789 protein-coding genes, 5 tRNA genes, 6 rRNA genes, 26 pseudogenes and 2 riboswitches (2 of these 828 only partly in view) are annotated in these 922,746 nt (G+C 66.5%); of the genes and pseudogenes, 405 read left to right on the top strand and 421 right to left on the bottom strand.

The window, feature by feature from the left end:
• The 3 genes from QE394_RS11435 to QE394_RS11425 form a co-directional block, all read right to left on the bottom strand.
• Positions 1–290, bottom strand: the 5' portion of a protein-coding gene (locus tag QE394_RS11435) for an RNA polymerase sigma factor (RefSeq protein WP_349034548.1). The gene continues 289 nt to the left of window position 1, outside the view; only the first 290 of its 579 coding nucleotides appear in the window; the start codon lies at positions 288–290; its stop codon lies off the left edge, out of view.
• A gap of 130 nt (positions 291–420) precedes the next feature.
• On the bottom strand, positions 421–1,167 hold the full coding sequence (locus QE394_RS11430; RefSeq protein ID WP_349034547.1) for a protein tyrosine phosphatase: 747 nt from the start codon (positions 1,165–1,167) through the stop codon (positions 421–423).
• 155 nt (positions 1,168–1,322) lie between these two features.
• Positions 1,323–2,174, bottom strand: a complete 852-nt coding sequence (locus QE394_RS11425; protein ID WP_349034546.1) for a hypothetical protein — start codon at positions 2,172–2,174, stop codon at positions 1,323–1,325.
• A gap of 217 nt (positions 2,175–2,391) precedes the next feature.
• Between QE394_RS11425 and QE394_RS11420 the strand changes: the two genes are divergently transcribed.
• Positions 2,392–5,976 (top strand): DEAD/DEAH box helicase, encoded by a 3,585-nt coding sequence (locus QE394_RS11420; RefSeq protein ID WP_349034545.1) that lies wholly within the window; start codon positions 2,392–2,394, stop codon positions 5,974–5,976.
• 169 nt (positions 5,977–6,145) lie between these two features.
• Complete coding sequence (locus QE394_RS11415; RefSeq protein ID WP_349034544.1) at positions 6,146–7,189, top strand: glycoside hydrolase; 1,044 nt, start codon at positions 6,146–6,148, stop codon at positions 7,187–7,189.
• Positions 7,190–7,293: 104 nt separating this feature from the next.
• Here QE394_RS11415 and QE394_RS11410 read toward each other — a convergent pair whose 3' ends face one another.
• From QE394_RS11410 to glnT, 8 genes are all read right to left on the bottom strand, one after another.
• A complete protein-coding gene (locus tag QE394_RS11410; protein ID WP_349034543.1) occupies positions 7,294–8,586 on the bottom strand; it encodes an ammonium transporter in 1,293 nt (430 codons plus the stop codon).
• A gap of 257 nt (positions 8,587–8,843) precedes the next feature.
• Positions 8,844–9,455, bottom strand: coding sequence for an XRE family transcriptional regulator (locus QE394_RS11405; protein ID WP_349034542.1), 612 nt, complete (start codon positions 9,453–9,455; stop codon positions 8,844–8,846).
• Between the two features lie 49 nt (positions 9,456–9,504).
• Positions 9,505–10,791, bottom strand: a complete 1,287-nt coding sequence (locus tag QE394_RS11400; RefSeq protein WP_349034541.1) for an allantoate amidohydrolase — start codon at positions 10,789–10,791, stop codon at positions 9,505–9,507.
• A gap of 11 nt (positions 10,792–10,802) precedes the next feature.
• Complete coding sequence (locus QE394_RS11395; RefSeq protein WP_349034540.1) at positions 10,803–12,023, bottom strand: FAD-dependent oxidoreductase; 1,221 nt, start codon at positions 12,021–12,023, stop codon at positions 10,803–10,805.
• Positions 12,023–13,417 (bottom strand): FMN-binding glutamate synthase family protein, encoded by a 1,395-nt coding sequence (locus QE394_RS11390; RefSeq protein ID WP_349034539.1) that lies wholly within the window; start codon positions 13,415–13,417, stop codon positions 12,023–12,025. The genes QE394_RS11395 and QE394_RS11390 overlap by 1 nt, the downstream gene beginning before the upstream one ends.
• Positions 13,418–13,426: 9 nt before the next feature.
• Positions 13,427–14,176 carry a protein glxC gene (locus QE394_RS11385; RefSeq protein ID WP_349034538.1) on the bottom strand — a complete coding sequence of 250 codons (750 nt, stop codon included), beginning with the start codon at positions 14,174–14,176 and terminating at the stop codon, positions 13,427–13,429.
• Positions 14,164–15,084, bottom strand: coding sequence for a glutamine amidotransferase (locus tag QE394_RS11380; RefSeq protein WP_349034537.1), 921 nt, complete (start codon positions 15,082–15,084; stop codon positions 14,164–14,166). Before QE394_RS11380 ends, QE394_RS11385 begins: the two co-directional genes overlap by 13 nt.
• A gap of 41 nt (positions 15,085–15,125) precedes the next feature.
• Positions 15,126–16,559, bottom strand: a complete 1,434-nt coding sequence (gene glnT / locus QE394_RS11375) for a type III glutamate--ammonia ligase (protein ID WP_349034536.1) — start codon at positions 16,557–16,559, stop codon at positions 15,126–15,128.
• A gap of 319 nt (positions 16,560–16,878) precedes the next feature.
• On the opposite strand from glnT, the gene QE394_RS11370 reads away from it, so the two are divergent.
• The 6 genes from QE394_RS11370 to QE394_RS11345 all read left to right on the top strand — a co-directional run bounded on the left by QE394_RS11370 (position 16,879) and on the right by QE394_RS11345 (position 23,091).
• The gene (locus tag QE394_RS11370) at positions 16,879–17,898 is read left to right on the top strand and encodes a VOC family protein (RefSeq protein ID WP_349034535.1); all 1,020 of its coding nucleotides are present in this window, start codon (positions 16,879–16,881) and stop codon (positions 17,896–17,898) included.
• Positions 17,898–18,839 carry a fumarylacetoacetate hydrolase family protein gene (locus QE394_RS11365; RefSeq protein ID WP_056081167.1) on the top strand — a complete coding sequence of 314 codons (942 nt, stop codon included), beginning with the start codon at positions 17,898–17,900 and terminating at the stop codon, positions 18,837–18,839. Before QE394_RS11370 ends, QE394_RS11365 begins: the two co-directional genes overlap by 1 nt.
• The gene (locus QE394_RS11360) at positions 18,836–19,828 is read left to right on the top strand and encodes a cyclase family protein (RefSeq protein ID WP_235501524.1); all 993 of its coding nucleotides are present in this window, start codon (positions 18,836–18,838) and stop codon (positions 19,826–19,828) included. Before QE394_RS11365 ends, QE394_RS11360 begins: the two co-directional genes overlap by 4 nt.
• 64 nt (positions 19,829–19,892) lie before the next feature.
• Positions 19,893–21,017, top strand: a complete 1,125-nt coding sequence (locus tag QE394_RS11355) for an FAD-dependent monooxygenase (RefSeq protein ID WP_056081170.1) — start codon at positions 19,893–19,895, stop codon at positions 21,015–21,017.
• The gene (locus QE394_RS11350) at positions 21,014–22,084 is read left to right on the top strand and encodes an amidohydrolase family protein (protein WP_056081174.1); all 1,071 of its coding nucleotides are present in this window, start codon (positions 21,014–21,016) and stop codon (positions 22,082–22,084) included. The genes QE394_RS11355 and QE394_RS11350 overlap by 4 nt, the downstream gene beginning before the upstream one ends.
• Positions 22,085–22,095: 11 nt before the next feature.
• Positions 22,096–23,091, top strand: coding sequence for a fumarylacetoacetate hydrolase family protein (locus tag QE394_RS11345; protein ID WP_261619492.1), 996 nt, complete (start codon positions 22,096–22,098; stop codon positions 23,089–23,091).
• A 51-nt stretch (positions 23,092–23,142) separates the two neighbouring features.
• On the opposite strand, the gene QE394_RS11340 is transcribed toward QE394_RS11345, so the two are convergent.
• Positions 23,143–24,108, bottom strand: a complete 966-nt coding sequence (locus QE394_RS11340; RefSeq protein WP_349034534.1) for a LysR family transcriptional regulator — start codon at positions 24,106–24,108, stop codon at positions 23,143–23,145.
• A 180-nt stretch (positions 24,109–24,288) separates the two neighbouring features.
• Between QE394_RS11340 and QE394_RS11335 the strand changes: the two genes are divergently transcribed.
• Positions 24,289–24,426 (top strand): hypothetical protein, encoded by a 138-nt coding sequence (locus QE394_RS11335; RefSeq protein ID WP_156368405.1) that lies wholly within the window; start codon positions 24,289–24,291, stop codon positions 24,424–24,426.
• 109 nt (positions 24,427–24,535) lie between these two features.
• Here the strand turns inward: QE394_RS11335 and QE394_RS11330 are convergent, their stop codons facing one another.
• A complete protein-coding gene (locus tag QE394_RS11330) occupies positions 24,536–27,217 on the bottom strand; it encodes a LuxR family transcriptional regulator (RefSeq protein ID WP_349034533.1) in 2,682 nt (893 codons plus the stop codon).
• Between the two features lie 377 nt (positions 27,218–27,594).
• Here QE394_RS11330 and QE394_RS11325 point away from each other — a divergent pair, with 377 nt between their 5' ends.
• Entirely contained in the window at positions 27,595–28,671 is a 1,077-nt protein-coding gene (locus tag QE394_RS11325) for a hypothetical protein (RefSeq protein ID WP_349034532.1), read from the top strand.
• A 47-nt stretch (positions 28,672–28,718) separates the two neighbouring features.
• Here the strand turns inward: QE394_RS11325 and QE394_RS11320 are convergent, their stop codons facing one another.
• From QE394_RS11320 to QE394_RS11310, 3 genes are read right to left on the bottom strand one after another with little or no spacing between them, the layout of a single operon-like run.
• A complete protein-coding gene (locus tag QE394_RS11320) occupies positions 28,719–30,089 on the bottom strand; it encodes a glycosyltransferase (RefSeq protein WP_349034531.1) in 1,371 nt (456 codons plus the stop codon).
• Positions 30,086–31,978, bottom strand: coding sequence for a polysaccharide deacetylase family protein (locus QE394_RS11315; protein WP_056081193.1), 1,893 nt, complete (start codon positions 31,976–31,978; stop codon positions 30,086–30,088). Before QE394_RS11315 ends, QE394_RS11320 begins: the two co-directional genes overlap by 4 nt.
• 45 nt (positions 31,979–32,023) lie before the next feature.
• Complete coding sequence (locus QE394_RS11310; RefSeq protein WP_056081692.1) at positions 32,024–33,487, bottom strand: polysaccharide deacetylase family protein; 1,464 nt, start codon at positions 33,485–33,487, stop codon at positions 32,024–32,026.
• Positions 33,488–33,813: 326 nt separating this feature from the next.
• On the opposite strand from QE394_RS11310, the gene QE394_RS11305 reads away from it, so the two are divergent.
• Entirely contained in the window at positions 33,814–34,968 is a 1,155-nt protein-coding gene (locus QE394_RS11305; protein ID WP_349034530.1) for a chitinase, read from the top strand.
• A gap of 31 nt (positions 34,969–34,999) precedes the next feature.
• On the opposite strand, the gene QE394_RS11300 is transcribed toward QE394_RS11305, so the two are convergent.
• The 8 genes from QE394_RS11300 to QE394_RS11265 all read right to left on the bottom strand — a co-directional run bounded on the left by QE394_RS11300 (position 35,000) and on the right by QE394_RS11265 (position 49,672).
• Complete coding sequence (locus QE394_RS11300) at positions 35,000–35,623, bottom strand: hypothetical protein (protein ID WP_349034529.1); 624 nt, start codon at positions 35,621–35,623, stop codon at positions 35,000–35,002.
• A 405-nt stretch (positions 35,624–36,028) separates the two neighbouring features.
• Positions 36,029–37,033 (bottom strand): GDP-mannose 4,6-dehydratase, encoded by a 1,005-nt coding sequence (locus QE394_RS11295; protein WP_056081198.1) that lies wholly within the window; start codon positions 37,031–37,033, stop codon positions 36,029–36,031.
• 29 nt (positions 37,034–37,062) lie between these two features.
• Positions 37,063–38,448 (bottom strand): nucleotide sugar dehydrogenase, encoded by a 1,386-nt coding sequence (locus tag QE394_RS11290; protein ID WP_268155577.1) that lies wholly within the window; start codon positions 38,446–38,448, stop codon positions 37,063–37,065.
• A gap of 472 nt (positions 38,449–38,920) precedes the next feature.
• Positions 38,921–41,602, bottom strand: a complete 2,682-nt coding sequence (locus tag QE394_RS11285; protein ID WP_349034528.1) for a LuxR C-terminal-related transcriptional regulator — start codon at positions 41,600–41,602, stop codon at positions 38,921–38,923.
• Positions 41,599–44,328: a LuxR C-terminal-related transcriptional regulator gene (locus QE394_RS11280; RefSeq protein WP_349034527.1), complete on the bottom strand. Its 2,730-nt coding sequence runs from the start codon at positions 44,326–44,328 to the stop codon at positions 41,599–41,601. Before QE394_RS11280 ends, QE394_RS11285 begins: the two co-directional genes overlap by 4 nt.
• 273 nt (positions 44,329–44,601) lie before the next feature.
• Positions 44,602–46,506, bottom strand: a complete 1,905-nt coding sequence (locus tag QE394_RS11275) for a DUF2264 domain-containing protein (protein ID WP_349034526.1) — start codon at positions 46,504–46,506, stop codon at positions 44,602–44,604.
• Positions 46,503–47,666, bottom strand: a complete 1,164-nt coding sequence (locus QE394_RS11270; RefSeq protein ID WP_349034525.1) for a substrate-binding domain-containing protein — start codon at positions 47,664–47,666, stop codon at positions 46,503–46,505. The genes QE394_RS11275 and QE394_RS11270 overlap by 4 nt, the downstream gene beginning before the upstream one ends.
• Entirely contained in the window at positions 47,663–49,672 is a 2,010-nt protein-coding gene (locus QE394_RS11265) for a heparinase II/III family protein (RefSeq protein WP_349034524.1), read from the bottom strand. The genes QE394_RS11270 and QE394_RS11265 overlap by 4 nt, the downstream gene beginning before the upstream one ends.
• Positions 49,673–49,824: 152 nt before the next feature.
• Between QE394_RS11265 and QE394_RS11260 the strand changes: the two genes are divergently transcribed.
• The 7 genes from QE394_RS11260 to QE394_RS11230 are packed head-to-tail and all read left to right on the top strand — an operon-like array spanning position 49,825 to position 56,564.
• A complete protein-coding gene (locus QE394_RS11260; protein ID WP_056081217.1) occupies positions 49,825–50,838 on the top strand; it encodes a hydroxyacid dehydrogenase in 1,014 nt (337 codons plus the stop codon).
• A 52-nt stretch (positions 50,839–50,890) separates the two neighbouring features.
• Positions 50,891–52,171: a sugar ABC transporter substrate-binding protein gene (locus QE394_RS11255; RefSeq protein WP_349034523.1), complete on the top strand. Its 1,281-nt coding sequence runs from the start codon at positions 50,891–50,893 to the stop codon at positions 52,169–52,171.
• A 9-nt stretch (positions 52,172–52,180) separates the two neighbouring features.
• Complete coding sequence (locus QE394_RS11250; RefSeq protein ID WP_056081225.1) at positions 52,181–53,110, top strand: sugar ABC transporter permease; 930 nt, start codon at positions 52,181–52,183, stop codon at positions 53,108–53,110.
• On the top strand, positions 53,110–54,045 hold the full coding sequence (locus QE394_RS11245) for a carbohydrate ABC transporter permease (RefSeq protein ID WP_349034522.1): 936 nt from the start codon (positions 53,110–53,112) through the stop codon (positions 54,043–54,045). The genes QE394_RS11250 and QE394_RS11245 overlap by 1 nt, the downstream gene beginning before the upstream one ends.
• Complete coding sequence (locus QE394_RS11240) at positions 54,042–54,791, top strand: DUF624 domain-containing protein (RefSeq protein ID WP_349034521.1); 750 nt, start codon at positions 54,042–54,044, stop codon at positions 54,789–54,791. Before QE394_RS11245 ends, QE394_RS11240 begins: the two co-directional genes overlap by 4 nt.
• Before the next feature lie 13 nt (positions 54,792–54,804).
• The gene (locus tag QE394_RS11235; protein WP_349034520.1) at positions 54,805–56,046 is read left to right on the top strand and encodes a beta-galactosidase family protein; all 1,242 of its coding nucleotides are present in this window, start codon (positions 54,805–54,807) and stop codon (positions 56,044–56,046) included.
• Entirely contained in the window at positions 56,019–56,564 is a 546-nt protein-coding gene (locus tag QE394_RS11230; protein ID WP_349035402.1) for a hypothetical protein, read from the top strand. The genes QE394_RS11235 and QE394_RS11230 overlap by 28 nt, the downstream gene beginning before the upstream one ends.
• Positions 56,565–56,690: 126 nt before the next feature.
• Here the strand turns inward: QE394_RS11230 and QE394_RS11225 are convergent, their stop codons facing one another.
• Positions 56,691–57,182 (bottom strand): hypothetical protein, encoded by a 492-nt coding sequence (locus QE394_RS11225; RefSeq protein ID WP_349034519.1) that lies wholly within the window; start codon positions 57,180–57,182, stop codon positions 56,691–56,693.
• Positions 57,169–59,154, bottom strand: coding sequence for a primary-amine oxidase (locus tag QE394_RS11220; RefSeq protein WP_261619513.1), 1,986 nt, complete (start codon positions 59,152–59,154; stop codon positions 57,169–57,171). The genes QE394_RS11225 and QE394_RS11220 overlap by 14 nt, the downstream gene beginning before the upstream one ends.
• 124 nt (positions 59,155–59,278) lie before the next feature.
• Between QE394_RS11220 and QE394_RS11215 the strand changes: the two genes are divergently transcribed.
• On the top strand, positions 59,279–59,869 hold the full coding sequence (locus QE394_RS11215; protein WP_261619514.1) for a TetR/AcrR family transcriptional regulator: 591 nt from the start codon (positions 59,279–59,281) through the stop codon (positions 59,867–59,869).
• A gap of 203 nt (positions 59,870–60,072) precedes the next feature.
• Complete coding sequence (locus QE394_RS11210) at positions 60,073–60,249, top strand: CsbD family protein (RefSeq protein ID WP_045730732.1); 177 nt, start codon at positions 60,073–60,075, stop codon at positions 60,247–60,249.
• 89 nt (positions 60,250–60,338) lie between these two features.
• On the opposite strand, the pseudogene QE394_RS11205 reads toward QE394_RS11210, so the two are convergent.
• Positions 60,339–60,791, bottom strand: a pseudogene (locus tag QE394_RS11205) (DUF1345 domain-containing protein); the annotation flags it as partial.
• A 175-nt stretch (positions 60,792–60,966) separates the two neighbouring features.
• On the opposite strand from QE394_RS11205, the gene QE394_RS11200 reads away from it, so the two are divergent.
• Positions 60,967–61,932 (top strand): helix-turn-helix domain-containing protein, encoded by a 966-nt coding sequence (locus QE394_RS11200; RefSeq protein WP_349034518.1) that lies wholly within the window; start codon positions 60,967–60,969, stop codon positions 61,930–61,932.
• Between the two features lie 3 nt (positions 61,933–61,935).
• Here QE394_RS11200 and gdhA read toward each other — a convergent pair whose 3' ends face one another.
• Entirely contained in the window at positions 61,936–63,273 is a 1,338-nt protein-coding gene (gene gdhA / locus QE394_RS11195) for an NADP-specific glutamate dehydrogenase (RefSeq protein WP_056081241.1), read from the bottom strand.
• Positions 63,274–63,477: 204 nt separating this feature from the next.
• Here gdhA and QE394_RS11190 point away from each other — a divergent pair, with 204 nt between their 5' ends.
• A complete protein-coding gene (locus tag QE394_RS11190) occupies positions 63,478–64,116 on the top strand; it encodes an AmiS/UreI family transporter (RefSeq protein ID WP_349034517.1) in 639 nt (212 codons plus the stop codon).
• Here QE394_RS11190 and QE394_RS11185 read toward each other — a convergent pair.
• Positions 64,109–65,599 (bottom strand): APC family permease, encoded by a 1,491-nt coding sequence (locus QE394_RS11185; protein WP_349034516.1) that lies wholly within the window; start codon positions 65,597–65,599, stop codon positions 64,109–64,111. The two genes, QE394_RS11190 and QE394_RS11185, sit on opposite strands and share 8 nt — an antisense overlap.
• 253 nt (positions 65,600–65,852) lie before the next feature.
• Between QE394_RS11185 and treS the strand changes: the two genes are divergently transcribed.
• Positions 65,853–68,147, top strand: coding sequence for a maltose alpha-D-glucosyltransferase (gene treS, locus QE394_RS11180; RefSeq protein ID WP_056081249.1), 2,295 nt, complete (start codon positions 65,853–65,855; stop codon positions 68,145–68,147).
• On the opposite strand, the gene QE394_RS11175 is transcribed toward treS, so the two are convergent.
• The 7 genes from QE394_RS11175 to QE394_RS11145 form a co-directional block, all read right to left on the bottom strand.
• Positions 68,078–69,439, bottom strand: coding sequence for an MFS transporter (locus QE394_RS11175; RefSeq protein WP_349034515.1), 1,362 nt, complete (start codon positions 69,437–69,439; stop codon positions 68,078–68,080). The two genes, treS and QE394_RS11175, sit on opposite strands and share 70 nt — an antisense overlap.
• 42 nt (positions 69,440–69,481) lie before the next feature.
• Positions 69,482–70,045, bottom strand: coding sequence for a TetR family transcriptional regulator (locus tag QE394_RS11170; RefSeq protein WP_082497414.1), 564 nt, complete (start codon positions 70,043–70,045; stop codon positions 69,482–69,484).
• 10 nt (positions 70,046–70,055) lie between these two features.
• On the bottom strand, positions 70,056–70,637 hold the full coding sequence (locus QE394_RS11165; RefSeq protein ID WP_261619518.1) for a sugar O-acetyltransferase: 582 nt from the start codon (positions 70,635–70,637) through the stop codon (positions 70,056–70,058).
• A gap of 129 nt (positions 70,638–70,766) precedes the next feature.
• Positions 70,767–72,257 carry an aldehyde dehydrogenase family protein gene (locus QE394_RS11160; RefSeq protein WP_349034514.1) on the bottom strand — a complete coding sequence of 497 codons (1,491 nt, stop codon included), beginning with the start codon at positions 72,255–72,257 and terminating at the stop codon, positions 70,767–70,769.
• Positions 72,254–73,774 carry an alanine/glycine:cation symporter family protein gene (locus tag QE394_RS11155; protein WP_349034513.1) on the bottom strand — a complete coding sequence of 507 codons (1,521 nt, stop codon included), beginning with the start codon at positions 73,772–73,774 and terminating at the stop codon, positions 72,254–72,256. Before QE394_RS11155 ends, QE394_RS11160 begins: the two co-directional genes overlap by 4 nt.
• A gap of 3 nt (positions 73,775–73,777) precedes the next feature.
• Positions 73,778–74,671 (bottom strand): 4-hydroxy-tetrahydrodipicolinate synthase, encoded by an 894-nt coding sequence (gene dapA, locus QE394_RS11150; protein WP_349034512.1) that lies wholly within the window; start codon positions 74,669–74,671, stop codon positions 73,778–73,780.
• Positions 74,672–74,730: 59 nt separating this feature from the next.
• The gene (locus QE394_RS11145) at positions 74,731–76,116 is read right to left on the bottom strand and encodes an NAD(P)/FAD-dependent oxidoreductase (protein WP_349034511.1); all 1,386 of its coding nucleotides are present in this window, start codon (positions 76,114–76,116) and stop codon (positions 74,731–74,733) included.
• Positions 76,117–76,349: 233 nt separating this feature from the next.
• Between QE394_RS11145 and QE394_RS11140 the strand changes: the two genes are divergently transcribed.
• Complete coding sequence (locus QE394_RS11140) at positions 76,350–77,030, top strand: GntR family transcriptional regulator (RefSeq protein ID WP_349034510.1); 681 nt, start codon at positions 76,350–76,352, stop codon at positions 77,028–77,030.
• Between the two features lie 132 nt (positions 77,031–77,162).
• Here QE394_RS11140 and purU read toward each other — a convergent pair whose 3' ends face one another.
• From purU to glyA, 7 genes and pseudogenes are all read right to left on the bottom strand, one after another.
• Entirely contained in the window at positions 77,163–78,059 is an 897-nt protein-coding gene (gene purU, locus QE394_RS11135; RefSeq protein ID WP_056081264.1) for a formyltetrahydrofolate deformylase, read from the bottom strand.
• Positions 78,060–78,062: 3 nt separating this feature from the next.
• A complete protein-coding gene (locus tag QE394_RS11130) occupies positions 78,063–79,490 on the bottom strand; it encodes an L-serine ammonia-lyase (RefSeq protein WP_261619523.1) in 1,428 nt (475 codons plus the stop codon).
• Positions 79,490–80,140: a sarcosine oxidase subunit gamma family protein gene (locus tag QE394_RS11125; RefSeq protein WP_056081268.1), complete on the bottom strand. Its 651-nt coding sequence runs from the start codon at positions 80,138–80,140 to the stop codon at positions 79,490–79,492. Before QE394_RS11125 ends, QE394_RS11130 begins: the two co-directional genes overlap by 1 nt.
• The gene (locus tag QE394_RS11120) at positions 80,133–83,090 is read right to left on the bottom strand and encodes a 2Fe-2S iron-sulfur cluster-binding protein (protein WP_349034509.1); all 2,958 of its coding nucleotides are present in this window, start codon (positions 83,088–83,090) and stop codon (positions 80,133–80,135) included. The genes QE394_RS11125 and QE394_RS11120 overlap by 8 nt, the downstream gene beginning before the upstream one ends.
• The gene (locus QE394_RS11115; protein WP_056081273.1) at positions 83,087–83,497 is read right to left on the bottom strand and encodes a sarcosine oxidase subunit delta; all 411 of its coding nucleotides are present in this window, start codon (positions 83,495–83,497) and stop codon (positions 83,087–83,089) included. The genes QE394_RS11120 and QE394_RS11115 overlap by 4 nt, the downstream gene beginning before the upstream one ends.
• Before the next feature lie 29 nt (positions 83,498–83,526).
• A pseudogene (locus tag QE394_RS11110) lies at positions 83,527–84,748 on the bottom strand (sarcosine oxidase subunit beta family protein).
• The gene (gene glyA, locus QE394_RS11105; protein ID WP_349034508.1) at positions 84,745–86,091 is read right to left on the bottom strand and encodes a serine hydroxymethyltransferase; all 1,347 of its coding nucleotides are present in this window, start codon (positions 86,089–86,091) and stop codon (positions 84,745–84,747) included. The pseudogene QE394_RS11110 and the gene glyA overlap by 4 nt, the downstream one beginning before the upstream one ends.
• 132 nt (positions 86,092–86,223) lie before the next feature.
• Between glyA and QE394_RS11100 the strand changes: the two genes are divergently transcribed.
• Positions 86,224–86,883: a GntR family transcriptional regulator gene (locus tag QE394_RS11100; RefSeq protein ID WP_082497415.1), complete on the top strand. Its 660-nt coding sequence runs from the start codon at positions 86,224–86,226 to the stop codon at positions 86,881–86,883.
• Positions 86,884–86,928: 45 nt separating this feature from the next.
• Here the strand turns inward: QE394_RS11100 and QE394_RS11095 are convergent, their stop codons facing one another.
• Both QE394_RS11095 and QE394_RS11090 read right to left on the bottom strand, forming a co-directional pair.
• A complete protein-coding gene (locus QE394_RS11095; RefSeq protein ID WP_056081287.1) occupies positions 86,929–87,303 on the bottom strand; it encodes a VOC family protein in 375 nt (124 codons plus the stop codon).
• Positions 87,304–87,385: 82 nt separating this feature from the next.
• Complete coding sequence (locus tag QE394_RS11090; protein ID WP_349034507.1) at positions 87,386–88,594, bottom strand: ROK family protein; 1,209 nt, start codon at positions 88,592–88,594, stop codon at positions 87,386–87,388.
• Positions 88,595–88,685: 91 nt separating this feature from the next.
• On the opposite strand from QE394_RS11090, the gene QE394_RS11085 reads away from it, so the two are divergent.
• The 7 genes from QE394_RS11085 (at position 88,686) to QE394_RS11055 (ending at position 97,484) form a co-directional block, all read left to right on the top strand.
• Positions 88,686–89,963 carry an extracellular solute-binding protein gene (locus tag QE394_RS11085; protein ID WP_349034506.1) on the top strand — a complete coding sequence of 426 codons (1,278 nt, stop codon included), beginning with the start codon at positions 88,686–88,688 and terminating at the stop codon, positions 89,961–89,963.
• A gap of 37 nt (positions 89,964–90,000) precedes the next feature.
• A complete protein-coding gene (locus QE394_RS11080; protein WP_349034505.1) occupies positions 90,001–90,942 on the top strand; it encodes a sugar ABC transporter permease in 942 nt (313 codons plus the stop codon).
• Positions 90,939–91,826: a carbohydrate ABC transporter permease gene (locus tag QE394_RS11075; protein WP_056081298.1), complete on the top strand. Its 888-nt coding sequence runs from the start codon at positions 90,939–90,941 to the stop codon at positions 91,824–91,826. The genes QE394_RS11080 and QE394_RS11075 overlap by 4 nt, the downstream gene beginning before the upstream one ends.
• Positions 91,827–91,875: 49 nt before the next feature.
• Positions 91,876–93,594: an alpha-amylase family glycosyl hydrolase gene (locus QE394_RS11070; protein WP_349034504.1), complete on the top strand. Its 1,719-nt coding sequence runs from the start codon at positions 91,876–91,878 to the stop codon at positions 93,592–93,594.
• Position 93,595: 1 nt separating this feature from the next.
• Positions 93,596–94,372 (top strand): polyphosphate--glucose phosphotransferase, encoded by a 777-nt coding sequence (gene ppgK, locus QE394_RS11065; protein ID WP_349034503.1) that lies wholly within the window; start codon positions 93,596–93,598, stop codon positions 94,370–94,372.
• Between the two features lie 231 nt (positions 94,373–94,603).
• Positions 94,604–96,517, top strand: a complete 1,914-nt coding sequence (locus QE394_RS11060; protein ID WP_349034502.1) for an amylosucrase — start codon at positions 94,604–94,606, stop codon at positions 96,515–96,517.
• 109 nt (positions 96,518–96,626) lie between these two features.
• Positions 96,627–97,484 carry a prephenate dehydratase gene (locus QE394_RS11055; RefSeq protein ID WP_056081309.1) on the top strand — a complete coding sequence of 286 codons (858 nt, stop codon included), beginning with the start codon at positions 96,627–96,629 and terminating at the stop codon, positions 97,482–97,484.
• A 28-nt stretch (positions 97,485–97,512) separates the two neighbouring features.
• On the opposite strand, the gene betT is transcribed toward QE394_RS11055, so the two are convergent.
• Together betT and QE394_RS11045 are read right to left on the bottom strand one after the other, a co-directional pair.
• A complete protein-coding gene (gene betT / locus QE394_RS11050) occupies positions 97,513–99,699 on the bottom strand; it encodes a choline BCCT transporter BetT (protein WP_200937838.1) in 2,187 nt (728 codons plus the stop codon).
• 220 nt (positions 99,700–99,919) lie between these two features.
• The gene (locus QE394_RS11045; RefSeq protein ID WP_349034501.1) at positions 99,920–101,818 is read right to left on the bottom strand and encodes an FAD-binding monooxygenase; all 1,899 of its coding nucleotides are present in this window, start codon (positions 101,816–101,818) and stop codon (positions 99,920–99,922) included.
• Between the two features lie 258 nt (positions 101,819–102,076).
• Here QE394_RS11045 and QE394_RS11040 point away from each other — a divergent pair, with 258 nt between their 5' ends.
• The 6 genes from QE394_RS11040 (at position 102,077) to QE394_RS11015 (ending at position 108,594) form a co-directional block, all read left to right on the top strand.
• Positions 102,077–103,579, top strand: a complete 1,503-nt coding sequence (locus tag QE394_RS11040; protein WP_261619856.1) for a fumarylacetoacetate hydrolase family protein — start codon at positions 102,077–102,079, stop codon at positions 103,577–103,579.
• Positions 103,572–104,258, top strand: coding sequence for a GntR family transcriptional regulator (locus QE394_RS11035; protein WP_056081318.1), 687 nt, complete (start codon positions 103,572–103,574; stop codon positions 104,256–104,258). Before QE394_RS11040 ends, QE394_RS11035 begins: the two co-directional genes overlap by 8 nt.
• A 30-nt stretch (positions 104,259–104,288) precedes the next feature.
• Positions 104,289–105,800, top strand: coding sequence for a 5-carboxymethyl-2-hydroxymuconate semialdehyde dehydrogenase (gene hpaE / locus QE394_RS11030; protein WP_349034500.1), 1,512 nt, complete (start codon positions 104,289–104,291; stop codon positions 105,798–105,800).
• Positions 105,801–105,910: 110 nt separating this feature from the next.
• Positions 105,911–107,005, top strand: a complete 1,095-nt coding sequence (gene hpaD, locus QE394_RS11025) for a 3,4-dihydroxyphenylacetate 2,3-dioxygenase (protein ID WP_349034499.1) — start codon at positions 105,911–105,913, stop codon at positions 107,003–107,005.
• A 3-nt stretch (positions 107,006–107,008) separates the two neighbouring features.
• On the top strand, positions 107,009–107,794 hold the full coding sequence (gene hpaH / locus QE394_RS11020; RefSeq protein WP_056081328.1) for a 2-oxo-hept-4-ene-1,7-dioate hydratase: 786 nt from the start codon (positions 107,009–107,011) through the stop codon (positions 107,792–107,794).
• Entirely contained in the window at positions 107,779–108,594 is an 816-nt protein-coding gene (locus QE394_RS11015; RefSeq protein ID WP_349034498.1) for an HpcH/HpaI aldolase/citrate lyase family protein, read from the top strand. The genes hpaH and QE394_RS11015 overlap by 16 nt, the downstream gene beginning before the upstream one ends.
• Before the next feature lie 74 nt (positions 108,595–108,668).
• On the opposite strand, the gene QE394_RS11010 is transcribed toward QE394_RS11015, so the two are convergent.
• Entirely contained in the window at positions 108,669–111,377 is a 2,709-nt protein-coding gene (locus tag QE394_RS11010; RefSeq protein ID WP_349034497.1) for a PEP/pyruvate-binding domain-containing protein, read from the bottom strand.
• Between the two features lie 206 nt (positions 111,378–111,583).
• On the opposite strand from QE394_RS11010, the gene QE394_RS11005 reads away from it, so the two are divergent.
• Entirely contained in the window at positions 111,584–112,993 is a 1,410-nt protein-coding gene (locus QE394_RS11005) for an aldehyde dehydrogenase family protein (protein WP_349034496.1), read from the top strand.
• Between the two features lie 10 nt (positions 112,994–113,003).
• Here QE394_RS11005 and QE394_RS11000 read toward each other — a convergent pair whose 3' ends face one another.
• From QE394_RS11000 to QE394_RS10975, 6 genes are all read right to left on the bottom strand, one after another.
• Positions 113,004–113,390, bottom strand: a complete 387-nt coding sequence (locus QE394_RS11000) for a hypothetical protein (protein WP_349035401.1) — start codon at positions 113,388–113,390, stop codon at positions 113,004–113,006.
• Between the two features lie 187 nt (positions 113,391–113,577).
• Positions 113,578–114,003, bottom strand: coding sequence for a helix-turn-helix transcriptional regulator (locus QE394_RS10995; RefSeq protein ID WP_056081345.1), 426 nt, complete (start codon positions 114,001–114,003; stop codon positions 113,578–113,580).
• 15 nt (positions 114,004–114,018) lie between these two features.
• On the bottom strand, positions 114,019–114,999 hold the full coding sequence (locus QE394_RS10990) for a DnaJ C-terminal domain-containing protein (protein WP_200937825.1): 981 nt from the start codon (positions 114,997–114,999) through the stop codon (positions 114,019–114,021).
• Between the two features lie 83 nt (positions 115,000–115,082).
• The gene (locus QE394_RS10985) at positions 115,083–115,757 is read right to left on the bottom strand and encodes a nucleotide exchange factor GrpE (protein WP_056081358.1); all 675 of its coding nucleotides are present in this window, start codon (positions 115,755–115,757) and stop codon (positions 115,083–115,085) included.
• 3 nt (positions 115,758–115,760) lie between these two features.
• Positions 115,761–117,632 (bottom strand): molecular chaperone DnaK, encoded by a 1,872-nt coding sequence (gene dnaK, locus QE394_RS10980; RefSeq protein WP_056081363.1) that lies wholly within the window; start codon positions 117,630–117,632, stop codon positions 115,761–115,763.
• A 311-nt stretch (positions 117,633–117,943) separates the two neighbouring features.
• Positions 117,944–118,264: an ArsR family transcriptional regulator gene (locus tag QE394_RS10975; RefSeq protein ID WP_056081366.1), complete on the bottom strand. Its 321-nt coding sequence runs from the start codon at positions 118,262–118,264 to the stop codon at positions 117,944–117,946.
• A 94-nt stretch (positions 118,265–118,358) separates the two neighbouring features.
• On the opposite strand from QE394_RS10975, the gene QE394_RS10970 reads away from it, so the two are divergent.
• Positions 118,359–119,654, top strand: a complete 1,296-nt coding sequence (locus QE394_RS10970; RefSeq protein ID WP_349034495.1) for an MFS transporter — start codon at positions 118,359–118,361, stop codon at positions 119,652–119,654.
• A gap of 73 nt (positions 119,655–119,727) precedes the next feature.
• Here QE394_RS10970 and QE394_RS10965 read toward each other — a convergent pair whose 3' ends face one another.
• The gene (locus QE394_RS10965) at positions 119,728–120,018 is read right to left on the bottom strand and encodes a hypothetical protein (RefSeq protein WP_056081371.1); all 291 of its coding nucleotides are present in this window, start codon (positions 120,016–120,018) and stop codon (positions 119,728–119,730) included.
• 202 nt (positions 120,019–120,220) lie between these two features.
• Positions 120,221–122,435: pseudogene (locus QE394_RS10960) on the bottom strand (efflux RND transporter permease subunit).
• 212 nt (positions 122,436–122,647) lie between these two features.
• Between QE394_RS10960 and QE394_RS10955 the strand changes: the two are divergent.
• From QE394_RS10955 to QE394_RS10925, 7 genes are all read left to right on the top strand, one after another.
• Positions 122,648–123,178, top strand: coding sequence for a MarR family winged helix-turn-helix transcriptional regulator (locus QE394_RS10955; protein ID WP_349034494.1), 531 nt, complete (start codon positions 122,648–122,650; stop codon positions 123,176–123,178).
• A 66-nt stretch (positions 123,179–123,244) separates the two neighbouring features.
• The gene (locus QE394_RS10950) at positions 123,245–124,063 is read left to right on the top strand and encodes a methyltransferase domain-containing protein (protein ID WP_349034493.1); all 819 of its coding nucleotides are present in this window, start codon (positions 123,245–123,247) and stop codon (positions 124,061–124,063) included.
• A gap of 72 nt (positions 124,064–124,135) precedes the next feature.
• Entirely contained in the window at positions 124,136–124,438 is a 303-nt protein-coding gene (locus QE394_RS10945; RefSeq protein ID WP_349034492.1) for a type II toxin-antitoxin system prevent-host-death family antitoxin, read from the top strand.
• On the top strand, positions 124,435–124,824 hold the full coding sequence (locus QE394_RS10940) for a type II toxin-antitoxin system VapC family toxin (RefSeq protein ID WP_056081381.1): 390 nt from the start codon (positions 124,435–124,437) through the stop codon (positions 124,822–124,824). The genes QE394_RS10945 and QE394_RS10940 overlap by 4 nt, the downstream gene beginning before the upstream one ends.
• A 34-nt stretch (positions 124,825–124,858) precedes the next feature.
• On the top strand, positions 124,859–125,482 hold the full coding sequence (locus QE394_RS10935) for a LysE family transporter (protein ID WP_349034491.1): 624 nt from the start codon (positions 124,859–124,861) through the stop codon (positions 125,480–125,482).
• 161 nt (positions 125,483–125,643) lie between these two features.
• Positions 125,644–126,183, top strand: coding sequence for a low molecular weight protein-tyrosine-phosphatase (locus QE394_RS10930; protein WP_056081387.1), 540 nt, complete (start codon positions 125,644–125,646; stop codon positions 126,181–126,183).
• A 19-nt stretch (positions 126,184–126,202) separates the two neighbouring features.
• Complete coding sequence (locus QE394_RS10925) at positions 126,203–128,338, top strand: chorismate-binding protein (RefSeq protein ID WP_349034490.1); 2,136 nt, start codon at positions 126,203–126,205, stop codon at positions 128,336–128,338.
• Positions 128,339–128,366: 28 nt separating this feature from the next.
• Here QE394_RS10925 and cls read toward each other — a convergent pair whose 3' ends face one another.
• A complete protein-coding gene (gene cls, locus QE394_RS10920; RefSeq protein WP_349035400.1) occupies positions 128,367–129,806 on the bottom strand; it encodes a cardiolipin synthase in 1,440 nt (479 codons plus the stop codon).
• 129 nt (positions 129,807–129,935) lie between these two features.
• Here cls and QE394_RS10915 point away from each other — a divergent pair.
• Together QE394_RS10915 and QE394_RS10910 are read left to right on the top strand one after the other, a co-directional pair.
• Positions 129,936–130,866: pseudogene (locus tag QE394_RS10915) on the top strand (aminodeoxychorismate lyase).
• Positions 130,867–130,926: 60 nt separating this feature from the next.
• The gene (locus QE394_RS10910; RefSeq protein WP_056081395.1) at positions 130,927–131,391 is read left to right on the top strand and encodes a pyridoxamine 5'-phosphate oxidase family protein; all 465 of its coding nucleotides are present in this window, start codon (positions 130,927–130,929) and stop codon (positions 131,389–131,391) included.
• A gap of 24 nt (positions 131,392–131,415) precedes the next feature.
• On the opposite strand, the gene QE394_RS10905 is transcribed toward QE394_RS10910, so the two are convergent.
• Positions 131,416–132,123: a TetR/AcrR family transcriptional regulator C-terminal domain-containing protein gene (locus QE394_RS10905; protein ID WP_349034489.1), complete on the bottom strand. Its 708-nt coding sequence runs from the start codon at positions 132,121–132,123 to the stop codon at positions 131,416–131,418.
• Between the two features lie 254 nt (positions 132,124–132,377).
• Here QE394_RS10905 and QE394_RS10900 point away from each other — a divergent pair, with 254 nt between their 5' ends.
• Positions 132,378–132,632, top strand: coding sequence for a hypothetical protein (locus QE394_RS10900; protein WP_056081401.1), 255 nt, complete (start codon positions 132,378–132,380; stop codon positions 132,630–132,632).
• A gap of 130 nt (positions 132,633–132,762) precedes the next feature.
• Positions 132,763–133,356, top strand: a complete 594-nt coding sequence (locus QE394_RS10895) for a GNAT family N-acetyltransferase (RefSeq protein ID WP_314215631.1) — start codon at positions 132,763–132,765, stop codon at positions 133,354–133,356.
• A 36-nt stretch (positions 133,357–133,392) separates the two neighbouring features.
• On the opposite strand, the gene opgC is transcribed toward QE394_RS10895, so the two are convergent.
• Positions 133,393–135,873 carry an OpgC domain-containing protein gene (gene opgC, locus QE394_RS10890; protein WP_349034488.1) on the bottom strand — a complete coding sequence of 827 codons (2,481 nt, stop codon included), beginning with the start codon at positions 135,871–135,873 and terminating at the stop codon, positions 133,393–133,395.
• 239 nt (positions 135,874–136,112) lie between these two features.
• Positions 136,113–136,227: riboswitch (SAM riboswitch) on the top strand.
• Between the two features lie 13 nt (positions 136,228–136,240).
• Between opgC and QE394_RS10885 the strand changes: the two genes are divergently transcribed.
• From QE394_RS10885 to QE394_RS10875, 3 genes are read left to right on the top strand one after another with little or no spacing between them, the layout of a single operon-like run.
• The gene (locus QE394_RS10885) at positions 136,241–136,519 is read left to right on the top strand and encodes a DUF1737 domain-containing protein (RefSeq protein ID WP_056081410.1); all 279 of its coding nucleotides are present in this window, start codon (positions 136,241–136,243) and stop codon (positions 136,517–136,519) included.
• Positions 136,516–136,926: a rhodanese-like domain-containing protein gene (locus QE394_RS10880; protein WP_056081412.1), complete on the top strand. Its 411-nt coding sequence runs from the start codon at positions 136,516–136,518 to the stop codon at positions 136,924–136,926. Before QE394_RS10885 ends, QE394_RS10880 begins: the two co-directional genes overlap by 4 nt.
• Positions 136,927–138,135 (top strand): O-succinylhomoserine sulfhydrylase, encoded by a 1,209-nt coding sequence (locus QE394_RS10875; RefSeq protein ID WP_056081416.1) that lies wholly within the window; start codon positions 136,927–136,929, stop codon positions 138,133–138,135.
• Between the two features lie 100 nt (positions 138,136–138,235).
• On the opposite strand, the gene QE394_RS10870 is transcribed toward QE394_RS10875, so the two are convergent.
• Complete coding sequence (locus tag QE394_RS10870) at positions 138,236–139,456, bottom strand: glutamate--cysteine ligase (protein ID WP_261619809.1); 1,221 nt, start codon at positions 139,454–139,456, stop codon at positions 138,236–138,238.
• 66 nt (positions 139,457–139,522) lie between these two features.
• The gene (locus QE394_RS10865) at positions 139,523–141,046 is read right to left on the bottom strand and encodes a UDP-N-acetylglucosamine 1-carboxyvinyltransferase (protein WP_056081422.1); all 1,524 of its coding nucleotides are present in this window, start codon (positions 141,044–141,046) and stop codon (positions 139,523–139,525) included.
• A gap of 180 nt (positions 141,047–141,226) precedes the next feature.
• Here QE394_RS10865 and QE394_RS10860 point away from each other — a divergent pair, with 180 nt between their 5' ends.
• Positions 141,227–142,075 carry a hypothetical protein gene (locus tag QE394_RS10860; RefSeq protein WP_349034487.1) on the top strand — a complete coding sequence of 283 codons (849 nt, stop codon included), beginning with the start codon at positions 141,227–141,229 and terminating at the stop codon, positions 142,073–142,075.
• 4 nt (positions 142,076–142,079) lie between these two features.
• On the opposite strand, the gene QE394_RS10855 is transcribed toward QE394_RS10860, so the two are convergent.
• Genes QE394_RS10855 through QE394_RS10845 form a run of 3 tightly spaced genes read right to left on the bottom strand, consistent with a single transcriptional unit; the run spans position 142,080 to position 145,053 of the window.
• Positions 142,080–142,880, bottom strand: a complete 801-nt coding sequence (locus tag QE394_RS10855; protein WP_056081427.1) for an energy-coupling factor transporter transmembrane component T — start codon at positions 142,878–142,880, stop codon at positions 142,080–142,082.
• Positions 142,877–144,430: an ATP-binding cassette domain-containing protein gene (locus QE394_RS10850; RefSeq protein WP_056081430.1), complete on the bottom strand. Its 1,554-nt coding sequence runs from the start codon at positions 144,428–144,430 to the stop codon at positions 142,877–142,879. Before QE394_RS10850 ends, QE394_RS10855 begins: the two co-directional genes overlap by 4 nt.
• Positions 144,430–145,053, bottom strand: a complete 624-nt coding sequence (locus tag QE394_RS10845) for an ECF transporter S component (RefSeq protein ID WP_056081433.1) — start codon at positions 145,051–145,053, stop codon at positions 144,430–144,432. Before QE394_RS10845 ends, QE394_RS10850 begins: the two co-directional genes overlap by 1 nt.
• Before the next feature lie 67 nt (positions 145,054–145,120).
• Positions 145,121–145,258: riboswitch (TPP riboswitch) on the bottom strand.
• Between the two features lie 96 nt (positions 145,259–145,354).
• On the opposite strand from QE394_RS10845, the gene QE394_RS10840 reads away from it, so the two are divergent.
• The 3 genes from QE394_RS10840 to QE394_RS10830 all read left to right on the top strand — a co-directional run bounded on the left by QE394_RS10840 (position 145,355) and on the right by QE394_RS10830 (position 148,492).
• Positions 145,355–145,891, top strand: a complete 537-nt coding sequence (locus QE394_RS10840; protein WP_349034486.1) for a heme-degrading domain-containing protein — start codon at positions 145,355–145,357, stop codon at positions 145,889–145,891.
• 98 nt (positions 145,892–145,989) lie between these two features.
• Entirely contained in the window at positions 145,990–148,170 is a 2,181-nt protein-coding gene (locus QE394_RS10835; RefSeq protein ID WP_349034485.1) for a hypothetical protein, read from the top strand.
• A 58-nt stretch (positions 148,171–148,228) separates the two neighbouring features.
• Positions 148,229–148,492, top strand: a complete 264-nt coding sequence (locus QE394_RS10830; protein ID WP_015938803.1) for a DUF4235 domain-containing protein — start codon at positions 148,229–148,231, stop codon at positions 148,490–148,492.
• 32 nt (positions 148,493–148,524) lie between these two features.
• Here the strand turns inward: QE394_RS10830 and mnhG are convergent, their stop codons facing one another.
• From mnhG to QE394_RS10800, 6 genes and pseudogenes are all read right to left on the bottom strand, one after another.
• Entirely contained in the window at positions 148,525–148,938 is a 414-nt protein-coding gene (mnhG, locus tag QE394_RS10825) for a monovalent cation/H(+) antiporter subunit G (protein WP_056081440.1), read from the bottom strand.
• Between the two features lies 1 nt (position 148,939).
• Positions 148,940–149,218 (bottom strand): monovalent cation/H+ antiporter complex subunit F, encoded by a 279-nt coding sequence (locus QE394_RS10820; protein ID WP_091723671.1) that lies wholly within the window; start codon positions 149,216–149,218, stop codon positions 148,940–148,942.
• On the bottom strand, positions 149,215–149,760 hold the full coding sequence (locus QE394_RS10815; RefSeq protein WP_056081446.1) for a Na+/H+ antiporter subunit E: 546 nt from the start codon (positions 149,758–149,760) through the stop codon (positions 149,215–149,217). The genes QE394_RS10820 and QE394_RS10815 overlap by 4 nt, the downstream gene beginning before the upstream one ends.
• Positions 149,757–151,448: a Na+/H+ antiporter subunit D gene (locus QE394_RS10810; RefSeq protein WP_349034484.1), complete on the bottom strand. Its 1,692-nt coding sequence runs from the start codon at positions 151,446–151,448 to the stop codon at positions 149,757–149,759. The genes QE394_RS10815 and QE394_RS10810 overlap by 4 nt, the downstream gene beginning before the upstream one ends.
• A complete protein-coding gene (locus QE394_RS10805) occupies positions 151,445–152,071 on the bottom strand; it encodes a Na(+)/H(+) antiporter subunit C (RefSeq protein ID WP_261619817.1) in 627 nt (208 codons plus the stop codon). Before QE394_RS10805 ends, QE394_RS10810 begins: the two co-directional genes overlap by 4 nt.
• Positions 152,068–155,083, bottom strand: a pseudogene (locus QE394_RS10800) (Na+/H+ antiporter subunit A). Before QE394_RS10800 ends, QE394_RS10805 begins: the two are co-directional and overlap by 4 nt.
• 192 nt (positions 155,084–155,275) lie before the next feature.
• On the opposite strand from QE394_RS10800, the gene QE394_RS10795 reads away from it, so the two are divergent.
• Genes QE394_RS10795 through QE394_RS10785 form a run of 3 tightly spaced genes read left to right on the top strand, consistent with a single transcriptional unit; the run spans position 155,276 to position 158,388 of the window.
• Positions 155,276–156,679 (top strand): MFS transporter, encoded by a 1,404-nt coding sequence (locus tag QE394_RS10795; RefSeq protein ID WP_349034483.1) that lies wholly within the window; start codon positions 155,276–155,278, stop codon positions 156,677–156,679.
• Between the two features lie 39 nt (positions 156,680–156,718).
• The gene (locus QE394_RS10790) at positions 156,719–157,201 is read left to right on the top strand and encodes a TrkA C-terminal domain-containing protein (RefSeq protein WP_056081463.1); all 483 of its coding nucleotides are present in this window, start codon (positions 156,719–156,721) and stop codon (positions 157,199–157,201) included.
• Between the two features lie 5 nt (positions 157,202–157,206).
• Entirely contained in the window at positions 157,207–158,388 is a 1,182-nt protein-coding gene (locus tag QE394_RS10785; RefSeq protein ID WP_349034482.1) for a cation:proton antiporter, read from the top strand.
• 28 nt (positions 158,389–158,416) lie between these two features.
• Here QE394_RS10785 and dcd read toward each other — a convergent pair whose 3' ends face one another.
• Positions 158,417–158,992 (bottom strand): dCTP deaminase, encoded by a 576-nt coding sequence (gene dcd, locus QE394_RS10780; RefSeq protein WP_015938813.1) that lies wholly within the window; start codon positions 158,990–158,992, stop codon positions 158,417–158,419.
• 133 nt (positions 158,993–159,125) lie between these two features.
• Here dcd and QE394_RS10775 point away from each other — a divergent pair, with 133 nt between their 5' ends.
• The gene (locus tag QE394_RS10775; protein WP_349034481.1) at positions 159,126–160,910 is read left to right on the top strand and encodes a CAP domain-containing protein; all 1,785 of its coding nucleotides are present in this window, start codon (positions 159,126–159,128) and stop codon (positions 160,908–160,910) included.
• Positions 160,911–161,001: 91 nt separating this feature from the next.
• Here QE394_RS10775 and QE394_RS10770 read toward each other — a convergent pair whose 3' ends face one another.
• Positions 161,002–161,463, bottom strand: coding sequence for an SRPBCC family protein (locus tag QE394_RS10770; protein ID WP_349034480.1), 462 nt, complete (start codon positions 161,461–161,463; stop codon positions 161,002–161,004).
• 241 nt (positions 161,464–161,704) lie between these two features.
• Here QE394_RS10770 and QE394_RS10765 point away from each other — a divergent pair.
• From QE394_RS10765 to QE394_RS10755, 3 genes are all read left to right on the top strand, one after another.
• Positions 161,705–161,778, top strand: a tRNA-Gly gene (locus tag QE394_RS10765).
• Between the two features lie 257 nt (positions 161,779–162,035).
• Entirely contained in the window at positions 162,036–163,214 is a 1,179-nt protein-coding gene (locus tag QE394_RS10760; protein WP_349034479.1) for a N(5)-(carboxyethyl)ornithine synthase, read from the top strand.
• A gap of 183 nt (positions 163,215–163,397) precedes the next feature.
• Positions 163,398–164,726 (top strand): amidohydrolase, encoded by a 1,329-nt coding sequence (locus QE394_RS10755; protein WP_349034478.1) that lies wholly within the window; start codon positions 163,398–163,400, stop codon positions 164,724–164,726.
• On the opposite strand, the gene QE394_RS10750 is transcribed toward QE394_RS10755, so the two are convergent.
• Positions 164,652–166,073, bottom strand: coding sequence for an MFS transporter (locus QE394_RS10750; RefSeq protein WP_268155413.1), 1,422 nt, complete (start codon positions 166,071–166,073; stop codon positions 164,652–164,654). The two genes, QE394_RS10755 and QE394_RS10750, sit on opposite strands and share 75 nt — an antisense overlap.
• Positions 166,074–166,205: 132 nt before the next feature.
• Between QE394_RS10750 and QE394_RS10745 the strand changes: the two genes are divergently transcribed.
• Both QE394_RS10745 and QE394_RS10740 read left to right on the top strand, forming a co-directional pair.
• Positions 166,206–167,060 (top strand): LysR substrate-binding domain-containing protein, encoded by an 855-nt coding sequence (locus tag QE394_RS10745; RefSeq protein ID WP_045732473.1) that lies wholly within the window; start codon positions 166,206–166,208, stop codon positions 167,058–167,060.
• 147 nt (positions 167,061–167,207) lie between these two features.
• Positions 167,208–167,522 (top strand): hypothetical protein, encoded by a 315-nt coding sequence (locus QE394_RS10740; protein WP_056081481.1) that lies wholly within the window; start codon positions 167,208–167,210, stop codon positions 167,520–167,522.
• 113 nt (positions 167,523–167,635) lie between these two features.
• Here QE394_RS10740 and QE394_RS10735 read toward each other — a convergent pair.
• Together QE394_RS10735 and QE394_RS10730 are read right to left on the bottom strand one after the other, a co-directional pair.
• Positions 167,636–171,167, bottom strand: a pseudogene (locus QE394_RS10735) (bifunctional proline dehydrogenase/L-glutamate gamma-semialdehyde dehydrogenase).
• Positions 171,168–171,456: 289 nt separating this feature from the next.
• Positions 171,457–172,920, bottom strand: coding sequence for an amino acid permease (locus QE394_RS10730; protein ID WP_056081484.1), 1,464 nt, complete (start codon positions 172,918–172,920; stop codon positions 171,457–171,459).
• 153 nt (positions 172,921–173,073) lie between these two features.
• Between QE394_RS10730 and QE394_RS10725 the strand changes: the two genes are divergently transcribed.
• The 4 genes and pseudogenes from QE394_RS10725 (at position 173,074) to QE394_RS10710 (ending at position 176,685) form a co-directional block, all read left to right on the top strand.
• Positions 173,074–173,985, top strand: coding sequence for a LysR family transcriptional regulator (locus tag QE394_RS10725; RefSeq protein WP_349034477.1), 912 nt, complete (start codon positions 173,074–173,076; stop codon positions 173,983–173,985).
• Between the two features lie 145 nt (positions 173,986–174,130).
• The gene (gene panD, locus QE394_RS10720) at positions 174,131–174,556 is read left to right on the top strand and encodes an aspartate 1-decarboxylase (RefSeq protein WP_200937827.1); all 426 of its coding nucleotides are present in this window, start codon (positions 174,131–174,133) and stop codon (positions 174,554–174,556) included.
• Between the two features lie 51 nt (positions 174,557–174,607).
• Positions 174,608–175,534: pseudogene (locus QE394_RS10715) on the top strand (AEC family transporter).
• A gap of 20 nt (positions 175,535–175,554) precedes the next feature.
• Positions 175,555–176,685 carry an FAD-dependent oxidoreductase gene (locus tag QE394_RS10710; protein WP_349034476.1) on the top strand — a complete coding sequence of 377 codons (1,131 nt, stop codon included), beginning with the start codon at positions 175,555–175,557 and terminating at the stop codon, positions 176,683–176,685.
• A 15-nt stretch (positions 176,686–176,700) separates the two neighbouring features.
• On the opposite strand, the gene QE394_RS10705 is transcribed toward QE394_RS10710, so the two are convergent.
• From QE394_RS10705 to QE394_RS10695, 3 genes are all read right to left on the bottom strand, one after another.
• Positions 176,701–178,254: an MFS transporter gene (locus QE394_RS10705; RefSeq protein ID WP_349034475.1), complete on the bottom strand. Its 1,554-nt coding sequence runs from the start codon at positions 178,252–178,254 to the stop codon at positions 176,701–176,703.
• A gap of 63 nt (positions 178,255–178,317) precedes the next feature.
• A complete protein-coding gene (locus tag QE394_RS10700) occupies positions 178,318–180,948 on the bottom strand; it encodes a trehalase-like domain-containing protein (RefSeq protein WP_056081496.1) in 2,631 nt (876 codons plus the stop codon).
• A 270-nt stretch (positions 180,949–181,218) separates the two neighbouring features.
• Positions 181,219–182,211, bottom strand: a complete 993-nt coding sequence (locus QE394_RS10695; protein WP_261619831.1) for an LLM class flavin-dependent oxidoreductase — start codon at positions 182,209–182,211, stop codon at positions 181,219–181,221.
• A gap of 169 nt (positions 182,212–182,380) precedes the next feature.
• Between QE394_RS10695 and QE394_RS10690 the strand changes: the two genes are divergently transcribed.
• From QE394_RS10690 to fdhA, 11 genes are all read left to right on the top strand, one after another.
• Positions 182,381–183,262, top strand: coding sequence for an aldo/keto reductase (locus tag QE394_RS10690; protein WP_349034474.1), 882 nt, complete (start codon positions 182,381–182,383; stop codon positions 183,260–183,262).
• 49 nt (positions 183,263–183,311) lie between these two features.
• Positions 183,312–184,010 carry a type 1 glutamine amidotransferase domain-containing protein gene (locus tag QE394_RS10685; protein WP_056081500.1) on the top strand — a complete coding sequence of 233 codons (699 nt, stop codon included), beginning with the start codon at positions 183,312–183,314 and terminating at the stop codon, positions 184,008–184,010.
• A 244-nt stretch (positions 184,011–184,254) separates the two neighbouring features.
• Entirely contained in the window at positions 184,255–185,235 is a 981-nt protein-coding gene (locus tag QE394_RS10680) for an ABC transporter substrate-binding protein (protein WP_349034473.1), read from the top strand.
• Between the two features lie 151 nt (positions 185,236–185,386).
• Entirely contained in the window at positions 185,387–185,983 is a 597-nt protein-coding gene (locus tag QE394_RS10675; RefSeq protein WP_056081504.1) for an N-acetyltransferase, read from the top strand.
• A gap of 75 nt (positions 185,984–186,058) precedes the next feature.
• On the top strand, positions 186,059–186,658 hold the full coding sequence (locus QE394_RS10670; protein ID WP_261619835.1) for a TetR/AcrR family transcriptional regulator: 600 nt from the start codon (positions 186,059–186,061) through the stop codon (positions 186,656–186,658).
• A gap of 348 nt (positions 186,659–187,006) precedes the next feature.
• Positions 187,007–188,503, top strand: coding sequence for an aldehyde dehydrogenase family protein (locus tag QE394_RS10665; protein WP_349034472.1), 1,497 nt, complete (start codon positions 187,007–187,009; stop codon positions 188,501–188,503).
• The gene (locus tag QE394_RS10660) at positions 188,504–190,153 is read left to right on the top strand and encodes a GMC oxidoreductase (RefSeq protein ID WP_349034471.1); all 1,650 of its coding nucleotides are present in this window, start codon (positions 188,504–188,506) and stop codon (positions 190,151–190,153) included.
• Positions 190,154–190,306: 153 nt separating this feature from the next.
• The gene (locus tag QE394_RS10655; RefSeq protein WP_349035399.1) at positions 190,307–191,905 is read left to right on the top strand and encodes an APC family permease; all 1,599 of its coding nucleotides are present in this window, start codon (positions 190,307–190,309) and stop codon (positions 191,903–191,905) included.
• A 464-nt stretch (positions 191,906–192,369) separates the two neighbouring features.
• A complete protein-coding gene (locus QE394_RS10650; protein WP_349034470.1) occupies positions 192,370–193,674 on the top strand; it encodes an aromatic ring-hydroxylating dioxygenase subunit alpha in 1,305 nt (434 codons plus the stop codon).
• Positions 193,671–195,074, top strand: a complete 1,404-nt coding sequence (locus QE394_RS10645) for a ferredoxin reductase (protein ID WP_349034469.1) — start codon at positions 193,671–193,673, stop codon at positions 195,072–195,074. The genes QE394_RS10650 and QE394_RS10645 overlap by 4 nt, the downstream gene beginning before the upstream one ends.
• A gap of 134 nt (positions 195,075–195,208) precedes the next feature.
• Positions 195,209–196,420: a formaldehyde dehydrogenase, glutathione-independent gene (gene fdhA, locus QE394_RS10640; RefSeq protein ID WP_261619841.1), complete on the top strand. Its 1,212-nt coding sequence runs from the start codon at positions 195,209–195,211 to the stop codon at positions 196,418–196,420.
• Between the two features lie 104 nt (positions 196,421–196,524).
• Here the strand turns inward: fdhA and QE394_RS10635 are convergent, their stop codons facing one another.
• The 8 genes and pseudogenes from QE394_RS10635 to QE394_RS10600 form a co-directional block, all read right to left on the bottom strand.
• Positions 196,525–196,659, bottom strand: a complete 135-nt coding sequence (locus QE394_RS10635) for a hypothetical protein (protein WP_261619842.1) — start codon at positions 196,657–196,659, stop codon at positions 196,525–196,527.
• Positions 196,659–198,033, bottom strand: a pseudogene (locus QE394_RS10630) (NtaA/DmoA family FMN-dependent monooxygenase). Before QE394_RS10630 ends, QE394_RS10635 begins: the two are co-directional and overlap by 1 nt.
• Before the next feature lie 9 nt (positions 198,034–198,042).
• On the bottom strand, positions 198,043–199,113 hold the full coding sequence (locus QE394_RS10625; protein WP_349034468.1) for an LLM class flavin-dependent oxidoreductase: 1,071 nt from the start codon (positions 199,111–199,113) through the stop codon (positions 198,043–198,045).
• Positions 199,110–199,937, bottom strand: coding sequence for a DUF1684 domain-containing protein (locus QE394_RS10620; RefSeq protein ID WP_349034467.1), 828 nt, complete (start codon positions 199,935–199,937; stop codon positions 199,110–199,112). The genes QE394_RS10625 and QE394_RS10620 overlap by 4 nt, the downstream gene beginning before the upstream one ends.
• Positions 199,927–201,060 (bottom strand): LLM class flavin-dependent oxidoreductase, encoded by a 1,134-nt coding sequence (locus QE394_RS10615; protein WP_349034466.1) that lies wholly within the window; start codon positions 201,058–201,060, stop codon positions 199,927–199,929. The genes QE394_RS10620 and QE394_RS10615 overlap by 11 nt, the downstream gene beginning before the upstream one ends.
• On the bottom strand, positions 201,057–202,148 hold the full coding sequence (locus QE394_RS10610) for a transporter substrate-binding domain-containing protein (protein WP_056081541.1): 1,092 nt from the start codon (positions 202,146–202,148) through the stop codon (positions 201,057–201,059). The genes QE394_RS10615 and QE394_RS10610 overlap by 4 nt, the downstream gene beginning before the upstream one ends.
• 10 nt (positions 202,149–202,158) lie before the next feature.
• Complete coding sequence (locus QE394_RS10605; RefSeq protein WP_261619847.1) at positions 202,159–202,962, bottom strand: amino acid ABC transporter ATP-binding protein; 804 nt, start codon at positions 202,960–202,962, stop codon at positions 202,159–202,161.
• Entirely contained in the window at positions 202,962–204,059 is a 1,098-nt protein-coding gene (locus tag QE394_RS10600; protein ID WP_200937828.1) for an amino acid ABC transporter permease, read from the bottom strand. The genes QE394_RS10605 and QE394_RS10600 overlap by 1 nt, the downstream gene beginning before the upstream one ends.
• Before the next feature lie 332 nt (positions 204,060–204,391).
• Here QE394_RS10600 and QE394_RS10595 point away from each other — a divergent pair, with 332 nt between their 5' ends.
• From QE394_RS10595 to QE394_RS10580, 4 genes are all read left to right on the top strand, one after another.
• Positions 204,392–206,356 (top strand): FAD/NAD(P)-binding protein, encoded by a 1,965-nt coding sequence (locus QE394_RS10595; protein ID WP_349034465.1) that lies wholly within the window; start codon positions 204,392–204,394, stop codon positions 206,354–206,356.
• Positions 206,353–206,904: a GNAT family N-acetyltransferase gene (locus QE394_RS10590; protein ID WP_349034464.1), complete on the top strand. Its 552-nt coding sequence runs from the start codon at positions 206,353–206,355 to the stop codon at positions 206,902–206,904. Before QE394_RS10595 ends, QE394_RS10590 begins: the two co-directional genes overlap by 4 nt.
• 48 nt (positions 206,905–206,952) lie before the next feature.
• On the top strand, positions 206,953–208,680 hold the full coding sequence (locus tag QE394_RS10585; protein WP_349034463.1) for a helicase HerA-like domain-containing protein: 1,728 nt from the start codon (positions 206,953–206,955) through the stop codon (positions 208,678–208,680).
• A 195-nt stretch (positions 208,681–208,875) separates the two neighbouring features.
• Positions 208,876–209,868, top strand: coding sequence for a hypothetical protein (locus tag QE394_RS10580; protein ID WP_261619851.1), 993 nt, complete (start codon positions 208,876–208,878; stop codon positions 209,866–209,868).
• 182 nt (positions 209,869–210,050) lie between these two features.
• On the opposite strand, the gene QE394_RS10575 is transcribed toward QE394_RS10580, so the two are convergent.
• From QE394_RS10575 to rpmB, 15 genes are all read right to left on the bottom strand, one after another.
• Positions 210,051–210,680: a DUF559 domain-containing protein gene (locus QE394_RS10575; protein ID WP_349034462.1), complete on the bottom strand. Its 630-nt coding sequence runs from the start codon at positions 210,678–210,680 to the stop codon at positions 210,051–210,053.
• Positions 210,681–211,093: 413 nt separating this feature from the next.
• Positions 211,094–213,118, bottom strand: coding sequence for an NHL domain-containing thioredoxin family protein (locus tag QE394_RS10570; RefSeq protein ID WP_349034461.1), 2,025 nt, complete (start codon positions 213,116–213,118; stop codon positions 211,094–211,096).
• Positions 213,118–215,214 carry a cytochrome c oxidase assembly protein gene (locus QE394_RS10565; protein WP_349034460.1) on the bottom strand — a complete coding sequence of 699 codons (2,097 nt, stop codon included), beginning with the start codon at positions 215,212–215,214 and terminating at the stop codon, positions 213,118–213,120. The genes QE394_RS10570 and QE394_RS10565 overlap by 1 nt, the downstream gene beginning before the upstream one ends.
• Positions 215,215–215,406: 192 nt before the next feature.
• Positions 215,407–215,694, bottom strand: coding sequence for an HU family DNA-binding protein (locus QE394_RS10560; protein WP_015938867.1), 288 nt, complete (start codon positions 215,692–215,694; stop codon positions 215,407–215,409).
• Positions 215,695–216,172: 478 nt separating this feature from the next.
• Positions 216,173–216,289: ribosomal RNA gene (rrf, locus tag QE394_RS10555) — 5S ribosomal RNA — on the bottom strand.
• A gap of 162 nt (positions 216,290–216,451) precedes the next feature.
• Positions 216,452–219,580 (bottom strand): 23S ribosomal RNA (locus QE394_RS10550).
• A gap of 503 nt (positions 219,581–220,083) precedes the next feature.
• A 16S ribosomal RNA gene (locus QE394_RS10545) occupies positions 220,084–221,605 on the bottom strand.
• The 16S, 23S and 5S rRNA genes sit together here, the layout of an rRNA operon.
• 563 nt (positions 221,606–222,168) lie before the next feature.
• Positions 222,169–225,024, bottom strand: a complete 2,856-nt coding sequence (locus QE394_RS10540; protein WP_349034459.1) for a glycoside hydrolase family 2 TIM barrel-domain containing protein — start codon at positions 225,022–225,024, stop codon at positions 222,169–222,171.
• Positions 225,025–225,302: 278 nt separating this feature from the next.
• Positions 225,303–226,310 (bottom strand): LacI family DNA-binding transcriptional regulator, encoded by a 1,008-nt coding sequence (locus QE394_RS10535; RefSeq protein ID WP_349034458.1) that lies wholly within the window; start codon positions 226,308–226,310, stop codon positions 225,303–225,305.
• Positions 226,311–226,684: 374 nt separating this feature from the next.
• Positions 226,685–226,801: ribosomal RNA gene (gene rrf / locus QE394_RS10530) — 5S ribosomal RNA — on the bottom strand.
• Between the two features lie 162 nt (positions 226,802–226,963).
• Positions 226,964–230,092 (bottom strand): 23S ribosomal RNA (locus QE394_RS10525).
• Between the two features lie 502 nt (positions 230,093–230,594).
• A 16S ribosomal RNA gene (locus QE394_RS10520) occupies positions 230,595–232,116 on the bottom strand.
• A gap of 665 nt (positions 232,117–232,781) precedes the next feature.
• Positions 232,782–233,087, bottom strand: a complete 306-nt coding sequence (rpsN, locus tag QE394_RS10515) for a 30S ribosomal protein S14 (RefSeq protein ID WP_015938870.1) — start codon at positions 233,085–233,087, stop codon at positions 232,782–232,784.
• 2 nt (positions 233,088–233,089) lie between these two features.
• Positions 233,090–233,257, bottom strand: a complete 168-nt coding sequence (gene rpmG / locus QE394_RS10510) for a 50S ribosomal protein L33 (protein WP_013602737.1) — start codon at positions 233,255–233,257, stop codon at positions 233,090–233,092.
• The gene (gene rpmB / locus QE394_RS10505; RefSeq protein WP_015938871.1) at positions 233,257–233,493 is read right to left on the bottom strand and encodes a 50S ribosomal protein L28; all 237 of its coding nucleotides are present in this window, start codon (positions 233,491–233,493) and stop codon (positions 233,257–233,259) included. Before rpmB ends, rpmG begins: the two co-directional genes overlap by 1 nt.
• Before the next feature lie 340 nt (positions 233,494–233,833).
• Here rpmB and QE394_RS10500 point away from each other — a divergent pair, with 340 nt between their 5' ends.
• The 3 genes from QE394_RS10500 to QE394_RS10490 are packed head-to-tail and all read left to right on the top strand — an operon-like array spanning position 233,834 to position 236,710.
• Positions 233,834–235,324, top strand: a complete 1,491-nt coding sequence (locus QE394_RS10500) for a ferredoxin reductase family protein (RefSeq protein ID WP_349034457.1) — start codon at positions 233,834–233,836, stop codon at positions 235,322–235,324.
• On the top strand, positions 235,321–235,911 hold the full coding sequence (locus tag QE394_RS10495) for an FMN-binding protein (RefSeq protein ID WP_056078333.1): 591 nt from the start codon (positions 235,321–235,323) through the stop codon (positions 235,909–235,911). Before QE394_RS10500 ends, QE394_RS10495 begins: the two co-directional genes overlap by 4 nt.
• Positions 235,912–235,966: 55 nt before the next feature.
• Positions 235,967–236,710 (top strand): FAD:protein FMN transferase, encoded by a 744-nt coding sequence (locus QE394_RS10490; protein WP_349034456.1) that lies wholly within the window; start codon positions 235,967–235,969, stop codon positions 236,708–236,710.
• Positions 236,711–236,719: 9 nt separating this feature from the next.
• On the opposite strand, the gene QE394_RS10485 is transcribed toward QE394_RS10490, so the two are convergent.
• Entirely contained in the window at positions 236,720–237,493 is a 774-nt protein-coding gene (locus tag QE394_RS10485; protein ID WP_261620860.1) for an SGNH/GDSL hydrolase family protein, read from the bottom strand.
• Between the two features lie 55 nt (positions 237,494–237,548).
• Complete coding sequence (locus QE394_RS10480; RefSeq protein WP_056078341.1) at positions 237,549–238,034, bottom strand: MarR family transcriptional regulator; 486 nt, start codon at positions 238,032–238,034, stop codon at positions 237,549–237,551.
• Positions 238,035–238,133: 99 nt separating this feature from the next.
• Here QE394_RS10480 and QE394_RS10475 point away from each other — a divergent pair, with 99 nt between their 5' ends.
• Complete coding sequence (locus QE394_RS10475) at positions 238,134–238,457, top strand: YciI family protein (protein ID WP_056078344.1); 324 nt, start codon at positions 238,134–238,136, stop codon at positions 238,455–238,457.
• Here the strand turns inward: QE394_RS10475 and QE394_RS10470 are convergent.
• The 6 genes and pseudogenes from QE394_RS10470 to QE394_RS10445 all read right to left on the bottom strand — a co-directional run bounded on the left by QE394_RS10470 (position 238,454) and on the right by QE394_RS10445 (position 244,762).
• Positions 238,454–239,261: pseudogene (locus QE394_RS10470) on the bottom strand (SGNH/GDSL hydrolase family protein). The gene QE394_RS10475 and the pseudogene QE394_RS10470 overlap by 4 nt on opposite strands.
• A 311-nt stretch (positions 239,262–239,572) precedes the next feature.
• On the bottom strand, positions 239,573–240,643 hold the full coding sequence (locus tag QE394_RS10465; protein WP_200937744.1) for a siderophore-interacting protein: 1,071 nt from the start codon (positions 240,641–240,643) through the stop codon (positions 239,573–239,575).
• Entirely contained in the window at positions 240,640–241,452 is an 813-nt protein-coding gene (locus QE394_RS10460; protein WP_261620862.1) for an ABC transporter ATP-binding protein, read from the bottom strand. Before QE394_RS10460 ends, QE394_RS10465 begins: the two co-directional genes overlap by 4 nt.
• Before the next feature lies 1 nt (position 241,453).
• Entirely contained in the window at positions 241,454–242,497 is a 1,044-nt protein-coding gene (locus QE394_RS10455) for an iron chelate uptake ABC transporter family permease subunit (protein WP_082497354.1), read from the bottom strand.
• Positions 242,498–242,574: 77 nt separating this feature from the next.
• Positions 242,575–243,612: an iron chelate uptake ABC transporter family permease subunit gene (locus QE394_RS10450; protein ID WP_235501479.1), complete on the bottom strand. Its 1,038-nt coding sequence runs from the start codon at positions 243,610–243,612 to the stop codon at positions 242,575–242,577.
• A 64-nt stretch (positions 243,613–243,676) separates the two neighbouring features.
• Complete coding sequence (locus tag QE394_RS10445; RefSeq protein ID WP_349034455.1) at positions 243,677–244,762, bottom strand: iron-siderophore ABC transporter substrate-binding protein; 1,086 nt, start codon at positions 244,760–244,762, stop codon at positions 243,677–243,679.
• Positions 244,763–245,128: 366 nt separating this feature from the next.
• On the opposite strand from QE394_RS10445, the gene QE394_RS10440 reads away from it, so the two are divergent.
• Complete coding sequence (locus tag QE394_RS10440; RefSeq protein ID WP_349034454.1) at positions 245,129–245,623, top strand: FBP domain-containing protein; 495 nt, start codon at positions 245,129–245,131, stop codon at positions 245,621–245,623.
• A 64-nt stretch (positions 245,624–245,687) separates the two neighbouring features.
• Here the strand turns inward: QE394_RS10440 and QE394_RS10435 are convergent, their stop codons facing one another.
• The 4 genes from QE394_RS10435 to QE394_RS10420 all read right to left on the bottom strand — a co-directional run bounded on the left by QE394_RS10435 (position 245,688) and on the right by QE394_RS10420 (position 252,538).
• Entirely contained in the window at positions 245,688–246,410 is a 723-nt protein-coding gene (locus QE394_RS10435) for a hypothetical protein (RefSeq protein WP_156368366.1), read from the bottom strand.
• A gap of 200 nt (positions 246,411–246,610) precedes the next feature.
• Positions 246,611–250,072 (bottom strand): ATP-binding protein, encoded by a 3,462-nt coding sequence (locus QE394_RS10430; protein ID WP_349034453.1) that lies wholly within the window; start codon positions 250,070–250,072, stop codon positions 246,611–246,613.
• Entirely contained in the window at positions 250,069–251,088 is a 1,020-nt protein-coding gene (locus QE394_RS10425; protein ID WP_349034452.1) for a DUF4194 domain-containing protein, read from the bottom strand. Before QE394_RS10425 ends, QE394_RS10430 begins: the two co-directional genes overlap by 4 nt.
• On the bottom strand, positions 251,081–252,538 hold the full coding sequence (locus QE394_RS10420) for a DUF3375 family protein (RefSeq protein ID WP_056078366.1): 1,458 nt from the start codon (positions 252,536–252,538) through the stop codon (positions 251,081–251,083). Before QE394_RS10420 ends, QE394_RS10425 begins: the two co-directional genes overlap by 8 nt.
• Positions 252,539–252,801: 263 nt before the next feature.
• Here QE394_RS10420 and QE394_RS10415 point away from each other — a divergent pair, with 263 nt between their 5' ends.
• From QE394_RS10415 to QE394_RS10405, 3 genes are all read left to right on the top strand, one after another.
• Entirely contained in the window at positions 252,802–253,104 is a 303-nt protein-coding gene (locus tag QE394_RS10415) for a hypothetical protein (protein ID WP_261620867.1), read from the top strand.
• Between the two features lie 61 nt (positions 253,105–253,165).
• Positions 253,166–255,166, top strand: a complete 2,001-nt coding sequence (locus QE394_RS10410; protein WP_349034451.1) for an acyl-CoA dehydrogenase family protein — start codon at positions 253,166–253,168, stop codon at positions 255,164–255,166.
• Positions 255,167–255,230: 64 nt separating this feature from the next.
• Positions 255,231–256,151, top strand: a complete 921-nt coding sequence (locus QE394_RS10405) for a TIGR04086 family membrane protein (protein WP_349034450.1) — start codon at positions 255,231–255,233, stop codon at positions 256,149–256,151.
• On the opposite strand, the gene QE394_RS10400 is transcribed toward QE394_RS10405, so the two are convergent.
• Positions 256,152–256,550, bottom strand: a complete 399-nt coding sequence (locus tag QE394_RS10400) for a YchJ family protein (RefSeq protein WP_261620869.1) — start codon at positions 256,548–256,550, stop codon at positions 256,152–256,154.
• Positions 256,551–256,714: 164 nt separating this feature from the next.
• Between QE394_RS10400 and QE394_RS10395 the strand changes: the two genes are divergently transcribed.
• The 6 genes from QE394_RS10395 (at position 256,715) to QE394_RS10370 (ending at position 262,579) form a co-directional block, all read left to right on the top strand.
• Entirely contained in the window at positions 256,715–257,464 is a 750-nt protein-coding gene (locus QE394_RS10395; protein ID WP_349034449.1) for a hypothetical protein, read from the top strand.
• A gap of 27 nt (positions 257,465–257,491) precedes the next feature.
• On the top strand, positions 257,492–258,496 hold the full coding sequence (locus QE394_RS10390) for an aldo/keto reductase family protein (protein ID WP_015938893.1): 1,005 nt from the start codon (positions 257,492–257,494) through the stop codon (positions 258,494–258,496).
• 4 nt (positions 258,497–258,500) lie between these two features.
• Positions 258,501–259,355, top strand: a complete 855-nt coding sequence (locus QE394_RS10385; protein WP_349034448.1) for an SDR family oxidoreductase — start codon at positions 258,501–258,503, stop codon at positions 259,353–259,355.
• A 101-nt stretch (positions 259,356–259,456) separates the two neighbouring features.
• Entirely contained in the window at positions 259,457–260,575 is a 1,119-nt protein-coding gene (locus QE394_RS10380; protein WP_261620872.1) for a sulfite oxidase, read from the top strand.
• A gap of 39 nt (positions 260,576–260,614) precedes the next feature.
• A complete protein-coding gene (locus QE394_RS10375; RefSeq protein ID WP_056078390.1) occupies positions 260,615–260,998 on the top strand; it encodes an RNA-binding S4 domain-containing protein in 384 nt (127 codons plus the stop codon).
• A gap of 57 nt (positions 260,999–261,055) precedes the next feature.
• Complete coding sequence (locus QE394_RS10370; RefSeq protein WP_349035398.1) at positions 261,056–262,579, top strand: amidohydrolase family protein; 1,524 nt, start codon at positions 261,056–261,058, stop codon at positions 262,577–262,579.
• A 28-nt stretch (positions 262,580–262,607) separates the two neighbouring features.
• On the opposite strand, the gene QE394_RS10365 is transcribed toward QE394_RS10370, so the two are convergent.
• Positions 262,608–263,120, bottom strand: coding sequence for a hypothetical protein (locus QE394_RS10365; protein WP_200937752.1), 513 nt, complete (start codon positions 263,118–263,120; stop codon positions 262,608–262,610).
• 133 nt (positions 263,121–263,253) lie between these two features.
• Between QE394_RS10365 and QE394_RS10360 the strand changes: the two genes are divergently transcribed.
• The gene (locus tag QE394_RS10360; RefSeq protein ID WP_056078396.1) at positions 263,254–263,871 is read left to right on the top strand and encodes a uracil-DNA glycosylase; all 618 of its coding nucleotides are present in this window, start codon (positions 263,254–263,256) and stop codon (positions 263,869–263,871) included.
• Between the two features lie 38 nt (positions 263,872–263,909).
• Here the strand turns inward: QE394_RS10360 and QE394_RS10355 are convergent, their stop codons facing one another.
• Both QE394_RS10355 and QE394_RS10350 read right to left on the bottom strand, forming a co-directional pair.
• On the bottom strand, positions 263,910–265,160 hold the full coding sequence (locus QE394_RS10355; protein WP_349034447.1) for a HipA domain-containing protein: 1,251 nt from the start codon (positions 265,158–265,160) through the stop codon (positions 263,910–263,912).
• Complete coding sequence (locus QE394_RS10350; RefSeq protein ID WP_349034446.1) at positions 265,157–265,417, bottom strand: type II toxin-antitoxin system Y4mF family antitoxin; 261 nt, start codon at positions 265,415–265,417, stop codon at positions 265,157–265,159. The genes QE394_RS10355 and QE394_RS10350 overlap by 4 nt, the downstream gene beginning before the upstream one ends.
• A 165-nt stretch (positions 265,418–265,582) precedes the next feature.
• Between QE394_RS10350 and QE394_RS10345 the strand changes: the two genes are divergently transcribed.
• From QE394_RS10345 to QE394_RS10330, 4 genes are read left to right on the top strand one after another with little or no spacing between them, the layout of a single operon-like run.
• Complete coding sequence (locus tag QE394_RS10345; protein ID WP_056078404.1) at positions 265,583–266,287, top strand: FadR/GntR family transcriptional regulator; 705 nt, start codon at positions 265,583–265,585, stop codon at positions 266,285–266,287.
• 24 nt (positions 266,288–266,311) lie between these two features.
• Positions 266,312–267,358 carry an asparaginase gene (locus QE394_RS10340; protein ID WP_261620875.1) on the top strand — a complete coding sequence of 349 codons (1,047 nt, stop codon included), beginning with the start codon at positions 266,312–266,314 and terminating at the stop codon, positions 267,356–267,358.
• Between the two features lie 40 nt (positions 267,359–267,398).
• Positions 267,399–268,814, top strand: coding sequence for an aspartate ammonia-lyase (locus QE394_RS10335; RefSeq protein ID WP_261620876.1), 1,416 nt, complete (start codon positions 267,399–267,401; stop codon positions 268,812–268,814).
• A gap of 57 nt (positions 268,815–268,871) precedes the next feature.
• A complete protein-coding gene (locus QE394_RS10330) occupies positions 268,872–270,386 on the top strand; it encodes an amino acid permease (RefSeq protein WP_349034445.1) in 1,515 nt (504 codons plus the stop codon).
• Positions 270,387–270,486: 100 nt separating this feature from the next.
• Here the strand turns inward: QE394_RS10330 and ggt are convergent, their stop codons facing one another.
• The gene (gene ggt, locus QE394_RS10325; protein WP_349034444.1) at positions 270,487–272,349 is read right to left on the bottom strand and encodes a gamma-glutamyltransferase; all 1,863 of its coding nucleotides are present in this window, start codon (positions 272,347–272,349) and stop codon (positions 270,487–270,489) included.
• A 233-nt stretch (positions 272,350–272,582) separates the two neighbouring features.
• On the opposite strand from ggt, the gene QE394_RS10320 reads away from it, so the two are divergent.
• Both QE394_RS10320 and QE394_RS10315 read left to right on the top strand, forming a co-directional pair.
• Complete coding sequence (locus tag QE394_RS10320) at positions 272,583–273,908, top strand: GNAT family N-acetyltransferase (protein WP_261619002.1); 1,326 nt, start codon at positions 272,583–272,585, stop codon at positions 273,906–273,908.
• A 28-nt stretch (positions 273,909–273,936) separates the two neighbouring features.
• Positions 273,937–275,197: pseudogene (locus tag QE394_RS10315) on the top strand (low temperature requirement protein A).
• A 20-nt stretch (positions 275,198–275,217) separates the two neighbouring features.
• Here QE394_RS10315 and QE394_RS10310 read toward each other — a convergent pair.
• Together QE394_RS10310 and gluQRS are read right to left on the bottom strand one after the other, a co-directional pair.
• Positions 275,218–275,418: a hypothetical protein gene (locus tag QE394_RS10310; protein ID WP_015938910.1), complete on the bottom strand. Its 201-nt coding sequence runs from the start codon at positions 275,416–275,418 to the stop codon at positions 275,218–275,220.
• A 48-nt stretch (positions 275,419–275,466) separates the two neighbouring features.
• Entirely contained in the window at positions 275,467–276,360 is an 894-nt protein-coding gene (gene gluQRS / locus QE394_RS10305; RefSeq protein WP_056080627.1) for a tRNA glutamyl-Q(34) synthetase GluQRS, read from the bottom strand.
• Positions 276,361–276,685: 325 nt separating this feature from the next.
• Between gluQRS and QE394_RS10300 the strand changes: the two genes are divergently transcribed.
• The 3 genes from QE394_RS10300 (at position 276,686) to QE394_RS10290 (ending at position 279,372) form a co-directional block, all read left to right on the top strand.
• A complete protein-coding gene (locus QE394_RS10300) occupies positions 276,686–277,144 on the top strand; it encodes an Lrp/AsnC family transcriptional regulator (RefSeq protein ID WP_056080624.1) in 459 nt (152 codons plus the stop codon).
• A 69-nt stretch (positions 277,145–277,213) separates the two neighbouring features.
• On the top strand, positions 277,214–278,698 hold the full coding sequence (locus QE394_RS10295) for a WXG100 family type VII secretion target (protein ID WP_349034443.1): 1,485 nt from the start codon (positions 277,214–277,216) through the stop codon (positions 278,696–278,698).
• Positions 278,695–279,372 (top strand): hypothetical protein, encoded by a 678-nt coding sequence (locus QE394_RS10290; protein WP_268160490.1) that lies wholly within the window; start codon positions 278,695–278,697, stop codon positions 279,370–279,372. The genes QE394_RS10295 and QE394_RS10290 overlap by 4 nt, the downstream gene beginning before the upstream one ends.
• Positions 279,373–279,387: 15 nt before the next feature.
• Here QE394_RS10290 and QE394_RS10285 read toward each other — a convergent pair whose 3' ends face one another.
• Positions 279,388–279,843: an Lrp/AsnC family transcriptional regulator gene (locus QE394_RS10285; RefSeq protein ID WP_015938915.1), complete on the bottom strand. Its 456-nt coding sequence runs from the start codon at positions 279,841–279,843 to the stop codon at positions 279,388–279,390.
• 106 nt (positions 279,844–279,949) lie between these two features.
• On the opposite strand from QE394_RS10285, the gene QE394_RS10280 reads away from it, so the two are divergent.
• Positions 279,950–280,597 (top strand): LysE family translocator, encoded by a 648-nt coding sequence (locus QE394_RS10280; protein ID WP_056080615.1) that lies wholly within the window; start codon positions 279,950–279,952, stop codon positions 280,595–280,597.
• On the opposite strand, the gene QE394_RS10275 is transcribed toward QE394_RS10280, so the two are convergent.
• The gene (locus tag QE394_RS10275) at positions 280,594–281,568 is read right to left on the bottom strand and encodes a hypothetical protein (RefSeq protein WP_349034442.1); all 975 of its coding nucleotides are present in this window, start codon (positions 281,566–281,568) and stop codon (positions 280,594–280,596) included. The genes QE394_RS10280 and QE394_RS10275 overlap by 4 nt on opposite strands.
• Positions 281,569–281,715: 147 nt before the next feature.
• Between QE394_RS10275 and QE394_RS10270 the strand changes: the two genes are divergently transcribed.
• The gene (locus QE394_RS10270; protein WP_056080610.1) at positions 281,716–281,934 is read left to right on the top strand and encodes a hypothetical protein; all 219 of its coding nucleotides are present in this window, start codon (positions 281,716–281,718) and stop codon (positions 281,932–281,934) included.
• 18 nt (positions 281,935–281,952) lie between these two features.
• Here QE394_RS10270 and QE394_RS10265 read toward each other — a convergent pair whose 3' ends face one another.
• The 5 genes from QE394_RS10265 to QE394_RS10245 all read right to left on the bottom strand — a co-directional run bounded on the left by QE394_RS10265 (position 281,953) and on the right by QE394_RS10245 (position 286,492).
• Entirely contained in the window at positions 281,953–282,327 is a 375-nt protein-coding gene (locus QE394_RS10265; RefSeq protein WP_268160483.1) for a nuclear transport factor 2 family protein, read from the bottom strand.
• A gap of 40 nt (positions 282,328–282,367) precedes the next feature.
• Entirely contained in the window at positions 282,368–282,871 is a 504-nt protein-coding gene (locus QE394_RS10260) for a DUF456 domain-containing protein (RefSeq protein ID WP_056080602.1), read from the bottom strand.
• Positions 282,872–282,981: 110 nt separating this feature from the next.
• Complete coding sequence (locus tag QE394_RS10255; RefSeq protein ID WP_349034441.1) at positions 282,982–284,181, bottom strand: malic enzyme-like NAD(P)-binding protein; 1,200 nt, start codon at positions 284,179–284,181, stop codon at positions 282,982–282,984.
• A 286-nt stretch (positions 284,182–284,467) separates the two neighbouring features.
• Positions 284,468–285,076 (bottom strand): TetR/AcrR family transcriptional regulator, encoded by a 609-nt coding sequence (locus tag QE394_RS10250; protein WP_268160479.1) that lies wholly within the window; start codon positions 285,074–285,076, stop codon positions 284,468–284,470.
• A 138-nt stretch (positions 285,077–285,214) separates the two neighbouring features.
• A complete protein-coding gene (locus QE394_RS10245) occupies positions 285,215–286,492 on the bottom strand; it encodes an MFS transporter (RefSeq protein WP_268160477.1) in 1,278 nt (425 codons plus the stop codon).
• Positions 286,493–286,618: 126 nt separating this feature from the next.
• On the opposite strand from QE394_RS10245, the gene rraA reads away from it, so the two are divergent.
• From rraA to QE394_RS10220, 5 genes are all read left to right on the top strand, one after another.
• Complete coding sequence (rraA, locus tag QE394_RS10240) at positions 286,619–287,104, top strand: ribonuclease E activity regulator RraA (protein ID WP_056080592.1); 486 nt, start codon at positions 286,619–286,621, stop codon at positions 287,102–287,104.
• A 110-nt stretch (positions 287,105–287,214) separates the two neighbouring features.
• Positions 287,215–288,882 (top strand): MDR family MFS transporter, encoded by a 1,668-nt coding sequence (locus QE394_RS10235; protein ID WP_091716696.1) that lies wholly within the window; start codon positions 287,215–287,217, stop codon positions 288,880–288,882.
• A gap of 317 nt (positions 288,883–289,199) precedes the next feature.
• Positions 289,200–290,639: a sugar porter family MFS transporter gene (locus QE394_RS10230; RefSeq protein WP_349034440.1), complete on the top strand. Its 1,440-nt coding sequence runs from the start codon at positions 289,200–289,202 to the stop codon at positions 290,637–290,639.
• A gap of 75 nt (positions 290,640–290,714) precedes the next feature.
• Complete coding sequence (locus QE394_RS10225; RefSeq protein WP_349035397.1) at positions 290,715–291,392, top strand: ABC transporter ATP-binding protein; 678 nt, start codon at positions 290,715–290,717, stop codon at positions 291,390–291,392.
• 4 nt (positions 291,393–291,396) lie between these two features.
• Positions 291,397–292,932 (top strand): DUF6297 family protein, encoded by a 1,536-nt coding sequence (locus QE394_RS10220; protein WP_349034439.1) that lies wholly within the window; start codon positions 291,397–291,399, stop codon positions 292,930–292,932.
• A 6-nt stretch (positions 292,933–292,938) separates the two neighbouring features.
• Here QE394_RS10220 and QE394_RS10215 read toward each other — a convergent pair whose 3' ends face one another.
• The 10 genes and pseudogenes from QE394_RS10215 to QE394_RS10170 form a co-directional block, all read right to left on the bottom strand.
• Positions 292,939–294,162: an MFS transporter gene (locus QE394_RS10215; RefSeq protein WP_056080583.1), complete on the bottom strand. Its 1,224-nt coding sequence runs from the start codon at positions 294,160–294,162 to the stop codon at positions 292,939–292,941.
• Positions 294,163–294,192: 30 nt separating this feature from the next.
• Complete coding sequence (locus QE394_RS10210) at positions 294,193–294,630, bottom strand: MarR family transcriptional regulator (RefSeq protein WP_082497403.1); 438 nt, start codon at positions 294,628–294,630, stop codon at positions 294,193–294,195.
• Positions 294,631–294,675: 45 nt separating this feature from the next.
• Complete coding sequence (locus QE394_RS10205) at positions 294,676–295,119, bottom strand: GNAT family N-acetyltransferase (protein WP_349035396.1); 444 nt, start codon at positions 295,117–295,119, stop codon at positions 294,676–294,678.
• Between the two features lie 203 nt (positions 295,120–295,322).
• Positions 295,323–296,084: an ABC transporter ATP-binding protein gene (locus tag QE394_RS10200; protein WP_056080578.1), complete on the bottom strand. Its 762-nt coding sequence runs from the start codon at positions 296,082–296,084 to the stop codon at positions 295,323–295,325.
• The gene (locus QE394_RS10195) at positions 296,081–297,130 is read right to left on the bottom strand and encodes an iron chelate uptake ABC transporter family permease subunit (RefSeq protein ID WP_349034438.1); all 1,050 of its coding nucleotides are present in this window, start codon (positions 297,128–297,130) and stop codon (positions 296,081–296,083) included. The genes QE394_RS10200 and QE394_RS10195 overlap by 4 nt, the downstream gene beginning before the upstream one ends.
• Entirely contained in the window at positions 297,123–298,130 is a 1,008-nt protein-coding gene (locus QE394_RS10190) for an ABC transporter permease (RefSeq protein WP_349034437.1), read from the bottom strand. Before QE394_RS10190 ends, QE394_RS10195 begins: the two co-directional genes overlap by 8 nt.
• A gap of 19 nt (positions 298,131–298,149) precedes the next feature.
• Entirely contained in the window at positions 298,150–299,094 is a 945-nt protein-coding gene (locus QE394_RS10185) for a siderophore ABC transporter substrate-binding protein (RefSeq protein ID WP_349034436.1), read from the bottom strand.
• A gap of 221 nt (positions 299,095–299,315) precedes the next feature.
• Positions 299,316–300,479 carry a mannitol-1-phosphate 5-dehydrogenase gene (locus tag QE394_RS10180; protein ID WP_349034435.1) on the bottom strand — a complete coding sequence of 388 codons (1,164 nt, stop codon included), beginning with the start codon at positions 300,477–300,479 and terminating at the stop codon, positions 299,316–299,318.
• Positions 300,479–302,548, bottom strand: a pseudogene (locus QE394_RS10175) (PTS mannitol transporter subunit IICBA). Before QE394_RS10175 ends, QE394_RS10180 begins: the two are co-directional and overlap by 1 nt.
• A 97-nt stretch (positions 302,549–302,645) precedes the next feature.
• Positions 302,646–303,374: a TetR/AcrR family transcriptional regulator gene (locus QE394_RS10170; protein WP_056080569.1), complete on the bottom strand. Its 729-nt coding sequence runs from the start codon at positions 303,372–303,374 to the stop codon at positions 302,646–302,648.
• A 171-nt stretch (positions 303,375–303,545) separates the two neighbouring features.
• Here QE394_RS10170 and ptsP point away from each other — a divergent pair, with 171 nt between their 5' ends.
• The gene (gene ptsP, locus QE394_RS10165; RefSeq protein WP_056080566.1) at positions 303,546–305,231 is read left to right on the top strand and encodes a phosphoenolpyruvate--protein phosphotransferase; all 1,686 of its coding nucleotides are present in this window, start codon (positions 303,546–303,548) and stop codon (positions 305,229–305,231) included.
• A gap of 86 nt (positions 305,232–305,317) precedes the next feature.
• On the opposite strand, the gene QE394_RS10160 is transcribed toward ptsP, so the two are convergent.
• The 7 genes from QE394_RS10160 to QE394_RS10130 all read right to left on the bottom strand — a co-directional run bounded on the left by QE394_RS10160 (position 305,318) and on the right by QE394_RS10130 (position 313,962).
• Positions 305,318–306,853 carry a glycoside hydrolase family 32 protein gene (locus tag QE394_RS10160; RefSeq protein ID WP_349034434.1) on the bottom strand — a complete coding sequence of 512 codons (1,536 nt, stop codon included), beginning with the start codon at positions 306,851–306,853 and terminating at the stop codon, positions 305,318–305,320.
• Positions 306,850–307,986 carry an ATP-binding cassette domain-containing protein gene (locus tag QE394_RS10155; RefSeq protein ID WP_349034433.1) on the bottom strand — a complete coding sequence of 379 codons (1,137 nt, stop codon included), beginning with the start codon at positions 307,984–307,986 and terminating at the stop codon, positions 306,850–306,852. The genes QE394_RS10160 and QE394_RS10155 overlap by 4 nt, the downstream gene beginning before the upstream one ends.
• A complete protein-coding gene (locus tag QE394_RS10150) occupies positions 307,983–308,972 on the bottom strand; it encodes an ABC transporter ATP-binding protein (protein ID WP_349034432.1) in 990 nt (329 codons plus the stop codon). The genes QE394_RS10155 and QE394_RS10150 overlap by 4 nt, the downstream gene beginning before the upstream one ends.
• Positions 308,969–309,940: an ABC transporter permease gene (locus tag QE394_RS10145; RefSeq protein WP_349034431.1), complete on the bottom strand. Its 972-nt coding sequence runs from the start codon at positions 309,938–309,940 to the stop codon at positions 308,969–308,971. The genes QE394_RS10150 and QE394_RS10145 overlap by 4 nt, the downstream gene beginning before the upstream one ends.
• A 24-nt stretch (positions 309,941–309,964) precedes the next feature.
• A complete protein-coding gene (locus tag QE394_RS10140; RefSeq protein ID WP_056080554.1) occupies positions 309,965–310,942 on the bottom strand; it encodes an ABC transporter permease in 978 nt (325 codons plus the stop codon).
• Positions 310,943–311,137: 195 nt separating this feature from the next.
• Entirely contained in the window at positions 311,138–312,811 is a 1,674-nt protein-coding gene (locus tag QE394_RS10135; RefSeq protein ID WP_349034430.1) for an ABC transporter substrate-binding protein, read from the bottom strand.
• A gap of 80 nt (positions 312,812–312,891) precedes the next feature.
• Positions 312,892–313,962: a LacI family DNA-binding transcriptional regulator gene (locus QE394_RS10130; RefSeq protein WP_349034429.1), complete on the bottom strand. Its 1,071-nt coding sequence runs from the start codon at positions 313,960–313,962 to the stop codon at positions 312,892–312,894.
• Between the two features lie 253 nt (positions 313,963–314,215).
• Between QE394_RS10130 and QE394_RS10125 the strand changes: the two genes are divergently transcribed.
• Both QE394_RS10125 and QE394_RS10120 read left to right on the top strand, forming a co-directional pair.
• The gene (locus QE394_RS10125) at positions 314,216–314,692 is read left to right on the top strand and encodes a helix-turn-helix domain-containing protein (RefSeq protein ID WP_349034428.1); all 477 of its coding nucleotides are present in this window, start codon (positions 314,216–314,218) and stop codon (positions 314,690–314,692) included.
• A complete protein-coding gene (locus QE394_RS10120) occupies positions 314,689–315,492 on the top strand; it encodes an alpha/beta hydrolase (protein ID WP_349034427.1) in 804 nt (267 codons plus the stop codon). Before QE394_RS10125 ends, QE394_RS10120 begins: the two co-directional genes overlap by 4 nt.
• Here QE394_RS10120 and QE394_RS10115 read toward each other — a convergent pair.
• Positions 315,489–316,709 carry a PucR family transcriptional regulator gene (locus tag QE394_RS10115; protein WP_261618978.1) on the bottom strand — a complete coding sequence of 407 codons (1,221 nt, stop codon included), beginning with the start codon at positions 316,707–316,709 and terminating at the stop codon, positions 315,489–315,491. The two genes, QE394_RS10120 and QE394_RS10115, sit on opposite strands and share 4 nt — an antisense overlap.
• 232 nt (positions 316,710–316,941) lie before the next feature.
• Between QE394_RS10115 and ald the strand changes: the two genes are divergently transcribed.
• Positions 316,942–318,060, top strand: a complete 1,119-nt coding sequence (gene ald / locus QE394_RS10110; protein ID WP_349034426.1) for an alanine dehydrogenase — start codon at positions 316,942–316,944, stop codon at positions 318,058–318,060.
• 176 nt (positions 318,061–318,236) lie between these two features.
• On the opposite strand, the gene QE394_RS10105 is transcribed toward ald, so the two are convergent.
• From QE394_RS10105 to QE394_RS10080, 6 genes are all read right to left on the bottom strand, one after another.
• Positions 318,237–319,301: a Gfo/Idh/MocA family oxidoreductase gene (locus QE394_RS10105; protein ID WP_056080540.1), complete on the bottom strand. Its 1,065-nt coding sequence runs from the start codon at positions 319,299–319,301 to the stop codon at positions 318,237–318,239.
• Positions 319,302–319,437: 136 nt separating this feature from the next.
• Entirely contained in the window at positions 319,438–321,153 is a 1,716-nt protein-coding gene (locus QE394_RS10100) for an ABC transporter family substrate-binding protein (protein ID WP_056080536.1), read from the bottom strand.
• A gap of 46 nt (positions 321,154–321,199) precedes the next feature.
• On the bottom strand, positions 321,200–323,449 hold the full coding sequence (locus tag QE394_RS10095; protein ID WP_261618976.1) for an ABC transporter ATP-binding protein: 2,250 nt from the start codon (positions 323,447–323,449) through the stop codon (positions 321,200–321,202).
• Positions 323,446–324,426 carry an ABC transporter permease gene (locus QE394_RS10090; RefSeq protein WP_056080531.1) on the bottom strand — a complete coding sequence of 327 codons (981 nt, stop codon included), beginning with the start codon at positions 324,424–324,426 and terminating at the stop codon, positions 323,446–323,448. The genes QE394_RS10095 and QE394_RS10090 overlap by 4 nt, the downstream gene beginning before the upstream one ends.
• 2 nt (positions 324,427–324,428) lie before the next feature.
• Positions 324,429–325,412 (bottom strand): ABC transporter permease, encoded by a 984-nt coding sequence (locus QE394_RS10085; RefSeq protein WP_056080526.1) that lies wholly within the window; start codon positions 325,410–325,412, stop codon positions 324,429–324,431.
• Between the two features lie 355 nt (positions 325,413–325,767).
• Complete coding sequence (locus tag QE394_RS10080) at positions 325,768–326,373, bottom strand: helix-turn-helix domain-containing protein (protein ID WP_349034425.1); 606 nt, start codon at positions 326,371–326,373, stop codon at positions 325,768–325,770.
• Between the two features lie 124 nt (positions 326,374–326,497).
• Between QE394_RS10080 and QE394_RS10075 the strand changes: the two genes are divergently transcribed.
• From QE394_RS10075 to QE394_RS10055, 5 genes are all read left to right on the top strand, one after another.
• Positions 326,498–327,055, top strand: a complete 558-nt coding sequence (locus tag QE394_RS10075) for an NADPH-dependent FMN reductase (RefSeq protein ID WP_056080520.1) — start codon at positions 326,498–326,500, stop codon at positions 327,053–327,055.
• A gap of 239 nt (positions 327,056–327,294) precedes the next feature.
• On the top strand, positions 327,295–328,161 hold the full coding sequence (locus QE394_RS10070; RefSeq protein WP_235501514.1) for a hypothetical protein: 867 nt from the start codon (positions 327,295–327,297) through the stop codon (positions 328,159–328,161).
• A gap of 70 nt (positions 328,162–328,231) precedes the next feature.
• Positions 328,232–329,524, top strand: a complete 1,293-nt coding sequence (locus tag QE394_RS10065) for a PLP-dependent aminotransferase family protein (RefSeq protein ID WP_349034424.1) — start codon at positions 328,232–328,234, stop codon at positions 329,522–329,524.
• Positions 329,525–329,570: 46 nt separating this feature from the next.
• Positions 329,571–329,999, top strand: coding sequence for a universal stress protein (locus QE394_RS10060; protein ID WP_045732676.1), 429 nt, complete (start codon positions 329,571–329,573; stop codon positions 329,997–329,999).
• A gap of 151 nt (positions 330,000–330,150) precedes the next feature.
• Entirely contained in the window at positions 330,151–330,489 is a 339-nt protein-coding gene (locus QE394_RS10055; RefSeq protein ID WP_056080514.1) for a hypothetical protein, read from the top strand.
• A gap of 23 nt (positions 330,490–330,512) precedes the next feature.
• Here the strand turns inward: QE394_RS10055 and QE394_RS10050 are convergent, their stop codons facing one another.
• From QE394_RS10050 to QE394_RS10030, 5 genes are all read right to left on the bottom strand, one after another.
• The gene (locus tag QE394_RS10050; RefSeq protein ID WP_056081594.1) at positions 330,513–331,109 is read right to left on the bottom strand and encodes a phosphatase PAP2 family protein; all 597 of its coding nucleotides are present in this window, start codon (positions 331,107–331,109) and stop codon (positions 330,513–330,515) included.
• A gap of 46 nt (positions 331,110–331,155) precedes the next feature.
• The gene (locus tag QE394_RS10045) at positions 331,156–332,691 is read right to left on the bottom strand and encodes a dihydrolipoamide acetyltransferase family protein (RefSeq protein WP_056080510.1); all 1,536 of its coding nucleotides are present in this window, start codon (positions 332,689–332,691) and stop codon (positions 331,156–331,158) included.
• Positions 332,692–332,698: 7 nt separating this feature from the next.
• Positions 332,699–333,679 (bottom strand): alpha-ketoacid dehydrogenase subunit beta, encoded by a 981-nt coding sequence (locus QE394_RS10040; protein WP_261618972.1) that lies wholly within the window; start codon positions 333,677–333,679, stop codon positions 332,699–332,701.
• Positions 333,679–334,920 carry a pyruvate dehydrogenase (acetyl-transferring) E1 component subunit alpha gene (gene pdhA / locus QE394_RS10035; RefSeq protein WP_056080504.1) on the bottom strand — a complete coding sequence of 414 codons (1,242 nt, stop codon included), beginning with the start codon at positions 334,918–334,920 and terminating at the stop codon, positions 333,679–333,681. The genes QE394_RS10040 and pdhA overlap by 1 nt, the downstream gene beginning before the upstream one ends.
• Before the next feature lie 149 nt (positions 334,921–335,069).
• A complete protein-coding gene (locus QE394_RS10030; protein ID WP_200937799.1) occupies positions 335,070–336,188 on the bottom strand; it encodes a histidinol-phosphate transaminase in 1,119 nt (372 codons plus the stop codon).
• Positions 336,189–336,348: 160 nt separating this feature from the next.
• On the opposite strand from QE394_RS10030, the gene QE394_RS10025 reads away from it, so the two are divergent.
• Together QE394_RS10025 and QE394_RS10020 are read left to right on the top strand one after the other, a co-directional pair.
• A complete protein-coding gene (locus tag QE394_RS10025; RefSeq protein ID WP_349034423.1) occupies positions 336,349–336,774 on the top strand; it encodes a phage holin family protein in 426 nt (141 codons plus the stop codon).
• Positions 336,775–337,014: 240 nt separating this feature from the next.
• A complete protein-coding gene (locus QE394_RS10020) occupies positions 337,015–337,941 on the top strand; it encodes a hypothetical protein (RefSeq protein ID WP_349034422.1) in 927 nt (308 codons plus the stop codon).
• A gap of 18 nt (positions 337,942–337,959) precedes the next feature.
• On the opposite strand, the gene QE394_RS10015 is transcribed toward QE394_RS10020, so the two are convergent.
• Together QE394_RS10015 and QE394_RS10010 are read right to left on the bottom strand one after the other, a co-directional pair.
• Positions 337,960–339,330, bottom strand: coding sequence for a hypothetical protein (locus QE394_RS10015; protein ID WP_349034421.1), 1,371 nt, complete (start codon positions 339,328–339,330; stop codon positions 337,960–337,962).
• The gene (locus QE394_RS10010) at positions 339,330–339,632 is read right to left on the bottom strand and encodes a hypothetical protein (protein ID WP_056080493.1); all 303 of its coding nucleotides are present in this window, start codon (positions 339,630–339,632) and stop codon (positions 339,330–339,332) included. Before QE394_RS10010 ends, QE394_RS10015 begins: the two co-directional genes overlap by 1 nt.
• A 160-nt stretch (positions 339,633–339,792) precedes the next feature.
• Here QE394_RS10010 and purB point away from each other — a divergent pair, with 160 nt between their 5' ends.
• Positions 339,793–341,235, top strand: a complete 1,443-nt coding sequence (gene purB / locus QE394_RS10005) for an adenylosuccinate lyase (RefSeq protein ID WP_261618969.1) — start codon at positions 339,793–339,795, stop codon at positions 341,233–341,235.
• Positions 341,236–341,379: 144 nt separating this feature from the next.
• Positions 341,380–342,054, top strand: a complete 675-nt coding sequence (locus tag QE394_RS10000) for a histidine phosphatase family protein (protein ID WP_349034420.1) — start codon at positions 341,380–341,382, stop codon at positions 342,052–342,054.
• Here the strand turns inward: QE394_RS10000 and QE394_RS09995 are convergent.
• The 3 genes from QE394_RS09995 to QE394_RS09985 form a co-directional block, all read right to left on the bottom strand.
• Entirely contained in the window at positions 342,051–342,968 is a 918-nt protein-coding gene (locus QE394_RS09995) for a serine/threonine-protein kinase (RefSeq protein WP_235501513.1), read from the bottom strand. The genes QE394_RS10000 and QE394_RS09995 overlap by 4 nt on opposite strands.
• Positions 342,965–343,186 carry a hypothetical protein gene (locus tag QE394_RS09990; protein ID WP_349034419.1) on the bottom strand — a complete coding sequence of 74 codons (222 nt, stop codon included), beginning with the start codon at positions 343,184–343,186 and terminating at the stop codon, positions 342,965–342,967. Before QE394_RS09990 ends, QE394_RS09995 begins: the two co-directional genes overlap by 4 nt.
• 77 nt (positions 343,187–343,263) lie before the next feature.
• The gene (locus QE394_RS09985; RefSeq protein ID WP_261618965.1) at positions 343,264–343,782 is read right to left on the bottom strand and encodes a MarR family transcriptional regulator; all 519 of its coding nucleotides are present in this window, start codon (positions 343,780–343,782) and stop codon (positions 343,264–343,266) included.
• Between the two features lie 165 nt (positions 343,783–343,947).
• Between QE394_RS09985 and QE394_RS09980 the strand changes: the two genes are divergently transcribed.
• From QE394_RS09980 to QE394_RS09960, 5 genes are all read left to right on the top strand, one after another.
• On the top strand, positions 343,948–344,451 hold the full coding sequence (locus tag QE394_RS09980) for a GNAT family N-acetyltransferase (protein ID WP_349034418.1): 504 nt from the start codon (positions 343,948–343,950) through the stop codon (positions 344,449–344,451).
• A 61-nt stretch (positions 344,452–344,512) separates the two neighbouring features.
• Entirely contained in the window at positions 344,513–344,947 is a 435-nt protein-coding gene (locus QE394_RS09975; protein WP_349034417.1) for a hotdog domain-containing protein, read from the top strand.
• 169 nt (positions 344,948–345,116) lie between these two features.
• On the top strand, positions 345,117–346,190 hold the full coding sequence (locus QE394_RS09970; RefSeq protein ID WP_261618964.1) for an extracellular solute-binding protein: 1,074 nt from the start codon (positions 345,117–345,119) through the stop codon (positions 346,188–346,190).
• 48 nt (positions 346,191–346,238) lie between these two features.
• The gene (locus QE394_RS09965) at positions 346,239–347,315 is read left to right on the top strand and encodes an ABC transporter ATP-binding protein (RefSeq protein WP_349034416.1); all 1,077 of its coding nucleotides are present in this window, start codon (positions 346,239–346,241) and stop codon (positions 347,313–347,315) included.
• Complete coding sequence (locus tag QE394_RS09960; RefSeq protein WP_349034415.1) at positions 347,312–349,138, top strand: iron ABC transporter permease; 1,827 nt, start codon at positions 347,312–347,314, stop codon at positions 349,136–349,138. Before QE394_RS09965 ends, QE394_RS09960 begins: the two co-directional genes overlap by 4 nt.
• Before the next feature lie 15 nt (positions 349,139–349,153).
• Here QE394_RS09960 and QE394_RS09955 read toward each other — a convergent pair whose 3' ends face one another.
• Positions 349,154–350,209: an FAD-dependent monooxygenase gene (locus tag QE394_RS09955; protein WP_349034414.1), complete on the bottom strand. Its 1,056-nt coding sequence runs from the start codon at positions 350,207–350,209 to the stop codon at positions 349,154–349,156.
• A gap of 68 nt (positions 350,210–350,277) precedes the next feature.
• Here QE394_RS09955 and QE394_RS09950 point away from each other — a divergent pair, with 68 nt between their 5' ends.
• Entirely contained in the window at positions 350,278–350,817 is a 540-nt protein-coding gene (locus QE394_RS09950; protein ID WP_056080466.1) for a TetR family transcriptional regulator, read from the top strand.
• A gap of 5 nt (positions 350,818–350,822) precedes the next feature.
• On the opposite strand, the gene QE394_RS09945 is transcribed toward QE394_RS09950, so the two are convergent.
• The 3 genes from QE394_RS09945 to QE394_RS09935 all read right to left on the bottom strand — a co-directional run bounded on the left by QE394_RS09945 (position 350,823) and on the right by QE394_RS09935 (position 354,027).
• The gene (locus QE394_RS09945) at positions 350,823–352,010 is read right to left on the bottom strand and encodes a 4-hydroxybenzoate 3-monooxygenase (protein WP_056080463.1); all 1,188 of its coding nucleotides are present in this window, start codon (positions 352,008–352,010) and stop codon (positions 350,823–350,825) included.
• A gap of 103 nt (positions 352,011–352,113) precedes the next feature.
• Positions 352,114–352,857, bottom strand: coding sequence for an IclR family transcriptional regulator (locus QE394_RS09940; protein WP_056080460.1), 744 nt, complete (start codon positions 352,855–352,857; stop codon positions 352,114–352,116).
• Between the two features lie 93 nt (positions 352,858–352,950).
• Positions 352,951–354,027 (bottom strand): FUSC family protein, encoded by a 1,077-nt coding sequence (locus QE394_RS09935; protein WP_056081585.1) that lies wholly within the window; start codon positions 354,025–354,027, stop codon positions 352,951–352,953.
• Positions 354,028–354,192: 165 nt separating this feature from the next.
• Here QE394_RS09935 and QE394_RS09930 point away from each other — a divergent pair, with 165 nt between their 5' ends.
• The gene (locus QE394_RS09930; protein WP_261618960.1) at positions 354,193–355,035 is read left to right on the top strand and encodes an ACT domain-containing protein; all 843 of its coding nucleotides are present in this window, start codon (positions 354,193–354,195) and stop codon (positions 355,033–355,035) included.
• Here the strand turns inward: QE394_RS09930 and QE394_RS09925 are convergent.
• The 17 genes from QE394_RS09925 to QE394_RS09845 all read right to left on the bottom strand — a co-directional run bounded on the left by QE394_RS09925 (position 354,944) and on the right by QE394_RS09845 (position 371,228).
• Entirely contained in the window at positions 354,944–355,528 is a 585-nt protein-coding gene (locus QE394_RS09925; protein ID WP_349034413.1) for an HPP family protein, read from the bottom strand. The genes QE394_RS09930 and QE394_RS09925 overlap by 92 nt on opposite strands.
• A 114-nt stretch (positions 355,529–355,642) precedes the next feature.
• Complete coding sequence (locus tag QE394_RS09920; RefSeq protein WP_349034412.1) at positions 355,643–356,563, bottom strand: diacylglycerol kinase family protein; 921 nt, start codon at positions 356,561–356,563, stop codon at positions 355,643–355,645.
• 71 nt (positions 356,564–356,634) lie between these two features.
• Positions 356,635–358,008 carry an NAD(P)(+) transhydrogenase (Re/Si-specific) subunit beta gene (locus tag QE394_RS09915; RefSeq protein ID WP_056080450.1) on the bottom strand — a complete coding sequence of 458 codons (1,374 nt, stop codon included), beginning with the start codon at positions 358,006–358,008 and terminating at the stop codon, positions 356,635–356,637.
• Complete coding sequence (locus QE394_RS09910) at positions 358,005–358,340, bottom strand: NAD(P) transhydrogenase subunit alpha (RefSeq protein WP_349034411.1); 336 nt, start codon at positions 358,338–358,340, stop codon at positions 358,005–358,007. Before QE394_RS09910 ends, QE394_RS09915 begins: the two co-directional genes overlap by 4 nt.
• Complete coding sequence (locus QE394_RS09905; RefSeq protein ID WP_349035395.1) at positions 358,340–359,509, bottom strand: Re/Si-specific NAD(P)(+) transhydrogenase subunit alpha; 1,170 nt, start codon at positions 359,507–359,509, stop codon at positions 358,340–358,342. Before QE394_RS09905 ends, QE394_RS09910 begins: the two co-directional genes overlap by 1 nt.
• Before the next feature lie 177 nt (positions 359,510–359,686).
• A complete protein-coding gene (locus QE394_RS09900; RefSeq protein ID WP_349034410.1) occupies positions 359,687–360,496 on the bottom strand; it encodes an IclR family transcriptional regulator C-terminal domain-containing protein in 810 nt (269 codons plus the stop codon).
• An 11-nt stretch (positions 360,497–360,507) separates the two neighbouring features.
• Entirely contained in the window at positions 360,508–361,209 is a 702-nt protein-coding gene (locus tag QE394_RS09895; protein ID WP_268160380.1) for a 3-oxoacid CoA-transferase subunit B, read from the bottom strand.
• Between the two features lies 1 nt (position 361,210).
• Positions 361,211–361,900 (bottom strand): 3-oxoacid CoA-transferase subunit A, encoded by a 690-nt coding sequence (locus tag QE394_RS09890; protein ID WP_349034409.1) that lies wholly within the window; start codon positions 361,898–361,900, stop codon positions 361,211–361,213.
• A 5-nt stretch (positions 361,901–361,905) separates the two neighbouring features.
• Positions 361,906–363,120: a thiolase family protein gene (locus QE394_RS09885; RefSeq protein ID WP_349034408.1), complete on the bottom strand. Its 1,215-nt coding sequence runs from the start codon at positions 363,118–363,120 to the stop codon at positions 361,906–361,908.
• A gap of 83 nt (positions 363,121–363,203) precedes the next feature.
• Complete coding sequence (gene pcaC / locus QE394_RS09880; RefSeq protein ID WP_349034407.1) at positions 363,204–363,668, bottom strand: 4-carboxymuconolactone decarboxylase; 465 nt, start codon at positions 363,666–363,668, stop codon at positions 363,204–363,206.
• Positions 363,665–364,483 carry an alpha/beta fold hydrolase gene (locus tag QE394_RS09875; RefSeq protein WP_349034406.1) on the bottom strand — a complete coding sequence of 273 codons (819 nt, stop codon included), beginning with the start codon at positions 364,481–364,483 and terminating at the stop codon, positions 363,665–363,667. The genes pcaC and QE394_RS09875 overlap by 4 nt, the downstream gene beginning before the upstream one ends.
• Positions 364,476–365,948, bottom strand: coding sequence for a lyase family protein (locus tag QE394_RS09870; RefSeq protein ID WP_349034405.1), 1,473 nt, complete (start codon positions 365,946–365,948; stop codon positions 364,476–364,478). Before QE394_RS09870 ends, QE394_RS09875 begins: the two co-directional genes overlap by 8 nt.
• Entirely contained in the window at positions 365,945–366,523 is a 579-nt protein-coding gene (gene pcaG, locus QE394_RS09865) for a protocatechuate 3,4-dioxygenase subunit alpha (RefSeq protein WP_261618951.1), read from the bottom strand. Before pcaG ends, QE394_RS09870 begins: the two co-directional genes overlap by 4 nt.
• A gap of 16 nt (positions 366,524–366,539) precedes the next feature.
• Positions 366,540–367,418, bottom strand: coding sequence for a protocatechuate 3,4-dioxygenase subunit beta (pcaH, locus tag QE394_RS09860; RefSeq protein ID WP_349034404.1), 879 nt, complete (start codon positions 367,416–367,418; stop codon positions 366,540–366,542).
• A 45-nt stretch (positions 367,419–367,463) separates the two neighbouring features.
• The gene (locus QE394_RS09855) at positions 367,464–369,338 is read right to left on the bottom strand and encodes a TIM barrel protein (RefSeq protein WP_349034403.1); all 1,875 of its coding nucleotides are present in this window, start codon (positions 369,336–369,338) and stop codon (positions 367,464–367,466) included.
• Positions 369,338–370,219: a shikimate dehydrogenase gene (locus tag QE394_RS09850; protein ID WP_056080419.1), complete on the bottom strand. Its 882-nt coding sequence runs from the start codon at positions 370,217–370,219 to the stop codon at positions 369,338–369,340. The genes QE394_RS09855 and QE394_RS09850 overlap by 1 nt, the downstream gene beginning before the upstream one ends.
• Positions 370,220–370,343: 124 nt before the next feature.
• Positions 370,344–371,228, bottom strand: a complete 885-nt coding sequence (locus QE394_RS09845) for an IclR family transcriptional regulator (RefSeq protein WP_349034402.1) — start codon at positions 371,226–371,228, stop codon at positions 370,344–370,346.
• Between the two features lie 229 nt (positions 371,229–371,457).
• Between QE394_RS09845 and QE394_RS09840 the strand changes: the two genes are divergently transcribed.
• Positions 371,458–372,777 carry an MFS transporter gene (locus QE394_RS09840; RefSeq protein WP_056080415.1) on the top strand — a complete coding sequence of 440 codons (1,320 nt, stop codon included), beginning with the start codon at positions 371,458–371,460 and terminating at the stop codon, positions 372,775–372,777.
• A 190-nt stretch (positions 372,778–372,967) separates the two neighbouring features.
• Here QE394_RS09840 and QE394_RS09835 read toward each other — a convergent pair whose 3' ends face one another.
• Together QE394_RS09835 and QE394_RS09830 are read right to left on the bottom strand one after the other, a co-directional pair.
• Positions 372,968–374,056, bottom strand: coding sequence for an ATP-dependent DNA ligase (locus QE394_RS09835; protein ID WP_349034401.1), 1,089 nt, complete (start codon positions 374,054–374,056; stop codon positions 372,968–372,970).
• 75 nt (positions 374,057–374,131) lie between these two features.
• Positions 374,132–375,055 (bottom strand): AEC family transporter, encoded by a 924-nt coding sequence (locus QE394_RS09830; RefSeq protein WP_261618944.1) that lies wholly within the window; start codon positions 375,053–375,055, stop codon positions 374,132–374,134.
• Positions 375,056–375,202: 147 nt separating this feature from the next.
• Here QE394_RS09830 and QE394_RS09825 point away from each other — a divergent pair, with 147 nt between their 5' ends.
• Positions 375,203–375,712: a GNAT family N-acetyltransferase gene (locus QE394_RS09825; RefSeq protein WP_261618943.1), complete on the top strand. Its 510-nt coding sequence runs from the start codon at positions 375,203–375,205 to the stop codon at positions 375,710–375,712.
• 11 nt (positions 375,713–375,723) lie between these two features.
• Positions 375,724–376,950, top strand: coding sequence for a pyridoxal phosphate-dependent aminotransferase (locus QE394_RS09820; RefSeq protein WP_045732635.1), 1,227 nt, complete (start codon positions 375,724–375,726; stop codon positions 376,948–376,950).
• 10 nt (positions 376,951–376,960) lie between these two features.
• Here the strand turns inward: QE394_RS09820 and QE394_RS09815 are convergent, their stop codons facing one another.
• Positions 376,961–377,365: a hypothetical protein gene (locus tag QE394_RS09815; RefSeq protein WP_349034400.1), complete on the bottom strand. Its 405-nt coding sequence runs from the start codon at positions 377,363–377,365 to the stop codon at positions 376,961–376,963.
• A gap of 150 nt (positions 377,366–377,515) precedes the next feature.
• On the opposite strand from QE394_RS09815, the gene QE394_RS09810 reads away from it, so the two are divergent.
• The gene (locus tag QE394_RS09810; protein ID WP_261618941.1) at positions 377,516–377,752 is read left to right on the top strand and encodes a hypothetical protein; all 237 of its coding nucleotides are present in this window, start codon (positions 377,516–377,518) and stop codon (positions 377,750–377,752) included.
• Positions 377,753–377,840: 88 nt separating this feature from the next.
• On the opposite strand, the gene QE394_RS09805 is transcribed toward QE394_RS09810, so the two are convergent.
• The 3 genes from QE394_RS09805 to QE394_RS09795 all read right to left on the bottom strand — a co-directional run bounded on the left by QE394_RS09805 (position 377,841) and on the right by QE394_RS09795 (position 379,500).
• Positions 377,841–378,128, bottom strand: coding sequence for a MoaD/ThiS family protein (locus QE394_RS09805; protein ID WP_015939011.1), 288 nt, complete (start codon positions 378,126–378,128; stop codon positions 377,841–377,843).
• Positions 378,121–379,227, bottom strand: coding sequence for an exo-alpha-sialidase (locus QE394_RS09800; protein ID WP_349034399.1), 1,107 nt, complete (start codon positions 379,225–379,227; stop codon positions 378,121–378,123). The genes QE394_RS09805 and QE394_RS09800 overlap by 8 nt, the downstream gene beginning before the upstream one ends.
• A gap of 72 nt (positions 379,228–379,299) precedes the next feature.
• Positions 379,300–379,500: a hypothetical protein gene (locus QE394_RS09795; protein WP_056080394.1), complete on the bottom strand. Its 201-nt coding sequence runs from the start codon at positions 379,498–379,500 to the stop codon at positions 379,300–379,302.
• A 287-nt stretch (positions 379,501–379,787) separates the two neighbouring features.
• On the opposite strand from QE394_RS09795, the gene QE394_RS09790 reads away from it, so the two are divergent.
• The 6 genes from QE394_RS09790 (at position 379,788) to QE394_RS09765 (ending at position 385,282) form a co-directional block, all read left to right on the top strand.
• On the top strand, positions 379,788–380,519 hold the full coding sequence (locus QE394_RS09790) for a hypothetical protein (RefSeq protein WP_349034398.1): 732 nt from the start codon (positions 379,788–379,790) through the stop codon (positions 380,517–380,519).
• A 110-nt stretch (positions 380,520–380,629) separates the two neighbouring features.
• Entirely contained in the window at positions 380,630–381,379 is a 750-nt protein-coding gene (locus tag QE394_RS09785; protein ID WP_349034397.1) for a class F sortase, read from the top strand.
• Between the two features lie 52 nt (positions 381,380–381,431).
• Positions 381,432–381,947 (top strand): universal stress protein, encoded by a 516-nt coding sequence (locus tag QE394_RS09780; protein WP_261618937.1) that lies wholly within the window; start codon positions 381,432–381,434, stop codon positions 381,945–381,947.
• A gap of 301 nt (positions 381,948–382,248) precedes the next feature.
• Positions 382,249–382,614, top strand: a complete 366-nt coding sequence (locus QE394_RS09775) for a metal-sensitive transcriptional regulator (RefSeq protein ID WP_056080386.1) — start codon at positions 382,249–382,251, stop codon at positions 382,612–382,614.
• A 73-nt stretch (positions 382,615–382,687) separates the two neighbouring features.
• Entirely contained in the window at positions 382,688–382,927 is a 240-nt protein-coding gene (locus QE394_RS09770) for a heavy-metal-associated domain-containing protein (protein WP_056080383.1), read from the top strand.
• Between the two features lie 36 nt (positions 382,928–382,963).
• Positions 382,964–385,282 (top strand): heavy metal translocating P-type ATPase, encoded by a 2,319-nt coding sequence (locus tag QE394_RS09765; RefSeq protein WP_349034396.1) that lies wholly within the window; start codon positions 382,964–382,966, stop codon positions 385,280–385,282.
• Between the two features lie 22 nt (positions 385,283–385,304).
• Here QE394_RS09765 and QE394_RS09760 read toward each other — a convergent pair whose 3' ends face one another.
• Positions 385,305–385,577, bottom strand: coding sequence for a DUF2277 domain-containing protein (locus QE394_RS09760; RefSeq protein ID WP_349034395.1), 273 nt, complete (start codon positions 385,575–385,577; stop codon positions 385,305–385,307).
• Between the two features lie 224 nt (positions 385,578–385,801).
• Here QE394_RS09760 and QE394_RS09755 point away from each other — a divergent pair, with 224 nt between their 5' ends.
• A complete protein-coding gene (locus tag QE394_RS09755; RefSeq protein ID WP_045731203.1) occupies positions 385,802–386,065 on the top strand; it encodes a WXG100 family type VII secretion target in 264 nt (87 codons plus the stop codon).
• 171 nt (positions 386,066–386,236) lie between these two features.
• Here QE394_RS09755 and QE394_RS09750 read toward each other — a convergent pair whose 3' ends face one another.
• Positions 386,237–387,298, bottom strand: coding sequence for an EamA family transporter (locus QE394_RS09750; protein WP_349034394.1), 1,062 nt, complete (start codon positions 387,296–387,298; stop codon positions 386,237–386,239).
• A 71-nt stretch (positions 387,299–387,369) separates the two neighbouring features.
• Here QE394_RS09750 and QE394_RS09745 point away from each other — a divergent pair, with 71 nt between their 5' ends.
• The gene (locus tag QE394_RS09745; RefSeq protein ID WP_056080371.1) at positions 387,370–387,915 is read left to right on the top strand and encodes a CGNR zinc finger domain-containing protein; all 546 of its coding nucleotides are present in this window, start codon (positions 387,370–387,372) and stop codon (positions 387,913–387,915) included.
• Between the two features lie 72 nt (positions 387,916–387,987).
• Here QE394_RS09745 and QE394_RS09740 read toward each other — a convergent pair whose 3' ends face one another.
• From QE394_RS09740 to QE394_RS09730, 3 genes are all read right to left on the bottom strand, one after another.
• Complete coding sequence (locus tag QE394_RS09740) at positions 387,988–388,356, bottom strand: hypothetical protein (protein WP_091716859.1); 369 nt, start codon at positions 388,354–388,356, stop codon at positions 387,988–387,990.
• 101 nt (positions 388,357–388,457) lie between these two features.
• Entirely contained in the window at positions 388,458–389,048 is a 591-nt protein-coding gene (locus QE394_RS09735; RefSeq protein ID WP_349034393.1) for a hypothetical protein, read from the bottom strand.
• A 26-nt stretch (positions 389,049–389,074) separates the two neighbouring features.
• Positions 389,075–390,427, bottom strand: a complete 1,353-nt coding sequence (locus QE394_RS09730) for an MATE family efflux transporter (RefSeq protein WP_349034392.1) — start codon at positions 390,425–390,427, stop codon at positions 389,075–389,077.
• Between the two features lie 192 nt (positions 390,428–390,619).
• On the opposite strand from QE394_RS09730, the gene QE394_RS09725 reads away from it, so the two are divergent.
• The 3 genes from QE394_RS09725 to QE394_RS09715 all read left to right on the top strand — a co-directional run bounded on the left by QE394_RS09725 (position 390,620) and on the right by QE394_RS09715 (position 396,908).
• On the top strand, positions 390,620–391,054 hold the full coding sequence (locus QE394_RS09725; RefSeq protein ID WP_314212703.1) for a DoxX family protein: 435 nt from the start codon (positions 390,620–390,622) through the stop codon (positions 391,052–391,054).
• A 331-nt stretch (positions 391,055–391,385) separates the two neighbouring features.
• Positions 391,386–395,783: a fibronectin type III domain-containing protein gene (locus tag QE394_RS09720; protein WP_349034391.1), complete on the top strand. Its 4,398-nt coding sequence runs from the start codon at positions 391,386–391,388 to the stop codon at positions 395,781–395,783.
• Between the two features lie 153 nt (positions 395,784–395,936).
• Positions 395,937–396,908, top strand: a complete 972-nt coding sequence (locus QE394_RS09715) for an acyl-CoA thioesterase (RefSeq protein WP_268160333.1) — start codon at positions 395,937–395,939, stop codon at positions 396,906–396,908.
• A gap of 28 nt (positions 396,909–396,936) precedes the next feature.
• Here the strand turns inward: QE394_RS09715 and dnaB are convergent, their stop codons facing one another.
• On the bottom strand, positions 396,937–398,322 hold the full coding sequence (gene dnaB / locus QE394_RS09710; protein ID WP_015939029.1) for a replicative DNA helicase: 1,386 nt from the start codon (positions 398,320–398,322) through the stop codon (positions 396,937–396,939).
• Between the two features lie 805 nt (positions 398,323–399,127).
• On the opposite strand from dnaB, the gene QE394_RS09705 reads away from it, so the two are divergent.
• Positions 399,128–399,700, top strand: coding sequence for a hypothetical protein (locus QE394_RS09705; RefSeq protein ID WP_056080351.1), 573 nt, complete (start codon positions 399,128–399,130; stop codon positions 399,698–399,700).
• Positions 399,701–399,733: 33 nt separating this feature from the next.
• Here QE394_RS09705 and QE394_RS09700 read toward each other — a convergent pair whose 3' ends face one another.
• Positions 399,734–400,360: an FMN reductase gene (locus tag QE394_RS09700; protein ID WP_261619005.1), complete on the bottom strand. Its 627-nt coding sequence runs from the start codon at positions 400,358–400,360 to the stop codon at positions 399,734–399,736.
• Between the two features lie 138 nt (positions 400,361–400,498).
• Positions 400,499–401,336 (bottom strand): annotated as a pseudogene (locus QE394_RS09695) (PhzF family phenazine biosynthesis protein).
• Positions 401,337–401,408: 72 nt separating this feature from the next.
• Between QE394_RS09695 and QE394_RS09690 the strand changes: the two are divergent.
• Positions 401,409–401,831: a DUF1801 domain-containing protein gene (locus tag QE394_RS09690; RefSeq protein ID WP_349034390.1), complete on the top strand. Its 423-nt coding sequence runs from the start codon at positions 401,409–401,411 to the stop codon at positions 401,829–401,831.
• 64 nt (positions 401,832–401,895) lie between these two features.
• Here QE394_RS09690 and rplI read toward each other — a convergent pair whose 3' ends face one another.
• The 5 genes from rplI to QE394_RS09665 form a co-directional block, all read right to left on the bottom strand.
• On the bottom strand, positions 401,896–402,348 hold the full coding sequence (gene rplI / locus QE394_RS09685) for a 50S ribosomal protein L9 (RefSeq protein ID WP_015939034.1): 453 nt from the start codon (positions 402,346–402,348) through the stop codon (positions 401,896–401,898).
• A 17-nt stretch (positions 402,349–402,365) separates the two neighbouring features.
• Entirely contained in the window at positions 402,366–402,605 is a 240-nt protein-coding gene (gene rpsR / locus QE394_RS09680; RefSeq protein ID WP_003800144.1) for a 30S ribosomal protein S18, read from the bottom strand.
• Between the two features lie 127 nt (positions 402,606–402,732).
• Positions 402,733–403,314 (bottom strand): single-stranded DNA-binding protein, encoded by a 582-nt coding sequence (locus QE394_RS09675; RefSeq protein ID WP_015939035.1) that lies wholly within the window; start codon positions 403,312–403,314, stop codon positions 402,733–402,735.
• Positions 403,315–403,387: 73 nt separating this feature from the next.
• Complete coding sequence (gene rpsF, locus QE394_RS09670; protein WP_013602900.1) at positions 403,388–403,693, bottom strand: 30S ribosomal protein S6; 306 nt, start codon at positions 403,691–403,693, stop codon at positions 403,388–403,390.
• 224 nt (positions 403,694–403,917) lie between these two features.
• Entirely contained in the window at positions 403,918–405,336 is a 1,419-nt protein-coding gene (locus QE394_RS09665; RefSeq protein WP_349034389.1) for an amino acid permease, read from the bottom strand.
• Positions 405,337–405,778: 442 nt separating this feature from the next.
• Here QE394_RS09665 and QE394_RS09660 point away from each other — a divergent pair, with 442 nt between their 5' ends.
• Together QE394_RS09660 and QE394_RS09655 are read left to right on the top strand one after the other, a co-directional pair.
• A complete protein-coding gene (locus tag QE394_RS09660; RefSeq protein ID WP_349034388.1) occupies positions 405,779–408,466 on the top strand; it encodes an AAA family ATPase in 2,688 nt (895 codons plus the stop codon).
• Between the two features lie 14 nt (positions 408,467–408,480).
• Positions 408,481–409,152 (top strand): NeuD/PglB/VioB family sugar acetyltransferase, encoded by a 672-nt coding sequence (locus tag QE394_RS09655; RefSeq protein ID WP_268160325.1) that lies wholly within the window; start codon positions 408,481–408,483, stop codon positions 409,150–409,152.
• On the opposite strand, the gene QE394_RS09650 is transcribed toward QE394_RS09655, so the two are convergent.
• The 15 genes and pseudogenes from QE394_RS09650 to QE394_RS09580 form a co-directional block, all read right to left on the bottom strand.
• Positions 409,149–410,456 carry a M18 family aminopeptidase gene (locus QE394_RS09650; RefSeq protein WP_314212681.1) on the bottom strand — a complete coding sequence of 436 codons (1,308 nt, stop codon included), beginning with the start codon at positions 410,454–410,456 and terminating at the stop codon, positions 409,149–409,151. The genes QE394_RS09655 and QE394_RS09650 overlap by 4 nt on opposite strands.
• A gap of 10 nt (positions 410,457–410,466) precedes the next feature.
• Positions 410,467–411,303: an intradiol ring-cleavage dioxygenase gene (locus tag QE394_RS09645; RefSeq protein ID WP_349034387.1), complete on the bottom strand. Its 837-nt coding sequence runs from the start codon at positions 411,301–411,303 to the stop codon at positions 410,467–410,469.
• A gap of 147 nt (positions 411,304–411,450) precedes the next feature.
• Positions 411,451–412,144, bottom strand: a pseudogene (locus tag QE394_RS09640) (response regulator transcription factor).
• Positions 412,141–413,514 carry a histidine kinase gene (locus tag QE394_RS09635; RefSeq protein ID WP_349034386.1) on the bottom strand — a complete coding sequence of 458 codons (1,374 nt, stop codon included), beginning with the start codon at positions 413,512–413,514 and terminating at the stop codon, positions 412,141–412,143. Before QE394_RS09635 ends, QE394_RS09640 begins: the two are co-directional and overlap by 4 nt.
• Positions 413,515–413,527: 13 nt before the next feature.
• Positions 413,528–414,424: an ABC transporter permease gene (locus QE394_RS09630; RefSeq protein ID WP_056080315.1), complete on the bottom strand. Its 897-nt coding sequence runs from the start codon at positions 414,422–414,424 to the stop codon at positions 413,528–413,530.
• Positions 414,425–414,429: 5 nt separating this feature from the next.
• Positions 414,430–415,395: an ABC transporter ATP-binding protein gene (locus QE394_RS09625; protein ID WP_056080311.1), complete on the bottom strand. Its 966-nt coding sequence runs from the start codon at positions 415,393–415,395 to the stop codon at positions 414,430–414,432.
• Positions 415,396–415,588: 193 nt separating this feature from the next.
• The gene (locus QE394_RS09620; RefSeq protein WP_349034385.1) at positions 415,589–417,085 is read right to left on the bottom strand and encodes a phosphatase PAP2 family protein; all 1,497 of its coding nucleotides are present in this window, start codon (positions 417,083–417,085) and stop codon (positions 415,589–415,591) included.
• A gap of 27 nt (positions 417,086–417,112) precedes the next feature.
• Entirely contained in the window at positions 417,113–418,306 is a 1,194-nt protein-coding gene (locus tag QE394_RS09615; protein ID WP_349034384.1) for an MFS transporter, read from the bottom strand.
• 92 nt (positions 418,307–418,398) lie between these two features.
• The gene (locus QE394_RS09610) at positions 418,399–420,081 is read right to left on the bottom strand and encodes an ATP-binding cassette domain-containing protein (RefSeq protein ID WP_056081573.1); all 1,683 of its coding nucleotides are present in this window, start codon (positions 420,079–420,081) and stop codon (positions 418,399–418,401) included.
• Between the two features lie 90 nt (positions 420,082–420,171).
• Positions 420,172–422,160: a penicillin-binding transpeptidase domain-containing protein gene (locus QE394_RS09605; RefSeq protein WP_056080303.1), complete on the bottom strand. Its 1,989-nt coding sequence runs from the start codon at positions 422,158–422,160 to the stop codon at positions 420,172–420,174.
• 92 nt (positions 422,161–422,252) lie between these two features.
• Positions 422,253–423,701, bottom strand: coding sequence for an NAD(P)/FAD-dependent oxidoreductase (locus tag QE394_RS09600; protein ID WP_349034383.1), 1,449 nt, complete (start codon positions 423,699–423,701; stop codon positions 422,253–422,255).
• A pseudogene (locus QE394_RS09595) lies at positions 423,694–425,155 on the bottom strand (glycosyltransferase 87 family protein). The gene QE394_RS09600 and the pseudogene QE394_RS09595 overlap by 8 nt, the downstream one beginning before the upstream one ends.
• Before the next feature lie 50 nt (positions 425,156–425,205).
• Positions 425,206–425,352 carry a hypothetical protein gene (locus tag QE394_RS09590; RefSeq protein ID WP_349034382.1) on the bottom strand — a complete coding sequence of 49 codons (147 nt, stop codon included), beginning with the start codon at positions 425,350–425,352 and terminating at the stop codon, positions 425,206–425,208.
• Positions 425,353–425,948: 596 nt separating this feature from the next.
• Positions 425,949–426,533: a histidine phosphatase family protein gene (locus QE394_RS09585; RefSeq protein ID WP_045731238.1), complete on the bottom strand. Its 585-nt coding sequence runs from the start codon at positions 426,531–426,533 to the stop codon at positions 425,949–425,951.
• Positions 426,530–428,038, bottom strand: a complete 1,509-nt coding sequence (locus QE394_RS09580; RefSeq protein ID WP_349034381.1) for a CCA tRNA nucleotidyltransferase — start codon at positions 428,036–428,038, stop codon at positions 426,530–426,532. The genes QE394_RS09585 and QE394_RS09580 overlap by 4 nt, the downstream gene beginning before the upstream one ends.
• A 207-nt stretch (positions 428,039–428,245) precedes the next feature.
• Between QE394_RS09580 and QE394_RS09575 the strand changes: the two genes are divergently transcribed.
• The 5 genes from QE394_RS09575 (at position 428,246) to trxA (ending at position 434,272) form a co-directional block, all read left to right on the top strand.
• Positions 428,246–428,746 carry an NUDIX hydrolase gene (locus tag QE394_RS09575; protein WP_056080292.1) on the top strand — a complete coding sequence of 167 codons (501 nt, stop codon included), beginning with the start codon at positions 428,246–428,248 and terminating at the stop codon, positions 428,744–428,746.
• Positions 428,747–428,813: 67 nt separating this feature from the next.
• Positions 428,814–430,961 carry a murein biosynthesis integral membrane protein MurJ gene (murJ, locus tag QE394_RS09570; RefSeq protein WP_261618914.1) on the top strand — a complete coding sequence of 716 codons (2,148 nt, stop codon included), beginning with the start codon at positions 428,814–428,816 and terminating at the stop codon, positions 430,959–430,961.
• 163 nt (positions 430,962–431,124) lie between these two features.
• Complete coding sequence (locus QE394_RS09565) at positions 431,125–432,753, top strand: ABC transporter substrate-binding protein (protein ID WP_349034380.1); 1,629 nt, start codon at positions 431,125–431,127, stop codon at positions 432,751–432,753.
• 198 nt (positions 432,754–432,951) lie between these two features.
• Positions 432,952–433,908 (top strand): thioredoxin-disulfide reductase, encoded by a 957-nt coding sequence (trxB, locus tag QE394_RS09560; protein ID WP_056080283.1) that lies wholly within the window; start codon positions 432,952–432,954, stop codon positions 433,906–433,908.
• A gap of 37 nt (positions 433,909–433,945) precedes the next feature.
• Positions 433,946–434,272 carry a thioredoxin gene (trxA, locus tag QE394_RS09555; protein WP_015939073.1) on the top strand — a complete coding sequence of 109 codons (327 nt, stop codon included), beginning with the start codon at positions 433,946–433,948 and terminating at the stop codon, positions 434,270–434,272.
• 5,598 nt (positions 434,273–439,870) lie between these two features.
• Here trxA and QE394_RS09550 read toward each other — a convergent pair.
• The 8 genes from QE394_RS09550 to rpmH form a co-directional block, all read right to left on the bottom strand.
• Positions 439,871–441,187 (bottom strand): ParB/RepB/Spo0J family partition protein, encoded by a 1,317-nt coding sequence (locus tag QE394_RS09550; RefSeq protein ID WP_349034379.1) that lies wholly within the window; start codon positions 441,185–441,187, stop codon positions 439,871–439,873.
• Between the two features lie 66 nt (positions 441,188–441,253).
• On the bottom strand, positions 441,254–442,321 hold the full coding sequence (locus QE394_RS09545) for a ParA family protein (protein ID WP_286133720.1): 1,068 nt from the start codon (positions 442,319–442,321) through the stop codon (positions 441,254–441,256).
• 89 nt (positions 442,322–442,410) lie between these two features.
• On the bottom strand, positions 442,411–443,061 hold the full coding sequence (gene rsmG, locus QE394_RS09540; RefSeq protein WP_261620482.1) for a 16S rRNA (guanine(527)-N(7))-methyltransferase RsmG: 651 nt from the start codon (positions 443,059–443,061) through the stop codon (positions 442,411–442,413).
• Between the two features lie 19 nt (positions 443,062–443,080).
• Positions 443,081–443,647, bottom strand: a complete 567-nt coding sequence (locus QE394_RS09535) for a R3H domain-containing nucleic acid-binding protein (protein WP_056080271.1) — start codon at positions 443,645–443,647, stop codon at positions 443,081–443,083.
• Positions 443,648–444,616 carry a membrane protein insertase YidC gene (gene yidC / locus QE394_RS09530; protein ID WP_056080267.1) on the bottom strand — a complete coding sequence of 323 codons (969 nt, stop codon included), beginning with the start codon at positions 444,614–444,616 and terminating at the stop codon, positions 443,648–443,650. It lies immediately after the preceding gene.
• Between the two features lie 15 nt (positions 444,617–444,631).
• Complete coding sequence (gene yidD, locus QE394_RS09525) at positions 444,632–445,024, bottom strand: membrane protein insertion efficiency factor YidD (RefSeq protein ID WP_200937797.1); 393 nt, start codon at positions 445,022–445,024, stop codon at positions 444,632–444,634.
• Positions 445,017–445,427, bottom strand: coding sequence for a ribonuclease P protein component (rnpA, locus tag QE394_RS09520; protein WP_056080261.1), 411 nt, complete (start codon positions 445,425–445,427; stop codon positions 445,017–445,019). The genes yidD and rnpA overlap by 8 nt, the downstream gene beginning before the upstream one ends.
• A 41-nt stretch (positions 445,428–445,468) precedes the next feature.
• Complete coding sequence (gene rpmH / locus QE394_RS09515) at positions 445,469–445,606, bottom strand: 50S ribosomal protein L34 (protein ID WP_003800212.1); 138 nt, start codon at positions 445,604–445,606, stop codon at positions 445,469–445,471.
• A gap of 470 nt (positions 445,607–446,076) precedes the next feature.
• On the opposite strand from rpmH, the gene dnaA reads away from it, so the two are divergent.
• From dnaA to QE394_RS09455, 12 genes are all read left to right on the top strand, one after another.
• Positions 446,077–447,498 (top strand): chromosomal replication initiator protein DnaA, encoded by a 1,422-nt coding sequence (gene dnaA / locus QE394_RS09510; protein ID WP_056080258.1) that lies wholly within the window; start codon positions 446,077–446,079, stop codon positions 447,496–447,498.
• A gap of 527 nt (positions 447,499–448,025) precedes the next feature.
• Positions 448,026–449,150 (top strand): DNA polymerase III subunit beta, encoded by a 1,125-nt coding sequence (dnaN, locus tag QE394_RS09505; RefSeq protein ID WP_056080255.1) that lies wholly within the window; start codon positions 448,026–448,028, stop codon positions 449,148–449,150.
• An 81-nt stretch (positions 449,151–449,231) separates the two neighbouring features.
• Positions 449,232–450,116 carry a phosphogluconate dehydrogenase (NAD(+)-dependent, decarboxylating) gene (gnd, locus tag QE394_RS09500; RefSeq protein ID WP_056080252.1) on the top strand — a complete coding sequence of 295 codons (885 nt, stop codon included), beginning with the start codon at positions 449,232–449,234 and terminating at the stop codon, positions 450,114–450,116.
• Between the two features lie 44 nt (positions 450,117–450,160).
• Positions 450,161–451,369, top strand: a complete 1,209-nt coding sequence (recF, locus tag QE394_RS09495; protein WP_314212640.1) for a DNA replication/repair protein RecF — start codon at positions 450,161–450,163, stop codon at positions 451,367–451,369.
• Positions 451,353–451,910, top strand: coding sequence for a DciA family protein (locus QE394_RS09490; protein ID WP_056080245.1), 558 nt, complete (start codon positions 451,353–451,355; stop codon positions 451,908–451,910). The genes recF and QE394_RS09490 overlap by 17 nt, the downstream gene beginning before the upstream one ends.
• Positions 451,911–452,292: 382 nt before the next feature.
• Entirely contained in the window at positions 452,293–454,380 is a 2,088-nt protein-coding gene (gyrB, locus tag QE394_RS09485) for a DNA topoisomerase (ATP-hydrolyzing) subunit B (RefSeq protein WP_056080242.1), read from the top strand.
• A gap of 53 nt (positions 454,381–454,433) precedes the next feature.
• On the top strand, positions 454,434–457,064 hold the full coding sequence (gene gyrA, locus QE394_RS09480; protein ID WP_056080239.1) for a DNA gyrase subunit A: 2,631 nt from the start codon (positions 454,434–454,436) through the stop codon (positions 457,062–457,064).
• Complete coding sequence (locus tag QE394_RS09475; protein WP_056080237.1) at positions 457,061–457,729, top strand: DUF3566 domain-containing protein; 669 nt, start codon at positions 457,061–457,063, stop codon at positions 457,727–457,729. The genes gyrA and QE394_RS09475 overlap by 4 nt, the downstream gene beginning before the upstream one ends.
• 98 nt (positions 457,730–457,827) lie before the next feature.
• Positions 457,828–457,901: transfer RNA gene (locus QE394_RS09470), tRNA-Ile, on the top strand.
• A gap of 68 nt (positions 457,902–457,969) precedes the next feature.
• Positions 457,970–458,086, top strand: coding sequence for a DLW-39 family protein (locus QE394_RS09465; RefSeq protein WP_208858419.1), 117 nt, complete (start codon positions 457,970–457,972; stop codon positions 458,084–458,086).
• Between the two features lie 72 nt (positions 458,087–458,158).
• Positions 458,159–458,234 (top strand) — tRNA-Ala (locus tag QE394_RS09460).
• 92 nt (positions 458,235–458,326) lie between these two features.
• The gene (locus QE394_RS09455) at positions 458,327–459,265 is read left to right on the top strand and encodes a DMT family transporter (protein ID WP_349034378.1); all 939 of its coding nucleotides are present in this window, start codon (positions 458,327–458,329) and stop codon (positions 459,263–459,265) included.
• A gap of 19 nt (positions 459,266–459,284) precedes the next feature.
• Here QE394_RS09455 and QE394_RS09450 read toward each other — a convergent pair whose 3' ends face one another.
• Both QE394_RS09450 and QE394_RS09445 read right to left on the bottom strand, forming a co-directional pair.
• Positions 459,285–460,160 (bottom strand): glycosyltransferase family 2 protein, encoded by an 876-nt coding sequence (locus QE394_RS09450; RefSeq protein ID WP_056080232.1) that lies wholly within the window; start codon positions 460,158–460,160, stop codon positions 459,285–459,287.
• Between the two features lie 137 nt (positions 460,161–460,297).
• Positions 460,298–461,284, bottom strand: coding sequence for a hypothetical protein (locus tag QE394_RS09445; RefSeq protein ID WP_349034377.1), 987 nt, complete (start codon positions 461,282–461,284; stop codon positions 460,298–460,300).
• A 155-nt stretch (positions 461,285–461,439) separates the two neighbouring features.
• On the opposite strand from QE394_RS09445, the gene QE394_RS09440 reads away from it, so the two are divergent.
• Together QE394_RS09440 and QE394_RS09435 are read left to right on the top strand one after the other, a co-directional pair.
• Complete coding sequence (locus tag QE394_RS09440) at positions 461,440–461,985, top strand: peptidylprolyl isomerase (protein WP_261620472.1); 546 nt, start codon at positions 461,440–461,442, stop codon at positions 461,983–461,985.
• Between the two features lie 9 nt (positions 461,986–461,994).
• Entirely contained in the window at positions 461,995–462,873 is an 879-nt protein-coding gene (locus tag QE394_RS09435; protein WP_056080225.1) for a rhomboid family intramembrane serine protease, read from the top strand.
• 800 nt (positions 462,874–463,673) lie between these two features.
• Here the strand turns inward: QE394_RS09435 and QE394_RS09430 are convergent.
• Complete coding sequence (locus QE394_RS09430) at positions 463,674–464,273, bottom strand: DNA-3-methyladenine glycosylase I (protein ID WP_261620471.1); 600 nt, start codon at positions 464,271–464,273, stop codon at positions 463,674–463,676.
• 48 nt (positions 464,274–464,321) lie between these two features.
• Complete coding sequence (locus QE394_RS09425; RefSeq protein WP_056080220.1) at positions 464,322–464,573, bottom strand: cell division protein CrgA; 252 nt, start codon at positions 464,571–464,573, stop codon at positions 464,322–464,324.
• Between the two features lie 165 nt (positions 464,574–464,738).
• Here QE394_RS09425 and QE394_RS09420 point away from each other — a divergent pair, with 165 nt between their 5' ends.
• The 3 genes from QE394_RS09420 to QE394_RS09410 are packed head-to-tail and all read left to right on the top strand — an operon-like array spanning position 464,739 to position 466,332.
• Entirely contained in the window at positions 464,739–465,521 is a 783-nt protein-coding gene (locus QE394_RS09420; protein ID WP_056080217.1) for a class E sortase, read from the top strand.
• Positions 465,522–465,523: 2 nt separating this feature from the next.
• The gene (locus tag QE394_RS09415) at positions 465,524–465,694 is read left to right on the top strand and encodes a hypothetical protein (protein WP_012630757.1); all 171 of its coding nucleotides are present in this window, start codon (positions 465,524–465,526) and stop codon (positions 465,692–465,694) included.
• Positions 465,691–466,332 carry an aminodeoxychorismate/anthranilate synthase component II gene (locus QE394_RS09410; protein WP_012630758.1) on the top strand — a complete coding sequence of 214 codons (642 nt, stop codon included), beginning with the start codon at positions 465,691–465,693 and terminating at the stop codon, positions 466,330–466,332. The genes QE394_RS09415 and QE394_RS09410 overlap by 4 nt, the downstream gene beginning before the upstream one ends.
• Positions 466,333–466,357: 25 nt before the next feature.
• Here QE394_RS09410 and pknB read toward each other — a convergent pair whose 3' ends face one another.
• Genes pknB through QE394_RS09375 form a run of 7 tightly spaced genes read right to left on the bottom strand, consistent with a single transcriptional unit; the run spans position 466,358 to position 475,831 of the window.
• Positions 466,358–468,310, bottom strand: coding sequence for a Stk1 family PASTA domain-containing Ser/Thr kinase (pknB, locus tag QE394_RS09405; RefSeq protein ID WP_056080213.1), 1,953 nt, complete (start codon positions 468,308–468,310; stop codon positions 466,358–466,360).
• 11 nt (positions 468,311–468,321) lie between these two features.
• The gene (locus QE394_RS09400) at positions 468,322–470,064 is read right to left on the bottom strand and encodes a protein kinase (RefSeq protein WP_349034376.1); all 1,743 of its coding nucleotides are present in this window, start codon (positions 470,062–470,064) and stop codon (positions 468,322–468,324) included.
• The gene (locus QE394_RS09395) at positions 470,061–471,521 is read right to left on the bottom strand and encodes a penicillin-binding protein 2 (protein ID WP_056080208.1); all 1,461 of its coding nucleotides are present in this window, start codon (positions 471,519–471,521) and stop codon (positions 470,061–470,063) included. The genes QE394_RS09400 and QE394_RS09395 overlap by 4 nt, the downstream gene beginning before the upstream one ends.
• On the bottom strand, positions 471,518–472,906 hold the full coding sequence (locus QE394_RS09390; protein ID WP_056080205.1) for an FtsW/RodA/SpoVE family cell cycle protein: 1,389 nt from the start codon (positions 472,904–472,906) through the stop codon (positions 471,518–471,520). Before QE394_RS09390 ends, QE394_RS09395 begins: the two co-directional genes overlap by 4 nt.
• Positions 472,903–474,549 carry a PP2C family serine/threonine-protein phosphatase gene (locus QE394_RS09385; protein WP_235501533.1) on the bottom strand — a complete coding sequence of 549 codons (1,647 nt, stop codon included), beginning with the start codon at positions 474,547–474,549 and terminating at the stop codon, positions 472,903–472,905. The genes QE394_RS09390 and QE394_RS09385 overlap by 4 nt, the downstream gene beginning before the upstream one ends.
• 59 nt (positions 474,550–474,608) lie before the next feature.
• Positions 474,609–475,091: an FHA domain-containing protein gene (locus tag QE394_RS09380; protein ID WP_045731270.1), complete on the bottom strand. Its 483-nt coding sequence runs from the start codon at positions 475,089–475,091 to the stop codon at positions 474,609–474,611.
• A complete protein-coding gene (locus QE394_RS09375; protein WP_056080200.1) occupies positions 475,088–475,831 on the bottom strand; it encodes a DUF3662 and FHA domain-containing protein in 744 nt (247 codons plus the stop codon). Before QE394_RS09375 ends, QE394_RS09380 begins: the two co-directional genes overlap by 4 nt.
• A 374-nt stretch (positions 475,832–476,205) precedes the next feature.
• Between QE394_RS09375 and QE394_RS09370 the strand changes: the two genes are divergently transcribed.
• Positions 476,206–476,288: transfer RNA gene (locus tag QE394_RS09370), tRNA-Leu, on the top strand.
• Between the two features lie 154 nt (positions 476,289–476,442).
• Here QE394_RS09370 and QE394_RS09365 read toward each other — a convergent pair.
• Complete coding sequence (locus QE394_RS09365) at positions 476,443–477,393, bottom strand: 2-hydroxyacid dehydrogenase (RefSeq protein WP_056080197.1); 951 nt, start codon at positions 477,391–477,393, stop codon at positions 476,443–476,445.
• A gap of 307 nt (positions 477,394–477,700) precedes the next feature.
• On the opposite strand from QE394_RS09365, the gene QE394_RS09360 reads away from it, so the two are divergent.
• The 6 genes from QE394_RS09360 to QE394_RS09335 are packed head-to-tail and all read left to right on the top strand — an operon-like array spanning position 477,701 to position 484,123.
• Positions 477,701–479,263 carry an ABC transporter substrate-binding protein gene (locus QE394_RS09360; protein WP_349034375.1) on the top strand — a complete coding sequence of 521 codons (1,563 nt, stop codon included), beginning with the start codon at positions 477,701–477,703 and terminating at the stop codon, positions 479,261–479,263.
• A gap of 26 nt (positions 479,264–479,289) precedes the next feature.
• Positions 479,290–480,219 (top strand): ABC transporter permease, encoded by a 930-nt coding sequence (locus QE394_RS09355; protein WP_056080190.1) that lies wholly within the window; start codon positions 479,290–479,292, stop codon positions 480,217–480,219.
• 8 nt (positions 480,220–480,227) lie between these two features.
• Entirely contained in the window at positions 480,228–481,235 is a 1,008-nt protein-coding gene (locus QE394_RS09350) for an ABC transporter permease (protein WP_261620466.1), read from the top strand.
• Positions 481,232–482,374 (top strand): ABC transporter ATP-binding protein, encoded by a 1,143-nt coding sequence (locus QE394_RS09345; RefSeq protein WP_056080185.1) that lies wholly within the window; start codon positions 481,232–481,234, stop codon positions 482,372–482,374. The genes QE394_RS09350 and QE394_RS09345 overlap by 4 nt, the downstream gene beginning before the upstream one ends.
• Entirely contained in the window at positions 482,367–483,401 is a 1,035-nt protein-coding gene (locus tag QE394_RS09340) for an oligopeptide/dipeptide ABC transporter ATP-binding protein (RefSeq protein ID WP_056080182.1), read from the top strand. Before QE394_RS09345 ends, QE394_RS09340 begins: the two co-directional genes overlap by 8 nt.
• Positions 483,398–484,123, top strand: a complete 726-nt coding sequence (locus QE394_RS09335) for a sulfite exporter TauE/SafE family protein (RefSeq protein ID WP_349034374.1) — start codon at positions 483,398–483,400, stop codon at positions 484,121–484,123. The genes QE394_RS09340 and QE394_RS09335 overlap by 4 nt, the downstream gene beginning before the upstream one ends.
• Here the strand turns inward: QE394_RS09335 and QE394_RS09330 are convergent.
• Positions 484,095–485,114, bottom strand: a complete 1,020-nt coding sequence (locus tag QE394_RS09330; RefSeq protein WP_349034373.1) for a 2-hydroxyacid dehydrogenase — start codon at positions 485,112–485,114, stop codon at positions 484,095–484,097. The two genes, QE394_RS09335 and QE394_RS09330, sit on opposite strands and share 29 nt — an antisense overlap.
• Positions 485,111–486,412 carry a glucarate dehydratase family protein gene (locus QE394_RS09325; protein WP_261620461.1) on the bottom strand — a complete coding sequence of 434 codons (1,302 nt, stop codon included), beginning with the start codon at positions 486,410–486,412 and terminating at the stop codon, positions 485,111–485,113. The genes QE394_RS09330 and QE394_RS09325 overlap by 4 nt, the downstream gene beginning before the upstream one ends.
• 132 nt (positions 486,413–486,544) lie before the next feature.
• On the opposite strand from QE394_RS09325, the gene QE394_RS09320 reads away from it, so the two are divergent.
• A complete protein-coding gene (locus QE394_RS09320; protein ID WP_349034372.1) occupies positions 486,545–487,483 on the top strand; it encodes a LysR family transcriptional regulator in 939 nt (312 codons plus the stop codon).
• Positions 487,484–487,546: 63 nt separating this feature from the next.
• Here the strand turns inward: QE394_RS09320 and QE394_RS09315 are convergent, their stop codons facing one another.
• From QE394_RS09315 to QE394_RS09305, 3 genes are all read right to left on the bottom strand, one after another.
• Positions 487,547–488,275, bottom strand: coding sequence for a FadR/GntR family transcriptional regulator (locus QE394_RS09315; RefSeq protein ID WP_349034371.1), 729 nt, complete (start codon positions 488,273–488,275; stop codon positions 487,547–487,549).
• A 23-nt stretch (positions 488,276–488,298) separates the two neighbouring features.
• The gene (locus QE394_RS09310) at positions 488,299–489,426 is read right to left on the bottom strand and encodes a mandelate racemase/muconate lactonizing enzyme family protein (RefSeq protein WP_056080162.1); all 1,128 of its coding nucleotides are present in this window, start codon (positions 489,424–489,426) and stop codon (positions 488,299–488,301) included.
• Positions 489,427–489,539: 113 nt separating this feature from the next.
• Positions 489,540–490,286 (bottom strand): TetR/AcrR family transcriptional regulator, encoded by a 747-nt coding sequence (locus QE394_RS09305; RefSeq protein WP_349034370.1) that lies wholly within the window; start codon positions 490,284–490,286, stop codon positions 489,540–489,542.
• Positions 490,287–490,368: 82 nt separating this feature from the next.
• Between QE394_RS09305 and QE394_RS09300 the strand changes: the two genes are divergently transcribed.
• Complete coding sequence (locus QE394_RS09300; RefSeq protein ID WP_349034369.1) at positions 490,369–491,814, top strand: FAD-dependent oxidoreductase; 1,446 nt, start codon at positions 490,369–490,371, stop codon at positions 491,812–491,814.
• 78 nt (positions 491,815–491,892) lie between these two features.
• Positions 491,893–492,375 carry a pyridoxamine 5'-phosphate oxidase family protein gene (locus QE394_RS09295; protein ID WP_056080156.1) on the top strand — a complete coding sequence of 161 codons (483 nt, stop codon included), beginning with the start codon at positions 491,893–491,895 and terminating at the stop codon, positions 492,373–492,375.
• A 102-nt stretch (positions 492,376–492,477) separates the two neighbouring features.
• Here QE394_RS09295 and QE394_RS09290 read toward each other — a convergent pair whose 3' ends face one another.
• From QE394_RS09290 to QE394_RS09280, 3 genes are read right to left on the bottom strand one after another with little or no spacing between them, the layout of a single operon-like run.
• Positions 492,478–492,951, bottom strand: a complete 474-nt coding sequence (locus tag QE394_RS09290; RefSeq protein WP_349034368.1) for a hypothetical protein — start codon at positions 492,949–492,951, stop codon at positions 492,478–492,480.
• 39 nt (positions 492,952–492,990) lie between these two features.
• The gene (locus QE394_RS09285; protein WP_349034367.1) at positions 492,991–493,593 is read right to left on the bottom strand and encodes a hypothetical protein; all 603 of its coding nucleotides are present in this window, start codon (positions 493,591–493,593) and stop codon (positions 492,991–492,993) included.
• Between the two features lie 54 nt (positions 493,594–493,647).
• Positions 493,648–494,286, bottom strand: a complete 639-nt coding sequence (locus QE394_RS09280) for a hypothetical protein (RefSeq protein ID WP_349034366.1) — start codon at positions 494,284–494,286, stop codon at positions 493,648–493,650.
• A gap of 232 nt (positions 494,287–494,518) precedes the next feature.
• Here QE394_RS09280 and QE394_RS09275 point away from each other — a divergent pair, with 232 nt between their 5' ends.
• From QE394_RS09275 to QE394_RS09265, 3 genes are read left to right on the top strand one after another with little or no spacing between them, the layout of a single operon-like run.
• Positions 494,519–497,029, top strand: a complete 2,511-nt coding sequence (locus QE394_RS09275; RefSeq protein WP_349034365.1) for a nitrate reductase — start codon at positions 494,519–494,521, stop codon at positions 497,027–497,029.
• A gap of 2 nt (positions 497,030–497,031) precedes the next feature.
• Positions 497,032–497,514, top strand: a complete 483-nt coding sequence (locus tag QE394_RS09270) for a hypothetical protein (RefSeq protein ID WP_349034364.1) — start codon at positions 497,032–497,034, stop codon at positions 497,512–497,514.
• Positions 497,515–497,541: 27 nt separating this feature from the next.
• Entirely contained in the window at positions 497,542–497,922 is a 381-nt protein-coding gene (locus QE394_RS09265) for a VOC family protein (protein ID WP_349034363.1), read from the top strand.
• Positions 497,923–498,032: 110 nt separating this feature from the next.
• Here the strand turns inward: QE394_RS09265 and QE394_RS09260 are convergent, their stop codons facing one another.
• Positions 498,033–498,431 (bottom strand): DUF5997 family protein, encoded by a 399-nt coding sequence (locus tag QE394_RS09260; protein WP_043793645.1) that lies wholly within the window; start codon positions 498,429–498,431, stop codon positions 498,033–498,035.
• Between QE394_RS09260 and QE394_RS09255 the strand changes: the two genes are divergently transcribed.
• Positions 498,394–499,227, top strand: coding sequence for a LysR family transcriptional regulator substrate-binding protein (locus tag QE394_RS09255; RefSeq protein WP_261620453.1), 834 nt, complete (start codon positions 498,394–498,396; stop codon positions 499,225–499,227). The genes QE394_RS09260 and QE394_RS09255 overlap by 38 nt on opposite strands.
• Before the next feature lie 230 nt (positions 499,228–499,457).
• Here QE394_RS09255 and QE394_RS09250 read toward each other — a convergent pair whose 3' ends face one another.
• Genes QE394_RS09250 through QE394_RS09240 form a run of 3 tightly spaced genes read right to left on the bottom strand, consistent with a single transcriptional unit; the run spans position 499,458 to position 501,417 of the window.
• Positions 499,458–500,120 (bottom strand): DUF3618 domain-containing protein, encoded by a 663-nt coding sequence (locus QE394_RS09250; protein WP_056080139.1) that lies wholly within the window; start codon positions 500,118–500,120, stop codon positions 499,458–499,460.
• Positions 500,117–500,545 (bottom strand): phage holin family protein, encoded by a 429-nt coding sequence (locus tag QE394_RS09245; RefSeq protein ID WP_349034362.1) that lies wholly within the window; start codon positions 500,543–500,545, stop codon positions 500,117–500,119. Before QE394_RS09245 ends, QE394_RS09250 begins: the two co-directional genes overlap by 4 nt.
• Positions 500,545–501,417 (bottom strand): hypothetical protein, encoded by an 873-nt coding sequence (locus tag QE394_RS09240; protein ID WP_349034361.1) that lies wholly within the window; start codon positions 501,415–501,417, stop codon positions 500,545–500,547. Before QE394_RS09240 ends, QE394_RS09245 begins: the two co-directional genes overlap by 1 nt.
• Positions 501,418–501,710: 293 nt before the next feature.
• Here QE394_RS09240 and QE394_RS09235 point away from each other — a divergent pair, with 293 nt between their 5' ends.
• Complete coding sequence (locus QE394_RS09235) at positions 501,711–502,307, top strand: MarR family transcriptional regulator (RefSeq protein WP_261618772.1); 597 nt, start codon at positions 501,711–501,713, stop codon at positions 502,305–502,307.
• Positions 502,308–502,347: 40 nt separating this feature from the next.
• On the opposite strand, the gene QE394_RS09230 is transcribed toward QE394_RS09235, so the two are convergent.
• From QE394_RS09230 to QE394_RS09185, 10 genes are all read right to left on the bottom strand, one after another.
• Positions 502,348–502,683 carry a hypothetical protein gene (locus tag QE394_RS09230; RefSeq protein WP_261618773.1) on the bottom strand — a complete coding sequence of 112 codons (336 nt, stop codon included), beginning with the start codon at positions 502,681–502,683 and terminating at the stop codon, positions 502,348–502,350.
• Between the two features lie 50 nt (positions 502,684–502,733).
• Positions 502,734–503,990 carry a D-arabinono-1,4-lactone oxidase gene (locus tag QE394_RS09225; RefSeq protein ID WP_349034360.1) on the bottom strand — a complete coding sequence of 419 codons (1,257 nt, stop codon included), beginning with the start codon at positions 503,988–503,990 and terminating at the stop codon, positions 502,734–502,736.
• A 151-nt stretch (positions 503,991–504,141) separates the two neighbouring features.
• A complete protein-coding gene (locus tag QE394_RS09220; RefSeq protein ID WP_349034359.1) occupies positions 504,142–504,993 on the bottom strand; it encodes a pentapeptide repeat-containing protein in 852 nt (283 codons plus the stop codon).
• Positions 504,994–505,198: 205 nt separating this feature from the next.
• Entirely contained in the window at positions 505,199–506,929 is a 1,731-nt protein-coding gene (locus QE394_RS09215; protein ID WP_349034358.1) for an amidase, read from the bottom strand.
• Complete coding sequence (locus QE394_RS09210) at positions 506,926–508,038, bottom strand: agmatine deiminase family protein (protein WP_349034357.1); 1,113 nt, start codon at positions 508,036–508,038, stop codon at positions 506,926–506,928. Before QE394_RS09210 ends, QE394_RS09215 begins: the two co-directional genes overlap by 4 nt.
• 114 nt (positions 508,039–508,152) lie before the next feature.
• Positions 508,153–508,860, bottom strand: coding sequence for an alpha/beta fold hydrolase (locus QE394_RS09205; RefSeq protein ID WP_349034356.1), 708 nt, complete (start codon positions 508,858–508,860; stop codon positions 508,153–508,155).
• A gap of 39 nt (positions 508,861–508,899) precedes the next feature.
• Positions 508,900–510,057, bottom strand: a complete 1,158-nt coding sequence (rsgA, locus tag QE394_RS09200; protein ID WP_349034355.1) for a ribosome small subunit-dependent GTPase A — start codon at positions 510,055–510,057, stop codon at positions 508,900–508,902.
• Between the two features lie 284 nt (positions 510,058–510,341).
• A complete protein-coding gene (locus tag QE394_RS09195; RefSeq protein WP_056077361.1) occupies positions 510,342–511,382 on the bottom strand; it encodes a hemolysin family protein in 1,041 nt (346 codons plus the stop codon).
• Positions 511,375–512,733 carry a hemolysin family protein gene (locus tag QE394_RS09190; RefSeq protein ID WP_056077358.1) on the bottom strand — a complete coding sequence of 453 codons (1,359 nt, stop codon included), beginning with the start codon at positions 512,731–512,733 and terminating at the stop codon, positions 511,375–511,377. The genes QE394_RS09195 and QE394_RS09190 overlap by 8 nt, the downstream gene beginning before the upstream one ends.
• Positions 512,734–512,857: 124 nt before the next feature.
• Positions 512,858–513,094, bottom strand: a complete 237-nt coding sequence (locus QE394_RS09185) for a zinc-ribbon domain-containing protein (RefSeq protein ID WP_056077355.1) — start codon at positions 513,092–513,094, stop codon at positions 512,858–512,860.
• Between the two features lie 162 nt (positions 513,095–513,256).
• Here QE394_RS09185 and QE394_RS09180 point away from each other — a divergent pair, with 162 nt between their 5' ends.
• Entirely contained in the window at positions 513,257–514,408 is a 1,152-nt protein-coding gene (locus tag QE394_RS09180; RefSeq protein ID WP_056077352.1) for a GGDEF domain-containing protein, read from the top strand.
• On the opposite strand, the gene QE394_RS09175 is transcribed toward QE394_RS09180, so the two are convergent.
• Genes QE394_RS09175 through QE394_RS09165 form a run of 3 tightly spaced genes read right to left on the bottom strand, consistent with a single transcriptional unit; the run spans position 514,405 to position 517,456 of the window.
• Positions 514,405–515,547, bottom strand: a complete 1,143-nt coding sequence (locus QE394_RS09175) for a Gfo/Idh/MocA family oxidoreductase (protein WP_349034354.1) — start codon at positions 515,545–515,547, stop codon at positions 514,405–514,407. The two genes, QE394_RS09180 and QE394_RS09175, sit on opposite strands and share 4 nt — an antisense overlap.
• Positions 515,532–516,230: a ThuA domain-containing protein gene (locus QE394_RS09170; RefSeq protein ID WP_349034353.1), complete on the bottom strand. Its 699-nt coding sequence runs from the start codon at positions 516,228–516,230 to the stop codon at positions 515,532–515,534. Before QE394_RS09170 ends, QE394_RS09175 begins: the two co-directional genes overlap by 16 nt.
• The gene (locus QE394_RS09165) at positions 516,227–517,456 is read right to left on the bottom strand and encodes a Gfo/Idh/MocA family oxidoreductase (RefSeq protein ID WP_349034352.1); all 1,230 of its coding nucleotides are present in this window, start codon (positions 517,454–517,456) and stop codon (positions 516,227–516,229) included. Before QE394_RS09165 ends, QE394_RS09170 begins: the two co-directional genes overlap by 4 nt.
• Before the next feature lie 130 nt (positions 517,457–517,586).
• Here QE394_RS09165 and QE394_RS09160 point away from each other — a divergent pair.
• Both QE394_RS09160 and QE394_RS09155 read left to right on the top strand, forming a co-directional pair.
• Positions 517,587–517,679: pseudogene (locus QE394_RS09160) on the top strand (LacI family DNA-binding transcriptional regulator); the annotation flags it as partial.
• Positions 517,680–517,986: 307 nt separating this feature from the next.
• The gene (locus QE394_RS09155; protein ID WP_349034351.1) at positions 517,987–518,616 is read left to right on the top strand and encodes a substrate-binding domain-containing protein; all 630 of its coding nucleotides are present in this window, start codon (positions 517,987–517,989) and stop codon (positions 518,614–518,616) included.
• Between the two features lie 88 nt (positions 518,617–518,704).
• On the opposite strand, the gene QE394_RS09150 is transcribed toward QE394_RS09155, so the two are convergent.
• Positions 518,705–519,286 (bottom strand): hypothetical protein, encoded by a 582-nt coding sequence (locus QE394_RS09150; protein WP_156368341.1) that lies wholly within the window; start codon positions 519,284–519,286, stop codon positions 518,705–518,707.
• Positions 519,287–519,545: 259 nt separating this feature from the next.
• Between QE394_RS09150 and QE394_RS09145 the strand changes: the two genes are divergently transcribed.
• On the top strand, positions 519,546–519,962 hold the full coding sequence (locus QE394_RS09145) for a hypothetical protein (protein WP_261618785.1): 417 nt from the start codon (positions 519,546–519,548) through the stop codon (positions 519,960–519,962).
• A 42-nt stretch (positions 519,963–520,004) separates the two neighbouring features.
• On the opposite strand, the gene QE394_RS09140 is transcribed toward QE394_RS09145, so the two are convergent.
• Positions 520,005–521,456, bottom strand: a complete 1,452-nt coding sequence (locus QE394_RS09140; protein ID WP_349035394.1) for a SulP family inorganic anion transporter — start codon at positions 521,454–521,456, stop codon at positions 520,005–520,007.
• A 229-nt stretch (positions 521,457–521,685) separates the two neighbouring features.
• Here QE394_RS09140 and QE394_RS09135 point away from each other — a divergent pair, with 229 nt between their 5' ends.
• Together QE394_RS09135 and mptB are read left to right on the top strand one after the other, a co-directional pair.
• Positions 521,686–522,087, top strand: coding sequence for a MerR family transcriptional regulator (locus tag QE394_RS09135; RefSeq protein ID WP_156368342.1), 402 nt, complete (start codon positions 521,686–521,688; stop codon positions 522,085–522,087).
• 141 nt (positions 522,088–522,228) lie between these two features.
• Positions 522,229–523,848, top strand: coding sequence for a polyprenol phosphomannose-dependent alpha 1,6 mannosyltransferase MptB (gene mptB / locus QE394_RS09130; RefSeq protein ID WP_349034350.1), 1,620 nt, complete (start codon positions 522,229–522,231; stop codon positions 523,846–523,848).
• On the opposite strand, the gene QE394_RS09125 is transcribed toward mptB, so the two are convergent.
• Complete coding sequence (locus tag QE394_RS09125) at positions 523,845–525,068, bottom strand: glycosyltransferase family 87 protein (RefSeq protein ID WP_349034349.1); 1,224 nt, start codon at positions 525,066–525,068, stop codon at positions 523,845–523,847. The genes mptB and QE394_RS09125 overlap by 4 nt on opposite strands.
• A 61-nt stretch (positions 525,069–525,129) precedes the next feature.
• Complete coding sequence (locus QE394_RS09120; protein ID WP_261618789.1) at positions 525,130–526,473, bottom strand: glycosyltransferase family 87 protein; 1,344 nt, start codon at positions 526,471–526,473, stop codon at positions 525,130–525,132.
• A gap of 291 nt (positions 526,474–526,764) precedes the next feature.
• Between QE394_RS09120 and QE394_RS09115 the strand changes: the two genes are divergently transcribed.
• Both QE394_RS09115 and QE394_RS09110 read left to right on the top strand, forming a co-directional pair.
• Entirely contained in the window at positions 526,765–526,965 is a 201-nt protein-coding gene (locus QE394_RS09115; protein ID WP_056077326.1) for a hypothetical protein, read from the top strand.
• A gap of 313 nt (positions 526,966–527,278) precedes the next feature.
• Positions 527,279–528,766 carry an FAD-dependent monooxygenase gene (locus tag QE394_RS09110; RefSeq protein WP_349034348.1) on the top strand — a complete coding sequence of 496 codons (1,488 nt, stop codon included), beginning with the start codon at positions 527,279–527,281 and terminating at the stop codon, positions 528,764–528,766.
• Positions 528,767–528,837: 71 nt separating this feature from the next.
• Here the strand turns inward: QE394_RS09110 and QE394_RS09105 are convergent, their stop codons facing one another.
• Positions 528,838–529,548: a TetR/AcrR family transcriptional regulator C-terminal domain-containing protein gene (locus QE394_RS09105; protein ID WP_261618791.1), complete on the bottom strand. Its 711-nt coding sequence runs from the start codon at positions 529,546–529,548 to the stop codon at positions 528,838–528,840.
• Between the two features lie 92 nt (positions 529,549–529,640).
• Here QE394_RS09105 and QE394_RS09100 point away from each other — a divergent pair.
• The 3 genes and pseudogenes from QE394_RS09100 to QE394_RS09090 form a co-directional block, all read left to right on the top strand.
• Positions 529,641–529,769: pseudogene (locus QE394_RS09100) on the top strand (hypothetical protein); the annotation flags it as partial.
• A 730-nt stretch (positions 529,770–530,499) separates the two neighbouring features.
• Positions 530,500–530,874 carry a nucleotide disphospho-sugar-binding domain-containing protein gene (locus tag QE394_RS09095; protein ID WP_349034347.1) on the top strand — a complete coding sequence of 125 codons (375 nt, stop codon included), beginning with the start codon at positions 530,500–530,502 and terminating at the stop codon, positions 530,872–530,874.
• 137 nt (positions 530,875–531,011) lie between these two features.
• A pseudogene (locus QE394_RS09090) lies at positions 531,012–531,188 on the top strand (cyclase family protein); the annotation flags it as partial.
• A gap of 3 nt (positions 531,189–531,191) precedes the next feature.
• On the opposite strand, the gene QE394_RS09085 reads toward QE394_RS09090, so the two are convergent.
• Positions 531,192–532,142, bottom strand: coding sequence for an EamA family transporter (locus QE394_RS09085; protein WP_349034346.1), 951 nt, complete (start codon positions 532,140–532,142; stop codon positions 531,192–531,194).
• 69 nt (positions 532,143–532,211) lie between these two features.
• On the opposite strand from QE394_RS09085, the gene QE394_RS09080 reads away from it, so the two are divergent.
• From QE394_RS09080 to QE394_RS09065, 4 genes are all read left to right on the top strand, one after another.
• Positions 532,212–533,102 (top strand): LysR family transcriptional regulator, encoded by an 891-nt coding sequence (locus QE394_RS09080; protein ID WP_349034345.1) that lies wholly within the window; start codon positions 532,212–532,214, stop codon positions 533,100–533,102.
• A gap of 101 nt (positions 533,103–533,203) precedes the next feature.
• Positions 533,204–534,574, top strand: a complete 1,371-nt coding sequence (locus QE394_RS09075; protein WP_349034344.1) for an MFS transporter — start codon at positions 533,204–533,206, stop codon at positions 534,572–534,574.
• A 170-nt stretch (positions 534,575–534,744) separates the two neighbouring features.
• The gene (locus tag QE394_RS09070) at positions 534,745–535,410 is read left to right on the top strand and encodes a GntR family transcriptional regulator (protein ID WP_056077309.1); all 666 of its coding nucleotides are present in this window, start codon (positions 534,745–534,747) and stop codon (positions 535,408–535,410) included.
• On the top strand, positions 535,407–536,582 hold the full coding sequence (locus tag QE394_RS09065; protein WP_349034343.1) for an MFS transporter: 1,176 nt from the start codon (positions 535,407–535,409) through the stop codon (positions 536,580–536,582). The genes QE394_RS09070 and QE394_RS09065 overlap by 4 nt, the downstream gene beginning before the upstream one ends.
• 233 nt (positions 536,583–536,815) lie before the next feature.
• Here QE394_RS09065 and QE394_RS09060 read toward each other — a convergent pair whose 3' ends face one another.
• The 4 genes from QE394_RS09060 to QE394_RS09045 form a co-directional block, all read right to left on the bottom strand.
• Complete coding sequence (locus tag QE394_RS09060) at positions 536,816–537,037, bottom strand: hypothetical protein (protein ID WP_349034342.1); 222 nt, start codon at positions 537,035–537,037, stop codon at positions 536,816–536,818.
• 142 nt (positions 537,038–537,179) lie between these two features.
• Positions 537,180–538,163 (bottom strand): hypothetical protein, encoded by a 984-nt coding sequence (locus QE394_RS09055; RefSeq protein WP_349034341.1) that lies wholly within the window; start codon positions 538,161–538,163, stop codon positions 537,180–537,182.
• Between the two features lie 159 nt (positions 538,164–538,322).
• Entirely contained in the window at positions 538,323–538,727 is a 405-nt protein-coding gene (locus QE394_RS09050; protein WP_268160145.1) for a hypothetical protein, read from the bottom strand.
• A 243-nt stretch (positions 538,728–538,970) separates the two neighbouring features.
• Positions 538,971–539,543 (bottom strand): MOSC domain-containing protein, encoded by a 573-nt coding sequence (locus QE394_RS09045; RefSeq protein WP_261618801.1) that lies wholly within the window; start codon positions 539,541–539,543, stop codon positions 538,971–538,973.
• A 60-nt stretch (positions 539,544–539,603) separates the two neighbouring features.
• Between QE394_RS09045 and QE394_RS09040 the strand changes: the two genes are divergently transcribed.
• Positions 539,604–540,569, top strand: a complete 966-nt coding sequence (locus QE394_RS09040) for an alpha/beta hydrolase (RefSeq protein WP_268160143.1) — start codon at positions 539,604–539,606, stop codon at positions 540,567–540,569.
• A 97-nt stretch (positions 540,570–540,666) separates the two neighbouring features.
• On the opposite strand, the pseudogene QE394_RS09035 reads toward QE394_RS09040, so the two are convergent.
• The 3 genes and pseudogenes from QE394_RS09035 to QE394_RS09025 all read right to left on the bottom strand — a co-directional run bounded on the left by QE394_RS09035 (position 540,667) and on the right by QE394_RS09025 (position 543,997).
• Positions 540,667–543,058: pseudogene (locus QE394_RS09035) on the bottom strand (excinuclease ABC subunit UvrA).
• 76 nt (positions 543,059–543,134) lie between these two features.
• Entirely contained in the window at positions 543,135–543,554 is a 420-nt protein-coding gene (locus QE394_RS09030) for a VOC family protein (RefSeq protein WP_012630848.1), read from the bottom strand.
• Positions 543,551–543,997, bottom strand: coding sequence for a helix-turn-helix transcriptional regulator (locus tag QE394_RS09025; protein WP_349034340.1), 447 nt, complete (start codon positions 543,995–543,997; stop codon positions 543,551–543,553). The genes QE394_RS09030 and QE394_RS09025 overlap by 4 nt, the downstream gene beginning before the upstream one ends.
• 218 nt (positions 543,998–544,215) lie before the next feature.
• On the opposite strand from QE394_RS09025, the gene QE394_RS09020 reads away from it, so the two are divergent.
• The 6 genes from QE394_RS09020 (at position 544,216) to QE394_RS08995 (ending at position 553,691) form a co-directional block, all read left to right on the top strand.
• Positions 544,216–544,608 carry a YgjV family protein gene (locus QE394_RS09020; RefSeq protein WP_056077274.1) on the top strand — a complete coding sequence of 131 codons (393 nt, stop codon included), beginning with the start codon at positions 544,216–544,218 and terminating at the stop codon, positions 544,606–544,608.
• A gap of 157 nt (positions 544,609–544,765) precedes the next feature.
• Positions 544,766–547,168 carry a phosphoenolpyruvate synthase gene (gene ppsA / locus QE394_RS09015; protein ID WP_349034339.1) on the top strand — a complete coding sequence of 801 codons (2,403 nt, stop codon included), beginning with the start codon at positions 544,766–544,768 and terminating at the stop codon, positions 547,166–547,168.
• A complete protein-coding gene (locus tag QE394_RS09010) occupies positions 547,169–548,020 on the top strand; it encodes a pyruvate, water dikinase regulatory protein (protein ID WP_261618807.1) in 852 nt (283 codons plus the stop codon).
• 71 nt (positions 548,021–548,091) lie between these two features.
• Complete coding sequence (locus QE394_RS09005; protein ID WP_349034338.1) at positions 548,092–551,409, top strand: DUF5107 domain-containing protein; 3,318 nt, start codon at positions 548,092–548,094, stop codon at positions 551,407–551,409.
• Positions 551,406–552,755 (top strand): cellulase-like family protein, encoded by a 1,350-nt coding sequence (locus tag QE394_RS09000; RefSeq protein ID WP_349034337.1) that lies wholly within the window; start codon positions 551,406–551,408, stop codon positions 552,753–552,755. The genes QE394_RS09005 and QE394_RS09000 overlap by 4 nt, the downstream gene beginning before the upstream one ends.
• 51 nt (positions 552,756–552,806) lie before the next feature.
• Positions 552,807–553,691, top strand: a complete 885-nt coding sequence (locus QE394_RS08995) for an AraC family transcriptional regulator (protein WP_349034336.1) — start codon at positions 552,807–552,809, stop codon at positions 553,689–553,691.
• Between the two features lie 985 nt (positions 553,692–554,676).
• Here QE394_RS08995 and QE394_RS08990 read toward each other — a convergent pair.
• From QE394_RS08990 to QE394_RS08960, 7 genes are all read right to left on the bottom strand, one after another.
• On the bottom strand, positions 554,677–555,702 hold the full coding sequence (locus QE394_RS08990; protein WP_349034335.1) for an ATP-dependent 6-phosphofructokinase: 1,026 nt from the start codon (positions 555,700–555,702) through the stop codon (positions 554,677–554,679).
• 367 nt (positions 555,703–556,069) lie between these two features.
• Positions 556,070–557,092, bottom strand: coding sequence for a UDP-glucose 4-epimerase GalE (galE, locus tag QE394_RS08985; RefSeq protein WP_349034334.1), 1,023 nt, complete (start codon positions 557,090–557,092; stop codon positions 556,070–556,072).
• Complete coding sequence (locus QE394_RS08980; protein ID WP_307093296.1) at positions 557,089–558,042, bottom strand: aldose 1-epimerase family protein; 954 nt, start codon at positions 558,040–558,042, stop codon at positions 557,089–557,091. The genes galE and QE394_RS08980 overlap by 4 nt, the downstream gene beginning before the upstream one ends.
• Before the next feature lie 20 nt (positions 558,043–558,062).
• Positions 558,063–561,194: a glycoside hydrolase family 2 TIM barrel-domain containing protein gene (locus tag QE394_RS08975; protein ID WP_349034333.1), complete on the bottom strand. Its 3,132-nt coding sequence runs from the start codon at positions 561,192–561,194 to the stop codon at positions 558,063–558,065.
• The gene (locus tag QE394_RS08970; protein WP_349035393.1) at positions 561,191–562,012 is read right to left on the bottom strand and encodes a carbohydrate ABC transporter permease; all 822 of its coding nucleotides are present in this window, start codon (positions 562,010–562,012) and stop codon (positions 561,191–561,193) included. Before QE394_RS08970 ends, QE394_RS08975 begins: the two co-directional genes overlap by 4 nt.
• A gap of 80 nt (positions 562,013–562,092) precedes the next feature.
• Positions 562,093–563,052, bottom strand: coding sequence for a sugar ABC transporter permease (locus tag QE394_RS08965; protein WP_349034332.1), 960 nt, complete (start codon positions 563,050–563,052; stop codon positions 562,093–562,095).
• A complete protein-coding gene (locus QE394_RS08960; RefSeq protein ID WP_349034331.1) occupies positions 563,049–564,389 on the bottom strand; it encodes an extracellular solute-binding protein in 1,341 nt (446 codons plus the stop codon). The genes QE394_RS08965 and QE394_RS08960 overlap by 4 nt, the downstream gene beginning before the upstream one ends.
• Before the next feature lie 122 nt (positions 564,390–564,511).
• On the opposite strand from QE394_RS08960, the gene QE394_RS08955 reads away from it, so the two are divergent.
• The 4 genes and pseudogenes from QE394_RS08955 (at position 564,512) to QE394_RS08940 (ending at position 567,535) form a co-directional block, all read left to right on the top strand.
• Complete coding sequence (locus QE394_RS08955; protein WP_349034330.1) at positions 564,512–565,171, top strand: TetR/AcrR family transcriptional regulator; 660 nt, start codon at positions 564,512–564,514, stop codon at positions 565,169–565,171.
• Between the two features lie 73 nt (positions 565,172–565,244).
• Positions 565,245–565,424 (top strand): histone-like nucleoid-structuring protein Lsr2, encoded by a 180-nt coding sequence (locus QE394_RS08950; protein ID WP_349034329.1) that lies wholly within the window; start codon positions 565,245–565,247, stop codon positions 565,422–565,424.
• Between the two features lie 782 nt (positions 565,425–566,206).
• Positions 566,207–566,413, top strand: a pseudogene (locus tag QE394_RS08945) (TetR/AcrR family transcriptional regulator); the annotation flags it as partial.
• 645 nt (positions 566,414–567,058) lie between these two features.
• Complete coding sequence (locus QE394_RS08940) at positions 567,059–567,535, top strand: hypothetical protein (RefSeq protein WP_349034328.1); 477 nt, start codon at positions 567,059–567,061, stop codon at positions 567,533–567,535.
• Between the two features lie 91 nt (positions 567,536–567,626).
• On the opposite strand, the gene QE394_RS08935 is transcribed toward QE394_RS08940, so the two are convergent.
• Positions 567,627–568,310, bottom strand: a complete 684-nt coding sequence (locus QE394_RS08935) for a hypothetical protein (RefSeq protein WP_349034327.1) — start codon at positions 568,308–568,310, stop codon at positions 567,627–567,629.
• A gap of 1,119 nt (positions 568,311–569,429) precedes the next feature.
• Here QE394_RS08935 and QE394_RS08930 point away from each other — a divergent pair.
• The 6 genes from QE394_RS08930 (at position 569,430) to istB (ending at position 590,125) form a co-directional block, all read left to right on the top strand.
• Entirely contained in the window at positions 569,430–579,083 is a 9,654-nt protein-coding gene (locus tag QE394_RS08930; protein WP_349034326.1) for a neuraminidase-like domain-containing protein, read from the top strand.
• Between the two features lie 46 nt (positions 579,084–579,129).
• On the top strand, positions 579,130–579,450 hold the full coding sequence (locus QE394_RS08925; protein WP_349034325.1) for a nucleotidyltransferase domain-containing protein: 321 nt from the start codon (positions 579,130–579,132) through the stop codon (positions 579,448–579,450).
• 46 nt (positions 579,451–579,496) lie between these two features.
• Positions 579,497–584,035, top strand: a complete 4,539-nt coding sequence (locus QE394_RS08920; protein ID WP_349034324.1) for a SpvB/TcaC N-terminal domain-containing protein — start codon at positions 579,497–579,499, stop codon at positions 584,033–584,035.
• Between the two features lie 100 nt (positions 584,036–584,135).
• Positions 584,136–587,090, top strand: coding sequence for an RHS repeat-associated core domain-containing protein (locus QE394_RS08915; protein ID WP_349034323.1), 2,955 nt, complete (start codon positions 584,136–584,138; stop codon positions 587,088–587,090).
• A gap of 1,029 nt (positions 587,091–588,119) precedes the next feature.
• Positions 588,120–589,337, top strand: a complete 1,218-nt coding sequence (gene istA / locus QE394_RS08910) for an IS21 family transposase (protein WP_349034322.1) — start codon at positions 588,120–588,122, stop codon at positions 589,335–589,337.
• Positions 589,337–590,125 (top strand): IS21-like element helper ATPase IstB, encoded by a 789-nt coding sequence (gene istB / locus QE394_RS08905; RefSeq protein ID WP_349034321.1) that lies wholly within the window; start codon positions 589,337–589,339, stop codon positions 590,123–590,125. Before istA ends, istB begins: the two co-directional genes overlap by 1 nt.
• A 687-nt stretch (positions 590,126–590,812) precedes the next feature.
• Here the strand turns inward: istB and QE394_RS08900 are convergent.
• The 3 genes from QE394_RS08900 to QE394_RS08890 form a co-directional block, all read right to left on the bottom strand.
• The gene (locus QE394_RS08900) at positions 590,813–591,235 is read right to left on the bottom strand and encodes a hypothetical protein (protein WP_349034320.1); all 423 of its coding nucleotides are present in this window, start codon (positions 591,233–591,235) and stop codon (positions 590,813–590,815) included.
• Positions 591,236–591,471: 236 nt separating this feature from the next.
• Positions 591,472–592,266 carry a hypothetical protein gene (locus tag QE394_RS08895; protein WP_349034318.1) on the bottom strand — a complete coding sequence of 265 codons (795 nt, stop codon included), beginning with the start codon at positions 592,264–592,266 and terminating at the stop codon, positions 591,472–591,474.
• 190 nt (positions 592,267–592,456) lie between these two features.
• Positions 592,457–593,440 carry an ROK family protein gene (locus tag QE394_RS08890; protein WP_349034319.1) on the bottom strand — a complete coding sequence of 328 codons (984 nt, stop codon included), beginning with the start codon at positions 593,438–593,440 and terminating at the stop codon, positions 592,457–592,459.
• Between the two features lie 605 nt (positions 593,441–594,045).
• Between QE394_RS08890 and QE394_RS08885 the strand changes: the two genes are divergently transcribed.
• On the top strand, positions 594,046–594,840 hold the full coding sequence (locus QE394_RS08885) for a hypothetical protein (protein WP_349034318.1): 795 nt from the start codon (positions 594,046–594,048) through the stop codon (positions 594,838–594,840).
• A 1,411-nt stretch (positions 594,841–596,251) separates the two neighbouring features.
• Here QE394_RS08885 and QE394_RS08880 read toward each other — a convergent pair.
• Positions 596,252–597,049 carry a hypothetical protein gene (locus tag QE394_RS08880; RefSeq protein ID WP_349034317.1) on the bottom strand — a complete coding sequence of 266 codons (798 nt, stop codon included), beginning with the start codon at positions 597,047–597,049 and terminating at the stop codon, positions 596,252–596,254.
• 565 nt (positions 597,050–597,614) lie between these two features.
• Here QE394_RS08880 and QE394_RS08875 point away from each other — a divergent pair.
• From QE394_RS08875 to QE394_RS08840, 8 genes are all read left to right on the top strand, one after another.
• On the top strand, positions 597,615–598,043 hold the full coding sequence (locus tag QE394_RS08875) for a hypothetical protein (RefSeq protein ID WP_349034316.1): 429 nt from the start codon (positions 597,615–597,617) through the stop codon (positions 598,041–598,043).
• A 383-nt stretch (positions 598,044–598,426) separates the two neighbouring features.
• Positions 598,427–599,008 (top strand): TetR/AcrR family transcriptional regulator, encoded by a 582-nt coding sequence (locus tag QE394_RS08870; RefSeq protein WP_349035392.1) that lies wholly within the window; start codon positions 598,427–598,429, stop codon positions 599,006–599,008.
• Positions 599,009–599,376: 368 nt separating this feature from the next.
• Entirely contained in the window at positions 599,377–599,757 is a 381-nt protein-coding gene (locus QE394_RS08865) for an STAS/SEC14 domain-containing protein (protein ID WP_349034315.1), read from the top strand.
• A gap of 321 nt (positions 599,758–600,078) precedes the next feature.
• On the top strand, positions 600,079–600,822 hold the full coding sequence (locus QE394_RS08860) for a hypothetical protein (protein ID WP_349034314.1): 744 nt from the start codon (positions 600,079–600,081) through the stop codon (positions 600,820–600,822).
• 856 nt (positions 600,823–601,678) lie between these two features.
• Complete coding sequence (locus QE394_RS08855) at positions 601,679–602,386, top strand: hypothetical protein (RefSeq protein ID WP_349034313.1); 708 nt, start codon at positions 601,679–601,681, stop codon at positions 602,384–602,386.
• A 472-nt stretch (positions 602,387–602,858) separates the two neighbouring features.
• On the top strand, positions 602,859–603,254 hold the full coding sequence (locus QE394_RS08850) for a hypothetical protein (RefSeq protein ID WP_349034312.1): 396 nt from the start codon (positions 602,859–602,861) through the stop codon (positions 603,252–603,254).
• 210 nt (positions 603,255–603,464) lie between these two features.
• Positions 603,465–604,181: a hypothetical protein gene (locus QE394_RS08845; RefSeq protein ID WP_349034311.1), complete on the top strand. Its 717-nt coding sequence runs from the start codon at positions 603,465–603,467 to the stop codon at positions 604,179–604,181.
• A 1,075-nt stretch (positions 604,182–605,256) separates the two neighbouring features.
• The gene (locus tag QE394_RS08840) at positions 605,257–605,409 is read left to right on the top strand and encodes a hypothetical protein (RefSeq protein ID WP_349034310.1); all 153 of its coding nucleotides are present in this window, start codon (positions 605,257–605,259) and stop codon (positions 605,407–605,409) included.
• A 143-nt stretch (positions 605,410–605,552) separates the two neighbouring features.
• Here QE394_RS08840 and QE394_RS08835 read toward each other — a convergent pair whose 3' ends face one another.
• A complete protein-coding gene (locus QE394_RS08835; protein ID WP_349034309.1) occupies positions 605,553–606,590 on the bottom strand; it encodes an SIS domain-containing protein in 1,038 nt (345 codons plus the stop codon).
• Between the two features lie 117 nt (positions 606,591–606,707).
• Between QE394_RS08835 and QE394_RS08830 the strand changes: the two genes are divergently transcribed.
• From QE394_RS08830 to QE394_RS08815, 4 genes are all read left to right on the top strand, one after another.
• Positions 606,708–607,988: an ROK family protein gene (locus tag QE394_RS08830; RefSeq protein WP_349034308.1), complete on the top strand. Its 1,281-nt coding sequence runs from the start codon at positions 606,708–606,710 to the stop codon at positions 607,986–607,988.
• Between the two features lie 555 nt (positions 607,989–608,543).
• Entirely contained in the window at positions 608,544–609,656 is a 1,113-nt protein-coding gene (locus QE394_RS08825) for an extracellular solute-binding protein (RefSeq protein WP_349034307.1), read from the top strand.
• A gap of 156 nt (positions 609,657–609,812) precedes the next feature.
• A complete protein-coding gene (locus tag QE394_RS08820) occupies positions 609,813–610,733 on the top strand; it encodes a sugar ABC transporter permease (RefSeq protein WP_349034306.1) in 921 nt (306 codons plus the stop codon).
• A gap of 53 nt (positions 610,734–610,786) precedes the next feature.
• Positions 610,787–611,581 carry a carbohydrate ABC transporter permease gene (locus QE394_RS08815; protein WP_220126180.1) on the top strand — a complete coding sequence of 265 codons (795 nt, stop codon included), beginning with the start codon at positions 610,787–610,789 and terminating at the stop codon, positions 611,579–611,581.
• Between the two features lie 343 nt (positions 611,582–611,924).
• On the opposite strand, the gene QE394_RS08810 is transcribed toward QE394_RS08815, so the two are convergent.
• Complete coding sequence (locus QE394_RS08810) at positions 611,925–612,497, bottom strand: hypothetical protein (RefSeq protein ID WP_056077219.1); 573 nt, start codon at positions 612,495–612,497, stop codon at positions 611,925–611,927.
• A gap of 704 nt (positions 612,498–613,201) precedes the next feature.
• Between QE394_RS08810 and QE394_RS08805 the strand changes: the two genes are divergently transcribed.
• Both QE394_RS08805 and QE394_RS08800 read left to right on the top strand, forming a co-directional pair.
• The gene (locus QE394_RS08805; protein WP_349034305.1) at positions 613,202–614,824 is read left to right on the top strand and encodes an FGGY-family carbohydrate kinase; all 1,623 of its coding nucleotides are present in this window, start codon (positions 613,202–613,204) and stop codon (positions 614,822–614,824) included.
• Entirely contained in the window at positions 614,821–615,747 is a 927-nt protein-coding gene (locus tag QE394_RS08800; protein WP_349034304.1) for an aldose 1-epimerase family protein, read from the top strand. Before QE394_RS08805 ends, QE394_RS08800 begins: the two co-directional genes overlap by 4 nt.
• A 7-nt stretch (positions 615,748–615,754) precedes the next feature.
• On the opposite strand, the gene QE394_RS08795 is transcribed toward QE394_RS08800, so the two are convergent.
• The 4 genes from QE394_RS08795 to QE394_RS08780 form a co-directional block, all read right to left on the bottom strand.
• Positions 615,755–616,576, bottom strand: a complete 822-nt coding sequence (locus tag QE394_RS08795) for a hypothetical protein (RefSeq protein ID WP_156368335.1) — start codon at positions 616,574–616,576, stop codon at positions 615,755–615,757.
• A 1-nt stretch (position 616,577) separates the two neighbouring features.
• The gene (locus QE394_RS08790; RefSeq protein ID WP_056077206.1) at positions 616,578–618,305 is read right to left on the bottom strand and encodes a multicopper oxidase domain-containing protein; all 1,728 of its coding nucleotides are present in this window, start codon (positions 618,303–618,305) and stop codon (positions 616,578–616,580) included.
• 291 nt (positions 618,306–618,596) lie between these two features.
• Complete coding sequence (locus QE394_RS08785; RefSeq protein WP_349034303.1) at positions 618,597–620,009, bottom strand: DUF320 domain-containing protein; 1,413 nt, start codon at positions 620,007–620,009, stop codon at positions 618,597–618,599.
• A 92-nt stretch (positions 620,010–620,101) separates the two neighbouring features.
• The gene (locus QE394_RS08780; protein ID WP_349034302.1) at positions 620,102–621,130 is read right to left on the bottom strand and encodes a hypothetical protein; all 1,029 of its coding nucleotides are present in this window, start codon (positions 621,128–621,130) and stop codon (positions 620,102–620,104) included.
• 360 nt (positions 621,131–621,490) lie between these two features.
• On the opposite strand from QE394_RS08780, the gene QE394_RS08775 reads away from it, so the two are divergent.
• Positions 621,491–622,012 (top strand): hypothetical protein, encoded by a 522-nt coding sequence (locus QE394_RS08775; protein ID WP_349034301.1) that lies wholly within the window; start codon positions 621,491–621,493, stop codon positions 622,010–622,012.
• Between the two features lie 109 nt (positions 622,013–622,121).
• Positions 622,122–623,108: an aldo/keto reductase gene (locus QE394_RS08770; RefSeq protein WP_349034300.1), complete on the top strand. Its 987-nt coding sequence runs from the start codon at positions 622,122–622,124 to the stop codon at positions 623,106–623,108.
• A 23-nt stretch (positions 623,109–623,131) separates the two neighbouring features.
• On the opposite strand, the gene QE394_RS08765 is transcribed toward QE394_RS08770, so the two are convergent.
• The 4 genes from QE394_RS08765 to QE394_RS08750 form a co-directional block, all read right to left on the bottom strand.
• Complete coding sequence (locus QE394_RS08765) at positions 623,132–624,907, bottom strand: biotin carboxylase N-terminal domain-containing protein (RefSeq protein ID WP_349034299.1); 1,776 nt, start codon at positions 624,905–624,907, stop codon at positions 623,132–623,134.
• The gene (locus QE394_RS08760) at positions 624,907–626,595 is read right to left on the bottom strand and encodes a carboxyltransferase domain-containing protein (RefSeq protein WP_349034298.1); all 1,689 of its coding nucleotides are present in this window, start codon (positions 626,593–626,595) and stop codon (positions 624,907–624,909) included. Before QE394_RS08760 ends, QE394_RS08765 begins: the two co-directional genes overlap by 1 nt.
• Positions 626,596–626,614: 19 nt before the next feature.
• The gene (locus tag QE394_RS08755) at positions 626,615–627,964 is read right to left on the bottom strand and encodes an MFS transporter (protein WP_268160069.1); all 1,350 of its coding nucleotides are present in this window, start codon (positions 627,962–627,964) and stop codon (positions 626,615–626,617) included.
• A 73-nt stretch (positions 627,965–628,037) separates the two neighbouring features.
• Positions 628,038–628,796, bottom strand: coding sequence for a 5-oxoprolinase subunit PxpA (locus tag QE394_RS08750; protein WP_349034297.1), 759 nt, complete (start codon positions 628,794–628,796; stop codon positions 628,038–628,040).
• A gap of 107 nt (positions 628,797–628,903) precedes the next feature.
• Between QE394_RS08750 and QE394_RS08745 the strand changes: the two genes are divergently transcribed.
• Entirely contained in the window at positions 628,904–629,587 is a 684-nt protein-coding gene (locus QE394_RS08745) for a GntR family transcriptional regulator (protein ID WP_349034296.1), read from the top strand.
• Positions 629,588–629,618: 31 nt separating this feature from the next.
• Here QE394_RS08745 and QE394_RS08740 read toward each other — a convergent pair whose 3' ends face one another.
• From QE394_RS08740 to QE394_RS08730, 3 genes are all read right to left on the bottom strand, one after another.
• Positions 629,619–630,101, bottom strand: a complete 483-nt coding sequence (locus tag QE394_RS08740) for a nucleoside deaminase (protein ID WP_261618872.1) — start codon at positions 630,099–630,101, stop codon at positions 629,619–629,621.
• 95 nt (positions 630,102–630,196) lie between these two features.
• Positions 630,197–630,343, bottom strand: coding sequence for a lmo0937 family membrane protein (locus QE394_RS08735; protein WP_156368333.1), 147 nt, complete (start codon positions 630,341–630,343; stop codon positions 630,197–630,199).
• Between the two features lie 173 nt (positions 630,344–630,516).
• Positions 630,517–631,623, bottom strand: a complete 1,107-nt coding sequence (locus tag QE394_RS08730; protein ID WP_056077185.1) for a (p)ppGpp synthetase — start codon at positions 631,621–631,623, stop codon at positions 630,517–630,519.
• Positions 631,624–631,935: 312 nt separating this feature from the next.
• On the opposite strand from QE394_RS08730, the gene QE394_RS08725 reads away from it, so the two are divergent.
• Together QE394_RS08725 and QE394_RS08720 are read left to right on the top strand one after the other, a co-directional pair.
• Positions 631,936–633,126 carry a M1 family peptidase gene (locus QE394_RS08725; RefSeq protein WP_349034295.1) on the top strand — a complete coding sequence of 397 codons (1,191 nt, stop codon included), beginning with the start codon at positions 631,936–631,938 and terminating at the stop codon, positions 633,124–633,126.
• Positions 633,026–633,412 (top strand): M1 family aminopeptidase, encoded by a 387-nt coding sequence (locus tag QE394_RS08720; protein ID WP_349035391.1) that lies wholly within the window; start codon positions 633,026–633,028, stop codon positions 633,410–633,412. The genes QE394_RS08725 and QE394_RS08720 overlap by 101 nt, the downstream gene beginning before the upstream one ends.
• Here QE394_RS08720 and QE394_RS08715 read toward each other — a convergent pair.
• Positions 633,402–634,439: a LacI family DNA-binding transcriptional regulator gene (locus QE394_RS08715; RefSeq protein ID WP_349034294.1), complete on the bottom strand. Its 1,038-nt coding sequence runs from the start codon at positions 634,437–634,439 to the stop codon at positions 633,402–633,404. The genes QE394_RS08720 and QE394_RS08715 overlap by 11 nt on opposite strands.
• 257 nt (positions 634,440–634,696) lie before the next feature.
• On the opposite strand from QE394_RS08715, the gene QE394_RS08710 reads away from it, so the two are divergent.
• Genes QE394_RS08710 through QE394_RS08700 form a run of 3 tightly spaced genes read left to right on the top strand, consistent with a single transcriptional unit; the run spans position 634,697 to position 638,178 of the window.
• Positions 634,697–635,764 carry a nucleoside hydrolase gene (locus QE394_RS08710; RefSeq protein WP_349034293.1) on the top strand — a complete coding sequence of 356 codons (1,068 nt, stop codon included), beginning with the start codon at positions 634,697–634,699 and terminating at the stop codon, positions 635,762–635,764.
• A complete protein-coding gene (locus tag QE394_RS08705; protein ID WP_056077177.1) occupies positions 635,765–637,192 on the top strand; it encodes an MFS transporter in 1,428 nt (475 codons plus the stop codon). It begins immediately after the preceding gene.
• Positions 637,189–638,178 carry a ribokinase gene (locus QE394_RS08700; protein ID WP_349034292.1) on the top strand — a complete coding sequence of 330 codons (990 nt, stop codon included), beginning with the start codon at positions 637,189–637,191 and terminating at the stop codon, positions 638,176–638,178. The genes QE394_RS08705 and QE394_RS08700 overlap by 4 nt, the downstream gene beginning before the upstream one ends.
• Positions 638,179–638,296: 118 nt before the next feature.
• On the opposite strand, the gene QE394_RS08695 is transcribed toward QE394_RS08700, so the two are convergent.
• From QE394_RS08695 to QE394_RS08685, 3 genes are all read right to left on the bottom strand, one after another.
• Positions 638,297–639,037 carry an SDR family NAD(P)-dependent oxidoreductase gene (locus tag QE394_RS08695; RefSeq protein ID WP_056077173.1) on the bottom strand — a complete coding sequence of 247 codons (741 nt, stop codon included), beginning with the start codon at positions 639,035–639,037 and terminating at the stop codon, positions 638,297–638,299.
• Between the two features lie 67 nt (positions 639,038–639,104).
• Complete coding sequence (locus tag QE394_RS08690; protein ID WP_268160049.1) at positions 639,105–640,028, bottom strand: AEC family transporter; 924 nt, start codon at positions 640,026–640,028, stop codon at positions 639,105–639,107.
• A 131-nt stretch (positions 640,029–640,159) separates the two neighbouring features.
• Positions 640,160–640,816, bottom strand: a complete 657-nt coding sequence (locus QE394_RS08685) for a cyclodeaminase/cyclohydrolase family protein (protein WP_056077169.1) — start codon at positions 640,814–640,816, stop codon at positions 640,160–640,162.
• Positions 640,817–640,893: 77 nt separating this feature from the next.
• On the opposite strand from QE394_RS08685, the gene QE394_RS08680 reads away from it, so the two are divergent.
• The 4 genes from QE394_RS08680 (at position 640,894) to QE394_RS08665 (ending at position 643,741) form a co-directional block, all read left to right on the top strand.
• Entirely contained in the window at positions 640,894–641,688 is a 795-nt protein-coding gene (locus QE394_RS08680; protein ID WP_349034291.1) for an alpha/beta hydrolase, read from the top strand.
• A gap of 42 nt (positions 641,689–641,730) precedes the next feature.
• Entirely contained in the window at positions 641,731–642,669 is a 939-nt protein-coding gene (locus QE394_RS08675; protein ID WP_349034290.1) for a carbohydrate kinase, read from the top strand.
• Positions 642,670–642,762: 93 nt separating this feature from the next.
• The gene (locus tag QE394_RS08670; RefSeq protein ID WP_349034289.1) at positions 642,763–643,260 is read left to right on the top strand and encodes a MarR family transcriptional regulator; all 498 of its coding nucleotides are present in this window, start codon (positions 642,763–642,765) and stop codon (positions 643,258–643,260) included.
• 85 nt (positions 643,261–643,345) lie between these two features.
• Complete coding sequence (locus tag QE394_RS08665) at positions 643,346–643,741, top strand: hypothetical protein (protein WP_261618882.1); 396 nt, start codon at positions 643,346–643,348, stop codon at positions 643,739–643,741.
• 145 nt (positions 643,742–643,886) lie between these two features.
• Here QE394_RS08665 and QE394_RS08660 read toward each other — a convergent pair whose 3' ends face one another.
• From QE394_RS08660 to umuD, 13 genes and pseudogenes are all read right to left on the bottom strand, one after another.
• Positions 643,887–644,102 carry a metal-sensitive transcriptional regulator gene (locus QE394_RS08660; RefSeq protein ID WP_349034288.1) on the bottom strand — a complete coding sequence of 72 codons (216 nt, stop codon included), beginning with the start codon at positions 644,100–644,102 and terminating at the stop codon, positions 643,887–643,889.
• A gap of 110 nt (positions 644,103–644,212) precedes the next feature.
• On the bottom strand, positions 644,213–644,698 hold the full coding sequence (locus tag QE394_RS08655; RefSeq protein ID WP_349034287.1) for a hypothetical protein: 486 nt from the start codon (positions 644,696–644,698) through the stop codon (positions 644,213–644,215).
• Positions 644,699–644,747: 49 nt separating this feature from the next.
• Positions 644,748–645,470 carry a VIT family protein gene (locus QE394_RS08650; protein WP_056077160.1) on the bottom strand — a complete coding sequence of 241 codons (723 nt, stop codon included), beginning with the start codon at positions 645,468–645,470 and terminating at the stop codon, positions 644,748–644,750.
• Between the two features lie 92 nt (positions 645,471–645,562).
• On the bottom strand, positions 645,563–646,504 hold the full coding sequence (locus QE394_RS08645; protein ID WP_231994419.1) for a matrixin family metalloprotease: 942 nt from the start codon (positions 646,502–646,504) through the stop codon (positions 645,563–645,565).
• A gap of 230 nt (positions 646,505–646,734) precedes the next feature.
• Positions 646,735–647,917 (bottom strand): annotated as a pseudogene (locus QE394_RS08640) (ABC transporter substrate-binding protein).
• A gap of 179 nt (positions 647,918–648,096) precedes the next feature.
• Positions 648,097–648,867 (bottom strand): SDR family oxidoreductase, encoded by a 771-nt coding sequence (locus QE394_RS08635; RefSeq protein WP_056077153.1) that lies wholly within the window; start codon positions 648,865–648,867, stop codon positions 648,097–648,099.
• Positions 648,864–649,778, bottom strand: a complete 915-nt coding sequence (locus tag QE394_RS08630) for an NAD(P)-dependent oxidoreductase (RefSeq protein WP_349034286.1) — start codon at positions 649,776–649,778, stop codon at positions 648,864–648,866. Before QE394_RS08630 ends, QE394_RS08635 begins: the two co-directional genes overlap by 4 nt.
• Positions 649,775–651,124 (bottom strand): MFS transporter, encoded by a 1,350-nt coding sequence (locus QE394_RS08625; RefSeq protein ID WP_349034285.1) that lies wholly within the window; start codon positions 651,122–651,124, stop codon positions 649,775–649,777. The genes QE394_RS08630 and QE394_RS08625 overlap by 4 nt, the downstream gene beginning before the upstream one ends.
• Positions 651,125–651,295: 171 nt before the next feature.
• Positions 651,296–652,093 (bottom strand): IclR family transcriptional regulator, encoded by a 798-nt coding sequence (locus QE394_RS08620; protein WP_056077148.1) that lies wholly within the window; start codon positions 652,091–652,093, stop codon positions 651,296–651,298.
• Between the two features lie 112 nt (positions 652,094–652,205).
• Positions 652,206–652,943 (bottom strand): fumarylacetoacetate hydrolase family protein, encoded by a 738-nt coding sequence (locus QE394_RS08615; protein WP_056077146.1) that lies wholly within the window; start codon positions 652,941–652,943, stop codon positions 652,206–652,208.
• A 19-nt stretch (positions 652,944–652,962) separates the two neighbouring features.
• Entirely contained in the window at positions 652,963–654,015 is a 1,053-nt protein-coding gene (locus tag QE394_RS08610; protein WP_349034284.1) for a D-2-hydroxyacid dehydrogenase, read from the bottom strand.
• Positions 654,016–654,084: 69 nt separating this feature from the next.
• Positions 654,085–655,365 (bottom strand): Y-family DNA polymerase, encoded by a 1,281-nt coding sequence (locus QE394_RS08605; protein ID WP_349034283.1) that lies wholly within the window; start codon positions 655,363–655,365, stop codon positions 654,085–654,087.
• 26 nt (positions 655,366–655,391) lie between these two features.
• Complete coding sequence (gene umuD, locus QE394_RS08600) at positions 655,392–655,823, bottom strand: translesion error-prone DNA polymerase V autoproteolytic subunit (RefSeq protein WP_056077140.1); 432 nt, start codon at positions 655,821–655,823, stop codon at positions 655,392–655,394.
• A 120-nt stretch (positions 655,824–655,943) separates the two neighbouring features.
• Here umuD and QE394_RS08595 point away from each other — a divergent pair, with 120 nt between their 5' ends.
• The 5 genes from QE394_RS08595 to QE394_RS08575 are packed head-to-tail and all read left to right on the top strand — an operon-like array spanning position 655,944 to position 659,399.
• Positions 655,944–656,294 carry a metalloregulator ArsR/SmtB family transcription factor gene (locus QE394_RS08595; protein WP_268160025.1) on the top strand — a complete coding sequence of 117 codons (351 nt, stop codon included), beginning with the start codon at positions 655,944–655,946 and terminating at the stop codon, positions 656,292–656,294.
• Positions 656,291–657,001, top strand: a complete 711-nt coding sequence (locus tag QE394_RS08590; RefSeq protein ID WP_349034282.1) for an aquaporin — start codon at positions 656,291–656,293, stop codon at positions 656,999–657,001. The genes QE394_RS08595 and QE394_RS08590 overlap by 4 nt, the downstream gene beginning before the upstream one ends.
• Positions 656,998–657,408 carry an arsenate reductase ArsC gene (locus QE394_RS08585; protein ID WP_056077134.1) on the top strand — a complete coding sequence of 137 codons (411 nt, stop codon included), beginning with the start codon at positions 656,998–657,000 and terminating at the stop codon, positions 657,406–657,408. Before QE394_RS08590 ends, QE394_RS08585 begins: the two co-directional genes overlap by 4 nt.
• A 54-nt stretch (positions 657,409–657,462) precedes the next feature.
• Positions 657,463–658,827, top strand: a complete 1,365-nt coding sequence (locus tag QE394_RS08580) for an FAD-dependent oxidoreductase (protein ID WP_349034281.1) — start codon at positions 657,463–657,465, stop codon at positions 658,825–658,827.
• Positions 658,824–659,399: an N-acetyltransferase family protein gene (locus QE394_RS08575; protein ID WP_349034280.1), complete on the top strand. Its 576-nt coding sequence runs from the start codon at positions 658,824–658,826 to the stop codon at positions 659,397–659,399. The genes QE394_RS08580 and QE394_RS08575 overlap by 4 nt, the downstream gene beginning before the upstream one ends.
• On the opposite strand, the gene QE394_RS08570 is transcribed toward QE394_RS08575, so the two are convergent.
• Positions 659,371–659,904: a hypothetical protein gene (locus QE394_RS08570; protein ID WP_349034279.1), complete on the bottom strand. Its 534-nt coding sequence runs from the start codon at positions 659,902–659,904 to the stop codon at positions 659,371–659,373. The genes QE394_RS08575 and QE394_RS08570 overlap by 29 nt on opposite strands.
• Before the next feature lie 275 nt (positions 659,905–660,179).
• Here QE394_RS08570 and QE394_RS08565 point away from each other — a divergent pair, with 275 nt between their 5' ends.
• The 3 genes from QE394_RS08565 (at position 660,180) to QE394_RS08555 (ending at position 662,248) form a co-directional block, all read left to right on the top strand.
• Positions 660,180–660,998 (top strand): Cof-type HAD-IIB family hydrolase, encoded by an 819-nt coding sequence (locus QE394_RS08565; protein ID WP_056077126.1) that lies wholly within the window; start codon positions 660,180–660,182, stop codon positions 660,996–660,998.
• Between the two features lie 125 nt (positions 660,999–661,123).
• Positions 661,124–661,372 (top strand): hypothetical protein, encoded by a 249-nt coding sequence (locus tag QE394_RS08560; RefSeq protein WP_091717270.1) that lies wholly within the window; start codon positions 661,124–661,126, stop codon positions 661,370–661,372.
• A 45-nt stretch (positions 661,373–661,417) separates the two neighbouring features.
• Complete coding sequence (locus tag QE394_RS08555; protein ID WP_349034278.1) at positions 661,418–662,248, top strand: glycerophosphodiester phosphodiesterase; 831 nt, start codon at positions 661,418–661,420, stop codon at positions 662,246–662,248.
• An 8-nt stretch (positions 662,249–662,256) separates the two neighbouring features.
• Here the strand turns inward: QE394_RS08555 and QE394_RS08550 are convergent, their stop codons facing one another.
• The gene (locus QE394_RS08550) at positions 662,257–662,700 is read right to left on the bottom strand and encodes a hypothetical protein (protein ID WP_261618896.1); all 444 of its coding nucleotides are present in this window, start codon (positions 662,698–662,700) and stop codon (positions 662,257–662,259) included.
• Between the two features lie 135 nt (positions 662,701–662,835).
• Here QE394_RS08550 and QE394_RS08545 point away from each other — a divergent pair, with 135 nt between their 5' ends.
• Positions 662,836–663,081, top strand: a complete 246-nt coding sequence (locus tag QE394_RS08545; protein ID WP_349034277.1) for a DUF6480 family protein — start codon at positions 662,836–662,838, stop codon at positions 663,079–663,081.
• Between the two features lie 9 nt (positions 663,082–663,090).
• Here QE394_RS08545 and QE394_RS08540 read toward each other — a convergent pair whose 3' ends face one another.
• The 3 genes from QE394_RS08540 to QE394_RS08530 form a co-directional block, all read right to left on the bottom strand.
• Entirely contained in the window at positions 663,091–664,149 is a 1,059-nt protein-coding gene (locus QE394_RS08540) for an EAL domain-containing protein (RefSeq protein WP_056077114.1), read from the bottom strand.
• Positions 664,150–664,313: 164 nt separating this feature from the next.
• Positions 664,314–665,855, bottom strand: a complete 1,542-nt coding sequence (locus QE394_RS08535) for an EAL domain-containing protein (protein ID WP_261618898.1) — start codon at positions 665,853–665,855, stop codon at positions 664,314–664,316.
• 20 nt (positions 665,856–665,875) lie between these two features.
• Entirely contained in the window at positions 665,876–667,561 is a 1,686-nt protein-coding gene (locus tag QE394_RS08530; protein WP_349034276.1) for an ATP-binding protein, read from the bottom strand.
• 82 nt (positions 667,562–667,643) lie between these two features.
• Between QE394_RS08530 and QE394_RS08525 the strand changes: the two genes are divergently transcribed.
• The 5 genes from QE394_RS08525 to QE394_RS08505 all read left to right on the top strand — a co-directional run bounded on the left by QE394_RS08525 (position 667,644) and on the right by QE394_RS08505 (position 672,001).
• A complete protein-coding gene (locus tag QE394_RS08525; protein WP_056077110.1) occupies positions 667,644–668,018 on the top strand; it encodes an STAS/SEC14 domain-containing protein in 375 nt (124 codons plus the stop codon).
• Positions 668,019–668,164: 146 nt separating this feature from the next.
• Positions 668,165–668,965: a class I SAM-dependent methyltransferase gene (locus QE394_RS08520; RefSeq protein ID WP_349035390.1), complete on the top strand. Its 801-nt coding sequence runs from the start codon at positions 668,165–668,167 to the stop codon at positions 668,963–668,965.
• A gap of 504 nt (positions 668,966–669,469) precedes the next feature.
• Positions 669,470–669,922, top strand: coding sequence for a hypothetical protein (locus QE394_RS08515; RefSeq protein ID WP_349034275.1), 453 nt, complete (start codon positions 669,470–669,472; stop codon positions 669,920–669,922).
• A 50-nt stretch (positions 669,923–669,972) separates the two neighbouring features.
• On the top strand, positions 669,973–670,782 hold the full coding sequence (locus QE394_RS08510; RefSeq protein WP_349034274.1) for an SDR family oxidoreductase: 810 nt from the start codon (positions 669,973–669,975) through the stop codon (positions 670,780–670,782).
• Positions 670,783–670,876: 94 nt separating this feature from the next.
• Positions 670,877–672,001 carry a glycerate kinase gene (locus QE394_RS08505; protein ID WP_349034273.1) on the top strand — a complete coding sequence of 375 codons (1,125 nt, stop codon included), beginning with the start codon at positions 670,877–670,879 and terminating at the stop codon, positions 671,999–672,001.
• A gap of 11 nt (positions 672,002–672,012) precedes the next feature.
• Here QE394_RS08505 and QE394_RS08500 read toward each other — a convergent pair whose 3' ends face one another.
• The 4 genes from QE394_RS08500 to QE394_RS08485 are packed head-to-tail and all read right to left on the bottom strand — an operon-like array spanning position 672,013 to position 674,329.
• Positions 672,013–672,756 carry an MBL fold metallo-hydrolase gene (locus tag QE394_RS08500; RefSeq protein ID WP_261618903.1) on the bottom strand — a complete coding sequence of 248 codons (744 nt, stop codon included), beginning with the start codon at positions 672,754–672,756 and terminating at the stop codon, positions 672,013–672,015.
• A gap of 5 nt (positions 672,757–672,761) precedes the next feature.
• Positions 672,762–673,097 carry a hypothetical protein gene (locus QE394_RS08495; protein WP_056077102.1) on the bottom strand — a complete coding sequence of 112 codons (336 nt, stop codon included), beginning with the start codon at positions 673,095–673,097 and terminating at the stop codon, positions 672,762–672,764.
• Between the two features lie 41 nt (positions 673,098–673,138).
• A complete protein-coding gene (locus QE394_RS08490) occupies positions 673,139–673,801 on the bottom strand; it encodes a DUF6766 family protein (RefSeq protein WP_056077100.1) in 663 nt (220 codons plus the stop codon).
• Positions 673,802–673,816: 15 nt separating this feature from the next.
• Complete coding sequence (locus tag QE394_RS08485; protein WP_056077098.1) at positions 673,817–674,329, bottom strand: DUF6328 family protein; 513 nt, start codon at positions 674,327–674,329, stop codon at positions 673,817–673,819.
• Between the two features lie 210 nt (positions 674,330–674,539).
• Here QE394_RS08485 and QE394_RS08480 point away from each other — a divergent pair, with 210 nt between their 5' ends.
• The 3 genes from QE394_RS08480 (at position 674,540) to QE394_RS08470 (ending at position 676,911) form a co-directional block, all read left to right on the top strand.
• Positions 674,540–675,454, top strand: coding sequence for an SDR family oxidoreductase (locus QE394_RS08480; RefSeq protein WP_349034272.1), 915 nt, complete (start codon positions 674,540–674,542; stop codon positions 675,452–675,454).
• A 43-nt stretch (positions 675,455–675,497) separates the two neighbouring features.
• Positions 675,498–675,854: a hypothetical protein gene (locus tag QE394_RS08475; RefSeq protein WP_349034271.1), complete on the top strand. Its 357-nt coding sequence runs from the start codon at positions 675,498–675,500 to the stop codon at positions 675,852–675,854.
• A gap of 187 nt (positions 675,855–676,041) precedes the next feature.
• Positions 676,042–676,911: a glycosyltransferase gene (locus QE394_RS08470; protein ID WP_349034270.1), complete on the top strand. Its 870-nt coding sequence runs from the start codon at positions 676,042–676,044 to the stop codon at positions 676,909–676,911.
• 12 nt (positions 676,912–676,923) lie between these two features.
• On the opposite strand, the gene QE394_RS08465 is transcribed toward QE394_RS08470, so the two are convergent.
• The 11 genes from QE394_RS08465 to QE394_RS08415 all read right to left on the bottom strand — a co-directional run bounded on the left by QE394_RS08465 (position 676,924) and on the right by QE394_RS08415 (position 688,228).
• On the bottom strand, positions 676,924–677,937 hold the full coding sequence (locus tag QE394_RS08465) for a Gfo/Idh/MocA family oxidoreductase (protein WP_056077091.1): 1,014 nt from the start codon (positions 677,935–677,937) through the stop codon (positions 676,924–676,926).
• Between the two features lie 3 nt (positions 677,938–677,940).
• Positions 677,941–678,822 carry a biopolymer transporter Tol gene (locus QE394_RS08460; protein WP_314212274.1) on the bottom strand — a complete coding sequence of 294 codons (882 nt, stop codon included), beginning with the start codon at positions 678,820–678,822 and terminating at the stop codon, positions 677,941–677,943.
• A gap of 33 nt (positions 678,823–678,855) precedes the next feature.
• Positions 678,856–679,857 (bottom strand): sugar phosphate isomerase/epimerase, encoded by a 1,002-nt coding sequence (locus QE394_RS08455; protein ID WP_349033493.1) that lies wholly within the window; start codon positions 679,855–679,857, stop codon positions 678,856–678,858.
• Positions 679,858–679,859: 2 nt separating this feature from the next.
• Entirely contained in the window at positions 679,860–681,071 is a 1,212-nt protein-coding gene (locus QE394_RS08450; RefSeq protein ID WP_349034269.1) for a Gfo/Idh/MocA family oxidoreductase, read from the bottom strand.
• A 31-nt stretch (positions 681,072–681,102) separates the two neighbouring features.
• The gene (locus QE394_RS08445; RefSeq protein ID WP_349034268.1) at positions 681,103–682,224 is read right to left on the bottom strand and encodes a Gfo/Idh/MocA family oxidoreductase; all 1,122 of its coding nucleotides are present in this window, start codon (positions 682,222–682,224) and stop codon (positions 681,103–681,105) included.
• Positions 682,221–682,973 (bottom strand): sugar phosphate isomerase/epimerase, encoded by a 753-nt coding sequence (locus tag QE394_RS08440; RefSeq protein WP_268159978.1) that lies wholly within the window; start codon positions 682,971–682,973, stop codon positions 682,221–682,223. Before QE394_RS08440 ends, QE394_RS08445 begins: the two co-directional genes overlap by 4 nt.
• A gap of 41 nt (positions 682,974–683,014) precedes the next feature.
• Complete coding sequence (locus QE394_RS08435) at positions 683,015–683,905, bottom strand: carbohydrate ABC transporter permease (RefSeq protein ID WP_056083097.1); 891 nt, start codon at positions 683,903–683,905, stop codon at positions 683,015–683,017.
• The gene (locus tag QE394_RS08430) at positions 683,905–684,867 is read right to left on the bottom strand and encodes a sugar ABC transporter permease (protein WP_349034267.1); all 963 of its coding nucleotides are present in this window, start codon (positions 684,865–684,867) and stop codon (positions 683,905–683,907) included. Before QE394_RS08430 ends, QE394_RS08435 begins: the two co-directional genes overlap by 1 nt.
• 13 nt (positions 684,868–684,880) lie before the next feature.
• Positions 684,881–686,206 (bottom strand): extracellular solute-binding protein, encoded by a 1,326-nt coding sequence (locus QE394_RS08425; RefSeq protein WP_056083092.1) that lies wholly within the window; start codon positions 686,204–686,206, stop codon positions 684,881–684,883.
• A gap of 109 nt (positions 686,207–686,315) precedes the next feature.
• On the bottom strand, positions 686,316–687,143 hold the full coding sequence (locus tag QE394_RS08420) for a hypothetical protein (RefSeq protein WP_349034266.1): 828 nt from the start codon (positions 687,141–687,143) through the stop codon (positions 686,316–686,318).
• Complete coding sequence (locus tag QE394_RS08415) at positions 687,140–688,228, bottom strand: Gfo/Idh/MocA family oxidoreductase (RefSeq protein ID WP_349035389.1); 1,089 nt, start codon at positions 688,226–688,228, stop codon at positions 687,140–687,142. The genes QE394_RS08420 and QE394_RS08415 overlap by 4 nt, the downstream gene beginning before the upstream one ends.
• Positions 688,229–688,436: 208 nt before the next feature.
• Between QE394_RS08415 and QE394_RS08410 the strand changes: the two genes are divergently transcribed.
• Entirely contained in the window at positions 688,437–689,657 is a 1,221-nt protein-coding gene (locus tag QE394_RS08410) for an ROK family transcriptional regulator (protein ID WP_349034265.1), read from the top strand.
• 73 nt (positions 689,658–689,730) lie between these two features.
• Here QE394_RS08410 and QE394_RS08405 read toward each other — a convergent pair whose 3' ends face one another.
• A complete protein-coding gene (locus QE394_RS08405) occupies positions 689,731–690,318 on the bottom strand; it encodes a TetR/AcrR family transcriptional regulator (RefSeq protein ID WP_314212253.1) in 588 nt (195 codons plus the stop codon).
• A gap of 91 nt (positions 690,319–690,409) precedes the next feature.
• On the opposite strand from QE394_RS08405, the pseudogene QE394_RS08400 reads away from it, so the two are divergent.
• From QE394_RS08400 to QE394_RS08390, 3 genes and pseudogenes are all read left to right on the top strand, one after another.
• Positions 690,410–692,921: pseudogene (locus QE394_RS08400) on the top strand (glycoside hydrolase family 3 C-terminal domain-containing protein).
• 218 nt (positions 692,922–693,139) lie between these two features.
• Entirely contained in the window at positions 693,140–694,027 is an 888-nt protein-coding gene (locus QE394_RS08395) for a GAF domain-containing protein (protein ID WP_261620418.1), read from the top strand.
• On the top strand, positions 694,024–694,929 hold the full coding sequence (locus QE394_RS08390) for an SGNH/GDSL hydrolase family protein (RefSeq protein WP_056083073.1): 906 nt from the start codon (positions 694,024–694,026) through the stop codon (positions 694,927–694,929). The genes QE394_RS08395 and QE394_RS08390 overlap by 4 nt, the downstream gene beginning before the upstream one ends.
• Here QE394_RS08390 and QE394_RS08385 read toward each other — a convergent pair.
• Both QE394_RS08385 and QE394_RS08380 read right to left on the bottom strand, forming a co-directional pair.
• The gene (locus QE394_RS08385) at positions 694,926–695,414 is read right to left on the bottom strand and encodes a hypothetical protein (protein ID WP_314212243.1); all 489 of its coding nucleotides are present in this window, start codon (positions 695,412–695,414) and stop codon (positions 694,926–694,928) included. The two genes, QE394_RS08390 and QE394_RS08385, sit on opposite strands and share 4 nt — an antisense overlap.
• A 75-nt stretch (positions 695,415–695,489) precedes the next feature.
• On the bottom strand, positions 695,490–696,842 hold the full coding sequence (locus QE394_RS08380; protein WP_268159964.1) for a solute carrier family 23 protein: 1,353 nt from the start codon (positions 696,840–696,842) through the stop codon (positions 695,490–695,492).
• Positions 696,843–697,079: 237 nt separating this feature from the next.
• On the opposite strand from QE394_RS08380, the gene QE394_RS08375 reads away from it, so the two are divergent.
• Positions 697,080–697,685 (top strand): malonic semialdehyde reductase, encoded by a 606-nt coding sequence (locus QE394_RS08375; RefSeq protein WP_056083064.1) that lies wholly within the window; start codon positions 697,080–697,082, stop codon positions 697,683–697,685.
• An 86-nt stretch (positions 697,686–697,771) separates the two neighbouring features.
• On the opposite strand, the gene pgm is transcribed toward QE394_RS08375, so the two are convergent.
• Entirely contained in the window at positions 697,772–699,433 is a 1,662-nt protein-coding gene (pgm, locus tag QE394_RS08370) for a phosphoglucomutase (alpha-D-glucose-1,6-bisphosphate-dependent) (protein ID WP_197676728.1), read from the bottom strand.
• 273 nt (positions 699,434–699,706) lie between these two features.
• Between pgm and QE394_RS08365 the strand changes: the two genes are divergently transcribed.
• Positions 699,707–700,651, top strand: a complete 945-nt coding sequence (locus tag QE394_RS08365) for an NERD domain-containing protein (RefSeq protein WP_349034264.1) — start codon at positions 699,707–699,709, stop codon at positions 700,649–700,651.
• On the opposite strand, the gene QE394_RS08360 is transcribed toward QE394_RS08365, so the two are convergent.
• Positions 700,611–701,558: a LysR family transcriptional regulator ArgP gene (locus QE394_RS08360; protein ID WP_349034263.1), complete on the bottom strand. Its 948-nt coding sequence runs from the start codon at positions 701,556–701,558 to the stop codon at positions 700,611–700,613. The two genes, QE394_RS08365 and QE394_RS08360, sit on opposite strands and share 41 nt — an antisense overlap.
• A 94-nt stretch (positions 701,559–701,652) precedes the next feature.
• Between QE394_RS08360 and QE394_RS08355 the strand changes: the two genes are divergently transcribed.
• Together QE394_RS08355 and QE394_RS08350 are read left to right on the top strand one after the other, a co-directional pair.
• On the top strand, positions 701,653–702,225 hold the full coding sequence (locus QE394_RS08355; RefSeq protein ID WP_056083056.1) for a LysE/ArgO family amino acid transporter: 573 nt from the start codon (positions 701,653–701,655) through the stop codon (positions 702,223–702,225).
• Between the two features lie 59 nt (positions 702,226–702,284).
• Positions 702,285–702,857: a DUF4190 domain-containing protein gene (locus QE394_RS08350; RefSeq protein ID WP_349034262.1), complete on the top strand. Its 573-nt coding sequence runs from the start codon at positions 702,285–702,287 to the stop codon at positions 702,855–702,857.
• 105 nt (positions 702,858–702,962) lie between these two features.
• Here QE394_RS08350 and QE394_RS08345 read toward each other — a convergent pair whose 3' ends face one another.
• On the bottom strand, positions 702,963–703,661 hold the full coding sequence (locus tag QE394_RS08345) for a FadR/GntR family transcriptional regulator (RefSeq protein ID WP_349034261.1): 699 nt from the start codon (positions 703,659–703,661) through the stop codon (positions 702,963–702,965).
• Positions 703,662–703,796: 135 nt separating this feature from the next.
• Here QE394_RS08345 and QE394_RS08340 point away from each other — a divergent pair, with 135 nt between their 5' ends.
• The 3 genes from QE394_RS08340 to QE394_RS08330 all read left to right on the top strand — a co-directional run bounded on the left by QE394_RS08340 (position 703,797) and on the right by QE394_RS08330 (position 707,973).
• The gene (locus QE394_RS08340) at positions 703,797–705,164 is read left to right on the top strand and encodes an SLC13 family permease (RefSeq protein ID WP_349034260.1); all 1,368 of its coding nucleotides are present in this window, start codon (positions 703,797–703,799) and stop codon (positions 705,162–705,164) included.
• A gap of 63 nt (positions 705,165–705,227) precedes the next feature.
• Positions 705,228–706,454, top strand: coding sequence for a CoA transferase (locus tag QE394_RS08335; protein ID WP_349034259.1), 1,227 nt, complete (start codon positions 705,228–705,230; stop codon positions 706,452–706,454).
• 1 nt (position 706,455) lies between these two features.
• The gene (locus QE394_RS08330) at positions 706,456–707,973 is read left to right on the top strand and encodes a carboxyl transferase domain-containing protein (protein ID WP_349034258.1); all 1,518 of its coding nucleotides are present in this window, start codon (positions 706,456–706,458) and stop codon (positions 707,971–707,973) included.
• Positions 707,974–708,118: 145 nt separating this feature from the next.
• Here the strand turns inward: QE394_RS08330 and QE394_RS08325 are convergent, their stop codons facing one another.
• The 4 genes from QE394_RS08325 to QE394_RS08310 all read right to left on the bottom strand — a co-directional run bounded on the left by QE394_RS08325 (position 708,119) and on the right by QE394_RS08310 (position 710,911).
• Positions 708,119–708,559, bottom strand: a complete 441-nt coding sequence (locus QE394_RS08325; RefSeq protein ID WP_056083038.1) for a DUF1049 domain-containing protein — start codon at positions 708,557–708,559, stop codon at positions 708,119–708,121.
• A gap of 281 nt (positions 708,560–708,840) precedes the next feature.
• Positions 708,841–709,044 (bottom strand): hypothetical protein, encoded by a 204-nt coding sequence (locus QE394_RS08320; protein WP_056083031.1) that lies wholly within the window; start codon positions 709,042–709,044, stop codon positions 708,841–708,843.
• A gap of 108 nt (positions 709,045–709,152) precedes the next feature.
• On the bottom strand, positions 709,153–709,383 hold the full coding sequence (locus QE394_RS08315; protein WP_056083029.1) for a hypothetical protein: 231 nt from the start codon (positions 709,381–709,383) through the stop codon (positions 709,153–709,155).
• 118 nt (positions 709,384–709,501) lie between these two features.
• The gene (locus QE394_RS08310) at positions 709,502–710,911 is read right to left on the bottom strand and encodes an amidase (protein ID WP_056083027.1); all 1,410 of its coding nucleotides are present in this window, start codon (positions 710,909–710,911) and stop codon (positions 709,502–709,504) included.
• 110 nt (positions 710,912–711,021) lie between these two features.
• Here QE394_RS08310 and QE394_RS08305 point away from each other — a divergent pair, with 110 nt between their 5' ends.
• The 3 genes from QE394_RS08305 (at position 711,022) to QE394_RS08295 (ending at position 712,641) form a co-directional block, all read left to right on the top strand.
• Positions 711,022–711,348 (top strand): rhodanese-like domain-containing protein, encoded by a 327-nt coding sequence (locus QE394_RS08305; RefSeq protein ID WP_056083025.1) that lies wholly within the window; start codon positions 711,022–711,024, stop codon positions 711,346–711,348.
• A complete protein-coding gene (gene pheA, locus QE394_RS08300; RefSeq protein ID WP_349034257.1) occupies positions 711,348–712,328 on the top strand; it encodes a prephenate dehydratase in 981 nt (326 codons plus the stop codon). Before QE394_RS08305 ends, pheA begins: the two co-directional genes overlap by 1 nt.
• 94 nt (positions 712,329–712,422) lie before the next feature.
• Positions 712,423–712,641 carry a hypothetical protein gene (locus QE394_RS08295; protein ID WP_056083021.1) on the top strand — a complete coding sequence of 73 codons (219 nt, stop codon included), beginning with the start codon at positions 712,423–712,425 and terminating at the stop codon, positions 712,639–712,641.
• Between the two features lie 29 nt (positions 712,642–712,670).
• Here QE394_RS08295 and QE394_RS08290 read toward each other — a convergent pair whose 3' ends face one another.
• Positions 712,671–713,750 carry a diacylglycerol kinase family protein gene (locus QE394_RS08290; RefSeq protein ID WP_056083018.1) on the bottom strand — a complete coding sequence of 360 codons (1,080 nt, stop codon included), beginning with the start codon at positions 713,748–713,750 and terminating at the stop codon, positions 712,671–712,673.
• 90 nt (positions 713,751–713,840) lie between these two features.
• Between QE394_RS08290 and serS the strand changes: the two genes are divergently transcribed.
• On the top strand, positions 713,841–715,121 hold the full coding sequence (gene serS / locus QE394_RS08285; protein ID WP_056083015.1) for a serine--tRNA ligase: 1,281 nt from the start codon (positions 713,841–713,843) through the stop codon (positions 715,119–715,121).
• A 256-nt stretch (positions 715,122–715,377) separates the two neighbouring features.
• Here the strand turns inward: serS and QE394_RS08280 are convergent, their stop codons facing one another.
• The gene (locus QE394_RS08280) at positions 715,378–715,914 is read right to left on the bottom strand and encodes a GNAT family N-acetyltransferase (RefSeq protein WP_349034256.1); all 537 of its coding nucleotides are present in this window, start codon (positions 715,912–715,914) and stop codon (positions 715,378–715,380) included.
• Positions 715,915–716,186: 272 nt separating this feature from the next.
• Here QE394_RS08280 and QE394_RS08275 point away from each other — a divergent pair, with 272 nt between their 5' ends.
• From QE394_RS08275 to QE394_RS08260, 4 genes are all read left to right on the top strand, one after another.
• On the top strand, positions 716,187–716,714 hold the full coding sequence (locus tag QE394_RS08275; RefSeq protein WP_349034255.1) for a hypothetical protein: 528 nt from the start codon (positions 716,187–716,189) through the stop codon (positions 716,712–716,714).
• Positions 716,715–716,801: 87 nt separating this feature from the next.
• Positions 716,802–717,350, top strand: coding sequence for a hypothetical protein (locus QE394_RS08270; protein WP_349034254.1), 549 nt, complete (start codon positions 716,802–716,804; stop codon positions 717,348–717,350).
• A 259-nt stretch (positions 717,351–717,609) separates the two neighbouring features.
• Positions 717,610–718,479, top strand: a complete 870-nt coding sequence (locus QE394_RS08265) for an HAD family hydrolase (RefSeq protein ID WP_349034253.1) — start codon at positions 717,610–717,612, stop codon at positions 718,477–718,479.
• Between the two features lie 96 nt (positions 718,480–718,575).
• Positions 718,576–719,160 carry a histidine phosphatase family protein gene (locus QE394_RS08260; protein WP_082497460.1) on the top strand — a complete coding sequence of 195 codons (585 nt, stop codon included), beginning with the start codon at positions 718,576–718,578 and terminating at the stop codon, positions 719,158–719,160.
• 5 nt (positions 719,161–719,165) lie between these two features.
• Here the strand turns inward: QE394_RS08260 and QE394_RS08255 are convergent, their stop codons facing one another.
• Both QE394_RS08255 and QE394_RS08250 read right to left on the bottom strand, forming a co-directional pair.
• Entirely contained in the window at positions 719,166–719,765 is a 600-nt protein-coding gene (locus tag QE394_RS08255; RefSeq protein ID WP_261620437.1) for a hypothetical protein, read from the bottom strand.
• Between the two features lie 56 nt (positions 719,766–719,821).
• Positions 719,822–720,385 (bottom strand): hypothetical protein, encoded by a 564-nt coding sequence (locus QE394_RS08250; protein ID WP_349034252.1) that lies wholly within the window; start codon positions 720,383–720,385, stop codon positions 719,822–719,824.
• Between the two features lie 263 nt (positions 720,386–720,648).
• Here QE394_RS08250 and QE394_RS08245 point away from each other — a divergent pair.
• Positions 720,649–723,040 (top strand): annotated as a pseudogene (locus QE394_RS08245) (phosphoketolase family protein).
• 7 nt (positions 723,041–723,047) lie between these two features.
• On the opposite strand, the gene QE394_RS08240 reads toward QE394_RS08245, so the two are convergent.
• The 3 genes from QE394_RS08240 to QE394_RS08230 form a co-directional block, all read right to left on the bottom strand.
• Positions 723,048–723,815 carry a DUF429 domain-containing protein gene (locus tag QE394_RS08240; RefSeq protein WP_349034251.1) on the bottom strand — a complete coding sequence of 256 codons (768 nt, stop codon included), beginning with the start codon at positions 723,813–723,815 and terminating at the stop codon, positions 723,048–723,050.
• A 6-nt stretch (positions 723,816–723,821) separates the two neighbouring features.
• Positions 723,822–725,186 (bottom strand): carboxylesterase family protein, encoded by a 1,365-nt coding sequence (locus QE394_RS08235; RefSeq protein WP_349034250.1) that lies wholly within the window; start codon positions 725,184–725,186, stop codon positions 723,822–723,824.
• 95 nt (positions 725,187–725,281) lie between these two features.
• Positions 725,282–725,770, bottom strand: a complete 489-nt coding sequence (locus QE394_RS08230; protein WP_015935533.1) for an inorganic diphosphatase — start codon at positions 725,768–725,770, stop codon at positions 725,282–725,284.
• Between the two features lie 155 nt (positions 725,771–725,925).
• Between QE394_RS08230 and dacB the strand changes: the two genes are divergently transcribed.
• Positions 725,926–727,455, top strand: a complete 1,530-nt coding sequence (gene dacB / locus QE394_RS08225; protein ID WP_349034249.1) for a D-alanyl-D-alanine carboxypeptidase/D-alanyl-D-alanine-endopeptidase — start codon at positions 725,926–725,928, stop codon at positions 727,453–727,455.
• Between the two features lies 1 nt (position 727,456).
• On the opposite strand, the gene QE394_RS08220 is transcribed toward dacB, so the two are convergent.
• The gene (locus QE394_RS08220) at positions 727,457–727,639 is read right to left on the bottom strand and encodes a hypothetical protein (protein WP_349034248.1); all 183 of its coding nucleotides are present in this window, start codon (positions 727,637–727,639) and stop codon (positions 727,457–727,459) included.
• A gap of 249 nt (positions 727,640–727,888) precedes the next feature.
• On the opposite strand from QE394_RS08220, the gene QE394_RS08215 reads away from it, so the two are divergent.
• From QE394_RS08215 to QE394_RS08150, 14 genes are all read left to right on the top strand, one after another.
• A complete protein-coding gene (locus tag QE394_RS08215) occupies positions 727,889–729,019 on the top strand; it encodes a zinc-dependent metalloprotease (protein WP_056082956.1) in 1,131 nt (376 codons plus the stop codon).
• Positions 729,020–729,163: 144 nt separating this feature from the next.
• The gene (gene tilS, locus QE394_RS08210; RefSeq protein ID WP_349035388.1) at positions 729,164–730,219 is read left to right on the top strand and encodes a tRNA lysidine(34) synthetase TilS; all 1,056 of its coding nucleotides are present in this window, start codon (positions 729,164–729,166) and stop codon (positions 730,217–730,219) included.
• 30 nt (positions 730,220–730,249) lie between these two features.
• Complete coding sequence (gene hpt / locus QE394_RS08205; protein WP_015935538.1) at positions 730,250–730,801, top strand: hypoxanthine phosphoribosyltransferase; 552 nt, start codon at positions 730,250–730,252, stop codon at positions 730,799–730,801.
• 116 nt (positions 730,802–730,917) lie between these two features.
• Positions 730,918–731,964: a LacI family DNA-binding transcriptional regulator gene (locus tag QE394_RS08200; RefSeq protein WP_349034247.1), complete on the top strand. Its 1,047-nt coding sequence runs from the start codon at positions 730,918–730,920 to the stop codon at positions 731,962–731,964.
• Positions 731,965–732,128: 164 nt separating this feature from the next.
• Positions 732,129–734,192, top strand: coding sequence for an ATP-dependent zinc metalloprotease FtsH (gene ftsH, locus QE394_RS08195; protein WP_056082949.1), 2,064 nt, complete (start codon positions 732,129–732,131; stop codon positions 734,190–734,192).
• Between the two features lie 9 nt (positions 734,193–734,201).
• Positions 734,202–734,843 carry a GTP cyclohydrolase I FolE gene (gene folE, locus QE394_RS08190; RefSeq protein WP_056082947.1) on the top strand — a complete coding sequence of 214 codons (642 nt, stop codon included), beginning with the start codon at positions 734,202–734,204 and terminating at the stop codon, positions 734,841–734,843.
• A 12-nt stretch (positions 734,844–734,855) separates the two neighbouring features.
• Complete coding sequence (gene folP / locus QE394_RS08185; RefSeq protein ID WP_349034246.1) at positions 734,856–735,776, top strand: dihydropteroate synthase; 921 nt, start codon at positions 734,856–734,858, stop codon at positions 735,774–735,776.
• A gap of 14 nt (positions 735,777–735,790) precedes the next feature.
• A complete protein-coding gene (folB, locus tag QE394_RS08180; protein WP_314212136.1) occupies positions 735,791–736,198 on the top strand; it encodes a dihydroneopterin aldolase in 408 nt (135 codons plus the stop codon).
• Positions 736,195–736,740, top strand: coding sequence for a 2-amino-4-hydroxy-6-hydroxymethyldihydropteridine diphosphokinase (folK, locus tag QE394_RS08175; protein ID WP_261620446.1), 546 nt, complete (start codon positions 736,195–736,197; stop codon positions 736,738–736,740). The genes folB and folK overlap by 4 nt, the downstream gene beginning before the upstream one ends.
• Positions 736,737–737,285 (top strand): DUF3180 domain-containing protein, encoded by a 549-nt coding sequence (locus tag QE394_RS08170; protein ID WP_056082936.1) that lies wholly within the window; start codon positions 736,737–736,739, stop codon positions 737,283–737,285. Before folK ends, QE394_RS08170 begins: the two co-directional genes overlap by 4 nt.
• Complete coding sequence (locus QE394_RS08165; RefSeq protein WP_349034245.1) at positions 737,266–737,778, top strand: PH domain-containing protein; 513 nt, start codon at positions 737,266–737,268, stop codon at positions 737,776–737,778. Before QE394_RS08170 ends, QE394_RS08165 begins: the two co-directional genes overlap by 20 nt.
• Positions 737,779–737,807: 29 nt before the next feature.
• Positions 737,808–739,406 carry a PH domain-containing protein gene (locus QE394_RS08160; RefSeq protein WP_349034244.1) on the top strand — a complete coding sequence of 533 codons (1,599 nt, stop codon included), beginning with the start codon at positions 737,808–737,810 and terminating at the stop codon, positions 739,404–739,406.
• Entirely contained in the window at positions 739,399–740,292 is an 894-nt protein-coding gene (locus QE394_RS08155; RefSeq protein ID WP_056082929.1) for a DUF2520 domain-containing protein, read from the top strand. The genes QE394_RS08160 and QE394_RS08155 overlap by 8 nt, the downstream gene beginning before the upstream one ends.
• 2 nt (positions 740,293–740,294) lie before the next feature.
• Positions 740,295–741,311, top strand: coding sequence for a pantoate--beta-alanine ligase (locus QE394_RS08150; RefSeq protein WP_349034243.1), 1,017 nt, complete (start codon positions 740,295–740,297; stop codon positions 741,309–741,311).
• 75 nt (positions 741,312–741,386) lie between these two features.
• Here the strand turns inward: QE394_RS08150 and QE394_RS08145 are convergent, their stop codons facing one another.
• Positions 741,387–743,123 (bottom strand): HNH endonuclease, encoded by a 1,737-nt coding sequence (locus QE394_RS08145; RefSeq protein ID WP_349035387.1) that lies wholly within the window; start codon positions 743,121–743,123, stop codon positions 741,387–741,389.
• A 638-nt stretch (positions 743,124–743,761) separates the two neighbouring features.
• Between QE394_RS08145 and QE394_RS08140 the strand changes: the two genes are divergently transcribed.
• Both QE394_RS08140 and QE394_RS08135 read left to right on the top strand, forming a co-directional pair.
• Complete coding sequence (locus QE394_RS08140; protein WP_056082925.1) at positions 743,762–744,328, top strand: type 1 glutamine amidotransferase domain-containing protein; 567 nt, start codon at positions 743,762–743,764, stop codon at positions 744,326–744,328.
• Positions 744,329–744,454: 126 nt separating this feature from the next.
• Positions 744,455–745,934, top strand: a pseudogene (locus tag QE394_RS08135) (DHA2 family efflux MFS transporter permease subunit).
• A 72-nt stretch (positions 745,935–746,006) separates the two neighbouring features.
• Here the strand turns inward: QE394_RS08135 and QE394_RS08130 are convergent.
• The gene (locus QE394_RS08130) at positions 746,007–746,843 is read right to left on the bottom strand and encodes an alpha/beta hydrolase (protein WP_056082919.1); all 837 of its coding nucleotides are present in this window, start codon (positions 746,841–746,843) and stop codon (positions 746,007–746,009) included.
• 100 nt (positions 746,844–746,943) lie between these two features.
• Positions 746,944–747,798 carry an alpha/beta hydrolase gene (locus QE394_RS08125; protein WP_349034242.1) on the bottom strand — a complete coding sequence of 285 codons (855 nt, stop codon included), beginning with the start codon at positions 747,796–747,798 and terminating at the stop codon, positions 746,944–746,946.
• Positions 747,799–747,866: 68 nt separating this feature from the next.
• Here QE394_RS08125 and lysS point away from each other — a divergent pair, with 68 nt between their 5' ends.
• The 10 genes from lysS to QE394_RS08075 all read left to right on the top strand — a co-directional run bounded on the left by lysS (position 747,867) and on the right by QE394_RS08075 (position 759,109).
• Entirely contained in the window at positions 747,867–749,405 is a 1,539-nt protein-coding gene (lysS, locus tag QE394_RS08120; protein WP_056082915.1) for a lysine--tRNA ligase, read from the top strand.
• Positions 749,406–749,407: 2 nt separating this feature from the next.
• The gene (locus tag QE394_RS08115) at positions 749,408–749,584 is read left to right on the top strand and encodes a hypothetical protein (RefSeq protein WP_200937874.1); all 177 of its coding nucleotides are present in this window, start codon (positions 749,408–749,410) and stop codon (positions 749,582–749,584) included.
• 136 nt (positions 749,585–749,720) lie between these two features.
• Complete coding sequence (locus QE394_RS08110) at positions 749,721–750,056, top strand: Lsr2 family protein (RefSeq protein ID WP_056082913.1); 336 nt, start codon at positions 749,721–749,723, stop codon at positions 750,054–750,056.
• Between the two features lie 529 nt (positions 750,057–750,585).
• Positions 750,586–753,078 (top strand): ATP-dependent Clp protease ATP-binding subunit, encoded by a 2,493-nt coding sequence (locus QE394_RS08105; protein WP_056082910.1) that lies wholly within the window; start codon positions 750,586–750,588, stop codon positions 753,076–753,078.
• A gap of 362 nt (positions 753,079–753,440) precedes the next feature.
• Complete coding sequence (locus tag QE394_RS08100; protein ID WP_349034241.1) at positions 753,441–755,582, top strand: prolyl oligopeptidase family serine peptidase; 2,142 nt, start codon at positions 753,441–753,443, stop codon at positions 755,580–755,582.
• Positions 755,583–755,742: 160 nt separating this feature from the next.
• Positions 755,743–756,252, top strand: coding sequence for an amino-acid N-acetyltransferase (locus tag QE394_RS08095; RefSeq protein WP_056082905.1), 510 nt, complete (start codon positions 755,743–755,745; stop codon positions 756,250–756,252).
• A gap of 275 nt (positions 756,253–756,527) precedes the next feature.
• Positions 756,528–757,529 carry a dihydroxyacetone kinase subunit DhaK gene (dhaK, locus tag QE394_RS08090; protein WP_349034240.1) on the top strand — a complete coding sequence of 334 codons (1,002 nt, stop codon included), beginning with the start codon at positions 756,528–756,530 and terminating at the stop codon, positions 757,527–757,529.
• A gap of 2 nt (positions 757,530–757,531) precedes the next feature.
• Entirely contained in the window at positions 757,532–758,164 is a 633-nt protein-coding gene (gene dhaL, locus QE394_RS08085) for a dihydroxyacetone kinase subunit DhaL (RefSeq protein WP_349034239.1), read from the top strand.
• Entirely contained in the window at positions 758,161–758,853 is a 693-nt protein-coding gene (gene dhaM / locus QE394_RS08080; RefSeq protein ID WP_056082896.1) for a dihydroxyacetone kinase phosphoryl donor subunit DhaM, read from the top strand. The genes dhaL and dhaM overlap by 4 nt, the downstream gene beginning before the upstream one ends.
• A gap of 88 nt (positions 758,854–758,941) precedes the next feature.
• On the top strand, positions 758,942–759,109 hold the full coding sequence (locus tag QE394_RS08075) for a hypothetical protein (RefSeq protein WP_200937872.1): 168 nt from the start codon (positions 758,942–758,944) through the stop codon (positions 759,107–759,109).
• Positions 759,110–759,162: 53 nt separating this feature from the next.
• Here QE394_RS08075 and QE394_RS08070 read toward each other — a convergent pair whose 3' ends face one another.
• The 3 genes and pseudogenes from QE394_RS08070 to QE394_RS08060 form a co-directional block, all read right to left on the bottom strand.
• Positions 759,163–759,654 carry a hypothetical protein gene (locus tag QE394_RS08070; RefSeq protein ID WP_349034238.1) on the bottom strand — a complete coding sequence of 164 codons (492 nt, stop codon included), beginning with the start codon at positions 759,652–759,654 and terminating at the stop codon, positions 759,163–759,165.
• Between the two features lie 105 nt (positions 759,655–759,759).
• The gene (locus tag QE394_RS08065; RefSeq protein WP_056082890.1) at positions 759,760–760,191 is read right to left on the bottom strand and encodes a DUF3592 domain-containing protein; all 432 of its coding nucleotides are present in this window, start codon (positions 760,189–760,191) and stop codon (positions 759,760–759,762) included.
• Positions 760,192–760,240: 49 nt separating this feature from the next.
• Positions 760,241–761,060 (bottom strand): annotated as a pseudogene (locus QE394_RS08060) (A/G-specific adenine glycosylase).
• A gap of 304 nt (positions 761,061–761,364) precedes the next feature.
• Between QE394_RS08060 and QE394_RS08055 the strand changes: the two are divergent.
• Positions 761,365–762,054, top strand: coding sequence for a hypothetical protein (locus QE394_RS08055; RefSeq protein WP_056082882.1), 690 nt, complete (start codon positions 761,365–761,367; stop codon positions 762,052–762,054).
• Between the two features lie 60 nt (positions 762,055–762,114).
• Here the strand turns inward: QE394_RS08055 and disA are convergent, their stop codons facing one another.
• The 3 genes from disA to QE394_RS08040 all read right to left on the bottom strand — a co-directional run bounded on the left by disA (position 762,115) and on the right by QE394_RS08040 (position 764,263).
• Positions 762,115–763,191, bottom strand: coding sequence for a DNA integrity scanning diadenylate cyclase DisA (gene disA / locus QE394_RS08050; RefSeq protein WP_056082879.1), 1,077 nt, complete (start codon positions 763,189–763,191; stop codon positions 762,115–762,117).
• Between the two features lie 263 nt (positions 763,192–763,454).
• Positions 763,455–763,946, bottom strand: coding sequence for a 2'-5' RNA ligase family protein (locus QE394_RS08045; protein ID WP_261618557.1), 492 nt, complete (start codon positions 763,944–763,946; stop codon positions 763,455–763,457).
• A gap of 110 nt (positions 763,947–764,056) precedes the next feature.
• On the bottom strand, positions 764,057–764,263 hold the full coding sequence (locus QE394_RS08040) for a hypothetical protein (protein WP_056082873.1): 207 nt from the start codon (positions 764,261–764,263) through the stop codon (positions 764,057–764,059).
• Positions 764,264–764,404: 141 nt separating this feature from the next.
• Here QE394_RS08040 and QE394_RS08035 point away from each other — a divergent pair, with 141 nt between their 5' ends.
• Positions 764,405–766,018, top strand: a complete 1,614-nt coding sequence (locus tag QE394_RS08035; RefSeq protein ID WP_091717466.1) for a peptide chain release factor 3 — start codon at positions 764,405–764,407, stop codon at positions 766,016–766,018.
• Between the two features lie 8 nt (positions 766,019–766,026).
• Positions 766,027–767,265 (top strand): beta-ketoacyl-[acyl-carrier-protein] synthase family protein, encoded by a 1,239-nt coding sequence (locus QE394_RS08030; RefSeq protein ID WP_349034237.1) that lies wholly within the window; start codon positions 766,027–766,029, stop codon positions 767,263–767,265.
• 128 nt (positions 767,266–767,393) lie between these two features.
• Here QE394_RS08030 and QE394_RS08025 read toward each other — a convergent pair whose 3' ends face one another.
• From QE394_RS08025 to QE394_RS08005, 5 genes are all read right to left on the bottom strand, one after another.
• Positions 767,394–768,797 (bottom strand): MFS transporter, encoded by a 1,404-nt coding sequence (locus QE394_RS08025; protein WP_349034236.1) that lies wholly within the window; start codon positions 768,795–768,797, stop codon positions 767,394–767,396.
• A gap of 187 nt (positions 768,798–768,984) precedes the next feature.
• Positions 768,985–770,313, bottom strand: a complete 1,329-nt coding sequence (locus QE394_RS08020) for an enolase C-terminal domain-like protein (RefSeq protein ID WP_056082865.1) — start codon at positions 770,311–770,313, stop codon at positions 768,985–768,987.
• Positions 770,310–771,923, bottom strand: coding sequence for an aldehyde dehydrogenase (NADP(+)) (locus QE394_RS08015; RefSeq protein WP_349034235.1), 1,614 nt, complete (start codon positions 771,921–771,923; stop codon positions 770,310–770,312). The genes QE394_RS08020 and QE394_RS08015 overlap by 4 nt, the downstream gene beginning before the upstream one ends.
• Before the next feature lie 27 nt (positions 771,924–771,950).
• The gene (gene kdgD, locus QE394_RS08010) at positions 771,951–772,865 is read right to left on the bottom strand and encodes a 5-dehydro-4-deoxyglucarate dehydratase (protein WP_056082860.1); all 915 of its coding nucleotides are present in this window, start codon (positions 772,863–772,865) and stop codon (positions 771,951–771,953) included.
• 176 nt (positions 772,866–773,041) lie between these two features.
• Complete coding sequence (locus QE394_RS08005; RefSeq protein ID WP_261618563.1) at positions 773,042–773,926, bottom strand: LysR substrate-binding domain-containing protein; 885 nt, start codon at positions 773,924–773,926, stop codon at positions 773,042–773,044.
• 140 nt (positions 773,927–774,066) lie between these two features.
• On the opposite strand from QE394_RS08005, the gene QE394_RS08000 reads away from it, so the two are divergent.
• The 5 genes from QE394_RS08000 to QE394_RS07980 are packed head-to-tail and all read left to right on the top strand — an operon-like array spanning position 774,067 to position 777,960.
• Entirely contained in the window at positions 774,067–775,077 is a 1,011-nt protein-coding gene (locus QE394_RS08000) for a tripartite tricarboxylate transporter substrate binding protein (protein WP_056082855.1), read from the top strand.
• A gap of 5 nt (positions 775,078–775,082) precedes the next feature.
• Positions 775,083–775,658 carry a tripartite tricarboxylate transporter TctB family protein gene (locus QE394_RS07995; protein ID WP_056082852.1) on the top strand — a complete coding sequence of 192 codons (576 nt, stop codon included), beginning with the start codon at positions 775,083–775,085 and terminating at the stop codon, positions 775,656–775,658.
• Between the two features lie 9 nt (positions 775,659–775,667).
• On the top strand, positions 775,668–777,227 hold the full coding sequence (locus tag QE394_RS07990) for a tripartite tricarboxylate transporter permease (protein WP_056082850.1): 1,560 nt from the start codon (positions 775,668–775,670) through the stop codon (positions 777,225–777,227).
• A complete protein-coding gene (locus QE394_RS07985; RefSeq protein ID WP_349034234.1) occupies positions 777,224–777,628 on the top strand; it encodes a universal stress protein in 405 nt (134 codons plus the stop codon). Before QE394_RS07990 ends, QE394_RS07985 begins: the two co-directional genes overlap by 4 nt.
• Positions 777,629–777,645: 17 nt before the next feature.
• Positions 777,646–777,960 (top strand): hypothetical protein, encoded by a 315-nt coding sequence (locus QE394_RS07980; RefSeq protein ID WP_349034233.1) that lies wholly within the window; start codon positions 777,646–777,648, stop codon positions 777,958–777,960.
• Positions 777,961–778,036: 76 nt separating this feature from the next.
• Here the strand turns inward: QE394_RS07980 and QE394_RS07975 are convergent, their stop codons facing one another.
• Positions 778,037–778,525: an NUDIX domain-containing protein gene (locus QE394_RS07975; RefSeq protein WP_056082844.1), complete on the bottom strand. Its 489-nt coding sequence runs from the start codon at positions 778,523–778,525 to the stop codon at positions 778,037–778,039.
• A gap of 110 nt (positions 778,526–778,635) precedes the next feature.
• On the opposite strand from QE394_RS07975, the gene QE394_RS07970 reads away from it, so the two are divergent.
• Positions 778,636–778,905 (top strand): hypothetical protein, encoded by a 270-nt coding sequence (locus tag QE394_RS07970; RefSeq protein WP_015935585.1) that lies wholly within the window; start codon positions 778,636–778,638, stop codon positions 778,903–778,905.
• Positions 778,906–778,981: 76 nt separating this feature from the next.
• On the opposite strand, the gene radA is transcribed toward QE394_RS07970, so the two are convergent.
• On the bottom strand, positions 778,982–780,355 hold the full coding sequence (gene radA / locus QE394_RS07965) for a DNA repair protein RadA (RefSeq protein WP_056082842.1): 1,374 nt from the start codon (positions 780,353–780,355) through the stop codon (positions 778,982–778,984).
• A 66-nt stretch (positions 780,356–780,421) separates the two neighbouring features.
• Positions 780,422–781,549: an FUSC family protein gene (locus QE394_RS07960; protein ID WP_349034232.1), complete on the bottom strand. Its 1,128-nt coding sequence runs from the start codon at positions 781,547–781,549 to the stop codon at positions 780,422–780,424.
• Positions 781,550–781,802: 253 nt separating this feature from the next.
• Between QE394_RS07960 and pstS the strand changes: the two genes are divergently transcribed.
• From pstS to pstB, 4 genes are all read left to right on the top strand, one after another.
• Complete coding sequence (gene pstS, locus QE394_RS07955) at positions 781,803–782,924, top strand: phosphate ABC transporter substrate-binding protein PstS (protein WP_261618567.1); 1,122 nt, start codon at positions 781,803–781,805, stop codon at positions 782,922–782,924.
• A gap of 106 nt (positions 782,925–783,030) precedes the next feature.
• Positions 783,031–783,963, top strand: a complete 933-nt coding sequence (pstC, locus tag QE394_RS07950; RefSeq protein ID WP_056082832.1) for a phosphate ABC transporter permease subunit PstC — start codon at positions 783,031–783,033, stop codon at positions 783,961–783,963.
• The gene (gene pstA, locus QE394_RS07945; protein ID WP_349034231.1) at positions 783,964–785,076 is read left to right on the top strand and encodes a phosphate ABC transporter permease PstA; all 1,113 of its coding nucleotides are present in this window, start codon (positions 783,964–783,966) and stop codon (positions 785,074–785,076) included.
• 71 nt (positions 785,077–785,147) lie between these two features.
• Entirely contained in the window at positions 785,148–785,927 is a 780-nt protein-coding gene (gene pstB / locus QE394_RS07940) for a phosphate ABC transporter ATP-binding protein PstB (RefSeq protein ID WP_015935591.1), read from the top strand.
• Positions 785,928–785,980: 53 nt separating this feature from the next.
• On the opposite strand, the gene QE394_RS07935 is transcribed toward pstB, so the two are convergent.
• From QE394_RS07935 to QE394_RS07920, 4 genes are all read right to left on the bottom strand, one after another.
• The gene (locus QE394_RS07935; RefSeq protein WP_349034230.1) at positions 785,981–786,310 is read right to left on the bottom strand and encodes a hypothetical protein; all 330 of its coding nucleotides are present in this window, start codon (positions 786,308–786,310) and stop codon (positions 785,981–785,983) included.
• A gap of 242 nt (positions 786,311–786,552) precedes the next feature.
• Entirely contained in the window at positions 786,553–787,563 is a 1,011-nt protein-coding gene (locus QE394_RS07930; RefSeq protein ID WP_349034229.1) for an inorganic phosphate transporter, read from the bottom strand.
• A gap of 1 nt (position 787,564) precedes the next feature.
• Positions 787,565–788,128 carry a hypothetical protein gene (locus QE394_RS07925; RefSeq protein WP_045731943.1) on the bottom strand — a complete coding sequence of 188 codons (564 nt, stop codon included), beginning with the start codon at positions 788,126–788,128 and terminating at the stop codon, positions 787,565–787,567.
• 348 nt (positions 788,129–788,476) lie between these two features.
• A complete protein-coding gene (locus tag QE394_RS07920; protein WP_056082820.1) occupies positions 788,477–789,136 on the bottom strand; it encodes a hypothetical protein in 660 nt (219 codons plus the stop codon).
• A 216-nt stretch (positions 789,137–789,352) separates the two neighbouring features.
• On the opposite strand from QE394_RS07920, the gene QE394_RS07915 reads away from it, so the two are divergent.
• Positions 789,353–789,425, top strand: a tRNA-Lys gene (locus QE394_RS07915).
• 112 nt (positions 789,426–789,537) lie between these two features.
• On the opposite strand, the gene QE394_RS07910 is transcribed toward QE394_RS07915, so the two are convergent.
• Complete coding sequence (locus tag QE394_RS07910; RefSeq protein ID WP_349034228.1) at positions 789,538–790,704, bottom strand: SGNH/GDSL hydrolase family protein; 1,167 nt, start codon at positions 790,702–790,704, stop codon at positions 789,538–789,540.
• Positions 790,705–790,832: 128 nt separating this feature from the next.
• Here QE394_RS07910 and QE394_RS07905 point away from each other — a divergent pair, with 128 nt between their 5' ends.
• The 7 genes from QE394_RS07905 (at position 790,833) to QE394_RS07875 (ending at position 795,746) form a co-directional block, all read left to right on the top strand.
• The gene (locus QE394_RS07905; protein WP_268159834.1) at positions 790,833–791,300 is read left to right on the top strand and encodes a hypothetical protein; all 468 of its coding nucleotides are present in this window, start codon (positions 790,833–790,835) and stop codon (positions 791,298–791,300) included.
• Between the two features lies 1 nt (position 791,301).
• Complete coding sequence (locus QE394_RS07900; RefSeq protein WP_056082808.1) at positions 791,302–791,502, top strand: helix-turn-helix transcriptional regulator; 201 nt, start codon at positions 791,302–791,304, stop codon at positions 791,500–791,502.
• A 69-nt stretch (positions 791,503–791,571) separates the two neighbouring features.
• A complete protein-coding gene (locus QE394_RS07895; protein ID WP_349034227.1) occupies positions 791,572–792,591 on the top strand; it encodes a LacI family DNA-binding transcriptional regulator in 1,020 nt (339 codons plus the stop codon).
• A gap of 107 nt (positions 792,592–792,698) precedes the next feature.
• Positions 792,699–793,529, top strand: a complete 831-nt coding sequence (locus QE394_RS07890) for a DUF4397 domain-containing protein (RefSeq protein ID WP_349034226.1) — start codon at positions 792,699–792,701, stop codon at positions 793,527–793,529.
• 121 nt (positions 793,530–793,650) lie between these two features.
• Complete coding sequence (locus QE394_RS07885; RefSeq protein WP_349034225.1) at positions 793,651–794,373, top strand: class F sortase; 723 nt, start codon at positions 793,651–793,653, stop codon at positions 794,371–794,373.
• Positions 794,374–794,422: 49 nt separating this feature from the next.
• Positions 794,423–795,004, top strand: coding sequence for an RNA polymerase sigma factor (locus QE394_RS07880; RefSeq protein ID WP_056082796.1), 582 nt, complete (start codon positions 794,423–794,425; stop codon positions 795,002–795,004).
• Positions 794,991–795,746: an anti-sigma factor gene (locus QE394_RS07875; RefSeq protein WP_056082793.1), complete on the top strand. Its 756-nt coding sequence runs from the start codon at positions 794,991–794,993 to the stop codon at positions 795,744–795,746. Before QE394_RS07880 ends, QE394_RS07875 begins: the two co-directional genes overlap by 14 nt.
• Here QE394_RS07875 and QE394_RS07870 read toward each other — a convergent pair.
• On the bottom strand, positions 795,736–796,242 hold the full coding sequence (locus tag QE394_RS07870; protein WP_349034224.1) for a hypothetical protein: 507 nt from the start codon (positions 796,240–796,242) through the stop codon (positions 795,736–795,738). The two genes, QE394_RS07875 and QE394_RS07870, sit on opposite strands and share 11 nt — an antisense overlap.
• Positions 796,243–796,750: 508 nt before the next feature.
• On the opposite strand from QE394_RS07870, the gene QE394_RS07865 reads away from it, so the two are divergent.
• Positions 796,751–797,410 carry a dihydrofolate reductase family protein gene (locus QE394_RS07865; protein WP_056082783.1) on the top strand — a complete coding sequence of 220 codons (660 nt, stop codon included), beginning with the start codon at positions 796,751–796,753 and terminating at the stop codon, positions 797,408–797,410.
• 51 nt (positions 797,411–797,461) lie between these two features.
• Here the strand turns inward: QE394_RS07865 and QE394_RS07860 are convergent, their stop codons facing one another.
• Positions 797,462–798,238 (bottom strand): ANTAR domain-containing protein, encoded by a 777-nt coding sequence (locus QE394_RS07860; protein WP_349034223.1) that lies wholly within the window; start codon positions 798,236–798,238, stop codon positions 797,462–797,464.
• Positions 798,239–798,811: 573 nt separating this feature from the next.
• Between QE394_RS07860 and QE394_RS07855 the strand changes: the two genes are divergently transcribed.
• The 12 genes from QE394_RS07855 to QE394_RS07800 all read left to right on the top strand — a co-directional run bounded on the left by QE394_RS07855 (position 798,812) and on the right by QE394_RS07800 (position 809,337).
• Positions 798,812–800,347, top strand: coding sequence for an alpha-N-arabinofuranosidase (locus QE394_RS07855; RefSeq protein WP_349034222.1), 1,536 nt, complete (start codon positions 798,812–798,814; stop codon positions 800,345–800,347).
• 60 nt (positions 800,348–800,407) lie between these two features.
• Positions 800,408–800,995: an HhH-GPD-type base excision DNA repair protein gene (locus QE394_RS07850; RefSeq protein ID WP_261618581.1), complete on the top strand. Its 588-nt coding sequence runs from the start codon at positions 800,408–800,410 to the stop codon at positions 800,993–800,995.
• Positions 800,995–801,999: a LacI family DNA-binding transcriptional regulator gene (locus tag QE394_RS07845; RefSeq protein ID WP_349034221.1), complete on the top strand. Its 1,005-nt coding sequence runs from the start codon at positions 800,995–800,997 to the stop codon at positions 801,997–801,999. Before QE394_RS07850 ends, QE394_RS07845 begins: the two co-directional genes overlap by 1 nt.
• A 61-nt stretch (positions 802,000–802,060) precedes the next feature.
• Positions 802,061–802,609, top strand: coding sequence for an isochorismatase family cysteine hydrolase (locus tag QE394_RS07840; protein WP_261618583.1), 549 nt, complete (start codon positions 802,061–802,063; stop codon positions 802,607–802,609).
• 209 nt (positions 802,610–802,818) lie between these two features.
• A complete protein-coding gene (locus tag QE394_RS07835) occupies positions 802,819–803,121 on the top strand; it encodes an urease subunit gamma (RefSeq protein WP_261618584.1) in 303 nt (100 codons plus the stop codon).
• A gap of 9 nt (positions 803,122–803,130) precedes the next feature.
• On the top strand, positions 803,131–803,484 hold the full coding sequence (locus QE394_RS07830; protein ID WP_349034220.1) for an urease subunit beta: 354 nt from the start codon (positions 803,131–803,133) through the stop codon (positions 803,482–803,484).
• On the top strand, positions 803,481–805,238 hold the full coding sequence (gene ureC, locus QE394_RS07825; protein WP_349034219.1) for an urease subunit alpha: 1,758 nt from the start codon (positions 803,481–803,483) through the stop codon (positions 805,236–805,238). Before QE394_RS07830 ends, ureC begins: the two co-directional genes overlap by 4 nt.
• 18 nt (positions 805,239–805,256) lie before the next feature.
• Positions 805,257–805,742 (top strand): urease accessory protein UreE, encoded by a 486-nt coding sequence (gene ureE / locus QE394_RS07820; RefSeq protein WP_349034218.1) that lies wholly within the window; start codon positions 805,257–805,259, stop codon positions 805,740–805,742.
• Positions 805,743–805,946: 204 nt separating this feature from the next.
• Positions 805,947–806,612 carry an urease accessory protein UreF gene (locus tag QE394_RS07815; RefSeq protein ID WP_349034217.1) on the top strand — a complete coding sequence of 222 codons (666 nt, stop codon included), beginning with the start codon at positions 805,947–805,949 and terminating at the stop codon, positions 806,610–806,612.
• A 30-nt stretch (positions 806,613–806,642) separates the two neighbouring features.
• Positions 806,643–807,260 (top strand): urease accessory protein UreG, encoded by a 618-nt coding sequence (gene ureG, locus QE394_RS07810; RefSeq protein ID WP_349034216.1) that lies wholly within the window; start codon positions 806,643–806,645, stop codon positions 807,258–807,260.
• 203 nt (positions 807,261–807,463) lie between these two features.
• The gene (locus tag QE394_RS07805; RefSeq protein ID WP_349034215.1) at positions 807,464–808,294 is read left to right on the top strand and encodes an urease accessory protein UreD; all 831 of its coding nucleotides are present in this window, start codon (positions 807,464–807,466) and stop codon (positions 808,292–808,294) included.
• Positions 808,294–809,337 carry a nickel transporter gene (locus QE394_RS07800; protein ID WP_349034214.1) on the top strand — a complete coding sequence of 348 codons (1,044 nt, stop codon included), beginning with the start codon at positions 808,294–808,296 and terminating at the stop codon, positions 809,335–809,337. The genes QE394_RS07805 and QE394_RS07800 overlap by 1 nt, the downstream gene beginning before the upstream one ends.
• Before the next feature lie 60 nt (positions 809,338–809,397).
• On the opposite strand, the gene QE394_RS07795 is transcribed toward QE394_RS07800, so the two are convergent.
• From QE394_RS07795 to QE394_RS07775, 5 genes are all read right to left on the bottom strand, one after another.
• Complete coding sequence (locus tag QE394_RS07795; RefSeq protein ID WP_056082739.1) at positions 809,398–809,844, bottom strand: transferase; 447 nt, start codon at positions 809,842–809,844, stop codon at positions 809,398–809,400.
• A gap of 94 nt (positions 809,845–809,938) precedes the next feature.
• Complete coding sequence (locus tag QE394_RS07790) at positions 809,939–810,598, bottom strand: GntR family transcriptional regulator (protein WP_091717542.1); 660 nt, start codon at positions 810,596–810,598, stop codon at positions 809,939–809,941.
• A 117-nt stretch (positions 810,599–810,715) separates the two neighbouring features.
• Positions 810,716–811,735, bottom strand: a complete 1,020-nt coding sequence (locus QE394_RS07785; protein WP_091717544.1) for a transketolase C-terminal domain-containing protein — start codon at positions 811,733–811,735, stop codon at positions 810,716–810,718.
• Positions 811,732–812,655 carry a transketolase gene (locus tag QE394_RS07780; RefSeq protein ID WP_056082728.1) on the bottom strand — a complete coding sequence of 308 codons (924 nt, stop codon included), beginning with the start codon at positions 812,653–812,655 and terminating at the stop codon, positions 811,732–811,734. The genes QE394_RS07785 and QE394_RS07780 overlap by 4 nt, the downstream gene beginning before the upstream one ends.
• Positions 812,656–812,688: 33 nt before the next feature.
• A complete protein-coding gene (locus QE394_RS07775) occupies positions 812,689–814,026 on the bottom strand; it encodes an MFS transporter (protein ID WP_056082723.1) in 1,338 nt (445 codons plus the stop codon).
• A gap of 390 nt (positions 814,027–814,416) precedes the next feature.
• Between QE394_RS07775 and QE394_RS07770 the strand changes: the two genes are divergently transcribed.
• The 4 genes and pseudogenes from QE394_RS07770 to QE394_RS07755 all read left to right on the top strand — a co-directional run bounded on the left by QE394_RS07770 (position 814,417) and on the right by QE394_RS07755 (position 816,117).
• On the top strand, positions 814,417–815,190 hold the full coding sequence (locus tag QE394_RS07770) for an SDR family NAD(P)-dependent oxidoreductase (protein ID WP_056082719.1): 774 nt from the start codon (positions 814,417–814,419) through the stop codon (positions 815,188–815,190).
• A gap of 47 nt (positions 815,191–815,237) precedes the next feature.
• Positions 815,238–815,363 (top strand): annotated as a pseudogene (locus tag QE394_RS07765) (dihydroxyacetone kinase subunit DhaK); the annotation flags it as partial.
• 44 nt (positions 815,364–815,407) lie between these two features.
• Positions 815,408–815,677 carry a hypothetical protein gene (locus tag QE394_RS07760; RefSeq protein WP_056082715.1) on the top strand — a complete coding sequence of 90 codons (270 nt, stop codon included), beginning with the start codon at positions 815,408–815,410 and terminating at the stop codon, positions 815,675–815,677.
• Complete coding sequence (locus QE394_RS07755) at positions 815,677–816,117, top strand: SRPBCC family protein (protein WP_056083177.1); 441 nt, start codon at positions 815,677–815,679, stop codon at positions 816,115–816,117. Before QE394_RS07760 ends, QE394_RS07755 begins: the two co-directional genes overlap by 1 nt.
• On the opposite strand, the gene QE394_RS07750 is transcribed toward QE394_RS07755, so the two are convergent.
• Positions 816,095–817,654, bottom strand: coding sequence for a carboxylesterase/lipase family protein (locus tag QE394_RS07750; protein WP_349034213.1), 1,560 nt, complete (start codon positions 817,652–817,654; stop codon positions 816,095–816,097). The two genes, QE394_RS07755 and QE394_RS07750, sit on opposite strands and share 23 nt — an antisense overlap.
• Before the next feature lie 105 nt (positions 817,655–817,759).
• Here QE394_RS07750 and QE394_RS07745 point away from each other — a divergent pair, with 105 nt between their 5' ends.
• On the top strand, positions 817,760–818,512 hold the full coding sequence (locus QE394_RS07745; RefSeq protein WP_349034212.1) for a GAF and ANTAR domain-containing protein: 753 nt from the start codon (positions 817,760–817,762) through the stop codon (positions 818,510–818,512).
• Here the strand turns inward: QE394_RS07745 and QE394_RS07740 are convergent.
• Both QE394_RS07740 and QE394_RS07735 read right to left on the bottom strand, forming a co-directional pair.
• Positions 818,497–818,787 carry a hypothetical protein gene (locus tag QE394_RS07740; RefSeq protein ID WP_349034211.1) on the bottom strand — a complete coding sequence of 97 codons (291 nt, stop codon included), beginning with the start codon at positions 818,785–818,787 and terminating at the stop codon, positions 818,497–818,499. The two genes, QE394_RS07745 and QE394_RS07740, sit on opposite strands and share 16 nt — an antisense overlap.
• Before the next feature lie 190 nt (positions 818,788–818,977).
• Positions 818,978–819,883: an isoprenylcysteine carboxylmethyltransferase family protein gene (locus QE394_RS07735; protein ID WP_349034210.1), complete on the bottom strand. Its 906-nt coding sequence runs from the start codon at positions 819,881–819,883 to the stop codon at positions 818,978–818,980.
• 279 nt (positions 819,884–820,162) lie between these two features.
• On the opposite strand from QE394_RS07735, the gene QE394_RS07730 reads away from it, so the two are divergent.
• On the top strand, positions 820,163–820,993 hold the full coding sequence (locus QE394_RS07730) for a nucleoside hydrolase (RefSeq protein ID WP_235501559.1): 831 nt from the start codon (positions 820,163–820,165) through the stop codon (positions 820,991–820,993).
• Positions 820,994–821,050: 57 nt separating this feature from the next.
• On the opposite strand, the gene QE394_RS07725 is transcribed toward QE394_RS07730, so the two are convergent.
• A complete protein-coding gene (locus tag QE394_RS07725; RefSeq protein WP_056082704.1) occupies positions 821,051–822,307 on the bottom strand; it encodes a family 1 glycosylhydrolase in 1,257 nt (418 codons plus the stop codon).
• 217 nt (positions 822,308–822,524) lie between these two features.
• Here QE394_RS07725 and QE394_RS07720 point away from each other — a divergent pair, with 217 nt between their 5' ends.
• From QE394_RS07720 to QE394_RS07675, 10 genes are all read left to right on the top strand, one after another.
• Positions 822,525–824,078, top strand: a complete 1,554-nt coding sequence (locus QE394_RS07720) for an ABC transporter substrate-binding protein (RefSeq protein ID WP_056082702.1) — start codon at positions 822,525–822,527, stop codon at positions 824,076–824,078.
• A gap of 60 nt (positions 824,079–824,138) precedes the next feature.
• A complete protein-coding gene (locus tag QE394_RS07715; RefSeq protein WP_056082700.1) occupies positions 824,139–825,080 on the top strand; it encodes an ABC transporter permease in 942 nt (313 codons plus the stop codon).
• Positions 825,077–827,185, top strand: a complete 2,109-nt coding sequence (locus QE394_RS07710; RefSeq protein ID WP_349034209.1) for a dipeptide/oligopeptide/nickel ABC transporter permease/ATP-binding protein — start codon at positions 825,077–825,079, stop codon at positions 827,183–827,185. Before QE394_RS07715 ends, QE394_RS07710 begins: the two co-directional genes overlap by 4 nt.
• The gene (locus tag QE394_RS07705; protein WP_056082693.1) at positions 827,182–828,189 is read left to right on the top strand and encodes an ABC transporter ATP-binding protein; all 1,008 of its coding nucleotides are present in this window, start codon (positions 827,182–827,184) and stop codon (positions 828,187–828,189) included. The genes QE394_RS07710 and QE394_RS07705 overlap by 4 nt, the downstream gene beginning before the upstream one ends.
• A gap of 68 nt (positions 828,190–828,257) precedes the next feature.
• A complete protein-coding gene (locus tag QE394_RS07700; protein ID WP_349034208.1) occupies positions 828,258–830,570 on the top strand; it encodes a family 78 glycoside hydrolase catalytic domain in 2,313 nt (770 codons plus the stop codon).
• Positions 830,567–831,523 carry a glycoside hydrolase family 43 protein gene (locus QE394_RS07695; RefSeq protein WP_349034207.1) on the top strand — a complete coding sequence of 319 codons (957 nt, stop codon included), beginning with the start codon at positions 830,567–830,569 and terminating at the stop codon, positions 831,521–831,523. The genes QE394_RS07700 and QE394_RS07695 overlap by 4 nt, the downstream gene beginning before the upstream one ends.
• 45 nt (positions 831,524–831,568) lie before the next feature.
• Positions 831,569–832,420 carry a class I SAM-dependent methyltransferase gene (locus QE394_RS07690; protein ID WP_349034206.1) on the top strand — a complete coding sequence of 284 codons (852 nt, stop codon included), beginning with the start codon at positions 831,569–831,571 and terminating at the stop codon, positions 832,418–832,420.
• Positions 832,421–832,479: 59 nt separating this feature from the next.
• A complete protein-coding gene (locus tag QE394_RS07685; protein WP_056082678.1) occupies positions 832,480–832,944 on the top strand; it encodes a hypothetical protein in 465 nt (154 codons plus the stop codon).
• A gap of 62 nt (positions 832,945–833,006) precedes the next feature.
• On the top strand, positions 833,007–835,352 hold the full coding sequence (locus QE394_RS07680) for a glycoside hydrolase family 95 protein (protein ID WP_349034205.1): 2,346 nt from the start codon (positions 833,007–833,009) through the stop codon (positions 835,350–835,352).
• Between the two features lie 86 nt (positions 835,353–835,438).
• A complete protein-coding gene (locus QE394_RS07675; protein ID WP_349034204.1) occupies positions 835,439–836,935 on the top strand; it encodes a family 43 glycosylhydrolase in 1,497 nt (498 codons plus the stop codon).
• 29 nt (positions 836,936–836,964) lie between these two features.
• Here QE394_RS07675 and QE394_RS07670 read toward each other — a convergent pair whose 3' ends face one another.
• Positions 836,965–837,432, bottom strand: coding sequence for a hypothetical protein (locus QE394_RS07670; protein ID WP_349034203.1), 468 nt, complete (start codon positions 837,430–837,432; stop codon positions 836,965–836,967).
• Positions 837,433–837,533: 101 nt separating this feature from the next.
• Here QE394_RS07670 and QE394_RS07665 point away from each other — a divergent pair, with 101 nt between their 5' ends.
• Positions 837,534–838,457, top strand: a complete 924-nt coding sequence (locus QE394_RS07665) for a LysR family transcriptional regulator (protein ID WP_261618605.1) — start codon at positions 837,534–837,536, stop codon at positions 838,455–838,457.
• Between the two features lie 153 nt (positions 838,458–838,610).
• The gene (locus QE394_RS07660) at positions 838,611–839,762 is read left to right on the top strand and encodes a cation:proton antiporter (protein ID WP_349034202.1); all 1,152 of its coding nucleotides are present in this window, start codon (positions 838,611–838,613) and stop codon (positions 839,760–839,762) included.
• A gap of 4 nt (positions 839,763–839,766) precedes the next feature.
• On the opposite strand, the gene QE394_RS07655 is transcribed toward QE394_RS07660, so the two are convergent.
• Positions 839,767–840,621 (bottom strand): IclR family transcriptional regulator, encoded by an 855-nt coding sequence (locus QE394_RS07655; protein WP_082497454.1) that lies wholly within the window; start codon positions 840,619–840,621, stop codon positions 839,767–839,769.
• Between the two features lie 389 nt (positions 840,622–841,010).
• On the opposite strand from QE394_RS07655, the gene QE394_RS07650 reads away from it, so the two are divergent.
• The 4 genes from QE394_RS07650 to QE394_RS07635 all read left to right on the top strand — a co-directional run bounded on the left by QE394_RS07650 (position 841,011) and on the right by QE394_RS07635 (position 846,141).
• Positions 841,011–843,545, top strand: a complete 2,535-nt coding sequence (locus QE394_RS07650) for a family 78 glycoside hydrolase catalytic domain (protein ID WP_349034201.1) — start codon at positions 841,011–841,013, stop codon at positions 843,543–843,545.
• Positions 843,542–844,540 carry an alpha/beta hydrolase gene (locus QE394_RS07645; RefSeq protein WP_261618607.1) on the top strand — a complete coding sequence of 333 codons (999 nt, stop codon included), beginning with the start codon at positions 843,542–843,544 and terminating at the stop codon, positions 844,538–844,540. Before QE394_RS07650 ends, QE394_RS07645 begins: the two co-directional genes overlap by 4 nt.
• Positions 844,541–844,545: 5 nt before the next feature.
• The gene (locus tag QE394_RS07640; protein WP_349034200.1) at positions 844,546–845,499 is read left to right on the top strand and encodes an alpha/beta hydrolase; all 954 of its coding nucleotides are present in this window, start codon (positions 844,546–844,548) and stop codon (positions 845,497–845,499) included.
• Positions 845,500–845,760: 261 nt separating this feature from the next.
• Positions 845,761–846,141 carry a nuclear transport factor 2 family protein gene (locus QE394_RS07635; protein WP_349034199.1) on the top strand — a complete coding sequence of 127 codons (381 nt, stop codon included), beginning with the start codon at positions 845,761–845,763 and terminating at the stop codon, positions 846,139–846,141.
• A 52-nt stretch (positions 846,142–846,193) separates the two neighbouring features.
• Here QE394_RS07635 and QE394_RS07630 read toward each other — a convergent pair whose 3' ends face one another.
• From QE394_RS07630 to QE394_RS07610, 5 genes are all read right to left on the bottom strand, one after another.
• Complete coding sequence (locus tag QE394_RS07630) at positions 846,194–847,414, bottom strand: glycerate kinase (RefSeq protein WP_349034198.1); 1,221 nt, start codon at positions 847,412–847,414, stop codon at positions 846,194–846,196.
• Positions 847,415–847,416: 2 nt separating this feature from the next.
• A complete protein-coding gene (gene dctA, locus QE394_RS07625; protein ID WP_349034197.1) occupies positions 847,417–848,916 on the bottom strand; it encodes a C4-dicarboxylate transporter DctA in 1,500 nt (499 codons plus the stop codon).
• Positions 848,917–849,026: 110 nt separating this feature from the next.
• Positions 849,027–850,124, bottom strand: a complete 1,098-nt coding sequence (locus QE394_RS07620) for a tartrate dehydrogenase (RefSeq protein WP_349034196.1) — start codon at positions 850,122–850,124, stop codon at positions 849,027–849,029.
• Positions 850,125–850,286: 162 nt separating this feature from the next.
• The gene (locus QE394_RS07615) at positions 850,287–851,174 is read right to left on the bottom strand and encodes a LysR family transcriptional regulator (protein ID WP_349034195.1); all 888 of its coding nucleotides are present in this window, start codon (positions 851,172–851,174) and stop codon (positions 850,287–850,289) included.
• Positions 851,175–851,193: 19 nt separating this feature from the next.
• Complete coding sequence (locus QE394_RS07610) at positions 851,194–851,976, bottom strand: FCD domain-containing protein (RefSeq protein WP_349034194.1); 783 nt, start codon at positions 851,974–851,976, stop codon at positions 851,194–851,196.
• Between the two features lie 138 nt (positions 851,977–852,114).
• Here QE394_RS07610 and QE394_RS07605 point away from each other — a divergent pair, with 138 nt between their 5' ends.
• The 6 genes from QE394_RS07605 (at position 852,115) to QE394_RS07580 (ending at position 858,190) form a co-directional block, all read left to right on the top strand.
• Entirely contained in the window at positions 852,115–853,410 is a 1,296-nt protein-coding gene (locus QE394_RS07605; protein ID WP_056082658.1) for a sugar ABC transporter substrate-binding protein, read from the top strand.
• A 129-nt stretch (positions 853,411–853,539) separates the two neighbouring features.
• Complete coding sequence (locus QE394_RS07600) at positions 853,540–854,478, top strand: sugar ABC transporter permease (protein ID WP_349034193.1); 939 nt, start codon at positions 853,540–853,542, stop codon at positions 854,476–854,478.
• Positions 854,475–855,359 carry a carbohydrate ABC transporter permease gene (locus tag QE394_RS07595; protein WP_056082651.1) on the top strand — a complete coding sequence of 295 codons (885 nt, stop codon included), beginning with the start codon at positions 854,475–854,477 and terminating at the stop codon, positions 855,357–855,359. Before QE394_RS07600 ends, QE394_RS07595 begins: the two co-directional genes overlap by 4 nt.
• Before the next feature lie 7 nt (positions 855,360–855,366).
• Positions 855,367–856,515: a galactonate dehydratase gene (gene dgoD / locus QE394_RS07590; protein WP_349034192.1), complete on the top strand. Its 1,149-nt coding sequence runs from the start codon at positions 855,367–855,369 to the stop codon at positions 856,513–856,515.
• 5 nt (positions 856,516–856,520) lie between these two features.
• Positions 856,521–857,210, top strand: a complete 690-nt coding sequence (locus QE394_RS07585; RefSeq protein WP_261618612.1) for a bifunctional 4-hydroxy-2-oxoglutarate aldolase/2-dehydro-3-deoxy-phosphogluconate aldolase — start codon at positions 856,521–856,523, stop codon at positions 857,208–857,210.
• The gene (locus QE394_RS07580) at positions 857,207–858,190 is read left to right on the top strand and encodes a sugar kinase (protein WP_349034191.1); all 984 of its coding nucleotides are present in this window, start codon (positions 857,207–857,209) and stop codon (positions 858,188–858,190) included. The genes QE394_RS07585 and QE394_RS07580 overlap by 4 nt, the downstream gene beginning before the upstream one ends.
• A 10-nt stretch (positions 858,191–858,200) precedes the next feature.
• On the opposite strand, the gene QE394_RS07575 is transcribed toward QE394_RS07580, so the two are convergent.
• Both QE394_RS07575 and QE394_RS07570 read right to left on the bottom strand, forming a co-directional pair.
• Positions 858,201–860,546 carry a multicopper oxidase domain-containing protein gene (locus QE394_RS07575; RefSeq protein WP_349034190.1) on the bottom strand — a complete coding sequence of 782 codons (2,346 nt, stop codon included), beginning with the start codon at positions 860,544–860,546 and terminating at the stop codon, positions 858,201–858,203.
• On the bottom strand, positions 860,543–861,226 hold the full coding sequence (locus QE394_RS07570) for a hypothetical protein (protein WP_349034189.1): 684 nt from the start codon (positions 861,224–861,226) through the stop codon (positions 860,543–860,545). The genes QE394_RS07575 and QE394_RS07570 overlap by 4 nt, the downstream gene beginning before the upstream one ends.
• Before the next feature lie 163 nt (positions 861,227–861,389).
• On the opposite strand from QE394_RS07570, the gene QE394_RS07565 reads away from it, so the two are divergent.
• The 8 genes from QE394_RS07565 (at position 861,390) to QE394_RS07530 (ending at position 872,269) form a co-directional block, all read left to right on the top strand.
• Entirely contained in the window at positions 861,390–862,394 is a 1,005-nt protein-coding gene (locus QE394_RS07565) for a bile acid:sodium symporter family protein (RefSeq protein WP_056082645.1), read from the top strand.
• A 100-nt stretch (positions 862,395–862,494) separates the two neighbouring features.
• Positions 862,495–863,517: a 3-oxoacyl-ACP synthase III gene (locus tag QE394_RS07560; protein ID WP_056082642.1), complete on the top strand. Its 1,023-nt coding sequence runs from the start codon at positions 862,495–862,497 to the stop codon at positions 863,515–863,517.
• A complete protein-coding gene (locus tag QE394_RS07555) occupies positions 863,511–866,255 on the top strand; it encodes an alpha/beta fold hydrolase (protein WP_349034188.1) in 2,745 nt (914 codons plus the stop codon). Before QE394_RS07560 ends, QE394_RS07555 begins: the two co-directional genes overlap by 7 nt.
• Positions 866,252–867,244, top strand: coding sequence for an NAD-dependent epimerase/dehydratase family protein (locus QE394_RS07550; RefSeq protein ID WP_349034187.1), 993 nt, complete (start codon positions 866,252–866,254; stop codon positions 867,242–867,244). Before QE394_RS07555 ends, QE394_RS07550 begins: the two co-directional genes overlap by 4 nt.
• 44 nt (positions 867,245–867,288) lie before the next feature.
• Positions 867,289–868,257, top strand: coding sequence for an alpha/beta hydrolase (locus QE394_RS07545; protein ID WP_349034186.1), 969 nt, complete (start codon positions 867,289–867,291; stop codon positions 868,255–868,257).
• A 58-nt stretch (positions 868,258–868,315) separates the two neighbouring features.
• Entirely contained in the window at positions 868,316–869,215 is a 900-nt protein-coding gene (locus QE394_RS07540; RefSeq protein WP_261618617.1) for a fumarylacetoacetate hydrolase family protein, read from the top strand.
• Positions 869,215–871,056, top strand: coding sequence for an FAD-dependent monooxygenase (locus QE394_RS07535; protein ID WP_349034185.1), 1,842 nt, complete (start codon positions 869,215–869,217; stop codon positions 871,054–871,056). The genes QE394_RS07540 and QE394_RS07535 overlap by 1 nt, the downstream gene beginning before the upstream one ends.
• Positions 871,034–872,269, top strand: a complete 1,236-nt coding sequence (locus tag QE394_RS07530) for a DUF3500 domain-containing protein (protein ID WP_349034184.1) — start codon at positions 871,034–871,036, stop codon at positions 872,267–872,269. Before QE394_RS07535 ends, QE394_RS07530 begins: the two co-directional genes overlap by 23 nt.
• Before the next feature lie 99 nt (positions 872,270–872,368).
• Here QE394_RS07530 and QE394_RS07525 read toward each other — a convergent pair whose 3' ends face one another.
• The 6 genes from QE394_RS07525 to QE394_RS07500 all read right to left on the bottom strand — a co-directional run bounded on the left by QE394_RS07525 (position 872,369) and on the right by QE394_RS07500 (position 878,732).
• Complete coding sequence (locus tag QE394_RS07525) at positions 872,369–873,439, bottom strand: quercetin 2,3-dioxygenase (protein WP_349034183.1); 1,071 nt, start codon at positions 873,437–873,439, stop codon at positions 872,369–872,371.
• A gap of 121 nt (positions 873,440–873,560) precedes the next feature.
• Positions 873,561–875,261 (bottom strand): acyltransferase, encoded by a 1,701-nt coding sequence (locus tag QE394_RS07520; RefSeq protein ID WP_349034182.1) that lies wholly within the window; start codon positions 875,259–875,261, stop codon positions 873,561–873,563.
• The gene (locus QE394_RS07515) at positions 875,258–876,163 is read right to left on the bottom strand and encodes a TIM barrel protein (protein ID WP_056082613.1); all 906 of its coding nucleotides are present in this window, start codon (positions 876,161–876,163) and stop codon (positions 875,258–875,260) included. Before QE394_RS07515 ends, QE394_RS07520 begins: the two co-directional genes overlap by 4 nt.
• Positions 876,164–876,257: 94 nt before the next feature.
• Positions 876,258–877,580 (bottom strand): BNR-4 repeat-containing protein, encoded by a 1,323-nt coding sequence (locus QE394_RS07510; RefSeq protein WP_349034181.1) that lies wholly within the window; start codon positions 877,578–877,580, stop codon positions 876,258–876,260.
• A gap of 142 nt (positions 877,581–877,722) precedes the next feature.
• A complete protein-coding gene (locus QE394_RS07505; protein WP_056082606.1) occupies positions 877,723–878,022 on the bottom strand; it encodes a DUF4193 domain-containing protein in 300 nt (99 codons plus the stop codon).
• Between the two features lie 155 nt (positions 878,023–878,177).
• Entirely contained in the window at positions 878,178–878,732 is a 555-nt protein-coding gene (locus tag QE394_RS07500; RefSeq protein ID WP_261618623.1) for a hypothetical protein, read from the bottom strand.
• 320 nt (positions 878,733–879,052) lie between these two features.
• Between QE394_RS07500 and QE394_RS07495 the strand changes: the two genes are divergently transcribed.
• Together QE394_RS07495 and QE394_RS07490 are read left to right on the top strand one after the other, a co-directional pair.
• Positions 879,053–880,261 (top strand): aspartate transaminase, encoded by a 1,209-nt coding sequence (locus QE394_RS07495; RefSeq protein ID WP_349034180.1) that lies wholly within the window; start codon positions 879,053–879,055, stop codon positions 880,259–880,261.
• Between the two features lie 62 nt (positions 880,262–880,323).
• Complete coding sequence (locus tag QE394_RS07490) at positions 880,324–881,019, top strand: 4-carboxy-4-hydroxy-2-oxoadipate aldolase/oxaloacetate decarboxylase (protein WP_261618625.1); 696 nt, start codon at positions 880,324–880,326, stop codon at positions 881,017–881,019.
• Positions 881,020–881,081: 62 nt separating this feature from the next.
• On the opposite strand, the gene QE394_RS07485 is transcribed toward QE394_RS07490, so the two are convergent.
• Both QE394_RS07485 and nac read right to left on the bottom strand, forming a co-directional pair.
• Positions 881,082–881,324, bottom strand: coding sequence for a hypothetical protein (locus QE394_RS07485; protein WP_056082593.1), 243 nt, complete (start codon positions 881,322–881,324; stop codon positions 881,082–881,084).
• Positions 881,325–881,456: 132 nt separating this feature from the next.
• Positions 881,457–882,410 (bottom strand): nitrogen assimilation transcriptional regulator NAC, encoded by a 954-nt coding sequence (gene nac / locus QE394_RS07480; RefSeq protein ID WP_349034179.1) that lies wholly within the window; start codon positions 882,408–882,410, stop codon positions 881,457–881,459.
• 400 nt (positions 882,411–882,810) lie between these two features.
• On the opposite strand from nac, the pseudogene QE394_RS07475 reads away from it, so the two are divergent.
• From QE394_RS07475 to QE394_RS07425, 11 genes and pseudogenes are all read left to right on the top strand, one after another.
• Positions 882,811–883,597: pseudogene (locus tag QE394_RS07475) on the top strand (5-oxoprolinase subunit PxpA).
• A 2-nt stretch (positions 883,598–883,599) separates the two neighbouring features.
• Positions 883,600–884,331: a carboxyltransferase domain-containing protein gene (locus tag QE394_RS07470; protein ID WP_349034178.1), complete on the top strand. Its 732-nt coding sequence runs from the start codon at positions 883,600–883,602 to the stop codon at positions 884,329–884,331.
• On the top strand, positions 884,328–885,341 hold the full coding sequence (locus QE394_RS07465) for a biotin-dependent carboxyltransferase family protein (RefSeq protein ID WP_349034177.1): 1,014 nt from the start codon (positions 884,328–884,330) through the stop codon (positions 885,339–885,341). Before QE394_RS07470 ends, QE394_RS07465 begins: the two co-directional genes overlap by 4 nt.
• A 41-nt stretch (positions 885,342–885,382) precedes the next feature.
• Entirely contained in the window at positions 885,383–886,723 is a 1,341-nt protein-coding gene (locus QE394_RS07460; RefSeq protein WP_349034176.1) for an MFS transporter, read from the top strand.
• Between the two features lie 82 nt (positions 886,724–886,805).
• The gene (locus QE394_RS07455) at positions 886,806–887,561 is read left to right on the top strand and encodes an SDR family oxidoreductase (RefSeq protein WP_056082578.1); all 756 of its coding nucleotides are present in this window, start codon (positions 886,806–886,808) and stop codon (positions 887,559–887,561) included.
• Between the two features lie 72 nt (positions 887,562–887,633).
• Positions 887,634–888,605, top strand: coding sequence for a 2-hydroxyacid dehydrogenase (locus QE394_RS07450; RefSeq protein WP_314216004.1), 972 nt, complete (start codon positions 887,634–887,636; stop codon positions 888,603–888,605).
• Complete coding sequence (locus QE394_RS07445) at positions 888,602–889,372, top strand: SDR family oxidoreductase (protein ID WP_349034175.1); 771 nt, start codon at positions 888,602–888,604, stop codon at positions 889,370–889,372. Before QE394_RS07450 ends, QE394_RS07445 begins: the two co-directional genes overlap by 4 nt.
• Positions 889,372–890,478 carry an L-idonate 5-dehydrogenase gene (locus QE394_RS07440; protein WP_349034174.1) on the top strand — a complete coding sequence of 369 codons (1,107 nt, stop codon included), beginning with the start codon at positions 889,372–889,374 and terminating at the stop codon, positions 890,476–890,478. Before QE394_RS07445 ends, QE394_RS07440 begins: the two co-directional genes overlap by 1 nt.
• 33 nt (positions 890,479–890,511) lie before the next feature.
• Positions 890,512–890,865 (top strand): hypothetical protein, encoded by a 354-nt coding sequence (locus QE394_RS07435; RefSeq protein WP_349034173.1) that lies wholly within the window; start codon positions 890,512–890,514, stop codon positions 890,863–890,865.
• A 128-nt stretch (positions 890,866–890,993) separates the two neighbouring features.
• The gene (locus tag QE394_RS07430) at positions 890,994–891,596 is read left to right on the top strand and encodes a helix-turn-helix domain-containing protein (RefSeq protein WP_349035386.1); all 603 of its coding nucleotides are present in this window, start codon (positions 890,994–890,996) and stop codon (positions 891,594–891,596) included.
• 65 nt (positions 891,597–891,661) lie between these two features.
• Positions 891,662–892,591 carry a DMT family transporter gene (locus tag QE394_RS07425; RefSeq protein ID WP_349035385.1) on the top strand — a complete coding sequence of 310 codons (930 nt, stop codon included), beginning with the start codon at positions 891,662–891,664 and terminating at the stop codon, positions 892,589–892,591.
• On the opposite strand, the gene QE394_RS07420 is transcribed toward QE394_RS07425, so the two are convergent.
• The 3 genes from QE394_RS07420 to QE394_RS07410 form a co-directional block, all read right to left on the bottom strand.
• A complete protein-coding gene (locus QE394_RS07420; RefSeq protein ID WP_349034172.1) occupies positions 892,581–892,880 on the bottom strand; it encodes a DUF3040 domain-containing protein in 300 nt (99 codons plus the stop codon). The genes QE394_RS07425 and QE394_RS07420 overlap by 11 nt on opposite strands.
• Before the next feature lie 102 nt (positions 892,881–892,982).
• Positions 892,983–893,513, bottom strand: coding sequence for a DUF488 domain-containing protein (locus tag QE394_RS07415; protein WP_261618635.1), 531 nt, complete (start codon positions 893,511–893,513; stop codon positions 892,983–892,985).
• Between the two features lie 154 nt (positions 893,514–893,667).
• Positions 893,668–894,714 carry an aldo/keto reductase gene (locus QE394_RS07410; protein ID WP_349034171.1) on the bottom strand — a complete coding sequence of 349 codons (1,047 nt, stop codon included), beginning with the start codon at positions 894,712–894,714 and terminating at the stop codon, positions 893,668–893,670.
• Positions 894,715–895,070: 356 nt separating this feature from the next.
• Here QE394_RS07410 and malQ point away from each other — a divergent pair, with 356 nt between their 5' ends.
• Positions 895,071–897,263: a 4-alpha-glucanotransferase gene (gene malQ / locus QE394_RS07405; protein ID WP_349034170.1), complete on the top strand. Its 2,193-nt coding sequence runs from the start codon at positions 895,071–895,073 to the stop codon at positions 897,261–897,263.
• Between the two features lie 20 nt (positions 897,264–897,283).
• The gene (locus tag QE394_RS07400) at positions 897,284–898,192 is read left to right on the top strand and encodes an SDR family oxidoreductase (protein ID WP_349034169.1); all 909 of its coding nucleotides are present in this window, start codon (positions 897,284–897,286) and stop codon (positions 898,190–898,192) included.
• A gap of 10 nt (positions 898,193–898,202) precedes the next feature.
• On the opposite strand, the gene QE394_RS07395 is transcribed toward QE394_RS07400, so the two are convergent.
• Both QE394_RS07395 and QE394_RS07390 read right to left on the bottom strand, forming a co-directional pair.
• Positions 898,203–900,995, bottom strand: a complete 2,793-nt coding sequence (locus QE394_RS07395) for an alpha-amylase family glycosyl hydrolase (RefSeq protein ID WP_349034168.1) — start codon at positions 900,993–900,995, stop codon at positions 898,203–898,205.
• A 237-nt stretch (positions 900,996–901,232) separates the two neighbouring features.
• Positions 901,233–902,309 carry a beta-propeller fold lactonase family protein gene (locus tag QE394_RS07390; protein WP_349034167.1) on the bottom strand — a complete coding sequence of 359 codons (1,077 nt, stop codon included), beginning with the start codon at positions 902,307–902,309 and terminating at the stop codon, positions 901,233–901,235.
• 231 nt (positions 902,310–902,540) lie between these two features.
• Between QE394_RS07390 and QE394_RS07385 the strand changes: the two genes are divergently transcribed.
• Positions 902,541–903,401 (top strand): methyltransferase, encoded by an 861-nt coding sequence (locus QE394_RS07385; protein WP_349034166.1) that lies wholly within the window; start codon positions 902,541–902,543, stop codon positions 903,399–903,401.
• A 215-nt stretch (positions 903,402–903,616) separates the two neighbouring features.
• On the opposite strand, the gene QE394_RS07380 is transcribed toward QE394_RS07385, so the two are convergent.
• From QE394_RS07380 to QE394_RS07340, 9 genes are all read right to left on the bottom strand, one after another.
• Positions 903,617–905,551 carry a DUF222 domain-containing protein gene (locus QE394_RS07380; RefSeq protein WP_349034165.1) on the bottom strand — a complete coding sequence of 645 codons (1,935 nt, stop codon included), beginning with the start codon at positions 905,549–905,551 and terminating at the stop codon, positions 903,617–903,619.
• Positions 905,552–906,206: 655 nt separating this feature from the next.
• Positions 906,207–906,605 carry a YtxH domain-containing protein gene (locus QE394_RS07375; RefSeq protein ID WP_349034164.1) on the bottom strand — a complete coding sequence of 133 codons (399 nt, stop codon included), beginning with the start codon at positions 906,603–906,605 and terminating at the stop codon, positions 906,207–906,209.
• Positions 906,606–906,728: 123 nt separating this feature from the next.
• A complete protein-coding gene (locus QE394_RS07370) occupies positions 906,729–906,995 on the bottom strand; it encodes a GlsB/YeaQ/YmgE family stress response membrane protein (protein ID WP_056082542.1) in 267 nt (88 codons plus the stop codon).
• A gap of 131 nt (positions 906,996–907,126) precedes the next feature.
• Positions 907,127–907,960, bottom strand: coding sequence for an aldo/keto reductase (locus QE394_RS07365; RefSeq protein WP_349034163.1), 834 nt, complete (start codon positions 907,958–907,960; stop codon positions 907,127–907,129).
• A 48-nt stretch (positions 907,961–908,008) separates the two neighbouring features.
• Complete coding sequence (locus QE394_RS07360) at positions 908,009–910,564, bottom strand: rhamnogalacturonan lyase (protein ID WP_349034162.1); 2,556 nt, start codon at positions 910,562–910,564, stop codon at positions 908,009–908,011.
• Positions 910,565–910,694: 130 nt separating this feature from the next.
• On the bottom strand, positions 910,695–911,711 hold the full coding sequence (locus tag QE394_RS07355) for a LacI family DNA-binding transcriptional regulator (RefSeq protein ID WP_261618646.1): 1,017 nt from the start codon (positions 911,709–911,711) through the stop codon (positions 910,695–910,697).
• A gap of 19 nt (positions 911,712–911,730) precedes the next feature.
• Positions 911,731–912,588 (bottom strand): carbohydrate ABC transporter permease, encoded by an 858-nt coding sequence (locus tag QE394_RS07350; RefSeq protein WP_056082528.1) that lies wholly within the window; start codon positions 912,586–912,588, stop codon positions 911,731–911,733.
• Positions 912,585–913,469 (bottom strand): sugar ABC transporter permease, encoded by an 885-nt coding sequence (locus QE394_RS07345; RefSeq protein WP_056083130.1) that lies wholly within the window; start codon positions 913,467–913,469, stop codon positions 912,585–912,587. Before QE394_RS07345 ends, QE394_RS07350 begins: the two co-directional genes overlap by 4 nt.
• Before the next feature lie 168 nt (positions 913,470–913,637).
• Positions 913,638–914,960, bottom strand: coding sequence for an extracellular solute-binding protein (locus tag QE394_RS07340; protein WP_349034161.1), 1,323 nt, complete (start codon positions 914,958–914,960; stop codon positions 913,638–913,640).
• 225 nt (positions 914,961–915,185) lie between these two features.
• On the opposite strand from QE394_RS07340, the gene QE394_RS07335 reads away from it, so the two are divergent.
• Both QE394_RS07335 and QE394_RS07330 read left to right on the top strand, forming a co-directional pair.
• On the top strand, positions 915,186–917,231 hold the full coding sequence (locus QE394_RS07335) for a beta-galactosidase (RefSeq protein ID WP_349034160.1): 2,046 nt from the start codon (positions 915,186–915,188) through the stop codon (positions 917,229–917,231).
• Positions 917,232–917,311: 80 nt separating this feature from the next.
• A complete protein-coding gene (locus QE394_RS07330) occupies positions 917,312–919,009 on the top strand; it encodes a glycosyl hydrolase 53 family protein (protein WP_349034159.1) in 1,698 nt (565 codons plus the stop codon).
• Between the two features lie 110 nt (positions 919,010–919,119).
• Here the strand turns inward: QE394_RS07330 and QE394_RS07325 are convergent, their stop codons facing one another.
• From QE394_RS07325 to QE394_RS07315, 3 genes are all read right to left on the bottom strand, one after another.
• Positions 919,120–920,157, bottom strand: coding sequence for an NAD-dependent epimerase/dehydratase family protein (locus QE394_RS07325; protein WP_349034158.1), 1,038 nt, complete (start codon positions 920,155–920,157; stop codon positions 919,120–919,122).
• Positions 920,154–921,125: an aldo/keto reductase gene (locus QE394_RS07320; RefSeq protein ID WP_056082517.1), complete on the bottom strand. Its 972-nt coding sequence runs from the start codon at positions 921,123–921,125 to the stop codon at positions 920,154–920,156. Before QE394_RS07320 ends, QE394_RS07325 begins: the two co-directional genes overlap by 4 nt.
• Positions 921,126–921,231: 106 nt before the next feature.
• On the bottom strand, positions 921,232–922,053 hold the full coding sequence (locus tag QE394_RS07315) for an aldo/keto reductase (protein WP_261618652.1): 822 nt from the start codon (positions 922,051–922,053) through the stop codon (positions 921,232–921,234).
• Between the two features lie 200 nt (positions 922,054–922,253).
• Here QE394_RS07315 and QE394_RS07310 point away from each other — a divergent pair, with 200 nt between their 5' ends.
• Positions 922,254–922,746: the 5' portion of a helix-turn-helix transcriptional regulator gene (locus tag QE394_RS07310; RefSeq protein ID WP_056083121.1), read on the top strand. Its footprint extends 407 nt past the window's final position; the window shows 493 of its 900 coding nt (coding positions 1–493); it begins with the start codon at positions 922,254–922,256; the stop codon falls past the right edge of the window.

The following is a 922,746-nucleotide window of genomic DNA, read 5'->3' as shown; positions in this document are numbered from 1 at the left end:
AGCCGGCGGTAGTGGTCCACCATGCGGGCGTGCGCGATGGAGAAGATCAATGACTTTGCGCCCTGCAGGCCGCCCGTGAGGCTTTCGATCCTGGGGTAGAAGGCCAGGAAGACGTCCTGGGTCACGGCCTCGGGATCATCGACGCCGCGTGCTTTGAGGTAACCCTGGACCGGGCCGGCGAAGGACCGGTAGGCAGCAGCAAACAACACAGCGGGATCCGCTCCGGCAGTGTTCTCGAATTCTTCGGTTTCTGCTTGGGCCAAAGTGTCCAGCACCAGCGGCTCCTCCATTCCAGGACACGGCGTGCGCGCGCCTTTCCCGGTTCTATCTGCAGGCTGCCGGCGCGTTGCCCCGGCTGCGGCTTACCAGCCGAGGTGGACTGCGGGGGCAGGCGGCAAAGGCCGGTTCCCGCAGTCCACCCTAGCCAACTGCTGCTAGCGGGCGGAAACCGAAGGAACGTCCACGGTGTTGCCCGGGACGGCGGGAACTGCGGGCACAGCCGGGAACCTTGGGAGCGTTGTCAACGCCGGGGACGGCCGGAACAGCAGGAACGGCCGGGAGGGTGGGAACGGCCGGGAGTTCCGGGCGGTGGGCGTCGACGGCGGCGGAACCGTTGGCGGAGGCCGCGGCCTTCGCTGCGGCATCGGCGTCGGCCGCGATGTCGGCGCAGTAGCTGCCGATGTTGGCTTCGCCGTCGGCGGCGAGCTTCAGCGAGGAGAAGCCCTCGGAGGCGGTGTTCAGGCCACCGTGGGTGAAGGCGGTGCAAAGGCCGATTGCTGCGGCACCTGCGGCGTCCACGGCGGAGTTGGCCGCGGCGGACGCGGAGCCCTTGGCTGCTACGCCGTCCTCGCTGACCTTGGCGTCGGCGTCAGCGGAAGCAGTGGCGTCCGCGGAGGCGGTTGCCACTGCCGTGGAATCAGCGGCAGCCTCGACGTCTTCAGCATCAGTGCTGGCTGCGGCGCCGGCGGTGCCTTCAAGAGCGTCGGAAGCGGCGCTGGCTGCCAGCTTCGGGGCCGGAGCGCCGAAGAGTTCGTGGGCGGCCTGCTGGGCTTCGGTGGGGAGGACACCGGAAGCGGCGGCTGCGCCGGTTCCACCTACGGCCAGGGTGCCTGCTGCCAGGACTCCGGCGGCGACTTTACTGGTGGCAAGAACGGTGAACAAAGACATAAAACACTCCAAACCTTGGCGACTTGCGGGTCGGGGCCGGTGGGCCCATCACCCCCTACATCGCCGGGCAATCCGGAAAGGTTACGGGTGCTGTGAAAGTTTTTCCGGCAGCCCGGTTTCCGGGGGACCACTCGGCGTGGCCGGAAAACGCGTCCCTAGGCTTCGACCAGCCCGGCGTCTGCCTCTTCGAACTCCACGGCCGCCACGATCTCCTGGGTTTCCGGATTGATCATGAAGGCTTCGTCGTCCTCCTCGACCATGAGGAAGTCGCCGTGGTCCGTACTGAAGTACCATGCGAGGGTCTTTTCGCCGTCGTGCACGTAGTTGGGGTCACCCATGGTGATCCTGGCCAGCTCGTAGCCGGCAATGCTGCACAGTTCCCGGATGACGATTTCGAAATCGGGCGCGTCCTCCAGGGCTTCCTCGGCCGCCCTGGCCTGGCGCTCCGGCAGGTCCGGGATCTGGGCGGCGAGCTGCTGGATGTAGGGGCCCACCTCTTCGTCGTCGAGGACCAGCAGGTCCGCCTGACCGCGCAGCCACGCCGCGTTGAGGGCGGTGATGTTCTCCCGTTCGAGCAGTTCCTCGAACTCGCCGTCGAGCTCTTCCATGGCGAGGACCCCGGCCGGCACCTCGTCGTCGTCATCCAGCGGCCCGTCCAGGTAGTGCTCCGCGTCCTCGTCGGACAGGTCCCCGTAGGCTTCCACTGCGCGGTTGAACAGGTCCAGGTGGGCCGTGGCGCCCATGCCGGCCATGCCCTCCCGGATGAGGGTGTCCATCCCGGTGCGGTCAACGGACATGAAGGCGTATTGCGCGAACCCGCCCTCCAGCGCCTGGGTGAGGTAGAAATCCACGTAGTAGCTGCGGACGGCAACAGGCGACATTTCGTCAGTGGCCAGGAGCGCCGTGTGCATGGCATCCACCACGCTGACGTTGGCCGCCACGGCTTCCTCATCACTTGCTTCGATGCTGCTGCTGGTCAGGACGACGGGCTGCTGGGTGGTGATCATGGAATCCCTCACTGCTGGCTGGTACTGCGGACATTTTTCACGCTACGTCCGCAAAACTGCCGCCCCGTAGAGGGGGACATGAACGTCAGGCGAAGTTTTCATGGGAGGCCGGTGCCGGGGACCGCGGCACGGCCGGGCTGCCGGGCGAACTAAGATGGATCAGATAACCACCCGACGGACCCGGCCCTTCCGTGGGCTGCTGAAAGTAGCGCGCACCATGCCATCCCAACCGGACGAGAGTGCGGCACTGGCAATACAGACTCCCGCCATCAACGACCGCTCGCTCGCGGCCGGGCTTGCCTATGCCATGGGCAGCCGGGTCACCGGGATATCGTTCGACGCCGGCACCGGGCTCATGCTGGGCAAGGTCAGGGGAAGCGCGGACACACCGTATTCCACCACGGCCAAGCTGGTCCGCAAGGGCGGCGGGTGGAGCTGCACGGTGGGTGTGTGCAGCTGCCCGGTGCGGAAAGACTGCAAGCACGTTGCCGCCCTGCTGTTCGCGGCTGAGGACAACCCGGCCACAAGGGTCCAGCTGCTGGCCCCGTCAACGTCCACGCAGGTCTCGCACCAGCCCGGAGGGGCCGTCCTGTCCGATTGGGAGCAGGCCCTCAACCCCCTGATTGCCAAGCCTGGAACGGCAGCTGCCGGCAGCGGGGTGCCGCTGGCGCTGCAGTTCGAGGTTGAAGAACCCGCCCCGCACTTCTCCTACACCGGCCGGCGGGACCCGGTGCGCAGCGTCCGGCAGCTCAAGGCCCGGCCCGTGATCATGGGCGCCAAAGGCAAGTGGATCCGCGGCGACGTCTCCTGGAACACCCTGAACTACCTGAACTTCCGGCGGGAATCGAACCAGGAACACGTGGAGTGGCTGCAGGAATTCCTGGCTTCCCACTCGGCGGCGGCCAGCCGGATGCACAACGCCTCCGGGCTGTGGCTGGGGCTGAACTCCTACTCGGGGAAGAACCTGTGGAGCCTGCTGGCCGACGCCCGGAAGATCGGGCTTGTTCTGGTCAACTCGCGCGGCTCTGAACCCGTGCGGCTCGCCGAGGCGCCTGCCGCCGTCGCGCTTTCCCTCAGCCGGTACGGCACTCCGCTCGCGGAACCGGAACAGCCCGAGCCCGCCGCCCCGGGCAGCGGCGCGTCCGACGGCGGCCTGGAGTTGGCGCCCACCATCACTGTGGAGGGCGAAGAGATCGATCCGGCGGCCGCCGGGACCATCGGCCGGCCCGCGCACGGGATCTTCTTCACCACCGGGGAGGCGTCGTTGCCGGGCGTACCCGATCCGGACGGCGTCCTCACGCTGGCACCCCTGGAGGGCGGGCTCAGCGAGGAACTGCTGGCGTTCGTCACGGCCGGCAGCACGCTGCACATCCCGGCCAGGGATGAATCCAGGTTCCTCACCGGCTTCTACCCCAAGCTGAAGCAGACAGCGCGGGTCACGGCCCGGGACGAATCGGTGGAGCTGCCCACGCTGGCCGTTCCGTCGCTGTCCCTGCTGGCGAACTACGGCAACGACCACCGGGTCCGGCTGCACTGGGAATGGCATTACAAGAGTGGCAACCATGTGACGGCCCAGCCGTTGTGGCGGCACCCGGGCGACCAGGGCTACCGGGATGACACCGCGGAGTCCCGCATCCTGGAAGGCATCGGGCAGCCGTGGGAGGTTGTGGCCGCGCTGGGCGAGTCCTCCACCGGCGGCTGGGGCACCCCCCGGCTGGCGGCCTCGGCCGAGCTGAAGGGGCTGGACACCCTCGCCTTCACGGAAGAGGTGCTGCCGCGGCTGCGCGAAGCACGGGACGTGGACGTGGAGACGGCCGGAGATATCGCCGACTACCGCGAGGCTGAGGAAGCGCCGGTGGTGTCCATCTCCACCAAAGCCACCGAACAGCGCGACTGGTTCGACCTGGGCATCCAGATTTCGCTGGAGGGCCAGCCGGTGTCCTTCGCCGCCGTGTTCTCCGCCCTGGCGTCCGGGCAGACCAAGATGCTGCTGCCCAGCGGCGCGTACTTCTCCCTGGACCTGCCGGAACTGCACCAGCTGCGCGCCCTCATCGAAGAGGCCCGGTCGCTGCAGGACAACAAGGATGCGCCGCTGCAGATCAGCCGGTTCCAGGCGGGCCTCTGGGATGAGCTGGCGCAGCTGGGGATCGTGGACCAGCAGGCGGCCACGTGGCGCTCCGCGGTGGGTGGCCTCCTGGAGGGCGGCATGGACGGGCTGCCGTTGCCCGCTTCCCTGAACGCCGAGCTGCGCCCGTACCAGCTCGAAGGGTTCAACTGGCTCAGTTTCCTGTACAAGCACAGCCTGGGCGGAGTTCTCGCGGACGACATGGGCCTGGGCAAGACCGTGCAGGCGCTCGCCCTGATGTGCGCGGCGAAGGAACTCGCCGTCGAGGCGGCCGGGGCGGTTCCGGAAGATTCGGTTCCGGCGGATTCGGTTTCGGACGCTTCGGTTTCGGGGGCTGCGGTTCCGGAGGATTCGGCCGCGGCGGCTGGCGCTGGCTCGTCCGACGGCGGCACTGGCACCCCGGGTGCGCAGCCTGCGGACACCCGGCCTGCCGCCGTCGCGCCCTTCCTCGTGGTGGCACCCACCAGCGTGGTGGGCAACTGGGCGCTCGAAGCCGCGCGCTTCGCCCCGGGCCTCACCGTCCGCACCGTGGGCGAAACCTTTGCCAAGAGCGGGCAGGACGTGGCGGATTCCCTGGGCGGGGCCGACGTCGTGATTACCTCCTACGCGCTGTTCCGGATCGATTACGAGTCGTATGCCTCGCGCGAGTGGTCCGGGCTGGTGCTGGATGAGGCGCAGTTTGTGAAGAACCACCAGTCCAAGGCGTACCAGTGCGCCCGGAAGCTGCCGGCGGCGTTCAAGCTGGCCATCACCGGTACCCCGCTGGAGAACAACCTGATGGAGTTCTGGGCGCTGACGTCCATCGTGGCCCCCGGCCTGTTCTCCAGCCCCAAGCGCTTCGCGGAGTACTACCAGAAACCGGTGGAAAAGAACGGCGAGAAGGGCCAGCTGGAGAAGCTGCGGCGCCGGGTCCGCCCACTGATGATGCGGCGCACCAAGGACCAGGTGATCAAGGACCTGCCGCCCAAGCAGGAACAGATCCTGGAAGTGGTGCTGAACCCGCGGCACCAGAAGGTCTACCAGACGCACCTGCAGCGCGAGCGGCAGAAGATCCTGGGGCTGATCGAGGACGTCAACAAGAACAGGTTCACCATCTTCCAGTCGCTGACGCTGCTGCGGCAGCTGAGCCTGGACGTCTCGCTGGTGGACCCTGCTTTGTCCGCGGTCCGGTCGAGCAAGCTGGATGTGCTGTTCGAGCAGCTCGAGGACCTGGTGGCTGAGGGGCACCGGGCCCTGATCTTCAGCCAGTTCACCGGTTTCCTGGGGAAGGTCCGGGAGCGGCTGGACGAGGAGGAGATCGAGTACTGCTACCTCGACGGCGGCACCCGGAACCGTGCCGACGTGGTCAGCGAATTCAAGAACGGCAGCGCACCGGTGTTCCTGATCTCGCTGAAGGCCGGCGGATTCGGGCTCAACCTCACCGAAGCCGACTACGTCTTCCTGCTCGATCCGTGGTGGAACCCGGCGTCGGAGGCCCAGGCCGTGGACCGGACCCACAGGATCGGCCAGGCCCGGAACGTGATGGTGTACCGGCTCGTCGCCAAGGACACCATCGAGGAGAAGGTCATGGCGCTGAAGACCCGGAAGTCGCAGCTGTTCGCCGACGTCATGGAGGGCGATGCCCTGTCCGGCGGTGCCATCACAGCCGAGGACCTGGCGGGGCTGTTCAAGGAGTAGGCTCGCGCCGGCGCACTCTCGACACGTAAACCCCGTTCGATGCGCAGATCCGGTTTCGCGGCCCGGATCTGCCCAGCGTCAGCGAACCTGCGCAGCGCCAACGCATTCACGCGTCCGAAATCGCCATCTATGCTGGTATCCAGCCGAAAACTACAACGTTGGAGAAAAAGTGCCCCAGCCACAGCAGGCCGAGCAACTTGTCCCTGATGCGCCGGCCCCGCAGGCCCTGCCGCACCTGAGCCCTGACGCCTTCACGGTCCCCTACCGCGACCCCGTTTGGGACGGCCCCACCGATCCCGTCCTGGTGGCCGACCACCTGGCCAATGAGTGGGTGCTGTTCTACACCCAGCGCCGCGCCACCGCTCCGGGACTGAGCGGCGTGGAATGGGTCCACGGGACCGGCATCGGCGTTGCGAGATCGTCCGACGGCGGCGAAACCTGGCGCTATCAGGGCACCGCGGAGGGGCTCATCCCGCCCGGAACAGAACTGCCGGCAACCCTCTGGGCGCCCGACGTCGTCCGCATCGGGGACCTGTGGATCATGTACCTTTCCGTACTCGGCGGACGGCGCACGGACTGGACGGGGAAAGCCGAAATCGTCCAGTTCGCCAGCCGGGACCTCAACCACTGGGAGTACCTCGGCCCCATCGACCTCGACTCCCCCAGGGTCATCGACGCCGCCGTGGGCCGGTGCGGGGACGGCCGCTACCGGCTCTGGTACAAGGACGAGACCCGCGGTTCGAACACCTGCAGCGCGTTCAGCGACACCCCGGAAGACCCGGCGTCGTGGGTCCTTGAAGGCGTGGCAATCCCCGGGCGCCCGCATGAGGGGCCGAAGGTCTTCCGGCTGGGCGGCAGCTACTGGATGATCGTGGACGAATGGCGCGGCCAGGCCGTCTACCGTTCCGAAGATGCCGCCGGCGCCTGGATCCGGCAGGAACACCTTGGCGGGCTGATCCTCACGGCGCCGGAAACCGTGGACGGGCGGCCCGTCGTCGGACGCCATGCGGACGTGGTGCCGCTACCCGTTCCGCCTGCAGCAGGAACGTACGACGGCGGCGCGCAGCAGGCGCTGCTGGTCTACTTTACGCACCCGCACTGGGGCGGCGAGGACATTGGCACCATGGCGCCGGACCCGCGCACCCGCCTGAGCCACGTCCGCGCCGCGGTGCTGGAAGTCCGTGACGGCGTCCTGGTGTGCACCGAACACTAGGCCTTGCACGGGAATGCGCGCCACAGCGTGACGCGCATGAACCGGGCACCGCCCCCAGCAGGCGGGCCCGGCAGCTTTGCTTTCCGGTAGGTGACGGGCCGGGGTTAGACCCGCTGCGGCGAGCCCAGGTCCACCGGGTCCTCGTCCGTCAGGTAGGCCAGCTCGGAGTGGGCTGCGAGGTCGATGCCGCGCAGTTCGTCCTCGGGCTTGATGCGGAGGCCGCCCATCGTCTTGTCCAGGATCTTGGCCAGGAGCCAGGTGATGCCGAACGAGTAGGCCAGCACCGTGACGGTGGCGAGGGCCTGGACTCCGAGGAGTTCGAACCCGCCGCCGTAGAAGAGGCCGCTGACCCCGTTGGGGGCGGCGTCGGTGGCGAAGAGGCCGATCAGCAGGGTACCCAGGATGCCGCCCACCAGGTGGACGCCGACGACGTCGAGCGAGTCGTCGAAGCCCAGCCGGAACTTCAGTTCGATGGCCAGCGAGCAGACAGCGCCTGCAATCGCACCGATGGCCACGGCACCGAGCGGGCTGACCGAGCCACAGGCGGGGGTAATGGCAACGAGCGCCGAGATCAGGCCGGACGCTGCGCCCATGCTGGTGGCGGAGCCATGTCGGAACCGCTCAACAAGGGCCCAGGCCAGCAGGCCGGCGGACGCGGCCACGGCCGTGTTCAGGAAGACCACCGACGCCGAGTGTCCGGCGGAAAGGGCCGAGCCTGCGTTGAAGCCGAACCAGCCCACCCACAGCAGGCCCGCGCCCACCAGGACCAGCGGCCGGCTGTGCGGCTTGGCGTGTTCCACCTTGGGCCAGCCGGAGCTCTTGCCGAGGACAAGGGCCAGGGCCAGGGCAGCTGCGCCGGCGTTCATGTGCACCGCGGTGCCGCCGGCGAAGTCGATGGCCTTGATGCCGTTGGCGATCCAGCCGCCCACCGTGCTGCCGTCCGCGGAATTGAACGCGAACACCCAGTGCGCAATCGGGAAGTAGACGATGGTGGCCCAGATGCCGGCGAACACCATCCAGGCGCCGAACTTCATGCGGCCCGCGGCGGCACCGGCAACCAGCGCAGTGGTGACGCAGGCGAAGAACAGCTGGAACGCGGCGAACAGGATGACCGGGATGGACGCCTCCTTATCCTCGGCCATCAGCTGTCCCATGCCGGGGAACTCGGTGACATCACCGATCAGCCCCAGCCCGCCCACGGAGTTTCCGAAGGCCATTGAGTACCCGAAGAGTGCCCAGAGGACGGCCACCAGGCTGGCGCCGCCAAAGCACATCATCATCATGTTGAGAATGCGGCGCGAGCCCACCATGCCCCCGTAAAAGAGTGCGAGGGCGGGAATCATCATGCAGACCAGTGCCGAGCTGGCCAATATCCAAGCGACATTTCCCGAATCCATGGGAAACCCCTTTCGTGATGCGACGAAGAGAACGGAAATTTTGCCGTCAGAACCGCTCCGGCGGAAGGGACGCGGGGTCTGTGCCATCTTCAGCGGAGGGCGGCAGTTTGCCGTCGTGATCCAACTGTAAGGCGGGCATTTCGGGCTGGGTTTCAGGCGTGTTAAATGCTGGTTTCAGTCATCCACGCGCGAGTTTCAGGAGTAACAGGGCAGGCCAAAATGCCCGGTATTGCGGGTTTCCTGCACAGCAGCGGAAGCTATCTGGCGGAGATGGCCAGGAAGCTGATGGGGAGGTCCAGCAGCTCCAGCGGCCCGTGGGGTCCTTCACCGTCCAGCAGCAGGGAGTCGCCGGCTTCCATCGCGTATTCGTAGGAGCCGTGGCCGTAGACCATCCGGCCCGAAAGCATGTAGATGAACTCGGTGCCCGGGTGCTGGAACAGCGGAAACACGTCGCTGGCGTCCGTGAGGGTCACCAGGGTTGGTTCCAGGGCGTCGGTGCGGCCCTTGAGCGTTCCCAGCACACGGTATTCGTGGCCGTGCTGGGTTCCGCTGCGGACCGTCAGGCTGCCCTGGCCGCTCCTGGTGAAGGTGGCATCCCGGTCGGTGTCGGCACCGCGGAACAGCGCGGTGACGGGGACTTTCAGCCCGTCGGCGAGCCGCTGCAGGGTGGTGAGGGAACAGGAGGTGGTGGCGGTTTCCACCCGCGAGATCATGGCCTTGGACAGCCCGGTCCGGGCGGCCAGTTCAGCGGAGGACAGGCCCTGCGCGGTGCGGTAGTGCCGGACCTGCGCGGCGATGACCCGCTCGAGCTTGCCGGCCACGTCACCGGCCGGCTGGTCTTCTGCGCGGTCCCCGGCCTGTTCGGTCATGGTTGCCATCTTAGGCGGGCCACGCGGGCTCCGGAGTACGACGCCGGCGCTAGCCAAGGACGCGGGCCCCGCCCAGGAGCCCGGCAAGGGAGTCCGCCAGGGCAGCGGCGCCGGCTTCGGCGTCCCGGTCCTCCACCAGTTCGTCGGGCGAATGCGAGATGCCGGTGGGGTTGCGGACGAAGAGCATGGCCGTTGGCAGGTGCGCCGCCAGCACCCCGGCGTCGTGCCCTGCGCCGGTGGCCAGCACCGGCGCGGCAGGCAGGAGCTGCTGCAGCCGGTCCCGGAGGCCGCCGTCGAATTGCACCGTGGGGCTCAGCGACTCCATGGTGAGCGCAGCGGAGCAGCCTTCCCCGGCGGCGAGGACCTGGGCGTTCAACCCGATGGCCTCCACCAGCGCGGCGGTGACCGAATCCTCCGGGTGCCGGACGTCGATCCAGAGGTCCACGCGGGACGCGATGACGTTGGTGCCGCCGGGGACGGGCTGCAGCCGGCCCACCGTGGCGCGGGCGTCGCGGTACTTGCGGGAGGTGTCGCGGATGCCTACCACCACCTTGGCGGCCGCGATCATGGGGTCCCTGCGGTCCTTCATGAGTGTGGTGCCGGCGTGGTTCCCCTCGCCGGAGATGGCCAGTTTCCAGCGGCCGTGTCCCAGGATGGACGAGCCAACCGCCACCGGCTGGTCCAGGTCGATCAGGCCCCTCCCCTGTTCCACGTGCAGCTCAACGAACAGGCCCAGCTGCTGCAGCGCCTTGTAGTCGGCGCCGATGAACCGCGGGTCCTGTCCGTTGGCAGCTGCGACGTCGGCATAGGTGTTTCCGTCCGGGTCGCGGAGGTTGCGGGCCTTGTTGGGATCGAGTTCGCCGGTCAGGAGCCGCGAGCCAAGGCAGGCGATACCGAACCGCGAGCCTTCCTCCTCAGGAAACACCGCGATCGCCAGGGGGCGGCGGGGGCGGAAATTGCGGGCTTGGAGGAGGTCGACGGCGACCAGCGCCGAGGCGACCCCCAGCGGACCGTCATACTCGCCGCCGCCGGGGACGGAATCGAGGTGGCTGCCGGTGGCCACCGCGTCCTTCCGTACGCCCGTCGCCGTGTCCCACCAAGCCCAGATGATTCCGTTGGCATCGGTGTGGACGTCCAGCCCGCGCCGGGTTGCCTGCTCGATGAACCAGCTCCGCAGGTCCGTTTCGGCGGTGGAAAACACCGGGCGGGAGTAGCCGCCGCGCGTCCTGTCACGCCCGACGCCGGAGATCTCCCTAAGGAGGCCGGCTACGGTGGGTGCGCCGGTGGTTCCTGCGGGTACGGCGAGCGGCGCGGGTGCTGTCTGGGGAAGGCTCACGGGGATCCGTTCTACGTGGTGAGTGCTGGCAAGGTGGCGCCGCGGAACCGTTCCGGGACCGCCGCTGCGCCGGTGGCCAGGTCCGCTGCCCACTGTCCGATCAGCGGGGCGAATTTGGCGCCGTGCCCGGAGCAGGGCGAGACGACGGTGAGGTTGTCCGCCCGGGCGATGAGGAAGTCCTCGGTGGGCGTATTCGTGAAGAGGCAGGTGGTTTCGGCGTAGGGTTCGGGGTCCAGGCCGGGCAGGTAACGGCGGACGTAGTCCACCACGCGGGCGCGGTTGGCAGGGTCCACGTGGCCGGTCTGGTCCGCGGCCGACGGGATCAGCGGACCGCCGTTGTACTCGGCCACCTTTTGGCCGGCGAATCCGGCGTCGCGGCCGCCAGGGAGCCCGTAGGCCTGGATGTCGGCGGCCTTGTGGATGAAGGTGGGCCAGGTGGCTCCGGAATAGCCAGGGTCCTCCCGGTACCTGAAGTGGAAGGCCTGCTCCTGGCGGACGGTGAATTCCGGCAGGCCGGCGAGGAACCCGGCCGGCAGCGGCAACGACTCCAGCAGCCGTGGCAGCCAGCCGCCGGCGCTGATGACCACGTGACCGGCGTCGAGTGTTTCCCCTGCGGCGGAGTGCAGCCGGTAACCGGCGCCGGTACCGCTGCCCAGGCGTTCCACCCGCTCCTGGGTCCAGCCGGTCCGCACCTCCGCCCCGTTCCGGACCGCGAGCGCCACCATTGCGTTCACGGAGGTTTCGGCGTCGATGACCCCTGCCCCTGGGTGCCAGAGGACCTCGGTATCGAACGCGATCTGCGGCCATCGGCGGCGGGCCTCCGCGGCGGAGAGCAGCTCATGGTCGATCCCGGCCCCGGCCAGGACGCTGGCCAGCAGGGCGGGCTGCCGGGTGGGGCCGTAGTCCACAGCGCCAAAGGGTGTGATCAGTTCGGTTCCCGCTTCGGCGGCCAGCCCGTCCCAGAGTGCTTTCGAGTCCAGCACGGCCTGTGTGTAGAACGGGTCCGGGTAGGCGTAGCGGAAGATCCTGGCGGAGCCGTGGGAGCTGGCGTCGTGTGCGGCCGGGACGTCGCGCTCCAGCAGCGTGACCTGGTGCCCGCGCGCGGACAGCTGCCAGGCGGTGGCGGCACCGGCCAGGCCGGCGCCCACCACCACGTAATCTGACGGACCTGAGCGGCCGCCGGATAAGCCGGTGGCCTCGCCGGATGTCCCGCCAGGGACGCCGCCTGACATCAGAAGCTTCCCTGCACGCCGGGGATCCAACTGGTGCCGGCCAGCGGCACGCGGGCCATGGCCGATGCTTCGATGGTCAGGGCCACCAGGTCCTCGGGTTCGAGGTTGTGCAGGTGGGACTTGCCGCAGGCGCGGGCGATGGTCTGGGCTTCCATGGTGAGGACGCGCAGGTAGTTGGCCAGGCGCCGGCCAGCGGCCACCGGGTCCAGCCGCGAGGCGAGTTCCGGATCCTGGGTGGTGATGCCGGCGGGGTCCCGGCCGTCCTGGAAGTCGTCGTAGAACCCGGCCGCGGAGCCCAGGTCACCGTATTCGGCGGCGTAGCGGGGGTCGTTGTCGCCGAGTGCGATCAGCGCGGCGGTGCCGATGGCCACGGCGTCTGCGCCCAGGGCCATGGCCTTGGCGACGTCGGCGCCGGTGCGTATGCCGCCGGAGACAATCAGCTGGACCTTGCGGTGCACTCCGAGTTCCTGGAGCGCCTGGACTGCCTGCGGGATGGCGGCGAGGGTGGGGATGCCCACGTTCTCGATGAACACCTGCTGCGTCGCGGCCGTCCCGCCCTGCATGCCGTCCACCACCACCACATCGGCGCCGGACTTCACGGCGAGCGCGGTGTCGTAGTACGGCCGGGACGCGCCGATCTTGACGTAAATGGGGGTTTTCCAGTCGGTGATTTCGCGCAGTTCGCCGATCTTGATTTCGAGGTCGTCCGGGCCGGTCCAGTCCGGGTGGCGGCTGGCGGAACGCTGGTCGATACCGACCGGCAGGGTGCGCATTCCGGCCACGCGTTCGGTGATTTTCTGGCCCAGGAGCATGCCGCCGCCGCCGGGCTTGGCGCCCTGTCCCAGCACGATCTCAATGGCGTCGGCCTTGCGGAGATCGTCCGGGTTCATGCCATAGCGGGACGGCAGGTACTGGTACACCAGGTGCTTGGACTGGCCGCGCTCCTCAGGCGTCATGCCGCCGTCGCCCGTGGTGGTGGAGGTGCCCACCTCGCTGGCGCCGCGGCCCAGCGCTTCCTTGGCGTTGGCGGACAGGGCGCCGAAGCTCATGCCGGCGATGGTCACCGGGGTCTGAAGGTGCAGCGGGCGGCTGGCATGCCGGTCGCCAAGGACGACGTCGGTATCGCACTTCTCGCGGTAGCCCTCCAGCGGGTAGCGGGACATCGAGGCGCCGAGGAAGAGCAGATCGTCGAAGTGCGGGACCTTGCGCTTGGCGCCCCAGCCACGGATGTCATAGACGCCGGTGGCGGCGGCGCGCTGGATGTCGGCGATGGTGGCGCGGTCGAAGGTGGCGGACTCGCGGAGACCGAGTGCAGCGATGTCAGAAGCAGCCAGGTTCTGGGCGGGAGCTGCAGCAGGTGCCTGGGCGGGTGCGGGGAGGGAGGTGATGGTCACGGGGGCCTCCTAGTAGGCGGACGAATTGTCGACGTGGAAGTGGTAGAGGTTCCGGGCGGAGCCGTAGCGCTTGAAGTCGGCGGGGTTGTCGGTGCGGCCGGCGGCTTCGAGGAGTTCGGCGAGCTCTGCGAGGTGCTCTTCGCGGAGCGGCTTTTCGATGCAGTCTGCGCCGAGTGAGGCCACGGTTCCCTTGACGTAGATCCGGGCCTCGTAGATCGAGTCGCCCAGGGCGTCCCCGGCGTCACCGCACACCACGAGGCGGCCGGCCTGCGCCATGAATGCGGACATGTGGCCGATGTTGCCGCCCACCACGATGTCCACGCCCTTCATCGAGATGCCGCAGCGTGCCCCGGCGTTGCCGTCGATGACCACCAGGCCGCCGTGGCCGGTGGCGGCGGCGGACTGGGAGGCATCACCGGTCACGTGGACGCGGCCGGACATGATGTTCTCGGCCAGCCCCACGCCGGCATTGCCGTTGATGGTCACGTCACCCTTTTGGTGCATCCCGGCTGCGTAATAGCCCGCATGGCCTTCGATGGTCACGGCCACGCGGGCACTGATGCCGACAGCGAGGCTGTGCTTGCCGCCCGGGCTGGTGATGGTCCAGGACTGGCCGTCAACGGCGTCATGCAGGGCCTGGTTCAGGCTGCGGACGGGCGCATCGGCGAGGTCCACCACGGTGGGTGCGGCCCCGCCGTCGGACTCCGCTGGTGCAGCTGCTTCAGGCGCAGCGGTTTCGGGGGCTGTCAGAGTGACCATGTGTAGACCTTTCCGGGTTCCGGTTCAAAGATGCGGGCGTTGTCGATGCCGGGCAGGGCGGCCAGGGCGCGGTATTCGGAGGCCATGGCCACGTAGTCGTCCGTTTCGGCGATGATGGCGGGCTTGCAGGCGATGGGGTCGCGGACCACTGCCATGCTGTCCGCGGTGGTGACCACCAGGGTGTAGAAGCCGTCCAGGACCTTGCCCAGGTTCACCAATGCTTCCTCGAGGGTGTCGCCCTGTTTCAGCCGGGAGGCGACGTAGCGGGCGCCCACCTCGGTGTCGTTCTCGGAGTCGAACACCACGCCTTCACGCAAGAGGCCCCGCCGGACGGTGGCGTGATTGGAGAAGGAGCCGTTGTGGACCAGGCAGAGGTCGTCGGCCACAGAGAACGGGTGCGAGCCGCCCGCGGTGACGGCCGATTCGGTGGCCATCCGGGTGTGGGACAGGCCCTGGCTTCCGGCCATCGCCTCCAGACCGTGGTCAGCGGCGACTTCCATGGGGTGGCCCACGCTTTTCATGACCGCCACATGCTCGCCGCGGCCAATGATGGTGGCGCCGGGCACGGTTTCGGTGACGGCCTTCACCAGCAGGTCGGTCCCGACGGCGGCGCTCACCAGGGTGGTGTCGCCCACCACCTTCACGGCGGCCTGCGCGTCAGCTGGAAGCACTCCGGCGAGGAGGGCCGAGACGCCTGCGGTGAGTGCCGCCGTCGGGATCCCCTGATCCGCGCCGAGCAGGCTCAGCGTGGAGGTGCCCGGGGAGACCAGGCCCGGCGTGTTATAGACGGCGAGGCCTGCCGAGTCCGGGCCGCGGTCCACGATCTGGCAGAGCATCGAGGACAGGAGGCTGCCCATCTGGGGGTGCAGCGAGGGATTGCGCAGCTGCAGCGCGGCGATTCCGCACATGGAAAGTCCTTTGCTTGGGTTCTTGGTGGCGGGGTGGAGGGCTAGATCGAGGTGAGGTAGGTCCGGATTTCCCAGTCGCTGACCTGGTTGTGCCAGCTGAGGAACTCGTCTTCCTTGGCGTCGGCGTAGTACGCCCCGATTGCCGCGTCGCCGCTGAGGCTGGCCAGGATGACCGGGTCCCTGCGGAGTGCTTCGACGGCGTGCAGCAGCGTGGCGGGCAGGAGGTGGGCGTCCGGCCTGGACTCCCCCGGGCCGGACGGCGTGCCCGGGTCGATCGACCTCTCCACCCCGTCCAGGCCGGCTGCGACGATTGAAGCGATCGCAAGGTACGGGTTGGCGGAACCGTCGCCGGAGCGCAGTTCGATCCTCTTGTTGTCCGGCACACGGATCATATGGGTGCGGTCATTGCCGCCGTACGATGCCTTCCGCGGCGACCAGGTGGCGCCGGAGGAGCTGGTGGTGGCGCCGGTGCGCTTGTAGGAATTCACCGTGGGGGCGAGGAAGGCCTGCAGCGCCGGGGCGTGGTCCAGGACCCCGCCGATGAACGAATAGGCGAGGCCGGACAGCCCAAGGCCGCGGCCGCCGCCGTCCGTTGCATCCCCTTCCTCCGGGAACAGGGCCTTCCCGTCGGACCAGAGCGAGAGGTGGAAGTGCAGGCCCGTGCCGGTGCGGTCCGTGAACGGTTTCGGCATGAACGTGGCGGTCATGCCGCGCTGTTCGGCGAGGATGTTCAGGATGTAGCGCAGGGTGACCACGCGGTCCGCCGTGGTGAGGGCATCAGCGTAGTTGAAGTTCTGCTCGAACTGGCCGGCGGCATCCTCATGGTCGTTGGCGTAGTTGCCCCATCCCAGGCTGTTCATCGCTTCGGAGATGGAGGTCAGGTGCTCGTACATCCGGGTGACACCGCGGGCGTCATAGCAGGGCCGGGGCGAATCGTCGCGGGCGTCGGCGGTGCTCAGCGTCCCGTCGTCGTTCCTGTTGACCAGGAAGTACTCCACCTCCGCGCCCACTTTGGCCTGCATGCCCTGGTCCGCGAGGCGCGCCAGTGCATTCTTGAGGATGACACGCGGGGCGTAGGGCCAGGGTTTGCCGTTGACGTGCGGATCGCAGTGGATGATGGCCAGGCCCTCCTTGATGAAAGGCACCGGGGTGAAGGACGTGAGATCGGGGACGGCGATGAGGTCCGCGTCCTGGGGCTTCTGGCCGATGAGGCCCGCTGCATAGCCGGCGAAGCCCATGGCGCCCTTTTCGAGTTCGTCGGCGGCCTCCACCGGGACCAGCTTGGCGCAGGGCTTGCCGGTCATGTCCACGAAGGTGGCCAGGAGGAAGCGGACGTTGTGGGCACGGGCGATATCCGCAAGGGAGATGGCGGGCACTTCGGCGGGAGTTTCCGGGCGGGCTGCCGGCGGCTCGGTGCGTTCGGAAGTGGTGAACTCCGCCGCGGGGGTTACAGCAGGGGTTGCGACACTTGTCATCGAAACATTCCTGTCCGGGTTGGTGTTAGCTACTAGTAAACCTTGTTGCACCAGAGTATCCAAGGGCACGTTTCATGCGTCGCGCCGGGAGGTTAACTCGATGTTTCTCCGCACGCACAGCCGCGGCACGCTGCATTCTGCCCGGACTTGTTCGCGGGCCAGAACTTCCAACTCGAAAGCTAAACCTCCGGCCTCATGTATTTGTTTGACAGATGGTATATATAGCAAAAGCGCTCTTTCCCAAATACATGAACTGGCTCACAGTATTTACAGGACCTGCAGCAAACCGATAGCAGCCAGTACACAGAAGGAATTCAGCGTGGAAACTCCCCTCTCCCATCTCGCCCACCTTGAGATCACCACCCCCGACGTCGAAGCCTCAGCCAAGTTCTACGAGGAAAAGTTCGGAATGCGCATCATCGACCGGGTGGATGGCAACGTCTACCTGCGCTGCTGGGGCGACTACTACCGTTACAGCCTGGTCATCACCGAAGGCCCCGAGGCCACCCTTGGCCGCATGGCTTGGCGCACCAATTCGCAGCAGGCACTTGAAGCCGCTGCGGCCCGCGTTGTAGCCAGCGGTGTTCAGGGCACCTGGACTGCCGGCGGCCACGGCTTCGGCAAGGCCTACGAATTCACCGGCCCCTACGGCCACCACATGCGCCTCTTCTATGAGGTAGAAAAGTTCGTGGCTGAGCCCGGCTTCGAATCCACCTACCCGGACCGCCCCGAACGCCGCAGCAGCCACGCCGCCGCTCCCCGCTTCCTGGACCACGTCACGGTGGCGTGCTCGGATGTCCGCGGATTCGCCAAGTGGTACAACGAGGCCCTGGGATTCCGCGTCATGGCGTTCGTGGACCTGGACGAAGCTCCCATCACGGTCTTCTCCGTTTTGACCACCAACGAGAAGTCCCACGACCTCGGCGTCGTCATGGACACCTCCAAGCGGGCCGGCCGCGTCAACCACATCGCTTTCTGGGTGGACGCCACCGAGGACCTGCTCCGCACCGCGGACGTCATGATGGAAAACGGCACCCCCATGGAATACGGCCCCTCCATCCACGGCGTTGGCGAACAGAACTTCCTCTACTTCCGTGATCCGTCCGGCATGCGCGTTGAGCTCAACTCCGGCGGCTACCGCAACTACGTGCCGGATTGGGAAGCCAACACCTGGAAGCCGTCCGAGGGCTCCAACAACTTCTACAAGAACGGTGCCATGCCGCACTCCATGACCGAGTCCTTCCCGCCGGCTGAAGGTTTCACGGCCACTGAAGAAGGCGCTTCTCCTGAAATGAAGGAAGCCCTGCTCAACCCCTACGCCCAGCAGGGCCGCGGCTGATGACTGAGGCAGCATACTCCCTGGTCCGCTTCCTGGAAGCCGGCACGGACAAGGCCCGCGCAGGCCTCCTGGTGGGAGAACGCGTCCTGCCGCTGGACTCTGACATCAATTCCCTGATCCAGCACTGGGACAGCATGGAAGCAGAACTGGACACCCTGGCGGCCTCGGCCGGCGCGGACAGCGGCCTGGACCGCGCCGCCGTCGAAATTCTTGCGCCCGTTGAACCGGCGCAGGTCCTGCAGACCGGCGCCAACTACCGCAAGCACGTCGTTGATCTTGCGGTGGCACACCGCGATGCCGGGCAGGATGCGGAGGAAGTCAGGGCCAAGACCGCCGCGATGATGGATAAGCGCGCTGGCCAGGGAACGCCGTACTTCTTCATCGGACTCCCGACGGCGATCGCGTCCGCCACGGACCCCCTCACCCTGCCGTCCTACAGCAAATCCGACGATTGGGAACTGGAACTGGCGGCCGTGATCGGCAAAGAGGCTTTCCGGGTCACCCCGGAGGAAGCCCTGGAGTACGTTTTCGGCTACACCATGGTCAACGACATCACCACGCGGGAATTCGTGTTCCGCAAGGACATGCCGGCCATTGGTTCGGACTGGTACCGTGCCAAAAACGCACGGGGCTTCCTGCCCACCGGTCCGTTGCTGGTTCCCGCCAAGTTCTTCGGCGATCCGCAGAATGTCCAGGTGACCCTGAAACTCAACGGCAAGGCCATGCAGGACGAGTCCACCCAGGACATGATCTTTGGCGTGGCCAAGCTGGTCAGCGAAGCTTCCCAGATCATGCCGCTGCGTCCGGGCGATCTGGTCCTGACCGGAAGCCCGGCCGGCAACGGCCAGCACTGGGGCCGCTTCCTCCAGGACGGTGACGTCATGGAAGGCACCATCACCGGCCTGGGAACACAGCTTATCCACTGCCAGGACGAAAAGTGACGTCCAACCAGGTGGAGGTGCCGGTGATCCAGCGCAACGATCCTTTGGCCAGCATTACGGCCGCGGCGGAGCAGTACAACAACTGGGGCCGTTGGGGTGAAGGGGACGTGCTGGGGACACTGAACTTCATTGATGCCGGAAAGCGGATCGAGGCAGCGGCGCTGGTTACCTCCGGCGAGGCTTTCTCCCTTTCGCAGCCGTTCGATACCAACGGGCCGCAAAAGGGCTGGCGGCGCCGCACCAACCCGGTGCACACCATGACGGACACCGGGGTTGACGCCGAACGCGGAAACCAGGGTTTCCCTCATGGTTTTGGCGGGGCAGATGACGTGATTGCCATGCCCCTCCAATGTTCCACGCAGTGGGACGGGCTGGGGCACATCTTCGATCGCGGCAAGGCCTGGAACGGAAGGGCAGCGGGCGACGTTGTCACCTCCGAGGGAGATTTGGTCACCGGTATCGAGACCGCGGCAGCAAAGGTTGTCACCCGTGGCGTGTTGCTGGATGTAGGGCGCGTTCTGGGGACCGGTGGGGAATTGCCGGACGGCTTTGCCATCACGCCGGAACACCTCGAGCAAACCATCCAGGCGCAGGGTGCCAGTTCGCAGGTACGGCGCGGGGACATCGTGATCATCCGCACCGGCCAGTACAGCCGTGTACGCCGCGACGGGTGGGGCGACTACGCAGGTGGCTCCGCTCCGGGCTTGTCCTTCACCACGGCTTCGTGGCTCCACGAATCCGAGATCGCGGGTATCGCAACGGATACGTGGGGTTTCGAGGTCCGGCCGAACGAGTTCGAGGGTGCTTTCCAGCCGCTCCACCAGATCGCCATCCCCAACCTGGGCCTGTTCCTGGGCGAAATGTGGGATCCGGATGCCCTGGCGGAAGCCTGCGCCCTGGACGGCAGGTACGACTTCATGTTGACCGCGGCCCCGCTTCCCATCACGGGTGCAGTGGGATCACCGGTCAACCCGATCGCCGTCAGGTAGTCAGCCCGCGTTCCGGAACCGGGCACACAATGCAATAAACGCCGTCCCAACAAAGGAGTCAACGATGGCAGCAGTACAGACAGTGGGAATAGCCGGAGCCGGAGCCGCGGGCCTGGCTGCTGCCATCCTCCTCGCCGAGGCCGGCGTCGACGTCGAAATCCTGGAGAAGGCCAGCGAGCCGCAGGTGCTGGGTTCAGGAATCACCCTGCAGGGCAACGCCCTGCGGATCCTTCGCCAGCTGGGCGTCTGGGACCAGGTGGAAGCCAAGGGGTATTCCTTCAGCAATCTTGGCCTCCGCGCTCCGGATCCCGCCGGGACGGTGATTGCGGTTCTGGAGGACATCCGGACAGGCGGCGAGGATCTTCCGGCTACCCTGGGCATGTACCGGCCGGATCTCACCGCCATCCTCCGCGAGCGCGCCGAGCAGGCGGGCGCACGCATCAGTTACGGCAAGAGCGTCACGGAGATAGCGGACGACGGCGGGTCTGTCACCGTACGCACGGCCGATGGCACCGCCGCCAGCTACGACATCCTGATCGGCGCCGACGGCCTGCACTCCGCTGTTCGCCGGGCGATCGGCATCGATGTCGAACCCAGGCCCACCGGCATGGGCATCTGGCGCGCTTTCGTCGAGCGGCCCGAAGAAGTGGTCCGCACCGACCTCACCTATGGCGGCCCATGCTTCATCGCCGGCTACTGCCCCACGGGCCCTGACACCATCTACGCGTACCTGGTGGAAAAGGCGCAGGAGCGCAAGCATGGGGACGGCCCCCGCATCATGGCCGAACTCGCCGCAGCCTACGGCGGCCCGTGGAAGGAAATCCGCGCCAACCTGGACCACAGCGCCCGCATCAACTACACGTGGTTCACCACCCACCTGGTGGACGGGCCGTGGAACCGCGGCCGTACCGTGATCATCGGCGACGCCGCACACAGCTGCCCGCCCACGGTGGCGCAGGGCGCCGCCATGGCACTTGAGGACGCCGCTGTCCTCGCTGAACTGCTGATCCAGGCCGACGAGATCACCGAGACGCTCTGGAAGGAATTTACCGACCGCCGGCTGGACCGGGCCAAGGCAGTAGTCACCGCCTCCGTCCAGCTGGGCCAGTGGATGCTCGACGGCGTCCGCGACGCCAACGTGCCAGGCCTGATGAACTCGCTGTCCACGATGCTGAAGGAACCCGCATGAGCACCGATTCAGTTCAATCCCCCACTGTGGACGTCCACGCCCACGTCCTGCTTCCGGCCCTGCAGCAGCTGGTGGCCGAGGCTGATCCCGAGGGTTTCGGCGCCCAGCAGGCCCTGGAAGTGCGGCGCAACGGCCAGGAGTCCATGGCCGTGTCGGGCAAGATGATCAAGGACCGCTGGCCGCAACTGACGGACCTGGACCGCCGGCTTGCCGACATGGATGCCCAGGGTGTCGATGTGCAGCTGGTCTCGCCGTCGCCTTCACACTTCTACTACTTCGCCGGCGGGGAACTCGCGCTCCAGCTGGCCCGTTCCGCCAACCAGGCCGTGCGGGACTTCGTGGACCGCGCCCCGGACCGGCTCAATGGCCTGGGCCTGGTTCCGCTGCAGCACCCTGACCTGTGTGTGGAAGCCCTGGAACACGCGGTCCTGGCATGCGGGCTGCTGGGCGTGGAAATCGGTTCTTTCGCCGCCACCCCCGGTGGCGACCGCACCACCGTTGAGCTGAGTGACCCGCGGCTGGAACCGTTCTGGTCCCGGGCGGAGGATCTGGGCGCCCTGGTGTTCCTGCACCCGTTCGGCTGCTCCCTGGATGAGCGGCTGGACCGCTTCTACCTCGCCAACACGGTCTCCCAGCCCGCCGAAAACGCCGTGGCCCTGTCCCATCTGATCTTCTCCGGCGTCCTGGACCGCCATCCGGACCTCAAGATTCTGGCCGCACACGGCGGCGGGTACCTGCCCACCACCCTCGGCCGCTCCGACCGCGCCTGGCGGGTCCGGCCCGAGGCACACGGGTGCGCCGAACCGCCGTCGTCCTACGTGAAGAAGTTCTACTTCGATTCCCTGGTGCACAGCCCGGCCGAACTGGCGGCCCTCGTGGCCGCCGCCGGCCCGGGCCAGGTGCTGCTCGGCTCCGACTACCCGTTCGACATGGGCTCAGACCAGCCAGTCACCGAGGTAACCCAGGCACAGCTTCACTCCACAGACGAGGCGAAGATCCTTGCCGGGAACGCCGCAGCCCTCGGTATCGTGCCAGCGTCCGCCCGCACCGCCAGCCGCACAGCCTAAGGAACACATTCATGGTCAAGATCGCCCGATGGAATCACGACGGCGGAACGCAGTCCGGCTTTGTCGATGACGGCGCCTGCCACGCCCTGCCGGCGGCCCAGGACGTGCAAACCCTGCTGGACGCCGGATTGGAGGAGACGCTGGACATTGCCCGGCGGACTATAGGCTCCGGCCCGGCGGTTCCGCTGGAGGACGTGCAACTACTAGCCCCGCTGGCGCCGGCCACCATCCGCGACTTCGTGGCCTTCGAGGAGCATGTTGAGGGGGTCCGGAAGAGCATCGACGGCGTCGCCGGCGTGGTACCCGAATGGTTCGAGGCGCCCACGTTCTACTTCACCAACCCGCACACCGTGACCGGCACCGGCGAGGTGATTGGGATCCCGGCGGGCTGTACGGACCTGGACTTTGAGACCGAGGTGGCAGCCGTCGTCGGACGCGTTCCCGGCAGCGACGGCCGGAACCTGGACGCGGACACAGCGCACCGGCACATCTTCGGGTACACGATCCTCAACGACTGGTCCGCCCGCGATTTGCAGCGTCGGGAGATGAAGGTCAGCCTGGGGCCCTGCAAGGGCAAGGATTTCGCCAACACCCTGGGACCGTGGATCGTCACCGCGGACGAGTTCGAGGACCGGCACGATGGCGAAGGGTTCCTGCCGGTCTCCATGGCCGTGGAAGTCAACGGCAAACAGATCGGCCAGGACCTGCTCTCCAACATGGGCTGGCCGTTCGCCGAACTGGTGGCGTACGCTTCCCAGGACTCCGTGGTGAAGCCCGGTGACGTACTGGGCTCCGGAACCTGCGGCAGCGGCTGCCTCGCCGAACTCTGGGGCCGCAACGGATCCCAGACTCCCCCACCTCTGCAAACCGGCGACGTAGTGCGCATGACCGTCGAAGGCATCGGCAGCATTGAAAACACCGTAGGCGAGCGCCGCGAAGCGGTGACCCGGGTTCCCGCCCGGACCCGTCCGCGCAACCGGGTTGCCGCTCCGGTTCCGGCTACCTGATAAACCACTGCAGGTAGCCGCAAGTGCCGTTGAGGAGGCTCATGACGGCAGTTACTGCTGCCCGGTGGCGGATTCAATCACGACTGCGTGAGCCTCGACGGGGAAGAGTTCCTGCAGCCGGCTACATGAACGCTGGACCACCGAACGCAGCCAGACGCTTGCCGGGTCCTCCGTCTGGGACGGATGCCAGTACATGGCCTCCACCAGGGACGCTTCGGTCCCCTCTGCGAATTCCAGGACCACGATATTGGCGCCGCGCCCGGCGCGCGCGGCCAGCATCCGCGGGACCAGCGCCACAAGGTCCGTCCCCTCCACCAGCAGCGGCAGGGACAGGAACCCGGCCACAACGGCCGCTACCCGCCGCTGCAGGCCCAGTGACTCGAAGAGCTTGTCCGCCGGGGTGCTGACGCCCTCGCCGAAATACCCGACGGCGTGCGGCACCGTGATCAGGTCTGCCGGTGTGAGCCGGGGCTGCTGAAGCAGGGGACTCCCGGCGTCCGCGACCATCACAAAGCTGTCCCGGAAAAGCTGTCTGCTGGCACCCTGCATGTGGTATCCGGTGGGCCCCACCAGAAGGTCGATCTTCGAGTAGTCGGCCAGCTGGCCCTGGATCCCGGATTTGGAGGTGGGCATGAAGTCCACTGACACTCCGGGAGCCTCATCACGGAGGATTCCCCGCAAGGGACCAACAATCAGCGCCGCGGCATAGTCCGAGGCGGCGATGATAAATTCCCGCTCGCTGGTGCCGGGGTCGAAACCTGACCTCACCCGGGTGGCCCGCCGGATGTGCAGCAGGGCTTCGTCAACCAGTGGGACCAAGGATTGCGCAAAAGGGGTTAGATCATAGGTACGGCCGTTGCGGACGAGGAGTTCGTCGTCGAAATGCCGCCGGAGCCTCGCGATCGCCGCGCTGGTGGCCGGCTGGCTGAGCTGGAGCCGTTCCGCCGCTCGGGAGATGTTCTTCAGCTCCAGCAGGACCTGCAAAGGGGGCAGCAGGTTCAGGTCCAGGTTCTTCATACCCACAGGTTATCCGCGCCCCGCACCCACAAAGACCGGGCACCTCTGGAGGCAGCTCACGGACCGCCTTCCGCGCGCCCCGGATGCGTAGGTAGCACCTGGGTGATTGGAGTGCCCCCACCCCGCAGAGGGGTGGTGGGCACGCTTTTAGGGCAGCGCCGGGGCCGTCAGAATTGCTGCATGGATGCTCAGGAAATGGAGCGGGTGTGGCATGGAAGCCACCGGAAGGGCCAGGCCAAGATGTGGCAGTTGGCCTTTGTCTGGTGCGTCCTTGGCCTCGTGTCGATTTCGGTACTCATGACGTCCCTGCCGCTGTAGCGGGGATGCCCGGCACCACCAGGGCCCGGCCGGAAAGCTGCATTGCAGTCTTCACCGGCCGGGCCCCTTTGCGGGCAGTAGGTTGGTGCAACCCTCCTGGCGGGCCGGGCTACTCCGGGAAATCCCCTCCGTGGTTCCACACCTCGGAAAGTTCCTGCCGGCTCGAAACCCCGAGTTTTCCGTAGGTCCGCTGCAGGTGGGCGTTGACTGTATTCACGGAGATCCCCAGGCGGACCGCCGCTTCTGCGCTGCTCAGCCCGGAAGCTATCAGCCCGGCAACTTCCCTCTCCCTGTTGGACAGCTTGCCGAGGTCAGGGAGGGCAGCGGCGGGCCTTGCAGCTGTGGCCCCTGACGCCGGCATGTCCCCGGTTCCCAGGACATCCTCCTGGTCAGGATCGTCGTCCCCGGGGAATGCTACCTCCGGACGGAACGCCGGCACGTCGTCCTGCGACTCCCCCAGCATTGCCGGCGTCACGGTCCAGATGAGGTCCGCCACCCCCACCTCGTGGGACCTCACTCCGCGCGCTCCCGTCCGTGCCGCAAGTCCCAGGTTCAGGTTCTCCAGGGCGCGGTGTCCCCGTTTGCCGGCGGTATCCGCCAACTGCAACAGCCTGCGGTTGGACGAGCCTGCTCCGCTCACCACCGAACGGGCCGCCGAAGAATAGCTGTCCGCCAGCCGGGCAGCCAGATAGCTGCCTGACTGCCGTCTCGCGTCGTAGGCTGCCAGGGCGCGGCGGACCTGCCCCACGTCTCCCAGCAGCCACGCGGCCGCGGCAAGTCCACCCAGCGTGACCGGCAACAGCCCTTCCGGGTCAGCTTCATCGAAACGCACTTTTGCTTGCCGGAAATGCTCACACGCCAGGTCGAGGCTGCCCTGCCGGGCCAGGACGAAGGCCCGGTACAGGTGCGCCGGTCCCTCAAAATAGCTGAGCCGGCCCACAGTCTGCCTCGGCGCCCCCGAGCACACCATTTCCCTGCCACCCCACTGCCCCCGCCAGATCAGGTTGGAGCCGTGAATGATCAGCACCACGGCATGGAAGTCCACAGTGCACCGGGGCAGGTGTTCCAGGGATTCCAGGGCCGCGGTGGACAGCTCCACCGCCTCGGCAAACCGGCCGCCAACGGCCAGCCCCTGCGAGACCAGGGCCATGAGCAGCACACCCGCCTCGGTTGTCGGCAGCGGAGGCGGGCCACCGGTCTCACCGGAATCCCGGTGATCGCCGCCCAGAGCGGTACCGATGGTGTGCTGCCGGCTAAGCCGCTGGTACAGCGCATCCCCGGCGCGTGGCCAGGTTCCGGACTGGGCGTCAAGGTACAACTGCAGGACGTCCAGTTCGTCCCGGGCCTCCTGCCCGCCAAAGGGTTCGGCGTCGGCGGCGGCCTCCACCCGCCGTCGTGCATCGTCAACGAGGGCATGCAAAACGTTGGGGTCCGGGGACGTGGGATACAGCGCCCGCAGCAGCAACCAGACCGCCCGCAGGAACTCCCTGTTGTCCGACCCGTCCGAGGATGCCAACAGCCGCCGGAGCAGCTGGACGCTGCCGTAAATGTCCCCCATGAGGTACAGGGCCCTCGCATGTTCAACGCCGGCCGGGAGCCTGAGTTCCGGCGCCGTCACCCCTGCGGCGGCCTGCCGGGCCCGGTGGCTGTCATGCAGGTCGTTGGCGGCGACGGCGACGGCCAGCAAGTCGGCGTCCGGCGTGGGCAAGCCGCTTACCTGCTCCAGGGCGACGCGGCGGAACAGGTCCCACAGCGAACCGGCATCGCCGTGGGACATCTGGCCGCGGAGGGCAAGCCGCAGTTCACGCTGCCGGTCCGGCGCCAACTGCTGCAGGGCAGCACCGGCTTCGAGGACATGGTTGAGAGTTGCGGTGGCGGCAGCGGGATCCGGCAGTCCGGCGTCTTGGATCCGGACGGCTCCCGCAGACCGGAGCTCCGCCAGGGCTACGCTGCCTGCCAGCGCCTCGGCGACGCCGACGGACAGGGGCTCGCCGACGGCCAGGAAATCTATCAGCTGCCGCTGCTGGTGCGGATACATGGCCAGCCGGCGCGTCACGAGCTCCTGGATCTGGGTGCTCCCGCGTGTGTCGCGGGCCATCGACCATTCACCGCCGGAACAGGCAACACCACCGCCGGCCACCGCCGCATCCAGGAGGAGCCTCGCGGCCAGCATGTTGCCTGCGGAGTCCGCCTGGATGTTCCGGACCAGGCCTTCGGACGGCCGGCCCTGGAGGCGGGACGCCAGGAAGTCCCGCATCCGTTCCGGTCCAAGCTCGGAAAGGTTGACCACGGACAGCTGCCTGGCCACCACCGACTCCATCAGTTCCATGCGCAGCGGCCGGTCGGAACGGTGCGTTGCCAGCAGCCGGATGTCCGGTTCGGACACCACCCTGTTGAGGAGCCAGAGCGACAGGTCGTCGAGGAAATCTATGTTGTCCAGGGCCAGCAGCACGGGCGTCCCCGGCGGCCCGGCGCTGCGCAACGCCTGGCGCGAGGCCTGCACCAGGAACCTGGGGGAAGCATTCGATTTCGCGGGCAGGTCCGGAACCAGCGCCATGGCAATGCTGAACGGAACATCGGCGAAGGAACTGGCCGCTGTGCGCGCAACTACAGAGAAGGTGCCCTCCAGGACGGAGGCCGCGGCGTCCAGCAGGGTTGTCATGCCCGAACCGCCGGCGCCGGAGATCAGCACACCCGCCGGTTCCGGCCCTGACAGGGCGACAACAATGTCATGCAGCTCCGCTGCCCGGATGATTCCCTGAGAAGGGTGGTTGCCTGCCGCGTTGTCCATGGTCCTGTCTTAGGTGAGGGCCACCGGGCGCATTTCCTGGTGGCCGCGGTAGGACCGTTGTCGAGATGCTCACACGGTATCGGGCCGGTTCAGGCAGGGATTGAGTGTGTACTACTTGGATTTTCGGGCCCCGGACCGGGTATCCCCGATTCGGGCGCTGGACCCTGCCTGTGTAAGGTTGGGTGGCGTGGGCAGGTTCCGGCGCCTGCGGCTGGGGAGTTGACGTGCCGCCGATTGATGTAGCTGCCCCCACCGCGATCCACCATCCCGGGCGATAGAAAAACGACGTGCAGCTTTGCCGCTGCGCGTTACTTTTGCGCGCCCGCGGCGGGTCGCCATGGTCTCGGAGTCCATGCACCCAACAGATATGAACCCCCATGAAACACCTCATTACAGCTCTTGCGGCAGTGCTGCTACTGGCCGTCGGCGGACTGTTCACGGTTTCGGCCACGCAGTCGTCCGCCACCACATCCGCAGCCGGACAGCGCCCTTCCGAGTCGCCGGCCAAGGACAAGGCACAGCCCAAGCGGACGCCCGCTCCCACGCCAAGCAGCACGCCGGTTCCCGCAGCGGAAACCTCCCCTGCGGCCGCCGCTCCCGCTCCGGCCCCCCACGCCCCGGCCCCCGCAGCACCGGCTCCGGCGCCCGCTCCGGCCCTTGTTCCGGCGGCAGCCACCGGGAGCGGCAGCAGCGCGTACCCCCTGCACAGCAACATCGTCAGCACCACGTTCTGGGTTGGCGAGATCTTCAACGCCAGCCTCTCGGACGGTTCGCAGGTCTGCTCCACCTACAACAGCCAGTGGGCGTACCAGCACACCGGTGTAAAGCTCGGCACCGTTGACGCCGGTGCTGCCGGGTGTCCCGGCAGCTACTACGGCGGGTGTGACGGAGTGAGCTCCGGTTCCGGCGCCGATTTCAAATGCGACACCGAACGGCGCGTTGCCAGCAACGGATACTTCCCGCTCAACCAGCCCAGGCCTCTGCAGAACCCGTTCTACCTGGACCTGCCCTACGACGACCTGAACGACGGCGTCGCCTTCCAGGAGCGTTGCCGGGTCATTCCCTGGGCCGCCGCGGACAACGCCGCCACGGGGGTGGACCACTGCGCGGACCAGGGCTACAGCTACATGAAGAACCGGTGGGTCCAGATCACGGGCCCGAACGGCAGCACCTGCTACGGACAGATCGAGGATGCCGGCCCCTCCAGCGGCTCCGAATACCACGACTCCGCCTACGTCTTCGGGACCGGCGACGCGCGCCCCGTCAACCAGAGCTTCTCCGCCGACGCTACCCAGGGCGCCGGCATGGACGTCTCCCCCGCCCTGAACGGCTGCCTTGGCTTTGCCGAACTGGACGGCAGCAGCGACCGGGTCTCGTGGCGCTTCATTGACCGTGCCAACGTTCCGGCCGGTCCGTGGCTGACCGTGGAGACCACCTCCGGAGTCAGCAACTGACGGGATCATCTCCTGCAGTGCCGCGCGACGTAGCCTCCTGACAGCTTTCAGGAGGCTACGTTCCCGGCCGTCACCGGGGTCAGTTCCTTCCCCTGCACCCTGCGGGCGGGGCTGACCCAGGTGCCGGTCGACGCCGAGGAGAACGCCTTCGGGAGTACCTGGAGGCACAGGAAGGCATCCAGGATCCGCATCAGCGGGAACAATGGCGCCATCAGCAGTATCCCCGGTTTGCGGAGGGAAACCGCTGCAAGGATGGTCAACAGGAAGTCCGGCAGCAGGACACCGATCAGCACATCCTGTGGCCGCAGCAGGCCGGACAGGAAGACCATCACGTCCCAGTCGTTGCCGAAGGCTGCCACCTGGATCGCGGCAAACGTGGAGACCAGGAACACGGGCAGCAGCAGCACGAAGAAGATGCAGCTCATCAGCAGCTCGAAGATGTAAGTTGCCAGGACCAGCCAGAACCGGCCGGTCTGCTTCCGGTGGCGCCGGACCGTCTGCCAGAATCCCAGAATCCACCGGCGGACCTGCTTCATATAGTCCTGCAGCCGGTCCGGGTCCTGGGTGTAGGCCACCGCAGCGGACGGGTGGAACGCGATCCTGCCCAGCTTCCTGGCGTGGATCTCGAACGTCATGTTGAAGTCCTCGATGACCAGGCCGGGCGCGACGACGTCGATCTCCTGCAGCGCACTGGTCCGGTACATGCTGGCGAACCCAGGAACGATGGACACCACATTCGCGCCGCGAGCCGCCTGCCCGTACTTCAGCAGGAGCTGCACCACTATGTACAGCCGCTCCCGGTACGCCACCAGGAACCGTCCCATGGCGGTGGGCGATGGCGGATCCATGATGGATTTCGCCCTGCCTGCCACGGCCACCACTGTTGAATCCGAAAACAGCGGCAGGCCGGTCCGAAGGTAGTCCTCGGTGGGACGGGTATCGGCATCGAGGAGCATCACCACCTTGAACCGCCGGCAAAGGTCGAAGTGCACGATCCCGGCGGCCAGGGCACCGGCCTTGCCCCGGTTGGGGTCAAGCTCCAGCACTTTGACCCCGGCGGCGCGTGCCAGCTGTGCTGTGTTATCCGTGGACATGTCGGAAACCACGTGGATGTTGCGGCGCGGTACCAGCCTGGACGCAGCGCGGATAGTCTCATTGATCACCAGCGCCTCGTTGTGGGCGGCCACCAGTACGGCAACATGGGACGGCAGGATGCGGACGCCCGGGTCCCTGTGGCGGCCCCTCCGTGGCCGGGCCGCGACGGCAGGCAACCCTGCCCGGGCTGAACGCCAGGTGCGGTACCGGCGTGTCCACTCCTCCAGCAGCCACGAGTTCTCCCCCGCGAAGCGCGCCAGCCCCACGAGGGTCCAGAAGATGGTGCTGACACCGAGGACCAGGATGATGGAAACAGCAATCACAGCGCCGGAGCCCCCACAGTGTCGTACATGGCGTAGTCATCCGTGACGAGGGTGCCGTTGCTGAAGAGATTCAGGCCGAAGCTGATGGCAGTGGCCCCCGCCGGCAGGGCCGGTGTGGTGAAGCTTGCCTGCGTGAAGGTGGCGGTTGGCGCGAGCCAGGGGCTCGAGGTCCAGTACACCCATGCCCCTGCGGAGTTGCGGTAATAGACCGCGAACTGGGTGGTGGCAGTGGAGGTGTACCAGGCCCGCAGCGAGTAAGTCTTGCCGGCGATGGCAGGTGGGGCGCAGGAACCGGTGTCCAGGGACGGGACCAGCTTGCTGTCACCGTTTGAGTAGTTGCTCATCACCAGCCGGACGGCCTTCGTACCGGAGTGCGCGCCGGTGGCGAGCGTGGCGTAGGTGGGGGTGTTGGTCCCGAAGCCCGCCGTCTGCCAGCACTGCGGGAGGGTACCCGTGCCTGCAGTCTCCAGCCCGGCGTTCTGCACGAGGTTCGCGCCCGCCGCGGGCGGGGGCGGCGGTGGTGTTGCGGCGGCGTCGAACATCTCGGCGTCATCGGTGACGAGCGTGCCGTTGCTGAAGATGTTCAGGCCGAAGCTGATGCCGCTGGCCCCGGCAGGAAGCGCGGGGGTGGTCCAGGCCGCCTTCTGGAACGTTGTTGCCGCTGCAAACCAGGGGCTTGAGGTCCAATAGGTCCAGGAGCCGATTCCGCTGCGGTAGTACAGGGCGAATTGCGTTGGGACCGTGGATTTGTACCACATGCCCAGGTTGTAGCTGTGCCCGGCCGTTCCCGCGGGTGAGCATCCGCCGAGGTCGAGGGATGGCAGCCATTTGGCGTCGCCGTTGGCGTAGCTCCGCATGACCACTTGGGCTCCCCTGCCGGTCCGCCCTTGGTTGACGGTGCTGAACGTGGGGGTATTGGTTCCGTATCCGCCTTGCTGCCAGCACTGGGGAGCGCCGTTGGTGAGCGTTTCAAAGCCGGGATTCTTGACCAGGTTGCCCGTGCCGGGCGGCGGAACGGCCGGCCCGGAAACCAGTGGCTTGAGCGTCCCGCCGATGACCTGGTCCACCGTCTTGACGGTAGTGGTGGTGGGACGGGTCTTCAGCCAGGTGGCGAACTGGTTGAAGACCGTTGGCGAAGTGGTGATGGGGTCGGAAGGGTTGTTGGCGATGTGGTGGAAGGTGAGTTGCACCCATCCCCCGGCCCCGTTTTCGGCCTGCGTAACGCTTCGCTGGAGGTCGGCCAAGGTCCAGGTGTTTTCCACCTGGTCGGGCGCCTTCGTGTAGTACGGGTCCGCTGGCGGCATCGACTCACCTACCGCGCAGGTGCCGCAGCTGAACCTGGTCCGGATATCACCGAGTCCCCGGGCACTGTTGTAGCCGCAGTTCCTGACGATTGCCTCGGTGCTGGCGTTGGCCGATGCGAAGGGGTGGGCGAAGCTGGTCACCCGGAATCCCCAGTTGCTGAGGTTGACGCGGTCGTTGCAGACCTGCCGCGTGGCTTCGTCGCTGGGCAGGGTAGTGAGGTCGGGGTGGGTCACGGTATGGCCGCCGATTTCATGCCCCGCAGCCGCCAGTGCCTGGACCTGCGCGAGCGTGAAGTAGTTCGGGGTATTCACGACGCCGGAGGTCACGTAGAAGGTGCCCTTCAGTCCCAGCGAGTCCATGGTCTGGGCTGCGGACATCTGGTCCGCGTGGCCGTCGTCGAACGTCAGGCTGACCACCGTGGGCGCGGCAGCGTGGGCAGCAGGCGGGCTCATCGCCAGGCCGGCGACGGCCAGGGCCAGGGCGGCCGTCACTGTCACCAAGGATTTTGCCCGGCGGAGCAGTCCCCGCCGGGCACCCTCGCGCGGAGGGAGCTCTTCCACGGGCTCGTTACCAACAGTCTTCATGGCATACCACTCGATTCATCTTGGGGAGGCCCCGGGGCAGGGGGCTCACTGGGCAGGAGGCGGCGCCCCCACGGTGTCGTACATTTCGTAGTCATCGGTGGCCAGCTGGCCGTCGCTGAAAAGGTTGAGCCCGAAGCTGATGGCTTCCGCCCCGTCGGGAACAGGCGGTGTCTCCCAGACCGCCTGCCCGTACGTGGTCCTGGCGGGGAAGTACGGGCTGGCTGTCCAGAACTGCCAATCACCCATGGCATTGCGGTAGTAGACAGCGAATTGCGTCGGCGCATTGGACTGGTACCAGGCGCGGAGCGAGTAGGCGTGGCCTGGGATGACGCTCGGTGCGCAGGCGCCCAGGTCCAGGGCAGGGAGGAGCTTCACGTCGCCGGATTTGTAGGCCGTGACGTCCAGTCGCCGGGACGTTCCGTCCCGGAAGCCGGGTACCAGGGTTGCCAATTCGGACGAATTCTCTCCGTAGCCTGCCACCTGCCAGCATTCCGGCAGGCCGTACTTCCCCGGTGTTTCCAGCCCGGGATTCCGCAGGGCGTTGACGCCCGGCCCGGCAGGCGGTGCATCCGCTCCCGGAACCACAGGCTTGGCCACCTTCCCGATGACCTCGTGGACGGTCCGCACCCCCATGGTGCCCTTCGCTGTCCGCGCATCCAGCCATGCGGCGAACTGTTCGAACAGGGCCGGGGTGATCGAGAGCGGACTTCCGGAGTCATCGATGTCGTAGAAGGCCAGCTGCAGCCAGCCGCCTGCCGCCTCGGCCTGCTCCACAGTCTGCTGCAGCCCCTGCAGGGTCCAATCACGGCCCACCTCGGCGGTGGCACGGGTGTTGAAGGGATCCTCCGGGCGTACGGTCTCGGCCGGGGCGCAGGATTCGCAGGAGTACGGGCTGCGGATCCGGTCCTGCCCCCTGGCGCTGTTGTAGCCACAGCCGGACACGATCTCCTCGGCGGTGGGGGACGTCGCACCGAACGGGTAGGCGAAGCTGGTCACCTTGAAACCCCATTCGCTGAGCGTCGCCCGGTCGCTGCACACCTGCCGTTGCGCTTCGCCGGGTTCGACGGCGGTGAGGTCCGCCAGGGTGACCGTGTAGCCGCCGATTTCGTGGTGCTGTTCGGCCAAGCGGTGCAGGTCCTCCTGGTTGAGGAAGTCGGCTGCGCCAATGAAGCCTGAGTTGACGAAGAAGGTGGCGCGCAACTGGTGGTCCGCCAGGATGCGGGCCGCCTCCCGCTGGCTGGACCGGCCGCCGTCGAACGTCAGGGAAACTGACAGCAGCGGCGCGGCGCCGGCGGTGGGCGCATCGGAAGTTTGCGGGCCCGCCGCAACGCCGCTGCGGTCCCCGCCTTTGGCCGTCATGAGCGACGCGCCGCCAGTCAGTACGGCAAGGACTGCAATCCAGGACACGGCGAGGAGGCCCACCCTCCTGCGCGAAGCACGGGCCTGCATTGACGCCAGCTTGCCATTCCCGCGGCCGGCGCTCCCGGAACCGGGATATGCGCCGGTCACGGCGCGGACCTGCCCGCGGCGGCACGCTGCCATCGGAGGGCAACGCCCTTCACTGCCGAGATTTCCATGGTGAGACCCGTTTCTCCACCGACCGGTTTCAGTCGTTCACAGCCTCAGCCTATGGAGGGCCGTTCCCCCCGGACACGAGTAGGCAGTACCCGTATTTTGGCTTTCGCACCACGTACCCGCGCGCACCCACTACTCGGCGCTGCCTGTCCGGCGATTGCGGCCCGTCATGCAGGCGATCCTGGCCTGAAAACAAGGCGCCTATGGTCAAATGGTGGTTCAGGAGAGTGGACAGGAATTCCGACCAACACGGGGGAAATGTGGCAGCCAAACCCGGCACCGGCCAGGTCAGCAGGGCTGCCGCGTCCCCGGCACCATCGCGGGCGGAAAGGCTGCACCTGCCTTCGGGCAACCGGAGCTCCAGCACGCGCCTCGCGGTGGTCGCCGCAGCAGTAACGCTGGCGCTGGTTGGCGGGTTATTCCTATGGCGTTTCATTGCGGAGGCGGGCATGGCACAGCAACCGTGGTTTTCGGGTTACGCAGATGTGACGGTTGACCCGCCCTACGACCTGGCCGGGCCCGGCCTGCCGGAGAGCCGGAACGTCACCCTGGCCTTCGTCGTCGCAGACTCCTCGCAGCCGTGCGCTCCCAGCTGGGGCAACGCCTACAGCCTCGATGCCGCCCGGGACGCGCTCAACCTTGAGCAACGGATCTCCGCCCTTAAGTCCAGTGGTGGCGCCATTGCCGTTTCGTTTGGCGGCTCGGTTAACACGGAGCTTGCCGTCGCGTGCCAGGATCCTGCCCAATTGCAGGCGGCCTACCGTTCAGTGGTGGAGCGCTATTCCCCCTCCACCATCGATTTCGACATCGAGGGGGACGCGTTGCTTAACGGTCCGGCCGGCGAACGGCGGGCAGAGGCGGTAGCCGCCCTCCAAAAGGAAAAGGATGGGTGGGGCGGCGGACTGGATGTGTGGCTCACGCTTCCGGCGTCACCCCGCGGGTTGACCGACGACGGCATTGCCGTGGTGGACCAGATGCTGGCCGCCGGAGTCGACCTTGCCGGCGTTAACATCATGACCATGAACTACGGGTCCAGCCGCGGGCCCTCGCAGAGCATGCTGGACGCGGCGGTGGCGGCCGCCGACTCCACCCACGACCAGCTGAGCATCAGCTACCAACGGGTGGGGACCAACCTCAGCAGCCAGGAAATCTGGTCCAAAATGGGGCTGACTCCGATGATCGGCGTCAATGACCTGCCGGACGAAGTCTTTGGGCTGGACGCTGCCAGCGGCCTGAATTCCTTCGCCGTCCAAAAGGGCATCCAGAGGGTGTCCATGTGGTCGCTCAACCGGGACCGGGAGTGTGCAGCCGCCGCTGCCGATGGCCAGGCGAGCCACGTGTGCAGCGGAGTCCAGCAGGAGCCCGGCGAGTTCGCCAGGGTCCTCGCCGGAGGTTTTGAGGGCCGGCTGCGCTAACGGTGCCGGCGGGCTGCCTGGAGCTGCCGGGTCAGCGGACCTGGCTGGTGGTGACAATGTCGAGCCATGGCCCATCCGGCACCTGGTCGCGTGTCACGAATTGCCAGTCCACGGTGTCCGATTCGCCGTTAATGTCTTCAAAACCCAGGCACGCGTTCAGCGCCGGAGAAACGTCCATGCCGGCCCCGTTGAATTCTTTATTGGCAGGGCGGGCATCAATGGACCCAAAGACATATTCCTTGTCGTGGTACTGGCCGGGACCTGCATCCTGGATCTGGCCGTAGCATTCCTGGTTTCCCTTGCGGATCCGCACCCATTGGTTCTTCATGTAACTGAATGATCTGTCCTGCTCACGGCCCGCATATGCAGAATCCCTGGCCCAGGGAATGACACTGGCCCGTTCCGCGAACGCTTTGCTGTCGTTGACGTCGTCGTAGGGCAGGTCGAGATAGAAGGGGTTCTCCTTGGGTGTCATGCCGGTGGGCATGTAGCGGTTGGCTTCGGTCCGCTGTTCGGTCTCGCAGGCACCTGATTTCATCACCCCGTCGCAGCCGCCGTAGTTCCGCATCCAGCCGGAGTCGTAGGTGGACATGACCTGGCTGCCGTCGTCAGCGCTGGGATCGAAAAGTTCGCCCACCCAAAAGGTGGTGGCCACGATGTTGGTGTGCCACGGATAACCGCCCTCTCCGGAGGAACTTCCTCCGGCCGGAGGGGCAGGGGGCGAGGAGCAGCCCGCGGCGATGAGCGCCACTGAGGACAGGGCGGCGGTGAGGCCCCACCGGAGCCGCTTGTTGTGCCGAATTCGGGGCGTGCGCGATCCCCCTGGTACAAGCCGATAATTCAGCGCTGCCGCTCTTTTCAACCCAAGCTCCTTCGTATGCCTTGCCACTTTATTTTCCTGATATCCGGTGGCATAGGCGAGGGAAATGCGCACTTTGACAGCCAATTCATAGCTTTCCGGACATTTACGGCATTTCCGGAAATTTGCAGCCCAATGGCCGGGCCGGGAAATTAATCCCTGCCCGGCCACTGGAATACCGGATAACCGGACTTCAGGCCATCAGGAGGCGAGAATAACCTTCCACCGTGAAGCGTCCACCGTGTTCGCCGTCCGGTTGTCCGCGGCGACGTTGGTGATGATCTGGTCCACCGTGGTCTTCGGGTCGAAGCCCACCAGGCCAAAGGCCTTGGTGTTGTCCGGTACACGCCGGCGCATGTCCTCGTACCCCTCGGAGTAGGCCTGCTCGTAGGGCACCAGGGTGATGGGGCTGTCGCTTCCCACAAGTTCCACGATCCGCTCCGCGAGGGCGAGGATGGAGATTTCGTGGTTGCCACCCAGGTTGTAGGCGTTACCGTACGCGCGCTCGTCCTCGGAGATCCGCGTAATGGCGGGCACGATGTCGCCCACATAGGAGAAGCAGCGTGTCTGGTGCCCGTCCCCGTATACCGTCAAAGGTTCGCCCGCGAGCGCCTGGCGTACCAGGCGCGGCACCACCATTCCGTAGCGTCCCGTCTGTCGTGGACCAACGGTGTTGAAGAGCCGGACGATCGCCACCCGCAGCCCGAACTGCCGCCAGTAAGCATGGGCGAAGGCTTCGTCGATGCCCTTGGCCGCCGCGTACGTCCAGCGCGATTTCAGGGCCGAGCCCAGGATCCGGTCCGATTCCTCGGAAAGGCTGTCCGAGGTGTTCTTGCCGTAGATCTCGCTGGTGGATGCCAGCAGGAGGCTGGCTCCGGCTTCAAGGACGGAGTCCAGGACCACTTCCGTGCCGTGGATGTTGGTGCGCAGGCTTTCCAACGGGTGGTCAACGATCAGGTTGACGCCTACCGCGGCGGCCAGGTGGAACACCCGGTCCGCCCCCGCGACGGCTTTGTCCACGGCAGCCCGGTCAAGGATGCTGCCTTCGATGAAACGGAACTTGCGGTGCCCGATGACGCCCTTGAGGTTCTCAAGCCGGCCGGTGGACAGGTCATCCAGGACAATTACCTCGTCCCCCGCTGCCAGGAGGTGCTCCACAAGGTGGCTCCCGATGAATCCGGCACCGCCGGTAATTGCTGTTCTCATGCTTCCTGCTTCCAAATGGAGTGATGTGGTCAGAGCCTGGTGACGTTGTCTGCCTTGGGCAGCCGGTAGGTGGTGTCCAGCACTGCCGCGGCGTTCTCCAGCCAGTCAAGGTCCGTCTGGCTGTGCCTGGTGTGCAGGATGACGAGGTCCGCTTCCCACAGTTGGGGAGCGGGATTGGAGATGAGCGTGCCGCCCCTGCCATCGGGCGCGGTGAGGCACCAGGGATCCGAGTAGGCCACCTCCGCGCCGTCCGCGATGAGCTCGGCGATGATCTCGAGGGCCGGGGATTCACGGAGGTCCTCGACGTCGGGCTTGTAGGCCACGCCCACCACCATCACCCGCGAGCCCGCCAGGCCGTGGTTCCGCTCGGAGAGGATCCGCCGCGCCTTTTCCACTACCTGGTGCGGCCTGCCGGCAATCCCGATCATTGCCTGCTCGATCACGGGCGCCGTCACGCGGGCCTTGCGCAACTGCCACAGGAGGTAGTGCGGGTCGCAGGGAATGCAGTGCCCGCCGACTCCCGGTCCGGGGGTGAACGGCATGAACCCATACGGTTTGGTGGCGGCCGCGTTGATCACGTCCATCACTTCCATGTCCAGTTCGTGGCAGATCTGGGCAAACTCGTTGGCCAGGGCAATGTTGACGGCCCGGAACGTGTTCTCCACGAGCTTGGTCATTTCCGCGGCGTCGGCGGACGGGACCACATGGACCAGCTTGGTGCTGGCGCTGAGCAGCCGTTCCGCTGCCTCACCGCAGGCTGTGGTGACACCGCCCACCACCCGTGGCACATCTTCGTGGGAGAAGGAGTCGACGCCGGGATTGATGCGTTCCGGCGAGAAGGCCACGTACACGTCGCGTCCCGGGATGAGTCCCTTCGCCGCGAGGGGCATCGCCAGCAGGTCCCGTGTTGTGCCCACATACGTGGTTGACGTCAGCATCAGCAGCTGCCCCGGCACCGCGTATTCCACGACTGAGGCGCACGCTGCGCGCAGGATGCCGAGGTCGGGAACAAGGTACTCGTCCACCGGAGTGGGAACGCAGACCACAACGGCCGCAGCGTGGGCCAGCAGCGAGAGGTCGCTGGTCAGCATGAACGAGGGGTCCAGCAGCGCTGTCTTCAGCCGCTCCTTGTCCGAGTCCAGCAGGTCCGCCTGCTGTTCACGGATCACCGCCAGCCGCCGCTCCGAGACGTCGAGCCCGAGGACCCGCCGCCCGGAGGCATTGATGGCCAGGGCGGTGGGCAGTCCCACGTATCCCAGGCCGACGATTGCGACGTCGAAAGTGAACACCTGGTCCTGGGCGGGAATTGCCCTCGCCGCGGTGCCCTCAGTCCATTCCACTGCCTCAGCCGGCAGGGAATGGGATTCAACGGCGACCTGTTTCTTGAGGGCTTTTACCTTCGTGTTCGGTGCCATGGTCAGTCGACCTCCCGGTGCATTTTGTCTCCAGTGTGAATAAAAGTCGGCGGCGAGAAGGCGTGTGCCCGGGTCTCCGGGGGCACGTCGCCCTTCACCGCCGGTCCGTTTTGGGGGGTCCCCGCCAAGGGCGGGAGACCTGTCGCATCGGAGCTGCCTTCCGGCCGGACTGCCATCAGGCTGTCCCCCGCAAAGGAAATCTTCCTGCGCTTCATGTCGAGGCCCACTTCCCCTCGTGCTGGCGGTTGCCAACAAGACGAGGGTATTAATCAAGTCCTTGGCCCGGCGCGAGTGTGGTGTACCCGTCTTTGACCCCGCCCGCCGCACCCGGCGGTGAGACTACGTGGCTTGTGGCGGCCCACCACTCGCATTGGTACTCGGAGGGGCACGCGCCCTTGGATTGCCCGGAATTCCGCGGAGGCAACACCGAAAACCAGCGCCGCAGCAGGCGCTGGTTAACGAAGAAGGATGGTTAGACGGTCTGCTCGCCGCCGTGATCGCCGCTGATCAGCTTTTCGCGGTCGCTGATTCCGAGCTTGGCGAACATCCGGTACAGGTGGCCTTCCACCGTCCGGAGGGAGAGCCCGAGGCTGAGCGCGATGTCCCTGTTGCTCGAACCCGTCTGCACCAGGGCCACGATCTCCTGTTCGCGACGCGTCAGCTTTGAAAGGTCCGGCATGCCCTGCCTTGTGGCCGCCGGCGCCTTGCCCAGGGCCGCGGTGCGCCGTTTAAGGAGCCGCTGCGCTTCAAGCTGGCGGGACTTGTCCCCCCGGCTTTCGAGGATCCTGAGCGCGTGGCCCGCGTAGTCCGCTGCTGCGAGGTCCAGGCCCTCCCTGGCGGCGGATTCGCTCAGGGCGATGAGCCCGGCGGCATCCTTGGTGTCCAGGGCCTGGCTGTAGCTGACGGCGAACTCGGCTGTGCGGCCTTCGCTGGTCTCAGCCAACGACTTCAGGCGGCGCACCACGGAGAGGTCCCCCGCCCGCAGGACCAGGACGAGGATATCGATTTCCGGCCCCACCGCCCCGTTGGCTGCCGCGGTATCCGCGAGCGACATCAGCCGGGACAACGTGGGGCGCAGCCCGACTTGCTGGACTTTGGCCATGGCGGCGTGGGCACGGCCCAACAGGGATGATTCCATCCCGTCCCTGGCCAGCGCCTCATGCTCCAGCGTGTAGGAGGAAGCGACCTCCCGGAATTTCAGCAGGGATGCAGCGTAGGCGGCGGCAGCGACGGCGTCGGGCAGATCGCTTTGCAGGTCCGACACCCGAAGCATGCTCACCGCCTGGCGAAGGCACGGCAGCGCCGCCCCCAGGTTGCCGCGGCGCAGGTCCACGCTGCCAGCGCTGAAATGCAGCGCGCCGCCGTCGTAGATCAGCGAGTTGGGCGCCAGGGACACATGGTCCCGGAGGTACTCCTCCAGGACAGCGAACTCGCCGGCGTGCAGCAGGGCCAGGATGTAGCGGCGCATGAAGAAACCTGTGTGTTGCAGACCCCAGTGGCCCGCAGCATCGAGGATGTCCTTGACGTCGGCCAGGACCTGGATCGCCGATAGGGGTTTGCCGGTGACGGCCATGGACTCAGCCAGCAGGGTTCCTGCGAGCAGCCGCGTTTCCCCGTCCCCGCTCCGTTGCCAGATCTGCCGCAGCTCTCGCTCCGTTTCCACGTGGCGGCCCTCCGCCTGCATTCCCTCCAGGACCAGCAGCCGGTTCCCCAGGCGTCCCAGTTCGAGCTCCTGGGCGTCGATTCCCCTGGCGGATTCGGCGATCCGGGCCAGGGCGGCCTCCCATTCGTACGCCGCCTGCTTTACCGCGTTGGGTCCGGCCCCCTGGCGCCTGGCGAGTTGCGCCGCAAGCATGGACACCTGCCGCAGGGTGGCAGGATCGTTGGTCCTCTCAACGATTCCGCCTATTTCCCATGCCGTTCCGCGGATATCCCCGCGGTACCACTTGGCGCGGGCCACCTCCACGCGGGCTGCGAGCTTGAGTGCCGGGTCTTTGATGGCACCCGCTACGCGTTCGACGTAGCTGGGGATGAAGAGCCGGTTGGCCAGCTGCGCGGCCTCCAGGATTTCGCTGTCCGGGATCCTGGCACCGGCCTCGAGCCCCCAGGACACGTAACGGAGCAGGCCGTCCATGGTCTGCGGACGGCTTTCGAGGAGCTGCAGGATGTGCTGGCGGATCCGCAGGCTGCGGGCGGCCGGCACAATCTGCCGGAGTACTTCGCCCACCAGCGGCTGGGCCAGCCGGACATGCTGCCCGGCATCGGAATCGATGGTGATCAGCCGCATCTCCTGCAATTCGTCCACGGCGTAGTGGTCGCTCGCCTGCCGCAGCACGTCCAGAGGCAGGGGTTCGGCCAGGGCGACGGTGTCCAGGGCTTCACGCTGCAGGTGGTCCAGGTGGACGATCTGGTTCCGGACCAGGTCCAGGAGCCGCAGGCTGCTGCCGCGCAGCTCAGAGGTCAGCATCCAGGCTCCGTTCCGGCTGACCAGCTGGCCGGTGGACCTGGCATTGCCAATGAGTTCAAGCAGGAACATCGGGTTGCCACCGGATGCCCTTCGGAGCACTGCGCCCGCACTGGGCACCACGGGTGCGCCCAGCACCTGGGCGCACAGCTGGTCGACGTCCTGTCCGTTCAGGGGCTGCAGATCGAAGCGGTCCAGCAATCCTTCGGACCACATCGAAAAGATTTCGCCGGGCGGCGCCGGATGGGGGCGGCAGATGAAGACCACCTTGGCCACTTCGGCTGCTGTGAGCTGGGCCAGGACGGCGACGCTGCCCTCGTCGAGGTGCTGGGCGTCCTCCACCACCAGGACGGCAGGCACCGATTCCCGTTCCCTGGCTGGATTCAGGGCGGCGGTCACTGCCTTCAGCACGGACAGCGGCTCGGTGATCTGGCCAGGCGTCAGCGAGGTGATCAACGGTGCCAGCGCGGCGAACGGGACCCCGGCCAGCGTGGCCCCGGCGAACACCCGGAAGGGCCGCACGCGGTGGCCCAGTTCCTGGATCACCGCGTTGACCAGAGCAGTCTTGCCAAGGCCGGCATCACCCAGCAGGAGGACGCCGGGCCCGTTGCGGTCCAGCAGGCAATCCGCAACAGCGGCCAGGATGCCCGAGCGCCCGACGAGCGTTTCGTTTGCCAGTACCTCGGTCATTGCTGGTTCCCCTCAGCGAGGCCCAGGGCAAACGGCAGCTCCGAGCGTTCCACGATTTTCAATTTTCCGTAGATCTGGTAGAGGTGTCCCTCCACCGTCCGTACCGACAGGTGCAGCCTGGCGGCTATGGCCTTGTTGCTTTGGCCCCTGGCCGCGAGGGTGGCGATCTCCAACTCCCGCGCGGTGATGCGGTCTTCCTGCTGGGCGGTGTCCTCCGGGGCGCGCATCCGGTGCCGGCAGGTTTCCGCGATGCGCCGGGCCTGCAGGAGCAGGGCGCGGTCCTCCAAAGCATGTGCACGGCGGATTACCGCCTCCGCAACATCGAAGGCGAACCGGTCGTGCTGCAGGTCCTGGGCGAGCTGGGCCACGGCCACCTGCTGGGCCACGTCATGGGCGAGCACCGCATTCGCGTAGGCTGCGCACAATCCGGCGAAGTCGCCGTCGCACCTCAACGCTGTCTCAAGCAGCCGGGGAGCCGCGGCCGTCCGTCCCAGCCGGACGGCCGTGCTCAGGGCGATCACCTCAAGGCCGTAATTACCGGCGGCATGCTCGTCATCTGCCAGCCGCATCAGTAGGTCGATGGCAGCTTGGGGCCTGTCGGGGCTGTCCGCGGCGAGGATGGTGAAAAACGCCGTGATGAACTCCAGCGGCCGTCCGGGCCGCGCAGGCCCGGGCCGTTTGCCGGCAGGGGATTTCCCGGCTTGCTCCGGCTCGCCCTGCAGGGCTGAGGCGTACGCCGCCGCCCTGGTGGCAGCGCCGAGGAGGCCCTCGTCGTCCCGCACGCGCAGCTGCCCGATCAGCGGAACCAGGGCCTCCAGGCCCTCGTGTGCCCTGCCCTGAAAACACCGCAAGACAGCCAGGGCCAAGTCGAAGCACGCGGGGAGCGGCTGGCCTGCGGGCAGCGGCGAGTCCCAGTGCGGCTGCTGCATGGAGGCCGCGTCTTCCCAGCAGCCCGCCAGCAGGAGCGCGAAACGCAACCGGCCCGCGGCCGCCCATGCCGCTGCAGCGGACACCATGGGGTTCCGGCTGTCGGCGAGCAGCTGGCCGGCAAGATCAGCTGCTTCAGATTGGCGCCCGGTCAGCGCCCAGGCCTCGCACAGCAAGCTCCCGGCCGTGAAGCGGAAGTCCGGTCCGTGGGTTTCGAAGTCCTGAAGGGCACCTTCCAGCTGGGCGGCGGCCTCGCCATAGCGGCCCAGGAGCCCCGCACTCCGGGCTTCGGCGAGCACCAGCTCTTCGTGGAGGAACCGCACGGTTTCACCGCCCGAACCGTCACCGCTCCCCAGGCGCGAGCGTCCGGCCAGGTCTGCCTTCAGCAGTTCCCCGTCCAATGCCTTCCGGGCATGCCGGAGATGTTCCACTGCCTGGTCCATGGTCTCCGGATCGGACTGCAGCACCGCGGCCTCCGCCAGCTGGAACCGCACGTCTTCTTCGGGGGGCAGCGGACCCGGACCATCGCCGTCCGCACTTTCCCCGATTTTGTCGCGATATTGCCGGAGGACGTTTCGCGCTTCGTTGACAGCCCCGAGCGCCGCCAGTGCGGACGACTCCTCAGCGACCGCCGTTGCACTGAGGTAATGACCCGGAATGGAACGGACCAGACGAAGCGCCAGCGGATGGTCAGCCCGGGTATTGGCGATTCGGGCCGCCTGCAGGGCATCTCTTTCGGAGAGCGGAACACCACATTCCAGGGCCCACCCGGCGAGGGCCGCGGTGAGGGCAGGATGCATCAGCGCAGGGTCCACTGCTTCGCAGAACCGCCGCCGGAGATCGCTGCTGCGGCCGGTGGGGATGTTGGCGCGGATGACATCGCGCAGCAGCTGGTTCTGCACGCCGACCATCCTCGGCAGCGAATGGTCCACCACCAGGATTCCGCGCCTCTCAAGCGAGTCGACATCGTCAGGCAGCGCGATGGCCAGCAGCGCCTCCAGCGGCACGGTCCCGGCCAGGGACACGATCTCCACGGCCATGCGTTCTCCGGGCCCCAGCCTGCCCAGCCGGGTTACCACCAGGTCGGTAATGGCGGGCCCATGGGGCCGGTCCGTGGCAGTCAGGACCCACACTCCGTCGCGCACCGCGAGGGAGCCCGACTCAACCAACTCCCCGGCAAGCATTTTCAGGTAGTGCGGGTTCCCGCCGCTCGCGGTCCAGAATTCGTGGGCTGCGGATGCTGAAATCCGGCCGCCGAGGCTTGCTTCAAGCCAGGTGACGGCTTCGGGCAGGGGCAGCGGCCCGAGCTCGATCCGTGCCAGATATCCGTCCGTGCAGAGCCGGGCGAGTTCGCTGCCCAGCCGCTGCGGATCGGAGCAGGTCAGGATCAGGCCGGCCGTTCCGTTGCGGGCAAGTTGGGAAATGACCACTCCGGCGAGCTCGTCCACGTCCGCCGCGTTCTCAATCACCAGGTACACCGGTTTGCCCTCGGCCCGTTCGGCAAGCAGGGTGGTTAAGGCAGACAACACGAGCGCCGGGTGGGACAGGAATTGGGAATCCAGGTCCCGCAGCAATACGTTCAGCGCGCCGTACGGGCTTGCGGTGAGGCCGGCACTGGCACGGAGCACCACAATGTAGGCGTCATCACGGATTTCCTTGGTCAGGAGGCTGGTGAGGTAGCTTTTGCCGCTCCCTGAGGCTCCTGTGATGAGTACCCCGGCGCGGGCTTCGTCCAGGGCGCGGACGAGGTCCTCTCCGGTGGTCCTGCCGCCAATCTGCGGCCAGGTCCTTGAGCTCACCCCGCGGCCCCCTCTGCTGGTAGACGTCGTGATGCCCGGCCGTCCGGCACCCCAGTGAGGCGGGCATCGGTGAACGGACTTCGGGGGCCCTGACGCACCAACTGCCACCCTGACCGGGTCCCCGCCAGTCAAGTAGTGACAGCCCCAATTAATCAGTTGGACACCTGGCAGGCACCAGTAGCGGGTACTCGTCTTAACTACCTAACGGACTACTGTGCTACTCGTGAGTACTCGACAACGCAAAGAGGTTGTTGAAGGGGGTACCAGTGGTTCCTACGCGGGATTGAGCTGCGCGAACACCGAATCAACGTCGATCGTGGCGCCGTCCGCGAAGGCGAACCGGCCGTTGGCTCCGAAGCGCGCCCCGCACGCTTCGGCGAGGGGGCCTGATCCTGAGAGCACGACGACGGCGGCATAGTCCCCGTCGGCCACCGCACCGGCGGTGCCAATCCAGGGGATGGCCAGGTGCTCCCCCACCGGGTGCGGCGCCTCGCGGTGCCAGGTGCCGGCGTCGTCAAGGACCCCGCCCCACTCAACGGGCAAGACCTCACTGGCCAGGCCGGCCGCGGTATCAGCCGGCCAGCCGCCAATCCGCAACCGGGCGCGGCTGCGAGCCGCGTTGCGGACACGCACCAGCCGCAGCTCCACGGCGCCGCGTGTCACAGATGCCACCAACACCTCCGGCCCCGGCGTGGCAGTTCCCGCAGCGCCGCTGCCGTGGTCCGGGCCGCCGTCGGGATCAACATCGATCCAGTGCGCGGTGAAGCGCGAGGCCCCCACCTGCACCCCGTCCTGCCTGAAATGGCCAAGGAACTCGAATCCGGTCCGGTGCGTCAGCCGGCCATCCGCATCGGCGAAGGCGACGGCGTTGTCCACTGATTCCGCGGCAAGGTCCGGGAAGGTGGCGGTGGAGTAGCCCAGCCGTGCGTAGAGCGGGGAATCGGCTACCCGGACGCCGGCGTTGGCATGGTCGGTGCCGTGGTTGCGGATCCGCACCACACCGTCCGAGACGGTTCCGTCCACCTGCCAGCCCGGAGCCGCGATGAACCGCTGGGTGTCACCGGATTCCACCGGCAGCGGCTCCTCGACGGCCGTCCACACCGGATGGTCGGCGGGCAGGGCGAGGCCCATCATTCCCTTGGCGGCCCAGTAGGGGGACCCCGCTCCGGAATAGGACTGTTTCATGCCCGGGAACTCGGAGTGGAAGCCGATGGTCAGCAGCCCGTCGGCGTTATGGGCGCCCCGGTCCAGGAAGTACTTCAGGATGCCGGAGGCCGCCCGCCGGGCCACACCGGGCGTCAACCGGGTGTGACCCGCGAACTGTCCCGCCCAAAACGGCGCTGCCGCCGCGAAACGGTAAATCAGGCTGCGGCCCTGGACCAGCGGGGCGCCGTCAGCCCCCACCAGGTGGACGGCGTCGTCCAGGAAATCGGCCAGCCGTTCGCCGTCGAGTGCAGCACGGGCCTTCACCCGGGGGTCCTCCGGCGCCATCAGCTGCAGCAGCTGGGGATAGACCTGGAACGCCCAGCCCACGTAGTGGTCGTAGGCGCGCTCCTGGCCGTCCGCAAACCAACCGTGGCCGCGGTACAGGGAATCGTGGATGGCCAGCCCGGCGTCGATGTCCGCATCGGAGTATCGTCCGCCCACGCCCGCAAGGAACTTTTCGACGACGATCTGGAACCACACCCAGTTGATGGGCGGGTACGCCTGGCCGATCACGGTCTCAAACCAGGCCACCAGCTGTTCCTTGACGCGCTGCGGCAGCCGGTCCCACAGGACGCCCCGGGTCAGTGCCAGACCCACGGCCAGCGATGCTGCCTCCACCTTGGCCTGGTCCAGTTCGCCCGGGGTGGGCCAGCGGTCAGGGTTCGCGGGGTTGGTTCCGGCGTCGAGGCCCTTTGCGTACCAGTCGGCCAGCCACGCGGTGCCCTCCGGATCACCTGCGATCCGGAACGAGGCCAGCAGGAAGGTCCGGGCAAAGGCCTCCAGCGAATCGCTTTTCCGGCCGTAGGCGCTGGTGGCTCCCGGCAGGTACAGGTTGGCGTGGTCTTCCGTGGCATGGCGGTGCGCTGACCGCAGCAGGTAGTCGGCGTACGCGCACCAGTGGCCCCGGGTGAGGCCGGTATACGGCGAGATACGGAAGTCCAGCGGGGGCATGGCCAGGGGCGCGGCGCTCACAGGGAGTCCTGCAGTACGCCGGCAGCCGGAACCCGTGGAGCCCCGATGGAGGATTCACGCAGGATCAGGTCCGGGTTCAGCTCGATCCGGTGCACTGGACGCATCCTGCCTTCGGCCAGCCGGGCGGCCATAAGCTGGACCGCCACCTTGCCCACGTACTGTTTTGGCGGCCGCACGGCGGAGATGGCGGGCTCGGCCAGGTAGGCCACCTCGTCGTCGTATCCCACGATCGCGATGTCCCCCGGAACGGTGAGCCCGCGGTCCACGCAGTGCTGCACGAATGCCACCGCCTGGGTGTCCGAATGCACCAGCATTGCCGTGGTGCCGGTCTTGGTGCACAGTTCCAGCACTTGGTCGAAGTGGCTGGCCCGGCCACCGTTGCCGTGCTTGGCGGGGTCCTGCCTGGCGGAGTCCTCGTGGACAGAGTCCTCCACCGGAATCTTCAGTGCGGCCAGGGCCTGCTGCCAGCCCCGGACCACGTGCGGGCTGGTGGGGCTGGACGAATCGGTCAGGCAGCCGATCCGCCGGTGGCCTTCCTGCCACAGGTGCCGCACGGCCATGCCGGCACCAAACGCGTGGTCCGTGGCCACCCATTCGAGGCGGTGCGCGGGAATCTCGGCCGGCGCACGCCGTTCGGCGAGCACCACCGGGATGGGCAGGGCGTTCAGCCAGCGGAGCAGTTCATGCCCGTGGTGGCCGCCCATGTCCGGCGCCACGATCAGGCCGTCGATGTTCTGGGTGTCCAGCAGGGCCTGCACCTGCCTGCGGTTGTCCGTGGCGTCGTACGCGGACCCGCGCACCATGATCCGCAGGTTCTGCTCTTCCGCCTCGGCCCGCGCCCCGCTGATGACCTGCGGCCAGTAGTAGTCCAGCGACGGCACCACCATGCCGATGGAGTAGCTGTGCTGGGCGGCCCGGCCCGCTGCCGAGCGGTCCAGCGGGCTGGGCAGCGTGGCGCCGCCATGCACGCGGGACACCAGGCCCTCATCCGCGAGGATGTTCACGTCGCGGCGGATGGTCAGTTCGCTGACGCCAAGCTTCGCCGCGATATCGCGGACGGTGATGGCACCGTGCGCCCGCAGGTCCTCCATGAGCCGTTCCCGTCGCTGCAGCGAAAACAACGACTTACCGGTGGGTTCGGTCGGTTGCTCAGGGCTCATGGTGTTGCCTCCACAGTGAGGGTGAATGCGCCGGCGGCGCGGAAAACAGGGCATGGTGCAGTTGCGGCCGGCGTGCGGAAACGCAGCCTGGTCAGCCGTGGTCCCCACACGTCGGCGAGGAGTGGATCGTCCAGCAGCCATTCGTCCACAAGGACGACGACGGCTGCCGGGTCCCAGCGCAAGGCAGCTCCCCGAGGGGTCCGGGCTGCCGTGCCAACCGCCCGGATGCCGTCCGGGCGCACGGTCGCCGTCCCTTCCGGTCCGAGGCTCAGGGTTCCCGCCGTGAGGAAAGTGATGTCGACGTCGGCCGTTCCGCCGGTGGCCGGCGCGGGAAGGTCCCAGCGGTCGGCGATGGTGATGCGGCCGGGGGCCCGGCGCAGTTCCGCCGTCCGGATCCAGGCCCGGGGTTCGAAACCGTACGCCGCTCCCAGGGCCAGCTCCAGCTGCGGCCGCTCCTGGGTAGGGGCGCTGAGGACGCCGGCCGCGAACTCCCTGCCGGTCCCCTGTTCAAGGCCAAACGGGGACGGGACGCTGTGCCAGTTGCTCTGCATCGCGCGGATGCCGTAGCGGTCCGGGCCGAACGTCTGGGCGGTGTAGGTGGGCTGCCCGGCGTCAACCAGCAGGGGAACCCCATCCACGGCAACCACTGCCGAGCCGATATCGCGGTGGTTGTGGTGCTCGCCGTTGTGGCCACCCTTCGCGGCCAGGAGCAGTCCATCCGCCGTTCCCCCGGTTTCCCGGGCCACCATGATCTGGACCGATGGCAGGTACGTGACGGCCACGAGCGGAGGAAGGGCCGGACTGGCGGTGGAAGCCGGTTCCGGGAGTTCGAGCAGCGCGTGCAGGACACGGCCGAGCCCCGCGGCGGGATCCGGCGCCCCGGTGGCCATGGCGGCGGCGTGGGCGGCCGCCTCCGGATCGCCCAGCCGAACTGCCCAGCGGTGCAGCATGTCCCACGGGAGGGCAGCCGCAGCGCGCGCCGGACCGTCTGCCACATTGAGGAACCATGCGCCGCCGATGTGCATGCGGTGCGGGAAGGCGACCAGTTCGCGGACCACCGGAAGGCCGCCGTCGAGCACGCCGCCCGTGGCCTGTTCCAGCAGGGCCAGCCCCTCCAGCGCCCGCCCTGCGCCGTTCCACCAGTAGGCAAAGCCCTCGTCAATGGCACCGTCGGCCGGGATGGATGCGAGGAAACGGTCCAGCCCCTCGATGCAGCGGGCCACCGTCTGCGCCTGGGTGGCGGGGTCATCCACCAGGAACAGCGCCGCCGCAATCAGGTTGGAATGGATCCAGGGATTCCAGTTGTGGACGTCCCCGTCCAGGCCAAGCCAGTGCCAGTCCAGCCGGTCGAGGAAAGGCCGGATGACGCGTTGGGTGACCTCCCCGCGGATGCGCCGCCGCAGCCCCGGCGCCCGGTCATCGAGTTGCCTGCCCAGGACATGGTCCAGCCATGCCAGCTGCGCGGCCACCTCCCCGGCGCCGAGGTCCAGGTACGGTGTAGCCAGGTCCGGAACAACGCAGCCCGTGCGGCGGAAGACGTCGTCGTGCGCTGCCCAGCTCCACGAGCTCTGTTCGCAGAGCAGGAACGCGCCGTCGATGACCTCGTCGAGCCACGCTTCCGCATCGCTTCCGTACGCGCCCTGGCGGCCGGGATCACTGGCCAGGGCCATGACGACGGCGCGGGTCAGCCGCTGCTGGCGGGCGGCCACCAGTCCCTCGTAGGCAGTCCGGTTTCCGTCCCGGAAGTACCGGGCGTAGTGGGACACCAGGGGCTGGGGCCACGGCGTTCCCCGTTCCTCCAGTGCCTGCCCGAGCGCAGGCCCGGGCAAATTCAACCCCGCGGCAGGCCACGCTTTACTGCCCGCTGCGGGGATACTGATGCGCTCAGCCGCGCCGGCCAACAGGCGGAGGAGCGACGGCTGGGAGGCGTGGGGTCCCCAGGCTGCGGCCAGTGGCGCTGCGGATGCCGGCAGCGTGGTGTGGGGACCGGAAGGGGACGTCATCATCAGCTCACTTGTTCGAATACGATCGTTTTAGATCGATGTTGAATAACTTGGTTGTTCTGTCTTGTTCATGAGTATCTACTGATTGTTAGATGTGATGCAAGACATGAATTACGGTTGTGAACGCAAACGAACATGAGAGAAGGGAGGCCCGGATGTCGCCAAAACCCAAGGCCCTGCTGGTCATGAACCGCGGAACCTTTGCTGACCAGTTCGATTCCACCCGGTTGGACCGGTTGGCGGAGCTGGTGGATCTGGGCGGGCAGCCGTGGACCGATTCGCTGGAGGATCCGGCGGTGGCGGCCCGGCTCGCGGACGTTGAGGTCCTGCTGACCAGTTGGGGCGTGCCGCGGCTTGATGCTGCGGCGCTCGAGCGGATGCCGAACCTGCGGGCGGTGTTCCATTGCGCCGGTACGGTGCGCAGTTTCGTCACGCCTGAGTTGTGGGATCGGGGCATCCTGGTGACCAACGGCGCTGATGCGAACGCCATTCCGGTGGCCGAGTTTACGTTCGCGTCCATCGTGCTGGCCGGGAAGAAGGCGCAGGTGCTGGCCAACGATGCCCGCACCTGGCGTGAGGACTGGTCCTACGCCACCGAGCGCGGTGAGGTGGGCAACATCGGCCGCGTGATCGGGGTGGTGGGGTTCTCCCGCATCGGCCGCCGCGTGGTCCGCCTGGTCCAGCAGCTTCAGGACGTCACCTGCCTGGTCCACGATCCGCATGCCGATCCTGCCGCCGTGGCCGCCGCCGGCGGCCGGCTGGTGGACCTGGCCGAACTGCTGCGGGAGTCCGACGTCGTAAGCATCCACGCCCCGGCGCTGCCGGAAACCCGGCACATGATTGGGGCAGCGGAACTGCGGGCCATGAAGGACCACGCCACCCTGATCAACACGGCCCGCGGCTCGCTGGTGGACACCCGGGCCCTGGAGGCTGAGTGCGCCACTGGACGGATCCACGCACTCCTGGACGTCACCGAGCCCGAGCCGCTGCCGAAGGATTCTGTCCTCTATGACCTGCCCAATGTGGTGCTCACGCCCCACATCGCCGGGTCGCTGGGCACCGAAACCCGGCGGATGTCCGACGCCGCCCTCAATGACCTCGAACGGTACCTCACCGGAGAACAGCTCGTAGCCCAGGTGGTCTCCGAAGACCTCTCCCTGAGCGCCTGAACCAACCCCGGCCGCGGATGCGGCAGACCAAAAACCCAGTAAGGAGCACGCAATGAAGCGCACCACCCTCGCCGCCATCGCACTGGCAGTAACCGCAGGCCTGGGCCTGTCCGGTTGTGCCGGCGCCGCCGGACCGGCCGAACCCCAGGGCCAGGAAGGCAAGACCCGCCTGACCGTTTCGGTATGGAACTACGAAGGCACCCCGGAGTTCAAAGCCCTCTTCGACAGCTACGAAGCAGCCAACCCGGACATCGACATCGAGCCCGTGGACATCCTCGCCGATGACTACCCGCAGAAGGTCACCACCATGTTGGCCGGTGGAGACACCACCGACGTCCTCACCATGAAGAACGTCATCGACTACGCCCGTTACGCCAACAACGGCCAGCTGCAGGAAATCAACGGCGTGGTGGACACCGTTGGCAAGGACAACCTCGCGGGCCTGGACGCCTTCGACATCGGCGGCAAGTACTACGCCGCCCCCTACCGGCAGGACTTCTGGCTCCTCTACTACAACAAGGACCTGCTCAAGGCCGCAGGCGTGGAGAACCCCGCTGACCTGACCTGGGACGAGTACACCGCACTGGCCAAGAAGCTCACCACCGAGGCCGGCGGCAAGAAGGTCTACGGTACCTACCACCACATCTGGCGCTCCGTGGTGCAGGCCATCGCGGCCGCCCAGGATGACGCTGACCAGAACAGCGGCAACTACGGCTTCTTCGAGGACCAGTACAACACTGCCCTGGACCTGCAGAAGAGCGGTGCCACCCTGGACTTCGGCACCGCAAAGAGCCAGAAGACCAGCTACCGCACCATGTTCGAGACCGGCCAGGCAGCCATGATGCCCATGGGCACCTGGTACATCGCCGGCATCCTGCAGGCCAAGAAGGACGGCAAGTCCACCGTGGACTGGGGCCTGGCTCCGATGCCGCAGAAGAACGACGACGGCAAGGTCACCACTTTCGGTTCGCCCACTGCGTTCGCCGTCAACAAGAACGCCGCGCACTCGGACGCAGCCAAGAAGTTCATCGAGTGGGCCGCCGGTGAGGAGGGCGCCAAGGCCATCTCGAAGATCGGCGTTGTGCCGGCCCTGCAGAACGACGCCATCACCGCCGAGTACTTCACGCTTGCCGGCATGCCCACGGACGAGCTGTCCAAGAAGGCCTTCACCCCGGACGAGGTTGCCCTGGAAATGCCGGTCAGTGACAAGTCTGCCGCCACGGACAAGGTCCTCAACCAGGAGCACGATCTGATCATGGTGGGTGAGCGCTCGGTGTCCGACGGGGTTGCCGAGATGGGCAAGCGCGTCAAAAGCGAAGTCCTGGGCCAGTAACAGGCAGCCATGAGCACTGAAACTATTCCTTCGACGGTTGCCCCGGCTGTCCACAGCCGGGGCAACCGGAAGCAGGCCCGCCGCAACACGCTGATTGGCTGGACGTTCATCCTGCCGAACTTCCTGGGGTTCCTGGCCTTCACCCTCATCCCGGTCCTGGCCGCGTTCGCGTTGTCCTTCATGGAATGGACCTCCTTCACCGCCCCCAAGTGGGTGGGACTGGCCAACTTCCAGCGGATGTTCGCCTCCGATTCCTTCTGGATCGCTCTGCGCAACACCGTGGTCTACGCCATCGGCCATGTCCCCCTCACCATGGCCCTGGCCCTGCTCCTGGCGATGCTCCTGAACCGCAAACTCAAAGGCATCGGCTTCTTCCGCGTCGCCATCTTCTTCCCGTACATCACCTCACTGGTAGCAGTGGCCGTGGTCTGGAACATGCTCTTCAGCCCCGACAACGGCCCCATCAACCAGTTCCTCACCACCATCGGCATCGCCAACCCGCCGGGCTGGACCTCCAGCTCCGACTGGGCCCTGCCCGCGGTCATCATCACCAGCGTCTGGCGCGACATGGGCTACTACATGGTCCTCTACCTCGCCGGCCTCCAGGCCATCCCCGCCGAACTCTACGAAGCCGCCGAAGTCGACGGCGCCTCCGCCTGGCAACGCTTCTGGAACGTCACCATCCCCTCCCTGCGCCCCACCACGTTCTTCGTCGTCGTCATGCTGACCGTCTCCAGCTTCAAAGTCTTCGACCTCATTGTCGTCATGACCAACGGCGGCCCCGGCCGCTCCACCACCGTGCTGTCCCAGCTCATCTACCAGGAAGGCATCGGCGAAGGAAAATTCGGCTACTCCTCGGCCATCTCCCTCGTGCTGTTCCTCATCGTGCTGACCGTCACCGTGCTCCAATTCAAGATCCAACAGCGGAGGGAACGCTGATGACCAACATGGCCGAAGACCTCAAGGCCGAGTCCCGGCTCCTGGGAACCGGGCTTCCCCCGAACGATGCGGAGGAGGACCGCAACACCGAACGCCGCCGCTCCCCGCGCGAGCGGAAAAAACGCACCACCGACCTCGTCATCTACGCCGCCCTCGTGGTCCTCGTGGCGGCGCTGATGGTGCCGTTCATCTGGATGCTCTCCTCCTCATTGAAGGAAAACAACCAGGTCCTCACCGTCCCCATCCAATGGATCCCCACCGAGTTCGTGTGGAGCAACTACACCGACATCTGGACCCGCATCCCCATGATGGGCTACCTCCAGAACTCCCTCTACCTCGCCGTGATCATCACCTGCCTGCAGGTCCTCACCGGTTCCCTGGCCGCCTACGGCTTCTCCAAGGTCCGCTTCCCCGGCCGCGACGTACTGTTCCTGGCTTACATCGGCACCATCGCCGTGCCTTGGCAGGCCTACATGGTCCCGCAGTACATCATGATGCAGAACCTTGGCCTCACCAATAGCTTCAACGCCCTCATCCTGCTCCAGGCCTTCGGCGCGTTCGGCGTGTTCCTCATGCGCCAGTACTACATGACCATCCCGGACGAACTCTGCGAAGCCGCCCGCATCGACGGCCTCAGCGAATACGGCATCTGGGCCCGCGTCATCCTCCCCCTGTCCAAACCCGCACTTGCCAGCCTGGCCCTGCTGACCTTCGTGAACACCTGGAACGACTACATGGGCCCGTTCATCTACCTCACCTCCAACCGGCTCTGGACCGTCCAACTCGGCCTGCGCTCCTTCGTGGGCCAGTTCGACGCCGAATACGCCATGATCATGACCGGCTCCGTGATCTCGGTGATCCCCATCCTCGCGATCTTCCTCATCGGCCAGCGCTACTTCATCCAGGGCATCGCCACGAGCGGCATGAAAGGATGACCACCGTGGCACAGCACCCCACCCGGCACTCACCGAACACAGGCCAACACCCCCGGCAACGCGGCCTGGCCGGGCGGATCCCCAGCCCCGGCTTCGAGGCCTTCGGGAACATCTTCGGCTTCATCTACACCTTCCTCGCCGGAAATGTACTGATGGCCCTCGCAAACGCACCGCTGGTGCTGTGCCTGGCCCTCGTGGCAGACCCCGCCGCCGCGTGGCCCTTCTTCCTCGCCCTCACCATCACCATCCCGCCCTCCCTCGCCGGACTCTTCACCACCTTCAAGGCCCTGCACGACGACGGCGCCGCGGTAAAACCCGTCGCCGCCTACCTCCGCGGTTACCGCCGCAGCTTCCGAAAGACCGCCCCGCTCGGGCTCGCAGCCGTCGCCATCCTGCTGTTCCTCGGCGTGGACCTGGTGATCGTCCAGCCGATGCCGGCGGCGGCCCTGCTGGTGCCAGTGATCCTCGTCGCAGCCGCCGCAACGGTGACCGTGACCGTGATGGCGATCGCCGGCGTCGTCCTCCTGCCCGGAACAGGCCTCAAGAACCTGCTCAAGGCAGCCCTCTACCTCACCGTCCAACGCTGGTACCTCAGCCTCGCCGCCCTGGTGCTGCTGGGCATCATCGCCTCCGCTGCCGTCCTCCAGCCCGTCCTCGGCATTGCCCTGGCACCCGCACCACTGCTCTTCGTCATCTGGAGCAACACCTCCTACGCCTACGCCGCCGCCCTCCGCACCGCCAACTGATTTGGGATCCACCGTGCATACCTTTGCCATCGGCAGCCGCGACTTCCTCCTGGACGGAGAACCGTTCCGCATCCTCTCCGGCGCCATCCACTACTTCCGCGTCCACCCGGACCTGTGGGCGGACCGGATCCGCAAGGCGCGCCTCATGGGCCTGAACACCATCGAGACGTACGTGCCGTGGAACGAGCACTCCCCCACGCCCGGCAGCTTCCGGACCGGCGGCGGCCTGGACCTGGGCCGCTTCCTGGACCTGGTGGCAGCCGAGGGCATGCACGCGATCGTCCGGCCCGGGCCCTATATTTGCGCGGAGTGGGACAACGGCGGCCTCCCGGCGTGGCTGTTCACCGAGCCGGGTATTGGCGTGCGCAGCAGCGAGCCCGGTTACCTGGCGGCCGTGGACGGGTTCATGGACCAGCTGCTGCCCATCGTGGTGGAGCGGCAGGTCACCCGCGGCGGTCCGGTGATCCTGTTCCAGATCGAAAACGAATATGGCGCTTATGGCTCGGACAAGGCCTACCTGCAGCACCTCGTGGATGCGGCCAAGCGCGCAGGCGTCGAGGTTCCCCTGTTCACCTGCGACCAGCCTTTCGGGACCATGATCGAGGACGGCTCGCTGCCCGGGCTGCACAAGACCGGCACGTTCGGTTCACGCGCGGATGAGCGGCTGGCCTTCCTGCGGGAGCGGCAGCCGGACGGGCCGCTGATGTGCGCGGAATTCTGGAACGGCTGGTTCGACAACTGGGGCACACACCACCACACCACCGATGCCGCCCCCTCGGCCGCGGAACTCGACGCCCTGCTGGCCGCCGGCGCGTCGGTGAACATCTACATGTTCCACGGCGGCACCAACTTCGGCTTCACCAACGGTGCCAACGACAAAGGCATCTACGAACCCACCATCACCTCCTACGACTACGACGCGCCGCTCACCGAGGACGGCCACCCCACGGCCAAGTACTTCGCGTTCCGGGACGTCATCGCCAAGCACTTCCCGGTTCCCGCGGAGGTGCCGGAGCGCCGGGCCGCTGTTCCAGCGTCGGCTGTGTCCGTAACGTCGAGCGCCCCGCTCCTGGATGCCGCCGCAGCCTTCCCCGCCGTGCCGGTCCCCGGTTCCGTGCCGCCGAGTGAAACCACCGGCCAGTACCGCGGCTTCTTCCTCTACGAACGGCTGCTGGACGACGGCGTCCTCACCTTCAGCGAAATCCGCGACCGCGCGCGCAGTTCTTCCTGGACGGCTTTCCCCTCGGGACGCTAAGCCGGGAGCTCGGCGAGCGCTCCATCGTCCTCCCTCGCGGCGGCATACTGCAGGTCCTCGTGGAGGACCAGGGCCGGGTCAACTACGGGCCGCGGATCGGGGAGGCGAAGGGCCTGACCGGTCCGGCACTGCTGGACGGTGTGGAAGTGCGGGACTGGAGCGTCCGGCCGGTGGACTTGTCTTCGCTGGCGGCGTTCCGTGCCGCTGCAGTGGAACTTCCCGCCGAACAGCCCGGCGGGACCGGAGTTGCCGGGCCGTCGGTTTCGTTCGCCACGTTCGAGGCCGAGGGTCCGGGCGACAGGTTCCTCCGCCTGGACGGCTGGACCAAGGGCAACGCCTTCATCAACGGCTTCAACCTGGGCCGCTACTGGAGCCGCGGCCCGCAGCGCACCCTTTACGTACCCGGGCCGCTGATCCGCGAGGGCGCCAACGAGCTCGCCGTCCTGGAACTGCAGGGCAGCACCACCCGGGAGGTCCGCTTCGTGGCCGCCCCGGACCTGGGGCCGGACGAGAAGTAGTTCGCGGGACCTGCCCGCGTCACGCGCAGCATCCTTTCGGCGGGCGCCCGACGGCGGAGCCCGGCTTTTGCGCGGAGCACCGGGCCCGGGAAGGCCAAAAGCGTGCCCTGCGTGACGCCGGGCGGCTCAGCCAGGCCGGCGTTCAGCACGAAGCCGCGCCACCAGCGTTGTGGCGAGCAGCGCGGTGGTGAGTTCGAGGGCGATGACCAGCAGCAACTGCAGGCTGGCCTCCGCCGCGGGCAGGGAAACGGCGGACGACGCCGGCCCTTCCCCGTGGGCGTGCACCGCACCGGCCGTGCCCAGCAGCAGGGCAGCGTGCACGGCCACCATCGCCACGGCGGACGCCGCCACCTGGTGCAGGGGCCCCACCCGGCTGTGCCGCCAGATGTGCACGGTGCAGGGAAGGCAGGCGGCTGCGAGGGCGAGCATCAGGAAACCCAGCCAGGGTCCGTGGTGCCCCGGGACAGCCAGCCACAGGTGCGCAGCGCAGGACACTGCGGTGACCACAGCGCAGAGGCGCCGGTGCAGGACGGGACCGTGGGCGCGGACCCGTCCGCCCGGCGTCGTCCGCGTGGCTGTGCCGCCCGGCGTGGCGGGGGCCAAGCTAGTGGCAACCACCGCTGCTGCCCCCGCTGTGGCATGAGGACGCCTGCTGGTTCGGGTTCGCGGGGACGTCCAGGACTGGGCTCCTGTCGAAGAAGCCCTCGGGGCGGAGCTTGAACCCCACGGTATCCACGGGCATGATGGGCCAGTCCTCCACCCGAGGGAAATGGGTGAGGCCGAAGGTATGCCACACCACGATGTCCTGGCCGTTGATGTCCCGGTCCTGCGCCACATACCCGGGCAGGCCAGCTCCGCCGCCGTGCTGGTTCACGAAATCCCCGGTGGGGTACCGCTCCTCCTCGGCGTACCGGGTGACCCACAGGTCCTTGGTGGCGAACGCCGCACGGCGGGCAATGGAGGAGTCCGGATCGGCCAGCAGCGTGGGCTGGTTCTGCGAGTGGAGTTTGTAGCCCACCGGCTCGCCCAGCCGGTTGCGGGATTCGGGGTTGGAGATGATCCAGGTGCGGCCGGCCCGCGCGTCGGCTTCGCGAACGGCTTCGGATTCCCGGGTGAGCAGCGTGCGCTTCCGGGAGAAGGCGTTGCCCCGCTCGTTGCCGGGGCCCATGGCCTGCCGGATGACGTCTTCTTCCTCCACCCTGTTGGTGAATCCGTCGATGGCCATGTCCAGCCTGGCGCTGAAGAGATGCTGGTGGAACGGTGCGCCCAGGCCGGGGGCGAGCTGGGAGATGTTGTCCGAGCCGCCTTCCGGGAACGCCGACGTGAACACGACGCCGGTGGCCTTGGCCTCGAACTCGATGGTGCCGTCCAGGTAGAGGTACCAGTAGAAGCCGTAGTCGTAGTTGCCGATGGTGGTGAAGAAGGAGATCACCAGGCGGCGGTTCCGGCGGGTGTAGGTGATCCCGCTCCAGAGGTCGGAGTGCTTGGAGAGGATGCTCCAGTCCTCCTCGTGCATGCAGATGCCATTGCGGATTTCCCGGGGGTTGCCGAACGCATCGCTGATGACGGGGCTCAGGTAGGTGATCTCGCCCAGGCAGTCGCAGCCCAGTTCCAGCGAGTTGGCGTACTGGCCCACCAGGTATTCGCCGGTGTCGAAGTAGTTCTGCCAGGACCGGATGGGGGACGGGTCGCCGTACGGAACCACCATCTCGGCGATGGAGCCCCGGTTGATGATGGGCCGTTTCCGGTCACCGTCCTGGAATGCGAGATTGTGGAGGACCACGCCTTCGCGGGAATCGAACCCCACGTCCAGGCTCCACTTTTCCCATTCCACGTGGTTGCCGCCGGTGACGGTGAAGCTGGGCCCCTCCGGCTGGGTGATGCTGATGGGCTTCTGCGTGGTGCGCAGCGGGCCGGTGAGCTCCGGGTCGGTGTAGTTGCCGTGTTCGGCGGGAACCGGGACGGCGCCCGTGTCCAGCACCTGCGTGACTTCCTGGCTGACGACGTCCACGTACGCCACCAGCCCGTCCACCGGGTGCGCCCAGGCGCTGTCCTCCGGGAACTCCTGGACGAACGCCAGGCCGCGCAGGATGCGCCGGCCCTTTTCCTCCGGGTACTCGAAGACGCCGGCGGAAAGTGGTGCCACCCGGACCTTCCTGACGTCCAGGTTTCGGTCCGCCAGGGCCTGCAGCCAGCGTCCGTCAGTGGCAAGCAGCGACTCCACCACCTCGAACTCCTCTTCGAGGACCGGCAGTTCGCCGGTCACCGCGGTGTCGAGTTCGACGGCGGTCTCCACCGTCCGCTGCGTCACGGAGACCACAACATCGCGCGGCGCAGCGCCGGAGACATCGTGGATGAAGGTACGGAACCGGCGGTTCACTGCGCCGACGTCACCGCGTGGGTCCGCGCCACGCGGGTCCGTGCCGCGCGCCGGATCCAGCAGCCCCAGGTAGGCGATGCGGTGCTGTGGGCCAAAGAGCCCGTTGGCCTGGAGGATGGAACGCACTTCGAGGATCTCCGCTGCCGTGACCGGCCCATAGGAAGATGCAGAGGCCGATTCCGTGCTGGTTTCAGTGGGGGTGAGAGTCATGGGAAACCTTTTGATCGGGCCGTCGCCGGCTGCCGGTGGTTTATTTTCTATAGTTGTAGAGAATAAACGTCCGTAACATGGCCCACAAGAGTCCGAGCCAAAAAATTTCCGGGAGTGGTCCGCGGTGCCGAAGATTGTTGACCATGACGAGCGGCGCCTGGAGTTGGTGGATGCCACCTGGCGGATCATCGCCAGGCAGGGCATGGAAGGCGCCACCATGCGGGAAATCGCACAGGAGGCAGGCTTCGCGAACGGAGCCCTGAAACCCTATTTCCCCACCAAGGACACACTCCTGGAGTTCGCCTTCGGGCACGTGTTCAACCGGACCAACCGTCGCATTGCGGAGGTCACCGGGGGCAGGTCCGGCCTCGACGCCCTCCAGGCCTTCTGCCTCGAGGTCCTCCCGCTGGACGAGGAACGTGTCAACGAGGCCCGCATCGTGATCCCGTTCTGGCAGAAGGCGGTCACCGATACCGGGAAGGCGGAAATCCACCGGCAGTCCATGGAGGAATGGGTGGAGACCATCCGGCGCTACCTCGCGGAGGCGCGTAAGAGCGGCGACGTGCGTGCCGCCGTCGACGATTCCCTCCTGGCCCGCCAGCTCCTGAACATGCTGCTCGGCGCCCAGATCGAGGCCGCACTCGCCCCGCCGGACCGCATGGAGTTCGGCCACGCCGCGCAGCTGGAAGGCTATCTGGCCCTGCTGCGCTGCTGAACCGCGCCACAGCCACCCCCGGCAGCGCCGGGAAACGCAGCCAGACCGTGCCGCAGCCGGGACGCTGCAAGGGGCCCTACCCTAATCCTGTGAGTTTGCCTTAAACCCGCCGGGAATGGGACGCGGGAAACTAAAAGCATGCTTAGTATTGAGGGTCAGGTTCCGGGACTTCCCGGGGCGGGTACGAACGCAAGGAGCAGCTCATGGGTTTGGACGACAAGATTGATAACGCCGCGGAAAAGCTTGGCGGCAAGGGCAAGGAAGCTGCAGGCCACGCTTCAGGCGATGAAAGCCTGAAGGCCGAGGGCAAGACCGATCAGGCCAAAGCTGACCTGAAGCAGGCCGGAGAAAAGGTCAAGGACGCCTTCAAGAAGGATTAGTCCCAGGCCGGCTCCCGGTACAGCAATGGGTGCAGCCCCCTCAGGGAGACTGCACCCATTCGCATGTCCGGGCATGCACCTGGCTCCGCCTAGCGGACGAGGCCCGAGACCAGGTTGATGGTGGTGGCCAGCACGATGGTTCCCAGGAGGTAGGACAGCAGTGCCTGCCGGAGGACCGCACCGCGGATCGCCCGCGTTTTGAGGCTCATGACCGAAACCTGGAAGGTCATGCCCACCGTGAAGGCCAGGTACGCAAAATCCCTGTGGCGGGGAGGTTCCTCCTCGTTGAAATCGACCCCACCCCGGTCCCGGTAGAACATCGAGGCGTACCGCAGGGTGAAGAGGGTGTGCACCAGGAACCAGGACAGGGCGATGCCGCCGAGGGCCATGGCCACCATGGCATCTTTGGCGAAGCCCTCCGCCGTGGACGCATCGACGAGGGTGAGGCCCACGCCGGCGAAGCTTGCCACGGTTGCGGTCAGGACCAGCGCGTCGGAGAACACCCGGCCCGGGTCTTCGCGCCGCGCATGGGCGGCGGTGGCCTCCGGCCCGAAGCGCGCTCAGGGGACGGACGACGACGGCACGCGGGAAAGTGCCCCCGTCGCCTTTTTTCGCCAAGTGTTGAAAAAAAATTCCAGGGACCCTAACCTGTTGTCACTGTGTTCCACGACACAGTCCCGGGGGGAACGTCCGAGTGACCACTCGTCAGGAGCAGCCATGCCAGCACCCGTCCGGGCCACGGTCCCCGCAAGCCAGGCCCTCACCGCCAGCATTGCCTCATCGTTCGACCACTGGAAGCATCTGGTGGCCGAGTCCTTCGTGCCGCTGGCGGCGGAGACGGCAGACGTTGAGGGTTTCCGCGGACAGCTGCGTTCCAGGGTCCTGGACCGGATGTCCATCGTGGAGGTCACGGCCACATCCCACGAAGTCCACCGCACGCCGGCGCTCATTGCCCGGGCCCACGAGCGGTACTTCAAACTGAACCTGCAGCTCGAAGGCACCGGCCTGCTGATCCAGGACAACCGGGAGGCGGTCCTCCGCCCCGGCGACCTCGCCATCTACGACACCAACCGGCCCTACACCCTGGCCTTCGAGGACACCACACGGATCCTGGTGGTGATGTTCCCGTGCGACGCCCTCGCCCTGCCCACGGATTACGTGGGGCAGCTGGCGGCAGTGCGGATGGCCGGCGATGGCGGTCTCAGCGGCATCGTGGGGCAGTTCATCCGGCAGCTGTCAGGGAACCTGGACGTCCTCAACGGGCCCAGCGGGTCGAGGCTGGCGGCAAACGCCCTGGACCTGGTGTCCACCATGCTGCACGCCGAGATGGACATCTCCCCGGACCGGATGAAGCCGCAGGCACTGCTGGCGGTGGCGGTGCGGGAGTACATTGACGCGAACCTGTCGGACCCACTGCTCTCGCCGGCCAGCATCGCCGCGGCGCATTTCATTTCCACCCGGCACCTGCACAACGTCTTCCACGAGTCCGGCACCACGGTGGCCAACTGGATCCGGACGCAGCGGCTCGAAGGCGCCCGCCGCGACCTCCGGGACCCGCTGCACGCCGGGCTGCCGGTCGGCGCCGTGGCCGCCCGGTGGGGTTTCCTGGATGCGGCACACTTCAGCCGCACGTTCCGGGATGCGTTTGGCGTGCCGCCGTCGGACTGGCGCCGCGGAACGTAACGGTCAGATCAGGCCCTGGGCCAGCATGGCATCGGCCACTTTAACGAAGCCGCCGATGTTGGCGCCCAGCACATAGTTGCCCGGCTGGCCGTACTCGTCAGCGGTGGACGCGCAGCGGTGGTGGATGCCCACCATGATCTCCGTCAGCCGTTCCTCGGTGTGCTCGAAGGACCACGAATCCCGGCTGGCGTTTTGCTGCATTTCCAAAGCCGAGGTGGCCACCCCGCCCGCGTTGGCAGCCTTGCCGGGGCCAAACAGCAGCCCGGCGTCCTGGAACACCGCAACGGCGTCGCGGGTGGAGGGCATGTTGGCGCCTTCGCCGACCGCCAGGAGGCCGCCGCGCACCAGGCGGGCGGCAGCATCGCCGTCGAGCTCGTTCTGCGTGGCGCAGGGCAGCGCCACCGTGGCGTCGACGTCCCACACGGATCCGCCGTCCACATAGGTGACACCGCCGCGGCGTTCCGCATAGTCCTTCAGGCGGCCGCGCTCCACTTCCTTCACCTCGCGAAGAAGTGCGACGTCGATGCCCGCCTCGTCCACCACGTAGCCGGACGAGTCGGAGCAGGCCACCACTGTGGCGCCCAGCGATTGCGCCTTGGCGATCGCGTTGATGGCCACATTGCCGGAACCGGAAACCACCACGCGCTGGCCGTCGAAGGAGGATCCGCGGGTCTTCAGCATCTCCTGCGTGAAGATGACCGTACCGAACCCGGTAGCTTCGGGGCGGACCAGCGAGCCGCCCCAGGAGATGCCCTTGCCGGTCAGGACGCCGGACTCGTAGCGGTTGGTGATGCGCTTGTACTGGCCGAAAAGGTAGCCGATTTCGCGGCCGCCCACGCCGATGTCGCCGGCCGGGACGTCGGTGTATTCGCCGATGTGGCGGTAAAGCTCGGTCATAAACGACTGGCAGAAGCGCATGACTTCGGCGTCGCTGCGGCCCCGGGGATCGAAGTCGGAGCCGCCCTTACCGCCGCCGATGGGCATGCCGGTGAGGGCGTTCTTGAAGATCTGTTCAAAACCCAGGAACTTGACGATGCCCAGGTACACCGAGGGGTGGAACCGCAGGCCGCCCTTGTACGGCCCCAGCGCTGAGTTGAATTCCACCCGGAACCCGCGGTTGATCTGGACGCGTCCGGCGTCGTCGGTCCACGGGACGCGGAAGATGATCTGCCGCTCGGGCTCGCAGAGCCGTTCCAGGATGGCGGCTTCAAGGAACTCGGGGTGCCTGTCATGAACGGGCCCCAGGCTTTCGAAGACTTCCACCACAGCCTGGTGGAATTCCGCTTCGCCGGGGTTCCTGGCCAGGACGGTGTCCCTGATGGCCTCGAGTCGAGCATCCATGATGTTTTCCTTACCGTGGCCGGACGCGGGACGGCACACCGGAGGCGGCGCTGTCCCAAGAGGTTTACGTTTCAACCTAACCGATTGCGACTGCCGCCCGCCAAGCGAAACCCACTTTCTCAGCTAATCTCCGTATTGTGACAACGAAATTCCATTCAGCGATATCTAATGCCGGTCGTCACTGCGGCTCACAGGCGGCCTGACATGGCGTACCTGTGCCTCCTGCTCTCCGGCGCCGTCCTGCTGGTCAACGGCCTGGCCACCCTGAACCGGCTGCCGTGGCGGGACGCCGCCATCCTGAACCTGGTGGTGGGGGCCCTCCAGCTGCTGCTCGGCCTCATGTCCCTGGCGGGTGGCGCGGCGCAACTGCTGACGGTAGCCGGCATGTTCCTGTTCGGACTGACCTACGTCTACGTGGGGCTGGACGCCCTGCTGCACCTGGGATCGAAGGGGCTGGGCTGGTTCTGCGGCATGGTGGCCGGACTGGGGCTGCTCCTGGCCGCGGCCTGGCTCGGCACCGATCCCCTGCTCGCAGTCTTGTGGCTGGCCTGGGCCGTGTTGTGGGCCGCCCTGTTCGGTTCCCTGGCACTGGGCCGGAGGCGGATGGACCCGTTTATCGGGTGGTCCCTGGTGCTGGCCGGCCCCGTTACCGCCACCGGTCCGGCTTTCCTGGGGCTGGCCGGCAACTGGCCGGCCGGCCCGGAGGTGGCGTGGGCGGCCGCCGCCGCCGTGGCAGGGCTGTTCTGCGCTGCGCAGCTGCTGGCCCGGCGCGAGACGCTAGCTGCGCACCGGGCCAATCCGCTGCCGCCGGGTCCTGCGGCCGGCAGGGCAACACTCAGCTGAGCCGCGGGTCCGGCTCTGCCGTTCCGCGCCCGGCACCGTCAAGGTGGCGCTGCACCCTGGCTTCCACCAGCACCCCCGCCACGAAGACCACGGGGACGGCCACCAGCAGGGCCGCTGCTGTCTCCCCACTGCCGCCGATCAGGGCGGTGAAGTTGCTGACCACCAGGTAGAGGACCCACGCGAGCAGGACGGAGGCGAGCGCAGGGGCGATCAGCGTCTGCCACAGCCCGGCCCCGGCGGATTCGCGGCGGAAGAAGCCGACGACGGCCACGGAGCACAGCATGTACAGCACCAGCAGCGCCGCCACGGCCAGCCCGCTGAACCAGGAGAACAGGGTGAGGACGGGGTCCAGGGCGAGTGCCGCGAAGGGCATCACCAGGACGACGGCGGCGGCAGTTTGGATCCAGGCGGCGACAGCGGGTGCACGGTGCCGGTTGGTCCGGGCCACCCGGGCAGGCATGGAACCGCGGAGCGCCAACGAGTGCAGGTAGCGGTTGATGCCGTTGTGGAAGGCGATGATCCCGGCCAGCAGCGACGTCACCAGCAGGATGCCCGTGACAGTCCCCGCCCACGGACCGAAGAGTTCCACCATCGGGCCGAGCACGAAGGAGGTGGCATCTCCGGATTCCAGGGCTGCCCCGGCGGCGTCCATCACCCTGGACGGCCCGTAGTAGCTGACCAGCATCCAGGAGATGAAGGAAAAGAACACCGAAATGACGCCCACGGAAAGGTACGTGGCCCGTGCCACTGTGCGGTGCGGGTCCTTGGCTTCCGCCGAGTAGATGGCGGTGGATTCGAACCCGAACATGGACGCCACGGCAAACATGATGGCCACCCCGGGGGCGCCGGCGCCGATGGCCTGGGGCGAGAAGGATGCCGCAACGCTGATGCCCTCCGGGCCGCCGCCGCTGAAGAGTACGGTGAAGCCGAACAGCAGCAGCACGGCAACTTCCAGGCCCACCAGCAGGGCCAGGATGCGGGCGCCGAGTTCGATATTCAGGGACCCGAGCACCTGGACGCCGGCCATGGTGGCCAGTGCCAGCAGCCACCAGGGAACGTCAAGGCCCGCAGAGGCGAGGAGCCCCGAGAAGGCCGCACCGTACAGCCCGTACATGGCCGCCTGGATGGTGTTGTAGGCCAGCAGGGCCAGCCAGGCCGCACCCGCACCGGTTCTCCGGCCGAACGCGGCCGTCACGTAGGCATAGAAGGCGCCGTTGGCCTGGATCCTGCGGCTCATGGCTACGAAGCCCACCGCGAAGATGACAATCACGACGCCGACAATCAGGTAGGCGCCCGGGGCGCCGGCGCCGTTGCCGAGGGCTGCCGCGAGCGGTGAGGCGCCCACGATGCCGGTCAGCGGCGCCTGGGCGGACAGGACAAAGAAGAGAATGCCCATCACTCCGACGCTTCCGGCGCGGAGGGCGGTGGAATGCTCCCTGGCCGGAGCGTCAGTGGTCCGGGGTTCAGAATTCGAAATACTCATAAGGGTCCTTCTCACGGTCATGAGCGGGGAAGTTGTTGAGGAATCCAGCTTCGCAGCGGGGATCAGGCGGCCGTTTGTCCGCCAGCGACCGGTTCTTGTCCGTGAGCGCAGCGGTACGTATGACAGTCCTTTACTGCCGCACCGCCGCGGTTCCGCGAATAGCCCTTGCCCGCCGGGGTACGGTGAATTCGTGCGCAAGGTGTCCCGGGGCTTCGCCTCCGGGCCATGGAAGTAACCTTCGGAAAGAGGAACCATGAGCGAACCGACCACCAGCGAGGGGATTTTTGAAGCAGATGCCCTCGACGTCGAAGAAGGCCAGGAGACGGCCGCTGCCACCGAGCAGGCAGCCGACGCGGAGATCAGTTACGACGAACAGTTCTACCCGGCGCGCCCCAAGGCCCTGAGGCCCATCGCCCGGCGCCGCCAGTACCTTGCCACCAGGCCGTCCTTTGAGTTCGACGGACGCAACGCCGCCTATGTCGAATGGCTGCGGAACCAGGCGATGCTCGGGGATGCCAACACGCTCGCCCGGCAGCTCTCGGGCCAGGCCAGCATGTGGCAGAACTCCTACGCGCACCCCAACCCGCGGGCCGCCGTCGAACGCGCCCCCGTGTGGTTCACCGCCTATCCCCTGTCCTTCATCACCCAGCCCGGCCAGTCCTTCCTGTCGGCCCTGGGCGACGAGGGAATGTGGGAGGCGTTCCGGAACATCGGCATCCGCGCCATCCACACCGGCCCGGTCAAGCTGGCCGGCGGCATCAGCGGATGGATGCAGACCCCCAGCGTGGACGGCCACTTCGACCGGATCAGCATGGGCATAGATCCGGTGTTCGGCGACGAGGATGAATTCCGGCGGATGTGCGAGGTGGCCGCGGAACACGGCGGCACCATCATCGACGACATCGTCCCGGGCCACACCGGCAAGGGCGCCGATTTCCGCCTCGCCGAAATGAACTTCCGGGACTACCCCGGCATCTACCACATGGTGGACATCCCCGAGGAGGACTGGCACCTGCTGCCGGACGTCCCCGAGGGCAAGGACTCGGTGAACCTCAGCCCGGACGCGGAACAGGCCCTGCAGAAGGCCGGCTACATCATCGGCCGCCTGCAGCGGGTGATCTTCTACGAACCCGGCGTGAAGGAAACCAACTGGAGTGCCACCCGGGCCATCGTGGACACCACCGGCAAGACCCGCCGCTGGGTCTACCTCCACTACTTCAAGGCCGGCCAGCCGTCCATCAACTGGCTGGATCCCACCTTCGCCGGCATGCGCCTGGTGGTGGGCGATGCCCTGCATTCGCTGGTGGACCTCGGCACCGGAGCCCTCCGGCTCGATGCCAACGGGTTCCTGGGCGTGGAGAAGAGCGCCGAGGAGGAGCCGGGCTGGTCCGAGGGGCACCCGCTGTCCGAGGCTGCCAACCAGCTCATCGGCTCCATGATCCGCAAGGTGGGCGGGTTCTCCTTCCAGGAACTGAACCTGACCATCGACGACATCAAGGCCACCTCCGAATCCGGCCCGGACCTTTCCTACGACTTCATCACCCGTCCCGCGTACCACTTCGCGCTGGTCACCGGGGATACGGAGTTCCTGCGGCTGACGCTGCGGCTGTCCAAGGAGATCGGGGTGGACCAGGCCTCCCTGGTCCATGCCCTGCAGAACCACGACGAGCTCACCTACGAACTCATGCACTTCGCCGCGGGCCACCGGGACGACGTCTTCGAGCTCGGCGGCCAGGAAATGACCGGGGCCCAGATCGCCGAGCACGTCCAGCAGACCATGCGGGAGCGGCTCACCGGCGAAAACGCCCCCTACAACTCCGTGTTCACCATGAACGGGATCGCCTGCACCACTGTCAGCTTCATCATGGCCACGCTGGGGATCCAGGATCCGGATGCGTTGACGCCGGAGCAGGAGGCGCAGGTCCTGGACGCCCACATCCTGCTGTCCATGTACAACGCGCTGCAGCCGGGCGTCTTCGCACTGTCCGGCTGGGATTTGACCGGGATTTCGGTGCTGGACCGCGGCACCGTTGGGGAGCTGATCGCGCAGGGCGACACCCGCTGGATCAACCGCGGCGCGCACGACATCATGGGCACCAGCCCGGACGCCACGGCCTCATCCTCCGGAATGCCCCGCGCCCGCAGCCTCTACGGGCCGCTCCCGGAACAGCTCGACAACGAAAACTCCTTTGCCCGCAGGCTCCAGCGGATCCTGGCGGTGCGGGAGGAGCACGGCATCGCCACCGGAACGCTCCTGGACGTGCCGGACGTTTCGCACCGCGGGCTGCTGGTCCTGGTGAACGGGCTGGCCGGCGGTGCCGTCGAAATCACCGTGCTCAACTTCTCCGGCCAGGACATCTCCGGCAGCGTCCGGTCCACCCACCTTCCGCCGGGTGCCAGCGTGCGCGACCTCTTCAGCGGCGAAACCGTGGGCCAGGTGGATGACCTGCACAGCTTCTTCATCGACCTGCCGGCGTATCAGGGCACCGCGCTGCTGCTCGAGGTTGAAGAAGCGGACGACGACGGGTCCCCGGCAACGGAGGCCTGATCCCCGGGGCGGGGCTGCTTTGGCAAGTGGAGCACGCCCCGCCGTGGCGGGAGCACCTGGGCGAGGAAGAGGACCAGGACCCCGGCGAGCGGCACCACCAAAAGGCCGGTGCGCACGCTGGTGGCGTCGGCAATGAGCCCCACGACGGGCGGTGAGCAGAGGAATCCCAGGCGCATCAGCCAGCTGACCAGCGTCAGTCCGGTGCCGTGCCGCAGCCCGGGCAGCTCATCTGCGGTATGCATGGCAGCCGGGACCAGGGTGGCCACACCCAGGCCTGCGGCGGCGAACCCGGCAATGGTTCCGGGGACTGTGGGCCAGGCCAGGGCACAGCCCATTCCTGCCAGGACGATCACGCCGCCGCAGCGGGCCACGGCACGCTGGCCGAAACGGTCCACCAGCCGGTCGCCCACCAGCCGGCCGACGAATTGTGCGCCGGTCAGCGAAACATAACCCAGCGCCGCGAGCGAGGCGGCAGCCCCGAGGGAACCGGACAGGTACACAGCGGCCCACGTGCTGCCCGCGTCCTCCACCAGGCTGCCCGAAACGGCAATCAGCACCAATGCCGCCAGGATTGCCCAGATCTTCAGCGGTGGCCGTCCCGTGGTTTTCGCCGTCCCTGTGGCCTGGGCTTCTTGCGCTGCGGCCGCGGGATCATGGCCCGGCAGGAGCAGCCTCGAGGCAGCAAGTGCCACCGCGGCGAAGACCAGGCAGGACAGGCCGAGGTGGAGCCCCCGGGACAACCCGGCCAGGATGGCACCCGCGCCCATGAGTCCGCCCAGGACGGCGCCGATGCTCCACACCGCGTGGAACGAGTTCAGGATGGACCGGCCGTACAGCCGCTGCACCCTGAGCCCGTGCGAATTCTGGGCCACGTCCGTGATGGCATCCGCCGCCCCCGCGGCAAAGAGCGCGCCGGCCAGTAACGCCCAGGAGGGTGCCACACCGGCCGCCAGCACACCGGCGCCGGTCAGCACCGTGCCGAGTACCGCCACGGCTGCGCTTCCGAAGCGCCGGATCAGCGCGGCGGCGCCCAGGCCCGCCACCAGGGCGCCCAGCGGAAAAGCGGCCACCGCCATGCCGAACTGCGCATTGGAGAGGTGCAGTTCATCCATGATGGCCGGGTAGCGCGGCAGGAGGTTGGCGAACAGGGCGCCGTTGGTCAGGAACAGCAGTGCTACGCCGATGCGTGCCCGGCGGAGCCGTGCTTCCGGGAGTGCTGTGCTGCCGGGACGGGCATCTTTCCTGGAGGAAGCAGGGCCTTCGGAAGGAGGTGGGCTTTCGGAGGAAGCCATGGGGCGGCCTTTCTGGGGGCGTTACGTCAGTGGTTTTACGCGTCAGTGGCGCGGCGCGGCGGGCGTGGTGATGCGGGCTACCGCCTCGGCCGTAGCAGTGCGGTGGTGTTCCTCGATGTCCAGCGCGGCGTGGAGGGACAAGCCTTCAATCAGGGCGTCCAGCATCCGGCACGTGGCGGGGTCGAAGTGCCGGACCAGCGCGTCGCGGCTCTGCTTCATCCAGGCGTGGGTGATCTCGCGATAGAGCGGTTCGCGGGCCGCCAGGGTGTACAGCTCCTGGGTGAGGACCAGTTCGCGGGCTGAGCCGGTGAGGTCCTCGTGGATCAGGTCAACCACGGCGGCACGGGCCTCCTCGAAGGTGGTCGCCCGCGCCATCCGGGCTTCGAAGCGGACGGCGATGGTGGCGGCGAAGCGGGTGAAGGCTTCGCGCAGCACTTCTTCCATGCCGGTGAAGTGGTAGGTCATGGAGCCAAGCGGCACATCTGCCCGGGCAGCGATCTTGCGGTGGGAGGCCCCGGCCACTCCGGCTTCGGCGATGACGTCCAGGGCTGCGGCGATGATGCGGTCACGCCGTTCCGGGTCGAAACGGCGCTGGGTCACTGCCACCGGAATACCCTCACGGCAGGTCCCTGACTACCCGGGCCGGGTTCCCCACGGCCACCACGTTGGCGGGGATGTCCTTGGTGACCACGGCGCCTGCACCGATCACGGTGTTCTCCCCGATGGTCACGCCGGGCAGGACGATGGCGCCGCCGCCCAGCCAGACGTTGTCTCCGATGCTGATGGGCTTGGCCGCTTCGAGCTTGTCCCGGCGCGGCTGGGCTTCGAGCGGGTGGGTGGGGGTCAGCAGCTGCACGTTGGGGCCGATCTGGCAGTCGCGTCCGATGGTGATCGCGGCGACGTCCAGGGCCGTCAGGTTGGAGTTGACGAAGGTGCCTTCACCCACGGTGATGTAGCTGCCATAGTCCACGGTGATCGGCGGCCGGACATCCACGTTGTCCCCCACGGAACCCAGCAGTTCCGCCAGCACGGGCCGCGCGGATTCCGGGTCCTCGATGTAGGCCGCCGTGTACCGGGCCTGCAGCTTCAGGGCACGGTGAAATGCCTTGGCGTTGTCCGGGTCATCGGCGATGTAAAGGTCCCCGGCCAGCATCCGCTCGCGGTTGGTGCGCGGATCATCCGCGAAATAATCGGCCATGCGTACGATCGTACACAGCGGCTTGGCGTACGGACAAGACTGCCTGGACAAGCACCACGCATGGATTTGTGGCACAGGAAAGGCCCCGCCACAGCACCGGAGGCGCTGCGGCGGGGTCTTTGGAACTGCTTAGCCGCGGTTGTACATCACGTGTTTGGTGCGGGAGAAGTCGTCCAGGGCGTAGCTGGAGAGGTCGCGGCCGTAGCCGGATCCTTTGAACCCGCCCCATGGCATTTCGGTGGCGATGACCAGGTGGGAGTTGACCCAGACCGTGCCGAAGTCCAGCTTGCGGGGAACGTTGAGCGAGCGGGCGGAGTCCTTGGTCCACACCGATGCTGCCAGTCCGTAGATGGTTTCGTTGGCACGGGTGACGGCTTCCTCGTCGTTGCTGAACGTTTCCACGCTCACCACGGGACCGAAGATCTCATTGCTGGTAATCGGGGCCCCGGCCGGCACGTTGGTGACAACGGTGGGCTCGATGAAGTAACCGGGCCCGTCGATCGCGTTGCCGCCCACGGCGATGGTCAGGCCGTCCTTCCGGATCTCATCGATTGCTGCCAGGACACGCTCATAGTGCGCCTTGGAGATCATGGAGCCAATTTCGGCGTCACCGCCGCCGGGGGTGCCGACGGTGATTTCGCTGATCTCCCGGACCAGCAGCTCGGTGAACTTGTCCGCCACCGATTCGTGGACCAGGACGCGGCACGCCGCGCCGCATTCCTGCCCGCCGTTCCAGAACCCGGCACTGCGGACGCCTTTAGCAGCGGCCTCGAGGTCGGCGTCGGCAAAGATGACGACCGGTGCCTTGCCGCCCAGCTCAAGGTGCACGCGCTTGACGGTATCGGCGGCGGCTGCGGCCACTTTCTGGCCGCTGCCCACGCTGCCCGTGATGGCCACGAGGTCCACGCCGGGGTGCTCGGAGAGGCGGTTGCCCACCACGCGGCCGGGGCCCGTGACGATGTTGATAACGCCGGCGGGAACCTCGGCGGCGATGAGTTCGGCCAGCTTGAGGGTGGTCAGCGGGGTCTGCTCGGAGGGCTTGAGGACTAGGGTGTTCCCGGCGCCCAGGATCGGGGCGATCTTCCAGGCGGCCATCAGCAGAGGGTAGTTCCACGGCGTGATGACACCGACGACGCCGACCGGCTCGCGGTGGATCACCGAGGTGTGGTTCTCGGCGTAGTCGTCCGCGCCGAGCGTGCTGTAGGCACGGGCGGCGCCGGCCGAAAACCGGAAGGTGTCGATGGCGCTGGAAATGTCGTCTTCCGCCACCGCTTCGGGCTTACCGGTGTTGGCAGCTTCGAGGGTTTCGAACACCGCACGGTTCGTCTCGATGATGTCGGCGATCTTCAGCAGGACGGCGGACCGTTCCCGCGGCGTGGTGGCGGCCCAGGCTGCTTTGGCGGCAACGGCGGCCGCAACGGCGGCGTCGACGTCCTCCACCGTGCCGGCGGGCACCTGCATGAGGATGCCCTCGGTAGCCGGGTTGACGACGTCGGCCGTCTCGCTGGAGGTGGAGGGGACGAACTTTCCGCCGATGAACTGGCCGACGGGAGGGAGGGCGGGTACCGGCGGGGTCTCCGCCCGGAGGACCGTGAAGAGTGTCTTTTCTGCGGTGGTCATGGCGTGCCTGATGTCCTTTCGCTGGAATGCTGCTGGGGGTGGTGGTGGTGTTCGACCGGAACCGGCTTTTCCCAGAAGTCGGCGCCGTCGATGCCCAGGGCTTTGGGGTCGAAGGTGGGGTCCAGGCCGAGTTTGCGCTGGCATTCGTAGTCCTTGTAGATCTTGCGGACCAGCGGGAACAGGAAGGCCAGGCAGATGAGGTTGACCCAGGCGATCAGGCCAAGGCCGATGTCGCCGGCCGCCCAGACGATCTGGGCGTTGATGATCGAGCCCAGGAACACGATGACCATGGTGCCCACCTTGAGGATGTTCTTCCAGAGGTGGCCGGGCCTGCCGTCCAGCAGGTAGAGGAGGTTGGAGTTCGCCACGTAGAAGTAGGCCAGCAGGCAGGTGAAGCCGAAGAGCAGGACGGCGACGGCGACGAACCCTGCGCCCCATCCCGGCACGAGGGTGTCAATGGCTTCCTGGACCCAGTTGGCGCCTACCGGGACGCCGGGCAGGTTGTTGACCAGGTAGCCGCCGGATCCGTCGGCCACGTTGTATTTGCCGGAGACCACCATCATGAGCCCGGTGGCCATGCAGATCAGCAGCACGTCGATGTAGATGCTGAAGGTCTGCACCAGGCCTTGCTTGCCCGGGTGGGACGTGCGGGCTGCAGCTGCGGCGAAGGTGGCCTCGCCGAGCCCGTTGGAGGAGGCGAAGACCGCGCGGCGGACGCCCCAGGCCACTGCGGCGCCGGCGATGCCGCCCAGGACGGGATGGATGCCGACGGCGGACTGGAAGATCAGTGCGACGGCGGCGGGAACGCTGCCGATGCTAATGGCGATGACAGCCAGGGCCAGCACCAGGTAACCGACGGCGAGCAGCGGCACCAGCGCCTGGGTGACCTTCACGAGGCGGGAGGTTCCGCCGAAGATGACGAGTGCGATGAGGACGGTCACCAGGATGGCGGGGATCCAGCTGTCCAGGCCGAATGCGAGCTTGGCGGTTGCGGCAATGGTATTGACCTGCAAGCCGGGGAAGACGAAGCCGTAGCCGATGACGCCGAGCACGGCCACGAGGGCTCCCACCTTGGGAAGCTTCAGGCCGTACTTGATGTAGTACGGCATGCCGCCGATGTCCTCGTTGGCGTTGCGCCGGTCCTCGTCCTGGACCTGGCGCTTGAATGTTTGGGACAGGGCTGCCTCGGCGTATCCGACCGTGCAGCCCACCAGGCCGGTGATGGCCATCCACACCAGGGCGCCGGGTCCACCGGCACCCACCGCGGTCGCCACCCCGGCGATGCTGCCGACGCCGACCCGGCTGGCCAGTGCCAGCACCAGGGCCTGGAAGGAGGACAGGCCGCCTTCGCCGCCTTCGCTGTCCTTGAGCTGCCTAAGCATGTCCGGGATGCGGCGGAACTGGATGCCTTTGGTGGCGATGGAGTAGGCGACGCCCAGGCCCAGGACCACGTAGGCCATGGGCGCCCAGATGGCGTCCGAGACGGTGGACAGGAAGGCGCCGAAATCGGTATCCATGGCCTAGCCGACGGTCTGGTACAGGGCGGACAGGGCCTGCTTGACCCGGTTAAGGTCGTCGCTGTCGAGGTCCGCGGTGGGGCGGCGGGGTGATCCGGCAGGGAGGCCCTGGAGGGCCAGGCCGGCCTTGACGGCGGGAATGAACGGCACGGACAGGAGCGCATCAATCACGGGGTAGACCTTCTTCCACTGGCCCAGTGCACCCTGCAGGTCACCCCCGGCGATGCGACGGCTGACGTCGACGATCTCCCCCGGGACAACGTTGGCGGTGCCTGCCATGACGCCTGCTGCGCCTTCAATCAGGGCGCTGTAGAGGTAGACGTCCCAGCCGATGAAGGTGCCGATGACGTCGGAGTGGTGGTGGATCAGCTGGAGAGCCTGTTCCCAGTTGGCGCTGGAGTCCTTGATGTAGCGGATGTTCTCCACGTCTTCGGCCAGGGCCCGGACGGTGGCCGGGTCCAGGTTCACGCCCGTGACGGCCGGGATGTTGTAGAGCATCACCGGGATGGTGACGGAACGGGCCACGTCCTTGATGTAGGTGACGGTCTCCTCGAGGGTCAGCGGCTCGTAGTACGGCGTGACCAGCATGAGCACGTCGGCACCGAGTTTCTCGGCTGCCTGCGAAAGGCGGATGGCCTCGGCAGTGGAGGTGGCCCCGGTGTTCGCGATGACCGGCACGCGGCCGTTGGCCTGCTGGATGACGGTTTCGATGAGCAGCAGCCGCTCCTCGGAGGAGAGCGCACCCACCTCGCCGGTGGATCCTGCGGCCACCACACCGTCAACGCCGGCGTCGATGGAGCGGTCAACGATCAGGCGCAGGGTCTCGACATCGAGGGATTCGTCCTGCGTGAAGGGGGTGGTCAGGGCGGTGAGGACACCGCGGAGTTGGTTGGACATGAAGTTCTTCCTTACTGAAGTACGGGGGGGCAGGGACGGAGGTTGGGTAGGGCCGGGGGTCAGGCCACGATGGACAGGCCGGAGAGTGGCGGCGCCTGGCGGTGCGTTGCCAGCACGCTTGCGGCTTCCTGGGCTGCGGAGAAGCCAGTGGTGATGGAGCTCTCGGTGTAGAGGGTTCCCAGGTAGTCGCCTGCCAGGAAGACGCGGTCGGTTCCGCGCATCAGGGTGGACTGGATTTTCGCCCGGCCCGGGAAGCAGTACGGTGAGGCGTTCTTCCACCGGTCCACCTTGGCTTCGACGACGCTGTCGGCGAAGCCGTGGCCCAGCACTTGGTCCAGGTCGGTCAGGTGGGTGTTGATGACTTCCTCCTCGGGCTTGTCCAGCAGGGCTGTGCCGAGGCTGGCGGGCGAGAAGGTCATGAAACTGCCGCCGGGCTTGCGGACGGATTCGGTGCCGCGCACGATGCTCGCCTGGTTCAAGGCGATCGCGAACGAGCGCTTGGGGGCGGCGATCGCGTAGATGTCATCCCACGGCTTTGCGGTGGTTTCGTTGGTCAGGAAGGCCGTGCTGACGTGCGGACCGTATTTGATCTGGCCCAGCGCGCCACGGAGGTCCTCCGGAAGGTCCACGGCGATCCTGTGCGAGACGTCGGAAGTGGTGGCCAGGACCACGGTGCGGGCCTCCACTTCGCGGTCGACGCCGTCCTGGCGGTACCGGACCAGCACGGAGTCCTTCTTGTGGACTACTTCGTGCACCGCCGCGCCGAGCTCGATGCGGTCACCCAGTGCCGCGGCGATGGATTCAGTCAGGGTGGACGGGCCACCCACGATGCCCTGGCTGAGGCCCTGGCCGAAACCGAGGACCAGGCTGAAGTAGCCGATGCCGGCGCCCGCGGAGATCTGGTCCATGTCACCGGCAGAGCGGGTCACGGTGGTCTTGAACAGGGCGGCCGCATCCTCGGACAGGTTGCCGATGAAGTCCTGGAAGGAGGAGCTGTTCTCGAAATCGTAGATCCGCTGCTGCCTCATGGCCCCGGATTCACCAGCGCGCTTGCGGACCACTCCGGTGTACTTGGCCACTCCGCTGACCACCTTAAGGCCTGCACGCATGGTGTCCACGCGGGCTGCCAGGGACATCGGGATCCGGAAAGGGTAGGTGGCGATGTGACCCTTCTTGATGAACTTGCCGTTCATGGACAACCCCTGCAGGGAGCCTGGGATCTGGACAGCCATGACGCCGACTTCGTTGAGGAGCGCATCGGTGGAGGACCCGGCGCCGGCGAAGACGTGCCCGCCCCAGTTCAGCCAGTAGTCTCCGCGGCGCTCGGAACGGATGCGTCCGCCCACCCGGGTGCCGGATTCGAGGACAACAGTGTCCCAGTGCCTCAGCCGCCAGGCCGCCGAGAGCCCGGCGAGTCCGCCTCCAACGATTACTGCGTCTTTCATCTGACCGTTCCTTGCTGTTGTTCGTGTGCCGGGTTCGCCGCCGTCGGTGGCGGCGTCCCGCAGGTGTGGGCCGGCTGGGTCCGTGGTTCCGGAACGCTCGAGCCATGTGACTCAAACCACCATAAGATGTGATCACAGATCACACAAGACCTTCGACGAAGATTTCCTTGGGCTTAGGAGGCTCGCTGATTGAGCCGTCGGGGCAGATCTCCACGCGGCCGTATATTGGACGGGTGGTCATATCCAAGCGCGTCGAGCCCACCCTGCTGACGGATCAGGTCTTTGCGATGATCCACGCCTCGATCCTCAGCGGCGACCTCCCGGCCGGCTCCAGGCTCAAGGTGCGGGACCTTGCCGAGCAGGTGGGCACCAGCGTGATGCCCGTGCGCGAGGCGATCCGGCGGCTGGAGGAGATCGGCCTTGCGGAGCGGGAACCCCACAAGGGTGCAGTGGTCAAGAGCCTGACCTTCGAGGAGCTCATCCACGTTTACGGCGTCCGCAGGCTCCTCGAAACCGAGGCGGCCCGGCTGGGCAGTGAAAACATCACGCCCGAGGACTGCAGAAGGATGCAGTCCGAGTACGAACTGATGCGCAAGGCCATCGACGAGCAGCGGGTGATCGCGCTGCTGGACCACGATGAGGCGATGCTGGCCATCCTGTACCAGGCCAGCGGCAATCCCGTGCTGCTCCAGATTATCAGGACGCTGTGGCAGCAGTGCCGGGCGTACAAGATTGTCGGCGCGCAGGGCTCCCTGGACTCCGGCACGGACGATTCGCTGTGGCGGTACCAGCAGGACCTGGTGACGGCGGCACGAAACGGGGATGCGGCGGCTGCGGCAGCGGTGAACGAGGCATCCCTGGTGGACGCCACCGAACGCATCAGGGCCCGGCTGGCCGAACAGGCGACGCCGTAGGGAACGGCAAAAAAACGCGGCCGGCCACCCGTCAGGGCAACCAGCCGCGCTTCAGCTGTAAAGATGTCCGCTCAGGCGCCGGCCGGGACGCCTATGAGGCGGTTCCAGTCCCGGCAGCGGCGCAGGCCCGTGCTAGCGGAGCACCACGGTGCGGTTGCCCTGCAGGATGACCCGGCCTTCGCAGTGCCACTTCACTGCGTTGGAGAGGGCCTTGCATTCGGTGTCGCGGCCCGCGGCCACCAGGTCCTCGGGGCCGTAGGTGTGGTCCACGTCCACCACCTGCTGGGAGATGATGGGCCCCTCGTCCAGCTCTGCGTTGACGTAGTGCGCGGTGGCGCCAACGGTCTTGACGCCGCGTGCGTACGCCTGGTGGTAGGGCTTGGCGCCCTTGAAGCTGGGCAGGAACGAGTGGTGGATGTTGATGGCCCGGCCGTCCAGTTGCCGGGTCAGGTCGTCGCTGAGCACCTGCATGTAGCGGGCCAGCACCACCAGTTCGACGTCGAGCCCGTCCACCAGTTCCATCAGCTCGGCTTCCGCTGCGGGCTTGGTGGCGGCAGTGACCGGGATGTGGTGGAACGGGATGCCGTGCCACTCCACCAGGGCCTGGTGGTCCCGGTGGTTGGACACAACAGCCACCACGTCCACGGGCAGTTCGCCGATGCGGGCACGGAACAGCAGGTCGTTGAGGCAGTGCCCGAACTTGGACACCATGATCAGCACCTTGCGCTTGGAGCCCTGGCGTTCCAGCTGCCAGCGCATGCCGAATTTCTCCGCCACGGGGGCGAAGGAGTTCCGCAAAACGTCCAGCGTGGAATCGTCGCCTTCGGAGGCGAAGTGCACGCGCATGAAGAAGTGCCCTTCAGAGCGTTCACCGAACTGCTTGTTGTCGATGATGTCGCAGCCGTGATCCAGCAGGAAGCCGGACACGGCGTGGACAATGCCGGGCCCTTCCGGGCAGTCAAGGGTCAGGACGTGTTCCACGGTGGTGGGCGCCTTGGGCGCGGGCACGTGGGTTTCAGTGGCAGTCATGGTTCAGCACTCGATCACATTCACGGCGAGTCCTCCTCGGGAGGTTTCCTTGTACTTGGTTTTCATGTCGGCTCCGGTATCGCGCATGGTCTTGATCGCCTTGTCCAGCGAGACCTTATGGCTGCCGTCCCCATGCAGGGCCAGCCGGGCCGCGTTGATCGCCTTGACGCTGGCGATCGCGTTCCGTTCGATGCAGGGGATCTGCACCAGCCCGCCCACGGGGTCGCAGGTCAGGCCGAGGTTGTGTTCGATCCCCACCTCGGCGGCGTTCTCCACCTGCGCGGGCGTTCCGCCGAGCACCTCGCAGAGACCGGCGGCGGCCATGGAGCAGGCCGACCCGACCTCACCTTGGCAGCCCACTTCAGCGCCGGAGATGGAGGCGTTCGTCTTGAACAGGATTCCGACGGCGGCCGCCGCCAGCAGGAAGCGGACCACACCGTCGTCGTCGGCTCCCGGAACAAACTTCACGTAGTAGTGCAGCACGGCAGGCACGATGCCCGCTGCCCCGTTGGTGGGGGCGGTGACAATGCGCCCGCCGGCGGCGTTCTCCTCGTTCACGGCCAGCGCGAAGAGGTTCACCCATTCCATCGCCAGCAAGGGATCGGCCGGCGCCTGGACGGGCGACGGCGAGGCTGCCGCTGCCTTGGCGGACGCTTCGGCCGAGGCGGCGGAGGCAGTCAGCGTGCGGAAGAGCGACGGCGCCCGCCGGGTGACCTTCAGTCCGCCGGGGAGGATGCCTTCGGCGTTGCAGCCGTTCTCCACGCATTCCTTCATGACGTCCCAGAGCCCCAGCAGCTGCTCCCGGAGCTCGGCTTCGCTGCGCCAGGTCAGTTCGTTGGCGAGCATGACGTCGGAGATGGACATGCTTTCGCGGCTGCAGATCTCGAGGAGTTCGTCAGCCGTTGAGAACGGGTACGGCAGCACGGTGTCATCCGCCACCACCTTGTCCGCGCCCTCGGCGTCGCCGTCCACCACGAAGCCGCCGCCGATCGAGTAGTAGCTCCGTTCGCTCAGCACGGCACCGCTGTGGTCCAGCGCCCGGAACGTCATGCCGTTCGGGTGTGCCGGGAGGGACTTGCGCCGGTGGAGGACCACGTCCTCTTCCCAGTTGAAGTCCACCCGGTGGGTCCCTGCGATCTGGAGTTCGGCGTTGAGTGCTGCGGAAGCCACCTGGTCGTCGGCGGTAAAGGTGTTGACGGTCTCCGGTTCCAGGCCCTGCAAACCCAGGACCACTGCCTTGTCCGAGCCGTGGCCGCGGCCGGTGGCGCCCAGGGAGCCGAACAGTTCGGACTGGACCCGGGTGGTGGAGGCCAAGTGGCCGTCGCCCTTCAGCCCGTCAGCGAAGAGCTTTGCCGCCCGCATCGGGCCCACCGTGTGTGACGACGAGGGCCCGATGCCGACAGAAAAGAGGTCAAGGACGCTCAGCGCCATCAGGGGACCTCTGGCGAGGCGTACTCCCGCATGCCGTCCAGGAGCCAGCGGCCCAGGAACTCGGCGAACGAGGCCCGCGGGAAGACCCTGAAGGACTCCTCACCGGTCTTCCACAGGAGGGCGGGGATGTTCCCGATTTCCGTGGAGTACGCGGTGCCGGGCTTGAAGACGCGGGGGTGCAGGTCCAACGAGCAGCCCTTTTCGAGGACGGAGCGTGCCTGCGGGCCGGTCAGTTCGAAGGTGGTGCGGTTGGCCGAGAGGTCAACCACCTGGCCGGAATCGCCGCCCAGGGCGTCCCGGAGCGCCTGGATGAGGCCGCCGCCCAGGGACTCGTGGGCTTCGGTGGGCGCAACCACCAGGAACTCGGCCGGGCCCAGCCACAGGACGGAGGTGTCACCGCTGCCGGCCACCGCGCCGGAACCGGCGGGCAGGCCGCCGGTCACCGCGGCGATGCGCTGTGCAGCGTCGGAGCCTGCGGCTGCCCGGATCCCCACCATGGTAAGGAAGGGGAGCTCGGAGATCTCGACGGTTCCGGCGAGCGAGCCTGCCGCGAACGCGTCCCGGAGCACTTCGGCCGGGCTGGTGCGGACCGCGAGGTCTTTATCCACCGGAGTCTTTGCGGGGGTGGGGGAAGCTGCTGTCTCAGCCATCTTTGCGGGTCCCTTCGGAGTCAAAAAGCACTGTCTCTGCAACAACCACGTCCACCAGCTGGTCGCCGGCGGCGGCAATCAGCGTCTCGCCGATGCGGTTGCGTCCGTTCTTGATCAGGGCCAGGCCGAACGAACGGCCCAGCGCTGCGCTGTGGTAGCTGGAGGTGACGAACCCTTCCATCGGCACGGGGCCGTAGGCGGGGTTGGTGGAGCGTCCCTTTTCCACCAGCTGGGTGCCTTCGGGCAGCCGCAGCGTGCGGTCCACGGGGAGGACGCTGACCAGGTGCTTGCGGTCTTCACGCTGGGCGTCCACCCGTGAGTAGGAGCGCTTGCCGATGAACTCCTTGGCTTTGGATACGATCCACTCCATGCCGGCATCCTGCGGGGTGACGGTGCCGTCGGTGTCCTGCCCGACGATTGGGTAGCCCTTCTCGGCGCGCAGCACGTGCATGGTTTCGGTGCCGTACGGGGTGATGTTGAATTCGGCGCCGGCAGCGGCCACGGACTCCCAGGTGTTCAGGCCGTACCAGGCCGGGATGTTGATCTCGTAGGCGAGTTCGCCGGAGAACGAGATCCGGCAGACCCGGGCCCGGACGCCGGAGGCGAGGGTGGTTTCGCGGAAGGTCATGAACGGGAAGTTCTCGGCCTCGAGTCCGCCGTTGGCGGCCAGTTCCGGAGCCACCTTGGCGATCACTTCGCGGGATTTGGGCCCCACGACGGCAATCGTGTTCCACTGCTCCGTCACCGAGGTGCACTGGACGTCCAGCTCGGGCCATTCGGTCTGCAGCCATTCCTCCAGGTGGTCCAGCACCTTCGCGGCGCCGCCGGTGGTGGTGGTCATGAAGTAGGTGTCTTCATCCAGCCGGAGGGTCACGCCGTCGTCGAAGATCATGCCGTCAGCGAGGCACATGACGCCGTAGCGTGCCGAGCCCGGGGCGAGCTTCTTGAAGGCGTTGGTGTAGACGCGGTTCAGGAACTCGCCGGCGTCCTTGCCGCGGATTTCGATCTTGCCCAGGGTGGTGGCATCCATGAACCCCACGGAGTCGCGGACGGCGGCGCATTCGCGCAGCACTGCGGCGTCCATGTCCTCCCCGCCCTGCGGGTAGTACCAGGGCCGCTTCCACTGCCCGACATCCTCAAACAATGCACCCTTGGCAACGTGCCACGGCTGGATCGAGGTGATGCGGGCGGGGTCGAAGAGCTCACCGCGCTGGCGTCCGGCCAGAGCCGCGAAGGCCACCGGCGTGAACGGTGCCCGGTAGGTGGTGGTGCCGATGTCGCCGATGCCGCGGGAAGCCTCGCCGGCCGTGCGCAGTGCCGCCGCGATCACGCCGATGGCGTTCACGCCGGAGGTCTTGCCCTGGTCGTTGGCGGTGCTGATGGAGGTGTACCGCTTGATGTGCTCCACGGAACGCATGCCGGCACCGGTGGAGCGGAGCACGTCCGCCACGGACTGGTCGCGTTGGAAGTCCACGAAGTGGTGGTGCCAGTCGTCCGGGGTCCCGCTCTCCCCCGGTACCAGCCAGAGCTGGCGGGTGGGGGCGGAAGCCTTCGGCTCGGAAAGGAGAATGGGATCGACGGCAGCGTCGGCATTTTCAGGCTCGAAGCCCGCGGCGATGGCCGCCTTCGCACCGGCGGAGATGCCCTCGGCGAGGCAGTCGGCGGTGTCGAAGGAGCCGCGGCCGGCGCCGATGGTCTGCTGGTTGGGAACCTCGGTACTGGGCACGAAGGCTGCCAGCTCGTCGTCCCAGCGCAGCTTGCCCTGCCGCTGCGAGTGCAGGTGCACCAGCGGGCTCCAGCCGCCGGACACAGCCAGCAGGTCTGCGGCGATCTGCTCGACGCCGGAGGTGAGCTCGCCGTCGTCGTTGATGCTGCGGACGGTGACGCCGTCCAGCCGTCCGGCGGAATCAGCGGAGGTGTTGGCCACCGCGCTGCCGATCAGCACCCGGATTCCGGATTCCACGGCGGCGGTTGCCGCGGGTGTGAGCTTGGGGCGGGCGTCCACGACGGCTGCGACCTTGACGCCGGCGGCGGCGAGGTCAGCGGCGGTGGCGTAGGCGCTGTCGTTGGTGGTGCCGATGACCACGCGGCTGCCGGCGGCCACTGCGTAGCGGTTCAGGTAGGTTCGCACTGCCGAGGCGAGCATGACGCCCGGGCGGTCGTTGTTCTCGAACACCAGGGGGCGCTCGTGGGCGCCGGGTGCCAGGACAACCTGGTTGGCACGGATGTGCCAAATCCGCTGGCGGGAGACTCCGGGCGCTGCCGGGCTGGTGAGGTGGTCGGTGCGGTTCTGGACGGCGATGACGTAGTTGGCGTCGTAGGCGCCGAACGCGGTGGTGCGGTTCAGGACCGTGGATTCCGCACCGGAGACCAGTTCAGCCTCGACGTCAGCCACCCATTCCAGGGCGGGCTTGCCCTCGATGGTTTCGGCCAGGCCCTCGGCCGTGGAGCCGGAGAGCAGGGAACCGCCGAGTTCGGGCTGGTCGTCGAGGAGCATGACCCGGGCACCGGTGCGGGCCGCTTCGCGGGCCGCGGCGAGCCCGGCGGGGCCGCCGCCGACCACCAGGATGTCCGTGTGGACGTACTTCTTGTCGTATTCGGCGCGGTCGTCGGCCGGATCCAGTTTGCCCAGGCCGTTGAGCTGGAGGGCCTGGAGCCCGTCCACCAGGGAGACCGTGGTGGCGGGCAGCATGGATTCTGCCACGTGGCCGGGGAAGCGGGCTTCCACCCGGACCAGGGCGTTGGCTTCTTCAACACCGGCGGACATGATGCCGCGGTGGCGGTCCTCGTAGAGAGAGTTTCCGGCGGCGATGCGGCCGTTGGCGAGCAGTGCGGAGGCCAGGGTGTCGCCGGGGTGGCCGGTAAACTCCTCGCCATCCACGGTGAAGCGCCAGGAGATGGTGCGGTCGATGCGGCCGCCGGTGGCCAGGCGGGCGTTCTGGGAGGTCACTTGGTGGCTCCTTCCGGGGCTGCAGTGGTGGCGGAGGAAATGCTGGTGCCTGAGATGTCGGGTGCGGCGGTCCCGGTGGTGGTGCTGTCCGCGGCAAGGCTGGCGGTCCCGGACTCGGCGCCGGTGGTGCCGGCCCGGTCAGGCCGCGGCGCTCCCATCGGGTAGATCGCCTGGATGTCGTAGCTCACGGTGTCTCGGAGCATGTTGAACCACTGGCGACAGCCGGTGCTGTGGACCCAGCGTTCGGCGAAGGTGCCCTTGGTGTTGCTGCGGTAGAAGAGGTAGCGGGACCACTCCGTGTCACTGAGCTCGTTGGGGTTCTCGGGGTACGGGACGTGGGCCTGTCCCCCGTAGTGGAATTCGGTTTCGTCCCGCGGGCCGCAGTTGGGGCATGGGATCAGCAGCATGTGCGTTAGTCCTTTTCTGGTGGCGGCGGCTAGTGGGCCACGGCGGCGGCGCCGTGTTCGTCGATGAGCGCGCCGGTTTCGAAGCGTTCCAGGGAGAACGGCGCATTCAGCTTGTGCGGGGCGCCGGTGGCGATGGTGTGTGCGAAGGTCATGCCTGCCGCGGGGGTGCCCTTGAAGCCGCCGGTTCCCCAGCCGCAGTTCACGAACATGTTCTCCACCGGGGTGGTGCCTACAATCGGCGAGGCGTCCAGGGTGGTGTCCACGATGCCGCCCCATGTCCGGAGCACGTGGGCCCGGGCAAAGATGGGGAAGAGCTCGACGGCGGCCGCCATCTGCTGCTCGATCACGTGGAAGGAGCCGCGCTGGCCGTAGCCGTTGTAGGAGTCCACGCCGGCGCCCATGACCAGTTCGCCCTTGTGCGCCTGCGAAACATAGACGTGGACGTGGTTGGACATGACCACCGTGGGGTGGACCGGCTCGTGCAGTTCGGACACCAGTGCCTGCAGCGGTGTGGGACTGGATGGGAAGCTCGAAGCCTGCCATCTCGGCCAGGACCGAGCTGTGGCCGGCGGCGCAAAGGCCAACCTTTTCGGTGTTGATGGTGCCGCGGCTGGTCTTGACGCCCACCACGCGGTCACCGTCCTTGAGGAAGCCGGTGACTTCGCAGTTCTGGATGATGTCCACGCCCAGCTCGTCGCACTTGCGGGCGAAGGCCCAGGCAACATGGTCGTGCTTGGCGATGCCGGCACGGGGCTGGTAGGTGGCGCCCATGACCGGGTAGCGGATGTTGTCGCTGATGTTCAGGATGGGGCAGAGTTCCTTGACCTGCTGCGGGTCCAGCCATTCAGCGTCAACGCCGTTGAGCTTGTTGGCTCCCACGCGGCGCATGCTTTCGCGGACGTCGCCCAGGGTGTGGGCCAGGTTCATCACGCCGCGCTGGCTGAACAGGAAGTCGTACTCGAGTTCCTCGGGCAGGATCTCCCAGAGCTTGAGGGCGTGCTCGTAGATTGCGGCGCTCTCGTCCCAGAGGTAGTTGGAACGGATGATGGTGGTGTTGCGGGCCATGTTGCCACCAGCCAGCCAGCCCTTTTCCAGGACCGCGATGTTGGTCATTCCGTGGTTCTTGGCCAGGAAGTATGCGGTGGCCAGGCCGTGCCCGCCGCCGCCGACGATCACGGCGTCGTAGGAGGACTTGGGTTCCGGGTTCCGCCAGAGGAATTCCGGGTGTTCGGGGAGGTGGGGGGCGCTCACTGGGCTGCTCCAATCAGGTCTGCTTCTGCACCGGCCAGGCGGGCGCTGCTGTTCTCGGAAAGATGCGGGTAAAGGGGGAACTGCTCAGCAAGCGCCGTAACGCGTGCGCGGAGTTCGACGGCGGTGTCCCCCGGCAGGGTGCCCGTGGACGCGGAGGCAATAAGCGCCGTCGCGATGATGTCCGCAACCTCGGTGAATTCGGCTGCGCCGAAGCCGCGGGCAGCCAGGGCGGGGGTGCCGATGCGGAGGCCTGAGGAGACCATCGGGGGGCGGGGGTCGAACGGGACGGCGTTCCGGTTGACCGTGATGCCGATGTGGTGGAGGGCGTCTTCGCCCTGCTGGCCGTCAAGTTCGGAGTGCCGGAGGTCAACGAGGACCAGGTGCACATCGGTGCCGCCGTTGACCACGGAGATTCCGGCTTCCTGGACGTCCGGCTGCAGGAGGCGTTCGGCCAGCAGCTGCGCACCCTGCAGGACGCGCTCCTGGCGTTCCTTGAATTCCGGGGTTGCGGCGAGCTTGAAAGCCACGGCCTTGGCGGCGACCACATGCTCCAGCGGTCCGCCCTGCTGGCCGGGGAACACGGCGGAATTGATCTTCTTGGCGTACTCCTCCTTGGCGAGGATGACGCCGCCGCGGGGGCCGCCGAGGGTCTTGTGCGTGGTGGTGGTGACCACGTCCGCGTAGGGGACGGGGTTCGGGTGCAGGCCGGCGGCTACGAGGCCGGCGAAGTGTGCCATGTCCACCATCAGGTAGGCGCCCACAAGGTCGGCGATCCGGCGGAACTCGGCGAAGTCGAGCTGGCGGGAGTAGGCGGACCAGCCGGCAACGATCAGCTTGGGCTTGTGCTCCAGGGCCAGCGCTTCCACCTCGGCCATGTCCACCCGGAGGTCGTCCTCACGGACGTGGTACGGCACCACGTTGTAGAGCTTGCCGGAGAAGTTGATTTTCATGCCGTGGGTGAGGTGTCCGCCGTGGGCGAGGGACAGGCCCAGGATGGTGTCGCCCGGGTTGAGCAGGGCGAACATGGCGGCGGCGTTGGCCTGCGCGCCGGAGTGCGGCTGCACGTTGGCGAATTCGGCACCGAACAGTGCTTTGACCCGGTCGATGGCCAGCTGTTCGATCACATCAACGTGCTCGCAGCCGCCGTAATAGCGCTTGCCGGGGTAGCCCTCGGCGTACTTGTTGGTGAGGACCGAGCCCTGCGCCTCCATCACTGCCGAGGGAGCGAAGTTCTCCGAGGCGATCATTTCCAGGGTGGACTGCTGGCGGTACAGTTCCTGCGCAACGGCGGCGGCGACGTCGGCGTCCACCGTGGCGAGCGAGGCGTTGAGTGCGTCCTGCATGTTTCTCCTTCTAAACCTGAAGTCCTGATCCGTAACTGATCTGTAACTGATATATTAGAACTGACGTAATAGTATGTTCCAGATCACGTAGCAGTCAATAGTCACCATGGAAGAGAGCTCAACATGGGCGTAATGCTGGAGAACTCCATCGCCGGCGATGAAGACCTCTCACTCGCCGAGCGGGCGTACCGGCATCTGCGGGACCGCCTGATCATGCTGGAAATCCGCCCCGGCGAAGCCATTAACGACGGCAAGCTCGCGGCCGAGCTCGGCATCGGACGCACGCCCGTGCGGGAAGCCCTCAAACGCCTGGAAAGCGACCACCTGGTGGTGTCCTACCCCCGCCGGGGAACGTTCGCCACTATCGTCGACATCACCGAACTCGCGGATGTCTCCGAGCTGCGTGAATCGCTGGAGCCCCTGGCAGCCAAGCGGGCAGCCAAGCTGGCCACGCCGGCACTGCGGGCGGAGATCCGGGAAACCGCCGCCGCAATTGCCGGCATGGACGGCGACGATGACCCCTACGACCTGATGCGCTACGACATCAAGGTCCACCGGCTGATCTACCGGGCCGCGGCGAACGCGCACCTGGAAGACGTCCTGATCCGCTACGACAACCTGGCCACCCGCATCTGGTGCATGGTGCTGGAGAAGGTCCCGTCGGTGTCATCACACATTGCCGAGCACGTTGAACTGCTCGAAGCAGTGGCCGACGGCGATTCCGAGCGGGCGGGCAAGCTCGCCCTGGAGCACGTCACCAGCTTCGAGCAGGCCATCCGCAGCGTGCTGTAGGCGGGGATGCAGGGCCCCTTCCCAGCCCTCCGGGCGCCCGGGGCGCTACGGGTCGAGGCGCTTGCGCAGGAGGCAGAACTCATTGCCCTCGGGGTCCTGCAGGACGTGCCAGTTTTCGTCGCCGGTTTGCCCCACGTCGGCCGGGCGGGCGCCCAGGGCCAGCAGGCGTTCCAGCTCGGCAGCCTGGTCCCGGTCCACCGGATTGACGTCGATGTGCAACGGCAGCCTGCCGGTGCGCGGGTTGCTGCTGGGGCTCAGGATGATGGTGGGCTGCGGTCCGCCAAACCCGGCCGGAGGCCCGATCTCGATGTAGCCGTCCTCCCGGTCGAGCTCCACGTAGCCGAGGACCTCACTCCAGAACCGCGCCAGCAGCTCGGGGTCGTTGCAGTTCAGGACCAGTTCACTGATGCGGCATGACATGGTGGCCAGTGTACGGGCAGGCGGCCCGATCCGGCCGATTTCCCGCAGCGGCAGTGCCCCGGGGCAGGGCAGGGCAGATGGGTCAGGGGCGGGTTGCCCGCGGCAGGAACGCCGTGGGATCGCGCCTGAACTGCGTCAGGGCCGATTCAATGGCTCCGTGGACCACAGCTTCCGCTCCGAAGGTGCTGGCAACGAGGTCCGGAAGTGGCAGGCCGGAGTTTGCCGGCAGCAGCGTGCGTGCGTGCTCCAGGACCGGCTCAATGGCGCGCGAGATCCCACCCGCTATGACCACCCGTTCGATATCCAGGAGGCTGGAGAGCACCACGGCGATCCGTGCCAGCCGGGTACCGAGCCGGGCGATGATGTCCCGTGCCAGCGCGTCCCCCTCGCGGGCCGCCTGGAAGACATCCTCCGCGTTGATGTCCTCTTCGGGGATCCGGCGCAGCGACGTGTCTCCTTCATAGGAACGGACCAGCGTGCGTGCCCACTTCCGGGCCAGCGCCCCGAACCCGTCCGAGGTTCCTTCCTCCGGCTCGAGCTTGCTGTCGGAAAGGATGTCCAGGAACCGCATCTCGCCGGCGCCGCCCCTGCGCCCGCGCAGCAGGCGCCCATCGACGATCAGGCCGGCACCGAACCGCTCCCCCGACAACAGGGTTGCCACGTTGGCTGACGGCTCCTGCGCGTGCTCGGCAATGGCTGCGAGGTTGGCGTCGTTTTCGATGGTGACTGCGCCCTCAAGGTGTTGGTCGAACCCGGAATTCATCAGCTGCCAGAATTCCCCCGCCCCGGGAGACCTGCCGTCCGCGTCCACCGGCGCGGGCACTCCCACCACGGTCAGCAGCACGTCGCCGGAGTCGCAGCCCACATCGGCCAGCGCCTGGTGGATCAGCTCTTGCGCGCCGGCAACTCGGCCGGCACGCCCCAGCGCGTGTGAGTCGATGCTTTGGCGCCGCTTGGCGAGCTCACGGCCGCGCAGGTCCGCGACGATCGTGGTGAGTTGGCCTTCGCCGGCGTCGAGTCCCACCACAACCCCCGCTGCCTCGCGCAGCTGGTAGCGGCGCGCAGGCCGGCCCTTGGGCGCGCGGCCGGCCTCGCCGCCGTCGGTCACTTCCTCCAGCCAGCCGGCGTCCACCAGGCCGTCGCAGACGCCCAGAACCGTGGCGCGCGTCAGCCCGGTGGCACCCATGGCTTCCCCTGCTGTGAACACCTGCTCCTGGAGGGCGAAGCGCAGCAACGCCCCGGAGTTGATCTGCCGTAACAGTTGGGTCGAGCTCGCCGTAGTTCCGTCCACCCCTTGACGATATCCCCTGCGTCCCCCATCCTCGTATAGGACCTAAATATAAGATCCAAATAAATTCCGATTGACCCCCTCTGAGGAGCCGATGTTGCCACCTTTGCCGTCCGCCGGGACATGTGTCTCCCGGCGTACCTTCCTTGCCGCCGCCGGAGGCTCTCTGGCCGCTTTCGGCCTCGCGGCGTGCAGCCCGGCCGGAACCCAGCCCACCATCACGTTCCACCAGTCGAAACCGGAAGCGGTCCCCTACTTCCGCGACCTCACAGCGAAATTCACGGCGTCACAGAGCCGCTTCCGCGTCCTGCATGACATGGCAACGAACCTCTCTGCCAGCTTCGTCCGCAGCAGCCCGCCGGATCTTGGCTGCCTCAACTACAACCTGGAGATGGCGCGGTTCATGGAGCGCGGCGCCCTCTCGGACCTGGCTGACCTTCCGGAAGCGGCATCCATCCGCGACGACGTCCTCGACCTCACCAACTGGTACCCCACCTACCCGGGCCGCACCAGCGTCATCCCCTATTCGGTCATGGCGGCGTCGGTCATCTACAACCGGCGCATCTTCGAGGCGAACGGCCTCTCGGTCCCTACTACCTGGGACGAACTCCTTAACGTCTGCGATCGGCTCAAAGCCGCGGGGATCACTCCGATCTACGGCACCTTCCGGGATCCCTGGACCATCGCCCAGGGCCTGTTCGACTACACCGTGGGCGGGATGGTCGATGTGCGCGGCTTCTACCAGTCCATGCACGAGGCGGGCGAGAAGGTTGGGCCGGATTCCGAGGTCTCATTCCAGAAGACGCTGCTGGAACCTGTCCGCCGCATGGTCCAGCTCAAGAAATACGTCAACGCCGATGCCGCCAGCCGCGGCTACGGGGACGGCAACACCGCCATGGCGCAGGGGCAGGCAGCCATGTACTTCCAGGGGCCGTGGGCCTTTGGTGAAATCGAAAAGGCCGGCACCGATGTGGACCTTGGCACCTTCCCCCTGCCTGTGACCGACAACCCCGCCGACCTCAAGGTACGCGTCAACATCGACCTTTCACTCTGGGTCCCCGAGGTCTCGAACGGACAGCAGGGGGCACGCGCCTTCATCCAGTACCTGATGCAGCCAGAGATCCAGGACACCTACAACGCCAAATTCCTGGGCTTCGGAACGGTCAAGGATGCCCCGCCGGTCACCGACCCGAGGATCGTGGAAATGCAGAAGTACTACGACGAGGGCCGCTTCTACATGGGTGCGTCACAGTTCATCCCCAACACGATTCCCGCCGCCAACTACATCCAGTCGATCATCGGCGGCGCCGATGCCGAGGCCACCCTGCGCCGGATGGACGCCGACTGGGCGCGCCTGGCATTCCGCGCGTAACCACTCAACAGACCAAGGCACGAAACGAGGACCATCCATGTCATCAATGACGAGACCTTCCACCGGGGCGGTGGCGACGTCGCCCCCAGCAGCGGCAAACCCGCCACGGACGCGTAAACGCAGGGTTGACCCGCTCTACTACTTCTTCCTGTTCCCGTCCCTGGCGATCTTCACGCTCGCCGTCACGCTGCCTGCCGTGCTGGGCTTCGTCTACAGCTTCACCAACTCCGTGGGGTTCGGCGACTTTGAATTCATCGGCATCCGGAACTTCATCGCCGTGTTCCGGGATGACGGAATCCTCGGATCCTACGGATTCACGCTCGCTTTCTCGCTCGTGACGGTCATCCTGGTGAACGTTGTGGCCTTCTTCCTGGCCCTGGGGCTCACGTCCCGCATCCGCTTCCGCGCCGCGCTGCGTACCGTGTTCGTGATCCCGATGGTGATATCCGGCATCGTCATCGCCTTCGTGTTCCAGTACCTCTTTTCGAATTCGCTGCCGCTGGCGGGCCAGGGCCTGGGCATCGAGCCGCTCGCCACGAGCATCCTGGCCAACCCCGACCTTGCCTGGCTGGCGATCGTCCTGGTCACGGCTTGGCAGTCGATTCCGAGCGCCATGCTGATCTACATCGCAGGGCTCCTCACCGTTTCCCCGGAGGTCTACGAGGCAAGCTCCATCGACGGAGCAACCCCCTGGCACAACCTCCGGCACATTACCCTGCCGCTGGTGGCCGGGTACGCCGTGATCAACACGGTCCTCGGCTTCAAGAACTACCTCAACACCTACGACATCATCGTGGGCCTGACCGACGGCGGCCCCGGAGTCTCCACGCGCAGCGTCGCCATGGCGATCTTCCGCGGCTTCGAAGGCGGCGATTACGCCTACCAGATGGCCAACGCCGTGATCTTCTTCCTCATCAGCGTCACCATCGCAGTCATCCAGCTCCGCTTCACCCGTGGCAAAGGAGGGATCGCAGCATGAGCACCGCGACCCGCACCATCCCAGCAAAACCGTCGGCCACCGGGAAGCGGCGGTTCGGCGGCGGCCAGGAGCGTACCAACTGGCCGGCAACCGCCATCCTGATTGTCTGCACCCTCGGCGTGCTCGTCCCGCTGTACGTCACCGTCAGCATGGCGTTCAAGACCACGGGCCAGGCCGTCGACGGCAACGCGTTTTCGCTGCCCAGCCCCCTGACCTTTGACAGCTTCGTCCAAGCCTGGACCCTGACGAACTTCTCCCGCGGCTTTGCGATCTCCGTCTTCGTGTCGGTCATCGCGGTGGTGGGGGAGATCGTGGTGTCGGCCCTGGCAGCCTACGCAATCGTCCGGAACTGGGACCGCAAACTCTTCCGCTGGTCATTCTTCTACCTGCTCGCGGCAATGTTCATCCCGTTCCCCGTAGTGGCACTCCCGCAGATCCAGCTCACGGGCCTGGTGGGACTCGACAACCCCCTCGGCGTCGCCATCCTGCACATCGTTTTTGCCCTGGCCTTCAACACCATGCTGTTCACGGCCTTCCTGCGCTCCATCCCGCTCGAGCTGGAGGAAAGCATGCGCATGGATGGCGCGGGGACGTGGCAGGTGTTCTGGCGGCTCATCTTCCCGCTGCTCGGGCCCATGAGCGCCACGGTGGGCATCTTTGCCTTCATCGCCTCCTGGAACGACTTCATGATGCCCTCACTCATCATTTCCGACCCCGAAATGCAGACCATTCCGGTACTGCAGAAGATCTTCCAGACGCAGTTCAGCAACAGCTACAACGTGGCGTTCGCCTCGTACCTGATGGCCATGGCGCCCGCCATCGTGGTCTACCTGTTTACCCAGCGCTGGGTCATGTCCGGCCTCACCCAGGGCGCCGTCAAGTAACTTCTCGGCCCGGACCCACCCGCAGAACACCAGACGTAAAGGAACCTTCGTGACCACCACCGCCATCACGGCACCCCGCACCGCCGCCACCTTCCAGGACGATCCCAACTGGTGGCGCCAGGCCTCCGTCTACCAGATCTATCCCCGCAGCTTCTCCGACTCCAACGGCGACGGCATCGGCGACCTCAACGGCATCACCGCCAAGGTCCCGTACCTGACGGAACTGGGCGTCGACGCGGTTTGGCTGAGCCCCTTCTACCCCTCCGCCCTTGCCGACGGCGGCTACGACGTGGACGACTACCGCAACGTGGACCCCAAGCTGGGCACCCTTGAGGATTTCGACGCCATGGCCGGCGCCCTGCACGCGGCAGGGATCAAGCTAATCGTTGACATCGTGCCCAACCACTCCTCCGACCGCCACGAGTGGTTCCGGGAAGCCCTGGCCGCGCCCAAGGGGTCCGCGGCCCGCAGCCGCTACATCTTCCGCGACGGGCTGGGCGAGAATGGTGAACTGCCGCCGTCGGACTGGGACTCGGTCTTCGGCGGCCCGGTGTGGGAGCGCATCACCGAACCGGACGGGACACCGGGTCAGTGGTACATGCACATCTTCGCCAAGGAACAGCCCGACTTCAACTGGGACAACCCGGAGGTCCGCGCGGACTTCCTGGAGACCCTCCGCTTCTGGTCCGACCGCGGCGTGGACGGCTTCCGCATCGACGTCGCCCACGCACTTACCAAGAACCTCGAGGGGACCCTGCCCTCCAAGGCTGACCTCGACGCCCGGGGCGAGGCGCTGTACCTTGCCGGCGAGCACCCGTACTGGGACCGCAACGAAGTCCACGGGATCTACGCCGAGTGGCGCACGCTCTTCAACGAGTACAACCCGCCGCGCACCGCCGTCGCCGAGGCCTGGGTGCACGCGGACCGCCGTGCCAGGTACGCCAGCCCGGATGGACTGGGCCAGGCCTTCAACTTCGACCTCCTGCAGGCAGACTTCGACGCCGGGCAGTTCCGCAGGACCGTCACCAAGAACCTCGCCGAGGCCGAGGCGTCCGGCGCCTCGTCCACGTGGGTTTTTTCCAACCACGACGTCGTCCGGCACGCCACTCGCTACGGGCTCCCCGCCTCCGCGTCGTCGGCGGAGGGGGAGATCATGGCCGGCCAGGCCGGCAAGCGCTGGCTGCTTGAGGGCGGCCGGCAGGAAGATGTGGACATCGAGCTTGGACTGCGCCGCGCCCGCGCCGCGTCGCTGCTGATGTTTGCCCTTCCCGGCTCCGCCTACCTGTACCAGGGCGAGGAGTTGGGGCTGCAGGAGGTCGGCAGCGAAATCCCCGACGCAGAGCGCCAGGACCCGTCCTTCTTCCGCAACAAGGGCGTGGAAATCGGCCGCGACGGCTGCCGCGTCCCGCTGCCCTGGAGCGCAGGCGGCAGTTCCTTCGGGTTCGGTCCGGGCGGTTCCCACCTGCCGCAGCCCGAATGGTTTGCCGGCGCCTCGGTGGAAGCCCAGGAAAACCGGGAAGACTCCACCCTGTCCCTCTACCGCCGGGCGCTGTCCCTGCGGTGGGAACTGCAGTCAGCCGAGACCCTGGAATGGCTGGAAACCGGACGGGATGACGTGCTGGCCTTCCGGCGGCCCAACGGCTGGACCTCGGTAACGAACTTCGGCACCGCGCCGTTCGCGCTGCCCGCCGGCCGCCTGCTGGTGGCCAGCTCGCCCGCGGAAAACGGTGAACTGCCCGGAGCGGCCACCGCCTGGCTGCAGGCCTAGCGTGGGGTTCGGGCTGGGGATCGACGTCGGCGGGACCTGGATTAAAGGGGCTGCCGTCAACCTTGACAGCGGCATCCCTGCCGGCGCCGTGCGCCGGCTCCGCACACCGGCGGGCGGCACTGTGGAAGCCGTCGCGGACACCCTGGACCGGCTGCTCCGCGAGCTCGAAACCCAGGCACCACTATCTCCGGACCGGCCCATCGGCGTCGCCATCCCTTCGATTGTCCGGAACGGGGTGGCGGCGTCCGCGGCAAACATGGACCGCAGCTGGGTGGGGCTTGATGTGCGGTCCTTCCTCGAGGTCCGGCTGGGACGTGCGGTGTGCGTGGTCAACGATGCTGACGCTGCGGGCCTGGCGGAAGTCCGTTACGGGGCGGGGCAGGACGTCTCCGGCACGGTGCTGGTCCTGACCCTGGGAACCGGCATCGGATCGGCACTCATCGTCGACGGCAGGCTGGTGCCCAACCTCGAGCTGGGACACCTGGAAGTGGGCGGCCGCAAGGCGGAATCCCGGGCGTCCGCCCTTGCCCGCGAGAACGAGGGTCTTGGCTGGCCGGAGTACGCCGTGAGGCTGCAGCAATACCTGCAGCACGTGGAGTTCCTCTTCTCACCGGACCTCATCATCCTGGGCGGCGGCATTTCGGCGTGCAGCAGCGAGTTCCTCCCCCGGCTGTCCCTGCGCAGCCCGGTGGTCCCCGCCGGTTTGGAAAACTCCGCAGGGGTGGTGGGCGCCGCCCTGTACGCCGCGGCAGGGCGGGATGCGCTGCTCCCCGCCTGATCCCGAACCGGTATACGTCGCAGGGCCGCTGAATTTCCCCTGGCTTGGCCCACGGCGCAGGGCGGACGACGGCGCGTTGCCGGGACGCGCCGTCGTCCGCCCTGAAAGGTGGGGAAAGTCAGCGGCCCGCACCTGCCGCACCACACCCCAAAGTGTGACGTGGCATACTTCGGTACAAAAGCCGGCTGCTTCATTCAGGGGACGCCCGGCGTCAGCGGAAAGGGCCGTGACATGCAGGAATCCGTCAGCGTGGAGGACAGCCCGCGGCAGCAGGTTCTGGCAGCACTGGCCAGCGAACACGCTGCCGGTCTCGCGGCGGACCCTGACTTCCACCGGCGGCTGGACCGGTACCTCCCGCTGCTGACCGGCCTGTTCCGCCCGCTGTACGGCACCCGGGCGGACTGGCAGGACCAGCTGGCAGCCCTGGTGGTCCAGGCCGCCCGGTCCTGGCAGGAGCGCGCCCCGGAACTCAAAGCCCTGGACGCTGAGCGGGAGGCAAACCCGCACTGGTTCCAGTCCAACGGCATGCTGGGCGGCGTCTGCTACGTGGACCGCTACGCGGAGAGCCTGGAAGGGGTTCGCAGCAGCATCCCCTATTTCAAGGAACTCGGCCTCACCTACCTGCACCTGATGCCGCTGTTCCTGGCACCCGAGCCGCATTCGGACGGCGGCTATGCGGTGTCCAGCTACCGGCAGGTCAACCCCAAACTGGGCACCATGGAACAGCTGCGTTCACTCGCGGCCGAGCTGCGCAGCAACGGGATCAGCCTGGTGGTGGACTTCATTTTCAACCACACCTCGGACGAACATGAGTGGGCCAGGAAAGCCGCCTCGGGAGACCTGGAGTACAGCGACTACTACTGGATCTTCCCGGACCGGACCATGCCCGACGCCTTCGAGCAGGACGTCCGGGAGATCTTCCCCGAGAACCACCCGGGTTCCTTCATCCGCATGGAGGACGGGCGCTGGGTGTGGGCCACGTTCCACACCTACCAGTGGGATTTGAACTATTCGAACCCCGACGTGTTCCGGGCCATGGCGGGCGAGATGCTGTTCCTGGCCAACCAGGGCGTGGACATCCTGCGCATGGATGCCGTGGCGTTCATCTGGAAGCAGCTGGGCACCACGTGCGAGAACCTTCCCGAAGCGCATACTCTGCTCCGGGCCTTCAACGCGGTGTGCCGGCTCGCGGCGCCGTCGCTGCTGTTCAAGTCGGAAGCGATCGTGCACCCGGACGAGGTGGCGCTTTACATCAACCCCGCCGAGTGCCAGCTCTCCTACAACCCGCTGCAGATGGCGCTCATCTGGGAATCCCTGGCCACCCGGGACGTGTCACTCCTCGCCCAGGCGCTCGAACGCCGGCACAACATCCCGGACGGCACCGCCTGGGTGAACTACGTCCGCAGCCACGACGACATCGGGTGGACCTTCGCCGACGAGGACGCCGCCGAACTGGGCATCAACGGCTTTGACCACCGCCGCTTCCTCAATTCGTTCTACGTCAACCGGTTTCCCGGCAGCTTCGCACGCGGCGTCCCGTTCCAGGACAACCCCCGCACCGGGGACTGCAGGATTTCAGGGACGACGGCGTCGCTGTGCGGCCTGGAGGACAGTCCGGCGGAAGCGGTGGAACGGATCCTCCTGGCCCACTCGGTCCCGTTCAGCACCGGCGGCATCCCGCTGCTCTACCTGGGCGACGAGGTGGGGCAGGTCAACGACTATGGCTACGCCGGCGAACCCGGCCACGGGGAGGACAGCCGCTGGGTGCACCGCCCGCACTATCCGTCGGCGCAGTACAAACTTCGCAACAACCCCTCCACGCCCGCGGGTGCTGTCTACGCGGGGCTGCGCCGGATGACGGAAGTCCGGGCCGGCACCCCCGAACTGGCGGGCACGCAGCTGATCGACTTCGCCACGCACAACCGCTCGGTGCTGGCGTACCAGCGGCCCGGCGCTTCTCCGGAAAGCACCCGGGTGCTGGCCCTGGCCAACTTCAGCGACTCCGCCCAGGACCTGCCGGCAGAAACGTTCGGCGGGTTCGCCCCGGCCGCCGTCGACCTTCTCTCCGAAGCTGCGGTGCAGCTGGACGGGGGCGTCACGCTCCTCCCCCGGCAGTACCTCTGGCTGCGCGTCACGCCCGTCTAGACCCGCGCTTCCCCAACCAGGTAGCAGCAGGTGTCGGTTTGGGGGCCCAAGACAGCATTTGCTGCTACTCAGTTGGGCGGGCGGGGCGGCGCGTGAAACCATACGGACCATGGCCCAAAAGATTGCGTACCAGGGTGAGCCCGGCGCCAACTCCAATATCGCGTGCAAGCAGATGTTCCCCCACATGGACAGCGTCCCCTGCGCCAGCTTCGAGGACGCCTTTGAACTGGTCTCCAGCGGCGAGGCGGACCTGGCCATGATCCCCATCGAGAACTCCATCGCCGGCCGGGTGGCGGACATCCACATCCTGCTGCCGCAGTCCAACCTGCAGATCGTGGGCGAATTCTTCCTGCCCATCCACTTCGACCTGCTGGGTATCCCGGGCAGCACCATCGAGGGTGCCACCGAGGTCCACAGCCACATCCACGCCCTGGGCCAGTGCCGGAAGCTCATCCGCGAGCACGGCCTCAAACCCGTCATCGCGGGCGACACCGCCGGGTCCGCCCGCGAGGTGGCGGAGTGGAACGATCCCCGCAAGCTTTCCCTCGCTCCCCCGCTGGCCGCCCAGATCTACGGCCTCGACGTTCTTGCCTCCAGGGTGGAGGACGATCCCTCCAACACCACCCGCTTCGTGGTCCTGGCCCGGGAAACCGCGCTGCCGGCCAGGGATGAACTTCCCGGACCGGCAGTCACCAGCTTCGTGTTCCGCGTCCGCAACGTGCCCAGTGCCCTGTACAAGGCGCTGGGCGGGTTCGCCACGAACGGCGTGAACATGACGCGGCTGGAGAGCTACATGGTGGGCGACGAGTTCGCGGCCACCATGTTCATGGCCGACGTCGAAGCGCACCCGGAGGACACTCCCCTTCGGCTGGCGCTCGAGGAACTGGAGTTCTTCACCACCGAGGTGCGGATCCTCGGGGTGTACGCCGCGGCGGACCACCGGGCGGCCCGCACCCCGGCGGCCTGAAGCCAGGGACTGGCCCGGGCCCCCGGTTCTATTCCGCGCGCTGGCCGTCCCCCGGTTCCACCACCGCCATGCTGCCTGTGGCCACCGGAGGGGTGAGCACGGACGCAAAGTCGTGCTGGGTGGAGTAGGTGAGGAAGCCCAGGTGCGCCTCGTAGCGGTCCAGGACGTCGTCGATCACCTGCTGGTGGGACAAGCCCATGAGGTCGTAGCCTTCGGATCCTGTCTGTGCGAACACCTCCACCCGGTAGTAGATGTCCGTCTGCCGGGACATGCGCCCACCAAACATGGGCACCGGCGCTTCCACCGCCTGCACCTGGTAGTGGAAGTCGCGGTGCTCCGGGATGCTGACCACCAGTGCGTGGCTGGAAATGCCGGCGTCCGGGTTCGGCACCACATCCAGGGTGGCGTGGTACCCCTGCCTGGTGAACTCCTTGACCACATCCGCGAGCGCCGGCTGCACAGTGCCCTCCATGAAGAGTGCCACCTGTTTTTTGGACGGGTATGCGCGCATGTTGGCCAGCCGCTGCCGCCAGGTGCGGTCCGGCACCTGCCCTCCGTGGGCCGCCGTCGACTGCCGCCGCAGGACCTGCCCTTCGCGCTCGGCGCGCTCCATCCGCAGGGCCTTGGAGAATGACGCCATCACAAGCCACGCGATGATTGTCACCGGCAGGGCGAAAATGAGGGTGGCGTATTCCATGGTGGTCACGCCGCCGGCCACCAGCATGGCGATGGTGAGCAACGCCGTCAGGACCGCCCAGAAGATGCGCAGCCATTTGGCGCCGTCCTGCGAGGGATCGGGGATCGATGAGGAGAAGTTGGACATCACCATAGCGCCGGAGTTGGCGCTGGTGAGGTAGAACAGCATGCCGGACAGCGTGCCCAGCCCGATCAGGAAGCTCGCGCCCGGGAACATGTTCAACAGGGCGTACCAGCCCTCCTCCGGGCTGGCCATGGCGAGCTGCGCGAATTCCGCGTTCCCGCCCAGGACCTCGTGCATGGCGCTGTTGCCGAAAATGCTCACAATCAGGAAGTCGCACAGCACCGGGGCGGTGATGGCGGCAATGACGAATTCCCGCAGGGTCCTGCCCCGCGAAATCCGGGCCAGGAACAGGCCTACGAACGGACCCCACGCAAGCCAGAAGGCCCAAAAGAAAAGGGTCCAGCCGGCCATCCATTCCGAGCCGCCGTCCTGGTAGGCGAACGTCTGCAGGGTGCGGTCCGGCAGCGTGAACAGGAACCGGCCGATGTTTTCGACCATGGCATTGAGCAGGAAGGACGTCTGCCCGGTCACCAGGATGTAGAGCAGCATTGCCGCTGCGCTCCAGATGTTCAGCTCGGAGATCCAGCGGATGCCTTTGTCCACGCCGGAGGTGCACGCGGCCACGGTGAGGATGACAGCCACAACCACCAGGGCGATCTGCAGCGCCAGGCCCTCCTGCAGGCCGAACAGTATGGCGAAGCCGACGTTGAGCAGCACCACGCCAATGCCCATGGACGTGGCCACACCGAAGACGGTCCCTACCAGGGTGACGATGTCGATGGTGTCTCCGACGCCGCCGCGGACGCGCTTCCCGAGCAACGGATACAGTGCTGCGCGGATGGACAGCGGCATGCCCCAGCGGTAGGCGAAGTACCCCATGGCCATGCCGAGGAGCGAGTACATGGCCCAGCCGGCAATTCCGTAGTGGAACATGGTCCACACCACGGCGTCCTGGGCCGCGGCCGCCGTCTGCCCTTCACCGGCGGGTGGTTTCATGTACTGGGTGATGGGGCCGGTCACGGAGTAGAACAGCATGTCGATGCCCACCCCGGCTGCGAACAGCATGGCCACCCAGGTGAAGAGTTTGTACTGCGGCCTGGAGTGGTCCGGGCCAAGGCGGACTGAGCCTTCCTTGGACAGCGCCACCCACAGGACGAATCCGATCACGACCGTGACAGTGAGGACGTAGAACCAGCCCACGTTCGTGGCGATCCAGGCCACCACTGTCTTCATGGTGGCCTGCGCGCTGGCCGGCACCAGCATGGCCCAGACAGAAAACGCCAGGATGATGGCTGACGCGATGACGAACACCCGCCAGTTCACCTTTGGTTTGGATTCCTCGGCGAGCTCGGCCTTGGCCTTGCTCAGTTCCTGGCTGGAAACGGGCGGGCGGTTCTCCCCATCAGGAATGGGCCGCCGCCGTTCGGTGCCGCCAAGCTGGCTGCGCGGGATCATCGCTTTCGGTTGCTGGTCCCCCGGGCTGTTTTCCAATTCTTCGGCCAATGAAGTCCTCCTCCGATCGGCAGCGGGCCGGCCGGGCACCCGTGGCGGGTGGCCGCAGAAGACCCCGGTCCGGAAAAGGAGGGAGGGCCGTGCACAGAGGGGCACTCGCCGAGCGGGCTGCATGCCAATGGTAGTACACGACCCCCCACCTCTGGCAACCGGTTGCCTTGCCTTAGACCTCTGCGCGCTGGCCCGCCGCCAGGAGGGGAGCGAAGAACTCGGCGAGCTCATCCACCGCACCGAGCGGCAGGACATTCGCGACGTACTGGTCCGGGCGGACCACCACCACAGCGCCGCTGCGGTCGATGCCGCGAAGCTCGAAGATGTCCGCAGCAGGATCGGTGGCGTAGACCTTCTCATAGTCGGTGAGCCTGAACGGGCCCACCTGCGGCTTGAAGACCGCGGGCACGGCACCGATGTCGACGGCGGTGTGCGGCTGCTGGTAGATGACTTTCAGGTCGAACCACGCATCCGGGTCGGCGTCCGGCGGCGTTGCGGCCAGCGGTGATTGCGGCGAGGCCGCGAACCACGCTGCGAGCTTGTCCGCGGCTGAGCCGGTACCGGGCAGGGCGGCGTCGGCGAAAACGTAGATCCGCCAGCGGCCGTCAGCGGTGGCGTGGTGCCCCAGGTGCAGGGGGTTGGTGTCGCCCACCCGGACCACGGGGGCGGACTTGAAGCGCTTGCCCACGGGGAATCCGCCGGCCAGCTCCTGGTGATTGGCGGAGCCCGTCACCACGGACGGCGTGTACTGGGTCATGAACCCGGCCGGGAACTCGGCCGTGCGGACATAGAAGTCTTCAAGGTCTGACGGGTTGTCGAACTCCTCCGGCTTCTTGGCCATCATGGTGGACCATTCCTTGTCGAAGTCAATGAGGTTCCTGGCCACCACCTGGCGTTCTTCGGAGTAAGTGCTGAGCAGGCTTTCCGGGCTGCGGCCTTCAAGGACGTGGCCGAGCTTCCAGGCGATGTTGAAGCCGTCCTGCATGGAGACGTTCATGCCCTGGCCCGCTTTGGCGCTGTGCGTGTGGCAGGCGTCGCCGGTGATGAACACCCTCGGGGTGCGGGTGCCGCGCTCCTCCGGCAGGACGTCGTCGAACCTGTCCGTGAGCCGGTGGCCCACCTCGTACACGCTGTGCCAGGCAACATTCCGCACATCCAGCGTGTAGGGGTGGAGGATTGCGTTGGCCTTGGCGATGATCTGCTCGATGCTGGTGCTGCGGACCTCGTGATGCGTGGCGGGGTCCACTTCCCCCAGGTCCACGTACATGCGGAACAGGTGGCCGCCTTCGCGCGGGATCAGCAGGATGCTGCCCTCGGCGGCCTGGATGGCACATTTTGTGCGGATGTCCGGGAAGTCCGTCACGGCGAGCACGTCCATGACACCCCAGGCGTGGTTGGCCTGGTCCCCGGCCATGGTGCAGCCGATCGCCTGGCGCACTTTGCTGCGGGCGCCGTCGGCCCCCACCACGTACTTGGCGCGGACCACCCGGTCCTTGCCCTCGTCCGGGCCGGCGGTGTGCCGGAGCGTGACGGCAACCGGGTAGTCGCCGCCACGGGCCACCTCAAGTCCCACGAAGTCGTAGCCGTAGTCGGGCTTCATGCGGGTGGGCGCGTTGGCCATGTACTCGGCGAAGTAGTCCAGGACGCGGGCCTGGTTCACGATCAGGTGCGGGAATTCGCTGATGCCCATTTCGTCGTCGACGGCGCGGGCGGCGCGGGCAATGTTCGCGTGGTGGGCCGGGTCCGGCTTCCAGAACGCCATCTCGGTAATCCGGTAGGCCTCGGCGATGATCCGTTCCGCGAAGCCGAAGGCCTGGAATGTTTCGACACTGCGGGCCTGGATACCGTCTGCCTGGCCGATGGCAAGCCTGCCGGGGCGGCGCTCCACGATACGGGTGGTGATGTTGGGAAACCGGGACAGCTGCGCCGCGGCCAGCATCCCGGCGGGACCGGTGCCGACGATCAGCACGTCCACCTCGCCCGGAAGGTCCTCGGGCCGGTTGAGGCCGACCCCGGCTGCGGGCTGGACACGCGGGTCGCCGGATACATAGCCGTGGTGGTGGAACTGCACGGGTTACCTCACTTCGTTGTGGGCGGATGACCGCTGCGTCATCTCGTGGACCAAAGCCTGCGAATGCGTTCTATATGAGAACACTACATTCGATAATAGAAACGTCAGAGCTGGCTTCCACTGTACGCCGCCTGTGACGGAGGCTACAAGTAGTTCCCGGAACGCTGTGGTGATGCCCGGAAATTCAGGGGTTGACGGCGGGCTGCAGGATGGAGAATAGTGATCGTATACGATTTCGTACCTGATGAGGAGAAGGTCTTGGAGCAGGTCAACGGCGACACCCTGGCAGCAACCCGCAAGGTGATCGCGGTGCACATCAACTACCCCAGCCGGGCCGCCCAGCGGGGCCGCACCCCGGAGCAGCCGTCGTACTTCCTCAAGCCCACCAGCTCGCTTTCCCTGGGCGGCGGAACAGTGGAGCGCCCGGCCGGTTGCGAACTGCTCGGCTACGAGGGCGAGATCGCTTTGGTCATCGGGAAGGCCGCCCGCCGCGTCAGCCTTGAGGACGCCTGGAACCACGTCGCCGCCGTCACCGCCAGCAACGACCTCGGCGTCTACGACCTCCGGTACGCGGACAAGGGCTCCAACCTGCGCTCCAAGGGCGGGGACGGCTTCACTCCCGTGGGCCCGTCACTGATCCCGGCAGACGCCGTCGACCCCGCCAAGCTGCGCATCCGCACCTGGCACAACGGCCACCTGGTCCAGGACGACACCACCGAAGACCTGCTCTTCCCGTTCGCCCGCCTCGTCGCGGACCTGTCCCAGCTGCTCACCCTCGAGGAGGGGGACATCATCCTCACCGGCACCCCGGCCGGCGCCTCCGTGGCCACGCCCGGTGACGTCCTGGAGGTTGAGGTGGGCACCATTGACGGCGCCCTCACCACGGGACGCCTGGCCACCACAGTTGAACAAGGCACGACGGCGTTCGCGGACTTTGGTGCCCGGCCCAAGGCTGACGACCTGCAGCGGGAGGAAGCCTACGGTTCCCGCGAGGCCGCCGGCCTGGCGGGCGTTGGCGAGGCACCCGAGGCGGGGGCCGCCGTCGGGCCTGCCCTCTCCCCCGAACTGAAAGCCAAGCTCGGGTCCGTGGCAACGGCCACCCTGTCCTCGCAGCTGCGCAAACGCGGGCTGAACAACGTCAGCATCGACGGGCTGCAGGCCACCCGCCCGGACCGCAAGGTGGTGGGCCTGGCCCGGACCCTCCGCTACGTCCCCAACCGCGAAGACCTCTTCAAGACCCACGGCGGCGGGTTCAACGCCCAGAAGAAGGCCATCGACTCCGTCAACGACGGCGAAATCCTGGTCATGGAAGCCCGCGGCGAGAAAGGCACCGGAACCGTAGGCGACATCCTGGCCCTCCGCGCCCAGGTCCGGGGCGCCGCCGCCATCATCACCGACGGCGGCGTCCGCGACTTCACCGCCGTTGCCGGCCTGGAGATGCCCACGTACTTCGCCAACCCGCATCCCGCCGTGCTGGGCCGCCGCCACATCCCGTGGGACACGGACATCACCATCGCCTGCGGCGGTGCCACCGTGCAGCCCGGCGACATCATCGTGGCTGACTCCGACGGCATCCTGGTGATCCCACCGGCCATCGCCGAAGAACTCGCGGACGACTGCATCCGGCAGGAACGGGAAGAAACGTTCATCTTCGAGATGGTCAAGCAGGGCAACAGCGTGGACGGCCTCTATCCGATGAACGCCGAATGGCAGGCCAGGTACGTGGAGTGGGAAGGCAAGGAAGGCAACGCCGATGACTGAGACAGCAGTGACTGGCGTGCCGGAGCTTTCCGACGCCTCCGCCGGCAGCAAGTCCGAGCAGGCCTACCAGGCCGTCAAGGCCCGCATCGTGGAGGGCACCTTCACCCCTGGCTACCGGCTGGTCCTGAGCATCATCGCCAAGGACCTCGGCGTCAGCGTGGTCCCTGTCCGTGAAGCCATCCGCCGGCTCGAGGCCGAGGGGCTGGTGACCTTCGAACGCAACGTCGGCGCCACCGTGGCAGGCATCGACCCCACCGAGTACCTCTACACCATGCAGACCCTCAGCATCGTGGAAGGGGCAGCCACCGCGCTGTCCGCACCGTTGATCGACGGGCCGGCCATCGCCCGCGCGCGCGCCATCAACGAGGAGATGCGTGACTGTCTGGGCCACTTCGACCCCGTCCGGTTCACCAGGCTCAACCAGGATTTCCACTCCGTACTGTTTGAGCACTGTCCCAACCCGCACATCCTGGACCTGGTCCACCGCGGCTGGAACCGGCTCGCGGCGCTGCGGTCCTCCACCTTCCGCTTCGTCCCCGGCCGCGCCCTGGGCTCCGTCGAGGAACACGAAAACCTGCTGACGCTCATCGAAAACGGAGCAGACGCCGACACGATCGAAAAAGCAGCACGCCAGCACCGCACCGCCACGTTGGACGCTTACCTCGCCCAAACCCGTTAGCAAGCTCAGCACCAGTAAAGGACTTCAACGATGACGACCTCAACAGAAACTGCCAAGCACTACATTCCCGAGGACCTGCCCACCCACATCCAGCACTACATCAACGGCCAGTTCGTTGACTCCGTTGGCGGCAAGACCTTCGACGTCCTGGACCCGGTGTCCAACACGAACTACGCCACCGCCGCGGCCGGCCAGAAGGAAGACATCGACCTCGCCGTCGCCGCCGCCCGCGAAGCGTTCGTAAATGGCCCCTGGCCCAGGATGAAGCCGCGCGAACGCGCCAGGATCCTGAACCGGATCGCTGACGCCGTGGAGACGCAGGAGGGGCGCCTCGCCGAACTCGAAACCTTCGACACCGGCCTGCCCATCACCCAGGCCAAAGGCCAGGCACTTCGCGCGGCCGAGAACTTCCGCTTCTTCGCGGACCTGATCGTGGCCCAGTTCGACGACGCCATGAAGGTCCCCGGCTCGCAGATCAACTACGTGAACCGCAAGCCGATCGGCGTCGCCGGCCTGATCACCCCGTGGAACACCCCCTTCATGCTCGAGTCCTGGAAGCTCGCCCCTGCCCTGGCTACCGGCAACACCGTGGTCCTCAAGCCAGCCGAGTTCACGCCGTTGTCCGCATCCCTTTGGGCCACCATCTTCAAGGACGCCGGCCTCCCGGACGGTGTGTTCAACCTGGTCAACGGCCTGGGCGAGGAAGCGGGCGACGCCCTGGTCAAGCACCCGGACGTTCCGCTGATTTCCTTCACCGGCGAGACCACCACCGGCCAGACCATCTTCCGCAACGCCGCCACCAACCTCAAGGGCCTGTCCATGGAACTCGGCGGCAAGTCCCCGTGCGTCGTGTTCGCCGACGCGGACCTGGACGCCGCCATCGACTCGGCCCTGTTCGGCGTCTTCTCCCTCAACGGCGAGCGCTGCACCGCCGGCTCCCGCATCCTCGTGGAACGCGCCATCTACGACGACTTCTGTGAGAAGTACGCCGCCCGGGCCAGGAACATCGTGGTGGGCGACCCCCACGACCCCAAGACCCAGGTGGGCGCCCTGGTCCACCCCGAGCACTACGAGAAAGTCGCTTCCTACGTGGAGATCGGCAAGTCCGAAGGCCGGCTCCTGGCCGGCGGCGGCCGCCCGGACCACCTCCCTGACGGCAACTACATCGCACCCACGGTGTTTGCCGACGTCGCCCCCGACGCGCGGATCTTCCAGGAGGAAATCTTCGGACCCGTTGTGGCCATCACCCCGTTCGAGAATGACGACGAAGCCCTCGCCCTCGCGAACAACACCAAGTACGGCCTGGCGGCCTATATCTGGACCCAAAACCTGACCCGGGCCCACAATTTCTCCCAGAACGTCGAAGCCGGCATGGTGTGGCTGAACAGCCACAACGTCCGGGACCTCCGCACCCCGTTCGGCGGCGTCAAGGCCTCGGGCCTGGGCCACGAGGGCGGCTACCGCTCCATCGACTTCTACACCGACCAGCAGGCCGTGCACATCACCCTCGGCACCGTCCACACCCCCAAATTCGGCGCCTAAGCACCACCCCGCCCAACTGACTCGCAGTTGTTGTCGTTATGAGCCCCCAAAACGACATCTGCTGCTACCCAGTTGGGAAAGAACCCACCTTTCAAAGAAGAGAGAATCCCATGACCAACTTCGTCCCCACTCCCAGCGTCCCGGCCCCGGACATCGTCCGCTGCGCCTACATGGAAATCGTGGTCACCGACCTCGCCAGGTCCCGCGCGTTCTACGTGGACGTCCTGGGCCTGCACGTCACCGAGGAAGATGGGAACAACATCTACCTGCGCTCCTTGGAGGAGTTCATCCACCACAACCTGGTCCTCCGCCAAGGCCCCATCGCCGCCGTCGCAGCATTCGCCTACCGGGTGAAGTCGCCCGCCGAAGTGGACGCCGCCGAAGCCTACTACCGCGAACTCGGCTGCCGCGTGGAGCGCCGCAAGGACGGCTTTACCAAGGGCATCGGCGACTCCGTCCGCGTTGAGGACCCGCTGGGCTTCCCCTATGAGTTCTTCTACGAGACCGAGCACGTGGAACGCCTCACCCAGCGCTACGACCTCTACTCCGCCGGCGAGCTGGTCCGCCTGGACCACTTCAACCAGGTCACCCCGGACGTCCCCAAGGGCCGCAAGTACCTCGAGGACCTCGGCTTCCGCGTCTCGGAAGACATCAAGGATTCGGACGGCGTCACGTACGCCGCGTGGATGCACCGCAAGCAGACGGTCCACGACACGGCCCTCACCGGCGGCAATGGCCCGCGCATGCACCACGTCGCCTTTGCCACGCACGAGAAGCACAACATCATCCAGATCTGCGACAAGATGGGCGCCCTGCGCATCAGCGACAGGATTGAACGCGGTCCCGGACGGCACGGCGTGTCCAACGCGTTCTACCTCTACATTCTGGACCCGGACGGCCACCGTATCGAGATCTACACCCAGGACTACTACACCGGCGACCCCGACAACCCCACCATCACCTGGGACGTCCACGACAACCAGCGCCGCGACTGGTGGGGCAACCCCGTGGTCCCCTCCTGGTACACCGAAGCTTCCCTGGTCCTGGACCTCGACGGCAACCCGCAGCCCGTCATCGAACGTGAGGAAAAATCCGAGATGGCGGTCACCGTGGGCGCCGACGGCTTCTCCTACACCCGCAAAGCGGACGGTGACGCCGGGCCTGCCGGGGAAGCGCAGGGTTTCAAGCTGGGAGCGCAGGTCTGACCGATGCTGGAGCCGAAGACGATCGAAGCCATCGCGGATGAGCTGCTGGAAGCCGCCCGGACCCGCACCCCCGTCCCCCGCCTGACGGCCCGCTACCCGGACATGACGGTGGAGGACTCCTACGCCGTCCAGCAGTTGTGGCGGCGCCGCAACGAGGAAGCCGGCCGGACCCTGGTGGGCCGGAAGATCGGCCTCACGTCCAAGGCCATGCAGGACGCCACCGGCATCACCGAACCGGACTACGGCGCCATCTTCGATGACATGGTGCTGGAAACCGGCTGCTCCGTCCAGTGGGACCGGTACACCCACCCGCGCGTGGAGGTGGAGCTGGCCTTCGTGCTGAAGGACGGGCTCAAGGGCCCCGGCTGCACCATTTTCGATGTCCTGAAGGCCACTGACTACGTGGTGCCGGCCCTCGAGATCCTGGACTCCAGGATCGAAATGGAGGGCCGGACCATCGTGGACACCATCTCGGACAACGCCGCCATGGGCGCCATGGTAATCGGCGGCCGCCCCGTGAAGCCCGACGCCGTAGACCTCCGCTGGGTCTCCGCCATCCTCTACAAGAACCAGACCGTGGAGGAAACCGGCGTGGCCGCCGGTGTCCTGGACCACCCCGCCAACGGCGTCCACTGGCTCGTCAACAAGATCGCTTCCCACGGCGACTCCCTGAAGGCCGGCGACATCATCCTGGCCGGTTCCTTCACCCGCCCTCTCTGGGCCTACAAGGGCGACACCGTCCACGCCGACTACGGACCCCTGGGGAGTGTGACGTGCCGCTTCGAATAGACCACACCTTCCGCGATGCCCTGGCCGCACAACAACGCGACGCAGGCCGCCCGCTCGTCGGGATGTGGGTGTGCTCCGGCAGCCCGCTGATCGCCGAGCTCTGCGCCGGATCCGGCCTGGACTGGCTCCTGGTGGACGCCGAGCACAGCCCCAACGGGCTCGAATCCATCCTCGCCCAGCTCCAGGCCATCCACGGCTACCCGGTTCAGACGCTGGTCCGGCCACCGGTCAACGACACCGTGGTGATCAAGCAGTACCTGGACCTCGGCGTGCAGAACCTGCTGATCCCCATGGTCAACTCGGTCGCCGAGGCCGAAGCCGCGGTGGCCGCCACCCGCTACCCGCCGCAGGGCGTCCGCGGCGTCGGCTCGGCGCTGGCCCGGGCCGCACGGTGGAACCGGGTCCCGGACTACCTCGCCCGGGCCAACGGCACCATCAGCGTTACCGTCCAGATCGAATCCACCGCCGCAGTCGAAGCAGTCGAAGACATCCTGAAGGTGGACGGTGTCGACGCGGTCTTCATCGGCCCCTCCGACCTCGCGGCCTCCATGGGCCTGCTGGGACAGCAGGAACACCCCGAGGTGCGTGCCGCCGTCGAGCACTGCCTCGCCGCGGCAAAGGCTGCCGGGAAGCCTGCGGGTGTCAACGCCTTCAACCCGGACACCGCACAGCACTACCTCGACAACGGAGCAGACTTCATCCTGGTGGGCGCCGACGTCGCCCTCCTCGCACGGGGCTCCGAAGCCCTCGCCGCGAAGTTCATCCAAAAGCCCGACGGCGAAACCCAGGCCAGCTACTGACCCGCTACCGGCCAGCGCGGCAGGGCAGAGTGCCCGGCGCAGGTCAGCCGACGCGCGTGTAGCTTATGAGCTGTTCACAATAACTTTTTTGTTGATGACGCGGCAGCATCGGCCACGGCGGGGTCTGCCGGCAGGACAGTGACCGTGCCGGCGTCCCCGTCCACCAGGACCTGCTGCCCGGTGGTGAGGCGTTGAGTGGCCACGCCGGTGCCGAGGACGGCCGGGATGCCGTATTCGCGGGCAACGATGGAGCTGTGGCTCAGCGGGCCGCCCACATCGGTTACCACCGCCGAGGCCATGGCGAACAGCGATGTCCAGGCGGGCGTGGTAATCCGTGCCACCAGGACATCCCCCGGCCGCATTTGGCCGAAATCCCGGGGCCCGTACACCACGCGGGCGGGTGCGCTGACCCGGCCCGAGCTCGCACCGACGCCCTTGATGACGTCCCCGCTCTGGTGCTGCGACCCGGCCGGCATCCATGAGCCGAAAGACCGCTCCATCCACCGGCTCTCCGGGAGCATCTGCGGGGCAGCGGCTTTCGCCTGGCCCCGCCACAGCATCCGCCGTTCCTCGACGGCGTCGGCGCGGACAGGGCGGGCAGTTCCGGTGATGGCCACGGCTGCAGTACCGGCCGCCTGCGTGCCGGGTGCAGCGAGCCCGAACTCGACGGCGCTCCGCAGCTCCTGGAACCGCAGCCAGAACACGTCCTCCGGGACAGTGATCACGGAGGCGGCCACCAGCCGGTGCCCGAGTTCGAGCAGTGTCCGCCTCAGCAGCGGCCAGGCGAGTCCGACGTCGGCGAGGGCGTCCTCCCGGATCGGAGCCGTGGCCTGGGCCCACCGCAGCAGACGGAAGAACACGGCGCGCCGGCGGGGTCCCAGCCGGGCCGCGGCATCATGGGTCAGTTCTTCCCGGCGCCCGGTCAGGAGCCGTTGGCGCTCATGCGGATCGGTGCCCTGGCCGCGCAGGTAGAACTTCACCGTCTCCAGCAGGGTGGCGGGGTCGTCGGCCGGGACCGGGGTGGCGAAGTCCAGGTTGTAGACGGCGTGGCCGTAGAGATCCAGATGCTCCTGGAAGGCGAACCGCCACTCCTGCCACAGGACGTCGTCCACCCCTGCCGGCGGCGAACCGGTGCGCTGGCACCCGGCGAGTTCCGCCGTCGGCCGTTCCAGCAATACCGATGTGAGCCCGGGGTCGCTGCGTGCCCAGCCGGCAAGGTCGTAGAGCGACTTCTCGGCGCGGATGGGCTCGCTGTCGAAACCGAGGAGCAGCGCCTGCGCCGGGGGATCTCCGTCCCGCCGGACCAGCTTGTCGTAGAACGCCCGGAACGAGAGCTCACTGGTGGCTGCGAGCGGAATGATGGACTGCACGGCGGTGTAGTAGACGGTCCCGGCGTCCAGCAGCGCCTGCGCACCGGCCAGCAGTTCCTCGCCGGACAGCTCCAGCAGCGGCTTCGCGGCCCAGTCCTTAACCACCCGCTGATACTTGGGGTGCGAGTATCCGCGCCAGCCGGCCACGCCCATATGCGCCTCGCCGCGGAACAGGGCGCGGAAGGCTGCCGGCGATTTGGCCATCATCCGCCACATGCCGGAGTTGCGGTAGTAGTAATACGCATAGCCGTTGACGGTGGGCAGCCGGACGTCGCCCTCGCGGACGGCTCCCTTGCCCACCGCCCCGGCCAGAAGGGCCTGCAGCGACCTCGCCACGGAGCCGTCAATGAGGTCGGCGAACAGCGGCGTCAGCGGGTCCGGCAACTGCTCCACGATGCTGGCCCGGAAGTACATGCCCTTCGGGTAGGGCAGGGGCCAGGTGTCCGGGATGTCGGCCGCCGGCTCCGGCAGGGCGGTGATGGGACGGGACTGCAGGATGAAGAAGCTGCCGCCGGCACGCGCCCATTCGATGTCCTGCGGCATCCCGAAGTGCTCCGCAATCCGCCTGCCAAAAGCGGCCAGTTCGGCAGCGGCGGGGTCATCCAGGACGGGCGCACGACGGCGGGCTGCCGCCACCGGCTGCTCCCGGGTCCCGCCCTCCGCGTATACGGTCATGACGGATTTGTCGGCCGTCTGGCGCGAGAGCACCTTCCCCGTGGCCGCCTCCACCACCACGTCATCGGTGCTGACGGTCCCGCTGACCACCGATTCGCCGAGCCCCCACGCGGCACTGATCACTGCCTGGTCGCGCCGGCCGTTCGCGGGGTTGGCAGTGAACATCACGCCGGCCGCCTCGGCATCCACCATCTGCTGGACCACGACGGCGAGCCGCACCTGGCCGGGCAGGACGCCTTCGCGGGCCCGGTACGCCATGGCGCGCGCCGTCCAGAGCGAGGCCCAGCAGTCGATGACCGCCTTCGTGAGGGCCTCGAATCCACGGATATTCAGGTAGGTATCCTGCTGCCCGGCGAAGCTGGCCGAGGCCAGGTCCTCCGCGGTGGCTGATGAGCGGACCGCCACCGGGACGTCCGCTCCGCCGAGGAGCCCATAGGCGCCGGCAAGTTCGTCCCGCATCCCCCCAGGCAGGGTGCCGCCCGTGAACAGGGCACGGATCCTGTCGGAGGCAGCCGCATAGTCGCCGGGCGCAGCGTTCGGGGGCACCGCGGCCACGCGCTGGATCCCGTCCCCCAAGCCGTTGGCGTTGACGAATTCGGCGTAGGCATCGGTGCCCAGCACGAATCCCGGCGGAACCGGCAGCCCGGCGCGGATGAGCCCGGACAGGCCAAGAGCCTTGCCGCCGGCAGCAGCCAGATCGCCGTTTCCCACATCGCTGAGACCGTTGATATATGGCATGACCGCACGTCCTTGCTGCCCGGCGGGGCGGTGCCGTGAACCTGATCCTCAACATCATGGCACCGCGTCGCGGGCCTGGCCACTGTTCCCTCAAGGTCAACAGTCCTGCGCCACAACACAAGGGGCGCGCCCCGCGCTCAACCACACTGGGAAGTAGCCCGTCCAGCCGCCGGCTGGCGTCCTTGCCTACTCGAAGTGGAGTACCCGTGGAAACCTATGATGCGCTTCTGGCCGCCATCTCACCCGCCCCCGGCACCGGCCGGACCATCCTGGATCCCGCAACCGGCGCGGCTGTGGGCGAGGCACCGGTGCACAGTGTGGCGGACCTGGAAGTGGCCATCACTGCGGCCGCCGCCGCGCAGCCGGCGTGGGCTGCCCTGGGCCACGACGCCCGGTCCGCAATCCTTCTGAAGGCTGCCGACGCCGTCGAACGCTCAGCCGAGGAGCTCGCCCAACTGCTCTCCCGCGAGCAGGGCAAGCCCCTCAACGGGCCCAACGCCCGCTTCGAGGTCGGCGCCTGCGCGGCCTGGCTCCGCGCTGCGGCCGGCACTCCCCTGGCCCCCGAAACCTTGGTGGACGACGGCGAAACCCGCGCCGAACTCCACTACCGGCCCATCGGCGTCGTAGGCGCGATCGGGCCGTGGAACTGGCCCATGATGATCACCACCTGGCAGATCGCCCCCGCCCTCCGCATGGGCAACACCGTGGTGGTCAAGCCTTCCGAGTACACGCCGCTTTCGGTCCTGGCCCTGGCCAAGGTGCTCAACGAAGAACTTCCCGAAGGGCTGCTGACAGTCGTGTCCGGAGGCCGGGACGTGGGCGAAGCTCTGGCGTCGCACGGGGCGGTTGGCAAGGTCATGTTCACCGGGTCCACCGCCACGGGCAAGGCGATCATCCGCTCGTCGGCGGACACCGTCAAACGCCTCACGCTCGAGCTCGGCGGCAACGACGCCGGCATCGTCCTGCCCGGCACCGATCCCCGGGCGATCGCCCCGGACCTCTTCTGGGGCGCCTTCATCAACACCGGCCAGACCTGCGCCGCCCTCAAGCGCCTCTACGTCCACGACTCCATCTACGACGCCGTCTGCGAGGCACTCACCGACGTCGCGAAGGCCATGCCGATGGGCAACGGCCTGGACGAGAACAACGTCCTCGGCCCGCTGCAGAACAAGGCGCAGTACGACGTCGTCGCGAACCTCGTGGAGTCGGCCAGGGCTTCGGGAGCGCGCGTCCTCCTCGGCGGGAACCCGGACTCCAGCCAGCCCGGCTACTTCTACCCCACGACGCTGGTGGCGGACATCGGCAACGGCAACCCACTCGTGGCCGAGGAACAGTTCGGCCCCGCACTGCCGATCATCCGCTACGGCACCATCGACGAAGCTGTGGAGATGGCCAACGCCCTCGACGTCGGCCTGGGCGCCTCGGTGTGGTCCTCCGACCCCGCGGCCGCCCGTGCGGTGGCCGCCCGGCTGGAAGCAGGCACCGTTTGGATCAACCGGCACGGCGCCGTCGATCCGCGGATTCCATTCGGCGGGGCCAAGCAGTCAGGATACGGCCTGGAATTCGGCGCCGAAGGCCTTAAGGCCCTGGGCATCCCGCAGGTCATCAACGGCTGAGGACTCCGGCTCACCCCATGGCAGGGGCCACCGACGTGCGGCCGGACAGGTGGCGGCGGGCCCAACCGGCGAGCTTCCTGCCTTTGCCCTGCCACCAGTTGTCCTCGTCCCTGCCGCTGTGGAACCGGAAGATGATGGCGGTGAGCACGAACATGCCCATCACCACATCGATCCACGACGACACCACGATGGCCACCAGGACCGTCAGGGCATCGGCGATGACCGCCGGGATGGCCAGGGTCCGGAAGACGGTGCTGGCCACGTAGCGCCGGTGCGACCGCGGAACGGACGTTGCCCGGACCATGTCGAAGCAGACGCACACCACCACGACTGTTTGCCCGATGGCCAGCAGGGCCTGCCCGGGCACCGAAGCGCTGAAGGACGCAACTGCTTCCATTCCCGGGCTCATGACCGGGCCAAGAAAAGAGAACCAAACATGGAATAACCCCCAGAAACGAATGGAACCACTGCTGCAACAGCAGTGGTTCCATTGAAGGTTTCCTTGGGCGGGGCTGCACGAGTAGTGGGTACTCTATTTTCGCCAAGCGGCCAGGCGCCGGTTACTCACCGGCCGGCTGCTGCCGCTACTGCCCGATGGCGCGGGGCCGCCACAGCACCACGGCCTGCGACCGGGGACGGGGGCGCTGGCCGCGGGCCAGGCTCACGACGTCGCCGGCCGCGCCCGCGGCAAAGATGCGGGAGTCGAATGCCTGCGGGCGCCGCCCCAGTTCCTCGGTCAGTTCCAGCACGCGCCGCTGCAGGGCAGATACCTGGTTTTCGAGTTCCAGGATGCGTTTGATCCCTTCGAGGGAGACGCCTTCCTGGGACAGCCGCTGCACTTCGCGGAGCATGTTGACGTCGCGCTGCGAGTACCGCCGGGATTTCCCGGGGGCACGGCTGGGTTTGACGATGCCCAGGCGGTCGTACTGGCGGAGCGTCTGGGGGTGCATGTCAGCCAGCTCAGCCGCCACGGAAATCACGAAGATGGGCTGGTCAGCGTTGATGTCCACGGCACACCTCCTCCGCTACAGCCGGGCCTTGGCGGCCAGGCCCTCTCGGACGTCAGCGCCGGCCGTGGCCTCGGCGAAAGCCTTCACGGCGGCCTCGGCCTCCTTGTTCAGGTTCTTGGGAACCGCGACGTCGATGGTCACCAGGAGGTCACCCGTCGCCTTGGAGGTCTTCACACCTTTGCCCTTCACCCGCAGGGTACGGCCCGACGGCGTGCCGGCCGGAACACGGACCCGAACCTTCTCACCGTCGATGGTGGGCACCTCGATGTCACCGCCCAGGGCAGCCTCGGGGAAGGTGACCGGGACGTGGATGCGGAGGTTGTCGCCGTCGCGCGTGTAGAACTCGTGCGGCTTAACCGAGACGGCAACCACCAGGTCGCCATTGCCGGCCTGGCCGGGCTGGCCCTTGCCGCGCACACGGACCTTCTGGCCGTCCTTGATGCCGGCGGGGACGCGAACATCGATGACTTCGCCATTGGGTTCGCGCAGGCCGATGGTGGTGCCGCGGATGGCACCGGAGAACGAGATGCTGGTGGATGCGGTGCGGTCCGCGCCCTTCTGGGGTGTCCGCTGGAACCCGGGCGAGCCGCCGAATCCGCCGCCGAACAGGTCCGCGAACTCGGGCGGGATATTGCCGGCGGACGGGTTGAAGCCGCCCGCGTGCCGCCCTGTATTGCCGGTGAACAGGCCGCCGAAGAGGTCCTCGAACCCGCCGTTGCCGCCTGCGGCACCGCCGCCGCCGGGAGCGAACCGGGCGCCGCCGCCCATGGCGCGGATGGCATCGTACTGCTGGCGCTCGTCGGCATCGGAGAGCACCGAGTAGGCCTCGGAGACGTCCTTGAACTTCTTTTCGGCAGCAGCATCGCCGGAGTTGGTGTCCGGATGGAACTGCCGTGCCAGCTTCCGGTAAGCCTTCTTGATATCGGCATCGGAAGCGTCCTTGGCAACACCAAGGATCTTGTAAAAGTCCTTGTCCACCCAATCCTGGCTAGCCAATGGCGTTTCCTTTCAAAAGTTACGGGTCAGTGGCTGGGCTTGCCGAAACCTGGGTTTCGACAAGCCCAACCACCGGGGTAATGCTACGCAGGTACTGCGACGATGACCTGTGCTGCGCGGAGCACGCGGTCGCCTGACTTGTAGCCGGAGCGGAGCACCTGGCTGACGGTGTCAACCTCGATGTCTTCGCCGGGCTGCTGGATCAGGGCCTCGTGGACCGTGGGGTCGAACTCCACGCCGGTTTCGTCGATGCGGACCAGGCCGTAGGTCTTCAGCGCGTTCTCCAGCTTGGCGGCGATCGCGGCGAAGGGGCCATCGGTGAGGTCGCCGTGCTGCCGTGCGGCGTCGACGTCGTCCAGGACCGGGAGCAGGGAGTTCAGGACGCCGATGACGGCCATCTCCCCTGCCACGGCGCGGTCGCGTTCCACGCGCTTGCGGTAGTTGACGTACTCGGCCTGCAGGCGAAGGAGGTCGTTCTTCAGCTCGGCCGCCTCAGCGTTGGCGGACCCTGCGGGAACACCCTGGGCCACGGATTCCTCCGCGGGCACCTCGACGCCGTTGAGGATCTCCTCGGCCTGGGCCAGCGCGTCGCCGTCGGAATCCTGCGCGGAACCGGCCTGCTCGCCTTCAGGGTGCCGGGCCTGCCCGGTCACCGGGTCAACCTTGCGGTTGTCCCGGATGACCGGTTCCTGGCTGTTGCCCTTACCCTCGTGGTTCGCGGGTGAGCTGTGCTCTTCCTCGTTACCGTGATGGGGCATGGCTTACTTCTTCGCTTCGTCTTCGTCGATGATCTCGGCGTCGACGATGTCTTCGTCGGCCTTGGCGCCATCGCCCGCTGCTGCGCCTTCAGCACCCGCGGCACCGGTGGCACCGTCCGGCGAACCGGCCTGGGAGTAGATGGCTTCGCCGAGCTTGGTCTGGGAAGCCTGCAGCTTCTCGAACGCGGTCTTGACCTCGGCGTCGTCGGTGCCTTCGAGCGCCTTCTTGAGGGCGTCGACGTCGGCCTGGACCTCGGTCTTGACCTCTTCGGGCAGCTTGTCGGCGTTGTCGGCGATCAGCTTGTCCACGGAGTAGGCGAGCTGCTCTGCGGAGTTGCGGGTGTCCGTTGCCTCGCGGCGGGCCTTGTCCTCGGCTGCGTGCTCCTCGGCGTCCTTGACCATGCGGTCGATGTCTTCCTTGGAGAGTGCGGTGCCGCCGGTGATGGTCATGGACTGTTCCTTGCCCGTGCCCTTGTCCTTGGCGGAGACGTGGACGATGCCGTTGGCGTCGATGTCGAACGTGACCTCAACCTGCGGGACGCCGCGCGGCGCCGGAGCGATGCCGGTCAGCTCGAACGTGCCCAGCGGCTTGTTGTCCCGGGTGAACTCCCGTTCGCCCTGGAAGACCTGGATGGCCACGGACGGCTGGTTGTCGTCAGCGGTGGTGAAGGTCTCGGACCGCTTGGTGGGGATGGCGGTGTTGCGCTCGATCAGGTGCGTCATGACGCCGCCCTTGGTTTCGATGCCGAGGGACAGCGGGGTGACGTCGATCAGGAGGACGTCCTTGCGCTCACCCTTCAGCACGCCGGCCTGGAGTGCAGCACCAACGGCCACAACCTCGTCCGGGTTCACGCCCTTGTTGGGTTCCTTGCCACCGGCGAGTTCCTTGACCAGCTCGGAGACGGCGGGCATACGGGTGGAGCCGCCCACCAGCACGATGTGGTTGATGTCGGAGAGCTTGATGCCGGCTTCCTTGATCACGTCGTGGAACGGCTTCTTGGTGCGCTCGAGCAGGTCCTTGGTGAGGTCCTGGAACTTGGCACGGGTCAGCTGCTCGTCCAGGTGGACCGGGCCGTCGGGGGTGACGGACAGGTACTGGAGGGAGACGTTGGTGCTGGAGGAGGAGGAGAGTTCCTTCTTGGCCTGCTCAGCGGCTTCGCGGAGGCGCTGCAGGGCGATCTTGTCCTTGGACAGGTCGATGCCCTTGACCTTGAGCTGGTTCAGCAGGTAATCGACAACGCGCTGGTCCCAGTCGTCGCCGCCGAGGCGGTTGTCACCGGCAGTGGCGCGGACCTGGATGGTGGAGAAGTTGTCTTCGTCCTTGCCCACTTCGAGCAGGGAGACGTCGAAGGTACCGCCACCGAGGTCGAAGACCAGGATGAGTTCGTCTTCCTTGCCCTTGTCCAGGCCGTAGGCGAGGGCGGCGGCGGTGGGCTCGTTGACGATGCGCAGGACGTTCAGGCCGGCGATTTCGCCGGCTTCCTTGGTGGCCTGGCGCTCGGCGTCGTTGAAGTAGGCCGGGACGGTGATGACGGCGTCGGTGACCTTTTCGCCCAGGTAGGACTCGGCGTCGTTCTTCAGCTTCATCAGCGTGCGCGCGGAGATTTCCTGCGCGGTGTACTTCTTGCCGTCGATGTCCACCTTCCAGTCAGTGCCCATGTGGCGCTTGACGGAGGCGATGGTGCGGTCGATGTTGTTGACGGCCTGGCGCTTGGCGATTTCGCCAACCAGGACTTCGCCGGACTTGGAGAATGCAACCACCGACGGCGTGGTGCGGCCACCCTCGGCGTTGGCAATAACGGTGGGCTCGCCACCTTCGAGAACGGAGACGACGGAGTTGGTGGTTCCGAGGTCGATACCTACTGCACGTGACATGTGTTGCTTCCTTCTTTCCTTGGAAACTGGTTGGCGCCCGCATGATTGAGCGTTCTGCACTCAACTTTACTCAGGGCCCACATGATGTCAACTGAAGTTGAGCGTACTTCACTCAACTCTTGTCCCATGCGGATGCAGGCAACGACGACGGCAATCACCCGGCGCCCGGAATGGCGGGGAATTCCGGGCTGCTAAAGCCTGGTTCCGCTGTGGGAGAACGGGCACCAGCCAGCCTCGGCAGAGTGGCTTCCGGGGGGATCGCTGCCTGCGCATCCACAGCAACGGAATGGCACGCAGGCCGCGGACGGCGCCTACTGCACCGGCGCGTCGAGGACGGCGGGCAGCAAGCCGGGGAAGCGGGCTTCCAGATCCTCGGACCGGAGGGTCAGGCGGCGGCCCCGGCCGTTGGCCTCGTTGCGGATGATCCCGGCCTCGCGCAGGACCTTCATGAGGTGCGATTTTGTGGACTTCGGCATGTCCGGAACCCTGAGCGAGCAGTCAGCCATATCGAGGGGGCCGGAGCGGAGCTGGCGCACGATGTCCAGCCGCTCAGGATCGCTCAATGCGAAGAGCACGCTGGGCAGATCAAGATCCGCGCGGGTGGGGTGGGGGAGGTTCGCCGGCGTAGCCACGGTTCGATTTTAGTTGAACCATCGGGGTTGGTGCCAGTAAGCTGTTGATTCGATATTTTTCGAACCAACCCCAAAACCCAGAAGGTGGCACGTTGTGACGCACTCCCCCGCAGCCCGGCCCCGTGAAGCACGCCGGCGGCTGGGCTTTGTCCTCGTCGCTGCTGCCACGGCGGCAATGATGGCCGGCGCCAGCGCCCCATCCCCCTTCTACCCCACCCTGCAGGAGCAGTTGCATCTGCTGCCGGTGGCCACCACGGGAATCTTTGCTGTCTATGCCGTTGCGCTGCTGGCGGCACTGCTGGTGTTCGGATCCCTTTCGGACCACCTGGGACGCAGGCCGGTCATCAGCGGCGCTTTCATCCTGCTCGCCGGCAGCGTCACGGCGTTCCTCCTTGCGGACTCGCTGGCAATGCTCCTGGTGGCACGCGTCCTGCAGGGCATCGCCAGCGGCCTCCTGCTGACCACGCTTTCTGCGGCCATTGCGGATCTCGAAGCTGAAGACGACCCTGGCTCGAGTGCGGCCTGGAACACGGTCGCCCCGCTGGGTGGCCTGGCGCTGGGAGCTCTTGCGTCCGGGCTGCTGCTGGATCTGATGGCAGAGCCGCGGACCCTGGTGTTCGTCTCACTGTCGGTCATCTACATCGCTTTTGCCGCGCTGGTGTGGGCCGCACCGGAAACCTCGCCCCGCGCGCCTGGCCTGGCAGCATCGCTGAAGCCACACCTGACCCTTCCGCCGGCAGCCCGCAGCGGATTCGTCAGCGGTGCGCCGGCCGTGTTTGCCGGCTGGGCGACGGGCGGACTGTACCTCTCGCTCGGCGCTGCAATAGTCCACACAACGTTCGGCATCCGGGAGCACCTCTGGCAGGGCATGGTGATCACCATCCTGGCAGGCGTCGGCGCCGCAGCGGCCGCGCTCCTGCACCGGTTCGGCGCCCGCACCATCACCATTTTCGGAACCACAGCCCTGGCGCTGGGGACCGCCCTTTCACTCCTGGCCATCGGGCTGGGCTCATTCGGCCTGTTCCTGGCCGCTGTGGTGGTGGCCGGCGCCGGATTCGGCACCGCCTTCATGGGCGTCATCCGGTCCATCAGCCCCCTGGTTGAGGACCACGAACGCGCCGGCACCTTCGCGTCGCTCTTCGTGGTGGCCTACACGGCCTTCGGTGTCCCGGCGGTGCTGGCCGGACTGCTGGCACCTGTCCTCTCACTGCCGGTCACCACCTACGCCTACGGCGGCCTGGTAACGGTGCTGGCAACCGTGGCAGCGATCAGCCGGGCCCGCAGCAAGGACGCCGGACAGGCCGGCGAAGCGGCGGACGGCACCGCCGGAGAGGCCCCGGACACGGCAGAGCGCATCGGGGCCGGAGCGGTTTCGGACGCCGGGCACTAGGCCCTCGGGCACAACGGCGGCGGCCAGCCGGCTCGGCTGGCCGCCGTCATGGCCGGATCAGCCCTCGGGCCGCCTACCGGTCGGACTCCGGACGCCCGTGCAGCGGCCCGCGCTCGTCCTCCGTGGCCTGGACCTGCCCGTCGGCCAGCCCCTCGCGGACAGCCTCTTCCCCGCGTTCACTTCCGCTGGTGCCGGCGTCGCCGTAGTCGCCGTCGGGATACTGGCCGTCCTCAAGGTTTTCGGAGGGAACTTCGACCGCGCCGGCCTCACCGTAGTCGCCGTCCATGTACTGCCCGCCCTCGCCTTCCATGCCGGGGGCAGATCCGCCCTTGCGGGGTTCCTCATCAGCGCGGTTTTCACTCATGCGTCATCTCTCCTTCGAGTTCCGCGTCCAAGCGGGCGCAGTGGCAGTTTATCGAGCCACGCAGCCCGCCAACAGGTGCGGAAAGGGCTTTTTGACACCCCGATCAGGCCGCGCTGCCAGCCCGGATACGGCTGCTGCCGCCACCATGGAGCGGTGGCGGCAGCAGGGCCTGGCAGATAGATGACCGGCAGGGCGCCTGCCGTCAGCGGCTGGAGACCTCCTCGAGGGGTTCGACGCCGGGCTCCCGCGGCTTGTCCGCAGCAGAGGCGCCGGCCCGGGCGAGCTTGCCGGGCCACCAGATCTTCGGGCCGAGGTCGTACGCCAGGGCTGGCACCAGCAGCGAGCGCACCAGCACGGTATCCAGCAGCACGCCAAAGGCCACGATGAAGGCCAGCTGCACCAGGAACATGATGGGGATGACGCCCAGGGCAGCGAAGGTTGCCGCCAGGACCACGCCGGCGGAGGTGATGACGCCGCCGGTGACGCCGAGGCCGCGGAGGATGCCGGGCCGTGTTCCGTGCTTGATGGATTCTTCCCGGACCCGGCTCATCAGGAAGATGTTGTAGTCCACGCCCAGGGCCACCAGGAAGACGAACCCGAACAGCGGGACGGTGGCATCTGCGCCCGGGAAGCCCAGGAGGTTGTTGAACACCAGCGCGGAGACACCCATGGCGGCGGCGTAGGACAGCACCACGGAGAGCACCAGCAGGACCGGCGCCACGATGGAGCGCAGCAGCAGCATCAGGATGAAGAGGATGACCACCAGGACCACGGGGATGATGATCACCAGGTCACGCTGGGCGGTGGTGTTGGTGTCCAGCGCAGTGGCCGTCACGCCACCCACCAGGGCACCGGAGTCAACGGCCTTCACGTCAGTCCGGAGCGCTTTGACGGCTTCTTCTGCCTCGAGGGAGTCCGCGGCGGAGTTCAGGGTGGCGTTGATGAGGACCTTGCCCTCGCGGACGTCCGGCTCGCTGGGCGCGCCGGGGGGCTCCGGTGATGGGAACACTGCCCTGGGCCAACAGATAGGCGTCGCCCACGCCGCCGGCCGCCTTGACCGCGTCCAGGACTTCCTGCGCCTTGGCCTGGTCCGCAACCACGACGGCGGGGCTGCCGCTGCCGGCGTCGAAGTGGCGCGCCAGCGCATCCTGGCCGTCCACGGCGTTGGAGGCCGTGAGGATCACGTCGGTCTGGGGCACCCCATTGGCCTTCAGCTGCAGGACGCCGGCAGAGGCAACCAGCAGGAGCAGGACGGAGCCGATCCAGATGGTCCGCGGGCGGCGGGACACCACCGAACCGGTGGCGCGCCACAGCCCCTTCTGGCCCTCGAGCCCGGTCACCAGCTCGGGCTCGCGCTCCTCGGCGGGCACCAGCTTGGGCCGGAAAGGCCAGAACGCGGCACGGCCCAGCAGAGCCATGAGGGCGGGCAGGAGGGTCAGCGCGGCGAACAGCGAGCAGAGAATGCCCGCCGCGGCCACCGGGCCGAGGGCCTTGTTGGAGTTGAGGTCGGAGAACAGCAGGCACAGCAGCGCGATGATTACCGTGGCGCCGGAGGCCAGGATGGGCTCGAAGGAGGCCTTCCACGCAGTGATCACCGCCTTGGTCCGGTTGGTGGTGTGGGTGAGCGCCTCACGGAAGCGGGCCACGAACAGCAGGGCATAGTCCGTTGCCGCGCCGATCACCAGGATGGACAGGATGCCCTGGCTTTGGCCGTTCAGCTGGATCCAGCCCGCTTTTGCCATGCCGAACACCAGCAGGATGGCTGCGCAGAGGGCAAAGACGGATGTCAGCAGGACCATGATGGGCAGCAGCAGGGACCGGTAAACGATCAGCAGGATCACGAACACGGCGGACAGGGCCACGAGCAGGAGGATGCCGTCGATCCCGCCGAACGCCGCCGTCAGATCCGCTGCCAGGCCCGCAGGACCGGTGACGTAGGTCTGCATGCCCTGCGGCGCCGCCTCCGCCACGGTGTCCCGCAACTCCTTGACGGCCTCCTTGACCTCCACGGAGCCACCTATGGGGGCGATGAACTGCACGGCCTTGCCATCCGCGGACGGAATGGGGCCGATCACCGCGCTGCCCAGTTTCAGTTCCTCCAAGGTTGTCCGGAGTCCCGCAACTTCACCGAGCTGGGCAGGAGTGAAAGCCTCGGCGTTCTCAATGACGATCACTCCGGGAACCTCGTCCGAGTCACGGAATTTCGCTTGCCAGTCCTGGGCCTCCGTGGCCTCGGCGCTGGCGGGCAGGAACGACGCCTGGTCGTTGGAGGAGACCTCCTCCAACCGGCCGAAGGTTGGGCCGCCGATGCCGGCAAGGCCAAGCCAGGTCAGCACCAGGATGACGGGAATGAGCCAGCGGAGCCAGAACGGGACGCGTTCCTTGGCTGCAGTCTGATGTTTCATGATGCCTTCCATGCGGATGGTCCACGCGGGACAAAGCGGAGTAGGATTGATTCCAGCTTAGACTATCTCCATGATAGAGATAAGTGCCAGTCAAGCTTTTTAGCTTCGCGGCCCGGTGCGGGCCAACCCGGGACCAATGCCACGCAATGCCAAGGCAGCTGAAGTAATATCCGTCAGGGCCAGTGCGCGCAGACCAACGGCCCCGCGAACTCCAGGAGGTGACGATGACCGGCAGCAACCCGGACAACACCGGCCCGGCCGCGCCTGAAACACCTCGTGCCGGCGGACCCCACCCCCTGGTCCGGCTGCTGCAGGACTTCACGCTGGAGGCCAACCGCTACGTGGACGCCGCGGGCGGCCGCAAGGACATGCACCGGACGGACCTGAACGCCTTAGCCGTCATCATGCGCCATACCGCTAAGGGCAACACGGTCACGCCCGGGCTCCTCCGCAAGGAACTGAACCTGAGCTCACCCGCCACCACGGCCCTGATCGACAGGCTGGACAACTCGGGCCACGTGGTCCGCGAGCGCCACAGCTCGGACCGCCGCCAGGTCCAGCTGAAGATGACCCCCAAGGCCTTCACCGAGGGCGGTGCCATCTTTGCGCCACTTTCACGCCACATGGGAATGGCCATGGCGGAGTTCACCGACGCGGAGCTGGATACCGTTTCGCGTTTCATGGCCGCCATGGTGGACGCCACCATTGCCGCCCGCGAGGAGTCCCCCGAACCCTCCGGCCACAGCGCCACCTAGCAGACACTCCCGTTTTGCCGGCCCCAACGCCAGTCCCTGCCGCCGGGTTGGGAGTAGCGTTTGTCCATGAGCGACCAGCAGCCTGAAGACGACGTCTACACGCACGGCCACCACGAGTCAGTGGTCCGCGCCCATGCCGCCAGGACCGCCGAGAATTCAGCGGCATTCGTCCTGCCGCACCTCACCCGGGGGACGGACGTGCTCGACGTCGGATGCGGGCCGGGCAGCATTACGTGCGATTTTGCCGCAGTGGTCAGTCCGGGCAGGGTCACCGGGCTGGACCGCTCACCGGACATCATTGCCCAGGCGAAGGCGCTCGCCGTCGAACGTGAAGTGCCCAACGTGGAATTCGTGGCCGGCAACATCTACGGCCTCGACTTCGCTGACGGGACGTTCGACGTGGTCCACGCCCACCAGGTGCTGCAGCACCTGACCGACCCCGTCGAGGCGCTGCGGGAGATGCGCCGGGTGGCCAAGCCGGGCGGCATTGTTGCAGTGCGGGACGCCGACTTCCACGGCATGAGCTGGTACCCCGCCATCCCGGAGCTGGACGAATGGATGGACCTCTACCAGCTCATCGCGCGGCGGAACGGGGCCGAGCCCGACGCCGGGCGGCGCCTGGTCAGCTGGGCCCAGTCCGCGGGCTTTCACGACGTCGCCCCCACCAGCAGCAACTGGCTCTACGCCACGGGCCAGCAGCGCCGGTGGCAGGCCCGCGTGTGGGGTGAACGGGTGCTGCATTCGGCGTTCGCGGAGCAGGCCCTGGAGTACGGTTTCGCCAACCCGGCGGACCTGGCGCGGATCTCGGCCGGCTGGCACCGCTGGGGCTCCACGGACGACGGCTGGTTCCTGATTCCGAACGGGGAGGTCATCGCCCGGGCCTAGGTTGGGCCGGTTTTTCCACATGGCCCCAAGGTTCCCTGCCGCGCATGCGTTCCCAGGCGTAGCCTCGGGGTCATGACCTATTACGGAGACCACGAGTATTGGGCTGAGCCTTATGCCGTGGAGGTTGACCAACTAGACTTGGTCAACATGGGACAGTACAACGTCCAGGAAGCCAAAACCCGGCTTTCCGAACTGCTGAACCTCGTGGAACGCGGCGAGGACGTGGTCATCGCGAAAGCCGGACGCCCCGTTGCGCGGTTGGTGAAGATCGAGCCTCCCACCAGGCGGGATCTTGGGTTCCTGGGCCCGCTTCACATCCCGGACGGGTTTTATGAGCCGTGGACAGAGGAGGAAATGGGAGTTGCCGCAGAATGAGGCTGCTCCTGGATACGCACGTCTTCCTGTGGGCAATCGCCGAGCCGCGGCGGCTCTCCACCAAAGCCCGGAACGCCATCACCAAACTGGATAACCAGGTCTTCGTTTCGCCGGTGACCGCCTATGAGCTCTCCTACAAGCACAGGCTCGGAAAGCTTCCCGCCGGGTCTGCGATCGTCGCGAGCTTTGGCCGCCAACTCGCCCACCTCTATGCGTCCGAGCTTCCGGTCAGCGCATCCCACGGGCTTGCTGCCGGACAACTCGACTGGGACCACAAGGATCCCTTTGACCGCCTGCTGGCAGCGCAGGCCATGGTGGAGGGTTTTACCTTGGTCACGGCGGACGGGAGTTTGCAGGCCTTCGAACCGGTGGCCACATTGTGGTGACGGGCCAGCCGGCCGGCCCGCGTAAGATTGGTTAGTGCAATTTTCCCTGTGGCTGGCCCTGGCAGGCGCTGGCGCCCTCATCAGTTTCACGCCCGGTGCCGGCGCTATCAACACCATGAGCAATTCCCTGAACGCCGGCTTCCTCCGCTCCATCTGGGGAATCCTTGGCCAGCAGGCAGCGCTCGTTGTCCACGTGCTCATCGTGGCGCTGGGCGTGGGTGTGCTGGTTTCCGGGTCGCCGCTGGCCTTCAACATCATCCGCTACGCCGGGGCCGCCTACCTGGTCTACCTGGGCATCCGGCAGTTCCTCAGCAAGCCCGCCGTCCAGGAGGAGCAGGCGGCCGCGTCCACATTCGAGCCCGCTGTGTCGATTTTCCGGCGGGGTTTCTGGGTCAACCTCCTGAACCCCAAAGCGATTGTCTTCTTCCTCGCCTTCACCCCGCAGTTCATCCGGCCCGAAGAATCGCTGATTACCCAGTACGCCATCCTCACGGCCACCATCGTGGCCATCGACATCCTGGTCATGTGGTTCTTCTTCGCCGCGGCCGCCCGGTCCTTCCAGCGGTTCACGCAGACCGAACGGGGCCAGCTGGTCCTCAGCAAGGTGTTCGGCGTGTTGTTCGTCGGCGTCGGAATCCTGCTGGCCTTCATCCACTGATCAGTTGATGGGGCCGCCGGACACGCGGCCCGCCAGGCGTCCGGGGACCGTCAACCCTGCCCCTTACCCGTTTCCAGCAGCCGTCATGCATCTTTACAAATCCGTCAAATATTGTGAATCGCCGCTGGCCATTGGTGGCCATAAAGCGCATGCTTAGACACATGAACTCAACGTCGAGCCCATACCGCGTCATTGCCGTTTGCACAGGCAATATCTGCCGCTCCCCCATGGCTGAACACATGCTCCGGGCGGCACTGGAACGCGAGGGGCTGGACGACCTGGTGATGGTGGACTCAGCGGGCACCACCGGGTACGAGGCCGGGCGGCCCATCGATCCGCGCGCGGCCCGCCGGCTGGCCATCACGCAACTCACTACGGACTTCCATGTGGCCAGGGAGTGGGACCACGGGTGGTTCCGCGACCGGGACCTGATCCTCGCACTGGACATCGACCACTACGCGTGGCTCAGCCAGGCAGCTCCGGACAGGGAGTCGCTGGAGAAGATCCGGATGCTCCGCAGCTTCGACCCCGCGATGACCGGCCGGGACCTCCTGGACCAGGGCATCGAGGATCCCTGGTACGGCGGCCACGCCGATTTCGACGCCGTCTGGCACCAGATCCACACCGCAATGCCCGGCCTCGTTGACCACATCCGGGCAGCGGTGGCAAGCAATGCACACCTGGCGCGGCAGGCGCACTGAAAACGGTACGCTCTACTCCATGAGCCCAGCCCCCGTCATCATCGCCATTGACGGACGCTCGGGTGCAGGCAAGACCACCCTCGCCGTGGAACTCGCCGCGCGGCTGCGCGCCCGCCACAAGGTGTCGCTGTTCCACCTCGAGGACATCTATCCCGGCTGGAACGGCCTGGCCGCCGGCATCGAACGCTACATCAGCACCGTCCTCGGCCCGCTCAGCCGCGGTGAGGCCGCTGCCTGGACCAGTTGGGACTGGGAAAGGCATTACGACGGCGACCCCCGGGTCACCCTTCCCGCCGAGATCGTCATCGTGGAGGGAGTCGGCGCCGCGGCCGCCGCGGCCCGGCCCTTCCTGAGCGCGGTCATCTGGGCGGACTCGCCGGAGGACGTCCGACGCACCCGCGCGCTGCAGCGGGACGGCGAAACCTACGAACCTTACTGGGACCAGTGGGCGGCCCAGGAGTCCGAATGGCTCGCCGCGGACGATGTTGCCGCCGAGGCGGACCTGCACATCCGGAACGTGGCCGATGGCGGCGCGCCGGAGGACGTGCTGCAGCTCCTGCCGTATCTCCCGGGGCTGGCCCAGGTCCTCGCGCCCGAACTGTCTGCCCGCCGGGGCCTGAGCCTCCGTGCGGAACGGCTCGACGCACGCCCGCGGGCCGCCGAACTCTTCAGTGCCCTTTACGGCCGGTCCGCCAACGCGGTCTGGCTTGACTCGTCCAACGCCGGGGTTTCAATCATCACGGGGCCTGCGGCAGGCGGGGATCCCGCCGATCCAACCGTGCGGACGGCCGCCGAACGCAGCCGCTTCAGCATTTTGGCGGACGACGGCGGCACGTTCGGCCAGTCGGTCACGCACCGTGCCGGAGCCAGCCACATCAGCGCCGGCTCCGTTACCGCCAGCGTGGACGGACCGTTTTTCCGGTGGCTGGACACCGTGTGGGGCCGCCGGGCGGTCCGCGCCCCGGAGGGCTACCCCGGAGAGTTCACCCTGGGGTGGCTGGGCTACCTGGGCTACGAACTGAAACGGGAAACCGGCGGCGCCGATGTTTCCGCGGCCACGCCGGACGCTGCCCTGATCTTCGCCGGACGGGCAATTGTCCTGGACCATGTGGAAGGCACTGCCTGGCTCCTGGCCCTGGACGCCCCGGACGCCACCGAATGGCTGGACACCGCACGGGCAGCGGTGCGGGCCGCAGCGGTTACGCCCACGGCGTCGGACAGCCAGGATGCCGCCGCTGCCCCGGCCGGCGCCGCCCTTGACGGCGGCAGCACCGGCGTCGGCGGCTCCCCCGTGCCTGCGTTCACGAGCCGGGACAGTGGCGTGGCCTACCGGGCCAAAATTGCCGAGGCGCAGCGCGAAATCGGCGAGGGCAACACCTATGAAGTCTGCCTGACCACCACCCTCGCGGCGCATGTTCCGGCGGATACCGTGGATCCATGGAACACGTACCTGGCCCTGCGCCGGCGAAACCCGGCACCCTTCGCCAGCTACCTGGCGTTCGATGGGCTGGCGGTCGCCAGCACCTCCCCGGAACGTTTCCTGCGGATAGCGTCCGACGGCGGCATGCGGGCCGAACCGATCAAGGGCACCCGCCGCCGGGCTGCCGACGCCGCTGAGGATGCTGCCCTGCGGACGGAGCTTGCGACGTCGCTGAAGGACCGGGCCGAGAACATCATGATTGTGGACCTGCTGCGGAACGACCTCAGCCATTTCGCGGTCCCCGGCTCCGTGACGGTGAGCCGGCTGTGCGCGATCGAAAGCTACGCCACAGTGCACCAGATGGTGAGCACCATCGACGCCAGCCTGCCGCCGGGATCCCCGCGGGCCGAAGCCGTGGCCGCCTGCTTCCCTGCCGGTTCCATGACCGGGGCGCCGAAGATCAGCACCATGGCCATCCTCGACCGGCTGGAAGCCGGCCCCCGCGGCGTCTATTCGGGTGCCATTGGATATTTCTCGCTGAACGGTGCCACGGACCTGGCCGTCGCCATCCGGACCCTGGTGATCAGCGCGGACGGCGACGGTACGGCGGAACTGACCCTCGGCGTCGGCGGCGCCATCACGTCCGACTCCGTGCCGGACGAGGAATACGATGAAATCCGGACCAAGGCCTACGGGGTGCTCTCAACCCTCGGCGCGGAATTCCCCGGCCCCTAAAGCACCTGCCGGAACTGGCTGGCCGCCACTACTGGACGGTTGCCGTCAGCCTCGCCACGTTGTCCACATAGCGGGCGGCGAGCGGCCGGTTCAGCCAGTCCGCCAGCCGCAGCTCGTGGGAAATGTCCCGGTACGTGTTCTCCACCGCGCGCATCTTGGCCACGATGTCCGCGCCGAGCAGCATGACGGACACCTCAAGGTTCAGGGAGAACGAGCGCATGTCCATGTTGCTCGAGCCCAGGACGGCCACCTCGTCGTCGATGGTGAAGTGCTTCGCATGGAGAACGAACGGGGCCTTGTACAGGAAGATCCGGACGCCCGCCTCGAGCAGCGCCTCGTAGTAGGACTGCTGGGCGTGGTGGACCAGGAACTGGTCGCCCTTTTCGGAAACGAACAGTTCAACGTCCACGCCGCGCTGGGCTGCCGTGGTGATGGCGTACAAAAGGGAATCATCCGGGACGAAGTACGGGCTGCAGATCGAAATCCGGTGCTGCGCCGAGTAGATCAGGGTATTGAACAGCCGCAGGTTGTTCTCCGTGATGAATCCCGGGCCGCTGGGCACCACCTGGGCGGTGACGTGCCCCGGCGTCCTGTCCTCCGGAAGCTGCAGCTGGTGCTCCAGCGACTCGTCCGTTTCGCTGAGCCAGTCGGTGGCGAAGACGACGTTCAGGGTGGTCACGATCGGTCCGCGGAGGCAGGCCATCAGCTCAACCCATTCGCGGCCGGCCTTGCGGTGGCGGGGGTTGTTATAAGAGGGCTCGATAAGGTTCTGCGACCCGGTGAAGGCCAGCTCACCATCCACCACCATGATCTTGCGGTGGTTCCGGAGGTCCGGCCTGCGCCACTGCCCGTGGATGGGCAGCAGGGGCAGCATGCGCTTCCACTGGATCTTGCCGGCTCTGAGGCGCTTGAGGAGGTTCTTATATCCCTTGACCCGCAGGGTGCCGATGTGGTCAAAGAGCACCCGCACTTCGACGCCGCGTTCTGCGGCTTCCTCGAGGGCGGTGAGGAGGTCATCGGTGATGTGGTCGGTGCTCATGATGTAGAACTCGGCGTTGACGAACTTCTTCGCCTTCCGCACCGCTTCGGTCATGGCAAAGATGGAATCCGGGTAGCCGGGGATGAGGTCCACCGTATTGCCGTCCACCATGGGCAGCGAACCCAGCCGGCGGTTCAGTTCACCGGCCGACTTCACCCATTCGGGGCCCTGGTAGTCGCTTTCGGCGTCCGAGAGGGCCGTGATGCCCGCCTGCACCCTCTCGTTGACCTGCTGCTGCTGTTCGCGGCGCCGGCTGGACAGCCGGAAGTTGCCGAAGAGCAGGAAGAGGATGATGCCCAGGAACGGCACGAAAAAGATGCCCAGCAGCCAGGCCATGGCCGTGGTGGGGCGCCGGTTGCCCGGGATGATCCCCAAGGCCAGGATCCTGATGGCGAGGTCTGCGACACCGAGGATCACCACTACCCACATCGGCGCGGTGCCGGCAAGCGAAAATGGCCACAACACGAGATAACCCCCGGAAGATGAGCTCCCGGCGGACGGGTTCCGTCCGGGCACTCCGCCCAGCTTATCCGCGCGGCACCGCACTAAGCTGGTCCCATGACCTCTCCCGCCCCCGTGGTACTCGTTTTCCTCGATCCCGCCTACCCCGACGGCCGGCCCGCCGACGCATCCCAGCCGCAGCTGATGGTCACGGACCAGGGAGCAACCCGGGGCGACGGCATCTTCGAGACGATGCTCGCCGTACGTGGGTCAGTCCGGAAAATCCAGGCCCACCTGGACCGCCTCGGTGGCTCTGCGGAAGCACTGGACCTCAGCATTCCGGGGCAGGATGAGTGGCGGCGGGCCATCGCTGCCGGTATTGCCGGGCACCACGCAAAGTACCCGGCCACCAGCCCGGATGACGACGAGCTGGTGGTCAAGCTGGTGGTTACCCGCGGCGTGGAGGGCGCGGCGTCCGCCACCGCCTGGGTCCAGGTCTCCCCTGCGCCGGCCGCCGGCCGCCGGCAGCGCGAAACAGGCATCGACGTCATCCTGCTTGACCGCGGTTACGACAGTACCGTTGCAGAGCGCGCACCGTGGCTGCTCATGGGTGCCAAGACGCTCTCCTACGCCGTCAACATGGCCGCCCTGCGCCATGCCCGCAAGCAGGGCGCCGACGACGTCATCTTTCCTGTCCTCCGACGGTCGCGTGCTTGAGGGCCCCACCTCCACGGTGCTGCTGGCCCATGTGGAAGAGTCCGGGGACGGCACCACCGTCAAGCGCCTCATCACACCGCAGCTGGACAGCGGCATTCTCCCTGGAACATCCCAGGGTGCCCTGTTCCACGCGGCAAAGGCAGCGGGCTGGGAACTGGGCTACGGACCCCTGGAACCGCAGGACCTGCTGGACGCCGACGCGGTCTGGCTGATCTCCAGTGTCCGCCTGCTCGCCCCCGTTAACACGATCGACGGCAAGCAGATTGGCACCCCGTCATTGCAGAAGGAACTGACGGCCGAGCTCACCGAGCTTTACGCCGGAATCGAATAGCACTGAAACAAGGGGTGAAGTCCCTTTTCCGCATCCCGCTTCGCCCGTAAGGTGTGGACCATGGACTCGCTCAAGCTGCCAATCGAAAACCTTTCCTTTGACGACTGCTGGGACCTCCTTTCAGGCGACACGCTGGGCAGGCTCGCCATCGTCGTGGACGGCCACCCCGAGGTCTTTCCGGTTAATTTTGTTGTCCACCGCCGGAGCATCGCCTTCCGCACGGCAGCTGGTTCCAAGCTGTGGGGCGCCATGATGGAACGCCCGGCGGCGCTGGAGATCGACGGGTACGACCCCGCCACGGAGCTTGCATGGAGCGTGGTGGTACGCGGCGATACCCAGGTCATTGAGGACCAGTCCGAAATGGACGCCGTGGACGGCCTGGGACTGGAGCCCTGGCAGCCCGGCGAAAAATCGAACTACATCCGGCTGAACGCCAAGGCCCTGACGGGCCGCCGGTTCCAGGTGAACCGGCCGGACGTCTGGAACACCCGGCTGCAGGACCGTCGGCGGGCATCGTTCGAATAGCCACTGCCGGCCGCGCAGACGCTGTCAGGAGCGGTTGGCATTCAGGGACAGCTGGGTTTCGAGGCCACTCAGCAGGATGGTGATTCCCTGGTCGAGTTCGTTTAAGCCGTCGTATTCGGCAAGGGCCGGCGCCAGGGCCCGCAGCCGCGGGAATTCCTTCGGCGGCAGCCTGTGCAGGCCCAACCGGAGCAGCGCCTCGTTTTCTTCCGGGTCAACGATGAATTCCTGCAGTTCGTTGAGGATATGGCCGTAAAGGAATCCGTAGTAGGCGCGGTACACATGGAGGGCGTCCGAGGGCTTGAAGCCCGCTGCAATCAGCAGTGACAGGATTTGCTCCAGCGGCCTGAGGGTGCCCAGGGGACGCAGTCCGAGTGGTGTGGAGAGCGGCCTGGTGACAAGCAGCGGCACAAGGTTAGGGTGGCGCAGCGCCAGCAACCGAAGGTTGTGGGCGATGGTGCGGAGCTGTTCCTTCCAGTCAGGATCTTCCGGCTCAATACAGAGGTCATCAAGAACCAGTTCGGTCACCCCGTCCAGGAGCGCTGCACGGTTCTCTGCGTACCGGTAGAGGCTCATCGGATCGCGGCCCAGCTCCTGGCCCAGGCGGCGCATGGTCAGCGCGTCCACGCCGTCGGAATCCACGAGTTCCAAGGCTTTGGCAAGGACCGTTTCCCTGCTGAGGGGTGTTTTGCGCCGCGGCTGAGCGCTTGCTCCGCGGGTTTCGGGGGAATCCATGGTTCCATCCTTGGATCTGGAACGCCCGGACCCGGCGGCTGCCGCACCTGGTGTCGGCCGCATTCAGCGGCCATGGGCATTGCTTCTGTTGTAGTCTACGGGTAAAGTCTACATTGTAGATAAGGCAGTTACTCCGCCTGAGAGTCCCCAATTTTCCAAGGGGTCAAGTCACACTCCATCGCCCCGTGCAGGGCGTGGAGGTTCGCCGCTATAGCCGAATGGCGACACCATGCACTTAGCGAAGGGATGCCGCCATGGCTAATTCGCAGTTCGATCTGTTCCTCCAGGAAGCCACCTACCTCGACGACTCCACAGAACATGGCCTCAACCGTGACCGCCTGTTCGGGCTCTACACCAGCTGGTGCTTCATCAACCAGCACTCCCCGGGCGCGGAACCACAGTTCTGGTCAGCCATGAAGCACCGGATCAACCCGCGGCACAACCGCCTGCGGATGAAGGGACCGGCTGCAGCCGACTACATCGTCGCCAGCTACCCCGGACTCGTATAAAACCGAAACCAATGCTGTGGCACCACGTGTGCCACAGCATTTTTCATTTGATGCCGCGGCAACAGCATCCGCCGGGACGGCCGATGCGCCGGGCTGCAGGCAGTGGCGGACTACACGGCACAATCGAAGGATGAACAATCCACTCCCCGCACCTGTCGCCGAGCCGGAAGAACTGCTCCACGGCGTGGGTATCCGGCTGCTCCACGGCAATGACGGGCACGCCCTGGCAGAGGCGTACCGCCGGAACCGGCTGCACCTGGCGCCGTGGGAACCCCGCCGGCCCGAGGCGTTCTATACGGCCCGGCGTCAGCGGGAGCTGATCCGGACCAAGCGTGAACAGCTGGTGCTGGGCACGGAGGTTCCCTGGGTTCTCATCGAGGGCTTCGGTAACTCATCAGCGGCCCAGCGCATCGTCGGAACCATCACCCTCACCGGGATTGTCCGGGGACCGTTCCTCAGTGCCAACCTTGGCTACTGGGTGGACCACGGCCTCCTGGGACGGGGCGTCGGCACGGCTGCTGTCCGGTTCGCGGCCGGGTACGCGCAGGGCGAGCTTGGCCTCCACCGCATCCAGGCCGCTACCCTGCTGCACAACGCGGCGTCGCGGCGAATCCTGGGCCGGGCAGGGTTCCGTGAGATCGGGGTTGCCCCGGAGTACCTGAAAATCGCCGGAACATGGCAGGACCACCTGCTGCACCAGCTCATCCTGCCGCACGGACAGTAACCCGGGCCGCCAGCCCAGGCTCCCCGAACGCCGCAGCTAGGTAGGAATGATCTTGAAAAGGAACTTCGTCCGGACCATCGCCCACAGGAGCCCCAGGACCACGGCGTAGGCCGCCGTGTTGAGCAGCACATTCTCCTGCTGCAGGGCGGGGATGTTGGCCACCACAGCGATCAGCACCACGTGCATGATGAACACGTAGAGGGTGGCGCGCCCCAGGGGGATCAGGAACCAGCCCAACACCCGCTGGATGGGTTTCCAGTACGCAGTCAGCAGCGCGTAGGCAGCCACTACCAGGATCAGCACGTTGAGCAGCCTCCCCGGCGCCAGGTAGGTGCGGGCGAAGAGTGCGTCGTACATGACCCGGTACGCCGTGTCCGGAATAAGGGCGAGGCGGACGTCGAAGCCGTTGGCCAGGTAGGGGTTGCCCCAGGACAGGAACGCGAACAGCAGTGCGACGGCGGTGCATGCCACTACCAGCCAGGTCCTGGCAGATAGCCACGCCACAATGGTCCGCCGGTGGTAGCCGGCCACGAGGCCGATGACGAACAGCACCTGCCAGACAAGCAGAGGGAACGAATCCTCGAACTGCGACGGCAAGAGCCGGAAGCGTGTGATGGAGCCGACGGCGTAGAGCCCAAGCGTTGCGGCCAGCACCCAGACGGCCTTCCCACGGCTGAGCGCGGCGAGGACCACCGGGCTGACCAGCAGCAGCACCACGTACAGGCCCATGACGTTGAACTGCCAGGGGCCGAACTGCAGCAGGAGGACGGCGGGCAGCACCTGCGGCGGCACCGGGAACTGGAAGAGGGATTCCATCCCCGCATAGAGGTCGTAGGTACGGCCGGCCCCCTGGTGCCCGGCCCCTCCGGTCCCCTGGTCCACGAAGGTGGTGAGGGCCTCGGTCCGGAAAATGGGAAGCAAGGACATCAGGAAGACGCCAACCAGGACCACCAGCGCCGTCAGGTACAGCTTGCCGGCGCGGCGGGATGTCAGGTCCAGCACGGTGCCAAAATCCTCGCGGACGCGGGGCCCGTAGACCATGCCCACCACCAGCCCGGAGAACAACACGAACAGTTCGGCGCCGCTGACGAAGCCCACTGCCTCCTGGGTCAGCAGCTGGAACAGCGATGTCATGCCCAGGTGGTTGACCACCACGAAGACAATGGCCATGCCGCGGAGCAGGTCCACCCGGGAATCCCGTTGGGAGGGGTCGCCGTAGCCCCAGGCCGTGGCAGCGTTAACCCTGCGGGGAATCTGCCACAGTGCCACCAACAGGAGGATCAGCGCCGCTCCCACAGTCCAGGCCGCGGCGCCCGTCAGTGTGTTGGCCCGTTCATAGCTGCCGCCGGCGCCAACCTCCGTGACGGGTCCGGTCACCATTGACGAATCCTTCAGCCGGGCGTGGGCAGCCGCGGCTACGGTGGAGTTGCCGGTCAGCAACCAGCTGATGCTCGCTACACCCGTGTCCCGGGTACTGGTCCTTTCGTCCCACACCACCATGGCGGTCTTCGGGAAGTTGGTCGACGTGGCGGCCCCCACCACCTGGTCGAACCAGCCGGCCTTGACGTCCACCTCGGAGGCGCCGCCGGCTGCGGGGCTGTAGAAGGCAGCGGTCTGCAGCATGAACGGCTTGCTGCGGCCGGCTGAATAGTCCCTGTAGAAGTTTTCCCCGCCGGAGGCGGTGAGCATCTCCTGGAGCTCGCCTGCCCGCGGCACCGTGTTCACCGCCGCCCCGCCGGCCGTATCGTCGTGGAAAGCGGTCAAGCCCACCCAGTCCACGGCGTCATCGCCGGGATAGTAGGGTTCGTAGGCGCTGTCCGCCCCGTCCCACGCTCCGTCATCGTTGGTGTCCAGCAAAGCGAAGCCCTCACTGCCGGGAGCGGGCGCATTCCGGCTCCGGGCGAAGGGATAATCCTTGCCAAGGTACGGCTCCCACACCATCAGCGGGCCGCCGCCGGACGTCTTGAAGGCGGCGGACACCGCACGGAAGGCGTTGCGGTACGCACCGGGCTGCTGGCCCCATTCCACCCAGCTGGCATTCATGTCCGGGGCAAAACGGATCAGCACCTGCCCGGTGAAACCCGATGTCAGCCGCCGCACTTCCGCGGCAAAGGACGCTGCGGCAGCGTCATCAATCTGGTCGAGCGGCACAGTGGGCTTCACAGTGAACATCGCATGCGAACCCTGGAGTGACGCCTGCTCCAGGAAGCCCCGGAGGTTGTTCTGCTCCGAGGGGCGGTACGGCAGGGCGAGGTCGTGGCCGTAGGCGGCGGGAGATGCTCCAAGCCGTTCGGCGAAACCGGCAGCGGAATCTTCACCCCACTCCAGCACCGCGCCCAGCAGGGGTTTTCCCTCGTCCGGGTTAAGGTCGGCGGCGCTGGCGGCGCCTGCGGGCAGCACCACGGCACACGCTGCCAGAAGCACAACGGCAAGGAATGTCCACACCCTCGACGCGCCCGCGCGGAACGATTGGACCGAAGGTTTGGTGCGTCGTCGCGCGGATGTACGCATGCTCATGGAACCCCCCGGTGCCGAAGACCTGATGGGGCAGCGGCCCCACCTGTACTTTATCGGTCGAAGCCCGCCGGGAATGCATGCAGGAAGCAGCGTAAAACCCGCCCACCTGCGGCAATGCCGCCGTCGGGCGCTGCCCGGAAAGCGCCCGGCACGCCTGTGACCCTGTGTTTCCGGTTCAGTTACGGAAGATGACGACGGCGGCGGTGCGGCTCCCGGCGGCAGGTGTTACGTTTTTGGGGAGTAATGAGTACCGGCGCCAAGCCCTGACTGGCCGGTCGGCAACCCTCCTTCCACGGCGGGGTGCCTCAGGTGACTACTCGGCATATCGACCGATTCGAGCTGCAAGCGTGAGAGAAGGAGATCCGTCATGTCTGACGCACCTGTCCCTGAAGAGAAATTGTCCTACCGCCTGATCAGCGGCCCGGACGACCGCGCCTTTTGCGAGCGGATCTCGGCTGCCCTGGCGGAAGGGTACGTGCTGCACGGCAGCCCGGCAGTGACCTTCAACGGCAGCAGCGTCATCGTGGCCCAGGCCGTGGTGCTCCCGGCAGCCATCGCCTCCGCGGACGCCGCCGTCGCCACCGCTGTGGACCACCTGGAATCCGCCACTGAAGAACCCGAATTCGACGGCGAGGGCCACGCATGAGCTACGCAGGAGACCTGACACCCCAGGAGGCCTGGGCCAAACTGGAGCAGGGCGCCATCCTGGTGGATGTCCGCACTGAGGGCGAATGGGCGCACATTGGCATCCCGGACACCAAGGCCACGGACAACGATCCCCTGTTCATCCAGTGGACGTTTCCGGGCGGCATTCCCAACCCGGAATTCATAACCGACCTTGAGCAGCAGGGCCCGGAGAACCGCGGCACCGAGCTGCTGTTCCTGTGCCGCTCCGGGCAGCGCTCCATTGCGGCGGCTACGGCGGCAACCCGGGCGGGCTTCATCTCCTACAACGTCCTGGAAGGCTTCGAAGGCGAACCGGACCGTTACGGCGAACGCACCGTCAACGGCTGGAAGAACCGCGGCCTGCCCACCAACCTCGGAAAGAACTAAGTGACCTTCAACGAAGATGCCGCCGGCTGGAGCCCTGACACCCAGGCCGTCCGCGGGGGGCTGGACCGCACCAACTTCCAGGAAACGTCCGAGGCGATTTTCCTCAACTCCGGGTTCGTGTACGAGTCCGCCGCCGCTGCCGAACGCGCCTTCACCGGCGAAGACGAACGCTTCGTCTACTCCCGCTACGGCAACCCCTCGGTGGCCACGTTCCAGGAACGCCTCCGCCTGCTGGAGGGCACCGAGGCATGCTTTGCGACGGCGTCCGGCATGTCCGCCGTCTTCACGGCCCTCGGCGCGCTGCTGGCTGCCGGGGACCGGGTGGTGGCTGCCCGCTCGCTGTTCGGCTCCTGCTTCGTGATCCTCAACGAAATCCTGCCGCGGTGGGGCGTGGAGACCGTCTTCGTCGACGGCCCTGACCTGGACCAGTGGCGGTCCGCCCTGTCCGAGCCCACCACCGCTGTCTTCTTCGAGTCTCCTTCCAATCCCATGCAGGAAATCGTGGACATCGCGGCGGTCAGCGAACTTGCGCACGCGGCGGGTGCCACGGTGGTGGTGGACAACGTCTTCGCCACTCCGCTGCTGCAGCGCTGCGGCCAGCTGGGGGCGGACGTGATTGTGTACTCCGGCACCAAACACATCGATGGCCAGGGCCGGGTGCTCGGCGGGGCCATCCTGGGTACCAAGGAATTCATTGACGGTCCCGTGAAGCAACTGATGCGCCATACCGGGCCCGCCCTGTCCGCGTTCAACGCCTGGGTGCTCGCCAAGGGCCTGGAGACCATGGGACTGCGCGTCAGCCACTCCTCGGCCACGGCGCTGCGGCTCGCGGAATGGTTGGAGCAGCAGCCCGCCGTCAGCTGGGTGAAGTACCCGCTCCTGAAGTCCCACCCGCAGTACGGGCTCGCGGCCAAGCAGATGAAGGCCGGCGGTACGGTACTCACCCTTGAACTGGCACCGTCGGGCGGCCGCTCCGGCAAGGAGGCCGCCTTCGCACTTTTGGACGCGCTGCGGGTCATCGACATCTCCAACAACCTGGGCGATTCCAAGTCCCTCATCACGCACCCGGCCACCACCACGCACCGGGCCATGGGTCCGGAGGGCAGGGCTGCGATTGGCCTGACCGACGGGGTTGTGCGCCTGTCCGTGGGGCTCGAGGACGCCGAGGACCTCATCGGCGACCTGGAACAGGCCCTCAAGCAGATCTAGCCTGTTTCCGCGGCGGCGACGCTGGTCCGGACACGGATGGCGTCGCCGGCGGTGTGCCCAGCCTTGATGGCAGTGGGGGCAGGCTCCCCGGCAGAGCGGGTCAGGACTGCCGGACCCGCAGCAACTCGGGCGCCGTATCCGCCTCCGAAACCTTGAGGGTATCCCGCATGGTCACGTTGACAGCGTGCTTCACCACCGCACCGAAGCCGAAGTCCCCGGGCTGGCCTGCCAGTGCCTTTTCCCGCACCTGGCGCTGCTCAGCCGAGCCCGTGCCGCGGGCGATGATGTCCTCCACGCCTTGCCGGGCCAGTGTCAGCTCACCCTGCTCGTCCAGCACCGGGGCGAGGTAATCCACCAGCGACCGGACCACATCGGCGGCGCGTGCCGGACGGAAGTTGCCAAAGTCCAGCAGCTCGCCCGTGAGCCCGGAGTTGCTGGCCTGCCATGATGCCATCCGCAGCAGGACCGTGGGGACCGGAGCCGGGTCCACGCCGTCACGCCACTCCCTGCTGGCCGACTCCACCAGCGCCCGCACCAGGCAGGCGATCAGTGCGGCGTCGTCGGCGCGCAGGCAGACGTCCGCTACCCGGACCTCAACCGTGGGGTGGTTCCGCGAGAGCCGCGCGTCAAAATACAACATGCCTTCGTCGAGCATCACGCCGCTGTCCAGGAGCCGCGTCACCACCCTGCGGTACGCAGGGTAGGTACCGTAGACGGCCGCTGGTCCGGACGTCGGCCAACGGTTCCAAGCCTGGGTCCGGTAGCTTTCGAAGCCGGTGGGCAGCCCGTTCCAGAAAGGCGAGTTCGCACTGAGCGCCGTCAATACCGCGAGCTTGTCCCTGATCCGGTCCAGCACCGCCACGCCCTCATCCGGTGACTCGATGTAGGTGTGGACGTGGAAGCCGCAGGTCAGCTGTTCCTGGGCGGTGAGCCCGAAACGCTCCAGCATCCGGGCGTACCGGGGGTCAGGGGTGGTGTGGCTGGTGGATCCCAGCGGTGAGGTTGCGAGCGCCGCAACCCTGGCATGGTTCTTCTGCGCCGCCTGGTCGGCGAGGGACCGGCCGGCACGGATCTGGTCCAGCAGCGTTCCGTAGTCCAGGCACGGGCGGGTCTGCGTCTCAATCTGCTCAAGCTTCAGTTCGGCAGTCAGGCCCATCCCGTCGCCGTCCGTGTTGTCCCTCGCGGCAGGCGCCTGCGGAGGCTGCGGCAAATCGTCTGCTGCCACGTGCCGCCCGGACAGGAGCGCGTCAGCGAGGGCGAGCGGTTCGCCGGACTCCGGATCAACAATCAGGAGCTCTTCCTCAACGCCGAAGGTACGCATAGTCACATTCTGCGGCAGGGACGGGACATTTGAAGTGCCCCGCCCCTTCATGACGAAGAGTGAATGTCAGCCCTGGAAGTACTCGATCCTGGCGCCGATGGTGTTCAGCCGCTCGGCCAGGTCCTCGTACCCGCGCTCGATCACGTAGATGTTGCGCAGCTCGGACACGCCGCGTGCCGCAAGCATGGCCAGCAGCAGGCATGCGGCCGGACGCAGCGCCGGCGGGCATCCCACTTCAGCGGCGCGCCACTTGGTGGGGCCGTTGATGTAGATCCGGTGGGGATCGAGAAGCTGGACCTGCGCGCCGAGCCGGTTCAGCTCCGTCAGGTAGATGGCGCGGTTCTCGTACACCCAGTCGTGGATCATCGTCTGGCCGGTGGCGTTGGCTGCGATCACCGCGAAGAACGGCAGGTTGTCAATATTCAGGCCGGGGAACGGCATGGGGTGGATCTTGTCCTCCGGTGCCTTCAGCTCCGAGGGCTTGGTGGTCACGTCCACCAGCCGGGTCCGGCCGTTCCGTGCCATGTATTCACCGGAGATTTCCAGCTGCTGGCCCATCTGCCCCAGCGTGGCCAGCTCGATCTCCATGAACTCGATGGGCACGCGGCGCACCGTGACCTCGGAGTTCGTCACGATGCCCGCGGTAATCAGGCTCATGGCCTCGATGGGGTCCTCGGACGGGAAGTACTCAATGTCGGCGTTGATGACGGGCTTGCCGGTGATCCTCAGGGTGGTGGTGCCCACGCCTTCAATGGTGACGCCCAGCATCTGCAGGTAGAAGCAGAGGTCCTGCACCATGTAATTGGGGCTGGCGTTCCGGATGACGGTGGTGCCCTCACGGTGGGTGGCCGCCATGATGGCGTTCTCCGTGACGGTATCGCCGCGCTCAGTGAGAACGAAGGAGCGGTCCCGCGAATCCGCCGTCGGGGCCTGGACAGCGTAGAAACCGGCCGTGGCTTCGACGGACAGGCCAAACTGGCGCAGCGCCTGCATGTGCGGCTCGACGGTGCGGGTGCCGAGGTCGCAGCCTCCCGCATAGGGCAGCCTGTACTCGGCGGACTCGTCCAGCAGGGGACCCAGCAGCATAATGACGCTGCGGGTGCGGCGGGCAGCCTCCACATCCATCGAGTCGAGGTCCAGGACGGCGGGCCGGCGCAGGCGGAGGTCGGTGGCGTTGAGCCAGGTGCATTCCACACCGATGCTGGTCAGCACCTCCACGATGCGGTTGACCTCTTCGATCCGGGCCAGGCGGCGCAGGATGGTGGTGCCGCGGTTGATGAGGCTGGCGCACAGGAGCGCAACGCCGGCGTTCTTGCTGCTGTTGACATCAACCGAACCGGACAGGGTGCGCCCGCCTTCCACGCGAAGGTGGGTCATCTGCGGTTTACCCACGTTAACGATGCTCCGGTCGAAGATGGTCTCGAGGCGCTGGATCATTTTCAGGCTCAGGTTCTGTTTACCCTGCTCCATCCGGGCCACCGCGCTCTGGCTGGTTCCCAGCTCGGCGGCCAGCTGGCCCTGGGTCCAGCCCTTCTCGCTGCGGGCGTTCCTGAGCATGACGGCGACGTGTTCAGCGGTTTCCTGGATCATGCAGCGAATATATCATCTATGAGTTTTTGATGGCGAATTAGGCAGGTTACAGCTCCATCAAGGTCCATCTTTATCTTTTCTATGCGATAGCGCTGGGCTGCGGCGTTGCGCCTTGTCCTCTCCGTAATACCGCGGGAAACTGGAACATACGTTTCTTCAAGCAATAAAACGGAGCCTGACATGCCCCGGACTCGAGCCCACCTGCCAGTGTTCAGGCTGGCATGGCTGCTGGTGGCAGCAGTACTTTTCACCTGCGCCGGGCCCGTGTGGGCTGATCCAACTGATCCCCCGGCAGTGCCGCAAGGTGGAGGCGGAAGCCAGCCCCTCCTCGGCAACGACGTTTCGTGGCCGCAGTGCGGCGCCGAGCTGCCGCGAGACCAGGCGTTCGCCATCGTGGGCGTCAATAACGGTTTGGCCAACAACACCAACCCTTGCCTGCAGGAACAGCTCGAATGGGCCGAATCGTCATCCGGGGCAGTCGACTCGCAGCCCAAGGCGCAGCTCTACATCAATACTGCCAATCCCGGGCGGGCCGGTTCCTGGTGGCCGGTCAGCGACGAATACCCCACCGGCTCGAAGGTGCACAACCCGTACGGTTCCTGCAAGGCCGGGGACTACGGCACGGCCTGCGCTTACATGTACGGCTACGCCAAGGCCTTTGACGCAGCCTACGTCCGTGGAGTGACCGACCCCGCGGACTACGTCTGGTGGCTGGATGTGGAAACCGAAAACACCTGGTCCAGCAGCAAGGACGCCAACCGCACCGTCCTGGAAGGCATGACGGATTTCTTCCACAGCATCGACGCAGCAGGTGTGGGTATCTACTCCACCGGCCAGCAGTGGCACAGGATCGTGGGGAACGTCAGCGGTTCCAGCAACCTCTACCCCTTGCCCAGCTGGCTGGCGGGATCCCGCAATGCAGCTTCAGCAGCCACCGCGTGTTCAAAGTCCCCGCTGACGGGCGGCGGGAAAGTGGTGCTGACGCAGTTCATCCACGCCGGGCTGGATTACAACTACGCCTGCAGCTAGCAGGTCAGTTCCCGGCCCACACCATGTTCCAGGTACCGGCTGTCACTGCCGCCGTGACGGCCAGGCCGGCCATTGCCAGGCCGCCCGCCAGGACCCACGCATCCAACAGCGTGTAGGTGGATTCACGGGCCCACGTTCGTGGCCCGCCGCCGAACCCGCGCGCTTCCATGGTGACCGCAAGCCGTGACGCACGCCTGATCGCCTGGACCAGCAGCCCGAAGCTCTGCCCCAGGGTGGCCTTCAGCCGCTGCAAAACGCTGCCGCGGGAGCCAACCCCCCGGGCCCGCCGCGCCATTCCGATGGTCTGCCATTCCTCGGCCATCAGCCCCACGAGGCGCATCGCGGCCAGGGTGCCCAGGACAAACCGGTGCGGCAGCCGGGCCTTCTGCGCCAGCGCATCAGCGAGGTCGGTGGGGTCCGTGCAGCTCACCAGGAGTATTGCGGGCAACGCGATGGCCAGGCCGCGCAGCAGGAAGCCCACGCCAGTCTCCAGCGAGCCTTCGCTCATGGTCCAGATGCCGGCGTCGATCAGTGTCCGGCCGCTGTCCGGCGCCAGGATGGAGGTGCTCCACCCGCCCACGGCGGCTGCGAGGATCAGCGGCCAGCCGCGTTGCCACAGCAGCGCCAGCGTGAGCCCGGCGAGCGGAAACAGCAGCAGTTCGAAGAACAGTGCCACGGACGCGGACACCCAGTCGATGGACAGTGCCAGGACCACGGTGATGAGCACGACGGCGGCCAGTTTGCTCAGCGGGTTGGCGCCGGCCAGGAGCGCAGCGTTTCCGCGGAGGTTCAGTTCCTGCCTCATGGCGCCACCGCTTCCGCCGCTGCAAGTTTGAGTTCCGTGCCGCCGAGGGCCGCGGTGAACTCGGCGTCATGGGTCACGGACACCACTGCCGTTCCGGCGTCCAGGAGTTCAGAGAGGAACGACGCCAGCTCGGCCCAGGTATTGGCATCCTGGCCGAACGTGGGCTCGTCCAGGACCAGTACCTGCGGGCTTGCCGCCAGGACCGTGGCCACGGAAAGCCGCCGCTTCTCGCCGCCGGACAGGGTGTAGGGGTTGGCGTCCACCAGGTGGGTGAGCCGCAGCCGTTCCAGCAGCTCATCAACCCTGTCTTCACCGTGCCCCAGGTGCCTGGGACCGAAGAGCAGTTCGTCCAGGACCTTGCCGGTGACGAACTGGTGCTCCGGTTCCTGGAAGACCGTGCCGATCCGCTCAATCAGCTGTTCCGCTTTCCACTGGTACGGAGTGATTCCGGCGCCGCGGCTGAGGTCCGTCGTCGCGGATACCGTCCCGTTGACCGGCTCGAGGAGTCCGGCAAGGGTCAGCGCGAAGGTTGATTTCCCTGCGCCGTTGGGTCCGGTGACAGCGAGCGCCTGCCCGGCCCGGACCTGGGCAATAATGCCTTCCTGCACCGGCACCGGTGGGACTTTCCGGAGGCCCATGCGGCGCGGGCGTTGCCGGGAGACGCCCAGGTTTTCGGCGGCCAGGAGGAGGCCTCCGGCCCCGGGTGCCTGTTCCGCGGCCCGCCCGCGGGTGGACGGAACATACCCGGGAACCCACACGCCGGCGGCCGTCAGCATGGTCCGCGCTTCGGCCAGCACCCGGTCCGGCGGGCCGTCAAGGAGCACCGCGGGGTTGGCGCCACTGCCGGGCTGCAGCACAACGATCCTGTCCACGAGGTCCTTCCACACGGACACCCGGTGTTCGACCACCACCAGCGTGGCGCCGGTCTTGTCCAGGCAGCGGGCCACGGCGTCCCGGACTTCGAGCACGCCGGCCGGGTCCAGGTTGGCGGTGGGTTCATCCAGCAGGATCAGCCCGGGGCGCATCGCGAGGATGCCGGCAAGCGCCAGTCGCTGTTTCTGCCCGCCGGACAGAGCCGACGTCGGGTGGTCCAGCGGCAGGTGGGACAGGCCGACGTCGGCCAGCGCCTCATGCACGCGCGGCCAGATGGCGTCGCGGGGCACGGCAAGGTTTTCGGCGCCGAAGGCGACGTCGTCGCCTACCCGGGAGAGGACCACCTGGGTCTCGGGGTCCTGCTGCATGAGGCCCGCGCGGCCCCGCTGGCCGCGGGGCGGGCCGCCGTCGACCAGCAACGAACCGGTTTCGTCGGACTCACCTGCCTCGCCGTCGTCGTCCGCATCGCCCAGCACCCCGGCGAGCGCATGGAGGAGCGTCGATTTTCCTGCCCCGGACGGGCCAAGCAGGAGTACGCGCTCACCCGGGCTGATATCGAGGTCGAGGGCGTGGACGGCCGGTGTGGTGCGGCCCGCGTGCCGCCAGCCCCAACCGCGGGCGGTGACCGTCGCCGGCCGCACCGTTCGGGGCGCGGCGGCGTGGGAAGGTGCCGGCATCAGGAGAAAACGGGCTCCGTAGCGGCCTTCCGGGATGCAAAGGAGCTCAGCACACCGGTCCGGGCAAGGCCGCGGGTGGCGATCCAGGCGAGCGCGCCGGCGATGATGGCCCCGGAAATAACCGTGAAGACGATGTACGCGAGCTTGTCACCGCCCGGGTAGGCGATGTTCCAGCCCCACGGCGCGAAGGAGTCGTTCAGGCCGCAGAAGAGGCCAGCCGCGGCACCGGCCAGGAGGGAGACCGGGAGGTTGAATTTCCGGTAGACGAAGATGGCGAAGATGATCTCGGCACCCAGGCCCTGGACGAACCCGGAGAACAGCACGGAGGCGCCGTACTGGGAGCCCATGAGCAACTCGCCGGTGGCGGCGACCGTCTCGCAGAACAGGGCAGCTCCGGGCTTGCGGATGATGAGCATGCCCAGGACCGCCGGGATCATCCAACCGCCGGCCAACAGGCCGGTGAGGGGCGGGTAGGCCGCGTTCATCGGCGCCGAAATCGCGGCGGTTCCCTGGGACCAGGCCCAGAAGATGACGCCGCCGGCGATGGCGATCAGGGCCGCCACCACAATGTCCACGACGCGCCAGGACCTGCTGGCGGGCTTTTTGATTGCTGAAGTAGTCATGTGATCCTCCTGGAAAACAGGAGGGGAAAGTGGACGCTGGTGCCGGCTGCTGCCGCCATTTTCCGCGCACTTCGAGAACTCGACTCCCTTGCGCCGGTACTAACCGGATCAGGTTCGAGGGTCTGCGGCTGTCCGCACTCTCAGCGCCCGCCTGCGTTTCCCGGCTGGTGCCGGGGCCGACGGCGGCGCTCCCCTGTCGTTAATGTGTTGTTGATGATGCTGTGGATGTGTTGCGTTTGAATTTTTCGCGCCCTTCCGGGCGTGCTCAAGTTTACACCTGGAGGGCGGTAGATTGTGGGCCATGACTGCCAACCCGCCAGATGTGACTGCCTACGATCCCGACTCCACCGACGCCCAGCCGGAGGGCTCGCTCCAGGCCCTGATCAGCCGGATTGAGGCGGAGATCCGGGAATTGCAGTTCCCCGGCTTTTCGCCCGACGACGCCCTTAACCTTGGCCTGCTCCTGGTGGAGCTCGGCAAGGAGCGGAATCTTCCCATCGCCATCGACATCACCAAGGGCGAGCAGGTCCTCTTCCACGTTGCGCTCCCCGGAGCCACCCCGGACAACGAACACTGGGTCCGCGCGAAGCAGCGTACGGCCGCCCGCTACGAGGTGCCGTCATTGCTGGTGGGCCTGCGCGGCAGGGCCCGTGGCGGCCGGATCGAGGACAATGCGTGGTTCGACCAGTCCCGTTACGCCGCCCACGGCGGTGCATTCCCGGTCTACGTCTCGGGCGTAGGCGCGGTTGCCACGGTGACCGTGTCCGGACTCCCGCAGGTAGCGGACCACGACCTTGTGGTGGAAGCGATGCGCGGGGTACTCAGGACCGCTGGTTGACACTGCCCGGCGTTCTTACAAGGATTGGGCGGGAAAGCGTTTTCTGAGCTGCCTGCTGCCGGACCTGGCCCAGGCATGAGCCAAGGAGTGCGTGCGACGTGCACAGCCAGCAGACCGTGATCAACCGCGAAGCGCTGGTACGGCGCCACAACGTGGAACAGGACAGCCTCGATCCGCGGAGCCCCGCCTCGGTGGGCAACGGTGAGTTCTGCTTCACCATGGACCTGACCGGCATGCAGACCCTTCCCGGGGAATACCCGGTAGCTGCCCGCGACGACCTGCCGCCCGGCACCCTGCTGGGCACGCAGGCACAGTGGGGCTGGCACGCCATCCTGCCGGAACAGGAGTACACTCTTGCCGGTTCCACAGTCCCCTACGATTCACCGCGCGGCCCGGTCCCCTACGTGGACATGGTGGGCGCCATCGTGGATGGCCGCGAAACCCAGTCATCGCGGGCGGAAACCTGGCTCCGCGCCAACCCCCACCGGCTGGACCTGGGCCGGATCGGCTTGGCGCTCCCGGGCAGGGACGCCCCTCCGCTCGCCGGGAGCGACATCACCGGCGCACACCAGGTCCTGGACCTCTGGACGGGCACGGCCACCAGCATCTTCACCCTGCACGGCAGTCCGGTCAATGTCACCACGGCCTGCCGCCCGGACAGGGACGAGCTGGGCTTCCGCATCCTCTCCCCCGCCCTCGCGGACGGCCTCGCCGTATCCCTGGCCTTCCCCTACGGTTCCGAAGCCTGGCATAACGCAGCCGACTGGAACAGCCCCGCCGCACACACCACCACCGTTGAGGAACGGCACGCCGGCGGCCCCAACCGGCGCTGGCTGATTTCGCGCCGCCTGGACAGTTCCGGATACCAGGTGGCCGTCAGCGGCGCGGGGCTGGAACTCGAACAGTCCGGCCCGCACGAAGTGCTCATCCGGGCCGCGGCGGGGCAGGACAGCCTCGATTTCAGCGTGCACTTCATCAGCACGGGGCGGGGTGACTGTCTTCCCCGCGGCAGCGGCGGCATCGGCGGGCTTTCGGCGCCGGCATCGGGGCCGGCCCCGGAACTGGCATCGGTACCGGGGAGTGCCACTATTGCCGCGTCCCGCACGGCGTGGCCGGAATTCTGGAAGTCAGGCGGCGCCGTCGACCTCTCCGGAACAGCCGATCCGCGGGCCGGCGAGATCGAACGCCGGGCGGTGCTCTCCCAGTACCTCACGGCCATCAACTGCTCCGGGTCGCTGCCGCCGCAGGAGACGGGGCTGGTCTGCAATTCGTGGCGCGGCCGCTTCCACCTCGAGATGCACTGGTGGCATGCCGCCCACTTCGCCATGTGGAACCGGACGGAGCTCCTGCTGCCCGCCCTCCGCTGGTACGCGTCCGTCCTGGAACCTGCCCGGCAGACAGCCAAAGCCCAAGGGTTCGACGGCGTCCGCTGGCCCAAGCAGGTGGGTCCGGACGGGCGGGAAAGTCCCAGCCCCATCGGTACCTTCCTGGTCTGGCAGCAGCCGCACCCCATCCATCTGGCGGAACTGGCCTACCGGGCCGAACCATCACAGGAGCTCCTCGAGGAATTCGCCACGGTGGTTTTCGAAACCGCAGAATTCATGGCCGCATTCGCACACCCCACGGACCGGGGTTTTGAACTGGGCCCGCCCCTGGTGCCGGCGCAGGAGAGCTACGAGTCGGTGCGCGGAACGGTCACCAACCCCACGTTCGAACTTGCCTACTGGCAGTGGGCCCTCCGGGTGGCGAATGTGTGGCGGGAGCGGCTGGGCCTGGCTGCCGAGCGCACCTGGGCGGCGGTAGCGGACGGCATGGTCCCACCCAGGGTGGTGGACGGAGTGTACGCGGCGATCGACGTCGAGCCCTTCACCATCCGCACGGACCACCCCTCGATGCTGTGCGGCCTCGGGGTGCTGCCCCGGACAGACCTGGTGGACCCGGAAATAATGCGGGCCACGCTGGATGACGTACTGGCCGGCTGGGACTGGGACAGCACCTGGGGCTGGGACTACCCCGTGATGGCCATGACGGCCGCCCGGCTGGAAGACCCTGAGGCCGCCGTGGACGCGCTGTTGATGGACGCGGCGAAGAACCTGGTCCTGCCCAACGGGCACAACCGGCAGACGGAATCGCTCCCGCTGTACCTGCCCGGCAACGGCGGGCTGTTGGCCGCGGTGGCACTCATGGCCGCGGGGTGGGATGGCGGCCCGGCGCGGCATGCTCCCGGCTTCCCGCCGGACTGGACAGTGGCATGGGAAGGGCTCCTCCCCGCGCCGTAGGAACTTAGCCAGTAGGGTGGGGTGCAGACCGTTTTACCGCCCGCAAGGAGTACTAGGAATGAACCTTCTCATCAAGCTGCTCGGCACCGGCGTAAGCCTGGGTGCAGGATTTGCCGGCACCAAGCTGGTCAACACCATCTGGGAAAAAACCACCGGCAACAAGCCGCCCACCGGCAAGGGCGAGGACGTCCCCACCAGCCTTCGCTCGGCCCTGACGTTCGCGCTGATCTCGGCGTTCGTCAGCACCATCATCCAGGTCCTGGCCAACCGCGGCACGCAGCGCGCCATCACCCGCTTCGCCAAGACACAGGACATCGTCTAAACACCCACGATGTCCCCGCACGCCGGCTGGCTTCAGCGGGTTGAGCCGTCGTCCCCGCCGTCCTCACGGGCGGCCTGGGCGGCGGCTTTCTGCACCACCGCATCAAGTTCGTCCGAGGTCAGCAGTTCCCGGTGCAGGTGCTTGGTACGGTAGCCGGCGCGGCCCACCATGTGGGCGGACACGGGAACGGTCAGCAGTTGGAAGATCCAGGCAACCACCAGGACCGGCCACACCCACCATGTGCGCATCTGCAGCCCGATGGAGGCCAGCAGCAGGAACAGTCCCAGCACCTGCGGCTTGGTGGCGGCGTGCATGCGGCTCAGGAGGTCCGGGAAGCGCAGCAGGCCGATGGCGGCGCCCAGGGACATGATGGCTCCCACCAGCATGAACACGGCGGACACCACGTCGATCCAGCCATCCACGCTGGTCAGGTCCGGGGTTAGCATGTCAGGGCTCACTGGGGTGCTCCCGCCGGTCGGCCACGAAGCGTGCAACGGTCACTGACCCGATGAAGCCGATCACGGAGATGGCCACCACCAGCATCAGGTTGTTCAGGTGCCGGTTCACGGCCATGTCAATGCACAGCGCCGCCCCCAGGATGGCCAGCAGGACGTCCGAGGCCAGCACCCGGTCCAGCAGCGATGGGCCGCGGGCAATCCGGATGATCGCCCCGCCGGCGGCGAGGGAGAGGATGACGGCCGTAACGGCCAGGACCACCTGCATCATGCTGCGGCCTCCGCCCGTACGATGGCGAGTTCTTCGTTGGTGCCCATGATCCGGATGAGCCCGGCTTCGATGGTACGCACTTCATTGCGCAGGTTTTCCACGTCCTCTGCGGAGCTGATGTTGATGGCGTGCAGGTACAGCGTGGAGGTTGACCGGTCCACCTCCACCACCAGCGAGCCCGGGATCAGCGAGATCACGTGGCCGGTGGCGGTGACGATAAGGTCCTGGTGGCTCCGCAGCGTCACGGCCACCACCGCGTTGTGCACCTTGGGCCCGCGGACGGCGGCGAGGTACAGGATCTGGAAACTGGCCACCACCACCCGGCCCAGGAACATCATGGCGAAGGGGATGGCGTGCCGGATGTTGAAGCGTCCGCTGAGCTCCACGGGCGGCAGGTAGAACAGCCGGGCGACGGCGATGGCCAGCAGCGCCCCGAACAGCAGGTTGCCGGGGCTGAAGTCCTGCCAGAGGGCGCCCCAGACGATGACCAGCCAGACGAGGAGCGGAAGCTCCTGGCGCAGGGAAATACGGCGGCGGCTCATTTTCCTGCTCCCGCGGGGGCTCCAACGGCCGGCACCGTTACGTCCTCACCCAGGACGGCGTGGATGTAGGGGCCACGGTCCAGCATCTCTGCCGCTGCCCGGTCGGACAGCCCGAACAGGGGCCCTGCAAAGACGGTCAGCGCCATGCCCAGGACCACCAGGCCGGCGGTGGGCCCCACCATGGTGCGGGGCATCAGCGTGGACCTCACCAGCGTGCTGCCGCCACCGCTTCCCGCCCGGCTGAGGACCGGTGCGGCCAGGCCCGTCCTGCCGGCACGGTCCGCCGGGGCATCGTCGTCCAGGGCTTCCCCTTCCACCGGCTGCCCCGGGACGGCCAGCAGGACGGGGTCCGGGTGTTCGGCGTCGGCAGGACGCCGCCAGAAGGCACGGTTCCAGACCCTGGCCACCGCCAGCAGTGTCAGGAGGCTGGTCACCACGCCGCCGATCACCAAGGCGTAGGCCAGCGGGGTTCCCAGTTCCACGCCGGCCTGCAGCAGGCCCACCTTGCCGAGGAAGCCGGAGAAGGGCGGGATGCCGGCCAGGTTCATGCCGGGAATGAAGAACAGGATCGCCAGCAGCGGCGAGATCTTGGCCAGCCCGCCCAGCCGGTCCACCGAGGAGCTGCCTCCGCGGCGTTCGATCAGGCCGGTGACCAGGAACAGGCTGGTCTGGATGGTGATGTGGTGGGCAACGTAGAAGATGGCGGCCGCGAGGCCTACAACCGAGGACATGGCCAGCCCGAACACCATGTAGCCGATGTGGCTGACCAGGGTGAACGAGAGCAGACGTTTGATGTCGCTCTGCGCCAGGGCACCCAGGATCCCCACCACCATGGTCAGCAGCGCCGCGATCATCAGCGGCGTGTTCAGGGTGTCTCCGGGGAACAGCAGGGTCTCGGTGCGGACCATGGCGTACACGCCCACCTTGGTAAGCAGGCCTGCGAACACGGCGGTGACCGGGGCGGGGGCCGTGGGGTAGGAGTCAGGCAGCCAGAAGGACAGCGGGAAGACGGCGGCCTTGATGCCGAACGCCACCAGCAGCATCACGTGCAGGAGGGTCTTGGTGCCCTGGTCCAGTTCGCCGAGCTTGATGGCCAGGTCCGCCATGTTCACGGTTCCGGTGGCCCCGTAGACCATGGCGATGGAAATCAGGAACAGCACCGAGGACACCACGGACACCACCACGTAGGTGACGCCGGCGCGGATGCGGGGCCCGGTGCCGCCGAGGGTCATCAGGACGTAGCTTGCGGTCAGCAGGATCTCGAAGCCTACATACAGGTTGAAGAGGTCGCCGGAGAGGAAGGCGTTGGACACCCCGGCCACCAGGATCAGGTAGGTGGGGTGGAAGATGGACACCGGTGCGTCCTTGTCGCCGTCGGCCATGCCCTGGCCCGTGGCGTAGACGAGGACCGCGAGGCTCACCGCGGAGGAAACCACCAGCATCAGTGACGAGAACTGGTCCACCACCAGCACGATGCCCCACGGCGGAATCCATCCGCCGATGCTGACGGCCACGGTTCCGCCGTCCCACACCGCCGCCATCAGGAAGCATTCGAGCAGCAGGGTCAGGGACAGCAGCCCGATGCTGACGGCCCGCTGGGCACGGGAGTGCCGGATCAGCAGAAAGGTCAGGGCGGCGCCCAGGATGGGAAGTACGACGGCGAGCGGGGCCAGACTGGCGATGTTCACTGTCCGCCTCCTTCCGGGCTGGGCTTGACGTTGGGTGAGCCGGGTTTTTCTTCCTGGGCCGCGTGCTCGGTGGGCATCTCGCGATCGCCCGCCAGCACGGTGGCAGTGCCGCCGTGTACCCGGGCGCCGGCCTCACGGCCGCCGGACGTTTCATCGCCGGAGCCCGGTCGGTGGTCTGAGATGTCCTGCCCGTCGCCCCCCAGCATGGTGAGCGGGAATTCGGATGTTTCGGCGGGGATCTCGGCGTCGTCCTCGGCGTCGAAGCTGGGGGTTTCGGCGACGCGGAGGTCTTCCAGGTCGTCCTGGATTTCGTCCTCGCGTGCCAGTACCCAGGTCCGGTAGATGATGCCCAGCATGAAGGCGGTCACCGCGAACGAGATCACGATGGACGTCAGGATCAGCGCCTGCGGCAGGGGATCGTTGTAGTCCCCGGCAGCGGTGTCTTTGGAGAACATCGGAGCCAGGCCGGAGTAGCCGCCGGTGGCCAGGATCAGCAGGTTGGTGGCGTTGGCCAGGAGCATGAGCCCCAGCAGGACGCGGGTGAGGCTGCGCTCCAGGATCAGGTAGATGCCGCAGGCATACAGGGCACCCATGACCAGGAGCAGGGCGAGGTTGATGCTCATGCCTTGCCCCCTGAGATGGTTTCGGCTGGCATGTCTTCGGGTTCCTCGTACTCTGCGGGTTCGGAGCCCCGCTCCTCGATGTGTTCGTCCACTTCAGCGCCGAGGCTGCGCAGCACGTCCAGCACCAGTCCCACCACCACGATGTATACGCCAATGTCGAAGATGGTGGACGTGACGAACTTGATGTCCCCGAACACGGGCAGCCAGAACTGGATGATGGCGCTCTGGAACACCTGGCCGCCCAGGAAGAGCGGGGCAACACCGGAGCCTGCGGCCGTGGCCAGGCCGATGCCCAGCAGGCCACCGGCGCTGACGGGAGTTGCTTCGCTGAGTTCGAACCGCCCGCCGGCCAGGTAGCGGATGGTCAGCGCCAGGCCGGCTGTCAGGCCGCCTGCGAAGCCGCCGCCAGGCAGGTTGTGGCCGGCAAACAGGAGGTAGAGCGAGAAGATCACCAGCGAGTGGAAGACCAGCCGGGTGACCACTTCGAAGATGATGGAGCGGCGTTCGGGTGCCAGCGTCCGGCCGGCCACCAGCCAGGCGTCCCGGGTGGCCGTGGCGAACTTCCTGCTGATGGCCAGGGCGGCCCCGTCCCGGGAACCCGGGTCCACGTCGTGGAACCGGCCCACGGTTCCTTCAGCCACCGAGGCCGAGGCCCGCAGGCGGTCGCCGCGGCCGCGGACGAAGATGAGGCTCGCAACACCTGTGGCGGCCAGTGCCAGCACGGTGATCTCACCGAAGGTGTCCCAGGCCCTGATGTCCACGAGCGTGACGTTGACGATGTTCAGTCCGCCGCCGCCTTCGTAGGCCAGCTGCGGGAACTGCAGGGAGATGGGCTGGGCCACGCGGGCGCCCATGGCGTAGATGGCCGCGAACACCATGGTGGCCCCGAAGGCTGCGCCGATGATGACACGGACCACACGGTATTTGCCCCCTGTCCGGTCCCGCAGTTCAGGCGGGAGGCGGCGCATGCCGAGGACGAAGGCCACCAGAATGATGGTTTCCACCAGCATCTGCGTCAGTGCCAGGTCCGGGGCTCCTTGGAGGGCGAACATCAGGGCGATGCCGTAGCCGGTGACCGATACCATCAGGACGGCAAGGAAGCGCTTGTTCGCCTTGACGGCCGCGAGGGCGCCGATCACGATGCCGATTCCCGCGACGATCTGCAGCGGAGAGCCCGGATCCACCAGATAAATATTGTCCGGAAGCGGCTTGCCGGCGAAGAGGATGGCGCTCAGCGGCAGGACGAACGCCACCGTGAGGATGACGGCGAGGTAGTAGTACAGCGAACCGCGCTGGGTCCGGCCGGTGATCCACACGGCGATGTCGTCCAGCGCACCGATGGTCAGCTGGTAGGCGCGGTCGGCATCCACCCAGTCCGGGACCAGCGCCTGCGCCCGGGCCACGGCGTTGCGGCCGAAGTACATGGCAGCGCCGAACACAAAGGTGAGCGCCGTCAGGCCAAGTGCGGGGGTCAATCCGTGCCACAGCGCCAGGTGCCCGGCCTGATCGCCCGGCGTTTCGGCGTCGGGCGCGGTGGACGCGAACAGCGCGGCGTAAGGCTGGATCCAGGCGTCAACCGGCGCCGGCCACAGGCCGTAGGCGATGGTGAGGATGCTCAGGACGGCCGGGGCTGCGATGAAGGAAGGCCGAACGGCCTTAAACTGGGTGGGCTCCACGCCGGGTTTGACGGCGAAGGCGCCCCACATGAACCGGGCGCTGTACGCGAACGTGAGGACGGAACCCAGGACCAGCCCCACCAGGACCACCATGCCCCACGGTCCGGCGTCAGGGTCCCCGGCGTGGTGGACGAACGCTTCCAGCACGGATTCCTTGGCCACGAACCCGGCAAGGAAGGGGACGCCGGCCATGGACGCGGCACCGATGCCGGCCACGATCCCCAAGGCGCGGGAGGACCGGAAGACGCCGGAGAGCTTCCGGACATCGCGCGTTCCGGACTGGTGGTCGATGATGCCGACCACCAGGAAGAGCGTGGCTTTGAAGAGGCCGTGGGCGAGCAGCATCGCCAGGCCGGCCAGCGCGGCGTCCGGCGTGCCAAGGCCCACCACCATGGTGAGGAAGCCCAACTGGCTGACGGTGCCGTAGGCGAGGATAAGTTTGATGTCTGTCTGGCGCAGCGCACGGTAGCCGCCCACCAGCATGGTGGCCAGGCCCAGGCCCAGCACCACGGGCTGCCAGTAGGCCGTTTCCGCGAATCCGGGCGCCAGCCGTGCCACCAGGTAGATGCCGGCCTTCACCATGGCGGCGGCGTGCAGGTACGCGCTGACCGGGGTGGGGGCGGCCATGGCGCCGGGAAGCCAGAAGTGGAAGGGCACCAGCGCGGACTTGGTGATGGCGCCCACCAGGATGAGCACGACGGCGGCGCTCACCATGGCGCCGGACGGGCCTTCCGCGAGCACGTGGGCCTGTTCGAGGATGGCTGAAAGGCGGTAGGTTCCGGCCGTCTGGCCCAGCATGATGATCCCCACCAGCATGGCCAGCCCGCCGGCGGTGGTGACCATGAGGGCCTGCAGCGCCGAGCGACGGGCCGCCAGCCTGGTGCGGGCAAAGCCGATCAGCAGGTAGGACAGGATGGTGGTGAGTTCCCAGAAAATGAAGAGCAGCAGCAGGTCATCGGCCACCACCAGGCCGAACATGGCGCCGGCGAAGGCCAGGAGCTGCGCGCCGAACGCGCCAAGGTCCTGATCCTTCCGTTTGAAGTACCGGGCGCAGTAGAGCAGCACCAGGGCACCAACGCCCAGCACCAACAGTGACATCACCCAGGCCAGCGGGTCCATGCGGAAAGCGAACTCGAGGTGGAGGCCGGGAATCCAGGGGACAACCTCGGACACCGCACCCTGCCCGGAGTAGACCGGGCCGTACTGGAACAGGAGCCAGACGAACGAGGCAGCGGGAACGGCTGCCAGAGCGTAGAATGCCGTTGCGGCCCCACTTCCTGAAGAACCACGGCGCCAGCACAGCCACCGAAAAGTGCACGGCAAGGACTGTGATCACTGGTATCTCCGCAACGTCAGGGATTCGATTGTCAAAAGTTGGAGCAGGCGGCAAAATGTCGGGTTCGGGAATCCACAGTTTATCAAGTCCGGGCGCCTGACCCGTCGCGGTTTCCCGGCCGCCGCGCGTCATTCCGCGCCAGTCAGGGCTTCGGTCCGCGTCCTGTTCGCCCTCGGCGGATACGATGCAGCTATGAACAGCGCCAGCGCTCCCCGGGCCATACAGCCGTCCTCGGAACTAGCAACCGGCAACCAAGTATCCAGCAAGGGCCGGATCCTGGCCTGGGCATCCTGGGACTGGGGTTCGGCAGCCTTCAACGCCGTGATGACCACCTTTGTGTTTACCGTCTACCTCACGTCCAACGCTTTCGGCGGCAAGGACGAGGCCTCGGCGGTCCTCGGCGCCGCCCTCGCCGTGGCGGGCCTCGCCATCGCGCTGCTGGCCCCCGTCACCGGGCAGCGCTCCGACGCCGGCGGCAGGCGGAAGCTGTGGCTGGGAGTCAACACGGCCGCCGTCGCCGTCCTCACCGCGCTGTGTTTCTTCGTCTTCCCGCAGCCGGAATTCCTGCTGCTGGGCGTCACGCTGATCGCACTGGGCAACGTGTTCTTCGAATTCGCCGGGGTCAACTACAACGCCATGCTGGCCCAGATTTCCACCCCCCGGAACATCGGCAAGGTCAGCGGCATCGGCTGGGGTGCCGGGTACCTGGGCGGCATCGTGGCCCTGCTGATCGTCCTGCAGCTGTTCGTCCAGCCCAGCTTCGAGTGGTTCGGCGCTTCCACCCAGGACAGCCTGAACATCCGGCTGGTGGCCGTGTTCTCGGCCCTGTGGTTCTTCATTTTTGCCCTGCCGGTCCTGTTCGCGGTCCCGGAACTGCCCCGGACCGGCCAGGCAGCCCGCCTCGGCATCGTCGCCAGCTACCGGCTGCTCTTCCGCCGGATCCGCGCCATCTACGCCACCAGCCCGCACACCATCTACTTCCTGCTGGCCAGCGCGGTGTTCCGTGACGGGCTGGCCGCGGTGTTCACCTTCGGCGGCATCATCGCCGCGGGCACCTTCGGGTTCGAGCTGTCACAGGTCATCTTCTTCGCCATTTTCGGCAATGTGGTGGCAGCATTCGGAGCCATCATCGGCGGGTTCCTGGACGACAGGGTGGGCCCGAAGGCCGTCATTATCGGCTCGCTCGCGGGCCTGCTCGTGGCCGGGACCGTGATCCTGGTGCTGGGTAACGGCGACTATTCCTTCTTCGGCATGGATTGGGCGGGCAGCACCACGTTCTGGGTGTTCGGCCTGTTCCTCTGCCTGTTCGTGGGCCCGGCGCAGTCGTCATCGCGGGCCTACCTCGCCCGGCTCGCACCGCACGGGGAGTCCGGCGAACTGTTCGGCCTCTACGCCACCACCGGCCGGGCCGTCAGCTTCCTGGCGCCGGCCCTCTTCACGCTGTGCATCACCGTGGCAACCCCGCTGGTGGCGGCCGGCGAGGCGCAGCGCTGGGGCATCCTGGGCATCATGGTGGTCCTGCTCGCCGGGCTGCTGGTCCTGCTGCCGGTGAAGTCCCCGGACAAGGCTCCCATCGCCGTCGTCCCCTCCGCCTGACCCCCACCACGCAACGCTCCGGAAGACTAGGCTTTAGCCATGAACGTGGATGAAACGAACCTTCCCGGCCTCGGCCGCCGGAAGGACTTCATGACAGCTTCCGGACGCCGGATCGGCGTGGTGGAGCTAAGGGAAGGCCAGACCGAGCTCATCGTCTCCACATGGGACGATCCCGATACGTGCCAGGCTTCCATTCCGCTGACCAGCGATGAGGCCGCCACCCTGGGCAACCTGCTGGGCGGCCAGCACCTCGCCATGAAGCTGACGGAGGAGCACAAGGACGTCCCGGGCATCGTCACCCGGCAGTTCTCCATCGCCCCGGAGTCCCCGTTCCAGAACCAGCCCATGGGCAAGGCGTGCATCCGGACCCGATGCGGCGTCTCCATCGTTGCCATCATGCGCGAAGGGGAGGTCCTGCCCTCGCCCGGACCCGACGTGATCCTGCATACCGGTGACCTGCTGGTTGCTGTCGGAACCCTGAAAGGCCTCGATTCGGCGGCCGACATCCTGCGCCACGGCTGACCCCTATGGACCCTCTGGCCCTGACCCTCATCGAACTGGGGGCCGTTGTGTTCTGCCTTGGCCTGTTGGCCAGGCTGGCCGGACGGATCGGAATGTCGCCCATCCCGCTCTACCTGCTGGGCGGGCTCGCTTTCGGCGCCGGTGGCGTGGTGAAGCTCGAAGGCATGCACGAGTTCGCACACCTTTCCGGCGAGATCGGCGTCATCCTGCTCCTGCTTATGCTCGGACTGGAATATACGGCGGCGGAGCTGTTCACGGGCCTGCGGCGGTCGTGGCAGGCCGGCGTGCTGGACCTCGTCCTCAACTTCATCCCGGGAGCGGCACTGGCCCTGTTCCTGGGCTGGGGCGGCGTGGGGGCCATGGTGATGGGCGGGGTCACCTACATTTCCTCGTCCGGAATCGCCGCGAAGGTCATCACGGACCTGGGCCGGCTGGGCAACCGTGAAACACCGGTGGTGCTGTCCATCCTGGTGTTCGAAGACCTGGCCATGGCCGTCTACCTCCCCATCCTGACGGCCACCCTCGCGGGCGTCAGTTTCCTGGGCGGACTGACCACCGTGGCCATTGCGTTGGCTGTGGTCACTGCGGTGCTCATGGTGGCGCTGCGGCACGGCCACCATGTGTCCAAGGCCGTGCACAGCGAAAACTCGGAGGTGTTCCTGCTCAACGTGCTGGGCGCCGCGCTCCTGGTGGCCGGCCTGGCCTCTGCCATGCAGGTCTCCGCAGCGGTGGGCGCCTTCATGCTCGGCATTGCCATCTCCGGCGCCACCGCCCACAACGCCACCCGCATCCTCGAACCGCTGCGCGACCTGTTCGCCGCCATCTTCTTCGTGGCCTTCGGACTGAATACCGATCCCACGTCCATTCCGCCGGTATTGGGGTGGGCCCTGGTGCTGGCGGCGCTCACAGCAGCAACCAAGATGGCCACCGGAATCTGGGCAGCCAAACGCGAAGGGATTGCCCGGCCCGGACGTTTCCGGGCCGGTGCCACGCTCATAGCCCGCGGCGAGTTCTCGATCGTGATCGCCGGGCTGGCCGTCACCTCAGGCGCCGTGCCGTCCAACCTTGCCGCCCTGGCCACCGCCTACGTCCTGCTGATGGCCGTCATCGGTCCGTTGGCGGCGCGCTTCGTGGAACCCCTGGTCAAGGCGTCATCGCGAACGCGGCAGGTCCCGGCGCAGGCGTAGTCGTAATTGGTGCGGAGTGCCGGTTGCGCTAGATGCGGGTGCGGTGGAAGTTCAGGTGGCTCCGGCTGGCGGTGGGGCCCCGTTGCCCCTGGTAACGGTTTCCGTATTCGCCCTGGCCGTAGGGGAATTCCGCCGAGGAACTGAGCCGGAAGAAGCAGAGCTGGCCGATCTTCATGCCGGGCCACAGTTTGATGGGCAGCGTGGCCATGTTGGACAGTTCCAGCGTCACGTGGCCTGAGAAGCCAGGGTCGATGAAGCCTGCGGTGGAGTGCGTCAGGAGCCCCAAGCGGCCCAGCGAGGACTTGCCTTCCAGCCGGGCTGCGATGTCATCCGGGAGGGTGACGGTCTCGTAAGTGGAGCCCAGGACGAACTCGCCCGGGTGCAGGATAAAGGCCTCGTCCTGCTCAACCTCCACCAGCCGCGTCAGCTCCGGCTGCTCCTGCGCGGGGTCGATGTGGGCGTATTTGTGGTTGTCGAAAAGCCTGAAGAACTTGTCGATCCGGACGTCCACCGACGACGGCTGCACCATCGCGGGCTCGAACGGTTCCAGCACGATCCGCTGGGAGTCTATTTCGGCACGAATATCGCGGTCTGAGATCAGCACCGTCCCAAATTACCGTATGGGATATCCACAGCCACATTCTTTCGTTGTTGCTGTTGTCCAGTGGGGCTAGTGTTGCCTCAGATACACAGGCGCCGGATGGTCTCCCGGATGGCCCAACAGAGCTGGGGATGTTGTGAATAAATTAGTCGCGCCCTCTTTTATTGGCGTGCTCTGCGCGCTGGTGCTCGCCTCCTCGACGGCGGGGCCAGCCCCGCTGCCGCTGGATTCGAACCGGCAGGTGGCATCTTCAGGACCGTCACGCGTCTCGCTGGGGGCGGCCACCGGGGACGGCGCCGGCACGCCCGGCGCGGGAAACAGCCCCACGGGTACCGCCCTCACCCCGGCTGTTGATCCGGACATCCGGGTGGCCTCGCCCACCCCGCCGCTGGATGCGGCACCGCCTACTGCTCCTGCGGCCGCCGCGGTCGGACCGGCGCTGGACATCAGGCCGGTCCAGGATCCGTCCCCCGCGCCATCAGCCGAGTCCACCGGCGCTTCGGGACCCGCCACTGCGCAGCCCGCTGCCGAGGTCCCGTCCGTACCCCCGCTGTGGGCACCCGACGCCGAACTGGCCTCCCCGCCGCCGGCAGTATCCGGGCCCACCACTTCCGGGCCGGCAGCCTCCGAATCACTTGCAACATCCCCGGCCACGGAGGCACTGGTCAAGGACAACAACTCCGCAGCGATCCTCACCGTCTTCACCAAGATCAACGAGTACCGGGCGTCAAAGGGCTTGAAACCGGTGAAATACAACCCCACGGTTGCCGGCCTTGCCCAGGAATGGTCGGACAGCATTGCCTCACGCGAGGTCATTGAGCACCGCGCCAACTTCTGGACAGATCCGCGCGCCATGAACCCCAACAACGGCGCAGGCGAGGTCATCGCCATCCGGACAGACAGGGATGCCGCACAGCTGGTGGAGTGGTGGAAGGGTTCCCCCGGGCACAACGCCATGCTCATTGACCCCCGCTTCAACGTCATGGGCGCAGGCATCTCGTACACCAACTCCACCTACCAGATCTGGGGTGTGGTGAACTTCTTCGGCTACACCACCCTCCCTGCCGGCACCGTGGACTCGCCCGGCGGTTCCTCCTCCGGCGGGGGCTCCGCCTTCCCGCCGCCGGCACCCACCCTGTGCGATGCCACGGGGCGGCACATGCCTCCCACCCTGGACCTGAGTGCCGCGGCCATCACGGGGCCCGGCGACCTCGTGACAGTAAATTCTTCGGGCCAACTGCTTAACAGGGCCTCAACAGGTGTCCGCACGTACGCCGCCGCCAAGGTCATCGGTTCAGGCTTCACCGGGGCGAAGGAAGTCTTCGTCACCGACTGGGACCGGGACGGCGCCTACGACCTCGTGACCCAGTGGACCAACGGGAACCTCACCCTGCACCGCGGCATCGCCACCGGAGGATTCCAGGCAGCAATCACCTTGGGGTCCGGCGGCTGGCAGTCCCTCACCCTCGCGGTGGGCGGCTGGTGCGCCAACAACAGGATGCCGCAAATCCTCGCCCTGGACAGCAGCGGAAACCTCTTCCTGTACCCCAACAAGGGCACCAGCGACCTGTCGGCAAGGGCCCTGATCACAAGTGGCATCACCGCGTCCCGCCTCGCGATGGTGGACTACGACGCCGACGGCTTCCAGGATGTCCTCGCCCTCCGGGCTGACGGCGCGGCGCAGCTCTACCGCGGCTGGGGAACCACCGCCCTCCGTGCCGAGGCGCGGCCCACGGTGGCCACAGGCTGGCAGGATGTCACCGGCATCCGGCCGCTGAAGAACGTCACCGGCCTGAACTCCACCGGCGTCGCGCTCCGCAGGGCCTCGGATGTTGTGCAGTACTGGGACCTCTCGGGCGGGACCCTGGCGTCGCCGTCGAACATTGCAGGCCCCTGGACCGGCCAGCGGCTGGCGCAGTAGGCACCTGCGCACCTCGACGGGCAGGTGGCGGAGAACCGGCACCGGAGTGGCTGCGGCTGGAAAAACTATGGTCCATCCATCCGTCGCCTGGCTAGCTGACGGTCTGCAGCTCCAGCACGTCCTTGAGACGGTCCAGCTGGGAAACTTCGGTGCGCACCCGTCGCTGGGCGATCCTGTTCAGGAGGCCGAACCGGTCCAGGAAGGAGAACGGGCCTTCCGGACGGGCTTCGAGCGCGTACCGGAGCCGGGTGCCGTCGTTTTCGGTGCTGAGGTAGTAGCCGCCCGAGCGGTTCGACGGGCCGGAGGTCACCCGGAACTGGATTTCGGCGCCCGGCCTGGCCTGGGTGATTTCCAGCTCGGCAGGAATGCTGAGCCCGGACCGCCCCGCCACCATCTTGCGGTAAACGGCCCCCTTGGTACCGGCAGAGCCCTGCACCAGCTTCACGCTCCGGACAGCTTCGCGCCACTGGGGCAGGTTGGTGGCGTCCATCAAATACAGGTACACGGCCATGGCGTCACGCCGGATGAGGACCTCGTGTTCTGCGGATGCCATGGGGGATCTTTCTGTGGTTGACGCGGGCATGCTGCCCGGACCGCCTCCCCCTGGCGCCGCAGCATTCCGGTTCAGGTTAGCCAGCGCTCCGGGTGCCAACCTAGCCAGATGCGGGGACGTTATTGAAGAGTTACTGGATGACGTGCCCAATCCGGGACACGGCTGCAACTGCCAACACCGTGGCCGGAGCGCCCTTCCATCTGCGCTAAGCTAAGTTTTGCCCCGCGGATGCGGCGGCAATGCGGCTGTAGCTCAATGGTAGAGCGCTAGCTTCCCAAGCTTGATACGCGGGTTCGATTCCCGTCAGCCGCTCCAGTTTTCCAGGCCCAGCACCGCGGACGACGCCGGCACCCGGCTTTCCCGCCTGGCCATTAGGTCCGCCCGTGTAAGGTCGGAAGCCAGGAACCTATTCGGTTCCGCTACAGGAGCAACCATGGCTGACAAGTCCCCGCGTCAAACAGCATCCAAAAAATCCGGCAAGTCCATCAAGGAAAAGCGCGCTGACAAAAGGGCCGCTTCCGCGCCGGCCAGCTCCATCGACACCACACCCCCGGCAAGGCAGCCAAAAAGAAGTGAGCGGCCAACAGACCCGGCTCAGCCTGGGCATCCTGGCCTCCACCCGGAAACCCGACGAACGCCGCCTGCCCATCCACCCCCTCCATTTCGAGCGGATCGCCCCTGAACTGCGCGAGCACATCGTCCTGGAACAGGGCTACGGTGAACGGTTCGGTGTAGGGGATGCCCACCTGGCCACCCTGGTGGGGAGAATCGTGCCCAGGGCGACGCTGATTGCGGAGGCCGACGTTGTGCTCCTGCCCAAGCCGCAACCCGAAGACCTGGCGGAACTCCGCGACGGCCAGGTCCTGTGGGGGTGGCCGCACTGCGTCCAGGACCGGGCCATCACGCAGCTGGCCATCGACAAGAAGCTGACCCTGATCGCGTTCGAGGCCATGAACCACTGGGCCAGCGACGGCGGCTTTGGCCTGCATGTGTTCCACAAGAACAACGAACTGGCCGGCTACTGCTCGGTGCTGCACGCCCTCGCGCTCACCGGTTCCACCGGTGACTACGGCCGCCGGCTCAGCGCCGTGGTGATCGGTTTCGGTGCCACCGCCCGCGGCGCCGTAACCGCCCTGAACGCCCACGGCGTGCACGACGTCCAGGTGCTGACCAACCGCGGAATCGCGGCCGTGGGCGCCCCCATCCATTCAGTGAACATCGTGCAGTTCGACCACGACGACGAAGCACCCTTCCTGAGCCAGGTCATCACCGAGCGGGGCCGGCTGCCGCTGGCACCGTTCCTGGCCGAAAGCGACATCGTGGTCAACTGCACGCTGCAGGATCCCATCAACCCGCTGACCTACCTCCGGACGGAAGACCTCGCGGCCTTCAGCCCGGGGAGCCTGATCGTGGACGTCTCCTGTGATGAAGGCATGGGTTTCAGCTGGGCCCGTTCCACCACTTTTGCCGAGCCGATGTTCACGGTGGGCGACCACATCAACTATTACGCGGTGGACCACAGCCCGTCCTACCTCTGGAACTCCTCCAGCTGGGAGATCAGCCAGGCCCTGCTGCCGTTCCTTGAGCCGGTGATTGGCGGCCCGGCCGAATGGGACCGCAACGAGACCCTGGCGCGGGCCATCGAAATCCGCGCCGGCGTGGTCCTCAACAAAAGCGTGCTTGAGTTCCAGCAGCGGGAGGCAGACTATCCACACGCCGCCAGGAACCCGGACCTGGCCGGGCAGTCCTGACCCCAGGGCCCCGCGCGGCCGCCGTCTGGTCCACAATCCGGACCGTCCGGCGCCGGCAAGGCCACACTTTTTCCCCGGCCGGCGACGGTTTTGCGATCGGTGAACGCCCAGGCTTAAGCCCGGCCTTCGCAAGCCTGCGGGCGTAGGGTCGCAAGGCAAGCGAACCCGGAAGTAAGGACTGTCATGACGAAGGTTTTGGACGACGTTGCAGGGGTGGCACAGGACCTCACCGGAGTCTACGAGGATCTGCACCGGCATCCCGAACTCTCCGGCGCCGAAGTCCGGACGGCGGGGATCGTGGCCGAACGGCTCACCGGGCTGGGCTGGGAGGTCCATGCCGGAGTGGGCGGGACCGGCGTCGTGGGTGTCCTGCGGAACGGCGACGGACCCACCGTGATGCTCCGTGCGGACATGGACGGCCTTCCCGTCCTGGAGAAGTCCGGACTTGGCTACGCCAGCACCGCGCGCGGCACCAGCCCCACGGGTGCCGATGTTCCCGTAATGCACGCGTGCGGCCACGACGTCCATGTCTCCTGCCTCCTCGGCGCGGCTACGCTGTTCAGCGCCCATCGGCCGGCCTGGTCCGGAACCATCGTGGCGGTGTTCCAGCCGGCCGAGGAAACCGGCGCCGGCGCCCGCGACATGGTGGCGGACGGCCTCTTCGACCGCGTCCCCGTGCCTGACGTTGTCCTGGGACAGCACGTGGCCCCGTTCCCCGCCGGTGCACTGGGCGTGCATGCCGGACCTGCCTTCGCCGGGTCCGACAGCTTCTCGGTGACGCTGTTCGGCCGGAGCGGCCACGGCTCCCGGCCGGAAACCACCGTGGATCCTGTGGTGATGGCCGCGGCCACCGTCATGCGGCTGCAGGGGCTGGTATCCCGCGAGATCGGCGGCAACGAAACGGCCGTCCTCACCGTCGGCCAGCTCCACGCCGGCACCAAGGACAACATCATTCCCGAAGAGGCCCAGCTGGGCATCAGCATACGGACCGCGGATCCGGCGGTCCGGGAGCGGATGATCAGCGGCATGACCCGCATCATCAACGGCGAGGCCGCAGCTTCCGGGGCTCCGCAACCGCCCGCGATCACCGCGGGGCAGCACTTTCCCGTGGTGATCAACAACCACGACGCCACGGCCCGCGTGCGGGAAGCGTTTGCCGCGGAGCTGGGCGGCGCCGTCGATCCCGGACCCGTCACCGGCAGCGAAGACGTGGGCACCCTCGCCGCAGCCGCCGGGGCACCTTTGGTGTACTGGTTGCTGGGAGGCACCGATCCCGAGGTTTACGGGAAGGCGGTCCAGGACGGGACGGTGGCCTCCACCATCCCGTCCAACCACTCACCGCATTTTGCCCCCGTCATCCGCCCCACGCTCGACGCCGGAATCTCGGCGCTGGTAGTGGCCGCGTTCGCTTGGGTGGGAACACCCGGGGGGGTAGTGCTAGGCAGCCGCCGGCCGGTCCACGATCCGGATCGGCCGGCGCCGGTCCCGCACGTCCACCTTCAGGTGCAGTGAGCCCTTCCGGGCCAGGACAATTGCAACCGTGAGTGCGGCGAGGGCCGGAACGCCGCCGGATACCAGCAGGGCCATGTGGGGGTCGGCATGTTCGGCGATCCACCCGAGCATCGGCCCGCCAAGTGCCTGGCCGCCAATGAGCACCATGATGTACAGGCTCATGACGCGGCCGCGGATCCCCATGTTTGAGCTGATCTGCACCAGCTGGTTGGAGCCGGTGAGGAACATCAGGCACCAGAACCCGGACAGGACCATCACTGCCCCGAACGTTGCCAGCGAGGGGGCCAGCGCGGCCAGGCAGAGCATGGCCCCATACATTCCCGCACAGAACACCACCGAGCGCAGCCGCAGTTGGCGTCGCCGGGTCGAGGCTATGGCGCCGGCCAGTGCCCCGAGGGCCACCAGCGCATTCAGGAGGCCGTACCCGCCGGCTCCCACACGGAAGACGTGGTCGGCAAAAGCGGCGAGGATCACCGGCAGGCTCATGGCGAAGACGGAGATGAATCCGGCCATCAGCCAGGGCCAGTAGATGGTGGGCTTGCTCAGCGCATACCGGAGCCCCTCGCGCAGCATGCCCTTGCTCTTGGGGGTGGGGGCGCTGACATGCAACTGGTCCTTGCGGAGGATGAGCAGCATCGCCACGGTGGAGCAGCAGGCCACCGCGTTGGCCGCGAACGCCCAGCCCGCACCCACTGCGGTGAGGAGCAGTCCGGCCAGCGCCGGCCCGATCAGCCCGCCCAGCTGGAACGTGGTGGAGTTGACGCTGATGGCGTTGCGCAGGTGGGTGGGACCCACCAGTTCGTTGACGAATACCTGGCGCGCGGGCTGGTCGAGCACCGTGACCAGTCCCAGGACCAGGGCAATCACGTAGACGTGCCACACCGCGATGGCGCCGGTCAGGGCGAGCGTGGCGAGCAGGGCAGCCAGGACCGCGGCCATGCCCTGGCACAGGATCAGGATCTTCCGCTTGGCGAACCGGTCGGCAATCATGCCGCCCCACGGGCCCAGCAGCAGGGAGGGCAGGAACTGCAGCGCCACCGTGAACCCCACGGCGGTGACGGATCCGGACAGCTGGAGGACCAGCCAGTCCTGGGCGATGCGCTGCATCCAGATGGCGATGACGGCGATGAAATGGCCCACCGCGAAGATGCGGAAGTTGGGCACGCTGAGGGAGATAAACGTGTGCTTCCACGGCAGGCGTTCCGCGACGACGGGCACGGGCTGGGTGAGCGCGTCCCGGTTCCGGACGTCCGGAGCTTGCGGGCCGGGCGGCAGGGCTGGTGCTGAACTCGCGGAATCGATGACGGGCTGGCTGACGGTTGCCGACGACGGCGGTGGGGGTGCCACAGGATTGTCCTCAAAGTGGGTGCGGTCCGGGATGCCCTTAACGCTATGGTGGCGCTAAGAGATTATGGAGACGTATTGTCCCTATAACTCGTATTGCAAACCGCAATGACAGACAATGCCGATGGAGTGCACGTGTTCGAACCAGCCCAACTCCGCTCGTTCCTGGCCGTCGCCGAAACCTTGAGCTTCACCAAGGCCGCGGACCGACTGGGGCTGGCCCAGCCCACCATCAGCCAGCACATCCGGAAGCTGGAAACCGCCGCCAAGCGCGTCCTCATCACCAGGGACACCCGGGACGTCCGGCTGACGGACAACGGCGACGCCATGGCGGGGTTCGCCAGGAACATCCTCTCCGCCCACGACGCCGCGGCCCGCTACTTTTCCGGCTCGGCGATGCGCGGCCGGCTGCGTTTCGGCACGGCTGACGATCTGGCCATCACCGGGCTGCCCCGGATCCTGCGCGAGTTCCGGCAGATCTACCCGCAGATCAACCTTGAGCTGACTGTGGGCCAAAGCGACCAGCTCTACCGCAAGCTCAACGCGGGCCAGCTGGACCTGGTGTTCGTCAAGTGGGTGGCCGGGGCCAAGGACGGCACCGTGGTCCAGCACGATTCCTTCTCCTGGGTGGGCCTCGAGCAGACGTCCCTCGAACCGGGCGCACCGGTGCCCCTGATCGCCTATCCCTCCCCCAGCCTCAGCCGGAAACTTGCCATCGACGCTCTCGAAGCGCACGGCCGGACCTGGCGGATCACCTGCACTACCCGCCAGATCAGCGGCGTCCTGGCCGCGGTCCGGGCCGGAATCGGCGTGGCCGTCATGCCGTCATCGCTGGTACCGGAGGACCTGAAGATCATCACCCGCCGGTTCGACCTGCCAGCGGTGGGCGATGTGGATTTCACCCTGATCCGGAACCCGCTGGCCAATGCTGAAGTCATCGACGCGCTTACGCAGTCCATTGTGGGGCGGATCATCAACCGCCAGGGGTAAACCGGCAAGGCAAAGACCGGAGAAATCTTTCATTGATGTCAGATCGTTGCATAATCTATGCTGGTTTCTCCGGGGTCAAGCAGCAGGCCTGTTCTACACTACGGGCGCGCCTGCACACCATGGCACGCCGCCCGGGACAGGCAGCCAATGACGACAGCCAGGAACACCCATCTCAGCGCCGCACACGCCCGCCCGCACACCAGCACCCGGCCGGCAACGCGTCAGTCCAACCTCGGCACCGGCCTTGCCGCCACCGATTCGGGCTACATCGGAAAGCCGACCTGCGAAAAGTGCCGGACGGACGAATTCATTTACCTTGAGTCCTACATTCCGCCGACCTACCGGCACGACGGGTCAGTCGCAGCGCTGGGCGAAGTGGCCTACACCTGCACGCGGTGCGAGGATTTCTCGGCCCACAGCGTGCCGGTGACGTGGACTCCGCCGGGCTGGTACCTGGGCTGACATTCCACGGGCCGGGCGGGCCGTAATAGACGTTCCCCCGCAAACCCAACCAACAACGAGGCCGGGCGGCCACCCTCAGGTGGCCGCCCGGCCTCGTTGGTTCGTAGGGCCTGCTAGATGAGCGCGTCCGAGAGGTGGTTCGGGGTTCCGAACCGGTGCGCGGTGATGCTGACAGCCTGCTCGTGCAGGAACGGCAGCAGCTCAACCCTGCCGGCTTCGGTTACGGCGTGGGAGTAGACAGCGATGTCGGGCCGACCGCCGGTTGCTTCGGCGAGAGCCGGCGCGTCACCGCCCAGCAGCCGGATGCGGGCCCCGGACAGCTTGCCAGCGGAGGCGAGCCGTCCCGCCGAAGCCAGCCAGCCGGCGTCGGACTCCACCGTCAGGTCCACGTCGAGGCCGAGGAACACGGCACGCAGCTGGGCGGGAAGTTCGACGGCGGTGGACACGGTGAGCGGTGACCCCGCCAGCACGCCGGCCGCCACGGTCCGCACGAGGTGGGCCAGCGGCTCACCTTCGGAGAGGCGGATGGTGACCGGGAGGTTGCGGTAGCGGAAGATGTTGCGCTCCGCGCTCAAGCCCGAGACGTCCTTGGCGGTGCCGAACTCGCTGGCCCAGGCCTCGGCGTCGGACGCCAGGGCGCGCTGCACGGACTCAAGGTGGGCCGGCTCCAGGGCGGCGCCTGCGGCGTTGATGATCCGGCGGACGCCGGGGTGCGCAACGTCAGCCTTTGCGGATGCCTCGGCGGGGATCCAGTCGCCCAGCCCTGCCAGGTAATTGGGGCCGCCGGCCTTGGTGCCGGCGCCGACGGCCGACTTCTTCCAGCCGCCGAACGGCTGCCGCTGCACGATGGCGCCGGTGATGCCGCGGTTGACGTAGAGGTTGCCCGCCTGGATGCTGTCCAGCCAGATTCCCAGCTCCTCGGTGTTGAGCGAGTGCAGGCCTGCGGTGAGTCCGTACTCGATCTGGTTCTGGATGGCGATGGCCTCTTCCAGGGTCCCGGCGGTCATCACTCCGAGGACCGGGCCGAAGAATTCGGTCAGGTGGAAGTAGGAACCGCGCTTGACCCCGTAGCGCACGCCGGGGCTCCAAAGCCTGCCGGACTCGTCCAGCTTCTTCGGTTCCACGGCCCAGTTTTCGCCGTCGCCCAGGGTGGTGAGGGCGTTGAGGAGCTTGCCGTTGGCGGGCTCGATGATGGGGCCCATCTGGCTGGTGGGGTCCTGCGGGTAGCCCACCTTCAGCGAGGTAACAGCGTCGATCAGCTGGTTGTGGAACCGCTTCGACTTGGCAACGGAGCCCACCAGGATCACCAGCGACGCGGCGGAGCACTTCTGGCCGGCGTGGCCGAACGCGGAGTAGGCCACGTCCTTGGCTGCCAGGTCCAGGTCGGCGCTGGGGGTGACGATGATGGCGTTCTTGCCGCTGGTTTCGGCCAGGAGCGGCAGGTCCTTGCGGAAGGAACGGAACAGTTCGGCCGTTTCGTAGCCGCCCGGTGAGGATGACCCGGTCAACGGCCGGGTGGGAGATGAGCTGCGTGCCGAGCTCGCGCTCGCCCAGCTGCACCATGGTGAGTACGTCCTTCGGCACGCCGGCTTCCCACAGGGCTTCGACCATCACGGCACCGCTGCGGGCTGCCTGCTTGGCAGGTTTGATGACGACGGCGGAGCCGGCGGCGAGTGCCGCGAGGGTGGACCCGGCCGGGATGGCGACCGGGAAGTTCCATGGCGGCGTGACAACGGTGAGCTTCGCTGGGACGAACGTGGCGCCGTCGACCGCGTCCAGCTTGCGGGCGGACTCTGCGTAGTAGTGCGCGAAGTCCACCGCCTCGCTGACCTCGGGGTCGCCCTGGTCGATGGTCTTGCCGGTCTCGCTGGCCATGACTTCGAGAAGATCGGCGCGGCGGGCTTCCAGGGCGTCGCCGGCGCGGTGCAGGATTTCGGCGCGTTCGGCGCCGGAGAGTGCGCCCCAGGCCTTGCCCGTCTCGACGGCGGTTTCGATGGCCGAGTTCAGCGTTGCCTCGTCATTGATGAAGGCCGCCTTGACCGAGGCGTTTCCCAGCGTGGAGCCCGGAACGCGGTCCAGGATGGCCCGGCCCCAAGTGCGGTTGGCGGGCAGGGAGGGATCCGTGTCCGGGGTGTCTTTGAACGTATCGTGCGGCATCGCGACCGGCGACAGGCTGCGGTCCTGGCGCCGGCTGGGGAGCGGCACACTGTTGTCCAGGGCCTCCAAGGAGGCGAGGAAGCGCTGCTTTTCGCGTTCGAACAGGGCCTCGTTCTTGTCGAGTTCGAACACGGCGGACATGAAGTTGTCCTGGCTGGCGCCCTCTTCAAGGCGGCGGATCAGGTAGGCGATGGCGACGTCGAACTCAGCCGGGTGCACCACGGGCGTGTAGAGGAGCAGCGAGCCGACGTCCTTCTTCACGGCTTCGGCCTGGCCCTGCGCCATGCCCAGCAGCATCTCGAACTCGATACCCTGCTGTGCGGTATCCGCAATTCCGCGCTCCTTGGCCAGCAGCCAGGCGAAGGCAATATCGAACAGGTTGTGGCCGGCCACGCCGATCCGGATGTTCTTGATCCGCTCCGGGTGCAGCGAGTAGTTGATGACGCTCTTGTAGCTGGTGTCGGAATCCTGCTTCGAACCCCAGGTGGCCAGGGGCCAGTCGTGCAGCGAGGCTTCCACCTGTTCCATGGGCAGGTTGGCGCCCTTGACCACGCGGACCTTGATGCCGGCGCCGCCGTTGGCGCGGCGCTCCGCGGCCCAGTCCTGCAGCCGGATCATGGCGGACAGTGCGTCCGGGAGGTAAGCCTGGAGCACGATGCCGGCCTCGAGGTCCTTGAACTCAGGCTTGTCCAGGATCCGGGTGAAGACCGCGATGGTCATGTCCAGGTCCTTGTATTCCTCCATGTCCAGGTTAATGAACTTGGCTTTGCCGCCCGTGCTGCTGCCGGGGGCGGCGAAGGAAGCCGCACGCTGGAAGAGCGGGGTGAGCTTCTCGACGACGTGTTCCACGGCTTCGTCGAACGCCCAGGCGGAATGCGGAGCCACCGTGGAGGAGACCTTGATGGAGACGTAGTCGACGTCGGGACGCGCCAGCAGCGTGTGCGTTCCGTCGAGCCGGCGGGAGGCCTCGTGCTCGCCGAGGACTGCCTCGCCGAGGAGGTTGACGTTGAGCTTGATGCCGTCCTTTTTGATCTTCGCGATGGCCGGGCCCAGCTTGGCATCGGTGGCGTCAACGATCAGGTGGCCCACCATTTCGCGGAGCACCCTGCGGGCTGCGGGGATGACTACCTGCGGCAGCGCCGGGGCCATGGTCCCGCCGAGCGCCACGGCGCTGCGCATGTACCAGGGCAGGAACGCCGGCACCTTGGGCGCCAGCGCAGCCAGGTTGCGGGCGGCGACGTTCAGGTCCTCGGGGCGGACCACGCCGTCCACGAAGCCCACAGTGAAGTCCAGGCCGTTGGGGTCCTTCAGGACTCCGGCCAGCTGTTCGGCGGAGGCATCCACCGGAACCTTCGCGGCCTCGGTAAGCCAGCGCCGGACCAAGGCGACCGCCTCTGTGGCGAGGGCTTTGGCCTGGGGGACGTCGACGTCGACCGTCTGCGGGGTGGCCGCGTGGGTGACTGCCGGTTCCATTGCAACGTGGGTCATGGTTTTCCCCGATCTTTCCTGGTGTGGGAGGAGGTCTTTTCATCAGTATGCGCTCCTGATCACATAAGATAAAGCGACCTTTTCCAACCAATACAGGTTAGGAAAAATGATGTTTCCTGGAGTCCTTCAGACGCCAAAGGGCAGGCCCTCCACCCTCCCTCGATGCCACATCAGATCGAGTATCTAAAACAGGGTGTTAGGGACTCGATCTGATAGGGCAACCGGGGGTTTGCGGGTGGAGGGCCTGCCGTGTGGAGAGGTTGCTGAGGTGTTGCGAAGAGCTCGGCTGTCAGGCGAGGGGGCGGTGCATTTCCTCGATTTCCTGGTGCCGCGGGCTGTTCGGGTTCATCAGCGAGTTCTTGCGGCCATAGGTGAAGTAGATGACCAGGCCGATGACCAGCCACACACCGAACCGCAGCCAGGTTTCCCAGTGCAGCTGCAGCATGAGGAAGGCCGAGGCGAGGACACCGAACGCCGGCACCAGGGGCATCAGCGGCAGCCGGAAGGTACGCGGCGCATCCGGACGCTTGTATCGGAAGATGATGACGGACAGGCAGACGACGACGAACGCGGCCAGGATGCCGATGTTGGTCAGGTCCGCGACCTCCTTGATGGGGAACACGCCGGCCAGGAAGGCCGAGGCGATGCCGGCGATCCAGGTGACGCGCTGCGGGGTGCCGTTGCGGTCGGTCTTGGCGAACCAGCCCGGAAGCAGCCCGTCGCGGCTCATGGAGAACCACACGCGGGTGACGCCCAGGAGGAACGTCAGCATCACGGTGAGGATGGACAACACCGCGAAGACGGAAATGATCGTTGCGATCACAGGCAGCCCGACTGAGCTGAAGGCGGACGCGAAGCCGGCCTTGGGGTCGATGTCCTTGTAGTTCTGCATGCCGGTGAGCACCAGGGTGGCGGCCACGTAGAGCAGCATGGCGACGATGAGCGAGAGGATGATGGCCTTGGGCATGTGCTTCTTGCCGTCCTTGGCTTCCTCCGCCGCGGTGCTCATGGCGTCATAGCCGAAGACCGCGAAGAACACGGTGGCGCTGCCGGCGAGCACGGGCCCGAAGCCGGAGGGCATGAACGGGTTGTAGTTGTTGGTGTCGATATAGAAGACGCCCAGGCCGATGATGAAGAGGATGAGGATGACCTTGATGGCCACCGCCACGAGCTCGAAGCGGCCGAATGCCTTGGTGCCGCGGGACAGGATCCAGGTGACCAGGAGGCAGACCAGGATAGCGGGAATGTTGACGATGCCACCCTTGCCCTCATCCACCGTGGAGGTCATCCAGATGGGCATGTGGATACCGATGCCGGACAGGAACGCGTCCAGGTAGCCGGAGATGCCGATGGCCACCACGGCCACGATGGCAATGTATTCAAGCAGCAAGTCCCAGCCGATGAACCAGCCGATCACTTCGCCCAGGGCCACGTAGCCGTAGGTGTACGCCGAGCCGGCACGCGGAATCATGCCGGCAAACTCGGCGTAGGAAAGAGCCGCTGCCGCGGAGGCGAGGCCTGCTATAAGGAAGGAGATCAGCACCGCGGGCCCCACTCCCGGATTGCCTTCGCTTCCTGCGGCCACCAGCCCCGCGAGGGAGAAGATGCCGACGCCGATGATGCCGCCAACGCCGATGGCGGTGAGCTGCCACAGGCCCAGCGATTTAAAGAGGCCGCTGTGCTTGTTCTCTTCTTCGATGTCATCGATGGGCTTTCGCCGCATGATGGACTGGCTCATATCTCTAGTGCTCATCAGGAACTCCTGCTGTGGGGTGCTGCCCCGCCGCGGCACGCCTGGAAAGGCTGTGACGGGGGTAACTCAGTCCCAACAGTATGCAAGCCGGTTTGCATTAGATAAAGTGACTACTTCTAACCTATATTCATTAGTTTCAGTTAGGATTTCCCCATGCTTGACGTTCGCCGGCTGCGCCTGTTGCGGGAACTGAGCATCCGGGGGACACTCGCCGAGGTGGCGGAGGCACTGCAGTACAGCCCGTCGTCGGTATCCCAGCAGCTTGCCCTCCTGGAGAAGGAGGTGGGCGTGGAGTTGCTGCGGAAGACGGGCCGCCGCGTGCAGCTCACCCCCCAGGCCGAGGTGCTGGTGACACATACTGCCCAGCTGCTCGAAACCATGGAGCAGGCCGAGGCCGATCTGGCGGCGTCACTGACCACCGTTACGGGCACGGTGCGGATTGCGGTTTTCCAGTCGGCGGCCCTGGCGCTGATGCCGGACACCCTCACCCGGATGGCCACCACCTACCCGGAGGTCCGGATCGAGATGATCCAGCGGGAACCCGAGACCGCGCTGCATGAGACATGGGCCCGTGACTTCGACCTGGTCATCGCCGAGCAGTACCCCGGCCACGCGGCTCCCCGCTACCCGGAACTGGACCGCGTGAAACTGACAACCGACGCCATCCGGCTCGCGGTCCCGGCGTCCGACGGCAGCACGGCCATCCGCTCGCTCGCGGACACCGCGGAACTCCCCTGGGTCATGGAACCGCGGGGTGCTGCATCGCGCCACTGGGCGGAACAGGCGTGCAGGAGCGCGGGCTTCGAACCTGACGTGCGCTTCGAGACGGCCGACCTGCAGGCCCAGGCCCGGCTGATTGAATCCGGCAATGCTGTGGCACTGATGCCGGACCTGGTGTGGACGGGCCGCGGCACCACCGCCCGGCTGCTGGAGCTCCCGGGCAAGCCGCACCGCACCATCTTCACCTCGGTCCGCCGGTCCAGCGTGCAGCGGCCGGCCATCCTGGCAGCAAGGGAAACCTTGGCTGCAGCTGCCGCCGCGGTGGCGGGGGAAGACACCAGGTAACCGCCCGCCGTCGTACGTTGGCTGACCTGCGCGCCGGCCCCGCCGCAGGGCAAACAGCCGGCAGCTCACGACGCAAGAGCGTTCAGCTGCGGGTGTTCCGTGCGTCACTGCGGCGGCCCGCCCCCGGCGCTAGACTGGAGCCGTTATGAATCGAACCATGTTCAAGTCCAAAATCCACCGGGCCACCGTCACCCACGCAGACCTGCACTACGTAGGTTCCGTCACCGTTGACCTGGACCTGCTGGAGGCAGCGGACATCCTGCCGGGCGAGCTTGTCTCGATCGTCGACATTACCAACGGCGCCCGGCTGGAAACCTACACCATTGCCGGTGAGCGCGGCTCCGGCGTCATCGGCATCAACGGCGCCGCCGCACACCTGATGCACGAGAACGACCTCGTCATCCTCATCACCTATGCCCAGATGACCACCGGGGAAGCCAAGGCCTACGAGCCGAAGGTGGTCCACGTGGACCAGAACAACCGCATCATCCAGTTGGGGAACGATCCCGCCGAGGGCATTACCCCCGGCATGATGCGTCCGCCGTTCGCACTCAACAACGCCGCCCTGTAGCCGGGGCGTGAGACCCGGCATACTTCTCCGCCGCCCGCCGCGGGTTCCTCCGTGCTAGGCGTACTCGCTGGTTTCTTCGTTGTCTGGTGCATCATCCTGGTGGGCTGGTTCGTTGGCCGGCGGAAGATCCTCGGTGACAACGCCCGCCAGGTCCTCAGCTCCCTCACGTTCTTCGTGGCCAGCCCGGCCCTGCTGTTTGAGACCCTCAGCAAGGCCCGGCTGCAGGAAGTGTTCGCCGCTCCGCTGCTGGTCACCGCAGTGGCCGCCATCGCCACGGCTGCCATCTTCTTCACCATCGTGAAGTTCTGGCTGAAGCGTTCGCTGCCCGAGTCGCTGATGTCCTCGATGTCCGCCTCACTCGCGAATTAGGCGAACTTAGGTATTCCCATTGCGGTATATGTCTTGGGCGACGCCAGCTATGTTGCACCGCTGCTGATCTTCCAGCTGGCCTTCTTCACCCCGGTGTTCCTCATGATCCTGGACTCCAGCACCAGCTCGCACCGGACCGCCCCGCTCGGCTTCGTGGTGATGATCCTGCGAAACCCGATGATCGTGGGATCTGCGCTGGGCCTCATTGTTGCCGGCACCGGTTTTAAAGTGCCCGAACTGGTCATGGAGCCCATCCACCTGATTGGCGGCGCCGCGATTCCGGCCATGCTGATCGCCTTCGGCATGAGCCTGAACGGGACCCGGCCGCTGCAGGCAGCAGCCGGACGCCGCGTGGACACTTTGCTGGCGAGCGCCTTCAAGCTGGCCGTCCAGCCGGCGCTGGCCTATGTCTTTGCCCGTTTCGCCCTGGGGATGGACGGCCACGCCCTGTTCGCCGTGGTGGTGACGTCGGCGTTGCCCACGGCGCAGAATGTGTTCGTGGCCGCCAGCCGCTACAAGACCGGCCTCACCGTGGCCAAGGACACCGTGCTGATTACTACCGTGGTGGCTGTTCCGGCGATGATCGGCGTCGCGCTGCTGCTGGCGTGACAACTGGACGAGGAGGACCCGTGGCAACAACTCTTGACACCGTGGTGATCGGCGGCGGCGCCATGGGCTCCGCCACCGCATGGGCGCTGTCCCGGCGGGGACGCCACGTGACACTGGTGGAGCAGTTCGGGCCGGGGCACAAGATCGGCGCTTCGCACGGCACCACCCGCAACTTCAATCCCGGATACCACCGGCCTGAATACGTTGCCATGATTGCCGAATCCCTGGACCTCTGGAACGAGCTGGAGCAGGACAGCGGCGAATCGCTCCTGGCACGGACCGGCATCGTCACGCACGGGCCCGAGCCCATGCTGCCCGACGCTGCGGCAGCGCTGGCCCAGGCCGGGTTGCGCGCCGAGTTCCTGCGCCCGGACGAGGCCGGCGAGCGCTGGCGCGGCATCCGCTTCGACCAGCAGGTCCTCTACATGCCCGACGGAGGCCAGCTCAACCCGGAAGCCGCGCTGCCGGCTTTCCAGCGCCTTGCCGCAGCCCGGGGCGCCGACATCCGGCACCACACCCAGGTGGTGTCCTTCGAGATAACGGACGACGGCGTCCGGCTGGGGTTGGAGAGCAGCGCCGGTACCGAAATGGTCACCGCCGCACAGGTGGTGGTGACCGCCGGCGGCTGGACGGAAAAGCTGCTGGGCGCAGCCGTGGGCGGGCGCCTGCGGACGCCGAAGCTCAGGGTGACGCAGGAACAGCCGGCGCACTTCCGGATCACCGATTCGGATGCGGTATGGCCAGGGTTCAACCATTACCCGGGCGGCGGATCGCAATACGCAGGATGGTACTCCCCGGTCTACGGCATGCACACCCCCGGCGAGGGCATCAAGGCCGGCTGGCACGGGGTGGGCCCGGTGGTGGACCCGGACAGGCGCACCTTCGAGCCGGAACCACAGCAGCTCGCTGCCCTGCAGGCCTACGCGAGGACCTGGCTGCCCGGCGTGGACGCCGATGCCTTCGAGGCCATCAGCTGCACCTACACCACCACACCGGACGAGGACTTCGTCTTGGACCGGATTGGGCCAGTGGTGATCGGCGCCGGGTTCTCCGGGCACGGGTTCAAGTTCACGCCCGCGGTGGGCCGGATCCTTGCCGACCTCGCCACGGGCACCCGCCCCGCCCCCGCCATCTTCAGCGCCTCGCGCTAGCTGCCGCCGGCCGGATCAGCTGCCTCGGCGGCCGGAATCCTCCACTTCGGTGCGGTCCGGCCCGGTGTCCTCCCCGCCGTCGTCGTTGCCGTTCGTTGGATCCTGGTTCGCTGTGTCCTGTTCGGAAGCCTGGTCCTGCCCCGCAGCGGCATCCCCGGCTCCGGCTGCCCGCGTCCGAGGCATGGCCAGCACCGCCAGGACCGTCAGCAGCCCGGCCACCAGGGCTGCCAGGAAGACGGCGCTGGATGCGGCGACCACGGCCTGGCCGTTTCCCTCACCGCCCGGGTTGCCGGAGTAGATGGCGTTGGCCACGGCCCCGAACACCGCCACGCCCAGGGCGCTGCCGATGGAGCGGGCAAACATGTTGGTGCTGGTCACCACGCCGCGCTCGTTCCACCGCACGCTTGACTGCGCGGCGATCAGCGTGGGTGTTGCGAGCAGGCCGAGGCCGAGCCCCACGACGAAGCAGCTGGATGCGATCAGCGCCACGTTCGGGGTGCCCGCCGTCAACGCCAGGATGAGCAGGCCGGCTACGGTGATGGAAATGCCGATCAGGCCGGTGGCCTTGAAACCGATCCGGAGGTACAAGCGGCCGGCCTGCGATGCGCTGAGGGGCCAGCCGAGGGTCAGTGCCGCCAGGGCAAGGCCCGCGACCAGCGGTGAAACGGACAGTGCACCCTCGAGGAAGGTAGGCACGTAGGAGGTCAAGCCAATCATCACCGCCCCAACGCCAAAGGATGCGAGCGCAGTGGTCACCAGCAGGCGCCGCCGCACCACCCAGGACGGCAGGATGGGTTCCGCAGCCCGCCGTTCCACCAGGATGAAGGCCACCAGGAGCACCGCGCCGACGCCGAAGACGGCAAAGCTGACCGGCGAATCCCACGCCCAGGCCTCGCCGCCCTGCAAAGCGCCGAGGATCAACAGGCCCAGGGAACCTGCCATCAGGGCCGCTCCGGCGTAATCAACCGTGTGCTTGGCGCGTTCCACGTTCTCGTGCAGCGTCCGCACCAGCATCCAGCCGGCCAGGACGCACAGCGGGATGTTGACCAGGAAGATTCCGCGCCAGATGCCCAGCGCCGAGAAGACGCCGCCCAGGCTTGGACCCACCACGGAGGACACCGCCCACACACTGGCCAGGTACCCCTGGACCTTGGCGCGTTCCTCCAGCGAGTAGATGTCACCGGCGATGGTGATGCTGACCGGCAAAACCGCGCCGGCGCCCAAGCCCTGCAGCGCCCGGAAGGCGATCAGGGACGGCATGCTCCAGGCCACGCCGCAGAGGACAGAGCCCAGCAGGAACAGTCCAATGCCTGTCAGGATGATCGGTTTGCGGCCCACCATGTCGGACAGCTTGCCGTAGATGGGCACGGAGACGGCCTGGGCAAGCAGGTACGCCGAGAACAGCCACGGGAACGAGGAGAACCCGCCAACGTCGCGGACGATCGACGGGACTGCGGTAGCCACGATGGTGGAGTCAATCGCCACCAGTCCGGTGGACAGCATCAAGGCGATGAGGATGGGGCCGCGCTCCGAGCGGAACCCCACCCCCTGGGCGCGGGCGGTCATCATGAGTCTCGATTCGGTTTCTGTATCCCTGTTCCTTCCACTCTAGGTACCCCGGACAAACGCTGCCTACCGTCCGGCCTGGTGCGCGTCCAGGAGGCGGGCACAGCGGATGAAACCCAGATGGGAATATGCCTGCGGATGGTTGCCCAGGTGGGTCTCGGTGCCGGGGTCGTATTCCTCCGGCAACAGCCCGGTGGGCCCGAAGAGGGTTACCAGCTGGTCGAACAGGTCCCAGGCTTCATCGATGCGGCCCACGGCGACATAGGCCTCGATCAGCCACGTGGTGCAGATGTGGAAGCCGCCCTCCAAGCCCGGCAGGCCGTCGTCGTACCGGTACCGGAAGACTGTTGGCCCCACCCTCAATTCCCGTTCCACGGCAGTGACCGTGTCCAGGAAGCGCTGGTCGGTGACATCCAGCAGGCCGGAAAGGCCGATGTGCAGGACGGCGGCATCTAGGTCCGGGCTGTCGTAGGCCACGGTGTAGGACTTGGCCGATTCGTCCCAGCCCTCCCGCAGCACCTCATCCCGGATGGCGGCGGCCATGGGAGCCCAGGCGGGGTCCGGCTCCCTGCCGTGCCGGTCAGCTGTCCGCAGTGCCCTGTCCAGGGTCACCCAGCACATCACCTTGGAGTAGACGTGGTGGCGTGCCGGGCGCCGGGCTTCCCAGATGCCGTGGTCCGGTTCATGCCAGCGAGCCAGGACTGCCGAGGCCATCTGGACCATCAGCTCCCAGTGCCCGTCGGCGAGTGTGCCCTCTCTCGAACTCAGGGTATGGATCAGCTCCGCAACAGGGCCAAAGACGTCCAGCTGGACCTGGTGGTCCGCCGCGTTTCCGATCCGGACCGGGCGGGACCCGGCGTAGCCCGGGAGGCTGTCCACCACGGCTTCCGTGGACAGCGGCGAACCGGTGACGGAGTACAGCGGATGGAGCCACTCCGGGCCCGGGGCATGCTCAAGAATCCGCCCCAGCCATCCAAGGAAACCAACGGCCTCCGCGGTGGAGCCAAGGTCCGCCAGGGCATTGACAGTCATGGACCCGTCCCGCAGCCAGCAGTACCGGTAGTCCCAGTTCCTTGTTCCGCCGATGCCTTCGGGCAGGGAGGTGGTGGGGGCGGCGAGGACTGCGCCAGTGGGTTCGTGGACCAAGGCACGGAGCACCAGTGCCGAACGCCGTACCAGCGAGGGTTTCACGGACGGGAGGGCGAGTTTCTGCACCCACTGGCGGGCGTGAAGGGCCACCTCGGCCCGGCGCTCCGTCTCCCCCTGCGGGTCTGCGGGACGGGGTTCCGTGTCACCGCAGCGCAGGTTGAGCACCACGGGCCCGGACTGGAGATTCACCGATGCCGTGGCCGTCCCGTGCCTGCCGTCCGAGGTAATGCTGAAGGTCACGCCCGGCGCGAAGAGGATGATCGGTTCCGACGTGCCCACCACATGCAGTTCGTCGCCGCGGGCCTCCATGACGAACGGGGCGTTGGCGTAGTCCGGCCGCGGTGCGAAGGTGATCCGGGCAGCTCCGGTGCCGGTCAGCACCCGGACCAGGCTGGTGATGCCGTCCGGGGCAGGTTCGAGGTAGTCGGTGACCGTGACGTCCGCCCACCGGGTTTCGACGATCATGGTGCTGTCCACGTAGCGCTGGCCCAGCACCTGTGATGCCTTTGCCGGTTCCACGGAGAAGTGGCCGGCCGCGTCACCGCCCAGGATGTGGGCGAACACCGAGCCGGAGTCCGGCAGCGGGTGGCTCATCCAGCAGACCTTTGCGTCCGGTGTCAGCAGTGCGGTGGAGGAGCCGTTGCCGATCATGGTGTGCCGTTCGAGGCCCACGGCGTCCTCGCCGAACAGCCAGGCCCGCCGCAGTTCGAAGAGCAGGGCAAGGACCCGGGCAAAGGACTCGGGGTCGCGGAGCCGGTGCGCCGCTGCGGTTTCGCCGCCGCCGACCCGCAGGCCCAGGTCCGGGCCGCGGAGGGTGGCGATGGCCAGTTCGTCGCTGTCGGCGTCGCCAGCGAACATGGCGGCACTGGCGCCGAGCCGGGACCGGAGGGTCTCCAGTGCCTCGCCCTTGGACGGCTCCACCACCGACAGGTCCAGCACCGAGCCGTCCACGATGAAGAACAGTCCGTGGGCGCGCGCTATCTCCCGGGCAGTTTCGGTTACCGAGGCGACGACCTCTGCCGGGGCCGGACGGGTGTGGACCGAAACCGCCACCGGTTTGCGCTCAATCCAAACGCCGCTCTGGAACCCTACGGCCTCGTTGAGCGCAGCGTTGACCTTTTGCAGGACCGATTCGGTGGCCAGCGTCTGGGTGTGCGCGAAGCCCATGTCCGACTCCGCGCCGTGAGACCCGATGAGGTGGACCTCCACGGGGAGGCGGGACACCGCCGCCAGGTCCCTCAGGGAGCGGCCCGAAATGATGGCGGCGTGCGTGCTGGGCAGGGCGGCCAGTGCCCGCAAGGCGATGGCGGCGCTGCCCAGCGGGAGGATCTCGGTGGAGATGCCTTCCGCGTCGCACAAGGTGCCGCCGTAGTTGCAGGCCACCAGCAGCGCAGGAACACGTGCCAGAACCTTCAGTTCGTCCAGCAGCGCCGGGGTCAGCCCGCTGTCCGCCGCATCCGCCTGGACAAACGACCGGAGCACCTCCAGCGGAAGGGAACGGGTGAGCAGGGCGGAATCCGCCACGCTCTGGTTCAATGGCGTGGGCATCAGGGAACCCCTTCGAGGCAGAACCAGGCCGGGACTGCAGCCGCTGGGTCACCTGCGGACTACCGGTTGGCGCCCCTCCCGGAGATCCTGGCGGATTTCCCGGGGGGAGCAGTTCCCATCGTCATCCCCTGCGGTTTCTCCTGAATATCCTCTTCATTGCGTATGTGTAAAAGTCCGGGCCACACGCCGGATCCGGGGCGACGCTACGGTCGGCCGCAGCGCAGGTCTCCACGCAGGCCACCTGCGCGTTGACCTGCGCGGACGGGCAGCTCAGACGCGCGCCAGCCCGGCCACCTCGGCCAGCAGTTCCACCGAGCGCAGCCGGGCGTCCGTGCCGGTGCTCTGGTGCGCCACGATGAGTTCGTCGGCGTCGGCGTGCCTGCCGAACCCGTCAAGGTAGTCCAGGACGACGTCGGGCGTTCCCACCGCCGAGTAGGTCATCATCTGCGAGACGTGCTGGCCCTGCGGGGAGTCGAGAATCATGTCCGCCTCATCATCGGTGAATTCCCGGGTCCCGCCGCCGAAGAACAGGGACACGCGGGCCCGTTTGGTGGCCTGCATCATCTCCTGCGCCTCAGAGGCGGAATCGGCCGCGATCACGTTGACTCCGGCGATCACGTGGGGGGCCTCCAGCTGCGCGGAGGGCTTGAATTCGCGGCGGTAGACGGCCACCGCGTCTTTCAGTGCGTTGGGGGCAAAGTGCGAGGCGAAGGCGTACGGCAGGCCCAGCTGCGCGGCGAGCCGCGCACCGAACAGGGATGATCCCAGGATGTAGAGCGGGACGTTGGTGCCCTTGCCGGGGGTTGCCTCCACGCCCTGGATCCGGGTGGGTCCGGTGAGGTAGCCCTGCAGTTCCAGGACATCCTGCGGGAAGCTGTCGGCGGACATGGGGTCGCGCCGGAGGGCCCGCAGGGTGTTCTGGTCGCTGCCGGGGGCACGGCCCAGGCCCAGGTCGATCCGGCCCGGGTGCAGGGTTTCCAGGGTGCCGAACTGCTCGGCAATGGTCAGCGGCGAGTGGTTGGGCAGCATGACCCCGCCGGCGCCGAGCCGGATGCTTTCGGTGTGCGCGGCCACGTGGGCGATCAGCACACTGGTGGCGGACGAAGCGATGGACGACATGTTGTGGTGCTCTGCGTACCAGACCCGCCGGTACCCCAGTTTCTCGGCACTCTGCGCCATGGCCACGCTGCCCGCGAAGCTTTCCGCCGCCGTCTGGCCTTTGCCGATGGTTGCCAGGTCAAGGATGGAAAGCGGGAGGGTCACGTCGGGTGCCGGCCTTTCGGAGCGTTGCGTGCGGAATATCGTTGCGTCGTCGCGCCCGCCGGAATCGCGGCAGGCACAGAGGGCATAACCACGGCGGCACCCGGCTTATTTCTGTGATCTGCGGAATACCCAGCACACTGATGATGTTGCCGCCCCTATGAGCCCAGACATGAAGAGCACAGAGACGAAGAGCACAGGGACAACGAACCAGTCCGCCACCATCGACCTCAAGGACCTGGGAACCGTGCAGCGGCTCGGCTTCGGTGCCATGCGCATCGTGGGCGACGGCGTCTGGGGCGAACCCGCGGACCGGGCCGCCGCCGTGGCCGTGGTGCGCCGCGCCGTCGAACTCGGCGTCGACTTCATTGACACCGCGGATTCCTATGGCCCGAACATCAGCGAGGAAATCATCGCCGAAGCCCTGCACCCCTACAAAGACGGCCTGAGAATCGCCACGAAGGTGGGATTTACCCGCACCGGGCCCAACAAGTGGGTCCCCGTGGGACGGCCCGAATACCTGCGCCAGCAGACTGAACTGAGCCTCCGCAAGCTGAAGGTGGACACCATCGACCTGCTGCAGCTGCACCGGATCGATCCGAAAGTGGACGCCGAGGAACAGTTCGGTGTGCTGCGTGAACTCCAGGACGAGGGCAAGGTCCGGGCGCTGGGCCTGTCGCAGGTCAGCGTGGCCGAACTCGAAGCCGCCGGAAAGCATTTCACGGTTTCCACCGTCCAGAACCGCTACAACCTGACGGACCGCAGCTCCGAGGACGTGCTGCGCTACTCCGAGGAGAACGGCATCGGCTTCATCCCGTGGGCCCCGATTTCCGCGGGCGAACTGGCCCAGCCGGGCGGCCCGCTGGACGAGGCCGCAACGCGCCTGGATGCCACCACCTCGCAGGTGGCGCTGGCGTGGCTGCTCCGGCGTTCCCCCGTCATGATGCCCATCCCCGGCACGGGATCCGTCAGCCACCTTGAGGAGAACATCGCAGCGGCGGGCATCACGCTCGACGACGACACGTACGCTGGGCTGGAAGCTGCCGGCAAGTAGCGGCGGCTTTCCACGCAGTGCCCAGCAACACAACAGGCAGGAGAACAGCATGGCTAACGTTTTGATGGTTGTTTCAGCAGCCGATTCCCTCACCATGAAGGACGGCAGCGAACACCCCACCGGCTTCTGGGCTGAAGAACTGGTGGTCTCGCACCAGACCCTGGTGGACGCCGGACACACTGTCCACCTCGCCACACCGGGCGGTGCGAAGCCCACCGTGGACCAGGTCAGCCTGGCCGCAGATTCCGCCGGCGGCGAGGAACGCGCCGAGGGCTTCCGGGACTACCTGGCCAAAATCGGCGCCGAGCTGTCGCAGCCCTTGGTGCTCGCCGACGTCGACATCGCTTCCTACCACGCCGTGGTGATGCCCGGCGGGCACGGCCCGATGGCAGACCTCTACAAGGACGCCGACCTGGGCCGCCTGCTGGTGGCCGCGGACAAGGACGGCAAGGTCATCGCGCCGTTCTGCCACGGCCCGGCGGGCCTGCTCAGCGCAACGGACGACGCCGGGACGTTCACTTTCGCGGGACGGCGCCTGACGGTCTTCAGCAACGAAGAGGAACTGAACGGCGGCACGGGCGAGAACACGCCCTGGCTTGTGGAGGACGCGCTGAAGGAGAAGGGCGCGATCGTCAACAACGCCGCTGCCTGGTCTTCCCATGTGGTCCGCGACGGGAACCTGATCACCGGCCAGAACCCGCAGTCCAGCGAGGACGTGGCCAAGGAAGTCATCAAGGCCCTGGGCTGACAGGCTTCCGGGTTTCCGCCGGGATGGCCTGACGCCGATGTATTGACGGAGGGGACCAGCTCTTATGAGCTGGTCCCCTCCTTTGGTGTACGCGGATTGTGACCGCGGCGGTCCCCGCGTTAACTGCGGTTACTCCCCGTATCGCCCGGTTTCGGGGCCTTTGATTCTGCCGGTGGCACTCCCGGATAGTTGCTGCAACGCGCATCATCCGTCGCATCAACTTCGTACCTCCAAGGAGGAAACCATGGCCATCCCCACGCCGAAACCGGCCCTTATCGCGGCCCTGGCAGTGTCCCTGCTGGGCCTGGCCGCATGCGCCGATCCGGGCGCGACGGCGGCGACAGCACCGACGTCGGAGGCTACCGCCACCGCAGCCGGCAAGACCTTCAACCTGTCCCCCGAGCAGGACCGCTTCAAGGTGGACGTGGACCAGGCAGCGGCCGCGCAGGTGCCCGACGCCATCAAGGCCGACGGCAAGCTGACCGTGGTGACCACCGGCGGCACGGCCCCGCTGAGCACGTTCGCCTCCGACAACAAGACCCTGATCGGCAGCGAGGTGGACATCGCCTACGCCGTGGGCGAGACCCTCGGCCTGCAGGTCGAGGTCCTCCCCGTCGCGTGGGCCGACTGGCCGCTGGGCATCGAGTCAGCCAAATACGAGGCCGTCCTCTCCAACGTGACCGTCACCGAGGCCCGCAAGGAGAAGTTCGACTTCGCCACGTACCGCAACGACCTGCTCGGCTTCTACGCCAAGAGCGACTCGGACATCACCGAGGTAAAGGAAGCCAAGGACGTGGCGGGCAAGCGGGTCATCGTTGGCTCCGGCACCAACCAGGAAGCCATCCTGGTGCGCTGGGACGAGGAGAACAAGAAGAACGGCCTCAAGCCGGTGGAGTTCCAGTATTACGACGACGACTCCGCCTCCGGGCTGGCCCTCCAGTCGGGCCGTGCGGACCTGACGTTCGGCCCCAACGCCGGCGCTGCCTACAAGGCGGCGAAGGATGGGAAGACCAAGCAGGTGGGCACCCTGGAGGGCGGCTGGCCGCTGAAGGCCGAGATCGCGTTCACCACCAAGAAGGGCAACGGCCTGGCTGTCGCCGCGCAAACCGCCCTGAACCACCTGATCGACGACGGTACCTACGCCAAGATCCTGGACCGCTGGGGCCTGTCCTCCGAGGCAATCCCGAAGTCCGAACTGAACCCGGCGGGCCTGCCCAAGAAGTAAGCGGACCGCCGACGAATGGATCCCCGCCCAGCACCTTCGGGTGCGAGGCGGGGATTCTTCATTGCCCAGCCATGGCGCAGCGGCGCCGCCGTCCCTAGTCTTAGGACTATGGGGCCGCGAGGCTGATTGCGTGGTGGCACTAGGAGTTCCGGTGGAAGTACTTCTCCCTGAGTATCTGAGCTTCGATTACCGCTGCCAGTTCCGTGGGATACCAGGCGTGCACCATGACCCGGACGACTATCCCCTCGTGTGGAACGTCAGCGTCAGCGGCCGCACCTGGGATGACGCGGACGACGGCGGCGACGGCACGGAAGTCCGCGTCGGCGAAGCGGAACTGTATGTTGTTCCGGACGCCGGGATCATCGACCTCTTCCTGACCCTGGACGCTGTGAACCAGCACGTCGCCGCAGTGGGTGAAATGCTGACGATCAACCGCCCGGACCTGGTCAAGGACCTGGCCCTGGGCGGGGATCTGCTGATCCTGTCCAAGCTGCACGTGGCGCCGGAATTCCGCAGGAACAAGCTCGGCCACGAGATCCTGAAAGCCGTCCTGAGCAGCGTGGGCCGGTCAGCGTCCAAGGTCATCCTCGAAGCAGTCCCGGCGCCCGCGGAGAACGCACCTGCCGAAGGAACGGCCGGGTACGAGGCCGCGAAGGCGTCATTGCGCCGGTACTGGGAAAGCTTCGGCTTCCAGGCCGCCCACGGGGACTATCTGGTGTTCGAAGACATGAACGGCGTCGTCGACTGACCACCCAACCGCAACACCACGGCTGAGGAACAGGGGAAAGTGCACTGCCGGCAAGTTTGGCAATAGTCTGGCCAGATGGGGACTAAAACCGTGAACTCCGGCGAGCAGCTTGACAGGCAGTCCCGCATCCTCGAAGCGGCCCTGGACCTGCTGTCCCGGCACGGGATCTCGGGCGTGAGCATGCGCTCCGTCGCCCGGGAGGCCGGTGTCGCCCTGGGCCTGGTGAACTATTACTACGACGACAAGACGAGCCTGATCCGGGCGGCCCTCCACCGCGTCGACGAGCACGACCTCCTGCTGGTCACACCCGATCCGGACTCAACTCCCGACGAACAGCTGCGCACGGCCCTGCGCCGGGTGGCGGGTGCGGATCTGCTGACCACCAAATACCTGTCGCTGCGCCTCCATCTCTGGGCCCTCGCCCAGGCCGATGAGGGCTACGCCGAAATCAATGCCGCCGCCTTCGACCGGTACATCGACGGCCTCGCCACTCTCGTGGCCAATGCCAGGCCCGGGCTCACCTGGGCTGAGTGCCGGGAACGCGCGTCCGATGTTGTCGTCATCCAGAACGGGATGTGGCTGACCTCCCTCCTGGGCGTGGACAAGGCCTCCATCCAGCGCAGCATCCAGCGCACCGAGGACATCGCCTTCGGCCCTGCACCGGACGCCGGCTAGGCAGAAGCGCCACAAACCCTCATCCTCCAGTCACATTTGAACGAGTGTTCAACCTGCTATTGAACACTCGTTCAACATGCATTACTGTCCTTCTATGACGTACGCCACACCTGCCCGGGTTTCTGCTGACGGGGCCCGGCACTTCACCCCCCGCTCCGCGCCGCGCTAAGCCCGCCGGCCCGAAAACCCCGGCGCGATGTCCGCACCACGGACATCGCGCACCGCAAAAGTCACCTCCGCAGCACAGCCGCCGCGCCCTCCGGCGCTGCTCCGCCGTGCCCGCGGCACGGCTGCCGCACCATCCGGGGAGCGCCGGTACGGCCCCTGACCTACCACTTAGGGAGACACATGACAGATACAGCAACCACCCTGTTCATCAACGGATCGTGGGAGGCCGCCGCGTCCGGCGCCGTCCGTGAAATCCGCAACCCGGCCGACGGCGAACTGGTCGCCACAGTGTCCGAGGCAGGCCGGGAGGACGCGGAGCGCGCCATCACAGCCGCCCGTGCCGCCTTCGACTCCGGCGCCTGGTCCGGCGTCCCGGCACCGGAGCGCGGCGCATTCCTCCTCAGGGTCGCCGCCGGTCTGCGGGAGCACCGCGAGAAGTTTGCCCGTGCCGAGTCCCTGGACACCGGCAAGCGGATGGTGGAAAGCCGCATCGACATGGATGACATTGCCGCCTGCTTCGAATACTTCGGCAGGCTCGCCGGGCAGCAGGCGGGGCGCATTGTCGACGCCGGAGATCCCGCCGTCGTCAGCCGGATCGCCTACGAACCCGTGGGCGTCTGCGGCCTGATCACGCCATGGAATTACCCGCTCCTCCAGGCCGCCTGGAAGATCGCCCCCGCCCTGGCCGCCGGCTGCACCTTCGTCCTCAAGCCCTCCGAGCTGACCCCGTCCACCAGTATCCTGGCCATGCAGCTGCTGCAGGACCTCGGCCTGCCCGACGGCGTGGCCAACCTGGTCACCGGGACCGGCCCCGAGGCGGGCGCACCCCTTTCGGAACACCCCGCCGTCGACCTCGTCTCCTTTACCGGCGGCCTGGAGACCGGCAAACGCATCGCCGCAGCCGCTGCCGGCACCGTGAAGAAGGTGGCGCTGGAGCTCGGCGGCAAGAACCCCAACGTGGTGTTCGCGGATGCTGACTTTGACGCCGCCGTCGACAACGCCCTCAACGGCGCGTTCGTCCATTCCGGGCAGGTCTGTTCGGCCGGCGCCCGGCTGGTGGTGGAGGAATCCATCGCCGATCGTTTCGTGGACGAACTGGTCCGCCGCGCCCGGGGCATCCGGCTGGGCGGCCCCTTCGACGAGGACGCCGAATCCGGGCCGCTGATCTCCGGCGCCCACCGGGACAAGGTCAACGCGTACGTCCAACGCGGCGTCGAGGAGGGTGCACGGCTCCGGACCGGCGGCGCGGCACCGGATGGCGAAAAGTACGACGCCGGGTTCTACTACCAGCCGACAGTCTTGGACCGCGTCACCCGGGGGATGTCCGTGGTCACCGACGAGGCGTTCGGCCCGGTGGTCACCGTGGAGACCTTCCGCACCGAGGACGAGGCCGTGGCCACCGCGAACGACACCATTTACGGGCTTGCCGGCGCGGTCTGGACCCAGGACGCCGGCAAGGCCCAGCGGGTGGCCGGCAGGCTCCGGCACGGCACCATCTGGATCAACGACTACCACCCCTACCTCCCCCAGGCCGAGTGGGGCGGCTTCGGCCAGTCCGGCGTCGGCCGCGAGCTGGGCCCCACCGGCCTGGCGGAGTACCAGGAAGCCAAGCACATCTACCAGAACACCAGCCCGCAGGTCACCGGCTGGTTCGCTGACCACAGCAAGGAGAACTAGATGCACTTCGACAACATCGACGACGCCACGCAGCGGGAATTCGACTACGTCGTCATCGGCGGAGGGTCCGCCGGCGCCGCCGTGGCCGCACGGCTGAGCGAGAATCCGGACGTCACCGTGGCCCTGGTGGAAGCCGGCCCGGACGACCGCAACCTGCCCGAAATCCTGCAGCTGGACCGGTGGATGGAACTGCTCGAATCCGGCTACGACTGGGACTACCCCATTGAGCCGCAGGAAAACGGCAACTCCTTCATGCGCCACGCCCGCGCCAGGGTGATGGGCGGCTGCTCCAGCCACAACTCCTGCATCGCCTTCTGGGCCCCGCGCGAAGACCTGGACGAGTGGGAGTCCAAGTACGGAGCCTCCGGCTGGAACGCGGACGCCGCGTGGCCGCTGTACAAGCGGCTCGAAACCAACCAGGATGCCGGCCCGGACGCACCCCACCACGGGGACTCCGGCCCCGTGCACCTGATGAACGTGCCCCCGGCGGATCCTGCCGGCGTCGCGCTCCTGGACGCCTGCGAACAGACAGGCATCCCCCGCGCCAGGTTCAACGCCGGCACCACAGTGGTCAACGGCGCCAACTTCTTCCAGATCAACCGCAGGGCTGACGGAACCAGGTCCTCCAGCTCGGTGTCCTACATCCACCCCATCATCGAGCGGGACAACTTCACTCTCCTGACCGGCCTCCGCGCCCGCCAACTGGTGTTCAACGCGGACAAGCGCTGCACCGGCGTCGACGTGGTGGACGGAGCGTTCGGCCGCACCCACCGGCTCTCCGCGCGCCACGAAGTCATCCTGTCCACCGGCGCCATCGATTCGCCCAAACTGCTCATGCTTTCGGGCATCGGCCCGGCCGAACACCTCGCCGCCCACGGCATCGAGGTCCTGGTGGACTCCCCCGGCGTGGGCGAGCACCTGCAGGACCACCCCGAAGGCGTGGTCCAGTTCGAGGCCAAACAGCCCATGGTGCAGGCCTCCACGCAGTGGTGGGAAATCGGCATTTTCACCTCCACGGAGGAGGGCCTGGACCGCCCCGACCTGATGATGCATTACGGCTCCGTCCCGTTCGACATGAACACCCTGCGGCACGGCTACCCCACCACGGAAAACGGCTTCAGCCTCACCCCCAACGTCACCCACGCCCGCTCCCGCGGCACGGTCCGCCTGCGCAGCCGCGACTTCCGCGACAAGCCGATGGTGGATCCCCGCTACTTCACGGACCCGGACGGCCACGACATGCGCGTCATGGTGGCCGGCATCCGCAAGGCCCGCGAAATCGCCGCCCAGCCCGCCATGGCGGAATGGACCGGCCGCGAACTCTCACCCGGCGCCGCGGCGCAGACGGACGAGGAGCTGCGGGACTACATCCGTAAGACCCACAACACCGTCTACCACCCGGTGGGCACCGTCCGGATGGGGGCGGACGACGACGGGATGTCACCGTTGGATGCCCGGTTGCGGGTCAAGGGGGTCACCGGGCTCCGGGTCGCCGATGCGTCCGTCATGCCCGAGCACGTCACGGTCAACCCAAACATCACGGTCATGATGATCGGCGAGCGCTGCGCCGACCTGGTCCGGGCAGACCTGGTCCGCGCCGGCAGCTCCGCGGCAACGGCAGAGGAGGAATTCGCCCCTTCCTTCGCCTGACGGGCACGGCTCCGCGGCAACGGGCTTAATATGGCCACGCCGCGTGCACGCCGTCCTTTCGACTCAGCCGCGCCCCAGGGCGGCCGATCCCATCGTGCTTTTCTGATTTAGGAGTCCACAGTGGAACCCAGCAAGAGTATTGATTCAAGCGGCATGGACGAATTTGGCTACACCCAGACCCTGGACCGCAGCATCGGCAAGTTCGCCAGCTTCGCTGCAGGCGTCAGCTACATTTCCATCCTCACCGGCGTTTTCCAGCTGTTCTATTTCGGTTTCTCCATGGCCGGCCCCGCGTACGCGTGGTCCTGGCCCATCGTGTTCGTGGGCCAGCTGATGGTGGCTCTCTGTTTCGCCGAGCTTGCCGGCCGCTACCCGGTGGCCGGTTCGGTGTACAACTGGGCCAAACGGCTGGCGTCCGGGACGTCGTCCTGGCTGGCCGGCTGGCTGCTGCTGCTGTCCTCCATCATGGCGCTGGGATCGGTGGCACTGGCACTGCAGATCACGCTGCCGCAGCTCTGGTCCGGCTTCCAGTTTGTTGGAGACGGTACGGGCCCGTTCGATTTCGCCATGAACGGCGTAGTGCTGGCCACCATCATGATCACCATCTCCACCCTGATCAACGCCTTCGGCGTGAAGCTGATGACGCGGATCAACAGCATCGGCGTCTTCGTGGAGCTGGTGGCTGCGGTGCTGCTGATCCTCGCCCTCGGCTGGCATGTGGTGCGCGGGCCGGAGGTCTTCTTCGATACCGCGGGCTTCGGCGAAGGTCACGACCTAGGTTTCTTCGGCGTCTTCCTGATCGGGGCCATGGCCTCCGGCTACGTCATGTACGGCTTCGATACGGCAAGCTCGCTGGGTGAGGAGACCAAGGACCCCAAGAAGACGGCACCCAAGGCCATCCTCCGCGCCGTCACGGCGTCGTTCCTCCTGGGCGGGCTCATCCTGTTGTTCGGCATCCTGGCCGCACCGGACCTCACCGACCCCAAGGTGGGCTCGGCCGACGGCGGCTTGCAGTACATCGTGCTCAGCGTCCTGGGCGGCCCGTTCGGCAAGGCGTTCCTGGCCTGCATCGTCGTGGCGGTGGTGGTGTGCACCCTGGCCGTCCACGCCGCTGCGATCCGGATGATGTTCGCCATGGCCCGGGACAACAACCTGCCGTTCAGCCGGCAGCTCAGCAAAGTGGACCCGGTCCGCCGTACCCCCACCGTGGCTGCCATTGTCATCGGAATCCTGGCGGTACTCCCGTTGCTGATCAACGTGATGCAGCCGGCCATCTTCACCATCCTCTCCAGCATCAGCATCGTGCTGATCTATCTGTCCTACCTGCTGGTAACGGTGCCCCTGCTGCGAAAGCGGCTCCTGAAGAAGTGGCCACTGGCCGATGCGGACGGTGCCGAGCCAGGGTTTTGCATGGGCAAGTGGGGGCTGCCCGTGAACATCCTCGCGGTCCTGTGGGGTGGCGCCATGACCGTGAACCTGATCTGGCCGCGGCCGGAGATCTACAACTCGGTGCCGCCCTTCGAGTGGTACCTGCAGTGGGGCGGCGTGATCTTCGTGGCTGCCGTGACCGGCGGCGGGGCCCTGCTGTACCGGCTGAAGATCAGGCACCAGACGGGCGTGCTGGCCGAGCACGCCGCCGCAGTGGCGGCCCACCCGTCCGCAGGCCCGGCTGCTGGCGCTGTCCCGGCTGAATCTCTTCCGGCTGACGCTGTTCCCGCTGAGGAGGGGGCCGTCGCGGTCAAGGTGCCCTAGGCGGCGCCACCGCTGACTGCACAACGCACAGGGAAGGGCCGACGACGGCACGCGCCAGGCCGTCGTCGGCCCTTCCTTGCCGCCCGCGTGCAGTAGAGATTTCGATGCTTTTTTACGCTGCCGAACCGGCGCTGGACGGGCCAATCAGCCGCCATGCCGCGGCGCCCTGCCGTACTCCGATGTCAAGACATTTCTGTGGCCGCGGCCACGCGTTTGTAACTACTTGACAGTCGGCGTGGCATAGGTCACGCTGTTGCACATCATGATTGTTGTTGCGTAAGACGCATGCGGAAGGACTCCGAGATGGAGAGGCTTGCCACAAGCTCAATCCGGACGCCCGGTCTTCTTCCGCGTCGATCCTCCCCCACCACGTAACGGCGACATTCCGACACCGTGAGTTGCCTCCACCAACTCCGAAGTCTCCCCACCAACCGCATACTTACCCAGCCTCCCGGGAGGAAAAAATGACTGCTCCAGTGAACGCGCCCCTCAACTCACGCGGAAAACTCGCTTCATCTCTGCCTGCAGAGCAGCAGGCAGAGATCGCTGCACTGTTCGAGTTCCGGCGCACGGGCTACTCCCTCGACGCCCCGTTCTACACTGACCCCACGATCTTCAAGATCGACATGGAGGCCATCTTCGGCCAGCACTGGATCTTTGCCGGCAGCGTTGCCGAGCTGCCCGAGCCAGGCGACTACATCACCGTCGATTACGGCCCCTATTCCCTGATCGTGCTCCGCAACGATGACGGCGGCGTCAACGTCCTGCACAACGTCTGCCGCCACCGCGGTGCCCGCGTCCTGACCGAAAATGCCGGTTCCACCGGCAACCTCGTCTGCGGCTACCACTCCTGGACCTACTCCCCCGCGGGCAACCTGATCCACGCCTCCGCTCCCGGCGAAGCCAAGTTCGACAAGAACTGCTTCGCCCTCAAGCGGGCCCACAGCCGCGAGGTTGCCGGACTCATCTTCGTCTGCATCGCTGACGAACCGCCCACGGACTTCGATGAGACCTCGAAGATCTTCGAGCCTTACCTGGCACCACACGACCTGTCCAAGACGAAGATTGCCTACCAGCAGAACATCATCGAAGAGGGCAACTGGAAGCTCGCCATGGAGAACAACCGTGAGTGCTACCACTGCGACGGGCACCCGGAACTCGCCTGTTCCCTCTTCCCCACCTGGGGCCTGACGGAAGGCCTGATCCCCGCCCACCTCGAGGAGGTCTGGGACCGCAACAAGGAAGCACAGTCCTCGCTCGAGGAGCGGTGCCGCCGCTACGGCCTCCCCTACGAGGTGGTTGAGGAACTGGACACGCGCATCGCGGGCATCCGCATCTCCCGGGAATCCCTGGACGGAGAAGGCGAATCCTTCTCCGCCGACGGGCGCCGGCTGTCCAAGAAGCTGCTCGGCGACTTGCGCGACTTCCGCCTGGGCCGCTGCTCAATGCACCTGCAGCCGAACAGCTGGTTCCACTTTCAGAGCGACCATGTCATCACATTCGGCGTCTTCCCAATTAACGAACACCAGACCCTTGTCCGCACCACCTGGCTGGTAGCTGACGACGCCGTGGAAGGAGTCGACTACGACCGTGAGAAGCTGACCTACACCTGGGAGCAGACCAACATCCAGGACAAGGCCTTCGTGGAACTCTGCCAGCAGGGTGCAGCCAGCCCCGCCTACGAGCCCGGCCCGTACATGAAGAGCGAATACCAGGTGGAGGCCTTCATCAACTGGTACGTGCAGCGGGTGCAGGAGCACTTGGCATGATTGAGCTCCTCACTGAGACGGCGGCAACCCAGGAGCCGCAGCGCATCCGCGGCCTGGAGATGCCGTGGAACAGGGTGATGGGCAGCACCGAGGGACCCGCTGGCGCCGCGCGCGCCCTGGGGCCCTGGCATCCGCAGGAGTTCATGGCTGAATGCGTCGAGACCGTTCCCGAAGCGGGCGGCATGATGACGTTCGTGTTCCGCCGCTGCGACGGGGCTCCCCTGGCGTTCCGTGCGGGCCAGTACGTGAATATCGCCTTCCCGGTGAACGGCGAAGACCAGGAGCCGGTGGACCGCAGCTACTCGCTGTCCAGCTCGCCCACGGAACCCTGGACCTTCAGCGTCACCGTCAAGCGCGACCCTGGCGGGCTGGTTTCACCGTGGGTGCACGACAACGTCAGGCCCGGCACGGTCCTGGACATGCTGGGCCCCGTGGGGGCATTCCACCTGCCTGATGCGGACCGGCGCGCACGGTACCTCTTCCTCGCCGCTGGTGCGGGCATCACCCCCGTCATGTCGATGCTGCGGACCATTCACGACCTGCCCGGAACAGCCGACGTGGTGGTTCTCTACCACGGCGCCGAAGCCGGAGGTTTTGCGTTCCACAAGGAGCTGGCCTACATCGCTTCCGTGGACTCGCGCGTCAAGGTCTTCTACGCGCTGGGCGACCGCGGCAGGCCCGAGGAGTGGGACGGCTTCAAGGGACGGTTGTCCGCCGCGATGATCGACGAGGTGGCCCCCGACGCCAACGGCCGGCAGGTGTACGCCTGCGGGCCGGAGGGCTACCTGAACACCGCTACTGAGCTGCTCAAGAAGGTGGGCGTCGACGACACCTCCATCTACATGGAGTTCTTCTCGGGCGACCGGCAGACCCTCCTGGAATACCAGGCAGAGCTCGCGCATGCAGCGGACATTGCCGAGGAAATCGCGGAGGAAATCGCTGACTCCGCCGAGGACTACTACGAAAGCCAGCCCGCCGCGTTCGGTATGTACGAGCCCGGCTACGACGAGGATGGAACGCTGCAGGCTTCCGGGCTGCCGCTGGAAGCGGTGGACCCGGACGCTCCGGCCTCCACGGAAGCCGCCGCGCCGGAGGCCGCCACCCCGGATGCGTCCAGCTTCGACACCGTGGGAACCGGCAGCCTGACCCTGTCCTTCCTGCGCACCGGAATCAACGTTCGGATCGACCCTGAGGAGCACATCCTCGAGGTGGCGCAACGTGCCGGTGTCCGGATCGGTGCGAACTGCAAGGAGGGCATGTGCGGCTCCTGCAAGGTGGTCAAGCTGTCCGGGGACATCGACATGAACCACCAGGGCGGGATCCGCAAAAGGGAAATCGATGCCGGCAAGTTCCTGCCCTGCTGCTCCACCGCACGCACCGACATGGTGATCGACGCCTAGCCGCCCCGTAAACGGCGGGTGCCGCCCACCCCGAAGATTCACCGCAAGTGAAAAGTAAAACCACACGGAAGGTCTGATGCACCCAGCGTCGGGCCTTCCGTGGCAATCAAATGCCAACCATAGGAGCCATGCCCATGTCAGGTAACAAAGCCGTTGCGTACAAGGAGCCCGGGGTCGTCGAAATCATCGACACCCCGTACCCCACCTTTGAACTGCAGGCCGGCCCCGGCGTCAATCCCGTCAATGTTGGCCGGAAGGTCCCGCACGGTGTCATCCTGCGCACCGTAAGCACCAACATCTGCGGTTCTGACCAGCACATGGTCCGCGGCCGCACCACCGCCCCGGCCGGTCTCGTCCTGGGGCACGAGATCACCGGCGAAGTCATTGAGGCCGGCCCGGACGTCGAGTTCATCAAGGTGGGGGACATCGTCTCTGTCCCCTTCAACATCTCCTGTGGCCGCTGCCGGAACTGCAAGGAACGCAAGACCGGAATCTGCCTGAACGTTAACCCGGACCGCCCGGGGTCCGCCTACGGTTACGTGGACATGGGCGGGTGGGTTGGCGGCCAGGCCGAATACGTCCTGGTCCCCTACGCCGACTGGAATCTCCTGCGCTTCCCGGACCGCGACCAGGCCCTCGAGAAGATCATGGACCTGACCATGCTCTCGGACATCCTGCCCACCGGTTTCCATGGAGCCGTAACGGCGGGTGTCGGAGTAGGGTCCACCGTCTACGTTGCCGGAGCAGGACCCGTGGGCCTTGCCGCAGCCGCCAGCTCCCAGCTGCTGGGTGCGGCGGTGGTCATCGTCGGAGACCTCAACGAGGACCGGCTGGCCCAGGCCCGGTCCTTTGGCTGCGAAACCGTCAACGTGGCCAACGGCGACCCCGCCGACCAGATCGAGGAGATCCTCGGCGTCCGTGAGGTGGACTCAGGAATCGACGCCGTGGGTTTTGAAGCCCGCGGGCACGGCCACGGCGCCCAGGAGGCACCGGCCACAGTGCTCAACTCGCTGATGGACATCACCACCGCCGGCGGATCCGTGGGTATTCCCGGCCTCTACGTCACCGGCGACCCGGGCGCCGCGGATGAGGCAGCCCAGAAGGGCAGCCTGTCCCTGTCACTTGGCACGGGCTGGGCCAAGTCCCTCTCCTTCGCCACCGGCCAGTGCCCGGTCATGAAGTACAACAGGCAGCTGATGATGGCGATCCTGCACGACAGGATCCACATCGCCAAGGCCGTCAACGCCACGGCCATCCCGCTCGAAGACGCCCCCAGGGGTTACGCGGAGTTCGACGCCGGAGCGGCCACCAAGTACGTCCTGAACCCGAACGGCTACCTCAACTAAAGCCGCAGGCGAGGCGGGGTCTCCCCAGAGGCTGTTTCGAGCGGGCCGCTGCACCACCCAGGCCATATGGGTAGCGCAGCGGCCCGCGTCAGTTGGGAAAGGGCCTACAGCCACTGCTCCCACACGATGAGCTGCAGCTTGCAGGTTTCCTCCGAAGGAGTCCCCAGGAAGGGGCCTGCGCCGGCATTCTCCCCGCGGCCGCCGTCGTCGTCCCTTCCCTGCCAGGCTGCGGTACGCATCAGGCGCGGACCGCCCCGGACGGCGCGTCGGCCGTGCGCACCGGCGTTTCCAGCCCGAGGTTCTCGCGCAGGGTGCTGCCGCGGTACTCGGTGGGGTACACGCCGCGCTCCTGCAGCTCCGGCACCAGGTGGTTGACGATGTCATCCAGGCCGGTGGGAACCAGCCACGGCGAAATATTGAAACCGTCTACCGCACCCGTCCGGGCGTACTCGGCCAGGTGGTCCGCCACGGCCGTGTAGGAGCCGGTGAACGTGGCGTCAATCCGCGCCGTCTTGGAGGTCACGAACTGGCGGATGGACAGGCCCTTGTCCTTGGCCTCGGCGCGCCACTGGTCCGCGAGCTGGCGGGCCCTTGGCACCGTGGAAGCCGCTGCCGCGGGTCTCGGAGGTCTCCTCCACCACGGGGTCGATCTCCGGCAGCGGGCCGTCGGGATCGTAGGCGGACAGTTCTCGGCCCCAGAACTGCTCCAGGTAGGCAACAGCCTGCTGCGGGCCGATCTGCAGGCTCCGCACCCATTCCTTCTTTTCTGCAGCCTCTTCGGCCGTGGCCGCGAGGATGAATTCGCTGGCCGGCATGATCTGCACCGCGTTGGCACCGCGGCCCGCCGCTACGGAGCGCTCCACGAGGTCCTTGCGGAACTCCAGGGCGTCGTCGAACTTCGGGTGGGCGGAGAAGATCACGTCGGCCTGCCGGGCGGCGAAGTTCCGGCCCTCGGGCGAATCCCCGGCCTGGAACAGCACCGGCCGGTACTGGGCACTGCGCGGCAGCCGCGGAGTCACGTCCACTGCGTAGTGCTGGCCTTCGTGGAGCACGCGGCGGGCGGGGCCGGCGGGGGTTTCCCAGGAGTCCCAGATCCGTTTGGCCGTCTCCACGAATGCCTCGGCGTGCTTGTACCGGTCCGCGTGGTCCAGGTAGCCGCCGCGCCGGAAGTTGGCGCCGGTCCAGGCGTTGTCCGTAGTGACGATGTTCCAGGCGGCCCGCCCGCCGGAGATCAGGTCCAGCGAGGCGAGCCGGTGCGCCAGGTCCGCGGGGTCGTTGTAGGTGGTGTTCTGGGTGGCCACCAGGCCGATGTTGTTGGTCACCGACGCCAGGGCGGCGAGCATGGTCTGCGCGTCCGGGCGGCCCACAACGTCCAGGGCGTGCGGACGGCCAAGGTGCTCGCGCAGGCGAAGCCCCTCGCCGAGGAAGAACGCGGCGAACAGTCCGCGCTCGGCGGTCTGGGCGATCCGGCGGAAGGATTCAAAGTCGGTCTGTGAACCGGATTCTGCGGCCTTCCAGATGGTGCCGGAGTTGACACCCTGGAAGAAGATGCCGAACTGGATCTGGCCGCTCGGCTGGAAGGCGTCGGATTTAGCACGGTTGTGCTGTGTCATGGTTTTTCCTTACTTTCCGGTGCCGGCGGCGGCAGATGCGTAGCGGCTGGCCGGGCGCTCCAGGCCCAGCAGGTCGCGGAAGGTCCCGTCCTGCAGCACAGGACGAAGCACTCCGCGGCGGCGCAGCCCGGGCAGGACCAGGCGGCCCAGTTCGTCGAGGTCCAGGGCGAGCGACGCCGGGTGGAGGCGCACGCCATCGGCATCCGCCAGCAGCGACTCCAGGAAGTCCGTCAGGGCGGCGGCAGTGCCCGCGAAGGCCGCGCGGCCGCCGTCGAACGGTGTCTCCCGCGAGGCCGCAGCCTGCCCGCGCGAGTCGAGGACGACGTCGAGCTCGGCGATCACCGCCACGGACCCACCCACCCGGGAGCGCACGTCAAGGACCTCCGCGGCCAGCAGTTCAGGGGTAGGCGCGGACACCAGTACGGCGTCCACGGCGTCAGCCGGCACCTCGCCGAGCAGTGCGGCCGGAACCAGTACCGGAAGCTGTCCCTGCAGCGGCCGCGGAATGATGGCCGGGCCCTTCACGGAATAGCCCGCACCGGCAAACCCGGCCGGGGTCTCAAAATCGGCATAGTGGAGCTTGTCAACGTCGATGTACCGCCCCGTGGCGACGTCGCGGATCACGGCGTCGTCCTCCCACGAGTCCCACAGCCGCCGGGACACCTCAATGGACGCCGCAGCTTCCTGGCCCAGCGCGGCGCCGGTGACGGAAGAGCGCCCGACGGCGGCAGCAGCCGCGGGTGCCTCGTCCGCGGTGACGATCCACCCCGCCCGGCCGCCGGAGACGTAGTCGAGGCTGGCCAGCTGGGTGGAGACGTGGAACGGTTCGGTGTAGACGGTGTCCACTTCGGGCACCAGGGCAATCGACCTGGTGACCGGACCGGCGAACGCTGCGCGCTGCAGTGCGTTGGTACGGCCGGGAACCGGTGCGTCCGTGAAGGTGGCTGCGTGGAAACCGGCGGACTCGGCGGCCAGCACCGCACGGGAGATGTCCGCCCCGTCCCACCCGGCGCCGTCGAGCTCGATGGCCAGGAAACCGGCCTGGCTTCCTTCGGCCGAAGGGGTATTAGTGTTGCTCACTTCTGGTCCTGACGTTCGTAGGGAATCTTTTCGCCGGCCTCGATAGCCACGGGCAGCCGGTTTTCGGCCGGGGGCAGCGGGCAGGTGGCCAGGTCCGTGTAGGCGCACGGCAGGTTGACCGCCCGGTTGAAGTCCAGCACCACGGAGCCGTCCGCCTCGGGCACCACGGAGAGCGAGCGGTTTGCCGCGTAGGTAGTGGTGCCGGAGGTCTGGTCCGTGAACAGCACCGACAGGGAACCCGGCGCGTGGCCGTTGAACGCCGTCAGCGCCAGTTCCTGGCCGGCGAGTTTGAAGCGGATCTCGCCCGGAGCCTCGTAAACGTGCTGAATGCCCTCGACGGCGGCGCCCACCGTGGTGGGCCGCGGCGCCTCGAACGGAACGAACGTTCCGCGGACGGCGTAAGCGGCATCGGGCGAGTAGGCGGGCGTGCCCTGGTACTCGCGGAGCAGCCCGTTCTCCGGGTTCCGCGGCCGCACGATGTACTCGCCGCCGCGCTTGGCCACCTCGATGACGGTCTCGCCGGACACGAGGTTGATCCCGCCGCGTTCGGCGATGGGTCCGAGTTCCAGGGTTGCGCCGGCTTCGGTGGTCAGTTCCTTGCCGTCCCGCTGCAGGCTCTCACCCGGCTGCAGCACAACGCGGACGACGTCGGCCTCCGCGCTCCAGGTGCCCGGGGCGCCTTCCAGCGGAGCGGCATCGCTGCTAAGCCAGTGGAGGTGGGTCACCGCGAGGAAGCCGTGCGGGTGGGCGCGGTGGCGCTCGTGCGCCGCGTGCCACTCCTGCCAGTCGGCGTCGAAGGTTTCGAGGGCTGTTTCAGTGGACAAGGGCGTTCTCACTCCTGCTGGCGTTGGCGGACGGGTTGGATCGCGTGAATCCGGGGCGGTTGCCGTAGGGGTCCCCGGCCTCCCACAGCGTGGTGGGCGCTGCGGCCCGGACGGCCGGGATCACTTCGAGGGCGAAGCGCTCGAGGATTTCCAGCTGTTGTTCGAAGGGCAGCGTGGTGGGCAGGGAAATGGACTGAAGGTCGTGGCGGTAGAGCTGGTGGTAGCTCAGGATCTTGTCGATCACCTGCTCCGGGCTTCCCACCAGCGCGGGCCCCTCGGCCACGGCATGCTGGATGTCCCGGAAGGGCGAGTTGTTGCCCGGCACGTTGCGGTTGGCCGTCAGGGCCTCGTAGACGGGGCCGAACTGGCGCACCGCCTCCTGGGTGGTGTCGGCGATGAACACGCCGCCGGCGCCGCAGCCCGATCCGACGTACTGCTGCCGGGGGTCGTGCCCGTGGCGCTCGTACTCATCGCGGTAGTGATCGATCAGCACGGCATAGTTTTCCCGGGGCTGGATGGCGTTGGCGGTGAACAGGGGCTCGCCCCACTTGCCGGCCAAGGCGGCCGACGTCAGCGTTGTAGCAGAGCCGTGCCAAATACGCGGCGGACTGTCGAAGGGGCGGGGCGTGGTGGTGGCCGGATCGGTCAGCGGAGATCGGAACCTGCCGGACCAGGTGACGCCTTCCTCACGCCACAGCCGGCGCAGCAGCTCGTACTTTTCGGCCAGCAGGTCCCACTGGTCCGCCAGGTCCAGGCCGAAGAGCGGGTACTGCAGCACCTCGTTGCCCTTGCCGATGGTGACCTCCAGGCGGCCGCGGCTGAGCTGGTCAATGGTGGCGTAGTCCTCTGCCACCCGCACGGGGTCCAGCACGGACAGCACCGTGACGCCGGTGTGCAGCCGGATCCGGTCCGTCACGGCTGCGATGGCCGCCAGCACGGTGGTGGGAGAGGAGGAAATGAACTCACCCGCGTGCCGCTCCCCCACCGAGAAGCTGTCGAACCCCAGGGCTTCTGCCCGGCGGGCCGTTTCCACTACCTGGTTCAGCCGGTCCGCCGTGGAGACGATCTCCCCGGTGAGCGGGTTCTTCAGGTGCGGAATGATGTCCAGGACCTGGAATTTCATGAGGACTTCTTCGATGCTTCGGCCGATGCGCTGGGGGTGGCCGCGGCCTGGGTGGCGGCGTAGTTGTCCTCCGTGATGGTCTTCGCTTCCGGCAACGCTTCCTCTGACAGGCCCCAGCGTTCCAGGACCTTGCCGTAGGAGCCGTCCTTGATGGCGGAGTTCAGGGCCTCGGTGATCACCGGCGCCAGCCCGTTGCCTTTAAGCGACGTGGCGGCCACCAGCGTCTCGGACGGCCAGCCGGCGTTCACCTTGCCCACCACCTTCAGGTCGTCACGGGTGTTTTCCCGGTACACGGTAGACGGGTAGGGAGCGATATTGAGGTCCGTGCGGCCCGAGGACAGCGCCAGGATGGTGTCTGCCTCGGACTGGTAATACTGCAGGGTGGCCGGCGCCTTGCCCTTGTCCTCAAGCTCCTTGTTCCAGGCCAGCAGGATTTTTTCCTGGTTGGTGCCGGAGCCGACGGAGACGCGCAGTCCGGAGATGTCGTCCGCGCCCCTGATGTCGTACGTGGCGGATTTCTTGGCTTCGAAGCCCATGAACGCGGCCCGGTAGCTGGCGAAGTCGAACAGCTTCACGCGGTCCTTGTTGACGCCCACGTTGGAGAAGACCACCTCGAAGTCGCCGGACTGGGTCTTCAGCGGCCAGTTCTCCCAGGACGTGACCTGGACGTCGAGTTCCAGGCCCAGCTTGTCCGCCACCAGCTGTGCGATATCCAGCTCGGAGCCGATGGGCGTCTTGTCATCCGTGGCGTGGAAGGACAGGGGGATGGAGCCGGCGGTGGTGGCCACCGTCAGCTTGCCGTCCTTGCCGATCAGCTCGGGAACCTTGGCGGCGAGCGCCGCGTCTTTCCCGCCGCGGATCCGCTGCTGGTCCGGGGACGTGTTGTAGACCACGCCATTGCGTGCCGCCGTCGTCTGTGCCGCGCCGGAGGCATCACCGGAAGCCGAAGCGCCGGGGTCTGCGCAGGCGGACAGCGCGGCCGTTCCCAGGAGGACGACGGCGGGGAGTGCTGCCAGTGAGCGCCGCGTACGGAGGCCCGGGGTGCTGGAGCGGCGCCGGCCGGACTGGCGCAGGGTTGGAAAAGCCATGGATGGGTCCTTAGATGTTGAAAGCCGGTTCGAGCACCTTGGAGAAGAAGCTCCGGGTGCGCGGTTCCTGGGGGTTGGTGAAAATCTGCTGCGGGGTACCCTGTTCCACGATCTGGCCCTGGTCCATGAACACCACGGTGTCCGCCACGTCGCGGGCGAAACCCATTTCGTGGGTGACGATGATCAGGGTGGTGCCGGACTTGGCCAGTTCCCGGATGACATCCAGCACTTCGTTGACCAGTTCCGGGTCCAAGGCGGACGTGGGCTCGTCGAACAGCAGGATCTTGGGGTCCAGCGCCAGGGCCCGGGCGATGGCGACGCGCTGCTGCTGGCCGCCGGAAAGCTGCCTGGGGTACGCACCGGCGCGGTCCTTGAGCCCTACGCGGTCCAGCAGTTCCAGGCCGCGGCGGCGGGCTTCCTCCTTGGAACGGCCCTGGGCCACGACGGGCGCTTCCGCCACGTTTTCCAATGCGGTGAGGTGCGGGAACAGATTGAAGTTCTGGAACACCATGCCGATCTCGGTGCGCTGCTTGAGGATGTCCTTCTCCCGCAGCTCGTGGAGTTTCTGGCCGCGGATTTCGTAGCCCACCAGCTTGCCGTCGATGGAGATGTGGCCGCCGTCCACCTTTTCCAGGTGGTTGATGGTGCGCAGCAGAGTGGACTTGCCGGAACCGGACGGGCCCACGATCACGGCCACGCCGCCCGGCTCCACGGTGAGGCTGACGCCCTTGAGCACCTCGGTGGCGCTGAAGGACTTGCGGACGCCGGTGATTTCGACGAGCCCGCGGGTGGCGGGGGTAAGGGTGGCGGTCATCAGAGGCTCTTCCGGTTGGTGACGGCGTGGGTGGCGAAGAACTTGCGGGCCTTCTGCAGTGGCGTCAGGGGCAGGTTGCGCACGGCACCCTTGGAGTAGTGGCGTTCGATGTAGTACTGGAAGACGCTGAGCACGGAGGTGATCACCACGTACCAGAGCGTGGCCACCAAGAGCAGCGGCAGGACCTGCTGGGTGCGGTTGTAGATCACCTGCACGGTGTAGAACAGCTCCGAGTAAGCCAGGACATAGACAATCGAGGTGCCCTTGACCAGGCCGATGATCTCGTTGAAGGCGGTGGGCAGGATGGCACGCATGGCCTGCGGCAGGACAATTCGGGTGGACCGGCGCCAGGCCGGGATGCCCAGGGCGGCGGCGGCCTCCAGCTGGCCCTGGTCCACGGAGAGGATGCCGCCGCGGATGATTTCCGCGGAGTAGGCGGCCTGGTTCAGGGTCAGGCCCAGGACGGCCGCGGCGAACTGGCTGATCAGCGTGGTGGTCTGGACCTCGAAGAACCGCACATCCGTGAAGGGGATGCCCAGGCTGATCTTTTCGTAGAGGTAGCCCAGGTTGTACCAGAGGAGCAGCTGGACCAGCAGCGGCGTGGACCGGAAGATCCAGGAGAACGTCCAGGAGACGGACACCAGCAGCGGGGAGGCGGACAACCGCATGAGCGCCAGGATGAAGCCCAGCACGAAGCCGAGGATGCCGGAGATTGCGGTGAGCTTGAGGGTTTCCAGCAGGCCGTTCACCACGGACTGCGCGGTAAACCACTGCGCCACCACACCCCACTCCCAGCGCGGGTTGGTGGCCAGCGACCAGGCCACGGCCAAAACGCCAAGCGCCACGGCGGCAGTCCCCACCCAGCGCCACGGATGCTTCGCAGCCACGACGCGGTATGACGAATAGTCGGCGGCAATGCGCGCTGTTCCTTCGGGCGGCAATCCCCCGCCTGATGGCAGGTTGCTGCCGGTTACAGAAGCGGTTTCGGTGGCCGCCTGCCCGGGAGCGGCTGCCGCCGCGCCGGCCTCCGCCGTTGTTGCCGGCTCTACCGTGGGTGCTGGCCGTACCTGCGCCACCCTCGATGTTGCTGAACTCATGTGCCACCTCGCTTCTTGTCCTGGGTCCTGGTGTTCGGGTCGGAGCGGGCGCTCCGGCCTGGGCTTTTGCCCCGGTTGCTGGCTGCAAATCTAGGACCGGCCCAAACAGGGCGGCAACACCGGAAGTTGCATTAGTTCACCGGGCTTCGCACTGCGTCATGAGTCGGTTTCTTGCGTCTTTTGACCTGTTGTGACGCGGAGTTAACGGGCGTGACCGGCCGCTCGACCGCCCTCGTCACCGCTGCCTAGCATGGGCACTCCGGCGGCTGCCAACGCGCCGCTGTACCTCTTACCAGCCCGCGCATCAGCCCATCCGCCCGTCAGGAGCTCCCATGCCAGCGAAGATTCCGGCCGTCGTGTTCATCGGCGGCGGACCGCGCACGGCCGGCGTCCTGGAACGGATCGCCGCGAACCGGCCCGATGTATTTGCCGGTCCGCTGGAGATCCATGTGGTGGAGCCGCATGTTCCGGGCTCGGGCCGCATCTGGCGGTACGACCAGGACCCCGGCCTGCTCCTGAACTCCATGGCCGCGGACATCACCATGTTCACCGATGATTCCGTGGCCTGCGACGGCCCGGCCGCCGCGGGCCCGGGACTGGTGGAGTGGACCGCCGGCGTCCTGGACGGGTCCATCACCGATGTGCCGGACTTCCCGCAGCACCTGCAGGACCAGCTCCGGGCACTCAACGGCACCACATTCCCCACCCGACAGCTGCAGAGCCAGTACCTCGAATGGTTCTTCCGCCGGGCCACCAGGGCGCTGAACCGCAGCGTCACCGCCCACCGGAGCACCGCCGTCGGGATCTCACACCTTGCGGACGGCCGGCACGAGGTCGCGCTGGCCAACGGCCGGACGCTGCACGCGGACATCCTGGTGACCGCCCTGGGCCACACCGATTCGTTGCCCGACGCCGCTTCCTCCGGCTACGCCGGCTTCGCCGCCCGGCACGGCGGCTACCACGCGGCACCCAGCTACACCACCGACGTCGATTACTCAGGCATCGCCCCGGGCCAGGACGTCATCGTCTCCGGCATGGGCCTGGCCTTCGTGGACCTGCTGGTCATCCTGATGGAGGGCCGCGGCGGCCGGTTCGAGGAAGCGCCCGACGGCGGGCTGCGCTACCTTCCGTCCGGACGGGAACCGCGGCTGTGGGCCGGGTCGCGCCGCGGCGTGCCCTACCACTCCAAGATCTCCGCCGTCCTCCGCGGCGAAGCACCGGGACCGCTGCGGTTCTTCACCCCTGCCGCTATCGAATCCCTGCTCCAAAGCCACGGGGAACTGGACTTCCACCAGCACCTCTGGCCGCTGGTGGCCAAGGAGGCCGGGTACTACTACTACCGCGAGCTCCTGACCGGAAGCCCCGAACAGGCCGCCCTGGGCTGGGACGAATTCTCTGCCCGCTATGCCCCGCTGGACTGGTACAGCAGCGAGCGCACGGACCTCGTGGCCGCCGCCGTCCCCGACGACAGCCTGCACCTGGACCTCGAACGGCTGGACCGGCCCTTCGACGGGCGCCGCTTCGCGGACCACCGCGCCGTGCAGGAAGCCGTGGCCGGATACATCGAACACGACCTCGCCCTCCGCGACAGCCCGGACCATCCCGAGACGCTCGCCCTGTTCCTGGCCCTGCTGCACGTGTACATGGAGGTGGGCCGCGTGGTCCCCGCGGACCGGCTGAACGCCCGGTCCCAGCAGGCCATACACGGCTGGTGGCACGGGTTCTTCAGCTTCGTCGATTCCGGGCCGCCGCCCCACCGCCTGCGGCAGATACTGGCCCTGCACCGTGCCGGGCTGCTGCAGTTCCTGGGACCCGGCGTGGAGGTCACCACCGACGAATCAACCGGGGCTTTCGTTGCCGCGTCCCCGCAATCCGATGTGGTGGTTTCGGCGAGGGCGTTCATCGAGGCCAGGTTGCCGGCCACGTCGGTGGTCCGGTCGCTCAACCCTGTGCTGGCTTCACTGCACGGCAGCGGGCTGGGAACCGAGCAGCAGCTGCTGACCGCGGACGGAATCCACTCCACCGGGAAGCTGCTGGTAACCCCGCAGCACCGGCTGGTGGGGGCGGACGGCACCCCTCAGGACACCGTGTTCGGCGTCGGCCCCGGAACGTCCGGTTGGGGCGCCGGAGCGTTTGCCAGGCCGCGCACCAACGCAGCCCCGTTCCGGGAAAATGATGCCCTGGCCCGGACCATCCTCGGCACGGCCCGCAACCTTGCAAACGAAATGTCCGCCACAATATCCCCAGAGCCGGCCGCCGCCGGCCGGAACCAGACCCTGACAAGGAACCACCGGTGACAGCAGAACCAGAAGTCCAGCCCCGCCCCCTGGACCGCGCCGCCCTGGACGTCCTGGTCCTGCCCATGCAGGATCCCCGGGTCCGGCCGCTCCTGGACGAGCTCGCATTCGAATACGACACCCGTTACGGGGACCTCTTCGGCAGCGGCGCCGCAGCCGAGGAACTAAACCGGTACCCGGCTGCGGAGTTCGAGGGCCCCACCGGCGCGCTGCTCATCATCCAGGAAGACGGCAAATCCATCGCCGGCGGCGCGTTCCGCCGGTATGACGCCACCACGGCCGAACTGAAGCGGATCTGGACCCACACCGCCCACCGCCGCCGCGGCTTGGCCCGCCTCGTCCTCGCCGAGCTGGAGTCACTGGCAGCCGCCCGCGGCTACACCTCCCTGTACCTGACCACCGGCCCGCGGCAGCCCGAGGCCAAACACCTGTATCTGCGCACCGGTTACCAGGCACAGTTCGACCTGGCCGCGGACCCCGAGACCATCGGAGCGCTGGCGTTCACCAAGGAACTTCCCGCCGCCGGCACCAGGACGGCGCAGGACTGACCTTCCCGACACCTCGGCAGATGCACCGCCCGCCGCTAAGCTAGCGCCATGGCGAACAAAACCACAGCAGAGAAGCTTGCCACCATCCAGAAGGGCTATGCCCTGGAAGGTGCCACCATCGAGCTGGGGGCCGCCCTGATCGATGGCGAACTCCACAAGGACGCTCCGGTGCGGCTGCCGCTGGCCATGATGAACAGGCACGGGCTGGTGGCCGGAGCCACCGGTACCGGCAAGACCGTCACCCTGCACATGATGGCCGAGCAGCTCTCCACCGCCGGCGTGCCCGTCTTCCTGGCGGACATCAAGGGTGACCTCTCGGGGCTCGCCACGGCGGCACCCGGAAGCGAGAAGCTCCTGGCCCGCACAGAGAGCATCGGCCAGGACTGGCACGGCAAGACCTTCCCGGTGGAATTCCTGGCCCTGGGCGGCGACGGCAACGGCATCCCTGTCCGGGCCACGGTGACCTCGTTTGGGCCCATCCTGCTCTCGCGGATCATGGAGCTCAACGACACCCAGGAATCCAGCCTGCAGCTGGTCTTCTACTTCGCCGACAAGAACGGCCTGGAACTGATCGACCTGAAGGACCTCCGGGCGGTCATCCAGTTCCTGACCTCGGATGAGGGCAAGGACGAGCTCGAACAGCTCGGCGGGCTCTCGAAGGCCACCGCCGGGGTGATCCTGCGTGAACTGGTCACGCTCGAGGCCCAGGGGCTGGAGAAGTTCTTCGGTGAACCGGAGTTTGATACCGCTGAACTGCTGCGCACCGCGCCAGATGGCCGCGGCGTGGTCACCTGCCTGGAACTGCCCACCCTGCAGAACAAGCCCATGCTGTTCTCCACGTTCCTCATGTGGCTGCTCGCCGACCTGTTTGAAGACCTCCCCGAAGCGGGCGACCTGGACAAGCCCAAGCTGGTCTTCTTCCTGGACGAGGCGCACCTGCTGTTCAACGGTGCCTCCAAGGCTTTCCTGGACGCCATCACCTCCACCGTCCGGCTGATCCGGTCCAAGGGCGTGGGCATCTTCTTCGTCACCCAGACCCCCAAGGATGTTCCTGCCGACGTCCTCGGCCAGCTGGCCAACCGGGTCCAGCACGCCTTGCGGGCATTCACCCCGGAGGATGCGAAGGCCCTCAGGGCCACCGTATCCACGTTCCCCCTCAGTGACTACGACCTCGAAGAAACGCTCACGTCGGCCGGCATCGGTGAAGCGGTCATCACCGTCATGAACGACAAGGGCGCCCCCACCCCGGTGGCCCTCACCCGGCTGCGGGCCCCCGAATCGGTGATGGGTCCCAGCGACGAGGCCCTGGTCCGGAGCACCGTGGCCGGGTCCGCCCTGCTGGGCAAGTACGGCACCGCGGTGGACAACCCCTCCGCGTACGAGAAGCTCACCGGCAAGACGGCAGCACCTACCGGTCCCGCGGCTTCCGCTGGAACGCCGGGTGGGACTTCCCAGCAGAACGATGTCGACGCCGAGGCCAGGCGCATCGAGGAGGAAATCCTGGGCCGGCCCAGCAGCAGGACGTCGCATAACAGTTCCGGCAGCGACGACGCCGCCGAAAGGCCCGGCACTGTCCCGGCTCCGCGGGCACCCCGTGCACCCGAGCCCCAACGCCAATCCCAGCCGGGGGGTGGAATCATGGGCGACCTGGGCGGCGTGCTCGGCGGCGCCCTCGGTGGCGGGCTGAAAAGCATGGCCCGGTCCGTAGGCACCCAGCTGGGCCGTGAGCTGCTGCGCGGCATGTTCGGCACTTCCTCCCGGCGTCGCCGCCGCTGACCGGGGCCCCGGGCACGGGGATCCGCGGAGCCAGCCAGGGCCGGGCCGGGCCGGATCCAAAGGTGCGCCCGGGCACTCTCCGTGCCGGCGTCGTCGGGCGCTGTCCCTGGTGCCGGCGCCGGGTTGCGGCGGGAATTAGGGGAGGCGCCGACTTTAGTGTGCCAACGTACTGCCGTTACTGTAAGAAACGTGCAGATGAGTCAAGCGTTGGTGAGGATAGCGGCCGGGTGGCTGCTGGGCCTCATGCTTGCCGTGGCCGGAGCCATTGTGGCCATCAACCTGGTCAACAGCACAGTGGCCAGCCCGCAGCAGCCGGTGCGCGAGTACATCGATGCCCTGCAGAGCGGGAACGGCGGCAAGGCGCTGGGCCTCCTGCGGGCCACCGTTCCGCCCAGTAACGCTGCCATGCTGGATGGCACGGCCCTGCAGACAGCTGCGTCGCGGCTCTCCAACGTCCAGATCGGCGAGCCGGAGGAGCGTCCGGACAACCGTGTGGCAGTGCCGATGGACTACACCATTGACGGAAGCCGGCTCAGTACCGAATTCCTGCTGCAGAAGACCGGCACTGAATGGATTTTCTTCAACACCTGGGCTTTTGTCCCGTCCCGGCTGCCCACGGTGGACATCACCGTGGTGAACGGCAGCGAAGCCAACATCAACGGCGTCCCCGTGAACATGCCCAACGGACGGAACTCCTTCGCCGTGTTCTACCCCGGCGAATACGAGGCGTCGCTGGATGGACAGTACTTCTCCGCGCCTGCCAGCCGCGCCACGGTGACCGGGCGGGACACCCCTGTGGCTCCGCTGAACCTGCTGACCCAGGCCACCGGCAAGCTCAAGGAGGACGTGTCCGCCAAGGTCCGGGAATTCCTGGATGGCTGCGCCGCCGAAGCCCAGAAGGAGCAGCGGCTGCAGCCCGACTGCCCCTTCTACTACGCCAGCAACAACAGGGTCCAGGACGGCAGCATCAAGTGGTCCGTGACCGAGTACCCCAACGTCTCCATTGAACCTTTTGACGGCCGCTGGGTGGTCTCGCCGCTGGACGGAAAAGCCAAGGTGGAGGCCCTGCAGCAGAACTCCTTCACGGGCGCCTGGTACCCGTTGGACGAAGAGGTGGACTTCAGCTTCACCACCCGCCTGGACGTTTCCGGCGACACCGTCAAGGTCACTCCCCAGCTGAGCTTCTAGGGCTTCCCCACCCTGTGTTGGTTGGCGCCCGGCCACGCTGGCCCAGCTTTTCGACGTGGTTTCCAGACCCAGAGTCACGCCGAGCACCCTTTTGGGCTACAGTCCCCTAATAATCCCCGAAATTCCGGAGTTCTTGCTGTTCCGATCCGCCAAAACCATGCCCTGCGTGACAGCCGGACCCGTTATAGCCGGCGACTCAGAACCTGCAAGACCTGCGACACCATGGCAGCGGGATGGAACACCACATCCGAGTAGTAATACCGCAGTGCCGTATACCCCTGGAGAACGGATTCATTGTTGCGCCGGTGGTCCTTCTGAACCTGTTTCCACTCGGCGTGGTGCCGGCCGTCCAGTTCCACCACCAGCCAGCCATCCAGCAGCAGGTCAACGTATCCCACCCGCTCCAGATAGACCTGGGTTTCGACCCGGATGCCGGCCCGCCGGAAATACGTCCGGGCCAGAGTTTCCAGCAGCGAGTCGGCTCCCGTGTCCACCCACTCCAAGTCTGCCCTCGCCTTACCGTTTCGTTTCCCAGGCAAACGCCGGAGCAGGAACTCAAGGGTCATGTCACCGCGGCTCACCGCGCACTCCACCATGACCAGGGACTCGGCAACCGGCAAGCACCGCAGGGCGTGGATCAGCACGTCGGCCAGCGCTGCCACCGGCTGATAGGAGGCCGGGGGCAGGAGCAACCCTGCGTGGTGAACAGCTCCGCCGGAGACAGCCTCCCGGCGACGGTGATAGACGTGGCGCAGCCCATCCGCGGGCAGTGTCCACAGGCTGTAGGCCGCAGCGGCACTTGAACAGGTCAAGACCTCGCGGTTCCGCAGTGCGGCCACTAGATGCGGAGAGGCGGTTGGCAGCGCATACAGCCCGCGGTCGGGCTGCACCAGCCCTGCCCGGACGGCCCGACGGAGGGAAGAGTCATTTACCCCCAGTCTTGCCAGTGCGGGCCTTCGGGCTGCTCCTCCGCAAATTTCCAGCGCCTTATGCACGTCCATGCAGCCATGCTGGCTCTCCACCAACCATCCCTGTAGCTCCCGGCGGGCGTATGTGGACAACGGTGCGAGTTGGACCGCGTCACGGACAGCATGCTTTTGCGCCCTACACGTGCTGCAAGCCCCGGAATTCCGCGGGAGACACGTTTCCGCGGACGCAAAAGGCTGCCGCCCGTGACGTTTGGGTCACGGGCGGCAGCCTGGAACTACGTTCGACGGCCGGCGCGTCAGTCCATGCCGCGGAGGTCCAGGACCAGCTCGGTGTCGCCGTCGGCCTGAAGCAGCACCGGGATGCCCCAGTCCTGCTGGTACAGGTGGCAGGCTGCGTGGTCCGGGATCTCGCCGTCCTCGGTCTCGGGGCCGTCGCAGGCCGCGGCGCGGGCGGTAATGTGCAGCACGCCCTCAGGCACCTCCGGTGAGAGCTCCAGCGTGCGCAACAGCCCCACGGAGGTGCCGCCGCCGGACACCAGCAGCTCAGGCGGGGTGGAGGAGATCTTCAGCTGGGTGGGGTCACCCCAGCGGTCATCGAGCTTCTGCCCGGTGGGGGCGGTGAAGCGGACCGTGAGTTCCAGCGGACCCGGAGCCACGGGGCTCTTGGGCCGCTGCGTCTGGGAAGCACCCTCATCCACCTGCTGGGCTTCCTTGGGAATGGGCACATACACCAGCTGGTGCTTGTTCGCCTCCACCACCACCAGCAGCGGCTCGGCGCCGGCAGCCCCGGTGGCATCCACGATCACGTCGGACGGCTCGGCAAGGCCACGGGCCAGCGTGGACACTATGCCGTTGGCGGGGTCATACCGGCGGACGGCGCCGTTGTAGGTGTCAGCGACGGCCACGGAGCCATCCGGGAGGACCGTGACGCCCAGCGGGTGCTGCAGCCGGGCCTCGGCCGCAGTACCGTCTCGGAAGCCGAAGTCGAACAGGCCCTTGCCCACGGCGGTCTTCACGGTCACCGTCCCGGCGTCGTCGATGACCAGCGTGCGCAGCGCCGACGTTTCGGAGTCGGCAACCCAGATGTTCCCGTCGGCGTCCTCGGCGAGGCCTGAGGACTGGGCGAACCAGGACTCGTGGGCGGGCCCGTCCAACAGCCCTTCCAGTCCGTTGCCGGCCACGATGGCCACGCCGCCGGTGAGTGGGTCGAAGCTGAAGATCTGGTGAGTGCCGGCCATGGCCACCACTACGGCGTTCAGTTTGCGCGACCACACAACGTCCCAGGGCGAGCTCAGCGAGACGTCAAGGGGGTCGTTGCCCAGGGAACCGCTAAAGCCGGCGCCGTCCTCATCCACGCGGGCAGGCCCGGTTTCCAGGAGCCGCTGCACGCCGTTGCCGGCAAGCGTCAGCGCCTTCCCGTCTGTCAGGGACAGGCCGCGGAGGCGGTGGTTGACCGAGTCGGCAATGACGACGTCGTAGCCCGCCCTGGCTGCCACGTCTTCCGGCAGCAGGACCAGGCCTTGGGGTTCGTTGAACTGTGCGGTGGCGTCGTCCCCGGCGGCAGGACCATCGGCGTAGCCCTTGGTGCCGGAGCCGTAGGTGGCCAGGACAGTCTCGAAGTCCGTGCCGAGTTCCACGAGGCGGTGGTGGCCGGTATCGGTCACCAGCCAGGAACCCTTGCCGTCGGAACCGCTGGCTGCGGCACCCGCTGCCGTGCCGCCGTCGGACGCTTCCTCCCCAGCCGTGGACCCGCGGCCGGCCGGCAGGAAGAGCGCCTTGCCGGGGAAGCGCAGGGTGCCGGAGGTGGCCTCGGGGGCCACGTACGGGCCGGAGCCGCGGTGCAGCGTGCCCTTGGCCTCATGTTCTGCGATCAGCTCGGGGATCAGCACTGCCAGGCCGTCTGCGTGGCCCTCACCGGACAGGTGCGCCACGATGTAGCCCTCGGGGTCGACGACCACCAGGGTGGGCCAGGCGCGGGCGGTGTAAGCCTTCCAGGTGTCCAGTTCAGGATCGTCCAGGACGGGGTGGTGGATCTCGTAGCGCTCCACGGCGGCGGCCAGGGCCACGGGGTCTGCCTCGTGCTCGAACTTGGGCGAGTGGACACCCACCGTCACCAGAACGTCCGAGTACTGCTCCTCAAGGGGCCGCAGCTCGTCCAGGACGTGCAGGCAGTTGATGCAGCAGAAGGTCCAGAAATCGAGCAGGACGATCTTGCCGCGGAGGGCTTCGAGGTCGAGGGTCTTGCCGCCGGTGTTGAGCCAGTTGCGGCCCACCAGTTCGGAGGCCCGGACCCGGGCGTGGGTGCGTACGGTTTCGCTCATCAGCGTCCTTCCAGCTTGTTGCGGTCAGCCAGCCTGGCATCGCGTTCAGCCAATTTGGCAAACATATCGTTGTAAGCGGCCAGATCGGCGTCGTTATTCCTGTCCGCCGCGCGGTCCACCCGTTTGGTCTCCCGCTGGTCGGAGCGGGACCACATAATTGCGACGCCGATTGCCACCAGGAGCGTGGGCACCTCACCGATGCCCCAGGCCACCGCTCCGCCGGTCTGCTGGTCGGCCAGCGCGGACTGGCCCCAAGTGCGGCCAAGGTTGCCGAAGTAATCCGCTGCGAGCAGCCCGGTGCCGCCCATGATGGAGACGCCGAAGAACGCATGGAAGCCCATGGTGGCGAGGAGCAGCAGCAGCCGCATGGGGTACGGCGCCCGGCGCGGCAGGGGATCGGTGCCGATCATGGTGAGCACGAAGATGTACCCGGTCAGCAGGAAGTGCAGGATCATCAGCTCGTGGCCAACATGCTCGCGCATGGCGTAGCCGAACAGGTCGGAGAAATAGAAGATCACGATCGAGCCCGCGAAGTTGGCGGCGGCGAACAGCGGATGCGTGACCAGCTGGGAGAACTTCGAGTGCACGAACACCAGGATCCATTCGCGGGCGCCCCGCGAGCCGTCACCGCGTGCGGGCAGCGCGCGCAGGGCGAGCGTCACCGGGGCCCCGAGCACCAGGAAGATGGGCGCCACCATGGTCAGGGCCATGTGGTCCACCATGTGTGCCGAGAAGAGGATGCGGCCGTACACCGCCGGCGGCCCTGACGTGATGTAGGTGAGGACTATGAGGCCGATGATCCAGTTGACGGTGCGGAACCAGTGCCATTTGTCGCCGCGGCGGTGGACCTTGGCGACGCCCAGGACGTAGGCCACGAGGCCGAACAGGGCCACCGCGATCCACAGCCAGTCCAGGCGCCACTCGGTGAGCCAGCGGGTGGCGGTCAGTTCCGGGGGCAGCTCGTAGCCGGTCAGGATGAAGGCCGGCGAGGCGTCGGGCGCGAACGTGGTGGGCTGCGGGGGCGCGGAACGGCCCAGCGCCACGGCGATGCCTGAGGTTGCGCCCATCACCAGGAGTTCGGCGAGGAGGAGTTGCCAGAGCACCCGCCGGGAGGACATGGTGGATCCCTTGCGGCCCAGCTGCGGGATGACCCACTGCCGGTGCATGAACCCGATGCCGCCCAGGACCAGGGTGGCGGCAGACTTGGCCAGGATCAGCTGTCCGTATGACGAGCCGAAGAGGTCTCCCCAGCTGGTGATCCGGATGCTGGCGTTAATGACACCGGAAGCAAAGACCAGGACGAAGGCGAAACCGGCAAGGGTGGAGAACCGGCGCAGCGTGGGCTCGGTGATGTCCGTTGTTGTACCGGCTTTGGGGCCGGTGAGGATCCCGGACAGGAGTGCCAGCAGGATGATGCCACCCACCCAAGCGCTCACGCCCACCAGGTGGAGTCCGAGTGAGTTGATGGCCCCTTCGTGGTCCGAGGAACTGGAGGAGTGGCCGATCAGGGCGGTGGGGACGAGGCCGACCAGTGCCAGGATCAGGGTGAGGGCCAGGCCGCCCAGGGACCGGACCCCGAACAGTGCCGTGGTGACAACAGCCGCGATGATCGTTACTGCAAGCCAGGCCCGTCCGGTCTCGATGTCCGTCATGAAGTAGACGAGCGCCTGGGTGAATTCGGCGTCGCCCGAGAGTGGTTGTCCGGCCACGTCCGCGTAGGTCAGGACCAGCACGGCGATAGCGGACAGGGTCCACACTGCACCTGCGGCGGCTGCTACGGCGAGGGCCCGGATGAAGGCCGGGTGTTCCGGGCTGTCTCCGAGGTCGCCTTTGTCCCGGCTCCGCGGCGACAGGCTCCTGGGCAGAATCCCGACGGCGAAGACCAGGCCGCCGATGACGGTGGCCAAAGCCACGTTGTGCAGCGCCTTGCTGATCGGAAGCCCCCAGCGCACCAGTGCGCCGGGATCGGAGACGCCGCGGGTCACCGCAGCGCCGGAGAAGATCAGTGCTGCGATGAGGGCCAGGAACACCGCAGCGAGGCCGGCGAGCTGCCAGCCTTTCGGAATTCCGAGGGCATTGCCGCCCGTCCCTTTCACTCCGTTCCCGGGAGCGGGCTGAGGTGTGGCGGAACGTGATTTTGCGGCAGAAGACACCACTACATTGTCCGCCACGCCGGGCTGTGCGGCGAATCGGCTGGTGGGCCCGGGGCGGGGCTTAAAGCAAGGGGAGCGGTGACCGTCAGGTCACCGCTCCCGGAGCTGCTCCGGCGTTGTGCCGGGCGAAGAAGCCTACTTCTTGTTGGAAACGGCAGCCTTCAGCTTGGAGCCGGCGGTCAGCTTGACGCTGTGGCCTGCTGCGATCTGGATGGTCTCACCCGTCTGCGGGTTGCGGCCGGTGCGAGCTGCACGGTCGGTGCGCTCCACTGCCAGCCAGCCCGGGATGGTGATCTTCTCGCCAGCGGCGACAGAAGTCTCGAAAACCTCGAACAGTGCGTCAAGGACGGTGTTGACGGCTGCCTGGCTGGTGCCGGCCTTGCCCGCTACCTCTGCAACAAGTTCACTACGGTTCTTAGCCATTGATGTCCTCCTGGACGGTCTGGTTACGGAGCCCGCACGCGGTGTGCGCACAGGCCACTGTTCGAAAACTTACCAGCTACCACCCCTTGAGGCCGCAAATTCCGCGTGTTTCCGCCACTTTTTGAGGTTAATCACCGCATATTGGGGGGTTTTTCGCCCTCAGCGGAGCCTGACAGGTCGCGGTGGGGCGTTGAGATGCGCACGACGCCGGGAAGCACCTTCCAGCCACAATCCGCCGTCCCACGTATCACCTGAGCCGCCTGAGCCGCCTGAGCCCAGGCTGCCGCCCCGGAGCCCCTTCCCCGGGTGACGTTCGCTCAGGTGTGGGGGTTCCCCGGGCCCTGGTTGCTGTATCAGGTGGGTTCCCCACGCCGGGTGGGACCCGCCATGAGTGAGCGGGGATCCGGGGCTGGGGGTTTGTGGTGGTGGTTAAAGTGGTAGGGCCCTGACAGTTGTGTCAGGGCCCTACTCAATGTTTGTCCGGCGGTGTCCTACTCTCCCACACCCTCCCGGGTGCAGTACCATCGGCGCTGTGGGTCTTAGCTTCCGGGTTCGGAATGGGACCGGGCGTTTCCCCCACGCTATGACCGCCGTAACCCTTCTACCCGTCACCAACCCCTTTTAGGGGGTGGTGTGGGAAATCTGGTGGTTACAACATGTGGTGTTGTATTCAGTTGTTTTGGTTCCGGCCGACAACGTGTTGGGTTGTTGGTTGGGAACCACATAGTGGACGCAAGCAGAGTTATGTATTTTCTGTGTGGTGTAAGTTGTTGGCCTATTAGTACCGGTCAGCTTCACGAGTCGTTAGTCCTCGCTTCCACATCCGGCCTATCAACCCAGTGGTCTGGCTGGGGGCCTCTCACACAATAAAGTGTATGGAAATCTCATCTCGAAGCGAGCTTCCCGCTTAGATGCTTTCAGCGGTTATCCCATCCGAACGTAGCTAATCAGCGGTGCACTTGGCAGTACAACTGACACACCAGAGGTTCGTCCGTCCCGGTCCTCTCGTACTAAGGACAGCCCTTCTCAAATTTCCTGCGCGCGCAGCGGATAGGGACCGAACTGTCTCACGACGTTCTAAACCCAGCTCGCGTACCGCTTTAATGGGCGAACAGCCCAACCCTTGGGACCTACTCCAGCCCCAGGATGCGACGAGCCGACATCGAGGTGCCAAACCATGCCGTCGATATGGACTCTTGGGCAAGATCAGCCTGTTATCCCCGAGGTACCTTTTATCCGTTGAGCGACGGCCATTCCACAATGTACCGCCGGATCACTAGTCCCGACTTTCGTCCCTGCTCGAGATGTCTCTCTCACAGTCAAGCTCCCTTGTGCACTTACACTCGACACCTGATTGCCAACCAGGCTGAGGGAACCTTTGGGCGCCTCCGTTACTTTTTAGGAGGCAACCGCCCCAGTTAAACTACCCATCAGGCACTGTCCCTGACCCGGATTACGGGCCGAAGTTAGATGTCCAAAGTGACCAGAGTGGTATTTCAACGATGACTCCACCCGAACTGGCGTCCGGGCTTCAACGTCTCCCACCTATCCTACACAAGCCACTCCGAACACCAATACCAAACTATAGTAAAGGTCTCGGGGTCTTTCCGTCCTGCTGCGCGTAACGAGCATCTTTACTCGTACTGCAATTTCGCCGAGTTTATGGTTGAGACAGCGGGGAAGTCGTTACTCCATTCGTGCAGGTCGGAACTTACCCGACAAGGAATTTCGCTACCTTAGGATGGTTATAGTTACCACCGCCGTTTACTGGGGCTTAAATTCTCAGCTTCGCCCTTACAGGCTAACCGGTCCTCTTAACCTTCCAGCACCGGGCAGGAGTCAGTCCGTATACATCGTCTTGCGACTTCGCACGGACCTGTGTTTTTAGTAAACAGTCGCTTCCCCCTGGTCTCTGCGGCCCCGATCCCCTCCGGACAGCAAGTGTCCATCAAGGTTGGGGCCCCCCTTCTCCCGAAGTTACGGGGGCATTTTGCCGAGTTCCTTAACCATAATTCTCTCGATCGCCTTAGTATTCTCTACCTGATCACCTGTGTCGGTTTGGGGTACGGGCGGCTAAAACCTCGCGTCGATGCTTTTCTCGGCAGCATAGGATCACCAAATCCCCCCAAACGGGGGTCCCATCAGATCTCAGGCATCATGAGTGGCGGATTTGCCTACCACTCGCCCTACATCCTTAGACCGGGACAACCATCGCCCGGCTCGGCTACCTTCCTGCGTCACACCTGTTAATACGCTTGCCTCCCAGGATCAGGTCCTGCGCTCCACCAAAACCCTCACACCACAAGGGTGATCGGGCAGGTCTCGGGCAGTTAGTATCCCCTGTTCAACATGGGCGGTTTTTCGCCGGTACGGGAATATCAACCCGTTGTCCATCGACTACGCCTGTCGGCCTCGCCTTAGGTCCCGACTTACCCAGGGCAGATTAGCTTGACCCTGGAACCCTTGATCATTCGGCGGACGGGTTTCTCACCCGTCTTTCGCTACTCATGCCTGCATTCTCACTCGTGTAGGCTCCACCGCTGGTTTCCACCGCGACTTCACTGCCCACACGACGCTCCCCTACCCATCCAAACGCCTGAACCACAAGGGCTTAGCTAATATTTGAATGCCACAACTTCGGCGGTGTACTTGAGCCCCGCTACATTGTCGGCGCGGAATCACTTGACCAGTGAGCTATTACGCACTCTTTTAAGGATGGCTGCTTCTAAGCCAACCTCCTGGTTGTCTTCGCAACTCCACATCCTTTCCCACTTAGCACACGCTTAGGGGCCTTAGTTGGTGGTCTGGGCTGTTTCCCTCTCGACTATGAAGCTTATCCCCCACAGTCTCACTGCTACGCTCTCACTTACCGGCATTCGGAGTTTGGCTGACGTCAGTAACCTTGTAGGGCCCATTAGCCATCCAGTAGCTCTACCTCCGATAAGAAACACGCAACGCTGCACCTAAATGCATTTCGGGGAGAACCAGCTATCACGAAGTTTGATTGGCCTTTCACCCCTACCCACAGCTCATCCCCTCCATTTTCAACTGAAGTGGGTTCGGTCCTCCACGACGTCTTACCGTCGCTTCAACCTGGCCATGGGTAGATCACTTCGCTTCGGGTCTAGATCACGCCACTCAAACGCCCTATTCAGACTCGCTTTCGCTACGGCTGCCCCACACGGGTTAACCTCGCGACGTAACACTAACTCGCAGGCTCATTCTTCAAAAGGCACGCCGTCACAACTACAAGGTTGCTCCGACGGATTGTAAGCACACGGTTTCAGGTACTGTTTCACTCCCCTCCCGGGGTACTTTTCACCTTTCCCTCACGGTACTGGTCCGCTATCGGTCATTAGGGAGTATTTAGGCTTATCAGGTGGTCCTGACAGATTCGCACGGGATTTCTCGGGCCCCGTACTACTTGGGATACATCAACAAGGCGGTGCAACGCATTACAGTTACGGGACTAACACCCTCTCTGGCCGGCCTTTCAAGACCGTTCACCTATACGCACACCCACACCCCGTCAGCCCGGCAGAACTGACACGTAATGTCCCACAACCCCGACCATGCAACGCCCGCCGGCTATCACACATGGAACGGTTTAGCCTGATCCGCGTTCGCTCGCCACTACTAACGGAATCACTATTGTTTTCTCTTCCTGCGGGTACTGAGATGTTTCACTTCCCCGCGTTCCCTCCACGCACCCTATGTGTTCAGATGCGGGTCACCAGGTAACTCGCGCTCCTGGCGGGGTTTCCCCATTCGGACACCCTGGGATCACAGTCCGGTTATCGACTCCCCCAGGCTTATCGCAGATTCCTACGTCCTTCTTCGGCTCCTAATGCCAAGGCATCCACCGTGTGCTCTTAAAAACTTGACCACAAAGATCAAAAACATTTTCGAGAGAACCACAGAAACCGACCCGCACACCCAAAGGCGCACGAACCAGATCCAGGTTCATATTCTTGGAAATTGCTTCTTATACAAGATGCTCGCGTCCACTATGTAGTTCTCAAACAACAACCCCACACCACACACCCCACACACAACCCCCCAAAAGGGATCACCATGCATGATCGGTGCAGCAGGGAAACCAGAAACAAAGTACCGACAAGAACCCCAAGGGCCCTCCCCGGTCCTGTTGCCTCAGGACCCAACAGTGTGCCAAACACTACCCAGCAGACCAGACCACCGAACGTTCCAGGACCAACTCCGAAGAGATCAGTCCGTACTAGCAAACGGTCCGTGCCACCAGGCACCTATTTGTTGATATTCCACCCTTGAGCACCCGCCACGAAACATTCGTCCGTGCAACGGGCATTCTCCTGACAACCCCCACCACCGGACATACATCCAGGACAGAAAGCTGTAGGTGCTCCTTAGAAAGGAGGTGATCCAGCCGCACCTTCCGGTACGGCTACCTTGTTACGACTTAGTCCCAATCGCCAGTCCCACCTTCGACGGCTCCCCCCCACAAGGGGTTAGGCCACCGGCTTCGGGTGTTACCAACTTTCGTGACTTGACGGGCGGTGTGTACAAGGCCCGGGAACGTATTCACCGCAGCGTTGCTGATCTGCGATTACTAGCGACTCCGACTTCATGGGGTCGAGTTGCAGACCCCAATCCGAACTGAGACCGGCTTTTTGGGATTAGCTCCACCTCACAGTATCGCAACCCTTTGTACCGGCCATTGTAGCATGCGTGAAGCCCAAGACATAAGGGGCATGATGATTTGACGTCGTCCCCACCTTCCTCCGAGTTGACCCCGGCAGTCTCCTATGAGTCCCCACCATCACGTGCTGGCAACATAGAACGAGGGTTGCGCTCGTTGCGGGACTTAACCCAACATCTCACGACACGAGCTGACGACAACCATGCACCACCTGTAAACCGACCACAAGTGGGGCACCTGTTTCCAGGCGTTTCCGGTTCATGTCAAGCCTTGGTAAGGTTCTTCGCGTTGCATCGAATTAATCCGCATGCTCCGCCGCTTGTGCGGGCCCCCGTCAATTCCTTTGAGTTTTAGCCTTGCGGCCGTACTCCCCAGGCGGGGCACTTAATGCGTTAGCTACGGCGCGGAAAACGTGGAATGTCCCCCACACCTAGTGCCCAACGTTTACGGCATGGACTACCAGGGTATCTAATCCTGTTCGCTCCCCATGCTTTCGCTCCTCAGCGTCAGTTAATGCCCAGAGACCTGCCTTCGCCATCGGTGTTCCTCCTGATATCTGCGCATTTCACCGCTACACCAGGAATTCCAGTCTCCCCTACATCACTCTAGTCTGCCCGTACCCACCGCAGATCCGGAGTTGAGCCCCGGACTTTCACGGCAGACGCGACAAACCGCCTACGAGCTCTTTACGCCCAATAATTCCGGATAACGCTTGCGCCCTACGTATTACCGCGGCTGCTGGCACGTAGTTAGCCGGCGCTTCTTCTGCAGGTACCGTCACTTACGCTTCTTCCCTACTGAAAGAGGTTTACAACCCGAAGGCCGTCATCCCTCACGCGGCGTCGCTGCATCAGGCTTGCGCCCATTGTGCAATATTCCCCACTGCTGCCTCCCGTAGGAGTCTGGGCCGTGTCTCAGTCCCAGTGTGGCCGGTCACCCTCTCAGGCCGGCTACCCGTCGTCGCCTTGGTAGGCCATTACCCCACCAACAAGCTGATAGGCCGCGAGTCCATCCAAAACCGCAAAAGCTTTCCACCAACCACCATGCGATGATCAGTCATATCCGGTATTAGACCCAGTTTCCCAGGCTTATCCCAGAGTCAAGGGCAGGTTACTCACGTGTTACTCACCCGTTCGCCACTAATCCCCCCACAAGTGAGGTTCATCGTTCGACTTGCATGTGTTAAGCACGCCGCCAGCGTTCATCCTGAGCCAGGATCAAACTCTCCGTTGAAGTAAAACAGACACACCCACCAACCCCGGAAATAACGGGACAAAATGGATGCACAAAATTTGAAACCAGCCAAAAACACCATGCCAACCACGGGGTGGCGGCACAGCAAATTCAACCAATTCAATACAATAAATTGGTATCAACAAACTTGGCACACTATTGAGTTCTCAAACAACAGACACACCCGGCACCACCCAAACATTCCGTTCAGGATCGCTCCGGAGCAACTTTCCAAACTTACCCGACCACCGGCCACTTCGCAAATCCGCTATCCAGCAGACCGAAGCACACAATGATCAGCCCCACCCACCAGGAACACACCACAGTGCGAACCATTTTTCAGGCCGTTCAGAAGGGGGTTTTCGCCGCTATCTTTCCGCATCAGCGGCGGCGACTCAGAAAACAATACACGCCCACCAACCCCACCGCAAATCCACCCCCAACCACAAGGAATGGCCCCCAAAACCCGCACAACCACGCGGATCCTGAGGGCCACCAACACCTACAAGCCACCCCGCCACTCGTATCTGGCCGCTATGCAGTGGCTCACACCTTGCTGGGGGCTACGGACGTACCCTCAGCACAACGGTGAAGTCGGCATCCCGGGGGGACAAGCGGTACAGCTCGAGAACGCCCGGGCCACAGGCCCCGGTACCAACACCCCGCATGGCGTTATCGAGGTAGATGTAAGTCCGGCCGTCGGCTGCCAGATCGGGCCGGTGCATTGCCTCGTTGAGTGCAGCCTGGCTGTAGGGACGCACCGTCAGGGCAAAGGGCTCGCCGGCGATGTCCAACATGGCTCCTCCCACCTCAAGTGCTGCCGAACGCACGCCGGCGCGTGCACCGGATTCCTGGGGCCGCGCATACTCCACATCGAGTTCATCCAAGGGCATGGAGAACCATCCTGTGCGCGTGCCTTGCCCCGTGTCCGGGTATCCCTGGTGTGGCCCCTGCCCGAACCAGCTCACCGCCGACGTTTCGCTGTCCAGCACCAGTTCCAGGCCGATCCGGGCCCACTCCACTTCAAAGCCCGCGTTGACCCAGGATCCCTGCGGCCGCACTTGCGTGCGGAGAGCCAGTGATTCCCCGTCGCTGGTCCATGTGTAGTCGACGAGGACCCCGAACTGCCTGTCTGCGGCACCCACCCGGGTCCTCGTGACGAGCTGCTCCCCGCCGTCGGCAGTGCGTTCAGCGCTGATGCCAAGCAGCCGTGCATGGAGCCGGTCCAGCCCCGCATCCCGCCACTGGGCGGCCAGGGGTCGGGGGTCGGCGCCGCCCCACTCCCTGCCCTGGTCATTGTCCGTGGGGGGCCACCACAGCGAGAGCCCCAGCTTTTCGACGCCAATGCCACCAATCCGCGTGGGCATCCCGGTCAGCCTGCTGAACACCGCCGGCCCCAGCCGCAGCTCATAGTCAGTTGCCGCCACTAGTTCAGCAGCACGGGGCTCCGCATTACGTGAGACTCCTCGCACCGACTGCCCCCAGGCGATCTCGTGGCCGGCGCTGGCCCAGGACGTCGCGGCGGCGAGGACGGCGCTGACGGTGAGGACGGCCGGCCCGTCCCTGTGCGGGAAGCTGGAGGGCAACGGAATCGTGGCACCGGACTGCGGCGCCACGTCCGGAACCTCCACCGTGCCGCCGTCGACCGCTTCGCCGTCGACCTCCACTGTGTACCGGAAGCTGAACGCGGACGTGTCCGCGAAATCCTGCCCGTTGTGGATGCTGAAGCCGGACCAGTCCCCCGCCACCTGGATGCGCAGCGGCGCCACGACGCGCTTGAAGTCGAGCAGCGCGGGCCGGGGCTTGCGGTTGGCGTCCACCAGTCCATCAGTGACGAAGTTGCCGTCGTGAATTTCCTCACCAAAATCGCCGCCGTAGGCGAAGTGCTCACCCCCGCCCGGCGTGGGGACGGTGATGCCGTGTTCCAGCCACTCCCAAACGAAGCCGCCCATCAGCCTGGGGTGGCGTTCAAAGAGCTCCTGGTACTCGGTCATTCCTCCGGGGCCGTTGCCCATGGCGTGAACGTATTCGCAAAGCACGAAGGGCATGGCGCGGCGCCGGGCATCCAGCTCCGGATCGGCGAGTGGAGGCTCCGTTCCCTGCCCAATCAGTGCAGTCTCAGCCTGGTTGGCGTACATCCGGGAGTACACGTCAACATAGGGGGAGGACCAGTCACCCTCGTAGTGGATGGGGCGTGACGGGTCGCGGTCCTTGGCCCAGCGGGACATCGCGGCCAGGTTCCGGCCGGTCCCGGATTCGTTGCCCAGCGACCACATCACAACGGCTGCGTGGTTCTTGTCCCGCTCCACCGTCCGGCGCATCCGGTCCAGCAGGGCGACTTCCCACTGGGGATCGTCGCTCGGGTTCTGGGCCCAGCCGGCGCTCTCGAACCCATGCGTTTCCAAGTCGCACTCCAGCACGACGTAGAAACCGAGCCGGTCAGCCAGGGCAAGGAATTCCGGATGTGGCGGATAGTGCGATGTGCGGATGGCGTTGATGTTGTGCTGCTTCATGAGCTTGAGCTCGGCCTCCATCACCTCCTGCGGAACCACGCGCCCCAGCCGGGGGTGGTGCTCGTGGCGGTTCACCCCGCGGAGCAGGATCCGCCGTCCGTTTACCTTGAACTGGGCATCCTCGATGCTGATGCTGCGGAATCCCAACTGCAGGGACACTGTTTCGGCCGTGGTGCTGACTGTTGCCTCATACAGGCGGGGCACCTCAGCAGACCAGGGTGCGACTGATGACAAGCGATGCTCCTGGCCGGCCGTGAGCTCCAGGTCCAGTTCGGGAACGCGTACGACGGCGTCAATCGCCCTTCCGCCCCGGCTCGCCTCCACATGGAGGACACCTTCGCCCGTGAGGGGGTCGTAGTCGGCGTGGACGAAGACATCATCGATGCCGTCCGCAGGGCGTGCTTGAAGGGTGACATCCCGGAATATCCCGGGGAGCCACCACATGTCCTGGTCCTCCACGTAGCTGGCGGCCGAGAACTGCGCCACCCGCACGGCAAGGGTGTTGCTGCCTTCCGCGAGAATTCCGGAGACATCGAATTCGTGGGCAAGGCGGCTCCCGCGGGTGGTGCCGAGTTCGACGCCGTTCAGCCACACCGTGCCGGCGGAATCGATGCCGTCGAAACGCAGCAGTGCGTTGGGGAAGAATTCAGGGCCAGCGTGGAACGTCAGGAGGTGGTCGCCAATGGGGTTGGCTTCCGGCACATGCGGAGGTTCCACGGCGAACGGAAACTGGATGTTTGTGTAGGCGGGTGCTCCGTGCCCGTGCATGGGCCAGCTGGAAGGAACCGGCAGGGTTTCGAAGCCGTTCAGATCCTGGCCCAGCTGCCACCCTTCGGCGGGGGCGCTGCGGATGCCGGGGCTGAGGCGGAACTGCCAGTCGCCGTTCAGGGACCAACCGCGGCGCATCGCTGGCGAGATAGGCCCGGGGAGGTAGCGTCCCCCGTCCCGGAGCCACAGACGACAGCTCGAGAACGCGTCCGGCCCCGAGTTCAAGATTGCGCGGCACAGCATCGGAGGCATCACTTGCAACAGCGTTCGGCGCCGGTGAGGAGGACTGGACAGGCATGTGACTTCCTTGAAGGCTGGGGGACTCTAGCATTTTACGTGAACGTTCACGAGACACTGATGCAAGCCTAGCCGCTCAGCCTGCCCATGTGTAGGGTCAGGTTGCACATCAGTCCGGCCTACGCCGACTGGCGCACCACCAGATCATGCCGCAGGAGCAGTGCCGAGGCGCTGCCCCGCGGTTCAATTGCTCCGGACAGGAGGCCGTCAAGGAGGCCGACGGCGGCCCGGCCCACGGACCGCAGGTCCAGGGACAGCGTGGTCAGCTCAGGGGACACCAACTCCCCCAGGGGTATCCCGTCCATCCCGATAACGGCGACATCCCGGGGCACGTTCCGTGCCGCCGCTTGCAATGCCTTCAGTGCGCCGGCCGCCATCAGGTCGTTGAAGACCAGGAGTCCGTCGAGTGCGGCCGTTCCGGCCAGCAATGCGCTGACGGCGTCCCGGGCATGTACAGCGGAGGGCTCCGCCGAAAACTTCAGCAGCTGAACTCCGCGTTCCGCGGCGGCAGCGGCCACAGCAGAGCCCCGGCCCGCGGCGATCCCGCCCTGGCCTGAGTCCAGGAAGGCTATGCTCCTGCAGCCGTGGGCTACCAGCCTTTCCAGGCCCAGCCGGGCTGCGTAGGCGTAGTCAAAGGAGATCGAGCCGGCTGCCTGCGCCTGGGGGTCGTCCAGCCCAACGACGGGCCGCCGGCCCAGCATCGCCTGGGCCGCGACTGCGTGGTCCCCGAGATAACCGATCAATGCGTCCACCTGCGGTGCCAGCCGGGCAGCGGCATCCAGGGCGTTACCTGTGCCGTGGCCATAGTCATCCACCACCACATTCCATCCCCGCTCCGTGGCGGCCTCAACAACACTCGAGGCAAACGCGGGAAAGTACGGATTGGTGAGGTCGGGGATTGCCAGGCCTATCGAGGTTCGCGCGCCCTGGACCAGACCCTTGGCAAACCGGCTTGGCGTGTAGCCCAGCTCTGCCGCGATCAGCTGCACGCGCTCCCGGGTGACCTGGCTAATGCCGGTCATATCGTTCATGGCCCGGGTAACTGTCTGCCGCGAGACGCCAGCCGCTGCGGCAACATCGAGGATGGTGGCGCGGCCCTGTCGCGGCTCTGGGGATCGGGGACTCATAGGCCGTAAGTCTATGCGGCTGGTGTGAGAGCCCTCCCCTTCTCCGGGTGACGTTCGCTCAGGTGTGGGGGTTCCCCGGGCCTGGTTGCTGTATCAGGTGGGTTCCCCGGGCCTGGTTGCTGTATCAGGTGGGTTCCCCACGCCGGGTGGGACCCGCCATGAGTGAGCGGGCGTTCGGGTGGGAACCGCCAGGAGTGAGCGGGCGTCCGGGTGGGACCCGCCATGAGTGAGCGGGCGTTCGGGTGGGAACCGCCAGGAGTGAGCGGGCGTCCGGGTGGGACCCGCCATGAGTGAGCGGGGATCCGGGGCGGGGGGTTTGTGGTGGTTAAAGTGGTAGGGCCCTGACAGTTGTGTCAGGGCCCTACTCAATGTTTGTCCGGCGGTGTCCTACTCTCCCACACCCTCCCGGGTGCAGTACCATCGGCGCTGTGGGTCTTAGCTTCCGGGTTCGGAATGGGACCGGGCGTTTCCCCCACGCTATGACCGCCGTAACCCTTCTACCCGTCACCAACCCCTTTTAGGGGGTGGTGTGGGAAATCTGGTGGTTACAACATGTGGTGTTGTATTCAGTTGTTTTGGTTCCGGCCGACAACGTGTTGGGTTGTTGGTTGGGAACCACATAGTGGACGCAAGCAGAGTTATGTATTTTCTGTGTGGTGTAAGTTGTTGGCCTATTAGTACCGGTCAGCTTCACGAGTCGTTAGTCCTCGCTTCCACATCCGGCCTATCAACCCAGTGGTCTGGCTGGGGGCCTCTCACACAATAAAGTGTATGGAAATCTCATCTCGAAGCGAGCTTCCCGCTTAGATGCTTTCAGCGGTTATCCCATCCGAACGTAGCTAATCAGCGGTGCACTTGGCAGTACAACTGACACACCAGAGGTTCGTCCGTCCCGGTCCTCTCGTACTAAGGACAGCCCTTCTCAAATTTCCTGCGCGCGCAGCGGATAGGGACCGAACTGTCTCACGACGTTCTAAACCCAGCTCGCGTACCGCTTTAATGGGCGAACAGCCCAACCCTTGGGACCTACTCCAGCCCCAGGATGCGACGAGCCGACATCGAGGTGCCAAACCATGCCGTCGATATGGACTCTTGGGCAAGATCAGCCTGTTATCCCCGAGGTACCTTTTATCCGTTGAGCGACGGCCATTCCACAATGTACCGCCGGATCACTAGTCCCGACTTTCGTCCCTGCTCGAGATGTCTCTCTCACAGTCAAGCTCCCTTGTGCACTTACACTCGACACCTGATTGCCAACCAGGCTGAGGGAACCTTTGGGCGCCTCCGTTACTTTTTAGGAGGCAACCGCCCCAGTTAAACTACCCATCAGGCACTGTCCCTGACCCGGATTACGGGCCGAAGTTAGATGTCCAAAGTGACCAGAGTGGTATTTCAACGATGACTCCACCCGAACTGGCGTCCGGGCTTCAACGTCTCCCACCTATCCTACACAAGCCACTCCGAACACCAATACCAAACTATAGTAAAGGTCTCGGGGTCTTTCCGTCCTGCTGCGCGTAACGAGCATCTTTACTCGTACTGCAATTTCGCCGAGTTTATGGTTGAGACAGCGGGGAAGTCGTTACTCCATTCGTGCAGGTCGGAACTTACCCGACAAGGAATTTCGCTACCTTAGGATGGTTATAGTTACCACCGCCGTTTACTGGGGCTTAAATTCTCAGCTTCGCCCTTACAGGCTAACCGGTCCTCTTAACCTTCCAGCACCGGGCAGGAGTCAGTCCGTATACATCGTCTTGCGACTTCGCACGGACCTGTGTTTTTAGTAAACAGTCGCTTCCCCCTGGTCTCTGCGGCCCCGATCCCCTCCGGACAGCAAGTGTCCATCAAGGTTGGGGCCCCCCTTCTCCCGAAGTTACGGGGGCATTTTGCCGAGTTCCTTAACCATAATTCTCTCGATCGCCTTAGTATTCTCTACCTGATCACCTGTGTCGGTTTGGGGTACGGGCGGCTAAAACCTCGCGTCGATGCTTTTCTCGGCAGCATAGGATCACCAAATCCCCCCAAACGGGGGTCCCATCAGATCTCAGGCATCATGAGTGGCGGATTTGCCTACCACTCGCCCTACATCCTTAGACCGGGACAACCATCGCCCGGCTCGGCTACCTTCCTGCGTCACACCTGTTAATACGCTTGCCTCCCAGGATCAGGTCCTGCGCTCCACCAAAACCCTCACACCACAAGGGTGATCGGGCAGGTCTCGGGCAGTTAGTATCCCCTGTTCAACATGGGCGGTTTTTCGCCGGTACGGGAATATCAACCCGTTGTCCATCGACTACGCCTGTCGGCCTCGCCTTAGGTCCCGACTTACCCAGGGCAGATTAGCTTGACCCTGGAACCCTTGATCATTCGGCGGACGGGTTTCTCACCCGTCTTTCGCTACTCATGCCTGCATTCTCACTCGTGTAGGCTCCACCGCTGGTTTCCACCGCGACTTCACTGCCCACACGACGCTCCCCTACCCATCCAAACGCCTGAACCACAAGGGCTTAGCTAATATTTGAATGCCACAACTTCGGCGGTGTACTTGAGCCCCGCTACATTGTCGGCGCGGAATCACTTGACCAGTGAGCTATTACGCACTCTTTTAAGGATGGCTGCTTCTAAGCCAACCTCCTGGTTGTCTTCGCAACTCCACATCCTTTCCCACTTAGCACACGCTTAGGGGCCTTAGTTGGTGGTCTGGGCTGTTTCCCTCTCGACTATGAAGCTTATCCCCCACAGTCTCACTGCTACGCTCTCACTTACCGGCATTCGGAGTTTGGCTGACGTCAGTAACCTTGTAGGGCCCATTAGCCATCCAGTAGCTCTACCTCCGATAAGAAACACGCAACGCTGCACCTAAATGCATTTCGGGGAGAACCAGCTATCACGAAGTTTGATTGGCCTTTCACCCCTACCCACAGCTCATCCCCTCCATTTTCAACTGAAGTGGGTTCGGTCCTCCACGACGTCTTACCGTCGCTTCAACCTGGCCATGGGTAGATCACTTCGCTTCGGGTCTAGATCACGCCACTCAAACGCCCTATTCAGACTCGCTTTCGCTACGGCTGCCCCACACGGGTTAACCTCGCGACGTAACACTAACTCGCAGGCTCATTCTTCAAAAGGCACGCCGTCACAACTACAAGGTTGCTCCGACGGATTGTAAGCACACGGTTTCAGGTACTGTTTCACTCCCCTCCCGGGGTACTTTTCACCTTTCCCTCACGGTACTGGTCCGCTATCGGTCATTAGGGAGTATTTAGGCTTATCAGGTGGTCCTGACAGATTCGCACGGGATTTCTCGGGCCCCGTACTACTTGGGATACATCAACAAGGCGGTGCAACGCATTACAGTTACGGGACTAACACCCTCTCTGGCCGGCCTTTCAAGACCGTTCACCTATACGCACACCCACACCCCGTCAGCCCGGCAGAACTGACACGTAATGTCCCACAACCCCGACCATGCAACGCCCGCCGGCTATCACACATGGAACGGTTTAGCCTGATCCGCGTTCGCTCGCCACTACTAACGGAATCACTATTGTTTTCTCTTCCTGCGGGTACTGAGATGTTTCACTTCCCCGCGTTCCCTCCACGCACCCTATGTGTTCAGATGCGGGTCACCAGGTAACTCGCGCTCCTGGCGGGGTTTCCCCATTCGGACACCCTGGGATCACAGTCCGGTTATCGACTCCCCCAGGCTTATCGCAGATTCCTACGTCCTTCTTCGGCTCCTAATGCCAAGGCATCCACCGTGTGCTCTTAAAAACTTGACCACAAAGATCAAAACATTTTCGAGAGAACCACAGAAACCGACCCGCACACCCAAAGGCGCACGAACCAGATCCAGGTTCATATTCTTGGAAATTGCTTCTTATACAAGATGCTCGCGTCCACTATGTAGTTCTCAAACAACAACCCCACACCACACACCCCACACACAACCCCCCAAAAGGGATCACCATGCATGATCGGTGCAGCAGGGAAACCAGAAACAAAGTACCGACAAGAACCCCAAGGGCCCTCCCCGGTCCTGTTGCCTCAGGACCCAACAGTGTGCCAAACACTACCCAGCAGACCAGACCACCGAACGTTCCAGGACCAACTCCGAAGAGATCAGTCCGTACTAGCAAACGGTCCGTGCCACCAGGCACCTATTTGTTGATATTCCACCCTTGAGCACCCGCCACGAAACATTCGTCCGTGCAACGGGCATTCTCCTGACAACCCCCACCACCGGACATACATCCAGGACAGAAAGCTGTAGGTGCTCCTTAGAAAGGAGGTGATCCAGCCGCACCTTCCGGTACGGCTACCTTGTTACGACTTAGTCCCAATCGCCAGTCCCACCTTCGACGGCTCCCCCCCACAAGGGGTTAGGCCACCGGCTTCGGGTGTTACCAACTTTCGTGACTTGACGGGCGGTGTGTACAAGGCCCGGGAACGTATTCACCGCAGCGTTGCTGATCTGCGATTACTAGCGACTCCGACTTCATGGGGTCGAGTTGCAGACCCCAATCCGAACTGAGACCGGCTTTTTGGGATTAGCTCCACCTCACAGTATCGCAACCCTTTGTACCGGCCATTGTAGCATGCGTGAAGCCCAAGACATAAGGGGCATGATGATTTGACGTCGTCCCCACCTTCCTCCGAGTTGACCCCGGCAGTCTCCTATGAGTCCCCACCATCACGTGCTGGCAACATAGAACGAGGGTTGCGCTCGTTGCGGGACTTAACCCAACATCTCACGACACGAGCTGACGACAACCATGCACCACCTGTAAACCGACCACAAGTGGGGCACCTGTTTCCAGGCGTTTCCGGTTCATGTCAAGCCTTGGTAAGGTTCTTCGCGTTGCATCGAATTAATCCGCATGCTCCGCCGCTTGTGCGGGCCCCCGTCAATTCCTTTGAGTTTTAGCCTTGCGGCCGTACTCCCCAGGCGGGGCACTTAATGCGTTAGCTACGGCGCGGAAAACGTGGAATGTCCCCCACACCTAGTGCCCAACGTTTACGGCATGGACTACCAGGGTATCTAATCCTGTTCGCTCCCCATGCTTTCGCTCCTCAGCGTCAGTTAATGCCCAGAGACCTGCCTTCGCCATCGGTGTTCCTCCTGATATCTGCGCATTTCACCGCTACACCAGGAATTCCAGTCTCCCCTACATCACTCTAGTCTGCCCGTACCCACCGCAGATCCGGAGTTGAGCCCCGGACTTTCACGGCAGACGCGACAAACCGCCTACGAGCTCTTTACGCCCAATAATTCCGGATAACGCTTGCGCCCTACGTATTACCGCGGCTGCTGGCACGTAGTTAGCCGGCGCTTCTTCTGCAGGTACCGTCACTTACGCTTCTTCCCTACTGAAAGAGGTTTACAACCCGAAGGCCGTCATCCCTCACGCGGCGTCGCTGCATCAGGCTTCCGCCCATTGTGCAATATTCCCCACTGCTGCCTCCCGTAGGAGTCTGGGCCGTGTCTCAGTCCCAGTGTGGCCGGTCACCCTCTCAGGCCGGCTACCCGTCGTCGCCTTGGTAGGCCATTACCCCACCAACAAGCTGATAGGCCGCGAGTCCATCCAAAACCGCAAAAGCTTTCCACCAACCACCATGCGATGATCAGTCATATCCGGTATTAGACCCAGTTTCCCAGGCTTATCCCAGAGTCAAGGGCAGGTTACTCACGTGTTACTCACCCGTTCGCCACTAATCCCCCCACAAGTGAGGTTCATCGTTCGACTTGCATGTGTTAAGCACGCCGCCAGCGTTCATCCTGAGCCAGGATCAAACTCTCCGTTGAAGTAAAACAAAAACAGACACACCCACCAACCCCGGAAATAACGGGATAAAATGGATGCACAAAATTTGAAACCAGCCAAAAACACCATGCCAACCACGGGGTGGCGGCACAGCAAATTCAACCAATTCAATACAATAAATTGGTATCAACAAACTTGGCACACTATTGAGTTCTCAAACAACAGACACACCCGGCACCACCCAAACAACTAACGTTCAGGATCGCTCCGGAGCAACTTTCCAAACTTACCCGACCACCCGGCCCGATGCAAATCCATGTTTCAGGACTTGAAGCGGAAGATGACCGCTCCCACCAGTTTTCAGCGCCCTGAAGAGCAACTAAATCTTGGTCTTGGTTTTTGGGAGTTTGGCCGCCCGCGGTTACCAGCTCTTCGCTGTCTCCCTCGCGGCGACTTAGAAAACAATACACGCCCTGCGGCATCACCGCAAACCCGGCCCTCCCAAGGCAGGAAACCCCGGGATTCCGCGGCGAAACGGGCGAAACGGCACCCACACCGGTTCCCGCCGTCGTCATTCCGCTGTGTGTGCTGCCGCACAGGGGTGGAGCTCGCTCAAGCACCACCCGGCGAGTGGGTTAAACGCAGAAGAGCCGGCAACCACATGGTTGCCGGCTCTTCTCAAGCAGCTGGTATCAGCGGTGCTGGATTACCAGGAAGACTTGGTGATGCCCGGGAGCTCACCGCGGTGAGCCATGTCGCGGAAGCGAACACGGGAGATGCCGAACTTCTGGAAGGTACCGCGGGGACGGCCGTCGATGATGTCGCGGTTACGCAGACGGATCGGGGACGCGTTGCGGGGCAGCTTCTGGAGGCCCAGGCGGGCTGCTTCGCGTGCTTCGTCGGTTGCGTTTTCGTCAACCAGGGTCTTCTTCAGCTCGAGGCGCTTCGCAGCGTAACGCTCAACGATGACCTTGCGCTGCTCGTTGCGAGCAATCTTGGACTTCTTAGCCATGTTTAGCGCTCCTCTCGGAATTCGACGTGCTGGCGGATCTTGGGGTCGTACTTCTTCAGAACCATGCGGTCCGGATCGTTACGACGGTTCTTACGGGTTACGTAGGTGTAACCCGTGCCCGCGGTCGACTTGAGCTTGATGATCGGACGTACGTCCTTGTCCTTAGCCACTAGAGCTTCACCCCACGAGCCAGGATCGAGGCGACGACTGCGTCGATGCCGCGTACGTCGATGGTCTTGATGCCACGGGCAGAAACCTGCAGCGTGACGTTACGGCGCAGGGACGGAACCCAGTAGCGCTTCTTCTGGATGTTCGGATCGAACCGACGCTTGTTGCGGCGGTGCGAGTGCGAAATGCTGTGCCCAAAGCCCGGCTCGGCTCCGGTCACTTGGCAGTGTGCTGCCATGACTTCTCCTCAAGAATTGAAAGTAATGATCCGCATATCGGCTGCAGGATCATGCGTCTAAGAGCGACCCAAAGTGATCAGGGTGAACGGTTAGTCACGCAACTTGAGCCCCTAACTACCGGCTACCCTGGAGAAAAATACCGGGCCACCGGAGCAATTGCGCACGCTCCGCGCACTTAGCGCCTCCCAAGTCTACGAGGTGACGCAATTAAAGACCAATCCGGGGCGTTTGGGTGTATAAGGGCTTCCTGCGAACGCCCACCTGCAAGGCCACAGTGTCACAGCTTGCGCGCACCCGTTTTCACAGCTGAATGAAAGCTTGGCGGCGCATCTTAGGTACATGAGAACGCAGTCCCTGCCGGCACCTCCGGCGCACAACAGCTCCGGCGGGCCGGGGCCTTCACACCTATCCGGCTCCGCCACTCCTCCTGCCGCCCACAACAACAGCGGATGGTTCCGCCGCCAGCACCGGCAGCGGCTGCTAAGGGCCGACCTCCTGACTGTTATTGCCTGGGGTTCCGTAGCTGCCGCCGTCGCCCTCTGGCTTGCCGACGGCGGTGCGGCCGGCGTCAGCTCCGTCGCCTCCGCGTTCACCGCGGCCGGGATTGTGGCCGGTTTGGCCGGCATGGACCTGGTCCTGCTGATGCTGCTGCTGGCAGCCCGGATTCCGTACATCGACCGCACTATCGGCCATGACCGGGCGCTGGAGTTCCACCGTAAACTCGGCAAACCCTCGCTGTATCTGCTGTTGGCGCACGGCTTCCTGCTGGCCGTGGGATACGGCATGGCGGAAGGCCTTGACCCGGTCAGCGAGTCCATTTCCCTCTGGCAGCAGGTCCCGGATATGTGGCTTGCGTTCGTGTCCATGGCGCTCTTCATTGCCGTGGTGGTGACCTCCCTGGTGGCGGTCCGGCGCCGCTTCCCGTACGAGTTCTGGTACGTGGTCCATCTCCTCACGTACGCCGCGGTGGGCACGTCCCTGCCGCACCAGTTCAGTGTGGGCGGACTGTTTGCGGAAGGTACCTGGCAGCGCTGGTACTGGCTGGCCATCTGCATCGCCACCGGTGCGGCGCTGGTGTACTTCCGGGTGCTGCAACCCCTCATGGCAACGTCACGGCACCAGCTCACGGTGTCCCGGGTAGAGGTGGCGGCACCGGGCGTGATCAACATCTTCATGGCGGGCCGGCAGCTGGACCGGTTGGCGGAAACGGGCGGACGCTTCTTCATCTGGCGGTTCCTGGCGCCCGGAATGTGGTGGCACCCGCACCCGTTCAGCCTGTCCGCCGAGCCCGCCATCACCGGACCCCGCGGCGAAGGCACCCTGCGCATCACCGTGCGCAACCTTGGCGCCGGTTCCGCGCAGCTGGTCCGGCTGCGGAAGGGGACCAGGGTTGCCGTCGAAGGCCCGTACGGGCTGCTCAGCACCGGCGCCCGGACCAGGAACAAAGTGGTGATGATCGGCGCCGGCATCGGCATCACGCCGTTGCGCGCACTGCTCGAAACCACCCCGTTCACTCCCGGAGAAGCGAGCGTCCTGCTGAGGGGCCATACGGAGCAGGAACTGTACCTGAGCAGCGAAATCCTGGACCTGTGCCGCTCCCGTGGCGTGCGCCTCTTCCACCTTCCGGGCCCGAGGTCACGCGTGCGCTCCAGCTGGTTGCCCCAGGAAGCAGTCCGGGGCGGCTACGGGCTCACGGCTTTCGTCCCCGACGTCGCAGACTCCGACGTCTATGTCTGCGGCCCCACAGGCTGGGCGGACAGCGTCATCGCTGACGTCCGGCAGGCCGGAGTCCCCGAAGAACAGATCCATCACGAAAGGTTCGACTGGTGAAAGCACGCGGAACACTCGCCGCAGCTGTCGCGTCCGCCGGGATCCTCCTGGCAGGCTGGCAGGCCGGCACGCAGGCCGGGGGTGCAAGCACCCTCGCGTCGGGTTCAAGTACGACGACGGCAGGATCCGCGGGTTCGACAGGGACCGGCACGTCCGGGGCCGGTTCGTCAGGGTCAGGTTCATCGGGCAGTTCCGGGACAACAGGCTCGGGCGGGACCACGGGGTCCTCGGGCTCCTCCAGCGGATCCAGCTCCTCAGGCAGTTCGAGCACCTCCGGCAGCTCCGGCTCCTCAAGCAGCGGCACGGCAACGGCCGGCACCTACCAGGGCGCCGCAGTCCAGACGAGGTTCGGAGCAGTGCAGGTCCAGATCACGGTGGCCTCCGGGAAGATCACGGAGGTGACAGCCCTGCACCTGACCGACGATGACCGCAAGTCGATCCAGATCAGCAACCGTGCGGCGCCGCTCCTGCGGACCGAGGTGCTGGCCGCACAGTCGGCGGACGTCCAGACCATCAGCGGCGCCACCGTCACCAGCAACGCCTACCTCACCTCACTCCAGGCAGCCATCGATGCCGCGAACCTCTGATCCACTCCGGTCACCGGACACGGGCACAAGCCTCACGTCACGGACCTTTGAATGCATGGGAACCGTCATCAGCCTGACCCTGGCGGACTCCCCCGCGGCAGGCCCGGAAACCCAGGACGAACTCGCAGCCGCAACCGCCGTCGTCGAACGCCTGTTCCGGGAACTGGACGAGACGTTCAGCCTGTACCGCACGGCGTCGGAAGCCAGCCGCCTGGCCCGGGGCGAACTGACGCTCCGCAACGCATCACCGGAGATGCGCGCCCGGTATGCGGAGGCGCATGAATGGCGGCTCCTGACCGGGGGCGCCTTCTCGCCCGAGCGCCCGGACGGCGTGCTGGACCTCTCGGGGCTCATCAAGGGCCACGCGATCCGCGAAGCGGGGCGGTCCTTGCTTGCCCTGGGGCGTCGAGACTGGTGCCTCAATGCCGGCGGCGACATCCTGGTCAGCGGCTCACCCGTTCCGGGCTCCGGCACGCCATGGAAAGCCGGCATCGTCGATCCGGCCGACAGTCACGCCCTGATCAGCGGCTATGCGCTTGGCGGGGTCGAGGGGCACGCAGCCCTGGCCACGTCCGGCTCGGCCGAACGCGGCGAACACATCTGGCGGGTGGACGGCGGTTCCGGTTTCGTCCAGGTCACGGTCGCCGCCGCGGACGTAGTGACGGCGGACATCCTGGCCACGGCAATCGTCTCCGGCGGGAGGCCGATGCTCAATCTCGCCACAGACCAGTGGGATGTTGCGGTCCTGGCCGTCCACGCCGACGGCTCACTGCTGGCCACCCCGGCGTTCCGCCGCTAGATCTGCTTGCTAGATGTGCTGCGGGAGCCTGGTGAGCCGCGGGTACTTGGGGGCCAGGTTGTCGCCCGAAGACTGACCGGTAACCCGCCGGGCCACCCAGGGCGCGGCGTATTCGCGGAACCACTGGGCGTTGGCGCGGAGGGCATCCGTCCCGCTGAGCTGGGGCACCGGCGTCATCGGCGGGACGTCGATGGAGTGGTCGTACTTGAGGACTTCCAGCACCCGTTTGGCCATGTTGGCGTGCCCCGCAGCGGACATGTGCATCCGGTCCCGCGCCCACATTCCCCAGTCGTAGTACTCACTGAAGCGCCAGTAGTCCACCAGCAGGGCGCCGTGGTCCCCCGCGATCCCGCGGACCAGTTCGTTGTAGATGGCGGTGCGGCCGCGCATGGTGCCGAACACTTTGGAGCCGCGGGCATCGAACCCAGTGAACATCACCACGGTAGCGCCCGTGGCACTCAGCCTGCGGACGCCGTCGTCGTATTCGGCCATCAGGTCGTCGATGTCGATCCGGGGCCGCAGGATGTCGTTGGCGCCGGCGTAGATACTCACCAGGGTGGGCTTAAGCTCGACGGCGGCGTCCACCTGTTCTTCGAGGATTTGCCGGAGCTTCCTGCCGCGGATGGCGAGGTTGGCGTAGCCGAAGCCTGGGTCCCCCGCGCCGAGCTGCTCGGCCACGCGGTCAGCCCAGCCGCGGACGCCATTGGGGCGGGCCGGGTCGTCGTCGCCTACGCCCTCCGTAAAGGAATCGCCGAGGGCAACAAACCGGGAAGTGAAGTCCATCCGGTTAGTTTGCCACCCGTTGCCGGAAGCAACCAATCCCGGGCGGAGTTATGGGTCAGGGCTGGGTTTCGCGCAGGATCCAGTGGTCCGAATCCAGGCGGCCCACCACCTTTTCGCCGATCCGGGCCAGGTCCTCGACGTCCTTTTCCGTGAGGGCATCAAGGAAGAGGTTCCGGACGTCTTCCACGTGGCCGGGTGCGAGGCCCACGATGGTGGACATGCCTTCCTCAGTGAGGTGGGCGATGGTGACCCGGGCGTCGCGCGGGTGGGGGCGGCGTTCCACCCAGCCGCGTTTCTGCAGCTTTGTCACTACGTGCGAGAGCCGGGACAAGGAGGCGCTGGTGCGCGCGGCGAGTTCACTCATGGGCAGGAACCGCTGGTCCGATTCGGACAGCATGGCCAGCACGGTGTAGTCGAACAGGGAAAGCTTGCCTGCGGCATGAAGCTTGGTGTCAAGTGCGGCCGGCAGCAGGGTGTTGATGCTTACCAGGGCCAGCCAGGCACGGCGTTCGTCGGCACTCAGCCAGCGCGGTTCGGTCATGCACCCATTCTACGATTGATCCTTCAACCGACGGACAGGCCCCTCACCCGGCAAGCCGGTCCACAGTCCCGGGGTCCGGCGAGCCGGTAATCTGGGCGCATGTATGTTGTCTCCCTGACCTACCGGGTTCCGCAGGACATTGTGGACTTCCACAACGACGCCCACATCGCCTGGCTGCAGAAGGCCTTCGACGACGGCGTCTTCATTGCCGCCGGCCGCAAAGTCCCCCGCACCGGCGGGCTGCTGCTCTCCCAGGCCGACCGGTCAGTCCTGGACGCCAGCCTCCAGCAGGACCCCTTCTATTCGAACGGTGTCGCGGACTTCGAGGTGGTGGAGTTCCACGCCGGACGCGTGGCCCCCGGCTACGAGATCCTGCTGGACAACCCGCCTGCACCCCCGGCTGAAGCGGCCCCTGGCCGCTAAGGCGCGGCGCCGCCGTCGGACGCCCCTGCGGCGAGCTTCTTCAGCCCGCCTTTTGCGCGGCACCTCGACGGGCTCAGGCCACCGGGGCGTGAGCGCGTCCCCCAGGGTGACGCCGCGCAGCTTGCGGCCGAACAGGGGCAGGACCCAGTCGTGGACCCACCGCCGTTGCCGCCGTTCCCATTCCCGCAGCGTCAGCGGGGTGGGCGGCTCCCAGTCCTTGGGCCGGATTTTGTGCGGCACACCCAGCTGGTCCAGGACCTGCCCGGCGAGGTACTTGTGGCCGGCCTTGGACATGTGCAGCCGGTCCGAGTCCCACATGCGCCGGTCGTGGAAGGCGTCCAGGCACCAGTAGTCCACCAGTACCGCACCGTGTTTCTTGGCGATGGCCCGCACCTGGTGGTTGTAGAAGGAGTTCCGCTTCTTCAGCGGCTCAAGCAGGGCGGAAACCTTCACATCGAAGCCGGTGAAGAGGACCAGTGTGGCTCCGGTGCCGGCGAGCCGGGCCACCAGTTGCTCGTAGTCCGCCATGAGCGTGGACATGTCCGTTTTCAGGTCCAGGATGTCGTTGCCGCCCGCATACAGCGTGACCAGCGCCGGCCGCATCCGCAGGGCCGGTTCCAGTTGTTCATCGATGATGTGCCGGAGCCGTTTGCTCCTGATGGCGAGGTTGGCGTACTTCCAGCCCGGCTGCGCCTTGGCGAGCTTCTCGGCCACCCGGTCCGCCCAGCCGCGGACCCCGTTGGGCAGCCGTTCATCCCGGTCCCCCACGCCCTCCGTAAACGAATCGCCCAAGGCAACAAACACCCGCCGCCCGGAACTGGGAAGCAGAGATTCAGAGGGCACCACCCGCCCAACCTAGCCCCACCAAGGAAAGCGCAGGAAAAGCCGAGGTGAAGCTCAGGTGACCTGCCGTGGCGACGGCGACGGCGATGCTGTTTCGCGTAGGCGCGCTTCGCCGACCAGAGCGAAGAGAGGCCGCCCGCGGCCGAACGGAGCGCCGGGAGGAAGGGCGGACCCGAGGGCCCCGAACTGAGCTTGCGAAGTTTGGGAAGGGTCCAACCGCTAAGCGACGGCGAAATAGCGGTGCCGTCGCACCAAGGCGAAGCGCAGAGGGCTTAGCCTTCGGCTTTGCCCTGCCGCCAGTAACCCATGAACGCAACCTGCTTCCGGTCGATGCCCACATCCCGCACCAGGTACCGGCGCATGTCCTTGATGACGGCTGCTTCACCCGCGATCCAGGCGTAGAACGGCATGGCACCGGCGGGCATGTCCGGGTTCTTGGTGGCGCTGATCGCGGCGGTTTCCATCCGGGACGGGGTCTCCCAGAGGATGTCCTCGTCCACGTTGACGTCTTCGGGTTCGGGGCCCGCGCCGGCGTCGGAGGCCTTGATGCCCACCCAGCCGGGCACGGGAACAGCCTTGCGCACGGCGTCCTGCAGCAGTTGGCCGTGCGGGCGGGACCGCCCGATCGCTGCACCGCGGGCCAGCCAGGTGATCTCGATGTCCGCCGGCGAGCTGAGCTGCTGGAAGTCGCCGGCCTCCGGGACCTCAAGGAAGGCGTGGCCGGTCATGTAGGACGGAAGGCTTTCCAGGATGGCGGAGATGGCCGGGATGGCGGTCTCGTCACCGGCGAGCAGGACGCGCTGGGCCAGGCCCGGCCGCCATTCGATGCCGGAGTAGATTTCGGCGGTGACGCAGTGCGCGGCCCGGTTGTTGGGGCCGATGATGGTGATGGCGTCACCGGGCTTGGCGTTCAGTGCCCAGTTGGCGGCGGGTCCGCCGTTTCCGTGGTCGTCGAAGTGCATGACGAAGTCGACGTCGATCTCCGGGTACACCTCGTCCAGCCGGGCGTCACGCACGGTGTAGGTGCGCATCGAACCCTTCACGGCAGGGTCCATGGCCAGCCATTCGCGGTACCAGCCCGATTCGCTCATTTCGAAGACCGGCAGGGGAATCTGTGTGCCGTCGGCAGCGACGGACGGGATCATCAGCTTGATCCGGAGGTCCAGGGTGTCCCCGTGGACACCGAAATCGCGGAGGCAGTAACCGCCGAACGTGATCCGGCGGAAGTTGGGGCTGAGCTCCTGCACCGACGAGACGGTGACCTCGAAGGCCAGCGTCATCGGTTCAGTGTTCAGGGTCTTGGTGTTCATCGGCTTGGTGGATGCGGCGTCGCGGGTCTTCATGAAACAAGCTCCAGTTCGGTGGGGACGTGATGGCGGCCGATGGGAATGATCAGGGGCGTTCCGGAGACGGGATCCGGGATGACCCGGGATTCCAGGTTGAAGACGCTGCGGACCAGGTCCTCGGTGACAACCTCGCCCGGGGTACCTTCGGCCACCACGGCGCCGGCCTTCATGGCAATGACGTTGTCTGCGTAGCGTGCCGCGAGGTTGAGGTCGTGCAGGACGATCGCCACGGTGGTGCCGCGCCTGCGGTTCAGGTCCGTGACCAGGTCCAGGACTTCCACCTGGTGGGCCAGGTCGAGGTAGGTGGTGGGTTCGTCCAGCAGCAGGATGTCGGTTTCCTGCGCCAGGGCCATGGCGATCCAGACCCGCTGGCGCTGCCCGCCGGAGAGTTCATCCACGTTCCGCCCCGCGAGGGCCAGCGTTTCGGTGGCCTCCAGCGCGCGCTGCACCGCGAGATCATCCTTCTCGCTCCAGCTGCGGAAGAAGCCCTGATGCGGGTACCGGCCGCGGCCCACCAGGTCGCGGACGGTGATGCCGTCCGGTGCGGTGGGATGCTGCGGCAGCAGGCCCAGGGTGCGGGCCAGTTCGCGGGCGGGACGGGTGTGGATGTCCTTGCCGTCCAGCGTGACAGCGCCGCCGGCAGGTTTAAGGAGCCGGGACAGTCCGCGGAGCAGGGTGGATTTTCCGCAGGCGTTGGCGCCCACGATCATGGTCACCCTGCCTTCGGGGATTTCGACACTGAGGCCGTCCACCACGCAGCGCTGATCGTATTTCAGCGTCAGGTCCTCGGCGTTCAGAACTGCCACGTCAGGCATCCTTTCGGTTGTTCGTGACCAGGAGCCACAGCAGGAACGGGGCACCGAGCGCGCCGGTGATGACGCCCACCGGCAGGACGGTTCCGTCCAGTACCAGCGGGGCAAGGTTGGCGGCGAGGAAGTCCGCGGCCAGGACGATGACGGCCCCCACCAGGGCCGAGGCCGGCAGGCTGGCTTTCCCGGTGAAGCGCCGGGCGATGGGACCGGCGAGGAAGGCGACGAACGAGACCGGCCCGGCTGCCGCCGTCGCCACCGCCGCGAGGGTGACCGCGATGATGACCAGGGCGAGGCGGGCGGCGTTGACCCGGATGCCCAGGCCTGCGGCGGTGTCGTCGCCCAGTTCGAGGATGCGCAGCGGCCCGGCGATGACGCCCACCGCGGGAAGGAGCACGGCGAGTGCCAAGAAGAGGATCCCGGCGCGGTCCCAGTTAGCGGAGTTCAGGGAACCGTTGAGCCACACCAGGGCATCGGCGGCGGTGCGGATGTCAGCGCGCGTCATCAGGAAGTTGACCACGGCGTGCAGGGCGGCAGCGATTCCGACGCCTGCCAGTACCAACCGGTTGCCAGCGGCATTGCCCCGGCCGCCGCCGCGGATCCCGCCACTGGAAATCGCGTAGATCAGGCCCGCTACGGCCAGGGCCCCGACCAGCGCGGCGCCGGACACCACTGCACCTGACGCACCGAAAATCACGATGGCCACCACGGCGGCGGCGCTGGCGCCATAGCTGATGCCGATAATGTCCGGGCTGGCCAGCGGGTTGCGGAGCATCGTCTGGAAGAGTGCACCGGCCAGCCCGAAGGCCAGTCCGATCATGGTTCCGATGACCGCACGCGGGAGCTTGTTTTCCATGACGATGAAGCTGGCACCGGGGATCCTGGGACCGCCGGTCAGATGGTTGTAGACGATGGTGAAGAAATCAGGGATGGTCACCGTGTAACTGCCCAGCAGCACGGAAACGAAGAAGAGGATCACGACGCCGGTGGCCAGGAAGGCGGTCCGGTTCAGGAGGATCCGTCCCCGGCGTTGCCCTGTCACTTGGGGTCCTTCAGGGGCGGTTGTGGCAGGCTTATCTGATAGGGCAACCGGGGTTGTGGGGGCCGCTGTCTTCGGGGTCACAGTCCGGCTCCCTTCCCGCGGCGGACCAGCCACACGAAGACGGGGGCGCCGATGAGTGCGGTCATGATGCCGGCGGGCACCTCACCGGGAAGCAGCACCACCCGTCCCACGATGTCCGCGCCGAGCAGCAGCACGGGCGCCAGGACCAGGGAGAACGGCAGTATCCAGCGGTAATCCGGCCCGGTCAGGAAGCGAACAGCGTGCGGGATGACCAGGCCTACGAAGGCGATGGGGCCAGCCATCGCCGTTGCGGATCCGCACAGCAGCACGATGCCCAGGGCAGTGATGCCCCGGGCGAGGCCCACGCGCTGGCCCAGGCCGCGGGCAATGTCATCACCGAGCGCCAGGCTGTTGAGGATGCGGCCGGTCAAGAGCACGATGACGGCCCCCGCGGCGAGGAAAGGCAGCCCCGCCAGCACCACGGACCAGTCACGGCCGGCAATGCCACCCACCTGCCAAAAACGGAACTTGTCCAGGGTGTCCTGGCTGGACACCAGGATGACGCTCATGAGCGAGTACAGGCCGGCGTTGAGGGCGGCACCCGCCAGGGCAAGCTTGACCGGGGTGGCTCCGTCCCGGCCGAGGGATGCGATGCAGTAGACCACGACGGCGGCCACGGCGGCGCCGATGAACGCGAACCAGATGTAGCCGGACAGTGAGCCGACACCAAAGACATAGATGCCGGTCACCACGGCCAGGGCGGCGCCCGCGTTGACGCCCATGATTCCGGGATCGGCGAGGGGGTTGCGGGCAACGCCCTGCATGGCGGCGCCTGCCAGGCCCAGCGCACCGCCGGCCAGCAGGCCGAGGACTGTGCGGGGAATGCGGGCGTGGACCACTGCGTGGTCACCGTTGGCGGGATCGAACTGCGTGAGCGCGTCCCAGACGGTGCCCAGCGGCAGGCCCCTCGCTCCGACGGCGAGGGATGCGCCTGCCAGGACGGCGAGTACGACGACGGCGGCCAGCAGCCAGGCGGCACGCTTCCCCGGGAACGCGCGGGCGTTTCCCGGGGCACGGGCTGCCGTGCCCGGCACCGAAGTACCGGGGCTTGCGGCCTGGCGGGCCGCCGTCGTCGAACTCTGCGTCACGGAACCGGCGCTACTTCACGGCATCCGCTGCGGTGGCCAGCTCAGGCAGGAACGTGTCCAGTGCCCAGGGAAGGCTCAGCGGTGAGGAAGCGGAGATGGCGAGGACCAGGCTCTTGTTGGCGTCTGCGACGAATGCGCCGCTCTTGACGGCCGGGATCTGTCCGAGCAGGGGGTCATTCTTGATCGCGTCGGCTTCGCTGGCGTCTTCCACCGAGCTGAGGAAGATGTCCGAATCAAGCTCGTTGACCTTCTCTGCCGACCACGGCACGAAGAACTCCTTCGAGCCGGCCGATGCCTGCTCCGCAACGGGGGCAAGCTTCATGCCGATGGAGGACAGGAACTTGGGCCGGTTGTCATTGGCCGTGTAGATGCCGGTCTGGGTGCGGTCGGACGGCAGGGCGTAGCCGTAGATGAAGGTCTTGTCCTTGATCTGCGGGTACTTCGCCGCCTCTTCCTTGACGGTGGCTTCTGTGTCGGAGACCAGTTTGGCAGCTTCGGCGTCCTTGCCCAGCGCCTTGCCCACGATGGTGGTGGCGTCCTGCCAGGACGTTCCGTAAGCCAGCTCGGGGTGCGCCACCACCGGGGCGATTTCGCTGAGCTTCTTGTAATCCTCTTCGGTCAGGCCGGAGTAGGCGGCCAGGATGACGTCAGGGGTGAGCTTGGCGATCTCGGTGAAGTTGATGCCGTCCGCCTCCGAGTACTGGACCGGAGCCTTGTCGGTGCCGAATCCGGCGCCGAGTTCTTCAAGGGCGGCGTCCTTCCAGGGAGTGGAACCCTTGTCGTTCCCGCCCCATTCATTCTTGGGAACACCTACCGGGACAACACCCAGGGCAATGGCGACGTCGTCATTGACCCAGGAGACCGTGGCAACCCGCGTGGGCTGCTTCTCGATGACGGTCTTGCCGAACACATGGTCGATGGTGACCGGGAACTGGGCGCTGCTGGAAGCGGAGGCGCTGGCATCGGAAGTAGACGTTGCCGGGCCGGTGGAGCAGGCGGAGAGCGTCACCGCGGCGGCCAGGATGGCCGACGCCCCCGCTGACCTAAACAGCGTGCGGCGGGTGGTGCTGGGGCCCGTGAACAGGGAGGAAGCCATGAAATTCCTTAAGTGAGCGATGCGAACTTAAGCAAGGCTAGCCTATGCTTCCGGCAATTACGAAAGCTTTTCGTATCTTATTCCCCAAGGTGACGAAGGACACAGCCGCCGTGGTCTTGGACAGGATTTCCAGGGTTTGGCAGGATGGCAGGGACCGGGTCCGTTACGGAACGGCCGGACAAAAACCTCAAGAGATCGGGACATCGAGGAGCAATGCGCACGCCGGAGGCTTTCAGCCCCGCTGCTGCCGCGGAATGCGGGGTGGCCGCTTTGGCCTGCTTCGCGGACAACTGCTGACTCCCCTTTTTAGAACCCGCATCCCGGGCTGCTGCCCGCTGCCGGGCCCCTTCTCACGAAAGTTCAGCCATGCAATCAATCACGCCCCAGCAAATCCGCTCATCCTTCGTCAACGCCAGCCGTTCCGAGGCCGCCAAACTCAACCTGCCCCAGCACTTTGACAACCTGCACTGGGACAGCCTGGACTTCCTCGGTTGGCGGGACCCCAAGATGCCGCTTCGCGGTTATCTCGTGGTTCCAGGCCCCAAGGGCCTCACCGGAGTCCTGCTCCGGGCGCCCGAAGGTGGCGCCCGGAAGAACCGCTCTGTCCTGTGCGAACTGTGCCGTGACGTGTTCTCCAAGGAGGACGTGCTGCTCTGGGTGGCCCGCCGCGCCGGCCAATCCGGCCGCAACGGCAATACCGTGGGCACCCTGATCTGCGCAGATTTCCTGTGCTCCGGCAATGTCCGCAAGGAGCCCCCGGCCAATGAGATCAACCCGGACCCGGCCGCCGTCGTGGTCCGCCAGATCCAGGGCCTTCAGGACCGCACCGCGCAGTTCCTGGGCAGGGTGCAGTCCAAGTAGCGCCCGGTCGCCACACCTGGGGAATGCCCTCCCGCGCATCACGGGAGGGCCTTCCTGTGTCCGGTCAGCGGTAGGTGAAGCTGGCCAGGATGGCCCTCAGCGCCTGGCCCTGGCTGCCGGCGAACCACGCCCGGGCTGCCTTGTCGTCGGGGAACTGCTGGTCATCGAACAGCACTTCCGCCGTCAGCACGCGGTCGCCCAGGAGGATGATTCCCTTGACCGCGTCCCGGGGGCCTGTTGCCGGTGCGCCCGCCGTCAGCTGCAGGTGGTAGGTGGCATCGTCGTCGTCCCAGTCCACGTAGAACGAGGCATGCGCCTCCGGGGTGGACCGGCCCTGCAGCCCGGGCACCGGAACGGATTCGAAAACGGTCCTGGTGACCGGGCCGGCGACGCCATCGGCGATTTGTCCGTAATAGATGCTGACCAACTGCTTGTCACTGGCGTCATAGATGGTGGCCGTTCCCACGTAGGGGGACGCCGAGGCCTCGAAGACCTCGGCCTTCCAGTCCGCCGGCCGCGTGAAAGAGAGCCTGCCGTCGGGGAAAGTGAAAGTCGCCAGCCCGGCCCCAGCAGGATCGGAACTGGACGGCGCCGGCGGGGCGGGCTGGCCCGGCGCCGTGGACGGGGCTGGAGCGCCCGGCGCCCCTGTTGAAGGTGGGACTGTAGCGGCGGGGGACATCACCCCGCCGCCGGGTTCTGCCGGCCCGCCGGCTGTACAGCCTGCCAGGAAGAAGGCGGCCGCGGTGGCCATTGCAAGGGGTCCGGTGAGTCGGCGGGCTGGGTGCATGGTGGCTGCCTTTCACGAGGGCGCCGTGAGCTTGTTCGGCGGCAACTGCGGGACCCAGCGTTCCGCAATGCCTACGGGGATCAGGATGGCGTGGTGGTGTTTTGCTCACAAGGGTGGCACAACCAAATCGCGGCACACCAGAACCTGACGGATAAATCCATCAGTTTGTTATCCCTGTCTCAGGTTCGCGGCGGCGGCCATCAGCGCAGCACGATGTCCACAGGATTCGCCTCGGACCGCCAGGCCCCTTCCTCGCCCTGCCGGGGGCGGATCACCGGCGCGGTTAGCACGCCGGAACGGTTGGTGCGCCGGTCCCGGAGGATCTCGGTCACGGAGCCGAGGTGCCGGGACAGGTCGATGACGTTCTCGGGCGCGGCCAGCAGCAGTTGGAACCCGAACTCGTGCAGCGCCTTGATCCCGGCGCCGGCGAACTCTTCCGAGGCAAGCACGAAGGCTTCATCCATCATCACCGTGCCGTACGTGGTGAAGCCCTGCTCGGCGATGCCCAGCTGGTAGCTGAGGGCGGCCGCCATGATGAACGCCGTGAACCGCTGCCGCTCACCGCCGGACATGGACCCGGTGTCCGCGTGCATGAACACCTCGGTCTTCTTGCCGGCCTTCTTTCCCTTGGCCGGGGGCGCGGTGACCTCGCGGTGCTCCTTGCACTGGATGAACAGGTGCCCGCGGACATCGAGCACCTCGGCCCGCCAGCGCCGGTCTTCCGGAGCCTGCGAGCCCAGGCGCTTCACCAGCGTTTCCAGGGACTTGTAGCGTGCCGTAAGCTCGGCGTCGTCGTCCCGTTCCGCACCCGGCTCGGCCTTGGCGGGCCGCGTATGCCGGGCCTTCAGCGCGTTCTGGATGGCGTCCTTGAACTGCTTCGCGGTTGGCGGCAGGGTCTGCTTGATGTCCAGTTCCAGGAAGCTGCCCTCGTGGAAGTTCACCTGCGACAGGATGCCGTTCAGCGGCAGGATCCGGCTGGTGATGGAGCGGCGTTCCTCGTCCAGGAGGTGCAGCAGGGTGCTGAAGGATTCATGCGTGCGCTGGTTGAAGAACTGCCGGAATTCGGCTTCCTGCGCCGGCAGTCCATCGTTGACGATCGCGTGGTAGCGGGCTTCGAATTCGCTGGCCGCCCCAATGCTGGTGCCGTGGTCGGCGGAGATGGCGCTGCCCCACTCCCGCACGAACCCCTCGAAAATGCGGGTGAGCCGCTCCGCAGTGGCCTGTCCCCGGGATTCGGCGGTGTGCAGCTCGCCCTGGAGTGCGGTCCGCACGCGGTTGGCCAGGTTGTCCAGCTCGTGCATCTCCGTCACATCGCCGAAGTCGGCGAAGTACGGTTCCAGCGCCGTCACGGTAGCGTCCGACGGCGGCGCTTCGGCCAAGCGGTGGCGCGCGGCCTCCAGCAGGGAATCGGCAGCGGTCAGTTGCCTGTCGAGGGCCTTGTACTCGCTCTGAAGCACGGCTGCGGACTCGGTGCTGGACTGGTGCCTCTGCCGGACTTCCTCGATGGTGGCGCGCAGCGGTTCCAGGTCCGCCTGGGCGGCAAGGGCGTCTTTGAGCCGCTGCTCAATGCCCGCCAGTTCCTCGGCCGCGACGGCTGCCGAGACCTGGTCCCAGGGCCTGTCGTCCTCAGCGATCCGGCGGAGCGCCTCGAGCTGCCGGCTCATGCCTTGGTGGGAATCTTCCCGGCTCTGGGCCAGCTCGGCCGCCTTGGCCACTTCCTGCCGGAGGTCCTCCACCTGGCCGGCCACGAGTTCCAGCTTGGCGGCGTTGTCGAACCCGAGCACGTAGTCCTGGCGGCTGGTGAACCGGTCGTCCTTCTCCACGGTGTGGCGGTTCCGCTTGACCACGCCGCCCAGGCTCAGGCCCTTGTCCAGCGCGGCGAGCTGGTCCGGGTCTTCCACGCAGGGGTAGGCAAAGTCGAGGGCGATGCGTTCCCGCACCCATCCCCCCGCCTCGGCAGCCGCACCGCTGGCGAGGATGTCCAGCTTGGTGAGCAGGTCGCCGTCGCGCGCGTCCTCCACTGCCAGCGGACCACCGGCGAGGGGCTTGGAGACGTCCACGGCCCGCAGCGCGCCCCGGACCTTGTTGTCGTTCAGGTAGCGGGTCACCGAGGAGAAATGTTCGCCGGGGACCAGGAGCGTGGTGGCCAGGTTACGGAGCGCACGCTCGGCCGCCGGGCGCCACCGCTCCTCCCCTTCAGCCAGGTCCATCAGCTCACCGGCGAACGGCATCCTGTCCTCCGGGATGCCGGTGGCGGCGGCAATGGCGGCACGGTTTTCAATGCTCGACGGCGGCAGCAGGGATTTGCGCGTCTTCAGCGACACGAGTTCCTGCTCGGCCGCGGCCAGTTCGCGCTTGCGGCTGGCGTGGGCGTCGAACGCCTCGAAGCGCAGCTCCTGCAGTGCCTGCGAATCGTCCTTCAGCTCCACGGAACGGGCGGCCGCCTGCTCGTGGGCCTGCTCCCAGCCGGAGGCCGTCCACTCCAGCTGCAGCCCGGCGTCGGACAATGCCTGCTGTGCGGCCTGCTCCACCTGGCGGCGGAGGCGCAGCCCCACCCTTGCGTTCTCCAGCGACTGCTCAATGGCGGAAATCGCATTGCCGCCCTGGCTGTTGTAGTCGGTTTCCAGCTGCCGCAGGTCCTTGGCCAGGCCATCGCGGACCGAACGCTCGGCACCGAGCTCCTTCGCTTTGGCCTGCGCCAGTTCCTTGAACCGGGCCAGGATCTTCTGCTGGACGGTGACGGCGAGCCGCTGCCTGTACGACTCGAATTCGCCGCCGGCCAGGTCCCGGAGCCGGTTGGCGTCCAGGAGGGACTGGGCGTACTCGCGGTTCAGCCCCGGAACCGGCGCCAGCTGGTCGCGCTGCTGCCGGACGTCTTCGAGGCGCTGCCGGATGGACATGAGGTTGCTGAACTCTTCCACCACGTCGTCAGCCGCCGTCAGCGTTGCGGGGGCATCCAGCACCTGGTCGCGGAAGAACGTATTGACGCTGCCGCCCAGGCCTTTGCCCGCCTGGATGACCCGCAGCAGCGGAAGCGCCTGGTCCGAGCTGATGCCCAGCAGGCGCCGGAACCGCTCGGCGAAGGCCTTGTGGACGTCGAACACCTGGGCGTGCGGGAAGATCGTTTCCAGCGCGCCCTTGGTGAACCGCTTGTCCGCGATGCCCTCAATCGCATCGAGGTCCAGCGGAACATTGTCGATCAGGTAGAACCGGCCCACGCTCGATTCCGTGCCGTTCTTCGGCAGGTCGAACAGGGCCGAGACGGTCACGCGGGTGCCCGCAGCGTTGTCGAACGTCAGCCCGACGGCGGACCAGGTGGCACCGGGGCGCTGGAAGGCACTCGCCGAGCCCTCGCCCACGGCTTTGTCGCCCACTTTGCCGCGCATGTACGTGAACGTGGTGCGCTTGTCCTCCACAGCACCGCCGGACCGCTGGGCGGCTGCCTCGTTGGACCGTGGCCTGGCATCGAAAACGCGCAGCATGGCGTCGAAGAGCGTGGACTTTCCCACGCCGGAATTACCGGTCAGCAGGGTTCCGTTCCGGTCCACGCGCATGGTGTGCGCGCCGTGGAACGTGCCCCAGTTGACCACCTGGACCAGCGCCAGCCGCATCTGGCCCGGGTTCGTCTCTTCCCCCAGCGGGAGCATGCTCGGAATGGTCACTTCGCGGCCTCCTTCTTGGTGCCGGCAGGGTACGACGACGGCGCTGCCGCCCCCGCCCCTTCGCCGGACGGCATCCGTCCTTCGGACGATGCGTCCGGCTCCGACAGCGGGTCCGGATTTCCCACTGCTCGCAAGCTCGCAGCGGGTCCCTCATCCGTTCCCTTAGATGCCACTCCCTGGGCGGCAGCGCCGTCGTCGTTGTCATCGTCACCCGTGTCGTCCAAGTCCAGCAGGGGTTCCGTTCCGGACTGGTCCGTCGAAGCGGCCACCAGGGCTTCGATGTGGGCCGGGATGTCGCCGATGTTCTCGAACGGGAGGGCCAGCGGGAGGGCGTTGGAGATGGTGTACACGTCGTCAAGGCCCGTGGGCAGCAGGAGCTGGCGGGCCAGGAGCTTGGTGATCGCCCGGGTGACCACGTCCGAGTCGCGGAGGGCGTCCTGCTGGCCGGACGGCTGGTAGTGCGCCACCAGGTCCGTGATTTCCTCGCGGGTAATGGTGGGGTCAGTCTGGGCGGTGACGTGCCGGTCCAGCAGGAGCCGCAGCCGGAGCAGCACGATGGTCTCCACCCGGCTGAGGGCCCGCTGTTGCCGCAGGATGCTGGACCGGGCGCTGCCCCCGACCACGTCCGGGTCCACCGGGCGCAGGACGGCGATCTTCCGTTCATGGTCCAGCTGCATGCTGAGGAACAGTTCCGAAAGCCGGCTGCGCAGGATCACCTGGTTGTCCAGGAGGACCGTCCACAGCTTTTCGTCCCGGCCGCCGTCAATGTAAGGGCCCTTGAGGAGCTTCACCAGCGCCTGCCGGACCTTCATGTTCAGCACGCCTGTGTCGCCGGGGAACAGCGCGGCTCCGTCCACGAAGGTGTCGCGCGGAGTGACTGCGCCGGTGACGTGGCTGGCCGGCATCGGGGCGTCCGCGGTTTCGGCAGGCCCAACTATCGGATCACGGGTTTCGGCCGGCTCAACCGACGGGCCGGGTACTGGCTCGGCGGGCGGTGCCGTCATCTCTTCAGTCATCTGAATCCTTTGCGAGCGTGACCACCGGCAGGTAGGCCCGCCGGGTGGTGCCGTCTATCTGTTCAAAGTCCAGGCCGTCCACCGCTTCGCGGTCGAAGGTGGCGCCCGCGTGCAGCGCCTCGGACAGGAGGGCCCGGATGGTGTTGATGTGCTGCTCTTCCGGCGGCAGCTGCTCCCAGGCGTCACCCAAGGTCCTGGCTCCTGCCATGGCCGCGCGGACCACCGCCGGCTTGGCCTTGCCGGTCCTCGGCGAGCGCACGCGGTCTGAGTCGCTGAACGCGATGGGGTCGGCCAGCTTGGGGGGTGCGGCGAACTCGTCTGGGTCGAACAGCTTCACCATGGACAGCGCCTCGAAACCCGCGTTGTACAGGACGGGTCCGGGAATCAGGCCGGGCCGGTCACGCTCGTACGGCAGGGACCGGATGGCGTGCTCGGCTTCGCGCAGGACCTGCCGTAACCGGACCGACTGGCGGAAGTCGTCGCTCTGGACGTAGGTGTTGAGGCTTTCGCTGAGCTTCCCGTAGATGCGCTGGATCTGGCTGTGCTGCTGGCGGAGTTCTGCCACCAGGTTCTTCAGTGTTTCGCGGTCCTCCGGCGAGAGGTCATCCGCGAACTGCCGGCCGAGGACTTCGCCGATGGCGGAGCGGAACCGAAGCTGCTGCTGCGGGTCCTCCAGGAACGCGGTGAAGGACCGGAACGTCCTGCCTTCCGGGCTTTGGCGGAGCCGCTTGTCCGCTTCCAGCACCTGCGCCATGGTGGCGCCCTTGGTCAGCGACTCCTCGATGATCTGGTTGCGGAGGCCGCCCACCAGTTCCTCGATCCGGTCGCGCATCTTCTTGTAGTCGGCGGGCAGGCTGGCGGCCAGGTCCAGGATGTTGCCCGCGGCCTCCACGGCTTGGTCGTCATCGAGCAGGCCGTCGAACTCGCCGCTGCTGATGTCCTCGATCAGCTGCTGCCGCTCACCGATTTCCTCCTCGAGGGCCTCAAGCCGGGCGCTCTGGTCCGGGTTGGTCTCATTGGCGAGCTTTTCGACATCGCCGAGCAGGGTGCCCAGCCGGGACCCGTTGAGGGTGGACCGTTCGCTGGAGAGGCTGTCCAGGAATGCGAGTACGCGGGCGGCGGGTTCGGTGACTTCGTAGACGATCTGGCCGGACTGGTTCCGGCGGGTCAGGAACTGCCGTCGCGTCCACTCATCGCCGAACGACTTGCCGTTGGCTCCGCCGCCCAGCCCGGGGTCCTGCCGGCGGAGCTCCTCCAGGAAGGAGTCGACATCGGCATGGAATTCCTCGAGCGGAAGCTGCGGCCGGATGCGGGTAAAGGACGCCTGCAGCACCGCGATAACCCACGGCGCCGAGCGGGTGAGGGCCCAGGCGGGTCCCTTGGTGAGGAGCTCGAGGTCCCGGAGCCGGGCGCTGATGGCGTCAGCGGATGACCTGGCGGAGCGGGGCACACACTCTCCTTGGACTGTTGGCGGGGCGGGTGGCAGGGCGGGCCGGAAAACGGCCAACTACAAGGTTAACGCAGCGCGTTCGGGGGGACCGCCGCAACCGCTCCGTGACCTACCCGGCGGTAGGGTATCGATCCCGTATCAACAGCTGTTTCGTGCTGCTTCGCTCTGGCTCGCCGCGCAGGGCCCACCCTACGCTTTCTGCTACCGGCCTTCGCCGCTTGGCCGCAGCAGACTTTCACCACAGCAACGCCGCAGGGGGACACATGCAGTTCGATTTGAGCGCTCTGGACACATCCACGTTGGTCTTCATCGGGACCCTGGCTTTTGGCGGCCTGTTGGCCGCCTTCGTTCTGGCATCGGGGCTGGTTGCGCTCCTGCTGCTGGGTACGGGAAAGCTCGCCTGGGTCCTGGTGTCCAGCACGCTCCTGGCGGTGGTCCATGGCATTAACGCAGGCTGGGACCGGCTGGTGCATCACGCGAAAAGCGTGGACGTGGCCGCGGACTTTCCGGGCCAGCCTTCCCCTGGTACCGGAACCTACCCGCGGGTAATATTGAGGGACAGCTGAAGGGTTCTCCAACCCGGCGGATCCATGGCTTCACCGGCCATTCCGGCCTAGGAGATAACCCATGACCTCCGCCACGCACAGCCCGTCCACTGACGCGCCGGCCGAAGAAACGCCCGTCCCCGCCGGAAAGATCGGTTCCGGCGTCACCGCGGATGAAGCCCGGGCCGTGGCCGAAGCCGCCCGGGAGACCGGGTGGGACCGGCCCAGTTTCGCCAAGGGCCTCTACCTGGGCAACTTCGACCTGAGCCTGGTCCACCCGTGGCCAACGCCCGATCCTGCGGATGTGGAGCGCGGTGAAGCATTCATGGCCGGGCTCACCGCGTATGCCCGGACCATGGACGGCCGGGTGATTGAGCGTGCTTCACAGATTCCGGACGAGTACATCCGGGGGTTGGCGGACCTGGGCGTCTTCGGCATGAAGATCCCCCAGGAATACGGCGGCCTGGGCCTCTCACTGGTGTACTACGGCCGCGCCCTGGCGCTGCTGGGCAGCGTCCACCCGAGCCTCGGTGCGCTCCTTTCGGCGCACCAGTCCATTGGCGTGCCCGAGCCGGTCAAGGTATTCGGCTCGCCGGAACAGAAAAAGGAGTACCTGCCGCGCTGCGCGGCCGGCGCCATCACCGCATTCCTCCTCACCGAACCGGATGTGGGCAGCGACCCCGCCCGGCTGGGCAGCACCGCCACACCCACGGACGACGGCGAGGCCTACCTGTTGGACGGCGTGAAGCTTTGGACCACCAACGGGGTGATTGCTGAGCTGGTGGTGGTGATGGCGGTGGTCCCGGCGCACACGGACGCCGACGGCACCCGGCATAAGGGCGGGATCAGCGCGTTCGTGGTGGAGATGGACTCCCCCGGGATCACGGTGGAGAACCGGAACGCCTTCATGGGCCTTCGCGGGATCGAAAACGGCGTCACCCGCTTCCACCAGGTCCGGGTGCCCGCCGCCAACCGGCTGGGCCGCGAGGGGCAGGGCCTGAAAATTGCCCTGACCACCCTTAACACCGGGCGGCTGGCCCTGCCTGCGCTGTGCGTCGCGTCCGGGCGGTGGAGCCTGAAGATCGCCCGCGAATGGTCCAACGCCCGCACCCAGTGGGGCCGTCCCGTGGGCGAGCACGAAGCGGTGGGAAAGAAAATCGCCTTCATCGCGGCCTCCGCCTTCGCACTGGATGCCGTGTTCGAGCTCGCCGCCGAGCTTGCGGACGCCGGCCAGAAGGATGTGCGGATCGAGGCCGCCCTGGCTAAGTTGTGGGCCACGGAAATCAGCTGCCAGATCGCCGACGAGCTGGTCCAGATCCGCGGCGGGCGCGGTTTCGAGACCGCGGAGTCCCTGGCCGCACGCGGCGAGCGTGCAGTACCCGCCGAGCAGCAGCTGCGGGACCTGCGGATCAACAGGATCTTCGAAGGGTCCTCCGAGATCATGCGCCTGCTGATCGCGCGCGAAGCCGTTGACGCGCACCTCGCCGCCGCGGGAGACCTGGCGTCGATGGATGCGAGCCTGTCCGACAAGGCCCGGGCCGCCGTCGGGGCCTCCGGCTTCTACGCCAAATGGCTGCCCAAGCTGGTGGCCGGCGCCGGAATGGACCCGCGTTCCTACGGCGAGTTCGGCCGGCTGGCCCGGCAGCTGCGGTTCGTGGAACGCTCCTCCCGGCGGCTGGCCCGCCAGACCTTTTACGCCATGGGCAGGTGGCAGGCGAAGCTCGAACGCAAACAGGCCTTCCTGGGCCGCGTGGTGGACATCGGCGCTGAACTGTTCGCCATGACCGCGTGCTGCTCGCGTGCGGAGATGCTGCTGCGCACCGATCCCGGGCGGGCGGCGAGCGCCTACGAACTCGCCGAAGCCTACTGTGAACAGGCGCGGGTGCGGGTGGACGAATACTTTGACCAGCTGTGGCGGAATACGGACGACGGCGACCACCGCCTCACGCGCAAGGTTCTCGCCGGGGATTACGCCTGGCTGGAGGAAGGGGTCCTGGACCAGTCCGAAGGCACCGGGCCGTGGATTGCCGACGCCTCCCACGGGCCCTCGGCGAAGGAGAACCTGCACCGCAGATACCGGTAGAACCGCAGGTCACGGAATCGTAAGCATCCTTGCTATCGGGGTGGGGCGGTGGTTGAGTGGATCCATGAGCAGCTCAACGGACCCAGAGAACCTCCCTCCCCGGCGAGCGCGGCAGGACGGGCGCAGCGAAAGCGGCCTTGCCGGGGACGCGGACAGCCAGGCCACGCGCTCCATCGACCGGACTCCGGCTGACAATGCAACGCGTCCCATCGACCGCACATCCGCCGGCGATGCAACGCGCCAGTACTCCGGGGCGCCGGCCGCATCCGCCGAACGCGACTACCCCCAGGAGGTCTATGCCGAGCGGGCGGAGCCGGACCGGGACTACGTGGACCGCAGCGGGTCCGCGGGTACCGCTCGGACCGCAGCTGTCCCGGCCGCGGCCGTGAACCCGAACCTGACCGACCGCGAAACCGCGATCGCCCGGGAGAAGGAGCAGTTCGGCGGTATCAAGGTGGGTTCGGCGTTCTTTGGCTGGCTGACCGCAACAGGCATGGCCGTCCTGCTCACCGCCCTGGTGGCAGCTGCCGGCACCGCCGTTGGGCTGGCCAACAATACGGATGTCAACGAGGCCGTGAACCAGGCGACGCAGAACAGCGGCACGGTGGGCCTGGTGGGCATCATCGTGCTGCTGGTGATCCTGTTTGTCTCCTATTACTCCGGCGGCTACGTGGCCGGCCGGATGGCCCGCTTCAACGGGGCCAAACAGGGCCTGATGGTGTGGGTCTGGGCGTTGATCGCCGCCATAGTCATCGCCGTCCTGGGCCTGGTGGCCGGACAGCAGTTCAATGTGCTGGCCAACCTCAACAGCTTCCCGCGGATCCCCATCAACGAAGGTGAGCTGACCACCACCAGCATCATCGCCGCCGTAGTGGTGGCCGTGGTGGCGCTGGTGGGTGCCGTGCTGGGCGGGCTGGCCGGGATGCACTTCCACCGGAAGGTTGACCGGGCAGGATTCACGCCGGACAGCGACTACGACGGGTAGTCAGTCCAGGATGTCCCCGTCCACGTAGAACCACCGGCCGTCCGAACGGACGAACGTACTGGCCTCGTGCAGCACGCCGCGCTCACCCGTGTGACGGTAGTGCGCCTTGAACTCCACCGTTCCAGCGGTGTCGAAAGGTCCACCGCCGCCGGTGGCCGCGATGTCCAGCCGCCGCCACTGCATTTCCGGGTCCAACTGCAGGTTCCCCGGGGCCGTATCCGGGTGCCACGTCCGGAGCAGGTAGTCCCGGTCCAGGAGTACAAAGGCCGTGTACCTGGAGCGCATCAGCTGCTCCGCCGTCGCTGCTTCGGCCCCGCCTGAATGGAACCGGCCGCAACAGGAGGCGTACTGATCCCCGGACAGGCACGGGCAACGGTCCTGCGCTCCGATTTTTGTCATACCGGGATGCTGTCATATCCGGTAACGGCTTTGCTACAACCCTCCGGACGGCCCCCGCGCCGGGGGCACGGCGGCACAAAAATCCGTAAGGTGGATACGAAGCTGCTGCCGTGCGTGGGGGCGCCGCCGCGGGCCCAGCTGAAAGCAGAGAGGAGAGATGCCACGTGGAAAATCCGGACACGCTCGTCCTCAACCTAACCTTTTTGGGCACGGTGGGCGTTGCCTTCCTGATCTTCTTCATCCTCTTCCTCCTGGGCGTCATCACCCTGCTCCTCGCGGGCGTGGGCCGGCTGGCCGCCGTGGTGCTGATGCGGCTGTTCGGCAGGGGCAAACGGAAAGACGGGATGCCCCTGGTCCAGCTCTACGGGACCCGCCTTGGCGAGCCCGGTTCCGGGTCCGGCACGGGCGCTGCGGCAGAATCCGCGTCCACACCGCGCGGCTGGCCTGCGGCACTCAAGCCGGCGCGCGTAAAGTCTGCGCTGGCGAAGTCCGCCCTGGCGAGATCGGCGCTGGGCGCCGCCGTCGTCCGTAAACCCGGAGCCCGCCGCGAGCAACCCGTCCTGGCCGAGGACTGGGTCTCCGCCGTGGCCGAAGCCGACGCCCGCGCAACGGCCCGGCAGCGCGCCGCGACCCCCGAAATCAAGCTCTCCGTGCGGGACCTGCCGGATCCCGGCGTTCCGGCGGACAAGGTGGAGTCCGTGGCGCCGCTCGTGGAATCAGCGCTGCACAACCACCGCCCCGTCCGCGAAGTCCCGCATTCCTTCAAGAAGCCCCCGGCTCCGCAGGTACTGCCGCCGTTGGACACCGGATCCCTGGTGTCCCTCTCCGCGCAGCAGGTACTCAAGCACGGCCAGGAGCCGAAGCGGACCGAATCCGACGCTGCTGCACGGAACGGCGGACGGCCCTTACCCTGAGCAACCATCTCCGCTAGCGTGAAGCCCATGGAATTCAGATACCTCGGAAACAGCGGTTTCAAAGTCTCGGAAATCACTTTCGGCAACTGGTTGACGCACGGCTCCCAGGTGGAAAACGACGTCGCCTCCCAGTGCGTGCGCGCCGCCCTCGACGCCGGCATCAGCACCTTCGACACTGCCGACGTCTATGCCAACACCGCGGCGGAAACAGTCCTGGGCGAGGCCCTGAAGGGCGAGCGCCGCGAATCGCTGGAGATCTTCACGAAGGTCTTCGGGCCTACCGGCCCCAAGGGCAAGAACGATCTTGGCCTGTCCCGCAAACACATCATGGATTCCGTTAACGGCTCGCTGCGGCGGCTGCAGACGGACTACATCGACCTCTACCAGGCCCACCGGTACGACTTCGAAACGCCGCTCGAGGAGACCATGCAGGCGTTCGCGGACATCGTCCGCCAGGGCAAGGCGCTCTATATCGGCGTCAGCGAGTGGACCGCGGACCAGCTCCGGGAGGGGCACAAGCTGTCCCGGGAACTGGGCTTCCAGCTGATTTCCAACCAGCCCCAGTACTCCATGCTCTGGCGCGTCATCGAAGCCGAGGTGGTACCGGCGTCGGAGGAACTGGGTGTGTCCCAAATCGTCTGGTCACCCATGGCGCAGGGAGTCCTGAGCGGCAAGTACCTGCCCGGCCAGCCGGCGCCCGAAGGCAGCCGCGCCACCGACGAAAAGGGCGGCGCCAAGATGATCTCGCGGTGGATGCGCGACGACGTCCTGCAGGGTGTGCAGGACCTCAAGCCGGTCGCGGAGGAGGCAGGCCTGTCCATGCCGCAGCTGGCTGTGGCGTGGGTACTGCAGAACCCCAATGTGGCTTCCGCCATCGTGGGCGCCTCGCGGCCGGAGCAGATCGCCGACAGCGTGGCTGCCGCTGGCGTGAAGCTGGAACCGGACGTCCTGAAGAAGATCGACGACGCCATCGGTGCCCTCGCCGAACGCGACCCCGCCCAGACCAAGTCACCCGCCACGCGGGAAGCCTAGGCGCATGGCGGCGGACCTGCCCGACCTTGCAGTCACTGGCTCCACGGGCGGGCTGGGCGGCATGGTGGCCCGGGAACTCGCAGGCGCCGGCTTCGCCCAGCGCCTGCTGGTGCGGGACCCGGCCCGCGCGCCTGAGCTGGAACAGGCGGCCACGGCCGTATGCAGCTACGGTGACGCGGAGGCTGCCCGGAGTGCCCTTGAAGGGGTCCGGGTGCTGTTCATGGTGTCCGCCGCCGAGGCGGAGGACCGGTTGCAGCAGCATTTTGCGTTCGTGGATGCCGCTGCCGGCGCCGGCGTGCAGCACGTGGTGTACACGTCCTTTTACGGGGCGGCCCCGGATGCCACGTTCACGCTGGCCCGGGACCACTACGCCACCGAGGAGCGCATCCGGGCCTCCGGAATCGATTACACGTTCCTGCGGGACAACTTCTACCTGGACTTTCTGCCCTTGATGACCGATGACCACGGGGTCATCAGGGGACCGGCCGGTGACGGCGTGTTTTCCGGGGTGGCCCGGGAGGACATCGCCCGCAGCGCGGTTGCCGTTCTGCGCGACCCCGCCATCCACAAGGGCAAGACCTACCAGCTCACCGGCCCCGAAGAGCTCACCATGGCCCGGGCTGCGGAGATCATCAGCGAAGGTACCGGCAGGAACGTGACCTACCAGGCGGAGACGGTGGAGGAGGCCTACGCGTCGCGGGCACCCTACAACGCGCCGAAATGGCAGGTGGATGCCTGGGTCAGCACCTACACCGCCATGGCGGCAGGCGAGATGGCGGGCATTTCGCTCGACGTGCATGGCCTGACGGGCAAGGACCCCATCAGCCTTGCGGAGTTCCTGACCCGGCCCGTGCTGTAGCTTTTCTTGCGTCTTCAGGGCGTTGACGGGCGCGCGGGGCGGGCGTAAACCAGAGGCAGGGAACCACCGCCCCGCCATCCGCCCCACAGAATCGCAGCGCCATGACGCAGACCCACGACAACCTGCAGTCCGTCCAGGCGGAAACCCCGGTGGGCACGGCGCCCGCCGGGCCCACCACCGGCCCGCTGACCGCGGAGGAACTCCAGCTCTCGGCCCGCAACCACTCCATGCCGCTGGAGGCGATGCGCCGTGATGTCACTCCGCCGGGCCTGCACTATGTCCTCACGCACTTCGACATTCCGGACATTGATGCTACGTCCTGGCACCTGCTGATCGGCGGGGCGGTGGAACGGTCCCTGGAACTGAGCATGGCGGCCCTGCACAAGGACCCTGCCATCACCGTCCCCGTGACGCTCGAGTGCGCCGGGAATGGCCGGTCCCTGCTCAGTCCCCGGCCCATCAGCCAGCCCTGGGTCCTCGAAGCCGTGGGGACGGCGTACTGGACGGGTGTCCCGCTCGCCTATCTGCTGGGCAAGGCGGGCGTCCTGCCCAGCGCCCGGGAAGTCGTCTTTACCGGTGCGGACGCCGGGATCCAGGGCGGCGTCCGCCAGCGGTACGCACGCAGCCTGCCGATCCACGAGGCGATGCGGGCCGACGTCGTGCTTGCTTACACGATGAACGGCCACGAGCTCCCGCCCCAGCACGGCTATCCCCTGCGCCTGGTGGTCCCCGGCTGGTACGGCATGGCCAGCGTGAAGTGGCTAGAGTCCATCGAGGTGGTCACCGCCCCCTTTACCGGCTTCCAGCAGCACGTCGCCTACCGCTACCAGGATTCCGCGGACGACGCCGGAACACCGGTTTCGCGCATCAGGGTCCGTTCGCTGATGGTTCCGCCGGGCATCCCGGACTTCCTCACACGGAACCGGACCCTGGCCGCCGGCCCTGTCCTGCTGCAGGGCAGGGCGTGGTCCGGTGAAGGTGCTGTGACCGGCGTGGACGTCGGCATCGACGGGGCCTGGCTGCCGGCGCAGCTCGAGAAGCCCCCGGGCGGATTCGCGTGGCGGAAGTGGACCCTGCCGTGGGTGGCCGGGCCCGGTGAACACGTGCTGTCCTGCCGCGCCACCGATGCCACCGGCGCCACCCAGCCCCTGGAGCAGAACTGGAACTACCAGGGCATGGCCAACAACATGGTGCAGAAGGTCCGGGTAACGGTCGCCTAGGGCTGGCCCCCGGCGCCGGGGCTATACTCGGTGCCAACCATGACGAGCCTTCCCTCCTCCCCCGCCAGCGCCCGCATTGACGCGTGGCTGTGGGCCATCCGCGCCTACAAGACGCGTTCGGCCGCCACCGCAGCCTGCCGCGCCGGCCACGTCCGCCTCAACGGCACACCGGCCAAGGCATCCGCCACCCTCGTCACGGGCGATACGGTGACGGTCCGAATGCCCGGCTACGAACGGATCCTCGAGGTCCGCCGCCTGATCGTCAAACGCGTCGGCGCTGAAGTGGCGTCACACTGCTTCACCGACCACACACCGCCGCGGCCGGTGGCCCCTGCCTTGGGCATCCCGCAGCGGGACCGGGGCACCGGCCGGCCCACGAAGAAGGACCGCCGGGAAATGGACCGCCTCCGAGGGTCCGCATGACGTGCCGTGGGCAGTGACCAGGCCCCGTGGCTGCAGCACAGTGACGGCAACACGGTGATGCCGGCTGCCGCGGACCTTGTCCTGGCCTCCGTGCGCCGCCCCGGCTCGAAGGCACCCCTCGACGTACACCTCCGCGGCGGGGTGGTGGCTGGGATCAGCCCGGCGGGGACGCTGGCGCACAAAGCCCGGCCCCTCCGGACTGTCGACTGCGCCGGCCGGTTCATCATCCCGGGGCTGTGGGACGAACACGTCCATCTCACCCAGTGGTCCCTGCACGCGAACCGGCTTGACCTCGCTGCGGCGGCGTCCGCGCAGGAGGCCGCTGCCGCCGTCGGACGCTTCATTGCCGCGGACGCCGCTGGAGCGGGCGGGACCGGTCCCGGCCACCCGATCACCGCTGTGGGCGTGGGCTTCCGTGATGCCCTCTGGCCGGATACGCCCACGGTGGCCATGCTCGATGCCGCCGCCGGCGAACGGCCGGCCGCGCTCATCAGCCACGACCTGCACTGCGTGTGGGTGAACACGGCTGCCGCCCGCCGCTACGCGCTCCGGGTGGACGCCTCGGGGCTGCTCCGCGAGGAACCTGCCTTCCTCCTGACCCGCGAGCTGGGCCGGCTGCCGGATGCCGTGGTGGACGGCTGGGTCAGCCAGGCCGCCCGCGATGCCGCCGCCAGGGGCGTGGTGGGCGTGGTGGATTTTGAGATGACGTGGAACCGCGATCCGTGGCTGCGGCGGATGGCCGCCGGTTTCGATAGCCTGCGCGTGGAGGCCGGCGTGTACCCGGCGGACCTGGAGCGGGCTGCCTCGGAGGGCCTGCGGACGGACCGGGAGGTACCCGGCGGCAACGGCTTACTGCGCACTGGCCCGCTGAAAATCCTGATTGACGGGTCCCTGAACACCCGGACCGCATACTGCGTGGATCCGTACCCTTTTGGCGGGCATGGTCTGCTGACCGTTCCCGTTGACCAGCTGCGTGCCCTGCTGCGGCGGGCGCGGGACACTGGGTTTGTCCCGGCAGTCCACGCCATCGGTGATGCCGCCAACCGGGTGGCCCTGGACGCGTTCGAGCATGCCGGCATCGGCGGCCGGATTGAGCATGCCCAGTTCGTCCGGCGGGAGGACTTTGCCCGTTTCGCCGCCCTGGGCGTGGTGGCCAGCGTGCAGCCGGTGCATGCGCTTGACGACCGGGATGCCGCCGATGCCAACTGGGGCGGGCGGACAGACCGGGCCTTTCCGCTGCGGTCGCTGCTGGACGCAGGTGCCACGCTGGCGCTGGGATCGGATGCGCCGGTGGCACCGCTCGATCCCTGGGCAGCGGTGTCGGCCGCCACCACACGGTCTTCCTTCGACGGCCGTGATCCGTGGCAGCCGCAGGAAGCCATCACACGCGAACAGGCCCTGGCCGCCTCCACCCGGGGCCGCGGCGCCGTCCGGGTGGGCGGGCCGGCCGACCTCGTGCTTCTTGACGCCGATCCCCTGGCGGTTCCGGACTCCGGGCTGGCTGCCATGCCCGTCGCGGCGACGCTGCTGGGCGGTCGTTTCACGTACGACGCCGGATGGGCGGCTTCGCGGGGCGGCTGAACCGTGCCGCCCAGGGCAGCCTTTCCCTTCAGGCGGGGGCGCTGCCGCGTGCCTGGACAAGGTTCGCGAACGGCAGTTTCCCGTACTCCGCCACGAAGCCTGCGTGGTAGCCGGCCTCCGCCTGGTTCAACTGCCCAGCCGGCACTTCTTTCCAGGCGACAAGCAATTCGGCCGCACCTGCCAACTGCCAAATGAGCCGCCCGTCCCAATGGCCTGGCGGCTTCCCCTGACCGAAATCAACAAATTCCTGGATCTGGCGCCTGAGTCCCCTGTTGCCCTTGCTGCCGGGACCGGCCTTGCCGATGTAAAGGACCGGCGCCGATTCCACCCACTCCGTCCGGAGTGCCGTATCGGGGAGGGTTGGCTGCCTCTTCTTGAAGACGCCGGCCGTGCTCCTCTTCAGGAAGCGCGGCAGGAACCCGGCCGGCGCAACCACAACGAACAGGCCGGTTCCCTGCGGTATGCGCATAATGTCGAGATCGTCGATGGGCCTGAAGCCTGCGAAACCATCGGCCTTCAGGCCTTTCCGGGTGAACTGCACGCTCCTCATTGAACAGCATCGCCGAAGCCGGCCGGGCCCCCGCCGCACCTTTCCCCTGCCCACCCCCGTACGGAGAAGCGTAGAGTGGCATGAGACGCCTGATTCTGGACGCCGTGCTGCTGAGGGAGAGATCGTGACGATTGACTGGGACGAAAAGAAAGCCCTGCTACAGGAACCGAACATCGCGAAGGTAACCCAGCTTTGCGACGAACTCATGGAAAAGAAGCCGGGCTCCACCGTTCCCTACATCGACCCCGTCCATGACGAGGATGAGTGCCGGATCGTCACCCTGCAGGTCAGCCCCGGGAAGGGCACCGAATCCGGGTTCGTGTCCCACAACAACGACGATGAAGCCGCACGCCGTGCGACCCAGATCTACGAACTCGCCGAACTGGATCCGCGCTACGTCATGCCTTGGAACGCGTTCCCCTGGGTCCGCGAGTCCGGAAGCCCGTCGGCGCTGAGTGTCCAGGAGAAGACGGACGGCCTCCGCCCGTTCCGCCAGTTCCTCAAAATCAACTCCCGCGTCTCGGCGATCATTGCCCACGGAACCGATGCATCCACTTTCCTGACGCTCTACGAGAAGACCTACCACTCCGCATTGAAGAACAGCGGCATCAAGATCTACAAGGCCACTGCTCTTGGCGGGCGGGCATTCGCCGTATCCGACACGAAGCAGGAAGAGATCCTCACTAAGAACGTCGAGATCTACAAGGACGCCATGCAGCGGGCGGGCATCCAGCACCTGTAAGCCACTCCCCGCCAGGCTGAACGCGGAAGCGTGGCAACCTACCCTTCGAAAAGCCGGCGGCGGTGCTTCAGCTCCTTGACCCATGCCCTGGTGACCATGTCCGGGAACGGCGACCGGCCGCCGTCGTTCTTCCCGGCCGGTCCGGCACCGGCAAACGCAGTGCCGGCCTCAAGGTCGGCAACCAGCGGCCCCGACGCCCCTAACGCGAGGTCGATGACCTTGCTCGCGGCGCGCTCCGGAAGCCCGAGGCCCGCGGTCCAGCCCAGGAAATGGCGGCGGGAGATGCCCGTCCGCTTGCCGTCGATGGCCAGCGCGAGCGTCTTGTCGCCGTAAACAACCGTGGAGGGGATGTCGTAGACGGGCGCGATCACCCAGCCGGCCCGGGGATCCTGCACCATGGACACGTTCTTCGCGTGCAGGTCGCCGTTGCCGGTCAGCCAGGCGAACGCACCTTGAAGGGCAAGGTTGCGGTGGGCCGGCAGCGGAGCGGCGCAGTGCTCCGCCAGTGCCCGGCACACCTGCCCGTACCCCACGTTGTACTTGTCTGCCGGGTACAGCCTGAGCACCTGGGCTCCGTCCTCAACGGCGAGCCGCAGGACGTCGCCGGCGCCGGCTGCTGCTTCGAGCGGCGGGACGCGGTCGAAGCGTTCCACCAGCAGTCCCGGCCGCCCTGCGACGTCCCGGATCAGCCCCACCCGGCTCAGCGGGATCCGCAGCCTGGCCGCGTAGCGGAACATGGCGAACTCGTTCTCCACCACATGCGGAAACTCGGGGGCGTTGAGCTTAAGGATGAACCGCTTGCCCTTGGCGGCCACGGGCAGCGAGATCATCCCGGCGGACAGCTTGTCCTGCACGCCGGCAAGCGCCACGGGATCGATCAGGTCCGGGTCGCCCAGGAGCTCGTCGAAGTCCACCGGCTGGCGCGGGTCCAGCTCCACCGCATGTTCGTCCGGGTCCAGCGGCTCGCCGTGGCCGATGATCTGGACGTCGCCCACAGGGTTCCCGCCGGCCGCGATCAGCAGGGACAGGTCGTCGTCCGCGCTGGTTTTGATGGACCGGCGCAGTGCATTCAGGCGCCGGCCTTCCGGCAGCAGGCCGGTGAAGTACGGCGGTGCGGCACCTGCGGCGGACATGACCGGTTCTCCGGTGAGGGGAAGGGAGGACGCGACGGCGGGTCCTCCGCCGGCAAGGTAAACGGGCAGGTAGCTGAACTTCGTTCCGCCGCCGTACCGTTCCAGCCGCGCGGCCAGGACCCCTGCCTTGTAGACGTCCGCGACGCGGTGCCTCACGGAGCGGCACTCCCGGCGCGGTCCTGGCCGCTAAGGGAACGCTCCGCCTGGCTGGCCCTGTCAGCAATCCGCAGTTCGAGGCCCAGCGTATCGAGGACTGCAAGCAGCGAGTCCAGCTGCACGCTTGGCTTTCCCCGCTCCACGAACCTGACGAACCGCTCTGATACACCCGCCATGTCGGCGAGGTCCCGCTGGGTGAGCCGCAGCGAGGTGCGCCTGGCCCGGACCTCCGTTGCAACCAGGTCCATTAACGTCATACGTACCTCCTGAGGCACGATCGTGCCGGTTAGGTTCAATGTAGCAGTGGTGGCCTGGTTGCGGAAGAGGCTATTCGGCTATAACGGTACGCTCGTGCCGGTCATGAGGGAGCCGGTAAAGAGTGGGGCTTGACACTCCCGTGTGACCGGTGCCATATTTTAAGCGTGAACCTGTCAGACAGCCGGACAGCAGGACAGCCTGTGGTCCCCCTCGCGCGGCTCAGCGCCGCCGAAGCGGTATTTAACGCGATCCGCGTGGACATCGAATCCGGCCTTGTTCCCGTGGGCAGCAAACTCAGCTCCGAGGCCACCCTCGCCCAGCAATACGGCGTGAGCCGCTCCGTCATCCGGGAGGCCCTCCGCTCCTGCACCGCCCTGGGCCTGACGGTCACCAAGACCGGCAAGGGCACGTTCGTGGTGGCCAACAGGGTAGCCAACGATCTGACACTGGGACAGTACTCCGCCCGCGACCTGACCGAGGCCCGCCCGCACATCGAAATCCCCGCCGCCGGCCTCGCCGCCGAGCGGCGCACCGACGACGAGCTGGACACCCTCCGCCAAATCATGGCCGCCATGGCCACCGAAACCGACCCCGAATCCTGGGTGGCCCTGGACTCCACTTTCCATGCCACCATCGCCCGCGCCAGCGGCAACAAGGTCTTCGAAAGCGTCGTGGCCGATATCCGCGACGCACTGGCCCACCAGTCGGAAACCCTGAACATGGTGGCTGACCGCCAGCACGCCTCGGACATTGAACACCAGCACATCCTGGCCGCCATCGAGGCCGGATCCGCCCACGACGCGCGTTCCGCCATGGCCCGCCACCTGGAAGCCGTGGGCCAGGCCCTCGACTCGATCCTCAACAAATAACCCGCCAGCAACCCCAAGGACACCATGCCCTCCCCCGCGTTTTCCGCTGCCCGCACCCCTGCCCCGGACCACCTGGCCCTGCCGCAGCACGCTCCCCTGGTGGCGGCCGTCCGCAGCGGCCTCGTGGAAAGCGTCCACTACGGATCGGCCCTCGCCCTGCGCAGGGACGGCTCCACCGCCGCAACCGCCGGCAACCCGGAAGCCCCCTTCTACCCGCGCTCCTCGCTCAAGCCGCTCCAGGCCGTGGCCATGGTCCGGGCCGGGCTGGACCTCCCCGCAGACCTCCTGGCCCTGGCCGCCGCCAGCCACTCCGGCGACAGCCGCCACCGCGACGGCGCCCTCCGCATCCTGGAACTGCACGGCCTCAGCGCCGCCGACCTCGAAAACAGCACGGACCTCCCCTACGGCACGGCCGAACGCGGGGAATGGCTGCGGAACGGCGGCGAAGCCACCCAGCTCACCCAGAACTGCTCGGGCAAGCACGCCGCCATGGCCGCCACCTGCGCCATCAACGGCTGGCCGGTCCGCGGCTACCTTGAGCCGTCCCATCCGCTCCAGCAGCTCGTTGCCGCCACCGTCACCGAACTGACCGGCGAAGAACCCGCCGCCATCAGCACCGACGGCTGCGGCACCCCGCTGTTCGCCCTCACCCTCCGCGGCATGGCCCGCGCCTTCGGCCTCATTTCGCGCGCCGCCGGCCAGGCGGAGGGAACCTCCGACGACGGCGGGCCGGCTTCCCGAAGCGCGGAAGCCGCCGTCGGGCTCGCCATGCAGCAGCACCCCCACATGGTGGCGGGCGAGGGACGCGACGTCACTGAGCTCATGCGCCTGGTGCCCGGCGCCGTGGCCAAGGACGGCTTCGAGGGCGTCCAGCTGGTGGGCCTGGCCGACGGCAGTGCCGTGGCCGTGAAGATTTCCGACGGCGGCGACCGCGCCCGGATGCCCGCCACCGTCCGGCTCCTCGACGCGCTGGGACTTGATACCGGACCCCTGGCCCCCATCGCCACCGCACCCGTGCTGGGCGGCGGCCACGAAGTGGGCCGGCTGCAGGCCACCGACTTCCTCAACTAATTTCTGTCCGAACCAGACAACGACGCCCGTAAGGACCCCCATGACCATCACACCAACCGCCGAAAATTTCCGCTCCGAACACGACCTGCTGGGTGACCGCGACGTCCCCGCGGAAGCATACTGGGGCGTGCACACCCTGCGCGCCGTGGAGAACTTCCCCATCACCGGCCAGCCGCTCTCCACCAACATGCACCTGGTCCGCGGCCTGGCGGCGGTCAAGCTCGCCGCCGCCCGCACCAACCGGGACCTTGGCCTGCTGGATGCCGAACGCACCGCAGCCATCGAACAGGCCTGCCAGGACATCCTGGACGGCAAGCTGGCCGAACAGTTCGTGGTGGACGTCATCCAGGGCGGCGCCGGAACGTCGTCGAACATGAACGCCAACGAGGTCATCGCCAACCGCGCCCTGGAAATCCTTGGCCACCCCAAGGGCGACTACGCGCGGCTGCACCCCAACGACCACGTCAACCTCAGCCAGTCCACCAACGACGTCTACCCCACCGCGGTGAAGCTCGGCACCATCTTCGCCGCCCGGGAACTCCTGGACGCCCTGGCCGAACTGGAAGAGGCCTGCGCCGCCAAAGCCATGGAATTCCGCACCGTGGTGAAAATGGGCCGCACCCAGCTCCAGGACGCCGTCCCCATGACCCTGGGCCAGGAATTCGGCACCTACGCCGTCACCATCGGCGAGGACCGGCTGCGGCTGGCCGAAGCCGAACTCCTGATCCACGAAATCAACCTCGGTGCCACCGCCATCGGCACCGGCCTGAACGCCCCGGCAGGCTACGCCGACGCCGCCTGCCGGCACCTGGCCGAGGTCACCGGCCTGCCGCTGGTCACCGCCGTCGACCTCATCGAAGCCACCCAGGACGTTGGCGCGTTCGTCCACCTCTCAGGCGTGCTCAAGCGGGTAGCGGTCAAGCTCTCCAAGATCTGCAACGACCTCCGCCTGCTCTCCTCCGGCCCGCGCGCCGGCCTGGGCGAAATCAACCTGCCGGCCGTCCAGTCCGGCTCCTCCATCATGCCCGGCAAGATCAACCCGGTGATCCCGGAAGTGGTCTCCCAGGTGGCCTACGAAGTGATCGGCAACGACGTCACCATCACCATGGCCGCCGAAGCCGGGCAGCTTCAGCTCAACGCGTTCGAACCCGTCATCGTCCACAGCCTCCACAAGAGCATCTCCCACCTCGAAGCAGCCTGCCGTACACTGACGGCGCGCTGCATCCGTGGAATCACCGCTAACACCGAACACCTGCGGCTCACGGTGGAGCAATCCATCGGCCTGGTCACCGCCCTGAACCCCCACCTGGGCTACGCCACCGCCACCGCCATCGCGCAGGAAGCCCTCGCCACCGGCAAGGGCGTGGCTGAGCTGGTCCTGGAACACGGACTGCTCACCGCCACCCAACTGCAGGAACTCCTGAGCCCCGAACGGCTCGCCAACCTCAGCAAGTAGTCCCCACCCGCCATCGGCGGACACAGCCCCCAACATCCCCCGTCTGTAAGGACACCCATGAGTCAGTCCCCACTCCCAGACCACGTCATCGACGGCGGTCACGCACACGCTACCGAGTCCTCGCTGCATGCTGAGGATAAGGGTTATCACAAGAGCCTGAAGCCGCGGCAGATCCAGATGATCGCTATTGGCGGTGCTATTGGTACCGGTTTGTTCCTTGGTGCCGGCGGCCGCCTCAACGCAGCCGGCCCGTCGCTGGTCATCGCGTACGCCGTGTGTGGTTTCTTCGCGTTCCTGATCCTGCGCGCCCTCGGTGAGCTGGTCCTCCACCGGCCCTCGTCGGGTTCGTTCGTGTCCTATGCCCGTGAGTTCTTCGGGGAGAAGGCCGCGTTCGTTTCCGGCTGGTTCTACTGGATCAACTGGGCCACCACCACCATCGTGGACATCACCGCCGCCGCCCTCTACATGCACTTCTTCGGCAACTACGTCCCCTGGATGGCTGACGTGCCGCAGTGGGCGTGGGCCCTGATTGCCCTGGTGGTGGTCCTGAGCCTGAACCTGGTCTCCGTGAAGGTCTTCGGCGAGATGGAATTCTGGTTCGCCCTCATCAAGGTCGCCGCCCTCGTCGCGTTCCTCCTGGTGGGCACCTACTTCGTGATCTTCGGGACCCCGGTGGACGGCCAGGAAGTGGGCCTGAACCTCCTCTCGGACAACGGCGGCGTCTTCCCCAACGGCCTGCTGCCCATGATCATCCTCATGCAGGGCGTCCTGTTCGCCTACGCCTCGATCGAACTGGTGGGCACCGCGGCCGGCGAGACCGAGAACCCCGAAAAGATCATGCCCAAGGCCATCAACTCCGTGGTCTTCCGCATCGCCGTGTTCTACGTCGGCTCCGTGATCCTGCTGGCCCTGCTGCTGCCCTACACGTCCTACCAGAAGGGCGTCAGCCCGTTCGTGACGTTCTTCGGCTCCATCGGCGTCCAGGGCGTGGACGTGATCATGAACCTCGTGGTCCTCACCGCGGCGCTGTCCTCGCTGAACGCCGGCCTGTACTCCACCGGCCGGATCCTGCGCTCGATGTCCGTGAACGGCTCCGCCCCGAAATTCGCGTCCCGGATGAACAAGGCAGGTGTCCCCTACGGCGGGATCGCCATCACCGCCGGCGTCTCCCTCCTCGGCGTCCCGCTGAACTACCTGGTCCCGGCCGAAGCGTTCGAGATCGTGCTGAACATCGCCTCCGTAGGCATCATCATGACCTGGGCCACCATCGTCCTGTGCCAGATCCAGCTCAAACGCTGGGCCGACAAGGGATGGGTGGAACGGCCCTCCTTCCGCATGTTCGGCGCCCCCTACACCGGATACCTCTCCCTGGTCTTCCTGGTGGGTGTCCTGGTCATGGTGTTCATCGACTCACCACTGACCATGATGGTCACAGCCATCGCCTCAGTACTGATGGTCTTCGGCTGGTACGCCTGCCGCAAACGCATCCACGAAATCGCCGCAACCCGCGAAGGCCACACCGGTGTTGCGCCAGTCATCGCCAACCCACCGGCAGACACCTTCAAGAAGTAGCGCTTCATAACGTCCGACGGCGGCACCCGGGTTCTGGAACTACAGAACCCAGGTGCCGCCGTCAGGGTTTAAGGGCAGCTGCCCGGCGGCAGCGGCCGGATCACCTGGCCGGTTTGACCACCATGGCCGATCCGCCACCGCGCCTTTCGGGTTCAGCGAGCGCTGTCACTCGGCCGTCCCGATGGAACTCGATGGCCGTTGCGGCGCCGATCTCGGCCGCCGATGTGCCGGGGGTACCGGCAGCGGTGAACATATGCCCGTACTTGGCCGCCAGGACTTTGCCCGAGGGCGAGTCGATGAAGCCCTGTTCCGCTGTCACGTTGGCGGTGTTCCGCTGCGATGCGCGGGGAGCGGCCACGGCGTCTTCAATGCTCATGCCGAGGTCGATCCTGTTCACCAGCGTCTGCAGCACCGTGGTGATAATCGTGGAGCCGCCGGGCGAGCCGAGGGCCAGGAACGGGTCGCCATCCTTGAGCACGATGGTGGGCGACATCGAGGAACGGGGCCGCTTGCCGGGCTGGATCCGATTGGGGTCGTCCGCCTTGTACTCGGTGGAGAAGTCCGTGAGCTCGTTGTTCAGGATGAAGCCACGGCCGGGAACCACGATGCCTGAGCCACCGGTCTGTTCAATGGTGAGCGTGTACTCCACAACGTTGCCCCACTTGTCAGAGACGGTGAGGTTGGTGGTGTTGATGTTTTCGGTGTCCGGCGCGTCGCCGGCCGCTGCCGGTTCCACGTCGCAGGTGCCGTCATAGTTCTCCACGTCACCGGCTGCCACGGGCTTGACGGCCGCCTTCCGGGCGTCGATCTCGCAGCCGCGTTCCTTGCCGAAGACGTCGTCGAGGAGGGCTTCGGTGGGGACGTCCACGAAGTTCGGATCGCCCACGTACTTGGCGCGGTCAGCGAAGGCGAGCGCGGACGCTTCAAGGTAGTAGTGCAGGACGTCAGACTGGTTCTTGGCGTTGCCCTTGCCCTTCACCAGGTCCGGCAATTCGAACGGGGCCAGGATGTTCAGGGCCTCGCCCACCGTGGTGCCGCCGCTGCTGGACGGTGCCATCCCATAAACGTCGTAACCCCGGTAGCTGACGTGGGTGGGATCCTGGTTCAGTACCTCATAGTCGGCCAGGTCCTCGGCGGTCATGTACCCCTTGGGCACCGGAAGCGCAGTATCAACCGTCTTCGGTGGTTCCTGGACGGTGGCGGCAATCTCCTCGGCGAGGGGCCCCTTGTAGAAGGCGTCAGTGCCCTCGTCGCCAAGCAAGCGGTAGGTGTCGGCGAGGTCGGGGTTCTTCAGGACCGACCCCACGGCGGGGGCTGCGCCTCCCGGAAGATAGAGCTCGCTGGTGGACGGGAACGCTTCAAAGCGGACCTGGTTTTCCGCGGTCTGGAGCTTGAACGTGGCATCCACGGTGAACCCGTTGTCCGCCACGTCAATGGCAGGCTTCAGGGCATCGCCGAGGGTCAGGCTGCCCCAGCGTTCCAGCGCACGCTCCCACGTAGCTGCCGTGCCGGGGACGCCCACGGAAACGCCGCTGGTGACGAGTTCCGGAGAGAAGTTATATGCCTTTCCGGTGGCGGGATCGATGAACGCATTGTTCGGCATCGCCGCGGGTGCGGTCTCGCGGCCGTCGAGCGTGTGGACCTCGCCGCTCTTCGCGTCGTAGTACACGAAGTAGCCGCCTCCGCCGATGCCGGCAGAGTAGGGCTCCGTTACCCCCAGGGTGGCTGCCGCTGCGACGGCGGCGTCCACGGCGTTGCCGCCCTTGCGGAGCACCGTGATGGCGGCCGCGGAAGCATCGGCGTCCACCGTGCTGACCGCTCCCCCGTATCCGGTGGCGGCGGCTTTCTTCTCGGGTTCGTCGTCCCACGTGTGGGCCGAGGCCGGGCTCATAATGGCTCCGGACGTCACGCTCATCGCCAGTGCAGCCGTTAAGGCTCCTACCCGGCGTCCCAGATGTGGCATGGTTGCTCCTAGGGGTTTGGGTGATGTGCATCACACGCTACTCCTCGGGCCGGACAGGCTCAACGCCCCCGGCTACCCTGCGGAGCACCATGGAGCTGCTTGGCACCCCAAGGAACCGCCGCCGGCAGCACGTCATGCAACGGGACCGCAACGGGCATCGTCCATCGGATCGCTTATGCTCGCTGCAGTAGAGACCATGGGCAGTTCAACGGGGAACCAACGGGAGTGACGGCATGACCAACTGGCGGATCAGGGATTTCCATTCGGCGGACCTGGACGGGATCCTGCACCTGTGGGAGACGCTGAAGGCAACAAACGTGGAACCGGTGTACGCGCTGTCCGAGGTCCTGGCCTCGTGCGAGAAGGACCATGCCGTGGTGGCGGTGCTGGGTGATCAGGTGGTGGGTGCCGCCGTGGGGCGTGCCGCACACGACCAGGGCTGGATTGTCTTCCTGGCCACCCTGCCGGAGTTCCGCGGCCGGGGCATCGGTACGTCGCTGCTGGCCGCCGTCGAAAACCGGATGGCACCGCACGGGCTGAACAAGCTTTCGGCCCTGATGCCGGAGTCCGAAACAAGGGTGGAAGCGTTCCTGGGCCGCGGCTTCGCGCTGAAGAAGAACCTGCGCTACTTCGAACGCACCATCCCCGTGCAGCGGCAGGAGCTCGGTGCGCTCGGCCAGCTCGGCGGCCGCGTCCTCGCCCGCGACCTCTGGGAAAACGTCGCCGGCATGCGCAAGGAAAAGGAACTCCTGGAACGCCGCCTGGTGCTGCCGCTCGCCGAGGCGGACCTCGCGGACGAATTCGGCGTGGTGCCGCCGCGCGCCGTCGTGCTTTTCGGTCCGCCCGGCACCGGCAAGACCACGTTCGCCAAGGCAATCGCGTCCCGTTTGGAGTGGCCGTTCGTGGAGGTGTTCCCCTCCCGCCTCGCCGCGGATCCGCAGGGCCTGGCCGGCGCATTGCGGGAGACGTTCCTGGAAATTGCCGAGCTCGAGCACGCGGTGGTCTTCATCGACGAGGTGGAGGAGATCGCCTCGCAGCGCGCCGGGGACCCGCCCTCACCCCTGCAGGGCGTCACCAACGAACTGCTCAAGATCATCCCGGCGTTCCGGGAACAGCCCGGCCGGCTCCTGGTCTGCGCCACCAACTTCATCCGCGCCCTGGACACCGCTTTCCTGCGGCACGGCCGGTTCGACTACGTCATCCCCATCGGCCTGCCGGACCGGCAGGCCCGCGAGGCCATGTGGCAGCGCTTCATCCCGGCCCCGGTGGTGGACGACGTGGACGTGGACCTCCTCGTGGAGCGGACCGAGGGCTTCTCGCCGGCCGACATCGAGTATGCGGCGCGGAGCGCCTCGCAGCGGGCCCTCGAAAACGTTGTTTACGGCAAGGACAGCGACGGCGGGCTGGCCTCCGATGCGCGGCCGTCTGTCCGGGAAGCGGTACGGAAGGGGCCCTCCACGGAGGACTACCTCGCCGCGATCGCCGAAACCCGCACCACCGTCAGCGCCGAGGTCCACCAGGACTTCCTCGAAGACATAGACGCTTTGGGCAGGGTCTGAACGGGTCCGGTCCGGCTATCTTTGAGGCATGTCCTCAAACCCCCTCCGGCATGCGTTCGCGCGCATGGGCGGCCGCGATCCGCATGAAAAACACCGGGGCAGCCACCCCGCTGGAGCTCTTCTTCGACCTGACGTTCGTGATTGCCTTCGGCGTTGCGGGAAGCCAGTTCGCCCATGAAACCGCGGAGGCCCACGTGCTGCCCGGGCTGATCGGGTTCGCCTTCGCGATGTTCGCCGTCATCTGGGCCTGGATAAATTTCACCTGGTTCGCCAGCGCCTACGACACGGACGACTGGGTGTTCCGCGTGGTCACCATGGTGCAGATCGTGGGCGTCCTGATCCTCACCATGGGAATCGAACCGATGTTCCACTCGATCGTCGAGGGGCAGCACGTGGACAACAGGGTCATTGTGGGCGGCTACATCCTGATGCGCCTGGCCCTGGTGGCGCAGTGGATGCGGGCTGCGCGCCAGGATCCTGCCCGCCGCGAGACGTGCCTGCGCTACGCCCGGTACCTGGCCATCGTCCAGCTGGGTTGGGTGGCGGTGCTGATCCTCGACACCGGGGTTGCCGCCACCCTCCTGATGGTGGTTCCGCTGGTGGCGCTGGAGATGGCCACGCCCTATTTTGCCGAGCGCAGGGCAACCACGCCGTGGCATGCACACCACATCGCCGAGCGGTACGGACTGCTCGCCATCATTGCCCTGGGTGAGTGCCTGATCGGTGCCATCGAGACGTTGCGCGCGTTTGTAGCCAACAGCGGCTGGACCATGGACGCGGCCTTGGTGGGGTTCGGCGGAACGGCGCTGGCCTTCGGAATGTGGTGGGTGTACTTCATGCTGCCTGCCGGGCGGGCGCTGCACCTGCGGCGGCACCGGTCCTACCTGTTCGGCTACGGCCACATCCCCATCTTCGCGGCCATCGCCGCCACCGGCGCCGGCCTCCACGTCGCCGCGTACTACATCGACCACGAGGCCCACATCAGCGCTGCGGCGGCCGTGGCGAGCATCGCCATTCCGGTGGCAGTCTTCAAGGCAACCCTCACCTGGCTGTACAGCGTGATGATGGGAACCGACCGCATGGTCATCGCGGTCGCAGCGGGTGTCATCGCTCTCCAGGGCGGCGCGGTAGCCCTGGCGGCAGCAGGCGCCTCCGTCCCCGTGTGCCTGCTGGTCATCGTGGCCGCCCTGGCCGCCTCGATCGTCATTGACGAAAAACGCGGCAGCGACCGGGTGCATGCGGCCGTGTCGAAGCTGGAGTCCAAGGCAGGGCCGGGGCTTCCGGCGTAGGGCCAAGAAGTCCGGCCGGGCTACTGCTTGCCGTACTTCCGGTGTACCGCCTGCTTGGTGACGCCCAGGCACAGCGCAATGGCTTCCCAGGACAAGCCGGCCTGCCTGGCGCCGCGCACCAGGGCCGCCTCCGCCCGGCTGACTTCCTTCTGCAGTTCGGCAACGGCATACAGGGCCTCGGCGGGGCCCTTGCCGTCCATTGATCCAACGAGTGTCTTCATCCGGTCCACCTCCACGGCGTCAACATTAGTTGACGCCGTGGGTGCGCGTCAACGATTGTTGACGAAGCCCTCCCAAACCCAGGGCGAGGTCGGCACCCGGGCGGGATGAAAGGCGTCGAGCGCCTGGCTCAGCGGCCCCGGGGGGAGCCCGAGTGACGCCAGCAGCCGGTTCCGGACCTGGTCCACCGGAACGCCCGCAGCGTCGAGGTCACCGAGCGTCACTGCACCATCGCGCTTGGCCAACCGGACGCCGTCGGAATTCACCACCAGCGGGACGTGGGCATATTCCGGAACTGGAATATTCAGGAGGGAGGCGAGATATGCCTGCCTGGGGGTCGAGGGAAGTAGGTCGTCGCCGCGGACCACCTGGTCAATTCCCTGGTCGGCATCGTCCACCACCACTGCCAGGTTGTATGCGGTGACACCGTCGTTGCGGCGTAGCACGAAGTCATCCACCACACCGGTGTAGGCGCCGTGCAGGACATCCCGGACCGTGAACTCTGCAACGTCCGCGCGCAGCCGGATGGCCGCCGGCCGGGTGGAGCGCTTGTACTCCAGCTCTGCGGGTTCAAGGTTGCGGCAGGTGCCGGGATAGGCGCCCTGGGGTGCATGCGGGGCGGAGGGGGCTTCCTGGATTTCACGGCGGGTGCAGAAGCACTCGTAGGTGAAGCCTGCGGACTGCAGGCGCCCGATGGCCTCCTCATACAAGGATCCGCGTGCAGTCTGCCGGACCACCGCACCGTCCCAGTCAACCCCTATCGAGGCGAGGTCGCGCAACTGGACGGCCTCGGCCCCGGCGCGGGCCCTGTCCAGGTCCTCAACGCGCAGGAGGAAGCTGCGGCCGGTGGAGCGGGCGAAGAGCCAGGCGAGGATGGCGGTACGGAGGTTGCCCACGTGCAGTTCGCCGGAAGGGCTGGGGGCGAAGCGGCCGGCCAAAGTCATGCATCCAGCCTATGCGGAACAGCACAAGAGCCCCTCAGCCACCGATATGACCGGACATCCGGTGGATCGGTAGCCCAGGGGCTCTCGTCAGTGGGTGCGGAAAGACGATGCGTGAACAAGAGTCAATCAGCGGCGGCCTCCTTGCGGGAAGCTGTGCGCGGCGCCCGGGTGGTGTGCCGGAAGCCGGTGGCCTGCGGGCAGTGGCGGTAACCGCTGCCGTGTTGCCAACATTTCAGCACCAGCCATACAGTTGGTGCAACCGGCCTCGCGTTCGTTAGTCAGTCTGACCAATCCAAGCCGCCCGCATCAGCAGAAAGTAGGCAAATTGCAGGAACTCGACACCACGGACCGGCGGATCCTCCGGGCGCTGGACGAGGACCCGCGGGTTCCCATCATGGTGCTGGCGCAGCGGCTGGGGCTGGCACGCGGCACGGTGCAGTCGCGTCTGGAGCGGATGACGGCGGCCGGCGCGCTCCGGCCCAACAGCAGCAGGGTCCTTCCCGCAGCATTGGGCCGCGGGGTGGCGGCGTCGGTGAGCGCAGAACTGGACCAAAGCCACCTCAATGAGGCCATCGCCGCCCTGCGGAACATTCCGGAGGTCCTGGAATGCCACGCACCCGCCGGCGACACGGACCTCCTGATCCGGGTGGTGGCCACCAGCCCGGATGACCTGTACCGGGTATCGGAGGAAATCCGGCTGTGCCCGGGAATCGTCCGCACCTCCACCAGCATGTTCCTGCGCGAAGTTATTCCCTACCGCACCACGGGGCTGCTGGACGGATAGCCCTCCCCATCGCCGGGATGTACCTTCCCCGCTAGGCTGGCACGGTACATCCACACAGGGGGAATCATCATGGCGGGGACCTTTTACGGCGGCGACGTCGCCCAGCTCCGGCAGGTCGCCAAGGACCTCGCCGGCGGCGCCAACCGGCTCAACGCCCTGGGCCAGCAGCTCAACAGCACCATCAGCTCCGGGCTGTGGAAGGGGCACGACGGCGACAGGTTCCGCAGCGAATGGACCTCCTCCCACATCAAGCTGCTGAAGGCCGCCACGGCCGGGCTCGAAACGGCGTCAAAGGCGCTGCTGGCCAACGCGGACGAACAGGAACGGGCCAGCAACGGCGCCGGCGGCGGCAGCGGTGGTGGCCCGGGCCAGTCGGGCGGGGGCGGCGCAACAGCGCAGGACCTGACCGACACCCTGAACTCGATGACGCCGGACGAGCGCCGGGACTACCTGCAGAGCGAGGAGTTCAGGCAGTGGGCCCTGGCCAACCCGGAAGCCGCAAAGGCCGCCATGGACGCGGCGGCGGACTCCGGCCTGATCGACAAGAACTCCCCGGAGTACGCCGATTTCCTCAGCGACTACTGGAACAACCAGGCCATGCTGGACATGGGCATCGATCCGGCCACCTGGGATACCGCCAACGGCACCGAAGCCAACTGGGACACCATCCGCAGCGTCTACGACTTCTACGGCCAGGCCTACCTGGCCAACCCGGACCTGCAGTGGGCCGGCATGGCCAACATGATCGGACCGTCCTTCGCGGGCGGCTTCCGCGACATGGCCATGATGCGGGACCTCGCGCAGCAGATCGCCAACAATCCGGCGTCCAACATCCCGCTGCCCATCCTGGACCAGATCGAACAGCTGGCCGGAATGACCGATGACGAAATCCGCTTCTACGAAACCAGCATGCTGGACATGAACAAGGAAATCTTCCTGGACCAGGCGCGCCAGCACCAGGCGTATCTCAACGGCGGTCTGGACGAGATCAACCGGCTCCAAGATTCCGGCGCCATCGATGCCGGAACGGCGGAGGCCTGGGCCAATATCGATTCCGGCGACCCGGACCGCGTCCAGGAAGGCAACACCGCCCTCCTGTACCGCGAGCAGAACGAAATCATTGCCGACGATTACGACAACATGCGCAGCCACCCCGGCGGTGAAGCCGTGACCTACATGGTGACCCTGGCCGGCGAGCCCTCCATCCCCGGGGCCAGGAGCTACGCAGAGGTGTTCCCCTACACCTTCAGCGTGGAAAGCCCAGGCCCGCAGAACGTGCCGTTCACCAACTGGGACAACCCCACGCAGTTCCGCACCGACTTCACCACGGGTTTCCCGGACGGCAACATTGCCAACGCGGACCAGCGCTGGGAACTCATCCGGCAGGACACCCTGCCCGCCTACCAGGACCTGCTGGCCTCGGACCCGGACCGGGCAGCCCAGATCATCGGCTCCGACTTTGACTCCCGGGTGGACCAGTACCGGCCCACCAACAACATCCCCCAGATCATGGACCGCTTCCTGGAAGGCTTCGACGCGGAGGTCCACCAGTGACCACCACCCACACAGCCGCAGCCGGGAAGCAACGGCGCGCATCCGGCGTCGTACTCCTCCTGCCGGCCCTGGCCGTCGGCCTGGCCCTGGGCGGCTGCCAACTGTCCGCCCCCGATCCCGCAACCCCGTCCTCCGCCACATCACCTTCTGCAGGGAGCACCGTGAAAACCTCTGAATTTTCCACCCTTGATGCCGCCGGCGTAGAGACCATCCGCAGCACCGGGGCCGCACGGCTGGACATGAGCTCCGGCACGCTGGACAAGGCCGCCGTTCAGGTGACGCCGGACAGCTACGGACCCGAGATCAACACCCGTGGCGCCGGAAAGATCAACTTGACCATCGTGGCGCCCAGCGGCGAAATCACGGGCGAAACGGACCGCATCCGGTTCAACACCACGGACAGGCGCACAGACTTCAGCGAGGTCACCTACTTCCTCACCGCACAATCCGCCGAGGAGTATTTCGCCCTGATCCGTGAGGGTGTGCAGCGTTACGGGATCGACGGTGACTCCGCCGAGCGGTGGATCAGCAGCACCGAAAGCGACCCGGAGGGAAAGAGCGATTTCTCCATCACCTCCGGAACGGCCACCGGCCTGGACGTGAACTACGACCTGAGGTACGACGGCGGCAAGGACACCCAGGTGATCATCGTCCACGTCCGCCCGGCCGACTAGGGCAACGGGCGGCCGCTACACCGGAGGGCCGGCGTTCGATTTGAGGTTCTTCATCACCAGGGTGGAGGTCAGCCGTTCCACGCCGGGCAGGGATGTCAGCTCTGCGTCGTAAAAGCGCTGGTACGCGGGCAGGTCCTCGGCGATGACCTTCAGCAGGTAGTCCGGCGAACCGAAGAGCCGCTGCGCCTCCACGATGTTCGGGTTGTCCGCCACGCGGTTCTCGAAGATCTCCATGGTGGGCCGGTCCACCTGGCGCAGCGTGACAAAGACAATCGCCTCAAACCCCAGGCCAACGGCCCCGGGATCGATGTCCGCTTTGTAGCCCCGGATCACGCCGGACTGTTCCAGGTCGCGCAACCGGCGGTGGCACGGGGCCACCGTCAGCCCCACTTTGGCGGCAAGCGCCGTGGCGGTCATCCTCCCGTCCTCCTTGAGGTGGCGCAAGATATTTCTGTCAATGGCGTCTATCACGCAAAAATCCTACTGCTTGGTCAGCGTGCCGGGCGAAAACCGGACAGCACTTCCGGGGTGAAAGTTCATACAGTTACTCCTGAAAGATCCCCCGACAGGAGAAACCATGAATCCGGAGCTGTTCCTGGCCTTTGTGCTGGTGGCCGCGGCCCTCGCCTGCACGCCCGGCGTGGACTGGGCCTACTCCATCACGGCAGGGCTTGGACAGCGCAGTTTCGTGCCCGCCGTCGCCGGATTGTGCGGCGGCTACGTCCTGCACACCGCCCTGCTGGTGGCCGGCCTCGCGGCCGTGCTGACCGGTATGCCCGGCGTGCTGGGCTGGCTGACGCTTGTGGGCGCCGGCTACCTGATGTGGCTGGGCATCAGCACGCTCCGCTCGTGGCGCGTGGCGTCCTTCAGTACGGCAGACGCCGTCGGACGTCCCGGCGCAACGCGGCTGCGCACCTTCCTGCAGGGAATGGGCACCAGCGGCATCAACCCGAAGGGCCTGCTGTTCTACGTTGCCCTGATTCCGCAGTTCGTCAGCGCGGACGCCTCCCTGCCGGTGCCGGTTCAGTCCGGGCTGCTGGGCATGACGTTCGTGGCGCTGGCCGGGCTGGTCTACACGGCCGTGGCGCTGTTGTCCCGCACGCTGCTGCAGAGCAGGCCCGGCGCGGCGCGGGCGGTGACCCTTGCCAGCGGGATCATCATGGTCCTGCTGGGGACAGTGCTGCTCGGCGAACAACTGGTTCCCCTGGTGGCGGGCCGCGCCTAGTCCTCGCTGAGGTTCTTCCAGTCCTGTTCCCAGATGCGGCGCATCTCCTCGTCCTTGCGGATGGGGACCGGCGCGGCGATCTCCCGCTGCGGCACCGGATCCTCGTGCCGCCTGCCCCAGTCGCGCGCATTGAGCGATCGCCGGCTGGAGTCCAGCAGGAGCAGCGCCTTGTCCGTCAGGGCATCGTTCCGGAGCGCAAGGTGCGTCTTGCGGCGCCGCAGCACTTCGGTGATGGCCTGCTGCGCGGCGTCGAGCCGGCCTTCCCGGCGCAGGGCGCGGGCACGGACCAGCAGCAGCGCGGCGGACAGGTCATCGGCGTTCAGGAGCCCCTCGGTCCAGTCGATCACTGTGCGGCTCCGGCCCAGGCTGAGTGCCAGCGAGCACCGGGCAAGGGCCATGGGGAGCGACGGCGGCAGCCCTGTGAGGGCGTCCAGCGCCGCCTCGGTCCGGCCTGTTTCGCGCAGCGCGTGGGCCAGCGCCAGGAACACCGATTCCTCGCTGAACAGGACGGGAACCTCCACCCGTTCGGCCAGTTCGATCCGGGTGACGATGCGCCGCAGGTAGGTGGCTGAGTAGCGGTTCGCGTCGTCGTCGTTGCGGGTGGTGAGCCCGCGCTGCAGCAGCTCCGAGGCGCGGAGGTACCCGCCGTGCTGGTACACCAGCAGCCCGGACATCAGGTAGCACAGGCCAGCCCAGCCCGGGTAGGTGCGGGCCAGGGCAATCAGCCGCTCGGGTTCACGGCTCGAGAAGACCGCGTCGTGCACCTCTTTGGCCGGCCGGGGCATCCGCCGGAGCCGCGGCACCTCGCCGTTGATCGCGAGCAGGGACGGGTTGCGTGCGCCCAGCACTCCGGTCAGCAGGCCGCCCACTCCCCCGGCAAGGTCGTGGACAGGCGTGCGCAGGTGCGCCTGGCCGAACGGCGTCAGGTCACGGCTGTCCCAGTAGATCGGTGCGCTGTCCCCGGCAGTCATCTTTCCATGCTAACGAACGCCGGGCCGCGGCATGCGGACTGTCCGGACCATCAGCAAGGCACCTTCACCCAGCCCATTGCTCGGGCCACCGGGGTAGGGGATGGTAGTAAGTGCCCTTAGTAAAAAATCCAGGCCAAGGAGAACAGCATGCAGATCGACAAGAACCAGATCCTTGAATTCCTGAGGTCCCAAGGGAACAACGACAAAGCATCCCAAGCTGAATCTGAGCTGCCGGACCAGGTAGACACCGAGCAGCACGCAGGCCTCCTGTCCAACCTAGGCATCAACCCCGCAGAGTTACTGGGAAAGCTGCCCGGCGGCATCGGCAACCATATCGGAGACAAACTCGGCGGACTGGGGCTCTAGGACCCTTTCTGACCAGGCTCAGGGCCTCGCCATGAACCACTCGGTGAACGAGGCGGCGCGGCCTGAGCCGTCAAAGCGCACCACCCAGAGATTGTCATAGCTGGGCTGGTCCCCGGCATAGACGGTCACGCCTTGAACGAAGGCCGTGGGGCCGTCGGTTCCCAGCAGGTCCCAGCTGAAGGTCCAGTCCTGGGGTTCGTCCCGGGCAGCCAGCCAACCGTCCACGATCCCGTCCCGGCCGGTCCAGGCGTCGGGGTCGTGCGGCCGGGTTTCATACCGCGCATTCTCCGTGAAAAGTGCGCGGATGTGCTCCGGATCGTTGCTGGACCATGCGGCCTGGTAGTTGTCCATCCACGTGGCGATGTGCAGGGCTGCTTCCGTGGGCTCGGTCATCCCCCCGTTGTACGCGCCTGCCTGACCCGGCGCAAGGGAACTACCCGTTCACCGCGGCAATCCACACCCCGATGACCCAGGCGCTTGCGGCCAGGCACGCCAGCCCGAATTCGGCGAGCATCCCGATGCCGGTGGCTTTGAGGGCGGCCCAGCTGGAACGGGCCGCGGTGGGCAGGTTGCGTGTGCGCAGGACTTCACTGAGGAGCAGGCCTGCGGCGAACCCGACGAACAGTCCCACCACCGGGATGATGAACATGCCGGCCACACCGGCCACCAGTCCCACCACGATGCTGCGGCTGGGGATGGCATGCTCCTTGAGCTTCCGCCCGGTGAGGACGGCGCCGGCGGCCATCCCGGCGGCCACGAAGATGATGCCGACGGCGAACACCACCCAGCCGGCGGGACCGGCGCCGCCCCAGATGGCCCACGCCAGCAGGCTGGCCCCGATCAGGATGCTGCCGGGCAGGACGGGGATGATGGTCCCCGCCACACCCACCAGGATCGCAAGGCCGCACAGGATGGTCACCACGGTCTCGGAAGTCATGGCACCCAGTCTAGGGTGGCGCGCCTGCCGGACCGGACCGCGTTAACGCCCGACGGCGGTGCCTCCTTTCGGGGAAGGAGGCACCGCCGTCGGGAGTAACGGGGATTGGACTACTCCGCTTCCACCGCCGCGGCGACGGCCGCTGTCACCGCCGGTGCAACCCGGGGGTCGAGCGGGCTGGGCACGATGTAGTCGACGGCCAGGTCCTCGGCGGCAAGCTCGGCAATGGCGTTGGCCGCCGCCAGCTTCATGGCCGGGGTGATCCGGCGGGCGCCGGCGTCCAGGGCGCCCCGGAAGATGCCGGGAAACGCCAGGACGTTGTTGATCTGGTTGGGGAAGTCGCTGCGGCCGGTGGCCACCACGGCGGCGTACTTCGCGGCGACCTCCGGCAGGACCTCGGGGTCCGGGTTGGAAAGGGCGAACACGATGGCGTCCTGGTTCATCAGGGCAAGGTGTGCCTCGTCCAGCTTTGAGGAGGAAACGCCGATGAAGACGTCCGCTCCGGTAAGCGCCTCGGCCGGGCCACCTTCCACCCCGCGGGGGTTGCTGCGGCCGGCAATGTCAGCCTTCTTGCTGGACGTGTCCGCGGCGAGGTCGGCGCGGGTGCTGTTGATGACACCGCGGGAATCCAGCAGGACGACATCCGGGATGCCGGCGGCCAGGAGGATTTCGGCGACGGCGATGCCCGCGGCACCGGCACCGGAAACCACAACCTTCAGGCTGTCCAGGCTGCGGCCGGTCACCTTGGCGGCGTTGGTCAGGGCGGCCAGTGCCACCACAGCGGTGCCGTGCTGGTCGTCATGCATGACAGGGCAGTCCAGGGCCTCGATCAGCTTTTCCTCGAGCTCGAAGCAGCGCGGAGCGGCGATGTCCTCGAGGTTGACGGCACCGAAGCTGGGACGCAGGCGGACAAGGGTCTCCACGATTTCGTCGACGTCGCTGGTGTTCAGGACCAGTGGGATGGAATCAAGGTCGCCGAAGCTCTTGAAGAGTGCGGACTTGCCCTCCATCACGGGCAGGGAGGCGCTGGCACCAATGTTGCCCAGGCCCAGGACTGCGGTGCCGTCGCTGACTACGACCACCAGGCGCTCGGCCCAGGTCAGGGTGCGGGCGAGCTCCGGCTGCTTGTGGATGGCGCGGCTGACCTCGGCCACACCGGGGGTGTAGGCGATGGACAGGTCGCGCTTGTTGGACAGCGGGACGGTGCTGGCGATGGAGAGCTTTCCGCCCTGGTGGGCGTCGAAGATCTCGGCTTCGGTCAAGGCTGTGGCTGCGGAATTGTCAGTGGCTGTAGCTGCGTCAATGGACACGTCGTTGTCTCCTGGTGCTCGCCGTGCACGCACGGCACATGGGGCCGGACCCGTGCGGGCTCCGGCAGGGAAAATGGTGCGACAGGAAACCCAGGGGTGGCGGGTCCGTAGGAGCCCCCGGGGATGTTCGCTCCCTGCTGCTCCGCTGGATCAATGGTAGGCAAGCGCCGGAGCCCGCAACGGCGGTCTTGACAGCAAAAGCAGCTGCCAAATCGTTTATTCAGCGCTTTTTGTGACTCACGCCACGCCATAAAGGCGTATTTAATGCGGAATTGGTCTAGACCGGTTACGCCGTCTGGTGGAGTGTGAACCGGGCATCCGCGGCCGGAGAGAGCCGGGTGCAGGCCTTTTTGAGGTCTTCTTCGGCCTCGAAGAGGGACAGCCGGCGGTTCCGGACGGACTGGACCAGACCAGTGACGGACAGCATCAGGACCCTGGCGGCCACGGCATCGCCGGCGGCGGCCTCCACTGCCTTCTGCCCCAGGGCGTCGATGTCGCGCAGGAGGGCCGTGGTGTCCCGGTCGGGAAGGTACACACCGCGGCTCAGGCACTGTTCCACGGCAGGCTGCATGACCCGCATGTGGAAGATTTCCATCACGACGCCGGGCAGGGTGCGGCCGCGGAACCGGTCAGACTCGCGCCGTGCAGCGGCCTCCAACTCTTCCAGCTGGTGGCGGTACAGGGCCAGCACCAGGTGTGTGGAAGACGGAAAGTAGCGGTACACCGTCCCCAACGGAACGTCTGCTTTCGCGGCGATGTCGGACAGGTCCACGGAGTCCAGGCCCTTCCGGGCAAAGGAAGCAGCGGCTTCGAGCATGCGTGCGTAGCGAAGGCGCTGGCGTGGTGCAGTGGGCCGGGGGGCCATGGGCGGATGGTCTGAAACAGTCTCGGTCATCAGCATTTTCCGGGGTTGTGTTCTGGGGTTGCTGCTGCCCGGGCTCCCCCATCCATACAGCCCCGCAGCCGGCTCAACTATACGGCACCAGCCAGCGATGCAACCCGTCAGTGTCCTTACCAATGGCCGCCGGAAGGGTCAGTCCACGCCCTTGATCTTGACGACGAAAACGGCGCCCAGCAGCCCGATGACGGCCGCCGTGGTGAAGAGGGTGCCGTACCCGCCGAAGAACTTCAGGGCCAGGAACGCAAGCAGGGGTGCAATCACCTGCGGCAGGGAGCTGGCGATATTGATGACGCCCAGGTCCTTGCCGCGGTCCGCGGCCTTCGGAAGCACCTGGGTCAGCAGGGCAAAGTCCACTGCAAGGTAGGCTCCAAAGCCGATGCCCAGCACGGCGGCGCCGGCAAGGGCACCCGGCCAGACCGGAAAGAAGGCCATGATCAAGGCCGCCATGGCGATCGTGGCCGAGGAGCCGATGACAAACGGCTTCCGTTTGCCAACCCTGTCACTCCACGGCCCGGCGATCACAGCGGTGATCATCACCATCACCGCATAGATTCCGGTGAGTATCAGAACTCCGAAGGCAGGGTCGCCGTGTTTGATGATGTCCCGGAGGAAGAAGAGCAGGTACACGATGGTGAGCTGATTGCCCACGTTAACCAGCAGCCGGGTCAGCCAGGCCCAGCCGAAGTCCGGATACCGGACAGGACTGATGTAGAAACCCTTGGCAAAGGCCCGCAGATTGAAAGTGCCCAGTTCCGATTTGGGCAGGGCGGGGTCGTTGCGGTGGAACAGGTAGGGCAGCACGGAAACCAGCAAGGCCCCGGCGCACAGCCAGTAGCCCACCATGAAGTTTCCGGTAACCACAGCGCCGAAGACGGCCCCGGTAAGGACGCCTAATGTCTGGCCCATGGCCGCCAGCCCGCCCACGCCGCCGCGCTGCGGCACCGGGACCCGGTCCGGGACGGCAGCGAAAATGGCTGCGTAGGCCGCGTTGGCACCCAGTTGCACCAGGCACCAGAAGAGCACCATCAGCGCCACCGACGCCGAGACGGACATGGCCAGCAGGGCCGCCGTGGCCAGCACCGCTCCCAGAAGGACCCACGGGGCTCGGCGGCCAAAGCGCGACGTGGTGCGGTCAGACAGGGCGCCGAACAGCGGGTTGGCCACGAGGGAGACTGCGGCGCCGCATGCCGTGACCAGGGACAGGATGGCTTCCTTGCTGGGCGAATCAATACTGATGGCCTGCTGGCCGATGAAGACATTGATGGGCCCGAAGAATGCGGCGTTGATGCCAACATTGACCAGCACCAGCCCGGTGACCCAGCGCGCGGTGACCTTCTGCGTTGGCTCGGCGAGCGCCGCCGTCGTGGTCCGCGGAACGTCCGGCGGGACCGGCGTGTTGGACATGCTCATGGCTGGTTCCCCCCGGGGCAGGTGCTGATGCTGGAATTCAGACTATCGTGGGCCTTGCCCGGCGTCTGTGCCGCACGCCGGGGCAGTAACGAGCGCGCGGCACCCCGAGGCTCGAAGGAGAACCACATGAACGCTGCTTCCACCCCTGCCATCAACACGGCGGACCTCTACGACGAGCGCGGCGATGAGCTGGCGTCCGTGGCGCTGCAGTTCCAGTCCCTCGGCGGCCGCACGCATTTCTCCGGGCGGGCCCGGACCATCCGCTGCTTCCAGGACAACGCCCTGGTGAAGTCCACGCTGGCAACCCCGGGCAACGGCAACGTGCTGGTGGTGGACGGCGGCGGCTCGCTGGGGACCGCCCTGATGGGGGACATGATCGCCGAAAGCGCCGTGGCGAACGGCTGGGCCGGCGTCGTGATCAATGGGGCAATCCGGGACCGCGAGGCCATCGCGAAGCTCGACCTGGGCGTCAAGGCGCTGGGCAGCAACCCCCGGAAGAGCGCCAAGGCCGGAGCAGGCGAAGTGGACGTTGACGTGGTGATCGATGGCGTCACCATCCGCACGGGTGCCATGATCTGGTGCGATCCGGACGGCATCCTCGTGGAGCCGTGACCCGGCAGCCTCAAAAAGTTTCCCGTGCCGGGGAATGGAAGTGCAGGTAAGATAGTTACTGAAAGCAACTATCAATTGCTTACTTCCCTTTTCTTCCCCTTGGAGCCCCTATGTCCAAAGCCACTGCCGCGCCCGGCGCCGGAGATACCCTGACGCAGCGCCAGATCGTCACCGTGATGGTGGGCCTGATGCTGGGCATGTTCCTGGCCTCGCTGGACCAGACCATCGTGTCCACGTCCATCTACACCATCGCCAACGACCTGGACGGCCTCTCGCTCCAGGCGTGGGCCACCACCGCGTACCTGATCACCTCCACGGTCAGCACCCCGCTGTACGGCAAGCTGAGCGATATCTTCGGCCGCCGGCCCCTGTACCTGAGCGCCATCGTGATCTTCCTGGCGGGCTCGGTCTATGCCGGTTCCGTCCATTCCATGACGGAACTTGCACTGGCCCGCGGCGTCCAGGGCCTCGGCGCCGGCGGCCTGCTGGCACTGGCCCTGACCATCATCGGCGACATTGTCTCGCTCAAGGACCGGGCCAAGTACCAGGGCTACTTCATGTCCGTGTTCGGCATCTCCTCGGTGCTGGGCCCCGTGGTGGGCGGTGCCTTCGCCGGAACCTCCAACATCCTGGGCTTTGACGGCTGGCGCTGGGTGTTCTTCATCAACGTGCCTATCGGCCTCGCCGCCCTGGTGGTGGTGTTCCTGTTCCTGCACCTGCCGGCCAAGCACCTGAAGCAGAAGATCGACTACTGGGGCGCCGCAGCCATCACCGTGGCCATCGTCCCGCTGCTCCTGGTGGCCGAGCAGGGCCGGTCCTGGGGCTGGGCGTCCACCAACTCCTTCCTCTGCTACGGCCTGGGCGTGGTGGGCATCGCCTGGTTCCTGCTGGCCGAGAAACGCGCCGGAGACTACGCCCTGATCCCGCTGCGGCTTTTCAGCAACATCACCTTCGGGCTGTCCTCGCTGCTGAACTTCATCATCGGCATCGGCATGTTCGGCGCCATCGCCATGCTCCCCATGTACCTCCAACTCGTGAAGGGCCTGACTCCCACCGAGGCCGGCCTGATGATGATCACCTTCACCGTGGGCATCCTGTTCGGGTCCATCACCGCCGGGCGGACCATCTCTGCGTCCGGCACCTTCCGGATCTTCCCCATCATGGGCACGGGAATCCTCACGGCCGCAGCACTGGTCATGGGGCTTTCGCTTCGCGTGGACACGGCCCTGTGGGTTCCCGGACTGATCGCCGTGTTCTTCGGCGTGGGCCTGGGCTTCTGCATGCAGCCGCTCACCTTGGCCATGCAGACCTCCGTCCCGCCGCGTGACATGGGTGTGGGAACGTCCTCGGCCGCCTTCTTCCGCTCCATGGGCGGCGCCGTGGGAACCGCCGTCTTCATCTCCATGCTGTTCAGCCTGGCGGCCGACAAGATCGCCGACGGCATGAAGGCAGCCACCACTGATGCCGCGTACCTTGCCGTCCTGAAGGACCCGGCGGTGGCGGCAGACCCGGCCAACGCCAAGCTGTACGACTTCTTCAAGAACGGCGCGTCCAACGATTCGCTCAACGACACCAGCTGGCTGCACACGGCCAACAGCACCCTGACCCGGCCCATCACCGAAGGCTTCGCCGGTTCGATCGACGCCGTGATGCTGACAGCTGCGGTGCTGACCGGAATCGCGTTCCTCATCAGCCTCGCGCTGCCGAAGAAGAAGCTGACGGACCCCAACGCCACTCCCCCGCAGGACAACGACACCCTGCAGGTCCCCGCCCACTAATCGCGAGCTCACTTGTGGTGTCCAAAACACCAACGCGCGCTCACTCGTGGCGGCAATAATCGGAGCCCTTTCGCACACCGTGCGGGAGGGTTCCGGCATTTCTCCCTAAGTACTGCGCGCCCGGGGCGAGGCGTACGACGGCGGCGCGCACCGTCGTCGTGCGCGTCCACTGCGGGAGGGGAGCCGGCGCGGGCTTTCTTTAACTGGAACGGTTCGCCGTGGCATGGAACACTACCGTAAGTACACTGGCCATTTAGCCGGTCCGCAGCCGACGACGTCCGCGCGAACTCCACCACACCCCAAACCCAGGGAGAACCATGCCCACTGCACAGGAGCAGACCAAGACCCGCATACCGCAGCGGGTGATCTGGCTGGCGCTTGCGGGAGCGGTGGGCGGATTCCTCTTCGGCTTCGACTCGTCCGTGGTGAACGGTGCCGTGGACGCCATGAAGGGCGAGTTCGCGCTCTCCGAAGCGGTGACCGGGTTCGCCGTCGCCGTTGCGCTGCTGGGCTGCGCCGCCGGCGCCTACCTGGCCGGGAAGGTGGCCGACAAATACGGCCGCATCCCCGCCATGAAGATCGGCGCGCTGCTGTTCCTGGTCAGCGCCATCGGCACCGGCTTCGCTTTCAGCGTGTGGGACCTCATTTTCTGGCGACTGGTGGGCGGACTCGGCATTGGCCTCGCCTCCGTGATTGCCCCTGCATATATCTCCGAAATCTCGCCGCGGCAGGTCCGCGGGCGGCTCGCCTCCCTGCAGCAGCTGGCCATCACCACAGGTATTTTCGCGGCCCTGCTGTCGGACGCCCTCCTGGCCACCAGCGCCGGCGGCGCGGACCAGTCCTTCTGGCTGGGCATCGAGGCGTGGCGCTGGATGTTCCTGGCCGCCGCCGTTCCCGCCCTGGTTTACGGCTGGATTGCCTTCACGCTTCCGGAGTCCCCGCGGTTCCTGGTATTCCAGGGCAAGGACGAAGAAGCGCGCAAGATCTTCGACAGCATCGCCCCGGCCGATGACACCGAGCGCCATATCCGGGAAATCCGGGACGCCATCGAGGAAGACAAGATCGCCGGTCAGAAGGGCTCACTGCGCGGCAAGACCTTCGGCCTGCAGGCGGTGGTGTGGGTGGGCATCATCCTCTCCATGCTGCAGCAGTTCGTGGGCATCAACGTGATCTTCTACTACTCCACCACCCTGTGGAAGGCCGTCGGTTTCCGGGAAGAGGATTCCCTGGCCATCTCGGTGGCCACATCCGTCACCAACATCCTGGTGACCCTGGTGGCCATCGCCCTGGTGGACCGGATTGGACGCCGCCCCATCCTGCTGGTTGGTTCCGTGGGCATGGCCGTCTCCCTGGGCGCCATGGCCCTGGCCTTCTCCTCCGCAACCGGATCCGGCGAAGACATCACCCTCCCGGGCGCCTGGGGGCCCGTGGCCCTGGTGGCGGCCAACGTGTTCGTAGTCAGCTTCGGCGCCTCCTGGGGTCCGCTGGTGTGGGTGCTGCTCGGCGAGATCTTCCCGTCCCGCATCCGTGCCCGCGCCCTGGGACTCGCAGCGGCGGCTCAGTGGGTGGCCAACTTCGCCATCACGCTCAGCTTCCCGGTGATGTCCGCCGTGTCCCTGCCGCTGACCTACGCCATGTACGCGCTGTTCGCCGCGGCATCCTTCTTCTTCGTGATGTTCAAGGTGCCGGAGACCAACGGCATGTCCCTTGAGCAGGCCGAGACCCTGTTCGTGGCGAAGGGCTCGGCGAAGGGCTGACAGCAGGCCCCGCTGAACGCGGGTTCGGCTGAACTCCTTCAGGGAACCACCCGCTAGATTGGACGGGTGACTGATCTGGGGGCGGTCCTCGAGGCCGGACAGCTGGTAGTGGGCTATGGCGGCGCGCCCGTCTGCGGCAAAGTGACGGCGGAAGTGCGCGCAGGCCAGGTGCTGGGCGTGGTGGGCGTCAACGGGGCCGGGAAATCCACCGTGGTGCAGACCATCGCCGGCCGCCAGCCCGCCATCAGCGGCGACGCCCGGATCCTCGGACTGCCCGTGGACCCGGATTCCGTCCATTTCCGCCGTGAAGTTGCCGCCGTGTTCGACGACGACCTCTTCTTTCCGTCGCTCAGCGTCACCGAGCACCTGCTCCTGGTGGCCCGCGGCCACTCGCTGGCGGATCCCGGGGAGCGGGTGGCCGCCGAACTGGAGTTCTTTGGCCTGTCCACGCGCGCGGACGCCGTACCGGATGCCCTGTCTTCGGGGCAGCGGCGCCGCCTGCTGTTGGCCGCAGGATTCATCCGGCCATCGGCCCTGCTGATCCTGGACGAGCCGGAGCAGCGCCTGGACCCCGGCATGCGGGACGCCCTGGCAGGCCGGATCGCCGCCTACGCGGACGGCGGTGGCGCCGTGCTGCTGGTGACACACGACCCGCGGCTGCTGGTCCGCACGGCAACCTCTGCACTGGTCATCAAGGACGATGTGGAACTGGTTTCCGCCGAAGAAGGGGCAGCTTTCATTGCTGGCCTCTGATCCCGTGACAGGCGCCCAAGCCGGCACCGCCCTTGCCGGCGAATTGGTAACTTTCACCAGGCGGCACTCCCGGGCGTACAACCGCACCCAGACGTCCCTGGGAGATGCCTTCGCGGATATTTATACCTCCCTGGTGGCCCTGGGCTGCGCCGCTGCCATTGCCGTTTCCTTCGTGGGCGGGCTGCGCGATGAAATGACCAGGGACAACGCCATGGCGGCAAGCCTGGTGGCGGGGAGCCCGCTGGTGCTTCCGGCCCCGCTCCTGTGGACCCTGCTGACCTACGGCGGATTGGCGGCCATCCTGGCAGTGGCACGGCGGCTGGGTCCCATCGCCGTCACGGGCGCGCAGGGTGCATGGTGGCTGCCGCTGCCCCTTGACCGCCGCCCCATGGTGTTGCCCACCTTCCGGCGCCGCCTGCTTTCCGTGGGCCTCGGCGCCACCCTCGGCTATGTCCCGTTCAGCATCGTCACTGACCTGGCGGCGGACGCCGCGGACCATGCGCTGGCCGCGGCAACGTTCGGGGCCGCGAGCGTGGCGGTCCTGGGGATTGCGGCTCTGCTCCAGCTCGGCCTGGTGGCTCCGCGCCGTGGCCGGGCCGCCGCACTGCTGGCCCTCGCCCCGCTTGCGCTGCTGCCGGGGATGGCCCCCGCCGGGTGGCCATTGGCCGCCGCGGTGCTGGCAGGCGTCGTGGTCCTCGTTCCGCTCCTGCGCCGCGCGGGCCAGGTCACCGGCATGGAACTGGTCCGTGGCGGCAACGTGTCAGGGCACGCGGCGTCGGCGGTGTTCTTCCTGGACACCAACGAGCTGCTCCGCTCGATGGCAGGGACGCCGCGTCCCGCAGCCGGTTCCCGGGCCCGGCGTTTCTATGCCCGCAGGACGCGGGGCCCGTTTGCCGGCCTCGTCAGGGCGGACGTTACGGCGTTCCTTCGCCTGCAGCCCCTCCTGGCAGTGCCGCTGCTGTGGCTGGCGGCATGCCTGGCCGTGGTGGTGTCCGACGCCGGGCTCCCCGCCTGGCTGCAGCTGGTCTTCCTGCTGGTGGCCGGCTGTGGAGTGGCCAGCGGGATGGGCACCGTGGCCCGGCGGACAGCATTGTTGCCCGAGCTGGACGCCCTGCTGCCGCTCCCCCGCGCCGCCGTCCGGGCGTGCCGGCTGTTGATGCCCGCGCTGGCGCTGGCCGCTTGGATGACACTGCTCTCGGGCGCCCTGGCCCTGCTGGGGGCGGGCGGACCGCTGTTGCCCGCCATGGGTGCGCTGGCCGGCATCGGCATGGGCGCCGGCTGCTTCCGCGGAGCTACCCGGCCGCCCGCCGACTGGACACTGCCGCCGGTGGATACGCCAATGGGCCCGGTTCCCCGGGCCCAGGTGTCCTCGCTGCTGCGGGGACTCGACGTCACCGTCCTGTCTCTGCTCCCGGTGGGGATCGCCCTCTTCGTGGGGCAGGCCCTTCCGGTGCTTGTCATGGTGCAGGCCGCGGTGAGCCTGGCTGCGGTGCTGGTGGTCCTGCTGTCCGGCACCAAGTCTGCCTCCGGGAGGCAGTAGCGACTCCTAGACCAGGTGCGGTTCGTGCGCCGTAAGGTACTTGCGGCCGCTGAACGCCACCAGGATGGCAATTCCCATGGCCACGGCACCGGCGTAGAAGGGCACCTGGGGGCCGAAGTGCTCACCCAGTTGCGCGGCCAGGAACGGCGCCAGCGCGCCGCCCATCCAGCGGACGAAGTTGTAGCCGGAGGAGGCCACCGGCCGAGGGGAATCGGAGACGCCCATGGCCAGTTCGGTGTAGACGGTGTTGTTGATGCCCAGCAGGGCGCCCGCCACAATGACCAGTACGACAACGGCAGGCACCGAGTGCCCGGCCGCCAGTCCCAGCCCGGCCAGGTCCAGCAACAGGACGAACAGGGTGCCGGTCAGCACCTTGACGGCACCGAAGCGGCGCTGCAGGACCGGCGCGACGAAGACGGAGAACACGGCCACCGCCACGCCCCAGCCGAAGAAGACGGCGCCGATTCCATACGCGTCCATGCCCAGGATGAAGGGGGTGAAAGCCAGGATGGTGAAGAAGCCGTAGTTGTAGAACAAGCCGCTGGCCGCCGTCGTGCGCAATCCCTTGTGGCCCAGGGCCAGTAGCGGGTCGCGGAGGCGCACCTTGCGCTCGGGCAGCGGCGTCTTGGGAAGCAGGGCCAGCAAGGCAATGAATGCGGCGGCCATCAGGACGGCCGTGCCAAAGAACGGGGCGCGCCACTGCCAGCCGCCCAGCAGGGCGCCCAGGAGCGGGCCGAGGGAGATGCCAAGGCCCAGTGCGGCCTCGTAGAGGATGATGGCAATGCCGGCGCCGCCGCTTGCCACACCCACGATGACCGCGAGGGCGGTGGCGACGAAGAGGGCGTTGCCCAGGCCCCAGCCGGCGCGGAAGCCCACCAGCTCATCCACGCTGCCGGACAGGCCGGAGAGCGAAGAGAACACCACGATGATGGCCAGCCCGATCAGCAGGGTTTTCTTGCCGCCGATGCGGGACGAGACGAAGCCGGTGATCAGCATCGCCAGGGCGGTGACCAGGAAGTAGCTGGTGAACAGCAGCGAGACCTCGCTGGGGCTGGCGTCCAGGTTGGTGGCGATCGCGGGGAGGATGGGGTCCACCAGGCCGATGCCCATGAACGCGAAGACCGCGGCCAGGGCGGTGGCCCACACGGCTTTTGGCTGTTTGAGGAAGGAGGCCTTTTCGGCCTGCAGGGTGTTCCCGGGTGCCGGCAGGGTGTCTGCTTGGCGGTTCATGGGGTGTGCTCCTAAGGGGGGTGCGGTGCGTCAGTTCTGGAGGGACGCGTTGATTTTGTCGATGACGGGCAGCGCCGCCGCCAGTGCTTCCCGGTCCTGCTCGGTGAGTTCGCCGAGGAGTTCGGCCATGACGGCGTTGCGCCGCTGGTTTGCGGACTCGACGGCGGCGCGGCCTTCGGCGGTCAGGATGACGCGGACGGCGCGGGAGTCGGCGGGGTCGGGTTCGCGGCGGGCCAACCCTGCGCGTTCGAGCTTGATGATCTGCTCGGTGGCGCTGGGTACCCTGACGCCGAGGTTGCGGGCGATCTCACCTACCCGGACGCCGTCGTCCAGCAGCATCTTCAGGGTGCTGAGCTGGGCGGCGCTGAGGTCTCCGTCCGCGTCGAGGCGGCGGACCAGGTAGACGCTGTGGCGCAGGGCTTCGCGGAAGCCTGCGGCGAGTTCCTGGAGCTTGTTCTCGTTCATCATTAGGTACCCTAACATTTAGGGTACCTAACAGTCAAAGTTATGTGGTCAGAGCGTGAGCTTCATGCCCTCGTGCGAGCCTTCAAATCCGAGCCGCTGGTAGAAGCGCTGGGCAGCCGTCCGCGTCTTGTGCGTGGTCAGCTGCACCAGCGAACAGCCCTGCCGCCTGGACTCGCCGATGGCCCACTGGATCATCAGGTTGCCGATGCCCTGGCCCCTGAGGGCGTCGGCCACCCGCACGCCCTCGATCTGCGAGCGCCACGCCCCGTGCCGCGAGATGCCGGGGAGGAAGCTCAGCTGGAACGTGGCAACCACCGGACCCGCGGCTTCCCCGGGCGGCACCAGCTCGCCCACAAGGAGCATGTGGCGGGGGTCGCCGTCGATTGCGTCAAACGCCCGTTCGTAGGGTGCCATGTCCTGGCCCGCCTCGCGGCCCGCGCCCAGGGCGTCGTAGGCGAGGAGCTGCACGACGGCGGGCAGGTCCGCCCGCATGGCGTGGCGGAGGCGGAAAGTCTCGCGCCCGACGTCGGCGGTCAGCAGGGGTTCCGGGGCAGCAGCGGTTTCACTCACCTTCCCAGCCTTGCACGGGTGAGCGCGCCTTACCGGCATAGCCACCGCAAGTGAGCGGGCGTTTCAGGAATACCCACCGCAAGTGAGCGGGCGTTTCAGGAATACCCACCTTAAGTGAGCGCGGGTCAGGTGAAGTAGACGCCGATCCGGTGGGCGCCGATTTCCTCGATACGGATATCGATGTCGTAAACGTCGCGGAGCATGGCCTGCTGCATGATCTGCCGCGGGCTGCCCTGGTGGATCAGCCTGCCGTCCTTCATGGCCAGGATGGTGTCCGAGTAGCAGGAGGCGAAGTTGATGTCGTGGACCACGATCACAATCGTCTTGCCGAATTCGTCGGCAAGACGCCGCAGGAGCCGCATCATCTCCACCGAGTGCTTCATGTCCAGGTTGTTCAGCGGCTCGTCCAGGAGCAGGTACTGCGTGTCCTGGGCCAGCACCATGGCAATGAACGCGCGCTGCCGCTGCCCGCCGGAGAGCTCGTCCACGAACTTGTCCGCCATGGGCGTCAGGTCCAGGTGCGCGATGGCCTCTTCCACCTTGGCGAGGTCCTCAACGGTGGGCCGGCCGCCGGAGTGGGGGAACCGGCCGAAGGCCACCAGGTCGCGGACGGTGAGCCGCATGGTGAGGTGGTTCTCCTGGCGGAGGATGGCCATGGTCCGGGCCAGCTGGCGGCTGTCCGTGGACGCGATGTCCAGGCCGCCCACGGACACCTCGCCTGAGCCCAGGGGCTGCAACCGGCTGATCAGTGAGAGCAGGGTGGATTTGCCGGCGCCGTTGGGTCCGATGATCGAGGTGATGCCGCCCTGCGGGATCTCGCAGCTGACGTCGTCGAGGACCGTCTGGCCGCCGTAGCTTTTGGAGACGTTGCGGACCGCGATGGTCATTTGAGCGAGCCTTTCAGCAGGAGGTAGAGGAAGAGGATGCCGCCGGTGAACTCGATGACCACGCTGAGCGCCGTGCCGAAGCCGAAAACCTTCTCCAAAACCAGCTGGCCGCCTACCAGGGCAATGGCGCCGATCAGTACCACGATGGGCAGCAGCCAGGCGTGGCTGAACCCGCGGCACAGCTGGTAGCCCAGGCTCACCACCAGGAGTCCGAAGAAGGTCACCGGGCCCACCAGGGCGGTGGAGACGGCCACCAGCAGCGAGCACGCCAGCAGCACGCGCATCACCACCTTGCGGTGGTCCACGCCCACGTTGATGGCCACGTCCCGGCCCAATGCCAGGACGTCAAGGGTGTGCCGGGCCCGCCACACGGCAGCGCAAACGGCGGCGACGATCACCGCGGCCACTCCCAGCAGTGCGGGGTCCACATTGTTGAAGGATGCGAAGAACAGGTCCTGCAGGATGATGAACTCGCTGGGTTCCATCAGCCGCTGCAGCAGGGAGGAGAAGCCGCGGAACAGGCTGCCGAGGATCACGCCCACCAGCAGGAGCAGGTGCAGCGACCGGGTGGCGCCGGTGAACATCCAGCGGTACAGCAGAGCGCTGAAGGCCACCATCAGCACCACCTCGGCGCCGAACTGCAGGGTAGGCGGGGCGGTCACCACGGCGGCGGCACCGAGGGCGAAGGCCATGACGGTCTGCACCAGGATGTACAGCGAGTCGAAGCCCATGATGGATGGCGTCAGGATGCGGTTGGCCGTCACGGTCTGGAACAGCAGCGTGGATACGCCCACGGCAACGGCCACCAGCAGCATCGCGGAGACCTTGATGGCGCGGCGCGGCAGGATGTAGCCCGCGTTGCCCTTGAGTTCGAAGAACAGGAAGAAGAGGACGACGGTGGCGGTAGCCGCGAGCAGGACACCCACCACGAGTTGGGGCGGGGCATTGCGGAACCGGCGCCTGACGGGGCCGGTGGACGGGGCGCGGGACGGGGCGGCGGCGGCATCCACGGGAGCCGGGGAGGTCAGGGCTGGCGCCTTAGGCATTGCGTTTCCTCAGGATCAGGGCGAGGAAGAGGATGGCGCCCAGCACGGACATCACCATCCCCACTGGAACCTCGTAGGGGTACCGGATGGTCCGGCCGATAATGTCGCAGACCAGCACGAACGCCGCCCCGAACAGGGCGGTCCACGGGACGGCGCGGCGGAGGTTGTCACCGAAGATGAGGGAGACGATGTTGGGCACCACCAGGCCCAGGAAAGGTACGGCGCCCACGGTGGTGACCACCACGGCGGAGATCAGGGAGACGATCAGCAGCCCCAGCCGCATGGTGCGCGCATAGTTCAGGCCCAGGTTGGTGGTGAAGTCCTGCCCCATCCCGGCCACGGTGAAACGGTCTGCGGCGAGCAGGCCCACCAGCATGAGCGCCGCGACGATCCAGAGCAGCTCGTACCGGCCGCGGAGGACGCCCGAGAAGTCGCCGATCATCCAGTTGCTGAGCGTCTGCAGCAGGTCGTACCGGTAGGCGAAGAAGGTGGTGACGGCGGCGATGATGCCACCCAGCATGATGCCCACCAGCGGGATGAGCAGGGTGTTCCTGGCGGGCAGCCGCCGCAGGATGGCCAGGAACAGGGCGGTGCCCAGCATCGCGAAAACGCTGGCCACCAGCATCTTGGCCAGCATGGGAGCGCCCGGGGCGAGGACGGTGACCACCAGGATGCCCAGCGTGGCGGACTCCACGGTACCCACGGTGGAGGGTTCCACGAAGCGGTTCCGGGCCATGAGCTGCATGATCAGCCCGGCCACGGCCACGGCCATTCCTGCCAGCAGCACAGCCAGGGTGCGGGGCACCCGGGAGATCCAGAAGATGTCGATGGTATCCGCGTCCCCCGCGAGGAGGGACGGGAGCGAGACGTCGCTGACGCCCACGAACATGCTTCCGGCGGCGAGGACCAGGACGGCAACTGCGGCGGCAGCCAGGCCCGCGTAGTGGCGGGCCTGGCTGCGGGTCGCCGGCGCCTGGGGGCGCGCGGCGGTGATGGTCATGCTGTAGCCCGGTGGGGGTTTAAGCGACGGAGCCGGCTACGGCATCCACCATGGCCTTGACGTTGTTCAGGCCGTATCCCACGATGTACCAGCCCGCAGGGTCAAGGTTGATGACCTTGCCGTTCTTGGCGGCATTGGTGGACTGGACCAGCTCGTTGTCCAAAATGGCGTTGGCGGTGCCTTCGGTTCCGATGGCGGTATCGCGGTTGATCACGTAGAGGAGGTCCGGGTTGGCCTGCTTGATGTATTCGAAGGAGATGGCCTCACCGTGGGATCCCTCGGACTTCACGTCCGCCGCGGTGGGTACGCCCAGGACGTCGTGGATGATGCCGAAGCGGGAGCCGGCGCCGTAGGCGGTGACTTCGCCGCCGGAGGTGAGGACGATCAGGCCCTTGCCGGCTGTTGCGGCCTTGGCTTTGGTGTCGGCCACGGTGGTATCCACGGCGGCGAGCTTCTCCTCAACCTCGGCTGACTTGTTGAAGATGGTCCCCAGCTTTCCGGCCTGCTCCTTGAAGCTGTCCATGGGCTTGGCGGCATCAATGGAGAGATCAATCGTGGGGGCGATCTTGCTCAGCTCTTCATAGGCTCCGGCGGTGCGGCCGGAGATGATGATGAGGTCCGGGTCGCCGGCACTGACGGCTTCGAAGTCGGGTTCCTTCAGGGAGCCGATCTTTGCGTACTTGGCGTCGGAGTATTTCTTCAGCGCGTCCGGGTAGGCGGCCTCCGGCACACCGGCAGGTTCAATGCCGAGGGCATCCATCGTGTCCAGGACGCCGAGGTCGAACGTGAAGACCTTTTCCGGGTTGACGGGAACGTTGGCCGTGCTCCCCTGGGCGTGCTCGACGGTGATGGTGGAGGTTTCCGCTGCGGGGGTTGCCGTGGCGTTGCCGCCGCACGCGGTCACGGTCAGGAGAGCCGCCCCCGCTGCCATTGCCCCCAGATAGCCCTGCAGCCTCTTCTTCACGATGTTCTCCACTCGGTAATAACGTCACAACTTCGTTGCCTAATAGAGCCGAGCCTATAAGTAAGGACAGGCTAACCAATACACTTTCGGTCCGTTTGTGTGCGAGATCACAGAAGAACGACGCCGGCACTGGGGTTCAGTGCCGGCGTCGTCATTGTGCATTACGTCGCTGCAGTCATTCGTCGGATGGTGCGGCAGGCAGAGTGCTGCCGCTGCGGACATCAGGCCGAGGCGGCGGCCACCTCTGCCTGCCGTTCCTCCACGAGGGTGGACACCGCGTTGAAGAGCGGGTGCTCCGGCTCCAGGCCGGTGATCCTGGCGGTGGCGTCCGCCGCACTGCCCGACGCGAGGATGCCGGCCAGTTCGGTGGCCTCGGCGTCGGCAGGATCAGTGAACCGCAGCGCCGCTGAGATGGCTCCCAGCAGAGCCTCGGGCACCACGCCGCGTTCGGCCAGCTCGGCCGCAGGGCCGATGAACCGCTCGTGCCGGCTGAGCTTGCGCAACGGGGCGCGGCCCACCCGGTTCACGGTGTCCGGCAGGTGCGGGTTGGTGAACCGGACCAGGATCTTCTGCACGTAGGCTTCCTGCGCCGCGTTGCTGAAGCCGTGCTTCGCCACCAGGAGTTGCTTGGTTTCCTCCAGCACGGCCCGCACGTCTTCCGCCACGTCCTGGTCCGCCATGGCGTCGGAGATCTTCTCCAGTCCTGCCTCGAACCCGAAATAGGCGGCCGAGGCATGGCCGGTGTTCACCGTGAACAGCTTGCGCTCGATGTAGGGCGCGAGCTCGTCCACAAAGGTGGCGCCGGGGATCTCCGGCTCCGATCCGGCGAAGGCTGTCCGGTCGATGACCCACTCATAGAAGGATTCCACGGTGACGTCCAGGCCCTGCCCGGCCTCCTGGTTGGGCACGATCCGGTCCACGGCGGTGTTGGCGAACACGGCCTGGCCGTCCAGCGCCCCGCCGGCGGCCTCCGGGCGGGAGGCCACCTCCCGGGCCAGGATGTCCGTGGCATTGATGGCGTTCTCGCAGGCCATGACCTGCAGCGGCGCCATCCCGGCCCCGCGTGCGGCAATGCCCCGCGCGATCACCGGTGCCACGAACTTCAGGATGTGCGGCCCCACCGCGGTGGTGACGAGGTCCGCCGTCGCGATTTCCGTGATGAGTTCCGCTTCCTGGGTGTTCGAATTCAGGGCGCGGAAGTTGTCAACGGTCTGCACGGCGGGGTTCTCCCCCACTTCATGGACGGCGTAGCTGTCCGCGGCCGCCAGTTGGTCGATCAGCGCGTCGGCGACGTCAGCGAACACCACCTCGTAGCCGGCGTTGTGCAGGAGTAGCCCCACGAAGCCGCGGCCGATGTTGCCGGCACCAAAATGTACAGCCTTCACTATGCGTTGACCTTCCCGAAGAGCTCCAGGACTTCATCCACGGAGCTGGCCGCCTCAAGGCGGGCCACCTGCTCCTTGTTGGTGAAGACCTTGGCGATGGAGGACAGGATGTGCAGGTGTTCGTTGTTCACGCCGGCGACGCCCACCACGAACTTGACCTCCTTGCCGTTCCAGTCGATGCCCTGCGGGTAGCGGATCACCGAGACTGCCGACTTCCGGATGTGGTCCTTGGCGGCGTTGGTGCCGTGCGGGATGGCCAGGAAGCTGCCCATGTAGGTGGACACGGATTCCTCGCGCTCGTGCATGGCGTCGATGTAGCCCTGGTCCACCGCGCCGCGGGCCAGCAGGAGCCTGCCGGCTTCGTCGATGGCGGCGTCGCGGGTGGTGGCCGTTCCGGTCAGGATGACGCTTTCACGGGCCAGGATCTCCGCCTGTCCCGCGGCCGGGGCGTCTGCGGCGTGCGCACCCCGGCCCGCGGCTGCAGCAGCCCCGGCGCCAACTCCTGCAGCGCCCGCTGCAGCAGCACCGGCCGGAGGTTCCGGCATCCGGTTCGGCCGTGGCGCCGGCGTCGGACGTTCCGCCGTCGGCGTTGCTCTCCCTGACCAGGTCAACGATCTCGTCGTAGCGTGGGCTGTTCATGAAGTTGTCCACCGAGAAGTGAGCGGCGCTGGACGTGGACTGCTTGGCACGTTCGGTGAGGTCCTGGTGCGTGACCACAACGTCGTACGTGTCGCTGAGGTTGGCGATTGCCGAGTTGGTGACCTTGACATCCGGGAAGCCGGCGGCCTTGATCTTGTTGCGGAGCACTGATGCGCCCATGGCGCTGGAGCCCATTCCGGCGTCGCAGGCGAACACAATGTTCTTGATGGGACCAGCCATCACGGCAGTTCCCACACCGGCACCCGCACCGGTCAGGTGGGAGGAGACGGAGCTCTTCTTGCCCTTCATTTCTTCCATGCGGGAGGTTGCGGCGTTGAGGTCGCCTTCGTCGCTGTGCTTGGTGGTCTTCATGATCACCGAGGCCACCAGAGGAAGGACGCGGCCGTGGCAAGAAGCACCGCGAGGATCACCCCGAGGTAGCTGTCACGGGAGGTCTGTGCGAGTACGGCGAAGATGGAACCCGGGGCTGCCGGTGCCACGAGGCCGGCACCGGTGACCGCCAGGGTGGCGATGCCGGTCATGCCGCCGGCGATGGCGGCCAGGATGAGCAGCGGGCGCATCAGGACGTACGGGAAGTAGATCTCGTGGATGCCGCCGAGGAAGTGGATGATTGCGGCGCCCGGGGCGGAGGCCTTGGCCGCGCCCTTGCCGAAGAACATGTAGGCCAGCAGGATGCCCAGGCCCGGGCCGGGGTTGGCCTCGAGCAGGAAGAGGATGGACTTGCCCTGCTCCAGCGACTGCTGGACGCCCAGCGGGGTCAGCACACCGTGGTTGATGGCGTTGTTCAGGAAGAGGACTTTGGCGGGCTCAATGAAGATGCTGGTGAGCGGCAGCAGGCCGTTGTTGACCAGGAACTGCACCACGTTGCCGGCACCGGCGCTGAACCCTGACACCACCGGAGCGACCGCGTAGAAGCCCAGCATGGCAAGCAGCGCACCCCAAATACCGGCCGAGAAGTTGTTGACCAGCATTTCGAAGCCCGGGCGGATTTTTCCGTCCCAGAGCGAATCGATCTTCTTCATGGTCCAGCCGCCCAGCGGGCCCATGATCATGGCGCCGATGAACATCGGGATGCCTGCGCCCACAATCACGCCCATGGTGCCGATGGCGCCCACCACGCCGCCGCGGACGTCGTAGACCATCTTGCCGCCGGTGTAACCGATCAGCAGCGGCAGCAGGTAGGTGATCATGGGCCCTACGAGGCCGATGTTCGGCTTCCCGTCGGTTTCACCGAAGCCGCCAAGCTGGGGAACCGGCAGCCAGCCCTTTTCGATGAAGAGGGCTGTGATGATGCCCCAGGCGATGAAGGCGCCGATGTTGGGCATGATCATCCCGGACAGGAACGTCCCGAATTTCTGGACGTGTACCCGAGCGCTGGTACGGGGCTTTGCAACTGTCTCTGTTGCCATGTGATTTCCTAACCGTTCGTCCTGCTGCTCCGCAGGATGGTCCGATACTGACGACGACGTACTGCTGGTGGAACCGGGTGGCGCAGGTTATGCCGGGCTAACCGGCGGGGGTGGCGGAGATCCGGTGCAGCCACTCGAGGAAGAGCTTGAGCTCCGAGCTCGAGAGCTGGTCTGAGTGCGAGGCCTGAAGTGCGGCGTTCAGGGCAATCGCTGCCACCACCACCGAGGACTTTCCGGCGCTGCCCGGGGCCGAGCCACTGGCGGGCTCGGCGGACACCGCGAAAATCATGGCATCCCGGGTCATGGTGGACAGTTCGAGGTTCCGGTCCGGAGCGGGTTCCGCGATCAGCATCAGCGTCACGCCAACGTTGGCCGCCAGGATGGACCTGGCCGCCTCCCTGGGCTGGACGTTGAGCTGGCCCGCCGCTGCGGCCTTGTTCAGCATCTCCTCCATCAGCGCCTCGGCATCGGCAACGATGGCGGGGCGGCTTTCCGGGCGGATGTTGCCGAACATCACCAGGTAGAGCTCCGGCTGGTTAAGCCCGAACTGCACGTGGTTGTCCCACATTCTCCGGATGTCCTCGAGAGGCTGCCCGGAGGGGGCGAAATCCCTTTCGCCTGCGACATATTCTTCGAATCCTGCAGCCACCACAGCGTCGAAAAGGCCTTCCTTGTCGCCGAAGTGGTGGTACAGGGTGGGTGCAGATACCCCTGCCAGCTGCGTGATCTGGCGGGTGGAGACCGGCGCTCCCGCGGATTTTGCCAGCAGCTCCGCCGCTGCACGGAGCAGCCGCATTTTGGGGGGAAGCTGGCCATCCAAACTCATAACCGCTACCCTAGCACCTATAGCGTTGCTATATGAACTGAATCACATACAATTTTTTCAGGCTCGTTTCCATCTCCTGACATGACGCGTTGTGGCGGGGCGGAGGTGTTCCGGCATGGCGCCGGGATTGTTTGGCCGGGCCTGGCTACCGGCAGAGAATGAGGACCTTCAGTGCAGAACTTCCCAGGAGTAGGCGTCAGTCCAGGCCGCGTCATCGGCACCGTGCGGCAGATGCCCAAACCGATCAGCGAACCTCCCGCCGGTGAGCAGCTGGCACCGGACACCACCGCCGAGGAAGCCACTGCAGCACTGAAGGCGGCCTCCCAGGCCGTGCATGACGAACTGAAGGCGCGCGCCGCGCACGCCAGCGGCGACGGCAAGGCCGTCCTGGAGGCCACTGCACTGATGGCCAAGGACACCATGCTGATCAAGGGCGCCGCCAAGCTGGTGGCCCGGGGTACGTCCGCTGAACGGGCCATCTGGGAATCTGGATCCTCCGTGTCGGAGATGCTCCACAACCTGGGCGGCTACATGGCTGAGCGCGCCACCGACGTCCTGGACGTGCGGGCCCGCATCGTGGCCGAGCTCCGCGGCGTGGCAGCGCCCGGCATTCCCGCGTCCGAGAATCCCTTCGTCCTGGTCGCTGACGACCTCGCCCCGGCCGATACCGCCACGCTGGACCCGAACAAGGTCCTGGCCCTGGTGACGTCCGGCGGCGGCCCGCAGTCGCACACCGCCATCATCGCCCGCTCACTCGGCCTTCCCGCCGTCGTGGCCGCCGTCGGTGTGGACCACATCGCTGACGGCACCGAGGTCTACGTGGACGGCGCCGCCGGCTCCGTCACCTCCGAGCCGGACGGGTCCCTGCGCGAGGCCGCGGAAGGCTGGGCCGCAACGGCGTCGCTGCTGGCAGAATTCACCGGCACGGGCGCGACGGCGGACGGCCACCAGGTCCCGCTGCTCGCCAACGTGGGCGGCGGCAAGGACGCGGTGGCTGCCGCGAAGCTGGGCGCCCAGGGCGTGGGGCTGTTCCGCACCGAGTTCTGCTTCCTGGAACGCGACACAGAGCCCTCCGTGGAAGAACAGGCCGCCGCGTACAAGAGCGTCTTCGATGCCTTCCCCGGCAAGAAGGTGGTGCTGCGCACGCTGGATGCCGGCGCCGACAAGCCGCTGCCGTTCCTGACCGACTCCACCGAGCCCAACCCCGCCCTCGGCGTGCGCGGCTACCGCACCGACTTCACCACTCCGGGCGTGCTGGACCGGCAGCTCGAAGCCATCGCATTGGCCGCCAACGCGTCGGAGGCGGACGTGTGGGTGATGGCCCCCATGATCTCCACGGCCGAAGAAGCGGCACGCTTCGCTTCGATGTGCGCTGACGCCGGCCTGCAGACCCCCGGTGTGATGGTGGAGGTCCCCTCCGCCGCCCTGACCGCCGAGGCCATCCTCCGCGAGGTGGGCTTTGCCAGCCTGGGCACCAATGACCTCACCCAGTACGCCATGGCAGCGGACCGCCAACTCGGTCCCCTGGCGAACCTGAACACGCCCTGGCAGCCGGCCGTCCTGCGCCTGGTGGGCCTGACGGTGGAGGGTTCCCGGGCGGAAGGCAACAGCAAGCCCGTGGGCGTCTGCGGCGAGGCGGCGGCGGACCCCGCCCTCGCCGTCGTCCTGACCGGCCTGGGCGTCAACACGCTGTCCATGACCGCCCGTTCCCTAGCCGCCGTCGCCGCCGTCCTGAAGACCGTGACCCTCCAGGAAGCCCAGGAACTGGCCAAGCTGGCGCTCTCCGCCCCGAGCGCCTCCGAGGCCCGCGACCGGGTGCGGGAGAAGCTCCCCGTCCTGGCGGAACTGGGCCTCTAGCCAGTCCCGCCAGCACCGGAACCTGCCCTACGGCAGGGCCGCCACCAGCACGTCCTGGTACGCGGCCCTGCCGCCCACCGTAAGGGCTACGGGAAGAGGGTGCGGCCACCTCCCCGGATGTCCGCCATGGTCCAGGCGTCGAAGGCGTTCAGGTGCACGGCTCCCGCCGTGGAGAGGGTGACGTGGCCGCCGCCGCGGGTGGGGTAGGCGCGGGCGGTGAGCGGCTTGCCATTGGCGAAGACCTCGACGGCGGACCGGTCCACCAGGACGCGCAGGCGGACGTGCCCGCCGGTCATCGGGATGGGCCCGGACCTGTCCTCCAGGTCCACGGAGGAGTCCAGGGAACTGCGGGTGCGGTCGAGGCGGAGGGTTCCCTCGGTGTCACCGGTGCTGTGCGCGGGACGGCCCACTTCGATGACGGTGTCCTCCGCGCCGTCGCCCGATCCCAGCACGCCCAGCCGCAGCACGGCACCCGGTGCCAGGTGGATGTCCAGTTCGAGGTCCAGCTGGTTGCCCCGGACTCCGGTATCCAGCGGCGCCGCCAGCTCCTGTTCCGGCAGGCTGGTGTGGTTGCCGCGAAGCTGTTCCAGTTCGGGGACCGGCGCGAACCGCAGCGTCCCAGCCTCGGACAGGGTGGTGACCCGCGGCAGGCTCATCACGCCGGACCAGCCGGCTTCCACCATCGCGGCGTCCGTGCGGCCCTCCTGCAGCCAGCCGAACATGATGCGCCGGCCGGCGTCGTCGAGGAAGGATTGCGGCGCGTAGAAGTACCTGCCGCCGTAGTCCAGGCGGTGCAGCTCCGCCGGTTCGAAGGAGTCCCCGGAGTACCGGCCCGTCCAGTACAGCGGGTGGCGCGTGTCGCCGTCGTTCCAGGCGGAGAAGACCAGCACGTCGGGTGAACCGTCCGCCGGTTCGGTACCCAGGGTCCCGGTGCCGGCGCGGAACAGGTCCACGCATTCCCACATGGTGCCGGTCCAGTCCGTGCCGGCGGGGTCACCCTGTGAGGCATCGCCGATGAAGAGCGGCCCCACGTAATCCCAGGACCGCAGGTCCGCCGACTCGTACAGGAACGCCGTTCCGCCGCGGCCGCGGACGCCCGAGCCCACCAGCTGCCGCCACCTGTTGCCTTCGCGCCACACGCAGTGGTCACGGTAGGCGGTGATGTCGACGCCGGCCGGCGGGGCTGCGATGACGGGGTTCTCCGGGGCCTTGGTCCAGGTGGACAGGTCCGGTGAACCCACGGCGACGCAGGGAAGTTCGCGTTCCCCGAGCCTGCCCGAGTAGACAAGCGTGGGCGTACCGGCGTCGTTGACCAGCACGCCGGACCAGCATCCGTCCGCGTCCGGACCTGCCGAGGGTTCCAGGGCTACCGGCCGGTCCGTCCAGGTGACGAGGTCCGTGCTGGTGGCGTGGCCCCACTGGATGCGGTGGTGGAAGGCGCCCTCGGGGTTGTACTGGTAGAAGAGGTGGTAGATGCCGTTCCACTGGCCCACGCCGTTGGGATCGTTGAGCCATCCGGCGGGAGAGACGAAATGGAAGCGGGGCCGCAGCGGATCGGCTTCGGCGCGGGCAACCAGCTCGTCGCGCGGGACGGTGGCGAGCGGGTGGGTCAGTTCAGTCATGCCGAAGCCTTCCGGGGATGGGCTGACGCCGGCGGGCCGGCGTGTACGGAGATGCCGGCGTCTGCGGATGGGCCGGCTGCCGGGTCTGCAGCGAGGGCGTGGCCGCCTGCGCCGGCACGGGGGCGGTAGAGGTGGCAGCGGACCCAGTGCCGGTTGCCGGGATCGCCCACCTGGTGCCGGACGGGCTGGTCGCCGGAGCAGGGCTGGTCCGGGTCGCCGTCGAACGCGCAGCTTGTCGAGGCCATGACGGCCTGCCGCAATTCGGCCCGCCGGACGGGATCGTAGGAACCGGCACGGGCCGGATCCGGAACGGCGGAGACCAGGAGCTGTGTGTAGGGGTGGGCCGGATTGGCCAGCAGGTCCAGGGACTCACCCTCCTCCACGAGCTCGCCGGCGAACATCACGGCCGTGCGGTCCGCGAGGTAGCGGGCCGAGGCGAGGTCGTGGGTGATGTAGAGCATCGAGATGCCCTGCTCGTCCCGGAGCCTGCGCATCAGGTTGAGCACGCCGATCCGGACGGAGACGTCCAGCATCGAGGTTGGTTCGTCGGCGAGGATCACCTGCGGTTCCACGGCGAGCGCCCGGGCGATGGCGACGCGCTGGCGCTGGCCGCCGGAGAGTTCATGCGGGTAGGAGTCCAGCATGTCCGCCTGCAGCCCCACGGTGTCCATGAGCTGTTCGAGGCGGGCCTGGGTTTCCGTTTCCGAACGGCCGCCCTTCCCGTGGATCGCCAGGGAACGCCGCAGGAAATGCCCGATCCGGTGTGCCGGGTTCAGCGACCCGAAGGGGTCCTGGAACACCATCTGCAGCTGGGAGCGGAACGCCCGCGAGGCCTGGAAGCGGTCCCGTTTGAGGACGTCGGTGCCGTCCAGCAGGATGCTGCCTTCGCTGGGCCGCTCGAGCCGGGCAACACAGCGGGCCAGGGTGCTCTTACCGGAACCTGATTCGCCCACCAGCGCAACGATTTCGCCGCGGCCGATGGCCAGGTCCACGCCGTGGAGGGCCCGCACCGAGTCCCGCGAGAACAGCCCGCCGATGGGGAACGACTTACCGAGGCCGCGGACCTCCAGGGCGGGGGTGTCCGTCCGGGCCGGGCCTGAACCGGTGGGGGTGGAAAGCATTGAATGGCTCATCGGATGGCTCCTTCCAGGGCTGCATCTTTGTCATCAGTGGCCTGCGTTCCGTGCGCGATGGACAGGTCGCCGGCACCGAACGGCGCCACGAGGTGGCCGGGTGCCACCTCGGCGAGGTCCGGGATGTTCCGGAACTTCACGCCGTCGGGCAATCCCGAAAGCGGAACCCGCGGGCCGGTGAGGGGCGGAAACGCGCCCATCAGCGCCTGCGTATAGGGGTGGCGGGGATCGGCGTAGACGTCGTGGGCCCTGGCGGTCTCCACGATGCGCCCGCCGTACATCACAGCCATCCGGTGGGACAGTTCCACCATGAGGGACATGTCGTGCGTGATGAACAGGACGGAGAAGCCAAGTTCACGCTGGAGTTCCTTGATCTGGGCCATGATCTCCTGCTGCACCACCACGTCCAGGGCGGTGGTGGGCTCGTCCAGGATCAGGAGGGAGGGCTTGAGTGCCACGGCCATCGCGATGACGGCGCGTTGCCGCATCCCGCCGGAGAGCTGGTGCGGGTAGGACTTCAGCCGTGCGGGGTCGATCCTGACCAGCTCCAGCAGTTCCCCCGCCCGCCGCAGCGATTCCTTGCGGGACAGCCCGGCGTGGGTGGTGAAGATGTCCACGATCTGCTCGCCGATGGTCAGCACCGGGTTGAGCGAGTTCATGGCCGACTGGAACACCATGGCCACGTCCTGCCAGCGGAAGCGCCGCAGTTCTTCCGGGCTCATGGCCAGGACATCCCGGCCGCCGAAGGAGATGCTGCCAGCGGCGATCTTCGCGGGGTCCTTGAGCAGCCGCATGATCGAGTTGGCGATGGTCGACTTGCCGCAGCCCGATTCCCCTGCCAGGCCGAAGACCTCGCCGGTGCCGATGCTGAAGGAAACGCGGTCGACGGCGGTGGTGGAGCGGGAGTCGCCGATGTACTTCACGGTGAGGTCCTGCACGTCCAGGACAGGTTCGTGGGACCCGAAGGAGGTTTGGGAGACAGTCACTTGGCGGCGCTCCTTTCGATGGGTGCCGGGGTTTCGGCCGTGGCGGGCCGGGGGGTTTTGATTTTCCGCAGGCGGGGGTTGGTGACCTCGTCCACGGCGTAGTTGATGAGAGCCAGCGCGAAGGCCACCAGGGCGATGCACACGCCCGACGGCACGAAGACCCACCAGTTTCCGGTGAGCAGCGCGCCCTCGTTGCCGGCCCAGAACAGGTTGTTGCCCCACGAGACGGTGCTGACATCGCCCAGTCCCAGGAACTCAAGGCCCGCCTGGGCGCCGATTCCGTAGATCACGCAGGCCAACAGCGTGCCCATCACGATCGAGGCCATGTTGGGCAGGATTTCCCGGAACATGATCCGGCCCGCCCGTTCGCCGGACACCACCGCCGCGGCCACGAAGTCCTTGGAGCGGATGGACAGGGCCTGGCTGCGCAGGACGCGTGCTGACCCTGCCCAGCCGGTGATGATGAGCACCAGGATCACCGTTCCCAGGCCCGGCGGGAGGAAAGCAGCCAGGATGACGAGCAGCGGCAATCCGGGCAGTAGCAGGAACACGTTGGTCACCAGGGACAGTGCCTCATCAATGAACCGGCCGAAGTAGGCCGAGGCCAGGCCCACCAGGATGCCGATGAACGTGGAGGCGAAGCCCACGGTGAGGCCCACCAGCAGCGAACTCCGGGCGCCGTGCACGGTCAGTGCCAGCACGTCCTGCCCCTTCGCCGTGGTGCCCAGCCAGTGGTCTGCATCCGGTTCCAGGGACGCCATCGCGGTGATCCGGGAGGGGTCTCCGGGAAACAGCACCGGCGCCAGCAGGGCCAGCCCGATGAAGACGGCCATCACGGCCATGCCCACCAGGGCCTTCTTGTTGGTGGCGAGCCCGTGGACGAAGCTGCGGTTGGGTTTGGTTTTGGGTTTTGCGACGGGGGTTTTACCGGGCGTGGTGCCGGATTGCTGGAGGATTGCGGTTGCCATGGTGGGGTCCTTTTCTGCGGCCGGTCAGTTGCTGCGCACGCGCGGGTCTAGGCGGACGTAGAGGATGTCCACCAGGAAGTTCGCCAGCAGCACGGCGGCGGTGATGGTCAGGAACAGGCCCTGCATGAGGGGGTAGTCCAGGCCCTGGACGGCGTTGAGGAGCTGGTAGCCCACGCCGGGGTAGGCGAACACCACTTCGGTGAGCAGCGCCCCTCCCACCACGAAGCCCAGTCCCATGCCGAAGCTGGTCACGGACGGCAGCATGGCGTTCCGGGCCGCGTAGCGGAGCATGATCCGGCCGGGGCGCAGGCCCTTGGCCTCGGCCATGGTGATGTAGTCCTCGGAATTGGTGGCGATCATGGTGTTGCGCATGCCCAGCATCCAGCCGCCAATGGAAACCAGCACGATGGTCAGCGCAGGGAGCACCAGGTGGGCACCGACGTCGCCGATGAACTCCCAGGTAAACCCGGGTTCCAGACCGTCCGTGAACGCGTGGCGGATGGGGAACCAGCCCAGCACCACGCCGAACAGGTACAACGCACCCATCGCGAGCCAGAAGTATGGGAACGAGCCGATGAACACCAGCACCGGCGGCAGTGCCGAGTCGATCGCACCGCCCCGCCGCCAAGCAGCCAGGATGCCCAGCAGGTTACCCACGACGGCGGCAATCACCAGCGCGGTTCCGCCCAGCAGGAGGGTCCAACCGATCTGGGCGGAGATAACCTCTGTGACCGGTGTGGGGAAACGGGAGATGGAGACGCCCATCTGGCCCGTGAAGATGTTGTGCATGTAGTCGACGTATTGCTCCCAAATGGGCCGGTCGTCCACGCCAAGAAGCTTGCGCAGGGCCTCAATCTGTTCGGGCTGCATTCTGTCCTGGGAGCGGGCAAACATGCGGGAGACGGGGTCGCCGGGCATGAAGCGCGGGAGCAGGAAATTCAGGGTGATGGATGCCCAGAAGGCGATCAGGTAGAAACCCAGGCGGCGCAGGATAAAGCGCACGGTTTCCCTCCATTCGGGAATTACGGAAAGTTTGGGGGCTGGCCGCCGGATGATCCGGCGGCCAGCAGTGGTGCGTGATGGGCCCACGCCGCCGCGGGGCCCCTTACCGAGGGGCCCCGAGCGAGCTTGCGAGCTTGGGGAGGTAAGGGGAGGTTCCCTGGCCGAAGCGCAGCGAGGTTAGGGCGGCGGTGGGGACTACTTACGCGGTTCCAGCGTGGTCAGCACCAGGACTGTGGTGGGTGACCGTACCGAGAGGGTTGCGTACGGGTTGCCCTCCGTGGGCCAGCCGGTGAAGCGGGTGTCATTGAAGGCGCCCCATTCCGGACCGGAGAACAGCGGCACCAGCGGTGCGGCGTCGTTGTACTCTTCCTGAAGCTTGTTGGCGATGTCCTTCTGTTTGGACTCGTCGGCCTCGGCTGCGAATTCCGCCAACAGGGCATCAGCCGTGGTGTCACCGAAGCGGTGGTAGTTGTCGAACGTCTTGGTTCCCACCGGCTTCACGGTTGACGTGCCCATGGAGGTGTTGAAGTACTTGTACGGGCTGGGGTCGTTGGCGCTCCACACGATGCCGGAATCGAAGTCGCCCGTCTCGTAACCTGCAACCACGGCAGCCCAGTCCGGGGAGTCGACCTTGGCGGTGACGCCAACCTCGGCGAGGTTCTGCGAAATTACGTTGGCTACGGAGAGCCAGTCGGAAGATGAGGCACCCACGGAGATCTTGAACTCGAACGGCTTGCCGTCCTTGAGCGTGCGCTTGCCATCAGCACCCTTGGCGTAGCCGGCCTTGTCCAGCAGCTCGTTGGCCTTCTGCACATCCAGCTTGGTCCAGGTGCAGTTGTCCTTGACCTTGGAGTTCTTCCACTTCTCGTAGTTCCCGGAAAGGCCGGTGCAGTCGGCGGGCTTGGCGTAGCCGCTCATCCCGATCTTGGTAACCTGGTCGCGGTCAAGGGCCATGCTCAGTGCCTTGCGGACGTCAACGTCGTTGAAGGGGGCCTTGGTGGTGTTGAGCTGCCAGTTGATCATGGCGCCGGTTGCCGGGAACCAGTACTGGCGGTGTTCCTTGTCCTTGGAGACGAACGTCTTTTCGATGTTGGGGATGTACTGCGGCGCCCAGTCGACGTCGCCGTTCGCGGCGGCGAGGTTGGCGCCGTCGTTCCCTGCAAAAGCGAGCATCTTGATGCCGGCGATCTTCTGCTTTTCCGGCTGCCAGTAGTTGGGGTTCTTCTTCAGTACGAAGGACTGGGCCTGGAAGCTGTCCACCTCGGTGTAGGGCCCGGTTCCGACGGGCTTGGCGTTTGCTTCCTTTTCGGGATCGGCGAGCGTGGACCAGATGTGCTTGGGCAGGATGGTGAGCTGGCCGACGTCGTACAGTGCCGGGGACCATGGCTTGTTGAAATTGAAGGTGACCTTGTTTCCCTCAGCGGTGACGCCGTCGAGGTATTCAAAGCCGCCCTTGATGTTCTTCTGCAGCTCGAAGGTGTAGGCCACGTCCTCGGCAACCAGCGGCTGCCCGTCGGACCACTTCACACCGTCGCGCAGCGTGAAGGTGACGGACTTGCCGTCGTCGGCAGCCTTCCACTCGGTGGCGAGCCACGGCACCGTGTCCCCGTTGGCCGGGTTGAAGATCAGGAGTGACTCGTAAATGGCCTGCTGGACCATGGGATTCACAGTGGGGGCGAACGGGTTGAAGTTCTGCACGAACGTGCCCATGTCCTCCCGCGGGATGGTGAGGAACGCGCTCGCGTTTGCCGCGGCGTCGGTGCCGGAACTCTTGTTGACGTTGGCCGCGCAGCCGGTCAGCAGCATCGCTCCCACGGCCAGGCCAGCGGCCGTGATCCGGGCAGCCCTGAAGAATCGGGGTTGTGTCATGATGGTTATCTCTTTCCTGTCTTCATCAGCGAGGTGAAGGGTGGGTTAGGGGTTTTGCTCTTCGGAACTTGATTTCGCGGTCAGACCGAGGAGCGTTCTAGCAGCGGACAGTCGACCAGTTGCTGGTCGGCAATGATCGGCTGTCCTGCTGTAAGAGCGGCGAGCGTCTGGACTCCCAGGGCGCCCATTTTTTCGAACGGCAACGCAACGGTGGTCAACTTGGGCCGCAGGTAGGCCGCAATCAGTTCCTGGTTGTCGAAGCCGATCACGGCGATGTCTCCGGGGATGGTCAGGCCCCGTTCCTTGATGGCGTCATAGGCGCCCATCGCCATGCGGTCATTGAGGCAGAACAGTGCCGTTGGCCTGCGCTCCCCCTCGTACCTGTCCAGGATCCGGCCGGCGGCCTCGTAGCCGCCGTCGGCCGTCGCGTATCCGGACACGACCAGTTCCGGATCCAGGTCCAGTCCGGCGATGGCCAGTGCTTCGCGTGCACCTTCCAACCGCCCCACTGCAGCAGGAATAACCGGGTCAAGGTTGATGACCCCAATCCGGGTGTGGCCGGCTTGGAGCAATCGTTCGACGGCGCCCCGGCCGCCCGCACGCTCGTCAGGGACGATCGAGGGCAACTTTCCGTCAGCGTCGAAGCAGTTGATCAACACCGTGGGCACTTCATTGGCACTCTCCGGGACGTGGACGCCCCGGTGGAAGGTGGCCGCGTACAGAAGTCCTTCCACGCGTTGTTCCAACAGCTTTTCAGTTGCAGCATCTTCCAGGCCCTGGTTGGGCCCTACGGCATCGGCCTGGTCGGAGGGCGCGATGAGCAGGAACCGGCGGTCAAGCCAGGCCTGGTCCTGGGCGCCTTTGATAATGTCGACGGCGAACGGGGCCGTGACAATCTCGGTGACAATGCCATACCAGCCAGTGCGCTGGGATGCCAGTGCGCGGGCGCCGGCGTTGGGCCGGTAGCCCAGCTCCTGGACGGCCTCGTTGATCCGGGTGCGGGTTTCCTCGGAGATGCTGGCGTTTTCGCGGTTGCTCAGTACGAACGAAACTGCGGTCCGGGAAACGCCGGCGTGCTTGGCGACGTCATTCATGGTGACGCCCCGCTGCCGCAAGGAGGCGGCCTGGTGGGGTGTGGTGCTTTTCGCCATTGAATGCTCCGGGTCTTCGTTGACTGGGCCATGCCAGCTTCTGCGTGGTGAGGTGTTTCCTATGCCGCGGCCACCTTGTGGGTAACGCGCGTTACTTGATCGTGTGATTGAGGTTACGCGCGTTACTAACTCCGTGTCAACGGCTTCTTTTTGGTTGTTCCACAGTTCCCGGTTCGACGGTTCCCCGCCCACGAGGCCTGCGCGGACATCGTGGCCGCAGGGACCCGTCGAAACGGAGGGTTAGGCTTCCTGTATGGCACTGATAGCCCCCCGCGTGACTGCCGGACTGCCCACCGATGACGCCGGCGGGCTCGCGCGCGCCCTCCGGGACAGCGACGACATCACCGTATTTGTGGACGGCACTGTCCACCGGCTGCCCGCCCAGGCGAGGGACGCCGTCGTGGACCTCCTCGCACGGCTCAGCCGTGGCGAGGCGGTGACCGTGAGCAGCGTCGAGGAAATGCTGACCACCTCCAGGGCCGCCGAACTGGCCGGCATTTCCCATACGTACCTGCGCAACATGACGGACCGCGGCGAAATCCCCGTGGAATACCGGGGCACGCACCGGCGGATCCGGCAGAGCGCCATCCTGGCCTGGCTCGAAACGCAGCGGCGGAAGGAACACGAGGCCGCGACGGACGGCGGCCTGAATGGCGCGGTGACGGACGGCCCGGCTACGGACAGCGCCGGCGGTTCCGGTGCTTCCGACGGCGGCGCGGGGCTCCGATGACGGTCCCCCTGCGGTCCTCGGCGGTGGAAGCCCGCGGCCTGTCCGGCCGGATCCTCTGGGCGGACGGCACCCCGCCGCCCTCGCCCGGCGCCGTTCCGGGCGACGCGGGGCCGGCATATGTCCTGGTCCACGGAATCGGCGTCTCGCACCGCTACCTTCGGCGGCTGCACGAGGTGCTGGCCGCCACAACTCCTACGTATTCACTGGACCTTCCCGGGTTCGGCGGAACGCCCCGGCCCGGTCAGCAGGTGTCCGCGGAGGACTACGGCGCCTTTATCGATGAGGCCCTGGCGTCCAGCGGCATCGAATCCTATATTTTGGTGGGCCATTCGATGGGCGTTCAGTTCACCATCGAGGCGACCCGTCATGCGCCGGACCGGGTGCGGCAGCTGGTGCTGATGGGCCCCGTGGTTGATGAACGGCACCGGACGGTCCCCCGCCAGAGTGTCGCCCTTTTCCTGGATGCCCTCCTGCGGGAGAGTGCGTCGTCCAATTGGGCCGTCCTCAGCGACTATTTCCGCTGCGGCCCACGCTGGTACTTCACCGAATTGCCCGTCATGATGAACTACCGCACCGAGGAACGGCTGGCGGAAATCGACCTGCCAGTCCTGGTGCTGCGCGGCGGCGAGGACCAGGTTGCCGGCCCCGAGTGGTCCCGGCGCTTGGCGGCCACGGCACGGCACGGGCACTTTGCGGAAATCCCGGGCGCCGGACATGTGGCCCAGCACCTCCGGCCCCAGCAGGTGGCCGAGGCCATCAGGTCCTTCGTGACGGCGACATCCGGGCGGGCCCGCCGCTAGATCCTCGGCCGGGCGGCCCACCGGCGCATCTTCAGGGCGGCGTGAAGCTCCAGGCGGGCCAATCCCTTTAACGGGTCCACGCCCAGCAGTTGGCGGATCCTCCCCAACCGGTTGTAGATGCTGCTCCGGTGCAGATGGAGCTTCGTGGCCACATCCTGGACGGAACCGTCGTTGTCGTAAAGGAGTTCCAGCACCGGAATGAGTTCGCCGTTCCGGTCATGGTCTTCGAGCATCCGGAAGTACACGGACGCCGAATCGGCCCAGGCCCCCACCCCGCCCCCGGCGGAAGCCAGCAGCTGGTACACGCCGGTGGACCGGCAGTCCACCAGCTCACCCAGTTGGGGGTCCACGGCGGCCGCCTGGGCTGCGAGCTTCGACTGCCGGTACGCCTCCCCCAGCTGCCGGGTACGGGTGAACCCTTCGCTGATGCCAAGGATGATGCGGTGCACCGGCCGCCCGGAGCGCTTGGCCAGTTCCAACTGGTAGTGCACCAGGACCTGCGCATGGTTGGCCCGGCCGGACAGCTCACGGAACAGCACCAGCGAGTGGGTCTCCGTACCGGCACTGAACAGTGCCGCGTCCACGCCCACGGTGGCCTGCAGCGCGGTGGACCGGTGGATCAGGGTGGACGCGATGGGGTCCGGACCGCTGGCCCAGCCGTCGGCGTCCACCACTGTGACCATTTGCCACGGCCCGCGGCCCTGGACTTCCTTCCAGCCGGCTACTGCTGCCACGGCGTTCGGTTCGCCGGCACAGGCGGAGAGAAACTCCCGTTCACGGCTGCGCCGGAACTCGGACTCGGCAGTATTGGAGTCCAACAGGAGCCCGGAGAGCAGCTCCAGCTCATGGTTGACCGCCGGCAGCTGGGTGAGGATCGCCGTCGGACTCTCCTCTGCCGAGTCCTGCTGCACCCACAGATAGCCAACGCGGAAGCCACGCACCATCAGCGGGACACAGACCCGGCCCAGCATGCCCAGGTCCGGGTTGGCCGGCACCACCACCGGGCGCACGGCAGTGGCGATGCCCTGCGAGAGCTGCCATGCGCTCACATCCGCCGGCACCTTCTTGCTGAGCAGGAAGTTCACGCGCACCCGGTCCGCGTGGGACTGGTTGGAGCTGTAGGCGAGGAGCAGGCCGTCCAGGTCCTCCAGCGAAAGGCCGCGGCCCAGCTTCTGCGCCACCTGCTCCACGAGCTGTTCCACACCCTGCTGCTGCATGCGCCAACATTACTGCCCGGCAGCCCATGGGCACGAACGGACAACAGGCGACACCTGACGCCCTCAGCCTCGACAAATGTCTACATGACGGGCTTGGATTTCCTGGAATTCCGGGGATTTTGCCAGCGGCCTCCACTGCGGCCAATGTCGGCTGGCTCACAGCGGATTTATCGTGGAAACACGAAATCCTTCCGCACTTTCCGGCTTACCCGCCGAGAACCTGGAGCCCACGATGATCATCGGTGTCCCGAAAGAAATCAAGAACAACGAGTTCCGCGTCGCCATCACCGCCGCTGGCGTGCACGAATTCCGCACCCACGGCCACTCGGTGCTGGTGGAGCGCGGCGCGGGCCTGGGCTCCGGCATCACCGATGAGGAATACGCCATTGCCGGCGCCGAGATCGTCAACGACGCCGATGACGTCTGGTCCCGCGCGGACATGGTCATGAAGGTCAAGGAGCCCGTCAAGGCCGAGTACCACCGGTTCCGCAAGGGCCTGATCCTCTTCACGTACCTGCATCTGGCCGCCGAACCCGAACTGACCCAGGAGCTGATCAACTCCGGCGTCACCGCCATCGCCTACGAGACCGTCCAGGAGGGCCGCACCCTCCCGCTGCTCGCCCCCATGTCCGAGGTTGCCGGCCGGCTGTCCGTCCAGGTGGGTGCCTCCTCCCTGATGGCCCCCGCCGGCGGCAAGGGCGTCCTGCTGGGCGGCGTTCCCGGCGTCCGCGCCGCCAAGGTGGTTGTCCTCGGTGCCGGCGTTGCAGGCACCAATGCCGCCGCCATGGCCCTCGGACTGGGCGCCGATGTCACCATCCTGGACATCAACATCAACCGCCTCCGTGAACTGGACGCCCAGTACCAGGGCCGGCTGAAGACCGTGGCCTCCAACGCCTACGAGATCGAAAAGTCCGTTGTGGACGCAGACCTGGTGATCGGCTCCGTCCTGATCCCCGGCGCCAAGGCCCCCAAGCTGGTCACCAACGATCTCGTGGCCCGCATGAAGCCCGGCTCGGTACTGGTGGACATCGCCGTGGACCAGGGCGGCTGCTTCGAGGACACCCACCCCACCACGCACCAGGAACCCACCTACAAGGTGCACAACACCATCTTCTACTGCGTGGCCAACATGCCCGGCGCGGTGCCGAACACCTCCACGTACGCGCTGACCAACGTCACGCTCCGCTACGCCGTGTCCCTCGCGAACCTTGGCGTCAAGGCAGCCTTCGACCGCGATCCCGCCCTCGCTGCCGGCCTCAACATCGCCGCTGGCCACGTGGCGCACCACTCCGTGTCCGAGGCACACAACCTGCCGCTGGTTTCCGACTGGCACGAACTGGTTTCTGCGTAAGCCCCTTCACAGGTCGTCCTGCTGCGCCGGACGACAGACATCCTCTGCGTGCTGCGCCCCATCGGCACCCTCGCCTCGCAAGCTCGGCCAGGGAACCCTGCCGCTGTGGGCCCACTTCGTCGCTTTGACGCACGCTGCCGGATGCCTGTCGTTCGGCGTTCGGCTTTTTCGGGCACTTACGAGGCGAGCTCCCGCGCTTTTTCTATGACTCGTAAGACCTCTACCGCGTCCTCCGGGTCTACCGGGAGGGGCAGGTCTGATGCCGTGCCGCCGTCGAGGATCTTGTCTGCCAGGAGGCGGTAGAACTCCGGGTAGTTGCCCCGTTCGGTGGGAAGCCGGTCCAGGTGGCCGTCGCGCCCCAGGACGCCCGCCCAATCGGGTGCCTCCACGCCGTACTCCTGGTCCAGGGGGCTGCCCCCGGCCACTATGAACGGTTCCTGTGGGTCCACGCCATGCTTGGTGAAGCCGCCCACGGAGCCCAGCACCCGGAACCGCGGGGCCTGCTGCGCGCACAGCATGTTCATGCTGAGGTGGCTGAGCACCCCCGAGTGGTGGCGAAGCACCAGGAAGACGTCGTCGTCGGCCCGCTCGTCGGAGCGGCGGGCGTGCAGCTCCGCATGGGCCACGCCGGCCGGGCCGAAGAGCTGCAGGGCCTGGTCGATCAGGTGGCTGCCGAGGTCGAAAAGTGCGCCGCCGCCGTCGGACGCTGTTGCCCTGGCCTTCCAGGCCTTGGCGATCGACGGCGTCCACCGCTCGAAGCGGGACTCGAAACGCAGCACCGTGCCCAAGGCCTCGGCCGCCAGCAGCTTTTGCAGGGTGAGGTAGTCGCCGTCCCAGCGACGGTTCTGGAACACCGTCAGGGTCCGGCCCAGGTCGCGGGCCAGCGAGACCAGTTCCTCCCCTTCGCCGCTGGAGATGACGAACGGTTTGTCCACCACCACGTCCAGCCCGGCCTCCAGGGCCGCCTTCGCCAGCGGATAGTGGGTTGCCGGCGGGGTGCCCAGGACCACCAGGTCCAGGCTGTCCGCCCGCTCTAGGACGGCACGCCCGTCCGGCACCGTCCGTACGCCCGGGTAGCGGCCCGTCGCCGCCGCCTGCCGGTCTGCGTTTGAGGTGGCCACAATATCCAGCGAATACCTGCTGTCCGCGTCCAGCAGCGGCGCGTGGAAGACGCTGCCGGAGAGTCCATAGCCGACGACGGCAGTACGGATTGTGCGTGGCTTAGCTTCAGTTCCGGTCATGCAACCAACGCTACTCCGCAGCGCGATCCAGCACCCTTAAACCAAACGCCCTCCCACCATCCGCCGCCGAAGCGGACGAACAGTGGGAGGGCGCTGGCGCGCTATCCGCAGGATGCGGGGGAACGCCTAAAGGGTGTTACTTCTTTTCCCAGCCCAGGGTGGTCCAGTCCGGAACCTGGGACAGGCTCTGGAACAGCGACGGGCCGTAGTTGGCCAGTCCCGTGCGGACGAAGGAGATCTGCGGGCCGTTCATGACCACGCCCATGGAGAAGTACTTCGCCATGTGCTCCTTTTCGACCTCCATGGCCGCCTTGTTGCGCTCTGCGTTGTCTTCGATGGAGGCGAGGTCGGCAATCTTCTTGTCCAGCTCGGCGTCGCCCAGCTGGTTCTCGTTGGTCTTGGAGTCGTAGTACTGCTTCACGGCGTCGGTGGCGTCCGGGCCCACGGTGTAGCCCGAGACGCTCATGTCGAAGTCGCGGCCACCGATGACCTTGCCGAAGTCAGCGGAGGCGCGCTGGTCGATTCCGACGTCCATGCCGCCGGCCTGAAGCTGCTTCTGCAGGGTCTGCGTGAAGGCAAGGGTGGTGGGATCGTCACCGAAGTTGCTGATCTTGAAAGCGGCAGGCTTGCCGTCCTTCTCCATGATGCCGTTGGCGTTGGCCGTGTAGCCGGCGTCCGTCAGAACCTTCTTGGCGGCATCTGCACCGGTTTCCTTCACCGGGTAGTTGTCCTGGTAGTACTCCGAGAACGGCAGGAGCATCATGGAGCCGGAGCTCGGCTCTTCCCAGTTCAGGCCGTTGAAGCGGACCTTGCGGAGCGCTTCGCGGTCGACGGCGGCGAAAATGGCTTCGCGGACGGCGACGTCGGTGACCTTCTGCGCGTTAATGTTCATGCCGCCGGCAAAGAGGCGCTGGCCGCGGCGGACGTCCGCGTCCTTGGTTCCCTCCAGCTGCTTGTACGGAGTGATGGTGTTAGCGGAGACGGCGTCAATTTCACCGTTCTTGAAGGCGGCGATCTGGGCGCTGCTTTCCAGCTGGCGGAAGGTGACGTTGGCCAGGACCGGCTTCTTTCCCCACCACTTCTCATTGGGAACCAGGGTCACCGTCTTCGCGGCGGAATCGTACTGGTCCAGCTTGAACGGGCCTGCCATCCACTCTGCGTGCATGTTGCCGTTGAAGCCTTCGTTGAACACCTCCGGGCTGTTCACGGCCGGGTGGATCAGGCCGAAGAAGAGCGAGTCGATCGGGTAGACCGGCTGGGTGGTCTTGACGATGACTTCCTTGTCGCTGCTGCCGGCCTCAACCGACTCGACGAACTGGTAGGCGCCGGAGCTGACGATGTCGTAGCCGTTGTCCGGGCTCTTGAGGATGTTCCAGGTGTTCTGGAACGCCTTCACGTCGATGGGGGTGCCGTCGTTGTAGGTGGCCTTGTCATTGACCTTGATGGTGATGGTCTGCTTGCCGTCCTTGACCTCGCTGTCCACGGACTCGCAGAAGTCCGTGTTGGGCGTGACCTTTCCGGTGAAGTCGACCTTCCAGCAGCCACCCATGCCGCCGCTGTTCATGGCGACCGGGTTGATGGGTACCTGCAGGGCGGAGTTGTCCGCGCTGTTGCCGTTGTTGGAGAACCCGTTGAAGTCCGGGCCGATGTTGCCCAGCGGAAGGGTGACCTTGCCGCCCTGCTCAAGATCGGCTGCCGGCTTCTCGTTGATGCTGATCAGCTTGGACAGGTCGCTGCCTGCCTCCTGCCCCTTGGCTGTCTCCGGCCCCGTGGAGCCGCCACTGCCGCAGGCGGTCAGCGCCAGAGCCGCAGCAATGGCTGCAGCTCCGCCGATCCTGTTCAGATTCCTCATGGTTTTCCCTTCATTGATGCGGATGGTGCGGGTGGGTCGGCTAAATCTAGGGTGCATGGTGTTCCGCCTGGTCGTGGGTCACCAGCATGTCTTCGTCCAGTTCCCCGTCGGGGAAGAAGCAGGCGAAACGCTGATCCGGTGCCGGCGCCGCGGGTTCCAGCGCCTGCGCCGCCGACGACGGGGCCACGGCTTCGAGCGGCGGTTCCAGGGTGAGGCACTTTTCCTGCTTCGCGGCAGGAAGGGCGGCAAACACCGGGCAACGGGTGGCAAAGTTGCAGCCCTTGGGGGCATCCAGTGGCGACGGGAGGTCGCCCTTGAGGATGATGCGTTCCCGGGTGCGTTCCACGTGGGGGTCCGGCACCGGGATGGCGGACAGCAGGGCGCGGGTGTAGGGGTGGCGCGGGTTGTCGAACACGCGGTCCACTTCGCCCATCTCCACGATCTTGCCCAGGTACATCACCGCCACGCGGTTGGAGATGTGCCGGACAACGGAGAGGTCGTGGGCCACCAGGAGGTAGCTCAGGCCCAGTTCGGCGCGGAGCTTGTCCAGGAGGTTGATGACCCCGGCTTGCACCGACACGTCCAATGCCGAGACGGGTTCGTCCAGGACCACGAGCTTGGGATTGACCGCGAGCGCGCGGGCAATTCCGATGCGCTGGCGCTGGCCCCCGGAGAACTGGTTGGGGAACCGGTTCACGTGGTCCGGCTGCAGGCCCACGAGCCTCATCAGCTCCATGATCCGTTTCCGGATGGCCTGGCGGTCCAGGCCGGCGTTCTGCAGCGGTTCCGCGAGGACCTCGTACACGGTGAACCGCGGGTCCAAGGCGCCGGTGGGGTCCTGGAACACCATCTGCAGTTCGCGCCGCATGGCGTTCTTGGTTTTGGTGTCGGCGGCCTGCTTGTTGCTGATGCCGCCGATCACCACCTCGCCGTCCTGGTCCTTGTGGAACTCCATGATTTCCAGCAGGGTGGTGGTTTTTCCGGAGCCGGACTCGCCCACGATGGAGAAGCACTCGCCCTCACGGACGTCGAAGCTCAGCCCGTCCACTGCCTTGACCGTGCCGATGCGCCGCTTCATCAGCGCGCCCTTGGTCAGCGGGAAGTGCTTGCGCACGTCCTTGAGCTGGAGGACGGTGGCGCGGTCCTCCCTCGGGATGGCGTCGAAGCGTGATTCCGGAACCGGCGGGGCGGCAAAGATGTCGTGAACGTCCACGTCACCGCCGAGGGCAGCCGACTTGATGCAGGCAGCGTGGTGCAGGGCGCCGCCGGACACCGGTGCCAGCGCAGGTTCCCCGTCCAGGCAGGCATCGGTGGCCAGCGGACAGCGCGGAGCGAAGGAGCATCCCGTGGGGGTATGCAGGAGGTTCGGCGGTATGCCGTCGATGGGTACCAGGGAGGATTTTTCGGATATGTCTACGCGCGGGACGGCTCCAAGCAGGCCCATCGTGTACGGCATCCGGGGGTTGTAGTAGATATCGTCCACCGCGCCGGTTTCCACGGGCTTTCCGGCGTACATCACCATGATGTCGTCGGCCATGCCCGCCACCACGCCAAGGTCGTGCGTGATCATCACGACGGCGGCGCCGGTTTCCTCCTGCGCGGTGTGCAGCACCTCGAGGACCTGGGCCTGGATGGTGACGTCCAGGGCCGTCGTCGGCTCATCCGCAATGAGGACCCGGGGGTTGTTGGCAATGGCGATGGCGATCATTACGCGCTGGCGCATGCCGCCCGAGAATTCGTGCGGGAAGGCCTTGAGCCTGTCCTTCGGGCTGGGGATTCCCACCATGGCCAGGAGCTCGACGGCGCGGGCTTCTTTGGCCTGCTTGCTCATGGTGGGGTTGTGGATGGTCAGCGCTTCGATGATCTGGGTGCCCACGGTGTACACGGGTGTGAGGGAGGACAACGGGTCCTGGAAGACCATGGCCAGTTCATTGCCGCGGTATTCGCACATGGCCTTGTCGCTGAGCCCCAGCAGTTCGCGGCCCTTGAGCCGGACCGAACCGGTGACCTCTGCGGTCTCCGGAAGCAGGCCCATGATGGCCAGTGATGTCACGGACTTTCCGGAGCCTGATTCGCCCACGATGCCCAGGGTCTTGCCCGGCAGGAGGTCGAAGTCCACTCCGCGCACGGCGTGGACCACTCCGTTCTCGGAGTTGAACCGGACGTTGAGGTCCCGCACGGAGAGCACAGCGTCAGTGGGCGCGTGGAGCCCCGCTATGTGCAGCCGCTCGACGGCGTCGGCGGTGGAGTTGACCGACGCCGTGGTGCCGGATCCGGTAGTGGTTTCGCTGCTCATTTGCTCTTCTCCGCCCGGATTTTCCTGGCCTTTCGGGCCTTGCCCGTGGAACTGGAACTTGGGTCGAACGCGTCCCGCAGGCCGTCGTTCATCATGGCCAGTGAACCGGTGAGCAGGAACATCACCGTCAGCGGCACCCAGAACATCCAGGGGAAGGTCTGCACCTGCGAGGTGGCACCGCCGATCAGGACGCCCAGGCTGACGTCCGGAACCTTGATGCCGATGCCGATGAACGAGAACGCCACCTCGGCGAGGATGGCGCCGGTAACGCCGCGGGTGATGTCGAGGACCAGCAGGGAGCCGATGTTGGGGACCAGGTGCCGCCAGACGATCCGCCGCGGCGGGACGCCCATGTACTGGGCTGCCTTCACGAAGTCGCGCTGCATCAGGGACATGGACAGTGAGCGGATCAGCCTGGCGGTGCCCATCCAGCTGAACACGAGCAAAACGATGATCAGCAGCAGCCACGACGGAAGGTCGCGCTTGAGGCCGGCGCCGCCACCGCTGGTGGCCACTGCCACCACCAGGAGCGCGGGCATCATGATGAGCGCTTCGAGGACAAAGAGCATCACCTTGTCCACCTTGCCCCCGAAGTAGGCCATGGTGCAGCCGTAGACCGCGGCGATCAGGACGGAGACCAGTCCCACGATCAGGCCGATCAGGATGGAGATCCGGGTGCCTTCAACGGTCATCGCGTAGAGGTCGATCCCCGCCTGGGAGGTGCCCAGGTAGTGCTCGGCCGACGGCGGCATGCCGATGTTGAAGGGGTCGATGGTTTCTTTGTCCCAGGTGGTGAGGAAGCCGCCAACGAAGGAGAAAACGGTGAGGGCCAGGAAGATGACCAGGCCGGCCACGGCGGTCTTGTTCCGCATGAAGCGGCGGAAGATGATGGTGGACTTGGCGATGACAACGTCGGCGCTTTCCAGGTGCGCGTCCTGCGCCACGGCTGCGGGATCTACTGCGTTCAGGTTGGTCATGGTTACTGCACCCGCACTCTCGGGTCAACCAGTGTGGTTGCGAAGTCGGCCAGGATGGCTCCCAGGGCGAAGATAACCGAGCCGTACGCCAGGGTGGCGGTGGCGGCATTGACGTCCTGGAGGGAGATGGCGTCGATGCTCCAGGAGCCGACGCCGGGCCAGGCGAAGATCTTTTCGGCAAAGAAACCGCCGGCGAAGATGGCCGGGATGGTGAAGGCGATGCTCTGGGCTACCGGGATGAAGGACACGCGAAGGGCGTGCCGGGCAATGGCCTGGTTCCTGGTGAGGCCCTTGGCGCGGGCGGTCCGGACAAAGTCGGCGTTGACGTTGTCCAGGAGGTATTGGCGCTGGGCAATCTGGTAGGCGCCCCAGCCCACCAGCGTGATGGCCACTGTGGGGACGGCGTAGTGGGCTGCCATGTCCACTATCTGGGGCCAGCCGGCTTCCATCCCGGGAGTGGAAATGCCGGTGACGAAGAAAATGCGATTCCCCACCGTTTCGTTGATGTTGATGGCGCCAAGCTGCACCAGGAAGTAGGCGATGGGCGCCGGGACGATGTAGGCGAGGTAGCTGTAGGACGTGATGACCCGGTCCTGGAATTTGTACTGCCGGGCTGCCGAGTACACGCCAAGGGCCACACCGATGATGAGGGTGAGGATGATCGAGGCCAGGAAAAGCCTGGTGGAAATCCACACACGGTCACCGAACTCGGCATTGATGAAGGCGCCGTTGGGGCTCCTGCCCCAGTCCCAGCGGGTCACGACTCCGGTGAGCCACTGGACGTAGCGCTCCCAGGCATTCAGGTCCGGGTCGAGGCCCTTCAGGCGCATCGAGTTGGCCACCTGTTCGGGGGTGGGCCGGGGAATGCGTTCCTGCTCCAGCAGCGCCGGTTTGAGGGAGCTGACCGCCAGGAAATAGCCGGCGGAGGTGGTCAGGAAGATCATCACCACATACGTGATGCCGCGCTTGGCAAGGTACTTGAGCATGGGACGGCTACTTTTGCTTCGCCGCCACGTGCTGCTGCGGCGGACACAGCCAGGCCCGCCGTTGTGCCGGAATGCGGGGCAAAACAACAATCACTCGATGGTCCTTCCGTCTTCCCCGGCTGGGCGGGGGTTGTGCCGCGTCGCCGGAGTTCGTTGCCAGCGGATAGCTGGCTCCCGCAGCCCTTGCGGGCTGGTCCTGATGGACTATGTTGCGGGTCACATTCCAGAGGAAACTATCACAGCCGTAAACGCAAGATGCCCGCCAATGCCCGGAAAAGCACACGCCCGTATCAGATCGTTATGAATAACTCTGTGGAGTTGATTTGACTGGACTGATCCCGCCCTTGGGGCTAATCTAGGCCGCCCTCACCACGCGTGTGACAAGATCCCGCCAGGAATCCACCAGCCGCTCCGGCGGAACGCCGTGCCGGCGGACCAGGTCAAGGAGTCGCTCGGGGTCCAGGGCTGCGCTGAGCGACCCCGCCATGAGCCAGGGGTCGCCGTCGAACCTCTCTTCCCGCAGCAGCACCTCGATGTGACGGAGCCAGAGCGCTGCGGCGGGCACCTCAAACCGCCCCCGCGAGGCGTTCTCGGCGGCGAGGACCAGATCGCCGAATTCCACTACATAGGCAATGCGTTCGGCGCCGAAGGCGATGAGCCGGTCCAGGCCCGGCGCTCCGGGGCCAAGCGGCGGCGGGCCGAACATGAAACGTGCCTGGAAGGCCGCCTCGGAGTCGTTGAGCAGTGTCAGCATGAGGCCGGCCCGGCTGCCGAAGCGGCGGAAAACTGTCCCCTTGCCCACGCCGGCACGCTCTGCCAGGCGGTCCATGGTGAGGCCCTCAGTTCCGCAGTCGGCAATAAGTTCCTTGGCAGCGAGCAGGAGGCGCTCCCGGTTCCGTGCGGCATCGCTGCGTTCGGCCGCTGCCGGAGCCGGCTCGGGGCGCAGTGGGATGGAGGTCACAGGATTCAGTTTAGACCCCGGGAATAATAAACGGACCATAGTCCGTTTAGTCTGGTGAAGGCATCAAGTGCCCCAGCTTTGAATAGGCCGACGGCGCTCCCGCGGCCCCTACCAAGGAGTTTCCATGACGAAGAGCACCATCCTTACCCTTGTTGGCAGCCTGCGCGCCGGGTCCACCAACCAGCAACTGGCCGAAGCCATCCAGCTCAACGCCCCCGAGCAGGTGGACGTTGTCATCCACGAGAGCCTGGGTAACATCCCGTTCTACAACGAGGACATCGACGTCGAGGGCCAGGTTCCCGCCGCCGCCGCCGCACTGCGCGCCGCCGCCAGCGAAGCCGACACCATCCTGCTGGTCACCCCGGAGTACAACGGCACCGTCCCCGCTCCCCTGAAGAACGCCATCGACTGGCTGTCCCGCCCCTTCGGCGCCGGCGCGCTCTCCGGCAAGCCCACCGCCGTCGTCGGCACCGCCTTTGGCCAGTTCGGCGGAGTCTGGGCCCAGGACGAAGCCCGCAAGGCCGCCGGCATTGCCGGCGCCCAGGTCATTGAGGACGTCAAGCTCGCCGTCCCCGGCTCCATGGTGCGCTTCGCCGAGATCCACCCCAAGGACGACGCCGAGGTTGTAGAGCAGATCAAGGGCGTCTTCGACGCACTGTCCGCAGCCGCCCCGGCAGCCTAGCGTCCTGCGCGGACCATCCGCGCAGTTCCCGCCGCGCCCGGTACGCATCTTTGCGTTCCGGGCGCAGCTGTATCCGGGGTGACCGGGCCCGTCCCCGAACTCCCGCCACCACCCCGGACTGACGTCCGCGTTCCGCCGTGACCAACTCTTGTCCCAACCGGTACCGCACGGACATCTCCGCCGGCGAGCCCGGCCGTAACGTTAATTCACTGGAAAGCCGGATGGAATTGCGGTGCAGCATGCCAAGAGAAACGGGAAACGCGGGGCGGCGGAGCGCGCGGGCAGCGGTCGCTGCCGCCCTGGTTCTTCCACTGTGGCTCGCCGCCTGCGACGGCCTCCCGGCGTCACCGCGGGGCGGTACCGATGCGAGCCCTGCCGCGGCTCCAGGCGCCGCCATGCCGGGCCCGCAGCCGCAGGCGCCGCCGCCGGCAGCTACGGCTGCCATCCCCTCCGACTCCGGCACCGCATCAGGCGGAACGTCCCCGCAGCAGCCGTCCGCGGCCGCACCGGAGGCCGCTGCCGCTCCGGTACAGGCGGGGACGGGCCAGTCCGGTTCCGCCGCCACGGCCAGCGGGGAACCGGAGCCTCGCCCAACACCGTCAGCTGAACCGCAGCCCTCCCCGTCACCGTCCCCCGCGGCCGGTCCGGAAAGGGTGCCGGCAGCCCAAAGCACCGTCACGGCCTACTTCGTCCTGCTGGACGACGGCGGCAACAACGGAGTGCGGTTCGGCTGCAATGACAGCCTGATTGGCGTGGACCAGGCGCGGCCCGCGGGCAAGGAACCGTTGCCCGCGGCAATGAATGCCCTCCTGGGGGCAGGCAGCGGTGCCGGCTTTCCGGCAACAGATGTCCCGTCCGGCCGCGAAATCTACAACGCACTGGCGGGATCGCGGCTCAAGTTCCTGTCCGGCAGCTTCGACGGGACCGCCGTGAGCGTCTATCTTTCAGGTGCACTGAGCCTGGGCGGCGTGTGCGACATTCCGCGGCTGGAAGCCCAGCTCACCCAAACAGCGTTGGCCGCCGTGGGCGCCGTCAGGGCGCAGGTCTACCTCAACGGGCGGCCGCTGGCAGAGGTGCTGCGGCTGGAAGGTACCGGTACGGGATGAGCCGGCGCCCAGTAATTCCAGGAACAACAAGTGTTGCTTTTTAGGCAACGCACGGCTGTATCCTGAGCGTGTGAGCCACGAGACACTCGACGCCGCAGCCGCGTCTCTTCCAGCCGAAGCCATTGACGCCATCGAGCGGGCGGCCACCTCCGCGCACCGCCACGACGAACTCTTTTCCGAGCGTGCCGCAAACATCAGGCAGTCGGCGGTGCGTGACGTCTTCGACATCTCGCTGCGCCCCGGCCTGGTGTCCCTGGCCGGCGGAAGTCCCTACCTGCAGTCGCTCCCCCTTGACCGCCTGGCGGAAACAGCCGCCCGGATCATCGCCGAGGAAGGGCTCACCGCCCTGCAGTACGGTGCCGGCCAGGGAACGGAGGAGCTCCGCACGCAGATCTGCGAGGTCATGGCGGCCGAAGGGATTGTGGATGCGCTGCCGCAGAATGTGGTGGTCACGGCGGGCTCCCAGTCAGCCCAGGACGTCGCCACCAAACTGTTCTGCAACCCCGGCGACGTTGTTCTGGTGGAGGACCCCACGTACGTCGGGGCCCTGAACACGTTCGAGGCGTACCAGGTGCAGGTGGAAACCGTCGCCATGGACCAGTCCGGCCTGGTCCCCGAGCTCCTCGAAGCCCGCATCGCCGCCCTCCAGCTGGCCGGAAAGAGCATCAAGTTCCTCTACACCATCCCCAGCTTCAACAACCCTTCCGGCATCACCCTTGCCGCGGACCGGCGCCAGGAGATCGTTGATATATGCCGCAATGCGAATATTTTGATCATTGAGGACAACCCGTACGGACTGCTGCGGTTCGACGGCGAACCGCTGGCCCCCCTGCGCGCTGCCAATCCGGACGACGTGATTTACATGGGCTCATTCTCGAAGATCTTCGCACCCGGCCTGCGGATCGGCTGGGCGCTGGTGCCGGAGCATCTGCAGCGGCGGTATTACCTGGCCGCGGAGGCCGTCACCCTCTGCCCGCCGGCCCTGAACCAGATGCTCGTCTCGGCCTACCTGCGTGACTACGACTGGAAGGGCCAGATCTCCACCTACCGCGGACTTTATGCCGAACGCTGCCGGGCCATGCTGGCGGCGCTGTCCGAGTACATGCCGGAGGGTGCCTCCTGGACCAGCCCGGACGGTGGCTTTTTCGTCTGGGTGACGTTGCCCGAAGGCCTGGACACCTACCCCCTCCTGCACAAGGCGATAGACGCCGGGGTGGTCTTCATTCCGGGAGCCGCCTTCACGCCGTCGGACGAGCCGTCCAACAAACTGCGCCTCGCCTTCAGCGCCGTCCCGCCGGATGCCATCCGTGAAGGGGTGCGCCGCCTGGCGCCGGTACTGCAGGAAGCGCTGGCCGCGCGGTAGCGTTGGGCTCATTAGTGCCGTCAGGAACCAAGCAAAGGAGCATTTCATGAGCGGAACCATCGTTGTAGGCGTCGACGGGAGCGGTACGGCCAAGAAGGCCGCAGAGTCGGCCCGGGACCTGGCAGCTGCGCTGGGCGCCACGCTCCACGTTGTCTCGGCCTTTGACAGCGACCGCACGGAAGTCTTCGGCAGTGGCAGTGACCAGTGGATCGTGTCCGACGCGGACGGGGCCGAGCACGTTGCCCGGACAGTGGCCGAGTCCCTGGGCGGGCAGATCAAGGTGACCTACTCGGCGGCACGCGGCCGTCCGGCAGACGCCCTGATCAAGGAAGCCCTCCGCATGGACGCAAAGATCATTGTGGTGGGAAACCGGCGCATGCAGGGCATCGGCCGGGTGCTGGGCAGTGTGGCCAACAGCGTGGCACACAACGCCCCGTGCGACGTCTACATCGCGAACACGTACGACGCCGACTAGGAGTTACGCCCGACACTCCCCGTGGTGGCACAGATCGCTGCGGGGGGTGGGCGTTCTCACGCCCAAAAAGCCCATTCAGCTACGGGCGAAACGATAAAATTAAGGGAGCCCCCAACGGTGCGGACGACAACCCACCACTAGAGGGGACCCCTTGATCACTCTTCAGCGCCGCCAGCTGGTAGGCCACGACATCCTTCTGGCCCGCCACGGAAACCACATCTGCTCCATGCGCGTGGACCGCGGCAACGGCACGGTGGTTGCGCTGCTGGATGACGGCACCACCGACTCCGCGCCGAACATGATCGCCCCGGACCTCAACCTCCCCCGCACCGTCCGCAGCGTCATGCGCGAGGACTGGAAACTGCTCTCCATCATGACCGGTGCAGCCACGGCCTGGGCCGCACTCATGGTGGGTGCCGCCGTCGTCATCGCATCCTCGATGGGCGACTCAGCCGCCGTGGAGATGATGTACGCGTACCCCGCCTACTAGCAGTTCCGGGTGGCACAAGCCGCCTACGGCACCAGCCAGAGCCTCAGCAGCCACCAGATCCCTGCCATCACCACACCGCCGAAGAGCGAGCCTGCCACCACCTGCGCCAGGGTATGGGCGCGCAGCACCACCCGTGACCAGCCGACCGCCGGGATGAGCAGCAGCAACGGTGTCCAGGCGGCGCCGAGCATCAGGACGGCGACCACGGCCGAACAGGAGATGGCTGCGGCGTGCCCGCTGATCTTCCAAAACGGGCTGACCGCGGCCAGCACCACCACTCCCCCCACGACGGCCAGCACCATGGCGATGACGCTGGTTGGCGCACCTGCTGCCGCCAGGACCAGCAATCCCGCAAGGATGGACGCCAGGGCCATGAGCAGCACGGGAAGGCGCTGCCGGCGGTCACTGACGTGATGGTCCGTGACCTTTCCCAGCCGGACAAGGACAAGCAACAGGAGCAGCGGCAGCACGCAGACGAACAGGGCAGCCAGCGCCCCGTAGGCCATCGTGGCGGGAAAACCCTCCTGGACCAGCGGGCTGATCAGCAGCTGGACGGTCACCACCACCGGCGGCTGGAGCGCCTCGGTCAGCCACCGGGCGGTTTTGTTTTTCACCCGGATAGCGCGGCCGGAGGCGGCCACGCCGGTCCCTGCCTTCGCCCCGGCCTCAGTCAAGGAGGAGCGCGGGTTCTTCCAGGATGGCCGCGACGTCGGCCATGAACCTCGCGGACAGGTCGCCGTCCACCACGCGGTGGTCGAAGGAGCCGCCCAGGGTGGTGATCCAGCGCGGAATGACCTCCCCGTCCAGGACCCACGGCTTCTGCTTGATGGTGCCGAAGGCGACGATGGCCACCTCGCCCGGGTTGATGATGGGCGTGCCCGTATCGATGCCCAGGGCGCCGATGTTGGTGATGGTCAGCGTGCCGCCCTGCATCTCGGCCGGCTGGGTCTTTCCCGCACGTGCCGTGGTGGCCAGGTTGTTCAGGGCCAGCGCCAGTTCCTTCAGGGACAGGTCCTGCGCATCCTTGATGTTGGGCACCATCAGGCCGCGGGGCGTTGCCGCGGCGATACCCAGGTTCATGAAGTGCTTGACCTGGATCTCGGCAGCCCCGCTGCCGTCCCCGCTCTCAACCCACGAGGCATTGACGCTGGGGTTCCGGGCGGCAGCCCAGATGACGGCCTTGGCCAGGATGAGGAGCGGCGAGACCCTGATGCCCTCGAAGTCCCGTGAGGCTTTGAGCCGCTTGACGAATTCCATGGTCCGGCTGGCGTCCACATCCACGAAGATGCTGACGTGCGGGGCCGCGAAGGCCGAATCGACCATGGCCTTGGCGGTCGCCTTGCGCACGCCCTTGACCGGGATAGTCTCGATCCGCTGGTCCTGCGGCTTTCCGGCCTTGCCCCAGAAGCCGTCCGCCTTGTCCAGTTCGGCGTCGCGCTGCGCCTGGTAGCTGACCAGGTCCTCACGGGTCACCTCGCCGCGGGAGCCGGTGGCAACGACGTCGGCGAGATCGATGCCGAGGTCCCGGGCGATCTTGCGGACGGGAGGTTTGGCGAGGACGCGGTTGACCAGCCCGGTGATGGTGCCACCCAGCGTGGGCCTGGTGTCCACGACGGCGGACTGGCCAGCCTGCGGTGCGGCGGCTGCCGGGCGTCCGGTGACCTCTGCCGGGGTATGCGGCTGGACCGGCTCCACTTCGGGAGCGTTGACTGTCAGCGAGTCGGCCGGCTTGACCGCCGCCGCGGCCCGCGTGGTGCGCGGACGCCGCTTGACGGCGTCGGCCTTCGGTCCCGAACCCACCAGCGGACCACCCGCCGGGGCACTGCCTTGCGCGCCGGCGTCGTTCGCGCCGTTGTCCTGGGCATCGTCAGGAAGCTTGCCGTACAGCGGCTGCGCAGGTGCCTCGGCCTGCGCCGGGGCTTCGGGCGCCCGGACGTCAGCGGGCGTGGGATCGCCCGCGACGTCGTCGCTGACGCTGATGATGGCCGTCCCGACGTCGATGGTCACCCCTTCCGGTACGAGGAGTTCGGTGACGGTCCCGGCGAAGGGGGACGGCAGTTCGACGATCGACTTTGCGGTCTCGATCTCGCACAGGACGTCGTTGATGGCGACGGCATCGCCCGGCTTGACCTTCCAGGAAACGACTTCCGCTTCCGTGAGGCCTTCTCCGACGTCCGGCAGGTTGAATTTATTCAGCGTCATGGTGTCCTCAGTAGGAGAGGGCGCGGTCCAGCGCCTCCAGGATGCGGTCGATGTCCGGAAGATAGTCTTCCTCCACCTTGGCAACGGGGTAGGGCATGTGGAAGCCGCCCACCCGGATGACGGGGGCTTCGAGGGAGTGGAAGGCACGCTCGCTGATGCGGGCCGCGATTTCGCCGCCGATCCCGCCGAAGGTGGGGGCCTCGTGGGCCACGATCAGCCGGCCGGTCTTTTCCACGGATGCGGTGACAGTATCGAAGTCCAGCGGCGAAATGGAGCGGAGGTCGATGACCTCCACGCTGTGGCCGTCTTCCCGGGCGGCGTTGGCGGCGGCAAGGGCCACGGGAACCAGGGGACCGTAGGCCACGATGGTGGCGTCGGTGCCCTCGCGCAGGATGTGGGCCTTGAAGGGGTCGCCTGAGGGGCCGGGAGCTGCGGTGTCCACTTCGCCCTTGAGCCAGTACCGGCGCTTGGGTTCGAAAACGATGACCGGATCCTGGCACTCCACGGCCTGCTGGATCATCCAGTAGGCGTCATGCGGGTTGGACGGGGTAATGATCCGCAGGCCCGCCGTGTGGGCGAACAGCGCTTCGGGGGATTCGGAGTGGTGCTCCACGGAACCGATGCCGCCGCCGTACGGGATGCGGATGACGACGGGAACCGTGAGGTTGCCGTGGCTGCGGGCGTGCATCTTGGCCAGCTGGGTGGTGATCTGGTTAAAGCCGGGGAAGACGAACCCGTCGAACTGGATCTCGCAGACGGGGCTGTATCCGCGCAGCGCCAGGCCGATGGCGGTGCCGATGATGCCGGACTCGGCCAGCGGCGTGTCCACCACGCGGTCGGGTCCAAATTCGCCGATGAGCCCGTCCGTGACCCGGTAGACCCCGCCCAGGGGGCCGATGTCCTCGCCCATCAGCAGCGACTTGGGGTTGGCAGCGAGCGTGGCGCGAAGGCCTTCGTTGATGGCCTTCGCAATGGTCATGGTGGTCATCAGTGGCCTGCCTTTGCTGCTGCACCGTGCTGGGCGGACGGTTCGTCGCCGCCGGCGAATCCTGCGCTGTACTCCTCGAACCATGCCAGTTCCTCGGCCACCAGGGGGTGCGCTTCAGCGTAGACGTTGGCGAATGCGGCCCGGATGTCCGGGTCCTCGAGGTCATGGGCGGTGCGGCGCACGTACGCGGCGAGCTCGTCGCCGTCGGCCTTGACCTTGGCAAAGTAGGCGTCATCGGCGAGGCCCTCGGCGCGGAGGTACTTCTCCAGGCGCATCAGCGGGTCCTTGGCGCGCCAGGCTTCCTCCTCCTCGGATCCGCGGTACTTGGTGGGATCGTCAGCGGTGGTGTGGGCACCCACCCGGTAGGTGAACGCCTCAATGAGGACCGGGCCCTTGCCCTGGCGGGCATGTTCCAGGGCCCACTCGGTGACGGCGTGCACGGCGATGACGTCGTTGCCGTCCACCCGGATGCCGGGGAAGCCGTAGCCTTTCGCCCGGTTGGACAGCGGTACCCGGGTCTGCACGTTGGTGGGGACCGAGATGGCCCAATGGTTGTTCTGGCAGAAGAACACCACGGGCGCGTTGTACGAGGAGGCGAAGACCATGGACTCGTGGACGTCGCCTTCGGAGCTGGCACCGTCACCGAAGTAGGCGATGACGGCAGCGTCCGGTTCGTTTCCGGCTTTGCCCGCGGCGGCAGCGAGCTTCTGGTCACGCTGGATGCCCATGGCATAGCCGACGGCGTGCAGCGTCTGCGCGGCCAGGACCAGCGTGTAGAGGTGGAAGTTCGTGTCCTTGGGGTTCCAGCCTCCGTTGGACACGCCGCGGAACTGGCGGAGCAGTTCGGCGAGGTCCACGTCGCGGGTCAGCGCCACGCCGTGCTCACGGTAGGTGGGGAAGATGTAGTCCTGCGGCTGGCTGGCCCGGCCCGAACCGATCTGGGCTGCCTCCTGGCCCGTCAGCGGGACCCAGAGCGCAAGCTGGCCCTGCCGCTGCAGGGCTGTTGCCTCGACGTCAAAACGCCTGATCCTGGCCATATCCGCGTACAGTCCACGCAGGTCTTCGGGGGTGAGCTTGTCCGCGTAGCTGCTGTACACGGGGTCTGCGCCGAGTTTTCCATCGGGGCCCAGCAACTGGACCATCTGTGCCGGGGGTTGGCCCATGACGGCTTCCGCGTCAGCTTCCCGCTGGTCGTCGACCGCTGTTCCGTCGAACTCGGTGGAAGGCAGGTGTGTGCCCATACCGTCTCCTTGCTTCCCGCATGCGGATGCAATGCAATGTCGCTGGGATATATGCCCCACAAGGAATACATTCCCGAAGCGGCATATACAATGGCTTACTGATCCTAACTTTATCTTCAGTAGGTTGGCGCAGGCCTACTTGTTAAGTGCTAGGAACCCCGGGGCGCCTTTGTATAGTTCGCACACAGCTCAAGGAACCGGGTGTTGGCTTCCTGCTCACCGATGCTGACCCGGACGCCCTCCCCGGCGAATGCGCGGACCGACAATGCGCGGGCTCCTGCCTGCTCCGCAAAGTCAGCGCTGGCCTCACCCAAGTCCAACCACACAAAATTGCCCTGCGCATCGGGCACGGCCCAGCCGAGGTCCCGGAGTCCGCTCACCACGCGGACCCGCTCGTCGACCAAGCTTTGTACCCTTCCTACAACTTGGTCGAAATTCTGCAGTGAAACAATCGCGGCTGATTCGGCTATTTGCGACACGGCAAAGGGGGTGGCAGCCACTCGAAGGTGCTGCGTCAGTGCGGGGTTGGCAACGCTGTATCCCACCCGGAGGCCTGCCAGCCCATGGGCCTTGGAGAAAGTCCGCAGGACCACCACGTTGGGGTATTTGCGGTAGAGGGCGATGCCATCCACGGCATCGGAGTCCCGGACGAACTCCTGGTAAGCCTCGTCAACGACCACCACCACGTTGGACGGCACCGTCCGGACAAAGGCCTCGGTTTCGGCGGTGGTCAAGGCGGGCCCGGTGGGGTTGTTGGGGGTGCAGAGGAGGATCACTTTGGTCCGTGCGCTGACTGCCGCCGCCATGGCGTCGAGGTCGTGCCGCCCGTCGGCGGTGACCGGGACGCGGACGCTCTCGGCCCCGGCGAGGCCCACGCTGATGGGGTAGGCCTCGAAGGAACGCCAGGCGTAGATGACTTCGTCGGCCTTGCCGTCGTCGTTCTGGCCGGCAAAGGCAGCCAGGATTTGGTTGAGGGCGCCCAGGCTGCCGGCCCCCGTGACAATGTCCGCCGCGGGAACCTGCAGGAATTCCGCGAGCGCCGCCCGGAGCCTGCTGCTGAGCGGGTCGGGGTAACGGTTGAAATCTGCCTGCCGTGCGATGGCTTCCAGGACCGCCGGCAACGGCGGCAGGGGGTTCTCATTCGAGGACAGTTTGTAACTGGCCAGTCCGTCGACGGCGGCGGGCGGCTTTCCGGCAGCGTAACGGGGCAACCGGCCCACCACCGGGCGCGGAGCGACGCCGCCGGCCAGGGTTTCAGAGGAGGTCATGAAAACTAGCCTACTGCTGTGGGTGTCCACGGATTCAGGGCTGGAGCCCGGGGTGCCGGCCGGCCAGCGGAACCCGCGGAAACCGTGGAACCCGGCCAGGCACCCCTCTCCGGAGCAGGTTTGCCAGGATGTCCAAAGGCTGTTGTGGAAGCATGGGGCCATGGGTTCCTTCATTCTTCGGGTCATCTTCAACGCAGCCGCCCTGTGGGTAGCAAGCTGGGTCCTGCCGGGCATGGACATCACCAGCACTGCCACCTCCGATGCCGTGGCACGGACCGGCATCTCGCAGGACACCGAAACCATTGGAATAGTCTTGGCCTATCTATTCATCGGCCTCATTTTCGGTGTGGTCAACGCCTTGGTGCGGCCGCTGGTGAGCCTGCTTGCACTCCCGATCACCATCCTGACGCTTGGCCTGTTCGCGATTGTCATCAACGCCGCCATGCTCTACCTGACCGCCTGGATCAGCAATTACACCCCCGTGCATCTCACCATCGATTCCTTTTTCTGGACGGCCATCCTGGCCGCGATCATCATCTCCCTGGTGTCCCTGGTGGCCGGGCTTGTGCCGGGCAGCCGGCGCTGACGTTTCCATGAACCCGTGCCGGCAGCCTTCCTGAAGGTGGGCTGGGAGGCGGCGCACTGTGGGCTTCCGCCCAAGTACCGGAAGAGCCTGAAACAGGTACCCTGCAGGTGCAGCGCCCCGGCTGGCTGCCGAAACTCCAGTACCCGCTACCCATGACCGCCCGGGGCCGCCGCTCCTAGGCTGCGAACGGGGCCGGCGAAAGGCCCGCAGCTGTCAGTTCCGGGTACGGGGGGCAAAAGAATGAAGGCACGCACAATACTGGCTGCGGCCTGCCTGCTGCTGGCGTGGCAGGCGGGACCGGCCCACGCGGATTCCGAAGCCGTGCCGTCGCCCCAGGAGGCCGCCGTTCTGGGCAACGATGTTTCCTGGCCCCAATGCGGTGGCCACCTCCCCACGCCGCCGGCGTTTGCCGTGGTGGGCATCAACGGCGGCCGGCCAACGACGGCGAACCCTTGCCTCGCGGAGCAGCTGGCCTGGGCGGATGGCAGCTCCGAGGCAGCGGCGGGAGTTCCGTCTGCCGTCTACGTCAATACCGCCGCGACGGGCCCAGTGGGCTCCTTATGGTGGCCTGTAAACAACAGCGTGATGGGCACGGACATCGAAAACCCCTACGGGATGTGCGATGGCACCGCATCCCCCGCCTGCGCATATGTCCACGGCTATGCGATGGCATACAACGACGCCGGAAGCCTCGCCGGGGCAGGAGGCGGTGCTTCCCACCGCATGTGGTGGCTGGATGTCGAGACCGGTAACAGCTGGCTGTCCAATAAGGCTGCCAACACCGCGGAGCTGGAGGGCATGACCGCCTACCTCCAGGGCGCCGGGGTGGAGGTAGGCATATATTCCACCGGCTACCAGTTCGGCGAAATTGTGGGTGAGGTGGGCCCCCACAGCAACCTCTACTCCCTGAAGAGCTGGCTGGCGGGCGCTGAATCCACCTCCAGCGCGGCGGATCTTTGCGGGGCTGCTCCCCTCAGCTCCGGCGGCGTCGTGGCACTCACGCAGTTCACCGCCGGTAACCTCGATTACAACTTCCGCTGCCCTGTGGCGCAGCCGCCGGCTCCACCGCCGGCGCTCACTCCGCCGACAGTTCCGGAGCCTGCCCCGGCGCCCGCAAAGACCCGCTCCAACCGCTACGCCGAGATTCCCGCCGCCCAGATCGCCTGAACACTGCAACAGTCATGGCTAGCGGCCCCCAAGGTGGCGTTCGTGGGCGCGGGGATCCGGCGGTGCAAGGGTAGTGGAGGGGCCCTTGGCCCGGGTCAGGGAATACCGCGTGGCCGTGGCGGCTCCCCCGGCACCAAGCACACCGCCCAGCACCGCCGTCGAGTGTACGAGCGACGGATCATTGCTCGCTGCCACCAGCCGGGCGGCGTCCTGGTACCCGCCCAGGCGGTGGCCGGGACCAAGGCCCTTGTCCCCACCGGGCGCGATCGGCGTGTCCACCGATACGGTCACCCGGTTGCGGGTTTCGGGGTTGGCGGCACCGTCGCTGCCGGGAACCCAGTCCGCCTGATGCTCAAGGTGCAGGGACTCCACCTCCTCACGGGTCTTGATCCCTGCCACCGGAGACCCTGCGGTGAGGACATACTTCACGTCGTATTGCTCCAATACCCGGGGATCCGCTGCCATGTTCATGGCATGGATGCCGCCCTGGCTGTAACCTACAGCAACCACGGGAGCGCCCTTTTCTGCTCCAGCTTCGTCCAGCGCCGCGAGGACAGCCTCATTCACTTCCCTGGAGTTGTACAGCATGGACTCCACAATGCCCGCCTCATCAAAGGGGTTGTCCCCGCCGGCGTCCCTTCCGGCAGCCTGGGTCCCCGGAACAATGACCACATAGGCCTTTTCGCCGCCGTTATCCACTTCCAGGACCTCAAGGGCTCCGGCACCGCGGGCCTCCACTTCCTGAAGCCGCTCCAACAACCCTGCAGGTGACGTGTCCAGGTCCACCTGGACCGCGTCCTGCTTCCGCAGCGTGATCTGCCGCGGGATGAAGGTTGCCACCAAAGCCATCAGGGCATCCCGGACCAAGGGGACATGCTCGTTCACTGCCTGCACCTGGGGCGCCGCCAGTTGCATCATGGCAATGACGTTCTCGGTGACGCGCCGGTCCGGAACGCCGGTGGCTGCCATGGTGCCCCACGAGAGACCGGTCTCCGTCATGGCGGCGATCCCGAGGGTCCTCCCCACGTTGGCCCGCCACTCCGCATCCTGGTAATCATGCATGCAGGCACGGACCTGGCTGCTGATCCGCTGCAGCTCCGCCCGGCTGGCCTGGACCCGCCACTGGCCGTCCCGCACGGCCGCAATATGCCCGGAAGCGGACCAGGGCGGCTGCCGGTCTGCCCAGCAGAGCTGGTCCAGGATTCGTCCCGCCTCCTGCTCCACAGCGGCCAGGTCACCGGCCAGGGTCTCCAGTTTTTCAGCGCCCGCTGTCAACTCCTCGAGCTGGACCCCGATGCCGCCGCTGCCGCCCCGAATGCTCAGGTGGCCGTCCCGCGACGCGCCGGACAGCCTGACGGGCTCCGGATAGGCATCATCCGCCGGGTCCATCAGGGCACCCTGCAGGCACTGGCGGCCGCCGCCATAGTGTCCTCAGCGTGCCGCGCGACGGCTGCCCTCGCCACCTCCAGGGCGTCGACAGCGCGGCGCAGGGCGGCGCCCTGCCGGCCCACCGTGTCCCGGTACGCCCGCCCGGCCGGCGATTGCCAGTCGAGCATCTGGATGTCCCGCAGGCAGGCCAGGGCCTCCTCGACGCGCGCTCCGCAGCGTGCAAGCCGGTTCACGAGGGGCAACAAATCAGCGGCAACGTGCTCGGCGGCGCCCGGCAGTCCATCCCCCAGGACGTTTCCCATGTGACCTCTTTCCCCGGCACCCCGGACCTGTTGCTTACCTGCTGACGGGGCCACGCTACGGAAGACGGCGCACCAGCCTAAGTGCCGCCGTCGGCCATGTGGATAAGTAACGTAAGCGGTGCACTTAAGGCGCCGCCGGAGTTCGTGAAAGAATCAGCACATGCCTGAAACTGCCGCCACAGCTGATACCCGCACGCCCTCAGGACGCCTGGCCCTCGCCGCGTCCACGGAAAAAATCGCCCTGGGCCCCCTGGACGGCCGGTACCAGCCGGCAGTGGCCCCGCTGGTTGACTACCTGTCTGAGGCAGCGCTTAACCGGGACCGCGTGGCCGTCGAAGTTGAATGGCTGATCCACCTGACCAGCAACAACGTCCTTCCCGGCGCGGGCCCCCTGTCCGCGGACCAGCAGCAGCAGCTGCGTGCCGTCGTCACCGAATTCGACGCCGCCTCCGTGGCGGAACTGGCCGAAATCGAGGCCGTGACGGTGCACGATGTAAAGGCCGTGGAGTACTACATCGGCCGCCGCCTCCCCGCCATCGGCATCGAAAACCTGACCGCCATGGTCCACTTTGGCTGCACGTCCGAGGACATCAACAACCTTTCCTACGCGCTTGGCGTCAAGGGTGCTGTGGAGGACGTGTGGCTGCCCGCTGCACGCGCCCTGGTGGCACAGATCAGCACGATGGCCGAGGACAACCGCGCAGTTCCCATGCTGTCCCGTACGCACGGCCAGCCGGCCACCCCCACCACACTCGGCAAGGAACTGGCGGTCATCGCGCACCGGCTGACCCGCCAGCTGGACCGCATCGCCAGGACCGAATACCTGGGCAAGATCAACGGCGCCACCGGCACCTACGCCGCGCACGTCGCCTCCGTCCCCGGCGCCGACTGGCAGCAGGTCTCCAAGTCCTTCGTGGAGGGCCTCGGCCTGACCTGGAACCCCCTGACCACGCAGATCGAAAGCCACGACTGGCAGGCCGAACTGTACGCCGACGTGGCGCGCTTCAACCGCATCCTGCACAACGTCTGCACGGACATCTGGAGCTACATCTCCATCGGCTACTTCGCGCAGATCCCGGTGGCGGGCGCCACCGGTTCGTCCACCATGCCGCACAAGGTCAACCCCATCCGCTTCGAAAACGCCGAGGCAAACCTGGAGATCTCCTCCGGCCTGCTGGACGTCCTGGGCTCCACCCTGGTGACCTCCCGCTGGCAGCGGGACCTCACCGATTCCTCCAGCCAGCGCAACATCGGCGTGGCATTCGGCCACTCCCTCCTGGCCATCTCCAACGTGGCCAAGGGCCTGGAGCGCCTTGACGTGGCCGAGGACGTGCTGGCCGGTGACCTGGACACCAACTGGGAAGTCCTGGGCGAGGCGATCCAGATGGTCATGCGCGCAGAGGCGATTGCCGGCGTCGAAGGCATGGAAAACCCCTACGAGCGGCTCAAGGACCTCACCCGCGGCAACCGCGTGGACGCCGCGCGGATGCAGGAATTCGTGCAGGGCCTGGGCCTGTCCGCCGATGCCGAGGCCCGGCTGCTGGCCCTGACGCCCGGCAAGTACACGGGCATCGCGGACCAGCTGGTGGACCACCTCAAGTAAGCGTTCGGGGGACTACCCCCACACGTACGACGGCGGCGCCGGGCCCGGGAGGGTCCGGCGCCTTTCGTTTCTCCACGGCCTGCCGTCCGGGCCGTGGTGCGGATGGTTTCGGCGGCACCACGGCGGAGTGCGAAACTGGAGGGCATGAAGCTGCTGCTTATCCGCCACGGAGAGACGCCCGGAAATGTCCTCGGCCAATTGGACACGGCCCACCCGGGACCGGGCCTGACCGAATTGGGCGAACGGCAGGCAGAGGCCATGGCGCGGTCGCTGGCTAACGAACCAATCCGGGCGCTCTACGCCTCCACATTGGTCCGCACGCAGATTACCGCGGCGCCGCTGGGCAGGCTCCACGGCCTGGAGGTCACGGTGCTGGACGGGCTGCATGAGATCGAGGCCGGCTCGCTGGAAAAGCTGACCGATCATGAGTCACATAAGCGGTACATGGGCACGGTGATTTCCTGGGCCGCCGGCGACCTGGGCAACCGGATGCCCGCAGGACCCGACGGCCACGCATTCTTCAACCGGTTCGACGCCGCGATTGCGAGGGTCATCGACAGGACGGCCGGGCACCAGGACACGGTGGCGGTGGTGAGCCATGGTGCAGCCATCAGGACCTGGGCAGGGCTCCGCGCCGAGGGTATCGATCATGAGTTTGCGGCCAAACATGTGCTGGCCAACACCGGAATTGTGGCGCTGGAGGGCGACCCGGACAGTGGCTGGAAGCTGATCCACTGGGCAGGCAGCCCGGTGGGCGGGCTGGCCCTGGCCGATCCCACGGCCGAAGATCCCACGGGGCAGGACGTCAGCCGCCCCTAGCACCGGTGTCCACGCACCGCTCCGGCGCCCTGAACCGCTGCCGCAGAGGCACGCACCCCGCCGCGACTGCTGCCGGCCGAGGCCGCGGGGCACCGCGCAGAATTGTTGAGTCGGCCGGAGCCCGAAGGCACCAGCCGTGCGGCCATCGCCGAAGCAATATCCGCCGTCGGGCGTTCTCCGCCTTCCATTGCCGTCAGCGAACTCAGGAAGTGGTGCCACCGCGGCCCAAGGGACTCAGGTATGTGCGGACTCCTGAGCGTCCTGGCCACGAGTGACTCAACCGCCGTCCCAGGGAATGCTTTCGATCCGGTCAGCAGTTCCAGCAGGACCAGGCCCATGGCGTAGACGTCCCAGGAGGGATCGGCAACACCGCCTGCAGCCTGTTCCGGGCTCATGTAATGGACCGTTCCGGACGAGATTCCGGGCTCCGGGGCCGTGCCCGCCACAGCCGCGATGCCGAAATCGATGACCCGGACCGGGCTGCGCCGGAGGCCGCTCAGCATCAGGTTTCCCGGCTTGATGTCCCGGTGCACCAGTCCCGCGGCGTGCAGGTGGGCCAGGGCGCTGAACATGCTCCTCGCCCAGACCGCCACGGCGTCGGCACTGTGGCGGTCGGATCGCACAGCTTCGGAGAGACTGGTTCCCAACGCCAGCTCTTCAACCAGGAAGGCATGCCCCGGGCGATACGTGCCGGCCGGCATGACTCCCTGATCGATGTACCTGACGATGGACGGGTGCCGCAGCGATGCGAGCACCCTTGCCTCGTTGCGGATGCGCTGATGCTGCTTGGCCGTGTTGTCAGCCGCCACCTTGACGGCCACGTCCGGACCTCCCGCCATATCCACGGCCCGGAAGACTTCGGCGACGGAACCGCGGCCCAACCGCTCCCGGAGCAGGAAGCGGCCAGCGATCACCGGGACGCCTGAATGGTTCCGCCGTACGGAACCCAGGCATCGAGCTGGAAACCGCACTGGCAGCGCCACACCGGAGGGAGCTTTACCGGCGCCAATTCGTCCGGGTCGAACGTGTAAACCATGGCTGCACGCCCCACCGCAGGCGTCACCAGCTCCATGGGCGTACCGCAGTGAACGGTGTGCCCTACTCCCCCAGCAAAAGTCTTCTCAAACGTCATCAACGCGCTCACTACTCCATCGGGCAGTTTCTTCGGGTTGATCGTAAGCTTACATATAACTAGGTTATCTAGCTAGTTTAGCTAGATAATTTATGGTGTTCTTCGTCCAGCACCCCAATGGCGTCCGCCATCTTCTGCAGGAACGCGACGACGATCCTCGCCTCCTCGGCGCTCAACGACTCCGCGACGGACATCATCCGCTTGTGCATGGCGCCGAGGGTTTCCCGTACTTCGGTATCCGACTCAACAGTGGGAACGACAACAACGGAGCGCCGGTCCGAGGGGTGGGCCTCCCGGCGGACGTGCCCGCTGGACACCAGCCTGTCAATAAGAGAGGTCGTGGAGGCGCTGGTGATCCCAAGGAACTGGCTAAGGTCCTTGGGTACCACCGTTTTCCCGGAGGCCTGCGCCCGCAGAAGGTAGCGGAGGGCGAGGATATCGGTTTCGCCCATGCCCATGGAGTCGCGGGTGGACCTGCGGATGATGGTTTCCGCCGCCCTGTAGTCCCGGAGCGACTTGAGAACCGCCGCTCCGTAGTCCAACTGACCGTCGGGTCCGTACCAGTACCCTGAACCCTCGTTGCCTGTAGAAACCATGCCTATATCTTAGGCCAACTGCTAACTAGACAACCAAGCTAGTTGCCGGTGCTACCTCCGCTGAGGGCATATGACGTTATCCGGACCCTAACCGGCAAGAAACACCCGCGTAACCCGCCGCTCCTAGCCTTGATCTGCATAACCCTTCGGCGAATCGAGGCCTACATGCAGACCAATCCGCGGCTGAACATCAGGCAGGTTGCCTGGTCACACCCTGTGGGCGCAGCCCTTAGGCGCGCGCAGCAGGCCGAACTCGACGCCCGCTTTGGTTCTGCAGACCACGAACCCGGGCCTCCGCCGTCGGAGGCTGACTGCGCCGTCTTCCTCGTGGCGTACGACAAGGGGTCCGGCCAGCCCGTGGGCTGCGGCGGGCTGCGGCTGCTGGATGCCACTACCGCCGAAATCAAGCGGCTCTACGTGGTTCCGTATACCCGCGGCTCCGGCGTGGCCAGTTCGGTCCTCGCTGCCCTGGAGGCGGAGGCCTACAAGCAAGGCATCACCCGCATCAAGGCCGAAGCAGGCTCGGCGCAATCGGACGGCCGGAATTTCTACCAGAACTCCGGCTTTGAGCCGGTGCCCAACTTCGGCCCCTATGTGGGCGTCAAACACTCGTCCTGCTACGCCAAAAGCATCGACTCGCACAGCGCAGCCCACACAGCCATGGCCTAGCGGCTGAACCGTGGGGCGTCACACTGCATGCGGCCCTCCCTGCCTCGGCTAACCTCGGCCTATGGAAACAGCAGACATCACCTTCCGCACCCGCAAATGGGTCCGGCCAGAAGACCTGAACGCCAACGGGACCCTGTTCGGCGGAAGCCTGCTGAAATGGATCGATGAGGAAGCCGCCATTTACGCCATCCTCCAACTGGGCAATGGCCGGGCCGTCACGAAGTACATCTCGGAAATCAACTTCGTGAGCTCCGCCGTCCAGGGCGACCTGATTGAAATGGGCCTGACCCCCACGAAGTTTGGCCGGGCCTCGCTGACGATGCGGGCGGAAGTGCGCAACATGATCACCCGGCAAAGCATCCTCACCATCGAGGAAATTGTCTTCGTCAACCTCAACAACGCCGGCACGCCGGAACCGCATGGATACACCGAAATCACCTACGACCGGGACAGGATCCCCACCCACCACCTGACGGAAACACTGCAGCAGGACTGACGCTTCACCCCGCGTTCACTCCTAGACCACCAGGCGTTCTCTTCGCTGGACCAACTTAGGCAGCCGGGCTGTTTATCGAATCGATAGCAATAGCAGCCCCGCATTCCGCGTGCCCGGCTATAGGCTGTGCGGACATGCTCCGGTTCCAGTGCAGAAATGAGTCCTGATCGTGCGTAAATTACAGACCTTGGTTGCCGCCGCCGTCGCCGTCACCCTGCTTGCCGGATGCGGCGGAGAAGCCGCACCCGGAGCCTCGGGTGAGGCTTCTTCCGCCCCGGCCGGAGGATCCGGCGACACCCTGGTGGTGTACACCAACTCCAACGGCGAAGGCCGCGGGGACTGGCTGACCCAGAAGGCGGGCGAAGCCGGGTTCAAGATCGAAATTGTGGGGGCCGGCGGCGCTGATGCCACCAACAAGCTCATCGCCGAGAAGAACAACCCCATCGCGGACGTCGCCTTCGGGCTGAACAACATGTACTTCTCCCAGGTCAAAGCCGCGGACGCACTGGAACCCTATAAGCCCGCCTGGGCCGGCGAGGTGGACACCCAACTGGCGGACGGCGAGACCTACTGGCCGCTGGTGAAGCAGGCCATCCTGCTGGGCTACAACTCGGACAGGTTCTCCAAGGATGCTGCACCGAAAGACTGGACGGACCTGTGGACCAAGGATGAGTTCAAGGCCCGGTACGAGCGGGTCACCGGCCTGGGCACCGCCACGGCCCAACTCGTCTTTGCCGGCATCCTCAGCCGGTACCGTGACGATTCCGGCGACCTCGGAATTTCGGATGAGGGCTGGAAGCAGGTGGAACAGTACTTCCAGAACGGCAGCCCCGCCGTGGCCAAGACCGATCTTTTCGCCCGCATCGCGTCGGGTGAAGTGGACATGGGGCAGATGCCGTCCTCGATCATCGCCGACCGGGAAAAGTCCTTCAAGGTGAATGTGGACACCGTCATACCCTCCGTTGGCGTCCCCCTCGCGGTGGAGCAGATCGCACTCGTCAAGGGCACCAAGAAGAAGGACCAGGCACAAAAGTTCATCGATTGGTTCGGCAGTGCCGACGTCCAGGGCCAGTTCGCCAAGCAGTTCAACTCCATGCCCGTGAACAAGTCGGCCCAGGCACAGGCCAACCCCGAGGTGGTGGACTTCTTCGCGGACCTCAAGCAGCAGGACATTGACTGGGAGTTCGTGCAGGAGAACATGGGCGCCTGGGTGGAGAAGATCGAACTCGAATACATGACGTAGCCCGGCGCCAGCCTTCCGCCCCGCCCGAGTTCCACAGACAGGTTTGCCATGATCCGCTTGGACAGCATCAAAGTTTCCTTCGGCGACTTCACCGCCATTCCGCACCTGGACCTGCACGTCCGGCCCGGCGAGTTCTTCACGCTGCTGGGGCCCTCCGGATGTGGGAAAACGACGGCGCTGCGCACCCTGGCCGGCTTCATCCAGCCGGCCGGGGGTACGGTCACAGTGGACGGAAAGGATGTCACCCGGCTTCCCAGCGACAAGCGGCAGGTGGGCATGGTGTTCCAGAACTATGCCCTGTTTCCCAGCATGAGCGTGTGGGAAAACATCGCCTTTGGGCTGCGCGTCCGGAAGGAGAAAGGCGCCGACAGCGACAGGATGGTCCGGGACATCGCACACCGGGTGGAACTCAGCGACGAGCAGTTGGCCAAAAACGTCGCCGAGCTCTCCGGCGGGCAGCAACAGCGGGTGGCGGTGGCCCGGGCACTCGTCCTGCGGCCCAAGATCCTGCTGCTGGACGAGCCGTTGTCCAACCTCGATGCCAAGCTCCGCCACCAGCTGAGGCAGCAGCTCAAGGACCTGCAAAGCGAGTTCGGCATCACCACCGTCTATGTCACCCACGACCAGGACGAGGCCCTGGCCATGAGCGACCGGGTGGCGGTCTTCAACAAGGGCGTAGTGGAGCAGGTGGGCACACCGCAGGAGATCTATGACCACGCCGCCACGGAATTCGTCTGCAATTTCATCGGTGACAGCTCCACCCTGACACCGGAATTCGTGGCGCAGGTCAACGCTGCGTCCGGCGCCCAGCTCAGCACCCGGGCAAGCTCCTACCTGCGGGTGGAAAAGGCGTCCCTGGATGCGCCCGCAGGAGGCGGCACCGCCGTCGGACTTCCCGGAAAGGTGCTGTCCCGGACCTACCACGGCCTGCACAGCAGGTACGTGGTGCGCAGCCACGGCGCGGACATCCGCCTGCTGGTGCGCGAGGACGGCGGCGCCCACCCCGAACCGGGCACGGAAACCACCGTGTACGTGCGGCCGGACCACATCCTGCAGTACCACTCCGAGACAGGCGCGGCGCTTCAGGAGCAGGACCGTCAGGACCAGGCGGTCGCCCTGCCATGAGCGGAACTCCCGTCCGTGCGATGGTCCGCTCCCCGTTCGTCCTGGTGGTGGGCGTCATCCTCACCTGGTTCATCGCGGCGTTCCTGGTGTGGCCGAACATCAACGTCCTGATTGCCACTTTCTTCCCGGACGGCAGTTTTTCGGGGCGGGCGGCGGAGAAACTGTTTTCCTCGCAGCGCGCCATGAAGGCACTGGGCAACAGCTTCCTGCTGGCGGTTGCCCTCTCCATCACGGTCAACGCCGTTGGCATCTTCATTGTGCTGGTGACGTACTACTTCCGGATCCGGGGATCGCGGGTCCTGTTCCTGGGCTACGCCACCACCTTCATTTACGGCGGCATCGTGCTGGCGGCGGGGTACAAGTTCATCTATGGGGACAAGGGAATCGTCACCTCACTGCTGCTGCAGGTGTTCCCCTCCATGGACCCCGCCTGGTTCTCCGGCTTCTTCGCGGTGCTGGTGGTCATGACGTTTGCCACCACCACCAACCACATGCTGTTCGTGGCCAACGCGCTGAAGGGGGTGGACTACCAAACCATCGAGGCGGCGAAGAACCTTGGCGCTTCGACGTGGACCATCCTGCGGCGGATCGTCCTGCCCATGCTGAAGCCCACACTGTTTGCCGTCACCATCCTGTCCTTTCTGACCGGACTCGGCGCCCTGAGCGCGCCGCAGGTCCTCGGCGGACGGGAATTCCAGACCATCACGCCCATGATCCTGACGTTCACCAACAGCCCCACGTCGCGCGACCTGGCTGCCCTGCTGGCCGTCATCCTGGGCCTGGCCACCATGGTGATGCTGGCGGTGATGTCCCGATTGGAGAAGGGCGGCACGTACTTCTCGGTATCCAAGGTGTCCTCGGAGCTGCAGAAACAGGACATCACCAACCCGGTGGCCAACGTGGCCGTCCACGCGGTGGCATACCTGCTGTTTGCGGTGTACACGCTGCCGGTGGTGCTTATTGTGCTGTACTCCTTCGCTGACGGCGCCGCCATCCAGACCGGACAGCTCTCGCCGGGCAGCCTGACCCTGGATAACTATGTCCGGGTGCTGACGCAGCCGGCCGGTTTGCGGCCGTTCGTCGTCAGCGTGGTGTACAGCGCACTGGCGGCTGTAATCGCGGTGGGCGGCCTGCTGTTCGTGGCCCGGCTGCTGCAGAAGTACCGGAACTGGGTGGCGTCAGTCTTTGAGTACCTGCTGCATATCCCCTGGATCCTGCCGTCCGCCCTGTTGGCGCTGGGCCTGATCATTAGCTACGACCACCCGAATCCGCTGGTGGGCGGGGCGGTCCTGACCGGGACCACAGTGATCCTGCTGATCGCGTTCGTCACCGTGAAGATCCCTTTCACCCTGCGGATGCTGAAGGCGTCGTTCGCCTCGGTGAATTCCTCGCTGGAGGAAGCCGCCGCCATCATGGGCGCCAAGACCCTGTACGTGTTCCGCCGGATCCTGTTGCCGCTGGTGCTCCCGGCGGCAGCGGCCATCACCGCACTGAACTTCAACAGCCTCCTGGACGATTACGACACCGCCATCTTCCTGGCCCACCCGCTGGTCCAGCCACTGGGCCTGGTCATCAAGGCGAACACTGACGGTGCCGAGGGCACCGAAGGCGTCGCGAACACGTTCGTGTACACCGTGCTGCTGATGGTCATCACCGGCGTCACGATGTACCTCGTCTATGGCCGGTCCGGGCGACGCCGCAACCGAAAGCGGCTGCCGGCGGTTCCGCCGTCGGGCAGCATCGATGCCACCGATGTGCCGCCGGCCGCCGGATCACCAGCGTCCGGTGCCGACAGCAGGGTCCCTGCCGCACCCGTGCGGTGACCCTTAGGGCGCGGATCAGCCCACAGGACCGCGGACGACGGCGGCGCGCGGGTTCCGCCGTCGGGCCAGGCCGAGCAGCCGGTCCCGGAACGGTTGCGCACCGTCCGCGAGCGCGATGCGCCCCATCGCCGTGGACGCCAGACTCAGGGCGCGGGTCCGGATCCGGCGCTGCCTGTCGTAAGCGCGGAGCGCCTGGGTTTCAGGCAAGGTGTTGAGGAGGTCGCCGAGCGTCACCGCGTCCACCAGGGATTCGCAGGCGCCGCGGCCCAGGGTGGGCATCATGGCGTGCGCGGCATCGCCGATGAGCACGGCGCGGCCACGCACGTAGGAGCCCAGCCGCGGAACCGTCCAAAGCCGCTGGACGAGGCACTCCCCGGGAGTGGCTGCGGCGAGGGTGCGGCGGATGGCGGGCGCATGGGTGGCGTAGCGCTCCCGCGCCTGGTTCAGTACTGACGCGGCGTCAATGCCGTAGGGGCCGGCCCCGGACCGGTAGCTGGCGTACCAGAAGGACCCGCCCCGCGCGGCGGCCATGCCGAAGAGGTCGCCGCGGCCCCAGTATTCACCCACCTCGTCCTGGCTGACGGCAGTGGAAAGGGTCCCGCGGAGGGCCAGGTACGGGGTGAGGCGGGCGTCCGTGGCGGCACCCCAAACCTCCCGCCGGACAACGCTGTGCACTCCGTCAGCGCCCACCACCAGTCCGCCGTCCGCGGGAATCCCGCGGACGTTGCTGGTGACCCGGCGGACGGTCCCCGGGACGGCGGCGTTGAGCAGCCGCAGCAGATCGACCCTGGAAATGCCGAACATGTCCCCCGCATCGACTGTGATCCACGGCTTGCCCTGCGCGTCCCGCACCGAACCGCTGCCGATCACCGGGCTGGCCGCCTTCGCTTCGTCAAGGATGCCCAGCCGCGCCAGCGCGCGCTGGGCATTGGGCCACATTCCCAGGGCGTTGCCCACGGCGGGCAGCTCCGGCCGCTTCTCGTAGACAGTCACCTGGAACTTGTCCGGGTCCAGGATCGTGGCAAGGGCCAGCCCTGCGATGCCGCCGCCCACAATCGAGAGTGTTTCCATTGACCCAATTTACTACTTTTGTAGTACACCGGGAAGATGCCGATGCCCCCTGTTATTAGACTGGGGCCATGCCTGACCGCCGGACCCAGCTCCTCGACGCCGCCCTGGCGGTGGTGGCGGATAAAGGCATGAAGGGGCTGACCCACCGTGCGGTGGATGCCGCGGCGGAACTCGCCGAAGGGACCACCTCCAACTACTACCGGAGCCGTGCCACTCTTGTTGACGCGGTGCTGGACCGGCTGCTGGACCTGGACGCCGGACTCCTGCGGGAACAGGGGGCGGCAGGGCCGCCACGAAATGTCGAGGAACTCGCCGGCCGGCTGGCGGCAACGGTGGTGACGCTGGCCAGGCAGCATGGCGGTATGAGCCGGGCACGGATGGCCTTCTCGCTGGACCGCCCCGAAGCCGTGACCGCCGGCCACCAGCTACTGGTGGGCAACCTGGAACTGGCCCTCACCGCCATGGGCGTAGCGGATGCGGGAGCGCGTGCGCGGGATGTGGCGGACTACGGCGACGGTCTCCTGCTCCACCTGCTCACCGTCAGGCGGGACGAGCAGCCGGACGTGGCCGCCGTGGCCGCCGCCATCCGGCGCCTGCTGGGCCCGTAGCGGACTTAGCCGCGGCCCGGCCAGCCGGTGTACGCCTCGGCGAGGTAGGCCATGCCGTGGCGGGAAGCGACCACCGAGTTGAGTTCGCCGAGCTGGCGGGCGCGCGAGAAATCGTCCGCGTCGGCAGGGGTGTGGAGCATGGTGGTCATCCAGTAGGAGAACTGCTGGGCCTTCCAGACCCGCTCCAGCGCGCGGTCGCTGTACGCCTCCAGCAGCCGGTCCGAACCGGAGTTGTAGTGGCTGTCCAGTCCCTCGAAGAGGACCTTGACGTCGTGGATGGCCAGGTTGAGGCCCTTGGCGCCGGTGGGCGGGACCGTGTGTGCGGCGTCGCCGGCGAGGAACAGGTTGCCGTGGCGCATGGGAGTGTGGACGAAGCTGCGGAACGGCAGCACCATCTTCTCGATGACCGGGCCTTCCTTCAGTTCGAAGCCATTGCCGTTGACGCGGCTGCGGAACTCGGCCCAGATCCGGTCATCGTCCCACTCGGCGACGTTTTCCTTGGGGTCGCACTGGAAGTACATCCGCTGGACGGTCTCGGTCCTCTGGCTGATGAGCGCGAAGCCGTTGGCGGAGTTGGCGTAGATCAGTTCGTCCGAGCTGCGCGGCGCCTCGGCCAGGATGCCGAACCAGGCGAACGGGTACTCGTGGAAGTACCACTTGCGGTTGGCCTCGGGAATCTGGAACCGGCAGTGGCTGCGGGAACCGTCAGCACCCACCAGGAAGTCGGCCTGGATCTCGTATTCGGCACCGTCGGCGTCGGTGAACCAGACCTTCGGCTTGCCCTCCAGGTCGTGGACGGAGGTGTCCGTGACGCTGTACCGGACGTCGCCGCCGTCGTCCTTCCGCCGTGCGGCAAGGTCGGTGAACACGTCCGTCTGCGGGTAGAGCCACACGGACTCGCCCACGAGGTCCTTGAAGTCGATGCGGTGGCTTTCGCCGTTGAAGCGCAGTTCGATGCCGTCGTGCCGGTCGCCGTGGGTCAGGACCCGGTCCGAAACCCCGCTGTCCACCAGGAGGTTGACGGTGCCGTGCTCCAGGATCCCGGCGCGGACGGTGCGGGCGATCTCGTCATGGCTGCGGACTTCGATCACGGTGGATTCGATGCCTGCCCTGGCCAGCAGGTGGGAGAGCATGAGCCCCGCCGGGCCGGCGCCCATGATGGCTACCTGGGTGGTGATGGTTTTCCGTGGCATGGCTGCGTCTCGCTTCGTCGCGGGCCCGGGGGCCAGAGGATTGCTTGGCACCCAGTGTGGGCCACGCGCGGTGACCGGCGTTACAGTGATTCCGTTGAATGGTTCAAGAGTCCGCAAGGCGGCGGGCAATGCCCCGTGCCGCGGTCTGCAGCGCGGGCACCAGCGCCTGCAGCCGCATTTCCTGGAGCGGAACCACGACGCCGAGCGAGGCGACGGCGCGCTGGCGGCGGTTGAGGACGGGCACGGCAATGCCCCAGGTGTCCGGATCCACTACCCTCTTCAGCTGGGCGAAACCCTGGTGGGATGTTTCGGCCAGCAGCGTGCGGACATCGTCGCTGGTGAGCCTCCCGTCGGGATCGGAAAACTGGGCAAGGTAGCTGGCCTGGAGCCCCTTCTCCCGGTGCGCCATCAGCGCCAGTCCGGCGGAGGAGATGTGGATGGGCATCCTGCCTGCCACCTGCGCCCGGTTGGCCACCGAGCCCCGCCGCGAGAGCCGCTCAACGAACAACGCATCCCACCCGTCCAGCACCGCCAGGTTCACGTTCTGGTTGAGGACGTGCTGGATGTCCTCCATGAACGGCATGGCCGCCTGCCGCAGTGCCAAGGCCGGGGAGGCACGGTTTACCAGCTCCCAGAGCCGGAGTCCCGGGCGGACCATGCCGCCGGGTTCAGTCTCGAGCAGCCCGTGGCCGGCGAGCTGGCCCACCAGCCGGTGCGTGGTGGTCAGCGGCAGCCCGGCCCGTGCGGCCAGGTCGGAAAGCTGCAGGGCGCCGACGTCCTGCGGAAAGGCGGAGATCAGCCGGACTATCCGGTCCACCACCGAATCACCCGATTGTGAGTTCGCCACCGCCACACCTTCCGTTCAATGGGAAGTCCAGCGTACCGCGGCAGGGCCCCGGGATGCCCGCGCGCTGGAAGGACGGCCGTGGCTGGAAGGTGGTCAGGCCGGCGTCGTACCCTGTCCCTGACCCGGCCTGAGGCGGCGCCAAGCCGCGGGGGCCAGCACCACGGCAATGCCCACGGCGGCACCGATGACGGTTTCGATGATGCGGTCGCGCAGCAGCGCGGAGGGCGAGGCGGGGACCACCAGGAGGGTCGAGATGAGTGCCAGGGGCGTCACGAAGACCTGGGCCAGCAGGTACTGGCGGATGATGAACATCTCCGCACCGAACTGGCAGAGGGCCATCACCAGCACGGTCTGCCACGGCTCCAGGCCCAGCAGCAGGACCGCCGCCAGGACCAGCAGGCCAAGGACTGTGCCGACGATTCTCTGGACACCACGCCGTATCCGGTGCCGCGTGGTGTGGCCCACCAGCGGCACCACCGCGGCCACCATGGCCCAGTAGTTGTGCCCGAATCCCAGCTGCTGCCCGGCCCAGGTTGCCAGCGATCCCGCCAGCCCCGCCGCCACCAGGTAGCCGAGGCCTTCAAGCCAGGCGGCGCGTTTCTCCGCCGGCGTGCGCCGGATGCTGGGCGGCCACGTCCAGGGGGTGCGGTGGCTTGGCAGGATACGGGACGAAAACCCGATCAGCAGGCACAGAACGGTGGTGAGGACCGCAACCAGCATGCCTTCCCACAGTGGCGGCTGGTTGGGGATGGAGGCGATGGCGGCGAACGCAAAGATGTGGAAAAGGGACCCGCCCGGGCGCAGCCGCAGCCAGGAAATGGCCACGGAACAGCTGCCCGCCACCAGGGTGGTGGCCAGGACCAGGAGCCAGGTGGTGGCGGTGCGGTCAAGGCTGAAGGCGGCCTCCATCCTTGCGGCGAGGGTGGCCAGCAGCATCACCAGCAGCATGAGGAGCCCGGCCCGCAGCTGCAGCACGAAACGGGCGGCGTGCGGTTCGCCGCGGCCGTAGATTCCGGTAAAGGCGCCGAAGGACGCAAAGATGGCCAGGTCCAGCCGGCCAAGGAGCACCAGGGTGATTAAAGGGACGAACACGCCGGTGGCGCAGCGGAGGGCGGGGTGGTGGTCCTTGTTGCCTGGACCAATGCTGAACATCTCAGCAAGCAACTTCACGTGGGCAGCGCCTTCCTGCGGTAACCGGTTGTCCTGATGGGCGGCCGGCCGCACTGACGTTCCTGGTAAATCGTACGGCGGCGGCGCCCGAGCCCGCCTCTTTAATTCCCTTGAATGGAATCTGCAGGCAATGCCGTAGAAACAGCAGCCCCGGATGCTTGGGACATGAAGCGCGTACCGCGGGCCACGCCCGCCGCCGAACTGAGTTGCGAAGTCTGTGGCATGATGCCCGAGCCAACCAAAGCCCGCCTGACCCTCGCCAACGTGGCCGTGATGCTGCCCATCGAGTTGCTGGTCCATGCCGCCGTCGTGGAAACCCACCTGCCCTATGTCGCCAAGGTCCTGGTGCTCACGCTGACGGCCACTGTGCTGGTGATCTGGGTGGCCGAACCGTCCGCTGCCCGGATCCTGCGCGGCTGGCTGCACGCTCCCGCGCTGCGCCACCGGCGGAAGCTGGGAGCCGCGCCCGCCCTGTGGCGGGCGCGCACGGTTCTGCGGGACGAGCCCGGTTCACTGGAGGGAATCACGGGCACCCTGGCCCGGAACGGCATCAACATCCTGGGCATCCACGTGCACCCGGTCCCTGGCGGCGTGCTGGATGAGTTTGTGTTGTCGGCTCCCGGCACCATGGGTGAACGGGAGCTGCTGGCGGCATTGCACGACGGCGGCGGCAGCCGTGCGCACGTGTGGCCCACCACCGCGCTTGCCATGGCGGACGGTCAGACCAGGGCGCTCAGCCTGGCGGCCCGGATCGCCGACGCCCCGGAAGAGCTGCCCCTCGCCGTGGCCGAGCTGCTGGGCGCGCGGATCGTGCCGTCGTCGGGCGTTCCCGTGAAAATGCCCGACGACGGGACCCACCTCAAGGTCCCAACGGCATGGCACGGGCCCCTCGTTTTCGCCCGGCCGGGCGAGCCCTTCACCCCGGCGGAATCGGCGCGCGCCCACCGGCTGGCCGAACTCGCGGAGATCCTTGCCCACCGGCCGGCCGGGTCCCCAGCAGCGCGTTAAGGCCCCACCCCAGAACGGTAACGAGGACGATGGCACCCGCCATGGAAAGCATCTGCACTGGTGAGGACAGGATGCCAAGGCTGACGATCAGCGTCGTGGCACCAGCTGGGGGGTGCGGCAAGCCAAGCCAGGTCAGGACAAGAGTGGTCAGCCCAACCGACAGCACGCCGCTGAGGACATGCAGCGGCGTCAGCCCGCCCACTGCGGCGGAGGGCTGTTGCTGCAGTCCCAGCGCGTAAAGGCAGAGCGCACCTGCGGCCAGCCCCACACCGTGGCCCACCAGGGTGTTGACCGGCCTTGATGCCTTCTGCTCGGGCGATTCGAAGAACAGCATTACCGTGGGGCCGAGGCTTGGGAACAGCCAGGGCAGGTGGAAAAGTAGTCCCATGAGGCCGCTGGCGGCCAGGACCACGATACTCAGGACCGCGGCATAGATGCCGGCGCCCAGCTTGTCCCAGCGTTGCTTTGCACGGTCCAGGACTGCGATTGTCATGGCACATTCCTCTCAGCGGATGCGGCTGGCGGCCCGGGAGTTTCCCATGCCGCCTCACCCTGGCCGTACCCCTCGCGGGGCGGTCACAATCCGTCAGGAATTCAGCCGCCGCCCTTACATCCGGAGCGTGAGGGCGCCCGGCTCCATGGTCATCAGGACGTGCTTGCCCTCGCCCTCGTGGTCCCCGTCCAGCTGGTAGTCGTCCGCGTGTTCGAGGGTGATTTCCACAGACTTGCCCTGGAAGTATTCGACGGCGGTGTCCCGGTTCCGGCCCTTGCCAAGGATGCCCGCCAGCACGGAGAGCCAGCCCAGCCTGCCGTGGTGCGGGGCCAGCACGGCAATATCCAGCAGCCCGTCGTCCACCTTGGCATCGGGGAAGATCTCCAAGCCGCCCTGGACCTTTCCGCAGTTGCCCACCATCACGCTGCGGACGCCGCGGTGCACCACCGTCTGGCCATCAATCGCCACGGTGGCCTTGACCGGCTTGCCGGGCAGGTTGCGGATGCCGGCGTCCACGTAGGCCAGCCAGCCCACCTTGTCCTTCAGGTCCTCGTTGGTGTCCGCCATGATGGTGGCGTCATAACCCACGCCGGCCATCACCAAAAAGAGTTGCTCCTTGTCCGGATCGCTGCGGCGGGCGCGGACCACGTCGATCTTCCGCTCCGCGCCGATCAGGGCCCCCGCCATGGCGCCGTCGTAATCGGTCACGTCCATGCCCAGGTTCCTGGCCAGCAGGTTACCGGTGCCCAACGGCAGCAGGCCCATGGGAGTGTCACCGCCGGCCAGTACCTCGGCAACGCAGCGGACCGTTCCGTCGCCACCGGCCGCGATCACGATGTCTGCACCCTGTGACAATGCTTCCTTCGCCTGGCCTACGCCCGGATCCTCCTTGGTGGTCTCCAGCCAGATGGCCTCGCCCCAGCCGTTCTCAACGCAATGCTTGGCCACCAGGCCGCGCACGTCGATGTCCACCGGCTTGGCCGGATTCACGATGATGGCGGCGCGTTTGGGAGAAGTGGAGCTGGTGTCAGTCATGGCGTCCTCTGATGGCGGTGAAAAGCAAGCTTCTGAAAGAAGAGTAACCCGCGGCGGGCGGCGTTCTTTGCCTACAGGGCCTTGACCGCCCCCAGCACCCGGGCGAGCGAATCCTTGGCGTCACCGAACAGCAGGGAGGTCTGTGGCTCGTACAGCAGTTCGTTTTCGATACCGGCGAAGCCAGGGCGCATGGAGCGCTTGAGGAACACCACCTGGCGCGCGGCAGAGACCTCCAGGATGGGCATGCCGTAAATCGGTGAGCCGGAGGACGTCTTGGCCGCAGGATTCACTACGTCGTTGGCGCCCACCACCAGTGCCACATCCGCGTTCTTGAACTCAGGGTTGATCTCCACCATTTCCTTGAGCGACTCGTACGGCACGTTGGCCTCGGCCAGGAGCACGTTCATGTGCCCAGGCATCCGGCCCGCCACGGGGTGGATGGCAAAGTCCACCTCGATCCCCCGGGCTTCCAGCGCCTGCGCCAGTTCCGCCGCCGTATGCTGCCCCTGTGCCACCGCCAAGCCGTACCCGGGGACGATGATCACCCGCTGCGCATACCGCAGGAGCACCGCCACATCCTCAGGCGTGGAGGACCGCACCGGGCGTTCGCTCACGGCGGTGGATCCCGCCGTCGAACCTCCCCGGAACGCGCCGAACAGGATGCCCGCCACGCTGCGGCCCATCGCCGCCGCCATGGCGCGGGTCAGGATGGTGCCGGACGCCCCCACCAGGGTGCCGGCCACCACCAGCAGCACGTTGCCCAGCACCAGGCCGGACGCCGCGACGGCCAGGCCGGTAAAAGCGTTCAGCAGCGAAATCACAATGGGTACATCCGCGCCGCCCACGGGCAGCACCAGCAGGACGCCGGCCCCGAGGCCCAGGGCCAGCAGCAGCACCGCGAACGCCGTGGATCCGCTGATCACGACGGCGACGGCGGCCGCCACAGACGCCAGCAGTACCGCAGCCATCACCACGGGCAGGCCCGGAAACAGCACCGGCCGGGTGGTCATCAGTTCCTGCAGCTTGGCAAACGTCACCCCGGATCCGGCGAAGGAGACCGCACCTACGAGGAGGGTGAACACGATGGCCAGCCGCACCCAGGGCCCCTCAGCATGCGGCAGTTCCAGGAGCGCCACCAGCGCCGCCGCACCGCCGCCCACACCGTTGAACAGCGCCACCAGCTGGGGCATCTGCGTCATCTTCACGCGCCGTGCCACCGGCGCCGCCACCGCGGATCCCACGGCAATGGCGCCCAGGATCCAGGGGATGTTCTCGAGCCGGGCGGAGAGGAACACGGTGACGACGGCGATCAGGGCACCGAAGGCACCGATCAGGTTGCCGCGGCGGGCGGTGCGGGGGGAGCTGAGCCCGCGCAGGGCGAGGATGAAGAAGACCGCGGCGGCCAGGTACAGCAGGGCGGTCCAGGCGGGGTCGAGGATGCTCATTTCCCGTCCGCCTTCTGCGCGGCACCGGACTGCGCGGCACCCGTGCGGGAAGTGTCCTTCCTGGCGTGGAACATGTGCAGCATCCGGTCCGTCACCACGAAGCCGCCCACGAGGTTGGCTGTGGCCAGGACGACGGCGAGCAGGGCCACCGCGAGGACCAACGGGTCGGTGGCCTGGCCGGCAACGATGATGGCACCCACCAGGATGATGCCGTGGATGGCGTTGGCGCCGGACATCAGCGGGGTGTGCAGGGTGCTGGAGACCTTGGACACCACCTCGAATCCCACAAAGACGGCCAGGACCGTGATGGTCAGCAGGCTCATTCCGTCCATCAGAGCACCCCTTCCTGCCCGGCACGGGCTGCTTCGCCGAGCAGCTCTGCGGTGGGCCGGTGCCGCACTTCGCCGTCGTGGGCAAAACAGGCCCCTGCCACCACCTCGTCCTCGAAGTCCAGGACGAGTTCCCCGTCCCGGACCACCAGCGCCAGGAGGTTGGCCACGTTCTTGGCATAAAGACGGGAGGCATCGGACGCCATGGCGGAGGCCGGGTCCTTCAGTCCCACCAGGGTCACGTGGCCGGCACCGTCGGCGGTGGGGACCGCGATGTCCTCGCCGGGAACCACGCCTTCCACGTTCCCGCCGGATTCCGCGGCGAGGTCTACGACGACCGATCCGGGCCGCATGCCCTGCACCATTTCCCGGGTCACCAGGAGCGGTGCCCGCCTGCCCGGCACGGCCGCCGTCGTAATCAGGACATCCGATTGTGCGACGTGCGGCGCGAGCAACTGCCGCTGCCGGGTGCCGGCGTCGGAACTGAGCTGGCGGGCGTAGCCGCCGGCAGCTTCCGCGGTTTCCAGGTCCAGGCGGATGAAGGTGCCGCCCATGGAAGCGACCTCGTCCGCGGAGGCGGGCCGGATGTCATTGGCGGACACCCGGGCGCCAAGCCGTTTGGCCGTGCCGATCGCCTGCAGCCCGGCCACGCCGGCGCCGAGGACCAGGACCCGCGCGGGCGGGACCGTTCCGGCGGCGGTCATGTAGAGGGGGAAGAACCTGGGCAGCCGGATGGCGGCCTCCAGCACGCAGCGGTACCCGGCCACCAGGGCCTGGGAGCTGAGCGCGTCCATGGACTGGGCGCGGGAGATGCGCGGCACCAGTTCAAGGGCGAAGGACGTGGCGCCCGCCTCCGCAAGTGCCCGCACGGTGGGCAACTCGGACGACGGCGACGCGAGGCCCACGGTGACAGCTCCCCTTTTCAGCGCAGCGGCCGTGTGCGGGTCCAGCGGGCGGACATGCGCCAGGATATCCACGGCGCCGGTGTCCAGTTCAGGAACGACGGCGGCGCCGGCCTCCGTGTACTCGCGGTCCGGGTGCCCTGCGGCGTCGCCCGCGCCCGCCTCGATCAGGACGTCAAGGCCCATTCCGGCCAGCTGCTTCACCGTGTCGGGAGTGGCGGCCACGCGCCGTTCGCCCTGCCGGCGCTCCCGCGGAATGCCCAGTTTCACCCGCACGCTCCCTTCCTGCCGCGTCCGGCAGTCTTGCGGCAGCCGCTCTGCTGCGCACAGTTGGGTTGAGTCTAGAGCGCACGCTGCTGCTGCGGGAGTAGTGCGGCGGGCTTGGGTGGCAAACAGTTACCTTGGGGGTGTTCCGCCCTGGGCCTGCCCGTTGCCTGGCCGGGGGAATCAGCCGCGGGCGGTGAGGTCCGCGGAGATGAGCTTGGCGGTGGCCGTGATCTCCTGCGCCACCGACGCCAGGTAGGCTTCCGGGTCCTCCCGGGCTGCCACCGACTGGGCCTGCAGCGACACGTTGACCGCCGCCACCACCTTGGTCCCGTCAAACACCGGTGCCGCCACGGACATCAGGCCCGGTTCCAGTTCCTGGTCCAGCAGGCACCAGCCCTGCGCCCGGACGGTCTCCAGCACCGCCAACAGTTCCGGGACCGTCCCCAGGGCCCGGGGCGTGAGCGGCCTGATGTCCGCTGCGGCGAGGTATTCCTTGAGGGCCGGGGCCGGCAGGTTGGCCAGGAGCACCCGCCCCATGGAGGTGGCGTAGGCAGGGAACCGGGTACCCACGGTGATGCCGATGGTCATGATCCGCCGCGTGGTCACCCGGGCGATGTAGGCGATGTCCACGCCGTCCAGGACAGCGGCCGACGTCGACTCCCCCAGTTCCAGGGACAGCTCTTCCAGGTGCGGCTGGGCCAGCTGCGGCAGCGACAGCCCGGAGAGGTAGGCGTAGCCGAGCTGGAGGACCTTGGCCGTGAGGGCAAACGTCTTTCCGTCCGTCCGGACGTATCCCAGCTCCACCAGGGTATGCAGGAACCGCCGCGCCGTGGCCCGGGTCAGGCCGGTTTGGGCCGCCACCTCGCTGAGGGTCATAACGGGACGGTCGGCGTCGAAGGCGCGGATCACGGCCAGCCCGCGGGCCAGCGACTGGACGAACTGGTCGCTGGCCTGCGGTGGCTGGGTGTCCGTGCGGACGGCGTCGGTCATGGTTACCAATCCTAGGGTGCGCCAGGGTCCCGGCGTCCGGCGGCGGGTGCGGCCTTGAGGGGGACGGGTACCAGTTCCTGGAGTTCTTCGAGGGTGGTGCCGAAGGTTTCGCGGACGGTGACGCCGTCGGGTCCGGTGAGGAAGACGGCTTTGTCGGTGTAGACGCGGGTGACGCAGCCGACGCCGGTGAGCGGGTAGGTGCAGGACTCCACGATCTTGGACGCGCCGTCGCGGGTCAGCAGGGTCATCATCACGAAGACGTCCTTGGCGCCGGTGGCCAGGTCCATGGCACCGCCGACGGCGGGAATCGCCCCGGGTGCCCCGGTGTGCCAGTTCGCGAGGTCACCGGTGGCGGAGACCTGGAACGCGCCGAGGACGCAGATGTCCAGGTGCCCGCCGCGCATGATCGCGAACGAGTCGGCATGGTGGAAGTACGAGGCGCCGGGGAGTTCGGTGACGGGGATCTTGCCGGCATTGATCAAATCGCCGTCGATCTCGTCATCTTCGGCGGCGGGGCCCATGCCGAGCATCCCGTTCTCGGTGTGGAGGGTGATGTTCTGTTCCTCGGTGAGGTAGTTCGACACCAGGGTCGGCTGGCCGATACCCAGGTTCACAAACGATCCCGGGGCAATGTCCCGGGCCACCAGCCGGGCGAGGTCATCGCGTCCCATTGGTGCGTCGGAGGTCTGGATGGACGTTTCGGTGAGGCTCATCTCAGGCCGCCTTTTCTGCCGTGTTGCCGCTGCCGGCAACTTTGACGATGCTGTTGACGTAGATCCCGGGGGTGACCACGTTTTCCGGGTCCAGCCCTCCGGTGGGCACGATCTCGGCGACCTGGACGATGGTGTGCTTGGCGGCCGCAGCCATGATCGGGCCGAAGTTCCGGGCGGTCTTGCGGTAGACCAGGTTGCCCTTGCCGTCGGCCCTCAGGGCCTTGATCAGGGCGACGTCCGCATGGATCGGTGTTTCGAAGACCTGGCCGCGCCCGTCAATGATCCGGGTTTCCTTGCCCTCGGCCAGCATTGTCCCGTACCCGGTAGGGGTGAAGAACCCACCGATCCCGGCCCCCGCGGCGCGGATCCGTTCGGCCAGGTTGCCCTGCGGCACCAGCTCGAGTTCGATTTCCCCGGCCTTGTACTTGGCATCGAAGTGCCAGGAATCGGACTGCCGCGGGAAGGAGCAGATCATCTTCTTTACCCGGCCTTCCTTGATCAGCAGCGCCAGGCCCTGGTCCCCCTGCCCGGCGTTGTTGTTCACCACCGTCAGCTCCTTGGCCCCGCACTCAAGCAGCGCGTCAATCAGCTCAAACGGCTGCCCGGCGTTCCCGAACCCGCCGATCATCACCGTGGAACCGTCCTTGATCCCGGCCACGGCATCGGCCACGGTGTCTACGAAATTCAGCATCTCTCTCAGCCCTTCACTGGTTTTGCCGACGGGGCGGCCGTGACGTTTTCGAGGACAACGGCCAGGCCCTGGCCCACGCCGATGCAGATCGCCGCAACACCCCAGCGTTCCCCGGAGGCCTGCAGGGACCGTGCCAGGGTGCCCAGGATCCGGGTGCCCGACGCACCCAGCGGATGGCCCATCGCGATCGCCCCGCCATGGGCGTTCACGATCCCCGGGTCAATACCCCAGGCGTTGATGCAGGCCAGGGACTGCGCGGCAAACGCTTCGTTAAGTTCGACGGCGCCCACCTGGTCCCAGCCGATGCCCGCCTTCGCGAGGGCCTTGTTCGCCGCCTCCACTGGGGCGTACCCGAAGAACTGCGGATCATTGCCGTGCGCCCCGCGCCCGGCGATACGTGCCAAAGGCTCCAGCCCGAGCAGCCCGGCGGCAGCCTCACTGCCCACCCAGGCCGCGGAGGCGCCGTCGGACAACGGCGACGCGTTCCCCGCCGTCACCGTCCCGCCCTCCGCACGGAACACGGTCTTCAGCCCGGCAAGCTTCTCCGCCGACGAACCGGCACGGATGCCCTCGTCCCGCACCAGGTCCGTGCCCGGCACCGGCGCCACAAGGTTGTCGTAAAAACCCTCGTCCCAGGCCGCGGCGGACAGGTTGTGCGAGGCGGCGGCGAACTCATCCTGCGCCTCCCGGGTCACCCCGTACTTCTCCCGCAACCGTTCGGTGGCCTCGCCCAGGGAGATGGTCCATTCCTTCGGCATCGACTTGTTCACCAGGCGCCAGCCCAGCGTGGTGGACGCCAGCGTCATATCCCCGGCCGGGTACGGCTTCTCCGTCTTCGGCAACACCCACGGCGCCCGGGACATCGACTCCGCCCCACCCACCAGGACCAGGTCGGCGTCGCCGGCATTAATCTGCCGCGAGGCGATGATCGCCGCGTCCAGCGAGGAACCACACAAACGGTTCACCGTGGTCCCCGGAATCGAGACCGGCAGGCCCGCCAGCAGCGTACCCATCCGGGCGATGTTGCGGTTCTCCTCACCGGCGCCGTTCGCGTTCCCGAACACCACCTCATCAATCCGCTCCGGATCAAGCGAAGGGGCCCGCTTCACGGACTCCCTGATCACATGCGCAGCCAAATCATCCGGACGCACCCCGGCAAGGCCGGAGCCGAACTTACCGAACGGAGTGCGCACCGCATCGTACACAAAAGCCTGGTTCATAACTTGTTCCTCTGGTTTGCGTCTGGGATTCCCAACTAGGTAGCAGTTAATGTCGTTTTGGAGGCCCATAACGACATCTGCTGCTACCTAGTTGGGTGGGGTTCGTTGGTGTGGGTTGCGTCCAGCTCACGGAACACCTGCTGGGCGGTTTTGAAGGCCGTGTTGGCGGAGGGGACGCCGCAGTAGATGGCTGTCTGCAGCAGGATTTCCTTGATTTCATCCCGGCTGAGACCGTTCCGGAGGGCCGCCCGGATGTGCATCGCGAGTTCCTCCCAGTGGCCGTGGGCCACCATGGCGGTGATGGTGACGGCGGATCGCATCTGCCGGGTCAGGCCGGGCCGCGTCCAGATTCCGCCCCACGCGATCCGCGTGATCATGTCCTGGAAATCCTCGGTGAAGCCGTCCTTGGCGGCGTTGGCCCGGTCCACGTGCTCGTCGCTGAGGACTTCGCGCCGGACCGCCATGCCGCCGTCGTAAATTTCCTGGCTGGTAGCGCTGGGCTGGACCACGCCGTTGCGCGCCGGATCAGGCTGTCCGGGGCCGCTCACTTTGCTGCCACCTGTGATTCGGCCCAGCTGATCAGCCCGCGCATCAGCTCGGCCACGTGGGCCGGAGCTTCGGCAGGTGCCAGGTGGGCGACGCCTTCGAGGGTCACGGCCGTGGCGGTGCCGCCGCCACCGGTGATTCCTGCGGCCACGTCGGCGGCCATCGACGGCGTGGCCACGCCGTCGAGCGCACCGGCGATCACCTGGGTGGGAACCCGGATGCTGCCGAGTTCGGCCCGGACATCGAACGCTGCCAGCGCTTCGCAGCAGAACGCATAGCTGAAGCGGTCGGCATCGCGCAGGGCGTGCAGGAGGCGGCTGCTCAGCTCCGGCTGGCTGTCCATGAACCCTGGGGCGAACCAGCGCTCGGCGGAGCCCTGGATCATCACCGGAGTGCCCTGGGTCCGAACGGTTTCGGCGCGTTCCAGCCAGCCTTCGGGCGTCCCGATCTTGGCCCCGCTGTTCTGCACGGACAGGCTATTCAGCCGTTCACCGTGCCTGATGCCCAGCTGCAGGCCCACCGCGCCGCCCAGGGAGACGCCGGCGTAGTGGAAGTTTTCACCGGGGGCGATGGAGTCCGCCAGGTCCACTACGGCGTCAGCCAACGCAGCGACGTCGAACGTTTCGGTAGCTGCGGGTGAGACGCCGTGGCCGGGCAGGTCCCAGGCCACCACGTCATAGTCGGTGCCGAGCAGGGACACGGCCCTGTTCCAGAGGATGGAGGAGGTGCCCAGGGACGGACCCACCAGCAGGAGGGGGTGCTCGCCCAGGGGTCGTTGGGGGGACAGCAGCGCTGCCTTCAGGGCCGGCTTAGCCACGGGAAGCTCCATTCGCGTCGGTAGGGGTATCAAATTCGGGAAAAGCCGCCAGGATGCGGTTGGCGATTCCTGCCGCCTGGCCCAGGTAGTTGGCAGGATCCAGGAGTTCCTCCAGCCGGGCATCGGAAACGACGACGGCGGGGACGGCCCCGCGGAACAGCTTGCGGTAGGTGCCGGCCTGCTCAGCGGGGGATGCCTGGAGGGTCCGGTCCACCACGTCCTGCAGCTGCTGCTTGCCGCTGCGGCCGTCCTGGTCTCCGAGCAGGGGCGCCACCGCGGCGCTGACGCCTTCGGCCAGCAGCAGCGGGCCGGAGAGGTCAAGGTTGCGGCGCATGGCATCCGGGAACACCTGCAGCCCTTCGGCGAGTTCGCGGGCGTGGCCGGCTGCGCCGAGGGCCAGGGCCAGCAGCTGGCGCAGGGCCGGCCACTCGGTGTGCCAGGCGCCGTCGGGGCGTTCGTCGTTGAAGTTGGCGGCTGCCACGTGCAGCTGGGCAGCCAGCTGTGGTGCCTGCAGCGCGGCGCTGCGGACCAGGACGGACAGCACGGGGTTTTGCTTTTGAGGCATGGCGGAGGACACTCCCCGGCCGGCCGCGCGCGGCTCGGCGAGCTCAGCCACCTCGGGCCGGCTCAGGAACAGGACGTCGGCGGCGATCTTGCCGAAGGCGTCCAGCACGGAAGCCAGCGCATGGCCCAGGGAGGTGATAGCCAGGCGGTTGGTATGCCAGGGTGCCGGGGCCGGTACCAGGCCCAACTGGTCAGCCAGCGCGCCGGCAAGGGTGAACGGCGTGGAAGGGGCGCCCTCCGTCAGCACGGTTCCTGCAGCAAGGGTTCCCGCAGCACCGCCGAACTGGACCGGGAACTCCAGGGCTTCCAGTTGCCGGCCTGCGGCAGCCACGCCCTGGAACCACTGCGCAGCCCGCAGCCCGAAAGTATAGGGAAGCGAATGCTGCGTCAGGCTCCGGCCCACGCACAGCGTGTCCGCATGCTGCCCCGCCAGGTACGCGAGCGCCGTCGTGGTGCCCTTCACGTCAGCGAGCACGGCGTGGACCGTGTTCCTGGCCAGCAGCATCAGGGCCGTGTCCAGCACGTCCTGGCTGGTCAGGGAGGTGTGCACGGCTTTCCCGGCACCAACCCCGGCGGTGTCCAGCGCCGCGACGTTTTTCCGGAGGTCCGCCAGCAGCGGGATCACGGGGTTGCCGCCGCCCTGGGCTCGCCGGGCGATGTCCGCCACGTCGTAGCGCCCGGGCTCGGCAGCGGAGGCAACGACGGCGGCGGACCCGGCTGGTGCCAGTCCGGCGTGTTCCAGCACGGCGGCCCAGCCCGATTCGACAGCGAGGATTGCCGCCACCACGGCACGGTCACCGGTGAGCGCCGCCACCAGGGGCGACGCCGAGACGGGACTGAGCAGGGCGGCGTCGCCCCCGTCCGCGAAGGGGTGCAGATCCCCGGCAGCGGAGTGCGTCACTGGAAGTCCAGGAAGACCGTCTCGCCCTCGCCCTGGAGGCGGATGTCCCAGGTGAGGCCGCCATCGGGGTCGCGGCGGGCGATCAGCGTTTTGCGTCGCTCCGGGTCCAGCGAGCTGAGCAGGGGGTCGCTGGCCAGGGCTTCCTCGTTTTCGGGAAGGTAGATGCGGGTGAACAGCCGGTTGGTCAGGCCGCGGGCAAAGATGGCTACGGAAATAAAGGGCGCAGCCGCTGCTTTTCCCGGAACGGATTTCGTGGGGCCGGGGTTCACGGTGGTGAAGGTGTAGACGCCGGAGTTGCCCACGGCGCCGCGGCCCCAGCCGGTGAACGTGTAGCCGTCGCGGACCAGCGAGCCGGTGCGCTGGACCACGTTGCCCTCGCTGTCAGGCTGCCAGATTTCCAGGATGGCGTCCGGGATAGTTTGGCCGGCGCCGTCGTACACGGTGCCCTGCAGGCGGATGGATCCGGGCGAACCGGGGGCCAGCAGCTCGTTGTCCTTCTCGTACGGGAGCGCGTAGCCGTAGAACGGGCCCACCGTCTGGCCGGGGGTGGGAACGAGTTTGGTGGAGTTGCTCATGTGCGTGGTCCTCTGCCTATTCGTTGTCGTCGTCGCCGGCGGCACCCAGTGCCTCGTTTTCGGTCCAGGTCCGCTTGGCCCCGGTCAGGACGATGTCCCAGTTGTAGCCCAGGGCCCACTCGGGCTCGGTGAGGCTGTGGTCGTAGCTGGCCACCAGCCGGTCGCGGGCGTCCTGGTCCACGATGGTCTGGTAGATGGGGTCCAGCGGGAAGAGCTGGTCGCCGGGGAAGTACATCTGGGTGATGATGCGCTGCGTGAACTCGGTGCCGAACAGCGAGAAGTGGATGTGTGCCGGGCGCCAGGCGTTCAGGTGGTTCTTCCACGGGTAGGCGCCGGGCTTGATGGTGGTGAAGCGGTACGAGCCGTCCGGGCCGGTGATGCAGCGGCCGATTCCCGTGAAGTTGGGGTCAATGGGTGCCGGGTGCTGGTCGCGTTTGTGGATGTAGCGGCCGGAGGCGTTCGCCTGCCAGATTTCCACCAGCTGCCCGGCCACCGGGCGGCCGTCGCCGTCCAGGACGCGGCCGGCCACGATGATTCGCTCACCCTGGGGTTCGCCGTTGTGCTGGATGGTCAGGTCCGATTCCAGCGCGTGCACGTCCTGGTGCCCGAACGCCGGCGAGTACAGCTCGATGGTTTCCGGGTCCGTATGGTGCAGGCTCTTGGTGGGGTGGCGCAGGATGCTGCTCCGGTACGGCGGGTAGTCCAGGCGGGGCTGGGTCTCCGGCCGCGCTCCGTCCTTGAGCGCGCGCCGGTAGGCCTCGCCGAGGGAGTTGATCTCGGCACTGAGGTCGGCCTGGGTTTCGATGGCCTTGTCCAGCGGCAGGTGGGCCGCCTTCGGCTCGGCGGGCGGTACGGACTCGTCCGATTCAGGCTGGGCGTTGGTCTCTTCCGGCACGTCCGGCTCCTTTCTGGGGGTGTTCATTGATGCGTTGGGCAGATATCAGCGGTGGAGTGAGTCGTATTGGACGGCGTGGCGGACGGGCGCGTTCGGGGCGCCGTAGCCGCTGTAGTTTCCGCGGCGTTCAACCATTTCGAAGAACACGCTGCCCACGGTGGCTGTGTAGAAGTGCAGGAACTCGCCGTCCGCGTCCCGGTCGTACAGGAGATTGAGCTCCCGGAGCGTGGCCAGGAATCCGGGGTCAAGATCGAACCGGGCGTCCAGGTCCTCGTAATAGTTGGCGGGAATCTGCAGGAAGTCCAGGCCGCGGGCCCGGGCGGCCCGCGCCGCCGCCACGAGGTCGTCCACCGCGAAGGCGATGTGTTCCTGGTAGGTCTTCGGGCCGTGGGCCTGCTGCACCGGGGCGAGGTTCAGCACCAGCCGGACCGCGCCGTCGGCGGTTTCCATAACCTGGGAGCGGACCAGGCCGCTGGGGCTGGGGACCTCGGCGAACGGCTGCGGTTCGAGGGCGAGGGCGCTGGTGTAGAAGAGCACGGCCTCGTCGAAGTGCTGCCAGGGCTGGGCCAGGTTCACGTGGTCGATCACCGCGTTCTGTGCGGAACGGGCATGCTCGAGCCCTTCACCGAACTCGTGCGTCCACGCTGCGGTGCCGTCCGGGCTGCCCTGGCAGAGGAAGATCTCGGTGGTGTCCGGGGCGGAGATGCCCTGGAAGACTTCCTCGTCGGCCTGGACCCGGCGGGCCACCACCGGCGCCTTGAGCTGCTGGGCCCGGGCGGAGGCAATCACGGGGGAATCGACGTCGAAACCCAGGGCCGCGATGGACGGCTCAGCCTGCGAGGCCGCCTGTTCGTTGATGATGACCCGCGCCTGCCCCATGGACCACAGCTGGACATCCTTGGTACGGTGCCGGCCTTCGAATCCGAAGCCGAGCTGGCCCAGGAGCCTCTCCAGCTGCGCGGTATTGTCCGCCTTCACCTCGGCAAAATTGAAGCCCGCGGGTTGGTTCACCTTGGGGAGGGTGGCCAGTTCCATGGGATAACGACGCCGGAGCGTGGCACCGCCGGACGGGGCACTGGCCGCGCCGTTCCCGGCGTTGTCGGCGAGCCACTTGGCGCTCTGTTCCTCCAGCCAGATGAGCGAGCGCATCGCGTCGACTGCGGTGCGCTCGGTGTCCGACTGGCGGAAGACATCGTTGAAGACCTCCAGCGACACCGGACCGGTGTAGCCGGCGCGGACCACGTGGCCCATGAACTTGGCGAGCTCGAACTGGCCTTCGCCCGGAAAGACCCGGTAGTGGCGGCTCCAGGACAGGACGTCCATGGAAAGTTTGGGGGCATCGGCCACCTGGACGAAGAAGATCTTCTCCGGGTTGATCTTCTCGATCGGTGCGGTGTCCCAGTCGCGGGACAGGATGTGGAAGGAGTCCAGGCAGGTGCCAAGGTTGGGGTGGTCCACCATCTCCACCAGGCGGTAGGCGTGTTCGTAGTCGTTGACGTACTTGCCCCAGGCCAGCGCCTCGTAAGCCACCTTGATGCCGTGGTCCCCGGCCAGCCCGGCGAGCTGTGCGAGCTGTTCGGCACGGACGCCGTCGTCATCGATCGTGGCCGTGGCAACGTTGGAGCACACCAGGATGGTGTCCATGCCCAGGCGGGACATGAGCTTGAATTTGGCCTCGGCGCGCCGGAGGTTGGCCTTGAGCAGGTCCGGCGTGACGCCGTCGAAATCCCGGAACGGCTGGTAGAGGTCAAGGCCGAGCCCCAGGTCTGCGGCCATTTTCCGCACGTCTTCAGGGCTCAGCGGCGAGGTGACCAGGTCCTGTTCGAAGATTTCGATGCCGTCGAAGCCCGCAATGGCGCAGGCCTGCATCTTTTCCTTCAGGGTGCCGGAGAGGCAGACGGTGGCGATACCCGTACGCATCAGGCGGCCACCTCCTCGGCTGCCACGAGCTCAAGGAAGTGCGAGCGCATCCGCTCGGGGTCGGCGTCGAGGCCGGTGAAGATCCGGAAGGCGTCGGCAGCCTGCCCCACGGCCATGCGGCCGCCGTCCAGGACCTCGCAGCCCTTGGCACGCGCGCCGCGCACCAGCTCGGTCTCGATGGGCCGGTAGACAATATCGGCCACCCAGTGCCGGGATTCGACCAGCTCCAGGTCCAGCGGAACGCCGGGGTGCGCGGCCATGCCCACCGGGGTGCAGTGCACCAGGCCGTCGGCCAGCGGCATGAGCTGCGGCAGCTCCGCCGTCGCCCGTGCCGTAACGGTGCTGTCCGGGAAGAACCCGGAAAGCTCAGCGGCGCGAGCGGCGGCACGTCCTGGATCCATGTCCACCAGGTCCAGCACTGTTACGCCCGCGCTGAGCAGGGCGTATGCGACGGCGGACCCGGCACCTCCCGCGCCGAGCTGCACCACGCGGTCCAGCCGCGCGCCGGGGAGACCCGAGGCGAGCGCGGCGGCGAAGCCGGAGAAATCGGTGTTGTGGCCAATGAAGCGGCCGTCCCGGATGACCACGGTGTTGACGGCGCCGAGCCGGCGGGCGTCGGGGCTCACCTCATCCAGGTGCTGCAGGACCAGCTGCTTGCAGGGATGCGTGATGTTCAGGCCGTTGAAGCCCAGCGTGCGGGCGCTGCGGAGGACCTCGCCCACTGAGTCCCCGGCCAAGCCGAGTTCGAGGAGGTCGATGGGGCGGTACAGGTAGCGCAGGCCCTGCACGTCACCTTCCCGTTCGTGCATGGGCGGGGTGAGCGATGGCGTCACGCCATCTCCGACCAGTCCCACCAGGTAGGACTCAGTTCGTTGGCTCATCCGTGCAGCTCCTTTGGTAACGGCACCGGGCCGCGGGGCGGCATACCGGTGACAGGGATTACAGTACAGCAATTGTTCATTCTGCGCACTAGTGTTCGTCTAGCGAACATCGGCGGCGCGGGGACTACCTTTGCGGAAGCCGCGCGGCCAGCTCGGCCGCCGCATCCTGCAGGAGCGATACATGCGCCTTCAGCTCGTCCAGGGTCATCCGGAAGACTGGAGCCGCCGTCGCCAGCGACGCAAAAACATGCCCCTGGCTGTTGAGCAGCGGGACGGCAACGGCACGCATGCCGATCTCGTTTTCCTCGTCCATCACGGCGTAGCCCTGGCGGCGCACCTGGTCGATCTCCCGGCGGAAGGCAACACGGTCCGAGATGGACTTTTCCGTCAGTGGTTCGAGCGGCAGCTCTGCGAGGAGCTTCTCGCGCTCGGCGTCTTCGGCAAAGGCCACCAGGGCTTTGCCGACGGCGGTGGCGGACAGCGAGCCCAGATGGCCAGGGTCGCTGGTCACCCTGAACATCTGCGGGCCGTCCACCTTGTTGACCGTCAGGTGGTGATGGCCGTCCCGGACGCTGAGGATGGTGGCCTCGCCGGTCCGTTCCGTGACCCGGCGAAGGACCGGCATGGCAGCTCCGGCAAACCCATGATGGTTGGAAACGCGCTGGCCCAGCTGGAAGATCCGCAGGCCCAGATGGTAACGCCGGCCATCCGGCTCGTAGTCCACGAAACCATCGCGGGCGAGGGAACCGAGGAGCCGGTAGGTGGTGCTGAAGGGCAGCTCCGCGCGCCGCGAAATCTCGGCCGCACTGGCCCCGCGCGGCTCATCACCCAAAAGCACCAGCAGGCCAAGGGCCTTGCCCACCATGTCGGTCCGCTCGGCGCTCTTCCTGCCCGCGCCCTTGGCCGCGGCGGGGGAATCACCCCGCACTCCGGGGGCGGCAGCGGGGCCACCTCCACCCGCAGGGTCCTCCTGGACGTCATCGGCCATTGTGGCTTGATTCACACTCATGCTTTGATGTTGCCACAATGTGAGAGCTATTTCTAGATGGTGATTATTTTCTTGACAAGTGACAGCCCTCACAGCCATCATTGCTGTATCGCACAAGTAGCTCTCACCATGTGGCTACTCGCTCGGGTCTTTAGAGGACTCCAGCCGCATCGCGCCCCGCCCGTACCCAGGCCGCGGCGGCTGCGACTCCTGAATCATCCGCGACAATGTCGTCACACAAAGGAACTCCATGAGCCAGACACTTCCTTCCGCCGGAGCGGGCACCGCCACGCACGCCGGAACCCCCAAGAAGGCTGCACTCGCCAGCTTCCTGGGCAGCGCCGTCGAATACTACGACTTCTTCATCTTCGGCTCGGCGGCCGCACTGATCTTCCCCACCGTCTTCTTCCCCAGCGCTGACGCCAATGCGGCCATCATGTCCTTCGCCACCTTCGGCTTCGCGTACGTTGCGCGGCCGGTTGGCGCCGTCATCCTGGGGCACTTCGGCGACAGGGTGGGCCGGCGGAAAGTCCTGATGTTCACCCTCGTCCTGATGGGTGCGTCCACCTTCCTCATCGGCTGCCTTCCGGACTTCAACACCGTGGGGTGGTGGGCTCCCGCACTGCTGGTGCTGGCCCGGCTCTGCCAGGGCCTCTCAGCCGCCGGCGAACAGGCCGGCGCTTCCTCCATGACCCTGGAGCACGCCCCGGACAACCGCCGGTCCTTCTTCACGTCCTGGACCCTGACCGGCACGCAGGGCGGCCAGATCCTCGCTGCCCTGGTGTTCATCCCCGTCCTCACCCTGCCGGACGAAATCAAGTACGGCATCGGCTGGCGCATCCCGTTCTGGCTCAGCGCAGTGGTGGTTGTGGTGGCGTTCTTCATCCGGCGCACCCTGCACGAACCGCCCGCTTTCGAGGAAGCCCAGAAGTCCGCCCAGATCTCCAAGCTTCCCGTCGCCGACCTGCTCAAGGGCCACTGGCGCGATGTTCTCCGCGTGATCTGCTGCGCCTTCATCGCCGCCGTGTCCACGGTGTTCGGCACCCTCGCCATCAGCTACGCCAAGACCGTGGCCGGCGTGGACGGCACCACCACGCTGTGGCTGGTCGTGGGCGCCAACCTGGTGGCCCTGGGCACCCAGCCGCTGTTCGGCATGCTGGCGGACAGGATCGGCCGCAAGCCCGTCTACATCTACGGCGCCCTGGCCAGTGCAGTGCTCACCCCGCTGTTTCTGCTGAGCCTGGAATCCGGCAATGTCCCGCTGATGTTCCTGGCCGCCATCGGCTACTTCTCCTGCGGTTACGCTGCCGCCAACGCCGTATGGCCGTCCTTCTACGCCGAAATGTTCAGCACCAAGGTCCGCTTCTCCGGCCTGGCCATCGGCACCCAGCTGGGCTTCCTGATGGCAGGGTTCGCGCCGGCCATCGTGGCCGCCATGGGTGGCATCAAGCCCGGCGGCTGGGTGCAGATCAGCATCTTCACCGCGGTCATCTGCGTCGTCGCTGCTGTTTCTGCCATGACGGCCAAGGAGTCGTACAGGATTCCCACCAAGCAGCTCGGCCTCAAGTAACGTACGTTCCTTCCCGGTCACTGACCGGACAAAGCCCGCCGCCTCCCGCAAAACCCGGAGGCGGCGGGCTTTTCCATGCCACCGGCAGCGGTGGGGCGCCGGTAACTGGGCAGGAGTGCACGACGACGCCCGCAGACCGGGTGCCCGGCGGCCGGTCCAGGCTGTGCCCAGCACCTGATGGTGTGGGCGGTCAGGCCTTGCCGGTTTCCAGCACGGAAGCCAGATCGAAGTTCACCGGCTCCTCCAGCTGCGCGTACGTGCAGGAGTCAGGGTCCCGGTCCGGCCGCCAGCGGTTGAACTGGGCGGTGTGGCGGAACCTCTCGCCTTCCATGTGGTCGTAGCGGACCTCCACCACCAGTTCGGGCCGGAGCGGCACGAAGGACAGGTCCTTGCCGGCGCTCCAGCGGCTGCCCTCGGCGTTGCGGGGTGTCCGCTCCCCTTCCTCCTGCTTCGCCCAGGCCCATGGGTGGTTGTCGAAGTCGGTCACCAGCGGCTGCAGTTCCTGGAAGAGCTCCTGCCGGCGCTTCATCGGGAACGCGCCGATCACGCCCACGCTGGCCAGGCCGCCGTCGTCCTTGTATAGGCCCAGGAGCAGTGACCCGATGACATCCGGGCCGCTCTTGTGCAGCCGGTAGCCGGCCACCACGCAGTCGGCGGTGCGCTCGTGCTTGATCTTGAACATCGTGCGCTTGTCCGGCTCATACGTCCCGTCCAGCCGCTTGGCTACCAAGCCGTCCAGCCCGGCACCTTCAAACTGCTCGAACCACTGCCCGGCGGTGTCCTTGTCTGTGGTCGCTGCGGTGAGGTGGACCGGGGCCTTGCTGGCCGCGAGCGCCTTTTCCAGGGCGGCCCGGCGTTCGGCGAATGGCCTGCCGGTGTAGTCGTCACCGTCCAGGGCCAGCAGGTCGAAGGCAACGAAGGAGGCGGGGGTCTGCTCGGCCAGGAGCTTCACCCTGCTGGCGGCGGGATGGATGCGCTGCTGGAGGGTGTCGAAGTCCAGCCTGTCACCGGAGGCACCAACCAGGATGATTTCGCCGTCCACCACGCAGCGGGGCGGCAGGTTTTCCTTGAGGGCTGCCACGAGTTCGGGGAAGTAGCGGGTCATTGGTTTTTCGTTGCGGCTGCCGATCTCCAGCTCGTCCCCGTCGCGGAAGATGATGGACCGGAAGCCGTCCCACTTAGGCTCGTAACTGAGGCCTCCGCCCTGGGGAATACCGTCGATGCCGCTGACGGCCTTGGCAAGCATGGGCGGGACGGGCGGCATCACGGGAAGTTCCATGTGCCCATTCTTGCCCGGCAAGTGGCGGCGGCGGTACCCCCGGCGGCGTGCGGCGCGGCGCGGCCTTCGCCGGACTCAGCCGGCCAGGAGCCAGACGATCAGGACCAGGACCGGGGCGGCTGCCGCCGTCGAAATGAGAATGGTCTCCCGCGCCACCGCCATCCCCCGGCCGTATCTGCTGGCGAAGAGGAACACATTCTGGGCCGGCGGGAGCGCGGCCATGAGCACCACGCCCAGGAGCATGTGCGGTTCCAGATTGAAGAGAAAGCGGCCCACGACGTAGGCCACCGCGGGCATCACGGCGGACTTCAGCGCGGTGGCGGTGAGGATTTCAGCCGTGTGCCCGCCGCTCCGGAGCATCCGCGTGCCGCGCAGTGACATCCCGAAGGCCAGCAGCACCACCGGCACCGCCGCACCGCCCAGCAGCGTCAGCGGCGCCATGACCGGTTCGGGCAGCTTCACGTGGAAGGCGGCCAGGACGGCTCCGAGGAGGGTGGCGATGATCATCGGGTTCCGGAAGGGCTGCGTCAGCATCAGCCGCGGCGAGAAGTGGCCTGCGGCGGAGAGGTCCAGGACGGTCAGGACCAGGGGAGCCAGCAGGAGCAGCTGGACCAGCAGCACAGGAGCCACCGGTGTGGCGTCGCCCAGGGCGTACAAGGTGATGGGGATGCCGATGTTGTTGGCGTTGACGTAGGAACTGGCCATGGCGCCCACGGCCGTGTCGGCCATGGGGCGGCGGAACCAGATGCGGCTTGCGGCGACGTACAACAGGGCGGTGACAGTGGCCGTGAGGAGGGCCAGCGGCACATAGGCGGAGAACACCACCGAGATGTCAGATTCCAGCACCACGGTAAAGAGGAGCACCGGGTTGGTGATGAAGAACGCGATCTTCGTCAGCGCGGAGACCGTGTGTTCGTCACCCAGTCCGCACCGCGCGGACAGGTAGCCCACCGCAATCACGGCGCCGATCACCGCCAGCCCCACCAGCACGCCGCCCATAGGGTACTTCCTTTCCCGTCCCGCGTTCCTGCCCCGCGCAGTCCCAGCGGTATTACAAGCACCAAACTTATCGGTCAAGTACTTCCCGCGTTGCATCGCGAGCCCATGTCCTCGACACAGACCGGCCCGGAAGGGTAGACGTTAACAATGGCTACGGTGCGTCCAGCGGAACAGGGGGACCTGCCCGGCATCCTCGACACCGACCGGCAAAGCGGACGGAATTCTTCGGCGACCGCGGCCCTGGCTGCTGCGCTGGCAGACCCGAACCGGCTCGTCGTGGTCGCGGAATCCGGGGGCGAGGTGGTGGGCTGGGGCAAGACCCACTACTGGGACTATCCGGACGGCCCCGCACCCGCCGGCCACTACCTTGGCGGCGTGACGGTCCGGCCATCGCAGCGCCGCCAGGGCGTGGGTGCCGCGCTCACGGCGGCCCGGCTCCACTGGATCTGGGACCGCACCCCGGATGCCTGGTACGTGGTCAATGCCGGAAACACCGCATCGATCGGCATGCACAGCGCCTGGGGCTTCGTCGAAGTGGCCCGCGCTGGGCAGTTTCACACCACCACGTTCGACGGCGGCACGGGACTTCTCCTGCGCGCGCACCGGCCCGGGCGGGGACTCGCGCAGGAACCGGCCTTCCGTCGTCGTGCTTTGTGAAAAAATCAACCATGCGCGCCATGCAACACTCCAGCAAACTCCAGAACGTCCGGTACGAACTCCGCGGACCCATCCTCCAGGCAGCCAAGAACATGGAGGCCGAGGGGCACCGGATCCTGAAGATGAACCTGGGCGATACTGCCCCGTTCGGCCTGGAGACTCCCGAGTCCGTGGTGGTGGACATGATCCACCACCTGCGGGGCGCCCAGGGGTACAGCGATTCGAAGGGGATCTTCTCCGCCCGGACAGCGATCTCGCAGTATTACCAGACCCGCGGCCTTATGAACATCGGCGTGGAGGACATCTTCATCGGCAACGGCGTCAGCGAGCTGATTTCCATGTGCCTGCAGGCCTTCATGGAGAACGGCGACGAGATCCTGGTGCCCGCACCGGACTACCCGCTCTGGACCGCCGCCGTGACGCTGACCGGCGGCACGCCGGTCCACTACCTCTGCGACGAGGCCGATAACTGGTGGCCCAACATGGCCGACGTCGAAGCCAGGATCACCAGCCGTACCAAGGGCATCGTGATCATCAACCCGAACAACCCCACCGGTGCCGTCTACCCGCGCCGCATCCTGGAGCAGTTCGCCGACCTCGCCCGCAAACACAACCTGGTCCTGTTCTCCGACGAGATCTACGAGAAGGTCCTCTACGGGGACGCCGTGCACATCCACACAGCGGCCGTGGCCGAGGACGTGTGCTGCCTGACCTTCAGCGGCCTCTCCAAGGCCTACCGGATGCCCGGCTACCGGGCCGGCTGGGTGGCGGTCACCGGACCCCTCGCAGCAACCGCCGCCTACCGGGAAGGCCTGGAACTGCTCGCCTCCCTGCGCCTGTGCCCCAACGTCCCGGCCCAGCATGCCATCCAGACCTGCCTGGGCGGATACCAGAGCATCGAAGCCCTGGTGCGGCCCGGCGGCCGGCTCCGTGAGCAGCGCGACCTCGCCTACAAACTGCTGACCGCCATCCCGGGCATCACCTGCGTCCCCGCGGCGGGGGCCATGTACCTGTTCCCGCGCCTGGACCCGGAACTGTACCCCATCGCCAGCGACGAGCAGTTCGTCATCGACCTGCTCAAGGACCAGAAGATCCTGGTGTCCCACGGCACGGCCTTCAACTGGCCCACCCCGGACCATTTCCGCTTCGTGATCCTCCCCTCCGTCCTGGACATCGAGGAAGCGGTCCGCCGGATTTCGACGTTCCTGGCGAGCTACCGCAACCGCGAAGCGGCGTAAAGGCAGGGGGTCAGGGACGGCCCTTGGCCCTTGCGGCCTCGACCAGCCGTTCCGCCTCAGCCACGATCAGCCCCTGCACCGGCGGCGGGATGGCCGCCCCGCGCCGGCCGCTGCCCTCTTCTTCCCGGATTCCTACGGCCAAGGCGCTCATCAGGTCCGCATCCTCGGGGGTTGCCAGGTCGCTGCCGATGAGCTGGACCAGCACTTTCAGTCCCGCGAGCCTGCGTTGCGGGTCACGGCCGTCCAAGGCAGCATCAATAGCCCACTGTGCCCGTTTCCACCATTGGTCCCGGCGATCGGCCCTGTCCCGCTGCCGGTATGCCAGGTAGGCAACAAGGACGACGCCGAACGTCGCCAGGGGCGCCAGCGACGCCGCCCCGAGCACCACGGCCCAGATCCCCTGCAGAATCTCCATGGCACCACCATAGGCGCGGCCCGGACATTTACGGGCCCGGCGCCAAGAACTAACCGGCAGCTAACCGCGGGGAAACGGGGACGCAACATTCGCAGCCCACACTGGTGAATGCAGGCAAGAGCCGGCACCAGCTCCAGCCAGGAGGCCCCGATGTTGAAGAAGGCGACTACGCATGTAACCAGAGTCCGCACCCTGGACCAGCTCCACCGCGGTGACGAAATCGAAGCCCGGCTGTCCGTGGGGCCCTCCTACGACGATGTGGTGATCCGCCGCGGCAGCGTTCAGGAAACAGCGCCAGGAATCGGCGTCGTCTGGATCCTGGACCGGATCACGGGCCTCCGCAAAGCCATCAATACGGACGAGTGCACGGTCTGGCGCGTCGCCTGACCCATTTTTTGACGCACGACGGCGGCACACCAGTGGCGCGGCATCGGGCGCAGTCAGTAAGGACTGCCCGCAGCCGCGGCGGGAACCGTCAGCCGCCGGCCACCGACTGGATCACCAGCACCTCCTGGCCCGGGGAAACTTCGGTATCCAGCCCCTGCAGGCGCCGTACCTCGTCACCGTCCACGTAGACGTTCACGAACCGGCGCAGCGCACCTGTTTCATCCCGGAGCCGCCGGGCGAGCACAGCGAACCCGGCAGTAACCGAATCGAGGAGCTGCCCCACGGTCACCGGCCCGTCGGCGGGCGCAGTCAGCACGGACTGCCCGCCGGCCAGTGGCTGGAGGACACTGGGGAGCACCACCGTAATGTCAGGCACCGGCCACCACTGCCGCCCGGACACACAGGACGTCGGGAAGGTGCGCAATCACCTCTGAGAACGTTTCTCCCTCGTCTGCGCTTGCATACACCGTTCCGCCGCGGGTGCCGAAGTACACCCCGGCCGGCTCGGCGGTATCCACCGACGCGGCGTCCCGCAGCACACTGTTGTATTCCTTGCCCGGCAGGCCGTTGCTGAGCCGCTTCCACGAACTTCCGGCGTCGTCCGTCCGGTGGACGGCAAGTTCCCCGTCCGGAGGGATGCGTTCGCCGTCGGCTTTCAGCGGAACCACCCAGGCCGTTCCTTCCCGGCGGGGGTGCGTCAGCATGACGAATCCGAAATCCGCCGGCAGGCCATCGGCGATCGACGTCCAGGTGTCCGCATTGTCGTCCGTGCGGTACACGCCGTGATGGTTCTGGGCGTACAGTCGGCCTTCCACGGCGGAATCAGCCGCGATCTTGTGGACGCACTGGCCAAACTCGGGGTTGGGGTCCGGCATGAAGTACGCCGAGATCCCCTTGTTGCGGGGCTCCCAGGAGGTGCCGCCGTCGAGCGAGCGGTAAACGCCGCCGGTGCTCATGGCGACGTGCACCGTGTCCCCGGCGGGATCGACGACGATGGAGTGTGCCGCCGCACCGCCGTAGCCGGCGCCCCAGTCGCTGCGGTGCGGGTGGTCCCAGAGGCCGCGGTTCAATTCGAAGTGTTCACCGCCGTCCGTGGATTTCCATACGGAGATGGGTTCGGCGCCTGCCCACACCACGCCCGGCCGGGATTCTGCGTCAGGGTAGATCTGCCAGACGCGTTCCACGGCGGCCCCGGTGTCCTCGGGAAACCTGATGGCCCCCTGTTCGGGTTCGGACCAGGTTGCGCCCAGGTCGTCCGAGTGGGCCACGGTGGGTCCCCAGTGTTCGCTGCGGACTCCCACCATGATCCGGGTGCGGCCACCCCTGGTGTCGATCCCGACGCTGGGAATCTCCGCCATCAGGAAGTGGGGGCCGGTGAAGGACCATTCGCGCCTGTCCTGGCTGGTGGCCAGCCACAGGCCTTTCTTGGTCCCGATCGCTAAGACAAAATTCTCTGCGGTTGCCATGCCCACCATGCAACCACCGCCGTGTTCAGGCTGCAACGGTTTTGGAGGCACGGAAAAGGGAAGGGCCGTCCAGCCAGCTGCCTAATCGACGAACTCGGACTGGGTTTCGATGAAGTCCCAGTCGGCGGCCGTCAGCACGGCTGCAGGGTTATCCGGGTGCGGTCCGCCGGCTTCGGCGATGCCCTGGAGCACCGGCAAGGGCAGCTCACCCGTCCGAAGGTTCTCCCGGAGCCATTCCTTGCTGTCCAGGTCAAGGTCCAGCCACCACATGAAAATTTCCATGCCAGATCCACCCGCCTTTCTTTGAATTCAACGTTAGGCGCGGGCGAATTCCGGGACAAGGCTCCGCCCTCCCCCGCAGGTAGTTGCGGGCAAAGATCGGGTACCGGCAAGTGACCCGGCCGCCGGCGGGTCCGGAAAAGACGAGTACACCCTACTGAGGACCTGCCCCGGGCGCCGCCCCTAGCCTGAAAACTCAAGCAAGCTGACCGTGCTGCTGGGGCAACGGGCGCCACCGCTGGCCTTTCCCCACCATGGTCCGTTTCACGACAAAAATTGGGGAGAGAACAATGAAACGCACCATTGGAACACTCGGCGCCGTGGGCCTGGCGGCACTCGTCGTCGCCGCCCCCGCCGTGGCCGACCGCGGCTGGAGCGATGACGCTAAGATCATCATCTGCCACGCGGGCTCGGGCTCGAATGCCAAGCACTACACGGTGAACTCGGTTCCGGTCCCGTCGTTGAACGGGCATGGCCATCACGGCAACGACATCATTCCGCCCAACGACGGCCTGAAGTACGGGCAGAACTGGGACGCTGCGGGGCAGGCGATCTACAACAACGGCTGTGCTGCGGCGCCTCCCGTCGACAACCCGCCCGTCGACAACCCGCCCGTGGACAACCCGCCCGTGGATAACCCGCCGGACGACAACCCGCCCGTGGATAACCCACCGGTCGACAACCCACCGGTCGACAACCCACCCGTCGTCAATCCACCCGTGGACAGCCCACCGGCGGTCATCCCGCCGGCGGTGACGCCCGTTGTCCCGCCCGCCGCAGCTCCGGCAGTGGTGACTCCGGTGGTGCCCGCCCAGCCCGCAGCCACCCAGGTGCAGCCGGCAACGGGAGCATTGGCCGCTGCACCCGTCAGCAGGGGAACCAACCAGGGCTTCAACGCCCAGACCGCCGTCGGCGGCAACCCGGCATCACCCGCCTGGCTGGGTGGCATCGGCGCATTGGTCGCCGCCGGAGCTGCCGTGGCCATCCGCCGCCGGTCGGCTTCCTCCCCGACGGCCCCCTGACGCCGTCGTCAACGCCGCAACCCTGCGGCCCCTGACAAGGAAGGCGTTCCGCCAGTGCCCGGCGGGACGCCTTCCTTCCTACCCCCCCAGCGACCCAGCGGAGGAACGCCATGGCCGAAGAGAACAGCCGCCGCGCGGGGCGGCCAAGGCGGCCTTGGCGTCGCCTGAACCGCGCTGACCTGGCGATCCTCCTCTGCGGCGTCACGGCGGCCATGGGCATCACGTTCGGCGGCCCGCTCCTGCAGCAGAGCCAGCCTCCCGCCGTCGTCAACGCCGTGGCGGCCGCTCCGGCCACCGCCGAACCCGTCCCTTCCGCCACTCCCGCATCTGCTGCCGCGTCCAGCGGTACGACGCCGGCACTTGGCACGCCTGCCACAGGGATGCCGGAGCAGGCGGCACCGGAGCCTGCACTCCCTGAAGCGGCGGCCCCGGTCCGCATCAGTTACCCGTCCGCCGATCTCGACGTTCCGGTCCACCCGCTGGAACCTGATTCCGCCGCGACGTCCAGCCAGACCATCGTTCCGCCGGAAACCAAAGACGCTTATTGGCTGACGCCCTACGGAACACCCGGCAGCAACTCCGCCAACACCACGTACGTCATCGGCCACAGCTGGGACGGCGCGGACGCCCCCTTCAACCACCTGAGTTCAGCGGCCCGCGTGGGCGACACGTTCACCGTGGAGACCGGCACGGGAGCCATCCCTTACCGGGTGGACAGCGTGACCACCTACGTGAAGGCCAGCCTCAAGGACAGCCCCATCTGGGACATGGTCCCCAACAGGGTGGTCCTCATCAGCTGCTACACGCAGGATCCGTGGGGGAAGAACGTGGTGGTCACCGCCTCTCCCGCGGTTCCCTGAGAAGGGCCGGCGGGACCTGTTCACCTGCCGCATCCCGGGCGGACAATGGGCTATGACATCGGAACGGTTCAGCGGCACCGCCCCGCTGCTGGTGGGCATCATGCCGAAGCAGCACCCGGAAGTCCTCCACACCGCTGCCAGCCTGGCCGCCCGGCTAGGCCAGCCCCTGGTCTGCGCGTATGTGGACGAGGCCAGCTACCTGGTGGAATGGGACCCGGCACGCTCCGCCCACCGGCTTTCCCTTCATCCGGACGCCGACGACGAGGACATCCGCGCCCTGACCACCGGGCTGAAGGCGGACATCATGGCAGCTGTGGATAAGGTCCCTGCCGGCAGCGGAACGGTGGCATGGACGCTGCGCACGCTCGCCGGGGATCCCGCGCGGGCGCTGGCCCGGCTGGCCGCCGAAACCCATGCGCCCATGATTGTGGTGGGCACCTCGGAACGGGGATTCTCGCACCGGCTTTCGGAGGCACTCAACGGGTCCGTGGGTGCCTGGCTCAGCCACCACCAGAGCCTGCCGGTACTGGTGGTTCCGTACAGGATGCCCGCACACCAGGACAGCTGAAATCACCGCAGCCAGCGGGGAATGGGGCGTAAAAGCGCGTCAAAGTGGGCATCAAACGGGGCCCGATAAATAAAGCGAAAGTAATTATTCCGGGTGCTGGCGGAGTCCCCTACCAGACAGTAAGCTGAGTCAAGCAGGCCGGTTCCGCGAAGAGTGGATGCCGGGTTTGCCCAAGAGCTGCTCCGGAGTGCGTATCCCCCAATAACGCACTCCGGAGCTTTTTTATGCCCTGGACGCGCCCGCTTCGTATACCCCCAGGGGGTACTTGCGCCGATACCCCATTGGGGTATAGGTTGATGCCATGGACGCCACTGAAGAAGCAGAAGCTGCGCCGCCCACGGAGCGGGCACAGGAGCAGGCGCAGCATGCACCGGAGCACGGGTACACGGCTAACAAAGACGCCTACCTGCGCCGTCTCAAACGCATTGAAGGCCAGGTCCGGGGCATCGCGCGGATGGTGGACGAGGACAAGTACTGCATCGACATCCTCACCCAGGTTTCCGCCGTCACCAAGGCCCTGCACGCAGTCAGCCTGGGGTTGGTGGAAGAGCACATCGGCCACTGCGTGGTGGGCGCCGCTGCTGAGCCGGACCCGGAAGCACGCGCCGAGGCCATCGATGCCAAAGTCAAAGAAGCTGCGGAAGCCATCGGCCGCCTCCTCCGCTGACGGCCAGCAAATTTTTCACGCCCCGATCCACTACCCATACCGGCCACCCGCCGGACGCCACGAAGGAGCAGCCATGAGCACCACCTCCCCCACCACCACGAAAGTCAGCGTCTCCGGCATGACCTGCGGCCACTGCATTTCCGCCGTCAGCGAGGAGCTCGAATCCCTCACCGGCGTCGAAGCCGTGGACGTGGACCTCAACGCCGGCGGCATTTCCACCGTCACCATCACCTCCACGGGCAAACTGTCACCCTCCGAAATCGGAGAAGCCGTGGCCGAGGCCGGTTACCTGGTCGTCGCCAACGAAGCGTAGGACCCCCGCACACCGCACCAAACCTGAGAGGACGGCATGGGCCACAAGGAACTGCTGCAACCGCCCGGCACCCGCGTGGTGGAACTGGATATCGAGGGCATGACCTGCGCGTCCTGCGTCAATCGGGTGGAGAAGAAGCTCGGCAAACTGGAGGGCGTAGCGGCCTCGGTCAACCTCCCCCTGGAATCCGCCCACGTCACGGCACCGGAGGGGATCTCCGACGAACAGCTGGTGGCCACCGTCAGCGCCGCCGGCTACACCGCCACGGTGCGTACCCCGCCGGCCCCCGCGGACACCGGCGGACCGGATGAGGGTGGCACGGACCAGGACCATCACATGGCGCACGGCGGCACGGCCTCGCAGCTGCGCCCGCGCCTGGTCCTGGCCGCCATCCTCACGGTTCCCGTATTCCTGGTATCCATGGTGCCTGCGTTCCAGTTTCCACACTGGGGCTGGGCGGCAGGAGTCCTCGCGCTGCCGGTAGTCACGTGGGCGGCCTGGCCGTTTCACCGGGCCGCGGCCGTCAATGCCCGGCACCTGGCCTCCACCATGGACACGCTGGTCTCCATCGGCGTGACGGCAGCCTACCTGTTCTCGGCCTGGCAGCTGGCAGCCGATCCACGGATGACCGAGCACCCGGGCATGGAAGGCATGGACGCCGGCGGCCTCTACTTTGAGGTGGCAGCAGTGGTCACCACCTTCCTGCTGCTGGGCCGCTACCTCGAGGCCAATGCCAAGCAGAAGGCCGGGAATGCCCTCAAGGCCCTCCTCAACCTGGGCGCAAAGGATGCCGCAGTCCTTCGCGACGGGGTGGAATACCGGGTCCCCGCGGACCGGCTCCAGGTGGGGGATGTCCTGGTGGTCCGCCCGGGCGAGAAGATCGCCACCGATGGCGTGGTCCTCGACGGAACTTCGGCCGTGGACGCCTCACTGGTAACCGGGGAATCGGTGCCCGTGGAGGTGGGCCCTGGCAGCAAGGTCACCGGCGCCACCATCAACACCTCGGGCAGGCTGCTGGTCCGGGCAACCCGGGTAGGCGCCGAGACCACCCTCGCGCAGATGGCCCGCCTGGTTTCGCAGGCGCAGACCGGCAAGGCGCCCATCGCCCGCCTGGCGGACCGCATCAGTGCCGTCTTCGTCCCGGTGGTGCTGGCCATTGCTGCGTCGACGTTCCTGCTGTGGCTCCTTGCGGCCGGCCCGGATGCCGGCGGCGCCGGGTTGCGCCAGGCCTTCACCGCCGCAGTCGCTGTCCTGGTGATTGCCTGCCCGTGCGCCCTTGGCCTCGCCACACCGGTGGGGCTCCTGACGGGCAGCGGGCGCGGTGCCCAGCTGGGCATCCTCATCAAGGGGCCGCAGGTCCTGGAGGACACCCGCACGGTGGACACCATCCTGCTGGACAAGACGGGCACCGTGACCACCGGCGTACTGGCGGTCGGCTCCACCACCGCGTTCGGCCCCTTCGATGAGCAGCAGGTGCTGCGGCTCGCGGGGGCGGTGGAGGCGGCATCGGAACACCCTGTGGCACGGGCCATCGCGGCGGCGGCCAAGGGGATCGTTCCGGCCCGCCCCGGCAGTGCAGTGGACGACGACGGCCGCCTGCCCGGCGTCGACGGCTTCCGTTCCGCGCCGGGCGGCGGCGTCACCGGAACCGTGGAGGGCCGGCAGGTCCTGGCCGGACGCACCGGCTGGCTCGGGGAGAACGGCATCGAGCCCTCCCCGGCGCAGCTGGAGGCTTTGGCGGAAGCGGAGGCGGCGGGCGCCACGGCTGTCTGGGTGGCCGTGGACGGCGTCCCCGCAGGAATCATCAGCCTTCGGGACACGGTCAAGGAGGGCTCTGCCGCTGCCGTGGCGCGGCTGAAGGACCTTGGCCTGCGCCCCATCCTGCTGACCGGGGACAACGCCGCCGTAGCCGCCCAGGTGGCAGCCGCCGTCGGGATTCCCCCTGCCGATGTGTATGCGGGAGTGCTGCCGGAAGGCAAGGTGGAGGCCGTGCGCACGCTGCAGGCCGCGGGAGCAACAGTGGCCATGGCCGGCGACGGCGTGAACGACGCCGCCGCCCTCGCACAGGCGGACCTGGGGATCGCGATGGGGTCCGGAACGGATGTGGCCATCGAGGCCGCCGATCTCACGGTGATGGGCAACGACCTTGCCCAGGTGGCGCAGGCCATCGAACTGTCCCGCAGGACCCTGGCCACCATCAAGACGAACCTGTTCTGGGCTTTCTTCTACAACGCCGTCGGGATCCCGGTGGCCGCGCTCGGCCTGCTCAACCCCATGATCGCCGGCGCTGCCATGGCCGCCAGTTCAGTGCTGGTGGTGGCCAACTCGCTGCGGCTCCGGAGCTTCGGAAAGTAGCGGATCCCTTGCAGGCGCAGGGTCAGGCCGCGCCGTAGCGGACGGCGGCGCGCGCCCGGCCCTTGGCTGCTTCCTCGTCGCGGTCCTTCGGCGGCGCGTGGGTCACCAGCGCGTCCAGCAGGTGCTGGGTGATGTGGGCGATCTCGTGGACGGCGTCATCGAAAGCGTCCTGGTTGGCCTCGGACGGCTTCGTGCTTCCGCTGATTTTGCGGACATACTGCAGCGCGGCGGCGTGCACCTCCTCGGAGGTGGCGTGCGGCTCAAAGTTGTGAAGGGTTCGGATGTTCCGGCACATAGGCCCATGCTAGGCTCTGGAGCGCCTAAGATCGACCCTTCGAGGCTTGCTTGATCGGCAGGTTGAGGAGGTCCGTCCATGGGGAGGACAGCATGGGCAGGGGTGCCCATCGACACTCCTTTGAGGGCCGGGATAGGTTTTAGGCAATGGATCTTCCGGATGAGCCGGGGGGCCGCTGGGGATGCCGACCTGGTTCGGATCCACTTACCAACAAGGAGATACTGATGGCTATTTGGGGTGCAGACGTTCAGCAGCTTCGTCAGCTGGGCAGCAAGCTTCAGGCAGGTGCGTCCGAGATTGAGACGCAGAAGTCCACTCTCACCAAGGTTTTGAGCAGCACCAACTGGGAAGGCCCCGACGCTGACAAGTTCCGCAACGAATGGTCGGGCCAGCACACCACCATGCTGACCAAGGTTGCCGAAGCACTGAAGGAAGCCGGCGACAAGGCCAAGCGCAACGCCGAAGAGCAGGACCAGGCTTCCCGCTAAGCACTGGCTGCGCAGGACCTGTCGCCAGGATCCTGTTTGTAGACGGCGAGGGCCCGGGCACCGAAAGGTGTCCGGGCCCTCACCCGTTTAACCACGGTCCAGGTACCGGCGGACCTCCCCGTACCTCTTCCGCGAACAGAGGTGCGCAGGCACCCGCGCATGCCGGGGCACTTAGGGCACGGGTTCGACGTCGTTCGCGTGCTCGAGCGGTGAGCCCACCTTCGCCGTGGGTTCTTTCGGTGAGGGCTGCCCGGTCGAGGGTTGCGGGGTGGGGGCAGGAGCCCGGAGTTCGTCGAGCCGGACCAGGAGGACGCCTCCCACAATGAGGACACCGCCCACAAGCTGGATGGCACCGGGCAGCTCGCCGAGCAGCAGCCAGGCCCAGATAACGGCGAACAGCACCTCCGTGAGTGAGACAAACGAGGCCACCTTGGAGCCCAGTGCACGGGCCGCCATGATCCCGGAGACGTAGGCCAGCACTGTTGCCAGGACCACCAGTCCGGCCAGCGAAACCCACCACGGGGTCACCCAGGGACCGAGCGTGGTGTCCGCCGTGTTGAACGCCATGGGCAGCAGTCCCGTGGCGCCGGCCAGCCACATGACGGCGGCGCCCACCATCAGGCCGCCGGATGCCAGCACGAGGGGCGGCAGGGTGTCATTCTCCTTGGCCGTGATGAAGAAATACATGGCCAGGCAGACCGCTGCGGCAATGCCCCAGAGGACACCCACCGGATCCACCTTCACGGCACCGGTGAGGTCCAGGACCAGGACCAACCCCGCCAGCGACAGCAGGGTTCCCCCGAAGGTCAGCGCGCGCGGACGTTTGCGGCTGGCCGCCCAGATCCAGAGGACGATGATCACCGGGGCCAGGTACTCAAGCAGCAGGGCAACGCCCACGGAGAGCCGCTCCACGGCGTTGAAGTAAAACAACTGGCACGCGGCGACGCCGATCAGGCCAAAGAGCACAATGGTGAGCCAGTTGTCCCGCAGCTGGTGCCAGCGGCCCCTTAGGGCAATGACCGCCGGGATTACGAGGATGAGCGCGGCGCCGGTGAGGCGTGCCGTGACGGCGGCGCCCGGGGACCATCCCGTTTCCAGGAGCGCCTTGCCGAATGATCCCGACGTGCCGAAGACGGCGGACGAGAACAGGGCGACGCCCAGGCCGGAGGCCAGGAAACTGCGGCGGGGTGCCAGCGGACTCGGCGTGGCGGGATGGTTCTTTGCGGCAGGCACCGTCGCCTCCTGTCAGGAGTAAAGTGGGGTATTGGTCATGACAGTACGCTTCGGCGCTGTAAGGAGTCAAGATGGTATTTGCCCCTGACACTGAGGTTGCGCTGCGCAGCGTGGTCAACCTCATCAATTCCGGTGCCAACGGACGCGAAGCCCTGGCATCCCAGCAGGATCTGGACGGGTTCCTTGCAGCCGAGCAGTTCTCAGGCTCCAGGGCCAGGAATGAGGCAGAGCTGGCCAGCGTCCGGCGGCTGCGCGGGGAACTGGCCGGGGCGTGGGTGGCTGGGGAGGACGGTGCCGTGGAGACGATCAACCGCCTGCTCCGCGACGCCAACGCCCTCCCCCAACTTGTCAGGCACGACGGCTGGGACTGGCATCTGCACGCCACCACACCCGAGGCCCCGCTTGCGGACCGGATCAGCACGGAGGCCGCGATGGCGCTGGCGGATGTGGTGCGCAGCAAGGAGATGGACAGGCTTCGCGTCTGCGAGGCCGAGGACTGCGACGCGGCGGTGCTGGACCTCAGCCGAAACCGCTCTAAGCGCTACTGCGATACGGGCAACTGCGCCAACCGGGCGCATGTGGCGGCCTACCGGGCACGGCAGGCGGCGGCGGGCTAGCGGCGCGCCGGCTTTCGACGTCCGGCGGGTTGGCTTCACAAGCCTGGCGCGGACGGCGGGACCGGCGGTGGGTTAGCGGCCCGCGGAACCTTCAGTGCCGCCGTCGGGATCCTGCTGCTCAGGCGAGCCCGGGGCTTTGGTCCCCCCGAAGCCGTGGGAAGTGTTCTTGGCCGAGCTGAGGTTGACGCCGGACCCCTTGCCCAGGTGCTCGGCATTGTCCTTGTGGCTCATGGACAGCATGGCGGCGATCACCAGGGTGACGATGAAGGCGATCCCGGCACCCGTGAAGGCAAGGTCGAAACGGGGAGCGCGGGCGCTGCCGCCGGAAGCGAAAATCACCACGGCAAAGAAGGCCACGACGGCCCAGAACGCGGAGAACATCAGCGGGCCCTTCACAGAGGTCCGCAGCTTGCGCGGTTTTCCCTGGTGCTGGTCTGCCACGGTAAGTCCTCCCTGCGGGCGGCATGGATGGCCGGCCCGGTGTACGTTGTGGGTGGCCCCGGCGAAATTTCTACAGCGAGTAGAACCGGGACCTTCCTAGTTTACGGCTTAGCGGCCGTACTGCGGGAATCGTGCCTGAGCGTCAGCCCGGACAGCACCCACAGCACACCGAGGATGATGGCCCCGCCGCCGGCCACGCCCAGCAGCGCGTGCGCACCAAGGCTGATGAAGAACGGCAGGATCACCGCGGTTCCGAGGCTGATGAGGCCGGAGGTGATCCAGTCGCGGGCCAGGACGTGCCGGCCGCGGTTCCGGATGCCGCAGGCCAGCTCCAGGGCTCCGGCGACGCCGAGTCCCAGCGCCGCGATGACACCGAACAGGAGGTCGCTGTGCAGCAGGAGCACCGCGAACCCCGCACCTGCCAGCACGGAACCGGCGGCCGAGAGCAGCTTGCCGGACGCAGAATCGCGCCCGAAGCCGGTGGCCGGGATACCCCAGAGGGTGATGGCGCCGATGGACAGGAGGTACAGGCCGCCTGCCCAGCCCATGGCTTCCACGGAGGGCGTTGCCCAAAAGATCGTTACTGCTCCGAAGCCCAGCGAGACTGCGGAGCGCAGCAGGACCGGCTTCCACAGGTCGGTGCGCGGGGCGGTTCCCTGGGCGGCGCCTGCGGGTGTCAAGGGATGTGTCACCGGTCCAGTTTAGTTGCGCGTCACGGTTAGGCCGAACCCAGCACCATCCACCGGTCACCCCGGGCGCGCAGGCCCAGGGTGAGTGCCCGCGCCGCCATGTATCCGATGGAGAATGCTGCCCACAGCCAGCCGAGCCCCGCGACCCCTGAAGCCCCGGAGAACGCGACAGCCGCCAGCATCGGGGCATAGGCGGCAACATTCAGCAGGCCGGCCAGGGCCAGGTAGCGGGCATCCCCCGCGCCGATCAGCACTCCGTCCAGCACGAAGACGTACCCGGCGATGGGCTGGCCCGCGGCCAGGATCCACAGGGCGATGGCCAGGGCGGCCTGCACTTCCCTGTCGGGGGTGAACAGGGCACCCGCCCATGGTGCCACCGCCGCGAGGAGCAGCCCCGTGACCACGCCGAAGCCTATGCCCCAGCGGATCATGGTGGTGGTGAGCAACCGGGCGCGGGCGGCGTTGGAACCGCCCAGTTCCTTGCCGATCAGTGCCTGCGCGGCGATGGCCAGGGCGTCCAGTGCAAAAGCCAGGAAAGAAAATATTGTCATGGCGAGCTGGTGTGCCGCCAGGTTGATGGCGCCCTGTCCGGTTACCACCAGGACCGTCACCAGGATTGCGGCCCGCAGGCTGAGGGTGCGCAGCATAAGCCACGACCCCACCTTGGTCATGCTTCGGATACCGTGCCAACTGGGCAACAGCGACACGCCATGCCGGAGGGCGTTGCGCCGCACCATCAGCACGTAGACAGCCGCCATGCCCCACTGCGCCACGCTGGTGCCCACGGCGGAGCCGGTGACGGACCAGTTGAGCCCGTAGACCAGCCAGAGGTTCAGGACGATGTTCAGCCCGAAGCCGGCAGTGGCCACCACCAGCGGGGTGCGGGTGTCCTGGAGTCCGCGGAGCACGCCGGTCCCGGCAAAGACCAGCAACATCGCCACAAGTCCCGGCATGGACCACCGGAGGTAGTCGACGGCGAAGGCGCGCACCTCTCCTTCTGCGCCCATGAGCCCGATCAGCGGCTCGGCGGCCACAAAGCCGGCCGCCGCCAGGACAACGCCCAGCAGCATGGCCAGCCAGACGCCGTCGCGCCCTGCAGCCAGTGCTTTCCCGAGCTGGCCGTCACCGATGGCCCGTGCCACCGCGGGGGTGGTGGAGTAGGCGAGGAAAACCATCAGGCCCACGACAGTGTGCAGCACGGCTGAGGCCAGTCCCACGCCCGCCAGTTGGGCCACTCCCAGGTGCCCCACAATGGCCGAGTCCGCCAGCAGGAACAGGGGTTCGGCCACGAGTGCACCGAACGCGGGGACGGCAAGGCGGAGGATCTCGCGGGCGTTGCCGCGGCGCGAGGCTACAGGCGCGGAGGTGGAGGGTTGGGACACCGTGCCAGCCTAACGGCCACGGCGCGGGGAGCCTGGCGACTGTGACGTCACGGTCATGACATATCCCACAGAATTCATCGATTGGTTGACTCTTCAACCAATCCTGCGGAACACTGGAAGGGTTCAACGCTGCGATCCGGCCCCTGCTTGCATGTGTCCAGCTCCGACCGATATCCGAAACGGTGAAACCCCATGAACCAATCCCGCCTGACCACCACCGCCATCACGGCCCTCCGCATAGTCCTGGGCTTCCTCTTCGCAGCCCACGGCTGGCAGAAGTTCAACGAGTGGACCATTGCCGGCACCCAGGCGTCCTTCGCCAAGATGGGCGTCCCTGCCGCCGATGTGATGGCCCCGGCCGTCGCCGTCCTCGAACTCGCCGGCGGCATCGCCCTGATCCTTGGCATCCTGACCCGCGTTATGGCCGCCCTCCTGGCCCTCGATATGCTGGGCGCGCTCTTCCTGGTGCACGCTTCCGCCGGAGTTTTCGCTGCCAATGGCGGCTACGAGCTGGTTCTGCTCCTCGCAGCTGCCGCCTTTGCACTGGCCCTCACGGGCGCCGGCCGCGTCTCCGTGGACCGCGCCCTCTTCGGCCGCAGGAACTCCAAGCTGGCAGTCCTGGCATAAGCCAATGCCCACGACGGCGGCTGCGCACCACGGTGCGTGGCCGCCGTCCTGGTTTAACCGGCGCGGCAACGCACATCACAAAGCCGAACATTTTCCCACAAAAAGATTCGGGAAAGATGGGAAAACGCTTGCCCTGGAATTGCTGGGCCTGATAGACCAATGTCTGTTGCAGTGTGAGCTGCAGCATCGCACCCCTGGTCTCAGCCACACCTTCCACCGGTCCTCCCCGGAACCATTCGGCAACTGCGCGCCTCCCGAAATTTTGCAGTTCCATTGAATCGTTCCAAGACCGAGCTGGGGCCGCTTGCACCACGCATCGAAGGAGATGACAGTGAGACAAACCCAGCAAGCCGTACCGCTCCAACCCGAAGGCCCGCCACCCAGGCGGCGAACGCTTCGCAGTACCGGCGCCAAGGCCGTCACTGCCGCAGCCGCATCCGCGGCCATTGCCCTCGCCGGTCTTCCGCCCGTCCATGCAGATACCGCGCTTCCCCCGGTTGGCAGCGGATTCAAATTCGACTTTGGCCCCGGCGCCACCGCTGACGGTTACACGCGCGTCGAAGCGGGCACTCAGTATTCCGCCACAGGAAAATTCGGCTTTTCAGACACCTCAGTCACCTCCGGAACCGACCGCGGCACCGAGGACGCCCTGCGGTCCGACTTCGTCCAGGCCCAGGGCAGCAGCTTCCTGGTAGACCTGCCGAACGGCGACTACACGGTAAAGCTGATCGCGGGCGACGCCGTGGAAGCGACCAACATCGCGATCACCGCGGAGAAAATGGCCAAAGTCCAGCTCACGGACAAGCCCGCCAGCCAATACCTTGAGATGGAATTCCCCATCTCGCTGGTTGACGGCCAATTGAACCTTGATTTCAGCGGCGCCGCAGCCAACATCAACTCCCTTGTCATCGCTGCCAGGGCTCCGCGCGCTGCAACCACCGATCCTGCCGTGTACCTCACCGGCGATTCCACAGTCCAGACCTACGATCCCGGGTTCGTTCCGCAGGCCGGCTGGGGCCAAATGATCGACCGGTACTTCGATAGTGCCGTCACGTTCCGCAACCACGCTATCGGCGGACGGAGCTCCAAGAACTTCATCAGCCAGGGCCGGCTCGATGAGGTTCTCCGCGTCATCAACCCAGGGGACTACCTCATGGTCCAGTTCGGCCACAACGACGCAACCGTCGGCGTGGACGACAGATACGCGTCCCCCGCCGACTACAAGGAATACCTGCGCACCTATGTCCACGGCGCACGCCAGCGCGGTGCCATCCCCATCCTGGTGACGCCGGTTGGACGGCGCGACTACGACGAGGCCACCGGCAAGTTCCGGGTCAGCTTCCCGGAGTACGTGGCCAAGATGCAGGAGCTCGCCGCGGAGGAGAACGTGGCTGTGGTGGATTTGTCGGCTTCGAGCCGCGCCTACTACGACGCAATCGGTCCGGAGGACACCAAGTCCGTGTTCCTTCATGTGGACGCCGGCGTCTACCCGAACCGGCCCACGGGCACGGTCGACAACACCCATTTCCAGGAATACGGCGCCATCCAGATCGCCCGGCTGGTTGCGGGCGGCGTGAAGCAGCTCAATGTTCCCCTGGCGTCGCGTGTCAAGGAGGTGGCCCCGCCGTCGTCTGTTCCCTCCAAGCCGCAGGGACTGGTGGCGGGCAGTGTCTCCAACGCCGGGGCCCTGCTCAAATGGCAGCCGGTTGACGGCGCAGACATCTACAAGGTGTACCGCAAGCTGGCCTCCGAACCTGACAGCGCCTTCCACCTCACCACCACCGCCACGGTGCCAACCGCCAACCTGGCCGGGCTGACAGAAGGCACTAAGTACAGCGTGCGGATCGCGGCGATGAACGGAAAGGGCCTCTCCGAACCCAGCGACACGCTGGCCGTATCCACCAAGCAGGCGAAGTACAAGTTCGACTTCGGCCCGGTGGGCGCCCCCGTGGAGCCCGGTTACACCGAGGTGAACCGCACCATGGTTTACACCCCGGAGCGCACGTTCGGGTTCAAGGACCTCTCTGTCCTCAGCGACCGGGACCGCGGCGCGGTAACCAGCAACCTGCTGCGCGACTTCGTGCTGAGCGGCACCAGCTTCGAATTCCAGCTGGACGTACCCAACGGCACCTACGCCCTGAAGACCTATCACAGCGACTGGATCGGCTCCACTCGCACCGACGTTGCCGCCGAAGGCATCCCGTTTGGGCAGGTGTCCTCCAGCCGGGCCTCCTCGGCCACCAAGATCATCAACCAGGTCCTGGTCTCGGACGGGCAGCTCAACCTGACCATCAGCGGCTCCGGCCAGCGCCTGAATGGCCTCGAAGTCACCCCGCTGCTGGTGGGACCAACCAACCTGCGCACCACGGCCGTGGACGCAGCGGTCGAACCCGCGACCGTGGACCTCGCCTGGGACGCAGTGGGTGACGCCGCCGGGTACAAAGTCTTCCGGCAGGCGTCCTTCGAAACAGAACCGCATCTGGTGGCCGAGAACGTCGACGTGCCCGCCTTCCACGACACCACCGCATTGGCCGGGCTGAAGTACAAGTACTTCGTGACCGCCCTGGACAACACCGGTCTCGAGTCAGTGCCCTCCAACACCGTGGAGACCGCACTGGTGGATCCCAACACGCCCGTCCCGGCGGCTACCGGCAAGGTGGACGTCAAGGCAGTCGAGAAGACCAGCGTCACGTTGAAATGGCAAAAAGTGTCAAACGCTGCGTTCTACCAGGTCTACCGCTCCACCTCACCGGATGGTCCTTTCGAATACGTAGGCAGGGCATCGGAAGTCACCTACACCGACTACACCGTGCTGACCACCATCAAGTACTACTACCGTGTCACAACCGTGAACAAGGGCGGCGAGTCAGCCCCCTCACCCGTGGCGGGTACCGAAAAGATCACTGTGGTGAACCGGCAGATGGAGAAGCTCGACCGCGCTCCCGTTGCGTTGCTCGTGGACGGCGGCGTCCGTGTGGGCTGGCGCATGCTGGGCCTGGACCCCGAGCAGATCGGCTTCCACGTGATCCGCGACGGCGTCAAGCTCACCAAAGAGCCGATCCGCAACAGCACCACGTTCCTGGACCCGGCAGGCACGGTCTCCTCGCGGTACGTCATCAAGGCGGTCGGCGCCGGCGGTGACCAGCTGACCCAGGAGTTCACACCGCTGGCGCAGAGCTACCTGTCCGTGAAACTGGACAAACCGGCGGACGACTACACCAAGGACGGGCAGCCTTACACCTACTCGGCTGGCGACTCCAGCGTGGCCGATCTGGACGGCGACGGCACCTACGAGATCCTGCAGATGTGGTCCCCGTCCAACGCCAAGGACAACTCCCAGTCCGGTTACACGGGAACCGTGTACGTGGATGCCTACCGGATGGACGGCACCAGGCTGTGGCGGATCAACATGGGACCAAACATCCGTGCAGGTGCCCACTACACACAGCTGCTGGCCTACGACTTCGACGGCGACGGCAAGGCCGAGGTCGCCATGAAGACGGCTGACGGCACCCGGGACGCAGCTGGAACGGTGATCGGAAACGCCGGCGCGGATTACCGCAACAGCAGCGGCTACGTGCTCAGCGGACCGGAGTTCCTCACCGTGTTCCACGGGGCCACCGGCACCATAATGGACACCGTGGCCTACGACCCGCCACGCGGCGACGTCGGCGCCTGGGGCGACACGTACGGCAACCGTGTGGACCGGTTCCTGGGCGCCGTGGCCTACCTGGACGGGGAACGCCCGTCCATGATGTTCAGCCGCGGCTACTACACCCGCGCCGCGCTGGCCGCCTACGACCTGGTGAACGGCAAGATCACAAAGCGCTGGACATTTGATTCGGACATCGCCGGTGCGCAGTACCGTGGACAGGGCAACCACAACCTCTCTGTGGCGGACGTGGACGCCGACGGCAAGGACGAATTCATCTTCGGTTCCATGACCATCGATGACAACGGCAAGCCGCTGTACACCACCGGCCTGGGCCACGGTGATGCCATCCACACGAGCGACTTCGATCCGTCCCGTCCGGGCTTGGAAACGTTCGCCGCCCATGAGGACATGGGGTCCAGTGGAAACCTTGGTGCCACCTTCCGGGATTCGAAGACCGGCCAGATCCTGTGGAGCATCCCGGCAGTAAAGGACACCGGACGCGCTGCGATGGGTGACATCGATCCGCGCTACGCCGGCGCCGAGGGTTGGGCGATCGGCGGGGACGCCGCCTGGAACTCCCCGGTCGGCCAGCTCCGGTCCGCCAAGGGCGAACTGATCGCGGAGAAAATCCCCGCCGCCAACTTCCTGGCTTGGTGGGACGGCGACCTCCTCCGCGAGATTGTCGATCACGACTGGAACGCCACAACCAACACGGGCACGCCCAGCATCGCCAAGTGGAACTGGGAAACGGAATCCAGCGACCGGCTGCTGACCGCCACGGGCGCCAAGTCCAACAACAGCACCAAGGGAACCCCGGCCATCCAGGCCGACCTCCTGGGTGACTGGCGGGAAGAGATCGCCTGGCCCTCGGCAGACAGCACGGAGCTGCGAATCTACACCACCAGTTCAGGAACGGACCTCCGGCTCCGCACCCTGATGCACGATCCGGTGTACCGGCTGTCCGTGGCACGGGAGAACATCTCCTACAACCAGCCGCCGCATCCGGGATTCTTCATCGGCGAAGGGATGGAGCTTCCCACCCAGCCCGACATCGTTTACACCCGCGCCGGCTAGCCTGCGATTCCCCCATAGCGCTGCCCCGTCCGTCCTCCAGGCGGGCGGGGCAGCCGCGTTTCCGGCCAAATTTCCGGCTGGCCGCGCCGCGCTGTTGCGTCTGTTACCCACCGGAACCGGCGGGTAACTCGGCGCCTCAGTAAGATCGGCAGCATGACTGAGACCGGTGCGCCCAACTCCGTGACCCTCCGCTTCCTGGCGGCACCCACCGACGTTGGCCACAGCGGCTCCGTGGATGCCGGGACGGTACTGGAATGGGTGGACAAGGCCGCCTATGCCGCCGCCGTGGGGTGGGCACAGTCCTACTGCGTCACGGCATATGTGGGCAACATCCACTTCGCGGATCCTGTCAACAGCGGCGACATGGTGGAGGTGGAGGCCACCATCGTCTACACCGGCCGGTCCTCCATGCACATCCGCACCGTCGTCTCCTCCAGCGACCCCAAGGGCGGCCCTGCCACCATGCGCAGCCAGTGCATGGTGATCTTCGTAGCGGTGGGCGAGGACGGCAAACCCATCCCGGTCAAGCAGTTTGAGCCTTACAGCGCAGCGGAGATCGAACAGCGCGACCACGCCCTGGCCCGCATCAAGGTCCGCGAACAGATCGTCGAAGCTATGAACCATCAGGAATATACCGACGCCGGCACGGCCGAACGGGTGACGTTGCGTTTCATGGCTGCGCCCACCGACGTGAACTGGGGCGGCAAGGTCCACGGCGGAATCGTCATGAAGTGGATCGATGAGGCCGCCTACGTCTGCGCGTCACGCTACTGCGGCAAGGACACGGTGGCCGTGTTTTCCGGCGGTGTCCGCTTCTACCGGCCCCTCCTGATCGGGCACGTGGTGGAAGTGGAGGCCCGCCTGGTGTACACCGGCACGAAGGGGATGCACATCGCCGTCCACGTCCGCTCCGGCGATCCCAAGGGCCGTGAACTGAACCTCACCACGTATTGCCTCACGGTCATGGTGGCGCGCGACGGCGCAGGCAACTCCGTGCCCATCCCGGCCTGGGTGCCGGTCAGCGACGAAGACAAGCGGCTTCACGCCCACGCGCGGGAACTGCTGGAGATCAGGGGCACGGCGCCAGGGAACCGCTTGCCGAACCACCTACTGGCCGGGGACTGACCCTGGCCAGGCTGCACCGGCGTCCGGCCTAGAAGCCTCCGCCGCCGCCGGCGTCACCGGCCATATTGGCGAACCGGGAGTAGTGGCCCTGGAACGCCACCACGATGTCCTTGGTGGGGCCGTTACGGTGCTTGGCGATCAGGATGTCGGCCTCACCGGCGCGCGGGGATTCCTTGTCGTAGACGTCCTCACGGTGCAGCAGGATGACCATGTCCGCGTCCTGCTCGATGGAGCCGGATTCGCGGAGGTCCGAAACCATGGGGCGCTTGTCCTGCCGCTGCTCCGAGCCACGGTTCAGCTGGGACAGGGCGATAACCGGCACTTGGAGTTCCTTGGCCAGGAGCTTGAGGGCACGGGAGAATTCGGAGACTTCCTGCTGGCGCGATTCCACTTTCTTGCCCGAGCTCATGAGCTGCAGGTAGTCGAGGATGACGAGCTTGAGGTCATGCTGCTGCTTCAGGCGCCGACACTTGGCCCGGATCTCCATGAGGGACATGTTGGGGCTGTCATCGATGAACAGCGGAGCATCGTTCATGCGGCCCATGGTGGTGGCGATCTTGGACCACTGTTCGTCCTTGATGGTGCCCTTGCGGAGGTCCTGCAGGCCGATGGTTGCCTCGGCCGAGAGGAGGCGCATGGCAATCTCGTTCCGGCCCATTTCCAGGGAGAACATGACGGTGGCCAGATTGTTCTTGATGGCCGCCGAGCGGGCGAAGTCCAGTGCGAAGGTGGACTTGCCCACCGCGGGACGGGCTGCGATGACGATCATCTGGCCGGGGTGCAGGCCGTGGGTAAGTTCGTCGAGCTCATAGAAGCCGGTGGGCACACCCACCATGCCTTCGCCGCGGTGGCCCGAGGCCTCGATCTCGTCCACGGTGGATTCCATGACGTCCTTGAGGACCACATAATCCTCAGCCGTACGGCGCTCGGCAACGGCGTAGACCTCGGCCTGGGCCTGGTTGACCAGATCCTCCACTTCGCCGTCAGAGCCGTAGCCCAGCTGGACGATCTTGGTCCCGGCGTTGACGAGGCGGCGCAGCACCGCACGTTCGGCAACGATTTCGGCGTAATAGCCGGCGTTGGCAGCCGTGGGAACAGTCTGGATCAGCTCGTGCAGATAGGCCGGGCCACCGATCCTGTTGATCTCGGCCCGCTTGGTCAGCTCGTCGGAGACCGTGACGGCGTCCGCGGGCTCACCGCGGCCGTAAAGATCGATGATCGCTTCGTAAATGGTTTCGTGGGCGGGGCGGTAGAAGTCCTGGCCGCGGAGGATCTCGACAACGTCCGCGATGGCGTCCTTGGACAGCATCATGCCGCCCAGGACGGACTGCTCAGCGGGGATGTCCTGCGGAGGCTTTCGGCTCGCGTCTGATCCGCGGGTAGTTTCGACCTCGTCCAGATGCGCGATTGACAAAGCTGCCGTCCTCCATAGTTACCGGGCCTGCCCGGTGGTTGCCGTCCTGCAAAGGCTTCGCCGGAAATCCGGGTTCCGCCACCTGTCCAATTTCTACCGGCAGGGTCCGACACTGCGCCTGACCTGGCCTCCGACCCGACTTGTGCACAGGAGTTATCCCCAAATCCACAGGTTTTCCACAGAGACCCCTCCCCCGGGGTTTGCCGCAGCTGTCCGGCCTGCCTTCCGTGCAGGTCCGCGGGCCGCAATTGATCCCTGGAACAGGTACCCCGTCACGCTAGCGGGCCCCGGCCCCACCGCAAAGTCCGCCGCCGGGACTGCCTGTGGATAACCTGTGCACTAACCGGCATAGCTTGTGCACAGCCTGTGTGGAAAGTTGTGGAAAAGAAAAAAGTTTAGCCCTCATCAAGGCTCTGACCAGCTAAAACTCTTCTCGCGGCATGTGGAGCAAATATTTCTGCTGTGGAATTTCATCCACAGCGGCGTGTCGGAACATGCCGCTCCTGCGCGTGTTGCCGGTATCCGTGACACACCTCATGCGCGTCAAGGGGAGGATTTCATATTCCCTCGGAAGACTGCCCGGGCTGCCGGTGGACCGAGCATGCAGCGCGGTGAATATTGCTGTGGATAACCCGGATCTGCCCTAAGCTCGTAGGTATGGGCGAACTACTCTTGGTTCTGTTGCCTGCGATTGTCCTGGTGGTGATTATGTGGGGTCCAGTGACGTCCACCGGCCCCGGGTCCTTTCCACAGCGGCCCCGGCCATATCCGCAGCAGCAGATAGTTAGAGAACGGCTTTAGAACCATGGAATCGCTTGTCATCCCCGCCCTGATCCTCGTCGCTGTGGCAGTTGCCGTTGCGCTGGCCTCCCGGGCCCTGGGCAACAGGAAGGCCGCGCATGACGCCGCCCCCCAGCAGCCCGCCCCCGGAGCGGCGGAGCTTGCCAGGTCCGCAGCGGCCAAGCTGTCCGAAGCGGAACACCGGCGTATATATGCGCTGATCGCGCAGGGCCAGGCGATGGCGGCTATCAAGCTCTATTACGAGGCGACCGGGGACGGCCTGCGGGCCTCTCGCGATGCCGTGGGGGCTTTGGCCTCCCACCCACAGCCCTACCGCAGCCCGGAAGCGCCAGGAAGCACGCCGGAGGACGACGAGGATGACGAGCCACAGCGCTTCCCGTACCGTTACCGGGCCATCGCCAGCAAGGGCGACGTGACCCGTGAAGTCAGCAGCAACATGCTCAATGACGAGATCTACGGCAGGATCCGCACGCTGGCCCGCAACGGCGATGCAGAGGCAGCAGCTGCAGCCCTGACGCGCCACTCAGACATTTCGATGAAGCAGGCGCGGGAGTTCATCGAGCTCCTCGACGACTAAGGCGGGCCAGCCGGCGGAAGGCCATCCTGCTGGTCAGTTGGTTCCGGAGATTCCCGCGAGAAGCTGCTCGAACGGAAGCGATTCCATGGGCGCCAGCTTGCGGCCCGGCTGCAGTCCTTCCAGGAGCTGCGAAAACTCGCCGGATGCCCGGTCCACCCTGCTGGCCAGGGAGGTGCCGGCGTCGCTCGCTGTGCCCCAGTCCTGTGGCCCGGCGAACACGGCCGTGGCCGCAATCCGGGTGCGGAGGTAGCTGAACAGGGGGCGCATGGCGTAGTCCAGGACCATCTGGTGCCGGTCCGTTCCGCCGGTGGCACCCAGCAGGACCGCCTTGCCGTCCAGGGACTTGGGGTCCAGCACGTCGAAGAACGACTTGAAGAGCCCGCTGTACGACGCACTGAACACGGGGGACACTGCGATGATGCCGTCTGCTGCTTCAACTGTGGCGATCACGTCGGCCAGGTGCGGCGCGGCGTAACCGGTGACGAAATTGTTGGCGATGTCCACCGCCAGGTCCCGCAGCTCGACGGTTTCCACTTCCACGCTGTATCCGGCGGCCTCCAGTTGGCGCTTGGCCGACGCCGCCAGCTGGTCTGCAAGCAGTCGGCTCGACGACGGGACGCCGAGTCCGGCGGAAAGGACGGTGATGCGGCGGGTTTCCATGGCGTTCTCCTGTTGCTGGTTCACTGATCGTACATGCATTTGCATCTACTTGTTGAACAGGCGTCGCTTCCGGGGTATTCCCGGTGCAGGATCCTCAAGCCGTGCCGCGGCCTGCATCAGTCCCACGGGAAAGCGGACTTAGAGCGTGACGCTCCCGCGGATGCAGGTGGCGCAGTGGCCACCCACCCAGATGTCCGCCCCCTCGGCAGAGATGTGGACGCGGCCTGCGCGGCCCAGGGCGGTGCCCTGTGCCGCCACGTACTGCTCCGGCGCCCGCCCGGTCCCGATCAGCCACTGCGCGGCGCCTGCGTTGAAGCTGCCCGTCACGGGATCCTCCACCATGGCATCGCCCGGAATGAAGGTACGGACCTCAAAATCGGCGTCCCCACCCGGCTGGTGCGGGCCAATAACCCCGATCTTGAGGCTCCCCATGGCAGCCAGGTCCGGCTCGAGGGCCAGCACCTGCTCAGCAGATCCCAGCAGTACGCCGATCCACTCGGGACCGTTGACCAGCCAGGACGCATCAAGGAGGTCCGGCCCCGGCAGCCGAAGAGCGGCGGCCAGCTGCCGGCGGGTGGAACTGTCCACGGGTTCGAAGCGGGTCAGCGGCGGCGCGGCGAAGGCGAGCCGGCCGCCGTCGCGCTTAACCCCGTACAAGGCCGGCCCCGCACTCCTGCACCAGCCAGTCGTCCGACTTCGGGACGCCGCCGGCCTCAAGCCAGGTGTGCGCCGAGCCCAGCGTCGGGTGGCCGGCAAAAGGAAACTCCTCAGTGCCGGTGAAGATACGTACCCGGTAATCCGCCTCAGGATCTGTGGGCGGCAGCAGGAACGTGGTTTCGGAGAGATTCGTCCAGTTCGCGAAGTGCTGCATCTGCTCCGCGGACAGGTCTTCGGCATCAACCACCACGGCCAGCGGGTTGCCGCGGTACGGTTCAGCGGAAAAGACGTCGGCCTGGTGGAACGGGCGGATTCGCATGCTCTGGGTGGTCACCGGTGCAGGCTATCACCGGTGTGGCCGTACCCTGGCGGCGTCTGCCAGACTACGTCCATGGCAGCGAACAAGACCGCCCCCACCGGGGCCGGCGTCAACGAATTCCTGGCAGCAGTGGAGCACCCGGTCCGCAGGGCTGACGGTTTCGAATTGCTGGAGCTCATGCGGGACATCACTGGCCAGGAAGCGGTGATGTGGGGACCCACAATCGTGGGCTTCGGCAGCTACCACTACAGATATGCCACCGGCAGGGAAGGCGACTCAGCCGCCGTCGGGTTCTCCCCGCGGAAGGCCAACCTCGCCCTGTACGGGCTGACGTACGGGCCCGATGCCGGGCCTAAGCTTGAAGCCCTCGGCAAGCACAAGACCGGCGCCGCCTGCCTGTACATCAACAGGCTGGCAGACGTTGACCGGCAGGTTCTGGTGGCAATGATCAGAGGCGGTTACCACCATGTAATGGCCCAACTCCACCGGCCGTGACCGCAGATGCAAAAGACCCCCGCGGCCGTGATCCGGCAGCGGGGGTCTTCGGTGCAGTCAGAAGTTACTTTCCGGCTACTACGTCGAGTTCGATCACAGCGGCAACATCCTCGTGGAGACGGACGTTGGCCTGGTAGGAACCAACCGACTTGATGTGGACCGGCAGTTCAACCTTGCGCTTGTCGATGCTGCCCAGGCCTGCGGCCTCAACAGCGTTGGCGACGTCGGCCTGCTTGACGGTGCCGAACAGGCGTCCGGTTTCGCCGGCCTTGACAACCAGCTGGACAGGCTTGGACTGCAGTGCAGCGGCCTGCTTCTGAGCATCTTCCAGGGAAGCGTGCTCGCGGGCGGCGCGGGCAGCCTTGATGGACTCAACCTGCTTCTCGCCACCCTTCGTCCAGGTCAGGGCGAAGTTGCGGGGCAGCAGGAAGTTACGTGCGTAACCGTCCTTGACCTCGACAACATCGCCGGCAGCACCGAGACCGGTGACTTCGTGGGTCAGAATGAGCTTTGCCATGTTAGTAAATCCCTTCCTTAACCGCGGCCAGCGCCGGAGTAAGGCAGCAGGGCAACTTCGCGGGCGTTCTTGATTGCCTGTGCGATCTTGCGCTGTTCCTGGACCGTAACGCCGGTGACGCGACGGGCGCGGATCTTTCCGCGGTCGGAGATGAACTTGCGCAGCAATGCTACGTCCTTGTAGTCGATGACAGTGATGTCAGCGGCCTTCAAGGGGTTGGACTTTGGTTTGGGCTTACGGAGTTCAGCCTTAGCCATCGTGGAGCTCCTATTCTAGGGAGCCCGTGGATATTGATCCACGGGATGGTGGTGGTCCGACGGCGATAACCGCCACCGTGCCGGCAGGCACAGTGATGCGGTCCCGACGCCGGGCCGAGAGGATTTTTTAGAAGGGCGGTTCGGAGTCGGGGCCGTTGCCCCAGCCACCTGCGTTGGAGACGCCGGGCGTTGCCCAGGGGTCGTCCTGTGCAGCCTGCTGGTTGCCGCCGCCGCCACCCCAGTTACCGCCGGAGTTGCCGCCCTGGTTTCCACCAGAGTTGCCGCCGCCAAAGCCACCGCCGCTGTTGCCGCCGCCGAAGCCTCCGCCACCCTGACCGCCGGAGCGCTGGGTGCGGTTGACCTTGGCGTTTGCATAACGGAGGCTGGGGCCGATTTCATCGACCTCAAGCTCGATAACAGTGCGCTTTTCGCCTTCTTTTGTTTCGTAGGAACGGCTCTTCAGGCGGCCGGTAACGATGACGCGCATGCCCTTTGTCAGGGACTCCGCGACGTTCTCGGCCGCTTCACGCCACACCGCAGCGCGGAGGAACAGGGTTTCCCCGTCCTTCCACTCGTTGGACTGGCGATCAAAGGTACGCGGGGTGGAAGCGATGGTGAAGTTCGCTACTGCCGAACCTGACGGTGTGAACCGCAATTCCGGGTCATTGGTGAGATTACCGATGACCGTAATGGTGGTCTCGCCTGCCATCTACTGCCTCCTTGTTCGATCCTGGGTGAAGATTCGAGTCCTGCGGGGTGAAGAATGAAGAGTGGTACCGAAATTACTCGGCAACAACCTTCTGCTCTTCGGGGCGGGTGATCTTGGTGCGCATGATGGTCTCGTTAAGAGACAGCTGGCGGTCAAGTTCCTTGGCGGTTTCCGGCTTGGCGGTGAAGTTCACCACGGCGTAGATACCTTCGGACTTCTTCTTGATCTCGTAAGCCAGCCGGCGACGGCCCCAGATGTCAACCTTTTCGATGGTTCCACCATCGTTGGTGATGACGTTCAGGAACTTCTGAAGCGACGGCTCAACGGTACGCTCTTCGACCTCGGGGTCGATGATTACCATCAATTCGTAAGGACGCATATGTGAACCCACCTCCTTTGGGCTAAGCGGTTACGGCATTTCCGTAACAGGAGGTTCATTTGCGATTCCATGCATGCCCGCCGCCGGAACGGTGGCTGAGGCGCAGCACAGACTTCAATATCTTAGTGCATTTGGACGGGATAGGCGATTCGCGCTTGACTCAAGGCTAGAGCCCGTGCCGCCGGGATGGCAGCACGGGCTCTCCTATGTGGAAAAGCATCAGATTACGACGCCGGTCCCGCCTTGGCCGGGACGTCGTCGGCTTCGAGTCCGTCCCCGGCCTGGCCTGCGGAAGCTCCGCGCCGGCGGTAGCGCAGGACCCCGATGGCCACCACGACTCCGGCCAGCGCCACGGACAGCAGCAGGGATTCCCGGGTGGAGTCCAGGATAACCATGCCGATGAGCAGGGCAACGATGCTGCCGATCGACAGCCACGTCAGGTACGGGAACAGCCACATTTTCAGCGCAAGGTCCTTGGCGGCGGCGCCCATGCGCTTGCGGAGGATCAGCTGCGAGGAGGCGATGACCAGCCAGACGAACAGCGCAATGGCGCCGGAGGTGTTGACCAGGAAAAGGAATACGGTGTCCGGTGCGATGTAGTTCAGGCCAACGGTGACAAAGCCGACCACCGTGGAGGAGAGCACGGCAGCAACCGGCACGCCGCGCCGGGAAATCTTCGTCCAGGAAGCAGGGGCGTCTCCGCGCTTGGACAGTGAGAACAGCATCCGGCTGGCGGTGTACAGCCCGGAGTTCAGGCAGGACAGGACCGAGGTCAGCACCACAATGTCCATGATGGTTCCGGCGCCCGGAACTCCGAAGAGCTCAATGACGGCAACGTAAGGGCTCTTTGCCACGCTGGCATCGTTCCACGGCAGCAGGGTGACCACGATGGCGATGGAGCCGATGTAGAAAACGAGGATGCGCCAGACGGTGGACTTGACGGCCTTCTTGACAGCGTCAACCGGGTTCTCGGACTCGCCGGCGGCAATGGTGGCAATTTCGGCGCCGAAGAAGGAGAAGACCACCACCAGGATTCCGGCCAGGACGGCGCCGGGGCCGTTGGGCATGAATCCGCCCTTGTTCAGCAGGTTGTCAAGGCCGGGGGCGGGTACGCCTGGAACGAGGCCCAGGATGGCTGCCACGCCGAAGAGGAGGAACAGGATGATGGCCGTGACCTTGATGGAGGCGAACCAGAACTCGAATTCACCGTAGGACTTGACCGAACCGAGGTTGGTCAGCGTCAGGAGGACCATCAGGATCAGCGCCCAGACCCACTGGTCGATGCCCGGAATCCACCGGTGCATGATGGCCGCCCCCGCGGTGGCTTCGATGCCCAGCACGATGATCCAGAACCATGCGTACAGCCAGCCGATGCTGAATCCGGCCCAGCGGCCCAGCGCCTTGTCTGCGTAGGTGGAAAAGGAGCCGGTCTCAGGGTGGGCCGCGGCCATCTCGCCGAGCATGCGCATCACCAGGATGACCACGATACCGGCGGCCATGTAGGCCACCAGGATGCCCGGGCCCGCCTGCTGGATGGCGGCACCGGATCCGACGAAGAGTCCGGCGCCGATGACGCCGGCGATGGCGATCATGGAAAGGTGCCGTGGTTTGAGCGACTTGGACAGTTGCTGGTCAGCGGGCATGCGTGCGCCGTCCTTCTGGTTATTGCGTGGAGTTGGGGCTACTGGCGGCGGCGGAGGTTTCCCGGGGCCCGTCCAGTGCGGTGGATCACAAGTTTCTCCCACCCTAGACCCGCTAACGGTCACGGCATTATGTGCATCGGCACAAGCCCGGCCCGCCCAAATCAGAACTTCCTCCAGCTGCGAACATCTGAGGGCATCAAAAGATGCATGCCGGGCAACACCGAAATCTTCAAGAAACGCGGCGACCAATCTTGAGCCAATCCAGCGCCTATTTGGATGGCACCCCCATCCGTGGCCGCTATATATTCCTTTCTACAGCTGGGAACCGCACTGGGGCGGAGACAAGCCGTGCTGGATCTCCGGGGTACCCGGCGGTACGGCTGCCGTGCCGGGTACACATGCGCAAGAATGCGGTCTCCTTTCTTCACAGGACGGGGACCTCATGTCTTTGGTAGGCCGGAGCAAGGAACTGGACAGGGTCCTTTCGGTGATCCGCGGACCCAAGGATTCAGCCCTGGTGGTGTCCGGCAACAGGGGATCGGGAAGATCAGCACTCCTGGCCGAACTGTCCGCCCTGTGCGAATACCCCACGGTGTTCCTCAGCGCCAGCGAGTCCGAATCCGGCTGGCCGCTGTCCGGAATCACCGCCCTCCTGAACAGGATGGACGACCCGGTCCTGAACAGGATCGCGGACGAGCTCCTGCGTGATGCGGCGGACACCCCTAACGTCCCCGCTTTGTCAGCGACGCTCCTGTCCGGCCTGCTCCAGCGGTCGTCAACACGGACGGTCATTGCCATTGACGACGCCGACCGGCTCGACCCCGGCAGCCAGGCCGTGATCGGTTTCCTGGCCCGGCGCCTGAGTGGAACCGACATCGCGCTGTTCCTCAGCGTCCGTGGTTCCCCGCCTGACGGCCCGTTCACCGGGCTGGACTCGCTGAAGCTCAATCCGCTGAGCTACAACGAGACGGTGCGGATGCTGGAGGCGATCCCCGCCAACCAGGGCACGACGGCGGCCGCCCACGCAGTTGCCTCGGCCACGCTGGGAAATCCGCTCGCCGCCGTCGAGCTGTACCACCACCTGCTGGAGCAGCAGGCCGACGGGAAATACGCCATGCCCATCCCGTTGCCCTGCAGGGGCAGCTTTGAAACAGATTTTGCGGCGGTGGTGGGCCAGCTGGCTCCAGCGGCCCGCGGCATCCTCGACCTCCTCTCGCTTTCCTGCCGGACCGATATCGGGGCCCTGGAACAGGTCAACGGAGACGTGTGGTCCGGCTTCGACGAGCTGCTGTCCGAAGGCCTGGTCAGCCGAACAGGGCCCCACCTGCGGATCCGCGACCAGTTGCTGCGCGGCTACGTCTTTTCCACCATGGCCCCCGCGGCGAGGACAGCCAGCCACCGTGCGCTGGCAAATGCCTCGGAGCTTTCCGACCCCTACGCCAGGCGCTGGCACCTGAGCTACACGGCGCTGGAGCGCAAAACGGCGTTCAGCCTGCTGCGGCACGCGGTGGACCTGATCCGTGGCGGAGATGTGCCCTTCGCCGTCGAGTACATTGAGCGCGCGCTGACCCTCAACCCGTGGGAGGCTGAAACCGCCGCCCGCCTCGCTGCCATTGCCGAAGTCCTCTTCAGCCATGGCGAATTCGTGTACGCCCGCCGTTATCTGGACTGGGCACTCCGGGTCACCCGCAACCCGCCCCTCATCCTTCGGCTGACCGGCCTGGCCTTCGAAATCCAGTTTGCCCAGGGCGCGTCGGTGCGCTCCAGCATGGTGCTGCGCCTGGCCAAGGAGTTCGGCCGGCACAGCCCCGCGTTCACCGCGGCCCTGTTGGCCGGCGCAGCCCTCTACTATGCGGAACGGTGGGAGCTGGCGGACGCGGCCGAGGTGCTCCGGCGCAGCGCGGCATTCCGGGACGCGGCGTCAGCGGAGTGCCGTGCCATTACCGACCGGGCACAGACCCTGACGGACGCCATCAGGGGCGATACCGCCAGCCTTGCCCGCAAGCACGAACCTGCCGGAGAGGCCCGCATGGTCAGCCTGCTGGTGCAGGGCAGGGCACTCAGCTACGCCGAAGCGTACCCACAAGCGCAACAGGCGTTCGCGATCGTTGCCGGTTATCTTGAGCCCCGCAATACCCTGTGGCGGGAAACGGCACTGGTCCTGGCCGTGGACAACGAAATCCGTGCCGGCAACGTCGGCGCTGCTATCCGCCTTATAGACGACCTCGAGCGCAGCGACCCGGAGATGAAGTACCAGCGCGGCCAGCGGTGCCTCTTCCGGGTGTGGCGGGCGCACGCGGTGGGAGATGAAGCCCGGGCAAAGGTTCATGCGGCGGATGCACAGCAGTTTGCGGCATCGGGAAACAACCTGGCCATCGCTGCGCAGTTTGCAGCCATGGAGGGTCATTTCGCCTTGCTCCGCGGCGACCTCGCAGAATCCTGCGCGTATCTTTCCCGGGCCTCGGAGCTGGGCCAGGCGTTCGCCAACCCTGTGCTGCTGAGATGTGAAGCCGATTTGGTGGAAGTCCTGGTCCGGTTGGGACGGCATCGGGAGGCGACCCAAGTCCTGCAGCGCCTGGAGGCACATCCGGCTGGTCTGCGCTCCCTCTGGCTTGTGGAAGCCCTCGCGCGATGCCACGCCATGCTGGCCGACGGTGAGCAGGCCCTCCAGCTCTTCAGTCAGGCCATTGAAGCCGGGAAGGGGCACGTCCCGTTGGTGGAGCGAGGCCGGACGCTGCTGTGTTATTCGGAGCGCCTGATCGCTTTCGGCCGGCTTCGGGACTCCAAGGATGCCCTGCTGCGGGCCAAGGTGCTCTTCGACGAGGCCGGTGCCGCTTCATGGGCCCAGCACGTGGACGTGCTGCTCATGGATGATCGCGAGGAACGTCCCCGGGGGAACCCGGCGTTGCTGCTGCTCGCAAGCCATGAACTCGAACTTGCCAAGATGGTTGCGCGGGGGATGCGGAATAAGGAAATCGCGGGCACCCTGTACGTGTCGGTACGCACGGTGGAAGTGCGGCTCACGGCCATCTACCGGAAGCTGGGCGTGGAGTCACGCGCACAGCTGACTGCCCTGGCCGCCGGCAAGTCCAGCCCCTCCGCCGAACCCTATGTCCTGCCGATCGTCTAGGAGCGGCCCTGAACATGAGCGAGCTGATTCTGGTCTCCGTGACCGGCCTGGCCAGGGAGGTCCTGGCCATGGTCCGGGCCAGTGGGCAATACGACGTCGTGGGGTTTCTTGATGACGACAGGCAGTTGGCGGACACCACGGTGGATGGAGCCCCGGTGCTTGGACGGGTTGAGGATGCCGTCAGTTTCAAGCACGCCTTCCTACTGGTTTGCCTCGCCTCCGGACGGGCGCGCGAGTCCGTGGTGGACCGGTTACGGAGCGTTGGCGTCCAGGAGTCCAGGTACGCTACCGCCATTGATCCCACGGTCCCGTACCCGGACGGTTGCCGGATCGGACGGGGGAGCATCCTCCTCCGGAATGTGACCTTGACGGCGGGCGTCACGCTGGGGGCGCACGTAGTGGCTATGCCGTCGGTAACGTTCACCCATGACGACGACGTTGCCGATTTCGCCACGTTCTCAGCAGGCGTTTCCCTGGGTGGCGGGGTCAGGATCGGGCGGGCCGCCGACCTTGGCATGAACTCCAGCGTCCGCGAACGGACCAGTGTGGGGGACTACGCCACCGTGGGGATGGGCGCCGCCATCCTCAGTAACGTACCTGACGGCGAAACCTGGATCGGCGTCCCGGCCCGGACCATAGACCGGCACCGGATGCGGTTCGGTGCCCGCGGCGACGGAGAGCGCTAGGAAGCTGTGCGGAAGAACAACTCGGCCACGGAGGCCAGCCGCCACGGATCCTCCACACCGCACAGCTCCCTGGCGGAGTGCATGGACAGCAGTGCCACGCCCACATCCACGGTCCGGATTCCTAGCCGCGTAGCGGTCAGCGGGCCGATGGTGGAGCCGCACGGGATGGCGTTGTTGGACACGAACTCCTGGTAGGGCACGCCCGCTTCACCGCACAGCCGTGCCCACAGCGCCGCCCCGGGGGCGTCCGTGGCGTACCGCTGGTTGGCGTTGATCTTCAGCAGCGGCCCGCCGTTGAGCACGGGATGGTTGGCGGGGTCGTGCCGTTCGGCGTAGTTCGGGTGGACAGCGTGGCCGGCGTCGGCGGAAACACAGAACGACGCCGCCAGGGCCTGCCGCCGCTGGCTCACCGAGGCGCCAAGGCCGTCGGAGATCCGCACCAGCACGTCCTCAAGGATCGGGCCGCACGCGCCGGAGCGCGAGTTGGAGCCGATTTCCTCGTGGTCGAACGCGGCAAGTACAGCAATGGGAGCAGCAGAGTCAGCGGAACCGGACGAAGCGTGGGCTATCAGCGCCGCGAGCCCGGCGTGAGTGGAGGAGAGGTTATCCAACCGCCCGGACGCGAAGAACTCACCTGATCCTCCGAAAACCGCAGGTGCCTGCGTGTCCGCGATGACGACGTCGTACCCTCCAATGCGGGCCGGATCAACGGAGGCGCCTTCCACGGACGAGGCCAGGACCCGGAGGACGTCGAAGTCTGCCGGGTTTCCCAATCCCCAGACGGGGTTCATGTGCCGCTGCTTGTCGAGCGTCAGCCCGTCGTTCACGGCACGGTCCAGGTGGATGGCCAGCTGGGGGAACCGCAGCAGCGGTCCGGTGGCGGCCAGGTGTTCGGTGCCGTCCAGCATCACCAGCCGGCCGGCCAGACGCAGCTCCCGGTCCAGCCAGGAGTTCAGCAGCGGGCCGCCGTAGACTTCCACCCCGGCCTGGAGCCAGCCGTAGGCGCCGGTGGTCGGCTTGGGCTTGAGTTTGAAGGACGGCGAGTCCGTGTGGGCGCCCAGGATGTGGAACCCGGTGGTGGGACCGGCGTTCTCCGGAACCACCCAGGCGATCAGTGCGCCGTCCCGGATGATGAAGAACCGGCCGGCCCCGCCGTCCCACGGCTCCAGCTCATCAAGCCGGGTGAATCCCGCGTCCGCCAGCCGCCGTCCGGCCTCGTGGGCCGCGTGGAAGCTCGACGGCGACGCGCTGACGAAAGCGCCAAGGTCCTGGATGTGGTCTGTGGCAGGGGATTGGTTAGGCATGCTCCCGAGTCTAGATGGTGACGTTGAGCCCCGCCGTGTAGCCCGCGGCCGCCGAACCTGCCATCGTGGCCAGCTGATAGATGCCGCCATCGTCACCGAACACGTTGTCCGACTGCAGGGTGGTGCGCAACATGTTGGTAACGCTGCGTTCGTACCCGGCCGTGGCGTAGACGTCGTCGCACGCGGCCTGGGTGAGCGCAATCTGCGAAACGGCCAGCACCTGGCCCGCCGCCGTCGCGTTGTTCATGGACTCGAACACCTCAAAGTGGATGTGCGGCCACCGGCCGGAGTAGGCGCCGGGGAAGATGGACGTGAACGTGACCTGGCCGTTCGAATCGGCCTCTTGGACACCGCGCAGGTAGTTCTCGTTGGTGAGGCTTGAGTCGTACAGGGAGTACTTTCCGTCCCGGTCGCAGTGCCACGCGTAGACGGCGGCGCCGGCCATGGGGGTGCAGCCGTTGGCGTTGTCCAGCAGGGTCAGGGTAAATGTCAGCGGGACGCCTTCGGCGGTGGCGGAGGCCGAGCCGAAGCTGGAGGTGATGTCCCTGCGGACCACTCCGGACGCTTCAAGGACGTTGGGTCCGTTGGAACCGTCCCCGGGGAAGGGACCTGCGGTTTCCTGCGGGATCTCCACGCCGCATTCGGCAATGGCGCGGGTCAGCGTGGGAGACGGAGTGGCACTGGCGGGGGTCGCCGCGGACGGGGAAGCGGACGCGGTGGCTGAGGGCGCGGCAGCGGACGACGCCGGCCGGCCGGCCGGGGAAGAACCTCCCGGCGTGCAGGCGGCCAGGGCAGCCGCGGCACCGCCCGCACCAAGGAACGGGCCCAGCGACCGCCGGCTCAGCATCGTGGACAGGTCGAACTCCAGCCCCCGGTCGTGGTTCGGTGCGGCTGCTGTTCCTCAGGACCGGATTCATGCGGCGGAAGCGAAGTCATGAGTCCATCAAAGGGCCTGGCCCTATGTCCTGCATAGGGCCTTCCTGTGAACCGGCTGTCAGTAGTCCGGGTTGCTGGGCACCACCAGCCCGGTTTCATACGCGTACACCACCGCCTGCACCCGGTCCCGGAGGTGCAGTTTGGTAAGGATCCGGCGCACATGCGTTTTCACCGTGGCCTCGGACAGGAAGTACCGGTGCGCAATCTCGGCGTTGGACAAACCCTCCGCCATGGCCTCGAGCATCTCGGTTTCCCGCGGTGTCAGGTCACCCAGCAGCGGGTCGGGAGCCTGAGCGGCGGGGGCCGGGGCTGCCGCACCGCGGACGTACGTTTCCAGCAGGCGCTGGGTGACCCTGGGCGCCACCACTGCGTCCCCGCTGGCCACCACGCGCACGGCCTGGATGAGTTCCGCCGGCGCCACATCCTTGAGCAGGAAAGCGGACGCCCCTGCCTGGAGGCCGGCGAAGGCGTACTCGTCCACGTCGAAGGTGGTGAGGATGATGATGCGGGCCGGGGACCCTTCGGCAGTGATGGCCCGGGTGGCCTCGATGCCGTCCAGCACGGGCATCCGGACATCCATGAGCACCACGTCCGGGGTGAGGTTCCGGACGAGCTTCAACCGCTTCGGCGCCGTCGGAGGCTTCGCCCACGATGTGCAGGTCTTCCTCGCCCTCCAGGATCAGGCGGAATCCCATCCGCAGGAGTGGCTGGTCATCCACCAGCAGGACGGTGATCGGTGCGTGTTCAGTCATGCCTTGCCTTGGAGTTCGGAGGGTGCGGTGATCGGTTCGGGACGTTCATCAGCCGGGCAGGTCAGGACCGCGTGGACGCGCCAGCCGCGCCCGCCCGGCCCGGCGGTCACGGTCCCGGAGTAGATCCGGGCCCGCTCTGCCATGCCGGCAAGCCCCTGGCCGGTCCCAAACGGCAGGCCCGATCCCGCAGATGCGTCGGCCTGGGCGCCGCCGTCATCGGTGCGGTGGGCACTCCCGCCGGCGCCGTCGTCGTGCACGTCAATGGTCACCGTGGCGCCCTGCCGGGCGATGTCCACGTCCACCCGTGCCAGGGAACGCCCGTAGCGGAGCACGTTGGTGAGCGATTCCTGGACGATCCGGTACACGGTGAGCTGGAACGCGGCATCGTTGGGCAGCGCCGGGCCGGTATGCGAATAGTGCAGCGGCAACCCGGCGGTGCGGAAGCCTTCCAGCAGCTTCGCCAGGCTCTGTCCCGCGGCCAGCGGAGTCCTCGGGGCCGCCGTTCCGGCGTCGTCGCGCAGCACGCCCAGCACCCGGCGCATGTCCGCCAGCGCTGTCCGCCCCGTCCGCGACAGTTCGCCCAACACCTCGCCGGCCCGCTCGGGACTTTTCCGGACCACGACGCCGGCGCCGTCCGAGAGGCTGATCATCACCGTCAGCGAGTGGGCAACGACGTCGTGCATTTCCCGGGCGATCCGGTTGCGTTCGTTGACGGAGGCAAGCCTTGCGGTCCGCGCGGCCCAAGCGGCAACCTGCTGCTCGTGTTCCCGGCGCTGCTTCACCCCGATGCCGATGCCCGTGGCGATGACGTTGGACAGTGCGATGGTGGCACCGGTTGCGATGCTGGTGAGCAGGTGGAAGTCCGCCGGGTTGGCGCCCTGGTCCTGGACGAAGGAGTTTTCCATGGGCCCGACGGCGGCCAGCAGGTAGAGGAGGGCGAGCGGTGCCGTGGCTGCCGCCATGGTGATGAGCGCGAAGCGCCGGGTGTGCACCACCGCCACGGAATACAGCGAGAACCACAGGCCCGTTGAAACGTTGGACCCCCAGGGGTGCAGCAGCGTCACGGCGACCTCCATGACCGCCACGAAGGCCACCAGCCCCACCGGGTGGAATCGCCGCAGGAACAAGGCACCGGCCACAGCACCCAGCAGCGCAGCGGCCAGCCACTTGCCGGAGACCAATGCATCCACGGCGGTGGGAGCCACCAGGAGGACGTAGCTCAGCGCCACCACGGCGTCCATGACGCGCGGGTGTTCGTAGAGGTAGCGCCGGATCCTGCCCCGGCGCCTCTCGTTAAGCTCGGCAAAGGACGCGGCGGCCTGCCAGTTGCCGGCGACCAGCGCGTCCTTTGCCGTTGATGCTTCGTTCATGCTGTCCGCAGGGTCAGACGTCGCGATTCTTGAGCACGATCATGGCCGGCACCAGGAACAGCAGCACGTAACCCAGGAAGAGCAGGCCGCCCTGCCAGGGGTCGATGTAGGCGTCGATCTCGCCGATGGCCAGGAAACGGCCGCCCGCTTCGCTCGGGATGTACTGCGGTACGTACTTCCAAAAGTCGCCGGGGATGAGTGAGGCAAAGCCCGCGGCGATGGGGATGACGAAGAAGATGCCCACCAGCACGGTGATGGCCCCGGCTGAATTGCGCAGCAGGGTGCCCAGGGACAGGCCAATGAGGGCCACGCCCGCCACGTACAGGCCACCGGTGAAGACGCTGTAGACCACGCCGTCAGTGGACCAGGAGAGGTCAAGTCCCAGGCCCTGGAACATGGGGACGGACAGCAGGAAGGTGACGGCACCGGCCACCGTGGTGATGACGTAGGACACCACCGCCAGGATGATGGCCTTGGCCGCGAAGGCCGGGGTTCGGGCCGGAACGGCGCTCATGGTTGAGCGGATCATGCCGGTGGCGTACTCGGAGGCCATGAACAGGACGGCCAAGGCACCGAAGATCAGGATGCCGATCTGAAGCCCTGCGTTGGGCAGGTTGTACAGGTCCAGGCCTGAGCCAGGCGGCATGGACTGCTCCAGCATGTCGGAGGACGGTTCCAAACCCTGGGCCCTGGCGTTGGCGGCCATGGAATCGAGGATGTTGTAGCGGACGAACGCGGTCAGGACGCCGACGCCGATGATGGCTGCGAATGTCAGCACCAGCAGGATACGGGTGGACAGCAGGGAGAACAGCTTGATCCATTCGGAGCGCAGGACGCCGCCGAAGCTCAGGCTGTGCCGGGCACCGGCGGCGGAACGTGACGCGGGGGCGTTGTGAATTGTTGTGCTCATGGTCCTTACTTTCCTGCCGTCGCCGGAGCCGGGGCCGCCTGCGGCTGGGTGCCTGCCGGGCCGCCTGCCAGGTGCGAGTGGTATTCCACTTCGTCCTTGGTGAGGTCGAAGTAGGCATCTTCAAGCGAGGACACCTTGGGGGTGAGTTCGTAGACCAGCACGCTGTTGTCTAGTGCCACCTGGGCGATCTGCCGCGGATCCAGGCCGGTGACAGTCAGGGTTTCAGGCTCGCTCTGATCCACCGTGATTCCGTTGCCCGCCAGCAGCGACTGCAGGAACTGGGCGTCGTCGGTGCGGACCAGGGTTTTGGCCTGGCGGGTTCCGGCAATGATGTCCTTCACGGGTGCGTCGGCGATGATCCTGCCGCGGCCAATGACGATCAGGTGGTCAGCGGTCTGGGCCATCTCGCTCATCAGGTGCGAGGACAGGAACACCGTCTTGCCCTGGTTCGCGAGGTAGCGGACCAGGTTGCGTACCCACAGCACGCCTTCGGGGTCCAGGCCGTTGACAGGCTCGTCGAGGATCAGTGTCTGCGGGTCCCCCAGCAGCGCGGCGGCGATGCCCAGCCGCTGGCCCATGCCCAGCGAGAAGCCGCCGGCCTTCTTCTTGGCCACAGCCTCCAGGCCGGTCATCTCAATGACCTCGTGGACCCGTGCCTTGGGGATGCCGTGCGTCGCGGCCATGGCCAACAGGTGGTTGTAGGCGCTGCGGCTGGTGTGTACCGCCTTGGCGTCGAGGAGGGCGCCCACCTCGTGCAGCGGCGCCTTGTGCTGGGCGTAAGGCAGTCCGTTCACTGTGACGGAGCCCGACGTCGGCCGGTCCAGTCCCATGATCATGCGCATGGTGGTGGATTTCCCGGCGCCGTTGGGTCCCAGGAAGCCCGTAACCTGTCCGGCCCGGACTGTGAAACTGACCCCGGCCACGGCGGTCTTTCCGCCATAGGCCTTGGCCAGGTCTGTTGCCTCAATCATGGAGTGTTCCTTTGATCGGCAGCGCTGGGCTGCGGAATGCGTTTAGGGAGGTGGTACCCCCTACGCTACCCACGCCTGCAGGGCTTTTCGCCGGTCTCAGGGATGATTCAGGGGCGAATCAGGGTAGTCCCGACGGATGACCGCACCGGGGCATCCGGTGTCCGGCCCAAACGCGAGTGCGCCGCAACAGGTCCTAGGCCTGCGGCGAGTAGTAGACCAGCGCCCTGGGGACCACCCGGTAGTGCACCTTGCGCACACCGGCCAGAGCCTCGCCGTCCACTGCCAGCGCCATCGGCGCGCCGTTGGCGTCAATGGTGACCTCGGTTGCTTCACGGAGGTGGGTGATGCTGGAGCTGGCCACAGTTCCGGTCAGGACCGCCCATAGAAGCCTCAACCGTGCGAACGATTCATCCGCCGAGAAGATCCTGAAATCCAGCACGCCATCGTCCAGCACGGGCCGGAGCAGCGGCGCATGGTCCCTGGGGTAGTAGCGGCCACGCCCCACGTACGCTATCCACACCCGGTGCGGGGTTCCGTCCACGGTGAGCGTTATGGGTGTTCCGGCGGCGAACGTCCGGAACATGGCCACCACTCCCGCCAGTGGCTTTCCGAGCGCCGGCTGCAGCTGTTCGCGCCGCCGCACCAGGTTGGGGTAGAGGCCGATGCTTGAGGTGTTCAGCATGATCAGCTCGGACACTTCGGGCGACCCGGCAAGGCCGCGCTCTGCCGTGACAAACCCGACGTCCGCCTTCGCCGCCTCACCGTTGGACGCCGCCGTTACCGCCTGCTGGAGGCTTCCAATACCGGCGTCCCGGGCAAAGTGGTTGAGGGTGCCGCCAGGGAGCACCAGCAGAGGCAGGGACCGCTCGATGGCGGCAGCCGCCGCCGCCCCGACCGTGCCGTCTCCGCCCCACACCCCCAGGGCTTTGGTTCCGGGACTGTCCGCCGTAGCCCCGATCTGTTCCACCAGGTCGTCCTCCGGACGAACCGTCACAATATGTGCCTCAGGGAATACTTCTCGCAGGGCATCAGCCGTTTGATCGGTGAACGAACCCCCCAGCGCGTTCACCACAATGCTGAGTCCCTTGCCGCCGGGTAGCTCCGGTGCTGGGGCCGCAGTGCGCTGGGTCTTGGGGATGGGTGGGCGCACGGGCCACCAATGGCGGGTGACCAGGGCGGCACCCGCACCCAATGCAGAGCCGAACAGGACGTCGGAAGGCCAATGGGCCCCGGTATGGACCCGGGAGTACGCCACCCCCGCCGCAGCCGGGGCGAGGGCGGCGCCGATGGCGGGCCGCACCAGGCCCACGCCCACAGCAAAGGCCACGGCGGATGCGGAGTGGCCGGAGGGCATTGATGAGCTGGTGGGTTGCGGATGCACGAAGCGGAACACGGGAAGATGTTCCGGCAGCGGCCGCGTCCGGGGCAGCAGGGTTTTGAAGATGACGTTGGTAACGGAGGAAGCCACAGCCTGGGCCAGGAGGCCGTGGACGGCAGCCCGGCGGGTCTTGCCGGGGAATGCTGCCATCCCGGCGGCGATCGCTATCCAGAGTTTCCCGTTGTTGGCGGAAGCCGAGAGGCGGCGGAAGAAGTCGTCATGGTTGCCACCCGGCAGGTCCGAAACATGCCGGACAAGGTACCTGTCCATCCGGCTGATCCATCGATGGCTGCCCCGCCATATGCTCTGCATTCCCACACCCTACCGCCGCCCGCGCGCCTAGTCGGTCTTGAGCGGCCGCGCGGCTCCGGCCAGCAGCAGGGCGAGGAGGATGGGCGCCAGGATGGCCAGCAGTGCCTGATGGATGCCAACCACGTCGCCGAGGTATCCCAGCAGGGGCGGCCCGGCCAGGAAAGATATATACCCCAAGGTGGATACAACGCTGACGCGAGCCGCTGCGCGGGCGGGGTCGTCAGCTGCGGCGGACATGCCCATTGGGAAGGCCAGCGCCGCGCCGATGCCCCAGAGGGCTGCGCCCACTGCTGCTATCCAGACGGTGTCAGCGAGGACGAACAGGCCCAGGCCTGCAGCTGCCGCGGCCATGCTGGCGCGCAGCACCGCTACCCTGCCGTAGGCGTCGATGACGCGGCCGCCCAGGAACCGCATCGCCGTCATGGCCAGGACGAAGAGGGCGAACATCAGCGCGCCGGTTGAATCGGCGGTTCCCAGCCCATCCACGGAGGCTTTGGCAATCCAGTCGTTGCCGGCGCCCTCGGTGAGGGTGGCACCCAGTACCACCACGCCGATGAGGAGCGTCCTGCTGTCCCGCCAGGCGGAAGGACCCTTGGCCGGCTTGGTTTCGCCCTCGGGAAGTGCGGCTGCCACATGGGGAAGGAAGTAGCGCGGCGCAACCAGTGTTGCCAGCAGGACCACACCTGCAATGACCAGCAGGTGGAGCGGCAGGCCCACACCGATGTTGGACAACCCGGCGCCCATCAGCGCACCCACGAAGGCTCCGCCGCTGAAGGCCGCGTGGAACTGGGGCATGATGGTGCGCCGGAGCCGGTGTTCGACGTCGGCGCCCTCGATGTTCTGCGAGACATCCCAGAGTCCGATGGCGATCCCGAAGAAGAACAGGGAAATTGCGGTTCCCGGAATCGACGCGGCGGAGAGGGACAAGGCAATGCCCACACCGGCTGCAGCTGCCAGCATCCCGCCGAAGCGCACGGTGTTGGCCGTTCCGATCCGCCCCACCACCAGGCCGGCCGTGGGCAGGGCAAGCAAGGATCCCACTGCGGTGCACAGGAGCAGGGTTCCCATCTGGCCCGAAGTGATCTGCAGGATCTCCGTTACGGCCGGGATGCGGGCCGCCCAGCTGGCAAAGACGAGTCCGTTGATGCCGAAAACCACGAAGGTGGCCGCGGCGGCAGCCGTCACTCCGGCCTCCCGTGCCGTCCCGGTATTGGTGTTCATACGTTCACTGCTTCCACTGGATACCTTCGGAGTTGCGGCGCGGGTTGATCTGTCCGCTGTTACGTCTGCCTGCTGTTGCCTGCGGTAAGGGTTCAGCGTGCGCGTTCAACGCGCTTTTCATCCCATACCGGCTCCGCGGATTCGTAGACCTTGCCGTCGGAACCGAAGACAAGGAACCGGTCAAAGGTCCGCGCGAACCAGCGGTCGTGCGTTACGGCAAGGACGGTGCCTTCAAAGTGGTCGATGGCCCGTTCCAGTGCTTCGGCCGAGTGCAGGTCCAGGTTGTCCGTGGGCTCATCGAGCAGGAGCAGCGTGGCGCCGGACAGCTGCAGGAGCAGGATCTGGAACCGTGCCTGCTGTCCGCCGGAGAGCGATTCGTATTTCTGCTCCGACTGGCCGGCCAGGCCGTACCCGTCCAGGGCGCCCGCCGCCGCTTCACGGCCGAGGCCGGAACGGTGCTCGTCTCCCCGGTGCAGGATCTCCAGCAGCGTCTTGCCCAGGAGGTCTGGCCTGACGTGGGTCTGGGCGAAGAAGCCAGGCCTGATCCGCGCGCCCAGTTTCACGGTCCCTTCATGCGGGACCTCCGCGATCTCCACGTCGGATACGGGCACGTGTTCGCGTTCCGGGTCTGTGCCGCCCGTGGCGAGCAGCCGCAGGAAGTGGGATTTGCCGGAGCCGTTGGAGCCCAGGACTCCCACCCGGTCACCGAACCACACTTCCGTGGAGAAGGGCTTCATCAGCCCGGTCAGTTCCAGCCGCTCGGCCACAATGGCGCGCTTGGCCGTCCTGCCGCCCTTAAGCCTCATCTGCACGTTCTGCTCGACCGGCAGGGCCTCGGGCGGGCCTGCCTCAAGGAACTTGGCCAGCCGGGTCTGGGCTGCGTGGTACCTGTTGGCCATATCCGAGCGGAAGGCCGCCTTGTTCTTGTACATGTTGACGAGTTCCTTGAGCTTCGCGTGCTCCTCGTCCCAGCGCTTGCGCAGCTCCTCAAAGCGGGCGTTGCGGTCTGCCCGGGCTTCCACATAGGAGCCGAACCCACCGCCGTGGATCCACGCGCCTGCGCCGCTGATACCGGGTTCCAGTGTGACGATGCGCCCGGCGGCGTTGTTCAGCAGCTCCCGGTCGTGGCTGATGAAGAAGACGGTCTTCCGTGATTCATTGAGCTTGGCTTCAAGCCAGCGCTTTCCGGGCACGTCAAGGTAGTTGTCCGGTTCGTCGAGCAGCAGCAGGTCATCCGGGCCGGCAAACAGGGCCTCCAGGACCAGGCGCTTTTGTTCGCCGCCGGAAAGGCTCGACGCCGGGCGGTGCTGCGCGCGGTCGAACGGCAGGCCCAGGGCGGCCATGCACACCTCGTCCCACACAGTCTCAACGTCGTATCCGCCGGCGTCGCCCCAGTCCACGATGGCCTGGGCGTACCGCATCTGGGTGGGCTCGTCGTCGTTCTCCATCATGGCGAACTCCGCCTCGTCCACCTCACGGGCGGCCGCGGCCAGGGCCGGGGGAGCTGCGGAGACCAGCAGGTCACGGACGGTTGAGTCATCGCGGACCTGGCCCACGAACTGGCGCATGATGCCCATGGTCCCGGAGCGACCCACAACGCCCTCGTCGGGGACCAGATCGCCGGCGATGATCCGGAACAGTGTGGTTTTTCCCGTGCCGTTCGGCCCGATCAGGGCTGTCTTGGTGCCGTCCGGAACCTTGAACGTCACCCCGTTCAGCAGCTGGGTGCCGTCGGAGAGGAAGTAGTCGATGCCGGAAACGTCAATATGAGCCACGGGCTCCATCTTCCCACGCCCCCGTCCCGGAGTTTCTGTCCGGATGTGCAGGCCTGACCGCCCGGAGGGGCGCCTGTCCGGGCAATGGCCCTAGCCGGCGGCGGTGAGGAATGCCTTCAGCAGCGGGCCGGAGGTGGTGGCCCCGAGCCCGCCGTCCTCCACGAAGACTGCCACGGCGAGGTCGCCGTGGACGGCCACGATCCAGGCGTGGGTCTTGGGCGGGTTTTCGTTGCCGAATTCCGCGGTTCCGGTTTTGGCTCCCACCGGCTGGCCCGGAACGCTGGACAGGAACCCGGCGTGGCCGGATGTCACCACGGCGCGCATCATGTCAGCAAGGGAAGCTGCCTCGGCGGCGGTGATCGGTTTGTCCGACGCCGACGACGGGGCTTCGGCACTTGCCGTCGCGGAGGGTTGCGCGGACGGCGCAGCGGATCCGCTGGCCGTCCCGGCGGCGGCAGCACCGCCGTCGGGGTTAAGGACAAGCTGGGGCGACACCGGCGCACCCTTCGCCACCGCGCCGGCCATCATGGCGGCGGCCAGCGGGGAGAGCAGCACCTTGCCCTGGCCGATCATGGAGGCGGCGTGCTCAGTTCCTGCGGCGTCCGCGGGGACGGATCCCAGGAAGGCGTCGGCGCCCAGGGACGGCGCCTCGACGGCCAGTCCCATGGCCATCGCCGCTGCCTCAAGCTGGCCCTGGGACACGGAATCCCGGGCGGCGATGAACGCCGTGTTGCAGGAATGTGCGAAGGCATCCCGCAGGGTCACCGAGCCGAGCGAGCCTTCCGGGTAGCCCTCGGCATTCTTGAACGTGCGTCCGTCAACATTCAGCGTGGGGGTGCACTGCACCTTCGAGTCCGGCGTCAGTCCGTTACGGAACATGGCCAGCGAATCAACCATCTTGAACGTCGAACCGGGCGCGTACTGACCCAGCATGGCCGTGTTGTAGCCGTTGCTGCCGGGACCGGACGCGGCGGCGAGGACGGCGCCGCTGGATGGACGGAGCGCCACGATCGCCGAGGCCGGCTTCACGTCCTGGAGGGTGGTCTCGGCAAGGGTCTGCAGGCGCGGATCCAGTGTGGTCTTGAGCGGAGTGCCCGGCTGTGGGGCAATTTCGAAGAGCACCCGGCGTGGGTCCGTCGCAGCGGACTGGATCTGTTCGCGCGTCAGGTCCGCGCGCTGGGCACGGATCACCACGGCGTCAGTTCCCCTGAGTTGCTCGTCGTACTGCTGCTGCAGGCCGCCGACGCCGGTCGCATCTCCGGCGGTCAGCTTGCCTTCCGAGGCTTCGATCTGCTCGGCCGTTGCCTGGCCGACTGACCCGAGCACGGCGCGGGCGAAGGTCCTGTTGGGCGCGAGCGGCACCGAGTCCGGAATGGCGCGGGCACCGGGGATGGCAGCAATCTGTTCATTGGTGACGGTGCGGCCTTCTTCGCGCAGGGTGATGGCGGGTACGAACGCTTCCGCACCCGAGGCCTTCACCTGCTGGGTGTACCCCGCCGGGTCCACCCCCACGAGGGCCGCAAGTTTCGCTGCGGAGTCGGCCGGATCCGCGGCGCCCAGTTGCGGCTTGTCGATCCCCACGTTCACCACCGGCCGGTAGGTGACCAGCGGGGCGTCTCCTGCTCCCAGGATGTCGGCACGCTGGGGCGACCGGGTGCCTTTAGTGAGGATCTCCGAATCGTTGAGGTCCGGCACCAGGCTGGCCGGGTTCCAGACCGTCAGCCACTTGTCCCCGGATTTCCGGAAGGCAGCGGACGTGGTGTACTTCCAGTCGCTGTCGGCGATCTTCCAGCTGTAGGTCAGCGGCACGGAAGCATTCTCGCCGTCCAGGGTGATGTCCCCCGCCTCGACGGTGGGCTTGGCCGGGTCCAGGGCAGCGAAAACGTTCTTCAGCTGCTCGTTTGCTGCCGCAGCGTCTTTGCCGTCAAAGGCGACACCGCCAACATCCAGTCCGGAAACGGCTGATGCCAGCTGCCGGGCTGCGGCTTCCGCGCCGCCCCGTCCGTCGTCGCACGCCACCAGCGACGTTCCGAGAATGAGCGCAGCTACGGCAAGCGAAAGTTTTGTTGATTTCCCCATGGCGCCATTATCCACCGAGTTGGATGCGCTTTCCCCGCGCCACGGCGAGGCCGGACGGGCCGGACGGGCCGGACAACAGGAGCCTGCCGGTGCTATGAACCGCCCAGGCCGAGCGCCGGCAGCCCGAGGCCGAACATGTCCTTGAGGGCATACTTGGCGGCGTGCATCCCGGGCATCCCGGTAACTCCGGGTCCGGGAGGCGTGGCAGAGGAGCAGAGGTACACCCCGGGCAACGGGGTCCGCCACGGCACGGGTGACACTACCGGCCGCTGGATGAGTCCCCTGAGGTCCATGGTCCCCACGCTGAAATCCCCGCCGATGTAGTTCCGGTTGTAGCGGGCGAGTTCCGCCGCGGTGACGGTGTTGGATTCGACGATCAGGTCGCGGAATCCGGGAGCGAACCGTTCCAGTTGGGCTGTCACGGCCTCGGTCATGTCCTTGGTGGATCCGGCAGGGACGTGGCAGTACGTCCACAGCGTGTGCCGTCCTGCGGGGGCGCGGGTGGCGTCAAAGCGTGAGGGCTGCGCCACCAGGACATACGGGCGCTCCGGATGCCTGCCAGCGGTTACCTCGTTTTCCGAGCGCGCCAGTTCCTCGCGTGTCCCGCCCACGTGCACGGTTCCCGCGTCAGCCAGCCCGGCAGCCTCCCAGGGAACCGGACCGGACAGGATGAAGTCCACCTTGCAGGAGCCGTTCCCGTACCGGAAGGACTCCAGCGATGACCGGTAGCGATGCGGCAGTGCGTCGCCTGCCATACCAGCGAACCCGCGTGGGGACAGGTTGAGCAGGGATGCCCGCGCGGGGGGAAGGTCGGTGAGCCGGTCCACCGGGGTGTCCGTGTGGATGAGCCCGCCGTGGTCCCGGATGTCCTGTGCCAGCGCCGCCGCGATGGCCGCTGAACCGCCCACCGGAATGGGCCAGCCGCCCGAGTGTCCCAGGGCTCCCAGCATCAGGCCTGCGCCGGAGGCCGCCAGTGAGGGTTGGTGGGAGATGGCATGGGCGGCCACTCCGCTCAGGAGCGCCGGGGCCTTGTCTTCCCGGAACCTGAGGTTCCACAGGAGGGATCCCTGCTCTGCGGTCCGCGCTCCGAAAATCCCTGCTGCCACCGGATTCCTGGGGATCCGCAGCAGCTGGTTCTGGGTGAAATCCATAATGTCCGCGGTCCGGGCAACCAGCGGCGCCATGAGGTGCCGGTAGGCAGCTCCGTCTTTCCCCAGCTCGAACGCCGTCCTGTCCAGTGACCGGTATGCCAGGGCGGCCCGGCCGCCGTCCAGCGGTGAGGCGTAGGAGAGTTCAGGAGTGACCAGGTCCACCCGGCGTGCGAGCTCGAAGGCACGGAAGAAAGGGGAGGCGAGTGCCATCGGGTGCACCGCCGAACAGACATCGTGGAAGTGGCCCGGCTGCATGAGTTCGGTGGTGCGGGTACCGCCGCCGATTGACCCGGCCGCCTCGAAGACTTCCACGGACAGGCCGGCGCGCGCCATGATGGCCGCAGCCGCAAGTCCATTGGGTCCGGCGCCGACCACGTTGACATCAGGCATGGGTGGATTCCTTCCAGTGCAGCAGCGACCCGGACGTCCGCCGGAAGTCCAGGCGGAGCCGGTCGGGTGCGTTGCTGAAGGGGCCGCCGTGCGGATCATCAAGGTTGTGCCGGCGGATGGGGTCGTAGCGGGGGTCGTAGATGTCCCAGGTAACCCGCGCCATCAGGTAGGCCACCGCGAGCATGTGCGCTGCCACCGCCAGGACGTAGTAGGGCATGTCCAGGTTGTGCTGGGAGGAGCCCGCGCTGGTCACCTGTCCAAGGTACATCCACACCGCGGCCCAGTGCAGGCCCTCGATTCCCTGCCACACCAGGAAATCCCGCCACTTCGGACGGGCCAAGGCGAGCAGCGGAATGAGCCAGAGCACGAACTGGGGTGAATAGGCCTTCCCCGTCAGGACGAAAGCGGCCACCAGCAGGAACACCAGCTGCGCCAGGCGCGGCCGGCGCGGAGCAGACAGGGCAACAACGGCAACCAGGAAGCACGCCAGGGCGAAGAACCCGATGGAAAGCAGGTCAATTGCCTCCGCGCTGATGACTGGCCGTTGCAGCTTGGCCGCCACAAGGTTGTAAGCGAACCACGGCGACCCATATCCGGCGTCCCGGCTGGCGTTGAACTCGAAGTAATAGGCCCAGCCGCCGGGATTCGCGGCTGCGAACGGCAGGTTGACCGCTGCCCAGCTGACCGCCGCGGCGGATGCGGTGGCAAGGAGCGGCCGGAATTTTCCGGTCCGCACCGCCAACAGCAGGACGGCAACAGGGAACAGGAGGGCATAGGCGTTGGCTGCCACCGCCAGTCCGGTCAGGATTCCGGCGGCGACGGGACGCTGGGCGGCAAAAAAGTACATGCCCACGGCCAGCAGGCAGACAGCCCAGAGGTCCCAGTTGATGGTGCCCGCCAGGACCAGGCCGGGCGCCACGGCCACCATGGCCGCGTCCCATGGACGGCGCGCAGAAATCCGGGCTGTAGCAAGAACGGCAATCATTGCCGCCACGGCGAGCAGGACGGCATTGATATCAAAGAAAGCCAGCACCCGCGCCTCGGAAATACCTTGGCCCGGAACCAGCAGTGAGGTCACCCCGGCAACAAGGCCCACCGCCACGGGGTACTCGAAGGGGCTGCTGACGATGGGGAAGGAGCCCTCGGCAAGGCCCCGGTTGCGGAACAGCTCGGGAAGGTCGGAATAGCAGGTGGCATAAAACTGAGTGGGGGATTCCCATCCGTACGCCCGGCAATACCCCTTAACAAGGACTCCGAGGAGGGCAGCAGCGAGGGTCAGCAGGATCAGCACACGGTCCACGGTGAACGGGCCCGGGGGACACCACTCCCGGCTCCGATCTGCGCCCCAGCGGTCCGCCGACCAGCTCGGTGAAGTTCCGGAGCAGCACGTCGCTGCGGCTGGGAACAACCAGTCTGGACCGTCCACGGTGCCCCCGGGGCTCGGCGTCCTGCATGTTCCCGAGCTTACAGCCCGCCCCCTGGCACGAAGTCACGGGGGCGGGTATCAGCGCATGCCTCCCATTTGCTGGTGCATCACGGCGAAGGCGTCGTCGCGGTGCTGTTCCAGCAGCCGGCTGTTGAACCCGGCCTGGGCTGGCCGCCTGCGGACTCGAGTCAGGAGCCTGCGGATTATTCGGATCAAGGTACTCACCCCCTTTGAAAGGTGTGAAGAAGATTTTGGGCACGGCAAATAAAGCCGTTGCCGAAAAGGGATTTGGGCATAAAGAATCATCGGAAAATGGCGCACTAAAATTCGATGATGGCAGGCGAACAATTAATTGCGTGCCTGAATAAACGGGAATACCGTCAGCAGGAGGCGGCCCGGACGTGGGTGCGGGAGGTATGGGCACCGGTGCAAGGGAGGCCAAGGCAAACCCTGCCGGCCGACAATGGCGGCATGCTCTGGGCGGCACTCAGCGAAATTGCACTCAAGCGTCCGGCAGTCCCGGCATCAGAAATTCCGCCGCCTGTGCGGCGGAATCACGGGCTAGTGGCCGGTGCGGCCCTGCGGAAAGTGAGCCTCGTGCGCGGAGGCCGGGGCAGCATTGACGGCCACATTCCATTCGCCAGTCAAAGTCATCATTCTCCCAACCTCCTTTTCTTTCATTCGCGGCATCGTGTGGATGCTGCAGCACGGGCAATGCCCCGGCGGAAAAGTCCTGGGGCTAGGAATAAAGGTACACCACGAATTACGCGGTGACCATCCTTTGAGCGTGAAAGAAGAGAAATTCCTTAAGGAACTGTTATTTAGAGTCCCCAGCGGACAATGGCGGGCGTTTTCTTATCCCACCCGAGCGTGCACACTTTTGCTGTACCGAGGACGAAATGCCGGCCCTCAACGGGAGGCAATTCCAGCCAGCGTGCGGTCAGGATGCGGGAAAAATGCCCGTGGGCAACCACCAGCACGTTGTCCATCCCAGATTCGAGGACGCGGCCGATGATCTTGTCCGCCCTGGCCGCCACCTCGTCCAGGCTCTCGCCATTGGGCACCCCGTTGGTCCAGATCAGGTAGTCCGGGTTGTCCTTGCGGATGAGGTCGGAGCTGATGCCCTCGTAGTCGCCATAATTCCATTCGACGGCGAGGGGTTCGTGCTGCGCATCGGGGAAACCTGCCAGCTCAGCCGTCCGGCGCGCACGGCGCAAAGGGGACGTGAGGACCAGGTCGAAGTCCACGCCGTCCAGTACCTTCCGGGCTTCAACGGCCTGCTGTTCACCTTCAACGGTGAGCGGCAGGTCCGTGAGCCCGGTGTACTGGCCGCTCTTGGACCACTCCGTCTCCCCGTGGCGGAGGATCCAAAGCTGGGGGCGCGGGGCGAGGGCGGGATTGGTCACTTGGACTCCTCAACATGGGAAGGTTCGACGCCGGCGGGGGACTCTCCGTCCGCCGGTTCGGCAGGTACTGCTTCAGGCTGTTCGGCCCACCAGCGGAGGAGCCTGGCCTCCGCGTCGTCGGCGGGCAGGGGGCCATGCTCCATCCGCTCGTTGAGGAGGAATTTGTAGGCCCTTCCCACCACAGGTCCGGGCTTGAGGCCCAGCAGGGACATGATCTGCGCCCCGTCCAGGTCCGGGCGGACCGCCTCCAGGGACTCCTGTTGACGCAGCGCAGCGATCCGTTCCTCGAGATCGTCGTAGGCGAAGGACAGCCTGTCTGCCTTGCGCTGGTTACGGGTGGTGACGTCGGACCGGGTGAGGCGGTGCAGCCGCTCCAGCTGGGGCCCGGCATCGGTGACGTAGCGGCGGACGGCGGAATCGCTCCACCCGGCGTCCCCATAGCCATAGAAGCGCATGTGCAGCTCCACCAGGCGCGCCACGGACTTGATGGTGTCGTTGTCGAAGCGCAACGTCTTCATCCGCTTCGTGGTGAGTTTGGCGCCCACCATGTCGTGGTGCCGGAAGCTCACCGCGCCGCCCTGTTCGAAGCGGCGCGTAGCCGGCTTGCCGACGTCGTGCATCAGTGCCGCGAACCGCAGGACGAAGTCGGGGCCGGGCACGGGTCCCTCCGCGTCCGTTTCAAGGGCCGCCGCCTGTTCCAGGACCTGCAGCGAATGCTGGTACACGTCCTTGTGCCGGTGGTGCTCGTCGGACTCGAGCCGGAGCGCGGACACCTCGGGCAGCACAAACTCGGCCAGGCCCGTGTCCACCAGCAGGTCCACACCCACGCGGGGGCGGGCGCCGCAAATCAGCTTGACCAGTTCATCGCGGATCCGCTCGGCCGAGATGATGGTGATCCGTTCAGCCATGCCGGTCATGGCCTTGCGGACGTCGTCGTGGACGGAAACACCCAGCTGGGATGCAAACCGGGCGGCCCGCATCATCCGCAGCGGATCGTCGGAGAAGGACGCCTCCGGAGACCCCGGTGTCGCCAGTACCGAGGCGTGGAGGTCGCGGACCCCGCCGAAGGGGTCCACCAGTTCCATGGTGGGCAGTTTCAGGGCCATGGCGTTGATGGTGAAGTCGCGGCGCAGAAGGTCGTCAGTCAGCGATGAGCCAAAAGCCACCACGGGCTTCCGGGAGTCCGGATAGTAGGCTTCGGCCCGGTAGGTGGTGATCTCAATCTGGAATCCGGCCTTGCGCATGCCGATGGTTCCGAAGGCGCGGCCGATTTCCCAGAAGTTGTCCGCCCACTTCTTGATAAGGGCAACCGTCTGGTCCGGGGTGGCGTCGGTGGTGAAGTCCAGGTCCGGCGAGGTCCGGCCCAGGAAGAGGTCACGCACGGGACCGCCCACCAGCGACAGTTCGTGGCCGGCGTCGACGAAGCGCTGGCCAAGCTCCAGGACCACCGGGTCCACCTGGAAATCGACGGTGTGGGAATCAGTCTTGTGATGTGCGTGCGCCATAGTTACTTAAGCTTGGCAGAAACCCGGGGCACGGCAGGCCAAAAAGTCCGTCAAGATCCGTGGGATTCGCGGGCCGCCAAGAAACTGCGTCATATGCCGTCCATGTTTGCGTCATGTTCCGGTCATCACGAACGGGCAACAGTCGTTAGAGTGGACTCCATGGCCCATCCAGTACCGAGCGCTCCAGGCAGGAGGACAAACGCACCATTGCCATCGGCAATCGGTGCGCACGTTGCCCCTGCCCAGCACTCGGCGCCGGCGTCGCTGCCAACGGTGGAGGAAATTTCCGCCGGCGGCGTGGTGGTTGACACGTCCGACGCCGAGCTTCGGGTAGCGATTATCGCCCGCCTTAACCGTGGGGGACGCCTGGAGTGGTGCCTGCCCAAGGGACACCCGGAGGGCAAAGAGAACAACGAAGAGGCAGCGGTCCGCGAAATCGCCGAGGAAACCGGCATCGAAGGCAGCATCCTGGCCCCCCTGGGCAGCATCGACTACTGGTTTACCGTCAGCGGCCACCGGGTCCACAAGACAGTGCACCACTACCTGCTGCGTGCCACGGGCGGTGAACTGACCATCGAGAACGATCCCGACCAAGAGGCCGTGGATGTTGCCTGGGTCCCCATCCAGGAGCTGGCCAGGAAGCTTTCCTTCCCCAATGAGCGGCGCATCGCCGACCTCGCACGCGAGGTCCTGCCCGGCCACCTCTGACGCCGGGCCGGCTCAGCCCGCAGCGGCGTTGCGGTGTTAAGCGCCTCCGGGTGAGACGATGAATTCGATGTCAGCTACCAACTTTCCTTCCGACAAAGCGGGCCGGACCGGCGATGCCGCGCCGGAGGGCCTCCCCGAAGAACCTGCGGCTCCGGCCACCGCGCCAGCGTCTTCAGGAGCCAGCGAAACCCGCTCCAGCGCCATCATGGCCGCCGGCACCCTGGTGTCCCGGTTCCTGGGCTTCGGCAAGACCTGGATGCTCGGAACGGCCCTCGGCCTCGGCTCCACGGTCAACGACACGTTCATCAACGCCAACAACCTGCCCAACCTGATCTTCCTGCTGGTGGCCGGCGGTGTCTTCAACGCCGTCCTGGTGCCACAGATCATCAAGGCCAGCAAGGCTCCGGACAGGGGAGCGGACTACATCAGCCGCCTCCTGACCCTTGCAGTCCTGCTGTTGCTGGGCCTGACGGCACTGGTGACGCTGGCTGCGCCGCTGGTCATCGACGTCACCACGCAGGGATACAGTCCGCAGCAGAAGGCCCTGGCTGTCACCTTCGCGTTCTGGTGCCTGCCACAGATCTTCTTCTACGGCCTGTATGCCCTCCTCACCCAGGTCCTCAATGCCAACGGAGCTTTTGGGCCGGCCATGTGGGCACCCATCCTGAACAACCTGGTGGCTATTACCGGTCTGGGGATGTTCATCTGGATTTTTGGCACCAATGAGTTGAGCCCGCACACCCTGGACAACTGGGGGTCCACCCAGACGTTGTTCGTGGCAGGGTTCTCCACCATTGGGGTGCTGGCCCAGACGGCCATCCTGATGATCCCGGTCTTCCGGCTCAAGCTTGGCCTCCGCCCCCGGTTCGGCTGGCGGGGCGTGGGACTGGGCCAGGCAGCCAAGCTGAGCGTGTGGACCCTGCTGACGGCCGCCGTCGGGCAGCTCGCCTTCCTTTATGTCATGCGCATCGCCACCATTCCGGGCGCCGAACGCATCCGGCTGAAAGAGGCCGGCGATCCCGCCGCGGAAATGCTGCCCGGCAACGCCGTACTGGAGGTGGCAAGCCAGCTGTACCTGCTCCCGCACTCGATCATCGCCTTGTCCCTGGCCACGGTGCTGTTCAACCGGATGACCCGGGCTTCGCAGGATGGCAACCGGGCCGAGCTGCGCGATGCCCTTTCGCACGGCCTGCGGACCATGGCCGTGGCCACCGTCTTCGGCGCCCTGGCCCTCTTTGCCCTGGCCGGCCCGCTGGGCATGTTCTTCTCGGGCGGCGACCGCCAGGACGGCGTGATGCTGGCCCAGACGCTCACCATCCTGGCTTTGAGCACACCTTTCATGAGTGCCAACTTCATGATGTCCCGGGTGTTCTACGCCAACGAGGATGCGCGCACGCCGTTCCACGTCCAGCTGCTGTTGGCCGTGGTGTACGTGGTGGGCGCCTTTGCCATCCAGTTCATGCCGGTGGGCCAGATCATCTACGCGATCGCCGTCCTGTACATGGTGGGCAATATCCTCTCCGTAGTGATCAGCGCGTTCTTCCTGCGGCGCCTCCTCGGCAACCTGGACGGTCCGCGGATTGCCAATGCCTACATCCGCATGGGCTACGCCGCCCTGGGCGCGGCGATCGCGGGCGCCGGTGCCCTGTGGCTGATGGGCAGCTACAGCCCGGACGGTTTCGCCTGGAGCGGCCGTCTCCAGGCACTTGTGACGCTTGCGGTCGTGGGGCCCGTGATGCTTGCTGTGTACTTCCTGCTCCTGAGGCTGTTCCGCGTCTCCGAACTGACGGACATGCTCCGGCCCCTGCTCGGACGGCTTGGACGTGGCGGCCAGGTAGCGCCCGCAGCGGCTGGCGGGGTCCCGCCGTCGTCCGCTCCCGAGGGCACCCCCTCAGTGGAAGCCGGGCCGGCAGCGGAGCGTCCCGCCCGTGCAACCACCTCGGTGGATACGGGCCTCATTCCCCGGATTTCGGGTGAGTTTGATGCCGTGTCGTTCAGGGCAGGTCCGGAGCCTGAGCGGGAAACCTCCAGCGCGCATTACGACGACGACGCCTCGGGACCGGACGACGGCGGCTACCTGCCGGGAGAGGACCAGTCCAGCACCGCGCGCGGCGGATTGCTCCGGGATCAGATTCCGCTGCCGGGCCGGCGCACTTTCCAGGGCAAGGCAGGCCAGAACCCCTATTTCAGTCACCGGCGCCCCCGGAAAAAGTGACGTTGACGCCGTTTCGGCCCTTCGTTCTCCGCAGCCGCCCACCCTCAATCGGCTAGGATCGGAGAGGTACAGGGGGAAGTTGTATCCGGGAGACCGCCATCCTGCCGTCCGCGGACGGCTGGGTCATCCATGCCGGAAATCCCGGAAAATCTAGGAGGAACACGTGTCCAACCCGATCGATGTCGGATCAGTACTGGGCGGCCGCTACAAGGTCACAGCCACGGTATTGACCTCGCATGACCACGATCTGGTGCTGGATGGTGTGGACCAGGTCCTCAACCGCCCGGTCAGCATCCTGGTTGCCGGCCCCCAGAACACTGAACAGGTGGCCCAGAGCGCACGCGAAGTAGCCACGGGCGAACGTCCCGGCTCTGTGCAGGTGCTGGATCTTGGCGTCACCGAGGCCGCGACGTACCTCATCACCAACCACACGTCCGCAGCAGACCTGCTGGACCTCGTGGTGGCTTCCAACCCGCCCTACGTGGAGCCGTTCTTCACCGACACGCTGGGCAGCGAAATCTTCGGCCAGGCCCGCTCGTACGAGCCGGAACCGTATGACGACGAAGAAAACGTCGAGGCCGGCTACATCAATTACTCCGACACACACCCCAGCCAGGTGGATCCCTACCGCGATGCTCCTGCTGTGCCGCCCAAGCCTCCGGTGCGCCCCGCGGCACCGGGTGCTGCACCTGCCGCCGCCCGCAACAGCGGTTCCGGTGCTGCCGCTGCCGCCGGTGCTGGCGTTGCTGCGGGTGCGGCTGGCGCGGCCGTGGGTGCAGGCGCTGCTGGCCGTGCTCCGGCTTCCGCGCCGGCCGACCCCGAAGCCACTGCCGCTCATCCCGTTCAGCCCTCTGCAGGCCGATCCGCCCCCGAAACCACTGATAGCGGGCATGCCGGGGCCTCCGACTCCGGGCGCCCGAAGGTTTCCCTGTGGTCCGACGACGACTACGCCCAGGCGGACACCCAGGACGACTACGACTACCAGTACGAAGAAGAGCCGGTTGAGGAACGCGCACCGGCCAACAAGAAGGGCGCACTCTTCGCCAGGGCAGCAGCACCTGCCGCCGCTGGCGCGACCTTCGCCGGTCGCGGCGACGATGACGATAACCGCGATGACTACGACGACGACCAGGACGACGCAGGGCGTGAGCCGCGGTCCATGCGGTGGCTTGTTGGGGGACTCTTGGCAGTTGTCCTCATCGCCGGACTGATTTTTGCAGTGACAAACCTGGGCAGCCTCTTCACGCAGCCGCAGGCCGGAAGCCCCGCACCCGCTGCTACGACTGGAGCTCCCGAGGCTTCGGCAGCTCCCACGCAGGCGCCCACGTCCGCCCCACCGGCAGTTCCGCCGGCGATTGAAAGCGTGACCCGCCAGGGTAACTTCGACTTTGCTGCCACTTTCGACGGTGACCTGGTCAAGGCCTATGACGGCAACGCAGCCAGCTACTGGTCGGATATGGAATTCGCCACCGAGAACTGGGGCGGCCTCGCTCCCGATGGCGTGACCCTTGCCGTCAAACTGAAGAGTGCGGCCACCGTTTCCTCCATTACGCTCTCGCAGCTTGGGGGATCGGGCGGAAGCATGACTGTCTACACCAACGACCGGCCATCCCTTGACGGTGCAAAGTCAGTGGGAACCAACAGCTTCACCTCCGGTGACCTGAACCTGCCGCTTGCTGAACCCGTCAAGGCCCAGTACGTCATCGTCGCAATCAATGCGCTTCCCAAGCTCGCAGCACCGAAGACCAGGTACGGCTACGGTCTCCGCCTCGCCGAAATCAAGGTTCAGTAGGCGGTCTCGGTAACCTCTGCGTGCCAGCCCGCGCACGCCCTGTAATCTGGAAAGAGTGTCCTGCCGAGATAGCTCCATTCCTTCTGTCTGCGATCTTCTCTGCCCGGACGCCGGAATATTCAGCATCCAGTAGCAGTTGTGCCATGTGGCCGGCCTCCACACGGAGGCGCGTCGAACAAGGAAGAGGTTCACCGTTCAGTGACCATCGCAGAAACCACCGCGTCCGAAGTACGTGATGTCATCATTGTCGGCTCGGGCCCGGCGGGGTACACGGCAGCCGTCTACACTGCCCGAGCCAACCTCAAACCCTTGCTGTTCGCAGGCTCAGTAACCGCCGGCGGCGAGCTCATGAACACCACAGACGTGGAAAATTACCCGGGGTTCCCCGAGGGCATCATGGGCCCTGACCTGATGGAAAACTTCGAGAAGCAGGCCACCCGCTTCGGAACCGAGATCCAGTTTGAGGACGTCACCGCCCTCGATCTCGAGAGTGCCGTCAAGACCGTCACCATCGCAACGGGAGAGACGTTCAAGGCACGGTCCATCATTCTGTCCACTGGTTCTGCCTACCGGGAACTCGGCCTGCCCAATGAGAAGCGGCTGTCAGGCCACGGTGTTAGCTGGTGTGCAACCTGTGACGGTTTCTTTTTCAAGGATCAGGACATTGCCGTCATCGGCGGTGGTGACTCTGCCATGGAAGAAGCTCTTTTCCTCACCAAATTCGCCAAGTCCGTAACCGTGGTGCACCGCCGCGATTCCCTGAAGGCATCGAAGATCATGGCGGACCGCGCCCTGGCCCACGACAAGATCAATTTCATCTGGAACAGCACTGTTGAAGACGTCATCGGCGAGTCGAAAGTCACTTCCCTGAAGTTGAAGAACCTCGTGGACGGCAGCGTCACCGACCTCGCTGTCACGGGTGTCTTCGTTGCCATTGGTAATGACCCCCGCACCGACCTGGTGAAGGACGTCCTGGATCTCACCCCGGAAGGCACCATCGCCGTCCAGGGGAGGAGCTCCAAGACCAGCATCCCTGGCGTCTTCGCAGCCGGCGATGTCGTGGACCCCACCTACCGGCAGGCGATCACCGCTTCAGGTTCGGGCTGTGTGGCCGCGATTGACGTTGAACACTACCTGGCGGAACTTCCCGCCTAATCACCGACGAAATACATACCGAGAAGAAAGAGTGGCTATGAGCAACGCTAAAGACGTAACTGACGCAAGTTTCGGCACCGACGTACTGTCTTCGGAGAAGCCGGTTATCGTGGACTTCTGGGCAGAGTGGTGCGGTCCCTGCCGCAAGCTGGGTCCCATCCTCGATGAGATCTCCGTGGAGTACGGCGAGAAGGTTGACGTCGTCAAGGTGAACGTGGATGACAACCCCGCCATCGCTGCCGAGTACGGCATCACCTCCATCCCCGCCGTTTACCTGTTCCAGGGCGGCGAAGTCAAGAACACGGTCATAGGCGCAAAGCCGAAGCAGTTCTTCGAGAAGGAATTTGCTGACGTTCTTTCCTAGGCCGTTTCCTCCCTGCTAATGGGAGTTGATATCTAATTGAGTGGCCATCGCCTTTTGGCGGTGGCCACTCTCTTTTGCCCAATCATCCCATTTCGGCTTCAGCGTAAGCGGCAATAGTGCTTCACTACATCACGCAGTTGTCTTCATAGATAGAGCGCTACCGGCAACCTAAGGAACCGCGTCCGATGGATGGCGTTTCACGTGAAACATCGCCGTGACTGATTCAGGTTCGACAGTGCGGCTCCCCGGGTCGCGAGGTGGTGCACGGATACCAAACAGCGAAATTCTCGACTTCTAGAGCGACGGCCCTGCTGGAACAGCAAAGTAGGTTCGATAATAACCCCAGATTAGTTGGCTGTTGCTTCCTATGCAACGGACGGCGTACCTGGTTCATCATCGCGACCGGGGGGTACCTCAAATTGCTGCGGACACAAGTGTCAGGAATCTGCCCAAACTCCGAACAGCTGCACGATTAACCCCGCAGGTTCTTGGCAAGTGGCGGTGTCGAGTTTCACGTGAAACATTTGCACAACCCTTGAAGAGCTTGGACCATAGTCTTCCCCGCCCCTGAAATGGGAGCGGATTTCCCCTCTGGGTTCTTGGCAATGACACATCCATTGCTCACCAGCCGAACTCTGCCCATCGAGACAACCTTCGCAACAACGACATGGATCGTCCTTTCCCAGCCAGCTGTCCAGATCCCATGCAATTGGGATCCCGCAATGAACACCAACGCGAACGACACTTGCGGTGGGCCGTCTCATGCCACTGAATAGTCCCGGTCCCGAGCTGAGGCTCAAAACGACAACCCTTCGCGTGCACACGAGATCTGTCGCATGGCCCCTGTATGAGCTGACGCGAAGAGGCGCCGCTTGCCGGATACGTTGCCGCCTGGCGGTCGCTCTGCTGGCAGAACGAGCGGAGCTGGCTACGGCGCCGTTGTCAGATGGTGTACGTCTCGAGGCATCCGCTGATGTAACGGCTGGCATCAAAGCCGATCAATGATCACCTCCAGGGTCGGCCATTTATCCGATTACAGTTGGCACTAATGCGGAGACAACTATTTCGCCACCATCCGTGAGGCAGGAGTGGGCGGCACCCGTCGATGCCTGCTAACGCAAGACCGTTGACACTCAGCCCACATTCTCAGTGTTGAAGCGTACCCGCAGTTGAAGACAACCAGAGCTAGCACCAGTCACGGTGCTGCCGTCAGTCGTTGTCATATTTCCCAGAGTTGGTCTCTCCCGCCTACGTTAGCCGTACCATCGAGTGCGTTTCGCATTGGACATGAAGCTCGCTACATCAGCACAAGGATGCGGTGCGGCGTTCCTGAGACGCGACCGTTTCACGTGAAACGCCGGCACGAATGTTGTGGCCGTACCTTCCACCCACTGCGACCTTTTACTGCGCATGGATGTGATGAGTCAGTACACCCCGGTAAAGGGATTCCTGGTAGTTGCTCAGAATACTAGCTTCGCAAGTGCAAAAGAGGTGAAGCGGTTCGAGCCACAAGGCCGTCAGCCGCTACGACAGTCGTGTGGGGCACGTGGATAAGGTCGTCAGATGTTTCACGTGAAACGGAAGCACCACCCGCATCGCCCCTACGATCCCAGTTCCATATTCCTGCGACCCGCTCGTTTCACGTGAACATGGCTCCGCCGCCGGCCAAGCCCGGACAGGACGAACGCTAACAGACGAGAGCATTCACACTTGGCACCAGAATCGTCTCAAGCCCACCCGACAAAAACGTGCTGAGCCTTCTCGCTTGGAGGGGGAATGAATGCATCAACGGCACCGTGGGCGAAGGGCTGACAGAGTTCACAGAGGACCGCAACGCGGGGCGATGAGGTAGGTTAGGACTGCCGATCTCCTAGTTCTTCGAATGGAGGCTCCAGCAGACTGCCTACCAGCCAGAAAGACACCAGTAGCGGTGGTACAGGGCTCTACCTCCATGCGGGGGAGAGCAAACTGACAGCACTTGGGCGAGGCCCTTTACAGCCACTCTGCCGCACGAGAGTCCAAAACCCCGGGGATCCCGGCTTCCCAGCATCCCGCCACGAAGCAGTCACTGGAACACGGAGATACGAGACTGCAATCGCCGTACTGTACAAGCTTGCGAACACTACGAACGATCCTGTCTGCCGCCTCAGTGGACTTCCCACACCCTTCAGCCGACACACTGCCGCATAAGGAATGCCATCGAAGATGTACCCAGTAGAGGGCGATGCCGTCTAGGAAAACAGGCCATGCTGCGACTCCTTCGACATCATTTAGCCTGATCCGGGGCAGCCCTCCAGGTGCCGGGTGGGACTCCATGCTCTACGGGTGTTCGCCGCGGCTCCGCAGATTTACGCTTCCTCAGTGAACAGCAGTTCGCCAGATCAGACGTCGTCGCCTCTACCCGGAGGGGCGGCCCACGGACACGGGCGTGAATGCCGTAGGCCATCGCACACGCAGGTCCTCGACACACCTCATTGAGCTGGGAAGCGAGCACAGCGGCACACCGGGCGAACCATAGAAGACCCGAACGACTGGTAGGAGACTGATACTGGGTCAGCCGACGAGGACCCCCGCCAGGGACTGTGGCCGGCACCATGACGACTGGGCGTAACCCGCCGCCCCGACTCCAGCGAGCGGACGCCAGCGCAGCAAGGCGGGAAAGCGTGGCCGGGTGTGTGTTCTTTCCCACAACTTTATCCACAGCCACCGCCCTCACTATCCACAGAGTTTTCCACAGGAAGGTCCGGGCGTAGCAGGGCTTCCCTGGTGTCCTGAAATGCCGACCGCCGTATCAGTGGAAACGGCGCAGTTCACCGGAGATTCTGACTGCGCCCGGGCCGCCGCTCTACGAAGGCCAATCCAGCCCTAGAGTCCGGTGAATCAGCCAGATTCACGCTATTTCCTTAGCCCAGCCGTGGTCTCCTGCCGCACTTCGGACGCTGCCTGAAGTCCGTACTCAGTTTCACGTGAAACAGTCTGCTAGTGGGCGCCGGATACCCGTGAGAAGCGTTCCGGTCCTTCTCGACATGTGCGCGTACGAGACGCCGCAGGCTGGTCTTGCCCACAGGACTATCCACATTGTTATCCACAGGTTTATCCACTCCTGCCTACCGCGCGATAGGGAGTTAGTAGATTTGCCCTGCTGCAGCATTCGGCCACAACAGACCCCTGGCATCCGACGAATCACTGCCGGAGGACGAGGCACGACGTGCCCAATCGCCGGCGCCTGCTGCCAGGTTCGCCTGAATGGAATGCCCACAGTCCCGGCATTGATCGCGATCATGCCCTAGTTCTTCAATGAAACCCTAGGACCCTGGAACGCCCCTTGGAAGGTCCACGCACTCGTGAGATGCGCGACCAGGAGCGTAGCGTCAACATCCCGGAGCCAGCGGCTCGTGGAACGCGCTGGGCTGCAGGGGGAGTGGAAGGCCCAACACAGCCGTGGTGAAAGTGACAATGGGCCGACCACCAGGAGAGCACCTCGGCTTAGACTTCGATGCATTCTTAGGCGGCGCCTTATCCATCTCTACTGGGCCGTCCAACATGGGCATCCTGTCCCTCTATTGCTGGCAGTGCCTATACAACCGGAGCGCCGCAAAGCATCGGATTCGCTCATCAACCAGCGAGTGACAGACGGAGAACCCCTCGAGGCTCACTGCATGGCGCCGTGCACGGCAGGCCATACTGCCAGAAGGGCTCGGAGGGCCTGTGGAGCTCGCTGAGGCCAGCCTGAGGGCAAAGCTTCCCGGGAGGGGAAAGCGTACGGTAGGGGGCGTCACGGTGCTGCCCTGGCCCTGGTGCCGCGTTGTTGCCATCTGCTGGTCGGCGCCTACTGCCTGCTGCCGCCGGCGTCGACGCACGATAGGAGCCTTATGACCCACTGATTGGCGGATTCGCTGAGGCAAGACTGCGATGGGCATGACGGTCCGCTACTTTCGTAGACATATCAGTGCATCGACAGAGAGGCCACGCCCGGCTACCGGACATGAGACAGCCTTGCGTCTTCGGTTAGCGTTTCACGTGAAACATGGCACCGCATTGGCCACCTCGGCTGCGCCTTGAAAGGACAGCCCCGCCGACAAGACTTGCCGCGCTACCGGCACTCCCGATGGCTGGAACCCAACTCACTAGGCTCCGCGTTTCACGTGAAACATAGTCATGAAAGTCAGGCACACTGCCGGTTCCACGGTGGGGGGGGTGTGGCCGAGGAGTCTTACGCGCCCCGTCAGTGATGATGCTCGGAAATTGTTCTGAGACTCTGCGTTTCACGTGAAAGATTGTAGCCGCAGCAGTGCCCACAACTCATGCTTAATGGGGGTCCCGGCACGGAGCCAGGCCCGACCTGTTATCTTAGCGCGCTCCTATACATGGCATGTCTAGGTAGAGATGTTCCACGTGAAACACTTTGGGGTGCTCCATACGACTTCTGTATCGACTACCCTCGCGTACACATTATTAGCAAGCGTGGATGTGGCTGGGATCGCCGCCAGAGGATGGGTGCAGGTGTTGATCGGATACCTGAAACTACCAGGTCTGGATGCGGAAAGCTCTCCCCGTTGACGTAGTCCGCTCCTAGCGGCATACGCACCCGCACGTTGCCTCAACGGGAACTTGAGTCAGAAGTAAGACTACGAACCTGATCAACCTGGCGACCGCCAACACATTCACAAGTAGGCTGGCTCAGCCAGGTCTACGGAATCGAATCTCCAGCTCATCACCGACTGTGGGGAGCCCCTGAAACAATCGGATACCCATCAGAACGTTATCGCCGCTTCCAGACTCGGGGCGGCATCAGGATCTATGCATAACGACTCGCAACGCAACTCTGTACTGAGCGGATGACTTTGGGGGCTGACGCGCCTTTGGCGGACTCGATCTGTACTGGGATTCGAAGAAGATGGCGCCTACAGAACCTATATGGAGTCTTGTTACGAAACCGGCAGCTCATCATCCGATGAACCGGGTGGTGATGCAGCGGAGGGAGGAGCTGGAGTATTCGCCTGTCCATCAAGGGATTCTTGAAGATTGTTCGCAGCCCTCTTGGGCGAACAGATGCATGTGCGGATGGATCCCTATGCTTGTCCGCCGCCAGACGACACGCTGCATCTTTTTGGCCGCGAGCACACCAGGCCTATCGACAACGCAGGATTATGGTCCAAAGACCCCGGCGCTCCAGGTTGCCCGTTTCCCCGAATGCATGGCGGATTCCCGACCGGCACGTGCCATAGGTCGCAGCACTCACTTAGCAGTCGATGGGAGGCCGCCAGCTGCGCATCAAGTGACCGTACAGCGTTTAGGGACAAGTGGGAAGTTTCACGTGAAACACTCGCGTTCCAAGAGGTCCAGCACACACCGGCGCCAAGTTCGTGGAACTGACGATGGACGCTAAGGACACCCCGTCTGTCCATGTTTAGGCTATGCCACGGCTTCCACCCGCAGGGTGACAGTCCTATTGTCAGCGCAAACACACGGCCGGTGCGTTAGAGCAATTCGCGCTCGGTAAGTACAGCCCGAGCGCATCCTTCTCCCGGTAGTCAAGTTTGGACAAAACAAGAGGCCCGGTTCAAAAGAACCGAGCCTCCTGTTTATCGTCAACAGCTAGTTGGCCGAATCCGGAGCTAAGACGTCCATGATGCGGTTCAAGTCCTCAACACTGGCAAATTCGATGCTGACTTTACCTTTACGGACGCCCAATGAGATCTTGACGTTGGTGTCCAGTCGGTCGGAAAGAGACGACGCAAGATAATCCAAGCGTTCATGCCGCGCGCCCGGGCGGGGGACATTGTTCTTGGTCGGCGTGGCCGGGTCCTGGTACAGGGTTACAGCCTCTTCCGTGGCCCGCACGGACATTCCCTCAGCAACGATCTTCTGGGCCAGGCGCTCCATCGCAGCGGCGTCTGGCAGGGCCAACAGTGCCCGCGCGTGGCCAGCTGAGAGGACACCTGCCGCCACTCGGCGCTGTACAAGCGGGGGAAGCTTCAGAAGGCGGAGAGTGTTGGATACCTGCGGTCGCGAACGGCCAATCTTATCGGCCAGCTGCTCATGCGTCGTACCGAAGTCCTCCAGCAGCTGCTGGTAGGCCGCTGCCTCTTCAAGCGGGTTCAGCTGGCTGCGGTGCAGGTTCTCCAGCAGGGCATCGCGCAGAAGGTCATCGTCAGTCGTCTCACGGACAATTGCCGGGATAGTATCCAGGCCGGCGGCCTGGACTGCCCGCCACCTACGCTCGCCCATGACGAGCTCATACGGCTCGATACCGTCTTCAGTTGATTTACGGACAACAATTGGCTGGAGGACGCCTATCTCGCGAACAGAGTGAACCAGCTCCGCCATGTCGTCTTCATCGAAGACTGAACGCGGCTGTTTCCGGTTGGGATGAATGTCCGCGACGGAAATCTCGGCGAAGTGGGCACCCGGGACCTCCACCAAGTCCACACCGTTATCAGGGGCTCGGACATCGGCCACCTCAACGGACGAAGCACCGTCCGTTGACAGAGAGGAGGGGGTTTCTCCGGAACCGGCAGCATCGGCCGGAAGGGCCGGCGTCGGCGTGGCCTGAACTTCACCCGCAGCGGGTGATACGTTACCGGTGCCTGAAGGAACATCAGCAGCTACTGTGGACTTCTTTGTGGTGCTGCCTGTGGTCCGTGCAGCACCGGAGGACTTTTTCGGCACTGGAGCCTTCGCGGCGGCTACCTTCTTCGTGGCCGGTGTGGATTCACGTGGAGCAGCAGCTGCCGGAGCGTCCGGCCTGCCCGCGGTTTCTGCGGCGGCGGGCTCTGCCTTCTTACGGCCTTCGGGAAAAAAGAGATCCACCGGACGCGATGCAGCGGCACCGTTGCCCTGACCGTTGGACGCGCCTGAACTAGGAATCAGCGCGCCAAGACCGCGGCCAAGGCCCCGTCGCTTCTCGCTCATGGGTAAATCCCTCCAGTGGTAGAACCGGGCGTAGTCCCGGCTCCGGTCGATGCAGTATTGAAGATTTTAGCGTTCTGCTATTTCAGCAGCGGCTTCCAGGTAGGACAGGGCACCGCTGGAGGAAGGGTCGTAGGTCATGACGGTCTGCTGGTAGCTTGGCGCTTCGGAGATGCGTACGGAGCGGGGGACGACTGCGGAGAGCACCTGTTCAGGGAAATGCGTCCGGACCTCGGCCGCAACCTGGGCAGCCAGGTTGGTACGGCCGTCGTACATGGTGAGCAGGATGGTGGAAACAACCAGGTCGGCGTTCAGGTGCTTCTGGATCATCTCAATGTTCTTGAGCAGCTGGCTCAGTCCTTCCAGTGCGTAGTATTCGCACTGGATGGGGATGAGGACCTCATTGGCCGCGCAGAAGGCGTTGACCGTCAGGAGGCCCAGGCTGGGCGGGCAGTCGATGAAGATGTAGTCGAGGCGTTCCTCACCGTTCTTTTCCCGGGTCTTGGCATAGACATCGATGGCCCGGCGCAGCCGCTGTTCGCGTGCCACGAGGGACACGAGTTCGATTTCGGCCCCGGCGAGGTGGATGGTGGCAGGAGCGCAGATGAGCTTCTCCATGTCGGGGCACTGCGCCACTACGTCTGCCAGCGCCACGTCGTTGATGAGGACGTCGTAGATGCTGTCCACGTCGGCATGGTGCTCGATGCCAAGGGCTGTGGAAGCGTTGCCCTGCGGGTCGATGTCGATGACCAGCACGTTCAGCCCGGCCGCTGCCAACGCGGCAGCGATATTCACCGTGGTGGTGGTCTTGCCGACACCGCCCTTTTGGTTCGACACAGTGAAGATCCGGGTCTTTTCGGGACGTGGAAGGCGGCGGCCCATCAGCTTTTCGCGGCGCTTGGTCTCGTGGGCGAGCTCGCGGGCGATGGGGCTGGAATCGTCGATAGCGTCGATAACGTTCGATCGCCCCGTAGCGGTTGTTTCACGTGAAACCAGGACCGAAGAGGAGTTTTTCGCAACCGGTTTCGGATGGTTTCCGCCTCGTCCGGGAATACTGACCGGGCCAGAGACAGAACGTGCGGACCCCAGCGTCACAAACGGTGGTATCCGTTGTGTGGAGGCTTCACTACTTGTCACTGGGGCACACTCACTCTCGTTCAGCCAATTTTGCTGCCGTTGTCTAGCCTAACCGCTGCACCCGGCAGACCGAGGTCGCCGGGCCCTTACTAGGACTTCTTTTGGGGCTTGTTTACAACGATGCGTACTACCGTGGTGGGCTCCTCCAGGAGGTTGTCACCCACGGTAAGGACTGATGTCTCAACGCCACCCAGTTTCCGGATGGCTTTGGCGGCTTTCTCGATCTCTTCACCGGCACTGCGGCCTTTGATGGCGATCACTTCGCCCTTGCCGGCAAGCAGGGGAATGGTCAGCCCGGCAAGGTTCGTCAGGGCAGATACGGCCCGGGCGGTTACGACGTCGGCTTCGACATGGCCCACGGCAAGCTCGGCCCGGCTGCGCATGATCGTGACGTTGTCCAGGCCGAGGTCATCAACCACTTCCTGCAGCCAAATTACCCGGCGTTCCAGGGGTTCAATGAGCGTCAGTTCAAGATCCGGCCGGGCTATCGCCAGGCACAGCCCCGGAAGCCCGGCACCGCTTCCAACGTCCGCCACGTGGCTTCCCAGCGGAATCCCACTTTCGATGACGGCACAGTTGAGGACGTGACGACTCCAGAGGCGTGGGATTTCCCGAGGGCCGATAAGGCCCCGTTCAGTTCCGGAGGTGGCCAAGTGCTCAACGTAGCGCTTCGCCAGGTCCAGCCGATCGCCGAAAATCTTCTCAGCAGCCCGAAGTTCGGCAGCCGTGATGTCAACCATGGTTAGCGGCAGCAATTCTCTAGTCAGTGGATACAACGATATGGCGGCCGTTACCTTCGCCTTCGGACTCGCTCACGAGTCCCAGGTCGGCAACGGCGTCGTGGACAATCTTGCGTTCGTAGGCGCTCATGGGCTCGAGGGCGACGGGCTTACCGGTCTCCTTGACCAATGCAGCAGCGTCCTCGGCAATCTTCTGCAGGTGGCCGGTACGCTCCTGCCGGTAACCGTTGATGTCCAGCACCAGGCGCGAGCGGCTTTCAGTGGCAGACAGGACTGCAAGACGCGTCAGTTCCTGCAGGGCCTCGAGGACTTCACCGTCATCACCCACCAGGCTCTCCAGTCCTTCGGTCTCCTCTTCGGCGACGATGGAGATGTACGTGCGGCCGTTGCGGACCTCGATGTCGATATCGCCATCGATATCAGCGATGTCCAGAAGTTCCTCAAGGTAGTCGGCCGCAATGTCGCCCTCTTCTTCGAGCCGGCTGGCAGCAGACGGCTTTACAGACGAAATGTCCGCGGTGCCGGACTCGTCGCGGTCCTCGACCACGTCTTCGGAAAGGGCGTGTTCGGTGCTCTCGGCTGACATCTACTTCTTCTTCCTGTTCTTGCGTTGTGGCTGTACGCGCTGTCCCTTGGCTTCGGCGATCGCAGCCTCGGCTTCGGCCTCGGCGCTGTCGTCCTTCTTTCCGGTCAGGATAGACAGCGCGGGCAGGCCTTTGGCGGCCCGACGTTCAGCAAGGGCCTTGGCAGCGGGGGAACCCGGCGTGGGCATGCGGCGGATGACGAAGAACTGCTGGCCCATGGTCCAAAGGTTGGTGGTGGTCCAGTAGATCAGGACACCAATGGGGAAGTTGATGCCACCCACACCGAACACGATGGGGAGGATGTAGAGCATCATCTTCTGCTGGCGCATGAAGGGGCTGGCCATGGCTTCTTCGGACATGTTCTTCGCCATGATCTGCTTCTGCGTGATGAACTGCGAGGCGGTCATTGCCAGGATCATCACAATGGAGAGAACAACAACTGCCACGTTGGTGGCGCCTCCGTGGAGAAGCGCAGCCGACAGCGGAGCTCCAAAAATGCTGGACGCATCGAACTCGACAACCTGCTCGTGGCTCATGGCCCCAATGCCTTCGCCCTGTTCCTTCGCTCCCGAAATACCCGACAGCACCTGGAAGAGTGCAAAGAAGAAGGGCATCTGGATCAGCATGGGAAGGCAGGCCGAGAACGGGTTGGTCCCGTGCTTCTTGTACATGGCCATCTGCTCCTGCGCCATGGCCTGGCGGGAGAGCTGATCGGTCTTGCCCTTGTACTTGTCCTGCAGCTTCTTCAGGTCAGGCTGCAGCAGCTGCATACCGCGCTGGGCCTTGATCTGCTTGACGAACACCGGGATCAGGGCGGCACGGATCACCAGCACCAGCCCAATGATGGACAGCGTCCAGGTCCAGCCGTTCGCCGCGGGCATCCCGATGGTGCTCAGCCCATCGTGGAATCCAATCATGATGATGGAAACCAGCCACTTGAACGGGGCCATGATTGTTCCGAAAAAGTCCATACTTATCCCTATTCGTCAGGCCGCACGGCGGCCTTCTTCATCAGTCTTAGCAACCAGGTACCTGTCCGGGTTGTTCAGCACAACAATTGTGGGGGTCTGGTTTTCAAGCCATTCCCGCTTGCCGGCGGGGACGTGGTCCACTCCGCCGGCGTTCCATGGGTGGCAGCGGCCCAGGCGGCGGACGGCCAGCCAGGTCCCTTTAACAGCGCCATGGACGGTGACAGCTTCAAGGGCGTAAGCCGAGCATGAAGGAAAAAACCGGCAGACCTGGCCGTACAAGGGTGAAACCACCTTGCGGTAGGCCTTCAGCAGGAGAATCAGGATGTTCCGGGGCACGTTCCAGAGAAACAGCACGACGGCGGCGGGAACAGGATGAAGACGGGCGACGACGGCGGTGGCGTTAGGCACGCGGTGTCCCCTTCTGTGTTGTACCAGCCGAACCCTTGGCGGCAGCCCTTTGGGGGCGGCCGGCCAACCGGTTCAGCGTCGACTCAAGTGCAGCGTTATAGTCATCCAACAGCTGGTCCCAGCTGGCGGAAGCGGACGCAGGCAGCGCCCTGACCACTATGGCGAGACCGGTGCCGTGTTCGCGCAGCGAGGCAGCACCTGCTTCCCGTAGTCTCCTCTTAACGAGGTTCCTGACCACAGCGTTCCCGACACTCTTGGAAACGATGAACCCGATCCGGCTGGGTTCGTCGGCAGCAATGGCTGCCGCATATAACACTACGTTCCGGCGTCCATTGCGGACACCGGAACGTACGGTTGTTGAAAAGTCGGTGGAAGTCCTCAGGCGGTTGCGGGTGGCCAGCACCTTAAACTCGCAAGGAAGGTATCTACCGACAAGTCAGTTATTTAAGCCGACAGCTCGGTGCGGCCCTTGCCACGGCGGGCTGCCAGGATGGCACGGCCGGCACGGGTACGCATACGAAGGCGGAAGCCGTGCTTCTTGGCTCGACGGCGGTTATTCGGCTGAAAAGTCCGCTTGCTCACGTTAGTTACTCCAGTGGATCAAAGGTGCGTCCACCCGATCAATATGGGGAAGAACTGGCCGACGCTAAGTTTTGTATATGTACGCTTCCCCCTGCTGCCCAGGCGCAGTGCACTTGGGAGAATCAGTCGGGGCCAAAAAGCGGACACAAAGGACTTCACAACGTTAGGGCAATTTGGAGCCTCCAGTCAAACCGGGTGGGGTCCGCACCACTATCCCCAGCTGTGTCTAACTACCCTTCCCCGCCTGTGGATGAAGTGGCTCACAGCCGCCAAAAGGGAACCACAACGGTGTAATTATCCACAAGCAGTTTCCCAGCTATCTTCTAGGCTTTTCATCCCCTAGAGTGGCTCAGTAGCCGATTATCCACGGACTGTGCATAACCCTGTGGATGAAGCTGGGCCAGCATCTTGGTTCCGGGTCCGGGGCTGCAGGTAATGCAGGGCAAAGCAAGTTTTGAGGGAACCGATTGATGACAGTAGACGAAGCCAACCACGCCAATACTGTCGGAAGTTCCTGGCGGCGAGTTATCAGCCTGCTGGAGAAGGACCACCGGGTAACACCCCGCCAGCGTGGCTTTGTCATCCTCGCCCAGGCCCAAGGCCTGATCGGGTCCACCCTCCTGGTGGCCGTTCCCAACGAACTCACCCGCGAAGTGCTGCAGACGCAGGTCAAGGACGCCCTGGACGACGCCCTGCACAACGTCTTTTCTGAGGACATCAGGTGCGCCATCGACGTCGACACCGATCTGGTCCCCATCCACAAAGAGCCTGAACCCGTGGTTGAACCTGCCTACGCGCAGGACCAGCTGATCGAGCAGAAGCCGCAGCCCATGCTGCCGAGCACCTCCCACGAATTTGGCCGGCTCAACCCCAAATATGTCTTCGACACGTTCGTGATCGGTTCGTCGAACCGTTTCGCCCACGCTGCCGCGGTCGCCGTCGCCGAAGCCCCTGCCAAGGCTTACAACCCGCTGTTCATCTACGGCGACTCCGGCCTGGGCAAGACGCACCTGCTGCACGCGATCGGGCACTATGCCCGCCGGCTCTACAGCGGCATCCGGGTGCGGTATGTGAATTCTGAGGAGTTCACCAACGACTTCATCAACTCCATCCGCGACGACGAGGGCGCCAGCTTCAAGACCACCTACCGGAACGTGGACGTCCTGCTCATTGACGACATCCAGTTCCTTGCCGGCAAGGACCGGACGCTGGAGGAGTTCTTCCACACCTTCAACTCACTGCACAACAACAACAAGCAAGTGGTGATCACTTCGGATCAGCCGCCCAAACTGCTTGCCGGGTTCGAGGACCGGATGAAGTCGCGCTTCGAGTGGGGCCTGCTGACGGACATCCAGCCCCCCGAGCTTGAAACCCGCATCGCCATCCTCCGCAAGAAGGCCCTCAGCGAGGGACTGTCCGCACCGGACGACGCGCTGGAATACATCGCATCCAAGATCTCCAGCAACATCCGCGAACTTGAGGGCGCGCTCATCCGCGTCACCGCATTCGCCAGCCTGAACCGGCAGCCCGTGGATGTTGCCCTCGCCGAAATGGTCCTGAAAGACCTCATCACCGACGACGGCGCCCAGGAAATCACATCCGGCCAGATCCTGCAGCAGACCGCTGACTACTTCAAGCTCAGCATGGAAGAGCTCTGCAGCAAGTCCCGGACCCGGACACTGGTCACCGCCCGGCAGATCGCCATGTACCTCTGCCGCGAACTGACGGACATGTCCCTCCCCAAGATCGGCCAGGAGCTCGGCGGCCGCGATCACACCACGGTGATCCATGCAGACCGGAAAATCCGTGAGCTGATGGCCGAGCGGCGTGTGATCTACAACCAGGTCACGGAGCTGACCAACCGCATCAAGCAGCAGCAGCGCGACTCCTGATCCCCGCATCTATACCTTATTAACAGGTGCATGTGGATAAGCCTGTGGATAGTTAAGGGGACAAGCGCGCTTAATGGGCTTAAAACCCTTAAGGCGTCTGTGGATCGTTAAAAACCGGCTTCTGGGTTGTCCCCATCCACACCCTGTTTAAAACCCAGTTAACTCACAGTCCGTGAACAGGGCTTAACCGCGGATCTCCGCCGCCAGACAGGGTTATCCACAGTTTCCACAGCAGTTATTAACACTACGAATCCCAAAAAATTGAAAATCCCTCAAACAACAAGATCCTTCCCCCGTACCGTGCAGGGACCATCGGGCCCCTGGAGGGGCCGGGGAGGTTTTGGGGGATGGGTTAATCCCGGATCTTCCGGCTAAGCTGTCAGCAGCGCTCCCATCCCCGGGTTTTTGTGTGGTTTCCGTTCAGCGCGGACCATGCACCTGCCGGAATCGGGTGCATCACTTTCCGGAACCACCCCTGCGGAGGTTTCGGCCTACTTGGCAGCAGCAATGAAAGGCGGCATCCCTCCGTGAAGTTCAGAGTCGATCGGGACGTCCTGGCAGAAGCCGTCACCTGGACAGCCCGCTCGTTGTCTCCGCGGCCGCCAGTGCCAGTTCTTTCCGGCCTGCTCCTCAAGGCAGAAGCCGGCACAGTCAGCCTTTCGAGCTTCGATTACGAAACGTCTGCGCGCCTTGAGATCGCTGCCGACATCCGTGACGAAGGCACCATCCTGGTATCGGGCCGCCTCCTTGCGGATATTTGCCGAAGCCTGCCCTCAGCGCCCGTCGACGTCGAAACCGACGGCAACAAGGTCACCCTCACCTGCCGCCGAAGCAGCTTCCACCTGGCCACCATGCCGGAGGCCGAATACCCACCGCTTCCCGCGCTTCCCGCGATCAGCGGCACTGTTCCCGGTGATGCGTTTGCACAGGCTGTTTCCCAGGTGATCATTGCCGCCAGCAAGGACGACACCCTGCCCATCCTCACCGGCGTGCGTATGGAAATTGAAGACGACCTCATCACCCTGCTGGCTACCGACCGCTACCGCCTGGCCATGCGCGAGGTACCGTGGAAGCCCGTCACTCCCGGTATTTCCACCAGTGCGCTGGTCAAGGCAAAAACCCTCAACGAAGTGGCCAAAACACTGGGCAACAGCGGCGACATCAGCCTCGCCCTGTCCGATGACGACACGCGCCTCATTGGCTTCGAAAGCGGTGGACGCACCACCACATCCCTGCTGGTGGACGGCGATTACCCCAAGATCCGGTCGCTTTTCCCGGAATCCACGCCCATCCACGCCACGGTTCAGACCCAGGAACTGGTGGAAGCCGTCCGCCGTGTGTCACTGGTGGCTGAACGCAACACCCCGGTTCGCCTGGCGTTCACTGCCGGGCTGCTGAACCTGGATGCCGGCACCGGCGAAGACGCCCAGGCATCCGAGGAACTCGAAGCGCAGCTCTCCGGAGACGACATCACCGTGGCGTTCAACCCCCACTACCTGGTGGAAGGCCTCAGCGTGATTGAAACCAAGTTCGTGCGGTTCTCATTCACGTCCGCCCCCAAGCCGGCCATGATCACCGCCCAGGCTGACGCCGACGGCGAGGACCAGGACGATTACCGGTACCTGGTGATGCCGGTCCGACTCCCTAACTAAGCCCCACTGCCGCCCTGGCCGTGCGCCCAGACGCTTGGTGCCAAACGACAACCCATTCCTAGCTCAGAAAAGAGTTCCACCATGCACATTGGACTGATCGGCCTTGGCAAAATGGGATTCAACATGCGTGAGCGGCTGCGCAATGGCGGCATCGAGGTCACGGGTTACGACCGGAACCCCGATGTGACCGACGTGCCTACTGTCGATGAGCTCCTGGCCGCTGTTCCCGCACCGCGACTGATCTGGGTGATGGTTCCCGCCGGCGCAGTCACGGATGCAGTGATCACCGAACTCGCGGACAAACTGGACCAGGGGGATCTGGTGATTGACGGTGGAAACTCCCGTTTCACCGAGGACCAGAAACATGGTGAACTCCTCGCCGGAAAAGGCATCCGGTTCGTGGATTGCGGTGTTTCCGGCGGCGTCTGGGGCCTGCAGAACGGCTATGGCCTGATGGCCGGCGGCGACGCTGCGGATGTGGAACTGGCCCTGCCGGTCTTCGATGCGCTGCGTCCGGAAGGTGACCGTGCGGACAGCTTCGTCCATGTGGGCGGCGTCGGCGCGGGCCATTACGCCAAGATGGTCCACAACGGCATCGAATACGGCCTGATGCAGGCATACGCAGAGGGATACCAGCTGCTCGCATCGAAAGACATCATCAGCGACCTCCCCGGCACTTTCCGCGCCTGGCAAAAAGGTACTGTGGTCCGGTCGTGGCTGCTCGACCTCCTGGTCAAGGCCTTGGAAGAGGACCCCGGCCTGCAGAACATCGATGACTACGTGGAGGACTCCGGCGAAGGCCGCTGGACCGTTGAGGAAGCCATCGCCAACGCCATCCCGGCTCCCGCGATCACGGCAGCGCTCTTCGCCCGTTTTGAGTCCCGCGAGGACAGCTCACCTGCCATGAAGATGGTGTCCGCACTCCGGCACCAGTTTGGCGGGCACGCCACCCGTCCCGCCAAGTAGCACTCACCGGGGACCCCGCTGTCCCCAGAATTGTCGAAACCCGCGTGTATCTGGAACACCTCTCCCTGACCGATTTCCGCAGCTACGCCCAGGTGGACCTTGCCCTCAGCCCCGGCGTCACGGTGCTGGTGGGCTACAACGGCATCGGCAAAACCAACCTGATGGAGGCTATCGGCTACCTGGCCACCCTCAGCTCCCACCGCGTCAGTTCGGACGGCCCGCTCCTGCGGTTCGGCACCGAACGCGCACTGGTCCGGGCCAGGCTGGTGCGCAACGGCCAGACCACCGTACTGGAGCTGGAGATCAATGCCGGCAGGGCCAACCGCGGCCGCATCAACCGCAGCAATCCGGTCCGGGCGCGGGACCTGCTGGGCATCTGCCAGACGGTGCTCTTTGCGCCGGAAGACCTGGCCTTGGTCAAGGGTGATCCGTCCAACCGCCGCAGGTTCCTGGACGAACTGCTGGCCAGCCTGGTCCCGCACCATGCCGCAACCCGCAGCGACTACGACCGCGTGCTGAAACAGCGCAACGCCCTGCTGAAATCGGCCCGTGCCGGGCGGGTGACCGCCGCCCACGAAGCCACCCTCGATGTGTGGGACCAGCACATGGCGAAGGCCGGGGCCGAGCTTCTGCACGCACGGCTCGAACTGGTGGAACTTCTCCGGCCCCACCTTTCCCGCGCCTATGCAGAGCTGACCGACGCGTCCAAGCCGGCTGATGCGATCTACCGGTCCACGCTGCAGAACCAGATGGACGACGACGGCGCATCGTTGGGTGCCACAGGCCGGCCGGGGCCGGGGGACACGGCCGCTGCCGAAGACCTGCGCGGCCTCAGCATCGAGGAGCTGACCCAGCGCTATATCCGCGCGTTCGGCGAATCACGGAAGAAGGAGCTTGAGCGAGGCATCTCGCTGGTGGGTCCGCACCGGGACGATCTTGAACTGGTACTGGGGCAGGCACCCGCCAAGGGCTATGCATCCCATGGTGAAACCTGGTCCATGTGCCTCTCCCTGCGGCTGGCGTCCTACTACGTGATGCTTGACGATGCGCGTACCGGCGGCTCCGCTCCCATCCTGATCCTTGACGATGTTTTTGCCGAGCTTGACGTCCAGCGACGGCGTAAACTGGCCGCTATAGTTTCCGGCGCGGAACAGGTCCTGGTGACCGCCGCCGTCGACGCCGATATCCCGGAGGAACTGTCCGGACGGCGGGTGAAAGTGGTCCCGGGAGGCATTGATGAGCAGGGAGAGTGACGCCGGCGGGCTGCAGCCCGGACGGGATCCTGACCAGATCGATGCTCCGCAGGCCGCGCTCAACCGGATGCGCGAAGCCGCCGCAGCCCGCGGCGAGATCCGCCGCAAGGCGCAACGGCCCGGACAACAAAAGACCAGGGGCAGCATCCGGGACACCCGCGGGTTCAGCCAGTTCCATGCCACAGGCCGCGATCCGTTGGGGCTCGGCAAGGTGGTGGGGCGGCTGGTGGCCGAGCGGGGCTGGACGTCGCCCGTGGCTGTCGGTTCCGTCATGGCGGAATGGGCCACCCTGGTGGGTCCGGAAATTTCAGCGCATTGCACCCCGGAAAGTTTTACCGATACCACCCTGCACGTGCGGTGCGATTCGACTGCCTGGGCCACCCAGCTGCGGCTACTCAGCGCCAGCCTGCTGGAGAAATTCAGGGTGGAACTGGGAGACGGTGTGGTCACCAGCATCCAGGTTCTGGGCCCTTCGGCGCCCAGTTGGCGCAAGGGCGGCAGGAGTGTCAACGGTCGCGGACCGCGGGATACCTACGGATAGTCCGTCGACAATCTCTTGATAATCGGCCTGCAGCCGTGTAGGCGCCTGCAAGGGCCGCGGCCTGTATAGGCACCAAGAGGCGGTTCCGTTAGGGCGCCCTAGGCGGGGCCAGCGGCCTGCCACGGCCACACGGCACCGCGTCCACGCCCCTGGAATGCGGGGATATGGGGCGCTTCGCGGTAGAATTGTTGCAGATAACTGGGCGCGGGTGAGACGTTGACTGAGTCCGTTTTCCGCGCACTCCGGTCCGCGGTCTGCGGCTCCCCACAACGTCAACAAGTCACTGGCGCCATAAGTTTGTGCCTGTTGGCAGGTGACTTCCTGTATTTACCCAGGGAGGAACCGGCCGGCCATCATCGAGAACGAGGAGTCGACAGCGCCTGTGGCTAACGACAATACAGATATTCTGGCAGTTGACCCCGCAGCCGGTGACGCCGGCGGTCCTGACGCAACGGCGGAAGCGGCCACCCCACGGGAGTACGGCGCCAGTGACATCACTGTCCTCGAAGGCCTCGAAGCGGTGCGAAAACGCCCCGGCATGTACATCGGTTCCACCGGTCCGCGCGGCCTCCACCACCTGGTGTACGAAGTGGTGGACAACTCGGTCGATGAAGCGCTGGCCGGCTACTGCACCCACATCGAGATAGTCCTGCAGGCCGACGGCGGCGTCAAGGTAGTGGATGACGGCCGCGGCATTCCCGTGGACATGCACCCCACTGAGCACAAACCCACGGTTGAAGTGGTCATGACCATCCTGCACGCCGGCGGCAAGTTCGGCGGCGGCGGTTATGCAGTGTCCGGCGGCCTCCACGGCGTTGGCATCTCTGTGGTGAACGCCCTGTCCAGCCGGGTAAATACGGAAGTCCGGCGCCAGGGGCATGTTTGGCGAATGTCCTTTGCCAACGGCGGCAAGCCTCAGGGCAGCCTGGTCCAGGGCGAGGAAACGGAACAGACCGGCACCACGCAGACCTTCTACCCCGACGCAGAGATCTTCGAGTCCACCGAGTTCGACTTCGAAACGCTCCGCGCACGCTTCCAGCAGATGGCCTTCCTCAACAAGGGCCTGCGCATCACCCTTACCGATGAGCGCGCGGCCACCGAAGACGAGGCCGACGCCGATCCGGACCTGGACGGCATGGTCACCGAAGGCGAGATCAGCGCCGAGCACCGCACGGTGGTGTACCAGTACGACGAAGGCCTGCTGGACTACGTCAAGCACCTGAACTCCGGCAAGAAGGTTGATGTGGTCCACGAGGACGTCATCGCCTTCGAAACCGAGGACAAGGACCGCAAAATCGCGCTGGAAATGGCGATGCAGTGGACGAATGCCTACTCCGAGAGTGTCCACACCTACGCGAATACCATCAACACCCACGAAGGCGGCACCCACGAAGAGGGCTTCCGCGCGGCCATGACCTCCTTGGTCAACCGCTACGCCCGGGAAAAGGGCATCATCAAGGAAAAGGACGACAACCTCACCGGAGACGACATCCGTGAGGGACTTACCGCCGTCATTTCCGTGAAGCTCTCCGAGCCCCAGTTCGAAGGCCAGACCAAGACCAAGCTCGGCAACTCCGAGGTCAAGGGCTTCGTCCAGCGCGTAGTCACGGACGGCCTGGGTGACTGGCTGGAACGCAACCCGGGCCCGGCCCGCGATGTCATCCGGAAGGCCATTTCGGCCGCCCAGGCACGCATGGCAGCACGGAAGGCCCGCGACAACGCCCGCCGGAAGAGCCCGCTGGAATCCTTCGGCATGCCCGGAAAGCTCTCCGACTGCTCGTCCAAGGACCCGGCAAAGTGCGAGGTCTACATCGTGGAGGGTGACTCCGCAGGCGGTTCCGCCAAGCGCGGCCGCAACCCCGAAACCCAGGCCATCCTTCCGTTGCGCGGAAAAATCCTCAACGTTGAACGCGCGCGCCTGGACAAGGCCCTTGGCAACGCCGAAGTGCAGTCCATGATCACAGCCTTCGGCACGGGCATTGGCGAAGACTTCGACCTCGCCAAGCTGCGGTACCACAAGATCGTGCTGATGGCCGATGCCGATGTTGACGGCCAGCACATCACCACGCTGCTGATGACGCTGCTGTTCCGTTACATGAGGCCGTTGATCGAGAACGGCTACGTCTACCTCGCGCAGCCCCCGCTGTACCGCATCAAGTGGTCCAATGCTCCGCACGACTACGTCTACAGTGACCGCGAACGCGACGCCAAACTGGTGTCCGGCCAGGCAGCAGGCCGCCGCATTCCCAAGGACAACGGCATCCAGCGCTACAAGGGCCTTGGTGAAATGGACTACACGGAGCTGTGGGACACCACCATGGACCCGGACAACCGCACCCTGCTCCAGGTCACCATGGACGACGCCCTCGCAGCCGACCAGATCTTCTCGGTCCTGATGGGCGAAGACGTGGAATCACGGCGCAACTTCATTCAGCAGAACGCCAAGGACGTCAGGTTCCTCGATATCTAGGACATAGTTCCTACATTCGACAACCGACATATACCTGAAACGGAAAATAAAAAATGAGCGACGAAACACCCGAGAACCCGGCACCCGACGCCGGGAATCCGGAAACCGTTCTTGAAGGCGATGTGCTGATCGACCGCGTGGAGCAGGTGGACCTGCAGACGGAAATGCAGCGCTCCTACCTGGACTACGCCATGGCCGTCATTGTGGGACGGGCCCTCCCGGACGTCCGCGACGGGCTCAAGCCTGTGCACCGCCGCGTGCTCTATGCGATGTTCGACGGCGGCTACCGGCCTGACCGTTCCTTCAACAAGTGTGCCCGCGTGGTGGGCGAGGTCATGGGCCAGTACCACCCGCACGGTGACACTGCGATTTACGACGCCCTGGTCCGCCTCATCCAGGACTGGACCATGCGGTACCCGTTGGCCCTCGGCCAGGGCAACTTCGGCTCGCCGGGCAACGACGGCGCGGCTGCACCCCGTTACACCGAAACCAAGATGGCCCCCCTGGCCATGGAGATGGTGCGGGACATCGACGAGGAAACCGTCGACTTCCAGGACAACTACGACGGCAAGAACCAGGAGCCCACCATCCTGCCGGCCCGGTTCCCCAACCTGCTGGTCAACGGATCCTCGGGCATCGCCGTCGGCATGGCCACCAACATTCCGCCGCACAACCTGCGCGAAGTGGCGGACGGCGTGCAGTGGTACCTGGCCAATCCGGCGGCCACCCGCGAGGAACTGCTGGAAGAACTTCTTCGCCGCGTGAAGGGCCCCGATTTCCCCACCGGCGCCACCATCCTCGGCCACAAGGGCATCGAGGATGCGTACCGCACCGGCCGCGGCTCGGTCACCATGCGCGCCGTGGTCAATGTCGAGGAACTGCAGAACCGCACCTGCCTGGTAGTCACCGAACTGCCGTACCAGGCGAACCCGGACAACCTCGCCATCAAAATCGCCGAACTGGTCAAGGACGGCAAGATCCAGGGCATTGCCGACCTCCGCGATGAGACGTCGGGCCGCACCGGCCAGCGCCTGGTCATTGTCCTCAAGCGCGACGCCGTGGCGAAGGTTGTGCTGAACAACCTCTACAAGCACACGGAACTGCAGAGCAACTTCTCGGCCAACATGCTGGCCATCGTGGACGGCGTTCCGCGCACCCTGAGCCTGGATGCCTTCATCCGGCACTGGGTCACCCACCAGATGGACGTCATTGCACGCCGGACCCGCTACCGCCTGCGCAAGGCGGAAGAAGAAGCGCACATCCTGCGGGCGCTGCTGAAGGCATTGGACATGCTGGATGAGGTCATCGCCCTGATCCGCGCATCCAACACCACCGAAGCGGCCCGCGACGGCCTGATGGAACTGCTGGACATCGATGAACTGCAGGCACGGGCCATCCTGGACATGCAGCTGCGCCGCCTGGCAGCACTCGAACGCCAGAAGATCCAAGACAGGCACTCCGAGCTCGAAGCCCTGATTGCCGAATACAACGCGATCCTCGCTTCGGAAGAGCGCCAGCGCGGGATCATCAGCACCGAGCTGGGTGAAATCGTGGACAAGCACGGCGATGACCGCCGCACCAAGATCCTCATGGGCTTTGACGGTGACATGTCCATGGAGGACCTCATCCCCGAAGAGGAGATGGTGGTCACCATCACCCGCGGCGGCTACGTCAAGCGGACGCGGAGCGACAACTACCGTTCCCAGCAGCGTGGCGGCAAGGGCATCAAGGGTGCCCAGCTGCGCGGTGACGATGTGGTGGAACACTTCTTCGTCACCACCACTCACCACTGGCTCCTGTTCTTCACCAATTTGGGCCGCGTCTACCGCGCCAAGGCCTATGAGCTGATGGAAGCCGGACGCGATGCCAAGGGCCAGCACGTGGCCAACCTGCTGGCGTTCCAGCCCGATGAGCATATTGCCCAGGTGCTGGACCTGAAGGACTACCAGCAATCGCCTTACCTGGTGCTGGCCACCAAGCGGGGGCTGGTGAAGAAGACCAGGCTGGAGGACTACGACACCAACCGTTCCGCCGGCGTTATCGCCATCAACCTGCGTGACGGAGACGAACTGGTCTCCGCCCAGCTGGTCTCCGAAACCGACGACCTGTTCCTGGTGTCCCGCATGGGGCAGTCGATCCGCTTCACCGCCACCGACGATGCACTGCGCCCCATGGGGCGTGCCACATCCGGCGTGACCGGCATGAAGTTCCGCGAGGATGATGAACTGCTGGCCGCCGATGTGGTCACTGACGGGTCCTTCGTGTTCATCGTGACCGAAGGCGGCTACGCCAAGCGCACCGCCGTGGAGGAATACCGCCTGCAGGGCCGCGGTGGCCTGGGCATCAAGGTGGGTAAGTACCAGGAGGAGCGGGGACACCTTGTGGGCGCCCTGATTGTCCAGGAAGAGGATGAAGTCCTGGTGGTCATGGAGGGCGGCAAGGTAGTCCGTTCCTCGGTCGCAGGTGTCCCTGCAAAGGGACGCGACACCATGGGCGTCATCTTTGCCAAGCCGGACAAGAACGACCGCATCATCGAGGTTGCCCGCAACAGCGAACGCGGTCTCGAGGACGAAGAATCAGCGGAGGATGACGTAACGTTGGCTGAAGAATCACCGGCCTTTGAGTCAGAGGACGCCTCGGGCGACGCTGAGCCGAACGACGACAACACGGAGGTAACCGAGTGAGTAATTCCGACTCATTTCCCAAGCCGAACAGCACCGTTCCCGATGGAAACCGCCCCTCGGCGGCGCCCCGGGTGAATGCCCCTGTCCGTCCGCAGCAGCGGCCTTCCGCGCCCGCCGGTGCGCCCGGACAGCGCCCTTCGGTTCCCGGACAGCGTCCGTCCCAGCCCGGCCAGGGAAGCCAGCAGGGCCAGCCCGGCCAGCGTCCGGCGCAGGGACAACGCCCCGCCCCTGCCGGACCCCGCCCGCAGGGCGCCCCGGGCCAGGGCGGCCCGGGTCTCGTGAAGCCGGCGCCGAAGGCCAAGGCCCGCCGTGCCCGCCTCCTCATCAGCAAGGTGGATCCCTGGTCCGTCCTGAAGATGGCGTTCCTGCTCTCCGTAGCCCTGGGCATCGTCACCGTCGTGGCGGCCATCGTCCTGTGGACCGTCCTGGACCTCACAGGCATCTTCGATCAGGTGGACAGCCTGCTGGGCACGCTGGCCGGTTCCGAGGGCGGCGGGTTCGAACTGAAGAAGGTCGCATCGCTGGGCCAGGTGGCCTCCTTCGCCACAATTATCGCCGTGGTGAACGTGGTCCTGCTGACCGCGCTGTCCATGCTCTCAGCTGTTCTCTACAACATCTCTGCCACCCTGGTGGGCGGCATCGGCGTGACCCTCACCGACGATTAGGACACCGCTTCCACCGGCCCTGAAGCCGGTGGAAGCGCCCGATTTGAGATCGGGCCGGGATGTGCTGTAAAGTCATGTCTCGGCCCGATGAGGCATCGGGGCGTATAGCTCAGGCGGTTAGAGCGCTTCGCTGATAACGAAGAGGTCCCAGGTTCAAGTCCTGGTACGCCCACGGAACCTGTGCAGGTTCAAGTTGAGGTTTGTCTGCGGAATACTGCAGCAGGCCGGAACGGGGAGCATGTGAAGAAGTTGCTTGTACTGGCAGCGGCGATCGCAGGCGTCCTGCTCTACCGGAAAGCACAGGAATCCGAAGCCCGGAAAGATGTCTGGAGCAAGTCCACCGATACGGTGAACTAGGCCGGACGCCCGGTCCGGGAGCTGGTCAAAGGCTCCAAGGTTCTAGGGTATGATTGACGGGTTGCTTCTTATGGGGGCATGGCGCAATTGGTAGCGCACCTGCTTTGCAAGCAGGGGGTTCGGGGTTCGAGTCCCCGTGCCTCCACCATAAGAAAGTCCCGGTCCGCGGAAATGCGGACCGGGACTTTTGCTTTGTGAGCCTTGTCCCGGTTGGTGGCCATAGCGTGAGGGGGTAGTGCGGTGACCCTGTTCATTGCAGCCATGGGTGTCCTGGGCGTTGCGTCGTCCGGGCCGCTGATCGCGGCCACCCTCGGAGCTACCAGCGTCAGTGCCCTGGCCATCGCCTTCTGGCGGAACGCCATCGCAGCGGTGGTGATGGCCGGTCCCACCCTGGTCCGCGAGCCGCGCAGGTTCGGCAGCATCACCGGACGCGAGTTCCGCTGGTCCCTTCTAGCCGCCGTCGCCCTCGCCCTGCACTTCGCCTGCTTCATCACCTCCCTCCAGCTCACGTCCGTGGCCGCTGCTACGGCGCTCGTATGCCTCCAGTCGGCCTGGATTGCCATCTTCCAGCTGCTGCGCGGCACGCGGCACCGCTGGCAGGTGCTTGCAGGGTTGGGGATTGCGTTCGGTGGGGTCGTCGCCATCACTGGATTCGACATGGGGTCCTCGCCTGAGGCGCTGCTCGGTGACATGCTGGCGCTGGCCGGCGGAGCGCTGGCCGGTCTGTACACGCTGGCCGGCGGCAAGGCCCGGCAGTCCATGACCACCGGCACCTACACAGCGCTCTGCTACGGCATGTGTGCCGCCCTGGTGGCGGTGCTCGCCCTGGCCACCGGGCAGCCGCTCTCCGGGCTCGACGCCGGAGGCTGGCTGGGGATCCTCGCCATCACTGTGTGCGCCCAACTGGTGGGGCATACCGCCTTCAACCACCTCCTGGCGACCATGAGCCCGCTGCTGGTCTCGATGATCATCCTCCTGGAGATTCCGGGCGCGGCCCTCCTGGCGTCCGTGTTCCTTAGTGAGACCCTCCCGGCGGGTACCTATGCCGGGCTAGGCCTGATCATGGTGGGGCTCGCCGTCGTGGTGGCCGGACAAAGGTCCGGAAGGGCACGGCTCCGCAGCAAGGCACCCGTCGCCGAACCGCCGTCGGACCGGATCGCCGAGCTGGGTACGGACTAATGGCCTGTGAAGGCAGGAGCTACTGGCCGCCGCGCCGGACCGGCTGGGCCGTGTTGACCGTGTGGATGGCCCGCAACAGCTTGGCGGGAAAGTAGACCGAAAAGAACACCACCATGGGTGCCTTCAGAGCCATCTTCTTGACGTTGTGGGCCTTGTACGTGCGGTCGAACCGGGTGACGTAGTAGCGGTAGTCGCGCGGCGAGTCCTCCAGGCGGCGCGCGGACATCCCGGACACCATCTGCGGGCAGTACTGGACCTTCAGGTCGTGTTCGGCGAGATGCAGTGACAAGTCGATGTCCTCATGCATCTCGTCCTTCTCATCCCGGCACGTTTCGGCACGGATGGTGTTCCACGCGGTGGACCGCAGCGCCATGTTGGAACCGAACAGGAAGTGGTACTGGTGCTTCGCCAGTTTCAGCATGAGCTGGCGCATCTTGTCGTCGGCCTTCAGCCCGAAGCGCCGCATGGGCATGTCGTAATAGACCACAGGACCGGTGGCCGCCTGCACTGAGTGGTCCTGGAATGCCCTCTGGACCTGCTCCACCCAATCAGGCTCCACCACCGAGTCCGCGTCAATCCGGCCCAGGACGTCCCCCGTGGCATGGTCAAGGCCGAAGTTCCGGGTGGGGATGAGGCCCTGCTCCCTGTCCTGGGTCAGCAGCAGGATGGGACTTTCCGGATATTCCAGCTGCATCTGCCGGACAATGGCGGCGGTCCGGTCCGTGGAGAGGTTATCCACCACGATGATCTCGTGGGCGGGTACGGACTGGTAGATGGCAGCGATGAGGCACTGCCGGATGACGCTCTCCTCGTTGTAGGCCGGGATCACAACGGACACGCGGGGCAACTCGGCTGCGTCGTTCAAGGGATCCCCAGAGGATTGATCGGCTGACATCAGTCCAAATCTAGCATTGCTGCCCTCCCCAACCGGGAGCGGCCGGCACCCCCAAACAGCTTGGGGACCTCCGGAAACAGCGGCAGGGGCCCCGTTCCGAAGAACGGGGCCCCTGCCGTGGACCTGCTGGGCCGGGATTAGGCCTGTGTGGTGCCCTTATCCCCGTTGTGGATGCTGTTGGCGATGTTGCGGGTGGCCGTCTTTGCATCGGTGGCCACCTTGGGAGCGGCGTCGCCTGCATCTTCGGCAACGTGCTTGGCCTTGTCGGCTGCGTCCTCTGCCGTTTCCTTGGCCGCATCAGCGGACTCGGATACCTTGTCCGCGCCGGCGGCAGCGAAGGAACCTGCCGCATCCGATGCCTTTTCGGCGGCGTCGGCGGTGGTTTCCTTGACCTCGTTGACCGTGGTGGCCGGAACCGGGGCGGGCGTTGGGGCCACGGGGGAGGGCGTCTTCCACGGATCCTCTACGGGCTTTGAAGCCTTCCAAGCGGCAACTCCAGCAGCAACTGCGGCGGCGATAACGCCGAACACCAGCCAGCCGCGCTTCTTCTTCGGCTCCGGCTGGGCCAGCTGGATGCCTACGCTGCGGCCGGCCTCGGCAGCCGCGGCCTTCAGCTGGGTGCCGGTGGCCTGCGCCTGCTCCTGGAGGGTGTGCACGATTCCGGCGTCACCAAGCCGCTGGGCGACGGCGTCAACGCGGGCCGGAGCGCCTTCGAGGGTGCGGTGCACGGCACCCGAAGCCACGCCGATCTGGTCCGAGAGCCTGGGCAGGTATTCAACCACCACGCGGTCGCGGGCATTGAGGACCACTGGGGTGGCCTTGTCCAGCGCCTCGTGGAGCTTGGGTGATGCATTCTCGACCACGTCATTGATCCTGGGCGCCAGCTGCGCCAGGCCGTCCTGGAGGCGAGGGGTCACGGTGGCCACGCCGTCGGCAAGGTTGTGGGCGGCGGACTTCAGCCCCTCCTGGATTTTGGGTGATGCTGTGTCCAGGCCGTGCTGCAGGCGGGGAACCGCCCAGTCAACAGCGGCTTCCACGCGGGGGGTTGCCCAGTCCTTGGCATTTTCCACGGCATGGGTGACCGACTGCTCAAGGTCACGGGCAATACGATCAGACTTCTTCACAACTACCTCCCGATTAATGTGACGGTTCTGTGGTTAGCCTACGTGCCTGAGACTTCACGAGCTATTCACTCTGCGGATTTTAGGGCGATTTCACCCAGCGCGGAACTGGTACAGGGGCCGCCAAGGTCATAGTCCGCCATGGAAGAATGGGCCGTATGACTGCCATCGCAACCGCAAAAGCAACCATCCACACCAGCCTCGGCGACATCGTGGTAAACCTCTTCGGCAACCACGCGCCCAAGACCGTCAAGAACTTCGTTGGACTCGCCACCGGCGAGCAGGACTGGACCCACCCGGAAACCGGGGAGGCCAAAACCGGCACCCCGCTCTACGACGGAACCATCTTCCACCGCATCATCAAGGACTTCATGATCCAGGCCGGCGACCCGCTGGGCCGCGGCACCGGCGGCCCCGGCTACCGTTTTGATGACGAGATCCACCCCGAACTGAGCTTCAACCAGCCCTACAAGCTGGCCATGGCGAACGCCGGCATCCAGATGGGCAAGGGCACCAACGGGTCCCAGTTCTTCATCACAACCATCCCCACCGACTGGCTGCAGGGCAAGCACAGCATCTTCGGTGAAGTGGCCGACGACGAGTCCAAGAAGGTCGTTGACGCCATCGAGGGCGTCCGCACCGGCATGGGCGACCGCCCGGTGGAGGATGTCACCATCAACAGCATTGATATCGAACAGCTGTAATCCCGCACCATGAGTTACGGAATTCCGTCGGCCGAGCCCTCCGCCCAGGTCCCGGTATGCCCCCGGCACCCTGACAGGCCCTCCTACGTGCGCTGCCAGCGGTGCGGGCGTCCGGCATGCCCCGACTGCCAGCGGGCGGCCGCCGTCGGATTCCAATGCGTTGACTGCGTCAACGAAACAAGGCGTACGACGCCGGAAGTCCGGTCCGTCTATGGCGGCGCCGTTGCCACGGGCAAGCCCATGGTGACGTTCGGTATCATCGCCGCCTGTGCGGTGCTGTACGTCCTGCAGTGGCTCGTCCCCAACGACGCTGTCTACCAGAGCCTGGGGTTCGCCAACATCTATGCCGAACCCCGGTATGGCGAGTTTGAGCCGTGGCGGATGCTCACGGCAGCATTCCTGCATTCCCAGGGATTCATCCTGCACATTGCCTTGAACATGTACATGCTCTGGATCTTTGGGCAGGCACTGGAGCCACTCCTGGGCCGTGTCCGTTTCCTTGCGGTGTACCTGCTGTCCGCCCTGGGCGGTTCAGTGGGGTATCTGCTCCTCACTCCCCTCTACGTTCCCGGCCAGCCCCTCTACGGAGTGGTGGGTGCCTCCGGTGCCATCTTCGGCTTGTTCGGTGCCATGCTGCTGGTGCAGCGCCAGCGCGGCGGGGATACGCGCCAGCTGTGGATCCTGATCGCCATCAACGGCGCCATCGGTTTCCTGGTCCCGCAGATCGCCTGGCAGGCCCATCTCGGTGGGCTGGTCACCGGCGCCTTGTGTGCCGCCGTGATCGCGTACACGCCGCGGGGGCCACGGCGGGGGCTTCTCCAGGCCGTGGGACTGCTCGCGGTTCTGGCGCTCCTCGCAGCAGCAGTATGGGTGCGCGTCTCCACCTGATGTAGTCCGCCCAGGCGTGACGTCCAAACCCCCAGCTTCCTTGCGGAGGCTGGGGGTTTTCTTTATCCACAGCCGTTATCCACATTGTTGGTAACTTACAAGCATGTAGTTCAGGCCGGTGATGCTGTGTAACCGCCAGCTCACAAGGCGGGGGCAGTACAGAGGCGGATTTTCTCCACATCTGTGGATAACTGCTGGGGATACGGTTGTGCTTAAGTGGACAAAACCGCCGATTATGGACATTGCTGTGGATAACTTCGGTGGATTAGGCCGCAGGGGGCCACCTGGAAATGCCTGGACGCGGTCCTTCAACAGCCTTATGCACACTGTTAATAAGTCACAGACCTGTAAGTCCACGGGGGAAAACCCCAGAATCAGGGCGGTTTGGGGCGATTGGGGGGATTCCGCGGCTACGCAATCCACAGTTGTGGATAAGTTGTGGGTATCGGAGTGTTGGTAAGTGGAAAAGCCTCCGGTCCTGCTGAACACCCGCAGAGGCGGCCAATGTTTCCGGTGCCGGTGCACAAAGTTGGGGATAGCACCCCGCGGTCCTGTGGGTACCGGCGGGTAACTCAGGGAAAGGCCGTTTATCCACAGGGTATTCCACAGTGTTAATAACTGCATCCAAGCCGCGGGTTTCCGCGAAAGCCCGGCGTCCGCGGGGGTAGCGGGGACGGGCTAGGGCGGATCATCGGTTATCAACACTGTGGATAACTTTCCCCACAGGCCGGGGCGCCGCACACGAAAAACCCCCGCTGCCGGTCTCAGGCAACAGGGGTTTTGGATCAGTCTCAGGAAGGCTACGGCCACACGCCCGAGGAACCCCGGCGGTGGCTGTCCATAAGGTGTGTGTCCACCATGCCGATTGCCTCCATGAGGGCAAACATGGTGGTGGGGCCTACGAAGGCAAACCCCTTCCGGCGAAGGGCTTTGGACAGTGCCACCGATTCCACGGACTGCGTGGGGATGTCCCCGTGCACCAGGGGCTGAGGGGTGGTGGGAGGCTGGAATCCCCAGACGAAATCCACCAGGCCGCCCTCTTCCCGCAGCGCGATGGTGGCGCGGGCATTCCTGATGGTGGCAACAATCTTCAGCCGGTTCCGGACAATGCCGGAGTCCTGCAGGAGGCGGTCCACGTCGCGGTCCGTGTACAACGCCACGGCATCGGGGTTGAAGTCAGCGAAAGCGGCGCGGAACGCCGGCCGCTTCCGGAGGATCGTGGCCCAGGACAGGCCTGCCTGGAAGCCTTCAAGGCAGATCCGCTCATACAGCCCATGTTCATCCCGGACGGGCAGGCCCCATTCCTGGTCGTAGTAGGTCCGCATCAGCGGATCCGTAGAGGCCCAGGCGGGCCGTGCCAGGCCGTCGTCGCCCACTATGAGGTCAGCACTTGGTGACATGGCCGGCCCTTGTCAGGAATAATTGCGGCGATACGTGGCGGGCATGGTTCAGGAGCGCCAGCGTGTCGTCATCATGAAGCCCACGATGGCGATGCCAAAGCCGGCCACAATGTTCCAGGAGCCCCACGGCTGGACGGGAAAGCGGCCCTCGCTGATGTAGAACGTGATGATCCAGAACAGGCCGATGATCATCAGCCCGAACATGACCGGCTTAAACCAGACCGGATTCGGCTTGTAGGCGTCCGGCGCGGTCTTTTCTGCGGTGCTGGCGGTCTTCTTACGGGGCTTTGACTCGGGCACTGGCTCTCCTTGGCGGCTGTCAAGCGCGGCGTCCCGGGCTTGATATCCTGCAAGAAGGAAATTGCCAGCGGTCTGCTCGATCTTGGTCAATTCTTACTAGCAGCCAATTCTAGCCGGAGTTCCCGGGCCGCCGGTGCCCAGCGGAACCGCCCCCGAGGAGAGCGCGTGGTATTGCAGGAGAAGGCGAGGCCCGCCGCCCCGCCCACTGCCGGCGTCGTAATCCTTCGCGGTGCTGTACAGGTGGCCGGCGAGCTGCTCATCACCGCCGGCCTGGTCCTCCTGCTGTTCGTGGCATGGCAACTTTGGTGGACCAACGTTGAATCCGACGCCAAACAGAGTGAAGTTATCAAGGAATTCGCCCAGGACCTCGGAGCTGCGCCCGCTCCGGCTCCCACAGCCCCGCCCGCGGAAGGCGGGGATTTCGGTGAACCCGTGGTGGGTGCTGCCCCAGGCCACGCCGGAACCATCGGCATCATGTACATCCCGAGGTTTGGCCCGAATTACACCCGGCCGATTGTTCAGGGAACCAGCCAGGATGTCCTGGACACCCTTGGCCTGGGCCACTACGACTCGACCGCCATGCCAGGGGCCATAGGGAACTTCGCCGTGGCCGGCCACCGGCAGACCCACGGTGCTGTGCTGGACAACATCCACACACTGGTGCCGGGCGACAAGATCTACGTCCAGACCAAGGACGGCTACTACACGTACGTTTTCCGGAACAACCAGATCGTGATGCCCTCGCGTACCGATGTCCTGGCCCCGGTGCCCACCCTGCAGGGCGTGGCCCCCACGGAAAGGTTCCTCACCATGACCAGCTGCAACCCGCGGTTCGGCGCGGAGGAACGGATCATCGCCTACGCCCTGATGGACAGTTGGCGCCCCGGCTCGGCCGGACCGCCCGCCGAAATCGCCGCGCAGGTGGCCGCGGCGATCGGGAAGGGCTGAGCATGTACGGCTGGATTTTCCGCCACCTCCCGGGGCCGCTCTGGCTGCGGATCGTCACATCAGTGGTGCTGGTGGCGGCCGCACTGGTATTGATGGTCCAGTTCCTGTTTCCCTGGATGTCCGAGTACACCCAATTCACTGACTCAACGATTGGTGCAGCAAGCCAGCCATGACCACAACCAAGATCCTCGTGGTGGATAACTACGACAGCTTCGTCTACACCCTGGTGGGCTACCTCCAGGAGCTCGGCGCCGAGACCACTGTGGTCCGCAACGACGACGTCACCCTCGCCGAAGCGATCGAACTTGCCGGCACGCGCGACGGCGTCCTGGTGTCACCGGGCCCCGGCAATCCTGCCGAGGCGGGCATCTGCATTGAACTGATCAAGTGGTGCGGTGAAAACAGCGTTCCCATGTTCGGCGTATGCCTGGGCCACCAGGCGCTGGCGGAGGCCTTCGGCGGGACCGTGACGCACGCCCCCGAGCTCATGCACGGCAAGACCTCGCAGGTGGAACACATCGGAACCAGTGTGTTTGCCGGCCTCCCCTCCCCCATCACCGCCACGCGCTACCACTCCCTGGCTGCGGTCCGTGAGTCCATCCCGGATGTCCTGGAAGTCACCGCACAGACGGCCTCCGGCGTGGTCATGGGGCTGCAGCACCGCACGGCCCCGCTCTGCGGAGTGCAGTTCCACCCCGAATCGGTCCTCACCGAGGGCGGTTACCAGATGTTGGGCAACTGGCTCGAATCGCTGGGGATGGCCGGCGCAGCGGCGCGGGCAGCCAAGCTGAGCCCGCTGATCCAGCACTGAGGCAGCCGATCCTCGACTGACCCGGTTAGTCCCGGTCCCTGTTGCCCTTGGTTGAGGTGGGGGTTGGTGTCGGGCTGGGAGTGGCGGTGGGCGGCGGCGGTGGAGCCTTGGCCACCACGAAGGTGATGGTCTTTCCCTGCTCCACTGCGGCATTGACGGCGTCGCTCTGGTCCGTCACCCGGCCCGCCTCAACCTGGCCGTTTTCCGCTTCAACGACGTTCGGCACCAGGCCCAGGTCTTTGAGCGCGGCTTCGGCCTCCTCGCGGGTGCGGCCGCGGAGTTCGGGAACCGCCACCTTGCCGGTGGAAACCACCAGTTCAACAGTGGTACCCACCCCTACGCTTTGCCCCGGTGCGGGACTGGTGGTGATGACGATACCGGCCGGCACGGTGGCACTGTTGGCCGTGGTGGTTGACGGCGCACCCACCAACCCCACTTGACGCAGGACATCACGTGCCGCGGCCTCTGTGGAGCCGGGGATGGTCTCCGGGATCTTCACGGCGCTGGGACCCTCGGAAATGCTCAGGATCACCTCTGCGCCGGGATCAAGTTTCTGGCCGGACACCGGGTCGGTGCCGATCGCGATGCCCTTGGGTACGGCGTCGTTCTGTGAACGCGTAATCTTCGGCTTCAGGTTCGCGTTGTACAGCTCCTGCAGTGCTGCCGACTCGGTCATGGAGGCCACCACCGGGATGTCCACCTTCGGCGGGGGCGGCGCCGGCCGGTTCACCACGCTGTAGACCCACAGGCCGCCGCCGGCAAGGATGAGCACGGTGAAGATCACCAAGGTTGCAATCCACGCCCGACGCCGGGACTTCTGCCGCGGGGAAGGGTCCCGTTCCTGGGACAGGCCAAGCGGCAGCGGCTCAGCGTCGCCGGGTTCGTCCGCCACGCCCAGCGGTGTCCGGGCGCCGGCGTCGTCCCTGCCGGTGACGGCGAGGCGCCCGGTGGGAGCGTCGTCCAGGAACCCGGCGCCCGGGGCGGCGGCGAAAGCCTCCGTTGGCGGGCTGTCCGGGGCTGGGACATGGTCGTTGGGGTCAGTGGGAGCTTCGGAAGCCGGTAAGGCGGGGACAGCGACGCCGGAACGGGCTGCCCTGAGAGCGCGTTGGAAAGCTGCCGCATCCTGGAACCGGTCGTCACGGTTCTTCTGCAGCGCCTTGGCCATGACGGTGTCGAGCGCCGGTGAGACCTCGGGGTTGATGCTGCTGGGTGGCGCCGGAATTTCCCGGACGTGCTGGTATGCCACGGAAACGGGGCTGTCGCCGATGAATGGCGGCCTCGAGGTCAGCATTTCGTAGAGCAGGCAGGCAGCCGAGTACAGATCGCTGCGGGCATCAACGGTTTCGCCCCGGGCCTGTTCCGGCGAGAGGTACTGCGCCGTGCCCACCACAGCCTGCGTCTGGGTCATGGTGGCCGAGGAATCCGCCATGGCGCGGGCGATCCCGAAATCCATGACCTTGATGGAGTTGGTTGCCTCGCAGTACATCACGTTGGCGGGCTTGATGTCCCGGTGGACGATGCCGGCGCGGTGGCTGTATTCGAGGGCGCCGAGGACTCCCAGGCAGTAGTCGATCGCCTGGCCGATGCTGACTTCCTTGGCCCGGATCAGGTCCCGAAGCGTCCTGCCGTCAACGAATTCCATCACGATGTAGGGCAGCCGGACGGATTCCTCCGAACCGTCGTGGACCTGCTGTTCACCGGTGTCGTAGATGGCCACGATGGACGAATGGTTCAGGGCGGCGACGGACTGTGCTTCACGCTTGAAGCGGGCCTGGAACTGGGGATCCCGGGCCATATCAGGACGCAGGATCTTGATGGCCACCGTCCGGCCGAGCCTGGCGTCCGTGCCGCTGTATACGTCCGCCATGCCACCGCGTCCAATGAGGCCACCCAGCTCATAGCGGCCGCTCAGGACACGCTTGTTGTCCACCGGGACATTGTCTTCCCGGTGGAGCGGTGCGCGCGATGACTCGTTCACGTTCAGTCCGTTTACCGTGCGCAGGTGGGCGGAATGCCCGGCTCCTGGCCGGTGGAACAGGTAGGCAGCGCGGACTCAGCGGTGGGCCCAGCGGCCGACGGCGTTGTGGGCACCGGTGTGGGAGCGGCTGAGGTGGGCGCCGGCGCCGACGCCGGCGCTGACGGCGGAGCGATGGCGTACGTGACAGTGATAGTTGAACCCGCAGGGACGGGGCCCGTGGGGTTCAGGTCCAGGACAATGCCGGGATCTTCGGCGCTCTCCTGCTGGACGCCGTTAACCACCAGCCCCAACGCAGAGAGCTCTGACTGAACCGTCCTGTAGTCCTTGCCCAGGTACGCATCCGGGATCACGTTCACGGTTTCCTGGGTGGGCGTGGGCGTCGGGGTGGGGGTATCGCGCGTCGGCGTCGGGCTGGGTGCCTGCGATGTCCTGGTGGGCGTGGCGCTGGTGGTCTTCGGGCTGCTTGAGGTGACAACCGACGTTGGGCTGTTGGACGGCGAGAACACCCCCATGTTGTTGAGCAGGAAGCCCACCAGGGCGAACAGGACGAGCAGGATCAAGGCGATCAGCGGCCACGTCCACGGGGTGCGGCCCTTGCGCTGCGGCTCATCGGCCGGCTCGTCGTCGTACGTGGTCTCTTCGTGGTCCCAGTTACGCTCGGCGGCCAGCGCGTTGGCGCGGGCCAGCGGTCCCTGGGGTGCGTTGCCGTCCGCGGCGTCGCCATCAGCAGCGTTCGCTGCGGCAGCACCGGCAGCGGCTCCGGCTGCGGCGGCTCCCACCACCGGGAGCGCGGAGGTGGCTGTCGGTGAGGAATCCCGCTGCGCACCGATCACACCGGTGGGTGCTGTGGCCGTATCCACCGGCGCGGTGATGGGGCCGGTGTCCGGCGCGTCGAAGAGCAGCATGCCGGGTACTGCAGCGCGGGCTGCGCCGACGTCTCCGTTGCGGATGGCTTCAGCTGCCTCGGCGAGCTTGATGGCGTTAGCCGGCCGGTTCTTGGGGTCCTTGGCCAGCATGGACATCAGGAGCGCGCGGACCGGTGTGGGCAGGGTCTCCGGCAGCGGCGGCGGTGCGTCGTTGACCTGTGCCAGGGCGATCGCGATCTGGGATTCGCCGGAGAACGGCCGGTGGCCGGTCAGGCACTCGTACCCGATGACGCCGAGGGAGTAGATGTCCGAAGATCCCGTGGCGGTCTGTCCGGTGGCCTGTTCCGGCGCCAGGTACTGGGCGGTACCCATGACCTGGCCGGTCTGGGTGAGCGGCACCTGGTCGGCCAGGCGGGCGATGCCGAAGTCTGTGACCTTAACGCGTCCGTCCGGCGTAATCAGGAGGTTGCCGGGCTTGATATCGCGGTGTACCAGGCCCTGGGCATGCGCAACGGAAAGCGCCCGGGCCGTCTGGGCCATGATGGACAGGGTGCGGTCCGGCGACAGCACGTGTTCATGCTCGATGATGCTGCTGAGGGGCTGGCCGGGCACCAACTCCATGACCAGGTAGGCGGACCCCTCCTCCTCGCCGTAGTCGAAGACGTTGGCGATCCCCACGTGGTTCAGGAGTGCGGTGTGGCGGGCCTCCGCGCGGAACCGCTGCAGGAAGCCGGGGTCCCCGGTGTACTCCTCCTTCAGCACCTTGATCGCGACGATGCGGCCGAGGACGAGGTCCTTTGCTTTCCAGACTTCGCCCATGCCGCCGATCGCGATCCGCGTGGTCAGCTGGAATCTGCCGCCGAGGGTGATTCCGGTTGTAGGCCTCACTTATTCAACACCGCCTCAAAAATCTTCTTCGCGTTCGGACTGGTCAGCTGTGCTCCGGTGGTGATGTCCACGCCCTCCATGACGATGGTGACGCTCACCTGCGGGTTGTTTGCGGGGGCGAAGCCGGTGAACCAGGAGTTGTTGGTGCCGTCGCCCAGCTCCGCGGTTCCGGTCTTTCCCGCCACCTGGACGCCCGGGACGCCTGCACGGTTCGCAATTCCTTCGCTGACCGCGCTGACCATCCAATCGGTGATCTGGTTGGCGATCTCCGGCGTGGTGGAGGTCCGGAGCTGCTCGGGCTGCGGCTCATCGATGACCCGCAGATCCGGAGAGCGGAGGGTCTTGATAAGGCTTGGCCGCATCTGCACGCCGTCGTTGGCTATGGCGGACGTCATCATGTTCACCTGCAGCGGGGTGGCGCGGACATCCTTCTGGCCAATCGCCGACTGGGCGAGGCCAGGTGCGTCCAGTTCGTCCGGGAAGCCGTCACCGCGGGCGTAGCCGAGCTTGAGCTGGTCTCCCAGGTCCTCGCCGAAACCGAACTTCTGTGCCTGGGAAGCGATGGCGTCACGGCCCAGGTCCAGGGCGATGCTCGCGAAGGGGGTGTTGCAGGACTGCTGCAACGCAAAGGCGAAACTGGCGGTGTCCCTGGTGTAGCAGTTGCCCCCGGCGTAGTTGGGAAGCCGGTAGGAGATGCCGTCGAAGGGCATTTCTGCCGGGTTGGGCAGGACACTGTCCGCGTTGTACTTCCCGGAGGAAAGCGCTGCCGCCGTGTCCACGAGTTTGAACACCGAACCGGGGGCCAGCAGTTCACCCGTGGGGCCGCTGACATTCTGGTTCAGGTTGATGCCGGGCACCTTCAGGAACTCGTTGATGCTCGCGCTTTCGGCCTCGGGATCCTGGACGGCTACCTTGTTGGGATCGTAGGACGGCTTGGATGCCATGGCCAGGATGGCCCCCGTTTTGGGGTTCGTGACCACGATGGAACCGCGCTGGCCGTCGGGAATCAGGCTGTAGGCGAGCTGCTGGAGCTCGGGATCGATGGTCAGCTCAACAGAGGCGCCCTTTGGCTGGTTTCCGAGGAACAGCTGGCCCACCCGGTCCAGGAACAGCTGGTCGGAGTCACCGGTGAGGACCTCACCCATGGCCCGCTCCAGTCCGGTGGCACCGTAGTTCTGGGAGAAGTAGCCCGTCATGCCGGCATAGAGTTCCGGCTGCGGGTAGGTGCGCTGGAATTTGCAGGTTTCGGAGCCTGTTTCCACGGACTCGGCCACCGGGGTTCCGCCGACGATGATGGCGCCGCGGTCGCTGCAATAGTTCTGCAGGATGGCGCGCTGGTTCAGGGGGTTGGCCTTCAGTTCATCCGCCCCCACCACCTGGACGAAACTGAGGGCGCCGAACAGCAGGGCGAACATGGCGACGGCCGCTATCCATGAATGTCGTATGGCCTGGTTCATGCCTGCTTCACCGCCTCGGTTGGAGTATCAATGCCAGTAGTGTCTGCGCCCTTGGACGGCGGCAACGGAGTGGTGTCCACCGGGCCGCGGGCTGTGTGCGAAATCAGCAGCAGCAGCCCCACGATGATCCAGTTGGCCAGGAGGGAGGATCCGCCGGCCGCCAGGAACGGCGTGGTGAGGCCGGTCAGTGGAATCAGCCGGGTAACGCCGCCGATCACCACGAAGCACTGGAGGGCCACGGCAAACGAGAGGCCGCAGGCAAGGAGCTTGCCGAACGCGTCCCGGGTGCCAAGCGCCGCACGGAAACCGCGGGTCACCAGCAGCAGGTACATGAGGACGATGGCGAAGATTCCGATGAGTCCCAGTTCCTCGCCGAGGGACGCGATGATCATGTCGCTGTTGGCGAAGGGAACCAGGTCCGGCCGGCCCTGGCCCAGCCCGGTACCCACCAGGCCGCCGTTGGCCATCCCGAAGAGGCCCTGGATCACCTGCCGGCTGCCGTTCTCGTACACCTCGGGTGTGAAGGCGTTGAGCCAGCCGTTGATGCGCTGCTCCACGTGGGAGAACACCCGGGAGGCCACGAAGCCGCCGCCGAGGATCAGGGCCAGGCCGATGACCACCCAGCTGATCCGGCTGGTGGCCACGTAGATCATGACGATGAACAGGCCGAAGAACAGGACGGAGGAACCGAGGTCCCGCTGGAAGATCAGCACGCCAATGCTGACCAGCCACGCGGCGATCATGGGTCCCATGTCCTTGAACCGGGGGAACTGCAGGGGGCCGAGCTTGCGGCCGGCCAGCAGGATCAGGTCCCGGTTCGAGGAAAGATACCCCGCGAAGAATATGGCCAGGGTGATCTTGGCGACCTCGCCCGGCTGGAACGTCATGGGGCCGAGCCGGATCCACACCCTGGCACCCAGAATCTCGCCGGCGCTGATGCCGGGAACGAGCGGCAGAACCAGCAGCAGGGCGCTGGCGGCCAGCGAAATGAATGTGAAACGGCGAAGGATCCGGTGGTCCTTCAGGAACCAGATGACGGCGATGGCCACTGCCATGGCGATCAGCGTCCAGCGGAGCTGATTGTTGCCTGTGTCCGCGCCCGGAGGATCCAGGCGGTGGATCATGGCCAGGCCGAGTCCGTTCAGGGCAACCACCAGGGGAAGCATAACCGGATCGGCATACTTTGCGCGGAAGCGCAGGACGCCGTGGAAGGCCAAGGCCGCCACCGCGAGCAGGCTCGACTGGAACCAGAAATCGGAGTCGAACGCCTTTTCCTTATCAACGCCAACCATCATGTTGGCGCCGATGCCAACGGCAAGGGCGAGGACCAACAACGCAAGTTCAACGTTGCGGCGCGGCTTCACGGCGGTGCTGAGCTGGCTCACTTGGCTCCCTCGCAGTTGACGGTAGGGCTCGGCGAAGGAGTGGGGCTGCCGGACGCGGGGGCGGCGGACGGTGCAGCCGCCGACGCCGTCGCGGACGGAGCCGGCGTGGTGGGAACCGGGGTGGGCGACGGCGATGCCGTAGCTGCAGGGCACTCCTCTTCAGGCGAAGTGGTGCCGGTGAGTTCGAGGTTCTTTACGATCCGCTGTGCGTCGTAAAGGTCGCTGGCGGGGACAGTCTGGCGGACCCGCTGCTGGGAAAACTGCGGGAGCGAATCCATCCGGATGTCCGTCACGGTTTCCAGGCTGGAGAGCTGGATGGGGCCAAGCCGCTGGGAGACCCCATTGAAGATGGCAACGCGGGAATCGGACTCGCCCACGTAGTAGCGGGTCTGGGTCCAGGCGTAACCGAGCCACAGTCCCACACCCAGGACCACCACAACAACGGCCGCCACGGACCAGGTAATCCAGCGGCGCGGCTTCAGCGGCACCAGCGTTTCGTCGTCGTCACCCGCGGCCGGTTCAGCCTTGTGTGTGAGGACTGTGGCGGCCCTGCGCGCCACGGTACGTCCGGCGATGGTGGGGATGGAACCGGACTCTGCGGCGGTTGCCGCGGCCCCCACCAGTTCATGGGGACGCGAGGACAGTTCCTCGCGCAGAACTTCAGCGGACAGGTGCTCCCCGAGGTGGGGGTCGGTGGATCCCGGGTCCGGCGCCTTGTCTTCCGAAGGCCCGGCATCCGGTTCGCTTCCGCCGGTCGTCGCGGCCTCCGCCGGCACTGGTTTGGTCTCCGGGTCCCGGGCATCCATTGCGTCGGAACCGGAGGCATCGGCGGTCCCCGCAGCAGCTGCGACGGCAGCGGCCGGCGCTTCAGCGGACTGCGTGGCCTGGGCGGCGGGAATGACGTCGACGGCGGCCGTGCTGACGTCGTCGGGCGTTTCCTCCGCGATCTCCAGCATGATGACCGTGACGTTGTCCGGGGAACCGGCCTCCAGGGTGAGGTCCACCAGGGTTTCCACGCATTCGCGGAGGTTCGGGGTTTCCTTGACGGTCCGCTCCACGGCGTGGCCGGCAACGTAGTTGAGGCCATCGGAGCAGAGGAGCCAGCGGTCACCCGGCCGGGCCTCCAAGGTGTCGAGGTCCAGCTCGGGACTGGCATCCACGTCACCGAGCACGCGCATGAGCACGTTCTTGTGCGGATGCGTTTCCGCTTCTTCAGGCTTGAGCCGGCCTTCATCGATCAGCCGCTGGACGAACGTGTGGTCCACGCTGATCTGTTCGAATTCGCCGTCCCGGAGCCGGTAGGCGCGCGAATCGCCGATGTGGGCGAAGTGCAGCTGGCCTTCCGCGAGCAGCAGCGCTGTCACGGTAGTGCCCATCCCGGCAAGCTTGGGATTGATATGGACCAGCTCGGAGAGCAGGGAATTGGCTGTCTGGATCTCGTCGGCGAGGATGGTGCCGGCGTCGCCCTCATAATCCGCTCGGTCCAGGTGGATCATGTCCAGGACTGTTGCAGCCGAGGCGACGTCGCCGCCGGCATGGCCGCCCATGCCGTCCGCTACGACGGCCAGGTGCCGGCCCGCATACGCGGAGTCGTCGTTCTTGGAGCGGATCCTGCCGACGTCGGACCGGGCCGCGTAGCGCATGATGAGGGGCCGCGGCGCGGGCTGGGGCCCGGTTGCGGGGTTTTCGGAAACGGCCACAGCTACGGCCTCAATTCGATGACCGTCTTGCCGATTCTCACAGGTACGCCTGGCTCAACGGGCAGGGCACGGGTAAGTTGCTGGTCCGCTAGGTATGTGCCGTTGGTGGACCCAAGGTCTTCGATGAACCAGCGGCTGCCCTGCGGAAACAGCCGCGCGTGGCGGCCTGAGGCGTAGTCGTCCTCGAGCACCAGGGTGGCTTCCTGGGCACGGCCCAGCAGGACCGGGCTGGCGGCCAGCGGAAGGGTGGTTCCCTTCAGCGGGCCCTCCACCACCACCAGTTGCCTGGCCTGCTGCTTCACGGGCTGCGGCGGTGCTTCGGCGAGATCCGGGTTCTTGCGGACCTCACGGGCGGTGGGGGCCCCGGAGGCGGCCTTGCGGCCCACCATCAGGTCCCGGCGCATGGCGGAAACAATGCTGAAGATGAGCACCCACAGGAGCAGCAGGAAGCCGAACCGCAGCGCGGTGATGGTCAAGTCGCTCATGCGCGGCCACCAGGGTTGGCAGGAAGCAGGCGGAAGATGATCTTTGTCCGTCCCATCGTGATGGTGGAGCCGTCTGTAAGTTCGATGCTGCCCGAGACCCGCTGCCCGTTGACGTAGCTTCCGTTCGTGGAGCCCAGGTCCACGGCGCTGGTGGCACCGTTGGCAGTGCGGATTTCCAGGTGCCGGCGGGAAACTCCGGTGTCCTCGACATGGATATCGGCCTCGGAGGATCGGCCCAGCACAATGGAGGGGGCGTTCAGTGAGTAGCGCTGCCCGTCGATGTCCAGGACCGGCTGCAGCCTGACGGGCTGGCGGCTGGGAGCGGCCGGCACCGTGGGGCGCGAGGGCTGGGTGCTGCCGTTGCCCTTGGACTTTTCTGTGGAGGAAGCGATCTCGAAGTCCCCGGCCCGGAGCTCGGAATCACGCCGGAAGGAAATGCGGACAGATCCCTGCAGCGTGTAACCCTGGCTGCGGACGTGGTTGATGACGACGTCGCAGAGTTCCTCCGCCAGCGGGGTTCCCCATTCCTGGGCCCGCTTGAAGTCGTCGTCGCTGAGTTGGACATCGAAGACATTGGGGGCGAGGGTGCGTCCGGCGGCGACAGTGAGGGCCTTGTGGTCCACTTCCCGGCGCAGCCTGCTGGCGATTTCTACGGGTTCAACCTGCGCTTTTGAGCCGGTGGAGAAGACGCCACGGACGGCCTTTTCGATGCCGCGCTCCACTTTGTCCAGCAGACCCATGGTTCTCCTCCTTTCCCTCCGGCTGAGGGGCAGTTCGCAGTCCGGAACTTCACCCGGCGTTCAGTAGACACTCGCTGGTATGGCTGCGCACGGCAGCCACTCCTACATCCGATACTACTGGGCTGGCCTGCGAATGACCTTAATCCACAACGGCCCGCCGCCTCCAAAAGTTCGTTCCCCGGGCCCTCCGGTCCTTGGCGGAAAGGCGCTGAAGGCGGGTGCCCGGGCTCCGATAATTGGCGTGCTGCGGCCGGGTCCGGTTGGCCTCCGCTGCTCAATTGGTGTTTTGCGGCATGTGTCCGTTATGCTTGATCTCGCTGCTTTTACAAGACTGCGAATCGGGAAACCGGCCGTAGTGGCGTGGAAGAAGTTGCGCGCGAGTGGCGGAACGGCAGACGCGCTGGCTTCAGGTGCCAGTGTCCGAAAGGGCGTGGGGGTTCAAATCCCCCCTCGCGCACGCAATTGAGAAGAGCCCCGATCTAAGGATCGGGGCTCTTCTTGTTTTAAGCACTGCTCGTGGGTTCCCCGGATGCCCCATCAGTTTTCGTTGCCAAAACCCGGGTTTAGGGGGCCTGACTGATGGGGCAACCGGGAGCCGGCGGATACCGCCGTTACGGGTGCACGGGGGTTACCGCGGAACCGGTCTCGGCGTAGGAGCGCAGGTTGGCCAGGGTCAGGTCCGCCATCGCTGCCCGGGTTTCGTGGGTGCCGCTTCCCAGGTGCGGCAGGAGGACCACGTTGTCCAGCTCGAGCAGGTCCTGGGGGACCTTGGGCTCGTCAACGAAGACGTCCAGGCCCGCTCCGCCCAGCCTGCCGGACAGCAGCGCATCGACCAGGGCGTCCTGGTCCACTACCGATCCGCGGGCAATGTTAATGAGGTAGCCGCGGGGGCCCAGCGCCTCAATGACGCCCGCGTCCACCAGGCCCGTTGAACCCGGGCCGCCGGCCGCGGCCACGATGAGCACCTCGCACCCTGTGGCGAGGTCACGCGGTGAGGGCGCGTACCGGTAATCGACTCCTGCTACCGGGTTCCTGCTGTGGTAGCTGATCTCGCAGTCGAAGCCTTCCAGGCGCCGGGCGATCACTTTGCCGATCCGGCCCAGGCCAAGGATGCCCACTTTGCGGCCGCTGGCTTTGGTGGCGAGCGGGAAGTTGCCCTTGCTGAGCCAGTCACCGCGCCGGACGAACCGGTCTGCGGCACTGATTCCGCGCAGGACATCCACGTAGAGGGCAAGGGCAGTGTCGGCAACGCAGTCATTCAGGACGTCCGGGGTGTTGCTGACGATGATGCCGCGCTCGAACGCCTGTGCCACGTCGGTGGTGTCATAGCCGACGCCGAAATTGATGACTGCGCGAAGGTTGGGCAGGGCGCGCATCAGGTCCGTCCCTACCCCGAACTTGCCCGACGTCACCGCCACGTCGAAGGTGCCGCCGTGCTGGCGGAGGAAGTCGGCCCGTTCTGCCGGAGCATCGGGCAGCCGGACCGCGCCGTAGTCGCTGATGATCGTTTCCTGGACGACTGGCATGAGGGGCCCTACCTGGAGGACGGCGATGTTCTTCATATCCAGCACCCTAGGTTTCGGACCCATACAGGTCCAACATGTAAATGGCATGGATCCATGCCCGAACTGTATTGATGGTCCCGGTCGGGCGGAATGACGCGGATCCCGCGCATCAGTGGTGCGGATCACAGCTGCCAAAAGCGCCCATCGCCCCCGCAGCGGCACCGGAGGACTGTGCCGAATCCCTTGTGGGCCCCCAACAGCTCAATTAGCTTGAGTCGAGCGCGGCCCCGCCAAGCATCCTTTCGCCGATGCGTCTGACGGTGCCGGGGCACTGCGCACCAAGTTTTCCAACCGGAGGAACCCAATGACGTCTTCTTCAAAGCTTCCCTTCCAGGCCACCGCACTGAGGTGGCCAGCCCTCGCGGCCGTCGCGGTGTTTGGCCTCAGCGCCTGCAGCGTGGCCAACTCGGACAGCGCCGGTGGCGGCGCGGCGGACACCGTCCGTGTGGTCCTGGGCCAGGAACCGCCCACACTCGAGGCCTGTGAGTCCAACCTGACTTCCACCGGCGTTGTGGTTCGCTCCAACGTGACCGAGCCCCTGATCGAACGCAATCCGCAAAGCGGTGAACTCGAACCCAAGCTCGCCACCGAGTGGAAGGCCACCAGCGATACGGAATGGACCCTGAAGCTCCGGGAGGGAGTCAACTTCCAGGACGGAACACCCTTCAACGCCGAGGCGGCAGCCTTCACCATCGACCGGGCGGTGAACTCCAAACTCGGGTGCAACGTTGAGGGCTACGTCTTCGGAGACGCCGACCTCGACGTCAAGGCCGTCGACGCCACCACCCTGACCGTGACAACACCGGAACCGGACCCCATCCTGCCGCTGCGGCTCTCCTTCCTCGAAGTGGTGCCGACGTCCACCAGCACCACCGAGAAGGTTCGCGAACCCATCGGAACCGGCCCCTACAAGATCGATTCCTGGGACGCCGGCCAGAAGATCTCGCTCAGCAGCTGGGACGGCTACTGGGGCGACAAGCCTGCCTACGCCAAGGCGGAGTACCAGTGGCGCTCCGAAAGCTCGGTTCGTGCCGCCATGATCACCAGCGGGGAGGCGGACGTTGCCATGGGGCTGAGCCCTGATGACAACATCGGAGACCTCGGCGTTGACTACCCCAACAACGAAACAGTGGCGCTGCGCATGGACGCGAACGAGGCACCGCTCAACGACATACGGATCCGCCAGGCGGTCAACTACGCAATCGACAAGGAAGGGATCGTCAACTCGCTCTACCAGGGCAAGCACCAGGTGGCTGCGCAGCTGGTCCCCGAAGGCATCGTGGGCCACAACTCCGGGCTGAAGAGCTGGCCGTTCGACCTTGAGAAGGCAAAGTCGCTGGTGGCAGAGGCCAAGGCCGACGGCGTGGACACCTCCAAGCAGATTTCCCTTGTGGTCCGCAGCGCCCAGTTCCCCAAGATCACCGAACTGGCCCAGGTACTCCAGGAACAGCTCAGCCAGGCAGGCCTGAACGTGAAGCTGAAGATGCTCGAAACCAGCCAGCACCTGACCTACCAGGTCCGCCCGTTCGCCGACGATGAAGGCGCCGTTGCCCTGATGACCCAGCACGGCAACCAGGCCGGCGACGCCGCCTTCACGGTGGACCAGTACATGCTCTCCACCGGAGCCCAGAGCTACTTCGGAACCCCGGAATTCGACGCCATGATCCGGAAGGCGGACGCTGCCTCCGGCGATGCCCGCCAGAAGGCCTTCGAGGAGATCTTCGCCTACCAGAACGACAAGGTGGTCCAGTTCGCGCACATCTCGCACCAGACCGGCATCCTGGGCAAGGCCAAGTCCGTCTCCTACACGCCCAACTCGTCCAGCGGTGACGAGCTGCGCATCTCCGAGATGACCCCGGCCAGCTAACCGCCTCTCCCACAGAAAGGACGGCCATGCTGACCTACTTGAGAAAGCGCATCATTTCCAGCGCCCTGCCGCTGGTGGTGGTAGTGGTGGGCGTCTTCGCGCTGGCCAGAATGACCGGAAACCCGGCCAGCCTGTACCTGCCGCTGAATGCCACCCAGCAGATGCGTGACGACTTCACGGCCCGCAACGGCCTGGACCAGCCGCTCCTGGTGCAGATGGCCGACTACTTCGGCGGGGTGCTCCGGCTCGACTTCGGGCAGTCCCTGCGCACCGGGCAGGACGCGGCCGCCATGGCGCTGCGTGCTTTCCCGGCCACCCTCCAGCTCGCGGCTACCACCATGGTGCTGGCCGTGGTGCTGGCGGTCATCGTGGGCTGCTGGGCTGCGCTGAAGCCGAATGGCGTCGCGGACAGGATCTCAAGCTTCATCTCCATGGCCGCGGCATCAATCCCGGACTTCTGGCTGGCCATTGTGGGGATCTGGATCTTCGCGATCACCCTGGGCTGGGTCCCCACGTCGGGGGTGTCGGGGGCCAGTGCCTGGGTGCTGCCCATCGCCACGCTGCTCCTGCGGCCGTTTGGTGTGCTGGTGCAGATTGTGCGTGGTTCCATGGTGTCCGCGCTCTCCGAGCCATACATCAAACTGGCCCGCAGCCGCGGCGCCGGCGAGCTGCGGGTGGTCACCCACCACGCCCTGCGGAACGCTGCCGCGCCGGCCCTTACTGTCGCCGGTGACCTCACCGTGGGCCTCGTCAACGGCGCCGTGGTGGTGGAGACGATCTTCGGCTGGCCGGGCATCGGCAAGCTGATGATCGATTCGATCCTGCAGCGCGACTTCGCGGTCCTGCAGGCGGCGGTGCTGCTGACCGCCGTCGCGATCTTTGCCCTGAACATCCTTATCGACATGGGGTACGCGCTGCTGGATGCGCGCGTCCGTCCCGTGACGGTCAAGGCCTAGGAGGAACCATGACGAGTTCATTGACTGACGGCGCCGCCCCAGAGGGGCAGGAAGAGCGGCAGCCGGCCGGACAGCCGCCCACCAGGAACGCACCGGACCTCCGGGACGGCCAGCCGGGCCTGTTCCGCCTCCTCCTCAAAGACCGATTCGCCGCCGTCGCCGCCTTTGTGCTGCTGCTGGTTGGCCTGACCGCTTTGGTGGGGCCCGCGCTCATGGGCGACCTCGCCACCAAGCAGAACCTGCTGTTCGCCAACAAGGCCCCGTTCACCATGGCGCACGGCTGGGAGTACTTCCTGGGCAGCGATTCGCTGGGCCGCAGCATGCTGGCCCGCCTGGTAGTGGCCAGCAGGACAACCCTGTCCGTGGCGCTTCCCGCTGTCGCCGTGGCCCTGCTCATCGGCTCGCTGTGGGGCGTCTGGGCCGGGTACCACCGCGGCTGGCGGGAGAACGTCTCCATGCGGGTGGCCGATGTGATCATGAGCTTCCCCTCACTGCTGCTCGCCGTAGTGGTCCTCTACGTCTTCAGCCCCTCCGCTGCCAACATCGTGCTGATCCTGGCGTTGACGCGTATTCCGATCTACCTGCGCACCGCCCGCGCCGAATCGGCCGAACTGCAAAGCCGCACCTTCGTGGACGCCGCCCGGACCTTCGGGGCCAAGCCCAACGCCATCATCTTCCGGCACGTCATCCCGGTGGTGCTGCCCACCCTGCTGACCCTGGCCACCCTGGAATTCTGCTACGTCATGCTGGCCGAATCCTCGCTGAGCTTCCTTGGCATCGGTATCCAGCCGCCGGACGTCAGCTGGGGCCTGATGGTGTCGCAGGGCCGGCAATACCTGCAGACCGCATGGTGGCTGTCCATCTTCCCGGGCGTCGCCATTGTGGTCACCACCATCGCCGCCAACGTGCTGGCAGCCTGGCTCCGGATCGCCACCGATCCCGCCCAGCGCTGGCGCCTGGCCCTTCCCCGCAAACGGCTGATCGCCCGTATCCCAGCCAAGGAGGCACAGCCGTGAAAACAGCTGCCGACCCATCTACACGCCAGAACCCCCAGGGCTCCGCCGGCCCGGCCGGCGCCCAGGCACATGACGTGGTCCTGCAGGTCAGCGACCTCGCCGTGGACATCAGGACCCACCGCGGCACCGTCCGGGCCGTCAACAGCGTGGGCTTCGAAGCCCGGGCAGGGGAGACCCTGGCCCTGCTGGGTGAATCCGGTTGCGGAAAATCCATGACGGCCAAGGCACTCGCGGGCATCATGGACCCGGTCTGCGACCTGGCCGACGGGCGGATTGTCCTGAACGGGACCGACCTGGCCGCGCTGACCCCGAAGGAGCGGCTGAAGTTTGCCGGACCGGAACTGGGCATCGTCTTCCAGGACGCACTGACCGCCCTGAACCCCGTATATACAGTGGGCACACAACTGGGGGAGGCATTCCGGATCCACCGGGGCCTGAACGCCAAGCAGGCCCGTGCCGAAGCCATCGACCTGATGAAGCGCGTGGGGATCCCGGAACCTGAATCGCGGGTCAATTCCTACCCCCACCAGTTCTCCGGCGGCATGCGCCAGCGCATCCTCATCGCCATGGCAGTGGCGCTGAATCCGCGGCTGTTGATCGCCGATGAGCCCACCACCGCCCTGGACGTCACAGTCCAGGCGCAGATCATGCAGTTGCTGCGCAAGCTCCGCGAAGAGGGCCAGATGGCCGTCATCCTCATCACCCACGACCTTGCGGTGGTGGCTGAGGAGGCAGATTCGGTGGCCGTGATGTACGCCGGGAACGTAGTGGAGAGCGGGCCGGTGGCCGAGGTCTTCGCCGATCCCCGCCACCCCTACACCAAGGGCCTGCTGGAATCCGTGCCCGTGCACCTGGAACGCGGCGACCAGCTCAAATCCATCCCGGGCAGCCCGCCGGAGCTCCACGACATCCCGTCCGGCTGCGTCTACCAGTCGCGCTGCCCCATGGTGCAGGACATCTGCCGCGCCGAGCGCCCTGCACTGCGCCCGGCAGGCCGCCGTCGTACGCCAAGCGGTACCGCAACCGCTGCGGCCGACCCGGAGCAGACCACGTCCGCAGGAACCAACGACGGCGGCGCAACAGTCCGTCCCGTGCGCACGGCCGCGTGCCACTTCAGCGAGGAGATCACCAATGCCTGAACCGCTTCTGAGCATTGAGGGCCTGACCAAGACGTTCCACGTTGCCAAAAGTGCCAGCGGGAACACCAGGCTCAAGGCCCTGGACGGCATCAGCCTCAGCGTGGGCCGCGGGGAAACCCTGGGCCTGGTGGGTGAGTCCGGCTGCGGCAAATCCACCCTGGCGCGCACGCTGATGATGCTGGAAACTCCGGATGAAGGGACGGTCAGCTTCGAGGGGACCAACCCGTTCGGGCTCAAGGGCAAGGAGCTGCTGGCATGGCGCCGGCGGGTCCAGATGGTCTTCCAGGACCCTTTCGCATCGCTCAACGCCCGGATGAGCGCGGGCGACATCATCGCCGAACCCTGGACAACGCACCGGAGCCTCTACCCCACGTCCCGGGAGCGGGACGAACGGGTGCAGGAACTGCTGCAGATGGTGGGGCTGCGGGCGTCCGACGCGCGGAAGTCGCCGCAGGAGTTCTCCGGCGGGCAGCGCCAGCGCATCGGCATCGCCCGGGCGCTTGCCCTGAAACCGGACGTGATCATCCTGGACGAGCCGGTATCCGCACTTGACCTGTCCGTCCAGGCCCAGGTCCTCAACCTGCTCAACGAGCTGCAGAAGGAACTGGGCGTCTCCTATATCTTCATCTCCCACGACCTCACTGTGGTCCGGCACGTCGCCGACCGGGTGGCCGTCATGTACCTGGGCAGGATCATCGAGACGGGGGAAACCGAAGAGGTCTTCGACCATCCCCGGCACCCCTATACGGCGGCGCTGATGTCCGCTTCGCCCAAGCTCGACGTCACCGGCGCCAAGCGGGACAGGATTGTGCTTCAGGGCGAGCTGCCCTCCCCGCTGGATCCGCCCTCGGGATGCCGCTTCCGCACCCGGTGCTGGAAGGCCCAGGACATTTGTGCCGAGGTGGCCCCGGAGCCGCAGGTCCTGACAGCCCCGGACGGCCGGCGGCACCTGGCCGAATGCCACTTCCCGCTCGACACCATCAAGGGCCTTACCGGCGCCCCAGCGGCAACTGCCAACGCCTTGTGACCGGCGCCGAATACGCCATCATCGCCGGAGCCATCTTCCTGGCAGCCTGCCTGCAGGCCTCCAGTGGCTTCGGCATGGGGATGCTGGCGGCGCCGGTGATTGCCATCATCGATCCCGAACTGCTGCCCGCCACCCTGATCCTGCTCGCCCTGCTGGTCACCATCATGGTGACGGTGACCGAGCGGCAAAGCCTGGACCTGGGCGGTACGGGCTGGGCCCTGGCGGGCAGGATACCGGGCAGCCTGGCCGGCGCCTGGCTGGTGGCGGTCTCCTCCAGGGAAGGGATGGCCTGGGTGGTGGTGGCCGTGGTCCTCGCCGGCCTGGTCCTGGCGGGCCGGGGCTGGGCGCCGCGGCCCCGGCGGACCAACCTGGTGGTGGCGGGGGCCGCTTCCGGCATCATGGGCACCGCCACGTCCATCGGCGGCCCGCCCATGGCGCTGATCTGGCAGGGCCATGAGGGGCCGAGGCTGCGCGGCACCATGAGTGCCTTCTTCATGGTGGGATCGGCCATTTCCATGACCATGCTGTGGCTGGCCGGTACTGTCACCGAGCACATGCTGGTCCTGGCCCTGTGGATGGTTCCGGCGGTGATCGCCGGTTATGCGGCGTCCCGCTACGTCAACCGGTTCCTCAGCCCGGCCCGGCTGAAGAAGCTGGCCTTTGCCGCGTCCGCACTGGGGAGCGCGCTGCTGGTCACCCGGCTGGTACTGGGCCCGTCCTGACAACATTGTGCAGCGGCAGTCCGGTGGCCAGCCGTCCGATATTGGCCGCGATGTCCCGGGCCCGGCGCTCGAACGTCACCCGCGCATGGCCCGAGTGGTGCGGCGTGAGGACCGTGTTGTCCAGGTCCGTGAACGGCCATTGCGCCGGCGGCACCACGCCCTCGGCAGGCGTACCCCACCAGACGTCCAGTCCGGCGCCGGCAATCCGCCGCTCCGAGAGGGCGGCATAAAGCGCTGCCTGGTCCACCACGGCGCCACGCGCCACGTTGACCAGGATCGCGGAGGGCTTCATCGCTCCCAGCTCCGCAGCGCCGATCATGCCGCGGGTGTCCTCCGCCAGGGGCACGGTGACCACCACGACGTCGGAACCCGCCAGGAGGGCCGGAAGATCGGCGTTGCCGCCCACCCAGTCCAGCTTGACCCCGGCGGGCAGCGGCCCGGCTGGGTTGCGGCGCACGGCCCGGACCTTCATCCCCATGGCAGCGGCAACCCGGGCTACCTCCGCGCCAATGGACCCCAGCCCCACCACGCCGAGCACCAGGTCGCTGAGCACGGGATGGAACGGAACGTCCGGGGCAGTGGCGATGGTCCGCCACTGGCCGGTCCGCACCTCGCGGTCCGCCCGGACGACGTTCCGCGACAACATCAGCATGACCATCAGGACATGCTCGGCGATGGGCCGGGCGTGATGGAAGGTGTTGGCCACGGTTGCCCCGGGAGACAGGTGCGGGAAAGAGATCTTGTCGTAGCCGGCTCCGGTCACATGGACCAGCCGGACGTTGCCCGCGGCTTCCGCTTCAGACGGGGGAAGGGCGGAACAGACGACGACGTCGGCCGCGGCAAGTGCCGCGGCCCGCCTTTGCGGAGACCACGCCGCAGCCATGTCCCAGTGGTGCGCGCCGCCGTCGGACCTTAACGCCTCCTCGAACCGGCTGATGATGGGATCGGTGACCACGATCCGAAGGGATTGGCTACTGTCCGGTGCGCTCACCAGCGGGGACTCTGCAGCTGGTAGGAGGGGTGCAGGCGCTGCATGTAACCGGTATCGTCACGGCTCCGCAGCCCGCAGTCCAGGTACTGGCGGTGCAGGCGCTCCAGGGCGTCCCGGTCCACCGTGATGCCCAGGCCGGGTGCCGTGGGGACCCCCACCGCGCCGTCCGTGAACCGGAGGACACCGTCCTCGATGATGTCCTCCTCCGGGTCCTTCCACGGCCAGTGCGTATCGCAGGCATAGTCGAGGTTGGGGGTGGCCGCAGCAAGGTGGACCATGGCGGCCAGGCTGATGCCGAGGTGGGAGTTGGAGTGCATCGACAGGCCCAGCCCGAAGGTTTCGGTGATCCCGGCAAGGAACTGGCTGCGGCGCAGCCCGCCCCAGAAGTGGTGGTCGGAGAGAATGACGTCCACGGCTCCGGCCGCAACGGCGGGGGACACATCAGCGAAGCTGACAACGCACATGTTGGTGGCCAGCGGCATGCCCACTTCCCTGCGCACTGCTGCCATGCCCCCGATCCCCGGCGTGGGGTCCTCCAGGTACTCCAGGACGCCGTCCAGTTCCTTCCCCACCCGGATGGAGGTCTCCACGGTCCAGGCGGCGTTGGGGTCGATGCGGAGCGGCAGGTCCGGGAACTCCGCGCGGAGGGCCTGGATGGCGGCGATCTCCTCCTCGGGCGGGAAGACGCCGGCCTTCAGCTTCAGGGCGCCGAAGCCGTAGCCGTCCACCATCGCCCGGGCCTGCCGGACAATGCCTTCCGGGTCCAATGCGGCGCCCCACCGGTCCGCCTCTTGGCCGGGATGCCCGGCCCATTTGTAGAACAGGTAGCCACTGAACTGCACGGACTCCCGTACCGCCCCGCCCAGCAGATCGCTGACGGGACGGCCCAGGAGCTGTCCCTGGATATCCAGCGCCGCGACGTCGAAGGCGGACAGGACGCGGTCCGCCGTGCTCGAACCGGTGACCATGCCGCTCATGCCGTGGCCGCCCTCGATGGTGTCCACACTGAGGGCCTGCGCGATGCGGCCGCGGAGGGTGTTGATGTTGAAGACGTCCACGCCTTCCAGCGATGCGGCTGCCAGCTGCAACCGGGCCAGGTGGCCGGCGTCGCCGTAGGTTTCGCCGAAGCCGGATACGCCCGAGTCCGTGAGGACCTCGATGATGGCGCGCAGGGCGAAGGGTTCATGGACGCCGACAGTATTAAGGAGCGGCGGGTCCTTGAACGCCACGGGCGTGATGGTCACGCCGGTGATGCGGACCTGGCCGAGGTGCTGGGCGGTGTCGAAGGTAGGGGTCACAGCGCTGTGCTCTTCATGGTGCGGGGCTCCTGATGGGGGTTGCTTTGTGTGGTCCTGTTCACAGACGATATGGGAAGCGATCGATACAGGTCCAAGCCAATTTCTGCACTCGACAATCCAGTAAAGGTATTGATGTTTTCGCTGCCCCAGTTAGAGGCCTTCGTGGCCGTGGCCGAGGAACTGCATTTCGGTGCCGCTGCCGAACGGCTCAACATGACCCAGCCGCCGCTCAGCCGGCAGATCCAGATGCTGGAAAAGAAGCTCAACACCACACTGTTCAGCCGGACCAGCCGCAAGGTGGAACTGACAGCAGCCGGCGCCACACTGCTGCCCAGGGCCCGGCAGATCCTGGACATGTGCATCAAGACGGACATGGACGTCCGCCGGGTTTCCTCCGGGCAGGCAGGGACCATCACTGTGGGCTACACCGCGATAGCCGGCCAGAGCGCGTTGCCCATGATGCTCCGAAAGGCGGCCGAAGGGATGCCGGGGGTGTCTTTTGTGCTGCGGGAGCTGGTGTCCACCGACCAGATGGACGGGCTGGTGAAGGGCAGTGTGGACATCGGCCTGCTGCGGCCCATCGTTGCCCGGCCAGGGGTGGTGTTCCGGCCGCTGATGCAGGACAGGCTGGTCGTGGCGGTGCCGGAAGGAAACCCGATCCTGGGCAACACCGGAATTGCCGACGGCCAGCCGCTGCCGCTGGGGTCCCTGGACCGGCGCCCCCTGCTGATGTACTCCACCAAGGAGGCCCGGTATTTCCACGACTTGGTGCTCCGCCTGTTCGCCAGCGCGGGCGCCCATGCCAACATCACCCAGTACGCCAGCCAGGTCCCGGCGCTGCTGGCGTTCGTCCAGGCCGGGCTTGGAGTGACCCTGGTTCCTGCCTCGGCAATGGCCTTCGCCCCGCCCGGAGTGGAGTTCCACGAAATCGATGGCCGCCACGGCATGAAGGAACTGAACCGGGTGGACCTGGAACTGGCCTGGAACGAGGAAACGGCCAATCCTGCGGTGCTGCGGCTCCTGGAGCTGATAGGGGAGACCATGCCGGCGGCGGGAGCGCCAGCGGGGTGAGGCCCGCCCGTCAGGGTCCTGCTCGCGGATCAGGGCCCCGAAGGCGCGGATCAGCGAACGGGCCTAGGACTCGGGCCTGGGCCCCGGTTCGCTGGACGGCCGTGCGGATGCCTTGAATCGGCGTCGGGAGTTGGCCAAGTGGCTGCGCATCGCGGCCGCGGCAGCAGCCTCGTCACCATCGGCGATGGCGTCCAGGATGGACCGGTGCTCCTGGACCACCTGGTCGAAGTGGTCCCGGGCGTAGTGCTCGACGCCGGTCATCAGCCGGGTGCGCGGCATGGCAATCATCGTCTGGCCCAGTGCTGCGAGGCAGTCGGAGTAATACGGGTTGCCGGAGGCCGCCGCCACCGCCCGGTGGAAGTCGAAGTCCGATTTCATGGCATGGGACGGGTGGCCCGCACTCTTGGTGAAGGCCTCCAGCGCAGTGCCCACCGCCCGCAACTGCCGCTCGGTGTGGTTGCGCGCGGCCAGGGCGGCGGCTTCCGTCTCGACGCCCATGCGGAACTCCAGCAGGTGCAGCCGGTCCTCGGTGGTGGCCACCGGCCGGGCCCCGGGTACAGCCTGGGGCCCGTCCGACGGCGGCGTGAGGGCGAAGCTGCCGCGCCCGCGTTCGGTTTCCACGAGCCCTTCGGCCTGGAGCCTCGTCAGCGCGGCCCGGACCACGGTCCGGCTCACGCCGAAGTCGCTGATCAGGGTGTTTTCGCTGGGAAGCTTCTCACCCGGTTGGATGATGCCGTCAACAATGCGGTTGCGAAGGTCGGCGGCGAGGTCCGCGGTGAGGTTCCGGCTCATGGCTCAAGGTTACGGCTTCAGCGTTATGCCCCGAACTCCACGGAGTCGGTGGTCCAGGCGCGGGCCTGGTCGCTGAGCGTGACGCCGAGGCCGGGGCGGTCCGGAACGATCATGCGGCCGTCCTTGGTTTCGAGGCGCTCGTTGAACAGCGGGTCCAGCCAGTCGAAGTGCTCAACCCACGGTTCGCGGGGGTAGGCCGCTGCGAGGTGCAGGTGGATTTCCATGGCGAAGTGCGGTGCAAGGCCCAGGCCGCGTTCGTCCGCGAGGGCGGCGAGGCGGAGGAACTGGGTGATGCCGCCGACGCGCGGGGCGTCAGGCTGGATGATGTCGCAGCCGTTGGCGGCGATGAGGCCCTTGTGCTCGGCCACGGAGGCCAGCATTTCACCGGTGGCGATGGGAGTGTCCAGGACCTGGGCCAGGTGGGCGTGGCCCTCGAAGTCGTAGGCATCCAGCGGCTCTTCGATCCAGATGAGGTTGAACTCCTCAAGGCGGCGGCCCATGCGCAGGGCCGTGGCCCGGTCCCACTGCTGGTTGGCATCCACCATCAGCGGAACGTCCCAGCCGATGTGTTCACGGATGCCGGCCACGCGGCGCAGGTCCTCTGCGGAGTCCGGCAGGCCCACCTTGATCTTGATGCCGCCAATGCCCTCCTCGATGGACTGGGAGGCGCGTGCCTTGACCTCGTCCAGGGAGGCGTTGAGGAAACCGCCGGAGGTGTTGTAGGTCTGCACGGAGTCGCGGTGGGAACCCAGGAACTTGGCCAGGGAAAGGCCTGCGCGCTTGGCCTTGAGGTCGTAGAGGGCGATGTCGATGGCTGCCAGGGCCTGGGTGGCGACGCCGGAGCGGCCCACGGAGGCGCCGGCCCACAGGAGCTTGGTGTAGATCTTGGCGATGTCGTTGGGGTCCTCGCCGATGATGCCCTCGGCCACTTCTTTGGCGTGGGCGTACTGGGCCGGCCCGCCGGCGCGCTTGGAGTAGCTGAAGCCGATGCCGGAGTGGCCCAGTTCGGTGGTGATTTCGGCGAAGAGGAACACTACCTCGGTCATGGGCTTCTGCCGGCCGGTGAAGACTTTGGCGTCGCTGATGGGAACGGCGAGGGGAAGGCGGGCGGTGGACAGTTTGACGTGCCGGATCAGGTCGACGGTGCTCATGGATTCTCCTAAGGGCGGGACTGGGCTCCTTCGCCCACCCTCTTAGGATACAAGTTTAAAACTTGTACTACAAGCATGATTTTGCGATCCCGAGTGTGACGTCCGCGCCAACGTCAGTCCGCCTCACGACGAAGGCTACCCAACCCGTCAATCAGGGCGTCCAAGCCCAGCGCGAAGGCGGCGTCCGCGGCGCGCAGGGGGTCAGTGGCCGCGTCACCGCCTTCAGGGATTTGGGTGTGTCCGCGCAGCGCGGTGCCCGCAGCCCCTCGGACCGCGGCGGTGAAATATGGCGTGGAATCGGCCATGGTGCCCGGGTCGAAAATGTCCTCCGGGGCGGTGACGTCGTATGCGGAGCCGAAAATAAACGACTCGAGCGCCACGATGGCCGAAATGATGCGCTCCTGGGGGAAGCCGGCGTCGAGGAATCCCTTGCTGACCGTCTCGTACATGGCCAGTGTCTGCGGCGCGTCGGTGACCGGCAGGACGGCGATGACCGGAATCAGCGGCGTGTGCTCGGCGAAGACATTGCGGTAGCTCCAGGCCCACGTGCGGACCGCGTCATCCCAGGGCGCGGCGCCAAAGGAGGACACATCCACCAGGGACATCAGGTGGTCTTCCACCAGAAGCAGGACGTCCTGCTTCGACGACACGTGGTTATAGAGGGCGGAGGGCGCCACCTCGAGGAGTTTGGCCAGGGCAGCCATGGTCAGCCCGTCGTACCCCTTCCGGCTAACGAGCTCCAGGGCGGCCGAGGTGATGCCCGCCTTGTCCAGTACCGCCGAGGAAGGCCTTCCGGCGCGCCTTCTCCGGACGCCGCCGTCGGGAGCCGGACGTTGGTGTGCTGCTGGTACTGCCGGCAATTTCTGCCCTTTCCTCGGTGTCCTCCGCATTATTGCACCAGGTACTTCCGCTGCCCGGCCGGACGGGCTATAGTTCTAATAAATGAATGCCATTCATTTAGTGGTTTCCATCACCCGGGACCGCAGAGAGGACATCATGCTGAACCTGAACCGCGACGTCGTTGTTGTTGGAGCCGGGCCGTCTGGACTCATGGCCGCCCGCGAACTGAAGAAGGCCGGCCTCAGTGTCGCCGTCCTCGAGGCCCGTGACCGGGTGGGCGGGCGCACCTGGACCGGAACTGTGGACGGCGCCATGCTGGAAATCGGCGGCCAGTGGGTCTCGCCGGACCAGGAAGCGCTCCTGGAACTGCTCCAGGAACTGAACCTGGACACCTACCCGCGCTACCGCGACGGTGAGTCCGTCTACATCGGTGCCGACGGCGTTCCAGTGCGTTACACCGGCGACTCGTTCCCCGTGGACCCGGAAACCGCCGTCGAAATGGACCGCCTGGTGGCCATCCTGGACCAGCTCGCGGCCGAGATTGGGCCCGCCGAACCCTGGGCGCACCCGAAGGCCCGGGAGCTGGACACCATCTCGTTCCACCATTGGCTGCGGCAGAACTCGGCCAGCGAGGAAGCCTGCAAGAACATCGGACTGTTCATCGCCGGCGGCATGCTGACCAAGCCCGCGCACTCCTTCTCGGCCCTGCAGGCCGTCCTCATGGCAGCGTCCGCGGGATCCTTCACCAACCTCACGGACGAGGACTTCATCCTGGACCGCCGTGTGGTGGGCGGCATGCAGCAGGTCTCGCAGCTGCTGGCGCAGGACCTGGGCGACGATGTTGTGCTCAATACCCCGGTGCGAACCATCAACTGGGAGCCGGACGCCGAGGGCGGGCACCGCGTGACCGTGGAATCAGACCGCGCCACCGTTAACGCCCGCTTCGTCATCATGGCCGTTCCGCCCAACCTGTACTCCCGCGTCTCGTTCAACCCGCCACTGCCGCGCCGCCAGCACCAGATGCACCAGCACCAGTCCCTGGGCCTGGTCATCAAGGTCCACGCGGTGTACGCCACGCCGTTCTGGCGCGACAAGGGGCTCTCCGGCACCGGCTTCGGTGCCGATGCCCTGGTCCAGGAGGTCTATGACAACACCAATCACGGCGATGCCCGCGGCACCCTGGTGGGCTTCGTGTCCGATGAGAAGGCCGACGCCGTCTTCGAGCTGAGTCCCGAAGAGCGCAGGGAAGCGATCCTTGCGTCCGTCGCCGGTTACCTCGGCGACGAGGCACTCACCCCCGAGGTCTACTACGAGTCCGACTGGGGCTCCGAGGAGTGGACCCGCGGCGCCTACGCTGCCAGCTACGATCTCGGCGGCCTGCACCGGTACGGGAAGGACCAGCACGCCCCGGTGGGCCCCATCTACTGGTCCTCCTCCGACCTTGCCGCCGAAGGCTACCAGCATGTGGACGGTGCCATCCGGATGGGCCGCCGCACCGCGGAGCGCATCGCGGAAGTGGCGCGGGTGTCCGTGCCGGCCGGAGCCTGACTGCGCTGGCAAATAAGCATGCTTACTAATAGGCTGGCGGTGGGGAGTGTCCCCGACTCCAGACGAACGAGGTGAGGCATGACTGACGCACAGAGCATCAGCAAGGTTACTGAGATCATCAACGATTCCAAGATCGGAATGGTCACCACCATCAACGAAGAAGGCGCCCTCGTCAGCCGGCCGCTGGCCGTCCAGGAGGTCAAGGACGACGGCGATATGTGGTTCTTCACCGGGCTCGGCACCTCGCAGGTTGCGCACGTCCGCGCGGACTCCCGCGTCAACGTCTCCTTCGGCAAGAACACTGAATGGGTTTCCGTCGCCGGGACCGCAGAGGTGGTCACGGACCGTGCCAAGATCCACGAAATGTGGAACCAGGTTGTTGAGGCATGGTTCCCGGACGGTCCGGACACCCCCGAGGTATGTCTGCTCCGGGTGGACTCGGACTCTGCAGAGTACTGGACCAGCCCCGGCGGCACCGCAGCCACCGTGCTGCAGTGGGTCAAGTCCAAGGTGACGAACAGCCGCATGAGCGTCGGCGAGAGCGGCACCGTGGAGCTGTAGAGCCACTGTGTACGGCTAAGGTGCGGGGCAGCGGATGGCGCTGCCCCGCACCTTTCCTTTTCGGCTGCAATTGGGCCGTTGGAAGGTGTAGAGCCAGCAGCGCTAAGTCGTAGTAGCGGCTACCCCATCGCCGGGTCCGTGCTCAACGAGCGGGCCCGACGTGCGGCTGACGCGGGTACCCTGCTTAGTCGTGGCGGCCATTACCAGCACACCAAACTCGAAGCCTGAATACCGCGTCCGCTTGAACAGGCCGGCCTTTGGCTCAGCGTGCGCGCCGGGTCCCACTGCCGATACGAAGACATCGTTGCTCTCGTCACCACTGGCGATGAAGGTCACCCGGCGGTCGAATATCTGCGAGTCAAAGCGGGCGCGAAGCTCAACGATGAATTCGTCACCTACCTCCACATCAGGACGCAGAACACCCAAGTCGCCCAGGGTAACTTCGCCAGCGGACTTCAAAGTCCCGTCAGCCTGGCGGACCAGCATCGTCGCGAGACCTTCCCGAACCTTGCCGTCATTCACCCACGAGACGTCATCGCGCGGGTAACATCCCAAGGTCACCTTGGCCACCTTCACGAGACCAACTCCTTTCGTCTGTGCCGGGGCAATCTCCCGCTACTCCCGCCCCGTCAGTGCACCCAGCACCGCTGGCAGGAGGACGTCGTTGCGGCCCCATACCGGGTCCAGGATTTCCACGTACCAGGAATCAGCCAGCAGCAGGGCCAGGGAATCGTTGGTTTCGTCGGACCAGGCCTTGATCTGCTCCTCATCCACCGGGTTCTCGCTGGACCCGAGGACCGTCACCACTTCCGTCCCATCCAGGGTGACGGGTATGGCAGCACTGCTGGCCTCACCCGGGGCGTGGGCAACGGTCACAAGCTCCGTGCGGGTGGACAGTGCCAGCAGATCGCCGGCCGTCGCGGCGCTGCAGAATCCGGTGACGTACTCCCGTTGCGCTGCGGCGCCGTCCAGGATGCCGGGCTGGGATTCCTTCGTGAACAGCCCGTTCCGGTTCAGCTCCGCCAATGCGGCGGCGATCGGGTTGGTTTCGTCGTCGTAGCCTGCCGCGAAGTGCCCGGGCTGGTAGGAACTTCCACCCTCCAGCCAGCGCGCGGTCAGCTCACCGGCAGCGTCAAGGGTGGTGGCCTGCCGCCAGACCCCGCGGTCCTCCAGGAGCCGGCCGTACTGGTCGCGGGCTGGTATTTCCTCTGGCTTCATTCTGGGATGCTATCCCCGCCGGCGGCGGGCGCTCCACCGCTCCCGACACACCACTTAACCTGGCTGCCGGGCCTTGCCGGAGGGAATGCCCGCCGCCCGCTCGGCGTCGGCGAGGGAGGCAGCCAGGCTGGTGACGGCGTCGGGATACTCGTTCCCTCCACCGGGGACGCTGCCGTGGCCGGGATCGCTCCGAAGCTGTTCCGCCGCCCGCATGGCCTTGATGAGCGCTGACGTTTCGGGAAGGCGGACATCGGTCAGGGCCGGGTAGTCGATGCTGCACGCAGGATCCAGCTCGTACCGGCTCCACCGTGCCATCAGCTCATCGTGCCGGGCGCGGGCAGCCTGGTGCGCTGCCTCCCGGGCAAGATCATCGCGACGGCGTGAGCGCCCGGCCAGGTAACGCGGCGCCCAACGGTACACACCGATGCCCGCTGCCACCGCGGCACCGGCCAGGAACAGGCCGGTCCATGGGGAAATCAGCGTAGGGATCAGCAACGCGGGAACGGCCACGCACGAGCCAAGGAAAAGGTCCCAGAACAGCTGGTCCGAACGCTGCCCGCCGCCGTCGGACGCCAAGAGGCTCCTGCGCCGCACCACGAAAACCGTGGCGGCAACGCTGGCCACCAGCACCGGCCCGCACAGCACCAGCGCCCAGGCACCCTCGACGAGTCCCTGCACAAGTCCTTCCGTCACGGCTGCCACCTGGCACCTCCCGCGTGCGCCCGGGCCGCGGAATCCCGGGCTGGTCATTCCATTGCACCCTGTTCCGGCAGCGTGGTCAATGCCGGCGTCGTGTGGGCGTTTTGCCGCCATGCGAAAGGGTACGTTTCCCGTGTACTGCAGGTGCGGCGCCTGGGCACGGCACGGGTGCGCACGCTTGATGCGCACCCCGGGTGCCGGGTGCTTTTAGACGGGAGATGAACCGATGGGTCGGATTGACCGGATCGCAGAACCGTGGGGTACCAGGACTCCGTACGGCAGCGGCGAAACGTGGCCGGTGCGGGTGGACACGCACCTGGCCGAGGGAGTCGACACGGAATCCGTGGACTGCTGGGTCCAGACCGCCTCCATCCTTCATTCGAACGGCGACGCCATGGACATCGCCGTCAAGGACGACCGGATGGTGGGCGTACGGGGGCGCGCCTCCGACCGAGTGAACCACGGCCGCCTCGGTCCCAAGGACCTGTACGGCTGGCAGGCGAACTCGTCCCCGGACAGGCTGACCCGGCCGTTAATCCGGGAAGGCGGAAAACTCGTGGAGACGGACTGGGAAACCGCCATGGACCGCGTGGTGGCCCGGTCAAAGGCGCTGCTGGCGGAGCAGGGACCCAGCGCCCTTGGTTTTTACACCACCGGCCAGCTGTTCGCTGAGGAGTACTACAGCCTGGGGACCATTGCGCACGGCGGGATCGGGACCAACCACGTGGACGGCAACACCCGGCTCTGCACCGCCACGGCCGCGGAAGCGCTGAAGGAATCCTTCGGTTGCGACGGCCAGCCGGGCTCGTACACGGACGTGGACCACGCGGATGTCATCGCCCTCTACGGCCACAACGTGGCTGAAACGCAGACCGTCCTGTGGACCCGGATGCTGGACCGTCTGGCCGGGCCTAATCCACCCAAAATCATCTGCGTGGACCCGCGCCTCACCGAAGTTGCCCGGGCCGCAACGGTGCACCTGGCGCCCCGGCCCGGCACCAACGTGGCCCTCATGAACGCCATCCTCCATCACATCATCGCCAACGGCTGGGTGGACCAGGACTATATCCAGGCGCACACGGTGGGTTTCCAGGACCTGGAGAAGGAGGTGGCAAAGTACCCGCCGGCCCTTGCTGCCGAAATTACGGGTGTTCCGGCCGGAAAGATCGAGGAAGCGGCGCAGATCCTTGGCCACGCGGAGCGGCTCCTGTCCACCGTGCTGCAGGGCTTCTACCAGTCCAACCAGGGCACCGCCGCCGCCGTCCAGGTAAACAACATCAACATCATCCGCGGCATGCTGGGCAAGCCGGGGTGCGGGATCCTGCAGATGAACGGCCAGCCGACGGCCGAGAACACCCGCGAATGCGGGGCTGACGGCGACCTCGCAGCGTTCCGCAACTGGTCCAACGATGCCCACATCAAGGATCTGGCGCGCGTATGGAACGTGGACCCCATGTCCATCCCGCACTATTCCCCGCCCACCCACCTGATGCAGATGATGCGCTACGCGGAGGATGGCTCTATCCGGATGCTGTGGGTCAGCGGCACCAACCCTGCCGTGTCACTCCCGGAGCTGCGGCGGATCCGCTCCATCCTGGCGCAGGACCGGCTCTTCCTGGTGGTGCAGGACATCTTCCTGACGGAGACGGCCCAACTGGCCGACGTGGTGCTCCCCGCCGCCACGTGGGGTGAAAAGACCGGGACGTTTACCAATGCGGACCGCACCGTGCACCTGTCCGAGAAGGCCGTGGACCCGCCGGGGGAGGCCCGCCCGGACCTGGATATCTTCATCGACTACGCCCACCGGATGGGGCTGAAGGACAAGGACGGCGAGCCCCTGATCAAGTGGGACAGTCCCGAGTCGGCGTTCGAGGCCTGGAAGGAGTGTACCCGCGGGCGGCCGTGCGACTACACCGGCATCACCTACGGCAAGCTGCGCGGCGGCTCAGGCATCCAGTGGCCGTGCAACGAGGAAAACCCGGACGGCACCGAACGCATTTACGCTGACGGGAAGTTCTGGGCACACCCGGAGTACTGCGAGACCTACGGCCGGGATCTCATCACCGGCGCCCCCGTGGACCCCACCGAGTACAAGGCCCTGAACCCTGAGGGCCGCGCCATCATCAAAGCCGCCGAATACGTGCCGCCGCACGAGCTCCCCAGCCAGGAGTTCCCGCTGCAGCTGATCACCGGCCGCACCCTGTTCCATTTCCACACCCGGACCAAGACGGCGCGGGCGCCGGAACTCCAGGCAGCGGCGCCGGACGTCTGGGTTGAGGTGTCCGCGCACGACGCCGGCACGTACGGCTTTGCCGAAGGGGACCTTGCGGAGGTGACCACCCCGCGCGGGTCCGTGCAGGCGAAGGTGCGGATCGGCGGCATCCGGGACGGCGTGGTGTTCCTGCCCTTCCACTACGGCTACTGGGATACGCCGGGCCGGCACGAGCCTGACGGCGCAGGACGCGCCGCCAACGAACTGACCATCACAGAATGGGACGCCGCCTCCAAGCAGCCCATCTTCAAGACCGCGGCTGCCCGGATTTCCAAAGTGCGGTCCGGCGCCGGACCCGCCCCTGCACCCACCAACACAGCCTCCGCCCCCGCCGGCGATTTCCCGGCAGAGGCCCGGACCAGGGGCATTCCGTCCGCCCTGGCCGACGAGGAAATCCCAGGGCAAGGCACTCACGGCCCCGCGGACGGCCACGGCGGCAGTGGCACAGACGAAAGGGAGGCATAGCTGTGAAGCTCGGACTGGTACTGGAACAGCTGTACCGGGATGAAGACGACCTCGCCCAACACCTTTTGCGCGTCTCGGAGCGGCACAAAGTGGACCACGAGATTTACCACCTGGCCCGCGACCTGGCGAAATGGTCCCAGCAGCACGTCCGCGAGATCGCCGCCATCGCTGGCCGCTACGGCCGTGAACTGGATCCCGAACCCAAGGGCGAAAACACGCTCCTCGAGAAGATCCGCGAGAAGGGCAGCGAACTGGTGGGCCGTGACGCCGAGGCGGGCGTGCTGCTCCTGCGCGACCTTCGGGAGGCCTACATCAAGGCCTGCGGCGTCTCCGCGGACTGGGAACTCGTGGCGCAGGCGGCCCAGGGCATCAAACACATGGACCTGCTGGAGGTCGCCCAGCGCTGCCACGCCCAGAACCTCCGGCAGATGAAATGGGCCAACGGAAAGCTCAAAGAATCCGCAACCCAGATCCTTGTCAGCTAGGCGCCGGGCGAGGGTATGTTGGGGTCCATGCGAATCAAAATGTGCAGCATCCACGTCAAGGACCCTGCCACCGCCCACGCCTTTTACACCGGCACCCTGGGCTTCGACACCCTCATGGCCATGCCGGAGTACAACCTGTACATCATCAAGGACCCGGGCGCCTCGGACAACTCAGCAGGACTCCTCCTGGAGCCCAGCGACAACCCCATCGGGGCGGACTACATGAACGCGGTCCATGAGGCAGGGCTTCCGGCCATCGTCTTTGGCGTACCGGATGTCCAGGCGGAATACGACCGCCTGGTGGCCACGGGCGTCAGCTTTAAGAGCCCGCCGGCCGAGGACCCGTCCGGCATCAGTGCCGTCTTCGACGACGGCTGCGGCAACTACATCCAGCTGCACCAGGACTGAGCCGCCCTAAAAAGGGGAGCAGGCCGGAAACAACAGAAGCCTGTCCACAGATCCGGGCCTTCAGGGTTCGGATCTGCGGACAAGCTTCTGATTGGCATGGAGCGGTGGCGTCAGTTGGCGCGGGCCCGCTTGGCTTCCTTCTTTGCGGCCTCGTCCTTCACCCGCTGCGCCTCCGCGCGGACTGCTGCGTGGGTGGAGCGCTCCGTGACCAGCCACTGCGGCGGAGCCTGCAGCAGAGCGGTGATCTCCGCCGTCGTCAGCGCATCCTCGACGCCGCCGCGGGCCAGGCCGCTGATGGAGACGTTCAGCTTCTGCGCCACCACGGGGCGGGGGTGCGGACCGTTGCGGCGCAGCTCGGCGAGCCACTCCGGCGGGTTCGCCTGGAGTTCGGCGAATTCCTCGCGGGTGATGGTCGAATCCTGGAACTCCTGCGGTGTTGCGGGCAGGTAGATGCCAAGTTTCTTGGCAACGGTGGCCGGCTTCATGGACTGGGAGTTTGCAGAGGTCATGCTTCAAGGGTATCCGGGCGGCGGGTACTGTGAAGACGTGCCCTCCACAACCTCCTCCCCAGACGACGCCGTTTCCGCCGGCGACATTCCCGCCGAAGCGCCGCGCGAGCTGCGCATCGCGTATGTTCCGGGCGTGACGCCGGGCAAATGGATCCGCCGCTGGGAAGAGCGCATGCCGCACATTCCCCTTCACGCGGAGATGCACGACGGCGGCGGGCCGGCTGAGGCGGTCCGCGGTGGTTCTGCTGACATGGCTTTCGTCCGGCTCCCGATCGGGCGCGAAGGCCTCAGCGTCATTCCCCTGTACGAGGAGCAGGCAGTGGTGGTCGCTCCCAAGGGCCACGAAATTTCGGTGTTCGAGGAAGTGGCCCTGGCGGATCTGGACCAGGAATCGTTCCTGGACGTGGCGGCTTTGGGTGGCCCCGAGCCGGCCCTGCAGGTGGTGGCCTCCGGCGCCGGCCTGGTGATCCTGCCCATGTCCGTGGCCCGCCACTTCAACGTCAAGGACACCGTGGCCCGCCGCGCCACCGATGCGCCCGGCACTGAAATCGCCCTGGTGTGGGCCACGGACAGCACCGACGAGGTCCTGGAAGAGTTCATCGGCATCGTCCGCGGCCGGACGGCACAGAGTTCACGGCAGCCCTCCGCGCAGCCAGTCAAGGAAAAGAAGGCCCCGAAACCCGACCGCCGCGGCGGTTCCGGCGCCAAGAAGGCCGCACCCAAGGTGGCCCAGAGGTATGCCCCCAACCCGGACAAGGGCAGGGGCAAGGGCTCCCGTAAGAAGGGCAAGCGCTAGGCGCACCCTTCCCTACGGCCTGTAGTCAGTACCGGTTCCTCGGCGGGACCTGGCCGGCGCCCGTTTGCCGGGCTTTCCTGGCCCGCAGGATGCGCCCGATGATGGCGGGCAAAAAGGCGAAGAGCAACTTCTTCATGGCAGTTCCTTTGCTGTAGCGGATGGAGATGCCAGGGCCGCCCTTCCGAAATGGAAAGACGGCCCCGGCGTTCTGTTACTGGTTTTGCGCCTGCCTAGGTGTTTTGGATGGTGTCTTTGGCGTTGGTGGCGCGGTCTTTGACGTCGGTGGCGGCGTCTTGGCTGTCGGTTTTGACGTGGTCGATGCCGTCGGTGGCGGTGGTTTTGACGTTGTCCATGGCGTGTTGGGCTGGTTCTTTGAGGTCTTGGACCATGCCTTTGGCGGCGTCGGTGAGTTCGGTGGTGAGGGGTTCGGCGGCGGTTTTGAGCTGGTCTGCTGCCTGGCGTTCTTTGTCGCTGGCGGGGATCAGGGAGGAGATCAGCATGCCTGCGCCGAAGGCGATGAGGCCGGCGGCGAGGGGGTTGCCCTGGGTTTTGGCTTTGACCCGGTCCGGTGCGGCGGCGACGGTGTGGCCGGCGTCGGTGAGGGTGGAGGCGACGTTGTCTTTGGCGTCGTGGAGGGTGTCGCCGGTGTTGTGCAGGGCGTTGGAGGTGTGTCCGGCTCCGGTGTGGGTGGCGTCCTGGACCCGGCTGGTGGTGTGGTCTGCTGCTCCCATGATTTTCTCCTTGACGCCGGTGGCGGCGTCTTTGAGTTTGTCGGTTTGGCGGTGGACGATGTTGGACGGTGTGACCTTGTCCGCGACGGCGTCGACGTTGGTGCCGAGGCGTGCGCGGGTGGCTTCGATGTCTGCTCGGATTGCGTCGGGGTTCTCGCTCATCGGTTTACCTCACCTGGTTTGAGGGTCGGGGGGATTTCGGCGAGGGTTTCGCCGGTTTGGGGCAGGCCCTTGATTTCTTCGAGGTTCTTCCGGCCGATGCTGGCCAGGACCGCGGCTGCGATGGCCCAGATGACGGCGACGATCACGGCGGCCCAGCCCAGTGGCATGAGGGCGCCGAGGCCGAACATCAGGGCCAGGGACAGGAAGAGCAGGACGAAGTGGCCTGCGACGCCGGCGCCGGCGAGCATGCCGCCGCCTTTACCGGCCCGGGTGGCGGATTGTTTGAGTTCGGCTTTGGCGAGGTCGACTTCCTGGCGCATCAGGGTGGACAGGTCCCGGGTGACATCGCCGAGCAAGTCACCCAGCGACGCTGTCTCCGCTTTCTGGTGCGCCACGCCGGGCGACTCAGGAATCTGGCTACTCATCACGGGCGTCCTTCAGTCGACCGGTAGCCGCCTTCCGCGGACCGGTAGGAGCCGTCCTCGTCACGGAACGGGTCATCCTCGTACCGCAGCGGCGTGTCCTCGGCCGTGCCACCCGGCAGGGTTGAGGTGGAGGACGGCGTGCCTGCAACTGTGGGCTCGGCGAACAGGTCGTCGGTCCCCGCTGCGTACACCGTCTCCTGATGGAGCGGCTGGACGGGTGCGGAGTGCGCCGCCCGCTGGGTGGCAGAGGGCGACTGCGCCTGGGCCTGGCCGGCACCCACGGCCCCGGAGGCCTGCTCAGGAGCGCCGGCGGTGAGGCTTCGGGTCAGGCGGCCGGCCAGCAGGCCGGCACCGGCGGCGAGCAACAGGAACGTTCCGGGCTTGTTGCGGGCAAACCGCTGCACTTCGCCGAGCAGGTCGCCCGGTTCACGGTTCTCCAGCCAGGACGCGACGGAGTCGCCGCGTTCGGCTGCCTGGCGGATCAGGTCACTCGCCACACCCTGCTGTTCCGGCGCGGTGGCCATGCTGTGCAGCTGGTCGGAGATGTTGCGGATCCCCTGCGCGGCCTTCTGCTGCTGCGCGCCCGCCTCGCTGGTCAGGCCGGTCTTCGCCTGGTTCATCAGGTCCTTGGCGTTGGTCTTTGCCTCGGCGGCGACGTTGGCGGCTTCTTCCTTCGCCGTATGCGCCACATCCTTGGCCGCAGAGGTTGCCTGTCCGGCCACGTCGGAGGCCTCTGCCTTCGCCGCGTCGGTCTTCGAACCGCCGGCGGGACCGGACGTCGAGGCAGTAGTGAAGCCATCCTCGACTGTGGCGGCGCCGTAAGGATCCGTGACGGCCGGGGTGGGGGTCTGGGGCCATTGGTTCTCTGTCATCGGGCTCTCTTTCCTCAAGTCAGCTGGCGATCAAGAACCAGCAAAGCTGGCTGTTTAGTAAGCAGGGTTACTAATTAGATAGTAAGCACACTTGTCTTTTGTTCCGCAAGGGGGCTGGCGTGGACTTTCTAAAAAACGGCCTGACGGAAACGCCAGCCGGGGCGCCCGCTCGGGCTTTCATAAGGGAGGGGCAATGGACCCACTTGCAACGATGATGCTAAGCATGCTTATTGTAGGTATGTAGCGATGAAGGGCGATCCCCGCTTTGCCACCTACAGGAAGGCCACGGCCCGATGACCAGTAATCTTGATCCGGATGCCCGGAACAGCTATCGACTGATCACCCTGGCGGCCCGCCTGGTCCAAAGGAGGCAGGATGAAGCACTGGCTCCGCTGGGGCTGACCCGAGCCGCAGTCATTGCCCTGGAAGGATTGTCCGGCGGACCCTTGAACCAAGAGCGGCTCGCTGATGCGATCCGCGTGCAAAGCCAGACGCTGGGCAGGGTCCTCACCCGGCTGGAAGCCGCGGGACAGATCACCAGGACGCGGCAGGCCTCGGACCGCCGCCAGTTGAAGGTCGAACTGACCGACGCCGGCATTGTGGCGTTGGAGGCAGCGCGGCAGGCGGAAGTTGACGCCTACCCCGATGACCCCGATATCGGCTGGAGCGTGCTGCGCGAAGAACTGGCCAAGTTCATCCGGGCGGCACCGGCGGGCAGGAACTCGGATGTGGTTCCCTTTGCCCCGCCCCAGCACAGGGCCGGCCACGAGCGGACCACGCACGGTACGCAGCCTTCTGAGCGGTCCTCACGGGACCGGACGGTCCACGACCGGAAGGGTCACGGGCCTCCCGCCACGGGCGGGCTGCACGGACTCGACCAGTCGCAATAACAGGGCCCAGGCCTGCCTGGGTCGGTGCCGTCGTGTGCCGCTAGGCTGCGCAGGCGTCCTGCAGTGCCTGTACCGACTCTGCCGGCACCTGGTCTCCGGCTTCCGCGATCTCGCCCAACGGCGTCGTGATGTCCGTGGGGACTCCGGCCGTACGTGCAGCAGAAACCAGCCCGGCCAGCACCTGCTGATCCTGCACGCTCACCAGGCCGTCCTGGACCACGGCGCAGATCTGCTTGTTGACCTCGTCGGCCGCTGCTGTGGCAACCTTGGATGCGGCATTGTTGGCCGCATCGGTTGCGGCCTCCTCCACGGCTCCGCAGCCGGTGAGCAGGAGCAGGAGCGGGGCGGCGGACAGGGCTGCGAAGCGGCGTTTCATGCCTCCAGCCTAACCGCCGCCGCCATCATGGCCTGGTGCATTCCGGGGTTTCACCGTCCGCTGGCAGCGGGAACGCCGAGGATGCCGTCCAGCAGGACGTTCCGGAACTTTCCCTCAGGATCATGGGCCGAGGCGAGCGACCGGAAGCCGGCGAAGCGAGGGTAGAGCTGCTCCCAGTCGAACCGCGACGGCGTAAAGAGCTTCCCCCAGTGGGGCCTGGTGCCGAAGGGGCGCAGCAGGTCCTCGAGTTCCGGGAGGAGCGCTTCGACGTCCGCCTGCAGCGGCTTCCACGTGAAGTGCAGGGCCACGCTTTGCTGCCGGTAGAACGGGCTGAGCCAGAATTCATCGGCTGCTCCAGTCCGGATTTCCGAGATGAACAGCAGCGGAGCCAACCGGTCCGCCAGGGTGCGCACGGCCTCGATGGCGGCCGGTGCGTGTTCCAGCGGCAGGATGTACTCGCTCTGCAGCTCCTCGCCCTTGCTGGGCGTGAACTCGTGCCGGAAGTGCGGCAGCCTGTCCAGCCACGGACCGGCCTCGTCCAGCTGCTGCGTGCAGTTCTCGGCGGACATGTCCGGCAGCGGATGCCGCGGACGGGTTGCGGCGGTGGCACCGAAGAGCCCGGCCAGCGGAGGTTCGCCGTCGAGGGCCTTGAGCCAGACCTGGCTGACCGAATCACCCACGTAGGTGGTGAAGAGGCTCACGCTGTAGGCGGCGGACACCAGGGCGTCAAAGTCCGCCAGCGCGGCGTCCCATGGCAGGTTTTCGAGGACGCGTTGCCGCATGCGGAAGCTGGGCCGGGTGGAGAGTTCGACGGCGGTGACGACGCCCAGGGCGCCAAGGCCCACCACGCTGGCCAGGAAGTCGTCCCCGTCAGCGCGGGTCAGGGTCCGGACTTCCCCGGACGGCCGGACCAGCTCGATGGACTGCATCTCGCCCGCCAGGGACTGGTTGTGGACGCCGGAGCCGTGCGTCCCGGTCTGGATGGCCCCTGCCACCGAGATGTGGGGGAGGGACGCCAGGTTGTGGATGGCAAGGCCTGACTGTTCAAGCGCCCGGCACAGTTCGCCGTAACTGACGCCCCCGCTGACCCTGACGGTCTGCCGTTCGCTGTCCGGCTCGATGCTGTGCGGCAGGCCGTCCAGCAGGATGTGCAGTCCTTCTGTATCGCCCACCCGGTTGAAGGAGTGCCGCGAGCCCAGCGCTTTGACCCGGGGCGCCGCCGCAACCAGCGCTGCCAGCTCGTCCACCGATCCTGGCCGGTGCACGGCGGACGATGCGTATTCGAGGTTTCCTGCCCAGTTCTTCATTGAGGTGGCTCTCCGGTCGGGTTCGTGGCTTCTTCAACAGTCAGCGCTAACAAATAGGGGTGTCAAGGCACTTCCATAGCATGGCACGGCGTGCCAGCGGGCCGGCTTCCACACGTTCTCCCGGCCCGCCGCACGCTCCGCGGTGCGCGTCTCAGTCCGTCCAGTGCCCCGGCCGTGCCAGCACCGGCGGAAGCCGCGTGCCCCCGTTACCCCGGGCCGACGTGACCTGCGCCTGCGTGAGGAAAAGCGCGCCGGCCAGGTCGGCGTCGTCGAGCCTTGCATCCCGCAGGTCGGCACCAAGGAGGTCCACGGCTGTGAGGTCCGTGCTGCGGAGGTCGGCGCCTATCAGCAGTGCGTTGCGAAGGTCCGCCCCGCACAGCTGCAACCCCCGCAACCCGGCACCGGCAAGGTCCGCGCCGGCGTGCAGGCGGGTGGCCGGTCCGGCGTCGTCCGTAAAGTAGCCGGCCCGGACCTCCTCACTGACGGTCCGCAGGAGCTGCGCGGTGCTGTGGTGCAGGGCCTCCACGTCGAGTTGCAGGACTGCCTGCGCGCCGCTGGCCGCTTCCTCCTCGAGCGTCACCCGAAGGTGCTGCACGTCGGCGGCAGTATCCGGGCTGTAGGTCCGCCGGTGCGCCTCGGCCAGGTGCCAGAGCATCTCGTGGAGCTGCTTGACCACCCGGAAGGCCCCAAACATGGCTGGCTGCGACGCAGGGTCCTCCCGCCAGCTGATCCCGCCAAAGAGGCCCTGGCTGACCGACTGGCCGGCGCCGAAGCAGTCGAAGACCGTGCAGCCCCGGAATCCGCGGGGCCTGAGCCGGTTCTGGATGGTGCAGGAGAAGTCGGTGGCAAGGTTGGGGCATTCGGCAGCGGGTGGCTTGTCGATGGCGAAGTCTGCCGAGCGGGTAAAGCCGAAGGCGGTGCAGCAGAGCGCGAAGCAGTTGGCGCAGTCAGGCCGGAGGGTGTCCTGCGTGAGGCGGGGCGTGCCGTGTGGCTGGATGTTCATGGGGTCTCCCGAAGATGTTTCCGATAAGGGTGCCGGGTGGAGGGGAACCCAAAAACTGGGTTCCCCTCCATGGCACGCGGAATCACCGCCCCGTTCGTAACCGGGGGCCGGAGCGACGGGTGAAGACTGCGGAAGCTGTGGGTCACAGGCAAGATATGAAAATCACTGCGTCCAGAATAGCTGCTGCACCCAGGTCCGGGCAGGGCTATTCGATATCTCCTGCGGACGTGGTGCGCGGCGGGGGTACGCGCCGGTTTCCCGTGGCTTCGAAGGCTGCCGCGAGGCGCAGCAGTTCCGTGTCACTGTAGGCCCGGCCGGCGATGGTCAGTCCCACCGGCATGCCGATGTCCGCGGCCAAACCCATGGGAACCGTGACAGTGGGAATGCCCAGGTGGCGCGGGACCAGGTTGCCGTTGGACACCCAGACGCCGTTGCGCCAGGCCTGATCGGCGGAGTCCTTGTTTGTGTCGGCGTCCGCGGGGCCCACGTCCGCTGCGGCGGGAAACACCACGGCATCCAGGCCCAGCCGGTCCATCCACTGCTCCAGGTCCATGCGGCGGGTCTCTTCCAGGCCCTCCAGCCCGGCCCGCAGGTGTGGGATCTCCGCCAGGGCCGGGGCGCCGTGTTCGCGGATCCACGCCGGATAGTCGCTGATGTCGTCGTCGAAGCCGTCGTACCTGTCCGGCAGGGAGCCGTCGGGTGCCGGGAAGATGCCGGCGCCCTTGACGTCGGCCAGCCGGTTCAGCCGGGGATCGCCGTTGGCGTCCAGGAAGTCGTTCCAGGCCCAGGCTGAGAGGTCGACGATTTCGCGGCGGAGGTAGTCGGCGGACACCAGGCCGCGGGTGGCGATGGTGGGGGCGCCGGGGCGGTCGCCCTCGTAATTGGAAACCACGGGGAAGTCCACCTCCATCACTTCCGCGCCGGCGGCTTCGAGGTCGCGCCGGGCAGCGTTCCACAGGTCGATGATGGAGCCGCGGGTGTCGATGCGCCTGCCGGTGGGTCCGCCAATTCCCGGGTTCGGAGCCGTGCCGGCGTCCGGGTCGGCGTTGATGTACATCCTGGGCACACCGAACCGTTTGCCGGTGAGCACGCCTGCCGCGGCTGCGCCGTCCGGAACGGCCAGGTCCATGTACGACGGCGGCCGGACAGCAGATGCCCTGGGTACCGGGATCCACTGCTGGACACGCCAGAAGTCACCCCGGGTTTCGGCGTCGTCAGCCACCACCACGTCCAGGACCTCCAGCAGGTCCGCCATGGAGCGGGCGTGGGGGACCACTACATCCATGGTCGGCACCAGGGGCCAGTTGCCGCGCACGGAGATGACGCCGCGGGAGGGCGTGTAGGCGCAGAGTGCATTGTTGGATGCCGGGGCGCGGCCTGAAGACCAGGTCTCTTCCGCCAGTCCGAATGCAGCGAAGCTTGCAGCCGTGGCCGTGCCGGAACCATTGGAGGAACCCGATGCGAAGGCCGCGGTGAGGTAGCCCGCGTTGTAGGGGCTCTCGGCACGGCCGTATACGCCGCGCTGCATACCTCCGTTGGCCATGGGCGGCATGTTGGTCAGGCCGATAAGCACGGCACCGCCGGCGCGGAGCCGCTCGATGGTGAAGGCGTCCCGCTGTGCCACTAGGTCCTTGAATGCCGGTGAGCCGGCGGCCACCGTGAGGCCGCGGGCCTGGTAGCTGTCCTTGGCGGTGTAGGGTATGCCGTCCAGCGGGCCGAGCAGGGATCCGTCCGCCCGCCGCCGGTCCGATGCCCGGGCCTCTTCCAGTGCGTGCGGATTCATCGCCACCAGGGCGTTCAGGTATATTCCATTTGAGTCATACTTCTCGATCCGCGCCAGGTATGCCCGGACCAGGTCCTCGCTGGTGGTTCCGCCCCCCTCGAGGGCCGCACGGAGCGTGCTAATGCCGGCTTCGACTACATTGAACGGGCTCATGAGGCGCTTTCCCCGGGTGCCGGCTGCTGCTGGGTGATGCAGTGGATGCCGCCGCCGAAGGCGAAAATGTCCCGGGCGTCCACCAGTTCAATTGTCCGTCCCGGGTAGGCGCGTTCCAGGATGCCCTGGGCAATGGCGTCATTGGGATCGCCGAACGCGCACAGCACCACCACGTTGTTGGCGACGTAGTGGTTGATGTAGGACCAGTCCACGTATCCCTCCTCATCCGATTGGACGGTGGGCGCCGGAACGTCAATGATGCGCAGGGGCCGGCCCTGGGCGTCCAGTTGGCCCTGCAGGACAGCCTTCAACTGAAGGTAGACGGCATGGTCCGGATGGTCCGGGTTGTCCTGCCGGTGCAGCAGTATGGTGCCGGGCCCGGCGAAGGCGGCCACGATGTCCACATGGCCGCGGGTGCCGAATTCGTCGTAGTCGCGGGTGAGTCCGCGCGGAAGCCAGATGGCCTTGGTGGTGCCCAGGGCCGCGTGGATTTCGGCCTCTACGGATTCCTTCGTAGCTCCGGGGTTGCGTCCGGGATCCAGCTGGACTGTTTCGGTGAGCAGTACCGTCCCTTCACCATCCACGTGGAAGCCGCCGCCCTCGTTGACCAGCGAACTGGAGCGGACGGGGACCCCGGATTGTGCTGCCACCGCGGAGGCCACTTTCCGGTCCTGGTCCCAGGCAGCCCACTCCTGCGCACCCCAACCGTTGAAAACCCAGTCGACGGCAGCCAGCGAACCGTCCGGCTGGTGCACGAAGCTGGGTCCGCTGTCCCGGATCCAGGCGTCGTCCAGCGGAATCTCCACCACGGCGACATCGCTGCCGAGCCACTCGCGGGCTGCGGTGGCATCCCGGGGATCGGCCACTACGGTGACGGGTTCATACCGGGCAATGGTCCGGGCCACGTTGGTCCACGCCGCGCGTGCGCGGTCCAGGGTGGGGCTCCCCGCTGGCCCGAAGGTGTCGTTGGGTGGAGGGAAGGCCATCCACGTCTGCTGGTGGGCGCCCCACTCAGGTGGCATGACACCGGAGGTGGCTGCCCGGGAAGCCGGGGTTGCTTGAGCGGGGGCGGCGCTGGCTCCGTCAAGAGAGGCATAAATGAATGTCATTCATTTAGTATGCGGAGTGCAGCCCGGCCGCGCAAGGGGTCCTGCCCAAAATGACGGCTGCTGGGAAAAGCGTCCAGCGGCCGGCTATGCCGGTGCCGGCCGAAGCCTGGCGACTCAGCCTCCCGGTGTGCCCACGGCGGCCACGATGGCCCTGCCCAGTTCGTTCGGCTTGGTGAACTGCGGCCAGTGGCCGGTGGGCAGGTCCACGTACTCCACGTCCTCCATCCGGCCCAGTTCAGCCACGAAGGGGTGCCCTCCCGCGATCCACTCGCGCAGCATCGCGGAAGGAAACTCGCAGGCAATGACAGTGGCCGGTACGTCGTAACGCCGCTCGTCATGGAGATGCTGCGGGTCAAAGGCCACGCCCTTGGGCTGCGGGATGGCCCGGGCACGGAACTGTTCCCGCAACGCATCGTCGAGGTCCACCAGGTCGGCGTCTTCGAATCCCTCCCAGGGCGGAAGCGGAATATCGTGGCCGTCCGCCTCAAGTTCGTCATTGATCACCCCGCCCTCGCCAAGGGGGCCGCTGTCCACGTAGATGGCCCGCGCCACACGCTCCGGCCGGGCATCGATGACGCCGTGGATGATGGCGCCACCGCCGGAATGGCCCACCAGCACCGCTTTTCCGTCCAGCCCATCCACTGCAGCCACCACCGCATCGATGTGGTCCTGCAGGCCGATCCCTGCGCGGTTGGCGTCTTTCGACTCCAGCCCGGGCAGGGTAAGGGGAACGGGGCGGTGGCCGGCAGCTTCAAGCGCCGGCACCACCGCGTCCCAGGAAGAAGCGTCCAGCCAGAATCCGGGAACGAGGATGATGTCCATGACCGCACCCTACTCCCTGGGGGTGACAGCGACGCCCCTTCACCGGCTTTTGCGGCGTTTGCCCCCGGCCTTCTCCCGCTGCTCGGCAACCTCCCGCTCCGCCCACCGCTGGGACTTGCCCACGGACACCACCTTCTGGTGCCACTCGCGGTAGTAGGCCCGCTGGGCCGCGACGTCGGACCGGCGCGCCAGGGCCGCCAGTTCCCGCTGCATCTTCAGGTAGGACTTCCAGCGGCGCTCCGGCAGGACTCCGTCGTCGATGGCCTCCCGGACGGCGCAACCCGGCTCGTTGCCGTGCCCGCAATCACTGAACCGGCACGTCCCGGCCAGCTCTTCCACGTCGCCGAACATTTCGCCCAGCCCGTCCTCGGCGTCGAACAGCCCGAACCCGCGAACGCCCGGGGTGTCCATGAGCACGGTGCCGTTGGCCAGCGGCACCAGCTCCCGGGAGGTGGTGGTGTGCTTGCCCTTGAAGTCCCCGGACCGGACCTCGCCGGTGTGCTGGACTTCCCGGCCCACCAGGGCGTTGATGAGCGTGGACTTGCCGGCGCCGGAGGGGCCCAGCAGCACGATGGTGCCGCCGGCCGGGATGTGTGCCAGCAGTTCGTCGATCCCGTCTCCGTTTTCGGCCGAGGTGGTGACCACCTCCACTCCCGCGGCCTGCAGGATGACCTTCCCGACGACGTCGTCCGCTATTTGCGCAAGGTCCGCCTTGGTGATGATCACCAGGGGAGTGGCGCCGGAATCCCACGCCGCCACGAGCGTCCGCTCAAGCCGGTTGTGCGTGAGGGGCCGGTCCACGGGAACCACCACCCCCACCGTGTCCATGTTCGCCGCCAGGACCTGCTCGGCGGACGAGTCCTCAAAGGCGCGTTTGCGGCTCAGTTCGGACCGGCGCGGAAGGACGGCCAGGATCTGCCGGTCACCGGCCCGGTTGGGCCCGGTCCAGACCCAGTCGCCGGTGACGGCAGCCTCACCGCTCAGTGGATAGGGGAGGTGAAGGAGCCCGTCGGCCACCGCCACGAGCAGCAGGTTGCGGTCCACGCGGACCACCCGCCCTCGTCCGGTGCCCTCAGGGCAGGGATGGTCCTCGAAATATCGGGCAACGGCGGCCGTGTAGCCGAAACCGGAGGGGCCGTCATTAGTTTGTTGGTTGGTGATGTTGCTGTCCAGGGCGTTGCCTGAAGAAGTGTTCAAGGTGTTTCCTCGGGAGAATGTCCCGGTGCACCGGCGCGCGTCAGGCGCTGGCGGTGCAGGCGGGGAAAAGGGTTGGGTTGATGGGTGCGGGGCGCCCGGGGCGCGCGGCATCTGCAGTCATCAAAACCACCTCCATTCCCTCGAAGGTTCCCGTCGTCCCTGCCGGGAACGGCAGGGCGGAACCGGACCCACTCTAGCGGCGTCCGTCGTCGGAGGCTAGGTTTCGGCGCAAAAATGAGATGCGGCCTCCCGCAGGAGGCCGCACCCTGGTGCTGGAACGCCGGTCAGACGCTGGTGGCGTCCTGGACCTCGCCCACCAGCTCTTCGATAATGTCCTCGAGGAACAGCATCCCGGTGGTGGCGCCCTCGGCGTCGGACACCCGGGCCACGTGGGCGCCGGTGCGGCGCATGGCTGCGAGGGCGTCCTCAAGTTCGGAGCCTGCGAAGGCCGAGGCGAGCCGCCGGATCCTCTTGGCGGGCACCGGCCGGGCGAACTTCTCCGGCGAGGTGAGGTCCATGACGTCCTTGAGGTGAAGGTAGCCTGCGGATTCGCCGTTGCTGTCCGTGAGGATGTAGCGCGAGTACCCGTGCCGGGCAACGGCCTGCTGGATGTCGGCCGGGGTGGCAGTCTCCGGGAGCAGCACGATGTCCGCCAGCGGAACCTGAACGTCGGCCACCGTCTTGGCGGTGAACTCGAACGCATTGGTCAGGGCGCCGGTGGTGTCCTTCAGCATGCCGTCGCGGGTGGACTGCTCCACGATGTTGGCCACCTCGTCCAGGGTGTAGGCGCTGGTGGCCTCATCCTTGGGTTCCACCTTGAACAGGCGCAGGATGCTGTTGGCGATGCCGTTCAGCGTCCAGATCACGGGCTTGAAGATCCGTGCCACGACTACCAGCGGCGGTGCCAGGATCAGCGCAGCGCGTGTGGGGACCGAGAACGAAATGTTCTTGGGCACCATCTCGCCCAGCACCACGTGCAGGAAGGTCACGAGCAGCAGCGCCACGATGAACGCGATGATGCTGATGGCCTCGTAGGACAGGGACGTCAGGCCCAGCGGGATTTCCAGGAGGTGGTGGATGGCCGGCTCGGAGACGTTCAGGATAATCAGCGAACAGACGGTGATGCCCAGCTGGCTGGTGGCCAGCATCAGCGTTGCGTGCTCCATGGCCCACAGCGTGGTTTTGGCCGCCTTGCTGCCCGCTTCCGCCTTGGGTTCGATCTGCGACCGGCGGGCCGAGATCACCGCGAACTCGGCACCCACGAAGAAGCCGTTGACCACCAGGAGCACGGCCAGCCAGATGATGCCGGGAAGATATTCACTCATGGGTCAGCTCCCGGGTGATGTTGTCCACGATCCTGTCGTGCGGGCTTTGCGGTGCTTCACCGGATTCGGCGGGCGTGAAGCGGAGCCGCTCCACGCGGGTCTCCAGCGCGCGCTCCACACGGAGCGTGCCGCCGTCGACCTCCACTTCGTCTCCGAGCTCGGGCAGCCGGTCCAGCTGGTCCGTCACGAAGCCGGCAACGGTGTCGTACTCGCCGTCCGGCACGCGGATGCCGGTGCGGTCCAGGAGTTCGTCCGGGCGCAGCGCGGCGTCGAAGGTGATGGAGCGCCCGGTGCGGACCACGCCCACGCGGGCGCGGTCATGCTCGTCCTCCAGTTCACCCACGATCTCTTCCACCAGGTCCTCCAGCGTGACGATCCCGGCGGTGCCGCCGTGCTCGTCGGAGACGATGGCCACCTGCAGCCCCTGCTTGCGGAGCAGGTTCAGGAGGGTGTCAACGCCCATGGATTCGGGAACGCGCAAAGGTTCGATCATGAGATCGCCGGCGGTGGTGCCGGCGCGGTCGGACAGGGCGACGGCGAACGCCTGCTTGACGTGCAGCACACCCACCACGTCATCACGGTCCCGGCCGATCACCGGGAAGCGGGAGTAGCCGGTGGACTTGGCCAGGCTGACGATGTCCTCCGCGGTGTCCGCGGTACCCACCGCGGTCATCCGGACGCGCGGCGTCATGACTTCCACCGCGCTGTGTTCGGTGAAGCGGAGGGTCCGGTGCAGCAGCGTGGCATGGTCGAGGTCAAGGACGCCTTCGACGGCGGAGCGGCGCACCAGGGAGCTCAGCTCCTCCGCGCTCCGGGCTCCGGACAGTTCTTCCTTGGGTTCGATGCCGAAGCCGCGGATGATCTTGTTGGCGGTGTTGTTGAAGAGCAGGATCACGGGCTTGAAGACCGTGGTGAACAGCGTCTGGAACGGCACTACCACCTTGGCGGTGGCCAGCGGCAGGGCAAGGGCGAAGTTCTTGGGAACCAGTTCGCCGATCACCATGGAGAAGATGGTGGCCAGGAAAATACCGGCCACGGACCCGATGGCCGGCACCAGTGTTTCCGGCAGGCCCGCGGACGTCAGCGGGCCGTTGAGCATCCGGCTGATGGCCGGCTCGAACGTGTAACCGGTGAGGAGCGTGGTGAGGGTGATACCCAGCTGTGCACCCGAAAGGTGGGTGGACGTGATCTTGAGGGCTTTGATGGTGGGCGCGAGGCGTTTCTCGCCGCGGGCCTGGCGGGCTTCGAGGTCGTGCCGGTCAAGGTTCACCAGGGCGAACTCGGAGGCGACGAAGAAGCCGGTGCCGACGGTCAGGACCAGGCCGATGCCCAGCATGATCCATTCATACATTGGGGCGCCCCTCTCCTGTGGTGGCCGGTGATCCGGTCAGAAGGCAGAGGGGCCAGGGCATATGTGAAGGAGGGTCGTCCATAATGCATTCAACTTTACGGGACGGCCGGAAGTTCCCGCAGCGTCATCCACGCATTTCCAGCGCCCGCTTCTGGCGTCCCGAGATGGACGAGACGTAGCCGCAGTTGGTGCAGGTGATGCGGAATTTCCGGGACGTGGTGAACACCGGGATGAAGAACAGCGTGAACTTGGTGGCCCGCTCAACCAGGGCGTGGTGTACGTGGGCACGGCAGTGCTGGCACGTCCCGGGCCTGCCCGGGAGGGCTTTGTCGACCGTCTTGAAGCCAAAGAGAAGGAGCATGGCGGGCCTTTCTGGTGGCTCATGCCGGTGATCCGGCAGCATCTTCCACCCTAGGCGGTCCGAACACGTTCGTCATGGCGTTGCGGGTGGGTGCGGGCCCGTCGGGGCGGTGCGATACTTGGGGGCAGTTAGGGTTTCGGCGTTTGGGGGACTTTCGGAGACATGGTTCTGGATACGACGACCCTTCGGATCGCCTTCGGCCTCATGGCCCTGGTCCTGGTGGTGCTGTTCTACTTCTCGGCGTACCGGGTAACGCGCTCGCCGTACAGCGGCTGGTGGTGCGTGGCCCTGATCTTCTTCCTGGGCGGCTCCGGCTGCTTCCTGCTGGACGGGACGCCGCACCAGATCTGGGCCAACCCCGTGGGCAACGTGCTGCTGGTAAACGGCGGCGTGGCCGTCTGGGCAGGCGCCCGGTCCCTGCGTACCGTCCGGCCGCGCATCTGGGCCTTCGCGGGCCTTCCCCTGGCCACCCTGGTGGCGTCGGCCCTGGACAGCCCGGCCACCAACACCTGGTCCGGCGGGACCGTTTTCCTTGCCGCCATGAGCATCAGCATCGGGTTGGCCTCACGCGAACTCTGGCGCCTGGAGCCTGGGTACTCCCGGGTCCGTATCCCCATGGCGGTCTCCGCCGGTGGCCTGGCCGTCTACTATTTCTTCCGCTGGCTGGCCTTCGTCCTGGAAGGCCAGGACGGGCGCACGTTCGTCACAGTGTTCGGGTCCGCCGTCACCACGCTGGTGACCATGGTGCTCCTTGTGGTGGTGTCCTTCAGCATGGCGGCCCTCAGTAGCGAGCAGCAGACGCGGGCCCTGCGCGTGGTGGCCTCGCGAGATGACCTCACCGGGCTCCTGAACCGGAAAGCCTTCCTGGACCTGGCCGCCGAGCAGCTGGCGGACCGGGCCATCACCGGTGCCTCCGGGGCCCTCATCCTGGCTGACCTGGACCACTTCAAATCCGTCAACGACACCTACGGCCACGCGGCCGGGGACGTGGCACTGCGCCGGTTCGCGGATGCCTGCACCGCCACCGTGCGGACCACCGACCTGGTGGGCCGTTACGGCGGCGAGGAATTCGTCCTCCTGATGCCCGGGGCCAGCCCCGAGCGGGCAGAGCTGGTGGCCTCCGAGATCAGCCGCCGCCTCGCCGCGGACGCCCGCCTGGACGGGGTGGAGATGCCCACGGCAAGTTACGGGATTTCCACGTACGACGCCGGGACCTCCCAGGTGGACGATCTCATCGCGGCAGCGGACACGGCTTTGTACACGGCCAAGTCCCTGGGCCGGAACCGGAGCGCCCGCAGCGACGGGCGCGTTTAGGCGCGGGGCAGGCGGCCGTCCGGGCCGTCCTCCGGCCGGGCGGGAGTCAGCGGGACCGGTGCTGGCCTGGCCGCGGTGCTCCGCACCTCTGTGGCGGCGCCGGTCCGTGCAGCCTCCAGCAGCGATTCCATGACATCCAGGACGTGGAACGCCAGCTCGCCCCCGGCCCGCGGCTCGCTGCCGGGAGCGGTGGTCGCCAGGTCCGCGATCCCGAAACCGCGGCCCGCGCCCACATAGCCGGCCGAAACCGGCAGCACCTCCCAGTCCGCTGCACCGGGCGTGAAAAGCTCCACGTCGCCGTCGAACCTGTTGGGGTCCGGAACCACCAGCGAGCCGCGCTCGCCGTGGATCTCCAGGTTGGGACTCTTGGTGCGAACGGAGTCGAAGCTCATCACCAGCGTGGAGATGGCGCCGCCGGCATGCGTCAGTGTCCCGGTCACGTGCGAGTCCACGTGGACGGGTACGGTTTCGCCGGCGCGGGGTCCGGAGCCGATGGTGCGCTGATCCCTGGTGTGGCTGGCGGCGCCGGTCACGGAAACCACAGGACCCAGCAGGGTTACCAGCGCGGTGACGTAGTACGGGCCCATGTCCAGCAGCGGGCCGCCGCCTGGCTGGTAGTAGAAGTCCGGATTGGGGTGCCAGCGCTCGTGTCCCGGGGTGGCCATGACGGCGGTGGCGGCGATGGGGGTGCCGATCAGGCCGTCGTCGATCGCCTTCCGCGCGGTCTGGATTCCAGTGCCCAGGACCGTGTCCGGAGCGCATCCCACGGCAACGCCGGCCGCCTTCGCAGCGTCCAGAACCTCCCGGGCCTCCTTGGTGCTCGCCGCCAGCGGCTTTTCGCCGTACACGGCCTTCCCGGCGGCTATGGCCTGGAGCGCGATGTCCGCGTGGGCGGCAGGAATGGTGAGGTTCAGGACGAGGCCGACGGCGGGATCAGCCAGCAGTTCGTCCACCGTCACGGCGCGCACGCCATCGCAGGAGTCCGCGACAGCCTGCGCGCGGGACAGGTCCAGGTCCGCGACGGCCGTGAGCCGGACCTTCGGCAGGCGGCGAAAGCTCGCCAGGTACTGGGCACTGATGGCACCGCAGCCGATGATGCCGACCGTGGTGGCGGTGCCCGCGGTCAGCGGCTGGCCCACAGCAGCCCCCTCTCGATGACGGTGCGGACGCTGGTGTCCTGAAGGATTTCCACGCGGTGGCCGGGCGTGCAGACGAAGATCTTTCCCGCGCCCCACTGGCGGGTCCAGATGGCCGGTGACGTGACCTCGCGGTGCCACGGATCCCAGGACCGTACTTTCTGGGTGGTGGTGGCCAGGACGTCGATGTAGTCATCGGCCAGCACCCAGTACTGCTCGGTGACCAGGTCGAAGTCGGGAATGCCGCGGGTGATGGGGTGGTCTGCTGCGGCGGGAAGCATGTTCACCGTGTAGGGAACGTAGTTGTCCGCCTGTTCCCCGTGGCGCTCGTCCGGATGTTTGCCCGGGTGGCAGGCGAACTGCCCGCCGATCAGGTGCAGGTAGTCGGAGGTATTGCGGTACGAATCTGCGATGCCGCCGTGCCAGCCCGCCAGGCCGGTCCCGTTTTCGACGGCGGCCCGCAGGCCTGCGAACTCGTCCTTTTCGATGGTGCTCATGGTCATGCACTGGACGATGAGGTCCACGCCGGCCATGTAGTCCGCATCGGCATAGACCTTGGGGGACTCCTCGATCCGGACGTCATACCCGTGGTCCTTGAGGAAGGGCATGAACAGGTCTGTTGCTTCGACGGGCTGGTGCCCGTCCCACCCGCCGCGGACCACCAGGGCGTTCTTCGTGCCGGTCATAGGGATATTCCTTCATGTGCATAGGAGCTGGAGGCTGGGTCTGGATGGCGGATCTCTTGCCAGCGGGAGGCATTGCCCGCACTCGTCTCCACCGCTGCGAGGACGCGCTGCACCTGCAGGGCGTCATCGAAGGACGGTTCAGGCTGGCGGCCGGCCGCGAGGGCGGTCACCAGGTCCACCACCTGGTGGGTGAAGCCGTGCTCGTAGCCGAGGCCGTGGCCGGTGGGCCACCAGTTCCCCACGTAGGGGTGCTCGGGCTCGGTGACGATGATCCTGCGCAAGCCGGCGTCGGGCCCTTCGGCGGCGTCATAGAAGGACAGGACGTTGTTGTCCTCAAAGTCGAAGGCGAGGGAGCCCTCGCTGCCGTTGATCTCCAGCCGCATGGCGTTCCGCCGCCCCAGCGCATAGCGCGTGGCCTCGAAAACCCCCACCGGGCCGCCGTCGAACCTTGCCGTGAAGATCGCCGTGTCGTCGACCGTAACCGCTCCCCGGGGCGAGCCGGCGTCGAGGTTTCCATGGCCGCCGAGGCCCACGAGGTCGCCCGCCAGGGGCCGTTCCCGGACGAACGTCTCCATCAGCGCCGACACCCCGGAGATCTGCTGGCCGGTGATCCACTGGGCGGCATCGATGATGTGGGCGCCGATGTCGCCCAGCGCGCCGGAGCCGGACCTGGACCTGTCCAGGCGCCAGGTCATGGGGGCATTTGCGTCGCTTAGCCAATCCTGGAGGTACTGTGCGCGCACGTGGCGGATGGTCCCCAGCCTGCCGCTGTCCACCATCCGCTTGGCCAACGCCAGGGCCGGGGTGCGGCGGTAGCTGTAGCCGCACATGGCGTAGACACCGCGCGTGGCGGCGGACCGTGCCGCGGCGGCCATGCGTTCGGCCTCCTCCACCGTGTTGGCCAGGGGTTTTTCGCAGAGGACGTGCTTGCCGGCTTCCAGCGCGGTAATGGCAATCTGGGCGTGCGTATCGCCGGGAGTGCAGATGTCAATGAGGTCGATGTCATCCCGCTCGATGAGTCGGCGCCAGTCCGTTTCGGTGGAACTCCAGCCCAGCTTGGCGGCCGCTGCTGCCGCGGCGTCGGCGTTCCTGCCGGCCAGGGCGGTCAGTTCCGGAACCAGCGGGAGGTCGAAGAACCGCGGGGCCGTCCGCCAGGCGTGCGAATGTGCGGCGCCCATGAAGGCGTAGCCGGCCATGCCTATGCGCAGCGGGGTGGGGTTTGCCATAGGTGCCTCTTTGCAGCCGTTCGAAAGTTTTCGGTACTATTTCGGGATAACTTGACGCTAATTTGGGTTTTGTTTCCGCGTCAAGACTTTCAGTCACCGAAAACTTTCGACGACGGGATGGGAAGCGCGGATGGCCAATCGCAGCAGGATGACACTCTCGGCGGTGGCGCGGCAGGCCGGCGTCTCAGTTCCCACCGTCTCCAAGGTGATCAACGGCCGGCCGGACGTTGCCGCTGAAACCCGGAAGCGGGTCCTCGCCATCCTGGAGGAGTCGGGTTACAGGTCGCCGGTGCAGCACCGCCGCTCCCTCGCTGCAGTCCCGGTGGTGGAGGTGGTGGTCGACTCCCTGAACTCCGGCTACACGGCGGAGGTGCTGGCCGGAATTATGGATTCGGCCGCGGCTGGCGGCGTGGAGGTGGTGCTGAGCAGCACGGGTTCGCGCGGGGGAGCGCCCAACCCGGAGCAACGTGCCCAGCGCATCGTGGACCAGGGGCGGTGCGGAATGATCGTGGTGACCTCGGCCTTCGGCGATGCGCCGCTGGACGCCTTTCACCCGCCGCGGCGTTCCCGTGGTGGTCATCGATCCGCTGAATCCGCCGTCGGAGCAGGCGGTAAGCGTCGGCTGCACCGACTGGGCCGGCGCCAAGGATGCCACGGCGCATCTCCTGTCACTGGGACACCGGCGCATAGCGTTCCTTGGCGGTCCTGAGACGGTGGAGTGCAGCCAGGCCAGGCTGCACGGCTATCTTGCGGCGTTGCGCTCGCAGGGAATCGCTGCGGAGGACCGGTACGTCCTGGCCGGAGAGTTCAGGTCCGACGACGGCGCGCGGCGGCTCCGCGACCTGCTGTTGCTCGAGCCCCGGCCCACAGCGGTGGTTGCCGCCAGTGACACCATCGCCTTGGGCGTTATCGCCGAAGCCCTCCGTCAACAGGTCAGGATCCCGCAGGAGCTCAGCGTGGTGGGATTCGATGGCATCCGGCAGGCGGAGGAGTCCGTTCCGGCCCTGACCACAGTGGCGCAGCCGCTGCGGGACATCGGCCGGGCGGCCCTCCGGATTATCCTCCGCCAGGTCCAGGGTGAGGTGCCGGACTCCCGAAGGGTCGAGCTGGCCACGAAGCTGGTGGTCCGGGAATCGACGGCGGCCCCTCACGGGGAATAGTCCTGCCCTTGGCCATTCAATCTCCTGGAGCACGAAAGGGCACCCATCCCCAAATTCAGGTAATGGGTGCCCTCATCCCCGTATTGTCCTACCCGTAAATCACCCGGCACGAAACACCTGTGGGGAAAAACGCTGTTCCACGTTCAGTGCCGGTATGAAAACCGAAGAGGTTGTAACGGTCAACATTGTAAAAAACGAATGTTCCAGACGGGCGTGCGATGTAAAGCTGGTTATAGCCCAGGACCGGCGACGTGCAGGAGACAGTATCGGAGACGGATACCGAATAGCTGAGTCCCGCTTGTGCGCTGACGGCGCCCGCCGACAATCCGAACCCACCCGAAACTGTGGCGGACATGGTCACTGCACGGGACAGGCTGCAGGTTGCGCCGGGATTCCTGCAGCTTGTCAGAATGTCCGGAGATTCGGTTCCGTACTGCTGGCCGGTGATGGTGACGCGGTAGGTGTCCCCTACGGCATCCGTGCCGGCCATCTCCCCCTTGGAAGGCATGGCAGGCGCATTAAGGTTCGCAAAGTGGTGGTCTACTGCGGCCTGGACATTGTCACTGGAAGGCGCCGCCGGCGGCGTTTCGGATGCGTGGGCAGGCCCAGCGAGGCCGAGGCTGAGGCCTGCGGAGATTGTGGCTGCCAAAAGAATTTTTCTGATATTCATTTTCCCCCATTTTGTAAATCCATACGATTTCGATGGCGGATAGAGCGTAGCAGGGATATCCGGTGCAATTTCCCTTGTTTATGAATTGACGGCCACGAGACATGCTGGTAAATAGTTCGGTCCGTCGCTTTTCATAACATCGAATTGCTGCATGGATCAAGTCAAGTCGCTTTTGCGGAACGTGTTCCCCGGCAATATCGTTGCTAGTAGATATTTTCTTTTGAGGTGTGGGGGAATCGTGCCGGTCCGAGGCTCTGTAGTGACGTCCGCAGTTGTAGCCGTGGCGATGCTGACGCTGGCGGCATGTAGCCCGGAGCCGCAGCAGCCGGGCATGGCAATTCTTGACCGGGCAGCTTCCGCCGAAGATGAGGTTCCCGTGTTCGTGGACCTCAAGGGCACTGACCCCTCCACTGTCAGGCTGGCTGCCGATCACGGAGGCTTCCGGTTCTACCTTGCCCGCCCCGACCAGAAGGCGGGATTCTGCCTGATCCAGGTTGCGGACGAAGGCAAGGACCGGTGGGGTTCGGCGTGCGCAACGGACGGCGGGCCGGTGCTGACCACCAATCTTCTGGGGTACGGAAGCGAGGCGGCCGTGGTGGCCGACGGCGGGGATACCGGGGACCTGGTGGGCCAGGGTTATGCCCTGATCCAGGCCAACATCCTCGTCCGGCGCTAGCACGCACCTGACCGCTGGCCCGGGCTCAACTGGCCGGAAGTGTCAGGAGCCGAGGTGCCCGCTGAGGCGGCGGTGGAATCCGGTGCTGCGTTCATCGAGGCCCTCAATGGCCACTTTTGCCCCGTGGTTGGCGTATTTCGTTTCGATGGAGTCGAGGGCGGCGACGGTGGAGGCGTCCCAAATCTGGGCACGGCTGAGGTTGATGGTCACCGACGCGGGGTCGTCGGCGTACGCAAAGTGTTCCACGAGGTCGTTGCTGCTGCCGAAGAAGAGCGGCCCCACCACGTCGTAGCGGACGCTTTCGCCGTCGTCCGCCAGTTTCCGCTCCACGCTGATGACGTGGGCCACCCGGCGCGCGAACAGCACCATGGCAAGCACCACACCCACCAGGACGCCGTAGGCAAGGTTCCCGGTGAACACCACGACGGCGACCGTCACGCCCATGACGAGCGTCTCCGGCAGGGGCATGCGCTTCAGGGTGGACGGCTTGACGCTGTGCCAGTCGACGGTGGTGACGGCCACCACCATCATCACGGCGGCGAGGGCCACCATGGGAATCTGGCCCATGATCGAGCTGAGCCCCGTTACCAGCGCCAGCAGGAACACCCCGGCCACCACCGTGGAGATGCGGGTGCGGGCCTGCCCGGTCTTCACGTTCAGCACCGTCTGCCCGATCATGGCGCACCCGGCGATGCCGCCATAGAAACCGGCAAGGATGTTCGAGACGCCCAGCGCCCAGGACTCGCGGCCCTTGTGCGACGGGGTGTCGGTGATGTCGTCCACGAGTTTTGCGGTGAGGAGCGTTTCCATGAGCCCCACGAAGGCCACGCTCAGCGCGGTGGGCAGGATCAGCTGGAACGTCTCAACGTTCACCGGGAAGAGGAACGGAGTAAAGCCGGGAAGCTTGCCTGTGAGGGGCCCCTCGTCAGAGACGTTTGGAACCGCGAGGCCGGCAATGATCGCGATTGCGGTCACGACGACGATCGCCACCAGCGGCGACGGGACCACCTTCGTGAACCGCGGAAGGATGAAAATAATCGCGAAAGTCAGGGCGAACAGGGCATAGGCGAGCCACGGGACGTTGAGGACGTGCGGAACCTGCGCCATGAAGATCAGCACACCCAGGGCATTGACGAACCCGATCATCACCGAGCGGGGAATGAACCGCATCAGGCGGGCGAGGCCGGCCAGGCCAAAGACCACCTGGATGACGCCGGCGAGGAGCACCGCCGGCAGGACGTACTGCACGCCGTGCTCGTGCACCAGCGGGGCAATGACCAGGGCCACGGAACCGGCTGCGGCTGTGACCACTCCCGGCCGGCCGCCAAGGATGGACATCGCCAAGGCCAGCACGATGGAGGCGACAAGGCTCACCATCGGATCGACTCCCGCGACAATCGAGAAGGAGATGACCTCCGGGACCAGGGCGAGTGTTGTGACCATCCCGGCGAGGACCTCGCGGGACAGTTGCCGCGGAGAGCGGAGGGCGGTCATGACGGTGATGGGTTGCCGGAGAAGGCGGGGGCGGTCGGCGACGGCCAAGGAGCGGCTCCAGGGACTCGGCTCTGTTGGGGAAGAGCGGTGGGGAACGTTTCTGCGCCACGCTGCGCACGGGTCCAGCCCGGTCATGGAAGACAATGGGTGGAGAAGGAATGCACCGGCAACGTCCGGATGCGTGTGCAACACTACCCTAACGTGAGGGTTGACCAGGGTTGGTGACGTGATGGTGAAGGAAATGACCGCCGAAGAAGTGGTGGCGACGATGCACATCGGCGAGCTCGCGGACCGGTCGCAGATGTCGTTGCGGACCATCCGGCACTACGACGAGGTGGGCCTGCTCAAACCGTCAGGCCGGACCGAGGGCGGCTTCCGGCTCTACACCGAACGCGACTTCACCCGCCTGCTGGTGATCCGCCGGATGAAGCCACTGGGATTCACCCTCGAGGCCATGGCCGGGCTCCTGCGGGTCATTGACGCGCTGGAGGCCTCCGAGCCCGGCCAGGATGAAACCGCTATCAGAGCGGAGCTGAACACCTTCATCGAGGAGGCCGCGCGGCGCCGTGCCAAGCTGGAGGAACAACTCGGCATGGCAGATGAGTTCCTGGCGCTACTCCACGCGCAGTAAGGCTTCACGAAACTGTGGGGCGTCTCCCGGCCGCGGACCGGAGCAGCAGCAAAGCCGGCTGATAAAATGGGCGGGTTGCAGGGCGGCCTATTCTCGCTGGTCCAGCCAGCGCCGCAACCAGGTAGGGGACCAGACACAATCATGACGGCAGGCGGGTCACACCTCCGGACTTCGGACAGCCGGCCGGGCACACCGGCAACGGCGTCCGCGCCGGCCAAAGGACGTGCCTACCTCGCCACCATCGAAGGCTTCATCGGCTCCCTGATGATGTTCGTAGGCTCCATCGGTACCGGGTGGATCGCCAACGGCTCGCCCATGATCCGCCAGCCAGTGGTCATCGCCCTGCGCACCGAAGGATGGGGCGTCACGGTCTCCACCTTCCTCCTCACCCTCGGCGCCATGCTGCTCATGCGCTCCTGGCTGCGGCTGGGTCAACGGCTCGCGGACTGGGGCAGCAAATCCCTGCGGTCCGTGGTCATTGCCGTGTCCGCGTGGTCGCTGCCGCTGATCTTCTGCGTCCCCGTGTTTTCCCGCGACGTCTACGCGTACACAGGCCAGGGGCGGCTGGTCCAGGAAGGCCAAAACCCGTACGAGGTGGGAATTTCCACCCTTAACAACTGGTTCGCGCTCGGCGCCGATCCCGCCTGGGCGGAAAACCGGACACCCTACGGACCGTACTTCCTCTGGCTCGCGCGCGGTGTGGTGGGGCTGACCGGAGCCCAGCCTGACGCGTCCGTCCTCCTCTTCCGCCTGCTTGCCGGCGTCGGCGTGCTGCTCTGCGTCATCTACGTGCCCAAGCTCGCCGAACTGCACGGCATCAACGGGGCCCGGGCGCTGTGGATCACGGTGGCCAACCCGCTGTTCCTGATCAGCTTCATCGCCAGCGCCCACAATGACGCCCTGATGGTGGGCCTGGCCGTGGCCGGCGTGTACTTCGCGGCCACCCGGCGCTACCTGCTCGGCATCCTGCTGGTCACCGCCTCGATCGGCATCAAGCCCATCACCGTGCTCCTGCTGCCGTTCATCGGTGTGATGTGGGCCGGGCCGTCGGCGTCGTGGCTCCGGAAGTTCCTGATGTGGGGTGCCACGGCGGGCATCAGCCTGGCCGTCCTGCTGCTGAGCGGTATCCCGTACAACCTTGGTATGGGCTGGACGTGGGCCATCCTGGACACCACCCCCGGCTACACCGGCTACTCACCCTCAGGGTTCCTGGGGCAGCAGGTGGAGTTCCTCGCCAACGTCCTCGGCCTGCCGGGCGGAACCTTGGCCACGTGGCTTCGGACCGGCATGAAGTGGACCGCCATCGGGCTGGTGCTGCTGCTCATGTTCCGCGGCGACTATTCGCGGGCGGTGCGCCGGATGGCGTTGGCGTTCACCGCCGTCGTGATGCTCTCGCCCATCATCCAGCCCTGGTACATCCTGTGGTTCCTGCCTTTCCTGGCCGTCACCGGCATCCGCGACGACTGGCAGATCCGGTCCCTGTACGTGGGCGTCACGTTCTTCGTGGTGTTCGGCGCGCAGGACCAGCTCTCCGTCTGGGGCTTCGTGGAACTGCCCATCCCGCCGTCGTCGCTGGCGTTCGTCACCGCGCTGGCCTTTACGTTCTACCTTCTATTCCTCGACGTGCATACACGCAAGCTGCTCATCGAAGGGCGTCCGCTGGACCTGGCCCGCACGGGCTGGCAGTGGGTGGCGGAGCGCCGGGCGGCCCGCCGCGCCAACGCGGACCGGACGTCCGTGGACCAGGCCGGAAGGGGCTAGGCCCCGGCAGTTACCGGGGTGGAATTCTTCCGGCCCAGCTCGGCCGTCCGCTTCACCGACCACCAGAGCAGCACTACCAGCAAAACGTTGCGGGTGGTCAGGATGGCCGCCATGACCGGGTGGGCGTGGATCAGCGGAGTGTAGAACAGCGGGTAGATCACGAACGTGGTCAGGGCGATGCCCATCAGCAGCGCTGCCGGGACCTTCCAGCGGTCCCAGTCGTGCGCGAGGCCGGCGATGATCACCGGAGCCAGCCAGATGATGAACTGCGGCGAGCCCACCTTGTTGAACACGATGAAGGCGGTGACCATCATCAGGGACCCCTCGAGGAACAGTTCCTCGCGTTCGGCCCCGCGTTTCAATGCGCGGACCAACAGGACGGCGGCCACCACGGCCGCGAGGATCAGCAGCGGCTGCATCAGGAACGCCGCGGTGCTGGCGCCCGGGCCGTAGACCTCGGTGGAGTTGATGGCCGTGTTGTCCGCCATTTTGGACCCGGCGATGTTGAAGACGCTCAGCCACACCCACGGCGTGGAGAAGGTGGCTTCGAGCTGCATGCCGCGTTCGCCTTGGTTCAGGAGGAAGTCCATGATGTGCGGCAGGCCGCCGGACAGCCACGTCCCCAGGGCCACGACGGCGGTAACTCCGGCGCCGGCCAGGACCACCTGGATGCGCTTGTGGCTGGCGATCACGATGGGCGCCAGGACGGCCGCGGGCCATACCTTGATCCACGTGGCGATGCTGAGCAGGACGCCGGCAACGACGGGGCGTTCCGCCGCGTACAGCAGTGCGATGAGCACGATCGGGGCGGTGATGCCTTCCACCCGGGCGAAGCTGAGGTAGCCCATGAAGATGGTGAAGAAAAGCCACCACCACGCGGGGGCGATGCCGCTGATCTTGCGCGGCCCGCGCGTCAGGTACAGGATCCCGACGGCGTTGAGGGCCGTGATGATCAGGAACCACATGAGCAGGTACAGGCTGGGCCCGGCGATGTTCGCCAGGAAGATGGGCAGCTGGGCCAGCACCGGGTAGACCCAGGGGCTGATCTTGCCGTCCAGGTCCTGCGGGTTGTAGCCGTCCGTGGCCCACTGGCGGTATTGCTCCGTGTCGCTGAACGTGTCGCCGTTCAGGAAGAAGGAGGCCATCCAGCCCAGGAAGTACAGGTGCACGACGGCGAAACCCCACCACACGCTGGACGGCTTGGCGAACCAGTCCACCACCTTCGCCGGGAGCAGCCGGGTACGGACACTGACCAGGCGGTCAAAGAACGTCGTGGAAATGTCAGGACTCCTTCAGCGCAGGAGCAGATGCCGGCGTTTTCTTGCCCAGCAGGTACAGCCGGCGGACGCTCCACAGGAACAGGACCACCAGCAGGACGTTGCGGATGGTCAGCACCAGCGCCATCCACGGGTTGTTGTGGCTGAGGGCGTCGTAGAAGAGCGGGTAGATGAAGTAGGTGGCCACGGCGATGGCGATGAGCATCACCGCGGGGACGCGCCATTCACGCCAGCTGTGCGCCAGGCCCACGGCGACGGCGGGGCCAAGCCACACCATGAACTGCGGGGAGCCCACCTTGTTGAACACCACGAATGCTGCGGCAAGGGCGAGGGCGCCGGCCAGGAGCAGCTCGGTGCGGTCCACGCCGCCGGCCACCTTGTGCTGCTTGCCGTTGTGGAGTGCCCAGAAGGTCAGGCCGGCCACCAGGAGGGCTGCCAGGATCAGCAGCGGCTGCATCAGCACGGACATGGTGGCGGTTCCCGGGCCGTCCACCTGCATGGAGTTGATGTCCGTGTTCATGTACATGCGGGAGCCGCCGGCATTCAGGACGGACAGCCAGAGCCACGGGGTGGTGAAGGTGGCTTCGAGCTGCATGCCGCGGTCGCCCTGCTGGGTGAGGAAGTTCAGCAGCTTGGGGACACTGCCGAGCGCTGCTGCCAGCGCGACGACGGCCGCCGACGTCGCAAGCCCGGCCAGGACCACCACGAGCCGGTTCTTGACCACAGCGAACAGGGCCAGCATGATGGCCGCCGGCCACACCTTCACCCAGGTGCCGATGGCCAGCAGGACGGAGGCGATGAACGGCCGGCCCACGCCGTAGGCCAGGGCCACCAGGACCAGGGGAGCGGTGAGGCCGTCCACGCGGGCGAAGCCAAGCCAGCCCATCAGGAAGGTGAAAGCCAGCCACCACCAGCCCGCGGGGATGGCGTCCGTGTTGCGGCCGCGTTCGGTCAGTTTGAGCAGGGCCCAGCCGTTGAGGAGGGTGGTCATCAGGACCCAGAGGAAGAAGAAGGGTCCCGGTCCGGCGGCGCCGGCGATGGCCATGGGGATGAGCGCGAGGATGGGGTATACCCAGGGGCTGGGGCCACCGGACAGGTTGGCGTCGTTGAACCCGGCCATGGCCCAGTCGCGGTAGATGAACGTATCGCTGAAGGCCTCGCCGCGCAGGGACAAAGAGGCCGCGAAGATGAGGAAGACCAGGTGCACCACGATGAACCCGCCCAGCAGTCCGCGCGGCGTGTTCAGCACCGCACGCGCCCTGCCGGGGATGATGACGTTGCGGATCCGGGTGAGATTGCCGAAGAAAGCGTCCGTGGAAATGGCGGGATCCTTGTCAGGTCGTGGCACACGTAAGTGGTTGCGCGGGTGGCTGGACGCTGCCGCACGGCAGGCGCACAGCGGCGTCGTTCAGGAACATCGAAGGGCCTGGAACAGTTTCCGCCCGGCTTCAACTCTAATTCACTGCCATTGACCGGCCGTAATTGAATAAGCCACGGAAAGCGCAATCCTCTGCCTGACCTGCGGTATTTTTCTAAAGTTGCTGGCGGCGGATGCGTCATGCACCATAGAGCCCAGGCACTGCAGCCTTGGGGAGCGCAGATTTCCACTCCCATCCACACCACCCCTAAGGCACTACCAATGAATTTTCCCCTGACCTTCACCGTCTCCGACCGCCAGAGCATGGACAGCCAACTGGACGCCGCCGTCTCCGTGGCCAGGAAGCATGCCATGGACAGCCGGCACGGCATCCTGGTTACCCGCCACGGAGTGGACAAGTTCACCGTGGCCCTCAGCGACGCCGTCCCCTTCGGCACGACGCGGGAACACCAGGCCTGGTAGGAATCCGCCCGCCCCGGCCGGCCCGTCCGAAGCTTGTTCACGGAACCCAGCCTTCCGGATTCGGATCTGCGAACCAGCTTCTGATCCGTCCATGAGTGAGAGCAACAAAAGCGCCTGCCGCCCCTTTTCGAAAGGGGTGGCAGGCGCTTTTTGCGTGTGACTCCGTCGGCGGTTACTGGCCAGCGTGCAAGCTCCTGTAGTTCCAATGTATCGCCTGGGGTGGGGCTTGCGGCAAGGCCCCGGGTGGGCCGGATAATCGTTCGCCGTAGGCCGTGCCATCAGCGCGGCCCCTCGACGGACGGGGAGCGCGGGGATGAAGCACCAGGCAGTGATTGTGGGAAGCGGGCCCACCGGGCTCATGCTGGCCGGTGAGCTGGCACTTGCCGGGGTGGATGTGGCAGTGGTGGAACGGCGTCCCAGTCAGGAGCTCGCCGGCGCACGGGCGGGCGGCCTCCACGCCCGCACCCTTGAGGTGCTGGACCAGCGGGGCATCGCGGAGCGGTTCCTCACCGAAGGGCAGGTTGCCCAGGTGGCGGGCTTCGCCGGCACCCGTTTCGACCTCACGGGGTTTCCCACCCGCCACCCGTACGGGCTGGGGCTGTGGCAGAACCACATTGAGCGCATCCTGGCCGGCTGGGTGGGCGGGTTGCCCGTGACTTTCCACCGCGGCACCGGGGCGACCGGCGTTGCGCAGGACGGCGCCGGCGTCGAGGTCTCCCTGACGGATGGCCGGACGCTGCACGCGGACTTTGTTGTGGGGTGCGACGGCGGCCGCAGCCTGGTCCGCAAAGCTGCGGGCATCGAATTTCCCGGCTGGGACCCCACCACCAGCGCGCTGATCGCCGAGGTGGAGATGACCGGGCAGCCGGAGTTCGGCGTGCACAAGAACCCGTTCGGCATCCACTCCTTCGGCCGGCGCGAGTACATCATCCAGGACGGCAAGGTGGTGTATGCGGACAGCGGCCCGGTGGCGGTCATGGTCACCGAGGAGCACGTGGGCAGCGGCGAGCCGGGCCTGGCCGATCTCAGTGCTGCCCTCACCGCCGTGTGCGGCACTGACTACGGCGCGCACAGCCCCACCTGGATTTCCCGGTTCACGGACGCCACCCGGCAGGCTGCCAGCTACCGCAAGGGGCGGATCCTGCTGGCCGGGGATGCGGCGCACACCCATGCGCCCGACGGCGGCCAGGGCCTGAACATCGGCGTCCAGGACGCCGTGAACCTGGGGTGGAAGCTGGCGCAGGTGCTCCACGGGACCTCACCGGAAAGCCTCCTGGACACGTACAGCGAAGAGCGCCATCCCGTGGCAGCGCGGGTCCTGCGCAACACCATGGCCCAGTCGGCGCTCCGCCGCCCGGATCCCAGGATCACCGCCGTGGGTGAGGTGGTGGCCGAGCTGCTGGGCATGGAGGAGCCGCGCCGCCGGTTCGCCGGAATGCAGTCGGGCCTGGACGTGCACTACGACCTGGGCGAAGGCCACCCGCTGCTCGGGCGCCGGATGCCGGACCTGGACCTGGAGACGCAGGCCGGGCCTCTCAGGATGTACACGCTGCTGCACACCGCACGCCCTGTCCTGCTGAATCTGGGGACCGCCGGCACCGTTGACTCCACACCCCTGCCGCCGGCGGTCCAGCTGGTGGACGCGTACTACAGGGGTGAGTGGGAGCTGCCGGTCCTCGGAACTGTTGCTTCGCCGTCGGCCGTGTTGGTCCGTCCGGACGGCTATGTGGCGTGGGTGGGGGAGGGTACTGCCGAGGGCCTCGCTGAGGCAGCATTTCGGTGGTTTGGACCTGCCCAGTAGGGAGCCTGCGAATACTGGAGAACTTTCAGAATGGCGGGTTTCCACAGCTCGGTTTGGCGGTTTAGGTGCCCTCAGGCGGAACCGACGGCGGCTGGAAGGCCTGCGCCCGCGAGGTAGTTGGTGATGACGGTCGTGAATACTTCTTCTGGGCTTCCGGGGGGGTGTTGTCCGGTGAGTGCGCCGGCGAAGAGTGGGTAATTCCCGGACTGGATGACTTTGGAGAGGTACTTCAAGCGAACGTTTTCTCCGTCGAGGGCAGTTCCGGTGTTGTCGGCTGATGCCAGCTCATTTTGTACGTAGGCGGAGGTGATGGCTGTCATCATGGCCACGGTCTGCAGCTTGGCGGGCCCTGGCATGTCCACCGACTCCATGGCGGACAAAACGCGCTCCAGGTAGCGGAGAGTGTTGGGGCCCATTGAAGGCCGGGTCAGTAGCAGAGGCGCCAGCCAGGGGTGTCGGTGCATAATGGCCCGGCCTTGCCGTGCCAGATTCAGCAGCTGCATCGGTGGTGGTGCATCGGAGGGGTCAAGGTCGTATTCACTACTGACCGTGTCAACGATGAGTTCGATGAGCTCGTCGTGGGATTTCAGATACCGGTACAAGGATGCCCCGCCGGCTCCGATGCCAGCGGCCACTCGTCGGATGGACACCGCTGCCAGGCCGTCCCGGTCGGCGATTTCGATCGCCGCCGCGGCAATCCCCGCGCGTGAGTGTTCCGGTTTTGGCCCGACACCGGAACGCTCCGGCCGCAGCCAAATATCAACGTGGTCATGAGAGGGCATGCCTGTTTCGCCTTTTGTCTAGCCGTCTGGGTTAGGTTCCGTACCTATTCCACTATACGCTTGATTGCGAACGGTGATCGCAATTTGGCGGAATGAGGAATGTTGTGCGGGTACTGATGATTACGCCGGGGACCCGAGGGGATGTTGCCCCGATGGCCGGGCTTGGCAGCAGACTTCAAGCCTTGGGTTATGACGTGGCAATCGCGGCTAATGCCGCGTATGCCCCGCTGGTTACCGCAGCTGGGTGTGAGTACCGCGAATTACCCGGTGATATGAGCCACCTGGTCAGCCCTGCCGCGCCGGGGGAGAAGGCTACGGGCGGGGATCTGCGCAGGTACATGCGCGAACTGGGTGACTATATGGACCTGGCCGCGACCGGCACTCTTGCCGCTGCCGAGGCCGGCACCGACGTGATCCTGGCCAACGCGATCGCCCCCTATGCCTACGATGTTGCGGAGGCCTTCGGTGTCCCCGCCATCGGCGCCCACCTGCAGCCGATCGAACCAAGCAGAGCTTATCCGCCCGTGACTTTGGGATCGGCCCGTAGCCTCGGCTCGGTCGGAAACAAACTGCTTGGGTCTCTAATATCCGCTGGGAAAGCGCCCTATGATGCCCCGAGTGCCCGCATCCGCCAGATGCTTTGCCTTCCCAAAAAGGCCCGGTCTGCATCCGACCGTGCCCGGAGGAAAGCCAACAGTCCCGTTCTTCACGGCTTCAGCCCCACGATCTTCCCACGCCCGGTGGACTGGCGATCCGGGCTCACTATGACCGGTTATTGGTGGTCGGACGTTGAGCCGGGCTGGCAGGCACCTGCGGAGCTGGTCGAGTTCCTTGCGGATGGACCGCCCCCGGTGTTCATTGGTTTTGGTAGCAGTGCGGCCCTGGATGCAGACTTTATGCTCGACGCCGCGCACCGTGCGGGGGTTCGCGCGGTATTGCAAGGCGTGCAGGGTGTCGCCGGGCCCCGATGCCATCAGCATCGGTGCCGTTCCGCACGAATGGCTGTTCCCCCAAATGGCCGCTGTCGTCCACCACGCCGGAGCAGGAACCGCCGCGGCGGGGCTGCGCGCCGGCGTGCCGACGGTCAGCGTGCCGATATATACGGACCAACCGTTCTGGGCCGCACGGATCACGTCCCTCGGCGGGGGCCCGCAACCGGTCCCCTACAAGGAACTCACCACCGAACGGCTGGCCGACGCCATCACGCAGGCCACCACGACGCCGGCCTACGCCGCACGAGAACGCCAACTGGCAGCAATGCTGGCAACGGAAGATGGAACCACGCCCGTCGCGACAGCGCTGCGGGCCGCCGCGAAGCAAATGTAGCGCGTTCCAATAAAGACCCGTATCTGCTACAAGGCAGCCGATTCGTTGAAGAGAATCAATGTTGTGAATGTTGGCGATAAATGGCGGCGTTTTGCGATCGCTCTTTGTCGCACCACTGCGCGCCTGCTGTCTTGAATATGATGCACCAGCAACTCCTCGCCAAGCTGGGCATGCCCCTGGGCGAGCTGTGGCGCCTTGGCCCGCTGGCGCGGCACATGCGCAACGCCGGTCACTGGGATGCGTTCATCAGCATCAAACCGCTCAACATCACCGGCGGAACAGGCTCGCCGGCCAACGCCACGGCCATGCTGTGAGCGTCAGCTCCGCCGTGAAGTGACCAGCTGCCCGGCCCGTCCGGGAATCCGCCGCCGCCGTCCCGCGAGCCAGATCGCCGCGGCATTCGCCGCGAAAATCAGGGCGATGCCCAGCCACTCATGGAGCATCAGCACCTGGCCCAGCACCACAATGCCGGAGACTGCCGCGAGGATTGGGTTAATGCTCATGAACACCCCGAAAAAGCCGGCAGGAACAAACCGAAGGGCGATCAGGTCGGCGGCATACGGAACCACCGAGCACAGAATTCCGGCTGCGGCGGCGTACAGCATTGCGGGTCCGGTGAAGCGGCCGTTGGCGAGCAGGTGGATGGCCACGGGTACGTAAAGCACCAGCGAAACCAGGCTGGCGGCCGCCGGAGCCTGCAGGCCGGGCAGCCGCTGGCCGGCCACGCGGTTCAGCAGGATGTAGGCCGCCCAGCCCGCCGCGCCGCCCAGGCCGATGAGGATCCCCACCAGGTCACTCGCGGGCCCGGGCATCACCAGGACGTACACGCCCACCCCGGCGCCAATCCCGCACAACAGGTCCCAGCGGCTTCGCGAGGACAGCAGCGCCACCGCCAGCGGACCCAGGAATTCCAGAGTAACCGCCAGCCCCAGCCCGATCCGGTCGATGGCCATGTACAGGCAGATGTTCATCAGGGCCGTGGCCGCGCCCAGCAGGAGGACCGGCCACCACTGCCGCCAGGTAAAGCGGTGCAACGGCGGCCGCGCCGCGGGAAGCAGCACGGCCGCTGCCACGAGTTGGCGCACGGCCACCACCCCTGCCGGCCCGATCGCCGGGAAGGCATGCGCGCCGATTCCGGCGCCGAGCTGGTTGCTGACCCCCGCCCCGGTCATGGTCAGCAGGCCACGCACCAACGACGACGGCGGCCCGCCCGGGGTGCCCGTCGCACCGCGGGTCTTCCCCGCGCCATGCAGCAAAGTAGCGTCCATCCCCACAGTGTCAGGCTGCGGCGGGTGCCGCAGGAAATGCATGCGCCGGGCCTTCTATACGATGAGCGTATGAATGTTGAGCTGCGCTATCTCCGCGCTCTGGTCGCCGTCGTGGACGCCGAAACTTTCACGGACGCCGCCATCGAACTGGGAACCTCGCAGGCTGCGGTCTCACGTTCCATTGCGGCGCTGGAACAGGCCCTGGGGCTCCGCATCCTGCAGCGGACCACCCGCAGCTTCACCCCGACGCCGGTGGGCGAGCGGATCATCGCCCACGCCCGCAGTGTCCTCGACGAACTGGCCCTGCTGGAGCGGGAGGCCCGGGACCACGGCAGCGAACTGCGGGTGAGCTACGCCTGGTCCGCACTGGGCCGCCGCACCATTGCGCTGCAGCGCCGGTGGGAGGAGATCCATCCGGAGGTATCCCTGGTGTGGGTCCAGTCCAATGCCCCGTCCGGCGGCCTCGCCGACGGTTCCGCCGATATCGCCGTCCTGCGCCGCTCCGCTGCCGACGCCCGGTTCACCTCGACGCCGATCGGAACCGAAGCGCGGTTCGCCGCGACGCCGATCGGAACCGAAGCGCGGTTCGCCGCGGTGGCCAGCGGCGATCCCCTCTCCCGCAGGCGTTTCCTGCGGATGGCCGACTTCGCGGGCCGGACCATCGCCGTCGACCGCCGCACCGGAACCACCAGCGAAGAGCTCTGGCCGGAGGGCTCCCGCCCCGCCGGATTCCGGCTGGTCCAGGGCGTGGACGAGTGGCTGACCCTGATTTCCACGGGAAAGGCGCTGGGGATGTCGTCCGAGGCAACAGCCGCACAGAATCCCCGCCCGGGCATCGCCTACCGGCCGGTCCGGGACGCTCCTCGGATTGAGGTTTTCCTGGCCTCCTGGCGGGATGATCCCTCTCCCGCGGTAGCTGATTTCATCCGCCTGGCGCGCGAAGCCTACGTGGCGGGATAGCGCTTGCCCATTGACGTAACGAGGGTCACGTCCTAAGATTGTGAATCGATTCAAAGCACCGGTTTCCCGGTTCTTTGCCAATGGAGTCGAAGGACAAGCACATGAGCACTACCCACAGCAGCGCCGTCAATCCCGGTGCCGTCCGTAACGGCGGGGCAGCAGGAGCCGGTCCGCGGGATCCCAGGAAGGCCGCGATGAGCGGCTGGATCGGAAGCGCCCTGGAGTACTACGACTTCGCGCTGTACTCGCTGGCCGCCACCCTGGTTTTCCCCACCATCTTCTTCCCGTCGGAAAACCCCACCGTCGGCATCATCGCCTCGCTGGCCACCTACGCGGTGGGGTACGTGTCCCGGCCCATCGGTGCCGTGGTCCTTGGTGCCTACGGCGACCGGAAGGGCCGCAAGAGCGTGCTGGTCTTCGCGATGCTGCTCATGGGTTTCGCAACCTTCGCCGTCGGCCTTCTCCCCACCTACGGCCAGGTGGGCCTCCTGGCTCCGGCACTGCTGGTGGTCCTCCGCCTGATCCAGGGCTTCGCCGTGGCCGGTGAACTGGGCGGTGCCAGTGCGATGATCGTGGAGCACTCGCCGGATGCCAGGCGCGGCTTCTTCGCCAGCTTCAGCCTGCAGGGCACCCAGGTGGGCTCCATCCTGGCCACCGCCGTCCTGCTCCCGCTGTCCGCGGCACTCCCGGCGGACCAGTTCGCGTCCTGGGGCTGGCGCATCCCGTTCCTGCTGAGTGCCGTGGTGATCCTTGCCGGCTACTTCATCCGCCGCCGGGTCCAGGAACCGCCCGCCTACGCTGCGAAATCCGGTGAGGCCGCGCAGAAGCAGCGCTTCCCGCTGGTGGAGCTCCTGCGCACCCGCCCCGGCGCCATGGTCCGGTGCATCCTGATGACCTTCGCGAATGTCATCGGCATGGCCACCCTGATCTTCGGCGTCTCCTACGCCACCCAGAAGGGCTACGGCAACGGCTTCTCCAGCAGTGAGTTCCTATGGGTCACGCTGGTGGCCAACATCGCCGCAGTTGTCACCATTCCGCTCTTCGGCGCGCTGTCCGACCGGATCGGCCGGCGCACGCTGATGGCAGGCGGCGGACTGCTGGGCGGCGTGATGGTGGGCGGCTACCTGTGGGCGATCGAACAGGGCAGCCTGCCGCTGGTGTTCGTCTCCGTGGTGATTGTGCAGGGCATCTTCTTCCAGATGTGGAACGCCACCTTTGCGACGTTCTTCCAGGAGCAGTTTCCCATGCGGATCCGCGTCACCGGTTTTGCCGTCTCGCAGAACATCGGCCTGATGATCGCGTCCTTCTTCCCCAGCATCTTCACGGCCATCGCCCCTCCGGGCACCGCCAACGTGCCGTTGACCATCGGGTTGACCACCTTCGTCATCTGCCTGGTGGCCACCGTGGCTACCCTGATGTCCTCGGACACCAAGGGCAAATCGCTGGAGGATCTGGAGGCCCACAAGGCCTAAGCGGCCTGACTGCCGGCGCGCCAGCACGGCCACGAGGAGGGGACAGCACGTGCTGTCCCTTCCTTTTTTCGTGTTGCCGCTCCGCATGCACGGTCACCCGCGTGGTGTCGCCCACAAAAGCACGCCTGCATAGTTGTATACAAGTACGCTGATGGTTGGAGGTTCCACCCATGCCAGCTATTCCAGCCCGGAACACGGGCGCCCACGTTGTCTACGCCGAGCTGAAGCGGCGCATCCTCAGCCTTGACCTGAAACCGGGTGAGCGTATCTACGAACCGGCAATGGCCACCGCCCTGCAGGTGAGCAGGACGCCGCTGCGGGAAGCCATCAGGCGGCTGATTTCGGAGAACCTCCTGGAGCAGCAACCCACCGGGGGCGTGGTGGTCCCGGTGCTGGACGAGGCCGAAATCTCGGAGCTCTACGAGGTCCGGGCGGCCGTGGAGTCCCTCATGGCGCGGAATGCCTGCCTGAAAGCAACACCCGCGGACCTCGGCGAACTCCACGGGATCCTGGCGCGGAACGCCGCGCTGGTGGAGTTTGCCGACGACGCCATGCAGCAGGGCATGGCCCTGCATGCCCGGATCGCCCTGATCGCCGGCAATTCCTGGGCCGGGCGGTTCCACGAGCAGGTCGCCAGCCAGATGGAGCGGTACCGGCATTACACCAACAGCACCCAAAGGCGGCGGGACCAGGCGCTGGCGCAGCACCGGGCACTGGTTGAGGCGATCGCCGCCGGTGATCCGGAGCGGGCGGCCAAAGTGGCCTTCGAGCATGTGATGGGCGCACGCGACGCCGCCGTCAGGGCCCTCTCCGGTAAGAACGGCGCCGGCTCATGATCGGAGAACTCGGCCGCCGCTCGGCCACCGCCCTGCTCCTGCACTCGGCACTGATCCAGGCCGTTACGTTCCTGGTGCGGCCGGCCGCCACCTACCGGGCGCTGGAGCTGGACGTTCCAGGCTTCGCCCTTGGACTCCTGGCGGCCAGCTACGCCGTCTTCCCCCTGCTCCTCGCCGTTCCCACGGGCGGCCTGGTGGACCGCCTGGGTGAGCGCCGGCTCATGGCGATCGGGTCCGGCGTCGTGCTCGCCTGCTCCGCGTTCCTGCTGTTCTGGGGCTCATCCATCACCACCCTGGTCATTGGAACCGCCTTCCTGGGCGCCGGGCAGCTGGCCTGCGTGGTGGGACAGCAGGCGGTGGTGGCCAACAACGCCGCCGCAAGCCGGATGGATTCCGCCTTTGGATACCTGACGTTCGCTGCCTCGCTGGGCCAGGCCCTGGGGCCGCTGGCGATTTCCCTGGTGGGCGGCAACTCGGTCCAGCCGGACACCCAGATGATCTTCCTGCTCGCCGTGTGCATGAGCGCGGTGCTTTTCGGAACCACCTTCGTCGTCTCGGCCGAGGTCAGCGGCGGCCGGAAGAAAGCCGGCGACGAAAGTGCAGCCAAGGGCAGCGCCGTCTCACTCCTCAAAACCCCCGGCGTCGCCCGTGCGCTGGCCACCAGCGCCACCGTCCTCGCCGTGGTGGACCTGACCATGGTCTACCTTCCCGCGCTGGGAACAGACCGCGGCCTCACCGCGGCCACCGTCGGTGCGATGCTCACGGTCCGCGCCGTGTCCTCCATGGTGTCCAGGCTCCTGCTGGGGCGGGTCTCACGGAAGATCGGGCGCATGCGGCTGCTGGTCACCAGCCTCGCTTTGTCCACTGCCGCCTTGGCTGCAGCGGCCATTCCCATGCCGGCCTGGCTGCTGTTTGTGGTGATGGCTGTACTCGGGCTGGGCCTTGGCATCGGCCAGCCGCTTACCATGTCGTGGCTGTCGGCGCAGGCGCCGGCGGGTCAGCGCGGGCGGGCACTCGCCCTCCGCCTCGCCGGGAACCGCGTGGGGCAGGTGATATTGCCGAGCGCCATCGGCGTCGCCGCGGCAGGCCTCGGGGCTGCAGGCGTGTTCCTCGTGTCCGCCGTGGTGGTGGGCGGAACGATGGTGCTGCTCCGCGGGGTCAAGCTGGACTGACCTGCGGGTCCGTCGCGGGGCACCGCCACGACAGCGACTGTCACGCCGGGCACGCTTTTGGGTGGCGGACGACGGCGGATCCCCGGGTTTTCGGGGCTTCCCCACCTGAGGCGGCCCGAAATCGTGCCGTGCGTGACGCCGTCGTCCGTTCCCGGAAGTCGGCACAAAAAAGGTCCGGCCGGGGGTGACCACCGGCCGGACCTTTCGGTGCACTATGCGGCGTGCAGCCCGGACTAGCCGGTGTGGTTGGACAGCGCCACCAGGACGCCGGCCACTGCAAAGTACTTGTTGCTGCCCAGGTCACGGATTGTCTTGATGCCCATGCCGGCAAGGAGTTCGGCGTGCTTCTCTGTCAGGCCGGCAAGGGCCGACGGCGGGGCATCCAGGATTTCCTCGAGGGAAAGGTTTTCGAAATCTCTATCGAGTTTCTTGCCAAGCTCAATTGAAACGGCCATTGTCATCCTTTGCTTGAACAAACCATGCGGTGACTACCCGGCCCACGCTGCTGCCGGATCCAGGCCGGGAAAACCCCGCCCGTGGTCGCTACGGTAGTGCACAGCGGCGGGTCCCGGAAGAGCCGGGACCCGCCGCTTTCCCTTAGGAGGCTGAGGATGCGGAGTTGTACGCCTGCTGGATCACTGAACCCCAGTACGGGCCGTACATCTTGGTGGAGTTGGTGCCGTAGCCGTAGCTGTTGACGGAGTTCTGGTAGCCGCTGGAGCTGGTGCCGATGAACCACGGTCCGCCTGAGGAACCGCCGGTCATGTTGCAGGGGATTCCCTGGGTGTTGAACTCGGGGCTGTAGGGATCGTTGGTGGCTGTGCCGGAGCAGCTCTTCAGTGATTCGCCATTGAACGGTGAGGCTGCCGGGTAGCCGAAGGCCTTGTAGGCCAGGCCGCGGGCGGCGTTGAAGCTCACGCCGGAGGCCCCAACGACGTCGGCCAGGTTGCGGCCGTTGAGCTGGCTCATCACGGCAAAGCCCGTGTCGTACTGCATGCTGCCCGAGGAACTCCACTGGGTGGGGGCGTAGAGCGCCTTGGCGGTCCACTTTCCGTAGGGTGCGGCGCCGTTCAGGTAGGCGGGAACGAACGTGAACTTGGTGGCGAAGGCTCCGGGGCCTTCGTTGAGGCAGTGGCCGGCGGTGGATACGGTGTTGCGGTTGGTGGACACCACCGAGTTGGCTGAGCAGACGTAGTTCGTGCCGCCGAGGGTGAAGAACACCTTGCCGATGTGGGATACCGGAGTTTCGCTGGCGTTGGCCTTCGTCTGGATCTGGGGTGTGGAGCCCTGGATCTTGGTTTCCGGGCCCTTTGCCTGCTCCGGGAGGACTGCCGGGTTGGCCTTCTGCCGGTCCACGGCCTTCTTCGCGAGGACGTCCGCCGGGACGGCTGAACGCATGCGTTCCGGCGTCCAGTAGTCGGCTCCGGTGGTGTCGGTGACGGCCGCGCTGCTGACACCTGCAACGTCCTTGGTGTCCGGCGATGCGGGGGCTGCCGTCGCCTGCCCGGCAGAGCAGAGGGCGAACAGTGCTGCGGTGGTGAGGCTCATGAGGCTTGTGGCCAGAGTCCTGGTTGATGTCATAGCTGTCCTCGGTAGGTTCGAAGTGAAGCGGACCTGTTGGGTGGTTCGCTGGAGAGAACCTATCTCGGTATGACAAACTTGTAAATAAGATTCTTCAATCAGTTAATGACTCTACGAATTTGTAATCACTGTTGGATGCGGGAGGGGATGTGCTAAAGATCAGCCACCGTCCGGCGTGCGGTGATGGGAAGCGAAGGCTGTGAGGCCCGGCCCGGAAGAACGCGGCGGGGCGTAGGGTCCATGTTTGATGGACCACAGATAGCAGATGGCAAACAGGGCAGCTGCCAGGACTGGGACCAGAAAGAGCGACAGTTCGCTGCCTCGAAGCAGGAGTGCAACGTTGAACGCAACTATTGCTAAGAGCAGTGGAAAGGGCGCGGCCAGGGCACCGCTCCGGACGGCGTCCTTTTGGAATTGGCCATAGAGCACTCCCGCGGCAAAGAAGCCGATTACGAGTGCTCCGCCGAGGACAAAAACCAGCGGGACCGGCGCCAGCCCCACGGTTATGACCACCGCGGCCAGGAGGCCGCTAAGGGTTAGCCAGTACTTTGATTTGGTCGACATCGTTGTTTCATCTCGGTTCATATCAGGCCCAGAACGCTGCCACGCGGCGGTGCAACCCGCAGACCAGCATCAAACCCAGATCAGCTGTCACCATATTTCTAGACTTCATGAATTAATCCCCCAAATTCATCGGGCTTTACCCGAACCATATTTGTCCCCGGCGTCATGGGCTCAGGTCCGGTTCAACCTAAAACCCTTAACAAAACAATGCAAGTCAAATGGGGATCGGCTACTAGGCGGGGATTACGGCAGCCGCGAGGGCCGCAGCAGGCTTGCTTCCCCGGCTCGGGCCGGGTCCAGCGGCACCGGACTTACCAGCACCGCCGGGCCCCGGTGCAGCAGTCCGTCCGAAAGCGCGCGGCAGCGGATGCCGCCGCGTCCCCGCATGGCCGGATGCGCCCCGCGGGCCAGCACCTCATTCATCCACGCACAGGGCTGCGCGTGCCGGCCGCCGTGGAAATCCACCCGGGACCCACCCGATTCCAGCGTGAAGTCCTGCCCCAGCAGAGGCGGCAGCTGCACCCCGCGGAGGATCACGTTCCGGCGCGTCAGCAGGGGATTGAAGGGGCCGGCTCCCAGCTCGGCCGCGATGGCCTCCAGCGATTCGACGGCGAACAGGGTCACCGCGGCGTCCATGTGCGCGGCCTTCCCAAAGAACCTGTCACCCACGATGCCCTTGCCGGCCACCACCTCGGCAACCTCGGCATCAGCAGTGGGCACGTCAGCGGCTCCGTCCCGCGCCCGGCCGAAGTAGGCGTGCGCGGGGGACACCAGCAGGTGCAGGATCTCGACGTCGTACCGGAATTTTTCGGCCATACGGCCAGCGTAGGCCAGCCCTGCCGCGAAAACAGGCCGCCGGTGGAATGATCAGGAACCATGGACTCCTCTTTCCCTGCGGCAACAGCTGCCCCCGCCAGGGGCCGGACTGTGATCTTCTGGATCTCGGCGGTGTGCGCTGCCGCCCTCATCGCGGTTCCGGCCTGGATGCTGGTGGCGAATCCGGCTGTCCTGGGCGGGCACCCGCTGCTGCCGGGCCTGCTGATCGCGGCCGCCGTCGTCGGGGTGGCCTGGGCTGTCCTGCTCTGGCACCGCCGGGACAGACCCCGTCCCCGCCGGCTGCCGAGGGCCATCGGTGCGTGGGCGGGGCGGACCGCCGTACTGGGACTCGTGGCCGCGCTGGCGTGGCTCAATCCGTTCGCCTACCAGCCCGGCGCGGCCGCGGAGGCCGGGCCCAAATCCGATCTCATCGTCACCGAAACGACCACCACCATCACCATGACGCCCGACGGCGGCCGGGCACCCACCAAGGGACTGGTGTTCTACCCGGGCGCCCGCGTTGATGCGCGTGCCTACCAGGACATCCTGGCCCCGGCCGTCGGCGCAGGGGTTCGTGTGGTAATCCTGAAGGAGCCGCTGGGTCTCAGCCTGCTGGATGTCAACCAGGCCCGCAGCGCGATGGCGGACAACCCGGACATCACCACCTGGGCAGTGGGCGGCCACTCACTCGGTGGGGTGGCCGCGTCCTCATTTGCCCAGGACAACACCGACGTCAAAGGCCTGGTCCTCTACGCCTCCTACCCGCTGGACTCGCTCCGCGGCCGGTCAGGGCTGCAGGTCCTGTCCGTGTCCGGGACCAAGGACGGCCTTAGCACCCCGGCGAAGATCGATGCCTCCCTGGAGCTGCTGCCCGCCGACGCCGAGTTCGCCGCCGTCCAGGGCGGCGTGCACGCCTTCTTCGGCGACTACGGCGCGCAGCCCGGCGACGGCGACCCCGGCATCAGCCGTGAGGTCGCGCAAGAACAGATCGCCGCCGCCACAGTCGACTTCCTGGGGCAGCTCTAGCGGAAGTAGGTTTCGCTCCCCAACCGCTCCCTAACCTCGCAAGCTCGGCCAGGGATCCTGCGGCCGTGGGCCCATGCTCAACCACCGGCGGCCAGCTCTAGGCGCCCACGTACGTTGCCAGGTGCTGCCCGGTCAGCGTCGACTTCGCCGCCACGAGATCGGCTGGCGTGCCCTCAAAGACGATCGACCCGCCGTCGTGCCCTGCCCCGGGCCCGATGTCGATGATCCAGTCGGCGTGCGCCATGACCGCCTGGTGGTGTTCGATGACGATCACCGACTTGCCGGACTTCACCAGCCGGTCCAGCAGGCCCAGGAGCTGTTCGACGTCGGCGAGGTGCAGGCCGGTGGTGGGCTCATCCAGGATGTAGACGTCACCCTTCTCGGCCATCTGCGTGGCCAGTTTGAGCCGCTGGCGCTCGCCGCCGGACAGGGTGGTGAGCGGCTGGCCGAGGGTGATGTAGCCCAGGCCCACGTCCGCGAGCCGTTCCAGGACCTTGTGCGCGGCCTGGGTCTTGGCTTCACCTTCGGCGAAGTACTGCAGCGCGGCGTCCACGGACATGTCGAACACGTCGGCGATGCTGCTGCCGCCCAGCGTGTATTCCAGCACGGCGGCCTGGAAGCGGCGGCCCTCGCAGTCCTCGCAGGTGGATTCCACGGTGGCCATGACGCCGAGCTCGGTGAAGATCACGCCGGCGCCGTTGCAGGTGGGGCAGGCGCCTTCGGAGTTGGCGCTGAAGAGTGCAGGCTTGACGCCGTTGGCCTTGGCGAACGCCTTGCGCACCGGCTCAAGGAGGCCGGTGTAGGTGGCGGGGTTGCTGCGCCGTGAGCCCTTGATGGCGCCCTGGTCGATGACGATCACGCCCTCCCGCTTGGCCAGGGAGCCGTGGATGAGCGAACTCTTGCCGGACCCGGCCACGCCCGTCACCACGCACAGCACGCCCAGGGGGACATCAACGTCCACGTCGCGCAGGTTGTTCGCGGCGGCACCGCGTATCTCCAGCGCCCCGGCGGCCTTGCGGACGGATTCCTTGAGCCGGGCGCGGTAGCCGATGTGCCGGCCGGTGACGGTATCGCTGGAACGCAGCCCCTCGACGTCGCCCTCGAAGACAATCTCGCCACCGCCGGTGCCGGCCAGTGGGCCGAGGTCGACGACGTGGTCCGCTATGGCAATGGTCTCCGGTTTGTGCTCCACCACCAGGACGGTGTTGCCCTTGTCCCGCAGCTGCAGCAGGAGGTTGTTCATCCGCTCGATGTCATGCGGGTGCAGGCCGATGGTGGGCTCGTCGAAGACGTAGGTGATGTCGGTGAGCGAGGAGCCCAGGTGGCGAATCATCTTGGTGCGCTGCGCCTCGCCGCCGGAGAGCGTGCCGGCCGGCCGGTCCAGGGAAAGGTAGCCCAGGCCGATTTCCGTGAAGGAGTCCAGCAGGTCCCGGAGCCCGGTGAGCAGCGGCCGGACGGAGGGCTCGTCCAGGTCCCGCACCCATCCGGCGAGGTCGCTGATCTGCATGGTGCACAGGTCCGCGATGCTCTTGCCCTTGATCTTCGATGCCAAGGCCTCCGGCGTGAGCCGCGTGCCTTTGCACTCGGGGCAGACGGCGAACGTGACCGCGCGTTCCACGAAGCGGCGCACGTGCGGCTGCATGGCCTCTACGTCCTTGGACAGCATGGACTTCTGGATCTTTGGGATGATGCCCTCGAACGTGAGGTTCACGCCTTCCACCTTGATCTTGGTGGGCTCCGCGAACAGCATGGTGTCCAGCTGCTTGGCGGTGAACTTGGCGATCGGCTTGTCCATCGGCAGGCCCATGCCCTCGAAGAGCCGGCCATACCAGCCGTCCATCGAGTAGCCCGGCACGGTCAGGGCGCCTTCGGCAAGGGTCTTGGAATCATCGTAGAGCGCGGTCCGGTCGATGTCGCTGACGTTGCCCATGCCTTCGCAGCGCGGGGCACATGCCGCCCAGGTAGGTGGCCTGCTGGACGATGCTCTTTTCCACCCGGCCGCCTTTCTCGGTGCTCATTACGCCGCTGGCCTTGCGGGTGGGCACGTTGAAGGAGAACGCGGTGGGCGGCCCCACGTAGGGCTGGCCCAGGCGGCTGAACAGGATCCGCAGCATGGCGTTGGCGTCGGTGGCTGTGCCCACGGTGGATCGCGGGTTGGCGCCCATCCGCTCCTGGTCCACGATGATGGCTGTGGTCAGCCCCTCGAGCCGGTCCACGTCCGGGCGGGCCAGGCTGGGCATGAAGCCCTGGACGAACGCGCTGTAGGTTTCGTTGATCATGCGCTGGGATTCGGCGGCGATGGTGGCGAACACCAGCGAGCTCTTGCCGGAACCGGACACCCCGGTGAACACCGTCAGCCGGCGCTTGGGCAGGTCCAGGCTGACGTCCTTGAGGTTGTTCTCCCGTGCGCCCTGCACGCTGATCGTGTCGTGGCTGTCGGCGATGTGCGCCGCTGCCGCCCGGTTGTCGGTGCCGGTATCCGTGCTCATCGAGCCTCCATCTCGTTGGGCGGCGCTGAAGGGAGGCTGCACCGGGCAGCCTCCCTCCGGCGTCGTTGGTATCAGCCTACGGCTGCTGGTTGATGCGGACGGTGTTTCCGGCGGGGTCGCGGAAGGCGCAGTCCCGGATGCCGTAGGGCTGGTCGATGGGTTCCTGGACGACGTCGGCCCCGCTGGCCTCCACCTTGGCGAACGCGGCGTCCACATCGGGGGAGGAGAGGACGATGGTGGCGTAGGTGCCCTTGGCCATCATTTCGGCGATGGTGCGGCGTTCGTCCTCGGTGATGCCGGGGTCCACGGCCGGCGGGTGCAGGACGATGGAGACGTCCTTTTGGCCGGCGGGGCCTACGGTGATCCAGCGCATGGTGCCGCGGCCCACGTCGTTGCGGATCTCGAAGCCGAGCGCATCGCGGTAGAAGGCCAGTGAGGCGTCGGGATCGGTGGCGGGAAGGAAGGTTGAGGAAATGTTGATGTCCATGCCAGTCATGCTAGTAACGCCTCCCCGGCGGGCGCTTCTCGATTCCTGACCGGTCTGGTGACCTGTTTTTCCATGCACGCAGGGATGCCCGCCGTGGGGTGTTCCGCTTCCTGTTTATAGACGCTGGGCGGCATCCCCACCAGTTCGCTGAAGCGGGTGCTGAAGGTGCCCAGTGAGGAGCAGCCGACGGCGAAACACACCTCGGTGACGCTGAGGTCGCCTTTGCGGAGCAGCGCCATGGCGCGTTCGATGCGCCGGGTCATGAGGTAGCTGTAGGGCGACTCCCCGTAGGCGAGCTTGAAGCGGCGGCTGAAGTGGCCGGCGGACATGTGGACGTCCCTGGCGAGCGATTCGACATCCAGCGGCTGGGCGTATTCCCGGTCCATCCGGTCCTTGACGCGCCGCAGCCGGGCGAGTTCGCGGAGGTACGGATCGGCGGGCGTGGAGGTCACTCTCAGATGGTGCTACGCGGCACGGATGATGTCCATAGCCGGGCACCCGCTGCGGTGGCAAATTGGACCTCCGGTGCGGGGTATGATTATCCCGCCGGCCAGCATGAGGTCCTCGCCCGAACAGGGCTTGAGGAATCCAGCAGCCGGCAAAACCAACCCCCGTTTTACCCCTCATAAGCCCTGCCTGGATTCTGCGCGGGGAACCTCGAAAGGACGTCATGGAACTGCTGTGGGAACTCGCCGGCTGGGCAGGCGCAGTTGCGATTCTCAGTGCTTACCTCGCTGTTTCCATGGGCTGGCTGAAGGCGGGTAAGGGCTTCCAGACGGCGAACCTTTTCGGCTCCGTGGCCTTCATCATCAACGGCACCCTGCACGGGGCGTGGCCGTCCGTGGTCACCAACGTGGCCTGGTTCCTGATCTCGGCAGTTGCGCTGGTCCGGATGCGGGAGGTGGAGGCTCCGGCCCAGTCGGTTGAGGCGCACGTGCAGTATCCGGGAGTTCCCGATTCGACCGGCCAGATGGCCATCGTCGAGGCAGTGGAGGCTCTTACCGAGGCGCTGCCCGTGGTGGGTTCCGTTCCCACGGCGGCGGACGCGCGGCTCGCGGCCTAAAAGCCTATGGCCCGAACCCCTGGGTGACACTTCATTACGTCGCCCAGGTGTTGCATGGATCACATCCGTTTGCTTCTTTGGCGCACTCCTGACAAACCTTGCATCACATCTTTTTCTCAGCGCTTGTCAGCGCGTGCCCAATGGAGGGACACCACCTATGACTGACGTTCTCTGGTTTTCAGACCTCGGCCTGTCCGACCTCGACCAGGTCGGCGGCAAGAACGCCTCGCTCGGAGAAATGGTCCGGAACCTTGCCTCGGCAGGGGTAAAAGTACCGGACGGTTTCGCCACCACAGCCGACGCCTACAGAAGATTCCTTGCCGGGACGGGCCTCGACGCCCGGATTGAAAGCATCCTCGAAGACCTGGACAGCGGCGACGTGGCCGCTTTGACGGTGGCCGGGAAGCAGATCCGGGACCTGATCCGCGAAACCCCGTACCCTGACGGTTTCGAAGAGCAGATCCGCTCCGCCTATGAGCGCCTCACCGGCAGCCACGGCGCTGACGTGTCCTGGGCGGTCCGCTCCAGCGCCACGGCAGAGGACCTGCCCGACGCCTCGTTCGCGGGCCAGCAGGAGACCTTCCTGAACATCCGCGGCGTGGATAACGTCCTGCTCGCCATCAAGGACGTCTTCGCCTCGCTCTACAACGACCGGGCCATCGCCTACCGCGTGCACCACGGCTTCACCCACTCCGAGGTGGCGCTCTCGGCGGGCATCCAGCGGATGGTCCGTTCCGACGTCGGCGCTTCCGGCGTGATGTTCACGATGGACACCGAATCGGGCTTCAACGACGCCGTGTTCATCACCTCGTCCTACGGCCTCGGCGAAGCCGTGGTCCAGGGCGCCGTGAACCCGGACGAGTTCTACGTCCACAAGCCTGCCCTGGCAGCCGGACGGCCCGCCGTCCTCAAGCGCGGCCTCGGCGAAAAAGCCGTCCAGATGATCTACACCGACTCCGACGAAGTGGGCCGGACCGTGGACTTCGTGCCCGTGCCTACGGACCTGCGCCGCCGTTTCAGCCTGACCGATGACGAGGTCCAGGAACTGGCCCGCCACGCCCTGGCCATCGAGGCGCACTACGGCCGCCCCATGGACATCGAATGGGGCAAGGACGGCGTGGACGGTGAACTTTACATCCTGCAGGCCCGCCCCGAGACCGTGGAGTCCCGCAAGGCCTCCGGCACCATCTCCCGCTACACCCTCAGCGAGCGTTCCGCCGTCCTGGCGGAGGGCCGCGCCATCGGCCAGCGCATCGGCGCCGGCCAGGTGCGGGTGCTGACCTCCATCGACCAGATGGCCTCCTTCCAGGCCGGCGACGTCCTGGTGGCGAACATGACGGACCCGGACTGGGAACCGATCATGAAGAAGGCCGCCGCCATCGTCACCGACCGCGGCGGACGCACCTGCCACGCGGCCATCATCGCCCGCGAACTGGGCATCCCCGCCGTCGTGGGTACCGGCAAGGCATCCCAGGTCCTCAAGGACGGAACCCCGGTCACCGTGTCCTGCGCCGAAGGCGAGGCAGGCTTCGTCTATGAGGGGCTGCTGGACTACACCCTGCAGGAAACCAGCCTGGACACCATGCCGGAGGCCCCGGTCAAGATCATGATGAACGTGGGCACCCCGGAGCAGGCCTTCAGCTTCTCCAAGCTGCCCAACCACGGTGTTGGCCTGGCCCGCCTGGAGTTCATCATCAACCGGCAGATCGGCATCCACCCCAACGCCCTGCTGGCCGTGGCCGGGGAAATCGAACGCCCGGCGTCGCTCTCGGACTTCACCGTCCGGCAGATCCGCGAGAAGACCGCAGCCTACGACGGCCCGCGGGACTACTACGTGCGGCGCCTGGCCGAAGGCATCTCCACGATCGCCGCGGCCTTCGCTCCGGAACCGGTGATCATCCGGCTCTCGGACTTCAAGTCCAACGAGTACGCCAACCTGCTGGGCGGCCCCGCGTTCGAGCCGTCCGAGGAAAACCCGATGATCGGCTACCGCGGCGCGTCCCGGTACCTTTCGGACTCGTTCCGGCAGGCCTTCGAGCTGGAATGCGAAGCCCTGAAGTTCGTCCGCAACGAGATGTGCCTGACCAACATCAAGATCATGGTCCCGTTCGTGCGCACCCTGGCCGAGGCCCGCGGCGTGACCGAACTGCTCTCCGCCAACGGGCTGACCCGGGGCGAGAACGGCCTGGAAATCGTGATGATGTGCGAGCTCCCGGCCAACGCCCTGCTCGCCGACGAGTTCCTGGAGTACTTTGACGGATTCTCCATCGGCTCCAACGACCTGACCCAGCTCACCCTGGGCCTGGACCGTGATTCGGCCCTCGTGGCCGAAGGCTTCGATGAGCGGAACCCGGCGGTCACCAAGCTCCTGGAGATGGCCATCTCCGCCTGCCGCGCCAAAGGCCGGTACGTGGGCATCTGCGGCCAGGGTCCCAGCGACCACCCCGACTTCGCCGAGTGGCTGCTGGCCCAGGGCATCAGCTCCATTTCGCTGAACCCGGACGCCGTGACCGAAACCTGGCTGCGCCTGGCCCGCACCAGCAACCACACAGCGGTCTAAGTGCCTGACGCCCCATGGCGGGACGTCGTGGGGGCGGGCAGCACGTCCGCCCCCACGGTGTTCTTCCTTTCGGACAGCACCGGTATCACCGCCGAGACGCTGGGCAACACCCTGCTCACGCAGTTTCCCGCCCAGCACCTGGAACGCCGCACCGTCCCGTTCATCACCACGGTGGAGCAGGCGCAGGAGGTGGTGGCAGTCATCGACCAGATGGCCGCCGCCGGCCCCCGGCCCCTCGTCTTTTCCACCACGGTGAGCCTTGACGTCCGCGCCGTCCTTGCCCGCAGCCACGGGCATTTCTTCGACCTGATCGGGACGCATCTCGGCCAGCTGGAGCAGGCCCTGCACGCCTCCGCCAGCGGCCAGCCCGGCCAGGCCCACGGCGTGGGCGACGCCGTCCGCTACCAGTCGCGCATGGCCGCCGTCGAGTACGCCATAGAGCACGACGACGGGCAGTCGCTCCGTGCGCTGGAACGCGCCGAGCTGATCCTCATCGCCCCTTCGCGCTGCGGCAAGACCCCCACCACCATGTACCTTGCGCTGCAGCACGGCATCCTCGCGGCCAACTTCCCGCTGGTGGAGGAGGACTTCGCCAGCCTGTCGCTGCCCAAACCCCTGCTGCCGTTCGCGCGGAAGTGCTTCGGGCTGACGTCCCTGCCGGTCCGGCTGAGCCAGATCCGCCAGGAGCGCCGCCCCGGCAGCAACTACGCCTCGCTGAACCAGTGCTCGTTCGAGCTGCGCAACGCCGAGGACATGTACCGGGTGAATTCGATTCCGTTCGTGAACTCCGCCTCGATGTCCGTGGAGGAAATTTCCGCCACCGTCCTGCAGCGGATGGAATTGCACCACTGAGTGCACGATCGTCCATATTCGCGCCTCAATAAGCCATGGGAATGAGTGGCCGCCCTTCATAGCCTGTAGTGGTGACGAATGACGTAAAGAGCACGATTGCCCTGCCCGATGCCCCGCAGGACCAGCAGGACATCCTGGCCTGCGGCGGTGTGGCCTGCTGGAGCGAACCGGTGCTGATCGATACCTACGCTCCCGGGCAGCCCGACCGGTATCCGCTGTTCCTGGACCGGCGGGTGTACCAGGGCTCCAGCGGCAAGGTGTATCCGGTGCCGTTCATCGACAGCATCGGGGCGGAGAAGGAGCCCCGGCTGTGGCAGGCCATCCACCTCGAAAACGAGTATGTCCGCCTGATGCTCCTCCCGGAGATCGGCGGCCGCATCCACATCGGTTATGACAAGACCGCCGGATACGACTTCTTCTACCGGAACAACGTGATCAAGCCCGGACTGGTGGGACTCGCCGGGCCCTGGATCTCCGGCGGGGTGGAGTTCAACTGGCCCCAGCACCACCGGCCGGCCACCTTCCTCCCCGTGGACACCGCCGTGGAACGGTCCGGCAACGGCAGCGTCACCGTGTGGCACAGCGACCTGGACCCGCTGCAGCGGATGCGCGGCACCCACGGCGTCCGGCTCATTCCGGGCAGTTCACTCATCGAGGTGGAGGCGCGGCTCCACAACCGGACCGACGAGCCGCAGACCTTCCTCTGGTGGGCCAACGTCGCGGCCAGGGTGCACGATAAGTACCAGTCCTTCTTCCCCACGGACGTCACCCACGTGGCGGACCATGCCCGCCGGGCCGTCACCACCTTTCCGCGCGCGGACCGGCCGTACTACGGCGTGGATTACCCCGCGCTCGCGGCATCAGGCGCCGGCGATGCGGACCGGTCGGATGCGGACCGGCTCGACTTCTACGCCAACATCCCGGTCCCCACCTCCTACATGGTCACGGACACGAAGGACAGCTTCTTCGGCGGGTACGACCATGCCGCCGGGGCCGGGTTCGTCCATTGGGCGGACCGCAGCATTGCCCCGGGCAAGAAGCAGTGGACGTGGGGGACCGGCCCAATGGGCACCGCGTGGGACCGGCACCTCACGGACGACGACGGCCCGTACGTGGAGCTGATGGCTGGCGTCTTCACGGACAACCAGCCCGATTTCAGCTACCTCGCCCCAGGTGAGACGCGCACCTTCAGCCAGTACTGGTACCCCATCCGGCAGATGGGCCCGGCGCAGCAGGCAAACCTGGACGCCGCCGTCGCGCTTTCCCTTGATGACGCGGGCCGGACCGTTACCGTGGGCGTCTCCGCCACCGCACGCCGGGACGCGCGGATCGAACTCAGGCTCGGAGAGGCAACGCTCCACACGTGGGCCGCGGTTCTCTCGCCCGCCCATCCGTTTACCGCCACGCTTCATCTGCCCGTGCCCGCCGCCGGCACCGACCTGACACTGCGGGTACTGGACGGGGACACAGAAGTGATCTCGTGGACCCCTCGGCACCCCGCGGAGAACCCCGAACCGTGGGCGGCCACCGAGCCGGCGCAGCCGCAGGACATGGACAGCATGGACGAGCTGTTTGTCACCGGGACGCATCTGACACAGAACCGGCACCCTACCCGGTCGCCGCTGCCGTACTTCGAGGAGATGCTGTGCCGGGATCCGCTGGACTCGCGCGCTTCCACCGCGCTCGCGGCCGCGAGGTACCGCAGCGGCCACTATGCCCAGGCCCGGGACCTGCTGGAGAACGCCCTGGCCCGTCTGACCCGGCGGAACCTGAACCCGCCCAGCGGGGAAGCGAGCTACCGGCTCGGCCTGGTCCTGGAGCGGACCGGGCATCTGGAGGAAGCCCGGGAACGCTTCGGAAAGGCTGCCTGGGACAGGGCATGGGCCCACCCGGCGCACCTGGCCCTCGCCCGGCTGGCCCTCCGGTCCGGTGACGCGGCGGAAGCACTCCGCCGGGCGGCTTTGGCGCTTGCGACAGAGGCAACCAGCCCGGAGGCCGGGCACCTGAGCTACCTCGCACTGGAACGGCTGGGGCGCCGGACGGAGAGCACCGCGCTGCTGGCGGACATCCTGGCGGCCGACCCCCTGGATCCGGTGGCGCAGGCCCTCGCCGGAACCCTGCAGGTGGCGGATCCCAAGACCGGCCTGGTGGTGGCGTGCTGGCTGGCGCGGGCGGGGCAGTGGGAGCGTGCCCTTGACCTGACCCGCAGCGCGGAACCCGCAGATGCCCACCCGGCCTTCGGAAACCCCGGCCCGCTGCGGCATTACCTGCGGGCCGGCTGGCTCGAGGAAATGCTGGACCCGGAAGCCGCCGCCGCGGAGCGTGCCAGGGCAAGGCGCGCGGATAGCACGTACGCGTTCCCCTACGGGCTGGACGATTTCGATGCGCTGCACCGGGCGCTGGAGGCCGATCCCAAGGACCGGGTGGCCCACGGGCTGCTGGGGTGCTGGCTGCTGGACGCGGGCAGGACCACGGACGCCCTGGCGTACCTGGAGAAGGCCATGGCCTACGGTTCGCAGGATCCCGTGGTGTGGCGGAATGCCGCCCTTGCCACGGTGAATACGGGCGGGGACCCCGGCACGGCTGACCGGTACTTCCGCCGCGCCCTGGAACTGGCCCCAGGCGATGCCCGGCTGGTGTTCGAGCGTGCCGTCCTGGCGGAGGTCCGCGGGTTGCCGGCCGGGGAGCGGATCGCCGCCATAGAGCAGCACGGGCCCGCCGTCCTGGACCGGGACGACCTCGCCATCCTCTACGCCAACCTGCTGACCGATGCCGGGCGGGCGGAGGACGCGCTGGCGCTCCTGGCGTCCCGCAGTTTCCAGCCCTTCGAAGGCGGTGAGGGCCTGGCGCTTGCGGCCTACGACCGGGCCGCGGTCCGGCATGCCCGGGTCCTGATGGCGGAGGGCCCGACGGCGGCCGCAGCGTTGCTGCGGGACGGCATCGAGGCCCCGGCGAACCTGGGCGAGGGCCGGCATCCCGCGGACAGCATGGCTGAGCGGTTCGTGGCCTTGGGAGACGCGCTGGACCTTGCCGGCGACGCTGCTGCCGCGGCGGAGGCGTGGAACCGTGCCCTTCTGGCGGGCGGACCCTTGGCGGTGGACCGGCGTCCGGCAGGCTCGGCGGATTACTGGCGGGGCATCGCCTTCGTGCGGCTGGGATTGCCGGACGGCGGCGAGGACGTCTGGCGGCAGCTGGAGGCCCGGGCTGATGAACTGGACTCCGCTCCCGCTGCGCCGGACTATTTCGCGACATCGCTGCCTGAGCTGCTCCTCTTTAACACTGATACCGCAGCTTCCCGGGGCGCAGCAGCCGCGCACCTCCGGCAACTCGCTGGTCAGGGGCGCCTGCTGGCCGCGCATGCCGGCACGAAAGAAGGGGCAGCACTGTGACCGAAAACCTGGGGACTGAAACATCCGGGAGTGAAGAACCCCGCTACCTGGGGTCTGGAACCGTGGAAGGTGACACGGGCTCCCTGACCGGAGCGCCGCCGTCGCACCTTCCGCCCCGGCTGGCCATCACCCTCTGGGACTTTTCCTGGTACACCCGCGCCGAGGACGGCGGCCCGTACGCGGACCTCGACGCTGCGTTTGCGCGGGCGGCGGAGCTCGGATACAACGCCATCCGGATCTGTGCGGCGCCGCTGCTGCTTTTCGGCGGGCTCGGCCTGGACGCGCTCGCGGAGGACCTGGAGATCGAGGGGCTCGGCACGGCGCCCGACGGCGGAATCTACGGCCGCGGCACCCGCTGGTACGACGCCCCCGGCGGGTACCGGCTGAACCTGCGGGAGCGCCTCATCGCGCTTTTCGACGCCGCGGAACGCCACGGGCTGGTGATCCTCCTGGCCAGCTGGGAATACCAGCAGTCCACGGTGTTCGCCGCCTCCCCGCAGTGGTTCCAGGCCATCGACGCCGTCCCGCTGGCCGGCCGGTACCGGGTCCTGGCCGATGCCTGGGACCGGCTGATCCGCGCCGTGTCCGGGGCCGGGCACCGGGAGCGGATCGCCATGGTGGAACTGCACAACGAGGTGGATTTCTCCATCCTCCCGGCGCTTGCCGACGGCGGCACGGAGCAGGTGCAGCGGCTGCGGAAGCTGCACCCGGACCTGCTGGTGACGGCCAGTTACGGCAAGCCGCCGCACCTGGCCATGCACACCGTTCCGGAGGGCCTGGGCGCCGCCCAGTTCCACGTCTACAGCTATGGGGTGCTGGACGCGCTGCAGCAGCGGATCGACATCCGGTCCGAGGGGACCGACGGGTTTCCCAACGCTGCCCTGCGGTCGCTGTTGCGGGCCGATGCTCCCTCGTTTGCTGAGTACGGGCGGCTGGCGTCCTGGAAGTACCGGGCCACCGTGGTCACGGACCAGATGTTCTACGGCTACGACTGGATCGATCCCGCGGCCTGGGACACGTGGCTGGACAAGGAATACCGGCCGTACCGGGAGGTGATGCGGCGGGAGATCGAATCGCGGGTGGTGGCGATCGCCGCGTGGGCCCGCTGGAAGGGCGTGCCCGCGGTAGTGGGCGAAGGGTGGATCGGCTACACACCGCTGCAGGGCGGTTTCGAGGAGGGCCCGGTGGGGCAGGAGCTGGCCGAGCAGGGAATCCGCACGGCACTGGCGCACGGCGTGTGGGGGATGGTTTTGTGTTCCAACGCGGCCCCGCACCACCCCATGTGGGCTGACGTCGGGTGGCAGCGGCGCATGAACGATCTGATCCTCGGCTTTCCTGTGAGCTGAGCTCTGGTGTCCCGTTCCGCTGCCGGGCTTCCGTTCTATCATGGACATTCCGTGACTGAGGGGGACAGGTTGGCGCGTGCCACGGGATTCCAGAACCAGCGGCTGGTGGTGGTGCCCCGGCCGCTGGTCCGCGATGCCCTCAGCCGTCCCATCACCCGGCACCTGGTGGTCACCGACGCCGGCGTCTTTCCCGCAGCCGCCGACCACGGCCGGCACCGGCCGGACGGCGCGGCGGAAACCATTGTGATCCTGTGCGTCGCGGGCACGGGGTGGGTGGAAACCGGCGGGGTGCGGACCGCCGTGGGTGCGGCCACCGCCGTCGTGCTTCCCGGCGGAACAGGTGAGGCGCACGCGTACGGTGCCGCGGAAGGCGACCCGTGGACTATCTGGTGGTGCCATGTGCGCGGTGCCGATGTGGCTGACCTGCTGGACGGAGCTGGCGTGCGGGGTGCGCAGGTTATTCCGCTGGTGGCGGCGGACCGGCTGACGGCGATGCTGGACGAGATCATCAGCGTGCTGGAGAAGGACCAGTCGCCGGCCAGGCTGGTGGCCACTGCCGGGATGGCGTGGCGGCTGCTGACCGCCCTGGCCATCGACCGCCGGCTGCCGGAGAAGGGGACGCCACTGCAGCAGGCGATGAACTATTTGGAGGACCGGGTGGACGGCTCGGTCCGCCTGGCCGATCTTGCGGCGCTGGTGGGGGTGTCGTCGTCGTACCTGAGCAAGCTGTTCCGGGAGGCGACGGGCGGGGGAGTGCTGGCGCACCATACGGCGCTGAAGATGGCGCGGGCGCGGCTGCTGCTGGACACCACGGACCTGCCCATCGCCGAGGTGGGCCGCGTGATCGGGCTGCAGGACCAGTTCTACTTCTCCCGCCAGTTCCGGCGTCTGCATGGGGTGAGCCCCAGCGCGTACCGGGCGGAGCGGAAAGGGTGAGCGCTGTAGCTGACCGAGGGGGGTGGCCGGTATTCGGGCAGGCGCGCCGCGGTGGCTTCTGATTGCCGGTGCCTCCGTTCCGGGCCGCAGAGCCACGACCTCACCCCCATCCTCACAGAGGGCGGATTCGCTAACCTCAGCTTGATTGAGGCACAGCCCGCCGATGAGACCACCATCTACTACGGGCCGGATTTCGAGGACGTGGCCGCAGACGTTGCAGCGCTCTTCGGGCTGCCGGCGTCCAAGGTCCAGGCGGAGCCGGGGGGCTACAGGGTGCAGCTTTGCCTGGGGCATCGACTCCACGTCCGGCACCAAAACCGAGGTCACTGCGCCGTGCGCCCGGAACGTGGTTGCCCAGACCGCAGAGGACCAGAAGTTCCAGGCTGTTGGTGGCTGCGTTGAGGCTGCTGCCTTCTGAGTGAGTGCCTGAGTAGGGTCTAGGACCCTTCGGATAAGAGGTCTGGAAAGCGGAATTGGACCCTAATCTGACATCTTTTCCGTGGGTGCCTGACGTCAGGTTGGGGTGTGCTCTTCAATGACGAGACGGCCTCGGAGCTACACCATCCGGACGCCATGGGGTGGGAGCCGCTGGTCGTCGAAGCTTGAGTGCGCAGATCTAGTTTCCCCTCGACACGATCGCTGTCAGTTCCAGGTACGGCGGATGTACGTTCCTGGTTGTTGTTCTATGACGCGCCGGCTGTGGGCTCCGTCCTGCATCAACCACAGTAGAGATCCGTCGGCCATGACAGCTTCGACGCGCCCGCGGTCGGTCATGCTGCCGTGAGTGTGGACTTCGACGTCCTGGCCGGTCAGCACAGTCCAGTCGTCAACAGGCTGCCACGGTGCGAAAGAGTGGATGTTTGTTTAGTCTTGATTCGGCGTCGTGCTTGTTTGCATGTCGTCCTCGAGCTTCATGCAGCAGAACGCTGAGCAACTTTGTGACGGGGAGCATAACGTTCGCGAATGATGTTTGTCTTTTGAGCGTCTACCCGAACAAGACGGCGGCTTCGTCGTAGCGCTGCTGCGGGACGGTCTTGAGCTGGCCCAGAGCTTCATGGAAGTTGACGTGTTTAATTTCCGTTCCTTTGAGGGCCACCATGGTGCCCCACTTGCTTTGCATGATCGAGTCGATGGCGGCCATGCCGAGCCGGGTGGCCAGGACCCGGTCGAAGGCGGACGGAACGCCGCCGCGCTGGATGTGGCCGAGGATAGTGGCGCGGGTTTCGATGCCGGTGCGGGCTTCCAGTTCCGGGACGAGCTGGTCGGCGATCCCGCCCAGGCGGGGACGGCCGAAGGTGTCCAGGCCGCGCTCGGAATAGGCCCCGTCCATATGTTCGGGAATGAAGCCTTCTGCGACGACCACCAGGGGTGCGCGGCCACGGTGGTGGGCTTCCTTTACCCACTGGGTAATCTGGTCGATGCTGACTTCTTGTTCGGGGATGAGGATGGCGTGGGCGCCAGCCGCCATGCCGGCGTGCAGCGCGATCCAGCCCACGTGGCGGCCCATCACTTCGGCGATCATGCACCGGTGGTGGGATTCGCCGGTGGTCCGCAGCCGGTCGATGGCTTCGGTGGCGATCTGCACGGCGGTGTCGAAGCCGAAGGTGTAGTCGGTGGCGTCGAGGTCGTTGTCCACGGTCTTGGGTACGCCCACGATTTTCAGTCCGGCGTCGGTGAGGCGTTTGGCGGCGGCCAGTGTTCCCTCACCGCCGATGGCGATGATCGCGTCGATGCCGAGGCGGTCCATGTGGGCCTTGATGACATCCGGGCCGCCGCCGTTGTCGAACGGGTTGGTGCGTGAGGTGCCCAGGATGGTGCCGCCCTGTTTGGCTATGCCGCGGACGATGGTGCGGGGAAGGTCGATGATGTCGCCCTCCACCACGCCGCGCCAGCCGTCGCGGAATCCGACGAATTCGTGGCCGTGGATGGTGATGCCCTTGAGCGCGGCGCCGCGGATGACCGCGTTCAGTCCGGGGCAGTCGCCACCGCTGGTGAGGATTCCAATTTTCATGCGTGATTCCTAGGTTCAGTTGCCATGTTGGAAAGGGGCCATCAGAAAAGCCCAAGACAGGCATAAGGCTGATTTCGCCCTATCGCCTTCGTGTACTACCAGGTTGTTCGTTCGTAGCTCATGCCGCAGGGAACATTTGGGTCAAGGCTTACGATGACCGTTCCCGGAGCCGTCCGGGTTACCAGAATTCCCTGCTTCCGATGCCTCGCACAAACAGAGAGTTCTTGGACGGCGGCCTCCACGGCGGCCTCCAAATGGGATCGCGTGCGTGCGTGGATGGTGATGGAATCGTGTTGCGTGCGTTCATGCTCGTGGAAGTCCGTGCAGGTGGAATTTTCTGTCTGCATTTATCCACTGCTCCTACATTTCATTCGCGGTGGGATATATAGCCCTGGGGGTTGTTCTTCTGCCAGCGCCAGTGGTCTTCGCACATTTGGTCCACGGTCTTGGTGATGGACCAGCTGAGGTCGGCCACAGCGGAGGTGGCATCTGCCCAGAAGGCAGGGAGGTCTCCGGCGCGGCGGCCGGTGAGCTCATAGGGGATGGGCTTGCCCACGGCCTTCTCAAAGGAGCGCAGGACCTCCAGCACGGAGGAACCCTTACCGGAGCCGAGGTTCCAGCGGAACACGCCGGTGGTGTCCGCGATATGGTTCAGGGCCGCGACGTGCCCTTCCGCCAGGTCCACCACGTGGATGTAGTCGCGCAGGCAGGTGCCGTCGGGGGTGTCGTAGTCGCCACCGAAGACCATGAGCTTCTCTCGGCGGCCCACAGCCACCTGGGCGATGAACGGCACCAGGTTGTTGGGGATACCCTGCGGGTCCTCGCCAATCCGTCCGGAGGGGTGTGCACCCACCGGGTTGAAATAGCGCAGCAGGGCTATGTGCCAGCGCGGGTCGGCGGCGCCGAGGTCGGAGAGGATGTCCTCAATCTGTTCCTTGGTGCGCCCGTAGGGGTTGTTGGCCCCGATCTCCATCTTTTCCACATAGGGGATGGGGTTGTGCTCCCCGTAGACGGTGGCCGACGAGCTGAACACGATGGACCGGACGTCATGCCTGTCCATCACACGGATCAGGTTCAGAGTGCCTACAAGGTTGTTGTAGTAGTACTTCAACGGCTCCCGCACGGATTCGCCCACCGCTTTGAGGCCAGCGAAGTGGATGACGGCCTCGATGGCTGCGCCGGCAAAGACCTTGTCGATGGCGGCCTCGTCCACCAGGTTTACCTGATGGAACTCTGCGGTCTTACCGCTGAGTTCGGCTACGCGGCGCAGCGACTCCTCGCTGGAGTTGACCAGGTTGTCGATGACGACCACGTCGTGGCCGGCTTCCTGCAGGGACAAAACAGTGTGGGAACCAATGTAGCCCGTGCCCCCTGTGACCAAGATTTTCATGAACGGGTGCGTGTTGGGTCGACTGGTATCGCTTCAATATTCCAGCTCGCGGTATGACTCTGCCCCGGGAGGAGGACTATGAGGTCCGTCCTAGTGTTGAAGGCATTAGGCGGACAGGTCATTGGTTCTACTGCCAGGCCAGCTCTGCTGGATTCCGCATCAGGGAGGTCGGCTGTGTGTATCTGCACCCAGGGGCAGTCCCGACCCCATGTCATCGAAGTTCCGGACCCGTCCCATGTAGTCAGGCATGCGGTTGAGTAACCTTCGTTGTCACGTACGAGATCAGTGAACGCATGGTCGAGTGTTGTGGAACCGATGAGGCGGGGGGCAACAAAGTCGTAGTGTCGATCCTCTGAAACGTCGCTAACTCCTGTAGGTATCAAAAGGTCCGGGCTGACTTGCTGCACTTTTCGTGCGGGCAGTTCGAGAATCCAGTCGTCGACCCGGCCCTCCCCGGCGACCAAGTATGGGTGCCCGGCGGCCCCGTAAGGTGCTGAGCCGGGGCCGGTGTTGGTGGCTGTAACAGTGGTGTGCAGCCCGGAAAAATCCAGCTGGTAGGACACCTGTACGTCCAGGCGGAAGGGGTAACCGCTCCTCGCTTGAACGACGGTGGACAGAATGGCCGAGGACTCGTCCGATTTAACCGGGCACCAGTCTTCCCAGGCCAATAGGCCATGAAGTGCGTGGCCCCGGCTCGGTTCGTTGACACCGAGCTGGTATTCCACACCTTCGAATTCATACCGTCCCGCGATAACCCTGTTAGGCCAAGGCACCAATACTGCCCCTCGGTAGGCGGGGCGGACCTGATGTTCCGAAAAGGGGAGAATCAAGTCCCTGCCGTTGTAGCGCAAGGAGCGTAACGATGCACCGACGCTGGCTATTTCGGCGGTGTAGGGGCCGCAGCGCAGCGTGGTCTGCCTACCGGAGATCGGAACGGTATCGGCGCTCATCCTGGACATCACGAGGCTGGTCATTCGGAGGCCGCCAGGCGGAAGGTGAGCGTCCGAGCCTCCGGCGCCAAGGCGGACTCGGGCCAGACATCGGGGCCACACGAGCGAGTGCCGAGCCCGTGCTGGGCCGCGTCGAGGTATAACCATGAACGCGTGGCCGCGGGCAGCTCATGCGGGTGCCGGGCCGCGGCGAGCTCCTGGGCCGTGTACCGGCTCAGGGTGAAGCCCGGCAGGCGGCCCCGCGAGTCCGCGAACGCGTCTACCCGTACCCACGGCTCCGAGCCCCGGAGCAGGTCGAGGGAGCGCATACCTCCGCGGTGACCGGTCTCCTGCGGGCACGCATACGGCACGGCGAGCTGATCGATCCCGGCTGCGTACCGTCCCACAAGCGCGGCTTCGAGGCTGTCAGGGTAGGACTCGTGCGGTCCCAGCCCGAACCATGACGCCGCGTCCACGTCGGCGGGCAGCCCGAACCGCACACCGACACGGGGCCACACACCGTCCCAATCGGAGGATGGCAGAATGTCCACCCGCAGCCACAAACCTTCGGGGTCGAGAATCCATTGCTCCTCGACGGTGACGGTGCGCACCTGGTCCGCCGCGGCGTACCGGGTGCGCACGCGGAGGGCACGGTCATCGAGCACTTCGACTGCCTCAACACGCCCGTGCAGCCGGTCCAGACCGGCCGCGTGCCAACGCGCTGCCGACGAAGGCCCGGGAGCTCCTACACCCGGGATGCCGTCTGCGTCTGGTGCCCAAGGGTCGGTGTCGATGTATCCGCCCCGGGATTCGCCGCGGTCATTGTCCGTGGGCGCCCGGAACAGCTCAAGCCGGGGCCCATCCACAGGGAGGCCAGCGAGTGTAACGAGCCGCCCTTCATCGAAGACTGCCGGCCCGAGCTCCAGGAGCCCGGCGCCTTCTCCCGGCCGCCAATTTCCGCCCAGGAGCCCGGCTGCAAACGGCAGCGGGCGCCTCGCGGGCGACGCGAGGCGGCCCTGCGCTGAGGCGACTTCGTGCCCGGAATGCGCCCACCCGGCATCCTGCTCGAGGACCGCCTCGACGGTCACCCATACCTCTCCAGTGCATCCCTCGGCGGACACCGGAAGGGGGACCGCGGCCGAGGCGCCAGGGGTGAGTGGGCCGCCGTCGAGCCCATCGACGGCGAGCTCACCGGAGGCGACTGGTTCGCCGTCGTCCTCGATCCGCCAGCGAAAGACCATGTCTCCCAGATCCGCGCTGTGTCGCAGGTTGGTCACCCGTATAAAGGGCTTGCCGCCCGGCTCGAGCCCGTCAAAGGCAAGTCTCACGGGCGCCACGACGGTCTTGAACTCATATAGTCCCGGCGAGGGCGTGGAGTCGGAGAGGATGAGGCCGTCGAGCACGAAGTTGCCGTCATGGATTTCCTCGCCGAAGTCGCCGCCGTAGGCGAAGTATTCGGTGCCGTCCGCGGTACGGGCGGCGATACCGTGGTCGCGCCACTCCCAGACGAACCCGCCGTGCAGCCGCGGGTATTTCGCGATGAGGTCCTCGTACAGCAATATGTTCCCGGGCCCGTTGCCCATTGCGTGGACGTACTCGCACAGAAGGAACGGCTTGGTCCGCTGCCGCGCCCCCTCGGCAGGGGAGCAGCCCAGCAGCGGTGTGGTGTCGTCGTCGCGTCCGATCGTTTCCACCTCGGGCAGTGTCGCGTACATGCGGGAGTACACGTCGGTGTACGCGCCGGCGTAGTCGTTTTCGTAGTGGACGGGTCTGCCCGCATCCCGTGCGTGCACCCACGCGGACATAGCGGCGAGATTTTGTCCTGTGCCGGATTCGTTGCCGAGGGACCACATGACGATCGAGGGTCGGTTCTTGTCCCGCTCCACGGTCCGTTCGATCCGGTCAAGGAGCGCCTCGCGCCACATCGGCTCATCGCTCGGGTTCTGGGCCCAGCCGTGCCGCTCGAACCCGTGCGTCTCGAGGTCGCACTCGAGGATTACCCAGAAGCCCATCTCGTCTGCGAGTTCGAGCAGTCTCGGGTGGGGCGGGTAGTGGCTGGTACGGATTGCGTTGACGTTGGAGCGCTTCATGAGCGCGAGGTCCTCGCGGGCGAAGTTCTCGTCGAAGACGCGGCCGAGCGTGGGGTGGGTTTCGTGGCGATTGACACCGTGGAACACCACTTTGCGTCCATTGACCAGGAATTGGTCTCCGACAATCTCTACGGTGCGGAAGCCGATCCGCAGCGACACCGTCTCGGCCTTGCTGGCCACGGTCGCATCGTAGAGCCGCGGGGTTTCTGCGGTCCAGGGCTCGACGGCAGAAACAGGTACCGGTGCAACATCACCGGGATTGGCCCACTCGACGTCGACGCCGAGCTCGGGTACGCGGAGGCGAATAGGGTATGACGATGCTGGCGCTTTCACTTCCGGTTCCAGGGTCCCGGCCCCGTCGTTGTAGCCGGTCTGGAGCCAGACGTCCTCGATGCCGCCGGCCGGGCGGGATAAGAGGGTCACGGAGCGGAAAATGCCCGGTAGCCACCACTGGTCTTGGTCTTCGAGGTAGCTGGAAGCGGACCATTGATGGACGCGGACTGCGATGGTGTTGGTACCGGTGCTGACAGCGTCGGTGACGTCGAACTCCTGGGCGAGGCGACTTCCGGCGCCCCATCCGATTTCTGTGCCGTTGACCCATACCTTGTACCGGGATTCGACGCCGTCGAAGCGCAGGACGACGCGGCTCTCGCCGCCTGTGTCGTTGGCCTTCCAGCCGTCGGGCAGCTCGAACGTGCGGCGATAGTCTCCGGTGGGGTTTTCGTCGGGGACGAATGGCGGGTCGATTGGGAACGGGAACTGGACGTTGGTGTAGATCGGGCGGCCGTACAATCCGTCGCCCTTGAGCACCCAGTGGGAGGGTACGGTGAGCGACGCCCACGTAGTGTCGTCGTACTCCGCAGCGGCCATCGCTTCCGCGGCCTCCCCCGGGGGCAGCACCCCACGCCCGCCGGGTGTTCCGGGGACTCCGTTGAGGAGTCGGAATCGCCATTGCCCGTCGAGGGACAGGGACGGGGCGTCGGTGCGAAGCCAGGAACGGGCCGGTACTCGCCGTCCTTCTCCCGGGCCCGGGTCGGTGACGTAGGCGGTGGAGGCTGTGGCCTCCGCTGGACGGGGGCTCATTTGACGGCTCCTTCTGTGAGGCCTCCACGCCAGAAGCGCTGAAGGACGATCATGGCGATGGCGAGCGGGATGACAGACAGCAGTACGCCGCCGGTGGTCAGCTGGTAGAACTCCGGTAGCCGGTCGGCTTGGCTGAGCCAGTTGTTCAGACCTACCGTGATGGGGAACAGATTCGAGTCGGAGAGCATCACCAGCGGCAGGAAGTAGTTGTTCCAGATGCCCACGAGCTGGAACAAGAACACCGTCACCAGGGCGGGAGTGAGAACCCGCAGCCCCACGGAGTGGAAGATGCGAAGTTCGCCCGCGCCGTCGATTCGCGCAGCCTCCAACAGCGCCGGATCCACTGTTGCCTGAGCATAAACCCGGCACAGAAACAGGCCGAACGGCGATACGAGGGAGGGCAACAGGACGCTCCAGTACGTGTTGGCGATGCCGAGCTGGCTGAAGAACAGGAACAGGGGCAGGGCCGTGGCGGTGCCGGGGACGAGGACGCCGCCGAGGACGAGCCCGAAGATGAGACTGTTGCCCCGGAAGTTGTACTTGGCCAAGGCGTAGCCGCCAGCAGCGGCGAAGTACGTCGCGGCCAGTGCGCCAACCCCTGCATACAGAATTGAGTTGAGGAACCAGCGTACGAAGACGCCGTCCCCGTAGGAGAGGACGTTGGCAAGGTTGTCCCACAGGACGAAATTAGGGGCGAACAGGAAACCGTTGGTCGCGAACAGGTCTCCGCTGGTCTTGGTCGCAGCGACCACGACCCAATAAACGGGGACCAGGAAGTAGAGCGCGGCTACGACAAGCAGACCCGTGACGAGGATCATTGTGGAGCCGGGGCGTCGGCGCCGGGTCACAGGGGGCTCCCCGGCGACGCTCTGGGGCCGGCTAAGGGTGGGAGTGGCAGTCATGAGGACTTCCTGTTCGTGAACCGGAGGAAGGTGAAGGAGAGGATGAAGGCCGCGAGGGCGATGAGCACGGCCTGGGCTGCGGCAACGTTGTAGTCGTTGTATGCAAAGGCAGTGGTGTAGGCGGAGAGGTTCGGGGTGTATTGGCTGTCGACGGCCGGCGCCACAGTCTGGAGGACTTGCGCCTCGGCGAACAGTTGAAGCGTGCCGATGATCGAGAACACCGTAGTGAGCACGAGGGCGGGCCGGATAAGCGGCAGCTGAATGGTCCACGCGACACGGAAGGGCCCGGCACCGTCCACGCGCGCAGCTTCATATATCTCGCCGGGGATCGACTTGAGCTGGGCTATGACGATGAGCATGTTGTAGCCCGTGTAGCTCCACGTAACGATGTTGGCGATGGACCACAGCACGGTGTCCGGGCCGAGGAAGTTCACGGTGAGGCCTACGGACGTGGCAGCGTCCACGATCGGGCTAAGACCTGGGACGTAGAGGAAAGACCAGAGAATGGTCGCGATGACGCCCGGCACGCCATACGGCATGAAGTAGGCCGCGCGGAAGAACCCGGGCCACTTGGCCGAGGCCGACTCCAGCAGGAGCGCAAGGACTGTACAGAGGGCGATCATGACAGGGACCTGGACCACGCCGAAGAGCAGCACGCGGCCGATTGAGGCGAGGAAGCTGCCGTCCCCGAGGGCGCGGGCATAGTTCTCGAACCCTGCAAACCCGGAGTGGACGCCCGTCTCGCCGAAGAGGCCACTGCGGGTCACTTTCGTAAAGCTCGAACCGACAGCAGCGATGATCGGGAAGATGAACGTGAGGGCAAAGAGCGCTAGGAAGGGCGCGAGCAGTATCCAAGGTGCACGGGTGACGGCGCGGCGCTGCTGCCTTGCCGGTCCGCGCCCCTCCCGCTGGAGTGCTGACGGATGTGCTTGTGCGGTATCTGCGGTGGCGCTCATGCCTGCTCCTTCCTAATTGTCAGACCTTTGTTCCTGAAGGCGGTCATGATCTGCTGCTCGGCGGCTGCTACGGTGTCGACCAGGCTCGTGCCCGATGCCTTACGGCGGAACCCGTCGCCCAGGATGTTGAAAGACTGCGTGGTGACGGGCCACCAGGACCAGTCCATGTTCTGCGACTTACTCGCCGGCACGATGACGTCCTGGTTGTAGTTCTGCCCCCCGAAGAAGGCGGAGGGCTTCTCGCGGTTTGCACCTATGATGCCCGGCACGGGCGACCATCCGATGCCACTGTTGGCGATCTCGGCGTCGATGCCGGCCTGCGTAGACGTCATCCAGACAGCGAACTCGAGGGCCTCGCGCGGGTGCTTGCTGTTAGCCAGGACCGCCGCGGTGGACCCGCCCAGGTAGCTCGAGCCATACCCGCTCGGGTCCCAAGTGGGCATGGGCGCCACGCGCCACTTTCCAGCTCCGCCGCTGACGCTCTGCACCAGGGCATCGGCCCAGCTGCCGCTCGTGAGCGACGCGAGCTCCCCCTTTGCGGCCGCAGCGTACCAGCCGGGGGTGAAGGGTCCGTAGGCGGTGGTGACGATGCCGTTGTCGATTGCCCGGTCAAAGAACCGCGCGACGTTCAGCGTTGAGTCGTCGGTCATGTTGATGACCCAGCCGTCCTCGGCTGGGCGCAGCCAGGAAGCACCGGCCTGCGCGGCGAAAGAGACGAAGTAGGAGGTGTCCGCGAGAGAGAAGCAGTCGATGTAGGCGTTCGCACCGCGGAGTTCCTTCCCGACAGCTGCCCACTCCTCCCACGTCACCGGTGCCGCCGCGCCTACCTTGGCCAGGACGTCGGGGCGGTAGAACGTGGCCATCGGCCCCGAGTCCTGGGGGATGCCGTAGACGCCCCCGGAGAAGCTCACCTGACTCCAAAGTGCGGGGTCATAAAGGTGTGCGTATTCACGGGCACCGTAGCGCGAGAGATCCACGAGCCCGTTGACGAGCATGAACTCAGGGACGGTACGCATTTCAACCTGCGCTAGGTCAGGGCCGCCGCCCGCCGCTAGCGCGGCGTAAAGCTTGGAGTACCCGCCACGGTTGCCGCTGGGGATCCATACCGTCTCAACCTGGACATTCGGGTGGCTCGCGTTCCAGATATCCGCGACCTTCTGAACATTCTTGAGCCAGGACCAGTACGTGAGTGTCACTTTCTCACCGGTACTGGCCGCAGGAATTGCAGGTGCGGTATTGACGGAAACAGTTCCCGGAGTGGCGCATCCGGTGAGAAGGGCAAAGGCGGAGGCGCCGAGCCCACCGCAAAGGAGTTGTCGTCGTGTCAAAGATGGCATGAGTCCCACTTCGTTATGGTCAGCGCCGCGGATACGGCACCGGGGCCGGATGGCCCGACGTGACAAGACTAACATGAAACCCGAGTACATGCTCGGCTTTTAATGAAATTAGACTGGATTCCATGACTAACAAGGCGAACGCACGCTCAGGCCCGCGCGGCCCCTACGCCAAGACCGCTGAGCGTCAACGGCAAATTCTTGAAGCCGCCGTAGAGGTCTTCGGCTCACGGGGCTACAACGGCGGCAGCATCCAGGACGTCGCGGATCGGGCAGGAATTAGTCAGACCACACTCCTCCACCACTTCCCTACGAAAGCGCAGCTGCTCGTTGCGGTGCTTGAGTACCGCGACCGAATATCCACGAGTACGCCGGGTACACGAGAGCGGTTTGCGGAGACCATCGTGCGGCAGGCGGAGCACAATGAGGAACTTCCCCACCTCGTTGAGCTCTACTCCGTACTCTGCGGAGAAGCCACGACTGAGGACCACCCGGCCCGGAGCTACTTTGTCCAGCGCTTCGCCCGGCTTCGCGATGAATACAGCGGGGAGCTGCGCTACCTTGCGAGCATTGGCCGCCTCCGGCCTGGCGTCGACCCTGATGTCGCGGGACCTACCATCGTGGCTCTATGGGAAGGAATCCAAACCGAGTGGCTCCTTAGTCCCGACACAGTGGACGTGCCAGGCATCCTTAAGGGCTACCTCGACCTTATCCTTGTGCCGGAAGAAGATGCCGGGTGGTCAGCTGGTACTGCGACCTCCTTGGAAGCGCTGAACTCACTCTGATGTGGACGGTAACGGATATTTCCGGCAAGTAGCCGTGCAGTGTCTAGTTGAGGGATGCTTTAGGTGAACAGCAATGGCCAGCGCGGCGAGCTCACCCTTTGATGGGGACGATTTCGAGATTGATCTGAGCGCCGCGAACGCGGACGGGCTGCGGGAAGCGATGAAGCCGTACATGTCCGCCGCCCGTGGAACGACCGGCCGCAAACGCAAGACAAGGCGAAACGCGACAAAGCCCGGTCCTTTCCTGTTGTGACTTTTCAGTCTCGTCCTAGACAAAAGGTCTGCGTGCGAACGGCATCAGCGGTTACCAGAGCGGGTTGAACGTGAAGCCGGCCTTCGGGGTGCTCGATGCCGTGTTAGGGCACTGCGCTCCACGTCCGCTGAGGCCCTGGTTTATACCAGCCGGAACCTCGTCGGGCAGTTGGGTTGTGTCGAAACCATGCTGCACCGGGTAGGAAAATCCCGTGCGTCAGGTGAGCAAGGCAAGTGGCCGAAGTTCCCGGTTGGCCGTTCCAGTCGTTCCTCACGTGCTGAGCTGCTGTTGATCTTTATGGATTCGGCGGAAATCGTCACCTGGTAATCGATGTTGAAGAGTCGATGAAGCTTCCGGTCCTGCCAGGCTGTGTTGGACGTTTGTTACGCAAGGCAGCCGTTCGAGCTGTCTGTGGAGGAGCGCTAGAGATTCTTCGCTGGCGAAGAGGGTGTGCTCAATGACCCAGGTGTCGGCCTCCGACGTAACCCATGCGGTGATGGATCGGGGCCCGCTTCCGCGGACACGCACCAGCCCTACGACTCGGTTGACCCCAGCAAGTCCGTCCCGCACGGTCACGCGCAGTACGAAGTGCTGCGACATCTTAGGTCCCCGCCAAGGCGTATGCGGCCCCGGTGCCGGCGAGAATAGTCATGGGTCGTGCGGCGAGCACGACGGCGCTGATCCCTCGTTTTGGGACATCCGTGCCCAGCGCTTCTATGTTCCGGATCGTATTTTCCGTCCTCCCTCGGATTAGAGGGTCAGTTGGCGGGGGTGAGTTGGGCGCAATCGCCCGAATCATCAGCGAGGACGCTGATTTGCCGCTTGGCGAAGCGGAACTGCTGGGTAGAGGATTGACGGGTTTGGCTCAGGCAAGCGCACGTTATTGGGCAGAGGACACTTCTGAACAAGGCAGCGCTGCCCTGAGTCTGGACACGGCCAGCGAGCTTATTTACCGTCTGGCATGGCGGGGTATTTCACGCTTCCCGAAAAACCTAGAGACAAGGGAGGCTCAAGATTCACACAATTACTCCCGTGATTGGATAATACTCTTCCGTTTGCCGGTCCATGCTTCTTACTCTGGTGAGACAAGCTCGTCGAGGGGGACATTCTTGGTAAACGCTGACGCACTTTTGGTTGATAAAGAACGTCCGGCCTTGCAGCAGCAGGTCCGTCCGGCGCCGGCGGAAACAGAGCGGGGGGCAACTGACTGGACCGGTGATGCCCTGCTGGCTCTTCCACATTCTGTTCACTTCGTAAGTGCGGACTGGCCTTGATCACGGTGGTCGGGACCGAATACTTAGTCGCGGTTGCGGGGCCTGTAATGGAACGAGTAATTCTTTTTGATCCGCCGGAGTTCAGGGACCTCGGTTCGGCTTCACCGGCGACAGGCGGGGTGTCCCTTCCCGCTTTTCCAAGCAATCCGCTTACAGCATCTCCAGCTGCGCCTTCGTGGTCGTGAACGTGAAGTACGCCAGCTCATTGCCAACCTTGCCGTTCCCGCAGTCCAGCGCAGGCAGCAGCTTTCCTCGAGCGGAGCGTGCGGGAGCATGGCTGGCCCTCGACCAGGCGTGCGGTGAGACTGATCCGCGGTCAAGTCGTGGTTTCGTCGGGGGAATGTTTGTGGGGGATTGTTGATGTCAGGTGAATACCTGGGATCCCGGCTAACCGTTGGAATAGACGGATCGTTCGGGATTCTGCGGTACGCGTTCCTTGCCATGGCCACTTCATCCGGAACGCCTGGGAGTGATATTGCCGGGCAGTCAGCGCCTTATTCTCTTACCGAGGATATGTTGAGGCGTGGGTTCAGGCGGGCGTGCAACAGCGACTATGCGGACATCGCCTTGAAGGCTCAACCAGCCGATGGCAGCGTGCTGTGCCGTGCCTCTGCTGACGGCCGTGTTTCGGTGTGGTTCGACGACAAGCTGGCGTGGTCCGAGCGCTTTGACACAAAGGACGAGGAAACTGCCTGCTGGTTACAGGCGGCGCGGACCAGGGAAATCACTCTCATTAGCGGGGACTACCTCCTGATATCGGGGGCCGACGTCCATCCGACAGCCGCTGCCGATAAACGAACCTTGATGATGGCCAAGATCCCCACTGTTTGGACCTAACAAGGCACCGAGCGGCACCTTCTGCACACGACGGGCAAGTACAACGGCTGCCAGGAAAGTTCTCCACGTGCTTCGTACTGGACGGTGGCGGCTAACCGGCTGCGGGTTTGGTCTCGATGTAGTTGATGACCAGGAACTCTCCCGCCGGGACCAGTTCCACGTACCAGCGGGTCGGCTTGTCCAGGTCCTCCCAGTTGCCCTGGCCGGCCACTACGGGGCGGTAGACGGCATCGAACTTCAGGAACGTTCCGCTGTCTGTGGCGCTCGAATCGATCTCCTGCAACAGTTCGAACTTCCCCCGCCCGCTGCCCTCCGGCTCGGCAGAGCGGACCGCTGCCAGGTTCTGCTGGTTCATCACCTTTAGAGAAGTGAAGTATTGCTGCCAGGCCACGTCGCTGTGCGTGGTGAACAGGGTGGCCGAGTAGGCCTCCGCGTTCCTTGCGGCGAGCCGCTCAACACAGCTCTCAGGGACGGCCGTGCCTGGACTCCAGGCGGCGATCAGCTCGGAACCGGCGTTGAACCAGCCGCTGTAAGCGTTCAGGACACTGCCGATCGTCTCGCGCGGGGTGCCCAGAGGGATCCGGACCGGCGTTAGGTCGTTCTGGCCAACGAAGGGGCACTCCGGTGGAAGCGCCGACACAGGCGTGGCCGGAGCGATATCCGGCAGAGGGGGCGACGGGAACAGGCTGCAGCCGCTGATGCCGGGCAGCAGCACAAGTGCGGCAGCCGTCGTCGTGATTTTTCTGCCGAGCCCATGCCTGACTGGAACTTTCATTACTTCTCCCCCAATAACGCCACCCTCATCCGGATGACGCTGACCATCCTACCGGGCGGTAGATAGGCTAACAGGGCGCATCGGGGTTGATCCCGTAGAGTGCTGCGGCGCCGCTTGCCGGCTGCGGCGTCGGCATTGGCGCCGACAAAGAGCAACCCGCCCCACCCGTCCAGGTTCTCGGAGATCGCCTCGCCGAAGAGCCGCATTCGACGGCCTGGCAGACAGCCGGGGCCACTTGCGGCCGGCGATCCGCCCGGCCTCACCTGGCACTCGAAACTCGAAGCAACGATCGGCGTGGCGTCAGAATAGGGCGAAATTTCCGTTTTATTTACAGTCGCTCACGATGTTCTTAACTCCCACCCTGACAGTCGAATGGCAGGAAACCGAGGTGCGGCAGCCCGAGAATCATCGAATAGGCCAAAGAATCGGGACTCGATGACACTCGCTTGCGGCAGGAGCTGACGAAGCTCCCTCTTGCGGCTCGACAGGTGTTTGAAAACGAGTCCGAAGCCCCACCGGCACGTGAATCCTCCCTTGCGAGACCGCCTTTACGTCAGGCTGGGGTGTACTTCAAAGTCCGCCCAGTGATCGCCGCTTCCTTAGATGCCACGAGCAAACTTGGTCTTGGCACGCTCAGCCCTCGCACTAGATGTAGGGGCTGGTCCCTGTGTGGATGCTGGTTTGGTGTATCTCCGGGATGCCGCGGCGCCTTGGCATCGTTAGGGGACGCTTCGCTCACTCGGGCCGAGGGCTGAGCTTGACACTTGTCACGGAGGCATCACAGGGCTAAAGTACCTCACACTGGAAGGACTTAAGGTTGAAGTATTGAGGGTGTGACTTAGTGCAGGAAACTGAGATTTAGCATCATCACAAGAAGCTTTCAGTTTTTGAAAAGGACCTCGGCATTCGCTCGGGGCCTTTTCGCTTTCAGGCCGCTTGAGGCCTCCACCTGACCGAACCTCTACCGCGCCGCCGCAGAATATGGGAGCATTCAGCATATGCGGGGCATCAGACCCACGGTACTACTGGTGGTCCTCTTCGCACCGACTGTCGCCACCGGTGTCACCGGCGGGAGCCGCAGCTTCGTCTTGATCGACGCGTTTCGGGAAGGGGCGTCCTATGGTCGATGTCTCAGTTCGAGCCTCCCTGCCGGAGCTTCGGCGATTGCAGCCCGGACGACGGCGGACGCTCGCCGCCGCACGTGCCCTCGCCCAGATCGCTCCGCCTGACGCAGTGGCCACCCCCAGCGAGATGGATCTCCCGGCAGCCACGAGCGTGCTCGTGGCATTCCAGGAGCGGGTCGGACTCCCCGCGACGGGGGACGCTGACGATGCGACGATCGCCAGAGTCGTCGCGGAAGTGGCTCATACTCACATCGCATCGAGCCGCATGCGCACCGCGAAGGTGCAGGACATGTTGGCGCGTGCCGGTTTCAAGCCGATCGCCGAGGAACGCAGCACCCGGACCGCAGGTGAGTCCACGATCGGCGAGGTCAAGCGCTTTCAGGAGCAGAACGGTCTCACCGTCGACGGGCTTGTGGGGGAAGTCACTCTTGGGGCGCTTGGGCAGGCCGCCCTCACCGCGACTCTGGCCACGCATCGGCAGACCAGAACGCTTCAGCGCGCGCTGCTGAAGGCGGCGTCCGTTCGTGGAGTGGAGCTGCACATCGACGAAGCTGAGCTGCGAACACGCACCGCAGGCGACTCGACGCGGGCCGCCGTGAGGATCCTACAGGAGTCGCTCGGTCTTCCCGTGACGGGCGAGGTGGACCTGACGACGTTCGACCGCGTCAGAGCGGTTGCGGCCAGTCGCCGGCCGAAGTCGAAGCCGGTCTCTGCTCCGCAGGCGAACGAAGTGCGAGTCGTCCCTCGCAATCTGCGTCTCAACATGACGAACAAGGACGTGGCGACGGCTCAGAAGGCCCTCGCTTTTCTAGGCCACGCGCCGACGGAGGCAGAATTCAAGGCCGCTCGCTTCGGAAAGAGCACTCGCCAGGCGGTGCTCGCATTCCAGGCGGCGAAGCGGCTTCCGCAGACGGGTGCCTTGGACGCTGCGACTCGATCGGCGATCAACAGCGCGATCCGTATCGCGACTCCCGGACCCGAATTTCCGCATCGGATCCGCGGGGCCGTGCGCGATGAGACGTGGCATGGACGCGGCGATATCACCGTGGAGCTGTCGACGGATCCCGTTGCCGGGGAGTCGGTCGTTCTCGCGACCAGGCGGACATTGCCCACCGGGTTCTTCGACATCCCGTACGAGGTTCCGAAGGACCCAGCGAGCGGGCAGCCGATCTCTCCGCTCGCGATCAAAGTACGTTACCTCGACGGAGGCGGGAACCCGATCGGGGTAAAGAGGCTGCTGAACCCGACAGCCACATGCTGGGCCAACTTCACCGAAGGGGCCCATCCCTACCGCGGCACGAGCCTCCATCAGCTGCTGCTGGCCGCGGTCGCCAAGATCGGCGTCACGGATATGACCGCCCTCATGGAGACGGCGGGACGCGCCGATGTGTCGCGAGTCGCCGCTCAGGCCGGACTCGGGCAGGACGATGTCATGCGCCTAATCCTTGCGGCTCGCGCGGCAGGCGTGCTGGGCGGCGTGCTTGACGCGGAGGTGTGCTTCGCCTTCCTCGCACAGAACCTGCCGGCCGGCGTGCCGAGCGACTTGCTCGCACAGACACACGAGTGGACGCTCATCGAGCAACTCGTGGACCGCGTGGCTGTCGGGGTCGCATTCTCCGAACCGGCACTCGCGCGAAGTGCGCTCGAGACGGCCGTCTCCGAGAACCTCGTCGGCGTCGCCCTCGGCGCGCGCCTTGACACGATCATGGCTGAGATTGCGGAAGCGCGCCGGCGCATGGCGCTCGACCGTCCGCTCCTGGTCGGGAATGGGACGTTACGCGACACGCTGAAGCGCACGATCGTCCCGGAAGGGACTCATGCTGCAATCGCCGACGCGTTCGCACTCACCGGCGGAATGGGGCCAAAGTTCTGGCATCTCCTCCGTGAGAACCCTGATGCGTACGGGGGAGCGGGTGCCGTGGCGTCCCTCGAGACGGGGGTCGAGATCGGGCTCGTCGCCAAGAATCACCCCCCCACGGTCGATCTGCTCGCGCAGCGACTGGATGACCCGGCTCACGGAGAGCTCACGACCACGCGCGACCTCGCGAAGTGGGACTCGGAGCAATGGAACCAACTCGTTGCGACCGTGGGCTCTGTGCCGGTGAACACAGACGGTGACACCGACCCGGCGCGCCATGCGACCTTTGCCCGCACGATGGAAGCGCAGGCGCATCGACTCTTCCCGACGGTCGCTCTCACCGCCTCTGTCAAACGCACTGGAGCAGGCGGACTGACGGCCGTCGGCGACATCGAACAGCTGGTCGACGCGCATCCCGGATTCGAGCTGCGGACCTCCAGCGTCGATGCCTTTATCGCAGCGAACGCGCCCCAATCGAAGCCGGAGATACGCAGCGAGTTGCGGGTGCTTCAACGCGTGCATCGGCTCGCTCCCACCATCGAGACCGCGACCGCCTTGCTGGATGCGGGCGTTCACAGCTCAGTCCAGGTGCTCTCGCTGGGGCCCGAGGCGTTCGCGGCGAAGCTCGCTTCCCTGAAGATCGACGCGCCCACGATAGCCAGCATGTACGGCTACGCCGAGATCCAGTACGCGCAAGTGCTGCAGCGGATCGGTGAATTCCGCTCCGAGCTCCAGAAGACGATGCCGGCAGCACTTAGTCCGCTCGTTCTCACCGCGGAATTGCGCTCGAAGGTTCTCAAGGACATTCCGGATCTCGAGTCGCTGTTCGGCGCGCTGGACGCATGTGACTGCCCGCACTGCGCCTCTGTGTACGGGCCGGGGGCCTACCTCGCCGACATCCTTCGCTTCCTCACCCGTGCCGCCAACACCGGCGGCACCGTGCTCAAGGTACTGACCGACCGTCGCCCCGACATCGTTAAGATCAAGCTCGATTGCGCCAACACCGAGACGGTGCTTCCGTACATCGACCTGACCAACGAAGTCCTCGAATCGATCTACCCGGGATCCGCGGGGCTCCTGGACCGCCAGACCACTCTGCCATCCGACGAGCTGCGTGCGACCCCGGAGCACCAGGACGAGACCGTCTACGACGATCTACGCGTGTCCGACCTTCCGATCTCGTCGGCGTATGACCTCTGGCAGGACCAGACTCGCACTCTGCTGACGCATTTAAACGTTCCGAGGTGGCGGCTCATGGAGATTTTCCGCAGTGCCGCAGCGGGTCCAGATGCCGAAGTGGATGCTGCCGCCGAGTACCTGGCCGTGTCGAGCCACGAAGCGGGGCTCATCACGACCGCGAAGCCGGCCACTGGCGACCAGAGTACGCTCTGGGGCTTCGACGCATTGCGGAGCAGCATCCCCGTTCTGGAGGTACTCGAGCGCACCAAGCTCAGCTACCTACAGCTGCAGATGCTGCTCCAGAACGCTTGGATCACGCCCGACGGGGATCCGCCGATCCACATCAAGCGCCCCGCATCCAGCGCGGATCTGAATCTCCAGACCGTGGATGGTGTGAGCGCCGATGCGCTCGACCGCATCCACCGGGTGCTGCGGGTATGGCGGCATACGCCGTGGGACCTTTGGGAGCTGGGCCTGCTGGTCCGAACCGAGAGGATCGGCGGGGACGCGCTCGACGGCCCTGCGCTCAAGCAGCTTGCCGCCGCTGCGCGGCTCGGCGATCGCCTCAAGACGGGGGCTCAGGAGTTGGCCACCTGGTTTGGCGTCCTGCCGATGATGGGTCACCCTGCAGAGTCGGATCCTACCGACCTGACAGCCGCCGACGCCTCGCTGTATGCGAAGACGTTCCTCCGCAGGGCCGCCACGGGTGCGCCGGATCCGGCGTTCGACCCTCAGCCGGACGGGAGTGACCTGCGGCGACACCGCCCGGCGCTCCTCGCCGCACTCGCCATAGCGGACCCCGCCTTGACGGCGCTGCTCGACCGCACGGGTGCGACCAACGACCTCATGACTCTCTCCCGACTGACAGCCTGGGTCGGGCTGGCACGAGGGCTGCGATTCAATGTGCCTGAATTGCTGGCGGCTGGGGACCTGCTGAAACCGCTCGTCTCCGATCCGTTCGCGTCGCCGTCGACGCTGCTCGTCTTCATCGAGCTGACCGACGAGCTGCGCGCAGCCGGGCTGACGATCACGGAGCAGGATTTCCTGCTTTCGAGCAGGCCTGCCTCCCCCCTCGCCCCGACCGACGAAGCGGTCGGTCTCGCGCTCGGTTCACTTCGAGAGAGCATGCGGACCGCGCCTGCGGCTTCGCCGGCGGGGCAGGTCTTCACGACCATCGCAGCCGCAACTGGTCTGGTTCCCGCGCAGGCGAAGGCGCTGCTGGACGAGTCCGACGCCGTCGGAAAGCTGCTCGACGCCTTCCTCGATCCCGAACTCCTCAAGCGTCAGCCCGGCGGTGACTTCGTGCACTCCGCCGTCACGCGCACGGACTTTCCTCGTCTGTTCACGGTGTACCGGCGAATCCTCAAGATGGCTCGCGTTGCGCGAGCACTCAGCCTAGACACGGACAAACTCGCGTGGACGTTGCAGCGAGGTTCCGCGCTCGGGCTTCGGCTGGTCGATCTGCCCGTGGATGCCGCGCCCGACGTGCCACTCGGATCGGGCTGGGTCCGCCTGCTGCGGTGGAGCGGCGCCCATCGGGCGCTTGACCTGCGTGCCTCCATCGTTTCTGCACCCCCAGGTGCCGCGCCGGCGGCCCCCGCCAGCACGGCGGGTGACCTGTTCGCTGCGGCGGCCGACGGTCGTCCCATCGATGAGATCCGTGGCATCGCGACGAGCCTTTCCGGAATCAGCACGGCAACACTCACGCAGCTCGACGGTGGCACCGCCGCCCGCTACACCGATCCCCAGTTCCTCCGAAGGCTCGCGGATGCCTCGGACGCCGTGCAACGGCTCGGGATCTCCTCCGACGTCGCCGCGACCTGGTCGTTGCGTGAGCGCCAGGGCGGTCCGCCGGAACGCGAGATCGCGAAGGCGGTCATGCAAGCTGCGAAGTCGAAGTACGAGCGAGGCGCATGGCTCACCGTCCTGGGCCCGTTGCAGGATGTGTGGCGGGAGCGCAAGCGGAATGCGCTCGTCGCCTATCTCATCGAGAACGCTTCCCGGACGCAGCCACCGACCGTGCAGGTGGCCGGCAAGGAGTATCCGAACCCCAAGCGCTGGACGTCCACTGCCGACCTGCTCGACTACCTGCTGATCGACGTCGAAACTAACCCGCCCGTCCTCACTTCACGCATTAAGCACGCGATCGGAAGTGTGCAGATGTTCGTTCAGCGTGCCTATCTCAACCTGGAGAAGCCCCACGTCGTCATCAAGACGGACGAAAAGGCGGACCTTGCGTCCCCCAACAGCTGGCGGCAGTGGAAATGGATGAAGAACTACCGCATATGGGAGGCCAACCGGAAGATCTTCCTCTATCCGGAGAACTGGATCGAGCCGGAGCTGCGTGACGACAAGACCCCGTTGTTCAAGGAATTCGAGCAGGAGCTGCTCTCGGGCGAGATCACCGCCGAGCGCAGCGAGGGCGCGTTGAGGAACTACCTCACGAAGCTCAACGAGATTGCGAACCTTGAGGTCGTCGGCGTGCATCATGAGATCGACGACGATCATCCCTGGGATAATCTCGGTCCGTCGGTCAACCTCCTGCACGTCGTAGGTCGCACGCGCGGCGAGCCCTTCACGTACTTCTACCGACGCTACGACGTGAATGCCTCTATCTGGACGCCATGGGAGACCATCGATCTCGACGTCACGGCGGAACAGGTGCTTCCCGTCGTGTACAACCGAACACTCCATCTCTTCTGGCTGCAGTTCACCGAGAAGCCTCAGAAGGGGAAGCGGCAGCCCGCCGCGCAGCCTTCCACCGGAACGACGGCGGCTCCGGAGCCGCCGACGCAGCTGGAGATCAAGCTCTCTTGGACCGTTCGGGGCAGGGACGGTTGGTCGACCAAGCGGACCGCTCCCCAGACGCTCGTGCACCCCTGGCCCCGGCCGGCGCGTTCCTACACGCTCAAGCCGCGCTATCACAGCGCTGAAAACCAACTCTGGATCGATGTCTACATCTCCATGAGCTATGAGTTCAACCAGGGATGGTTCTGGGATCCTTACCTCGGCTATCATCGGAAGCTCACGAGCAAGAGCTTCGACGAGTCTGCCCGGCCATGGCACTCGTCGTCGTTCGTCTTCGACGGCCACGTGACGGGGCTGCGACTCAAGCCGCTGCGCGGCTTTTACCACCCCATCGGAAGTGACGGGCAACCCAATCCGAACCTCGCGGCGTCGGACTCGTTCAACTTCGTCAGCGGTATCAGCGATCCACAGAGACGAGTCATGGATCGGCTCACCACGACGGCCCAGGTGTCCGCGCGCCTCGTGCAGCCGCCCGGCATGCACCTGGAATCGGGAAGGATGCGAAGCAACAGCGTCACACCGAATACCGGCCAGCTGACCGTGATTCAGAACGGGGCCGAGGTCGCGCTCCTTCAGGGCGCGCGTCCGCCTTTCGGCACGGTGCAAAGCATGCACCGGATCCAACTCGACACGGCCGCCGATCGCAGCCCCTTCTTCTACCTTGACGCGGCTCGCGCGTATTTCGTCACCTCGCAGTGGGCGAACGTTCGAATTGACTCGACGACCTCGGTCCAGAGGCTGCAATACACGTTCGCGCCTTTCCAGCACCCGTACGCTGCGCTTCTCCTCCGCGAGCTCAATCGCTCGGGACCAGACGGCGTGCTGAACCGAGCGATGCAGCGATTCCCAGCCAGCTATCCACCCGGCAACGCGTTCGACTTCTCGTCCTACGCCCCGGTTGGGAATGTGGCGGTTGCCGACCCGACCGCACAAAAGGACATCCTCGACTTCTCCCGGTCAGGGGCAATGTCCGTCTACAACTGGGAGGTCTTCTTCCACATTCCGCTCCTCGTTGGCTGCCGCTTGAGCACGAATCAGCGCTTCGAGGAGGCGCTGGATTGGTTCCACCGGATCTTCGACCCGTCGAACACGGAGTCCGAGTCGGCTCCGCAGCGTTACTGGATCACGAAGCCGTTCTTCGAAGCGACGGACGAGACGTATCAGCAAAGCCGGATCACGGAAATCCTCGGCAACGCCGACGACCCGGAAATCGTCAAGCAGATCACGCAGTGGCGAAACAACCCCTTCATGCCTGATGTCATCGCGAGATTCCGTCCCGTCGCCTACCAGAAAGCGGTCGTCCGGAAGTACCTTGACGCGTTGATTGCGTGGGGCGACCAGCTCTTCCGCCGGGAGACCATCGAATCAATCAATGAGGCGACGCTGCTTTATGTGCTCGCGGGCGAACTCCTCGGTCGCCGCCCCGAGCACGTCCCAGCCGTCCCACGGGATGCGAAGTCCTACGAGGAGTTGGTCGCCGCCGAGGAACTGGATGCCTTCGGCAATGCACAGGTCGAGGTCCAGCTCGAGAACCTGACGAATCGTCCGACCCTCGTCATCGGGTCCGACGAACCGGGCGCCTTGCCGGTGGTCCGGCTGTCGTACTTCGGCATCCCAGCCAACGACGCGCTTCTCGCGTACTGGGACACCGTCGCAGACCGACTGTTTAAGATCCGCAACTCGATGGACATCTCAGGGGTGTTCAGACAGCTGCCGCTTTTCGAGCCTCCCATCGACCCCGCGCTGCTCGTGCGCGCGGCGGCGATGGGGATCGACCTTTCGAGCGTGCTCAACCCCGCGTCTGCAAAGGGATCGCCGTACCGCTACGCGACCCTGTTCGAATCTGCTCGGTCGTGTGCGGAGGACGTCCGTGCGCTGGGTGAGAGGATGCTCGCCATCCTCGAGCGGCGCGACGCTGACGCGCTCGAACGGCTTCGATCGGGCAACGAGGTTGCGCAGGAGACGCTAGTTCAGCGGGTCCGTGAGGCGCAGGTGCTCGAGGCCCAGCGTGCTCGAGAGGCGCTGGAGAACAGCACAGAGGCGATCCAGCTGAGAATCGACCACTACAGCGCCCAGCCCTACATGAACGATTGGGAGACGGCGGCGACCGTCGCGCACGCCCTCGGCATCGTTTCGCAGATCGTTGCGACGATCCTGGGCGCGGTGTCGGGCGGGGCCAGCCTTGCACCGTCCGTCACCTTCGGGGCGGCCGGCTTCGGCGGGACACCCGTCGCAACCGTGACCTACGGCGGCGAGAACATCGCCGACTCGGCGAGCGGCTTCGCGAGAGTCTTCGAGGGAGTGAGCGGCATCCTGCACTCCGCCGGCGGCATGCTCGAGACCCAGGGCGGCTATCAGCGCCGGCACGAAGACAATCAGTTCCAGGCCGAGCTGGCCCGAAAGGAGCTGAGTCGGCTCGCGAAGGAGATCGTCGTCGCCCAAGTCCGCGAGGCCGTGAGCCAGCATGAGCTCGATGCGCATCTGCACGCCGTCGAGGCTGCGCAGAGCGTCGACGAGTTCTTGCGCAGCAAATACACGGGGGCTGAGCTTTATGAGTGGACGCTGGGCCAGCTGTCGACCGTCTACTTCCAGGCCTACCAGCTCGCGTATGACCGCGCGCGTCAGGCCGAGGAGGCGTACAGATACGAGACAGGTGACCACACGACCCCGCCCGTCATCCAATTCGGATACTGGGACAGCCTGCGGAAGGGACTTCTCGCCGGCGACCGACTCGTCAACGATCTCCGCCGCCTCGAGTCGATCGCGCTGGAGAACAACCGACGCCGGCTGGAGGCGACGACCCGCGTTTCACTCGCTACCCTGATGCCCGGCAAGCTCCTCGAGCTCAAGGCAACGGGCCGCACGACCATCGAACTGCCCGAGTGGCTCTTCGCAAGGGAGAACCCGGGATGGTACAACCAGCGAATCCGGTGGGTCGCCGTGGACACGCCCAGTGTCACGGGACCCTATACCGGCGTGCACGCCACCGTGACGTTGACTCAAGCGGTGGTCAGGACCTCAGCGCAGGCAGGCCATGACTTCGGTGACGCGTTCGCCGGCGGCCCTGGCTTCGCAGCAGCGATGCCGACGATCGCCAGCATCCGCACGAGTCACGGCGTCGACGACCGCGGTCGCCTCGCCGGATCAGCGCCCGACGACCGGTACGAGCCGTTCGAGGGAGGCGGCCTCATCAGCCACTGGACGATCGAAATGGACCCTCGTGACAACGCGTTCGATGTCGACACACTCTCGGACTTCGTCCTGACCATCGCCTATGAGGGCGACCAAGGGTCGTCGCAGCTCGTGGCTCAAGCGCGAAGCGCCGTGAGCGAGGCCGTCCCCAAGCGCGGTGCGGCCCTCATCTGGCTCGATGGGACGCACGGCGCCAAGTGGGCGCGGTTCCTGCATCCCTCCGAAGGCGAGGAGCAGCAGCTGAGGATTCCCGTGGGACGGGAGGTGCTGACGTTCCTACAGCGACAACACAGCGGCGCGAAACGGCTGCGCGTCCTGGGCGCCGATCTCGTGGCCGAAGTCGAGACAAGCCCACTGGATGTGCGGATGACACCACCTTCGGCAGCCGGCGGAGCGGCGGCTGCCCGCATCGAGGTCGCCGCCACGACCGGCGGCGCGTTCGGCGAGCTCGCGCACGCACCCGCCACCTGGCCCGCAGGGCAGGGGCCGGATCTCCTAGGAACCTGGACTCTTCAATTCAAGCGAACGGCTGACCTGACGTGGGACGCGCTGCCGGACGACGCGGTGCGCCATGCCTGGCTACTGCTGCGTTTCGAGGCCAGCGATGTATGAGACTCCGCCGCCATTCGCCGTCGGACTGGCACGTCGACTCGTCGCTGTGTCGCACGCGATGGCCGTGCTGATGTACGGGTCGTGGAGCAAAGGGCGGGCCGATGTTCACAGCGACCTGGACCTTATCGTCGTGCTCGATCGTCGGCCGACCCAATCCTTGCGGGCGGAACTGACGGATGCGACCGCGAGCGTGCCGCTGAGGGTCGACCTGCTCCTGTGGACGGAGGACGACATCGTCGCGGCACACGACGATCCATTCGGATTCCGCGGCTCGGTCCTCTCATCAGCTGTTCCGCTGCATGTGCGTCCCGACGCCGTGCCGCTGGTGACGCGGCCATCGGCGCTGATCGGGCCGCTCGATGGCTGATCGGTCGGCGTCCGCGGATCGCCCATCTTCCGGGTCGCTGCCAGGGGTGCTCCCTCAGGCACCCAGGATCGAGCTACCGAAGGGCGGTGGAGCGATCCGCAGCCTGGGGGAGAAGTTCGCGGCGAACCCGGTCACCGGAACTGGATCGCTGTCCCTGCCGATCGCAGCAAGTCCCGGCCGCGCGGAGTTCGGCCCGGCCCTGCCGCTGACCTACGACTCCGCAACGGGAAACGGCCCGTTCGGGTTCGGCTGGAGCCTGTCGCTTCCCTCGATAACCCGCAAAACCGACACCGGGCTCCCGCGGTACCGCGACGACACTGACTCCGACGATTTCCTGCTCTCGGGGACGGAAGACCTGGTTCCCGCCATGGTCCAGGCCGCGGACGGCACGTGGGCGCCACCGAAGCTTCCGCTGCGGACAGTCGACGGCAGGAGATACCGCATTCGCCGCTATCGGCCACGCATTGAGGGTCTCTTCGCACGAATCGAGCGGTGGACAAACATCGGCGACCCCAGCGATGTCTTCTGGCGGACGATCTCCAAGGACAATGTCACGACCTGGTATGGCCGCACCCCGGAGAGCCGGATCGCAGACCCTCTCGATGCGAGTCGCATCTTCAGCTGGGCCATCTGCGAAACGCACGACGACAAGGGCAACGTGATCGTGTATGACTTCATCGCCGAAGACTCGGAGCGGATCTTCGAAGGTCCAGGTGGCGGCCTCATCGCCAAAGCGCACGAGCGGAATCGGTCCGATGTCTCCCGTTCGGCTCAACGGTATCTGAAGCGCGTGCGGTACGGCAACAGCCGCCCGTACTACCCGGCGCTCGATGTCGCCGACCCATGGCCGGAACCGCCGGGTGCGCGGGCGCTGGACGGAAGCGACTTCTGGCACTTCGAGTTGGTGCTGGACTATGGCGACCACGACGAGGCGGCACCCGTGCCCGCACCCACCCGGGTGTGGCCCTGCCGGAGCGATCCGTTCTCCCGGTATAGCGCAGGCTTCGAGATCCGGACTTATCGGATCTGTCAGCGGGCGTTGATGTTCCACCACTTCCCCGCAGAGCCGGGGGTCGGCCGGGAGTGCCTCGTGTCATCGACGGACTTCACGTACTCGGACGAAGTGGATCCCGCCGCAGCGCAGAACGCGGTGTATACCTTCCTCACCGCGGTCACCCACACGGGCTACCGACGCAACGGAGGGGACTACGAGGCACGAAGCATGCCTCCGGTCGAGCTGCGATACTCCGAGGTCGAAGTCGAATCTACCGTCCGTCGCGTGGAGCGCACCAGCCATAAAGGAGTCCCCGTTACGCTGGCGGACCTCGCGCATCGCTGGGTCGATCTCCACGGCGAGGGGATACCGGGCCTGCTCACCGAACAGGCCGGTGCCTGGTTCTACGAGCGCAACGTCAGTCCAGTCACGGGTGCGGGAGGCGAGGAAGCCGGCATCGCCCGATTCGCCGCCGCGGAGACCGTGGCACATGTGCCCACGGCCACGCTGAGTCGTGGTGGGGAGTTCCTCGACCTGGCGGGAGATGGGCGTCTGGACGTCGTGACATGGGGCGGAGCAACCCTCGGTCTGTTCGAACACGACGCAGATGAGGGCTGGGAGCCGTTCCGCGCATTCGCTGCCCCGCTGGTGCGGGATCTGCGCGATCCAAATCTGCGGTTCGTCGACCTCGATGGAGACGGGCTCGCCGATGTGTTGATATCGGAGGACGACGCTTACGTCTGGCACGTCTCGCTCGGTGAGGCCGGATTCGGACGCGGTGAGCGGTTGATCAAGGCCCTCGATGAGGAGAGGGGTCCGCGGGTCGTGTTCGCCGACCCCTCGGAGTCCATTCACCTCGCCGACATCTCCGGCGATGGTCTGAGCGATATCGTGCGCATCCGCAACGGCGAGGTCTCATACTGGCCGAACCTCGGGTACGGCCGGTTCGGCGCGAAAGTCACGATGGACGGCCCGCCCTGGTTCGACGAACTGGACATCTTCGACCCCGCCCGCCTGCGGCTCGCCGACATCGATGGGAGCGGCACGACCGACATCCTCTATCTCCACGGCGACGGCGTCATGATGTATCCGAACCAGTCCGGCAACGGCTGGAGCGCGCCGCAGCGCCTTGCGGTGCAGCCCGAGACCGCCGACCTCGGTGGCGTGGTGCTCGTCGACCTGCTGGGCAACGGCACCGCGTGTCTCGTCTGGACGTCTTCGTCGCCCGGCGATTCAGAGCGGCCGACGTGCTATGTGAGCCTGGCGGGCGAGCAGAAGCCGCACCTGCTCGTGTCGTTGATGAATAATCTCGGCGCGGAGGTCCACGTGACGTACGCGCCGTCCACCAGGTTCTACCTGCAGGACAAGGCGGTCGGCCGTCCGTGGCTGTGTAACCTGCCGTTCCCCGTGCACGTGGTCGAGCGCATAGAGACGGTCGACCGGGTCAGTCGGACTCGGTTCGTGAGCCGGTTCTCCTATCACCACGGCTGCTTCGACGGGGAAGAGCGGGAGTTCCGCGGGTTCGGAATGGTCGAGCAGTTCGACACTGAAGCGTTCGAAGACCACGTCGCCGGCGTCGCGCGCATGGACGGTGCGCAGGAGACCACTCCCGAGTTGTATCAGCCGCCCGTCACGACGCGGACCTGGTACCACACGGGATCCATCGACGAGGAGCGACTGACGACGCAGGGATACCGCGCGGAGTACTACCGCGGCGAGCAGCATCTTCCCGCGCCGAAGACCGCCTCCAGCCGGGATGCCGGTGAAGCGCGCGAGAGTATGCGAGCACTCAAAGGCGTGGTTCTGCGGCAGGAGACATACAGCCACGACGACTCATCCGTCCAAGAGCACCCGTATGCCGTGATGGAGAGCACGTACGAGGTCCGCCGGCTTCAGCCGCGAAGCGGACAGCGCCACGCCGTGTTCCTGACGGTACCGCGCGAGAGCGTCTCTTTGGCCTATGAGCGCAATGCCGCTGATCCGCGTATCTCGCACTCGCTCGCGCTCGACCTCGATGAGTACGGAAACCCGCGCAGCACGTGCATGGTCGCCTACGGGAGGAAACAGGCGGATCCTGACCTTCCCGGTGAGGTCACCGCCGCGCAGGGGCATCCGTGTATCGTCTGGGCGGAAACCGAGTACACCGACGACATCGACGCCGACGCGTCGCCGGACGCCTATCGCCTGCGAGTACCGTTCGATTCACGAAGCCACGAGATCACCGGCCTGCAGCCGGAAACGGAGAGGTTCACGATTGAACAGCTCGCGGATGACATCGCCGCGGCCGCTGACATCGACTACGAGATCGTCGCGGACGGCGCGACAATCCAGAGGCGGCTGCTCTCCCACAAACGGGCCACATTCCTCGACGATGAGCTCAACCCGCTTCCCCTCGGCGAGGGGGGCTCGCTGGGCCTCGTGCACGAGTGGCTCGACCTCCGCCTGACCCCGGGTGTGCTCGCAGCGCAGTACGCCGGCCAAGTGGCGGATGCCGAGCTCACCGCCGCCGGGTATGTCCGCTCCCCGGGACACGCAGGATGGTGGGCGCCATCTGGTACCCCGGTCTACCCGCCGAACGCGCGTGACGCCTTCTATGTGCCGGTCGGCACGAGGGAGCCGCTCGGGATCGAGACCATCGCCACCTACGACGCGTACCATCTCCTCATCGAGGCCGTGTCGGTCACTCAGGCCGCATGGAACGTCGTAACCGCCGCCAACGATTACCGGGTGCTGGCACCGGTGCTGATCACCGACGCGAACGGCAACCGATCGGCCGTCGAGCACGATGAGCTGGGCATGGTCGTGAAGTCCGCGGTGATGGGCAAGTCGGGATCGGGCGACGGGGATTCGCTCGCGGATCCGACCACACGTTCAGAGTACGAACTCTTCAACTGGCGTGACCACGGCAAGCCCAATTTCGCGCGCACGCTTACGCGGGAACGGCACGGCACTGCGGACACCCGCTGGCAGGAGACGTATTCGTACTCCGCGGGGGCCGGAGGTGTCGTGCTCGTCAAGACGCGCGCACATCCCGGGAGAGCGCTGCGGGTCGAGGCGGATGGGTCGGCCGTCGAGGTGGATGCCGATCCGCGCTGGATCGGAAACGGCCGCGTCGTCACCGACAACAAGGGAAACGTCGTAAAGCAGTACGAACCGTACTTCAGCACCACGTCGGAGTATGAGGACGAAAGTGCCGTGCGCGAACTCGGCGTCACCGCGATCACGTACTACGACCCGCTCGGACGCAGCATCCGTACGGAGTTTCCGAGCGGGACCTTCACCAAGGTGGAGTTCACGCCTTGGCTAACGCGACTTTTCGACGTCAACGACACTGTCACCGAGAGCCGCTGGTACATGGATCGAGGCAGCCCCGACCCTGTCGCTGAACCCGAACCCGCGAACGATCCGGAGAGACGCTCCGCCTGGCTGGCCGCGAAGCATGCCGGAACGCCGGCTGTCGCGCACTCGGACAGCCTCGGTCGCACGATATATGTCGTGTCGGATTACGGCGGGGGCAAGGCGGCGGCCGCGCGGACGGAGATCGACCTCGCGGGCCGCTTCTCCCGGGATCTTCGACCAGGAGCAGCGTGAAGTCGCGAGTGGCTTCACAGGGATGGGCGGGACACCGATTCTCGGCGTGAGTGCCGAACGGGGTCGGCGGTGGACGTTCCTGAACGTCTTGGGAGGACTGGTGCGCACATGGGATGAGCACGGCCGGAGGTTCCGCGTCGAATACGACGAGCTCCAGCGCCCGGTGAACTCGTACGTCCAGGATGGTGCCAGCCTGGAGATCCTCTTCAACCACGTGATCTTCGGCGACCGGCTCGGCGCGGCCCAAGCCAAGCCTCTGAACCTTCTCGGCACCGCACATGTCGTCTTCGACCAGGCCGGCAGCGTGCGGGTCCCCGCATTGGATTTCCGCGGGCGGCCGATATCTGTCGACCGGACCCTGACGAGGGACTACGCCGGAATGGTCGATTGGAGCGCGCTGCAGGCGGCCCCCGACGTCCCCTCCGCAATCGCGGCGGCGACAGTGCTGCTGAACCCGGCGGAGGTGTTCTCCGCATCAGCGGACTTCGACGCGCTGAACCGACCGACGCGGGTCACGATGCCCGACGGGACCGAGCTGCATTCCGAGTACAACGAATCGGGCTTCTTGGCCTCCCTCCAGGCTCGCATCGGCGGCCAAGGGGATCTGATCGACTTCCTCAAGGCTCAGGACTACGACGCCAAGGCGCGCCGCATCTTCGCCCACTACGGCAACGACGTCGTGACCCGGTACTTCCACGACCCGATGACGTTCCGGCTCACGGAGCTCGTGACGTGCCCCCTCGGTGAGGACCCCGCGACGCAGGCTCTGCAGCGCCTGCAGTACACCTACGACCCCATCGGCAACATCACCCGACTTGCCGACGACGCGCAGCAGACGAGATTCTTCAACAACGCCGTCGTCACAGCGGAGAACCGCTACGAGTACGACGCCCTGTATCAGCTCGTCCGGGCGACCGGCAGAGAGCTGGCCGGGGTCGTCAACGACGACATTCGGGGCTCTGCAGACCCTGACACGGTCTCTCTGAAGCATCCGAACGACCTCGCCGCTGTCCGCAGGTACACCGAGGAGTACCACTACGATCTGCTCGGAAACATCACGCAGCTCTCCCACCGATTCCGCACCGAGCAGGGGGTCGGCAGCGGGTGGACGCGACGCTACCGTTACGCCTTCGACGACGTGGCGGCCGACCGCACGAGTCGCCTGACATCGAGCAGCCGCTCGGGCGATTCGGCAGCGGGGCCGTTCTCGGACGCGTACTCCTACGACGATTACGGCAACATGACCCGGATGCCCCACCTCGCCGTCATGGAGTGGAATTCGTTCGACCAACTCAGCCGCGTCGACCTGGGGGGCGGTGGCGCAGCGCATTATCGCTACGCACCGGGCGGCCAGCGGATCCGAAGGGTGATCGAGCGTAGCGGCAACCTGAATCTAGAGTGGATCGACCTCGGCGCCCTGCAGATCTTCCGCCGCCGACGGCGCGACACCGGTGAGGTGCGACTCGAGCGGCGGACCGTGATCATCGCCGATGAAACGGGACGCATCGCCCAAGTGGACACCAAGGTACGAGACGACGACAACGTCGATCCAGCCAACCCATTGAACGCGCCCCTCATCCGCTATCAGTACACGAACCACCTCGGGTCGGCGGTGCTCGAGACCGATGCGGATGGCAACCCGATCTCATACGAGGAGTACCACCCCTACGGCACAACCGCATACCGTTCTGCGAAGCCGGGAGTCGACCTGAGCCTGAGGCGCTTCCGGTTCAGCGGGAAGGAGCGTGACGACGAGACGGGACTGCTGTACTTTGGGGCGCGCTACTACGCGCCATGGCTCGGACGTTGGACGAGCGCCGACCCAGCGGGGTTCGTCAGCGGACCCAATCTCTTCCGCTATTGCGCAAACAATCCCGTGGTCTACCTCGACCCGACGGGAACGCAGGAACGTATCAGCTACAAGTTGAGTGATGTCGATCTGACCGGGGTTTCCGATCCGGCAGAAGCGTCGCGGCGGTTGAGGGCTCAAGGCTTCGACTTCACCGGTTTTAATGCCGAAGGGGTCGAGCAAAAGGCCGATGAGCAAGGCCGGGGCATGGGCCTCATGAAGCGCGCAGGCGGCGGTTGGAAGGTCGGAACCTGGCTGCGAAGGCCTGGTGAAGGCAAAGACAAGGGCGACGCCTCAGCCGGCGGCGACGAAGAACCGGAGGAGGTCACGGTCAAAGGTCCTCCACGAACGAATGCCATGGGTGAGGCCCAGTCATCCGCAGAGCTCGCACCGACTGCCGATGCCGCTCGGTCAGTAGTCCAAGAGGCGGCGCGCCCAACCAGTGTGACCGGCGCTCGGCCGAAGGGCACACTTCACCTCTGGTCTGGGCCGGCGGGCAAGGCGGAAGCGAAGACGGCGATCAAGAACAACGGCTCGGGCTGGATGATGGGGGACATCGAAGGGGCGCCGACGCCGGAACACGCCGCGGGTGAGGCGGAGTTCAACAAGGCTCGCGCGGCAGTTCGGAACGGGCAGCTGTCACAGGCGGAGTTCGAGCGCATCTGGGGTCCTCGTTCCGCCTCTGTCGTGCGAAGGGGCGCCTTTTCGGGACACCCTGTCGAGGCGCACGGGACCCCGTCACCTCAGTCGATCCAGGTGCGGTATGAGTGGACAGCACGGGCCGTCGGCGGAGGGCTCGGCGGAGGGCTGTTCTTCGGCACCGGGATGTTCACGGCCATCACGGGAGGGCAGGACCCGAATCCTGCGGTAGCGATACCGCTGGTGATCGGTGGCGTGGCCGAAGCGACCAGCGGAATAATGTACGGCGCGGGAGCCATCCTCGGTTCTTCCCAAGCCATGGCGATCGGAGCCGCCGGGGCGACATTCGCGGGAGGAGCGACGGCAGCGATCGGATTCGGTGTTGCCTCGGTGCGCTCGTTCGAAAGGGGGGACAACGCGGGCGGGATCGTGAACGCACTCGGGGCCATCGGCGGCGTGCTATTGATCGCGTCTCTTTTCACGCCTGTCGGCTGGGTGGGACTTGCCGGGGTTGCGCTCGTCGGTCTGGCGGCCGGATTCAATTTGGGCCGGTGGCTCAGCAACTGATGACCCGAGGCGGCGGCGCGCCGCCTCGGACCGTTCGCCACTCGCCGTCGGCGCGGCCGTACATCACCGACCTCGACGGAATGCGCTACACCGCGTTCTCAACGGAGCAGGTCCTCGGGAGTCAAACGCACCGAGCGTCGTCTTTGGCGATCTCGTCAGGTCGGCTCCTCGATTCGGGTAAGAGCGCGCGGCTCTGTGGATTCTGGGCCTGATTCGCGTACACGGCGTACTCACGCCGCATTCGCTCACGGTCGTATCACGTTCGGCTGCGCCTTTCCCCTAAGTGGCAGGTATGGCTTGAACTCCCGATTCCACCGGAATACCTTGCTTGCCCCGCACCCGACTGTAGATCAGCACCCAGGACCGTCATAGCAGGGTAGGAACCAGTAGGCATTGAGGGGGTTCGAGCCCTAGCAGGGTGCCGACCACCGGGTACAGAATGAGCAAACGACGTCTCGGGTAGGAGGCCGGAATGCATTTTTTGCGAACTGCTATTGAGCCCGAGCAGTATGCCGAAAAGTTCAAAAATTACCTCTCGAATGAGAAGTTGTATGTTAGAACCTTTGTGTAGGATCCTGTTCTTGAGCAGCTGGGCCTAGAGGTGGCCCATGCGCCTCGCGCCATTTTGCTGGGAACCCGGAGTAGATGGCCAGGCGAGTATGCTGCCGGACGCATTAGGGGAGCCCCTCTCAGCCGCAGCTTTTACATCCGCTTCCCGTCCCAAGAATGTGGGCTCAATGTGTGGGCCGCGCGATCGTTTTTCACGGGGCTGTGGCCGTCCTCTGTTGCGCTACGTCAACGTGGTTGGTTGGGAGGACGGACACCGGCAGAGGTCGTAGCAGATGATCCGTTCCCGCCGCTGCAGCCGGTCGAGGGCGAATTTCCGGAAGTCCCGTAGTGGCGAATGGGATGCCGCGCGCCCTCTCACCCCTGCTCTTGGGAGGAATTGAGGGACGTGTCGGTGACGGTTGAAAAGTGAGCCATTGTGACGGTTGAAAACTGAGCCACCTGTTCCAAACGATTGGGTGGGTGATCACAGTGGAGGATTGGGCGCTTATTCGGCGGTTGCATCTGGCCGAGGGTGAGTCGATGAGGTCGATAGCTGCGCGGTTAGGGATCTCCAGGAACACGGTTGCGAAGGCAGTCAGCGCTGAGGGTCCGCCAACATATGTTCGTGCGCCGCAGGACTCCGGGATTAAGGCTGTGGAACCCGCAATCCGTGCGCTGCTGCTGGAGAACCCGCGGATGCCGGCGACGGTGTTGGCTGAACGGGTGGGCTGGTCGGGGTCTGCGGCCTGGTTCCGGGAGAACGTTGCCAGGATCCGGCCCGAGTATGCCCCTGCTGATCCTGCTGACCGGATCTCTTACGATCCCGGGGATCAGGCGCAGTGTGATCTGTGGTTCCCGGAGGTGCGGATACCTGTCGGTGCAGGCAAGGCCAGGGTGTTGCCGGTCCTGGTGATGGTGTCCTCGCATTCACGGTTCATCATGGCCCGGATGATCCCGTCCCGCATGACCGGGGACCTGCTGGCCGGAATGTGGGAGCTGCTCGGGGCCCTGGGTGCGGTTCCGCGGCGGCTGATCTGGGACAACGAAACCGGCATCGGCCGGCGGAACAGCTACGCCGCCGGAGTCGCGGCATTCGCCGGGGTCTTGGCCACCCGGATCGTGCAGGTCAAACCCTACGACCCGGAAAGCAAGGGCGTGGTGGAGCGGGCCAACCAGTTCCTGGAGACTTCCTTCCTGCCGGGCCGGGTCTTCGCCTCTCCGGAGGACTTCAACAATCAGCTCGGCCAGTGGCTGCCGAAGGCCAACGCCCGGCTGGTCAGGAGGACAGGCGCCCGCCCGACGGACCTGCTCCCTGCGGACAAAGCGGCCATGCTGGCGCTGCCACCGGTTCCGCCGGTCACCGGCTTCACCTCAAGGGTTCGGCTCCCGAGGGACTACTACGTCCGGATGGGATCCAACGACTACTCCGTCCACCCGCAGGCCATCGGCCGGTTCGTCGACGTCACCGCCGACCTCGAAACTGTCACGATCAGCCTGGACGGCAGGCCGGTCGGCACCCACTCCCGGTCTTGGAGCGCCGGTCTGACCATCACCGATCCGGACCACGTCGAGGCGGCAAGGGCACTGCGGAAGGCCTTCCAAACCCCGCACCCGGTGGGCGAAACAACCGGGCTGAGGGACCTGGCGGACTACGACCGGGCGTTCGGGGTTGTCCTCGATGACGGGCAGGTTGCCTGATGCCGGCCGCCAAGGAAACCATCGGCCAGATCGAATACTACGCCCGGGCGATGAAAGCACCCCGGATCCGTGAAGCAGCACCCCGGCTCGCGGACCAGGCCCGTGAAGGAGGCTGGACGCACGAGGAATACCTCGCCGCTGTGCTGTCCCGGGAAGTCGCAGCACGGGAAGCATCCGGCGCCGAGATCAGGGCCCGGGCAGCTGGTTTCCCGGCCCGGAAATCACTCGAGGACTTCAACTTCGATCACCAGCCCGGCCTCAAACGCGACACCATCGCGCACCTGGCCACGGGCGCGTTCCTCACCGAAGCGTCCAACATCGTCCTGCTCGGACCGCCCGGCACCGGCAAAACCCACCTCGCCACCGGCCTGGGCTTGCAGGCCACCCAGCTCGGTCACCGGGTCCTGTTCGCCACCGCCATCGACTGGGTCGCCCGGCTCCAGGCAGCCCACCAGAACGGCCGGCTGCCCCAGGAACTGGTGAAGCTGCGCCGCTACGGCCTGATCATCGTGGACGAAGTCGGCTACATCCCGTTCGAACAGGACGCCGCGAACCTGTTCTTCCAACTGGTCTCATCACGATACGAGCACGCCTCGCTGATCCTGACCTCGAACCTGCCCTTCGCCCGCTGGGGAGACGTCTTCGGCGATCAGGTTGTCGCCTCGGCCATGATCGACCGCATCGTCCACCACGCCGAAGTCATCACCCTCAAAGGCTCCAGCTACCGCCTCAAACACACCCAGGTCGATTCGCTGCCCTCGACAAGACCGGAAAATACGGCAGAATAACCAGCGTCAAAGTGGCTCAGTTTTCAGCCCGCGAAATGGCTCACTTTTCGACCATCGCTGACAGGACGAACGAATTGCCGTCAGCCCCTTATCTCTCAGCGTTCGTCAGGACCAGGTCTTTGTGCTGCGATCACTACCCAAAGTGCACCCTAAAAACGGAAAATAGCGCCGCTGTGACGTCGGGAGGCCCTGTCTTATCCTGCAGCTTATTCACCAACGGCATCGAAACTGTCGCCGACGACGGTTGCAGCGTGTTCAAGGCCCGGAGCCTTCGTTTCCCCGTCCAGCGCAGCCGTGAGTAAGGGACTAAGGCCCGCATAAGTCGGCAAGACGCGCGGAGCCAACGGCCAGATAAAGCTTCTTCAGAAGGGCATGGGCCGGTAGGCCCTTTAGACCAGCCTAGGAATCGCACCATGGTGGCCGGGGCTGGCATATTGGCCCCGGGTAACCTCATCAAAACCAAAGAGCTCCACGCAATGACGTCGACGCTGCGGCCTCAGCTTTTCTGGCACTCTGGCGGCTGATCCCGAATGGCCTGCTTCATCGAGCCGCTATTCTCGCTGTTGCCCGTACTGCAGAAGTGCCTAATTCTGGCCCGGCGAGCGTCCATTCGTGGAACGCGGCTGGATTGCCAGTCCGTTCGGTGACTCTGCATCTATTGACCAGTTTGAGGTGACGTGACCGATTCTATAAGAGCCCGAACCCGAGCCTAAAGCAGGCGGCTTCAAGGTCTGCCCTCAACCCGGCCGCTGAAAGCGGCAGAAGGACGTCGGCTTGACTGAGCGCATCTCTGGCTCGTTCAAAAAAGGCAATGGAACGACCCCGCGGCATATTTGACGAACCATAAAACAGCCCGTCAAGTGGATTGGTGTAATGCCGATAAATAGCGCGCGCCCAGTCTCGTGTACCGGTGCGAGGTCCACTGAACAGCGAAGCCGTGGCGCCGGCGACGGTCACCCAGTTTGAGTCGACAAGATCAAGTGATGTGATGTCGCGGGACAGTCTAAATCCGACGAAGTGAGGTTCGGCAAGCTTGGTATCCACTACACCCACCGGGCCAAAAACCTCCGCGAGGGCCGTATCCAAAGGGGAAACAATCTCCCCGTCCACGTCAGTAACCAAGGGTGCGGCGTAAAGAATCCCCCGAACCGGATGGTCCTTGGGCGGTGGCGGGTGATGATCGAAACGACTGCTGGTAGGCCCGTACGTGCGGAAGGTGTTCCAAGACGTGGGGTGATCTCCCCCTGCGAAAAAGATCCTGCCCACTAAGAGCCCAGAATGCAGGGTACGTACGTAATCGTCGGTCAGTAAGGGGAACCGGGAAACATCCGGCGGGCCCAGCCGGCTCACGCGGTACGGAGCAGATCGGTGGCGAGTTCAGCAACAACCGCCGGATCTCCCCCCGCCGCCAGCCAATCCACCGGCGAAACAGTCTCCCCTTCGAATTCAAGGTCCGGCTGGTTTCGAGTGAAGAAACCCTCAACCGCAAGCGGGTGCATCCCAGCATCAAGAGCAGGCAGGACACGCTCGATACCGGGCAAAGTCCCATGATCCACAAACTGAAACTCAGGCAGCCGCCAGCCTTGGTTTTTGGAGATGCCATAAAGCGTCCGCTCACTCAGACGCTGCCGGATGCGGCCCTCAGTCACACCAAGCCGCACCGCGGCTTCCTTGACCGTAAGAGTGCGTACGAGCAATTCACCGTACCGCAAAGCAGCCAAAGCGGACGGGCGGGTCGCACCCGTTGGCGGAGCGCTGCGCAAAAGTCCCATTTCCCGCAAAGTGGCCTCCTCATGGGCCGACAAATGGCTGGTGGGATCACTGGGGGAATCCATGGCAGGATGAGCATCCGCCACCGTTTCCATGGCCTCGAGAAATTGCTCGACGTCCATCTTAAGCCGTTCCCCCAGCCGCTCAATCCGAGCTGCGGTATCAGTGGCACGACGAAGCCAGGTGGCCAGCTGCTCAGGGTCGGAAGTCTCCGGGGCGCTTACCCCTGCCACCCGCTCTGTTCCTGAAGGAGGCTCCCCAACGAAGAGCATGACCTCATGACTTGAATCAAGCGGAAAGGCGCGATTGTCCTCTTTACCCGCCCCGACACCAGGGTTTTGGGTCTGCGACACATCATCACGTGGGCTCATGGAATTCTCCTATCGTTCCCTAACGACGTTAGCTCGCGTTAGTTAGCGAAGTCAAGCATCCCGGGCAAAAGTGTCAGGACTCAAGCCGGCATCCGAACGTCAACGGGCAGGCCATCTTTCTCGCCCGCTGTTGATCGGACCCAACGTAGATCACGCCGAGGGTGGACTGCGAAATAGGATGGCTGCGACGTTACGCGTCTACAGACTGCCGGAGCGACTGAACATATACAGCAGCACCTCTGGCGATACCGATGGGGTCGAGGCGCCGGGTAAAGATGTTGCAGGAGGTTCCGACATTCGAGAAAGAACAGCGTTTCGCAGTGGCCCGGGCTTCCTCGATAAATCCTGGAGCCTCGAGGAGGTCGACAGGCGCGTGTATGGCTATAGCGCTCGGGTTCAACAGATTCATCAGCACCACCAGCGCGATCCCGAGAGCATGGCCCGCGTCTTCGTATATCTTGAGCCCCGCGGCTCCGATTGCTTCCGGGTCCGGTGCATCCGCGCTGAATACGTCGGCTAACTTGGCCTCAATCGCCGCCCTGGTTACAACTCGTTCGAGACAATAACTGCCGCCACACCGGCAAAGCTGCGCTTTGCCCAGCGCTACTGGAATATGTCCGATTTCTCCTGATACACCATTTGCTCCCAGGACCAGATTCCCATTCACGACGAGGCCGCACCCGAGCCCAAACTCCCCTACCAGAACTGACGCAAAATTGCTCAGACCTTGGCCGGCGTTGTCGTGGCTGTCTAAAGCCAGGGCATTTGCGTCGTTGATTAAGTGGGTTGGGAGTCCTGTCATCTCGGTTACCCTCGTCGACAGAGGCACGTCAAACCAGGACCGTTCCCGGTCGCGGAAGTCGCTAGAATGCACTACCCGGCCGGTCGATGGGTCGAGATGACCGCTCAGGGCTACACCGATTTCGATATCGTGCCGATTTCCCTCAGGGATACGAGACACAAGCCCTTTCACCACGGTGTCAGTCGCAGCGACGACTCCCGAAACGCTTTTGTCCACAATGAGCGCTTTCGTGCGCAAACTCCCCTTCGGCAAAAGCTCCTCGGGTCCGCTTATCACGCCAAGCGCCTCGTGCCCTGAGAGGTAGACACCAATTGCCGGCGCCGCGCGCGGCCCGCTGGTCGATCCCAGAGGTCCGTTGAAAGCCTCCATCATGCCTCCATCCAGCTATGCATTAAGACGGCTATGCACGCCCCTGGTTCCTGAGCTTTGACACGCGCTGCGCCAAAGTTAGCATCGGGCAAGGCTCCGATGGAAGCCCTTCGGGTACTGGTTGATTGGGGACGACCAAAAAGGGGGTTTTTACCTAGTGATTAAGAAAGCCGGAAGCGGCGTAACTGCCAGGTTGATTATGGCTTCCAATTGCAGCCCGGCGACCACACGCTATCTGGCGTAAATAGTTCGGGACTGACGCAGGACATTCCTTCCTTCCACCAGAAGGACGCTTAGCGGCTAAGGCATTGGTCATTCCTGCAGCAACCGGTCCCGGTCGTGCATGTCGCTGGTCTAATTCCAGGGCTCCTCTCGCTTGCCACTTGGCAAAGTAAGTTGCCTTCCCGACCGCGGGCCCCGCACCTCCCAGCACAGCGCGGAAATCTAGATCACCGTGATCTACGTTGGGTCCGATCAACAGCCGGCGAGAAAGATGGCCTGCCCGTTGACGTTCGGATGCCGGCTTGAGTCCTGACACTTTTGCCCGGGATGCTTGACTTCGCTAACTAACGCGAGCTAACGTTGTTAGGGAACGATAGGAGAATTCCATGAGCCCACGTGATGATGTGTCGCAGACCCAAAACCCTGGTGTCGGGGCGGGTAAAGAGGACAATCGCGCCTTTCCGCTTGATTCAAGTCATGAGGTCATGCTCTTCGTTGGGGAGCCTCCTTCAGGAACAGAGCGGGTGGCAGGGGTAAGCGCCCCGGAGACTTCCGACCCTGAGCAGCTGGCCACCTGGCTTCGTCGTGCCACTGATACCGCAGCTCGGATTGAGCGGCTGGGGGAACGGCTTAAGATGGACGTCGAGCAATTTCTCGAGGCCATGGAAACGGTGGCGGATGCTCATCCTGCCATGGATTCCCCCAGTGATCCCACCAGCCATTTGTCGGCCCATGAGGAGGCCACTTTGCGGGAAATGGGACTTTTGCGCAGCGCTCCGCCAACGGGTGCGACCCGCCCGTCCGCTTTGGCTGCTTTGCGGTACGGTGAATTGCTCGTACGCACTCTTACGGTCAAGGAAGCCGCGGTGCGGCTTGGTGTGACTGAGGGCCGCATCCGGCAGCGTCTGAGTGAGCGGACGCTTTATGGCATCTCCAAAAACCAAGGCTGGCGGCTGCCTGAGTTTCAGTTTGTGGATCATGGGACTTTGCCCGGTATCGAGCGTGTCCTGCCTGCTCTTGATGCTGGGATGCACCCGCTTGCGGTTGAGGGTTTCTTCACTCGAAACCAGCCGGACCTTGAATTCGAAGGGGAGACTGTTTCGCCGGTGGATTGGCTGGCGGCGGGGGGAGATCCGGCGGTTGTTGCTGAACTCGCCACCGATCTGCTCCGTACCGCGTGAGCCGGCTGGGCCCGCCGGATGTTTCCCGGTTCCCCTTACTGACCGACGATTACGTACGTACCCTGCATTCTGGGCTCTTAGTGGGCAGGATCTTTTTCGCAGGGGGTTCTTTACGCCGCGCCCTTCGTTACTGCCCGTAGGAGCCAGCCACGAGGGGACGGCGCAGAACTGACTCCGCATAACGCGGGAGTAACGCGTTTCACCGCATAGTGGCGTAATCAGATGCCGTCAGATAGACAGTAATGGCTCCGGAGTTAACTGGCACCGACAGGGCATAAGGGACAGCTTGCTTTCAGCGGCTGAGTGCGGACGGGGACGACCGATGAGCAGTAATGGAACAGCGACGAATTCCCCCTATAGCAAACATATTTCGGACGATCCTGATGCTGTCGCCCCTGATGGTTCGAAGGTCCGAGAATTGGTGCGGCTCCCTACAGGAAGTATGGCCCAATTCGAACTGGATCCTCACGCAGTTTCAATTGCTCATCGTCATCGAACGGTGAATGAGATTTGGTTTGTCAGTGAAGGGCAGGGGCAGATATCGCTTCGGCAAGGTCAGAGGGCACGCTTGTTCGTAGACCTGGTTCCGGGAGTATCGGTCGCGATTCCAGCCGGGACGGTGTTTCAATTCCGGAACAACGGGGAGGTCGCCTTGAAGATCATCGGAGTTACGATGCCGCCCTGGCCGGGGAAGTCGGAGGCACTTCCTGCAGATGGACCTTGGGAGCCGACTCTGCGCCCATAGAGGTAAGTGCTCTGAAACAGCAGCTGCAGTTGCAAGGCTGATCGCCTTGCCGGCGTTGGGTACAAAATTGGCAGGGGAGCAGTGGTTCTAAAACATCTGGTAAATCACGCCGGATAGGGCATCTGTGGTCTTGAGCGCCGGCCGCTGTGGGGCCGGCCCCGCCGTCAGCCGGGCAGTTTCAGGTCCAGTCCGTGGTCGTTGAGGTTTTGCAGACTTGGGCGGTGGTGGAAGATACTCCAGTGAGCGACTCACAATAGGCGTATGCGTAGACGACTTCCGGCCTAGCTCCACCTGATGGCGTATCCAGGTGCACGACAGTTTAGGCAGGCCCCAAGAAAGGTCAACAGCATTGCGTCATTTTCCGCCCCCTGAGTGAAATGCTGCACTACCTGCGCCTGCTCCGAAACGAGTCACCGGCTCCGTTGCGCCTTTTGATCCTGCCTTCCTGGACATTGACGCCGTGAACCGGGCGCTGGCTGAGAAGTTCTGACCTCCCGAGTCCGGGGAAAGACGCCCACGAACGATGGCAAAAACAGCGCCTTTGGAGGCACTCCCCCGGCTGTTTTCGAAAGCCGATAATAAAGATTCCGTAAAGCTGTATGGACCGCCTGCTGATAGCGGCGCTGCCCTATAGAGCAGGTGGATGGGGCCCTGGCAGCCGTGATGTCAGCGGATGACCGGGATGTCTGAGAGGTGTTCTTCGACCCAGTCGGCCATTCTTTGGCGTCGCTTGTCGATGAATTGCAGCACGTTTGCCCGGTATTCGGTGTACTCGTATTTGGAGGCCGGCGCCGCGTGCCGTTTAAAGTCATCGAATGGCAGGAAGAAGTCGATGCTGCCTTTCTTGACTGACACGAGATCCTGGAAGTGGAAGAACTCCACGAACTTCTCGAAGGTGCCGAATATGTCGAAAAAGTACTTGTAGTTGCTGATGACCTGGGAGAGAGGGTTCTTTCCATCGTCCGCGTAGTGTCGGCGGATGCACTCGAAGGTGAGGTCCATCCTGTCAGCGATTTGTCTCCTGACCCTCGCCCTGTTCATGGTGTAGGGATGACTCTTCCGGACCGGCCAGATCATGGCGCTGCCGATGGTGTACGGCGGATCGAGATAGAGGGACCTTTGGGCGTCATCGAGCTCGGTAATTGCTTTCACTAGTGCTTTCGGACGCAGCCAGGTGGTGTATAAGTTGGTGATGGCGTCGCTGCCGTGCCAGTACTTCTGTCCAGAGACAGGCTCCGTGCAGATCAGGTAGCCGTGGCTCCGCACTTCCGGAGCCACGGGTGAGAACTGAACCCCTGAACGGGCTTCCTTCGTCCATAGCAGATCATGGTCTGCCCGGAGTTGCAGGCTGTCCCGGTCCGCGTCCGGTCTCGCGCCCTTTGGGTTATCGGTCTTGTAGTTAAATGTGGTGTCGAAGGCGCTCTGCCTGCGTGAGGGCCCTGTGGTGCAGGCAGTGGGCGCCAAGGAGGGGTTTTCGACCAGTTCAGGTTCGAGGCTGTTAAGTCTGGGCTGCCGGAAGGCAAGGCGGTCACGTCTAGGAAATCTTGGACATGCGAGTGGCGGCAAGTTCGGTGAGGTCGCGGATTAGCCGCAGAACCTCATGTTCCCGGTACCGGGCAGGATGCTGTACGGGTCGTGGTTGCCTCATTGGCTGCTTTGGGGGAGCGGGCGCGGGTGCGTTCCTGGCATGGATAGCGCCGCGATCGGCGGCTCGCTGTGTCCGCTGTGAATTCATTTGTCCCCCATGACGTGGTTACTAGCTCCTGGGGACAGCTTAGGAAGTCAGTTCCCCGGTCTGGAAGTGGTTCGGCGAATGCTTGGAGCATCTTGTGCCGGTCTTGATCTTGCCGGATAGGGCACCGGTTTTACGGCTGGGTGCGGCGGAGCGGTTAGCCCGCTTAGGGGGCGTGAGCTGCAAATAGGGGACGAATAAGGGTGATGTCCCCGTACGCCGGGCCGGGTCTTCGTGAATACGATGCGGTGATCTGCCGGTGCCACAGATGCCGGCCCAAGATGATGGGAGATGGACATGCAGATCGCGAAACGGATACTCGCAGCCCCTGTTGCGGCAGCGGTGGTACTCGTCTCAGCCGGAGGCGCTGCTGCGGCTCCTGCCGAAGTGCGGAAGAGCGGGTATGTGAACGAGCCCGTCAATGACTGCAACGGAGAAGTCGTATTCGTGGAGGGCACGTTCCAGGAGGTCATCCAGTTCAAACCTGATGGGACGATGATCGGCAACGCCACGATCAAGGGAACAGGGATCGGCTCCCAGGGCAACCACTACATTTATAAGGAGAACGGGCAGACCGTCTTCAACGCAGATGGAACCGCGGTCGCCCACGTCATCGTGCGGCTCATCAGCAAGGGTCCAGCGCCGGACAGCCGGGCCTCTTTCAGACTCACGGTCTTCCCAGACGGAACCTTCGTCCTCACGACCGACGCCTCCTGCCCCGCATGACGGTCGCACAAACAGCCTAACGGGACGGGCATAACCTGTAAGAAAGGTCGGATGATCATCCCGCACACCAACTCGTCGAAGGTCCCTCCCTCGGCCATTCCCCACGCCCGATAGCGAACCTTTCGTAAAGCTGTGGGAGCGGGGTGAACGTGCAGCGCTACGCAAAATTAGTGTCCCGAAAAGCTTCCATGCCGGGCACTGATCAGCTCAGCCCTACGCCCGTTCACAAGTCTTATGAATAGGGATGATGAGCACTCAATTTTGATAGCCCGAATGGGTAAAGTGAGGCTGACTGAGGAAAGAAGGCAGCAGTGGTTGGTCATCTAGGGGCCGCTCCATCACCCGAGAGTGGTTCTCAGACTGGCGGGCCTAGACCAAAGAAACTGTCGCGGGACGAACGACGCGCCCGGCTTTTGGGTGCGGCTCAGGAAGTCTTCGCAGCCAAGGGCTATCACGGTGCCGGAATGGATGAGATTGCCCGGGTGGCCGGGGTGAGCAAGCCGGTGCTGTACCAACACTTCCCGTCCAAACGGGAGCTCTATCTTGAGCTGTTGGACATAAACCTCAGCACCTTGATCGATCTCCTGTTTGAGGCCCTCAGCTCCACGAAGGACAATAAGGAACGGGTGCGGGACGGTATGCGTGCCTTTTACCGATTCATTGATAGTGATAACCGGGCGCACCGCCTGGTTTTCGAATCCGGCGTGATAAATGACCCTGACGTGAATTCGCGGCTTGAGTCATTTAACGAGGCCTTTGCCGGTGCCATTGCCCGGGCTATCACCGAAGAAACAAAACTGCCTCTTGTGGAGGCGGAACTGCTGGGTAGAGGTCTGGCCGGCTTGGTGCAGGTGAGTGCACGCTATTGGCTGGAGACCAACGGAAACCTGGACTTGGATACGGCCAGCGATCTCATCTACCGCCTGGCCTGGCGTGGAATCTCTCGCTTTCCCAAGGAGACCTGAACATATTGCCCTGCCTCGTCTCGTTAGCTGTTGATACCCAGCCCATGACCTGTGACTTCTCCGGTCAGGCGTTCCTGGCGGCCGTTGCCTCAGGAGCTCCTGACAACTACTAGGCCCTCCTCATGCTTCCTCCGCGGCCCGGAACCTCAGGGAAAGCCAATTCGATTGCCAGATGTAGCCGTAAGGGAATGTCCCACCCATGCATAACAGTCTGGATCCGTTCACGGCACTTTCGGTGGTTAACCGTCACCGTTGACTCTCTCCAGCTTTGGGCGAACAGGTTCACATTCGGCCGTCCCTGGCGCGTTTTCGCAGGTCAGGAGCTTGCAGCTAGTCTTTAGCTATAAAAGAGCTTGGGGGAGCAATAGATGAAACCAGTCACTGTTGACGGTGGCAAAGGCATGGTGGAACTCGCTGACGAGGGATTTCTCCACCTTGTGTGGGAGCAGGGGACAGTTCTGGAGGCCGCGGATGTCCATGCGGCGATGGCAAAGGTCAATGAGCTTGCCGACGGTGCCGAGTACCCGATGTTGATCGACATGGCGAACACCCAGTCGGTGACTCGCCAAGCCAAGTCCGTTTTCAGCATCAAGTGCGCCGCTTCACGAATAGCCCTGCTCGGCTCAAGCCCGGTCAATCGCGTCGTCGCCAACTACGCCATGGCACGGCGAACGCTCCCGTGTCCTACTCGGTTTTTCACCTCGCGCAATGAGGCCTTGTCCTGGCTTCTCGAGGCGCGCCTTCCCTGAGCTGACCGTGGCTTCTAAAAGTCAGGGATGCTGCCGTACGTTGAGTAAAAACAGGGACGTCACACGTCGAGAACGCTAGGCAGTGTCCACCAAGGACGTGGATAAGTGGCAACGAAAACCAGAGCCATGCGAGCGCAATTTCAGCCACATGGGGGCTGAGGCCTTGGGGAACCAGCGGGGATGACCGCAGCCGCCCGGCGGCAGGACTCACCGTCCGTTCCAGTAATCCAAGATAGGGAGCATTGGCTTCTTGCGTAGCCTTGCGGACCGTGCTGGCTGGGCGTAACGTCCGCAGCAAAAGGGTTGCCTTTGGAGGCCTCCATGCGTGTGCTGCTACGCCAGATCATCTCCATGACATCAGTCTTATCCGTCTGCCTCGGCCTTTCGGCGTGCACCCCCGCCGAGGCGCCATCCCCTCCACCGACCACGGAGGCCCGCACAGTCCCACCGCCTACGGAGGCTCCCGCGGTCCCACCGTTGCCGAACAGCGGCCACATCGACGCCGGCACATACCTTGTCACCAGCTTCGCGGAGAATTTCGAGATCACCGTCCCAGACGGCTGGGTGAGCGAAGACGGCGATGGCCTCGGAAAGGACGACCCGGATCACCCGGATGACTTGGGGGTCTTCGTCGGTTGGTGGCCCTCCAACCATGTGCCGACGGACGCATGCAAGTGGCAGAGCGCGCTCGTCGAGGTCAACCCGACGGCTAAAGCGTTCGTCGACGCGATAACGGCGCAGACCTCAACGGCCAGCACCCCTCCCGTCGAGGTCATGGTGGGCGATTACTCCGGCGTCGAATTCGACCACTCCGTCGAGGGCGACGTGGACATCAAAGCCTGCGACAACGGCCAGTTTTGCGTCCACTCAGAATATTCGAACGCATGCACCCGCTGGTACTCGAGCGCCGCTGAGCGCGAAACGTACCGGGTGGTCAACCTGAACGGCAAGCGCGCCATGTTCTGGGTGGTCCAATTCCACGAAACGGCCAATCCGGAGCTGACACGAGAGGCACGCGCCGTTTTCGACTCGATCGCGTTCAAGCTCCGACAAGTGCCCAGCTGATCCGATAGGCATCCCACCCCCGGGCACCGACTCCCGCGCCGAACCCACCTCCGGAGTCTCATAGCGTCAGCGCCTCGAAGCGCTAGAGATTCAAGCTAGACGGCGCGCAATCGGCGACAAAGAACGATCACAAAAAGCCGCCATTTAGCGGCAAACTTCAAAGCTGGAAAGACGGGGACTTTGAATTCTGCCGGTAGGGTGCCCACGCCGTCTTGATGGCCTGCAGCTCGTTGTCGTCCCGGCCCTGTTGCCCCCATGGGTGCCCTGCGCTTTTAAAGCTGATGGATCCGTACGCGCCCGGGTCGACCTGCTAAAAAACTCGGCAGCCCCGTCGGGTGCTACGGCAGTGGCGGTGTCGGACCATGGAGAAGGCTGCCGCTAGATGCGTACCGGTTGTCGAGGCTGTGCACATTCGCCGGTGCGGCGGGAGGTTTGTACGTGTGGTGATCTGGCGTTTTTGCGCAGCCGCTTGGCTGGGTCCCGTCGTGAACATCGGAGCGGTAAGGGCCCAAGCAGGTGGCCGCGCCGTCGTGTCCCTGCATTGCGACGGGGTCATTTCTCTCAATTAGCGGTCGAGCCATCGTGGGGTGTCCGGGCGGCCAATCCTTCGGAGCCGTCACGTAAAGTCCGGCCATTTACCTTTTAGCCATACCCGCCACCCCTGGGCTGGTCGAGCGTCTACAACGCCCCCCAATCCAGCCTCAATCACCGCAAGAATTTAGCTCTTAGCCCTGCCCTCTAAGGCCTTGACTTGCCGCTTGGGACGGGTGCACGATCAGCCATGGGCACTCCCGGACCAGAGGATCGGCCAAAGTCGTGGAAACGTCGTGTGGCTGCATGGGCTGGGCGAGGGTTGGTGAAGCTTCTGGGAGTAATTTTGGCAGCGCTGGTCGCTGTCATGATCACACCGTTCACTCCCTGGTTCCAGGAGGCGTTGAGCCGGTGGCAGTACGTCGCGCCGACGTGTGGGGATCCTCGGGATCTGGAGATATTGGACATTGCAGCCCTGGTAGCCAAGGGTGACGCGACCGTCGAAGTCTCGTCTGAATCCGATCTAAAAAGCCGTGACAGAATGCATGCCTTCGACGGTCGTCCTGGCTCGGGGTGGGTGCCGGTGACGGAGTCTCCCCGAGATGATGATGAAGCCGCAGCAGCTGCGGCAGAGTCGTCCACAGACTGGATGACTGTGAAGTTCACAAGTCCTCAGCGGATCGCTCTAGTGTGCGTAGTCAATGGCAACGCCGGTGACTGGGTTTCCTACATGCGTGCAGACCGCGTCCGCACCGTGGAGGTCAGGCTTGGTGATGGTGACGGAAAGGAAGAAGCCAAGCAGAGGACCTCGTTGCGCACCCTTCCGGAACAAGAGCTACAGAACCGTCAGAATCTCGCCATCCCCGACCCAAAAAGATTCGGCCCCAAGCCGTCGTACAAGGAGGTATCGCTTACGCTGGTCAACCGTTACCTGGGATCACAGGTCGACGATCCGAATACGACTGCGGCCGTCGATGTACCAACCCGTCTGGTGATGCTCGCAGAGGTGGAGGTGTGGGTTGATAAGAAGTGACGTTGAGTGGGCCTTGATGGTCCCGACACCTCCCGCTGCACGGACGCCTGGAGCGATAACGGTGACGCGGCGTAGGCCAGGGGTGTGAGCCGAGCGACCGACCGGACCTTCTCCGCTCTTTAGTGAGTCAGACTCGCTTCTTGGTCTGATGTGGCTCTCGAAGCTGTGGCAAAATTCCGTGATTCTGCAGTCCGGGCGGCGACGAGTTCCACCGACCTGCTGACGACCAGGACAAAAACAATGCCATTGACCGTCGAGCGATTGACTCAAGATTCACGCAATTGTCGTATTGATTGAGTAATTCCGTTTTCTCCTAGGCTGGTCCGCGCTATCGTTTCCCGGGGGCGAAGCGTGCCCCTTATTCACAAGGGGCGGGGGCACCGGAATGTACACAGCATCACTCAGGGCGAGGAGCAGCGGAAGCCGGCTAACGGTCGGGATAAAGGGCTCATTCGGTACGCTGCGTTACGCCGTGGTGGCAATCAATGCCGTCGACACCGCAGCCGAGGTGAACGCGAACATCCACCAGCTCCCGTTGTCGACACTTGAACTGCTGCGACGCGGTTTCAAACCCGCCCGCACCGCCGATTTTGAAGACATCGTCCTCAAAGCCCCGCCGGCCGACGGCAGCGTCCGGTGCCGCGCCTCTACCGAGGGACTCATCCAGCTGCTGATCGACAACAGCTTGGTGTGGTCGCGGCAATACGACCCCAAGGATACGGACACTGCCCTCTGGCTCGAAGCTGCCCGAACCAGAGACGTGACCATACTCTGCTGCAGCCCTCATGCACCGCATGCCGGCGACAGTCACAATTCAAACAGCGAACCGGTCATGATGGCGAAGGTTCCCACGGAGTGGACACGCTAATAGTTGGGCGCATCCCAACAGGGTGAAAGCTCAGAGGACATGAGGCCGCCCCGCCGCCCGAGGGATCATGGCACACATGTCCGGTTTGACGCAGATGGAGCTGGAGGTTAGCGCCATCACTCCATAGACGACAATCGAATGAATTTGTCCTCGGCGCGTGACGGCATTCCCTAACCTTGAGAAAGGGGGCGAAATACCCTAGGCGGCAGTGTGAATCAGTATGCAGACTGGCGGGATCATTTCCTCCTGGAGGTCGAAATGCATCGCACGCGAATTTCATTCCTATTAGCCGCGGTGGTGGTGCTTGCTGCCTGCGCCAACACTGAGGATGAGGCAAAAACAGCTTCGCCGGGACCAAATGGAACGCAAATTGTCACCCTTAACCCCTGGGCCAGCGAACAACTGAGCACCAAGCCCGGGGTAGTCTCGCTCACCGCGTCAGAAAAGAACTGGTGCGACCCGTCACGGGTCAGTGAAAGGTCCGACGCCTACATGTGCATCTTTGATGCACCGGGCATGGTCCACTTCCCAGACGCACTGTGCTTCCGCAATCCGACAGCAGCCGACACATTCGCTTGCCTCGAACAGGACCTGAGCTGGCAGGTTCTTCGTGGTCTCAACCTCCGGGGGATAGAGCCGACGAAGAGTCCGGGAGTTCAAGGACGACCTGTTTACTTGGAATTGACGGACGGCACCATTTGCACGGCAAGCAGCAAGTCTGCCATGCCGTCCGCGGGGGATTACCCCTTCCTGGGTTTCTGCGACGACGACACCTTCTTCTTCGCTCACGTGGTCTACCCGTTTCCCACGGACGACTCCAACCCATTCGCCGATGGAACGGATAAGGAGGAGCGCTGGTTGATCAGAACCGACTCGAAAACGTCTGATCAACTAGCCATCCGAGCGATCGAGACCGCGTACAGGTAAGGTCGCCCGACCGATCACTTCACCGCAGGCTCCGCGGCCACCCAACGTGAGCTAAAGATGCGTCATATCCAGGGGATATTAGATTGGCCTGAGTTACTCCCTCCACCGCCGGTACCTTTATGAACCCTCGCCGGCAGGCAATCCGGGCCGCTCCCTCAACTATTTTCAAACGCCGATAATGGATATTCTGTAAGGCTACGCATCCATCGAAGACGTAAGTCGGGCCCCTCTGCACCATCCTGGTCGCTAAACGGCCGGAGCTAGTGGGCCCTTCTATCGGCATTGACGAGAGAGGGCCCACTAGGCCGGGGCAGGCAGAAAGACTTACCTCGATGGTTCCCGCAGCACCGCTGATCCACGTTCGAGTGACCACCCAGCTGCCTTTGTTTGCAAGGGCGGGCGTGCCAGCACCAGTCTGGCAGGACGGGCTTTTGAGTTATGCCTGCCTGCTAATTGGTTTCGCTGAAGCGACTTTTCGGTCGTCAGCGCCGACGTGAAGCGTAGTGGCGAGCACCAGCGCCCCAGCTACGGGAGGTTGGTTCAGCACGACTGTTGTTGCGTTTGGCTGCGAGACCGCAAGCAGCGAGCGGACTGTAGAGGCGTAGTCCGCTTGGGATGCGATCACGGAACCTCCGAGGACGATCGTGTCGCCGACTGCGCCTCGTTCGACGACGGAGTCTACAAGATCGCATAGGGAGCGCGCGGCTGCGTTGATTACCCATTTAGCTACGGGGGAACCTGCGGCAGTGGCTGCGAATACCGCTGGTGCCAGAAGGGCCCACTGTTCGGGTCGCTCGAGCATGAGTTGCATGCTCACTTCTCCGATCCGGCGAACTCCTGCTGCTGCCGTCAGGCTGGATTCCAGGACGTGGTCGCGGTGGCCGGAGTCTGAGGCGATAAGAGCCGCTCGCACTGCTTCCCGGACGAGACCCGTCGCGCCGCCATCGTCGCCTACCAACCAGCCCCAGCCACCGACCGAGATCCTTCGCCCCTCAGGAGTGGTACCTACAGCGATGGATCCCGTTCCTGAGATAACGCCGATGGCTTCCGGGTAGCCGGCTGCGTAGGAAAGCAGATGTGCATCGTTGACAACCCGTACCGGGAAGGACGCCGTCTCGGCGAGGGCCCTTTGGAGGGCATCACATTGTTCCTGGGTGTCGCACCCATGGGCGCCAACAGCGAGGGCAGCGATATCACTCCCGACGTGACGGTCCACCAGGTCCAGTAGAACGCGCGCTTTTGTGGGGAAGCTTTCGCCTCTCCATGACTGCGTGGGGACCGATATATCGGTTGAGAGAGTTCCGGAAGCGGCGTCGGCGGCCCTAACCGCGGTTTTTGAGCCGCCGACGTCGATTCCTACAACTGTTGCGGTCACAATGTTCCGTCGATAACCTGCCGCACGCTGTCCACCTTGGTGTCGTATCGCGTGAAGGCGCGGTCTTCGATGTTCCGGCCGAAGGCGTCGGCGGTGTGCTGGACGAGGCGCTGCATCAGGGCTACTTCCAGGACGGAGCGTTGCACGGCGGTGAGCTGGGGAATGCGGATGATTGTCGCGGAGGCTGTTACGTCCTCATCGGTGATCAGGAGGATCGGGACCTTCTTTTCCGAGAGCTGATCAGCGAGCAGTCCTTCTCTTTCGCGGCCGAACAACACGTGAGCGGTGGAGGGTCCCGCGCAGTCCATAGGACCGTGCAGGTAGGACCTGGTGTCCATGGCCATCGAGGGAACGAACGGTCCCTCACGGAACAGCAGGGCTCCTTGTTCTGCGGATGTCAGGTTCGGAGCCGCGGCCACGACATCGACGGTTCCACGTTCGGCAATTTCGGCGGCAAAGAGCCTGAGAGTTTCGTCATTTTCAGCCATGACCTTCTCGGTCAGCGGCCCGATGTTGTCCCATCCGGCGTCCGTTGTTCCGGCTGTGATCCACTCGGCCAGCAGGCCGAGGGCCGCGACGGTTGCCGTAAATCCAATGGAGGACATACGGCTATCCAGCAGGTCACCCACACTCAGGACAACCGCTGCCTCAGTAGCAAGGGGTGAATCCGAGTTGTTGACGACAGCCACGCGGCGTTCCCGCGGCACGGTAAGCAGGGCCTGAATCGTTTCCCGGCTGCGGCCACCCTGCGAAATTCCTACGTATACGTCAGCGAGGGCAGCGCCCTCGCCGGGGACGTCAGCGCACGATGAGCGGAAGGCGGCAATACCTGCTTGGCGCAGGAAGTAAACGGGGGTAGCTGCGGCTGCGTAGCTTGCCCCGATCCCGGCGAACAGGAGGCTTTTTCCCTTGGCGGGTTCGGCTGCGCCTGTGGCCAGCCACTCGCGGACTTTTTGCACTGACTCCGTGAGCCCGGCAGACTGCGCCGCGATGCCCTCGTCAAACTGGAGCCACGGTCGGGTGGTGGTTGTCATGCGATCTTCCTTCTTCAGTGCGAGCATTAGTTAACCAGATAACCTTACTAATGCCTCCCGGTCAACCCTAGGGGAGTAATTTGGAAGGTAAGTTAATAAAGGAACCTAGGAGGTCTGATGGCGGTTTCTCCCATCACGATTGAGCTCACCGAGACCGAACGCAGTGTGCTTTCGGTCGTCTATGCCAAAGGGGAGTGCACGCGCCCTGACATCAGTGCTTCTCTGGACGTCTCCAAACCCACGGTGAGCCTTGCGGTGAGTGCATTGGAGAATGCTGGCCTGATAGCGCCGGTCCGGGCTCGCCAAGGGTCGCTTGGTCGTTCGGCAACCGTGTATGCGATCGCCGCAACCGCGGGATGGCTTCTCGGCCTTGACATCGGCTCTACCCGTGTCAAAGTCCTTTCGCGAGCCTTGGATGGCCGTGAGCTGAAGAGCGTTAGTGAGAGTCTCAGCGGTCCTGGTAGCCGTAATGAGCAAATCCTGGAGCTGGTTAGTAGCCTGGTCGGCCGGATGATTGACGAGTTGGCTCCCGTGGCCGGCCCCTTGCGGGCGGTGGGCGTCGCTGTGCCAAGGGTCATTTCTCAATATCTCAACGACGAATCGTCCAGCCGGACGATCGGAAGGCCTGCGCTGGCCGAGATCCTTGCCGCCCTCGATCTGGATGACGGCGTCCCGGTGCTGCTTGAGAACAACGTGAACTGCGCAGCCCTTGCCGAAATGGAGCTGGGGGGCGCGCAGGATGTCAATGACTTCGTCTTTCTTCAAGTAGGCGTTGGAATAGGTTCGGGAATTGTCGCGGACCGGCGGGTTGTTCGCGGGGCGCGCGGGGGAGCGGGAGAAGTTTCATCCCTTCCGACCGGCTGGCCTGCGAAAGCCGAAAGCTCTGATCGTTTCGCACTTGAGGACTACCTCGGTGCAAACCAGTTCCTTGAACGCTGGACCTCGACGTGGGACATCCGGCAAGGTCCCGTACCCACTACAGTCGCCGAGCTCTTTGACTTCGCCGGCGCGGGTGTTCCCAAGGCAGTAGAAGCCCTTGACCAGCATTCGCGTGATATCGGGCAATTGGCGCTCTCCCTTGCGGCCGTGCTCGATCCAGCGCTGATCCTCCTTGGCGGCGGGGTCGGGCAGAATCCGCACCTCCTGGAAGGTGTCCGGGCAGTGGTCCAAACCGTCAAGCCTGAGGTGCAGGTGACCGGCGGCTCATTGGGAGAGGACGCGACGGTCGAAGGCGCAGTCGCGCTCACCCTGGACCATGCCCTCTCCGGACTCTTGGGATCGAGGTACAAGCGGCGCCTGGACGACCGGACGACCGTCATTTTTGCCAACCGGACCCCTGCGGCCCCCGTTCCTGACGCGGACCGATCACGCAATGTGCGGGGACTCACGTCAGTTTAGAGCTTACCGACGCCACCCAACCAGCAATTAGCCGGCGCTGGAGAGCATCAGTGAGCCTTGCATGCTTTTGCGGGCGCTGTTTTTTTGACCCGTCCATCGTTACGCCCAGCCCTTGGGGGTGAACGGCTTTCAGGTGGATGGGACCACGTGCAAATAGGAAGCCCTTCAGATCGATGCGTCGTCAGCTGCAGGGTATTCCGCCCCCATTCTCAGTGCGATGCATGGCTCATACCTCTCGGTCCTTGTATCGAGGGTTGACCGAATCGCATTAGTAAGGTTATCTGGTTAACTAACACCGACAGGCAGTGACGGCCCTCACTCTGAGCGCTTTCGGCATAGATGTCTTCCGGTCAATCCAATAGCCATGAACTGGAACAGCAGTTCAGTTAGCAAGGAGCTTTGATGAAGAAAGCACTCGGCGCGGTGGCGGCGTTAGCTGTCGCAGCTGGACTTCTCACAGGATGCAGCTCTAGCGAGTCATCCGATCCAAATAAGAAACAAGATCTCACTCTTTGGGTGTACTCGGACTTCACGCAGGGTGAAGCTGGTGCTGTCATGAACAAAGTCGTTGATGACTTCAAGCAGGAACACGCCAACGTCGGTTCGGTTACCTTGGTACCGAAGAACGACGCGGACCTCCTTTCGGGGCTGATGTCCGGGGTGGGACTTCCCGATGCGTTCAGTGCCAGCGCCCGCGATGGTAAGAAGTACCGCGACGCCGTTGGACTTCTCGATCTCAAGCCGGTCTTCGATGAGGACTACGCAAAGGGTTTCTACCCGAAGGCATTGGAGACCGTATCCCCGGACGACGGCGTGTGGGCGGTCCCGTTCATCAGCTACACACCCGTCATCTACCGAAACCTCACCGTGCTCAAGAACGCCGGCATCGACCCCGCTGAGGGAACCCCCACCCAGCAGGCATTCCTCGATCAGCTTGCAAAGGTGCAGGCATCAGGAGCCACACCTACGCACTCCTGGACCAAGGACGACTACTTCGGGCCGGGGGCAATCATGGCCGCCGACGCCGACAAGATCACCGAGGGCGTCAAGGACGGGAAAACGACCATCAAGCCCGAAGAGCTGGAGCGCACCTTCCAGACCGTCAAGGAAATCGACAAGTTCGGCAACCAGTCGATGATCTACAAGGCCGACAGCACCATGGAAGCGTTCAAGTCCAACAAGCTCGGGTACATGATCGGTGGCCCATGGTCTGAACCGGCCATCAAGCAGAGCGGTGTCGAGTACGACTTCGTTCTCACACCGCCCTACGAGAAGGGCGGCAGGACCGGCGGGCTCCAGGGCTGGGACTTCTTCTACGGCGTCGAGAGCAAGGACGAAGCACGCAACCAACTGGTTTCCGAGCTGATGAAGAAACTCGGATCTTACGACGTGCAGAAGGAATGGACTCTCCAAACCGGTCGCCCCACGCTCCGGCAGGACGTCATGGACGATCCGGCCGTCATCGGCTCCTCCGCGATGGCCAAAGTGTCCTCCGAGGGCCTCAAAGGCGGCATGCCGCAGATGGACTTCATGAAGTCAGGCGTGTTCTGGCCCACCGCGATGACCGACCCGGTGGCACAGCTGGGCGCCGGTGCACTCACGCCCAAGCAGACAGCCGAGGAATTCATCAAGGGAATTAACAGCCTCTACGCCGAGGCCGGCGAGTAACCACACCAGGACCTGTGCTCAGAGAGTTGTCTCTGGGCACAGGTACCACGACCGCAAGAAAAGAAAGGTACTCCCGTGAGTACGGACCTAAAACCGATCACAGATCGGGCATCGCGAAGGAGTCGCAACGCGCCGGCACCTATTCGTCGCCTCCCTTTGAAAACCCGCCTTGCCCGGAGCCTCCCGATCTACATCGGCCTCGCCCCGTTCTTCATCCTGCTCATCGTCTTCGTCGGGGCGCCCATGGTCTACGGCCTGGCCATGAGCTTCACCGACTGGTCCGTCTCGAGCCGCAGCACCCTTCATTTCGTGGGACTTGAAAACTACCTCTACATTTTGAGCGGTGAGGGACTCGGATCTACCCGATTCCTCAAATCCCTCCTCAACCTGGCCATCTACGTGCCCGTCACCGTCGCCATTGGCCTTGGCGTCTCCCTAGGCCTGGCACTCATCGTGCACAACCTGCCCCGGCGGTTCCAGTCATTTCTGCGCAGCGGCTTCTTCGTCCCCACCGCGATTCCCCTGTTCCTGTGCGTGGGCATTTGGCTGTGGCTAATGGACTCGGACAACGGACTTGTCGCCTCCAGCCTCGCCAAGCTCGGAATTGGCGTGGACGTCAACTGGGTCAACACAGCCGGCTGGGCCATCGCCCTGATCATTTTTATCGACATCTGGCACTCAGTCGGATTCAACTTCGTCATCTTCAGCACCGGCATGCAGGAAATCTCTGAGGACCTTTACGAGGCTGCTGACTTGGACGGCGCGAACGTGTTCCAGAAAATGATGCGCATCACCATCCCGATGATGGAGCCCATCATTTTCTTCGTCATCACCTACTCACTCATCAGCGCCCTGCAGGTGTACGACATCCCCCAGATTCTCACCAGCGGTTCCGATCCCAATTCCGTCGGTGGTCCCAACCAGGTCATGCTGTTCCCCGTCATGGAGATGGTCCGCAACGTCCGGATAGGCGGCGAAGCCGCCCTTGGCCGGGCAGCCGCCGAAGGCGTGATCCTGATGGTGATCATCATCGCCGTGACCTTCATAATGTTCAAACTGCGCCGGAAGAAGGTGTGATGATGCGATCACGCGTCGTTGGAAAGAAAAGGTCGCGTACAGGCACCATCCTGATGGCCGTACTTGCACTCATCTGGCTGCTGGCCAGTCTCTACCCCCTGTGGATGATCATCAGCGCAACCTTCTCCGCAGACTCAACGAACATGAGCACCGCGCTCGTACCCGATGACCTCGCTAACGGTTGGTCGAAGGTCGTCGAAGCCTTCACCGCACTCGATCTCGGCACCACACTCCGGGATACCCTGATCTTCACCCTGATCGCAATCGCCGGAATGGCCCTCACCAGCTCCCTGGCAGCGTACGAGTTCACCTTCTTTGAGTTCCCAGGAAAAAAGTTCCTGTTCGCCGTCCTCATGGGCTCAATGATGCTTCCGCTCGTCCTGTACGTCGTGCCCCTGTACCGGCAGGTATTCAACATGGGGCTGGCCGACTCCTACCTCGGTGTAGCGCTGCCCCTCATGGTGTCCCCGCTGTCGGTCTTCATCCTCATGCAGTTCATGGAAGACCTGCCGCGATCCTTCATCGAAGCGGCACAGGTCGACGGAGCCGGCCACTTCCGCATCTTCTTCCTCATCGTCGTCCCCATGCTGCGAAACGGCCTGATCACCGCCACGGTACTGCTTGCCCTCAGCGTCTGGGGTGCATTCCTGTGGCCCTCGTTGGTCACGGGCCAAGAAGTGCAAGCGCTCAGCGTCGCGATTGCCAATATGTTCAACCCGAACTTCTACGTGGACCCCCGCGTACGTTTCGCCGCCATGCTCATCGCGATGATCCCGCCGCTGCTCGTCTACATCCTCTTCCAACGTCACGTCATCAAGGGCGTAGCCATGTCCGGCGTAAAGGGCTAGGTTACGGTCTTCCTCCTCTGAGGCCCGCGGCCCGGAGAAGCATGGCCTCAGGACCGTGAGTTAATCCAAAAAGTACAACGGCGCCATCCTCGCGAAGGCTGGCGCCGTTGGCGTGACGGGGACGCCGCCAATGTCAGTGAGCTTGGCGTAACCGCCGAAAAATTCCGGCGCTTCGACGACTAAAACCAGCCCGGAAAAGCCGCTCTTAGAAGTACTCCCCCAAGCATTTTAAAGAGCCGATAGTTGATCTTATGTAAATCTGGCGTTGAGTGAGGTTCACCAAAGGCTTCCGGTAAACGTACTCGGCTGCCACCAACGCCGCAGCCAGTCTGTCCGTTTCTGATTAACCGATCTGGCTCACCCTAAAAACGCATATCGCTATGTTAGCAATGAAGAAGAGGGACAACCCGGCTTGCCATATGACGTAACTCGGCCAGGAAAAAATCTTTGGATACCGTGGGCTGGACAGCCCGTAGTCGGTGGGCTTGAATGTGCTGCCGAGCTTTGGTGCTCGCGCATATTTCCATGCCCAGGAATGTGTACTCAGCGGTTCGATCTTCATAGCTTCCTCTAGCTGCTTGAGTTTGTGCTTCTCGATAAGCTCAAGAAAACGATGCCTGCCGAGCAGATGCATTGACATCAGTATCAGAATCGCTCCCATTGCCGCCGCTGTGGCTCCCGCTATGTTCGTGATGCCGTCATCCAATGAAATGGACATGAGAAACGACTGCGCGGTCAGTGCCAGGACAGGCGTCTGCCACAGGAGCTCATCGTGCGCGAGGAAACGGGCGGTCAGCATCTCATAGGTCAACTGGTCGTAGTGGTGATTGATTTGCCACGCCGGGCCTGGTTGACCCCCTTCTGGGCCCTTGCCGGGAAAAGGGGCTTTTCCCCAAACTTCGTCGTCGTCAGGCATGGCGCACCAGGGGCACGCACAAGTTTTCGACGGAATCCATAAGCAACCCGACGGCAGTAGCACCATTTGCCCCCGGAATTGCCGGCTGGAAGGATCCGGGGACACGTGATCGTTTAGCAATGGCAGTTCGCGGACAATACATGTAGGCCTCCGAAGTGAGCCGCGGGTTTGCCCATTTTGTACCTATGAGTGAGCGGCTGGATAGGGGACCGAGCCCCCAACCTTGCCGCGCTCCCCTACCCGGATAACGCTTCCCTATTGGGTAGGCCGTTCCCGGCTTATGGCCAACATCGCCGGTACTCCAGGACACGTATGTCCTGATCGCTTTCGACCGTGGTCAGGTCGATCGAAGCCAGTCGTTCTGCCAGGATGGCCGGCTGGATCCGGCGCGCGCAGCATGGCCCTGGATGGGCTAGCAATCATCAGATGGCGGTCCCGGCCGGGTTGCCGGGGCAGCGTCACTATCGGCCTGCTACGCGCCAACCTGCGCCACCTCGCTAGAGCCGAGCACCCCTGACGATCGACTTCTCGTCTGCACCGCAGCCCGTTGAGGACCTCGAATTTGAGATCCTGAAGCCGTAGCCCACACGCCAGCGTTGGCCAGCAGTGGCAGCGCCCCTATCTGGTTGCCTCTAGACGTTACTTTCCAGATCGAGTACCGTAGCTGCATATCTTGTTAGCGCTAACAAAACGAAGGGCCTTCAGTGAGCACTCCCGATGCCGAAACCACGGCCGAAGTCATCCGTTCCGGCCGTGGCCGCCTGGGGATCGAGCTCGGATCCACCCGCATCAAGGCCTGCCTGATCGGCGATGATCCCCGGACGGTGCTTGCCGTGGGTAGTTTCACCTGGGAGAACGCCTTGGAGAACGGTTTGTGGACCTACTCCCTCGAGGAGGTGTGGTCCGGTCTGCAGGCGGCCTACGCGGATCTGCTGGACGACGCGGAAGGCAGGCACGGCGTGCGGCCCGGGGCCCTGGCATCGATCGGCATCTCTGCGATGATGCACGGGTATCTCGCCTTCGGCGCCGACGATGAACTGCTCGTCCCGTTCCGGACCTGGCGGAACACGAATACCGGACCAGCGGCGCAGGAGCTCACATCCCTTTTCGAGACAAACATCCCCCTGCGATGGTCCATAGCCCACCTGCACCAGGCTGTTATTGACCAGGAACCGCACGTCTCCCAGATCGACTTCCTGACCACCCTCGCCGGGTATGTGCATTGGCGTCTTACCGGCCGGAAGGTCCTCGGAATCGGTGATGCGTCGGGCATGTTCCCCATCGATTCGGCCACCAACACGTATGATGCGGAACTGCTGAAACGCTACGACACGCTCGTGGCGCGGACCGCGCCCGGACTGGAGGTGGCGCGGCTGCTACCTGAAGCCCTGGTTGCGGGTACCAATGCCGGGCTGCTGACTGAAGCGGGTGCCGCACTGCTCGACCCAACAGGGGCGCTCCAGGCGGGGGCCGTGTTCTGTCCGCCGGAGGGCGACGCCGGAACGGGCATGGTTGCCACCTGCTCGGTAGCGCCGCGTACGGGCAATGTCAGCGCCGGGACCAGCATCTTCGCGATGGTCGTGCTCGAGCGCCCACTCGCCGGGCTGCACCACGAACTCGACCTCGTCACTACACCTGCGGGTGCGCCGGTGGCAATGGTCCACTGCAACAACGGCGCCAGTGAGCTCGCGGCGTGGGTCCAGCTTTTCACCCGCTTTGCTGCGGCGGCAGGGGTTCCCGTAGCCACGGACGCCGCCTTCAGTACGCTCCTGCATGAGGCCCTGGAAGGGGAAGCGGATGCCGGCGGGCTTCTTGCTTACAACCACCTTGCGGGCGAACCCATCGCAGGCCTCAGCTGGGGGCGGCCCCTCGTTGTCCGCACCCCTGACAGCGACTTCACACTAGCGAATTTCATGCGTGCGCAGGTCTACGGTGTCTTCGCCACACTTGCTCTCGGGATGCGGGTTCTCGCCAGCGAAAATGTCACCATCGACCGAATGTTCGCTCATGGAGGCGTGTTCCGCACGGCCGGCATCGCCCAACGCTTCCTGGCCGGCGCGCTGAACGCGCCCGTTTCGGTGGCGGAATCCGCTTCCGAAGGCGGGGCGTGGGGGATAGCCGTACTCTCAGCCTTCGTCAGCGACCCATCGGAGGACCTCGACCACTTCCTCCGCACATCCGTCTTCGGCGACGCAGAATTCGAGACCACGGACCCCCGTCCCGACGACGCAGCTGGGTTCAGCGCCTACCTCGACCGTTACAGCGCAGGCCTGGCAGTGCAGCGGGCAGCCATCGACAGCCTCGGGCTCAACGGAGCCACCCCATGACCGACCATCCACAAACTGGCCGGACTGGGACCGAGTACAGGATCCGGGCAGGGGAGTACACCGCCGCAGTTACTGCACAGGCGGGCGCCCTGCGGGAGCTCCGCCACGGAGGACGGGACTTGATTGTCCCGTTCCCGGAAGGCGGCCCCATCCCGGATTACCGCGGCGTTATAGCGGCCCCGTGGCCCAACCGGATCGTCGACGGCCGGTACTCGTTTGATGGTACGGACTACGAGGTGCCGGTCAACGAAGCCGACCGCGGCTGTGCCCTGCACGGACTGGTGTTCCCACTCGAGTGGGCGCTGGAGCGGCACGATGAAGCATCGGTAAAACTCTCCTGCTCGCTGGGGCGGACGGCGGGATACCCGCACGAGCTGCGTATCGCCGTCGAATACCGGCTCGGCGAAGACGGGCTCCACATCACGGTCTCAGCGGAGAACCTTGGCAGTATGACGGCGCCGTATGGGGTCTGCCCGCACCCCTACCTGCTGGCGGGCCCGTCACCGCTCAATGAGTGGACGCTGGAGGTCCCCGCGGGATCGTTCCTGGAGGTTACGCCGGACCGGCTCCTGCCGAAAGAAGTGCGCAGCGTGGAGGGCCATGAGTATGATTTCCGCACCTCCCGTGCCATTGGCACGACGGAGATCGACCACGCGTTCACGGACATAAAATTCGACGACGGCGGCCAGGCCCGCGTCCTGGTCCACGACCCAACCGGCACCGGCGTGGGAATGTCCTGGGACCGCACGTGCCGGTGGCTTCAGATTCACACTGCGGACAAAAAGCCACCGTTCCCGAACCGCCTCGGCCTCGCAGTGGAACCCATGACATGCCCGCCCGATGCCTTCAACAGCGGTGTTGACCTCATCCGGCTGGAGCCGGGGGCCGCCTGCACAGCATCGTGGGGCATTTTCGCGGTCTGATCCCGGCTCAGCCGTGGGCGGTGGTGTGTGCCCCACGTTGTGCTTCCGCTGTCCAGGGTGGCTCCGTTTCCATGTCCACTCCGGTCCCGTCCATGGATTCCGGTTCGACCGTGACGGCGGACGCCGTCGTGTGAGCCGGGCGGGCGAGTCCTTCGCGGACGCTTTCGACGATGTTGTCGGCGAGGAGTGGGCCGGTGTAGCTGACGCTGAGCTTGCCGTCGTCTGCCGTTACTCCGTAGCTTCCGAGCGCGTCTGAGAGGATTCCTTCCGTCTCGACTGCTGCGGCGAGTGCGGCGGGGTCGTCGGCCGGGATGGTGAAGCACAGATCGTGGACCAGGGTCTGGAGGACGTGGAAGCCCTCCGCCCCCAGTTTCACCGTGTCCTCCCCGGCTGCCTGGCCGGCCACGGCCCGGCCGTCCTCAAGGGTTGCCGCGGCCGGTAGCGCCACAATCAGTTCGGGCATTACTTCGTCGAGGACCGCGGGCTCCAGTACGTCGGGGGAAATGTCGGTCAGGGCGAGGCCCCGCGGCGCGGCTGCTGCTTCCAGCTTTGCGCGGAGCCCTGCAAGGTCGGCGTCTATTTCGGAGTTGACGGCGATGACCACCCGGCGCCGGACCATGAGCCCGTCATAACTGACCACTGGCCTGCTGTTGCCGACGTCCAGGCCTTCTTCCGCTGACGCGCCCACGGTACCGGCGGTGTTGGCATCCGGTGGCGCCGCCACTGCATCCTGGGCCGGGGGACTGCCCGGGCCGACGTCCGCGCCGGTACATCCGGCCAACGCCAAGGAGAGCAGGACCGCCGGCGCGAGCAGGACTCTCGCTCTCATCTCAGGTGCCGGCCGGGTAGGCGGGCTTGTAGGTTGAAGAGAAACTTCCTTCGGGGACGTTCTCGACGACGGGCTTGTCGGCATTGATGGGATCGTTGTTCTTGAGATCCCCAACGGCGAACTGGACCATCATGTCGTGGTCTTCGTGAACGAGGTTGTGGCAATGGACCATGTAGCGTCCGCCCTCGTGCTTGCCGGTATCGAACTGCATCAGTACCGTGACGGATTCGTTCTCTCCGGCGTAGAAGACGTCCTTGGGGCCGTTTTCCCAGGCAAAGGGTTTGCCGCCGTTGGTGTTGCGGCCGATGATTTTTCCGTCGATCAGGTGGATGTGCACCGGGTGGAACCAGCCGCCGGATTCATTGACGATGGTCCATTGCTCCACCTGGTTGCGCTGCGGGTTGGCGAAGACCCGCGTGAAGTTGGATTTCTCCACGTCATCCCATGTCTCCCCGTTGATGGTCCATTCGCCGCTTTTGCGCTGGACCCGCAGAGTCCTTTTAGCGACCGCCATGTCCGGGGTGAGGGACATGGTGTCCAGGCCACCGCTGGCCTTGGTGGGGTGTTCGCCGGGATCGAGGGTTTTTGGAATGGCAGTGATCGATCCGGACCCAGGCAGCAGGGAGGGGGAATCGGCCACTACCTCAAACTTCATCACCTTGCCGGTGTTGGCAAAGTCGATGTTGTTCTTGTTGCTGAGGTTCCGCAGCTCCACGCTCTGGCCGGGCTTGTACTTACGGAAGTCGACCAGGACCTCGTAGCGTTCGGCGGTGCCTTGACGCCAGGAAGACACTGCCTGGACGCTGGGCGTCATCCCGGCATCGGTGCCCACAACGTAGAACGGGTCCCCCGTGGACAGTGCGAAGCGGTAGGACCTGGTAATGGAGCCCACCAGGAACCGGAACCGGTAGATCCGCGGCTTGACCTTCATGGTTGGCCACGGCACGCCGTTGACCATGATGATGTCTCCCCACAACCCGGAATGGCCGTTGTCGTTGTAGCCCAGGGAACCATCAGCGTTGAGCATCACGTCTGAGACGAGGATCGGCACGTCGAACTCGCCCTGCGGCAACTGCTCGCGCTCATGCTGGTTGCTGATGGTGTAGGTGGCAGCGAGGCCCGAGTACACACCCTGGGCTGTCAGCATGTGGTTGTGATCGTGGTACCAAAGCGTCCGGGCCGCCTGCCAGTTCGGGTACTGATAGTTCTTCACGTTTCCGGGGGCGGTACGGTCGTTTGCGTAGCCGTCGTACTGGGGGAGCGAGGCCGAGCCGTGCAGGTGCGTCACTGTATTTGGGGTGTCCGGATACAAGATACCCTTGGCCGGCATCCTGTTGCTGATCCGCAACTCGCTGCGGGTGCCCTGTTCCACCCGAATAGTGGGTCCGGGGAAGATCCCGTTGTAACCGGCGAGCGTGGTCGACAACCCGGGAGCGATCTGCGCCTGCCCCAGACGCTGGGACAGCGAGTACTTCGCGAACGGCTGCCCGTCCGGGTCATAGCCGGTTGAGTACGGCACGAGCTCCGGCGGCCGCTTGAATACCGCGCGGAACGGGACGGGCATGCTGTTCGACGCCAGGCGGCTCGGCGTGGAACTCGAAGACGAGGCCACGTCATCCGACCCGCCCCTCGCCTGGGCCCCTGCTAGCCCCGTCGCCTGCAGGCCCGTCGCGGCCACAACGCCGCCCAGAACGCCGAACTTCAGAACATTCCTGCGTGTTGATTCCATGGGTTCCTCCACCTCATCGTGGTAAGACCGAAAGCTGCTTTTTGTTGCCCCGGGACAACAATGTGGTCTCCACGCTGGGAAAAACTTGGAGGCATCCCAAGCTTCCAAAAGGAACATCATGGGACGCCGTTTCCGCTGCCGGAAAAGCGTTTCGCATGGCCCATGGCTGGAAATGCATGCCGGTCAGGCTGCGAACGCCCACGGACGGTAAGACAGCCACGTCGGTGGCACGCCGCTGCAGCACCAGGAGCCGGTGTTCCACTCCTGGTGCTGCAGCTGACCGGCTGAGGGTCAGGCCCGCTTCCGGCGCAGGCCGAGCATCACCAGCCCGCCGAAGGCCAAAAACAGCAATCCGGTCACCAGCAGGCCGGTGTTCGCGCCTGTGTGTGCCAGCGCCATCGGAGCGGAGGAGCTGCCGATGGCGGCCTGTGCGGCTGCTGGGGTTCGGGTCTCAGCACTGACGGCCGCGGGCTGTACTGCAGTGGCCGGCGGGTTCACCGCCGGAGTGGTCACTGCCGGGGGAGTAACCACTGGCGGTGTAACAACGGGAGGAGTCACTACCGGCGGCGTGACTACCGGCGGTGTAACGACGGGTGGGGTGACAACCGGCGGGGTGACAACCGGGGGAGTCACGGCCGGCGGGGCAACCACCGAGGCAGTGGAGTCACCGATCACGCCAACGGAGGTGGCGCCCAGGGAGATGGGCAGGGTGATCGGCGTGACAATCTGGGTTCCGGAGAGGATGCCGTCAGCACCGGCAGTGGTGATCGGCGCTGCAGGCGCCGTGGTGGTGCCCGCGGGACCGGAGCCTTCAGCTGCCGCTGCCGAATCCCCAACCAGGCCCAAGGACGTGGCCCCCAGGCCGATGGGTGCGGTGACCGGGGCAATAACCTGCGTTCCGGAAAGAACACCTTCCGCACCGCTGGTGGTTGCCGGAGCCTGCCCGCCCGCTGGAGCGCTGCCCGTGGCTCCCGGGCCCTCTACTGCCGCTGCCGAGCCGCCCAGGACACCTGCGGAGGTGGCACCGAGGTTGATCGGAGCCGTGACCGGGGCGACGATCTGGGTCCCGGATGCGACGCTGTCATCGCCGCTTGTGCTCACCTCGGAGGTGGCGGACGACGCCGGAGCCTGGCTGGGTGCCGCGGCAGCCGGGTTTTGGATGCCCGCTGCCGAGTCACCGATGACGCCCGCGGAAGTGGCGCCGACAGTGATCGGGACGGTCACCGGCGCGACGATCTGGGTTCCGGACGCGATGCCGTTGCTGCCGTCCGTCGAAGCAGCCGGCGCCACCGCGGGTGCCGGTGCGGGCGCGCCCACCGTCTGGGTAGTTGCTGCTGAATCGCCCACCAGCCCGAGGGACGTGGCGCCGACGTTCACCGGGACGGTGATCGGCGCGATGACCTGGGTTCCGGAGGCAACGCCGTCGGCACCGCCCGTTGCAGCGCCGGGTGCCTGTGCAGGCGCCGCTGCGGGCGCGCCGGTACCGGCGCTTTGCGTGCTGGCGGTCGAATCGCCCAGGAGACCCACGGAGGTGGCACCAAGGTTGATGGGGATGTTGATGGGCGCCACCACCTGGGTGCCGGACAGCAGCCCGTCGGTGCCGGACGTAGTGTCGGAAGCGTTGGCGGCGACGCCGCCAAAGGCCAAGAGGCCACCTGCGAATGCGGTGCCCAGAAGGCATCTGCGGATGTTGCGGTGTGTCATGGGAGTTCTCTCCTGAAAGTTGGTTGGGGCATACTGCTTAGCCCTAAAACGTTGGCTCGTGTCCGTGTCAAACGACGCGGGGATGGCCGCAACTAATCAGGTGACGATCCGGGGTCAAAGGACACCGGCGCAGGGGCATGGAGCAGAATGCCCTGAATCCTGGCCGATCCGGGGGCAGGGAGGAAGAAGTGGTGTGCGTCAACCCAGGCTGGCTGGACCGGTCCGTTGCCGCTGGACGCGCTCGCCCCGCCGGTGGTGGTCGCCGGAGCTCCTGGCAGCGGTTCAGCCGGTGCTTCAAACGGCGCGGGGCCAGCCGGACTGTCCGGGCAGGCCGCCGACGGCGTGGACAGCTGCACGGGCAGGCCACGGACAAGGCTGTAACGGGGTGCGCCCAGGAAGCCGGACTCTTCAACGGGTGTACCCGCCGTTGCCGGTACCGGCCCGGCCGCGTCCTGGGCGGGCCCGGCATCCCGGGAGACGTGGTCGCCAGCCGGGAGCGCCGAGGGCTGCAATGACGAAGTAGCGGGTGCCGCAGCATCCGGCTGGGCAGCAGGCGGAACGGCTGGGAGCGTCGGAAGCTCCGGGGTTGTCACAGGCACCTGCACGGTCCCGGTGACAGGGGCCCAAACCGGGTCAAGTGGTTCAAGGACAGTGGCTGCCACGTTGGTGACGGTGCCAACAGCTGAATCCGCGGCACCGTCAACCGTGCGAACAACAGGATTCGTGACTGCCGAAACGGTGCCGGCGGGCACAACCTCTTTTACCACCGGGACGTTCTGGACCACTTCATCGGCAAGACCCGCCACCTCGTGGACCACAGGAGCCAGGGACGGTGCAGGTACAAGCGAAGCAACGGAGGAAGAAGGGGATTCGGCCAGCCCGCCGTTGACTGCTGCCTTCACAGGGGCCAGAACATCTTTGGCCTGGCCGGTGGCATGGCTGGTGACTGCATTAAGCGAGGAACCGACAGTGCTTACGAGGGACTTGCCTGCCGGGGAGCTATGGGAAGAGCCGGGATCGGCAGATGCCCCAAGAGCGGAGAAAACGATCCAGGAAGTGGCTGCGGCTGCGGCGAGGAGGACGGGGCGGAGAAGCGCCCAGATGTGGTGCTGTGACTGCACTTAGATCGCCTCCCCCCAGAGATCACTGCAAAGCAATGGTTCCAACCCTAACCACCACACCGAAAACCTGTCCAGCGATTGGAGAAACTAAACGATAGGCAACTTTGCAAAGCGGCGGTTGTCGAAGCGGCACGGTGGCCGGAGGAGCAAGCGCCCGGCAGGGCCGGAAATTGGCGAAACTCCGGCCAAATAGCGGTTGGCCGAAGTTCCGGAATCAAGACTGCAGGGGAAACCTTGAGATTGGCTGGGAGCGCGTAGCGCGCCCGCAATCTCTACACTTACGACGGCGGCCTGCCGGGGCTATGACGCGCAACGGCGGGGATGGCGAACAGTGAGGTTCGGTTGTGCAACCATCGATCCATGCCCCAACCCACAGAACACCCGGTGGCCGTCCGGGCGACGGCCTTCCTGCGGCCCTCAAGGTGGCTGCACCACCCCAGGCGCCTGGTCCGCTACGACGCCTTCTGGGCGGATGGGCACGTGGATTTCGGCGTGGACCTTTCCACGATGATGTACCGGGGCCATCCGGCAGACTTCGCCACAGTGGATGAGAGCGTGCACGCCCATTGCCCCGAGATTGGAACGGGCCAATGGGTGGACGAGGCAGGCCGTGTGGTTGAGGGGCCAGCAACCACCAACCCGGATCCGCAAGCGAATCTCAGGGGAACGCCCCGGAAGTACGGGGTGTCGAGGTATGAGCCGAACGTCAAGGCACGCCGTGCATGGCGCCTTGGCGGGGGAGCAGCCGGGCTCACCCTCGGCGTCCTTCTTCTGACGGGGTCGGCAGGCGACGGGTTCGCCGGGTTTACGGGGATGCTGTGCTCCCTCTTCGGCCTGTCAACGCTGGCCGGCCTGATCCCCGGCAAACGCCGGCGCCGGTGAACCCCAGGGAGGTACTGGCAGTACCCTGACCGGCAGTCACTGCCGGCCAGCAAAGAACCGGTGTTGCATGGAAGCCGTAAAGCCATCACCTGCAATGAAAGGAACCACCATGCACACCAGGACACTTGGGCAAGGCTTTGAGGTATCCGCAATCGGCTTCGGCGCGATGGGGATGTCCATGAGCTACGGCCCCAACCCCGGCGGCCGCGCGGACATGATCGACGTGATCCGGTACGCCGTGGACCAGGGCGTCACGTTCATCGACACCGCCGAGGTCTATGGCCCCTACGTCAACGAGGAACTCGTGGGCGAGGCGATCGCGCCGATCCGCGACAAGGTGCAGGTGGCCACGAAGTTCGGCTGGAACATCGTGGACGGTCGGATGCAGGGCACCGACTCCCGGCCCGAGCAGATCCGCCGGGTCGCCGAAGGATCGCTGCGCCGCCTGGGCGTCGAATCCATCGACCTGTTCTACCAGCACCGCGTTGACCCTGCCGTGCCCATCGAGGAGGTGGCCGGCACCGTGGGTGAGCTGGTTGCCGAGGGCAAGGTCAAGCATTTCGGGCTTTCCGAGGCAGGAGCCGGAACCATCCGCCGCGCGCACGCGGAGTTCCCCGTGACAGCGGTCCAGTCCGAGTACTCGCTGTGGACCCGCGACCCCGAAGCCGAGGTCCTCCTCACGCTGGCCGAGCTGGGAATCGGATTCGTGCCGTTCAGCCCGCTGGGCAAAGGCTTCCTCACCGGAACCGTGCCGGCCGGCAGCACCTTCGCCCCGGACGAAATCCGCTCCCGCATCCCCCGGTTCCAGGGTGACAACCTCGCCGCGAACCAGGCACTCGTGGACCACGTCCGCGCGCTCGCCGATGCGCGCGGCGCCACCGCCGGCCAGGTGGCCTTGGCGTGGCTGCTGGCGCAGCACCCCTTCATCGCCCCCATCCCCGGCACCCGCCGCCGCGAACGGATCGACGAAAACGCGGCCGCCACCGCCGTGGCGCTCTCCGCCGACGACGTCGCGGACCTCAATGGCCTGGCCCGCAGGCTCGGCGTCGCCGGGGACCGCTACGACGAGAACGGAATGAAGATGGTCAACCTCTGACCCGTCCGGACACCCGCAAAAAGTCAGGCAATCAGGGCCAGCACGGTCCCCGCGCTAACCACGCCACCAGCGTCCACCCGCACGTCGTCGAGGGTGCCCGCGCGGTGGGCGGTCACCTGGGTTTCCATCTTCATCGCCTCAAGGACGACGACGGGATCCCCGGCCGCCACCTCGGCGCCCGGTTCGACCAGCCACTTCACCACAGTCCCCGCCATGTCCGCGCGCAACTCACCCGGGGCCGCGGCAGCCGCGCCAGTGCCGCCGTCGTTCTCCGCGCCGAAGGGGCCGTTCACCGGGGTGAGGCCCGCGGGAACCGGGCCGCCGGAACGCGCCCAGCCGTCGAGCAGGGCTGCGGGCAGCCCGATCGCGAGGCGCCGGCCGTCCACGTCAACGGTGATGGTGCGCCGCTCACCGTCCGAAACGGACGTGCCGAAGTCCGGGTCCGCCTGAATGGTCCCGGCGAAGTCCGTTTCGATCCAGCGTGTGTGGATACCAAGCTTCGTTTCGGACGTGAAATCGGGCGCCTCCACCACGGCGCGGTGGAACGGGAGGACTGTGGCTACGCCGCTGATCTGCATTTCGGCCAGGGCGCGGCGTGCCCGGCGGAGCGCCTGCTGCCGGTCCGCGCCCGTGACAATCAGCTTGGCCAGCAGCGAATCGAACTGTGGCGCCACAACGGACCCTGCACGGACGCCGGAGTCCAGACGGATTCCAGGGCCGGTGGGACCGCTGAAGGCTGTAACCGTCCCGGGTGACGGCAGGAAGCCGCGCCCCACGTCCTCAGCATTCAGTCGAAACTCGAAAGCATGTCCCCGCGGGGACGGATCGGCGTCCCAGCGGAGCGGTTCGCCCGCGGCTATCCGGAACTGCTCCTGGACCAGGTCGATGCCGGTGGTTTCCTCGGTGATGGGGTGTTCCACCTGCAGGCGGGTGTTCACCTCGAGGAAGGCGACGGTGCCGTCGGCGGCCACCAGGAATTCGACGGTCCCGGCCCCCGCATAGGAGGCCTCGCGGCAGACTGCCTTGGCGGCGTCGTAAATCTGGCGGGTCTGGCTGTCGGTGAGGAACGGGGCGGGGGCCTCTTCGACGAGTTTCTGGTGCCGGCGCTGCAGCGAGCAGTCCCGGGTTCCCACCACCACCACGTTGCCGTGCTGGTCCGCCAGGACCTGCGCCTCCACGTGCCGGGGCCGGTCCAGGTAGCGTTCCACGAAGCATTCGCCGCGGCCGAAAGCCACCACGGCCTCGCGGACTGCGGAGTCGAACGCCTCCTCCACCTGGCCCATTTCCCGGACCACCTTCAGCCCGCGCCCGCCGCCACCGAAGGCAGCCTTGATGGCGATGGGCAGGCCGTGCTCCTCGGCGAAGGCACGAGCCTCAGAGGCCGAGTCCACCGGCCCGTCACTGCCGGCCACCAGCGGCGCACCGGCGCGCACGGCGATCTCCCGCGCCGTGATCTTGTTGCCCAGCTGCCGGATGGCCTCCGGGCTGGGGCCGATCCACGTCAGCCCGGCGCCGATGACGGCTTCCGCGAAACCGGCGTTCTCGGACAGGAAGCCGTAGCCGGGGTGCACGGCGTCCGCTCCGGATTCCGCCGCCACCCGCAGCAGGTTGGGGATATTGAGGTAGGTCTCCGACGGCGCGTTGCCGCCCAGGCTGTAGGCCTCGGTGGCGGCGCCCACGTGCATGGCATCGGCGTCCACGTCCGCGTAGACCGCCACGGATTCGAGCCCGGCGTCCTCGCAGGCCCGGGCGATGCGGACAGCGATTTCTCCTCGGTTGGCGATGAGGACCTTGCGCATCAGTTGCTCACTTCGTCTAGGGAATCGTGGGAACGGTTGTGGGAGGTATCAGCGGAAGCAGGCTGCCCGGGCGCCCAGCGGAACCGGATGGAACCGCCCACCGGAACCTGCGCGGCGAGATCCAGGTGATAGTCCGCCACCACTCCGATCACGGGGTAGCCGCCCGTGATGGGATGGTCTGCCAGGAACAGCACGGGCTGGCCTTCCGGCGGGATCTGCAGGGCACCGGCCATGGTCCCCTCACTGGGCAGCTCCCCGTCCCGGCTGCGGACAAGCGGTTCGCCGGCCAGGCGCATTCCCACCCGGTTGGACCGCGGAGTTACGGCCCAGTCCTGGCTGCACAACGATTCCAGCGCCGCCGCGTCAAACCAGTCGTCGCGGGGACCGGGCACAATGTCCAGCACCGTGACCCCGGCATCCGGGTAGTCGGGCTGCAGCTCGGGGTTGCCCACCACGTTGGATGTTGTGGTGGCCCCCGCGCCGAGCAGCTGTCCGGCGGCCAGCGGTGCCGGCCCGATTCCGGACATGGTGTCCGTGGACCGGCTGCCCAGCACGGCCTCCGCTTCCACGCCGCCGCGGATGGCCAGGTAGGTGCGGAAGCCCCGTTCCGGGGCGCCCACGGTCAGGGTTTCGCCGTCCAGCAGGGCGAAGGCGGTGGCCATGGGCACGGTGCGCACCTCGTCGGGCCGGCCGTCGTCGTCAGCGTCGGCTTCGGCAGCGGACGACGGCGTCACTACAGTCAGTGCCGACGGCGCCCCGGTGACGGCCAGCACCTGGTCGCCCACGGCTTGGACGCGCAGGCCGCCGGCGACGCTTTCGATCACAGCGGCGGAGGGGCCGTTGCCCAGCACGCGGTTGGCGCGCCGCACCGAGGCACGGTCCAGCGCACCGGCTGAGGACACCCCGAGTCCGGCATGCCCGGGCCGGCCCAGATCCTGGACCAGGCTCTGGAGTCCGGGGGAGAGGACGCGGAGGCCGGACTCCACGCCGGCATGCCCGGAGGTTCCGGCCGGCGCCGCAGGAGCGGCGATCTCCACGAGCTCCCGCACGGCGCGGAACTGCACGCGGTCCCCCGGAGCGGCCAATGCCGGCTGCTCCCTGCTGAGGTCCCACATGGGAGCCGCGGTTCGGCCGATCAATTGCCAGCCGCCCGGCGACTGCCGGGGGTAGACGGCCGAATAGTTGCCGGCCAGCGCCACGGACCCGGCAGGGACCGCCGTGCGGGGTGAACTCCTGCGGGGGACCTCCAGGGCCTGGTTTTCCCCCACCATGTAGCCGAACCCGGGGGCGAAGCCACCGAAGGCCACCGTCCAGACCTGCCCCGTATGGGCGGCCACCACTCCGTCAGCCCCCAGGCCGGTGAGCCTTCCCACCTCGGCGAGGTCCTCGCCGTCGTACACGGTGTCGATGGTGACCAGCGCGCCTTCGGCGTGGGACTGGACCGTCAGGTCCATGGCCAGCAAACGGGGAGCCATCCGGCGCGCCGCCGCGGCCGAGTCCGCCTTCACCATCACGGTTTCGGCAGCGGCCAGGACGTCCACCTGGCCGGGCAGCGGTGCCTCCAGCAGGAGGGCCTGCAGGGCGAGGACGTCGTGGAGGCCGGAGAGTTCGGCGAGCACCGCCGTCGTGCCTACTGGCCTGACGGACAAAACACGGGCTGCCGTGGCGGGGCTACTGGCTGTTTCCATGGGGGCCGGGCCGCGCCGCTCAGGCGTGGCTCTCCTTTGCGCTGTTGCTGAGCAGTCGGACATCTTCCTCAGGCTGCGGATCGCGGCCCAGGCGCATGCCCACGATGGTGACGATGGCGGTCAGTGCGATGTACCCGGCAATCAGGTACCAGCCGCCGTTGGCTGCACCGTAGAGGGCGGTGAAGATCAGCGGAGCCACGGCGCCGCCGATCACGCCGGCCAGGGTGTAGGCCAGTGAGCTGCCGGCGTAGCGGAGGCGGGCCGGGAACTGCTCGGTGATGAACGCGGCCTGCGGGCCGTACATGAAGGCGTGCAGGGCCAGGCCGATCACCACGCCGATGGTGAGCATCAGCACGGACTTGCCCTGGATCATCAGGAAGAACAGCGGAATGTAGATAGCGGTTGCTGCGGCGGCGATCCCGTAGACCCAGCGGCGGTTGAACCGATCGGTGAGGGCGCCGGCGGCCGGGATGAGGAAGAGCTGGAACGCGGAGCCGATGAGGATGGCTGCCAGCACGTTGCCGGTGGTCATGCCGAGTTGCTTGGTGGCGTAGACGGCCACAAACACGGTGAAGAGGGCGTACAGGACGTCAGGGCACAGGCGGGACAGGGCTGCCGAAACGAGGGCCTTGGGCTCCTTGGTGAAGACTTCCTTGATGGGTGCCTTGGGGCGGTCGCCGTGGGCCTGGATAGCTTTGAAGACCGGGGTTTCCTCGAGCTTGAGGCGGATCAGCAGGCCGAACGCCACCAGGAGCGCGGAGGCCAGGAAGGCCACACGCCAGCCCCAGGACAGGAAAGCTTCGTTGCTGAGCGAGGCGGCCAGGACGGCGAGGACGCCGTTGGCCATCAGGTTGCCGGCGGGCGGGCCGATCTGTGCGGCGGAGGACCAGAAACCGCGCTTGTTGGGATCGCCGAACTCGCTGGAGAGCAGCACCGCGCCGCCCCATTCGCCGCCGACACCGATGCCCTGGGCCAGGCGCAGCAGCACCAGGATGATGGGGGCGGCGACGCCGATAACCGAGTAGTCGGGCAGGGCGCCGATGAGGACGGTGGCGGCGCCGATCAGCACCAGGGTGAAGACGAGGACGTACTTGCGGCCCACCTTGTCGCCGAGCCGGCCGAACACCACGCCGCCGATGGGGCGGGCCAGGTAGCCCACCGCGAAGGCCGAGAAGGACAGGAGCAGCCCCACGAATTCGTCATCCGAGGGGAAGAAGATCTTGGGGAAGACGAGGGCCGAGGCCACCGAGTAGATGGCGAAATCGTAGTACTCGAGCGAGGTGCCGGTGAGGCTGGCGACATAGGCCTTCAGTGCGCCGGCCGGGGGCTTCCTTGCCGCCGTCTTTGCTGCCTTGTTGGTGCTGGTCATGGGTTCCTCCGGGGGTGAGGGCGATGCGGGGCCTGCTGGCCATGGATACGGGGGCGGTAGCCGGGCGGACTGGCTAGGCGAACGCGCCGATGCTGATGCCGGCGTCGGCGAGGGCGGACTTCACGGCGGTGGCCATTGCGACGGCCCCTGGGGAGTCACCATGCACGCAGATGCTTTCTGTGCGGATCTTCAGGATGGACCCGTCGGTGGTCCTGACGGACTGTTCGGTGGCCATCCTTAATACATGCTCCGCCACTTCGGCGGGATCGTGAAGGACTGCACCCTGCTGGGCACGGGACACGAGGGTTCCGTCCGGGTTGTAGGCGCGGTCCGCGAAGGCTTCGGTCACTGCCCGCAGGCCCGCTTCCTCTGCCAGCCGCAGGACTTCCGAACCTGGCAGCCCCATGATGGGCAGGCCGGCGTCCACGGACTTTACGGCGTCGACGACGGCGCGCGCCTGGGCGGTGTGCGACACAATCGCGTTGTACAGGCCGCCGTGCGGCTTCACGTACCGGACTGTCGTTCCCTCGGCAGCAGCTAACGCCTGCAACGCACCGATCTGGTACACCACGTCGTCGGCCAGTTCGCTTGGGTTGATGTCCAGGAACCGGCGTCCGAAGCCTGCGAGGTCGCGGTAGCCCACGTGGGCGCCGATGACGACGCCGGCCTCCGCCGCGGTTCGGCAGGTCCGGCGGATCACGCTGGGGTCCCCGGCGTGGAATCCGCAGGCCACGTTGGCGCTCGACACCGAGCTGAACATGGCGGCATCATCGCCGAGGGTCCAGCGGCCGAAGGACTCGCCGACGTCGCTGTTGAGGTCGATGGAAGTCATTTGTGATCCCCGTCTCATTGGTTGGTCATATCTAGGATGCACCAAATCTACGGATTGTTCAACAATCCTTCGATTCAACGATGTGACGATCGTGTAAATTCTCGGGTATGGCCACCATCGATTCCGCTCCCGCTCCCGCTTCCGCAGGCCGCCTCCGGGTGGCCGTGCCGTCCGTGGCCGAACGCGTGGCCCAGGAACTCCGCCGCCAGTTGGCCGAAGGCACGCTGATCCCGGGGGCCAGGCTCACCGAATCCACCATTGCCGAGGACCTGGGCGTCTCACGGAACACAGTCCGGGAAGCTTTTGCGGAACTGGCCAGTGAGCGGCTGGTGGTCCGGCACCCCAACCGCGGCGTCTTCGTGGCAAGCCTGGGGGCTGAAGACATCCATGACGTCTACACGGTCCGGCGGTTTATCGAGGTCAGCGCGATGCGCGGCGGGGGCAACCCCGAGGATGTGGCCGCTGTCCGGGCCGCGGTGGAGGAAGGCAAGCGCGCTGCGGCAGCCGGTGACGATGAAGCCGGGGGAACCGCCAACCAGCACTTCCACGGCGCCATCGTGGCGATGGCCCGGAGCCCGCGGCTGAATACGGTCATGGCCCAGGTGCTGGCCGAGATGCGCCTGTTCTTCCACAAGGCCACCGCTGATGCGCTGTTCTACCAGCGCTACCTGCCGGACAACGAAGCAATTTGCGAGGCACTGGAAGCCGGCGAGCTAGACCGGGCCGCCGATCTCCTGCTGGCCTACCTGGACCGCTCCGAGGACAACCTGGCGGCAGTGCACAGCGAGTAGGCCGGCAGCTTCGTGCCGACGGGTCCGGGGCCTACTCGGCGATGTCCTCCGCCCACAGTTCCGGGTTGTTGTCCTGGAAATCGCGCATCATGTCCACGCAGCGCTGGTCATCGAGGACTATCACTTCGACGCCGCGGGACCGCAGGAGGTCGAACTCGCCCGGGAAGGTGCGCGCTTCGCCCACCACCACCCTGGGGATCTTGAACTGGATGATGGTTCCGGTGCACATGGCGCACGGGGCAAGGGTGGTGTACAGGGTGGCATCCCTGTAGCTGCGCTGCCGGCCGGCCGCCCGCAGCGCCGACATTTCCCCGTGCGCTATCGGATCGCCGTTCTGGACCCGCTCGTTGTGCCCGCTGGCGATGACCACCCCGTTGCGGGCAAGCGCCGCGCCGATGGGGATGCCGCCTTCGCTGGAGCTTTTCCGGGCCGCCGCGTAGGCGGCCTCGAATGCAGCGTCAGAAGTCGCCTGCGGGGGCAACGTGGCGGCCGTCAGCCGGGATTCGGAAGTCATCCGGTCATTCTCGCATGCGGATTATCCGGCGGACCGCCGGAGGCCCCGGGTAGCCGGGACCTCCTGGCTGTTATGCCGGACTCGGGGGGGCTTCGTCAGGCGCGGGTCCTGCCGCGGACGAAGTGGAAGATCAGGACAACAACGGCGACAACCAGCAGGATGTGGATCAGGCCGCCGCCAATATTGGCGAGCAGTCCGAGAAGCCACAGAACGGCGATGATGATGGCAATCCAAAGCAACATGGAATTCTCCTTGTGGGTACATTTCGGATGGAATTGTGCTTCAGCCCGCGGATTTTCACATCCTACGCCCGGCACAATCCCTGGACGCCAAACACCGCGCTGTTAATTTGCCCAAGCCCGCCACGGGGCGATCCACGGCCACCATCCGGGGCGCGGTCCCCAACCGCCGGGACCTATTTCTGGGTGACCCGGTACCGTTCGATCTGCCGGAGACGCCGCAGGAGGCTGTCGCGCCGCGGGTGCGGGACGGCGTCTGCCGCTTCTGCCGTGAGGTCAATGTGCCTGGTGCCGAATTGCCACAGCAGGAGGTCATCCAGCAGCCGGTCCGGCCCGGGGGAGTAGCGGTGGTCCAGGGCCTTGCGGACCTCCGTGATCTGCTCGGCGCGGAGCAGCCCGGCCAGCTCCATGGTCCGGGTGAGTCCGTGTGCTGCGAGCAGTTCCGAGGCCCAGCCCCAGTCGTCATCCACCTTGCGGTCCACGTGCGGCAGCAGCGTGCGCCACACATCCCTGACCCGGTTGGGCGTGAGGGGCGCTGCGCCCTCCCCGTCGGTGTCCCAGAAGCTGCGCACTTCCTCGTACCGTTCGTGCAGGTCCGCGAACGCCGTTTCCACCGTTTCCAGCATTGCCGCCGTGGCGGTGAACTGCCGGTCGAAGTGCGGGGTCCAGGCCCGGGGATCCTCGGCCTTGAAACGGATATCGTGCTCGATCTCGCTCCACGCGTGCGCGAAGATGGTGCGGATCTGGCACTCGAAGAAGTAGCTGCCGTTGGGCGTGACCTCCGGATTGAAGACCTGCTGGTACTCCTTGACGGCCTCGTTCTGGATGGTCCGGAGGATCAGGTGCCGGCTTGAATACCCGTATGTGCCGGACTCGATGGAGCCGATGTCTTTTTCCCGGTCCCCGCGGCAGTCGAACAGCTGGCGCTGCCGCTTGATGATGTTGGCCACCGCCGCATTCTCGGCCGGCAGCTTGGTGATGACCCGGATCCCCACCATGTCATTGAGGGTCCGGAACGGGTCCGGGAACTTCAGCAGCCGCCGCCCGCCCGGTTCCAGCGGCTCCTCCGTGCGGGAGATCTTCTCCTTGAACGACTCCACCGTCTTGGTGCGGCCGGTGACAAACAGCGGGGTGACCTCGCTGTCCTTGAGCATGTCCCGCAGGACCAGCAGCACATCCCGGGTAACCAGCTTCAGGGCAGGGCGGACGCGCTCGTACAGCTCCACGTTGTGCTGCACGGATTCGCGCAGCGGCTCGTCCAAATTCTCCCAGTTACTCGGCATGTTCCCAGCTTACGGCCGGGGTCTGACAGAACGGCGGCGGCCGATCTTTGCGAGTCACAGGCCGCCACCGGACACGCGCCCCCGCCCCGGACCCGGAGGTGGAAGAGGGGAATGAAGGGGGCGCGGAAGTGTTGACACGCCCCGCAGGCTGGCCTAGCTTTCATTTCATCTGGTGGGGCAACAGCGGCCCGCGGGCCGCCGGTACCGGTCTCGTCGCCGCGAAGGCACACAACTTGTTACCTCCGGCGGGCGTGGGCGGAACTGCCACGGCCGGAACCGCCCGGCGCCCGGCACCATTCCAGGACTGCAACCATGACCAACCTGACGAAGGGCCGCCGCATCGCCGCGGCAGCAGTAGCACTCTTGACGGCCGCCGGCGGGATCACCCCGGCGCAGGCCGCACCCCAAGGCGGCCCACGCTACGGTCCAGGTGCGGCGGGAAGTGGTGATCCCTACTTCCCGTACGCGGGCAACGGCGGGTACGACGTCCTGCACTACGGCCTCGACCTCCGCTACACGCCGCCATCGGACCCGGGCGCAGCGGGAAACCTCACCGCGGAGGCCACCATCACCCTGCGCGCCATCCAGGACCTGGACGCCCTCAACTTCGACCTGCGCGGACTCACCGCCACGGCCGTGGACGTCGACGGCAGGGACGTCAACCGCGGCGCGGACCCCTCGGAATGGACCCAGGTGCAGGACGATGCGAACCGCCGGTGGGAACTCACCGTCGGACTGCGGCCAAAACTGAAGGAAGGCCGGACAACCACCATCACCATCAGCTACGGCGGTGCCACCAGCCGGCCCCAGGACACCACGGGGGCGCTGTACGGATGGGTGACCACCCCTGACGGAGCCATTGTGGTCAACGAACCCGACGGCGCACCCACCTGGTTTCCGGTGAATGACGACCCCCAGGACAAAGCCACGTACTCCTTCCGCATCACCGTCCCGGAAGGAAAAACCGCAGTGGCCAACGGCCTGCCCGGGGACCACCCGGAGACACACGCCGGCTGGACAACCTGGAACTGGGAGGCGGCGGACCCGATGGCCAGCTACCTTGCCACGGCAAGCGTCGGCGATTTCACCCTGCGATACGACGAGGGACCCCGCGGCCTGCCGATCATCAATGCGGTGGACAAGGGTGTGACGGGCCCCGCGTTGGTGAAAACCACTGCGGCCCTTGCACTGCAGCCAGAGATGATCCGCTACCTGTCGGACCTGTTCGGGCCGTATCCGTTCGAAGCCTTCGGGGCGATCGTGGATGACGACTCGGTGGACTACGCCCTGGAAACGCAAACCCGGCCGGTCTATTCAGAGGTTGCCGATGAGGACACCGTTGTCCACGAACTGGGTCACCAGTGGTTCGGCAACAGCGTCAGCCCGGCGGGACTGGAAGGACATCTGGCTCAACGAGGGCTGGGCCACCTATGTCGAGTGGCTGTGGGCCGAGCACCAGGGCAAGGCGACGGTGGCAAAGCAGTTCACGGAGACCGTGGCTGAACTGGACGGCAAGAACCTCTGGGCGCTTGACATTTCCAATCCGGGACGGGACAACCTGTTCGCCGAGCAGGTGTACCGGCGGGGAGCCGCCACACTCCATGCACTGCGGGCCAGGATCGGGGACGCGGCCTTCTTTGCCGGGGCCGCCGAATGGCTGGACCGCTACGCCAATTCCTCGGCAACAACCGGGGATTTTGAAGCAGTGATGGAAGAGGCCTCAGGCCAGCAGCTGGACGCGTTCTTCAATGACTGGCTGCGGAAGGGGGACCGTCCGGCTATGCCGTAGTGGAGCCGCGCACCACCAGCGACGTTTCCAGCGTGACGCCGCCCGGTTTCAGGTACTTGCCCTCCATCAGCCGGCGCAGCTGCTCGCCCGCTTTCTGGCCCAGGGCCGTGGCGGGCAGGTGGACGCTTGTCAGGCCGGGATTGCTGGTGGCCGAGTAGGGGAGGTCGTCGAAGCCGGCTACCGCGAGTTCTTCCGGGATCCGCACCCCGGCCACCCGAGCCTCCTGCAGCACACCGTAACCGTGCGTATCGGTTCCGCAGACGACGGCGGTCACCCCCGCGCGCTGCCACTCCGGCCAGGCGGCGGCGAACGCGGCGGCCGCTGTCCCGACGTCGATGGTGGTGCTGATGATCCGGTCCGGGCTCACGGAGATGCCGCGCGCCGCGGCTTCTTCCAGGAACGCCGCACGCCGCACGGCAAACGTGTCCGTGCCGGTCACACTGTCCACATAGGCCGCTTCAGTGTGTCCGGCGGCGGCCAGGTGTGATGCCAGCTGGCGTGCCCCGCTGGCCACATCGAGGTTCACGGACGGTGCGTAGGATTCCAGCCCGGGCGCGTCCAGCAGGACAAGGGGCGACGGCGAGGCGAGGTCCTCGAGGAAGTCTGCGTTGGGTGCGTCCACCAGCAGCCCGGCAGGGCGCAGCGACATGAGCCGCCGGACGTCGCTGGCCTGCGGAAACTCGCCCGCTTCGGTGACGGACAACAGCAGCTGATACTGCGGGCCGAGCGATTCCCGCACCCCGTCGATGACTTTGGCGAAGAAGGGGTTGGAGATATCCGGCGCCACCAGGATGACGATGGAGCTCACACCCTTGGCCAGCGAGCTGCCGATTCCGTCCACCACGTAGCCGAGCTCGGCAATGGCGTCACGAACGCGGGTCACGTTGTCCTCGGAGACGCGGCCCGCCGTCTTGCCGTTGGCCACCAGGGATACTGTCGCCGTCGAAACGCCTGCCCGGGCGGCGACCATGGCCGCCGTGATCCGCTGTGGGCGCGCGTGCTGCTGCCTTTGTTCCGCGGATTCCATATGTTGATCGTAGTGGGCGTGGGAGCTGACGGTCGGCTGGCGGGTTGCGTGCGCATCGGCTGGCGGGTTGGGGAGAGGATTTAGCACGCACATGCCAGAAAAGACCCTCGTCAGAAACCGGGTGCGTCAAGCGCTTGACCTGCGTCAACGTTAAGCGTTTGACGTGCACCACATTCTGCTGCCATGATCACTCCTGAACGCTACAACTCCCCGGACGCCAGGCAGCTGGCACGGGCCCCAATGACGTGGAGAACACCATGGAACCCACCTTCCAGAACCCTGAGCCGGTCCAAGGCATCGAGCGCAGGAAAATCATCCTGGACTGCGACCCCGGGCATGACGACGCTGTGGCGTTGCTGCTCGCACACGGAAACCCGGACATCGACCTGCTGGCCGTCACCACGGTGGTGGGAAACCAAACCCTCGAAAAAGTCACCCGCAACGCGCTCGCCGTGGGCACCATCGCCGGCATCACCGGCGTCCCCTTCGCTGCCGGCTGTGACCGCCCGCTGGTCCGCAGCATCGAAACCGCGCCGGACATCCACGGCGAGTCCGGCATGGACGGCCCCGCCCTGCCCCAGTCCGCCATCGAGCTGGACCCGCGCCACGCCGTCGACCTCATCATCGACACCGTCATGGCGCACGAACCCGGCACCGTCACCCTGGTTCCCACCGCCGGCCTGACCAACATCGCCATGGCCGCCCGCAAGGAACCGCGGATCGTGGAACGCGTCAAGGAAGTGGTCCTCATGGGCGGCGGCTACCACGTGGGCAACTGGAGCGCCGTGGCCGAATTCAACATCATCATCGACCCCGAGGCCGCGCACATCGTCTTCAACGAGAAGTGGCCCGTGGTGATGGTGGGCCTGGACCTCACCCACCAGGCGCTGGCCACCCCGGACGTAGTGGAGAAGATCGCCGCCATCGGAACCGGCCCGGCGAAGTTCGTCACCGAACTGATGGACTTCTTCGCCCACACCTACAAGGACGCCCAGGGCTTCGACTACCCGCCCGTCCACGATCCCTGCGCCGTGGCGTACGTCATCGACCCCAGCATCGTCAGCACCCGCAAGGTGCCCGTCAACATCGAACTGCAGGGCACCCTTACCCTCGGCATGACCGTGGCCGATTTCCGCGCCCCGGCCCCCGCCGACTGCCACACCAGCGTGGCCGTGGACCTGGACCACGCACGGTTCTGGGACCTCGTCACCGAAGCGCTGGTCCGCATCGGCGAGCCGGGCGCCGGCGACATGGACAACAAAGGCAACGCGTCCGACGTCGAACTTAACGAAGGCGCCCAGCTCGCCGCCGGAGGGGTTAAGTAAATGGCCGCCACCATGACTGAAACGAAGACCGGCCGCGGCAACATCGCAGCCCTCATGACCGCGCTGCTGGCCGCCTGCGTGGCGTTCCAGCTCAACGCCTCCATGCTGAGCCCCGCCCTGGTGACCATGGGCGAGGAACTCAAGGCGGACCAGGCTGTCATCGGGCTCTCACAGACCTGGTTCTTCACCGCCGCCGCCCTGTTCTCCCTGTTCCTGCCGCGCCTGAGCGACATCGTGGGCCGCAAGAAAGTCCTGGTCGGCATGATGGTGATGATGGCTGTGGGCTCCGTCATCGCCGCCCTCGCCCCGGACATCACCTGGCTCTTCGTTGGCCGGATCATCCAGGGCGTCAGCGGACCCACGGTGCCGCTGTGCCTCATCATGCTGCGCTCCGCCGTCAGCAACCCCCGCAAGTACGGCACGCTCATGGGCCTGATCACCGCCGTCAACGGTGGAGTGGCGGGCGTGGACTCCTTCGTGGGCGGCTACTTCGCAGAGCACTTCGGCTTCCGCAGCATCTTCTGGCTGATGGTGGTCCTGGCTGTCGCTGCCACCGCCCTCATCGTGTTCCTGGCCGCCGAAAGCAAACCCGCCGCCGGTACCCGGATGGACTGGCTGGGCGTGTTCTTCATCGTGGTGGCCGTCGGTGCCCTGCTCACCGCCCTGAACGAAGGCTCCAAGCTGGTGGGCGGCTTCAACTCCGGCACGCTCATCCTGAGCCTGGCGCTGGTAGCCGTGTCCGCCGTCGCGTTCTTCGCCTTCTGGCGTACTGAACAGCGCGCCGCGCAGCCGATGGTGGAAACCGTGCACCTGCGCCAGCGCGCCACCTGGGCCCCGCTGCTCACCACCACCCTGACCATGACCGGCATCTTCGCCGTCATCAACGGCATCGTCCCTGCCTACGTCCAGGCCGCCAGCCCGGGCTTCGGGGTGGGCCCCACCGAGATGTCACTGATCATCCTCACCCCGTACGCCCTGCTCGGCTGGGTGGTGGGCCCGCTCAGCGGCAAGCTCGCACCAGTCCTGGGCTACACCAAGGTGCTGCGCATCGGCCTGCTCGGCAGCATCGCGGCGCTGGCCGTCATAGGGTTCCTGGGCCTGCACAGCCTGCCGATGATGATTGCCGGAACGGTCTTGCTGGGCATCATGTACGCCGGTACGGTCAACATCATGCTCAACGGACTCGGCGTTGTCCTCTCGCCCGCCGGCAACCCCGGCTTCCTGCCCGGCATGAACGCCGGTGCCTTCAACCTCGGTGCTGGCCTGAGCTTCCTCATCCTGCCCGCCGTGCTGGTGGCGACCGCCTCCCTTGGCGATGCCACTGCTTCCTACCTCACCGTGGTGGTGGTCGGCCTGGCTCTGACGGTGGCCGCGTTCGCGGCGTCGCTGCTGATCCCCAAGCCGGTTGAGGCCGAGGTGGCCGAATGAGCGCCGCAGCCGGGTCCGCGGGCGCTGACTCCCTGGGCGCTGGCCGGATCGTCGTCGTCGGCTCCCTCAACGCTGACCTCACCATCTACTGTGAACGGCTCCCGCAGCCCGGGGAAACGGTGCACGGCAACGGCTTCGCCGTGAATCCCGGCGGCAAGAGCGCCAACCAGGCCGTCGCCGCCGGCCGCCTCGGCGGGTACGTCAGCCTGGTGGGTGCCGTGGGGGATGACCCCAACGGGCACATGCTGCTGGCCTCGGTGGCCGGTGCCGGCGTGGACGTAGGGCGGGTGCGCACCTCCAGCGAGCCCACCGGCGTCGCCGTGATCGCGGTCGATGCGGGCGGCGAAAACAACATCATCATCTCCGCGGGCGCCAACGGCACGCTGTCCCCGGCGGACGTGGCGGAGGCCGCGGACGTCCTGGACGGAGCCGCCGTCGTCAGCCTCTGCCTGGAAGTTGCCATGCCCACGGTCCTGGCGGCAGCGCAGGCAGGGCACGACGCCGGTGCGAAGGTCCTGCTGAACCTCTCGCCTTACGCGCACATCCCCGCAGCGCTGGCCGGGTTGGTGGACGTCCTGCTGGTGAACGCCCACGAAGCCGCGCTGTTCCTCGGCCCCGGGGCCTCCGTCCCGGGTGCTGACGCCCACGCGGCGCAATGGGATGCCGTCCGTGAACGCTTCGCCGAACGGGGGATCCGGCAGGTGCTGGTGACACTCGGGGCGCACGGGTCAGTAGTGCTGGATTCCGACGCCCCGGCCAGCCGATCCGTGGTGTTCGTGGAGCCCACCAGGGTGGATGCGGTGGACACCACCGGCGCCGGGGATGCCTTCACCGGTGCCGTGGCAGTCCGGCTCGCTTTAGGCGATGCGCTCGCCGACGCCGCAGCGTTCGCCTCCGTGGCCGCGGCCCTGGCCACCACGCGCAAGGGCACCCAGGCAGCGTACCCGGAAACGGCCGACGTCGAACGGCGCCTGCGCAAGTCTTAGCCCCATCGACTGCCCCCCACCGGCACCCTAGCCACGCAAGCTCGGCCAAGGAACCCTGCCGGCGTGGGCCCGACGCCCTTTTCAGGTGTCAAAACGGCGTTTACGGAGCAACCGATGATCAGTGGAGCGCGTCCAGAGTGACGCCGGTGTGCCCTGCCAGCCGGGCGAGCAGGGCGTCCTGGAAATCCCCATCTTCCGCAGCCGGATGCGGCGCCTGCCGGCGCTGGTGGTACCAGTAGCCGCCACTGCCGTTGGCGTCCGGATCATCACTGGTGGCCAGCCACTCCTGCGTACGGTGGCCGAGCTCAAGATCGTCCGGGGCGGACCGTCCGCCCATCCGGGTGGGCACCCAGCCCGGGTCCACGGCGTTGCTGGTGACTCCGGGCACCAGGCGGGCCAGGGCTGCCGAGAAGGCCGTGATGTGCAGCTTGGTAGTGGAATACGACGCCGTGGCGGAGCGGCCTGACCAGTCCAGGCCGTCGAGCCGGGTGTTGCCGCCGCGGTGCATGCCGCTGCTCAGGTAGATCATCCGGCGCGGCCCGCTGATCAGCGCTGTGAGCAGGTACGGCGCCACCACGTTGACGGGCAGGAGCGCGGCGCCGTCCAGGACCCCGGCATTGTGGATCACGGCGTCGATCCCGCCGATGCGGTTGGCCTCGTCAGCGAGCTGGCGGACTTCGGCGTCGTCCGAGAGATCTCCCACGAGGCATTGCGCGCCCTGGTCCACCAGGTGCTGCACCGCGGGCACGCGCCGGGCAGACCGGGCATGGACCAACACGTGGTGGCCTTCGCGGGCCAGCGTTTCCGCCGTAGCCAGGCCCAGCCCGTCCGTTGAACCGGTCACCAGAATCCGTGCCATGGAAGAACCTCCGTTGTTTGTGCTCCTGGTACCCAGTTATACCCGCGCCCAAGTCTGCCCCGGGAGCTCAGTTCAGCAGCCAGGCCGCCCCGAGCAGCAACGGAACAGCCAGCGCCGAGGTGATGACCGCCGTCGTCTGCGCAAGGCTTTGGCCCACGCGGTACCGCACCGCGTAGAGGACCACGTTCTGGCCAGTGGGCAGGATGGCGCAGGCGGTCACCACGAAGGTGTTGAAGTCATCCAGGTGAAAGACGTATCTGGCCAGGGTCCACGCGAGGGCGGGCTGGATGGCTGATTTCAGGACGACGGCCAGGAACGTGGGCGCGCTGTCGCTGCTGCTGGCCCGCGGTGAGAGGCCATGGAGGGACATGCCGAAGATGATCAGCATCAGCGGAACCGTCACCTGCGCAATGAGCTTGAGGGGATCCAACACCAGGGGCGGGATTTCGATGCCGACGGCGCTGACGATGATGCCCAGGATGGCCGCCACGGTCACGGGGTTGCGGAAGGGGGTGGCGAGGATGCGGCGCAGGGAAGGCTTGGTCCCGTCCGGGTTGGTCAGGTCCAGGATGGTCAGCGCGATCGGGGTGATGACGGCGAGCTGGAACAGCATGATGGGTGTGACGTAGGTGGCACTCCCCATGACGTATTGCGACAGCGGAACGCCGAGGTTGGTGGAGTTCACGATGCCCGTGGCCAGGGCGCCGATGGTGGTGCGGCGGACTCCCCAGCGGGCGATCGCACCCACCAGGGCGAACACCGCCATCATGGCCACGGCGGTGACCACGGAGATCAGGCCCGTCTCGCTCAGGACCTCCGAGATGTGCCGGGTGGCGATCATCGAGAACATCAGGCTGGGCAGTCCCACCAGGAACGTCAGGCTGGAAAGCACTTTGGTGCCCTGCGGGCCCAGCGCGTTCGTCTTGCCCAGCACGTAGCCGACGAACATGACCACGCCCACCACAAAAAATCCCTTTAGGACTCCGTCCACACCGCTGTCCTAATCTCATCGCCCTAGGGCGGCAGTACCTGGCGGAGCCTTTGACCGGAGCCTTTGACCCGAGCCTTTGACCCGAGCCTTTGACTGCTGCCGTTGGCCGCTGCCCCTGGCAGGAGGCCCTGTCAGATGCTATCCGTAGGGGCGGCGCGGGAATCAATTTGGTCCGTCAGTGCGTCAATCCGCTCCAGCGCGCCGGTGAGGCGCTCCACGGAAGCCCACAGTTCCGGCTGCTGTTCACGGATCTCTTCAAGGGAAGCCCCGGTGGAGCGCAGGGATCCCAGGTCGAAGCTGACGTTGGTCCGGGCTCCCGCCACGGCCGCGCGGAGGGCACCGAAAGCGACAACGACGTCGGCGATCAGCGCCTTATTGCCGTGCGCCGCCAGCCAGGCGAGATCGTCTATGGCCTGCACCGCCCGGGCGCCGAGCACGGCGGAGGCGTGCGCGGCGTCAACTGAGGCCTCGCGGATGGCGTTGTCCCGTTCAGCGCCGGGCTCCAACCGGAAGGCGGCGCCGAAGGCCCGGGACGCCGTCGAATCCTCGTCGGCCAGGTGCAGCGCCTCGCTCCGCAGTTTCCGGGCACGGTCCCTGAGATCGTCCACGGTTTGCTGATGGTCCGCGCCCGGTTCGGTATAGCCGGCCACCATCGAGGCCAACGACGCAGCAACGGCCAGCATTACGCCTGTCCCGGCACCGCCGCCCGGTGAGCCGGTGGATTCGGACAGGGCCTGCGTCCACTCCTCAACGGTGGAACTCCGGGTGGTCACGTCACGTTCTTCCATGGTTGAAGGGTGCCCAGGAACAGGCCCGGCTAAACGGGTCCGGTCCCTGCCGTCCCGTCCCCCTGTAGTCTCGGCACATGATTCAACGCCACCGCTACCCGTACGGCGAGGATCCCAGCCAGTGGGGCGAACTGTTCCTCCCCGATCTTCCCGTAGGCGCCCGGCACCAGGGCGTGGTGGTGGTGATCCATGGCGGGTACTGGCGTGCGAAGTATGGCGCCGAGCTCGGCGAACCTCTGGCCAGGGACCTGGCGGAACACGGGATCGCCGCCTGGAACCTGGAGTACCGGCGCGCCGGAAACGGAGGCGGCTGGCCCGGCACGTTCGATGACATCCTGGCGGGCATCGACCATCTGGCAGCGCTCGCGGACCCCCATGCCCTGGACCTGGGGAAGGTGGTGGCCCTGGGCCATTCGGCCGGAGGGCACCTGGCAGTCTGGGCCGCCGGGCGGGGCAGGGTGGCGGAACTGGGGACAGGAAACGCGGACAGCCTTCCGGGCCGGCGGGGAGTCCGGCTCACCGGCGTGGTCAGCCAGTCCGGGGTCCTGGACCTGGCCGGCGCTGAACGCCTCAACCTCAGCAACGGTGCCGTAGCCAACCTCCTGGGCGGACCGTCGTCGGAATTCCCCGCCCGGCACCGGCTGGCCAGCCCCATGGCGGCGCTGCCGCTGGACGTTCCCGTGTACGCCGTCCACGCCGAAGCCGACGACGACGTGCCGCCGGAAATGTCCACAGGCTATGTGGACGCGGCCCGGGGATCGGCGGTGCCCGCACGGTTCGTCAGCGTCCCCGGCGACCACTTCGCGCTGATCGACATCACCGCCCCGGCCTACCTGGCGTGCCGCGAACTGGTGTGTGAACTGCTGCGCTGACATGGAATTCGGCCCCGCCCGCTTCTCTGGCAGAGTATGACCATGCTCACGGTGATCGGCGAAGGCCTTGTTGACGTTGTCCAGCGCGCTTCGGGAATCGAAGCCCACGTAGGCGGCAGCCCGCTCAACGTTGCGGTGGGCCTGGCACGCCTGGACCACCCGGTGCAGTTCATCGGCCGCTACGGGCGCGACGCCTACGGCGATTCCGTGGCCGCGCACCTCCGCGCCAGCTCGGTGATGCTTCCGCTGGGCCCGGATGAGTTGCCCACCAGCGTTGCCACCGCCTTGATTGACGACGACGGCGCCGCCACCTACACGTTCGACCTCGCCTGGGAGCTTCCCGGCATCGCAGACCGGCTCGGCTTCATGCTCCAGGGCACCACGCTGCTGCACACCGGATCGATCGCCACGATGCTGGCGCCCGGCGCCACCGAGGTGCTGGCCGCCGTCGAATACGCACACCCGCATGCCACCATCAGCTTCGACCCCAACTGCCGCCCGAGCATCATCACCGACGTGGATTACGCGCGCCGCCACGCGGAAAAGTTCGTCTCCCTCGCCGACGTGGTGAAGGCCTCGGACGAGGACCTCGCCTGGCTGTATCCGGGGCAGGACGTCCTGGAGTCCGCCCGCCAGTGGCTGGCACTGGGAGGCTCCGAAGGCCCCGCGATGGTGGTGGTGACCCGCGGTGGGGAGGGTCCGTGGGGCATCACGGCCGCAGGTGAGGCCGCAGTGGCGGCCCCGCGCGTCGAGGTGGCGGACACCGTTGGCGCCGGCGACTCCTTCATGGCGGCCCTGCTCTCCGGACTCGTGGACCGGGGCCTGGACGGCGCGCAAAACCGGAAGGACCTGCGCGAGCTGCCCGCGGAGGCGCTGGCGGAACTGCTGGCCCACGCTGCCCGCGCCGCTGCTGTCACCGTTTCCCGGCCCGGCGCCAACCCGCCCACCCGGGCGGAGATGAACGCCCTGCCAGGGGACTGACGCGGGAGCTGGCCCCCCACATCGACACTGCAGGGTGAATGCCTTAGTATTTTTAGCTTGACGGGCGTGTTACTAGGCTATCGAGGAAGGGTCATGACTCCTTTAGGTGGATTGGGAAGTGTCGACACCCGGGAAGCGGTTGGCCGGATCGGTGCAACCGACGTCCTTGATGCGCTGAGCGAGTACCGTGCCGCGGAGACAGCCATGCTCCGCCGCACCCGCCCCATCATGGATCGCGGTGCCACCGACGTCCTCGCCCTGCGCTACGTCCGTGAGGCAACATTTCGCGGCGATGGCATGCGCCCCACGGAATTATCGGCCCTGTTGGGGCTGAGCTCCGCCTCGATTACTGCCCTGATTGACCGGCTGGTGTCAGGCGGCGTTGTGGTGCGGGAGCCCCACCCCTCGGACCGTCGGGCTTCCATCCTCCGGAGTACCGGGCTGAGCGAGACCGCGGAAGTCCAGGCGCTGGACGACGCCCGGCGGCCCATCGCCAACCTCATAGAATCCCTTGACCGCGACGAGCTTGGAACAGTTTTCGGCTTCCTGGTCCGCATGCGCCACGCCATGGACGAGGTGGCGAGGGACTGATCCGCCAAACCGGGCTGGACAATTGCCTAGAGGTACTAAATACTAGACAAACTAGCAATTCGGTAAACGAGGGATCGAGGGCGACATGACAGCGGTAGCAGAACCACAGAGCCGGAACCGGAATCACCTGGCCGATGTCGTCGCCCTGCCGCTGCCCGACAGCTATGGCTTCAATGCCGATCCCGTGGGGGCGTCCGGCGCGCCCTCGGAGGCCGGCGGATGGATGAAGGCAGTTGCCTTGGCGTCCGCCAAACTGGAGCAGCTGCAGTGGGAGCTGGACGCCGCCGAAGAGGACCTGTGCGCGGCTCTCCGCGGCGCCTCGGCCTTCAGTGTCAGCGCGCCTGCCCTGGCCCGGACGGCCGGCCTTTCAGCCGACGAGCTTGAGGCTTACCTGCAGCGGCCTGCACTGATGGATGTTGCCGCTGCCCCCGGTTTGGCCGGCCCGGCCATGCCGCCGCTCGGCATGCAGGCGCAGGCCTAGCTCAAGCTACTTAGCTCCACTTTGGCGGGCTGTTGCCCCGCCGCCGCCCTGCGGCCACCCGCCCCGGTGTTTCGCTGACGCGCCGCAGCCGCATGCCGGCGTCGTCCGCCCCTGGCGTCCGGCGCGTATTGGCCCCGCCCGCCTGTTAGGCCAGGGAGAGGAAAAGCTTCTCCAGCTCTTTCCGGTCCAGGGTTTCGTCCTTCTGGACGATGCACTGCTCCAGCCCGGTGGCGATGATGGCGAATCCGGCCCGGTCAAGGGCCTTCGATACCGCCGCCAGCTGCGTGACCACATCCTTGCAATCGCGGCCTTCCTCGAGCATGCGCGTGACAGCGGCAAGTTGGCCCTGGGCGCGCTTCATGCGATTGATGACGGGCGTAAGTTCGGCGGGGCAGTTCCAAGGTCTACTCCAGCGACGGGGGATTGATGATCCCAGCCACCTTTCCAGCGGGCCATTCCCCGTGCAGCGCCCTAGGTTCCGCTCCAGACCGACGCCGAGCCGGAGTGGCCGGTCACAACGGCCTCGTAGATCAGGAACAGCCCCGCCAGGACGCCGAGAACTGACGTAGCCGGAACAAACCAGCGGGCGGCCAGGAGGCGTCCGGCTCCGCGGAGCACGTGCCAGCGGTTCACTGCGGCGGGGAAGGCGGCAAGAATCTGCGCGGCCGCCACCACCAGGAAGATCACCGCCACGAACCGGAAGAAGCCGCCCTGCTCGGCGTGCTCCCGGATAAGGTTCGAGGCAGGCCTGGCCTTCTCCAGCTGTTCACCGGCCTGCGCGGTGAGGATGGACAACGGCACCAGGCCAAAGGCCAGGACGCCGAGGGGCCAGGCCAGGTAGGCCCTGCTCCGGCGCCAGAGTGCAAAGACCACCGCCATCAGGCCCGCCAGCGGCGCCAGGACAACCACTCCATGGACCAGGAGGATGTGGGCCGGAAGGCCGCCGATTTCCACCATGCAAAGCTCCTAGGGACTGGGCAGTGACGCCGGATCAGGTGTGCTGGAGTCAGGCTATCCCCGTGGTGCCCAGCAGCAGGCCAACGCCATAGGTGAAAGCCATGGCAAGGGCGCCGCCAATGACCAGGCGCAGGGTGGCCTTCCGCTTCGAGCTGCCGCCGATCCTGGCGCTGACCGTGCCGGTAATCGCCAAGGCGATGACAACCGCCACGAAGGTGAGGGGGATCCGGATTTCGGCCGGTGGCAGCAGGATTGCCAGCAGCGGCAGTACCGCACCGACGGTGAAGGCGATGGCCGAGGCAAACGCTGCGTGCCAGGCGCTGGCGACGCTGGCCTCATCAATCTTCAGCTCGGCCTCCAGGTGCGCGCCCAGCGCATCGTGCTCGGTGAGCTCGAGGGCCACCGTGCGCGCGGTTGCTTCGGTGAGTCCCTTCGCCTGGTAGATGGCGGCTAGCTCCTCCAGTTCGCCGTCGGGATCGTCACGGAGTTCCTGGCGTTCCTTCTCGATCAGGGCCCGCTGGCTGTCGCTTTGGCTGCTGACGGACACGTACTCGCCCAGCGCCATGGAGACGGCGCCACCCACCACGGCGGCCGCGCCGGCCACCAGGATAGGGGTGACATCGTTGGTCACACCGGCGACTCCCACCACCGTTGCGGCCACGGACACGATGCCGTCATTGGCTCCAAGGACGCCCGCGCGCAGCCAGTTCAGGCGCGCTGCAATGCTGTCGTCGTGCGGCTCGTTTGGGTGCTGCTTCAGCAACTCAGTCATAGGGGAAAGTAAAACACCGGCAGCGGTCCCCGGCTACGCAGGTTTGCATACCCTATCCGCGCCCCCGGGCACGCCCTGTCTTGCGCCGGGGGTCAGAGCTGGGGAACGCACGGGCCGCTGCCCAGGAGGGCCAGCCCGGCGCGGTCCCCGGCGGCGAAATCCACCACGCCCATGTTGGCCGCATGCATCAGCTGGCCCGGATCGTTGACGTGGTCCAGGCCCACAACGTGGCCGAGTTCGTGCATGATGATGGCCCGCACCTGGTCCGTTCCGTCCGGGCGGCTGGCGAGGATGCCCGCGAGGTCGGGCGCATCCAGCCGGATCTGGCCGGCGGCGAGGACCATCGGCTGGCCGGGTGCCTGGACGAAGGTGCTGCCGCCGTCGCCCGCGATGTCGCCGGCGAGGCCGGGTGACTCCTGCGGGGTGGACCATGCGATCAGCACCGGGGCCCAGCGCTTGCCGTAGCGGTCCGGCTGGAAGGCCTCCCGCTCATCTGCCGGCGCTTCGGTTGAGGTGCCGTCGTAGATGAACTGCAGGCCGGTGGCCGCGGAGGTCGCTGCTACCGCGTCCCGGATCAGCGCGTCCCCACCCGGCACGGCGAAGTCAGGACGCACTACGTAGTGGACCGGACGGCACGGATCGTATGCGGCGAACCGCTGGCCGGGATCGGGCGAGTCCTGCAGGACGAAAGCCGTGGAGCCGGTGCTGGCCGGGGGAGTCCCCAGGGGCGAGGACGCGGCCTCGAACCCGGGCGGCGGAACCGTTGCCCCCGGCAGGTACGGTGCCGCGAAGGGAAGGACAACGCGGTTGAAGAACGACGGCGTGAAGTACAGGCAGATGACCAGCGCCAGGCCGAGCGCGGGGAGCAGCCGCCGCTTCCGCTGCCGGGGCCGGTACGGCCGGCGGAAACCGCCAAACGCCGGCCGTCCTGCGGGCGCCGGTTCCGGTGCGCGCCACGGAGCCTGCTGTGCCTGCCGGCCGAACGCCTCGTCGATGGCCCACTGCGGGATCCTTCCGCTCGGTGACCGGCGCACCCTTGGCAACGGGCCGCCGTCGGGCGCTCCCGGCCATGTGCCATGATCCCTGCCTGAACCGCCCACCCAACATCCCCCGTGCCGCCTGCCGATGAATCCTCTTCAGCTTAGGGGCGGCGAGGCGCCTGTTTCCGGCGGCTAAGCGCAGGATTTCCACAAGTTAAAAGCGCCCGCCCGGCCGGAGCGCTGGTGCCGTTCCTGCCGGGCGGGCGCCCTGTGGTGGTTGGCGGCTATTCTTTGCCGAGGTTGGCGGCGGAGGTCTTCTCGCCGGCGACCTCGTTGAGGGCCCGCAGGTCGAAAATGCCGTTGATGTCGGCCTGCTTGGTGGTTCCGGCCGTGACGCCATCGGCCAGCAGCTTCTGGTACGTTCCGGCCAGCGGATCCACCGTGAACACGATGTTCTTGAGCGACCGGTCGATGACATCGGCCTTGAGCTCGGCGCCGGCCGCTTCCTTGAGTGCTGCGTTGATGACGGTGGCCTTCTCATCCGCGGCGGCACCGTTCAGCCCACTCAACGGACTTGGCGTGGCCCTTCAGGAGCGCCTTGACGGTGTCCGGGTGGTCTGCGGCGAATTTCTGGTTGACGATCAGGATAGTTGTAGGGAATTCGCCGGGCTTGCCGGACAGCGAACCGTCCCACAGGTCCTTCTCGTCCACCAGCACCTTGGCACCGGCGGTCAGCACCAGGCGTGAGGCCCAGGGCTCGGGCAGCCACGCGCCGTCGAGCTTGCCGTCCTGGAACAGCTTCAGGGTCTGGGCGTTCTCGGTGGGGTTGATGGCCACGTCGCCGCTGCCGTCCACGTTTGTCTTGTAGCCCTGGGCGGTCAGCCAGGCGCGGAGGGCCACGTCCTGGGTGCCGCCGAGCTGCGGGGAGGCGAGGGTCTTGCCCTTGAGGTCCGCGGCGGAGTTTATCTCCGGCTTCACCACGAGCTGCGCTCCGCCGGCGGCCGCACCGGCAATGATGTTGATGGATTCGCCCTGGCTCTTCACGAACGAGTTGATGGCCGGGTTGGGGCCTATGTAGGTGGCGTCGATGGCTCCGGCGTTGAGCGCCTCAATGGCCGCGGGACCGGCGTTGAAGACCTGGGTGCTGAGCTTGGTGTCGCCGAGCTGGTCCTTGATGAAGCCTTTGCTGACGCCCACCAGTGCGGGGGCGTGGGTGACGTTGCCGAAGTAGCCGAGTTTCAGTTCCGCCGCCGGGTTTCCGGCGGGCGCTGCTGCGGCCTCTGGTGCGGTGGCGGTGTTGTTCGCGTTGACGGCTGAGGCGACGGCGGCGCCGCCTCCCACGAGGGCGAGGATGGCGGCGGCGATGCCGATTTTCAGGCCCAGGGGGCGCTTGGGAGCGGCCTGGCCGGCGACGATGCGGGTGGAGCTTCCGGGGTTCTGCGGACTCGTGTCCTGGGGGTCTGCCATGGGGATTCCTTTGCTGGGGCGGGTGCTGAGACGAGATTACGGAGCGCCCAGCAGGGCCACAATGATTCCCGTAGCAGGCGTTAACGGGACGACGCGCAGCCGCAACGCGGCGTCGTCCAGCGTCACGGAAGGTCGCACGGCGTCTTCCCCGCGCCCGGACATCCGGGTGCAGTCTCCCGTTAAACCACCACCGTCATGCCGCCGTCGATGAAGATGGTTTGCCCGTTGACGAAGGCCGAACCGTCCGACGCCAGCCAGACGGCAGGGCCGGCCAGGTCGCTGGCGGTACCCCAGCGCCGGGCCGGTGTCCTTCCCAGGATCCAGGAGTTGAACTGCTCGTCGTCCACCAGGTTCTGCGTCATCTCCGTGTGGATGTAGCCCGGAGCGATGGCGTTGATCTGCAGCCCTGATGACGCCCACTCCGCCGTCATGGCACGGGTCAGGTTCCGCAGCCCGCCCTTGGCGGCGACGTAGGGCGCGATGGTGGGCCGGGCCAGGTCCGTCTGGACGGAGCAGATGTTGATGATCTTGCCGCGGCCCCGGGGCACCATCACGCGGGCTGCGGCGCGGCCCACCAGGAAGGCACTGGTGAGGTCGGTGCTGATGACCCGCTCCCAATCGCTGACGTCGAGGTCGAGCATGGCCACCCGGTGCTGGATTCCGGCGTTGTTGACCAGGATTTCCAGGGGGCCAACGTTCTCCTCCACCCAGGCAACGCCCCGCTCAGCGTCGCTGTCCCGGGTGACGTCGAACGCGCAGCTGCGGATCCGGCCCGGGGCGAAATCCGCTGCCATCGACGCCTCGGCCGCTGCGAGCCGCTCCGCATTGATCCCGTTCAGGACCACCGTGGCGCCGGCCTCCGCCAGTGCCCGGGCGAGTGCGTTGCCGATGCCACGGCTGGAACCCGTGACCAGGGCGGTGCGTCCGGTCAGGTCAAACAACTGGCTCATCGCCGGGCCTCTCCGGCGCCGGCTGCGCTGAGGTTCGCGACGGCCTGCCGCACCACCGCAAGGTCCTGGTCTCCCAGGCCCTGCGCCACCAGCTCGGTGTACAGCTCGATTCCGGCGGACGCCATGGGTGTGGCGGTACCCGCGCTGCGTGCACTGTCCAGTACGAATGACAGGTCCTTGCGCATGAACTTGGCCGGCCCTGTGGGTGTGTAATCCTTGGCCGCCAGCCGGGGTCCCACCTGGTCCAGCACGCGGCTGCCCGCGAAGCCCCCGGCGAGCACCTCGAAGAGGGCGTGGACGTCCAGGCCCGAGCGTTCGGCCAGCTCCGCGGCTTCGGCGAGTGCCGCCGTCGTGGTTCCCACCACCAGCTGGTTGCACGCCTTGGCGAGGGAGCCGGCGCCCAGCCCGCCCAGCCGCCGGACCGCCGCGCCCATGGCCTCCAGGACCGGCAGCGCACGTGCGAAGTCCGCCTCGGAGCCGCCGGCCATGATGGCCAGGGTTCCCCGGCGCGCGCCGTCCGTGCCGCCGCTGACCGGTGCATCGAGCACGGAGGCGTTCCCGGCGCTGGCCTCAGCCACCGCGAGGCCGAACGCCTGCACCCCCACCGGTGACACGCTGCTCATGACCACCACCAGCGTCCCCGGCGCGGGTGGCTCCGTCCGCCATGCCGCCAGGAGGCCGGCCGCGGACTCTTCGATGAAGGGAAGATCGGGGAGCATGAAGATGATGACGGGCTCGCCGCGCAGGTCGGCGACGGTGTCGACGCCGGACCCGCCCCGGAGTTCAAGGTCCCGGACGGCTGCGGGGGAGCGGTTCCAACCCCTGACCTGCCACCCGGCGCCGAGCAGGTTGGCGGCCATCGGGGCGCCCATGAGGCCGAGCCCCACGAAGCCGACGGAGCCGTGCGTCACTTGGCGTCCTCCACGACCAGCAGGTCGCGGCCGTTCGTTTCGGGGGTGAAGAAGGTGGTGGCGAAAGAGATTGACGCCAGCACCAGGGAGTAGATCGCGGGAACCAGCCAGGAGTGGCCGGTAGCTGCGAGCAGTGCCACACCGATCATCGGTGCAAAGCCGCCGGCGAGCACTGCGGAGATTTCGCGGCTGAGGGCGACGCCGGTGAAGCGGTGCTGGGAGCCGAAGAGTTCCGGCAGCAGGGCGCACTGCGGGCCGAGCATGGACTGGACGCCCAGGGCGATGCCAACCACCATGACCACCCAGACCAGGGTGACGTTGCCCAGTGTGACCAGGTAGAAGGCCGGGAGGGCGATGACGGCCTGGAACAGGGCGCCGTAGCGGTAGACGGGAACCCGGCCGAAGCGGTCGGACAGGGCACCGAAGGTGACCACCAGGACCGCCGCGAATCCGGCGGCGATCAGCAGGCCGGTGGGGCCGATGAACTTGTCGCCGGCGAAGACGCCGGCCGGCATGCTGATGAAGGACACCAGCAGCGCCGAGTAGATCGATGAGTTTCCGTTTTCACCCATCCGCAGGCCGATGCCCACCAGCACGTTCTTCTTGGAGTGCTTCCAGATCTGGCCCACCGGGTTCTTGGCCACGGCCTTGTGTTTTTCGAGCTCCTGGAAGACCGGGGTCTCCTTGAGCTTGAGCCGGATGAAGACGGCGATGATGATCAGGATGACGCTGGCCAGGAAAGGTACGCGCCAGAGCCAGCCCTGCAGGACTTCCTTGTCCGCCAGGGCCATCAGGGCGAAGGTGCCGGCGCCCAGGAGCGTGCCCAGCTGGATGCCCACGAAGGGCAGTGAGGCGAAGAAACCGCGACGGCGGCGCGGGGCCACCTCGGAGATCAGCGTTGTGGCGCCTGCCTGCTCGGCTCCGGCGCCCAGGCCCTGGAGGATGCGCAGGGCAACCAGCAGCACCGCCCCGAGCATCCCCGCCTGCTCAAAGGTGGGGAGGAGCCCGATGGCGAAGCTGGCCATGCCCATCAGGCCGATGGTCAGGATCAGCACCATTTTGCGGCCAAACCGGTCCCCGATGTACCCGAAGACCACGCCGCCGAAAGGCCGGGCCGCGAAGCCGACGCCGTAGGTGGCGAAGGAGGCGATGACGGCGCCGCTCTCGCCCAGCGGGGCGAAGAACAGCGGGCCGAAAATCAGGGCCGATGCGAGGCCGTAAATGTAGAAGTCGTAGTACTCCAGGGCCGAACCCACGGAGCTGGCAAGAGTTGCCCTTCGCAGCTGCTCCGGATCGACGACGGCGCCGTCCGCATCGGTCTGCGGTGATTTAGTACGAGTTGTCACGAGAACTCCCTCTAATGCACTCCAGGCCCCCGTTGGCCTGGTGGGATAGCGACAACACCTGTTGTGTCGATCACTATGCTGAACACAATACAGCAAGCTGAACAACTGGCAACAGTTTTTTGTTTTGTTGAGAAGTGGCGTTCCTCTGCGGCTTGGAGTCCGCGGCCGCGTTTAGCCCATAGGGTTGCCCAGCGAGTGTGCCAGCTCCTTGAGCTCCTTGACCATCTGCGAGCCCTGCTCCGGAGTGTAGGTGGCCTTCAGCGCGGTGACGGACAGGCCCAGGCTGGGACCGTGGGCGCCGCGCGTCGGAACAGACACGGCCAGGCACACCACTCCGGTGGTGCTTTCCTCGTCCTCGAAGGCGTAGCCCTGCTCGCGGATTTCGCGCAGCTGCGACTTCAGTTCCGCCCCGGTGCGCAGCGACTTGGGCGTGAGGACCGGCAGTTCGGCGTCGTCAGGGAACATCCCTTCGATGTCGTGCACGTTGAGCCGGGCGATCAGCGCCTTGCCTACGGCGCAGAGGGATACCGGCATCTTGTCGCCGATATTGGAGGTCAGGCGGACTGCGGGGTGGCCCTCGTAGCGGGCGAGGTAGATAACGTTGGTTCCGTCCAGCATGGCGATCCGGACGGTCTCCCCGGAGAGGACGGAGGCCTGTTCGCAGTAGCGGTAGAACTCCTGGACCTCGTCCATCCGGCCCAAGTAGGCAGCGCCGAGTTCCACCAGCTTGCGGCCCAGGGTGAATTCCGCTCCCTGCCGGGTGATCAGCCGGGCTTCTTCGAGCGCCAGCAGGAGATTGGAGGTGGAAGACTTGGGAATCCCCACTTCGCGCGAAAGGTCGCTGAGGGTCAGCCGCCCCGTTGCAGAAGCCGCCAGCGCATCCAGGACGGCGGCCGCACGCGTGACTGCCGGCGCCGGCGAGGCGGCTCCCGACTTGTCCGGTGAAGCGGGGGTGCGGGAATCGGCCATGATTCTCCTTAGGTTGCCGGGACTGACTGCGGTGTCCGTTCAGTCAACTGAACGGTATCCATCATAAGTGCCCCGGCGGATGTGCGGTCCCGAAGAATGCGGGAGCGGCCCGTCAACCGACCGCGCTGGTCAGGGTTCCGACGCCCTCCACCACGATGTCCACGCGGTCGCCCGGCTCCACGGGCACCGCGGTGCCGGGCGCGCCGGTCATGACGACATCCCCGGGCTCAAGGGTCAGCCAGGAGGTGACGTAGACAAGGCAGTCCACCACAGAGGAGGGCAGGTTGAACGTCCCGGAGTTGGCCTTGGGCACTCCGTTGACGAAGACGCCGATGCCAGCCCGCTCGGGATCCGGAAGGGCGGTTTCTATCCACGGTCCGAGTGGCGTGTAGTTGACGCCGGCCTTGCCCTGGAAGTTCCGCTCGTCCACCGCGTTCTGATCCACGTTGGTGACGTCATTGACGCAGGTGTAGCCGAGGACGTGGTCCAGGGCGTTCTCCGCGGTCAGGTCAGCTGCCTGCTTGCCGATCACCACGGCGAGTTCACCTTCTACGTTCACTGTGCCGCGGCCGCGTGCGGCGACGATCCGGTCGCCAGGTCCGGCCACGGTGTGGACGGACTTATGCCATGCCTGGATGGGCAGTGGGTGGTCGTTGAGGGTCAGGTTGTGGCCGATGCCTACCACTACCGCCGGGGCCACGGGAGCGAGGAGCTCCGCCTCACCGGCGGGGGTGGTGCCGCCCGTGAAGCGGAGCGGTGCCTCGAACGGGTCGACGATGTGGTGCCATGATCCGGCCCGTTCAACCGCGTGCCGGGTCCCGGACGCTGTGTTGATTCTGGCGATGCGCATTGGTTCTCCCGGTACTGGCTTAGTAGAAGTGGACGGTGTCCACGAGGTGGGGAAGCTCGCCGCCGTCGAGGAAGGTGCGGAGGTTGCTGCAGAACCGCTCTGTGATCAGCCGGTTTTCGGCGGCGCTGAGGGCTGACGTGTGGGGCGAAACCATAACCTTGGGGTGGCGCCACAGGGGGCTGTCCCGGGGCAGCGGCTCCACGGCGAAGACGTCCAGGCAGGCGTACCCCACCTGGCCGTTCTCCAGCGCCTCCAGCAGCGCATCCTCATCCACCACGGTGCCTCGGCCAACATTGACGAAGGTGGTGCCGGGTTTCATGGCCGCGAACAGTTCCCGGTTGAAGAGTTTCTCTGTGTATTCGGTTCCGGGCAGGGTGTTGACAACGGCGTCTGCCGTGGCGAGGAGTCCGGGCAGGCCCGCGTTGTCCACCACCTGGTGGATGCCCTCGATGGGCTCAACGGTCCGCTTGGTGCCGCTGACGTTCATGCCGAGCGCCCTGGCGATCCGGGCCGTTTCCAGCCCGATTTCGCCCAGGCCGCTGATCACCAGGTTTGAGCCGTTGACCAGGCGGGTGGGTACCCGCAGGTCGGGCCAGGCCTTGGCGGCCTGGTCCTGGGCCAGCTCGGCGCTCCGTTTGAAGCCGTTCAGGATCCCCATCGCCGCAAATTCGGCGAGGGGAAGCGCGTGTACTCCGGCGGAGGTGGTGATCCGGAATTTCTGCAGGACGTCCTGGCCGAGCCCGGATGCCTTGACCGCTCCGCCTGCCCCCGCCGCCATGGCATGGATCCATTCGAGTGAGGGGTTGTCCCGGGCGATGCGGGCCAGGCCCGCAGGGCTCTCATTGGGGAAGCCGTAGAGCACTTCCGCCCCCCCGAGCATGGCCCAGTAGCGTTCCTCCTGCCCGGGCGTGCGCTCGAAAGCGGGATCGCCGGCGTGGTCCGCGGGAAAGCGCTCCGGCGGGAGGAGGCCGGGCTCGTACAGGACGGTGATGGACGGATCGACGGCACGGATCTGGTCCACGAGCTCTGCTTCGAGCGGGACGGCGATGGCCACAGTCTTGGGAGAAGTCATCTGTTCACTATACTGTCTGCTGGCTAGCATGCTGAACAATTTGGACTATGTTTCTGTCACTGCAGCCGGTCATGCGGCTTTGACCACCGGAAGTTCGTCCCAATGGGTGGTGTACCGGGGCGAGCGCATGTCACGCTTCATGGTCCAGTCGAGGCCGGACTTGATGCCGGCATGTCCCAGCCCGATGGCCCCGCGCCCGAAGCGCCGGCTCACGTCGTCAAGCAGCGGGCCGATGCCGCGTTCCTCATGCCGGTTCTCGAACAGTTCGAGCGGCGACTGGTTGCCGGTGGGCCGCAGGTCGGTCAGCATGATCCCCGCCTTGGCATATTTGAGGCCGTCCCGGATGTGGGGGAGCAGGGCATGTGCCGCCCTGGTCAGCAGCAGCGGGTCCGCCGTCGGCATCGGCAGCGAAACGCATACGGACGGGTACGCCTGCTCCTGTTGGCGGAAGGGTGACGTGGCGGCAAATGCCGTGAGCACTTTCGCCTGCAGGCCGTGCTTGGACAGCCTGGCGCTCGCCTGCTGCCCGTAAATGCTCAGCACCTGCCGCAGGCCGTCCGCACTGGCGACCGGCGTGGCGAACGATCGCGAGAAGATCAGCTGGTCCCGGCCGATTCGCTCCTCCTCCATGGGAATGCAGGGGGTGCCCCGCAACTCGAGGACGGTGCGCATCAGCACCACCGAAAACCTGTCCCGGATCATCACCGCATCGGCGCGGACCAGGTCCTGGACCGTGAAGATCCCCAGGACGTTGAGCCGCTTGGTCAGCCTTCCGGCGATGCCCCAGATCTCGTCCACGGGCAGCCGGGCCAGCAGGCTGTCCCGGACATCGTGGGGGACCGCCTCCCATAAACAGACCCCGTCAAAGGCCGGGTTGTTCTTGGCCCACTTGTTGCAGAGCTTGGCGAGCGTCTTGGTGGGTGCGATGCCCACGCACACGGGAACGCCCACATGCCTGCGGACGGCATCCTTGATGGTGCGTCCGAGGGGTAGCAAGGTGCCGGCGTCCCCCTTGACCCCCAGGAACGCCTCGTCGATGCTGTAGACCTCCAACCAGGCCGAGTACCTGCCGAGCAGCTCCATGACCCGCGCGCTGATGTCGCCGTAGAGTTCATAGTTGCTGGATTTCGCCACGAGGCCCCACTCCTTTGCCCGCGGCGCGAGCTTGAACCAGGGTTCGCCGGTGGTGATGCCGAGTGCCTTCGCCTCGGGGGAACGGGTAACGGCGCAGCCGTCGTTATTGGACAGGACCACCAGTGGGCGGCCCTCCAGCGAGGGGTCGAAGGCCCGTTCCGCGGACGCGTAGAAACAGTTGACGTCCACGTGGGCGATCTGCGGCATGTGGCGCATGAGGACAGGTTTAGCCACGGCGGGCCTCAGACATGGTGCAGGCACCTTGTGGCGACTCCCCAGATGGTCAGTTCGGAAAGCGCCGATACCTTGATGTCCTGGTACCGGGGATTTTCCGCCTGCAGGACGATTCCGGTGGCCGTGATGCGCAGCCTCTTTACGGTGAGTTCACCGTCCAGCACGGCAATCACGACGGACCCGTCCTTGGGTTCCAGCGCGCGGTTGACGATCAGCTCGTCCCCGTCGCTGATGCCGGCACCCTCCATGGAGTTTCCGGTGACCCTGACAACAAAGGTGCTGGTGATGTCCTTGATCAGGTGTGCGTTCAGGTCGATCCGCCCGTCGAAGTAGTCCTGTGCCGGCGATGGAAAGCCGGCCGCGACTGCCACGGGAGAGATCAATACCGAGAACAGCGACGCGCCTGCATCTATCACGCGAGGCCCGACAATAACGCCCACAACACACCCTTATTCGAATATTTGTTCGATAAGTTCAGTGTAGCGCCGGATGCCGACAATGAGCCCGACGTTGGGTCATTGCGCTATGACATAGATGAATGTGAATATATACGTGTGTCTATGTCCTTGGAATTGACCGCGGTCCAAACGGTTGCTTGCTGCTCCCCGCTGGCGCGGGAGCCCTTGTCCCTGCCCGAGGCGGAGGGAATCGCGCCACTGTTGAAGGCCCTGGCGGATCCGGTCCGGTTGCGGCTGATGTCCCTGGTCGCCTCGCATGAGGGCGGTGAGGCGTGTGTCTGCGACCTGAACGACGCCTTCGAGCTGTCCCAGCCGACGATCAGCCACCACCTGAAAATCCTGCACGGGGCCGGTCTGCTGGACCGGGAGAAGCGTGGCGTCTGGGTTTACTACCGGGCCCGCACCGAGGCCCTTCAGAACCTCGCCACACTGATCGGGGGACAGGCGAAGTGAGCGTCCTGGCGCGCAGGGCCGGTGCCGAGCTCGTCGGTACGGCATTCCTCGTGATAGCCATCGTGGGCTCCGGGATTATGGCGTCACGGTTGTCCACGGACGACGTCGGGCTGCAGCTTCTGCAGAACAGCGTGGCCACAGGCGCCGCCCTGGTCGCGCTCATTGTCGCCCTGCAGCCGGTCTCCGCCTCGTTCAACCCCGTCGTCACCCTGGTCGAACGCGCCTTGGGCATGATTGACACCAGAACATCGGCGGCTCTGATCGGCGCCCAGTTCTTGGGCGGCCTGGTGGGCGCCCTTGCTGCGAACCTGATGTTCGGCCTGGACGCCGTCACGTTCTCCACGCGGGAAAGAGCCGGGGCCGGCCTCTGGTTCGGCGAGGTCATAGCCACCATCGGGCTGCTGCTGGTCATCTTCGGCACGGTCCGTTCCGGGAGGACCGACCGGGTCGCGTTCGCCGTCGGCGGCTACATCACGGCAGCGTACTGGTTCACGTCCTCCACCAGCTTCGCCAACCCCGCCGTCACGATCGCCCGGACCATCACGGACACCTTCGCCGGGATCTCCCCGTCGTCCGCTCCCGCTTTCATCTTCGCCCAGCTGGCCGGCGGGGCAGCCGGCTACGCCCTGGTCCGATTCCTTTACCCCACCCTTGCTGCTTCCACCGCTGCCGCGGCGGTCGCGGCTGATCGAAAGGTGCTCTCGTGAGCCACAAGCCCTCCGTCCTGTTCGTCTGCGTCCACAACGCCGGCCGTTCCCAGATGGCCGCCGCGTTCCTCGCCACCCTGGGCAAGGGTGAGATTGAGGTCCGCTCCGCCGGGTCGCAGCCCGTGGACAAGGTCAACCCCGCCGCGGTCGAGGCGATGGCCGAAGTCGGTATCGACATGTCCGCCGAGATCCCTAAGATCCTCACCACCGAGGCCGTGAAAGGTTCCGACGTCGTCATCACCATGGGCTGCGGTGACGAGTGCCCCTACTTCCCGGGGAAGCGCTACGAAGACTGGGTCCTGGAAGACCCCGCCGGCAAGGGCGTCGACTCCGTCCGGCCCATCCGCGACGAGATCAAGACCCGGGTCGAGGCGCTGATCGCCTCCCTGACCCCGGCTACCGCATAACCCGCCACCCGAACGGCACCGTAAGTGCGCGCCGACGATTGAAATGAGGACAGCATGACAGCACAGGACTCCCTGCCGGTCGCCGTGATCGGTGCCGGACCCGTCGGCCTGGCCGCGGCCGCGCACCTGCTCGAACGCGGCCTTGAACCGCTCGTCCTCGAAGCCGGCCCCACCGTCGGAGCCGCAGTGCGCGCGTGGGGCCACGTCCGGGTGTTCTCCACCTGGCAGTACAACCTCGACGCCGCCGCCGTCCGGCTGCTCGAGGCCACTGGTTGGGAAGCGCCCCGTCCAACCGCACTGCCCTACGGACACCAGATCGTCACCGGTTACCTCGAGCCCCTGGCCGCCACCCCCGCACTTAAACACCGGATCCGGACCGGAGCCAGAGTCGTTGCCGTCACGCGGCAGGGCATGGACAAAGGACGTAGCGCCGGCCGCGACCAGGCTCCGTTCCTCCTGCGCATCCGGCACACCAGCGGCGACACCACAGAGATCCTGGCCCGCGCCGTCATCGACGCTTCCGGAACCTGGACCACCCCTGCGCCCCTTGGATCAGGGGGGCTGCCCGCGCCCGGTGAGGCCGAAGCCCGGGCCGCCGGGCTGATCACCGGGCCGCTGCCTGACGTCTCCGGTGACGGGTTCGCTGGACGCCGCACCCTGGTCATCGGCTCCGGACACTCGGCCGCGAACATGGTCCTGGACCTCGCCCGAACCGCCCGGACCAATCCCGGAACCGAAGTCCTCTGGGCCATCCGCGCCAACACCCCTGCCCGCGCCTACGGCGGCGGAGACGCTGACCAGCTTCCCGCCCGCGGCCAGCTCGGCACGCGGCTGCGCACCGCCGTCGACACCCGGGCCGTCCAACTCCTCACAGGCTTCCACACCAACGGCATTGACATGAACGGTGGCACGGTCACGGTCATCGCTGCTGACGGCCGCCGTGTCGAGGCCGACCGGGTGATCCCGGCGACCGGGTTCCGCCCCGATCTGTCCATTCTCACCGAGCTGCGCCTCGACCTCGACCCCGCCGTCGACGCACCCAAAGCCTTAGGCCCGCTGATCGACCCGGACTTTCACAGCTGCGGCACCGTCCCGGCCCACGGTGCCAGGATCCTTACCCACCCGGAGAAGGACTTCTACCTGGCCGGCATGAAGTCCTATGGCCGCGCCCCGACCTTCCTGATGGCCACCGGCTACGAACAGGTCCGTTCAATCGCCGCCGCCCTCGCCGGAGACAGCATGGCCGCGGACACGGTCGAACTCGAACTCCCCGAAACCGGCGTCTGCTCCACCAGCATCCCGGACAACGACGCGGTAATGGCGGACTCCTGCTGCGCAACCCCGGAGCCTGTCACTGTTACGATCGGGTTTCCCACCGGCCTGCAGCACGGCCGCACCAACCAAGCAGCACCCCTGTGACCCCAGGCACCGGGTTGAGGATCCGTGAACTGACCAGGAACGACTGGACCGTCGTCAAGGACATCTGGGCAGAGGGCATCGCCACCGGAAACGCGACCTTCGAGCAGGCCCCGCCGTCCTGGGAAGACTTCGACGCGGGGCGCCGGCCGGACCTGCGCCTCGTCGCCGAAGACCAAGGAACCGTCATCGGGTGGGCAGCCGGATCGCCCGTGTCCTCCCGACCCGTTTACTCCGGCGTCATCGACCACTCGATCTACATCAGCCCGGCCGTTAACGGTCAAGGACACGGCTCCCGGCTCCTTGCCGCCTTCATCCGTCACTGCCACGCCGCAGGGGTCTGGACCATCCAGTCCAACGTCTTCCCCGAAAATACTGCCTCTCTCGCACTGCACCAGCGCCACGGATTCACCATCGTCGGCACCCGCCGACGCATCGGACTCATGGTCTACGGGCCCCACGCCGGCATCTGGCGTGACACCGTCCTGATCGAGCACCGCAGCCCGGACAGCCCGGCGGGTGCCGCCGGCAGTCCTTCTCAGCCCGCTACTTCGGGCAGCTCAGGTCCGGGTTGAACGCCGCGAACATGCCGTCCGGATTGTCCCGCCAGACCCACGCATGGAGGGCGAAAGAACCGGGGAACGGGCCGTCTTCAAACTTCAGCCCAGCGATCGAGGGCCGGTTCTTCGCCATCGAGATGAACTCGGCGGCCACCAGCCGGTACCGCCCGTTCCGGTCCGGCATGTAGACGAGGACCTCGGGCTTGCGGGCCTGGGTCTTGTCATCGAGCAGCTCCTGCTTGGCGTAGTGGAATCCCATCGCCCCCACCCCCGGCATGTCGATGCACTCGGTGATCTTCTTGTAACCGTCGGCCTCGGCGTTCTCCAGCCAGCGGTAGTCGTCCGTGACGTGGCGCAGTACCCTGACCAGCCGGCGCTGGTCGTCGTTGTTCCGCCAGTCGTCACCCTTGTCGGAGCCCTCGTGCCCGGACCCGCCGTGTGCCACGGCAGCCCCCGGTGCGAGCCCCAGCGCAAGTGCCGCTGCGGCTATGGACAGTACCCCATTTTTGGTGCGGTTCATCGTTGATCTTCTGCCCCTCCGAGACCTGTGTCTTCCTCAGGGATGCGCAGCGCGGGAACGGGATGTCCCGCCTTCGCCAGATGCCGGCAGATTTCCCGGGAGTGCCGGTGACGGTGCCGCCCGCAAGGCCGAGCGTCCTCTCATGGGCGGCGTTTCCAGTATGCTCCTGCCCCGGAACGCCGCGCTACGCTACGGGCCGGTAGTAGGGGAACCACGGGACTCCCGGCCAAACTCCCAGCGCAGGCGCCTCCCGTCAACCCACGTAGACTGGCAGCATGCGGTTGGTGGCAAGCGATATTGACGGAACGATCCTCGGGCACGACGGGAAAATCAGCCCCCGCACCATCCGCGCCTTCCATGCCTGCCGCACCGCCGGTGTGGAGCTCGTCTTCGTCACCGGCCGGCCGCCCCGCTGGCTGCACCCGCTCGAGGAACAACTGGGCCACACCGGCCGCGTGATCTGCTCCAACGGCGCGGTGGTCTGGGACCTGGAAGCCGACCGCCTGGTGTCCGCCCGCACCCTGGCCATCGACGCGGTCCTGGAAATCCGCCGCATCATCAAGGACCTCCGCCCCGCCGCGCTGTTCGCCGCCGAAACCCTCAGCGGATTCCACCTTGAGCCCGGCTTCATCGAGAACGAATCGAGCGAACTGCTCACCCAGTTCACCCCGGCGCCGCTGCGCGAGACGCTCACGGCGGATGACGCCGTCGTCAAGTTCCTTGCCATCGTCCGCGACGGCACCCCCGACGACTTCCTCGCCGAGGTGGCCCCCGCCGTCGAGCACCTTGCCGCAGCAACGCACTCCTCGCCCGGCGTCGCCATGCTGGAACTGTCCCTCCCCGGCGTCAACAAGGCCGTCACCCTCGCCGAGTACGCGGCCGCGCTGGGAATCGGCGCCGCAGACGTCGTGGCGTTCGGCGACATGCCCAATGACATCGAGATGCTCCGCTGGGCCGGGCACGGCTACGCCATGGCCAGCGGCCACCCCGAGGCCATCCGTGCTGCGGGGCAGCAGGCACCGCATTTTGACGACGACGGCGTCGCCCAGGTCCTGGAGGAACGCCTCGCTTCCCTTGGGGTGCAGCACTCCTGACGCCGGCGTTCCCGTGTGGTGCACCTGCCGCCATTTTCACAGGTTGCGCTCACTTGCCGTTCACCTTCGTTCCGTAGCGTGAAGCGCGGAGGGCAGGCACCTCTCCGGCCGGCAAAGGGGACAACATGGCACGAAGCGCAAAACACCAGACCGCTGAAGCACCGCTGCGCAGGGCAACGCCCGCGCCGCACTGGAAGAAGCTCCGGCAGGGGGACCGCGTCCGCGTCCAGCTCGCGCCCGGATTCGATGCCGCGGGCGTGGTGGATGCCATCACGGCTGACCATTCGGCCGTGTGGGTCCACCTCGATGGTGGCCGCGGCCGGACGCTGCTGCACTGCAGCGACGGCGTGGAAATCCTTCCGTACGGGGACTGACGCCACCGCCATGGGCGGGTGGGCCGGCTCCGGTACGCTCACTCTGTGAGCCTGCCGTTCTTCGACCACGCCGGCGCCGATGGCGCCCCGCTTCCCATCGCCATGGCCCACCGCGGCTTTTCCGTGGACGGACTCGAGAACTCGATGGCGGCGTTCCGCGCCGCCGCTGAGCTGGGCTGCCGCTACCTCGAAACGGACGTCCACACCACGTCCGACGGCGTGCTCCTCCTCTTCCACGACGGGACCCTGGACCGCGTGACGGACGGCAGCGGACGCGTAGCCGACCTTCCCGCCCAGGATGTTGCCGGTGCCCGGATCGGCGGGCGCGAACCTATTCCCACCTTCGAAGAACTCATCACGGCCCTGCCGGACGCGCGGCTGAACCTGGACGTCAAGGACTGGGGCTCGGTCCGCAGCACCGTCGAGGCCATCGAACGCCACGCTGTCCACGACCGGGTACTGATCGCCAGCTTTTCGGACCGGCGGCGGCGGGCCGTGCTGAAGCAGCTCAGCCGCCCGGTTGCCTCGTCCGCTGGCGTCGTATCCAACGCCCTGTTCGCGCTGCTGGGCCCCGTGCTGCCCGGTCCGGCGTTCCGCTGGCTGATGCGGAGGGTCCTGCGGGACGTGCACGCGCTGCAGGTGCCCGTGCGCTACGGCGCGGTGCCGGTGGTTACGCCCGGTTTCCTGCGCCGCGCGGAGTCCCTGGGACTGCTGGTCCACGTCTGGACCATCAACGACCCCGCCGAAATGCGCCGGCTCCTGGAGCTCGGCGTGGCAGGCATCGTCACCGACCGGGCGGACCTGCTGCGCCAGGTGCTCGTGGAGCGAGGCGAATGGCCCGGCCCGGGCGGCGCCGACGAGGCCTCGGACCGCTAGGTGTACTGCTAATCCCGGCCAGTGCTCGTGGACGGATCCTGGTCGCCTTCAGAGGGATCGGCCCGCAATTCGTCGGGGTTGCCGTCCGGAAGCCCGGCCGGACCCGCAACCCTGCCGCCAGCCGCGCCCGCTGGTGCCGTGGCGCCGCCGGCCAGCCCGCCGTCGTCGTCCGTGGTGCCGGGGCCGGACCCGTCGCGGTCCGTGTCGCCGGAATCCCCGCCGAGCGGGCTGCTGGACACCGGATCGGGTGCGGCGCCTGTCTTCAGGCCGGGCGCCTTCTGCTTTTCCGCTTCCATGGCGTTGGACCCCTCGCTGAGGGAGGAGTGGACCTCCACGTCATCATTGGGGTCCGCAGGGTCAGGAATGTCCATCTTCTCCGTGGGGTCGGATGTTCCGGCCAGATCCTCCATGGCGTTCTCTGCTGCCTTGCCGATGCTGTCGCCGATGCCCATGACTGCTCCTTCTGCCTTCGTGTGCCGGAACGCCCACTGGCCGACCGGCCCTACCCTTCCAGAATTATCAGCATGCTTACAATTAGTCCAGAGCTGGGGCATCCGACCGCAGCCCGAACGGAAGGACGAAGGACCGTGAGCACCTACCATCCGGAGAATGACCCCGCCAACCCGGACAAGCCGGGCAAGGACCGGGCCGACGACGTCGGCGCGGCCCGGGACGACCTCGCGAAACAACGCAGCACGGAAGCAGGGGACTCGCCGAACCCGGACCCGGCCGAAGGCAACATCACCGGGCTGGAGCCCGGCGGTGGAGTGCCGCCGGGGGAAACCCCGCCAGCCGAAGGCCAGATGAGCAGGGACCAGGGCCACTCCGAGTAGGCAGGTGGCCTAGGCGGGCTCGGTTTCCTGCGGACTGCGCCCGGCGGGCTCGGCCAGCTGGCGGTTGAGGCCGTCAGCGTCCTGCCGGGTGTTCCAGGACGCCCAGTCCTGCGGGCGGACGGACGGCCTGCCCAGCAGGTACCCCTGCCCGGCGTCGATGCCCAGTTCCGTCAGGACCTTCAGCTCGCCCACGGTTTCGATGCCCTCCGCCACCAGGGTGGTGCCGATCTGGTCCGTGAAGTCCACCAGGCAGGTGGTCAGCGCCCGCTGGAGGCCGTCATTGTCCACGTTGCCGAAGACGTCCCGGCCAACCTTGAGGAAGTCCGGCCGCAGGTGCACCATGCGGCTCAGTGCCCCGGCGCCGGAGTGCGTGTCGTCGATGGCGATCCGCAGTCCCTTGTCCCGGAGCGGGTTGATGGCGGCGATGAACTGCGCATACTCCTCATCCGGGATGGTTTCGGTCAGTTCGAGGACCACCCGGTCGATGGGGAGGTCGATGTGCGCGAACAGCTCCGGCAGCCGGGGGTCCAGGCAGGACGTGGGCGAAATGTTGAGGGAGACGTACAGGTCCGTGGGAAGGTCCCTCGCCGCGGCGGCAGCAGAACCCAGCGCCGAGAACTCAAGGTTTGCGCCGAGGCCTACGGCGGCTGCCTCTGCAAACCAGAGTTCGGCGGCGGCGCCGTCGTCGCTGACGAACCGCGAGAGCGCCTCCACTCCCACCACGCTCTTGTTGGCCAGCCCGTAGATGGGCTGGAACGCCGTCATCAGCATCTGGTTTTCCAGGAGTGCGCTGATGCGGGACACGCTGCGGATGGCGTCCAACTGCTCCGCGAACTTCGGCGGCATGGAGTTCGGGGCCAGGCGCATCTGCCGCGCGCTCTCGAGCGTCTCTTCGGTGTTGGCGTCACTGCGCCGGGTCTCGAGCAGGTACTCCAGCAGCGCCCGCTCGGGCACTCCCGGATTCTCGTCGAGGCTGTTGCTGAGGCGCTGGCGGACCGCGGCTCCGGACGGATCGGTGTCCGCCAGGACCGCGGCGATGATTCCCCATGCCTGTACACGAACCGACATTAGCTACGCCCCCAGTTGACGAAGTAATGACCCATTGGCCCATTTATGTTCAATTTCTAGAACGCCTTAACGTTTGGTGCTGACAACGGCGGTTTTCCGCGGTGCCGGAAAACCGTCCCCCGCACGATGATCGTATATCGGGTGGGGTGAAAAAGGCAGTACTTTCACGGCTGCCGGTGAGCGCTTTCCTGCTGGTCAGCGAGCAATGCGGGGATATCGTCCGCCGGAACGGGCCTGCTGAAGAAGTAGCCCTGCGCACTCAGGCAGCCGAGTTCCCGCAGAATGTCCGCCTGCTCTGCCGTTTCAACGCCTTCCCAGACGGCTTCCAGGCCGCAGGCGCGGACCAGCTGGAGGACGGCTGCCACCAGTGCCGGCTGGCTCGGATCAGTCCCCAAACCGGAAATCAGCGACCGGTCCACCTTGACCCGGTCCACAGGGAGGCGCCGGAGGTAGCTGATGGACGAGTAGCCCGTGCCGAAATCGTCAATCTCGATTCCCACCCCAAGCCCGCGGAGCCCGGCCAGAGAGTAGCGGTCCAGCTCGTTGCCCTTCACGATGGCCACTTCCGTCAGTTCGAGGACCACCTGTTCAGGCTTGACGCCCGTCTTCCGGAGGACGTTCCTGACGTCCTCGATGAACTGCAGGCTTTGCAGGTCCGTGGCGGAAATGTTGATCCGGACCGAGAAGTCGCCGTCCACCAGTGAATCGTCGATCCAGGCGCGCAGCTGCTGCACGGCGGTGCGGAGGACCCAGTTGCCCAGCTCCGAAATCAGGCCGGCTTCTTCGGCCAGTGGAATGAACTCGTCCGGCATGATGAACCCCCGGGTGGGGTGGTTCCAGCGGACCAGGGCTTCCACGCCCTCCAACCGGCGGGACACCAGGTCCACCACAGGCTGGTAGTACAGCATCAGGCCATCGTTCCGGATGGCCGCCCGCAGGTCTTCCACCAGCTGGCTGCGGAGCCGGCGGACCAGCAGCAGCCCGGGTTCGAACCGGTGCAGCCGGTTCTGCCCTTCGGCCTTCGAGGCGTACATGGCCACGTCGGCTTCCATCAGCATCTCTTCCGGAGTCTGGCCCGGCGAGCCGACGCTCAACCCGATGCTGGCCCCGCAGCGCACGCTCTTGCCCGGCAGTTCGATGGGTTCGCCCAGCGCCGCCAGGATCCGGTGCCCCACGATGGCCGCCTGGTCAGGGGCGACGGCGGGCATGACGATGGCGAACTCATCCCCGCCCAGCCTCGCCACCACGTCAGTGGCCCGCACAGCGTTCCGCACCCGCTGGCCCACCGTGATGAGCACCTGGTCACCGGCAGTGTGCCCCATGGAGTCGTTGATGGACTTGAAGGCGTCCAGGTCCATCAGGAGGATCACGGGCCCTTCCCCGGCTGCTGTGTCCGCATCCAGCGCGGCCCGGAGCGCGTCGATCAGCGCCGACCGGTTGGCAAGCCCGGTCAGCGGGTCCTGCATGGCCATCTTCTGCATCTTGAGGTGGGCCTCGTGCAGCATCTGGGTGCGGACCTGCACGCGCTGTTCCAGTTCCTCGTAAATGATCTGGAGGTCTTCGGCCAGCAAATTGGTGCCCATGATGATCGCGTCCAGCTCATCGCGGGCAGGGGAGACCTCAACCCGTGAGCCCAGGTCACCCGATGCGATCCGGACTATGTGGTCCAGCAGTTGGCTGAGCCGGGGATCGTTATCCGCGAACATCGGATTCTTCCTTCCCCTGCTCAGTTGGACTGGGTGCGGTCTGCATCGAGGGGGAGGCTGACCGTGACAGTGGTCCCCGCGCCCAGAGTGGAGGCCACATCAATCGTCCCACCGTGGCGGGCCACGATGTCCTTGGTGATGGCCAGGCCCAGTCCGGTCCCCGGGATGGCGCCGGACATGGCGTTGGACGCCCGGTAGAACCGGGTGAACACATGGTCGATCTCGTCACTGGAAATGCCGATGCCGTTATCGGCAACCCGGACAGTTGCCCAGCGGCTGCCGTCCGCAGCTGCGTGGGATTCACTGCCCACCTCGATGCGCCCGCCGCTGGGGGTGAACTTGATGGCGTTGGAGACCAGGTTGGTGAAGACCTGCTGCAGCTGGATTTCGTCGGCCAGGATCTCCGGGTCCTCCGGAACCGGATCCAGCGCGATGGTCACGTTCTGCAGTTTTGCCAGCGGCCGCAGCGCCGAGGCCACCAAATCCAGGGTCTGGCCGAGGCGGACCGGGGTCAGGTGCATCAGGGTGTCGTCGAGGCCGTTGCGGGAGACGCTGAGCATGTCCTCGATGAGGGTGCGCAGCCGCTCGGTGTTGCGGACCACAATGTCCAGCATCTGGTGGATCTCGGCCGAGCCGGGCTGTTCGGTGCTCTCCTGGATCATGTCCAGGTAGGCCATGATGGACGTCAGCGGTGTCCGGAGCTCGTGGTTCACGGTGGCCAGGAAATCTGTCTTCGCCTTGTCCAACTGCTGCAGCTGCTTCACTACCTGCTGCTGGCTGCTGATCAGGTGGCTCTGGATCAGGCCGTGGGCCGCGTTGCCCGCAACGTGCTGGATGAGCCCGAGTTCGGCACGCGACCATTTCCGCGGTTTGTCCAGCGACGCGATCCAGATGATGCCCAACGAGGAGCTTCCCTCGCCCATGGGCACCGCCAGCGTTGATGCCGCATTGGAGATGCCCGACGCCGGGGCCTCGCCGTCCGCCGCGTGCCCGCCGTCGGCGCGTGCCCGTGCGGGCTCGGCATCGTCCGCGTCCCCGGCATCCGTGGACAGGGTCTCGGCGCCGGCCCACAGCAGGTCCGCGATCCGCCGCGCGGAATCCTCGTCCGGCAGGTCGTCGTCGGACAATGGCTCCAGCCCGTCGCTGTCCCACGCCGCGGTGATGCGCGGAACGCGGTTGTCCTCGAAGGTTTCCAGCCGGACGTGGTCCGCCTTGAAGGTCCGGCCGAACCCCTCGACCACGCAGCGCGCAATTTCCTGGGGATCGTTGGTGGCGCGTACGGCGGCCGACACCAGGCGGAGCTGCTCGCGGAGGGCCTCGGCGTCCTGCCTCGACGCCCGGCGGCGTGCCACCTGGTCGATCAGGGCCGTGGTGCGGTGCACCAGCTCCCGCTGTGAGGTTGGCTTGGTGATGCAGTCGTGGATACCCGGCGGCTGCACGGATGTTTGCAGGGGATCGTCCAGGTCGACCATGACCAGCAGGGGCGCCTCGGTCTCGAGGCCGGGCAGCAGCGTGGCGTCCGTGATGATGGCTGCCGGCTCGCCTTCCGCCAGAAGCCCGGCCAGGCTTGCGGCATCGCCGGCGGCGTGCGCTGCGTAGCCGGCACTCCGGAGGGCCGAAGTGTTCTGAGCCAGCCTCGCGGCATCGGGGTCCGCTACGACGACGGTGCGGGGCGCGCTCGAAACTTCGGGCGTGTCAGACGCCACAACCACCCCTTCCCTCCCAGTTGAGTACATTGTAGGGGGACGAGGGGCATGGGGCTCCAGAAAGATCGCGGGGGAGGACAAAGTGACGCATCAGCCGGCGGAGCATGTCAAAGGGGACCTCAGCCTCGATGAGGGCGGGATCCTGCAGCTGCGATGGCCGCGCGGGGCATCGATCAGCGAGGCCGACGCCGAGAGCGCCATGGGCCGGGTCAATGAGATGTGCGGGTCCACCCGGCGTCCGATGCTGGTGGACATGGCCACCACCGAGAAGGTCAGCCGCGGCGCCCGGGCCGTGTTTGGCCGGCCGTGCCAGGCGTCCCGGATTGCGCTCCTGGGCTCATCGCCCGTGGACAAGGTCATGGCCAACTTCGCCTTGGGCGTGAGCAGGCTGCCGTGCCCCACGCGGTTCTTCACGTCCCGGACTGAAGCGATGGCCTGGTTGGTCCGCGACGCCTGACTCATACCGCTGCCTTGGGCGGCGTCCGGCCCGGTATGCGGCCGCGCCGACACCGCACGTCCGGCGGCTGAAGTGGCTTCAGGACATATATTTGGCACGTGCCTACCCCCGCAAAATCCGTGAAGACCGGCTGGCGGAAGTACCTGATGCTTCCCAGGCTTATCCGGCTGTCCCGTTCCGCGCCCAAGGACCGGCCGCTCGCCTGGGACCGCTACTGGGCCGGGATCACGGCTACCGGGCCGGGCGGCGAGGTGCTCTGGGACGCTGGAACCGACCATGAGTTCCGGGGCTACCGGGACCTCGTCCTTCGCCGCCTTGATACCGGGCTGCCGGTGGTGGATGTGGGATGCGGCCACGGCAGCTTCACGCGTGCCCTCGCTGCGCATTTTCCGCAGGCCATCGGCGTGGATATTTCGGCGCACGCGGCCGCCCGCGCTGCAGCGGAGCCCGGCAACCCGGGCAACGTCCGTTTTGAGGTCCGCGACATGACGGCGCCCGGGGCCGGTGCCGGCCTGGTGGACGGGCCGGCCAACGTCTTTGTCCGCGGCGTGCTGCACGTCCTGTCGCCGGAAGACCAGGTGGCCCTGGCCGAAAACCTGCGGGTCCTGGCAGGGGACCGGGGGACGGTGTTCCTGGCGGAAACCAATTTCCAGGGGAACCCCGTGGAGTACGTGACCCATCTGGGCGCCACGCGGCGCAGCATCCCCGCTCCGCTGGAGCGGGCCATCCGCGGGCTGCCGATGCCCGGCCACTTCGGCCCGAAGGAGCGCTCGCGCGCCCTGCCGCCTGCGTCCTGGGAGTTGCTGGAGGAGGGCTCCGCCGCGATCGAAATCAACCCCGTCACCGGCGTCGAAAGCCAAAGCCGGGTGCCTGGCTATGTGGCCGCCCTGCGCCCGCGGCGCCCATCCGGAGAGACCCGGCAGCACCCGGGGGAAACGCGCCACTGACGGGGCCCACAGATAGCCCTCCGCGCGCGGGTGTGCCAGCGCTGTGCGTGCCGCCGGAGTTGTGGGTTCCCGCCGAAACCCCGCCATCCCCTTGACAGCCGCCAGCCACCGGAGGCTTGATGGTAAGTAGACTTATCACGCAGCTGGGGCTGTTGAGGCCCAAAGAAAGGGCGGCCAACGTATGGCAGGGGGAACGCGATGCGCAACAGGTGGCGGAGATGCAGGACAGTACGCCGCGGCGGCTGCCGGGAGCACTCCGCATTGATTTCAGCGGCGGAATTGCAAAGTTTCGCCATTCCTGCCTTGAGGGGCTTTCCAGTCCACCGAAACGGCAGGCCCACCCTCATCAACCAGGAACCGCGCAGCGAAAGGCAACCACTCCCAGGACGGAAAACCCGGCCCGGGAAGCGCCGAAGCCGCACCCGCATCCCTGCATAGGCAGCACCGGGATACCATTCCGGGCCGATCCGGCGGCAGCGGACGCAAGACCCACAGGAAAAAACCATGCGAGAAATAATTCCCTCCGGCACCCTCCTCGGGATGCTCCTGCCGCCCACGTACGGCCGGCACATCACCGACGCCACGGCGTTCACCGTCCTGTCCGTCGAGATCTGGGCCACCGGCCTGGTGGTCACCATCCAGATGGCTGCCGACGGCGGCCCGCAGCCCCGCATCATCCTCCAGGACCACTTCGGAACCGAATACACCCTTCAGGACTCGGCCACGCTGGGATCGCGGAACCTCCAGGTCTTCACACCCTCCGTGCCGCCCGGCACCAGGAGCCTTACCATCCGCTCCGCTGACGACGCCGGAGCGCGCCCCGTGGTCACCTTTGCCGTCCCCCTGATGGCCGTTCCGGACACCCTGGACGATGCCGGCACAGCGGACGTCTCCGATGCTCCGGGCGGCAGCTCAGACGAAGGGTACACGCCGCAGGAACTGCGCCGGCCCGCCTGACAGTGCGCCCGCCGGGCAGGACCGCCAACCCCTCACCGAAAGGCCGCCGCATGCAGGACACCAGCCTGTTCATACCCGCCACCGCGATCGTCACCGGATCCGATTCCGGAATCGGCAAGGCCACGGCGGTGGCCCTGGCCCAGGCAGGGCTGGACGTCGGCGTCACCTGGCACTCGGACAAAGCCGGAGCCGACGGCACCGCCGACGAGGTCCGTGCCCTGGGCCGAAAGGCCTTGGTCCGGCAGCTCGACACCACGGACTTCCAGGGCGCCGCGGCGGCCGTCAATGAACTGGCTGACGGGCTTGGCGGCGTGGACGTCTTCGTGAACAACGCCGGCGCCGGTGACGGCACAAAGTTCCTTGACCTGGACGTTGACACGTGGATGCGGACACTGGACACCAACCTCAACGGAGCATTCGTGTGCCTGCAGGCGGCCGCCCGGCGCATGGTCAGCGCCGGCAGGGGTGGCCGCCTCATCGCCGTCACCAGCGTGCACGAATTCCAGCCGCGCGTCGGCGCCGCCGCGTACGATGCCTCCAAGCACGGGCTGGGCGGCCTCATGAAGACGCTGGCCCTCGAGCTCGCCGAGCATGGCATCACCGCCAACTCTGTGGCTCCCGGCGAGATTGCCACCCCCATGACAGGCCAGGAAAACGAGGATCCGGCATCGAAGGACCGGCCGGGAGTTCCGTTGGGCCGGCCCGGAGATGCCCGTGAGGTTGCCGCGGTCATCTCCTTCCTCGCCTCGCCTGCTGCCAGCTATGTCAACGGCGCCTCCTGGGCAGTGGACGGCGGCATGCTGCAGATGGGCCCGCAGGCGGGTTCCCATCTAACCAGCCACGACTGGCGGCAGGGCTGAGCTTCCCTCAGCTTCCCCTCGGGACATAGCGCAGCATTGTCCGCATGACGGATCGGGCAAGCGCTTTCCGGCCTAAGGCTGGCATGATGGGCGGATGCGCATTCTGATCGCTCCGGACAAGTTCAAGGGTTCACTCACCGCGGCTGAGGCGGCTGCGGCTATCGCCGAAGGCGCCCTCCGCGTGTACCCGGACGCCGTGGCCACCCAGTTCCCCATTGCCGACGGGGGCGAGGGAACCCTGGAGGCGGCCGTCGCGGCAGGCTATGAGGAGCGTCTCAACGCCGTGGTGGGTCCCATCCTCGCTCCGCTGGGTGCCGCGTGGGCCATCCGCAAGGACGACGCCGGCAAGGTCACCGCGGTGATCGAGACGGCACAGGCCTCCGGCCTGGCGGAGATGGAGCCCACGCCGGAAAACGCGCTCCGTGCCCACAGCTACGGCTGCGGCCAGCTCATCGCGGCAGCGCTGGAGGCAGGTGCCACCGAGATCGTGCTCGGCCTGGGCGGCTCGGCCATGAGCGACGGCGGCAGCGGCGCCCTGCGTGCGCTGGGCCTCAAACCGCTCGACTCGGCCGGCAGCGTGGTGCCGCTCGGTGGCGGCTCGCTTGCCGACGTCGTCTCGCTCGACGCCAGCGGACTCGATCCCCGGCTGTCTGCCACCACTTTCCGGATCGCCGTGGATGTCCGCAACCCGCTCTACGGGCCCACCGGCGCCGCGCACGTGTTCTCACCCCAGAAGGGCGCGGACGATGATGCCGTTGAACTGCTCGACGCCGGCCTCCGCAACTGGGCGTCAGTCCTGCGGGAGGCGACAAACCGGGACGTGAACGTCCCCGGCGCCGGCGCCGCCGGCGGCTTCCCGGCGTCGTTCCTCGCTTACACCGACGCCACGCTGGAAGGCGGCTTCGCGCTGGTGGCCGGCCTGACCGGCCTGGCAGGCGAGCTGGCCGGCGCAGACCTGGTGATCACGGGCGAAGGGTCCATGGATTCCCAGTCGCTGACCGGCAAGGCGCCCATCGCGCTTGCCGAGGCTGCCCGCGAACATGGCATCCCCGTCATCGTGGTGGCCGGACGGATCCTGGTGACCCTCGAGGACCTCACCGGGCACGGCGTGGTTGCCGCGGCCCAGTTGCTGGACGTTGCCTCAAGCCCGGAAGACGCCATTGCCAACGCCGGCAAATACCTCACCTGGGCAACCAGCCAGGTCCTCGAAGGGGCCTAATCTCCGCGTCTTCAGTGGGCGCCCACCTGCAGGGCGTGGCTCACGGCGGCCTTCGCCCCACGTGTCCACGGTTCGCCATGCCCGGTCAAGACCGTGGTGGCTCCGGTGGCGGCGATCACCGCCAGTGACGCCAAGGCCTGGGCCGTGTCTTTCGTGGCGGCGGAAGCCACGATCTGCGGGCCGCTCTTTCCGGTGTATGGATCGAGCGTGACAACCGCGTCTCCGGCAAGGACGGCATCGCGGTCAGGGAAATGCAGGATGCAGTGGCCGTCGGTGTGGCCCGGTGTATGGATGGCCGTAGGGCGGCCCGGGACCTGCAGTGGAGCGCCGGTTTCCAACGGGCTGGTGTCCGGCACGCCTTTCACATTCAGCGCCCCCGCGGCCGCCATCCGTCCCAACAGCGGCACGGACCGCGGGTGGCCCAGCGGATACAGGAAACGGTTGCGCTGGGGCTTGTACCGGTAGGGGTGCGCGGCGAGGCGGGCATCCCCGCCGTGAACCAGTACCGGCACGCGCCACTCCCGGCGGGCGCGCAGTGCAAACCCGACATGGTCGAAGTGGCCGTGAGTGAGCACCACTGCCCGGACCTGGTCCGGGCGGCGGCCGCACGCGTCTAAGAGTTCCTGCAGCATGGGCCACATGCTGGGAAGTCCTGCGTCCACGAGGGTAATCCCGTCATCGTCCTCCACGACGTAGCAGTTGACGTGTGCATGGCTGATCAGATGGATGCCATCGGCGACGTTGCGGGTTATCACGCGAATCAGCCGACGAAGGGCTTGTTGCGGCGCCGGCTCCAGATCAGCACCGCGATCAGTACCACCACCACGATGCCGCCGATAACCCAGGGCGCATAGTTCACCCGCGTGGATTCGCTCTGCGTCGATTCGCCGGTTCCGGGGTTGGCCGGGCCGGTGGACGATGTGTCACCGGGCGACGGGGTGGGAGTGTTTCCTGCCGGTACGGCGGCTCCGGCGTTGAATCCAACCGCCGCGGTGGCGGCGGCCGGCGCCGGGGTGGCAGAGGCCGCGCCGGCTGAGAGTGCGGGTGCGGCCAGCAGAAGCAGGGCGAGCAGGACTGATTTCAGTGCGGTTCTCATGTGTTCCTCTCTTAGTGGACAGGTTCAAGGAGTCGTGCAGCTCAGGCGCCGGTCTCGTAATGCGGTTCAGCTACCGGCTTGGACTCCGGGGAGCCCTTCTCACGCAGGTAGACGGAGGCACCCACCAGGACGGCGACGGCAAGGAATTCGCTTTGCCAGTTCTGGAACGACTCGAACCAGAAGCGGCTGGTGCCGAGGTACTGCAGGAAGGTCACGGCGGGCTGGCCATGGCTTTGCTGGTCCTCGCTGTACGCCTCCGCTCCGCCCACGCCATGCATGGTGAAGGAGGCCAGGAACAGCGCGAACAGGAGGATGGACAGCGAGTGCTTATAGAACCCGAGCGCCATCCCGCCGCGTTTTACCGGCCAGGGCGTTGCCTTCCTGATAGCGGCGTGGCGGGGGTCTTCATCCTGCGGCGCTTTCTTGTCCACGGGTTTCGACTCCGACGAACCCTTTTGGAACAGGAAAATGGTCAGCACCACGTACATGGCCATCTGCAGGAACTCTGACTCCCAGTTTTCGAATGTGGCCTCCAGGAATTCTCCACTGCCCAGGAACTGGACTACTGTTACGGCCGGTTCCCCATGGGCCTGCTGGTCTTCGCTGTAGGAGGCAGCCCCTGACAGGATCATGCCTCCGAAGAACGCCAGGAAGAGGGCCAAATTTGCCAGGAGCAGCCCGTGCTCTTTAGCCCATTTGCGCATTTCCTACTCCATTTCCTAGAGCTTCCGGTCGAGTTTGCCGGCGTCGGCCTTCCGGTTGAGATGGATGGGGACATAGACCAGCAGGACTACCATCACCGCCAGCAGGGCACCTCCGGCGGTCAGGCCGGCCTGCCGCCCTGCGGTGACGTCGAAGACCAGCGCGGCGGTCCCGGCGCTGAGGAGTGCGATCCCGCCAAGCGCGATCTTGGTGATGGAGTCCGCGCTGGAGACCAGCGTTTCCTTCAGCCGCTTCCGGAACAGCCGGCGGTGGACGCTGACGGGGAGGAGGATAAAGGCCGTGGTCAGTGCGGCGACCACCACGTTAGCGAGGTACAGGTTGACTTGGAAATCATCCAAGTCCTCGAACCGCGATTGGAAGGGGAGCGTCAGCAGGAATCCAGCGAGGATCTGCACGCCGGTCTGCAGCACCCTCAGCTCCTGCAGCAGCTCGGCCCAGTTGCGGTCCAGCTGTTCCTCGCGGGTTTCATTCCGCCCGGTCCTGCCGGTGTAATCCTCCACCTCTGACATTCCTGCGTCCTCCAATCCCGGCCAGCCCCCTGTTCCCTTCCTACTCTTTACCTACCCAGAAACAAAGCAACGTTGCGCCAACACCAGTATTTGATAAGTTTACTGATTATTGGTTCTGAACGGTGGACTTGGTTCCTTCGTGGGGGATAGCTTCGAAGAGCCGGTATACCGGCGAAGCTCTTCGGAAACCGACAACTGAGTAGGCGGACTATGAGCGGCACAGACAAGCAGGACACAGTCAAGCAGACAGACCAGCCCAAGGACCCGCGGCGTGGCTACCATTCGGGGCCGTTTCCTGAACAGGAACAGAAGCAGCCCGGCCTGACCGCGCCCATGGATCCCAAGCCGGACCACGGCGAAGCGTCCTATGAGGGCAATGGAAAGCTCGAAGGCAAGGCAGCCCTGATCACCGGCGGCGACTCCGGAATCGGCAAGGCCGCGGCCATCGCCTTCGCCCGCGAGGGGGCCGACGTCGCCATCTCCTACCTCCCGGAAGAGGAGGACGATGCCCAGGACACCGCGGAATGGATCCGCAAGGCGGGGCGCCGCGCGCTGCTGTTCCCCGGCGACGGGCGCGAGGAGGACTTCAGCACCCGGATCGCGGACGAAGCCGCCAGCGAATTTGGCCGCCTGGATGTGGTGGTGCTGAACGCGGCCTACCAAAAGAACCGGGACAGCCTCGAGTCGCTGCCCACCGAAGAGTTCGACAGGGTCTTCAAGACCAACCTGTACTCGCTGCTCTGGACGGCGCGGGCGGCCGTTCCGCACCTGAAGGCAGGCGCCTCAATCATCACAACCGCATCGATCCAGGCTTTCAACCCGTCCCCTGGCCTGATCGACTACGCCATGACCAAGGCAGCCCAGGTGGCCTTCACCAAGGCGCTGGCCCAGGAACTGGGGCCCAAGGGGATCCGGGTCAACGCCATTGCGCCCGGCCCCATCTGGACTCCGCTGATTCCGGCCACCGAATGGCCGGACAAGTTGCCGTCCTTCGGCCAGGACATACCCTTGGAGCGCGCCGGCCAACCCGCCGAACTGGCAGCGGCATATGTGCTGCTCGCCTCCGAGGACGGCTCCTACATTTCCGGGGCAGTACTCCCGGTGACCGGGGGCAAGGGCCTCTAGCCCACTTCACACCAAATCAACCGCAACGCAAACAGGAGGAACCATGACGCAGGACAACCAGCACGCTGCACCCGAGACCGACCCGGGCGGCTACGGCACTCCAACCGCTGAGCAGGAAATGGGCGGGCAGGACCAGCAGGCCACCCGGGGTCCGCAGGGCGGCCAGGGCGCGGCCACCAACGAACCGCAGCCCGGCGGAGAGGAGCAGGTGGCGCGCGATGTCGACCTGCCCTCCAGCGCCGCCGAAATCGACGAGAACAACGACGACTCCAAGGGGTCCGCGCCCACTTCCTCGGAACCGGGGCAGGAAGCGGCGGGCGTCCCGGACGGCAGTGGCAACGACCTTCCGCAGGAAAAGTCGCCCAAGGACGACGGCGGCGAAGAGTTCAACGCCGGCTAGCACCACCGCTTCAGCACAACGGCCCCTGCCACTGTTCCCGCAAAGAGCAGCGGCAGGGGCCTTTGCCGTCTCCGGGGAACGCGGCCGGGCATACCCGCCGCTTCGGCTGGGTACGGGACAGGCGGAAACGTGCAGGCACGGGCTGGCTTCCGCGCCCATGATCCCAACAAGTGGGAGGAGATGGACCGTGAGCAGGAGATCGTCAGAGGCGTGGGCCCAGCAGACGGATTTTCCCGAAACCGTGATGGTGGACGTGCTGGTGCCCACGTGCAACCGGCCGGCGGAACTCGCTGTCACGCTGTCAGGACTTGCCGGACAGACCGACCCGGCGTTTGCCGTGGTGATCAGCGACCAGTCCACGGGTGAACCGGGGTGGGAGCACCCGGCAGCCGCTGCCATGGTGCGGGTGCTGGAGGCGCAGGGACGACGTGTCAGGCGACTGCGCCATCTGCCCCGCCGTGGCCTGGCCGAACACCGGCAGTTCATGCTGGACCAGGCAACCGCGGACCAGTGCCTGTTCCTCGACGACGACGTCTGGCTGGAACCGGGAGCGCTCCAGCAGTTGAGCCGGGCCTTGGACGAACTGGGATGCGGTTTCGTTGGCATGGCCCCGCAGGGCCTGTCCTTCCTCAACGACCGGAGGCCCGAGCAGACTGCCGTTTTTCAAGCATGGGACGGACCAGTGAGTGCCGAGAAGATCCGCCCCGGAGATCCAGGATTTGACCGGTGGCCCCTGCACAGCGCCGCCAACCTGAGCCACCTCAGTGCGGACCTCAAACTCCAGCCTGGCCAATGGCTGCCTTACCGTGTGGCCTGGCTTGGCGGCTGTGTCCTCTACCGCAGGGAGGCGCTCACCAGCGCAGGCGGATTCAGCCTCTGGACCCGCCTGCCCGCTCACCACGCCGGCGAGGACGTACTGGCCCAGTGGCAGGTCATGGAACGGTACGGCGGCGCCGGCATCCTGCCGTCGGGGGCGGTCCACCTGGAGTCTCCCACCACCGTGGCCGACCGCCGGGTGGAGGCCTACGAGGTCGTGCTCAACCGTGGCCCGGCGTAAGTGGACGGGCTGTCAGGGCCGGGTGTCGGCGTCGTACTCCAACCCGATCTGGCGACGGATCTCATCCATGGCCGCCATGATGGACACGGTTTCGGTGGGCGGAAGAAGGCTCCCCGCTGTGCCGCCGGCACCCGCCAGGCGCTCCAGCTCAGCGGCCTGGTATTGCATCCCGCGGCCGTTGACCGGCTGCTCAAACCGTTCCACCATGTTTCCTGCGGCGTCGAACACCGTAAACGGAACAGGGTTGTACCAGGTGGACTCGATGTCGATCCAGCCTTCCGTTCCGATCACCAGGGCCCGGTTGGCGCTCGCGGCGTCGAGCTCACAGTCAACGATCGCCTGCGCACCCCCTGCATACTCGAAGATCGCCGACGTCTGGCGGTCCACCCCGGTGACAGTCTTCGACGCACTGGCCAGGATCCGCTGCGGCGCGCCCAGGATGTCGAACGCGAAGGAGATGGGATAGATCCCCAGGTCCAGCAGCGCTCCGCCACCGAGGGCGGGGTCGTTCAGCCGGTGGGCAGGATCCTTGGGCAGGTCCTGGTTGTGGCTCGCCAGCACCTTGCGGACTTCGCCGATGGTTCCCTGGCCAATGATCTCGCGGATCCGGGCCATGTGGGGAAGGAACCTCGTCCACATGGCCTCCAGTACCACCAGGCCCTTGGCCGCTGCGAGGTCCACAATCTCCTGCGCCTCGCGGGCGTTGATGGTGAAGGCCTTCTCCACCAGCACGTGTTTGCCGGCGTTGAGCGCCATCAGGGCATTGGCGTGGTGGAACGGGTGCGGAGTGGCGACGTAGACAACGTCCACGTCCGGATCGGCCACCAGGTCCTCGTAGCTCCCGTGGGCGGTGGAAATGCCGTGCCCGTCGGCGAACGCCTTGCTGGACTCCTCCGTGCGGGAGCCCACGGCCTGGACGGTGAAGCCGTTCTCCTGCAGGTCCGGGACCTGCAGTCCGGCGATGAAGCCAGTCCCCAGGATGCCCCACCGGAGGCGGCCGTCGGAGGTTCCGTTGCTGTTGGTCACGCGTCAGTCCTTTGCAGAATCAGGGAAGGGGTATGCCATGTAGGCGAAGCGGCCGGAATCGGGCGACCAGCTGTTGACGTTGAGCGTACCTTGGCCGCCAAAGAGGGGCCACGTATGGAGCGGCCGGTCCCATGCAGTGGTGGACACGAGGACGACGGCGACCGGAAGGTCCGCGGGGTGGCCTTGGGTTCCGCCGGGGAAGCGGAGGTACGCCGCGAAGGCGCCATTGGGGGACAGGTGCGGGAACCAGTCCACCGTTCCGGACTCCAGGAGCTGCTCCAGCCCTGTTCCGTCAACACGTATGCGTGCGAGCTGGGCGTGCCCCGGCCGCCCCGTGAACGCCTCCGTGTTGAAGTACAGCCAGGAACCGTCCGGTGAGTACTCCGGCCCGTCGCAGTGGCTGTCCACGCTCAAAGCCGCGGCAGCACCGCCGTCGGACGCCATGGTCATCAGCCTGCCGGGCTTCGTGAAATCGCCTGCTTCGATGCCTACGTACGCCAGTGCGGTTCCGTCCGGGCTGACGCCGTGCAGGAAATGGAAGGTGCCGTCCTCCGTGGTGACCTGCTCCGCCGTGCCGCCGGTGAGCGCGGCCCGGTAGATGTGGCCGTCGTTCGCGGAACAGAAGATGGTCCTGCCGTCGGGCGCCAGGACATGGTCGTTATTCAAGTCCCGGGCGCCACGGAGGGGAACGTGGGCAAGAGTTGCCGTGGCGATCTCCAGGGTCCAGAGCTTCCCGTCCCCGTTGAGCACCAGCGAACTGCCGTCGAGGGTCCAGTTGGGGGCCTCGAGCAGCACTTCGCCGGTGGAATACAGCAGCTCTGATTCCCCGGTGACGGAGGCGATCCATACTTCGCTGCGCTGCCCGGGTTGGAGGGTGCGGTTCACATGCCTGCTTTCGGGCCGGTGGTCCGGCGGTACTCAGTCCTTGCTGCTGAAGGCGGCGTCGAAGCTGGTCTGGGAGGCGGGGAAGTCGTATTTTTTGAGGGCGGCGAGGGCTTCGGGGGCGCCGTGGAGGCGGTCCATGCCGGCGTCTTCCCATTCGACGGAGATGGGTCCGTCGTAGCCGATGGCGGCCAGCGCCCGGAAGGACGCTTCCCAGGGGACGTCGCCGCGGCCGGCGGAGACGAAGTCCCAGCCGCGGCGGGGGTCGCCCCAGGCCAGGTGGGAACCGAGGACGGTGTTCCGGCCGGTCTGGCGGATCTTGGTGTCCTTGCAGTCCACGTGGTAGATCCGGTCCTTGAAGTCCCAGATGAAGGACACGGGGTCGATGCCCTGCCACATCATGTGGGAGGGGTCCCAGTTCAGGCCGAACGCTTCGCGGTGGCCGATCGCTTCGAGGGTGCGGACGGTGGTCCAGTAGTCGTAGGCGATCTCACTCGGGTGGACTTCGTGGGCGAAGCGGACGCCGTTGTCGTCGAAGACGTCCAGGATGGGGTTCCAGCGGTCGGCGAAGTCCTGGTAGCCGGCGTCGATGACCTTTTCCGGGACGGGCGGGAACATGGCGACGTATTGCCAGATGGAGGAGCCGGTGAACCCGACGACGGTGTCCACGCCCAGTGCGCGGGCGAGCCGGGCGGTGTGCTTGAGTTCCTCGGCGGCGCGCTGGCGGACGCCTTCGGGGTCCCCGTCGCCCCAGACCTTCGAGCCGACGATGGCTTCGTGGCGGAAGTCGATGGGGTCATCGCAGACGGCCTGGCCCTTGAGGTGGTTGGAGATGGCCCAGACTTTGAGGTTGTACTTGTCCAGGAGTTCGAGCTTGGACTCGACGTAGCCGGGTTCGTCCACGCGCCAGGCGTCCAGGTGGTCTCCGGAGACGGCGATTTCGAGGCCGTCGTAGCCCCAGCCGGAGGCAAGCCTGGCGACTTCCTCGAGGGGAAGGTCGGCCCACTGGCCGGTGAACAGGGTAAACGGGCGGGGCATGGTCAGGCTCCTTTGGTGGGGCTGGTCTCCGGGGAGGTGCCCGGCAGTTGGATCAGGGCGCTCTTCGCGGCGGCGGATTCCTCCACGGCGTTGAGGATGTACTGCACGTTCAGTCCTTCCTCGAACGACGGCGAGGGCGGGGTTTGGTCCTGGATGGCGGTGAGGAAGTCGCGGACCTGGTGGGTGAAGGTGTGTTCCCAGCCGATGATATGGCCCTGCGGCCACCACGCTTCGAGGTAGGGGTGCTCGGGTTCGTTGACCAGGATCCGGCGGAATCCCTGCTCGCGCACCGGGCCGGTGGCGTCCAGGAAGCCGAGTTCGTTGAGGTTTTCGAGGTCGAACAGGATGGTGCCCTGGTCGCCGTAGATCTCGAGTTTGAGGCTGTTCTTCTGGCCCGTCGCCACCCTGGAGACCTCCACCGAGGCGATGGCCCCGGAGGCGAGGGACAGCGTGGCCCAGGCAGCGTCGTCGACCGTGACGTCCTCCAGCCCTTCCCCGGCAGCGTTGCCGCCGGGACGCTGCGGAACGAACGTGTGGAGCCTGCCGGTGACCTCCGTGACCTGGTCGCCCAGGAGGTAGAGGACCTGGTCGATGGCATGGGAGGCGATGTCGCCGAGGGCACCGGACCCGGCGGTTTCCTTCCGGAGCCGCCAGGTCATGGGGGATTGGTCGTCGGCGAGCCAGTCCTGCAGGTAAGCGGCGCGGACGTGCCGGACGGTGCCGAGCCGGCCTTCGGCGATGAGTTCGCGGGCAAGGGCAAGGGCCGGGACGCGGCGGTAGTTGAAGCCGATCATGGACTGGACGCCCCTGGCGCGTGCCTTCGCGGCGGCGGCGGTCATGAGCTCGGCTTCGGCAAGGGTGTTCGCGAGGGGTTTTTCGACCAGGACGTGCTTGCCGGCTTCGAGCGCAGCGATGGCGATTTCGGCGTGCATCCAGCCGGGGGCGCAAATGTCGATGATGTGGATGTCGTCCCGGTCGATGACTTCACGCCAGTCGGTGGCCGACTCGGCCCAGCCGTATTTGGCTGCGGCCTCGGCCACGGCGGTGGCGTCCCGGCCCACGAGCACTTTCTGCTCGAAGGCCGGGACGTCGAAGAAACTGGCCACGTTCCGCCACGCATTCGAATGGGCCTTCCCCATGAAGGCGTAGCCGATGGCGGCCACACCGAGGGATGGGGGAGCCGGGGTTGCGGTTGGGTGTGCGGGAGTGGTCATGGCGTGTTCCTGCTGCTTCCTGCTGGCTGAGCTAGAGAGTTGCGGTTTCCGGGGCCCAGTCCTCGGGGAGGGCTGTGGAAACGGGAGCTGAGCTTTCGACGTTCACGAAGGTTCCGGAGTCGATGGATTCGGAGATCGAGACCATGCTGTCCAGCACGTGGTAGGCGAGGTCGCCGGTGGCGCGGTGCGGCACGCCGGCGCGGATGGCGCGGGCCATGTCCAGGGCACCCATGCCGCGGCCGTTGGCAGGGCCGGTGGCGGGGATGGTGGTCCAGTCTTCGTCACCGGCGCGCCAGAGCCTGATGTCACCGGTGAAGTAGTTGGGGTCAGGCAGGGAGATGGTGGCTTCCGTGCCGGTGATCTCCACGAACCCCATCCGGGCCCGGGGGGATTCGAAGGAGAAGACGCTGTGCGAGGAGGCGCCGGATTCGAACTGCGCCATCGCTGAGACGTGGGTGGGGACCTCTACGGTGAATTCCTCGCCCGCTTTGGGCCCGGAACCGATGACGCGGACTTCCTTGGCCTTGGACCCGACGGCGGCCACTTTGCGGATCGAGCCGAAGGCCTGGACCAGGGTGGTGAGGTAGTACGGTCCCATGTCGAACAAGGGGCCGGCGCCGTGCTGGAAGAGGAACGCCGGGTTGGGGTGCCAGGATTCCGGGCCGGGGGTCTGGAAGGTAGTCATGGCGGTCAGCGGGGTGCCGATGTCGCCGCGCTGGATGAGCCGCAGTGCGCTCTGGATCCCGGCGCCCAGGAACGTGTCCGGAGCGGTGCCGAGCCGGATCCCCGCAGCGTCGGCTGCCTTGAGCAGGCCCAGCCCGGATTCGCGGTCCAGGGAGAAAGGCTTTTCGGTCCAGACGTGCTTGCCGGCGTTGACCGCTGCGGTGGCCACCTCGACGTGGGCGGCGGGGATGGTGAGGTTGACGATGATTTCGACGTCGGGGTGGTTCAGCGCCTTTTCCGGGCCGCCCCATTCGGGGATGCCGTATTCCTTGGCACGGGCCTCGGCGGCGTCTTCGAAGAGGTCGGTGATGACCAGGACTTTCAGGTCCGGGAAGACCGTGAGGTTGTCCAGGTACTGCTTGGAGATGTTGCCCGCGCCGATAACTGCAACGCCAACCGGCCCCTTGCGGGTGGAAGGGGTGAAGTTCATGCCTTGGCTCCTTCGGTGGCGGTGTTGTTGTTGAGGAAGGCGAGGCTCTGGGTGATGCCGTCGAAGATGTCGCCGGAGTAGTCGTCGAATTCCACCACGCCGACTTCGAGGGACTTTGCGGCGGCGATCACGTCCAGGACGGGGACCCTGCCCTGCCCGGCAGGCTGCTGGGCCTTGGTGTCCGTGGTCAGGTTGCCGTCCTTGATGTGGATGAACTTCACCCGGTCTCCGAGCTTGGTGAGGATATCCACGGGGTCCTGGCCGCCCACGGCCACCCAGTAGGTGTCCACTTCCAGGACCAGCTCCGGGTCCAGCAAGGATTCGAAGTACTCCAGCGCGGTCCGTCCCTCGATGCTGGACTGCAGTTCCCAGGCGTGGTTGTGATATCCCACGGTGATGCCGTATTCGGCGCCCTTCTTCGCTGCGGCGTTGAGTTTGGCGGCGGTGGCCTGGATGGTTTCGGCGTCCTGCCAGTGCTCGGCGGGCAGGAAGGGATCGATGACGGTGCTGATGCCCAGTTCCTTGGCCGCCGTAAAGATTTCGTCCTGGTCCTGGGACAGCAGCGGCGCATGGCCGGAGGGTGCGGTGAGGCCGTTCTCCTTCAGGGCCGCACCAAGTTCCTTGGCCGTGGCCACGAAGTTGTAAGGCTCGACCTGGGTGAAGCCGATCTCCGCGACCTTCTTGATGGTGCCGGGCAGATCCTCAGCGATGGCGTTGCGCAGTGTGTAGAGCTGGAGTGAATAAGACATGGGTTTCCTATCAGGGATGGTTTGTGACGTTGTTGGGCAGGCTAGCGGCCGGCGAGGGATCCGCCGATGCCGCCGACGCTGAAGTACTTGTTCAGGGTGGCGAAGACAATGACGGGCGGGAGCATCATGACCACGGCGAGGGCCATCACGGAAGTCCAGTCCGTGGCGTTCTGCTGGAAGAAGGACTGCACGCCCATGGGAAGGGTGAAGATTTCGTTGGAGCGCAGGAACACGATGGCTACCAGGTAGTCGTTCCAGGCCAGGAGGAAGGCAAAGATTGCGGTGGAGAGCACGCCCGGGAGGGAATTGCGCAGCACCACCTTGGTGAAGGAGCCGAAGACTGAGCAGCCGTCGATCCAGGACGCTTCTTCCAGGCTGATGGGGATCGAATCGAAGTAGGCGGCCATCATCCAGGTGGCCACAGTCATGGTGGAGCCCACGTAGATGATGGTCAGGCCCATGAGGTTGTCCACCAGGCCCATCCCTGCGAACAGGATGAACAGCGGCACCACGGAGGTGATGATGGGCAGGGACTGCATGACGAACAGGAGCAGCGAGTAGCCGGAGACTGCCTTGGACCGGCCGCGGGACAGGACATAGCCGGCCGGGGCGGCCACCGCCACGGACACCAGCACGGTTGCCAGTGTGGTGATGAGGCTGTTCTTGAGCCAGGTGGCAGCCAGGGTCTTGGAGAAGACGTTGCTGAGGTTTTCGAAAGTCAGGCCGGTGGCGGTGCTGTTCGGTCCGGGGGTGAACGCCAGGATCACGGTGACCAGGATGGGAACCAGCACAACGGCGGTGATGGCGAGGATCAGGACGAACCGCCACCAGCGGCCGCGCATGCCGGCTTCGGAGAGTACCCTGCGTGGTTTGCCCTCGTCGATTCCGAGTGCGGGGCCGGATTCCGGGTGGGCGTGGAGGACAGCACTCATTATTCGACGCTCGACTTTCGGATCTGGCGGTACAGGATGACGGAGATGACCACCAGGGTCATGGTCATGAGGAAGGCGATGGCCACGCCGGGGCCGGTGGCGAAGTCCTGGAAGACGGTGCGGTAGGCCAGGACCACCAGTGAGGTGGTGGCGCTGACGGGTCCGCCGCCGGTGAGCAGGTAAATCGTGGGGAAGTCGTTGACGCAGAAGATGGTCATAAGGATCCAGCTGATGTAGGTGGACCGCGCGATCAGCGGCAGGGTGATCTGAGTGAACTGCTGCCAGCGGCTGGCACCGTCCATGCTGGCTGCCTCGTAGACGGTTTCATCCACCGAGGCCAGCGCCGCGGAGGTCATCATCATCATGAAGGGGAAGGACACCCAGACCTTGAACACCATCACCGTAATGGAGGCCAGCGTGGGATCGGCCAGGAACAGTGGAGTACCCAGTCCGAGGTTGCGGAACATGGAGGGGATGAGGCTGTCAGGGGTGGCCACCAGCCAGTTCCAGGCCGTGGAGGAGACCACGATGGGCACCACCCAGGGCAGGAGCAGGAGGACCTTGAACGTGTTGCCGGCGGGGATCTTGGTGCGCAGGAGCAGGGCCAGGCCCAACCCCACCAGCCAGGAGCCAAAGACACCCACAATGGTGAACCAGAGGGTGAACTGGGCTGCTTTCCAGAACGCCGGCGAGGTCAGGACGGTGGCGAAGTTTTCCCCGCCGATGAAGTTTCCGGTCTGCAGCAGGTTCCCGTCATGGGTGGCCTGGACGGCCGCGTAAACCAGCGGGTAGCCGTGAATGAGGACGAGCAGGACGACGGACGGGAGCAGGAGCCAGAAGAACGTCCTGGTGGCCTGTGCCGAAAGCTTGCTCTTACGCTTCCCGGGAACCGTCCCGGACCCGCCGGGGGCGAGTCCCCGGCGGGCCCGGGCCAGGCCGGACTGTGCTGTGATACTGGACATGAGGGGCCCTGTCCTACTTCTTCAGGACGGATTCGAGGCCGGACTGGAAGGCCTGCAGCGCTGACTTGGCGTCGGACTTGCCGGTGATGATGGTCTGGCTGAACTGGTTCAGTGCCTGCCCGCCGTCGAGTGCTGCGAGGTTGGCGTTCAGGGTGTTGCCCTGCGAGGCGAAGGTCTTCGCGATCGGCTGCCAGTCCTTGACGATCTTGACGTTGTTGGGATCGTCGGCGAACTCGGGGATCTCGGTGATTGACTTGAAGACCGGGAGGGCGGACATGAGCTTCTTCTGCCACAGCTGCTTGAGCTGGCCCAGGTAGTAGACCAGGAATTCCTCGGACGCGTCCTGCGACGGGGTGTTGGTGTACATCATGATGTTGTTCGGGAACACGATGGTGGCCTTGTCGCCGTGCGGGCCGGTGATGGGATCCGCCACGAGCAGGTCGCCGGAGGTGTCGCCCACGCGCTGCGGGACGTTGACCTGGAAGAGGCCGTAGCCGGCCTTGCCGTCCTTCCATTGGGCGGACATGTTGTCCGTGGTGTAGCTGACCGCTGCCGGGTCCACGATGCCGTTGGAGACCAGTTCCAGGACGAATTCCATGGCCTCGACGTTGCGGTCGTTGAGCAGGTCCAGCTCGCCGTCCTTGTTGAACACGCCGCCGCCGTTGTTGACCATCATCATGATCATGGAGTGGTTGGCGTAGTTGTTGCCGGCGCCGGCACCCGTGGTGAAGCCGAAGGCGCCTACCTTCTTCAGCGCCTTGCCGGCCTCCAGGAGGGACGGCCAGTCCGTGGGCAGGGCCACGTTGGCCTTCTCGAACAGGGACTTGCGGTACCAGAAGACGCGCATGTCCAGCTGCCAGGGCACCGCCACGTAGCCCTTGTCCGACTTGAACGGGTCCAGCACGCCCGGAAGGAAATCGTCGAACTGGCCGTTGGACTTGAGCTTGTCGATGACCTTGTCTGCGTAGGCAATCTGGCCCTGCTGCTCGAACTGGAACGCCTGGAAGCCGCCGCCGGTGGAAACCGCCGGGCCGGTCTTGGAGGCGATGGCGGAGGAGAAGGTCTGGTAGAAGTTGGCCCACTGGATGATCTGGTAGGACGCCTTGCCGCCGTTCGCACCGGAGAAGCCTTCTGCGATCCCCTTGGCGGCGTCGTTGTACGCGGGGGTGGCCCACGGCATATCCCAGAACTTGACGGTTCCCGCGGCGCCTCCTCCGCCGCCCTGGCTTGCCGATCCTCCGCCGCAGGCCGCCAGCAGGGGAACGGATGCGGCCGCGGCTGTCAGGCCCAGGAAGCCGCGGCGGGAGAAGGAGCGGTTCTGGTGGGTGTTTGCGTTCATGGTGTGTCCTTTCGGGACCGCCGCGCGCTGCGTTGTGGTGCGGTCCTGCTCATCGTTGAGAGTGGAGGTGGGACTGGACTGCTGGTTGGTTGCGTATCGAAGGGGTTGGTTACGTGTCAGCGAAGGTTGCGTAGAGGGCGGTCAGCCGGGCGAACCGGGTGAGGTCGTCCGGCCGGGTGCCGGCTGTGAGGTGGTCCTTGAGGCGGCGCCACGCCGTCCGGTGGGCCGATTCATACAGGGTGGGCAGCAACAGTCCGCCGTGCGGCCCGGTGACCCGGACTTCGGCGGGCCAGGCGGCGGCCGGCTCGGGCAGCCGGACGCTGACGCCGCCGTCGGCCGTGTACAGCCGGATGTCGACGCCGGCGGGACGGGCCGCGGTCAGCACGCCGTGGGCGGACATCGGGGCGCCGTTGGCGAGCCTTCCGCTGAAGGTGTAACCGGTGGCGCCGCTCTGAAGCAGGGACACGGCGTCGAGCGTTCCGGTCACTTCCAGGAGCGCGGCGAGGTGCTCTCCGAGGAGCCGGTGCGGGTCTGTGCCGGGTGCGCCCGTGGCGACGCTGTCCAGCATGGCCGCCGTGCCCAGCGCACTCCGGAATGCCTCCCGGGCATCCGGGCCGCCGTCCTGCGAGACCAGCGCCGGGTTGGAGGCCCAGCGGAGGTCCAGGACGACGGCGGTGCCCGCGGCTTCGGCGGCAGCGGACAACTGGGCGGTGTCCTCCGGGACGGGGTTGACCACCATTACGCCGCGGCTGCCGGCTTCGATGGCGTGCAGGGCCTCGGCGGTCCAGCCCGGTCCGCCGGCGATGGCGGCGACGTCCGGGGTGGCGGAACCGCCTGCCGCCGGGCCGAAGGTTGCGGGCAGCGACGCCACGGCCAGGGCGACGGCGCCCGCCTCCTCGGCGCCGGGGGTTGCCGTGACGGAGTAAGTGGCGCTCATGCTGACGCTCCTGCGGTTGCGGCAATCCCGCCGGGCCGGCGGGCGTGGTCGGCGGCGACGCTGTCCACGGTGGCGTCCGCGATGGCCAGGGCGAAGGTGAGGTCATCGATCAGGGTCTGCGCGGACGGCGGCTGTTTGGTCCCGCGCGCAAGTTCTGCCAGTTCGCGCCATTCGCCCTCGTAGCCGTTGTGGCTGTAGGGACCGAGGGTGGTGGTTTCCGTGCCCCGGCTGAAGGTGGCGGTGGCGGAACCTGCCTGGACGTAGGAGGGAGTGAAGTCGATCCGCAGCGCGCTGTGGTGGGCAATGGCCTCGAAGCTCCACTCCGGCTGCCAGGTGCTGTTCATGGCGGCACGCAGTTCGATGGTGCGCGTGGGAGTGCGCAGTGAAATGGCGTAGCCGAAGGGGCGGACGTGCCGGGCCTGCAGCACCTGGATGTCGTTGAAGTCCGGGGTGAACCGGCGGACCAGGGGGAGGTCGTGGATGGCGAGCCCCATGATCCCGCCCTGCATCATGGATTTGATGACGTCGATGTCCGAGTAGTCGGGTGCACCGGCGGCGGGGCGCGCCACAATCTCCGTGGCGAAGTCTTCGAAGCGGGCGTTGGGCGGAAGCACGATGGAGGAGCGGATGGTGTGCGCCGTCTCCGGGAGGTCGTCCCAGTGCCCTTCCGCTGCGAGCCAGCCCGGATCGAAGGTGTGCATGGCACCCACCACGATGGGAACACCCGTTTGGGCGCTGACTTCGGAGATGCGGGCCGCCTCCCCGGCATTCATGGCGAACGGCTTTTCGCACAGGACGGCTTTCTTGCCGGCCCGGCAGGCGGCGATGACCTGTTCGGCGTGGAACTGGTGCGGGCTGCAGATGGCAACGATGTCCACGGTGTCGTCGCCAAGCAGGGCGTCCATGCTGCTGCTGGACGTGGCACCGACGCGGGCGGCGACGGATGCGGCCACTGACTCGTCAACATCCATGATGTGGCGTACTTCGAGGATGTCCCGGAGCCGGGCAAGGGCAGGAAGGTGGATGGCCTGGGTGACAGGACCGGCGCCCAGGATGCCGACCCCAAGGGGCTTTCCGGCGGGCATTGTCTGGCTTGGCAAGTCGGTTACCTCTTTGTAGGCGGACTCGGATGCGGAGGTTGATCGATGCCATCGATCTGCTGTAGCGGCAAGGGCGATGTGCTCCTCGTCACAACCTAGGACCACTTTTGACGAGAGTCAAGCAAAAGTTGTTTGCGGCAAATCAATCTTCTGCATTCGTGACAGTGCCAAGTCTGCGTGTTATGACTTGTACATGACTCCAGCCTCAGGAAAATTGCCTGCAAGGGATGCCGACGCCGGCAACCTTTCGCGCGCTGGTGACCTTTTCCAGCTTCTTCGTGACGGCCAGGCGCGGACCCGTGCCGAGCTGGCCCTTACCACCGGGCTTGCCAGGTCCACCGTGGCGTCCCGCATTGATGCCCTCATCGGCTCCGGCCTCGTGGGCCCGGCCGGCGAGGCGAATTCCAGCGGCGGCAGGCCGCCGTCGCGCTTCGCCTTCAAGCCCGAGGCCCGCGTGGTGCTGGCGGTCGATGTCGGCGCTACCCATGTGATCGTCGCCGTTACCGACCTGGGTGGCAGCATCCTCGGCGAACGCCGGTTTGCACAGGAAGTGGCGGACGGCCCGGCTGTTGTCCTGGGCCGCGTGATCTCCGCCGGCAAGGACCTCCTGGCCGAATCGGGGCGCGAGCCGGGCGACCTCGCAGGCGTCGGCATCGGCCTTCCGGGCCCCGTTGAACATGACACCGGACGCCCCGTCAAGCCGCCCATCATGCCCGGCTGGGACGGGTTCGACGTCGTCCCGTACGTCCAGCGGCAGCTGCCGGTCCCCGTCCTGGTGGACAACGACGTGAACATCATGGCGCTCGGTGAACGCACCGCGCACTGGCCCGAGCACCAGAACTTCCTCTTCATCAAGGTGGCAACGGGAATCGGTGCCGGCATCATCAGCAGCGGTGAGCTGCAGCGCGGCGCCAACGGCACCGCCGGCGACCTTGGCCACGTCCGCGTCCCCCGCGGCGACGACGTCCTGTGCCGCTGCGGCAACTACGGGTGCCTGGAGGCGCTCGCGTCAGGTCCCGCCGTCGCGCACCAGCTCCGGTCCCACGGGCTGGAAGCCAAAACCGGCGGCGACGTCCTGCGGCTGGTGGCGGAAGGGAACCTGCAGGCCATCCAAGCGCTGCGCCAGGCCGGCCGGGACGTCGGGGATGTCCTGGCCACAGTGGTCAACCTGCTGAATCCGTCCATGATCGTGATCGGCGGGAGCGTGGGGGAGGCCGGCGAGCACCTGGTGGCCGGCATCCGCGAAGTGGTGTACCGGCGGTCCCTGCCGCTGGCCACCACGCACCTGCGCATCGGCATTTCCATGGCCGGGGGCCAGGCGGCGATCCTGGGGGCCAGCCAGATGGTCACCCAGCACGTGCTTTCCCCGGCGGTCATCGAAGCCACCCTCGCGGGCAACGCCATCGCCGGCTAGGCCGCCCGGCTGGATCACTGGCCGGATCGCTGGCTTGAAAACTTGGCTGGATCACCCGGCTCGCCGGAAAAGATCAGGCGGACGGCTTGAGGAGGACGTCGATGAAGGTGGCGAGCCCGTCCGCCATGTCCACGTCCTTGTCATAGAGCCACTGCAGCTGAAGCCCGTCGGACACCGCCACCACCAGCCTCGCCAGGGCGGTGGCGGAAACATCGGACCTGACCCCGCCGGCCGCCTGCCGTTCCCGGATGTCGTCCTCCAGGGAGTGGACCACGGAGGCGAACCGCTCCTGGAAGTAGCCGTGGGAATCATGCCCCGGGTTGCTGGCCGTGGCCGATGCCACCGCGTAGAGCGTGGTGAGCCCCGGCTGTGTCCGGTTCCTGGCGGCAAGTGGAGCCATCAGCGCCAGCCCGGCCTCCTTCGCCGGAGTGTCCGCAAGCCCGCGCCTGTCCCGCTCGGCAAGGACCGCGGTCAGCAGCTCCTGCTTGCCGCTGAAGTAGTGGAACAGGGTGGCCTCTTTGACGCCCACCAGCTCGGCCACCCGCTTGAGGGCGGTGCCCTCAAATCCGTCGGTGGCGAAGACGTCGGTGGCGGTCTGGATGATCTGTTCGCGGCGTTCCGCTCCCTTGGCGTACGGTCCGCGCGGCTTGTTCGGGGTCACGGAAGCCAGTGTATTTCACTCCGCCCAGCGAAAGCCTAGTCATACTCGGTTTTTGCCGTTACGATCAATCCACTATCTGAAGGAGCCCCCCGTGAACCCCACCCTGCCCGCTGCCACCGTTCCAGCCGCCGCTGTTCCTGCCGCCGGCTCACCGGACGCCGAGGCCCGGATCAGGGACCTCGCGGAAAGCCTCACCCTCGAGCAGCAGGTCCAGCTGCTCACCGGCGCGGACGTCTGGTCCACGCACGCCCTTCCCGCCATCGGGCTGTCCCGCGTGGTGATGTCAGACGGCCCCGCCGGCGTTCGCGGCGAGGACTTCGATGAGCGGCACGACTCGGTTTCCCTGCCGTCGTCGTCCGCCCTGTCCGCCACCTGGAGCGTCGGCCTGGCCCGCCGCTACGGCCAGGTCCTGGGCCAGGAAGCGCGGCGCAAGGGCGTCCACGCAGTCCTGGGCCCCACCATCAACCTGCACCGCTCCCCGCTGGGCGGCAGGCACTTCGAATGTATGAGCGAGGACCCCCGGCTGACGGCCACCATTGCTGCCGGATACGTGGCGGGTGTGCAGTCCATGGGGGTTGGGGCCACCCCCAAGCACTACCTTGCCAATGAAGCCGAAACCGACCGCTTCACCGCCGACTCCGTGGTGGACGAGCGGCCCCTGCGTGAGCTCTACCTGGCAGCCTTCGAGGACGCCGTTACCGAGTCCCGGGCCTGGCTGGTGATGAGCTCCTACAACTCCATCAACGGCACCACCGCCAGCGAAAATGACCTCCTCGAAACGCCGCTGTCCACCGAGTGGGGCTTCGACGGCGTCGTGGTGTCCGACTGGACCGGCGTCCGCTCCGTTGACGCCGCCAACGCCCACCAGGACCTGGAAATGCCGGGACCCGTGGGTCACTGGGGGCCCAAGCTGCTTGCCGCCGTCGAGGACGGCCGCGTCAGCCGCACCGCCATCCTGGATAAGGTGGTCCGCATCCTCCGGCTGGCCGCCCGCGTAGGTTCGCTCGACGGCGTCAGCCCCGCCGTAAGGGAACTGCCGGCACCACTCAACGCCGCCGCCGTCGCCCGCGAAGTGGCTGTCCGCGGCGCTGTCCTGGTCCGGAACCGGGACGGCCTGCTGCCCCTGGACCCGGCGGTCCTGGGCAGTGTGGCCGTGAGCGGCCACAACGCGGAGGAAGCACGGACCCAGGGGCGGCGGCAGCGCCACCGTCATGCCCAAGCAGAACATCTCGCCGCTGGACGGACTGCGTGAGGCCCTGCCCGCCGGCGTCACCGTCTCCTACCACCGGGGCGCCAAGGTGGCCGAGGGCCTGCAGGCCTTCCCGCGGACCTCGCTCCACAACCCGGTGTCCAACATCCCCGGCCTGCGCGTGACGTTCCTGGCAGCTGACGGCACGGAACTTTCCGGCGAGGACCGGCTGGCATCCCATCTGATCTGGTTCGGGATCGGCATCCCCGAGGGCTCTGCCGCCATCCGGATGGAAACCGACTGGACGGCGCCCTCGGCGGGCACGCACCACCTTGGCGTGGGTACCGTGGGCAGGATCTGCCTCTCACTCAACGGTGACGAGGTCTTCAACGGGACCATCGAAGACGATACCGACGTCCTCGGCGCTGCACTCTTCGATCCGCCCAAGACCGTCCACGAGGTCCAAGCGGAGGCAGGTGGGCGGGTCCGGATTGAGGCACTCTTCGAACTGCCCGCGGAGCAGGCCATCCCGTTTACCGCCATCCTGCTGGGCGAGGAGACCGTGGTGGCGGACCCGCAGGCGGAGATTGACGCCGCGGTGGAGGCAGCCAGGGCGGCGGACGTTGCAGTAGTGGTGGTGGGCACCAGCGCCGCCATCGAGTCCGAAGGCTTCGACCGCAAGGACCTCGACCTCCCTGGCCGCCAGAACCAGTTGGTGGAAGCGGTGGCTGCGGCGAATCCGCGCACCGTGGTGGTGGTGAACTCCGGCTCCCCGGTGCTCATGCCGTGGCTGGACCGGGTGGGCGCGGTGTTGCTCGGCTGGTTCGGGGGCCAGGAATTCGGCCGTGCCATCGCGGACATCCTGCTCGGTGCCGAGGAACCGGGCGGCCGGCTGCCTACTACCTGGCCGGCAGCCCTGGCGGACGTCCCGGTGCTGGATACCGTCCCGGTGGACGGCAAGGTGGTCTATTCCGAGGGCATCCACGTGGGCTACCGGGCCTGGCTGAAGCAGCAGGCCGCCGGCGGGGCTGCCCCGGCGTTGCCGTTCGGCTACGGGCTGGGCTACACCACGTTCGAACTCTGCACCCCGCACGCCTCCCGGACGGTGCCCGCCGGCAAGGACGTAGTGGTGCACGTCCCCGTCCGCAACACCGGCACGCGGGCCGGCCGCGAGGTGGTGCAGGTATACCTTGAGCGCCCGGAGTCAGCGGTGGAAAGGCCCGTGCGCTGGCTGGCCGGATACGCCGGGACCCACCTGGCCGCCGGCGGGACGGACAGCGTTGAGGTCAGGATTCCTGCGCGCGCCTTCGCCCATTACGACGGCGGCTGGCAGGTTGAGCCGGGAACGTTCCGGATCCTGGTGGGCCGGCATTCAGCGGACGACTTCCAGGTGCTGGAGATCGAGGTGCGGTAGGAGCCGCTGCCCGGGGACAGCGGAGTGGCGGTCAGCGCCCCGTCCCGTGCCCCCAGGTCCGTGCCCCCGTCCGTTCCCCGGTGAACCCGCCAAGGAACGGAGGGGCTGCGGGTTCCCCTAAACCCGTTGCCCCGGCCTCCCCGCGCGGCACTTTCGAGTCGTATTCTTAGAACAAGGTTTTGCAGTGAGCCGAACCGTTTTAATCCAAGGCGTGGAGCATGGCCGCTGTACCTTCGGGGCAGGTTGGCTGGGGACCCCTTCCAACGCCCCCGGCGCCGGTTTTCGACAGCAAGGATGTTGAAAACTACCTCCGGGAAGTCACCCATGAGCTAATGCGGGACATCAGGGGCGAACAGCGCGGCATCAGCTGGGCAGCCACGCTTTTCAGGCAGGGAAAAGCCCACACCATCGCAGCGAGTACCGATCAGGCGCGCGAGGCTGACCGCGAGCAGTGTTCCTTCGCGGACGGCCCTGTCATGGAGGCCGTACGGACCGGCGGGTTCGTCCTTCTTTCCGATCTCAACCGGGACTGGCGCTGGCCCGGTTACTCCAGCGCTGCCGCGGCACACGGCGTGCAGTGCCTCCTGTCCGCGCCACTTGCCGCTGAGGGCGAAACAAGTGCCGCCATCAACTTTTACGCGGAAACCGCCCACACCTTCACCAGCGACGACCTCGTCCGGTGCCGCACCTACGTCCGGCAAGTGGCCAGGGCGCTCAGCGTGGTGGTGCGCGTTGGTGAGCGTGCCGAGGCCACTGTCGGCATCGCCGTCGTGCAAAGCTCACTGGTGCTGGTGGACCTGGCCGTCCGGAGCCTGATGAACGAGTACGGGCTGAGCCGTGACGGCGCGCTGAGGTTCCTCCAGACGCAGGCTGTCCATCACGAACTGGACCTACGGGACGCGGCGCTCAACGTCGTCGTTCCCGGCGCCGGGATGGGCCGTCCAGGCCCGGCGCCTGCGGTCACCCCGCAGGAAATGCACGACGGCGTTGCGGGCCTTCAGCCTGCACCGGCGGCTGAACTGGGCCACAAGCCACAGGACGCCGCACCAGTGGGGGCTGCAAGAAAGCGGCGCCCGCGCCATACTGCGGGAAGGAAAACGGCATGACCATCCAGGAACGGGAGCTGCCGCCGCTGGGCGGCGACAGCGGACGGCACCCCTGGCGCCGGTTCGTGGCCTTGGGCGACTCTTACACCGAAGGCATCGGCGACCCCGAGCCGCTCAGCCTGGGCGGACTGCGGGGCTGGGCGGACCGGGCGGCCGAGGAACTCAGCGCCGGGCAGCCGGATTTCGCCTACGCCAACCTCGCCGTGCGCGGCATGCTGCTGCGCCAGATCGTAGACCGGCAGCTGGCCCCCGCGCTGGCCCTCAAACCGGACCTGATCGCAATGTCCGGCGGCGGGAACGACATCCTGTTCAAACGCGGCAACCCGGACAAACTGGCCGAAAAAATGGACACGGCAGTTGGCGTGCTGGCCGCCACCGGCGCCACTGTCCTCCTCTATGCCGGGCCGGACTGGGGTAACACGCCCGTCTTCAGCGCCATTCGGGGCAAGATGGCCGTCTACAACGAAAACATCCACGCTATTGGGGCCGGGCACCACTGCGTCATGGTGGACCTGTGGTGCCTGCCCGAACTCCAGCATGCGGCAATGTGGGACCCGGACCGGCTGCATCTCTCGCCGCTGGGCCACCATACGGTTGCCGTGGCCACGCTCAACGCCCTGGGCGTCCCGCACACCCTTGAACCGCTCTGGCCCAAGCCACTCCCGGCCCAGGGGTGGAAGCGGGCGCGGGCAGAGGACCTGGTGTGGGCCCGGCAGTACTTTTTCCCCTGGGTCCTGCGCCACCTCCTGCACCCGGAAGACGAATCCCTTGCCGCGAAGCGGCCGCTGCCCGGGCCCGTCCTTGGTTTGGCCAGGCCCGGACCTTTCCCGGCTGGGCACCCCGCCGCCGGCGTGAACCCCGGGCTGAAGGGCGGACCGGCGCCACAGGGACAGGCGGCCTAGTTCCTGGTACCGGGAGCGGGGTGCCTGCGATGGTCCCTTGCCAGGGCGACGAGCGCAGGCACTCCGGCCAACAGGCCGGGAACAGCCAGCAGCAGGCCGTATTCGGGGAGCAGCGCAGAAGCGGCTGCCGCAGTGACGGCTGCGGCCAGGGCCGCGATAAGGGCGCCGGACGAACGCTTTCGGACGTCCCTGGCGTTGAAGAAGCGGAAACCGCCGAGGCCCGCGGTGACCAGGGCGGAGGCGATAATGCCCCCGGTCAAGACGGCGGTTCCGGGCCCGGGAGCGTCCTTGAGCCGGTCAATCAGGGCAATGGGCACTGCCAGCATCCAGCCGCTGAGGAGGACCGCGAGGACGCATCCTGCCAGTCGGCTTCGAGGTACCGGATCCAGGGTGTAGATCTGGCTGGACGGCAGATCCCCCTGCTGGACGTGGCGGTGGTTTGCCGGCGGCGGTGATTTCGGCAGGCGCATGAAACTCTCAAGCATTGATCCCCCAGACGTAGTGCTTGACGTCTTCTCACCCTACACGGGCTGCCGGGAACGGCTATCTGAACAAGGGGTTCAGCGCTTCTTGGGGCCGCGCTTCGATGCCGCGTTAAGCGCCGACTTGACCGAGGGCGGCAGTCCGCCCTGCTCGGTTTCGGGCTCGGCCACGGTTCCGCGGGCCTTCGCGATGGCCCGCATGCCGTGGTAGATCACCAATGCTGCCGCGGACCCCAGGGCGATGCCGGTAAACGTGAGGTCCCCGATGGTCCAGGTGTAGTCGGCGATGCCGATGATGAGTGCTACGGCGGCCGTGGTCAGGTTGACGGGGTTGGAGAAGTTGACCTTGTTTTGCACCCAGATCTTTACGCCCAGGATGCCGATCATGCCGTACAGCATGGTGGCAGCACCGCCCAGCACCCCCGGCGGGACCGTGGCGATGAGTTCGCCGAACTTCGGGGAGAAGCTGAGCAGGATGGCGAACATGCCCGCCACCCAGTAGGCCGCCGTCGAATACACCTTGGTGGCAGCCATGACGCCGATGTTCTCGGCGTATGTGGTGGTGCCGGATCCGCCGCCGAAGCCCGCCAGGACCGTCGCGGCGCCGTCGGCCATCAGCGCGCGCCCGGAGACGCCGTCGAGGTTCTGGCCTGTCATGGCGGCCACGGACTTCACGTGGCCGATGTTCTCCGCAACCAGCACCAGCACCACCGGGACGAACAGGCCCAGGACGCCGATGTGGAACTCGGGGGTCTGGAAGTGCGGCAGCCCCACCCATGCGGCGGCGTCCATCTTGTCGTAGCTGACCTCGCCGCGGAGCATGGCCACGAGGTAGCCCACCACCACGCCCACCAGGATGCTCAGCCGGCCCAGGATCCCGCGGAACAGCACGCTGACCAGGATGATGGTTGCCAGGGTGATGACGGCGGTGATGGGGGCGGCGTCGAAGTTCTGCTTTGCGGCGGGCGCAAGGTTCAGGCCGATCAGCGCCACGATGGCGCCGGTGACGATGGGCGGCATCAGCCGGTTGATCCATCCGGCGCCGAACTTCTGCACCACCGCACCCACCAGGGCGAGGGTGGCACCGGCCAGCACCACGCCGCCAAGGGCACCCGGAATGCCGAACTGCGCCTGGGACGCGGTGATGGGTGCGATGAACGCGAAGCTTGAGCCGAGGTAGCTGGGCACGCGGCCCTTGGTGACCACCAGGAACAGGAGCGTACCGATGCCGGAAAAGAACAGTGTGGTAGCCGGCGGCATGCCGGTGATGATGGGCACCAGGAACGTGGCGCCGAACATGGCCACCACGTGCTGCATGCCCACGCCAATGGTCAGGGGCCACGCCAATCGCTCATCCGGGGCCACCACCTGGCCGGGCTTGATGGATTTTCCGGTGCCGTGCAGCTTCCATTTGATTCCGAGCATGCTCATGGGAAGGAATGCCTTTCAGGGGGTGCCGCGAGGGGGCGAAGATCAACTTGGTCCAGAATACCGCCAGCCCTGCTGGGCGGCTGCCGTTCGTAGTTGCCCGGCAGGCACCAGCGATCTGCTGTGGCCAACGTCACCTGCCGTCACGGGAAGAGGCGGCAAGCAGTTGAAGTTGCAACTATGGAAAGCAACCAGAGGCCCACCCCGGCAGGCGGGGGAGCCGCAGCGAAAGGTACGCGAATGACCATTGCCCATGAAGAAGCGGTTATCGATTCGGCAGCCGTTGACGCCATCTTCGCCCAGGCCCGCACCGCCAACTCCTTCACCGGTGAGGTCACCGAGGAGCAGGCCCAGGCCATCTACGAACTGACCAAGTTCGGGCCCACCGCGTTCAACTCCCAGCCGCTTCGCGTCACCTACGTCCGCTCGGACGAGGCCCGCGCAACCCTGGTGGGCACCCTGTCCCGCGGCAACCAGGCCAAGACCGCCTCCGCTCCGCTGGTGGCCATCCTCAGCTACGAGACGGACTGGGCCGGCAAGTGGGACAGCTTCCTCCCCGGTTACAACGCCCCCAAGGCCATGTACGACGCGGATCCCGCCCTGGCCGCCAGCACCGGCAACAACAACGCCCACCTGCAGGCCGGCTATTTCATCCTTGCCGTCCGCTCGCTCGGCTTCGCCGCAGGCCCAATGACCGGCGCCGACTTTGCCGCCATCGACGCCGCGTTCTTCCCGGCCGGCGACCAGAAGAGCTTCCTGGTGGTCAACATCGGCCAGCCCGGTGAAGAAGCCTGGGGCGCCGCCAAGCCCAAGTTCTCCTACGACGAGGCCGTCCGCACCGTCTGACCCCGCTTAACCCAAGATGCCCTATCACTTGGGGTCCCCATCCGGCATGGAGAGGGAGCCCAAGTGATAGGGCATCTGGCGTTAAATCAGGCGATGACGCTGTCCACCAGGGCCTTGGCCTCGGCCTGGACCTGCTTCAGGTGCTCCTCGCCCTTGAAGGACTCGGCGTAGATCTTGTACACATCCTCGGTGCCGGACGGACGTGCGGCGAACCAGGCGTTCTCCGTGACCACCTTCAGGCCGCCGATGGAGGCGCCGTTGCCGGGAGCTTCGGTGAGCTTGGCAGTGATTGCCTCGCCTGCCAGTTCCGTAGCGGTGACGTCCGACGGCGAGAGCTTGCCGAGTGCCGACTTCTGCTCACGCGTGGCGGCGGCGTCGATCCGGGCGTAGACGGGCGCGCCGAACTGGTCCGTGAGGCCCTTGTACAGCTGCGACGGGGACTTGCCGGTGACGGCGGTGATCTCGGATGCGAGCAGGGCCAGCAGGATGCCGTCCTTGTCCGTGGTCCAGACGCTGCCGTCCAGCTTGTTGAAGGACGCGCCGGCCGATTCTTCGCCGCCGAACGCCCCGTCGCCGGAGAGCAGCCCGGGGACGAACCACTTGAAGCCCACGGGAACCTCAACCAGCTTGCGGCCAAGGCTTTCCGCCACACGGTCGATGATGGAGGAGGACACCAGGGTCTTGCCCACCACCGAAGCCGGGTTCCAGCCGCTGCGGTTGCGGTACAGGTAGTCGATGGCCACTGCGAGGTAGTGGTTCGGGTTCATCAGCCCGCCGTCCGGCGTGACGATGCCGTGCCGGTCCGCGTCCGCATCGTTGCCCGTGGCGATGTCGTACGCGGTGGACCCGTCCGCGCCAACGGTCATCCGCTGGATCAGTGAGGCCATGGCCGACGGCGATGAGCAGTCCATGCGGATCTTCTCATCCCAGTCCAGGGTCATGAAGGCCCACTGCGGGTCCACGGTGGGGTTCACCACAGTGAGGTTCAGGTGGTGGCGCTCGGCGATCTCGCCCCAGTAGTCCACGGAGGCGCCACCCATGGGGTCCGCGCCGATCCGGACTCCGGCGTCGCGGATGGCGTCCAGGTTCAGGACGGATGGAAGGTCGTCCACGTAGCTTGAAAGGAAATCGAACTTGCCTGTGGTGTCGGCCGCCTGGGCGTCGGCCAGCGGGATGCGCTTGACGCCGCGCAGGCCGTTTTCGAGCAGTTCGTTGGCGCGGTTGGCGATCCAGCCGGTGGCGTCGGAGTCCGCCGGGCCGCCGTGGGGCGGGTTGTACTTGAAGCCGCCGTCCTGCGGCGGGTTGTGGCTGGGGGTGACCACGATGCCGTCTGCCTGCGGGGCGCCGGCACCGGCGTTCCGGTTGTAGGTGAGGATCGCGTGGCTCAGCGCCGGGGTGGGCGTGTAGCCGTGCCGGGCGTCGACCAGGACCTGGACGCCGTTGGCGGCAAGGACCTCGAGGGCCGAGTTCTGTGCCGGCTCGCTCAGGGCGTGGGTGTCCTTGGCAAGGAACAGGGGGCCGGTGACGCCCTGCGCCGCCCGGTATTCGACGATGGCCTGGGTGATGGCCACGATGTGCTTTTCATTGAACGAGGCCTTCAGGCTCGATCCGCGGTGACCCGACGTGCCGAACACCACGCGCTGGCCTGGGTCACCCAGGTCCGGCGAGATGTCGTAGTACGCATCGAGGAGCGCTGTGATGTCAACAAGGTCCTGGGGTTGGGCAACTGTACCCGCGCGGCTAGCCATGGGACCTAGCATGCCAGAACCTCGCCGGAGTCAAAACGGCAGGGCCACATTCCGGCCCCTGTGACGGCGGCACGTCATCGAAAACGAGCCGTTAACCAAGTAGCCAACCTGAGTACATGCCCCGAAAAGTACCTATATACCGGCCCCTGCGCGCGCTGTTACTTTCGAAAAATCCGGAAGGCTATCCACCGCCTCCCGGCTCGAACAACCACAGCAGGGGACGACGGCGGCCCGCCGCTTTTCGCCCGTCCGGCACGGAAGCAGGGACGCACCATGGGGGCAGGAGACGGGGCAGCCGAACAGTCCAGGCTGGCCGCTGAGCGGGTAGCCAGGCTCAAGCGCCGGCTGGACGCGGCCGAGCGCTCCACGAAAGCGTGGGATGCGGGTGCCGTGGGCGAACGCGTGGTGGCGGACAAGCTCAGCGAACTGGTCCCGCACGGCTGGTACGTGCTGCACGACGTGCACTGGCCCGGCCGGCCCAAGGCCAACCTGGACCACGTCCTGGTGGGTCCTGGCGGCGTGGTGGTGGTCGATTCCAAAAACTGGACCGGTGAGGTGCGGGTGGCATCGGGAGTGCTCTGGCAGGGCCGGTATGCGCGGACCCAGGCAGTGGAAGGCGCACTGGCGCAGTGCGCCGCCGTCGCGTCCGTGCTGGCGCCGCCGCACCGCCGGCTGGTCCGGCCGCTGATCTGCATGGCCGCCCAGCCTGACCTCTTTGGCGTGACGAACTCGGACGTCGCCGTCGCGGGCAGCCAGCGCGTGGTGGGTGCCATCGAGGCGCTGCCGCCGGTGCTGGACCACCAAACAGTCGTGGGACTTTATGCCCAACTGGGGGAGGAACTTACCCACGAGCAGGAGCCCGGCATCACGGCGTTCCGGAATGTCAGGCCGGGAACAGTGGTGCGGCCTGCGGGGGGCCTCCCGCCGGCCGGTCCAGGAAACGCCGGCCCGCGGACGGGCGCTCCCCCCGCGGACCGTCGCGGCCCGGACACTCCCCGGGCTGCAGGTCCTGACCGGAGCCGGAGCGGCAGTGTTTCCCGGCATCCCGCGGGGCGTGCCATCCCGGAGGCAGGCGCCGGCGGAGTGGCCCGAAGGGATGCCGGCCGGAACCGAAGCGGGAAGCCGCAGGCGCGGGGCGGCACCAGTGCCGGCCGGCTCGCCCTCCTGGCGGCCTTTGTTATTTTTGCGGTCTACGTCCTGCCGTTCTGGACGCGCTGAGTTTGCTGCCTGCGCTGCCGCCATTTCCCGGGGCGGCTGTGCGCAGCTTGCCAAGGCCGGCGTCGCGGACCGCTTCGCCCATCCGGCGGAGCCGCTCCGAGTCCAGTGACCAGGATTGCCAGTAAAGCGGCACATCCTCATGGGCGTTCTTCCCGAGGAGGACCAGCGAGCCGTCGGCCAGCCCGTTGCCCAGCTGCAGTTCAGGGAGCATGCCCCAACCCAGGCCGGCTTTGATGGCCGCGAGGAACCCTTCCGACGACGGAACCGTGTGGGTGGGCGGAACCTGCCCAACGCCTTTCGCCGCCAGCAGCCCGCGCTGCAGGTTGTCCTTGGCATTGAATTTCAGGACCGGCATCCGGGCCCAGTCCACCGTATTGCCCTTGGCGAACCGTTGACGCAGGGCGGCCGCGGCCACCGGGACGTACCGCATGTGGCCCAGCAACTCCACCCGGCAACCGCTGACAGGGACGGGATCGGAGGTGACGGCACCCATGACGTCACCCTGCCGCAGGAGCTGGCTGCTGAAACCCTGGTCCTCGACGTGAAGGTCCAGGGTGGTGTCCGCCCACGCGGCGGCCACGGCGAGGACGGGCACGAACCAGGTGGCCAGCGAATCCGCGTTGATGGCCACCGGCAGGGTGGCGCTGGAGGCTGTGGCGGTTCCCAGTGCGGTTGACGCTTCCGCCTCGAGGACCTGCACCTGGCGGGCCATCCGGAGCAGCACGGCCCCGGCGTCGGTGGGAACACACGGGACCCGCCGGCGCACCAGGACCTGCCCGGTGGAAGCCTCCAGCGACTTGATGCGCTGGCTGACGGCTGACGGCGTGACGCGCAGGAGATCGGCCGCGGCCTCGAAGGTGCCCTCGTCAATGACGGCCATGAGTGCGCGAAGATGCTCGAGATTCATGAAGAAATTCTAATAGAACCCTAGAATCAATCGTTTGTCTTCCGATGCTGAGGTCCGTACCGTCGACTGCATGTTGATGACAGGAATTACCGGGATGCTGACGGGGCTGGCGCTGATCGTGGCCATCGGTGCCCAGAATGCCTTCGTACTCCGCCAGGGAGTCCGCCGTGAGCACATCGGCGTGGTGGTTGCCGTGTGCATGGCAGGTGATGCTGCGCTGATCCTGGGCGGGACCGCCGGGATCGGCGCGCTGGTAACCCGTTTTCCGGAAGCCCTCGAAGTTCTTCGGTGGGGCGGAGCTGCCTACCTGGCCTGGTTCGCGGTGCGCTCCTTCATCTCAGCGCTGAGGCCGTCCGCCCTTGCGCAGGGCACGCCCCGGTCCAAGGGATCGGTGGTGGCCAGCACGGTGGCGCTGACCTTCCTGAACCCGCACGTGTACCTCGACACGGTGGTGCTCCTGGGCAGCCTGGCCAACCAGCAAGGCCCGGACCTGCGGTGGGTCTTCGCCGGCGGCGCCGTTGCCGGCAGCATCGCGTGGTTCTCCGCGCTGGGGTACGGGGCCAGGGCGCTGTCCGGGGTGCTCGGCAACCCGCGCACCTGGCGGTTCCTGGACCTGGGAATCGGCATCGTCATGCTTGGCCTGGCCGTCAAGCTGGTCCTGCACTGACGGCGCCCGGAAAGCCGCCGCAGGCGATAGGCTGGAAGCAACATTCCAGGGGGAAAACCATGACTGACCAGCCGTCCCAGCGCCCTGACTCCCAGTGGCACAACCCGTCCGGCAGCGACGGCACTCCGCCCGCGCCGCCGTCGGGGTATGAACCGCCGCCGTTCGTGCCGCCGCACGGATCCACCGCGCCGGGCTCCGACGTTCCCCCGCCGCCGCTGTACCCGGGCCTTTCCGCGCAGTACGGCAGCAACCAGTACGGCGGCCCGCAGTATGGCAACGACCAGTACGGCAACCAGTACGGCGGTGCCAGCCCCTACGCCCAGCCGGGCCCCTACGGACAGCAGGCCCAGTACGGGCAGCCGGCGTACTACGGCATGCAGGCCGAGCCCAAGACCCTCAGCATCGCCAGCATGGTGTGCGGCATCGCATCAGTGATCATGGGATGGCTGATGCTTCCGCAGCTTGCCGCCATCATTACCGGCCACATGGCCCTCAAGCGCGAACCTTCGGGCAAGGGCATGTCCATCACCGGACTGGTCCTGGGCTACCTCTGCCTGCTGGGATACGGCGGCTTCTGGCTGCTGCTCATCATCGGGCTGGCGTCATACTCGTCCTCGAGTTACGGGTACTGACCGCCCCACCCACCCCGGATGCCCTATCAGATCCGGTTCTTAAAACCAGGTTTTAGGAACCCCATCTGATGGGGCATCTGCCGTTTAAGCTCTGGCTGGGCCGGGTCAGCGGAGGAGTTCGACGTCGGACACCAGCTCGATGTGCGCCAGCATCGCCTCGGTGGCGGCCTCCGGGTCCTGGTCCCGGATGGCGTCGGCGATCCGCCGGTGCGAGGCCAGTGACTGTTCCGGCCGCCCTGGCTGGCCGAGGGATTCCATCCGGGTTTCCAGGATCATCTCGGCGATGAATGCCATGAGCTGCGCCAGCACCGAGGAGTGGGCGGCTGCGGTGATCGCTTCGTGGAAGAGTTCGTCGCCCTGGGTGCCGCGGTCGCCGTCGCTGATTTCCTTGGCCATGACCCCGAGGGCGTGGTCGATCGCCTTCAGGTCCTCGTCCGTGCGCCTCGCAGCGGCCAGGGCCGCGAGTTTTCCTTCCAGCGTGCTGCGTGCCTCGACAATTTCCGGCAGCCGGCTGCGGTGTTCGCGGAGGCCCTTGATCACGGACGCCACGCTGGGCCGCCGGGCAAGCACGGCTCCTGTGCCGTGCTGGACATCGATGACGCCCAGCACTTCCAGCGCCACGAGTGCCTGGGCGAGGGTGGCGCGCGAAACCCCCAGCCGTTCGGCGAGGTCGCGTTCCGCCGGCAGGAGGTCGCCGGGCTTCAGCTGTGCCGATTCGATGTAGGCAAGGATCTGCTCCACCAGCTGTTCGTAAAGCCGTGGCCGCGAAACCCGTTCCAATCCCAGCCGTGCTGTCTTCTCCACAAAGCCCTCGCTACGTCGTCGTTACCCCAAGACTACAGCGCGCTGCTATTGACAGATAGACTCACTGTCTAAGAGGCTAGTCCAGTGAGCCAGTAACTCACGTCACACTTTTCTTTCCCCAATGGAGGACCAACGATGTCCGCTCCTGTTCTATCGATCATCATTCTGGCGGCGATGTTCCTGTTAGCCACCGTGCTGCCCCTCAATATGGGTGCCCTCGCCTTCGTGGGCGCCTTCCTGCTGGGCGCCCTGGTACTGGGCATGTCCACGAATGAGATCCTGGCCAACTTCCCCGGTGGCCTCTTCCTGACGATTGTCGGCGTCACCTACCTGTTCGCCATCGCGCAGAACAACGGCACCATCGACCTCCTGGTCCGTGGCGCCGTCAGGCTGGTGGGCAGCCGCGTTGCCCTCATCCCCTGGGTCATGTTTGCCATCACCGCCGTCATCACCGCCGTTGGCGCGCTGTCCCCGGCCGCGGTCGCGATTATTGCCCCCATCGCCCTCAGCTTCGCCGGCAAGTACAAGATCAGTCCGCTGCTGATGGGCATGATGGTGATCCACGGCGCCCAGGCCGGAGGGTTCTCGCCCATCGCGGTCTACGGCGTCACCGTCAACGGCATCATCGCCAAGACGGACCTCGCCTTCAGCCCCACGGCGCTGTTCCTGAGCAGCCTGATCTTCAACATCGTCATCGCCGTGGTGCTCTTCGCCGTCCTGGGCGGCCGGGCGCTGCTGTCCTCCCGCGTGGGCCACTTCGTGGAGCAGGCGGCCGAGGCGCGGATGTCCGTCAGCGTGGGTGCCAAGGCCGGCGCGGACGTCGCCTTCAAAGGCTTCGGCTCCGGCATGTACGGTCCCCGCGACCCCGCAGGCGACGGCGTTGCCGCCACCAGGGAACGCTCCGAGCGGATCCCGCAGTTGGTCACCATCGCCGGCCTGGTGGTGCTCGCCGTCGTCGCCCTGGGCTTCAAGATGGACGTCGGTTTCGTGTCCATCACCATCGCCATCGTCCTGGCGCTCGTCTCGCCCGCAGCCCAGAAGGGCGCCATCAACAAGATCAGCTGGTCCACCGTGCTGCTGATCTGCGGCATGCTCACCTTCGTTGGGGTGCTCGAAGAGGCGGGCACCATCGAATTCGTTTCGAACGGCGTGGCCGGCATGGGCATGCCCTTGGTGGCAGCGCTCCTCATCTGCTTCATCGGCGCCATCGTTTCGGCCTTCGCGTCCTCCACTGCCATCCTCGCAGCGCTCATCCCGCTCGCCGTGCCCTTCCTGTCCACCGGCGAAATCGGCGCCGTCGGCGTCATCTGCGCACTGGCCGTGGCCGCCACCATCGTGGACGTCTCGCCCTTCTCCACCAATGGCGCCCTGGTCCTGGCCAACGCGCCCGAGGGCGTGGACAAGGACAAGTTCTACAAGCAGATCCTGGGCTACAGCGGCATCGTCATCGCTGCCGGGCCTGTCCTCGCCTGGCTGGCGCTGGTGGTCCCGGGCTGGCTGTAGTTAGCAGAATTCCCACCCGCCGCCAGCGCTCCGCGCCACGCACTTCAGTAAAGGAACCAGCACATGAATGCAGCTGACCGTCAGCAAGGCCCCCTGGCCGGGCACACCGTCGTCGACCTGAGCCGCGCCCTGGCCGGCCCGCACGCGGGCATGATGCTCGCCGACCTCGGTGCCCGTGTCATCAAGGTGGAGAACCCCGGAACCGGTGATGACACCCGCGGCTGGGGACCGCCCTTCGTGGGCCCCGAGGATGACCTGCAGTCCACCTACTTCATGTCCTGCAACCGCAACAAGGAGTCCATCAGCCTGGACCTGAAGAGCAGCGACGGGCAGGCAGTGCTCCGCGGACTGCTGGAGCGGGCGGACGTGGTGATTGAGAACTTCCGGCCCGGCGTCATGGACCGGCTGGGCTTCTCCACCGCCGCCATGCACGCGCTCAACCCGCGGCTGGTGATCCTCTCCATCACCGGCTTCGGCCACGACGGGCCTGAATCCCGGCGCAGCGGCTACGACCAGATCCTCCAGGGTGAGGCAGGGCTGATGTCCCTCACGGGGTCGGGTCCGGACGATCCGCAGCGCGTGGGAGTGCCGATTGCCGACCTGCTGGCAGGCATGAATGGCGCCACCGGCGTTCTGGCCGCACTGGTTGAGCGTGAGCGCACCGGCCAGGGCAAGGTGGTCCGCACCTCCCTGCTTGCTTCCCTCGTCGGGGTCCACGCCTTCCAGGGCACCCGCGCCACCGTGGCCGGTGAAGTCCCGCAGGCGCAGGGCAACCACCACCCGTCCATCGCGCCCTACGGCCTGTTCAACTGCAAGGACGGCAGCGTCCAGATCAGCGTGGGCAGCGAGAAGCTGTGGGCTTCCTTCGCTGCCGCCTTCGGCCTGGACCCCGCCGCGCCCGGCTTTGCCAGCAACGCCGAGCGGGTGCGGAACCGCCAGGAGGTGATTGCCGCCGTCGAACGCGCCTTCGCGGAGTACGGCGCGGCGGAACTGCTGGAGAAGCTGAACGACGCCGGGATCCCGGCAGGGAAGGTCCGCTCGCTGGACGAGGTGTACGCCTGGGATCAGGTGGCCTCGCAGGGCCTGGTGGTGGATGTGGAGCATCCGCTGCTCGGCACAGTCAGCCTCCCCGGTCCGCCGCTGCGGTTCTTCGCCCCGGGCGACGCCGCGGAGACGACCGTGACGGACCACGCTGCTCCGCCTCTCCTGGACGCCGACGGCGGATCCATCAGGGAGTGGCTGGGGCTGGTTCCCGTCGCCGCCGCTGATGCGCAGGTTAGGGCGGAATAGCATGCCGACGTCGGAAAAGGTGCGCCACCTCAGCGCCGCCGAACTGCTGGACGCCGTGGTGGACGACGGTTCGTTCACTTCCTGGGATACCGAACCGCAACAGCCGGCACTGACCGGAGAATACGCTGCCGATCTCGCCAGGGCGCGGGCACGCAGCGGCACTGACGAATCCGTGCTGACCGGCGCCGGTCTGATCCGCGGCCGCCACGTGGCGTTGATCGTGAGCGAATTTTCCTTCCTGGCCGGCTCGATCGGCCACGCCGCTGCCGAACGGATCGTGGCCGCGGTGGAACGCGCCACGGCGGAAGGCCTGCCGCTGCTTGCCGGTACCGCCTCGGGTGGTACCCGCATGCAGGAGGGAACCCTCGCGTTCCTGTCCATGGTCAAGATCACCGCGGCCGTCCGGGCCCACCGGCAGGCGGGCCTCCCGTACCTGGTCTACCTGCGCCACCCCACCACCGGTGGCGTCATGGCCTCCTGGGGGTCCCTGGGGCACATCAACGTGGCAGAGCCGGGCTCCCTCCTGGGGTTCCTGGGCCCGCGTGTCTACGAGGCGCTGCACGGCGAAGCCTTCCCGGAGAACGTCCAGGTGGCCGAGAACCTGTTCAGCAAGGGCCTGATCGACGGTGTGGTGGAACCCGGCAAGCTCGCCGAGCTGGTGGGCAGGGCGCTGGATATCCTGATGCCCCGGCGGGCTTCCGGCTCCGCTGCCTGGCCTGATGCCCCGGCCACGCTGGCCGTCCGGCCCGCCGAGGTGGACGCCTGGACTTCCATCGGAATCTCCCGCCAGCCGCGCCGGCCCGATCTCCGCCAGCTCCTCAAATACGGTGCCAGCGACGCCCTCCCGCTCAACGGCACCGGCCAGGGCGAAAAGGACCCCGGGCTGCTGCTGGCCCTGGCCCGGTTCGGCACCCAGTCCTGCATCGTGCTGGGCCACGCCCGCCCGTTGCGGAAGGACGCCGCCGGGATGGGCCCGGGCTCGTTGCGCGAGGCGAGGCGCGGCGCCAAGCTGGCGGAGGAACTGCGGCTGCCGCTGCTCACGGTTATCGACACCGCCGGCGCGGCCCTCTCCCAGGAAGCTGAGGAAGGCGGCCTGGCCGGGGAAATCGCCCGCTCGCTGCACGAACTGATCGGGCTCGAATCGCCGTCGGTCTCGGTCCTGCTGGGCCAGGGCGCCGGGGGAGGGGCGCTGGCCCTGCTGCCGGCGGACCGGACCATCGCGGCGCAACACAGCTGGCTGTCGCCGCTGCCGCCCGAGGGCGCGAGTGCGATTGTCCACCGCACCACCGATTTCGCCCCCGCGATGGCGCAGGCTCAGGGCGTCAATGTGGCGTCCCTGTACGCCAACGGGCTGGTGGACCACATTGTGGATGAGCGAAACGACGCGTCCCTCGAACCGCGCGAATTCTGCGCACGGATGGCGCATGCCATTGAGTACGAGCTCGCGTCGGTTGCCGCGGTGCCGGTATCCCAGCTGGTGGCCTCGCGGGCAAGGAAGTTCCGGAACCTCGGAGGTTAGGCCCCGACGGCGGCGGGCACCTAATGGTGCCCGCCGCAACGTTTCCGGGGCTGCTTGGGTGGCGGCTGCCTTAGCGGCGTTGCCTCACGGGGGATGCTGCACATGCGGCGCGATGCGGTGCCGGCATTGCTCTACTGGTGCTGCTTTACCGGCGTTGCCGCGTCCGGGAGCGGTGTGCGCTGGCCCGGAGCTGCAGGATCCGGGCGCCGCCGGCCGCGGCCACCAGGACTCCGCCGGTCACGCTGGCGATGAACAGGGCCATGCCCAGCGGGACGGAGCCCTCCAGCCCCAGGAACTTCACCAGGGCCTGCTCCTGATTCTGCAGGATGAAGATGATCAGCAGGATCAGCAGGACCAGTGCGGCCACCACGGCCGCCCAGATAACACCGGTCCGGGTGACTTGGCGCTGGGCTGGCCCGCTGGTGGGCGCGGTGTCGCTGCCGGCCGCGGGTGTATCCGGGGAGTATGAGGGCGCATTGCTGTAGGGGGCGGTGCTGTCGGCACCGCCTCGGAGGCCGGAGGAGGACGTTCCGGCCCCTGGCTCCTGCCGCCCGTTGGATTCTGGCGTGGTCTGTCCGGCGCTCATGTTCGTCCCCTTCCTGATGGTAAGCATGCTTATGACCCAACCCTAGCCGCGGAATTCACCACAGCACAACAGATATCGCTTCAGGCGCCGGCGAGGCGCTCAGCGTGGATGCGTTCCGCTGCCGTCAACTCAACCGCTTCATCCGCCGGCAAGGTCGAGCGCCACCCCGGGCCGTCCGGGCCCGTCTACGAGCCCTGGGCCGGCCATCCCCTCCCGTCGAATCCACCTTTCCAGTTAACGGGGCGGGACGGGCCGCGGAGGCCCGTCCCGATGCTGCGGCGTCAGACCCGCTCCCCGCTCCGCTCTGCGGAGGGGGTGCGGGGCGTTGGCGACCTGCGCCAACTGGGGAAAGCCCAGAACGTGTAGTCCTGTGCCTTGACCCGCGGTTCCGGAGTTCCTACCGGAGTTTCCTGCTTGGCTTCAGGCTTGCGGCTGGTGTCCTTCTTGTCGCTCCGCCCGAAATCCTTGTTGTATCCGTAGCACATCACAGACCTCCTTCAGTGGCTGCGCTTTAATCGTCCTCCCGAAAAGCCCGGGAGTCGACACCCGGACGGAATGGATCGTGGCCCGGGCGGCGCCACTGCACGGGGAGGCTAGTGGCTGGCGGAGACCACGTCTGCTGCCTCCCCGGGCCCGTGGAAATCGCACGGTCCCGGGTGGCGGAGGGGCAGGAGGCAGGTCCTGCCGGAGGGCAGATGGACCAGGGCGCAGCGGCCGGTGAGCGCCAGGTCCTCGCGGACGTTGGAGTTACTCAGGTCGGGCCGGGTTTCGTCCACTTGCCCGGAAATGCCGGCATCCGTGGTGGTGGGGTATTCGGCGTTCATAGTGGGCAACTCCCCGTCGAGCGGTGGCTGGATGGACGTGACGCCTTTCCAGTCTGCTCCCGCCGGGTTACGTGCGGGTTAAGGGTGCGTTAGGAGCAGATCAACAGGACGGGCACCGTTACAGGCCCAGCTGGTGCCCCACCTGCAGCAGCAGCTGTTCCGACCCCATGGGCCCTACCAGCTGGATTCCCATCGGCAACCCCTGGCCCGGCGCCCCGCCCGTCCAATGGACCGGGAGGCTGATGGCAGGCAGTCCGCACACGTTGACCATCGAGGACCAGGGCGCGAATTCGCACTGCTTCCGGTAGTCGCCGTCGGCGTCCCCCGGCCACTGCGCCGACGGCCAGCGCTCGCCGCCGTGGCCCGTCCCGGTAAACCAGCCCACCGGCCGGGGCGTCTGCGCCAGGGCAGGCATCAGCATGAGGTCCCATTCGGCGAACTGCGACACGGTGTCGTGCTGGAACTGCCGCAGGAAGGCCAGGGCCTCGGCCAGCTTGGCGGGGCTCCGCTGCTGTGCCCGACGGCGGAAGGTACGGGTCAGCGGCGCGAGGAGTGCTTCGCGGTGCGGGCTGATGCGGGCGCTGCCTACCCCGGCAGTCCAGGCCGTGGTGAATGCATCGGGGTACCTGTTGTCGTAGCGGACGGCCGCTTCGCCGAGCGTATGGCCCGCGTGTTCCAGGAGCCGCCCGCCCGCCGCCAGGGCGTCCAGGGCTTCCTGGTCAGGAGTGAAGGGGAAGGTTGCCGACCACGGGCTGTCCAGCGTGACGCCAATGCGCAGCTTCTGCGGCTCCCGCTCCAGGGCGGCCAGGTAGCCGGCATCCGGAACCAGCGCGTCCATCATCAGGGCGGCGTCGGCGGCAGTCCTGGCCAGCGGTCCCGCGACCACCAGCCGGGCCGGATCGCCCTGGCTTTCCCCGCTGGGCACCGCGCCGCGGCCAGGCTTCAGGCCCACCAGGCCGCAGGCCGCCGCCGGAATCCGGACGGAACCGCCCCCGTCAGACCCCGGAGCGAACGGGACCAGCCCCGCGGCCACGGCGGCAGCACTGCCGCCGGAAGAGCCTCCGGAGCTCCTGCTGGGGGCATGGGGATTGCGCGACGGCGGTGCGACGCGGTTTTCGGAGTAGGCCGTCAGGCCGAATTCGGGCACCTGAGTCTTTCCCAGGGAGATGGCGCCGGCCGCCCTGAGCTGCGCAACCAGGGGTGCATCTGCGGGTGCTGGCTTGTGGTCAAGTGCGGCGCTGCCGTGGGTGGTGACCACCCCGGCAACGTCGGTCAGGTCCTTGAAGGCCAGCGGCATCCCGTGCAGCAGCGGCAGGTCCCCGGCGCGGGAACGGGCATGGCAGGCATCCGCCGTGCGGGCCTGTTCGATGGCCTGCTCCGCCGTCACGGTGATGAAGGCGCCCAGCAGCGGGTTGCGCTGCCCGATCCGGGCCAGGAAATGTTGGGCGGCTTCCACGGCCGAGACCTGGCCGCAGCGCAGCACATCCCGCAACTCTACGGCGGTGAGGCTGTGAAGCTCTTCGGGCACTGGTCCTCCTGGGTCTCCCAGAAGCGTAACGTGCCCGGCCCCGGGTACCCCGGCCGGGTGAAAGCACTAGGCTTGAAGCTGACTTTCGATCTGCCACGAAGGGATTCCCCATGAGCGACTTCGATTCTGTTCCCGTCAACGATGTTCCGGATGACGCCGTCATCCTGGACGTCCGGGAAGACTACGAATGGGTTGCGGGCCATGCTGAAGGTGCCCGCCACATCCCCCTGGACCAGATTCCGGCCCGGCTCGACGAGCTCGACCCGGACGCGGACGTCTACGTCATCTGCCGGACCGGTGGCCGCTCGTTCCGTGCCGCGCAGTGGCTGACCGCGCAGGGTTATACGGCGATCAATGTCTCGGGAGGCATGGACCAGTGGCTGGAGTCGGGAAAGCCCCTGGTCTCTGACAACGGGCTTAAGCCGATGGTGCTTTAGTGCCTGGTCCTGTACCCACTTATTCGTTCCTCGGCCCCGAAGGGACCTTCACCGAAGCGGCGCTGATGCAGGTGCCGGGTGCGGGCGACTCCGTCCGGGTGCCGGCATCCAACGTGAACGCTGCGCTGGATGCCGTCCGGGAAGGATCCGCCGACGCCGCCATGGTGCCCATCGAGAATTCCGTAGAGGGCGGAGTCACCGCCACCCTGGACGCGATCGCGGGCGGCCAGGAGCTGCGGATCGTCCGGGAAGTGCTGGTGCCCATCAGCTTTGTCCTGGTGTCCCGGCCCGGCACGCGCCTCGGCGATGTCCGGCGGATCTCCACCCACGGCCATGCGTGGGCGCAGTGCCGGCTCTGGATGGATCAGCATATTCCAGGGGCAGAATACGTTCCCGGATCCTCGACGGCTGCTGCCGCGATGGGCCTGCTGGAGCCGGACTGCCATTACGACGCCGCCATCTGCGCGCCGCTGGTTGCCCAGGAGCAGCCCGGCCTTCCTGTCCTGGCGGAGAACATTGGCGACAACCCGGGCGCAGTCACCCGCTTCGTGCTGGTGAGCCGTCCCGGGAAGCTTCCGGAACGCACGGGCTCAGACAAGACCACGGTGGCGGTCCCGCTGCCCGAGGACCGTCCCGGCGCCCTGATGGAGATCCTGGACCAGTTCGCCAACCGCGGCGTGAACCTGAGCCGGATCGAATCGAGGCCCACCGGCCAGTATTTGGGGCACTACTTCTTCAGCATCGACGCTGACGGACACGTGGGCGATGCGAGGGTGGCTGATGCACTGGCCGGGCTTCACCGAATCAGTCCCGCAACACGCTTCCTCGGCTCCTACCCACGGGCTGACCGGAAGCCCATCGAAGTCCAGGCGCACACTTCCGACCCTGCCTTTGCTGCTGCCCGGAGCTGGGTGGAATCCATTCTGGACACGGAATCATTGCAGGTGGAAAGCGGTTCCGGGCCTTCGCCCACAGCGTAGGTAAATGCCGCCCGGGGTACTTCCCCGGGTTCTGCACTGTGCGTATGCTGGCCTGATCCACATGAAGAGTGGCCCCTAACGAAGGGAGCGGGTCATGTCAGCCGGCAGCAGCACCGAGAACGATGGCCAGGGGATGATCGTCAACCCAAAGCCCACCGCCGACAACCAGGACTGGGACGGCGACGACGCCGACCGCGCCGACCGCCTCCGCTTCGAGGAAGAACAGGCGATGATCCGCGAGCAGTCCGAGGAGCGCGCACGCACCAAGGCCGCATCCGAAGCCGCGAAGGACTCGGCGCCGGAGCACCACTGAGTCTTGCCCTGCCCGCGGCGGCGGATCCGCTACAAGCCAGTCCCGCCGTCGGGCCCGGCAATTCCCCGGACCCGCACCAGGAGAGACCCCGGCTGCACCTGCACCGTGAGTTTGGTTGCCTCGCCTGAGGTGTCGCCGTCCAACTGCGTCGGCATCGGTTCCGAGCACTTGATGACGATCCTGCCGGACCGGTAGACGGTCATGATGGGAAGCTTTCCGCTGTGCTTGAACATGATCTTGCCGTACATCAGCAGCCAGCCGAGGGCGCTGCGGGGGCTCATCACAACCACGTCGAGCATGCCGTCATCGATCATGGCCTGCGGAATGAAGTCGATGCCGCCGGGCACCAGCCCGCAGTTGGCGAAGAGGACGCTGCGGATGTTGCGGACCTGTTCCGGGCTGCCGTCCAGGGAGATGGACACCTTTTTGCGCCGCCCCGGAAGGTGCCGCATGCCGGACTCGGTGTAGGCGAGCCAGCCCACCGCCTTCTTGAGGCCGTCATTGGTATCCGCGAGGACTTCGGCATCCATGCCGATTCCGGCAATCACCAGGAAGACGTGCTCAGAATAGGTTCCCGTGCGGGAATTCTCGATGGCCATCCGCGCTGTATCGATGGAGCGCTGCCGGCCGAACAGCGCAGTCTGGACACAGCCGTGCAGGTCCGCGACGTCCACGTCCACGTTCCGTGCCAACAGGTTGCCAGTCCCCAGTGGAATCAGCCCCATGGCAACGTCCGTGTGCGCCAGTGCCTCGGCCACCACCCGGACCGTGCCGTCGCCGCCGCCCACCAGGACGACGTCGGGTTTGGTGGCCAGGGCCGCCTGCATTTGGGTGAAACCGGGGTCCTCGGCCGTGGTCTCGTAGAAGGCCGGCTCATCCCAGCCGGCGGAAAGGCAAGCCCGCTGGATGGCCGCCCGCGCCTCGGCCGCGCGGGCCTTGATGGGGTTGATGATCACCGCCACCCGCTGCTTTTCCAGGCCGGGATCATAGGCTTCGCCGGCCACGGCGCTGCGCATATGCAGTGCCTTCAACCGGCGTACGCCCCACCAGCTGGAGATGGCAAAGGCAAGGGCCACCGCTATCAGCAGGTAGAGAATCCAGTCGCTCATGGTGGTTCCACAGTAGCCCGGCAGAAGGCGCGCCGGCCCCAGCCGCCCCGGCCGCCCGCCGTCGTGCGCTGTATTGGATACCCTTGTCTGGTGATCGACGTAAAAGACCTCAGCGAAAACCCGGACAAGTTCCGTGCCAGCCAGCGCGCCCGCGGCGCGGACGAATCAGTGGTGGACGCGATCATCTCCGCGGACTCCGCCCGCCGTGCCGCGTTGATCCGCTTCGAAAACCTCCGGGCCGAGCAAAACGCGTTCGGCAAGAAGGTGGCGCAGGCCAAGGGCGAGGAAAAGCAGGCACTGCTGGCCGAGGTCAAGGAACTGGCCAACTCGGTCAAGGCCGCGTCCGCCGAGGCCGACGCCGCTCAGACCAAGCAGGAAGAACTGCTCCGCACCGTCCCCAACCTCGTTGAAGACGGCGTTCCCGAAGGCGGCGAGGATGACTACGTGGTGGTCAAGACCGTCGGCACCCCGCGCGAATTCCCGGACTTCGAGCCCAAGGACCACCTGGAGATCGGCGAGCTGATCGGCGCCATCGACATGGAGCGCGGCGCCAAAGTTTCCGGTTCTCGCTTCTACTTCCTCCGCGGCGTCGGCGCCCGGCTGGAGATGGCGCTGCTGCAGATGGCCATGGAACAGGCCATCGATGCCGGCTTCGTCCCCATGATCACGCCCACGCTGGTGCGCCCCGAGACCATGCAGGGCACGGGCTTCGACGTGAAGCACGACGCCGAAATCTACCGCCTGGCCGAAGACGACCTGTACCTTGTGGGCACCTCGGAGGTTGCCCTGGCCGGCTACCACGCCGACGAGATCCTGGACCTCTCCGCGGGCCCGATCCGTTACGCCGGACAGAGCTCGTGCTACCGCCGCGAGGCCGGATCGCACGGCAAGGACACCCGCGGCATCATCCGCGTCCACCAGTTCAACAAGGTGGAGATGTTCATCTACACCACGGTTGAAGAGGCCGCCGCTGAGCACCAGCGGCTGCTGGCGTGGGAAGAGGAGATGCTGGCCAAGTGCGAGCTGCCCTACCGGGTCATCGACACCGCGGCCGGCGACCTCGGCAACTCCGCGGCACGCAAGTACGACTGCGAAGCATGGGTCCCCACCCAGGGCGCCTACCGCGAGCTGACCTCCACCTCCAACTGCACCACGTTCCAGGCCCGCCGCCTGAACATCCGCGAGCGTGCGGTCAACGCCGAGGGCGTCGCCAAGGGCACCCGTGCCGTGGCCACGCTGAACGGCACCCTGGCCACCACCCGCTGGATCGTTGCGCTGCTGGAGCACCACCAGAACGCCGACGGCTCGGTCAACGTGCCGAAGGCGCTCCAGAAGTACTTGGGCGGCCTTGAGGTCCTTCCGGTCCTGTAGGTGGCGCTCGTCCCGGGTTCGTTTCCTGGGCGTTTTTCCCGGGCTTGTTCGCGGAACCAAACCTTTACGGTTCTGATCCGCGAACAGGCTTAGGACTTCCTGCGGGCGCGTCCTTCCGAACGCTTCGCATGGACGACGACGGCGGTGGCCAGGTCCGTCAAAGGTGCTGTTCTGTGCGGGCAAACGGCAGCCGTTGCCGGCGGGTTGCCGACGCTGGCCACGCCGCCCTGCGCGGGCCGTGCAGCCGGGGGAGGGGTCAGCTGCTTGCGAGGTCCAGGGTGAAGACGGCGAGCTGGACCTTGGGTGCGGGCCGGGGCTTCTCGCGGTCGGGGCGGCGCACGTAGCCGTACCTTTCGTAGAGGTTCTGGGACCCATAGTTGTCCACGCCGGTGTCCAGGACGATCCGCTGTGCGCCCTGCGCCACGGCGAGTTCCGACGCCCGGTCCAGCAGCAGCCACCCGAGTCTCCGGCGCCGTGCTTCCGGCAACACGGCCAGCAGCCGGACTTCCGCTTCGCCCGGCTCTGCCTGGCGCGTCAGGGCCGAGCCGTACTGCAGCACCGTCACGGTGCCCAGCAGCTCGCCAGTGGCGGCGTCCTCGGCCACCAGCAGGTGGCCGGCAGCTGCCCGGGCACCCGCGTCCACCAGCAGGTCCAGCCGCTCGGCGTCGGGTTGCCGGGCTCCCGGCAGGTGGTGCCCGAAACCACGGAAGGTCAGCTCACCGACGGCTTCGTATTCAGATTCCCGGGCCGCGCGGATCACGGTGGTCTCCAATGCCTGTGCGGGGACTGTCAACGTTCCTGCCCTTCCGCCGTGGGGTCCGGCCTGCCTTGTTATTCGTTGCTTTCAGCCTGTGCTTTAGACCGGCGCTGGACCGGCCCTTGAACCGACAGGCTATCCGTGGGGCAGGGCCGCATCCCAGCAGCGGGAAACAGGGCGTCTTGGGCAGTCACGTAGGGCAATACAGGGACATGTTTTGCCTTGCACGACGGCGCATTGCGGCCAGTGTTGTGATGCCCCCACCCCGGTGGTTGTGTGGTGGCACAGGCATCAACAGGGGGAAACCAATGGACACAATCCCGGGGCCGCCGGCCACGGCGGCAGGCAATGAGGTGGCCGGCGGAGCAACTGTCGGCGACGAACACCGCAAGGATGCGGTGTGGCCCGGTGCCGATGCGAACGCGCGGCAGGGATCGCGACGGCGGCGGGGTTCCTCCGCTAAGCCACGCCGATCCTCCGGGGCCAGGGCAGCCCAGGGACACGAAGACGCCGCTGATCAGGGCCAGGACTGGCACGGCTTCGACACAGGGCAACTGGTTGACGTCCACCTGCCTGACGGGTTCTCATTCCACGGAACCGTGGACGCCAAGACGGCTGATTCCGGCGTGATCTGGATCAGGAGCGACGCCGGCACACGCCGGATGTTCGGCCACCTCGAAGGGGTCCGCCTTGCACGCCGCACGGCAGCAGGAGGCACACCACTACCGCGCACTGCAACAGCCGTCACTTCAAAAGCCGGCACACCCGAACCAGGCACCCCGGAACCTATGGCAGCAGCGCCCGGGACCTTGACCGGCAGGGCCGCTGTGCTGTGACGCCACCTGTCCGGACCGCAGACAACAGCCTCAACACCAGCCACCACAGGAGACCGTGTGCCCGCCACCCTCACCCATAGGATCAACATGCTCTGTGGAGCAGACCTGGCCGCCTTCCGCGCCCGGCTCTGCTCCCTTGCGCAGCGGGACGTCTACGCTGACGGGCTCGAAAGCGCCGTGACAACGATGCCCCGGCTCCCTTCGCTCCTCACCGAAGGCTCGTCGGTGGACATCCTGGGGTTCGGCACCTGCGCCGGCTACGGGCCGCCGCAGCTGACATTGTCGGTGGCCATGCTGCTGGACTATCCGCGCTGGCCCCAGGAAGTCTTCTGGGACGAAGCCCACGCCTGGGCCGAAGCCGTGGCCGGTCCGTCGATGGCCGTCGCGGGCATCTCAGGGAGCCGCGAGAACGAGGACGGCATGGTGTTCCATTACCGGCTGAAGGTCACTGAGCCCGCCGCCGCGTCCGCACCCCGTCCACCGATCCGCCAGCCGGCAGGCACGGCTGCCGTGATCCGGCCATCGACCATTACCGCCAGTACTTCATGGGATGGGGTACCTGTGGCTCACGCAACGGGCAGGCCCCGATTGGGCGCATCGCGGTCGGCCGCGGTGACGCCCTCCAGATCGTCTTAGTGCAACTGCCTGACAAGGACCTGACGGGGTAGCCGGAGTGCCCCGAACCCAGGCTTGTTCGCGAGTCAGAGCCCTCAAGGCCAGGATCTGCGAACAAGCCCGGGATTCGAGCCCGGCTGCCGCACACTGACGCTGGCGGTGTAGGACCTGCCGGGGTAAATACTCACAGCGTGGACAACCTGTGAGTATTTACCGGCTGTTCAACAAACCTGTGGCGCGCGTCCTAGCGGCGTTTGGGGGCGTCTGTTTCACTGGAACAATGACAACACTGACTGAAACCTCAGTCGCCGGCAACGATGACCGGCGAGACACGGAACCCAACAACAGCGCACTCAACGGCCGGCAACTGATGGTGGCCCTGGACGTGGACGGCACCCTGGTGGACCACGACGGCCACATGTCCCCGGCTGTCCGGGAATCCGCACAGGCCGTGGTGGAAGCCGGCCACGAGGTGATGATCGCCACCGGGCGGTCCCTCAACGCCACGCTGCCCATCATCGAAAAGATCGGCGTGGAACGCGGCTACGCGGTGTGCTGCAACGGCGGCGTGACGCTGCGGCTGCACCCCGAACTCGACGGCGGCTACGAGATTATCCACAAGGCCACCTTCGATCCCGCACCTGCGCTCCGGGCGCTCCGCGAACGGCTCCCCTCAGCCAAGTACGCGCTCGAGGACGCCGACGGCAACTTCCTCTCCACCGAGCGGTTCCAGGATGCAAGCTTTGGTGTCGAGGCCATCGGCGTCGATTTCCAGACCATGCTCGAGGCCACGGCTGTGCGCGTGGTGGTGTTCAGCACTGAGAACACCCCCGAGGAGTTCAACGAGGCCATCGACCACATCGGCCTCGCCGGCGTCACGTACTCGGTGGGCTGGACGGCGTGGCTGGACATCGCCGCCGCCGGAGTGACCAAGGCCAGCGCCCTGGAAAGCCTCCGCCTCCAGCTCGGCATCGATCCGAGCCGCACGGTGGCTGTGGGCGATGGCAGGAACGACATCGAGATGCTCGGCTGGGCCGGCCGGGGAGTGGCCATGGGCCAGGCCCCGGAAGAGGTCATCGCCATCGCGGACGAGGTCACCCATTCCGTGTACGACGACGGCGCAGCGCACGTGCTGCGCAGCCTCCTCTAGGCTTCCGGCTGCCACAGGCCGCTGCTGCGGCCACGCGGTCTCCCCCGCCTCGGCACGGTTCCGTAACCCAGCTGCGTACAAGGCAGAATGGAAGGCATGACCCTTACGACGTTTGCCCTCGTCCGCCACGGCCAGACCGACTGGAATGCCGAGCGCCGGCTGCAGGGGTCCACCGACATTCCGCTGAACGATGTGGGCCGGGGCCAGGCGCGTGACGCCGCCGCCGTCCTTTCGCCTTACGAATGGGATGCGATCGTCTCCTCACCGCTGAGCCGTGCCGCGGAAACAGCTGACCTCATCGCCGAAGGGCTGGGCCTTACGGTGTCCAGGCGCGTTCCGGAGCTGACGGAACGCAGCTTCGGGCCCGCCGAGGGAATGCAGGCCGGGCCGGAACTGGACGCGCTGCGGATCCCGGGCGGCTTCAAGGGCGCCGAGAGCGAGGACGAAGCAGCCAGCCGCGGCCTCGCAGCCCTGGAAGCGCTTGCCGGGGAGTTCAGCGGCAAGCGGCTCCTGGTGGTCACGCACGGCACGCTCCTTCGCGTCAGCCTGAGCCGGGCCATCGGCGAAACCCTGCCCAGCGTGGACAACGCCGCGCTGAACCTGGCGCACCACCACGCCATCGAGGGGTGGCAGCTCGAATACTTCAATGGCGAGCCCGTCATGGCGGCCACAGCCAAGTAGCGCCGCTACCGCACCTCAAGGATCAGTGCCAGCAGCCGTGCAGCTGCTGGCCTGGCCGCGTGTTCCTCGTTCCACTGTGCCCTGGCCACGGCTTTGCTGACCGCCTGGGTGGTGATGCCCAATTCCTGGGCCACCGCCTTTTGCTGGCCGCGGACACCGGGCGTCAGCAGGTCGAGAACCCGCCACTCCGCGCCCGACCGGTCCCGCACAATGTGGCCCAGCAGGCGGAGGACCGCCTCGGCGTCGTGCGCAATGTCCGCAAGTGGCCCTTCGACGGCCACCGGAACGCGTTCCTTGCTGTTGCGCAGCCGGTCCACCGCCCGGCGTGCGTACACCAGGCCGTGGCCGGAAGCATCCTTGATCTGGTTCGGCAGCGGCTCGTTGATGGGCCCGACGCCGATCCCCACGTACCACTGGCCGCTGCGCAGGGCGACCAAAGCCGCTTCCACCGCCTGTTCAGGGCAGTCAACGATGCCCTGGACTTCGTCTTCGACGGAGCGGTCAAAGTCCAGGCGCGCGGGAATGTGCCGCAGGTCCTTGAGTAACTGCGGCACCCGGTCACCATCGCGCCGGCTGTCCGTCTGGTTGATTGTCAGCGTGAACATTCTGGCTACACACTACCGGTAAGTAGGAAATGCGCGAGGGGGAGTATTACGGCTGGTCAAGCGGCCGCGGGCAGGTCGTAGGGCGGGATCTCGGGAGCCCCCGCGGGAAGCTTCGGGAACCGCCGGTCGATGGTGAGGTGCCGTCCCTTCGGCTCGGCGCCGGAGGGTGAAGAGCCGTCCGCGGTGCCCAGGACCAGCACCAGGACCATCACGGTGAACAGGACGGTCCGGGCGAACATGACCCAGCCGGCCCGCCAGAACCCCGGTGCTTCGCCCGTGCTGATCCGGACCACTTCCGTCTGCGAGGCCAGCGACCCCAGGGACCGGCCGCCCGCGCAGCAGAACCCGTAGAGCCACGGTGCGATGAGCCAGGTGGCGGCAGCAGCGCCGGCGGCCTTGCCGGCGGTCCCGGTCAGGGATGTACCCACCAGAACGGCGGCGGTGATTGCCAGGATGGCCACGATGCCGAAATCCACGGCCCAGGCTTTGACGGACCGCCAGATGGTGGAATCGACCACCCGGGTCCCGTTCCGCAGTGTCTTGACCCGCTGGCGGGCGCTTTTCCACGGGGCTGCTTCCGCGCGTGACTGCGTTGCTGCCGTGCCGTTTACATCGGTCACGTCCGTTCCCCCACTATCCGAATTGTCCAAAACACCTTCAATCTACCCTGTCCCATAGCGGCAACGAAGGGGACATCTGCCCATGTGGAGAGTGCCTGGTGGTTGTGCCTGCGCCGCTGAGATGTTGCGATGGAGGGACGGCCGGGCACGGCGCAAACCCCAAGGTGAGGATGGTTATGACCGGCAGCACTGGGAATGAAGTCAAGGGAAACGGCAACGCAGGGCAGGCAACCGAAAGGCAAACAACCGCAGCGCAGGGCATCATGGGCCGCCAGGAACTCGAGCTCGTGGACCGCTGGTGGCGTGCCGCCAACTATCTCTCCGTCGGCCAGATCTACCTGCGCTCCAACCCGCTGCTGCGGCGGCCCCTGACCCCGGAAGACACCAAGTCCCGCCTGCTGGGCCACTGGGGCACCACTCCCGGCCTCAACTTCGTGTACGCCCACCTGAACCGCGTCATCCGCCGCGACTCAGCCGAGATGCTCTTCATTGCCGGTCCCGGCCATGGCGGCCCCGCCGTCGTGGCCAATGCCTGGCTGGAAGGAACGTACTCGGAGATCTACGCCCACGTGGGCAACGACGAAGCCGGGCTCGCGGAACTCTTCCGCCAGTTCTCCTACCCCGGCGGCATCCCCAGCCACGCGGCGCCGGAGACCCCGGGGTCCATCAGCGAGGGCGGCGAACTCGGCTACTCCCTGGCCCACGCCTACGGCTCGGTGCTGGACAACCCGCAGCTGGTGACCGCCGTCGTGATCGGCGACGGCGAGGCCGAAACCGGGCCGCTGGCGGCCAGCTGGCACTCACACAATTTCCTGGACCCGACGGCGGACGGCGCCGTGCTGCCCATCCTGCACCTCAACGGCTACAAGATCGCCAATCCCACGGTGCTCGCCCGCATGCCCGAGGAACAGCTGGAGCAGCTGCTGCGCGGCTACGGGCACGAACCGTACTTCGTCACGGTGCAGGACCCGGGCAATACCGGGCAGGCACACCAGGACTTCGCCGGCGTCCTGGACCAATGCCTCGCGGACATCCGCGCTATCCAGGCTGCACACCGCAACGCCGGGAACGGCAGCGGTGCGGACCACGACGATATCTCCGGGGAACACCCGGGACACCGCTGGCCCATGATCGTGCTGCGCTCACCGAAGGGCTGGACCGGTCCGCGGGCCGTGGACGGGCTGCAGGTGGAAGGAACATGGCGGGCCCACCAGGTCCCGCTGTCGGAGGTCCGCACCAACGGCGAACACCTCAAGCAACTGGAGGAGTGGCTGCAGTCCTACCGTCCGGGAGAACTGTTCGACGGCGACGGGCGGCTCCGTGCGGACGTCGCCGAGGCAGCCCCCACCGGGGATTTCCGGATGAGCGCCACCCCGCATGCCAACGGCGGAGTGCTGCGGCGCGCCCTGAAGCTGCCCGCCTACCGGGACCACGCCGTCGACGTTGCAGCAGCGGGAACGGACCGTGTGAGCCCCATGGTCACGCTGGGCTCGTGGATGCGGGACGTGATCGCGCAGAACATGGAGAACTTCCGCCTCTTCGGGCCGGACGAAACCGCCTCGAACCGGCTGCAGAACGTCTATGAGGTCACTGACAAGGTGTGGCAGTACCGGATTGACGACGCCGACGAGCACCTCGCGCGCTCAGGCCGCGTGATGGAGGTCCTCAGTGAGCACCTGTGCCAGGGCTGGCTGGAAGGCTACCTCCTCACCGGCAGGCACGGCGTCTTCAACTGCTACGAGGCCTTCATCCACATTGTCGATTCCATGTTCAACCAGCACGCCAAGTGGCTCAAGGTGCACCGCCGGCTGCCGTGGCGCCAGCCTGTGCCGTCCCTTAACTACCTGCTGTCCTCACACGTGTGGCAGCAAGACCACAACGGCTTCTCGCACCAGGACCCGGGGTTCATCGACCATGCAGTGAACAAGAAGGCGGAGATCATCCGGGTGTACCTGCCGCCGGACGCCAACACCCTGCTCTCCGTCATGGAGCACTGCCTGGCTTCCACGGACTGCGTGAACGTGGTGGTGAGCGGAAAGCAGCCCTCACCCACCTGGCTGGGGCCGGCGGATGCCGCCAACCACTGCCGCCGTGGCCTCGGAATCTGGACGTTCGCCGGCTCCGAGGTGGCCGGCGAGGAGCCCGACGTCGTGCTCGCCTGCGCGGGTGATGTCCCCACCGTGGAGACCGTGGCCGCCGCGGAACTGCTCCGCAACGGGGTCCCGGGGCTGAAGGTCCGTGTGGTTAACGTGGTGGACCTGATGCGCCTGCAGGACGAGAGCGAACACCCGCATGGGTTGCCGGGCAGGGACTTCGACGGCATCTTCACCACGGACAAGCCCATCATTTTCGCGTATCACGGCTACCCCGCGCTGATCCACCGCCTGGCCTACAAACGCACCAACCAGGAGGGCCTCCACGTGCACGGCTACCAGGAGGAGGGAACCACCACCACCCCGTTCGACATGGCCATGCTCAACGGGATCGACCGCTTCACGCTGGCCATCGACGCCATCGACCGGGTGCCCGGCCTGGCCGAGAAGTACTCACTCCTGCGGCAGGAGCTGCAGGACCGCCGCGACAGCGCCCGCGGGCACACCCGCACCCACGGCGAGGACCCCGGAGGACATCCGGAACTGGAAGCTGGGCGGCTGACTCTCCGTCAGTCCGGGAGGCCGCTGAGCCCGCACGAGGGCAGGTGGATCCAGCCTTCGCTGCGGGCGGCCTGCGCGTGCGCCTCATCGGGGAGGAGCGTACGGCGGCGGGCCACGGCCCGGGCGGTCAGCGAGGCGACGACGGCGTCAAACAGGTCGTCCGAGGCCGCGAGTCGGGCCTCGTACCCGGCCAGGTCCAGCCACGGCGCCTGCTCACGGAGGGCTTCGAGGAGGACACCGAGCCGTTCGGATTCCTGCGTGCCGCGGCCCTTGTAGCCGCGGCCGTTGAAGCCCCAGATCTTGAGCGAGGCAGCCGGATACACCTCGGCCAGCCGGCCGGACCCATCCCGGGACTGGGGGCCATGCAGGGCAGCGATCTTCGCCTGGATGACCGCGCAGCGCATGGCCGGATGGGCCAGCCTGTCCGCCGAAACGCTCAGCGGAATCAGTCCTGTCCGGGCGGTGCAAAAACGGTCCGTGTCCCGGTAGGCGAGGAGCCGCCGGCCGGCGATGCCGTCGTATTCGAGGACCGGAGCCGCAACGTTGTCCAGGTGCCCGGTGAGGAACGGGACCAGCGCGTCCGGCCAGCCGACAGGGCAGTCGACGCCGGTCATGTCGCTGGTGCCGAACAGGTCCACAATCGTCTGGTCGTCCACGTCCAGGGCCAGGTGCACGAGCGTGGCGCGGCCTCGGCCCCGGGAATCCAGGTCCCACTCGATGACGGCAGCGGCCGTCTTCTTGGTGGCTGCCGCCAGGTCCACGCCGAGGGTCCTCATCCGGCCTCAAACCCTCCGGTAGTGCAGTGCGTCGTCCACAGCACCGGCCTCGCCCAGGTCGTCACCGCGGGCGAAGCCTGCCCACAAGGCGCGGACCAGCCGGCCGGTCATGTCTACCTTGTCCCACGGAGCGCCGGCGATCAGCCCCACGCCGTCCCAGGTTCCCCGGTTGCCCAGAAGCAGCGGCAGGTCGATGGTGTGGGCCGCTCCGAAGAGGTTGTCCGGCGCATGCCAGCTCAGCAGGTAGCGGTGTGCCCGGCCTCCTGCGCGCTTGTGGCGGCGGGCGAACTTCCGGGACGCCCAACCGTAGACGGTTTCGGTGACTACCCAGTCGACGGCGCGCACCGCGGCGGCTCCCACTCCCGGCACCTTGAGCAGGCGCATCAAAAGCGGACTTCGGGGGAGGAACAGCCGCGCTTCCTCCGAGGTGTGGCCGATCAGGATGTCGATGCCCGGCGCGGACCGGTCCCACGCGGCGGCGATGTCCTTCTCCTCCGGCAGCGGCGCGTGGCCGTACTGGGTGCCGAACGGCATTGCGGCGAGCATCCCGAACTTCCGCGACACCTGGGCCACCTGCGCCTCCCGGTCCACCACTTCCATGGCCGGGGTCTCCTCCGTCACCGATTCCGCCGCGATCCCCATGGCGCGGTTCATCCGTGCCCGGCCGCGGGCAATCCCCAGCGGCGCACTCTGGATGATGGCACGCCGGAACAGCGAAGGTGCTTCAGGGGTGGCCATCAGATGGGCGATGGCATCACCGCCGGCCGACTGGCCGAACGCCGTGACGCAACCGGGATCGCCGCCGAACGCCGCCATGTTCCGCTGCACCCAGCGGAACGCCTCCAGCTGGTCCAGCAGGCCCAGGTTCGCCGGCCGGCCGGTGCGGGTGGCGAGGAAGCCGAACAAACCCAGCCGGTACGTCACCGACACCACGATCACGCGGTTCTCGGCAACAAGCCGGGCGGGGTCGAAGATAGCGAGGTCCCCGGACCCGGTGGTGTAGGAGCCGCCGTGGATCCAGACCATGACAGGCAGCTTTTCGCCTGGCCTGAGGTCGCCGGGCATGGTGATGGACAGGTTCTGGCAGTCTTCGCTGCCGGGAAGTTCGCCGTACCGGGTGCCCAGGACGTCGTCGAGGAACGGGACGGGCCCCTGCGGGCAGGCCGGCGCCAGCGAGGTGGCAGCAAACGGTTCGGTCCAGTCCGGAACCGGTGCCGGCGGCTGGAAACGCGGAGCCCTGGCGTACGGGATGCCGGTGGCACGGATAACGTCACCGTCCTGCCAGCCGGTCACCGGGCCGCACGGTGGATGGAACAGAAGGTGGGACGTCACGGCTGGCTCGGAATTCACAGCCCCACCTTGCCACACCATCCTGGGACAACGACGGCGGGTGCCCGGCTTCGAAAAGCCGGCCACCCGCCGTCGGACCCCAAGGCAGTTGTTGTTGGGGCAAGCCCAACCTGGGATCAGTGTCCGGTGGGGACGTAGCGCTTGATCGACGCTTCCAGCTCGGCTTCGGCGGCGGCGCGGTCGCCCCAGCCCTCGGCCTTGACCCACTTGCCCGGCTCCAGGTCCTTGTAACGGGTGAAGAAGTGCTCGATTTCCTTGATCAGGAATTCGCTGACGTCGCTGACTTCCTGGATGTGGTCGAAGCGCGCGTCAACAGGAACGCAGAGGACCTTGGCATCCCCGCCGCCGTCGTCGGTCATGTTGAAGACGCCGATGGGGCGGGATTCAACGATGACGCCGGGGTGCAGGTCGAAGTCCTGCAGGAGCACCAGTGCGTCCAGCGGGTCGCCGTCTTCGCCCAGGGTGTTCTCGAAGAAACCGTAGTGCGTGGGGTACTGCATGGAGGTGAAGAGGACGCGGTCCAGGCGGACGCGGCCGGTCTCGTGGTCAACTTCGTACTTGACGCGCGATCCCTTGGGGATCTCGATGGTCACGTCGTGCTTCATGGGAACGCTCCTCAGCGATTACAGGGGGTGCGCGGCACAGTAGACGGTCCACAAAAAGGAGTGTCCGTGCCGTCGACTATTATTGAGGATATAGCGAGAGGCCCTGGAATCAGGAACTTGTGGGGAAATTTCAGGACTTGAGGACCGGCACCGGCATGACCAAAACCACCAGCGCGGAAGCGTGGCACCGCCGTGCGCTGAAGGCCGCGGCCCTGGGCTTTCCGGGCAGGTCCGCCGGCCCCGGAAAACCCTGGCACCTCCTGCTGCTCGCGGTACTCATGCTGGTCCTTGCCCTCCCCGCAGCAGCACTCGTGGCTCCCGGGTTCCTCGGCCCCGAGCCTCCCGCGCCTGCGCCCGAGGCCCCGCCCTGGCAGCGCGAACCGTCTGCCCTGGCATCCCCCCAAGGGTTGGCTCCGCTGGAATCCACCGCCCCGGTCCCGGACCCCGCCGTGCTTTCGGCGCAGGTGGACCCGCTGTTGAAGACCGACGGCGGCGGTACTTTTACGGGCATCGTGCAGGATGCGCTGACAGGGCAGGTCCTCTTCGACCGGGGCGGCGCGGACAGCCGGGTCCCGGCGTCGAACATGAAGCTGCTGACCTCCGTCGCCGCCCTGCGCGCACTGGGCCCGGACCATACGTTCGCCACCCGGGTGGTGAAGGGGCCGGCAGCCAACCAGGTGGTGCTGGTGGGCGGCGGCGACGTCCTGCTCGGACCCGGTGAATCGAAGCCGGGCGAGGTGATGGGCCGCGCAGGCCTCACCACCCTCGCCGCCCAGGCAGTGGCATCCCTGCAGGCCAATGGGGCATCGGGGGAGATCAAGGTCCTGCTGGACGATTCCCTGTTTACCGGGCCGGCGCTGAACCCGGCCTGGCAGGAGGGCGACGTCGCGGCCGGCGAAGTGGCGCCGGTGTATCCGCTGGCCATGAACTCTGCCCGCTACGACCCCACCGTGACCACAGGGCCACGCCCGCAGGACGCGGCGCAGTCCGCCGCGGAGGAATTCGCGGCCCGGCTCCGCGCCGCAGGTGCCGCCGCGGGACTGACCGTGGCGGCCGGCGTCGACCGCTCGCCGGGAGCGGGCTCGACTGCCCCGGCTGCCGGAACCGAACGGCCCCGCGTCCTGGCCGAGGTGCAGTCAGCCACGGTGGCCAGCCAGGTGGACCTGCTGCTGCAGGAATCAGACAACTACCTGGCCGAGGTCATGGGCCGGATGGCGTCCATTGCGGACGGCGGTCCGGGCAGCAACGACGGCGCCACGGCGGCTGTCAGCAGCCAGCTGGCCCAGGCGGGGATTGCGGCCGGCCCCCTGGCGCTGGTGGACGTGTGCGGCCTGGCGATGGGCAACCAGGTCTCCGCCGGCCAGTTCGCGGAAGTGGTCCGTGCCATCACCACCGGCGCCGATGCCAGGCTCCGGGCCGCACTGGACGGCTTCCCGGTGGCCGGCCTCACCGGCACCCTTGATTCGCGGTACGGCGACGAGTCCACCGTCCAGGGGGCGGGGCTGGTCCGGGCCAAGACCGGAACACTCAACACCGTCCTGGCGCTCAGCGGCTACGTGGTTGACGCGGACGGCCGGCTCCTGGTGTTCTCCTTCATCGGTAACGATCTGACGCCCGGCGCCGCGGGAAACAAGGTGGCCCTGGACCGGGCGGCGACGGCGCTCGCAGGGTGCGGCTGCCGGTAGGTCATCGCGCTTCCCTGGAATCTGCCACCCCGTATGCAGCGCCGGCCGCGGTGACCGGTTCCGCGGCCACCGCCATGGGGGCAGCGGTCCCCAGGAGTGCTGCCCCCAGGACGGCGGCAACCACGGCCTTCCAGCCCTTCTTCGGGCCGGCGGTCAGGGGAGCGATGGGACGGTACGGGATCATGGTGTCCTCCTGAAGGAATTGGGCGGCCGTGGTCCGCACGAACGGTGCTGGCCCGGGCCGCTCCTGTTGGTTCCTGAAACGCGGTAGGGCCGCTTCTGCGGTGTAACCACCACGATGCCGCCGCAGCTTAGGCCAGGCCTTTCGCCCTCCTGTGCTCCGGCTGTGAGAGTGCCCGCCAAGCGGTGCCCTCGCTTCGCCGGTGAGCGAACTTAAGGACGATCCCCGGCCCGCTGTGTTCTGATGGGACCTATGGAGTCCACTGCAGCCCAGTCCGCCCCCATCTCATCCGCTGATGCCGCTTCCCTGATCAACTGGGACCTGGCGGCCTCCACGGCGGCACGGCTGGCTCCCGCCGGACCGGACCTGAAGCCGGCGGACATCAACGAAGCCGTGGACAGCCTCCGCCGGCTCGCCGACGCGTCCGTTCCGCACGTCCACGAGATCACGGGGCTGGAAGCTGCCCGGGACCTCCGGGATTCCTCGGTGCTGGTGGTGGACAGGGCATCGTGGGCCAAGGCAAACACGCAGTCCTTCGCCGTGATGCTGAAGCCGGCCATGCAGAAGATGCTGGACAGCCGGCGCGGGTCACTGAGCCCTTCCGCGGCCAGCGTCAGCGGCGCCATCACCGGCAGCCAGCTGGGCGCCGTCCTGGCGTTCCTGTCCAGCAAGGTCCTGGGCCAGTACGATCCGTTCGCGGCGCTGGCCGAAAACTCTTCCGCCCCGGCCGCCGGACGGCTCCTGCTGGTGGCCCCCAACATCGTCTCCGTGGAGCGCGAACTCAACGTCGCGCCCGAGGACTTCCGGCTGTGGGTCTGCCTGCACGAACAGACCCACAGGGTCCAGTTCGCCGCCGCACCATGGCTGCGCCACCACATGCTGGACCAGATCGACAACCTCAGCGGACACCTGCTGGGCAATGTCGATTCGCTGATGGACCGGGCCTCGGCGGCGGCGCGTTCACTGAAGGACCGTTCGGCCACTGGAAACACGCCGGGCCGCGGCGCCATCCTGGACCTGCTGCAGGACCCGGAGGAGAAAGCCGCCATCTCGCACCTCACGGCTGTGATGAGCCTGCTCGAAGGCCACGCCAACGTGGTGATGGACGCCGTGGACGCCAGCATTGTTCCCTCCGTCAAGACCATCCGGCAGCGGTTCAACGACCGCGGCAAGGACCGTGGCGTAGTGGAGAAGTTCATCCGCAGCCTGCTGGGCCTGGACGCCAAGATGCGGCAGTACTCCGACGGCGCCCGCTTTGTCCGCGCAGTGGTTGGCGTGGCCGGCATGGAGGGCTTCAACCGGGTCTGGGAGTCGGCCGACCACCTGCCCACCGAGCCCGAGATCCACGACGCCAAGCTGTGGCTTGAGCGGATGGGCCTGTAATTGCCTGACGTTCCCCCCACTCGTTCCGAACAGCAGCCTTCCGGGCCCCAGCTCTCCGAGCCTGCCCAGCAGGATTCCGCGCCACAGCGCAGCGGGCGACGCCGGCCCGGCCGGTTGGCGCCCGTCGTCGGCACTGCCCGCAAAATGCTGGGCGACGCCCTGGCGCAGGCCGGCTATCCGGCGCACATCCTGGTGGCCTGCAGCGGCGGGCCGGACTCGATGGCGCTGGCCGCCGTCGCCGCCTACTTTGCACGCCGCGGCAGCATTGACGGCCACCCCGTCACGGTCGGCGCCGTGGTGGTGGACCACCAGCTGCAGGAAGGCTCCGGCCGCGTCGCAGCTGACACCGCCGGTGCCCTTCGGGAGCTGGGCCTCGCCCCGGTGGAAGTCCACACCGTCACAGTGGCGGGCACCGGCATGGGCCCCGAGGCCGCCGCCCGCGAGGCCCGGCACGCGGCGCTCGAAGCGGCAGCGGCGGACCAGGGTGCCGGCGCCATCCTGCTGGGGCACACCCTGGATGACCAGGCCGAGCAGGTGCTGCTGGGCCTGGCCCGCGGCTCCGGGACCCGTTCACTCGCCGGCATGCGGCCTACCCGAGCGGGGGCCGGAGCCGCCGTGCTGCTCCGCCCGTTCCTGGGGCTCCGCCGGGCCGACACGGAGGAGATCTGCGAGGTGGAGGCGTTGGACCCCTGGCACGATCCCACCAACACGGACCCTGCGTTCGCCCGTTCCCGGACCCGGGTGGAAGTCCTTCCGCACCTGGAGGAGAAGCTGGGCCCCGGCGTCGCGGAATCCCTGGCGCGCACCGCCTCCATCCTGCAACTGGACGCCGACTACCTTGAGGATGTGGCGGAAAGCACCTACGCGTCCCTTGTGGAGTGGAACGGTGCCGAAGCAAGCCTTCCTGAGGACGCCCTGCGGGCCCTTGCCCCCGCCATCCGGTTCCGCGTGATCGCCAAGGCCGCGGCCGACGTCGGCGGCCAACAGCCCAGCTATCGGCGCCTTGTGGCGGCGGAAGCGCTGCTGCGGCGGCAGGGCTCGGCGGGCCCGGTGCAGCTGCCCGGCGGGGTGGCCGTCTACCGGTTGTCGCTGGCCGAACTCGAAGGTCCCGGCACCGCAGACCGAGCGGGGACCGGTCCCCGCGAACCCGCGCGCTGTGGGAAGCTAGTACTCCGGCCGCAAAAACCGGCCAAACATTAGTCGCACCCCGCATCTACACAGGAGCCATTGGTGGATTCAAACGACGTCCAGGCAGACCTCAAGCACGTTCTCTACACCAAGGAACAGATCCAGCAGCGCATCACCGAACTCGCTGCCCAGATCGACAAGGACTACGAAGGCCGCGAACTGCTTATCGTGGGCGTGCTCAAGGGCGCGGTCATGGTCATGGCGGACCTGGCCCGTGCACTGCACAGCCACGTCTCGATGGACTGGATGGCTGTGTCCTCCTACGGCTCCGGCACCCAGTCCTCCGGCGTGGTGCGCATCCTCAAGGACCTGGACACCGACCTCATGGGCAAGGACGTGCTGATCGTCGAGGACATCATCGATTCCGGCCTCACCCTGTCCTGGCTGAAGACCAACCTGGAATCCCGCGGCACGGCGTCGGTGGAAATCTGCACCGCATTCCGCAAGCCCACCGCCGCCAAGGTCCAGATCGACGTCAAGTACGTGGGCTACGACATCCCCAACGAGTTCGTGGTGGGCTACGGCCTGGACTACGCCGAGAAGTACCGCAACCTGGACTTCGTGGGCACCCTGGCCCCGCACGTCTACGAGTAGGCCACTATGCAGCCCGGCGGTTTCCCGGCAGGCCTAGCCGTGCAGGACCTCGCAGCTTCCACGGAGTCCTACCGGAAGCTCGGCAACCCCGTCTGCCTGGACCAGCACGTCTGACGTTGGCAAGGTCGAATATTGGCATCAAGGATGTCGCGGTGGCCGCAGGGGTGTCGGCAACCACGGTGTCGCACGTCCTGAACGACGTCACGTATGCGCGGATCAGCCCCGAAACCCGCAAAAAGGTGAAGGCCGCCGCGGAGCAGCTGGGCTACGAACCCAACCGGGTGGCGCAGGCGCTCCGCAACCGCCGCACCGGCGTGCTGGGGCTGGTCAGCGAGGATGTGGCCACCACGCCGCATGCCGGCCGGATCATCCTGGGCGCCGATGACGCTGCCCGCGCCCGCGGCTACACCCTCATGCTCATCAACACCGCCGCCACCGCCGGGCCCGCATCGCGGGAAGGCGATGTGGAGGCCGTGCTGGAACGCCAGGTGGACGGGATCCTCTACGCCACCATGTACCACCGGGTCCTGGACGCACCGGCCAACCTCGGCAAGGTGCCCACCGTCCTGGTGGATGCCGTTACCGCTGACGGTCGCTTTCCCTCCGTTGTCCCGGACGAATACGGCGGCGCCCGCACCGCCGTCCACGCACTGCTGGACGCCGGGCACACCCGCATCGGCTTCATCAACAACGTCCAGGATGTGCCATCAACCTCGGAGCGGCTCCGCGGTTTCCGCGACACGCTCACCGCGGCAGGGCTCGACGGCGGCCTGGCGCCCGTGGAGGCGTCGTCGTCGGACGCTGCGGGCGGGTACGAGGCAGCGGCGAGGATCCTGCGGAGCGAACATCCGCCGTCGGGCCTGTTCTGCTACAACGACCAGATGGCCATGGGAGCCTACCGGGCAGCCGCGGAACTGGGTCTCAGCATCCCCGGAGACCTCTCGGTCGTCGGGTTCGACGATCAGGAACTGGTGGCCGGCAGCCTCTTTCCAGGGCTCACCACCGTAGCGCTGCCCCACTACGGAATGGGTGCCTGGGCCGCCAATCACCTCATTGATGCGCTCGAAGGGGCAGGGGGCGGTTCTTCGGCTTCCGCCTGGACCACTGTTCTGGAGTGTCCGCTGGTCACCCGAGCGTCCGTCGCCGCACCCCGGAACCCCTAGCCTGCCTGCAACGATGTCCGCTACGCCCACAGGGAACTTTTGCTTTTCATCATGCGTGATGTACTCCGGACGGTGTATAGCTAGAAGCTGACGCAGCACCATCACGCGCGCGAATTAGACGCCGTGCAGCACTACCGGAAGGGACGGGGCCAGCCCCCGAACAGATGAAAGCTAAGAATTTCTTCAAGGGCCCGGGCATCTGGATCGTCGTTGTTGTCGGTCTGCTCCTGGTGGCCTTTGCAACGCTGGCCCCCGGCGGTGCGTCGCGGATCGACACCGATAAGGGCTTGGAACTGCTTGCCGGCAACAACGTGGAGCAGGCCAAGATCTTCGACGGTGAGAACCGCGTTGACCTCACGCTGAAGGATGACCTGGAGGTGGACGGCCAGAACAAGGGCAAGAGCGTCCAGTTCTTCTTCGTCGATGCCCGCGCCACGGACGTGGTCAAGGCTGTCACCGATTCCAAGCCGGCGCAGGGCTACACGGACCAGCCCATCGAGAGCAACTGGTTCTCCGGCCTGCTGTCCCTCCTCATTCCGGTCATCCTGCTGGGCGCCCTCTTCTGGTTCCTCATGACCCGCATGCAGGGCGGCGGCTCCAAGATCATGCAGTTCGGCAAGTCCAAGGCCAAGATGGTCAGCAAGGACATGCCGCAGGTGACCTTCGCGGACGTCGCCGGTTCCGATGAAGCCGTCGAAGAGCTCCAGGAGATCAAGGAATTCCTGCAGGAACCGGCCAAATTCCAGGCCGTCGGCGCCAAGATCCCCAAGGGCGTGCTGCTGTACGGCCCTCCCGGTACCGGTAAGACCCTGCTGGCCCGCGCCGTTGCCGGTGAAGCAGGCGTCCCCTTCTTCTCGATCTCCGGCTCGGACTTCGTGGAAATGTTCGTTGGTGTCGGTGCGTCCCGCGTCCGCGACCTCTTCGAACAGGCCAAGGCCAACTCCCCGGCGATCATTTTCGTGGACGAAATCGACGCCGTCGGCCGCCACCGCGGCGCCGGTATCGGCGGCGGCAACGACGAACGCGAGCAGACCCTCAACCAGCTGCTGGTGGAGATGGACGGCTTCGACGTCAAGACCAACGTCATCCTCATCGCCGCCACCAACCGCCCTGACGTCCTGGACCCCGCACTGCTGCGGCCGGGCCGTTTCGACCGGCAGATCGGCGTCGAGGCGCCGGACATGATCGGCCGTGACCAGATCCTGCAGGTGCACGCCAAGGGCAAGCCGATGGCTCCCGGCGTCGACCTCAAGGCTGTTGCCAAGAAGACCCCCGGCTACACCGGCGCGGACCTGGCCAACGTGCTTAACGAGGCCGCCCTGCTGACCGCGCGTTCCAATGCCAACCTCATTGACGACCGCGCCCTGGACGAGGCAATCGACCGCGTGATGGCAGGCCCGCAGAAGCGCAGCCGGGTCATGAAGGAACACGAACGCAAGATCACCGCCTACCACGAAGGCGGCCACGCCCTGGTGGCGGCCGCCCTGCGGAACTCGGCCCCGGTCACCAAGATCACCATCCTTCCCCGTGGCCGTGCCCTGGGCTACACCATGGTGGTGCCGGACAACGACAAGTACTCCGTCACCCGCAACGAGCTCCTGGACCAGATGGCGTACGCCATGGGCGGCCGCGTGGCCGAGGAAATCGTGTTCCACGATCCGTCCACCGGCGCCTCGAACGACATTGAGAAGGCCACCGGGACCGCCCGCAAGATGGTCACCGAATACGGCATGAGCGAACGCGTGGGCGCTGTGCGCCTGGGCCAGGGCGGCGGCGAGCCGTTCCTGGGCCGCGACGCCGGGCACGAGCGCAACTACTCCGACCAGATCGCCTACGTGGTGGACGAGGAAGTGCGCCGACTGATCGACCAGGCCCATGACGAGGCCTACGCCATCCTCACTGAGAACCGTGATGTCCTTGACCGCCTTGCCTTGGAGCTGCTGGAGCGGGAAACCCTTAACCAGGCCGAGATCGCCGACATCTTCCGGGACATCCGCAAGCGCGATTTCCGTGAGGTATGGCTTTCGAAGGAATCCCGTCCCGTCCAGACGGCCGGTCCCGTGGAGTCCCGCCAGGAGCGGGCCGAACGCGAAGCCCAGGAGGAAGCCAAGCAGGCCCGCCTGGACGAGCCGCTGGACGCCCAGCCGCCGCATCCGCAGGGCGTTCCGGAAGACGCACCGTTCCAGGGAGGCGTCCCCGAATCGGGGCCGGACACCCTTCGCGGCTAAGCTTTCCCTGTGACTTCCTTCGACGACGACGCCGTTTCCGCCTCCGCCTACCCGGTGGAGGACGGTTCCACCCATGCCCCGCACCACAAGGTGGACCGGCCAAGGATTGAAGCGGCTGTCCGCGAAATCCTCCTGGCCATCGGCGAGGACCCGGACCGTGGCGGCCTTATCGACACCCCCAAACGGGTGGCGAAGGCGTACGCCGAGGTATTTGCGGGACTGCACCACGACCCCGCAGACGTCCTCTCCACCACGTTTGAGCTGGACCACGAAGAACTGGTCCTGGTGAAGGACATCCCCTTCTACTCCACCTGCGAGCACCACCTGGTGCCGTTCCACGGTGTGGCCCACGTCGGCTACATTCCCTCACATGACGGGAAGGTCACCGGGCTGAGCAAGCTGGCCCGGCTCGTGGACATCTACGCCCGCCGCCCCCAGGTTCAGGAGCGGCTCACCACGGAGATCGTCGAAGCGCTGGTCCGCCACCTCAAGCCGCGTGGCGCCATCGTCGTTGTCGAATGCGAGCACATGTGCATGTCAATGCGCGGTATCCGCAAGCCCGGAGCAAAGACCGTCACCAGTGCGGTCCGCGGGCAGCTTCATGACCCGGCCACCCGTGCCGAGGCCATGAGCCTCATCCTCGGAAGGTAACCACACAAGACCATGGACTCACTAGCTGCAGCCCCGGGAACCGGGCCCGCAACCTCCCCGCTGCCCATCCTGCGCAAACCGCGCCCGGCCGCGCGCTTCGAGGACCTGCCCACAGACCGCACCCTGGTTATGGGCATCCTCAATGTCACCCCTGACTCGTTCAGCGACGGCGGCAAGCACGCCACGGCGGACACCGCCATCGCCGCGGGCCTGCGCATGTTTTATGCCGGCGCGGACATCATCGACGTCGGCGGGGAATCGACCCGCCCCGGCGCTGAGGACGTCTCCCCGGACGAGGAGCAGAGGCGGGTCCTCCCCGTCATCGAAGCGCTGGTCAAGGCTGGCGCCCTGGTCAGCATCGACACCACGCACGCGGCCACCGCAGCCGCCGCGCTGAAGGCCGGCGCCGCCATCATCAACGACGTCTCCGGGCTGACCATCGAACCCGAAATGGCTGAACTCGTGGCCTCGTCCAAGGCGCCGTACATCCTCACCCACCGCCGCGGCGATGCCCGCACCATGAACTCCCTCGCGGAGTACACGGACGTAGCCAGCGAAGTGGTGGCAGAACTGGCCGGGGTGCGGGACAAACTGTATGCCGCCGGCGTCAGCGCTGAGCAGATCATCGTCGACCCCGGCCTGGGCTTTGCGAAGAACGACGCCCAGAACTGGGAGCTGCTGCAGAACCTGGAGCAGCTGGAGGCCCTGGGCCACCGCGTCCTGGTGGCCGCATCCCGCAAACGGTTCCTTGGCACCCTCCTGACGGTTGCCGGCAAATCCGCAGCCCCGGAAGAGCGGGACGGAGCCACGGCAGCCATCACAGCCATCAGCGCCTCACGCGGCGCCTGGGCCGTCCGGGTGCACGACGTCGGATCCAGCCTTGACGCCGTTAAGGTCGCCGCGCGCATGGCGGCAGTACCCAAAGCACCGTAAGCGCCGGGGGACCCATGGACAGGATTACGCTGACCGGTGTGACGGCCGTCGGCCATCATGGTGTGTTTGATTTTGAGCGCCGCGAGGGCCAGCCTTTTGTTGTGGACGCCGTCCTGTATCTCAACTTCGCTGCCGCCGCGGAGTCCGACGACGTCAGCGACACCGCCCACTACGGTGAGGTGGCGCAGCGTATTACCGAATGGATCTCCGGCGAGCCGCTGAACCTCATCGAGGCGCTGGCGGTCCGGATCGCCGACGGCCTGCTGTCCGAGTTCGGCCTCCAGGCCGTGGACATCACCGTGCACAAACCCCAGGCGCCCATCGAGGTGCCCTTCGGGGACGTGGCAGTGTCCGTTCACCGTGAACGGCCCGCCGTTACTTCCGGCCACCCGGCGGAACCGGCTTCCGGGGACAACCCGTGAACGCGGTCTACGCCAAAGCGGTCCTGGCCCTGGGGAGCAACCTCGGCGAACGGAACGACACCCTGTCCAGCGCGGTAGCCGACCTTGTCGACCCGCCGGAGGTGCGCCTCCTTGCGGTGTCCCCGATCATCCAGACCAAAGCCGTGGGCGGCCCGGCGGGGCAACCAGACTTCCTGAACATGGTCCTCACCGTTGAAACCAGCCTGACTCCCCACGAGCTGCTGGAGCATTGCCAGGCGGTGGAGAACAAGCACCACCGGGTCCGCGAGGTGCGCTGGGGGCCGCGGACGCTCGACGTCGACATCATCACCTACGGCGACGTGCAGAGCGACGACCCCGTGCTGACGCTGCCGCACCCGCGCGCCGCCGTCCGGGCTTTCGTGCTGTACCCGTGGTCCCTGATCGACCCGGCGGCCACCCTGGAGGGGGAGCGCATCAGTGCCCTCGCGGCCCGGGCGGAGGACTACGGGGACCTTGCCCCGTTCGATGGTTTCGGCGATTTTGACGGGATGCCGACCGCCGGGGCGGTGACGGAGCGTTGAAGCCCATCAACCCGCTGCGGCTGCTGCTGATCGGCGTCATCCTGACCGTGGCCGGCTGGGCCGGAACGGTGATCACCAGCCGCTACGGCATGGCCACTCCGGTGCTGCCGGCCACCGCGCTGGCCACCATGGGCGTGATCGTGGCCATCACCCTGGTCCTGGGCATCCGCATCCTGCGCTGGCGGAACAGCATCAAGCCCAACAGCACCGCAAAAAAGACAGCACTGGATCCGCTGCTCGCCGCCCGCACGCTCATCCTGGCCCAGGCCTGTGCCTACGCCGGAACGGTGCTGCTCGGCTGGCATGTGGGGATCTTCCTGGACCAGCTGCGGATCTGGAGTTTCCGCAGCCACCAGGACATCGCCTGGCTGGCGCTCGGCATGGCCGGCGGCGGCCTGGTGATGATCATCGTTGGCCTGGTGGTGGAGCGGTTCTGCAAGATTCCGCCGGAGGACGGCGATACGAAGGGCGTGGACGGCAAGCCGGGCCGCGCAACACGGGGAGAAGCCACGGGGGAAGGCGAATATGCGTACCGAGGCGATTGACCCGCCCGGCATCGACTGGCACCGGGTGTCACCGAAGTTCGTGACAGTGCGGCTGGTGCAGTGGGCACTCGGCAACCTGGCCGCCGTCGTAATCCTCAGCCTTCCGCTCGTGTTTGTCCTGCTCGAGTGGTGGCGGTGGCCGCCGCTGTGGCTGGCCATCACCGTACCGGCCGTGACACTCGTGGTGGCCCTGTGGCGGCTGGTGCTCATCCCGCGCCAGGTCAGGGCCATCGGCTACGCCGAGCGCGACGACGACCTCCTGGTCCACAGCGGCATCTTCTTCCAGCGGACCATGGCCGTGCCCTACGGCCGGATGCAGTACGTGGACGTCGCCGTGGGCCCCGTGGAGCGCAGCCTCGGCCTGTGCACGGTCAAGCTGCACACCGCATCGCCCGGCACCAACGCGCACATCCCCGGGCTGCCGGAGGCAGAGGGAGCTCGGCTCCGTGAGCAGCTTGCGGCCCGCGGCGAGGCCAGGCTGGCAGGACTGTGACCGCTGACGGGCGGTTCCCCCGTCACGGGATGCAGGAAGATGGCTTGGCGTCCGCTGACCCAGCGCCCGCCGGCTCAGTCCCCGCCGCATCAACTGCCGCTGCGGACAGGGCGGGGCCCGGGGTCGCAACGCCCGACGACGGCTGGTTGCGTGTCCATCCGGCGTCACCCTTTGTACGCGGCTGGGTGGCGCTGGCCGCCATCGGCTTATTCTTTGGCCGCGACATCTTTGAACGGACCCTGCAGGGCCGGCCCATGTTCGAAGACGGATTCGCCGGCCGGGTTCCCTGGTTGGTGGCCGGCGGCGGCGCCGTCCTGCTGGTGGCGGTCCTCAGCTTTGTCCTCACCTGGTACTTCACCAAGTACCAGGTGTCCGGCGGTTACGTTCGCGTCAACACAGGCTTCCTGTTCCGGCAGCAGCGCCAGGCCCGGCTGGACCGGGTGCAGGCCATCGACATCGTCCAGCCTTTACTGGCGCGTATCTTCGGGCTGGCCGAACTCAAGTTCGAGGTGGCTGACGCAGGGGAATCGGCAGTGCGGCTGGCCTACCTGAAGATCGACGACGCCCAGCAGCTGCGGGCCACCATCCTGGCACGCGCCGCCGGTATCGACGACGATGCCGAAAACCCCGGCGCCCCCGCACCCGAGGCGCCGGAGTATCCGGTACTGTCCGTGCCGCCGTCGCGCCTTATCGGTTCACTGCTGCTGAGCGAGCAGAGCCTGTTCGTGGTGGTGGGCGGTGTGGCCTCGGTGGTGCTCTCGGCCGTCACGGACAACAGGGCGTTCTACTTCTACCTGATTCCCGCGGCGCTTGGCCTCGCGGCGAGCTACTGGAATCTGGTTAATAAGGGATACAACTTCACGGCCGCCATCTCGCCGGACGGCATCCGGCTCAGTTACGGATTGCTGGATACCCAGGCGCAGACGCTGCCGCCGGGGCGGATCCAGGCGTTGAAGATCAGCCAACCGCCGCTGTGGCGGCCGTTCGGCTGGTACAGGATGCAGGTCAACGTGGCTGGCTACGGGCTGTTGGACAACGCGGGGGAAGCGTCATCCCGGACCACCCTGCTGCCCGTCGGCAAGCTGGACGATGCCATGAACATGCTCGCATTGGTCCTGCCCGATCCCGGTACATCCCGCCCTGCCGAGGTTTTCGGAGCGGGGCTCACGGGGTTGGATTCCGACGGCGGCTTCGTCACCACCCCGCGCCGCGCCCGGCTGCTGGCCCCGCTGGGGTGGCGGCGTGACGGCTTCGCCGCCACGGATACTGCTTTGCTCATCCGTTCAGGGCGTTGGTGGCGGAACCTGGTGCTCGTCCCGCACCAGCGGACCCAGTCCATGGCGCTGCACCAAGGCCCGCTGGCCCGGCGGTTCCGGGTGGCCGACCTGGTCCTGCACACCACCGCCGGTCCGGTGGTTCCGCGCCTGACGCAGGCCGGGCTGGACGAGGCGCGGGCGCTTTTCGATGAGCAGTCGGCCCGTGCCAGATTGGCCCGGAAACGGCAAACCACGGAACAATGGCTCCGCCAGGTGGCGCCTCCGGGCGCTGGCCCTGACTCCCCGGCAGCTGAAACCTGGCCGCTCGAAAATGAAGCCCACCAGCAACAGGAAGGCCCCCAGCATGGCTAAGCCCGGACGCCTCGGCGTCGGAATCATTGGAGCGGGCAAGGTGGGCGCCGTCCTGGGTGCTGCCCTGCGCGCCGCCGAGCACGCCGTCGTGGGTGTTTCCGCAGTGTCGGAGGCCAGCCGTGAACGGGCCGAAATCCTGCTGCCCGGCGTTCCCGTCCTGGAAGTGCAGGACATCGTGGAGCGCGCCGAACTGGTACTCCTCGCCGTGCCCGACGACGCGCTCCCCGGCCTGGTGGACGGGCTGGCGAAGCTCGGCGCCTGGCAGCCGGGTCAGCTGGTGGCCCACACGTCAGGCCGGTTTGGGGTTGGCGTACTTCATCCTGTGCGCGCTGCGGGAGCCGTTCCGCTGGCACTGCACCCGGCCATGACCTTCACCGGAATGAGCCTGGACCTGACGCGCCTGCTTGACTGCACGTTTGGCGTCACGGCCGATGCCGCCATGCTTCCCATTGCGCAGGCGCTGGTGGTGGAGATGGGCGCCGAACCGGTTGCCATCGCAGAGGCCGACCGGACGCTGTACCACGCTGCCCTGGCGCACGGATCCAACCACCTGGTCACCCTGGTGGCGCAGTCGTCCCAGTTGCTGCGCGAGGTGGGGGTGGAGCAGCCCGAACGCATGCTCGGCCCCCTGTTGCGGGCAACCCTTGAAAACGCGCTGGCGTCCGGAGAGTCTGCACTCACCGGTCCGGTCGCCCGGGGTGATGTGGGCACGGTGGAGGCACATGCACAGGCCCTGCGGGAGTACGACGGCGGCGGGCATGGGGATGTCCTCGCGGCGTACCTTGCCATGGCACGCGCCACCGCCCGGCGGGCCGAAGCGCGCGGGCTACTGAAGGCCGACCAGCTTGACGGGCTGAACCAGGCCCTCGGATCCAAGGAGGACTGACCGTGGCCATCAAACTTGTCACCACCGTGGCCGGGCTGCACGCCGAGAGTGCACGGCTGCTGTCGGAGAAGCATGGTGCATCGCAGGGCTTGGTCCCCACCATGGGCGCGCTCCATGAGGGGCACGCTGCCCTGGCGAGGACCGCCGTCGAACAGAACGACGTGGTGGTTGCCAGCATCTTCGTGAACCCGCTGCAGTTCGGTGATGCCGTGGACCTTGACCGGTACCCGAGGACCCTGGACGCCGACCTTGCACTGCTCGACGCCCAGGGCGTCGATATCGCGTTCGCACCGTCTGTCGAAGAGGTCTACCCGGGTGGCGAGCCGCTGGTGCGGATCACGTCGGGACGGCTGGGGGAGAAGTGGGAGGGCGCATCCCGCCCAGGCCATTTCGACGGTGCGCTTACGGTTGTTGCCAAGCTGCTGCACTATGGCATCCCGGCGGCCGGCCGTGCCGGAGGGGCTTCGACAGGTTCTGCCGGTTCTGCGTCTGCCGGTTCTGCGTCTGCAGGGTTTGGCTCCGCCCGGTCTGCATCAGAAGGGCTCAAAGCTCCCGGATCTTCATCTGCGGGGACGGGGCTGCCCGCCTACCGCGCCTACTTTGGCCAGAAGGACGCCCAGCAGCTGGCCCTGGTAAGGCGCATGGTGGCCGACCTCAACTTCCCCGTCGACATCGTGGGCGTCCCCACCGTCCGTTCTGCCGAGGGGCTGGCGCTGTCCAGCCGTAACCGGTTCCTGTCCGACGACGAACGCGATGCAGCACTGGTCCTTTCCCGTGCACTGCGGCTGTTGGAGGCGCGTGCCAACGCCCATGAGCCGCTGGACCTTGAGTCTGCGCTCGCGATGGTGGAGTCGCAGCCGCTGGTGAAGCTGGACTATTTCGACGTTGTGGACCCTGGCACGCTGGAGCCCCTGGCTGAAAACTGCCGCGAGACCCCTTTCCGGGGCGAGGCCCTCGCGCTCATTGCTGCGAAGGTGGGTCCTGTGCGGCTGATCGACAACGCCCCCTTGAGCTCTTAGGCGCTGCTGAGTTCGCGCGCGAGTTCACGCGCGCCTGAGTCACACACCCCTGATTTCACATGCGACTTCCTGGATTCAGGCGGCGAGGTAGGCCGTGAGTGCGCGTTCGAGCGGGCTTAGTTTGTCCGGCTGGTTGCTTGCCGGAGCGCCTGATGCTCTGGTCGGGCTGGGCCTACCCGCAGTGCCAGCGGCTCCGGCTGATACAAGATCTGTGGCTGGTGCAGGGTCTCCGACAGTTGTCAGGTGTCTGTCCGGTGCCGTGTGTCCGATCGCGCCGGGCACGCTGGTCACGACAGATTCCTCGGCCGCGCCAACGTCGCCGCCCGGCGCAAGGTCTCCGGTCGATGCTGAGTCTCCGGGCGCGACGACGTCTCCTGTCAGGGCCCTGTCCTGTTCGAGTTCGAGGAGTGCGGGTGGCCAGTGTGGTTGTTGTGGGTGGGGGTGTTGGCCCGGGTAGTGGCGGCCGGTGGGGGAGGTCCAGCCGGGTGGTTCAGTCCCGGTTGCTGGTGTGGGGGTCCAGCGGCTGTTGTGCTTCAGCCGGTGATGTTTCGGGCAGAGTTGGGCCAGGTTGCTGATTCCTGTCGTCCCGTGGTGCTGCCAGGCGGTGAGGTGGTCCGTTTCGTTGTCTGTGCTGGGGTTGGTGCAGCCGGGGAAGGTGCAGTGCCCGTCACGCATCCTGATCCAGCGTTTCATCGCCTCCGTCAGCCGGTAACTGGTCCTACCGATCTCCAGCGGTGCGCCGTCGCGGGGATCGACGAGGACCCGGTAAAACGAGGTCGCCCCGTCGGCGACGAGTTTCCGTGCCATGGCCGCCGGGATGGGCCCGTACCCGTCCAAATCTGCCGGTTCATCAGTGATGCCCAGCAGGGTGAACAGCGGGACAGTCACCAGGACATCGGCTTTCGGTGCCGGGACCTTGCTGAGGTCAACGAAGTACGGGTCGCTCCCGTCACCGGGTTTTTGGCCGTCGTTGGACCGGTCTGTGGCAGCGGCCCCGGTGTGGGTGCCGAGGAGGAGCCTGGCGGCGGTGTCGGGGCGGAGCTGGGTGAGGGTGCGGGGCTCGCCGGGGCCTTGGAGGCCGCGGGCGATCGCTGTGGTCTTGTTCCAGATGGCGCAGGCGGTGTCCGCGGGCAGGATCAGGGTAATCGTTGCCATCCCGTCGGCGTCTGGGCGGTATTCCATCCGCCGGTCCGCCACACACCTCGCATGCCGGGCTGCGAGGGAGGCGGGGTAGGTGCGTTCGCGCCAGGTCCTGAATTTCCGGCGGAACAGGTGCGCCACGAGGTCACCGGGTGCCAACCCGCGGGCACGGTTGGGGGCGTCGGGGTCGAAGAAGCGGGCGACCAGCGCGGCAGCACTCTCGGGGGCGAGGCAGTCCGCTTCGTCGGCGACGATCACCGCGTGCCGCCACGACATCGACCCCGCAGCCAGTGCACCGGCAACAAGGGGCATTGCACAGACTTTCCGGGACTGGCTGATGAACGCTGCCGCTGCGCCCGGGCTGAGCGTCAGGACCCCGGCGACTTCCGCGGTCGTGGACATCTCCACGAACGCCCGCTCGGAGTCTGTGGCGTCCGGCGGCGTCATCGCCTCCTGAAACTCGGCGAACTCAGCGGCGTCCCGGGCCTTGCCCGCCGCCACCTGCGCCTCCAGCCTGCTCCAGAACGCCAGCCGCTGCAGCCGCAGCTCAGACTTCCGCTCCAACACATCAACTGCTTCACGGGCCACTGCTTCAGGGTCAGCCCGGTCCAGTTCCGCGTCCTTCAGGAACAGCACGTCGAGGCTGGCGACAGAGGCCCAAAGACCCTCCATCACCTCTGTCTCCTCGACCGGAGAATCCGCCGCGTTTCCCATAAAAGAATTCTCGCGCGAGGGTCTGACATTTCAGGAGAGTCCTGATCCGTTCAATAGGTGAATGCGGACCCGGCTAGATTTTTAGATCGCTGGGCCTGAGTCCCGAGCTTTTCGGCGTCATGGGAACGCAGCCCGTGCTTCACGCCTAGCCTGATAATCCAGTAGAGGATGGTGCCGACCACCAGTGCGGGTATGGCAAACCAGGCTATGGCAATAACTATCGAGATCAAGATTCCCCCCAAGAAGTGCTTCTTGACAGCCTCTCACAGGCGAGTCGGCTGTCACGCAGACCGCCGCCGGCCCGTGAAAATCGCCAGCCCGCGGGCTCTCCAATCCAATACCGACCCGTTATCAGCCCCAACCCATCGCCCCGCGACGCAGCGCGCGGAAGCCGCCGCCCGCCGTCGTACGTTCCATAAAAACGGGAGGTGGCTCCGAAACGGGCCGCACCCCACCCGAACACAGACAAAAGATAGTCAGCTTGCTTATTACTTTCGGTTTTCCTAGGCTGGAATCTGTCAGGCAAGCAACTCTCGAAGCAGTGCAATGCGCCCTCACAACGGAGCGCAGCGGCCGGCTTCAAGCGAGGAGGAACAATGTCAGAACACAACATCGCAGGCAAGAAGGTTGCATTCCTGCTCACGGATGGCGTGGAGCAGGTTGAGCTGACCAGCCCGTGGCAGGCAGTGAAGGACGCCGGTGGCGAACCCACCCTCGTAGCCCCCGGCAGCGGAAAGCTGCAGGGCTTCAACGGCACGGACAAGGGAGACACGTTCGACGTCGACCTCACCGTCGCCGAGGCCAACGCCTCGGACTTTGACGCGCTGGTCATTCCCGGTGGCGTCGTCAACGCAGACCACCTGAGGGCGGACAAGGACGCGCAGAGCTTCACGCGCAGCTTCTTCGAACAGCACAAGCCGGTGGCATCCATCTGCCACGGACCATGGGTGCTCATTGACGCCGGCGTGATCCGCGGCCGGAACGTCACGTCCTACTTCACGCTGGAAACCGACCTCAAGAACGCCGGAGCCAACTGGACGGACGAGGAAGTGGTGGTGGACCAGGGCCTGGTGACCAGCCGCAACCCCGATGACCTGCCAGCCTTCAACAGCAAGCTGGTTGAAGAAATCGCGGAAGGGCAGCACGCGGGCCAGACCGCCTGACACCTGTTGTTCCCTCAGGGTTTGGGAAAAGATTCCGTGCGGAGGAATTACTCCAGCCGGTAGAGTGTTGGCATCTGCAGCGGCCAGGTTCGCGCATCACTCACCACTCTCCCTGAGGGAACACTCATGTCTACCGAAGTATCTCCGAACGCCAAAGGCCAGCCGGCCCAGGCGGCAGGAACCAAGCCCGCCGCGCCGGAGAAAATGTCCCGCGAATCGGTGACGATCATCAGCACCTTGCTGGTGGCTACCTTCGTGGTGATCCTCAACGAAACCATCATGAACGTCGCGCTGCAGCGCCTCATGGTGGACCTGCAGGTGGATGCCCCCACCGTGCAGTGGCTCTCCACCGGCTTCATGCTCACCATGGCCGTGGTCATCCCCACCACCGGGTTCATCCTGCAGAGCCTCTCCACCCGCGCCGTGTTCATGCTGGCCATGGGGCTGTTCGCCGGCGGCACCGCACTGGCCGCCGTCGCTCCCGGATTCGAGATCCTGCTGCTGGCGCGCATCGTCCAGGCCGGCGGTACGGCGATCATGCTGCCGCTGCTGATGACCACCATCCTCACCCTGGTTCCGCTGGCCAAGCGTGGTGCGGTGATGGGCAACGTCAGCATCGCCATCTCCGTGGCTCCGGCCATGGGCCCCACGGTATCCGGTTTGATCCTCGAGCACTTCACCTGGCGCTTCATGTTCGTGTTCGTCCTGCCGGTGGCGCTGGCCGCCCTGGCGATCGGCGCGAAGTATCTGACGAACATCGGCGAAACCGAGAAGACCAAGCTCGACTTCCTGTCCGTCTTCCTGACCGTTCCGGCCTTCGGTGGGCTGGTTTACGGCCTGAGCCAGATCGGCGGCGGCCACGGCGGCCAGGCCGGTCCCAGTGCAGGTGCCATCGCCGCGTTGGTCATCGGCGTCGCGGCGCTGGCGGTCTTCGTAATGCGCCAGGTCCGCCTGCAGAAGGCCTCGGCGCCGCTGCTGGACCTTGGTGCGTTCAACTTCCGCATGTTCACGGTCTCCGTCCTGCTGATGGTGGTGGCCATGATGGCGCTGTTCGGCGGCGTGATCCTGCTGCCGCTGTACCTGCAGGAAGTCCGCGGACTTGGCTCGCTGGAAACCGGCCTGGCGCTGTTGCCCGGCGGCCTGGCGATGGGCCTCCTCGGCCCCGTCATTGGCCGCCCTGTTCGACAAGGTGGGGCCGCTGCCGCTGACCGTCACGGGGTCCATCCTGATGGTGGTGACGCTGTGGCAGTTCTCCATGCTCGACGCCGGCACGGCGGTTGCGTGGATCGTCACCTTGCACGTGGGGCTGAGTTTCGGCCTTGCCCTGCTGTTCACGCCCGCGTTCACCACAGGCCTGAACCCGCTGCCGCCGCACCTGTACTCGCACGGCTCGGCGATCATGAGCACCACGCAGCAGGTTGCCGGTGCCGCCGGCACAGCACTGCTGGTGTCCATCTTCTCCGTGGTCAGCGCGACGTCGGGACTCGTCGCCGGGATGAGCGCCGCCTTCATGACGGCGACCGTCATCGCCTTCGCCGCCGTCGTACTTTCCGCGATGATGCGCAAGACCGAAGGTGCTGGCCCGGGTCACGGCCCCGCGCACTAGTAGTTCAGCGGTTGAGGGTGTCGAAACCCCGCCGGGTTTCGACACGCTCAACCACCAGCGGCCTCACATGGGTCAGCCGGCGTAGAAATCGCTCAGTTCCTTGACCAGCTTGTCCGGAGCCTTGATTACGCCGTCGTGCCCGAATCCGGGGAGGATGGTGTAGCTGGAGCCGGACAGGACGTCGTGGATCTGGCCGCAGGCCACGCCAAAGTAGGCGGGGCTCTTTTCGCCCACGACAATCAGCGTTTCAAGGGGCAGTTCCAGGAACGGCTCGGCAGGCATGTCCGCGGCGATGATGGCCTTGATTTCGCGGACGCCGGTGCGCATCAGCTCCCGCTGCTGCCTGCCCTCTGACGTCCCGGCGGTCAGCTTGTTGGCGAGCGTCATCATAGACAGCGGCATGCGGGACGACAATGGACCCGGCGCCTCCAGTCCACGCTGGATGACGGCAAGGGCGCGGTCGTCGTCGCCGGCAGCGATGGCGGTCTCGTACTCGCCAATCCAGTCGGCCTTGACGGACTGGTTGACGGACACGGCGGGATCGTAAACGGCCAGCCGCTCCACCGGCAGCGTCCGGGCCGCGTGCAGGGCAACTGCTCCGCCGAAGCTGTGGCCGAAAACGTCAGTGCTGGAGGTGTGTTTCATGACCACGTCGAGGTCGCGGATGTCCACGTCCAGGGTGTAATCCTCCGGCTGCGGCGAGGACGAACCACGGCCGCGGCGGTTGAACGTGTGCACCGGCCGGCCCAGTGCCGCACTGAGTTTCTGGGCGAACTTGGTGTAGTCCGCCGCCGTCACCATGGAGGGCGGCACGATCACCACCCCTGAGCCGCCGGAAGCAAGGTCAGCGCCGGTGGTAAAGAGCTCCAGAGTGCCGCCGTCGGGGGTCCTGATGTTCTCACGCGTCATGATCTGAGCCTATCTGAGCAACCTGACCGCGGACACAACGCCGCTGCTAGGGGGCGCCGGCCCCGGGGCACTTTCCTGTGCAAGTCCGCGGGTGTCTGCCTCAGGCCGTGAAGTACTCCGAGATGTCCGCCACCAGTTCCTTGACGGCGGCCGGGATGGAGCCGTGGAAGCACTTGGGCGAAAGCTCGAAGGTGCTGCCGGGGACCGCTGCATGCAGGCGCTGCGCCGTCACCTTGTAATAGCTCGGGCTCTTCCCACCCGCCATGAAGTGCGTACCGGCAGGCAGCACACTGAAGTCCCTGGCATGGTCCTTTTCGTTATATGCGGCCCGCAGTTCACCCACACCGCTGGGCATGACCTGGCGGAAGACCTTGTTGACCTTGGTCCGCGACAGAACCGCCATCAGCCCGGCCAACACCGGTTCCGGAATCCTCGCCATGGCCGATCCCGGGCTGGTGGCCTTCTTCATGTGGGCCAGGGCGTGCCCCACCTTGCCGTCATTGACGGCCTTCTCAAAACCGTCCAGCCACTCGATGTCGATGCTGCCGTCGATGTTCACCGCGGCGTCGTAAACAGCCAGCTTGTCGGGGACGTATCCGGTTCCGGTGAATTCCTGGACAGCGTTCAGTGCCACGGAACCGCCCAGGCTGTGGCCCAGGATGTTGCGGGCACCCGTGGCATCCATCACCGTGCGGACATCCTCGATCTCCGTGGCCATCGAGTAGCCGGCCGGCTGCGGCGATGAACTGCCGCGGCCCCGGCGGTCATAGACGTCCACGGCCCAGCCGTCACCCAGGCCGTTGGCCAGCGCGATCGAGAACGGACGGTAGATCAGGGCGGTAAGGAAGGCACCGCCGATCAGCACCACCCTCTTCTCCCCGGGCGCGTCCTCGGTACCGTAGCTGTACAAGGCTAAGTGGCCGCCGTCGTGCGTGGGAAGGACCTGTTCTTTCACCAGCCCATCGTAGGGTGCGTGCCTGCGGGGCAGCTGAAAGCCCGGTTTTGCAATGCCCGGTAAACTTGATGATTGTGACTTCCCAAAACGCCCCCGCTCCCAAGAACGCCCCCGAGCCGCTCGACGCCAGCGAGCAGATGCGCATCCGTATGGAAAAGCGCGCCAAACTCCTCGAGCGCGGCGCCGAAGCGTACCCCGTGGGCGTGGAGCGCACGCACTCCCTGGCGGAGATCCGTGAGAAGTACGCACACCTGCAGGCCGACGAAACCACCGGGGACGTTGTGGGTGTCACCGGGCGCGTGGTGTTCGTCCGCAACACGGGCAAGCTGTGCTTCGCCACCCTCCAGGAAGGCGGCACGGACGGCAAGGGAACCCGTCTGCAGGCCATGCTGAGCCTCGCCAACGTGGGTGAGGAAGCGCTGGCTGACTGGAAGGCCCTCGTTGACCTCGGCGACCATGTGTTCATCAAGGGTGAGGTCATCTCTTCCCGCCGTGGCGAGCTCTCCGTCATGGCCGAATCGTGGGGCATGGCTTCCAAGGCCCTTCGCCCGCTGCCCGTGCTGCATGCGGAGCTGAACGAGGAAACCCGCGTCCGCCAGCGCTACGTGGACCTGATGGTCCGCGACGAAGCCCGCGAAATGGTTTACACGCGCGCCGCGGTCACCCGCTCCATCCGCGAAACGCTGTTCCGCCACCAGTACGTCGAGGTGGAGACGCCCATTCTCCAGCTGGTCCACGGTGGCGCACTGGCGCGGCCCTTCGAGACGCACATGAACGCCTTCGACCAGAAGATGACCCTGCGGATCGCCACCGAGCTGTACCTCAAGCGCGCCGTGGTGGGCGGCATCGACCGTGTTTACGACATGGGCCGCGTCTTCCGCAACGAAGGCGTCGACTCCACACACAGCCCCGAATTCACCACCCTCGAATGCTACGAGGCCTGGGCTGACCAGTTCGTCATGGCGGAGCGCATCAAGGAGATCATCCTCGACGCCGCCGACGCCGTGGGAGCCGGCCGCACCGTCCAGACCGAGGCGGGGGAGATCAACCTCGACGGCGACTGGGCTTGGTTGGCCGTCTACCCGGGGTTGTCCGACGCCGTTGGCCAGGAAATCACGCCGGAGACTTCGGTTGAGGTGCTTCGCGAGATTGCCGCCAAGCATGAGGTGAAGGTGGACCCCAAGTGGGACGCTGAGAAGACGGTGGTGGAACTGTTCGGCGAGATTGTCGAGCCCACGCTGCTGAACCCCACCTTCGTCTACGACTACCCGCCCTCCGCCCAGCCGCTGGCGCGCCCGCACCGCGAGGACGGACGCCTCATCGAAGCCTGGGACCTCATCATCGGCGGCATGGAACGCGGCACCGCGTTCTCGGAGCTGATCGACCCCGTGATCCAGCGCGAGCGTCTGACGGAGCAGTCTCGCCACGCCGCCGCAGGTGATGACGAGGCCATGCAGCTGGACGAGGACTTCCTCCGCGCCCTCGAATACGGTGCCCCGCCCATGGGCGGCATCGGCCTGGGCATCGACCGCCTGGTGATGCTGTTCACCGGCGCCGGAATCCGGGAAACGATCCTTTTCCCCCTCCTCAAGCCTGAAGGGCACTGACCATGGAGTACGTTGCAGTCCTGCTTCCGTCCCTTGTTGTAGGCCTGTTGTTCTGGTTTGCCATGAAGGCCGTATTTAATGCCGATAAATCGGAGCGCCAGGCTGAAGCCCGGGCACAGGCAGAAGCTGATGCCCGGGCGGGCCTGGGCGAGAGCCCGGATACCGACGGAAATAGATAAACCCCCAATCTGGCCCCCTGTTATCCCCGGAACCCATTTGTCACTTTGACGCGTCGGCATAAAAAGGGCGATAATTTTCTTTGGGAAACATCCTGCTTTTCTGAACACCAACTTTCCAGCAAAAGGAAGACTCTAAATGGCACAGAAAGTAAACATCATCCTCGTTGATGATCTGGATGGGGGATCCGCAGACGAGAATGTTAAGTTTGGCCTCGATGGGGTCAACTACGAGATTGATCTTTCGGCGGCCAACGCCACCGAACTCCGGTCTTCGCTTGAGCGCTACGTTGGCGCTGCACGCAAGTCCTCCGGCGGCCGCACGGCTGCCAAGGCCAAGGCTCCTTCAGGGAGTGGCCGCAGCCACGATTCGGCACAAATCCGCCAGTGGGCGCGCGATAACGGCTACACCGTTAACAGCCGCGGCCGAATTCAGGCGGAAATCCAGGAAGCCTACCAAAAGGCCAATTCCTAGCTGCCGCAGGACCCTGGTTTAAGCCCTGTTCCCCGTTGTCGGGGAGCAGGGCTTTGTTTATTGGCCACGTTGCCCCGGTTGGGATGCTCCAACAGCCATTCAGCAGCCGGCCGCCCCTTTTGACTCATCGGGTTTGCCTCGACAAGGGACCGGGCCATCCGCGGCACTGCCCATTGCGAATAGTCTCCGGAACCGCCGGTGCCCGGAACTGAGTTTCGCGGCCGGGGCAAACACCGAAACTCGGGGCAAACTGGGGAACCGGGGCAGACGCAGGTTTTTACTGGCTTTATGTTCGGCCGGTGCTGATCGTTTCATTCATCCGGCGCGTGGCCGTGCCGTTATTCGGGTTGCCTCCGAAGAGGTAATGCAGAGCCCGGAACGTCCGGGACCAGGCCACCCGCCAATGCTCCGCATCCAACCTTGGGTCAACCCCTGAAAAGGGTGTGGGTTTCCCCTGTGGCGAACACGCTCCACAAGATTGGGCCAGCCACGTAGCATCAAAGTACGTCGTAGCTAGGAGTGTGGCGAAATGTTTGAGCGATTTACGGACCGTGCCCGTCGCGTAGTTGTGCTTGCCCAAGAAGAGGCACGCATGCTGAACCACAATTACATCGGTACCGAACACATCCTTCTGGGTCTAATCCATGAAGGTGAAGGCGTTGCCGCCAAAGCTCTTGAGTCTTTGAGCATTTCGCTCGACGGCGTTCGCGAGCAGGTGCAGGAGATCATCGGCCAGGGCCAGCAGGCTCCCTCCGGTCACATCCCCTTCACCCCCCGCGCCAAGAAGGTACTGGAGCTCTCGCTGCGCGAGGCCCTCCAGTTGGGCCACAACTACATCGGCACCGAGCACATCCTGCTCGGCCTGATCCGCGAGGGCGAGGGCGTAGCCGCCCAGGTCCTGGTGAAGCTGGGCGCCGACCTCAACCGGGTCCGCCAGCAAGTCATCCAGCTCCTCTCCGGCTACCAAGGCAAGGAAACCACCGGCGCAGGCGTCGGCGGCGGCCAGCCCGAAGGCGCCCCTGCAGGTTCGGTGGTCCTGGACCAGTTCGGCCGCAACCTCACACAGGCTGCCCGCGAGAACAAGCTGGACCCCGTCATCGGGCGCGAGCAGGAGATGGAACGCGTCATGCAGGTCCTCTCCCGCCGCACCAAGAACAACCCTGTCCTCATTGGTGAACCCGGCGTCGGTAAGACGGCCGTCGTCGAGGGCCTGGCCCAGGCGATCGTCCGCGGCGACGTCCCGGAGACCATCAAGGACAAGCAACTTTACACCCTGGACCTCGGTTCGCTGGTGGCAGGCTCCCGCTACCGCGGTGATTTCGAAGAGCGACTGAAGAAGGTCCTCAAGGAGATCCGCACCCGTGGCGACATCATCCTGTTCATCGATGAGATCCACACCCTGGTGGGCGCCGGTGCTGCCGAAGGCGCCATCGATGCGGCCTCGATCCTGAAGCCCATGCTGGCCCGCGGCGAGCTGCAGACCATCGGTGCCACCACGCTGGACGAGTACCGCAAGCACATCGAGAAGGACGCCGCCCTGGAGCGCCGCTTCCAGCCGATCCAGGTCAAGGAACCCTCCGTGGCACACGCCATCGAGATCCTCAAGGGCCTGCGTGACCGCTACGAGGCACACCACCGCGTCACCATCACCGACGGCGCACTGGCCTCCGCGGCCAGCCTCGCCGAGCGCTACATTTCGGACCGCTTCCTGCCGGACAAGGCCATCGACCTGATCGACGAGGCCGGTGCCCGACTGCGCATCCGCCGCATGACCGCTCCGCCGGAGCTCAAGGCCATGGACGAGCGCATCGCCAAGCTGAAGATGGAGAAGGAATCCGCCATCGACGCCCAGGACTTCGAAGGCGCTGCAGCGCTCCGCGACAAGGAGCAGAAGATGATCTCCGAGCGGTCGGAGAAGGAGCGCCACTGGAAGTCCGGCGGCATGGACGACATCTCCGAGGTGGATGAGGATCTCATCGCCGAGGTGCTGGCGAACTCCACCGGCATCCCCGTCTTCAAGCTGACCGAGGAAGAGTCCTCGCGCCTGCTCAAGATGGAAGACGAACTGCACAAGCGCGTGGTGGGCCAGGACGAGGCCATCAAGGCACTGTCCCAGGCCATCCGCCGCACCCGTGCAGGACTCAAGGACCCCAAGCGTCCCGGTGGCTCGTTCATCTTTGCCGGCCCCACCGGCGTCGGCAAGACCGAGCTCGCCAAGGCACTCGCTGAGTTCCTGTTCGGTGAAGAGGATGCCCTCATCACCCTGGACATGTCCGAGTACTCCGAGAAGCACACCGTTTCGCGGCTCTTCGGTGCCCCTCCGGGCTACGTGGGCTACGAAGAGGGTGGCCAGCTGACCGAGAAGGTCCGCCGCCGTCCGTTCTCCGTGGTGCTGTTCGACGAAGTGGAAAAGGCCCACGCGGACCTCTTCAACTCGCTGCTGCAGATCCTGGAAGACGGCCGCCTGACCGACTCCCAGGGCCGCGTGGTGGACTTCAAGAACACCGTGATCATCATGACCACCAACCTCGGTACGCGGGACATCTCCAAGAGCGTCGCCACCGGCTTCCAGTCCGGCACCGACACGCAGACCGGCTACAACCGCATGCGTGCCCGCGTCACGGAGGAACTCAAGCAGCACTTCCGCCCCGAGTTCCTGAACCGTGTTGACGACGTCGTGGTGTTCCCGCAGCTGACGCAGGACGAGATCATCGAGATCGTGGACCTGTTCGTCAACCGGCTGGAGAAGCGCCTCAAGGACAAGGACATGGGCATCGAGCTCACGCCCGCCGCCAAGGTGCTCCTGGCCACCCGCGGCTACGATCCCGCCATGGGTGCCCGGCCGCTGCGCCGCACCATCCAGCGCGAGATCGAGGACCAGCTGTCCGAGAAGATCCTGTTCGGCGAGATCCACCCCGGCGACATCGTCGTAGTGGACGTCGAAGGCGAAGGCGACGACGCGAAGTTCACCTTCGCCGGCAACGCCAAGCCACGCATCCCGGAAATCGCCCCGAGCGTCTAACCGGTCAGAAGTACACCAGCGAAAGCCCCACCACTCCGCGAAGGAGCGGCGGGGCTTTCGCTTTTCCTTCCTTCCAGTGGCTGAGTCCGGTGGCGGCCATCAGATTTCCCGGCGCCTGCTCGTTCCTCGCTTTGACGGCGCCTATATAAATCCCTGATGCCCGCCACCTCGTGCATTGGTGGGCGTTGAGCGAAGCGCAGGCGCCGGGGTCATTTGTGTAGCTTGCGTCAAAGCGACGAAGGAGCAGCAAGCGGCGAATGGCGCCGGTGGCGGCGCGCTCCGGCCCTTACGGATCCAACGCATCAGCGTGTCGGCTTCAGCAGGCTTGTGACGGGCGGCACAAACCGTGTTGAATCGGAAGCATGGCTAATCAGAATCCGGCGATCCCGGACGAGCAACCACTGACCCCCTTCCACGACCTTGACCACTTCCTGTCCATCCCGCGCGTTGGCGGCCTGGCCCTGAGCCCCGACGGAACCCGTCTGGTCACCACGGTCAGCACCCTCAACGGCAAGGGCACCGATTTTGCCACAGCGCTGTGGGAACTGGACCCGACAGGCCAGAAGCATGCCCGGCGCATCACCCGCAGCGCGAAGGGTGAGGCGGGAGCAGCCTTCGCAGCCAACGGGGACGTCTATTTCACGTCTGCACGCCCCGATCCGGAGAGCCCCGAGGAAGAACCCGTCAACGCACTGTGGCTCCTTCCGGCCGATGGCGGCGAGGCGCGTGTGGTGCTCAGCAGGCCGGGCGGCGTCAGCCGGGTGATGACGGCGCAGAACGCGGACGCAACCTTCGTGGCCGCCGAGGTGCTGGCCGGCTCCGCCGATGAGGAGGACGACGCTGAGCGCCGCAAGTCCCGCAAGGACAAGAAAGTGTCAGCCATCCTGCACAGCGAGTACCCGGTGCGTTACTGGGATGCCGACTTGGGGCCCGGCCAGCCACGGATCTTCGCTGTGGAACCGGGGGAGAACCAGGCCGGGGGCAAGCCCGGAACCGTGGACGCCACGGCGCCGCTGGCACTCCGCAACCTGACGCCGGAGGCCGGGCCGCGCCTCCGGGAGGCTGACGCGGTGGTCAGCCCCGACGGCAGGACGGTCTACACCAGTTACACCAAGCCGTTGGCCAAGGCGGACAGCCGCTCGGTTCTGGTGGCGGTGGATGCCGCCTCCGGCAGCCTGAAGGTGCTGCTCGACAGCGAAGGCATGAGCTACTTCCCGGGACCGGTCAGCCCGGACGGCCGGACCCTGGTGGTGGTCAGCGAGAGCGATTCCACCCCGCAGCGGGCCCCTGAAATCAAGCTGCACCTGCTCGACGTTTCGGGCAGTGCGGAAAATGCCGCCGAATCCGCTGCGGACGGGCCAGGCCTGCAGCCGCTCGCCCACGATTGGGACCGCTGGCCCAAGCCTGCCGCCTGGCTGCCGGACGGTTCCGCGGTCCTGGCCACGGCGGACGACGACGGCGCGTCGCCGGTTTTCCGGATCAGCGTCCCGGCTGCTGCGGCGGAAGTGGGCGTCGCCCGGGTGACCCAGGACGCCGCGGCCTACTCCGACGTCGTTGTTTCTCCCGAAGGCCGGTACGCCTATGCCCTGCGGAGCTCCTACGAATTTCCCGCCGAAGCCGTGCGGATCGACCTTGCGACGGGGGAGACCACGCGGCTGCCGGCGCCGGCCGAACGGCCGTCCTACCCGGGCAGGTTGGAGCGGATCGCCGCCACTGCGCCGGATGGGTCGCGGGTCCCCGCCTACCTGGCATTGCCTGAGGGTGCGTCGGCGGACGATCCGGCGCCGCTGCTGCTGTGGATCCATGGCGGACCCCTGGGTTCGTGGAACGCCTGGACATGGCGGTGGAACCCCTGGCTCCTGACTGCCAAGGGATACGCGGTGCTGCTGCCGGACCCGGCATTGTCTACCGGCTACGGCCAGGCGTATATCCAGCGTGGCTGGGGCGCGTGGGGCAAGGCGCCTTTCACGGACCTGATGGCTGTCACGGACGCCGCAGTGGACAGGCCGGACATTGACGAGACGCGGACTGCCGCCATGGGCGGATCGTTCGGCGGTTACATGGCCAACTGGGTTGCAGGAAACACGGACCGGTTCAAGGCGGTGGTCACCCACGCGAGCCTGTGGGCGCTGGACCAGTTTGGTCCCACCACGGATGCCTCGCAGTACTGGCTGAAGGAAATGACCGAGGAAATGGCGCTGGAGAACTCGCCGCACCTGCACGTCGAGAAGATCAGTTCGCCCATGCTGGTGATCCACGGGGACAAGGACTACCGGGTCCCCATCGGGGAGGGGCTGCGGCTCTGGTATGAGCTGCTCTCCAAGTCAAAGCTCGCGGCGGACCAGGACGGCCAGACCGCCCACCGGTTCCTGTACTTCCCGGATGAGAACCACTGGATCCTGCAGCCGCAGCACGCCAAGGTCTGGCACCGGGTAGTGCAGTGGTTCCTCGCGAAGAACGTCCTGGGCCAGGATCTGGACCTGCCGGAAGAACTCGGGCTCTAGCTTCAGCATTACAGGCACAGGGCATCGCCCGAGGAGATGAATACAATGCGACGGGGGCTGGGGCATTTACGTAGCGTGCGTCTAAGCGAGGAACGAGCGAGCACGCGGTAAATGCCGCAGCCACCGAGCCGAGAGCCCTTCGCCTCGTAGGATTGACCCTGTGACTGACTCCTTCCACATCCGCCCTGCCCGCACCAGTGACGTTTCCGCCATCAAGAAACTGGTGGCGCCGCTGGCCGAGGAGCGCATCCTGATGGCGAAGGAGACGGTGGCGTATTACGAAAGCCTCCAGGAATTCAAGATCGCCGAGTCCGACGACGGCGAGGTGATCGGCTGCGGGGCGCTCCACGTCATGTGGGAGGACCTGGCCGAAGTCCGCACGCTCGCAGCGTCAGGGGACTGGCGCGGTAAAGGTGTGGGCCACGTCCTGGTGGAACGGCTGCTGGAGGAGGCCCGCGCGCTTGGGGTGGCACGGGTTTTCTGCCTTACGTTCGAGGTGGACTTCTTCAAGCGCCACGGGTTCGAGGTCATGGCTGACCAGTCTGCCGTGGATCCGGTGGTCTACTCGGAGCTGCTGCGCTCCCATGACGAAGGCGTGGCGGAGTTCCTTGACCTGGCCCGCGTGAAGCCGAACACCCTGGGCAATACCCGGATGATCCGCTTCCTCTAGCAGGGCCGCCGGTTCCCTCCCGCCCAAAGAGCAGCCCGCACGAAGCGAAAAACATTTCACTTCATCCTGACCGGCACTTCCTTTTACTCGAATTGATGGATAAACTGTTGGCGGCCGGGTTTGGGGGCCCACGAAAAGGGACAGTCATTGGGGGCTGTCCCTTTTCTGCGTCTGCGGCGGATGGGACCCTACCGCGGCCCATGCGGCCGGTAGTAGGGTCGGGATTGTCAATCTCCATGTGCGCAGCAAGCACAAGCACAGCCAGGAGCACCGCCATGAAGAAACTCATCAACGATCCCAAGTCCGTCGTAGCGGAATCGGTGCAGGGCTTCGGCCTTGCCCACGCTGACCTCGTCACCGTCACCGAAGATCCCATGTACATCACGCGCAAGGACGCGCCAGTGAGCGGCAAGGTAGGCCTGGTTTCGGGCGGGGGCAGCGGGCACGAACCGCTGCACGCCGGTTACGTGGGCAAGGGAATGCTCGACGCCGCCGTGCCGGGGGCGGTGTTCACCTCGCCTACGCCGGACCAGATCCTTCCGGCCACCCTCGCCGTCAACTCAGGCGCCGGCGTGGTCCATATCGTCAAGAACTACACCGGCGACGTCCTTAATTTCGAGACCGCGGCCGAACTTGCAGAAGCCGAGGGCGTCAGCGTCCGCACCGTCCTGGTCAACGACGACGTCGCCGTGGAGGACTCCCTGTACACGGCGGGCCGGCGGGGTGTGGGCGGCACCGTGCTGGTGGAGAAGATCGCCGGTGCAGCCGCGGAGCGCGGTGACGACCTCGACGGCGTGGCCTCCATCGGTGAACGGGTGAACGCCAACGTCCGGACCATGGGCGTGGCACTGTCCGCCTGCACCGTGCCGCATGCGGGCCAGCCGAGCTTTGACCTCGCGGAGGATGAAATCGAAATCGGCATCGGGATCCACGGCGAGCCCGGCCGGCACCGCATTCCGCTCGAAAACGCGGACGGCATCACGGACCGGTTGCTGGAGCCCGTCCTGGCGGACCTGGACATTGGCTCCGGGGACAAGGTGCTCCTGTTCGTCAACGGGATGGGCGGGACGCCGCAGAGTGAGCTCTACATTGTGTACCGCCGCGCCGTCCAGGTCCTCAAGGACAAGGGCGCCACCGTTGAGCGGTCCCTGGTGGGCAACTACATCACTGCACTCGAGATGCAGGGCTGCTCCATTTCCGTGCTCCGGCTCGACGACGAGCTGACCGAACTGTGGGATGCGCCCGTCCACACCGCCGCCCTCCGCTGGGGCGCCTGACCATGGTGCTGGATGCCGCATGGGCGGTGAAGTGGCTGAACCTGTGCGCCGAGGCCATGGCTGAACACCGCGTGGAGCTGATCGAGCTGGACCGGGCCATTGGGGATTCCGATCATGGCGAGAACATGGACCGCGGGTTCCAGGCGGTGGTGGCCAAGCTGGGCGAGGGGACGCCGGAGACGCCCGGAGCAGCCTTGAAGCTCACGGCCATGACGCTGATGTCCAAAGTGGGCGGCGCCGCCGGCCCTCTCTACGGCACGGCCTTCCTCCGAGCGGCCACCTCCCTCGGCGACTCTGCCGAGATCGATTCCGGGGCCTGGGCAGAGGCGCTGGCTGCCGCCCGCGACGGCATAGTGGCCCGCGGCAAGGCCGAACCCGGGGACAAGACCATGGTGGATGCCTGGACCCCGGCAGTTGACGCTGCCCGGGCCGCTGCCGACGGCGGCAGTGCCGATGTCCTGGCGGTCCTGGTGGCCGCCGCAGAGGCTGCCGAGGCCGGGGCGGTGGCCACCGACCCGCTCGTGGCGCGGAAAGGCCGGGCGAGCTACCTCGGCGAACGCAGCGCCGGGCACCGCGACCCCGGGGCGGCATCCAGTGCGCTGATCCTGCGGGCCGCCGTGGGGGCTGCCGCGTGACGGTCAGCATTGTGGTGGTGTCCCATAGCGAAAAGATTGCCGACGGCGCCGTGGAACTTGCCGCCCAGATGGCGCCCAACGTGGTGATCCTGGCAGCCGGCGGCACCGGGGACGGCAGGATCGGCACCAGCCTGGAGAAGGTCATGGCCGCCCTGGACAAGGCCGCCGGCGGTGATGGCGCGGTGATCCTCGCAGATTTGGGTTCCGCGGTGATGACCGCGGAGTCCGCGCTGGAGTTCGTCGATGATCCGGAGAAGTTCCTGCTGGCCGATGCCCCCTTGGTGGAAGGGCTGGTGGCGGCGTCCGTCGCTGCCCAGGGCGGCGCCGACGTTGAAGCCGTCAAGCGCGCCGCCGAGGCGGTACGGGGACCCGCGCACGGCGGCGACGCCGGGCGGCAGGTGGTGGAGGAAGGATCGGTCACGGGGCAGGGCCCGGATTTCACGGGTGACTTTGAGATCATCAACCAGGCGGGCATGCATGCCCGGCCCGCCGCCAAGATCGCCGGTGGCCTGTCCGCGCTGGCGGCGGACGTCACGGTGAACGGGGCGGACGGGGCATCCATGACGGCGCTGATGACGCTGGCCGCCGGTAAGGGATCGGTGCTGCACGTGGAGGCCTGGGGCGCTGATGCGGAACGGGCCGTGAACTACGTTGGCGGCCTGGTCCAGGCTGGGTTCGGCGAGCCCTGAGCCGGCAACCGGCGTGCAGCTGGCCACAATCGGCGCAGCCCGGTGTGTCCGCAGCTCCGCGCCTGATCCTGCCAATAAGCTCGATGCCATGGAACAGCTCCACCCCGAAGACAACTCCCCGGCAATCGAAGTGCTGGACGGGCAGACCACGGTGGAAGAGCTTCTGGCGGACCTCGGGTTCGAATGGCGTCCCCAGTATGTGGGCGACCTTGGCCAGCCGGCAGACGGGCAGTTCAGCCAGCCCGTTCTGTTCTAGCCTGCGCTCTTATTGACCGCACTGTTTCCGGCCTGCACTGTTGCCAGCCGGCACTATGAGCCCCGTGCTTCGCTGAGGCCGGCCGCATCCAGGGTCACGGACGCGGAGATGAACCTGCCGCACTGTTCGCCAAACGGATAGTCCGCCCGGGGCCGGAACTCGAGGGTGCGGACCGGCAGGGCTGAGCCGTCCGCGCCGGCCCCGGAGGCTGTGACGGTCATGGCCGATTCGGTGAGCGTATCCAGCATCAGCATCCCCACCTTGGTCCCGTCCGGCGAGGCCGTTGCGGAGCAGACGCCGTCCGGCGTGCAGCCCTTGTCAATGCTGGCACTGCCGGGGGCCAGTTCAACGGGCCCCTCCTTGCAGGTGCCGTCCTGGCACGCCTTCACGTGGAGCGTGCCGACCAGGGGCGCGTAATCGGCCGCGATGGTCACGGACACAGCAGTGGCCTGCGCGATGGCCGGGCAGGCAATCGCCCCGGGCCCGCAGCCTGTGGTGAGTGCCGCCGTCGTCAGCAGCGCCAAGAGCAGCCCCCGTGTACGCATGTTTTCAGCGTAGGACCGCCGGGCGCGCAAGGCACCTCTGCCGGGGAAGTGACGCCGGCATTGTTATGGCCGGGGACGTTCTGACGGCCGAAAGGAAACCTGTGGTCAGCCCAGCGGGAAGACGCTGATGAACCAGAACAGGGCGACGGCGAACACGGCAAAGAAAGGCACCAGGCAGCCCAGGGTGGTCCGGGGCGCGGAGGAAACCTGAAGTGATTCGTTGGGGTCGGCCGGATTGTAGGCAACCTCGATCAGGGACCCGGCGGCCGGCGCTGCCGCCGTGGAGATTTCGGACTTGCCCATGAACAGGGTGCCGCGCGGGTCCGTGAACTGGTAGGTGGGAAAGAAGCGGCGGCTGCGGCTGGAGCCTCCGCCGCCGCTTGTCCAGCCGGCCACACTGCCGGTGACGGTGGCCTGCACCTTTGGCCAGCTGGCCATCAGCTGCTCCTGGCGCCTGGTCTTGCGGATGGCATGGACCATGGCGAAGGCAGCGGCCACAACGAACAGCGCCCAGACGATGTAAAGAATGATTCTCAAGGTTCCCCCGGTTCCAGTCACCAAAAGTATGCCACCCCGGCGGCGGCACTTACGCGGGAAGCCGGTAGCCGCCGTCGTGGATCTCCGCCAGGCCGTCCGCGAGCAGCCCGGACATGGCACGCTCCAGTTGCTCCGGCGCGGAATTGAGCCGGTGCAGCGCCGCGAGCGGGACACCGATCCCCTCCGGGGCAAAGCCCAGGTCCGCCGGCGGCTGCAGGAACATCTCCGCGGGCACCGGGGCATCAGCCAGCCGCAGGACGGCCATCACGGCTCCGCGGACCTGCCGGTCGGTGCCGTGCCAGGCCTGGCCCTTGGGGGACGTACGACGGCGGCGGCTCACCGGCAGCGCGCCACGCACAGGAATTCTTTACGGGGCAGTCGGCGCATTTGGGCGCACGCGCGGTGCAGACCAGCGCTCCCAGCTCCATGACCGCAGCGTTCCAGCGCACGGAGGGGGCGGCGTCGTCCGGCAACAGCGAGGCGGCAAGGCGCATCTCCGCAGCGGTCAGGGCAGGCGCGGGAAGCGCGGCGCCGGCCACCAGCCGGGCGTGTACCCGGCGGATATTGGTGTCGACGACGGTTTCCCTCCGGCCGTACGCGAAGGCGGCCACAGCTGCTGCCGTGTAGCTGCCCACGCCGGGCAGTGCCAGCAGCTCTGTATACGTGTCCGGCACCCTGCCGTTGTGGTTTACAACGATGGCCGTTGCCGCGGCATGCAGCCGGAGGGCCCGCCGCGGATATCCCAGCCTGCCCCAGTTCCGGACTGCCTCGCCGGCTGGTTCGGCGGCCAGGCCTGCGGGGGTGGGCCAGCGTTCCAGCCATTCCTCCCAGACGGGGAGCACCCGCACCACCGGGGTCTGCTGCAGCATGATCTCGCTGACCAGCACGCCCCAGGCGCCGCAGTCTGGGTCCCGCCACGGCAGGTCGCGGGCGGTTTCGGCAAACCAGCCGGTGATTCTGCGGTGCAGGTACTCCACGTGGTTGGGCTTGCCGGGGGTTGGCGGCGTTCCGGCCGGAGCGGCTAAGGGAGGGGATTGAGTATCGATGCCAACACTGTAATGGATGCCCTTCCCGCGCCGGAAAACCGGGCCCGGCCCGCGTTGTGACCAGAGCGATGGGCTGCCGGCGGCGTGGTGGTGCCGCAGAACCGGGGACTTTCCCTAGCCTAGGAGGATGGTCAGGCAAGGCAATTCACCAGCACGTGGCAAGGCAACGGCATCAGGCTCCGGCGGTGCGCCGAAGCCCAGCGCTGCCGTATACCGGCGCCGCAGGCTGTTTGTTGGTGGCGCGCTGCTGATGGTCATTGCTTTGGTGATCACCGGTTTTGCCATCTCCGGGGTGCTCGGGGGAGCTTCCCAGCAGGCTTCGTCCACGATGCCAACCACCGCAGCGCCGGCCGCTTCCCCCGAAGCTTCGGCCCCGCCGTCGGCCGGTCCCTCCGCTTCGGCGACGCCCTCGCCGTCCGCCACCCCCGGCTGCAACCAAAACCTCGTGACCATCTCGGCCTCTACGGACAAAGCGGCCTATGGCGACGGGGAAAACCCGCGGCTCACGCTGAAGGTGACCAACGGCGGCACCGTGGCATGCGAGGTGAACCTGGGGACCTCGCAAATGGAGTTTCTCGTGACCAGCGGCGCTGACCGGGTCTTTTCGTCCAAGGACTGCCAGGCTGCCAGTGAAGACCTGGAAAAGACCCTGGCGCCTGGTGCCAGCGAAACCGCCAACTTCACGTGGCAGCGGAACCGGACCGTGGAGGGATGCCAGGCGGTGGCTGCCAGGCCCGGAACCGGCGGGGCGTACTACATCTTCACTGCGAAACTCGGCTCCAAAGCGAGCCCGAAAGCGGTATTCCAGCTGAACTGAGCCACCTGCTGACCTACGCTTACGGCAGTCCTGCGGGGCCGTGCCGGTGGGGCGCGTGGATTAGAGGAAGCGGTCCAGCAGGCTGGCTTCGGCCATCCGGCTGAGGCCTTCACGGACAGTCCGTGCACGCTGGTCGCCGATGCCGTCAACGGTCATCAGGTCATCTATGGTGGCGGCCATCAGGAACTGCAGCCCGCCGAAGTGGTCCACCAGCCGGTCCGCTACGGCCTTGGGGACGGCCTTCAGCCCGGAGAGCAGGCGGTAGCCGCGGGGCTGGACAACGGCGTCGAGCGTATCCACGCCGCCGGCGAAGCCGATGATCCCGGAAATCTTGCCAAGGTCGATCAGTTCGGTGGGGCCCAGGTTCAGAAGGGCGCTGACGGCCTTCTCGATGTCCTCGGGCGAGGCGTCCGGGCCGGCGTAATCGCGGATGATGACGTCGCTGCCCGGCCCACGGCCCACGGTCAGTTCATCGAGCTGGAGCGAGAGGAGCCGGCCGTCTTCACCCAGTTCGAGCACGTACTGCGAGATTTCCTCCGAGATACGGCGGACCATCTCCTGCCGCTGCAGTGTCACGGCCACGTCCCGGACGGTGACCATCGCCTCGATCTCCAGGGCGGACAGGGAGCTGGTGACCTGGTCCAGCCGGGCACGGTAGCGTTCCAGCGTGGCCAGGGCCTGGTTGGCGCGCGCCAGGACCTTTTCCGAGCCCTCCAGCACGTGCCGCAGGCCGTTGACGTACAGGGCGATAATCTGCATGGACTGGCTGACGGACACCACGGGAACGCCCGTCTGGATGGCGACGCGCTCGGCGGTGCGGTGGCGGGTTCCGGATTCCTGGGTTTCGATACTGGAATCGGGGACCAGCTGGACTGCAGCACGCAGGATGTTGCCGGCGTCCCTGTCGCAGATGATGGCACCGTCCATCTTGGCCAGTTCACGCAGGCGCGTCGGCGAAAACTCAATGCCGATGTCAAAGCCGCCGGAGCAGATCGAATCAACGGTGCGGTCCGAGCCCAGCACGATCAGTGCACCGGTGCGGCCCCGGAGGATGCGTTCGAGGCCGTCGCGGAGGGGAGTGCCCGGGGCCACCCTGCCCAGAGTCGCCCTGAGTGATTCTTCGGGGCTCCGCGCCATAAGATTTCCCTTCAAAGGTGCGGGCAAACTCCCCGCAAGAACGCCGGCATCCCTGTTTCACCGGCCGGACCAAAAGTACTCATTTTCCCGCAAGCACAATGATAGGGGCAACCACCCCCAAATTCCGCATGGTCAAGCCCCAAAGTGCACCGTTGGGGGTGTGCCGGAAATGCCCGGGCCGGCCCTCCGCCGCAGCGTGCGCAGCATGCACTTTGGCCGCGGGGCGGAGGTTGATGGAGCCCGGCTGCGTCCGCGGAAGGAAATCAGAGCCCGGTGACCGACTTTGTGCTGCTGTCCCAGAGCCGGGCACCCACAATGTGCCCGCCGAGCCGGAGGTCCAGGAGATCCATGGCCTTGCCCAGCTGTTCACCGGTAACCCGCCGGGCCAGGGTGACGTGCGGCGTCCAGGCCCCGGGAAGGGTGAGCGGAACGGCACCCCCGATCTCCCGGTGCAGGCGCCGGTGCACTTTGCGGAGCGGGGCAGTCAGCACCACGGACCGGGCCAGGACATACCTGTCCCTGCCGGCGGCAAAAACCTGCACGCCGGAGAAGACGGCCTCCATGGGAAGCGCGCCATCGAACGCGTGAAGTTGCGGCACGGACAGTTCCGCCCCGGCCGCGAGCGTGAGGTGTGGCCGGTTGCTGGCGCCGGTATGGCCGGCAAGGCTGGGAAGCCCCGCCTCGGCGAGCCGCGCCCAGTCTGCCCGGACGGCGGATTCGGTGCCGTCGTCGAACACCAGCTCTATGCTGCGCATGCACCCATCATGCCTTTTCAGGCGGCAACCCGCGTGGTCCCGGACAGGAAGACCCCGGAGCTGAGGGCCGGACAGGAAGAGCCAAAAGGGAAAGCGAAGGTAAGCCCGCTTCAGCGTGCCCTGACCCGGAGCATCCGCTCAAGGTCCTTGCTGACCCTGGCGAGCGATGCTGCCCGGAGTGCTTTCAGCTCGGCCGCCGACTGGACGCCCTTTGATTGCGGAGTTGCGTCTCCTTGGCCTGCGCTGTGCTCCTGCATCCTGGCAGGACCAATGCTGGAGGCGAAGGGATCGTGGAAGGGGTTGCCCGGCGTCATCATGCCGCCACGGTAGCGGGCCCTCGTTTCGCTGCCTTGAACTGCCGGTTTCGCGGGCGTTAAGCGGACCTGCGCCGGTTTGCGGGCCTGCGATAAAATTGGACTTTGGCTTCATCCAGCCGCAACCGCAGCGAAAGTAGCACCGTGTCCCAAGATGTCCTGACCCCCGCCCGGATCAATGAGATTCACAAGGAAGCGGGCCGCCGCAGGACCTTCGCCGTCATCTCCCACCCCGACGCCGGCAAGTCCACCCTCACGGAAGCCCTCGCCCTGCACGCCAAGGTGATCGGCACCGCCGGCGCCTCCAGCGGCAAGGCCAACCGCAAGGAAACGGTCTCGGACTGGATGCAAATGGAGAAGGACCGCGGCATCTCCATAAGCTCCGCTGCCCTGCAGTTCTCCTACCGGGACACGGTCATCAACCTCCTGGACACCCCCGGCCACGCCGACTTCTCCGAGGACACCTACCGCGTACTGGCCGCCGTCGACTGCGCCGTGATGCTGGTGGACGCCGCCAAGGGCCTGGAAACCCAGACCATGAAGCTTTTTGAGGTCTGCAAGCAGCGGAACCTGCCCATCATCACCGTCATCAACAAGTGGGACCGGCCGGGCCTGGACGCCCTGGCGCTGATGGACGAGATCACCGAGCGCACCGGCCTGCAGCCCATGCCGCTGACCTGGGCCGTGGGCATCTCCGGTGACTTCCGCGGTGTCTGGGACCTGCGCAACGACCGGTTCGCCCGGTTCCAGCGCAACAACGCCGGCGCCCAGATCGCCCTTACCGAGTACTTCACCCCGGAGGAAGCCGCCGAAAGCCAGGGCAGCAACTGGTCAGATGCCGTGGATGAGGCCGGCCTGGTGGTCGAGTCCAACCTCGAGTTCGACGTCGATGCCTTCCACGCCGGCAAGGCCACCCCCATCCTGTTCAGCTCCGCCGCGCTCAACTTCGGTGTCAAGGAGCTGCTGGACGCGCTGGTGGACTTCGCGCCGCCCGCGGCACCACGCCCCGACGTGGACGGCAGCCCGCGCCCCGTCGAATCCCCGTTCTCTGGCTTTGTGTTCAAGGTCCAGGCCGGTATGAACAAGGCCCACCGCGACCATGTGGCCTTCATCCGCGTCTGCTCCGGCGTCTTCGAACGCGGCATGGTGGTCACCCAGACCCGCACCGGCAAGTCCTTCGCCACCAAGTACGCCCAGCAGGTGTTCGGCCGCGAACGTGAAGTCATCGACGAGGCGTACCCCGGTGACGTGGTGGGACTGGTCAACGCCTCCTCGTTGCGCGTGGGAGACAGCCTCTTCCTCGAAGACTCCGTGGAATACCCGGCCATCCCGCTCTTCGCCCCGGAACACTTCCAGGTGGCCCGCTCCAAGGACCCCAGCAAGTTCAAGCAGTTCCGCCGCGGCATCGAACAGCTTGAGCACGAAGGCGTCATCCAGGTGCTCCGCTCCGACGTCCGCGGTGATCAGGCGCCGGTGCTCGCCGCCGTCGGCCCCATGCAGTTCGAGGTGGTGGAGGACCGGATGGCGCACGACTTCAGCGCCCCCATGCGGCTGGAGCGCCTGCCCTACTCGCTGGCCAGGATCTCGACGGCGGACGCCATGCCCGCGCTGGCCAACGTTCCGGGCGCGGAGGTGCTCCTGCGGTCCGACGGCGAATACCTCGCCCTGTTCAACGACGTCTGGGCCCTGCGCCGGATCGAAAAGAACCACCCGGACCTGACCCTGGTGCCCATCGGCACGCACAACCCCGCAAAGTAAGGGCACCAATGACGGAACCCACCACGGCCCAGCCGCGCGCCCTCGTTACCGGCGCCGGTACCATCAACCCGCTGGGCGCCTCCGTGGCGGAGACCTGGCAGGCGCTGCTCGCCGGGAAATCCGGCATCACCGCGCTGACCGGGGACTGGGCCGGGCAGCTGCCCGTCAAGATCGCCGGACAGGTGTCCGCGGACCTCTCCCAGCACCTCAGCACCCGGGAACTGAAGCGCATGGACCGGTGCGGCCAGCTGGCGCTCATCGCCGCCCGCGAAGCCTGGACCCAGGCAGGCGCCCCTGAGGTGGACCCGGAACGGTTCGCCGTGGTGATCGGCTCCGCGTACGGCGGGCTGGGTTCCACCATCGAGCAGGACCGGGTGCTGGCGGCATCCGGCCCCCGCAAGGTCTCCCCGCACACCCTGATCCGGCTGATGGTCAACGGCCCCGCCGCCTGGGTGTCCATCGACCTCGGAGCCCGCGGCGGCGCGCGTACTCCCGTGAGCGCCTGCGCCTCCGGGGCTGAGGCGATTGTCCAGGCAGCCGAGATGATCCGCTCCGGTGCTGCCGACGTCGTGATTGCCGGCGGCGTGGACGCCTCCATCAACGACCTCGTGATCAGCGGCTTTTCCCAGATCCGTGCGCTGTCCACGCGCCCGGGGGATCCGGCGGAAGCGTCACGGCCGTTCGACGGCGGCCGGGACGGCTTCGTGCTCTCCGAAGGGGCCGGGATGGTGGTGCTGGAGAGCGAAGGCCACGCCCGTGCCCGGGGCGCCGCAATCCTCGGCGAAGTTGCCGGGGGTGCTGTGACCTCCGACGCGAACGACATCGTGGCCGCGGACCCGGCCATGCAGCGCCGCGTCATGCAAAAGGCGCTGGCTTCGGCCGGGATGGAACCGGCGGACATTGGCTTCGTCCACGCCCACGCCACCTCCACCCCTGTGGGTGACCGGCTCGAGGGCCAGGCCATCAGCGCCATCTTCGGCACCGAGGTGCCCGTGACCTCCACCAAGGGGCACACCGGCCACCTGCTGGGCGGCGCCGGTGCCCTTGCCGCCGTCGTGGTTCTCGAAGCGCTCCGCACCGGGCACCTTCCAGGGACCCTGAACGTGGAGGCGCTGGACCCCGAGGTGGAACTGAACGTCGTCACCGACACCGCCCTTGCACTGGCTGCCGGCTCTCCCCGGGCCGGTCTGGTCAATGCGTTCGGCTTCGGCGGACACAGCGTGGCGCTGGTGATCGCGGGAAGCTAAGCCGCCTGCCGCCGTCGTAGGCCGTACCCGGGGGAGCCAACTGGACGCGGGGACGCTGGAACGGTGCGGGGACGCTGATTTGTTTCAGCGTTCCCGCACCGTTCCAGCGATTTGGACTGTGCTAAGCGTCAGGCGCGGGCGGGAACCGCTTCGGCTGCCTCCGCTGCCTTTGCTGAAGGGTTCGCAGAATCCACGACGGCGTCCCCTCCGCTGCGGCGCTCCTTCAGGAAGTAGACCAGGCCGGCGGCAATGGTGGACGCGGCGGCCAGCGCGAACAGGCCTGGGACCACGCTGCCGGTCTGCTCCTTGATGATGCCGAAGCCGAAGGGCGCCACGAAGCCGCCGAGGTTACCCAGCGAGTTGATGATGGCGATGGCCGGGGCCAGGACCAACGGGTGCAGTCCGGACTGCGGGATGGTCCAGAACAGGGGCGAGGCGCTCTTGAAGCCCATGGCGGCGACGGCCAGGAACACCAGCGCCAGAACCGGTGAGGCAATGGCGGCCGCGAAGGTGCCCACTGCCGCCACCAGCAGTGCCGCCACCAGGAGCGGCTTCTTGGACTTTGCCTTGTCCTGCATCTTGGCGGCGAAGTACATCGCGAACACGGCGCAGACCCAGGGTATGGAGGACAGGAAGCCCACAGCCAGGTCCGTGGTGCCGGGGATCTGCTTGATGATGCTGGGCAGCCAGAACGTGTTGGCGTAGATGGAGAGCTGCACGGAGAAGTAGATGCCGCACAGCAGCAGGATCTGCGGGTTCAGCAGCATCTTCCAGCGGTTTAGCTTGGCGCCGGCGCCGGCGCCAGCGCCGTCGCCTGTCTCGTCGCCTTCGGCGGGGGCGTGCTGGGCGTCCTCGTCACTGATGGCCTGCGTGAGCGCGGCCTTCTCGGCGGGGGAGAGCCACTTGGCATCCTTGATGCCGGCGTCCAGGACGAAGAACACGGCCATGCCCACCACGACGGACAGCGCGCCCTCGAAACCGAACAGCCACTGCCAGCCGCGGAGGCCAAGGACACCCTGCAGGCTCAGGAGGCCACCGGCAACGGGACCGGAGATCGCCGCGGCCACGGAGGAACCGGCGATGAAGATGGCGGTGGCCTTGCCGCGTTGCCCGGCAGGGACCCAGCGGGCGAAATAGAAGATGACAGCGGGGAAGAACCCGGCCTCCGCAGCGCCGAGCAGGAAACGGAGGACGTAAAACATGGTCTCGTTCTGCACGAAGGCCATCAGGAAGGAGACGATGCCCCAGCTGATCATGATCCTGGTCAGCCAGATCTTGGCGCCGTACTTCTCCATCATCACGTTGCTGGGAAGTTCGAAGATGGCGTAGGCGATGAAGAACAGGCCCGCGCCGAAGCCGTAGGCCGCGGCGCCGATGCCCACGTCGGCCTGCAAGTGGTCCTGCGCGTAGCCGATATTGGAGCGGTTGAGCTGGTTGCAGACCAGCATCACCAACATGATGGGCAGTACGCGCTTGAAGAACTTCTTCGTGGCCGAGGCCACGTCCGTGACGGCATTGTCCACAGACACCATTGAGTATTTCCTTCGGGATAGATCTGTCTGCCGGCTGTGGGGCTGGGGAATGTGGGGTGCGCCACAGCGACTCAATTACTTTAGGGGACAGGCATGGGGAGGGCCCCTTTTGTGTCCGGCGAGCAGAACAAAAGGGGCCCCAAATTTGTGGCAGCTGCGCTCCCGGTCCGGGGCTGCTGCCGCGGTCCTACCTGACCAGGCAGGGCCGCTTCGGATCGAAGGACCAGCCGTCGACGTAGTACTGCATGCCGATGCTGTCGTCACGGGCGTCCAGTCCGTGCTCCCGGTACAGCTGGTGCGCCCTGTCCAGCGCTTCGCGGTCCAGCTCGATGCCCAGCCCGGGTGCGGCCGGGACCTCGATGGCGCCGCCCTTGATCTGCAGCGGGCTTTTGGTCAGGCCTTGGCCGTCCTGCCAGATCCAGTGCGTGTCCAGGGCGGTGATTTCACCCGGCGCCGCGGCACCTGTGTGGGTGAACATGGCCAGCGAAATGTCGAAGTGGTTGTTGGAGTGCGAGCCCCAGGTGAGGCCGAACTCGTTGCACAGCTGCGCCACCCGGACCGAGCCGTGCATGGTCCAGAAGTGCGGGTCCGCCAGCGGGATATCCACGGCGTTGCTGCGGATGGCGTGGGACATCTCGCGCCAGTCCGTGGCGATCATGTTGGTGGCCGTCTTTAGGCCGGTGGCCCGGCGGAATTCCGCCATGACCTCGCGGCCGGAGAAGCGTCCCTCGGCGCCGCACGGATCCTCGGCGTATGCCACCACTCCCTGCATCCGCTTGCCGAGCCGGATGGCGTCGTCGAGGAGCCAGCCGCCGTTGGGATCGAGCGTGACCCGGGCGTCCGGGAAGCGCTTGGCCAGGGCCGTGACCACGTCCACCTCGTCGTCGCCGGACAGGACGCCGCCCTTGAGTTTGAAGTCGCTGAAGCCGTAACGTTCCTGGGCGGCTTCGGCCAGGGCTACCACTGCCTCCGGTGTCATGGCCTCCTGCCGGCGCAGCTTCTCCCAGCGGTCCGACGGCGATTCCTCCACCAGGTAGGGCAGGTCCGTCCGCTGGTGGTCGCCCACGAAGAAGAGGTATCCGAGCATGGGCACCGAGGTGCGCTGCTGCCCGTCGCCGAGCAGTTCCGCGACGGGGACGCCGAGGAACTGGCCGTGCAGGTCCAGCAGGGCCGATTCGACGGCTGTGACCGCGTGGACGGTGGTGCGCAGGTCGAAGGTCTGCAGGCCGCGGCCGCCGGCGTCGCGGTCCGCGAACTCCGCCGCAACGTCGCGCAGCAGCGAGCGGTACCGGGCCACCGGCTTGCCCTTGAGCAGTGCACCGGCCTCTTCGATGGTGGTGCGGATCTTTTCGCCGCCGGGCACCTCGCCCAGCCCGGTGCGCCCATCGGAGTCGGTCAGGATGACCACGTTGCGGGTGAAGAACGGGCCGTGGGCGCCGCTGAGGTTCATCAGCATGCTGTCGTGCCCCGCGACAGGTACTACCTCAACGCCGGCAATGGTGGGCTGGCCGCTCATGCGCCCACCTCAGCCTTCTCGGGTGCTGCCACGACGTCGCCGTCTATGCGGCGGTTGAGGTGCCAGGGGTTGGCGTCCTGCAGGGGTGCCGGCAGCAGTTCCTGGGGGATGTTCTGGTATGCGACCGGGCGGAGGAAGCGGTTGATGGCGAGGGTTCCCACCGAGGTGGTGCGGGCGTCGGAGGTGGCGGGGAAGGGGCCGCCGTGGACCATGGCGTGGCCAACTTCGACGCCGGTGGGCCAGCCGTTGACGATGATGCGGCCCACTTTCTGTTCGAGGACGGGGATCAGCGGCGCCGCCGTCGCGTAGTCAGCTTCGGTCAGGTGCAGGGACGCGGTGAGCTGGCCCTCGATCCGGGCGGCTGCCCGGAGCAGGTCTTCGGTGCCGGTGTAGCGGATCACCAGGGATGCTGCGCCGAAAATTTCCTGGTGCAGGACGTGGTTGGTGGTGAACTGGTCAACGCCGGTGCCGAAGATGGCCGGTGCGGGGGCGTTTTCGGTGGGCCCAGGGGTGCCCTGGCCGATGAGTTCGACGCCGTCCGCTGCGCCGAGCGCCTCGGTGCCGGTATTCCAGGACCCGGCGATGCCGGCGGTGAGCATGGTCTGCCCGGCGCTGGCTGCCACGGCGCGTCCGACGGCGGCAGCGAGTTTGTCGCCAGCCTCGCCTGCGGGGGCGAAAAGCAGGCCGGGGGAGGTGCAGAGCTGCCCGGAGCTGCCGGTGACGGCGGTGACGTAGGCGGACGCGAGGGCGTCGATGCTTTCGGGACTGCCGGCGAGGGCGCCGTCGAAGACGAAGACAGGGTTCAGGGACGACATTTCGGCGTAGACCGGGATGGGTTCCGGGCGCGCGGCAGCGGTCTTCATGAGGGCGATGCCGGCGGACTGCGATCCGGTGAACCCGACGGCCTTGATGGCGGGGTCTGCCACGAGGGCCTGGCCGATGCTGGAGCCCGGGCCGTAAATCAGCGAGAACACGCCGGGGTGCAGGCCGTTGTCCTGGACGGCTTTGCTGATGGCCTGGCCCACGAGTTCGCTGGTGCCGGGGTGGGCGTTGTGGGCCTTGAAGACCACGGGGCAGCCGGCGGCGAGGGCCGAGGCGGTGTCGCCGCCCGCCGTTGAAAACGCCAACGGGAAGTTGCTGGCGCCGAACACGGCCACCGGGCCCAGCGGGATCTGCCGCTGGCGGATGTCCGCGCGGGGCAGCGGGGCCCGGTCCGGGATGGCGGGGTCGATGCGGACGCCGCGGAAGTCGCCTTGGCGGACCACGGCGGCGAAGAGGCGCAGCTGGCCGGTGGTGCGGGCACGCTCGCCGGTGAGCCGGGCGGCGGGCAGGCCGGTTTCCTGGCCGGCACGGACCAGCAGTTCGTCGCCGATGGCTTCGATGTTGTCGGCGATGGACTCCAGGAAGGAGGCGTGGGTTTCCGGGTCCAAGGTGCTGAAGGAGGGGAAAGCTTCCCTCGCTGCCGTGGTGGCCGTGGCGAGCTGTTCTTCGGTGAGCAGCGTATAGGCGGGCTCGAGGGCCTCGTTGGTGGCGGGGTTGAAGCCGAAAGCGGTCTTGCCTTCGCCGGCAACCGTCCGGCCGGCGATGAGTGAATGTCCGGTGAGGGTCATGAATTGCTCCTGTGTCTTCGGTGACGGCTAGGAAACGGTGGCGATGAGGGCTTTAAGGTCCGCGAGGTCCTGCGGCGCCAGGTTCTGCAGCGGCGTGCGCACCGGTCCCGCGGAGCGGCCGATGGCGTCCAGGCCGCCCTTGACGATGGAGACAGAGTAGCCCTTCACGCGGTCGCGGATGTCCAGGTACGGGATGACGAAGTCGTTCAGCTTCTTGTTCACGGCGGCGCGGTCCTGGTTGCGGACGTCCTGGTAGAAGTCCAGGGCGAACTGCGGAACGAAGTTGTACATGGCACTGGAGTAGGTGCTCATGCCCAGCTGCAGCAGGGGCAGCGCGAAGGTTTCGGCGGTGGGAAGGCCACCGAGGTAGAAGAGCCGGTCGCCGAGCTTGGCGTAGACGCGGGCATCGTGCTCGAGGTCGCCCACACCGTCCTTGAATCCGATGAGGTTGTCGTGGCGGTCCGCCAGGGTGGCCACCGTGGTGTCTTTGTAGATGGCGTTCGCACGGTTGTAGATGATCACGCCGAGGGACGTGGCGCGGCAGACGGCGCTGACGTGCTCCACCAGGCCTGCCTGGTCGGCTTCGGTCAGATACGGCGGCAGGAGCAGGATGCCGTCGGCGCCGGCAGCTTCCGCGGCTTGGGCGTTTTCGATGGCCTGGGCGGTGGATCCGCCGGCGGAGGCCAGGACCGGAACGCGGCTGCCCACTTCATCGACGGCGGTGCGGACCACGCGCTCGGACTCCGCGGGTGTCAGGGAGAAGCCTTCGCCGGTGCCGCCGGCGGCGAAGAGGCCGGCCACGGGGAAGCTTGCCTGCCAGGACAGGTGCTTGCGGTAGTTCTCCTCATCGAACTGGAGGTTGGCGTCGAACGACGTCACGGGGAAGGACAGCAGGCCTTCCTTGAGAGTGTCCGCCAGTTCCTGGGGGGTGTACTTTGCCACGGTGTGGTCCTCCGGGTGTGTGCGCCGCGAAGGCGGCAGGCTGATGAGTCCCTCCCAGCGTAGGAGCGCGGCCGATGCCTGTCTAAGTGTATTTTTATATGTATTGATACCTTTGTTGCATCATCATGCCGCATGCGCCGGTGTGGCAATCGGGCTGGGAGGCCAGCCCCGGAGGATCACTCCATCGCGAATTCGAGATCGCGCAGCAGCCTGGCCAGAGCGGGGTTGGTGATCCTGCGGTTCCACAGGGCATGCAGTTCCACTTCCTCCCCGCGCCCGGCCTCGAGCGGCAGGAACTCCACGTCCTTGATGCCCAGCAGGGTGGCGGAGTGGGGGACGAAGGCAAGGCCTCGGCCGGCGGCCACCAGCGAAACCATGGTGAGGATCTGGCTGACTGTGTGCACCACGTTGGCGTGGCGGATGGGCAGCATCCGCACCACGAGATCGTAGAAATACCGGGCCTGGGTGGGGGAGTGCATGATCAGGGGCTCGTCCTTGAAGTCCTCGGCCGTAATGTCCCGTGCCAACAGCGTCAGAGGGTGGCCGGCCGGCACCGCTATCACCATGGACTCGCGGTAGAGCAGGTGTGAATCGAAGGTCTCACTGTCGAACGGCGGCCGGGCCAGCCCCAAGTCGAGTTCACCGGTGAGGAGGCCGCTGAGCTGCTCGCCAGTCACCAGTTCCTGCAGGTCGATGTCCACGTCCGGGATGATGGCCGCCAGTTCCCCCAGAAGGGGGCCCAGGATGCTGAAGCCGCTGGCTGCCGTAAACCCCACCCTCAGGACACCTGACCGTCCGGAGGCGATCCGCCGGGCCGTCACGGGGGCCCGCTCGGCAAGTGCCATCAGCCGCCGGGCCTCGTCCAGGAAGGCTTCGCCGGCCGAGGTCAGGGTGACTTTCCGGTTGTCCCGCTCCAGCAGCTCGGCCCCGACAATCTTTTCCAGCTTCTGGATCTGCCGGCTGAGCGGCGGCTGCGTCATGTTCAGCCGTTCGGCGGCGCGTCCGAAGTGGAGTTCCTCGGCCACGGCGATGAAGCCGGCCAGCTGGTCGAAAGTAAACATGATGCCTTCCGGGTATCAAATGATGCAGATATGGGCTTAGACAGGCATCATAACCGCTCCCTACACTCGACAAAGCGAACGGGGTGACCCGATTCACAGATTGTTCCGGGCCCCACCCGGAGACTTAATGAGGAGTTCCAATGAAGCACTTCCCCACCCGCCGCGCCATCCTCGGCACCGCGTCGGCTGTCACGCTGTTGGCCCTGACGGCATGCGGCGGCAACGTCGGCGGCGGCGCCGCGGCCGGCAACTCGTCCAAATACCCCAGCGGTCCGGTCACGCTCACCGTCGGCCAGGCGGCCGGTGGCAGCACCGACCTCATCGCCCGCGCCCTGGCTGAAGGGGCTACCAAGACACTCGGTTCGCCCATGCCGGTGGTCAACAAGCCCGGCGCCAACGGAGCCCTCGCCACCAAGGAAGTGGCAGGTAAGACCGCAGACGGCCAGGAGCTGGTGCTGCTCACCGCATCGCTGATCACCATCACCCCGCTGGCTGTCAGCGCCGATGAAGCCGTGAACATTGATGACCTGGACATCATTGCCGGGCTGTCACAGGACGACTACGTCCTCGTGGCCAGCCAGCAGTCAGGCTTCAAGAGCTTCGAGGATGTCACCAACGCCGGCCGCAACGTCACGTTCGGCACCACAGGTGTGGGCACCGGCAGCCAGCTGGCCCAGACTGTCCTGTTCAAGCAGGCCAGCGTGAAGGGCACCGACGTTCCCTTCGACAGCGGCAAGCCCGCACTGACGGCCGTCCTGGGCAACCAGGTGGAACTGGCCACCATCCAGCTCGGCGAGGCCATGCCGCAGATCGAAGCCGGAAAGGTCTCCCCGCTGCTCGTCTTCTCCGAAGAGCGCAACAGCTTCCTGCCCGATGTGCCGTCAGCCAAGGAAGCCGGCTACGACGTCCCCGTCGCCCAGTACCGTGCGGTGGCAGCGCCCAAGGGCACCCCGCAGGAGGTAAAGGACAAACTCCTGGCATCCTTCCAGGACACCTTCAAGACCGATGCCTACAAGGAGTTCAACAAGAAGAACCTGCTGACGCCCAAGGAGCTCAGCGGCGAGGAAGTGGTCACTGAGTGGAAGGGCTACGCCGAGAAGTACAAGGAGCTGGTGGAGAAGTACGACATCAGCCTCGGCGGAAACAAGTAAGAACCATGGAGACAACTCCAGCAGTATCCGCCGGGCGTGACGGCAGCACCGCCGTTACGCCCGGCGGGGACGCCCCCAACGAACTGCCCGAGGCGCTGACCCCGGAGCAGCTCGCCGCTCAATGGGAAGAGGAAAAACCTCCCGCTGCCGGGCCGCTGGCCAACGCTGCATCCTCACTGGTGGTGCTCGGTGTGGGCATCGGCGCCCTGGTCCTCTCGGTGGCCATGGGCCTGGGCACCTTGTCGGCCCCGCAGCCCGGACTGTGGCCCTTCATGGCCAGCTGCGTGATGGTGGCCCTCGGGCTCTTCCAGCTGATCCTGGGCCGGCACAACCGGGACGCCGAGAAATTCACCCGGATGTCCTTCGCCCCGCTGATTGGCCTGGCCACCCTCGCCACGATGGTTGCGCTGATGCCGCTGATCGGCTTCGAAATCCCCGCCCTGGTCCTGTGCGTCATCTGGATGAAGTTCCTGGGCGGCGAAACCTGGCGATCAACCATCCTGGTCAGTGTCCTGGTGGTGGTTGCGTTCTACGCGATCTTCATCCTGGCCCTGGGCACCTCCATTCCCCACCTCTTCTAGGAGACCACCGTGGATTTCCTTAATCCCGTGATTAACGGTTTCTCGGTCGTCCTGGAACCGATGAACCTCCTGTACTGCCTGGTCGGCGTCGTCATCGGCATGCTGATCGGCGTGCTCCCGGGCCTGGGACCGGCCGCCACCATCGCCATCCTGCTGCCCCTGACCTACGGCGTTGAGCCGGTGACGGCCATCATCATGCTCGCGGGCATCTTCTACGGGGCCCAGTACGGCGGCACCATCACGTCGGTGCTGCTGCGGCTCCCCGGCGAAGCATCATCCGTTGTCACCGTCTTTGACGGGTACCAGATGGCCCGGCAAGGCAAGGCCGGAACCGCTTTGGGCCTGGCTGCAATCGGTTCGTTCATCGGCGGCACGGCGGCCATCATTGGCCTGACCTTCCTGGCGCCCCTGGTGGCAGGCTTCGCCCTGGACTTCGGGCCCCCCGAGTATTCCGCGCTGGCCATGCTGGGCATCTTGCTCGTTGCAACCATCAGCGGCGGGTCCAAAGCCAAGGCGCTGATCGCCGCGTCGGTGGGCCTCCTGCTGGCCACCGTGGGCCGCGACATCTTCACCGGCGAGAGCCGCTTCACCTTCGGCAGCATCCAGCTGGCGGACGGCATCGACTTCGTGCCGATCGCCATGGGCATCTTCGGCCTCGGCGAGATCCTTTACAACCTGGAGGAGCGGCACCGCGCCGCCAAAGCGCCGTCGAAGGTCTCCAACGTCTGGCCCTCGAAGGCCGAACTGAAGCATGCCTCCGGCGCCATCGGCCGCGGCTCCGTGCTCGGGTTCTTCCTCGGCATCCTTCCCGGCGGCGGTGCCACCATCGCCTCCATGGCCTCGTACGCCATGGAAAAGAAGCGCGCCAAGCAGCCCGAACGCTTCGGCAAGGGTGCGCCCGAGGGCGTGGCCGGCCCCGAAACGGCGAACAACGCGGCAGCAACGTCGTCATTCATTCCGCTGCTGACCCTGGGCATCCCCGCCAACGCCACCATGGCCCTGATGTTCGGCGCGCTGCTGATCCAGGGCGTCACCCCGGGCCCGCAGCTCGTGGAGCAGGAGCCGGAGCTGTTCTGGGGCGTGGTGAACTCGATGTACATCGGCAACATCCTGCTCCTGATCATGAGCCTGCCCCTGGTGGGAATCTTCGTGCGGATCCTGCGCGTCCGCGCCGCCATCCTCGCCCCGATCACCGCGCTGATCACGCTGCTGGGTGCCTACACCATCAACAACAGCATGTTCGATGTGACGCTCGTGGTGGTCTTCGGGGTGGTGGGCTACCTGATGAAGAAGTTCGGCTTCGAACCCGGCCCGCTGGTCCTGGCCTTCGTCCTGGGCGAGCTGCTGGAAAGCTCCCTCCGCCGTTCGCTCCTGGTGTTTGACGGCGACCCCACCGGGTTCTTCACCCGGCCCATCTCTGCCACCCTGCTGGCGGTCTTCGTCCTGGTGGCACTGATGCCGGGCATCCGCAGCGCAATGGCCAAGCGCAAGGGCACGACGGCGGCATCCGCCTCCGCCGGTGACGGCACCAACAACGACGGCGCCAACAACATCAAGGAGAAGGTATGAGCATCATCGTCGGGTTCGTCCCCACCCCTGCCGGGGAGGCTGCCCTCACCGCAGGCATCGCGGAGGCGCAGCTGCGGAACCAGGAACTGTTCATCGTCAACTCGGCCCGCCAGGGTGCGCTGGTGGACAAATCGGTCGCCACCGAGGACGTGCTGGCGGAGGCGGCTGCCCGGGCTACGGCCGCGGGCATCAAGGCAACTGTCATCCAGCCGCCGTACCAGCACGACCTCGCGGACGAATTCCTCGACGTTGCGCGTGAGGTGGATGCCTCGCTCATCGTCATCGGACTGCGGCACCGCACCCAGGTGGGCAAGTTCATCCTGGGCAGCCACGCGCAGCAGATCCTGATGCAGGCCGACCGTCCCGTGCTGGCCGTCAAGGCCGACGGCGGAAACTTCTAGCAGGAACGGGACCCGGAATGTACCAGCGCAGCCCGCTTCGCAGGATCGCCGCCAGGCGCGGGCCCGCCCGCGTGGCCACCCCGGCCCAAGTCCCCGACTGGTCCAGGCTGGGCCGGGGAGACGACGTAGAGGTGCTGGCGGCACGGGGAACCGCCATGTCCGGGACGATCGACATGATCGCAGCGGACCGCAGCGTGTTCTGGATGATCCGCCGCGACGGCGGCGGCCGGACCATGGTCTGCTCAGGTGATGACGTCAGCGTTGCAATGGTCGCCCGGGCAAAGGCGGCACGGCCGCCGCAGCACGAAGCAGCTGAGGCGGGATGCCCCTGACGGTTCTGGCCGCGCCAGTTTCCGGCCCAGAAGCCGGTGGTCCTTTCACGGACCACCGGCTTTTCGCATGCTGCCATCATTCGGCAGCGCCGAGCTCCTTCAGCAGCGCGTCCAGCACGGGAATCTGGCCTTTGACGAGTTTGTCCCGTGCGGCCGGCACCGGAAACCATCGGGCGTCGTCGATCTCGGGAAAGTGCTGGATACGTCCGGACCCCTTGGGCCATTCGAGCGGAAACGTGTTGCTGACGATACTTTCGGGCTGAAAATCCTGTTCCGCCGTGAACACGGTAATGACCTTGCCGCTGGACTGCCGGAACTCACCCAGCAGCCTGTACTCGGCGGCGGGAGCGGCTACACCCATCTCCTCGGCAAATTCCCGCAGGGCCGCTTCGAGCGGGACCTCGCCGTCACCGTACTCACCCTTGGGAATGGACCAGGCATGGGAGTCCTTCCGTGCCCAGAACGGTCCGCCCATGTGGGCGATCCACACGTGGAGCCCCGGATTTGAGCCGGTGCTGTCCGTGTCCTGCCGGTACAGCAGGAGTCCCGCGCTACGAACCGGCATCTGCCCTCCAAGGTCGAATCAAAAGTGGAAAACTGCCGTCCGGCGTTAACCCGCAGTTCACGGCACTGCTTTAGGTTATTCCTTCAGGCACTCTGCTCGAAGGGACCAACATGGCCAACATCGCTGAGGTTATGGGACGGCTCACGCCGGAAGAACTTGATGAGCTTCACCGCCTGGGGCCGCAGGGCCACCTGCCCCGCCATCTCCAGGACGCCCTGGACCGTGCGGCGGGCGGGCCTGGCTCCGGCAGGGGCTACTACGTGCCTACGGGAAACGTCAGCTCCACCGGCGGCCCCCTTTTGGTGCTGCGAAGCGATGTCTCCAGCTGGCTGTTCAGCTCCCATCGGGACGATCCCGACCAGCTTCCGCAGCACCCCTGACGGGGACACAGCTCCGGCCAGCTGACCCGGGACTTCCGGCGGCTGGGCGCCGCACCACCCCTCAGCCGGCGGGCGTTCAGCCGATCAGCAGGCTCAGCGCCTCGGTCAGGTGCTCCACCTCGCGAACCGAGAAACCGGCAGGAACCGGCCCGGGCCCTGTATGGCTGGCAGGGACCACCGCATGGGTGAACCCCAGCCGGTGGGCTTCCTGGATCCGCTGGTTGATGCCGGGCACCGGCCGGACCTCACCGGCCAGGCCCACCTCGCCGAAGGCGATGAGCCGGACCGGCAGCGGCTTGCGGGCCTTGGCCGAGGCCACGGCCAGGGCGACGGCCAGGTCCGTAGCGGGCTCGCTGAGCTTCACGCCGCCCACCGTTGCCACGTAGGAATCATCCTTGTGCAGTTGCGTTCCGGCGCGCTGCTGCAGCACCGCCAGGAGCATGGACACCCGGGAGCTGTCCAGGCCGCTGGTGGCCCGCCGCGGCTGGGAGTTGGGGCTTTCGGCCAGCAGCGACTGCACCTCGGCCAGCAGCGGACGGCGCCCCTCCATGGTCACGGTGATGCAGGTGCCGGAGACGGGATCCTTGGTGCGGCTGACGAACAGCCCGCTGGGATCGGTGAGCCCTTCAATACCGTTCTCGTTCAGGTCGAAACAGCCGACGTCGTCCGTGGGCCCGTAGCGGTTCTTGACGGCCCGGAGCAGCCGCAGCCGGGAGTGCCGCTCGCCCTCGAACTGGCAGACGACGTCGACCAGGTGCTCCAGCAAGCGGGGCCCGGCGATGGACCCGTCCTTGGTCACGTGGCCCACCAGGAGGGTGGTCATGTTGCGCCGCTTGGCCGCGGCGATGATGGAGGCCGCCACCTCCCGGACCTGGGACACGCCACCGGCGCTGCCGTCCACATCGGCGCTGCTGAGCGTCTGGACGGAGTCCACGATCAGGAGCCGCGGTTCAATTTTCTCAACCTGGCCCAGCGCCTGGCCGAGATCCGTTTCCGCGGACAGGTACAGGGATTCGGCGACGGCGTCGATACGTTCCGCACGGAGCTTCACCTGCGCGGCGGATTCCTCTCCGGTCACGTACAGGACATCCTGTGCCGTCCGGGCGAACTTCGCGGCCACGTCCAGCAGCAGGGTGGATTTCCCGACGCCGGGTTCGCCGGCCAGCAGGATGACGGCACCCGGGACCAGGCCGCCGCCCAGCACGCGGTCCAGCTCGGCCACGCCCGTGGGCAGGAAAGCCGCCGTGGTGGCGTCCACCTCGGCAATCCGCCGTGCAGGCTCCGCAACGGTGGTGGCCGCGGTGGTACGTGCAACGGCCGTGCCCGTTTCCTCAACGGTGCCCCACGCCTGGCACTCGCCGCAGCGCCCCACCCACTTGACGGTGGTCCAGCCGCATTCGGCGCATTTGTACGCGGGCGCCTTGGAAGCCCGGGAAGTCTTTGTTGCCATGCTTCCAACCCTACTGGCGGGCACCGACATCGGCCTTCCACCCCCGCCGGCCTGCGGGCGGCAGAGCTACAGCGCCGGCAGCACGTCCCGGGCCTCCTGGGCATCCATGCCGGTGGCTTCGAGCAGGTCCACCATCAGCGGCCGGAACAGCATCACCACTGTTTCGCCCTCCAACCGCTGCACCTCGAGCAGCTTCGGGTGCAGCCGCAGGGCGATCTCGCTGAGGTCGTTCCGTGCCGTGCGCAGGTGGGCGCGCCGGACGCCGTCGTGCGTTTCCGCGAGGCCCAGCGACAATTCCTCAATCGCGCCAGCGGTCTCCTGCAGCACTTCGGCGATGTTCTCGGTGGCGTCGTCGGAGAGTGCCGCATGGTTGATTGCGCTGGTGAGCCGCCGCGCGAACACGCGACTGTTGCGCAAAGCCAGGTCGATGAAATCGAGGGATTCCTTGAGCCGGTCCAGTTCGTCCCGGTGCCGCCGGTAGGCGGGTGCCAGGCGGGCCACCTCATTGGAGGCCCGCAGCGAGTGCCGCATCCCGTCCACCAGCGGCTGGCAGTTCCGGCCGCGGACCAGGGCGTGCCACGCCTTGGTGGAGTCGCTGTGCGCCAATGCCTCCGCGCACTCGCGCAGCACCTCTGCCAGTTCATGGAGCAGGTTCTGGACGTCCTTGCGCGGCTCCCGTCGGGGATCCTTCGGCATCAGGATGGTCACCATCAGGGCGCACAATCCGCCCACCACGGCGTCAATACTGCGGGTGAACGGCCCGCCGGACGGCGCCGGGAGCAGCACCACCAGCAGCGATTGCAGAGCCAGTTGGGTGGTGAAGATATTGCCGCTGTCCAGGAAACGGGCCAGCAGGATGGAGAAAAGGAGCACGACGGCGGCCTGCCAGATTCCGCTGCCCAGCCAGTGCAGGAGCAGGTCGCCCACCGCGATGCCGATGGTGCAGCCCAGGCCCACCTCCAGCACCCGGCGCAGCCGCGGCTCCCGCGAGAACCCCAGCGCAATCAGCGACGATGTGGCGGCGAACAGCGGCCCGGAGTGGCCCAGCACATATTCGGCAAACGCGTAGGCACCCACCGCGCAGACCGTCATCTGGATGGCCGGAACCAGGGAATTGCGGCTCCGGATCATCCCGGTGCGGAAGCGGCCGTGCAGGAAGTGCCGGCTTGCTGAAAGTCCTGCTGCGGGGGCCATGGCGTCAAGTCTATTTGCTGCCCGGGCCGGTTCCGGCGCGCGCAGCTGCACTACGGCGGCGAATGTGATCTGCGCAATGGTGACCCGGCAAGTGTTAACCAAAGTCCCGCCGTCGTTAAGGTCCCGTTCACTTTGGGCAGCCCATCCCGTTACCTGCGGCCCATAACTTCATTGAAGGTACAGAACGTACGCATCGCGCAGCAGGGTTCTCCGTCCCTGCCCGCACTGAATATCCCTGGAAGGGGTACACCTAGTGAAGGCACTCCGCTTCGGCCGCCACGCGGCTATCGCTGTTATCGCAGCCGGCGCACTCGCGCTTACCGCCTGCGGTTCAGACAACGCCACGGGCACCACGCCTGCCGGCAACCAGACTTCCTCCGGCCCCAAGGTCACGGGCACCCTCACCGGCATCGGCGCCTCCTCCACCGGCGCAGCCATGGACGCGTGGAAGGCAGGCTTCGCCTCCGCCAACCAGGGCGCCACCGTGCAGTACTCCCCGGACGGTTCCGGCGCGGGACGCAAGGCCATCATCGACGGCTCGGCCCAGTTTGCCGGCTCCGACGCATACCTCAAGGATGAGGAGCTCGAAAGCTCCAAGACCGTATGCGGCCCCGACGGCGCCATCAACATCCCGGTGTACATCTCGCCCATCGCCGTTGCGTTCAATATCCCCAACGTCACCGAGCTGAAGCTGGACGCCACCACGGTTGCCAAGATCTTCCGCGGCCAGATCACCAATTGGAACGATCCCGCCATCGCCGCCCTGAACGAGGGCGTCAGCCTGCCGGACCTGAAGGTCACCCCGGTGAACCGCTCTGACGACTCCGGCACCACCACGAACTTCACCGACTACCTGGCCTCCGCTGCCCCCGAGGTCTGGACTGACAAGTCCTCCGGCGTCTGGCCCGCCAGCCTCCAGGGCGAGAACGCCAAGGGCACTTCCGGTGTGGTCAAGACCGTTACCGACACTCCCGGCGCCGTGACCTACGCTGACGACTCCGCTGTGGGCGGCAAGCTCGGCACCGCCTCCATCAAGGTGGGCGAGGAGTTCGTCAAGATCTCCGCCGACGCCGCCGCCAAGGCTGTTGAAGCCGGCAAGCCCGTTGATGGCCGCTCCGCCAACGACGTTTCCATCAAGCTGGACCGCAAGACCACCGCCGCCGGCGCCTACCCGGTGGTTCTGGTTTCCTACCATGTGGTCTGCAGCGCCTACGACAAGCAGGAGACCGTTGACCTGGTCAAGGCCTTCGAGAACTACGTAGTCTCCGACGCAGGCCAGCAGGCCGCCGCCGACTCCGCGAAGTCCGCCCCGCTGTCCTCCTCCCTCGCGGAGAAGGCCCAGAAGGCCATTGACTCCATCAAGGTCAAGTCCTAGCAGCCGCACCAAAACCGGGTTCCCCGCCTGCCGAGAGGCAGGCGGGGAACTTCGGCTTGGACGCAGCAATCTTTTTCGTGCCAGTTAACGATCGAAGGGCCGTCGAATGACCGCCACCTCCCTGACCAGCACCCAGGGCGCCGGCCGCACCGGGGACAAAATCTTCTCGGGCGCCGCGCTCGCCGCCGGCTGCCTCATCCTTGCCGTCCTGTTCGGCGTCGCGCTCTTCCTGGTGGTCCAGGCCATCCCGGCGCTCACCGCACCGGCCGCCGAAATCCAGGGCGGGGCAGGCTTCTTCGCCTACATCTGGCCCATCGTGATCGGCACGCTGATCGCGGCCGTCATCGCGCTGGTGATCGCCACGCCCATCGCCATCGGCGTTGCACTGTTCATCTCGCACTTCGCCCCGCGCGGCCTGGCCGCCGGCCTGGGTTACGTGGTTGACCTGCTGGCCGCCATCCCGTCAGTGGTCTACGGTGCCTGGGGCGCAACATTCCTGGCCCGGGAGATCTCCCCGGCCTACAACTGGCTGGCGGACAACATGGGCTGGCTGCCCATCTTCCAGGGACCCGCCTCCGCCACCGGCAAGACCATCCTGACGGCGGGCATCGTCCTGTCCGTGATGGTGCTGCCCATCATCACCTCGCTGTCCCGGGAAATCTTCCTGCAGACCCCCAAACTGCATGAGGAAGCCGCCCTGGCCCTCGGCGCCACCCGCTGGGAAATGATCAAGATGTCGGTCCTGCCCTTTGCCCGGCCCGGCATCATCAGCGCCGTCATGCTCGGCCTTGGACGTGCGCTCGGCGAAACCATGGCCGTGGCCCTGGTGCTGTCCTCCGGCGCGCTGACCGCCAGCCTGATCCAGTCCGGCAACCAGACCATCGCCGCAGAGATCGCCCTGAACTTCCCGGAGGCCAGCGGCCTGAAGGTGAGCACGCTGATTGCCGCAGGCCTGGTCCTGTTCGTCATCACCCTGGCCGTCAACATGATTGCGCGCTGGATCATCACCCGGCACAAAGAATTCTCGGGAGCCAACTAAATGACCTCCACGCTTACCCCGGGGCGCAGCAAGCGCTCTGCACTGACCAAGGGCCAGCTGCCCAAGTACGCCCCGTACATTGTCCTGGCCGCCGCCCTGATCGTGGGCGCCGCCATCCTGGCGCTCATCGGCTTCAACGCCTTCGGGTGGGGCCTCGTCTCGGCGCTGCTGTTCGCCGTCGGACTCGTATCCTGGAGCGCCGCCGTGGAAGGGTCCCGCAAGGCCAAGGACCGGCTGGCCACCTGCCTGGTGGTGGGCTCCTTCCTCGTGGCGCTGCTTCCGCTCGTCTCCGTGATCTGGACCGTGCTGGTCAACGGCGTGCCCGGGCTCCTGAACCCCGGCTTCCTCAGCAGTTCCATGAACGGGGTCACCGGCGTCTACGACAACCGGGCCGTTGAAGAGGGTGCCCCCGTCCTGGGCGGCATCTACCACGCGCTCCTGGGCACCGTGCAGATCACCCTCCTGGCCACCGTCATTTCCGTGCCGGTGGGCCTGCTGACCGCCATCTACCTCGTGGAGTACGGCAACGACGGCCGCCTGGCCCGGGCCATCACCTTCTTCGTGGACGTCATGACCGGCATCCCGTCCATCGTGGCCGGTCTCTTCGCAGCTGCCTTCTTCTTCGCAGTGGTGGGCCCGGGAACCAAGACCGGTGCAGTGGCCGCCGTCGCGCTGTCCGTCCTCATGATTCCGGTGGTGGTCCGCTCCAGCGAGGAAATGCTGAAGATCGTCCCCAACGAACTCCGCGAGGCCGCCTACGCCCTGGGTGTGCGGAAGTGGCGCACCATCCTCAAGGTGGTCATCCCGACGGCGATCTCCGGCATCGCGTCCGGTGTCACCCTGGCCATCGCCCGGGTGATCGGCGAAACAGCGCCCATCCTGGTCACCGCAGGCTTTGCCACCAGCATCAACTCCAACGTCTTCGGCGGCTGGATGGCCTCGCTGCCCACCTTTATCTACACCCAGATCCTCAACCCCACCTCGCCCGCCAATCCGGACCCGTCGTCCGAGCGGGCCTGGGGCGCGGCGCTGGTGCTGATCATCCTGGTGATGATCCTCAACCTCGCGGCACGGCTGATCGCCAGCATCTTCGCCCCCAAAGCGGGCCGCTGAGCCGCAGCCCCTTCCGGTCCCGCGGGCCGGATGCCAGACTTCAATTCATCCCCAGTTAGTGAAGGAACACCATGTCTAAGCGCATCGACGTCAAGGACCTGAACGTTTACTACGGCGACTTCCTCGCCGTGGAAGACGTCAGCATCAACATCGAGGCCAAGTCCGTCACCGCGTTCATCGGCCCGTCCGGTTGCGGCAAGTCCACGTTCCTGCGGACCCTGAACCGCATGCACGAGGTAATCCCCGGCGCCCGCGTGGAGGGCGAGGTCCTCCTCGACGGAGACAACCTGTACGGCAACGGAGTGGACCCCGTAACGGTCCGCTCACAGATCGGCATGGTGTTCCAGCGCCCCAACCCGTTCCCCACCATGTCCATCCGGGACAACGTGCTGGCCGGCGTGAAGCTGAACAACAAGAAGATCTCCAAGGGCGAAGCCGATGTCCTGGTGGAACGCTCACTGAAGGGCGCCAACCTGTGGAACGAGGTCAAGGACCGCCTGGACAAGCCCGGCTCCGGCCTCTCCGGCGGACAGCAGCAGCGCCTCTGCATCGCCCGTGCCATCGCAGTGGAGCCGCAGGTCATCCTCATGGACGAGCCCTGCTCCGCCCTGGATCCCATTTCCACGCTGGCCATTGAGGACCTCATCAACGAGCTCAAGGACCAGTACACCGTGGTGATCGTGACCCACAACATGCAGCAGGCCGCGCGCGTCTCTGACAAGACCGCGTTCTTCAACATCGCCGGTACCGGCAAGCCCGGCAAGCTGATCGAGTTTGGCGACACCCACACCATCTTCAGCAACCCCGTGGAGAAGGCCACCGAGGATTACGTCTCCGGCCGCTTCGGGTAAATTCGGCAGCCTCGGAAAAGGGGGGACCGCAGGCGCTGCTTCCCCAGGCCCGCCTACTCGGGGACTTCCAGCTGGAAACCGCACCGGCACCGCAGGACCCTGGTGGGAAGGCAGACGGCGTTGAACCCGCCTCCCGCCATGCGGTTCCGGTAGCCCAGCCGTTCGATCTCGAACCCGGCTTCGTCCATGGGGTAGCCGCAGTGGACGTAGTCATCGCCGAACATGATCACCTGCGTCATGGAGCGCACCTGGTGGAGGGCAGCGGCCACGTCCGTGGCGTAGGCCAGATGCTCCTGGAACTGCCTGCATTCATCGCAGGTGTAGGACACCGTCACCAGGTCCCCGCCGCCGGGGTCCAGGGCCGTGATCGCGTGGATAGTCACGTGGTTTTCCGTGCCGCAGGTCGCGCAGCCGAGCTGCCGTGGCTGGGGCAGCGGGCGCCGGGGATTGGAAGTAGACATGATGCCTGCTCTTTTCCGCGATGTGCATCCATGCCGCCGGTTGCAGCAGCGGCGCTAATCCGGCGGTTGCACGGGGCGCCGGACGCATCCCCGGCACCCAGCCCTGGGGGACGTCTTTCGAATGTACGTCACCGGCGCGGGGACTGTACAGGAAAATGGGGCGCTCAGCCTGCCGCGGACAGGGCCAGCGCCAGCACGAAGGCGAGTGCCGCCGTCGCCACCGGGGTGAGGATCCAGAGCCCCACGATGCGGATCACCAGCTTCCGGTTGGTGACGGAGAAGTGCTGGTTCTCGCCGGCTCCCAGGACCGCCGCGGTGACGGTGTGGGTGGTGGACAGGGGCCAGTGCAGTGCCAGTGCCCCCACAAACAGCATGAGGGCGCTGTAGATCTGGGCCACTGAACCGCGCAGTGGATCCACCCGGGTGAGCTTGTAGCCGATGGTGTGGGATATCCGCCAGCCGCCAAACAGGGTTCCGGCGGTAATCATCACCGCAGACAGGAGGACAACCCACACGGGGATGCTCCCGCCGTCGGAATATCCTGCCGCGAGCAGGGCGAGCAACAGCACGGCGCTGACCCGCTGGCCGTCCTGCAGGCCGTGGCCGAATGCCACCGCGCCGGCGGCGATGGCCTGGCTGCGGCGGAAGCGCTGGTTCACCACACTCGGCTGGGTATGGCGGGCGGCCCACGTGGCCGGATACACCAGCAGGAACGCGCCGCTGTACGCCACCAAGGGGGAGAGCAGCAGTGGCAGGACCACCTGCAGGAGGAGCGACTGGTCTGCCCCGCCCACCCCGGTTCCGCCGACCGCGAGGCTGGCCAACCCGGCTCCGGTCAGGCCGCCCACCAGGGTGTGCGTCGACGGGACGGGTATGCCCCGCCACCACATCAGCAGGCCCCAGGCGCAGGCGCTGAGAAGGCCGGAAACGAGGATGGTCAGGCCGTCGGTGCCGGAGGGCAGGCTGATCCATGTCTGGCTGACGGCAACGGCCAGGGTGGCGCTCAGGAGCGCGCCCACAAAGTTGAAGAAGGCGGCCAGCAGGACCGCCACGCTGGGCGTGAGTGCCCGGTTGCGGACGGGCAGGGCCGTGGAGAGTGAGACGTCCCGGAAGCCGTTGAGGAAGGCAAACGCGGCGGTGAGGAGCACCACCGCGCCGAAAAAGACTGCCGTCACCTCACGATTCCTTGACGATGATGCTGCCCACCTGCGTGGCGATGCGCCGCATGTCCTTGGTGACCTCCACCAGCTGGTTGGCCACGTCCCGGTTGCGGGAGTACTGGGCCCATTTCATGTCCGAGATCATGTCCGCCACCCACACCCGGTGCGTGCGCTCGGCCCGTTTGGTGAGGCGGAGGATCTCGATCCAGTAGTCCTCGAGGTCGTCCAGGTTGTTCAGCCGGCGCATGGCGTCCACGGTCAGTTCCGCCTGCCTGCTGATGATCTCCAGCTGGTCCGCGGCGCGCTTGGGAAGCCGTTCGAGCTTGTACAGCGCAACCAGTTCGGCCGCGGCGTCCATCTTTTCCATGGCTTCGTTGAGGTAGCGGGACAGGGTGTACATGTCCTCGCGGGGGAGCGGGTTCACGAAGCTGGTCCGCATGTGGGTCAGCAGGGCATAGTGCAGCTCGGAGGATTTTGCGTCATGGTTGTGCATGTCCTCCACGAGCTTGGCGTGGTCCGCGGCCGAGACTCCGAGGATTTCCGCCAGGGTGCCGCTGGCCAGGACAATCTGCTGCGCCATCTGGGAGAGGAGTTTCAGCCCGGCGGGCTCCTGGGGAAATAGACGCAACTGCTTCACGTGGTTACCGGTCTCCGGGAAAAGTTCAAGGCGGGGGATTGCCGCCGTGTGACTTGACCCGGGCGCGCAACTGACGCTAACTCTACCGGCCCGTCGCTGCGGGCCTGAAATGGGCGGACGGTAAAACGGGCAGAAAAATGGTGCCGAACCGGATACGCCTCTCGGCGGTAGGCCGCTCTAGGCGGCTGAGTGTTGAAGCCCGGGGGTTTCGCGGTTCGGCACCGATTTCAGTCTTCTACGATGCTTCGCCCAAGTCAATCTTGACAGTTGGCGGTGCTTGGGCAGAGGGATTCAGTCGAGTTCACCCAGGCGCCACGCGTTGGCGGCGTGCTCCAGGTCCTCAGCGGTCTTTACCAGCTGGTGCGAGTTGCGGGTCAGCCGGCTGGCATGGGCCTCGTTGGCGTGCTCGGCGCCGTCGGCGAGCGTCACCTGGCCGAGCGCCACCACGCGGCAGAAAGCCGCGGAACGTTCCAGCGCGACGTCGAACTCGCCGTCGAACGCGCCCGAGAGGACGGCGTCCGCCATGGTCCGCATTTCATCCGCCCCCGGCGGCTCTGCGACGCCGGCAACCACGTTGGACACCTGCGCGGTGTCTTTGCCTGCCCGGAAGTAGACGGAGATGCGCTCGGGGTCCTGGACGGTGGCGGCACGCAGGGCGTAGAGCCGCCAGAGTGCGCCCGGCAGCGAGCGGGCCGGGCTTTCGGCCCACATCTCCGCAATGGCTTCCAGGCCCTGTTCGTCCGCGAGCCGCACCAGGCGCTCGGTGATGACGGGATCGTCGCTGTCGCGGCCATGCCGCACCAGGGCCTGCGCGGCGAGGTGCGCGGCCTCGGACACCCGGGCGGGGTCGGCGCCGCCGGCGAAGGGCTCGAAGTCGATGGGGGCGAAAGGCTTGGGCTTGTGGTGCCGGTTCGCGCCGCCGTATGGCTTGGATCCTGCTTGCTCGCTCATGCCCCCACGCTACTCCTGTGCCGTGCCTGAATCGAGCATGCGGAGCAGGCGCAGGACCGGGCAGGAAAGCGGGTGCCGGTTCCGACGTGGAACGCCCGACGGCGGCGTCCGGACTGCGTGCGGAGGCGCCGGAACCATGGGTTAGAGTATTAACGTCCAGAAATGGATGGGCCGGGATGGCGAACGTGGCAGACTGCAGCGTTGACCAGCCGGCTGGGGCCTTTAGCTCAGTTGGTAGAGCATCGGACTTTTAATCCGTGGGTCGTGGGTTCGAGCCCCACAGGGCCCACCCATTCAGCGGGCCGGAAGCGTGGAGCTTCCGGCCCGTTTTTGTTTGCCCGTTGTGGCGCCGGTCCCGGGCTTGTTCGCCGGTCAGCACCTTCACGGCACGGTCCTGCGAACTAGCTTCTGACGCGCGCCTGGGCTGCCGGGGCAAGCCACGGGCTGCCTGCCGCAATAGCCGTGAACCGTTCGCCGATCAGCCCGTAACCCTCGGCGTCCGGATGCAGGCGGTCCGGGAGGAGATGTGCGTCGGCGGACCCGAAAAGCCGCAGCCCGTCCAGGTAATGCAGATTCGGATCGGATGTGCCGCGTTCGCTGACGGCCTCCGCCAGGATGCTCCTGGCGTCGCGGAGGGTCAGCAGTCCGTCGCCGGGCTTGCGGGGAACGTCGGTGGCCAAGAACTTCCCGTCCACCAGCCGTGAGGGGCCGGGGGCGTCCTCATGCTCTGGGCAGAAGATGGGCGATATCAGGACCAGCGGGGTTTCAGGGTGGCCGTCCCGCACGGTGTCCAGGAATCCGTGGAGGGCCGGTGCAAACGTGCGCCGGCGGAGGCTGGCGCTGTTGATGATGTTGATGCCCACCTTCAGTGTGATGAGGTGGGCGGGCTGGTCGCGGATGGTCCGGGCCACGAACTGGTCAAGGTGGGCGGAGCCTGCAAGCCCCAGGTTATAAAGGTCCAGGCCGAGGTTGCGGGCGGCAATGATGGGCCACACCCCGAGCGGTGCCTCGGCGTGCGAGGACTGGCTGATGGAGCTTCCGTAGTGGACCCAGCGGGGACCGGTGCGCGCCGCTTGCTGCACTGGCCTTTCGGAACGGATGCCGTGGATCCGGGCGCTTCCCCGGTGCGGCAGCCACAGGGTGACTGTGCGCTCCTGCCGCGGCCCCGGTATCTCGAATCGTGCCGTGGACGGGGCTCCCGGGGCGAGGGTGCTGGGCCCGTCCGGAAAGGTTTCCAGGACGTCCCCCTCGTGGAAGTCCCTGCTTTCGGCATGGCCATCCGAGGTGGTCAGGCTGATCACGGCTGCCTGGAGCGGACGCCAGCGCCAGGCCGCGGATTCCCGGGTGAACGTCAGATCGAGTTCGAGCCAGGCCGCGTCTGTGAGGAATTCCAGCCGCACCCCGGAGGGTGTGGAGTTGGCTTTGGCCAGCGGCACGTCGCCGCCGAACTGGGCCTGCGTCCAGGCCGGTAGGCGCCTGACCGACATTCCGCCCTCGTCGAGGGAAACGTCCAGGGCGCCTTTGATCGCAGCCGGCAACGTACCAGGCGCACCGTGGTCCAGGGTCATACCGCCATTCCATCACGCCGGCCCGCTGATCCGACTGCACCGTCCGGCGGATGACGCCCCTTGCAGTACCCGGCAATGTAAAGCAGACTAGACATGTAAAGTTTGTTATACATATCGAGGGGGACACCATGGCAGGGCAGCAGACACGCACCAGGTGGGGGCAGGCAAGATTCGGGGGTGGCCGGATTCCCGCGGTGCTGATCGCCATTCCCGGCGGCCTACTCCTCGGGGCTGCCGGCGGTTGGCTGGCCGTGGGGACCGGCCTGGCCGGGTCAAACCCCGCCCTCGGTTTCGCGGTTTTCACCGCGTGCCTGGCAATGCCGGCGATGGCGCTGATGTACGTCCTGGTGGTCGACAGAAACTCGGTTGAAGGCGCAGTTGACCGGCCCGAGGAGTCGGTCGAAGGCAAGTGGTATGACAAGGCAGCCTCAGGATCGTTCACGGACCTCGTCCTGGTCCTGGGAGTCCTGGCCGCCGTGGCCGCATTCGTTCCTGCCGATCTTGCGGCCGACCTGAAACTGGTCCTGCCGGCAATCCTGGCTGTCTGCTTCGCCTCCTTCGGCATCCGCTACCTGCTGCTGCGCCACCGGGGCTGAAGTGGAAAACCGCGTGAACGAGTGCCGGTCACGGCTCGGATGGTCACAGCAACGGCTTGCGGACCAGCTGGGGGTCTCCCGCCAAACCATCATCTCCATAGAACGCGGACGGTTTGACCCCTCACTGCCCCTGGCCTTCCGGCTCGCCCGGATCTTCGAGACCACCCTTGAAGAACTGTTCCTTCCGGACGGGAATCCCTAACAGGGTCCCGCTCACCACGCAGTGCGGGGCCCGGGGCGGGCTTTCCGCTCCAGCGGGGACAATAGGCAGATGGCTAAAAGCAGCAAGGGCAGGATGCCGCGCCTGGAGGACGTGGCCGATGTGGCCGGCGTTTCCCACCAGACCGTCTCCCGCGTCATCAACAACCACCCGAATGTCAGCAAAGCCACCCGGGAAAAGGTGGAGGCCGCCATCGCGGAACTGGGGTACCGGCGGAACACGGCTGCCCGGAGCCTTGTCACCAGGCGGTCCCACACCATCGGGGTCCTGGCCAGCGAGCTGTCCCAGTACGGGCCTGCCAACACCCTCCTCGGCGTGGAGCAGGCCGCCCGCAACGCCGCCTACTTCGTCAGCATCGCCGCGCTCCGTGAGGTCAGCGGAGCGGCCATCGCCGACGCCGTCAGCCACTTCCTGGACCAGGCGGTGGACGGCATCGCCGTGCTGGTGCCGCACGCCGAGACCCTCCAGGCGCTCGATGCGCTCAACATTCCGGTGCCGGTGATGGCCGTGGGATCGCTGGGCAACAGCCAGGTGAGCGGTGCCATGGTGGACCAGCGCGCAGGGGCGCGGCTCGCCGTCGAACATCTCATCGCCCAGGGGCACCGGCGGATCGGCCACGTCTCCGGTCCCGCCGGCTGGACCGACGCCGCTGAGCGCGCCGAGGGATGGCGCGAAGCACTCCACGCCGCCGGGCTGGCGGACGATCTCCTGGCGGAAGGGGACTGGAGCGCCGGCAGCGGCTACGCCATCGGCCGCAGGCTTGCGGCACGGCGCAGCGCCACCGCCCTGTTCGTAGGCAACGACCAGATGGCGCTGGGAATCCTGAGGGCCTTCGCAGAGGCCGGCGTCAGCGTGCCCGACGACGTCTCCATAGTCGGGTTCGACGACCAGCCGGAATCGGGGTACTTCAGCCCGCCGCTGACCACCGTCCGGCAGGACTTCGAGGAGCTGGGCCGCCGCTGCCTGGACGTCATGCTGAAGGAAATCGAGGCCGGCGCCGGGGTCAGTTCCACCGTGGTCACGCCGGAACTCGTGCCACGGTCCAGCACCGCCCCGCCCGCGGCCGGATAGGCGGCCCACAAAAAGTTCCATGATTCTGCATCCAACTCCGCGCCCGCACCAGTAGTAGGGGTGTAAGCGAAAAGCGCCCGGCTGACGGGCCGACCAAGGAGAAGGACATGCGAAAGAGGATTTTCACAGCAGGTATCGGTGCCGCAGCCATTGCCGCCGCGATGGCCCTGGCCGGTCCCGCCAGCGCTGCCGAAGGCGACGCCCAACTATCGGTGCTGCACGGCGTCCCCGGGCTGACCGTGGATGTCTGGGTCAACGGCGACCGCACCCTGGATGATTTCACCCCGGGCAGCCTGGCAGGGCCGCTGGCATTGCCCGCAGGCGCCTACCAGATCGCGATCACCGCAGCGGATGCGGCCGACGCCTCCGCAGCCGTCATCGGCCCGGTGACCGTGAACCTCGCAGCCAACGGCAACTACACCGCCGTGGCCAACCTTGACGCCGCGGGCAAACCCACAGCCAACCTCTTCACCAATGACGTGTCCCAGATCGCCGCGGGCAAGGGCAAGCTCACCGTCCGGCACACCGCCGCGGCACCCGCCGTCGACGTCCTGGCCGGAGGCAGCGCCGTGGTCACCAACCTGGCCAACCCCAACGAGCAAACCCTCACCCTGGATCCCGGAACGGTATCCGCAGCGGTGGCCGCCACCGGCACCACTGCCCCCGTGATCGGCCCGGCGGACGTCACCATCGCCGAGGGCACCCACACCATCGTGTACGCGTGGGGCAGCCTGGCGGACAAGAACCTGCAGCTCGCGGTGCAGACCATCCCCGGCCTGCACTCCGCACCCGGTTCTGTCCCCGGCGCCCGCGACGGATCCGCCGATGCACCGGCACCGGCAGGACTGGTCCTGGGCTTCGGTACAGCCGCCCTCGCCCTGCTGCTGGGCGGCTTCGGCACGGCCCGCGCGGTGGCAGCGCGCCGCGTCCGGCAGTAGCGTCCGGGACCGAAAGACCGGCCGCCCGGCGTACCCTGCCCACCTGCGCCGGGCGGCCACCCACCACAAAACCACTAATCCCCGTCGGGCGCGGGGCCCGGGACCGAGAAAGGCCACAGAGATGAACGGACGTACGACGACGGCAGGGGAGTCCCGCCGTCGCCCGTCAGTTGGGGTGCGGATCGCCGCCGCCGCGTCCATTGTGGTCCTGACCGCATGTGCGCCTGCCGGCCAGTCCTCAGCACCGTCCGCTGCACCCGCCAGCACAGCAGCTTCCGCAGCAGCGGCTGCTTCCGATGCGGTTCCCGCTGCCCCGGGCACCACTGTCCCGGGCGCGGCCGCCCGGCCGGGTGTGGTGCCCATTCCCGTCCATCCGGCCACCCTGGGCGCTGTTCCGGCAGACCCTGCGCCAACGTCGATCTCCATTGCCGGCACGGCCATCGACATGTCCGTGGTTCCCGGGGGAGTGTCCGGCGAAGGCGCCATGGAAATCCCGGACGCCTTCGACCGCGCCGCCTGGTACCGGTTCGGACCGGCCCCGGGCGCGGCAGAGGGGGCGGCCGTCATCGCCGGCCACATCGACACAGCCTCGGACAGGGCTCCGTTTTCGGCCCTGAAATCGCTGGCCGAGGGGACCGCCGTCCGCGTGGGCCGTGATGGCGCCCCGGACCTCACCTACCGTGTGGTGAGGGTGGAACTGATGGCCAAGGACAGGTTCGACGGCGGCTCGCTCTTCCGCCGCGCCGGCCCCCACGAGCTCAAGGTGGTCACCTGCGGCGGACGGTGGCTGGACGAGCGGATGGACTACAGCGACAATGTGATAGTCACCGCGGTCCCCGGGTAAGCGGTGACAAGCCATGATTCTCGTCACCGATGCCGGGAAGGAGCCGCGTGTGACCTCTCCTGCGCAGGCCTCCCGCGGCTGGGATGACGGACTGACCGCGTCCTTCCTCGCCGGTGACGAGCGGGCTCTGGCGGCGGCCTACCGCGAATTCGCCCCGCTGGTGCACACCCTGGCCCTCCGTTCCCTGTCGGACCGGTCCGCGGCCGACGACGTCACCCAGGAGGTCTTCATCCGGGTGTGGCGCTCACGGAACACCTTCAAGCCGGAGTTGGCCCGGCTGCCCGCCTGGATCGTGGGTATCACCCGGAACGTCATTACCGACGCGCACTCGGCGACCGCACGCGAAGTGCGCAAGGCCAACGCGGTGGCCGGGGCCGGACTGGCCGCCGGAGAATTCGGTGCCGGAACAGAGGCCGCAGAGGTCCTGGCCGACCGGCTGCTGTTGGACGGCGAACTGGACAGGCTGGGCGAACCTCAGGGGTCCATCATGAAGCTTGCCTTCTATGAGGACCTGACGCACGAACAGATCTCACGGAAACTGGGCCTGCCGCTTGGTACCGTCAAGAGCCACATCCGCCGCAGCCTGACGCATTTGAGAAGCCGATTGGAGGTAGACCATGCCGCATCTTGATCCGGAACAGTTGAGCCTCCTTGCTATGTACGAGGGCTGGGAGGACGCGGACGGCCGGGAGCACCTCGGCGTCTGCCCCGAATGTGCCGCCGACTACGCCGCGCTGCGCCGCACAGTTGACGCGGTGAAGACGACGCCGGATACCGCCAGCCTGTCCGTTCCCGGACCGCACGTGTGGGCCGGAATCCACCGGGAACTTGGGCTTGCCGAGGCTGTCCAGGAGGACCCGCTGGGTGGAGCCGCTACCAAGCCTGCGGACTCACCTGCTGGGCCGGCGCCGTCGAACGTTATCGCCTTCGGCCCGCGGAAGAAGGCGTGGTGGCAGCGCACCGGGACATGGATCGCCGCCGCTGCTGCCGTTGTGATGGTTGCGGCAGGCGGAATCTGGGTGTCCACCCGGCCTGCCCAGCCCATTCCGCTGGCGCAGGCCCAGCTGACGCCGCTTGCCCAGTACTCCGCTACCGGATCGGCGAAGGTGGTGGAGGCTGCGGACGGCTCGCGCCGACTGGATGTCACGCTGGATAAGGACGAGGCGCGGGGCTACCAGGAAGTCTGGCTGATTGCCCCGGACCTGTCGCGGCTGGTCAGCCTGGGCATCATGAACTCGGACTCGGGAAGCTTCGAGGTGCCCGCAGGCCTCCAGCTGGCGGACTATCCGATTGTGGATGTCTCCGACGAGCCGGTGGACGGGAATCCGGCCCACTCATCGGTCAGCATCGTCCGGGGGACGCTCACTTCCTGACCGGAACGCCGCCGTCCGTAGCTATCGGATTTCGTTGGCTTCGCCGTACGGGGATTTTGTCCAGCTGCCGGGTGGCGAAAACCGTCAGCAGCGCCGCGGCCATGTGCAGGTACAGGAGCAGGTGAAGATCGTGCGGCACGGCTCCTTGGGTATGGCCTTGGTTTGCCGTACCTGGGTCCTGGACGGGCGATTGGCCGTGATCATGGGCCGGTGCGTCGAATCCCGTGGAAACCGAAAAGTCAGCGAAGGCGAAGTGCAGCAACTGCTGGGCGATCCCCGCGGTGAGGAGCAGGCCCCACCCGGGAAGCCGCCCGGGCTTGCCGATGGCGGCCGCCATGCCCAGCAACGCTGCCAGCGCCACCACAATCGGCGGTGAGGGTGAGGCCCCGCCGCCCAGGACATGCGCCAGCAGTCCGAGCCCCGCGGCGATCGGGCCAGGCAGCCAGGCCAGGGCCGCAGCGGGTATGCGCCCGGCTTCGGCTCTGGTGGTGCTCACAGGTTCCCCTCAATCCATCCGGCTGGCAGTTCCATGGACCGTACCCCGAATTGCTGCTGATGAACGCTGTTTCCCGTCGACTGCTTGTGCCAACGCGTGGACTTTTTGCTAGTTATACTAGATGCTTGACTGGCTAGTGAAAATTCTGAAGCTTCGACGAAGAGGTCAAGGGTGGAGTGCAGTGAAGAGCAGCGGGCTCTGGTGTCTTTGATCAACGCCCTCGAGGGCAGATTTCCTTCGTGCTCCCGCGCTGAAGTTGAAGACGCGGTATGCGAGGAATATGCGGCGTTCAATTCGGGGCCTGTGAGGACGATGGTTCCCCTGTTCGTCGAGCACGCGGCCGTTAAGAGACTGCGGGGCAGGTTGCTGTATTCGGCTGCGGACTTGGGGCGATGATGGACTGGCTCGCACGGACCAGCGCTGCTGCTTCCTGGCCGCAGGCTCTGGAGCTTCCGGGTTCATTGCCCCTAAGGTGATCTGACCAGGTCAGCACACCCCAGGAGATGACATGTCCCTCGTCCGCGTGCACAACTTCTCGGTCTCCCTCGACGGCTTCGGCACGGGTGAGGGCCAGCAACTCGAGGCCCCGTTCGGCCATGCCGGATCACGGCTCATGGAGTGGGCCTTCGGGACCCGTACCTTCCGCGCCATGGGCCTCCACGGAGAGGGGCAGGCATCCTTCGGTGTCGATGAGGCCTTCGCCAGCCAGTGGGGCACCGGAATCGGCGTCGAAATCATGGGGCGCAACAAGTTCGGCCCCCAGCGCGGGCCCTGGGAGGACGAAGAGTGGAAGGGGTGGTGGGGCAGCAACCCCGTCTTCCACACGCCCGTCGTTGTCCTGACCCACCACCCCCGGCCGGTCCTCGAAATGGAGGGCGGAACCACGTTCCATTTCGTTGACGCCGACCCCGCAACGGCGCTCGAAAAGGCCCGCGAACTGGCCCCCGGCCTCGACGTCCGGATTGGCGGCGGTGCCGGCACGGTGCGGCAGTTTCTTCAGGCAGGCCTGATCGACCATATGCATATCGCCGTGGTACCCATCATCCTTGGCCGCGGCGAGCGGCTGTGGGACGGGCTGGAAGGACTCGACGAGCGCTTCGACATCGAATCCACCACATCGCCGGCCGGAGTGGTGCACATGGTCTTCACCCGCCGCGCCGACGCATAGCGCGGCCCGCGTCGTGTCAGCGCAAGGCCGACGGGCGGGCCTGCCTGCGGGCTAGTGACCGAAGTGGGATTGCGGGGGCCCCTCGGGCAGCCGCTCGAGGATGTCCTCCGCAATCCTGCGGACCTTGATGTTCCGGTGGCTCGAGGCCTTGGCCAGGATGGCAAACGCCTCGTTGTAGGAACACCGGTTCTGGGCCATGATGACGCCGCACGCCACGTTGATGGAGGTGCGGCTGTCCAGTGCCGAGCGCAAGTCCGAGGCCACGGAACGGGCTGTATGCAGGTCGAGGGCCATCCGCAGGCTCCGGGATGCCAACCCGGCGAAGGCGCGGGCCTCGGCGATGACCTGCAGGGGGAAAGCTTTGGAATCCGGGGCGAAGAACGCCAGCGCAGCGTGGGTTTCCGCGTCCGCGCCCGGTGCTTCACCGGATGGGCCCGAACCCCCCGCATCGCCTGAACCGTCAAACCGGAGCCTTACGCCCAGGACGCTGCCAAAACCGGCAATCTGAAGCTCGCTGCAGTAGCGCGGCCAGCGGAAATCCCCGTGCCGTTGAAGAACCGCCACGGGATGGCCGCCAGCCAGCACCTCGCTGGTGGGGCCCTCCGCCGCCTGCTGCTCCCACACCATCATCCGCTCCGCGTCCCGCGATGTCCCCGTAATGGCGGGAGACCGGCGGGGCTGGGTCAGCACCACCGCACATTCGATCCGCGTGCCAGCTGACTGAAGCGCGCCCGCCTGCTGGGTACCTGCCACCGACCGGACCGCAGCGGCGGCCAGCCGGTCAAGGGAATCGGTCAGTGAGTCTGCCCCGGTGACCAGATCAAGCAATATCGCCTGGCTGCCGTCATTCCGGCCAGCCTGTGCTGTTTTCGAGGCCGGACCGGTGGAAACCTGCGTGCTGCCATGCGGCGCAACCGTCGGCAACCCGGCGGCAGGACGCGGTCCATGAGGGCGCGAAGAAAGAAGAGGGCCGGCGACGGCTGGGGGAGAGGCCTTGGTCTCAAAGGCCTCCTCGTCGCCGGCCCCGCTTAGTACCCGGGTGCGTTGACCCGGGAAGTTTGGGCTCACCTGTCGTGCGTGCATTGCCACTCTCACACCCCCTGGTGAGCTAAGTCCTGCAGGGGCAGAAAGACGCCCTGTCCCTGTGAAAAACCTAGTGGGCTGTCCGGGGCCGGAGAATGAGTAACGGTACTCGACTTTCAGATTAGGTATTACTTGGATACTCGAAACCGCTACTTGCTTTGCGCGTAGCCGCAGGTGGGACGCCCGGTGCCGCTTCAGCTCCCGGCCCGGCTGCGAAAAAGTTTCTTTCCGGCGGCCGTTTCGCGCCGCACCCTTGACTCAGATCACCGCAGCGCCAACAATATTTTCTATAACGTTGTAAATCAAAAGAGAACGAGGATGTTTTTCGTGGCAACCCCTGAACCGGCAACCGCCAAAGTAACCCTTGACCCGGCCTTCACCGTTGGTCCAGTCCGCCGCCGCACGTTCGGCGCCTTCGTGGAGCACTTGGGCCGGTGCGTCTACACCGGCATCTTCGAGCCCGACCACCCCGATGCCGATGAGGACGGTTTCCGCCGTGATGTCCTGGACCTGACCCGGGAACTCGGCGTCTCCACCGTGCGGTACCCCGGTGGCAACTTCGTCTCCGGTTACCGGTGGGAGGACGGCGTGGGGCCGAAGGACCGGCGGCCTGTTCGCCTCGACCTGGCCTGGCACTCCACTGACCCCAACCTGGTGGGCGTGGACGAATTCGCGGCGTGGTCCGCCAAGGCCGGCGTAGAACCCATGATGGCCGTCAACCTGGGCACCCGCGGCATCCAGGAGGCGATGGACCTGCTGGAGTACTGCAACATCGACGGCGGTACTGAGCTTTCCGACCAGCGCCGCGCCAACGGTGCACAGGACGGCTACGGCATCAGGATGTGGTGCCTGGGCAACGAGATGGACGGCCCGTGGCAAATCGGCCACAAGAACGCCCTCGAATACGGGCGGCTCGCGGCGGACACGGCCCGCGGCATGCGGATGATCGATCCGGACCTGGAGCTCGTAGCCTGCGGCAGTTCCGGTCCCACCATGGACACGTTCGGCGAATGGGAGCGCGTGGTCCTGTCCGAAACCTATGAGCTGGTGGACCTGATCTCCGCCCACCAGTACTTCGAGGACTTCGGCGACCTCCAGGAACACCTGGCTGCCGGGCACAAGATGGACGCCTTCATCAAGGACATCGTCAGCCACATCGACCACGTGAAGTCGGTGAAGAAGTCCACCAAACAGGTGAACATCTCCTTCGATGAATGGAACGTCTGGCACATGAGCAGGGCCGAGTCCAAGGCACCCTCCGGCAAGGACTGGCCGGTAGCCCCCGTGCTGCTGGAGGACACCTACACGGTGGCAGACGCCGTGGTGGTGGGCGACCTGCTGGTCACCCTGCTCAAGAACACGGACCGGGTCCATTCCGCGAGCCTGGCCCAGCTGGTCAACGTCATTGCCCCCATCATGACCGAACCCGGCGGCCGCGCCTGGAAGCAGACCACGTTCCACCCCTTTGCCCTGACCTCCAGGCACGCCGCCGGCACTGTCCTGCAGCTCGCCGTCGAATCCCCGCTGGTCAGCGGCGGCACCACCGCAGGCGTCGCCGCACTGTCCGCCGTTGCAACTTTCGACGCCGGCAAGGGCGAGGCAGTGGTGTTCGCCGTCAACCGATCGGCAACGGACGCACTCACCCTGGATGCCGCCGTCGCGGGCTTGGGCAACGTCCGCGTGCTGGAGGCGCTGACCTATGCCAACAAGGACCCGTACTGGCAGGCAAGCGCGGACGATTCTACGTCCGTGGAGCCCGCGGAGAACGTCACGGTCAAGGCCGATGGCGGCCGCCTCACCGCGGAGCTCCCGGCGGTGTCCTGGTCCATGATCCGCCTAGCGGTGGGCAGCTAACACCCCGGGTCGGTGACGGCGGAGGCGTCCTTATGACGACGGCGGCCCGCAGGTGGGAGGATGGACGGCATGGAGCTGCACATCACGGGGGATCCCGCCGCGGACAAGTTGTTGAGTGAGGACGCCTTCGCGCTGCTGACCGGCATGCTGCTGGACCAGCAGGTAACCATGGAATCGGCGTTCGCGGGGCCGGAAAAGATCAGGACCCGTATCGGAACCGTCTCACCCGAAGCCATTGCCGGTCATGATCCGCAGGCCTTCGTGGAGATGTTCAAGGAACGGCCTGCGGTGCACAGGTTCCCCGGTTCCATGGCCGCCAGGGTCCAGGCGCTCGCCGAAGCCGTGCAGAACGACTGGAACGGCGACGCCACCGCCATCTGGACCCGGGGCGAGCCCAGCGGCGCCGAGGTGCTGAAGCGGCTGAAGGCCCTGCCCGGGTTCGGTGACCAGAAAGCCAAGATCTTCCTGGCCCTGCTGGGCAAACAGCGCGGTCTCCAGGCCCCCGGCTGGCGGGAAGCGGCAGGCCACTACGGTGAGGACGGCTCCTACCTGTCCGTGGCGGACATCGTGGACCCGGAATCCCTGGTCAAGGTAAGGGCCAGCAAGCAGGCGGCCAAGGCCGCGGCGAAGGCAGGAAAAGAACGTTAATGGCAGTAACCATGAACGACGTTGCGAAGGCTGCGGGTGTCTCACTCAAGACCGTCTCCAACGTCCTGAACAACTATGAGTTCATCCGCCCCGCCACCAAGCAGCGGGTGGAAGATGCCATCGCGGAACTGGGCTACGAAGCCAACCTCACCGCCCGCAGCCTGCGGTCTGGCAAGACCTCCATGCTGGGCCTCGTCCTCTCGGACCTTTCGGCGCCCTACTACGCCGAACTCGCCTCCAAGCTGATGGACGCGGCAACCAAACACGGCTACCGCGTCCTGGTGGAGCAGTCCGCCGCGGAGGGGACGGCCGAATTGAACGCCCTCCAGGGCCCGTTCCGGCAACTCACGGACGGCCTGCTTTTCACACCGCTGTCCATCGGCGCCGACGCCATTGCCGAGCGGGCCGGATCCAAGCCCCTGGTGATGCTGGGCGAACATATCGTGGACCCGCGGTTCGACCTGGTCACCATGAAGAACGAGGAGGCCGCCGCCGCGCTGACCTCCCACCTGCTGGCGGGAGGCCGCCGTCGTATTGCCGTCATTGGTGCCACGCCGGAGGAATCCACCGGCACCGCCGGGCTGCGCCTCAACGGCTACCGCACCGCCTTGAAGAACGCTGGAATCCCCTTTGACCCGGCGCTGATCGCCCCGGGTGAGTGGCGCCGCGACGCCGGTGCCGCCGCCGTGGCCGGGCTGCTGGAAGCGGGCGTGGAGTTCGACGCCGTTTTCGGCCTGAACGACGTTCTGGCGCTCGGAGCGCTGCACGAACTCCTGATCCGCAGCGTCAGGGTGCCGCAGGAGGTGGCAGTTGCCGGCTTCGACGACGTGGACGAAGCCCGCTTCGCCTCACCGTCCCTGACCACCGTTTCGCCCGGGATGGGCGAGATCGCCGAACGGTCCATGGCGCTGCTCCTGGATCGGATCGCCGGCCGCGAGACCGCCGACGCCGGAGTGCACGTTGAAGCCGAATTTCAGCTGAGGATCCGGGAGTCCGCGCCCTAGCGTCTTTTGGCCGGAGGTGGGTACGTTACCCACAACGGTCCGGCGAGAGGAAGGTCCCCACGTGATAGCCCTGTTGGTCATCGACATGCAGAACGCTTTCTTCGAAGCGCCTGAGCTGGCCGCCCAGCAGGACAGGGTGGTGGGCGAATGCAACCGGCTGCTAAAGGGATTCGAGGCCGCTGGCCACAAGGCGCTGCTGGTGGGCACCGAGCATGAGCGGGACAAGTCCACCTGGACCCTCAGCATGCTCGACGATGACCAAGGCTTCATTTTCCGCGGCACCGAGCAGGCGCAGTCCGTGCCGGGCCTGGCCAAGGGGGACCTGCCGCAGCTGAACAAGACGCGCGACAGTGCGTTCGTAGGCACCGACCTACTGTCCCGGTTGTGGAACTGGGGCGCCAACGAAGTGGTGCTGGCCGGCGTCTCCACCCACAACTGCATTGCCCAGACGGCCGCCGACGCTTTCGCCCACAACATCCGGGTCAGCTACGCCAAGGACGCCATGGCCTCCGAGGATGACAAGGATGCGGCGGACATGCTCCGCATCCTCTCCACCACCTACCGCCAGCCGGTCCAGTCCACGGACGAGATCCTCGCCCGGCTCCGCTAAGCCAGGTAGCCGCTGAGTCTCCCCACCTTTGAGCGATGACGACGGCGTGTCCGGCCAGCCGCCGTCGTCCGCTGCCAAGGGGGAGCCAAAGGCGGGGAGACTCAGCGCGTCCGCGCCGAGGCGTCCGGATGATGGACCTGAAACGTGGCGGAAATGTGCGGGGCCTACTCTGAATCCACGCTGTCCGCCGGCCGTTGAAGGGACCCCCCATGCATCTGATGCCCCGTGAGCAGGAAAAACTCATGATCGTGGTGGCCGCCGACCTGGCCCGGCGCCGGCAGTCCCGCGGCCTCAAGCTCAACTACCCCGAAGCGGTGGCCATCATCAGCTACGAACTGATCGAAGGCGCCCGGGACGGCCGGACCGTTGCCGACCTCATGAGCTACGGCACCACCGTCCTCACCCGCGAGGACGTCATGGAGGGGGTGCCCGAAATGATCCACGACGTGCAGATCGAGGCCACCTTCCCTGACGGCACCAAGCTGGTCACCGTCCACGATCCCATCCGCTAAGGAGCCGCAGTGATTCCAGGAGAATACGTCCTCCGCCCGGAGCCCGTGACGGCAAACGCGGGGCGCGACGCCATCGAGCTGTACGTCACCAACACCGGCGACCGGCCCGTGCAGGTGGGCTCGCACTTCCACTTCGCCGAGGCGAACGCTGCGCTGGACTTCGACCGGGCAGCAGCCCGCGGCCGGCGCCTGGACATCCCTGCAGGGACGGCTGCCCGGTTTGAACCCGGGGATTCCCGCAGCGTCCGGCTCATCGAACTTGCAGGGTCCCGCGAAGTATTCGGGCTCAGCAACGCCATCAACGGAAAGCTCGACGGCCGCCCCCGCCAAGCCGGGTCAGCCACCGAAAGGGACGCCACATGAGCTTCGATATTCCGCGGCGGCAGTACGCCGACCTGTACGGCCCGACGACGGGCGATAAGATCCGCCTGGCCGACACTGAACTGTTCCTCGAAATCGAGAAGGACCTCACCGTCTACGGCGAGGAAGTGGTGTTCGGCGGCGGCAAAGTGATCCGCGACGGCATGGGCCAGAACGGCCAGGCCACCCGTGATGAGGACATCCCCGACACCGTCATCACCAACGCCGTCATCCTGGACTACACCGGAATCTACAAGGCGGACGTTGCCCTCAGGGACGGCCACATCCTTCGGATTGGCAAGGCCGGCAACCCCCAGATCACCGACGGCGTGGACATTGTGATCGGCGCCAGCACCGAGATCATCGCCGGGGAACGCAAAATACTCACCGCCGGCGGCATCGACACGCACATCCACTTCATCTCCCCGGACCAGGTGGCCACGGCCCTGACCAGCGGCGTCACCACCATGATCGGCGGCGGCACCGGCCCGGCGGAGGGAACCAAGGCCACCACAGTTACGCCCGGCAAGTGGCACATCCACCGGATGCTGCAGGCCGCCGAGGCGTTCCCCATGAACATCGGCCTGTTCGGCAAGGGCCACGCGTCCGCCGTCGAACCCCTCGCCGAGCAGATCCGCGCCGGTGCCATCGGCCTGAAGGTGCACGAGGACTGGGGCTCCACCACGTCCTCGATCGACATGTCGCTGACCGTCGCCGATGAGTACGACGTCCAGGTGGCCATCCACACCGACACCCTCAACGAGTGCGGCTTCGTGGAAGACACCATCCGCGCCATCAACGGCCGCGTGATCCACACCTTCCACACCGAAGGCGCCGGCGGCGGCCACGCTCCGGACATCATCAAAATCGCCGGGATGCCCAACGTCCTGCCCGCCTCCACCAACCCCACACTGCCGTACACGCGCAACACCATCGAAGAGCACCTGGACATGCTGATGGTCTGCCACCACCTCAACCCGGACATCCCCGAGGACGTGGCCTTCGCCGACTCCCGCATCCGCGCCGAGACCATCGCCGCCGAGGACGTCCTGCAGGACATGGGCATCTTCTCCATCACCTCCTCCGACTCCCAGGCCATGGGCCGGGTGGGCGAGGTGATCACCCGCACCTGGCAGGTGGCGGACAAGATGAAAAAGCAGCGCGGAGTTTTAGCGGCCGACGGCGGCACGGACCTTGGTGCCGACGGATCGGCCCCCGGGCAGGGCAGCGCCGGGAACGACAACTTCCGCCTCAAACGCTACGTGGCCAAATACACGATCAACCCCGCGCTCGCCCAGGGCATCGCGGACACGGTCGGCTCCTTGGAAGAAGGGAAATTCGCCGACCTGGTCCTGTGGGACCCGGCCTTCTTCGGCGTCAAACCCGAACTCGTCATCAAAGGCGGGCAGATCGCCTACGCCCTGATGGGGGACGCGAACGCGTCCATCCCCACCCCTCAGCCACGCACCATGCGGCCCATGTTCGGTGCGTTCGGCAAGGCCGTCCAGCAGACCTCCATCACCTTCCTCTCCCAGGCCGCGATCGACGCCGGCGTCCCCGCAGAGCTAGGCCTCGAAAAGGTCATCCGGCCCGTCTCCGGCATCCGGAACCTCACCAAAGCCGACCTCAAATACAATGACGCGACACCGGACATCCAGGTGGACCCGGAAACCTACCAGGTCATGGTGGACGGCGAAGACGTCACCTGCGAACCCGCCGACGTCCTCCCCATGGCCCAGCGCTATTTCCTCTTCTAAACCACCCCGGAGAACGACGTGATCATCGAGAAAGTCCTCGGCAACCTCCACGACCTGCCCGAAACCGACCTCGCCGCCTACACCGGGCTACACCGCGAGAAAGTGGTACTGCCCAGCGCCCAACTGGTCAAACGCATCCAACGCGCCACCACGGACCACGGCAACGAGATCGGCATCCGGCTCCCCGCCGGATCCGGCGACCTCCGCGACGGCGATATCCTCCACGTCGCCGACACCAACATGATCGTGGTCTCCGTCCTGCCCACCGACGTCCTGGTCATCGCCCCCCGAACCATCCACGAAATGGGCGTCACCGCACATTCCCTCGGCAACCGCCACCTCCAGGCACAATTCTTCGACGCCGCCAGCGAGTACGGGGCCGACGTCATGGTGTGCGCCTACGACCACACCGTCGAGGACTACCTCATCCACAACTCCGTGCCCTACGCCCGCCAGGAACGCGTCATGCCTGTCCCTTTCCGCCATGCTGAACACAGCCACTAGCCCGTCCCCTTCCTTCCGTGGGGGTACCGTCGCGGGGGCTTCGGCGGTAGATAGGGGCCGTGCCCGTCCCCAGACGCTCCCAATCCTCGCAAGCTCGGATCGGGGCCCTCGCGCCTGTGGGCCCCCCGCGGTGCCCGCCACGCCGCGGCCCCTATCTCCCGCCTCCGCCGGGTTGGGCGCTTACGTCGCCTTGGGAGCGCGGTTATGACTTACCAGCTTGCTCTTCAGCAGCTCACTGATTCTGCGCTGCCTACTGGGGCTTTTGCTCACTCTTTTGGGTTTGAGACGTACCTCGATCGGGAGCTCCTTTTTGATGAAGGGTCTTTCGGGCTCTGGCTCGGTGCCTTCGTCGGCCAGCAGCTGACTTACTCCGATGGGCTTGCTGTTCGGCTGTTTTATGAGGGTGCTGATGTTGGGGAGCTGGATGCCCTGTTGTCCGCCTCTCTGATGCCCCGGGAGGTTCGGGAGGCCAGTGTGAAGATGGGCGGCCGGTTGCTGGAGATTGGGGCTGAGGTTTTCCCCTCGCCCGCGCTGGAACTGTACCGGGACTCCGTGGCCAGCGGCCGCGCCGCAGGGCACCAGCCGCTGGCGTTCGCCGTCGTCGCCCGCTCCCTGGGCGTACCCCTGAAGGAGGCGCTCGCCGCCTATCTTTTCGCCACCGTCACGTCCCTCACCCAAAACGCGGTGCGGGCCATCCCGCTCGGCCAGAACGCCGGCCAACGGACCTTGCGGAAAGCGCACGACGACGTCGCTGCCGCCATCGAGGCGATCGCGCACCTCACGCCGGACGACTTCGGCGCCGTCAGCCCCGGACTGGAAATTTCGCAAATGCGGCACGAACGCCAGCGTGCCCGGATGTTCATGAGCTAACAGTGCTTATCGCTTTACAGGAGGAACACCATGACTGAACCCATCAAAATCGGCATCGGCGGGCCCGTTGGAGCCGGAAAAACCCAGCTCGTGGAACGGCTCACCCGGCACATGAGCCGCGGCATCTCCATGGCCGCCATCACCAACGACATCTACACCATCGAAGACGCCAAAATCCTCGCAGCCAACGGCATCCTGCCCGAGGACCGGATCATCGGCGTCGAAACCGGTGGCTGCCCCCACACCGCCATCCGCGAAGACACCTCCATGAACACCGCCGCCATCGAAGAACTCAAAACCCGGCACCCCGACCTTCAGGTCATCTTCGTCGAATCGGGCGGCGACAACCTCTCCGCCACCTTCAGCCCCGAACTGGTCGACTTCTCCATCTACATCATCGACGTGGCCCAGGGCGAAAAGATCCCCCGCAAAGCCGGCCAGGGCATGATCAAGTCCGACCTCTTCATCATCAACAAAACCGACCTCGCACCCCACGTCGGAGCCGACTTGTCAGTGATGGAAAGAGATTCGAAAGAATTTAGGGGGGACAAACCGTTCTGCTTCACGAACCTGAAAACCGACGAGGGCCTGGAACACGTCATTCAATGGATAAGCCACGACGTCCTGATGCTCGATTTGGCCCAATAGACATGGCACTCGTGGACTTGCCCGAAGGTGACATACACGCTGAGGCGGCGAGGCCGGATTTTGGGGCCGCGGCGTGGCGGGGCTCGTGGGGGGCCCACTGGCGCGAGGGCCCCGACCCGAGCTTGCGACGGTTGGGAGCGCCTGGGGACGGGCACGGCCCCGAATCCGGCGAAGCCGCCGGACCCAGCCACGGACAGTCACCTATGGGGCGGCTCGAACTTGGCATTAGTTTGCGGGGCGGCCGCTCGGTTGCCTCACACCAGTTCCATGAGGGTGCACTTCGCGTGTTGCGGCCGCATTATCTCGATGACTCCGGGCAGGTTTGTTATGTGGTGGTGAACCCTGGTGGGGCTTATCTTGGGGCGGATTTGTTCTTGCTGGATGTGGAGGTGGGGGATGGCGCTGACCTGCTGCTGACCACCCAGTCCGCGACGAAGGTTTACCGGACTCCTGGGTCTTTTGCCGAGCAGCGCATGACGGTGCGGCTGGGGGAGGGGGCGCGGCTGGAACTCATGCCGGACCAGCTCATCGCTTACCGGGAGGCCAGCTACCGGCAACGGACCTCCGTGACCCTGCGGCCGTCGTCGAGCCTCGTCATGGCGGAAGTGGTGACCCCTGGCTGGTCGCCGGACGGCGCTGCCTTTCGGTACGAGGAAGTGCGGCTGCGGAACGAGATCCACATCGAAACGGATGGCGGCACGCATTTACTTGCCCTCGACAACCTGCTGATCCGGCCTCCCCTCGGCGACGTCACCGGCCTGGGGTTCATGGAAGGCTTCAGCCACTTGGGCTCACTGGTGGTGGTGGACGCCCGGGTGGACCAGGCACTCGCAGACCGCCTGCACCACCTCACGGCAGGTTACGACGCCCGGACCGGAATCACCCTCACCCGCAGCGTCGCCGGAACCACCGGCCTGGTGCTGCGCTCGCTTTCCAACAGCACCGATGAACTGAACCGCCTGCTCGCAGCCTGCACCGGCCTCCTGAGGGAACGCTGGCACGGGCAAGGCCCACTGAACCTGAGGAAGCACTGATGACGGCCCTGGCAAACATCGCCACCCTGTATCGCGACCGGGAAACCTTGCCGTTCCGGACCCGCCTGCTCGCCACGTTTGGTGCCGTGGCCGCCCTGCATATTGCCGCCGTCGTCCTCCTCGTCGCCGGGTCGGCAACAGCAGGCGCGCCCCTTGCCCTCGGCCTTGTCCTGACCGCCTACGTGGCCGGCGTCAAGCACAGCTACGACTGGGACCATATCGCCGCCATCGACAACTCCACCCGTAAGTTCGTGGCCCAGCGGAAGGACCCCGTCAGCGTGGGGTTCGCCTTCAGCCTGGGCCACAGTTCCGTGGTGGTCCTCGCCGGGCTGCTGGTGGTGGCGGGCGCGGCGGTGATCGGCCAGTTCATGGAAGACGGAACCACCGGCAACCACGTTCTCGGCCTGATTGGCAGTGGCGTGTCCGGGCTGTTCCTGCTGGCCATGGGGCTGTTCAACGGTTCGGCGTTCGTGCGCGCCTCGCAGGTATACCGGAGTGCGCGAGGCGGCGCGGCGATCCGGGAGGAGGACCTGGAAAGCACGGGGTTTGTTGCCCGGCTCCTGTCCAAACCACTCTCCGCGGTGCAACGGCCCCGGAACATCTATGTCATCGGTTTCCTGTTCGGGCTCGGTTTCGATACGGCCACCACCATCGGGCTGCTGGTGGTCACCACCGCCGCCTCGCTGGCAGGGGTGTCCCCGCTGGCGCTCATGGCCCTTCCCCTCGCCTTCACGGCGGCAATGACCCTCTGCGACACCGTCAACGGCGTGGCCATGATGCGTATGTACCGGTCCGCCATCCACAATCCGCAGCGCAGGCTCGGCTTCAACGCAGTGGTGACCGGCATCTCAGCCCTGTCAGCGCTGTTCATCGCCGCCGTCACGCTCGGCGGATTCGCCAATGCCGCGTTTGACCTTGGCGACCCTCTGACCACCTGGCTGGGGGAACTCGACCTGGGGGAGGCGGGACTCCTGCTCGTGGCCGCCTTCATTGGCGTGTGGGCCCTTACGGCCGCCAGGAACCGGCTGCAGCGCGAGGGCTGACCACAACGGGCAGGCCGCCACAGCGGCGGGCTGCAGGTTCTCGAGGCGGCCGGGCGAAGGTCAGGCAGCTATCCCGCGGTCGGGCTTCCGGTGCGGGCGTTCCTTCGCCGGCGCCAGGGCCTGCGGCTTCTGCAGCTGCCGGTGGCCATCGGGAACGGTGCTGTCCGAATGAAGATGGACCCCGTGACCGATCAGGGCACCAGACCCGATGCGGGAATGGCTGCCGATGTTGGCCCGGTTGCCGATCACGGTGCCGCGGCCAACCCGGACGCCGTCGCCGATGACGGTCTTGGCTCCAATCTTCGCTTCCCGGTCAATCCAGCTGCCGTGGCCGATCCGGCAGCCTGCTCCGATGACCGCCCCGTGCTCCACGTAGGTCATCGGGCCGACCCGGACGCTCTCAGGCACCACGGCGCCCGGTGCGACGAAACCGCCGCCGTTGGCATGCCGGACATACCGGGTGACCTTGCCGGCGTCGTCTTCTACTGATTCAAACTTTGCGCTCATCACATCCCTCACCAGCGGACGGGTTTCCTACCGCACAGTAAGTTAACGGTTGACAGCCCGAAGGGATTCCCGGCGGCCCCGGAAATGGTGAGCCCTAGGAGACAAGGTTCGCGGCGGCGGTGTCCATGTGTTCGAGGATGGTCTTCCGCGTCAGCCCGGCGTCACCGGTATCGATGGCATCCACGATGTCCCGGTGACGGTCAACGCTCATGTTGCTGACGCCTTTTTCCTGTCCGGCAAACATGATGGACATCCGGATGGAGCCCTCCAGCGACTCCCAGGAGTGCAGGAGCGTTTCATTGCCGGTCAGCCGGCAGAGGGTCCGGTGGAACTCCAGGTCCGACTCGATGCGTTCCTCAAGCGTGCCCCCGGCATTCGCGGCCATGGCGTCGATGGCGGCGTGCAACGACTCGGTGACGTGCTGGCGGTCCACCAATTCGCAGAGTGTCCGGGCAGCAAGGGACTCCAGAGCCGCGCGCACCGCAAAGATGTCCCGGATCTCCTTGTGGTCCAGGTGCCGCACGGACAGGCGGCCACGCGGTCCGGCGGAGAGGAGGCCCTCCTGTTCCAGCTGCCGCAAGGCTTCCCGGAGCGTGCCGCGGCTGATCTGCAGCATTTCGGACAGTTCGGTTTCCACCAAGTGCCGTCCCGGTGCCAGCTCGCCGCTGGTGATGGCGGTCCGCAACGCCGAGAGGGCCTGCTCGCGCAGGCTTTTCTTTTGCAGTCCCAGCAGCGGGGCTGTCAGTCCGGCCATGGCATCCGTCCTCAGTGTCATAAGTCGACTGTTTACAGTCGTAGTTTCGATGGTACGGCAGAAAGCGCGGCACCGGCTTTGGACCGGTGCCGCGCTTTCTGCTGGTTTGTTGACTCTCTACCCGAGTTCGGCGAGGACCTTGGCCACGATACGGTCGGTGGCGAGCCCGTACCGGTCGTGCAGGGTGGGAAGGGCGCCGGCATCGAGGAACTGGTCCGGCAGGCCGATGGGAACGACACGCTTGCCCAGGCCCGCGGTGACGACGGCGGAGGCAACGGTTTCGAACAGACCGCCCACCACGGAGTGGTTTTCCAGGGTGACGGCGAGCCTGTCCGTGTTGATCTCCTTGAGGACGGTTTCGGCGTCGAACGGCTTGATGGTGGGGGTATGCACGACGGCGACGTCCACGTTATGTGCCGCGAGGGCCTTCGCTGCCTGCAGCGCACGCATGGTCATCAGCCCGGACGAGATGAAGACGACGTCGTTGCCGCCGCGCAGCACCTTGGCCTTGCCGAGCTCGAACGTGTAGCCGTACTCGTCCAGGACGGTGGGCACATTCCCGCGGAGCAGCCGCAGGTATGTGGGGCCCTCGGACGCTGCCAGCTGCGGCACTGCCTGTTCGATGTCGATGCTGTCGCAGGGGTCCACGATGGTCAGGTTGGGCATGCCGCGGAAGATCGCCATGTCCTCGGTGGCCTGGTGGCTGGGGCCGTACCCAGTGGTGAGGCCGGGCAGGCCGCCCACGATGTTGACGTTCAGGTTCGGCTCTGCCGCGTCCAGGCACAGGAAATCGTAGGCGCGGCGGGCTGCGAACACCGAGTAGGTGGACGCGAACGGCACCAGCCCGGTTTCAGCCAGTCCCGCGGCCGCGCCGAACAGGAGTTGCTCGGCCATGCCCATCTGGAAGAACCGCTCCGGGAAAGCCTTGGCGAAGATGTGCATGTCCGTGTACTTGCCCAGGTCCGCGGTCAGGCCCACGATCTTGTCGTTCTCCTGCGCGGCCTTGACCAGGGCGTGCCCGAACGGCGCCGACGCCGTCTTCTGGCCGGGATCGGCGAACGACGCGATCATCGCCGAGGTCTTGAGCTTGGGCTTAGCGGCCGCCGTGGTGTCCGGGGCCTCCGTGGTGGTGCTCATGCTGAAGCCTTTCCTTCATATCCGGCGGTGAGCTGCTCGCGGCAGATCTGCCATTCGTTCTCTTCGATGCGCATGAAGTGCGCCTTTTCGCGGTCCTCCAGCAGCGGGACGCCGCGGCCCACTTTCGTATCGCACAGGATCACGGAAGGACGTCCGACGGCGGCGGCCTGGGCGGCTGCGTTGTCGAACGCTGCGAGCAGCGCACCGACGTCGTTCCCGTCAACCCGCTGGGTGTACCAGCCGAACGATTCCCACTTCTCCGTCACCGGCTCGGTGCGGAGTACGGTGTCCGTCTTGCCGTCGGCCTGCAGGGCGTTGATGTCCACCATGGCGGTGAGGTTGCCCAACTGGTGGTGGTGCGCACCCATGGCCGCTTCCCAGGTGGAGCCTTCGTCCAGCTCGCCGTCGGAGAGGAAGTTGAACACCCGGGCGGACGAGCCCTGGTAGCGCAGGCCCAACGCCATGCCGACGGCGATGGTCAGGCCGTGGCCCAGGGAACCGCCCGAGATCTCCATGCCGGGGGTGTACGTGGACATCCCGGACATCGGCAGCCGGGAGTCATCCGAGCCGTAGGTTTCAAGTTCCTCCACCGGGACGATGCCGGCTTCGGCAAGGGCTGCGTAGTGGCCGATCGCGTAGTGGCCGGTGGACAGCAGGAACCGGTCGCGGGCTTCCCAGTGCGGGTCCTCGGCGCGGAAGTTCAGCTGGTCCCCGTACACGGTGGCGAGCATGTCGGCAGCCCCGAGGGCCTGGCCCACGTAGCCCTGGCCTTGGACTTCGCCCATGTTGAGGGCGTGGTGCCGGATCCGGTACGCGGCGGCGCTGATTTTCTCCACCCGTTCCGGGGTCACCGCGGTCTGCAGGATCTGTTCCTGCAATGTTTGTCCCTGTGGGGTGTCCTGGACGGTATCTGTAGGCATTGCGTGCTCCGTGGTTGTTGGGTGCGCGGTCATTCAGGCGTTGATGGTGTTGGGGGTGCTTTTGGTGGCTTCTTCGGCCAGTTCGCGCTCCCGCTTGCCCCAGGTTTCCCGGGTGGCCACCGCAGCCCATAGGCCGATCAGGGCGTAGGCGCCGAAGAGCAGCGCCGGGCCCATCCAGCCGAAGCTGACAAACAACAGGGTGGTGATGAAAGGGGTGAAGCCGGAGACCATGGCCGAGATCTGGTAGGCCAGGCTGGCGCCGGAGGCCCGGGTCTTGGCCTGGAAGAGCTCCGGGAACCAGGCGCCTTGGGCGCCGGCGAGCGAGTTCTGGCAGACCGCGTAGGAAATGACGATGGTGATGATGATGGCGATGAACATTCCCGTATTGACCAGCAGGAACATCGGGATGGCGAAGAGGGCCGCGAACAGGGTGGACCAGACATACAGCGGACGCCGGCCAATGCGGTCGGTCAGCGCGGCCCAGGCCTGGGTGGCGAAGATGCCGATGGCGGAGGCGATGCACAGGGCGATGAGGGTCTGGCTCTTGTCCGCCAGGTGCTGGCTGTTGAGGTAGGAAATCATGTAGGTGATGGACACGGCGTAGCCTGCGGTCTCGGCAACGCGGAGGCCGATGCCCTTGACGATGTTGCGCCAGTCGGTCTTGATGACCTCAACGATGGGGGACTTCACGATGGCACCGCTGTCCTTGACCTCATCGAAGACCGGGGATTCCGGGACCTTGGAGCGGATGATCAGGCCCACCGCCACCAGCACGATGCTGGCAAGGAAGGGGATGCGCCAGGCCAGTTCGCCGCCGAGGTTGACGCTGAACAGGAAGGTCAGGTTGGCCAGCAGCAGGCCCACGGGGAAGCCGGCCTGGACAATGCCGGTGTACTTGCCCTTGGCCTTCCAGGGTGCGTGCTCGTAGCTCATCAGGATGGCGCCGCCCCATTCCGCTCCGAAGGCCAAACCCTGGACGATGCGGACGAAGACGAGCAGTGCAGGGGCGAGGAGCCCCACTGCGGCGTAGGTGGGCAGGAGTCCGATGGCGAACGTGGCCAGGCCCATCAGGATCAGGGAGGCCACCAAAACGGGCTTGCGCCCTACCTTGTCGCCGAGGTGGCCGCCGATGATGCCGCCCAAGGGACGGGCTGCGAAGCCGACGCCCAGGGTGGCGAAGGAAGCGAGGGTGCCGGTGACCGGATCGGTTCCGGGGAAAAACGCGGTGCCGAAGTACAGCGCAGCGGCGGTGCCGAAACCGATGAAGTCATACGTCTCGATCACAGCGCCCACACCGGAGCCAACGGCAACGCGCCTGGCGTCCTTGGTTCCGTGGACCGGACCGCGCATGGTCAGAGCATCTTTGCTCATGTTGGGTTCCCTTTCGAAAAGCGGCCTCAGGAAGTCGCCGCTGTCGACTGTTAACAAATGATATCCCCAGTGTGACCCGCATCATGCTGACTGTCAACAGTCAACTTTATGGGTTGACTGTTGACAGTTAACGAAGTTAGTGTGGTCGGCATCACTACTGCTTCGCACGAACCAAGGGATCAACGATGTTCCACTTCAGACCCGGATGCTCGTCCTTCAGAATGCGTCACCAGGGTCTAAAGACTGACTCGCGGCGCACTCCACCACGAACCGGTGCGCGGTGAGCGCGAGGACCTGGAACCCGAAGGACTGCTGGCATACCGCCCGGCAGGGGCCGGCGACAACTACAGAGCAATCGATCCACAAAAACACTTTCAAGGAGCACCAACCATGACCACCATCCAGCGCACCGCCGTCCTCACCGGAGCCACCTCGGACCGGGGCATCGGCATCACCACCGCCCGCCGCTACGCCCGTGAAGGCTGGGGCGTCGTCATCCTGGACCTCGACGGCGAAAAGTCCGCCAAGGTGGCCGCGGAAATCGGCAACGAGTTCAACGTCCCTGCCTACGGCCACGAGATCGACGTCGCCAACGAGGCCTCCGTGACCACCGCCCAGGCCGCCGTCGCCGCCGAGGTGGCCGCCGGTAACCTGCCGCCCGTCGGCGCACTGGCCAACATCGCCGGCATCACCTCGCCCGTCCCGTTCCTGGAAACCACCCTCGAGCTGTGGCACAAGATCATGGACGTCAACGCCACCGGCACCTACCTGGTGACCAAGGCATTCCTGCCGGACATGATCGGGAACGGCTGGGGCCGCATTGTGAACATGTCCTCCGTGTCCGCCCAGCGCGGCGGCGGCGTCTTCGGCAAGGTCCCTTACTCTGCAGCCAAGGCAGCCATCCTGGGCCTCACCAAGGCACTGGCCCGTGAACTCGGCACCACCGGCGTCACCGTCAACGCCATCACCCCGGGCGCGGTGGACACCAACATCCGCGTGGGCAGCACCGAAGAACAGGAAGCCGCCATCAACGCCGGCATCCCGCTGGGCCGTAACGCCAGCACCGAGGAAGTAGCTTCCGTGATCACTTTCCTGTCCTCCGAGGATTCCGCGTACCTCACCGGAACCGTGGTGGACATTAACGGCGGAAGCCACATGCACTAAGGGCCCCGCAGCCCTTTCGCCTCCTTCCGGATGCCAGAGAACCCACCATGACAAAGACCGTCAATGACCCTTCGGACTTTGCCGAGGAAGCCCTTGCGGGTTTCTGCGACATTCACGCCTTCGCCGGGCTGACCGGCCCGGACGTCGCCGACGGCGCCTTGATGGGCAATATCAAGATCCTCAGCGACTTCGAGACACGCTGAGCAGGAGGGATGCCGTGGATTCCTACCCGTATTCCGAGTGGGCCCGCCTGATCGGTGTCCCTGTGGAGGTCCGGAAGGGCCGCCGGACGGTGCGGTCCGGCGTGGTGGACAACGCCATGCCGGACTCCTCCGCCGTGTGGATTGCAGGCGACGCCAACGGCGGCCGTGCCCTGTTCACCGCCGCTGACGGCTACGAGGTGTGGATCAGCCCCCGTAAGTTGGACGGCAATCTTTGCTACAAAATGGCTGCCTCCCACCTGCCGGGTGCTCCTAGACTGGGGTGATGATCACAGTAGCCGGAAGTGTGGAAACCAAACTGTCCGCTGAGAAGGCCTTTGCCTTCCTGAGTGAGTTCGAAAACACCAGCAAGTGGGACCCCGGCACCCCTGTGATGGACAAGATCACGCCGGGGCCCGTGGCCGTGGGACATAAGTACCACGCTGAGGCCGAGTTCCGGGGGAAACGCCAGTCGCTGATTTACGAGGTCATCGAGCTGACGGGCAGCCACATCAAGCTGCGCGGGGAGAACAAGACCGTCGTCTCCTTCGATTCCATCGACGTCGCCCCCAATGGCACCGGATCCGTGGTGAAGTACACGGCAGAGTTCAGCATCAAAGGGCCGGCCAAAATCATCCAGCCGCTCCTGAAACCGCTGTTCATGCAGCTCCGCGACCCCGCATTGAAGGGCCTCCGGGACACGCTTAACTCACTGGCTGCCGCCTGACCTGGTTCCCGGCAAAAAACAGCCGGACCTCCCGCCGTGGGTCCGCTTCCAACCGGGGCGCGTCGTCGAGCATCATGGTGCGGCGCTCCTGCCCGTATTCCGGCCACGCCAGGCCGGGCTGGTCCGGGGCCCCGGTGCCGGCGAAGGCCGCCCAGGCTCCGCTCATGGTGTCACTGAGGGCCTGCGGACCCTTGCCCCGGGTCAGGTAGGCGGCGTCCGGGGATGCCAAGTGCCGGAACACGAAGGGAATTTCCAGCGTGTGGCAGGATCCCAGCTTGCCGCCCATGGCCGGGCTGCGCCAGGTGAACAGGTAGGCGAATGTCCTGCCGTGCGCAGCGCTGCGTGCTGACTGGAGCCTCGCATCAAGCAGGTTGTTGCTGGGCTGGCGGTACACCGCATCGGCAATGGCCGCCTCCAGCAGTTCCTTCCCGCGGGGCCCGTGTGCCAGCACGGCCGCCAGTGCTTCCGCGTATCCCTGCGCGCAGTCTCCCGGCAGGCCCCCTGCGGACAGGACCGCGGCGGCCCGGTCCGGGTAACCAGGGTCTTCCGGCCGGTCCGGGCGCATTTCGACGGCGAAAGACCCTTCGTTGAGGTTGGTGCCCACCAGCAGGTCCACGCCACTGTTGATCCCGTTCCGGACGGCGTCCAGTGGAGGTTCCGGCAGTGACGGGGTCCCCACTGTTGGCTGGAAGGGGAGCGGCACTGCGTAGCTTTCGGCGGCGATCCGCTCTTCGAGTTGCTGCTGGGCGGCCAGCAGGTGTTCCACCGGAAGGGTGCGCAACTCACCTGCTGACGATTCGTCCAGGCCGCAAAGCCGCAGGAAGTCAGCAGTTACGCGCGCAGACCCCTCCGGGGTGCGGAAGCGCTCCGCTGTGCCGCTTTGCATGATGGCCCGCCGGAAGAGGCCTTCCGACGCCGGCATGCCCAGCAGGGTGCCGATGGCTGCCGCGCCTGCCGATTCGCCGAACAGGGTCACGTTGTGCGGGTCGCCGCCAAACCCGGCGATGTTGTCCCGCACCCAGCGCAGCGCCTCAAGCTGGTCCAGCAGGCCGAGGTTGGACGAATCCACAAATCCCTCGCCGAGCAGGTGTGCCAGGTGGAGGAAACCGAGTGCGCCCAGCCGGTAATTGATGGCTACCACCACCGTGCCCGTCGCTGCGGCGAGCCGGGCGCCGTCGTACATCCCGTCACTGTTGGCGCCCATCAGGTAGGCGCCGCCGTGGATCCAGACCATCACCGGCCGGGCCGTCCCGCCGGTGTCCGGCGTCCAGATGTTCAGGTTCAGGCAGCCGTCCTCGCTCCAGGCCAGCGGGGTTTCGTCTGGATCACGGGCGTCCGGGTTCTGGGGCGCTGCGGGGCCGTACCCGGTGGCGTCCACCTCGCCGGTCCATTGGGGGAGGGCCACTGGCGGGCGGAAGCGCAGCTCTCCCGATGGCGGCTGGGCGTAAGGGATGCCGAGGAACCGGTGCACGGGGGCGCCGTCCACTGCCAGGGTGGCTCCGCGGAAGGTTCCGCCGATGCTGGAGGCGAGCTTCATGATTGACACCTTACGGGGTGTCCACGGGTACGCTGAGGACTACCGTTCGGCAGTGAGCGGCCATGGTGTGCCATGGCTTATCAATTATGTCCGGAGGGAATGCTTGTGGTTGACACCGGGGTTTCGGGTGGCAAGGTTTTTGCCGATGTTGCAGCCCATGTGCAGGACCTTGTCCTGCAGAGTCCTGATGTGGTCCGGCTCCTGGACAGCCTCGCCCTCTACGCGGTAGCCCGGCTGGGCAGCGTTGGCCGGGAGCTGTTCTGCGGCATCTCCGTCAGCCGCCCCAAGAAACCCACAGCAGCGGCCGCCAGCGACACCAAGGCGATGCTGCTTGACCAGCTGGAGCTCAAATACGGCCAGGGGCCCGGAGATTCCGCCATCATCAGCGCATCCACCATGCACGTCAAGGACCTGCGGGAGGAAGCGCGGTGGCCGGACTATGCCGCCGCGGCCACACACCAGGGCGCTTACTCCGTGCTGGCCATGCCGCTGCAGCTCGAGGGCGGGGACCGCGGCGTGCTGGTCCTGTACAGCGGGGAGCCCGACGCTTTCAGCGCCGATGCCGTTGCGATGGCCGAGGCGTTCACCGAACAGGCTGCCAAGGGCTTGGCCCTGACGTTGCGGATGGCGAAGCTCCAGGACGCCAAGGACGGCATGAGCGCCGCCATGCAGACGCGGACGGTCATCGACCTGGCCACCGGTGCCATCATGGCGCAGAACCGCTGCAGCCAGGACGAAGCGTTCAAGGTGCTGCGGGAAGCGTCCAACAGCAGGAACATGAAGCTGCGGGACGTCGCGTCGCTGGTGGTGTCCTCGGTAGCAGGCGGCGCGAAGACCTTCACCTACTTCGACGAATAGGGATCCTTCGGCTCCACGGGAACCACCATCAGCGGGGAGCTGCTGTACGGCGCCCTGACCACGAGGTCCGCCTCGGCGCAGCTTTCATTGACGGCCTGGGACAAAGCGTCGCGTTCCTTCCGCGGCAGTGCTCCGGATTCCAGGCTGTAATCGCGGATGTCCTGTTCGGAGGCGTCGCCGCCAAGGGCCACATAGTCGAGCCACAGGCCGCCGATGTCCAGGTTGTGCAGCCTGATGATGGCTCCGGTCAGGGCCTGCTGGTCCGCCTCATCCATTGTCCCCTCCTAGCTTTGGGAGCTGATCTCCACCGGGATTCGGAGCCGGGATGCCTGCGGATGGGTGCGGATTGGAATATTTTTCCTGTGAGATTCGGGCCGTGGATCCCGGCGCCCATCGGCTGGTGGAAGACCCCGGCAACGTCCTGGACCGCAGCCGTTACCCGGGGTGCCAACCAGGGGTGAATGCCTACGCCCGGCGGAGGGCGGGGATCCAGCAGGGTACTGCCTCGCGGTATGCCTCAAAGCCGCTGCCGAAGCGGGCTTTGAGGTCGGCCTCCTCAAGCGGCCGCACGGCATAGTTCCACACCAGCGAACCCAGGACCGCGTAGCCCACCACGAACCAGGAGTGGAGCATGAGGCCCACCGCCGCGCCCTGCACAACGCCGGCCACTGCCATCGGATTGCGTATCCAGCGGTACGGGCCGGCAACTACCAGCGTGGTGGCCATGGCGGCGGGCAACGGTGTCCCATTTCCCATGGTGGACATCGAAATGGCAGACCAGATGCCCAGCGCGCTGGCCAGGATCAGGACCACCACACCGGCGCCGCCGGCCGCTTGGGGAAAAGCAGCAGCCAGTCCCCAGCGCTGCTCGAGGTAGTCCAGGAACAGGGGAAGGATTCCCAGGAAGAAGCCCCAGAACAGGACGATCTGCCCGAACGTGGCAGCCACATGGAACCGGGCGCTCCGTTGGCGGGCGGGGCGGAACGCAAACGGGCCGCGGATAATCCACTCAACGGGAATCCGTCCCCACCAGGCCAGGCAGAGGGCAGCGATCGAGGCCGCGGCCGCGGCTGCCATGATGAGGGCTCCTGCACCCGCCTGGGTTGTGACCGTGGCGTAGGCGCCGAGTCCAATGGTGACGACGGTGGACCATGCGGCAGCGACGGCGGCAGCGGCCCGGACACCTGCTGCCGCGGCGGCGGACCCCATCACGAAAAGCGGGATGTCGAAGGCGGCAACAAGGGCGGGATCGAGGCCGCCGAGGGTGGCCGTACGTACGGTGGGAGACACCGCAACGGCGGCCCACCACAGGGCTCCGGCCAATGCCTGCAGCGCAAAATACGCCCTGCCCCACCAAGCCAATCGCGGCACGGATCCCCCCGAATCTCTCCCGGCATCCTTAGCGAATGCCGTAGGTCGCCTTGCGGGCCGCAAGCGGATCCCGGAGCTTTCCAGTGAATGAAAGCCGTGGCCCGGGGATGGGGTGCGGCGGCGCAAGACTTGTTCCTGAGACTACCCGTCGATCCGGGAGCAGGGACTCCGCCGGTGCTCCCGGATGCGTGCATACCGGCGCGTGGCCACGCCGGCGCCCGCCCGCACAAGCGCCAGGACAAAACCGGCGCCCGGCCCAGTGAAAGGACCATGATGGACATGATTCCGGTTAAACCCCGGTGCAGGGTCATCATCGACAATGACTGGGCAGGTGACCCGGACGGGCTGGTGGGGCTGGCGCATCACGCGCTGTCCCCGGCCAACCGGATCGTTGCTGTCACGTCGTCATTGACGAATCCCATGTTTGGGCCGCCGCAAGGCCGGGCCGTTGCCGGGGCGGATGTGGCGGCGGACCTGCTGCGGGTCCTCAAGCTGCCGGAACCGTCAACCGTCCAGGCCGGACCCGATGCCCCCTTCACGGGACAACCGCGGGAATCGGCAGCGGCCCGGGCCATCGTCGCCGCCGCTGCCGAACCGGCCGCGGGAGGCCTTCCGTTGGTCCTGGTCTGCGCAGGTCCCCTGACGAATGTTGCCGATGCACTCCTGCTGGAGCCGGCCACCGCGTCTTCGTTCACGCTTGCGTGGGTGGGCGGAGCCGAGGTCAACGACGACGAATACAACTACTTCACCGATCCCGCCGCTGCCGACTTCGTGCTGGGCAACCAGGACCTTGCCGTGTGGCAGTTCCCGGCCGAAACGTACCGGCAAATTGTTGCCCCGGTGGCGGAGCTGGACCAGCTGTTCCGCACAGCCGGAGCCGCCGGCGCCTGGCTGTGGGAGCTTTTCCACGGCCTGGACGTGCCGGACTTCGTGAAGTTCGGGCCGCTGTGGTGCCTGGGGGACAGCGCCCCTTTGGTGGTGACAGGGCTCGACGACGTCACCTCCACGTTCACGGAGGCTGGCACCCAGCCCGTGCGCCGCACCTACACCTCCGTGGATACCAGGCTGATCATGGCCGATTTCGCCGCCAAGCTGCGGCTGCAGGCGTAGCTGCGCTGAAAAGGAATGGCCCGGATTTCCTTGGGAAATCCGGGCCATTCGCCGTGATCAGGCGGGCTGGGCCACCTGGGATGCCTGCTCCCGGGCAAAACTGCCCAGCCAGTGGGCGCTCTCCTTGGGGGTGCGCTCCTGGGTGCTGCGGTCCACAGCGATCAGTCCGAACTTGGGCCGGTACCCGAAGATCCACTCGAAGTTGTCGAATGCGGTCCACGCAATGTACCCGCGCACGTCGATGCCGTCCGCGATGCAGGAGGCAACGCAGTCGACCGCTGCCTTAAGGTAGGCAACCCGCTGCGTGTCGTCCTCCGTGGCCAGGCCGTTCTCGGTGACCATCACCGGAACGCCGGCAACGCGGGCGGCTTCACGGACGGTGGCTTCAAGGGCCTGCGGGTAGATTTCCTCACCCATCTGGTTGGTTTCCGCGCCGTCTGGCGCGGGCGCATGGCCTTCGGGGCCGTAGACCGTGCGGCCGTATGTCTGGATGCCCACGAAGTCGTCGCCCCGGGAAGCCTCGAGGAAGCGTTCGTTGACGTCGCGGCGCACCTTGTCTGCAATTTCTTCGCCGCCGGGGATGGCCTGGATGTCGGAGTTGGCGAGCGTCCAGCCCACCTGGAGCTCCGGCCGGTGTGCCTTGATCGCGGCGGTGGCGGCCTTGTGCGCGGCCAGCTTCACGGCGAACCCGGCCTCAGTGGAGCAGAACTGGAACGGGGCGACGGTGCTTGCGTCCACGCCCAGGCGCTGCGCTGCGGCAGCCCAGATGGGTACGGAGCCGCGGTTTGCCGGAGCTTCCCCGCCAATGCCGAAGGACTCCAGGAGCCAGGGCAGGTTGGGTTCGTTCAACGTGCACGCGACGCCGATGAGGTGGCCCAGGTGTGCCATGGCACGGTCGCAGTACCGGGCGAACAGCTCAGCCGTGCGGGCACCTTCCCAGCCGCCGGACTGCAGCAGCCACAGTGGAGACGTGAAGTGGTGGAACGTCACCACAGGGGTGAGGCCGTGCTCAACGCAGGCCTCCAGGACGCGCTTGTAGTGGTCCAGCGCGGCCACGGAGAACTGGCCTTCGGCCGGCTCGATCCGCGCCCACTCCAGGGAGAAGCGGTAGCTGCTGAAGCCCAGGCCGGCAATCAGGGCAATGTCCTCGCGGTAGCGGTGGTAGTGGTCCACGGCGTCCCCGGACGGCTCCGCGAAGATCGTCCCGGGCAGCTGCTCCAGGAACCAGGTATCGCTGTTGACGTTGTTGCCTTCCACCTGGTGGCCGGCGGTGGCCACGCCCCAAAGGAAGTCCTGCGGAAACGGGTTGGTCATGTGGTTCCTCTCGTGATCGGGGCCGGCCAGGCGGCACCCAGGCGTCTCTGCCTTCATCCATCCTGTCCGGCCGCGTGACCTCCGCCACAATACTTTTTCAATCAATGACATTGTCATGTCTGGCCCTGACGGCCCCGGCTGATTCTTGAAAGGTGCCGGACACCACCGGCCCCCTTTCTTTCCGTTGCAGTCACCGAAGAATGCGAAGGCGCACCCGATGAAACTCCTGACCACCACCGCCCGCGGCAGCGCTGCCGTCCTGACCGGCGCCCTGCTGATGGGCTCCCTGGCCGCCTGTGGCGGTGGCAGCCAGCAGGCTGCCACCGTGGACAAGTCCACCCTGACCATCGGCGTCGAAAGCGACTCGGCATCCTTCGGCTACGACCCCATCCGCGTGGCGGACGCCCAGCGCCAGTTCATGGAGGGCCTCTACGACACCCTCCTGGACCTCCAGCCCGACGGAACTGCCGGCCCCGGCCTGGCCACCAAGTTCGAATACAACGCAGACAGCACCGTCCTCACCCTGACCCTCAAGGACGGCGTCACCTTCACGGATGGTTCCACCCTGGACGCCGCGCTGGTCAAGGCGAACTTCGACCGCCGCACCGACACCGCCCTCAGCACCTACTCAGCCATCGCCAAGGGCGGGGCGCAGGAAATCGCAAGCGTCGACGTCGTAAGCCCCGCCCAGGTAGCCATCACCTTTGCCAAGCCGCAGCCCGGGTTCGAGAAGAACCTCACCTCCACCATGGGCATGATCGTGGGCAAGACGGGCGTCGCCGACACCGCCAGCCTCGCCACCACGCCGGACGGCTCCGGCCCCTACACCCTTGACCCGTCCACGGTGAAGGGCAACAAGTACGTGATGGTCAAGAACGAGAAGAACGACGACGCGGCGGACTATTCGTACAGCAAGATCGTCTTCAACGTCATCCAGGACCCCCAGGCCCGCGCCAATGCCCTGGTGTCCGGCCAGGCCGACGTTGCCCAGCTGACCTCGCCCACCGTGGACTTCGCCAAGTCCAAGGGCGTGGGCGTGTCCCGCATCGGCGGCACCGTGCAGACCATGATCTCCTTCGACAAGACCGGCAAGACCGCCCCCGCATTCGCCAGCGAAAAGGTCCGCCAGGCCATCCAGCACGCCATCAACCGCCAGGCCCTGGTGGACGCGCTGCACAAGGGCGATATCCCCACCTGGAACGCCCTCCCCAAGGACTCGGCCGGCTTCACCGCGGACCTGGAGAAGACGTTCGCCTACGATCCGGAGAAAGCCAAGAGCCTGCTCGCCGAGGCCGGCTACGCCAACGGCTTCGACTTCACCATCATCGCCAGCGCCCAGACCCAGACCGACCTGCAGGCTGTCCAGAAGGACCTCGCCGCGGTGGGCATCACCATGAACGTGAAGATGGCCGCCTCCACCGATGAGGCCTTCGCCGCCGTTGCCACCACCCCGCTGGGCTACGCACCGCTCGGCTGGGACAACCCGATCGGCCTGATGTACGGCGCCATCCTCAACGGTTTCACCAACGTCCAGAAGGCCACCGACGATCAGCTGAGCGCCGCCACCGGCGAAGCCGCCGCAGCCAAGGACGACGCCGCCCGGAAGACGGCACTGACCAAGCTGAACACCCGCCTGGTGGAGTCCGGCTGGATGATCCCGCTGTTCGAATCGCTGTCCAACTGGGGCTACAACACCAAGAAGGTCCAGGAAGTCCAGTTCGCCGGCACCAACGCCTATCCGCTGCTCTCTTCCTACAAGCCCACTAACTGATCAACCCGCCCGGCGCCCCGCTTACACGGGGCGCCGGGCAAGACCAACGGAGGTCACCCCATGGCATTGTTCGTTGCCAAGCGCCTGCTCATGGCGCTCGCCACGGTGCTGGTGGTTGCGGTGCTGGCGTTCCTGCTGGTGCACGCGATGCCCGGCAGCCCGGGAGCTGTTTCGCTCGGCGCCGGCGCCTCCCAGGACGCGATCGACCAGCTGAACCAGCAGCTCGGCTGGAACGATCCGCTGTTCTCCCAGTTCTTCCGCTGGCTGGGCGACGCGGTGCAGGGAAATCTGGGCGTTTCGCTGATTGACGGCCGCTCCGTCAGCGCCGATCTTGCGGACCGCCTGCCGGTGACGGCATCCCTCGCCGCCGGAGCCACGGTCCTCAGCGCCATCATCGGCATCGCCCTCGGCGTGACGGCGGCGGTCCGCGGCGGCCTCCTGGACCAAATCATCGGCGGGTTCGTGGGACTGCTCGTTGCCCTGCCGGCGTTTTGGGTGGGCATCATCCTGGTCTACCTCCTCGCCGTCCAGTCCTCGGTCTTCCCTGCCACCGGCTACGTCCCGTTCGAGGTCTCACCGCAGGACTGGGCGCTGTCCCTGGCACTGCCGGTCATCACGCTGGCCGTGGGCGGAGCGGCCTTCATCGCCCGCCAGACCAGGGCCTCCATGCTCGAAGCGCTGCAGCAGGAACACATCCGCACCCTGCGCGCCACGGCCACCCCCACCTGGAAAATCCTCTACATCCACGCCCTGCGCTACGCGAGCCTGCCGATCGTGGCCGGCATCGCCCTGCAGTTCATCGGCCTGTTTGGCGGCTCCGTCATCGCGGAGCAGCTGTTCGCCATGCCCGGCCTGGGCCAGGCCGTCCAGACCTCCGTCAGCACCCATGACGCCCCAGCAGTCCAGGGCGTGGTGGTGATCGCCACCGTGGTGGTGGTTGCCGTCAACCTGGTGCTGGAGCTGGCCACCAAGTTCCTCGACCCGAAGTTGCGTGCCTCATGATCCCCTCAGTCGCCCCGGCCCCCGCAGACGCGGACCAGACAGCAAGTACGACGTCGGCAGCAGCGCCCCGGCGCAGGGCCGGCAAAGCGGCCCTCACCAAAGCCTCCCGGTACAGGCTGTTCGCCTCACCGGGCGCCGTGGCCGGGCTTCTGTGGCTCGCGGCGTTGGTCGTTGCATCCCTGACCGCGCCCCTGTGGCTGCCCTTCAAGACCGAGGACCAGGACTTCACCGCCGTCCTTTCCGGCCCCACCGCCGCCCACTGGCTGGGCACCGACGAACTGGGCCGGGACATCCTCAGCCGCATCTTCGCCGCTGCGGCCGGAACCCTGGGGACCTCGCTGATCACGGTGATTGTCGGCGTTGGGCTGGGCACACTCCTGGCCATGGCCGCCGCCGGTGCCGAGCGCACCGAGGCCGTCATCAGCAGGATCACCGAAGTCATGATGTCCCTGCCGGGAACCGTGATCATCCTTGCGGTGATCGGCGCGGTGGGAACCAACATCCCGCTCATCATGGCCATCCTGGGCATCCTGATGTCCGCCGGCATCTACCGGGTGGTTCTGGGCCAGGCCAAGTCCCTGCAGTCCCAGCTCTATGTTGACGCCGCCAAGGTGGACGGCCTCAGCCCCGTGGGCATCAGCGTCCGTCACGTCCTGCCCGGCCTGGCCAACACCATCGTGGTGCAGGCAGCGCTGATTTTCGCCGTCGGCATGCTGATCCAGGCCGGCCTGGCATTCATCGGATTCGGGCCGCCCCTTCCCCAGCCCAGCTGGGGCGGCATGATCCAGGGCGCCTCGCAGCACGTCTATGACGCGCCCTGGATGATGGTTCCCACCGGAGCCGTCCTGGCGCTGACAGTCCTTTCCGCCAACGCCATCGGCAACGCCCTGGGCAAGGCACCCAACGCCGCTGCGCCGCACCTGCCCTCCGCCGCCGCGCGCCGGCATCGGGCCCAGGCGGTCGCTGCCATCGCCGCCGCCCCGGCACCCAAGGACGCAGATGCACAGGAGGCCCCCGGGAACGGAACCCTCAGCGTCCGCAACCTATCCGTCGGCGTCGACAACGGCGTCGGCCTGGTCACGGGCGTCTCCTTCGACGTCGCACCCGGTACCGTCCTGGGCCTGGTGGGCGAATCCGGCTGCGGCAAGACCATGACCGCCCTCTCCCTGCTGGGACTGCTGCCCTCCGGCGTCTCCGTGAGCGGCGGCCAGATCCTCTGGAACGGCAGGAACCTCGCCGCCGCAACGGACAAGGATATGGAAGGCATCCGCGGCCGCGACATCGCGCTGATCAGCCAGGAGCCCATGCGGGCACTGGACCCCATGTTCACCGTGGGCTACCAGCTCACCGCAGCCATCCGCCGGCTCCGCGGCACGGGCAAAGCCGAGGCACGCACGGAGGCCCGGAACCTGCTGGAAAAGGTGGGCATCGTGGATGCCCAGCGCATCCTGAAGACGTATCCGCACCAGATCAGCGGCGGCATGGCCCAGCGTGTGGCCATCGCACTGGCGCTCTCCGGACAGCCCCGGCTGCTGGTGGCGGACGAACCCACCACCGCCCTGGACGTCACGGTGCAGGCCGAAATCCTCTCCCTGCTCCGGGCCCTGGTCAAGGACACCGGGATGTCAGTGGTGATGGTGACCCACGACCTCGGTGTAGTGGCGGACATCTGCGACCAGGTGGCCGTGATGTACGCCGGCCAGGTAGTGGAAAACGGCAAGACCGCCACCATCCTGGACAACCCGCGCCACCCTTACACCCTGGCCCTCCTGGCCGCGGACCCGCACGCCAACGACGCGGACAACATGCCCGAACGCCTGGCCACGATTCAAGGCCAGGTACCCCAGCCCAAGGACTGGCCCACCGGCTGCCGCTTCGCTGCAAGGTGCCAGTTCGCCGGCTCCGCCTGCAAAGACCCCGTTCCGCTGCTGGCCTCAGGCACGGGCGAGGGCCTGGTGCGCTGCGTCAAGGCGGACCAGCTGGCTGTCGAGGGCATGGACTGGCTGGCCACCGACGTGCCCGCCGCCCGCCTCCTGCCGATTAGCTCCCAGTACACCACCGCCGCCCACCAGCACACCACCGTCATCGAGAAGGACCTGGCATGAGCACCTCAGTCACGGAACGCCCCGATTCTGCGCTTCCCCACGAAGGCACCCCCATGCTGGAGGTCAAGGACCTGGTGGTCCGCTACGGCCGGGGCCGCAAGGCAGCCGCCGCACCGGCCGCCGTCGACCGTGTCAGCTTCAGCATCGCCCCCGGCGAAACCGTAGGCCTGGTGGGGGAGTCCGGCTCGGGCAAGTCCACCATCGGCAAGGCCATCCTGGGCCTGCAGAAGGTCTCCGGCGGGTCCATCAGCTACCAGGGCACGGACATCACCTCCGCCGGCGCCGCCCAGCGCCGGGCACTCGGCGGCGAACTCCGTGCCGTCTTCCAGGACCCCAACTCCTCCCTGAACCCGCGCAACACCGTGGGTACGTCCCTCGCTGAACCGTTGCGCCTGCGCGGGGTGTCCGCGGGAGAGGCCCGCGCCAAGGCCGAGGACATGCTGGAACGCGTCGGGCTCCCGCGCGAGGCCGTGGACCGCTACCCCAGCCAGTTCTCCGGCGGCCAGCGGCAGCGGATCTCCGTGGCGCGGGCCCTGATCTGCGATCCCCAGCTGGTGGTCTGCGACGAAGCCGTCAGCGCCCTGGACCTCTCCACCCAGGCGCAGGTACTCAACCTCCTGGCCGACCTCCGCGACGAGCGCGGCCTGAGCTACCTGTTCATCGCCCATGACATTGCCGTGGTGCAGTTCCTGGCCCAGCGGGTGGTGGTGCTTTACCGCGGCCAGGTCATGGAAAGCGGACCGGCGGCGGCCGTCACGGAAAACCCGCAGCACCCCTTCACGCAGGCCCTCGTGGCCGCCTCACCTGTGCCCCGGCCCGCCGAACAGGCCGCCCGGCGGGAAGCCCGCGAATCGCTCGGGGTCCGCACCGGCGCTGCCGCGGTGCCCGGTCCCGGCGGCTGCCCTTTCCGGCTCCGCTGCCCGCTCGCCACCGAGCTGTGCGCCACCGAACGCCCGGCGCTGCGCCGCGTGGGCACGGCGGACGTCGCCTGCCACTACGCCTGACGGCGCCTGCGTTTTCGCGGACCGAACCACCCTTGACCCTGCTTCCACCAGAACGGAACACTCCCTCCATGACTTCAGCTTCCTGGCTCGCCGCCATGATCACGCCCGAGAACGACTTCGACGGCGCCCCGCTGCTCCGCAAGGAGTTCACCCTTGAGGATGGCCACGGCGCGGTGGTGAAGGCGACGCTGCGGGCCACGGCACTGGGCGTCTACGAGGCATCCATCAACGGCGTCCCTGCGGGTCCGGATGTGCTGAGCCCGGGCTGGAGCTCCTACGAGTGGCGCCTGCGCCACCGCAGCTACGATGTCACCGCCCTCATCCGGCCCACCACCGTGATCGGCGTCGAGCTTGGCAACGGCTGGTACCGCGGCCGGCTGGCCTGGCACGGCATGTCCAACCTCTACGGCAGCGAGCTGGGGTTCTTCGGCCAGCTGGACATCGAGTTCGAGGACGGGCACGTCCAGTCCGTCGCCTCGGACACTTCCTGGCATGCAGGCCCGTCTGCCACCACCTTCAATGACCTCTACGACGGCCAGGCCATCGACGCCCGCAGGCTCCAGCAGGGCTGGGCGGAACCCGGCTTCGTGCCCGGCACCGGCTGGACCGGCGTGCGCGAGGTGGCGTTCGACGCCGGGCGGCTGGCTGAGCCGGTGGGCCCGCCCGTGGTGCGTGCCGGCGCGGTCCGTCCCGTCGAGGTCTTCACCTCACCCAGCGGCAAGACATTGGTGGACTTCGGCCAGAACCTGGTGGGCTGGCTGCGGTTCACCGTGCAGGGCGAAGCGGGCCACGCCATCACCATCAGGCATGCCGAAGTGCTGGAGGACGGCGAACTGGGCGTCCGGCCGCTGCGCTCGGCGAAGGCCACGGACACGTTCATCCTTTCCGGCGGCCAGGATTCCTTCGAGCCCACCAAGACCTTCCATGGCTTCCGCTACGCCGAGGTGACCGGCTGGCCCGGGACCCTCACCGCCGATGATCTCGAAGCTGTGGTGGTCCATTCCGACCTGGAGCGCACCGGCACCTTCGAGTGCTCCAACGAACTCGTGAACCAGCTGCACCGCAACATTGTCTGGGGCCTGCGCGGCAACTTCCTGGACCTGCCCACGGACTGCCCGCAGCGCGACGAACGGCTCGGCTGGACCGGCGACATCGCGGTGTTCGCCCCCACCGCCGCTTACCTGTACAACGTCAAGGGCTTCCTGCAGGATTGGCTGTTGGACCTCGCAGCGGAGCAGAAGGCACAGGACGGGCTGGTCCCCATCACCGTGCCGGATGTGCTGAAGTACTGCCCGCAGCCGGCCGAATTCCCCGCGCCGGAGTCCTCCGCGCTGTGGAGCGAGGCGTCAGTGTGGGTGCCCTGGGCCCTGTGGGAGGCCTACGGCGACCTCAGCGTCCTCAAGAACCAATACGAATCAATGGCCGCGCACACCCGCCGGGTGGAAGGCCTGCTCTCACCCGCCGGGCTGTGGGACTCCGGCTTCCAGTTCGGCGACTGGCTCGATCCCGACGCCGCGCCGGACCAGCCGTGGGCAGCCAAAGCGGACACCGCCGTCGTAGCCACCGCCTGCATGTACCGGACCGCCAGGCTCACCGCCCAGGCCGCGGGACTGCTGGGAAAGTACGACGACGAAGCCTCCTTCGACGCGCTCGCCGCCCGGGTGCGGAACGCCTTCGCCGAGCACTACGTGGCGGCCGACGGCACCATCTCCAGCGATTGCACCACCGTCTACGCGCTGGCCATCGCCTTCGACGTCCTGCTGACGCCGGAGCTGCGGGAGTTCGCCGGCAACCGCCTGGCCGAATTGGTCCGCGACAACGGCTACCGGGTGTCCACCGGCTTCGCGGGGACCCCGTTCATCACCCACGCCCTGACGGACACCGGGCATGTGGACGAGGCGTACCGGCTGCTGCTGGAGGAGGGCTGCCCGTCCTGGCTGTACCCGGTAACGATGGGCGCCACCACGGTCTGGGAACGCTGGGATTCCATGCTCCCGGACGGCACCATCAACCCTGGCGAGATGACCAGCTTCAACCACTACGCCCTGGGCGCCGTGGCGGACTGGATGCACAAGGCCATCGGCGGCATCCGCCCGCTGGAGCCCGGGTACGCCCGTTTGCTCATCCAGCCGCAGCCGCAGCCGCAGCCGCAGCCGGGGGAGGGGATCGAGTGGGCGAACACGTCGCTGAAGACACCGCACGGTGAGGTCCGTACCGCGTGGAAGTACGACGGCGGCGGGTTCCGGCTCGAGGCGACCGTCCCGGACGGGGTGGCGGCCGACGTCGTCCTTCCGGACGGTGCGCGGCACGGCGTCACGGGCGGAACACACCTCTTCGACTGCGCGCTGGCACCTGCCCCCGGCTATGAGGTAAGCCGATGACGGGCCAACAGGAGACTGTTCGCCAGCTGCGCCTCGACGAAATCCGGATGCGGGACCCGTTCATCCTGGAGCCTGCCCCCGGTGAGTTCGTCCTGTTCGGGACCAGTGACGAGAACGTCTGGGGCGGGCCCGCTACAGGCTTTGACTGCTACACGAGCCGCGACCTGGAGCACTGGGACGGCCCCATCGAAGCGTTCCGCCGGCCGGCCGGGTTCTGGGCCGACACGCAGTTTTGGGCGCCGGAGGTTTACGCCCTCGACGGGCGGTTCTTTCTGTTCGCCACCTTTGCCACGTCCACCGGTGCGCGGCCCCGCGGGGTTGCAGTGCTGGTCTCTGACAGCCCGACCGGGCCGTACCGTCCTTGGAGCGACGGACCTGTCACGCCGGCAACCCAGCCATGCCTGGACGGAACCCTCCATATCGACGACGACGGCACGCGCTGGCTGGTCTACAGCCGCGGGGCGGAGGGGACGCCGGACCAGGCAGGCCTCGGGGATGGCGAAATGTACGCGCTGCGGCTGGCCGAGGATCTCCGCTCCGGCGTTGATGAGCCGGTTCTCCTGTTCGCGGCGTCCTCGGCCAACTGGACCCGTCCCCTTCGTTTCCCGGAGGGCGTGGAACCTCCCAAGGGACTGAACCTGGCCGCGGATCCGCGGTTCACCGACGGCCCCTTCCTGATCCATGCCGCTGAGGGCACACTTCTCATGCTGTGGTCCAGCCACGGCGAGGCCGGGTACGCCATGGGCATCGCGGAATCAGCCAGTGGAAGCATCGCGGGCCCGTGGACACAGCGGCCCGAGCCCCTGTGGTCCGCCGATGGAGGCCATGGCATGGTCCTCCGCACATCCGGCGGCCGCGATTACCTGAGCTTCCACTGGCCGAACAGTACGCCGGATGAACGGGTCACGTTGGCGGAAATCGAGATCAGTGGGGCCGGCATCAGGATCCTGTGACGATGGCGCAGGGCCGGTGGCTCTACAACGCTGTAGGCTGCCGGAATGAGTGACAGCCGGATTACGGTCGACTGGGAGACCGCACGCGCCACCAACCGGGACAATTGGGAAGACCGGGTGCCCCTGCACGAGGAAGCCTACGGACTCGGGGCGCTGGATGATCCGGGCTACCTGACCCCCGTGGTGCGTACCGACCTGGAAGCGCTGGCGCCGTTCGTTCCTGGCGGGATGGTTGCCGGGCTCGACGTGTGCCACCTGCAGTGCCACATCGGGACGGACACGGTATCGCTGGCCCGTGCGGGCGCCCGGGTCACCGGCCTGGACTTCTCGCCGTCCGCCCTGGCGTCCGCTGCCGGCCTGGCGGAAAAGCTGGGCCTGAAGGTGGCGTGGGTGGAGGCGGATGTCCTGCAGGCGCGGCGGGCCGTTTCGGGCGACTTCGACGTCGTCTACACGAGCATCGGAACCATCACCTGGCTTCCGGACCTGGCGCAGTGGGCGTCCCAGGTGGCAGCGCTCCTCAAACCCGGTGGCACCTTCTACATCCGCGACGGCCATCCTGCCCTCTACGCGGTGGATGAGGATGCCGAGGGGCTGCAACTCCGCTATCCGTACTTCAACCGCGGCCGGGCCCAGGTGTGGGACGAGGAGTCCACCTATGTGGGCGGCGGGAAGGTGTCCCATTCCCGCACCTACCAGTGGGCGCATCCGCTGTCCGACATCATTAACTCCCTCATCGGCGCCGGGCTGCAGCTCCTACGCCTGGACGAGGCCACCACGCTGCCGTGGAAGTTCTCGCCCCGCATGGTGGACGTGCCGGACGGCTACGCGTGGCCCGAAGCTGAGCGGGACCTCGTCCCCTGCACCTACACGCTGGTTGCGCGCAAACCACAGGGGTGAATGCGCGGCAGCTGCTGATCTGCAACGATGTGCCACAGGACCAAAACCCAGGAGGACTCATGCCGTACACAGTGGATTTCAAGAACGTGTCCACCGTTGGCCTGGAATCGTCACCCGTGGCGGACGCGCTGGCCGGGCTGCGCGCCAACGAGGCACGGTACTACAAGAACAAATACGATCACGACTTCACTGTCACCGCCGCCGAAGACGATCCCCAGACGCTCGCGTACATCCACAACATCCTTGCCACGGAGCGGGACCTGGTGATTGCCTCGAAACCGCTTGAAGTGTCTTCCTTCGAGGTGGACGGGCTGCGGATGGCCTACGTGTTCTATGAGTCCGGGCTGTCCATCAACGTCATGTACGGCATCGGCGAGGGCGCCAAACGGGCAGTCGGATTCAAGCTCTCCGACGGCATGGAGGTGCCGGAGGAACTGGCGTCCAGCTTCAAGTTCGCGCGCCAGAAATCCAAGCTCGCAGGCACCATCCGCGGCTCCTACTTCGTGATCAAGGGACAGTACTGAGCCGGCAGGCCCCGGCGGGGCATCCGCCGGCCATCGATTTGCCCGACGCCGATCCCGGCCACGTGCTTTGGTACCGCCGGCCGGCGGAACAGTTCGTCGAGTCACTGCCGGTGGGCAACGGCCTCGCCGGTGCCACGCTGCGCGGCCTGGCCGGCGGCGAGCGCATCCAGCTCAACGAGGGCTCGGCCTGGTCCGGGCCCACGGACCGGTCCGCACCGGCCCTAAACCCGGCAGAGGGGACAGCCCGGCTCCAGGCCATCCGCCATGCCATCGATGCCGGGGACGTCCGCCGGGCCGAAGAACTGCTGCTGGCCTTCCAGGGCACGCATTCGCAGGCGTACCTTCCCTTCGCCGTCCTGTCGGTCGAAGCCGCCGGCACCGCTGCTCCGGCAGATGGCCCCGCCCGGTGGCTCGATCTCCGGACAGGCACCGCCGGGCACCGCTACCTCCTGGACGGTTCCGAGGCCCGGCACCGGACCTTCGCCTCCCACCCCGACGCCGTCATCGTGCACGACATCGCGTTCGGTGCGCCCGCTGACCTGCGGATCGGAATGGCACCGGACAAAATCACCGCACGGGCCTTGGACGCCGTCGCACAGGACTGGGGAACGGAGCTCCGGCTGGGCGTGCTGCTTCCGGCCGACGTCGCGCCGTCCCATGAACAAGCTGCCGAACCGATCGTCTACGGCAACGGTTCCCGCGCCGGAGCGGTCCACGCCGGCATTGTCACGGACGGCGATGCCGGCTTTGCCGACGGTGTCCTGGGCATCCGGGGCGCCACTTTTGTCCGGATCGTCGTGGCGACGGGCACGGTGCTCAACCACGCCCAGGCCCGCCACGCCAACACCGCGGACGACGCCGAGGCGCTGGCAGGGCTCCTCAGCGCACGGATCGCGGAGGTACTGGAAGAAGAATCCTTCGAGCCGGCCCTGCGGCGCCACCTCGACGACCACGCCGGGCTCTACAGCCGCGTATCCCTCGAGCTCGGCGCCGGCTCGGTGACCGCGGCAGGGAAGCCAACCGATGAGCGCATCCAGGCCTTCGAAACGGACAAGTCCGACTCTGCCTTGATGGCACTGCTGTTCCACTACGGCCGGTACCTGCTGATCGCCTCCTCGCGGGAGGGCGGCTTCCCGGCCAACCTCCAGGGAATCTGGAACGAGGAGCTTCCGCCGCCCTGGAGCAGCAACTACACCATCAACATCAACACCCAGATGAACTACTGGCCGGCCCTGACAACCAACCTCGCGGAATGCCACGAACCACTGCTCCGGCTGGTGGATACCCTCGCCCGCACCGGCACCGCGGCGGCGGGCCTGTACGGTGCCCACGGCTGGGCGGCACACCACAACACGGACCCCTGGGGGCAGCCTTTCGCGGTGGGAGCCGGCGAGGGCAACGCGATGTGGGCCAGTTGGGCGATGGGCGGAACATGGCTGGTCCAGGCGGCCTGGCGGCACTACTCCTTCACGGGTGACCTCACCCGCCTTCAAGCGTCCTGGCCCGCCGTCGAAGGGGCGTGCCTCTTCGCACTGGACTGGATCATCGGCGAACCTGACAGCGGAACGCACACGTCGCCGTCGACCTCTCCCGAAAACCGCTTCGTCGCGGACGACGGCGGCCCCGCGGCGGTGGGCAGGTCCGCCACCATGGACGTTTCCCTGCTCAGGGCGCTGTGCGGTTCGGCGCGGCAGGCAGCGGCGGCGCTCGGTGCCCCGGCGCCGTGGCTCGATGACCTCGCCCGCAAAGTGGCCGCGCTTCCGCAGCCAGCCATCGGCGGCCGCGGTGAAGTCCTCGAATGGTCCTTCCCGGCCGCCGAACACGAGCCGGAACACCGGCACACCTCGCACCTGGCGGGGCTGTTCCCGCTGCAGGAATGGAGCCTGGAGGCTACCCCGGAACTGGCCGCCGCGGCAGCACGGACGCTGGAACTCCGGGGCCCGGAGTCGACGGGCTGGGCCATGGCCTGGCGCCTCGGCCTGTGGGGCCACCTGGGCGTCGCCGTCAAAGCGGAGGAGAGCCTGCACCTCGCCTTGCGCGTGGCCGGGGACGGGCTGGCCGAACGCGGCGGGGTCTACCCCAACCTGTTCACCGCGCACCCGCCCTTTCAGATCGACGCCAACTTTGGGACCACGGCTGGAATCGCGGAGATGCTGGTGCAGTCGGACGCTGCCGCCATCAGGCTCCTCCCGGCACTGCCCGACGCATGGGGCGAGGGATCGGCCAGGGGGCTGCGCGCTGTGGGCGGCATCGGCGTGGACGTCAGGTGGGCCGGCGGGGTCCTCGGGAGTGCCGTGCTCCGTTCGCCGGAGGCCGTGCGGAGGGACATTGTGTGGAACGGGCTACAAATCAGCGTTGAGCTGGCCGGGGGAGCGGACCATGAGCTCAGTACGGACAGCTTCTTGTAATGGACGCGCAGCCCGCCGGGCAGAATGCCTTCCAAAGGGTGAAACCGGCCCGGCCCTGACGTGGTTGCAGGCAGCAGGATGGCGGGATGCACACCAATCCCATCCTGTCCGGATTCAACCCTGACCCCAGCATCGTCAGCACCCCGGACGGCTACTACCTGGCCACCTCATCCTTTGAATACCTTCCGGGCCTGCCGATCTACCACAGCAAGGACCTTGGGGACTGGGAGCTGGTGGGGCACGTGGCCACGCGTGAGGAGCAGGTCCGGCTCGCCAACGTCCCCACACCCGGAGGCGTCTGGGCGCCCACCCTCCGCTACCGTGACGGTGTCTTCTACCTGATCGTGTCCGTCTTCCTCGGCGGCCGGGGCTGCGTGGTGTTCACAGCCACCAACCCCGCCGGCCCCTGGAGCGACGGCACCACCATCGAGGCAGTTGACGGCATCGACCCGGACCTCGCGTGGGACGCGGACGGCACCGCCTATGTCACCTTCGCCCGCCACCCGGATGCGATCCAGCAGGTGCGGGTGGATCTGGCAACGGGGGAAGCGCTTGGGCAGCCCCGCGCGCTGTGGTCCGGCAGCGGGCTCTATTCACCGGAAGGGCCGCACCTCTACCACCGCGGCGACTGGTGGTACCTCATCGCTGCGGAGGGCGGGACAGACAGGGGCCACGCCGTCACCGTGGCACGGTCACGCCGCCCGGACGGGCCTTTCGAGTCCGCGCCGCACAACCCCGTCCTCACCGCGGCCGGCACGGGATCGCCGGTGCAGAACACCGGGCACGCGGACCTGGTGGAGCTTCCCGACGGCGGCACGGCCATGGTCCTGCTGGGCGTGCGTCCGGTGGGGCTCACCCAGGCGTTTTCACCCTTGGGCCGGGAGACCTTCCTCACCGGGGTGCAATGGAAGGACGGCTGGCCGCACGCCCAGCTGCCCGTAATGGGTGGGACCCGGCCGGAACAGGTGGAGTACGACTTCACCCACGGCGCAGCCCCTGACCACCCCAACTGGATCGGGGTCCGCCGGATGCCCGTGGAGTTCACGGCGCCGACGTCGAAGGGCCTCCTGGTCACCGGCGACGGGAGCACCATGGGTTCGCCCCGGCCCTGCTTCCTCGCCCAGCGCCAGCGCCACCTCGGCATGGAATTCCGGGCAGTGCTCAGCGTCGGCCCCGGCAGCGGAGGCGTTGCCGTGCGGAACGCTGAGGACAACTGGTTCGGCATCGAAGCCAGCCAGCGGCAGGGCCAGGATTTCGACGGCGTCAGGATCACCGCGCGTGCCGTTGTAGCCGGCTTTGACCGCACGTGGGAGGCGACGGTTCCGTCCGGCGACGTGGAGTTGGCCATCGTCACGAGCCCGCCGCCGTCGGATTTCAGCGCCGGTGCCGTGGGTGGCGACAGGATCCGCCTGACCGCCCGCGCCGCCGGGACTGGCGGGAGCCCGGAGTTGCTGCTGGCCGAGCTCGACGGGCGGCATTGGGCCTTCGAAACCGCCAAGGCCTTTACCGGGAGGGCGTTCGGCGTCTACGCCGTTGACGGTGAGGTCCTGGTCCGCCGGGTGTCCTACCGCGGCGAAGACTGACCACTCGGCACGGCGCCGGATCGCCACCGCTAGATGGCGACGGCGCCCTGCCGTGCGGGTGCGGCGGCGGACGCAGTGCAGGCCGCGTAAGGCTCAGCAGCGTAAGGCTGGGTGGAATAGGGCTCCGCTGCATAGGCTTCAACCGCTCGCGCCTCAATGGCGCGCGGTCCAGTAACGCGCGGCTCGATGACGGCGAGCTGGCCGGTGGTGTCCGGGACGCCGGGCAGCTGTACCGCGGGAGCGTCACTGCCGGCAGGGCCGCCGGCGCCGCGCATGCGAAGAAGTGCCACGGCGGAAATGAGGCACCAGGCAACGTTGGTGGCCACGGACGGCCACGCACCGTGGAAGGCGCCATTGATGATGAATGCGGACGCGCCCACGAGGTTCGCGGTCTGGAAAGCCTTCCCGGCCTTCAGCCACCCCATGGATACCGTCAGGTATGCACTGAGGATGGCGACGGCGCCGGCCCAACCGGCAATTTCCCACAGCAGTTCCATGGTGTCCTTTCCCGAAATCGTTACCTAACGGCAATTGTCGGGGCCGAAACAGGTGTAGTTCAATTGCATTCTTCTGAAGTCCTTGTTTAGAACGGCTTAACATGAACCTCGACCCGCGCCGCTTGCTGGTACTGCTGGCCGTTGCCCGGACGGGCGGTGTCCTCGCGGCAGCCGATGAGCTGAGGATTACGCCCTCCGCCGTGTCCCAGCAACTGAGCAAACTGGAGCACGAAACGGGACAGGCACTGGTGCTGCGGACGCCGAAGGGCTCGGTGCTGACGCCCGCCGGCCTGGCGATGGCAGAGGCGGGCGAAGAGATTGAACGCGCCCTCACCGTGGCGCGTGCGCGGATGGAAAGCGGAGCCACCATCGAAGGGGTGGTGCGCATCGGCGGGTTCACCAGCTTCGTGCGGACAGTGGTCATCCCGCGGCTCCCGGAATGGCGGAACCAGTACCCCCAGCTGCAGGTCCGGATCGTGGAAGACGATTATCCCGCCCTGATGCGGCTGCTCCGCCAACGCCAGCTCGACGCCGTGGTGGTGGAGCTGGATTCGACCACGGCGGAGCAGCGGACGCTTGCGGCCGGAATGATCGAGGAGCCGCTCCTGGACGAGCCATGGAAGCTGGTGGTCCCCACCGGGGCGCTGCTCACCACGGAAAATGTGGACCTTGGCCGGCTCCCGCTCCCGTGGCTGGGCGTCGAGCAATCAGCAGCCAACGCCGCCGTGATCGGGCGGCTCCGCCACGCGACGGGCGCCCACATCGAAACGGTGCACCAGTACCAGGAAACCCTGACGGCACTGGCGCTCGTCGCTGCGGGCGAAGGGGTGGCGATCGTGCCCACCCTGGCACTGGCAGGCGTGGTCCAGGACGGCGTGGAAGTCCTGGACGTCCCCGGGCTGGGAACCCGGCGCATCGTCCTGCGGCGGTTCGCAGGCCGCCGGCCCGCCAGCACCCCGCTGGATACCGTCGCCCGCCTGCTGCGGGAATCAGCGGCCGGGTTCGATACCCGCTCGGCTTCCTGACCGGCTCACGGTACCCACGCCGTTGACCGCCTGCAGCGGCGTGGGTACTGTGAGCGCACCATCCGCCCCGCTGGCGAATCCCACGGGCCACGGCCGCAGCGGTTACCCGGAGCGGATGGGGGTCCGGGCGCGCCGGCAGAAGGAGGAAGGCGTGTGTCGTTCTTCCAGCTCTCGCTGATCGCCGCCGTCGCGCTCCTGGGGCCCCTGCTGGCGTTCCCGCGTAAATGGCACCTGCCCATGGTGTTGGGGCAGCTGTTGGCCGGAATCGCCATTGGGCGCACCGGCCTGGGCCTGGTGGATTCCTCCGATCCGACGTTCACGTTCGTGGCGGACGTGGGGTTCGCCCTCATCATGTTCGTGGCCGGTACGCATGTGCCGGTGCGGGACCGGGCCCTCCGCCCGGCCCTGGCCGGCGGCGCGCTCAGGGCGGCCATCGCCGCGGCGCTCGCGGCCGCCGTCGGAACCGGCATTGCGTTCGCCTTCGGCACCGGCCACGCCCCGCTCTACATCGTCCTGCTCGCGTCGTCCTCGGCGGCCCTGGTCCTGCCGATCATTGATTCCCTGCGGCTGGCCGGTCCAAAGGTCCTCACCACCACGGCGCAGGTTGCCGTGGCAGACATCGCCTGCATCGTGGCGCTGCCGCTCGCCGTGGACCCGCCCAACGCTGCGCGGGCGGCGGCGGGGGCGGCCGCCGTCGCGGCCTGTTCGGTGGTTCTGTTTTTCGTGCTTCGGTGGCTGGAGCTCACCGGCACCCGCGGGCGGGTGCATGACGTGTCCGAGGACCGGAAGTTCGCCCTGGAACTCCGCATCCAGCTCGCGTTGCTCTTCGCCCTCTCCGGGCTGGCAGTGGCAGGGCACGTGTCCGTGATGCTGGCCGGATTCTCCTTCGGGCTGGTGGTGGCGGCCGTGGGGGAACCCCGGCGGCTGGCCCATCAGCTCTTCGCTGTCAGCGACGGCTTCCTGGGGCCCGTGTTCTTCGTCTGGCTGGGTGCATCGCTGGATCTGCGGGCGCTCGCCGGCACCCCCGGAATGGTGTTCCTCGGGCTCTGCCTCGGAGCAGGAACCCTGCTGGTCCACGGAAGCCTGCGCCTGCTCGGCCAGCCGCTGCCGCTCGCTGTGCTCTCGGCATCCCAGCTGGGCGTGCCGGTTGCCGCCGCCGCCATCGGCACCCAGCTGAACCTGCTGGAGCCCGGCGAAGCTTCGGCGCTGATCCTGGGCGCCCTCATCACCATCGGGGCCAGCGCCGCCGCAGGATCCCGGGCGGCCCGCACCTTTGCGCGGAACGCCCCGGCCACCGCGGGCTAGGCGGCTACCCCCGCGAGTGCGTCCGCACGTCCGCGCTGACCGTTGCCTGGTGCCCCAGGTTCCTGGATACGGCGCGGGCGGCGGCACGGACCGCCGGCGCCAGCACGTTCGGTGGCGTGGAGCCGTCCGGAACGACAATGGACAGGGCCGCCACCACGGAACCCTGCGCATCGAAAACCGGCGACGCCACGGACACAGTCATGGACGGGTGGCTGCGCCGGATCATGGCAATTCCGGTGCGGCGCACGTCGGACAGGGTCCGCCGCAGCTGCCCCTCGGGCATATCCGCCACACCCGGTTCCTTCTCCGGCGGTTTGGCCATGATGGCCTCCTGGAACTGCTGGTCCGCGCCCGCCAGCAGCACCAGCCCCACGGCGGTGGACCGCAGCGGCGCCCGGCCGCCCACCCGGTACGCCACCTCGGTGGCATCCTTGGACGAGAGCCGCTCGATCAGCACCGCCTGCTCGTTGTCCCGCACGGCCAGCAGGACGTGGTGGCGGGTGACCTCGAAAAGGTCCTCAAGGTACGGCAGCGCGATCTCGCGCACTCCGTGCCCGCGCGGTGACAGGGATGCCACCTCCCAGAGCCTGACGCCCACGACGTAGCGGCCGTCGTCGAGCCGCTCCAGGGCACCCCAGGCCACCAGCCGGGAGATCAGGCGCAGCGCGGTGGGCGCGGGCATGTCCGCGTGGCGGGCGAGCTCCGAGAGGGTCAGCGCCCGGCGGCGGTCCGAGAAGACGGCCAGGAGGCTCAGCGCCCGGTCAATGACGGGTTCGCCCTGTTTGGGCCGTTTGCCGCGGGCGGGCGAGGCGGCGTTGGGGGTATCCGTGTGCGTTTCTGTGTCCGGGGACAGTGTCATGGCAGTGGTTCCTAGCGCCGTTGGCAGGGCTTACGGCCCACAGCGGTGCCGTGAGCTGAACCACAATACTATTCCAACCATTGAAAGCCGCATGTGAGGGCTTAGCGCCAGCCAACGAAGCTTGAATTCCCAGCACCACCACCTCCAGGAGTCCTGCCGCATGACCGCCCCCACCCGGCTCCGGGCCGAACACCTGCGCGAAGCCATTGGCCTCGCCGTCCGGGAGCCCCGCCTGGGCTGGACGCCGCCCGCCGGGACCACCCGGCAGACCGCGTACCGGATCACAGCCTCGAACGGCTGGGACACCGGACGGATCGCATCCGCGGACTCCAGCGGCATCACCTACAGCGGACCTGCCCTGCATTCCCGCAGCCGGTTCGAGTGGCCGGGTGCGCAGCTGGGACATCGATGCCCACGGCACCGACACAGCCAGCGAATGGTCCCACCCCATGCCCGTCGAGCTGGGCCTCCTGCACCCCTCGGACTGGACGGCGCAGTGGATCGGCGCTGATGAGGAGCAGGTAAACCAGCCAGGCGAGCGCCCGGGATACGCACTCACCAAAACCTTCATGCTGCCGGCCGCACCGGACAAAGCCCGCGCATACGCCACCGCCCACGGCATCTACGAACTCTTCATCAACGGCCAACGCGTCGGCGACCAGCAGCTCACTCCGGGCTCCACCAGCTACAACACCACCCTCCAGGTCCAGGCCTACGACGTCACGGCCCTGCTCACCGCGGGCCGCAACACCATCCGCGCCGTCCTCACCGACGGCTGGTACCGCGGCACCTTCGGGTACACGCGCGACGCCGACATGTACGGCACGCACACGGCGTTCCTCGCCCAGCTCGAGCTGGGGTCCGGGGCCGGACGGCAGGTCATCGGCACCGACGCGTCGTGGCTGGTGTCCGCCACGGAGGTCATCAGTGCGGACCTCATGGCGGGGCAGGGGGTTGATTTTCGAACGGCCGATGACGGTGCGTTACCCTGTGCAGGCGACGGCGGGAAGGGTGCGCGCGCACCAGGTCTTCCGCCAGCGCCGCCGCGGGCCGCCGTCGTTCATTCCCGCAGCTTCGACGCACTCACCGGGCCCCTCGCCGCGCCCACACGGGTGACGGCCGAACTGGCGCCGGCGGCCATCACCCGGCTGCCCAACGGACACCAGGTGGTGGACTTCGGCCAGAACATCCACGGCTGGGTCCGCCTGGCTGCCCTTGGCGCGCCGGGCGAAACCGTCACCCTGGAATACGGCGAAGCACTCGGCCGGGACGGCGACGTCACGCGGGATCACCTGCGCCCGCACGACTTCCGCACGCCCGGAGCTTTCCGGGACGCCGGGCAGGTGGACACCGTGACCGCCTCCGGCGCCGCCGGCGAAGTCTTCGAGCCCCGGCACACCACGCACGGGTTCCAGTACGCCTCGGTCCAGGGCCTCGCCTCGGATCTTCACCGGGGGGACATCACTGCCTGCCTGGTCCGGACCGACCTGGAACGCATCGGCACGTTCCACTGCAGCGACGAGCGGCTGAACAAGCTCCACAGGATGGTGGAATGGAGCTTCCTGGGCAACTCCTGCGAGGTCCCCACCGACTGCCCGCAGCGTGAAAAAGCGGGCTGGACCGGGGACTGGCAACTGTTCGTCCCCACCGCCGCGTACCTGTACGACGTCGCCGGGTTCACCCGCAAGTGGCTGCGTGACGTCCGCGCCGACCAGTGGGACAACGGCGTCATCGCCAACATCTCGCCGTCGCCCGGACCGGCCATCACTTCGGCGGAGTTCATGGGCTTCACCAACGGTTCCTCCGGCTGGGGCGACGCGATTGTCATGGTGCCCTGGGAGACCTACCTGGCCACCGGCGATGCCTCGATCCTCGCCGAAAACTGGGAGGCCATGAACCGGTGGCTGGGCTTCGTCCGGACCACCGCCGAAACGCAGCGGCACTCCACCCGCGCAGCGAAGGCGCCCGTCCCCGCCCCCCACGAGAAGTTCCTGTGGGACACCGGCTTCCACTTCGGCGAATGGATGGAACCGGGAGGCCCCGAGCCGGACCTGTTCGCCGCCCGCACCGCGGACAACGGCATCGTGGCCACCGCCTACTACCGGCACACCACGGTCCTGATGGCCCGCATCGCCGGGGTACTGGGGTTGGCGGAGGAAGCAGCTGACCTCGCCGAACTCTCCGACGCCATCCGGGATGCCTGGGCCACGGAATACCTGGACGCGTCCGGCCGGGTCACCGACGCCAGCCAGGCCAACTGCGTCCGGGCACTCGCCTTCAGCCTGGCCGGCCCGGAACACCGCGCCGCCGTCACCGCACAGCTGGTGGAACAGATTCGCGACGCCGGCACCCACCTGGGCACCGGCTTCCTGGCCACCCCCTACCTGCTCCCGGTCCTGGCCGATAACGGCCACCTGGACGTCGCTTATGACCTGCTGATGCAGGACACCGAACCGTCCTGGCTGGCCATGGTGGACCGCGGCGCCACCACGGTCTGGGAACTGTGGAACGGCCTCGACGCGGGCGGCACGGCCCACCAGTCGCTGAACCACTACAGCAAAGGCGCCGTGGTGTCCTTCCTGCACCGCTACACCGCCGGCCTGCGGCAGGCACCCGGCAGTGCCGGCTGGGACCGGGTCATCATCGAACCGCGCCCCGGCGCCGGCATCACCTCCGCCGCCACGTCCCACCTCGGGCCGCACGGCCAGATCACCGTCGCCTGGACGCTGTCGAAGGGTGCTTCGGGGCACCACGGAACGGACGACGGCGTGCTGACGCTCACCGCGGACATCCCCTCCGGCACCACCGCCGAGGTACTGCTGCCCGGGGAACCGGCCGCCGCCGTCGGGCCTGGACACCATACTTTCACCGCCGCCCCCGGCGGGGACACCACACACCCTGAACTGATGAGGAGCACACTATGACAGTGGACGACGCTACCGACGTACTTGACCCTTCCCGCGCTGACGCCTCCCGCGCTGATGTCTCCAGGCCGGGAGACAGGGACATCCCGCCGTTCCCCGTGTACGACGCACCCGGGACACCGGAGGCCGTCTCCGATGTGTCGTCCGTGCACCGTGAGGTCACGTACGCGCGCGCCATCGGCTTCCGCCCCCTGAAGATGGACATCTGGCTGCCACCCCGGGCATCCGGCCCGACGCCGCTGGTGCTGTGGGTGCACGGCGGCGCCTTCCAGCTGGGGGACCGGCGTGAACTGCCGCCCACGTTCGCGCCGGATTCGGTCTTCAGGCTCCTGAACGAGGCCGGCATCGCCTGCGCCACCGCGGATTACCGGCACTCCCTGGAGGCGCCGTTCCCGGCCCAGCTCCACGACCTGAAGGCCGCGCTGCGCTATCTCCGCGAATTCGCCGCCCAGCTGAACATCGATCCGGACAGGTTCGGCGCCTGGGGCGAGTCCGCCGGCGGCCACCTTGTGGCGCTGCTGGGGCTCACCGGCAACCGCCCGGACCTGGATGGCGGTCTCGGCGCGCAGGGGCACCCCGCGGGCGTCAGCGCCGTCGTCGACTTCTACGGCGTGTCCTCCCTGGCGGACATCCCGCCCATGTCCATGCCTGAGGGTCTCTTCCCGCCCGCGCTCACGGCAGCGGTTCCGCCCGGCATGACGCTGCAGCCCGAATACATGCTGGTGGGCGGCTCGGACCATCCGGACCTGCTGGCAGCGGCCAGCCCCGTCAGCTACGTGGCAGCCGGCGCCGCGCCTTTCCTGCTGGTCCACGGTGACAGCGACGGGCTGGTTCCGCATTCCCAGACGGACCTGCTGGCTGCCGCGCTCGCGGACGCGGGCGTGGAACACGAGGTGGTCACCGTCAAAGGCGGCGACCACTGCTTCTTCGGCGCCGAGGACCAGATGGACTCCATCCTGGCCCTCGCCGTCGGCTACTTTTCCCGGAAGCTGTGAACACCATGACGCCACGCGAAACAGCCCGGCAGGCTGCCCGGCAGGTGCCAGAAGCCCCGGCCGCCGGGTTTGCCGAATACCTTGCCTCGCCGGAAGGCCCCAGGTTCCTGAACCCCGACGCCGAACGGCAGCCGGGCCCCGACGTTCCCATCTGCACGGTGACAGCCGACGGGCGGCACGGTCCCGTGGACATCCGGATCTACGGCGAAGCCGCCGGGACGGACACCCCGGCCCTGGTGTGGCTGCACGGCGGGGGCTTCGTCAGCGGCAGCGTGGACATCCCCGAATCGGACTACCTGGCCCGCGTGCTGGCCGATCTGGGGACACCGGTGCTGTCGGTGGACTACCGGCTGGCCCGCGACGGTGTGTCCTACCCCATCCCGCATGATGACGCCCTGGCCGGCTGGTTCTGGGCACGGAAGAACGCCACCTCGCTGGGGCTGGACCCGGACCTGCTGTGCCTGGGCGGCGCGGGCGCAGGTGGCAACCTGGCCGTGGGCGCTGCGCTCTACCTGATTGATGCCGGCAAGCCGCTGCCCGCCAGGCTCCTGCTGGCCTACCCCTTCCTGCACGCCGAACTCCCGCAGCCTGCCGGCGGGCTGGACGAGGAGGTCATGGCGGGCCTGCCCCGGCACTTGCGCTTCACCCTGGAGGACTGCATCCGGACGGCGGAGAACTACGTGGGCGGCCCGGTCAGCATGGCGCCGTCCTACGCGATGCCCGGGTATGCCGACCCTGCAGGGCTCCCGCCAACGGCGCTGCTGGCCTGCGAGTACGACGACGCCCGCGGCTCCGCCGAACTCTTCGCCGCCAGCCTGGAACAGGCTAAAGTCCCCGTCGCCTACTTCCTCGCCGAGGGCGGCGTGCACGGGCACCTGAACCACACGGCCGGGCTGCCCGAAGGCAAGGCTGCGCTGGACTTCCTGGCACGGGAACTCCGGTCCGCGGGGGAGCGGTAGCCAGCCCCCCGCCTTTCGCCGGCACCCCGGCCATCCGTGACCCGTTTGCTGCCGCCCTCGTTCGCTGCTGCCCTGCCGGGCTGGCTGGAATACGGCGGCGGAACCGGCTGTGGCGCCGGCGTGTCCTAGGAACCGCACCCGCCCACGGTGCGTCCTCGCCGTCGTCCGCCGGACCGTTGCTCCGCCGGCCGGACTGGCCTAGCATGTGCGCACAATCCACTGCGAAAGTGGACGGTCGGCAGGGAAAGGGCGGGGCAGGCCATGGATGAGACGGGCAGCAACGAAAAGGTGGTGCACCGGCTGATCCAGTGCATCAACGACCGGCATATCGAGGTCATGGACGAACTGTTCCATGACGACGCGGTGATGCACTGGCCTCAGTCCGGCGAGTACGTCCGCGGCGCGGCGAACCGGCGGGCCATCTACAACGCCTTTCCACAGCTGCCCACCATCACACCGCGGCGGCTGACCAGCGGCGGCAACCTGGTGGTGGCCGAGGCGTCCCTGGACTACGGCGGCCCCGTCTACGAAACCGTCTTCATCTTCGAGTTCCGGGATGGCCGGATCGCCAGGGAGACCGCCTACTGGAGCGAGGCTTTTCCGGCCCCCGAGTGGCGGTCACAGTGGGTGGAGTTAGCTTAAACCGGCATGGCACGCCCGGTTATCCCGGACGTGCCATGGCTTTTTCGGTGTCCTACCGGACGGCCGCCCCTGGGCTGCCGCCCGTGCCCGCGCTTTCTGCCGGGTGCCGTCCGCCGTACTGTCCAATGTCCTGCCCGATTTCCCAGCCGATCCGGCGCAGCAGGGCGGCGGACAGTTCCGGATCGCGGGACGAATCCAGCTCCGTGTAGTCCGCCAGGGCGTAAACCCGGTCCAGCGGCAGGTCCGCCCACCGCTCCCGGGGCAGGAGCGAGCGTCCGGCCACGCCGAGGACCATGCGGTTTCCTGAGCGGCGGGCGACGGCGGCCGGCAGCTTCCCGGCCAGCGTCTGTTCGTCGATGCTGCCTTCGCCGGTGATGACTACGTCGCAGGGCTCCCGGCGTGCGTCAAAGTCCAGCAGGTCCAGGAAGTAGTCGGCTCCGGAGACCTGGTGTGCCCCCAACAGCAGGCAGGCGAAGCCGATGCCGCCGGCGCTGCCCGCACCCGGATGGGCGGCCAGCTCCGCAACGGAGGAGGTACCGTCCTGCGCCAGGGCCGCCACCAGGTTGCCCATGCCCTGGTCAAGGGCCGCGACATCAGCAGCCGTTGCTCCCTTTTGGGGTCCGAAGACCGCGGGAGCGCCGTTTGGTCCGGCCAGCGGGTTGGACACATCACTCGCCACGACGAGCTCCGTGCCTGCCACCTCCGGTAAGGGTCGGATGTCAACCGAGCTGACCGCTTTCATGGTCCGGCCCGACGCAGTCAGGATGTGGCCGTGGCTATCGCGGAACGTGAACCCCAGGGCGGTCAGCATTCCCATGCCACCGTCGGTGCTGGCGCTGCCGCCAAGTGCCAACACTATCCTGGCCGGATTCAGGCTCAGGGCCACCAGGACGGCTTCGCCGAAGCCGCGGCTGGAGGCATCCAGGGGTTCCAGCGTCCCGTGCGGGAGCAACCCGAGCCCGCAGGTGTTGGCCACCTCCACCACAGCCGTGACGCCGTCGAAAGCGATGCTTGCCTGCACGGGCTGGCCGGTGGGCCCGGAGACCGTGCAGCTGCGCCTGGTAAAGCCGGCGGCGACGGCGGCGTCGACGCTGCCGTCGCCGCCGTCGGCGAGGGGAAGCAACTCGCACCGGACTCCTGCGGGCATCCCCGTGGCACCAGCCGCGGAGCGGATGCCTGCTGCCAGGGCTTCCGCCACCTCTACGGCGGTGAGGCTTCCCTTGAACTTGTCCGGGGCGATGAGTACGGTCTTCGCGGTGGTGACTGCAGTCATGGTCAGACGGTCTTCGAGTAGGCCGGGTGGCGGTCAGCGGACGGGTGCCCGGCGGAGGCAGTGGCTTCGTTTGGGGAACCGATGACGCCGGCGGGTACGGCAGGCGCCGGATCGCCGGCCTGAGCGTGCCTGGCAGAGGGGGTGGCTGCCTGTGCTGCCGGTACCGCTTGTGATGCGGGGGCCAGCGGTTCCACCGTTTCACCGGCGAAGACGCGGCGGGCACGGTCCACATCCAGCGTGCGGTCCCACCGGGCGATGAACAGCGTGGCCACGGCGTTGCCCGTGAAGTTCACGATGGCCCGGCATTCGGACATGAATTTGTCGATGCCGAAGATCAGCATGATGCCGGCGGCGGGGATTGTGCCGATGGTGGTGAGGGTGGCTGTGAGGGCGATGAACCCGCCGCCGGCCACGCCGGCAGCGCCTTTGGAGGTCAGCAGCATGACCGCGAGCAGGCCGAGCTGTTGGCCGATGCTCAGGTCCGTGTTGGTGGCCTGGGCGATGTAGAGGGCAGCCAGGGACAGGTAGATGGCCGCGCCGTCCAGGTTGAAGCTGTAGCCGGTGGGGACCACCAGGCCCACGGTCTCCTTCTTGACGCCGGCGTGCTCGAGCTTGCGCATCAGGCCTGGAAGGGCCGGTTCGGCGGTGGAGGTGCCCAGGATGAGCATGTACTCCTCCTTGAGGTGGCGGATCATCGTGAAGATGTTCAGTTTGAGGAACGCCATGACCGAGCCGAGGACCACCACGATGAAAAGGATGGAGGTGACGTAGAACAGCGCGATCAGCCCGCCCATGCTGGTCAGCGAGGAGACGCCGTACTTGCCCACGGCGAAGGCCATGGCACCGAAGGCGCCCAGCGGCGCGGCCTTCATGATGAATCCGAGGATCTTGAACATCACGCCGGTGAGGCGCTGCACGCCGTCCAGGACCGGGGCGCCCACCTTGCCCATGGCGTTCAGGGCGATGCCGAAGACGACGGCGATGAAGATGATCTGCAGGATGTCGCCTTCAACGAAGGGCCCCGCGATGCTGCTGGGGATGATGTGGGTGATGAACTGCCACCACTCCTGGTGCTGGCCGGCATCGATGAGTTTCGCGGCCGAGTCCGAGGTCTTGATGCTGCTGGCGTCGGCATTGACGCCGTCGCCGAGGCGGAAGATGTTGATGGCCACCAGGCCGAAGATCATGGCGAAGATGGTGCCGACCTGGAAGTACGTCAGCGCCTTCAGCCCGGTCATGCCCACCTTTTTCAGGTCCGCGACGCTGGCGATGCCCCCCACGATGGTGAGGAACACGATGGGGCCGATGAGCATCTTCATCGAGTTCACGAAGGTGGTGCCGATGGGTTCCATGGCGATGCCCGCGGACGGGGCCAGCCAGCCCACCAGGATGCCGACGACGATGGCGGTCAGTACCCAGAAGTACAGCTGTTTGTACCAGCGGGTTTTGGCTGGCGTTTGTTTTCCTGCGGCGGGCTCGCCGGCGGCGGTGATGTGGTCCATGATTCCTACCTCATTGTGGAACGTCTCTGGAGTGGGCATGTGCGGGCAGCTGATGTGCTGGCCGCGGAGGTCCCTGCACCTGGCCGGGGACCTCCGCGGAGGAGTGGGAACTAGACGGTGACCGGGGCCAGCGTCAGGGCCTTGATGATGGCCTCGGTGACGTCCTCGGTGTTGGCTTCGCCGCCGACATCGCGGGTCAGGTGTCCGCTGCCGGTGGCGGCTTCGATGGCAGCCTCAACCTTGCGGGCTTCCTCGTGCAGGCCGAAGTGGTCAAGCATGAGCGCTGCGCTGGCGATCGCGCCGATCGGGTTGCTGATGCCCTTGCCGGCGATGTCCGGGGCGGAACCGTGGACGGGTTCGAACATGGACGGGAAGCGGCGCTCCGGGTTGAGGTTGGCGCTGGCGGCCAGGCCCAGACTGCCGGCCAGGGCGGAACCGAGGTCGGAGAGGATGTCAGCGTTCAGATTGGACGCCACCACTACGGACAGGTCCTCGGGCTTAAGGATGAACTTGGCGCTCATCGCGTCCACCAGGACGCTTTCGGTGCGCACATCCGGGTAATCGAGGGCCACGCGGTTAAAGACTTCGTCCCACAGGACCATGCCGTACTGCTGGGCGTTGGACTTGGTCACCGAGGACACCTTCTTCACGGTGCGGGTGCGGGCCAGGTCGAAGGCGAAGCGCATGATGCGCTCGCAGCCCTTCTCGGTAAACAGTGCCGTCTGCAGGGCCACCTCGTTGCCGGGGCCGCGACCGCTGAGGTTGCGGCCGCCCAGGCCGGCGTACTCGCCTTCGCTGTTCTCGCGGACAACAACCCAGTCCAGCTCGGTGTTGTCGGCCTTGCGCAGCGGGGACTGCACTCCGGGGAGGAACTTCACCGGGCGGATGTTGGCCCACTGGTCGAAGTTCTGGGTGATGTTCAGGCGCAGGCCCCAGAGGCTGATGTGGTCCGGGACGTTTTCCCAGCCGACGGCGCCGAAGTAGATCGCGTCGAAGTCCTTGAGGGCGTCCAGGCCCTTGGGGTCCATCATCAGGCCGGTCTTGGCGTAGTACTCAGAGCCCCAGGGGAACTCGGTCCAGTCGAAGGCGAACTTGCCGTTGGAGTTCCCGGCGAGGGCATCCAAGACCCGGCGGCCGGCTGAAACGACCTCTTTCCCCACACCGTCGGCGGGGATGGAAGCGATGCTGAATGTCTGGGTAGTGCTCATTTTCTGTGTCTCCTCGTTGAGTGGCTTCCAGTGCCGCCCTGTTATCGGCGTCACACTGTTCCTTCCTCTTCAAGTAGACGGTCGGAGGTCCCATAGCGTCCAAGACCAAGATTCGATCCGCTAGATAGGTACAGCCTATGATTTCTGGCGGAAACAGCCCGGCTAGGCCGTCACGTGGAGTTCGGCCACCTTGAGAAACGCGCGGGCGGCAGGGGTGAGGCCTTCCTTCCGGCTGAGGATGGCAACCTCCAGGTAGGAGACTGGCTCGATCAGCAGGGTGCGAAGTCCCGCTTTGTGCGCCGTGGGGGCCCACGACGACGGCATCACCGCATGGCCTACTCCCGCCAGTACCAGCGGGAGGATGGAGGTCCGGTGCGCCACCTCCACGACGATTTCGGCGTTGATTCCGGACGCCAGTGCCTCGTCCACCAGTCCGCGCATCAGCGAGCCGCGCTGGCTGGCGATCAGGCGGTGCCCGCCCAGGTCCTCCCGCTGGATGGCCTTCACGTTGCCGAACGCGTCCGCATGGGGATTGACGATCAGGATCAGCGGCTGCCGTTCCAGTTCCAGGACCTCGACGCCGGGAACGCGGATGGCCGTGGGCGAGCCGGCCAGGCCGATTTCCGTGCTGCCACTGCGGACGGACTCCACCACTTCTTCAGGGGTGAACGCGGCCGAGACGTTGAGGCGCACTGAGGGGTAGGACAGGGTGAAATCGCTGATCATGGAGGTCAGCGGCTCGATCCCCGGCGACGGCATGGTGATGATGTCCAGCCGCCCGCTCCGGATTCCCCGCAGCGACTGGACGGCTGATTGTGCGGCGTCGAGGTCCCGCATCACCACCCGCGCCGGGCCCACTAGTTCCTTGCCCGCATCGCTGAGCACAACCCGCCGCCCGATCCGGTGGAACAGCGGCACTCCCAGTTCCTTCTCGAGGCCGGCGATGGTCTGGGACAGTGACGGCTGGGCAATCAGGAGATGTTCCGCCGCGCGGTTGAACCCGCCGTGGTCAACCACGGCCAGGAAATACTTCAGCTTCCGGGTGTCCATGCAGGTTCCTAAAACGTGGTTACGCGGGTGGCATCGCGGCGGGGATGCCGTCCAGCGCCAGCGGGCCGCCGTCCGTTTCGTGGCTGCTGGACCAGATGTGCCGCATCTCCTCGCTGGACTGTTCCACGATCCTGCTCATGGCAGCGTGGGCGGCGGCAGTTTCGCCGCGCTGGATGGCGCTCGCCACATCCACGTGCAGCTGCAAAGCTTCGTGGTTGGGCAGGTTCGGCATGAGCCCGTGGGCGCTGCGGCCGGTCAGCACCTCCGCCACCAGGTTGTGGAGCTGGGAAAACATCAGGTTGCCGGAGGCTTGGAGCACAGCCGCATGGAACTCGATATCGAGCCGAAGGAATTCTTCCTGGTCTCCGCGCTGACCGGCAGCCCACAGCCGTGCAGCCTGCGATACCAGGTCTGAGCCCGCATCCCAGGAGGCACGCTCCGCTGCCAGCCGCGCGGCCTGCGGTTCGATGGCCCCCCGCAGCTCGTTCAGTGCCTGCAGCTGTTCCAGCCGTTTCGCCGAGGCAAGGCGCCAGCGGATGACCTGCGGATCGTACAGATTCCAGGATTCTTCGGGTTGGACCACTGTGCCCAGGCGGCGCCGCGACTCCAGCATTCCCTTGGAGGAGAGTACCCGGGTCGCCTCCCGGATGACGGAGCGGGAAACGCTGTGCTGCGCCTCGAGTTCGTCCAGGCGGAGGATGGAATGTGCCGCCAGGTTTCCCTCCGCGATGGCAAGGCCCAGTTTCTCAACCAGCGCGTTGTGCAGGTCGAAAGGGGACGCCGCCGCCTTGGGGGTATTCATGAATAGATCATACTGAGACCCGCCAAACCCTTGTATATGTCTGCCTTATTTGCCTAGGATGCCTTTCTAGAGCAGATGTAAAGACGCGTCTGCTATCGGCTCCGCGGCGGACGCGGGCCCTGAAACAAGGGAGTCGTAATGAAGCGACGTTCAATTGTGAAGTACGCGGCGGTGGCTGCGGCGATGTCGCTGGGGCTCACCGCCTGCAGCGGCGGCGGGGGCGGCAGCGACGATGCCAAACAGGCCGGCACCGTCCGGGTCACCCTCGCCAACCATGTCTGGACCGAGGGAATCAAGGCGGCTATCCCCGAATTCGAGCAGTCCAGCGGCCTCAAGGTGGAGCTCACCCAGTTGGGCGAGGACCAGCTCTCAGACCAGTACAACGTCAAGCTCAATGCAGGCAGCGACGAGATCGACGTGATGATGTACCGCCCGCTCCAGGAAGGCAAGGCATTCGCCAAGAACGGCTACCTGGCGGACCTGACCAGCAACGTTTCGTCCGATTCCAACTGGGACTGGAAGGACTACCAGGAAGGCCCCGTGAAGGCCACTACGGTGGACGGCAAGGTGGTGGGCGTCCCGATCATCACCGAACGCGAGGTTCTCTACTACCGTAAGGACCTCCTGCAGGCCGCCGGGCTGCAGGTTCCCAAGACCATGGAGGAACTGGAAGCCGCGGCGAAAGCCATCAAGGAGTCCTCCCCGGACACCGCAGGCTTCGTGGCCCGCACCGGAAAGTCCGCAGCCGTCACCCAGTTCTCCAGCTTCCTCTACAGCTTCGGTGGCGACTTCACCGATTCCAGCGGAAAGTCGGCAGTGAACTCGGATGCCGCCAAGAAGGCCTACGCGTTCTACGGCGGCCTGATCAAGAACTACGGCCCCGCCAATGTCAGCACCGACATGAGCTGGCCCGAGGCCATGGCCATCTTCACGCAGGGCAAGGCCGCTTTCTACACCGAGGCTGACTCGCTCTACAAGAACGCCACGGACCCCGCCAAGTCCAAGGTGGCAGACAACGTCGGATTCGCCGCGCTTCCTGCGGGCCCTGCCGGTTCCAAGCCCTACAACATCCCGTCATGGGCTCTGGGCGTCAACCAGAACACCAGCAACCAGGACAACGCCTGGAAGTTCATCCAGTGGGCAACCAGCAAGGAACGCACCCTCGCGGCCCAGAAGGCCGGCGTACCGGGCCCGCGGGCCTCTGTCTGGGCCAACTCCGAAGGCACCTCCACCTACCCGAAGGACCTCGCCGCCGCCATCGCCACCAGTGCGGAAAACGGTGTGGGCCACGACCGTCCCGAGGTCGTGACCGTCGGCAAGGCGCGCGAAATCGTAGGTGAACCCATCGTCGCAAGCATCACCGGCGCCGATGCATCAGCTGCCGCCGACTCAGCGCACGAGGCCTTCCAGAAGTTCCTGGACGGCGAGAAGTAGCAGCGCAACCGGGGCAGCGATGGCGGTCCGCCGCCCCCTGTCTTACAGGGCCCGGCGGGGAGGCAGCAAGCCTGCCGCCCCGCCGGGCCACCCTTCACCCACCGACTCCTTAGGTGAACCATGTCTGTCATGACTCCTCCCCGCAGTGCTGCCCGTCCGGGCCGTGCCAGCGGTCCCCGGGAAAAGTTCTCGGACTGGGCCAATGCCCACCGCAAGTGGCTTTTCGCGGCCCCTGCGATGCTCTTCGTCGGCATCCTCATCGTCTTTCCCCTGGCCTGGACCCTGTACCTGAGCCTCACCGACTCCCAGGGCTCCGTCCGGGCGGCCACCGAGTTCATCGGATTCCAGAACTACATCGACGTCCTGACGGACACCGAGCGGTTCTGGCCCGCCGTGGGCCGCACCCTGGCCTTCACCGGCGTCGCCCTCGCCGTCGAAGTGGTGCTGGGAATGGGCATTGCCCTCCTCCTTTGGCGGCCGTTCCGCGGTGAAAAGTGGGTCCGGGTGGCCATCCTGCTGCCCCTTGTGGCCACCCCGGTGGCCGTCGGCATGATGTGGCGTCTGATCTTCGATCCCAACATCGGCTTCGCCAACCAGCTCCTGGGCATGGTGGGAATCCCCGCCCAGCCCTGGCTCTCCGGCCAGGACACGGCACTGGGCACCACCATCTTCATGGACATCTGGCAGTGGACCCCCATGGTGGTGCTGATCCTGCTGGCCGGCCTGACCTCCCTCTCCGATGAGCCGGACGAGGCTGCCCGCGTGGACGGTGCCAACGCCTTCCAGCGCTTCTTCTACATCACGCTGCCGCTCATGATGCCCACCGTCATCGTGGCCATCCTGCTGCGCGGCATCGATGCCCTCAAGACCTTCGACATCCTCTACGCCACCAAAGGCAAAGGCGGCGGTTCGTTCCACGAGGTGGAAACGCTCAACGTCTACGCCTACGGCCTGAGCTTCGACTACAACCAGTACGGGGTTTCCTCCGCGGTGCTGATCCTGTTCTTCATGATCATCATCGGCACCATGTGGCTGCTGACCATGCGCAAGAAGGCGGTAACCAAATGACCGTGCTCGATGAAACCCCTGGCGCTGCCACTTCCGCACCGGTGCCTGCCCACCGCCGCCGGAAGCCGCTGGGTACCCGCGCCTACAAGGTGTTCCGGGTGGCCGCGCTCGTGCTCGTGGTGTTGTTCCTCCTGGCGCCGCTGGCATGGATGCTGCTGGCGTCCCTGAAAACGAACGTGGACATCTACGACACCGGCAAGGCGCTGCTGTTCTCTCCCACCATGGAGAACTATGCGAACGTGCTGCAGCGCAACAACTACTTCGTGTTCATCTTCAACAGCTTCTGGGTGGCCTTCGTGTCCACGGCGCTGTCCATCGTCCTGGGCGTCCCGGCTGCCTACGCCATGAGCCGGTTCACCATGCACCGTTCCGCCCTGGTGGTCCTCATGGCCCGGGTCATCCCCGGCGTATCGCTGCTGGTGCCCTGGTACTACGTCTTCTCCAACCTACGGATGGTGGGGAAGTTCGAGGTACTCATCCTCAGCCACATGTTCGTTGCCCTGCCGCTGATCGTCTACATCATGATGAGCTACTTCGATTCCCTGCCGCTGGAGCTTGAGGAATCAGCGCAGGTGGACGGGCTGACCCCCATCGGCGCCTTCCGCCGGATCACGCTGCCGTTGTCCGTGGCGGGCATGGCCACCGCGGGAATCCTGTCGTTCATTTTCTCGTGGAACAACTTCATGTTTGCCCTGGTGCTCTCCGGCGCGAAAACCAAGACACTCCCCGTGGCCATCTTCGACTTCGTGTCCTACGCCAGCATCGACTGGGGCGGACTGATGGCGGCCGCCACCGTGGTCACCATCCCCATCATGATCATTGCGCTCTTCACGCAGAAGTACATCGTCTCCGGCCTCACCGCCGGTGCAACCAAAGGCTAAGGGCTGCATGACACTCATCAGCAGGATCGAAACATTCCTCGTCGCCCCGCGGTGGCTCTTCGTCCGGATCGAGACGGACAGCGGCATCGTCGGCTGGGGCGAAGCCACCTGCGAGGGCCGCAGCGAAACGGTGCGCACCGCCGTCGAACAGCTCTCCGAACTGCTCATCGGCAACGATGCCCTGCGCATCGAGGACCACTGGCAGGTGATGACCAAGGGCTCGTTCTACCGCGGCGGGCCCATCCTGGCCAGCGCGGTTTCCGGGCTGGACCAGGCGCTGTGGGACATTGCCGGCAAGCACTTCAACACCCCGGTCCACCAGCTCCTGGGCGGCCACGTCCGCGACCGGATCCGCATGTACGGGTGGGTGGGCGGCGACGAACCCAACGAGGTGGCGGACCAGATCAGCGCCCAGCTGGACGTTGGCCTCACCGCCGTCAAGATGAACGCCAGCGGACGGATGAGCCCGGTGGCCTCCGTTGCCGAGCTCGACGGCGTCGTGAAGCGTGTGGCGGCCGCCCGGGAGGTCCTGGGCCAACACCGGGACGTTGCCGTGGACTTCCACGGCCGCTTCAGCCTCGCCAACGCCCGCCGCGTGGCGCCGCTGCTGGAACCCTACCGGCCGCTCTTCCTCGAAGAACCGGTGGTTCCGGAGAACACCCACCTGTTGCGGGAGTTCACCTCCTCCACCACCACGCCGGTGTCCACCGGTGAACGGCTGTACAACAGGCAGGAGTTCCTGCCCGCGCTCCAGGCGGGGATCGCCGTTGCCCAGCCGGACCTTTCACATGCCGGAGGTATTACCGAGGTCCGGAAGATCGCCTCGCTGGCCGAGGTGTTCGATGTCCAGCTTGCCCCGCACTGCCCGCTGGGGCCGCTGGCGCTGGCCGCGTGCCTGCAGGTGGGGTTTGCGACACCCAATTTCCTGATCCAGGAACAAAGCATCGGCATTCACTACAACCGCGGCGCGGAGGTGCTGGACTACGTGGTGGACAAGTCGCCGTTCAAGTTCGTCAACGGCCACATCGAGCGGCTGACCGGGCCCGGCCTGGGCATCGAAATTGATGAGGCGGTGGTGAGGGCAGCCGACAAGCGCGGTCACGCCTGGCGCGGACCCGTGTGGCGCCACCCCGACGGCTCCTTCGCAGAATGGTGAACCACATGAAACCCGTAGAATCCACCGGCGCCGGAGTCACGCCGGCCACCGTGCTGGCCGGTATCCGGCGGACCAGGCTCGTCGCCATTGTCCGCGGGAACGACGGCGGTGCTGCTGCCCGCGCCGCCCTGGCCGCGATGGAGGAAGGCTTCCAGTACGTGGAGATCGCGCTGACCACGCCGGACGCCCTGGAGGCGATCACCTCAGTGCGTGCGGCTGCTCCCGCCGGCTCGTTTGTCGGCGCCGGGACGGTCCTGAGCAAGCAGGATGTGGACGACGTCGTTGCCGCGGGCGGCCAGTTCATCGTGACACCTTCCCTTGCGCCGTCCATCGAAGCAGCCGTCGGCCGCGGCATCCCCGTACTGGCCGGGGCGCTGACCCCGAGCGAGTCCTTAGAGGCCATGAACCGCGGGGCCACCGCTGTGAAGCTTTTCCCGGCCTCCATCGGCGGCCCCGGCTACCTCAAGGCCGTCCGGGACCCCTTCCCGGACATACCGTTCATCGCCGTCGGGGGAGTGGGCCTGGGCGAAGCGGCCGGCTACTGGGATGCGGGTGCCTTGGCCGTGGGCCTCGGCGGCCCCCTGTTCGGGGACGCGGCCTCCGGTGGAGACCTGGAGGGCATGCGTGAACGCGCCCGCAAATTCCTCGCCCTGGCCGGGGAGTACAACGGCCGGTCCGCGGAGATCCTGCGGTGACTCCCGCCGTCGGACTTCCTCCCGTGGACCTCCTGACCTTCGGGGAGTCGATGGTCTCGCTGCGCTCCGCGGGTCCGTTGGCCTCCGGCGGAAGCCTTGGCATGCACGTGGCAGGAGCGGAGTCCAACGTCGCCATCGGCGTCACCCGGCTCGGCCACCGGACCGCATGGGCAGGCGTACTGGGCGCAGACCCCCACGGCGAGTTCATCCTGAAACAACTCCGCGGCGAGGGGGTCCACCTGCACCACCGCGTACACCCGGGCCGCAGCACGGGCGTCATGTTCCTCGAACACCGCACCGCGGACGTCAGCCGGGCCTTCTACTACCGCGCGGGCTCGGCCGGATCAACCATTTCCTGTGACGATGTGGACCAGGCCCTCGACGCCGGAGCCCGGGTCCTCCACCTGACCGGCATCACTCCCGCGCTCAGTCCGGATGCGCGGCTGGCCGTGGAGCATGCGGCGGCGCGCGGTGCCCGGGAGGGGATGGTGGTCTCGCTGGACGTGAACTACCGCAGCAAGCTGTGGACCCGGGACCAGGCGCGTGACGTCCTGGCGCCGCTGGCCCGCCACGCCACCATCCTGATCGCGTCCGACGACGAACTGGACCTGGCGATTCCGGCGCCTTCCGCTGCGGGAACCGCCGCCGAGCCCGCCATGGCAGCGCAGCTCCTGGACCTGGGCGTCCGGGAGGTGGTGGTTAAACGTGGTGCCGCCGGTGCCGGCGTCCACACCGCGGACGGCAACCGGGAAGCCGCCGCGGTTCCCGTGACCGGCATCGACACCGTTGGCGCCGGTGACGCGTTCACCGCGGGCTACCTGTCAGCCCTGCTCGACGGCGGGGACGTGGCTGGCCGCCTGCACCGCGGCGCCCTGATGGGTGCTTTCGCCGTGAGCACGGCAGGGGATTGGGAGGGGCTGCCGACACGGGCAGAACTTGCCCTGCTCGAAGCCATGGCCGGAGGGACCACGCAGCGGTAAGCCCGTGTCTTCAGGCCGCTGTGACGGGGATCTTCCGGGTGTGGAGCACCTTCTGCGTGATCCAGTCCAGCAGGTCAACCGTAAGCGTGTAATCGCCGGGCGCCGGCGGGCGCAGCAGCATGTCGTACCGCTCGGCGGCACCGAAGTTGATGATGCTGGTGCGCAGGGGCCCCGTCTCGGAAATGGGCCGCGCCGGTCCTGAAGGGCTGGACGTATCGCGGAACGGCCTGCCGTCGTGGGAGATCAGCTCGGCCATGGACACACGTTCGTTGTCCGCGTTGGTGAAATACGCATTCACCGGGAAATAGTTGGCGTTGAGCAGCCGGAGCAGCGTGGGCTTGATCTTGCCGTTGGGTATGCGGGCCCGGATGCGGCTGAGGATGGCTGGTCCTTCCTTTTTGGCTGTGGACGCGAGTTCACCGCCGAGCAGGTAGAAATGCTTGGGCTGGAATCTGTCCAGGCCGGCATCGTCGCCGGACAGCCCGGCGGCGTGGTTGAGCTCATGCCAGCGCGGGTCCACCGAGTACGGAACCAGGATGGTTTCCGTGGCGGTGTCGTACTCCGGCCCGTCCACGAATGCCCGCCGCGCGCCCGTGCCCACCGGGTAGTCCGGGTGCGGTGCCGGATCAATGATCAGCGGACCGAACATGCCCATTTGCACGTGCAGGGGCGTGTTGACATGGCAGTGGTAGAAGTATGTTCCAGACGCGCCGACGTTCGGGTTCCCGGGTGAGCCCTTTTCGGGCCGCCACTGGTACGTGTACGAGCCCGACACCTCAAAGGAGGTGTGGCCCACGCCGTCGTTCCGTGGATCCGGCTCCATGCCGTGCCAGTGGACGGTATGGACCCGCTTGCTGGGGTGGATGGTGCCGTGGAACAGCTGCCCCTCGGTCAGCCGCACCAGGGGTGCCGGAAAGATACGACCCGATTTTTCCGTCTCGAACGTCCACATTTCGAATTCGCCGCCGTCGTCGAACTTCATCTTGCGGTTGAAGAACTTGAACTCGTGCGCAACGTCAGGCTTCTGGCGGAACTCCGTGGCCGGGCTGCCTTCATGCATCTGGTCTGAGCTGAAGTCTGCCTGGCTGCGGTACAGCGGGTGCCCACCGGTGGCGTCCCCTGGCCCCGGAGCCGCGATGGTCCAATGGCCCACCAGCCCGCCGGGGTACATGCCGCCGCTCGCCACCTGGGAGGGTTCGGCGTGGCAGTGCATCGGGTAGAACCAGTCCGTCTTCCGCGCGTTCCACACCTGGTCGATCGCTTCCGGCGGCCGGCGCAGCGGCAGCATCGAGTCCTTCCGGTCCAGGGGATGCATCTCGATGACGTCTTCCCACTGCTGGAGCTCGATGTGACCGTCGGAGTCGATACGCCCGCCGCTGCGCGGGAAGGCCGTCCCATTCCGCTGAACCGTCCAGAGGTGGTTGCCGTGGAAATGGAGCTGGTGGTGGACCAACCCGGCGTTGACAAAGCGCATCAGCTGCCCGGTCCGGACGGTGCCCGGCGCCACCGACAGGCTGAAGTTGCGGACGTCCACCTGGCGGGCGGAGCCGGACATCAGGGTGTCTTCCTCACGGATTCGGTTGAGTGTTTCGTCGTTGGAGGCGGCGAGGGACTGGAAGCCGCTGCGTCCGTTGAGGGTGAAATAGCGTGGATAGGCGGGATTTTTGTCCGGATCCACTGTTCCCTGGCGGGAGGCAATACCGGCCCACACAGGATCGACGTTGTGGAGCATCCACAGCCATTGGCGCTCAAACTCGTGCCCGCCCGGTCCCGGCAGCCAGGGCGAGTCCGGGTTGACCACCAGCAGGGCGCCGAACAGGCCAAGGATCCGCTGGACGGGGTCGGCCTCGGGATCGGCTGGGTCATCACCCGGATCGCAATAGATGTACGTGCCTTCTGCCGGCGCCTTGAAGGTCACGGTGCCGGTCTGGCCGGGCCTGATGACGCCGGTGCCCTCGTGGCCGCCGTCCCCGCCGGCATTGAGGAACAGGAGTGAATGGTCCTGCGCGAGATTGTTGGTCACCCTGATGGTGATGGTACTTCCGGTCTCGGCGATCAGTGTTCGGTCGGGAAAGAAGCTGGCCCAGTGACTGCGCCGGACCAGGAACTCGCCGGGGTTGAGGGGATCCTCATCGGCAGGTGCGGGCCGTCCCAGTCCAGGCGCCGGTGCGTGAAGCGGATAGGTCCTGCTGGCCACCACTGTGCCGTCGCGCTGGAACACCTGCGGGCTCACCGCCAGGCTGGGTTTGGGGTCGTTCGCCGTGGTCTTGCGGTCCCCGAACCCGCGGTGGTAAACGAGGGACCCGTCCACCATGGGCAGGAAGCCGTCATTGATGTGAAGCTCCAGGGGGCTCACGACCGGACCCCCGCGACAGTCAGTGGCGGCAGCGCCAGCAACTGCGCGGCGTCGTCATCCAGTCCCGAGTATTCGATCTGCATGGTGACGGCATCGTGCGGGGCGAGATAACTGATCCACACCCGTTCCGTGGCGCCGGCAGCGATGGTGCCGGGGCCGTGGTCGGAGTCCTGCGGGGCTACCGTGATGCCTGAAGGCAGCAGCCTGAGCCGCAACTGGCCCGGACTGAAGAGGACCGGCTCCAGTTGGTCGTTGCGTACCGCCACTTCAAGCACAACGACATCACCCCAGGTGAAGTTGCCCGGCTGCGGCCAGTCGGAGTCCAGCAAGGGGTCACTGCCGTGGCCGTGGCCGGTGCTGCGTTGCTGGCTCGAGGCCTGCCGTATTCCCTGTCGGCCGGCGGCTGCAGGGCGCATGCCGTTCTTGACCTGCGATATTGCCGAGGCCAGCGGCTTGGCCGCAGGGTGTCCCTGGGCGTCGAGCCTGGCCAGGCGGCCGGCGTCGACGATGGACACGGCACCAAAGGCTGTGGTGAGGCCGCTGGCGCCGCCGGGCTGGCTGCGCGAGACGACACCGTACGTTGCGCCGCCCAGCAGCAGCAGGGCGCCACCGCCAACGACGAGTCCGAACTGCCGCCGGCTCAGGGGCAGGGCGGCAGTGGACGGTGAAGTGTGGCTCATGGTTCCTCCCCAATATGGTTTCTTGCGGCAACAACCATCGTGGGCGGGTCGCCTAGGAGGGCCCTAGGGGAAAACTTGGGACGCCGTTCAGCATCAAACGGCCGGTATTACCGGACAAGGTCACGGATTCGCTTGGGATCACCGCGGGTGACAGCATTGTTAGATGCTTGAGGCAACCAAATCGCAGAAATCCCCTGAGGGCGAACCACTTAATCCGGCACTGGCAGCGGAAAGCAGGATTGCCCGCGTCGCCGTGACGGTCTTCCCGCTCCTCGTGGTGGCCGCAGGTATCGCGGGGTACTTGCTCCCCGGGACCTTCAAGCCCATGGGGGTCGCCGTGCCTTTCCTGCTGGGCATCATCATGTTCTGCATGGGCCTCACCCTGACCCCGCCCGACTTCGCCGCCGTGGCAAAGCGGCCCTGGGCTGTGGCGCTCGGCATCGTGGCGCACTACGTGATCATGCCCGGCGCCGGCTGGCTCATCGCGCAGGCGCTGAACCTGGAGCCGGAGCTGGCCGTCGGCCTGATCCTGGTGGGCTGTGCCCCGTCCGGCACCGCGTCCAATGTCATGGCCTTCCTCGCCAAGGGTGATGTTGCCCTCTCCGTGGCGGTGGCCTCCGTGTCCACCCTGATCGCCCCCATCGTCACCCCGCTGCTCGTGCTGTTCCTGGCGGGTTCCTACCTGAACATCGACGCCGGCAGCATGGTGGTGGACATCCTCAACACGGTCCTCCTGCCGGTGGTCGCCGGGCTGCTGGCCCGCCTGTTCCTCAAGAAGCTCGTGGATAAGGTGCTGCCGGCACTGCCGTGGGCGTCCGCCGTCGTGATCTCCCTCATCGTGGCCATCGTGGTGGCCGGCAGTGCCAGCAAGATCGTGGCCGCCGGCGGCATCGTGTTCCTGGCCGTGGTCCTGCACAACGGATTCGGCCTGGGACTGGGCTACCTCGCCGGGAAACTGGGCCGCCTGGATGACAAGGCCCGCCGTGCGCTGGCCTTCGAAGTCGGCATGCAAAACTCCGGGCTGGCCGCCACTTTGGCCACGGCACACTTCAGCCCGCTGGCCGCGCTGCCGTCCGCCGTTTTCTCGCTGTGGCACAATATCTCAGGCGCCATAGTGGCAGCTTGGCTGGCCCGCCGCCCCCTCCAGGACACCCCGGCAACGCAGTGACCGGGAATAAATGTGCACGACGGGGCACTTGCCTGCATAGTTAAGCTCCTGCGCCGGTGGGTAATAGACACCGCAGGACAGAAACGAACAGGGGCTTGAATTGGTAGGTAATGCAACCTTCCGGCACACCAACACCGCGCTGCTCTCGGTGAGCAGCGTCGAAGCTCCAAGGATCGTGAGTTCCGTTGACTTCGACCGCCGGCTGGCATCGACACTGCAGCGGCTGAAATTCCCGCCCCGGCTCCTGGAGCGCGTCGCCGGGATCACGCACCGCCGCTGGTGGGCGGCCGGCACGTCGTTTGATGACGCCGCCATCGAGGCAGGAGCCAAGGCCCTTGCCGAGGCCGGCGTGGAAGCGTCCGAGGTTGGCCTGCTGATCAACACCTCGGTTACCCGCCGCAACCTCGAGCCGTCCGTTGCGGTGAAGATCCACCACGGACTGGGCCTCCCGTCGTCGGCCATGAACTTCGACCTCGCCAACGCCTGCCTCGGGTTTGTGAACGGCCTGACCCTCGCGGCCAACATGATCGACTCCGGCCAGATCAAATACGCCGTGATCGTCAACGCCGAGGACGCTGAAGCCACGCAGGAAGCGACGCTCGCCCGGCTGCAGCGGCCCGAAACCACCCGCGAGGACTTCAACCGCGAGTTTGCCACCCTCACCCTGGGCTCCGGGGCTGCCGCTGCCGTCCTGGGCCCGGCAGACGGACACCCCGGCGCGCACCGGCTGGTGGGCGGGGTGATGCGGGCCGGCACCGAACACCACGAACTGTGCGTGGGCGGCATCGACGGCATGTCCACTGACACCAAAGGACTGCTCGACGGCGGCCTGCAGCTCGTGGTGGACGCCTGGCACGAGGCGCAGCCGGAGTGGGACTGGGCCGCCATGGACCGGTACGTCACGCACCAGGTGAGCAACGCCTACACCCAGGCCATCATTGATGCCATCGACCTGGACCCGGCCAAGGTTCCCATCACGTTCCCGCACTGGGGCAACGTGGGACCGGCTTCGCTGCCCATGACCCTTGCCGCCGAATCCCAGTCCCTCGAAGCCGGGGACCGCGTCCTGTGCATGGGAGTGGGCTCAGGCCTGAACACCGCCATGATTGAAATCGTTTGGTAGCCGCCGCCTGGCCCGGCGTGGACCCCGCGTGGTCCCGCGAATTTGCCGTGCCCTCCACCTCCGGTGCGGATGAGCCCGGAACGGTCCGCAACTGGCACATCCTGGATAACGGCGCCCAGCTCGAGGCCCGGGGGCTGACACCCGCAGGCACCCTGCTGTGCGTGCACGGCAACCCCACCTGGTCCTATCTTTGGCGCACGCTGCTTGCCGCCGGGTCCAATCCCGCCCACCCGTGGCGCGTGGTGGCGGTGGACCAGCTTGACATGGGGTTTTCGGAACGCACCGGCACGTTCCGGCGCCTCGCCGACCGCATCAACGACCTGGCCGACCTCACCACGGCGCTGGGACTGGACGGTCCCGTGGTCACCGTGGGACACGACTGGGGCGGGGTCATCAGCCTGGGCTGGGCACTGGCACACCCGGACCAGCTCGCCGGGGTGGTCCTGACCAACACGGCCGTCCACCAGCCGTACACATCCAAAATTCCGCCTGCGCTCCGGCTGGCCCTGCACCCCGCCGTGCACCAGTGGGGAACGGTCACCTCGGACGCCTTCCTGCGGGTCACCCATTCGCTGGCCCACCCGCCGCTTGCCGCCGACATCAAGTCCGCCTACATGGCCCCCTACCGGGGTGCCAGCCGGCGGGCCGGCGTGGGCAACTTCGTGGCCGACATTCCGGTGGACGAATTCCATCCCAGTTTTGCGGCGCTGGCCGGCGTGGCGGAAGGGCTGCGCGGGCTGACAGTCCCGGCCCTGATGTTGTGGGGCCCCCGCGATCCCATCTTTTCCGACCGCTACCTCAAAGACCTCATCGGCAGGCTTCCGCACGCCAAGGTGCACCGCTTCGAGGGCGCGGGACACCTTGTGGCGGAAGACCGGGACATTGCCTCGCCGGTGTTTGAGTGGCTTGCCGGCCGGGAGGGTGCTGCCCCGGGCGGTGCCGTCTTGAACGGTGCTGTCCCGGACGCCGCTGATTCTGGCGCCGACGCTGACACTTCGGGCGCCCCAGCTGATGTTGTGGGCACACCAGCCAGCCCGGCTGCGCCCGAGACCGCTGAATTCCGGCCCCTCTGGACCCTGCTCGGCGAACAGGCCGCAGGGCCCGCCGGCACCGGGTCCGCCGTCGTGGAGATGGCCCCGGACGGCACGGCAGCCCGGTCGCTCAGCTGGCAGCAGCTGGAACAGAAAATCGTGGCCCTCGCTGCCGGGCTGGCGAAAGCCGGAGTAGAGCGCGGCAGCAGGATCAGCCTCATGGTGCCGCCCGGGGTGGACCTCACGGTGGCCCTCTACGCCTGCCTGCGCCTTGGCGCCGTGGTGGTGGTGGCCGATGCCGGACTCGGAACCAAGGGCCTGAGCCGCGCCGTGAAAGGCGCCACCCCGGACTTCATCATCGGCATCGACAAGGCCCTGGCAGCGGCCGCCGCCCTTGGCTGGCCCGGCCGTCGGATCAGCGTGGGCACCCTCCCGGCGGCGCGCCGCCGCCTCCTCGGCGCCGAAACCTCCCTCGCGGAACTGACCCGGCCCGGCGCCGGAAGCGGTGCCGCACAGCCCGCCGGTGCTGCCGACCCCGACGCCCCCGCCGCCGTGCTGTTCACCTCAGGCTCCACCGGGCCGGCCAAGGGCGTGCTCTACACGCACCGGCAGCTGGCCGCGATGCGGGACACCGTGGCCAGCACCTTCGGCATCCGGGCAGGGTCCACCCTGGTTGCCGGCTTCGCTCCCTTCGCCCTCCTGGGCCCGGCGCTGGGCGCTGTGTCCGTCACACCGGCCATGGACGTGACGGCGCCCCGAACGCTGACAGCCCGCGCGCTGGCCGACGCTGCCAGGGCCATCGACGCGACGGTGGTGTTTGCCTCGCCGGCGGCTCTCCGCAATGTCGTTGCCACCCGGGAAGACCTCGATGAGGCGGGACTGAAGGCGCTGGCCCGCGTTGAGCTGCTGCTCTCCGCTGGAGCCCCCGTCCCCGAACCGCTCCTGGCAGAGGTCCAGCAGCTGGTCCCCGCCGCCTCGCTGCATACCCCTTATGGGATGACGGAAGCCCTGCCGGTCACGGACATCAGCCTGGAACAGATCAGGGAAGCGGACGCCGAAACAGCGGGCGGACACCTCCAGGGCGGCGGCAACGGCGTGTGCGTCGGCAAACCCGTCCACGGAGCACGCCTGTCCATCATCCCGCTCGCGGCGGACGGCACCGCGTCCGGAACCAGCCCGGTGACGGACGCCGGCGTGACCGGTGAAATCCTGGTCAGCGCCCCACACGTCAAGGACTCGTACGACAGGCTCTGGCTGACCCAGCGGGAAAGCGCCGGCCTGCCCGGCTGGCACCGCACCGGGGACGTGGGGCACTTCGACGCCGCCGGGAGGCTCTGGGTGGAAGGCCGCCTCGCGCACGTGGTGACCGCACCCGGCGCCGCGGTAACCCCCGTGGGTGCCGAGCAGGCCATCGAACGGCTGGAGGGTGTCCGGCTGGCCGCCGTCACGGGCGTGGGTCCGTCCGGTACGCAGGCCGTGGTGGCCGTCGTCGAGACCGTGCCTCCAACGCGCACCGCGGGACCGGCTGAACCGGCACTCGCCGCAAGCGTCCGTACAGCAGCCCGCACGGCCGGCGTCGAAATCTCCGCGGTGCTGGCCGTTCCCGCACAGCCCACCGACATCCGGCATAACGCCAAAATCGACAGGACACGCCTTTCGCGGTGGGCAACGCGCGTGCTGGCCGGCGGCCGGCCGGGGAAGCCGTGAGGGTCCTGGTCACCGGCGCCAGCGGCATGCTCGGCGGCGCCGTTGCGCGGCTCCTGGTCCGCGAGGGCCACACCGTCACCACGCTGCAGCGGCGCCCGTCGGGGGTCGACGGCGCCACGGACCTCTGCGGGTCCATCACCGATGCCGGGGTGCTGAAGGACGCCGTCCGGGGCCAGGACGGCGTCATCCACCTGGCCGCGAAGGTCTCCTTCACAGGACACGCGGCGGAGTTCGACGAGGTGAACATCGAGGGCACCCGCCGGCTCCTGGACGCCGCCCGGGCGGCCGGCGTTCCGGACTTCGTGTTCGTTTCCTCCCCGTCCGTGGCGAATTCCGGTGCCGCCATTGTGGGGCTGGGCGCGGGCCCGGCAGACCCGGAGCACGCCCACGGCGACTACGCACGCACCAAGGGAGCCGCTGAACTGCTGGCCCTGGCCGCTGATTCCCCGGGCTTCCGGGTGGCCGCCGTGCGCCCGCACATCGTCTGGGGCCCGGGCGACACCCAACTGGTGGAGCGCGTCCTGGCGCGCGCCGCCGTCGGCCGCCTGCCCTTGCTGGACGCCGGAGCGGCCCTGATCGACACCACCTACGTGGACAACGCGGCGTCCGCCATGGTGGCCGCCCTGAACCGCTTGGACCACGTCCACGGGCAGGCGGTGGTGGTCAGCAACGGCGAGCCCCGTCCCGTCGGCGAGCTGATCGCCGGCATCTGCGCCGCCGGCGGTGTTGCGGCACCGAAGTGGGCCGTTCCCGGCGCCGTGGCCCGGGGCGTGGGGGCTGTGGTGGAAAAGCTGTGGCTGTGGGCCGGACGCACCGAAGAGCCGCCGATGACCAGGTTCCTCGCCGAGCAGCTGTCCACCGCCCACTGGTTCGACCAGCGCCGCACCCGGGAGCTCCTGGACTGGACTCCTGCGGTGTCGCTGGATGAAGGACTCGCGAAGCTGGCCAGTCACTACCGGCCGGGATCGGCAAGCCTTTTCATTCAGTGAAACCGGCCGCGCCGTGCGGCTTCGCGATACCCCACAGTTGATTCATGACGCAGCCCACACCGGGCTTGTCAGGCAGCCACCACAGGATCATCACGGGACAGAACGGCGCGGTACACATGGAGTCAACGACGACGGCGGGGCGGATCCTTCGGGGGATTGAGTTCGCCCGCCCCGGTGGCGGAGCGCCGCTGCTGCTGGACCTCTACCTCCCGGCGGCGGATCCCGCCCGGGGCCCCGCTTCGGGCGCCCCGCGCCCCGCGGTGGTCCACTTCCACGGCGGCGGCTGGCGGACGGGGGAGCGTTCCTCGCTGGGGCCCACCGTGGACAGTTTTGGACTCAGCCCCATTGAACAGCTGGTGGACGCCGGCTTCGTGGTGGCCTCCGCTGACTACCGGCTCACGGATAGCGCCACATTTCCCGCCCAGCTGCATGACGCCAAGGCAGCGGTCCGCTGGGTCCGGGCGCACGCCGCCGATTACGACGTGGACCCCGGGCGCATCTACGCGTGGGGCGACTCTGCGGGCGGACACCTCGCCAGCCTGGTTGGCCTGACCGCCGGGTCAGCCGCGTTTGCCGACGACGGCGGCACCGGGACCGCTGACGGCGTCGCCGCGGTGGTGGCCTGGTATCCGCCCACCGACCTGGTGCGGATGGGTGCCCAGGCCCGGCCCGATGCCGTTGCCAGCGCCGACGACCCGGGTTCCCGGGAAGCCCTGCTCATCGGGGCCCAGCCCGCCGACGCCCCGGACAAGGCCACGGCCGCCAGCCCCCTCACCTACGTGCATACGGGTGCACCGGCCTTCCTCCTCATCCACGGAACGGACGACAGGTTCGTCCCGACGGCCCAGTCCACCGCCCTTGCCGGGGCGCTGGAAGACGCGGGCGCCGCCGTCGAACTTCTCCTGCTGGACGGCGCGGACCATATGTGGTCCACCCCGAATGGCAGCAGCGCGGCCGCCGAAACGGCTACCGCCGCAACCCTTGATTTCCTCCGCCGCCAGTCGGAGCACTGATTTTCCACCACGCCCGGGCGGCCCGATTGCCCGGCCGCCAGACCTGAAAGGCCACCTCATGCAGTTCATCGGCATCAACCACAACGGCGAATCCTGGGCGGCAGCCCTCGCCGGACGGCACGTCCTCCCGCTGGCCACCGTCACCGACTTCTGGGCCGACCCGGAGGGATGGCAGGACAAGGCAAGCACACTGGTTGCCGCCGCCGCGTCCCCTGCCGGCGCGGAGGGTAAGGAAACGTCCGACGCCGGCTCCTGGCTGGTGCGGGACAGCGTCACCGAGGTGCCGCTCGTCCCCGCCGCGGCCCGGGTCATCTGCGTGGGCCTGAACTACAAGGCTCACGTGGCCGAAGGAAGCTTCAAGGACCAGGAACTGCCCCCGTACCCCACCCTGTTCGCCCGCTGGACGGCGTCCCTGTCCGTAGGCAACGTCCCGGTTCCCGTCCCGGCCGGTGAGGCCGGATTGGACTGGGAGGGGGAAGTGGCTGCCTACATCGGCCGCCGGGTCGAATCGGCGGACGAGGCCACTGCGGCGGACGCCGTCTTTGGCTACTCCACCTTCAACGACATCACCTCCCGCAAGGCCCAGAAACTGACCTCGCAGTGGACGCTGGGCAAGAACGGCGACTTCAGCGGGCCCCTGGGCCACCTGGTCAGCCGCGACGAGGTGGGCGACCTCCGCGACGGGCTCCAGGTCCGAACCCTGGTGAACGGCATCGAAGCCCAGAACGGCAACACCCGGGACATGATCTTCTCCGTGCCGGCCATCATCTCGCTCATCAGCCAGACTTTCACCCTGCACCCGGGCGACGTCATCGCCACCGGCACCCCGGAAGGCGTTGGCTACGCACGCACCCCGCAGTGGCTGCTGCAGCCCGGTGACACAGTGGTGGTGGAGATCGAGAAGCTCGGCACCCTGACCACCCCCGTGGGCGACATTTCCCTGCGGAGCCGTGCCTGATGGACACCTCGCAGGGCACCTTCCCGTGCGCTTTCCCCGTGACGGATGCGGCGGACATCCCCGGTGAGGTCCAGGTCCTCATTGCCGGCGGCGGCCCCAGCGGACTGTTCCTGGCGCTTGACCTCGCCTCCCGCGGCGTGGCCAGCACGGTGGTTGAACCCCGCACCGGCGTGGACCACACCCGGCCCCGGGCCAAGACCACCAACGCCCGCACCATGACCCACCTGCGCCGGCTGGGGCTGGCCGGGGCCCTCCGCGACGCATCACCGCTGCCGGTGGACTACGCCCAGGACGTCATCTTCTGCACCGGCCTGACGGGCCCGGCCGCACACGAGCTGCGCCGGTTCCGCAACGCCTTCCAGCTGGTTCCCGGCCGCTACGGCCCGCAGCCGGAAGGCGGGCAGCAGGTGCCGCAGCCGGTCCTCGAGGAGGTGCTCCGGGCCGCAGTCGACAGCCATCCGCTGGTGACATTCGTGACCGGATGGTCTGTCAGCGGGGTCCATGAGGCGGGTGACACTGCCCGGGCGGCGCACACCGCAGTTGTTTCGAACGGCACGTCCGCTGCCGCCCGCACCATCGCGGCGGAATATGTGATCGGTGCCGATGGCGGGTCCTCCGCCGTCCGCCGCAGCCTGGGCATCCGCCTGGAGGGTGGCTCCGCTGCGCTGTCCAACATCAGCATCCTCTTCCGCTCCGAGTCGCTGGCTTCCGCCATCACGCTGGACCCGGCCGTGCAGTACTGGGTGGTGGGTTCGGGAACGTCCGGCATGGTGGGGCCCATGGACCTGGACGGCACCTGGTGGGCCATTGTGCAGGGCGTGGATCCGTCCGTTACCGTCAGCACGGAGGACGCGGGCGCCATGGTCCGCGCGCTCGTGGGCGCCGAGGTGGACATCGAGGTGCTGGCCACCGATCCGTGGACCGCCCGCATGCTGCTGGCCCCCGACTACAGCCGGGGCACCATTTTCCTGGTGGGCGACGCCGCGCACCTCAACCCGCCGTGGGGCGGCCACGGCTTCAACACCTGCATCGGCGACGCCGCCAACCTGGCCTGGAAGCTGGCCGCAGCCATCAACGGGTGGGGCGGTCCTGCGCTGTTGGCCAGCTACGGCCAGGAGCGCCGGCCGGTGGCTGACCGCACCATCGGCGACGCCGCACGGAACGGCAAGGCGCTGGCGTACCACTTCGCGGATCCGGAACTGGCGGCCTCCGGGCCCGCCGGCGACGCCGCGCGGCAAACGGCCCGCGAAGCGTTGGCCGTGAAGCAGAGCGAGTTCGATTCCCTGGGGCTGGTGCTGGGTTATGCGTACACCGGCTCGCCCCTGGTGGTGCCCGACGGCCTGCCTGTACCGCCCGAGGACCCCATCCACTACGTCCCGTCCGCCAGCCCGGGGGCACTGCTGCCGCATGCCTGGCTGGCGGAGTCCTTCTCCCTGTACAGCGCGCTGGGCCCCGGGTTCACGCTCCTGGCCGACGCCGGTGCGCTGGGCGGGGTGCCGGCGGATGAGGCTTTTGCGCCGGTAGTGGAAGCAGCGGCCCGGCAGGGCATTCCGGTGACCGTCGCCGCCGTCGGCCCTTCCGGCGACGGCACCCGCCTTTCCGAACTGTGGGGCGCCGACGCCGTGCTGGTCCGGCCCGACCAGCACGTGGCGTGGCGGGGCAATTCAGCCGCGGCCGCCGCGGCCGCGCTGTCCGTTGCGGCGGGCCGGCTTCCCCGGTTGCCGCAAGAAGCCGCAGCCAGTGGGACGGCACACCTGCCGGTCACAGAAATCCCAGCAGCCGACTTTCCAGCACCAGAATTTCCAGCGAGGAGCACCCGTGTCGACGCCGTCATTCCGTGATTACCTGTTTGCCCCGGACCATCCGCGCGTCGCGGAGATCCGCGGCCTGAACGCCCGCGAATACGCCGAAGCTGCGAAGACCGACTCCTTCGCGGGCCCGATGATCGAGGGCTGGCAGAAGCTCTACCCGCAGCCGTTCAGGGGCGTCACCAACGACGGCGTCCGACGGGAAGGCCTGTTTCCGCTCGCTCCCGCCCGGTCCGGGGAGGAAGCGCCGACGGCGGACATGGCGGCCGCCGCGCGCAAGCTCCTGGGCACCCTCACACCGGAACAGGCGGAAAAGCTCTCATACGCCGTGGACGCACCCGAGTGGCAGAGCTGGGCCAACCCCGAGTTCATGCAGCACGACACCGGGCTGCGCCTGGACGAGCTGGACGGGCCGGTCCGGGACTCGATCCTTGCGGTTGTGGAGGCGAGCCTGTCCGGAGAAGGGTTTGAGCTGGTCCGGAACCTGATGCGCATCAACGGCTTCCTGGGCGACCTGGTGGAACTGCCGCTGCTCATGAACGAATTCAGCTACAACTTTGCCCTCTACGGGCAGCCGTCCGAAGCGGAACCGTGGGGGTGGCAGCTGTTCGGCCACCACGCGGCGCTGAACTGCCTGGTGGCAGGCACCCAGCTGGTGCTCTCGCCGGTATTCATGGGCGCCGAGCCGGACATGATCGACGCCGGCCCGCACCGGGGCGTGAAGGTCTTCAAGGAGCGCATCGCCCTGGCCCGGCAGCTGATGGGTGCGCTGCCCGCGGACGTTCGTTCCAGCGTCGTGTCCTACGGCTCCATGGTGGACCCGGCAATGCCTGAGGGCCGCATCCACCCCGGCGACGAGCGCCACCTGGGCGGCTGCTTCCAGGACAACCGGGTGATCCCGTACGAGGGCATCCTGGTGGCGGACATGCCGGCGGAAGCCCGCGGACTCCTGGACGCCGTGGTGGACGACTTCATCGGCTACCTTCCGGACGGACCCCGCGCCGCCCGCCGTCGGGAAATCCAGGAGCACTACGGCGAGACGTACTTCAGCTGGATCGGCGGCTGGGAGGGGGACGAGGCGTTCTACTTCCGCCTGCAGAGCCCGGTGGTGGTGCTGGAACTGGACCACCACACCGGCGTGTTCCTCAGCAACGATGAACCTGCCCCGTTCCACATGCACACCGTGGTCCGCACCCCCAACGGCAACGACTACGGCCGCGAACTGGCCAGGCAGGCAACTTCCTGACCAGTACCCGGTCATTGCGGATGGTCTGTGAACAGCAGAAGGCCCGGATTTCCTTTCGGAAGTCCGGGCCTTCTGCCTTCGGTTTTTGGTGGGCTGGATTTAGGGGATGTCGAGGGCTGCGCGGCGCTGCGGCGGGGGTCCGACGACGGTCAGGTCCATCTCCGCCTGGGCCCGGCCGAAGCCTTCCATATCCATGTAGGGCGTCCCGCCTTCCGTGTACATGTAGTCCTCGGTGGGCTTGTTGAAGTACTCAAAGAAGCCATTGAAGACCGACGGCGTCAGGAACCCCACCATCTGCGTGTTGTGCGCGTCGAACGCGAACGAGTGGATGGTGCCGGCGGGGGCGTGGACGAAGTCGCCCTTGGTCAGCAGCATTTCGCGGCCGTTGGCGTACAGCCACATCCGGCCCTCGGTGCAGAGGAAGTTCTCGGTGTGTTCGGAGTGGAAGTGCAGCGGAATGTAGGGCGACTTGGCGCCCTTGGTGTGCACCGCGAAGTAGTTGGATCCGGTGTTGGCCGGGCGGGACAGGTAGGTGAACATCGTCTGGTAGCTGGCCAGGCGCTCACCCTCGTGGGCACTGAGGAAGTAGGGGCTCTGGGTGGCGGGGAGGCCGGCGTCGTGCTTGAACTTGGGGGTGACCCGCTCCACGTCCGGGAAGCTGATGCCGAACTCGGCACCCACCTCGGCCTGCTCCTGCAGGCCCGCGGACCGGCCGGCGCGGACCGGCGGGACGTGCGAATCGATAGGCGTGCCCACCCGCTCGTAGTAGGCCTCGCCGCCGCCGGGCGTCATCCAGTTCAGGAACCGGGTGTAGTGGCTGGCCATGCGGTAGGCGTGCGGCGTGTTCGGCGGGATGACCACCGAATCGCCGGGGGTCAGGATGCGGCTCTCGCCAGGCAGCCAGACGTGCAGGATGCCGTCGAAAACGTACAGGGTCTTGTGCTCGATGCTGTGGGTGACGAACGGGGATTCGGCGCCCATGCCGCCGGAAATGTAGGCGGCGCTGAAGATGCCGCCGGTGTCCGCAGCCCGGGCGATGACCGTGACCAGCTGCCCGTTAAGCTCGTAGCGTGCGCCCTCGCCGGAGGCCATGTAGTACGGGACGGCCTCACCCGGCAGCGCATTGGCCACCGGCAGTTGCTTGTTCATTTCCTCCACGCTGAGGGACATCGGTTCCTTCTTTCGGGTCGCCCGGCAGGGCCGGAGTGTGAGTCCCCACCAGCATGACGGACTGCCTGCCGCGCGTCAGTCCGATTTTTCATTCAATGAACAACCCGGTTCCGGCCCGCAGCTACAGCGTGGGGAGCAGGAAAGCCGGTTCCGGCCGGTGCACGCCGCGGGGGCGGTAGCCCAGGGCCTCCGAGTGTCCCAGCAGGTCCGCCAGGTACCAGGTAATGCTGAGCCACATCTCGGTGCCCTGCAGGCCGGGGAGGTTCTGCTGGGCGCTTTCCGGTGCCGCGCTGAAGGCCATGCCCTGCCCGGGGTGCCACTGGCTGAGGGCGTGGTCCAGCTGGGTTGCGGCCCAGGCCTTGATATCGGCCTCCCGGTGTGTCACCTGTTTCCGCGCGAGCCAGAGCGGATGGACGACGTCGAGCACGTTGCACGCGTTCTGCCGGCCGTCCGCGAAGTACCGGGGATCCGCCCCGTGCTCCAGGACGGTGCCGATCAGTTGTTCCGGGTGGGGGACCGGCAATCCGAACTGGGCGAAGGTGCCGCGGGTGAGCCGGTAACAGCCGTTGACCACCTTGAGCCGGGTATCGGGTGAAGGGGTTCCCCAGGTCCCAGCGGCGCTGTTGACCCGGGTCAGGAGCCAGCCGAACAGGGCCTCCAGGGTGCCGGTGCTCCCGCGGTTGGCGTCCGCTGCGTGGGCCAGGTTCCAGTACTCCGCAGTTCCCCACGCATCCACCCAGGCGCCGCATTCCCAGGCTTCCTTCCGCCATGGCAGGGCGTTCAGCCGGGCGGCCAGATCCGCAGGCCCGGTCCCGGCCACCGCGTGGATGGGGTGCTTGAATCCGCTGCCCAGCAGATCGAGGGCGTAACCCACGGACAGCACGTGATACGTGGCCTCCCCGCGCCCGAAAGCCGGTTCACCGGCGTCCGGCAGCCCGTCGGGGCCGTACTCGGGCACCAGGCCCGTCCGTGGATCCTGCAGCGACCGGAGCCGGTGCGCGTGCGCGTCCCTGCTGAGCTGCGGGGGAGTGGTGCGGAGCAGGAGATCCGCGATTTCGACCGCGTCGCAGTGGGCCCGGACCGTTGCCGCCGCACCCGGACGGTCCACGTACCGGCCCTCACCGAAGCCGCCGGTGCCGGACGCCTCCTGCTGCCACGAGCGGGCGATGATCTCCGTGGCGTCGGCCCGGGCCGTTGCTGCGAAGGATGCCAGCCGTTCCCGCAGGATCCCGTCGCCGCTGCCGGCAGGTTTGCGCGGACTCCTCCTGTCGCGGATAAACCGTGCGGGATTGCCGCCCACCACCGCCCAGTCGGGCACGTCCTTGGTGACCACGGCACCGGCGGCGAGGACTGCGTGGGAACCCACTGTGACGCCGTCGAGCACCACCGCGTTGGAACCGATCCAGACGTCGTCGCCGAAGACAATGCCCTTGCTGGTGAGCGGCTGCCGGAACACCGGTGCGGAAGGCTCCATGGAGTGGTTGAACCCCAGGATGGAGGTGTGCGCGCCGATGCGGACGCCGTCGCCCATGCTGACGGTGCCGCGCACCACGGTGAAGGCGTTCACCGTGCAGTTGCTGCCGATCCGAAGATCCCCGGTGAGGTACGCGTGGGCGGCAATGAGCGATTCGTCCCCCAGGGCCAGGCTGTCCGGGTCCACCATGGCCAGCGCGGAAACGTAGGCCCCTTCGCCGATAGTGATGCCGCCCTTGCCGGCCAGGGCCCGCTGCCGTTCCAGCTGCGCCTCACGCTGAGAGGCGGACGCATTGGCCCGGAAGGTCCAGGGGGAATAGTCGAAACTGAGGTCCGGCTGGGCGTTCACGGTGTCTCCACAACGGTGTCTTGGGCTGAAACGGGCTGCTGGCGGTCCGGCCAGTGGCGCAGGTACCAGGCCTTGGTGGATGCGAGGGCGGCGTCCAGCCGGACAGCATCGGGGTGCCACGCCTTCTCCCATTCCAGGCACAGCAGTCCGGTGTAGCCGTGGTCCTTGAGGAGCTGCGCGAATCCGTCCACGGGGAGGGTCCCATCCCCGATCGGCACCGGGGTCCGGCTGTCCGGCAGCCCGGCGTCCTTGACCTGGACGCTGCCCAGGCCGCTGGTGAGCCAGGGCGCCAGGATGTTCCACGTATCCTCGAGGCTTTCGCCCACACGCCAGGGGTGCATCAGGTCCCACACGGCTCCCACCCTTCCCTCCGCCTGGCCCAGGATCTCGGCAATGTCCCGTCCGCGGGGGTGGGAGTCGTGGGTTTCCAGCGCCGGAAACACGTCCAGTTCTTCGGCAAGGCGGCCGACGGCGGTGAGGCGCCGGGCGGCGAGGGCGTTGACTTCGTGCCGGGCCGCCGTCGTCACGGGAACCTGCTGGTAGTCCGCGGGCGCCGTGGGGGCACCGGGAAAGACCCGGACCGTGGGTGCTCCGAGGTCCGCGGCCAGGAACAGTGCGGCCTCAAGGGCGCCCACCACGAGTTCGTCCGGCGCCGGGTCCGCCACCCGGATGTAACTGGCCAGCCCGGTGATGGCCACGCCGGCGTCCGCCACCTCCGAGCGGAGGCGGGCACGGTCCTGCCGGGTCATCGCCGGCGCTGCAATCTGGCCCGGGGCAAGCCGCAGTTCAACGCCTGACACCCCTTGCCCGGCCAGCCAGCCCAGCACGGTGCCGAGACCTTCGCCGGGGGCGCCCAGGGTGGAAACGGTCAGGACCGGGCGGCCCTCTGGAAGGTAATGCAAGGGTCTCCCCGGTCTGTAAGGAATATCGTTTCAACCATTCTTTGCGGGCCCCTCTGTGCGGTCAACCGATTAATGGCGGTTCGATCACAATCGGTCAGCTGGGCGGCTGCGGGTTGGTCCCGTCGCCCGCTTCCGGGCGGCTCACCTGTCCCACCACCTCGGCGGTGTAGGCCTGGGAAGAGGCCATGCTGCCGCGGAACCACAGCACGGCGTGGACCGAGGGGTCGCCGGGAACCACCAGGGGGCGGAGGTTGTCTGAGTGGGAGTCTTCGGTCAACGCGCTCCAGCTCCAGCTGGCGCCGCCGTCGGCCGTCTGTCCCCGGTAGATCTCGTAGTGGTCAGTGGCTTCGCCGGTGCCGGGGTGGACCGGCGTGGAAATGTAGACCTGGTCCAGGTTGTTGGGGTCAACGGCCCCCAGTCCGGTGTAGTCCTGCTCATGGGGGAGCAGGCCCGGGCCGGCCACGGCCAGCGGGTGCAGGGCCCACTCCGTTCCGTCGAAGCGCGCGTACAGCAGCCGGTGGTCGTCGACGTCTAGCCGTTGCTGACGCTGGAGCGGGCCGTTGACGTCGTTGGCCCGGCAGCTGATGATGGCCGCCAGCTGGTTGCCCTGCCCCCGCAGGTCTGCTGTCCAGGCGTGGGTGAGGACGTCGCCGTCGATTTCGGTACCGGCCCGGAAGACGGTGGTGAGGGTGTCCTGGTTGACGCCCGCGGAGCCCAGAAGCGGCTTGCTGGCCACCCGGCCTTCTGCGTCGTGCAGCGCATCGTCCCGGATGAAGCCGTGGTAGATGCTGTTGTTGAAGTCGCGGGGGTGGTGGTCCGTGGTGATGAGGTCGATCCGGTCCACGCCGTTGCCCCAGTAGCGGGTGTAGCCGTTGACGTAGCCAACCTTGGGGCGGGTGAGGAGCTTGCCGCCGTAGCGCCAGGTGCTGCCGTCGTCGTCGGACACCAGCATGGTGGGATCGTCATTGACGGCGCGGACAAAGTTGTAGACGCGGGATTCGGCGTCCAGGCGGTGCAGGTTGGAGTAGGTGGCGCCGCGGCCGTCCGCCAGCTCGGTCCAGTCGAAGACCTGCTCGGGCTCCCATTCCGAGGCGTCATGCGGCCGGACGGATACGCGCCAGCGGGAGTAGTTGTCCGTCTTGTGCCTGGCGTACATCGCCACGTATCTGCCGTCCGGCCGGATCAGCAGTGCCGGGGCGTTATGGTCATCGGATTCCAGCCGTTCGTGCAGCACATGGACCTGGCTGTGCCCCGTGGCAGGGTCAAGCACCGCTACCTCGATGTTGCCGCCGCGGTCAGCACCGCCGGGCCCTTCCGGAGCGGCGACGGAACCCACCAGGAGGGTGTTGTTGGCCGGATCGATGAGGGCGCGTTCGTCCTGGAACCAGCACCATGCCCCGTTGTCATTGATGCGCACTGTGAAAGCCGTTCTGTGTGATTGAAGGAAGGGTGGCGTGCTTCATTCAATCAGGACCGGCGAGCCTTGGAAAGGGCTTTCCGATAATGGCGGGCTCACCGGTCCGGGCGGAAGCGGCCGTCCGCCGCCTCCGCATGGCCGCTCAGGACTCGCATTCCCTGCAGTACTTCTTCCCGTCCTTTTCCCGTGCCAGCTGGCTGCGGTGATGGACCAGGAAGCAGGACATGCAGGTGAACTCGTCCGCCTGGACCGGGACAACCTGGACCTGCAGTTCCTCGTGGGACAGATCGGCTCCGGGGAGCTCAAAGCTGTCCGCAAGGTCAGTCTCGTCCACATCGGGAGCCGCCTCCCGGCGTCCCGGCTTGTCGGCCTTCAGCTCCTCGATGGCAACGTTCGGTTCGTCTTCCGGCGTCACCCGTGGAGCGTCGTAGTCAACTGCCATTAGTGCGTTCTCCTCTCTGGCTGGTGAAATCCGGAACCACCTGGCAGGTTTGTCCGACGGGATTCCTCCCGACTGATTCTTCTGGACAGATTCTTCCGAACAGGGCAACAACGCCGGGCCAGGGCCACAATATTCCCTTCCGTGCCTGCGGCCGGTCAGCCCTCCGGCCGGGTGTTCACGCCCCTGGTCATCTTGCGGATTTCGTCGTGCTTCAGGCCGCTCACGGAGGCGAGCTGGTAATCGTCCAGCAGGCGCTGTTTCCTCGCGTCCGCCAGCACCTGGACACGGTGGCGTTCGACGGCGGCACGCGCCGCTTCAACGGCGGACACCTCGTCCGCGATCCCGGCAATGGTGCGCAGCTGGTCCTCGGCCGGCAGGCCCGAGGGGTACAGCCCGTCCCGGCCCAGCCCGATGCCGCGGACCGCGGTGACCGGCACGCCCGCAGCCCGTGCGATGGTGGTGACCTTCACGCCGTCGCAGACGGCCTGTGCCACGCGTTCGTTGAGCTCGGAGAACAGGGCCCGCAGCCGGCTGGACCGGAGGGAAATCATCCGCCGCTGCTGCTCCAAAAGGTCCCGGATCTCGCCAATCCTGGCGGCGGCAGGGTCCGCCTGCGGTGTTCCCCGGTACCGGTACGCCCCACGCGGGGAGCCACCGGTGTGCGTAGCCGCGGCAGCGGCCGTTGGACGGAAGGCGTGGCGGGAGGACACGGCCGGCTCCTTGCTGCCAAAAGGCTCCTGGGACGAAAGTAGCGGAGGACCACCCCAGGCAGACGGCGGAAAGCCGGCCGCCGCCGTCGTGCGCCATGGCGCGGAGCGCGGGAAGGAGGTCCAGCCTGCCACGCTACGCGGCCCCGCCGCCGGGCAGGGAATACCTATTTGGCGTGGTGCTATAGCGGATTCTTCTGGGTGCGGCGTCATAAGGGCCGCTTATCCGTCCACGCACTTTAGGTCTTATCCAAGCGGGGCGTTCCTTCCCTACGCTCGAATGAATCACCCTCCGTCCGCAGTGGAAGGCCCCGGAAGAGAACATGCCTGAATTCGTGCCAGCGTCACGCGTCACCCGAATCAAATCCTCACCCAGCGTGGCCGCAGCAGCCCGCGTCCGGGAGCTCAAGGCCGAGGGCCGGCGGATCCTGGACCTGACGGTGGGCGAACCGGATTTCGATACCCCCCAGCACATCAAGGACGCCGCCATCGCCGCCCTTGGCCGCGGCGAAACCAAGTACACCTCGGTCACCGGAACGCCCGAACTCCAGCAGGCCATCCTGCAGACGCTCGAGCGCAAGACCGGGCAGCGGTACACGCCCGGCGAGATCACCATCGGCGGCGGCGGCAAGCAGGTCATCTTTACAGCCTTCATGGCCACCCTGGACGCGGGTGACGAGGTGGTCATTCCCGCCCCCTACTGGGTGTCCTACCCGGACATGGTGCTCGCCAATGAAGGCACCCCGGTGGTCGTCCCCTGCTCCGAGGACACCGGCTTCAAACTGACCCCGGAGGTGCTGGCAGCGGCCCTCACGGACCGTACCAAGTGGGTCATCCTCAACACGCCGTCCAACCCCACCGGGGCGGTCTACTCCCGTGCCGAACTCGCCGGCCTGGCCGCGGTCCTCAAGGAGCACCCCGCCGTCCATGTCCTCACTGACGAGATCTACGACGAAATCCACTTCGGCTCGGAACCGATCACCAGCCTCGTTGCCGTGGCGCCGGAACTCAAGGACCGCGTGCTGGTCACCAACGGTGTCTCCAAGGCTTACGCGATGACCGGCTGGCGGCTGGGCTACGCCGGCGGACCGGCGCCCCTGGTGGCAGCCATCAACAAGCTCCAGTCCCAGATGTCCTCCTGCCCGTCCTCCGTCAGCCAGGCGGCCGCCGCCGCGGCACTCACCGGCGACCAGTCCTTCGTCCGCGAAAGCGTGGCCGTGTACCGCGAACGCCGGGACGCGGCAGTTTCCGGGCTCAACGCCATCGAAGGCCTCAACTGCGCGACGCCGGAGGGCGCCTTCTACGCGTACGTCAACTGCGGCGGGGTCATCGGCAGGACCACGCCGGACGGGAAGCTGATTGCCAACGACGAGGACTTCACCCTCTACCTGCTGGACGCCGCCTCCGTGGCCGTCATCCAGGGCTCGGCCTACGGTGTGGGCCCCTACTTCCGGATCTCCTACGCCACGGGACTGCCCGTGATCGAGGAATCCATCGCTGCCATCGAAAAAGCGGTCCTGGCGCTCTCCTGAGCCCCGTGTCCTGCATCAGCCCCTCAACCACCTCCCTTTCCAGCCTCTCCAGGAGCCATCCCGTGATCCACGTCAAGACCAAGTTCGACAAGCCGTCCGAGGACGCCATCGCACGCCTGTCCAAGTTCTCCTCCGCCACGGTCCACGAAGCCCAGGGGCGCAAGGGTGCGCTGAGCTCGAAGATCAAGCCGATCGACCGCAGCATGTCATTCTGCGGCCCGGCCGTCACCGTGGTGTGCGCGCCGCGGGACAACCTCATGCTGCAGGTGGCCATCCACTACGCCCAAAAGGGCGACGTTGTCCTGGTTGCGGCCGGTGAATTCGAGGAAGCCGGAACCTTCGGCGACGTGCTGGGCAACGCCATGAAGGCCAAGGGCGTCGCCGCCATGGTGACCGATTCCGGCGTGCGCGACACGAAGGACCTGATCGAACTCGGCCTGCCGGTGTTCTCCGGCAGCGTCTGCATCAAGGGCACCGTGAAGGAAACCATCGGCCCCATCAACCACCCGCTGGTGTTCGGCGACGAAATTGTCTACCCCGGCGACGTCCTGCTGGGCGACGCCGACGGCGTCGTGGTGGTCCGGAAGGACGAAATCGAGGAAGTCATCGCACTGTCCCAGGCACGCGTTGACGCCGAAGATGAACTCATCCGCCTCTACAAGGAAGGCGGCACCACCATCGAGCTGTGCAAGCTTACGGACGTCCTCAAGGCCAAGGGCCTGCTGGTGGAGGACGCCGAACTCGAACCCGCGCTGTAAGCACAAAGCAGGGCCCGGGGTTCCTTTCGGAACTCCGGGCCCTTCTGCTGTGGTGGAACTTGTCAGTTCATGCCGGGGAGGAGATGCGCCGGAGGCCCAACCTGGCTGTCATCCAGGTACCACATGGTGGAGCCGCGCTTGCCCGGCGGCATCATGCTTCCCTCAAAGACGAAAACAGGGTCCGACGCCGGCCCGTCCTCAGGCCGCCAGAATCCGTTCGTGGGGCAGTGCGAGCCTGTGCCCGCCTTGAGCTGGACCCTTCGGTCCGAGGACTTCCGGTATTGCAGGCTGGTGATCTTTTTCATGGCTGGGCTCCAAGGAATCATTTGTGCCGGGTAAACGCCGTTGGCGAACCCTTATGGCTTTTATCCTAGGACGCCCGTAATTCCATGGATAAGACTAATGGAGCGTGACCTGATAAGGCTGCCTTATGATGGCTATTTCGAGGCGGCAGGATTTCCCGCGGAAATCGGCGGGTATTTGCTGCGGAGCATTTCCTGCAGCATTTCCTTCAGGACCAGCAGCACGGCGGACCCCGCCTCGGACAGTGGTTCATGGTCCGGGGTGCAGAGGGCGATCTTGCACTGCAGTGCCGGATCCACGATCCGCAGGACCCGGAAGTCCTCCTCATGGAACAGGGCGTCCGCCGCCGACTTCGGCAGGATGGTGGCCCCCAGGTCGCTGCGCAGCAGCCGGGTGAGCGATGGAACCGACTCCACCTCGCCCACCAGCCGGAGCGTGAGCCCCTTGCCCTCGATGCCGGCCTGCACTACCTGCCGCAGGGTGTGGATCTGCTCCGGCAGGAAGAGGCCCAGCGTGGCTGCCTGCTCCAGGGTGATGGTGTCTGCCTCCGGCCCGACCGGAAGCTCGCGGCTGGCGTTGACGATCAGGTACAGGTCCTCGACGATCAGGGTGGTGAACTGCACGCCCCGGATGGGCCCGGGCTCGTAAATCAGGGCCATGTCCAGCCGGCCGTTCTTGATGGCCTCGCTCAGCACACCGCCGTAAATCTCGGTCAGGTGCAGCACGATGTCCGGGTAGCGCCGGCTAACTTCGCTGATGATCCGCGGTGTCAGGCTGGACGCCATGCTGTAGGGGGCGATGGCGATGGAAACCCGGCCCGACGGCGCAGCGCCGGATGCTGCCACATCCAGCCGTGCCTGCTCCACCAGCCTCAGGATGGTCTGCGAGTGGCGGTAGAGGGTGTGGCCGGCGGCGGTAGGCTCCACGCCCTGCTTGCTCCGGATCAGGAGCCGCTGCTTCAGCTCGGTTTCCAGGGAGGACACCTGCTGGCTCAGGGCCGGCTGGGCGACATGGAGGGCGGCGGCGGCCTTGGTGATGCTGCCGGAATCGACGATCTTCACGAAGTACGCCAGCTTGCGGGTGTCCATAGCGTTCCTCTTTCCGGCGGGGACGGCACAGTACTGCGGGGGTCATACGTTGGCGCTATGGCGGGACAGGCATTACGTCTTTGTGTGATCCCGGCCTCAGGCATAGGTTAATTGCAGATGACTTCCCAATGACCAGAACATTCTATCCCCGCTCCGGTCATAGCAGCTTCCGATGACGGCATATGCATTTTGCATAAACCGCAGAGGCGTCATTTAGCCGCATTGTTTTTACATTTCCGAAACAAGCCATTAGTACATTTCCAGGTGTCGGCCACAAGGCCGCAAGCGAGGGGTCATAACCGTCCCCTATCCCGTGACACCGATTACGTCTTTGTGTGAGTCAAGTCTCCGGTGCCACACTTTTTTACATCCCCAAACATGCAGCAGAGGAAGGCCCGCAATGCCCACAGTTGATCTCGTAGCGGATCTTGGTGAAGGTTTTGGTGCCTACTCGATCGGCGACGACAAGGCCCTCCTGGATATCGTTTCCAGCGCCAACATCGCCTGCGGATTCCACGCCGGCGATCCGGACATCATGAATGCCACCGTTGCAGAATGCGTCCGCAAGGGAGTGGGCATCGGCGCCCACCCAAGCTTCCCGGACCTCCGCGGCTTCGGCCGCCGGGCCATGGACCTCTCCGCGGACGAAGTCCGCAACGACGTCGTGTACCAGCTCGGCGCCCTCACGGCTTTCGCCGCCTACCACGGCGGGTCTGTCTCCCACCTGGCCCCGCACGGGCGCCTCGGCAACCTCGTAGCAACCCGCGCCGACTACGCCGGGGCTGTGGCTGACGCCGCGGCCCGCGTGGACCCCCGCCTGATCGTGCTCGCCCAGGACGGCGAACTGGCCACCGCCGCAGCTGACCGTGGCTTGCAGGTCGCCATCGTGGGCATCGCCGACCGCGCCTACCAGGAAGACGGCACCCTGGTTCCCCGCAGCCAGCCCTGCGCCGTCATCCACGACCCCGCAGCCATTGTCGAACGGACCGTCCGGATGGTCTGCGAAGGCCTGATCGCCACGGCGTCCGGCAGTGACCTCGCCATCCAGGCGGACACCATCCTGCTGCATGGGGACAATCCCGGCGCCGTCGAACTGGCCCCGCCTGATCCGCAGCGAACTGATCACGGCAGGCGTCACCGTGGCCCCGCTGGCGCAGGTGCTCGCCGCGAAGCAGAAGGTTTCCTGACCATGCCGGCCCCAACCATCGCCGCCCCCGCGGCACTGGAGATCCACGAGTCCGGTGACGCCGCCCTCCGGGTGGTGGCGACCTCCGGCAATGCCGAAGCCGACTGGGCTACCGTCCACTCCCTGGCCGGCTGGCTGGCAACGGCCGGCGTCGACGGAGTCCATGGCGCCGTGCCCACCTACGACTCCGTGCTGGTGGAATTCGATCCCTACCTCACCTCCGCGCGGCAGGTCCGGGCATTCGTGCTCCTCGCCATGCGCCAGCTTGATTTCACCGGCGCCACCGTCCGTGAGCCCCGCCGCTTCGAAGTGCCCGTGGTGTACGGCGGCAGCTACGGACCGGACCTGGACCGCGTGGCAGCAGAGCAGGGCATGGACGCCGCGGACGTCATCGCCCGCCACACCGAAAAGACCTACGTCATCCGCTGCCTGGGAGCGCCGGCCGGCTCTCCCATGATGGACGGACCGGACTTCCCGTTCCCTGTCCCGAGGCTCAAGGATCCGCGGCTCTCCGTCCCTGCCGGGGCGGTCTCCGTTGCCGGACGCCAGGCAGTGATTGCCCCGGCTACGGCACCCGGCGGCTGGTGCGTCATCGGCCAGACGCCGCTGACCGTCCTCGATGCCACGCGCGAACCGCTGGTGCCCTACGTTCCGGGCGACGAACTGTGTTTCCACGCCATCCCGGAAGCGGACTTCGACAGCCTCGCCGGGCAGTTCCTGGAGGCGCGGCCATGACCGGATCGTTCGTCATCCTGCAGCCCGGACACTCCGTGGCCACCGACCTCGGCCGCACCAAGGGCCCCGCCTTCGGCCTCCCGGTCAACGGTGCCCTGGACCAGTTCTCGGCCAAGGCCGCCAACATCCTGGCCGGCAACGCGGACAACGAACCGCTCCTGGAACTCACCGCACTCGACTTTCGGATGCGCGCCACCACGGACCTGCTGATCGCCGTCACCGGCGCGCCGCTGGACCTCACGGTGGGCGGCCGCGACTGCCCGCAGTGGGAGCCGGTCTCGGTCCGGGCCGGCGAAACAGTGGCGGTCCGTGGAATCCGTACCGGGCTCCGGGCCTACATCGCCGTCCACGGATCGTTCGCAGTACCCACCCTGCTGGGCAGCTGCGCCCCGGACACGGTGGTGGGCTTTGGCCTCAAGCTCATTGAGGGAACCGAACTGGCCACGCAAAGGACCACCGCCCCCATCACGCAGCCGCATTACGGCCTGCCCCTGTTCCGGCTGGGCCTGACCAAACCGGACTTCACCACCCACCCGGTCATCGATGTCACCGATGGTCCGGACGTGGCGGAGTTCGGCACCACCGCAGACCTGCTTTTCACCTCGCAGTACACCGTCAGCCCCAGGAGCAACCACATCGGCCTCCGGCTCGGCGGCGCACTGCCCGAACGCCAACTCACCTCCGAAGTACTGTCCCGCGGCGTTCCGGTGGGGGCCATCGAGGTCCCGTCCCGGGAAGAACTGCTGGTCCTGCACCGGGGACGCGGCGTGACGGCAGGCTATCCGGTCCTGGCAGTGGTCACCAGCCGCTCGTTGGACGTCCTGGCGCAGGCCAGGCCCGGACATACCATCACCTTCCGAAAGACAACCGTTGCTGATGCAACGGCCACCCACAGGGCAGCCTGCCTGGAACTGGACAGGCTGCGGAGCACCATCCAAACGGTCTTCGGACTCCTCGGCATCGGAGCCGGCGAGCGCTGGCACGAACTCAGCCCAGCGTCAGGAAGCTGAATCCCGTGAATGCTTTTCCCAAACCCACAAAGGAAAACAAGATGTCAACATCAACGAATGCGGTAGCACCGCAGCAGGACCGTCTGACTGCGAAGCAGACACGCAAGGTTGTCACCGCCGGATGCGTGGGCATCTTCGTGGAGCTGTACGACAACGGCATTTTTGCCTTCATGGCCGGAACCCTGGCCCTGGTCTTCCTTGCCCCGGGCAACCCGGACAACGCCCTGCTGTTCGTCTTCGCGGGCTACGCGGTGTCCTTCTTCGTCCGGCCCCTCGGCGCCATTGTCTGCGGCTACCTGGGTGACCGGATCGGCAGGCAGAAACTGCTGGTCTTTGTCATCATGCTGATCAGCATTGCCACCGCCGGCATCGGCATCCTGCCGCCGTATGCGGCCATCGGCGTCGCGGCACCCATCCTGCTGGTCCTCCTGCGCCTCCTGCAGGGCTTCTCCGTGGGCGGCGAAGCCGCCGGCGCCATGACCTTCCTCGCCGAGCACGCCCCCGAAGGCAAGCGCGGAATCATCACCTCCTACGCCCAGATCGCATCCTTCGCAGCACTGCTCACCGGCACCATGGTTGCCTTTGCCATGTCCCCGTGGCTCACCCAGGCCGCGATCGACGGCGGCGGCTTCGGTGCCTTCGCCTGGCGCATCCCGTTCCTGGTCGCCATCCCCATGGGCATCATTGGCTGGTACATCCGCAAGGCCATCAGCGACACCCCCAACTTCCAGAAGCTGAAGGAAGAGGGCGGCCTCGCCAAGAACCCGCTCAAGGAAGCTTTGCAGTCCCCGGAACACCGCCGTGCCATGCTCCTGGCCCTGTTCATCCCGCTGATGAACGGCTCCGGCTACTACGTCCTGTTCTCCTACATGCCCACGTTCCTGAAGGGCAAGCAGCTCAACTTCACCATCGGCGAGGCCCTGCTGGTCACCGCCTGCAGCCTGGTGGTCATCTGCATCGCCATCCCGTTCATGGGCGCCCTCTCCGACCGCGTGGGCCGCAAGAAGGTCATCGCCGGTTCCGCGATCGCCATGGCAGTGCTGGGCATCCCGTCCTACGCACTGATCGCCACCGGCGAGATGGGCCTGGCCATCCTCGGCGCCTGCATCATGGCAGTGGTCTTCGCCGGCCACACCGCCGTCATCCACATCCTGCTCGTTGAACTGTTCCCCACCCGGGTCCGCTACTCCGCCTACGGCGTGGGCTACAACATCTCCTCGGCACTGTTCGGCGGCACCGCCCCGCTGCTGATGACCTGGCTGATCTCCAGCACCGGCAACGTCTACATGCCCGCCTTCTACGCAGTAGTCACCGCCCTGGGCACCCTGCTCGCCGTGAGCACCGTCAAGGACCGTGCCCACGTACCGCTGCGGGATGCCTAGGCACCCCTGACCCACAGGCTCCTGCGTCCGGCCCCGCTGCCGGGCGCAGGAGCACTACCATTCCCCACACCTGGAGAACCACATGCCTTTTTCTGACTACACCACCGCCCTTGTCACCGGAGCCTCCACCGGCATGGGCGCCGCCATCACCGAACGCCTCACCAAGCGCGGTCTTACCGTCCACGCCGTGGCACGCAATGAAGAACGCCTCGCGGAACTGGCGGACCGGACGGGAGCAGTCCCGCACGTGGTGGACCTGACCAACACCGCCGCGCTTGCCGCCGTCGTCCGCGGCCTGAACGTGGACGTCCTGGTCAACTGCGCCGGCGTCTCCCGCCCGGGCAACATCCTGGACTCGTCCGAAGAGGACATCGATGAACTGGTGGACGTCAACCTCCGCGGCCTGCTGCAGCTGACCCGGCTGGTCCTGCCGGGCATGGTGGAGCGCGACCTTGGCCACATCGTCAACATCAGCTCGATCGCCGGCACCTACAACTTCTACGGCCACACGGCCTACCACGCCACCAAGGCCGCGGTGCACCAGATTTCCCGCCAGCTCCGCAACGACACCGTGGGCAAGCGCATCCGGGTCACCGAAATCTGCCCCGGCCGCGTGGAAACCGAGATCTTCGGCCGGAACATGGGCGGCAGCCCCGAGGCCATGGAAGAGGCCTGGAAGACGTACTACGAAGGTTACGAGTCGCTGACCACGGACGACATTGTTAATGCGATTGATTACGCCATCGAAACCCCGCGCCACGTGAATGTTGGCATGCTTGAACTCATGCCCACGTTCCAGGTTCCCGGCGGCCTTACCTTTGACCGCCGCGAGGACTGACGAACAGCCACTCCGCACTGCCCGGGACCCGGGCAGCCGATATCCACACCGCCAACCCGATAGGCCGCACCGATGCAGTTGATACGTACCGTCAGTTTCCCCGAACCCCAGCTCCTCGCTGACCTCTCCCCGCTTCCCGAAGGACTCAGGGGCGTGGTGTGGGACATGCAGGGCGAACCCGACGCGGCCCACGGCAGCATTGACGGCGTCATCCTTCCGTACATCAACGCCGGGGCCGTCCTTGGGAACCTGGACAAGGTGCAGGACCTGAAGTTCGTCCAGACCCAGTCCACCGGGTTCGACGGCGTCCGCGAGGCAGCAGGGCCGGGCGCCGCGGTGGCAAACGCCTCAGGCGTGCACGCCGCCGCCACAGCGGAACTGGCGGTGGGCCTCATCCTCGCCAAGCTGCGCGGCATCGACCAGGCCGTCCGCGACCAGCAGACCGAAAACTGGGCACCGCAGCGCCGCCAGTCCCTGGCTGACCGGCGCGTCCTGCTGCTCGGCATCGGCGGCATCGGCCAGGAACTGGCCCGCCGGCTGGAGCCCTTCGAGGTCACCGTAACGCGCGTGGGCAGCACGGCCCGCACCGATCAGCACGGCCAGGTCCATGCCTCCACTGACCTGGAAACCCTCGCCCGGGACCACGACATCCTGGTCTCGGTCCTCCCGCTGAACGACCACACCCACCACCTGGTCAACTCACAGGTCCTCGCCGCCCTGCCCGACGGCGCCCTGGTGGTCAACGTGGGCCGCGGCCCCGTCATCGACACCGGCGCTCTCACCGCCGAGGTTGTTTCCGGCCGGCTGCAGTGCGCCCTGGACGTGGTTGACCCCGAGCCGCTGCCGAAGGGCCACCCCCTGTGGTCCACTGGCAACGCCCTCATCACCCCACACGTGGGCGGCAACGCCTCCGCGTTCGAGCCCAGGATCCTCAAGCTCCTGAAGCGCCAGCTCGAAGCGCTCGCCGCCGGCGAGACCCCGGCAAACCTGGTCCAGCAGGGCCCGTTCCAGCAGGTCCCTTCCCAGCAGGGACTGCCCGCATGAGCGCACTGTTCGACCTGACCGGCCGCGTTGCCCTGGTCACCGGCTCCAGCCGGGGGATCGGCTCATCGCTGGCCCGCGCACTGGCCGACGCCGGCGCCACAGTGGTGCTTAACGGCGTGAACGCGGAGCGGCTCAAGGAAGCCGAAACGGTACTCGCCGCCGACTTCCCGCCCGGACGCATCACCAGCATCGCCTTCGACGTCACCGACGGCGACGCCGCCGCCCGCAGCATCGCCTGGATCGAGGAGAACGTCGGCCCGCTGGACATCCTGGTCAACAACGCCGGCATCCAGCACCGCGTGCCCATGCTGGACCTGGACGTGGCCGATTGGGAACGGGTGATTTCCACGGACCTCACCAGCGCGTTCCTGGTGGGCTGGGAAGCGGCGCGGCACATGATTCCCCGCGGCCGTGGCAAGATCGTCAACATCTGCTCGGTGCAGACGGACCTGGCCCGGCCCACCATCGCCCCGTACGTAGCGGCAAAGGGCGGGCTGCGGAACCTGACCCGCGCCATGACGGCCGAGTGGGCCGCCTCCGGGCTGCAGATCAACGGCATCGCCCCCGGGTACATCCACACGGAAATGACGCAGAACCTGGTGGACGACGAGCAGTTCAACTCCTGGATCCTGGGAAGGACACCGGCCCACCGCTGGGGCACCCCGCAGGACCTCGCAGGACCTGTGGTCTGGCTCGCCTCCAGCGGATCCGACTTCGTGAACGGCCAGACAATCTTTATCGACGGTGGAATGACGGTGGTGGTCTGATGCCAGGGAACACCTTCCAGGACACTGTGACCGAAAAGCTGCCCGCCTCCGGCCCGGCCCTGGTGGCCCACGGCGCAGGGGACTTGCGCATCGATGACGTACCGCTGGCCGACCCGGCCGAAGACCAGGCCGTCGTGGAGGTGCTGTACGGCGGCATCTGCGGCTCGGACCTGCACTACTGGCTGCACGGCGCGGCAGGGGAGTCCATCCTGAAGGCCCCGCTGGTCCTGGGCCACGAGATCTCCGGCGTGGTGGTCCGCGCCGCGGCCAACGGTGAGGGACCGCAGGCGGGGACCGCCGTCGCCGTCCACCCGGCCACCCCCGGACCCGGTGCGGCGAAGTACCCGGCCGACCGGCCCAATCTCTCGCCGGGCTGCACCTACCTGGGCAGTGCGGCCCGCTACCCGCACACGGACGGCGCGTTCAGCCGCTACGTCAACCTTCCTGTGCGGATGCTGCGGCCCCTGCCCGAAGGTATCGACCTGCGCACGGCAGCCCTGATCGAACCTGCCAGCGTCGCCTGGCACGCTGTGTCCCGGGCGGGTGATGTCCGCGGCAAGACCGCCCTGGTGATCGGCTCCGGACCCATCGGCGCGCTGGCCGTCGCGGTGCTCAAGCGTGCCGGCGCCGCGCACATCACCGCGGTGGACCTGCACCCCAAGCCGCTGGAGATCGCCACCGCCGCCGGCGCAGACCAGGTCATCAACGCCGCGGACACGGCTGCCATTGACGCTGTCGAAGCGGACGTGGTGATCGAATCCTCCGGCAACCACCACGGCCTCGCCTCGGCCATCCGCGGTGCCGTCCGCGGCGGCACCGTGGTGATGGTGGGGCTGCTGCCAACCGGCATGCAGCCGCTGCCCATCTCGCTGGCCATCACCAGGGAGCTGGATTTGAAGGGTTCGTTCCGCTTCAACAACGAGATCGATGAGGTCATCGCCGCGCTCGCCGATGGGAGCCTGCACATCGAGCCCGTCATCACCCATGAGTTCCCGCTGTCCGAGGCCCTGCACGCGTTCGAGGTTGCCAAGGACTCCACCAGCTCCGGCAAGGTCCTGCTGAGCTTCAACGGCGGCGGTCCCGCGCAGGCGGCAGGCGGGCAGTGACCACGCAGGCTCCGCCGCTGGTGGGCAGGCGAGGTGCCGGCGGGGCATGGCGCCGGGGCCACGGGAAATTACGACGGCGGCACACCGGTTGCGCCCATCGTCGCCTGTTCCGCTCTTAAGCGCAGCTACCGGGACCTTTTGCGGGCTGCCGCGCCGGACGTCGTTTTCGTGCACCTCTCCGGCAGTGCGGCAACCATGCCGCGCGGATGGACGCACGGGCCCACGGGTTCATGCCCCGCACCCTGCTCGAGTCCCAGCTGGCAACCCTCGAAAACCCTGGAACCCGATGAAGCGCACGTCCTCGGCGATATCGCCCTGGACCCGGGCGCGCTCGTGGAAGCCGTGGTGCTCGAACTGCGATCACGGACGGGCGCTGCTGCGGCATAACTGGCCGGATCTGGTAGAACGGCTCCTTGGTAGGTAGACTGGTCTACCTACCAAGGAGACGTGCCGTGCCCGCCAACGCAACAGCCCCATCCGCCGCATCCGTATCCGCTGCTGCTTCTGCCGTTACGCTGCCCGCCCGGACACCCGCCCGGCAACTGCTGCTCGAAGCCGCCGCACGGCTGTTCTATGCCCAGGGCGTGGGCGCCACGGGGATCGACACCATCACCACCGAGGCCGGCGTCGCGAAGAAAAGCCTCTATAACAACTTCGCGTCCAAAGCCGAGCTGGTGGCCGCCTACCTTGAGGCACGCCACGAGGAATGGCTGGACCTGTACCGCGCCCGGGTGGCAATTGCCGCCACCCCCGGCGAACGGGTCCTCGCCGTCTTCGACGCCTACCTGGACCACGCCAACTTCTCCTACGAACACGGCTTCCGCGGCTGCGGCCTGCTGAATGCGGCGGCCGAACTGCCCGTTGGCCATCCCGGGAGGCTGGCGGTGCGGCAGCATAAACAGGAGGTTGAACACCTACTGGCCACGCATCTGGCTGACCTTCTGGCCGGTCTTCCCGGGACTGCGGGGTCACCAGACGCGGCGGAACGGGCGGCAGGGCTCGCGCAGCACCTCTCCTTCCTCCTCGAGGGGGCGATGGCAAGGGCCGGCCTCGAAGGCGACGACGCCAACCTCCGGGACGCCAAACGCATTGCCCAGCAGATACTGGCAGGACTGTGACAGGCATCCCCGCACCAGGCGTCACTGTGCACGCCGGGCACGCCAACGCGCCGCTCTGGGGCGCCCTGTTCGTCGCCGCGGCTTCCATCCTCTGGGGCACCACCGGGACCGCCGCCACCTTCGCGCCCGGGGTGAGCCCGCTGGCCATCGGTGCTGTGGCCATGGGGATGGGCGGCCTGCTGCAGGCGCTGTTCGCGGCCCGTGCCATCCGGCGGCAGCGGTCCGGCATCCTGCGGCGGTGGCAGCTCGTGGCAGTTGGAGCGGCCGCCGTGGCCGTATACCCGCTGGCGTTCTACAGTTCCATGCACCTGTCCGGAGTGGCCGTGGGAACTGTGGTTTCCATCGGATCGGCGCCCGTTGCGGCAGCACTGATCGAACGGTTCACCGACCGGAAGCCGCTGACCCGGCGTTGGATCACCGGTGCGCTCCTTGGCGTGGGCGGAGCGGCGCTCCTCTCGTTCGCCGGACACAGTCCCGCGACCGGCGCTGGCACAGACGCCGCCGGGGCCTGGGGTTCCACGGCTGGAATTTTCCTGGGGCTGCTGGCCGGCGGCACGTATGCCCTCTACTCGTGGGCGGCGCACCGGCTTATCGGCGGCGGCATCCCGTCCCGGGCGGCGATGGGCAGCATCTTCGGACTCGGCGGGCTGCTGCTGATGCCCGTCCTGGCCGCCACCGGTGCACCGCTGCTCGACTCCTGGACCAACTTCTCCGTGGGCGCTTATATGGCTTTGGTCCCGATGTTTGCCGGCTACATCCTGTTCGGCTGGGGCCTGGCCCGGGTCCGGGCCAGCACGGCCACCCGCATCTCGCTGCTGGAAACGGTAGTGGCAGCTGTCCTCGCCGTCCTGGTGGTGGGGGAGCGGCTCCCGGCACTTGGCTGGCTTGGCGCCGCCGTCGTCCTGGGCAGCCTGTTCATCCTGACGCCGCGGACCCAGCGCACACCGCAGCCCGCCGGCCCTGCGGTAGCCCTACCGCGGAAAGTCAGCCCGTAGCCCCACCACGCTGCGGACCGCTCCGGGTGGCGGGACGGTTCAGCAGGAGGCAGCCGCCAAGCACCAGCAGCATAAGGCCCACCACCACGGCGGCAGGTTCCTGGCTGCCGATGCCTGCGGCGACGATCGCGAACGCGAGCAGGCACACCAGGCTGCCTGGCACGAGGCCCGGCGGAATACGGCGGGACGGGTAACCGGAGAGCAGCTCCATGGCCAGGTGGGGATCGTCGGCAATCAGTCCGAGCTCCAGCTCCTTGAGCAGCCTCCGCTCCTCTTCGGACATTGGCATCGGATGCCCCTGGATTCCATGAGACGCGGGTATCGCTTATGACGCTAAGAGCCTTCCACCATCGAGTCAAGGGTTCGCGTTGCGCCCACCACAATCCCGGGTTCAGTCCGTTCCGGGAACGTCATAAACCAGTGAGCCTGTACCGGTCCGGACACCGCGGGTGGGCATGTGCGGAGTCAGCTTGGAGGGCGGCATCAGGTGCTCCACCGGCTGCCCGGCGAGCAGGACGCAGTAGTCGGCGATGAGGCGGCGGTGGCAGCGCCACCACACGGTCTCGCTGCACATGATCGCCGTCTGTTGGTCCTGCGCAGCAGCCAGCAGCTCTCCGAGGGCGGCCCCGAATTCCGGCGACCGCATGTAGGCGGCGTAGGCGCGGAAGGACTCGTTGCGCAGGGCGGTGTCGGGGGAATCCGGGGGCAGCTTGCGAAATCCTCCCAGCCGCCGCTCCCAGCGGTAGCTGATCCCCGCGTCGGGCAGCCACATGGACATCAGGTCCTTGCCGAACTGCGGGTGCTTGCGGCTGCCCGGGCCGATCCGCACGTCCACCAGGGAGGTCACGCCCGCCGATGCCAGCAGCGCGGTGAAGTCCTCTTGCGCGGCGGTCCCGTGCCCAATAGTGAAAAGCGCCTTCATCCAAGCCATGATAGGCAGGCCCGCGAAGCGGGATCGGTCACCGGTTTCAGGCACACGCCTCAGCACGCGTTCAATGCGCACGATTCATGCAGCGCACGACGGCGGGACGCGGCCTGCGCGATCGGCGCACCCCGGGCGCTACATCGGAAGCCGCCTACCGCCGTCGCAATTCCGCGAACTCGATGGACGGAACAATGGCACCCGCGTCCCGCTCAACGAAGTTGGTGCCCGGCGGCACAAGGTCGTCGATGGCGTCCAGGACCGGTTCACTCAGCCGGACATCCGCCGCGCGCAGGTAGGCCTGCAGGTGTTCCTCGTTGCGGGGCCCGATGATCACGCTGCTGATGGCCGGGTGGGTCAGGGCAAACCCGATGGACAGATCCACCAGGGAAAGTTCCAGCTTGTCCGCCAGCCGGGCCAGCGCATCAGCGGCAAGGAGCTTCCGCTCGCTGGCCGGCCCCGAAATGTCGTACCGGCCCGGGAGCGAGTGCACCCGGGTGGGGGCCTTGCCGGCCTCGAAGGTGAAGCTTCCGGAGAGCCAGCCGCCCGCCAGCGGACCGTAGGCGAGGACACCGAGGCCATACTGCTGGGCGATGGGCAGCACATCGCGTTCATTCCCGCGGACCAGCATGGAATACGGCACCTGATTGCCCAGCGGAGGGATGAGGTGGTTGGTATTGGCCAGCCACTGGGCCTCCACCAGCTGGGCGGGTGTGAAGACCGACGTGCCGTAATACAGGATCTTGCCCTGCCGGATCAGGTCGTTGAGGGTAGTGATGGTTTCCAGCACATCAGTGTTGTAGTCCGGCCGGTGCGCCTGGTAGAGGTCGATCCGGTCCGTCTGCAGCCTGCGGAGGCTGCCCTCCACTGCCTGCGTGATCCAGCGGCGGGAGTTGCCGGAATGGGCCGGGTTGGCGCTCATCTGGCCGTGGAACTTGGTGGCCAGGAAAACGTCGTCGCGCCGGCCGCGCAGGGCCCGCCCCACCACCTGCTCGGATTCGCCTTGGGAGTAGACGTCCGCCGTGTCGATGGCAGTGATGCCCGAGTCAAGGGCGGCGTGGATGATGCGGATGCTTTCCTCCGCGCCGGTGGGGGCCCCGTGTGGACCGCCGGCGCCTTCGCCAAAGTTCATGGTGCCAAGGGTGAGTTGGCTGATTGGGGTGCCCGAACGTCCGAACACCCTCAGTTCGCTGAGGCTCATCCCCGGTTCCCTCCTGTTGGCTGCGTGCCAGTTGCCTGATGCCTGATGCCTGTTGCTGTCTGCCTGGTGCCGGCGCACGTCGAGTGATGCCTACGTGCCGCCGATCGTCACGAGGCTACACAGATTCACTTCCACCCGGCAGAATCCCGCCTTGTTCCTTCTCTTTTCGACGCGGGAGGTAACGCAGGGAAGCGGGCGTGACGTTTTGTGGCGGGCAGGCCGGTTTCGGTCGGCAGTTTCGTCCCACGGCAGCACTGGAATAATCTGAACCAACGGTTGTGCGCGGGGGTGCAAACGCCCGGTGCAACATGCAGCACGTAAGTTCAGGCCCATCACACCAGACGAGGCGGACACGCATGACGGCATCAGACCAGCAGCACCTACTACGGCCGAACGCGCCTGCGGAACCACCGGCCGTGGATGCCCACCTGCTGCAGCAGCTCGCGGACGCCCATGGGGTGGGCACGTCGTTCCAGGGCTGGGACGGATTGCCGCACGCAGTTTCCCTCGAGACCCTGACGAAGGTCCTGGGCGCGTTGGGCGTGCCGGCCCACACCGATGAACAGATCCGGGCCGGACTGGCCGAAGCGGAACTGGCCCCTTGGCGCAAAACGCTGCCCCCCGCCGTCGTCATCCAGCAGGGTGAGCCGGCGCAGGTACCGGTCCATATTCCCGACGGCGCCCCGGTGAGCCTCCGCATCAGCCTTGAAGGCGGTGCCGGGAGCGTGGACGCGGCCAAGCAGGACGTGTGGGTGCAGCCGCGGGACGTGGACGGCGTGGCCATGGGCCGGGCCACCTTCGCCCTGCCGCAGGACCTGCCGCTCGGCTGGCATACGCTGCACGCGGAAGCCGGGAGCGTCACCGCCACCTCAACCCTGGTGGTGACGCCCGCCCGGCTGGATACCGCCCGGGACCTTGAGGAGCGGCGCGGCTGGGGGCTGGCCACCCAGCTGTACTCCGTGCGTTCGAAGCGTTCGTGGGGAATCGGGGATTTCTCCGACCTTGCCGACCTCGCCGCACTCAGTGGAGCCCGCGGTGCCGATTACGTGCTCGTCAACCCCCTGCACGCCGCAGAACCGGTTCCGCCGGTGCAGCCCTCACCGTACTCGCCGTCCACCCGGCGGTTCTTCAACCCGATCTATATCCGGATCGAGGCCATTCCGGAGCTTGCCTACCTGCGCCCCCGCAAGCGTGCCGCGCTGGAGAAGCTCCGCGACGAAGTGGCAGGGCTCAACAGGGACGCCGAACGGCTGGACCGGGACGCGGTCTACGCAGCGAAACTGCAGGCCCTGGAACTGCTGTACCACACGCGCCGGTCGCCGTCCCGGCAGGCCGCCTTCGATGAGTTCTGCCGTATTTCCGGCAGCGGCCTGGATGACTTCGCCCTCTGGTCAGCCATCCGCGAGGACGCTGCGCCGGACGACCCCATGTGGACCGACCCGGTGTTTTCCCTGGATTCGCGGGAGGCGGAGGCGCTGCGGGAAAGGCTCGCGGACCGGATTGGATTCCACCGGTGGCTGCAGTGGATCTGCGACGAGCAGCTGGAGGGCGCGCAGCAGGCAGCGCTGCGTTCGGGGATGCGGCTGGGCGTGGTGCACGACCTCGCCGTCGGCGTGGACCACAGCAGCGCGGACGCCTGGACGCTGAAGGGCGTTCTCACCCCCGCCACCAGTGTCGGTGCGCCGCCGGACATGTACAACCAGCAGGGCCAGGACTGGGGCCAGCCGCCGTGGCACCCGGCCAGGCTGGCCGAGGCGGGCTACCAGCCGTTCCGGAACATGCTGGCCACCGTGCTGCGGCATGCCGGCGGCATCCGGGTGGACCACATCCTGGGCCTGTTCCGGCTGTGGTGGATCCCCAGCGGCAACGCCCCCGGCGACGGCGCCTACGTGAAGTACGACCATGAGGCGCTGATCGGCATCCTGGCCCTGGAAGCGCACCGGGCGGGGGCCGTGGTGATCGGCGAGGACCTGGGCACGTTCGAACCGTGGGTGCGGGACTACCTTGCCGCACGCGGCATTCTGGGCACGTCCATTCTTTGGTTTGAGTACGACGGCGATTCCCCCCTTGCGCCGGAAAAGTACCGTACGCAGGCGCTTTCCAGCGTCAACACCCACGATCTTCCGCCCACCGCCGGTTACCTCGCCGGGGACCACGTGGCGTTGCGCAGCCACTTGGGACTGCTGGAACGGTCCGAGGCCGAAGAGCGTGCCCAGCACAACGCGTCCCTGGAAAAGATGTTCGCGCTGCTCCGCGAACGCGGCTACCTGCCCGGAGCCGGCACCGGCGGAGACGCGGAGGAGCAGACCATCGAGGCCCTGCACCTGCTGCTCAGCCAGACGCCGTCCGTGCTGCTGGGCGTGGCGCTGGTGGATGCGGTGGGGGAGCGGAGGGTGCAGAACCAGCCCGGAACCACTGAGGAGCTGTACCCCAATTGGCAGGTGCCGCTGGCCGGTCCGGACGGCAAGCCGGTGTTCCTTGATGACCTCCCCGCCAACGCGCGGTTCAACTCGCTGCTCGCGGCGGTGGAGGAGGCCCTGCACGGCTAGTCAACGGTGAGGAGAATGCGATGAACGGCGAACCAGTACTGGTGGTTGGCGGTACCGGCATGCTCGGCGGCCAGGTGGTCACCGCGCTGTTGGACCGGGGCAAGGAAGTCCGCGCCCTGGTGAGGCCGGGATCGGATGCCTCGCGGCTGGAATCCCGGGGAGTCCAGATTGCCCGGGGCAACATGATGGACCCCCGGTCACTGGACCAGGCCATGGCCGGCATCGACGCCGTGATCACCTCAGCTGCCGGCTACACAAAGCACCGCAAAGGCGACAGCCCCGCAACCGACACCACGGGCAACGCCAACCTGGCCGAAGCGGCCGCCCGGGCAGGCGTGCGGCGCTTTGTCCTCACCAGTATCCTGACCTGCGACGAAACCCCGCAGGTGCCGCATTTCTGGCACAAGAAGCTCATGGAGGACAAGCTCGAGGGCCTCGGTATACCGTTCGTTGCGCTGCGGCCGGGTGCCTTCCTGGACCAGGTCACCCGGTTCGGCGGTGACCCTGTGACAAAGGGCAAACTCATGTGGTTCGGTTCGCCCAACGTTCCGCTGACCTTTGTGCTCACCCCTGACCTTGCCGGTTACCTGGCAGATGCCGTCGATGCTCCGGGAATCGACGGGGAACGGATCGACATCGGCTGGGACCGGCCGGTCCGCATGAAGGACGTGGCGGACATGACGGGCCGGCTCAGCGGATCGAAGGTCCGGGTCCGCTCAGTGCCCTTGAGGGTGCTGAAGACGGCCGGAGTGGTGCTGGGACGGGTGAGCCCGACGGTGCCGGACATGGCGTCCATGATGGGCTGGTTCCAGACCGGCCGCTACGTCGCCAACACCACACGGCAGCGGGCAGTGTTCGGCCCGCCGCCCACGGCCGAGGATGCCATCCGGCGGCTGCTCGGCATCCTCGGCCATCCGGCCGACAGGTAGGTCAGCGCCGCTATCCGGCGGTGATCACATGGGTGGAGTGGTCGTACCGGAAGGTGACCGCGCCGCCCGGGTGGTCCAGGACGATGTTCTGTCCGGCGGGTTGGCCGTCCGCACCGTAGTTCACATCCCAGTTGCCGTTAAGGGCCGCCTTGTACTCGTAGGTCCCTGCCGGCAGGTCCGCCGTCAACCGCCAGATCCGGTCCGCCGGGTCCAGGACCAGTTGCGCCTGCGCGCAGGCAGGGTCCCAGTCCGCCGCGCAGCCCAGCGCCTTGTTTAGTGATCCGGCCACCGCCACCGAAGCCGGCTGCGGCGCCTCACCCACGGTGACCGTCCGCGTCCCGCTGGCAACGCTGAACCCGGGCCCGGACATGAGGGCGCGGTACTGCACCGTGGTGCCGTCGGCCAGGGCGGAGATGTCATCGGTGGCCGAGTACACGGGGGAGGAACCGTCAGTTCCCACGGCGGCCCACTCTCCGCCGCTGACGCTCCGCTGGAAGGACACCACGTGGCTGGCCTTTTCGGGGTCGGCCGTGGCGCTGAGCCCAACGGCGCCCTGGACGTTGCTGCCCTCTGCGGGCTGCTGCAGGGTCAGGACCGGGGCAGGAACGCTTGCGTTGCGTGCCTGGCTGATGGCGGTATGCCCGCCGTTGTCGAGCACTGTGGCGCGGTACTCGACGGAGGTCCCGGCGTCCAGGGCGGCGACGTCATGGAACACCTGGTACGGCGCGGCGTCGTCGGTGCCGATCGGCGTCCAGTTTCCGCCCGCCTGCTTCGCCTCGAAGGTGACCTCGTAGAACGAAGTACCGCCGACGTCGGCCGTCACCTGAAGGCGCCCGTTGTCGCCGGCTGCCGGCGCAGGCTGCTGAAGGACGACGGCGGGAGCGGACTTGGAGTGCGGGATACGGCCGGAGGACTGGTAGACCACGGCCGAAAGTGGCGGCACGCTGACCGTCAGGGTGCCGGCGTCGGAGGTCTTGGCCCTGGCTGCTGCGTCTCCGTAGATGCGGGTGTAGTTTCGCTTGGCGATGTAGGTGGGAACTTCGGCGGTCTGGGGCTCCTCGCTGTTGTTCAGTGCCACCACGTATTCGCGCTGGTCCTGGGCATGGGTGCGGGAGAAAGCATAGATGCCGGGGCCGTCGGAGGCGTAGCGGCCTTCCTGGGCGCCGTTCCGCAAGGTGGGATGTTCCCTGGTGAGGGCAGCCAGTTCGCTGATCCCGGTGTAGAGCGGATGGGCGGTGTTGAAGTTGTCCGCGGCGTGGGTGGCGTCGGTGCCGAGCAGATCGTCGTCCAGGTATTCCGGCACTTGGCTGGCGAACAGCGTTTGCCGGGCGTCCTGGTCTCCACCCGGCCCGGTGAAGCCTTGTTCGTCCCCGTAGTAGATCACGGGGTTGCCGCGGGAGAAGTACATGAGTTCGTGGGCCAGCCGGTCGCGGGCCACCTTCTCGGCGTCCGTGGCTCCGGGATTGTCGGCAGTGATGAAGCTGCCGATGCGGCCCATGTCATGGTTGCCCAGGAATGTAGGGAGTTGGTAGGCGTTTGAATCAGCGTCGGTGTACCAGTCGTCGCCTGCGAAGAAATCCTGCAGCGTACCGGCGTCCTGGCCTTTGGATGCGAAGTTCCGCGCGGCGTCCTGAAACGGGAAGTCGAGGACGGCCTGCATCCGGTTCCGCGTAGTGAACTGCGACGTGAAGCTCTTGGAGGTGTCGAAGACCTCGCCGAACATGAAGAACTCGTCCTTGCCCTGTTCCTTTGCGTAGTTGAGCACGTCCGGACCGAAGTCCTGCCAGAACTCGTCGTTAACGTGCTTCATGGTGTCGATCCGGAAACCGTCAACCCCGAAGTCGCGGATCCAGTTCTTGTAGATGTCCTTCATGCCGTTGACCACCGCGGGGTGTTCGGTGAACAGGTCGTCCAGGCCGAAGAAGTCCCCGTAGAACGAATCCTCGCCGGTGAAGGTGGTGTCACCCCTGTTGTGATACAGGGTGGGATCGTTGAGCCACGCCGGGACCTTGAGGTCCTCTTCGCCGGGTTCCAGGACGGGTTTGTAAGGGAACGAGGTGCCGGCATCCAGTTTCGGGAACGCGTCCGTCCCTGCGTAGTCGCGGTCATCGAAGGACTGCCCGTCGGCAGTTTTGTAGGGGACGGCGTCCTTGGCGACGTAACCCTTCCGTTCGTTCTTGTCGCCGTAGCCGATGACGTCCGCCGTGTGGTTGGTGATGATGTCGAAGTAGACCTTCATTCCGCGGGCGTGGGCTTCGTCGATGAGTGCCTTGAGTTCGGCGTTGGTGCCCAGATGGGGATCGATCTGGGTAAAGTCGGTGACCCAGTAGCCGTGGTAGCCGGCCGATTTGTCCTCGGGCTGCACGGCCTTGTTCTTGAAGCTGGGCGTGAGCCAGATCGACGTGGTGCCGAGGCCCTGGATGTAGTCGATCTTGTTTCGGAGCCCGGCCAGGTCACCGCCGTTGTAAAAGCCCTTCTTGGTGGGGTCGAAGCCGGACACCATGGGATCGGAGCCCAAGCCTCCCTGGTCATTGGCGGTGCTGCCGTTGCTGAACCTGTCCGCCATGACGAAGTAGAAATTCTCGTCGGTCACAGGGGTGCGGAGCGAGTGCTGGGCCGCCGATGCCGGGTCCTTCGGGGCAGGGGCGGCCTGCGCCGGGAGCGACGCAGTGGAGATGGCGACGGTTGCCGCGAGAAGCCCGACGGCGGCCCGCCGGGCGGCAGTGCCGCTTCGGGTGCGGGCACGGAGTGGCGTTGGTGTCGTGGCGCGTGGGGGCACGCCGGTGGGGGTGCGGAGTATCAAGGGTGAGACCTTCCTGGTAGCGGCGCTGCTTTACAGGCTTGCTGTCGGCAAGGGTTGGTGCGGCACGGGTGCCGCCGGGTCCGAAGGGAAGCATGCTTCCTGTGAACCACATCACAACCGTAGGCGCTGGCGCAGGATTACTCCAGTGTTTAGGAAATTGCCTGGTGGAGGCAGCCGGAAAGCTCACTTTCGCGGCTTGGGCCGCTTCATGTCCGGTGTTCGCATGGCGCGGCTGTGTCAGCCGTTTGGTACCAGGGCGGTGGGCGAAGGAGTTTTGACGTTGTGGGCCACCGGTCCGGGAAGGCCTGTCCCTGGGTCAAGGGCGAAAGTGGCCACGTTGTCGGAGCGCTCGTGGGCAACGCGGAGCCAGGGCCCCTGGACCAGGTGGTGCCGGGGCCAGTCGCCGCCGCTGTACACGTCCTGCACAGGTAGCAGTTCGCTGCCGTCGCTGCCCACCTCAAGCACGCTGATCCGGTTGGATCCGCGGACGCCCGCGTACGCAAAGGTGCCGCCTGGGCCGAGGCAGATTTCGGCGGCCGAGTCGCCGTCCCTGGCACCTCCCAGTGTTGCGGGGCCACGGAACACCAGCTCGAAAGTTCCGGCTTCCGGCCGGACAACAAAGACCTCGATGGAGTATTCGGAGACGACGAACACGTTCCCGCTTGAGTGCTGCGCCAGGTGTCGGGGGCCGCTGCCAAAAGGCAGGGCAACTTCATGATCGGCCACCAGCCCGGTTCCGGGTTTGTAGGTCCAGATTCGGAGTGTGTCGTGGCCCAGGTCTGTGGTCATGACCCGCCCGTCCTGCAGCATCAGGCTGGTATGCGCCCTGCTCTGCCGGCGTTCATCGGGGGAGTGGGCCGCATGCGGATCAACCGACGGCGAGGCCGGGAACCGCTCCGTGATGCCGCCGTCGGCATCCAGTTCATAGAGCAGGACCTGGCCGTCTCCCCAGCAGGTCGCGGTGACGAAGCGGCCCTGCGGGTCTACTGCAACGTGGCAGGTGGCCTCGCCTGCCGGCCAGGGTGTGCCCATCGGTTCCAGCGTGTGGCCGCCGACGTGCCGGTAGGCCTGAACCATCCTGCGCTGCTCGGCCACCGCGTACACCACGGGAAGGGTCGGATGGACGGCAACGAATGACGGCGACTGGGCCTCCACTGCCGTGCCGAGCCATTCCAGGCTCCCGTCCCCGTTGGCGCGGAGCGCGCCAATGCCCTCTGCGCGTCCGCCGCCGTCCGGGGTGTAGGCGCCAGTCCAGATGATGGCGGTGTGAGGAGCTTGGCCCTCTGTGGCAGGTGTCCCGGAGGCAGATGTCATGGCTCCATCCTGCCAATAAACACAGCCCCTGCCGCGGCGGCGTCGCGTCAATTACGATGAAATTTCCAGCCAGGCAGATAGAGGTGGATCCGATGGCTGACGTTGTCGCCTCAGGTTCGCTCTCTTGCCGTCCAGTCGCCTAGCGCCGGGCAACCCCTAGTGCCCGCACTCATTCCGAAGGGGAGCACGTTGAATTCTGTCCCGTCCTCCGGAAGTCCGAAACGGTTGGGTATGGGGGCCGTCATGGTGACGGACGCCCTGCGGGCCGCCGGCTGCGTGTTTGCCGAGGAGGAAGCCCTGCTTCTCCTCGAGCGGGCGGTCAGCCCCGCCGAGTTGGCAGACTGCGTGCGGCGCCGGGTGGCCGGTGTTCCGCTGGAGTACATCCTGGGCTGGGCAGAGTTCGATGGCCACCGCATGGCGGTCCGTCCCGGTGTTTTCGTTCCCCGGCGGAGGACCGAACTGTTGGTTTGGCTTGCCGCTGAGCTGATATCGGGGGAGGGTAGTTCTTCACGTGGCGCCGTTTCGGGTGATTCCTTGTCCGGCATCGCCACAGCGGTCCAAGGCCCTCGGGGAAATGCTTTCTTCGGTGGTGTGGTGGTGGACTTATGTTGCGGTTCCGGAGCCGTTGGTGCGGCCCTTGCACGACGATTCCCACGAGCAGAACTGCACGCGGCGGATATTGATCCCGTAGCTGTGGAGTGTGCGCGGAGCAATCTCGAGGCTCTCGGAGGCCACGTCCACGTCGGTGATCTGTTCGATGCGCTCCCTCGAGGTCTTAGAGGCAGGGTCGATGTCCTCGCCGTCAACGCACCGTACGTTCCCACCCATGCCATCAGAACCATGCCGTCGGAGGCGCGCGTTCACGAACCGCTTATTTCCCTCGACGGCGGCACGGACGGGCTCGACTTTCACCGCCGTGTGGCAGCAGGCGTTAAAAACTGGCTCGCGCCGCAAGGCCACCTTCTCATCGAAACCAGCGGGCAGCAGGCCGACGGTACCGCCGCGCTCGTGGCCGCCGAAGGGCTCTCTGTGACCACCGTTCATTCAGAGGAACTCGATGGAACGGTGGTGGTGGGGAGCGCCCGCAACTAGGGTGCCTTTGGGGGCGCCATGCGTCATATCCTGGCGGCCGTCCGCCCAACTTTTCACATGGAGTCGCGTCGGAGCCGGAAAGGGCTGTGTAGAGACTTGCTTGATTGGGCTGGCGTTCGAACCGTCGCGTGTTGCACCGGCCCAGCCACCCGCTTTACCTGTAGCGGGCCGATCGCTCCTGATGTTTCGGAGTTAGTCAGCTGCCTTTGCCATGGTCATGGCCAGGGGGCGTTGGTTGCCGGTTGTGGGGGGAACTGTGGTGGTTTGAAGTAGTGGTTTTGTTGGGGCGTTTGGGTGGGGTCGATGTGGGGTGGGGGGATAAAGGCCGGGATGCCGCCGGTGGTGGTAATGGTCCAGTGTTCTTTGTGGATGAGGTGGTGGTGATGGGGGCAGAGGAGGGTGCCGTTGGTGGTGTTGGTGTGGCCGCCGTGTGACCAGTAGGTGATGTGGTGTGCTTCGCACCAGGGGGCGGGGATGGTGCAGTTGGGGAAGGTGCAGCCTTGGTCGCGTGCCGTGAGGGCGAGGCGTTGGGCTGGGGTGAAGAGTCTGGTTTTGCGTCCGAGGTCGAGGATCTCGCTGTTGGTGCCCAGGAGTGCGGGGATGATGTCGGCGTCGCAGGCGATTTTGCGCAGGGTGGTGGCGGCGACGGGCCCAGTGAAGGCAAAGGTTCCCGCGGCCGGTGTGTGGGGTGTGGCGGGCCTGGGAGCGGGAGCGGGGAAGAGGTCGTGGTGGTTGATGGTGGCGATGATTTGGGGTCTGTTGCCGCCGGTGGTGGGCAGCTGGGTGGTGGTGAGGGCGGTTTTGACGGCGGTGATGATGCCGTCGAGTTGTTGCTGGGGACGGGTGCGGCGCTCCAGGTCCGGGAGGTTCTTTTCGTGTGTGAGGTCGGGGTATGCGATTTCTACAGCATTGCCGTCTCCGGTGCCGGTGCCGTCGCTGGGTGAGGTGGCCGTGGTTGAGGCACTGGTGACTGCGCCGTCTGTGTTTCCGCGGTTGCTGCTGGTGTTTGGGGTGGTGGTGCGGGGATTGGTGGCGATGTTCATGGCGGTGAGGAGGTGTTCGTATTGGTCGGTGGTGGCGAAGATTTCTACGCGGTGAAGGCCGTGGCGGGGTTTGCGGATAAAGGCGCCTTGGGTGTGGCGGAGTGCTTCTTCGGTGGGTTCGGCGCCGTCGGCGTCGATGGTTTCGGTGAGGCGCTGGGCAAGGCGGGCGAGGAAGTCGGGGTCTGCGGTGGTGGCGGCGTGGGCGAGGTGGTGTTCAATGCCATGCAGTGTTTCGGGGGTGGTGTGGTGTTGTAGCCGGTCGAGGGTGGCGGTGATGATGGTTGCCGCGTGGGAGGACACGGCGGGTGCCGTGATGGTGCGTGGTGGTGTGTCGGTGGTCGCGGGCCGGCCGGTGCTGGGGTCGGCCGGTGCGAGGGTGGTGGCGAGGTGTTCGTGTGGTGGGGGCGTGGGTGCGCCGGTGAGGGTGGTGCCGGGCAGGGTTTGGTGGGCGAGGGTGAGGCGGCGGCGGGCTTCGCGGATGGAGATGCGGAGCCGGAGCCGGAGGAAGTCAGCGGTGTTCCGGCAGCCGTCATCGGCCGGGGACCTCACCACGGCGGGTGCTCCGGTGGGTGAGGGTGTGGGCCAGCTGGCGTCGGTTTCGTTGAGGGTTTCGGTGCCGCTGGCGGCCCAGGCGCTGGCCCCGGTGGTGGTGCGGCGGGCGCTCCGGTTGGTGGTGGCCCGGGCGGCGGCGTCGTTGATCGCGAGGGTGCGGGTGTGGTCCACGGCCCCGGCGGCAATGAGCTGGAGGTACTCCACGCAGCGGGCGAGCTCTTCGACCTCCGCGGCGAACATGGCCGCCCCGGGGTAACAGGAAGTATGCAGTGCTTCCCGGGCTGCGACCGCCGCCCCAGCCACCCCTGCGATCAGAGCAGACAAGTCCAAAGCCGGGTCCAGCGGTTGCACCGGTGATTGGTCCGTTACGGGGTAGCCGGGGACGGGCCGGAGGTACCGTGTCGCACGGACGTGCCGCCCGGCGCCGTGCGCTGTCGCGTGGACGTGTGGCCCGGTCTCGTGCACGGAGGAAGGCTGACTGTTGGAGCGGAAGCCCAGCGGCAGGAAGCCCGAAGAGTCTTCGCTCTCCGTCAGCTTCTCCCCAATGGCTTCCATGACCCCACTCTGCCAAAGGGCACTGACAATCAGGACCCCCACAAACCCCCATGTGGAAAACCTGGCCCGTGCACGTCTCCTGGCCGGTCACGTCACCCGCAGCCGGAGCGGACGCGCGGCCAAACCTCAAGGAAAATGCCATTTTCTTGATGGTATTCAGCGGTTTCGGCGTTCCCCCGGGACTAGGGTTGCCGTAGTGGTTCATGCAGACGGGCCTTCGTCGACAATGGGCCGGGAGTGACAAATGGCTGGCAAGGAACGGGGCAAGACGGTCCGGGAGGATCCTGAGGAGTCGGGTAAGGACGCCGCTGTGAGTGGGGAATCCGTTTCCCCTGAGCATGCCGAAGACATGGAGAGCCTCCAGCCGGCACGGCGTGTGCCGGGGATTAACGGTTATGACCCCAACCAATGGCCTGACGCCGGATCCTAGGTGTCGGCCGCCCACGAGTGATCGGTTCGATGACCGGCTGACGGCTGTCCCAGACAGGCAGTGCTGAACGGGCAGGGCGCAGCAGGCAGTGCTTAAACACGCTGCCGGCCGGCGCGTCCCCCAAGGATCGCGACGGCCGGCAAGGCGAATCAGTTGTAGCACACGGAAGGCGGGAGCCCCTTGTCAATCGGGGGTTCGCCCGGGGTGCCTGCCTCCGCGGAGCGGCTAGCTCTTGGAGTTGCCCTCACTGGTGGTGCCGAGGTTCGTGGTTTCCGGATGCGTGCTGTGGGCCGGAATGTGGTCTCCGCCCAGCCCGCCCGTTACACCGGTGGTTGGCGAGGTGTCGTGGTTGGATGGCGTGGACTTCCCGGAGGAGTCATCGCGGTGCATCGCCGAGCCCAATACGGTTCCGGCACGCCGGGCTGCCTCTGACAGTTGGTCGGCTACATCCGGGGCTTTCTCTTTGATGGCCTCGGTAGCAACTGCCACTTTGTCCTGTACGGGCTTGCTGTCCCAGACCCCGGCTGCGCGGGCTTTCAGCTTGTCGTAGGCAGCGCGTCCTGACCTAGATCCAAGGACGTAACCGACGGCAACTCCAACACCCAAAAGAAGCTTGTTTTTCATTGTGAACTCCTGCTCCGAAAGAAGGTTTCCAGGTCCGGCCCGGCTGCAACGCCGTAGCCGGAAAAGTGAAAACCGGCCCGGGGATGTCCTCCCCAGGCCGGTTTCCTGGCTGTGGGCGCTGCGTTAGCGGCGCGCACCGCGCTTAGTGACCATGCCGTAGATCGCAAGGACGATCAGCGATCCGAGGATCGCCAGCAGCCAGGTCTGCAGCGAGAAGAACTCCTGCAGCCCGCCGCCGAACAGCGCGCCGCCGATCCATCCGCCAAGGAGGGCACCTACGACGCCCAGCACCAGGGTGATGATCCAGCCGCCGCCCTGGCGTCCCGGAAGGATCGCCTTTGCAATCGCACCGGCAATAAGTCCGAGAATCAGAAATGCAATGAAACCCATTTTTCGCTCCTCTTCCTAAGTAAGGACGCCCCCGGATTCCGGAGGCAATTCATCCTCTGCCCTAATAGTAATCATGCTTACTATCGATTTGCCAACCCCGGAGAGGAGGAAAGTGGCTGCTCAGGCCTGCCTCAGTGCCCTGTCACGTCTGAATCGTTTCCGGCGCCGGGACCCTCGTCGAGGATAGTCAATTCCGCGAGATCCTGCGGATCCAGGACGAAATCGAAGACATCCAGGTTCTCACGCATCCGGTCCGGATTCGCGGTCTTCGGAATCGTTACCAATCCGTTTTGAACGTGCCAACGCAGCACCACCTGGCCCGGCGTTTTTCCGTGTTTTGCCGCCAGCCGACTCAGGGCCGGCGCGCCCAGGATACCGGCGCCGGAGCCGCCCAGGGGACTGTAGGACTCGGTGGCAATGCCATGTTTTGCATGGAATTCCCGTTCCGCCACCCGGGTGACTGCCGGTGTCAGTTGGATCTGGTTGACGGCTGGAACAACATCCGTCTCCGCCATCAACCGCTCCAGGTGCGCCGGCTTGAAGTTGGACACGCCAATGGACCGCACCTTTCCCCCTGCCTGGAGGCGTTCGAACGTCTTCCAGGTGGAGATGAACTGATCCCTGCCGGGCAAGGGCCAATGGATCAGCAGCAGGTCCACATAGTCGAGGCCGAGCCGCTGCAGCGACCCCTCCAACCCTTCCACAGCCCTGTCATTCCCCTGGAACTCGCCATCCAGTTTGGTGGTGATGAAAAGCTCACCGCGGTCAGCGCCACTGGCCTTAATGCCATTGCCCACGCCGCGTTCGTTGCCGTACTTCACTGCCGTATCGATGTGCCTGTAGCCGGCCTCTACGGCCTGGACGACGGCGGCCGCCGCCTGGTCGTCGTCCAGCGGCCATGTGCCAAGACCGATCTGGGGAATCGTGTATCCGTCGTTGAGTGCGATAACAGGTGCAAGTGTCATATCAACAGTCTGCCGTCCTTTCCGTGATGGGCTTCATGCGGCGAAGCCCTATTTCTCGAATGCGCGGAGGACGTTGCCTGCGTTGTGGTTCAGCACCGCCCTGGCCGTGTCGGATACCTTGTCCGGGTTTTTCTGCTGGCCCAGGAATTTCACGAAGCGCTGGATGGCCTGAGCTGCCTTCGCGGCGTCCCGGTCCTCCACGGCCTTCTGTGCCTGCTGGGCTGCTGCGGTGAGCTGGCTGGCCACCGGGCCCGCGATCTCACCCGATTCCACCAAATCCTCCACCGCATTCTGCAGTGCCTTCACGCTGCCCGGAAGCCACGCGGCGCGCAGCGGGACATCACCGAAGTGCATGTCCGAGGCAAGGTAGAAGTCGGTGTAGGACGGCTGGTTGTATGTGGTGTTCTGCCGGGCCACCTCAGCACGGTACTGGGGATCGTGCATGAGGGTGTAGAGCTTGTGGTCCGTCACCTCGGTGCTCAGGTAGATCCGCAATGCGGAGCTGTCGGCGGTGCGGACCACCATTTCTTCGCGCCAGTCGCCCAGGATGTCCGCCACCAGGCTGGGGGTGCCCTTGGTGCCGTTGTTGGTGCGCGTGCCGTCCGCGGTCAGCAGGCGGCCCCGCGTCCAGTCGTCGATGGTGGGGGTCTGGTCGCCGGAGCCGTTGACGATCTGCGTCGTCATGTCCGCGGCCCACCTGATGCTCATGTTGGTACCGGGGCTTGTGCTGGAAAGCTTGCGGCCGTCGGCGGACTGCATGCCGATCGCCCAGTTCTCCAGGCCGGGGACGGAAGGATCCACGTCGCCGATCATGCCGCGTCCCGTGTCCTTGCCCGAGTAGGCGCCGAACAGCACCTCACCCGTCGCGGCGTCGCGCATGGCGTAACCGTACGGCGCGTACGTGCCGCCCTCGTGGACGGTGAAGATCTCCTTGCCGGGGCGGTTGGGATCGATGTCCGCCACGTGCATGGCATCGCCGTGGCCCAGGCGTGCCTCCTCACCCGGCGCGGCGCTGCCGGCCGGCAGGGTGTCGAACGAGCTGTACAGAAGCGAGCCGTCGTCGTCGAGCGTTGCCGAACCGTAGACGATCTCCTGCTTGCCGTCGCCGTCAACGTCGGAGGCGCTCAGGGAGTGGAAGCCCTGGGTGGTGAGCTTGCCGTAGGTCGGGTCCGTTCCGTCCCGGCCGTGCGGGGAGTCGTTGAACGGGTTGGTCATGGGAGTCCAGCCCGAGTCCACGTTCCATACGGGGGAGAGGTTGGCGCCGTCCCAGGTGTAGGTGGCCAGGGTGGTGCGGGTGTAGTAGCCGCGGGCGAACACGGCGGCGGGCTTCTTGCCGTCCAGGTAGGCGACGCCGGCGAGGAACCGGTCCACGCGGTTGCCCGGTTCGATGCGGGCCATGGCGTAGTCGCCCCACATCATGCCGTCGTCGGTCCGGCCCGGCTGGTAGGCGACGGTCTTGAGTTCCTTGCCCGTGGCGCCTTCGAAGACGGTCAGGTATTCGGGGCCGGACACAATGAATCCTTCGAACGCGCGGAGGTTGTTCCGGCTGCTGCGCGAGGGGGCGTAGACGTCCATGAAGTAGTCGGTCAGCGCCTCGGCATCGGCTTGGGACAGCGGGTACTTGTACTTCGGCGCGATGCCGAAGGCTTCCTCGAGGGTGGCCGGCCAGTTTCCGGCCTTCACCTCGGGGTGCTCCGTCCAGCCCTGGAAGGTCTTCACCATGTGCTGGTAGTAGTCCGCCGCGCTCATCCGGTAGTCGTCGCTGTTCGAGTACCCGGCATTGATATCGGACCGGAGCATGGTGATGAACGATTCCGCGGCCACGCTGCCGTCCGCGTTGTAGTTGGTGGTCTTGGTGCCCGGCGCGGTCTTCATCATCAGCTCGGCCCGGCCGTCGCCGTCGAAATCATTGACCAGCATCTGGGTGTAGTGGGCCCCGGAGCGGATGTTGACGCCCAGGTCGATCCGGTGCAGCAGCGTGCCGTCGGCTTTGTAGGTGTCCACGTAGGTGTTGCCGGTGTAGCCCACCTGGGAGACGTCTTTTGAGTTGTTCGGGTCCCACTTGACGATGAACTCGTACTGGCCGTCGCCGTCCACATCGCCCACGGAGGTGTCGTTGGCCGAGTAGGTGTAGGCCTGGCCGGTGGGCGTGGTGCCGTCGGCCGGCTTCTTCAGCGGAATGTCCTTGAAGTTGCCGCCCCAGGAGGTGGCAGTGGCGCTTTCGTCCAGTTCGACGCCGCCGACGACGGCCCGCACCTGGTACTTCGACGCGGCGGTCCCGGCGGGGTCCTGATAGTTGGTGCTGTCCGTGACCGTCGCCAGCTTCTGCCCGTCCCGGTACACGTTGAAGTCCGTGCCGGTGAGGCCGGTTGCTGAAGATCCGGTGGCCTCGTTGCCGAGCAGGCGCCAGCTGAGGAACACACCTTCGGACGTTCCCGCGGCCACCAGGCCGCGGTCCAGGTAGTCGAGCTGGATTCCCGGATTGCCGGGCTTGGAGGGGGAAGGCCCGACGGCGGCAGCAGGGGCTGCGAGGCAGCCCACGGTGAGTACCAGGCCGAGGGTGGCGACCGACAGGAGGCGTGCGGGAGCCTTGGAGGGATTCATCAGTGAATCCTTTCAATTTCGAGTTGGGAAAACGCTTCCCCAGCAATCTAGACTGCGGGGTGAGGCAAAACAAGCCTTGTCTTCTGAACCCGCCACGGGGTATTTAGAACGTTGTAGAAATGCTGGCCCTTCAGGCCGACTCCCGTACCACCAGTTCAGTGGGAATGGTGATGGCAGCATGGTTCTTCCCGGCGATGACGTCCAGCAGCAACCGCACCATTTCCTCGCTGATCCGATCGAATGGCTGCCGCACCGTGGTCAGGGCCGGCGTGGCGGCGGACGCGGCCGAAATGTCGTCGAACCCGACTACTGCAACGTCCTCGGGAACCCGCCGGCCGGCGTCGTGCAATACCTCCAGCGCGCCGAGGGCCATAAGGTCGTTGGCGGCGAAGACGGCATCCACGTTGGGGACCCGGGCGAGGAGCTCACGCATGGCCCTGGCCCCGCTTTCGCGGCTGTAGTCACCCGGCGCCACCAGTGCCTCGTCCAAGGCCTCGCCCTGATGTGCCCGGTACGCTTCCAGCCGCCGGATGCCGCCGGACGTGTCCTGCGGGCCGGTGATGGTGGCGATCCGCTTCCGGCCGCCGTTGTCCAGGAACTCAAGCAACTCCAAGGCGCCTTGGTAGTCATCGGCTGCCACGTAGCCCATCTTCTTTTCGAAGCCCAGGGGAACGCCGCAGGCGATGGCAGGCACGCCCGCGGCGATGATGTCGGCGATGACGCCTTTCCTGCTGCCATGCGAGGAGACCAGGAGGACTCCGTCCACATGGCCGGCGGTGAGGAAATCGGTGGCCCGGCGCTGCTCGTCTTCCGTGCCGGCCATGATCAGCACCAGGGGAATGTCGTGCACGGCCAGGGCATCGGCGGCGCCCCGCATCAGGACGGCGAAGTTGGGGTCGGCGAACAGGCGGTCGTGCGTTTCGGTCAACAGGAACGCCACCGAGTTGGCTTTGTTCGTGGCAAGGTTCCGGGCATGCGGATTGACGCGGTAGCCGGTCTTTTTGATGGCGGCGTTGACGGCGGCCAACGCGGGCGGGCTGACCCAGTGGCCGCCATTGAGCACGCGCGAAACTGTCCCTCGCGAGACGCCTGCCTCCCTGGCCACATCGTCAATCTTGGGCCGGGGCCGGCCTTGCGGTTGCATCATGATCCGAGCCTATCCAGCCCTAGGCCTTTACGGCGCCGGCGGCGAGGTCAACGCGCCAGTAGCGCTGCAGGAACAGGAACATGATGACCAGCGGAACGATGGACAGCAGGGCTCCGGCCAGCACCAGCGTGTACAGCGCCGGGGCGGTGGCGCCTTGGTTGAGGAGTCCGTTCAGGCCCACCGTCAACGGGAACAGCGTGTCATCACCCAGCATGATGTACGGCAGCATGAAGTTGTTCCAGATGGCCACGAACTGGAACAGGAAGATGGTCACCAGGCCGGGAAGCATCATGGGCAACGCGATGCGGTTGAAGATGTACATGTCCTTGGCACCCTCCGTCCGGGCAGCCTCGATCACATCCCCGGGAACCGACGCAGCGGCGTAGATGCGGGCCAGGTAGATCCCGTAGGGGCTGATGATCTGCGGCAGTAGAACGGACCAGTACGTGTTAGTCAGGCCCAGTTGGGCCAGCATCAGGTACTGCGGGATGGCCAGGATGACGCCCGGCACCAGCACGCCCATGAGGAGGACCTTGAACACGCCGTTCTTGCCGGGAAAGTCGTATTTGGCCAGGACGTATCCGGAGAGGGCTGACACCCAGGTGGAGAGGAGGGCTCCCACGCCGGCGTAGAGGGCGGTGTTGAGCATCCACCGCCAGAACACGCCGTCGCGGTAGGCGGTCAGCTCCACGATGTTGTTCCACAGGTGGACGCTGGGCGCAAAAGTGAAGGTGGAGAAGAGCTCGTCGCTGCTCTTGCTCGCCGCGGCCACCACCCAGATGACCGGGAACAGGCAGTACAGCGCGCCGAGGATCAGGATGCCGGTGGAAAGGAAGCTCGGCTTCTCGCGGATCTCAGTGGGAGTGGACACGGTCAGTTCTCCTGTCCGAAGGCCCGCTTCTGCACAATGCGCAGGAAGAGGAACGAAATGGCGAAGGTGGCGAGGGCGATGATGATGCTGGTTGCAGCCGCAGAGTAGATGTCATTGCGGGTGAAGGCGTCCCGGTAGACGAGCATCAGCGGTGACCAGCTCGTGGAGAGGCTGTTCGCCAGCGGGCGGAGCGTGGTGGGTTCGGCGAAGACCTGCAGGGTGGCGATCATGGAGAACAGCGCCGTCATCACCACCGACGGGGCAATGATGGGGATCTTGATGCGCAGTGCGGTCTGGATCTCCGAGGCACCATCCAGTTTGGCAGCCTCATAGATTTCCTGGGGCACGGCCTTGAGCGAGGTGTACATGACGATCATGTTGAAGCCCACGCCGCCCCACAGGGCGATGTTGGCGATGGCAAAGGTGATCAGGTCCGGGTTCAGCAGCGACGGCAAGGCTATACCCAGCCTGTCCGCCACGAAGTGGAAGGGGCTGACCCCGGGCAGGTACAGGAAGCCCCACAGGAGCGAGCTGATCACGGCCGGCACGGCGTAGGGCAGGAAGATGGCGGTGCGGGAGAAGTTGCCGGCACGGGTACGCCGCGAGTCCAGGAGGAGTGCGAAGAGCAGCGCGAAGCCGAGCATCAGCGGGATCAGGATGGCGCCGTACGTGAGGACACGGAGGACGCTGGCGGTGAACTCGGGGTCGGTCAGGGAGCGGATGTAGTTGTCGAACCCGGCAAAGACGGTGCTCTGTGCGCCCTTGCCAAGCCCCAGCCCGCTGACCTTCTTCTGCTGGAAGCTCAACACCAGGGTGTAGGCGATCGGTGCCGCCATAAACACCAGGAACAGGACAATGCCAGGGGTCAGCATCGCGTACGGAGTCATGGCCCGCTGCCTGAAGCTCCGGGCCTTTCGGGGAGTCCCGGGCCCGGCGGATGCGGTCTTTTCCGCCTTGGTTGGCGCGGTCGCTGTCGCTGCCATGGTGCACTTCCTTGGGTGGGGGGGTGGGGAACGAACCGGGAGGGCGCCGCGGCACCCTCCCGGCAGGCGGGACTACTTGACTGTGAAGCCGGTCTTCTTCAGGTCGTCAACGGTGACCTGCTGCATGCCGGCCACGGCGTCCAGGAACGCACTCTTGGTTTTGGCCTGGGCAGCCTTGGCGAACTGGTCGTTGTACGCGTTGTAGGCAACGTTGACGTTGGGGCCATAGCTGAACGATGTGACGCTCTGCGCAGCTTTGCCCACCACATCGTAGAAGTCGGGCTGGTTGCTGAAGAACTCCGGCGCCTTGGTCAGGGCCGTCTTGGCACCTTCGGTGTCCGCAGGGTAGATACCGGCCACATCCACCAGGGCCTTGACGGCCTCAGGATCGGTATTCAGCCACGAAGCGAACCTGGTAGCCGCCGCGACGTTCTTGGACTGGGACGTCACCGCGGTGGAGGAGCCGCCCCAGTTGCCGGTGGCGGGCTTGGCGGAATCCCACTGCGGCATGGGGGCAACTTTCCACTTGCCGGCCGTTGCGCCGGCATTGCCGGAGAGCACACCGGGGGCCCAGGCGGCGCTGAGCCAGCCCACCTGCTTGCCGTTGTTCAATGCGGCGTTCCATTCGGGGGTGTACATGGGCTTGTTGTCGATGATGCCCTGCTCCACCAGTCCTCCCCAGTAGCCGGCCACCTTCTCTGTGGGATCCTCGGCAATCTTGACGCTCCACGCGTCACCGTCGATGGCCCACCATGACGCCCCGGCCTGCTGGGCCATGCCCGTGAACCAGCCGGCGTCGTTGGAGGAGAACGTGCCCAGGTAAGCCTCTGGGTCAGCGTCGTGCACCTTCTTGGCCGCCGCGGCGTATTCTTCCCAGGTTGTAGGGACGGCGAGGCCAAGGCGTTCGAAGATGTCCGCACGGTAGTAGAACGCCATGGGACCGGTGTCCTGCGGAACGGCATAGAGGGCGTCACCACCAAGGGTGACGGAATCCCAGACGGCCTCAGGGAATGCGTCCCTGGTGTCCTTGGCGTCGGTTCCGGAGAGGTCTGCCAGCGCATCTGCTGCCACCAGGGTGGGGATCTTCTGATACTCAGCCTGGATCAGGTCCGGCGCGCCGGAACCGGCGTTGACGGCCGTCAGCAGTTTGGTGATGGCGGGATCGCCGCCGTCCTGCTTGTTGACCGTGACGTGGATGTTGGGGTTCTTCTCGTTCCAGAGATCCACCACCTTGTCCAGGTTCGGGGCCCAAGCCCAGTAGGTCAATTCCACCTTCTGGTTGGGATCCGTGTTCTGTTCCACGGAGCTGGTGCCGGAACCTGTGGAACATCCTGCGGTGAGCAGGGCCGCTGCGGCCATCATTGCCGCTGCGCTTGCACGAAATGAGCTGCGCATTCCGTCCTCCTTGTCGAAAAAGCTGGCTGTGTAAAAGCTGGTGGGATCCCGGCGCGGGATCCGTTGTGCTGCGGCGGAGGCGGACACACTGCGTCAACCAAGCCCTGTGAGCGGTTCCAGTAATTCACACAGTTGTGATCTATGTCAACAAAATATTGCCTGTATCACTTCGTTGATGAGCTGTGATACTACTGGGAGCGCACACAGTTCTAAGGAGATCACCCGATGACAGACGTCCTGCAGGCACCAGCACCTGGACTCGCGCCGGCGCCGTGGGTCCAGCGCCCGGCGGGCCTTTGCTACGGCGGGGACTACAACCCGGAGCAGTGGCCCCGCGAGGTGTGGGTGGAGGACATCGCCCTGATGCACGAAGCCGGCATCAACCTGGTCAGCGTTGGGATCTTCTCCTGGGTCCTGCTGGAACCGCGGGAAGGGGAGTACGACTTCGAGTGGCTGGACCACCTTGTCGGCCTGCTCACCGATGCCGGTATCAGTATCGACCTGGGCACCCCCACCGCCGCCCCGCCGGCCTGGTTCTGGAAGAAGTACCCTCAGGCCCATCCCGTGACCCGGGACGGGCTCACTCTTGGCCACGGCTCCCGCGGAATGGCCGCGCCCAGCTCGCCGGACTACCGCCGGGCTGCGGTAAACATCACCGAACAGCTGGCGCGGCGCTATGGTTCCCACCCCGGCGTCGTCCTCTGGCATGTCCACAACGAGTACGGCGCTCCCGTCAGCGAGTCCTACGATGACGCCTCCGTGGCGGCGTTCCAGACCTGGCTGCAGGCCCGCTACGGCAGCCTCGACGCGCTTAACGCGGCCTGGGGCACCCTCTTCTGGGGCCAGAAATACAACGCCTGGGACGAGATCGATGCCCCGCGGATCTCCGCGAGCGTCAGCAACCAGGGCCAGCGGCTGGACTTCGCCCGGTTCACCTCCAACGCCATGTTGGAGTGCTTCATCGCAGAACGCGACGTCATCCGCCGCTACGCCCCCAACATCCCGGTGACCACCAACTTCATGGCCACCAACTGCCTGTCCCCGGACTATTGGGCCTGGAGCCGGGAGGTGGACATCGTGGCCAATGACCACTACCTCGTGGCGCAGCGGACGGACAACCACATTCTCCTGTCCATGGATGCGGACCTGACCCGCTCACTGGCCGGAAACAAGCCGTGGATGCTGATGGAGCACTCCACCAGCGCGGTGAACTGGCAGGGCCGCAACATCGCCAAGCGTCCGGGGGAGCTCGCCCGCAACAGCGTGGCCCACGTGGCCCGCGGTGCCGATGCCGTGATGTTCTTCCAGTTCCGCGCCTCCCGCTTCGGGGCGGAAAAGTTCCACTCGGCCATGCTTCCGCATGCCGGTACGGGCACCCGGATCTGGCGGGAAGTCCTGGACCTGGGCGACGACCTGAAGAAACTTAGGGCCGTGAAGGGCTCCACTGTCACCGCCAAAGTGGCCATCCTGTGGGACGTCGAATCCTTCTGGGCCCAGGACCTGGAGTGGCGGCCCAGCAACGAACTGACCCACCGCGAGCGGATCGAGGCCTACTACTCGGTGCTGTGGAACCGTGGCGTTGCCGTGGACTTCGCCCACCCGGAATCGGATCTATCCGGCTACGACCTGGTGCTCGCCCCGGCCCTGTACCTCGTGGGCGAACTTGCGGCGGCCAACCTGCGCAACTATGTCCAGGGCGGCGGGCATTTGATGGTGTCCTACTTCTCGGGCATCGTGGACGCCACGGACACCGTTCCCGCGGGAGCTTCGCCCGGTCCGCTGCGTGACCTGCTGGGGCTGGAAATCCACGAATTCCTGCCCCTGCGCGAACACCAGGCAGTCCAGCTCAGCGCCGGACGGGGGACCGGCACCATCTGGTCCGAGGAAATCCACCCCACCACCGCGGACGTCGTGGCCCGCTACCAGGACGGTCCGGCCGCGCCGGGACCGGCCATTACCCGCAACGCCTTCGGCCGTGGCACGGCCTGGTACGTCTCCACGGACCTGGACGACGGCGGCCTGGCCGCCATCCTGACGGAGGCGCTGGCCCACGCCGGGCTGTCCGCAGGAGACGGGCACCCGTCCGGCCTGGAGGTGTCCGTGCGCAGCAACGGTGCAGACCGCTTCACGTTCCTGATCAACCACACCGAGGCTGACGCGTCATTCGCAGTCTCGGGACTGGACATGGTTTCCGGTGAAAGGGTGGACGGCGTCGCCTCCATTCCGGCCGGAACCGTGCGGGTCATCCGGAACCCCGAAGGGTCCAGCTAGCCCTACAGACCGCCGGCCGGGGCCGCCCAGGCCCTGGCCGGTTTCCACAACCACGGTTCAACGTCAAGGAGGACGCCCCAGTGATCAATCCCCGCACGATGCGCACTGCGAGTAAACGACTGTCCGGCCGCTTACAACTCTCCGGCCGGACGTTGCCATCCGGCCGGACCCTGGCCGCCGTCACCGCGCTGGCCCTGGCAGGAGCGTTGCTGGCTGCCGGCCCTGCCACTGCTGCCCCGGCCCAGGGCAGGCCGGCCGGGGTTGGACCGGCATCCGTATCCAACCCGGGCTTCGAAGCGGGGACCGCGGGCTGGTCCGTTTCCGGCCCGGCCGGCGCGGCCACGGTGGAGTCCGGGGGAGCCGACTCGGCTCACCGGCTTACCCACTACCTGGCCTCGGACAACACGGTGACCACCTCACAGACCGTCACGGGCCTCAAAAAGGGGTGGTGGACCTTCCGCGCCTCGATCAAGTCCGGTGGCCCGGTGAATTCGTCGCGCCTGGTCCTCACAGGATGCGGAAGCGACGGTTCCACCGTCGTGCCCTCCACGGAAACCGACGACCAGTGGCTGACCCTCGCCGTCAGCGCCAACGTCGCGGGCAAATGCACCCTCTCCCTCACAACCACGGGCGCCGGGGCGTGGGCCAGCATGGACAACGTGACCTTCTCCGAAGGCCGGGTGGAGCGGACCTTCCGCGGCGCCGATCTCTTTGGCGTTCCCAAGAACGAGGACCACGGCGCAGTGTACGCCACGGCTGACGGTACGCGGGTAGACCCGGTGGAGGCTTTTGCCGATGCCGGCGCCAACCTGGTCCGCCTTAAGGTCTGGGTCAATCCAGCCGATGGCTACAACACCCGGCAGCAGGTGGTGGACATGGCTAAACGCGCCCAGGCCCAGGGCATGAAGGTGCTGGTGGACTTCCACTACTCCGACCGCTGGACCGATCCCGGGGCGCAGAGCGTTCCCGCTGCCTGGAAGGGCATGTCCGCGGCAGCCATGGCCGACGCCGTGTACGCACATACCAAGGACGTCATGGCTGCGCTGAAGTCCGCCGGCATCACGCCGTACGCCGCGCAGGTGGGCAACGAAATCAACCCCGGCATGCTCTGGCCGCTGGGCCAGACCTGGGACGTGGATCCAGCTGACGGCGTGGACGGTGCCCAGTGGGACAACCTCGCTACCTTCCTCAAAGCCGGAACCCGTGCCGTCAAGGACGTCAGTCCGGACACCAGGACAGTGCTCCACCTGACCAACATCAACAACGGCATCGGCGGGCTGACCTGGTGGTTCGATGAAGTCACCAAGCGCGGCGTGCCCATGGACATCATTGGCCTGTCCTACTACGGGTACTGGCACGGCACCCTGGCGGACCTGCAGAACGCCGTGACCACCTTGTCCCAGCGGTACGGCAAGGACGTGCTGGTGGTGGAAACCTCGTACCCGTTCACCCTCGAGGACAACCCCAACGCCCCGTGGGAAAACGTGATCGCCAACGGCTCACAGCTCGTCAAGGGCTACCCGGCAACACCGGCCGGCCAGGCCGCCAACTTCCGGGCGGTGCAGGACGTGGTGGCATCCGCTCCCGGCGGACGCGGCCTGGGCGCCGTCTATTGGGAGCCCGCCTGGACGTCGGTACCCGGCAACGGTTGGGATCCGGCCGACCCCGCATCGGGCAATGCCTGGGAAATCCAGGCAGTCTTCGACTTTGCGGGGCACGCACTGCCGGCGCTGGATGCGTTCGCCGCGGACGACGCCGGCACCTGGCCCATGCGGTAGGCCGTCTGCGCCATGGGGCGCTGCAGGAAAAAGAACGCCGACGGCGGGAGCCCACCTCCCCGCCGTCGGCGTCCTTTGTCCTGCTTGTTCCTGTTTGTCCCGGCGAGGCGCTAGTGCGCGCCGCCCGCGGCCCAAGTGGTGAGGGTGTCGCTGAGATCCATATAGGACTGGTCCACCTGCTGCAGCTCCGGGTTGGCGTCGTACCACTGGACGATCTCCCGGGCACCGTCGGCACACGGAATGGTGGCGGTGTACTCCGGGACCAGGGACTTGATCTTGGTGTTGTCGAACACCACTGAATGCGATCTGTCGCCCAGCAGGTTGGGCCCGAGCTCCGGGCTGTGGGCCGCGATGGTTTCCGAGGCAACATGCACCAGTTCCGGCTCAGCCACCCCGGCAGCCCGGGCAAACAGCCGGTAGATCTGGTTCCACGGCAGGTACTCGTCAGAGGTGATCGTGTAGCTTTCACCCACCGCTTGCGGCCTGCCGAGCAGACCCACGAAGGCCTTGGCAAAGTCCTTGCTGTGGGTCAGGGTCCACAGCGAGGTGCCGTCGCCGTGGACCATGACGGGGAGGCCGGCGCGCATGCGGTGGATGTCAGTCCAGCCGCCCACCATGGCGATCTTGGTCCGGTCATAGGTGTGGGAGGGCCGCACCACGGTGAGCGGGAAATCCTCGTCCCGGTAGGCCCGGAACAGCAGCTCCTCGCAGGCGATCTTGTCCCGGGAGTACTGCCAGAACGGGTTCTTCAGCGGCGTGGATTCCAGGATGGGCAACCGGGTGGGCGGCTTCTGGTAGGCCGACGCGGAACTGATGAACACGTACTGCCCGGCCCGGCCGCGGAACAGCTCGAGCCCGGCCTGCGCCTGGTCCGGGGTGTACGAGATAAAGTCCGCAACGGCGTCGAACTCCCTTGCCCCCAGCACGTCCCTGACCGACGCCGGGTCCCGGACGTCCGCATGCAGGACCTCCGCGCCGTCCGGAACCGGCCGGGTGGACCAGCCCCGGTTCAGGATGGTGAGCCGGTGGCCCAGCGCGACGGCGTGCTCAGCCGCCGCCGCGCTGATGACCCCGGTGCCGCCGATGAAGAGGATGCTCCTCGGCGCCACCGTCCCCGAGGCCGTCCCGGCACCTGACGGTGGGGTCACCACGCGTAGTCTTCCGGAGCGGTCTTGTGCCCCGGAAAAATGTGGTCCAGCCGTTTGAGCGCGTCCTCATCGAGGGTGACATCCAGGGCACGGATGGCGGCATCCAGTTGTTCCTGCGTCCTGGGCCCGACGATCGGTGCCGTAACGGCGGGCTGGTGCAGGAGCCAGGCCAGTGCGACGTCGCCTGGTTCGTGCCCCAGGTCATCGGCCAGATCCTCGTACTGGCGGATCTGGTCCTCGTGCTTCTTCAGGGTTTCCAGGGCCCGTCCCTCGGTGCGCCGGACGCCGTCGCGTTCCTTCTTCAGCACGCCGCCCAGGAGGCCGCCCTGCAGCGGTGACCACGGGATGAGCCCCAGGCCGTACTGCTGCGCTGCCGGGATCACCTCAAGCTCCAGTTCACGGCGGAACAGGTTGTAGATGGACTGCTCGCTGACCAGGCCCGTGTAATTGCGCCGGTGCGCTGCCTCCTGGGCCTGGGCAATGTGCCAGCCGGCAAAGTTGCTGCTGCCGGAATACAGGATCTTGCCCTGCTGGACTGCCACTTCGATGGCCTGCCAGATCTCGTCCCACGGTGTATTCCGGTCGATGTGGTGGAACTGGTAGACGTCGATGTAGTCCGTCTGCAGCCGCTTGAGGCTGGCATCCAGCGCACGCCGGATGTTCAGCGCGGAGAGCTTGGATTCGTTGGGCCGGTCCGTCATGGTGCCATAGAGCTTGGTGGCCAGCACGGTGTGTTCGCGGCGCTCGCCGCCCTTGGCGAACCAGCGTCCGATGATCTCTTCGGTCCAGCCGCGGTGGCCGGCACCGCCATACACGTTGGCGGTGTCGAAGAAGTTGATGCCGTGCTCCCGCGCGGAGTCCATGATGCTGTGCGCGTCGGCTTCCTCGGTTTGGGGGCCGAAGTTCATGGTGCCAAGGCAAAGGCGGGAGACCTGCAGGCCTGAGCGGCCAAGATGGGTGTACTGCATTGCTGGGTTCCTCTCGGAGATTGGGGTGGGGCTGCCGGACCGGCGGATTCGCGTCCGCCGCTGCGGTGGCTGGGCCCGGCGCCCCGGTGGCTGAGACGGCCGAAACCTACATCTGGGTGAAGGACGCGACGGCGGGATCGGAGCCGATGCGGGCACCGGACTCCAGGGCGGTGATGCTGGCCAGTTCGTCGTCGGAAAGCGCCAGGGAGGACGCAGCGAAGTTCTCGCGCATCCGGCCGGGGTCAACCGACTTGGGGATCACGATGTTTCCGGAGGCGAGGTGCCAGGCGAGCACCACCTGTGCCGTGGTGGCTCCATGCGCGTCTGCGATGGCCGTGACGGCGTTGCCGTTCAGGTCGCCGCCCTGCCCGAGCGGGCTGTAGGCCTCCACTTCGATACCGAGGCTCCGGCACTTGGCCGCAAGGTCTGCCTGCTGGTAGCTGGGGTGCAGTTCGATCTGGTTCACGGCCGGGACGATTTCGGACGATTCCAGCAGGGTGTCCAGGTGGTCGGAAAGGAAGTTGGAGACGCCGATGGCCCGGATCTGCTTGTTGTCGTAAAGCCGTTCCAGTTCCTTCCAGGCCTGGACGAAAAGTCCCTGCGACGGGACGGGCCAGTGGATGAGGTAGAGGTCGACGAAGTCGAGTCCCAGTGCCTTACGGCTGTTCTGGAACGCTTCCTGGGCCTTGCCTTGCTCGCCGTTCCGGAGCTTGGTGGTGACGAAGATGTCCTCGCGCGCGATGCCCGTCGCCGCGATGGCGGCGCCGACGCCGGCCTCGTTGCGGTATCCGGCAGCGGTGTCGATGTGCCGGTAACCCGCCTCGAACGCGTCCTCGACGATCCGCTGGGTGTCTTCCGGCGGGACCTGGAAAACGCCGAGGCCAAGCTGGGGGATGGTGACGCCGTTGTTCAGTGTCAGCTCTGACATGGTGCTCCTTGGATGATGCTGGTGCTGGGATCGGTGCCGTTGGCTCGACAGGGGAGAAAGCGGTTTCCGCTGGCTCAGTATTGAGCCTATGCACTTTTGCCCGCCGCGTCAGCAGGTGACCGTGATCCTGTTTTTCCTAGGACCGGCAGTCCTACCTTCGGTGTAGGAGGAGTGCCGGATGGGCGGGCAGAATGGTCAGCATGGGTCAAAGTGCCGAGTTCGGAAAATTCCTCAAAGCCATGCGGTCGCGCCTGACACCGGAGGATGCCGGTGCCGGGCCCACTACGGGCGCCCGCCGCGTGCCGGGGCTGCGGCGCGAGGAAGTAGCCCGCCTTGCCGGCGTCAGCACGGATTACTACGTACGGCTCGAACAGGGCCGCAACATCCATCCTTCCCGGACGGTCCTTGACGCGGTTTCGCGGGCTTTGCGGCTGGACAGCAGCGAGCATGCGCACATGATGGACCTGCTGGAGAACTGCGCCGCCAACCCGCGGGCCACGGGTCCGGCTGCCCAGGGAGTGCGGCCGGGGCTGCGGCAGCTGCTCGAGGCCGTGGGCGATGTGCCCGCCCTGCTGCTGGGCCGCCGCAACGATGTCCTTGCCGGCAACAGGATGGCGTACCTGCTGTTCACTGACTTTCCCTCGCTGCCCGCGGCGGAGCGGAACCTCACCCGCTGGCTCATCCTCGATCCGG

Origin of the sequence: Pseudarthrobacter sp. SORGH_AS 212, from assembly GCF_030818145.1 — a bacterium.
Taxonomy (GTDB): Bacteria; Actinomycetota; Actinomycetes; order Actinomycetales; family Micrococcaceae; genus Arthrobacter.
The sequence above is the reverse complement of the archived record's forward strand: the minus strand, read 5'-3'. Positions and strand labels throughout refer to the sequence as shown.

Coding starts and splice junctions, on each gene's coding strand:
- QE394_RS09650 (WP_314212681.1), bottom strand. CDS start 410,456: ATGCCTAACCAATCCCCTGCCACAGACCACATCCAGGACCTTGGCGCT.
- QE394_RS07390 (WP_349034167.1), bottom strand. CDS start 902,309: ATGACATCTGCCTCCGGGACACCTGCCACAGAGGGCCAAGCTCCTCAC.
- QE394_RS09365 (WP_056080197.1), bottom strand. CDS start 477,393: ATGAAGAACATCGCCGTCCTCCAGGTAGGGCCCCTCATGCCAGTCGTC.
- rpsF (WP_013602900.1), bottom strand. CDS start 403,693: ATGCGTCCTTACGAATTGATGGTAATCATCGACCCCGAGGTCGAAGAG.
- dacB (WP_349034249.1), top strand. CDS start 725,926: ATGACCAAAACCACCAGCGCGGAAGCGTGGCACCGCCGTGCGCTGAAG.
- QE394_RS10205 (WP_349035396.1), bottom strand. CDS start 295,119: ATGCGGGCGGACCTGCCCGCCGTCGTGCAGCTCCTCGCCTACGACGCC.
- QE394_RS08100 (WP_349034241.1), top strand. CDS start 753,441: ATGGCTAATCAGAATCCGGCGATCCCGGACGAGCAACCACTGACCCCC.
- QE394_RS08730 (WP_056077185.1), bottom strand. CDS start 631,623: ATGCCGAGTAACTGGGAGAATTTGGACGAGCCGCTGCGCGAATCCGTG.
- gnd (WP_056080252.1), top strand. CDS start 449,232: ATGCACATTGGACTGATCGGCCTTGGCAAAATGGGATTCAACATGCGT.
- gluQRS (WP_056080627.1), bottom strand. CDS start 276,360: ATGACTTTGGCCGGCCGCTTCGCCCCCAGCCCTTCCGGCGAACTGCAC.
- QE394_RS10030 (WP_200937799.1), bottom strand. CDS start 336,188: ATGACCTCCTCTGAAACCCTGGCCGGCGGCGTCGCTCCGCGCCCGGTG.
- QE394_RS10385 (WP_349034448.1), top strand. CDS start 258,501: ATGGCGGCGGACCTGCCCGACCTTGCAGTCACTGGCTCCACGGGCGGG.
- QE394_RS10610 (WP_056081541.1), bottom strand. CDS start 202,148: ATGGCTTTTCCAACCCTGCGCCAGTCCGGCCGGCGCCGCTCCAGCACC.
- QE394_RS08410 (WP_349034265.1), top strand. CDS start 688,437: ATGACTCCAGCCTCAGGAAAATTGCCTGCAAGGGATGCCGACGCCGGC.
- QE394_RS07485 (WP_056082593.1), bottom strand. CDS start 881,324: ATGAAAAAGATCACCAGCCTGCAATACCGGAAGTCCTCGGACCGAAGG.
- QE394_RS10535 (WP_349034458.1), bottom strand. CDS start 226,310: ATGAGTCCCCGATCCCCAGAGCCGCGACAGGGCCGCGCCACCATCCTC.
- QE394_RS07640 (WP_349034200.1), top strand. CDS start 844,546: ATGACGCCACGCGAAACAGCCCGGCAGGCTGCCCGGCAGGTGCCAGAA.
- QE394_RS08380 (WP_268159964.1), bottom strand. CDS start 696,842: ATGAGCATGCTCGGAATCAAATGGAAGCTGCACGGCACCGGAAAATCC.
- QE394_RS07605 (WP_056082658.1), top strand. CDS start 852,115: ATGAAGCGACGTTCAATTGTGAAGTACGCGGCGGTGGCTGCGGCGATG.
- QE394_RS07875 (WP_056082793.1), top strand. CDS start 794,991: ATGCCGCATCTTGATCCGGAACAGTTGAGCCTCCTTGCTATGTACGAG.
- lysS (WP_056082915.1), top strand. CDS start 747,867: ATGATTGTGACTTCCCAAAACGCCCCCGCTCCCAAGAACGCCCCCGAG.
- QE394_RS07535 (WP_349034185.1), top strand. CDS start 869,215: ATGGACACCTCGCAGGGCACCTTCCCGTGCGCTTTCCCCGTGACGGAT.
- QE394_RS09675 (WP_015939035.1), bottom strand. CDS start 403,314: ATGGCAGGCGAGACCACCATTACGGTCATCGGTAATCTCACCAATGAC.
- QE394_RS09965 (WP_349034416.1), top strand. CDS start 346,239: ATGATCCGCTTGGACAGCATCAAAGTTTCCTTCGGCGACTTCACCGCC.
- QE394_RS09155 (WP_349034351.1), top strand. CDS start 517,987: ATGCGCCGCTGGACGCCTTTCACCCGCCGCGGCGTTCCCGTGGTGGTC.
- QE394_RS11160 (WP_349034514.1), bottom strand. CDS start 72,257: ATGACCACCGCAGAAAAGACACTCTTCACGGTCCTCCGGGCGGAGACC.
- QE394_RS08020 (WP_056082865.1), bottom strand. CDS start 770,313: ATGAGCGGCCAGCCCACCATTGCCGGCGTTGAGGTAGTACCTGTCGCG.
- QE394_RS07340 (WP_349034161.1), bottom strand. CDS start 914,960: ATGCGCAGCTCATTTCGTGCAAGCGCAGCGGCAATGATGGCCGCAGCG.
- QE394_RS08390 (WP_056083073.1), top strand. CDS start 694,024: ATGACCATCCAGGAACGGGAGCTGCCGCCGCTGGGCGGCGACAGCGGA.
- QE394_RS10895 (WP_314215631.1), top strand. CDS start 132,763: ATGAACAATCCACTCCCCGCACCTGTCGCCGAGCCGGAAGAACTGCTC.
- QE394_RS07630 (WP_349034198.1), bottom strand. CDS start 847,414: ATGACTGCAGTCACCACCGCGAAGACCGTACTCATCGCCCCGGACAAG.
- QE394_RS09380 (WP_045731270.1), bottom strand. CDS start 475,091: ATGAGCGACTTGACCATCACCGCGCTGCGGTTCGGCTTCCTGCTGCTC.
- QE394_RS07910 (WP_349034228.1), bottom strand. CDS start 790,704: ATGACCCTGGACCACGGTGCGCCTGGTACGTTGCCGGCTGCGATCAAA.
- QE394_RS10955 (WP_349034494.1), top strand. CDS start 122,648: ATGACCGGCAGCAACCCGGACAACACCGGCCCGGCCGCGCCTGAAACA.
- QE394_RS07895 (WP_349034227.1), top strand. CDS start 791,572: ATGGCTAAAAGCAGCAAGGGCAGGATGCCGCGCCTGGAGGACGTGGCC.
- QE394_RS10570 (WP_349034461.1), bottom strand. CDS start 213,118: ATGAGCGAAACCGTACGCACCCACGCCCGGGTCCGGGCCTCCGAACTG.
- QE394_RS07565 (WP_056082645.1), top strand. CDS start 861,390: ATGCTTGAGGCAACCAAATCGCAGAAATCCCCTGAGGGCGAACCACTT.
- QE394_RS11190 (WP_349034517.1), top strand. CDS start 63,478: ATGGCGTACCTGTGCCTCCTGCTCTCCGGCGCCGTCCTGCTGGTCAAC.
- glyA (WP_349034508.1), bottom strand. CDS start 86,091: ATGCAGGACGCACTCAACGCCTCGCTCGCCACGGTGGACGCCGACGTC.
- QE394_RS07410 (WP_349034171.1), bottom strand. CDS start 894,714: ATGAGCCTCAGCGAACTGAGGGTGTTCGGACGTTCGGGCACCCCAATC.
- QE394_RS07655 (WP_082497454.1), bottom strand. CDS start 840,621: ATGACACTGTCCCCGGACACAGAAACGCACACGGATACCCCCAACGCC.
- QE394_RS07885 (WP_349034225.1), top strand. CDS start 793,651: ATGAACGGACGTACGACGACGGCAGGGGAGTCCCGCCGTCGCCCGTCA.
- QE394_RS09605 (WP_056080303.1), bottom strand. CDS start 422,160: ATGGGGAAATCAACAAAACTTTCGCTTGCCGTAGCTGCGCTCATTCTC.
- pcaG (WP_261618951.1), bottom strand. CDS start 366,523: ATGAGCAACTCCACCAAACTCGTTCCCACCCCCGGCCAGACGGTGGGC.
- QE394_RS08305 (WP_056083025.1), top strand. CDS start 711,022: ATGAGCGACTTCGATTCTGTTCCCGTCAACGATGTTCCGGATGACGCC.
- QE394_RS07960 (WP_349034232.1), bottom strand. CDS start 781,549: ATGGCCCCCGCAGCAGGACTTTCAGCAAGCCGGCACTTCCTGCACGGC.
- QE394_RS08595 (WP_268160025.1), top strand. CDS start 655,944: ATGTCCTTGGAATTGACCGCGGTCCAAACGGTTGCTTGCTGCTCCCCG.
- QE394_RS10985 (WP_056081358.1), bottom strand. CDS start 115,757: ATGCCCCATCACGGTAACGAGGAAGAGCACAGCTCACCCGCGAACCAC.
- QE394_RS07635 (WP_349034199.1), top strand. CDS start 845,761: ATGGATGAGACGGGCAGCAACGAAAAGGTGGTGCACCGGCTGATCCAG.
- QE394_RS11420 (WP_349034545.1), top strand. CDS start 2,392: ATGCCATCCCAACCGGACGAGAGTGCGGCACTGGCAATACAGACTCCC.
- QE394_RS07905 (WP_268159834.1), top strand. CDS start 790,833: ATGGCAGGGCAGCAGACACGCACCAGGTGGGGGCAGGCAAGATTCGGG.
- QE394_RS08360 (WP_349034263.1), bottom strand. CDS start 701,558: ATGAATCTCGAGCATCTTCGCGCACTCATGGCCGTCATTGACGAGGGC.
- QE394_RS08860 (WP_349034314.1), top strand. CDS start 600,079: ATGCGTGTGCTGCTACGCCAGATCATCTCCATGACATCAGTCTTATCC.
- QE394_RS09135 (WP_156368342.1), top strand. CDS start 521,686: ATGGTGAAGGAAATGACCGCCGAAGAAGTGGTGGCGACGATGCACATC.
- QE394_RS09115 (WP_056077326.1), top strand. CDS start 526,765: ATGAATTTTCCCCTGACCTTCACCGTCTCCGACCGCCAGAGCATGGAC.
- QE394_RS10210 (WP_082497403.1), bottom strand. CDS start 294,630: ATGATGAACGAGAACAAGCTCCAGGAACTCGCCGCAGGCTTCCGCGAA.
- QE394_RS09190 (WP_056077358.1), bottom strand. CDS start 512,733: ATGTATGAATGGATCATGCTGGGCATCGGCCTGGTCCTGACCGTCGGC.
- QE394_RS08110 (WP_056082913.1), top strand. CDS start 749,721: ATGGCACAGAAAGTAAACATCATCCTCGTTGATGATCTGGATGGGGGA.
- QE394_RS10815 (WP_056081446.1), bottom strand. CDS start 149,760: ATGAGCCGCCGCCGTATTTCCCTGCGCCAGGAGCTTCCGCTCCTCGTC.
- QE394_RS09235 (WP_261618772.1), top strand. CDS start 501,711: ATGACCAGTAATCTTGATCCGGATGCCCGGAACAGCTATCGACTGATC.
- QE394_RS08385 (WP_314212243.1), bottom strand. CDS start 695,414: ATGCTTGAGAGTTTCATGCGCCTGCCGAAATCACCGCCGCCGGCAAAC.
- QE394_RS08940 (WP_349034328.1), top strand. CDS start 567,059: ATGTCAGGTGAATACCTGGGATCCCGGCTAACCGTTGGAATAGACGGA.
- QE394_RS08075 (WP_200937872.1), top strand. CDS start 758,942: ATGGAACAGCTCCACCCCGAAGACAACTCCCCGGCAATCGAAGTGCTG.
- QE394_RS08000 (WP_056082855.1), top strand. CDS start 774,067: ATGAAGCACTTCCCCACCCGCCGCGCCATCCTCGGCACCGCGTCGGCT.
- pdhA (WP_056080504.1), bottom strand. CDS start 334,920: ATGGGCACACACCTGCCTTCCACCGAGTTCGACGGAACAGCGGTCGAC.
- QE394_RS08295 (WP_056083021.1), top strand. CDS start 712,423: ATGTCAGCCGGCAGCAGCACCGAGAACGATGGCCAGGGGATGATCGTC.
- QE394_RS07570 (WP_349034189.1), bottom strand. CDS start 861,226: ATGAGCCACACTTCACCGTCCACTGCCGCCCTGCCCCTGAGCCGGCGG.
- QE394_RS07925 (WP_045731943.1), bottom strand. CDS start 788,128: ATGGCGCAGCAGATTGTCCTGGCCAGCGGCACCCTGGCGGAAATCCTC.
- QE394_RS09980 (WP_349034418.1), top strand. CDS start 343,948: ATGCAGACCAATCCGCGGCTGAACATCAGGCAGGTTGCCTGGTCACAC.
- QE394_RS08885 (WP_349034318.1), top strand. CDS start 594,046: ATGAGCCCACGTGATGATGTGTCGCAGACCCAAAACCCTGGTGTCGGG.
- fdhA (WP_261619841.1), top strand. CDS start 195,209: ATGTCAGGTAACAAAGCCGTTGCGTACAAGGAGCCCGGGGTCGTCGAA.
- QE394_RS10195 (WP_349034438.1), bottom strand. CDS start 297,130: ATGCCTAAGGCGCCAGCCCTGACCTCCCCGGCTCCCGTGGATGCCGCC.
- purB (WP_261618969.1), top strand. CDS start 339,793: ATGCCTGAAACTGCCGCCACAGCTGATACCCGCACGCCCTCAGGACGC.
- folP (WP_349034246.1), top strand. CDS start 734,856: ATGGACTCACTAGCTGCAGCCCCGGGAACCGGGCCCGCAACCTCCCCG.
- QE394_RS10040 (WP_261618972.1), bottom strand. CDS start 333,679: ATGACCACCATGACCATTGCGAAGGCCATCAACGAAGGCCTTCGCGCC.
- QE394_RS10845 (WP_056081433.1), bottom strand. CDS start 145,053: ATGACTACTTCAGCAATCAAAAAGCCCGCCAGCAGGTCCTGGCGCGTC.
- QE394_RS09830 (WP_261618944.1), bottom strand. CDS start 375,055: ATGGGCGGCGTGCTGGTGGGGCTGGCGGTGATCGGCGCCGTGATTGCG.
- QE394_RS10145 (WP_349034431.1), bottom strand. CDS start 309,940: ATGGCAACCGCAATCCTCCAGCAATCCGGCACCACGCCCGGTAAAACC.
- QE394_RS07855 (WP_349034222.1), top strand. CDS start 798,812: ATGTTTTTCGTGGCAACCCCTGAACCGGCAACCGCCAAAGTAACCCTT.
- QE394_RS07970 (WP_015935585.1), top strand. CDS start 778,636: ATGGCCAACATCGCTGAGGTTATGGGACGGCTCACGCCGGAAGAACTT.
- QE394_RS08160 (WP_349034244.1), top strand. CDS start 737,808: ATGCAGGAAGATGGCTTGGCGTCCGCTGACCCAGCGCCCGCCGGCTCA.
- QE394_RS09785 (WP_349034397.1), top strand. CDS start 380,630: ATGGCCGAAGAGAACAGCCGCCGCGCGGGGCGGCCAAGGCGGCCTTGG.
- QE394_RS10840 (WP_349034486.1), top strand. CDS start 145,355: ATGACTGCCAACCCGCCAGATGTGACTGCCTACGATCCCGACTCCACC.
- QE394_RS07440 (WP_349034174.1), top strand. CDS start 889,372: ATGCCAGGGAACACCTTCCAGGACACTGTGACCGAAAAGCTGCCCGCC.
- QE394_RS09840 (WP_056080415.1), top strand. CDS start 371,458: ATGAGCCAGACACTTCCTTCCGCCGGAGCGGGCACCGCCACGCACGCC.
- QE394_RS09185 (WP_056077355.1), bottom strand. CDS start 513,094: ATGCTCCTTCTCTTTGGCTTCAAGACGGTCGACAAAGCCCTCCCGGGC.
- QE394_RS10320 (WP_261619002.1), top strand. CDS start 272,583: ATGACCAACTGGCGGATCAGGGATTTCCATTCGGCGGACCTGGACGGG.
- QE394_RS10490 (WP_349034456.1), top strand. CDS start 235,967: ATGGGAACCGTCATCAGCCTGACCCTGGCGGACTCCCCCGCGGCAGGC.
- QE394_RS08660 (WP_349034288.1), bottom strand. CDS start 644,102: ATGAAGCGCGCCCAGGGCCAACTTGCCGCTGTCACGCGCATGCTCGAG.
- QE394_RS08975 (WP_349034333.1), bottom strand. CDS start 561,194: ATGAGCCCCCGTCCAGCGGAGGCCACAGCCTCCACCGCCTACGTCACC.
- QE394_RS08795 (WP_156368335.1), bottom strand. CDS start 616,576: ATGAGAGCGAGAGTCCTGCTCGCGCCGGCGGTCCTGCTCTCCTTGGCG.
- QE394_RS07705 (WP_056082693.1), top strand. CDS start 827,182: ATGAGCACCTCAGTCACGGAACGCCCCGATTCTGCGCTTCCCCACGAA.
- QE394_RS10095 (WP_261618976.1), bottom strand. CDS start 323,449: ATGAGCAGCGAAACCACTACCGGATCCGGCACCACGGCGTCGGTCAAC.
- QE394_RS07470 (WP_349034178.1), top strand. CDS start 883,600: ATGCCGGCCCCAACCATCGCCGCCCCCGCGGCACTGGAGATCCACGAG.
- QE394_RS11255 (WP_349034523.1), top strand. CDS start 50,891: ATGAAGCGCACCACCCTCGCCGCCATCGCACTGGCAGTAACCGCAGGC.
- QE394_RS08290 (WP_056083018.1), bottom strand. CDS start 713,750: ATGAGCGACTGGATTCTCTACCTGCTGATAGCGGTGGCCCTTGCCTTT.
- QE394_RS08745 (WP_349034296.1), top strand. CDS start 628,904: ATGGCCACCATCGATTCCGCTCCCGCTCCCGCTTCCGCAGGCCGCCTC.
- QE394_RS10690 (WP_349034474.1), top strand. CDS start 182,381: ATGAAGAGCACAGAGACGAAGAGCACAGGGACAACGAACCAGTCCGCC.
- QE394_RS10900 (WP_056081401.1), top strand. CDS start 132,378: ATGGCTAATTCGCAGTTCGATCTGTTCCTCCAGGAAGCCACCTACCTC.
- QE394_RS08675 (WP_349034290.1), top strand. CDS start 641,731: ATGCTCACGGTGATCGGCGAAGGCCTTGTTGACGTTGTCCAGCGCGCT.
- QE394_RS10905 (WP_349034489.1), bottom strand. CDS start 132,123: ATGGATTCCCCCGAAACCCGCGGAGCAAGCGCTCAGCCGCGGCGCAAA.
- QE394_RS07805 (WP_349034215.1), top strand. CDS start 807,464: ATGGGGCGGCTCGAACTTGGCATTAGTTTGCGGGGCGGCCGCTCGGTT.
- pstA (WP_349034231.1), top strand. CDS start 783,964: ATGACCTCCACGCTTACCCCGGGGCGCAGCAAGCGCTCTGCACTGACC.
- QE394_RS09815 (WP_349034400.1), bottom strand. CDS start 377,365: ATGGAGATTCTGCAGGGGATCTGGGCCGTGGTGCTCGGGGCGGCGTCG.
- QE394_RS09170 (WP_349034353.1), bottom strand. CDS start 516,230: ATGACCGGCACGAAGAACGCCCTGGTGGTCCGCGGCGGGTGGGACGGG.
- hpaD (WP_349034499.1), top strand. CDS start 105,911: ATGACCAACTTCGTCCCCACTCCCAGCGTCCCGGCCCCGGACATCGTC.
- QE394_RS08475 (WP_349034271.1), top strand. CDS start 675,498: ATGACGCAGGACAACCAGCACGCTGCACCCGAGACCGACCCGGGCGGC.
- QE394_RS11405 (WP_349034542.1), bottom strand. CDS start 9,455: ATGACCGAACAGGCCGGGGACCGCGCAGAAGACCAGCCGGCCGGTGAC.
- QE394_RS09985 (WP_261618965.1), bottom strand. CDS start 343,782: ATGGTTTCTACAGGCAACGAGGGTTCAGGGTACTGGTACGGACCCGAC.
- QE394_RS07665 (WP_261618605.1), top strand. CDS start 837,534: ATGAACCTCGACCCGCGCCGCTTGCTGGTACTGCTGGCCGTTGCCCGG.
- QE394_RS08960 (WP_349034331.1), bottom strand. CDS start 564,389: ATGCCATCTTTGACACGACGACAACTCCTTTGCGGTGGGCTCGGCGCC.
- QE394_RS08145 (WP_349035387.1), bottom strand. CDS start 743,123: ATGGAGGGTCTTTGGGCCTCTGTCGCCAGCCTCGACGTGCTGTTCCTG.
- QE394_RS10190 (WP_349034437.1), bottom strand. CDS start 298,130: ATGACCATCACCGCCGCGCGCCCCCAGGCGCCGGCGACCCGCAGCCAG.
- QE394_RS11185 (WP_349034516.1), bottom strand. CDS start 65,599: ATGAGTATTTCGAATTCTGAACCCCGGACCACTGACGCTCCGGCCAGG.
- QE394_RS09225 (WP_349034360.1), bottom strand. CDS start 503,990: ATGAAGAACTGGGCAGGAAACCTCGAATACGCATCGTCCGCCGTGCAC.
- QE394_RS07455 (WP_056082578.1), top strand. CDS start 886,806: ATGCCTTTTTCTGACTACACCACCGCCCTTGTCACCGGAGCCTCCACC.
- QE394_RS07815 (WP_349034217.1), top strand. CDS start 805,947: ATGACTTACCAGCTTGCTCTTCAGCAGCTCACTGATTCTGCGCTGCCT.
- QE394_RS07365 (WP_349034163.1), bottom strand. CDS start 907,960: ATGACACTTGCACCTGTTATCGCACTCAACGACGGATACACGATTCCC.
- QE394_RS08515 (WP_349034275.1), top strand. CDS start 669,470: ATGCGAGAAATAATTCCCTCCGGCACCCTCCTCGGGATGCTCCTGCCG.
- QE394_RS07730 (WP_235501559.1), top strand. CDS start 820,163: ATGATTCCGGTTAAACCCCGGTGCAGGGTCATCATCGACAATGACTGG.
- QE394_RS11240 (WP_349034521.1), top strand. CDS start 54,042: ATGACCACCGTGGCACAGCACCCCACCCGGCACTCACCGAACACAGGC.
- QE394_RS10475 (WP_056078344.1), top strand. CDS start 238,134: ATGTATGTTGTCTCCCTGACCTACCGGGTTCCGCAGGACATTGTGGAC.
- QE394_RS11345 (WP_261619492.1), top strand. CDS start 22,096: ATGGTCAAGATCGCCCGATGGAATCACGACGGCGGAACGCAGTCCGGC.
- murJ (WP_261618914.1), top strand. CDS start 428,814: ATGTCAGCTACCAACTTTCCTTCCGACAAAGCGGGCCGGACCGGCGAT.
- QE394_RS09075 (WP_349034344.1), top strand. CDS start 533,204: ATGAGCACTACCCACAGCAGCGCCGTCAATCCCGGTGCCGTCCGTAAC.
- dapA (WP_349034512.1), bottom strand. CDS start 74,671: ATGTCCAACCAACTCCGCGGTGTCCTCACCGCCCTGACCACCCCCTTC.
- QE394_RS09055 (WP_349034341.1), bottom strand. CDS start 538,163: ATGACATCAACCAGGACTCTGGCCACAAGCCTCATGAGCCTCACCACC.
- QE394_RS07920 (WP_056082820.1), bottom strand. CDS start 789,136: ATGAGCGAGCAAGCAGGATCCAAGCCATACGGCGGCGCGAACCGGCAC.
- ggt (WP_349034444.1), bottom strand. CDS start 272,349: ATGCCACATCTGGGACGCCGGGTAGGAGCCTTAACGGCTGCACTGGCG.
- QE394_RS10730 (WP_056081484.1), bottom strand. CDS start 172,920: ATGAGCACTAGAGATATGAGCCAGTCCATCATGCGGCGAAAGCCCATC.
- pstB (WP_015935591.1), top strand. CDS start 785,148: ATGTCTAAGCGCATCGACGTCAAGGACCTGAACGTTTACTACGGCGAC.
- QE394_RS08440 (WP_268159978.1), bottom strand. CDS start 682,973: ATGTCTTATTCACTCCAGCTCTACACACTGCGCAACGCCATCGCTGAG.
- QE394_RS11245 (WP_349034522.1), top strand. CDS start 53,110: ATGACCAACATGGCCGAAGACCTCAAGGCCGAGTCCCGGCTCCTGGGA.
- QE394_RS10705 (WP_349034475.1), bottom strand. CDS start 178,254: ATGATGACCGCCCGCGCCCAGGGGGTGGGGTTCCGCTCGGAGCGCGGC.
- QE394_RS08480 (WP_349034272.1), top strand. CDS start 674,540: ATGAGCGGCACAGACAAGCAGGACACAGTCAAGCAGACAGACCAGCCC.
- QE394_RS09930 (WP_261618960.1), top strand. CDS start 354,193: ATGAAGCGCGTACCGCGGGCCACGCCCGCCGCCGAACTGAGTTGCGAA.
- QE394_RS08240 (WP_349034251.1), bottom strand. CDS start 723,815: ATGAGGACCCTCGGCGTGGACCTGGCGGCAGCCACCAAGAAGACGGCC.
- QE394_RS09620 (WP_349034385.1), bottom strand. CDS start 417,085: ATGCAGAGCATATGGCGGGGCAGCCATCGATGGATCAGCCGGATGGAC.
- QE394_RS10085 (WP_056080526.1), bottom strand. CDS start 325,412: ATGCTCAAGTACCTTGCCAAGCGCGGCATCACGTATGTGGTGATGATC.
- QE394_RS09070 (WP_056077309.1), top strand. CDS start 534,745: ATGCCAGCTATTCCAGCCCGGAACACGGGCGCCCACGTTGTCTACGCC.
- QE394_RS08005 (WP_261618563.1), bottom strand. CDS start 773,926: ATGTTTACTTTCGACCAGCTGGCCGGCTTCATCGCCGTGGCCGAGGAA.
- QE394_RS10820 (WP_091723671.1), bottom strand. CDS start 149,218: ATGATGCAGGTGGTCCTGGCCGTTACGGCCGTCATCCTCTCCCTCGCC.
- dnaK (WP_056081363.1), bottom strand. CDS start 117,632: ATGTCACGTGCAGTAGGTATCGACCTCGGAACCACCAACTCCGTCGTC.
- QE394_RS08735 (WP_156368333.1), bottom strand. CDS start 630,343: ATGTTGCTTTGGATTGCCATCATCATCGCCGTTCTGTGGCTTCTCGGA.
- QE394_RS08970 (WP_349035393.1), bottom strand. CDS start 562,012: ATGATCCTCGTCACGGGTCTGCTTGTCGTAGCCGCGCTCTACTTCCTG.
- QE394_RS07975 (WP_056082844.1), bottom strand. CDS start 778,525: ATGCCGGTTCGTAGCGCGGGACTCCTGCTGTACCGGCAGGACACGGAC.
- rplI (WP_015939034.1), bottom strand. CDS start 402,348: ATGGCAAAGCTCATTCTGACCCACGAAGTCACCGGTCTCGGTGCTGCC.
- QE394_RS07790 (WP_091717542.1), bottom strand. CDS start 810,598: ATGGCCGGACTGACAGCCCCGCTGCTGGGACTGCAAAAGAAAAGCCTG.
- QE394_RS09645 (WP_349034387.1), bottom strand. CDS start 411,303: ATGCTGAGCCGGCGGTCGCTGGGCCCGTTCCTTGGTGCGGGCGGTGCC.
- QE394_RS08785 (WP_349034303.1), bottom strand. CDS start 620,009: ATGACACACCGCAACATCCGCAGATGCCTTCTGGGCACCGCATTCGCA.
- QE394_RS09360 (WP_349034375.1), top strand. CDS start 477,701: ATGACGTCTTCTTCAAAGCTTCCCTTCCAGGCCACCGCACTGAGGTGG.
- QE394_RS11260 (WP_056081217.1), top strand. CDS start 49,825: ATGTCGCCAAAACCCAAGGCCCTGCTGGTCATGAACCGCGGAACCTTT.
- QE394_RS11035 (WP_056081318.1), top strand. CDS start 103,572: ATGACTGAGACAGCAGTGACTGGCGTGCCGGAGCTTTCCGACGCCTCC.
- QE394_RS09195 (WP_056077361.1), bottom strand. CDS start 511,382: ATGAGTGAATATCTTCCCGGCATCATCTGGCTGGCCGTGCTCCTGGTG.
- QE394_RS09835 (WP_349034401.1), bottom strand. CDS start 374,056: ATGGAACTTCCCGTGATGCCGCCCGTCCCGCCCATGCTTGCCAAGGCC.
- QE394_RS09780 (WP_261618937.1), top strand. CDS start 381,432: ATGACATCGGAACGGTTCAGCGGCACCGCCCCGCTGCTGGTGGGCATC.
- QE394_RS09275 (WP_349034365.1), top strand. CDS start 494,519: ATGGGTCGGATTGACCGGATCGCAGAACCGTGGGGTACCAGGACTCCG.
- QE394_RS07465 (WP_349034177.1), top strand. CDS start 884,328: ATGACCGGATCGTTCGTCATCCTGCAGCCCGGACACTCCGTGGCCACC.
- QE394_RS09725 (WP_314212703.1), top strand. CDS start 390,620: ATGAACCAATCCCGCCTGACCACCACCGCCATCACGGCCCTCCGCATA.
- QE394_RS09625 (WP_056080311.1), bottom strand. CDS start 415,395: ATGATTGAGGCAACAGACCTGGCCAAGGCCTATGGCGGAAAGACCGCC.
- QE394_RS08950 (WP_349034329.1), top strand. CDS start 565,245: ATGGCCAGCGCGGCGAGCTCACCCTTTGATGGGGACGATTTCGAGATT.
- QE394_RS11290 (WP_268155577.1), bottom strand. CDS start 38,448: ATGGCACCGAACACGAAGGTAAAAGCCCTCAAGAAACAGGTCGCCGTT.
- QE394_RS08105 (WP_056082910.1), top strand. CDS start 750,586: ATGTTTGAGCGATTTACGGACCGTGCCCGTCGCGTAGTTGTGCTTGCC.
- QE394_RS09950 (WP_056080466.1), top strand. CDS start 350,278: ATGCCTGACCGCCGGACCCAGCTCCTCGACGCCGCCCTGGCGGTGGTG.
- QE394_RS10415 (WP_261620867.1), top strand. CDS start 252,802: ATGCAGTTCGATTTGAGCGCTCTGGACACATCCACGTTGGTCTTCATC.
- QE394_RS07355 (WP_261618646.1), bottom strand. CDS start 911,711: ATGATGCAACCGCAAGGCCGGCCCCGGCCCAAGATTGACGATGTGGCC.
- QE394_RS09795 (WP_056080394.1), bottom strand. CDS start 379,500: ATGGAAATTTTCATGTGGTGGCTGGACCTTGACCTGGACAGCAAGGAA.
- QE394_RS11175 (WP_349034515.1), bottom strand. CDS start 69,439: ATGGCTTCCTCCGAAAGCCCACCTCCTTCCGAAGGCCCTGCTTCCTCC.
- QE394_RS09230 (WP_261618773.1), bottom strand. CDS start 502,683: ATGAAACGCCGCTTCGCAGCCCTGTCCGCCGCCCCGCTCCTGCTCCTG.
- QE394_RS08275 (WP_349034255.1), top strand. CDS start 716,187: ATGGACACAATCCCGGGGCCGCCGGCCACGGCGGCAGGCAATGAGGTG.
- QE394_RS08130 (WP_056082919.1), bottom strand. CDS start 746,843: ATGACGCGTGAGAACATCAGGACCCCCGACGGCGGCACTCTGGAGCTC.
- QE394_RS11265 (WP_349034524.1), bottom strand. CDS start 49,672: ATGATGACGTCCCCTTCCGGTCCCCACACCACGCTGCCGGCATCCGCA.
- QE394_RS10020 (WP_349034422.1), top strand. CDS start 337,015: ATGAAGGCACGCACAATACTGGCTGCGGCCTGCCTGCTGCTGGCGTGG.
- QE394_RS08935 (WP_349034327.1), bottom strand. CDS start 568,310: ATGAAAGTTCCAGTCAGGCATGGGCTCGGCAGAAAAATCACGACGACG.
- QE394_RS09715 (WP_268160333.1), top strand. CDS start 395,937: ATGACTGAGACCGGTGCGCCCAACTCCGTGACCCTCCGCTTCCTGGCG.
- QE394_RS11285 (WP_349034528.1), bottom strand. CDS start 41,602: ATGACCGAGGTACTGGCAAACGAAACGCTCGTCGGGCGCTCGGGCATC.
- QE394_RS11250 (WP_056081225.1), top strand. CDS start 52,181: ATGAGCACTGAAACTATTCCTTCGACGGTTGCCCCGGCTGTCCACAGC.
- QE394_RS09320 (WP_349034372.1), top strand. CDS start 486,545: ATGTTTTCGCTGCCCCAGTTAGAGGCCTTCGTGGCCGTGGCCGAGGAA.
- QE394_RS08330 (WP_349034258.1), top strand. CDS start 706,456: ATGCCGACGTCGGAAAAGGTGCGCCACCTCAGCGCCGCCGAACTGCTG.
- QE394_RS10615 (WP_349034466.1), bottom strand. CDS start 201,060: ATGAAATTCCAGGTCCTGGACATCATTCCGCACCTGAAGAACCCGCTC.
- QE394_RS07540 (WP_261618617.1), top strand. CDS start 868,316: ATGCAGTTCATCGGCATCAACCACAACGGCGAATCCTGGGCGGCAGCC.
- QE394_RS10350 (WP_349034446.1), bottom strand. CDS start 265,417: ATGACGTTAATGGACCTGGTTGCAACGGAGGTCCGGGCCAGGCGCACC.
- QE394_RS08255 (WP_261620437.1), bottom strand. CDS start 719,765: ATGTTCACGCTGACAATCAACCAGACGGACAGCCGGCGCGATGGTGAC.
- QE394_RS08140 (WP_056082925.1), top strand. CDS start 743,762: ATGTCAGAACACAACATCGCAGGCAAGAAGGTTGCATTCCTGCTCACG.
- QE394_RS08520 (WP_349035390.1), top strand. CDS start 668,165: ATGCTTCCCAGGCTTATCCGGCTGTCCCGTTCCGCGCCCAAGGACCGG.
- QE394_RS08435 (WP_056083097.1), bottom strand. CDS start 683,905: ATGAGTGCTGTCCTCCACGCCCACCCGGAATCCGGCCCCGCACTCGGA.
- treS (WP_056081249.1), top strand. CDS start 65,853: ATGAGCGAACCGACCACCAGCGAGGGGATTTTTGAAGCAGATGCCCTC.
- QE394_RS09265 (WP_349034363.1), top strand. CDS start 497,542: ATGCGAATCAAAATGTGCAGCATCCACGTCAAGGACCCTGCCACCGCC.
- QE394_RS08155 (WP_056082929.1), top strand. CDS start 739,399: ATGGCTAAGCCCGGACGCCTCGGCGTCGGAATCATTGGAGCGGGCAAG.
- QE394_RS11430 (WP_349034547.1), bottom strand. CDS start 1,167: ATGTCTTTGTTCACCGTTCTTGCCACCAGTAAAGTCGCCGCCGGAGTC.
- QE394_RS08230 (WP_015935533.1), bottom strand. CDS start 725,770: ATGAAGCACGACGTGACCATCGAGATCCCCAAGGGATCGCGCGTCAAG.
- QE394_RS07670 (WP_349034203.1), bottom strand. CDS start 837,432: ATGGAACTGCTGTGGGAAATTGCCGGTTGGGCCGGCGCCGTCGCCATC.
- QE394_RS09385 (WP_235501533.1), bottom strand. CDS start 474,549: ATGCGCTACGCGGCCCGGTCCGACGTCGGCAGGATCCGCTCCAAGAAC.
- QE394_RS10425 (WP_349034452.1), bottom strand. CDS start 251,088: ATGACTGAAGAGATGACGGCACCGCCCGCCGAGCCAGTACCCGGCCCG.
- QE394_RS11010 (WP_349034497.1), bottom strand. CDS start 111,377: ATGCCATATATCAACGGTCTCAGCGATGTGGGAAACGGCGATCTGGCT.
- QE394_RS08570 (WP_349034279.1), bottom strand. CDS start 659,904: ATGAACCGCACCAAAAATGGGGTACTGTCCATAGCCGCAGCGGCACTT.
- QE394_RS08315 (WP_056083029.1), bottom strand. CDS start 709,383: ATGAACGCCGAATACCCCACCACCACGGATGCCGGCATTTCCGGGCAA.
- QE394_RS09910 (WP_349034411.1), bottom strand. CDS start 358,340: ATGGACGGAATGAGCCTGCTGACCATCACGGTCCTGGCCGTCTTTGTG.
- QE394_RS08015 (WP_349034235.1), bottom strand. CDS start 771,923: ATGACCCTCACCGGACATTCACTCATCGCCGGCCGGACGGTTGCCGGC.
- QE394_RS09895 (WP_268160380.1), bottom strand. CDS start 361,209: ATGAGCCTCACCGAAACGTCCATCCAGACCTCCGACGCACCAATGGGA.
- QE394_RS08490 (WP_056077100.1), bottom strand. CDS start 673,801: ATGCGCAAATGGGCTAAAGAGCACGGGCTGCTCCTGGCAAATTTGGCC.
- QE394_RS08615 (WP_056077146.1), bottom strand. CDS start 652,943: ATGCGCATCGCCAGAATCAACACAGCGTCCGGGACCCGGCACGCGGTT.
- QE394_RS08335 (WP_349034259.1), top strand. CDS start 705,228: ATGAATGCAGCTGACCGTCAGCAAGGCCCCCTGGCCGGGCACACCGTC.
- QE394_RS09250 (WP_056080139.1), bottom strand. CDS start 500,120: ATGAGCGAGAACCCCGACGCAATCCGAGCAGACATCGAAGCCACCCGC.
- QE394_RS10860 (WP_349034487.1), top strand. CDS start 141,227: ATGCCCCGGACTCGAGCCCACCTGCCAGTGTTCAGGCTGGCATGGCTG.
- istB (WP_349034321.1), top strand. CDS start 589,337: ATGCCGGCCGCCAAGGAAACCATCGGCCAGATCGAATACTACGCCCGG.
- QE394_RS11100 (WP_082497415.1), top strand. CDS start 86,224: ATGCTGGAGAACTCCATCGCCGGCGATGAAGACCTCTCACTCGCCGAG.
- rpmB (WP_015938871.1), bottom strand. CDS start 233,493: ATGGCAGCACACTGCCAAGTGACCGGAGCCGAGCCGGGCTTTGGGCAC.
- QE394_RS09260 (WP_043793645.1), bottom strand. CDS start 498,431: ATGACCTCTGCAAACTCCCAGTCCATGAAGCCGGCCACCGTTGCCAAG.
- QE394_RS08790 (WP_056077206.1), bottom strand. CDS start 618,305: ATGGAATCAACACGCAGGAATGTTCTGAAGTTCGGCGTTCTGGGCGGC.
- QE394_RS10125 (WP_349034428.1), top strand. CDS start 314,216: ATGGCACTGATAGCCCCCCGCGTGACTGCCGGACTGCCCACCGATGAC.
- QE394_RS08725 (WP_349034295.1), top strand. CDS start 631,936: ATGACCAACCTGACGAAGGGCCGCCGCATCGCCGCGGCAGCAGTAGCA.
- QE394_RS10560 (WP_015938867.1), bottom strand. CDS start 215,694: ATGGCTAAGAACCGTAGTGAACTTGTTGCAGAGGTAGCGGGCAAGGCC.
- QE394_RS07845 (WP_349034221.1), top strand. CDS start 800,995: ATGGCAGTAACCATGAACGACGTTGCGAAGGCTGCGGGTGTCTCACTC.
- QE394_RS10155 (WP_349034433.1), bottom strand. CDS start 307,986: ATGAGCCATTCAATGCTTTCCACCCCCACCGGTTCAGGCCCGGCCCGG.
- QE394_RS10370 (WP_349035398.1), top strand. CDS start 261,056: ATGCCGGCTGCCGCGGACCTTGTCCTGGCCTCCGTGCGCCGCCCCGGC.
- QE394_RS11315 (WP_056081193.1), bottom strand. CDS start 31,978: ATGAAGACTGTTGGTAACGAGCCCGTGGAAGAGCTCCCTCCGCGCGAG.
- QE394_RS10170 (WP_056080569.1), bottom strand. CDS start 303,374: ATGAGTTTGGATGGCCAGCTTCCCCCCAAAATGCGGCTGCTCCGTGCA.
- QE394_RS10105 (WP_056080540.1), bottom strand. CDS start 319,301: ATGACCGGAACTGAAGCTAAGCCACGCACAATCCGTACTGCCGTCGTC.
- QE394_RS09240 (WP_349034361.1), bottom strand. CDS start 501,417: ATGACAGAGAACCAATGGCCCCAGACCCCCACCCCGGCCGTCACGGAT.
- QE394_RS11055 (WP_056081309.1), top strand. CDS start 96,627: ATGGCCCAAAAGATTGCGTACCAGGGTGAGCCCGGCGCCAACTCCAAT.
- QE394_RS10270 (WP_056080610.1), top strand. CDS start 281,716: ATGCAGATCGACAAGAACCAGATCCTTGAATTCCTGAGGTCCCAAGGG.
- QE394_RS08695 (WP_056077173.1), bottom strand. CDS start 639,037: ATGGCACGGATTCTGGTGACCGGTTCAACGGACGGGCTGGGCCTGGCT.
- QE394_RS09635 (WP_349034386.1), bottom strand. CDS start 413,514: ATGAACGAAGCATCAACGGCAAAGGACGCGCTGGTCGCCGGCAACTGG.
- QE394_RS08040 (WP_056082873.1), bottom strand. CDS start 764,263: ATGATGACGCCGGGCAACCCCTTCCACGATCCCTTCGCCTCCAGCATT.
- QE394_RS09825 (WP_261618943.1), top strand. CDS start 375,203: ATGGCTACGGTGCGTCCAGCGGAACAGGGGGACCTGCCCGGCATCCTC.
- QE394_RS10785 (WP_349034482.1), top strand. CDS start 157,207: ATGGACCCTCTGGCCCTGACCCTCATCGAACTGGGGGCCGTTGTGTTC.
- QE394_RS07690 (WP_349034206.1), top strand. CDS start 831,569: ATGAGTGACAGCCGGATTACGGTCGACTGGGAGACCGCACGCGCCACC.
- QE394_RS11270 (WP_349034525.1), bottom strand. CDS start 47,666: ATGAGCCCTGAGCAACCGACCGAACCCACCGGTAAGTCGTTGTTTTCG.
- QE394_RS09020 (WP_056077274.1), top strand. CDS start 544,216: ATGGAACTGCTGTGGGAACTCGCCGGCTGGGCAGGCGCAGTTGCGATT.
- QE394_RS10945 (WP_349034492.1), top strand. CDS start 124,136: ATGACCTATTACGGAGACCACGAGTATTGGGCTGAGCCTTATGCCGTG.
- QE394_RS08265 (WP_349034253.1), top strand. CDS start 717,610: ATGACAACACTGACTGAAACCTCAGTCGCCGGCAACGATGACCGGCGA.
- QE394_RS10405 (WP_349034450.1), top strand. CDS start 255,231: ATGAGCAGCTCAACGGACCCAGAGAACCTCCCTCCCCGGCGAGCGCGG.
- QE394_RS10200 (WP_056080578.1), bottom strand. CDS start 296,084: ATGACCATCGCGGTCCGCAACGTCTCCAAAAGCTACGGCGGCCAGACG.
- rsmG (WP_261620482.1), bottom strand. CDS start 443,061: ATGGTTGACATCACGGCTGCCGAACTTCGGGCTGCTGAGAAGATTTTC.
- QE394_RS11165 (WP_261619518.1), bottom strand. CDS start 70,637: ATGGCCGATTATTTCGCGGATGATCCGCGCACCAACCGCGAGCGGATG.
- QE394_RS09110 (WP_349034348.1), top strand. CDS start 527,279: ATGAAGCACCAGGCAGTGATTGTGGGAAGCGGGCCCACCGGGCTCATG.
- QE394_RS07525 (WP_349034183.1), bottom strand. CDS start 873,439: ATGTCCCTCAGCGTGGAGGAAATGAACAAGCAACTGCCGGTGGCCAAT.
- QE394_RS11220 (WP_261619513.1), bottom strand. CDS start 59,154: ATGACTCTCACCCCCACTGAAACCAGCACGGAATCGGCCTCTGCATCT.
- QE394_RS09205 (WP_349034356.1), bottom strand. CDS start 508,860: ATGGACATCATCCTCGTTCCCGGATTCTGGCTGGACGCTTCTTCCTGG.
- QE394_RS08485 (WP_056077098.1), bottom strand. CDS start 674,329: ATGTCAGAGGTGGAGGATTACACCGGCAGGACCGGGCGGAATGAAACC.
- QE394_RS07620 (WP_349034196.1), bottom strand. CDS start 850,124: ATGAGCACTACCCAGACATTCAGCATCGCTTCCATCCCCGCCGACGGT.
- QE394_RS11080 (WP_349034505.1), top strand. CDS start 90,001: ATGTCATCAATGACGAGACCTTCCACCGGGGCGGTGGCGACGTCGCCC.
- QE394_RS09300 (WP_349034369.1), top strand. CDS start 490,369: ATGAATGCCATTCATTTAGTGGTTTCCATCACCCGGGACCGCAGAGAG.
- QE394_RS10100 (WP_056080536.1), bottom strand. CDS start 321,153: ATGAGGAATCTGAACAGGATCGGCGGAGCTGCAGCCATTGCTGCGGCT.
- QE394_RS11155 (WP_349034513.1), bottom strand. CDS start 73,774: ATGGATACCGATTTCGGCGCCTTCCTGTCCACCGTCTCGGACGCCATC.
- QE394_RS10665 (WP_349034472.1), top strand. CDS start 187,007: ATGACAGATACAGCAACCACCCTGTTCATCAACGGATCGTGGGAGGCC.
- QE394_RS09660 (WP_349034388.1), top strand. CDS start 405,779: ATGTCTTTGGTAGGCCGGAGCAAGGAACTGGACAGGGTCCTTTCGGTG.
- QE394_RS08260 (WP_082497460.1), top strand. CDS start 718,576: ATGACCCTTACGACGTTTGCCCTCGTCCGCCACGGCCAGACCGACTGG.
- QE394_RS08605 (WP_349034283.1), bottom strand. CDS start 655,365: ATGCGCCACATGCCGCAGATCGCCCACGTGGACGTCAACTGTTTCTAC.
- QE394_RS07420 (WP_349034172.1), bottom strand. CDS start 892,880: ATGCCAATGTCCGAAGAGGAGCGGAGGCTGCTCAAGGAGCTGGAGCTC.
- QE394_RS07460 (WP_349034176.1), top strand. CDS start 885,383: ATGTCAACATCAACGAATGCGGTAGCACCGCAGCAGGACCGTCTGACT.
- QE394_RS08395 (WP_261620418.1), top strand. CDS start 693,140: ATGGCCGCTGTACCTTCGGGGCAGGTTGGCTGGGGACCCCTTCCAACG.
- gdhA (WP_056081241.1), bottom strand. CDS start 63,273: ATGGATGCTCGACTCGAGGCCATCAGGGACACCGTCCTGGCCAGGAAC.
- QE394_RS09920 (WP_349034412.1), bottom strand. CDS start 356,563: ATGACTGACACCAGCTCCACTTCTCCCAAACGCGCCGCCATCATCGTG.
- QE394_RS11000 (WP_349035401.1), bottom strand. CDS start 113,390: ATGGAAGCAGTTGCGTCCTTCAGCGCTTCGGTGCCCGGGCAGGCCCTG.
- QE394_RS09945 (WP_056080463.1), bottom strand. CDS start 352,010: ATGCCACGGAAAACCATCACCACCCAGGTAGCCATCATGGGCGCCGGC.
- QE394_RS07385 (WP_349034166.1), top strand. CDS start 902,541: ATGGGGGCCGTCATGGTGACGGACGCCCTGCGGGCCGCCGGCTGCGTG.
- QE394_RS10950 (WP_349034493.1), top strand. CDS start 123,245: ATGAGCGACCAGCAGCCTGAAGACGACGTCTACACGCACGGCCACCAC.
- QE394_RS08450 (WP_349034269.1), bottom strand. CDS start 681,071: ATGACCACTCCCGCACACCCAACCGCAACCCCGGCTCCCCCATCCCTC.
- mnhG (WP_056081440.1), bottom strand. CDS start 148,938: ATGCTAACCCCGGACCTGACCAGCGTGGATGGCTGGATCGACGTGGTG.
- ppsA (WP_349034339.1), top strand. CDS start 544,766: ATGACTGACGTTCTCTGGTTTTCAGACCTCGGCCTGTCCGACCTCGAC.
- QE394_RS09165 (WP_349034352.1), bottom strand. CDS start 517,456: ATGGCAAACCCCACCCCGCTGCGCATAGGCATGGCCGGCTACGCCTTC.
- QE394_RS09925 (WP_349034413.1), bottom strand. CDS start 355,528: ATGACAATCGCAGTCCTGGACCGTGCAAAGCAACGCTGGGACAAGCTG.
- QE394_RS09990 (WP_349034419.1), bottom strand. CDS start 343,186: ATGACGTTTGAGAAGACTTTTGCTGGGGGAGTAGGGCACACCGTTCAC.
- QE394_RS10770 (WP_349034480.1), bottom strand. CDS start 161,463: ATGGCATCCGCAGAACACGAGGTCCTCATCCGGCGTGACGCCATGGCC.
- QE394_RS11115 (WP_056081273.1), bottom strand. CDS start 83,497: ATGCTGCTGATCCCATGCCCCAACTGCGGCCCGCGGGACGAAACCGAA.
- QE394_RS07375 (WP_349034164.1), bottom strand. CDS start 906,605: ATGAAAAACAAGCTTCTTTTGGGTGTTGGAGTTGCCGTCGGTTACGTC.
- QE394_RS10330 (WP_349034445.1), top strand. CDS start 268,872: ATGAGTCAGTCCCCACTCCCAGACCACGTCATCGACGGCGGTCACGCA.
- QE394_RS09340 (WP_056080182.1), top strand. CDS start 482,367: ATGCCTGAACCGCTTCTGAGCATTGAGGGCCTGACCAAGACGTTCCAC.
- QE394_RS08830 (WP_349034308.1), top strand. CDS start 606,708: ATGGCGGTTTCTCCCATCACGATTGAGCTCACCGAGACCGAACGCAGT.
- QE394_RS07360 (WP_349034162.1), bottom strand. CDS start 910,564: ATGAATCCCTCCAAGGCTCCCGCACGCCTCCTGTCGGTCGCCACCCTC.
- QE394_RS08770 (WP_349034300.1), top strand. CDS start 622,122: ATGCACACCAGGACACTTGGGCAAGGCTTTGAGGTATCCGCAATCGGC.
- QE394_RS09550 (WP_349034379.1), bottom strand. CDS start 441,187: ATGAGCGAGAAGCGACGGGGCCTTGGCCGCGGTCTTGGCGCGCTGATT.
- QE394_RS10160 (WP_349034434.1), bottom strand. CDS start 306,853: ATGACTGAACTGACCCACCCGCTCGCCACCGTCCCGCGCGACGAGCTG.
- QE394_RS10540 (WP_349034459.1), bottom strand. CDS start 225,024: ATGCGCCGCGGTTGGTCCCTGAACGGCGACTGGCAGTTCCGCCTCAGC.
- QE394_RS07985 (WP_349034234.1), top strand. CDS start 777,224: ATGAGCATCATCGTCGGGTTCGTCCCCACCCCTGCCGGGGAGGCTGCC.
- QE394_RS07695 (WP_349034207.1), top strand. CDS start 830,567: ATGACGGGCCAACAGGAGACTGTTCGCCAGCTGCGCCTCGACGAAATC.
- QE394_RS10600 (WP_200937828.1), bottom strand. CDS start 204,059: ATGAGTTCAGCAACATCGAGGGTGGCGCAGGTACGGCCAGCACCCACG.
- QE394_RS09310 (WP_056080162.1), bottom strand. CDS start 489,426: ATGAGCACCGTCGACCTGATCCGGCACGTCAAACTGTCCACCGCCCGC.
- QE394_RS08270 (WP_349034254.1), top strand. CDS start 716,802: ATGCTCTGTGGAGCAGACCTGGCCGCCTTCCGCGCCCGGCTCTGCTCC.
- QE394_RS07785 (WP_091717544.1), bottom strand. CDS start 811,735: ATGAGCACCACCACGGAGGCCCCGGACACCACGGCGGCCGCTAAGCCC.
- QE394_RS10790 (WP_056081463.1), top strand. CDS start 156,719: ATGAACGTGGATGAAACGAACCTTCCCGGCCTCGGCCGCCGGAAGGAC.
- QE394_RS07675 (WP_349034204.1), top strand. CDS start 835,439: ATGCACACCAATCCCATCCTGTCCGGATTCAACCCTGACCCCAGCATC.
- QE394_RS10015 (WP_349034421.1), bottom strand. CDS start 339,330: ATGGACCCGGCGGATGATGCCTATCCGGAGCCCGTCAGGCTGTCCGGC.
- QE394_RS08760 (WP_349034298.1), bottom strand. CDS start 626,595: ATGGAAACAGCCAGTAGCCCCGCCACGGCAGCCCGTGTTTTGTCCGTC.
- QE394_RS09410 (WP_012630758.1), top strand. CDS start 465,691: ATGACCACAACCAAGATCCTCGTGGTGGATAACTACGACAGCTTCGTC.
- QE394_RS10120 (WP_349034427.1), top strand. CDS start 314,689: ATGACGGTCCCCCTGCGGTCCTCGGCGGTGGAAGCCCGCGGCCTGTCC.
- QE394_RS11295 (WP_056081198.1), bottom strand. CDS start 37,033: ATGAGAACAGCAATTACCGGCGGTGCCGGATTCATCGGGAGCCACCTT.
- QE394_RS07865 (WP_056082783.1), top strand. CDS start 796,751: ATGTCCCTCGTCCGCGTGCACAACTTCTCGGTCTCCCTCGACGGCTTC.
- rpsN (WP_015938870.1), bottom strand. CDS start 233,087: ATGGCTAAGAAGTCCAAGATTGCTCGCAACGAGCAGCGCAAGGTCATC.
- QE394_RS08810 (WP_056077219.1), bottom strand. CDS start 612,497: ATGCCTGACGACGACGAAGTTTGGGGAAAAGCCCCTTTTCCCGGCAAG.
- QE394_RS09855 (WP_349034403.1), bottom strand. CDS start 369,338: ATGCGTACGGGTATCGCCACCGTCTGCCTCTCCGGCACCCTGAAGGAA.
- QE394_RS09245 (WP_349034362.1), bottom strand. CDS start 500,545: ATGAGTAGCCAGATTCCTGAGTCGCCCGGCGTGGCGCACCAGAAAGCG.
- QE394_RS09630 (WP_056080315.1), bottom strand. CDS start 414,424: ATGAGCACAACAATTCACAACGCCCCCGCGTCACGTTCCGCCGCCGGT.
- QE394_RS07450 (WP_314216004.1), top strand. CDS start 887,634: ATGCAGTTGATACGTACCGTCAGTTTCCCCGAACCCCAGCTCCTCGCT.
- QE394_RS10115 (WP_261618978.1), bottom strand. CDS start 316,709: ATGCAGCAGCAGGGTGTGGAACAGCTCGTGGAGCAGGTGGCGCAGAAG.
- QE394_RS10380 (WP_261620872.1), top strand. CDS start 259,457: ATGACGCAGACCCACGACAACCTGCAGTCCGTCCAGGCGGAAACCCCG.
- QE394_RS07725 (WP_056082704.1), bottom strand. CDS start 822,307: ATGACCAACCCGTTTCCGCAGGACTTCCTTTGGGGCGTGGCCACCGCC.
- glnT (WP_349034536.1), bottom strand. CDS start 16,559: ATGACAAGTGTCGCAACCCCTGCTGTAACCCCCGCGGCGGAGTTCACC.
- QE394_RS10855 (WP_056081427.1), bottom strand. CDS start 142,880: ATGAGGCAGGAACTGAACCTCCGCGGAAACGCTGCGCTCCTGGCCGGC.
- QE394_RS09790 (WP_349034398.1), top strand. CDS start 379,788: ATGAAACGCACCATTGGAACACTCGGCGCCGTGGGCCTGGCGGCACTC.
- ald (WP_349034426.1), top strand. CDS start 316,942: ATGATCATCGGTGTCCCGAAAGAAATCAAGAACAACGAGTTCCGCGTC.
- QE394_RS08740 (WP_261618872.1), bottom strand. CDS start 630,101: ATGACTTCCGAATCCCGGCTGACGGCCGCCACGTTGCCCCCGCAGGCG.
- QE394_RS10245 (WP_268160477.1), bottom strand. CDS start 286,492: ATGAGCATGTCCAACACGCCGGTCCCGCCGGACGTTCCGCGGACCACG.
- QE394_RS08375 (WP_056083064.1), top strand. CDS start 697,080: ATGACCATTGCCCATGAAGAAGCGGTTATCGATTCGGCAGCCGTTGAC.
- QE394_RS11085 (WP_349034506.1), top strand. CDS start 88,686: ATGTTGCCACCTTTGCCGTCCGCCGGGACATGTGTCTCCCGGCGTACC.
- QE394_RS08680 (WP_349034291.1), top strand. CDS start 640,894: ATGATTCAACGCCACCGCTACCCGTACGGCGAGGATCCCAGCCAGTGG.
- QE394_RS10310 (WP_015938910.1), bottom strand. CDS start 275,418: ATGAAGACACTCGTTGGATCAATGGACGGCAAGGGCCCCGCCGAGGCC.
- QE394_RS09915 (WP_056080450.1), bottom strand. CDS start 358,008: ATGAGCATCCTCGACCCCGCCTGGACCGCCCTGCTGTACCTGGCCGCC.
- QE394_RS09580 (WP_349034381.1), bottom strand. CDS start 428,038: ATGGCGCACGCACATCACAAGACTGATTCCCACACCGTCGATTTCCAG.
- QE394_RS09770 (WP_056080383.1), top strand. CDS start 382,688: ATGAGCACCACCTCCCCCACCACCACGAAAGTCAGCGTCTCCGGCATG.
- QE394_RS07585 (WP_261618612.1), top strand. CDS start 856,521: ATGAAACCCGTAGAATCCACCGGCGCCGGAGTCACGCCGGCCACCGTG.
- QE394_RS09105 (WP_261618791.1), bottom strand. CDS start 529,548: ATGCCCTCTCATGACCACGTTGATATTTGGCTGCGGCCGGAGCGTTCC.
- QE394_RS08655 (WP_349034287.1), bottom strand. CDS start 644,698: ATGGTGGAAATCGGCGGCCTTCCGGCCCACATCCTCCTGGTCCATGGA.
- QE394_RS08540 (WP_056077114.1), bottom strand. CDS start 664,149: ATGTCGGTTCGTGTACAGGCATGGGGAATCATCGCCGCGGTCCTGGCG.
- dnaA (WP_056080258.1), top strand. CDS start 446,077: ATGACAGTAGACGAAGCCAACCACGCCAATACTGTCGGAAGTTCCTGG.
- QE394_RS09285 (WP_349034367.1), bottom strand. CDS start 493,593: ATGAAGCCAGAGGAAATACCAGCCCGCGACCAGTACGGCCGGCTCCTG.
- QE394_RS10215 (WP_056080583.1), bottom strand. CDS start 294,162: ATGAACCGCCAAGCAGACACCCTGCCGGCACCCGGGAACACCCTGCAG.
- QE394_RS09775 (WP_056080386.1), top strand. CDS start 382,249: ATGGACGCCACTGAAGAAGCAGAAGCTGCGCCGCCCACGGAGCGGGCA.
- QE394_RS10075 (WP_056080520.1), top strand. CDS start 326,498: ATGACGAAGAGCACCATCCTTACCCTTGTTGGCAGCCTGCGCGCCGGG.
- QE394_RS10965 (WP_056081371.1), bottom strand. CDS start 120,018: ATGAGTGAAAACCGCGCTGATGAGGAACCCCGCAAGGGCGGATCTGCC.
- QE394_RS10700 (WP_056081496.1), bottom strand. CDS start 180,948: ATGCCCACGCCATTGAACCAGAGCGTGGCGGATTCCGCCCTGCTCACC.
- QE394_RS09060 (WP_349034342.1), bottom strand. CDS start 537,037: ATGGCCGTTTCAATTGAGCTTGGCAAGAAACTCGATAGAGATTTCGAA.
- QE394_RS10650 (WP_349034470.1), top strand. CDS start 192,370: ATGACTGCTCCAGTGAACGCGCCCCTCAACTCACGCGGAAAACTCGCT.
- QE394_RS08365 (WP_349034264.1), top strand. CDS start 699,707: ATGGGGGCAGGAGACGGGGCAGCCGAACAGTCCAGGCTGGCCGCTGAG.
- QE394_RS11355 (WP_056081170.1), top strand. CDS start 19,893: ATGGCAGCAGTACAGACAGTGGGAATAGCCGGAGCCGGAGCCGCGGGC.
- QE394_RS08665 (WP_261618882.1), top strand. CDS start 643,346: ATGACAGCGGTAGCAGAACCACAGAGCCGGAACCGGAATCACCTGGCC.
- QE394_RS10605 (WP_261619847.1), bottom strand. CDS start 202,962: ATGACCGCCACCCTTACCCCCGCCACCCGCGGGCTCGTCGAAATCACC.
- QE394_RS10805 (WP_261619817.1), bottom strand. CDS start 152,071: ATGAGCATCAACCTCGCCCTGCTCCTGGTCATGGGTGCCCTGTATGCC.
- QE394_RS08800 (WP_349034304.1), top strand. CDS start 614,821: ATGACCGACCATCCACAAACTGGCCGGACTGGGACCGAGTACAGGATC.
- QE394_RS09040 (WP_268160143.1), top strand. CDS start 539,604: ATGGACTCCTCTTTCCCTGCGGCAACAGCTGCCCCCGCCAGGGGCCGG.
- QE394_RS11325 (WP_349034532.1), top strand. CDS start 27,595: ATGAAACACCTCATTACAGCTCTTGCGGCAGTGCTGCTACTGGCCGTC.
- QE394_RS11425 (WP_349034546.1), bottom strand. CDS start 2,174: ATGATCACCACCCAGCAGCCCGTCGTCCTGACCAGCAGCAGCATCGAA.
- dhaL (WP_349034239.1), top strand. CDS start 757,532: ATGGTGCTGGATGCCGCATGGGCGGTGAAGTGGCTGAACCTGTGCGCC.
- QE394_RS08715 (WP_349034294.1), bottom strand. CDS start 634,439: ATGGAATCCGCGGAACAAAGGCAGCAGCACGCGCGCCCACAGCGGATC.
- QE394_RS10465 (WP_200937744.1), bottom strand. CDS start 240,643: ATGAAGACCCGCGACGCCGCATCCACCAAGCCGATGAACACCAAGACC.
- QE394_RS07615 (WP_349034195.1), bottom strand. CDS start 851,174: ATGGACACCCGGAAGCTGAAGTATTTCCTGGCCGTGGTTGACCACGGC.
- QE394_RS10440 (WP_349034454.1), top strand. CDS start 245,129: ATGCAATCAATCACGCCCCAGCAAATCCGCTCATCCTTCGTCAACGCC.
- QE394_RS10010 (WP_056080493.1), bottom strand. CDS start 339,632: ATGGGAAACGTCCTGGGGGATGGACTGCCGGGCGCCGCCGAGCACGTT.
- QE394_RS09295 (WP_056080156.1), top strand. CDS start 491,893: ATGACTGACGCACAGAGCATCAGCAAGGTTACTGAGATCATCAACGAT.
- QE394_RS09755 (WP_045731203.1), top strand. CDS start 385,802: ATGGCTATTTGGGGTGCAGACGTTCAGCAGCTTCGTCAGCTGGGCAGC.
- QE394_RS10070 (WP_235501514.1), top strand. CDS start 327,295: ATGCCAAGAGAAACGGGAAACGCGGGGCGGCGGAGCGCGCGGGCAGCG.
- QE394_RS07610 (WP_349034194.1), bottom strand. CDS start 851,976: ATGAATACCCCCAAGGCGGCGGCGTCCCCTTTCGACCTGCACAACGCG.
- QE394_RS10910 (WP_056081395.1), top strand. CDS start 130,927: ATGGACTCGCTCAAGCTGCCAATCGAAAACCTTTCCTTTGACGACTGC.
- QE394_RS10445 (WP_349034455.1), bottom strand. CDS start 244,762: ATGGCTTCCTCCCTGTTCACGGGCCCCAGCACCACCCGCCGCACGCTG.
- QE394_RS08420 (WP_349034266.1), bottom strand. CDS start 687,143: ATGAGCGCCACTTACTCCGTCACGGCAACCCCCGGCGCCGAGGAGGCG.
- ftsH (WP_056082949.1), top strand. CDS start 732,129: ATGAAAGCTAAGAATTTCTTCAAGGGCCCGGGCATCTGGATCGTCGTT.
- mptB (WP_349034350.1), top strand. CDS start 522,229: ATGACGGCAGGCGGGTCACACCTCCGGACTTCGGACAGCCGGCCGGGC.
- QE394_RS11385 (WP_349034538.1), bottom strand. CDS start 14,176: ATGGTCACTCTGACAGCCCCCGAAACCGCTGCGCCTGAAGCAGCTGCA.
- QE394_RS10830 (WP_015938803.1), top strand. CDS start 148,229: ATGAACCTTCTCATCAAGCTGCTCGGCACCGGCGTAAGCCTGGGTGCA.
- QE394_RS09760 (WP_349034395.1), bottom strand. CDS start 385,577: ATGTGCCGGAACATCCGAACCCTTCACAACTTTGAGCCGCACGCCACC.
- QE394_RS10250 (WP_268160479.1), bottom strand. CDS start 285,076: ATGACCGAGACTGTTTCAGACCATCCGCCCATGGCCCCCCGGCCCACT.
- QE394_RS10580 (WP_261619851.1), top strand. CDS start 208,876: ATGAGTCAAGCGTTGGTGAGGATAGCGGCCGGGTGGCTGCTGGGCCTC.
- QE394_RS09960 (WP_349034415.1), top strand. CDS start 347,312: ATGAGCGGAACTCCCGTCCGTGCGATGGTCCGCTCCCCGTTCGTCCTG.
- QE394_RS10865 (WP_056081422.1), bottom strand. CDS start 141,046: ATGATCCAGGAAACCGCTGAACACGTCGCCGTCATGCTCAGGAACGCC.
- QE394_RS07770 (WP_056082719.1), top strand. CDS start 814,417: ATGACCACCATCCAGCGCACCGCCGTCCTCACCGGAGCCACCTCGGAC.
- QE394_RS09765 (WP_349034396.1), top strand. CDS start 382,964: ATGGGCCACAAGGAACTGCTGCAACCGCCCGGCACCCGCGTGGTGGAA.
- QE394_RS07995 (WP_056082852.1), top strand. CDS start 775,083: ATGGAGACAACTCCAGCAGTATCCGCCGGGCGTGACGGCAGCACCGCC.
- QE394_RS11350 (WP_056081174.1), top strand. CDS start 21,014: ATGAGCACCGATTCAGTTCAATCCCCCACTGTGGACGTCCACGCCCAC.
- QE394_RS11200 (WP_349034518.1), top strand. CDS start 60,967: ATGCCAGCACCCGTCCGGGCCACGGTCCCCGCAAGCCAGGCCCTCACC.
- opgC (WP_349034488.1), bottom strand. CDS start 135,873: ATGAGCATGCGTACATCCGCGCGACGACGCACCAAACCTTCGGTCCAA.
- QE394_RS11145 (WP_349034511.1), bottom strand. CDS start 76,116: ATGAAAGACGCAGTAATCGTTGGAGGCGGACTCGCCGGGCTCTCGGCG.
- QE394_RS07795 (WP_056082739.1), bottom strand. CDS start 809,844: ATGAGCGCAAAGTTTGAATCAGTAGAAGACGACGCCGGCAAGGTCACC.
- QE394_RS11075 (WP_056081298.1), top strand. CDS start 90,939: ATGAGCACCGCGACCCGCACCATCCCAGCAAAACCGTCGGCCACCGGG.
- QE394_RS11365 (WP_056081167.1), top strand. CDS start 17,898: ATGACTGAGGCAGCATACTCCCTGGTCCGCTTCCTGGAAGCCGGCACG.
- dgoD (WP_349034192.1), top strand. CDS start 855,367: ATGACACTCATCAGCAGGATCGAAACATTCCTCGTCGCCCCGCGGTGG.
- QE394_RS09655 (WP_268160325.1), top strand. CDS start 408,481: ATGAGCGAGCTGATTCTGGTCTCCGTGACCGGCCTGGCCAGGGAGGTC.
- QE394_RS10025 (WP_349034423.1), top strand. CDS start 336,349: ATGGGTTCCTTCATTCTTCGGGTCATCTTCAACGCAGCCGCCCTGTGG.
- QE394_RS10340 (WP_261620875.1), top strand. CDS start 266,312: ATGCCCTCCCCCGCGTTTTCCGCTGCCCGCACCCCTGCCCCGGACCAC.
- QE394_RS10940 (WP_056081381.1), top strand. CDS start 124,435: ATGAGGCTGCTCCTGGATACGCACGTCTTCCTGTGGGCAATCGCCGAG.
- QE394_RS09435 (WP_056080225.1), top strand. CDS start 461,995: ATGAGTTACGGAATTCCGTCGGCCGAGCCCTCCGCCCAGGTCCCGGTA.
- QE394_RS07505 (WP_056082606.1), bottom strand. CDS start 878,022: ATGGCAGTTGACTACGACGCTCCACGGGTGACGCCGGAAGACGAACCG.
- QE394_RS07685 (WP_056082678.1), top strand. CDS start 832,480: ATGCCGTACACAGTGGATTTCAAGAACGTGTCCACCGTTGGCCTGGAA.
- QE394_RS08115 (WP_200937874.1), top strand. CDS start 749,408: ATGGAGTACGTTGCAGTCCTGCTTCCGTCCCTTGTTGTAGGCCTGTTG.
- QE394_RS09140 (WP_349035394.1), bottom strand. CDS start 521,456: ATGACCGCCCTCCGCTCTCCGCGGCAACTGTCCCGCGAGGTCCTCGCC.
- QE394_RS10435 (WP_156368366.1), bottom strand. CDS start 246,410: ATGCACCCAGCCCGCCGACTCACCGGACCCCTTGCAATGGCCACCGCG.
- QE394_RS08550 (WP_261618896.1), bottom strand. CDS start 662,700: ATGGGCATCGGCGACAGCATCGGCAAGGCAGCAGAGAACGCCATGGAG.
- QE394_RS07800 (WP_349034214.1), top strand. CDS start 808,294: ATGACGGCCCTGGCAAACATCGCCACCCTGTATCGCGACCGGGAAACC.
- QE394_RS10645 (WP_349034469.1), top strand. CDS start 193,671: ATGATTGAGCTCCTCACTGAGACGGCGGCAACCCAGGAGCCGCAGCGC.
- QE394_RS07835 (WP_261618584.1), top strand. CDS start 802,819: ATGCATCTGATGCCCCGTGAGCAGGAAAAACTCATGATCGTGGTGGCC.
- QE394_RS09810 (WP_261618941.1), top strand. CDS start 377,516: ATGTTGAAGAAGGCGACTACGCATGTAACCAGAGTCCGCACCCTGGAC.
- betT (WP_200937838.1), bottom strand. CDS start 99,699: ATGATCCCGCGCAGCCAGCTTGGCGGCACCGAACGGCGGCGGCCCATT.
- QE394_RS10390 (WP_015938893.1), top strand. CDS start 257,492: ATGGAATTCAGATACCTCGGAAACAGCGGTTTCAAAGTCTCGGAAATC.
- QE394_RS07415 (WP_261618635.1), bottom strand. CDS start 893,513: ATGAAGGCGCTTTTCACTATTGGGCACGGGACCGCCGCGCAAGAGGAC.
- malQ (WP_349034170.1), top strand. CDS start 895,071: ATGACGGCATCAGACCAGCAGCACCTACTACGGCCGAACGCGCCTGCG.
- QE394_RS09440 (WP_261620472.1), top strand. CDS start 461,440: ATGACTGCCATCGCAACCGCAAAAGCAACCATCCACACCAGCCTCGGC.
- QE394_RS07370 (WP_056082542.1), bottom strand. CDS start 906,995: ATGGGTTTCATTGCATTTCTGATTCTCGGACTTATTGCCGGTGCGATT.
- QE394_RS09800 (WP_349034399.1), bottom strand. CDS start 379,227: ATGGTGGGCATGGCAACCGCAGAGAATTTTGTCTTAGCGATCGGGACC.
- hpaE (WP_349034500.1), top strand. CDS start 104,289: ATGACGACCTCAACAGAAACTGCCAAGCACTACATTCCCGAGGACCTG.
- QE394_RS09045 (WP_261618801.1), bottom strand. CDS start 539,543: ATGGCCGAAAAATTCCGGTACGACGTCGAGATCCTGCACCTGCTGGTG.
- QE394_RS09395 (WP_056080208.1), bottom strand. CDS start 471,521: ATGAACCAGGCCATACGACATTCATGGATAGCGGCCGTCGCCATGTTC.
- dhaK (WP_349034240.1), top strand. CDS start 756,528: ATGAAGAAACTCATCAACGATCCCAAGTCCGTCGTAGCGGAATCGGTG.
- QE394_RS08700 (WP_349034292.1), top strand. CDS start 637,189: ATGAGCGCCGCAGCCGGGTCCGCGGGCGCTGACTCCCTGGGCGCTGGC.
- QE394_RS08650 (WP_056077160.1), bottom strand. CDS start 645,470: ATGACTGAGTTGCTGAAGCAGCACCCAAACGAGCCGCACGACGACAGC.
- QE394_RS10480 (WP_056078341.1), bottom strand. CDS start 238,034: ATGACCGAACCGCGCTGGCTGAGTGCCGACGAACGCCGTGCCTGGCTG.
- QE394_RS08765 (WP_349034299.1), bottom strand. CDS start 624,907: ATGCGCAAGGTCCTCATCGCCAACCGAGGAGAAATCGCTGTCCGCATC.
- QE394_RS08045 (WP_261618557.1), bottom strand. CDS start 763,946: ATGCGCAGCATAGAGCTGGTGTTCGACGACGGCACCGAATCCGCCGTC.
- QE394_RS10680 (WP_349034473.1), top strand. CDS start 184,255: ATGGCCATCCCCACGCCGAAACCGGCCCTTATCGCGGCCCTGGCAGTG.
- QE394_RS10295 (WP_349034443.1), top strand. CDS start 277,214: ATGGCGGGGACCTTTTACGGCGGCGACGTCGCCCAGCTCCGGCAGGTC.
- QE394_RS11330 (WP_349034533.1), bottom strand. CDS start 27,217: ATGGACAACGCGGCAGGCAACCACCCTTCTCAGGGAATCATCCGGGCA.
- QE394_RS10635 (WP_261619842.1), bottom strand. CDS start 196,659: ATGCGTACCGCAGCCTGGCAGGGAAGGGACGACGACGGCGGCCGCGGG.
- QE394_RS08430 (WP_349034267.1), bottom strand. CDS start 684,867: ATGTCCAGTATCACAGCACAGTCCGGCCTGGCCCGGGCCCGCCGGGGA.
- QE394_RS08165 (WP_349034245.1), top strand. CDS start 737,266: ATGCGTACCGAGGCGATTGACCCGCCCGGCATCGACTGGCACCGGGTG.
- QE394_RS08070 (WP_349034238.1), bottom strand. CDS start 759,654: ATGCGTACACGGGGGCTGCTCTTGGCGCTGCTGACGACGGCGGCACTC.
- QE394_RS09490 (WP_056080245.1), top strand. CDS start 451,353: ATGAGCAGGGAGAGTGACGCCGGCGGGCTGCAGCCCGGACGGGATCCT.
- QE394_RS09080 (WP_349034345.1), top strand. CDS start 532,212: ATGAATGTTGAGCTGCGCTATCTCCGCGCTCTGGTCGCCGTCGTGGAC.
- QE394_RS09215 (WP_349034358.1), bottom strand. CDS start 506,929: ATGAGCCCGTTCAATGTAGTCGAAGCCGGCATTAGCACGCTCCGTGCG.
- QE394_RS10655 (WP_349035399.1), top strand. CDS start 190,307: ATGGACGAATTTGGCTACACCCAGACCCTGGACCGCAGCATCGGCAAG.
- QE394_RS10375 (WP_056078390.1), top strand. CDS start 260,615: ATGACGAGCCTTCCCTCCTCCCCCGCCAGCGCCCGCATTGACGCGTGG.
- QE394_RS07645 (WP_261618607.1), top strand. CDS start 843,542: ATGACAGTGGACGACGCTACCGACGTACTTGACCCTTCCCGCGCTGAC.
- QE394_RS11125 (WP_056081268.1), bottom strand. CDS start 80,140: ATGGCTGAGACAGCAGCTTCCCCCACCCCCGCAAAGACTCCGGTGGAT.
- QE394_RS08840 (WP_349034310.1), top strand. CDS start 605,257: ATGTGCATCGTTGACAACCCGTACCGGGAAGGACGCCGTCTCGGCGAG.
- QE394_RS09850 (WP_056080419.1), bottom strand. CDS start 370,219: ATGAGCCAACGAACTGAGTCCTACCTGGTGGGACTGGTCGGAGATGGC.
- QE394_RS11380 (WP_349034537.1), bottom strand. CDS start 15,084: ATGTGCGGAATCGCCGCGCTGCAGCTGCGCAATCCCTCGCTGCACCCC.
- QE394_RS11130 (WP_261619523.1), bottom strand. CDS start 79,490: ATGGCGCTGAGCGTCCTTGACCTCTTTTCTGTCGGCATCGGGCCCTCG.
- QE394_RS09900 (WP_349034410.1), bottom strand. CDS start 360,496: ATGACCGACGCCGTCCGCACGGACACCCAGCCACCGCAGGCCAGCGAC.
- QE394_RS11340 (WP_349034534.1), bottom strand. CDS start 24,108: ATGAAGAACCTGGACCTGAACCTGCTGCCCCCTTTGCAGGTCCTGCTG.
- QE394_RS09665 (WP_349034389.1), bottom strand. CDS start 405,336: ATGCCCGCTGACCAGCAACTGTCCAAGTCGCTCAAACCACGGCACCTT.
- QE394_RS10870 (WP_261619809.1), bottom strand. CDS start 139,456: ATGCGTACCTTCGGCGTTGAGGAAGAGCTCCTGATTGTTGATCCGGAG.
- QE394_RS08610 (WP_349034284.1), bottom strand. CDS start 654,015: ATGACTTCTCCCAAGACTGTGGCCATCGCCGTCCCGCTCGAAGCAGAG.
- pgm (WP_197676728.1), bottom strand. CDS start 699,433: ATGGCTAGCCGCGCGGGTACAGTTGCCCAACCCCAGGACCTTGTTGAC.
- QE394_RS10485 (WP_261620860.1), bottom strand. CDS start 237,493: ATGGACTTCACTTCCCGGTTTGTTGCCCTCGGCGATTCCTTTACGGAG.
- QE394_RS10265 (WP_268160483.1), bottom strand. CDS start 282,327: ATGACCGAGCCCACGGAAGCAGCCCTGCACATCGCCACGTGGATGGAC.
- QE394_RS10090 (WP_056080531.1), bottom strand. CDS start 324,426: ATGACCAACCTGAACGCAGTAGATCCCGCAGCCGTGGCGCAGGACGCG.
- QE394_RS10660 (WP_349034471.1), top strand. CDS start 188,504: ATGCACTTCGACAACATCGACGACGCCACGCAGCGGGAATTCGACTAC.
- QE394_RS07715 (WP_056082700.1), top strand. CDS start 824,139: ATGGCATTGTTCGTTGCCAAGCGCCTGCTCATGGCGCTCGCCACGGTG.
- QE394_RS10000 (WP_349034420.1), top strand. CDS start 341,380: ATGAAGCTGCTGCTTATCCGCCACGGAGAGACGCCCGGAAATGTCCTC.
- QE394_RS10755 (WP_349034478.1), top strand. CDS start 163,398: ATGACGAAGGTTTTGGACGACGTTGCAGGGGTGGCACAGGACCTCACC.
- QE394_RS08565 (WP_056077126.1), top strand. CDS start 660,180: ATGCGGTTGGTGGCAAGCGATATTGACGGAACGATCCTCGGGCACGAC.
- cls (WP_349035400.1), bottom strand. CDS start 129,806: ATGTGGGTAGTGGTGATCCTCGGTGTCGCAGACCTCGCCATCAGGATC.
- QE394_RS07315 (WP_261618652.1), bottom strand. CDS start 922,053: ATGTCAGAGCTGACACTGAACAACGGCGTCACCATCCCCCAGCTTGGC.
- QE394_RS08895 (WP_349034318.1), bottom strand. CDS start 592,266: ATGAGCCCACGTGATGATGTGTCGCAGACCCAAAACCCTGGTGTCGGG.
- QE394_RS09430 (WP_261620471.1), bottom strand. CDS start 464,273: ATGTCACCAAGTGCTGACCTCATAGTGGGCGACGACGGCCTGGCACGG.
- ureC (WP_349034219.1), top strand. CDS start 803,481: ATGAGCTTCGATATTCCGCGGCGGCAGTACGCCGACCTGTACGGCCCG.
- QE394_RS09220 (WP_349034359.1), bottom strand. CDS start 504,993: ATGAACATCCAGCCACACGGCACGCCCCGCCTCACGCAGGACACCCTC.
- QE394_RS08560 (WP_091717270.1), top strand. CDS start 661,124: ATGGCACGAAGCGCAAAACACCAGACCGCTGAAGCACCGCTGCGCAGG.
- QE394_RS08495 (WP_056077102.1), bottom strand. CDS start 673,097: ATGAGAACCGCACTGAAATCAGTCCTGCTCGCCCTGCTTCTGCTGGCC.
- QE394_RS07445 (WP_349034175.1), top strand. CDS start 888,602: ATGAGCGCACTGTTCGACCTGACCGGCCGCGTTGCCCTGGTCACCGGC.
- QE394_RS07980 (WP_349034233.1), top strand. CDS start 777,646: ATGTACCAGCGCAGCCCGCTTCGCAGGATCGCCGCCAGGCGCGGGCCC.
- QE394_RS08445 (WP_349034268.1), bottom strand. CDS start 682,224: ATGAACTTCACCCCTTCCACCCGCAAGGGGCCGGTTGGCGTTGCAGTT.
- QE394_RS08835 (WP_349034309.1), bottom strand. CDS start 606,590: ATGACAACCACCACCCGACCGTGGCTCCAGTTTGACGAGGGCATCGCG.
- gyrA (WP_056080239.1), top strand. CDS start 454,434: ATGAGCGACGAAACACCCGAGAACCCGGCACCCGACGCCGGGAATCCG.
- QE394_RS08340 (WP_349034260.1), top strand. CDS start 703,797: ATGTCCGCTCCTGTTCTATCGATCATCATTCTGGCGGCGATGTTCCTG.
- QE394_RS10275 (WP_349034442.1), bottom strand. CDS start 281,568: ATGACTGCCGGGGACAGCGCACCGATCTACTGGGACAGCCGTGACCTG.
- QE394_RS08235 (WP_349034250.1), bottom strand. CDS start 725,186: ATGGTGTGGCAAGGTGGGGCTGTGAATTCCGAGCCAGCCGTGACGTCC.
- QE394_RS07750 (WP_349034213.1), bottom strand. CDS start 817,654: ATGAAGCTCGCCTCCAGCATCGGCGGAACCTTCCGCGGAGCCACCCTG.
- QE394_RS09845 (WP_349034402.1), bottom strand. CDS start 371,228: ATGAGTGTGAATCAAGCCACAATGGCCGATGACGTCCAGGAGGACCCT.
- QE394_RS09150 (WP_156368341.1), bottom strand. CDS start 519,286: ATGAATATCAGAAAAATTCTTTTGGCAGCCACAATCTCCGCAGGCCTC.
- QE394_RS09030 (WP_012630848.1), bottom strand. CDS start 543,554: ATGACTGGCATGGACATCAACATTTCCTCAACCTTCCTTCCCGCCACC.
- tilS (WP_349035388.1), top strand. CDS start 729,164: ATGCTGGGCGACGCCCTGGCGCAGGCCGGCTATCCGGCGCACATCCTG.
- QE394_RS08865 (WP_349034315.1), top strand. CDS start 599,377: ATGAAACCAGTCACTGTTGACGGTGGCAAAGGCATGGTGGAACTCGCT.
- QE394_RS10130 (WP_349034429.1), bottom strand. CDS start 313,962: ATGGCGAAAAGCACCACACCCCACCAGGCCGCCTCCTTGCGGCAGCGG.
- QE394_RS09885 (WP_349034408.1), bottom strand. CDS start 363,120: ATGAACCAGGCTTTTGTGTACGATGCGGTGCGCACTCCGTTCGGTAAG.
- QE394_RS08980 (WP_307093296.1), bottom strand. CDS start 558,042: ATGAGCGCCGATACCGTTCCGATCTCCGGTAGGCAGACCACGCTGCGC.
- QE394_RS10135 (WP_349034430.1), bottom strand. CDS start 312,811: ATGACACAACCCCGATTCTTCAGGGCTGCCCGGATCACGGCCGCTGGC.
- QE394_RS10850 (WP_056081430.1), bottom strand. CDS start 144,430: ATGCCGGCACCTTCCCACGCCGCCGCGCCCCGAACGGTGCGGCCGGCG.
- QE394_RS09615 (WP_349034384.1), bottom strand. CDS start 418,306: ATGAACACCAATACCGGGACGGCACGGGAGGCCGGAGTGACGGCTGCC.
- QE394_RS09350 (WP_261620466.1), top strand. CDS start 480,228: ATGACGAGTTCATTGACTGACGGCGCCGCCCCAGAGGGGCAGGAAGAG.
- QE394_RS10500 (WP_349034457.1), top strand. CDS start 233,834: ATGAGAACGCAGTCCCTGCCGGCACCTCCGGCGCACAACAGCTCCGGC.
- QE394_RS09700 (WP_261619005.1), bottom strand. CDS start 400,360: ATGGAAACCCGCCGCATCACCGTCCTTTCCGCCGGACTCGGCGTCCCG.
- QE394_RS08535 (WP_261618898.1), bottom strand. CDS start 665,855: ATGTTCGCGGATAACGATCCCCGGCTCAGCCAACTGCTGGACCACATA.
- QE394_RS08875 (WP_349034316.1), top strand. CDS start 597,615: ATGCAGATCGCGAAACGGATACTCGCAGCCCCTGTTGCGGCAGCGGTG.
- QE394_RS09955 (WP_349034414.1), bottom strand. CDS start 350,209: ATGGAAACACTCTCGATTGTGGGCGGCGGCATCGCAGGGCTGGCCCTT.
- QE394_RS11395 (WP_349034540.1), bottom strand. CDS start 12,023: ATGTCAGGCGGCGTCCCTGGCGGGACATCCGGCGAGGCCACCGGCTTA.
- QE394_RS08965 (WP_349034332.1), bottom strand. CDS start 563,052: ATGAGCGCCACCGCAGATACCGCACAAGCACATCCGTCAGCACTCCAG.
- QE394_RS08685 (WP_056077169.1), bottom strand. CDS start 640,816: ATGGAAGAACGTGACGTGACCACCCGGAGTTCCACCGTTGAGGAGTGG.
- QE394_RS08320 (WP_056083031.1), bottom strand. CDS start 709,044: ATGTGCTACGGATACAACAAGGATTTCGGGCGGAGCGACAAGAAGGAC.
- QE394_RS08425 (WP_056083092.1), bottom strand. CDS start 686,206: ATGAACGCAAACACCCACCAGAACCGCTCCTTCTCCCGCCGCGGCTTC.
- QE394_RS10885 (WP_056081410.1), top strand. CDS start 136,241: ATGTCTGACGCACCTGTCCCTGAAGAGAAATTGTCCTACCGCCTGATC.
- QE394_RS08510 (WP_349034274.1), top strand. CDS start 669,973: ATGCAGGACACCAGCCTGTTCATACCCGCCACCGCGATCGTCACCGGA.
- QE394_RS08215 (WP_056082956.1), top strand. CDS start 727,889: ATGGAGTCCACTGCAGCCCAGTCCGCCCCCATCTCATCCGCTGATGCC.
- QE394_RS08815 (WP_220126180.1), top strand. CDS start 610,787: ATGGCCGTACTTGCACTCATCTGGCTGCTGGCCAGTCTCTACCCCCTG.
- QE394_RS09820 (WP_045732635.1), top strand. CDS start 375,724: ATGCGCGCCATGCAACACTCCAGCAAACTCCAGAACGTCCGGTACGAA.
- QE394_RS07595 (WP_056082651.1), top strand. CDS start 854,475: ATGACCGTGCTCGATGAAACCCCTGGCGCTGCCACTTCCGCACCGGTG.
- QE394_RS08955 (WP_349034330.1), top strand. CDS start 564,512: ATGACTAACAAGGCGAACGCACGCTCAGGCCCGCGCGGCCCCTACGCC.
- QE394_RS09355 (WP_056080190.1), top strand. CDS start 479,290: ATGCTGACCTACTTGAGAAAGCGCATCATTTCCAGCGCCCTGCCGCTG.
- QE394_RS08710 (WP_349034293.1), top strand. CDS start 634,697: ATGGAACCCACCTTCCAGAACCCTGAGCCGGTCCAAGGCATCGAGCGC.
- QE394_RS08755 (WP_268160069.1), bottom strand. CDS start 627,964: ATGACCAGCACCAACAAGGCAGCAAAGACGGCGGCAAGGAAGCCCCCG.
- QE394_RS09890 (WP_349034409.1), bottom strand. CDS start 361,900: ATGCTGAATTTCGTAGACACCGTGGCCGATGCCGTGGCCGGGATCAAG.
- QE394_RS11060 (WP_349034502.1), top strand. CDS start 94,604: ATGCAGGAATCCGTCAGCGTGGAGGACAGCCCGCGGCAGCAGGTTCTG.
- QE394_RS08350 (WP_349034262.1), top strand. CDS start 702,285: ATGACTGACCAGCCGTCCCAGCGCCCTGACTCCCAGTGGCACAACCCG.
- QE394_RS11335 (WP_156368405.1), top strand. CDS start 24,289: ATGGATGCTCAGGAAATGGAGCGGGTGTGGCATGGAAGCCACCGGAAG.
- dctA (WP_349034197.1), bottom strand. CDS start 848,916: ATGGACCACATCACCGCCGCCGGCGAGCCCGCCGCAGGAAAACAAACG.
- QE394_RS09975 (WP_349034417.1), top strand. CDS start 344,513: ATGGAAACAGCAGACATCACCTTCCGCACCCGCAAATGGGTCCGGCCA.
- QE394_RS10725 (WP_349034477.1), top strand. CDS start 173,074: ATGCTTGACGTTCGCCGGCTGCGCCTGTTGCGGGAACTGAGCATCCGG.
- radA (WP_056082842.1), bottom strand. CDS start 780,355: ATGGCAACAAAGACTTCCCGGGCTTCCAAGGCGCCCGCGTACAAATGC.
- QE394_RS08930 (WP_349034326.1), top strand. CDS start 569,430: ATGGTCGATGTCTCAGTTCGAGCCTCCCTGCCGGAGCTTCGGCGATTG.
- QE394_RS10585 (WP_349034463.1), top strand. CDS start 206,953: ATGGCGAACAAAACCACAGCAGAGAAGCTTGCCACCATCCAGAAGGGC.
- QE394_RS08890 (WP_349034319.1), bottom strand. CDS start 593,440: ATGATGGAGGCTTTCAACGGACCTCTGGGATCGACCAGCGGGCCGCGC.
- QE394_RS09415 (WP_012630757.1), top strand. CDS start 465,524: ATGTACGGCTGGATTTTCCGCCACCTCCCGGGGCCGCTCTGGCTGCGG.
- QE394_RS08355 (WP_056083056.1), top strand. CDS start 701,653: ATGCTGACGGGGCTGGCGCTGATCGTGGCCATCGGTGCCCAGAATGCC.
- QE394_RS09085 (WP_349034346.1), bottom strand. CDS start 532,142: ATGGACGCTACTTTGCTGCATGGCGCGGGGAAGACCCGCGGTGCGACG.
- QE394_RS09210 (WP_349034357.1), bottom strand. CDS start 508,038: ATGACATTCATTTATGCCTCTCTTGACGGAGCCAGCGCCGCCCCCGCT.
- QE394_RS10335 (WP_261620876.1), top strand. CDS start 267,399: ATGACCATCACACCAACCGCCGAAAATTTCCGCTCCGAACACGACCTG.
- QE394_RS10280 (WP_056080615.1), top strand. CDS start 279,950: ATGAATCCGGAGCTGTTCCTGGCCTTTGTGCTGGTGGCCGCGGCCCTC.
- ureG (WP_349034216.1), top strand. CDS start 806,643: ATGACTGAACCCATCAAAATCGGCATCGGCGGGCCCGTTGGAGCCGGA.
- purU (WP_056081264.1), bottom strand. CDS start 78,059: ATGACTGCCACTGAAACCCACGTGCCCGCGCCCAAGGCGCCCACCACC.
- QE394_RS10400 (WP_261620869.1), bottom strand. CDS start 256,550: ATGACAAAAATCGGAGCGCAGGACCGTTGCCCGTGCCTGTCCGGGGAT.
- QE394_RS07600 (WP_349034193.1), top strand. CDS start 853,540: ATGACTCCTCCCCGCAGTGCTGCCCGTCCGGGCCGTGCCAGCGGTCCC.
- QE394_RS10930 (WP_056081387.1), top strand. CDS start 125,644: ATGAACTCAACGTCGAGCCCATACCGCGTCATTGCCGTTTGCACAGGC.
- QE394_RS10260 (WP_056080602.1), bottom strand. CDS start 282,871: ATGACTTCCGAGACCGTGGTGACCATCCTGTGCGGCCTTGCGATCCTG.
- QE394_RS10045 (WP_056080510.1), bottom strand. CDS start 332,691: ATGACGCTGAATAAATTCAACCTGCCGGACGTCGGAGAAGGCCTCACG.
- QE394_RS08220 (WP_349034248.1), bottom strand. CDS start 727,639: ATGATCCCGTACCGTCCCATCGCTCCCCTGACCGCCGGCCCGAAGAAG.
- QE394_RS08055 (WP_056082882.1), top strand. CDS start 761,365: ATGGTCAGGCAAGGCAATTCACCAGCACGTGGCAAGGCAACGGCATCA.
- QE394_RS10235 (WP_091716696.1), top strand. CDS start 287,215: ATGTCCAAAGCCACTGCCGCGCCCGGCGCCGGAGATACCCTGACGCAG.
- QE394_RS10060 (WP_045732676.1), top strand. CDS start 329,571: ATGAGCGGAACCATCGTTGTAGGCGTCGACGGGAGCGGTACGGCCAAG.
- QE394_RS09600 (WP_349034383.1), bottom strand. CDS start 423,701: ATGCCTGATGTCAACGTGGTCGGCGCCGGACCCAATGGACTTGCGGCT.
- QE394_RS10925 (WP_349034490.1), top strand. CDS start 126,203: ATGAGCCCAGCCCCCGTCATCATCGCCATTGACGGACGCTCGGGTGCA.
- QE394_RS09375 (WP_056080200.1), bottom strand. CDS start 475,831: ATGGGTCTGCTGGACAAAGTGGAGCGCGGCATCGAAAAGGCCGTCCGT.
- QE394_RS07335 (WP_349034160.1), top strand. CDS start 915,186: ATGACAGACGTCCTGCAGGCACCAGCACCTGGACTCGCGCCGGCGCCG.
- QE394_RS09050 (WP_268160145.1), bottom strand. CDS start 538,727: ATGTCGACCAAATCAAAGTACTGGCTAACCCTTAGCGGCCTCCTGGCC.
- QE394_RS10795 (WP_349034483.1), top strand. CDS start 155,276: ATGAACAGCGCCAGCGCTCCCCGGGCCATACAGCCGTCCTCGGAACTA.
- QE394_RS07720 (WP_056082702.1), top strand. CDS start 822,525: ATGAAACTCCTGACCACCACCGCCCGCGGCAGCGCTGCCGTCCTGACC.
- QE394_RS10410 (WP_349034451.1), top strand. CDS start 253,166: ATGACCTCCGCCACGCACAGCCCGTCCACTGACGCGCCGGCCGAAGAA.
- QE394_RS10685 (WP_056081500.1), top strand. CDS start 183,312: ATGGCTAACGTTTTGATGGTTGTTTCAGCAGCCGATTCCCTCACCATG.
- QE394_RS10595 (WP_349034465.1), top strand. CDS start 204,392: ATGCCAGCGAAGATTCCGGCCGTCGTGTTCATCGGCGGCGGACCGCGC.
- QE394_RS10230 (WP_349034440.1), top strand. CDS start 289,200: ATGCCCACTGCACAGGAGCAGACCAAGACCCGCATACCGCAGCGGGTG.
- folB (WP_314212136.1), top strand. CDS start 735,791: ATGGACAGGATTACGCTGACCGGTGTGACGGCCGTCGGCCATCATGGT.
- QE394_RS10670 (WP_261619835.1), top strand. CDS start 186,059: ATGGGGACTAAAACCGTGAACTCCGGCGAGCAGCTTGACAGGCAGTCC.
- QE394_RS07495 (WP_349034180.1), top strand. CDS start 879,053: ATGCCTGAATTCGTGCCAGCGTCACGCGTCACCCGAATCAAATCCTCA.
- QE394_RS08325 (WP_056083038.1), bottom strand. CDS start 708,559: ATGAGCGCCGGACAGACCACGCCAGAATCCAACGGGCGGCAGGAGCCA.
- hpaH (WP_056081328.1), top strand. CDS start 107,009: ATGCTGGAGCCGAAGACGATCGAAGCCATCGCGGATGAGCTGCTGGAA.
- disA (WP_056082879.1), bottom strand. CDS start 763,191: ATGGCGCGGAGCCCCGAAGAATCACTCAGGGCGACTCTGGGCAGGGTG.
- QE394_RS07890 (WP_349034226.1), top strand. CDS start 792,699: ATGCGAAAGAGGATTTTCACAGCAGGTATCGGTGCCGCAGCCATTGCC.
- QE394_RS07345 (WP_056083130.1), bottom strand. CDS start 913,469: ATGACTCCGTACGCGATGCTGACCCCTGGCATTGTCCTGTTCCTGGTG.
- QE394_RS07775 (WP_056082723.1), bottom strand. CDS start 814,026: ATGAGCAAAGATGCTCTGACCATGCGCGGTCCGGTCCACGGAACCAAG.
- QE394_RS07850 (WP_261618581.1), top strand. CDS start 800,408: ATGGACGGCATGGAGCTGCACATCACGGGGGATCCCGCCGCGGACAAG.
- panD (WP_200937827.1), top strand. CDS start 174,131: ATGAATCGAACCATGTTCAAGTCCAAAATCCACCGGGCCACCGTCACC.
- yidC (WP_056080267.1), bottom strand. CDS start 444,616: ATGGACTTTTTCGGAACAATCATGGCCCCGTTCAAGTGGCTGGTTTCC.
- QE394_RS07780 (WP_056082728.1), bottom strand. CDS start 812,655: ATGCCTACAGATACCGTCCAGGACACCCCACAGGGACAAACATTGCAG.
- QE394_RS08030 (WP_349034237.1), top strand. CDS start 766,027: ATGACGGAACCCACCACGGCCCAGCCGCGCGCCCTCGTTACCGGCGCC.
- QE394_RS09180 (WP_056077352.1), top strand. CDS start 513,257: ATGGTTCTGGATACGACGACCCTTCGGATCGCCTTCGGCCTCATGGCC.
- QE394_RS07545 (WP_349034186.1), top strand. CDS start 867,289: ATGACGCAGCCCACACCGGGCTTGTCAGGCAGCCACCACAGGATCATC.
- QE394_RS09315 (WP_349034371.1), bottom strand. CDS start 488,275: ATGAGCCGGAACCTCACCGCGGACCTCGCCGCCGACCTTCGCAACCGC.
- QE394_RS09535 (WP_056080271.1), bottom strand. CDS start 443,647: ATGTCAGCCGAGAGCACCGAACACGCCCTTTCCGAAGACGTGGTCGAG.
- QE394_RS08455 (WP_349033493.1), bottom strand. CDS start 679,857: ATGCCCCGCCCGTTTACCCTGTTCACCGGCCAGTGGGCCGACCTTCCC.
- QE394_RS09690 (WP_349034390.1), top strand. CDS start 401,409: ATGGCAGCGAACAAGACCGCCCCCACCGGGGCCGGCGTCAACGAATTC.
- QE394_RS07380 (WP_349034165.1), bottom strand. CDS start 905,551: ATGGAAGCCATTGGGGAGAAGCTGACGGAGAGCGAAGACTCTTCGGGC.
- QE394_RS08580 (WP_349034281.1), top strand. CDS start 657,463: ATGACAGCACAGGACTCCCTGCCGGTCGCCGTGATCGGTGCCGGACCC.
- galE (WP_349034334.1), bottom strand. CDS start 557,092: ATGAAAATCTTGGTCACAGGGGGCACGGGCTACATTGGTTCCCACACT.
- QE394_RS08620 (WP_056077148.1), bottom strand. CDS start 652,093: ATGGCCGATTCCCGCACCCCCGCTTCACCGGACAAGTCGGGAGCCGCC.
- trxA (WP_015939073.1), top strand. CDS start 433,946: ATGAGCAACGCTAAAGACGTAACTGACGCAAGTTTCGGCACCGACGTA.
- QE394_RS10880 (WP_056081412.1), top strand. CDS start 136,516: ATGAGCTACGCAGGAGACCTGACACCCCAGGAGGCCTGGGCCAAACTG.
- QE394_RS09745 (WP_056080371.1), top strand. CDS start 387,370: ATGGTATTTGCCCCTGACACTGAGGTTGCGCTGCGCAGCGTGGTCAAC.
- QE394_RS08670 (WP_349034289.1), top strand. CDS start 642,763: ATGACTCCTTTAGGTGGATTGGGAAGTGTCGACACCCGGGAAGCGGTT.
- QE394_RS09065 (WP_349034343.1), top strand. CDS start 535,407: ATGATCGGAGAACTCGGCCGCCGCTCGGCCACCGCCCTGCTCCTGCAC.
- rpsR (WP_003800144.1), bottom strand. CDS start 402,605: ATGGCTAAGGCTGAACTCCGTAAGCCCAAACCAAAGTCCAACCCCTTG.
- QE394_RS08990 (WP_349034335.1), bottom strand. CDS start 555,702: ATGAAAATTGGAATCCTCACCAGCGGTGGCGACTGCCCCGGACTGAAC.
- QE394_RS11095 (WP_056081287.1), bottom strand. CDS start 87,303: ATGTCATGCCGCATCAGTGAACTGGTCCTGAACTGCAACGACCCCGAG.
- QE394_RS09705 (WP_056080351.1), top strand. CDS start 399,128: ATGGAATCGCTTGTCATCCCCGCCCTGATCCTCGTCGCTGTGGCAGTT.
- QE394_RS11210 (WP_045730732.1), top strand. CDS start 60,073: ATGGGTTTGGACGACAAGATTGATAACGCCGCGGAAAAGCTTGGCGGC.
- rraA (WP_056080592.1), top strand. CDS start 286,619: ATGAACGCTGCTTCCACCCCTGCCATCAACACGGCGGACCTCTACGAC.
- QE394_RS08750 (WP_349034297.1), bottom strand. CDS start 628,796: ATGACTTCCATCGACCTCAACAGCGACGTCGGCGAGTCCTTCGGCCGC.
- QE394_RS07755 (WP_056083177.1), top strand. CDS start 815,677: ATGATCACAGTAGCCGGAAGTGTGGAAACCAAACTGTCCGCTGAGAAG.
- QE394_RS08705 (WP_056077177.1), top strand. CDS start 635,765: ATGGCCGCCACCATGACTGAAACGAAGACCGGCCGCGGCAACATCGCA.
- QE394_RS11410 (WP_349034543.1), bottom strand. CDS start 8,586: ATGGATTCGGGAAATGTCGCTTGGATATTGGCCAGCTCGGCACTGGTC.
- QE394_RS07320 (WP_056082517.1), bottom strand. CDS start 921,125: ATGCAGTACACCCATCTTGGCCGCTCAGGCCTGCAGGTCTCCCGCCTT.
- QE394_RS09450 (WP_056080232.1), bottom strand. CDS start 460,160: ATGTCAGCCGATCAATCCTCTGGGGATCCCTTGAACGACGCAGCCGAG.
- QE394_RS08025 (WP_349034236.1), bottom strand. CDS start 768,797: ATGGTGTCTGTGGACAATGCCGTCACGGACGTGGCCTCGGCCACGAAG.
- QE394_RS07740 (WP_349034211.1), bottom strand. CDS start 818,787: ATGGATGAGGCGGACCAGCAGGCCCTGACCGGAGCCATCATCAGGCTG.
- QE394_RS08505 (WP_349034273.1), top strand. CDS start 670,877: ATGCGCATTCTGATCGCTCCGGACAAGTTCAAGGGTTCACTCACCGCG.
- QE394_RS10740 (WP_056081481.1), top strand. CDS start 167,208: ATGACGACAGCCAGGAACACCCATCTCAGCGCCGCACACGCCCGCCCG.
- QE394_RS08635 (WP_056077153.1), bottom strand. CDS start 648,867: ATGAGCCAGTTGTTTGACCTGACCGGACGCACCGCCCTGGTCACGGGT.
- QE394_RS08825 (WP_349034307.1), top strand. CDS start 608,544: ATGAACAAAGTCGTTGATGACTTCAAGCAGGAACACGCCAACGTCGGT.
- QE394_RS07710 (WP_349034209.1), top strand. CDS start 825,077: ATGATCCCCTCAGTCGCCCCGGCCCCCGCAGACGCGGACCAGACAGCA.
- nac (WP_349034179.1), bottom strand. CDS start 882,410: ATGGACACCCGCAAGCTGGCGTACTTCGTGAAGATCGTCGATTCCGGC.
- pstC (WP_056082832.1), top strand. CDS start 783,031: ATGACCGCCACCTCCCTGACCAGCACCCAGGGCGCCGGCCGCACCGGG.
- QE394_RS08775 (WP_349034301.1), top strand. CDS start 621,491: ATGCCCCAACCCACAGAACACCCGGTGGCCGTCCGGGCGACGGCCTTC.
- QE394_RS08415 (WP_349035389.1), bottom strand. CDS start 688,228: ATGCCCGCCGGAAAGCCCCTTGGGGTCGGCATCCTGGGCGCCGGTCCT.
- QE394_RS07400 (WP_349034169.1), top strand. CDS start 897,284: ATGAACGGCGAACCAGTACTGGTGGTTGGCGGTACCGGCATGCTCGGC.
- QE394_RS07700 (WP_349034208.1), top strand. CDS start 828,258: ATGACTTCAGCTTCCTGGCTCGCCGCCATGATCACGCCCGAGAACGAC.